This is a genomic window from Chloroherpetonaceae bacterium, from assembly GCA_033763895.1.
Lineage (GTDB): Bacteria > Bacteroidota > Chlorobiia > Chlorobiales > Thermochlorobacteraceae > JANRJQ01.
In genome coordinates this window covers 1-922,746 of record JANRJQ010000010.1, presented here as the reverse complement: position 1 = coordinate 922,746, position 922,746 = coordinate 1, and the positions used below count along the sequence as shown (strand labels likewise).

Here is a 922,746-nt window from a genome sequence, read left to right as displayed (position 1 = left end):
ATGGTAACGCTGTTGAGTGCTTTGTAAAAGTGTTTGAGCAATTCGGGGTCGTTGGTGTTTTCTACTACATCTTGTGCAAACTGGCGTATGTTCAGGTTGTAGGTAATAAAGTCGTTGATATGCTGAATATCGCCGTTGTCAATTTTGCTTTTTACTTCGGTGTAGCGGTTTCTGCGGTCCACCACTTCACGCCAAATTTCTGTGGGTAAAGCGTAATTGATGGTAGCCGGTTTATTCCATTCGGAGCGTTTGCTTACATCTTTTATGCCTTGTTCAATTTCTTTTGGTAAGGGTTCTTCCACACCTTTTTTTACTGCATCATAAATGTATTGTTTGCCACTTTGCTTTACCATTTGCCACACTTCGGAATCTGCATTAAATGCTTTAGGGTAATGGCGTTTGGTTTCGTCAAACAAATAGGGCAGGATACAATTTTTACTGATGTAGTCGGTAATATCTTCTTTGGTGTAGTAAGCACCCATATTAGCCCTGTCGTTGATATACTTCTCAAAGATGTAACCAATCACGTCGGGGTTAATGTCTTTTCCACTTGCCGTGTGTCGGGTATCTAAATGCCACTCGTATTGGTCGAAGAAATCAAAAAGGCGTTCAAATGCTTTGTCATCAATGTCAATACTATCGTTGTTTTTTTCCAGTTCGTGTTCGTCAAATAAACCACCGTTCAGGTAAGGAATTTTTCCAATTTCTATTTTGGTGTCAGGGCTTTGCGTGGGTTCGTTCAGTCCTTTATGAAATAGCACCAAAAGGAAATCACGATAGAAAGAGTAAAATTTCACCTTGCCCTTTTTGGCTTTGCAGGCAAGCAGTTTATCACGCAGGTAGTTTTTGTTGTTGTCTAAAAACCCTTTTTTCTGAATGAAGTAGCAAAACATCAATCGGTTGAGCATCAATGAAGCATACCATTCCTGATTGGTTTTGTCGGAAATGCCTTTGATGAATTGCAGAAATGCTCCGTGTTCTTTTTTAAACTTGTCGTAAAACTGCTTGGTAACTCTTTCGTTGTTTTGGTGGAAGTTGTCGGCAATGCGTTTGGTTACGTCAATAATGGTGATGTGTTCTTCTTCGTCTAATTCAAAGAAAATGCCTGCTGCCCGTTGGTAAAGCAATTCAGGGTCTTGGTTGATGTGCCAACGGGTTTCGGTTACTTTGGTTGGTTTGCCCGATTGCCTTACTACCAATTGCCAAATCTGTTCGGTTTTCTTGGAGTCAAAAAAGATAATCAAATGCTCCTGAAACAGTTTGGTTACTTTGGTTTCAATTTTTTTACGGGTGTTGTAGTCGGGAATTAAGCCATTAGCAAGCGGATTGCACAACAAGATTTTGAAACCGCTTTTTTCGGCAACTGCTTGTAAAGTGTAGGTTTCATTGTCAACTACAATGGGTTGGGTTGTTTTATCGTTGTTCCAGCCCATATCATTAAACAGTTCTCGAAAATTGAACTGCTTGATGTAGATTGAAAAGTCTTTTTTGTCTAAGCTCATTTCAGTTTTTTAATTTGTTGATTAGCCACGAGAGATTTCATTTGAGTGATTGCAATTTGGTTCAATTGTTTTAATCTTTCTGGTTGTGACAATCCTTGATTGATTAATACCGCATTGATGCTTTCCAGATTAGACAGCACCACCAATTGTTCAATGGTGGCATAATCTCTAACATTTCCATCTTTCTCAGGGTTGGTTTCTCGCCATTGCTTTGCCGTAAAACCAAATAAAGCCATATTGAGCATATCCGCTTCATTGGCATACACCAAACTAATTTGGGTTTTGCTCAATTCTTTGGGGATCAAATTTTCTTTGATGGCATCGGTATGAATGTGGTAGTTTACCTTGGCTAAAGTTCGTTGAAGATTCCATTCTAACTTAAGTCGGTCATTTTCATCGGCTTTTAGTCGTTGGAACTCTTTGATAAGGTAAATCTTAAATTCAGCACTTATCCACATTCCAAATTCGAAAGCTATATCACTATGAGCGTAGGTTCCACCGTATCTTCCAGCCGTAGCTTTTAAGCCAATTGCATTGGTTTTCTCAACCCACTCTTTCACACTGATTTTGTAGTTATTCAAGCCGGCCTGACTTTTAATTGTGGCGAATTCGCCATAATTAAAATTAGGATTGTAAACCGATTCCCATATTCCCAAAAACTCGACCGTGTTTCTGTTTCTAAGCCAATCGGAAATAAAAAAGTCACCATCTTTGGCTCTTAACATATCTGTAAGGGAGATAAAGTCCTTGTTATCGTCTTGGATAATGGATATTTCTATTCCCTTAACTTGAATTTTTTTGCTTTTGGTCATAGGTATTTCCATTTATTAATACTCTTCGAATTCGATGGGATTAGTTTTTTAAGCCCAATGAGCAAATGATTTGCGGTTCTTTGTTGGGTTGTTCATCTTCATTTACGATTGCCAATTTATCTTCTTCACGAAGTGAAATCACCAAGTTTGCCAATTGGTCGTCTGAAATACCTGCTTTGAGTTGGCGGTTTAAGGTCTCTCTTGCAAACTCCTTTAAAGGATATTTGTAAATGTCGTCCACTGCTTTTTTCAGCTGCTCGTTCACAAATAAAGTTCCTTCATACTCTTTGCAATAGCGGTCAAGTCGCATATACACACGATACTTTACGCCTGTTTTTTTACCCAATGAACCACCTGTATTTTTTTCTTCTTCACGAATAAAGTCAATGCCGCTTTTTACCAATTCGTGATGCTTTTCCAATTTGTATTTCGGTACGGTATCGGGTGTGCATTGTGCCGCTTTTAAAATGGTATGTTGCGATTGGGTAATGATTTTTCCTTTATTGTCCACCCAAGCCAAAACATCGTTTTCTTCTGATGTTCGGGTGTAAACAATTACACCTTCTTTTTCAGGTGCTTCATCATTGTGTTTGGTGGCATAAATTACATTCGGCAAATCGGGTATGATTTTATTCAGTTCAGGATTTGCGTCTGTAGCGTTTTTCCAAATCTGATAAGCCAAGGAAGCCAAATCCACTTCGGTATCATCATCTTCACCGTCCAAAATGCCCGATTTTTCATTGTAAAGGTCTGCAAGGTTTACAGGGTCGCCATCAAAAAAGGTTTCATCGCTACCCACTACATTGGCGTTTTCTTCAATACGTTTTGTGAGCCGTTCTCTTAATTTGATTATTTTTTCAATTCCCTTTTCCGGCAAAAAAGAGTAACATAAAATTCGTTCTGCATTTTGCCCAATGCGGTCAACACGTCCAGCTCTTTGAATTAATCGTATTATAGCCCACGGCAAATCATAATTAACAATAATATGCCCATCCTGTAAGTTTTGACCTTCACTTAAGACATCTGTAGAAATTAGTACTCTAATTTCATTATATCCTTTCAACTCCGGCTTTTGGTTACTTATTGGGCTAAATCTTTGGGCTTTAATTGTAGGGTTGCCGTCATCTCCAGTAACGCTATCAATTTGTGAAACTCCTCTTTCAAGTAGGGCTTTAGTAAGATAGTTTGCTGTATCTGAGAATTGTGTAAATATTAGAATTTTTTCCTTGCTGTGTTTTAATGCAATTAATTCGTGAAGTGCGTTCAACTGTCTATCATTATCTGTGTTCCAGTCTTTACCCAACTCTAATATCTCAATAATTTTTTTACAATCTTCAATCAATGTTTTTATTAATGAAACTTCTTCAATTTCTCTTTTACCTTCCTTGTCAATTTTTTCTTTTCTATGCTTTGAGAAAAATTCACTTCTAATCCAATCAAATCCTCTTTTATTGTTTTCGTTTGAAAAGTACTTATATATTTCCTGTGCTTTTTCTAGATATATTTCCTCTTTTAAAATTAATTTTAATGATCTCTTTTCATTTTTTGCGCTTTCTTCTTTTACTTTTCCATTTTCATTTTTCCCTATCTCATTTTGTTCAGTATCACTGTCTTCTATGTAATCATCTAAATTCTGTGATATGTTTTTACCAATTGGAATTGGTAAATTATTTTGTAGTGCATACACAAACACAAAGTTTCTTAAAATGTGTCTACTTAGTGAAAGTAGAAATGAATAACCGCTGCTTTCCAACCTTTTGAATAAGTTTGTTCTACAAAAACCCATTAGCCGTTTCCCGGCCCTGCTCAGATTTAGCATAATTTGTTCTTCTTCCTTCGTTGGTCTTATGTGTGGCTTATCATTAAGATATTGTTGTAGACCATATCTAGGTAGTTCTAATGAGTTGATCGTATCAACTACTTTTGATGAGTATAGTTTTGCGTATTGGTCTGTTTCGTCGTTTGGGTCAAAGGAATAATCGACTCTTTTTGGAATTCTTTCTGGAAAAAATGATTTAGTTCCGTCGGCAAATGTTAAGTATTTCCTTCCATTACTTTCGTCTGTTTTTGCATAATTTTCTTTTATGAAGCTTCTTGTTCTACGAACTAAGTATAACCGCATTAATTCTCTCCAGTCATCCGAAAAATGACTTTTTTCGAAGGCTTTTATGCTTCTTATGAAAGTATCCGTATGGTTTGACGAAAATTGAACTGCCCCGCCAATGTTTTCAATGTATTGTTCAGGGCTAATCCCGATATCTTTGTCGTCAGAAATAAATAATCGAAGTTGATTAGAGAGATCTATATAACTTTTGTTATAAGGTGTGGCTGAAAGCAAAATTACCTTACTATCATTTTCCTCTAAGTATGATTTTATTGCTCTGTATCGAATAGATTGGTCGTTTCGAAGGTTGTGGCTTTCGTCTATTATCACTAATCTAAATCTTCTTAATGTTGGGAGTATTTTTTGGACTTCCCCAATTGATATTATTCTTGCATTTAGGGTATATTTTATCCGGTATTCTTCCCACATTTCTTTTAGATTGGGAGGGCAAATTATTAATGTTTCAAGGAAAAAATCTTCCTCAAACATTTTTGCTAAAGCCGTTGCAGTAATTGTTTTGCCCAGTCCTACCACATCACCAATTAAAACTCCATCTCTTTTGTTTAAGTGATGAGCAGCAACCAAAACTGCTTTCTGTTGAAATTCAAGAAGTTCTCTTTGGAAAACCTTTGGAAGTTTGAATTCACTTATTCCTGCTCTTGCTTCTCTTGAAAGGTGATAGGCGATTTTCAAGTAAATGTGAAATGGGGAAACCAATCTATCAGCTGCCCAAGAGTTATCAATAATTTCAATAAGTTCTTGAGTTATGTCGATACACCATCGGTCATTCCAACGGTCATCAAACCAAGTTGCTAATTTGTTGGCTGCATCTTGATCCATCACATCAATGTTAAGTTCACCTTGTTTTGCAAGACCTGCTAGTGTCATATTGCTACTTCCTAAAAAACCTATAACAGGTACTCTTTTATCTTTGCTATACGCTAAATATAATTTTGCGTGAAGAGGATAGCGAAGGTGCAACTTCACAACAGCTTTTTTATCTTTTAACTGTTGGCATAATTTTCTTAATGCAGCTTCATCAACTTCAGTTGGGGTACCAATCGTTAATTGCTCTTTAAATTCTTGGGCTAATTGTTTTTTTAGACGAATAACTTCGGATTGATCAATTAGATGGTTTAAATCGCCAGAAAAATATTCGCGCAGTATTTCAATGGGTAACTTTTGCATTCCAACCAATAACCTACATATTCTATGAACTTCTTCTTTTCCTTCAATTATTGTTGAACCACCCATTTTGTCAATATTCTCAGATACTTCCTTCCACCCTCTTAAATTAAAATAGCCAACGCAAAAATCGGCTCTTGAAGAGACTTCAAGTGTATCGTTTAACCCTTTGGTTAAATTATTTGCTATATTATCGTAGATTTTTGGCATAAAGGATTTTTTTGTTTTGGAAGCATTAAAACTTAAGGAAAAGTTTTATTAGTTACTACTTTTTTCTTTAGAAAGAATCAATCAATTTCAAATAAAATAGTGGGTACTCCCTTGAAAAATTGCTTATCAAATCAACTTTAAATAACCGCGGAAGCCGCGCGCAGCGTAGTAGGATTCGGCGCCGTTATGGTAAATGAAAGTTTCGCCTTAGCGGAAGTCGGCAAAGAGGGCGCCGCCGAGGTCGCGGATTTTCGTTGGGGGTTAAAAGCCACGAAGAGGTTTTGGTGTCTAATGGGTTTTGGATTTCAAGGGATTGGATCTTTCGGTAAAGCATCTCGTCCAAAAGCTGAACACCCATTTCTGCGGCGAGCCCGAGGGCACTGTGTTTGGGTTTATTTTCTTTACGTGATTTGAGTGCCGCATTGTCGTAACAAAGGCTTCTGCGGCCAAGGGGGGATTCTTTTGCGCAGTCGATGATGAATAAATCATTTGGAGAATCAGGGAATATCACGGCGTCGGGTTCGCCGCCGGTTTTTTCCATTTGAAAAACGGCATTTAATTTATCGGGGCTTTTCTTGAGGTGGTGAATTACCGTTTCAAATGAACTATTTGGGTGACGGTGGGGGTTGGCTTGAAATCGCGAATTTAATATTTGAATTAATTCATTTTTTTCCTTCTCTGACATATTTATTTTAATTCTGTATTTCTTTGAAGCGCTCTTTCGAGAATTAAATCTCTTTTGGCACGAAAAGCTTCTTCGGTTTCTGAAACGAGAATATCGGGCTGAATGCCGGCATCGGGCTTTTCGGGATTGACAGTACTAAAAATCGGGATATCAACTTCAATTTTTGAATTTGGTAATCTTAAAAAGAAAATAACCCCTGAATTTAAGCCTTTTTGACTGCCGCCGGTTGGCTCGCCGATAATGTTGGCGAGCTTTAGCTCTTTCGCTATTTCTGCAAGCAGGAATGTCGCGGAGCTATTGGTGGCATTCACAAGAAGCGTAACTTCCCCTTGAAATGCATCTAATGCCGGTTCTAAAATAATACTTTTTTCTGACTTTAATCGATAAAGCCCATTTTCTTGTTTTTCTATGCGACTTGATAAATCATAAACATCGGTTTGCCACGTGTTCAGGTAAGGTTTTAAGGCTTCTGGAACAACTTGATACGCGACATAGGTGTTACTTTGAGGAATTTTATAACTTGATTTTGCAATTTTCTTCCCCAATTCAAATAAAATTTCATCTTGCCCGCCTTCATTGCCGCGGATATCAATAACTAATTTATTAACACCTTTTAATTTATAGTCTTGAAAAACGCTATCTAAAAACGGCTTCCATTCAAATGGCAGTTGAAATGAATCGAAGGTTAAAAGTTGTAGGTACGCCGTGTTATTTTCATGAATTTTTGAAGACCAGAGTTGATTAATTGATGAAAATAATTCCGGATATTTTGAACGAATTCTTTCGCTGCGGTCGCTTCTAGAAATAGGGGTTATTGTGCAAAGCGACGGTTTGGTTTCTCCTGCTTTAAGAAGTTGAAGTTCATATTTTCCATTCTTTGGCGGGTAAATTAAGGGAAAATAGGAATCAAAACTTTCAAATTCACCGAATCCGTGAAGATTCAGGTCAGCAAGTCGCTTGGGGTTATTGATGCCATCGGCTTTGACGAATTTTTGAAGTTCTGAAAGGATTATTTTTGTGTCAATCCCATTAATGGCTAAAATTTCGGGATAGTTACTCAATGCCAATTGATCAGAGAGATTTTGATCGACAATGATTTTCCCTTCAATAATTCGAAACGTCAGCGGCAATTTATCGGGTTGGGCAAAAATTAATTCATTAATTATAGCGGGTTGATTATAAAAGCTGGCAAAGGTATGACCGCATTTAATTTCTCCGGTAATTTTCGAAATTAGGGTATAAAATTCAGAATAAGTTAATGGCTGTTTTAACTGCAACTCTGCTTCGCTGAAAATAAGATCCATTTGGGATTTAGATGTGTAACGGTAAATGCCGGGATGCAGCGATTCAAGCGCCGTTTTTAAGATTTTAAAATCCGCTTGAAGTTTTTCCGGGGAGAGCTTTGGAAATTCTTGCGGTTTTAATGGCTCCTTTTTATTCCACTCAATCGAAATGCGGCTGAGGGAATCGGGTGTAAGCTGTAGAAATCGATTTGTTTTTGCCAATTCCCAAATTATTGGGTCATTTTCAATAACACATTTGTATTCAAGAATTTCGCTTCCTTCTTTTACCGGTATTGTAAAGGACACTTCAAAGATGCCATCGCCATCAGTGTCTTGAGCGAAAAGAGATTTCTCCCAAGAGAGAGGTTTTAAGTTTCCCCGAATTCCAAGGGATTGAATTTTTCCGAGTGATTTTGCATTAATTTTTAAATTAATTTGCACTTTTTTGGAATCGATATCTGCCGTTTCTTTCATTTGGCAGCCGGAAAATAATATTCCAAAGACACAAGTAATGATTCCTAAACAAGTAATTTTAGATTGATTGATCATCGTTTTATTTCTCTTTTCAATTTGATTCCTATTGCCCTACTTATTATCCCTATTCGATAACAAAGTAAGTTTCATTGGGATGATTGATTAAGAGGACAAAATCTGTGCCAGAAATTTTGGATTTGGGGTACCTGAAATGGCTCAAAAACGGCCCATTGAATTCATGATTATCTGTGGTACTAGCAGATGGTCATTTTTGGACGACGAGACGTTCAGAAATGGACGGTGACTTTTACAGGGCTCCTTAATTAAAACACGATGCTTATCGCTAAATGGAATTTTAGTTTAATGCGGCGAATCAGAACAGCGATTCTTTTTCACTTCCCTTTGCTATCCCGCTTTTTTAGAATAATTTTGTGTTACGATTTATTAACATAGAGCATTTTACTCGTTTTCAAGCTTTAACTGAACGGACTTGCGCCGATGACATTGGAACCCGAACATCATACCTTACCGCTTGCTTCTTCAGTAGAAACGGGGGAATCATCGGCAATTCCGCGGGTTGATATAAAATCGCTTGGGCGCAAGGGTCTTGAATCGTGGCTTGAAGCCGCCGGTGAACCCGCCTACCGCGCAGCACAAATTCTTCAATGGGTTTATTCTGAAAAAGGCTATGCCGCAGCGAAAAGCGGTGATGCCGCCGCCTTTTTTACTTCACTTTCAAATCTCTCGAAAGCGTTGCGCGAAAAGCTTGCTGCCTCTTTCAAGCTTTCGCATCTTGAGCCAACGAACCTCACAGGTTCCGAAGAATTGGAACCGACACAAACCGTAAAGTTTCTTTTCAAATTGCACGATGGCTATGAAATTGAAACCGTGCTTATCCCCAATCAAAATGGGGAGCATGAGCGGCTTACGGTTTGCGTTTCTTCGCAAGTCGGCTGTGCGCTTGGTTGTAAATTTTGTGCCACAGGATATATGGGGTTCACCCGAAACCTCACCACCGGTGAAATCTTGGATCAAGTGGGTTATGCGGTGCTTTGGGCTAAAGAACATTGGCAGAAGCGGGTTTCACACGTAGTGTTTATGGGAATGGGCGAACCGATGCTCAACTATGAACGGGTAATCGAAGCTTCGGTGATGCTTTCGGATTTCAAATATTTATTTCAAATCGGACAACGGCACATCACGATTTCGACTTCGGGTGTTGCGACAGGGATTCGGCGCTTTGCCGATGATCCTGCAGCAAAATTCAATTTGGCGGTTTCGCTTCACTCAGCCAATCCGGAGAAACGCGCCGATTTTATGCCCATCACGAATGAATTTTCGCTTGAAGCATTGCGAGAATCGATCGGGTATTATTTCCATAAAAAGGGGCGACCTGTTTTTTACGAGTACCTTTTGCTTTCGGGAGTGAATGACACGGAGGCTGATGCCCGTGCGTTGATAAAATTTTGCCGCATTTCTGATTGCAAAATTAACTTGATCGATTTTAATCCCATTCCGGAAGCACACTTTGAGCGCAGCAATAGTGAATCAAAGGAAACCTTTCGGCAAATGCTATATGACGCCGGTTTCACCGTAACCGTTCGCCGCAGCCGCGGGAAAGATATTGGCGCTGCTTGCGGGCAACTTGCCACCAGTAGCAGAAATGGAAAACAAATCAAACGGAATCGAAAATCAAATCAAAAATCAAATGCCACTCTTTTTTGAACTTTCGCCCGAAGCGCTTCTAAGCAAAGCCCGCCTTGCGTTTATTAGCAATGAAGCCGAAACCTCCGAAAAACCAGAGTATGAAGAGCTCAAAACAAGACGCTATGCTCTATCTGTTAAGGAAGTTTACGAAATCGCGTTGGGTTTTGCCTCGCGGTGGGTGAATTGGCGTGTTGTGAATCGGGGAAAAAACTTTGGTGGAATGGCGCAATTAAAATGCGATGTTTATTCTGTTCTTTTGGGCGGAAATAAGCTCGAACTTTCATTAATCTTTTCGGAAGAACGCACCACCTTTGGTGGAATCTGCACGGTGGTGAATGCAAAATCTGTTTCGACAGCTCCCACTAAAGGCGATTTGGGTGAAAATCGGCGTTGGATTGCATTAATGCTTTACTCGCTCGATACCGCTGTTGCCGAGCGACTTGAGGAATTGAATGCCCAAGGAATCGAACCCGGCGTTTTGCAAAGCACTTCAAATTCAACACCCGAATCGAATGATGCCCCAATCAAGCAAAGTGAAAATACGGTTACTCCGTCTCCTGATCATTCAGCAAAAGACTCCACCCCTAAAGAAGCACCACAGCGGAAACGATTGACAATCAAACAACTTTAATCCAATCAACATTAATATTCAATGAAACTGATTTTATTCGGAACGCCGGGAGTAGGTAAAGGCACACAAGCAAAAATTTTGGCAGAAAAAAATCAAGCTGCTCATATTTCCACCGGAGATATGCTTCGCGCAGAAATTAAAAATGAAAGCGAGCTTGGACGGCTTGCAAAGGATTTTCTTGACCGAGGGGAGCTTGTGCCGGATGATGTGATTATTGGGATGATTGAAAAAGTTTTGGATTCTGAAAATGCCCGTGGCGGGTTTGTTTTTGATGGTTTTCCACGAACGGTGCCCCAAGCAGAAGCACTACAACAAATGCTTGAGCGCCGCAAGAGTACAACCATTCGGGTGGTCAATTTGGTGGTGAGCGAAGAAGAAGTGGTGAAGCGTCTTTCCGGCAGAATTTCTTGCGCTAATTGCGGGGCAATTTACAATCGATTTACAAGCCCGCCGAAATCTGAAGGCAAATGTGATAAATGCGGCTCTACCGACATACGACAGCGTGATGATGATAAAGAAGAAACGGTGAGGAATCGACTTTCGGTTTATCACAAGCAAACCGAACCGGTTTTGAAATTCTATCGCGCGTTAAATCTTGTTGATGATATTGGTGCAGACCGGCCGGTTCAGGAAGTGACATCAATGATTGAAAAAACTTATACGAGCTAATCAAAAGGATCGATTCTTTATTAGACTCTCAAGTCGGAGATAAAAAAATCGGGCTTTCGCCCGATTTTTTTCTTTCTCCATCACCCTTTTTAACACTAAAATCAACAGTTAAAGAAGTCAAAAATGGCGAATAATCGCAGATTAATATTCGCGATTTTGCGATCGTTTGGCTTGAATCTCTTCAAGCATTTTGCTGAATGCGACGGGTTCTTTTTTTGTTTCTGATACAGATTTTGTATTTCCCTTTTCTTCATATTTCAAAGATGCTTCTTCCATCACATCAATGAGCGCTTGCTTTGGGAAAGGCTTCACCAAATATCGAAAAACTTGGCTTTCGTTAATAAGGCGAATCGCTTCGACTGAATCTTTGCTATCAGAAATGTAAATCGAAATGATATCGGGAAAATAAGTACGCACATAAGTTAGAAAGTCTGTTCCCTTTTCGCTGGCAAGGGTTGAGTCACAGGCGAGAATCGCGATTTTGTTTTCTTTAAGAATAGCGGTAGCCGCTTCAAGGGTTGTTGAAGAATTGAATTGATATTTGTTGCTAAGCAATCCTTCATACCCTTTCAAGTGCGATTCTAACTGATCGATAAAAAGAACCGGAAGGTTGGTATTGGTTGATTTTGTCGATGTTCCCTTATTCTTTTTCACTTCTTCGCGTAAAACCTTGTTGACTTCGAACAAATCATAAGCCGCTTTAACCGTGCCTTTCAATTTATCGTTATCCCAAGGTTTATTGATAAACCGCCATACTTCCCCGCTATTGATGGCATCAATGACAAGGTCGAGCTCGGAGTATCCGGTAAGCACAATTCGAATGGTTTCAGGCGAAATCTCTTTAACCTTTTTGAGAAGTTCTGTGCCACTCATTCCCGGCATGCGTTGGTCAGAAACGATTACGGCAAATGATTCTGATTGAATGGCTTTTAGGGCTTCTTCAGGCCCAACGGCAAGCTTAATGTGCCAATCACGAAAAACCAGTTGAAGTGTTTCTAAAATCAGGGGTTCGTCATCGACAAACAAAATTTTCGAATTCGGTGTGTTCATTGTTATAATTTTAATGGTTCAGTTTCGTTACTTCTTAACTTTTTTTTGAACTTCATCATCATCATCATCCAAAAAGGGTGATTGAATAACTTTTTCTGTAACAGATTGCTTTCCGTTGGTTTGAGTAGAGGGTGTCAACTTATCCTTATTGCTTATCGGAATTCGAACGGTGAATATGGTACCTTTACCGACAGTACTATCAACCAAGATTTCTCCATTATGGTTTGTCACAATTTTGTGAACGATTGCAAGCCCAAGCCCTGTGCCTTGCCCGATTTCTTTGGTTGTGAAAAAGGGTTCAAAAATCTTTTTGAGGTTTTCCGGCTTAATTCCGGAGCCGTTATCCTCTACGGTTACCACAGAAGACGATTTTGACCCAATTCCCTGAAGCTCAGAGGTAATCGTAATCTTTCCTTTAGAATGAGAAATTGCTTGTGCCGCATTTGTAAATAGATTCAGAAACACTTGATTAAGCTGCGCCGGAAAACAAAGAATATTTGGATTATTGCGATAATTCCGCACAATTTCAATCCCTCTTTCTTTGAAAATATGACTTGCAATTTTAAGAGATGAATCCACAATATCTGATATGGGAACCGATTTCTGCTCGGCTTCATCAAGCCTTGAAAAGTTCTTCAAATCTTGAACCAATTCTTGAATTCTGGTGATACCTTCCATCGAATTTGCAATGAGCTTGATACTTTCTTGATAAAGCTGCGCTTTCTTTTCTTTGGATTCGATTTCGTCGATAATTTGCGAAACGGTATCGCTTGTGCCGTTGAAAATTTCTTCTTTTAATCTCAATTGAAGGTCAATCAATTCTTTGATTTCACCTTGGGCTTCTGAAAGGAGTTGTAAGTTGCTTTTCACAAATCCAAGCGGGGTATTGATTTCGTGAGCGACACCGGCAACCATTTGCCCAAGCGACGACATTTTCTCCGCTTGCATCAGTTGCAATTCGGATTTGCGCAAGTCCTCGCGAAGTTTGCTAAATTCTGTGATATTCATAACGAAAGTCACTTTCCGCGGGCGGTTATCGGTACCATAAATGCGTGCGGCATCGGCTAAAATGGTGATCGGTTTGCCTGTTTTGTGCATCACGGTCCACTCGGTTCGAATATCGCTGTATCCTTTCAATTCTTCACCCGACATCAACATGTACTTATCGTGCAAATCGACCCACATTTTCGTCTTTTCTTTTTCTACAATCATTGTGAACGGATTTCCGATGAGTTCATCGGGAGAGTATCCATAAATACCGCAGTAAGCTTGATTGACATACTCAAACTCACGTTTTTCGTTGGTGATGCAAATCCCGAGAGGGGTGGAATCGATAATGGTTCGAAGGCGTTTTTCACTTTGTCGAATGGCGTCGTCCGTTTCTACAGTTCCCTTTTTCACAGGTTTAGGAAGCGTTTTTGAAACTTTCGAAATTTCAGATTTCATCGTTTCTTGAATGAACGATTGAATTCGCGCTTCACTCCGCTTAATTTCTTTGAGAAGGTCTGAATCGCTCTCATGCGAAATCGCGACGACTTCCGTTGAGGTATTGATTCTTTTGGAATCGCTACCGGCTAAACTGCCCGCCAAGTATTTTGCCGGAATTTGATTAAGCAATAAGGAAAGTTCTATTGAAAACTCCCTTAAGGTTCCAGTTAAACTTTCTTCACCGATTCCTCCTTCTTCGGTTAATGTTTCAATGACTTCAAGCTTTTGAAGCACTTCGCGAAGTCGTTTTAAGGTTTTCCGGATTTTTCTTGGTTTGAGATCCATTTGATTTGGCAATTGCAACGAAAGTTAGAGCGAACCAATGTTAAACTAAATTGTAAACAGATTAAAATTGAAAGCAGAAATAAGATTTAAATAACATTTGAATAAACTCTACCTACCTAAAACGCTGTGATTGAATTCTCATCTCGAATTGCTATACTTACCATCCAATTTTATTTGAATATCAACCTTCCGATAATGAGACGCACTATGTATCAACAATTCAAGGGTGTTCATCACCACTATAGAATAAACCCACTGAAGGTTTGTTTCATTATCTTTTTGCTTCTCTTTTCTTCAATTGATCTTTTTTCTCAACAAAGCCAAAACCCTTGGAATCGTAGAGTTATTTTGCAAGGCTTTTGGTGGGATTATGAGAATTACAATTATCCCGATGGATGGGCAAACTATTTGACCGATCTTTCTCCACGATTAAAAGAAATCGGTATTGATGCAATTTGGATACCACCCGCGGTAAAAAATCGTGAACGGGTTGTTGGATATGCCCCTTTTGATAACTATGACTTAGGTGATAAATTTCAAAAGGGTGCCGCAAGAACCCGACTTGGGACAAAGGATGAACTCCTTCGGATGATCGCAGTAATGAATTCGAACGGAATTGGGATAATTCACGATGTTGTACTTAATCACATTATTGGTGCGGGCTCCGAAGCCGGTGGCTTAGGTGGTGAAGACCCTCTAACCCCAACCACCGATAAATTCAAAAATTTTCGTTATACCAGTTACGCGACACCCGCTACTGACAATTCAGCCAACGACTATCTTTCAAGAAGCGGTCGTTTTTCAAAAAACTGGACAAATTTTCACCCCAATCAGTGGCGAAGCTTTGGTGGAAATAGCGGTAGTGCACAGAATAATATTACCTCCGCACTCTTTGGTCCGGATATTTGCTATGATTCGAGGGCTTGGGGGCAAAGTTCAAATGCACTTTTTAATCCCTCACAAAGCGCAGATTACATGCGAAATGAAACGCGCCGCTGGGTGACTTGGTATGTTAAACAAACCGATGCCAAAGGCTTTCGATTTGATGCAGTGAAACACTTTGAGCCGCAAATCATCCACGATATTCTTTTCAATGTGTACAACACAAGCGGCTTAATTGGCGATATGGCTATTGGAGATACGGTGATTAGCGTGGGTGAATGGGTGGGCTCGAAGTCAGAAATTGATAATTGGGCCGGCGCCGCGCCAAACGGTCTTTCCATTCCTACCCTTTCCTCAACAAGTTGGAATTTGGGGGGCGTAGAAAACCGCGCTGGCACTTTTGATTTTGGCCTTCGTGGGTTTGATGATGGTTTGGTAGGAATGGTTTATGGCTTCGGAAACTTTGACTTAGCCCGTTTGCCCGGACTTCAACAAGACAACCGGTTTCGAACAGTACCTTTTGTCAATAATCACGATACATTTCGTCCGCCACTTCAAGCCAACGGAAATTATCCGCAAGATTCACTTGGCAATACCCGAACTTGGACAAGCGGCTCGGAGCTGGCTCGCAATATCGACCCGCGCGAACCGCGATTAGCAGCCGCGTATGCCGTCATGATGGCTGTTGACGGCGCACCACAAGTTTTTTTTGAAGACCTTTTTGATATTGGTCAATATGGAAATCGCTATACCCACAATCCCAAAGACACTTCACGTGGAACAACAACCGGACTTCCCGTAAGGCTCGATATCGCCAATATCATTCGCTTTCATCAGAAGTTCAACTTAAAGCTTGGGGGTTATTTTGTTCGAACGGCTGAGCCGAACATTGGCAACAGTGGTGCTTTCTTCCCTTCAGGAAACAGCGCTTCGAATATGCTCGTGATTGAAAGGGGAAATCGAGGCATCATTGCTGTGAACGACCGCTTTGATAATTCACAAGAAGTTTGGATTGATTCGCAATTCCCTGCCGGAACAGTATTAAAAGATTATTCGGGAAATTTCCCAAATACGGTTGTTCAAGGAGATTCAAGGGTGAACATCAAAGCACCTTCGTGCAGCGGACCTGTTGGTCAAACAACGCTAAACCGTGGGTATGCCCTTTGGGCTCGCGCCTCGGACTCGGCATTTTTTTATGCCCCTTTTAGCAATTCGGAGAGAGCCACGCGTCATGAATGGGAAATGGCTGATGATTTGGGAGATAGTCACGGAATGTCTCTCCAACAAGGAGGAATGCTCCCGAATAAATCCACTGCGTGGAGAAATGTTGGAAATATTTTTGCTTCTGCCGGAAAAGCTGTTCAGGTTCAATTGCTCCCTTCACTTTCAGGAAGACCAACGAAACTTTCGTTGTTCAATGGCACAACGGAAGTGGCTGCTGATTCCGGAACAACAAGCCTCACACTTAATTATGTGCCGGTAAGCACGGATTATTTGACGATTCGCGTCAAAAATATGAGCGATACTAATTCCTCACAGGTGGTTAATGTTCGTGCAACATATACTGCACCAAGTGATATCACTACAGCCAATGAGCCAAAAGTGGCTTATAATCCGGGGATTTTCAAAGCAATAAAAATTGGGGCAAGAAGTGTTCAGCTGACTTGGGATGGTGTTTCAAGTGAATTTAGAGTGTTAAGAAAAATTGGCTCTGCGCCAAATTCGCCTGACGACCCGCTTGCGTTTCTTATTGCTGATGGTGTCACTGCCGGAAACACCACGGTCTCAAATTTGCAAACCGGATTCACGCATTACTTTGCTGTTTATGGTAAAGCAGGAAATAAATTTTCGTTTCTTTCTCTCATTGATTCTGCATTTGTTGAAGGCGCACAAGCCGTGATTACCCCTCGCTCAATCCGCCTTGATACCGCAGCACTTCAATTTGATTTTGATTCCGAAGGTTTTGGTTCGGAGAATAATATTTCAATGTTTTTTACTTGGGATACTTCCACGATTTACCTCGGTTTACTTGGCGGAAGTCCACTCGTGGGAACCAGTCAGAATGTTTGGATTGTTGCGGATAATCTTAAAGGTGGTGGAAATGCTTCTCAACCGGTAAATCCTGCTCGTTCTTCGGGTAAACCCTTGGACGGAGGTGGTGCGACATACAAAGCACCTTTTGTTCCGAATGTTGCATTTACTTTTTTTGGAACCGGTTCACCCGATACATCGGTTCAGGCTCCGGCTGCGGGCGAAAAGTTCGTTTCACTTTCAGGTGTTTGGTCTAAAACAAATTCAGGATTCACACATGCTCAAGGGGTTCGTGCGGTGCGACGAGGTGGTAGCGATCTCTCTGTGATTTCAATTCCTTTTAGCGAATTAAATACTTCATTAGGAGATAGTTTGAGGATTATGGTCTATGTCACTTCTAATGAATTTGTAAATCCTCCGAACAACACCAATCGGGCGCAATGGCCAACGCAAAATCCAAATGGAAGCAATCCACTATTAGATTCTTATTACCAATTCAAACTTGAGATCGGTGCTGAACCGAACAAGTACCCGATTTTGCCTGAAGACCGCACGGCATCTGCTGGACGTGAGCAAAGAAGCACGCCTGAATCATTTATTTTGAAACAAAACTATCCTAATCCGTTCAACCCAACCACGACCATTCGTTACGGGTTGCCTGCAGCAGCTGAAATTCGATTGGAAGTTTTTGATTTATTGGGGCGAAAAGTCGCGACACTTGTTAATGAACGGCAATCAGCAGGTTATTACACCGTACCTTTTGAATCGCAACGATTTCAATTATCAAGCGGTTTATATTTGTACCGGTTGACATCGAACGGTGTCATGCAATCAAAGAAAATGCTACTTTTGAAATAGGGTTTTTCTGCAAATCTCACTTCAATAGGGCGATTAATTCGCCCTTTTTTTATCACATGAACACACTTCTTTCTCTTCAAGGAGTCCGCAAAGTTTATCAAACCGCGAGCGGGCCTTTGACTGTATTGGATACGGTAAACTTTTCGATTGAAGCCGGCGAAAGCGTTGCTATCGTTGGGCCTTCTGGCAGTGGTAAAACCACATTGCTTGGATTGGCCGCAGGGCTCGACCGTGTTACGGAGGGCTCGATTGAACTTTGTGGATCAAAGCTTGAACTGCTTGATGAAGACGGGCGGGGATTGGTTCGAAACCGATTTGTAGGGTTCGTTTTCCAAAATTTTCAACTCGTACCCACCCTAACCGCACTCGAAAATGTTACCGTGCCACTTGAACTTCGTGGCGAACGAAATGTTGAGCCATTTGCAAAAGAGTTATTAACACGTGTTGGACTTCAAGAGCGCTTTCATCACTATCCTCTTCAACTCTCGGGTGGTGAGCAGCAACGTGTTGCTATTGCTCGCGCTTTTATCAATCGGCCGCAAATCCTTTTTGCTGATGAACCCACAGGAAATTTAGATACAGAAACGGGTGAAAAAATTACCGATCTCCTTTTTGATTTGAATAAAACTTCCGGTACAACCCTTGTCCTTGTAACCCATAATCATGAGCTTGCTTCACTTACTTCACGAATTATGCGAATCAAAGCCGGTAAAATGATTTCAGATGAAATGACGGCTCGTGCAAAAGCGGTAGAGCCCGTCAACCCGATTGGAGAGAACCTATGATTTCTTTTTTTCGTGCACTCTTAAATTCGTGGACTTGGAAAACGGCATTTCGCGATAGCCGAACCCATCGGGTTAGGCTGCTTCTTTTCACAACTTCCATCATGCTTGGCAGTGCTGCATTGATTGCCATTACTTCACTTCGCAGCAACTTGACGGACTCGGTTCAGAATCAAGCAAAATCATTGCTTGGTGCCGACTTGCTTATTGAATTTCGGCAAAAGCCGAGCGAAGAAAATCTAAAGACGATTGATTCTCTATCCGGAATAGCGGGAGTCAAACATGCTGAGCAAACTGAATTTTCTGCAATGGCTATTGACCTAAAAAGCGGCACATCACGACTCTCTCAAATTAGGGCATTAAAGGGAGCGTTTCCATTTTATGGTTCGCTTGAAACAGAACCGCTCGGTGCATCTCAACTCATTGATAACGATCGCTTTGCTTTGGTTGATGAATCACTTCTTTTACAATTTGGAATCAGTATAGGCGATTCGATTCAATTGGGGGAAGCTCGTTTCAAGATTCATGCGGTTCTTAAAGAGATTCCGGGTGAGGCTGCTGTTGCGGCGTTAATTGGACCAAGAATCTATATTTCTTCAAAGTGGCTTAACGAAACAGAATTGATTCAAATTGGCAGCCGTGTCGGGTATAAGCATTTCTTTCAGTACCCGCCGGAGCATAACATGAAAGCGGAAAAAGAGGCTTTACAACCTAAGTTTGAACGCAGAACAACAAGCCTTGCTACTGCCGAAGAGCGGCAGGTTGCCATAGGAAATGCACTTGAAAATCTTTATCGATTTCTCAACCTTTCTGGTTTTATTGCATTGCTTTTGGGCTCGATTGGAATTGGAAGTGCAATAAATGTTTACATACAACAAAAACTCACTACCGTGGCAACGCTACGCTGTCTTGGTGCTTCAGCTGCGCAAGCGTTCAGCATCTATTTGATTCAAGGGTCGGTGATGGGGCTCATTGGAGCGGCAGGTGGTGCATTGATTGGGTTCGGAATTCAATACCTTTTACCGAAACTTTTGGCAGATTTTTTCCCGATAAAAACGGCATTTTCAATCTCATTAACGGCCATTTTTCAAGGGGCAATGATCAGTTTTGCGGTTTCTTTTCTTTTTTCATTGCTACCGCTTGTTTCTCTAAGGAAAGTCTCTCCCCTCTTTTCTATTCGTGCAGCTTATGAGAATGAAGGTATTTCTGTAGGGCGCGATTGGGCGCGCTGGTTTTTGTATGTGGCGATCGTGCTCTCGGTTTTTTTGTTTTCACTTTATCAAATTACTTCACCCAAGGTCCCTCCAATGACAGCGGTTTTTTTCACGATTGCAATTTTTGCTGCCTTTGGGGTTATCGCTGCTTTTGCAAAATTGGTGATGTGGCTTTTGAGAAGATTTTTTCCAAAATCTTTGCCCTTTATTTTTAAGCAAGGGTTATCGAACCTATATCGCCCCAACAACCAAACCCTGATTTTAATGGTTGCACTTGGGCTGGGAACATTTTTTATCACCACATTACTTATTACCCAAGGAACCTTATTAAAAACAGTTTCACTTTCTGGAGGTAACGGTCAACCCAATTTGGTGCTCTTTGATGTTCAAACCGATCAAAAGGATAGTGTATTTTCAATTCTAAAAGCGTCGAACGCGCCGCTATTTCAAGCGACACCGGTCGTAACGGTTCGCATAAATTCAGTTAAAGGAAAAAAACTCACCGATTATCCGAAGGATTCAATTCCTTCCGCTTACTTTTGGGAATTTCGTGCGACATACCGCGATACCCTCACAGAATCGGAACAACTTCTTTCAGGCGCAATGCCCAACGAAATCCGCCGCGATTCAAGTCATCAAGGCACACTTCCGACCATTTCAATAGTAGAATTTTTAGCAAAGGATTTAAAGGTTTCGCTTGGGGATACTTTTATTTTTGATGTGCAAGGCGTTCGGATTCCGGTTCAGGTTGGAAGCATTCGAAGTGTTGAGTTTCGCAGACTACAACCCGTCTTCTCGATGGTTTTTCAATCAAACCTACTTGAAGAGGCACCTCAAACTTTTGCCATTGTCACTCGAGCTGAAACAGCTTCGGAATCCACAACGCTTCAAAAAGCCGTTGTGGGTGCCTTTCCAAATATTTCGTTACTCGATTTATCGGTTGTTCTTAATGTACTCAGCTCGATTTTAGATAAAATTTCGCTTGTCATTCGTTTTATGGCACTTCTTTCCATCTTTACAGGTCTTTTTGTTTTATCAGGCGCAGTGGTGACAAGCCGATATCAACGGATGCGGGAAAGCGTTTTGCTGAGAACACTTGGCGCTTCGGAGCGACAAGTCATATTGATTCTATTGGTCGAATACTTTTCATTGGGTTTTATTGCCTCGATGATTGGAGTGGGACTCTCATTAGGTGGAAGTTACTTTTTAGCCATCGAATTTTTTGAAACCACTCTTTCATTCGACTTTGTTTCACTTCTTTCAATTGTATTTGGGATCACCGGTCTTGCAGTACTTATCGGCTGGCTTCAAAGTAGCAGTGCCTATAAAGCTTCTCCGCTTGAAATGCTCAGATCCGTCTAATCAATTTTGCCAAGGTTTGTTGGAATATTTAGCGAATATAAGTTCTTGAATCTGGTTCAGGGAAAAGCAGTCGGTAGTCATTAAACCCGGTTCGATCAACAAAAATAAACCTTCTTCGATGTTGATAATATTCCCAAATTTCGGTATTGAGGTTATTCATTGTTTGAGGTTGCCGCTCTACAAAATCCGGTTGACCATATTTCACAAAAATAAACCCCATATCGGTTCTCCAACCTTCACCTTGGTTTGAAAACTTTTGGTTGGCGAATTCGATTCGCGCATAATATTCATTCATCAATTCATTTTCGGGGGTATCGGGGGTTGGGTCGAAGCGTTTCCAAAATTCATTAAATCGCTTAACACGAACATCGTTATTTGGTGCGTCGCGGAGGCTATCGAGATCGCTCCCTGAGGCGATATACCGGAGTTGATCAATTGCTTTTGTAAGGTCTTTAATGGCATACGAAACTCCCACCAGCCTCACGGTAAAAGAAAGCTTTGATGCATCTTGAATTTCATTCTCTCCAGAAGCCGTAAATAAAATTAATTCGTAGTCGCCGCTTTCAAAATCCGTTGAAAAGAGCGTATCTAAACACTTATTTCTCCCTCGATCAATTTCCACGAGACGTGTAAACTTTTTGTATTCCTTTGGAACTCGCCCCTTTTGAAAGAAAGTATAACTCAAATTCAACGATTGTTTTTTCGGTGAGTAGATTTCATAATAAAATTGAAGTGGTTCTCTTCCTTTCTGCATTAAAGTGTTTAAACTTGGAATCAATCGCACGCGAGAGGAAGAATCTGTAAGGAGAAGTGCCGGCATCAAGGATGAAATAATCGGATAGGAAGCATTGAAATTTTTGACGCTGATCTTTCGCCGATTTTTATAGTTTCGTCCGCTTTCAATATCGCGAATTTGAATAAGCAGATCGAAATCGCCTACCGCTGAAATGAAGGAAAAAAGATTTGGTTGAGTAAGTTGATTGGATTGCGTTTGTTCATAAAAAGGTGTTTTGATAGTATCGATTTTTTGGCGCTCCATTACGATTCGCTCGTTTTCATCAAGAATCGTAACGTTGGTTTCAAACCGAGCAAAAAATAAATCCTCATTTTTAATGAAGGAGAGTTTGGTAAACGGAATTCGAGTATAAATCGACAGCATGCTTTCGCCTCGATCTCCAGAAAAAGAATAAACATCATAATCGAATTCTAAGGGCGGTTCCGAGGCTGCCCGAATCCCCCCCATTTGTTGGGCTAAGCAAGCTCCTGAAAACAATAAAAAGCAAGAGGTAAAGACAACCTTTAGAATTGGGGTGAGAGAAAAGAAACTAAAGTTCACGATGCGAATTTTTAAAATGTGTGAAAATTTACTTTCAATTTATGAAACCTATTTTCATTATTTGATGACCAAATTCGGAATAAGTGATTGACCAACTGACTCACATTAATAAAAAACCCTTTCAGGACAGAAAGGGTTTTTTATTGGCGATGATTTTAACTCCTTACTTCTCATTCAGAATTGTTGCTCTTGCCGCTGCAAACCGCGCAATAGGCACTCGAAATGGGCTGCACGATACATAATCGAGTCCAAGTTGATGACAGAATTCAACGCTTGATGTTTCTCCACCGTGCTCTCCGCAAATCCCAAGTTTTAATTTAGGTTTTACCGCACGACCATCTTCGCAAGCAAGTTTCATGAGCCTTCCTACACCCACACGGTCAATGGCCTGAAAGGGATCGCGAGGATATATTTCTTTTTCAAGATAGGCAGGTAAAAAGCGACCCGCGTCATCACGAGAAAGGCCGAGTGTCATTTGAGTTAAGTCGTTGGTGCCAAAGCTATAGAAATCAGCTACTTTCGCTATCTCCCCTGAAAGCAAGGCGGCTCGCGGTACTTCGATCATTGTGCCAACGATGTAATCCACACTATGCCCTTTTTCTTCAAATACCTGCTGTGCAACTCGGTGAATGATTTCTGCTTGTAAAGAAAATTCCTTTGTATCACCAACTAAAGGAACCATTATTTCTGGATACACCTTGAAACCATCTTTCTTCGCATTGCAAGCCGCTTCAAGCAACGCCCGAACTTGCATCTCGGTTATTTCAGGATAAAGAATTCCTAACCTGCATCCGCGAAAGCCAAGCATCGGATTAAACTCGGCTAAAGACTCCACCCGCGCTTTCACCATTTCATAAGGCTTGTGAAGTTTTTCTCCCAAAAGCCTTTGATCTTTTTCGGTATGCGGTAAAAATTCATGAAGTGGCGGATCCAAGAGTCGAATGGTTACTGCATAGCCATTCATCGCTTTGAAAATTCCGTAGAAATCCACGCGTTGATAGGGCAAAATGTTTTTTAACGCGGCTCGTCTTTCTTCTTCATTTTGAGCCATAATCATACGCCTGACTTCATCAATCCGATCTCCGCCAAAAAACATGTGCTCGGTTCTGCAAAGTCCAATTCCCTCTGCCCCGAATGCAAGCGCGGTAAGGGCTTGGTCGGGCTGGTCCGCATTGGTTCGAATCTTCAAAGTTCGGTAACGATCGGCCCATTTCATTAGGCGTTCATACATTCGGAAAATTTCAGAATCCTCTGGTTTCAATGTTTTAGCAAAAAGAACTTGAAGGACTTCTGAAGGCTTGGTTTTAATTTCACCTTCAAATATTTCCCCTGTTGTTCCATCAATCGAGATAAAGTCGCCCTCTTTAATTCTGAATGCTTTATTCTGCACGGTCATTACACTATGCTCATAGCTGATTTCGAGCTCACCGCAGCCTGCGACGCACACCTTCCCCATCTGACGAGCGACAAGCGCCGCATGTGATGTCATCCCACCACGGGCAGTTAAAATTCCTTCTGCCGCAGCCATCCCGCGAATATCTTCAGGGGATGTTTCTAATCGAACAAGAACCACTCGCTCGCCGCGCTTTGCCGCTTCTTCGGCATCGGAAGCGTGGAAATATACTTTTCCTGAAGCAGCCCCCGGACCGGCATTTAAGCCTTTTGCCATAAAGCGACCTTTAGTTACAGCCTCCTTTTTCTCATTCGAATCAAATATCGGGCGAAGTAATTGATTCAGCTGTTCAGGTTCGATGCGAAGTAAAGCTTCCTTTTCTGTGATGAGCTTTTCATCCTTCATATCCATCGCAATCTTAATAGCAGCAAACCCTGTTCGCTTTCCAACGCGGCATTGAAGCATAAAGAGCTTTCCATCTTCTATGGTAAACTCAATGTCATTCATGTCTCTAAAATGCTTTTCAAGCGTTTTGCGAATTTTTTCTAATTGACCGTAAATAAGCGGGTTTTGCTTTTGAAGCTCAGAGATTTTTAACGGGGTTCTTGCACCGGAGACAACATCTTCACCTTGCGCATTCATAAGATATTCCCCGTAAAAGATGTTCTCACCGGTTGAAGGGTCGCGTGTAAAAGCAACGCCGGTTCCACTGCTTTCGCCTAAATTGCCAAAGGCCATCGCTTGAACATTACAAGCAGTTCCCCATTCATGAGGAATATTATTAAGTTTGCGGTAAACAATGGCACGTTCGTTGTTCCAACTTCCAAATACAGCGCTTATCGCACCCTTTAATTGATCCATCGGGTTGGTTGGAAAATCTTTACCAGCTCTTTCTCGAATAATGCGTTTAAAGCGAGCAACAAGATCCTTTAAATCATCGGTATTCATTTCAACATCCGACTTTATTCCGCGTTGTAGTTTCTTTTCATCAATGGCTGCTTCGAAAGGATTGTGTTCCTTTTTGGAAAGGGGTTTCATGCCCATTACTACATCGCCATACATTTGAATAAAGCGACGATAACAATCCCAAGCGAAACGGTCGTTTCCGGTAAGTCTTGCCAAGCCTTCAGTTGTTTCATCATTAAGACCAAGATTCAGAACGGTATCCATCATTCCGGGCATTGAAGCTCTCGCCCCAGAGCGAACTGATACCAAGAGTGGATTTTTTACCGAACCGAATTTCTTTCCGGTTCTCTTTTCAAGTAATTGAATGGCCGCGGGTAATTCTTTCGAAAAGAACGAGGCCGGATAGGTATGATTATTGTGAGAAAAATAGGTACAGACTTCGGTTGTGATTGTAAAACCCGAAGGAACGGGCAACCCGATTCTTGCCATTTCAGCTAGATTTGCACCTTTGCCACCTAAAAGATTTTTTAACTTTGCTTGACCATCAGCTTTCCCTTCTCCAAAATTATAAATCAATTTGGAGAGAGATACTTTTCTTTGCTTTGACGCCGTATTTCCCTTTGAAAGTGGTTGAGATAATTTTCGTTTTCCGACTGAGGATGATTTTTTACCGAGCGCTGAGGATTTGTTTACGGGTGTTGAAATTGGTTTTTTTTTCGATGCTTTCTTGACGGCAACCATAATGATATGATATTATGTTGGTGACCGCTTCGGATTACTTCACAAGCCCTTGAAACTCACCGGCACTCATTTATCAATTCTTATGAACAACCGAATCAGTCAAACAATGATTATCGCCGTTGAGCAATGCCAAGTTAACTTTTGTTTGAGATGTAGCACTGATTGGAGGTTCTTAAACAAAGTCGATTCGGCCGTTTGAATTAGTAGGCTCAATATTGATAAGCCTTGAGAGGGAAATATAAAAGTAAATTTAAACGGCGAGTGAGGAAATTTTTGGCTTTATTAAAAACTGACTTAGTGTTAATGACAGGATGAAATGGGGGGTTTTGAATACTTTATTCGTTAAAATTTTGGGAGTAAATCGCCTAATCCTCCAGCGCCCATTTCACCAAGCATCCCGCCGGTAATTTTTCCAATTTCTTCCTGAGCCAATCGAGCCGCATTTTCGAGTGCTTGATTGGCAGCAGCCACCAATAAATCTTCAAGCATTTCACGCTCTTCTGGTTTTAGTAAATCAGGTTCAATTTCAAATTCTAAAAGCCGTTGTTTGCCATTGGCTTTCACTTTAACCATTCCTCCGCCCGATTCCCCAATAACAATTTTCTTTTCAAGCTCAGCTTGAACAACTTCCATTTTCTCTTGCATTTTCTGCATTTGCTTCATCATCGAAGCCATATCTTTTATCACGAGTTAATTCCTTTCTGTTCGTTTATCAATTAAAATTTTCAATCTGTTGTTTGTTCAAAACTTAATTCATCCAAGATTTTGCTTCATCTAAAATCATTTTGGTTCTTTCATCTGTTCTTGATTCCGCATAAAGTCTGACAACAGGCTCTGTCCCGCTGAATCGAACAAGAAGCCAACTTTCATCTTCACAAATCATTTTAACACCGTCTCGTTTATCAACCCGCTGAACCTTTATCCCCGAAAGAGATTCGGGTGTTTGCGATTGAAGTTTCGCGAGCAATGTGTTTTTCTTCTCCTCTGTTAGTTTAAAGTTTTCTCTCACAGTTGAATAATAGCCATACTCAGCATAAATATCGGAAAGGTATTCAGAGAGTGGCTTTTTCATCCTCGCTGTGATTTCGGCAAAAAGCAAACAAGCGAGAACCCCGTCTTTTTCAGGAATATGTTCATAAACGGATAATCCATTCGATTCTTCACCGCCCACAATCATCGGTTCACGCATCATAATTTCTCCGATATACTTAAACCCAACCGGAACATCATAGAGTTTCACATTTTCCTTTTTTGCAATTGCATCAATTAAGTGTGTGGTTGCAAGAGTTCGTACGACACAGCCTTTCCACTGAGGTTTGTGGCGAAGTGCATAATGAAAAAGTATGGCGAGCAATTGGTTGGCTTGAATGTACTGCCCTTTTTGATCAATTGCTGCGTAGCGATCAGCATCACCATCATTGGCAAGCCCAAGAATGAATTCCCCGGCGGCTCCGCGTTCCTTTACACGAGCAATCAATTCAGGAATATTTTTTTCCGAAGGCTCGGGAGGGCGACCACCAAAGTAAACATCGCGCGAATCATGCAATCGCTCAACATCAAGACCTAAATCAAGCAAAAACTGATCGGTGTAGCCACGAGCTGTGCCATACATTGCATCGTAAACAATTTTTAATCCTGAACCCCTCAAAACATCAGTATCGATGATCTCCTTTAACCTTCCAATATATGTGGGGTTTGGATCAATGAGTAGAATTTTACCAGCCTTTTCGAGCTCAAGAAATGTTTGAAATGATGGGAGTGATTTATCTTTTTCAGATGCATAAATCTGACTAAAATATGTTTCAATTTTTTTGGTGATTTCTGGAAGCGCTGGGGCACCATCTGAGGTTGAAAACTTCAACCCCTGATACTCCGGCGGATTATGCGAAGCCGTGAAATTGATTCCGCCGCCCGCCCCTCTTCGTCTGATTTCATAGCTAATTACTGGGGTTGGGGTATCGCGATTGCATAGAAAAACAGGAATCCCGTCACTTGCTAAAACCTCCGCGGCAAATCGGGTGAAATCTTCTCCAAGAAATCGTGTATCCCTTCCAATGACAAGGCCTTTCGAATCCAACTGTTCTTCTTTCACATATTTCGAAATCGCTTTCAAAACATAAAACAAGTTTGAATAGGTGAACTTTTCTGCAATGATTTCTCTCCAACCGGAGGTTCCAAATTTGATATTCATAATTTACTATTTTCTATTATTGAAAAAAGGAGACGAGGTGGAGATACGGAAAAGGGGGAAACGAACATCTTTATAGCGAAAAACAATCAAAATCTTAATCACTTCACTTCATCAAGAATGTGCTCAGTTAAACCCAATTGAATCGCGCACCCCAAAACTTCTCCGGAGAGTTTAAATGGATCTCGCGAAAGCAGTGATTTATCAACATTCATATATGATGTAACACCGGCATCACGACTAATGATGATGCTTGAAATTTTATTGTGCGACTCCGAAAATAAAATCACATCACCCAATTCTTCGCTTGTGATGTAATTCGTGCAAAAATGAAGTTGCATTAACCCTATTGGAGAGTAAACTGAAATCAAATTTCCTGTTGTATCACCAATTAATAATTCAGGGAATACTTCAAGTGATACCTTTCGCTTTGCAACGATATTTTCAACATCAAATCGAACTAGATTTCCTTCAGGGGTAGGTTCTTTTATGCCTAATGCTTTGGCAATTTTCTTAAAATCTTTTTTGGTGAATTTGTAAGACATAAAAACCCGATTGGAAATAATAATTAATGAATGTGAATAATTGATATGATAATGAAAAGCATCGAAAGAGAAAAATTATTTATCTCATCACAAGACAACTGATTTAAAATATTTAACCGAATGATACTTCTAAAAAGGCGATTTTTCAGCATTCTCAAGTAAGGAAAACAATAACAGGCCGAATGCTGCGCCTATCCCTACCAAAATTCCATTCCTCAAGGTTAGAACTTTTTCTTTTTCAGGTACGCTGGAAACTGCTGTGGTATCGACTATTGACGCATAAAGTACTGCTTCGCTCAACTCAACCACTTGTAAATCTAAACCTGACATCCATTTTCTTTCTCGACAAATCGGCTTTAATCTCTGTATTTGTTCACCCTTTAAGCTCGCACTTTCTATGATTTCATCACTTTCCGTTTTGATCATTGTGTTTTCAAAGGGGTGGCTTGCCGCGTTATTCGGGAAGAAAACATTTGATAAAAGTAGAAAACCAATCAACAGGCTAATTGAACGAATCGGTTTAGAGTGCGTATGGTTAAAATGAAAAAGGTTATTCATAGATCGTAAAAATTTTCGGTTTGGAATTCAGCGAAGATGATTAAGATTATCACACTTTTCCTAATACAAAATCGGCTCCCTAAAAGAAGCCGATTGTTTGTTTGAGGAAATCGCTTACTTCGCAGCAGCAACGACCGATATTTTTACAGTCGTTTGATCTTCTGCACCGGACTTATCTTTTACCCTGAATGTCACAGAATATTCACCGGCTTGACCAACCGAAGGAGTCCAATTAAATGAGCGTCTTGCGGCATCAAAAGTCGCGCCTTTAGGAAGCCCATCGGCTGAAAACGACAATCGATCCGCCCCTTTAGCCGGGACATCTTCTTTATCTGAATCTTTTGCCGTTATCTTGAAAGAAATTTTTTCCTTTTCTTTTGCACTGACATTGCTAATTGGGTCAAGCTTCGGTGATTGATTAACGTTTTCAATTGTTATCGTCACCGGTTTCGAATCCTTAGCACCTGCAGCATCGGTCACGGTTACCGTGGCCTTATAGCTGCCCGATTGATCAAACGAGGGTTTCCATTTCAAGATGCTTCCATCAAGGCTTGCTCCGGTGGTCAATGGCGATACAGAAACTTTTAACTTTCCTTCATCTTCTTTATCAGGATCGCTAACCATAAATTCAACCATAAGTTCATCCGCTTCTCGCCCTCTCGCTTCGGAAACAGGCTGCAACACCGGCGGTCGATTAACATTTTCAACAGTGAATTCCGCGGTTTTGCTTTCACTTAAAGGCGTACCGTCAATTCCTGCATCTTTCACTGAAAATATAACTTTATAAGATCCAGATTGATCATAGGTCGGTGTCCAGCTAAATGTTCTTGTTTCAGAATTGAATTGCGCGCCAATCGGAAGGTTATCAGCTGAATAAATGAGTTTTCCGGCGTCTTCACGATCTGGATCTGTTCCTGAAACTGCGAAAGTATAGGGTTGATTTTCTTTTGCTGCCTTTAGAACGGGCAAATTCAACGTTGGTTTTCGATTGGTTTGCGAAACAGTAATAATGAGTGACGCGGTGTCTCTCAATACTTTTGCGCCTGTCGGTTTGAGAACTTCATTGAGCCCTTGGTCTTCAACGGTAAAAAGAATGCGGTAAGAACCCGCTTGTTCAAACGACGGAGTCCAAGAAAATTTAGAACCGTCGAAGGATGCGCCTTGCGGTAAAGATTTTGCGGTAAACTTAAGTTTGCCTTCGTCTTCAAGATCTGAATCTGTGGCAGTCGGTGAAACTGAAATCGCCGAATTTTCCGCACTGGTCACTGCATCAATTGGAGAAAACTTTGGTGCACGGTTAATGTGATCGACGGTAATGGTGATGGTTTCCGTGTCGGTTAATAACTTATCATCATTGCCAGAGTCATTGACGGAGAAAGAAACTGAGAATGTCCCGTTCTGAGTAAAATCGGGCTTCCAAACAAAGACTAGCGTTTTTTCATCGAATGTTGCCCCTTCAGGTAATCCAGTTGCTGTTACGGTTAGTTTTCCTTCATCTTCTTTATCAGGGTCAGAGGCAGAAACCTTAAAGGTTAATTCGCCGCCTTCAACCGTCTTCTTAGGTCCAATTGCTGCAAGGATGGGTGCTCGGTTGAGTTGTTTGACCGTAATTGCAACTTCAAGCGAATCATGTAACACAGAATTTGAAGAAGGCAATAACTTGGAATCAAGACCGCGATCTGAGACGACAAAAATCACTTTGTATTCACCGGCTTGATCGAAGGTGGGAACCCAGCTAAAAATGCGTTTTAATGGATCGAAGGCTGCACCCAATGGCAAGTTTAAGGCCTTGTAGGTTAATTTACCGGCATCTTCTTTGTCTTGATCATTGGCTTCAACAGCAAAGGTCACTTTTGCAGTTTCTTGACCAATTTGCGGCGAGACTTGAGCGAAATTTGGTTCTCGGTTAAGATGAGCAATAAAAATGCTTTGGATTTTAGTATCCTTAAGTCCCTCTGCATCCGTTACGGTATAAGTGATTTTATAGGTTCCGTTTTGATCGAAGTTTGGTGTCCAAGCAAAGTTTTCACCGTCGAATGTTGCACCGGCAGGAAGTGGGCTTGTCGTAATTTTTAATTTGCCAACATCTTCACGATCCGGATCTTTGGCCGTTACCTTAAAGCTTAACGCCGTTCCTTCTATTCCGCTTGCCTCTGCAATCGGATCTAGTGAGGGCACACGATTTACATTTGAAACGGTAATTTTGACATCTTCAGTAGCCATTAAAGGTGTTCCATCAATTCCCACATCCATAACTTTGAATCGCACCGTATAGTCGCCGGATTGCTCGAAGGTTGGCGTCCATTGAAATATTCTCCTTGCCGGGTCAAACGCGGCACCTTGAGGCAACGAGTCAGTTGAAAAAGCCAATTTGCCCGCATCTTCACGATCGGGGTCGGTTGCTGAAATGGCAAAACTCAACGCTGAATTTTCCTTTACCGGTTTTGCTCCAATGGCTGCAAGAATTGGTGATCGATTGGTTTGCTTTACCGAAATGAAAATTGTCATTGTATCGGTAAGTGCTTGCTTTGGATTGGGAACCAATTTGGCATCAAGCCCTTGGTCATTTACTTGAAAACGCGCGGTATATTCCCCGGCTTGTTCGTATGTGGGAGTCCAAGAAAGTAATCGGCTTGACGGATCAAATGTAGAGCCTTTTGGCAAAGCGAGTGCCTTAAATACATGTTTTGCGGAATCTTCTCTGTCAGGATCGATAACCTCAATTTTGATGGTTTGAGGTTTATTTTCAAATAATATTTGCCTTTCCATCCGAACCAGCTTCGGCGCCAAATTGACATTTTCAACTCTGACGCGAAGCTCTTTTTCATCCGTTTTTGCACCGAGCTTATCAGAGTTTGAATCAGTCACAATAAATTTGATTCGATGCTCCCCTGATTGGTTCGAAGCAGGTGTCCAAGTGAGCGTGCGGGTTTTGGGATCAAACGAAGTTCCGCTTGGATTTCCGGATACAGAGTAAGTCAATTTCCCTTCATCTTCTTTATCCGGATCGCTGCCTGCTGTAAGTGTAAATGTAAATGGTTTGCCTTCGGTTAAAACTTGATCAGCAATCGCTAATAAGGAAGGCGCTCGATTCACATGTTTCACGGTAATCTTCATTCTTTTGGATACCGATACAGGCACAATCGGCTTTTGGAGTGAACTGCCGAAAAGAGAATCAGGAAGCAGTTCCGTTAGTTTAACCGTGAAGTTATAAACTCCCGATTGTTCAAAACTTGGTTTCCATCGAAGTGTAGAATTTTGAACCGAGTAGAAAAGACTATCAGGCATTTTACCGCCTTCAGGTATCAATTCAATTTTGAATTTATTTTCATCGGGGTCTAAACCTTTAAAGGTATATGTCAATTCTTTATTTTCATCTGTGGTGAGATCAACAACATTTTCAAGCTTCGGTGCAAGGTTGAAGTAATACATAGAAACGCCTTTATCTAGAGTCTCACTGTAAAGTACCTGACCATTTTGAACAAACCGAGTGATTTCCCCAACCCCTTTATCGGCCTTTTCTTTCGCGCGGCGTGGGGCTGTTACAAATAGCCGTGTATCATATACAACAATCCCGCTTCGGCCGGCAGCTACAAAAATATAATTGGGATTACGCTTATAAAAGGAAACGCTCGAGACATAATTCGGGAGAAAGGCTTCACTGAAAATACGATTTGGCCTTGCCGGATTTTTCACATCCACGACTTCAAACCCCGCAGCACCATTGGCTAAATAAAGGGTATTGTCTTTTAAGATTGCTGAACGGGTATCGCCGGTTCCTTTGTAGGAATAAAGGAGCTTTAAGGCAGTTGGCTTTGAAGCATCGAATACGCGAACGCCGCCTTCACGATCGGCAACAATGAGTTTTTTTTCGTTGTAAGTCACCGACCACGCGTAAGACCAAGTTAATAAACGCGCCGTTTCAAAAACGCGTTTTGGCTTTTCAGATTTACTGACATCCCAAACTTCCACGCCACCTTTCCCTGTTGCGACAAAAAGATAATTCCCCGTTTCATCAAGCACCAAATCTTCTGATTGATTTGAAGAAGTCGGAAACATGCCGACCAACCTTGGCTTGGAAGAATCACCAACATCAACGACATTGATGCCATTGACATTATCACTGACATACAGGTATTTGCCTTTCTTCGCAATCCCAATGGTTGAAAGCCCTAATACAATAGACTCTCCGGCGGGTTCAATTCCCTGCCCAAACGGATCTTCTGAAAAAAATGTCTGTAATCCGGTTTGATTTCCGATAACATAAAATAGATTTCCTTCAGCCAACGCTGCCGAAATCCCATCTGAACCAAGAAAGGGCGTACCGAGACGTTCCAATCGATTTAAATCTCGCTGTTCGTCTGTGACTTGTGCCGAAAGTTGAGGGATTGAGAGGAAGGTTGTTGAAAAAAAGCTTAAAACAATTATTCCAAAATAAAAACTCTTTTTTAAGGACATTGCTTTTCGTGTTGTATTTAAGAAGAATATCTAAATTTAATAGAAGGTAACAAAGCCTTATCATTTGAAGCTAAGTACCGGATAAGATTAGGCGGGTGTTCTTCTCTTATTGAGAAAAATCAAATACCTATCTTGAGGCGAGCGAATTTAATCAAAAACAATGTCTTTTCAAGAAAAGAACCCGAGTTGACAATTTTATTACATCAGTTTTTTAGAATAGTTCAATTCTTAAGACCGTCTTTACAATCTTTCATGAGTTTGAAGGACTTGATTCTTTCCTATCATTTTATAAAAAGTCGCTGTGAAACGCACGAATTTTGCTTAAGAATTTTAATTCTTAGTTTTTTTCTCTATTCACAAAGTTTCGCTGCATCTCAAGCTCCGGATTCAACCGCTCGAAGCTTCCAAGCAGATTCTATCTCACTTCCCCTCAAATTCCCTTTAAGAATCTCTAATATTCGATATGAAGGGCTTCGGCAGTTCCGCGAAAGCGCCTTAACCCGTGTGTTTGAAAGCGAAAAGTTTGATTCGAGAGACGCGTTTCGCCTTACCATCAATTCCGCCGAAGCTTTGGCAAGGCAGGAAGGCTTTTTGGAATTTCTTATTGAGCGTGCGGATTTTACCTACAATTCCGACTCGACAAAGGCAGAGATGCTCCTCTCAATTTCAGAGGGGCCGTTATATCTTCTTCAACGGGTGCATTTTATTGATTCGAGTCTTTCGCCTCAGAACCAACCGCTTCCCCGAGAAATCAATCGAATACTTGAGGAAATTGAAAATTCACCTTTTCAAAACGAAGCTCTTGAAGATGCTGCCAATCGCATCATCACCTCAATGGAAACATCCGGTTATCCTTTTGCGAAAGTTTCCGTTTCTTCAATTGACCCTGAAGGAAAAGACCCTGAAAAGCCCGACATCCTGCCAGTCTCCCTTTCGTTTACCCTTTTTCGTGGTGCTTTTGTGACCGTTGGCGATATTTTGGTGAATGGTTTGCAAACCACAAAACCCGACATCGTTTTGCGCGAACTTCCCTTTCGAACGGGCGATGTTTTTCTCGAAAAAAACCTTCCTGAATCAAATTCAAAACTGCTGCGATTGGGGCTTTTTGATAAAGTCATTGCAGAGGAACCCCTCTTTATCCCCAATCAAGCGCAGGAGAAACAACATTCTTTAACCGATTCCCTCAAAGCCATCATTCGATTCACCCTTGAAGAAGGAAACCCCAATACTTTTGATGGTATCCTTGGCTACCAACCGGCACTCGGCCCAAATGACGAGGGGTTTTTTACTGGGCAAATCAATTTCTCGCTCAGAAATCTTTTTGGGACCGCTCGAAGGCTGGAAGTCCGGTGGACGAAGCCCAATGCCCCAACGCAAGATGTTCGGCTGTTTTATCAAGAGCCTTGGGTCTTAAATCTTCCGCTTACTCTTTCTCTTGAATTGCTTCAACTCAAACAAGATTCCAGCTTTTCTCAATTGAATTATGGTGTCACCGGCATTTTTCGATTCAATACCAATTTTTGGATCACAGGAAATTTTTCGCGTGAGCTCGTAACTCCCATTATCGAATCCCTCACGCCAAGCCAAACCATCTTTCAAAGCACGATTACATTAAGTGGGCTTGGCGTTCTTTACGACTCCCGCGATTACCCGCTCAATCCTCAATCCGGCTGGCTTTTCAAAAATGAGTACCGCATCGGCACAAAAACGATTGCGGGTTCAGATTCATTGCTCAGCCTCTTTGGACTTCGCAAAAGCGTTTTGCAACAGCGCTTCTCCCTTGATCTTGAATTTTATCAACGCCTCTTTTTCAGGCAAGTCTTATTTTTGCGTTTGAAAGGCAGTGCGATACTAAGCGATGAAATCCAATTCAGCGATTTGATGCGAATTGGCGGCGCGCTTTCGCTTCGTGGCTATCGTGAGCAACAATTTTTGGCCTCACAGTTCCTTTTTGGCGGTGCCGAATACCGGTTTATCTTATCTCAAAAAACGTTTCTCTTTGGATTTCTCGATGCCGGTTACTTCACTCGTCCGGCAAATCCGGTTGTCCCAACAGATATTGCCGAGTCGAATTTTCGCATTGGCTACGGGTTCGGGTTTCGCTTTGAAACGCCTTTGGGGCTCACCGGCTTTACTTTTGCATTGGGCGAAGGCGATTCCTTTTTACAAGGAAAAATTCATTTTAATATTATTAACGAGTTTTAAGGTTCAAACATCAGATCATTATGCCGCACCTGAAAATCAACCGATGCTTCCCAAGCATCTCACTTTTCATACTTTTGCTCATCAGTGCCTGTTCAGAGAAGAAAACTACTCAAGGACAACAAGCATCAAGTGTAACACCCGATTCAGCCCAACCCACTTTCGCTGCAGGTATCGATACAACGCATCAATTCGACCCAGCCATTGATTCGCTCTTTAATCTTTCTCCTGCGGTTTTTCCGGCACAGTTTGTTATTCATACAGAAACTTCATCGCCAAGCGAATCCATCCTGATTCAGCGAGGCGAAACGATTGCCATCTCTCGATTAAGTGACGCGCTTCATTCCCTTACCGATTCGCTAAACTTATTACTTTCCCTTTCGCTCAGCCCAAGCGATACTGCGCTTTTCCGCAACGCGATGCGCCCCATCAATCAAGTGATTTACTCTCGCGTCCCGAATCCAAACGCATTCCCAGATTCTATTTTTTATCTTAATATTGTGCCCCAACCTGTTATCAATCTTATTAAATCAAGCCAAAAAGAGGCGCCAAACGGACGAACACTTTACACAGCTGAATTTGAAGCACGGATGTCCTTTGCATCCTTTTCCAAAGTGTATCTTGAAAGGCTCAAAAAATTTCCGGAGTATTACAATCTCTTAAAGGCACATCCCATTATTCGAGGGTTAGAAAATTCTCTTGGAAGTGTTTCGTAAAAAGTTCAGTAATTTTGCCACAGATTTTGAACCTGATTTTCAATTTTTTTTTGAAGTTTTTTTTGAAGTAAAAAGGAGTAACAAGTATGTCAGCCGAATCCACGCCTCGCTCGCTCAACCAAACCCTAAAGAATTCAATTTTAGCACTTATCACCGAAACCTCAACCAATCTGCCAAGCGATGTCCGCCGTGCGGTGGCTTCGGCAGCGGTGCGTGAAGCAGCGGAATCGCGCTCGGGGCTTGCGATGTCCACCATTACGCTCAATGTCGATATGGCCTGCGATAATGTTTCGCCGATATGTCAGGATACGGGAATGCCTACATTCTTTATCCATACACCAATCGGCGTCAATCAATTGGAAATCAAAGACGCGATTCGTGCAGCAACCATCGAAGCCACAAAAACAGGAAAGCTTCGCCCCAATTCCGTTGACCCCATCACAGGAAAAAACAGCGGCAACAATGTTGGCGAGGGCGTCCCTGTGATGCACTTTGAGCAATGGGAAAATGATTTCACCGAAATTAAGCTCATCTTAAAGGGCGGCGGGTGTGAAAATAAAAACATTCAATATTCACTCCCGATGGAATTGCCCGGGCTTGGCAAAGCCGGCCGCGACCTTGAAGGCATTCGCAAATGCATTATGCACGCCGTTTGGCAAGCCCAAGGGCAAGGCTGTTCGGCAGGGTTTATTGGTGTTGGCATCGGCGGCGACCGCACCTCGGGCTACGAACTCGCCAAAGAACAACTGCTTCGAACCGTTGATGATACCAACCCCGATCCCGTTCTGCGCGACCTTGAAACCTATGTGATGGCCAATGCCGATAAGCTCGACATTGGAACGATGGGCTTTGGCGGAAAAGTAACGCTCTTGGGCTGCAAAATCGGCAAAGCCGATCGACTTCCGGCGAGTTTCTTTGTCAGTGTGGCCTATAACTGCTGGGCATACCGACGGCTGGGCGTTGAGTTAGACTCAAAAGGTGCCATTCTTCGCTGGCAATACCGCGAGTCCGATGAAATTAAACGCCTTGCCCAAGGTGAAGGCATTACGCTCACAGGAAAAGAAGTGGTGCTCAAAGCGCCGATTTCTGAAGAAGTTATCCGCTCACTCAAAGTGGGTGATGTGGTGATTGTGGATGGCGAAATGCACACCGGCCGCGACGCCTTCCACCACTATATGATGCACCACGATTTGCCCGAAGGCGTCAATACGCAAGGTGGCGTGCTGTATCACTGTGGCCCTGTGGTGCTCAAAAACCCGGATGGAACCTATAAAATTACAGCTGCCGGCCCAACCACCTCCATTCGCGAGGAGCCATACCAAGCGGATATTATCAAGAAGCTTGGGCTTCGAGCCGTAATTGGTAAAGGCGGAATGGGTGCGAAGACCTTAAAAGGATTGCAAGACCACGGTGCGGTGTATCTCAATGCTATTGGAGGCGCGGCACAATACTATGCCAAGTGTATAGAACGGGTGACGGGTGTGCATTTCCTTGAAGAAATGGGCGTGCCCGAAGCAATGTGGCATTTGCAAGTGAAGGGCTTTGCCGCAATCGTTACAATGGATTCGCACGGTGGCAGCTTGCACAAAGAAGTTGAAGACGCTTCAATGACTGTTCTTAAAACATTCGCCGAGCCGGTGTATTAATCATTATTTTTTCTTTTTTTTATTTCAAGCCTGAAATCCAAGTTTCGGGCTTTTGATTTCTTATTTGATGACCCTATTTTCCTTTTTCATTTCCATTGATTTGATGTTTTCTTTCTATCAAAACCTGTATGATTGAAACGCTAAAAACACATTTAATCAAACGGCTTGGGTCTCAAACAGAGCAATTGGACTTGGTTCTTTCTAATTTCAAAACCTTAAAGACCAAGCGAAACCAAACACTTCTAACACAAGGAGAAGTTTGCAAGCATGTTTATTTCATCGCGAAGGGGTGTTTGCAAGTGTTTGTCTATGATGATGAGATGAATGAAACCACCCGCGATATCATCATCGAAGACAGTTGGTGTACCGAATTAATGAGCTTTGGCAAACAGCAACCGGCAACTGAAAATATTCGGGCGGTTGAGCCTTCACAATTACTCGTCATCGATTTCACCGCCTTTCAAGAGATGATGACAAGAGTTCCTCAATTCGAAGCCATCTATCGCCAAATCCTTGAAGTCTCTTATGCCAATTCGGTTTACCGCATTAATTCCTTTGTTTCCCTTTCCTCGCTTGACCGCATTAAGTGGCTCATGAAGCATCGACCGGCTTTGATGACACGCGTTTCGAGCAAGCTCATTGCCTCCTATCTTGGCATTCATAAAGATGTATTCAGCCGATTAAAATCAAAATTATAGACTTTTGTCATCATTGGGGGAAGTAAAGATTGGCAATTTTGCATCGTTCAGATGAACTGAATGAAGTACTTTTCAAAACTTAAATTCACAACCAATGACAGAATATCTCTTATTATTTCGCAATGCCAGTGCCGAGTCCGGTTACTTGGCTTCAACACAAGATATGGCCGAAGACATGCCCAAATGGCAAGCGTGGATTGGCAATATCGCAATGCAGGGCAAATTGGTGAGTACTGCGCCCATTCGGTATGACGCCGCGATTGTTGATAGCGCGGGCGTTCGTGCAGGTCATCCGCATAAAGTAGCGAACAGCGTTTTGGTTTCGGGCTTTTTAATCTGCAAGTCCGAAAGCCTTGAAGAAGTTCAAGAGTGGAGCAAAACTTGTCCGATTCTCAAGTATCCGCAAAGCTCGGTTGAAATTCGGCCGCTTGTACCTTTTCCAACCAACTAATTTCAATGCAATGAAGAACATCTTTCATCTTGGCCGATATCTCTTTCCATTATCGTTCCTCTTGTATGTGGCGCTTCACTTGGGCAAGCCCGATGTCGGTGCCTCGTTTGTGCCTGACTATTTGCCATTTCCGTACTTCTGGAATTACTTCACGCTTGTGTGTATTCTTGCTTTTATTGTGAGTGCCGTGATTGGGAAATACGATCAACTTGCCTACCTACTTATGGCGCTTTATGTGTTTCTTATGGCTTTGCTTGTGCACCTTCCCCGCGCGATGGGGTTTGAACTTGGGACTGAAATGATGGCCGCGAATCTTGCTAGGGAACAGGAATTGGAAATGGTGAATGTCTTTCGAAATCTGATGATTTGTGGGGCATTACTCGCCTTTTCGGGATTCATTGCAAAAGACTCAACGGGGCTTCCAAAGAGCTTTTCTGAAATGTAAATCCACTTTCTTCTTGATTTGTGGGCAAAAAAGGGGTGCTGGGCTTTCGGGTTCCGCATCCCTTGCTTTTTTGGAGGTATCGCAAAAAAATTCCTTTTATTTTCATATTGGTTAAGTATTGCTCGGGGGCTTAACCCGTGTGGTGGCCACGGCTTGTAGAAACCACTGTCTGAATCAGGATTTTCAGGATTAAGTGATGAACAGGATTAACAATGTCACTTCGACAGGCTCAGTACAAGCATTCCGACAAGCGAAGCGCGCTTGGAATCTTGCACGCCAATGACACAGATTCAAACGATTCACACCGATTATCCGCACGAATCAACTTCAATCCGCGTTATCAGCGTTCTATTGCCTTTTTCGGCATTAATGAAAAAAATATTTTCTCTCTTATAACGCCCCTTCTTTCCAATACTTACCTTAAGTTAAGAGCACCTTTAAACTCTTATGAAATATGGGCAAGATAGCATTCTAAACTTTTCAGCATTACTAATTCATCAATCTTGTGATGAAGCTCACAAAATGAGTACAGAAAAATTTTATTTGGAACTAAATGTAAAAAAATATAAACTGCTAGTGTTAAGATTAGAACCTCAGGAAACCACCAAGTTCCTCCCGTTCTAACCCGTTCTCTCGTTCGTTACTAATATTATTCTATCATTGTTTCAGAATCCGTCTTAAGGAAAGCCTATACGGATATTCGCATTAGGAAAAATTGTAATTATGCTATTTCACTCAGCATAACTCTCAATTAGTTTCAATTTCAATTTACCAAAAAAAGAATACTGACTTTAGAAATTTTTTCTTTCGTCGATTTCTTCTACGCTTAATTCTTGAATAATTATTGTTATGCGCAATACTGCAATTTTTATTTCCATTTCTATATTATCTTTTTTTATTCTTTTTGTTATTACAAGAAAGTCTAATTTTTTTGAAAATGCATTTAACAATTCACAACATAAAGAAAGCTATACAGAAATAATTACAAGAGACTCAATTAACTCAATAGAAAAATCAATTATTAAAAATGAAAATTATATTGAAAGAGAAAGCTCAAATGAATTTAGCAATCCTAAATTTATTATAAAAACAGTTATTTCTTTCATTTTACTTTTGGCTTCACTATTTGTAATACTTTCTAAAAAATATGATGAAACAAAAGAAAAATGGGCAATAGATGTATTAGTACTCATATCTGGTTTATGGTTGGGTTCTTTATAGTATTTTTCAACTAATTGGAGATTTTTATGATAATGATAAGTTCAAGAACTGATTTTTGGGAATCAGATAATTTATCTGATTTTGATTTATTCAGAGATGTTAATCTATCGGATGAAAGCTTAGGCACTGAAATGACGCGCGATGAGGTGATAAAAAAAATATCTGGTAAAACAATTCTAGTCCTTATCCACGGCTATAATTCAGAACCGGATGATGTTATTAAATCTTATCAAACGCTCGAAGAGAACTTTAAAGATTGGCAATTTTACGATGAAATAGTTGGTTATACTTGGCCGGGCGGGGATAACCCCTTTGATTATCAGGCAGCTAAAAGTAGAAGTTCGGCTGTGGCAAGAAGATTGCAAATGCACTTAAATAGCATATTTAACAACGCAGTTTTAGTCGATCTGATGACACATAGTATGGGATCAAGGGTAGCTTTATCTGCATTAGATGATGGAAAAAAACAAAAAGTGGTAAATAATCTTTTTTTAACCGCTTCCGCTGTTGATAATGAAGATTTAGAATTCGGTAATCAATTTTTTTCTTCTACCCAAAAATGTAACACAGTTTATGTATTCCACTCGAAACATGACCCTGTTTTGAATTTAGGGTATAGAGTACATCATTGGGACTCCGCTTTAGGACTATTTGGACCCGAAAACCCCGCAACGTTGATAGAAAAATCTCCAAATGTAAAAGTTGTGAATTGCAAAAATCATATTAAGCGACACGGTGGGTATAAAGATTGTAAAGAGTTATACACATATCTAAAAAATGAGTTTTTTACAACCAATAAACATCCTCAATATTATACTCTATGATTTTGGTCAGAAACAGCGAAATCGCTCTAATGAAATTATGACTTATAATTGTTCTTTATATTTTATTTTTTTTAACTACTCAATTTAAAATAGCTATGGCTACCAAATACAGCTGCAAAGTTAGAATCGAAAATGGCTTTCCTAAAGCAATTAATGATGTTGTATTTAGGCATTTTTGGGATGGAAATGGTGGTAATGATGTTTCATTTCCAATAGGAACAATGGAAGGAAACTCCGAATCAATTTTTTATACTATTGAATCAGGTTCAGATGGCTATGATTACTGGTGGCTATCTTTCACCTATGGTCCTAAAAGTTACGCTGTTGAAAAAAAACGTTGTAGCTTAAATTCATTAGATGAGGACACTCTCCTAACCTTTCGAATACAGTATAAGGATGAAAAAAACCCATATTTCTTACTTACTATGAATTCAGATTCTTGTAAAGAGGAATTTAAGGAAACGACATAATTAACATCTTAAATGTCTCAAAAGCAAAAGTTAAATCGTTCAGGATACAATAATAGCTATAACTTACTGAACTCACTTTAGGTTACTAACTATAAAGTTAAATCGATTATATCGCTTCAATATATGATTTAGCAAATGAACGGTTGATTGCTGCAAAATCCTACAATGAAGCAAACTGAAATAAGTTAGGTCATAGATTTTTAGAGAATTTTTTAAATTTAAAATATACAAATATGGCATTAGTTCAATTCAATCAAAATGGAGGTTTAATTCATCTTATGGTAAAGAGTGGTCCACCTTGTTTAGGTGAATTTAGATTATGGTATAGAAATAATCTAATTGGTAATGTATCACCTCTTTACCCAAATGAAATCCACAGTATTCACGACCAATATCCAGATAATTTCGTTTTACCATTTGATTTAATCTCAATAAATGACATTACATTACGAATAAATGGTCGATATGGCCCTTTGCCAAATTACGCTCAAATATCCGTACGATATTTATTTTACCAAGATGGTCAAATTTTAAATGTTGATCCAAATGGCTATAATGTAATTCAAGACAGCCTGACTGCACCCCCACCTTACAAACAATACATTCACGATTTCACTTTTCAAAAAATTTAATTAGAAAATGAGAAAATTATTATTAACAACACTTTGGATCATAGTTATCATTCCAACTTCAAAAGTTTTTGGGCAGCCAACCAAAGACTCTCTAAAAGCAGTAGTTAGTGCAACTAACTTTTCATTGCCATCTTCTATAGCTTTTAATTTACTTGATATAAATCCAACCCAAGTTTATCGTCCGGGGTTTGCAAAAGACTTTAAGTTTGATTGGGTTGTGAAAGACAATAAAATAGCATCAAATTTGGCGATAGAAGCTCAGCCAGTTTGGCTTTTCTTTTATAACGACACAGACTATAATGAATTTTCTAAAAATTCTTATTTAGAAAAAATTTTTTCAAGTTTGACAGTATCCATAGGTACGTCTACTAAAGAGAGTATTCATTCTTTAGCTTGGGGAGCAAAAGTGAATTTATATGCTAAGGCAAATCCGATTTATGATACTTCATATATAAAGAAGGTAAGCAATTTTGAAGCGAAGAGAGAAGTAAGTGTTGCGCGAGATAGTATAGAATTTGAAATGATAGATACTACAATAAATCCTGAGAAAATGAAATCGTTAAGGAGAGCTTATGACAGTTTGAATAATGCTTATTCAAAAGATAGCATTGCTCATTTTGCAAAATTAGGCAAATTAAAAGAAGATTTCGAAAAGGCTAACTGGAATACAACTATTATTGATGTAGGTTATGGTCAAGTTTATAATTATTTAAGCCAATCAATTGATAGTTTATCATTTCAAAATAATGGTTCAGCTCTATGGATTAGTGGAAATTTTGGTATCGGTACAAAAATATTAATAAATGGAATGTTTAAATACTCAACTGTTTCGGGTAATAACATCACTACCATTGGTGCGAATTGTAGATATGGCGGCCTTAATTCAAATTTTTTTATTGAAGCCTTATATAATAATGCATCCAATGACAAATTAAAAACAATTACGATTGCTTATGGTGGCGAATTCAAAATTAATGATACAATTGCATTACAATTTGGACTTAGAACCGATTACACAAATGATCTTAAATTCAAAAATCTAATTCCAATAGTTAATTTTAACTATTTATTAGTACAGTAAGTCATAGACCTACATTGTATTTGTGGCTTGTTGGACGGAGGCTCTAACAAGTACTTTTGTGCTTTTTTATGGGGTTTTGTACATTTAGAAACGGTAGTGAAGCTAAGGCTACTATAAACATATCCATTTACCTTAGTCTTAAATAATTTTTTTTGATTCTAATCCCCCCTTGCTTTTCTCCCAATCTTTTCTTAAACTCAAAACATCTCAATTTGACCATCAGAAACCTTCACAGTTTCCCGATGTTCAGGACGTGAGAAAAAGAAAAACAAAAAAAGGCAGCTCGCGCTGCCTTTTTTATATTTTGCTCGGTGCAGAATTAATACCGATAATACTCCGGCTTAAATGGGCCTTCTTGTTTCACGCCAATATACTTGGCTTGCTTTTCAGAAAGCTCTTCGAGTTCAACGCCAAGCTTTTCAAGGTGCAGGCGGGCAACCTTTTCATCCAAGTGCTTTGGTAACATATACACTTTGTTCTCATAGCTCTTGCTATTTTGCCAAAGTTCCATTTGGGCAATCACTTGGTTGGAGAAGGAGCACGACATCACGAACGACGGATGCCCGGTCGCCACGCCCAAGTTCACCAAACGGCCTTCAGCGAGCACAATGATATCCTTCCCTTCAATGTTGTAAAGGTCCACTTGCGGCTTAATTTCCATCTTGGTATGGCCGTAGTTTTTATTGAGCCACGCCATATCAATTTCGGTATCAAAATGGCCGATATTGCAGACAATGGCTTTATCCTTCATTGAGCGGAAGTGCTTTTCCGTCACGATATCTTCGTTTCCTGTGGCGGTCACCACAATGTCGGCTTCCTTCACGGCGGTTTCCATCTTTTTAACTTCATAGCCTTCCATTGCCGCTTGAAGCGCACAAATTGGGTCAGCTTCGGTTACGATGACGCGCACATTGGCATTTTTAAGCGACTCCGCAGAGCCTTTGCCCACATCACCAAAGCCTGCAACAACCGCCACTTTACCGGCAAGCATCAAATCCGTTCCACGGCGAATGGCATCCACCAATGATTCGCGGCAGCCGTATTTGTTATCAAATTTCGATTTCGTTACGCTATCGTTAATATTGATTGCCGGGAGCGGAAGCGTTCCGTGTTGCTGGCGTTCATAAAGGCGGTGTACACCGGTGGTGGTTTCTTCGGAGATTCCGCGAATACCGGCCACAAGCTCGGGGTATTTATCAAGCACCATATTGGTGAGATCGCCGCCATCGTCTAAAATCATATTGAGCGGTTGCCCATCTTTGAAGGCAAAAAGGGTTTGCTCAATACACCAATCAAATTCCTCGGCGTTCATGCCCTTCCACGCATAAACCGGAATTCCGGCTTTGGCAATCGCTGCGGCGGCGTGGTCTTGCGTTGAAAAGATATTGCACGATGACCAGCTGACTTCTGCGCCGAGCTCAATCAAGGTTTCGATTAAAACGGCGGTTTGAATGGTCATGTGTAAGCAGCCGGCAATGCGAGCGCCTTTGAGCGGCTTTTGTGCGCCATATTCTTTACGAATTTGCATCAGGCCGGGCATTTCAGCTTCGGCAAGGCGAATTTCTTTTCTTCCCCAATCGCCAAGGGAAATATCTTTTACCTTAAACGGTAAGCGTTTGACTTCTGCGGTTGTAGCCATTTTTTCTGTATTTAAGTTATTAGAGTCGATTCGATTACAAGTTTATTTGAAAGCGCGTTGCAAATCTTTGGCGCGGTCAACTTTTTCCCAAGGGAAGATGTCGCGGCCGAAGTGCCCGTAAGCAGCGGTTTGCTTATATGACCACCCTTTTGGCTTGGTGAGGCCGAAGGTTTCAATAATCGCGAGCGGGCGAAGATCAAAGAGTTTTTCAACCTTGGCTTGAAGCTCGGCATCAGTGATTCCTTTCATTCCGGTGCTGTGTGTATTGACATAAATCGACACAGGTTTTGCAATACCGATAGCATACGACACCTGAACGGTGCAACGCTCGGCAAGGCCAGAAGAAACCACATTCTTCGCAATGTAACGGGCAGCATACGCGGCTGAGCGGTCAACCTTCGAGGGGTCTTTGCCCGAGAAAGCACCACCACCGTGCGGGGCTGCACCGCCATAGGTATCAACAATAATCTTTCGTCCGGTTAAGCCCGTATCGCCGTGAGGTCCGCCAATTTCGAAACGACCGGTTGGGTTGATAAAAAACTTGGTATTGCGGTCAAGCAAGTAGCTTGGAAGCGTTGGCGTAATGACTTTGGCGATAATATCATCCTTAATCCGCTTTTGAAATTCACGTTCAGTGACGCCGGCGGGTTCAGGGTCATGTTGGGTTGATACCACAATAGTATCAACGCGGATGACTTTGTTGTTATCGTATTCAAGGGTGACTTGGCTTTTGGCATCGGGGCGAAGATAGGTCATATCCTTCCCTGCTTTTCGAAGATCGGCCAATTTTTTGACAAGCTTATGTGCAAAGCTAACCGGTGCAGGCATTAATTCAGGTGTTTCTTTGCAAGCAAAGCCAAACATCATGCCTTGGTCTCCGGCGCCAACAGATTCGTATTTATCCTTTGCACCTTTGCGGTCAACCCCACGGTTTATATCCGGCGATTGTGAGTGAATGGCTGAAAGAATACCGCACGATTTGGATTCGAACATGTATTCACCCTTGGTGTAACCAATATCCTTAATTACCCCACGGATAAGATCAGAGAATTCCACATAAGCCTTTGTGGTAATTTCTCCACCAACAACCACTTGGCCGGTTGTGACAAAGGTTTCGCAAGCAACTCTTGCATCTTTATCCTGCTCCAAAATCGCATCAAGAACGGAGTCAGAAATTTGATCGGCAACCTTATCGGGATGCCCTTCGGAAACGGATTCCGATGTAAATAGATATCGTGCCATAGTGCACCGGTTTTATTAAATGAACGAATTGACAAAAAAACGAACTCCAAAAAAGGATCCTTTTAGCCGCAGCATTTAAAACAAAAAAGCCTTCCACTTGGAAAGGCAAGAATGACATTTGTTCAGACACAGTTGCATTTCCTAAGCATTTCTGCCAGCGAAAGCCTTTCAGCTTCGACTTTTCGCCGTGTCCAAACATATTGGGAACGAAAAGCGGTTGCAAATATACGGCGCATCTTTTCATTTACCAAGTTTTTGCACCAAGTTTGAGATTGCCGCAAAAGTGAATGCCCTTAGCAATTGCTTTTTTTCTGCCTCGAATTCATTTCAAAGTGTAACTTTATAAGCATTTTCAAAAAAACCAACTTGCCCTTCGAACATGACAATGTCAGACCTTGCACAATTCTGTGCGCTATGCTTTAAGTTCATTCATCACTTCAAACGATTCACGCTTTACTGTCAAAACTATGCCTTTCTCTTTGCCATCCTGACAATCATTTTGATAACAGGGTGCAAAAAAGAAGACACGCCGGAAAATAAAATCCCGTTTGAGTCCGGGCGATTAGGTTCTTTTGAAACTGCTGAGGAAAGTGATATCAGTTTTCTATTTCTTAAAGTGGAGTTTGTTTCGCCTACCGGAGAAACGGAATCTGAAGCGGTGAATGAAGTTTCTATTCTCTTCAACCAACCGATGGTGGAAATCAATGAAGAAACACAAAACCCACAAAAAAACACCCTATTAAAGTTCACGCCCGAAATTCCGGGAACCATCCGCTGGCTGGGGAGTCGCACGATTCTCTTTACCCCTGCCGATACGCTCCCCCCTTCAACAACTTATGAAGTGGCGATTCCAAAATCTATTAGTTCACTTAACGGCAAGCAATTTGAAGATAAAGCGGATTACAAATTTTCTTTTTCTACCCCAAGGCAACGGATTGTGGAGTGTCAGCCAAGCGGGAGATGGGAAAAACTTGATTTCGATGATGAAATCTTTTTGCGCTTTCGTTTTAAAGCCGATGAATCAGTCAAAAAACTGATTTCGCTTACCAATAGCAAATCGGAGCAACTGACATACACCTTAAAATTTTTAACCAATGAGGAAAAAAAGAAAAAAATTGAGTCCTTTGAAAAGCTTGAAAAGTACAATGAAATTTACCTCTTAAACAGCACCCCAACTGAACGAATCGCGATCTTAACAATCACATCGAAACTATCACCCTCTGAGCAAGTTACGCTTCAATTGAAAGATGGGGCTTCAAGTTCCGTTCATACCCTCAATTTCAGAGAGGAATTTTATTATAAGGGTGAAAAGGAATTTTCAATTCCTGCCGGCACTTACCCCGACTTGCAGTTTTCAACGCCTGTTTCTAATCTTGATCTTAGGCGTCTGATTTCCATTACGCCGTTTGCCGATACCCTTTCGATTGAAAGTTCGGGATACAACACCACTTATCATTATTTATATCGTCGGTTCAAACCAAATACAAAATATGTCGTTCGTTTGGGCAAAGAATTGGTGGATAAATATGGGCAAAATCTCAAAGAACAGGCCGAGATTATCGTCAATGTAGGCGATTATGAACCCTATTTTATGATGCCTGACGGGGTCGGATTGATGGAAACGGAGTTTCCGAATGCCGATTCATCCGTTTTTCCCGGACTCTCGCTCGTCGGTATGAACATTCCTTCGCTCACGCTTCGTTACCGCGAAGTTTCTTCATCAGAAATTGTTCAGTTTTATTCTTCCCAAAATAGCAATGATTACTGGAGTTCACGAAATCTTAGATCTCTAGCCGCTTCTGGAATGAAGGAGTATAAAGTTCAGATACCAAACACAAAAAATACTGAGTTTCGAAAAAAGTGGGATTTAAGGCAAGCGCTCAGCCCCGATCGTAAATCAGGGTTTGTGTTGGTTGAAACCGCTATTCCTTTTAATCAAAACCAAAACTACCTCAATAAGATTGCGCTTGTTCATCTCACCTCTTTAGGGGTTACTGCTAAATTCGGAATGAACAATGCCCGTGTATTGGTAACAAAACTCTCAAATGCGCAGCCTCTCCCCAACGCCGATGTTCGAATTTACTCCTACGGGAAAAAAGTATGGGAAGGTAAAACCAATTCGGATGGTGTCGCTTTAGCAGGAAATCTTTATTCAAATGAAATAGCGTTTCATCACGCTAACGGCGATTACGGAAAAAAAGGAATTGTCATCGTTACAGAGTATAACGGCGAGACCTCTGTAATTTCCTCTGATGACAACGGTATCGAGCGGTGGCGATTTGGAATCGCTGATTATAATACCGATCGCAACAACGAGCGGGTTGAGCTTTTTACGGAACGCGGAATTTACAGAGCCGGCGAAAAAGTATTCTTCAAAGGCATTGCTCGCCGATATGGCCTGAGAGGTTGGGAAAATCTCACCACACCAATTGAACTTCAGGTTAGAGATGCTCGCGATGAGGTCATATTCAAAAAAACATATTCTCCCGATAAGAAATACGGCGCATTTGCCGATTCCCTTTCACTTTCCACTTCAGCGAAATTAGGCTACTATTCCATTTCTCTACGAAATGCGAAAAATGAATATCTCAGCTCCGGTTCATTTCAAGTTGAAGCTTTTAAACCGGCAACCTTCACTGCAAAGGTCATCCCGAGCGAGCGCTCCATCGTGCGCGGTTCCCCGCTTAAAGCCGTGATTGAGGGCAGATACCTTTTTGGCGCACCGATGTCGAAGAGCACCTACCGTTGGAATTTAAATCGTGCCGTATTGCCAAGCCTTTCAATCACAGGCTTTGATGGCTATTTCTGGCAACCACTTGGCTGGTCTTCGGAATATGTCGATCGAAATTATAATCTTGGACAAGGTGAGGGAACCCTCTCCGCAGAGGGCGAAGCAACCCTTTCCTTAAAAACGGATTTTGAAACTACCGAACCGGCTTTGCTTACATTAGAGACCGAGATTACTTCAAACACCCGTCAAACCATTTCAGAAAGAGCATCAGTGATTTTCCACCCCGCTGAATTTTATATTGGTTTGAAACCCCAAACCACCTTTGCTTCCGAAAATTATGAACTTCCAATTGAGATTGTCACAGCCACTCCGGAAGGAAAAGCTGTAAAATCGAATGTGAAGGTCGAATTGGTTCGCAGACAATGGATCAGTGTCAAGCGTGCCGGCGTTGGCGGCCGCTATGAGTGGGAATCGCAGCAAGTAGATAGCACCATCAAAACAATAACGGTTTCAACTTCCGAAAGCGGCGCAAGTTCACAAAAACTGAAACTTGAAGGCTCTGGAATCTTTTTTATTCGCGCTTCTGCCACAGATTCTCGAGGAAATATCACTCGCAGCGAAACATACTGCTATGCTTACGGCGCTTCGTATGTTGCGTGGGAGCGGGAAGATCATGATCGAATTGAGCTAGTCACAAACAAGAAGGAATTCAAGCCCGGAGAAACTGCAAAAATTCTTGTACAATCACCTTTCGATACCGCCACGGCATTGATTACCGTTGAACGAGAAGGCATTTTTGATCATCGGGTTCAAACCTTAACCTCGACATCCGGCGCGATTGAAATCCCCATCAAGGAGGATTACTTGCCCAATGTGTATGTTTCTGTGGCGTTGTTAAAGGGCAGAGTCTCTTATCCCAAAAAAGGAGAAAATGATTTTGGTAAACCTCAATTCCGATTGGGTTATACAAAACTTTCAGTCATCAAAGACAGTAGACAACTTAAGGTTAGAATTACCCCACAAAAGAAAAATTTCCACACCAAAGAAACGGTAGAAGCAGAGGTATTCGTAACCGATCAAAACGGTTCGCCGGTTCAAGCGGAAGTTACTTTAGCCGCTGTTGATGCCGGTGTCTTGAATCTTATTGGTTACACTTTTCCAAATTTATTTGAGGCGTTTTATCAAGAGCGCGGGCTTGGCGTAATCGGGACAGAAAGCCGTCTGAAACTGATTGAGCAACGCAACTACGGTGAAAAGGGTGAAGCGCGCGGTGGCGATAAAGGCGGCGCCGGTATCGGGGGATATGCCTTCCGTCAAAACTTTATCACAACAGCCTATTGGAATCCCACCTTAGTGACCGATGCCAATGGAAAAGCAACCGTTAGGTTTACCTTGCCCGACAACATGACCACCTTCCGACTAATGGCAGATGCGCATTCAATCACGCATTTTGGGTATTCACAAACAGATATCGTTGTCAATCAACCGCTTTTATTATTAGCCTCGCTTCCTCGCTTTGCTCGAGTGGGTGATGCCTTTGAAGCCGGTGTTTCAGTTCATAATTATACCGATGAACCAATGACCGTTTCACTTAACAACCTCACCGAAGGCATTTCAAGTCTAGGTACTAAAAATTCGTCAATTACACTTGAAGCCGGAAAATCCAAAGAAGTTCGCTTTGCCTTCAAAGCTGAAAAACGTGGAACAGCCATCTTCCGATTTACCGCCGAATCTCCGAGATATCGCGATGCCATTCAAGTCCCTGTTCCCATTCAGCTCCCTGAAGTGAAAGAAGTTCTTTCAGTTTTCAGCTCTACCGATTCTACAATCACAGAAAAAATTTCTATCCCTAAAGCCATTCTTCCCAATGCCGGAGACCTCACTGTACAAGCCTCTTCCTCAGCGTTAGTTGGGTTAAGAGAAGCGGTGATGTATGTCTTTGATTATCCTTACGGGTGCTTAGAGCAGAAAACCTCAAAGATGATGCCCTATCTCGTAGCAGAGTCTCTTTTGAAGGAATTCAAGTTGCAAACCGCCCTTGATACGGCTAAGGGAGGATACAAAGCGGAACTCTCACGGCTTATGATGGAATTTGAAAAATACCAAGTGAGTAGTGGTGGGTTTTCTTATTGGCCCAATGGCGAAGTACCTTATGATTATCTCACCGCTTATGTGGTTTATGCGATGATTCTCGCTGAAAAGCAAGGGATTGAATTCAAGGCATCAATGAAATCGAAAGCCATTACCTATCTCAGATCAGTTTTGTACAAAAATCAAAGCAGTTACTACGGCCAAAGTTATGATAATGTCACAAATGCGTTCATTGTCTATGCCCTAACACTTTCAGGCGATAAAGCATACGCTCGATCAATGGCAAATTCAATGTTTGAAAATAGAGCGATTCTGCCAATGGATGCAAAAGCCTATTTAATTCGAGCTTATGCGGCACTCGGTAAAGGGAGTGTCACCCAAAAAGAAGATTCCAAAAGAGTTGAAATCTTGTTGAATGAAGTACTCACGCTTGCTAAAATGGAATCTGAAACCTGCCATTTTGAGAACAATGATCAAGCAGGTGGGGTTTGGTTTTTCAGTTCTCCCGCGAAAACCACAGCAAGCGTATTAATCGCTGCTTTTGAGAGTCGAAGCAATGTGATCCCAGATGAGATTGTTTCCAAATCGGTTCGGTGGCTCTTAAAGAAGCAGAAAAAAGGACATTGGGAAAATACGCAGGATAACATTTTTGTTCTTGAGGCCTTGAATCAATACTTCACACGGTTTGAATCGCTTGAACCGAATTTCAAAATAGAGTTTACAGTTGCTTCTCAATCACTTCTCTCGACAACCTTCAAAGGTCGCTCAATTAAGCAAGAGGTTACCAGCAGTTCTTTGGAAAATTTTGCAAAAGGCGAATCGTTACCACTGACCATCGCCAAAACAGGCATTGGAAAATTGTATTACGGCGCAAGGTTAACTTATTTCCCAACCTATCAATTGAAGTCGGTAGATCGTGGAATAAGTATCATGCGAGAAATTAAGCCACTTGTGAAACGTGAGGGCTTTAAGCATAATGAATTTAAGGCAGGCGATGTCGTGCAAGTGACGCTGACAGTGTCAATTCCTTATGAAATGAATTTTATCGCCCTATCCGATCCACTTCCGGCGGGGTTTGAAGCAATTAATCCTCGTTTGCGAGTGAATTCAACCGTTATGAAAAGAGAACAAGAAGTAACTAATAATCAATATGAAGAAGGCGAATCTGAATACGACTATCCAATCCGCCGATATGGATTTGACTTTAGCGAATTCAAAGACGATCGTCTAACGCTATTTGCTGAAACACTTGACAAAGGGGTTTATAAATACACTTATTTTTGCCGAGCAATCACTTATGGAACATTTTCATTACCCCCTTCAAGCGTTGAGCAAATGTATTCGCCTGAGGTCTATGGCCGCACCGCTTCAAGCTCTGTCGTGATCAAAGATTAAGAATTCAAGACTTTTTGCTCTAAATCATAAACCCGAAAAGACCTTCTTTTCGGGTTCATTTTTTTTGTAAATTTCAGTTAACTGCTGTTTACTAAACTTATCACTTCATCGCCTTGCCATTGTATTCTTATTTTTATGAGTAGCAAAAGCACTTACTCAGTGTTAATTGTTGATGATAATCTTGAAAACTGCGAGCTCTTAAAGCGGTATTTAGCGAGAGATACAAAACACACTTATCAAGTCCATATCGCTCTCAATGGGTCAGATGGGCTTTCGATTGCCAGAAAAGAAAACCCCGATTGCATCTTGCTCGATCATTTTCTTCCCGATATGGATAGCATCGAATTTGTCACTTTCCTTCGCGAGGATTATAACTTCCAGCATCCCCAAATTGTTGTTATTACCAATGCAAGCGACTTGAACTCGATTCGGAAACATCAATCCGTGAAGAGTTATCTCAAAAAAGTATCATTAACTCCCGAGCGGTTACATGAAGCCGTTATTCAATCCGTTGAGCAAGCTCGCTCATCTTTGGAAAGAAACCGCTTTGAAGTTCTTTACAACATTCTTTTCGATTCCAGCCAATCCGCCATCTTGATTTCTGATAAGAACGGTAAAATCACCAGTGCCAACAGAGCATGCGAAAAGCTTTTTGAGAAATCGAACGACCAACTTCGCGGGAAGTCGATTTCATCGCTCATTAACTTTGCAACCGCATTAGATTATGAGAGTTATGATATGCTTTTCGTTTCTGCGAGTAATAAAGAGTCATTTACTCACAAATTGAGATTTCCCGATGGTAGCACAAAAGAAATCGAACAAACGGTTCACTTCATTGAAGAATCAGGAAGCAGAAGCGGGATGATTTCTGTCCTTAATCGCATCGAACCGAAAAAGCAAATAGGACTTAAGGCATTAACCAACCTTGATTCAAGAAGAAAAAGTTTGCGGAGAGATAGTGATCGTGACGTTTTTGATAAACTCTCGAAAGTTGAGTCCGACTTCCGCGCATTGCAGCAAGTATCCAAAAGCAGCTTACAAGTCACCTCAGTTCTTTTGAATTTGCAATCTCAAATTGCAAAAGATGAAAAGCTTCGACAAACTTTTCAAGACGCGGTTAATCGCGCTGAAATCATTGCGCGTGCGTTGGATTCTCTATCCGTTACAGACGGCGTTGCCTCTGTTAAAATGACAAAATATTTAGAAAAAAGTTTGCAACGGATAAATGAAAAATATTCAGGGGGGAAAATCAGACTCTCCTTAAAATGTGAAGATATTCTTCTTTACTACCACTCTGCGATTCTCTCAGGTTTGGTAATTAATGAACTCATTGTCAATGCCTTTGAGCATGCCTTCCCCGATATAGAAGCTGAAGGCGATATTACCGTTACTTTTGGAAAAGGCGAAGACCCCGGAAGCCTTTCATTTGCCGTTGAAGATAATGGCGTTGGATTGCCCGATAAATTCGATTTCAAACAGGCCGGTTCGATTGGACTGATGATTGTCAATAGTCTTGTCAGGCAATTAAAAGGACGATTAGAAGTGAAACGTCAGCGAGGGTCTATTTTTCGGGTAACCTTCCGTGATAAATTTTCAGTACTAAGTGAAAACTTAGTCTTACTTAAATTTGAATAAATTTTTATTCCGGTCGAGGAGTTACTTATATTTAAGAAACCCAAAGATTTTTTTCAATTTAACAGGAGTTGTAAAGATGCAACAAGAAACAGCAACCGTAGCTTCTCAATATATTTCGGCTGAACATGAGATCTATGGAAAAGTAACTGCAGCCGTAGATACCATTCGCCCATATCTTCAATCCGATGGCGGAGATTGCGAAATTGTAGGAATTACTGAAGATAAGGTTGTCGAACTTCGCTTGGTTGGCGCTTGTGGCTCTTGCCCTATGAGCACAATGACACTTCGCGCTGGCGTAGAGCAAGCGATTAAGCGTGCAGTTCCGGAAATTACTCGCGTTGAAGCAATTTCCTAAACTGAGTTACAATTTTCATAAAACGATAAAACCGCCAAATGGCGGTTTTATCGTTTTAAAAAGATTTATGAATTGCCTTTGTGAAGCCTGATTGAAAAGGCGCCATCGTAATGATGCACATGCGGGAGAATTTCAACGGCACCTTGCTGATTGATAAACTGATGAAGAGAAGGCTGAAGAATATCACGAGCATCCATAATTTTCCAATCCGGATGGGTTGCTAAAAACTTCCGAACTACAAGCATGTTTTCTTCCGGCTCAAGGGAGCATGTGGAGTAAACGAGTTCTCCATTCGGCTTAACACAAGTCGCGGCATTGGTTAAAATTTCTTCTTGTAACCGGCTCATTGCAATAATATCATTTGGCGAAAGTCTCCACCGAAGTTCGGCTCGCTTCCCTAGTACACCCGTTCCTGTACAGGGCGCATCGACCAAAACACGATCAAATTTTTCTTCCGGTGCATAAATTCGTGCATCAACTTTGAGTGTCTCAATAATCGATATTCCTAAACGCTCTGAAGCAGTTTGAATATCCTTGAGTTTATTGAGATAAATATCTAAAGAGAGTACCTTCCCTTTGTTATTCATCATTTCGGCAAGGTAGGTCGATTTCCCGCCGGGAGCCGCGCACATATCAAGCACCGCTTCGCCGGGCTTAGGATCTAATAACTTGCAGGCAATTCCTTGAGATTCACTTTGAACTGAAAGTAACCCCTGAGACATAAATTCGTCAAAGTCATAGAACCGTTCAGCAGATATAAATTCCTCCATTACGGTTTCTTGAAAAGCAACGCCTTTTTCCGAAATGAGTTTTCTCATTTCATCAAAGGTTGTTTTGAGGGAATTAATTCGAAAACTTAGGCGTGGAACGGCGTTATTGGCTGTCATCAAATCTTGCGCTTCACCAAGTGAAAATCGCTGAATCCATCGCTCCAAAAGCCATTTTGGATGTGAATATTGGAGTGAAATCTGATCTGCAAAAGTTCCACCTCGAGCCGTAAAGGTGATGGTCTCAAGATTATTGGCCACATTTCTCAAAACGCCATTCACCAAATTCCCTAAAAATTGATTTTTTAATCTTTTGGCCAATTCTACGGATTCATTCACAGCCGCCCACTTCGGCACTTTATTGAGAAAAAGCAATTGATAAACGCCAATTCTTAAAATGTTTTTGATGTCAATATCAACCTTTTGATAATCGTGGCGATAGAACTGCTGGATTACAAAATCAATTTTCATTTTCTCTCTTAATGTCCCGTAAACCACATGCATTGTAAATGCTTTATCTAGTGATTCAAGGTTGGCCGAGTGAAAATGTGAATTAAGTGCCGTATCGGACTTGGACCGGCCTAATTCAACGTCCTTCAATACTTTAATCGCGACCTCGCGTGCCGTCATAACTTATAATGTATTTTTGAATGTTGTTACAACCAATAAAATGAGGAGTAAGGTTATTTATACAACAATGTTTAATAAAAATCTTTTCAAGGGCTAAAATACATCAAAATGAGTCCTCAAAACTCGGATAATTTCGATTAACGGTGACAAATCACAAAATGATTGTGATAACACACAAATTTCAATTAACACAATATCTTTTGCAGTTTCAAAGTTCCTTCTCTGATTTTACAACTCACCCGGTTTGATTTCCTTGACACAAGTCACATGATCAAAGTTCAACCAATTTGACCATAAATCACTCAACGAGGCCATATCGCCGAGTCGCTTCACTTAACACCCTTTGAATAAGGGCGTTGTATTCAAGCCCAGCTGTTCTTGCCGCAAGGGGCAAACAGGAATGCTCATTCGGGTCTGGCAAGATACCGGGAAGCGGATTGATTTCAATAATCGTGGCTTTTCCATTTTTGTCAAAACGAACATCGATTCGTGCCCAATCTCTGCAACGCAGTGTTCGATAGGCTTTGAGAACTTGCTGGCGAATATCATCTTCTTCATCTTTCGAAAGTTTTGCCGGACACTCAAAAACCTCCACGGGACTGTCTTTCGTGTCCCATTCCCACTTCGCCTCAAAAGAATATATTCCCTTCGAATGTTTCGGAAGGGCATCAAAGCGAATTTCAACAATCGGGAGAATTTCTGCCTGTGCACCATTCCCTAACACTCCAACCGTAAATTCCCGTCCGGGGAGAAATTCTTCTACTATCGCCGGTTGTTTGTAACGATGAATGACTTCTTGAATTTGTTCAATAAGCTCGCTTCGAGTTTCAACCACAGAGCGTTCAAATATTCCTTTGCTCGACCCTTCATGCAGCGGTTTCACTATGAGCGGAAATGTACAGAGTATCCCTGTAAAATCGGTTTGATCATCGATTCTTTCAATGACTTGAAAAGCGGCGGTACGAATCTGATGATACGCAAGAATTTCTTTGGTTCGCGCTTTATCGTGAGTGATGGCCAGTGTTGTGGCATCGCTTGCAGTGTGCGGCAACCCAAGCAAATCAAGCAACGCGGGAATCTGTGCCTCACGGCTCATTGCACCGGCACCTTCAACGATGTTGAAACAAATATCGGGGGCAAATTGATGAAGCGCATCAATCACATTTTTTATTTTATCCGGATGACAGTCAATATCCACTACCTCGTGGTGTTCGCGCAATGCGTTCGAAACTGCACGAATGGTTTCGGGATTATCCCACTCAGCAAATTCATCCGGAGATATTTTTGAACTGGAAGCCTCATCCGAATTCGGTTCCGGCTTTTGATTAAATAGAAATGCAACTTTCATTGTTATGATTTTGGTGTGTCCTCCAAAACCACACTTTGAACCTCTTGAATGCCATCAATTTTTCGAATAAGGACGGTTGCCAATTCTAAATCGGAAGCGTGATGAGCGCCTGAAATAAGTAATGCCGTATTGCCGCGGAGATACACTTGAATTCCGCTGATCCCATTATGATGCAGCAGTTTATCGATTGTTTCCAGAATATCGACGCCCTTTTCGTGCATTGGGGAGGCAAGCCTTTCGCCCCCTTCCTTTAAATCATTCCATCGAGAACTGAAATCCAGTTTTTTATGATTTGAAGAATCTCTTTTAGGCAATTTCTTTGAAACAATGATGCCCAAGGCCACCGCCGAGGCAACACCCAAAAGTCCAAAAATCCATTTTTTTGAAGACTTCTTGGTTTCGAATGGGAGGTTGGATAATTCACTCATGATAAACTTGACGAAATAAACTCAAAACACGATAGACCACCTTTAACTTGATGTACTGAAATCAATTTATTCATTAGAACAATGCTCCGCCAATGGTTGCACTTAAAAATGTTGCTAAACTTCCGCCAATTAGGGCTTTAATACCAAGTTTTGAAATGTCTGATTGTCTTTCAGGAGCCATTCCTCCAATACCACCAATTTGAATCGCAATGGACGAAAAGTTTGCGAATCCGCATAATGCAAATGTGGCAATCAAGATTGACTTTGGTGAAAGCAGCCCTTCAACTGCCTTAAATTTTGTTAACGAATCATAGGCGATGTATTCGTTTATGGCGGTTTTTTGACCTAATAAACTTCCTACCACCAAAGATTCGTTCCAATCCACGCCCATCATCCACGCAAAAGGTTGGCCAAGTATGCCAAAGAGATACTGAAGTGAAAGTCCTTCAAAAATATTATTGGTATAATTTTTTATTGCAAGATTCAATCCACTCCAATTACCCACCCAGTCGAGAATACCATTCATAAAAGCTACTATAGCAATAAAGGCAATGAGCATTCCGCCGACATTGAGCGCTAATTTCAGTCCATCAGCAGCACCAGTTGAAACGGCATCAATTAAATTCACACCTAAAGATTCTTTCGAAACTTCAAGCTTCGTATTGATTTTCTCCGTTTCAGGGACGAGCATTTTTGAAAATACGAGTGCCGCAGGGGCATTCATTATTGAGGCCGTAAGGAAATAAGCTGCAAACCGGGCTTCAACATCAGGATTCCCGCCACCCAACATGCTGATATAACTTGCCATCACACTGCCGGCAAGAGTCGCCATTCCTCCGGTCATTAAGCAATTTAGTTCTGAAGTGGTCATTGTTTTTACAAATGGCTTCACGAGCAGAGGGGCTTCAGTTTGACCTAGAAAAATATTGGCTGATGCAGAAAGGGTTTCTGCGCCTGAAAGCTTCATCGTTTTTGACATCACCCAAGCGATTCCATAAACAAGCTTTTGCAACACATTGAGATAGTAAAGACCTGCCGTAACAGCCGAAAAGAAAACAATAATGGGTAACACTTGAAAGGCAAAAACAAATCCAATCGGTTCTCCAAAAACACCCAATTTTCCAAATAAAAATTGAGTACCGTTCCGAGCATATCCAATAAAAGTTGTAAACCCGTAACCAATGGAAATAAAGGCATCTCGAATAAAACCAACCTTCAATACCATCACGCCAATGAAGATTTGCAATCCAATTCCGGTCGCAACAAGCCGCCATTGGATGATTTTTCGATTTGAAGAGGCCAACCAACCAACTACAATAAAAAACAGGATTCCCAATGCTGCTCGCAAAAATTCCATTCGAAGTTTGACTAATGAATTAAGAAATCAAAAAAAAGATTTGCCCAAAAATGAAACACATTTTAATTATAAAAAAACAATTCGCCACTTTTTCAGAAAAATTTTCCGATTCTTATACGACTCTGTTTCTCAATTCTCCGATGGATTCAATTCTCATCTCGACCAAATCCCCTTTTTCTAGAAAAGGAAATTGAGCATTGTCCAGTTCAAGAAGACAACCGGTTCCTACCGTGCCACTTCCAATCAAATCTCCGGGGAAAAGTGTAGCATCTTCAGATGCTCTTTCAATCATTTGACCAAAAGTGTAGTAAATGCTTTTGAAATTTCCACCGCCATATTTCTTTCCATTGACAAACACTTCCATTTCAAGGTCAAACCGTTGTAATCCATTTTCATCAATCAGCACTTTCGTTTGAAGCTCATCTGGCGTAACGAGTTCTCGTCCTAAAGTGGTTGCAAAATCTTTTCCCTTTGCAGGTCCTAAACCCACTTTGACTTCTTCCATTTGAATATCACGAAGCGACCAATCATTCAATATGGTATATCCGGCAATGAATTGCTCAGCCTCGAGGGCTTTAACATTCCGGCATTCTTTCCCAATAACTAAGGCTAGTTCAAGTTCGTAATCGAAGCGCGATGATTTGCTTGGCTTTTTAACTTCGTCATAAGGGCCAATGATCGCTTGGTGATTTGAAAAATAAAAGACCGGGAATTGATACCACTCCGGTGGTACCTCTAAGCCTCGTTTTTTTCTGGCGTTTTTTATATGGGTTTCAAAAGCAAAGAAATCGCGGAAAGATTTTGGATGCGGTAACGCGGCTTTCCACAGAACCTCGCTTTGCCGCCACTGTCGATTTCCTTTTTTTATCGTTGATAAATTTCCTTGGGTCGATTCAATTGCAGTGAGCATTTTGTGATAAGCAGTTTCGAAGACCCACCCATCTTCAAGAATCCCTACGGTCTCTTTTCCGGAAATTGGGTCAATATAGGTTCCAAGTTTCATGTTTATTTTACGGATTAATTCATTTTGCTGAAATTAATCGAAGATCATGTCACGCCATACATTCAGTCAAAAAAACTTTTCCCCACCTTTTAAAAAAGTGCCTTTATTGTCTTATCAAGGCGAAAAAGGTGCATTCAGCGAAATCGCGGCGTTGCGTTTTGGTGAAGGGCACCCTTGCCCTACTTTTTATGATGCCTTTCAATCATTGCTCAATGGAACAACGGACTTCGCCATTTTGCCTATCGAAAATGCCATCGGAGGCTCTGTTTATGGGGTTTGCGATTCACTTGTTGAGTTTAAGAAAGAGGTTGAAATTGTAGGAGAAACCCACATTCCCATTCAGCATACCGTTTTGGGAATTCACGGAAGCAACATTGAAACCGCATCTGAGATTGCCTCTCACCCGCAAGCCATTATGCAATGCCAAAATTTTCTTCGCCAACACCCGCATTTACGAATTATTGAAGCGTATGACACCGCAGGCGCGGCACTTGAGGTCGCTCAATTAAAAGACCCAAAACGTTTGGCAATTGCTTCAGAGCGTGCCGCCGAAGTTTACGGACTCTCTATTCTTCATCCCAAAGCAGCCGACGCAGGATGGAATAAAACAAGATTTCTCATCTTTAAGAAATCTCTCCATCATTCACATAAATTTGGTTATTTTCAAGACTTCGTTCGTTTTATCGAGGAAAATGACACACAATTTCCTTTTAAAGAACAAATGAAATCGAGGAGGCGCTTAAGATTGAGGGCTTTTTTTGTATTTAAACTTGCCAAGCGCTACGAAGGACTCGATAATTTCTTTCGGGGACTTTCGCGGTTTAATATTCACATTGAGCACTTTACAACTCGGCCAATCAGACACACAGCTTTCTTTCCTGTGTATTTATTAGAAGTTTCTTTTAACCGTTTGCCAAATTTCAAATTGCTTGAAGCTCACTTTCAAAAGTGGTGTAAAAGTTCAGAGCTCCTTGGCCTTTATCCATTATTATAAAATTAAATGCTTGTAATTGTTGACGATGATTTTTCAGTTAGAGAAATGCTTACAGAGGCCTTTATTGATAAGTACCCGATTAATCTCTTTTCAAATGGTTTAGAAGCCTTGAAATACATAAAAGCCAATAAAGGCCTTGTTCAGGTGGTTTTAACAGATTATGCAATGCCGGAAATGAACGGTGCTGATCTTTCAATAAAGGTAAAGGAATTTGATTCGGATATTTTCATTATCATGATGTCAGGTTTTATTGATTTTGAATCTATCGAACATTTGCTAAAGCGGCGGGTTATTCACCAATTTATCACCAAACCTTTCAATCTTGATCGGTTAATGAATATGGTAGAAACCGCCAATCGACTTTTCTTAAAAAAAACTGCAATTTGATCTTAAAAGAAACATTTTATTATGTCGTGGTTTAAGCGAGCAAAGCCTTCCATTTTAACTGAACAAAAAAGAGATGTTCCCGAAGGCCTTTGGTGGAAATGTGATAATTGCGGTGCGGCACTTCACCGCAAGCAGTTGGAAGAAAATCTTTATACCTGCCCTCATTGCAATAATCATTTTCGTATTTCACCTTTGAAGTACTTTGAAATTCTTTTTGACGGTGGAAATTTTAATGAATTCGATGCTGATTTAACCTCCGCTGATCCGCTCAATTTCGTTGATACTAAAAAGTATTCTGACCGTGTTGCCTCAACCATCAAGAAAACCGGTCTTAACGATGCCGCTCGCAATGCCACCGGAACGATTGGCGGTCGAAATACCGTCATTTCCGCGATGGACTTTGGATTTATTGGAGGCTCAATGGGTTCTGTTGTTGGAGAAAAGATTGCACGTGCAATTGATAAAAGCCTTGCCACCAATTCACCCTTGATTATCATTTCTCAATCCGGTGGTGCAAGAATGATGGAAGCTGCACTTTCGTTAATGCAAATGGCTAAAACATCCGCGAAACTGACCCGCTTGCACGATAAAGGAATTCCTTATATCTCCTTACTCTCCGACCCCACGATGGGTGGTGTCACGGCCTCATTTGCGATGCTTGGCGATTTCAACATTGCCGAATCCAACGCACTCATAGGCTTTGCAGGTCCAAGAGTCATCAAAGAAACCATCCGCCGCGATTTGCCCGATGGTTTTCAACGCGCTGAATTTCTCAAAGAAAAAGGCTTTGTTGATTTGGTGGTTCACCGAAAAGAACTGAAATCAAAAATTGAAAAATTGCTTAATCTCGTTTCGTAACCAATTCCCCTTCATTTCAAGGTTTTGGATTCCCCCTTTTCCTTTTGAATTTATTTCCCTAATGTTGTCTGCTATTCCAATCCCTAAAGCATGATCATTCGTTAAAACACCCCACAGCCCAAAGACCCTTGAAAATTCGTATCTTAAGGGAAAGTAAGCACAAAAATTATGGTCATTTTTCCGGAAATTTCATCGTTACAAGCCCGCGCTTTGAATTTAGGTGAGCGGTTTGATATGAAGAAAATTAAAAAAGATGCGCTTTTGACAATGCCACCTTTGGTACTTAATGTTGGTCAAGCAGGATTTGGGGTTATATTTCGTTATGGCGTTGTTGTGGTTTTTAATGTCAATGAAACCGAAGAGCGTTCACTCTTGGAGTATCTTCGCCAATTTCTCTTTGATGAATACGAAAAGATAGAAACCGAAGAACTGCGCATCAGAATCGATGATGCAAAGGAAGAACAAATCACGGCCCTGTCTCTATCACTTCGATCGATTACCGTATCACATATTCAAGTCATAGCCGATGTTTTAGCAAAAAGTGTCGTGCTCGCGCACTATGAATCAGAAGTCGGGTCGGTGTTTGACCGCGTTGAACCTTTAGCGAAAGATCTTGGTAAATCATCCCGCGTTTTTTTCAAAGATCAAGATGTGCTTAAACATATTGGGGGCGCATTGCAAATTGAACATAAGCTTGTAGGCAGAGCTCAAGTTGGTGAAAAGCCTGATGTCCTTTGGGAATTTCCTCAACTTGAGCGAATTTATTTGAAACTTTCAGACGATTACGAAATCGATGAACGGCAGATTGCGATTGAGCGTAAATTGAGTGTTGTCTCTCGAACAGCAGAAACCTTGCTTGACCTAATGCAAAACCGACGGTCATTAAGGGTTGAGTGGTATATCGTTGCTCTGATTGTTTTTGAAATCGTTCTAACTATCTATGAACTTTTCTTCAGGCACTAATCTTTCAAAATTTTTTCAACACTTTCTGAAGTTCTAACTTCCTTTTCGGTCATGACAATGAAGAAAATCCTCTTTGCAATTTTGGGTTTCCTTGGTTTATCCATTTGTCTTTTCATTGCATTTGTTTATTCTCAACTTTCAGATGAAAAGCTTCGCCCATTGATTAATCAAACCTTGAAAGACAACCTTTACCGAGATGCGCGTGTCGGCAAAATCTCAATCGACTTTTGGCCGCTCATCGGCCTTCAGGTTTCAGATATTTTTATTGAAAATCGAACCGATTCCCTTTTTACCTCAACAAAACCGTTACTAAAAATCAGTTCTCTTTCCGTTCAATTAAATGTCTTCTCTCTTTTCAAAGACAAGTTAGAAGTCAGTGCGCTTGCGGTTGATAGCCTCTACTTCTTTATGGAATCGGATAAATTTGACCGCTCAAATCTTGATAGCCTTGTCAAGCCCACTGGTGTTCCTGAAGAAGAATCCGCATCAAGAGAGAGCTCCGGTATTGGAACACGCTTTCAGTTCTTGGCGAATTCCATTTCGCTTCGTGGGTTGGTGTTTGAAAAAGCAAGCCGCAAATCGGGTTATCTCTTTGCGCTGAACGGTGTTGATGCCACGCTTGGCGTAAAAAGTATCGAAAGCCTCTCAAACCTTGAAATCGCGGCGACGGCTACGCTTGGGGAGGTTTATTTTGAAAATAGCTTTGGAAAGTTACTTTCGAATACACCCGCTGAGGCGCATAGCACCCTTCAATTTAATCTTGCTCAAGGAAAACTGACATTTCTGGAAACTGCGGGTACTTTGGGAAATCTGCCAATTCAAGTCACGGGCTTTATTGACAGCTTACTTACGGAGAGAATGCTTTTTGATATGACGATTGTTTCGCCACAATCTGACCTTAAAAATCTCCTCTCGCTTCTGCCACAAGCCTATTCCAAAAAAATGCAGACAGCCTCTGCCAGTGGAAATTTCTCGCTTGAACTTGGAATCAACGGCGGATTTTCAAAAACCGAGTTACCCGGATTTCGGGTTGGATTTGGGTTGAAGAATGGCTCGCTTCAATTTCCCTCACTCCCGAAGCCGATAACCGGCCTCAATTTGGAAGGCAAAGGGGATATGACCTATTTCGAGCTTTCCTCATTCGCGGCATCATTAGGGCAAAATTCAGTGAATGCGTTTTTCAGAATTGACGACTTCACCAAAAAGAATATTGCCTTAAAAGTCTCGTCAAATCTCAATCTTGCGGAAGTCAAAGATTTTTATCCTCTTGAACCCGGAACTTCCCTTTCGGGCAAACTGGGTGGCACTGTTTCGCTAAAAGGCTCCGCCTCTAAACCCAAAGAGTTAAAATCAGAAGGTAAAATCGTGCTTGATGGCTTTCAGTCGAGATTTCCCAACAATCCCAATCCGATTGATGATATTTCGGGCACACTTCAATTCAACAATCAAAAGATTGAATTGCAAAAACTTCAAATGCTGATTGGCAAAAATGATCTCTCGCTCACAGGCAGCTTTACCGATTATCTTCTTCTTGTGTTTCCCGATTCCCTATCGAAATCGCTTCCGGTGTTTACAGGTTCACTTGCTTCTCATCGCTTGAATTTGGACGATTTCAGTTCGTCCTCTTCGGAAGAAAAAGCCTCTCAACCTGATGCAAAAAAAATCTCGACCAAAGGGCTTCTCCTACCCAAAATGCTTGCAAACTTTACGGCAACGATTGATTCGCTTCAAACCAAAGGCGTGCATCTCAGAACAGTAAAAGGACGCGTCGATTACAAAGAAAGCAAGATTTCACTATCTCAATTTTCATTTGACTTTTTAGGTGGAACATTCAATTCAAGCGGCTCTTTCAACCTCTCAAATCCCGAAAAGCCAACCTTTGATTTTAACCTTGGAATTTCAAAAATTTCTATCGCCTCAGCCTTTACCGAATTGCCGCAACTCACCGCCATTACAGGGCTTTCGGGCTATATCAACGGCGTCACTTCGCTTAACTTTTCAACAACCGGTTCTCTCACCGATTCCTTAACACCCGACTTAAATTCACTCTTTGCGAACGGCCTTTTAGAAATTTCTAAAGGCAAACTCACCGGACATCCGATTCAAGATAAAATTGCCGGGCTTGTGAAGATTGCCGAATTGAAAGACTATGGTTTTGAAGATTGGCGAAATAGCTTCGAAATTCGAAACGGCAGGCTTTACATCAGTGGTTTGAATATCAATTTTGGCGGTAGTACCGCCGGTGTTGCGGGCTCGCAAGGGCTTGACGGCAGCATCAATTATGCCGTTGAATTGAAATTGGATCAGGCTCTTTCAGCTAAACTTGATTTGGTCATTGGGTCGAAACCCGCACAGTTCCTCAAAGATGAAAGCGGCCGAGTTCCACTCTCATTCAAGGTTGGGGGCACGTTATCTTCACCAAGCGTTTCGCTTAGCGAGGAGTCGCTTCTTGCACAAGCTAAAAAACAATTAGAAGCCCAAGCCCGCGCAGTCGCTGATTCATTGAAGCGCGAAGCCGAGGCAAAGCTACAAGCAGAAAAAGCGCGTCTTGAAGCGGAGGCACGCGCAAAAATTGAAGAAGAGAAAAGGAAACTTGAAGAAGCCGCAAGGGCAAAAGCAGAAGAAGAGAAAAAGAAACTTGAAGGAAAGGCAAAAGAAGGGATTCGAAAATTATTCGGCAAACCTTAATCGGGTTATTGAATTACCTTTTACCACTTTTCAGCGATGGAACGCCTCTCTGCTATGGATGCCTTCACATCTTTGCTGAAAGAAGATTCTCAACAGCAAAAATAAACGAACTTAGCGCAAAAGGCTTGATGAAAATAGATTCCACGCCGTTTTTCTTTAATTGGTAAATGTCAGCGTCGTCTAAGTAGCCTGCGGAAAAAAGAATCTTCACCTTTGGATGAATCTCTCGCATTCGAGAGTACAAGTCAAGCCCTGTTATATCGGGTAATCTCATATCCAGAACGACCAAATCAATATCCTGCCATTGATCTTGAAAGATCTGCAATGCATCAATTCCGTTCAATACAAATTGTGCTTTGAAGCCGGCATCGGACAATGCTTCGCACAAGATTTCACTCATATAATTCTCATCATCAACGACAAGAATGAATTTATTTCGCTCATTAACCATAATCGCAGCCTTGATAATTACAGAAAACAAGCAGCAGGATGACAACTTATGATGAAATTCTGAACAAATTACTCTCGATTCGCCGAACACTTGAAAATCGTCGCCAAACACTCAATTTTTATCGCCAAACATTGGATTTCGCTCGATGAAGATTTTAAAGGCGTGGAATTGGGGATTCGGGGGGAAAAGCTTTAGAGAAGCGAAATCGTTTCGACTTGGAAGGCGTTACTGACCCATTGACCTTTGACTTGAACTTTCAACTCCTCTTCCTTTTGAATGGAGCGAAGAAAGTCTTTTACTCTAAGGGTGCTTGTTGAATCAAATTTCTGAAACTTGCCTTGGCTAAATACGCCATAGCCGCTCTTCTGGCTTTCAACTTCTAAACAACACTCGCGGGAATGAATTTTTGCAAGTTCATCGGAATCAAGCGATTCCCCGCAGCGGGCATCGGTCATATAGCCGCTTAAGGTCACTTCCTCCTTTACTTCCGTTTTAACTTCCGCTTTATCTCCTTTTGAACTTTCGCTTTGGCTTTTTGAACAGGAAGAAATTGAAACGGAGATGAGAAGTAGGAGAGTGAGAACTGCGGTGATACTTTTTTTCATAGTGATTTAGGATAAAAATTGTTTTGCTTTATCAATTGCTTTCGAGACATCTTTGAAAGGAATTTGCGACTCTGAAAGTTTCGCGGAGCCGATTTTTGAAAGCAAGACAAAGCGCAATTGCTTCCCCGATTTCTTCTTATCACTTTGCATTGCGGCAATCAGGGCTTCGGGCGATTGATTGAGGAAATCGCGGGTGAGGATGCTTTTAGGCAAAGTAAACCGCGAGACCATTGCTTCGATTCGCTTGATCTCGCGCGATTTCATCCCCATTGTTTTATCCGAAAGATAGGTGGCACAGAGCATTCCCACGAGCACCGCCTCGCCGTGACGAAGCCCGCTGTAATTCCCAATCGTTTCAATGGCATGCGCAAAGGTGTGACCAAAATTCAATTTCGCCCGAATCCCCAAGGTTTCTTTCAAATCGAGCCTTACGACGCGCGATTTCAACTGTGCAGAGCGGCGAATCGCTTGATGGGTATAAGGCGGGGTGAGTTTCAATAGTTTTTCGAAGTGTGACTCCAAAAATGTTAAAAAGGGCGCATCTAAAATGAGCGCGTATTTCAAGATTTCCGCACAGCCCGAAACAATATCTCTTGCTTCAAGTGTCTTCAAAAACTCCGGCTCAATGAGCGTAAACGACGGTTCATAAAAAAAGCCGATGAGATTTTTCCCTTCGGCTAAGTTCACAGCAGTTTTTCCGCCAATCGCACTATCGACCATTCCAAGCAGCGTGGTTGGCATTTGAATCAGCGGCAGGCCTCGCATATAACTTGCCGCCACGAACCCGCCTAAATCACCCACCACTCCGCCGCCGCAAGCAATTAAGGTATAGCTTCGGTCGATTCCCTCTTTCAAAAACGCTGAATAAAGCGACTCCGCCGTTCGCAACGATTTCGACTTCTCGCCAGATTTGACAGTAAACGTTTTGAACTCAATCGCTTGATGCTTGAGCTCTTGCGTAATTTTTTTTTGAAACAGCTTTTCGGTGGTGCTGTCAAAAAGCAAGGCGGCTTTCGGCCTTAGGCGATACTCCCGAAAGAGTTTCCCCAGAACCGAGAGTGCGGGCGTTGAGACAAATATATTTTTCACGTGCTTTCCTACTCTTCACTGCGATTGGCTCGCCTTTTTTTTGATAGGGGCTCAATCTCCGCCCGCCCACCATAAAGCTTCAGATACCGTTCAATTTGACGCGTCAGCGATTCCACAGTTTTGCCAATGTGGGATTCATCGGTTGGAATAGAAATCGGCGCTTTGGCATATCGGGCCTCACGCTTGGCAAGCATCATTTCCACCCGATTTGAAATCTCCTCTTGACTAAGCTTTGACCCATTTTCTGCTTTTATCAGCGGCCGATCGTCTTTATTGGAAAGGCGTTTCGAAAGCGTTTTCGGATCTGTTTTCAAATAAACCAATGTCCCAGAATTTGTAATGGCTTCGTAACTCTTATCATTTTCAAGTGTGCCACCGCCTAAGGCGACAACCAAGTTCCCGTTTGAAGCATTCGTAATTGAAGTCACGATTTCATACTCCAAGCGCCTGAAATAGGCTTCGCCTTTTTCAGCAAAAATTTCATTAATGGATTTAGATTCTTGATCCGAAATGGCTTTATCGATATCGATAAACGAAAACCCCAATGAATTCGCTAAGATGGGGCCGATCGTCGATTTGCCGGCCGTGCTGAAACCCGTTAAATAGATGATTGTTGGTTTGGACATAATTATGAACATTCACTCACTACAATACTACTATAATTTTCTTATCGTAAAATTCCAAAAAAAGACGCATCATCTTTACTTTTGCATCGCTTTATTATATAAACAATTGCCACTTGTGGAAAAAGAATTTGCACTAAAAAAAGTATTTGTCCTTGCCGGCGAAGCTTCAGGCGATTTGCACGGCGCGGGCGTTATCAATGAACTCAAAAAAACACACCCCAACGTTCACTTTTTTGGTGTTGGTGGCACGCTGCTGAAAGAAGCCGGCGTTGCTTGTATTTATCAGGCTTCCGAGATTAGCTTTATGGGCTTTACCGAAATTGCGCGGCATTTTCTTTTTCTTCGCCGTGTCCTCCGTGAGCTCAAGCGGGCCATCAAAACCGAACGCCCCGATGTTGCGCTATTAATCGATTACCCCGGAATGAATCTCATCTTGGCAAAGTACCTTAAGTCTTTGGGAATACCTGTGGTTTGGTACATCGCCCCGCAAGTATGGGCTTGGAAAGAAAGCCGAGTGAAGAAGATGAAAAAATCGATTTCCAAGCTTTGTGTTGTTTTTGATTTCGAAGTCGGCTTTTTCAAAGAGCGTGGGCTTGACGCGGCTTTTGTCGGGCATCCGATTATTGAAGAACTGAATCATAGCGGAACGGCGGAAGTCAATTCTTCGCTGCAAGCATTTAACCCCGAGAAAGACCAACGCATCATTGGGCTTTTGCCCGGCAGCCGCAAGCAGGAAGTGGATCGCTTGCTTCCTGAAATGCTGAAGGCTGCGGAAATTCTTGCCAAAGAAGGCGATTACAAATTCCTCTTGGGCTTAGCCCCAACACTCGACCCAAGTTACTATGCGAAGTTCCTGAAAAGCACCGCGCTGCCGATTGTTCAAACAACTGCATACCGCGTGATGCTGCAAAGTCATCTTTCTTGGATTACGAGCGGCACGGCGACGCTTGAGGCGCTTTGCTTCGGCACACCGATGATTGTGGTGTATAAAACAAGCCCCTTGAATTACTTTATCGGCAAGCGATTGGTGAAGATTAAAAACATCGCGCTTGCGAACATTGTCTCACAAGGCTTGAATTCACCCAAGCGCACGGTGCCGGAGCTATTGCAGCACGAAGTGAGCGGCGCCGCGCTCGCCGCGAATTCGCGTGAAATGTTGCAACGCCCGGAGTATTTGCGCGAGATGCAAGCACAGCTATTGAATTCTCGTGCAAAGCTCGGCAGCCGTAGCCCCTCGAAGGAAGTCGCGGCATACTTGATAAAACACTTATAATTTGTTCGAGAGCCTCTTCCCTTTCCTGTCTTTCCGGCGATGAATGCCACTCGCTTTCAGTTTGTCATTTCGAGCGCAGCGAGAAATCTCAGACCCTCCGCACACCAGAGATTTCTCCCTTCGCTTCGCTCCGTTCGAAATGACTCGCATTTCCTGCACTCAAAAAAACTGAGGTGGCCACGGCTTGTCGAAACCACCACCACATGACACGGTCATTTCGACAGGCTCAATGACCTCCCTCTTTGTCATTTCGAGCGCAGCGAGAAATCTCAGACCCTCCGCACACCAGAGATTTATCCCTTCGCTTCGCTCCGTTCGAAATGACTTGAATAAGTTGAAAAATCCGCTTTAAAATTTCCCATCCCTTTTCTAAATTCTGAAATCCTGTATCTCTATAGTCCAACAAACTTAAATTTCCTCGTCCTATGGAAAACAACATCTCGATTCAAATTCCGGCTGAAACACTCGCCAAAGTCAAAGCCAACCTAACGGAATGCACCGAACTGCTCAAACCGTATCTCGTGGCACTCACGCCCGACGACCGGCAGAACCTGCCCAAGATGAGCGATAAAACTTTGCCCTTTGTCGATAAGGTGCTCGACTACACCGCCACGAATCCGGAATTTGCGCCGCCTTTTGTCAGCATTCCTGAGCTTAGAACGGATATGAAGGCCTATCAAGAAATGGAATCGCTTTTGCAGATTGCCGCGCCGCTTTGCGATAACTTGCGCGATACGCAAATGCTTTCGGGCAGTGAGGCTTATACTTCTGCCCTTGCGTATTACAACGCCTTGCGGCAGGCCGCTAAAATGAATGTCCCGAACGCGAAGACGATTTTGGAGGATTTAAAGAAGCGTTTTGATGGGCAAGGCGCTCCAAGAAAAAGCCGAACACAGCCTTCTTGATACCAAGCGAGCGCGTTTATTTCATCAGGCGCTCACCTTAAAGATTAACCCGTTCTTTCAATACTTGAATTAGTTCAGCTTTGACCTAAACGGGTTCACTTCAAACATGAACCCGTTGATGTTTTACTTGAACCAGTTCTACTCCGACTTGAACCGGTTTATGTTTTACTTGAACCAGTTCAGTTCCGACTTGAACCAGTTTATGTTTTACATGAACCAGTTCACTTCCGACTTGAACCAGTTTCTCTCTGACCTAAACCAGTTGATGTTTTACCTGAACAAGTTCGGTTTTTACATGAACTTGTTCATGTTTGAGGTGGGGGGGGATACTTCGGAGGTGGGAAGGGATACCTCGGAGGTGGGTAATTGATTTTTTCGGCGGGAAGTCATAATATATATTTGAGCAAAAGAAAAAAATCATTCAGGAAGCCCCGGCAACATCACGCACCGCACGAGGCTAAGTTTGATTTACGCTTGCGGACCGAGAAGAAATGAATTGCTTTACCTCAATCCTGCCGAGATTGACAGTAATCGTGGAATTCTGCTCATTAAACGAAAGAAAGTTAAAAAGATCGAAATGTTCCGATTTCTTAAAAAATTTTAGAAATGCTGAGGAATTATAATAAGGCATACAAACCTTAAATGTGGCTTTTTGAGGGACAAATAAAAAGAGATCTTTACATCGCAGAAAACCATCAAAACATTAAACGTCCATTTGATGATTTATGACACTAAAACTACACCAAGCCAGCCATTCGTCTGTTTTTATGTAGTTTTTCTACACCTATAAACGAGTTGTGCTCAATTTTAGAAAATGCGCATATTAGTAATTACTAATCAAGGGAATAATGAATATAGTTTAAGAAATGAGTTGTCTGATTTATGCGAAGGCGACTCGCTAACCTTTTGTAATTCATTTCATTCAGCAAAAGATTTCATTAATAATTATATAGTAGAATTTCAATCGCCCCTAGACTTAATAATTACATATAGCATTGTAGGTTATGAACGTTCCGAAGAATTCAAGAATTGGTTAAGAAAAGATTTCGAAAGAACTTACTCTAAAAGAGACTTCAACCTTAATGAAATGCCTATTTGTTTAATTGTAAGTTCAGAAGAAAACAAAACAGCGTTTCATAACTATGATTTAACAATTGATGATATTGGTATAGACAAAATTCATTTATTTACTTCCGATTTTATATCAACAATTAAAAGTTGGAGAAAATCGGTGTTAAATGAACTTGATTTACTTGGGATTAGATTTAATTCAGGTATTATTGATTATTCTAAATATTTTAGTGAAAAAAGAAAAACTCATATAGGAACAAAGATATTATCTGAAAACTTCAAATTATTTCCTAGAAAACTTAATTATTACTGGTTGAATTTTAACACTAAGCAAATCGAAAAATCCATAGATGAGTTTATAAAACTACTTAAACGTTCTTCAAGAATAGGAAAAAAGGGAGAAGAAAAAGTTTATCATAAGTTTTTTAGAGAAAATAAATACTTTTTGTTAAGAGACAGTTTTTCAAGATATTGGTATGAACCTAGATTAATGAAAAACGAAGTAAATTATGAAGAGCCTGATTTCTTTCTAAAACCAAATTTTAATTACAGAACAGACTTAAATCTTTTAGAAATAAAATTGCCTAATGAAACTTTTATGAAGAGTAAAAAAAGACATAACGCCCCTCTTTCAAAACTGATTGAACATATTATACAAGTTAATGACTATAAGGATTATATAGAAAGTGCCCAAAATAAAACCGAACTTAATAAGATTTTCGGAATGGTTCCCCAGAAAATTAGTTATAACATTCTAATTGGTAGAAAAGAAGAAAAAGACCAACGAATATTTGAGCTAGAAAAAATAATGAGACAACTCAATCAAGGCTATATTCATTTAATGACTTATGATGAATTAATGGAATATCAAGTAAAATTCTTTGATAAAATGAATTTGCTTGAGATAAGATAAAAAAAACTGAGCACAACAAGGGGTGTAACCAATTTGGGATGTACGGGTTAGGCGTTCGGGTCGGCTCGCAGCGGGGCGCAGTATCGCATGATGAAATCTTGGCTCAGTTCGCCCAAACTGGTCACACCCCCAGCCGTTAGCGGTCAGGCTATGACGACACTGCTAACCTGAAAATGTAACTTACAAATTAGCTTTGAAAATGGAAGAAGTTCTGGACAAGCTTTTACTTAATAGCAAATCATCACAACTTGCCTGTATAGAAATACACAACAAGCCGACATTCCCTTTTCGCTACGAGTTGTGTGCAATCCTAAATATAAATTCTTGGGAATTGCTTTTAAAATCTTTTATTATAAAACACTTCCCAAAAGTCATAGTCATTCGACCTGACGGGACAACTAAACCATTTGACGAATGTTTAGCGTTTGTTGCAGGTGAATTGGGGAAGGATTTTTCAGTAGCTAAACAAAACCTTGAAAAAATTTATGAGTATCGCTGCAATACTATACACTTTTATCAGGATGACATTGATGTCTTGCTTTTCTCATTATTGAGTAAAAACATTTTGTTGTATCACGATTTTCTTCTGAAGTATTTCGGAATTGATATTGCCAGCGAGACAAATCTAATTCTACTTCCAATCGGCTTTAAAAAGCCAGCTTCACCAATAGACTTTCTTTCAAACGCATCACAAATTGAAAAATCATCTAAAGCCGTTCAGTCCTTTGTAAAGAGTATAATAAAATCCACGGAACAAATTTCAGACGAAGGAATAGAAGATTCCATATTATTTAGCTTCAAAATGTCATTAATAAATGAAAGCAGGATAAAAAATGCTGATGTTGTAGCTGCAATCACTAGGGACAAAAAGAAAGCAGCAATTAGAGTTGAAAATGTTATAAGTAAGTTTGTTTTGACAGATGACGAAAATGAAGAAGGAGTAAAAAAAATTAAAATTGATGAGGAAAATTTATTCAGGACAGTTTACACACAAACGTATCACGATGTGACTGTAAAATGCAAAAAACTCTTTTCAGACTTTAAAATCAATAATAATTTTAATAACAAACTGAAAAAACTAAAGAACAATCCTAAATTTCATAAACCAAGATATTTAAACTTAGATAACCCCAAAGGCGGCTCTAAAGACTACTATTCCGTAAAAGTATATGACGAACTAGCAAAAGAGTATACAAAAAAATAGTAATTTCAGACACGTTGGACAAGTAGAAGCACGAACAGCTAACACGGGTTTTGCGTCAGGCGGGCTGACTTGCATACTTGGTGCTTTGTACATCTATTCAATTACAGTTCCGTTAGTTAATATTCTAAAACAAAAACTTTCATGTTACGCAAAGCCTTTAACTTTTATGTTAACTAATATGAATACACTACATATCGAAATTTTCACACACATTTACGATGATGACTTTCATAATGTAATTGAAACAAAACCGAGGTATTTCGCTACTTATATTGACGACATAGAATTATCAAAATTAGAACAAGATTTATATAGTTTACTCGGAGAAGGCATAGAAGTAAGTAGTGATAACTATGAACAATACTCTATACTAAGTATAGTATTAATGGGAGATAGATCAATTGAGAAATTATTAAACTATTTATCAAAGTACAAAATTACTGACAACAACATTGACATCTACAAACCATTTTCAAATATTGAATTTGAAGAATGTATTCAGATTAACACTACCAACATTTATTTCAGTGATAATGAACTTCAAAATATAAAAGAAATACTAAGTGATGAAGTAGTTGAATTCAAAATTATTAAAAGTAACGAAATTTGCGAAAAGGTGCGAGTGGTTTTTGGACAACATATTTAATTGCAGTTGCTGGTGGTCTAACAGTGCAATTGACAATGAGACTATTTGATGCAATTAAATCAAAAAATTTCGATAAAGAGGCTGTTAATACTATAAAGATCAAATCAGATATAAAGGATAAGTTACTAAATGAATATAATTTAAAACCCTCTCAAATTTATTTATCTCATTTTCAGTACAAAAGAGATGATGAAATTATTGAGTTAATATACAAAACCAAAAATGATATTTTTAAAATTAAAACCGATAACAAAGGGAATATTATACAACTTAGGAAAATTGAGAAAAATCAAAAATAAATACTTCACATTTATTAATTTTTTTCATCAGGCGAGGTGATTTGCAAATTTGGACCTTTGTGCTTCTATTCAAGTGTAGTGCTGGTTGACAGTTTAGTGCTATGAAACCCGCCACTGCGCCAAGCGCCAAAACGTTCAGCTTAACTCCGCTTCGCTGCGTTTAGCTGAACGGGGAGCGGCTACACCGCTGTTCGCTCACTTCGCTTCGTTGAACATCGGTTTTGCGTGAGTCTTCGGGCTGCTTCGCGCCCTTCGACCCCCCGCAAAGCCGCTCCCCATTATGGGGCATTTTAAAACGACACAACAACTATGAAAGTACTACTGACAAAATATGGACATTAAAAAAATAATACCAATGAAAAAATTAAATATTAAAAAAATAACAATGACTACAATCGCAAATAATAAAGGACATTTTTTTATCGCCCTTACTATCATTGTTTTTTCTTGTGCTACCAAGAAACAATCTGATTTGGTAGGGGCTTGGGAAATAGACGAAATGAAAATCACAATGCACAGTTTCCAAAATACAGACAGCGTCAAGGTAATTGAGGTAAATGGAAACGAATGGGAAGAAAAAATGAAAACCAGAAATATTCAAACCTACTTTGCCAATGACGGAACTTACCATTCTGTTCACAAAAATCTTCAAGACAGCATTATTTATGACCCAGCCGGAACTTGGAGAATTGAAAATGACACGCTAATAATTCAAGACACTATTCCTAAACGAGTGACTTATAAATATAAAATAAAGGTGGACAAATTTTTTGTAGAATATTGGGGAGTTGAGGACTTTGACCAAGACGGCAAAGTGGACGATGAATATTACAGCAGACAACGGAGAATTAAATAAAAATTTACCGATGACAAGGATACGAACTCTGCGGACAGACAAGCAGAGCCCTATATACAGGCTTGACGGCATTTATGCGAAAGACAAACACAAAGGAATTGATTAACATTAATAAAATAATTGAAAGCAAATGATATGGACAATTCTAAAACCCAAAAATTAAAGAACGGAGACCATTGTATCGTCATTGGCGGAACACATAAGGGGAAATCAGGTATTGTACAAGACCTAAAAACGAGCAAAACTAGACACATTACAATAACTGTTTTGCAAAGCAACGGTGTTAGATTTAAAACGCTTGGTAGAAATGTAGAAGTAATAACAAACAAATAAAAACACCCTATAACAAGGGTTTTGCGTCAGGCGGGTTGAAGTGCAAAACTCAACGGTAGTAATTCTATTAAACATCAGTAATAAAACAAGCTTTTGTGCTCCGAAACCCGCCCGAACGCAAAGCCCGAAACCGTTATGTGCAACCCTAAGAAGACACCGTAAAAGGACAAACCGATGACAAAATTATTAAAAACGATACCAGCGTTCCCCGTCCGACAGATTGACAAATCGGTTGAGTTTTACAAGAACAAATTCGGGTTTGACTGCCGACACAAGGAAGAAACTTTTGCAATTTTAGTTCGGGGCGACATTGAACTGCATTTGTGGGCTTCCTGTAATAACAGTTGGAAATGGAAAAGCATATTTCTGTTTCTAAAACCAATCAGTAGTGGATCAGAAAGTTTTTTGGCAGGAACACACAGTTGCAGAATTGAAGTGAAAGGGATTGACGAACTGTATAACGAACTGAAAGCAAAAAATGTGCTTCACAACGAAAAGTCGGAAATAGAAACAACATATTACGGAACAAGGGAATTTCCAACTTTGGACTTATACGGAAACTTACTGACTTTTTACGAAAACGTAGAGTAAAAACTGATTGACAGAAAAGGGTATGCACATAACACGGGTTTTTCATCAGTCGGGGTGAAATGCAAACTTGAAGCTTTGTGCTTCTATTCAAGTTCATAGCTGGTTGACAGTGTAGTGCTCCGAAATCCGCCACTTCGCAAAGCCCCTCGCCATTCTACTCCTGATATGCCAAGAAAACTTATCAAATAAAAAAAAGCAGCCTTAGCTGCCTTTAATGAACAAATGGAATATCCGCTCAATTACTCATTGCACGGGTAGTGGCAGGAATGCGGCCTCCGCGAGTGACAAAACCTTTTGAGCTGAATTGACTCACAGGCATAATAATGGCTTTTCCAAGCAGCCCGCCGTAATCAATGGTATCGCCGACTTTCGCGCCGGGCGGTACAATAATCCGAACGGCTGTTGTTTTGTTGTTTGAAACACCAATTGCACATTCATCGGCAATAATTCCTGCAAGGGTTTCTGCGCTTGTATCGCCCGGAACCGCCACCATATCAAGCCCGACACAGCAGACGCTTGTCATCGCCTCAAGTTTTTCAATTGAAAGCGAGCCCATCTCCACCCCGCGAATCATCGCTGCATCTTCTGAAACCGGAATAAACGCGCCAGACATTCCGCCGACAAAAGCGCTCGCCATCATCCCGCCTTTTTTGACGCTATCATTCAAGAGCATCAACGCTGCTGTCGTGCCCGGTGCGCCGACGGCTTCAACGCCGATTGCTTCTAAAATCTCGGCGATGCTATCGCCCCAAGCCGGTGTCGGCGCAAGTGAAATATCCACGATGCCGAAAGGGATGCCTTCCTTCTCTGCCACTTTTCTTCCAATGAGTTCGCCGGCACGGGTTATCTTAAATGCGGTGCGCTTGATAACTTCGGCAAGTGTGGGGAAATCGCACTGCCCTGCTTCGCGGATTGCTGAAAGCACCACACCCGGACCGGAAATGCCAACATTGAGCGTGACATCGGGCTCGCTGATGCCGTGAAACGCACCCGCAACAAATGGATTGTCTTCCGGTACATTGCAAAATGCCACAAACTTACAGCAGCCTTCAGCCCGCGGCGTATGGGCCGAAAGGTGCTTAATCATTTTCGCCACCTCATAAACGGCGTTCATATTAATGCCTGCTTTGGTTGTCGCGACATTGATGCTGGAGCAAATATGCTTCGTGCGCCTCATCATTTCTGGCACGGAGCGAATTAATGCGAGCTCGCCATCGGTCATTCCCTTTTCAACCAAGGCCGAATAGCCACCGATGAAATCAACCCCAAGCTCTTCAGCGCAGCGATCGAGCACCACGCCGAGTTCAATCAATTCATGCTCACGAAATTGATCGAAGGGAATCGAAAGCGGTGTGATGGATAGGCGTTTATTGGCAATTCGAATGCCAAACATGTGTTCAACTTCCGCAGCGGCAGATAAATGCTTTTCAGCACGGCGCATAATCTTCGTGCGGATTTTTTCTTTTGCAAGCTCAAGGCTATGCGTGGCACAATCTCGCAGGCTAACGCCGAGTGTCACGGTGCGAATATCGAAGTGCTCAACCTCCGTCATTCGGAGCGTTTCAATCACCTCATTAAAATCGTATGCCATTGATGTTATTGGTTAGGCGTTGAGTTTTTCCCACTCTGCATAAAGCGCATTGAGTTCAACAACCGTCGATTGATAGCTTGCAAGCGTGGTTTTTGATTTTTGCGAATCGCGGTAGAAATCGGCATCTGCCATTATTGATTCCAATTTCATCTTTTCATCTTCCAACTTATTAATTTTCGATTCAATCTTTGACACTTGTTTTGAATTCGCCGCTGTCAGTGATTTCTCTTGACCATTTGCCGGCTTCGATGCTGAGCCATTCGTTGTGGAGGCTTGCGGTTTATTTGCGCCTTGTGTATTTGTTTTTACGGGTTCAGCCGGTTTAGGAGCATTTGATTTTTTTGTTGCGTCTTTCGCTGCAGCATCTTGCTCGGCGTATTCCGCTTCAAGCTTTTGCAAAAACTCTTGATAGGAATTGAGATAAGTTTTTACGCCGCCCTTTTTGACATAAAAAACCTTATCCACCAGTGAATCCAAAAAGTACCGATCGTGAGAGACGATGAGCAGGGTTCCGTCATAATTTTCAAGCGATTCAATCAGCATTTCTTTCGAGCGCATATCCAAGTGGTTTGTCGGCTCGTCAAGAATCAAGAGGTTTGAAGCCTGAAGTAAAAGTTTCGCAAGTGCCACGCGCGATTTCTCACCGCCTGAAAGCACACCAATTCTCTTTTCAACGGAGTCTCCGGAAAAGAGAAAGCAGCCAAGAATATCGCGTACCGATTTACGCGCTTCCGAGTCTGGCGCGTGGTCAAGCATTTCTTGAAGCACGGTTTTATTGGTATCCAAGAGTTCTGCTTGATGCTGTGCATAGTAACCGATACTCACATTATGACCCACATTGCGCTTGCCTTGAAAGTCAGTTTCTTCGGTAAGAATTTTACAGAAGGTTGATTTTCCTGCCCCGTTTGAACCTACAATTGCAATGCGATCGCCGCGGTTGATTTCCAACGAGAGATCGTTAAAGACAATTTTTGTGCCTCCGGTTGGAATCGGATATACCTTATAAATCCCTTCTAATGTCATCACCAATTTTCCTGAAGGCAAAGCTTTAGGGAAACGAAATGAAATCTGCGAAAGGTCTTGCTCTGGGGCTTCCAAATTTTCTTGCAGTTTTTCAATCATCCGCATGCGGCTTTGCGCTTGGGTGGCCTTTGTTGCCTTTGCCTTAAAGCGCGTGACGAACTTTTGCAGATGCTCAATTTTCTTTTGATCATTCTCCAATTTCGCCATTTGAATTTCATAACGCTCAGCTTTATCCTTTTCGAAGAAAGTGTAATTGCCTTTGTATTCTGTGATTCTCTTTAAGCTGATTTCGAGCGTTTTGGTGGTGAGCTTATCCAAAAAGAAACGGTCGTGCGAGATAATGATATACCCGCCATCGAAATCAAGGAGATAATTTTCGAGCCAATGGAGTGAATCGATATCCAAGTGGTTGGTTGGTTCATCCAAAAACAGCAGCGTGGGTTTGCTCAAAAGTAGCTTCGTAATTAGCAGCCGCATTTGCCATCCACCCGAAAACTCCTTGACCTTTTTTTCGAAGTCTTCTTTTGAAAAGCCCAATCCAATCAACACCTTTTCGGCATCACCTTGCATTTTATAACCGCCCAAGTGATCGAATCGCTCGGTAGCTTCCGAAAACCGTTCAATCAGTTTAGCGTATGCATCACTTTCGTGATCGGTGTTTTCAGCCAATTGAATTTCCATCTCAGAAATTTTCTTTCCCAAAAGATGTAGTTCCGCATTGGCTTCCAACGCATATTCCATCGCCGTTTTTTCAAGCTCGGCTTCAAAAGAAATTTCTTGCGGAAGGTAGCCGATTTTGGTTGAGGCGGATTTCAAAATTTGCCCTTCAGTATGAAGCGTTTGGGAGGGCATTTCGCCGGCAAGAAATTTAAGAAGGGTTGATTTTCCTGCGCCGTTCAGCCCAACAAGCCCAACCTTATCGGTATCGCCAATTCGAAAGGAGGAGTCTTTGAAAAGTTCTTTTGTTCCTATGGTTAAGTATAAATTTCTTGCTTCAAGCATTGATGAATCGTGAGATAAACTTCGTTTCTAAATCTATTTTTTAGTGTTTGGAAATCATTGAAAGCATTACTTTTCCAAGTGCGGCATTGGCACTCACAAGGCTTCCGCCATAGCTATGATACTTCCCTTTGAAATCAAAAATTTTACCACCTGCTTCGGTCAGAATCGGCAGAAGCGCCGCGCAATCCCAAGGGTTCATTTTTGGGTCTATCATTAAATCGGCTTCACCCGCAGCAACAAGGCAGTGTCCGTAACAATCACCCCACATGCGCACCAATTTCGCCTCGTCCCGCAAGGCGTAAAATGGATGCGTTTTTGCTTCTTCTGTCAAGTATTCAGGCGAGGTTAAAAGCAGTGTCGCTTCGCTGAATGTTGAAATTTTCGAGACAGAAAGTCTCTGTAGGTTTCGAAAGGCACCTTGACCTTTTTCGGCGTAATAGGTTTCACCCAAAGCCGGAAAATGCACAACGCCCACCGTCGGTGTATCATCAATCTCAAAACCAATCATCATCCCAAAAAGCGGAACGCCGTGGATGAATGATTTTGTGCCGTCAATCGGGTCTATAATCCACTTTCGTTTTTGGCTCGTCTTCGATTTTTTTGATTTTGAGCTTCCAAATTCTTCGCCCAAAATTTCATCGTTTGGGAATTTCTTTTTGATGAGCGAGGTGATTTTCTTTTCTGATTCTTGATCGGCTTTTGTTACCGGTGAGGCATCGCGCTTTGTCATTACTTCTAAATAGCGGTTTCTATAAAAGCTCATTGCAATTTTTCCGGCTTCGCGTGATGCGTCGAGAGCGAGTTCTAATTCTTCTGAAAACATGCGTGAGGGAGTTAAATAATTGAATTGATTTTTTTTGCAAGTTCGATATCTCTTATGGTAATTCCACCGGAATCGTGGGTAGTGAGTTCAATTTTTACCAACGGGTATGTCAATAAAATATCGGGATGATGATCGGCCGATTCGGCGAGTCCGGCGATTCGCTCACAGAGATAGAGCCCTTTCATAAAAGGGCTCGGTTCATTTTTTAGATAGGGATATTTTACTAAGCGAACGATTTTGTTGCCTTCAATTGCCCATTCAGGCAGTGAATTCAAGGCTTCTTGGATTTGATCCGAATGAAGTAAAGCTGTTTTCATTTTTTTCTCTGAAGTGGTTCATAAGCAATAAAAGCAGCGGGAATTTTAACTCGAAACTCCGCTAAAAGACTTGGCTGAAAATAAAATTGATTGTGCGGGGGCGAAGATAATGCTTTCCCGCCTTGTAACGATGCGCTCTTGAGCAATTCTGCTGAAAATCTTCCTTCTTGATATGGCAATAACCCAAAACCTGCAAAGGCGCCGCGCGAGAGGAAACTGATGTTTTTGGTTATAATTGGAATTCTTTCTCTTGTCAGCAACTCAGCATAAGTTTCAAAATTCGCTTGAAGCTCAAGCGATTCCCCCGCGAAGTAAATTTGTGGTTTTTCTCGAAGCAGCTGTTTGAATGCACCTTTAAATTCTTTTTCTCCTCCTGATTCCACCAAGATTAATTCCAACCCATTTCGAAAAACTATCTCTTGAAATTTCTTTTTGCGTGAGTTTGACTCTACCGAATCCCTCACCCATACAACTCCAAGCCGAATCTTGGAAGGAAAGAGTGCCTTAACAGCATAAAGCAACTTTTCAAGTTTTATTGAATCGCAAGGAAATGATCGAGGCTTTAGGTTGATTATCGATTTCGGTTCAAAACAATGTTCTTCTCCAAAATCCAACGGTTTTCTTAAGTCAATTGTCACCACTTTTTGAAACTGTTTTCGGTATTTCTCTTCAATACCTTCTTTGCTTTCGTCGAATGATGCAGAATATTCAATAATGATTGTCGTCGTATCTCTCAAAGAATCTATAAGATTCAGACCATCCCGAAAGCCTTGCAATCTTTCAGAATCGAATTCAGAAAACAAGGTAAGGTAAACCGTTTTTTGGTCGAGAGATTTGATGGAGCTACAACCCCAAAATTGAAGTGGTGAAATCATCGAGACAATCACAATCAACCATAAAAAAGATAAGGTTGAGTTTTTGCAAACGATTCTCATTTGATAAAAAGATTTTTTCATTGGGAGTTAATGCAGTAAAAAAAACAAAAGCGAATATATATCTTAAAAGTAAAAATCGGTCAAATTGAAATTTGCTATTAACATTCACTCAATTATTTCAGTTTTCACATTAAGAATTCTATCAACTTAATCCAGCATTTATGAAAATCAAATTTGCTTTGATTCTTCTCATTCTTTCCCTCGTAAAACAAAACTTAGTTACAGCCCAAGAAGCGGAACAAATTCATGTATTTCGCGGGGCAACAATTTTTCCGATTTCAGGAGAGCCAATTGAGAATGGTGATTTGGTCATACGGGGGAAAAAGATTCTTGCCGTTGGGAAAACGGGCAGTGTTGCGATTCCTGCCAATGCCGTCATTCACGATGTCAAAGGAAAAGTGATTATGCCGGGGCTTGTCGATACCCACTCACATATCGGCGGCGGCGATGGCGGTGATGGCTCTGCACCGATTCATCCCGATGTCCGAATTTATGACACCATCGATCCAAACAATGATACATTCAACAAAGCCCGCGCAGGGGGAATCACAACCGTTAATGTGATGCCCGGTTCAGGTCATTTGATGAGCGGTCAAACCGTGTATCTTAAATTGAGACAGAAACCGCGAAAAGTTGACGATATGCTCTTTGTCTCGAATCCGCAGAAAGAAATTATTGGTGGGCTTAAAATGGCCAATGGGACAAATCCGCTTCGCCCATCGCCTTTTCCGGGCACGCGTGCTAAGTCGGCTGCCATTATCCGACAGCTCTATTCAAAAGCCGTTGATTATCAATCTAAAATCAAAGCCGCGAAAGGTGATAGTTCAAAATTACCACCTCGCGACATCATGATGGAGCCGCTTGTGGAAGTGCTTGAAGGCAAACGTACGGTTCATCATCACACGCACCGCGGCGACGATATTCTCACCGTGATTCGTATCGCAAAAGAATTTGGCTATCGTCCGGTACTTCATCATGTGAGCGAAGCGTGGAAGGTTGCAAAAGAAATTGCTGAAGCCAAAATCCCTTGCTCCATCATTATTCTTGATACACCGGGCGGAAAACTTGAAGCCGCAGAAATCAAATATGAAAATGGTGCCGTGCTCGAAGCCGCCGGCGTTGATGTTGCTTTCCATACCGACGATGGAGTTACCGATTCCCGCGTCTTTCTTCGCTCCGCCGCGCTTGCGGTTCGTGCTGGAATGTCGAAAAAGAAAGCGCTTGAGGGGCTAACACTTGCAGGTGCTAAAATGCTTGGGCTTGAAAATCGTGTCGGATCTCTTGATGCGGGAAAAGATGCCGATTTCATCATTCTTTCCGGCGACCCGCTCAGTGTTTACAGCCGAATCGAACAGACTTGGGTTGAAGGCGCCAATGTGTTTGATTATGCGTTGCCCGAATTTAGAAAATATGCTGCCGGTGGGTATGGGGTTTACCGAGGTGAAATTTTTGACCACTATCTCGGCGGTTATGGAGAAACAGGTTCTCAAACCAGCAATTCAAAGTAAAAACTATTCAATAACTCATTTTTAGAATTGACATGAAATCATTTTCAAAAGGTTTACGGCTTCTATTCTTAACGCCTCTATTTATTCTTGGTTCATCTCAAAACTTGCTTTTTGCCCAAATCGCCATTAAAGCAGATACAGTTTTTACTGTATCAGGTCCAAAACTTATTGGTGGTGTTGTGTTGGTAAACAAAGGAAAAATTGAAGCGGTGGGAAGTGCCAATTCAATTAAAATTCCCGCGAGTTACAAGGTTTTAACAGCTAAAGTTGTCACGCCCGGTTTAATCGATGCTCACTCGGTTGTCGGCCTTGCGGGGATATACAACACTCCGCACGATCAAGATCAACTTGAACTTTCTGATGCTATTCAACCGGAACTTCGAGCTGTCGATGCATACAATGGTCGAGAAGCTTTGGTTGATTGGGTAAGAAGTTTTGGAATTACAACGCTTCACACCGGTCATGCACCCGGCGCTTTAGCAAGTGGACAAACGATTATTGTTAAAACACTGAATGGTTCAACAGAAAACGCTGTAATTGACTCTGGCTTTGCTGTTGCGATGACCTTGGGTTCGCTCGTAGGGCAGAATTTCAAAAAGCCCGGAACTCGTGCGAAAGGGATTGCAATGCTCCGAACAGAGCTCATAAAAGCAAGAGAGTATGGAAAAAAAATGCTTGAGAAAGATGCTTCGAAACGCCCTGCTCGAGATTTAAAGCTCGAAGTTTTCAACGATTTATTAAATGGTAAATTTCGAGCACTCATCACAGTTCATAAAGCCAATGACATTCTTACCGCCATTCGACTTGCCAATGAATTTGGGTTCAAACTGATTTTGGATGGCTGCGCCGAAGCGCCGCTTGTGCTTAATGAAATAAAAGCTTCAGGCTCGCATGTTATTCTTCATGCAACAATGGTGAGAACCGGCGGCGAAGCCAAAAGCGCTTCGATGGAAACCGCCTCTAAACTAAAAGCAGCTGGAATCAAATTTGCCATTCAAAGTGGTTACGAAACCTATGTGCCCAAAACGCGTGTTGTGCTTTACGAAGCAGGCTTAACACTTTCAAACGGTCTTGGTTTCGAGGACGCGCTTCGAAGTATCACGCTTTCAGCGGCTGAAATCCTTGGGCTTCAATCACGATTGGGAAGCATCGAAAAAGGTAAAGATGCCGATCTCGTTCTTTTTGACGGTGATCCCTTTGAATACACCTCACATGTTTGCACCGTCATCATTAACGGTGAAATCACGAATCAAACTTGCAAATAAGAATTCATTTCAGCCAATCCCCCATTGGCTTTCTTGACCTACCTTCGCTCCTTTTTTCGTCCTCTTAAAAGCAACTCGATTTGTGTACTTTTGCCAATAAGTTTTAGAAGTAATAACAGGCATGACGCCGCAAAGTTTATATATGATTGAAAGCATGACTGGCTATGGGTTTGCCGAAAAAACGAATGGCAATACCACTTTTTCCGCGGAAATTCGATCAGTGAATAGCCGATTTTCTGAAATTAACCTCAAACTTCCGCGTGTTCTTTCTTCTCGTGAAATCGAGGCAAAAGAAATCATTAGGAAGCAATTGCTGCGCGGGAAAATTTCTGCATCGCTACAAATTACCAAAACAGATGGAGAGAACATTCCTTTAAGGTTAAAAAGCGATACTGTTCGCGGTTATATACATTTGCTTCGAGATTTAAAACAAGCTTCAGGCATTGAAGAAGAAATCAGACTCGATCATCTACTTAAATTTACTGACATTTTTGAAAGTGATATTGGTGAGGAAGAGGAAGAATCATTGTGGCATTTAGGGGAGACGGTTCTCGAAGAAGCGATAAAAAATCTTCGAGAAATGCGTCGAAAAGAAGGCATTGAATTGGGAAAAGACTTTGAAACAAGAATTGAATCTATTAATCAAACGCTTCTTAAAATCGAATCTCTTTCGAAACAGACCATTGAAGAAACTCGCGAAAAAATTCGCCAAAAAGTACGCGAAATTTTAACAGACGAAACTAAAATCAGCCGTGATAGACTTGAACTTGAAGTCGTCCTCATTGCCGATAAAATGGATATTACCGAGGAATGCGTTCGATTCAGAAGTCATAATAAGTTCTTTATCGAAGCCCTCCGAAATGCAGAACCTTCAGGCAGAAAACTCAACTTTCTTCTTCAAGAGCAAAACAGAGAAGCAAATACCATTGCTTCAAAATCTCAAAATTCTGAAATTGCCCAGTTGGTAGTTTTTTTGAAAGAAGAGTTGGAAAAAATTCGTGAGCAAGTTCAAAATATCGAATAATACTTTAAGCGAATGAACGAGACATTGAAAGACCCATACGATTCCCACCTTTCCGAAACAGGACTTACCCAAGGGCCGAAAGTCGTTGTTTTTGCTGCGCCTTCTGGCACCGGTAAATCGACCATTTCCAAGATGATTTTGAATGATTTGCCTGTACTGACCTTTTCCGTTTCTGCGACAACTCGCCCTCAGCGAGCCGGTGAAACCCACGGTAAAGAATATTATTTTTTAAGCAAACATGTGTTCGAGCAAACCATCAATGAAGATGGCTTTATCGAATACTCAAAGCATTTTGAAAACTATTATGGCACCCTCAAGTCAGAAGTTGATCGGGCATACAGTGAATCAAAAGTTTTGCTCCTTGACTTGGATGTCGATGGTGCTCTAAATGTGAAAAAAATTTATCGAGAGCGCGCACTTCTTGTTTTCATTCTGCCACCCAGCCGAGAAATACTTGAAGATCGTTTGCGAAAAAGAGGAACTGATAGTGAAGCATCAATTCTCAAAAGGCTTGAAAGGGTAGATTACGAACTCTCACAATCCATACAATTTGATACGCGGGTTGTGAATGATGAATTGAATAGAGCCGTTGATGAAATTAAAAGTACCATACAAGCGTTCATTAGAAACTAATTGTTGGTTAAACGACTTAATTTGAAATGAAATTTTTATAAATTTTATTTCTGTCTTTAAGTATCGTAACTTGCAGTTCTTTTTCAAACTCTATTAATTACGCTTTAATCTATGGCGATCAAAACCGTTGATTTTGATAAACTAAAATGGCAATCTTCAAATCTTTATGAAGTAACTGCGGCGCTTTCAAGGCGTGCAAAAGAAGTCAATGAAAAACAGCGTCAGGAGTTGGAAGAAAAGCTTTCACCTTTTAAGGTTCGCTCAAGAAATCCAACCAACGAAGCGGAAGCTGAAAAAGTATTTCCGGAACAAGTTAATATCAGCGTAAAATTCGAACGCCTTCCTAAGCCAACGAATGTTTCTGTTGAGGAGTATCTTTCCGAACAATACTCTTTTGATTATCCCGCAGTAACAAAGAAAAAGTAATCAACTCAAAACCTCCTTTTAAAGGGGGTTTTGCTTTTTAAAGACCCAAGAGTCCCAAATACTATGTTAAAACTGACGGGCATCAGCCATATTACTTTGCGTGTAAATGATTTACGCCGTTCCGAAGAATTTTATATGAAAATTCTTGGATTCAAGCTTCACCATCGGCTGGGGATTAACATGACTTATCTTGAATCAAATGGTGATTCGTTAGTTCTTGTAAAGGCGGAAACGCCAAGCCCAATGGGAAATGGCGACATCCGATACGATCATTTTGGACTTCGCTTGCCAACGGATGCCGATGTCGATGACGCAGCCGCTATTTTAAAGGAGCATCGCGTGCACTTTATCACGCAGCCGGCAAAACGCCGTGACGGCCGCGCTTTCTTCGTATCCGACCCCGATGGGAATCTGGTTGAAATCTACTCCTCAACCGGTGAAATATTCCCTACTGACGATACCAATCCTGTTGAACCATCTTCAAATCGACGAGGTCGTAAAGCGAAAGCACCATCACCGCAAAAAGAGGCAAAACTCCGCGAGGCGGAAAGCCCTAGCAAACGACGCAGAAGCCGAAAGTAAACTTTTCATTGTCATCAAATGCAGCAAATGATTCTTATTGCCCTTTTTTTAATCGGGCTTGATCAAGTCACAAAGTACTTGGCAAAAGTTTATATGTTTGAAAAGGGGATTTTTCAAATTCCTTTACTTGGCGATTGGTTTAAATTCACTTATGTCGAAAATCCCGGCATTGCTTTTGGGGTTGAACTTCCCGGGGGTAGAATTACGATTTCGATATTTTCCATCATTGCCGTCGCTGCGATTACTTGGTATATTTTCCATTCATTTAAAAATACTTGGCCATATAAATTCTCATTCTCTTTCGTTATCGGAGGAGCCATCGGAAATCTTATCGACCGCGTTTTGTACGGGAGAGTTATCGACTTTGCTCACTTAGATCTTTATAACGGAACGATCGGTGGATATTATCTATCACTTTGGCCTGTCTTTAACATTGCTGATGCAGCCATAAGTATTGGGGTTGTATCAAGTCTCATTTTTTATAAACAAATTTTTGAAGAACAGTCACTTGTCCATTCAACGATGGGAGAGTTAGAGCAACTATCCAACAAAGAAACAACACAAAGCCCGGAATCAAACCCCCAAAGTCCTCATGAATAAAACTGAATCTCATTTCGCTCATACTTCCCTTGGAGCCGATGGGAATAAAGAATTCGAAGGGTGTACTTTTGTCGATGCACATGCTCATTTATCTTTCCCAGATTACAACCCCGATCGTGAATCCATCATTCAAAGGCTTAGAGAGAATCGCGTAGGGTTAATCATTAATCCGGGTACCAATGTTGAAACTTCCCGAGATGCGATCGCATGCGCAGAGTCGCTTGATTTTGTTTATGCCAATGTTGGACTTCACCCCTGCGATGTCAATGAATTTGATGAAGATTCATTTTCTGAACTTGAGACTTTAGCAAAACACCCAAAAGTGGTGGCAATTGGTGAAATTGGTTTAGACTATCACTACCCGGAAACAAATAAACAGAAAGAAGAACACTGCTTTCGGACAATGTTAAGAATTGCCAAAAAGCTTGATTTACCCGTGATAATTCACACGCGTGACGCTTGGAGCGATACATTCCGAATTCTTGAAGAGGAGAAGTCATCAAACTTAAGAGGCATGATGCATTGCTTTTCCGGTACAATTGAAGAGGCGGCTCGATCGATCGAATTGGGCTTTAAGATTTCCATCCCCGGAATCATCACTTTTAAGAAATCCAATTTACCTGAAGTCGTCAAGGCGTTACCTTTGTCAGAAATTCTAACAGAAACGGATTGCCCATTTTTGGCACCTGTTCCTCACCGAGGGAAGCGAAATGAACCTGCATTCGTCATAGAAGTTGCCAAAAAAATCGCCGAAGTAAAGTCTCTTCCCATTCAAAGCGTTGCAAAGGCTGTTCTTGGCAATACGGTTTCACTTTTTAATATAAAAGTTGAACTTTAGTATTCTCAAAAATTGAAATGTTTTGTCACTCCCTTCGAATTGTTTAAATTCGCGGCTCAAAAAATTTAAGACTTTTATCATTCAATTAAAGTAATGGCCAATTCACAAGAAGTATCACAAACCTCAACATCAAAAAAAGCGAAAGAGCCTTCCAAAAATGGCGTTGATTCGAGCATCAATGTTGAAATGAAATGGGCAGAGTTTGTTCATTTTGCCGAAAAGAATCAAAACCTTCTCATTGGTATCGGTGTCATCGTATTACTTTCGATTGCCGGTTTTGTTTACTGGAATTACCGAATTGATTCAATTAAAGATGATGCCGCCTATGAACTAGAAAAGGTTATGCCGTTCTACAAAAATAGCGACTTTAAAACAGCGATAAGCGGAGATTCAACGGCTAAAGGCCTAAGCGAAATTGCAGAAAAGTACACAGGCACACCGGCTGGAAATCAAGCTTATTATTTCTTGGGTAATGCATATTTGCAAACGGGTGATTATAAATCTGCCTTAACTGCATTTGGTAAAGTGTCTGGTTCTGGGCTTCTTACTTCTGCGGCAAGTGCGGGCGAAGCCACCTGTTACGAACAAGAAAAAAATTACGCGAAAGCTGCAAAATTATTCTATACCGCAGCCAAAGAAACCCCAAACGACGCACTTGCGCCGATTTATTTCACAGATGCAGCTAGAAATTATGAACTTGCAGGAGATAAATCTGAAGCCCTAAAAATTTATCAATTACTCGTAAAAGACTATTCAAAAACCAATCAAGGTCGTGAAGCAGAAAAAGCAGTCGCACGATTAAAATCAGTTCTTTAATGGGTTTTCGATTTGACAGGGATTGAATTTCGATAAATTAAAAGAGCGCTTTTCAGCGCTCATTTAATTTGTAGCAGTTGCCATTATGTTGAGATAACTTTCGTATCGAGCTTTTAAGATTTTCTTATCCTCAACCGCTTTTTTTACACCGCAATTGGGTTCGCTTTCGTGAAGGCAAGAACTGAATTGACAATTTGTGGCATAAACTTCGAATTCTGGAAAAAAATGACGAATTTCTAACTTTGAAATCATCTCCAATCCAAATTCACGGATTCCGGGTGTATCGACGATAAAACTTTTGTTCATAAATCGGTATCCACGAATCTCAACCAATTCTTTCATCATTGCGTTACTGGTTGTATGTGACCCTTTCAAAGTTCTTTCACTGACATCTTTCGTGTCAAAATTGGATTTGGTAAGGAAATTCATAATCGACGTTTTCCCAACGCCCGAGTGACCACACAATACGGAAGTTTTTCCATCCAAAAACTTAAAAAGAGAATCCATTCCCTTTCCGGTCTCAACACTTAAATAAAGCAGTTGATACCCAAGTTTTTTGTAAACCTCTGTTATTGCAATGACATCTTTGTGATCCCGCTTATCTAAACAAAGATCCATTTTATTAACAACAATCAACGGATTTAACCTTTCAAAGCCGGCATAAACCAGATATCGATCAACCAAACCCGGGCGAAACATTGGTTCAAAAGCGGATGCGATAATTACGATGTTATCCAAGTTTGACGCAATAACAAGAGACGATTCCCCGCTCCTTGTCATTCTTCGATCGCGTGCTCTTGAAATTTTATTTTTCCTTTCTTTTACTGTTGTGATAACGCCTACACCAAACTCATTTCCTCCCGAGGCATTTGTTCGTTTAAAAGTCACTTCATCACCAACACACAAAAGCGTTTCGTCTTCTGGATTTTTGGAATAAGTACTCCGATTTGGTTTACAATCATGTAAAGATGAATCATTGGCTCGAATAATAAAATAGGCGGATTTCAAGCCTATCACCGTTCCGTCTTCACCGAGTTCACGGTTCGATAAAAATTGCTCCGCGCGCGTTCTTGACCGGTCTCGAATATCCTTTTTAGCCATTGTACTGTAAAATCATATTGATCTCTATTTCTCAACTTTTTTGAGGAATTTCTTGGAATTTCTTCACTTCTTAATTCCCTTCAATTGTATTCCGATATTTGGTTTTCTATCTTAGCCTCAAATATTTGAATTAAAAAAATGAAAACAACCATACGTTTCTTTAATGCCTTTATTAGAATCTTCTTTCTTCTTTTACTCCTTATTTTTTTACCGGCTTGGTTTGTAGGAATCGAACAGCAAATTGAAATTCGAATTTCCGTTGCAATTTACGCTCTTTTTATCTTTAATTCGCTTTGGCCAGCCGTACAAGGTCGGTTTTCAAAAAAGAAAGATGATATTTTGCCCCCCACTCGATTAGAGGCTTGGTTAGATAATGCTGTAATTTTTGGATTTTGGGGAATTCACTTCTCAGCTATTTTTGACTATAAACTTGCACTTTCAACTTCCTTATTCTCCTTTTTTCCTTCAACGGTCTCAATATTTTTTCCTCGAGAATTTAGTTTTTATTTGGGTCTAATTGTTATGATCCTTTCACTTGTTCTCGCCTATTCTTCGGTAGGAACTTTAGGGGAATATTTCGATCGTTTAACGATAAAAAAAAATCAACCGCTAATCACTTCAGGCGTATATGGTGTAGTTCGACATCCAATCTACTCTGCCTATCTGCTCCTTTTTTCCGGTTTTTGTTTGATCATGAAAAGCCCGCTTTCCCTTGTTCTTCTTCTTCTTATCGCTTATCTCTGGTCAATTACCTTCATCAAAAGAGAGGAATTGATGTTGATTAAACAGTTTGGGGATTCTTACATTGAGTATTCAAAAAAAGTCAAAAGGCTGATTCCATTCATTTATTGAGAACTTACTATCCCTTTTTTGGCTTTAACGGAATGTAAATTCTTAAAATAACGGCTTTTGTTCCTCATTTGAAACGAAGTTTGTTTTGCAGTTATTTTCCTCATGAGTCGTTTTTTTGGTAGATTTGCAACCTAAATTTTAAACTCTTGGTGCTATGGATTTCAAGAGTAATTATCAAATCACTTTTTTATGGCTACAGTAAAAATTGGAAACAGACTTGTTGGTGATGGTCAACCCGTCTATGTGATCGCTGAAATCGGTATCAATCATAACGGCGATTTAGAGATCGCGAAAAAGTTGATTGATGGCGCCGCTATTGCAGGTTGCGATGCAGTCAAGTTTCAGAAGCGAACTCCTGAAAAATGCGTGCCCAAAGATCAATGGATGATTGAGCGTGACACCCCTTGGGGAAGAATGACCTATATCGATTACCGCTATAAAGTTGAGTTTACCAAAGATCAATATGCAGAAATTGATCGTTACTGTAAATCCAAAAACATTCAATGGTTTGCCTCTTGCTGGGATGAAGATGCCGTTGATTTTATGGAACAATTTAACCCTCCGTGTTATAAAATTGCCTCTGCTTCACTTACCGATACAGATTTAATTCGCAAAAAGAAATCAACCGGCAAGCCACTGATTCTTTCAACCGGTATGTCAACAACAGAAGAGATTGAAACGGCACTTGCTGAAATCGGCACTGAAAATCTTCTTCTTGCACATGCAACTTCGACCTATCCTTGCAAGGTTGAAGAATTAAACTTGAATGTTATTCGTACCTATAAACAAAAATATCCAACCGTGCCAATTGGCTATTCTGGTCATGAAACCGGCTTAGCTACAACTTGGGCAGCAATCGCGATTGGTGCTACTTTTGTTGAGCGCCATATTACGCTTGACCGTGCAATGTGGGGAACAGACCAAGCGGCTTCTGTGGAAATCGGCGGCTTAATTAAGCTTGTCTCAAATATTCGTGATATCGAAAAATCTTTGGGCGATGGTGTGAAGAAACTTTACGAGAGCGAAATCGGTCCTCGAAAAAAGCTTCGTCGCGTTCAATCGTCACCTGCAACAGTTTAATTTTGAAGTAACCTTTTGTTCAATTAAAAATGTCATTAGAAACACTTCAATGGGTTTCGCCTTTGGTAATAGTTAGTTCGGCGATAATCTATGTAATCCTTGAGCGCATATTTCCATACGATAAGGGCCTTCCTATTTTTAGGGAAGGCTTTTTTAATGATTTGGTTTTGTACACCCTCATCCAAAGCGCGATTTTGGGTATTGTTATTAATGATTGGATTATCAATAATCTTCGGATTTTTTTTGGGACTGATTCAATTACCGTCGTTAGAAATCTCCCGTTAACGATTCAGGTTATTTTTTTTCTCATCATTCACGATATCTACATTTATTTCTTTCACCGATGGCAGCACCGGAATAAGTGGCTATTTAGAACTCACGAAGCTCACCATTCGCCCCGTCAAGTCGATTGGCTCGCTGGGTCGCGGTCACACTTTGTTGAAATTCTAATTAATCAAACCATTGAATATGCTCCCATTTTGCTTTTTGCCTCTCCTGAAGTTGCACTCTGGAAGGGTATGCTCGATGCAGTTTGGGGAATGTACATTCACTCAAATATTGATGTACGGTCGGGTGTACTTCAATATGTAATTAACGGGCCTGAAATGCACCGATGGCATCATAGTAAAGGAAAAGGTAATACAGTAAACTTTGCAACGAAAATCGCGATTTGGGACTGGATTTTTGGAACAGCTTATTTGCCCAATTCAAAACCAAAAGCATACGGTCTAACCAGCGACGATTATCCGCTGAGCACGACCAGTACACCTTTTTTCCAACGGATTTGGGATGATACCAAGAGTTATGTTTTACAAACCGCTTATCTTTTTAGACCTGTACGAAAGAGCATCAAAATTGAACCCAAAAACACTCCGGTTGTAAATTAATTAATCCCATCCCCCTTTCTTTAATAACGAATTCATAACATTGAAATTTTATGTCAAAAAAACAAACCACAGTCATTACAGGAGGCGCAGGCTTTTTAGGTTCACATCTTTGCGATCGTTTTCTGAGCGAAGGCCATCGGGTTATTGCTATCGATAACTTTGTGACCGGAAGCCCTGAAAATATCGCCCATCTGATGGGAAACCCTGACTTTAAGTTTATCCGTCACGATGTTTGCAATTTTATTTATATCGATGGCCCTGTAGATAATGTCTTGCATTTTGCATCTCCGGCAAGCCCAATCGACTATCTTAAAATTCCTATCCAAACACTTAAAGTAGGATCATTAGGAACACATAATGCTCTTGGTTTTGCAAAAGCAAAGGGCGCGAAATTCATGATTGCTTCTACTTCAGAAGTCTATGGAGACCCGCTTGAACACCCGCAGAAAGAAACTTATTGGGGTCATGTGAATCCGATCGGATTTAGAGGATGTTACGATGAAGCAAAACGATTTGCAGAAGCAATTACAATGGCTTATCACCGTCACCACGGGCTGGACACACGAATTCTCAGGATATTCAATACCTATGGCCCGAGAATGCGCCTTGATGATGGCCGCGCCCTACCATCATTTGTCGGTTCAGCAATACGCAATGAACCTATGACCGTGTTTGGAGATGGTTCCCAGACCCGTTCTTTCTGTTATGTTTCCGATTTGGTTGATGGAATTTGGCGTCTTTTGAATTCAACTGAAAACATGCCTGTAAACATCGGCAATCCCAATGAAATCACCATTTTGGATTTTGCGAAAGAAGTTCAAAATGTCATGAAGGAATTGGCTGATAAAACGGTAGGAATTGAGTATCGGCCACTTCCTGCTGATGATCCAAAGCAACGTCAACCGGATATTACAAGGGCAAAATCAATATTAGGGTGGGAGCCTAAAATCGGACGTGCCGAAGGGCTTCGTCGTACAATTCAATTCTTTTTAGACAAAAGTCAGAAGTAGTTTTTCACACTGAATTCTTTTCTAAATGAAGGAGTTAAGTTATGCATTACACACAAAGCCCTTATAAATACTACCGACGGTTAACCTCGGAAGTTGGGTTTGGAATCATTAAGTTAGGCGGCGTTCATCCAATTCGAGTTGAATCAATGACGACGACAGATACGATGAACACAGCAGCAACGGTTGAACAATGTCAACGACTCTTCGAAGCTGGTTGCGAAATTATCCGAATTACAGCTCCTTCAATGAAAGAAGCAGAGAATTTGGGTGAAATCTCTAAGCGACTACGCTCGCTTAACATTAATACCCCTCTTGTTGCTGATATCCACTTTACGCCCAATGCTGCCTTGAAAGCAGCAGAATTTGTTGAAAATGTTCGCGTAAACCCCGGAAATTATGCCGATAAAAAGAAATTTGCCGTTCGAGAATACACTGATTCGGAATATCAAGAGGAATTAGAAAGGATTTATAAAGAATTTAAGCCTCTAGTATTAAAATGTAAAGATTTAGGTCGTTCAATTCGAATTGGGACAAATCACGGCTCACTTTCCGATAGAATTATGAATCGATATGGTGATTCTCCACTCGGTATGGTTGAGTCAGCCCTTGAATTCGCTCGGATTTGTGAAGATTGCGGATATTACGATTTCCTTTTTTCGATGAAATCATCAAATCCTTTGGTGATGATACAAGCCTATCGACTATTGGTGAATCGGGCAGATAAAGAATTGAAACATAAGTATCCGTTGCATTTGGGGGTTACCGAAGCAGGAAATTCTGAGGAAGGACGGGTCAAATCGGCCATTGGGATTGGTTCTTTATTAGAAGATGGTTTAGGAGATACTATCCGGGTTTCATTAACTGAGGATCCTGTTAATGAAGTCGCTGTTGGGTTTGAGATTGTTCGCCGTTACAATGAAAGATGGCTTCTTAAACATGAAAATCAACTTACAGTTGTCAGCGAACTGATAAAACCCGACCACCTAAAAGAATCAGAAGTTGAAGTTTCTTATAATCCTTTTGAGTTTTCGAGAAGAGTATCAAAGAAGTTTTCCATTTCATCCTTTGAAATTGGTGGTGATGCCCCCCCACGAGTTGAACTTCACATAAAAACACCCCTCTTAAAAATGGACGAAGTCCGAGATGAAATCATTTTTTCTGCAAAACCATTCTTGAAGGATGGTGCAAAATCAGAGTTGGTTTCAATTTCCACTGATTCAATTGATGAAGTATTTGAAATTCAAAAGCTACTCTTTGAAAAATTGATAAAAATACCCATTTCTGTTACAACATCCGAACCACTTTCTGCAAAAGCATTAATAGATAAAGTCGAGAAAGTAACCTTACTCATTAAAGAAGGTGAACGCTTTGATTTAAGCGATTTAGAGTATTATTCCGGGTCAGGATGTATTGAATTTTGTTTTATTCAACAAGAGGCCAGTGATCGCGCAGTTGCAGAGATTTTGACAAAAATTGCGTTAAAATGTCAAAAAATGAAAATTGAAAAAGTTTTATTTTCAATTTTATCAGAAAATCTAATATATCCTTATAGGCGATTAGCATATTCCTTCCACACCAATGGAATACATTATCCAATTGTGCTTCGATATAATTCAAAAAAAGTAAAGTCGTCGTCAATCAAAATCCCAGAGTCTACAAGTGACTTAAACACTGTCGTTGCAGCTTCGATTCAGTTTGGCTCACTTTTATCAGATGGTATAGGCGATATTTTATCCTTTGAAAGTAATATGCTACGTGGTGATGAATTAAATTTGGTTTATAATATTCTCCAAGCCACAAGGTATCGGATGACAAAAACTGAATATATTTCTTGCCCTTCTTGCGGAAGAACCCTTTTTGACTTAGAAGAAGTAACTGCAAAAATAAAAGCCAGAACCTCACATCTTAAAGGGGTAAAGATTGGGATAATGGGGTGTATTGTAAATGGACCGGGCGAAATGGCAGATGCAGACTTTGGATATGTTGGAACAGGTATAGCACAAATTTCACTTTATGTTGGAAAAGAAGTTGTGGAGAGAAATATTCCTGAGAATGAAGCTGTGGATCGTTTAATTGACTTGATTAAACGAAATGGTAAGTGGAAAGAACCTAAAGAAATCGATACTGAAATAGAGGCATAAAAATCGAATGGGAAAACTTGCTTCTGAATCAGTACATACATTTTTGACAAGTGTATTTAGCAAATTTGTTTTAGGAATTCTCATTGATATCTTTATTTCGAGATCGCTTGGGCCAGATGGTAAAGGACAGTATATTCTCTTTATTAACACATTAACTGGTTTAGGACTTTTTTTTGGATTTGGCATTCAAAATAGTAATGCACTTAAGGTAGCAAATCAAAGTGTTGAAATTGGTAAAGCAATTTACTACTCTTTAATAGTAACATTTATAGCCACCTTTTTAACTACATTTCTAATTCTCCTATCATTTCAGTTTAAATTTTCTTATCTCCTTTTTCCAAATAGAAAATTTAACATTAATACTATCCTTCTTCTTATAACCCTTCCCTTGTTCTTCCTCAATAATTTTTTAAACGGAATTCTAATAGGAAAAGGTGAAATAAGATTTAATAACTATATAACCCTAATTAGTCAAGGGCTTTTATGTTTTTATTTATTTTTACTTTTCATTTTAGAAAAGTTAAGTCCTTCTCTTGCGATTTCTGGGTTTATTGGATCAAATATAATTGCATTTACTTTAGTTTCTTACAATTTGAATATTTTAAGGGAAATCAAAAAATCCAAGTTCGATACTTTTCCATCTGGTATTCCAAATTTTCTAAAAGATGCAGTTCCATTTTACCTTATTGTCATATTCTTTTTTCTTGAAATGAAAATTGATACTTACATTATAATCAATTTCCTTGGAGAAAGGTCTTTGGGGATTTATTCAACAGCTACCAGAATGGGTGAAACAATATGGCTTATTTCAGATTCAATTTCATCCTCTTTATTAGTCTTTTTAGCAAGTAACATTGAAAATAAAACCAAAGTCACGATTAAGGTCTTTTCTATTGTACTCATTTCTAGCATTACACTTGCTATAATGCTTATTACGTTTGGTAGATATTTTATAGATTTACTTTATTCAGACAAATTTAACGATTCCATTCAGCCCCTATTTTATATTCTCCCGGGAGTTGTTTTCTTCAGTTTGGTCAGAATAATTGGCACATATCTTGTTAGTGAGAATAAAGTAAATATTCATTTATTTTTTACCTTCATTTCCCTTATTACTTCAATTATATTAAATTTCTATTTCATACCACAGTTTGGTCTAATTGGAGCAGCTACTTCTTATAGCATTCATTGTATGATCTTTGCGACTATTGAGATAATATTTTTTGTATATCATACGAAAACAAATCACACTCAAATCAAAGAGTCTATTCTTGAAATCCCTAATGATGTAAAGAAATTCGTGATTAAATTTATTAATTAAATTTTTTAGAAAACTTGTATCATCAAACATCTCATAACATCTTCTGAATTCTAAACTTCATCCAGAAGCAATAGCATTTTTTTTATATTCGATAGTGGGGTGTAGATTTTACTTTTTAGGTTGGCATTTCAGCTTAAAAACTGGAGTATTGAACATGATTTAATTTTTAAATAACTAATTTTCCACTTTAAATACTTAAAATTCCCAAAAAAATAATAATTTAATTTGAATAATCACTCAATTATAATTAAATTATTTTAAAATTAATTTTTTTGGTGGTTCTTTTAAAGTAATTGATATTGAGGAGTTAAGAATTCAATTACTTTAAGTAATAAGGAGAAATCATTAAATAAACGAGCACCCCTGTCAAAGTAACATATAACCAAATAGGCAATGTCCATCGGGCAACTTTTTTATGCTTTTCAAATTCTCCCCTCCAAGACCTTGCTATAGTAAATAAAGCTAAAGGAAGAATAATTGTTGCGAGCAGAATATGAGTTACAAGAATAAAGTAATATACGTACTTAATACTTCCAATTCCTCCAAATTTCGTTGGTGCAGCTTGAGAATGGTATAAAACATAGCTCACCAAAAAAATTGCAGAAAGAACAAAGGTACTTAGCATCATTATTTTGTGAAGTGAAAAATTGCGACTCATTATTGCAATTAGTCCGATAATTAATAAAATGAAGCAAGTCCCATTAATAAAGGCATGAAATCTTGGAAGTCCAGAAACATCAAGATTTCCAACTGCTAAACTCTTAGGGTAAATTAATAAATACGTTACTAGGCTAGCAACGACAATAGTTATCGAATAAACGAATATTCCCAGTTTTTTTTCCGAGGCTTTGTGTATAACTTCCATAATTTAGTTTTGATTATTCCTTGTCATTTGTGAGAGCGCTAATTCTCTTATCGCTGTTTTTAATGCCGCAAGGCTTTGTGGCTCTCCACTGCTATAATAACCCCTTATCTGAAGGTTTTGATCAATTAGCACAAATTTTGTGCTATGACCTGCAGGAAGATTTTCAGCTGGTAATCTGATTCCGCGTTCAGAGAATTCGATTACACTCGAGGTATCGCCTCTCAGCAGTTGCCATTGCGAAGAATTGATTCCAACAGACTCCTTATACTTTATTAAAACACTTAATGAATCATGAATCGGATCAACGGTTATTGATAAAAACTGTATTTTATCATTTTCTTTGTAATAAGAATACAGTTCTAAAAGTTCTGATGCCATTATAGGGCAAGCGGAAGGACATCTTGTAAAAAAAAAGTATAAAACAGTAATTTTTCCCTTTAATTTTGATTCATTAAACACTTCACCATCTTGTGTAATAAAATCAAATTTCGGTATTGAGCCAAGTACTTGTAACTGCCCCCTTGATTTATTTGCACTTTGAATCGTAAATATGGAAATAAATACCACTAAAAGAACACCTATGATTATTCCTATAATAATATTAATGCTATTTTTCATAAGCAAATTAAGAATTAATCTATTTTATTAAAATTCTAAAAAATCATAAACCAGTACTCCTTAGGGAATGATGATAACCATCCTTTCCTTCCACAACACCGCCCTTGCTTTTTAGCAATAAAAATAGAATCAACAAAACTCCCAAAAATAATGTTGCTATCCACTGATGAAATAGTTTAAGAATTTCCGGCAATCCGATTTTAACAAGGGATACACCGACAAAAACTTGAACTGTTATCAAGATTCCAAAAACTACAGCCAGCTTTTTTATCTCATGCGAAACATTATTTAATTTAATTAATACGAGATACACAAATGAATAGGTTAGTAGTGCAGTGAATACACCTAAATAGCCGTGTATATGACCTATATTTCCCATTAAATCAACTTTATGAACATCCTCGAGTAATGGATATTTTATAGATAAATGTTCTATTTGTTCGCGAACTTGAGTACCTAATACCAATTGAATAAAAGAGATAATCCAAATTACAATCAATAATCTTATTGGTAATAAAATGGTATGATTATTTATTCCTTCAAGATTTATAAACTTTAGATTTCCTACTTTGTCTTTCCATACCACTATAGTTAATCCTAAAAGTATACTCACAATCAAAATTGCAAAAATCAAATGTAAGGTTACGATTACCGGTTCTAAATCAGAATCGACGACCACTTTACCCAACCATCCTTGAAAAATCACCAAGATTAATGAAAGAAGTGAAAAAATCACGTAATTTTTTTTACTTCTAAAATATCTTATTGTATAGTAAAATACAGCGAGGATAAAAAAGCCGGTTAAAACTCCAAAAAGTCGGTTGATATATTCGATCCAAGTTAATGTTGCATTAAATGTAGAAGGATCGTAACCTGCTGGCAGTTGATCTAAGGATATAGGGGGAATCCATAGCCCATAACATTTTGGCCAATCTGGACAACCTAAACCCGCACCAGAAACACGCACAAGACCGCCTAAGAAAATTAATAAATATGTTATTCCAGTTGCAGATGCACAAATTTTGAAATAAACGCTCAGTCTATCCTGATTCTGATTTTTATCAAGCACAATTAAAGATGTATTTAGAGTTTAAGGGGTTAGGGGGATGAACTCCGCACAAATTTGCCAGTTATTTACCTTCAGTTTTAGGGGCTGGCGTTGAGTTCGGCTTTGCGTCATACATCTTAGATTTCTTTCTTATTTCTTGCATTTCATTTTCATAGATACCGGTTCTGCTTTTTCCATCGATCATCGTAAATGCAATGAAAACGGCTAACGCAACCAAACCGATCAAAAGAATCGCAGTGTAAAATTTGTTATCGTAATAGAGATGCATAAAAAACGCTGCGACAAGTCCCGCTTTTATCGTTGCTACAGTCATCGCGACAATGAGGTTCAGCGCGCCAAAGTCAAATTGAGCGACCCAAACAGTAATGACAGTCAGAAACAATAAAGCCCCTCCTACCATCAGATAAAGTTTCAAAGGAAGAATGTGTGGATGATGGGTATTTGTATTCCGGAGAGAGTGCGATTGACTGGAATGCTGCATACTACGATACTGATAAATTATTAAAGCCAATGTTAAATTACAAAACGGTTTTCATTTTTCAAGTTTTTGCGATTCCTTTCTTGTATAGAGAATCTCTCTTTCTTTTATTCAACTGACATTTAACAAACCCACTTCTGCAACTTTCTTGACTTAACGCGTATAAGCAAGTTAAATTATTTTAAATTATGTTAGACACCAATAGAAACGACTCTTACAGCGGAGATAACGAAATGAATAAGTTCCTTGATATGGAGTATAGAAACAAACCCAATATCGAGAACAAATTCGATCCGTTTATTAACGACCACACCATCTCAGAAACGAACTCCGAATCATTCATGAAGGAGCTATCAATTAACCTGAAAAACTTTATCGAGAAATTTAACTTTCTCAAAAACTAACCTTTTCAAAGCGGCTTTAGCCGCTTTTTTTATCTATTCACTTCTTCCCTTCAATTTTCTATATTAACATGATAAACGTCTATGCCCTAAAGGACTGTTACAATCAGTAACTTCTTATCATCATTACTATGGAGTTTGAGCTAAAGACAATCGTTATGACTATAGAAAATTACTTCTTCTACGGAGTAATTATAGTAATGCCCTTTTTTGCTCTGATTTCACTTTTCAATCGACTAAGAATCAAGCATTCATTGCTTTCCATTCGCCACGGTATCTTATTTGGTTTCCCGCTTCTCCCTTCTATTTATGCTTTAGTCCAGTTTTTCTCAATTGCTTTAGCTTATCTCATTGGTGACGACGAATCGGTCATTAAATTCACTGGGTATTTTTTTGCAAGTATTTTTTGGTTCCTTGGTTCTGCTGCATCAGAGCAACGCCTTGTTCTGAATGAAGGAATACTGTTGAGTATCAACTCCCCTTCACGCTCTCTCTTACGATGGGCAGAGGTTACGGACTACTTTACCCGCTCAAAGAATAGTTACACGGAGTACCATTTTTTCAGAAACATCAAGAAAGAAAAAAGGGGAAAAAAAATTGTCCAGCGAAAAATTGAAATAATACGTGTTCAAAACGGGCAGAAAGAAGAATTTGAAAAGCTTATTAGAACATTTCTAGAACCCCGATTTGATATAGATTCAACTCTAATTCAGAAGAACGAGTTCAAATCAAAAAATGAGTAATAACCTTTATATTTGATTCCATCATTTTTCATTCATTTCATTCAAACCATTCTTTTTATTCATGAATTCTATCATCGCATCATTTGGGTTCCTTATGATTATCATAGGGATTATCGGTTATTTGAAATCGGGTAGTCCAACCTCTTTTATTGGAAGTGCCGCTGGTTTATTGGCTATTATCGGAGGCTACATGTACATGTCTGCAGACTCTCAATCAACCGGCAAGTGGATTTGCTTCGGTTCAGCGGTTGTGGTTATTGTTGGGGTAGGAATGAGGATTCCCGGCTTAGTTCAGAAACTCATGACTGGAGAAGAATCCTTTTCTGATGCTTGGGTACGGATCGCAATGTTGGTATTGTCTATTGCATTTGCTGTTTATACATTTGTTGTATTGAAAACAACTGAACAAACAGGAACCTAATTATTTTTGTTATGAAGATTCAGATTCAAAAGTCGCTTTTTGTTTTTGCATTTCTTTCTTTCAGTAGTCTTCTTTATGCTCAGTCTCTTAGAGATATTCAAAGAGACAAAGTTACTGACGCAGGCTCAACGATGTTTAAGCCGGGTGAGAGTTTTTTCGGGAACTTACTTGGTAGTGCATTTGATGAAAACCATTTCAGAATGAATCATTCTTATGCACTACAGTTTAATTCTTTTACTGGCGCAACAACCGGTGAATACACGAATACAATGGTTTACCGGTTCAATTTTCCACTAATGATTCGTGCAGATGTTTCTATGATGCATCAACCATTGGGGGTCTCTCAACTTCAACGAGATCGAGGGTTTGGAGGGATGAATTTTAATGGTATTTATCTTCGAAACCTGTCTGCGATATATCAGCCGACGAAAGACTTAGGCTTTGGAGTCAGTTTTTCACAAGTTCCTCAAGGCGCTTTATGGCAAAACGGAGGATGGTTTGGTAACGGTGGTTTTATGCCGATGAATCCTTTTTTCCAATCAAATTCTAATTGGTGGAACCGCTCAAATCAACCCATTCAAACAGCACCACAAAACGATACTTTTCAAGACGAATAACCAAAGCCGGAGAGATTCGGCTTTTTTTTAAGCTATGTTTTACGGTCTGTTCAAGTTTTTTTTACTCGCCCTACTCACCATACTATTTTGTAACCAATATCCACTTAATTGCAACGCCCAAACTGTTGATAATTCAAGTCAAATAAAAAAGCAGTTGCCCGAAAATTTTGCCTCATTGATTAGCGAATTGAGTTTTTCAGGAAGTGGTTATTATGTGCCTTCTTTTATGAAGTATAGTGAAAATCTCTTAAGCAGACGCGCTCCTGATCTTTTGTTTGGTTTGGATTTAGAAGGATCCTTCAAACTGCGTATTTGGGAGTTTTTATTCATTGGGCCTGCCACTCATTTTTTTATACCCGACGCAAGTAATCTTACAACTGTCTCAAACGAACAACAGTTAAAGCTTACCGGATGGGCGTTTGGTTTGGGTGGTTCAATTTTTTCGAGAGAAGCATTGGCCTCAAATTCATTTTCAGGATTCAATTTCTCGATAATGTATTCAATGCCCCGAATCTCACAGACACAGTTTATCGGTCAAGAGACTTTTGATTCAAATGGAATTATTGTTTCATTAGGAGCAATGATAGGGTTTCCTCTTGCCACTCATTTTAATACTACATTAGGATTGAGAGTTCGAGGAGGGTTTGGGAGCCTCTTTAAAAAGAACGGGAATACCCTTGAATACAGTGATAATGACGGCTCAATTCATGCTGTTCGTTTCAATTTTCTTTCGATTGGTTTGCAACTTGGATTGCTTTACGATCAATAAAAAAGGAGTCTTTCGGACTCCTTTTCAATCATTTAGGCCTGCACTAAATCAGCCGGGATTTCCAAGGGAAGTCCGACAAGAGTTTCTTCGATTAGGAAGTCAACGACTTTTTTAATATCTCCGGCTTTTTCAAAAACATCAAGTTGTTTTCGTGCACTTGTTCCGTGCTCAAGGATGCTGTAAATGGTGTTGATTTCTTTTCTAGACCCTAACTCTTCAACAGCATCGTCAACAAAGCGTAAGAACTCGTGCATCAAATCTGAGGTGCTGATTTTTTGCTTTTTGCTGAAATCAATTAATTGCCCGGTTAACCCGTAACGAGCAGCTAAAAATTTATTCTCTTCGATTAGCGCACGGCTATAGCCCTTAAACTGCATATTTCTCCGGTAGAGATCGTATAATTTTTTTGCTGTTGCTTGAATCAGCGCGGCAACTGCAAGCGATTCATCTACGCGTGTTGGAATATCACAAATGCGAATTTCGATTGTATCAAAAAACGGATGTGGCCGTACATCCCACCAAATTTTCTTTCCATTGTCGATACATCCAGTTTTGATAAGCAATTTGATGTAATCTTCAAATTCAGAGGCAGAATGAAACAATTCTGGAATTCCTGTACGGGGGAAGCTCTTGAATACTTGAGTTCTCCACGAGAAAAGACCTGTTGGGCGGCCAAGCCAAAATGGGGAGCTTGTTGTAAGCGCTAGGATATGTGGCAACAAATACCGTATTTGATTCATCACTTCAATCTGCGCCTCTTTATCCTTTATCCCGACATGAACATGAAGCCCAAAAATCAAATTTGCACGTGCAATATCTTGAAGGTCATTAACAAGCCCGTGATAGCGCTCGTGGTCGGTGATTTCTTGAAACTTCCAATCTGAAAAAGGGTGTGTCGAAGCAGCCACGATTCTAAGTCCCTTCTTCATTGCGAGCTCAGCAATTTGGGTGCGAAGCTTCACTAAATCTGCACGAGCTTCATCCATATTGGCGCAAATTCCGGTTCCAACCTCAACAACCGATTGGTGCATTTCGGGCTTAATGTGCTCCTTGAGAATTTTGCTTCCATCTTCCAAAATCTGTTGAATATGGCTCTTCAACTCTCGTGTTTTGGGATCGACGATTTGATATTCTTCTTCGATTCCTATCGTAAAGCGTTCTTTTTCCATTTGATGGTTATTGTTGATATTTCGGTAGGATTTTCAAGTATTATGAGAAGTTAACAAAAGAATAACCTTATTAAAACTATTTTTCAAAATCTCTTTTCGTTAAATCGTATATAGTAAGTTGCTATTCAATCATACCAACATACACTTATGAAGCGTATTCGATTTTTATTAACCGCTCTCACCCTCCTCTTCATTTTAAGCCCAATTAAAATTTTAGCTCAATCGGGAGATATCGAAGGCGCAAAAGACCCCGCCTTATTTCCACGACCCGCAGGCTACTTTATTTCTACATATGAACTTAAAGATGAGGATGTTCAAGATTTTTATGTAAGAAAATTTGACCGTTACATGAAAGCAGGCGGCGCGACTGAAATCATCGACTACAGGTTCAACAATGAATCAAAACTGAAGGTTAGCATTGTCAGCGTTCTCAAACATTATTCAACCCTTTTGAAAAATCTAAAATTTCAGAATGAGTATGAAGATCAACCTTACGGCAAGCTTAATGGACGAGGCGAATCAGGCGGGAAAATATATTGGATTAAGGTTGAAGTTTACGATGAAGGTCAAGGGTATAAACTCACTGTAGTAAACCATCCGCTTGGCACCCTTCCTTTCTCAGAACCTGATTTTAATGGCAGTTCAGACCATAGACTCTTCACCCGATTTCCGAATTACTATATCTCTGAATTTGATGAAAAAGATTTTGATCAAGATGAATTTTGGAGAAAGTCGCTTGATCGATATGAAAAGGTTGAAGGTAAAAAGACTGTTATTGGCTATCGTATAAAACCTGAGTTGTATGTTAAACATAATAGCGCGGTTGAGATCATTAAGAATTATCTCAACGCAGGCAAAACCTTAAAAGCCACTGTTGAATATGAAGATTACAATTACAATCAAGCTGTGATGAAGATTGTTTCAAATCGAAATGAAGTTTGGGTGAAAGTTGAGGTTTCGGAAGATGGAAAGGCTTATAAATTAACGATTCTTGAGCGCGAAGCATTAACTCCAACAATTACCGCAGGAGAATTAAAAACCGCTCTTGAGCGTGAAGGCAAGGTTGCATTGTACATTAATTTTGAAACAGCAAGTGATGTTATTCCCGCAGATGCCGAAGCTGCCTTCAACGAAGTTGTAACTCTACTAACCCAGAATCCTTCGTTCAAATTGAGCATTGAAGGTCATACCGATAATACCGGTGAAGTTTCTGGAAATCAAAAACTTTCAGAAATGAGGGCACAATCTGTGATGAAAGAACTTGTAAAAAGAGGAATCGCCGCAACGCGTCTTTCAGCAAAAGGATTTGGTAGAACAAAACCAGTAGCCGATAATTCGACAGAGGAAGGACGCGCAAAGAACCGAAGAGTTGAACTCGTTAAAATGAAATAACCACTTTAGAATTAAAACAAAAAAGCGTTTCGAAACCGAAACGCTTTTTTTGTTACCTCAATTTTTTATCAATGACTTAGGCTTTTGCAGGTTGCTTTGGCTTCATATTGAAATTGGTCGTTTTTCTAAAAACGGCATCAACGACTTGACCCTTTAAATACCCTTTCACATTTTTTTCATCGACTGCCTTTTTCAAAATGGGTAACACTTCATGATAGGCTGAAAGGGTATAAGCAATGTCTTCATCAGTATGAGAAAATGAGATATTATGAAATCCACCCCAAAGAATGCCTCGCTTGAAGAGTTCCTGTTGTACCAGTGATTTCATTTCCAACGGATTTCCCGCGCTCGCATTGAATGTCATAATGGTTCTTGCATCGTGGCCGGCGCACAGCGTGTAATCCATTCCAAGTTCTTTTGCAATAGCGTTATAACCTTCACGAAGCTGTTTTCCTTTTTGTGCAAGTGCAGCCGGAACATTTTTATCGCGAAGCTCTGTAATGGTTGCTTTGCAGGCTGCAAGAGAAAGCGCTTCACCGCCGAAAGTTGTAAAGAAAAAGATGTCTTTATCGCAGAGGCTCATAACATCGGCTCTTCCGCAAAGAATTCCTATTGGCATTCCGTTCGCGACTGCTTTAGAGAAGCACATGAGATCGGCGCGGACATTAAAAAGTTCTTGTGCGCCGCCCAAGGCGAATCGGAAGCCTGACCACATTTCATCGAAGATGAGCAGTATTCCGTATTCATCGCAAACCTTACGAAGTTTTTGAAGAAAATCATCTTTTGGGAATTCGAAAACCATTGGTTCGAGAATGACACATGCGGTATCGTGATCAATCGAATCAATCACAGATTGGATATCATTGTAACTGATGGTGAAACTTAAGTCTTGCGTGGCTTTCGGAATGCCTTTATTTCGGTCGGTTACGGCAATGTACCAATCGTGCCAACCGTGATAGCCGCAGCAAAGTACTTTTTCGCGGCCGGTGAAGGCGCGTGCCAATCGAACAGCGGCAGTGGTCACATCGCATCCTGTTTTGCTGTAACGAACCGATTCTACATTCGGAACAACGGAGCGAACGAGTTCGGCTACTTCAACTTCAAGTGGATGCATCATTGAAAAAGTAATTCCATCGGATAATTGTTCTTTAATCGCGGTATCGACTTTTTCATAACAATAACCAAGAGAAAGCGGCCCGATGGCCATTTGATAATCGATGAATTCATTTCCATCAACATCCCAGACATGACTTCCCTTACCCTTTTTAAGATACTTTGGAGAAACCCCTTTGGTGTATTGACCGGGTCCTTTAGCCAAAGTTTGTGTATAGGCTGGGATGAGACCTGTCGCTCGTTCATAGAGCTTATCGGATTCTGTTATCGTGGGAAATTCTGTGTTAAAAGTAACTTTATTTGGCATAAGCAAATGTGATATCAGTTTAGAAAAAAATTAGGCTTCGCGTGCAAAAACAATAAAATCGTTGGGTATGGTTTTCAACCCTTTTGCTTTCAAATTCATTGAAATCTGCCCTCGGTGGTAAGTGGCGTGATTGACAACATGCATTAAGATGTCGCTTAGTTTAGTAGATAATGAATCGCCTTTTAGGTTTTTGTAGTGAATCATTTCTGAAAGAGATTCTTCAGTGATTGTTTGAATCAATAAATTCCAAGTCATATCCAAATCATGTACTGAAAAAGAAATGTCATCAATTGTAAGACTACCTCCATTCATGATTAGTTTCGCACTTTCAAGTACTTGAGATGCTCTATCACTCAATTGAACTTTTCCGATTCTTTGAAGCCAAATTAATTCTGCCCCTAAATTGTGAGATAGAATTTCTAAAGACTTCGGATCTTGGTGTTCAGAAATTAGTTTCAAAAACTTTTTATTTGCCCAACCTTGATATTGAAACAGTTTTGAAAAGTGTGAAAGTAAACTCATGACAAATTTGATTTAAGAAAACTTAAAGACTTATTCCAAGCATCAATTGAAGCCTTTACATCATAAACTTCAGGGCGGGTATCATTAAAAAATGCGTGGTTTGTGGAAGGATAGACTTGAAACTCAAATTTTTTTCCCACAGCGTTGATTTCGTTTGAAAGTTGATCAATCGATTCCTTAGGCACAGAGGAATCTTTTTCCGCAAAAATTCCTAACACTGGGCCAGACAATTTGGTGTAATCCGGTTTTACAGAGGGATGGATTCCATAAAAATTAATACAAGCGCCGATTTCAGGATTTGAAGTTGCAGCAAATAGAGCAAGTTGGCCTCCCATACAGAACCCAATTGTTCCAATTTTTTCTGAAGAAACTGCTTCGTGATTTTTTAAAAAAGCGACCGCGCCCTTTAATTTTTTTTCAGTTGCTTCAATATTTAGAGCCATTAGGAATTTGCCTGCTTCGTTTGGAGATTTTGTGACTTTTCCATCGTACAAATCAGGTGCAATTGCGGTAAATCCGGCTCGGGCAAAGCGATCGCAAATATTTTTGATATGATCAACCAACCCCCACCATTCTTGAAGCACAATAACGCCAATACCCTTTCCTGAGGTTGATTTCGATAAATATCCCTCACTCAAATTGCCGTTTGATGAAAACGAAACCATTTGACCCAATTCGCTCATATTTACTTTTTACCAGAATTTTGGATTTCCTTCAAATTTATTATCTCCATTGAATCATCGCCCATAGCCAAGGCATAAATATTATTTTTTGTGAGGTATGCTAAAAAATTTTCAGGAATGTACAATGAAGAAAAAACAGGGATGATTTTTTTGCCTTCATACTGTGGCAAGTATTCAAAGAAAGTTGGAATAAATGCAATGAATTCCTCGATATAAGAAAGGCGAACCGTTGATTTGGTCTCATTGAGAATTATCGTGTCTTTGCCAATCAGAAGAGCGTCAAAATCTTTGATTCGTGATGGGTCGTGGGGATGTTTTACAATTCTTCTAACACTGAAATCTACAACCTCTTGAATATCAAAGTGCTCTTTGGCAATTCTTGGGATATTCGGGGCAACAATATCTTCGACGAGCGTACCCATCTTGTTTGCCAACTCTCCCCATCTTTTGTTCATCTCATGCCGCTCTTTCTCCCATTCCGTTTGCCTCTTTTCTCTTTCTAATTTCTCTTTTTCTAACTGATCAAGTCTTCGTTGTAAAAGTTCTTCCTGTTCTAAGCGTTCTTTTTCACGTTCACGAGTTTCTTCTCTTCTTTCCAATTCAAGCTTTGCCCACCGAGCCTCAAAATTTTGTTGAGACGCTAACACATATTCTTTGAACGCGCGGTTTTCCTCAGATTGCTTTCTTAATTCGCCTTCATTTCGAAGTTGAGCCAAAGCAATGTCCTTGATAATCGCTCGTATCTCTGCGATTTCAGCTTTTGCATTACTTATGTCTTCTTCGAGTGTAGCCATTCGGAATCTATTATTGGTTAAATGTTTTCAAGATTTTATCGGCAATTTGCTTACCCGTAAATCCCTCATACTCGAGAACTCTATCTAACAATGCAGGTTTAAACCATTTGTGTTCTAATGCGATTGGTAGCACATTTCCAGTCCTTTTATTTTTCAAAAGCAACTCTGCAACAATAGAGTACAACCCACCGGTAATAAAATGATCTTCGAGCGTAACAACCACTTTACATTCGTTCACCGCTTTTAAGACAGCCTCCTCATCGATAGGCTTTGGCATCCGGACGTTTATTAATCGAACGGTTTTGCCTTGAGCCTCTAAGATTTCTTTCGCCTTAACAGCTTCGCGGAGTAAGAAACCGTAAACTAATATTGCGACATCAGTTCCTTCAGAAAGTATTTCAGCCCTGCCGATTTCAAACTTCGCGGTATGCTGAATTGGTGCCGGATGCGGGTTATGACGGATATAGCACGGCGCAGGATACTCTGCTAGGACTTTGATTCCTTCGGCAAGTTCCTCGGCGTCGCTAGGGCAAAAGACCATCAAATTGGGCAGTCCTCTCATTAAAGCAACATCTTCGATTGCTTGGTGGGTAGGCCCGTTTGCGTCGGAAAGAAATCCCGGAACGCCGCCAACCATTTTCACCGGCAGATTTGCGATTGCAACATCGTCGCGAATAAATTCATAGGCACGGAAAATTAGAAAGGTAGCAAGAGCATGCGTGATTGGAAATCTGCCTCGCAGTGCAAGTCCCGCGGCCATTCCAATCAATGTTTGTTCTGAAATGCCAACATCAATAAATCTTTTGCCTAAATGAGGGGGCAGGTTTCGAATCGCTGCTCGATTTTCGGCAGTCATTACAACTAACTTGTCACTTTTTTGAGCAAAATCTTTGAGTACCTCTTCGTAAGTCATTATCGAATGTAGATTGAGATTTTAAAATTGGTTGATTAGGTAATTGTTGATTCTTGAAAAAAAACTACCTCACCATTAATGTTTCAGATGTCAACTCGGCTTGCGCTTCGCCATAAAGCTCTTTAAGAAGTTGTTCAACTTCTTCGGGCTTGAAATTAACGAACCATCGGTCGGCGCGCTTTTCGATGCTTGGCAACCCTTTTCCGCGTACCGTATCCGCGATAATGACCGAAGGTGACTCATTGGTGGGCAGCCATTGAAAAGCTGATTCAAGGGCATTGTAATCGTGACCATTCACCCGTTTTACATTCCAACCAAACGCTTCAAACTTAGGTTCTAAGGGTTCAATCGGAATCAAATCTTCAGTGCGTAAATTGGCTTGAAATTCGTTTCGGTCAACAATCGCAACGAGATTATCTAATTTCATTGCTTTTGCAACAAGCAGCCCTTCCCAAATTGAGCCTTCATTGAGTTCGCCGTCGCCCAAAACGACATAGACTTTATTATTTCCACCGCGAAGCTTTATATCATAAGCAATTCCCATCGAGACCGAAAGCAAATGCCCAAGTGAACCTGAGTGAAATTCCACACCGGGAATCGCGCGGTTGGGATGCCAATAAACCGAATCATTGGTATGAAGATGGTTTTTTATTCGAGACCTTTCAATAAAACCAAGTTCAGCTAAAGTGCCGTAAAGAGCTGGTACATCATGACCTTTTGATAGCAAGAAATAATTTCTGTTGGGGTCGTTTAATGATTCGGGCTTTAAGCCCAAAACTTCGGAATACATATAAACAATTAAATCGGCGCAAGAGAGGGATGCACCGATAAAACAACCGCCGTCGGTTGACATTCTCACGATGTGTTCACGAACTCGCAAGGCAAGTTCTTTCAATTCTTTTTGTCTTTCGTCTTTCATTTCAACAAAAAATGTGGTTAAGCATGCAAAATATTGCAAAGATACACTTCACCTTCAAAATTCCGATTCTGAAAAATCGTATAACGGATATTTAACACCTTAATTTTTGAACTGTAAGAAGCTCTTTCATCTCAATTCAACGACTTTCTTTATATTTGAGGTTTTAATCAAAACCATAGTTGCACATCACTTTTCATATACCTTTTATGTCATCTGATTCCCAAAAATCGCAAAAATCAAAAGAAAACTCGGGTCAATCCATTGAAAAATTGATGGAAAAACTCGTTTCGCTTTGCAAACGGCGCGGGTTTGTTTTTCAATCTTCTGAGATTTACGGTGGGCTCGGCGCGTCTTATGATTACGGACCTTTAGGCGCCGAATTAAAGAAAAATATCAAAGAGGCGTGGTGGAACGCGATGACACGCGAGCACGATAATATTGTAGGAATTGATGCCTCAATAATGATGCACCCAAGAACTTGGGATGCCTCGGGCCATACCGAAAGTTTTAATGACCCAATGATTGACGATAAAACGAGTAAGATTCGATATCGCGCCGATCACCTTATCGAAAACTATATCAAAACACTCGAGCGGAAAGGCAAACTTGACGATGCGAAACGGGTTTCAGATACTTATGTGAAAGCCGGGTCAGCTGAGAATGTTCCAAAAGCACTTTATGATTTAATCCTCAATGAACAAATCAAATCACCGGATTCAGGCGCGTTTAATTGGACTGAAGTTCGTCAATTCAATTTAATGTTTGAAGCCAAATTAGGCGCTGTAGCCGATGAAGCAGCCGTTATTTATTTAAGACCTGAAACGGCGCAAGGGATTTTCGTCAATTTTCATACTGTGCGGGAATCCAGTCGATTAAAAATTCCTTTTGGAATTGCTCAAATTGGTAAAGCATTTCGAAATGAAATCACCAAAGGCAATTTCATTTTTCGGATGATTGAATTCGAGCAAATGGAAATGCAATATTTCCTTAAGCCGGGCGCACAGTTACAGGCTTTTGAAGAATGGCGAGAAACTCGTTGGAATTGGCATGTGAGTACTTTGGGATTGAATCCACAAAAATTGATTTGGTATAAGCACGATAAGCTCGCGCATTATGCCGATGCTGCTTTTGATATCAAATATGAATTTCCTTTCGGCACAGAAGAAATTGAGGGAATTCACTCTCGCACCGATTATGATTTGCGTAGGCATGAAGAGTTTTCGGGTAAAAATATGCACTATACAGATACTGAAACAAAGGAAAAGTATCTTCCTTATGTGGTAGAAACTTCCGTCGGCTGCGACCGTGCCTTTTTAGCGGTTCTTTCTGACGCATATGGCGAAGACAATGTCGAAGGAGAAAGCCGCGCTTACTTGAAGCTTAAGCCTTCCATTGCTCCGGTCAAGGCAGCTGTTTTACCTCTCATCAAAAAAGAAGGACTGCCTGAACTTGCCGAGAAACTTTATAAAGAACTTCGCAAAAATCATGTCACTCAAATTGATGATACCGGTGTCTCGATTGGAAAACGTTATCGGAGACAAGATGAAATCGGTACGCCTTTTTGCTTTACAGTTGATCACCAAACCTTGAGCGACGATAGCATCACGGTTCGCTACCGCGATGAAATGAATCAAGAGCGGATATCCATTTCAAAAGCCTTAGACTTTCTGAACGAAAAGCTTTTGAGGACATGATTGATGAAGGGCATTTTCACTTTAATTCAACTCGTTGTTTTATTCCTTTCCATAAATAAAGAATATGGGATTCTAAAGGGACAAAGTAATTCTGAAAATGCCCAAACCCTGCTAACAGAGCGTCGTTTTTTTAGATTGATTTCAAATGATTTCTCTTCATCTTCACGGTCTTTTTCCTCCCTTCTTCGTTCTCCTTTTGGGTATCAGAAAAATCAATTTACTACTGTAGCAATTATCGTTGGGAGTGGGATTGCTTCGTACTTTTTTATTGATGAACCGCTTCGCGATTGGGTACAAGGCATTCACACGCCTTTTTTAAGTGACGCAGCTACATTAGGCGATTACTACGGAATGCCCTATACCCCACTTACAATTGGGAGTGTGTTATATTTCGCTGGGTATGCAAATAACAATGCAGAACTGCGTTTAACGGGCAGGGCGGTTTTGGAATCGGCAATCTATGCCACTTTCTTTACTTCGGTAATGAAGATTATTTTTTCACGGTCTCGCCCTTTTTTGAACGAGGGGAATGAAAAATTTTCTTGGTTTGAATTTCATGATTCGGAATGGTCTTTTCCTTCGGGGCACTCTGCAATTGCGTTTGCAACATCCTCTACATTAAGTGCAAGAATTGGAAATACTTACGCGGGAATTGCTTTGTACGGCTTAGCTCTGTGGACGGCATTTAATCGGGTTTATGATGATAAGCATTGGTTTTCAGACACAATGATTGGAGCAGCGATTGGAACCACAATTGGACTTGCAGTTGCTTCATTCATTCATTCGGAAACAAAACCGAATGAACCCGTTTTATTTGGACAATCCGTGATCATGATTGAACCAATTCCCATCTATCAATTTCAATTGCGTTTTTAATTTTCACTTATGCTCATATTAAAATTTGGCGGGACTTCAGTAGGAACGCCTGATCGCATTAAAGCAATAACAAAAATTTCTGGAGACATTGCGCGCAAACACAAAGGACTTGGAATTGTGGTTTCTGCTTTTTCGGGTGTCACTGATTCACTCTTTACGCTTGGTAATTTGTCTTCTTCAGGAAAAGCCGAGTATAAAAAGCTGCTCTCTGACCTCGAAACAAGGCATTTCGAAGCAGTGAGAAGTTTGATCGATGTTCGCCGGCAAAGTGGCGTATTAGCCGGTGTCAAGGTGATGATGAATGAATTGGAAGATGTTTTGCACGGTACATTTTTACTTCGCGATCTTTCTCCCAAAACAATGGATTTTATTGCAGGTTTCGGCGAGAGACTTTCTGCTTATATCATTAGTGAAGCATTTCAAGAACCCGGTATTTTACCTGATTACTATTGCCCCGAATTTTTAGATGCAAGAAAATTCATTCGCACCAATAATCAATATGGCTCGGCACAAGTTGATTTTGAAGCAACAACTATACTTATAGCACCATTAAAGGAAAAAATGCTTCACCCCGAAGAGCCGCTTTTCCCAATTATCACAGGCTTTATTGGATCAACCGAAAGTGGCCATTCAACAACCTTAGGTCGTGGTGGCTCTGATTACACTGCTTCTATTTTTGGCGCCGCGCTTAATTCAGATGAAATTCAGATTTGGACCGATGTTGACGGGTTTATGACGGCCGACCCGCGAAAAGTGAGCACTGCCTTTCCTATTCCTTTCATGAGCTATGAAGAAGCATTGGAAATGTCGAATTCTGGAGCAAAAGTATTGTATCCACCGACAGTTCAACCTGCGATGCTTAAGAAAATTCCAATTCGAATTTGCAACACTTTTAACCCTTCTTTTGAAGGCACCGTCATTTCAACAAAACCTTCTAACCCTGAAAGTCCGGTGTGCGGGATTTCCTCACTTGATGGCGTTTCGTTGCTGAGGCTTCAAGGCACCGGTTTGGTAAGAGTTGTTGGAACAGCGCGAAGGATGTTTACAGCTCTCTCTGAGGCTGGGATTAATGTCATTCTTATTTCTCAAGCTTCTTCGGAACACTCGATTTGCGTGGCAATTTCTCCAAGCGAAGCCAATAAGGCAAAACTGGCCGTTACTGAAGCGTTTAAATCCGAAATCCAAAATGGCGTTATCGAAGAGGTAACTTTAGAAAATGACTTATGCATTGTGGCTGCTGTTGGAGAAAACATGAGAAGCCGAACAGGGATTTCCGGGTGGCTATTTCAAACGCTTGGCAAAAACGGGATCAATATCATTGCAATTGCGCAAGGCTCTGCCGAACGCAATATTTCAATTGTGATTCGAAAAGTTGACGAATCCAAGGCGCTAAATGTTTTGCATGAAGTCTTCTTTCTCTCGAATAAAAAGGTTGTGAATCTCTTTATGATTGGAACAGGACTCATTGGCGGAACCTTTCTTAAACAACTTCAAGCACACACCACGATTCTGAGGGAAAATCAAGCTTTGGAGCTCCGCGTTGTCGGGCTTGCAAGAAGTAAAAAAATGATATTTGAAAAGAACGGAATCCGTCTTGAAAATTGGAAATCGGAATTGGAGAAAAGCAATATACCAATGAGCCTCAGTGGGTTTATTGATGAAATGAAGCGGCTCAATATGCCCAACAGCATTTTTATTGATTGCACATCAAATGATACGGTTGCTTCGGTTTACAATGATGTTCTCTCATCCTCAATTTCTGTTGTGACTCCGAATAAGCGGGCAAATTCCGGAAGCTTTTCTGCATTTCGTGAAATGCATCTTAATGCAATAAAAAACGACGTGAAGTTTTTGTATGAAACCAACGTTGGTGCAGGTTTACCGGTGATCAACACCTTAAATGATTTGCTTGCGAGCGGCGATCAGATTATCAAAATCGAAGCCGTACTTTCGGGTTCACTCTCCTTTATCTTTAATACATTTAAGCCCGGGATGAAGTTTAGTGAAGTGGTTAAGCTTGCCAAAGAGCAAGGTTATACTGAGCCTGACCCAAGGGATGATTTAAGTGGTACGGATGTCGCGCGTAAAATCCTCATTCTTTCTCGCGTGGCGGGAGCGCCGCTTGAACTGAGTGATGTATCGGTGAATCCATTTCTACCAAAAGAATGTTTTGATGCTGAATCTGTCGATTCTTTTTTCAAGGAGCTTGAAAAACTTGATGGTGAGTTCGAATTGATGGTTTCTGATTCGGAAAAGAAGGGTGAGAAGCTACGATTTATCGCCGCCTTCGAAAATGGAAGAGCCAGTGTTTCTTTACAATCCGTTGATATGTCGCATCCTTTTTATTTGCTTTCAGGAAGTGACAATATTATTTCATACACAACCTTACGCTACAAGGAGAGACCTCTCGTAATTAAAGGGCCGGGAGCTGGTGCAGAGGTAACAGCGGCGGGGGTTTTCGCAAATGTGATTTCGATTAGCTCTTATCTCTCCTAAAAGTCAACTTAGTTTTATTCTCGGATCGACAACTGCATAAAGCACATCTGCAACTAAATTTCCTAGTACAATCAAGCTTGCTGAAATAAAAGTATTGGCAATGATGAGTGGATAATCACGAGCGAATATTGCATCAACCGTAATTCTGCCCATACCCGGAATGGCAAATATGACTTCAACGAAGAGTGCACCGCTTAAAAGAAATGGGAGTGAGTTTCCTAAAATAGTAATGACTGGAAGAAGTGCATTTCGCAAAGCATGTTTAAGGATAATTGCGCGCTCCGAAAGCCCCTTCGCCTTAGCTGTTCGAATGTAATCTTGTCGTATAACTTCAAGCATACTCCCACGAACATAACGTGCTATTCCTGCCGCGCTGCTTAAACTCAATACAAATACAGGTAGAATCATGTGTTTTAATCTATCGAGAAAATAATCCCAATCAGAAAATCCTTCTGCCCCAACACTATTAAGATTTGAGGCTGGAAGCCAACCCAATTTTAATGAGAAAAAAATGATCAGCATTAATGAAAGCCAAAACTCCGGCATTGAATAAATAAATAGTGCTGAAATTGTTAGTGATTTATCGAGTTTGCTTCCTTGGCGGACAGCCGATACAACACCAATACAAATGCCAATAAGAAATTGCAGAACAATCGCGATGACCGCAAATGAAAGGGTTACGGGTACGGCTTCGGAAATAATATCAAAAACGGGCTGTTGCCGGCTAAAGCTCTTCCCGAAATCGCCTTGTATAACATTGCCAAGCCATTTCGCATATTGAATGGGGAGCGGGTCATTGAGACCGTACTGTTCCCTCATTTGCTCCGCGACTTTAGGGCTGATGCCGGGTTGAATAAAAAATGCAGCGGGATCGCCGGGCGCAAGACGAATGATGAAAAATGTGACTGTGAGAACACCAAAAATGAGTGGAACAGCTATCAAAAATCTTCTTATAATGTAACCGAACATTGTTTATTCAACAGTAAAAAAACTTGCGGTGCTGAGATTTCCTCCTGCATTCATTTTCCAGCGATACATTTTTTCGTAAGTGGTTGTCACAGAAACCTCTGAATTCTGGATGTTCTTTGAAAATGCATGTGTTTGTAAAACCCAATACATAAAGGTTCGTGGCTGCTCATCGTGCAATATTACTTGAAATTCCATCCAATACTTTGCTGCTTGCTCAAGATTTGGTTCGCTGCTCGCCAACTGCATTAAAGTATCAAGTCTTGGGATTTGATAACCCGCCCAATTAAACCGAGCTTTTTTGAAGTCACTACTCCAATTATCTTTTGGATCAATTTCTAACCCTACTGCAGTTCCTGCGAATACAGGGTGGTTGTACTTTCTATTTGTAATCTCCGAAAAGAAGGTGTTACTTTCGACTTCTACAAGTTCACACGCAACTCCGATATCCTTCCAATTTGCTTGCACGATATTACTTGCATAAGCTCTACGGGCGTTTCCTGAGTTTAAGTAAAGTTTAATTCTCATTTTGACTCCTTTTTTCTCTCGGATTCCATCGTTTCCAATTTTCCACCCTTCTTCATCTAAGAGTCTCGCGGCTTCTTTTGGGTCATAAGGATGCGGAACAATATTTTTGTTGTATGCCCACTTAAAAATGGGAGAGATGTCAGAATTGGCAATCATTCCATACGATCCAAGATAGCCTTCAATGATAGATTGCCGATTGATGGCAAGTGTAAACGCTTGACGAACTTTCTTACTTCCAAATATCGGATGAGGCACGAGTTTCCCTTTTTGATACGCCTCTAAATCTATTGCCGGATAAGTGATATGGTCAATTGCACGTGGTGGAACTACTTTTATTTCAATGTTAGGATTTTTTTCAAGAAGCGGCTTTATATCCTCCGGCTTAACGGTTTCAACAATATCCAAATCGCCGGTTTGAATCTGCGTAAGCCTTGCGGTGTAATCGGGAATCACACGATAAACAACGCGATCTAATGTGCCTGCAGGTCCATTCGTATTGGCTTTGTCAGGAACAAGAGAAAGTTCTGAATTTCGACTCCACTTCTCCAATTTGTACCATCGTGCTGTCACCGGATTTTGATTGAACGGGCTCTGGCGCATTGTGCTTCGTTCAACATTTTCCCAAACGTGTTTTGGGATTGGCGGCAAGTTGCTTCGGAAGAAAAGTAAATTTTTGGGGAGTGGTTTTGCAAAATGAAAGGTAACGGTCTTTGAATCTGTAATTTCAATCGCTTTTTCAATATCAATTTCACCGGATTCTTTTCGAACAAAATCGGAAAGATACTGCTGCCTGAGGCTCTTAACGGCGGTATCGCCATAGAGTTCATAGGAGAAGCGAAAATCTGCGGGTGTAATCGGCGTGCCATCATTCCATTTGGCTGTTGGGCGAAGTTTGTAGGTGATTGATTTGGAATCTTCAGCTATTGAAAACGACTCCGCGAGCGAACCTTCATCAACACGAAATTCTAATACGCCTTTCGCTGTATCAAAATCGGTAATGAGCAATGTCGGATAAAGTTGTTCGAGAATCAATGCCGTTTCAAATGAACTTGCTATCACGGGGTTGAGAAAATTGGCATCTGCAAGAATCGAGGTCACAAGGGTTTTTGATCGCGAGATTCCTTCATTTTTTTTGCAACCAACAGAAAGAAATATAATCCCAATGCAGGCAATCGAAATTGATTTAACGATACGGTTCATTTTGATTTGGTGAGTTTATTTTAAAATGGCAAAACCCTGATGTGAGTAACTTAACCATCGTAGCAAAAAAATATTATTCAAAGTCGTGCTCAAAATATCGAATTGCGGGTTCATCTTGAGAGCGCTTTTTTGGTTTCATTGTCTTTCGGGCGATCATTTCAGAAAGGTTCTTTTCAAATGCTTTAGCAGAATCATAACCATAATGCTTGAGCAAATAATTAAGAGCAACCACTTCTGCGATTACGGTGATATTTTTTCCGGGATAAATTGGCAGTAAAACATGTGGAACCGCGACGCCCAGAATATCCACCGTTTTTGTATCAAGCCCTAATCGCTCATAAGATTTTTGTGAGTCCCATTCCATTAATTCTACAACCACTTCAACCCTTTTTTGGTAACGAATTGCCCTGACGCCAAACATTGCTCGAACATCAATAATGCCTAATCCTCGAATCTCCATAAAGTGTTTGAATCCTGCCTCACCGGCGGCCATTAAAACCGATTCCCCCTTCCGAGTAATCATCACTCGATCATCCGAAACTAATCGATGTCCTCGCTCGATGAGGTCAAGGGCTATTTCTGATTTACCGATTCCGCTTCGACCAACAAATAAAATTCCAATTCCATAAACATCCATCATCGAGCCGTGATAGCTTTGATAAGGTGAAAATTGATCATCTAAAAAATCACTGATGAGATAAATGAGTTTCGTTGTTGTAAGGGTTGTTAAAAAAATGGGAACGCTTTTATCGGTTGCCATCTCAATAAGCTTTGGTTCTACCTTATTGCCATCCGTAATAAAAATGCACGGCATTTCGTAGTGGAAGATATTTGAAAAGGCCATTTGCCTTGCTTCTAAAGGCAAATGTTCAATAAACTGAACTTCGGTATTTCCAAAAATTTGAACGCGCCAATGTGTAAAGAGATTTGTGAATCCTGCCAAAGCCAAGCCGGGGCGGTGTATGTCGCGTTCTTTAATCATTCGCTTCATTGGCACATCATTTAGCCGCTGAACATCCACATTCAAACGCCCCGTGAGGTGCTCATACAAATCTGCAACTGAAAGTTCGCCACGAGTTAAGGGTTTCTTTTCAAAATCTATCATACTTGGTTTTGATATGGTTCAATTTTGTGAAGCTAAATAAAAAAAGCCGAATCTCGTGTTACCGCGATTCGGCTGTGATGATACTAAACGCTTGTTCAAATCTGTCTAATCTTTTCTTTGTATTTGATAAGTTGACGCTTAATCGATTCCACACAACTCTCAATTGCCTTCTCGTAAGTTTCTGCGAATTCTTTCGAGATGAAAGAATTTCCAATTGCCGTGACTTTTATTTCAGCGAATTTGTTCTTGACATAATCATTTTTTTGATGATCAAGAACCACATGAACGGTGGAAACGCCGTTAAAGTACTTCTTAAATTCCTGAACGGCATTTAACGCATACTCTTCAAGTTGTGGAGAAGAATTCGCATGCCTTAGCGTAAATTGAAACTGCATGTCATCAGGTTCAATTCTTTTGGCAGAGCCGCCCATCATTTGGTCTGCTGCTGCCCCTTCAAACTGCGCTTGAAGTTTCCGGTTGTTGTGAATGCTTCTCATTCCATTCCCCTTTCGTTTAGATTATGAAACAAACCCAAGCATTTGCTTGGCTTAACTCCGCAGAGAATTGCTTTGCGGAAAAGTTCAAAATCGTATCTGTGTTCTCCGGTAAGTGATGTTTTAAGGTTAACGAAAGCACTATGAACCAAAAAATAATTGGATTTCCTTTTGTATGAATGTACTTAATCTTTTGACGAAGCTTTATGCTTTTGGATGCGCTTTGCTGTAAACTTCTTTTAAGCGCTCAAAAGTTACATGCGTGTAAATTTCAGTCGTTGAAAGGCTGCTATGCCCAAGCATCTCACTGACACTTCTCAAATCAGCACCCTTATTGAGTAAGTGCGTGGCAAATGTATGACGAAGTACATGCGGACTCTTTTTTTTCATTTCCGTTACTGGTAAAAGCACTCGCTCTGTTAAACGCTGCACCAATACGGGATAAATACGCTTTCCTTTTTCAGTCATAAATAGCGGCTCTTTATCATGTCTCTCACCGTGAGATTCAGTAATGTCAAAGAACTTTGATGGTGAAATATTAAAGAACTTATTTTTTACATCAAAGTAGTTTTTTAGGCTTGAAATCGCTTTATTCCCAATCGGCACAATTCGGTGCTTTTTTCCTTTTCCTAACACTTTCACAAGTCCGGTTTGCAAGTCAATATCGGAGGTATTTAACCCGACCAACTCGCTTAAACGAAGCCCCGAACTGTAAAGCAGTTCAAGTATCGCACGGTCGCGGACGCCCTCGAAATCGCCATCACGACCCACTTCTTCAAGCTGTTGGAAGAGTGTTTCTGTTTGCGATTCGTTCAGAAATGATGGAAGCTTTTTAGAAACCTTCGGGGTCGAGACTCCGGCTGCCGGTGAAGATTCAAGCACCTTGGAAGTGATGAGGTATTTAAAGAAACTTTTCACTGAGGCAAGTTTCCGCCCGATTGATTTGGTTTCATAGCCGGTATCAAGCAAATCGCCTAAGTACAAGCGAATGGTAATGGCATCTATTTCTTTGAGATTAATATCATCGGAGTTTTTCACTTCAAAATGCTTTTGAAGAAACTGATAAAAGTGACTAAGGTCAGTCTTGTACGCCTCGAGGGTGTGAGGTGAAAATTGTTTCTCTTCTTCGAGGAAATTGAGAAACTTTGATACAAAAAATAATTCCGTTTTGTTACTCATTCCAATGGTCGTTAATAAACAGCATCATGTGACCCTATATCAACAAAAACTGCATCCCCTTGCGAATTAAAGTAAAAAACTACACGAACATCATAATCAATTGAAAAACTCATCAAATCTTTCAAATCTCCACTCAGTTTATGAGTAAAAAAAGATTTTTCAAACGGATTTTTTTTGAATATCTCTAACTTATCCTCGAATCTTTTTTGTAGTAGTAGATTCCCTTTTATTCGTTTTTTATAGGCTCTTTGAAAAGATGAAGAAAAACAAATTGATATCATTCTTCATTTATACCCTTTAGAAAAGATTTGACATCTTGATACTTTTTCAACTTTCCTTCCGCTTCTTCCAACTTCGCCAATTCATAATTTCTTTGAATCTCTTTTCTTTTTTCTTCTATGATATATTTTTGAATCAGGCTCTCCAACTCAATTTTTTCATGAAGGCTTAGTTTTTGAACTTCCTCAATAATGCCATTAAAACTCATATCTTTGTTTCGAATTTTATTTAATCTATAAGTCCGTTTTAATTATTCCAAAGGATACGCGCATACGGTATCGCGTTCACGCACAAAGTAAAGCACACCTTTTCGAACAAAAAAACCATCCACCAAAAAGCCACTCATTAAGGTACTGATGATATCATCAAATTGAATTTTCTCGCTCGCTTCATCGAGCACTTTCAAGCGATAATTTAGTGCTTTCACCGGTAAACCCACTTGTGTGACAACGGTTCTCTCCGTCTGTTCATGATAGCCAAAGAACAGCTTTCCGCTTGAACGCAATAGTTCAAATCCTCCGGTTATTGGTTTATCGCTCATATACGGTTTTAGTACCGATAAAATATCTTGATACTGCTTCGCCTCCGGCGCACAAGGAACAGGCAGTTCAACGCCCTGCATTTCGGCCTCGCTCTCAGCATCTTCACGAATGCGATTGGTAATCAGCGAATCCTTTCCAAGGGATTCTACAATTTCACCCGTTTCAGGGTTAATCATAAAAAAATTACGATCGGCGAAACCCTCAGCATCGCCGCTTTCGCGATAAGCCATCATTTTTCCTTGTGTAAAACATAGAAAGGAGAAATCGGGTAGCGCCCATTTGAGTTCCTTCGTGCGTGCTTGCATTGCCCAAATTCCTAAGTGTTCAGGCGAACTTGGGTTGAAGTAACTATGGAGATAAATGAGTTCACCTTTTACCGCTTCAAGGCCAACCCACCAACCTTCACCGATGGGTTCCCCTTTTTTCGGACCATTTGGAACGAGCAGGGTATAATCTTGCCAAATCGCTTTGCCTGTTTCTGCATCAAGCAAAAGAAAGGTGGTTTTGCGTTCGCTTTTCGCGCGATGTTCAATCGCGATAAAGCCTGAATCTAAAAAGAGGGCTTTCCAGATAAATCCGTCTTTCTTAAAGGCCCACTTGGGCGAAAGCTTTTTTTTGAAGAGTGAAAAAATAGACATGAGTTCATTTATTTATTTGGAAGGCTAACAGAAAGAACGAGGGATGCGTTTATTCACTTTCATCTCATTCTTTTTCTTTCAAAGAATGAATAAAGAAAAGTCATTTCGAACGGAGCAACGCGGAGTGAGAAATCTCCGGCTTGTGGAGAATCTGAGATTTCTCGCTGCGCTCGAAATGACTCTTTTAATAAGTGGCGTGTGGGATTCCGGACAACCCGGAATGACAGACCAAAAGGCATGTCATTTCGAATGGAGCAACGCGGAGTGAGAAATCTCCGGCTTGTGGAGAATCTGAGATTTCTCGCTGCGCTCGAAATGACTCTTTTAATGAGTGGCGTGTGGGATTCCGGACAAGCCGGAATGACAGACCAAAAGGCATGTCATTTCGAATGGAGCAACGCGGAGTGAGAAATCTCCGACTTGGGGAGAATCTGAGATTTCTCGCTGCGCTCGAAATGACTCTTTTAATGAGTGGCGTGTGGGATTCCGGACAAGCCGGAATGACATACAATCGAAGTTTCACTCTTAACTCTTAACTCTTAACTCTTAACTGATCCCTTATAACTCAATCAAATCCCGTATTTCGCTCGAAATTCTCGAATCATATCACTCAGTGGAATCATATCAATGAGAAAAGCATCGTGACCGTTGTCGCTTTCAAGGTGGCGGAGTTCGGCGTTGGGCATGAGGCGTGCCAATTCGGCTTGCTCGGAAGGAACATAGAGAATATCGGAAGTAATGCTCACGACCAATGCCGGATGCGATATCGCCCCAAGTGCGGCTTCGTAACTTGCTCGACCTCGCCCGAGATCGTGCGTATCCATTGCCTTCGTGAGGGTGATGTATGTATTGGCATCAAAGCGCTGATTGAGCTTTTCGCCTTGATAGTGCAAATAACTTTCCACCCTAAACCGGTCGCTATCTTGCATTTCTCTTCCAAATCGTTTGGTAAAGCTCTCGGAGGTTCTATAGGTAATCATTGCAATCATTCGCGCGGTTGAAAGTCCATCCGTTGGCGGATGACGTTCATCATAAAAGCCATTGTTCCATTTTGGATCGCGAATGATTGCGGCTCGCTCGGCTTCTCCAATACCGATGCACCACGCGGAGTGCCTGCCTGAAGTAGCAATCGGAATCAAGGCACGAACGCGATTAGGAAACATCGCGCCCCACTCTAAAACCTGCATTCCACCGAGCGAACCGCCCACAACCATTTTCAGCGATTTAATCCCCAATTCATCTAAAAGCCGGGCTTGAAGTGCAACCATATCACGAATTGTAATTCTGGGAAAATCGGCTTGGTATCGCTTTTGCGTTTTTGGGTTTAAGGAACACGGACCGGTGGTTCCGTAGCAGCTTCCAAGCACATTGGTGGCAATGATAAAATCATGCACAGGATTGAATGCCGCGTTTTCAGCAATGAGCGGCTTCCACCAATCATCGGCGTCGGCTGAGCCGGTGAGGCCGTGGCACAAGAGTATGGCATTGTCTTTGGAAGCCGAAAGTTTGCCCCAAGTGCGAAAGGCAACCGTTGGCGCAGGCAGAACTTCTCCCGATTCTAACATCAGCGGATGTTGAAGGGTAAAAAATTTTGTTTGCGGAGAAATATGGCGACTAAAATCCATCGATTTTATCCTTTAGAGGCGGCAAAGGCATCGCCGGATTGAATGACTTCAAACTTTCGCTCCGCTCGGTTTTTGCGGACATTTTCTGCGTGGAAGATTCTGCCGTTCATCACGATATACACCCCATTTGGCAAGGCTTGAACCGCAGCGACCGCCGTGCCAATATTAAAATCGGCATCACTGTGGCGGGAAATCGCGGGTTCCATTGCGCCTGTCAGCACAATCGTTTTCTTGGGAATACCAAGCAAAAGATGCGCGGTTTCGGCCATTGTATCGGTGCCGTGGGTGATGATGATGCGCTCGCAAGGGTCAACTTCCACAGTTTTGCGAATGAGTTCCCGGTCGCCGGGCGTGATTTCGAGGCTGTCTTTTTTCAGGATTGGCACAACTTCGTAGTGAAACGCCACATGTGCTTGTTCGAGCACTTCGACCACTTGCGGCTGCCCGACTTGGAATTCGCTTTTGGCATCGAAATACACCTTGTCAATCGTCCCGCCGGTTGTAAAGAATTTGATTTTCATAATGATGATAAATAGTAAGGGTGCAAGTTATCATTGTAGAAGAGAATTCACATCTTTTTAACGCACAATGAATTTTTTTTCTTGCAATTGTAAAATTTTAAACTTAAAATACGGTCAACAAAAACCACTTTGTTTCAACATTAAATGTGATGCCCCGATGAGCAATCAGCATTTCCTAACTTTCAATACATCAATTTCGGATTTCCCGATTTTTCACCAATTCAATAACGAGAATTCCCATACTCAAAACGGCTCAATACATGAGTTTTTTGTCTTATCGGGCGATATGTCGGGGATTCAAGATTTTATCTTCAACATTGCAACCGACCCGAAGGTCGCGCGCTCGCTGAAAGGACGGTGCAAATGAACCTGAACGAATTGATAAAAAAAGCAAATGAAATTTTTGAGAACAAGGCTCAACTTAAGCCGTTGAAAAATCCGTTTGGAGGAGAAACATCTTTTGAACCCGTTCAGCTTGATTTCAAAACAATCAACTTTCCAAAGCCCATTCCGACAAAGTCGCAGCTTCCGAACGACCAAATCAACACATTACAAGATGTTGAACAATATGGGTCGTTTATCGCCAGCGAAAAAAGACCGACAGTGTCGCTGTATGATGCGCTGAAAACCGAAGCCGCCATAAACGACTGTAAGGAAGAAGGAGAAAAAAATAACCCCTTCCTGCTTGTCAGCGCGGATTTTTCAGGCATTCAAGACACGGTTTATACCATTTCCTCAAAGGGCGCTCTCAAAACGCTTCGCGCCCGCTCATTTATGCTCGAACTGCTTACGGAGCATATCATTTATGAACTTGTTGGCGACAACCGTTATCAAATCATTTATTCAGGCGGCGGCGGGTTCAGTTTGCTCATGCCCAATATGCAATCCCATCGTGATACTGTTAATAATTTCCGTGAAGTATTAAATAAATGGGCAAAGCAGGAATTTTCAGGCAAGTTTTTTATCGCGCTTGATGCACATCCGTTTTCAGACATTTCAAAATTTGCGGAGGCACGAAAAGCGCAATCCGAAAACTTGGATAAACAAAAACGCCGAAAGTTTTTGAATCAATTGGGTGGTTTCTTTACGCCGCAAATGCCGAAGCAAACAACCGTTCAAACGGAATGCCAAATCACGAGGCGGGATGACTTACCTCCTACAGAAATGTTTGCTCTTCCTGACGATGTTGTAAAGCCATCAGAAAAAATATCAATGCAGGATGTGCTTAATAAAAAAGAAAAACGAAAATCACTTGAGGACTATACTTGGGCATCTGAAAGTTGCTACCATCAATTTCATATCGGGGATAATTTGATTACAGCCAAGTATATCTATCGCTCAGATGTCACACCTGATTCAAATAAAAATTATTTTGAATTTCCGAAAAAAGATTCCTCATCAGCTTATTATTACATAGACGGTAAGTCGACCCAAAGTCCTCGCTGGAAAATCAACGGCTTTGAAGAAGGCTGTTATCCACTTTTCTATGCAAATTATGTCAGAAAGCACGGCGACCTTTCCGAAAATGCTAAATCCACTGAACTGAAAGCAATTCACGATGATGTTAGAAAAATAGAACAAAGTGACGAAATCGAATATGATACCGCCACATTTGAAGGCTTAGCTGCAAGTTCTTGCGGTGCGGAACTCATCGGAGCTTTACGAATGGATGTGGATAATCTTGGAAAAAACTTTCAAGACATCGAAACCCCGCAAGAGCTTTCACAAAAATCACGGCTTCTTAATCTTTTCTTCAAAGGTTATTTGAATCAAATCTGCAATGGAACTTTCAACGGGGTTGAACAAACCAACATTCTCGGTAAAGATTATTCAAACGGGCGAAATGTTTCTGTGATTTACGCGGGCGGCGATGACCTTTTTATCATTGGGGCGTGGGACGAAACCGCTGAACTTGCCTTTGATATTCAAAAATGTTTTCACCGCTTCACGGGAGGCGATGCCAATCAAATTTCAAATCGTCTGGGAATTTCCGGCGGACTAACGCTTCATCATCCAAAATTCCCACTTTACCAAATGGCGAAGAAATCGGGCGAGGCGGAAGGCGTAGCGAAGAATGATAAAGATAAAGGCGAAAGTAATCCCCATAAAAACAGAATAGGTTTATTTTTTGATGATAACAAAGCCCAACGCCAAAACCGCCTACTCAAAAAAGAAAGATATATGCTCTCAATGAAATGGCAACTTGCAAACCAATTTCTGCTACAGCTGATGAAAGTTTATGCCAAGTGTGGTGAAACCAAAAATGCAAATGGAAGAATCGTATTTGAAGTAAATAAATTCAGTTACTCAACCATTGAAAAATGGTTCGCAATTATCGAAAAGCATCAAGAAACGGGAAAAATGCACTTGCCTACTATGGCACGGGTTCTCAAACAAGTTGAAACTCAAATTTCAAAATACTCTGAAACTCATCCAAAGCTTTTCACGGATTTAACCACATACATTTATGCCAATGATCCAGCCAAACAAAATTGGATGTCTCATTTCCACATTGCTCTTAACTGGCTTTCATACTTAAGGAGGACTAAATAATGTCAAATGAATCATTTGATTTCACCGCTGTATTTGGGACATTACCCAAGTTAGATGATGTGAAAAATGCAATCCAGAATTGTCAAAAATTTAGCGAACTCAATGATTCAGATTTGTTGCCGAACTATGCGGCTACTGTCGCTAAAACGATAAAAGTTACATCTACTCAACTAAATCGTTTTTACAGATATGTCAAAAGTATTGAACAGGCCAATCGTATGAGCAACCCTGATGCAACAACTGCCAACGATGGATTTATTGATAAGCACAAATTGAAATTCCTATTACCAAAGATAGCAGGCAGTTCTGAGCGAGACAGTCTGAAGGAACTCTATGAAATTTTTGCCGTCTCTACGCCTAAAATTAAAACGGTTTCAGATTTAAGAACATTCGTTGAATTTTTTGAAGCGATTCTTGACTACCACAGCACATTTGACACCAAAAAGAAAGATAAATAAAAAAGGAGACCATTATGTCCAATACAAATACAACTCGCCAAATCAAATTACTCGGCTATATCAAAATTTCAGGTACAATTAAAGCTATTACTGGCTTGCATATCGGCGGAACAGCCGATTCAATTGACAAAGGAGGAATTGATAATCCTGTAATAAAAAATCCTGTTACCAACGAACCCTACATTCCGGGAAGTTCGTTACGAGGGAAAATGCGCTCTCTCTTAGAGAAGAAAACTACAAAAGTCTTTTCTCCAATGACAAATGAAATTTGGATGGAGATGTATGATGATAAAAACTATAATCAGAATAAAGCGCAATCCACAATTGACGCGATGAGTTCAGAAGTCTGTCGCGTGTTTGGAAATTCTGCCTCTTATGAAAGTGTACCCTCCGTTTTGGTCGTGCGCGACGCACTTTACACGGATACAACGAGAAAATCATTTATGGAAAACAATTTGCCAAAAACCGAAGCAAAAATGGAAATTGCCGTTGACCGTATTACCGCACATGCCTTACCCCGCACGATTGAGCGCGTACCCGCAGGGGCGGAATTCGGCTTTGAAATCATTTACAAAATACAAGAAATGACATTTGCAACTGATGAAAAAAAAACATCATACCAAATATTTAAGCCAAGTCAATCTTCAATAAAAAAAGATATTGAAAATATTTTATGGGCATTAGAACAAATTCAAGAGCATGAAGGACTTGGCGGAAACACTTCACGCGGGCACGGTCAAGTGAAATTTGCACTTAACCCATTAAAATCAGAGACTTTTGGGGCTATCAAAGAAATTCAAGAATCGGAGGACGAGATAAACAAGAAACCAGATGAAGAAAAAATAAATACGCCAAGTGATTCAAAAGAACAAGGAAAATCGACTACAATTGATATTGTCATAAAACAAATTCAAATTCCTTCATCTTTAAAGAAAGATGAAGGAAAAGATAAAAAAGCTGCTTAACCTTGATTTGCTATGAACACCTACTTTGTTCCGCTCTATTTCAAGCACGCACTGCACATTGGTGCAGCGAATGCGGCTATAGGTATTGAAGAAACGCAAGATTTTATCCATTCCGATACGCTTTGGGCGGCGATTTGTAATCACTGGGCGATTTTAGGAGAAGTAGAGGGAATTTCTTTTGATACTTTTCTTAAGTCATTTACTAATGGAAATCCTCTATTCAAAATCTCATCGGCTTTTCCCTTAACCAAATCAGGGTCAGAGTATTGGCTTCCAAAGCCGCTTTCTGTCCCATATTCCTTTACTAAAATCAACCCAAATAGAACCATCGAAATTGAACAATACGGGAAAACCGTGAAAAAAACCCGTTTTATTACACTTGAAGCATTCAAAAATTGGATAGAATTCAATGCAGATAATGTAAGCGATATAGGCGAAAAGCCAAAAGGAATTTCAAGTGGTGCAATTCGTCCGCACAATACGCTCGATAGAATCTCGATGGCTTCGCAACTTTTTTATTCAGGGATTACTTACTTTGAAACTCACGGAAAAGATAAAGCCGGTTTATACTTTTTCCTAAAGGCCGATGAACAGACAAAAAAAGCACTCGAAAAGATTTTTGAAATCATCTTTGAAACAGGCGCAATCGGTGGAAACCGAAATATCGGTTTGGGCGGACTTTCGGAGAAGCCGATTTTGGTTGGTTTAAACCAAGTACCGCCTGAATGGAATTTATTAAACGGCGTACCTGAATCAAATGCGTATTGCTTGCTCTCGCTATGCTGTCCAAAACCTGATGAACCCTATCAAACCTCCGTTGCTCACAACCTCATTTTGAGAAAAGGCTGGACAGGCTCGCTTTCCGTTGGCGCGCAAGTGAAACGCCAAACCGTTTCAATGCTTTCCGAAGGGAGCGTATTTCAAAAAGAACTGATTGGAAAATTGGTTGACATTACACCACAAAACACGCCAAAATGGGAAGGCTTTCATAAGGTTTATCGTTATGGCTACGCTTTTTCCGTGCCGCTCAAACTCAATTTGGAGGATTAAATTATGGCCTACAATGTGGAATCTGCAATAATTGAACTTGAAACCCTGACGCCTCTTTTTATTAAAGGCAAAGATGTGAACTATGGGGAAGGTTTCTTGAAAGTAGACGATACTTTGTATTCAGTGAATAATGATGAACTTTGTAAATTTATTTATGAATCCACATTTGACGAAACAGGAAATAAAAAGCTAAGCTATGACTATGTAGAATGGTATGAGAAATACTTTGCAAGGGGTAATTCATTTGATAACTCGCAAGTGTTTGGCAATTTTTGCAATACTTTTGGACTCAATTATAATGAAAAAGTCAATCGCGATAGAGATACCAAAGAATTTTCTCTCTTCAAGGAAATGTCCCTTCAATTCTTTTTGGAAAATGTCGGACTTCTAAAAGGCAGCATTGAACAAAAAAAAGAGATTGCAAAAAATATTGCCAAAGGAATAACCTACATTTCCGATGGAAATAAATTTGTACAAAATGGAAACGGCAAACACTTTATTCCCGGCAGTTCAATAAAGGGCGCAATACGAAACGCAGTTCTTTGGAAAATTTTATCCGATGCTACAAAAAATACTTGGCTAAATGGATTTGTAACTTACAATTTGACTGCCGCTTCAAGATTACGTGATAGCGATAAAAAAAAATACAAGGAGCATTTCTCAAAACAGCCTAACAATCTTGACGAGAAAGTCGATACTAAAAGCTTTACGGAAATCAAGCCGAATAAAATAATACCTAAAAATGCTACTTCAGAAGAACAAACTTATTTAGGAGAATTTAATCAACGCTGGCAGTCGGCGAACGAAACGTTACGCGATTTCTTCCGCATCGTTAAGATAAGCGATGCAAATTTTGATGGTAATGTAATTTTGAAAAATGAAAAAGCGAGAGCAGTTTGTAAAGATGCAAACGGGACACCACCTAACAACCAATCTTATCAAAAAAAATTTGATATAAATCTTCAATGCGCTCCTGCAAAAACAAAAGCGCGATTCAAAATTTCTATAGACCTTCAACTTGCCTCAGAATTCTTTCCAACCGGTGTTCCTTTTTATTTGCAGTCTGTTCTGAATCTCCTGAAAACTGTTGATGAGTTTTTCAGAGCCGTTGCGGACTTTGAGGAAAAAGACTTTTATCTGGGGCTAACAACAATACCAAACGATGTTAATCCAAACGATAAACGCACCGCGAAATTGAAAGTTTATACAAATCAAATTTATTCACTTTACCAAAATAGATTTGGCTTAACACCTGAAAGTGTCTTATTCCGCACCGGTTGGGGCGGCGGCTTTATGAGCAAAACGCAATTTCTCCATCTCACAATGCCACAGCGAGTAAGGATAAGAGACTTAGTGAGACACAACGGGTCGCCAATCGCACCCAAATCACGCTGTCTGATTGTTGAAGGGCAGAATGCAATTGCGCCGCTTGGTTGGTGCAAAATCACCATTCTGCCAAACGGAGAACTACCTGATATCAATCAGGCAAAAATTGCAGTTACGAATACCCCACTCCCAGATGGCAATGAAAAAAGGGAAAATACTTCATTTCATCGTGGTGGTTTTCAACCTAAGCCTGCAACCGAAAAAGAAATTGCTCAATCAAAAGCAGAAGCAAACAAAATTTTGAAACACGCCGAAAAATCAAAGCCAAGAATTGTTTCTTATAAAAAAGGTGATAAAATTGAAATGAAGGTAATTAAAACAGTTAACTATAAGCCAACTACTTTGGAGTATGAAGGAAATTCGCTCTTCGTAGAAACTAATAAAATGAAGAGGGAGGGTGAAATAGTGGCAGTTGAAATTTTAGAGGTTAAAGATGGAAAAATCACAAAAGTAAAGATTTTATGAAAGCGGATATTCTCAATAAACGCAAACAGTGGCTACCTGAATCTGAAAATGATGGGTTAGATAAATGGACGAAAGAGGCGGATAAATCAACTGATTTTTCAATTTACTTCGGCATAAAATTAACGGGAATTAGATATGAGAAAGATGAGCAAAATAACAATGCTTACTTTAAGAAATCTCTTTCTTTATTCAAAACCGTTCTTTCCCGGCAAAAAGCAAATAATGCAAGTGGCTTACCAGTATTGAGTCTTGCCAACAGTTTTGATGCCCTCATAACGATTGTGGGCTTTTCTCCCGAACCGCTTTTACACACAATTCTCGCACTTTCTCCAAATTCCGTCTATCCAATCGTTACAAAAGAAAGCGCCGCACATTACAAGGTAATGAATATTCAACCCAATACACCTTTACAATGTTTTGAAAAAATTTTTGAATTATACAAAGACCCCTCACAAAACATTACGGTTAAACCAATATCTCGTGCGGTTGAATCAATCGGTTCAATAGATACCTTCAAGCGTGTTCGAGAAATCATTGCAGAAATCAGAAAAGAAAAATCAGATGCCAGAATCGCGCTTGATATTACGGGCGGGAAAAAATCGGCAGATGCTTCGGCGTTTTTAACCGTAGCGATTGAAAAAGACATTGATATTTTTTATGTGGATTTTGAAGAATATGCAGACGGGAAACCCAAATGCGGGACAGAATTTCTCAATAAACTTGAAAACCCCTACGACCTTTACAATATTGACCTTATCACACAAGCAAAAGAACTATTCAAGAATGGTAACTACGCCGCCGCTCAACAGCTTTTTGAAAAGGCGAAAAATAATCTTGAATCAAAAGCCAAACAGTTTGGACTTACTTCGGAATTAGAAGCGATTGAAAAAATGTATTCGATTTCCAAATGCTTACAACTTTGGGACGCACTTAATTTTGATAATATTAAAGAACATACTGAATTTCTCTCTGGCGATTTAATATCTTTGCTTAAATCTATTCTCAATGATGATCCTTATTATTTTGCATTAAATTTAATTATTGATGCTCGAAGGTATATTGAACAGGCTCGTTACAATGATGCTACTATCAGACTTACACAATCAATGGAGCATTTGTTAACTACTGTTATAGAAAACAACAATGATCCATCATTCTGTGATTATATCAATGCAAAAAAAGAAATATATCAACCAGATTTAATTAATAAATTACATAATCTCAGAATAAGGCGAAATTCTATGGTTCATAAAACAAACCCTATTGGAAAAAAAGCTGCCGATGAATTTTATAAAACGTGCATATCAGTTTTAAAATTTGAATTTCCTAGGAATAAAATAGATGATGATTTAATTAAATTTTCATTTCCTAAAGAATTTAATATAGATGGAACATTAAAATGATTCTCAACGCAACAAAAATTATTTTGCTCTGAACCAAATTCTTGAACCGCACGCCGTCGTTGCCGAAGAGAGCAACCTGACGATAACGGTTGAATCGGAAAGATTGTAATCTTAATTTTTTTGACTATACTTGGAAAATAATTAACCAACCTAACTATGGATGCATTCGATGTTCAATCTACCGACAAAGAAATCATCATTCGCTTGAATAAAACGGAAATTCCCGTTATGGAAATGATAAATATCTTAACTCGGCTTCGTTTGGAGTATGTAGCGCAAAAATCAGAACTCACCCCCGAATCGGTTCAGCGCATCGCCGATGAAATTGATGAGGAATGGTGGCAGAAAAACGGCGAGAATTTCCTAAAAAACATTAAAAAGTGACGGTGATTGTTGATACAAATATTTTATTTTCAGCACTGCTCAAAGAAAAATCACGATTGCGAGATGCTTTCTTCGAGAAAGGCATATCCTTTTACGCGCCGAATTATTTATTTATCGAACTGTTTCGTTACAAAGAGAAAATTTTGAAATTCGGAAAATTGTCCGACACCGATTTTTATGATGCATTTAACGGACTAATTGAAAAAATTCAGTTCGTCCAAATTGAACTTATTTCCACTGAGAACCGCCAAAAAGCGTATGACCTGTGCCGTGAGGCAGATGTAAAAGATACGCTGTTTGTTGCACTCACACTTGAATTGAACGGCATACTTTGGACGGGAGATAAGAAATTAAAAAAACATCTTTCCGAAAAAGGATTTACGCGCTTTTTTATTGCGGCGGTTTAATAGTATTAGGACTTACGCAGATGTCATTCTGAGCGTAGCTAAGAATCCATTTCTATTGTGGATTCTTCTCCCGATGCCGAAGTATCGGCACAGGCTGCGTCGGGACAGAATGACAATGACAAAATTCGTGTTTTGCGTAAGTCCTTTCATACTTAATTCAGCATCGAGACTGTAATCATCGTAGCAAACCCATAAATCGCTTCTTTATCAGCGTTTAAGCCGCCGCACTTCCAACGAATAATTTCCCGCCGTGAGACTCGCCGGATTATTAAAGAGCAGAAGCCCTTCCGTCCGTCGTGCGATGCTCGTGACTTTGGTTTCGGTGCCGTTGGCGGCATATAGAATATGCCCTCATTGGGGTTTTCGAGTTTGAATTTCAACTCCTCACCTGAAATCTGACCGATATCGCCCGTCTTCACTAAACTATTGGTAATGTTCTTGGCAATATCAAAATATTCTTTAATTGAGGGCGAAATGCAGAAGGGTCAAAGTGCAGAACCAAGGTCGCCGAGCGAAGTTTGTTTAAGGCCGCCGAGCGAAGTCGAGGCGCCGAAGTATCGAGGCTCTTTACGGTTCTCTCGACTCCGCTCGAGAACCTTATTTTATCGCTCCGTCACGGAGATCCCAGAGCGTAGTCGAAGGGCCGAAGTGACGAAAGACTCTTAACATTTCTTATTTTTAACCCTCAAAAACACTATCAATATTCATCCATTCTCTCCAATGCGCTTACTCATTAAACTCACGCACCGATACCGCACGCTCCAACTCCCCATTGATATGAATACCTTTCTGCTCGGCTATATTTACCACACCCTCGAAAAAGGCTCACCCACCTTTTCCGCCGAACTTCATCAAAGCGGGGAGTTCAAGCACTTTACTTTTTCAATGCTCCAATCGCTTGACCCCAATCACCGCTGGGTTTTAGATAAAGAGCGCGGCAGCATCAGAACCACTTCACGTCAAATCGGCTTTTACATTTCGTCTCCGAATGAAGAATTCATCACCACTCTTATCACAGGATTTTTGAGTCATTCCAAAATGGAACTTGCCGGTGTTTTCTTTGGATTGGATACGGTTCAAGTCATTGACCCACCTGTGTTTCAAGAGCGGATGAGCTTTACGATGCTTTCCCCTCTCTTTCTCTCCGAGCGGCTGAATGGAGCAAAACATCAAACACACCTCACGCCCGAAAGCGCCAATTTTGAACAAGCTTTGCTTCTTAGTTTGATTCGCAAATATGAATCTCTGTTGAACCGCCCCTTCTTAAAGGTGAATTCGGACACAAAAACCTCGCTTCGCTTTGTGCTTCCCGAAAAGCGTCCGAAGTCGATTGTGCGGTTGGTTACGCTCAAGACTGAACACGCTGCGCCGATTCATAATCGATGCACCTTTACGCCCTTTGAGCTTCACGCACCCACAGAGTTAATTCAAATCGGGTATGAATCAGGGTTTGGGGTGAAGTGCTCGCAGGGCTTTGGAATGGTGGCAGTTAAAGGAAGTTCGGAGTAAATATTTAGGAGACAAAAAACGAAACCACGTATGAACTTTTATGTGATTAGTTACGATATCGAATCCAATCCCATTCGAAACCGAATCTTTAAAACCTTAAAAGATTTTGGAACGCCCGTGCAGAAAAGTGTTTTCGAGTGTTTTATTCCCTATCTCGCGTTTCAACAGCTTCGTTCGAAACTCACCAAACTTTTGAGCAGAGGCGGAAAAAACGATTCGATACGCTATTATTCCTTTTGTGAAAAATGCGTGGCTTCGGTAATTATTGATACGCCGGAGGGAGCAAATCACACATTTAAACCCGATTCTCCCTTTTTTATTTCTTAAAAGAAAAAAGAAATGGGTTGGCTTTATTCGCAAATTATTTTAGAAGAAACACTTTCCAAGGCTTGGCAAAAAGTGTCTTCCAACGACGGCCGGCCGGGTGTCGGCGGGTTTTCGATCGATCAATTTTCGGAAAAAATGCCGGAGAGCTTGCGCGAGTTACACCACCTGCTTCAAACCGGTAGGTACAAAGCGCAAGCACTCCTAAAAATGGTGTTTCAAAAACCCGATGGAAAAGAGCGGATTCTCCTTATTCCAACCGTTCCGGATAGAATTGTTCAAACCGCGGCCACGATTGTCTTAAACCCGATTCTTGAAGAACAACTTTCAAAATCGTCGTTTGCTTACCGACCCGGTCTTTCGCGGCTCAATGCCGCCGATGAAATCGAAAAACTGCGCAACGAAGGATACCTTTGGGCTTTGGATGCCGACATCACGCGCTTTTTTGATTCGGTTGAGCACGACTTAATTCTCGCTCGATTTCAAGAATTCTTCCCCGATGATGACCTGCTTTTCAAACTGATAAGTGAGTGGCTTAAAGCCGATATTGTTTACGGCAGCGAAAAACGCATTCCTAATCCGATTGGACTTCCTCAAGGCGCACCCATTTCACCACTTTTGGCAAACTTGTATTTAGATAAACTTGATAAACGCCTTGAAGCGGAAAATTTCAAAATTATTCGATATGCCGATGACTTTCTCGTACTCTGCAAATCAAAGCCCCAAGCTGAAGAAGCCCTCAAACTGACGGAATCGGTTTTAGCGGAATTGAAACTCAATCTTCACCCCGAAAAAACGCGAATCACGCACTTTTCAGAAGGGTTCAAATACCTCGGGTATCTCTTTATTCGTTCGTTGGTTTTGCCAACCAAAATGCACGGCGAAAAATGGTATGATAAATTAGGCCGATTAAAACTGCGTAAAGTTATTCCAAAACCGCCATACCCCGAAGCCGATATTCCCGATGAATACAACCACCCTGAAAGTCATTTCTTTAACCTTGAAACTGACGACGGAAAAAAAATTGAAGTAACCGAGGCCACACTCCTGCAAACCGAATTTGGCCAAAAGTTATTGGAAAACTTCAAAGGAAAACCTCTACAGCTCGATGATTTCCTCTCCAACTTGCAAAAGCGTGAGGATGAACTCGAAGAAACAAAACTGAATGAATTAAAAAAACTGTATTCTCCATTCTTAAGAACGCTCTACCTTCAAGAGCAAGGCAGCCTTTTGCGGAAAGAAGGGGAACGCTTTTTGGTTGAAAAAAGTAGCATGAAGCTAACCGAACTGCACGCGCGCAAAGTGGAGCAAATTATTGTTTTAGGGAATGTCACTCTTACAACTCCGGCAATTCAACATTGCCTTCAAAATCATATCCCGATTGCGTATTTATCGCAAAATGGATATTACTTTGGCCGGCTTGAAGCAACAACTGCCGATAACACCTTATTTGAGAGAGACCAATATCTTCGTTCACTTGACGAAGAATTTTGTTTCGATCTCGCTCGCCGAATGATTTCCACCAAAATCTCAAATTCCCGCACAATGATTCAGCGCCGTAAAACAAATGGTTGGGGAAACTTACCTGAATACCGCGAGCACATTGAAACATCACTTGTTTTGCTAAATGAATTGGCACATAAAGCTGAACGAACGGATTCTTTTGATTCTTTACGTGGGTATGAAGGCAAAGCCGCTGCGGTCTATTTCGATATATTCGGGCTTCACTTTAAGCGAGAATCGGTGTTCTTTCAGCCTAATTTTCGCCGTGTCAAACGCCCACCCACCGACCCGGTAAATTCATTGCTTAGCTTTTCTTATACTTTGCTTCATTCCAATTTATATTCGCTTTGTAAAATTCACGGGCTTTCTCCGTATTTTGGATTCTTTCATACCGAGGAGCGGGGAAACCCTGCCTTGATTAATGATTTAATTGAAGAATTTCGGTGTGTGATGGATTCACTTGTGATTTATACTTTGAACCGCGGGTTGATAAAAAACTCGGATTTTTATTATCAAAAAGATGGGTCAGGGTGTTTTTTAAGTAATGAAGGCCGAAAGCGGTATTTAGAAATTTTTGAAAACCGAATGGCAGAAGAATCGGTGTACAAAATCGCCTCGGTAAAATTAAACTTTAGGCGGATAATGGAAGCACAGGTAAAACAGGTAAAAGCGGTGATTGCTGGAAAGCGTCCGTTTTATGAACCTTACAGCCTTCCCTTCTAAAAAAACTAACGGTTGAATTTATCGGGAGTTAACTAAAATTGCTTAAAGTGTTTCGGATTGGAAGCCAATGAATGCTCGGGAAAAACGCTATTTAACGATAAGAAAAATGACCTATACACCGAGTTGCTTTATGAAAAAAGCCTTTTTTTTGTTTTGCTTTGGAAAACTGCCTGTAAGGGCTTAATTTTATTGGGGTTGAGCGTGGGGCTCTCCCCACATTCATTGAACTCTTTGAGAATTGCGACTCTTGAACTGAAATGTGCTCATATCTAAGTCCAAGCTCCCCACATTCATTGAACTCTTTGAGTATTGCGACTCGGTCGGGAACAAGTCTTTGCAAGAGCTCAGCCCCGCAACTCCCCACATTCATTGAACTCTTTGAGTATTGCGGTTTCTCTCGACTACGCTCGAGAACCTTAATTCAAAAATGATTCGAGAACCTTAATTCAAAACAATTCGAGAACCTTAATTCAAAACGATTCGAGAACCAATTTTATCGCTCCGACACGGAGATCCCTGAGCGAAGTCGAAGGGTCGAAGTGAAGAGAGGGGGTTCGACATTTCGACAGGCTCAATGCTTCGCTCACCCACCTCCCTTCTTTGGTCGCCGAGCGGAGTTTGTTTAAGGTCGCCGAGCGGAGTCGAGGCGCCGTCCTGCAGAACTAAGGTCGCCGAGCGGAGTCGGGGCGCCGAAATATCAAGGCGTCGAAATGCCGAGGGGTCAAAGCACCGAGAGAACTGTATGCAAATTGGAAGGTTTCAATTTGTACTGTTGTTTTACTAACTTTGCTTTTCTTTATCAGTAAACCTAACCCTTATGAAAAAGAAGAAAGCACCCTCGGTTCAACAGTTAGAATCAGTTCAGCCAAAACTCATTTGTCTTGCGGGGACTTCGCCACAAGTCATCACCGAGACGCTTTATGTTTATTCCGTTCTTCAAAATGTTCAATTTTCGGAGTTGCATATTCTTACAACAGCAAGAGGAAAAGGGACAGTGGAAGCGGCACTTCTTGGCGAATTAGGGATGCTCATGAAAATGAAAAATGAGTACAGTTTGACCTTAGAGCCGAGTCATGTTTGGGTTCACGCGGTGAAGAATTCCGAAAATAGTGAAATGGAGGATATTCGAAATTCTACGGAAAACGAGATTTTCGCCGATTTTTTGTTTCATTTTATAAGAGAACACACTTCTCAAAACATGCCTCCGGTTTATTGTTCTCTTGCAGGCGGAAGAAAAACGATGAGTTCTTTTATGATGATGGCACTAAATGTCTTTGGTCGAGCGGGCGACAGACTTTCACATATTTTAGTTGAACACCCGCAGTTGGAAAGTAATAATGATTTTTATTACCCTACCAAAAATCCACATTTAGTTACAGGTAAGAGAGGAACCGAAACTTATGAGATTAAAGACAGTTCAGGAAATTCGATTGATGCCCAGAAAGTAAAACTCGAATTGGCGGAGTTACCTTTTGTTCGTTTACGGCCGATTTTAGAAAACGGTGGGTACAACTTCAGCACAATGAGCTATCACGATTTATTTAATACCGCTCAATTGCTCATTGGCGAAGATTCGGGTTTGCCCGAATTTTTCTTTGATTTCGATAAAAAAAACGCCCACAAAATTCCTAAAGCTCATATTGCCGGAAAGGATTTAAAATTAGCCCGTTTAGAATTTATTTTATTTGCGTTTATTGCCAGTCAAATCAAAAAAGGATTAAAAGAGGTTGATTTTACACATTCAACGCATAAAAATAAGATTAAGGACGATACTGCTGAAGAAATCAAAAATTGGTGTATCTCTGAACTTAAATATGACACTAAAGATCCTTTTATTACCAAATTAACCACTCATAGTTTAACACCGGCAACAGTACGATCTTTGATTTCTAAAATAAAAACAAAAGTTGGCCGTATTATCTCTCCTGCCCTTTTATCGTCAAAATATGTTCCTTATAACGCTAAAGGAAAAGGATTAATTTTTACGATTTCTTTACCTCCGGGAAAAATAAAATTTATTTGATTACCGCTGGATATCACCTAATTGGCAAGGATTATTTAGACTATTTTTTATCTGTTTCATTCCTTCTATTAAATTGATTTTATTCATAGAAAATTTTCTCATTTTAGAACTTTTTCCAGAAATAGGAATAGGGTAATATGAAAGCCAAACCCCTTTTGCATAATCGCCGCCATACATCTTTGCAACCGAATGAAATTTATCAATATCGGTTGAGTTAAAATTACCCGACTTACATTCAACAAAGGTGGACTGCCCTTTATTAATCGCCACGACATCACATTCATTCATTACATCATTTTCGGAACTCAGAAACCGCAACCCGATAGTAACATCATCGGCGCAGCGAGAATCATAAAATTTATTAAAAACATATTCTTCGAGCCAGCCTCCGCTGAAATATTCTATTAATTGGGCGCCTGTATTAAAATTTGCACTCTGGGAATTAAGTTTTACTTGAAAACCCGACATATTTTTAGAGACCATACTATTCCAAAAATTTTCTGTAATAAATGTACCGATCAACTTTTCATAATTGTTCGCAGTAGAATTCTTTATTCTAAATTGAAATACTTTTGAAAATAACTTATTATGAAAAATTGCGGAATTTCTAATGTTTTCATAAACAAATTCTGTAAACGCCTTTCGAGTTTGTGCATTGGTTTCCAAAGACTTGTTTCTTTGAACACTAAATCCTTTAAGGGCAAAAAATGCCTCAATCGTAAACTTCACCGAAATAGGTATTGAAGGCTGAGGCAATGTACCTAACGTTGTAAGGAGGGATGATGATCGGGGTTCTAAATAAGCAGTTCTTAAATCTAATTCGCGAGCAACTTCAAATGCGGCAAGGCTCATAATTTTCGTTCCACCTGTATAGTTTATCCAAATTTCTGAACCCTGATGTTCATCCCTTAAGGTTTCAACTTTCTTTCTAATGTCTTCTCGAGTTTGAGCAAAATCAAAGGCGGGGGTTTCTTGTACACTTGCCGAAATACCATTGACGCCAAGCGCGTCTATTAAATTTTTTGCTTCGCGATTGGTATCCGGTGTTCGAAATAAAACTGAGCGCGTAGCTTCCAATTGCAAGGGTGTAAGCAAATTTGGGTCGAGTTGACCGCCAACAAGACTAATGACAATCTTCATAAGAAATATTTCTTTTAATGCCGTTTTATAAGAGAGTGCGTATTATTGAAAACAAATTCTTCAATTTTATATTAGTAATATATGGTAACGATTTCAGTTTTTGAAAAGAGTAGCGGAAAACCGCGCAAAGGGATAAAAGTAACGATTGGTTGGGCGTGGGGTATGCAAGATTCCCGAACCGACAACGCTGGCGATGCACATTTTGATCACGACAGTGGACAAGGGAAAGTTTATATAGATGGCCGCGAGCAGTATAAAGGGCGCATATCGGGTCGTGTTATAGTTTATACGTAGTGGCCAAGAAATATTTCTTTTTTCCTCTATCTATTATAACTGGGATAAATTCGCATCACTTTCAAAGTAACATTCATTCACAGGTAAAATTATGAACAGCACCTCTCACATCAACGGCAACGGTAATCACACTTCTTCTTCAGAATCAAAAACCAATCCAACAATGCTAAACAACTCATTTACCCCTAATGCTTTATCGGTATCAGAACAAGAAGAACTACGTTCAAAAGGTTTTCAAGATTGTGGTAAAGAAAACGGAAATCCTGAGGTTATTCAAAAGTATTTATCTGTGATGTATGATTTGTTTTGCAAAAAACTCACCACCCTTGCCAACGATGTTAAAAGTCGTATTTCAGAGCTTCAAACAACCATTTCTACAAAACGCTCTCGCATTTCTTATCTTGAAAAAGATGTTATACCCGTAGCAAAAGACAAAATCGCTAATCTTAAAGGTGAATTAAGTGATATTGAAATTAACCCAAAGAAATTTGACTTAGAATCTTCCTTTGACCCGGTTAAGACGGGCTTTATTCTCTTTATGTTTATTTTTGTTACCTCATACCTATTTACATTTTATGCTTCAGCCATATATATGGCGTTTTTGATGGATATTTCCTCAATGTTAACAACCAATACCGAAACTGCATTAATAGCACTAAATAATCAAGTGTTTAATCCCAAAACTTTTATTGAGGCAAATAAATCCGGTGGAGGTGCTTTATTTTTTGTTTGCTTTTTTCCGTTTGTAATGATGTTAATGGCTGCCTCACCTTACTTTTCAAGATCAAACGGATTTAGAAAGTATTCCTTATTAATTATAGCCCTTATAGTTGATTTTTTTCTTGCTCTCAAAATAACCGAGAATGCTTACACAATTAAATATTTGATGGGGTTAGTAAAAGATAAATGGATTTGGACAATGATATTTAGTGATTCTAATTTTTATTTGGTTCTTTGCGCCGGCTTTGCTGTTTATTATGTATGGGGATTTGCTGTAGGTGAATTGCATCATCAATCAACCCTTTTCCGTCACTTAAGATTTGCAAAAGAAAAGCGCGCAGCTCAATTATTAGAATTTGAGAAGGATTTAGCATCTAAATTAGATGAAGTAGCAGAACTTAATACAGGTATATTGAAAGACGAGTTTATGATTAAGAAGCTTGGTTATGAAGAAGGTGCTGTATTAATAAACATTTCAGAATTGAATGCTTTTTTAGACAGCTATATCACCGGCTGGACAAGTTATATTAATTCTAAATACTCGGACAGTAAAACTGCAAAGCCCGACTTAGATAGGTTAAATGAATTGATACTGAAATATAAGTCGTATCTCAATAAACGCCTTACCGATACCGATTATATTTCATCGCAATTCTCTAATTAACGATAATCTCTTCAATATAAATATATACGAAAATGAAAATGACATCTATTACAAAGAATTACCTCGCAATGTTAGTGTCAGGACTTTCAATTATTTTATTAAGCGCTTGCGGGGAAAGTGAAAAGCAGGATTCGGATAATCAAATGAATACTGATTCACTTACTCAAAAGCATGTCAATATGGTTGTTGCCCTTGATCTTTCTGATCGTATTTCACCTAAAAAGAATTCTGAACAAGCCGTTATTGATAAATCTTTGATTAATGCATCGTATCAATGTTTTTTAATGGAAGTCCAAAAAAAGTACTTCATTCTTTCAAAAGACAGATTTCGATTACTTTTCTTTTCACAACCCGAAAACGCTTATTCTTCTCAAATACTCTTGATGAATGATAGCCTTAACATCAATGTTGAATCAATTTCACTTTCTGATCGGCGCGATTACGTACCGGGCTTTGGGAAAGTGCTTTCTCGCCAAGTTGATCTTCTCTATACTCTCGCTCAAACGAGCCCGACTTATGCGGGAGCAGATATTTGGAGTTTTTTTGCTCATGAACTTCAAGGGTATACGGCACCAAAAAACTCTAATTTTAGAAATGTATTAATTATTCTAACAGACGGATATTTACAATTTGAAAATAGATATTCCAGTAAAAGAGATTCTCGAACCTCGATGAATGTTGCAAAATACAGATCATTAAAAAATTGGAAACCTGCTTTCGAAAAGGATGGCGGGCTTCTCCCCGCAGGTAATTTTTCAGAATGGGAGGTTATCGTGATGGAAGTAACTCCGGCACTTGAAGCCAATACAAAGGAGCTTGAAATTTTGACTCTTTATTGGAGTAAGTGGTTCGAAAGTATGAATATAAAAAGACATAAAATCATTTTTTCTAAAGAATTACCTGAACAAAGTATTGCACAGTTAGTAAAATTTATTGATAACCAGCAACCCTAATTAGTAAATACAAATGCCAAAAATCATTATTGAACGCGGAAGAACAATTGAGTTTCAAGAATTACCAAATTATTCAATTGCACTGGATGGCTATGTTCAAGGGCCTTGGATTGATAACAAAAATAACCGTTACTCCTTTGACCATCATGACCTTTGTATTCGTCATGCTACGCGTTCCAGTTGTGAGCAGGTTTTAGACGCACTTTTATTGGGTTTCGACCCTCAGGAATTTAATATTTATATCAATGATATTGATGGGGACACTGCTTTAACTGTATGGCTTTTGTTAAACCCTACGCATATTTTTGAAAAAAGAGTTCGAGAATTGGTGGAGGTAGTTGGCAAAGCAGATGCATACGGTCCTGCTTATCCTACAAGTAATTATGAACTTCTTACATATTTTCGAAAGGAAGCAATGAAATCGGAATATGAATCTAAAAGAAATAAATTATACCAATCTGCCGATTTAAATAAGCTACTTGATGATTGCTTAGAAGGAATATCTGCACTAATTTCCCAAAATACCGATTTTAATTCAACTGAAGAGGAATCCGTAAAATCTTATCAAATTACTTATAAAAATGATTTATTTGTAATGGCCCTTTCAGATGATTTTATTTTTGACGAGCTTTATAAAAATGGTTTCAATCGAGCGGTTTGTTACAAATATTTAGCTGATGGATCAATTGCATATACGATTGGGAAAAAGTCGGAATTCGTTTCTAATTTCCCTATCGGTCCAGTAAGCGAAGAAGGAACCATTCTATACACATTGAATAAATTAGAACCGGGTTGGGGTGGTGGTTCAACTATAGGAGGAGCACCAAGGTACAATAATGGCTCGAGAAGCATTCTCAAACCTGAACAAATTATTGAAATAATAAGAAACGTATTAAAAAGTAATTAACTAATACCTTAATCATAAATTTTTACTAATACAAAACTTTTAATGTGCTGCACTATGAAGAATAGGATTTAGTAAATAATTAAGTGAAAGATAGTAAAAAAGGAAATGATTACAGTTCACAATTCATCATTATAAGTTCACTGCTGAGATGGCATAGAAGTGTTTATTATTATTGAAACAAATTGTACTCACTTTCACACACCCTGTTCTTTCCATTGCTTTTTCAACCCAAACTAAAAGAAGCACTATGTTATTCAGCTTTGAAAAGATTACCCGGATTCGTGAGCTTATGACCCAAATACAATAATCCTTGAGTGACCGTGTTACCAAAACGATCAGCATGATTAATACACCAAGTACGCTGCAAAGGGAGCGCGTGATTCGTCGGAAGAGATTATTCGGATTGCTCTTTCAACTTCTGAACGGGCAACCTCTAATCGACTCGTAAGCACTTCGCGAATTGGAATAACAGTTCTTTCTTAACCCTAGCTAAAAAAGGAGACAAAATTATGTTTTGGTATGATGAAGATGATAGTGATTTTGAAGAGATGGATGATCTTGATCGGTGGTATAAATCTGCAAGTAATACACCGGTTTACGAGATTATCATTGATGATATTGTCATACAAAATGAGAAAAATGCGTTTGATTATATCCGGCAATCGATATACCCCATTCGCAAGTATGAAATTAGAATATATAATAATGATTATGGGTCAGTTTACAGAACTCTTTCGAAAATATTTAGGAACTTTTCAATTAATGTAAATTCAGCTTCAGGTAAATTCAGGACAAACGATTGTCCTTTTGCGTGCGCATTATTAGCAAATTCTAACAAAAAAGTAATTGATATTTCATCGGATGGAACTGGCAAAATTCGACTTAATTTATTAGCATTCAAAACCTTTTTTACAAACTGCCTTGAAGCAAAATTTATCAAGGATAAGCAGGGGGTAATTTGGGGGCATACATTATCAAGTACAAATCATCATAATGTGGAAGTATTTTCTAATCATGTTAAATATAGCGATATCGAAAAAATGGCTGAAATGCTCACTATTGAAGAATTCTATCATCTACCGGAAAAATGGTCAATACCGGAAAAAATGCGATTACAGATAAACAGAATTAAGCGAAAAATAACTTCTTAATAAAACTAATTTTTATAGAAAAGATTTCATTAAACCCTTTATAAGTCGATTATGATCCTTACCAAATATCATCTCAAAACCTTCGAAAATCATACGATTGAAGTCTTTCTCGACGATCCGAAGTTTTATTTGATGGAACTCTTTGAAAATGACTGGGGAGTATATCTCCATCCCGATGCCACACAAAATGATGAAGAAAGTTATCGGTGGAATGTCGCTCAAATTACAGCATTAAATCTTATGAAAGATTCAAATCATTTTGCGAATGTGATGTCAAGGTTAAATGATCAAGAGTTGAAAGAACAGCAATATATTTGGATGAGGAAGGTTGTAGACGTATTTCAGGAGGAAGCGGAATACTATTTTGATATGCTTAACTTTGACAAACAAAAACCTGTATTAGTGTATTATGAAAAATTAAAAGGTTATCCTTACAAGATGGAGAGCGTTGATATAAAAGAAATTATTGAAAAATTTATAGACGCTCATAAGAACGGGTTTTTAATTGAAATTATGCATTCAAAAGAAATAAATAAATACTATTTAACAAAAATTTGGGATTCGTATGAATGGTGTTTAGCGCATATCTATGGAATCAAAGAAGCCAATGAATTAATTGATGAAATAAAACCCTTTTACAATCAAATATTTAATAGTTATTATTTTTAATTTAATTATAATCTTACAAATTAATTAGATTTCAAAGTTCATCTTGATAAAATAATATTTAATTAAAATTAGTCTCTTAACATAAATTAAAACCCCTTATGAAACCCACAACAAGAACACACATGAAAACTCTTATTTTTACCACTCTTTTATTAATTTTAGTTAATGCTACTGCATTATCACAATGGCAACCGATTGGATATCAAACGAAAGGGATAACCGGGTTTGAGGTTGATAATGTCGGAACTCTTCATGCCTCCTATTCCGATACCGTTCTGCGCTCAACAAATGGTGGAAATTCCTATTTCATTTTTCGTATTCCGGGTGCCATTACCCCTGCGGCAGTATTTCGTTTACTCATTGACCGCACACAAACCCTTTATATATCTGAATATCATACGGCAACTCTTTTACCTCGTTTAGAGCTTGGCTTTTATAAAAGCACCAATCGGGGCGTCACTTGGGATTTTGTGCGAAGAGTATTTCCCGATCAATCCGGTGCGTGTGCGTTTTATGGTACAACCGGCGGTGCAATGCTTTTAGCGTTTAATAATCAAATTCTGCGGTCAACCGATGGGGGTGGTACTTGGACGACCGTTCTTTCTATGACGGGTTCAGTGCGCCCTATATTTCGTTTTTATGAAAATGCGAATGGGGTACTTTTTGCGATGCGTTCGAGTGGCGGTCTCTTTCGATCCACAAACGGTGGCACATCTTGGACAGAAGTTCCGAATTTTACTCGCACCATTATGGAAATGAATGAATATGCCGGAATTGTTTATGCAATGACATTAGGGTTTGGCGTTTTCCGTTCGAATGATAATGGGCAAACATTCGTCAATATTGGGTTAGACGGTCGGGATGCGATTAGTTTCACCAATGATGCCAATGGTACAATTTATGCCGCTTGTACGGATGGGATTTTTGCCTCAGTGAATTTTGGTCAGACTTGGTTTAATTATAATACCGGTCTTCCCTCTCAATTTGGGATAACTGCCATTCGATGCTATCAAAACACATTGTATTTAGGAACTTCACAAGGCATATGGAAGAGAACAGATTTATTTAAGGCCCCATTTATTCCTGAATTTTTCACGGAACCGTTTGATAATGGCATTCATCCCGCTTGGTCAAATATACGATTTAATGGTCAATTTAACACCCAATTTCCTCCTGCTTCTCGTGGTCAATGCCTTTCGGTCTTACTCAATGGAAGCGGTTCACATGCTTATTTAGTTCGAAATCTGACACCTACGCGGGAAGTTACCGTTCAAATGAATATCAACATTCCTCTTTCATTTACTCAAATCAGACCCACCTCCGATATTATGATTCTAAGGCGGTCAAAGAACAATTCTCATTTTGATGCCGATACTTGGGCGGTTTATCTATCAACTGAACAGACGAATTCTTCAAGTTCCACCGTTTCTCTTGTTCCAACCATAAGGAATAATCAAGGTAATTATACTCGACTTAAAAATTTTATTATTCAAAAAGATAAATGGATAAATATTCGAATGACATCCATTCAAACTTCCATTTCTACAAGAATCAAAGTTTATGCAAATAATATCTTGGTTGATGATCAACTTTTCTATCAATATTATGGTGACTTTGAACAATTATTGATTGGTTTAGGAAATTCTCAAGATGAGCTAAATTCTTCAATGCTGATGTACTTTGATGATATTGAATTCCGGAATCAATTTGATGTTTCTATTTTAAATACACCCAAACAAGTTGAAGAAATTAATAGCAAAAATTTCGTTTTATCTCAGAATTATCCTAATCCATTTAATCCTGAAACTACCATTCAATATCAACTACCAACCTCAGGTCAAGTAACGATTCAACTTTATGACCCAACCGGCAGAATCATTTCAAAGGAGTTATTAGGAACCAAAACTGAAGGATTCCATTCCTATTCAATTAACGCATCTCGCTTAGGATTAAGCTCAGGGGTATATTTTTATGAAGTCATCTTCCAAAACCCATCAAATCAAGTTTTGAATCGTCAAATAAAGAAAATGACTCTTGTAAAGTAAATTTAACTCCATCACTTAAACCAATACGGCTATGATTTCGCATCAAGATTATCACGACAGGATTCAAAGAGCATTGGCGGATTCAAGTTTTCAGAAAGCAGTATTAGAGCTTAATTATCATAAAGAAGATGATTGGGAAAAGATTATCGATGACAATGGTTTTTCAAGAAACAATATGATCGTTGGAGTTGTCGTGCCGGGTTATAATGAAGTAATTTATCGGGAATATCAACCGCTAGAACTCTATGATCTCCTTCTTGGCTTTTACCAATCAAAGTATGAATATATGGAGTACATTAGTGCAAATAAAATGCCAATAGAACGTGAAACCGAATACTATCATACACTTAATATCATCAATTTTTTAGCCTTACCATACACAAGGTATGAGAATATGAAATCACTCTATGAAGATTTTATTTATCTAAGACATCGCTTATTAAATTCAAAAGAAATTCAACAAATTAATTATTAATCAAAATTTATTTCAATAAATATGACAAATATTTGTTACAACGTAAATGATGATCAACTTGAAAGTGCTTTTGGTGGGTCAAATACTGAGAAAGTATTTTTAAATCTTAAGAATAAAAAGTATCAAGAATGGGAAGAAATTATTGATAACAATGGGTTTTCGAGAAACAACCTCATCGTTGGCGTTGTTGTTCCGGGTTATGAGGATATTATTTACAGAGAATATCATCCCAATGAGCTTTATGAACTTTATCTTGGGTATTATCACAATAGATATTTATTTGAAGAGTATATCTCTGCAATCGAAATGACCATTCAACGAGAGGTAGAATATTTTCATATCAAAAATATCATCAATTTCCTGACATTACCATATTCAAATTATGAGGCTTTAAAAAAGGCAAATTTAGAGCTTATTGGCATTAGAAAACTATTCTTAATTTCTTATGATATAGATATTTAATAATATGACACATTTTGAAAATTCATATTTTTCATTTTTCAGTGCCTCTTTTTCCGATCCGAATAAATCTGTAAATGGAGACTCCATTAATTATGTATTTATTGAAAATGAAAATTTATTTCTCTGTGCTGTTGCCGATGGCGTATCCAATTCTTACTCTGATACATTATCCTCTTCAATAGCAATAAATACGCTTTTCGAGTCTTTTGAGACCTTAAATGATGAGAAAAGTTTAGAAAAAAGATTGTTAAAGTCCGCTCAACAAGCTCATTTGTCGCTGTATTTGAATGATAAAAAACCACTTTACTCTACCTTAACTGCAGTTGTTTGGCATACCCAACTTCCCTTTTTCTTCATCCTCAATAGTGGAGATAGTCGCGTTTACCAAGTCAATTCCGAAGGAATTAAACAACTAACGAAAGATCACTCAGCAATTACAACCAAAAAGGACGGTAAAGGTGGGCTTATTGTTCGTGAAGTTTTGAGCCAATCCCTTGGATCTCTTTCCTTTAAGCCTTCAATATTGCCTAAAGTCATAGAAGGAAGTATTCTTCTTGCGACAGATGGGTTTTATAAATCTTCGTTCGCAATGAGCCTTTGCTTTGATTTAACTTGTGGAAAGCTAAACAATTCAGATTTCAAGGATCAAATACATACTGCAGAATATAACGATGATGCTTCAATGATTCTATTCCTCCCCAAATCTCTTAAACCGTTATAAGCCCTTTAGAATAAGGATAACTAACATCTTTTATCTATACCTAATAAGTGAATCCCTTTGGACGTTTTCTCACATCATGTGATGGATTGCATTTCTTTCACAAAATGCAAATCGTAAAAAATACCCAAACACTATATTTAAGGATTCACAATCGTTCCTTTTGCACTTAACCTTCAAATTACACAGCAAAATGAAAAGTCATCGCCTCAATGGTTTCGCGCTCCTTTTTATAATAGTATCACACTGCTCATTACAAGTTGCTTATGGTAAGGCCCCAATATTTATTAAAGCTGAATATTCAAAAGACACCTTAAAACCCGGCGATACCTTATTCGTTAAAATGTTTCTTTATAAAAGTATTTATGCATCTTTACAATCAAAGCGGGTTTCACTTGAAAAATATGCTTATGGGTTTGGCTTTCTTAAAGGAGGTAAAATTGAAAAAACTAAGACTGTAATAATTAATGGAAAAACATACAAAAAGGAACATATTTCCACATTTTTTATTATTCCCAAGTATGGTATGATTGACACACTTAATTGTTATCGTGTGTCAATAAAGACTTTTGAAAATCAAATTTATAAATCAAGCTCTAATACAAACTTTGGAAAATTAACTGAGATCTCAATCAAATCCGAACCTATTATTATTGTTTGTCGAACTGAGCCAACTCCTACATTCGATGAAAATGACACTGCCGATGTAAGCACCATTCAAAACGCTTCTTTAACGCCATTCTCAGATATTAATTCAAGTTCATTTTCTCAGTTTCTCTTTTTTTCAATTATTGTACTTTCTTTATTGATCTTTTATCAAGGTTATACTAAATATGATTATATAAAATCTACTGATGGAGCCGATCAAAAGGTATTCTTCAAGAGTTTATCACCATTAGATGAATATTATATTAAAAATATCCCAAAATTAAATCAATTTAATATTAATGAGATTAAAAACTCCTTTATTTAACTCGATTCATTAATTGCACCAATCGATAATGATGCGAATCAATCATTTAATGAGTTTGGATTGGAGTATCGATTTAGAAATGACTTAAGTAACAATAAATACCAAATGGAAATCCCTATTTTTCAAGGAAAATTAAAAGAAATTGATGAATATTTGAAGAATAATAGTTCTTTTCTAGCAGAATATTTTATTATTAAACATGACAATTACGAGGATTATTCTCCTTATTCTTCCAATTATTTTAGCTGGCTCAAACAGTTTCCAGCAACTCTTAATATTGCTCTAATATCCCCAACCCGAATGAACATCAGACAATCTAAAAAATTCGAAATTTCCAAACTTGATTCTCTTTTCGATTTTGAATTCTTTTTCGGAACAAATAAAGATTTTTATAAACAAGAAAGTGGTTTTACGAAATTCCTTATATTTCAACAGAATTTTGATTATGTAATTTTTTATAATGGTATTTTTTGGTTTTTCTATGAATCAAGTTTCAATCAATGGATACAAGATCCCTATTTTCTAGAAAATTGCATTATTTCATTTCATTTACAAAGAGATATGAATGCAAGCAATGTAATTCCTTATTATATCACACATGATTCTAAAATTGAAACTACTAATACTGCAAAATTTAATTCCTTTATCAGTGTTATGAAAAATTATTATAGGTTATCTGTTTTTATAACAAGAGAGTATTGCACTTATCAAATAATCCTATTTAGTGGACTTTTTAACAAAAGTATAAAAGATAGCATTTCGAAATGATGCAATGTGTTTTCCACAAGCCACGCAAATAAACTTTATGGAAAATACCTTTTTGCAAATTTTTTCTCTTTTTATCAAATCTTCACCCCCTTTAAATGCTTTTTATAATTCACGTGCATGTATTACAATTTTGGTGTGCTTCCAAGACAAGTATAGCTGGTATGACAAAAAAATTGGCTCTATTTTAGGGTTGGTAATGAAAATGAGTTGTTATAGAAAGTTCGACAATCTGTGTAAAATTTAGACTTACTTATCCACCCCATTTTTTCTTACTAACATGTAAGTCACGCCTAAAATGAGTCGTAAGCCGCCAAAGCCATTCACCTTCAAAACCGGTTTATAAACACAAAAGCCACCTTTCGGTGGCTTTGTTGTGCATCCGCTAGGGCTCGAACCTAGGACCCAGTGATTAAGAGTCACTTGCTCTACCAGCTGAGCTACGGATGCATCATTCTATCTAACTTAAATCAAAAACAACTCAAAAATCATAATCTCATTCTGAGATTAATTCCCAAGCCCACTTGGGAGCGAACCGCCCGGAGCCGGAAGCGGCTTTGCCGGTGCAGCCGGTGCATTTCGCTGAATCACGCTTTCTTCAGTTTCCTTCGCTTTGTTGGTGCTTGCCGTGGTGAATTCCGCGACAATGCACAGAATTAAAAAGGCGGCAGCTAAATATGTGGTTGTTTTACTGAGGACATCAGCTGTGCGACGAACGCCAAGCACTTGCGCCGTTCCAAGCCCGCTCAATCCGCCGGCTAAACCCATCCCTTTACTCGCTTGCAGGAGCACAACCGCAACGAGCAACACCGAGACTATCATCGTAAGAACTATAACAAAAGTATGCATAAAGAACCCTGTTTGGGATATTTAATTCATCGATAGTTAATCGAATAAAATTTTCTTTTCAATTCATATAATATCATTGCCACTAACGAGATTCATCAAATGGCTAAGCAATTCTTACATTCGCCATATTAAATAACCCGAGCTCGGCTTTCACTTTATGAATTGGGCTGCAAAATTAGTGTTTCTTTCTTAAATTGCAAACCGTTTCTAAAATTTCTTACGGTTGAAAACGAAACCGACGCAATTCTAAAAATTCATCACCTGTATTTATTCAGAATCGATTGGCTGCAATCCTTTGGTTCATCACTTGTTCACAAGGCTTCTTCTGCTTTCAAGCTGCCTTTTTCGGAGGCGGCTCACTTACAAGACGCAATTCAAGAGCACATTTAAGTACCTATTCATAAAATTCTGTCGCTCAATCACTTTTCAAAAAACCATCAATGTCTAAGCACACAAAAATATTATGCACCCTCGGTCCATCGACGAATAGCGTCGAAAAAATATCTCAACTGATTGAAGCGGGAATGAACATCGCGCGGCTAAACTTCTCTCACGGCACACACGAAGATCACTTAGCACGGATGCAAATGGTGCGCGAAGCCGCCGCAAAAACAGGCAAAACCGTGGGAATTCTGATGGATTTGCAAGGCCCGAAAATCCGAATTGGCGATCTCGAAAATGGCGGTTTCCCGCTCACCAAAGGCGATCATCTCCGCATCACCACAGAGCCCGTTTTGGGAACAAAAGAGGTGGTTTCTACTTCTTATCGGGCAATTGTGAAAGATGTTCAAATTGGAAATCGTATCCTCATTGATGATGGACTTATTGAGATTAAAGTCATTGATAAATCCGCGACGGAAATTGTTACAGAAGTTATCGTGGGTGGATTTCTAAAACCTAAGAAAGGCTTTAACCTCCCCGAAGTGCGAGTCTCAATTCCGGCAATGACGGAAAAGGACATCGCGGATTTGAAGTTTGGGCTTGCTCAAGGCGTTGATTTCGTGGCACTCTCTTTTGTTCAAAGCCCGTGGGATATCGATTACCTCCGAACAATGATTAAAGCCGAAGGCCGGGATACTTGGATTGTGGCGAAAATTGAAAAACCGCAAGCCATTCAATACATCGATGAAATTATCGATAAAGCCAATGCCATTATGGTCGCACGGGGTGACTTGGGAATCGAGCTCAATACTAGCGATGTTCCCATCGTTCAAAAAATTATCGTGCAAAAGTGCAATGAGCGGTATAAGCCAGTCATTATTGCCACGCAGATGTTGGAATCGATGATTGAAAACCCCCGCCCAACCCGTGCCGAAGCGAGCGATGTCGCGAATGCGGTATTCGATGGCACCGATGCCGTAATGCTTTCCGGTGAAACCGCCTCGGGCAAATATCCAATTGAAGCCGTAACTACGATGTCGCAGATAATCAGACGGGTTGAGGATCAAGAAAACCGCAGCTTGCTGCACTCGCGCCGCAGTTTCCGAAGAGCCGATTATGTTAATATTGATTTGGGAGAAGCCGTTGCAATCTCGGCAGTTCAAGTTGCGCAAAACATCAACGCCTCCGCAATTGTGGTGATGACCCATTCGGGTTCAACAGCCATTAAAGTCGCAAAGCAAAAACCCAACTGCCCGATTTTTGCGATTACCGATAACGATCTCGTAGAACGATTGATGTCGATGGTTTGGGGGGTTGAAACCATTCTGACCGAAACCTTAACCTCTACCGATGAAAGCTTTGCAGTTATTGAGCAGCTTCTCATTAAAAATAACTTGGTGAAAGAGGGCGATAAGGTTGTCTTTACGATGGGAATCCCGGTGTTGAAGCACGGAACCACTGATACAATTAAAGTCAGCCGAATTGGAATGAAGTGAAGTCTTGAGAGATTTTGATTAACTATTTTGGGGTGAAATTCCCCGAGATGGCGTGTTCGTCTAGAGGCTAAGGACGCTGTGCTTTGGAGCGCGGAGACACTCGGTTCGAATCCAGTACACGCTACGAATTAGGGTGACCTTGGCCCCTTGAAACCATCTTGTCGATTACCTCTCACATAGTCATTCCGGCTTGTCCGGAATCCTGCACGCCCTTCTTTTGAAGGAGTCATTTCGAGCGCAGCGAGAAATCTCCGACTTTCAGCACGCCCGAGATTTCTCACTTCGCTTGGCTCCGTTCGAAATGACTGAAAATTAAGACAAACGAGAGGTGGCCGCGGCTTGTCGAAACCACCGTATCGTGAAGGATGTCATTTCGACAGGCTCAATGACCCCCTTCACCTTGTCATTTCGAGCGCAGCGAGAAATCTCAGACTCTCAGCACGCCTCACTTCGAGGTGGTTGAGCCTGTCGAAACCACCGTATCGTGAACCACTCACCCTCTGCATGTCATTCCGGCAAGCGAAGCGCGTCCGGAATCCTGCACGCCCTTCATTTGAATGAGTCATTTTTAGCGCAGCGAGAAATCTCAGACTCTCAGCACGCCTCACTTCGAGGTGGTTGAGCCTCTCGAAACCACCGTATCGTGAACCACTCACCCTCAGCATGTCATTCCGGCAAGCAAAGCGCGTCCGGAATCCTGCACGTCCTTCATTTGAATGAGTCATTTCGAGCGCAGCGAGAAATCTCCGACTTTCAGCACGCCCGAGATTTCTCACTTCGCTTGGCTCCGTTCGAAATGACTGAAAATTAAGACAAACGAGAGGTGGTTGAGCCTGTCGAAACCACCGTGTCGCGGACAAGTGCTTTTGCAAAGGCAACCACAAAGGCCACAAAGGAATATCGCAGAGGGCACAGAGTCTAAACGAGGTCATTCCGGCAAGCAAAGCGCGTCCGGAATCCTGCATGCACCTAAACGAGGTGGCCGCGGCTTGTCGAAACCACCGTATCGTGAAGGATGTCATTTCGACAGGCTCAATGACCCCCTTCACATCGTCATTCCGAGGCTTTATGTGGCTCGTCAAGCTCGCCTCGGTATTCTACTTTCATTTTTTGGGAATTATAAATGTAAGGTCTTAAAATTTTGTAACCATAATCACCATTTTTATTCATCTTATTTTCGTTTACCTATTAAAATAATTGCCTTGACAGGCATCTGACCCACTCCAATTGCTAATTCTCCTTTCATTCGCAAACCATAATAGTTTCCATACAGACCAATTTGCGCCTCGTAGTTTTTCCAAGTACTTCCATTGTAATGCATTACTTCGCCGCCTGACCCTGCTGTAAGAATATCATTCCAATTATTGGCATGAATCTGAGAAGTAAAATAACTCCCTCTCGTTCGCTCTTTCCAAGCCAATTCTTCAAGTTTGTTTTTATGATGAACTCCGGCTCCGGTTATCCAATAATGCTTGTCTTTTTGAAACCAAATTCCGGTTAATTCATATTGGATTGGAAAAGCAGGGATACTATCGACTTTACTTCCTTTGATTGATAAAATTAATCGATCATAGCTATTGAAGCCATTTAAGGCAACGGCTAAAATTTCATAGCTGCCATTTGAGGAATCCCCATAAATATCAGCAATATGGAACCCCGTCCCGCTATTGAGCCGCCGCCACACGCTCCCGTCGTAATGCGCTAAATTGCCGTTGTTGCCTACCACATAAAAATTACTAGAACTCGTCCCCCACGCTTTATTAATCCATCCAAATCCAAACATTACTGGAGAATTAAATGTAGAAATCCATTCTGCTCCATTCCAACGGTTGGCGACATCAGCAGAAAATGCCCAAACATCATTCTCTCCAAAAGCTAAAATTGAGCGAAATACAGGTGCTGAAATATTATCCCTACTTGCTACATAGAATACTCGCTGTAATGTCCACCCCTTCCCGTCCCATTTTGCAACATTATACTTTATAGGGTCTAACTGCCCGGTGATGCTATCGCGCAGGTAAATTTCACCCACGGCGTAAGCGAGGCTATCGTTGATAATGGCCACATCATATAAGGCAGAGCTTCCGCCGTCGCCTAAAGTGGTTATGGTCCATTGCCAATCGTGCGAGGTGGTGTCGGGCGTTTGGGGCAATTCTTCTCCCGGGCCGGTTACTTCTTTGCAGCTTACGCCCCAAAAGAGCAGCATGAGCGCACAAAGAAAAAGGCAATGCGCAAGCGGATGGGTTTTCATACTTCTTGTTCAGTGAAGAGTTATGAGTAATGAATGTTCAGTGCTTGTGGTAAAGTTACGCGCCTTGTTATCTTTTTTGCGATAATAAAATGGTTTATTCTTTCTTTTCTAAAGCCGTTTTGGACGTGGGGGAGAGTTCAATGATGAGTGAGGAATGGATTAAATCATGTTCATCCTTGAATCCTGAAAATTAAGGTTCAGACGGGGTTTTGGGGCGTGCAAGATTCCGGACAAGCCGGAATGACTGGGTGAAGTTGAGTGGCGCACGACACGGTGGTTTCGACAAGCTCAACCACCTCGCTTTTTAAGTTTTTAATCCTCTTCATCCCTTCATCCCTTCATCCTGAAAATCCTGATTCAGACAGTGTTTTGGTGCTTGCGGAAAGTCGGAGATTTCTCGCTGCGAGCTTGACGAGCATATTAAAGCCTCGAAATGACTTCTTTAGGTTTTGTGGGAAGCGACACGGTGGTTTCGACACTTCGACAGGCTCAGTTCGGCGCAGGCTCAACCACCTCACTTTCTCGTCACGATGAAATTCTGTTTTAGTTCGGTTCAACGATCGTCAGGTTGGCAAACTTCACGACAAGTGTTTTTTCGCCGGCGGATCGAAAGAAGATTTTTGCTTTTGCACCATCGCCGTTTCCTTCAAGAGAAGTAATTTTTCCAACCCCAAAAATTTTGTGGCTTACTTTCATTCCTATGGCTAAAGCCGGTCCTTCAATTTCCGCTTTTGGCTTTGTTTGGCGTGAGGCCATTTTTCCACTCGCGACATAATCGTCGTAATCCATTTCCTTTTTTGGCTTGCGGTTCCACGTGCCACCGCCACGATATTCCTCTCCATCGCTGTAATCTCGTGTGATTCGAGTGTTTTCTCGCTTTTCAATTCGCAAATCGGAAAGAAGCTTGCCGCCTTCGGTTTCGACCACATCGCCATCGATTTCATCTAAAAATCGTGATTTCAACGAAGGCTGGGTGAATCCAAATCGAAATCTGTTTTTTGCATACGAGAGGTACAGTTTTTTCCTTGCTCTTGTGAGGGCAACATAAAATAGCCGACGCTCTTCTTCCAATTCCTCGTTTGTTTCCGGATTAAGCGGAAAGAGTTTTTCCTCCAAACCTGTCACAAATACAATCGGAAATTCCAAACCTTTGGCGGAGTGAACCGTCATTAAAGCCACTTTATTTGAGGCATCTTCATCATCATCTTGAGCGTCGGTCAAAAGCGCGACATCTTGCAAGAAGTCGGGCAGTTTGTTTTGCTCAGCGTGCTTCTCGCAATAGCTTTTGGCGAGTGAAAGAAATTCTTGGAGGTTATCAAAACGTGTGCTTGAATCAGTAGTATTATCATTTTTGAGGATTTCAAGAATGCGGGTTTCTTCATAAAGTTCTCGCACAACCTCGAAGGCATCATACTTTTCAGCCGTTTTTTGCAGCGATTGAATGAGCTTGTAAAAATCCCTTAATGCAGATGCAAGTCGTGGTTGAATGTCATACATCGACGCGCGGCGAATTAAATCAAAGAGCGAAATACCTTCATCATACGCCAATTGACGCAGCTTATCAAGGCTTGTATCGCCAATGCCGCGGGTTGGATAGTTGATAATACGCAAGAGTGATTCTTCATCCGCCGGGTTATTGAGAAGCCGCAAATAGGCCACCACATCTTTTATTTCCTTGCGCTTATAAAAAGAGACGTTTCCAAAAACCTGATAACTAATCCCGTTTTGCCGCAGGGCATCTTCAAGCACGCGGCTTTGGGAGTTGGTTCGGTAAAAGATTGCAAAATCTTTGTTGGAGTAACCTTTGAGCAACTTTTGATCACGAATGGCATTAATGATTTTTGACGCTTCATTTTTTTCATCAAATGCTTCAATAAAAGTTACGCGCTCGCCGGAATCGTTTCGGGTAAAAAGATTTTTTTCAAGTTGGCCGCGGTTTTGCTTGATGACCGAATTAGCAATGGCTAAAATGGTTTTGGTTGAGCGGTAGTTTTCTTCGAGCCTCACGACGGTGGAATCGGTGTAGTCATTTTGGAAGCTGAGGATATTCGTAATATCTGCACCCCGCCAAGAGTAAATCGATTGGGCATCATCACCAACCACACAAATATTCCGGTGCTTTTGAGAGAGCAATTTTGCCACGAGATATTGCGCATAATTGGTATCCTGATATTCATCAATCATCAAGTATTCAAACCGCTCTTGATAAAATTCCAAAATTCTTGGCTCTTGCATAAATAGCTCAATGGGTTTGATAAGCAAATCATCAAAATCCATTGCATTGTTGGAGCGAAGCTTTTCAGCATAGCGTTGATAAACCATTGCAGCCTTTTCTGTTGCATAATCACTTCCCACAGACCCTTTTGATTCTAACATCTGATGGGGCAAAACGAATCTGTTTTTTGCTCGGCTAATCATTGACTGTACCGTATTGGGTGTAAGCAGTTGGGGATTGATTCCCAAATCGTTCATGATTTCTTTAATCACGCGTTGAGAGTCTTCCGAGTCGTAAATGGAAAAAGAATTGGTAAAATTCAGAAGCGAGGCGTGCTGACGAAGAAGCTTTGCAAAGTTAGAGTGAAAGGTTCCAATCCAAAGACCCCGCGAGGCGCCTTGCCCTAATACGGAATCGATGCGGTCTTTCATTTCCCTAGCCGCTTTATTGGTAAAGGTTAAGGAAAGGATGTTTCCGGGCGGGGTATGTAAATATTGAATGATATACGCGGTTCGAAAAGTAATCACGCGAGTTTTCCCTGAACCGGCGCCGGCAATAATCATCACCGGCCCATTTGTCGAAGAAACCGCCTTCGCTTGCGGTTCATTAAGGTTCGATAAAAATTTTTCTACTGACGGTAACATGCTGAATTTATCTTTTCCAACTTCGTTATACTTTTTGCGCAAAAATGATTAAACGAGGAGAACTCGATTCGTTAAAGGGGTTTCCCTCATAATCACCGAGCAATTTCCGAACCTGAAATCCACTGGATGTAATCAGCATTTTCAAATCATAGGGCTCATAGAGCCTGACCGATTCGGTAAAATTATGAATCATGTCTTTGTCATAAATATCAATATGCTTAACCACTTGATCGCCTTGAATGTAACGGGTTTCGACATACCGCACACCGTCAATTAACTTCTCATTTTTTGGGGTGAGTTTGCTTCGAAGTACCGCCGGATTTAAGTAATCAAGCACATAAATTCCCTTTTGCTTTAATGAGCGTGATACTGAAATGAGCGTTCGTTCATCATCCAAGGGGTCTTCAAAGTAGCCAAAGCTGGTAAAGAGTTGAACCGCTGCATCGAATTCATCGCGAAAAGGCAACCGCCGCATATCATTCTGTGTAAATCGCAATTTTGCACTATGCTCAATTGAAAGCCGCCGTGCTTCAGTGAGTAAAAACTCAGAGAGATCGTTGGCCGTTATGCTCAGCCCTTCTTTAGCAAATTGCACCGCATGACGCCCTGCGCCGCAAGCCACATCAAGCAACTTCGGTTTTTCAGCTCCCTTCCCCCTTAATTCTTCAAGACAAGTAAGAATTAAGCGCACGGTTTGCTGTGCTTCATTGGTATCGCGATGGCCATAAAGCTTTAGGTAATACGGGCTTTCAAACCAAGTTTGAAACCATTTTTTTTCTGTCTCTTTTTCTTGATTGATAGTCAATGGTCGTTTTGGAAATCACTTAAAAGTTTGTGAAGAATTCTTTTGTGAGAATTTGCTGGTTAGAATTCGATTGTTATTTTCAAACAAGCCGCAAATATAATTCCTTTTTCGTCTTCAGTTGGTTTTATTTCATAGTCTTCTGTCGTTTTTGATTACAAGTTAACTTCATGTCAATATCCTTCGGAATCGTTATTAATACCGATCGTGAGCCTGCAATTTCTTGCGGAAAATCGCTTGTAACTTGGCTTCAAAAAAGGAAGATTCCCTTTTTTATTGATAAAGAAAGCAATACCCCACTTCATCTTTCAAAAGCTTTGCAAAAATATCTTCTGGCCAAGGAAGAAATGCATAAAGCCTGCGACATTTTCATTTCACTTGGCGGAGATGGGACATTGCTTGGGGTTTCTCGTGTTGCCCAAGGAAAACCGATTTTAGGAATCAATTTTGGTCGCTTAGGATTCTTGGCCGAATTTTCAGATGAAGAGTTGTTTCCGGCATTGGAGCGAATTGTTCAAAACCAATTTCAAACGGAAACCCGAACGCTATTGGAAGTAGCGGTTTCGCAAGAGAAACGAGAAAAAGTTTTTACCGCTCTAAATGATGTCATTATCGAAAAGGGTGGCTACCCCCGCCTGCCTTTGATTTCACTTCGAATAGATGGTCATTTGCTTGCTGATTACAAAGCTGATGGCATTATTATCGCCACTTCCACGGGTTCAACGGCTTATTCAATGTCGGCCGGTGGGCCGATCATCATTCCAAAGTCGCGCGTTTTTGTTATTACCCCAATATGCCCTCACATGCTCACGGTTCGTCCGATTGTGATTAACGACGAAAAAGAAATTGAAATAATGGTTGAAACGCCCGCGCCAAATTTCGTGCTCAATTGTGATGGGAACATTCAGCTTAAAATTTCTCCGAAAGATCGGCTTCGAGTTTATAAATCGGAGCAACAAGTGTTGCTTATTAAAAATGAGCAACGAAATTATTATGATGTCCTTCGCTCGAAGTTTCTTTGGGGAAGAGAATACACACGTTAAGTCAAACCAAAAAAATCTATGCCATATCGATTCATACTACTTACTCTCCTTTTACTTCTTTCTGCCTGTTCATCTATACAGCCGCAAAAAGAAAAACCAACAAGCACAACCTACAAAGTTCTTCCTGACCCAAAGAAATCGGAACAAGTGGTGCTTTTAGGAACAGGCTCTTGGAAAGCTTGGCAACAGGAAGCCAAATGGAATCATTATGATGCTGCAGATTACGCACCGAAAGACTCTGTCCTACAAGCATTAAGCAAACTCATTTCTGAAAAACGCGCTGAACTTGGTTGGGTACTCTTTGCCGGAAGCTGGTGTGGAGATAGCAAAGAGCAAGTACCAATCGTGTTCAAGGTTTTCGCCTCACTTGGCGTTCCGGATTCTTTGGTTCAAGTCAAAGGGGTCACAAGAGAGAAACAGGACTTTGAAGGTGAATCTCAAAAGTATAAAATTGAGCGTGTCCCGACTTTGGTCGTACTTTGGAATGGCTCAGAAATTGGGCGAATCGTCGAAACACCTACAAATAATTGGGAAACGGATTTACTTGAAATCATCAACAAGCCGTAAGAAAGAACCTATTCATGATTGAATTTACTTGTCTTCACAACGCTTTTTGATGACTTTTAAGATGGATTCTTGAATATCGCGCATGACCCAATCTGTCCAAAACCCCGCGTAGAAATTAAATCGAGTTGAAACACGCTCACGGCTTAAAAGTTTTAGGGTTGCTTTTCCATTGCTGTTCGGAACAATTTCATATTCGCCATATAACACATCAAAGTATTCCCCGCCAATGGTAACATGTTCATCAAGCGTGCCGGGCGGAATTTTATCGGCTTTGATGGTAAACCCAAGTTTTTTCTTTTCTTCCCAAAGGGTCACGGTTTCCACAAACAAGACACCCCCATCGAATGTTGCATGTCGAACCCCGCCGATTCCCTCGTGGGTTAGTGTTGCCTCCAAGGGTTTTGGAAATCCAATTGAATGAAAAAAAGTTGATTCCAATTCTTCATTTTCAATTTTGCGAACTCGGATTATTTCATTCCAAATCGTTTCCGGCGATGCAGAAATTTCTATTTCAGTATCAACCGTTCTCATTTCAAGTGGGGCATTCACCTGACTTTCAATCCCTGAAACGAAAACCGGCAAAAGAAGCATCGCAAATGGCATAAACCCTAAAATTGAATTTCCATTTCGCGCATTTCTTTTGTCAATCATCCGCCTGACAACGCCTGCCAAAACCCCGCCAATACTTGACATAACAAGTAAAACAGGCGTAGCCATAAGAATGCAGATTGATCCCTCTAACCCGGTAATAAATGTCATGAATAAGAGCACAAGAATCGACGCCCAAGGGAGAAAAATCTCTACCAAAAAAAGCGACTTCTTCACCGAATCCAAAAACCAAATCGTAAGAAAGCCTAAAGCAAGTGGCACAAAAAACATAAACCCAACCGTCATAACCCCAAAAATATCTCCGGCGAAACCCTCACCGCGATATTGAAAAACCACCCGTGCCAAAAGCCCATAAACCGCCCCAATGAATGCACTTGCAATAAATGACCAAATTCCTTTTGGAAATGAAATTTTCATGACGGTTCCTTAGTTATAATTTGCGCTTTGAAGTTTCGAGATAATATCTTTTTGAATTTCACCAAATAGAATTTCAATTCAAATTGATTGTAAGAAATATCGATTGTGTTATCTTGAGCTCGTTTTAATATAATTTTGAAGTAACGCTTTGCAAAGCAAAGAATTAGAAAGGAACGCAGTATGGCCGTAGAACAAAACACTCCTAAAACAGCGGCAAAAATTCCCTACCTCCCAAATTTTTCAAACGCAATTTCGTCAATACTCGGGTACAAGTGGAATCCGGGAATGTGGGCTTGGCTTTTGCATCGGCTCAGTGGCGTTGGGATGGTGATTTATTTGGTGCTCCACATTATTGGGCTCCGGTCACTTTACGACCCTTTGAAATTTGACCAACTCATCAGCACTTACCGAAGTCCGCTCTTTAAAATTGGAGAATTGGCGTTGCTTGCCATTGTGACTTATCACTCGATTAACGGGTTCAGAATTGTAATGGTTGATTTTTTGGGATGGTCACCGAAGCAAAAAAAAATGTTTTATGCCACCGTGGTTCTCTCGGTTCTTATCATTTTACTTGGCGGCTACCCGATAATGGCACCCGTCGTTTTTTCACTATTTAATTAACAACTTTTGAAGTATTAGAGTTATGCAAAATCGTAGTGCAAAAAAAAGCGGTGCTTTCGGATGGTTTATGCAACGCGTTTCAGGCGTTTTGCTTCTTGCAACCCTGATCGGACACTTTTGGGTTCAACATATGCCCACCGATTATCTTTCAAATCCTGAAGAGTTCCGCAAAATCCGCGAGGCCTATATGGAGAAATCGCCGGAGTACAAAGCAGCCGTTGAAGCAGGCACCATCTCCGATGCGCGGAAATATGAACATGTCATTACATATGAAAAAGTGACTTCGCGCCTTTCTAATCCACTTTGGAAAATCTTTGATTTGCTTTTCCTTGTGTTTGGGTTATATCACGGGTTCAATGGTTTATTAAATATTATCGATGATTATGTCAAGAAAACGGGCTTAAGACTCACCCTTGTGGCCTCGTGCTGGATTCTTGGAATTTCGCTTTTTCTACTCGGTGCGCAAACCGTATTAACCGCTGGTGTTTATCAACCGCCAATGGGAATTACGGAGTTCTTTTCTTCGGTTTCAATGAAATAGTCCCTTTTGTTAGATGAATAAAGATTAACGAAATAATTAAATCAGTATGGCAGTATTTACTCATGATATCGTTATTGTAGGCGCAGGATTGGCCGGGCTTCGTGCAGCTGTAGAAGCAGCCGGTCAGGTGGATGTCGCTGTGATTTCTAAATTACACCCGCTTCGCTCGCACTCCGGTGCTGCACAAGGAGGCATTTGCGCTGCTTTAGGAAATGAAGAAGAAGATTATCCGATTTGGCATGCCTTCGACACCGTGAAAGGGTCAGATTACTTAGGCGATCAAGATGCGATTCAAATTATGTGTGAAGATGCACCGCGAGCCATTATTGAAATGGAGCACTTTGGCGTTCCATTTTCACGCACCAAAGAAGGCAAAATTGCGCAACGGCCGTTTGGTGGTCACACACGCAATTTTGGTGAAGCGGCCGTCCGACGCGCCTGCTATGCTGCCGATCGCACCGGTCATGTTTGCCTTCATACGCTTTATGAGCAATGCACTCGCCGCAATGTAAGATTCTACAACGAAATGCAGGTAATTGATATTATTGAAACCGATGGTGTTGTGTCAGGTTGCGTCGCTTATGAAATCCGAACCGGCGACATTCACCTTTTCAATTCGAAAGCATTAATGTTCGCGACCGGCGGCTACGGAAGGGCTTATAAAACCACTTCGAATGCGCACGCCAACACCGGCGATGGATTTTCAATTGCCCTTCGCCACGGAATCCCGCTTGAGGATATGGAATTCGTGCAGTTTCACCCAACAGGCCTTTATCGCTTGGGCATTTTAGTCACCGAGGGCGCGCGCGGCGAAGGCGGTATTTTACGCAATGGTTCCGGTGAGCGCTTTATGGAGCGGTATGCTCCAACGGTGAAAGACCTTGCGCCACGCGATATGATTTCACGCTGTATGTATCTCGAGGTTCGTGAGGGGCGCGGCGTTGGGCCAAGCAAAGATTATATCAATCTTGATCTCACCCACCTTTCATTGAAGCAGATTGAAACCAAACTTCCCGAGATTTCAACCTTCTCAAAAATTTATCTTGGTGTTGATCCTTCAAAAAATCCAATTCCTGTTCAACCCACATGCCATTATGCGATGGGCGGAATTCCAACAAACATCAACGGCCGTGTGGTATCGGATTCGAAGAACACCGTGAAGGTTGGCTTCTGGGCAGCTGGCGAAGCGGCTTGCGTTTCAGTTCACGGCGCTAATCGATTAGGCACGAATTCCTTACTCGATCTCATTGTGTTTGGGCGCAGAGCCGGAAAAGATATGCTGAAGTTTGTTCAAGAAACGAAAGGCAGAATGCCAATTGCAAAAGATTCCGACAAAGAAACCCGCGAACGTTTTGATAACATCCTTTCTCGTACCAGCGGTGAGAGTGTTGGAAAAGTTCGTGACGATTTGCAACAACTGATGATGGATCATGTTTCTGTTTTCAGAACGGAAGAAGGACTTGAACGCGCTCGCCGTGAAATCCAAACGCTTCGTGAACGCTCACGCAATGTCGCTGTTCAAGATAAAGGCAAGGAATTTAATACTGATTTATTAGATGCCGTCGAATTGGAATATTTGGTTGACTTTTCAATTACTTTGGTTGAAAGCGCAGCAAACCGTAAAGAATCACGTGGTGCACACGCCCGAGAAGATTATAAGCAACGCGATGACGCCAATTGGCTCAAGCATACCCTTTGCTGGCTCGATGAAGATTCCGGTCAGGTTAAAATCGATTACAAACCGGTAGATTTAAGCCTCGCCGAAACCGATCCACGCTTTAAGCCTAAAGAGAGAAAGTACTAAATCTTTATCCCCCTTTTCTCCCTTCCGATAAATAAGTTATCCTCCTTTTGAATTATCCAATATTCAATTGCTATCTTCGCCGATTCAACAATCAAACCATTTACTGCCATTAATCCACAAGATTTTAAGTATCGCGAAAAGCGTGAAGCGATGGTTGCGACCTTGAAAGAATACGGCATAAAAAATGCCCGTGTGTTAGAGGCCTTTCGAACCGTGAAGCGACATCTTTTCATTGATTCCGGACTTTGGGATAGAGCTTATGAGGATTCTGCTCTTCCGCTTGCTTCACGTCAAACCATCTCTCAACCTTATACTGTTGCCTTTATGACGGAGTTTGTCGCAGATAATTATGCCGCGGGATCCAAAGTTTTAGAAATCGGAACAGGCTCGGGGTATCAAGCCGCAATTTTGGTGGAATTGGGTTATAAAGTTTGGACAATCGAAAGGGTCGAGTTGCTTTTTGAAAATACCGGCTATCTCTTAAAAAAATTAGGAATCTCGATTGAGCGAAAATTGGGTGATGGCACCGTTGGCTGGCCTGAAGCCGCTCCTTTCGACGCGATTTTGGTTACCGCCGGTTCGCCTGATGTTCCACATCCTTTATTAGAACAATTAGCAGAAAACGGTCGGTTGGTTGTTCCAATTGGGAATCAGAAGCAACAGAAGATGAGCGTCTTTCACCGTATCGGTGATACCGTTTCAGAAACCGTTACCCATAGTTTTACCTTTGTTCCACTGATTGGAGAAGCCGGTTGGAAACAGTCTTGATGAATAAAATTGAATTCACCCAAACTTTACTCGGCATTGACTTTGGAAAATGATCAACAGTCTCGCTCACTCTTTCGATTCGCAAGAGTGATATCGGAAAGCACATCTGCCAATCTTGTTTTGTTTGTTTTAGGCACGGTTGAAGGGTTTATTTTCCCAATGCCAATTGATGAAAGCTTAATTGCTCTTTCAGTCATTAACCCAAAGCGTTCTTTTCGGTATATGACAATGGCAGTATTCGGCTCAGTTCTCGGCGGGTTCATTGCCTTTGGAATAGGACATTCAGCTTGGCCTTTTGTTTTGGAAAAAGTTATAGAACCGATTGGTTGGGCTGGCTTAACAGTTGAAACAATTGAAAAATATCAAACCAAAGGGTTTTCAATACTTCTGTTCTCGGGTTTTATGCCGGTTCCCTTTTGCCTTTTTAATTACCTTGCAGGAGCAAGTCTTAATTCACTGAATTGGCTTGATATTGAAAGTTACGCCGTTGCCCTTTGGTTTAGCCGCGTGATAAAATTTTTGCCGATTTCTCTTCTTGTTTATTTTTTTGGGGAGCGAATTTCACCTGCATTAGAAAAATATTTCTCAAAGTTCCTGATTGGGTTTGGCGTGTTGCTTTTTGTGATGTTTGTTATAACGAACTGGATTATATTTTGATGTCCCAATTGCTTGACCAATTCCCGCTTAAACTCTATTCTCCTCTCACAAATTCGCCATTGCATTTATCCAAACGAAGCCTTCAGACCATTGAAATTGAATTTCTTTCGGAGAATCAAGAAGTGTTTCAGGTTTTGGATGGAGTTCCAATACTCTTGCCAAAATCAGAAGAATTAAATCCCCTCCTAAAGCATTACCAAAAAGATGCAGAGGTTTTTGATTACTTTGAAGAGCGAAGCGGGGCGACAGCGCACGACGAAAGGCGAGTTCGTGAATTTATTCTCTCAAAAATTACGACTGCCGATTCCCTTATTGTTGATATTGGTTCCGGGCGTGGATGGGTGGCGGAGTCGCTTTGTTCAAAAGGGAAAACCGTCATCTCTTTAGATGTAACCCCAATCAATATCAAAAAGGCGCTTGAAATATTTCCTCATCCCAACCACTTTGGTCTTGTTGCTGATGCCCACGCCCTTCCTTTTGCCAACAATTCACTTCCCTGTGTTATTCTTTCGGAAGTCATCGAACATATTGCTGAACCCAAACCCTTTATTCAATCAATTCTAAAAAAAATTAAACCCGGCGGTAAACTCATCGTTACCACACCTTACAAAGAAGTTTTGAAGTATTACCTCTGTATTCATTGCAACCAAAAAACACCCGCCAATGGTCATCTCCACTCGTTTTCTGAAAAAAATCTCTTTCCACTTTTTACCTCTCCGGAAGAAACTGATTTTCAAATTTTTATTGACTCAACACGTTTCGGAAATAAGCTGTTAATTTTTTTAAGAACTCATCCTTTACTTGGTTTTTTTCCATTCCCACTTTGGAAGATTTTCGATCGCATCGCAAATGTTATTTTTAATAAACCACTTCACATTGGATTGGTAATTACGAAGCAACCCAAATATTAATTTCACGCATTTATGCATTGCGACTATTGCCATAAGCCCGTTAAAAAGGGGATTGAAGTTTATGAAGGGCATAAAGTTTTTTGCGATAAAATTTGCCGTGCCTCCTATCGAAGTCAAAACGCTTCACCAATTCTCACAAAGGAAATCGAGGATTCTCGGTCACAAAGAGAGCGATTTCGACCGGTTCAAGAAAGTGAGTCTCAATTTTGGCTTCCGATTCAACTCAAGGGTTTCGAAGGAAGAGACTTCCACCTCCGCCCGAAATTCTGGACGAGTGGCCATATTTATTTGGATAATCAACGAATTAAACCCAAACTTAAAAATCTTTTTAAGCTTGAGTATGAATTGTTCGCGAAGGATAACAACGATCAAAAGCGCTCGATTATTATCCGTTACTATCCTTATGATCCGATTCCTTTTTTTATTTGGGAAGGTGAAACCGTAAGGCTTGTACCAAGTTTCAAATGGTATGAGTACATCCCAATTTTCATTCCGGTAGTCTTTGGCAGCTATTTTGGCGCAATGGGGGGAATACTTGGCTTTATGGCTTCAGCGACAAATACGCGTTGGCTTCGAAGTAAATTTCCTTATGGGATGCGTTATTTATTGGGTTTCATTACCATTTTTGCTGCTTTAGGGGCTATGCTTTTCTTCGCCCTTTATTTTACAAAGCTGTTTCAGCCTATTTTGCAAAAAAGCAATATGAAGACTGCCTATGAAAAAGCATACTTAAAGGTAACACCAAAGGATGATGATACACTTCAAATCTTGACCAGCAGAGCTTGGCGTGTAGAATCATTTGTGGATTTTGACGGGAATCCGAACCCTCAATTCATTCAACAATTTGAAGGTGAACTCCGCTTTTTCAATGCTGATAGCCTTTCATTTAGCATCACTTCAATAGGCCTTTTGGATTTTGGAAAGTGGAGCTACAATGCTTCTACAAACACAATTATCAATGAACGACCAAACTTAAAGGAAATTGAAAATCTGAAAATTAGTCGGATTGATAAAAAGGTCTTGATCATACAACTTCCTCAAGGTTTCATTCGGTTCGGTGCTGAAAATGAAATTTTTGACGATGACCCTTGAGCAATAATTGGTCAGGGATTATTGGGAAGAAGTAACGAATCAATTTAAAGTATTTTCACTACTTCGACTTGTGGCGCCTTAACGCCCAAGAATCGCTCGGCAATGAGTGAAAATTTTTGCGGGACATCACTCACCAAAAAGGTTAAATTTGATTGACCCTCAGAGTCCTCTCTCATCAACGGTTTCAATGTTAAAAGCCGTTGAACCTCACTCGCAATGGCTTCGGCGGAGTCGATAATTTCTACCTGCGAAAGATTCTCTCGCATTACTTCAGCAATCGGCCTTTTTAAGATCGGATAGTGAGTACATCCCAAAACGAGGGTATCAATTTTTTTTTCAATCAACTCCGCCAAATAATCTTGAGCGATAAGCTTCGTGGCTTGATGTCCCTCAAAGCCTTCTTCTGCAAGCGGTACAAAAAGAGGACAAGCTTTAGAATATACCTCAATCCGTTTATTCACTCGGTGAATCTCGATCGGATAGGCTTGGGAATTCACTGTCGCTTCTGTTCCAATTACCCCAATTTTCCCGTTTTGGGTCTTTTCAGAGGCGAGCTTCGCTCCTGCTTCAATCACTCCAATTAAAGGAATCTCAAGCCCGGCGGCCGCGCGCGCTTCATGCAAAGCAAGTGCTGATACCGTATTGCAGGCCACCACAATCAGCTTTGGGTGATATTTCAACAATACCCTTACATCTTCTTCGGCATATCGCTTGACTGTCGATTCTGACTTCGAGCCATAAGGCACGCGAGCGGTATCGCCGAAATAGACAAGGTTTTCATTGGGAAGGTGTTCCTTAATTTTTCGTAATACAGTCAAACCGCCAACACCTGAATCGAAAATACCAATCGGGGAATTCTTCTCTTGATTGTAGTTCACAAATGCGAAAGGTTTACTTGTTCTTCTTTACTCGAATTGAAACAATTCGATCACCTTGTTCAATTAGATCAAGCACTGGCAATCCTTTTACGATTTTTCCAAAAATTGAATAACGACCATCAAGATGTGGCTGTGGGCTATGCATAAAAAAGAATTGCGAGCCCTCAGTATCCTTCCCTGCCGAGGCCATACCAAGTGTCCCGCGTTCATACGAAAGTGGCGAAAATTCGGAGCGAATGGTATAAGGCGGCCCACCTGTTCCATCGCCTTTTGGGTCACCGCCTTGAACCACAAAATTTGAAACCACGCGGTGAAATAACAACCCATCAAAAAATCGCTCTTCAACCAAATTTAATATTGATGCCACCGTGTAAGGTGCAACCTTCGGAAATAGCTCTGCCTCAATTTCGCCGCGTGTGGTTTTAAGGACAATCACCGGTTTTGATTTCAAAAATACTTCCGAAAGTTTTATCGATGGCTCAGGGTAAGGCTTCAATTGAATCTCGGCGAGTGCTCCGGTTATTTTTTGGTAAGCTTCGCCTGCTTTGCGTCTAACTTGTGGATTTTCGTCATTTAAGTACTGAGCAAGTTTTGGAATTTCATCTTGACCACCAATCAATTCTAAGGTTTTAAAGAACTCAATCAAAGTTTCTGAGTTATCATTTGATTTGAAGAGAGTCATTGCTTTAGCAACGGGCGCAGCGTATTTGACATTTTTCATCTCAGGTATAGAGAGAACTGATAAAATCTCCTGAACCGCGCCGGCATTTTGCGGGTTGGCATTTGAGAATTCGCTTAGCCACGCCAGCATATTGGTTTGAAACACATCGTTGGTCAGCGGTGCATAGCGGCTTGTTTTGGCATTTGAAATCCACGCAGAACCGAATGCTCGAAGTGCTGCAACACCGATATCTTTTTGGGGATGAGTCACGTTTCGTTGTGCCCAAACCACTAATTCGGTCGGCACGCCTTGCGGGGTTTTTATCAAAACATCAATGCCTTGAAAAGCCCCAACGGAAGGTTTTTTTTGCTCCATTAAATCTTTAAGCAACGAAATCGCCCGATCTCGATCAAGCGAAGCCAATGTTTGCAAAGTTGTACGCTGTATATCAACGGAAGGGTCGGAAAGAAGCAGAGCTACGGCATCATAGATTTCAGGGCTTTGAATTTTAGCCGTTTGAAAACTTTCAAGAATCGACTTTTTAACATGATAATTTGCCGTTTTGAGAATAGACGAATATCGATTTGATAGTGTGGAAAGCCCTACCGAATCTATTCTTTTAATAAAAGGCACTAACGCACGAAAGGCATTGACCTGAACACGCCAATCCGAATCGGCAGTTCGCTCAAAGATTGCAATTAGTGAAAGTTGGGTTTGAATTTTCGAAAGTGCGTTCACCGCATACATCCTTGTATTTGGGTTACGAAATCGCGAGGCCACGAAAAGTAAAGACTCTGCCGGTGCTATAAGCGGGTCGGGTGTTCGTGCAAGCGCATACGCCGCAAAATCGAGCTTGGTGGTATCCGTCACAGGTGCCGCTGCTAAAATGCCGCCAATAACTCGTACTGCAACTTCGGAAGAAACACCTCGAATCGCAAAGCGAGCAAAACTTTCGGCTTGGGCTCTAACAAGTTTAATCTGAGACTTAGAAAAACGTAATTGTGAAAGCCATTCTAATTCCTTTTCTCTCCCAACTTTTCCGAGGGCAATGAGAATCGAAGATTTCACATCTTCATCCCTTTCAGCTTGAAACTTAGCTATGATTTCCTTCATACGCCCATCGGTATAGGAATTATCGGATAGCGATTGACCTAAAGCAAAGGCCGCAGCAAGCCTGACTTTCTTAGCCGAGTGTTGTAGCCCTTTCATGATTGCAGCATAGGCCGTGTCCGCTTGAATGCTTCCTAAACCAAGGAAGATCGCTTCATCAAGCTCAGCGTTTTTTCCCAAGAGCTTTTGTAAGGCTAAAGCGTCGCGCTGATCTGTTTTTCTGATGATCTCAAGAAGTGGTGAACTTTTCGAGGTAGCTTTTTCGGTTGGTTGAGCATTGGTTGAAATTGCATTAGTCCACCCTGTGAATAAAATAAAAAATAAGCGCAGTGAACTGCGAAAAAATTGCTGATAAACCCTCATGTTTAGATGATATCAAATCATTATAATCGTTAAGCGGTAAAAATAAGCATGTCAAGGGGAATGTGATAAAAAATGATTTCAATCGTTTTTTCACACACCAAAAAGTCGAAAAGAACTTCAAAAAAAACCAAGTGCAATTGTTTATTGTCCTCTTATCGGTTGCATTCCCAAAAAAAATTTTGTATCTTTGCAACCTTTTTATTATTGAGCGCAAAAACAACCTTTTTTGGGGTGTTCTTCGCTTTATGTGTTTTATATTTTCTAACCTTTAACCGCGCACAGCCATTAATCACCAACTTAATGATATGCGGCTCACGGAATTTCGCTATGTAGTTCCGAAAACGGCAATCGCATTATATCCTAAAGAGCCACGCGAAAAATGCAAATTGATGGTTGCTCATCGCCGTGATAAAACAATTGAAGATTACAAATTCACAGACATCACTGATTTTCTTAAAAAAGGCGATGTAATTGTGTTAAACAATACCAAAGTTTTTCCGGCTCGGCTCTACGGTCATAAGGAAAAAACATCCGCTAAAATTGAAGTCTTTTTACTGCGTGAGTTGAACAAACAAATGGGGCTTTGGGATGTTTTGGTTGAGCCTGCGAGAAAAGTTCGTGTGGGCAATAAAATTTACTTTCCAAATGATCTTGTAGCGGAAGTGGTTGATAACACTACCTCTCGAGGAAGAACTATTCGATTTCTAAACCCGGAGATTGATATTTTCCAATTGGTTGAAAAAATCGGGATGATGCCGATCCCACCTTACCTGAAGCGTGAACCCGACGAAAAAGATAAAGTCCGATACCAAACCGTATTCGCATCTGTACCCGGTGCTGTTGTCGCTCCGGCTGCTGGACTTCATTTCTCGATGGAACTGCTTCAAAAGATTAAAAAGATGGGGGTTGATATTGTTCAAATCACCTTGCATCCGGGCTTGAATACTTTTAAGCCTGTTGAGGTTGAAGATGTCTCGAAACACAAGATGGACTCAGAGTATTACAATGTTCCATTTTCAACAGCCGATCGAATTAACAAATTGAAGCAAAGCCGAAGCGGGCGGGTATTTGCTGTTGGCACAACCGTTTGCCGCGCCTTAGAAGCGAATGCAACCGTTGAGGGTCGTATCCGTTTCGGAGAAGGGTGGACGGATAAATTCATTTTCCCACCTTATGAATTCAAAGTGGTAGATGCATTGATCACCAATTTCCATCAGCCGGAATCAACCTTATTAATGCTAACAAGTGCATTTATGGGGCATGAATTCATGATGAAATCATACAAGACTGCACTGAAAAATAACTACAAGTTCTTCGCTTATGGCGATGCAATGCTGGTGATGTAAGTGTTCTGATTTTTGATTTATTTTGGCGCTTTGAAAGAAGCGCCTTTTTTTTTCACATTAAAATTCAACCGATGGCCAGTTACGCCATTATAGCCGCAGGCGGTTTGGGAACTCGCATGCAATTGAAACCCGGGTTAAGCAAACAGTTCCTGAAAATCAATCGAACTCCCGTCGTGATCCATACCCTTCGAGCTTTTGAAGTATGCCCATTTATTTCTGAAATTGCCGTTGGGATTAGTAACGAAGGTATGAGTTCTCTCAAATCATTTATTAAAAAATATGACCTCAAAAAGGTAACAGTTACGGTTCTTGGAGGTAACGAACGGCAAGATTCAATTAATAACGCCCTTCAAGCGCTGCGCCCAAAACTGAAGGAAAATGACATTATTCATATTCACGACGGTGCGAGACCATTCATACTTCCAAGTGATATCGAGCGAATAAACAACGCCGCTATCAAATCTGGCGCAGCGGTTCCCGCAACAAAACCAAAAGACACCCTTAAAACCATTCAGAAAGAAGGATTATTCTTTTCAGAAACCTTAGACCGTTCAAGGATTCGGCAAGTTCAAACCCCTCAAGCTTTCAGAGCAGAATTGATTTTAGAAGCGCATGAAAAAGCGCAAAGTGAGGGATTTTACGGAACCGATGACGCCACTTTGGTTGAAAAGTATTTCCCCTCAGCATTGATTTCAATTGTTGAAACCGATTACTTTAACATAAAAATCACAACCCCCGAAGACCTAGATTTTGCCCAAGCCATTTACAAACGAAGGCAAAACCATAAAAATCTGTTATTTTGAAAAGATTCAATGATTGCTTTTCTTGAAACAATCATTCGCTGCCGTTTCTATGCATTGTACCTATATCAACTTTCAATTTTGCATCATTGGCAGTTTCCATTTTATTTCCATTAAACAATTTTCCCGCTTTCTTTTCTCTATTGTCTTTATTGCTACATCACTTTTCTCTCAAGAAAATTCTTCACCTGAAATTGCCCTTCCCGATTCACTTTCAAAGCCGTTAAAGCGCTGGTTTCAGGAAGGCATCGCAGATTCCAATTCAATACTCGCACTCAATCGTGCCTCTATTTATTTTGAAAATATTTTACCTGACTCGGCCATATCACTATCAAGGCTTTCCATTGAACTCGCAGAAAAAGTAAAGTTTAAGAAAGGCGAGGCTGAAGCACTTTTTAATCTAGCATATGCAGCCGATAATAAAGGGAATTTTCAGAATGCAATTGAGAATTATCTCAAAGCACTTTCTATTGAATATGAACTTCAAGATACCGCTAAGATTCTTACGACTTACAATCGTCTTGTGTCTTTGTTTGGAGAAAGCGAAAACAGCCAGCTTAGAGAAAAGTATTATCAAGAAGCGATTACTTTAACCCAAAACCCTCTGTACGACGAAATCAAAGCGCGAATACATGTGTCAAAAGCAATTTATACCGACGATTTAACTGAGAAAATTTCACTTTATCGTACTGCTGTAAATATGCTGGAGAAGTTAGATTTTCCAAATCGATTATCACTTTATTATTCTTTTTTAGGGAGAGCATTGGCAAGGAATAAACAATACGAAGAAGGCGAGGTTTTCTTATGGAAGGCGATAAAACTTGCAGAAAAAATTGGTGACAAGCGTAAAATTGCCGATAGTTATTATGGGCTTGCGGAAATGAATGTTGCTGCAACTCGGTTGACCAACGCTGTTTCTTACTTTAAACTTGCTATAAAAAATTATACCGAACTTGGGAAATCGTCAGATAAAACCAACGCTGCTTTTGCCTATCGAGAATTATCAAAGATATCGTTAGGTACTGGTGACTTGGTCAGTGCAATTGATTTTGGAAAAAGCAGCCTTCGATTTACACAAGAAGCCGGAGAAATAGGGCTTCAAACTGAAATTTACGAGTACCTATCTTCCTTATATGAAAAGAAAAAAGATTTCTCAACGGCTTTGGCCTACCATAAACGCTTTGCTGAATTAGCAGATTCGACCAAAATGATGGAATCGAATGAGAAAATTTCCTCTCTTGAACTACGTTTAAGAAATCAACTCAAAGACCGCGAAATTGAATTGCTACGAACCGAAAATGCGCTGAAAGCCTCTGAAGCCGAACAAAATAAACTTTTGCGCAATGCACTGATCGGAATAATTATTCTTACCATTGTTGTTGTGATTTTGATTTACAGACAATTTGTAATCAAAAAGCGATCAGAATTAACACTCTCAGAAAAAAATGCCCAACTCAATGAAGCCGTTGTGTTTGCAGAACGCGAACGCTTGCGTGCTGAAGAGGCGAGTATCATGAAAACAGAGTTTCTGAATATTGCAGCGCATGATTTAAAGAACCCATTACAAACCGTTTTAGGATTTTCAAGTTTAATTGGAGAACACAAATCTGCGAATGAAGATATTAACCGAATGAGCCGAGTTGTTCAGTCATCAACTGTACGTATGATCAGAATCATTGACGAGGTCCTTAACCTTGCCAACATCGAATCCCCAACCTTCGAGCTTTATAAAGTAAACACAGACTTGGGTTTACTCCTTTCACAAGTCATTGAACAGAATCTTCCAAATGCTGAAAAAAAGGGACAAAAATTAAACCTTACGCTTTCAACTTCTTCATTTCAAGGCAATCTCTTTGCAGATATTGATCTCGAGCGTATGCATGAAGTTTTAGATAACCTCATTTCAAATGCAATCAAGTATTCAAACCCTCAAAAATCAATCTGGGTCTCTGCCGAGCGTCTAGAAGGAAAAATCGTTATCAAAGTAAAAGATGAGGGACTTGGGCTTACGGAGGAAGACACGAAAAGGCTTTTCGGAAAATTTTCAAAACTTTCTGCAAGACCAACAGGAGGAGAAAGCTCGACCGGTTTGGGACTTGCGATTGTAAAGCAACTGGTTGAACTTCACGGGGGCAGTATCTTTGCGCAAAGCGACGGGAAGAACAAAGGGAGTACTTTTGTGTTGATCCTCCCCGCCGCACCGATTTCATAATTAGAAGTTAATCTTGTGGAATCGGAATACCCATTTGTGCATAAATATCTTCGATTTGCTTTTTGTTTTTAGCGGCATCTGAATTTGAGGGGTCTAATGCCAATACTTCTCGATATGCTTTCAGAGCAGGTCTGTATTTAATTCTCGGAGGGACCTGTGCTTGAAACATCATATAATCTGCAAATTCCATCAACGAAGAAACCTGTTCTGCCTTTGTTCCCCTCTCCTTTTTTGCTGCAATTTGCGCATAGAAAATCCGCGCTGTCGAATCCTGATCAAGCGCCGCTTGTGTAATAGGGTCAATTCCGGCGGCGTCGTTTACACTTCCTGAAATGGATGCTCCCCCTTCAGTGCCATTTCGTGTGCCCTCATGAACTCCCTTTTGAGTTTCAGTACGATCAATTTTTTTATTGCAAGAGACAAGTGTAAATGCAATGATTAATGCGAAAAACCCACGAAAGAAAATTGATTTCATAAACTACTTCTTTTTGAATTGATTGATTAAGTCATTTATCTCAGCATCAGAGAGAACCGCTGATTTCATAGAATCATTTTTTGCTTTTGATAAATCTTTTGATTCCTGCTTTCCATTTGGCTTTGAGCTTTTATAACCGCTCATCATTGGCGACGCTTTGTTTCCTGCTTTTTCGCGAATTCTTGCTTCGATTTCCGCCATAAACGAGTGCCCTTCTTTGGCAGCAAAATCATAGCGTTTCACTATTGGTTCAGACTCATTTTTCTTTGAAGAAGACTCGCCATCTTGAGGAATAAAATTCCCGTTAGTGTCATTGACAGGGTGAGTTTCGAATGCAACGCGCTTAATATTTAGGAGATGCATCGGGGTAATATTATCAGTAGTAATTGAACCGCCAATGGTTCCGGGACCAAGCGTCATTGCAGGTGGGAGATCGGTGGTGTAACCCACAGCACCAACGGCTGAAACCGTATTGATAAGGATGCGATGCGCCGGTTTGTGTAAAGCAAATTGCTCGATTACCATTGGGTTTTCGGTATGCACGGCAAGTGAATGACCGATTCCACCAAACTCTAAAATCTCGATACTTCTTTTACATCCTGCTTCCCAACCATCTTCCGTGAAAAATGAAAGTACAGGCGAAAGCTTTTCAGAAGAGAGTGGATGTTTTTTTCCGACTCCGCCAATCTCTGCAATCAGAACTGTGGTTTCTGATGGAACCGCTATGCCGGCTCGTTCAGCGATGAATGTTGCGGGCTTGCCCACTACTTCAGGATTAAGACCCTTTGGAAACATATAGCGTTCGAGTCGTTCTCTTTCCTCATTCGATACAAAATAGGCTCCACGTTTTTTTAGTTCCGCAATCACTTTTGATTTTATGGGCAAATCGCACACAATGGATTGCTCTGAGGAACACAGTGTGCCGTTATCAAATGTTTTCCCAAAAAGTATATCGGCGACTGCTTTTGCCACATTGGCTGTTCGTTCAATAAATGCAGGCACATTTCCGGGACCGACACCATAAGCCGGTTTACCGGAAGAATAAGCGGCACGAACCATCGCTGAGCCGCCGGTGGCTAATATGACGCTTGTGATTTCATGCCTGATTAATTCACTTGTTCCTTCTTGGGTAGGTAGAGAGATACAGTTTACCAATCCATCTGGAGCTCCTGCCTCTTTAGCGGCTTGGCTCATAATTTGAGCGGCTTCGAGCGTGCAGCGAATCGAGCGCGGATGGGGAGACGCAACGATTGCATTCCTTGATTTTAGAGCAATGATAGCCTTATACATCATTGTGCTTGTTGGGTTGGTCGTAGGTATCAACGCTGCAACTACACCCATAGGCGTTGCCACTTCCCAAATTTTTTCGTTGTGCGTTTTGCGAATAATACCGCAAGTTTTCATGTCTTTGATGTAGTCATGAAGTCGCTTTGTACCGACAATATTCTTTAATACTTTATGCTCTACTCTACCGAAACCTGTTTCTTCAACGGCCAACTTTGCCAATTTTTCCCGTGCTTCATAACCTCGCTCCGCCATTTTACTCACAATTCTATCCACATCGACTTGTGAAAACTCTTTATAGATTTTTTGCGCCTCTTTCGCCCGAAGGAGTAAGGAACGGGTTTCTTGAATTGATCTTAAGTCAGATGATAATTCCATTGTCATAGAATCACTTAATTGGTTAATCTCGAAGGTTTAGTCACTTTTAAAGCCGCTTTCATAGCGGCCAAAACACCTAAATGATAACTATAGGAACCGAATCCTGAAATAACACCATTCGCAACCGGAGAAATCACTGAATGCGCCCTGAACGATTCCCTTGCAAAAACATTTGAAAGATGTACTTCGATGAGCGGCGCTTTTATTGATGAAATGGCATCTCTCAAAGCAATGCTATAATGCGTCAGTGCTCCGGGATTCAAAATTATGGCATCGACCTTATCTTTATCTACGGCTTCGTATATTTTTTCAATCAATGCTCCTTCATATTCGCTTTGAAAAAAAAGTATGTCCACTTGCGGAAATGAATCACGAAGCGATTTCTCAATATCTAAAAGTGTTTCAGTACCGTAAATTTCCGGCTCGCGATGCCCAAGCCGCCCTAAGTTTGGCCCATTGAGAACAAAAATCTTCATTTGCTTCCTTGCTTAACTTTGAGACCACGTTACAGAATTCAATTTTTCTCGTAACATATCGGGCAACGGCGAAGATGATCCTTTTTCGGTATCCATCATCGCCAATGTGACATCGGCGTCAAAAGCAAGTTGGTTCCCATCGGTCACATTATACCCTTCACTATGAATGGTAAAAGAAGAATTTCCAACTTTTGAAACGGCGGTAGTAACAAGTATCTCATCATCAAGAAGGCAGGGGCGTTTGTAATTGATAGTTACATTAACCACCACAGGCAATTGCTTGATTCTGTAAAACTCTTCAAACGTTACTCCCAAAGAGCGCATAAATTCAACCCTTGAGAATTCCAAATAATTGAGAAAAACAGCATTATTGACATGCCCAAAAAAATCGAGTTCGTAACTGCGAACCCTTAATCGTGTTTCGTGTTTTTTCATTGGTTAGACGCGGTGCATTGCGCGGAAAATATCTTCATGTTGAACAAATACCTGAACACCGATTGCAGCACCTTTTTCGTTTAAGTTTTTTTTGAGTGTCTGAAAGTCTGTCGTTGATTTTGAAATATCAACAAGCATAATGAGAGTGAAAAGATCTTGCATAATTTTTTGAGAGACATCTTGCAAATCACATTGGTATTTAGCGAGTTCGGTGGTTATCACACTCACAATTCCCGGTGAATTTTTGCCAAATGCTGTCACAATCATTCGCCCTGAAGAGGGGTTATGAAATACTGATGATTCTCTTTCAACCGAAAGAGCCACTTGAGGCGCCCCACGTTTATAAGATTCTATCACTTCTGTGACTACCGCAGCAACATTTTCTTTGGTGGCTTTATCCCCAAGCTCTTCAATAGCTAAATCAATTATTTTTCGAAGTTCAACTTCTGACATTTCAATGAGATTATAAATTGATTTTAAGTTACAAAAACTTCTTTCATTCCAAGAGCAACTCTAAGAACGCAAAAATAATCCAAAAAAAAATCCCGCCTTGAGCGGGATTCATAACCGAATTAACACTTGAAATTATTTTGAAGGGGTTGAAGGTTTTGTGATGGAATCAACGACTTTATTGATCGTTTCCCCCGTACCATTGAAAACCTTTTCAACACCTGAAGTAACGGCATCAAGTGAACTATCAACAACAACGCCAATACTGTAAAGAACCTGTGTGATTACTCCGCCTCTGATTTCTGACATAGTTTCATTCATTTTTGTTAGTGAAGACAACAACATCGCTATTTTGGAAACGACCAAAACGGCACTGTATAAAATCCTTCCCTTTGAAATTTCGTTCCAATTAGTTTCTCTCGCTTAAGTGACATCCGAAACCCTCTTGATAATCAAAAATTCCGATAGGCTGACCGGGTGGAATTTGAGGTAAAACCTGTGACCCTGTTTTCAATTCACCTTTTAACGACTGTTCAATCATGAACAGTGCATACTGTTGATGGCTTTCAAACTTTCCATTTCGTTTGTTTTTTTTCGAGATACTCGCCTTAAGACCAAGTAAATGAAATCGAATTTCAGCCTTTACTTGAGTAGAAACCGTTTCATTCGAAAGGATTTTTCCTAAATGAATGATGTAATTGGATTGAATCATTTTTCCGATTTCTGCTTCAAGCCCTTCTTTCAACTCCCTATCCCAGATAAACTTTTGGGTGAGATTCAAAACTTCAAGAAGAGAAGGGTTCTCATTATTTCGAGCATGAAACTGCACGAGTCGTGTCAGCCGCTCTTCATTCAAAAGCAGAGCGAAAACATGATTGACAGATACCTCGGCAGCTGAAACGGGATCGAAGGAGTCGCCGGTTTTTCTTGGGAAATATTCCCTTGTTCGGTTATATCCAAAGGCTTGCGGGGGAAGCAATTTTAAGATTGATTCTGAAATCGTTAATGCTTTTGGTTCAAGAGACAAAAGCAGTGACTCCAAAGCCGCGAGTTGCTCTTTTCTCGGAACAATTTTTAACTCGTGGGAGTCATCGCCTCTTAGCTTAAATGAATAAGATTCACCTGCAATTAATTTTGCACAAGCTTCAACTTGATAACGATGGGCTAAAAAAAGCGGAACAAGCGGTTCTTCAAGTCTGCTGAGCGGTTCACCCATTTGGATTGCAGATTCTGAAAACTGACGAAGAGCAACTTCTCTAACTTGAAGCAATCGTTTTAATTCGTCGGCAGGGTTTGAACCATTATCCCACAAATGTGCTAGCGGGTGTGAACTGGAAAATGGCCTTGCATCTTGGTCGGTGAGGAATAGTTGACCTGCCTTGATTCCCTCCGTTATAATTTTTTTGAGTTCACTTTTTTCATCTTTTGATGATGGAATGGATTCGTATCCATATCGGATTGAAATTTTGTCCCATTCTCCAATCCCAATTGAATAAGCACTATCAAATCGAATTTTCCCATCTTTAAGCGTGATATAAGGGTGCGGATAATCCATTACAGAAGATCTATTTCTTATGCTTGAAAAGTAATTATGAGCCAATCCTAAAGTATGACCGACTTCGTGAGCGGAGAGTTGGCGAAGCCTCGCAAGAGCCATTTGCTTCATTTCAGACGAGATGGTGTTGGAAGTTGAGTAAGGTGATAAAAAAGCCTCAGCAATCAGATAATCTTGTCGAACCCTCAACGAACCTAAGGTTACTTTTCCTTTTAGAATTTCACCGGTACGTGGGTCGGTAATGCTTGCGCCATAAGACCAGCCTCGTGAAGACCGGTGAACCCACTGAATCACGTTATACCGAACATCCATTGGGTCGGCATCGGTAGGGAGTAACTCAACTCGAAATGCATTGATAAATCCTGCGGCTTCAAATGCTTCATTCCACCATCGTGCACCCTCCAACAAGGCACTACGAACTGGTTCAGGTGTTCCGGAATCCAAGTAATAAATAATGGGTTTGAGGGCTTCGCTTTTTGCCTCTGTTGGGTTTTTCTTTTCTAAGCGATGACGCGTGATGAATCTCTTTCGAATTGATTGATCAATTGGTGTCGCAAAATCCATATAAGACATCGGAAAATACCCTGCCCTAGGATCAAACGCTCTTGGTTTATATGCATTTGACGCGTTGATATCTGGGAGTAGAACTAACGAGTGATGCATTCGCACCGTCACATTTTCGGGTGTTGGAACAACTTCTCTGAGATATCCCCCCGGTTCTGAGCCGACAAAAGTTAAAATGGTTTCTACCTCTGTGTTATTTGGAAACGACTTCGTATTTGGCAAGTAAAAAGCCGATTTTGAGATATCGATTTGATATGCGCCTTGTCTTGAACGGCGCATTGCTTGAGCGACCCCGTGTACATCGCGCATAAAAAATTGCGTGGCATCTACAAGAATTCTACCTTTTTCTTCTAAGGCAACTTCGAAACCCCAAATGACTGATTTCGCGAACGATTCCTCAACTGCTTTTAATTCTAAGGAGTCTTTGGTAATTGCACGGTACTCCAAATTCTGTTGAATCAATAACACTTTATTCCCGATTCTTTGAAATCGCACAACAAGTTCGCTTCCCAACTGACCTCGATCTAAGCCCAAGTCATTTGACCCGACACCTACCGGTAAAGATGAATAGTAAAGAATATCTTTTTCAAAATGTTCGATTTCCATCCAAAGTTTTCCTTGCTTTGACTCCCAATACAAATTGAAAAGACCCGGAAGTTTAGTCATTTGCGCAGTCTTCGCGGCAATCGATTCATTCTCTTGTTTCGGTTGGGCATGAAGAAGAATTGCAGTGAAAAAAAGCACGAAGGTTAAAGTACATTTCATTGTTCGCGATGGTTTAGTCATTGAAAATTCATATTGAAATTTCTAAAAATTCAAAAGGGCACTTGTAGTGCCCTTTTGAACAATGAATGATTGTTATCTCAAACTTACTTTTTTGATGACCGAGGGTGAAGTTTTCGTAGTTCTTGTTTTTCGTTTGCGATAACGCCTTGTGCTTCTTCTTTCACGGCTATCGTCAGAGAGATCTTTTGGCGTAACATTTAATGAAGTAAACGTGATTTCGTTTGCAGGAATCATTATTACCGCCCCTTTCTTGATTTTATCAGTCTTGAGCGAATTAAACGACATCAGATATGGAACTGAAACCCCATATTTTTTTGCGATGGTTTTAATGCTTTCTTCACGTTTTGCCTTAAACGGGATATGGTAACTTCGTTCGGTTTCGGGAATGGCGGCAATCATTTCCTTGGCTTCTTTCCCCTTACCGAATGGGACTTTCAGCTTATACCCTTTCAGCGCTGGAGGGGTCATTTTTTTGGTAAGTTCAGGATTAAAAAACTCAAGACTATCGACACTAATTCCGGTAAAAGTTGAAATGACTTCAAAACTCAAGCATGCATTGACTTCAACCTCGTCATACTTCATTGGTTCTGCATAATTCATCGGTTGAAATCCAAAGCGCTCCGGGTTAAGCGCAATAATTGAAGCGGCGATAAAGCGAGGCACATATTCGCGGGTTTCGCGGCGAATATATTTTTTGATTGCCCAAAAGTTTTTTTCTTTTGCACGTTTTATTGCACGATTAATCTTTCCGGGTCCCGCATTGTAAGCAGCAAGCGCGAGATACCAATCGTCATAAATGTTGTAGAGATCGATTAAGTGTTTTGCACTGGCGCGTGTTGATTTTTCAAGATTTCTCCGTTCATCAAACCACTGATTCCCTGAAAGCCCGTAGAGCCTTCCCGTCCCCTTCATAAACTGCCACATTCCGACAGCGCTAGCGCGGCTTTTGGCATGCGGATTTACACCACTTTCAACCAAACTTAAATACAAAAGTTCCTGAGGTGCACCAACTTCCTTGATATATTTTCCGACGGTAGGGAAATAATAGGAGGCTCTTGAGAGGTAGCGTTCAAAGTGCTTTCGATGAACGGTAGAAAAATAAATGATAAACCGTTTTACTTCTGCATTGAGCGTAATGGGGATTTTTGTTTTTGGAAGAAAAATACCTTGAAAAAGTTTTTCATCTACATTTATCTCATTATTGGGTGTCCCGAAAAGCTTTTCGTGGATTGAAAGGACGGGGTTATCGCTATCAAGAAATTCTAATTTTTTTACGCGTTCGTAATAAGATTGAAGTAAGAAATAGGCAACTCTTGAAAATTCAAAATCTTCCTCAACCCCTTCTGTTTCCATCATTTCTGAAATGATGCTAACGGAGAGAATTAAAGAATCTCGAATTGATTGATGAGAATAGGTTGAATTCGAAACAAAATCATAAAGATCTCGCAAGTGTTCTAACCGGTCTGCAAATTGTTCAGCCGAGATTTCTTCATTATCAACAAAAATTTCCTCTTCCGTTTTTGAAGTATCCTTCGCAATAAGTCGTTCAAGTTGACCGGTTACAAATAATGAATCAAAGGCTATATAATCACTATATGGAACCGCAGTTGCCGTGAAACTCGTATCTGGTTTTGTTCCAGTCTTCAATGTTGATTGGGCGAGAAGTGAATCTATAAAACCGACTAAAATCGCTGAAAAAAATACCCCAATAATGAATAGAGAGAACGAATAAAAAAGCTTATTTCTAATTAACAACTGCTTCGCGTTTTGTATCATGAAATATGAATTGTGGTATCATTTAAAACTTGGCATTAAGCAGTAAATATAAGCCTTTTCACCGAAGTAGAACATGATTTAATTGAATCTTATCAAATGATTTCAATTAAGGATTTCTGAATATTCCTGTTCGCTCTGCGAGGAAATCGAAATCAAATAGTATTCCTAAATGAAACCGCCACTCGCCGCCATAGATAATCACCGTGCTGCCATCTTGAGTAAAGAAGCCTTGTCTGACGGGTTCGGTGAATCGGTCGATGCCATAAGTACCACTTATAAAGATGCGCGTTGGGAATAAGTAAAATGAGGGTGCTTCAAGTCTCAATTCAAATCCAATGTCTTTTTTCCAAGTATTTGGAGATGGTATCGTATTTCCATTCCAAGCATTCCCAATATCAAAAAAAGTAGAGAGATAAAGCCGATCGAAATAAAACTGGAAGAACTGCATATCAAGATGCTGCGCCAGCGGAATTCGGTATTCGGCATGCAGGAATGCAGCTTTATCACCTCCAATGGCATAAAACTCATAGCCCCTCATTCCTAAAAGGCCCGAGATGAAATTTTGAAAAAAGAAATCGGTAGGGGCTGTAAAATTTGCTGCTGAAAAAAGCCTTATGGTTAATGAATGATTGAATTCATTTGACCAAGTTGGTAATGGAAAGTGAAAATTCCAATCAGCGGTTACCCGAAAGAATTGATAATTTTGATAGACCGGTGTAAAAGTTCCGGTTGATTCATTGAAGGTAATATCTCGTTGAAGTTTACTGTCTTCATAATCCACACGAATTCTTGATAGAAACCCAATTGGATTTATGGTTGATGTGAGCGAGCGAATTCTCCAATCCAAGTTCCAAATAAACGACGCTGTTCTTCCTATAAAGTATGTTTCCGAACTTGCTGTAATCCGTTGCCCCAATGGCTCCCAAAAGAACGAACCGATTTTTGAATTATAAGGACTCAGTGCAAATGAGAGTCTAAAGTTACTTGCTTGAAAGAGCGCGTTTTGTATTGGAATTCTAAAACGGGTTGATAGTTCATATTGAGTTAATCCAAAAAACACATTTGCGTTTGCACTATCAAGCGGACTTGAGTCTGAGAGATAACCGCCAATTTTCGCTCCGTCTTGAATATTTCGGGTAAGATGAAAAATATCCAAATTGAACTTAGGCAACATCGACGCAGGTAGAAAGTTTTTATCACTGTATTCCAAAGAAAAGAATGCGTCTCGCTCCAATTCTAAAAGTCCGGCAATTCCCTCTGAACCGCCACTAACTGATGAACCGGGAGCAATAGTAATTAATCCACTCAAATTCAGATTTCCCAATGCTTCGGCTGAGTTAAATGCAATCCCGAACTTCGCGGCTCTCCAAGCATCGGCAGCCAATGTTCCTTTTGTTTTGGCATAAGCATCAAAACGAACCAAAGGCAAAATCATCGGTGGTGTAAAAATTTTTGAATACTCTTTTGATTCGAAAGAGGGTGGAATAGAATCGTTATACTGATTCAAGTCTCGAACTATAACATCGCTCAAACCCAAAGGGGATGCGCCTGAATCGGGAATAATTCGGATAGGATTGACGATGTATCTTGAATCAAAAAGCGATGGTGATCCGGCATCGGTTTTTTTCTGTTCTAAAAAAGCAAGTTTATAACCCTTTGATGTAAAATGTGAATATGCCACTTTTCCAGTTTCACCGTAAGACGGCATAAAAGCACCGCTTGTAACGTTTGTCAATTGTCGCGTGTTGCCGGTTGAAAATTCATATTCATACAGATTAAATATCCCTCCCCGATTCGATGAGAAAATCAAATTCAATCCATCCGTCGTGAGATTTGGATCACGTTCATCTAAGTTTTCATCCGTTGGATCGGTAGGTGTGAACGGTTTCACGAGTGGCATCATTGTTCCCGTTTCGCGATTCCACATCACTAATTGCCGCCTATTTCTTTTTCCAAGTGCGACAATGACATCACTGCCATTCGGTGCATAAATCGGCTGATAAAGCTGCTCGCCCGATTTCATTGAAGTTAAAAACTTCACACCACGGGGCGTAACAAGTGTATCGCTCGTTGGTAACTCGACTTCCACCAAATTCATTGTGCCATCACTTTGATGAATGCCGAGTAATCGCTTCCCATCCTTTGAGGGAAAAGGTGTTTCAACGCGAATTTGTTTTGAAAGTCGCTTTTCTTCTTTAGTTGCTAAGTCGAATTCAAAGAGATCGTTGAAGCGTTGAATTTCAAAGTCAGTCCCGACATACTTTGAGTAATACAATTTTCTTCCGTCGGGGCTTAATGTAATTCTTGAATCTACGCCAATAGCCAATTGAGATTCAGAATAATGATATCCGCAAAATCTGCAAGAAGCCGCATGTGTTTGCTTTTCATGACCCTCTGTGGACCCCCAAATATTGACCAATTGGTGAAGCGTTGTGGGTGATAAACTTGTTTCGCTTCTTACTTTTGAAAGCGTATCTATTGGAAGTGCATAGAGACCGTAACCCCCAAAGTCAGCGCCATTATTGGAGATATAAAACAGGGTATCGCGATTGTGTGAATAAACAGGGGAAAGAAATGTTCCATCCAATTCTAATTGTTTTCCTTTTACTTCTTTTTTCAAAATTTCAGAAACAGAAGCGCGGTAATTTCTTTCGGTGTACTCTTTCCACTCCCGATAAATCAGATCAGAGCTTTTCCCATACGTTTCCTCGAGCGCTCGATGAACATTCAGAGTGGCAACGGAGCTGAAATTTTTAAGTAGAACTTTTAACTTAGACTCGCCATATCGCTCTGCTAAAAAACGCGTGAACGCAAAACCAAAATTGTATCCGTATTCTCCTCCAAACCCTGATTTGACAATGAAATTCGAAATCTCATCGAGATTCCAAAAATTTCCTTCAAGCGTTGCAGTACGGAGAATCATATCCCGGTGGCTATCCCAAGTTTCATAAGAAAGTTCACTTCTTTGATATTGTGCAACGCCCTCTGCAAGCCAAAAAGGAACATTAAGCCCAGCAATTGGATAAGAAACGAGAATATTTGGAAAACCATACAGCACATCGGGGCGGCGTACGGTTTCGTAACCGAAAACTTGAAAGTAGAAAGCGGGAATTAATCGCCCATACTTAAATGCGACATTGAGTGTGACGATATGCGTGAATTCGTGAGTGATCACATTTCTTAACCAATCATGTTGACCCCTTAGATGAAACTCCAATGCCGGTGCCCATAATTCAATTTTATTTTCAAAAAAATATGCGCCCCCGTTTGAGTAATCATCGGTGTCTTTTATGATGATATCCACGCGTTGTGGCGCAAAACCATATAAAGAAGTAATCGGTCCATAAATTTCTTCCGCGATTTTCGCCGTGAGTTGTGCACTTCTTTCCGAACCCTCATGAAAGCTAACGGTGAAGTGCTTCGTGGTAATGGTTTTCCATTTTAGTTCAGGATGACTGTAAGACTCGGGTTGAGCGAAACTTGGTGCAGCAAAATTGAAGTAAACAATCAAAAAGGATAAAATCCCTAAAAGGGCTCTAATCATATCATTACTTGAAACGCTTGTAACCGCGGGTTATTAAACTAAGAAGCGCCAAAGATAAGAAAGCCGCTTCAACATTATATAAAATTGAAAATTTCCTTTTTCTTGTTATGAATCAAGACCTTATTATGCCCATCCTAATTCTTCAAATCACTCTTTTAAGGGAAAGGTGGCAAAGATTAAGGAAGTGTTAAAAAATTCATTGAAAAGTTCTTTATATTTGAGTTTACCTGAATAAATATCTTAAACTTTTGCAGTATGAGTAGATTAGAAGTAATGAAACATTTGGAGAAGACCGTTGAGGGCGTTCTTGGTGAGTATCTTCGTCCCATTGACAGCAACTGGCAACCCTCCGAGTTATTACCCGACTCTACCTCAGGCAACTTTTTTGAATCGATCAAAGATATTCAAGACAAAGCAAAGTCTTTTTCGAACGACTTCTTAGCCGTTTTAATTGGGGATACAATCACTGAAGAGGCTTTACCTACTTACGAATCTTGGCTTTACGCTGCAGAAGGTATTTCACCTCGTGAAAATGATTATGAAAGCCCTTGGCTTAAATGGACTCGCTCTTGGACAGCAGAAGAAAATCGCCACGGAGATGCTTTGAATAAATATTTAACCTATTGCGGCAGAATTAATATGCGTGAGGTTGAAACGACCACACAATACTTAATTGCAGATGGCTTTAATATTCAAACCGGGCAAGACCCATATCGCAATTTTGTCTATACCTCCTTTCAAGAAATGGCCACAAATATCTCGCATCGAAGAGTTGCTTCTTTAGCCAAACAAGAAGGTGATGAATTGCTTGCAAAGATTTGTGGAATGATTGCTTCAGACGAAAATCGACATGCAAGAGCTTATAGTTTTTTTGCCGATAAAATCTTTGAGGTTGACCCTAATGAAATGATGTTGGCATTTGCGGATATGATGCGAAAGAAGATTGTTATGCCTGCACACTTTATGCGCGAATTGGGCGGCGGTGCTGGCGAAACCTTCAAACATTTTAGCGACTCTGCGCAGCGCCTTGGGGTTTACACTTCAACCGATTACATTGATATCCTCAAATATCATTTAGAACGCTGGAAGATCGACGCAATTACCGGCTTGGATGCGGAAGCTGAAAAAGCACGAGACTTTGTGATGAATTTGCCACTGAGATTAGAAAAAATTTCAGAAAGAATTAAAGTGCCTACAGACGCTTACCACTTTCGTTGGATTTCAGCATAATCTTTTCCCCCATTTTTCCCGTTTGAAAGGTTAAATTGAATTATAATTTTATCTAGGTCGAGTTTTTTCAATTGCGATCAAAATAGTACTCTTTCGTTAAACCAAATTGAACAACACGATGGGTTTCCTCTTTTACATCACTGACTTTTGGTACTGGCGTTGGAAAGGTATTTTTGATTCAATGGAATCAAAAGCATTTGATTCAAAAGCACTCCGCTTGTACTATATCAATTTCTTTTTCTTGATTTTCAACGCTCTTTGGAAGCGCGTTTGAAATAAAAAAATTACGATGAGCTTCTTATCGCTAAACGGAACGGAGCTCTATTACTCCGATTCACTTTCCGATAAGGCCGGTTCGACCTCTCAGCCGACCATATTATTTGTTAACGGATGGGCGTTATCCTCTCAGTATTGGCAACCTTTATGTCAAGAGCTACCAAATTTTCTCAAGGCACCATTCCGCTTTATTACGCATGACCATAGTGGAACCGGTTCCACGCGACGAAAATCGGTACAGAACTCAGATAAAAAAATTCAAATTTCTGATTTCATCGATGAATCGTGCGATTTAATCGAATCATTACAATTGGGAGTATCCACGCCACTTCATATTGTAGGTCATTCAATGGGTTCGATAATTGCAGCGGGAATTCCTTATGCGCTTCAGCAACGAAGGTTAAAGTCTAAAACAGATTCCTTAACCATCATAGCTTGCGGCATTTTTAAGTATAGCCCAATCCAAATGAGCATTCTTAGTGCATTTATTAATACAAGCATTTCGCTCAAATGGCTCTTTAATCTTGAGTTCTTCCAAAAGTCTTTTATTCGCAAAGCGACCTCTCAACCAATTCCACAACAATATGAGCGGATTGTAGTAAATGATTTTATGAATACCGATAGCGATACAACTGTTGCTGTCGGAATGGCATCGCTTGACCCTAAAATTCTTGCTTTATATGAATCACATCTGATTCAATATGAGGCACCAATGCATTTATGTGTTGGTGATGAAGATAAAACGATTCCACCCGAAGGGATGACAACACTCTTTCAAGTACGTTCAACAAAAAGCTCCGCAAGAACTGCTTTTAGCCGATTTTCAAATCTTGGCCATTTACCAATGCTTGAGGATACAAAGGGCTTCGCAGCCGAACTCGCTAAATTCTACAATTCAATTTCAAATTATTAAGAAAAATGTCATCAACTGAAAAAGCCCGAATAACGGGCTTTTTTAGTTTCTTAATCCATTTATTCTTCTCCTCTTGATACCGATTGAACCCTAAAGCTGTGAGCCAAATTAACGAGTCGTAAAAACTCTTTTCGATACCCTTCGCGATCAACGCCTGTTGCATTTTTTGCAATTCGAACAATCGATTCTGAGCTCGTGGTTCCAAGGAATTCGGAGTCTCTTAATTGCATTCCAAACATTACAACTGCTGACGCAAACCGAAGATTTTCAGATGCCGCCTCAAACTCAACGGGTTTTCCGGTGACTGACCTAGCAATTAGTTGACTGACTTCCCCATTAGGTGCTTTGTAGCGAAATTTCACGGTTGCCCATTCCACACTGATATTCTCATTCTTCACAACCCCATTCGTTTGATACTTCAAAGGATCAACTTTCGGGGAAGTCCCTTCACGTTTTCCTGTTAGAGGAACAATCTCATAAAGTGCTGTTACGGTATGTCCTGCACCGATTTCCCCGGCATCTTTACGATCATCATTAAAATCTTCTTTATTCAAAAGGCGATTTTCATATCCGATTAATCGATAGGAGGCCACTTTTGCAGGATTAAACTCAATTTGAATCTTCACATCCTTCGCTATCGTGAATAGTGTACCACCAAATTCAGAAACAAGCATTTTTTTAGCCTCCGAGAGCCGATCGATGTAGCCATAATTTCCATTGCCTTTATTTGCCAAAAGTTCAAGTTTTGAATCTTTATAATTTCCCATTCCAAAACCGAGAACGGTTAGAAAGATGCCTTCCTTTCTTTTTGCCTCAATCATTTGAACAAGATCGCCATCGCTTGATACACCGACATTAAAATCACCATCGGTCGCTAGTATGACTCGATTATTCCCGTTAGGTTTGAAATTTCGTTTGGCAAGTTTATATGCCAATTGAATTCCTTCGCCTCCGGCTGTTGACCCGCCGGCTTGCAAGCGATCAAGGGATTCCGTGATTTTACGCTTCTGACTTCCTGAAGTTGGTTCAAGTACAACGCCGGCACTCCCGGCATAGACAACAATCGAGACCAAATCTTCCTCCCTCAGATTTTCAACCAGCATTTTTATTGATGATCTTACTAAAGGCAATTTGTTTTCATCTTCCATTGAGCCTGACACATCCAAGAGAAAAACCAAATTTGAAGGAGGTAAGGATTGTGTTGGAATTTTCTTCCCCTGCAAACCGATGTGAAGCAACTTGTGCTCTTTGTTCCAAGGACAGTCAGAGATCTCTGTTGAAATGCTAAACGGGTCATGTTCTTTTGGTTGAGGGTAATCATAAGAAAAGTAATTGACCATTTCCTCAATTCTCACGGCATCCTTCGGTGGTTTTGAACCCATCTCGATAAAGCGGCGAATGTTGCTGTATGAAGCGCGATCGACATCGATGCTAAAAGTAGAAAGCGGATCATTTATCGTCTCCTTAAATCCATTTTCTGCAATAGGTGAATAATTTTCAGTATTAAACTTTTGCCCTTGTTGCATTGCCATTTTTCGGGAATATCCTATTTGGCCTGAACCTTTTGCCCCCCCTAAGCCAATAGTGGTACTTAAGCCGCCCATTCCCATTGCGGGTTGACTTGATATGCCATCAACAGATGAAAAACCTAAATCTTCTTCACCTTCTGCAATGCCCATCGATTGTGTTTCTTGAACCTGACTTCCGGATGGAGGTGCCGGAGGAATTTCCGTCAGAATCGGGGGGGGAGGAACAGTTGCCGTACCTTCAATTTCTACAGCCTTTCTTGTTACGATCGGTTCTTCTTCTTTTGATTCACAGGAACTTAACCATAAGGCAGAAAGGCTGCCAAGAATTAAGGCAAGTGCAAAACTGGCGAATAAAGAATGGAAAACTTGTTTCCTTTTCGATGAACTCATTGGATTTCTCATTTTTTCTTTGGTTTAGATTGTTATTGAAAGACAATCCAATTTGCGGATAAAGGGATTTGAAGTTGTCGGGAAGGAGTAAAAGAAATGTCATAAATTTGTCTATACATATCAAATTCAATTGATGTGAATTGAATACAATTTCACGTGAAAAAAACAACCGCCTTTCGAACCGCAGTTCGTTTCATCTTTTTACTTTGCATTACGCATTTTCTAATTCCTGTTTTAGGCGTCACGAAGGCTCAGTCACGCGTTGACTCCTTGTATCTTGCGGCTTCGCCTGATTATTCCATTTCTGGGTTTGGAGAGTTTTTCTTAGGAAGCCATTGGCGTTTGGCTTGGGGAACCCCTTTGTGGGTAAAAGTTCTTCGCCTTGATACCCTTTCCGGAGGATTAAGACCACTTAAGCTTGGTGGTGGTTTACAAACCAAAACCCTTCATTTTATTGGAGCAAACGGTCTTCGATACAAATTTCGCTCGTTGAATAAAGATCCGAAAAAAGTCTTGTCAGAAGAGCTTCGACTCGGGCTTGCTGCCGATGTGGTACAGGATCAAATCAGCGCTTCATTTCCATATTCAATTTTTATTTCATCGTCGTTTCAAAAACAGCTGGGTATTCTTTCCTCTCCGCCGGAGCTATATGTGATGCCCGATGATTCTATCCTTGGAGAGTATCGCACAATGTTCGCTGGGCTTTTGGGAACATTGGAATTGAATCCAAAAGGTCTTGAAGGAGAAGGCGAGGATTTTGAAACAATTGAAAAAATCGAAGACACCATTGGTCTTTTGAAAAAGCTCGAAAAGGATTCTGAGGATCAGGTCGATGCTGCAGCACTTCTCAGGGTAAGGCTTCTTGATGTTTTTATGGGGGACTGGGATCGGCATGTGGGGCAATGGAAGTTTTCTCGAATTACAACGAGTACCGGGATTAAAACTTGGCAAGCGATTCCCCAAGATCGTGATCAAGCCTTTGCAAGATACGACGGCATTCTCCCTTGGGTTGGCACCCAGATTTTGCCTCAAATCAAAAGCTTTGGTTCTGATTTTCCTTCCGCAAATTTTGCCACTTGGTCGGGCAGATATATGGATCGGCGGTTATATGGCAGTTTATCTCGAGCGAAGTGGGATTCTGTAACGGCCTCCTTCCTTGAAACCCTTAAAGAAGATTCTATTCGAATTGCTGTTAAAATGTTACCCAATACAATCTACAAGCAATCAGGGGAATGGATTTTGACATCGCTATTAGAACGTCGAAAAAAATTAAAGTCTTTAAGCGACGATTATTACCTCTTGATGGCTGAAGAAGCGGAAGTGTACGGAAGCCAAAAAAAAGAACGCTTTGATATCTTTGTCGAAAGCGACGGCAGCATACGTGTTAAGGGGTATCGACTCAAAAAAAATGGCAGCATCGATTCTTCTATTATTTTCTACCGCCAGTTTTATCCAAAAGAAACGAGCGAAGTGCGAATTCATTTAGGAGAAGGTGATGATATCGTGAGCATCAACGGGTTTCAAACTCCAATTCGCATTCGAGTATTAACCGAAGGTGGAAAGGATTCCATACAATGCAATGCAAAAGTTGAAACCATTTGCCACGCAGGAAAAAATGATATTCTCACTGGGTCAGAAAAAAGATATTTGAACCGAAGCAATATTAAGGTTATTGATTTTCCGCTCGATAGTTTGAACTTTAAAAATCCTCCAAGAGATTTCGGTTCACAGTGGTGGTTCGATTTGGTGTTTCGATATGCTTCTGAATATGGAATCATCTTGGGATATAAGCCCAATCTCATCACCTATGGGTTTCAAAAAATCCCGTACCAATCCTCACTTTCAATCTCCGCTGCCTATTCACCATCAACAACGCGCGGCGTGCTTGATGTTACTTTTGACTCACCCTTTGCATTTGGTGAAAAGGGAAACCTCGGCTTTGAAAGCATTGCGCGTGCATCTCAGCTTGAAGTGATCCGCTTTTATGGCGTAGGAAATGAAACGGTTTTTTCTGATTCACTTGATGAATCACGGCATTACTTAGCTCGCCAAACTCATTATAGTTTATACAACGGATGTTATTTCAAACTTTTTGATCAACTTCGGTTAAAGATTGGGCTTGAAAGTAAATTTGTGTTCTCAGAACCGGACGAGGACGATGCAACAACCAAGCTTCTTTTCATTTCCAATACTTATGGCTCTCGCGATCTTTTTCTTCTTAAAGCGAACGCCACGATGATTTATGATAGCCGAAATCAAACGCTCAACCCAACAAATGGGATTTTATTTGAGAGTTCCTTTTCATCGATTCCAAACATTTTTGGAGCAAGGACTTGGGTTTCAAAGTTTCGTACGGATTTGAGAATTTATTTTTCGATGTTTAATAGCGGAGATGTTTTTGCAATGCGGGCAACTCATGAAAAGGTGATTGGCGATGCGCCGTTTTTTGAACTCGCTTCCGTAGGGGGAAAGCGAAGCATTCGAGGGTTCGACCAGCAACGCTTTTTGGGAAATGAATCTCTAGTATTTGCAGCAGAGTGGCGGCAAAAGCTTTTTCGATTTGCTTTTATTGTTCCTACCGATTTTGGGCTAATTTCTTTTGCTGAAACCGGGCGTGTTTATCTTGAGAATGAAACCTCGTCTTTATGGCATCCCGGTTTTGGCGGTGGTTTCTGGCTTGCTTTTGTTGACGCTAACTCTGTTCTAAGTTTTACACTTGGCGGTTCAAGAGAGTTTGTAGGATTCTACTCCGCAATTGGTTTTACCTTTTAAGCAAAAAGTTTTCACACTTACCTCTAAAAATTTGACAACCAATAAAAGTGATTTTGAAAAATACAGTTCCTCTTTTCCTTCTTGTCTTGATGTTAAACATCCCCCTTGATGCTCAAGTGGGTGAGCCTAAGAAACCGGTTGATACACTTAAAGCTTTTGAATCAAAGGAAAAGTTAGTTGAAGAAACAAGGCTTTCTCAAGAAATTTCATCACTGCTTCCATTTCAAGAACTTTCCGCGAAAGACTTTATGCGCTTTTCACCTCAATCCGTTTCAGACGCGGTTCGTTTTTTTCGTGGGGCTTTTCTCCGAGACTATGGGGGAATCGGTGGATTCAAAACCCTATCGCTGCGTGGACTTTCCTCAAATCACACAATGGTTCTTTACGATGGAATTCCATTCACGGATAACCAAACGGGTCAAATTGATTTGGGAAGACTTTCGATTCAATCGATTTCAAAAATTTCCCTTTCACAAGCGGGAAATGAATCTCTTAATTCCCCTGCTATAGCCCTTCCGGTAAGCAGTGTGCTCAATTTAGAATCTTCTCCTTTACCAAAGAAAACGCTATTTTCAACCGGCAAAATTCAACTGCTTGTTGGTGCTTTCGGAGAAAAAAGACTCGGAGGAGAAATCAGAAAGTCTTTGAATGACATTGGGCAAATAAATTTCTCCTCAGAGTATATTTCGGCCAGTGGCCGCTACACTTACCTTTCTGAAAATCAAACCCTCTTTGAACGGCAGAATTCCGATCTTCAATCACTACGAATAGAAGCAAAACTTTTTAAGAATCGCCTTCTTTCCGAGGGCAAAAGCGATTATGCTCTTACTGCATTTACATTCCTTTCAGACCGAGGCCTTCCAAATGCCGCCATTATTGGAAATGAAGAAAATTCGGCTCAAAGGTTAAAAAACATCGATTCATTTCTTCAATTCAACTATTCACATGATGTATTTACAGACGCACTACTAAAACTCTCCGGGAAAGCAGAGTTTCATCAAACGCTTTTTCGTGATCCGAATGCATTGGTCACAGGGGGTGTCGATGATCGGTACAACCTTATTGGATTGTATGGGGGCGGTTCGCTCTCCAAAACCCTTTTCTCTATGAACGGTATTTCAGCGGTGGAAGCTTCGTTAAGTGCCGATTGGTTAGAAAATTTTCTTTCTACCACGCTTCCGGAATTTGATCAAATCAATCGCTCACAAGCTACGCTCGGAATAATCGTGCAGAGCCGATTCGATCGCCTTGACTTCATCACAAGTTTATCATTTCAAAGTTTAAGTGACCGTCGAACGGAAACTGAAATCACAGCTTCTCATACAAGTCTTTTTCAAGCGTTTGCCTATTCTCTATCGCTTGGATATACGATTCCAACCACCACATTAAAAATCAGCGCGACTTACAGTCGAAACTTAAGGTTACCCAGTATCAACGAACGCTATTTCACGAGAGTCGGCAATCCCAATCTTCGCCCTGAGATTGCTGGCCAATTAAATCTTGGGATTCGCTATGCCTTGGCTTATCAACCGGCAAAGCTTGACTTTGAAACTTATATTGACGGGTATCTTATTAATTCCGATGATAAAATCATATCTATTCCTCGAGATGCGTTTAATTGGTCGGTACAAAATGTCGGGCAATCACTTTCTACTGGCATCGAAACCGGCATCCGTTTACGCGTGTTTCCACTTGAACTTTTTGAATCGGAAATCGAGATCAATTACTCGTATCAATCGGTCAAAGACAAAACCGAGAATTCCCCTACTTTTAATTCTCAACTACCCTATATTCCTTTTCATTCATTTAATTTGCGTTTGTTTCTCAAGTATCAAAATTTTTCATTGCATTCATCAGTGTCCCAAAGCGGTTATCGATTTTCACTTCCTGAAAATTCACAATCAAATTTTCTTCCATCCTATTCTCTTTTTGATATCACACTCTCGTATGAATTTGTGACCGAGTTTCTAAAACACAAGCTTATTACTGACATTCGAAACGTTTTCTCAGAGAATTATGTCATCATTCGCTCATTCCCAATGCCTCCTCGAAATGCAAGAATCATTTATGAACTATCGTTTTAATACAGTCATATGAGTTTTATTCATCTTTATTACGGCTTTGGAAAAGGAAAAACCACTTCGGTGATGGGCCTTGCCATACGCGCACTTGGCGCCGGAAAAAAAGTGGCAATTATCCAATTCGACAAAGGGTTTGACGGCGAAAATGAACACTACTCCGAGCGTTTCATTCTTCGAAAATTAAAGACAGACGGATATCCAATTGAGCTTTATCCAACAGGCTGCGAACGCATGATGCCTGATGGTACTTTTCGATTTAAGAATCAAGATGAAGATTTTCGTGAAGCAAAACGAGGGCTTGCCGAAGCGAAGCGCCTGCTAAGCGAATCCACAATCGATCTTTTGATTATGGATGAAGGTCTTGCAGCCGTGGCTTATCATTTGATTAAAGAAGAGGAATTGATGGAAATCATCTCCCTTTATGAAGCGAAAGGGCGTCCCTGCGAATTGGTGATCTCTGGCCATAAGGTTTGGCCGGAAATTGAAGAAAAAGCTGACCTCATTACCGAAATGCGAAAAGTCAAGCACTACTTCGATAAAGGAGTTCCAGCACGGCTTGGCATCGAATTTTAAGAGAAGGATATGATTCGAGAAGGGATTTGGGAATCGTCGCTTTATTTTCAAGTCAGTGAAAGCAGCCCTGTTGAGCGTGTCTCGGCAAGGCTTAGCCGCTCAGGACTTTGGGTTAAATCCAACACATTCGAGCGAGAGTTTTTTATCGGCGAATTTAGAATTCGCGAAACCCACCCTAATGGCGACATTCTCTTTGATTTTCCAATCCTAAAGCGAGAGTATGGAACGCTCCCGATTGCTCGCTGTAACGACAGTGAACTTCTCAATCTCCTTAACACTTACGGCTATACCCGAAAAGGCGATTACATCGATTTAGGGTTCAAACCTGCTATTGCAATAGGTATCAGTATCATTCTTTTTATTGTACTATTTTTTACGCTTGGAATTGATTGGATTTCTCTCGGCGTAGCGGAATTGATTCCGCAAGAAGCAGAAGAAGCCTTGGGCAAAGCAGCATATGAGCAGGTTTCAAGTGAATTTGAGATTGATACCTCCTTCGCAACAAAAACGCTAATGTCAAAATGCGAAGCCTTTGTGGGTTCACTTTCTCCGGATAGCTCAAGGCATTTTAAGATTGTTATCGCTGAAAAGAATATAAAAAACGCGTTTGCACTTCCGGGTGGCACAATTGTTGTTTATCGCGGAATTCTTAAAGAGATGGAACGGGAGCCTGAATTATTAGGACTTCTTGCGCATGAAGCCGGCCACATTTATAAAAAACATAGCCTAAAAAAAGTCGCTCGTGCTTCACTTTTTTTAATTCTATACGCGTTGATTTTCGGCGATGTCACAGGCCTCTCTGCAATCTTAATCCAACAAGCAGGCGGTTTGCTTGATCTTAGCTACAGCAGGGCTGACGAAACCGAGGCGGATGAATTTGCGGTTACGACCTTGAAATCAATCGGTTACGATATCTCCGGCTTAGCAACCCTTTTCAAAAAAATTAAGAATACTGAAAATGCCCTTGATTGGGGGTCATTCCTCTCGACACACCCTTCACCCGAAGCACGAATCGCTTACTTTGAAAAAGAAGCCTCGCTTCAGAATGTTTCAGGTAAACGCGTGTTGACAGAAGAAGAATGGCAATTGTTGGTGAAATAAATTGCTTCAAGCCAACTCTTCATAGAAATTTCCGCCCCTTTACTCAAGCATCTTTGTGGCGATCAGCGACTTTTTTTCCAAAATCAATCTTATTGCTTTTTCAAAATCTTCTTGATTCACACGTTGCATGCCTAAAGCTCGCATTGAGGCTTGCGATGCAGCCATTAAGATTGCCGTTTTTATATCAGCACCTGATGCATTTTCGGAGTGATAAGCCAACGCGTCGAAGTTTAGCGTTCCATCAATTGGCAATTGCGGCGGTAAATGAGTTTTCCAAATGGTTGAGCGCATTTCTGCGGTTGGGAGTTTGAATTCAATATGGGCAAGCATTCGTCTTAAAAAAGCTGAATCATAATTTTGAATTAAATTGGATGCAAAGATCACGATACCGTCATACTCATCAAGTTCAATGAGGGTTGTGCTTCGCGTCAGGTTTACACCGTGGTCGGCTGATTGAGTAATCGAGGTTAATCGCTTTCCAAGAATTGAATCGGCTTCATCAAAGAAAAGAACCGAGTTGCTTAAAGCGGCCTTTTCAAATGCAGCCTTAATGTTTTTAGGTGTTTCTCCAACATATTTAGACTCCAACTCCGCGTAACTGATGGTTAGTAATTTTTTCCCAAGCTTCTCTGCGATTGCTTCAGCAGCAAGTGTTTTTCCGGTGCCCGGGGGTCCAAAAAAGTTTAAGGCAACTTTTCTTCCTGCCCGATCAATCGACCTTAAATTCCAAGTCTCGTAAATCAAGGTTTGCTTTTCTAAAAGTGCAAGTGCTGAAATCAACTCCTCCTTGGTTTCATCAGGTAAAATCAGCCTCTCGAAACCATATCTCGGTTCTATCGGCGAAAAGTTATCAACTCTTGAAAGAATATCGGGGTCGAGTTCCTTTCCACCGGTCTCACCGCCCTTATTGCGTCTGGCTTTAAGTGTTGAATCCCTTTCAAGGGAATATTTTATCGGATTAAAATTGAGTGTAATGGACGGAGAATTCAGATGACTTTTCTCATTTTGCCCTAAACGAGATTTTTCAAGGAGTTTGAAGAGATTTTTTAAGAAGGCTTCACTTTCTTCCGTCTGTAATTCTCTTGAATAATCTTTACCGTTACTTAGGCAAGCCGGGCAATACAGAATTGGCAATCCTTCCACACGAACATTCCAATCCTTATATTCTTTGACGCCCTGATAGGAAAGTTCAAGTGGAATTTTGTGAAATGGACACGATTCTGTTTTTTTGCCCTTTGAAAAGAATGGATTCACACTGATTACCGTTTACTTACACACTTATACAAAAATACATCGAAATCGGAATTTTTTTTTCTGTAAAGAATCATCCTATGAATGTAAATAAAAACAAGTTTTATTTTTTAATCATTGCTTGCCTGCTCTTCATTTCTTCTTGTGGTACAAACCCAGAAGATGATTTGATTATTGAAGATTTGGTTGTAGGTACAGGCGCCGAAGCGCAAGATGGAAATTCGCTTACTGTCCATTACAACGGTAAGCTATTGAACGGACAGGTTTTTGATAACTCAAGAGATTCCGGAAGACCATTTCAATTTACTTTAGGCGCAAGAAGCGTGATTCGTGGATGGGATCTGGGACTTCGGGGCTTACGGGTTGGCGGAACTCGGCGACTTACCATTCCCCCGGAACTGGGGTATGGTTCTTCTCCGGTAGGTTTAATCCCGGCGAACAGCACTTTAATTTTTGAAGTAGAGTTGATTTCTCTTCGATAACAATCAAAATTCTTTTTTTCTCACAAGAGAACTTGTATATTTGCGCTCAATTTTAATAAACCAAAACTTTTTTACCGAAGAAATGGCTGTCAAGAAGGGCAATAGACTCGTGATTACGCTGGAATGTACAGAAGCTAAAAAGGAAGGCAAAACACCTTCACGCTATACCACCCAAAAAAATAAGCGCAACAACACGGAGCGTTTGGAGTTGATGAAATATAATCCTTATCTCCGCCGCCGTACACTTCATAAAGAAGTTAAGTAACGGCAATCAAGAATTTTTTCTAAAATCAAAAGAGGCGCTTGAAGCGCCTCTTTTGATTTCATATCTCATGAACTCCTATTACTGCTCCTCCGTAAAGTTAACAACGGTAATATGTTGTTGAAACGGAGTGAGTCCGTTTCTCTCCAAAATTTTTTGACCCTCTTTTGAAACATACGCCGAGAGCCCTCGAGCCAATCTGCCGTAGTACATATAATAGTAATAAACGAAATACCAAAGAGGATATTCACGATCGTAAATATTCTGTTGAAAAGGTTTGATAAAAGCGGAACTATCGTTTTTGGCTAGTGCCATTACCTTAAACTTTGATGTATCCAAAGCACGTACATTCAATGCCGGCCTTGCCAAAGCAGTACTTGTATAGCCCAACGCGCCTTCAAATTGCGAAACATAATCCAATACATCTGTTGCATATTTTGCAGGGTAAGCGGTTGTATCTAATGCTTCCCCTCGAAGCAAAGAATCAATCAAATAGTCTCGTTGCCCGTCATTCGGACTTGTGGCAAAAAGACGAATCGGGAGATTCGGCCCTCCAAGCTCATTCCAGTTCTTTATCTTTCCCGAATAAATTTCTTTTGCCTGCTTTAAGGTAATTTTTGTTACCGGATTTTTGGGGTGAACGATAAAACAAAGCGCATCCATAGCAAGCGGCCTCGACACCAACTCAAGCCCTTCTTTTTTAGCAGCGGCTTGTTCATCAGGCTTTAATTCGCGTGAGATGACAATAAAATCCGTTTCTTTATTCAAGAGTTTTTCGACGGCAATTCTCGTCCGTGCAGATTCATTGGTGATTTTTGCTTGATCCCAACTTCGCATAAAATCTGCAATTTGCAAGTCGGTCATTTTACCAACCGCTTCATCAGAGACAACATTTAATGTGCCACTCGTGGTGGTTTGTTCTTGCTCTCGATTACACGAAAGCAAAGGAAAAATGAGAAAAAGCAACATGACGATTCTTGATTGAACCGTTGTCATTTTTAATAAAGGGGTTTTTTGTTGTATCACCGTTATAAAAATTTTCTTGTCGTTAATCGAGATATAATACTTATTGCTCTTGCGCATTTTTTTCTGCTTCCGGATCTTTGAGTTCGATTCGAGCAGCAAGCGGTACAAGACCAGCCCTGAAACCCAAGGTTTGTCCTTCACCTTCACGCGTTCCTTTTAAGTGCTGCGAGTAGCCGGCGGGCAACATCCCAAGATCAGTTCTAAACACCGCATAAATTGTATATGCTAAAGGATACTTCTTTAGCAAAACATTGGCTTGAAACGGCCTTGCAGCCGGAATAACCTTGGATTCTGTTAGTCCCATTATCTTGAACCGTGTGGTATCTCGTGTTGCTGCCCGAACATCCAATGCATTACCTATCTTGAGCATCGATACAAATCCAACCGCGTGTTTATTGGTTTGAGTAGAATCGAGAATCGCTTCATCGGTATCAAGAAAAATGACTGAGCTTCCAAATTCCGCACCGCCCAGCAAGGAATCTTTTAAGAAAGCTTTTCTAAAATCATTTGGCACATAAAATCGCGGCGATTCCGAGCTTCCGAACGAGGCAATCTCTTTCCAAGTTTTCAAGTTTCCTTTTAATGATTCACGAAGCGTTGAAAGATCAGTGGCATTTACAGGATTTGTGGGATGAATCGCCAAACAAACGGCATCTTTCAAGTATCCAATTTGATTAACAGCGATTTTAGCTTCCTGAATTCGCAAACTATCTGACGCAGTTAATCTTCTTACTGTGAGGGCAAAACGACAATCACCTGAAAAGATTCGTTCAAGCGCACTGTCGGTTTGAAGTGGTGAAAGCCGAATATCGGCCTTTGGATAAGCCGTTGTGAATGCCGCAGTAATCGAAGAAAAGAGCGATTCATAAAGTGGCTCTACGGTAACTCGAAGCAACCCAATTCGAGAATCCTCTTCCCGATTCGTCCACTCAAAAAGCCGCATCACGGCGTTTTGGTATTCAGCATCATTTGAAAGGGCAATCAGCGCATTAAATTCACTTGTTGTTAATTCCCCTTTCACCACAAGCGATTTCGATGCCTCATCATATCTAACTTTCGATAGCTCGCCTGTAAACGAAACGCCTTCAGGCATTGTGCTTAGTTTATATGATACTTCTGAACCGCACGAAGAAATCAACATCATCAAAGACAATGCAGCAACATGAACCCAATAAGATAATTTGGTTTTCATTTCATCAATTGAATTATTTCTCAAAATGAAGACTCAGACCATTAACCTTTATAACCTTCAAGAGATTTTTTCAAATAGTCAATGGCTGTCACGGGCGAAGGGTCAACCTTATTGAGTATTGCAAGGTAATAACTGACCCAATCGCCAAGGATAATCAGCGAAAAGAGGCGTGCCATCAAACCGGCATCCACACTAGAAACATGAATTATATTCGCCGCAAGTTTACCAATCAATCCTTCGGTCACATCCATTCGATAGGAGGTACGCGGGTGGTCAGTTTCATCATGAATCATGACAACCGTGCACTTTTTCAAGATATCTTTATTTTCTTTCCAGCCTACGAGTTCGTTATGATTTAACTCCGGAAAAACATTGCTATAAGCGAGCATTTTTGCGTTTTCACAAATTTGCCCTTTCCAGCGCACACCAATTGCGGCGGTGTAATCATCGCTTGTGTAAATCACGGGAAGCGTTCCTTTCATCAAGTTCGCAAGTTTAAGGGCAATATTTTTGGGGTTTTGAGGATCGCTGTACACAAAGGATAACCCTCTCAAAACCGCGGCAGTTTCTTGTATCTCATTCAGTTTACTTTTACAGAAAGCAAACTCGGTGAAAATTCGAATTAACGCCGTGAATGATAAACCAAGCGCAGCGCGAGGTGGTGAACCGCCCGGAATTTTTACGGTAAAGTGCCCGTGTTTATTGGCTAATTTTTCGACCTGACCGCCGGAAGTCACACAAGCAATTTTTGCGCCGCGTTTAATTGCCTCATGATAAACTGAAAGTGTTTCTTCAGTATTTCCTGAATAAGATGAAATCACGACCAAAGTATTTTTCCCGACAAACTCAGGAAGTGTGTAATTACGGTTTACAAGAATTGGAACAGTAACTTCCCCGCCCAAGTAAGTTCGTACAAGATCTCCACCTATCGCTGAGCCACCAAGACCACTAATGACCACCGCAGTTACCGAACTTTTCTTAATCTTATTTTTTGCATGAAGTACTTCATACTCGGTTTCAAATTGATCGCATAACTCAGCAATTCGTTTTTTCATATTTGCTTTATCAACCGATTGGAGCTGTTTTTCGGTAAGCTTTGACGAGGTTTTTTTAGTTGGCATGTTGAGCTGAATTGGTTTCTAAATTTAAAGCGGTTACACCCGTGATGTAACAACAACTTGTGAAAATACAAAAAAGCAGTTGGAAGTTTTTACGCTCAGTATCAAGGCGTTCAATGAAGCTTGATAATCACCGAACTTTTCCAAAAACACTGATTAGACTTATTTGAAACTTAGCTTTTGATTATTCATTTCAAAGGTCGTGATGTCATCTTTGCAAAGCAGTTAAGTTAATCCACTACTGCAACGAAATTTATGAGAATTCTGACTAACAGTTTTTTTTAATTTGTAAACATGACTGATATGAAAACGCTTGAATACTACCTTGGTCTTCATTATCCAATTGAAATTAAACCTATTCCACAAAGTGAAGGGGGCGGGTTTTTAATCGGAATTACCCAATTAGGAAAGCATGTCCACATTTTGGATGGCGATTCAATTGAACATGCCGTTTCTATTGTTCAAATGATGAAAATTGATTTCTTCAAACGACAATTAGAAGTCGGCGGTTTAATTCCCGAACCGATGAATGAAACCATCGATGAAAATTTTGCTCGCGTTCCACTTCGCATCCCGAAACCGTTGTACTCCGCGCTGATTCGCTTGGCAGACGCTTCCGGACTTTCATTGAATCAGTATGTTGCAAAACAGTTGGCGAGTTCAGCGGTTGGAAGCATGTTTAGTACAGTCACAAAAGAGCAAATTTCACGGTGCAAGGAATTGTTAAAAACCCAAGCGATTTCACTTAATCTCAAAAGGACTCCCTCAAACGCGGCATAATTTTTTCTAAAAGGCGAATCAAGGAAATTTTTTTGAACTTGTGCGCTATTTGTTCAAATCACGTTTTCAACGATTCAAAATCACCTTTCCTAAGAACCTTAAAGTGCTATGCAAGTAGCACTTTTTTTTCTTTATTTTTTTCCGACAAGCGGGTCTTTATTTTCTCCACCACTTTCTTGTCCATTTTCTTCGCTTTGTACATCGCTCTGTGCTGTTTTTACAACCAGAAGTTCATCCCAACTGGTTGTAAACTGTGGGGAAAGTAAATCTGATTTCATTCGCCAACTGCGCTTTGTGCCCGAAGCCGCAAAACTAATGGTATTTCTCCCGAATCGATTGTTGAGGTCATCAACCATTTGGCTTAGTTTTTGTCGTTTCTCTAATTCAGCTTCGCTCACATCGTCAAAAAGGTTTTGTTGCAGGGTATCTTCAGGGGTGAGATCGGTAAAAAGAATCCCTGCTTTTTGGTAATCGTAACCGGGTTTGAAGATTTTCTTGAGGCCTGAAAGTGCAGCGTCAATTAATTTTGGGGTAAAATTTGTTGGCGTTGGCAGTGTCACAGCGCACTGATTCGAGTACTGGGGTTTGTTCAGATTAAAACGGTTCGTGAGAATAAAAACCGTAAGCATCCGCGGGGCTAAGCCTGCTTTGCGAAGTTTGATGGCACCTCTCTCGGCATAGTTACTTACAGCCTCTGTCATTTCTTCAAAAGATGTGATTGGCCGACCAAAGGAGCGCGAGTGCACCATTGATTTCCTTTCCGGTTCAACCTCTTCAAGCGTTAGGCAAGGCGTTCCTTTCAATTCTTTCACGGTTTTTAATCCTGTAACATGCAGTTCTTTCCGCACCCAACTCTCCGGCTTTTTGAGCACATCGGCAATCGTATTCATTCCTTGCTCATTAAGCCGTTTTGTGATTCGCCTGCCAAAACCCCACACTTCATCGATTGGTAAACGAGAAAAACATTTTCGCTCGGGGTCATATTCTTCAAGGTCACACACGCCCTCGTGCACTTCTTCTTTTTTTGCTAAATGATTGGCGATTTTGGCGAGTGTTTTTGTGCTACTGAGTCCAATGCTCACAGGAATCCCCGTCCATTGCTGAATTGCATCTTTGAGTTTCAATCCAAACTCTCGATAGGTTTTTCCATATTCAGGTGTAATTGAAATAAAGGCTTCATCAATAGAGTAAATCTCAACCTCTTCCGCGTGGTATTGAATGGTTTCCATTACCCGCATCGACATATCACCGTAAAGAAGATAATTAGACGATAGAATGTAGGCGTTAAGCGCTTCGATTTGCTTTTTCCATTTGAAATATGGGGCGCCCGCGGGGATTCCAAGTTTCTTTAATTCATTCGACCGTGCTATCACAACGCCGTCATTATTGGAGAGAACGGCAACGGGCTTCTTTCGCAAATGCGGCTGAAAAACACGCTCACACGAAACATAGAAGTTATTGCAATCAACCAGCCCGACTTTTGCTGCCATTTCTTCTTACAAATTGATGTATCGAAGCCGTGACCACACCCCATATATCTGCTTCCATTTCAGGTGTAATCTCAATGGGCGCGTAGTCGGGGTTTTCGGGAACAAGAAAATGTTTGCCCGAAATCTTGCGGTATCGTTTAACCAAAAATTCATTATTGACAACGGCAATCACGATGTTGCCGTCCATCGCCGGCATTGAGCGATCAACAATGAGAATATCGCCATTCTCGATTCCCGCTTCTTTCATTGATTCACCTTCTACGCGAATGAAAAACGTTGCCGTGCGGTTACGGATGAGCAAATCATTCAAATCAAGTTTCGTATCAACCCCATCATAGGCGGGCGACGGGAACCCGGCAGAGATTCTTGCTTCATAAAGCGGGATTTCGACCTTTTCATCGCTGTTGTAATTAAGAAATTCAACGACCCGCATCGGCTGTTCAATCGGCGATTTCATTTTCTTCATAGGCTCATTCAGTTGGATTCCTTCAATTTTAATAAGCGAAGTTTAGACTCAAAAAAGCGCTTTTCATCATTCCACAAAAGTACTTCTTGCCAAGCGGCTGAAAGCAATGAATCTTCTTTAGAGCCAACTTCAATTCTTAAAACGCTTCTCGGAGGTTTAAAATTTACTTGATGATCCAAGGAAGTTACGGGTAAAAAGCGAATGGGTGCTTTTGGAAGGGCAATCGGGAAAGTTGGGCATTGAAGAACATCAAGGAAAGAAAGCGGTCTGATCTCAAAGGGCTCAGAGGCAAATTTAACAGTATCACAGGCTAAAACCATTTTCCGAACGTGAATCTTCTGTTGCCACAAAAGGGTTCGGCCGGTAAAGTCAAAATCAAGATCAAGGATTTTAACGGTTTTCGATGAAAAGTGGCTTTTTAATGAAGAACTGACATGTGGAAGAAGAAGATGTTCTTGAATTAACCCTGCACCAAGATAGAGCCAAAGAAACATGACACCCGGGGAAAGAGAAAGGGAGAGAATCCATTTCACCAGTGAGGAATATCTTGACACATTTCAAAGATTATGTATTAATCAAAACCCTACTCCGAGCAAGTGATAATCACCACTGTTCCCGAGCCGCCGTAGGTTCCCAAAACGGGTGAAATGACGGTCAATTCAGGTTCAACATCCGGGCGAGCGGCTTTCATTTTCTCTTTGGCGTATTCGGCGCGCTCGCGGTTATCGCTATAAACAATAGACACCTTCGCATACTTCTTCCCTTCAATTTCGCTGAGGGCAAGTTCAACGGCCTTATCTAATGCACCACGGTTGCCAATTCCCTTCGCAAGCTGAACAACCTTCCCGTGTGAATCAAATGTCAGAACCGGATTGATTTTGAGAAGCTTTGCAATCAGCCCACGCGATTTGCTTAGCCTTCCGCCACGCACCAAATTATCAATCGTTTCAAGAGCCAAAAATGCTTTTATCTTTTTCGATAGCTCATGAAGTCTTTTTTCAATGGCCTCAATCGGTGCGCCTTCATCACGAAGCGCCACGGCTTCGCGGACCAAAAAGCCAAGCATCATCGAAGCGCCCTTTGAATCCACAATCGCAAATTTCTTATCCTTGAAAAATTTGCTGGTGGTGCGCGCATTTTGATAAGTGCCCGAAACACCCGAAGACACCGAAACCACCAAGAGGCTTTCATATTGGCGAAGCGCATCTTCATACACCTGCTTGAAATTGGCTGTTGATGGCTGAGAGGATTTCGGTAGTTCTTTCGCTGCCTTCAGCTTTGCATAAAATTCATCGGAATTAATGGTAACACGGTCAAGGTATTCTTCAGTGCCAAATCTGACTTGAAGCGGAACCATACGCACATCGTGCTTTTCGAGGAATTCATCGGAGAGATCGCAGGTGGAGTCGGTTACAATCCCGATTTTCTTTTTACCAAAGGCGGCTTCATGCTGCGCTTTCATATCCTCATACTTCGTTTTCACAACCGTTCCATACTTCCCCGCCATTGTGAATACCGATTGAGGCTCATTGGTATGAATATGAACTTTAGTCTTGGTTGAAGAACCGCCGATAATGAGGGAATCGCCGAAGTCGAGCAGTTCTTTGCGCAATTTCTTTTTATCAAATGAGGAGCCGTTTTCAAGCACAAACTCAGTGCAAAATTGAAAAGTAATGGCTTCGGAATTTGTATCAACAGAGGCACCTTCTTCACTGCTTACTGCAAAAAATTTCCGCTTGAAGAAATCTTTCATACTACCCTTATTCATAAAATTCACGACGCCTTCAACCATATCCACAAAGCCTTGCGCACCACTATCAACAACCCCCGCTTTCTTCAAAATGGCCACACCATTGACCGTGAGCTGATCGGGCGTGCGGGCTAAGGCTCTCTTCGCTTCTTCAACGGAGTGATGCATTACTTCTCGAAAGCAGGCTTGATTTTTTCCTAATGAATGAACACTATGAGACCAATCCCGAATCACGGTTAAAATTGTTCCTTCTTTTGGATCAATCATCGATTCATAGGCAAGTTGCTTTGAGAGCATGATGGCTTCTCCAAAGTCTTTTGTAGAAATGCGTTCTTTACCGGAAAGTCCTTCAGAGAGTCCTTGATAAAATTGAGCAAGAATCGACCCGCTATTTCCTCGAGATCCAACAAGCGCGGCATCGGCAGCGCAGGTAACAACGGTGCCAACGGTTGAATCGTCGCATTCATAAAGCCCTTCCGCAACGGATTTCAATGTCAATGCCATATTTGTGCCGGTATCGCCGTCGGCTACGGGGAACACGTTGATTTTATTAAGATATTCCGCCCGTGTTATGACTGACTCTGCACCGGCAATAATGGCATTTTTCAATCGTCGTCCATTTAGATAATGAATCGGCATTTCTCGTTGTCTTGTTTATTGTCTTAAATGTAAACTGAGGCAAAAAGCTAATGAATTTCCCAATATTTACAAGGGTTTTCGTCGAATTCGCTAATTTTTGAAACGCTTTATTTCGTTCCCTACACGATGAAAATCGGAAGAACAAATAATTCTAGCGTTAAGATATACTGACGTCAAAGAGCCCGTTCGATTGGTTTGGTCTTGAAATTCCGAACCGTTGAAACGCCAGTTCTGTGGCAATTCTTCCTCGGGGGGTTCGCATCAGGTAACCTTCTTGAATGAGGTAAGGTTCATAAACTTCTTCAACCGTTTCTTGTTCTTCCCCGACAGCAATCGAGAGTGTCGAAAGTCCCGCTGGGCCACCTCCAAATTTTTCCATTAAAGCCATCATGATTCGTTTATCCATTTCATCCAACCCGTATTCATCAATCTCCAAGGCTAAAAGTGCTGTTCGGGCTATGTTCAGAGTGACTTCATTTCCTCCCTCTACTTGTGCAAAATCGCGAGCCCTGCGTAAAAGACGATTCGCAATTCGGGGTGTTCCACGTGAACGCCGTGCGATTTCAAATGCGCTATCCGTTTCAATTCCAACTCCTAAAATTTTTGCCGATCTCACCACAATTTTTTCCAAGAGTTCCGCGGTATAGTAATCAAGCCGTGAAGCAATCCCAAAGCGCGCTCTCAATGGTGCGGTTAAAAGCCCCGCGCGAGTTGTTGCTCCCACCAAGGTGAATGGTGGAATCTTGATTTGAATGCTTCTTGCCGAAGGGCCACTATCGATCATAATATCAAGCTTGAAATCCTCCATAGCAGAATAGAGATATTCTTCAACAACAGGATTCAAACGATGAATTTCATCAATGAATAAAACATCAGATGGCTGAAGATTTGTAAGCAAACCGGCTAAATCACCGGGTTTATCAAGCACCGGCCCGGAGGAAGTTGTAATCCCCACACCCATTTCTGAAGCGATGATTTTTGAAAGCGTTGTTTTGCCCAATCCGGGAGGGCCTGAAAGCAACACGTGATCTAAAGCCTCTCCTCGAGATTTTGCAGCAGAAATAAATACTTTCAGATTATCAACAATCTTTTTTTGTCCTGTAAAGTCTTCAAATCGGAGTGGTCGAAGATTTTCTTCAAACTGGACTTCGTTTCCCTTTTTATTATCGTTCAAATTTTCGTTTCTCATTCCCCTTTGATTTAGAATGGCTAAATGTAAGAATTCAAAATTGATGTTAAAGGCAATTTTAATTGAAAACAAAATCAGATCCCGTTCTTTGAAGTTCAAGCCTAATCTTGATAAAGCCGTTGCTTTTGGATTCACTAACACTCAATTTCAATAAAAAGCGTATCTTTACCGCTGAATTTTCATCCTTCCTTTTAATGTTCAAAAAGACTTACTTCTTCAGCGATGTCCACTTCGGCTTACAGGAAAAACCGATAGAAGATGTCAAAATAGAAACGATGCTTTCGCTTTTTGATGAAATCAAGCGTGAAGGCTCCCGTTTATTTATGGTTGGCGATATTTTGGATTATTGGATGGAATACAAGCATGCTGTACCTAAAGGTCATACCCGCTTTTTTAATGGCTTGATTGACTTGGTTAATGCAGGAATCAAGGTTGATTACTTAGCAGGTAATCACGATTTCTATTTAGGCTCTTATTTCAAAGATGAACTTGGTGTAGATACACACTACGGCGCAATTCGCGAAGTTATTGACGGGAAAAATTTTTATATCGTCCACGGTGATGGTGTTGGAAAAGGCGATTTAGGTTATAAAATTTTTCGAACATTGGTTCGAAATAACTTTAATCTTTGGTGGTACCGAGGGCTTCACCCAAATTTAGGGGTAGGATTAATGGCTTACCTTTCAAAACTCTCCCGTAAACATACTTACTCACCCAAAGATGAGGGAGAAAAAGAACGATTAATTGTTTTTGCCAATGAAATCGGGGCAACAGAGCCACTCGATTATTTTATTTGCGGTCATCGGCATATTGTCAAACTTCATCCGCTTCACACCTGTAACGGATTTTATGTGAATTGCGGAACTTGGATTGGTGGAATGCCTACCTATGCCGTATTTAATGGTAAATCTATGGAAATTCGAAAAGCAAAAAATCATGAAGTGCTCTATCAAGAACATTCAGCTTTAGTAGAATCTCCCTTAGCCGAATCAATTTAACCCATACACACAAACTTAATATCTGAATGCCAACAACAGCATTGATTACAGGCGCAACAGGTTTCATTGGAAGCTGGCTTGCTGAAGCATTACTTGCAAAACGATTTAAGGTTAAAGCACTGATTCGATCTGTCAGTTCAAAAGAGAATTTGATGGGTACCAGTATGGAGTTTGTCAAGGCCGACTACGACGATCTCTCCTCACTTGAAGCAGCTGTCGAAGACGCGCATTACATTTTTCATGTCGCAGGCGTGACTAAAGCATTATCCGCAGCGGAGTATCATAAAGGCAATGTAATTGCAACCGAAAATCTCCTGAAAGCAGCCAAAAACTCGGGCAAGAATTTGAAAAAGTTCATCCATATTTCTTCAGGCGCTGCTGCCGGGCCGTCGTCGTCTGCGGAAAGACCCATCGATGAAACGGCCGAGTGCTTTCCCGTAACACTCTATGGAAAAAGTAAACGTGATGCAGAAATTGCCTGCATCAAAATGATGAAAGAACTCCCGATTACCGTATTACGCCCATCGATTATATACGGCCCACGCGATAAAGATTTACTTGAGCATTTCAAAACCGTTAAGGCCGGGTTTGTGCCGATTTTTGGTGTCGGGGTTGAAAAGAAATATGACTATCTCTATGTCGAAGATTTGATTGAAGGAATTGTCGCTGCAGCTGAGTCTTCAAAAACCAGTGGTGAGATATATTTTCTTTCCGGAGACGCACATTCTTGGCGCGAAGTTGGAGAAACTGCAAAGAAAGTACTTGGAAAATCATTCACAATCTCACTTCCTCTCCCCGATGTTGTTAGCTACGGTGTTGCCGCTGTCGTTGAAGATTTCAATCGTTGGCAAGGGAAAATATCGATTCTCAATCGTGACCGGGCACGAGATGGCGCTCAACGATTTTGGACTTTTTCAACAGTCAAAGCCAAACGCGATTTTGGCTTTATTCCCAAAACCTCCCTTGAAAAGGGGTTTATCAAAACCGTAAATTGGTATAAAGAAAAAGGTTGGTTGTAACGCTTCTCAAATAATTATTATGTCGATAAAGGTAAATACACTCTTCTCTTTGCAAGACAAAGTTGCTATCGTGACAGGCGCTTTAGGCCTACTTGGAAAGCAACACTGTTTGGCTTTAGCAGAGGCCGGTGCCTCAGTTGTCGTGACAGACATCAATCACGAAAAGTGCGTTGAATTCGCGAACGAACTTTCCAAAAGTTATGCTCCCTCCCTTGGTTTTGGAGCAAATATTACCTCGAAAGACTCCATTGAAAAACTTCGTGACGCTGCGCTGTCTCAGTTTGGGCATATCGATATTCTTGTCAATAATGCCGCCATCAATGATATGTTCGAAAACCCAACCGCAGCAGCCGATCTTTCAAAATTTGAAAATTACCCATTAGATCTTTGGCAAAAATCAATTGATGTCAATGTAACCGGCGTTTTTATTTGTGCTCAGATTATCGGAACACAGATGGCAAAACAAGGTAAAGGAAGTATTATTAATGTAGCCTCTACTTATGGTATTGTTGCGCCTGACCAATCGATTTACAAAAAGCCTGATGGAAGTCAAACGTTTTGGAAATCCATTGCTTACCCAGCAACGAAAGGCGCCGTAATCTCGATGACACGTTTTCTAGCAACTTATTGGGGAGAAAAAGGGGTGAGAGCCAATTCCTTAAGCCCCGGCGGGGTTGAAAATTCTCAAGATGAGTATTTTTTGAAAAATTATTCCGCTAAAACACCTTTAGGAAGAATGGCTGAAAATACCGATTACAAAGGGGCCATCGTATTTCTTGCTTCTGATGCATCTTCGTATATGACCGGTTCTAATTTGGTAGTGGATGGCGGTTGGACTGCTTGGTAATTGATTCGATTCAGGAAAACGACTCAAAAAAAAACGCCGGATACCGGCGTTTTTCATTTCGCAAGTTCTTTGCAGGTGTCCCGAAGTTTGTAGTACATCGATTTCATCTCGGTTGAAATCACTTTGGTTTCTGCAATCACTGGCATAAAATTCGTATCGCCTCCCCATCGCGGAACGATATGAAAATGAAGATGTTCCGAAACACTTCCCCCAGCCACCTGCCCAAGATTCAACCCGACATTGAATCCGTGCGGTTTCAATACAATTTCAAGGGCTTTCATTGAAACTTCAATCAATTTCATGACCTCAAGTTTCTCAGAATCATTCAGTTCATAAAGCGTTGGGGTCTGTTTGTAAGGAATAACCATTAAGTGTCCGGCGTTATACGGGTAAAGATTCATGATTATAAATGAGAAGTTTCCTCGATAAACGACCCAACGTTCCTCATCTTCTTCAGGCTTAATATCTGCAAAAATAGATTTACCCGGTGTGCCCGATTTAGACAAGCTCTTGTTTGGCTCCTTAAATGAATCAATGTAGCTTGAGCGCCAAGGGGAATACATATTTTCCATTCTTAAATTATTTCGCTTAGTAAGAACGCATTAATAAATAAAAAGGGCGAGTCAAACTCGCCCTTGTGCCAACCGATTGTTAAGCTTCGACTTGATTCGCTTTTTTATAACTGTACCCAAAGTAGATTGCCATTCCTAAGGCTAACCAAATGATTAATCGAAGCCAAGTATCCCAAGGGAGCCCAGCCATCATACCAAAACAAACCAGCACCCCAAGAATTGGAACCAATGGTACCAATGGGGTTTTAAAGGGACGAGGCGCGTCCGGATCGGTTTTTCTTAATACAATGATACCGATACAAACTAACACAAACGCTAAAAGGGTGCCAATGCTTGTCATTTCACCTACAACTTTGGCCGGCACAAATGCCGCAAACAAGCTTACAAATAAACAGAAAAGCGCATTCGATTTCCACGGTGTTTTATAAACAGGATGAACATCAGAAAAAATAGCCGGTAAAAGTTTATCGCGAGACATTGAAAAGAACACGCGTGATTGACCCATCAACATGACCATAATAACCGAAGAATATCCGGCAAGAATTGCAAAAATGATACCTTGCTTGAGCCAAACATATGGCGTATGAGAAATTGCAACAGCGACCGGTGCGATCCCGTCAAAGCCTTTGAATTCAGTGTAGTTTGCTAACCCGGTCATGACATGAGCAAATAGAATGTAAAGCACAGTGCAAATAGCAAGTGACAGAAGAATTCCAATTGGCATATCGCGCTGAGGATTCTTTGCCTCTTGAGCAGCTGTTGATACTGCATCAAAACCGATATAGGCAAAAAAGATGATACCGGCTGCTCTCACGATACCACTCCAACCGTAATAACCAAATTCACCTGTATTTTCAGGGATATACGGTGTGTAATTTGCAGGATTGATATAAGCAAAACCCAAAGCGATAAAAACAAAAACGACCGTTACCTTAATTGCAACAATGATATTATTCACCGTTGCTGATTCCTTCGTTCCCTTAATCAATAAGAGTGAAATCAAAACGACGATTATAACAGCCGGAATATTTATAATCCCATTGATGACAACACCCTCCGGAGTTGTAACATGTTCAAAAGGAGACATAAAAAATTGTGGTGAAATTCCAAGCCCTAAGTTTTCTAAAAATTTCCCCAAATATCGTGACCAGCTTATTGCAACTGTCGCCGCCCCGACAGCGTATTCCAAAACTAAATCCCAACCAATTATCCACGCCATCATCTGACCCATTGTCGCATAAGAGTATGTATATGCACTTCCTGCAACGGGAATCATTGATGAAAACTCTGCATAACAAAGCCCTGCAAATGCACATCCAACCGCAGCGATAACAAACGAAATAGTAACTGCCGGTCCGGCGTGGTCTCCAGCTGCAAACCCTGTGATAGAAAATAAGCCCGCACCAATAATGGCACCAATTCCTAAAGAAGTCAGATTCCAAGCGCCAAGCTGACGTTTCAGAGAATTCTCCCCACCTTCGACGGTTTCGTTGCTTAAACTTGCAAGAGATTTTCTCTTAAATAAAAAGTTAGCCATTCAGAATTCCTTTTGATTTGTTGTTTTTTGAAATACTATTAAATGTACATGAAGTTAACTTCATGACTTTGATTATGCATTTTTTGTTTTGCTTCCTACAATCAAAGTTTGCTTTATAGCAAAGTTTCTAAACCTAAACAAAATTCTACTGATTCTTATTATTGTACCTTTTCTAATTTTTGAGACTTAATACGCACAAGAAATGGTTCAGATTGACCGGCTCGTTGAGAAAATTTTCGCTCGCCTGTTAAACCTTTATAGGAATTAATCAGATTAAGTTCTTCAATTAAAACTTTGGTTGTTGGTGTATCAGTCTTTTTCATTGATTCTTCGAGAGCTAAAATCAATAAATTTGTCGCATCGTATGTAAGTGTACTTAGTTCATCCGCCGCAGAGCGGTTATAAAGTCGATACCTTTCTGAAAACTCTTTTAGTTCTTTTGTCGAATCCTCGACAAAATGATGAGAGCAAAAGACCACACCTTCAAAACGGCGTATTTCCTCGTCTGATAAGTGCGAACCTAAAATGCCATCACCGCAAAATATTAACGATTTTATTTTGCGTTCACGAATCATACCAATCAATTCCTTAGAAGCCTTATGATAAAGCGGTAAGAAAATAACATCCGGTTTTAATTTGGAAACCAAATCAAGCTCTTCCTTAAATGGGGAGTCTGTATCATCAAGAGCGATTTCAGCCAAGATTCTGAAATTTCCTTCACACTCTTTTCTAAAGTATTCTGTTAAACCTACCGAATAATTACTATGAACATCCTTTAAGACCGTTACTGTTAAAGGCGTTTCTTGCCCGCTTTGTGCTTGAAAAGATTTCATCATCTCAACGAGTGCCTTTGCTTGAGCGCTGTCCGAAAATGAGAACCGATAAAAGTAATTGCTTTTTTGAATCAAGGAAGAACCTGTGGCGGCTGGGCTTAAAATTGGAATTTGATGCCGATTTGCAACAGTAATAAGGGCAAATGTTCGATTGCTGACAACTTCACCTATGATCGCAATCGGGTTATGTGTTAGGATTAAATCTTCTGCTGCTGATAATGTTGCCCGGTAATCAGAACTGTCGTCATAAGTAACGAGTCGAATTGTTTTTCCACGAATCCCCCCTTTTGAATTTATTTCTTCAACGGCAAGTAACGCACCCCCCGAAATCGATCGCCCATAGTAACTATCTTCTCCGGTACTGCTACTCACAAGCCCAATGACAATTTCATCAGTAGCTTTTTTATTGTTGCAGGCCGTTACTATGAAAAGGAATAAATAAAAGATGATATAAATCCACCACTTAATTTTTCTGAAGGACATTAGGTCAATCTTTTTTCTTACAATCGAGACTGGAATTATCATATTTCAGTAAGCATTAGTAAGCTGTCATCAAAGAAGTTTTTTCTAACATCAAAATTAATCTTATTATCGTAACTACATTTTAATCAATAAATCGATGGAAGAAAAAGCTTCTCTCGGTTTAAGCCATCTTTAACCAACATTTTTTTCCAGTTATGACAAACCCGAGTCCTTTTTCCGCAGTCGAGCAACTCTCGCTTCCCAATATTCTTACCGCTGAAGAATTTCAAAATCTTTCTCCGGATTCAGCGTGCTGTATTGTGGTAGGCGGTATGACTTATTCAGGAAGGCATACACAAGCATTAGCAATGAAAGATGAATTAGAAAATGAAATCTTTCAATTCAACGAATGGATTTCAAAGTATCATCCTGAAGATGCACATGAAGCCGAAGTTATTCGCCTTTGCTTATCTGAAGGATACTATTTACCAGATCAACTGGCTATTAAAATCGCTGAGTGGGCATTTAATACTTTTCTTACAAAAGCCTTACATCCTGATCAATATTACAATCGGCCATTTATCGTCGTCGGTTATCCACACTCCGAAGCTCAAATTCGTCACTTCCAATCAATCCTTGAGAAGCATCATATTTATGCCTTGATTGCTGTATTGGAAGTTAAACCGGCTGAATCTATTCGCCGGATGAAAGAGAGTACTGTTGCAAGAATCGGGCATAGTGTTGACATTCGTCCGGAGGTTCAAAAGCGTAAAATCGGAGAGTATTACTTAAGATCTCACGGGCTCATCAAGTGGCTTATTTTTACTGGGAAGGCAACACTGTTCAAAACATGTATCGATCGATTTGAATATGAGAAGAGAAAACATGAATTACTTTCTGTGGAGGATCGGGGAGATTATGTTGTGCTTTCTGCTCGTGATGTCACTTCCGATATCATGAAGTTTTTGAATATGTTCCATTTCATCTCCAATTCCGGGGCTTAATCATTTTATCCATAATGCAAAAGAGCAGGATTTCCTGCTCTTTTTTTGCTTATCAATCTTATTTGTTGGTCGATTTCATATCAAATCCTGTTCGAAATACGATATCCCACAAAGGTGAACTTACACCGAAGCCACGCTCAGGAGATTTAAAGTGGTGTCGCATATGATATTCCCGAATATAACCCCAATAAGCTCCCTTCATAGGAAAATGATGTATGGCATAATGACCGATATCGTAGAATAAATAGCCAACAATAAATCCGGCAAAAAAAAGATCCACATATATGCCAAAAATAAACTTCCAGAAATAAAAAAAGAGAATTGCGAGCGGTAAACTGACTGAAGGCGGCATAACGAGCCTTAATGAGTCACTCGGATAATCATGATGAATGCCGTGAAACATCCAAATCAGTCGTTTTCCGATTTTTGATGTGGGATGATAATGAAATACAAATTGATGGAGCGTATATTCAACGATTGTCCACAGAAAAAGACCTAAGATAAAGAGACCTATACCACCCAGCATAGAAATACTCTTTTCAAAGAAACCGGAGTAAATGAAATAAAGCACAACCGGAGAATACACCCAAAGAGGAACTGTCCAATGAACTCTCGAAAAAAACTCCATAAAGTCATTCTCAAACATCCTTGGCGTTTCGTCTTTATTTGAAACGTATAATTTCATGTTAAACAAGTAAGATTATGAATTTAAGAACCGTAAAGATAACACTTTTAGAGGTCAAAAACATTTCAGAGTTCATGCTTTTGATGCGTATCTTTTGATTAATTTTTTGTAACGGTTGAATTTATTACTCACATTTCCTTGAGTATATGACATATCAGGACTCTCTTGATTTCTTATTCCCACTTCATCGTTTTGGGATAAAACCCGGATTAGAAACCATAACCCAGCTTTGTAAAAAAATCGGAAAGCCTGAAGACCGATTAGGTAAAGTGATTCATATAGCCGGAACAAATGGAAAAGGTTCAACGGCATCAATGATTGCTTCAATATGTCAGGAAGCGGGTTTCAAAACCGGCCTTTACACCTCTCCTCATCTTTCTGATTTCAAAGAACGGATTCGGATTAATGGAGAAAAAATTTCAGAAGAAAAGGTCGCTTTTTTGACGGAGCAGCTTAAGGACAAAGCCATTGAATTACAAGCAACTTTTTTTGAAGTTACAACAGCAATGGCTTTTAAGCATTTTGCAGAAGAAAATGTTGAGATTTCTGTCATTGAAGTGGGTCTTGGGGGAAAGTATGATGCAACAAATATCGTTTCTCCATTTATTTCAGTAATTACCCCGATTGGGTTTGACCATATGGAACAATTAGGGGATTCACTGGAAAAAATTGCAAGTGAGAAAGCGGGTATTATTAAACACAATACACCGGTCGTGATTTCCACACAAAATTTAGAGGCCCTTGAAGTTCTTTTCAGAACAGCAAAAGAACGAAAGTCAAAGGCGATTTTAAGTTCAGCCGTTACGGGAGTTTCAATCTCTCATGAATCTCTTGAAAAGCTTCGTTTTCACATCTCGTGGAATAAAGGTGGTGTTCATGATGGTGGATATTATGGTCTTGAAGTCCCGTTTATCGGTCACTTTCAAGCTGAGAATGCACGGGTCTCTGTGATTGTGGCAGAACTGTTAAAGATTGAAGAAGCGGCTATTCGCCTTGGGCTTCAGAATGTCAAGAAAAACACAGGTCATCGCGCTCGTCTCGAACTGCTTCGGAAAAATCCTTATATCATGCTTGATGTTTCACACAATGAGCACGGCATTGAACATTCACTTCAAACATTATATAACCATCGCCATCAGTTTAATCGAGTAATAGTGATTTTTGGGGCAATGAAAGATAAAGAACCCATAAAGATGATTAAACACTTAAGCTATTTTGCAAACGAAATTCATTTTGTGGTGCCAAAAGTAACACGCGCCCTTACGGATGATGAATTAAAATCGTTGCTTAGCCAAGACGAGCTTTCAGAACAAACTATTTCACCTGACAAAATTAAATTTTCTGGTGGTGTTTCAGACGCTGTTCGAAATGCCTCTGCCGCCGCAATTGAAAATGACTTAATCTTAATAACAGGTTCTTTCTATGTAGCAAGCGAAGTTCTTGAAATGCCTGAGTACTCAGAATTAAACTCAGAGATTAATTCATTTACCGAAGAAGAAAAGAGTCATTAATCGTTTGTTTTTCGAATACCGAAGATGTCGATGGTTAAGTTTCCTGTTGGCGTTTTAAATTCTCCCGATAGAGTTTCAAAATGAAACCCATTTTCATGAAGAAGTTCTAAGAATCCATTCGCCATCGAGCGTCTCGGGTCTGCAATGAACGCTGTTCCTTCTGGTTTCAATAGTTTTTCTAATGCAGTTACGATGGGCAAAACATTTCTGCGTTCATAAAGAACATCGGCGGCAATGAGAAAATCAAACTTTTCTTCAATTTGAACCCAACGCCAATCTAATTGTGTTGTATCGAAAGTATCACGATTCGTGAATTGATTGAGTAACCCATTCAGTGTAATAAATTTTAAGGCTTCATTCGAATAATCCGTACATAAAACCGAAGCCCCCATTTTTGCCGCTGCAACGCCACACAGCCCTATCCCAGCGCCAATTTCTATAAGTCGCTTATTTTTAAGATGTAAGTTTTTTAGGATGAATTCAGAGAGATGAATCGATGAAGGCCATATCTCTGCCCAATAAGGCATTTCTTCATCTTTAACAAATTCTTCCGGCGTAATTCGATCTAAAAGTTTATAACTATCTGCAACTGAAACAAGGTGAAATTTTTCGGAAGCGATAACAAGTGTTGATTCCGAAATATCATAATTTTTGTTTAGCTCTTCCTTCAACGCTTTAATTTGGTCATTCATAGCTTTCTTAAAAATTTGATTCGTCTCGCCACCGCAATAACTTCCACGATTCTGTTGAATCTCGCCGTGTAAAAGAAAGATTAGCATTTCCGGTTACTTCAATGACATCAGATGCACTAAATGCCAATCTTAGTCGAAAAGACCTCACCACCTGCGCATTTAGGCTTAAGGTGTCAATGGCTTGAAAGACTATACTATTCCATCTTAAATCGAGGATTTCAGTATTTCTAAATAAACCTGAAGTAGTAAACATTTCTGTATCTCTAGCCCAAACGACATCGACACCACTTTCATAGTCGCGGTAAATGAATGAAAAGTTTTCCCCTAATAGCTGCCCATATATTCCGGTATCTTTAACCGCATAAGCGAATTCAAGTGCATTAAATATTCCATTTAGGTTTCTTGTATCAAAATTTCCATTGTTATCCAACCCCTCTTCAGAAAGTCTTGGGGCAAATGGATTGAAGTAACAGCTGTTAAAAGCTAAAACACCGATGACAAAAAGTAGAATGAGCGCGAAATTTTTAACCACACCGTTTCCTATATCACAAAGAGAAGAGAATTGAATTGTATCTTAAAATACATGAATCAAACTGCTTTACGGAATCATAAATATTTCAATGAAATTATAACCCAAATTTTCAAAATAAAATGCGAAAAAGCCTACTAATACGATTGCTTTTACTTTATATCATTTCATTGGCTTCCTCCTGTTCTTCAACGAAGGTCGGTGATATGCCAAATCAAATTCCCTCAAAAGCTCAAATAAAATTGGAAACTGAAACGATTGCTACTTTGAGAATCTTACATTTCAACGATTTCCACGCACAAAATTTACCTTACACAGATCGCAATCGAGAAACAGGGAAAACTGAACTCGTTGGTGGAATGGCTTATATGAAAACTTTAATCGATTCGCTAAGAAGCTTTTCTCCATACCCAACAATGCTACTGAATGCCGGTGATAATTTTCAAGGGACGCCCATCTCAACTTTCACAAAGGGCTTATCTTCGGTCTATATTTTAAATGCGCTTATCCCCGATGTAGTAACTGTAGGAAATCACGAGTTTGACTATGGTTACTTGAGTTATCGAAATCTTTTAGATACTTATGGTTATTTCTCAACCGTTTGTGCAAATCTTGTTTTTGCTTTCACCGGAGAACCTGTTTTTCCACCTTATTCTGTTCATGATTTGGGCGGAATCAAAGTAGCGATTATCGGATTAATTACAACAGATTTACCTACTGTTTCAATGCCATACAATATCGTTGGTTTAGGTGTCTTACCGTATGAAAAAGCACTTGATGAATTACTTCCTGAAATTCAATCAGTCCACAAGCCTGATGCAATTATCATTCTTAGCCATATTGGCGTTACCGAGGATATTAAACTTGCGAAAAAATACCCGCAAATCACTGCTTTTATTGGTGGGCATTCACATACACCAATTTTCAAACCCATAGGCGAGAATCACAGCCCTGTTGTTCAAGCTGGAAGCAAAGGAAAATATTTAGGTCAACTTGACTTGAAAATAGATTTGAAGAACGACTCACTCTTGGGTTTTGAAGGAAAGTTAATTCCAATTTTAACCGATAGTTTAAATCCACACCCAACGCTTTCAAAATTTATTGATTCACTTGAAGCGCCAATTGAATTAAAACTTTCAGAAAAAATCGGTATTCTCAAAACCGATTTTACCCGAAGAGGAAATGGTCCTTCAAATGTTGGAAATTGGCTCGCAATGGTTTACCGAAAGGGAACAAATGCTGATCTTGGTGTACAAAACGCGGGGGGAATCAGGCGCGATTTAGTATCTGGAGATATCCGACTTAAAGATATTTATGAGCTTGTTCCTTTTGGAAATGATGTTGTTAAAATGTTGGTCACAGGAAAGGAACTTGTTTCAATGTTGCAATGGCAACTTCAAGGCAAAGGCTCATATTGCGACTTTGAAGGACTTATTTGCGAAATTGATACCATAGGAAACAAGAGCGACGTTTACATTGTATCCGTTAATGGAAAGCCATTTTCTGAAACCGCTACATATAGCATTGCAACAAATGCCTATGTTCATACCCAACATAAATCGCTATTCGGATTGGATGCAAAACCTGAGTTCCAATCAACCCCATTCGTTGATACTGATTTTATCGTTGATTTCGTTCGAAAAAACCCGATGGTGGATGCACAAGTTTCTTTTTGGGGAATTCAAAGAGTAACAAAACCTCTTCCCATTTTAACCCCTAAAAAAAATCTTAAAAAATGATTGACTCTTCAGGCTTCAAATTTGTGTCACTTCCTTTTCAATGCGGTCAACATCGCGTTCGAATATGGGATAATGAAAAAAACGCTCCACTGACCCTTTTATTTCTTCACGGTTACGGCGCAATGATTGAACATTGGGAACACAATCTTCCTTTCTTTAACGAAAATTATCGAGTCATAGCGGCTGATCTTCTTGGGTTCGGAAAATCCGATAAACCGGATATCCTTTACTCTTTAAAGCTTTGGGGTGAAGAAATCGAATTGCTTGCACATTATTTTTCACTTCAAAATTTTGTTTTAATCGGTCAATCAATGGGGGCTGCTTCATCAGTAATGTATGTCCGCCATTTTGAACATAAACTTTCGAGATTGGTTTTAATCGACTGCTCCGGTCATTTCCCCAAACCGCTTTCCCTATTTGAAAAATCATTGTATCAATTGGTTGGAAGCCCTTTCATTGGAGATGCGCTTTTTTCCGTTTTTGGAAATGAGTATGGATCCAAAATGAGTTTGCTTCAAACGTATTACGACCCCGCTTTCGTCACAGAAAATTTGGTAAATGCTTTCTCAGAATCATTTAAGAACCCAAATTCAAAATTCGCATATTTGGCCCCATCAAAAAATCCTGACCTCTTTCAATTAACTGCATTGACTCCTCCTGTTTCAAAAGCACTACCTACCCAATTGATTTGGGGCAAACATGATAAAGCATTCCCACCCTATGAAACAATGCCATTCTTCCAAAATCTATTTCCAAATTCAACAATTCACGTAGTTGATCAGGCTGCTCATTGTCCACATCATGAGCAACCGGAACGCGTCAATCAGCTCATTTTGAAGTTCATTCACTCGAGCTCGGTCTAACAAGTAAGTCTATTTAACAGGAGATTAAGAAATCATTAACCTATTCGGGAGCGATTCACTTTCCTTATCTTCAAATAATGAACAGTATCATTTTTAGTTTGTTCTTATTGAAATGAATCATTCATTCTATTTCACATGATTTCATTGTTGAACCGCCTATTCTATCCCTTTTCAAAAGATCAGATTTTACGCTTTTGTGCAATCTTTTTTTTCATCATGATTTCAGGCTGCGCAAATACCAGTGAAGAATCGGTTAGTGTAAGAGGGTCAGATACAATGGTTGCCTTAGGGCAAGCTTGGGCAGAAGAATACATGATAAAAAATCCGCAATCGACAATTCAAGTGAATGGCGGTGGGAGTGGTACGGGCATTGCTTCATTGATTAATCGAATCGCTGATATTTGTCAATCCTCACGCCCAATGAAGGAGCGCGAAAAACGCCTCATTAAAGAGCGCTTCGGAAACGATGTCATTGAAATCCCTGTGGCAAAAGATGGCATTGTCATTTATGTCCATCAAACAAATCCCATCAATTCTATTTCGATTTCTCAACTTAAAGACATTTATACCGGAAAAGTATCGAACTGGAAAGAATTGGGCGGTGATGACAAACCCATCATTGTTTATAGCCGAGAAAACAGTTCTGGAACTTACGAATTCTTCAAGAAAGCTGTTTTGAAAGGCGATGACTTTGCAACTCAAATTCAAACCCTCCCCGGTACTGGTGCTGTTGCCAATGCCGTTAGTCATGAAGAGAATGCAATTGGTTATGGTGGGAATGCTTATTCATCAGGAATTAAACTTCTGGCGCTGAGAAAAGGTGACCTTGATTCAGCAATTACGGCAAGTGCCGAATCAATTTCTGATGGTACTTACCCTCTTTCACGCGACTTATATTTTTATCTCGCAAAAAAGCCGGCTTCTCTTTCAGAAAATTTTATTGCTTGGGTACTTAGCAACGAAGGTCAATCCATTTGTATCTCACAGGGTTACTTTCCTGTTCGAACGGTGAGTTCCTCAAATTCGACTCAAAACTATACTCAGGTTTTGAGCGAAAAGAATTGATAGTTTTTCTTTAACGCTATATAGATCAATGATTTCAGGTAATCGACCAACCGGTGCCTTTTTGGTTGATAAAACTGCGACCGGACTTATCACCGCGGTTTCCGCTTTTGCTATCGCCATTATCTTCTTAATCCTATTCTTCACTTTCCGTGAGGCAAAGGATGTATTATTTTCAGAAGAGGTTCGAAACGATGTTTGGCCAACATTGTTAGGTTTCAATTGGCAACCCGTCTCCGACCAACCCAAATATGGACTGCTCCCACTTTTCATAGGAACTATAAAAACCACCATCATTGCAATGTTTATTGCATTGCCAATTGGAATCCTTGCGGCAATTTATACCTCATGTTTTGCTCCCAATAATGTTCGAGAAGTGGTTAAACCTGTTGTAGAATTGCTTGCTGGTTTTCCTTCTGTTGTTATTGGGTTCTTTGCTTTGGTCACAATAGCTTCTTGGGTGCAAAGTGTTTTTGGAGCCCAATCTCGATTAAACGCATTTGTTGGCGGAATCGCCATTTCACTTACCGCTATACCCATAATTTTCACCATTTCAGAAGAAGCCCTATCGGCAATCCCACATTCAATGAAAGAAGCCAGCTACGGGCTTGGGGCAACAAGTTGGGAAACCACATTTTATGTGGTTCTTCCAGCAGCTTATCCCGGAATTTTTGCAGGCGGTTTGTTAGGTCTCGGAAGAGCTTTTGGCGAAACGCTTATTGTGTTAATGGCGACAGGTAACGCGACAATCAGTTCATTTAGTTTTTTCGATTCAACAAGAACCTTGACAGCAACTATTGGCGCGGAAATGGCAGAGGTTGTCTTCGGTGATCCTCATTATAATGTGCTCTTCCTCATCGGTACTTTTCTTTTTGTATTTGCGTTCATCATCAATCTCGTTGCCGAGTTTTATGTTAAAGAACGGTTGATGAAACGCTTAAAGGGTGATTAATCGTCATGACTTCAAAACAGTTTAAAGGGATTCTATATACGGGTTCCACGGGGTTTTCAATCATTTTGATTTTACTCATGATGATTGTGATGACCATCGATATCACACTTGGCGGGATTGGTAAAGTAACTTGGGAATTTCTTACTATGCCACCCAAAAACGGTATGACTGCCGGAGGTATTTTTCCAGCCATTGTTGGAACGGTTTACTTGGTTATCATCATGACACTTGTTGGTGTTCCCATTGGAACTGTCACAGCCATTTATCTTTCTGAATACACTTCACAATCATCCAAACTTGCTCGAATTATTCGATTTGCTGTGAACAATCTCGCAAGTGTTCCTTCGATAGTTTTTGGTCTTTTCGGATTAGGTTTTTTCGTTCAATTTTTAGGGACGGGAATTGACTCAGTCACAGGTAATTCAGAAAGTCCAATTTACGGTCGTCCTTCCATACTTTGGGCAGCAATGACACTTGCCGTATTGACCTTACCTGTCGTTATTGTTTCTGTTGAAGAAGCGTTGCGGAATGTGCCACGGGAATATCGTGAAGCCTCACTTGCATTAGGAGCAACAAAATGGCAAACTGTAAAAAACGCAGTGCTTCCTAATGCAACCGGCGGAATTCTCACCGGTGCCATTTTAGCCGTTAGCCGAGGTGCGGGCGAAGTCGCACCGTTATTGTTCACTGGGGCCGCTTTCTTTTTGCCAAAACTACCAAACTCTTTGGATGATCAGTTTATGCACTTAGGATATCATCTGTATGTTCTTTCCACTCAATCGGTTGATGTAGCTGCAACATTGCCATTGCAATATGCAACCACTCTCGTCTTACTCGCCATAACTTTTACACTCAATATTTCAGCAATCTTTATACGATATCAATTCAGAAAGAAATTGATTCGCGCATAAGCTATTCATTCCAATGTAAGCTCCGGTGAATTGGCAGAACCTTTTTTGTTTTCATACCATCGGTAAAAGATTGGAAGAACATAGAGTGTTAATAGCGTTGAACTGATTAATCCGCCAATAACAACGGTCGCCAAAGGCTTTTGAACTTCCGCCCCTGCACCATTTGAAACCGCCATCGGTATAAACCCTAAACTTGCAACAAGGGCAGTGGTTAATACAGGTCTCAACCTTACTTTACAAGCATTGATAATTACCCGATCTAACGGTTCATCGCGATGTTCATTTTTTTGTATCAGGTAAGAAACCAAAACCACTCCGTTTAGAACCGCGACACCAAATAAAGCGATAAATCCAATTATTGCTGTAACCGAGATGGGATATGACCTAATCCATAAAGCAAAAACACCCCCTATGATTGCAAAAGGAAGATTTGCAAGAACCAAAAAAACATACCCTAAATTCTTAAAGTTAAAGTAGAGTAAAATCATGATTAAGAGTATTGAAAGGGGTACGACAATCATAAGCCGCGAGGTTGCCCGTGCCTGATTTTCAAATTGTCCTCCATAAGAAATAAAATAGCCTGTCTCTAAAGGAACATTCTCAGCAATCTTTTTTTCCAATTCAGCCACATAACTGACAATATCACGGTCTTTGAGATTGATCTCCAGCATCATCCGGCGCATTGCGGTTTCATGACTTATTTGTGCCGGGCCTTCAATGAATTGGAAATTCACAAATTGCTTCAGCGGGAGCGATTTCCCTTCCTTTCCAAGTGGAACCATTATGTTTCCAATGGTTTCTGAACTATTTCGAGCATTCTCAGTCAATCTTACGAATACGCCAATGCGTTTTGGGCCATCAATAACTTCCGTTGCACTCTTTCCTGCAACGCCTGTTTCAATAAGCCGTTGGAGTTCTTCAATCGTTACACCAAAGCGTGCCATTTCATCTCGATTGAATGTAATATTCATATAAGGTTGCCCCGAAACTTGTTCGATGAGGATGTTCTCAGTTCCTTGTATTGTTTTTGCAAGAGATTCGATTTGAAAAGAAATTTGTTTGAGTTTTTCGAAATCTTCTCCAAAAATCTTTATCGCAATATCCCCTTTCGCACCCGAAATCAGTTCATTAACACGCATTTGAATCGGTTGGGAAAAATTGATATACATTCCTCCTGAGTATGGCTCTATTCTCGTTGAAATTGCCTCTACAAGCTGAGCCTTACTGAACTTTGATTTCCATTCCTCCATTGGATGTAAAATCACAAACATGTCTGTTTCATGAACACCCATAAAATCAGTGGCTATATCTGGCCTACCGGTTTTGCTAACAACCGTTTTCACTTCAGGGAATTCTTTTATGATTGTTTCCAATCGAGCGGCTTGAGCAACACTTTCTTTTAGTGAGATTGAAGGAAGACGCTTTATTTCAAGAAGTAAATTACCTTCGTCTAATTCAGGAATGAACTCCCCACCCATTCTTGAAAGTAAAAAGATTGAAAAAGCCAATAGCAACAACGCAGCGGCGAGTGTTGCTTTGTGAAACTGAAATACCTTTTTCAAACTCATTCCATAAAAAGCTGTAACAGATTCGAGTGCTTTATTTCTGAATTCACTTACTTTTCCATTCAAAAAAATGCTTGAAAGAAGTGGGATGTAGGTAAGTGCAAGAAATAACGACCCAAAAACAGCAAACCCAACTGCATACGCCATTGGAGAGAATAGTTTTCCTTCCATTCCTTGTAGAGAGAGTATAGGGATATAAACCGCGATGATAATCAGCACCCCAAAAAAGATTGGTCGAGCAACTTCTTTCACAGATTCAAAAATGATATGTCTTCTTTCATCATTAGGGTGGTGATGCACTTTTCGAACGATATTTTCCATAACGACAACCGAGCCATCAACCACCATCCCAAAGTCTATTGCCCCAAGAGACATCAGATTTGCAGAAAGCCCAGCCCATTTCATACCAATAAATGTAAAGAGCATTGAAACCGGTATCACTGAGGCTACAATAAGTGCCGCTCTTAAATTCCCAACCAACGCAACCAAAACAAGAACCACCAACAGTCCACCCTCGGTTAAATTGGTAATTACCGTTTTCAGGGTTCGCCTGACAAGATTCGTTTGGTCATAAAATGATTCTACCAAGATCCCTTGTAATTTCAACTGCTGATTTAATTCTTGTACTTTTTTGTGGAGTCTTTCAATAACTTCTCTCGAATTTTCACCCCTTCTCATCATAACAATTCCAGTAACAACCTCTCCTCTTGAATCTCGGGTCACAGCGCCCTGTCTTAGTTCTTCACCATTTTTTATTTCAGCAATGTCTTTTAACAAAATGGGTACATTCTGATTTTCACCCACAGCAATTAAACCCAATTCTTGAAGAGATTTTGTTTGACCTAAACCTCGAATAATAAATTGCTCATCATTGAGATCAAGAAAATTGCCTGAGATAAATGAATTGTTCTTTTCAACTGCCCTAAAAACCTGATCTAAAGACACGCCATAAGATCTCAACTTTGCGGGATTGACAACAATCTGAAACTGCAAAACATAACCACCAAAAGAATTGACCTCGGTTACTCCCTCAACATTTTTTAGAATCGGTTTAATGAAGTAATCTTGAATGCTTCTCAATTCATACAAAGTTTTACCTTCGCCCTTTATCTCATATTGATAGATTTCACCCAGTGCAGAAGATAAAGGCCCCATTATCGGTTGGTCAGCTTCGGGAGGCAAGAGTGATTTTGCATGAAGAATTCGCTCCGATACCATTTGTCGGGCAAAGTACTTATCAACCTCATCCTTGAAAACAACCGTGATAACCGATAAACCAAATTTTGATACCGATCGAATCTCCTCTGTTTTCAACATTCCATTCAAACTAATCTCAAGTGGAAAAGTGACCAATTTTTCAACCTCCTCAGGAGAAAGCCCCTTGACCTGTGTGATTATCTGTACTTGATTATTCGTCACATCCGGTAACGAATCAATCGGAATATGGTTAAGGGAGTAAATGCCATATCCGCTCAGCGCAAGAATGATAAGTGAAGTCATTAGCCTTTCTGTTAACGAGAATCGAATAATTTTTTCAAGCATTATTCATCCTCCCGAATATCTTTAGACTTCATTGCAGCTTTTAGCTGAAATACTCCTTTACTTACTGCTTTCGCACCAACCTGTATATCAGATTCGATCGATACAAATTCAGCGTTTTGGCCTATAACTTTTACTCTTTGATATTGAAAAGTGCTATCATTTAAAGCCAGAAAACAAAAACTTTCTTTCCCTTCAATACCTAAACATTCTTTTGGTAATTGAAGTACAGGCTGCTCTCCTTTTGCGTAAACGATCATCTCTCCGTGCATTGCAGGCTTGAGCTTTGCGTTTGGGTTTCGAATTGTTGCTCGAATAGGAAGCGCGTGAATCGATTCATCAACAACCGTTCCAATGGCATCTATCGAGGAACTAAAATCTTCTTGATGATAAGCCCCTAATTTTACTTTCACCGCTTGACCCACTTTCACTTTTCCAAAATCAGGTTCATAGACATATCCCTTTGCAACTAATGTTGAAAGATTGATTATCTGAAAAAGTGTTTCTTTGCTATCCAACGCCTGACCAAGAACCGCATTTCTTTTTGCAACAAGTCCAGTAATTTTGCTTCGAATCGGCAGGTGAAATACAGTGTTGGTTTTGTCAGTAACAAACCCCTCCAAATCCTCTTCTGTAAAGCCTATCGATAAACATCTGCTTTTACTCGCTTTCATTTTTGCTTCAGCAATCGCAAAGGTTTTCTCACTTTCCAAATACAATTTTTCGGAGATAATTTTTTCCTTAAACAACGCAATGCTTCTCTCCTTTTCAATCTTTGCCACCTTGATTTCTGCCGCTCTTTGCAAATACTCAGCAACAACTTCCCCAATTTCAGCTCCTTCGATATATGCCAAAATTTGACCTGCCCTTACAAAATCATTTTCATTGACCATTACCGATTTCACTCTACCATTTACAAGAGAACCCACCATTGCTTCTTGATTTGGAGCAGCAATAAGATCGCAAGGAATGGTTATCTCAAAACTGGGAATAAACTTTTCGATTGATTTCAGTTCTATTGGATTCACTTTCTGTTGATGAATCGGATAAACCACGGTAATTGCACTGCTTTCATTTTTTCCCCGGCCATTACTCTCTCGAACCAACTTCTGCTCAGAATTTTTACCGCATGAAGTTGCGATAATGATGAGCATCAACCCCGCTATTTTACTTGTTCTCATTGATCTCCTCCTCAATTTTTCCTATGGATTTCAATAACTCTGCATAAGATTTCATTACCTCAAATTGCTTAGTCACGAGTAACTCTTTCGATTCCAACACAACACTTCGTGAATCGAGCAACTCTAAGTATCCAATTTCACCCTTTTCATATTTACTGATGGCCAAGCGAAACCCTTCCTCCGAAGCCGGAATCAATAAGCTTTGCATTTCAAGAAGCTGAGTTCGATTAATCTCATACTGCTTAAATGAGCTAGTAATTTGTTTTTGCTGAATCTCTCTCCAATACTCATACTCGTACCTTAATGCATCTTCTACATTACTTTTTTCACCTATCGAACCTCTATCCCCAAGCCAAGCCCAAAGCGGAAATGAAAGGGATACTTCGCCACCAGCAAATCGCTGCGACGTATTATCGGAAGGCGTAAATTTTTGACTGAAATATGAAAATGAAATTGAAGGGAAAAGAGAGAAAACCGCTGCCGACTTTAATTCAGAAGCAGCGAGTTTTTTCGATTCTAACTTTTTACTTTTTGGATGAAAAGTTTCTCCAAATCTCAAAAGGTCCGTTAGCTTTAGGTTCGGGATTGCATTTTGAAAACTATCAGTCAATTGTTTTTTTAAGGAATCGCCTACAACAATTAAAAACTGAAATTGAATGCTTTCCAAAGACTTTTGTGCATCAAACAATTTACTCTTGGCTTTCTCAACCTCTATCTTTGCTCGCAGAGCCTGAAGTTTGCTTACTTCTCCAAATTCGAATAGCTTTTCTGTACTTTTCTGAAATGACTCAGCCATTTCTAAACCTTCACGAGAAATTTGAAGCAAACTCTCCCTTAACTTTACCTCCCAATACAAAACTCTGACTTGAAAGGCTAACCCCACCTTCATTTCTTCCAACTCATAATCCATTGCATTCGAAAGATGGTCAAGTCGATTGATTTTTGCGAGATATACCAACGGAAATTCAAACTTTTGAGAAATCTGCCAACGATTCACACTTTGAATCTCGTTTGGCCCGTTCAGCATTTCCTCTGTATAAAATGATACGGTAGGTTTATCGGGACTGACATCTTGAAGCGATTGATAAAAGCCTGCTTTTAAGTATGCCGTCTGCTGCTTTAATGATAAGCTTCGCGAAATCGCCTGCGATACGGCTTGCGATACCGATATCGAATCCTCCTGCGGTTGAGGAATAAAAAATTGTAGAAAGAAGAAATAAATAATGAGCATTGTAAGATTTTTTTGGTTTGTAAAGTCAAAAAAATCAATGCACTATACCCTTAGAATAGAAAATTGTGGATTATTGAGAGAAGGCTGTTTGGAAGTAAAGTGAAAAGATTGGGAATTATTTATAAGTTCTAATGAATGGTACTTTGTATTCGCGAAAAGTGGGTCAAAGTGATACTCTCCATCCTGATTTACTTTGAAAACAATACTATTTTCTGATGAGGCAGAAAGCGTTCCACAAACCGGGCAGTTTGTTAATTCACAGCGCTCAACCTTTTTGAATTGATTTATGGAATGATCAAACCCTGTGTCATCAAGTATTGCACAGAGGCTTGACATCAAGAATAAGATTGCAAGCAAGAACGAAGAATACGTATTTGGTGAATTTCTTTTCATGCTTCAATGTAGCACTTATTCTTTTCCTAACACTTAATTTCAGAAAGATTAGAATTTGTCCAAACCTAAACACTGTCTTAGCTGCCTTCTAAATAGTCTAATAACTTTTCAGTACTAACCTCTAATAAATCTAGAACAAGTTCAAATTCTTGCTTTCCCCCATAGTAAGGATCAGGAATTTCTTGATAAACGGGTAATGGATTCCAGTCTTTTACAAAACTGCACATCAGATGAATCTTCCCCTTCAAATGGGTAGGGGCGATTGCCTTCAAACCTTCGTAATTATTTTTATCCATTGCAATCACCCAATCAAAGTTCATAAAATCTTCTGGTGTGATTTGTCTTGCTCGGTGCGAAGAAAGATTATACCCTCTCTGAGCCGCATGATTTATGCTTCTGGGGTCAGCCATCTCGCCTTCATGATAATTGGCAGTGCCGGCACTATCGATTACATAACGATTCTCTAATCTCCGATTTTGCACTTTCTTTCGGAAAACGCCCTCAGCCGAGGGAGAGCGGCAAATATTGCCAAGGCAAACAAACAATATTTTAGTCATGTCAATAAAAAAAGCCCGAATTGCTTCGGGCTTAGAATCAAACAGTTTCTTTAATGTGAGCCTTTGAGATAATAATCGTAATACACAATAAAACACTCTACCAAGAAAAATGCAATTGTAAGGACACCAAAAATGGTAAATGCAGGGCTTTTCTCTTCGCGAGAAGCTTTTCTATCGATAAAGGGAATCAACGCCCAAGCAAGAATAGCGATACTCATTAACGCTATAGCGACTATCCCCGGAACTTGTTTGAGAAGTTGAAACTGAGCCCAAAAATACCATTCAGGCTTGATATTCACCGGAGTCACGGCAAGTGGATCAGCTTTCACACCAATTTCCCACGGGTACATTACTGCAAGGAAAATAAGCAGTGCAAAGCCAAGCATCCAACCAATGAAATCTTTCAATAGGAAATTGGGGAAAAATGGCTCATGACCTTTAACTAACCCTCTTTCTTGATACCCAATTGGAATTGAAGTTCCAAGAGTTTGCATCAAAATAAGATGGGCGGAGAGAACTAATAACGTTAAACCGGGCAATAGGACCACATGAAATCCGAACATTCTTGTAAGCGTTTCGCCGGTAACTTCGTCGCCACCTTTTAAGATTGAAGCTGCAAATTGTCCGGGCGGGCCAGTGTAAGAAGCCGTTTCTACACCAACTTTTGTTGCAAAAAATGCGAGTTCATTCCAAGGGAGCAAATAACCGGTAAAACCGAGACCAAGTGTTAATAAACAAAGGACAAAGCCGGTAAGCCACATTAATTCGCGAGGGTTTCGGTATGCTTTCATGAAGTAAGCACTAAACATGTGAATAAACATCATGAGTACCATTAGATTTGCTGACCAAGAGTGTACTTGTCTAAAAAGCCAACCAAACGGAACTTCTTTTTGGATATAAACGAATGACTCAAACGCTTCTGATTCAGTAGGTTTGTAATAGAGTAGCAAAAGAAGCCCGGTGATGATTTGTACGATAAAAAAGAAAAGGGTCAGACCTCCAAAATAGTACCATATCGAGGCACGATGTTGTGGAACAGTCTTTTTTCCCAAATAATCAAGCGCTGGCTTCAATGAGCCAATTCTTCCAACAACCCAGTCGGGCACTTCAGCAACGCCGATTTTTAGCTTTGCAATTATTTCAGACATATTATTTTACAGATTAGACTTTAGAGAGAACAATATTACCATCTTGTACTTTGACAGCGAACTTCGCAAGATCAGCCGGTTGTGGGCCTGAAAGCTTTGTCCCATCGGTATTGTACTTTGCATTATGACATGCACACCAAACAACTTTTTCTTGTGGCTGCCACTGGACATTGCAACCTAAATGCGTGCATTTGGCGGACATTGCCGATAATTCTCCGTTTGAATTGAGAACAAATACCGGTTGATCATTAAACTTGAAGATTTTTCCAGAGTTCGGAGGAACATCCGTCTCTTTTCCTACCACTGCTGAAGAAACACTTTTAACTTTTTTTTCAGGTGGCACGACAAACCGAATCACGGGGTAAAGAGAAGTTAGAGTAAATAGCCCTCCAATTGCACCCACGATATAGCCAAGAATATTCCTACGACCTTCGCTTTTCGGTTCGCTTGCGGATGATTGAATTTCTTTTTGAGTTTCATCAATCAATTTTCTTCTTTCGGCATCTCCCTCGGTAATTGTTTCGAGGCGTTTTGAACGATCAAATTGACCTCTCACTATCTCTGCCATTCTTCCTCCTGAATGTGATTAAAGTTAAAATTAAGTACTTTGTTAATGACTTCTGCACAAATGATCAACTACAAAACTAATAATAGAAAATTAAGGACGATTTTGTAACACACTCAATTTATTTTTAGTTCTAAACGGCTTCAAAGACCAATGAAATCGTTGTAACCTTTCATAACAACTGTTAAAAAAATTGTAAAGCGTGTACATCAATGAGTTCTCCCCTTCCCGCCAAATTTTACTTTTAATCAAATTCCGAACAAGTTCAGAATCGATTCTATCGGGGTGAAGAAATTCTGAGATTCCTTGTAAACTCCAAACCGATTGATTGTTAATTTTGAGTAAGAATATCGAGTTGAACCGGAGATAAAATGGGCCAGTTTCAAGGTCATGAGAGTGGGTTATCATGCACTTTACTCTATCATTTGAAAGTGTCAATGAACGGCTATGTTCTGGGATTAAAAACCCTTTTTGCGAGTTTTCAGAATCAACCGTAAGACCTGTAAAGACATCTGTAATTTGATCTTTTTCCTTCAGAAATAGGATTGCAAAAGGGGATTTGTTTTCATCTTTGTAAGAGATCACATAATAAACCAAATCCTTATTTTCCGAATGTGCCCTCCCCCAATACCAATTGTAAATATCTTCACCCATAGGGACTCGTCCGTAATTGTGATCATGATAACCAGAACCGTTAAAAGGAATTAACATTTCCTGATTCCCTTCTGTAAATTCAAATTCGCCGGTAACTTTAGAGGAAAGCGCGGCGAGTACCCAAGTATGCGCCTTTTCTCCACCGGCGGCTTTTTCAACCTTTTCCAAACCCTCAACAGGCAATACCTCAAAAAAAAGAGCCGCTTTGATTTTCTTTCTTCTCGAAGGCATAAAAAATGAAATCGATAATTCGTAACGATTTAATTTCTCGTTGTAAGAAAATTGGCTGTCTTCAAATTTTGCGAACGGTGTTTCTGTAGAAGTTTGAAAGAGATGGGAATTACCTTCTTTGATGAAGTTTACAAGTTCTTTTCCGTTTTCATAAAGATTAAAACTGAAGCCTGCATGTTCAAGAGGTGTTGGAATAACCTCTGAATTCATATCCTTCCAATTACGGTATCGTTTCAAGTAATAAGGAGAAAAGGGAAAACCAGAATACCATATTACAACAAAAGAAAACCCTGTTTTCTCATCAATTGCATCAAAATACCACCATTCGTAAGATCCCGGTTCATGTAAGTTATGATAGGTATCGTTTTTGATTGATGCTGCAATATTCATAGAATAACGAGAGGCCGTTCAAAAGATGTCTAAACACGAATTACTAACGACCATTTCAATCACAGCGTTCATTCCCAATAACGAAAAAACCCGGATTTTCCGGGTTTTTTAAGTTTATGATTTATCATTTAGGGTGCTTTTGGCGCAGCAGGTACTGAAACCGGCTCCTGTTGTGATGGCGGCTCCGGAGGAGCGAGCTCGGGTTCATCCTCCGCACCAAAACGATTTAACTCAATATTTGACATTCCTGTTTCGAGTGTTATAAATACTTTTTTTTGTGATGCATCAAAGTTTGGTGAGCGATATGTGCTCTTCCCGATGGCAATCAACGATTCATGATTGAAACTTGATAGTCCTGAACGGGAGATTACTTCACAGCCAACATTTTCAGGAACATCAATTTCAATGTGTGAAACGCCGGTTTTAATCATCACATTGGTTTTTTCTGCAAGACTGCCAAGTTTCAACCGAATGGATGCCGCACCCGCATCAAGCTTTACTTTACGGACATTATAACTGCTGAAATCAAAATTTGCTTCGGCAGCTCCAACATCAATATCCATATCCCAAACCGGTTTTTGATTCAAACGAATTTTGCAATTATTTTCACCGTTATTACTTCCGACATCACTGATTTTAATTGTCGCATCTTTCATTCGCACATCAATAAATTCGCGCTCTGAGCTGCTGGTTCTTTTGAGTGTATATTTTCCAAATGTACTTTCCACATTCATCTCTATTAGCTCGTGGGTAGTATCACAAATTTCAAATTCACCTGCACCAACATCCAGTTTTAATGTGGCAAATGAAATACTGTCATTAAAGCCTTCAGTAAATGATTGTGTGTATCCTTCACTTGAACTCAACCCTTCGCTTTCAACAGTTACGCTGATTGGTTTTGAACGGCTGCTCCAATATTGGTAAGATTTTCCAAAGGGTAAGAAAGACCAAATAATCAGACCAACAATAATCGCACTAACAACCGCCATTACTCGGGTAATTACCTGATTTCCAACAAGAAGAGAGACCCCAAACAATATTAAAACCAAAGGCCAAAATTGCCTGACGGAGTCAAGCGTAAGCGTTAATATTCCAATGTTGTTGAGCAAAAACAATGCCCCCATCACAATTAGAAAGACACCCCAAAAAATGCTGCTTGTTTTCATTTGACCATTCCTTTTAACTTTAGTTCTTAAGTTCCTGAGGTATTATTTCCATTGGCTGAATCTTTTTTTCTTAGTGTGTTCCACAATAGCAATCCTCCGGCAACGATAAGCACAAATGGCCACGTGTCTTTGAAGCTGAAAAAGGGAAGAAGATTATCGGCAAGGAAAATTGCTCCGAGCGTGACAAGAATGACGCCAAAGATAAAATTTGAGTTTTCTTTCAGTTCAGCCGCATCGAAAGGTTGTTTCACTTCTGAAATCGGTTTTTGACCTTCAACCGGCTTAATATCCATTAGAAATAAATCGCGTTCGGGCATTACTACCCATAAAATCAAGTAAGTAATAAAACCCGCTCCACCGGTAAAAGTAAAAACAATGAAAAGAACCCTGATTAATACAGGGTCTATCATGAAGTAATCGCCCAAGCCGGTACAGACACCTGCAAGAACTTTTCCTTCGCGAATTCGATACAGCTTTTTCATTGAACCTCCCGGTATCCGCTCTCAATTGGAACAATTATCCACATCGCTAAATAAAAAATTAGCCCTGACCCGCCTAATAGGGTCACCCCGACTAATGCTATGCGTACCAAGGTGGGGTCAAGCGAAAAGTAACTCGCTAAACCGCCACAAACACCAGCAATCATCTTCTCAGATTTAGAACGAAAGAGCTTTTTCATATCAAATAGATTTTTTTTAACTATACTTTAATAATTTGTTAAGGTTTCAAAATATCTTCAAAGTATCTCATTTTTCAAGGATTTGATCGAAATAATTAAACAAAATGCTTAAGAAAGTTGGAGATTTTAAGAAAAATATCGTTGCAATCGATTTAGGAAATACGACGATTTCCCTTTCTTTTTTCATGCCTCATTCTCTTGAACCTGTATTGTTAAGGAAATTATCAACGCCCCGAATCAAAGAACATTCACCAGAGCTAATCAAAGAATTATCCGATTTTTTTTCCTCTCTAAGTAGCCTAATCAAATCGAGTGCCGAGAAAAATGAAATTTGGGTCAGTTCTGTGGTTCCATCATTAAACGAGGTAATAAAGAATTTTATCTCAACTTTCATTTTTGATAATCCATCTTTTAAAGGCCCTTGTTTTGTGAATTCAGAGACACATCTTCCAGTTAAGATTTATTACGAAACGCCTCATACACTTGGTAGCGATAGAATCGCTTTTGTTTCTTTTGCCAACCTTGAATTTGGGGGAGAAAATATCATTTGTATTGATGCCGGAACCGCAATTACTTACGATATTGTTACATATCTCAACACCTATTTAGGGGGGTTGATTTTGCCCGGCATAGGGACTGTTAAGTCGGCACTCATTCAAAATACGGCACAACTTCCGCCCTATGAGTTTATAAAACCGGCATCCATTATTGGGAATTCAACGCGTTCTTGTTTAGAAGCCGGTTTGTATCACGGGTTCAAAGCACAAACTCAAGGAATAATTGACATGATTCAATCTTATTTGCAGGGAATTACGGGAAAAGGGTCAAAAGTTATTATCACCGGTGGAGATGCAATAAATTTGCAACCGTTTATTAATGAAAGTATTTTGGTTCAAAATGGCGTTCTTAGAGGGTTACGATTAATCGGAGAATGGACGAAAACTTAATTGAGGTAATTAGAGTTTATTAGTATTGATGTGTTAGCGAAGTATAATAATTTAATTTTCTTATTCAACTTCAAACTTCACAAATGAGGGTATTTTTACTGAAGTCAAAAGGTAAAGGGATTGTTCCTGATTATATTCAGGTTCGTGACGAACGGCAGAGTATTATTGGGTATTTTAAGGCAGTCAATTTTGATAAAGGGCTTGATGAGATTAAAATTTTTGACAAAGAGCGCCGTGTAAAAGCTTCTGAGGTTTTTAAGAAACTTGAATATGGCAAAATGATTTTAGCAGAACTTTAGAAATGATGAAAAGAAAAATCAGGGTTTTAATCGCAAAAGCAGGGTTAGACGGTCATGACCGAGGAGCGAAAGTAATTGCCTCCGCCTTAAGAGATCGCGGAATGGAAGTTATTTATACCGGACTCAGACAAACGCCGGAAATGATTGTTCAATCAGCTTTACAGGAGGATGTAGATGCCATTGGAATCAGCATTCTTTCGGGAGCTCACATGACCATTTTCCCCAAAATAATGGAACTCATGAAAAAGGAGGGTTTGAATGATGTTTTGCTTTTGGGAGGCGGAATCATCCCTGACGAGGATTCAGAAAAACTTTATCAAATCGGTATCGGGAGGGTTTTTACGCCCGGTGCCTCAATGTCTGAGATTGTAACTTTTATTCAAGATTGGGTTGAGAAAAATCGTGCTGTTGGAGTTTCTTAAAAATCTTCAAATTTGATTTTTGGGGCTTCACCTACGAGAAATGTTTCTCTGAGTTCTTTTCTTTTGCCTTTGTACTCCCAATCAAGAATGGCGTAACTTACAAGATCTTGCCACGAATTCCCTACTTTATAAGCCTGAAGCAATTCTCCCTCGACTCTGAATCCCAACTTTTCAATGACGCGATTGCTTGGAATATTTTTTTTAGCGGCAGTAGCCGAAACGCGATGGAGTTTTAATTCACAAATTAAGAATTCTAATAGAAGCAAAGTGGATTCTGTCGCATACCCTTTTTTTGTAAAACGAGACGATGTCCAATACCCAATGGCCGTGCTTTGATTTCCCCACTCAATTGGATGTGTTCCAATAGTGCCAATGAGTTGATTCGTAGTTCGTTCGCGAATTGAAAACGTAAACGATTCGTTTTCAAACATCTTTTGATTGGATTCCTGAATGAACCTTTTTTCGTCTTCAAGTGAAAAACTATCTGTAACCCAAGGAAGCCACGGTTGAAGTTCAATTCTTGAAAAAACGATTTCGTTATAAATATCTTCTGCGTCTTCAATAGAAATGGAAGAAAGGCATAATCGGGTTGAATAGATTTTCATTTCTATCCCAATTAAACAGCAGGAAGCAATTCCTTAAGAATTTTTTGAACGATCGTTCCTTCTGTTTTCCCTTTCAGTTCTTTCATCGCAAAACCCATTACTTTTCCGGCTTCCTTCTGAGAGGTTACACCCATTTTTGCAATTACATCCAATAAATAAGTTTTTACTTCATCTTCTGTCATTTGCGTGGGAAGATACGATTCAACAATCACCAATTCTTTTAATTCAGATTCAGCTAAATCTGCTCTGCCGGAATTCTTAAATTGTTCGATGGAATCTTTACGCCGCTTAACCATCGCAACTAAAGCCTCGATTTCCTCTTCTGGGGTTAACTCTCCTTGTACGGTTCGCTTCTGAACGGTTTCTTTTTCCAAGAGTTCCTTTTTAATAAAACGAAGGGTTTCAACTTTGACCTTATCGCCTTGTTTCATTGCGTTTTTCAGGTCTTCTGTCACTCTTTCTTTTAAGTTCATCCTAAAATTTATTGGTTAGAAAAAAATGGCGACCAAAGCCGCCATCTAAATGTTATGATTTTCCATAGACCTTAATCACAGGATCCCTAAGGGCAAAAGACTTATCTGAAACTGTTATTGCAATCACCTCAGCGACTTCTTCTGGTGTTACCCACTTTGAATAGTCTGCATCAGGCATCGACTCTCGATTGACGGGTGTATCGAGAATACTTGGCACAATAACCGATGTGATCACATTTTTAGATTCTCCCTCGGCATTCAAGAGATCGGCAAATTTCACTATCAAAGATTTTGAAAGCGAATATCCAAAGGCAAAGTTTCCGGATTTAGGCTCTAAGGCCGGTTTCGCACCAATCAAGACAATTCTTCCGAATTCAGCTCCAAGCATTTCGTTAAACACAGGTCGGGCGACATTATAGGCTGTAAAAAAATTCAACTGAATCATTGATTCAATAGCATTAATGTCGCTTTCTAAAAAAGTTCCCAATTGAAACCCACCGACACAAAAAACGGCTGTATCAATTTTTCCAAACTTTTGAATGAGATCTTTTACAACCGATTGTGTTTCATTTTCATTTGTCAGATCTACACGAACTGTATGAAGCCTTAAATGACCCTCTTTTAATTCTGCAATTGACTTGACATTTAGCTGCTCGTCTTTACGAATAGTAATGATAACGCGATAGCCTAATCTCAGAAAAGAGCGAACAACAGCTTGACCCAAAAATCCGGCACCGCCTGTGATTAAGGCTGTTCTTTCCATTCGATGAAAATTGTTAAGGAAGTAAAATACCGCACGCTATTACAGTTGTCCACAATCCATTTTTATCACCTTCCGCTGATTGGGTGATGTTAAATGTTTTGACAACTTTGCCGCTCATTTTGTAAATATCTTCGCGTTCATCCCAAGCGGTATTTGAATCAAATTCAACGCCTAAGGTGGTAGCTAACATCGTTGCGGCTAAATCTTCTGCATAGTCACCGGCTTTTTTTTCTGTTTCTCCATAAGGGTGGTGCTCAGAAAGGTAACCGTATTGTGTGTTGATATCTTGAGGTAAAGCAACACCAATCGAAGATGCGATTAAACGGTTAGGCTCGTTTGTTGAATTTCTTGCCATTACACAAAAGGTAATTTGACCGGGGGCGAGTAACTTAACGCCCTCTTCCACTGTAATGCGCTTACATCCTGTTGGAAAGATGCTCGAAACGGTTACAAGGTTACACTTTTCAATTTTGGCATCGCGTAATGCCAATTCGAAAGATGAAAGATATTCACGATGCCTGCCGACACCCTTTGTGAAGAAGATTTTGGTTGGAACGAATGACAATGTAGGCTCCCAGTTAAGATTAGAAATTAAGTGATTGGAGTATTACTCCTGAATTAAAACGGCTGTAAAAATAAATGAATCAAGCTCTAAAAAAGAAGGAGGAAATAAAATTTAATGATAGCAAACTGTTTCTAAGAAAAACTTTTCCAATTATATATCTCTAAAAATAGCAAACATTATTTTTTTACCGACCTTAAAGGTACGCGGTTTCGTAAGGTCTACAAGCATATTTACATCTAAAACTTTCTCTCCATCAATGGAAACTGCACCTTGAATAATCAATCTTCTTGCTTCAGTTTTAGAAGTAATCTTACCATAATTTATCAAAATATCGATTAAGGGTACAACTATATCATCCTTAAGTGAAAATATTGTTAAAGAATCTGTTTTTCCATCTGCAATCTCTTTTTCACGACCTGCATCTTCTTCGGAATGAAAGAAACTGGTGATTCTCATAGCTAAAAAATGCTTTGCTTCTCTTGGGTTTTCGTTGATGCGTTGCTCTAAGACAGTGATTTCATCTTTTGTTAGAATACCGGTGAGCAATGCATACTTCATCATTAGAGTATCTGGAATATTAATCAAGCGTTGGAACATTTCATTTGGAGTGTGGTGAAATCCGATATAATTGTCCAAAGTCTTTGACATCTTTTGAACACCATCCGTTCCTTCCAAAAGAGGCAAGGTCACACAAACTTGTGGGGAGGTGATTCCATATTCTCTTTGAATATCACGCGCAACAAGAAGATTAAATTTTTGATCAGTGCCACCTAATTCTACGTCATTTTTTAATTCGACGGAATCCATTGCTTGTGCCAAAGGATAAAGCAATTCATGAACCGAGATTGGCTCTCCGGATTTATATCGCTTTTCAAAATCATCTCTTTCAAGCATACGAGCAACGGTATAACGGCTTGCAAGTCGAATTACCGCTTCAAAGCTCATTGCACCAAGCCATTCGGAGTTATAGCGAATTTCAGTTTTTGTTTCTAACAGAATTTTTGAGGCTTGATCAAAGTAGCTTTTCCCATTTTCTTTGGTTTCTTTTGAAGTCAATTGGGGGCGTGTTTTATTTTTTCCTGATGGGTCTCCAATCATCGCAGTAAAATCTCCGATAATCAAAATTGCGTGATGTCCAAGATCTTGAAAATCTCTGAGTTTTCGTAGCACGACGCTATGACCTAAATGCAAATCAGGACGCGAAGGATCTGCACCAAGTTTAATCTTTAAGGGTTTCTGTGAGATGATTGCGTTTTCGATTTTTTTAACAAGTTCATCTTCAGAAATGATTTCAACGGAATTTCTCCGTATCAAATCCATTTGTTCGTTGACAGAAGGAAACTGCATTTTGACAAGACAATTGAATGAATTCAAAAAAAGGGATGCAATATAGGTTGCATCTTTTTTTAGTTCATACCACGAAATACTTTTTTTTAAGAAAACAAATCTCTAATTTAGAATTAGTCTAAATAATAATTATTATGAATGACCGTTCTCTAAAAACTACCGTTTACCGCAACGAACGAGGTTGTATTGTATCTGACAAGGGATGCACTTCAATCCAACTTGAATTTGGAAATTTATTCTTGAGGTTTGATTATCAAGGGCTTGAGGGATTTAAGGAAAGCATCGATAAAATCAATATTGAGAAATTCACTTTAGGCAATAAGAATAAGCCTTATCACCGCAAAATCTTTTTAGCCCTTGAACCGGCAGGAATTACGATGGCACTTCATGCGGAAGAAGTTTATCAATTGCGGGATCTCTTAGAATCGGCAAAAACAATTCTTCTTCTTAAAAAATTATCGACCGAGGCTTTAGCTTTACCTCTCAATTAAGAGGTCATAGTTCAGGCTCAACGAATGTTGTTATGCGATGAATTCGATTGATTCTATCGTTTTCTTTAAGAACTTCACTTCTCTTGCGCCAGTCCCATAGAAGTTTATTGATTAGCCGATACCTTTCTTCGTGATCAATTATTGGTTTTGGATAATCAACCCCCAATTTGAAATTAAAGAATTGCTCTTCTAATGGCGTGATCTCCCAAGGGGTGTGAATTAAGCGAATCGGTAAATGCGAAAGTTCCGGAACCCACAACTTGATAAATGTGCCATCGGTATCGTTATCAAAAGATTGTTTAATTGGATTATAAGTTCGAATCGTATGAACTCCGGTAACTCCGGCTTGCATTTGAATTTGTGGATAGTGAATACCGGGTTCATAATCCAAGAAGACTTTGGCCAAATGAAGTGCAGGTTTTTTCCAGTGTTGCCGACAGAGTTGTGTAATAAATGAAGTGATCATCGCTCTCATTCTGAAATTAATCCAACCCGTTTCACTCAAACATCGCATTACTGCATCAATAAGGGGGAAGCCCGTATTGCCTTCGATCCATCTTGAGAGGTATTCATGATTCTCTTCCCATTCAAATTTTTGATACGCTTGATTTAACTCTCGAAATTCCATTTGGCATTCTGTTTCAAACTTTTGGATAAGATGCTCTCTCCATCGAATTCTCTCGAAAAATTGATTCACATTTCGATTTTCCTTTTTATAAAAAAAATTAGGGTTCGTGAGGTTCAGTTCAAGAACAATTTCGTTTGTAGTCATGCAACCCCAAGTTAAATAGGGGGAAAGCCGGCTGCATGAATTGATACTCAAGTTTGGCTTCGATATATTTTTTAAGTAATTCTCCGCCCTAGAATTTTTGAAGTTTTGCAGCAAGGTCAATGCTTTACGAAAACCTCCTTTTTGAAATCGAGCATTGATTTCAAATTTGTCTGAAGGGCTTAAGAGTATGCTATCGTAATCGGAAGTAAGTTTAATTGTATTTATTCTTGAAAGATCAACCTCAATCGGCTTTTCAAAAGAAATGTTTTTCCAGTTTGCTTCCCAACCTTCTCGAGACTTCAATTTCCTTTGAATTGCACCATTCTGAAATTCTATCCACTGAATGTTTCTTTCCTTAAAAAAGTTGGCAACATTTTTATCCCTTTGAAATGATGCCCAATTATGGGTTTCTTGATAACTGAATACTGTCTGAATTTCGAATTGATAAGAAATGGTTTGAAAAAATGGAATGGAATCACAATAACAGAGGTTGATACATTTCCCATATCGAGAGAATTCGTCATTTAACTCTTGAAGACATTCAAGCGCAAATTGATAATGGCGAGGTGAATAATCAGGAGCGTTTTGAAGAGCCGGTTCAAAGAGGAAAATCAACATTGTGGGATAGCCACATTTTATCGCTTCATTTAGTGGAAGATGGTTGTTTGGTCTTAAATCTCTTTTGAACCATACGATATTGATTCTTTCCTTTGTCATATTATAAAACAAAAAACGGTGTTCGAGAGATGGAATAAGAATTTTCGTACATTTGCAGCCATTTTGAATTCTTACCTTTAAGAAAATTACTTATTCAGTAATATGAAAGTTCTCATTTTAGACAACATCGAAAAAACTTGTGGTGATTTTCTAAAAAAACATCAATTTCAAGTCATCGAAGCTCCCAAACTCACCAAAGAGGAATTAAAAAGTCAAATTAAGGATATCGAAGTTTTGCTTGTTCGGAGTGCTACCAAAGTAACAGCGGATATTATTGAAGAAGCCCACTCACTAAAACTCATCGGTAGAGCTGGTGCCGGTGTTGATAATATTGATCTTGAAGCTGCAACTCGAAAAGGCATTATTGTGATGAACACGCCCGGCGGAAATACAATTTCAGCTGCAGAGCACACTTGTGGTATGCTACTTTCTGTAGCACGCCTTATACCTCAAGCCCACGGTGAATTGAAGCAAGGAATTTGGGATAAAAAGAAATGGCTTGGGCGCGAATTAGAAAGTAAAACTCTCGCTGTTATCGGCTTGGGTAAAATCGGCCGCGAGGTCGCAAAAAGAATGCAGGCATTTGGAATGAGAACCATCGGCTACGACCCAATGCTTCCAGCTGAGGTTGCTGAAAAAATGGGAATATCAGTGATGTCAATCGAGGAAAATTTCAAGCAAGCAGATTTCATTACGATTCATACCCCATACAACGAGGCCACAAAATATCTTTTTAGAAAAGAGACATTCGAAATGATGAAGCAGGGTGTGCGAATTGTCAACTGCGCACGTGGAGGCATTATCCAAGAAGCTGATTTATGCGAGGCAGTGAAATCTGGTAAAGTTGCAGCTGCTGCATTAGATGTTTTTGAAGAGGAACCGATTAAAGCAGGACATCCAATTCTTTCGATTGAAAATATTATCGTTACACCTCACATTGCTGCGTCCACACTTGAGGCACAAGAAAAGGTAGCAATTCAAATCGCGGAGCAAATTGCTGATTGGAAATCGAGTGGCAGACTAACCGGCGCAGTAAATGCCTCTGCGGTTGAACTTGCACATGATCCGGAAGTCCAATCATATTTGCTTCTTGCTGAAAAGCTTGGATCGATTCAAGCACAGTTGCAAAAGGGTTTACCTACAAAGTTAAAAGTTATTGTATCAGGAGATTCACTTCGCCGATTTATTGAACCAATTGCAGCGGCGGCGGTTAAAGGATTTTTGGATGCGATTCAAAATAGCGAAATCAACTACATCAATGTTTTTTCTAAAGCCAAAGAGCTTGGAATTGTTGTTGACTTTGTTCGCGAAAAGGAGCACCCCGATTATACAAGCCTCATTCGAATCGAATACACCACTGAAGTTGGCAGAAAACTGATTGGGGGCGTCGTACTTGGTAAACGAGATAGACGTGTTGTAATGGTCGATAACTTTATTTGTGAATTTAAACCCGAGGGTAATCTTCTTATTTATAGAAATGTTGATAAGCCCGGCGTTATCGCTGGCGTTGGGGCAAAGCTTTTAAGGGGAAATATCAATATTGCGAATCTCTCTCTTTCAAGAAATGAAGAAAAAACTGAAGCACTTACGATAATCTCAATCGACAATACAATTGATGACTCGGTGTTAACGGAAGTTGAAAAGGTCGATGGAGTTTTTGATCCAAAAATTGTTCGATTAAATTAAACTTCATTTTCAATTGCAGTTGTCATGAAGTTAACTTTTTTGATGAATGGGGTTTCTCTTCACCCTGTCGGTGGAGTGAAAATCATGCTTGAATTTGCCAATCGATTGGCTGAAAAAGGTCATGAGATTAATATTCTATGCGCGACCGTTGGTCATCCATATCATAAAAACACTTCATTGAAATATCAACTTAAGCGGAAGGGAATTTACCTTCTGTATCAATGGGGTTGGAAAGGTGGGCCACTGATTCGTTGGTTCAAACTTCACCCTTCGATAAGGTATTCTTATGTTCCCGACTTTCGCTCGAAATATCTCCCCGATGCTGACTTTATCATTTCTTCTTCTTGGGAGGAGTCGCTCTATCTTCATCGGTTATCCAAATCAAAAGGAATAGGCATGCAAATCATGCATGAATATGAACGCTTTATGCTTTCAAGTCCGGAAATCAAAGAAATCATGACGCTTAACTACCAATCCGAGATTAGATTTGTATCGACCTCATTGGTAAATGATGAACTCTTGAAATCGTGTGGTGCGAAAGCGGTCACTTATATTCCTAATGCTATCGACGATCAAGTTTTCAATATTAAAGAACCCATCGATTCTCCTTTAAGATGCGCCATAGGGTTTCCATATCGATTTCAACCCTATAAAGGTTATCAAGACATGCTTGCAACGCTTGATATTCTGCATAAGCAAATACCAAACGGGCTTCAATTTTGGTGCTTTGGTTCCCACAAACCTTCGAGGCTTCCGGAGTATCTCTCATTTTATGAATCCATCAGTGATACTGAGCTATGTTCATTAATGAATCAAACGTCGATTTTTATAAATCCCTCTCATTTTGAAGGGTTTGGTCTGCCTTCAATAGAAGCGATGGCATGCGGTTGCGCATTAATCACTGCAGATAATGGTGGGTGTCGCTCATTTGCAATGCATGAACAAACGGCGTTGATTGTTGAACCGTCTCAACCCAAAATGCTCGCTCAAAGTATTTTGAGGCTTATTCATGATGAGCGGCTTCGCATCACACTTGCCGAGAAAGCTCAACCTGTAGTCAAAGAGTTTTCTTGGGGGAAATCGATTTCAGAATTTGAAGGATTATTAAACCTAATGAAAGCCGCTTGAGAGATCAACTTTTTCCTCATGTTTCCATTATCATCCTCAATTGGAATAATTGGAGAGATACTATTACCTGTCTTTCAAGCGTTCTTCAGTTAAAGTACCCTAATTTCTCAATCATCCTTTGTGATAATCACTCTACAGATCATTCTATTGATAAAATTCATGATTGGCTACAAGGGCAGTTATCGTTTCAAGTTGACTTCCCCGAAATTGACAATATTGTCGTAAAAGAACATAAACCTCACATTCCGTATTCGATCGAAAATTATCGGTACGAAGAAAAAGAATTCAAAAAAGTGTCTGAAACACTTCATCGCCTCACTCGCCTAATTACAGTCATAGATACCGGTTCAAATTTAGGTTATGGTGGAGGAAACAATGTTGGAATAAGATTCGCTTTGAGCAGATTTAACTCAACTTTTTTTTGGATCTTAAACAATGATACTTTCGTTTTACCGAATTCTCTGAATGAACTTGTAACATATCAGATCTCAAGACCGAATTCGCATTTGATTGGTTCTCTCATTCTTGATTTTGAAAACCCTTCCACTGTTCAAATGGCTGGTGGGGCAAGCTATCTTTCATTTTTTGGCGTTGCTACACCATCTTATAATGGCTTCAAACTATCCACCTTAAAGAACCTGTATCCAAATGGAATACCAAATCATTGCGACTTTATTTCCGGCGCGGCACTTTTCATGAGCCGTGAGTTGATTGATTCTGTTGGAATGTTTGAGGAACAGTACTTTCTTTATCATGAAGAAATCGATTTATCGCTTCGTGGGAAGGGATTATTTCAAAACGGATTTTGTGAAAGAAGTATAGTTTTACATAAACAAAGTGCTACGATTCCTCTAAAAGGCAAATCAGATTTGAAAGGTGAATATTTCGATTTAAGAAGTCGATTGCTATTTCAAATTAAGTTTTATCCGCAAAATTTATTGGTCTTCTATTTTTTTATGTTATTTCTTTTCATGAAAAACTTGCTCATCTTCGATTTTCAACGGGTAAAAATGATTGTTTCAATTATGATTAGCCCAAAGAAGAATCCGTATTCTCATGTCTAAAAAGGTACTGATTGTAAAGATTCTCGGAATTGGTGATGTTGTCATGTCCCTTTCGATTATTGATTGGATTCAAAAGTATGAGCCTGAAACTCAAGTAACTTGGGTTATTGGGAAATCTTCTGCTGAATTGCTTACACCTTTTAAAGAAATTATTACCCCTATAATTGTTGATGAGAAAAAGCTCTTTGGAACCTCTTTTTTCTCTAAAGGAACCGAACTTTTCAAAGTTTGGAAGTCATTATTCTTAAAGAAATTTGAACTTATTCTCACGCTTCATTCAGATAGTCGATTTAGGTTAATCTCACTTTTTACAACAGCGAAAGAGACGCGATTTTTCAAAAGAAAAGGAAGAGTTCTACCTAACCCCTCAAGACATTACTCTAATGAATACCTTAATCTGTATTTGAATCTTGATTCCTTTGAAAATCAATCCGCTGCTCTTCCACAGCTCCAACGACGAGAAGAGGCTTCTCAAGTGAAACAATTTTTCAGCGAAAAGTCTGCGTATGTTTGTTTAAGTGTAGGCGGGGCGAAAAACGCTTTATCGGAAGCACCTTTGAAACGGTGGCCAATTGAACATTACCTAACTCTGGCAACAAAATTAAGCGAGTTTGGAATCAAGGTCGTTTTAATAGGAGCACCATCGGATCTTGCGGACGCAAAGCATTTCGCTCACCTTCCGAATGTGATTAATCTCGTGGGAAAAACGACGCTATTGGAATGTGTTGAAGTCATTTCATATAGTAATGCTTTAGTATCACATGATACCGGCAATCTCCACTTAGGATCGTTGACTTCAACGCCAATCATTGCTTTATTTGGCCCTACAAACCCTTGCAACTTTTCTCCTGTTCGTTCAGATGTGATAACACTTTGGGGTGGTGATAATTTACCTTGTCGCCCTTGTTACGATGGAAGAACATTCGCGAAATGCACGAATAACGAATGTATGAAATCAATTCTTCCGGATGATGTTTTGAATCAACTTAATCACATTTTAAGCCAAAGAATTAATGACCATACTTATTGAAGCTTTAGCCCTCCGCAATCAAAATTCAGGGGTGGGAAACTATTCACTTCAATTAATTAAACATTTGATTGAAGCACTACCTTCAGAAAAATTTTTAGTGATTCACGATTCAAAAGTCAACCTCAAAGATTTAGGAATTAAACCCGAATCGATTCCGAATTGGACATTCAAAGGGATTCAAACCGGAGGTAAACAACTTGTAGGTTTGTTCAATCTCTCGCTTCAATTAAAGCGAGTTATTGAAAAAGAGAATATCAAGTTGATTCACGGGTTAAGCGCTTTTTTACCTTTGGGGCCAAAAAGAAACGGGGTCATTTACCTTACCACCGTTCATGATGTATTCCCAATTGTTCAATCAACTGAGGTTGATTTTAAGTCAAAACTATACTTTCAGCGCTTTGGAGTCCCTTCCATAAAAAGGGCAGATGAAATCATAGCAGTTTCTCAGAATACAAAACGTGATATCATTAAAACGATTCGTGTCGATTCCGAAAAAATCACTGTGATTTATGAAGCCGCGGCAATTACACTAAAAGAGAACCTGTATTTCACAGAAAACCCCGCGACAACTCAAGCAAGGGTTCTAAAGAAATTTGGATTACCGTTTAAAAATTTCATTCTGTTTGTTGGCGCAGCAAGAAAAATCAAGGGATTAGGAACCCTTTTAGAGTCTTATCAAAAACTATTAAATCAAGGGATAAAATCGCCTTTGGTCATTGCCGGTGACGGTGCGTTATCACTTCATCCAATAAAATTCAAACGATTTTCTGAAATAATTGCAAAGAGTGGCGGCTCGCTAACTTTTACAGGAAGAATTTCAGAACCAGAACTCATTAGCCTTTATCAATCTGCCAAAGTATTTGTTTTACCAAGTTTTTATGAAGGTTTTGGGCTAACTGCAATTGAGGCGATGAAATGTGGCTGCCCGGTTATAGCAAGAGAATCATCAAGTATGCCGGAAGTTATTGGAGATGCAGGTCTTTATTTCAATTCTCCCGAAGAGCTTACAGAAAAGCTAACGAAGGTTTTAACCAACCCTATTTTAGAAAACCAACTCATTCAAAAAGGATTTGAAAGGGAAAAGTTTTTTAGCTGGAAAGCTACGGCAAGTGAAACGCTATCTGTCTATCGGCGATTGTTGAATATTCCGTCTCCAAAAGCAGGATTCTAAACGCAAGACGATATCAATTCTTTCATTGCGAGTTCAGGATTTTCGGCAGATACAACACAAGAAATTACCGCAACAACGGAAGCCCCCGCCAAAAAAACTGGTTTGATATTTTTGTGATTAATTCCGCCGATTGCAAAAATTGGTATTGAAATCTGACTCGTAATCTCTTTCAATTTTTCGAGCCCAAGCGGTTCAGAAAGCTTTTCTTTCGTTGATGTGTGGTATATGTGACCAATCCCAATATAGTCGGCACCATCACGCTCCACTTGCTTTGCTTCAGCAAGAGAACCTGCGCTTCCTCCAATAATTTTATTTTCCCCTAAAATCTTACGTGCAACAACAATGGGAAGGTCATTTTGACCAAGATGAACGCCATCAGCACCTGAAAGAAGCGCGATATCGACGCGATCGTTAATGATAAACGGGATTTTAAATCGATTGCAAACAACTTTTACCTTTTGTGCAATTTCAAAAAGGTCAGCATCACTTTTTTGCTTTTCTCGTAATTGAATCAATGAAGCACCACCTTTGATAGCAAGCTCAGCAAGTTTCTCGTGCGTAAATCGATTTTGAATTAAGGAATCTGTAATCACGCATATTCCACCCTTTTTGATTTCTAACTTCATTTCACTTAACTCAAAGCCAAATTAAACGATTGCAAGGTTCTTGAAATATCTTTTGCGGTCATTAAAGATCGAATCACCGCAATTCCTGCAGCACCAGCATTCATACAGGCACTTGCATTTTCGGGCGTGATTCCTCCAACTGCAAAAACCGGGATGTGAAGTTTCGATGTAATCACCGATAGTTTTTCAACACCTTGTGCTTGGCCATATATCTTTTTTGACGGAGTATCATAAACCGGTCCAAATTGAATGTAATCAGCACCTTGTAACTGAGCTTCAAGGGCTTCACTAAGCGAGTGGGTACTTTTTCCTAAAAGAAGGTTTGGTTTTTGTTTTCGAATTTCATGAATCGGAATTCCTGTTGAGCTTAAATGAATTCCATCGGCATCGACAGCCAAAGCAATATCGAGAAAAGAATTGATAATGAGCTTCGCTCCATACTTCACCGTGATTTCTCTTAAAGCTTTTGCATATCCGAAAGCATCTCTTGGAGAGACATCCTTTTCGCGAAATTGAACAAGTCTTACACCGTTTTTGCAAGAAGCCTCAACAACTTGTTCCAATGTTCTTTCACCACATGCTTTACGGTCTGTGATTAATAAGAGTCGGGATTGAATCATGAATGAATGTTAGTTTCGGATAAGGAGATTAAACCCTCTACCGGGCTTGAAGCCGTAGCATAAAGTTTTTTTGGAATTCTTCCTGCTTCAAAAGAAAGTCTGCCGGATTCAACAGCGTATCGCATCGAACGAGCCATTTTTATCGGATGCTTTGCCTGAGAAACAGCCGTATTCAATAGAACGCCATCATAGCCTAATTCCATTGCAAGTGCCGCATCAGAAGCAGTTCCAATACCGGCATCGACTATCAACGGAATATCGGTAATTTGCTCACGAATAATCTGCATATTATATGGATTTCGTATTCCCATTCCAGAACCAATTGGCGAACCCAAAGGCATCACAGAAGCGCAGCCGATATCCCGCAGTTTTTTACAGATGATGACATCATCGTTGCAATAGGCCATAACGATAAAATTCTTCTGAACAAGCGCAGATGCCGCCTTCAAAAGTTCAACTACATCAGGGAAAAGTGTTTCATCATCACCAATGACCTCCAACTTAATCCAATTCGTTTCCAATGCCTCTCGAGCCAATTCAGCCGTTAAGATTGCTTCTTTTGCCGTAAAGCAACCAGCCGTATTTGGAAGGAAAAAATATTTATTGCTCTCAAGGTAGTGGATTAAGCTTTCTTCTGAACGATCTTTTAATTCAATTCTACGAACAGCCAAGGTCACAATTTCTGCTCCGCTGGCTTCTAGAGACTCGAGCATTGTTTGTGGGTTGGGAAAACGAGAGGTTCCCATTAAGAGCCTTGAGCGAAAAGATTTATCGGCAATAATCAAATCCCCGCCTTCTTTTAAACCATTCATTTTCTCTTTCGATGTTTAACTTGAAATGAAAAATTTCATTCCGATTTATTGACTATTTTATGAAAATAACTTCAATCTTTTAGAATGTACACAAAAGGCATATGCCAAAAACCTCTAAAATGAGTCGAGTTCAAGTGATGTCGCGCCTCTTGGAAGCAAGTAAGTTGCTGAATTCAACGCTCGATTTAAAGGAACTATTACAAATAATTTTAAATTTAGCGACGCAATCTTGCAAAGCAGATCGAGGAACCATATACCTCATTGATCGAAAAACCAATGAAATTTGGTCTCACGTTATGCAAGAAAATTCAGGAATCGAAATTCGCTTGCCTTTGGGAGAAGGAATTGCTGGTTATGTGGGCTCTACTGGAGAAACGATTAATCTTAAGGATGCCTATAAAGATCCACGCTTCTCAAGAAAAACCGATTTAGTCAGTGGGTTTCGAACTACTTCAATGCTGACAATGCCAATGAGAAACAGTGTAGGAAAAATAATTGGTGTATTTCAATTGCTCAACAAAGAAAAGGGTAAGTTTAATAAGCAAGACGAAGAATATCTCTCACTTCTTTCTGTTCACGCATCACTTGCTATTGAAAACGCAATGCTCCATCGAAAAGCCATTGAACAAGAAAGTATTGAAAAAGAACTTGACATTGCTGCATCAATCCAAAGATTATTGCTTCCAAAAAATATCCCGCAAATTGAAGGTTTATCTATTTCCGCTTTTAATATTCCAAGCCGAAGTGTAAGTGGAGATTTTTATGACATCATAAAACTTAGTGATACGCGTGTATTGGTCATTATTGCAGATGTCGCCGGAAAGGGGGTGCCCGCCGCTCTTCTTGTTTCCTCAATGCAGGCTTGGCTTCATGCGTTGGTTGGTGGTGCAGAAGATTTAAAGATACTGGTGACAAAATTAAATAAAGCTATTCAAGAAGGAACCACAGTAGAACGGTATATCACTTTTTTTGCGATTTTAATTGACACTGAAAGAAAAGAAATAGAATATGTTAATGCCGGTCATCTCCCACAACTGTTTATTTCAAACGGTTCAATTCAAGAGCTCACCGTTGGAGGGTTTCCTTTAGGGATTTTTCCGGATTCCAGTTACGAAAGTGCGTCCCTTGATTTTAATAGTGGTGATGCAATTGCTCTATTCACAGATGGAATTACAGAGGCTGTTATAAACCATTCATTACATTCTGAAAAAGATTTTCATCCAAAAGAAATCGATTTTTTTGGGGATGAACGGGTTTATGAATTCTTTAAGAAATCAGCATCTCTCCCTTTTGATTCCGTTCTTCCCACTCTCCTTGAAGAGATCAATAAGCACCTTCACCAAGAGCATGTTAATGACGATTTAACTTCGGTTTATATCCGAACCTTTTCTTGATGACCAATGATAGAAGTTAGAAATCTTCACAAACAATTCGGGAATAAGGAAGTGCTCCGCGGTGTGACTATGAATGTCCAAAATGGGGAAACAATGGTCATCATTGGAAGAAGCGGTTGTGGTAAATCAGTTATGACTAAACTTATCGTTGGTCTTTTGACGCCGGATAAAGGAGAGGTTCGAATTGACGGAAAAATTGTCGAAGATATGACTCCGAAAGAACTTGCCGCTATGCGTCAAAAAATTGGACTTGTCTTTCAAGGCGCTGCTTTATTCGATTCTCTCACTGTCGGCGAAAATATCGGGCTTGCGCTTCATGAGGTTTATCACATGACGAATGGTGAAATCAATAAAATTGTGGCGGAGAAACTTGAAATGGTCGGGCTTCCTGAAATTCAGCATTTAAAGCCATCAGAACTATCAGGTGGGATGCGGAAACGCGTTGGTTTGGCCCGAGCCTTAGCAACCAATCCGCAATACATCTTTTATGATGAACCAACCACAGGGTTAGACCCTATCATGTCCGATGCGATTGATTCATTGATCTCAAAATTAGCAATTGAATTAAAAGTTACTTCCATCGTAATCACACATGATATGCAAAGTGTATATAAGGTAGCTGACCGTGTGACTATGCTTGAAGGTGGTCAAGTGTATTTCAGAGGGTCAATCGATCAACTTCGTGAAACGCCAGACCCTGTAGTCAGAAACTTTGTCGATAGAAATTCTTATCACGATGGTGGTATTGAAATCGAGATCGAACGTTTCAAAGTACTTGAGGCTCAATTACGAAAAGAGGAAGAACTTCAACAGGAAAAGGAAAGACGCGAACAGAGAAAAAAGGGTGGAATTTTAGGGCTAACAAACAAAACAAATGAACCTTAACAAGAAGCGGTAAAAAATTTTAATGAAATTCTATAAATGTACGGAAAACATAATAAAAGAAGTCTCTTTTTCATTTTCCAACTTTATATACTTTTATAATGCTGATGCATGTGCTGAGGCGAAAAATGAACATAACTTTGAATAATTAACCTTTTTTTAAGGAGAATTTATGAGTACCTATATCGATGAAGCCGAAGTCGCATCGGCAGTATCAATTCCTGATTATGTACGAAATGACCGAGGAAAAACTTGGATCAATAAAATTGTAACACTTTGCAAACCCAATAATGTTCATTGGTGTGACGGTTCTGAGGAAGAATATAACCGCCTTTGCAATGAGTTAGTCGAAGCCGGTACCTTTGTAAAGCTTAACCCTGAAAAGCGCCCAAATAGCTACTACTGCCGTACAGATGCAAGTGATGTCGCTCGCGTTGAAGATAAAACTTTCATTTGCAGCCTTCGCCGTCAAGATGCTGGCCCAACCAACAATTGGGTTGACCCACGCGAAATGCGTCAAACATTAGGTCGGATTTTTGATGGTTGTATGAAAGGTCGCACGATGTATATCATTCCTTTCAGTATGGGCCCTTTGGGATCAAAAATATCTCAAATTGGAATTGAAATTACAGACTCGGCTTATGTTGTCATCAATATGAAATTGATGACTCGAATGGGTAAAAAGGTCTGGGACGTTTTAGGCAATGGAGACTTCGTTCCTTGCGTTCATACAGTTGGTGCACCTTTAGCGGATGGTCAAAAAGATGTTCCGTGGCCTTGTAACCGAACTGAAAAATATATCGTGCATTTTCCTGAAGATCGCGAAATCTGGTCTTATGGTTCGGGTTATGGCGGTAATGCTTTATTAGGAAAAAAATGCTTCGCACTTCGTATTGCAAGTGTAATGGGACGAGATGAAGGTTGGCTTGCCGAACACATGCTCATTTTAGGTGCAGAATCTCCAAAGGGTGAAAAAACATATGTGGCTGCAGCTTTCCCAAGTGCTTGTGGAAAAACAAATTTCGCGATGATTATTCCACCAAAAGCTTTGAATGGATGGAAGATTACTACCATTGGCGATGATATCGCTTGGATTAAGCGTAGCGAAGACGGTGGGCTTCGAGCAATAAATCCGGAAGCAGGCTTCTTTGGCGTCGCTCCCGGAACTTCTTATATGAGTAATCCCAATATGATGGAAGCGGTAAAAGCCGATACCATCTTTACAAATGTCGCTTTAACCCCGGATGGTGATGTTTGGTGGGAAGGGATGGATGGCGATGCTCCGGCAGAATGTATTGATTGGACAGGAAAAAAATGGACACCTGCCGATGCGAAAGAACGCAAAGCCGCTCATCCAAATGCACGCTTCACAGTTGCCGCAAATCGTTGCCCGGTGATTGACAAAGATTGGGAAAACCCGGCCGGCGTTCCTATCTCAGCCTTTATTTTCGGAGGTCGCCGCGCGACAGTGGTGCCTTTGGTTTATCAAGCTGCAAATTGGAACTTTGGCGTTTACCTCGCTTCAACTATTGGTTCCGAAATGACTGCCGCTGCATTCGGGAATATAGGTCAAGTTCGACGAGACCCGTTTGCAATGCTTCCCTTCTGTGGCTATCATATGGGAGATTATTTCAATCATTGGTTACAAATGGGGCGCTCATTGGCTAACCCTCCACGAATTTTCTGCGTCAATTGGTTCCGTAAAGATAAAGATGGCAACTTCATGTGGCCCGGTTTTGGAGACAACATGCGCGTTCTTGAATGGATTATCGATAGAGTGCACGGCACAAAATCCGCCATCGAAAGCCCGCTTGGTTGGATGCCACGATATGAAGACTTGAATTGGGAAGGGCTCAATTTTTCAAAGAAAGACTTTGATGTGTTGATGGATGTCGATCGAGAAGCTTGGAAACAAGAAGTACTTTCGCATGAAGAGCTATTTGAAAAACTTTATGACAGATTACCGAAAGAATTTATTTTGATGAGAGAATTGATTCTTTCAAGCTTGTGGCGCTCTCCGGCTCACTGGGGTCTTGCGCCTGAGCGTTACTCAGAACAATCAAAGTAAATTTGTTTGTCTATTGCAAAAGGGGATGCAGTAGCATCCCCTTTTGCTTTGTGACCACTTTATCTCAACTTTTTTTTCCGATTTCGGATGTAATCGGTAAACATGTAGTCACCTAAATGATCGAGCCCACTAAAATATGCCCTACCTTTTGCCACTTCGGTAAGTTCATTGACGAAATTTTGAAGGTATGTATCGGTTGCAAGCATAAATGTTGTGATTACAATCTTATCCTTCCTGCAAAGCACCGCCTCATCGAGTGTTTTATTGACAATTTTTCTATCTAGCCCAAAAGAATTTTTATAAATTTTTATTCCTTCGTTGATCGCAGAGGGCTTGCCGTCAGTAATCATAAAAATCTGTTTGTTTTTATTTTTTCTTCTACGAAGTAATGCTCGAGCAAGATTTAGCCCCGCTTTGGTATTGGTGTGGTAAGGACCAACACTAACAAATGGCAGCTCTTGAATACTAACTTCCCACGCTTCATCACCAAAAAGAATAATATCAAGACTGTCTTTAGGATAGCGCGAAGTGATTAGCTCAGCAAGCGCCATTGCAACCCGTTTTGCTGGCGTAATTCGATCTTCACCGTAAAGAATCATCGAGTGAGAAATATCAATCATAAGTACGGTGGCACACGACGTTTGATGCTCGGTGTCATGTACCTTTAGATCTTCTTCATGAAAAGTGATTTCGTCAATTCCGGCACGCTTGAGAGAGTTATTCAATGATTCGGTGAAATCAATATTTTGCAGATTGTCCCCAAATTTCCAATTTCTTGATTCTGGAAGCGGCTCTTCAGAACTACCTGATTTCTCCATTCGGTGATTACCCATTAGGCTTTGCTTTCGAAGACTCGTAAAGATTTCATTCAATGAGTCTTCTCGTATTTTTTTTGTTGCTTTTCCAAGCACCTCAAATTTCCCTTCCTCGCCTGCGTCTGAGATATAGCCTTCCCGTTTGAGCCAATCAATAAAATTTCCGATTCCATCGTCACCATCTGTTAACTCATATTGATTGTCGAGATCCGTCATCCACTGCAATGCTTCACCCACATTACCGTTTGTTAGTGTTAACAGTTGCAAAAAGATCGAGAGCAGCTTCTCGTTCCCGCTTTTCCCGTCCGATTTCTCGTGTCTTTCTTGCCAAGGGCCGTATCTAAAATCCATAGCTTAATTCGTTTTCAAACATTACTGAAAGTTAACTTCTCTTTAGAACATCTCAATCCCATTCTTCATTTCATTTTTATTGAATGGGGCTTGATGAAAGCAATACTTTATGTTTAATTGCAGAAATTCAACTCGGCATAATATGATTAAAATTTTGATTATCGACGATGAGAAAAACACTCGCGATGCACTTTCAGATGGGCTATCTAAGCCGGACGAAAGGTTTGTTTTCACTGCTGAAAATGCAAAAGAAGCCTTGAAAATAGTTTCGGAGGAAGACATCGATATTGCAATCACCGATTTGAAAATCCCTGATTCTGACGGCGTTCGACTTCTGAAGGAAATAAAAAAGCATGACCCCGGTATTGTTGCGATTATCATGACCGCCTTTGCAACCGTTGAAACAGCCGTAGAGGCTATGAAGCAGGGGGCTTACGATTATATCCAAAAGCCCTTTCGAATGGGTGATATCCGTAGGCTCGTCAATCGCGCGATCGAAACAAGGTTATTAAGAGTTGAAAATGCTCGGTTAAAGCAAGAAATTTCTGGTCGATTTATTCCAAAAAATATCATCGGGTTCAGCCCTCTATTTCGTGAAATACTCGATACTGTGGAACAAGTTGCCCCGTCTCGAGCAGCAGTCATGCTTCTTGGCGAAAGCGGAACTGGAAAGGAGGTCATTGCACGGGCAGTTCATGAAATGAGTGGAAGAAGAGATAAGCCTTTTATCAAAATTAATTGTGGCGCTTTACCCGATCAGCTTCTTGAATCAGAACTTTTTGGTTATGAGAAAGGCGCATTTACCAATGCCTTGAAGCAACGGCGCGGAAGATTTGAACTCGCAAACGGAGGAACCATTTTTTTAGATGAAATTGCTGATATGCCCACGCATCTTCAGGTTAAACTTTTACGTGTCTTGCAGGACGGAGAATTTGAACGATTGGGAGGCGAAGAAACTTTGCGAGTTGATGTAAGAATCGTTGCCGCCACCAATAAAGACATTGAAGATGAAATCTCTGAAGGTCGATTTAGAGAGGATTTGTACTACAGGCTCAATGTGATCAAAATTAAATTGCCTCCCCTTCGACAACGCCAAGAAGACATTATCCCTTTAACTCACTTTTTCATTGAAAAGTATGCCAGAATAAATGGGAAAATTATTCGTGGAATATCTCCCGAAACCCTTAAACTCTTAGAAGGGAATCGATGGAGGGGCAATGTAAGAGAGCTTGAAAATGTAATTGAACGCGCTGCGGTGATGTGCCAAGGCGAAACAATTGAAAAAGTTCATTTACCTGACTATATCACCGGAGAACAAGTATCAAAAGTCGTGTCTTTTCCAATTGGTACTACCCTCGAAGAGATTGAAGAAATAATGATTGCAAGAACGTTAGAGTCAACCGGTGGGAATAAAGAGGAGGCTGCAAGAATATTGGATATTGGCGTCGCGACGCTTTATCGAAAATTGAAAGAGACTGCTGAAGAAAAGAAAGAGCAGCCCTCGTAAAATTTTATAAAACTTTCTTCGAATAATCATCGTTTATTTAGAAATCAGTTTTCTAACGATTGACTTACTAAGAAGATGAAACCGAGATTCAGCTTTCCGAAATCTATCCCCTCAATTTTAATTTTTACCCTTCTTATACAATTTAGTTCTTGTGTAACGGTTCAACCCGGGTATCGAGGGATAAGAGTGTATCTCTCAGATGAAAAAGACAAATCCGGAGATATTGAAGTGTTGGGTGTTGGGCGTTATTTAATAATTTCATTTTCAAAGCGAGTTTATACTTTTCCTGTTTTCCAGCAAAATTATGTTTGGGCAAAATCCAATGAAGAAGGAGACCGCTCGATTTCTTTCCAAACTGTTGAAGGGTTATCGGTTAATGGCGATTTCGGCATCAGCTATTCGATCATCCCTGATAGCGTTGCTACAATCTTTCAGCGCTACAGGCGAGGTATCGATGAAATCACCGATATTTTTTTGAGAAATATGGTACGGGATGCATTGAATTCCGAAGCATCGCAAATGACAATGGAAGATGTTTATGGCAAAAGCCGTCAAGCCTTGTTAAAAAGGGTTGAGTCTTCTGTAGCCGATCAAGTAAAGTCGGTTGGTATCGTTATCGATCGAATTTACTCTGTAGGAGAATTCCGTTTGCCACCACAAGTCGTGAATGCAATCAACTCTAAAATTGAAGCCACTCAACGCTCGCAACAAAGGGAGAATGAGGTTCGATTGGCTGAAGCAGAAGCCTCTATTAGAATCGCAAAGCAAAAAGGAGAATCGGAGTCAAAATTGATTGAGGCAAAAGCAGATGCAGAAGCGCGTATTATTCGTGCAAAAGCAGATTCAGCGGCAAACTTTTTGCGATCAAAATCTATATCACCCCAATTAATTATGATTGAAACAATTAATCGCTGGAATGGTGCCTTGCCGCTTGTTTCTGGTCAAGCTTCGCCATTTCTTAATTTTGATGAACTTATACGTACCGCTCAGGACACCACCAAAAAGAAAAGATAATGTAAACCTATTTCCCTTCGAGGATATCCCAAGTATGATCTGCAAGTAATTTTACTTTAGCAACAAACTCCGTGAATGATTTACTTCTCCCCCATTCTCCCGGAGCAATTAATGAAAGAATATCATCTTCACCTTTTCGGTATAAGTAATAGGTATGACCAATTAGCGGTTCAAAGCTCATCTTCGCCAAATAAATTCTCTCTGAGATTTCCACCCTTTTTTTTATTGCATTGGCTTGAGCAGCAAGCAATTCCATCTGTTGATAAAGCTGACTCATTTGCATTGAGGTTTGCTCGTGCATTGCCGAAACCGCTCTTCCCTTAATTTTTCCTGTATCTTCTGGCTTTATTAAGGCACTTCCTGAGGTATGGGCATAAGGAAGTAAGCCGGGTGTATCAGCGGTTTTTAGTTTCATTCGCTCCAATTCAATTTTGGAGACATCGATTTCGTTTTCTTTCATAAGCAAGTTCTTTTTGGCTTAAGTAATAAATATGTTTCTTCGTTCCCTTTCTCAAATCTATCACTGAAATGATTTGTATCTTTGCCTATGCTTTACCTCATTCCCATTTAAATCACAATTTCGAGTTATGAATATATTAGTTCTTAATTGCGGCAGTTCTTCAGTTAAATTTCAAGTTATCCAAACAGATCTTGATATGATTAACCAAAACTCCGACAGAGCTTTGGCTTCGGGAGTTGTCGAAAGGATTGGCAGCGAATCTTTAATCACTTTCAGAGTTCACTTAAGTTCAGGTGTAAAAAACTTTAGAACTGCCGAGCCATTGAAGGATCATCATGCGGCAATCAAGAGAATCATTCAATGGGTTTGCCATCCTTCTTCGGGGATAGAAGGGATTTCATCCACCGCGGATATTCATGCAGTTGGTCACAGGGTTGTTCACGGTGGTGAAAAACTAACCACTTCAATCTTGCTTGATGAACATACCATTCGTCAAATTGAAGATTGTATTGAATTAGCACCACTTCATAATCCACAAAATCTTAAAGGGATTTACGCCACTCGCGAAGTTTTTGGAATAAACATTCCGAATGTCGCAGTGTTTGACACTGCGTTTCACCATACTTTGCCAGACTTCGCTTATCTCTATGCAATTCCATACCAACTTTATCGCAGGCACAAAGTGCGCCGATATGGGTTTCACGGTATATCTCATCGATACATCAGTTTTCGCTATCGAACCATTGTTGGTATGGAAAGAAACAATGTCAATATTATTTCAATTCATTTGGGAAATGGCTGTTCATCTTGCGCCATCAAAGGCGGGGTTTCGGTTGATACTTCAATGGGAATGACACCGCTTGAAGGGTTAATAATGGGTACTCGTGCCGGAGATGTTGATCTTTCCGCAATGCATCACATTGCTCATAAAGAAGGCTACACAACCGATGAAATTGAAACGATTTTGAACAAGCAATCGGGGCTCTTGGGCATATCAGGCCTTACAAACGATATGCGTGAATTGATTGATGAAGCCAAAGAAAATGATGACCGCCGTGCAAAATTAGCCGTTGAAATGTTCTGCTATCGAATTCGAAAATATATTGGTTCTTATCTTGCCGCATTAGGAGGCGCACAAGCGATTATCTTTACAGGAGGAATTGGAGAAAACTCGCCTTACATCCGCGAAAAAATCTGTAAGGAATTACAATGGTTTGGGCTTGAATTAAGTCCTGAGTTAAATGATACTCTTAAAGGTGGTAAAGAGGGGCGTTTCACCTCTGAATCTTCAAAACTTGCTGCTTATGTAATCCCAACAAACGAAGAATTGATTATTGCACGAGATACTTATCGAACGATTCACTCCGTGATATAAAAGAAAATGAATTGAAAAAAATCAAAAAAAAGGGGCTCTAAATATGAGCCCCTTATTCAATCTTTAACTGTTAGAGAACTGGTTATCTCATCACGAAAAAGCCGCCTCGCTTGGTAAATTCAAACTTCAAGACATCTAGAACAATATCATCTTTACCGGGTGGAAATCGCCAGTTGGAAATTTGTTCAGCAAAAATTACTTCAAGCTTTCGTGCTAACGGAGATTCATCTAGGTTAGAAACAACAAGCCTTACACGATCAACTTGACCAGTTTTTGAGATTACCAAATCAAAATATAATCTACCTGCTAAAGTTGAATCTTCAGCCCGAAGCTTCCTGTAAACTTGTGCCAAGTCCTCGCTCCGTTCATCGATCACATCCAAAATTTTCTTGTTTCGTCGTTTATCTTCAGGTGCAAGAGATTCATCATCTTCAAGATTTTTATAGATTTCTTCTGAAAGTCGGAATCGCTTATCAAACTCAAATTTCACTCCTATCGTAAATCGGAAGGGGGCATAGTTTTCTGTTGAAACCGGCGCAATTCCATTCAAGAACCCGTTGGTTGACGCTGCATTTGGCGTAAAAACTGTTTGTTCACTTCCATTTCCAAAAACCAAATATTCTGCAAGAAACTCTCCAGAAATCATATCGTCGAATTGGTAACGAGCACCTGCTCCAAAAAATGCAAATCCTTCCCGGCTATAGACATAACCATCGTCTTTGCCCGGTGCGAGCACCGCATATTCACCCCAAAATTCGCCAAAAAGGACGAGAGGCGTTGCTTTGAAAGGATATTCGAAACCTATGCCGTAGCGTGCAAAAGTTTTTGTATCTGTACGGTAAAGCGTATCACTGGGTACGCGCGAAAGTAACTCGTCTTTTGATAAATGTGCTCTAAACAAAAAATTAAAATGAAATCCCGGAGAATTTTCGGGAAAAATTGGGTCGAAATAATATGAGGTTAAAAACCCTGCACCAATCCCAAGAGAACTTAGTTGGTCGGGAATAAAGGGTTGATTGACTGGGGTTTGAACTGGAATATAACCAGTAATAATTGCCCCTAATTGTACATGCTCTTGTGCAAAATTGACACTTCCAAATTTGTAAGCGATTCTTAAACTGGTTGGAATTGAAAAATAGCCTGAACCATCTGCTCTTAATGTTGTTCGATAAGAAACCAAAGTGGTTCCTAAAGAAATCATCGTGGTTCTTGAAAACGCATAATCAAGGGTTAAATCTTGATTGAAATTTGAAAAACTGGTTACCTCGCCGGTTGGCAAGTAATTATAGTCTGCCCCTGAGAAGGCGTAGGAGATATTTGCACTCAGAGATGTTTTCCCTTTACGCTGAATCCCAGATTTCAGAACATTAAACAAACGACCATCGGCCGTTAAAGGATGTTGCGCCAATGCGATATCTCCGAAAACTAAAAAGGATGAAATCGTAAGCAGAAGGAATAAATTAAATTTGCCGAATTGAAAGGCTTGTTTTCGTCTCATTTGGTTTATTTAAGTCAATTGACGAATTCCGAGAACTTAATAGAAGGATTTTTATCGGCCATATCATAGGCTCGATACTTCAAATCATAAAAATGGCTTTACTAAAGCCTATTTACGAATATAACCCACATCCTTCATTAAATAAAAATTAATGCGATTTCGTTAGATTCGCGACTTGCCCGTTTCTTTTCACTTTTGCATAATGAAGAAAAAATTCCTCACAAAAGAAACATCATCTTGAAACGGACAACTGTAACGAAACGATTTATAGTATAAACATTCTTTAATTCAAATTTACACATTATGGGAGCTGTAACAGAAAGGCAAGTTATTGATGCCTTGAGAAATGTCATTGAACCTGATCTCCAAAAAGATCTTATTACTTTAGGAATGGTCAAAGACATAAAAATAGATTCTTCGAACAATGTTACTTTTACCGTTGTCTTAACTACGCCTGCATGCCCTCTCAAAGACTTGATCAAAAATGCTTGTATTAATGCCATTAAGCATTTTGTAAAAGAGGCAAAGGAGATCACTGTAGAAATGACGGCGAATGTAACCACCACAAACACGGTATCGGATTCAAACAACCCGCTATCACGAGTAAAGAATTTAATTGCTGTTGCATCGGGAAAAGGGGGGGTTGGAAAATCAACGGTCGCCGTTAACCTTGCTGTATCGCTTGCAAATAAGGGTGCACGCGTAGGTTTGATTGATGCGGATATCTACGGTCCTTCGATTCCTACAATGTTCGGGCTTAAAGATGAAAAGCCTGCGGTAATGGGTAAAACCCTAATCCCACTAGAAAAGTATGGGGTTAAATTAATTTCAATAGGATTTTTAGTCGATCAAAAAACTGCGGTTGTCTGGCGTGGACCAATGGTTTCTTCGGCACTTCGTCAGTTTATTACCGATGTCGCTTGGAATGACCTTGATTACTTGCTTTTTGATTTACCTCCCGGAACAGGAGACATCCAACTAACCTTGGTTCAAGCGGCTCCACTCACGGGTGCGGTTGTTGTTACAACCCCACAAGATGTTGCTCTTGCAGATGTGGTCAAGGCGGTTTCGATGTTTGAAAGTGTCAAAGTTCCAATTTTAGGCGTCGTGGAAAATATGAGTTACTTCACTCTGCCAGATGGAACAAAGGACTACATTTTCGGAAAAGGGGGTGGCGAAAAACTTGCAACGGATTTCAAAGTTCCTTTTTTGGGAGAAATTCCCCTTGGGAAAAATGTTCGAGAAGGCGGCGATGAAGGTAAACCGATTGTACTCAGAAATCCTGAATCAGAACAAGCCAAGCATTTTTCTCAAATTGCAGAAAAATTAGCTCAACAAATTGCCATTCGGAATGCATCGGGTGTAAAAGTTGAAGTGGAAATTTAACCGTCATTTTTACTTTAAACAACAATAGCCGCGACATAGCGGCTATTGTTGTTCCTTCAATTTTTATTCGTCTTATTCCGACTTCCGAATTACCAAAACAGGACAAACACATCGACTTGACACTTCAACCGCAGTTGTACCCATAAAAAATTGTTTATAACCCGAGGCTCCGTGAGCGGAAAGGATAACAAGATCAATGCTATTATCCTTTGAGTACTTCGAAATCGCGAGTCCTGCGGTAAGCCCCTTTAAATCCTCATTCACTACGACCTTTCTTAACCCGAATGCTGCGCCGGCTTGCTTTCGAATCATATCCAAAAGAGTTAGGGGATCTTTCTCGGTCGGTTGAGCAGTTAATGGCTTAAAATGCACCAAATGAATTTCCGCATCAAAATATTTTGCAAAGCGATAAACATAGGGAAGAGCTTGATAAGAAATTTCGGAGAAATCAGTTGGGAAAAGAATTTTCGAGGGTGAAAATTTCACTTCAGGCCGTGAGAAAATCATCACCGGACAAGGGGCTGTACGAATCATTTTATAAGTCGTGCTGCCTAAAATAAATTGACCGCCGGTTGCCGCTTTACTTCGTGTGGACATCATCATCAGCCCCACATTTTTTTCTTTGCAGACTTTTGGTATCGCGTCGGTTGCTTTTCCAAATGAAGTAAGAAGTGAACTTTGAATACCTGAAAGCAAAGGGCTCAATTGCGACTGTAAGCGTTTTTGTGAATCTTGCTCTATCGTTTTGCGAAGTGTTTGAATCTCCTTTTCTGAGTTTCTATAAAGCGTGTACTCCGGCGCATTATCATCAACCGTATTGAGTGCAAGAATTTCAGAACGCCAAATGTCGCTTACTTTTATGGCGTGGGTGACAATCATTTTCGATTGTTCTGAAAAATCAACCGGACAAAGAATTGTTTTTAGGCTGATTGTAGAAGGTTGAGGCAACATTGTTGTAGTTTTTTCGATTTGCTTCAAACCGCCATCATTAGGCAGCAATAATTTTTTTCATTAGGCTTAACATTAGTAAACGCTCATCTCCAGAAATGTTCGAAAAGCCTTTCAGTGCTAAGTCGGTTTCTCCTAAAGCAAGAATGGCATTTTCAATTTCCTCGCTCGAAAATCTATCGGCATAAGATTTATAATCATTAAAAAAATAAGCCTGATTTCCAAAAAGTCCAATTTCGCGTGTGGCTTCAGCTGAAGTCATTTTTTGAAACTCCGGCTGTTTTAACTTCCAAATCTTAAGAAAAAATGATGTCAAATAACCTACAATTGCAAGTGGCTCAGTATCTTTTTCCATCATCATCAAAATCATTCCGGAGGATTGTCTTAAATCTTTCGCAACGACAGCGCGCTGAAGTTCAAAGATATTGTATTCTTTTGATACACCGACAACCTGCATCACCTCAGCATCTGTTATGATTTGCTCATCTTTATTCCCAATATAGAGAATGATTTTCCGTATTTCAGCGTCTATTTCTCGAGTACTGGTTCCAACAAATAAGATGAGTTTTTGAACCGCTTCATCAGTAAGTTTCCAGCCATATCGATTTGATTGTTCCACGGCAAACTGTGCTGCCTCAGTTTCTTTAAGTGGCGCAAATGCATAAGTAACATCTTTCAGGAGTGAATAAGGCTCCTTCTCAAGTTCTTTCTTTTCAATTTCGCCAGCGGTTAAAACAAGTATCGTCGTAGGAGGGGGATTTTTAAGATATTGCTCTAATTCTATAAACGCCAACTTTTGCTTTTCTTTGGTACTTTCCTTCTTGATTTCATCAAAATCTTTAACTACGACAAGCCGTAGTTCTGAAAACATTGGCATCGTTGCAGCTAAGGATATAATGTCACTGAGTGTGAGTGGTTTTGGGCGATTTGGATCTTTAGCAAATAGTACACTAAAATTCAACTCGGCATCTTTATCCTTTTTTAGTAAAGCATCTTTTACTTGAGAGACCAGCTTTTCAATCAGGAATTCTTCCCTTCCATAGAAAAAATATACCGGGTCGAGTTTTCCCCTTTTTAGTTTGTTTTCAAGTTCAGAAAATATGGTTGTTTTAGACATAACTTATTTTTCTAAGGCTGAAATACAAAGTTAATTTCGGCTTCATTTAGAGTTTTGCCAATTCTATCTTTATCAGAAATAATTACTTCATTGCTATGAATCCCCCAATCAATCTTCAATCCCGGATCATTCCATAGGAGTGTCCGATCGCTTGCCGGTGTATAATAATTGGTCACTTTGTAGTTGAATTCCGCAGTTTCTGAGAGCACCAAGAAGCCGTGTGCAAATCCCTCCGGAACCCAAAAAAGAAGTCGATTCTGTTCGGAAAGTTTGACCGCGAACGACTGACCAAAAGTTGGCGAGCCCTTGCGAAGATCGACCGCGACGTCCAAAACCTCACCAATTGAAACGCGAACCAACTTTCCTTGTGAGAACGGAGCCAATTGATAATGCAACCCTCGAAGCACCCCTTTTACAGATCGGCTGATGTTATCTTGAACAAACTTTGCTTTTATTCCAAGTTCGTGAAAACGCTTTTCATTATAGCTCTCATAGAAAAAACCTCTTGCATCTTCAAAGACCTTGGGTTCGAGAATCACAAGACCCTGAATTGGTGTTTCAATTACTTTCATTTCAATTCAAACTTGATTTTTCGGCAAAGTGTGCATGATACTTCACGCTTTCGGTTTTAACGAAATCGACAAGTGCTTTTAAGTTTGCAGGGTCAACATCAGGCAAAATACCGTGGCCTAAATTGAAAACATGACCTGAATTTTCATTGTGTTGACCAAATGACTTCAATATTTTTGTTGCTTCTGCTTTGATTCGGTCAGGAGTCGAGTAAAGCACTGTTGGATCAAGATTTCCTTGCAAAGCAACTTTATCAGAAAGTTGCCACCGTGCTTTTGCCAATTCCACAGTCCAATCAAGTCCGAGTGCGTCGCAACCTGTTTCGGTTAACTCCTTTAAAAGCGTATTTGCTCCTTTCGCAAAAACAATTACAGGCACTTTTGGGTGTTTGAGTTTAATCTTTTGCACAATCTTTTGAATGTACATCAACGAAAACTCAGCGAAATGCTGCTCTGAAAGAACTGAAGCCCAAGTATCAAATATTTGCACGGCATTTGCGCCTGCTTCGATTTGGAGCAAAAGGAAATCAGCAACCACTGACGAAATTTTTTCGAGCATTCGGTGAGCTTCGCGTGGCTGTGAAAAAATCATTTCTTTTGGATAGCGAAAGTTTTTGCTTCCTTTCCCTTCAACAGCGTATGTAAAAAGAGTCCAAGGTGCACCAGCAAACCCGATCAACGGCACCCTTGCATTTAAGGCTCTTTTGGAAACCCTAATTGCATCTTCGACATATCTCAACGCTCGCGAGACATCAGGGACAATTAATCGTTCTATATCCGAAGCAGATCGAATTGGGTTGGGGAATTTTGGTCCTTCTGATTCAATCATTTCAAGTTGCATTCCCATAGCTTCGGGCACAACCAAAATATCTGAAAAAATAATCGCAGCATCGACACCAATAAGATCAACGGGTTGAACGGTCACTTCAGCCGCTAAATCGGGTGTTTTACATAAAGTTAAAAAGTCGGCTTTTCTGCGAACAGCTCGATATTCAGGGAGATACCGACCCGCTTGACGCATCACCCAAATTGGCGTTCGGTGACAAGGCTCGCGCCTAAGGGATCGCAAAACTAAATCGTTAGTTAGCATAGAATATTCTTTATCCAAAAATGTTTTACTTACTTCTCGATTAATTTCTCAAGAAGAGAAATTCAGTTTGAGTAACTTCTGATTGAAAAAACAATCAGCCTTTAATATACTGAAACTGTCATCCTTTTGAATATCATTTCATCGCTGTGAAACCAATTCTTGTCTCTATGGGCGACCCAAACGGGATTGGCCCTGAAATCATCTTGAAGGCTCACTTGTGCAGAATGACCATTCCAACGGTTGTTGTTGGACATTTTCATTCTTTTTTATTTCATCAACAGCATTTAGCACATCGGAATCCTGTTTTCGAAATTCCTTTGGTAAAAATTTCTTTAGATGATCTTAAGAATTTTAACCGCTTGATTGAAAAAGAACAATCGAAGGATTTCATTTACCTTTATGATCCTTTTGATGATTCAGATAGTTTTGAGGTAAAATTTGGAGAAATTTCTGGCAAGGCAGGAAAACTTGCTTTAACCTCTATTGAAGCCGCTGCGAACCTTTGCAAATCTGAGATTGGCAGCGCAATGGTGACCGCGCCGATTCACAAAGAGTCGCTCAAGCTGTCAGGGTCGTTATTTAAGGGTCATACCGATTTTCTTGGTCATGTATTTCAAGCAACTTCTGAAATGATTTTATGCGATCGGCGAAGTGGATTAAAGATCGCACTAGCAACGGTTCATACGCCGCTTTCGGATGTTGCAAACAGGTTAAAAATCGGTGCATTTAAACGCTCATTAAGGGCATTAATTCATTTTTTGAAAACTGACTATATCATTTCTCAACCCAAAATTGCTATTCTCGGTTTAAACCCGCATGCCTCAGACAATGGCGTCATTGGCAATGATGAAACCTCTTATTTGAAAACTGATTTAGAAGAAATGCGAAATGAATTCCCCTCTTGTAAACTTGAAGGGTTTTTTCCAGCAGATGGTTTTTTTGGAAGTGCTCAATATAAAAATTACGATTGTATTCTAGCCTTGTATCACGATTCCGGACTAATCCCTTTTAAGATGCTGGCCTTTGAAACAGGCGTAAATGTTACAATGGGATTACCGATTGTTAGAACCTCGCCTGACCACGGCACGGCTTTTGATATAGCCGGAAAAGGAATTGCCTCTTCAAAAAGTTTTGAAGAGGCGATACTTCTCGCTCATGAACTCTATCAAAATCGCGTAGAGACTCTTAAAAAAAATTGGTCTTAGGTACTCTAATTTCTATTTTTAACATATCGCTCAAGCCATTCATCCATCTCCCAAAGCATGTGCAAGATTGATTCTCGTGCAGCATATCCGTGTGATTCAAATGGCAGAATAACTAAGCGTGCTGTCGCGCCAAAACCTTTGAGGGCATTATAAAATCTTTCCGATTGAAGCGGAAAAGTTCCTTGATTGTTATCGGCTTCACCGTGAATTAAAAGGATAGGCTCTTTAATTTTATCCGCGAACATAAAGGGCGACATTTTCATATAAGTTTCAGGAGCTTGCCATAAAAATCGCTCTTCTGCTTGAAACCCAAATGGCGTAAGGGTTCGATTGTATGCACCACTCCTTGCAATTCCTGCCGCGAATAAATCGGTATGCGCTAAAAGATTGGCCGTCATAAATGCCCCATACGAGTGACCGCCAATGGCGATTTTTTTTCGATCTGCAACGCCCAGCCGAACAACCTCATCAACTGCCGCTTTCGCCGATTGTGAAAGTTGCTCGATGTATGTGTCATTCGGTTCAGTTTTGCCTTCTCCAACAATTGGCATTTTAGGATCATCAAGAACTGCGTATCCTCTCAAGAGCCAGAAAAGCGGTGTACCCCATCCCACACGGGTAAAGCGAAAGGGGGAACCTGAAATTTGCCCAGCCGCTTTAGGATCTTTGAATTCTTGCGGATAGGCCCACATAATTGTTGGTAAAGGTCCCATTTCTTTCTTATATCCTTTAGGTAAATAAAGTGTTCCGGATAAATCAACCCCATCTTGGCGTTTGTAACGAATAATTTCTTTTGAAATTCCTTGAAGTGCCATCATTGGATTTGGAAATGAAGTCACTTGGATGATTTTTCCGTTGTTGAGATCTCGAATAAAGAAGTTGGGTTGATCATTTTGAGATTCGCGTTGAGTCAAGAGTATATTCCCGGCTTCGTCGAGCGGTGCAACAGGTGTTTCAAAATAAGGGGGTTCGGAGCGAAAAAGCTCTTTGGATTTTTTTTCAACAACATCGAATCTTGAGTAAAAAGGTCGGTCACCTTCCGGAGTCGCACCGGCACCAATCATTAATAATTCTCTTCCTTTTCGTATGTCGAGAATGCTTGTTCCGTATTTGGTTTCTTTCAAAACCGGAGAACCAATGTCGGAATAACGATCTTCCATAGATCGCTCTAAAATCAATTCAGGCGCTTGTTTCCAATCGGAGGGATTGAGTTTCCACCACCTTAACTTTCTTGATTGCCACCAGTATTCACGAAACAATGCAAAGCTCTCATTTCCCCACGAAACGCCGCCAAAACGCATTTCAGTTTCAAATACTTTCTTTGCTTCTCCGGTGAATGGTTTTGAAAGTAAATAAATCGCATCGCGCTTTTCAGAGACTTTTTTCGGATTCCCATCGTCTAAAGCCTCAACCCATTGAATGGTCGCTTCATCGTCATGACGCCACGTAAACCCCCGCTTACCCGGAATTGTTGCATCTCTTCCCGGAGCCACTTCTTCTAATAGAGGTTGACTGTATAACTTCGTTATGAGGTTTCCTTTGATGTCGTAGATTAAAATTGAATGGGGAAATCTAGAAAAAGGAACGAGATAAGAATATGGCCGTTCAATCATTTCAACCAAAAGGAAATTTCCATCCGGTGAAGATTCAAAACTATCAATCATCCCTTGAATTGAAAGCCTTTTGAGTTCTTTGGATTCAATGTCAATTGATGATAATTCAGAAGTCGCATAAAAATCAAAGAGATCTTCATCATAAGAGTTCTTCAATAAATCTTGATAGGTTGGTGCAGCAGCAATCTTTCCCATATTTTCCTGAATGATTGGTGAAGGAGGCACCAAGTTCCGGCTGGGTGCCTTTTTTGATTGCTTTAGGATTGTTCGAAAGATTAATCTTTTTGAATCACTGAGCCATACAAAAGGATTACCGGGATAGAGATCATTGAGAATACCATCCGTCAACTTTTCTGCTTTAAGTGTTTGCATTGAAGCTATCCATAGCTCGATTCCAGTGCGTTTTGTAACAGTGAATGCAATTGATTTAGAATCCGGAGACCAAACAACATTGGATATCTTTGCATCTTTTGGAATTCCGCGAATGATCGAAGCCGGCTCGTTAAGGGATGTTTCTAATCCATTCAGTATTTTAATTGATAGTGACTTAAAATAACCGACTCTGCTTTTACCTTTCGTTTCAGGGTTAAAGCGAATTCCGGCAAGTTTTAATTCGGATGAAGCCAAGTCAGAAAGTGTTAAATAGCTGTTTCGTTCGATAATGAGTAAAAGTTTTGAATCAGGTGAAAGACTTACCGCTGGAGTTGCAGGTGCATCTATCAAATCTGCTATTGGTTTTGGAGGAAGTTGATAAGTATTTTGTGCAGAAACGTTATTCGCACTTAAAGCTAAAAGCAGCATCATAAATCGAATTATCATAAAATTGAAAAATAGTTGAGTTTTTGTCACGAAAGGTAATATGTCGCTTTTTCTTTGCAAATACATTCTTATGTTGATATGAAATCAATCTTTCAAAAATGAATGAAACATTTCACACACAATCATCCGGCCAAACTTTAGCAAGCCTACATAAAACAACCATTTCCTGTATTGCCGTTGATGATGATAAATCATCACTTGCAATTTTGAAACGCTTTGTCGAAGTGACGCATGATTTAGAATTAAAGTGTCAATGTTCATCTGCAACCGAAGCGCTTCAATTTTTATCCAAAGAAACGGTTGATTTAATTTTTCTTGATATTGAAATGCCTGATATGTCGGGCATTGATTTAATTTCAAAACTTGATAAAAAGCCGCGCGTTGTACTTATAACGGGCTATACCGATTATGCAATTAAAGCCTTCGAGCTCCAAGCTTCAGATTATATCATAAAACCAATTTCATATGCAAGATTTTTGCAAGCGGTAGAACGTGTTCGAAGCTTCCGGTTGCTTGAGCGACAATCCTACGAAGACAGTTTAACCAAGCTTTTTAATCGCAGATATTTTGATGCAACTTTAAGTGAGGAAACCGGAAGAGCACAACGTACCAAACGACCCTTTAGCCTTGCTATGGCAGATATTGATAATTTCAAAAAAATCAATGATAACTATTCTCATCAAATTGGAGATGAAGTCCTCGCGAAAGTTGCTGAAATTCTTTTTTGCGCCTTTAGAAAAATGGATGTTGTGACAAGATACGGTGGAGAAGAATTTGGTATCATTTTTCCTGAAATTACTGCACATGAAGCCCAAACCGTTTGCGAAAGAGCAAGGATGCTTATTGAAAATTATGACTGGCACACAATCGCTGAAAATCTAAAAGTTACGATTAGTTTTGGTATCGCCGATTCAGTAACCTCCATTGATACCTTAAAATGTGCTGATAGTGCCCTTTACTATTCAAAGCATAATGGGCGAAATCTCGTAACCGTACTATCAGATTCAAAGCATCAATCAATTGAAGTGCCGAAGCTTTAAATCGCTTAAAGCAAATCCAGAATTGGTATTTCTGAAATCTCGCCACTCCCGAATCCACCAAAACCCTTGTGAAGATTGATTGAGAATCAAAACCGCATTTCCTTCAAAACGCTCTTCTGCTGAACCGTTTCGATATAGTATTATAATCGTATAACTAATGACAAATTGAATTTGATTCAACGCTGTCGGAGTTCGCTCAGTTACTTGAAAAATGACCCTTGGAGGAACTCGTGTAGAAACTTGATTTCTAAAATTTTCAAAAAACTTCTTTTCGGCAAATACATCCCAAGTTGAAAAAATTAGCGGTGCTACCCCTTGAGTCTCTGGAGCAGCTGAGAAAGTAAATTCTGCTTGCATAAGATTATCTGTTGTAGGTTCTGGGAGATACGATCGTAAGTAATCAATGGCATTTAGACTCGAAAACGCATTCGCAAAATTAAGGAGCACTTGATCGGATGTCGTTGAAGGCTTCCAAGCCAATTCGGCAGGAACAAAATTATCCGGAAATTCAGGTTCTCTTGTTTGAAATAAATGACAAGAGTGCAAACCAGTAATAACAATCAGAAGAAATGCATTCTGCAATTCCTTTTTAAAGGGAAACTCAATCCAATTTCTTTTTCTCTTCCCAATCATTGAATGAGTGTCAAATTGAAATGAACTTTCATAAACCGCGAATATTTCAAAACTTTATGTTTAAATTTCAATAGAAATGAACATGATATTCCAAAGATAGTTTTTAAGGAATTAAATAAAGGAGTTACCTATGAGTTTGCTTTCCCAATCCAATCGAAAGCGCCTTTTTACCATTGTACTCGGTATGGAGCGTTATAACACCGATCTCTTTCTCTCGATCAAAAAGCAATTCGAAACGCTCTGCCCTGAATTTACACTTAATGTTTTTCATGATACCGAGCTGATTGAAAATAGAGCTCGTTTTGAGCAAGTGATTTCTGAGAGCGATTTGGTATTCTCAGCTTTGATGGTCATTGATGAATCAGCGGAAATTTTAGTTGACTCAATCAAAAAATATTCTCCTCCAATTGTGTTTGGTTTTGAATCATTGCCTTCTGTGATGAAGCAAAACAAAGTAGGGAGTTATTCATTTTCTGAGAAGTCCGAAATTCCAAAACCGGTCAAGCGAATTGCCCAATTAATTGGTGGTGGAAAAGAGGAAGACGCTCTTTACGGATTTGTTCAGTTGCAAAAAATGACTAATCGAATTATGAAATTTATGCCCGAAAGTTTCGGGGGTGAAAAATTTCATGATGCACGGGTTTGGATGACGGTTGGCACCTATTGGACAAATAACGGCGAAGAAAACATTATCAATATGTTGCTTTATACCGCCAATCAACTCTTCGGAAAAAAAATTAAGTATGATTCTCCAAAAGAATTTCAATCCTATGGCCTTTATCATCCCGAGCATTATGCTTCTGAAAAATCCTTTTTCCACGATATCAAATCTTACACGAAGTGGGAAAAGAAATCGGGTCGTTTGGATGAAAAAAAACCAAAAGTTGGGCTTCTTTTTTCTCGTAAGCATATTCTTACCGGACAAACCTATCCAAATGAAGTTATCAAAGGGTTTGAAGCAGCGGGTTTTCGTGTTTTCGCTTGTTATGCACTTGGTATTGAACTTCACATTGTTGCACGAACTTGGTTTCGCGAATTAAAGGTTGATTCAATCGTAAATCTATTTGGATTTCCTTTGGTGGGAGGACCAGCAGGGTCAACCAAAGCAGGATTAGCCAATCCCTCCGCTCAAGAAATCCTCAGCGAAATCAATTCCCCTTACATTGTTGCTCAACCATTATTTGTTCAATCTGAAGAAAGCTGGGAAAAGCACGGGGTGAACCCGATTCAATCAATGATTATGTTCTCGTTACCCGAAATGGATGGTGCTGTCTCTCCGGTGGTATTAGGAGCTTTAGAAAATGAAAAGATTACCATCCGAAAAACAAGGTTGAACCGCCTGATTGCTCAACTTTCAAAATTTATTTCTCTCAAAAAGAAATCAAATCATGAGAAAAAAATTGGCATTGTTCTCTATAACTACCCGCCAAATCAAGGTAAAATCGGCACCGCAGCACTATTGCAAGTTCCTAATAGCCTCTTGAATATTGTCAAATCACTTCAAAGAGAAGGATATGATACAGGCGATTTTCTTGAGCGATATGAACAAAACCCAGAATCCTTTCTTGAAGACTTGAACGCTTCGCTGCAAAGCGATCGAATCGCGCAACAGTTAAAAGCAGAGGAATCACCAATTCTTGCCTCACTGAAAAATTATCGTGAATGGATTTCTGAAAAGGATGAATCTAGAATTGAAGCGCGTTGGGGAGCAACTCCCGGAGATCTTTCACTATATGGAAAGGATCAATTCATACTAGGTGGTTTTGTTTTTGGCAATCTTTATATCGGCCCTGAACCTCAACTCTTTATTCAAGGCGATCCGATGCGATTGCTTTTTGATAAAGAAAACACGCCTCATCATCAGTATATCATGTTTTATAAATGGCTCGATCGCCACTTTAAGGCAGATGCCGTTATTCATTTTGGCATGCACGGAACTTCAGAATGGATGCCCGGGCTTCAATTAGGGCTTTCTGATAACTGTTGGTCAGATAGCTTGCTTGGGGCAATGCCTCAGTTCTACATTTATCCGATGAATAACCCCTCAGAGGCGAACATTGCGAAAAGGCGAGGTTATTCAACTATAATTTCACATGCAATTCCACCTTATGCAAGAGCAGGTCTTTATAAAGAATTTCAAGCGTTAAAAGATTTGATTGATGATTATCGAATTGGTAGAGATAGTGAGGAACTCCGTCGTGCAATATCAATCAAGGTTTCTTTACTTGGCATTGAGCTTGACATTAATCCGCTTCTCAAAGAATCCGATTACAATCGTTACATCTCTGATGTGATGGCTTATCTGAAACAAATGGAAGCCCGATTAATTTGTGCTGATTTACACACATTTGGCGAAAATCCAAATGCTGAAACGATGACCGAACTCATTACTGAGTCGCTCAAAAATCAACACGAACTTGGATTGCTTCACCTTGCTGCAAAAGCCAACGGGATTGATGATATTCATCATATTTTCATAAAAGCAAAAGAAGGTGATGAACGCGCAATCGCTAAAAAGAGCGAGATCGAGGCGTTTTGTAAATCGCTGGTAGAAAATCTAATCGTTAAATAAAAAAGCGGGTTAACCCCGCTTTTCTTTACTTTGCCGCTAAAGCTGCTTCAACTGATTTTTTCATTTCTTCACTCATCGGCTTTACTCTGCTTCGGAAACGCGCGAGAACTTTTCCATCCTTTCCAATCAGAAATTTTTCAAAGTTCCACTTTACAGCCCCCTTTTCCGGCGCATTTTCAGTTAAATACTGATAAAGCGGATGCTGCATTGAAAGTTTTTCATACATTGGAAAAGTAACTTTGTAATTGGTGGAACAAAACTTTTTTATCTCCTCAGAACCGCCCGGTTCCTGACCACCAAAATCGTTACAAGGAAACCCCACAACGACCAACCCTTTTTCACCGTATGCCTCATACAGCGATTGAAGCTCGGCATATTGAGGGGTGTAGCCGCATTCTGAGGCAACATTTACAACAAGAATAACCTTGCCCTTATACTCTGAAAGCTTCGAGGTTTTACCTTCTATCGTATTTACAGGAATATCATAAACACTTGAGGCTGAGAGAAAAACAAGTAAAAAAATTGATAAAATTTTCATAAGTGATTGATTAATTAGAGAACAATTTCAAAAGAGTTTAGAAGTCCTATTCGTTTATAGAATCAATGTAAAGAAAAAAAAAGACGGCAATTGCCGTCTTAAAAAAATTTAATCACTCGGGATTACTTTTTGTTCGAAAAAAGTTTGACCTGATTCTCGGTTCCTAAACGCAATCGACTGATGTTTGCGCGATGAGTATAAATAATTGCAATCGCAACTGCCGCACCAAAAATCATTAATGAAATGTCAAGGCTATCATGAATCCGGTGATGATCACCAAAAAAGGTGACATAATAATCCAACCCGTTACCAAGCCCAAAGAAAAACTTTCGAATAGCGATGATAACCGGAAAACTTAATGCTGCAAGCATAGAAGCCAAAGAAACATATCTTGAAGAAAGCATTGTTACAAAGAAAACACCGATTACTAAAAGCATCGAAACCGGCGCGATTCCAATCATCATGCCCGCCGCAGTGCTCACTCCTTTACCACCCTTAAAGTCGGCAAAAACTGTATAAATATGCCCAACCACTGCCGCACAACCGGCAAGAAGTTTTAGAACAATAATGTTAATCGCCGGAAGTTGGTCGAATCCGTTATACTCAAAATATGCCACCACCCAAAGCACTACCGCCACGCCTTTAAGCATATCAAAAAGCGTAACAAATAGCCCGGCTTTCCACCCTAAAACCCTAAAAGCATTTGTTCCACCCGCATTGCCACTTCCGTGTTGACGAATATCAATCCCCTTCGTAAACCGACTGACAATGATACTTGTTGGAATTGAGCCAATCAAGTAACTGACGACTAGAATCGTGATAATTGAGATCATCTTTTATGAATTACCTTTTGTTAACATATTTTCACTTTCATTCCGCAGAAGCGGACACTTTAACCCTCTAATCTATAAAAAAAATTTTACAAAAAAAGGACTATTAAATTTGCTATATGTTCTGACCGGGATATTTCACTCTTCGATGTGAAGATGCCAAAATGGTTTTAATGAAGCTCTTCTTAATGGAAGAAAGTTCTGCAAAAGTTAGGTTACATTCTGAAAACTGCTCCTCATCCAGCCGCTTTTTGACAATCGAATCAATAATTTGAGAGATTGACTGTTCATTTACTGTCGATAAAGAACGAACGGAAGCTTCAACGGCATCTGCGAGCATGACAATCGCTGTTTCTCTTGACTGCGGTTTCGGACCCGGATACTTAAAATCATTGATGTTTACTTGATCTGGCGGTAGCTGGCGTTTCGCCTTTTCATAAAAAAAGTGGATTACTGTTGTCCCGTGATGCTGCGGAATAAAGTCAAGAACTTTTTCAGGAAGTTTGTAACGCTTTCCAACCTCAATTCCCTCTTTGACATGTTCACCAATAATTCTTCCGCTTGTCACAACATGAATCTGCTCATGAGGATTTTCCCCACGCTGATTCTCAGCAAAAAAATCTGATTCTTTCACTTTGCCAATGTCATGAAAATAGGCTCCCGCTCTGCATAAAAGCGGATTCGCTCCAATGGCCATAGCGGCTTCTTCAGAGAGATGACTCACCTGCATCGTATGATTAAAAGTGCCGGGTGCCTTCGAAGACATTTCTCGAAGTAACGGGTGATTTACATTCGCAAGCTCGATTAGGGTCAAATCGGTAGTAACCCCAAAAATTTTTTCTATCACTAAAAGAATTGGGTAAACCAAAAAGCTCGCGAGTGAGCTTATGGCAGCAAACTTGAGGTCATTTAAAATTTCTTCTTGAGAGGCTAACCGTGCGAAATTGAAAGCCAATATTGAAATTGAATAAGCAACGAAAACATAAATTGCTGCAAGTACAAGCTGTCTGCGTTGACTGATATTGCTTGCAACAAACACGGCCATTGTACCTGCAAAAATACTCGCTAACGCAAATGGGAAATCATTCCCTCGAATGGTTGCGGCAAGCATTGCGATTGTGACGGTTGCCAAAAAGGCAGTTCTTGAATCAAATATGACCGCAAAAATGATAGAAGCCAAGGATATCGGGACGAGATAAGGCGAAAGATTATCAAATCGCAAGAGATACCAAGTTAGGATTAGCTCCGAAAGGGCAACGCTCATCAAAAGCATCCAAAGGAGATTGTCGTAAAAAATCGTTGGTCGTGACAGATACACATAAACAACAAAAAGGGCTGTCATCATTACAATAATCAAAATCTTCCCGATATAAATCTTTATATCACCGGTGTAAACTTCGCGTTCGGCTTTTGCTCGAAGGTATGAATCAAGTTTACGCTTAGCCGTTTCTGTAATCTGCTCGCCTCTGATGATAATCTTTTCACCTTCTCGTACAAATCCCTCCGCAATAGGAACCGATTGCTCTGCACGTAGCCTTTCAGTCATTGTCTGTTTTGAATCAAAACGTAAGGTTGGGGTTAAAAAGGGTGAAATAATTTTGAGAGCTAAAAGCAATGTATCGGTATCATCGCCTCTCTTTGCATACCGTGTAGCCAACAAACTCTTTAGAGCATTATATGCTTCAAGGGAGTCTCGAAGAGACGAAAGTCGATAAACCTTTTCTTCCCGATTGTTATCCGCTCGAAATGCAATTTCTTCGGTTTCTAATTCCTTTCGAGGCACATCTAACACGCCATCCGAAAGAACTGCGATTAACTGCGCCGGCAATGTTGCACGAAATTCTTCCAGAAGCCCTTTTTGGACTATGGTCTGAGTTTCTTTCTGCACAAGAGACCGTTTCGATGAATTGGCTTTTTTAATCTCTCTTGAATGAATTAATTGATATTCTCGATCATTCAATTCGATACCCAAAGGTTTAGACTTCTGTGAAAATCCATCTAAGTTCGTAGTGGTTTGCGACCATTGTTGTAAAGAATCTATCAGTTGATTGAAAGACACCATACTAAACGATTCCTTCGATTTTCGGAATACGGGTAAAACGCGTGAACGAGCAATTTTGCGTTCACTTTCAATAATCGATTCGCTTTTTGATATCGAGAAAGTAAAGGGGGAAATGATATCATCTTGCAACCAACCCGACCCAATCTCATAGCTAAGTGATGATATTTTATTCCTTGGGAAAAGCGTCGCTACAATGATGAGAAACAGTGCAAATAAACCGATTCGAATGTATTTATTCTCACGAATGAATTGACGATTAATCTCGTAACCCGAAATATTCATACCCCACTTCAAAAGGAATATTACTTACTTGGCTTTTGAATTTTTGGAACAGAAATTGAACCTCTTCTTGCAAGTACTTTACAAGTCCATCCTGTGCCAACTGAATTCGTGACCGTAACGGAATCCAATACTTCATATTTGGCTTGGAGTTCATTCCAAATAGGTTGATGATTTCCTTTTTCAAAAATACTGACGAGAAATACCCCATCTGGCTTTAAGAAGTTTTCATATCTTTGAAATGCCTCTCCTACCTTTTCGAGGTAATAAATCGATTCATTAAATGCAATTGCGTCGAATAACTTTGAAGTCGAAAATGTATTCATATCCCCAATTTCGAAACGTGTTTTCTCTGTATTCTTTAGTGAGGCTATTTTTATGGGTTCACTGAAGTCAATTCCCAAGTATTCAGAGTAATCATTCGGATTGAGCCTTTCCTGCAAGAGCCCTTCACCGCATCCCATATCAAGTAAACTGCCGCCGTGTTTCAAGTAAAGGAAGTAACCAGCCAAAATGCTGTGATGCGCGAGTTCATCGATATTTCTAAGCCAAGCCCATTCTCCCTTTGCATATTGCTCCTGCCATTTTTCTTCGTTGTCTTTCCCTAAAGCATGTTTAAAAAAACGAGACGCTTTGCCAAGTAAAGTGCTTTCCGACATGATTTCTAAACTTTTTTTCTTAAAGAAATGAAACTTATGGAAGTGCGAAAATACTATGAGTTTTCATCATTAAAGGTTCTTTATTTCGAAAATTCCGTTTTCTTATCAAGAACCAAAAATCGTTAGGGAAATCGATATTTCTTTTTTCTCAAGGCGTTACAACAAAAAAATTAAACTTATAATCGAATTTGGATGGGGTAAAGGAAACATCCATCTTGAGGCTTATGTGAAGAAACGGAATGTGCACCCGGCGGGAGTCGAACCCACAACCTTCGGCTTCGGAGACCGACACTCTATCCAGTTGAGCTACGGGTGCAAGAAGTGTTTAAATCGCAAGTTTTAAAAATACCTCGCCTTTATCCGCTTTCCAAATTTTGTTCTATCTTTAACAACTCTTGCTTTGCTTGAAAACAAAGCGATCAAAAGAATTCAATGAAACATCAGCCTAACTTTTATGTTCGGGAAAAAAAATCATGAACCTACGCCTACCGATAAACTGAGTATTCTATCAGAAGGAACGATTTGCCGTGGCGATCTCGAAACGACCGGGAATATCCGAATTGACGGAAAAATAATCGGCAATATCGTTTCAATCGGAAATGTAGCCATTGGAAAAGGGGGTATTGTTGAAGGGAATATTTCAGCAAAAAACATTAAAGTATCAGGAAGAATTACAGGCAACTTAAATTCAGCTGAACATTTGATTCTTGATTCAACTTCTACCGTACAGGGCGATATGACCACCAAACTTTTAGCCATCGAAGACGGTGCACAATTGAATGGGAAGGTTTCGATGCAAATCAAAATGCCTCATCCCTCTGAACTTCCTCCCGGAAAAGAGGCTGAAAAACTCGCAAAGTTAGATGTAACTGCATAATTTTATCGGCCTATGTCTCTTGATAATGAAAAAGATTCTGATTCTCAATCTGAAAAGAAACCAAAGCAGAGTACGAATATTCGTGAAACAAATGATGCGCTTGGCGTTGGGCTTCAAATTGCAGTGAGTATCGTTTTTTTTTCTCTTGGAGGTTATTGGCTTGATAAAAGCATCAATACATTTCCTCTATTTTTAATTATCGGGATTGCTTTTGGTATGATTGGAATGATGGTGCTTTTAGTAAAAATTTCAAACCCTCAAAAAAAATAACAAAATAGCCTTGTTTTGCTTAGAAATGTTGTAATTTCGCGGCGCTTAAAATGATGTTTATGTGAAGTTACACTTTTCTGAAAGGGTTAAGCGATTTGGTTTAGGGGAAGCATCAGCGTAAAGTATATCATTATGGAGGTTTAGACGCTTATTAATGCGCGTTTTCTTTGAATTTCTTGCAAAGACAAGTATTTTTAGCTTCTTTTTTTGGGGAGGATATTTCCTTTTTGGGTTTCAAAATACTTATCAAACGCCGTCGCTTTTGGTTTCTTGGGGAATCGTGGTGTCTAATTCGCTCATAGGTTTTGCACTTTTTCAATTCGGTTATTCTCTTCCTACCAAAAGTTTTTTTACGATTGTCCTTGGTGGTTTAGCAGTGAGAATGTTTGCGACTTTGGCGATTGCTGCTTTCTTAATTTTGGGAAAAAAAATCGCAGAAACCGAGTTCATTTTTGGACTTATTTTCTTCTACATCATATTCTTTACCATCGAAATTTTCTCATATCTCAAAAAGATTCAACTTCACAGTAAAGAAGAATTGAAATGAGAAAAGGGGCAAATATTTGCAGAATTGTATTCATTCAACGAAAGCAGTTTTTTTCTAATGAAAAATAGCTACAAACGGAATTCACATACAGGAATTTGTAAAATAGGCCTTATCCTAACATTATTTGTATTTACAATTTCCTCTCTTGAGGCCTCTGAATCCTCTGGTCACGACGAAAAAATAGATGCAATGCATCATATTATGGATGCTTATACCCTAGATTTCCTTCCCTTTTTTGAAATTCACCTACCTCGCTTTGCACCAATACATGTTGGCGGATTTGAAATCGATCTTTCAATCACAAGGCATGTTGTGATGATGTGGGTAGCTACACTCATTTTGATTATACTTTTCATTAGTGTTTCGAGAGCATATAAACAATCTACTTCAACAACTGCTCCTAAAGGGCTTCAAAATGCCATTGAAGTTGTTGTTGAATTTGTGATTAATGATATTGCAAAGCCGAATATTCCTCACGGTTATCAACGCTTTTTACCATATCTTTTAACCGTCTTCTTTTTCATTCTCAGTTGCAACCTTTTAGGATTAATCCCATTCGCGGCCACCGCTACCGGTAATATTGCAGTAACAATGACACTTGCCATTTTTTCTTTTTTAATTATTCAATATGCGGGACTTCGAGCAAACGGTGTTGGTGGTTATTTGGCACATTTAACCGGTGGAACGCCTTGGTTTCTTTGGCCAATTATGGTTCCTGTAGAAGTTATTGGTTTATTTATTAAGCCTTTTGCGCTCACAATGCGGCTTTTTGCGAATATGATCGCAGGTCACATTGTCATTGTCACTTTGTTGGGACTTACATTTCTATACCAAAGCTATGTGGTTGGTGTTTTAAGTGTTACGGTGACACTTGGTGTCTATCTTTTGGAGATCTTTGTTTCATTTATGCAGGCATTCATTTTTACAATGCTTACCAGTGTTTTTATTGGTATGGCGACTGAGCACAGTCATTAAAATTTAACTTGTCGTAAAATTATTTTTTTTTAATAACATCATTTGGAGGATTACATCACAATGGAAAATGCAGCACTTGCCTATTTGGCAGCAGGAATTGGCGCAGGAATGGCCGCAATTGGCGCCGGTGTTGGTATCGGACGCGTTGCCGGTTCAGCAGTCGAAAGTATTGCCCGCCAACCACAAGCTGAAGGTGCTATTCGCGGGATTACATTGATTGCCGCAGGTTTGATCGAAGGTGCAGCGATTATTGCAATCGTTGTTGCTTTCGTATTGACCGGTAAGTAAACGAAGCTATAGGGCATTTTACTTTTGTTAAAGTGCCCTTTCTTTTTTTAAGCGACCTGACTCAACAAATTTGAAAAGATTATGATCTTTCCTGTTATTCTCGAAGGTTCTTTACTTTCACCAAACCCCGGATTGATTTTCTGGACTGCAATAACGTTTCTTGTTCTGCTGTTTGTTCTCCGGAAAATTGCTTGGGGACCAATTCTGGCAGCGCTTGACGAGCGTGAAAAAAATATCCAATCTGCTATTGAAAGAGCAGAAATCGCGCGTAAAGAGGCCGAAAAAATTCTGATTGAAAATCGGGAAATCTTAAAAAAAGCTGAGATTGAAGCTGAAAAGATTATAAAAGACGCAAGAAACTACGGCGAAAAACTTGCTCAAGACATTCGCGATAAAGCCAGTGCTGAGGCAAGAAAAATGGTTACAGACGCAAAAGTTGAAATCGAAAACGAAAAACAACTTGCTTTAAGCCAACTTCGGAATGAAGTCAGCGACCTTGCCATTAAAGGGGCTGAAATGATTATTCGCAATACGCTTGATGCCGAAAAGCATAAAAATGTGATTGCTTCAATCATTGATGAAATGAAAACTGAAACATTGCAAAAGTAATTATGAAATCACTTGTTGGAAGGCGTTACGCATCTGCAATTTTCGAATTTGCTATTGAAACGAATTCTTTATCACAATTTTCAGAAGATTTTGCAACTATTCTGGAAAGCCTAAAAAATTCAAGGCAACTCGCAGTAGCACTTCAAAGCCCAATCATCAAAAACTTTGATAAGGTTCAGATCTTCACACAACTGTTTCAAAATAAAATTTCACCGGCTACCCTGAATTCGTTGAAATTGATTATAGAAAAAGATCGTGCCGCCTACATTGAAAGTGTTTCAGTTGAGTTTTTTCATTTGCTCGACGAAAAAAATGGTTTAATTGAAGTTGAAGTGAAATCCGCAATTTCGCTTAATGACGTGCAGCTTAACGCGCTTATGTCAAAGCTTGAATCAATGACGATGAAAAAAATTCGTCCAAAAGTCAGTTCAGATTCTTCCTTGATTGGCGGTTTTACCGTTCGTATCGGTGATACCGTAATAGATGGTAGTATCAAACGCAAACTTGAACAGTTACGCGAATCCTTTCTGAACGCCCCATTAAACTAAAATTGGTAGAAATCAAAAACGGGGTTAACGCCCCGTTTTTGATTTTAGCAAACTCCCAAATTTTCCATTCTTCAACTACTTCACCAGCATCATCTTCACGGTAGCGAGATTTGAACCGGCAGATAATCTCAAAAAGTAAATTCCCGAACTGAGTTTGTATCGGTTTGAATCGAATTGCAATTGATGCCTTCCGGCTGCCCTTCGCTCTCCATTTACCAATAAAGCAACTTCTCTGCCTAAAATATCCATCACGGAAAGTGTTATCGATTCGGAATTTTCCAACTGAAATTCAATCATCGTGGAGGGATTAAAAGGATTCGGAAAATTTTGACGTAGTGTAAACGCGGTTGGCATGCTTTTATTTTCACTTGCTGAGGCAATGATATTTGGGAAATAGGCGCGGCGCAAAAGTGTTGAATCCAATACAAACGGATTAGCTTTCCCGCCCTGATATCCTGCAATTTTTTGCGTTCTCGCATATTCAGTTGAATCCACCGGGTCTTGATAATGCCACCTATACAATACATTTCGCATGCCATTAAAGAAATTGGGGTCTTCAGAATCAGCTTGAGATTTATACATCGTATAAAAGTAGAACACAGCTCTTGCCACATTTCCTTTGTGGTCTGCCCTTGGTTCAAAAATTCCAGAAGCGTAACGACTATATTCTAAAATATTTGAAGTTGGTTTAGAAGTTCTACGATACTCCGAATCTCGATACCAATATTGAACCGCGTTTTCATTGATATCGCCAAAGGGATAGCTCCCGCGATCGCTGTTTACATCAGGCCGTGTTGGATAAAGATGGTGCATATCACTTTTTGCTTGACCGTCTGCTCCTTTGCTTTGGGGGAAAGTGTGCTCACAATTGATATTTGAAGGCGAGCCGCTTGTAAAGTTGATGGTAAACCCGGTGTAAACACATGAGAGTTTCCCATTGACATTGTAAACATCGGTGTAAAGATAATTTCTTGCTGCGTCGTAGCTTGGTGTTGAACTCGGCTTGTACGAACTAACCACCGCACTGAGTAACCCTGTTCCACTTTGCCCTTCAAATAAAACGGTTTGGGTTACGCCACTTGTTGGTTGTTGAAATGAAATTGAAAAAACTGTATCTGAAGTGAGAGCACTTCCCAAGCTATTTGAAGCAACAATTGAAAGACCTGATTCAGCGACTGAATATTGAAGACCACTGAAATTAAAGACAGATTGCCCCACACCCGCATTAATGCTCATCGTACCGGTAAGTGAACCTGTACCGCCGACTTTCGAAATCTGTAATTGCTTGTTTTCGGTCAAGGGTTGTGAATTCCCATTGGAATCTTGACTTTGAACGGTTACCGTAAACGGCCTTCCTGCAACAAGGGTTGTAGGCGTAATTGATGTGATTTTCCACTTTACAGGAGCAACAACTGCTTGAACATTAAACGGCGTACTTAAGGCCGAATCGAGCGATGTTCCGGATGTTACTTTTGCAAGAAGCCTGATGTTGTTTTCAACTTGTGAATAAACCAAGCCGGTCACTGTGGTGGACGATTCATTTTCTTCTAAAATCGCCGTTGTAGCTCCACTTAAAACGCCACTTCCCTCTGCTACTGAAAGAGAAACTTCGGTCAATTCGCTAACTCGTTGTTGAACCCCCACAGAATCTTGGGCTTGAATTGTGTATGAAAATGACTGCCCCGCAAATGGGATTGCCGGTGTGATTTGAGTAATAGCCAATTTTACCGGAGGCTTCGAAGGTGCAGAGCCAACCAACTGAACATCGTCAATACACCATCGTTCATTGGCACTGTTATTTCTTGCAGTGATTCTTAAAGTGACTTGAGAAAGACTCGATAAATTGATTCGAACTGTGCTCACTCCGCCGGTTGTTGATGCCCCTGAACCGGTTGATTGAAATACTTGCGGCGAATTGGTACCTGAGTAATTAACAGTCGCGGAAGATGTACTTGAATAATCCCAAACAGCATTATTGGCGGAGGAGCCAATGACAATACATTCTCTTGAGAATGAAGTCCCCCCATTGCCACTTACTTCTACTATGACACTATCTGAGGCTTCCATTCCGTTTCCTGTGGTATTCATCGAAAACGCAGCCAACCGAAACTGAATATAGGCTGATGAGTAACCTGAAACGGAAACATTCGAAAAGGTAAGGGTGGTATTGGCATTGGTTACACCCCAAGCAGCGGAACCATCTGCGGCGACATTGGTTGCAGGAAGTAATCCATTACCCGTTACAATTGCCGGTGTTCCCGTATAGCTCCAAGGTGTTGCGTTTGGCGTGCTTTCAAAACTTTGGCGTTGAATAATGTTTTGAGCATTTGCAAAAGTCACCGCTATACAAATTAGGAGCAACGAAATTAATATTCTGTTTATCATGAAATTTGACCGGAAATAAAAAGGGCGATTGGTTAAATCGCCCTTTTTGAATTAGATATTACTCATCTTACTTAACGAGCATCATTTTTTTGGTTGAAACAAATGCTCCTGCTTGCAAGCGATATAGATAAACACCGCTTGAAAGGTTCACACCTTCAAACACAGGAGAATAACGACCTGCTTCCATTTTGCCATCTAAGAGAGTTGCCACTTTGCGACCCAAAAGATCAAACACTTCCAATTTGACTTCTGAAGCAACCGGTAATTGAATTGCAATGGTTGTTGAAGGGTTAAACGGATTCGGATAGTTTTGAGAAAGTTCGAAAGCCCGGGGCATACCAGCATCAACTTCAATGATGGATGAATACTCGAATTTGCCGTCAAAATCAACTTGCTTTAAGCGATAGGAAACTCTTCCTGTCGCAGAAGCATCATTGAATGAATATGACTTTGCTTCGGTGGTTGTACCGTTCCCTTTAACAAATGAAAGTTTTGACCATCCGCTACCATTTGAGCGTTCAACTTCAAAACCTGCGTTGTTTGTTTCGGATGCGGTTGACCAAGTGAGCTCAACACCACGGTTGGTGAGTCTTGAATTAAATGAAGAGAGTTCTACCGGGAGAGAAACATCGCCCCAAGATTGAGAAACACGAATTTCATCGATTTCAATATTTCCAGTTGCTGCATTTCCTTGGCGAACGCAAACAGAACCGACTTGAGTTAATGTATTTGTTCCAGAGTTATTTGATGCATTTGCAGTCGGCTCTGAACTTCCACCAAGGGTAGGGTTAACCCAAAGTGTTGCAGTTTGAGTCGGGCTTGCAGTTAAATCATATTTAACTACAACAACAGCTGTTTGATTTACATCTAAAGAATCACTTTGCCAAGTTTGAGTTGGTGAGCCTCCGGAATTATTTTGAATTCCAAATTGAATTTTTGAAGAGCCGGCGCTTGCTAAGCGTACAAACAATCTACCACCAAAAGAGGAAACTCCTGTACCTCCTGATTGTTGTGCAAAGTGTAGAAAATAATCCGGCGCGGTTGCACTGAGACCTGTTGTATTCAATACTTTTACGAGAGCAGTTAAATAAACTACACCTGAAGTAACAGGTGTAGATAATGCTTTATTTAAGTCTTCAGAGTTACCTGAAATGGTTTGAATTCTTCCACCTGATGGTGAGAAGAGTAAACCTGAATAGTTTAGGCTGTTACCTAAATCACTTGGGGTTGTCACATAATAAATTTGAGCAACACCGCGTGGGCTTGTTCCACCACCACCGCTATGCTTTACCCATCCATTTGTACCGTTGAGCGAATCTGCAGAAGTCCCTGAGCTAAATGATTCGTCAAGCAAAAAAACTTGGGCTTGTGAACCGACTGAAAGAAATAATGAGATTGCAAGAAGTGATATAAATTTTTTCATAAGGCTATAAAGTTGAATTATAATAAAAGCGGGTAAACGAAACAATCTGAATATACATTCTTGGTTGTTTAACTTTGGTGATTTCAAGATTAAAATCATATTAAGAAACAATGACGGAACGTGAGCGAAAATGGGCGATTGCCGCAATGCTTGGGCAAACCCTATTAGCGGGGTCAGGGTTTACTTTTGCTCACAATGCTTCAAAAGAAATTCCGCCAGTCATCTTCACATTTTTGAGAATGTTTGGCGCTTCACTCATTTTTGTCTGCTATCTATTTTTTTCCGGTTCAATACAGAAAATCTTTCTTCCCTTCAAAGATTATTTTAAACTTTCGGTACTTGCCCTTTTTGGAGTCACGATTAATCAATTTCTTTTTTTAGCAGGAATGAAATATGCACTTCCCGCCAACAGTGCCCTTCTCTATGCGATGACGCCTTTATTTGTGATGATAATTTCGATTGTATTTTTGAAATCTGAGGGTTTCAGTTTTCAAAAAGGTTTAGGAATTGCAATGGCTTTTACCGGCGCATTGATCGTACTTTTTTCAAGAGGTCTTGACTTCGGATTTGGTGAGGAATTATGGTTTGGAAATTTGATGATTTTGGGTGCAGTGATCAGTTGGGCGATTTACATTTCGCTCGGGAAAAAAATTATGAATACACTCTCTCAGCCAATCGATTCCATTGCTTCAACAGCACTTTTTATGATGATTGGTTTCGTGCAGTTTTTACCGATAGCAATCGGTTATTTCACATTAAATGATTTCATAACATCACTTCAGTTCATATCACCTACGGCTTGGATTGGTTTTGCTTATGTAACTGTTTTAGGGGCGGCAGTGGCTTATCTCTTACTTACTTATGCAATTTCAAGGCTAGAAGCCTCAAAGGTGTCTATTTTTATGAATGCTCAGCCGATTGTTGCAGCAACTGTAAGTTATTTAACGATTGGAGAACGCCTCTCTGCCCTTTTTTTAATTGGTGGGTCAATCGCGATTATCGGAATTTTTTTAACCCAACAGAAAGACTTTTTCTTTGTTAAAAAAGAAATTGAAATCGACCTTGACCGCAATAGTCGCTCATAATTTTATTGCAAATTAGTTTTGAAGTATGCAAAGCCCTAATCAACATTCAGAAGGTTTTATCGATTATTACGAATTACTTGGCCTCACCTATAAGGCATCACCCGATGAAATTCGGAAAGCCTACATGCAGTTCATTAAAACCGTTCATCCCGATAAACTTCAAAACATTGCTGAAGAAGACCGTGTAAAAGCAGAAAAACTCGCACAATTTCTGAACCAAGCAAAAGAAACGCTTCTTGACCCCGCAAAGCGCGCAGAATATGACATCCAGTATATGCGTAGCCTATCCGATGCTGCTGCTTTTGCTTCCAAGAAGGGTTTTGACGGAAGTCGTTTTAATGAATATGCTGCTAATTCTTCAAGTGTTGAGTCTATGCGTGATGCCACAAGAGGTAATTCCAAAGTTGCACGCAATGGGGTTCTCGTCCTTATTCTTTTAATGAGTGGGCTTTCGATCTTGTGGCGTTTTGTAAAACCCGAAGACATTACCGATAAACCTCGTGAAGTTTTAAGATTTATACCCGCAATAAATCAAGGAGAAATAAAACTATCATTTCAACCGAGAATCGGGGAGGTCTTTGGATTCAGTAATCTTATCGCCCTTGCTTTTTCTGATTCGAATCAACAAAATCATACTTTAAGGTTTTACGAAAGCACCCCCTCAAGAAACGGAATTGAAGTCACGGCTCCTTTTTTTGAGATACCATTCACTTCTGCAATTACCACCATTACTCACACTAAATCTTCGCTATTTATCGGCACGAGTAGCGGTGAGATCTTTGAAATAATGATTGATGAGATAGCTCAGCGAAAGGTTATTCAAAAACTCCTACATCAATTCCCTGAACCTGTTACAGCTTTGGCTGTCAGTAATGAATCCCCATTGCTTATGATCGCTACCCGAGATAAATCGTTGCATTTTTATGATTTGAAGAACACTCAATTGAAAAGAAGTTTTGGTGCAAGCATTTATGCCATTTCATCACTTGCCATTGCAAGTCATTTAGACAATGAGTTCATTTGCTACGCGAATGATGCACAAATTATGTCGCAAAGAATTCAAGATGGCTCTTCAGGAAAATCGATACTTCGATCTCGACGCCGATTGAATCCTGTTGCGTCAAGTAAGGATTGGGTGGCTGCCACAGGAGAAGATAAAATCATACGGCAAATTCATATTCCTACTTCTACGATTCGTGCCGGAGATCCGGAAACCTCACTTATTTTGGATTTAATCTATTCTACAAATGGAGCTTTGCTTTCCGCAGCGGGATCTGATGGGATTATTCGATTGTATCGAAGAGAAAGCCCCAAAAAATTAGAAACACTTAGTGCCCATCTTGGTGGCGTATTTCGTACAAGGTTTTCAAGTCAATCTGATTTTTTGGTTAGCTTTGGGGCTGATAGCACCATTAAATTTTGGGATCTTATCAAAGTAATTGAATAAAGCATCGTTGAATTATTCTAACTTACTCTTGAAATTTGAACACCGTGCAACTCTATGATGATAGAAACCAAAAACCCATCAACGGGTGAAAGCCTTTCCACATATCAAGAAAATTCAGCGGCTGAAATTGAAGACCGTATAAAAATCTCACATTCAGTTTATAAAAATTGGCGTGCAACGCCCATTGAAGAACGTGCTACATTGATTTCTACACTCAGCGAAATACTCTCCAAAAATAAGAATCGGTATGCCGAGCTCATCACGATAGAAATGGGAAAACCCATTGTTCAGAGCTTGGCTGAAATCGAGAAATGTATCAAAGCTTGCGACTTTTACGCAAAAGATGCACTTGTTTTTCTTAATCAAATTGAAGTCAATAGCGATGCCGCAAAAAGCCATATCCGATTCGATGCATTGGGAATTGTGCTTGGGGTAATGCCGTGGAATTTTCCTTTTTGGCAAGTCTTTCGATTTGCTTTACCTGTTTTGCTAGCTGGGAATACCGTATTACTTAAACATGCTCCAAACACAACCGGTTGTGCAATTGCCATTGAAAATATCTTTAAGGATGCGGGTTTTCCTGAAGGTACCTTCTTTTCAATCCTTGTTTCACCCGAGCGCGTTTCGGAGCGTATCAAAGAGATCATTGAGCATCCTTTTATCCGAGGCGTCTCATTCACGGGAAGTACTGAGACCGGAAGAAAAATAGCCTCTGAAGCAGGGAAAAATTTGAAGCGTTCCGTATTAGAACTCGGAGGAAATGACCCATACCTTATTCTTGAAGATGCGGATTTGGATTTGGCTGCGGAAATAACCGCCAATTCAAGACTTCAGAACAGCGGTCAAAGTTGTATTGCGGCAAAGCGATTTATTGTTGTGAAAAAAGTTCGCAAAGAATTTGAATCTAAATTGATTGAAGTTTTTGTTAAAAAGAAAATTGGGAACCCACTCAACCCGGAAACTGACATTGGTCCACTTGCTCGACTCGACCTTGCCGAAAATATTGAAAGGCAATTTGCAAAATCGGTAGAAAAAGGTGCAAAAACTGTTTACCGAACAGAACACATTCCTGAGCGTGGATTCTATGCGCCTCTCACACTGCTTAGCGAGGTTACAAAAGGTATGCCTGCCTTTGAAGAGGAAACATTTGGCCCACTTGGCGCAATTATACAAGCCAAAGATGATTCAGAGGCGATTGAGATTGCCAATGACTCGATTTACGGGTTAGGAACGACGATTTTCACAAAAGATCAAATCCGTTTTGAAAGTTTAGCTTCAAAAATTGAAGCAGGCAATTGCTTTTTTAATGCAATGGTCAAATCAGACCCTCGTTTACCCTTTGGGGGAATCAAAGATTCCGGAATTGGAAAAGAGTTAGGTGAATTCGGAATGAGAGAGTTTGTCAATGCCAAGACGGTATTTATCAAATAGTTTATTCTTTTTCTTTACATCATCATATTCGCTCAATGATTAGTCGTGATACAAGCTATTCCCCATTATTGGAAAAACATCTCAATGCACTTCCACTCATTTGGAAAACTCCAGAAGAATGGGCTTTTCGCGTTTCTCAAAAGCCACTTGAACTTCTTTCAGACCACGCTCATCTTGAAAAAAAAGCAGCTCTTAATGCCTTAGAATTGCTGAATCGATGGGGATCTATTCAACAAGAATCTTTTTGGTGCGATTCCTTGGCAGCTGTTGCAAAGGATGAATCCCTACACTTGGAAATGGTATTAAAGATGCTAAAAAATCGGGGAGGAGTTTTAAGCCGCATTCACCACAACCCTTACGCACAAGAATTAAGAAAACATGTTCGAAGTGGCAAAGGAGTACTTGATACTTTGGATAGACTCTTGGTTTCAGCATTAATTGAGGCTCGGTCTTGTGAGCGATTCATTCTTCTTACTTCACTTCCGATTGAAAAAGATCTTGCACTTTTTTATCAAAAGCTTGTCGCTTCGGAATCTGGTCATTATAAAATTTTTCTCGACTTAGCTGAAAGCATCGGGGTTTCTGAAGAAATGGCTTCACGATGGCAATACTTTCTTGATTTGGAATCAGATATTATCTCCAAACTTTCTTTTGGTTATTCAATGCATTCAGGGATTCATTCGTAATTGAGCGACGGCTCTTTCTCAGTAAACTTTTTACCGATTTCGGCAAACTTCAAAAATTAGTTCTGAAAGTTTGCGGGTTGATTCACGGCGGGTGTACTTTTGAATTTCTTGAGGGTTTCCGTTCCACAATTTCTTTCCGCTATAAAAATCTTGATAAAGCTTAAGAATTCCAGATTGAATTTTCTCAGGGTCATCTGGCGCACCAACCCATCCACTTTCCGTTTCTTTGATTAAGGTTGAAATTGCACCTTCCGGAGCAATCGTAATGATTGGTCTTGATGTTCCGATATACTCATAAACTTTTCCGGGCACGATTTCATTGCTTCCCTCAGTTTCATCAACAATTAAAAGTAGCGCATCTGAAGCCAGCAAAAGTTTGATGCTTTCGTGATGCGGAACATACTGCTTTACCTCAATTGCCGAGTGATAAATTGGGTTTTCGAAATACCGATGAATTTCTGAACCAAACCTGCCGACAAATCGAAGTTTGATCTTCTCAATTTCTATTTTTTTTTCTTGAATCAGCTTTTCAATAGCATTTAAAAATTTCTCCGGTGTTCTTTTTCCATACATCGACCCTGTGTAAGTTATTGTAAATACTTGGTTTCGTGGGGAATCAAGAGAAGGAATATCGGCTTCATCAAAGCCATTTTCGATATGAATTACTTTCTCCGAATTGATCTTAGGATATTTGGCTTGAAAATCTTTTGCGATTCCTTTCCAAGCGACTTCCATTCGATCACATTCTTGGTAAACCGAGCGTTCAAAATAAGTATCAATCATTTCTGCAATTCCGCTCCGATTCGGAGCAGAGAGGAATCCTCGCCAAGGGTCTCGAAATCCGGCAATCCAAGGCAATCCGGATTTCTTACTCAATTTTCTTGCGATGAGCGCAGCAGTATAGGGTGGCGACGACGAATAAATTGCATCCACTTGATGCGTTTTGATAACCTTTATCCCCTCACGAACAGCCGTCAATTGCCAAAACATTCTTGCATCGGGGATAAAAAAATTACTTCGGATAAAATCGGCAGCACTCTCATTGAACCCTTTCTTTTCACCCGTTTTCGGAATATTGTTCACATCAACTGGGGTTCCGGGGGCTTTACCCGTTAATTTTCGATACAATGTATAAGGCTCGAAAATTGGCGTACGCACAACCTTTACATCGTTTGGAATTTCCTTCATCAAGCTTTCGTCTCGAACGGGAAAATCACCATTTTCAACGGTTAGAACAATTGGCTTAATTCCAAACTGTGGGAGATACTTGACATACTTCAAAACCCGCTGAACTCCCGGACCACCCGAGGGTGGAAAGTAATATGCAATAATGAGTAAAGTTTTCACAAAGAAATTTCTTTTAGAAATTCAAAATTTAAGTGCTTCATCAAATATACTACGTTTTAAAAGCCTTTACTTTACCAAATCAACTTGCACACACTGTAAATTTTCCTTTTTGATTGCCCGTCATATTTGTAACTTTCGGTAAAATGAGGGTATAGGGATTTAATTTTAGAACGTGATTACCCAACATCCTTGCTCAGTGAGAATTCAAAAATGAACCAAATCAACCGAAGTTCCGGTGGATTTACCGAAAAACTAAAAGCCCATATTGAACTTTTAGATCCAATCACTTGGGTTGGTGTATTACAAGGTATTATTTGCGGTGCGATCGCTTCAGGTCAAATGGCACTTACAACGGAACACTTAGGATATTTAGCCCTTTTGGCTTTGCTTTTCGGCCCATTAGGCACAGGCTTTAGCCAATCTGTCAATGATTATTTTGACCGCGATCTTGATCAAATCAACGAACCCTCTCGTCCTATTCCTTCCGGCAGGTTAACTCCCAAAGAAGCATTTTGGAATTGGTGCATTGTAGCAGCGATTTCGGTAGCGCTAGGAATTTATTTATCGATATTAATTGGCGGTAGGCGCGGTATCACACTATTTTTTATCTTCTCATTGGGCTTATTAATGGGATTCATTTATTCTGCCCCCCCCTTCAAATTAAAGCGTAATGTTCTGACTTCCGCTCCGGCTGTAGGCTTGAGTTATAGCTTTATCACTTGGGTTTCGGGCAATCTGATTTACACGGAATTAAGAACTGAGGTTTTGGCAATGGCTTTAATCAATACCTTTGTCGCAATTGGATTGATATTCTTGAATGATTTCAAATCAATTGAAGGAGATAAATCGCAAGGATTGAAATCGCTTCCAATAATGATCGGTGTTAAAAACACTTACCTCGTTTCTTTTTTAATAATCGATATCCCTTTGATTTGGTTCGTCACCTTAATGCATCAATGGGGATTTACCTTTATGTTTTGGTTTTCTCTAGTTTCTTTCATCCTAATATTTATCATGCAAGTCCTTCTTTACCGAGACCCTCAAAACGGCGCTCAAGCCATTAATGCGGCCGTTCATCAAACCGGATTAAGAAATGTCATTGGTAAAAGTGACCGTAAAGAACACAATACTTTTCTTCGATATTTGGTTGTAAATAATGGGCTTTATGTGCTCAATGTGATAGGTGCTTCAATTTTTATTGCTCAACGTTAATTAACCAATTCTATTCTCATCAATGACAGGGATATCGCCATTATGGAATAACGTGCTGTTTTGCACCATAACATTCATTTATGTGTTTAGCCTTGTGGCATTGATGGATTTTTTGGTAAAGCGTTATGGTTTGCCTCAAGATATCAGTCGAAAAATCACACATATTGGCGCGGGAACATTGATCATCTTTATCCCTTTTTTTGATGATGGTCATTGGACTAAATATCTCAATGTCGGCATCTATGTGCTATGGATTGTACTTTTAACCTTAAAAGGATTGACGGCCGGCCCCGACGATGAAGCCGTTCGAACGATGACCCGCACCGGAAACCCACATGAACTCTTGAAAGGCCCTCTTTTCTTTGTTATTGTAGGAACAATTTGCGGAACTTTTTTTTATAAGTCTTTTGAAGGCGTTGTGGCAATGGCTGTTCTTGGCTGGGGAGACGGAGTAGCGCCGCTTATCGGGTCTCGCTATGGAAAAATGAAATACGCAATATTAAGCCCAAAAAGTATTGAAGGAAGTTTGTCAGTTTTTCTTTTTGGTTTTGGGGCAGCGTTATTTTTTGTGTGGTGGATTATCCCAACTGATTTCAATCTAATACGAATTTGTTTCATCACACTAATCGCCACAATTGCAGAAGCTGTTAGCCCCAAGGAAGTGGATAATTTTTTAATCCCGGGGGCAGTGATTCTCGCGTCTCAATTCATTTAGTTCTTGAGTTTTGGGCAAACGCGGTTGCTTTTGGAAATAGGGTCATCGCAGACCTTAACACATTGTCGTTTCGGATGAGGAGTTCGGCTCTTGCCTTTGAACCCCAAATTTGACCGGCTATTTCAGATTTTATTGCCCCCAACAAATAACGCTCATCTTTCACAAATTCAGTAGAATCAAAAGCAATTCCATTGTCGGTTGTCAGTGAAAGAAATGATTGAATATCTTGACTTTCAATAACAAATTCGTTAGAGAACTCTTCTATTTTTGATGGCAATTTGGCCATAAATTTTTTTCGCAATTCCGGATACTTCTCCAAATAAGAAAGCGCAAATTCACTGAACAAGCGTTTCGACCGAACTGCCTGATAAAACCTTGTAATGGAATCCGACCAAACGAAGTAATCCGGGGTAATGCCACCACCTTCAAGAACGAGCCGCCCTGCGTCGGTACGATAGGCTTTATGGGCAGAATCAGGGACAATTAGAGGTGCCGATTCAATCAATTCCAAATTTTGATTTCTTGCAATCGCAATCGCTTGTTCATCAATTTTAGCATAGCGATCTGCTTCTTCGTAATAATCACGGCGGCTCTCACCTTCATAAAACGGTCGCTGTATTAGCCTTCCTGATGGCGTATAATACTTTGCGATGGTTACGCGCAAAATCGCACCATCGGTCAATTCATAGGGTCTTTGAACGAGCCCCTTGCCAAAAGTCGTTTCACCGACAATCAACCCGCGGTCGTGATCTTGAATTGCTCCGGCCACAATTTCAGAAGCTGAAGCACTTCCACGATTAACAAGTACAATCAATGGAATCGATTCAAATGCTTGCCCTGCCTCGGAGTAATCCGTTTGCGCTGGAATACTTCGCCCTCTTTGTGATACAATTTTTTGTGAAGCACCTAAAAATTCATCTGATATTTTTATTGCTTGTTGCAAAATGCCACCGGGATTATTGCGAAGATCAAGAATCAATTGCGTCATACCTCGCTCTTTAAGCGCTGTTGAAGCTTGTAAAAATTCGCTATGCGTTGTTTCGATAAATTGTGAAATTTTTATGTACCCTGTTTGGGAATCGAGCATAAAGTAGGTATCGACACTGTAGGTCGCAATCTTATCTCTTTTGATGTTATATATCAATGCTTCATCATAACCTGAACGCTTGATTGTCACTTTCACAATAGATCCTTTTGGACCACGAAGCCGTCGAATGATTTCATCATTTTTTAGACCAACAGCATTCGTGTCATTGATTGAGATGATTCGATCTCCGGATTGAATTCCTACTTTTTCGCTTGGCCCTTCCGAAGAAGCGGCAATAACGACAAGCGTATCTTTTATCATTTCAAATTGAATTCCAATTCCCTCAAAACTGCCTTGAAATTCTTCTCTTGAGCGACGCGCTTCTTCAGGCGAAAGATACACTGAGTGTGGGTCAAGCCTTTGAAGCATTCCTTCTATTGCACCCTCAGAAATGGCATTGTTATCCACATTATCAACATAATGCTCCGAAACCAATCGAAAGGCTTCATTAAACTTTTGTGTGTTTTTAGCACTTAAGCCAGAACCAATAAAATCAGGCAGCCGTGTTCCAACAATTAATCCAAAAATCAATACAGCAATGATGAGTAATACAAATCCAAATCCCTTCATAAATTCGTCTTTTCGAAATTTATTCTGATGATAAAAGCTTGAGTAAGCCTGTTGCAAATGCTTAAAAAATAATCATGAATCAACTTGACATGAATATTGATTTGCCAAATTGTAATTTTAAGATAATAAAAAGGGCTTGAAACATTCTCGCCTAGAGAACAATTGACTATATGATAACCCGACGCGCGATAATTATTATTCCGGCAAGACTTCATTCAACCCGCTTGCCCCAAAAAATGCTCTTTGATCTCTTAGGTGTACCTTTGGTGGTTCGCACTTACCGACAAGCAATCCAATCTAAATTGGCGGAGGATGTCATTATTGCATGCGATGATAAAAGCATACTTAAAACTGTAGAGAAATTCAACTGCAAAGCCATTCTGACCCCAAAATCTTTAAAGAGCGGTTCGGACCGACTTGCATTTGCAACTCGTAAACTGAATCTCAAGCAGGAAGTTATTGTTAATGTTCAAGGTGATGAACCTTTGATCGATCCTCGTTCTATCGATTTTGCCATTCACCCAATGCTGACAATGGACATGATGCCTGATTGCACAACGCTCTACACGCCATTCTTTTCATACTCAAAAGAATATAAAGATTCGAACACTGTCAAGTGCGTGATTCGAAGGGACGGATATGCGCTCTATTTTTCACGCTCTCCACTACCGTTTTTCAGAACCGGAATTGGTGAATTAACTCAAAAAGAAACTGCATTTCGACACATAGGCCTGTATGCCTACAAGCGCGAGACTTTACTTGAATTTACAAGACTTAAACCTTCGCGACTTGAAATGGCTGAAAGTTTAGAGCAACTTCGTTTATTGGAAAATGGATTTAAGATTTTTTGTGTCAAAACACCTTACCCATCCCAAGCTGTGGATACACTAAACGATGCCCAAAAGGTTTTAAAGATTCTAAAAGCAAAAAAGGAAAAGCGATAATTAATGGTCATCGCTTTTAATAAGCCTTACGGCGTTTTATCTCAATTCACTTCAGATGGAAGTGGAAATCGGCCTTTGTCTGAATTTTCACTTCCCAAAGAAGTTTATCCTATTGGGCGTTTGGATTCGGACTCCGAAGGACTTCTACTTCTTTCAGATGAAATTGGATTAACTGATCAACTTTTAAATCCAAAGAATCAACATCCCCGAAGATACATCTCAGAAGTCGAACGAGTTCCAGAGCAATTTAAACTTCACCAATTGGAAACGGGGATAATAATTGAATCTAGAAAAACCTTGCCCTGCAAAGTAACTCTTATTGATAAACCTGAATGGCTTTGGGAAAGGATACCTCCCGTTCGCTTTCGAAAATCCGTTCCTACGGCTTGGTTACAGTTGGAATTGATTGAAGGTAAAAATCGTCAAGTTCGTAAAATGACCGCTCACATTGGTCATCCAACCCTTCGGCTTATTCGAGTAAAGATTGGCAATTTTACGATTGGGGATTTGGCTTTGGGAACTTGGCGAAAATTAACTTCAAAAGAAATTGATCAACTTTTTTCCAAAAGAATGCGCTGATTTGAACACAAAGATTTAGTTAATGGGCAATAACGACAAATTTTTCTGCAAACTTTTCCCCTAAGAAGTCAATCGGTTCTGTTCTAATGGTTTCCGGGAACGAGAGCGTGTCTGCACTTTCAATCAATGCTGTTCCAATTTCCTCTTCAAGATTACCCCCTTTCAAGCAAAGCAACTCGCCACCGGGCTTGATTAAAGGTCTGACCCATCTTGTAAGATTTTTCATCTCTGCCACTTGCCGACTAACAATTGTATCGAATTGAGTTCCTCGAAGTTCCTCCGCACGCGATTTTTTAGCAACCGCATTTTTTAGTTTCAATCGCGAAATCATATCAGCACAAGCTGTAATCTTTTTTCCTGTGGAGTCAATAAGGAGGAAATAAGTATCTGGAAATTGAATGGCAAGTGGTATTCCGGGTAAACCGCCCCCTGTTCCCAAATCCAACACTTTTTCTTTTGGTTTGAACGAATGAAAAAAGGCGATAACAAGTGAATGAAAAATATGCTTTGAAAGCACGGCCTCTTCATCTTTTCGGCTGATAAGATTTACTTTCTGATTCCACTCCAAAATCATTTCTCCATAGCTCCAATAGCTTTGCAACTGCTCCTTTGTAACCATTAAATTTTTTTTGGGGAGCCATTCTTCTATGAGAAGTAAATCTTCTTTTGTCACAGGTAAATTGATAGATTCGAAAAAGTGTTTCGTCGATAAAAAAGCAAGGTTAAAAGAGAGAAATCAAAAAATCATCATCAAATCAATATCTTTATTACTCTTTTTAATCGATGCATTCGTAAGTTAATTGAATTTAATTAAACCGTGCTTTGCGTAACAAATTTACCCAAGTGAAAAAACGCACTCTCAATCGGGTTTTTTTGAGTGGAATCGTTTTTATTCTTTCATTCACTTTTTTTTCTTGCGGAACGGGCTCGACGGCGTCAACAGAAGATGTTTCACGAGGAATCGTTCAAAAAAGATTACCAAAGAATGTCTCATTAGATTCTGCAAAAATAGAAACAGTGAAAATTGAAAATGAGCGAATCGATTCGCTCAACGCTGCTTTAGCGATCCGTGAATTTCAAGAAGGTATCATGAAACTCGATTCCCAAAAGTATTCATCAGCCATTTTTCATTTTCGAAATGCGCAGCCTGTAATTCAGAATTCAAAGAGATTCAATGCTATAGATAAGGGGCTCATTTTACTAAAGCTCGGGAACGCTTATTTTGGATTAGGAATCAAAGATTCGGCACTTTTCGCTTACCAAGAGTCCATCCGATATGATTTCAGCCAAGCTGAAGCCTTCAACAACGCTGGTTTTATATATCTTTTGCAAAACGATACGGAGAGAGCTTTGCAATACTTTTCGGAAGCAGTTCGTCTCAATCCTAATTTTGTGATTGCTTCGGATAACGCAAGAATAGCGAAGGATATCGCGGCAAGTAGATTTTCACTTGAATCTTATGCTTTAGGATTAAAAGGTGAAAACACAAGCAATCTTCAAGAAAGAATTGATTTCCTCACCCACGCTTTAACTCTTTCTCCAAATTTTTCTGAGGCTGAAAACGCTTTGGCAATTGCTTATTACCAAAGCAATGAACCTTTGAAGGCGAAGGAAACATTGCTTCATCTAGTTTCTAGAGATAGTTCCTATGCAGAAGCGTTTAACAACTTAGGATTTCTTGAATATAAACTTGGTAACACCTTATCTGCTCAGTCTTTATTTCAGAAAGCTAGACAGCTTAAAAAAGATTTTGTGGTTGCAAACTTAAACTTAGGGATTTGCTTCTTAGAGGCGAAGAACTTCGAAGAAGCACTAAAAATTGCAACTATTATCCTGAAACAAGAAGCGGATAATACCCTTGCTTTGTCAATTAAAACAGATGCTGAAGCGGCACTTTCTCAAAAAAAGAAACCTGTAAAGAAATAATTTTATCAACTTTTTCGAAACACTTATCAATGGAAGTATTTCAAATGCATGAACCAAACCCCGATTTAGCCACCACTCAAGAGCAACTCGATAAAAATATTTTTGCCGTCATAATGGCCGGAGGCGTTGGTTCACGACTTTGGCCACTTTCGAGAAAAAATCAGCCTAAGCAATTCCTTGATTTTTTTGGCGACGGGACAATGATAGAAAAAACGGTGTCTCGCTTGAGTGGCGTGGTTCCAATCGAGAATATCTTTGTCGTGACCAACGAAAAGGGAAAGAGTTTGGTAAAAAAGCAACTTCCGACATTATCGCCCAAAAATATTTTGGTTGAGCCTGTCGGAAAAAATACGGCCCCTTGTATTGCTTTAGCAGCTGCAATCATAAAAAAAAGAAACCCGCATGCTTCAATGATTGTGCTTCCTGCCGATCATGTTATTAATGATGTGGCCCTTTTTCAGCAGACCTTAAAAGCCTCAGTAGAAGTTGCTGAGAAAACCGATTCGCTGGTTACGATTGGCATCCGTCCGAATCGACCAGAAACCGGCTACGGGTATATTCAATCAGAGCAAATTTCAAATGAAATCACAACCTCAATTAAAGTTCGTTTTGGAATTACGGCCAATCCCGTTAAGACATTTGCAGAAAAACCAGATCTTGAAACCGCCAAGAAATTTTTAGAAAGTGGGGATTTCTTTTGGAATAGCGGTGTCTTTATCTGGAAACTTTCCACAATTTATCGTGAGTTTCAGCGATGTATGCCGAGTCTTTACAAAGATATGGAACTTATATTTCAAGCATGTGGCACAAGAAAGGAAAAGGAAGTGATTGCACAAGTTTACAGCTGCACCAATTCGATTTCGATTGATTATGGCGTAATGGAAAAAGCGGAATCTGTGTATGTGATGCAGGGTGAATTTGATTGGTCAGATGCTGGAAGTTGGGATGAAATCATGAATTTTAGGTTGCAAAACGACCGAAATGAAATTCATGATAACCTTCTTCTTCAAAAAACGGAGAAAGTAATGGTTTTGAAACCTAAGACAAAAACCATTGCGTTGATTGGTGTTGAGGATTTAATTGTTGTTGATACACCTGACGCACTCCTCATTTGCCGACGAGGCCATTCTCAAGATGTGAAACACTCCGTTGATACCTTGAAACGCAAACAACTTGAAGCTTATATGTAAATGTGATACTTGTGACCTTAAGCACTTCGTTTGATTTTTATCATTTTCATATTGGCTGATTAGCTGCATTTCACGATTATGTATTGAATGAATGGAAAGAAACATTGATTCTCTTCAATTCTCCCATCAGTCGCCTTCTTCCCATTCTATTACTCAAGTCGAAAAAATTGATATTATTTCAAATTTAATTTCGCTGCTAAGCCTCTCGGACCCTCGCGAAGCGGTTCTTTTATCGGAGCTCCATCTTGAAGAGTCCAACCGATTGAGATATGAATACGGTAAAGGTATTGCCCTTTTCTTCTCCGCAAAATCACATTTACAAACAGGATCTTTTCTTAAGGCATTAAAACTCTTTAATGAAGCACTTTTTATCTTCCAACAATGCAACGCCAAAGAAGATCAGCTATTGGCACTATGGGGAATTTCCGAAACAAAATTCATGCTTTTGGAATACGATTCATCCGAAAAAATTGCTTTAGAATTAAAAGACCTTGCATCAGAATCGAATTCTGAATCCGGCGTAGCGTTGGCTTATATCCAATTGGGATTCGTAAGGAAACGACTTCACCAATATCGAGAATCGTTGCAGTATTTTTCTGAAGCATTATCAATTGGAAAAAGTATTGGCAATCGAGAAATTGAATCTTTAGCACGCATAGGCATTGGCAGAATTCAGTTTCTTCAAGGGCATTTTTCTTCTGCCTTGGCTTCATTTATTCAAGCCCTGCAATATTTCGAGGGAGTTGATTATAAATCTAAAATTGCTCAGGTTCTTAGTTTTATTGGTGAAGTCTTTGAATCGCAAAAGGAATTTGAAAATGCCATTAACTATTATGATCGAAGCCGAAGTGTATTCGAACAATTGGATCATCAGTATGGAATATGTCAATCCATTCTTCATACAGGAAATGCCTATATAGGCTTAGGAGAACAACTTAATGCACAGCTTGCCTTTGAAAGAAGCTTAGGTTTAGCTCGCAAAATTGGTAATCTGCAACTTGAGGGAAAAAGTCTGCTTGGTTTGGGAAAAGTATTCTTTCTTGAAAAAAAATTCGATGCTTCTTATGAATGTTACCGTCAAAGCTTGCAGATCAATGAGTCAATCTTTGATACAAAGGCGGTTGTTTTAAGCTTGATCGGGCTTGCCAACATCTATCTCCACAAAAATGATTCTACCCTTTTATCCGAAAATAACTTATTCCTAAAACGAGCGCTCGATCTCTCCGCAGATTTAGCTCTTGCCCCCCTCCAAATTGAAGTCTATTACTTGGCTTATTCCATTCAAAAAATGCGTGGAGATTTTGAGCAGGCATTGTTACTCTATGAAATGTATCACCAACTCAAAGAAGAACTTTCGAACAATGGCACAAATGGGTCAACGCAACAACTAATCGTTGAACTTGAAACGGAAAAAGTCCGTAAAGAAGCTGAAATTTACCGTCAACGAAACGAAAACTTGCTTCGCTCTTATCAAGATGTCATTGCCGTGAATTCTCAGTTACTTGAAACCGACACAATGCGAAATGCCATTCTTGGGGTCGCAATTCATGATATAAAAAACCCATTGCAAGTGATTAAAGGTTATGCCGATTTGATTAGTTTTCGAATTAAAGACAAAGAAGTTCTTGATTACTTGAAGAAAATGAAATTGGCAACCGATCATGTTGTAATGCTAATTTCCTCGCTACTTGAAATCAATAAGTCTCAAAATGGTAAGGATAAAGTATTTAAGCTGACTCTTAATCGATTTGATTTTCTTTCACTGATGCACTCCGTCATTGAAACCAATCGAATCCTTTTGGATCGGAAGTCTCAGAAACTTGTTCTAATAATTGAACCCTCCTTATCCTACGAGATTGTAGCGGACGAATCAAAGTGCCGTGAATCAATTGAAAATCTCATCTCGAATGCCGTTAAGTATTCTTTCGAAAACCAAACCATTACCATTCGGCTTTCTCGTACATCTGAAAGCCTTTATTTTTCAGTTCAAGACGAGGGTCAAGGGTTTTCACATCAAGAAAAAGAGCTGCTTTTCAAAAAATTTCAAAAGCTTTCTGCAAAACCGACAGGTGGGGAGATTTCTACAGGGCTTGGGCTCTCGATTATCAAATCTTATGTTGAATTACACGGTGGAACGATTCAGGCGGAGTCTTTAGGAATTGGTAAAGGCTCTGTTTTTACCATCGAATTGCCAACTAATTTAAGTCTTAACGAATCCCTTTCATGACCATCCTCGATCGATATTTGCTTCGTACCCAATTGCCTCCTTTTCTTTTTGCATTTTTCACTGTGATGTTTGTTTTTCTGATCAATTATTTGACCAGATTTTTAGATCGATTGGTTGGAAAGGGGATTGAAATTCAATTAATCATCGAATTACTCTCTTTACAACTTGCTTGGATGGTTGTCGTTGCTGCGCCAATCGGGATGCTGTCTTCCTCTTTAATGGCATTTGGGAATCTTTCTGGAGCACTTGAAATCACGGCAATGCAAGCCGGTGGGATCTCACCCATTCGTTTAATGCTTCCGCCTTTGTTTGCCGGGTTACTCTTGGCTTTTGGGGTTGAGCGATTTGGAAATGAGGTGCTTCCCGAGGCCAATCATTTAGCAAAAGTATTGACGATGGATATCACCAAGAAAAAACCTTCCTTCGGATTGGAAGAAAATGTTTTTTCGGATATGATTCAAGGGTATTCAATTCTTGTTCAAAAAACATACGAAAACAGTTCAAAGGTCGATGGGATAATTATTTATGATTATACCACGCCTCAAAAAAACACAGTGATTCGAGCAAAAACAGCAGACTTCGCGTTTAGCCGAGATAATCGTTACCTCATCATGACTCTTGATACTGGTGAGATGCATGAATTAGACCGTGATACTCAAACAGGTTACAAACGAATCAAATTTGACAAGCATGTCATTCTCTTTAATGGCGATGGGTTTGGATTTTCACGCTCCGATGAAAGCACCGTGAGCCGAAGCGACCGCGAGCTCTCAGCAAATAATATGATGCAAATTTGTGATAGTCTTAAACGCCAATACCCTCAAACTTATCGAAGACTTACGACCATTGCGATGAATACTGCGGCATCTCATTTACTGCTTCACTCTAGTGACACTGCCAAAAGCATCGCAACTTACGCCCGATTGGATTCACTTTACTTTCGCAAAAACCTGCCAAGCCCCGAGAAACAAAGCAGTTCACTTGGTTTTATTTTATCAAAGGTTCCTTTTAAGAGTTACCCCACTTATATCGATGCGGTATCTTCACAAGTTGGAAGCTTGCTATCACAAATTGATGGGGAGTGTTATTCATATAAATCAACACAAAATCAAATCAATCGATATTTGGTTGAAATCCATAAGAAGTACTCCATTCCCTTCGCATGTTTATTTTTTGTTTTTGTGGGGATGCCGCTCGGCGTACTTGCAAGGCGAGGCGGAGTGGGTGTTGGAGCCGGATTCTCGTTACTATTCTTTATGATTTATTGGGGTTCGTTGATTTCAGGGGAAAAACTCGCCGATCGAGATATTATTCCTCCTTTTGTGTCAATGTGGATTGGAAACTCACTCTTATTAATCATTGGAATTTTTTTTATCTGGAAAATGTCAGGTTTTCATATTCCAAAATTTTTAGCAACTCCTTTTCGTAACTTGAGGTATAAGTTTAGTTATCAATTTGATTTTATTAAGAGGACATCAAGACTTACCCAAATTGGTGTTGAAAAATTCAAATCGATTTCGTATTTCATACAAAAGATATTTCGTAGGAAATAGCATACAAACTTTTTTATTTCGTATAAATTCTTTCGAGCGGAGAAACCGATGAGAAATAACCCTTTAACACGCGCTTATGGCCTTTTAGTCGCCATTTTATTATTCTTAACCCACACGGATTTGCAGTCTCAATCACAATTCCCCGAAAAGCCGGTGCTTCGAGGGAAAAAAACGGCGTCGGTTGTCAATGACCGGCTTATTCAAACGATTTCCGAAGAATCATTTTCAAATCAATCATCGTCTGAATCATCACAAACAAGTAAGAAAACAGTTGAACCGGAAAGTCGTTTTATTTTGCCAACCGCTGTTCAGAGCGGTGACCTCAAGCCTTTCGGATTTTCAACAATGGCTTCTTTCGGGATGGCCTTTAGCCGTGTTTTTAATGTTGGTGGGATGTTTCAAATGGGATACACTTTCCCATTCGGTTTATACCTTGGTACAAGCGGTTTGCTTTTTAATCAATTTAATAGCGGTGTGCCTGTTAACCCTGCCTTTGGGGTAGATATTAACCAGCAAAATAATTTGGGTAGTTCAGTCTTTGCAGGATCTGCCGGCGCGGACATCGGATATGAACTGAAATTCAAAGCCATTTCGGAAAATTTATTCAGTCGAATTTATATTGGCGGTGGCTTTGTTTATGGCTTTGGTCGAATCATTGAAGATTCTCAACCTTCCTCGCCGACAAGTCAATATTTAACCTTTGGAAATACCTTCTTCTATCAATTTGGTCGTATCCCATTGCTACAAAATATGACCATTGGTGTTGATATTCGTTACTTTCAATTTGTTGGCACAGGAACAACAGGGGCTTATTTCTCGATAGGGCGCCGTTTTTAATCTACTTTTTAGTAAGCAAAAAAGCCCGCCACAAGCGGGTTTTTTATTTTCATTTTGAATATGACACAAAAAAATAATGCTACCTCAGGGGTCTATTACGGCGAGTACCTTCAACTTGAAAAAATTCTTGATGCACAAACGCCACTAAGCAAAGTCAAAGGAAAACCGGCTCATGATGAAATGCTTTTTATCGTTATTCATCAAGTGTATGAGCTGTGGTTTAAGCAAATTTTGCATGAACTTGATTCAGTGCTCGATTTTTTTCAACGTGATTATGTTTTAGAACCAAACATTGGCGTAGCGGTTTCTCGCTTAATTCGAATCACTGAGATTCAGTCTGTAATGATTGATCAATTGCGTGTTTTAGAAACAATGGCGCCGGGCGATTTTCTCGATTTCCGAGAGGCTTTGTCACCCGCCTCAGGTTTTCAGAGCGCACAATTTCGATTAATTGAAAATAAAATGGGCTTAAGAAAAATTGAACGAATCGGGTTTGGTGGAAAAGAATACTCTGAAAGACTCTCAAAGTCTGACTTAGCCAAAGTATTGCCAAGTGAGCAAAGCCGAACTCTTTTTGAACTGATTGAATTATGGCTTGAACGCACGCCCTTTTTAGAATTTAAGGGGTTTGATTTTTGGGTGTTGTATCAATCTGTCATCGAAAAAAATCTGGCGCGAGATCAATCGGTTATTGAAGCCAATCCTTTTCTTTCGCCGGAAGCTCGAGAGAAAGAAATGAAAAATCTTAAAATGACTCGCGAAAATTTTGAAGCAATTTTCGATTCAGAAAAACATCTTGCTTTAATTCAGAATGGCCAGCGTAGGCTATCTCATCGAGCTTCAAAAGCGGCACTTCTCATTTTACTTTACAAGGAAAAACCCATTTTGCACCTTCCCTACCGATTGCTCACAGCACTCATCGAAATTGATGAACGATTTGCTACTTGGCGATATCGCCATTTTCAAATGGTTCATCGGATGATCGGAACTAAGATTGGAACAGGTGGCTCCTCGGGTCACCACTATTTAAAGACAACTGTCGATGCGCATCGTATTTTTAGCGATCTCTTTAATCTTTCCACTTACTTGCTTCCTTCTTCAGAATTACCCACTTTGCCATTAGAAGTTGAGCGCGAGCTTGGATTCTATTATACACCATAAGAACTATTTCAATAACATTCTCACTTCAATTTTTGAAACCAATTAACTTTGAACTCATGAAAATCGGAATAATCGGTTCGGGAATTGTCTCACAAACATTGGCAGAAGGCTTTTTGCTAAAGGGTCATGATGTGATGCTCGGAACAAGGCATCCTGAAAAATTGACCGACTGGGCTGCACGGCAACATAAAAACATCAACATCGATTCCTTTTCAGAAACGGCTAATTTCGGAGAGGTGATTATTCTTTCTGTTTCATCCGCAGCCGTTTACCAAGCGATTGATATCGCTGGAAAAGAATTTTTTTCGAAAAAGACCGTCATTGATTTGATTAATCCCATTGATTTTTCAAAGGGATTTCCACCAAAGTTGAATTCAATTCAAAATGCTTCATTAACTGAAGCCATACAAGCTTATCTCCCTGATTCGCATTTGGTTAAAGCCTTTAATACAGTTTCTGTTCACCAAATGACAAAGCCGGTTTATCAAGAAGGAAAGGCGAGTTTGCCCATTTGTGGTAATCATGCCGAAAGTAAATCTGTAGTTACCAAATTAGCCGAATCCTTCGGTTGGGATGTGGTTGATTTGGGACGATTGGATATGGCTTTTTGGATGGATTCACTTGCAATGATGTTTATCATTTATGGGGCTAAAAATAAAGTGCCCGTCGGGTTTAAATTTTACCGAGGTTGATAATGACTTCGCAATTTGAAATTTTTCTGAGATTAGGATTTGAACATATCTCTGATGTCAAAGGGTACGATCACATTCTTTTTATTGTAGCTCTAACTGCTGGTTTCCCAACAAAAGCTTGGAAAAAATTGTTATACCTTGTTACGGCATTTACGGTAGGCCATAGCATCACCTTAGCCCTTTCGACATTGCAAATCCTTACTGTTTCACGTGATTGGATTGAGTTTCTGATTCCACTTACCATTTTTGTGACAGCGGTTTACCAAGTCTTTATCACTTCTCAATTACCACTTCAAGCAATTCCAGACGCAATGCAGGTGGCAAGTGAAACAAAGCTTCTTTACCCGACAACAGTTTTTTTTGGGCTTATCCACGGCTTGGGTTTTTCTAATTTTTTAAGGCAACTTTTGGGGCAGGAAGAAAACTTATTTCTCCCACTGTTTTCTTTTAATCTTGGTCTCGAACTTGGTCAAATTGTTATTGTAGGTTTTGCTTTTTTGATGATATGGTTTCTTACCAAAGTCATCAAACTGCAATTTCGCGATACCATTTTGGTTTTAATGAGCGGGATTTCATTTCTTGCATTTGGAATGATGTTTGAAAGATTTCCGCATTAAATTTTTTTTGAATAAATAGTTATGTGTTGTAACATATATTTTTAATCTTCGTTCTAAATGAAAAATTTTCTAACGAAAAACAAAAATTCCTATGATGGTTTATAATGATTCGACCGTTGAACGTAAAAAAATCTTTTATCCTGCTTCAGAACGTGGATTTGCAAACCACGGTTGGCTAAAGAGTTTTCACAGTTTTAGTTTTGGCAGCTATCATAACCCTGAAAAAACAAATTTTGGTTTGCTTCGTGTCCTTAATGATGATACCGTTGAAGCCGGTTATGGATTTGGGACACATCCGCATCAAAATTTTGAAATCGTTTCCATTCCTTTGGAGGGTGCGCTTTCGCACAAAGACAGTACCGGTCGGGCAGAAGTCATTCGAGAAGGCGAGGTTCAAATTATGTCGGCTGGGACAGGAATCTCTCACTCAGAATACAATCATTCAACGTCTGACCTTGTCAAGTTTTTGCAGATTTGGGTTTTTCCAAAAGTGCAAAATATTGAACCGCGTTATGAGCAAAAGTTTTTCGATAAGGCCGGTCGTGTCAATAAGTTTCAAACCGTCGTTTCTCCTAAACAGGAAAGTGGAGGCGTTTGGATTAATCAAGATGCAACATTTTCGCTTGGCGATTTTGAAACAGGTCGTCAGATCGAATACGCGCTTCAACACTCAGGAAATGGGATATATCTTTTTGTGATTGAGGGAGAAATTGAGTTTGACTCTCAAGTTATCGGAAGGCGTGATGCTATTGGAGTTTCGGGACAAAACACTTTTTCGTTTAAGGCCTTAAAGGACTCTAAACTTCTTTTAATTGAAGTTCCGATGAATTAAAAAAAAACGGGCTTTTGCCCGTTTTTTTTAGTTACAAAATTTGGCAAACATCTGCTCTAATTGGAGTGCCACTTGTTCCGCATTTCGACCTTCAATTTGATGACGATGAAGTGCTGCAACAACCTCACCATTTTTTAGCAAATATGCTGAGGGTGATGACGGTTGAAATCCTTTAAAGTATGATCGTGCTCGTTCGGTCGCTTCACGATCTTGCCCTGCAAAAACGGTTACAATTTCATCGGGCTTTTGCTCTGAACGAAACGAGAGTTTAAGTCCCGGACGAGCGGCACCGGCGGCACATCCACACACCGAATTAACAAACACGAGAATTGTACCTTTTTGAGCACTGATGACGGCATCAACTTCTTCAGGTGAACGAAGTTCGCGAACACCATAATCTGTAAGCTCGCGGCGCATTGCGTCAATCATTGCGTCTCTTTGAATAATATCAAACATTGAATGAATTGGTTTGGTTAAAGAAAACTAAATAGATTTTGGGAAAGTAACGAGAAGTTTTATTTCCTCATCGGTCTGACCTTCTTCAATCATTCCCTTATGAAGGTAAATGATTCTTTTTGTCACTTCATCGGAACGGAACTCTTGGTTAACCTCAAGCGTCTTCAAATTCGTTTCACTTTTTTGATGAACCCCGCGAATAGAATTCACAAGCGTAAAACCAAGTTGAATGGACATTGAAGGCAGTTCTTTTGCTGATATTTTTAATACTTGCTTCAATTTTAACATCTGTGTGAATCTTTGCAAAATTCTTTCTAAGGCATCTTTGATTAAATCTTCGTCACCTTGCAACATCAGGTCGGGTTCTAGTTCAAAAATGACATTGGCTTCTTCCTTTTCAGCAATTGCTTGATATTTCAAGTAAGTTAGCTTCAGTAAATTTGAAATTCCTAACGGTCTTAGGGAGAGCTTAACAGTTCCGTCACGAATCGATTCATCATTCAAAAGTTTAGTGATGATATGAGACATCCTAAGAGAAAGATCATAAATCAGTTTTAACAATTGTTCTCTTTTCACCGCAATCTGGCTTGGCTCGAGCAAGCTTTTAGAAAAATTTAAAATTGAATGAATTGGCTCTTGAAGTTCTGTTGCGGCAATTCCTAAAAGCTCAGTCTTAAGCTTCGATGCTTTGAGAAGCGCTTTATTGGCTTCTTCAAGCGACTCTTTAAGCAAATGTAATTCGGAATTTGCTTGTGCCAGATCAAAATTTTTCAATCGATAGACTTCTGCTTTTTGTTGCGCTCGTTCCGTCTCAAGTCTTACTTGTAAGTTTTTTATTCTTCGTTCCGTTTCTTCACTATGAATTTCGTCACGAAAAGTATGATAAGACACATAATGCTCATAGGCCTTTTGGTAATCACTTTGAATCCGAAAGGCTTCGGATAAAGTTTTATGACATTTCGATTTCAAGTCTCTTGATTTAAGGGATTCAGCAATTGAAAGCGCCGACTTTAGAACCTTAATGGCTTGTGCTGTATTATTTTCGGCCAAATGCGTTTTCCCAATACTGATTTGAACCTGTGTTTGAATGAATCGCTCACCGGAGTTTTCAGCAATCACCGTTGCTCGTTCATAACTTTGAAAGGCTTCCTCAAATTTATACTGCATTCTTTTGACTTCACCAATTAAAAAGAATGCTTTTGCTGTGCCACGAACATCCCCGATTTCGAGTGTAAACTCCAAGCTTTTCATAAAATTCAACAACGCTTCTTCGGGTGCAGAAAGCCGCTCAAATAATATAACGCCAAGGTTTTGCAACGAATTGGCTTGACCCCATTTATCACCAAGCCGCTCCCAAATGTCTAAACTTCTCGAGTAATAGTCGATGGCCTTTTCATAATCATTCATGTTTTCATAAACATAACCGATGCCACTAAGTGACAAGGCTTCACCGGAAGCCAAATGGTGGGTTTGACATATTCCAAAGCTTTTAAGGTGGCAATTGAGTGCATTCGGGAAATCATCTAACTTGGCATAGATACAGCCCATTTCGTAGAGAATATTGGCCGTGTATTCAATTTCAGAGAGGGTTTCAAAAATGGCATAAGCCTTTCCAAATGCTTCTAAGGCATTTTCGTTTTCAGAAAGCCACATTCTGCAATGACCAATCATTTTGTGGCTTTGGGCTTCACTCATTTGATCTTTCGACCTTTCGCTCAGAGTAAGTGCATCAATTGCAATTTGGAGCGCTTTGTGCACATCATGATTTCTATTTTCCCACGCCTTTTTTAAGAGTGATTTTATTTGGGAATCCGTTGATTTATCGGTTTCACTTCTTGATTGGATTTTAGGCTCAAATTCGGGGGATAGGTCGTCAAATTCGTTTATCATTAATTATGTACTCCCGAATGTTAAAGAAAGATTTCAAACTCAAGTTAATTTGTTTGAAATTTTGGCAAGAGCAATGTAAAAGTGGCGCCAGCATTTTTTCCTTCACTATAAAGGTAAAGTGTGCCTCCTTGTTTTTCTGCAAGTTCCTTTGAGATCGCTAAACCTAACCCTACGGAGGGTTCGCCACCTGTTGGTTCGGATGAAAGGCGTTGGAATCTTTTGAATAGATTTTTTTTATCCTCTTCTGAAAAACCTTGACCTTCATCGGTAATTGAAAGTGCAATCAAATCTAAATCAGCAAGAATTTTTGTTATGGCATGAACACCGGGCCGGTAGGGATCAAAGTCAAAAATTTCAAAAAGGATCTTTTTTTCGGGATAAGAAAACTTGATGGCATTCGATAAGAGATTTTGAATAATCTCAGCAGTTCTTTCCTCATCGCAAATCGCAAGATTTTTAGTCAAATTTTTTATTTCAATTTCTATCCTTTTTTCTTGCGCAATATTTCGGTAAGATTCTAAAATCATGATGGTTAAATCAAAAAGCGAGATCGGGGTTCGAGTGAATGAAATGTTCCCACTATCGAGCATTCCGGTTCGCAAGAGCCGATTAATTAAATCAAGCATATTGATTGATAAATGCTTGATTCTGCCGGGGTATCTCGGATCGAATTGATCAATCGACTCTGATAACATGTCAGCATAACTGGTAATAGTAGCAAGAGGATCTTTGAGGTCAGTCGCAGCAATTTTCAAAAATTCACTTCTTAGGGCTTTTGCATTTTGCAACTCTAAATTCTTTTTGGCAAGTTCTACATTTTTAAGTCGATAAATTTCCGCTTCCTTTTTTTTGCGTTCCATTTCAAACTTCACGTTCAACACTTTTATCTTTTCCTCGTTTCGCTCACTAAATACCAATTCCCTTACTTCATGATATGCTTTATAAGTTCTCAAAGCCTCCATTGTATTGCCGAGCATTTTATAACATTTTGAGAGTGCGAGATAAGATTCATAGATCCATTGCTTGGATTGAATTTCTTCCGCAACCTTTAATGCCTTTTCGATATACTCAACGGCAAATTTCAAAAGATGATGGTCAAAAAGTCCTAAAGGGCCGACGGTCGAAAAGTCTATTAAATCATCCGTCACATAAGACTCTTTTGTGGGTTTCATTTCAGAGGATATAGCAGCTCGGGAAGAATAAACTGAGGCAATATTGATTAAAGTTTCTGCCTCAAAAAATCTATCCCCGATTTTCTCTGTGATAGCAAGGCTTTCCTGAAATTTTTCAAGTGCTTCATCGAATTGTTTTTTCTGAAGCAAAACAAGCCCAATGTTGTTGAGGGAATTTGCCTCACCTTGCCGATCGCCAATAACTCTTCTTAATTCCAAAGAACGGGATGCATATTCAAGAGACTCTTCAAGTTTACCCGATTTCTGCAAGCAAAGAGCGTAGTTGCTAAGTGAATTTGCAAAACCGCGTTTATCAATTGAATCTTCAAAAAAAGCGATACTTCTTTCAGCATAATTTAAGGCATTTTGGTATTGCCCCAAATGAAAGTAAACAACAGTAATATTATTAAGCGAAGCCCCAATGGTAATTTTATCATTACTGACTTCACGAATTCTTAAGGCTTGTTGATAATAGTCGAGGGCTGTTGCGAAGTCGGACATTCTCCAATGCAGATTTCCTAGATTATTGAGGGAAGCCGCTTGACCGATTTTATCATTAAGTAAAACTCGAAGGTTTAAACTTTTCAAGTGATAGTCAAAAGCCGCTGCATTGTTTCCCAAGCGCTCATGCGTATTTCCAAGCCAGTTAAGAATTGAAGATTCAAGCGATTTATCATCACTTGCTTGTGCATAGTTTAATCCGCTTAACAGTTTTACAAGGGCATTATTATAATCGGAGAGGAACCAACTGAGAACACCTTGATTTCGGAGAGATTCAGCAATACCGGATACATGATTCCATTGCAGCGCCAATTCATAAGCTTCTAAAGCACACTCAATGCCTTTCAATGGCGACTCAAGCCTCATTTCCCAAGAAAAGTGGTTCAAACGGGAAATCTCAACCTTAGCTTCTTCAAGGTTTTTTGGCACTTTGTTGCGCATCGGTACAAAAAACGAATTAGGTTGGTCATTCAAAAACTAACCGAAGATAAAGAAATTGACTTACTCCACCATTTTAAGCATTGAAATTACTCCTTAAGGAAGTTGTATCTTCGTCTAAACAATCATGATCGATGAAACTTTACTTTAAAACCATCCGGTATCTCGCACCGAGGGGTTATCAACTTACACTTACAATTGTTGTCAGTGTATTGGCTTCGCTTTTCAGCGTTGTTTCTATTTCCATTATCCTTCCTTTACTTGATACAGTTTTTAATACGCAATCAAAACCTATTTCTGATTCTTCCCCTTCAAATACATTCGCTCCTACATTCATTAATACTGATGAAATTAAAAACAACTTCCTTCAATTTTTCCAAAACACTATGCAAGGGCAAACACGCGAAGATACCCTTTTGCATATCTGCCTTTTTTTGATCGGGATTTTTGTACTCAAAAATTTTTTTATTTACCTCTCAAATCAATTGGTTTATCGAGTTGAGACGAAATCGACCAAAAAACTTCGAGACGATGTTTTCAATAAAATCATTGGAATGGAACTCGGGTTTTTTCATAATCATCGAGTAGGTACGTTGATGAATTATGTCAATAATGAAGTTCGTTTTATTAGTGAAACAATCGGAGCGAGCTTCATTATCATTCTAAGAAATGCAATGATGGCATTTTTTTATTTCCTTGTCTTACTCATTATCAGTTGGAAATTGACTCTTTTTGCTTTGTTTACTTCGCTTGGTAGCTTATTGCTCATTAGGATAATCGGTAAGCTGGTTCGTGAACAAGCAGATTTTATGCAGCAAAAAATGGGAGACATTAATTCCCATCTTCAAGAGGTCTTCAGTGGAATCAAGGTGGTTAAATCGAATGTTATGGAGAACTACGAGACGGGAAGATTTAGTCAGTTTACTGACCTTTTTCGGAGAGCAAGTGTGAAGATTTCTTCCTTGAGAGGAATGATTAGTCCACTTAACGAAACTCTTGGTGTAAGTGCGATTGCCTTGGTGCTTTGGTATGGGGGATTGCAGGTATTTCAAGGCTCTATGCAATCAATTGAATTGATTGTGTTTGCTTTTGCACTTTTTTCCGCGATGGGACCGATTAAAATCGTCGCCGAAACAGTTTCAAGGGCACAGGAAGGTTTTCCTGCGGCTGAAAAAGTATTTGAGATTTTAGAAACCAAACAAAGCATTGAAAACGGAACGATTCAAATCAAAGATTTGAAACACGAGATTTTGTTCAAAGAGGTGTGGTTTCGTTATCCCTCTTCACCTGAAGGCGAGTATATCTTAAAAGGGGTTAACCTTCGGATTCATAAAGGAGAAACCGTTGCATTGGTCGGGCAAAGCGGTTCCGGTAAATCAACGATTGTCGATTTACTCTTAAGGTTTTATGACATCGAAAAAGGAAAAATATTAATTGATGGAATTGATATTCAGGAATATGATTACCATTCTTTACGAGCTCTATTCGGCGTTGTAAATCAAGAAGTTGTGCTTTTCAATGAGTCAATTGCCGGAAATATCGCCTATGGACTTCTTGAACACACAACACAGGAACGAGTCGTTGAAGCGGCCAAATTGGCAAATGCTCATGACTTTATATTAGATGAAACCCCCAACGCTTATGAAACAAATATCGGAGATCGTGGAACAAGGCTTTCAGGTGGTCAGCGGCAGCGTTTATCAATAGCCCGCGCAATGCTTAAAAATCCGCCAATCTTAATTTTTGATGAAGCGACAAGTGCTCTTGATAATGCTTCTGAACAGAAAGTACAGGATGCAATCGATAATGCAATGAGAGATCGCACCTCTATCGTTATTGCTCATCGCCTTTCTACAATTAAAAATGCCAATCGTATCTATGTTCTTGAAAAAGGGGTCTTGTTGGAATCAGGAACACATCAAGAGCTACTTACCAAAGCCGGTGCCTATCATGCCCTTTATATGATGCAATTCGCTCAAAGAGAAAAACAAGAACTTCATTAATGCGGGCTTCACTGAAGATTTTTTTCAAGCGACTTGAAACTCTCAATAAGCGATTTCTTTTTCGATTTGTACTTCGCTACATCTTTCGAAATCAATTCATCCCTAATCCCATTCAACTCGCTGAAATCAATCACGTTTTAATTTTACGTAACGATGTGATTGGCGATATGGTGATAACCACTGCATTTATAAACTTTCTACTTGATTTTAACCCTAAGTTAAAAATCAGCGTTGTTACTTCCTCTCATGCCGAGCCAGTCCTCCGCTATGATAAGCGCTTAAGTCAGATTTTTATTTTGGAACGAACCCTTTCTTCGTTAATTAAACTCATCATGAATGCACGAGGTGAGTATAGTGTCACATTTGCTTTATCGCTCAATGGAGTAAGCCGAGATGCAATTTTAGCAAACCTGCTTGCACCCAATTCAATTAAGGTGACTTATGATATTGGTTGGCCGGAAGATCGAGAGTATTACCGCTTTCTCTTTAATCAGCAGATCACCGTTGGGCACGAGGAGTGGCCTTTGTGGAAAAAATTGATTTCACTTGGAGAATCTGTTTTTGGCGTGTCTTATCCAGAGAATCAAATTCGGCAAAGCCTTTATTATCCAATTGAAATTGAAAAAGAAATGAACCAATTTCTAAAGCAATACAATATTGAGCCAAAATCGTTTTTACTTTTTAACCTCTCAGCCCGCTTAGATTATAAAAAATGGGGTGAAACGAACAATTCTGAATTCATCAATATTTTTCTTTCTCAATACCCTAAGGTTCCGGTGATTATTTCTTCAGCACCCGAAGATCGTTCAGAGGCTTTGAGAATCAAGGAGAATAGTGGAAGTAAGAATATTATCAATACGCCGGAGTCGTTTGGGCTTTTTCATGTGATGGCACTGGCTCAATCGGCCCGAGTTGTTTTTTCGCCCGATACCGCTGTCATTCATTTTGCGGCAACCTTTAATACCCCAAGCTATATTATTTGCACTGCTCTTGCATCACATCCGGTTTGGCAACCTTGTTCAACTGAATTCAGAACGCACTATGCACATGAATTCGACCCTGTTTCAGAGTTGAAGCCACAAGAGGTTTTCAATGGCTTTCAATTATTTTTAACTGAAAAAAAAATATACACATCGTGAATCCTCTTAAATTATGAAACACGCTTGGCTTCTAAATTTAACTGCCAATTTGGTGTTACTTTTTTTGTTATTCCTAAAAATTTTCCCTCGAAAGCGAAAAGAACATCCTATCCCTTCACGAACGAAACGCATCCTTCTTCTCCGTTACGACCGATTAGGAGATTTGATTTGTACAACGCCACTTATTGATTATCTCCGCTCAATTAATCCTCAAATTGAAATCGACTGCCTTGCTTCTCCAAACAATGAATTTCTTTTTCGTGAAGATGAGCGTATTTCAAATGTTACATCTCTGAACGGGTTTTCAAGCCTTAAAGAAGTTTGGGAAATGCGATACCGCAATTACGACGTGATTTTCAGTTTTATTGGAGAGAAACCCGCCTTAGATATTTTATTTACTACCTTAACTAAAACTCGTGGTTCTTATTTGAGTAGCATTCACGAAAAACGAAAATATGCTCGATTCTACGATTTCACACCTGAATTGGTAGGAAAACATTATGCTGCCCGCTGGTTATCGCTTGCCGTTCAAACCTTTTCACAATTACCACTTTCAGAAGAAGATGCAGAAAAGCATTTTCCTCTTTCCATTCGATTCAAACCCTCAGACCTTGGAAGTGCGTTTTTCTTGAAACATAAACTTGAAAAAAACAACTTTATTGGAATTAATCTATCTTCCGGAAGTGCTTCTCGAAAATGGGGTTTAGAACGATGGGCTGAATTCATTTCGCTGTATCAAAAGGAGTTTCCTTATCCCATTGTCATTTTCTCAACGCCTACCGATTTTGCAACTGCAAAAAAATTAAACCGGCTTTTTCCAACCACTGTTTTATTCCCTTATTCTTACGGGTTTCAAAGAACAGCGGAAATCATAAAAGACGCACTTTTAGTTATCACTCCCGATACAGGATTTATGCATGCCGCTGCTGCTGTTCATACAGCGGTTATTGAACTTTATGCCTCTATCTCAGAAAGCGGAGACATTGAATCTTGGCGACCTTACGGCGTTCGATATCGAATTGTAAAATCACCACAATTCTTTCCCTTAAATCATCTCGAAATTAAACCTGTGATGGAGGCAACGCGTTTTCTGATTAGTGACATTAAGAATACAAACATATTCACTAAAACATGAAACTTTCTGGTTTTACCTTCATCCGAAACGGAATAAAGTTTTCCTACCCCTTTCAAGAAACTTTAAGGACGCTTTTAAACCTTTGCGATGAAGTTGTTATTGCTGTTGGGAAAAGCGAAGATGGAACTCTTGATGCTGTTAAAAAACTCTCGACGCCAAAACTTAAAATTATTGAAACCGTTTGGGATTCAACCCTAAAAGGAGGAAAGACCCTTGCTGCTCAAACAGATATTGCCCTTTCTCATTGCACAGGCGATTGGTGTTTGTATTTACAAGGCGATGAAAATATTCATGAAAATGACTATGTGCTTTTACTAAGGGATATTGCACGAAGTGATGAACAACAATCAGTTGAAGGCGTTCTTTTGAATTATCTCCATTTTTATGGGAATTATACCACTTTAGCAACGGGAAGAAAGTGGTATCGGCATGAAATCCGTGTTGTGCGAAATAATAGAAACATTGTTTCTTGGGGCGATGCACAGGGGTTTCGGAAAAAAATCAACTCTCAAAGATTTGAAAAAATTAAATGTTTGCAAAGTCAAGCAAAAATTTATCATTATGGATGGGTTCGTCCGCCACAAGAGCAGGATTTAAAGCTCTACGCATTTAACCGATTGTATGAAGAAACCCCTACGCATGAGTGGACTTTTGGGAACAGTCCGCTCTTTGATATCTCCACATTTACAGGAACACACCCAATGGTCATGCAAGAAAAAATTGCTCATGATGCACGGTGGGCACAATTATTTTCGGCCAAACTAACGCCAAAGCCATTGCTCCATAAAGTTTCAGATTGGATTGAATCATTGACCGGGCATCGAATTGGAGAATATAAAAACTACCAGCTAAAGGAGTAATTAGAATCGCTTCTCCGCGATTAAGATTCTCTGAAAGCCGCTATAATCCTTTTTTATCTTCACATTGGTAAAACCCTCAGCCTCAACAATTTTTCTTACCGTACTTGCGCCATCTGAATGAAGTTCAAAAAAAAGTTTCCCCCCCGTTTTTAACAGTTGGGTTGCGTCTTTTGAAATCTTTTCATAAAACTCAAAACCCGTTTCCGAAAAAAGCGCTTGGTGAGGTTCAAACTTAATGACATGATCTGCCAACATATTTTTTTCTTTAACCGGGATATAGGGTGGGTTTGAAACGACCGCAGAAAATTGGCTTTCCTCTTTTCCCATTAATGTTGAAAGAAAGGATTCATCTAGTACATCTAGCTGAATAAAACTGATTCGGCTTTCAACTTTATGCTTTTCAGCATTTCGAGTAGCAACGAAGAGTGCTGCTTTTGAAATATCAATCGCAACGGCAGAAACTGATTCTAACTTTTTAATCATTGAAATCGGGATAACACCGGATCCGGTGCCGATATCAAGAATTTTAATAGGACTATTTTGCGCGCCCTCAGTTTTCAAATTCTCAATGACTTCTTCAACCAAAAGTTCTGTTTCAGGGCGTGGGATTAATACCGAAGAATTGACCTCAAAATCAAATCCCAAGAAATTTTGTGTTCCTAAGATGTATTGAACCGGCTCTTCTTGAAGTCTGCGTTTACAATAACTTCGAAACAAATCCAGCTCACTTTGGCTAATTGGTCTATCAAACGAAAGAAATAAATCCATTCTTGTTAGGTTCAATACCGCCGCAAGCAGAAGTTCAGTAGTAAGCTTTGGTTCATCTATCCCTTTTTGTGAAAAAAATGATGTTGTTGTTTTTAAGAGCGATAGAACGTCCCATTGCTTGGTTTCTGTCATAATTGATAGGCAATTGAATCATTGAAAAATTTAGGGAACTGCTCTAAGCGTTTAACTTCGACATCAACTGAAAGCTTATGATGACCACTCGTGAAAATTACTCCCTTTAATGGCGAAACATCGGAATAATCTCTCCCAATCGAATTTGTGATGTGTTCACCAATCGGAATTTTATTATTGGTAGGATCAAAATCGACCCACCCAACATCAGGCGAATAAACTGAAACCCACGCATGTGACGCGTCGGCACCGATTAAAGGTTGCATTAGGTTTGGCGTATCTTTTCGATAAGTTTCAATATACCCGCTGACATAACTTGCTGGGATACCAAGTGAACGCAGTCCTGCAATCGCGACATGAGCAAAATCTTGGCAAACCCCTTTTTTTTCTCTGATAACATCGGCAAGCGGGGTCGCGATAGTAGTGTAACCGGCAATGAATTTAAAGTCACCGTGAATCCGTCTCATAAAGTCCATTACACCCTCAAGCAACAAAGGATTTGACTCAAATGATTGTAATGCGTAACTCATTATTTCGGGATGCGCGGGAATCAGAGGTGAATGCAGTTGAAATTGTTTAAAGAATTCAGAATCAAATGGGGCTTGATCCTTCAGTGACACAAGCGCGTCTTTGTATCTCAATTGATGATTTTCGGGAATACGACCGTATTGATTGACGGTTTCAACATAACTTTCTGAAGTAACAATAAGCTCATCATGCGGTTTTTCAATGGAAAAATATGCGATTTTATTCCCATAAAAATCTTTCCTTTCACGATAATCCGAAACATCTGGTGAAATTTTTAGTTCCGTTTGAACGCAATTTTGGAATGGTGTATTTCTTAAGAGTAAACGCGCTTCGTTGTAGCATAGGTTTACAGTATTGCTGTATCGATACTTTGTTAAATGCGTGACCTTGTATTTCACTGTGAACCTAATTCATTCATTTGTGTTGGAAAATCAATTATAGCTTCATTGATATCCGTCAATTGTTTTTGAAGCAAGGGGGTATGGGTGAAATAATTTCTGGAAAGCGCGTCCGATAATTCCCGAATATTTTTTTCGATTGATAATATAAATTCCCAAAAAGAACCTCTCCAATTCGAGAATTCAGTCTCGATCAATTTTTTAGAATTAATCGAGCGCAGCTCTGTAAACAGCCGAAGCAATAGTGAATCAATATCCTTAAACTTACTATCGGCATTTACAAATGGTAAACTCTTCAAATGTTGAACCAATTCGGAGATTTGGAATAGAATTGAACGTGGATTTTTTTCATCAATGATGAGTAAATCAAAAATGATTTCAAGTGAAAGAACTGATCGAAACTTTCTTTTATAAGCAACCAAAGACCCTTGTAAGGTAAGTGCGGCTTCCATTTTAGATTCCTCAACTTCAATTTGATGAACATCAGAAAATAAATACCTGAGGAGCATTGCATTTTGTAAGGCTCTTTCTATTCTCCGTCCACTATCAAGCATAACCCAATCATACTCTCTCTGCATGTTTTCACCGTTTAAACCTTTCAAGGCCAAAAGTGAAACCAACAGTTCTTGGAGTTCAATTTGAACCAAACGAAGATTCATTCTTGAAAAGTTATCGATTCCACTCCACCGTGTTTTTATTGAATTCAAAATTTTCCACGTTTCAAGAGACCAATAGGAGCGAACCGCATAAGATGCATTAATAAAATGCTCTAAAGTCGATGGCAGTGAGCCTTCAATCCCTTTACCAATCGTGATTCTTAGAAGTTCACTTTCGGGGTTTCGCAGCTTTATTTCTGCTTCTTCTCCAACAAAACCGGGATAAATACAAGTTAGATGCGTTAGGGTTTTTAATAATTCTTGAAAAGCGAGGCTATCAGTTTGGCGTGTGTTTCGATTCTCTTCATTTAAGATTGTAAGGATGTGTTGTAATAAAGTGGCTAAGGATTCAGCGCGTTCGGCATAACGACCTGCCCAGTAAAGATTTTCTCCTGCTCTTGAGGCAAGCACCGTGGTTTCTAAAGTCTCTCGTTTTGAAAGAGAAAAAATATCTTTATCAATGGTTGAAACTCCTTTATAAACAACACTCTGAGAATCATCTGCTTTAACATTTTCCTGAGCCCTTTTTCCGATGACCCAAGTATCCTTTCCAACGCCACCAACTTGATTAGAAACAGAAATCGTATCTCGTGTTGATGAAGCTCTCGTTAAACCTCCCGGCATTATCGAATATGAATCTCCCGATTTAACTCCGAAGGCTCTCAGCACAGTTCGCCTTGGTTCCAAATGTTCAACAGTGAACGAAGGTGCAGTTGAAAAACTAATTTGCTCTTGACCAACATAAAGATGGGGATGACTCAAAATTTTTGCTTTCAGCTCCTCAATAGATTTTTTATCTAACCCCTGACCAAAATATACTTCTCCATTTTTTGATTGATGAATTGACTTGATAATTAAACGAGGAATATTCGTTAAAACAAATTCCAATTCTCGTTGCCCACCACACCACCAAGTTGCCGCCGATGGAAGAATCAATTCTTCATTTAATAAGGCCTTTGAAAGTGTTGGAAGAAAGGCTAACAATCCCGGATTTTCTAAAATCCCAACACCAATTGGATTTGCTACGGATAGATTCCCGCGTCTTATGCATTCGAGCATTCCGGGAACACCCAGTTTAGAGTGCTCATAAAGTTCAAGCGGATCGCAGAATGAGTCATCCACTCGTCTCAAAACAATATCAACCTTTTCAAGTCCAGAAAGAGACTTAAGCCACAATTCACCAGCTCGTACAGTTAAGTCTTCTCCTTGTACCAAAGGGTAACCAAGCAAAGAAGCTAAAAAGGCATGTTCAAAGTAAGTTTCGTTTCTTGGGCCGGGGGTTAATAAGGCAATTCTTGGATTCTCTTTAATAGAAAGTGACGCGATGCTAGAACTTAAATGCTTGACAAATTCATTGAGCTTTGAAATTTGCAACGCTTTTGCTGCTTCAGGCAAAACTCTTGCAATCAATCTTCGATTTTCAAGTGCATACCCAATTCCGGATGGAGCTTGAGTTCGATCGGCAATAACCCACATTCTTCCGTCTGGGCCACGAGCCATATCTGCGGCATAGATATGCAAATCTGAAATTTTTGTAGGAAACTGAAAAATCGCATTCCGAAAGAAACCATCGTGAGAGTAAATTAACTCAGGTGGAATTAATCCTTTTTTAATGAGTTCTCGATCTGAATAAAGATCTTTCAAAATCATATTCAAGAGAGTGGCACGCTGCTTCATCCCTTTTTCTATGATTTCCCAATCAGAATCTGAGAGAATCAAAGGAAAAAGATCTAACTTCCAAATTCTTTCAAGGCCTTGCGGGTCACCATAAATGTTGTAGGTAATCCCTGTTTCATGAAGGAGATGCCTAAGCTCCACCGTTCGTCGCCGAAGTTCCTCGATTCCAATTTGATTTATTGAAGAAAGAAACGGCTGCCAAACATCATTAAATCGGCCCCCTAAGAACATTTCATCGTAAGGAGTTGATGCGTCTGGCTGCTCTATTTCAGGCTGCTTTACAAGCACTTCATTGTAACGAGTCAAGTCAAAGCCGCCTCTGAAATTATTTTCAAATCGATCGTTCAAATTCAATTACGATTCTACTCCATTCAAAAGCACATCAGTTACTTTTCTTTCCAGTACCCAACAAGTCATCATTTAAAAAGAATTGCACAGCTTGTTCAAGTTGACTAATAAACCCTTTTTGATATCCATCCAAACGAAGGATAACCTTTCCATTTTTTATTATAAAAGCGCTTGGAAGGTAGGGTGCTTTTAGGTTTTCAAAAAAGGAAATTGGTGCTTGAAAAAAATCATAAGAATACTGTGTTTGTTCTCCAAAATTATTTCCTTCAGAGCCAAGAGAAATTAAATAAGGACTTATCGCATAAAAAGATACCCCGCGTGTTCTAAACTTGGAATATTGAACCTGTAAATCGTAAAGAAAACTTTTGCTTAATCTTGATCGATTTGACCAAACAAAAATGACCGCCAATTTTCCTTTCAAATCATTTTCGCTAAACTCTCTCCCATCAACGCCTTTCAAACTGAAACTTGGCATTGTCATAGACTCCTTCTCCCGAATAGATTTTATGCGCTCTTCAAGTTTTTGATTTTTCAATCTTGAACGGCTTGTATCCCTTAGCCATTGTAAAATGGTTGGGTCTGGTTTTAACGCATAAGCTTTTGCCATTTGTAAAAAAGCTTCATCTGCTTTTTTACTGTCCTTTGCCAATTGATAAGCTGCATCTTTCAAGAGTTCAACCTTTTGCGAAAAAAGGAACTTCTCTGCCAATTCAAATCGTGATTTCGCATTCACAACATCTCCCAATCTAAAGTAGGCACGATACATATTATAATAGGCTTGCCCCCGTAAATCTTCTCGTAGTATTTCATTTAATACAGGAGATTCAATCGTTTCGACTTCCGAGCTTTCATTATATTTCAAAAATGATGGTTGCTCAAGCAAAGCAATAGCTCGATCGCTTTCTTCCACAGCAAAACCGGCAAGATCAGTAGAGCCGGATAAGAAGTATCCTAATTTGATTAAAGTAATGACATCAAAAATGTCTTTATCATAATTGGGTTGTATTACTTCTCTGACATAATTCGGCACCACGCGCGAATACCCACCCTCAGCATATCGGCGATAGAGATAACGAATCGCCATAGATGTAAATCGGGAGTTTTTCAAAGCAGGAGTTCTTCGGTTGGTCGCTGTAATTTCAGCAAAAATCTTTCCTAAATTTTGTCTTGTTACCGTGATACTATCAGGATTTTTATCCGTCATATAATCATACAACTGCTTGAAATGCAAGTCCGTTGTCAGGCTCAATCCGGAATATTTATCTGATAAAATTCTCAAAATTGATTCTTTTCGATCATTCTGATATTCAATTTGAAACCGAGTAACAAGATTCAACGGGTGAAGAAAGTTATCATAGAGTTGCTTCATACTTTCAAAGGCTTTTTGCTTTTCGTTAAGTGTGTATGCATAAGTAAGCCCTATGGATTGCAAGTAGCCGTAATCATTGTAAAAAACCTTGAAGCCATTGGTGATGTCTTGAGCTATAACCGCTTTGATTGAATCAGTTCCACCATATTTCTGATGGAAGTAATGCCAATAGGCTGTATAAGTGTAAAAATTTTTAGGGTATAGTGCTCTCTCTTTTAAAAGATAGAATAGAACCGAATCAATGGGTTCCCCTGCAAAGTTTTTAGCGAGGGCTAAACGATAGAAAGTTTCTGAAACCGGTGCGTCGTTCAGAAAAACATGATAATGCTGATACTTACCAGTATCTTCAGGAGAAACACCCGTCAACTTATAAGAGACAATTCTCGCATTATCGGGCAAAGGGACGCGTGCTACCCAATATGAATTTTTGTATGGCTTTAGGTCAACCGAAAAAATCACCGGATTCTCAAATTCATAAAACTGAGGAGACCAAAAAGAAAGGGTATAAATCGCTTTTGGGCTTAATGTACTATCAAACTTTTCTTTCCGATAGACGAAATTAAAGGTGTCACGAATAGCAGTCGGTTTCGATTCATAAACAATAAATTCTTCTAAGGGTTGAGTAGTAATGCAAGAAGAAAGGTTCGCGGCGAGAATCATCGCGAGTCCTAAACCTAGAAAAGAGAAAAAACTTGCATGCAATTTTCTAAAACAATTCATCCTTTTTACATTTAGATTATAGTGGAAATTCTTATGAATTGGGTGTTCGCTATTGATTGTTCCCCATTAAAAGCAGAAAAGCTTAGTCACAGATGTTACTTCGCGAATTGAATTCACTTAAACCTTGCAAATAACTTTTTTATGTTGGCACCGGTTTGAAGCGCGAAACATCGGTAAACAGCTCTCTCAATTTTCAAAGAATGAAATCAAAACTCCTTCAATTTGAAATCGTGAAACGATAAATAATACTCTAACCCTACCGATTACAAATAACAAAGAATTTATCGGAACAGGCTGAAGATTCATCACATTCTTTCGCTTTTAATCCCCAAATCTTTTAAAATACAAATAGTGTAGCGATTCAACATCATGTCTTGGCTCATAATGCTTAAACGCTTTCTAACTTAGTTATTTTGCTTTAGCTTGGGTTGATTTTGACTGACTTCTCCACCAATAGAAAACAGGGATTCCAAGAAGAACGATGCCAAGTCCGGGGAAAGTGTACTCAGGCTTTTTTATCAGAAGAATCACACAAATAATTGACGCTATAATGATATAGATGGCTGGAAGTATCGGATACCCAAATGCTTTGTATGGCCGCGGTACCTCGGGGCGTTTCGCTCGAAGAATAAACACACCACCGATGGTAAGGATATAAAAAAGCAAGACCGCAAAAATGACGTAATCCAAGAGTTGACCGTATGAGCCTGATAAACATAACAACGAAGCCCAAACCGTTTGTACAATTAGAGCCCAAGAAGGAACTGACTTTGAGCTTAATTCTCCTGCCTTTTTGAAGAAAAGTCCATCTTTGCTCATCGCATAATACACACGTGCTCCAGCCAAGATTAATCCGTTGTTACATCCAAAAGTTGAAACCATTATAAGTGCTGCCATTATCAGAACGGCAGCATCTCCAAATATGACACTTACGACCGCAGTTGCAACTCGCTCGGAGGTAGCAAACTGAATTCCTCTTTCAATAACTGTAGCACCATCAGGCATTCCTTTTAGTGGTAAAACTAAGAGATAAGCAATATTGGCAAGAATGTAAATTGCAGTTACAATTGCAGTCCCGAAAAACAATGAGAGCGGGATATTCTTTTCGGGGTCTTTTACCTCTCCGGCAGTGAATGTTATGTTATTCCAAGCATCCGAAGAAAAAAGTGAGCCGACCATTGCTACACCGATTGCTGAAATCAATGCGACAATGCTTAATCCTGAGGCTATGCCTTCTTTCGTGCTAGAGGAAGGACTCCAGAAATCATGAAAATTTGCATTCACTGCAATTTCATTTTTCCCTAAAAAAATACCGACAACAATTAATGCGAAAAGGGCAATTGATTTCGCGCCTGTAAATGTGTCCTGCACCCACTTTGCCTCTTTGACTCCTCGAAGATTTATTCCCGTTAAAAGTACCAAACTTCCAATCGCTAAAATCTGTGCAGCGGAAATGCGAATATTTCCGATTGAGAAAAGAATATTTTCTTCGCTAAAAACAGGAAAAAATACTGCAGTAAATTTTGCAAAAGCAACCGCAACGGCAGCGATTGTCCCTGTTTGAATCACCAAGAAAAGAGTCCAACCGTAAAGAAACCCAATAAGAGGATTATAACTTTCCTTTAAGTACACATACTGCCCACCCGCGTGCGGCATCATTGCTGCGAGTTCGCCATAAGATAGCGCTGCAATCAATGTAACAAGTCCGGTTATCAGCCAAACCATTAAAAGCCATCCCGGTGAACCGACTGAACGCGCTATATCTGCACTTACTATAAAAATTCCTGAGCCTACCATTGAACCTACGACAATCATTGTCGATGACCATAAGCCCAATTCTCTCTTAAATTCTGTTACAGGGTGTGAGATAGGTTTTGATTCTGAATTTGACATTGAAACCAATTTTTTTTCCAAAAAAAATTACAAAAGCATTAAGCTAAAACAACTGACAAGAGAAGAAATACTTTACTCCATTTTCAATATTCTTTATTGGAACAAGGAAAAGCGAGCAGCTAAGTTCATTTTCAAAAAAAAGCTATTGATTCATTTTGAAGCGACACGATTATGAAAAAAGGGTTCTTTCGAACCCTTTCCAATTTTTTACCCCTTCCAACTTTACATCGCCATTCCGCCGTCAACTCGAACAGTCTCTCCGGTTATATATTTAGATAAAGATGATGCAAAAAAAAGAACTGCATCTGCCACTTCCTCGGCGCTTCCTGCTCTCTTTAATGGGATGACATTCTCAAACATTTTTTTCTGCTCTTCGGTCAAGACCTCAGTCATTTCAGTATCAATCCAGCCCGGCGCAACGCCATTCACCAAAATGTTCCTTGAGGCCAATTCCTTCGCACAAGATTTCGTAAACCCAATCATACCCGCCTTTGATGCGGCATAGTTTGCCTGACCGGCATTTCCTGTAATACCGATGATTGAAGTGATGTTGATTATTCGCCCGTCACGCTGAGACATCATCGGCTTTACCGCAGCTTTTGTATAATTGAATGCACTTTTCAAGTTATTGGAGATCACATCATCAAATTGTGCCTCAGTCATTCTTAGGAGCAAAGTATCGCGCGTGATTCCGGCGTTATTGACCAAGATGTGAAGCGCACCAAATTCCTTAACAGCTAATTCAATCGCAACTTGCGCTTCACTAAACGAGGCTGCATCAGCTTTTATTGCGAGAGATTTTCGACCCATTGCTTCAATTTCGTTTTTAAGAGCAACAGCTTTTTCTTCAGACGCTTTATAGGTAAATGCCACATTGGCACCTGCTTCTGCCAAACGCTTCACGATAGCGCGGCCAATTCCGCGAGTTCCGCCTGTAACAAAAGCTGATTTTCCGGTAAGTGAAATTTCCATAGTTTTTGTAATTGATAAGAAAATCAAAGTTAAAAAAGGGATTTTAAAAAAGGTAAGGAAGGAGATTGAAAGAAAAAAAAGCGAAGAAGGAATTCAATCTGGGGCTTGGGCGATTGACGGGGATCGAACCCGCGGCCTTCAGGGCCACAACCTGACGCTCTAACCAACTGAGCTACAACCGCCATATGAGTTTTTATAAAACTCGTGTGCCCGACAGGAGTCGAACCTGTGACCCACAGCTTAGAAGGCTGTTGCTCTATCCAACTGAGCTACGGGCACAAAACCCTTAATTCACTTTGTCGGGGCACCGAGACTCGAACTCGGGACCTCCTGCACCCAAAACAGGCACGCTACCAGCTGCGCTATACCCCGCGACCAAAACTACCGTAGTGAAATAAGGGCGCAAATATAGGGCTTTTCGTGAATAACCACAAAGCAAAATTTACGGTAAATTGGAATATTGAGACATTGACCGTTGTATATTTGCCTATAAAAATTAGAATCCTTGTGAAACATCTCGTTTACGTTTGTACCAATGAACGACCACCGGTTGTTCCAAAACCAAGTTGTAACCCCCGTGGTGGAAATATCCTTTTTCAACTACTAAAAGAATCGGTAGAAAAAAATGGTCTTGACGCCGAAATTCAAGAAAGCGGTTGCTTAGGTGCCTGTAATGATGGATGCACGATTCTTGTTCATACAGACACCACTTGGTATGGAAATGTGCAACCTTCAGATATTGACGAAATTGCAAACTCACACTTAGCCAATGATCATCCTGTTTCAAGATTATTTATAAAAAAATTAATGCTTCGTCGTACTTATTAACTTTTATTTCAAAAACAAACCTAAAAAAGGAGAAATTATGTCTTTAACCATCGGATCACCGGCACCCGATTTTGAACTCGATAGCACAGACGGGTCAAAAGTGAAACTAAGTTCCTTCATTGGAAAGAAAAACGTCCTACTTTCTTTCTATCCTCTTGATTTCACGCCAGTCTGCACGGCTCAAAACTGCAGCTATTCGCAAGAGTACTCAAATTTCGATCAACTTGATACCGTTGTACTTCCAATCAGCGCAGATTCAAAATTTGCGCATCAAGCCTTTCGTGAAAAGTATAACATGCAGCATCACCTTCTTTCGGATATCCATCGTGATGCGACAAAAAAATTCGACATTCTCTTTGAACCTCTCAATGTGAGCAAAAGAGCTTATTTCTTAATTGGAAAAGATGGCTTATTAAAGTGGATGCACATTGAAAAGGAGCTAAAAGACAGCCGTACGAACGAGGAGTTACTCGAAGCTGTAAAAAGTGCATTGAATTAATTTGAACTAAGAAAAGGGAGGTACTATCCTCCCTTTTTTCACTTAACAATTTTTTATGAGTAAACTGATTCTTATTCGGCACGGTCAATCTCAATGGAATTTAGAAAATCGATTCACCGGTTGGGTTGATGTTCCAATTACTGAAAAAGGAAGAGCCGAAGCTCGAAGTGCCGGCGAAAAGATTAAGGATATTCCGCTTGACTTAGCCTATACTTCTGTTTTATACCGTGCAATCGAAACTTTAATTCGTGCGTTAGAAGGGGCCAATCAGTTAAATGTCCCAACTTATTTTCATCCAGCTCTGAACGAACGCCACTATGGTGCTTTACAAGGTTTGAATAAAGCTGAAACGGCTAAAATCTACGGCGATGAACAAGTTAAAATTTGGCGTAGAAGTTATGATGTTCCTCCTCCTTCGGATAAAACCGATTTAAACCCCGAGGGATTTACAGAAAGCCTAAAAGACACGGCTGCCAGAGCGATTCCTTACTTTAATGATGAAATTCTTCCAAAAGTCAAGGCGGGCAAAAATGTCGTTGTTTCCGCACACGGCAACAGCCTTCGCGCAATCGTAATGTCTTTAGATGGTCTTTCCAAAGAAGAGGTATTAGAACTGAATATCCCAAATGGTGTTCCGATTGTTTACGAATACGACGGGGATAAACTTACTTCAAAATCGATTCTAAATTAAATGAATTTAGGCATCGATATCATCGAAATTCCCCGTATTCGCGAGGCTTGCCAACGATACGGGGATCGATTTATTCGAAAGGTACTTACTGAAAAAGAAGCAAGTTATTGCCTTTCGAAAAAGAATCCCTTCGAAAGCATTGCGGTAAGGTTTGCAGCCAAAGAAGCCTTTTCAAAAGCAATCGGAACCGGAATCACAGAGCATTTTGGGTGGCACTCTGTTGAAATTCTTCGTGATGATTCAGGTAAACCTGTGATTAATTTTTTTTCACCGCTGACCCATCTTGATCCCGAAAAAGTTCGGGTGAGCCTTTCTCATACACATAAATATGCCATTGCGGCTGTGATTATTCTTCCTTAATTCAAAACTTTCTTAAAAGATGATTCTTGATAAACTTCGAAACGGCCATCATTACACTTCGTATCATCCAAGGCTCAAACAAGCCTTCGATTATCTTCTTACGACCGATTTAAAGTCGCTTTCGCCCGGTAGTCATGAAATTGATGGTAAAGAGATTTTTATCATCGTAGCAGAAGACAAAAGAACTCCTGAAACAAAGCAAAATGAAAAATTAGAAGTTCACAGAAAATATATTGACATTCAACTCTCAATCATCGGAAGCTTTCCGATTGGCTGGCGAGGGCTTGAGGACTGCAATTCTCTCGATAAACCATACAATGAAGAAAATGACTATTTACTTTACTCAGATCACTCTACCTTTGAAATGACCGTTGGTGAAGGTGAGTTCGCCATATTTTATCCCTTTGATGCCCATTCGCCACAGCCTCCAAAAGACTATGTCAAAAAAGCGATTGTTAAAGTTGCTGTATAAAATTTAAGATGCCCGAACCACTTCAAGAACTCAACGAGTCATTATTCTTTACGATCAACAATGGACTTCAAAATCCAGTCAATGACTATTTGATTGGCTATTCAACCTTTTTAGGTGATGGCAAATTTTTATTTCCGATTCTTGTGATTTCATTGTTCCTTTTTCGACGAACTGAGTTTTTAAAGTACCTGCTTCTTGCAGTCAGTACTTTTGCAATTGCAGGGATTGTTCTAAATCTTATGAAAGCAATGTTTGGTATGCCTCGTCCTTTAACTTTTTTTAAGGAATCGATAGAAATAGGGCAAGTTGCAATTAATGTGATGTTTGAACCATTGTATTATCATTCATTCCCTTCGGGTCACTCTCAAACGGCATTCACGGCGGCACATTTTATTTCAAAAGTATTTTTAAGGAGCGGAGAGGGTGAGCAGATGTTTCTCTGGAAAGGCTTGCCTTATCTGGTCGCAATTGTCGTGGGAATATCAAGAATTTATGTTGGAGCGCACTTTCCGATTGATGTATTTATTGGCGCACTTTTGGGATGGGGAATCTCAAGTGGCCTTTGGTGGTTTTATGTAAAAATGAAACTGGTCTCAAAAATTTAACTGACAAATCAATGCTTTTAAGACCACAGTCTTTATTGCTTGCAATCTCAATCACTTGCGCACTATTGAATGTCAATACTCTTCCGCTATGGGATTATCGCTTTGAGGATGCAGAGGGCCTTATGAGGGTTTTTGCATTTGGACGATTCGGGTTCGGGGGCGGGAGTGTAACCTTGCAATTTTGGGCAATGAATGGGTCAATAGGATTGCTAATTCTTTTCTCTATCTCTGCGCTACTTTTTTTTAAGAATCGAATATGGCAAGAGCGATTAACTGCTTTAGCAATGATTTCCTCAATTCTTTCTATCGGGTTTTCACTTTTTGCAGTTTTTGGGCTAACTGTAAAATTAGGAGCTGGGAGTGTTTCGCATATTCCGCAAGTTGGATTTTATTTGCTTCTTCTAATTCCCTTTTTACTTGGTTTTGCTCGTTCATTAATCAGAAAGGATGAAGAAACAGCAAGTGCTTACCGAAGGCTATAAATCGACCTTGACATCAACTTCTTTATTTAAAAATTTGCTCTTATTCCGAAACTCACCGTGCTTGGCGAGTTCGTCAAAATACGATCATTTCCACTTCCACTTTCTGTAATATCATCACGATAGGTATTGGCGAAGCGAAAGGCAATTTCAAATTCTCGAATAATTTGATAACGGGCATTCAAAAAGAATCGCCTTCCTCGACCGTTATGCGCGAAAATAGTGGCAAGAAGCGGCAAATCATTTTCGTATGCGTAAATCGCAGCATCAAATGAATCAGTTTGGTAAACGGCAACACGCATATCAACACTTAATTTCCTTCTTAACAAATCAAGACCCACATCTTGTGCAATCAACCAACCAAATAACTTATTCGTACTTTGCTCTGTGCCTTTTGTGACATTTTTCAGTTCAACCCTTGTTCGCAATCGAATTTCAGGTGTCAGTTGAAAAATAAAATCATTACGAATTCTCTCAAGTAAAATGGGAACCGCCGAGCGAAAGGAAAGCCCCCGCTCGTCTTCAATTGTCAAGGCTTCTTCAGTTGTTTTTCTTTGAACGAGGGTTTCAAGCACAATATTTTTTGTAGGTCGATAGGTAGATTGTAAAAGTAAGTCAATCCCGCTTGCTGGAAGAATTGAAGTAAAACTGATGAAAGGAAAATAGTAGTAATCGGCATATCCTCTCACTTTAACTTTCTCGCTGAGCGACGTCTCGAGACCGAGGTAAACCCCCCGTTCATTACGGCCGTCATTTCCTCGCTCAGCAAACGCATTTGCAAAAGGAGAATAATAATTTTGATCAAAAAATCTTCCAATTACAACACCTCGGGTACTATTCCCAAAATTCAATAAAATCCCTCCAAGGGTTGAAAACACATTTTGTTCTTTACTGTAAGCAAGTTCCCCAAAGAAGTTGATGTTATTCCAAAGGATATCCCAATCGATTGAGCCGGAAGTCGCAAGTGAACCTTGAAATGCGCCAACATTTCTTAACTCATCTGCCGGAATAAGCGGCTTTGAAAATTCTGTTTGAATAAGTGAAACCCCAAAATGAAAGTAACCGCTGAAGAAAGATTTATCAAAATCAAGATGGCCGCCGAAAGTAGTTTGCTCCAAATTCCCTCTTCTTAGGCGCTCCGATTCTGTTCGATAAAAACCATCAAGATCAAAACTGCTAAATGAAGTATCGCTCTGACTTGTTGAGAATTGATTTTTGGAGTAAAAACCGGTCACTTCAAAATCGCTGAGACGCACTTGTGTTGCAGCACCGCGAAAAAAACCATATTCGGCAACAGAAGTGTATGGGCGAACGGTTTGAGAGGTTTGCTTTGAAGAGAGAATAGCTTCTGGACTTTTGAAAAAGGGTCTGCCCGTTGTCATTACAAGTCCTTGTCCGAAGCGTAGGTTATAGTCTCCGATAATTAACGAACGCAGATTGTAGAGATTCTTGACTTGAAAAGTTGCAGAACGAAAGTCTGTAAGCGATTCCTCACCACTGTCCTTTTCTCCTAAACCCGAAAGAAAGAAGTTCTCCGAAATAGCGATTTGAATTCGATTATAAATTTTAGGAACACTTCCTGAATAAGCAGCACGGAAGGTTGTATCTCGAATCCCCGTCAAGCTATCCGTAGATATAACGATTTGACTCATTGGGTCAAACCCAAAACGTGAAGGCACTTCTGTAATTGCTCTCGAAATCACTTCAATTCGCGTTCTGTTCATAAGCTCTCCGCGACGAAGATCATTCAAAAATGCAGGCAAATCTGGGTCTGATTCAACTTTTGCTTCTTCAACCTTAAAAATGTCTTTTAGGTAGAAAAATTTTTCACCGCCTAAAATTTCACGAAGCGGGTCAAGAGAACTAAATCTTCCAAACCTCGAGCGATACTCAGCGATTTTCTTGGCTTCATCTGGAGAAAGAAATGGGATAGCTACAAATTCGAGCACACTTGCTGTGTTTAAGTCAATCTTCTGAAGTCGAAGCAAATTCAGTTGCTCAAGCAATTCATTGTTATCAGCTGATTCAGCCGAGAGATCAAGAACACGATCTATAAGTTGCCGTCCCAACAGGGAATCGGAAACAACAAGTTTTGAACTATCTGCTCTTAAATAACTTGGGATGGAATCGGTTAATACAGGAGAAGCCACTACTTGAGAAGGAAAGAAAAAAATAAAGAGCGCGTTAACCCATAGAACTGCCTTTGCAATACTCTCGTGCAAGTCTCGATCGTGCTCTTTATTGCTTCTTTTCATTTTTTTTGAGTCATTTGCTTGTAGAACAATTCTTTATGTTCAAACTGTTCGGAAACTTTTTGATCGACTTTTACTTCTTAAAAAGCGAAGGATTAAAGTTAGTTCAGCCTAAGGGAAGAAATGGAATAGAGTGTATTAAGTTCTCGTTAACCGATATTACGTGGCTCATTCACCAAAACCCGATGGTTTCGTGAAGCAAATATCTTTGCGATTTCCCCGCCTAAAATGAACAGAATACCCGAATAATAAACCCACAGCGCAAGCGCCACGATGACACTATATGAACCATAAATCTTCTCTGTTGAAGTAAATCTTGTCACGAGCCAATCAAACCCATATTTGGCAAGTTCCCACAAAGCACCGGAAATAAAAGCTCCTGCGAAAGCAGCTCTGATATCAACTTTTCCATTTGGTAAAAAACGATACGCTGAAAAAAACATTAAAATTGAAAACAGCATCGCCACTGTAACTGATATTCCTCTTCCAAATGCCGAAGAAAGAAAAGGGATAACGTCGCCGTTCATTTCAATCCAATACATCGAAATCGAAATTGCGCCGGTTATCAAAATGGATAGGATTAAGAATAAAAACTGAGCAAATACAACCAAGAAATCGATTGCCCTTGTTCTAAAAAAAGACCGTGTCTCCTTAAACTCAAATACAATTGAAAGTACCGTTCGCAAAGTTGAGGAAAGCGACATTGATGTCCACAAAAGCCCAAGAACCCCGAAAAGATTGATGTTTGGACGGTCATTAATTAATCTTGAAAGTAGTGAATCCAAGATTTCTTTTCCATTCGGCATAAACTTTGAAAGGTAAATGCTCAAGGCACTGACGGAAGTATGTGAGGATTCCAAAAAAACGGTAGTAAGAGAAAGTAGAATCAAAATGAATGGAAATCCACATAGAAAAATATCGAATGCAATCGCAGAGGCTAAGAGCAACGCATTATCTTGATCAAACTTTTGAAAAAGCGTTGTCAAGTAACTCCAAATTGTCTGAACATATTTTTGCAAAACAAGTCTCCTTAAATGCTTTTCCTCAAAGATCATTGACAATAAAATTTTTTTCTAAAGTATTGGAGGGAAATTCTATCATTGAAGATCTAACTTAAGATTTTCGAATGAGTGAGATTGCTTTTTTATAAAAAGGCAATTCAGTATGTAATTGATGCCAAGCCCTCATAAATATGAATAGGCTTAAGGCACGACCTATTGACGAAAGAATAAAAAGCCAATGATATCCTTCGATTGTAGCGAATGGTGTTGAAAGCGAGATTGCTTCAACAAATTCCGCAACGGCTCCACCAGCCGCGGAGGCAATAAAAAATCCAAGCCCGGCAGTGATGCCGCACCAAGCAAAATAATAGCTTCGCCCCTTAGCTGAACTTTCGGAAAATTGAACATCCATCATTGCAAGTTCAAATCCTGTAATTGAAATCGCATTGCTCAGCGCATCAATCCACACAAACCAACTTGCATCGGGTGTCGCAAAAATCCAATACAAGGGTTCAATGATTTTAATTGCAGCAGCAAGTTTCAATGCAGAAGCGGCACCAATTTTCGTAACAATTCTTCCCCACATCGGATTGAAGAGGATTCTCCCAACCGTCATAATCATAAAGTAAATCGATACCAGTGTAAAACTAAAGCCTAAAACATTGAGCATATAAACCGTAAAGAAAACCCCGCTGACACCAATAGAAAGATGCCAATAGAATAGATATTCAAGAATCGGCCGAAATCGCTTATCCCTGATTGGAATTAAGACATCGCTCTTGAAATTTTGATTTACAGATTTTTGAAAAGGAGGTTCATATTGATAGTAAAATAAAAATAGGGTGATTAGTCCACATAAGGCCGCAATACCAAGCATGAACAGGTATCCATAGGCTTCAAATTCTTTTCCTCCCCACCCCTTAAAACTATCAATCGTAAAGCCCATCAGAAAGGTCACGCTGAGGTTTACAACGGCCATCACCGATAGCCTGAATCCCAAATAAGTTGGACGAATTCTTGGCGGTACAAGATCCGAAAACCAAGACATCCAAGTCACCGCCAATAGATTATTTGAAAACTGTGAAATGAATACTGTAATCGCAAAGAGCGGGAGAATAATTTCAGGGTGACCGTAAAAAATGAGTGCCAATATTATAAAAGGAATCCAAATTTCTCGGTTGAATATGCCAAATAGAATACTCAAAAATTTTCTTCTTCCGACGCGTTCAACTATAAAAGCACCCAATAATTGAAATGCTCGCAATCCGTAAGGGAGTGCGCCAATGAAAGCAGTGAGCACATTCCCTGCAGAAAGAATTACGGCAAACTGAGTTAAAGCCGGGACATCAGTTAAAACAATAAAAGCGTTTGCAAATAGCCCTTCAAGGGTACAAATCCTGATTCCGCTTTTTCTTGTTTCATACTTCTCTCCCTTTTCCTTTTGAAATGATTCCATTGATTAGGCTTTCTTTCCTTTCACCCTATAAAAGACTTGCTTTGCTTCAACCCTAAAAAAATAAAGGATTAGTCCTGTGTAAATCGAAAAACTCACTGAATTGACAATCCACGAATTCATCAACAAACTCAAGTAACTTGAAAAAATAAATATGAACAACGCCGAAAAAAGTGAGAGCAAAATTTTCCCCCACTCAAAGTTATTCGGATAAATTTTTTGGGAAAAAAAGTACGCACCCACTGCCATTGCAAGCGAACCCGCTGTTGTTGCAAGAGCTGCTCCGGTCATTGCACCCCATTTGTTAGGTAAAGGAATCAATGCAAAACAAAGAATCGCTGTAACAGCTGCGCCAATAAGTGTGATTACAGGCAAGAACTCTGTTTTTTTTTCAATGAGCAAGCCAGCAAATAGAATGCTTGAAATCACATCAAAAACATAACTCAGGTAAAGTATGGGTAAAACCGAGAGCCCTATCCAAAATGCAGGGGGAAGTATATAAAACTTTCCAAAAAAATGAATTTGAATTACAAGAGGAACAAAAAAGGAGGCAAATAAAGTAAAGGTTGTAATAAATACAGTTGCGATGGTTAGAACTTTACTAAATAGCGCCTTTGCATCGGGCTCTGCGGCTTGTTGGAGATAAAAAGGTTGCCAAGCAAATCGAAACATTCTAACCAAAAGTTGCGCCAATACAGCAAGCGAATAGACCCTCCCGTAAATACCTACGAGCGCCTCTGGCGAAATCTGCTGTCCATAAATTTCTTGAATCGTTTCTTGCGGAATTCGAATCAAAATCAAGCGGTCAACAAAATCAATCAACATCATAGCGATACTATTCGGAACCAAGGGCAAACCGTACCGCATCATCTGACGGAACAAGTTTTTTGAAAATCGAAGTGGAACAAAAGCAGAAAATTTTATTGTATAGGAGCTCGCCAAACCAAGCGAAATTATTGATCCTGCAATATTTCCATAGAAAACTCCGCGTACACCCAAATCTTCAACAACGACAAGCCAAAGAGAAACTGCAATCGTAACAAGAACATTGACAAGTTTTATTGAACTAAAAATCCCCGCCTTACGCTCACTTCTTAGCCAAGCCAAAGGCAATGTTGACATCGTATCAATCAACAAAATCACCGCTGCAAATTGGACATAGCCTGATTCAGCACCGCTTAAACCAAGTACTTCTGCGATGCGTGAAGAAAAGATAAAAATGAAAACCGTAAAACAAAGGGATGATGAAAAAAGCCCAATAAAGGGTGTAGAAAAGATTGATTCGCCCCATTTTGGGTGGTTTTCATTTGATCCACTTAAAGATGGGGAAAAGACTTTATTAGTGACTACCGTGGTTTCTTTCGTCGATTCTTCTAACTGACGCTTTTCCAATACTTTTTTATCGGCCGCAAATTTTAAGTACGCCGATTCGAGACCGAAAGTATAGATAACCGAAGCGAAAGTAATTGAAGAATAAATTATCGATTGAATACCATTTTCTTCCAAGGTGAGCAAATTGGCGTAAAATGGAACAAGAAGATAATTCAACCCGCTTGCCAAAATGGTGCTTGCACCATAAATCGTTGTATCTTTTAAGAGAAGTTTCAGCTTAGCAAGCATTGAATCAGCGGGTGGATTTGAGAAACTTATTTTGAATTGAGAGCGTCGTTTTTCGCTTCTTCTTCGCTAAGCTCTTCTAAACGAACTTTGGCAACACCCTCTGCGACAGTTCCTAAAAGCTTTGCTGCACCAAGCGAGAGATCAATGATTCTACCCTTCTCGTTCGGCGGCATTCGGTCATTGACACGCACGACAATTGCTTTTCCGGTTTTTAGATAGGTAACCCGAAGCCAAGTTCCCATTGGTAAATTCGGATGCGCTGCAGAAATACCATTCATATCATAGATTTCACCATTCGTGGTTTTTCTGCCGTGAAATTCCTCCGCATAATAAGTCGCAAAACCCTCAGCGAGATAACCAGCAATTGCAGTTTCTCGAACCGCCGTATCGGCAGATATTTTGAGCGAAGGTTGGATAACCGCCGGCTTTGGTTCCAGTCTTTGATCTTGCTTCGATGAATCCCTAGCACTTTCAATTTGAGCAGTCGTTGTATTCGAAAGCGATTTTGGCTGTTGGATAGTTTCAGACTGATACCGCGTTACTGAGTTACAACTCGCCGCACTTTGAAGTATTATGAAACAGCCCCAAAAAAGGGAAATCGCGAGCTTTTTGTATAACATCCTAATGGTTTTGCCTCCCCGAAATGCGTTAGATTTTTTTTGATTCCTCCTGAATATGATAAATCGGCGCATCGCCCCATAACTTTTCCAAAGCATAAAAATGCCTTTTCTCCTTAACAAAAATGTGAATGATCACATTGAAATAATCCATTACAACCCAAGTTAATTCTTTGGCCTCGACATAGCTTGGGTAATCGCCTTCGTCTTTTAAGCCCTTTTCAATTTCTTCCGCAATGGCTTTAACTTGCCTATCGGAATCAGCCGTACAAAGAAGGAAGAAATCGGTTATTCCTGAAATTTTTCTGACATCAAGTAGAACAACATCCGTCGCCTTTTTCGAAAGAGCAAATTCGGCTGCTTTTCGAGCCAATTTCTCAGCTTCGGATAATGTAACTTTCTTGGATGATGAAAATTTTGTATCGCTTTTTTCTGTTTTCTTTTTTGTTATTGGTTTCTTTTTTGGCGTTTTGGTGAGCTTCGGCTTTTGAAGCGTTTTCAGTGATTCGCTTTTCTTTTTTTTAACCGATGTTTCCTTTAATGGTGTTTCTTTTTTTGTGCTCCTTTTTTTGGAGGTTGCTTTCAAGTTTTCTTCCGTACTTAAAGCACTTTTAGCGGAGATCGTTTTTTTGACTTTATTCGTCGTTTCTTTTTTTGGCAAGTGTTATTCGATTTAGAATTTTTCGATTTCTTTTTATTCTTTTTAATTTCATTTTCATTTTGAATCCTTTTTTTCAGTGATTCAGGAACATGCAAAGTTAGCAGAAAATTATCGTTTTCTTATTTTCTACTTTGATTCCTTTTGTTCTTTTATTTCGTTGTAGCAGGTCACTGCTTTCTAATTTTTTTTGTCGGATATCCGATTTTTCAATCGACTTTTTACTTTATACGATCATGACAAACCATTCGCTACTTTTCGTTGATGACGAACCGAACATCGTTCAATCGCTCTCTCTCCTCTTTGATGACTACAAAGTTTACACCGCTGGTAGTGGCTTAGAAGCATTAAATCTGTTCAAAAAAGGGGTTAAAATTGATGTTTTGATAAGTGACCAACGAATGCCCCAAATGACCGGTGTTGAATTGCTTCAGCAAGTCAAAGCAATTTCTCCCGGCACTGTCCGAATTTTGTTGACCGGGTATGCCGATCTTGATGCAGTCATCGAATCCGTAAATACCGGGGAGATTTTCAGATATGTCAATAAGCCTTGGATTAGTTCCAAACTTAAAGATACCGTCAAGCTTGCTTGCCAATTCGCAGATAAGGTTCAAAACTCGCCTCCCGCATCACCCAAACCGCCAAGATCTTTTGCATCTACAGCATCACTTGGCATTCTTTCGGCTATCGACGGAATTCCCTCGAGCGAGGCAAAACCACAAATCTTATTTGTAGATCCTAAACCATCATTTCTTGAAGCTTATCGCGAGCTATTGAAAGATAAGTACGAAGTTTATACAGCGCTCAACCCAAAAGAAGCTTTCGAAATTTTGCTAACCCACGGCATCCAAGTGTTGATTTCTGAAGTTGCCTTAGAAGGAATCAGCGGTGCCGAATTCTTAGCGGCCGTCAGTATCGAATATCCCGATATTGTATCCATTTTGTTAAGTGATAGCCGCGATGCCAATATTGCCATTCGGTTAATCAATGAAGCGCAAGTTTTTCGCTATCTCGTTAAACCCTTTAAGCGAGAGCTTCTTAAAACCACCATTGAACTCGCCATTTCGAGGCATCATGAAAGTGCCGAGAGACCTGAAGCAAATTCCAAAGTATTTCACAGAAGCTTTGTGAATCTGAACTCCGGTGAAGCCAAAAATATTGAAGATGCGCTAAACAAAGCTCGTCAAATTTCAAAACTTTCAACCACCTATTAACTCTTTTGTGAGCACAGCATCAACTTCTTTTTCAAGCGCTAAGGCGAATTTTAGGGTGATCTCTAGAGTTCGCCTTTTTCATAAATCTGCCGGGAAAACCGGATTTTGGTTAATCTTACTTTGTTTCGTGTTATTCAACAGCACCACAATTTCATTGGCACAGTCTGGTAAAAGTAGCCCTGTAAGTATTGGTGCTTCAACGCCTTCTGAAACGAAAGTACCTCAATCTTCGAACCCGATACTTACAATTCCTCAAGATAGTATCACATCACTTGGGATTTGGATTCCTTCACCGGTTCTTCCCGGAATCGCTTCGATGCCACTTTACGGAGACCGATCTAAATCTGGATTTTTTGTTTTAAGAGTGAAATATCCAAACGGATTAACCTTATTGCCACATTCACACCCCAATGTGATTAGTACGATGGTTTTATCCGGTATGCTTTGTATTGGTGAGGGAGAAAAATGGGATGACAAAAAGCTAAAAAAGATTTTACCCGGGCAAACTTATACTTTTGAACCCGGGGCGCCTCACTTTGAATTCTTTGTAGGTGAAACTGTCCTTCAAATCCACGGCATCGGGCCAATGCTAACAAGATTTCTTGATTCAACCTCAAAACCTCTCTTTTTACCCGTTAAACCTTGAAGAAAATATTCCCCATTTTACAATTGGACCCAAACAAATTATCCCTTTTTTCTTTTGGTTTATCAATCTGCACAGTAAACTATGAATCGAAAGAAAATATCAATCAAAAAATTCAATTATTTCTTGCATAAATGGCTGAATAGCCGTACTTTTGTGACCTTTTTTGGGTATCTAATCTTAGGAAGTTTTGCGGCTGAGGTGGGAGTCGGTCGTTGAGAATTCTAAGTTTAGGGCTGCTTGAGATCCCGAGTCTTGCGCAAATACTGAATGTGAAAATAAGCCGTCCATTCCGGAATCGCCTGTTAGATATAAGAATCCAATTTATTTATCTCAAATCGATCGATGAAAAAGAAAGACAACATCAGTTTTAAAACATACTCGGCAAAGCCGAACGAAGTGGAACGCAAGTGGTTGCTTGTTGATGCTGAAGGGCAAACCTTAGGTCGGCTTTCAACAAGAGTTGCTACACTTTTAAGAGGTAAACACAAGCCTGAATTTACGCCTCATATTGATACCGGCGATTTTGTGGTTGTGATCAACGCTTCAAAGGTAAAGCTTACGGGTGCTAAAGAAGAAAACAAAGTTTACTTCCACAATACGCTTTATCCGGGTGGCGGTCGCTACGAAAAGTTTGCGGATGTATTTAATAAGAAGCCAGAACGCGTCATAGAAGATGCCGTTTGGGGAATGCTACCTAAGAATAACTTGGGTCGAAAAATTTATGGGAAGCTTAAAGTATATGCGAATGCTGATCATCCGCATACAGCACAAAGCCCGGCTCCCGTTACACTCGGATAATTCAAAACACTAAACTTATTTCGATTCAATGTCTGAAACACTTGTCTCAACCGGAAGAAGAAAAACAGCCGTGGCGCGTGCTTTTCTTAAGCCGGGTACCGGAAAAATCGTGATCAATGACCGTACGCTTGAAGTTTATTTTCCAAGCGAATTGCACCGTCAGGATGTGATGCGTCCTTTTGTTGCAGTTGATGGTGTTGGGAAATACGATCTTTATGTGACAGTTAAAGGTGGCGGCGTCAATGGTCAAGTTGGTGCAGTTCGCCTTGCAATTGCACGGACCCTTGTTGAAATGGATGAAACATTTCGTCCAGCACTGCGCAAAGACGAGCTTTTGACGCGTGACCCGAGAATGGTTGAGCGTAAGAAGTACGGCCGACGCAAAGCTCGACGCCGTTTCCAATTCTCGAAGCGTTAATTTTTTTTCAATACACATACATCACCGGCTTGCGGTTTGTAAGCCAATCGGTTCGGAAGTGTTGCTAAGCAATCCCGAACCGAGGTGGTGTAGCGGTTAAACTAAACACATCAAACAATGCCAAAACTTGTAATTGAAGAGCTCCTTAAAGCAGGTGCTCACTTCGGGCACTTGACCCGCCGGTGGAATCCAAAGATGAAGCCATACATCTTTATGGAAAAAAATGGGATTCATATTCTTGATCTCAAAAAGACAGTCACAATGGCAGAAGACGCATTCAATGCGCTCGAAAACATCGCCTCTACCGGCAAAGAGATTCTCTTTGTAGGCACAAAAAAACAAGCCAAATCAATCATTCGTGAGCAAGCCGAGCGTGCCTCGATGCCTTACGTAACCGAGCGTTGGTTAGGCGGAATGCTGACCAATTTTTCCACCATTCGACAAAGCGTTCGCCGATTAAATTCAATTGAACGAATGGAAAACGACGGCACCTTTGATATTATTACCAAAAAGGAACGGTTAATGCTTTCCCGTGAAAAGGAAAAGCTCGTTAAGGTTCTTGGCGGGGTTTCGCACATGACACGCCTTCCTGCAGCTCTCTTTTTGGTTGATATTCGCAAGGAGCATATTGCCGTTGCAGAAGCAACCAATTTAGGTATTCCCACCTTTGCAGTAGTTGATACGAATTGCGACCCTGATACTGTTACGCATATTATTCCGGGAAATGATGACTCCATTCGTTCAATTGAACTCATCATCGGAGCAGCAGCGGATGTTATTATTGCTGCCAGAACGGCAAACGATAAGCAGCAAGAGATGGATGTTGCCGCTTCAGGAAAAAATTAGTTTTTATCCATACGATAAACATTACTTGAACCGTGAGCAACTCACGGTTCTTTTTTGAATCGCATTTTTAACCTACAACTCATTTTGAAAATGGCAGAAATAACTGCAAAACTCGTTAAAGAACTTCGTGATAAGACAGGAGCCGGAATGGGCGACTGTAAAAAGGCTTTGGAAGCGAATAATGGTGATATGGAAACTGCTGTTCAATGGCTTCGTGAACGAGGAGCTGTAGCAGCAGCCAAGCGCGCAGATCGTGAAGCGAAGGAAGGCGCCATTGCCGCCGCGTTCAACAACGAAAAAACAGAAGCTCTTTTATTGGAATTAAACTGCGAAACCGATTTTGTAGCCCGAGCCGATGACTTCTTAAAGCTATTGAACCATACCGCGACTTTAGCGTTAGCTCACAAATGCAATTCGCTCGAAGATGTTCTCAATCTTAACCTTGGTGCATCATACGACAATATTACCGCTTCAAAAGCAGTTGAGACCCTCGTAGGAAAAATCGGGGAGAAGATTGAATTTGGTCGATATGCTTACATTAAATCCACCGATGGGGTTGTTGTTACCTATATTCACCCCGGTGCAAAGCTTGCTTCTATGGCCTCTTTAAGCGGAGCTTCAAATGAAAAAACACTTCAACTTTGCAAAGATATTGCGATGCAAGTTGCCGCCAATGCACCGATTTCGATTGATCGTACAGGCGTGACAGAAGAGATGCTTGAGAAAGAAAAAGAAGTTTTCAAGCAACAAGCACTCCGCGAAGGAAAACCTGAAAAAATGATGGATAAAATCATTGCAGGCCGAATTGAAAAGTTTTATCAAGATGTTGTTCTTTTAGAACAACAATTCTTCAAGGATAATACCAAGGCAATTTCAGATTTACTTAAGGAAGCTTCTGATTCCGTTGGTAAAGTAGAAGTAAAGTCCTTCGTTCGATTCCAGCTCGGTGATCGTTAATTGTAAAAGGTCTTGCAAGTCAAGACCTTTTTTTTTGACCAATTTTGAAAGCAATTCATGAGCGCACTCAAGTATAAACGCATGCTTCTTAAGCTAAGCGGAGAATCTTTAATGGGCAGTCAAGGCTACGGCATTGATATCCAAACCTTAAATAAATTTGCTCTAGAAATCAAGGAAATCCACGAATTAGGCGTTGAGGTTGCGTTGGTTATTGGGGGGGGAAATATTTTTCGAGGGGTTTCAAAAGCGGCAGAAACAATGGATCGCGTTCAAGCCGACCATATGGGAATGTTAGCGACAGTCATTAATTCTCTTGCAATGCAAGATGCCCTTGAGCGAATTGAAGTATTCACAAGGCTATTAACCGCAATTAAGATGGAACAAATCGCCGAGCCCTACATTCGCCGCCGTGCAATCCGGCATCTAGAAAAAGGGAGAATTGTCATCTTTGGTGCAGGGACAGGAAACCCCTATTTCACCACCGATACCGCAGCTGCGCTTAGAGCAATTGAAATAGAAGCGAGTGTTATTGTAAAAGGCACTCGTGTGAATGGGATTTATGACTCAGACCCTGAGAAAAATCCGGCAGCAACTTTATTTCCAAATATTTCTTATCTCGATGTTCTAAAAAAGAATCTCAGAGTGATGGATTTAACCGCTATCACTTTATGTCAGGAAAATGTTCTTCCCATTGTTGTGATGAATATGAATACGCCCGGAAATCTTAAGCGGCTTGCGATTGGTGAGGAAATCGGCTCGGTGGTTCAATAATTACTGAAAATTATAAAAGTAAATCAATAATCCGGCACCTGAAACAAACATCAGTTCACCGATGATCATCGTAGCAATTGCCTTGAGTTTGGGAGCCCACATTTCCCATTCTCCCGCTTTGCGATAATTAATAAATCCATAGATTGAAATTACGCTGCCAAAGAGAATGAGAAGTATTGAAATCGAAAGAGTTGACATTGGAACGAAATTTACTTTATTACGCTATTTGTAAGATAATGAATTCTCATATTTTGAATTTGATAGCCTTGCAAAAATTCGTTGCAAATCGTTCTATCTCTTCGGATGATAATTTGTTTGAGAAGTTCAGAAATTTCTATTTTTTATTTGGGTTTATTCTCATCCTTTTCGCTCCGAACCTTTTTATTAAAGTTTTAAGCGCTCAAGCACTTCCCGGCTCACCTTCCCCGATTCAAGGAAATTCGGTTGCACAGCCAAGTCCCACGAATTATCAACTGAATATGCTTCAAAACAGTGCTTATTCATCACTCACTCAATCATTTGCGCCTGAAACCTATATCGTAGGCCCCGGCGATGTGCTTTTCATTAGTATATTTTCACAAACGTATTCTTCATTTCAAGTTGCAATAACACCTGAAGGGAAACTGATTTTACCAAGGCTTGCCGAAATTGTAGTGAAGCGGCTTACCATCCCTGAGGTTCGTGATTCAGTGCATCGCACACTCTTAAAGACTTATCGAAAAGCAGAGATTTCCGTTTCACTTGTTACTATGAGGACTTTTGAAATTGATGTTTTAGGAGAAGTTTCTTTGCCCTCAAAAATTCGGGTAAGCGCTGCAGACCGTGTTTCTGATGCCATTACTCGAAGCCCTGCTTTGCTGGATAAAGCGTCTCTCCGTCAAGTGAAACTTCGCCGTAGCAATCCCGATACGATTCACAAACTTGACATTTTCCGATTTTATAGACTTACAGATAATCGCGATAACATGTATTTGCGCGAAGGTGATGTGCTTCTTGTTGAGCGGCGTGTTGAAGATGTAATTTCAGTTTTAGGAGATGTGAAATATCCGGATCGATACGAATTTGTACCGGGTGATTCCCTTTTTACCTTGCTAAGATTAGCCGGTGGCGTTTTGGAATCTACCGCGAACTTAGATAGCGTTGAGATTATCCGTTTCAATTCTGATAGAAGAACCACGCGATCACTTTTTGTTTCAATTCGGGGTTGGAATATTGAACAAAATCTCCCGCTTGAAAGAAATGACATTGTTATCGTTCGGCGCTTGCCCTTGTTATTTCCAGAGCAAACCATCGAGATAAAAGGTTATGCATTTGTACCGGGGACATATCGGATTGAAAAAGGAAAAACCACTCTCAAAGAAGCGCTCCAACTCGCAGGTGGTATCCGACCTGACGGCTCATTGGAAGAGGCCTCACTTTATCGGCCTAAAGTGATGAGAGGTGATGTTGAAATTTCATCACTTGGCGAAAAAGCAGATTTGGAAAATGAAGAGGTGCAATACCTTGCCGCAAGAAAGCGCGAGCCTAAAGGTAAAATGACCGTAAATTTCAAGAAGCTCTTCCAAGATAATGACACCACACAAAACATTTTAATTGAACCCGGAGACATCATTGAAATTCCGTACTACAAACCATATGTCAATGTTATTGGAAGAGTATTATATCCCGGTAATATCCCTTTTCACTCAGGTAAAACTATCGATGACTACATTAAAGCTGCTGGTGGATATGGAAAGCGCGCGCTCAAAGACGAAGTTTTGGTTCTCAAACCCAATACGGGAGATTTGCTAGAGGGAGATGCTGTTGGGGAAATAGAACCTTCAGATATTATCCTTGTTCAGGAAAAAATGAAATCAACATTTTGGAAAGATTTTGTGACCATTTTTTTTCAAATAAGTGGAATTATTGGGGCAATTGCCACGACATACTTTGTTATTCAAAATGTTCGTTAAATTACCGCTCTTTTTTTACCCTCTTGGGGAGATTTCCAGTTTTAATGGGCTTTTTTGCATCGAATCAACTTAACAATGACACATAAAAGACTTAATGCCCTTGTGGGCCTCTTTGTATTTTTGGTTTCGGAGATTATCTATCTCCTTACAATGGCACCTACTTTTTCATTTTGGGATTGCGGCGAGTTTACGGCTGTTGCTTATACGATGGGAATTCCTCACCCTCCCGGAACCCCAATCTTTACAATGGTTGGTAGGATTTTCACCTTAATTCCGTTTGGTGATATTGGCGCGCGCGTCAATTTGGTTTCAACCCTTTGCAGTTCGATTGCGGCGATGTTCTGCTCCCTTATTACAATTCAATTTATTGAACTCTATCGCGTTCGGAAGGCTGATGAGTGGAGCCTTTCAGAAAAAATTTCTGCTTATAGCGCCGGTATTATTTCCGGTTTTGCTTTGGCTTTTAGTGATAGCTTTTGGTTTAATGCTGTTGAATCGGAAGTTTATGGCTTTTCTATGATACTTAATACTGCCGTTGTTTGGTTGATTTTGAAGTGGAATGAAGTCGCTGATGAAAGTGGTAACGAAAAGTGGTTGATTCTCATTGCCTATACATTTGGGTTAGCGATTGGCGTTCACCTTCAATCTATTCTTGCTTTCTTTTCTTTGGCCATTATTTATTATAACCGCCGATATACGTTTTCATTGCAGAGCTTTATTGTATTAATGGTGGTTTCTTCAGGAATTTTTTTATTGATGTATCCGGGTGTTGTGAAAGGAATCCCTGCTTTAATGCGTGATACAACCCCTTGGGTTGGTGTTCTCATTTTATTGGGACTTGTGTATGCAATTTATTACACACATGTTAATAAAATGCGGATGTGGAATACCGCTGCAATCGGGATGTTTTTCATAGTCATTGCTTACACAAGCTTTACAACAGTTTACATTCGGTCAAATCACAAAACCCCAATTAATGAAAACTCTCCAAACACAATGGAGAAGCTGTATTCTTATCTCAATCGTGAGCAGTACGGTGATTTGCCCTTGCTCAACCGTCGCTGGTCACAAGACCCGGATCATCAACAAAATTATGAGAAGTATACTAGCGATTGGGATTTCTTTGTCAAGTATCAAATAGGACACATGTGGGGTCGGTATTTCCTTTGGAATTTTGCAGGGAGAGCCGGTGATGTTCAAGATGATGGGGCAGACTTTAAGAAACTTTTCGGAATCCCGCTAATCATAGGTCTTTTTGGGATGATTTTTCATTTCAGAAAGCAGTGGAATATGGCACTTGCCATAACCGCTCTCTTTTTACTTACCGGCGTATTTATAAGTATTTATACAAACCCTGCGGAGCCTCAACCTCGTGAACGAGACTATGTATTTGTCGGTAGTTTTTTTGCTTTTGCAATTTGGATTGGAATAGGGATTGATGCGCTTTTCGAAACTATTCGCGAATCCATTGAAGACGAAACAAAGTTAAAGTTTGGAGCGATTGGTATCGCCGCTTTCGGATTACTTTTCATTAATGCCCGAATGCTGCAAGTCAATTATCACATGCATGATCGAAGTGGGAACTATGTGCCCTATGATTATGCCTATAACCTTCTCAACAGTTGCGAACCCAACGGCGTGCTCTTTACCAACGGCGATAATGATACATTTCCTTTATGGTATATGCAGGAAGTTGCGGGTGTTCGTCAGGATGTACGAGTCGTTAATCTCAGTTTAGCCAATACAGATTGGTACATACTTCAACTTAAAAATGAATCTCCTAGAGAAGCTCAGCCAGTGAAATTTTCTCTAAGCGATGCCGCCATTAAGCGATTAAATTATGAAGAATGGCCGGCTCGTGAAGTTGTCATGCCGGTTCCCGAGGGCATCAAAGAACAATATCAAATGCGAGACAGACTTCGCTTAACTGAAGGTGGTCTTCAACCGGAAACGATAGTCGATACGATTCGTTGGCGCTTTAACCCGACTCTTGATGCTGGCGGGGGAAGAGGGTTCATCCGCGCACAAGACCGTGTGGTTTATGAAACGATTTACAATAACCTTTGGGAGCGGCCGGTGTACTTTGCGATTACCGTTTCAGAATCCAATCGCATTGGCATTGATAAATATTTGCGGATGGATGGTTTTGCCTATAAAGTTGTGCCGATTGCGAGCGATGAAGGTGGGTACGGGAAAATTGACCGTCAAATTATGTATCATAAGTTGATGTATGAATTCAAATACCGCAACCTCAATAACCCTTCCGTGTATTTGGATGAAAACAGCCGTAGGTTGGTTTCAAACTATAAAAATGTCTTTTTAAGATTAGCTGCTGATTTAATTGAACATGAAAATGAATCAACCTCGGTGAAAGATTCGACAGGGCAATTGAATACCATTTCAAATAAAGCGCTCGCGCTAAATGTGCTTGATAAAGCAGAAGAAATTTTACCGACAGAGCTCTATGATATGGATTTCCGATTAATGCAAAGTATGATTTCAATGTACATTCGTTCCGGTGGAATGGATCGCGCAAAAGCAATGCTTCCGAAACTTGAAGATAAAGTTCAAAAGCAATCCGATGAAAATCCTGCCGATGTTTTGCCAAATTATTATTTGGCTCAAACCTATCGGCAAATAGGTGATTATAAGAACGCCTACCGATTGTTTGAAAGTGTGAGGAAACTGTATCCCCAAGACCCTCAGCTCAAAAAGGAATCCGATGAAGTTGCCGCACTTGCTGGAATCGCTGTTGATTCGGCAAAGTAATCTTGAATTGGCAAAGGAAAATTGAATGGACAACTTAAAGACTCAAATCCATCCGACTGCCATCGTAGGGCACAATGTTCAACTCGGTAAAGGGGTAAGAATTGGTCCATATGCTATTTTAGAAGATGATGTGACGATTGGTGAAGGCACGGAGATTTACCCGCATGCTTTGATTTATAATGGCGCCAGAATTGGAAAGAATTGCAAGATTTTTCCGGGTGCGGTGATCGCAATTCGTCCGCAGGATTTGAAATATGCCGAAGAAAGAACCTTTGTAGAAATTGGAGATTACACCACCATTCGGGAGTACGCTACAGTTCATCGTGCAACAGGAGAAAACGGCGTTACCAAAATTGGAGGTCATTGCCTTATAATGGCCTATGTTCATGTCGCGCATGATGTTCGAATCGGAAATCATGTGATTATATCAAACACAACTCAAATTGCCGGACATTGTGAAATTGAAGATCATGCGACCATTGGAGGGGTTTGCGGGATTCATCAATTTACACGGATAGGCAAACACACAATGCTTGCGAGTTCCTCTCGTGTGGTTTATGATGTCCCGCCCTATGTGATGGCAGGCCGGGAGCCATTTCGATATGAGGGATTAAATCTAGTTGGCTTAAAGCGCCGGGGCTTTTCAGCAGAGGCAATTCGTACGATTCGGGATATTTACCGTTTGGTTTTTCAATCCGGATTTTTGATCAAAAACGCGATCGAAAAAATCGAACATGAATTCCCTCAATCCGATGAACGAGAAGAAATTTTAGGATTTCTTCACAAACTTGGGAAACGGAAATTACTTCGCTCCCCTCACCGTGCCGGTGGAAGTGAATAAGTGATTAAAAAAAATTTGAATTTGAAATTCTGCATGAAGACTTTCTTTGGGATAAGCGCCAAGGGTTGAATCAAGGAGTATAATATGAAGTTTGGAATCGGAGTCGATTTTGGCGGTACTTATATTAAGTTCGCTGCTGTTTCAACTGTTGGCGAAATCTTGCTGACCCATCATCTCCCTACAGATGCAAATGCAGAGCGATGCCTTGAGCAAATTGCTATCGGGTGCTCTGAGTTAATCAAAAAAGTAATCCAAGCAAACCCATCCGCTGATTTTAGCGGCATTGGCATTGGCATTCCGGGACCGGTCAATCTAGACGGACTTTCCTCGATTCACAGCGATAAAATTAAAGGTTGGCAGCATTTAAATGTTGAAGTGGTTTTGAGAGATAAACTGACCACCTTGGGCTCCGCTACAATGATTGGCAATAGCTTCAAAATTCTATCTGAAAATGATGCCAATGCCGCGGCTTTGGGTGAAGCATTCTTTGGTGCCGGAAAAAATCTTCATCATTTTGTGATGATCACGCTGGGCACCGGTGTTGGTGGTGGAATCATTTGGAATCGAAAAGTATTTCGTGGTGCCAACGGTGCAGCCGGTGAATTAGGTCATATCACAATTGATTACACAAGCCCAACACTTTACGCTGGGATTCGGGGTTCAATAGAAGGAAAAATTGGTCAGAAACAAATTTCAGAATTCGCTAAAACGCTTCTCTCCCGATACCCTCATTCGAAAATTTTAGAACTCTCAGAAGGAAATCTTGACCGGCTTGAGCCAAAAATTCTCACAGAAGCCGCCCGCTTTGATGATCCATTAGCTCTTGAGGTTTGGACTTATGTTGGCACCATTTTAGGGACGGGTCTTGCGAACATTCTTTCAGTTTTAGACATCCGAAAATTTATTATCGGTGGTGGGGTTTCTGGTGCTGGTGAATTCATTTTTGAACCCGCTCGAAAAGCCATTCTTTCCTACACGCTCAAAGAAATGCACGACGATATCGAAATCCTCCCCGCCGCTCTTGGCAACCAAGCAGGCGTCCTCGGCTCGGCTGCATTAACATTTTAAGCTTTTCTCAATAAAAATTTGACGGTTCTTCAAATTTTAATAAATTGAACGGCGTTTAATTTTTATTTGATTATGGGAAGCCAAGAAAGAAGAAATCGAGAGCGAGAAGCGGTTCGTCAGCTGATTCTTGATGCAGCAATGAAACTGTGGATAGAAAAGGGATTCGAATCGGTTACGATACGGCACATTGCCGACCTTGTCGAATACACCCCGGGCGCTATTTATTCTTATTTCAAAGACAAAGAAGAAATCTTTTACACTTTACACCTGAAAGTATTTGAAGATTTTTATGAAGTCCTACAAAATGCCGCACTCTTTGGCAGTCCGATTGAGCGATTGCAAAAAATTGGCGAGGCTTATCTCTCTTTTGCCTTTGAAAATCCCGAACGATATGATTTAATGTTTATTTCAGCAGCTTCTGGAAAAAAAATTTCAGAAAGCAAAGGTTGGCACGTGGGTGAGAAATCGTTTGAATTGCTACACGCCACAGTAAAATTGGCAATGGATGAAGGTTACATCCCCACCGGCGATCCAAAAGCTGCAAGCATGATGCTGTGGACAAATGTTCACGGAATTGCTTCCCTTCTTTTGCGAGACCGTTACATCGGAACCTTTGAAGAAACCAAAACCGCGATGCACGATGGGATGACCTATATGATTCGGTCTCTTGCCGAAAAATCAACTTCCAATCACAACCGTTCGTAACGCGTTTTCTACCGTCTATCCGAAATTTGAACCGTTTATTCAAAACAAAACATCCAAATTAGATTACACTCGTACATTTGATGGACTTCACTTTACACTATAATTAAACATCGTTCAATTTTCTTACAAGACTTAAAAAAACTTCAAATTAAGATTAGAAATGACTTACAAACAGATTTTACTTGGGTTTCTTTTACTCACCATAGGATTGGGTCAATCTTTAATTGCCCAAGAAAGCGATGCCCTTTGCGGGGTTTGGTTGACCGCAAAAAAGAACGCCAAAATAGAAATCAAAAAAGTTGCCGATGGAACTTTCGAAGGAACGGTTATTTGGGGGGTTCCTGCACCGGGCGAAGACACATTGGACACGAAAAACCCTGACCCATCTCTTCGCTCTCGTCCACGCTTAGGGCTTACCATTTTAAGAGGTTTCAAATATGACGAAGACAATGAATGGCGAGGTGGAAAAATTTATGACCCACAAGACGGAAATGACTACAAATGCATCTTAACCCTTGAAAAAGAAAATGTGCTGAATGTCCGTGGTTATATCGGCATATCACTTTTTGGACGAAGCGAAAAATGGACGCGAGTGATTTCTACCGAAAAAAATTAAATCTTCAATACGATGAACTACAGCAATAAAGAAAAAAACCGTTTTATAAATCGTTATGGTAAATGGGCATTGGTCACCGGCGCATCTTCGGGAATCGGAGAATCAATTTCAAAACACTTAGCTGCGCTTGGTTTTAATCTTCTCTTGGTGGCAAGAAACAATGATAAACTAAAGTTACTTGCTTATCACTTCGCAGTTGATTTCAAAGTCCAAGCTATTCCATTTCAAGCTGACTTAACCAAAGAAGCGGACTTGGAAGCACTCAAGTATAAAATCGAAAAAATTGAACAGGATAATAGTGCCATAACTGGAACCTCCGATGAATTTGGACTTGCCGTTCTCAACGCAGGATTTGGTACTTCCGGTGAATTCCGAAATGCCTCATTAAATGATGAACGCGAAATGCTTGCTTTGAATTGCAATGCAACGCTAACACTTGCCCATTATTTTTCCCATCGTTTTAGCATGAAAAGAAGAGGGGGTATCATTTTGCTGGGCTCTCTTGTTGGGTTTCAAGGCGTTCCTTTTGCGGCTCATTATGCCGCAACCAAAGCTTATATCCAGTCTCTTGGTGAGGCATTAGCCTTAGAATTGAAGCCTTTTCATGTTGATGTACTCGTTGCCGCACCGGGACCGGTCAAGACCGGTTTCGGACCTCGTGCAAAAATGACGATGACAAACGCGCTCGAAGCCGAGAGTGTCGCCACTTCCATTTTGAAATCTCTTGGAAAAGCAAGCACGGTTCATCCCGGGTGGCTATCCAAGGTGTTAATGCTTGGTTTAAGTAGCGTACCAAGATGGGGGAAAATCCGAATCATGAAAGCCGTAATGGGCGAAATGACAAAAGAAACCAGAACATCTACACATAAATAAATGGAGTGATTATGAACCGAATTCGTCACCGGAATAAAAACTTGATTTCCTTCATCGCAATTGTGTCGGCCACACTATTTGCGAATCATTTATTTGCCCAAAAGCTTGAAGACTATCTTAAAGAGGGCCTGTCGCAAAATCTCTCATTCAGACAACAGCAGCTTTTAGCTGAGAAATCCTCATTTGCATCTAAAGAAGCAGGCGGAGCGTTCCTTCCTTCAATATCCTTAAACGCTCGTGCAACCGAGCTTTATGGGAATGTTATCAATTTAGGTGCATTTATTAATCCCGCTTATGCTGCGTTAAATCAAGTCACTTCCTCAAATGCATTTCCAACCGATTTGGATATTCGATTACCGTTACAACGTGAAACCACTGTTCAAATCAGACAGCCAATTTTTCAACCGAAAGTTCTTTTCAATTACCAAATCAAAGAGCGGCTTCGCGAAAGTGCCGAAGCTGATACTGAAGCAAAAGCGCGCGACTTAATTCTTTCCATCAAAATTGCCTATTACAGTTATGCAAAATCAAATCAATTGATCAACCTTTACCAAAAAACACTTCCACTTTTAGAAGAAAACCTTCGGGTCAGTCAGAGCTTAGTAAAAAATGAAAAAGTCACAGCAGATGCGGAATATCGCGCTCTTGCCGAGCTTGCAGACTTTAGGCAAAAAAAAGCGGAAGCAGAACGCTTGAATACCTCGGCAAAGGAGTATTTCAATTTTCTTTTGAATCGGGAGTTGCATGCCACCATCTTAATCAATTCCGACGAATCGCTCGAGCTCCAAGAAGTTGATACTGCGTTCGCTGCGCTTGATTACGCCATACAATTGTCATCTAAACGAGAGGAATTCACCGTGATTTCAAAAGGCATTCAAGCCTCTGAAAAAGTTGAATCAATTTACCGCTCAGATTTTCTACCAACTTTATCGCTTGGGATTGATTATGGATTTCAAGGGAATCGGTATGATTTCAATTTTAATCAAGATTTTGCCACCATTTCTTTGGTGATGCAATGGAACATCTTTAATGGTTTTCAAGATCAAGCAAAAACTGAACAAGCCGTAATCGAAACCAATCGACTTCGGCTCAAAGAAGCAGAATTAAAACGACAAATTGAACTGCAAGTTCGCACCCTCTTTGAGGAAGTACAATTAGCTCAAAGTTTAATATCTGTCTCAGATGCACGAAAGAAAGCGAGCGACGCCTCTTTTCAAATTCTTGCTAAAAAATACGCCCAAGGTCAAGCGTCACTTGTCGAATATCTTGATTCACAAACATCGATGACGAATGCTGCCATCAATGCCATTATTACCCGCTACGACGCGGTAATCAAAGATGCAGAACTGGAACGGGCGACCGCATCATTTCCTTTGACTCTGTTTCTCAAAAAATAAATTTTCGTGTCTGTTACCAATGATTAAAAATAAAATTCAACCTATGAATCGTATTAGAAAAGAACCGTTGCGGCTTCTCTTACAGCTTGAAAAGCCGCTCTTTGTAAACACTTCGGCTTACAAGACATTAACATTTTTTTGTATCGCTGTGCTTTCACTTATCATTTTTGCAAATGGATGTAAAAACACCGTAAGAAATGAAGAAGCACAAAAGCCGATTCAAGTTACAACAGCGCCCGTCGAGCGTTTACAGATTGCTGAACCGATTAAATGCACCGGTTTGGTAATGGCAAAGGAGGAATCGAGACTCTCATTTAAGATTGGGGGGATTGTCGAAAAGATTTTTGTTCGTGAAGGAATGACGGTGCAAAAAGGGCAACTTCTCGCGACACTGAATTTATCCGAAATCAATGCTGAGGTAATTAAAGCTAAAAATGGATTGGAAAAAGCCGAACGTGATTTGACTAGGGTAAAGAATTTATATGCCGATAAGGTGGCAACACTTGAGCAATTACAAGACGCAACAACCGGATTTGAGGTAGCAAAATCGAATTATACCATTGCCTCCTTTAACCAACAATTTGCCTCTATTAAGGCACCGACTTCCGGGAAAGTTCTCAAAAAGTATTCAGAAGAAAATGAATTGGTCAATGCCGGTATGCCTATCCTTCAATTATCAAATTACTCGCAAGGGTATGTGGTTAAGGTTGGGCTTTCAGGCGTAGAAGCCGTTCGTGTTCGCGTTGGAGACCGCGCTGAAGTCACTTTGGAAGGGTATCCCGATTTAATAAGTAAAGCCGTCATTAGTCAAATTTCAGGCACTGCATCGCAAGGCACAGGAACCTTCGAGACAGAATTACGGCTTTTGACCTCACCTGAACGCGTGCTTTCCGGCCTTGTCGCAAAGGTAACCATCTATCCAACGCCGCAAAAAACATATGCCCTCATTCCAATCGAAGCTTTTCTTGAAGGAGATGGTAAAAGTGGCTTTGTATTTTCCAAGGACTCAAACTCATTAAAGGCAAAAAAAATACAAGTTCAATTTGCGTTTATTCATCATGAAAAGCTGGCCATTATCAATTTTCCGGAGTCTGTTTCGGAAGTCATTACAGAGGGCGCACCATATCTAAAGGATGGCGCAGAAATCGCACAGACCCAATAAACCTACCAAATAAAATACAGCAATGAACATCATTGAATTTTCGGTGAAGCGATATCAATTTACCATCATTGTTTTTCTTGCATTGATGGCTATTGGAATCAATTCGTTCATCAACATCTCGAGGTCAGAAGATCCACAAATCACCTTTGCAGGATCAGTGATTACTGCAATATATCCGGGTGCAAGCCCTTCAGATATTGAGGAGATTGTTGTTGATCCAATTGAGGAAAAAATCAGTACCCTTGATAATATCAAATCAATCAAAACAGACATTGAGGATGGGCTTGCAATCATTCGTGTTGAATTCAATTCCGGTGAAGATCCGGAGGAGAAATATGATGAAATCCTGCGAGAGCTAAATGTTATTCGCCCAAGTTTACCACAAGATTTATATAGTCTTGAGGTAAGAAAAATTTCTCCTACCGATGTCAGCATTATCCAATTTGCTTTGGTTTCGGAAGATGCCTCTTACAAGTTACTTGAATCTTTCGGAAAGGATTTAAAGAAATCGCTCGGAAACATTGGCGGAGTAAAGGAATCGGAAATTCATGCTGTCCCGAAACAAGAGGTTAGAATTTCGATTGATATTTCAAAACTGGTTGCGATAAAGCTTTCACTTAATCAAGTGATCCAATCCATTCAATCCGAAAACGCCAATATTCCAGCAGGTAGTATTGACATTGGAAAAAAGAAATTCAATGTAAAAACAAGCGGCAATTACCGATCAAAAAGTGAAGTAGAGCAAACGGTTGTCGGAGCTTATGGCGGTAACATCGTTCGTTTGAAAGACATTGCAGCCATTGAATTAATTCCTGAAGAGCAGAACTACTTTGCAAGATTCAATGAAAAGCGTGCAATTTTTGTCACTGCTTCACTTAAGAGTGGGCAAAATATTTTTACAGTTCGGGAATCGATTGAAGAAGTAGTGACCTCGTTTCGAAAAGAGTTACCGTCACAAATTGAATTAGAGCAAGGGTTTGATCAAGCAAAAAATGTTGCACACCGGCTTGGAGGGTTAAATCGAGATTTCGTGATTGCCATTTTACTGGTGCTTATTACACTGTTGCCGCTTGGGATTCGCGCGTCACTTGTGGTGATGGTTTCTATTCCGCTTTCGCTTTTAATGGGCGTTTTTATGCTTGATCTTTTTGGATACAATATTAATCAACTTTCGATCGTTGGCTTTGTGATTGCGTTAGGGCTCTTAGTCGATGATTCAATTGTGGTTGTTGAAAATACTTCGCGATTTTTACGAATGGGTTACAAGCCTATTTCAGCAGCGATAGAAGCAACAAAGCAAATCAATGTGGCAGTTATAGGCGCAACCGCAACTCTAATTTTTGCATTTTTGCCTTTAGTGTTTTTACCCGGAAACCCCGGACAGTACATTCGAAGTATGCCGGTTGCCGTGGTCGTCACGGTTTTTGCATCGCTGATTGTATCCCTTACAATTGTTCCCTTTCTTTCAAGTCGAATCTTAATCGATGAAGGTGAACACGGGAACCGCTTTTTGCAATTACTAACCCGCTTCATTGAGTGGTCTTATGCAAGAATTCTTCAATGGGCGTTAAAGCATCCGAAACAAACGCTTCTTCTTGCTTTAGGCGTGTTTCTTTTGAGCCTGACAACCATTCCAATTATCGGATTTAGTTTGTTCCCCAAAGCAGGAATTCCACAGTTCCTAATAACCATCGAAGCCCCGGACGGAACAAACCTTGTAGAAACCAATCGGGCGGCTGAATATGTCGAAAAAGTATTGCGAGAATCGGGGGAAGTGGCTTGGATGAACACCAACATTGGTAAGGGAAACCCAAGGATTTATTACAATGTCTTTCCGCGAGAGGAAAAGAATAATGTTGCTGAAATCTTCGCTGAAGTTAAACATTATCATGAGGTTAAAACCGTACGCTTTTTTGATTCTTTAAGAGTTCAATTTAATGCTTACAGCGGAGTGAAAATTGAATTAAAGGAATTTGAAAACGGACCGCCCATCGATGCACCAATCGCGATTCGTGTCAAAGGGGAAAACCTTGATACCCTTAAAAAAATGGCAGAGCAAGTTGAACAAATCATTGCCTCTGTTGAAGGGACAATTTACATTAATAATCCGGTTCAAGTTTCAAAGACAGACCTTAAGATTGATATTGATCATCAAAAAGCAGGTTTGCTGGGCGTTCCGATTGCAGAACTTGAAAAAAATGTGCGAATGGCCATTGCCGGTCTCTCGCTAGGAAAAGTTCGTGAAAGCAATGGCGATGAAATGGACTTGCGATTAACATTGCCAAGAGAGCGTAAACCGACCCTTGAGGTGTTGGATCACTTGCATGTTGCATCAGTTAATGGTGCAATGATTCCACTTCGTCAAGTGGCAAGCATTTCGTTTGTTTCTTCACCCACGAAGATTAATCACTTTAATGAAGATCGAGTTGTTACCATAACATCCTATGTAAAAACAGGGTTCAATACTGACCGGATTACGAAGGAAATTCTTAAAGAGCTCAATGCCTACCGATTTCCAGAGGGTTATACATTCACGGCAGCCGGCGAAATCGAGAGCCGCGAAGAGAGTTTCGGCGGATTCGGTTCAATCATACTTATTGCAACCTTTGGCATCTTTGCGGTTTTGGTTTTGGAATTTGGAAGTTTCAGAAGCACATTAATCGTGTTTAGCGTTGTTCCGCTTGGTGTTGTAGGCGGAATGCTCGGCTTGCTCCTTACCGGCTATACACTTTCATTTACTGCGGTGATTGGATTTATTGCGCTAATGGGGATTGAAATCAAAACCTCGATTTTATTGGTCGATTTTACCAATCAACTTCGGGCAGAAGGGACAGAATTAATGGAGGCAATTCAAAAAGCGGGCGAGATACGTTTCGTACCTGTTTTACTCACAAGCGCGACAGCGATTGGCGGTTTAATTCCCATCGCAATTGAAGGTTCCGGGCTTTATTCACCGCTTGCCATTGTTATCATCGGCGGCTTGATTTCATCCACCCTTCTTGCTCGACTTGTTACGCCGGTGATGTATCAACTTCTTCCACCTGAAATCGAAAAACGATAGGATAAAAGAAGAGGGCTTGTTCAAGCCCTTTTATACTCTAAACACATACTAAAGTTTATGCCGAAAACTTTCCTTGATTAAGTTCACTCCATTTATAAATCTAAACTCTGGATAATAGACTGAACTATAAGTATTTGAACTTAAAGAAATCGAACAGGAGTTTAATTGAATCCATTGTAGAAAATCTGATTCGCTCATTTTTGCTTCATAACGAACCATATTATTCTTTAAGTCTAAATAAATAATCTTTAAATCAGAGAAAGTAAAACTTTTGCTTTTAGCGGAATCAATTGCATTACTTGTTGAAACCTTTGATGTTGCATTAAGAAACTTAAACTGTGATGAATTGACATTGTCTAACGAGAAATGAAAAGTAACATTTAGAGTATCGGTTTCTAAAACTGTAATATCTAAGATTAGTTTTTGAGTAGTTTCGAATTTATAGAGTGGTAGATCATGATAATGACTCACAAGTCCTTTATGGGAGAGGTATTTGTAGCTATTAGTCGTGCATGACTCAAAGAGGGTAATTACCACAAACATTCCCAAAAAATAAATGCTTTTCATTGTTATTCTCCTGTTACGATTAGGGTGTAAGTTTGAATGAAACCTAAGAAGGCAGTTGTTTCAGAAATCTCCACACTTGAAATTTTTGTAATCCCCGCTTCTTTGGCTGCGCTAAGGACACTGAAATTCGGATTTGAGAAAAAAAAGAAACAATATCTGGTATTGATTGTTTTTCCAACTTTTGTTCCAATCGGATTCCCCGTGTAAGCAACGGGCAAAGTCGTTGTGCAAGATGTTAAGCACAGTAAGAATGAGATGATAAGAACGAAGGTAAAACGCGGTAGGTGTTTCATAGGTAGATAATTTGGTTATATAAATTTAACCTTTAGCGTGCGAAATTGAAAAAATAAGGGGCTTTCGCCCCCCTCTATTTGAAATCATTCAACTTCTTCTATTAATCATTTCTAATACTTAACACGAAACACCGATTGCCCATCAGACGTGGTTCCATTTTTGACAATAATTTTTACTGTATTGGAGTCATTGGGATTTGTGCTTATAAATTCAATCAAATAGCTATTTAGTACAGCACCAGTAACAGGCAACGTGGTCAAGTTTAATCCGTTTGCATTTGAACTTACCCATTTAATTGTTCCGCCTGTTCCGTTGGATAAACGCCAAGGTTTTTCACGAGAGGCAGATTCTGTACCAAAAAGCGTGGTATCTCCATTACTCCATACAGTATGAATTGTTCCTCGGTTTAGTTGCCAACTTTGAAGAAACCCGTTTGTTGAAAACCACGGCCGACTTCCGGGTTGGGTGGGTTCGTCTGTAAAGTTGATATATATCCGTTGCGCCCCTGTTCTCCAAGAAAAGAGTGAATCAGCAAAACGAATTCCAACAATTCCATTTTCACCTCCTACACCGGAAGAAAATGTTGATGCAGTTGTTTGAAATCTTGCTGAATCCGTGCCTGTAAAACCAACAGTTCGAGAAGTCCCCGTTCGGGAAGGTCTCTTCAAATAGGATTCAAGACCGGTCGCATTCGTTAGATTAATTGCACCGGTAACATTTCCCGAATATCCGACACAACCTACCCGAAGGTTAATCCCTTGACTTGTTAGAAGATTTGTGAAATCAATAATTTTTAATGCAATACTATCGGCTTCTTGACCCATACTACCTGAATTATCAACCACAAAAACCAAATCTGAAGCAAGCGTATTATCATTCCCGACCTTAGTAACTTTTAACCCTTTTATGACATCGTTTTCTGCTACAAAAACCGTTGAATTCCCTACAAGCTCAATCGGTTGAGCAGTAACCGGATCAATCAGTCCAATTAAAGAAATACGAATTCGCCTCTCGTTATTCGCAGTTCTTTCGAAAATCCCTGAAGGTCTCAGGTTGTTAATTGTGGTCTGAGGAAGATTTCCCCCCGGGTCTTGAGGAATGTCCGAGTTGATGTCATCGCCATTTGAATCAAGCGAGTCACAGGAGGATATAAAAATAATTATGAAAAAGGTTGAAAGAAGAGTGAAAAATGCTTTTCTCATAGAGATTGAAGGTTAGAGCTTATGTTTCATAACAGCGTTCATTTTAAATCACGAATCAAAATTTTTATCCTTTACAAAATAAAATCAAACCTGTTTAATTATAGGTTAAATCTATCGGGATAGAATCATTCTATCACAAACTCATTCTATTTCAAAAGATCTCTTGCAATGACAATATGCTGAACCTCTGAAGTTCCTTCATAAATCTCTGTAATTTTTGCATCTCTTAAATAGCGTTCCACTTCATACTCTTGCACATACCCATATCCGCCGTGAATCTGTATCGCTTCAAGTGCAGCCTTTACTGAAATTTTGGATGCATAGAGTTTTGCCATTGCTGCAGCGCGAGAGTAGGGCAAATGCTGATCTTTCAGTGACGCCGCTTGAATCGTGAGCAATCTTGCCGCATCAAGCTCTGTTGCCATATTGGCAAGCTTAAATTGAATAGCTTGATGATCGATAATCATTTTTCCGAAAGAATGACGCTCTTTGGCATATTTGATGGAGCGTTCAAGCGATGCCGCCGCGATTCCCAATGCTTGCGAAGCGATTCCGATACGGCCGCCATCAAGTGTTCTCATCGCAATCTTGAATCCTTCTCCTTCTGCACCCAAAAGATTCTCTTTTGATATACGGCAATCGGTAAAGCCTAACGAACAGGTATCACTTGAGCGAATACCCATTTTCTTTTCTTTCTTGAGGATTTCAAATCCGGGTGTTCCACGTTCAACAATGAAGCAACTGATTCCGCGCGAACCCTTGCTTTTATCGGTCATCGCCATCACAAGGTAATACTCGGATGTAGTGCCGTTGGTAATCCAATTTTTGATTCCATTCAAAACATAGAAATCGCCGTCTTGAATCGCAGTTGTAGTTTGTGCGGTTGCATCGCTTCCTGCATTTGGTTCGGAAAGGCAAAAAGCACCGATGCAAAGTTTTCCGTCTTTTAATCCTTTTGCAAGCGGACGTAGAAATTTCTCTTTCTGCTCGGGAGTGCCATATTCATTAATTGCCCAGCAAACCAAAGAGTTATTGACTGAAAGAATCACGCCTACAGAGGCATCGGCCTTTGAAATCTCTTCCATTGCAAGGACATAGCTTACAGTATCCATACCACCACCATCATATTCAACAGGTGCGGTCATGCCAAGAAAACCAAGTTCAGCGAGCTTCATACATATTTCGTATGGGAATTCGCTTTTTTCATCTCGCTCTATGGCGTCTTTAATTTCGTTCTGTGCAAATGTGCGAGCTGTCTCTTGAATCATGAGCTGCTCTTCGGTGTAATTGAAATTCATTGTCATATTGGATAAGTGTTCAAAGTTCTTGCTATACAATTTAGAAAAGGGGCATGAAACCCAAAGGATAAAAAAACGGCTTAACTTGATAATTATTTTGCAGCTTAATTGCCTGTCTGATACAAATCAAGATGATGACGAATCCAACGCCGTTTGGCCAGTTGCGTGGGATGTTGAGATGTTGCATTTGTATAGGCATTACCGGCTTGGTCAATAATATCCATCTGCCCGCTTTTTAGAGCTTGTTCAAATTTTAATCGAAACCATTCCATTTTAATCATTGCCCTAAAAGGAGAGTTCAATAAATCTAAGCCGCTTTCAAAACGATTGTCTAGGAATGAGGGAAATGAATTCAACGTATCAGCTCGAAGCAGATTTCTTCGCTCAAGAGCGATTCGTAAAATGACTTCTGTTTCAAAATCAAAAGCCGTTGTATCGGAAATTTCTTTCACTCTGGATTGATAAGAATGCAATTTTTGAAAGTCTTTGATAAAAGGGTTCATCCACGGTTGAGAACCTAACCGTTGATTGATCTCTTTTCCTATGATTGAAGCAATGTCGAACGACGATGAGAGATGTTGATTGTAAACTAGCTCAAAAAGCGAATCAATTTTTTCTTTCGTTCCAACGCCGCTCCAAAGCATTGACGAAGCAAGCTGATATTGGATTGCTTCTTGCTTTTTTTGGTTGAAGGTTAGGGGCTCTACTTTCAGAAAACATTGTTCAAATTGATTCCGAATCCCACGCGATTGTAGGTTGCTTTCATAATCTAAAAGAGACTCAATTGCCGAATCTACGGAAATGGCGCTTGTTATTCTCCGAAGTTCATTGCTTAATAACCCTTGAACTGCCGCATTTCTGCTTCGCCCGGAGAGCGCAATAACTTCTTCAAATAATCGAGTTGCTTTGTCAAACTCTTTTTTAGCTGAAAGCGAACGGGCTTCTTTTAATTTGCGCGCGATTTGGTGTGGGCATCGCGCTTGGAATACACTTTGACGTTCAAATACATATCTTAGATATGACTCAAGCTCCGAAGGAAATTGAATGGAACTTAGATATTGGATCCATTCGGTAAGGAGCGCTTGATGTGTTTTTCCATACACTTCATCAAAATTTGCCCAAGCATAAACCGACTTAAACTTTTCGATACCATATTTCTCGATTAAAAACTTTACAAAAGAGCCCATCAAAGTATAGCTTGTAGAACTTAACCCTCCCCAGAATCCTTGAGCACTCAGTAAAGATTCCATTGATGCGGGAGCAAGGCTAAATTTTAATAACGCCGCTGAAAGCTCTTCATTCGTCCATTCTTCAGAGGGTGTTTCAAATGCAACCGCAATTCCCTCAATAAGCCCGATACTTGCTGAAATCCCAATTCCATTGATTCCGACCTCTCCCATCATCAGATGAACCAACTCGTGACGAATCGTTCGATCAAACCCTTGTAATGTGATATGAATTTCACCACGCCAAATCTTGGTAAATTCTGTTTCTTCTGCACCTGTAAACCGTTTCTTTTCTTCTGCGTCGGCATAGACATAAATCCTGTAGTTATGAACTGAATTTATGTTCAAAACCTTTTGAAGACTTCTAATTTCACGCTGTATTCGTACTCGTATTCTTTCTTTTTCAATTTGATTTACTGATTTCGGAACATACCAGTTCTCAGTTGGGGTGACTTTAGAAAGCTGATTTTCAATTGCGAGATGTGAACTTGAAAGGTTAATCGGCTCATGAAATAATCTGATTCCAAAGGCTAAGAGCGAAAAGAGCAACGAAAAGAAAATGTTCCTTTTTGCGAGATTTCGAAACGCAAAGGAAATTAATGCGATTGACCAAAGAAGCGTTTCAAATCGAAATAAGAAATATCGAGGCTCAAGGCTTATTGCTTCATCATAAATAGAGCCTGCAAAAAAACCGAAGAAATGATTAAAGAAAAAAATTTGTGGGGTTAACCAAAATCGCCAAAGTGGATCTATGAGTAATAGAAAAAAAACAATAGTTGTAAAACTTAACCGTGGATACTTTAACTTTAATTGGCTAATTACTGTAGCAAGTGAAACCGAAAAAACGCTTCCCAAACCCGCACCCAGTATGTACCAAATAAGGCCTTCGATGAAGTTGCACTGTTGACCAAGTGTGAGAATAAAATTCACTAAGGGAACAAGCAGAAACGAAAGGCTAATATTTAATAATTTGATTCTATAATGACTTAAGTCGATTGCTTCAGAATCTCTTTTTGATTTTTCTAACCAATAATAGCCGTGAATTAAAGGGAGTATTAGCCCGGAAATCAACGCACTTTCATATCCTAAATCTTTCAGAAGTGAAACCTGAGTAAGTGCAACCCCCAAACCAAAGGAGCAGAGTTGGAGAGGCAAATGAAGAGAAGCGAGGGGCTTCTTCATCGGTTAATTTCCAAATGAAAGATAGTTAAACCAATCACGGCTTTCATTTTTTCTTGCAGCAGGAAGTTGTTCATAAAATAGTTCTGAAACTCTTCCAACCGTTTCAAAACGATTGGGTGAATAGCCACGAACAAAAGAAGGCTCATTTTTCGATTCGTTTCGAATATACTTTACATCCATTTCAAGAATAACGCGTTGCTTTAAGATGAGAATCATTGGGAATGAAGATTCAACCTTATCTTCCGAAATTATCATTATTGGAGAGCCCGAAATTGGTCTAAATTCCTCAGAGACTTGAGCCGCAGAATTCACGAATGAAATCGGCATTTTATACTGTAGAAAATCATTACTGCCAAATAATCCAATTTGAATCATGACGTTGGTTGAGTAAATCAATCGTTTTTCTTTTTCAACGCGTTGAATAATTTTTTGAAAAAGGTTATTTAATCTAAGATGGGCTTCAGGGTGGCGGTTCGATTTCAATTGAAAAGTTCTCGATGAAATGTCTTCCCAAGTGACAGATTCAAGCAGGTCATTCAATCTTTTTTTCGTGATTTCAAGCGGGTAAATTTCAATCGAATTTTTTGAAATTAAGATGGCTCTTGAGCGTTTATCTCCAAAGTAAAAATCAATATAGATTTCATCTGCCTCTAGGTTAGATTTCAAACGAGCGACGGTCATCGGCGTTGGTAAAAGAACTTCCCCCAAAGAGAGCGTAATATTTTTAATTTTATTCAGCTGTTCGAAATAAGCATTTCTTTCTTGATCGATTGTCGGTTGTAGCGCTGTTAGCTTTACTTCTCGATCACGATCATCTTCAATCAAAAACGATTCTTGTTCCAACCTAACCAAATGAGAAAGCCGCTCTTCTTGTTTGATAAATGAAACTAACTCATCAACTCCCGGAATTGAATTTTTACTTTCAAGCCTGATTTTATAGGGGAGATTGTTCGTTATACTTTGCCGCAATTTGACCATCTTAATCCGCTCAGCAATTTCAAATGATTCTAATTGCTGGGCTTTTTCAATCAAGAGTTCGGGTAAAATTTGATGCGCTCTCTCCACTTGATTTCTGAAGAGGAGCGGCAATGGAAACCCGCGATATTCTTCCTCTATTTTTAGTGCTTCAATTAAAAATCGAATTCTTTCCTCGGTGTTATAAGAAGAATTAAGACCCGAGTTTATCAGCGACATTAAAACGCCAATCTCAAAATTATTTTTTTCAAAAACCATTTGCGCCCGCTTTGAATCTGCAGTTTGCGTTCGAGTAAGGGTTTCTTCATAAAGTTCAAACCAAGCTTGATAAGGCTTATACTCTCCCGCACCAGCTCCTTTCGCGTATCGCACAAGGGAAATCAGGCTTTCACGAATCTGAGCGATTTCCGACCCCTCTTCAACGATTTCATTGATTTGTTGATAAAAAGCATCCTGACGATTCAAAAAAACCGTCTGAAGTGATTGACCGGTACAGCCGGCTTTGAAGGCACTGACATATTTATTGAAAGCCGATTGATTTTGCTGACGCTGTGCAATGAGAATTTGATAGATCAATGCCCTGAGGTAAATCAATTGACGAACATCTCGAATGGCCGAAAATGATTTTTCCGACTCCACATATTTTTCTTTCAAGTAATAGGCTTTTCCTAAAATGAATTGAGCCGTATCATTCATCGTTGAATTATAAATGAGCTCATTGATGAGCGAATCAGGAACTTGTGTAGGACGAATTCGAAAAATGAGCGAAGCGCGAGCCCATAAAGACATCGGGCGTATTTCTGAGAAATAAATTGTTTTGCCAAAAGCTTCTTCGGCCTTTTCCCATCGACCAAAACGCTGGTGTATATCGCCGGAACGAAGAAGTGCCATCCCTGCAATTTGAGAAGTCGAATCTCTCTGTAATAACTGCTGATAACTTGTTAAAGCTGAATCATAGTCACTCTTAAATTCATGTCTCATTGCCACGGAGAATATGGAATCCGATTCTCTTCTTGGGGTAATTGCTTTTTTCTCTTCATTGCAACCTATTTGACTGAAGACAAAAATCACCAAGTACATGAATACGATTCCAAAACCTTTTCTTCGATTTATTTCGATGCTGTTTACCTGCATGATACCTTTGATCTATGAATCAATTAAAGCCGATTATGACTGCCCTTTGGATTTTGCAACTTGATTGGGCAATTTTTTTTCGCCGGAATTTTCCAATTGCATTTGGCGGTAACGCTCCTTCACAAATTCGATTGCCGCGTCGTGCTCGTGCGGAATCAACCCGTCAATAATAGCATTTTCAACTGCCTTTTTAAGCAATCCCACTTCTCTTCCTTCAGGTAAGTTAAACAAAGACATAATATCATTTCCACTGATTGGCGGCCGCCATTGTGAGAGTAAGTCCTTTTCCCTAACCTGAGAAATCTTTTCTTGAACCTTTGCAAAATTAGATATGATTCGTTGAACTTTTTTTGGGTTCTTACTTGTCACATCTGCTTTGCAAAGCGTCATTAATTGCTCCAAATGCTCCCCAGCATCAAAAATCAATCGACGAATCGCCGCATCAGAGATTTCCTCCCTTGATAATGGGATTGGGCGCAGATGAAGCCTGACCATCTTTTGAACAAAATCCACATGTTCCATCGGAAACTTCATTCTTCGAAAAACCTTTGGTATCATATTAGCACCCAAAGCATCATGCCCGTGAAATGACCATCCTCGACCCGGCGTAAATTTTTTTGTTTTTGGTTTAGCGATATCATGCAAGAGTGCGCTCATTCTTAGCCATAGATCGTCGCTCATTGCGGCTGCGTTATCCAAGACCTTTAAGGTATGATAAAAAGTATCTTTGTGGCCTAGCCCATCGACTTGCTCAACGCCAGCCATTACAGGAAGCTCAGGAAAGAAGACCCCAAGCAATTTCGTTTTATAGAGGATGTCAATTCCCACCGATGGAACTTGAGATTTCATAATCTTAATAAACTCATCAGTAACCCTCTCTTGCGAAACAATTTTCAATCGCTCATGCATTTCGCTCATTGCATCCAAGGCTGCAGGGTCAATTGAGAAATTTAATTGTGAAGCAAATCTTGCCGCACGCATCATTCGAAGTGGATCATCGGAAAAAGTTGACTTCGGGTCAAGCGGTGTTTTTAACCGTCGATTTTGTAAATCGCTAAAGCCATTAAAGAGATCGATCACTTCACCAAAATTCTCCTCTGAAAGTGATATTGCCAATGCGTTGATGGTGAAATCGCGGCGGGAGAGATCATCTTCTAAAGTACCGACTTCTGTAATTGGCTTACGGGAATCGTGGTTGTAACTTTCTTTTCTTGCTCCAACAAATTCCAGATTAATTTCACCCAATACGGAGTCACGCGTGATAAAACGAGCAGTTCTAAATCGTTCAAATACGGCAAAGCCCCAACCGTTCAGTAACTTTCTTGCCTCTTCTGCAAAAGCAATCGGTTCCCCAATGACCATTATGTCAATGTCCTTACATGACCGATTGAGGTAAATATCACGTACAAAACCGCCGACAGCATAAATGGGTAACCCTTTTTGATATGCAAGTTCAGAGAGCGATTTTAAGATGGCGATTTGAACTGCGGAGTGCAAAATTTTTTCACTGACCATTTTTCTCAAAAATTAATTTGCAAGCCCATTGTGCCATTCGGCGTAAACCCTAATGAAACTTTTGGAGGCAATGGATTTGAATCGAGGTCGTTAATCTTATATTCGTTAGGTTCATTAATATCGACGATAAAATTCGCCACGGCAATCCCAATAAAAGCACCAAGAATTGTATCTGAAAGCCAATGCCGATCGTCATACATTCGGTTTAGAGCAGTCATCGATGCAAGGGTATATAAGCCAATTGATGCCCAAACATTCTGGATTCTTCTGCTAAAAACAGTAGAAAGCGCAAAAGCAACCGTAGTATGACCGGAAGGAAATGCATCTTGATCAGAAACAAATGCAAATGATGGCCGATTGAAATGAAACGCGCCTTGATTCGTCACCGGACGAGACCGTGCAATAATGCTTTTAAGAAAAAACGATGTAATTCCGCTGATTGCAACTGCTTCTAACGCCATTCGACCGGTTGAGGTTGACCATTCATTTTGAAAAATCAATCCTCCCGAAAACATTAGCGTTGAAACAGACAAAGGAATTACAGGGCTACCGTAACGCTCACCAATTTGAAAAAAATTATCTACGGTGGGTGTATGATTACGCTGCAAAATTCCCCTAATATCATTATCAACTAAAAAAGCTAATCCGGTAATAGTTAATACCCCGCCAAGCTTCATCCATCCTTTTTCAGTGATATGGAATGGTTCTTTCACTGCCATACCAATATCACGAATCCCTAAACTCGATTCACTCCATAAAGTAAATTTTTGATTTTGTCCAACACCCTCTAAGTTTGTTGAATCAAAACCCATACTGGAAGCGTGATTGTCAATTGGCTTAACTGTACTTCCATTTTTTTTTATGGATTGCACAACTAATATTTCTTGACGAACCTGCGAAAAGCAATAACTATAAAAAGGAAGACTTGTAGCAAAAAACAAAAAAAATTTAATTGGCAGTAACGGCAATGTTGATGGTTTCACCGAGGCTTTTGTTAACGTTTGGTATTATGTTTCTTAAGCGAAAGATAACACCTTGACACATTTATTGATTCACCCCAATTTTTCAACGTTTGAAAATCATTATCATAGAGAAAACTATAATTTATTTATTATGACAACTGAAGTGAAATCTCTCTCCAATGCGAATCCTCATGCGCTTGCATCACTTACCGATAATACTTTATTGAACTGTATGCAATGCGGATTTTGCCTTCCTCATTGCCCCACTTATTCGTTGGATCCACTCGAAAAGTACTCTCCGCGAGGAAGAATTCAATTAACACGGCTTCTTTACGAGCAATCAAGCGATATTCATTCGGCTAACCTACTTGAGCCAAATTCCGAAGCAATTCAACTTTCGAACGAAATATCGGAGAGTATTCATAGCTGTTTAGGATGTTTAGCCTGCCAAACGGCTTGCCCCGCAGGGGTTGAATATGAATCAATTTTTGAGGCCGCAAAAAACTTGCTTCAAAGTGAAGAAATGAAACAACAAAAACTTAAATCTATTCTTATTGCTTTGGGGCTTAAAATAATTGCAACCCCTTGGCTACTTACCGTTTTTTCTAAAATTCTTTTTTTTCTACAAGAAACCTCCTTAAGTCGCCATCTTCCTCTTTCCCTTATGCGCTCGTGGAATCTTTCTCCAAAATTTTCAGAACAACCTTTTCATCAATCTGTCAAAACGGATGTTCCCAAAAGTTCCAACCCCAATAAAGTTCGTCTATTTACCGGCTGCATCATGAATCACGCGTTTTATCAAGAACATCTTGCCACGCTTCAGTTGCTTCAATCCCACGGTTTTGAGGTCATTATTTCCCGCGAAAGCTTGTGTTGCGGTGCACTTCATGCGCATAATGGCTTTGGAGAAGAGGGCAAACAGCTCGCTCAAAAAATTTTCAAATTATCGAGCGAAGGGATTCCGTTGATCGTTAATTCTGCGGGCTGTGGCTCGTGGTTAAAACATTCTTTGGATAAAATGAACTCCACGCGCGAAGGAGCCGAAATAACTCCAAGAAATCCTAAAGTATATGATCTCTCTGAATTTTTATTCCAAACAGGTTTTTCACCTCAATTGCCTAAACTGAAAGAGAGAATTGCTTACCAAGATGCTTGTCATTTGGAGCACGGGCAAAAAATCAAAAAGGAACCAAGGCAATTATTAAGCCTCGTATTTGAGAATCTTATTGAACTTTCTTCTCCGGAGTGTTGTGGAAGTGCAGGAATCTATAATCTCACAGAGTCACTCCGCTCGGAGCAACTTCTTGAACGCAAAATAAATGCACTGCGAGCTCTTAATCTTGATTATGTCACAACAGCTAATCCGGGTTGTCTATTGCAGTTAAGGTATGGAATTCAGAAATATCATCTAAAAACAAAAGCGATTCACATCTCTGAAGCTTTATTAATGGGCTTAAAGAAAAAATAAAAAGCCGGCTCTTCACCGGCTTTTTCGCAAAACCTCAATTGAATTAACCCTACATCGGGTAAACTTTGATTTTAATGATCAATAAGCTCTTCCTTTTCGACTGATTTGGTCACCAAAACAGGTACATTCGCTTTTCTTACAACGGCTTCACTTACACTTCCAAGAATTAAGCGAGAAAGTCCGGTACGACCATTCGATCCCATTACAATGATATTAGAATGATCCTTTTCAGCAACTTGAAGTATGGTTTGTGATATGTCGCCACTAATCACAGATAGCATTGTTTTAATCGAATCAGGAATAAGCTCCTTCTTTAACTTATTCAAATCTTCATACGCCGCCTCGATTTCGTGTGGTTCAGTAGGGATGTATGGCACGCTCATATCGGGACCAACAGGAATATGAGGAATCACGCTGAGTAAGTGGATTTCAGCTTTGAGAGGTTCTGCCAGTTCTACAGCGTAACGAACGGCACTTTTAGAGGCATCCGAGTAATCAACGGGGCACAGAATGTTTTTGAACGCAAACATAATTTACTCCTTTCACGAATGTTAGGAAGCCATTGAAACTTCCTTTGTTTTCATAGAAAATCGGCGATGTAGTTCCAATTCATATGCCGAGCCCTTAATGTGAACAATCAAAATTACTCTTTCAAGATGGTAATCCAAAGGTTTTTTTGATTGATTCCTTCTCTTGATGTCACAATATGTATATGAATAACTTGTTTCTTTTCTACAGATTAAGCCCGTGAAAAAGTATCAACTTTGAAATGGGAATTATCAACATCGAAACATAGATAAAATCTAACCATTTATAAGAAAGTTCGATTTTGACTATAACTTTTTTCGTTCAATTTTGAAGCATTAATCTCGAAAACATTCTAAATGTTATGAAGATGCAATCGATTCTTAAGATTTTCACTTTGCTTTATTTGGGCTTCGGCGGTCGTGAGATTTTGCGTGTAGGATTATCTGATAAGTTTATTTTCATGCTCCACACCGTAATTCTTTTAACCATTGGTATAGATTTTCAATCACAAGTAATCATAGCTCAGTCAATCCCGAAACCACCCTCTACCTCACCTTCGATTCATATTGATATTTTTTCAGCCGCTCGAGTAAATGATCGTCAAGGAGTTAAAGGGTTTTTGGAAAAGGGCATAAAGGTTAACGAAAAGAATGCTAAAGGCTTTACACCGCTTATCATTGCCGCTTATACTGCAAGTGATGATGTTCTAATCTTATTGCTTGAAAGTGGTGCTGAGGTTGATTTACCCGATGGGCTTGGTAACACGGCACTGATGGGAGCCGCTTTAAAAGGAAATCAAAAGATAGCTCGGCTACTCCTTGAAAAGGGGGCTGATATCAATGCCAGAAACAAAATCGGGGTAACGCCCTTAATGTTTGCAGCTTTAGCAGGAAAAACAGAAATGGTGAAGCTCCTAACTGAAAAGGGGGCTGATATCAATGCCGTCGATCAGCGGGGATTCACAGCCTTAATGCTTGCCGCTCATAAAGGAGCCGATGAAATTATTGAACTTTTTAAGAGCTTAGGGGCAGTCAAATAAACAAGAAATTGTTGAGCAATTTAGAGAACAATTTTTTGCTCTGCTTCTGTTACAGCTTTCAAACACTCCTTGAAATCGAGCCCTGTCGCAGTGATATGACCCATTTTTCGTCCAATTCTCGACTCCGGCTTTCCATAAATGTGAAGCGAGGTGTTTTTATTTGATAACGCTGCTTGAATGGTCTCCATAGAAACGGCGGCATTTCTTTTGCCTAAAATATTGATCATAACGGCAGCAGGGACTCGCATCGTGGCTTCGCCAATCGGGAGATCTAAAACAGCACGAATATGATTTTCAAATTGTGAGGTTGTGCAAGCTTCAATGCTGTAATGACCAGAATTATGTGGGCGAGGCGCCATTTCATTGATCAACAAGGATCCGGTTTCAGTATAAAACATTTCCACGCCAAACATTCCGATTCCTCTCACAGATTCAACAGCCGCTCTAGCTAAATCGCTGGCTCCCCACAAAAATTCTTCGTCAAAAATTGCCGGCGCTTTTACCAACTTACATATGTGGTTTTCATGAATCGTTTCAACCACGGGATATGCAACCGCTTTTTCACTTTTGCTTCTTGCCACCATTACCGCAAGTTCTGATTGAAATTTCACAAACGCTTCAGCCAAAATTCCCTTTTCAGGGAAGCCAAGCTCTGTGAGTGAAATTGCAATTTGATTTTCGCTGTGAATCGTTCGATTTCCATAACCATCATAACCGCCTTTTCGAGATTTCAATAAAAATGGATAACCGTTTTCTCGGCCAAAACGAATTGCGTCTTGAAGCGACTCAATGGACGCAAATTCAACTACCGGCAATCCGGCATTTTTCAGATGGTCTTTTTGTAAAAGTTTGTCCTGAATAATTCTAAGCGTTGCAGCTCCCGGATTGACCGGTTTTCCTAACGATTCAATGTATTCTAAAACCTCGTAACTGATAAATTCATTTTCGAGCGTAATCACTGAGGCTTTATCGACAAACCGCTTAATTGCCTCTTTATCAGAGACTTGTCCGATAACGGCATTGTGAGTGATTTTCACTGCTGGAGCATTGGCGTCTTGCTCAAAAATGATCACCGAAAAACCAAGTTTTTGCGCAGCTTGAGCACTCATTTTAGCGAGCTGCCCGCCACCTAAAATTCCGATCACTATTTCTTTAGAAAAATCCATCGAGTAAACTGTTTGTTTTGGTTTAGATATTAGGGAACAATTGTGAAACGATTTTTTTATGAAGGGATTCTATGTTCTCTTCTGCATTCAAGGTTACCACCCTATGATGAAATTTCTTTGCCACATAGTGATACCCTTCTTGAACTTTCCGAAAGAATTCTAATCCTGAGCGTTCCATTCGGTCGAGTTGATTGCCCCGGTCTTGGTTAGCGAATTGGTTTGACTCGACAAGTTGTGTTTTACGTTGGAACGCTGCTTCTGGCGAAATATCAAGATAAAAAGTATGATTTGGCTCTAAACCTTGTGTGACAATAGAAATCAACTGCTCAATAATTTTAAGGTCAATTCCTCTTCCAAAACCTTGATAAGCAATGGTAGAATCATAAAACCGATCAAGGATGACGATTTCCCCGCGCAATAAAGCAGGTCGAATTCGCCGTTCAATCAATTCTGCTCGACTTGCGAAAAATAGTAGCAATTCTGCCGTAGGATGGATTTCCTCTTGATGATGCAATAAAATATTTCTGATTTCCTCACCTAAAAGAATTCCGCCGGGCTCTCGTAAGCAAAGTGAATCCTTGCCTATCGATTTCAGATGGCTTTCTAATAACTTCAGTTGAGTCGATTTTCCTGAAGCGTCTAATCCTTCAAAACTGATAAGCATCGCGTTTTTTTTGAAACGATAAAGTTAGCTTTTAACCTCAATTAATGATGTAAATATCTTTTTGAGTCATTATATTTTTGTTAGATACCAAAATATTTCATGCAAGAATAAATGGTTTTGTACTTTCCACTCTTAATCGGATTCAACTTATGGGTAATTTTTTCCGATAAGTATTTTTGAATTTCCTTCGAGGATAAATGCCAACATTAAACACAGATAAAAGCGTACAAACCCCTTTGTTCAACAATTGGAAGCAGATAATTCCCTATGCTTTTATTTTGTTTTTATCCTTAACAGCTCTTCTCTTCACTTTTTTATACATCATTTTAGGCGACTTTCTTTTTGAAGTTTTTGCCTTGGGCTCATCCGTAATTTTGGCGCTCATTGGAATTTATACTGTTTTGTTAAGAGGCTCAAAGGTAGAGAGTGATCTGGGCTCTCAAAATCTTTTCTCGCTTCAGAATAGTGAAGATTGGTCGAGCATCGAAAAACTTGAAACAGGGGTCATTAGTAAAACGATTGACAGTGTCGAGCGAGCCAATCAAGTTCTCGCATCACTTCCCGCATCAATTTTGCTGTATGATATTCAAAGTGATCGAATAATTTACTCGAACGAAGTTCTTCAATTTTTTCTTGAACAAGACATCGACCCAAAAGAGAATTTTCTGCAATCATTTTATCGTCAGATTGTTTTAAGGGAAGACTTCAACAAGGTTTTAAGACACTTTGAGTTTCTTCGTTCCGTACCGGCTGCACTTGCAAAACCTTTTCACGAACTTGATTATCGAATCAGAACATCAAGTGGGGTCATCAGGTATTTACGGAATCGGGATCGAATTTTCATGCGCGATTCCCTAGGTAAGCCGTTGGTGATTTTGTGTGTTATTCGCGATGTCAGCGAATATGTTTTGGCTTATGAAACCGCGTTATACAATTCAACCATTTTAGAAAATGTTGATGAAGCTATCGTGGCTACCGATATCAGTTTTATCATCAGAGGTTGGAATAAAAGCGCCGAAAAGATTTTTGAACTAAGCGCGGAACAAGCCATCGGGAAAACACTCTCTGAAGCTCTGAGAATTCAATTGACTGCTGAAGTCAGTTCAAAAATCATCAATTCGCTTTCAACCAATGGAAATTGGAAAGGCATTTTGGAACAACGTAAAATCGATGGGACAGAACTTGTGATTATGCTGAATCTCTCTGCTCTTAAAAACGATGAAGGCGAAACCATCGGCACCATCGGAATTATCAATGACATCACTACTGAACGGATGCTTGAACTGCGAGAGCAAGAAGCAAATGAACGTTACGCTTTGGCGGTGGAAGGCTCTAACGATGGAATCTGGGACTGGGATCTCCAAAATGATAAAGTGTATTACTCTTCTCGTTGGAAACAAATGATTGGCTATGCCGATCATGAATTGGGAAATACTTTCTCGGTTTGGGAAAGTTTGATTCACCCAGAAGATAAAAAGCGTGTTGTTAAAGCGCTAAATAGTTACATCCGACGAGAGACAAATCAATATCAAGTTGAATTCCGATTTCGACATAAAGACGGGAGCTATCGGTGGGTATATAGCCGAGGTGTTGGTGTTTGGGATGCCAATGGGAATGTTTATCGAATTGCCGGCTCTCATACTGATATCACGGAGCGAAAGGAATTTGAACTTCAACTTGAATCGGCTAAGCAAGCGGCAGAACTTGCCAGTAAAGCAAAATCAGAATTCATTGCAACAATTAGCCACGAATTACGAACTCCCTTAAATGGAGTTATCGGCATGACAAGCCTTCTTACACAAACTCCCCTTTCAAACGAACAAAAACAGTATCTTGAAAATATTCAGTTCAGCGGGCAAAGTCTTCTTTCATTGATTAATGATATTCTTGACTTTTCACAACTTGAGGCAAGTATAGTAAAACTTGAACCCCAACCGTTTAATGTGGAAGAATCCATCATCAGTTCAATTGAACAACATTCTTTGAAAGCCTCTGTAAAAAGTTTAGACATTTCCTATTCAATTGATCCCACCATTCCTCCGATTCTCATTGGTGATGGAATTCGTATCCGTCAAGTGTTAAGCAATATCGTTTCAAATGCAGTGAAATTTACTGAAACAGGTGAAGTACACATTCGTGTTCGACCGTTAGAGGCCTCTCATGAGCAAATCACACTTGAATTTGAAGTTCATGATACAGGCATTGGTATTTCAAATCCACTCGCTGAAAAGTTGTTCAAACCGTTTTCTCAACTCGAAGGAGCCTTTAACCGCCGTTATTCAGGAATGGGTTTAGGGCTTGCTTTATCCTCCCAATTGATTGAGCTTATGAAAGGGAAAATCTCAGTTTCCAGTGAAGTAGGTAAAGGATCGATTTTTACCTTCTCGGTTCCACTGCAAATTCAATCGGCGCAAAGTCAAAACACACAAGAAAAAGCTAGATACTTTGATGCATTTGGTCTTCAACTTAAAATTTATTGGGTAGATGAACGACCAATGGCATTACAAGCGTCAAATCAATTTCTACTTAACGAAGGTCTATCGGTAATACCTAACATCTCACTTTCGGAGGTTATTTTGACAACCCAAAAGGGAAATCATCCCGATGTTATTATTCTTTCGCTTTCAGATAAACCGATTTCAGCAGAAGAAATAGCCTATCTTCATCAAGCACGAGAAACAGGGACTCGATTAGGGGTACTGTGCTTTCAACAATCGTTTGATGCAGTTTCAAAAATGAACATCTTTGATTTTGTTTTGGTCAAACCAGTACGACATTCAAAAACACTTTTAGCGCTTCAAAAGGTTCTCTCTTCTGCCAATGCCGCTCGCCCAATTGCCATTGAAGGAACCTATCCGTATAAGAAACATGACATTTCGATTCTGGTTGCTGAAGATTATGCCATCAATCAACGGGTGATACTTGGTATCCTAAAGAAATTAGGATATGATGCCGATGTGGCTACTAATGGGATCGAAGCACTGCATTTGTTTGACCAAAGGTATTATGACATTGTTTTTATGGATATTCAAATGCCCGAAATGGACGGACTTCAAGCAACAAGAGAAATACTTAAGCGATTTCCTTCGGAGAAAGTGCCGGTTATACTTGCAATGACAGCGAATTCAACTCAAACAGATCGCGATAATTGCTTTCAAGCCGGAATGAAAGATTTCCTTGCTAAACCTATCACGATCGACACAGTTTCTGCAATGATCGAATATTGGGCGGCAGTAATTCAAAGCGGACGTTCACCTTCCCCGGCTCATCATCATTCAATATTTGAAATTTCGGTTGAAGAAAATATTCTCAATCTATCAACGATAGAAATGCTTCAATCCCTACCATCAGTAGGTAACGGCACTTTACTCAATGAATTAATCGATTTGTTTATTCAACAAGTCCCACAACAAATTCAAAAGGTTAAACTGCTTTATTCTGAATCTAATGCACCGCTATTAAGAAAAGCAGCACATGCACTCAAAGGAACAAGCTTGAATATCGGAGCGGCAAAACTCGGCGATTTCGCCCATAAAATTGAAGTGAATGCACAACATGAGAATCTAAGCGAATGTGAACTTCTTATTCATGCACTTGAGCCTGCTTACGAATCTTCTTTGCAGAAACTTTTGCAAATAAAACAAAGCAATTAAAACTTTTTATATTACAGTCAATCACGTGAATACAATGTCAAAGCAAATATTAATCATCGACGACGATAGCGGCGCTCACCTCATTTATAAAGCAGCGCTCGGAAAAGTCTCTTCCGAACTTGTATTTACGAGTTGTTACGATGGCACAGAAGGATTAGAGAAACTACGAGTCGGTTCATATAATCTATTGCTCCTAGATATGCTCATGCCTGAGATGAATGGCATTGAATTTTTAGAGGCTGTAGAGCAATCGGGGCAATTGTTACCAACCACAATTGTTTGCAGTGGGCTTTCAGATAAAGAGTTGATTATGGCAGCTTTAGCCCTTGGCGCGAGTTCATACCTCTTGAAACCGCCTGATGTCAATCAATTACGAAATTTGGTAAAGGAATATTTGAATATTAAACAAACTTCGTCGACACCCACTTTGGAAGAATTACCACCACCCGTTGTTCAAGATTCAATTCCTACCGTAATTGCACCTCAACCGGCAATGAAATCTGCTGTGGAACGCAGTTCTTCTTTGGCATCACAACAGTTTGATTCACTCTCTCAAGCAATGGCTTATATGGTTTTCAGCAAGCAAACCGCTTCGATACATTTTACCTCAGAAAAAAATTATGAAGGCATGCTCAAATACGATAAAGGAAAACTCAAAAGCGTGGCGTATAATGGTCTTACCGGATTAGATGCCCTTGAATCGCTTAGAAATTCGAAGCCAAGTAAAATCTTGCTTGTTGCCTAATTCACTCATTCACAGCCTGAGAATTCTCAGGCTTTACTTTTTTCTTGATGCAGCGCGCCCGAAAACAACTCTTTAATGGCATAACCCTTACGGCAGTCCTTCTTTTAATTTCAATGACTTGGTTTTTCATACGTATCATGAAAAGCTCGGTTCATGATTATTCCTCCCGCTTCGAGATCAATAAAGGAGAGCTTGAATCCACCGTTCAAATTACTTACGACGACTTCGCAGTTGCACATATACTTGCCGATTCTGAACATGATTTGTTTTTTTCGCAAGGTTTCACTCACGCCCGTGAACGCCTATGGCAAATGGAATCTCAACGAATGGCCTCAGAAGGAAGACTCTCTGAAATCTATGGAGAAGAAACGGTTTCGCTTGATAAATTTTTTAGGACGGTGGGGTTAAGACGAATTGCTGATTCCTTGTGGTTTTCTCGTTCAAGCCCACTTAAAGAATCGACTCGACGCATCATTCAGGCTTATTGCGATGGAGTAAATGCTTACCTTCAAAAAATTCATTCCGGTGAAGAGCGCCTACCTTTAGAATTTGAACTATTAGGTTATACACCTGAATATTGGAGACCGCAAAATACCCTTGAAATTCTTCGATTAATGGGTTGGGAGTTGAATCTCAGTTGGCACATTGATATTGTTTTAGCTGAAATTGCCTCTAAACTTGGGGTAAAATCAGCAATGCTATTTTACCCCGAGTATGAAGATTATCGCAATTCAATTCTTGATTCTTTACAAACCGCCCAAGTTGTTTCATTATTTGATTCGACAAATAACAAATCAAAAAAACGACCTGCTTTTCAAAAGTCAAAAGTGATTTCTCAACTCATTGAGTTAAAAAAAATTGATACCGAATTCAGGCTTCTTTTTGGCAGTTTTGGTTCTCATTTGGGAAGTAATGCGTGGGTCGTGAGCCCTTCGAAGTCAAAATCTGGAAAAGCAATGCTTGCCAACGACCCGCATTTAGGATTTACCGCTCCGGCGCGGTGGTATGAGATGCATCTCTATTCGCCAAACTCAAAAATCAATGTTGCCGGTTTTTCTTTGCCCGGAATCCCTACAATCATATTTGGGAAAACACCTTCGATAGCTTGGGGAATGACCAATTTAATGGCAGATGATTGCGACTTTTTTCTTCATCTCGACCCAAGTGAATTCAAGAATCCACTTCTAACTCAAGAGATTGTTGAAGAAATTAAAATCAAAAATGCGGCGAGTATCTCGCATCGATATTTTATCACTTCAAACGGAGTAACCTTCAGACCTGAAAGAAATTCAATGAACCCTACCCTACAATCCCCAATTCTTGATAATTATATGATTTCGATGCTTTGGACAGGGTCTACATTAACCGATGAAATCGGATCACTTTATAGAATTATGAAGTCTTCAGATTGGAATGACTTCAAATCTGCTCTTACAACTTTTGGAATGCCTGCTCAAAATTTTGTTTATGCCGATTCTTCCGGCAATATTGGTTATCAAGCTGCAGGGATTATTCCGATAAGAACAGACCAAGTGGGTTTTCGATTGCGAAGTGCCACAAACCCAATCGACGCTTGGCAAGGATCTATTCCCTTTTCAAACTTGCCTCATATTTATAACCCAAATTCAGGGTTAATTGTTACTGCAAATCAGAAACCAACCAAGAGCAATTATCCATACTACATCTCTTCACTTTGGGAGCCCTCAAGCCGAGCCGAACGCATTGCAGAACTTTTGAATTCGCAACATGATTTTTCAACAGAAGAATTCCAAAATATTCAAAACGACCTCATTTCTCCTTCCGCAAAAGAGCTCATTCCTTATGTTTTGCGTGCGGTCGAATCCACTCTTGACCCATCTACTCAAACCGCTTTCGAGTATCTCAAAAATTGGCATTTTGGATTTGAACAAACATCTATCGCAGCAACAATCTATGCCCAATTTTATAGACAACTCCTTATCAATACTTTTCAAGACGAATTGGGCGATGAACTCCTTTCTGAATATCTCGCCTTAGTGAACGCACCGATTCGGGTGATTCAACGAATGATGAAAGATTCAACGGTAACTTCAATCGTTATTGATAGTGTTGCGGTTGATCAAGTGACATTTCACCCTTTGTTCGATAATCGTCAAACCGCTGCCTTAGAAACGAGAGATGATATTATTCGAAAAAGTTTCTCTGAAGCCGTTTTGATTTTGAAAAAAAACTTAGGCACTGATGAAACAGAATGGCGATGGGGAAAAATTCATAAACTCACCCTTCCACATCTTCTTGGATCGAGCCTTCGAAAGAAAAATTCAAGCAAAGCCCCCGAGAATATCTTTAACATCGGACCTTTTGAAACCGGTGGTCATTCAACTACCATCAATAACGGTGAATATCGATTTTCTGAACCCTTACCAATTCAAAACACCTTACTTTCTGCTTCACAATCATTAGGGGCAAGTGGAAGAAGGGTCATCGATTTCAGCATAACGGATTCTTATTTCTCGATTATTCCGGGCGGAAACTCAGGTCACCCGTTAAGCAAATATTACAGAGACCAGATGCCGCTTTGGCTTCAGGGAAAGTTAAAATCCGTTCCAACAAACCCCCTTCTGATATTTGATACCGATTACCCAAGCACATTCCTTATTCCAAAAGAGGAATAAGGAAAATAAAAAAGCCTTTGTGAGGCAAAGGCTTTTAGAAGAGACTTTTGAAAATGGTTAAATTCATCTACAACAATCCTTTTTCTTTATACCAATTAAAAGTCCTAAAGATACTTTCATCAAACGGTGTGCGTTGATAAGCGAGTGTAGAGTAGGCCTTTTTGGATGAGTAATAAAAATATTTTGAAGAGGATTCCAAAATTTCGCGATTTGCAAGCGCACTAATCTTTCTGTGGATTCTCATATCGGCCGTGAGATTTACAAACAAACGAACCAAGCTTTTGTATAGTGGTAGCCAAACACGAGGCGCTTTCACTATTCTGCAAATGGTATCAAATACTTCTTTATAGGTAAGATTCTCTCCTCCAAGAATATATCGCTCTCCTTTTAAGCCCCCTTCCATTGCAACTAAATGACCGTTTACGACATTTTGTACATCAGCCACATTGATGCCACCGGTAGGATAAACCGGAATCTTATGAAAGTATAAATCCTTAATTAACCGACCTGCATTAAAATTGACATCCCACTCACCAAAAACATAGCTTGGATTCACAATAACACAATCCAACCCTTGATCAACCGCGACTTTTACTTCGTTTTCTGCCAAGTGTTTGGTTTTGAAGTAAGTGACATTGAGTTCATCCAAGTTCCAATCTTGATTTTCATCGGCCGGCTCTTTAGTTCCGGTTATTCCAATTGCAGAAACAGAACTGGTATAAACCACTTTTTTGACTTCTTCATGCATAGCTGCTTCTAAGACATTTCGAGTCCCTTCAACATTGATTGCATATAGCTGTCTATCTTTTCCTCCGCCGATATGTGCTTTTCCTGCACAATGATAAACATTGGTTATCCCCTCCATCGCTTCAAAAATCGATTTACGGTCGGTCACATCGCCGTAGCGAAGGGTAACCTTGTCTAAAATATCATCAACTGCTTGGAGATTTGATTTTTCTCTAACAAGAAGTGTAACGGGAAACTTTTTTTCAACGAGTTTGCGAGCAACATTTGCTCCAATAAATCCGGAAGCACCGGTTACTAATACATTCATACTTGCTTCCTCCCAGAAAGCTGTTTTCAAGGGAGAAACCGCCTATACGGAAGAAATCCGCATATTTTGCGATTAAACCTGATTAATCTCTGCCAAAGACAATTTGCAAGAAAAAAGACAATTTTTCCGCTTTGTTTTACGGTTTTGTCTTCTTTGGTGCGGACGATTTGGCCGAAGCCGCATTCGACACCGGGGAATTGACTGAAGCCAAAGATGTTTCGATTTCTAATAATCGGGCTTTCATTTGCTCCTCAAGCCTTTCGTGCTCAGACATTGCGGGTTTTGCTTCTTCAGAAAGTTTCTCTTGCTCAGTTTTGAGAAGCGCGTAATCCTTTTCAATTTCACGTACATCAAATGTAAAACTAACCGGCGCATTTAGTTTCTCAACGAACGACTTGTATTCATCATTAATGCTTTTCAGTTTATCGGTTTTTTCTTTAAGACCTTCCGCTACTTTTCCGTGAGCCTTAAGCAAAACAGAGTAAAGTGAATCTGCTTTTCCTAGTTTCTTACGAAGCGTTTTACCGGTAGCCTCAAATTCAGCTTGCTCTTTGACTAAGTACTCTGAATTTGCTTCTAAAGCAGTCAAGTTATCTTCAAGCGATTTTTGAACAATGGTGATTTGTTCAATCAATTTCTTTTGTACGGCATTTGGCCCGCAAGCAGAGGCAATGGCAATTAGACTCACGAATGACAAAAAAGTAAGTACGCGCATTTGAATCAAAATGTTGATTTAGTATATAAAATTAGCTTAATCCCGATATCGCATAAAAATATTTTATGGCGTGATTTCTTCAGGAAAATTTTTCTTTGATAAGACGATTGCCCCAATCACGGCGAGAAGTAATAGAACAGAAATCACCTCAAATGGAAATAAAAAATCTGTTAGTAACGCTTTTCCGATTGTTTTTGCCTCCCCTAGTTGAGAACCTAACAAAGGATCAGGAGACTTCGGTAAAGTAATCTTTAATGAAAGAATATACCCAAGCTCAAGGAGCAATGAAATCGAAAGAAGTACGGCAAACCCCTTTTTCAGGTCAAACTTTTCTCTTAACGATCGATCATCATTTAAATTTAGAAGCATTATGGTAAATAAAAAGAGAACCATAATTGCACCGGCATAAACAATAACCTGAACAACAGCAATGAATTGTGCCTCGAGCAATAGGTAAAGCCCACCGAGCGAAAAGAAGTTAAGTACCAAAAAAAGTGCGCTTGTAACGGGGTTTTTTGCCCAAACTGTTCCAATCGTAGCGACAATAACTTGTGCTCCTAAATAGGCAAACAGTAAAAAGGAAACTGATAGCAAATCCATCGATGACTTCGAATTTGAGTAACTTATTTAACTTTAATCAAGAAGTCGCAAATTTAGAAAATTTGGAACGACTTTCTTCTTTTGTTTTGATAAAGAAAAAGAATTCTAAATTTTTCCTCAAATAGGCTATCTTTCCAATATGCCGCTGATATCGCGGCTTTTTTCATCCTCTTTCTCCTATGATTTAGAAATTGTTGTCATTCATGTCAGAGATAGATTTATTCGGTTTAGTTCCTGAGCCTTCTTCAAAAGGGTCAAACAGTGAGTTTTCAAAGTATCAAACGCTTCAAGAGCTTTATGAAGCCACAAAGTATTGCCAAAAATGTCGGTTAGGGGCAACACGAAAGAATTATGTATTTGGTGATGGAAATGAAAATGCAAAATTGCTTGTGATTGGTGAAGCTCCGGGCGCTGACGAAGACGAACAAGGGAAACCTTTTGTTGGGCGTTCAGGACAGCTTTTGAATAAAATACTTGAGTCCATAGGCTTCCAAAGAAGTGATGTTTACATTGCAAATATTGTTAAATCGCGCCCTCCGGAAAATCGAAACCCTGAGCGAGATGAAATCGCCGCATGTATTCCTCACCTCTTTCGTCAAATTGAAATAATCCGCCCAAAAATAATTTTGTGTTTGGGAAAAGTATCTGCGAATACGCTTTTGGAAAACACACATTCTATGTCTTCAATGCGTGGAAAAATCCATCGTTGGAAAGAGCTCGATGTCATTGTAACCTTTCATCCCGCGGCGTTGCTCCGCAACCCCAATTGGAAACCTCTTTGTTGGGAGGACATGAAGTATTTAAGAAAAATTTATGACGAAAAATATGCTGCCCTTTAATTCTAAAAGAAGGGGGTTCTTTTTAAGCGTAGTTCGAATTTTTAGTGGAAGTGATGTCTAAAATTGAATGGATAAGCAGGAATGTCAGAAGGATTTATCGATAAAAGTCAAGATATGAGTGCCAACTTTCCGTTGGATAAACTCTTGAAATCGCGGCGAGGAATGTTTCGCGAAGATATCGATTGGTCAAAGGAAGGGCGTGTGCCACCGGCGGCCATTGATATTGAACAAGAAGTTTTAGGTTGTATTCTCATTCAAGGCGATGCCATTGAGCGGGTTATCAATGTTTTTGGCGACAATGAAGATCGAATCTTTTATGAGATCAAGCATGACACCATTTACAAAGCAATGCTTCGATTATATACTCGCCGTGAAGCCATTGACCTCATCACACTAAGCGATGAGCTCAAGCGTAGCGAAGAATTAGAACGAATTGGAGGCTATTATTACTTAGCCGAACTTTCAAATAAAGTCGCAACGGCTGCTAATGTAGAGTACTATGCCATCATCGTAAAAGAAAAATATCTTTACAGAAGCTTAATTGTTACCTCCTCTCAAATCGCAAAAGTTGCATACGAACAATCGCTTGATGTTTTTGATCTTATAGAACAGGCCTCTCAACAAGTATTTAAGATTTCTCAGGCAGGGATTCGCAAGAAAGCTTCCGATTTGAAAACTTTGCTGAAAGTCGTTGTAAAGCAAATTGAAGACTTACAGAAACGGAAGGAAACTTACACCGGTGTGGCTTCGGGTTTCAGAGACCTTGACAACCTAACGGCGGGTTTTCAGCGCTCCGATATGATTATCATTGCCGCTCGCCCATCAACGGGTAAAACGGCACTCGCGCTTGCATTTGCTCGTAATGCTGCCGTAGAACGCAAAGAACCTGTGCTATTTTTTAGCCTCGAAATGTCGGAAGTGCAGCTTGTTCAAAGAATGCTGTGTGCTGAAACAATGACCGACCAAACCCTTGTTCGCACCGCACGGTTATCTTCAGCCGATATGACTCGAATCGCTGGACAAATCGATAAACTTTCACAATCTGAAATTTATATCGATGATACGCCCGGAATTTCAATAATCGAGATGGCTGCTAAAGCACGCCGAATGAAAATGGAGAAGAAGATTGGGATGATTATCATCGACTATCTTCAACTTGTTACACCTGTCAAGGATAACAAAGCAAATCGGGAGCAAGAAATTGCGCAGATTTCTCGTTCTCTTAAAGCACTTGCAAAGGAACTTGAAATTCCGGTCATTGCACTTGCACAGCTCAATCGATCAATCGAGCAGCGTGGAGGCGATAAGAAGCCGCTTCTCTCCGACCTTCGCGAATCGGGGAGTATCGAACAAGATGCCGATGTCGTGATTGCGCTTTCTCGCCCCGAAAGCTACGGTATGCAAGCCTTCGCCGACGGTAGTTCCACCAAAGACATCATTGTCATTGATATTCTCAAGCAACGCAATGGACCGGTCGGTGAAGTCAAATTGAAGTTTCTGCGGCAGTTCGGCCGATTTGAATCGCTTTCCTCCGTCTATTCAAAATCCGATTTCTCCCCTCGTGATGAACTCAAATCAGCTCGAGCCGCTGAAGATATCATTCAAAGCACACCTCCAATGCTACCTGACAATCGATTAAATCCGGATGACGCGCCATTTTAACACTAGAACCAAACGAAAGAACGCTTCGCAATCGAAGGCTGTTAATATTGATTAACTTTTAGAAAATGGAAACAGTGATTTTTTTCGTGACACCTATTGAGTTTCGAAACCGATTTTAGGTCTTTTGAACCAATGATTATTTCATCGACTTCAATAACTTTGAGAAATTTAATTTATACTCTTTATGGCTATTCTTCCGATTTATACCTACGGCGATCAAGTCTTAAAAAAGACAGCTAAACCCTTGAAAGGGGTTGATGCAAAAACCCGCAAACTTATCACGGATATGTTTGAGACAATGGAACAAGCAAGTGGAATCGGCTTAGCTGCCCCTCAAGTCGGGGTTTCTATTCGTTTGCTTGTTATCGATGTCTCGATCATTGAAAAGTATGAAGAAATTCCACCAATGGTATTTATTAATCCACAAATCTTAGAAGCAGACGGATTATTTACAATGGAAGAAGGCTGTCTCTCAATTCCGGGTGTTCGTGAAACCGTCACACGGCCCGATCGAATTAAGCTCAAATATCGTGATGAAAATTTTAATGAGCATATCGAAGAATTTGATGGGTTGGTTTCGCGCGTGATTCAACACGAACTGGATCACTTGAATGGTGAACTCTTTGTTGAAAAGCTCGATTCAAAATTGAAGAAAGCCCATAAAGATGAACTTGAAGCAATCCTGCGTGGTGATGCAGAAGCAGAATATGTATTAGCGGAAAAGTCACTGACTGTGTAAATTCTTTTTCAATTTTAACTTACAAATTGATGTTGCCTTCCGAGTCAGAAGTTCTCGAGATTTTCAGAAAAACCGGTGCTCTGCTTGAAGGGCATTTTATCTTATCCTCAGGATTGCATAGCCCGAATTATTTTCAATGTGCAAAAGTGCTTCAGTATCCAAATTATCTCACGCTTTTGTGCACACCAATTGCTTCTCATTTTCTTGAAAAAGGAATTGATGTTGTGGCTTCTCCGGCTTTGGGAGGCGTGGTTGTTGGAACTGAAGTGGGGAGACAACTTGGCAAAAGAACCATATTTGCCGAGCGAACGGAGGGAATGATGAAGTTCAGAAGAGGATTTGAAATTCAAGAAAGAGAACGCGTTTTGGTGGTTGAAGATGTGGTTACCACCGGCGGCTCGGTTCGCGAAGTGATGAAACTCGTGGAAGAATATGGCGGAATCGTTGCTGGAGTTGGTTTTATAGTTGATCGTAGCAACGGTGCAGTCGTGTTATCCAAAGATCAGTATTCGTTATTAAAAATGAATGTGGTTGCTTACCCTCACGATTCAATACCAGAAAGCTTGGCTAGAATCCCCGCAATGAAACCCGGAAGCCGAGTTAAACCTGTCTCGTAACCCCAAACGATGTTTCAAGTTAAAATATGTGGTGTTACAAATCTTTCGGATGCAGAACATGCAATCGAATGTGGGGCTGATGCAATCGGTTTTATCTGCTACGCTCAAAGCCCACGATATATTTCACCGAATAACATTGAACCTATTATTAACGCTCTTCCCGAAAGAATTGCAAAAGTTGGTGTTTTTGTCCAACATTCTATTCCTGAAATTCAAAAATTGCTGTATGAAACCGGCCTAACCCACGCGCAATTTCACCATCATAATTTTTTTTCTTCCGATAATCTCTTTTTGCTCCGTGCATTCAAGCTACCTATTCTTCCCGCACTAAGAGGCACTTCAGAGGAAATCAAGCCAATTGCAAAAAAAATTTTAGAACAGTTGAACTGCAATACATTCTTGATTGATTCGTTTTCACCAACTGCTTTTGGCGGAACAGGCGATTCGATTCCTTTGGTTGATGCAAAAAAGATAATCTATGGAATCAAGTCATTTGAAAAAACCTGTAAGGTGATTCTTGCTGGAGGTCTCACGCCTCAAAATGTGTATGATTTGATTTTGACTCTCAAACCAGACGGGGTTGATGTATCGAGCGGCGTTGAAGAGCTTCCCGGTCGAAAATCGCCTCAAAAATTAAAAGCGTTTATTTCGGAAGCAAAGCGCGCATTTTATGATCGCATTTAAAATCCTCATCTATTTTGACTTTAGATTTCTAAAGACTACCACGATTTCTTTCTATCCACTTCTTTCTTCCAACCACAACATACCAACCTAAAAGCCCGAACACGACTGGGAATATGATGGCAATGTACAAAAGTGAACTTTGTTCAGGTTCATCAATCTCTTGGATAAGCTTATTGCCATTTATATTGTTAATCACTTTTCGTTTTCCATTTCTATCGCTAAAGATGGTCTCGGTTGGTCTTTTGATTTTCCGCCGAGCGGCGTCTCTCATAGCGTTTTGAGCCGAGGCTAATTCTAATTCCGAAGCTATTCGACTTTTCCCGCCATCAAATTCATATTGCCTTGAAAGGAGCACCAATTCAAATGTGCTGTCTTGTTCACTCCATTGTAACTCAAATAGGTCATTGATGGCAATCGCGGGGTTTTCGTCATCCAACGAATCAATGATTGCTGCTTGTGTATTCGGCTCCGATAAAAATGGGAGTTGTGATTGAAACAGTTTCTTGATGTTCTCAACATTTTCAGTGCCTATTTCAAAATTTCTCCAAATTGCAAGTAATGAATCTTCAGATAAAGGAAGAGGATTAGGCGCATAAACTATATCGCCAAAAGAATACACTAAGCCATCTTCTATCAATTCAAAAGGCAATGGCTTTTTACGAATGACAGAACCCGTTGCATCAAAGGATATTTCATCTCCACTTTGCATCAGTTCAGATTGAGGGTAAAAAACAAAAAAACGAAAATCAGGGTAAGAATTAAGGTTTGAAATTCGTATTACATGATTCACCTTCTTTAGCTTAAAGGGCTGCGCGTAAACCAATGCTGAACATAAAAACAAACCTACCCAGAAGGTGAGGTTTGAAACCCAAAATGAAAAATGAATCGAACTTCGCATCAAACAATGCCTTCTCATTTCTTTAGTTCTTTTCATGATTAAAAAGCATCGAGGGAATTACTTTTTTTTCTATCTGACGGTAAACAGGAATAATGTTATTGAATTCATTTCCATATCCAACGGCTGTCCAGAAAAATTTCATCTTCTCTTCTTTCTTTCGCTCTTCGTTTAACGATGGATTTTTATCAATCAATTTTTCATAAATCTCTTTTGTTCGGGGGAGGTCAATGAGGTTGTATTCGTACTCGGTAACGAAATCCTTTTCAAAACGAAGTTTTCCGGTCAAGTAATTATCAAAATAATTCCAATGTGCGAGACTGTCGTCGGAATCTGGTTCCAAAAGACCTGCTACAACATGTGAGGATACTTGATTCATTGGAACATAAAAGTCATCTTTGTTTAATGTGAGCGTTATTGGTTTGCGTTCTACTTCAACAGTAACCTCGCGGTGTGCTTGAAAACATTGTTCAGATGCCTTTACGGATTTAACGTCATAAAATTCACATTTAATGCGAAACTCTCTCAGTAAAGTTTCTACAACAATCCCGTGCAGAAGCAACTTTTCAACAATTCTTCTTTCTGCTTTGGGGATAAAGTAACCCAGTGGCCGAGTGACGGTTTTCGTCATTTCATACTTCCCGAAATAAGGCGCTTCGTAAACTTTCTTTTTCTTAGTCGCTTCATATCGTACACTTCCATCAGGATTTTTACGCTCGGCAATTTCATAGCCGATAACGGAGACTTTTTTATCAAAAGCAACTTTCTTGATTTCAATCCCTATCCGATTCAAATTTTCATCATAATTCTCACCTCTCCTCACGGCGTCTCGCTCTGCTCTTGAAACAATGTCACGAATTTTCCTGTCATTGCGTGCTGAATATTCCAAACACTCTCGCATAAAATGATACGCAGCCACCACACGCTTTTTAAAAGAAACATAAGAGTAGGTTTCCATCAAAATTGAAATTCGATTTTGCAATCCGCCATAGGCTGCGCCGTAACGAGCATGATGGGAGTAGGTTGCCCAACCGGCACTTGGATTTTTGAAATCCACGAAATCGGCATAAAAAAACATATCAATCCCAGTATCCTTTTTAATTTTTTCTGATACCTCAGGAAGCATGATATCTCGAGTAAACTCAATAAGTCCTTTATTCGCGTTTGGATTCTGAGGAAAGCCGTAAGTCAAATCATAACCGTGCCTTGAGCCATCTGTGGTATGACCATCAACGATGACATCCGGTTGCCACGCCACATAAAGATCGCGAATAAGGTGCAATGTTTCTTTCGCTTCAATTTTCATGTAGTCACGATTCAAATCCAGCCCGATGGCATTTGTCCGAATCCCAACACCATTTTCAGGCCCTATTTGTGAAAGGCGATTGGCTTCGCTTATTCGCTCGTTGCCGTCTGCATTGTAAACCGGAACAACAAGAATGACAAGTTTTTCCAAAAGCTCATTTAAGTTTCCGAATGCGATGTCTCTCATGAGTATCATTGAAGCTTCTTTCGGGCAAACCTCGCCGGCGTGGATATTATTTTGAAGAAGTACAATTGGCTTACCTGATTTTATTGCATCAATTGGGGTTCTCACATTGGTATTCGAAAAAACAGCAAGGTAGAGAGGTCGCCCTTCAGTTGTTGACCCAAAAGTGGTCAAGCTCATTTGTGGGCAAAGGGATTTCAATTCAAAAAGAAAAGTTTCCACATCTGCAAATCTCGACGTTGCGGTGTAGTTCGTTTTTTCAGCAACGGTTAAAAGGGCGGGTGATTTTCTCTGATTTGTTTTTGCTTTCTTACTTGTCATTGTCTCTTGATTTTAATTCTTAGCTCTGTAAAGCCTTTCAGCTAATGGCGATTTTAATTTTTGCAAGATATAGTAATGTTTGAGCAACATTTGAGAGTTGCCTACTTTTCCATACAAGAGTCCAACATCAAAATGGGCTTTTTCATTGTTGGGCTCAAATTCTAAAAGTTTTTCGTAAGTACTTATTGCTTCTTTAATTCGATTTCGCCGTTCATAAAGCTTTGCCAGTAAGGCGTAAGCATCTGCATAATCCTTTTTTTGAGCAATGGCATTGAGAATTAACGCGATTGCGGCATCATCATTTCCCATTCTTGAAATACACGCGCCAAGTCCGGCATAGGCTTCGGCAAAATCCGGCTTGATTTTTATTGCTTCTCGATATGCGTTTGCTGCTGCAGCATTATCCCCTAAGTGAAGTTGAACGACACCCTTGAAGGCATAGGCCTCAGCAAAGTCATTCTTCAACCGCAAGGCATCGGAAAGTGAGGCAAGGATTGGTTCAAATCTTCTCAAATGGGGTGGGAATATGCTAAAAGTTCGATTTTCCAAACTTTCAATTCGAAATGAAAATGGATTCGCGACCCATTTCACTTCATTGATTTGTTCATTATTATAACGCCCAACAGCAATTCCAAAATAGATGTAAGCGAGCTCTGTAGTAAATTTACCAACATCTTTTGGATTCATGTTTTCAGCGAGTGTTAGCGCATACTGAAAAGCTTGGAGTGCTTCCTTGATTTTAGAAATATTGAGCCTCGTATGTCCTAAATGCGCAAGGAGACCGAGAATTTCGGGCGAGTCACTTGGTGTTAATCGAGTACTTTGCTCAAACATTTGCTCCGCATCCCGATATCGCTTGGTTCTTAAGTATAAATAAGCAAGTGAACGATAGGATGCCGCATTCAGAGAATCTAATTCAACCGCTTTCTTAAAGGCATCTTCAGCTTGCTCATATTGCTTTGTATAGAGCAAAACCCCGCCAAGCTTTCGATATAATTCCGCGTCCTTTGGCTTTTTTCGAATCATCAATTTGATTTCTTTGACCTCTGGGCCTGTTTGTTTCAATTGAGAGTCGATAAAAGACTTTAGTTCAGAAACAAGTGGGCTACCTAATCTTTCCAAAACAGAAAGCGCATGTTCAACTTCTTCCCACTCCCCAAAAAGCAAATAACCCATTCCAAGATTTAGAAAAACTTCTGCAGAATCGGGTTTCACTTTTGCAGTTTGTTTCAATCTCTGAATAAGTGTTTCCAACGCATGACGCGACTCTTGATGATTGCCAACTCTCATTTCTAGATTGGCTAAGCGAATCAAAGCACCGGTATTTGCAGAGTCAAGCTTCAGTCCTTCCTTTAGCGCTACAATTGATTCCCTTTCCTGAAAAGTAAGCTCGTAGCACAAAGAAAGGTTGAAGTAAAGAGACGCGTTTTCGGGAGACTCACGAAGGGCATTAGTCAAATAAGGTATTGCATCGAACGCTCTTTCAAGGGCAATGTAGGTTTCACCGAGTGCTTCGTTTAAGCCTTTGGTTTGAGAGGAAGTTTTATAAACACTTAAAAAATAGGTAAGTGCTTTTGAAAAGTTTTTTCGCTCAAATTCCTCCTTTCCCATCCTAAAGAGATCATCTTGGGTTTGAGCTAATGACTGAGATTGTAAAAAAACAAAGAAAAATAGAATGAGAATAACGCCAAAGCAGGATGAGTAATTCTCTTTTTGTGAATGAGCCATAACGGCACTAAGGTAAAGTTTGCTCGTTAGATCGATTAAAACACTCGGCTAAAGTGACTAATTCCTAAAGGTTTACCATAAAGCAGCCCTTGACCATACTTAACCCCGATAACTTCCCCTAAAGTTTTTGCTCTTGCCTCAAGACTCTCCAAAAAGGATTTTCTACTGATAAAGGTTTCTGGTTCATGCGAGAGGGGTGAATAAAATTGCGATTCAAAGGCAAGAATAGCATTCATACCAACTTCGAATTCCTCTGAAATATCAACAATAAGATGTGGAATCTCAAAATGATCTTGGAGATAATGGAAGAGATATTGCGGCCGATGCCTTGCTTGAGGTTGCCCCTGAAAAACCGTTTCAATTTTTTTCAGTCCTGCATAAAAACAAGCATCCTTGATCAATCCAGCTGCGCGTTCATGATCGGGATGCCTCTCCCGAACCTGCGGGGCGAAAACGATGTGGGGTCGAAAGTGCCGAATCATCTTGACCAACTTTTCTCGGTTTTCTGTATTGACTTCAAAGGTTGCATCGCCTAAGTTTAAATTCAAACGGGTTTTGTATCCAATAATTTTTGATGCCTCCGCTGACTCTATGTATCGCTTTTCAACTGTGCCACGCGTTCCCATTTCACCCTCGGTTAGATCGCAAACGGCAACGGTTTTCCCTTCCCGAATAATTTTGTGTAAGATTGCACCACAGGAAATTTCAACATCATCGGGGTGAGCTCCAAACGCCAAGGCATAAACACTTTCGTGCAGCGTCATAGACTCTGTTAATTGGAGACTTTTTTTCTTTGATTTCTTCCTATTGAGATTTTCCCCAATATCAATTTGTTTTGAGCTTTGTTGCCCAAGTTCTTTTGTCGGGTTTCCTTTCTTTAACGGGATTTCGATTCCAATCTTTCGTAACATTAGGGTAATAAAAAATTTTTTTGAATTCGAATTGCGCCACCTTTCTTTCCAACTACTCGAACTTGAATCAATTTCTTGTAGATCTCGCTAAAATTGGAATTCATATCACTTTTGATTTCTTCTTCTTGAAGAGAATTTGGAAGTAAATTCAAAAACAATCGATTCATTTCTACTTCCTTTGGAAGTGAGAATTGAGTTTCTGTAAGTTTCAAGATTGCGACTTCGCTCTCACTTTTTATTGCAAAGCCATAATAAATCTCAAGCCAGATTGTTCCTCCCTCAGAATAGGGATTGTATGTCTTAATCGTTGTGTATAAATTCCCAACCGTTTGATATTCTATTCTTCTACCGTTGCTATCTGTAAAGGCAATTGCAATATCTGTATTCTTGTTGTAGTCTTTCAAACTTAACTCTAAACTTACAGAAATACTTTTCGTTGAAGGCTTTAGTGTTATGGGTATTCTCCTTCGACTTTTCTCTTCTGTTGCAAATACGGTATCTATCCAAGTTCTCGAAGCACCAATTTCTTTTACTGAAAGTGTTATTGGCTCTCTATCTATGCCTCGATTGTAGAGAGAAATCTTCCCTCGCCTTTCGCCAAATGCAGTAAATTCAATTGAAATCGGTTCCGTTTGAATAGTTAACTCAATTTCAGAGGTTTCCCTTTTAGCAGTTTCGCTCCCTGTCAAAACAATTTCATAAACTCCTCCGGTATGATCATTTGCTGATATCAGTTCTTCAACACTATTTTCGCCGGATGAAAGATACATTGATTTCAATACCTTACCTTCCGGTGCGCATAAGACCGCCATACAACTCGCCTTTTTTTCCTTCTTTCCTTTCACACTTACTTGAAAAGACGGCGTATATGGGGGAATGGAAACAAAATATCGTTTAGTTTCACCTTCGTTTACTTGAAGTTGTTTCAACTCAATTTTTCCATTTTGCCCCATTGGATAAGGGATAACCACCGTAATTCGCAATTCAAATTCCGAATAAAGATTCTTTCGTCCCTTTTTAGAATCTACAGCAAACGCTTTGATTATTGCCGTGTATATCCCCGGTTTTGATAGCTTTTCTTTCCTAAACTTTAAGGCGATATCTGCACCTGTAACGCCTGTTACGAGCAATCGTTTTTGAACGGGATAAACCCAATCACTTGAACTTTGTAACTCAATAAATCTTGAAAATGTATTTCGTTTAAGACTTTCTTCGGTCAAAGGAAATTTTGGCATTACACTTACCAATTCCTCTTCGGGAAAAAACCCTTGGCGATAGTACCCCGCTCGTACTTTTTGTTCTGGCGTAGTGGACGCTTGGATAAATTGAATGTCATAGGAAATAATGTCTCGCTGCGTCTTGAATTTTGCCATCGTCTTCAATAATTCGTATGCCTTTGGCAAATTCATTAAACCCGCACCGGCATCAAGAAACGAATATCTCTTTAGAGGTGTAGCCGATTCTATTAATGCTTTTTTGATAACGCGTTGTGGAAAATCCCGTGTGTTGAAACCCTCGGCTCTTAATTGTGATAGTAAAAGCGCTATTGATCCTGCGACATACGGCGAAGCCATACTCGTTCCACTCATCAAGGGTGAAATGGTATGAGGTGGCACGGTTGAAAACGCTGTTCCCGGTGCAAGCACATCCGGTTTCGCATACTCACCTCCCCTGCTGCTGAAACCCCATATTTTTCCTTCAGGAATCTCATTTGCCAAGACATCTCTTGAAACTTCGCTTGGTAAAAAAGCTCCCACTGAAATTGCTTCGCATGAGCCTGAGGGTAACCCTGTCGTTGAAAGGCCGGGCCCTTCGTTGCTGTTAGAAAGACAAACATAGAGATTGGGGTGATTCAATATCATCGTATCTAAGATTTCTTCCATCACTGCGTTTCCTTCAAAAACCGACGGCACACCAAAACTCATATTGACAACCACCGGCTTTTCACTTGTGTCAGAGATAGATGCGGCAAATTGAAACGCGCTTAAAATGCTTCCGGTTGTAGAAAGCTCGCCAATGTTCCCTTCGCTGATTTTAAGACTTATCAGTTCAGATTCCGGCGCAATTCCATCAAATCCATTTGTAGAATCGGAGCCGAAAATGTTAAAACCTGCGGCGATACCGGCGCAGTGAGAGCCGTGCGCCCCGTCATCTGCATGAATTGAAGCAACCAGATTCTTAATATTTACCTCGATTGCAAGTTGCATCAGCGGGGTTTGATCTTTGGGAATAGGCTTAATCGAAACCGACTTAAGACCCTGAGAATAATTGGCGAGTATAACCTCGTCTTCAAAACTGTGATCCCCATTGGTATCGATTGAAAATCTCGGTCCCTCTTTGGTTTCAACCACTGCAATACCAAAGACACTTTCACTTTTTCCATCAAGATCTAAATCTGAAACATCAGCATTTTGTCTTCTCTTTTCGTCATAGAGCCCTAAATACACTTTCTCGTTTTGTGATAGCCTTAGAAGCTTTTGAAGACTTTTAAAGGGCTTTCCTTCATGAATGATGTCTCCTGAAACCGGAACCGTGTAACTCATTAGTGCGATGTCTCCAGAACTAGAAAAATCATACGCTGCAACAACTTTTGGTTTTCCATTTGGCAACTGACGCAGCCCTTGGATTCCCATATCAACACCCGTATCCAAAATAAAAATGAGTACCCCTCGGCCATTTGCATTTGGATACTTGCTCTTAAATGAATTTATACCGCAAGTTGAACTTGAAATAAATGACCATTCTTGCATCGCGTTTTTATCCGGCTTTTCTTCCAAAAGCTCCATCAATTCGATTTGGCATAGGGCAGGTGTGGAGAGGGAAAGAGAAAAAAAGCTAACAAACAGCCTTAGAAGCAGTCGTTTCATATTCAATTTGAAATTATCAGTCATCGGGAAATGAATAAAAATTCAATTTATGAAGAACGGAGGAAGGGAGTAAATGGAATCAATTTTCAAAATTGATTCTTTCTTTGATCAAATACGATTCCACGCGGTGATAAGATTTTGTAATCATTTCTCCCAACAAACCACCCATAAAGAGTTGAACTCCTAAAATAATGAGTAGCACTGAGAGAAAAAGCATCGGCCGATTGCTTAAATAGGCATCATAAAAAAGCTTTTCGATGGTCAGATACAATCCTAAGGCAGATCCACTAAATGTGCAGATAATGCCGAATACACCAAAAAAGTGCATCGGCCGCTTCATGTATTTGGTAATAAAAAGGACGGTAAGCAGGTCAAGAAAACCATAAAAAAATCGGCTGATTCCAAATTTAGTTGAACCATATTTTCTTGCACGATGCTCAACCACAAGCTCTGATACAGTAAAGCCATTCCATTTCGCAAGCACAGGGATATATCGATGCATTTCCCCATAAACATGAACAGACTTTACCACATCGTTTCGGTAAATTTTTAAACCACAATTAAAATCATGAATCGGAATTCCAGCAAGACGGGAAGTCACAAAGTTGAACAGTTTAGAGGGGATTGTTTTGCTCAGTGGATCAAATCTCTTTTGTTTCCAACCGCTGACAAGGTCAAAGCCTTCTTCTACCTTTCTAATAAGAGGTTCGGTTTCATAAGGGCTGTCTTGCAAATCGGCGTCCATCGTAATCACATATCTTCCTTTTGCTTCTTTGAATCCCGCATCTAAAGCTGCCGATTTGCCATAGTTTCTTCTAAAGGAAATAAGTTTAATCTCCGGATTTTTTTGGATTAATTGTTTGGCGACTTTATCGGAACCATCGGAAGAACCATCGTTAATCAAAAGGATTTCAATTTGAGGCTTTCGTCCAAATAAAGTTGCGAGATTACTTTTCGTCAGCGCATCTTTAATCTGATCAATTAATTCCGGCAACGATTCCGACTCATTATAAAGTGGAATAACATACGAGATATCAGGCTGGTGTTCACTTGCCATTGATGCAGGGGTTTAATCTTTTGAAATGTAAATCACTTTCAAACGAGGTTTTAAAGAAGTGGCTGCATCATTCCCATACAACTTCCATAAAAAAGGCGACCCGCCATCGATAAAAGGCGTTACAATGAATCCCAAATTTTGCTCCGGGCGCCGAACCCATTCAAATACAATCTGGCTTATAGGCGTTATTGAAACCCTATAACGAGCTGCTGAATCAGGGAAAAGCGAAAATGAGGCAAATCTTCTTCCGATTACCCTTGCAGAATCAGCATAATTTAAGTTTAACCCTAATGAAGAACTTGTAGGAAATGCGAAGTAAAGGGTATCTCTATGAAACGACAGCTCAGCGCTAACAACTTCCGCAGTTTTTGGAATTGCTGTAAGATTAAATTTTAAGCGGGAGTAATCTCCTGTTGAAGCCTGTATAAAAGGCGCATTGTTGCTAAAGGAAACAAAATTCCTCTCAAGTGCATTTCCACTAGCAGTAGAATTAAGCGTAATAACCCTCCGCTCAATTCCACTTGATGTTTGAATGTTCAAGTTAATCTTTAAGAATATATTGGATCGGGAAATATTGATTAAATTTTTTCCGGAAATGGTTCGAAGCGCAATCCCGATTTCGCTACTGTCTCTTAAAAAAACACGCCCTTTCTTTGCTGCATCGATTACCGCATTTACAAACCCAATCGGCAATGCAATGCTTGTAAGGCTCGTATCCGTAGGTGAAACCGCATGCGAGAAAATCTTACTACCGAGAGGGAGTTGTTTTGAAATGAAAAGCGAACTGTCCTTCCAAATTTGAGTAACTCGAAATGCATCAACGGAAAGCGACGCATTATTTACACTTCCGGAAGAAACCCGATATTGCAATTCTCCTGATTCAACACTTTGAATATTTAATGCACTAAAAGTAGTATCAGGATAATCAAAATTATAGTAGGCAGTAAATGTTATCTGTCTCCCTTCGGGAAGATCTAAACTTCCCAGCGTTGGTAGGGTTGTCGCTGAACTGTAGTTTGAGGTTTGATAATTTTCAATTTCAACAGAATCAATCTCAATTGATTTTAAGTTGCTTGGGGTAATAAAATTTTCACTTAATCCTGAAAAGTTCGCCGATTCCTCCCCACATGAGGCCGTCAATAAACAGATTGCCAAAAGGATGAAAGAACTTATGGTGTATTTGAAAAATGGGTTTCGCAAGAAGGAGGAAGTAAAGATAAATTCTGTGTACAAGGTTTTATATGTCTTAAGATTAATCATTCCCGTGAAAAGCATTGTTGGAAATCAAAACAAAATTACGAATCCCTTCCGCAAGGTTCTCAGCAACAAAATCCGGAAGGGTGTTATTCTTTACACAAGCCTCAAATTCTGAGTATCCTGTTTTGACTAAAATTGTTTTGACTTTGGCTTTTTTGCCACATTCAATATCAATTTGCTTATCGCCTATAAAATAGGAGGAACTTAAATCGATATCGACATCCTCTTTTTGAAAATCCAGAACCGCCTGTTCAATCATACCGGTTTCAGGTTTTCTCCAACTTTTATATGCTTCAAATTCAACCTTTGGATATTCAGGGTGGTATGGTGCGTAATAAATTCTATGTGCCTCTCCGCCACCTTTTTTCAATTCAGATTGCATGTAGGCATTAATTTCGTCCACTTTGGCTTTTGAAACAATACCCTTAGCAATCCCTGACTGATTTGAAACCACTACAATTAAGAAGCCGGCACTTTTAGCTTGAGCAATTGAAGCTGCTGCTTCAGGGATTAAGGTTACCTGTTCAATTGTACGAATATATCCCCCAATCTGATCTTCGATTATCGTCCCATCACGATCAAGAAACAAGGCACTTTTTTTCGTCAACTCTATCGTTTATTTTGATTCGTAGAGTTTTGAATAGATTTCAGTATATCGCGCGCCGGATGTCGTCCAAGAAACATCCGTTTCCATTCCATTTTGAATGATTTTCGACCAATTTTTTTGGTCCTTAAACGCATCGATAGCTTCTTTCAAACATTTTATCATCTCAGAGGCGGTGTATTTTTCAAAAACAAAGCCATTACCTTTTCCATTCTTAAATGGCTTTACGGTATCATAAAGCCCGCCGGTTGCTCTAACCACTGGTACCGTACCATACTTTAAGCTGAACATTTGATTCATCCCGCACGGCTCATATTTGCTGGGCATTAAGAAGATATCTGCCCCGGCTTCAATTTGGTGTGCCAATTCTTCGTTAAAGGAAATTGAAGCAAAAAATTTATCCGGATTTTTCTTAGCCGCGTTTCTAAAGAAATCTTCAAATTCCTTTTGACCTGTGCCTAATAGAACATACTGCGCATCAAGATTGAGGAGTTTATCAAACCCTTCCATTATTAAATCAACCCCTTTTTGCTCTACAAGTCGCGAAATAATACCAACCACCGGAGTTGACGGGTTGTAAGGCATCTTCAATTTTTTCAGCAATGATTGTTTATTTTCAAGCTTTCCTGAGAGATCCTCTTTCCCATACTTTTTCTCAATGAATTCATCCTTTTTCGGATTCCAAACATTTTCATCAATCCCATTCAAAATCCCGACAAAATCCTTTTTGCGTTTTTGAAGGATTCCATTCATACCGCTATGCAAGTTCTTGTCATCGGAAAGTCGTATTTCTTCCCCGTATTTCTCAGACACCGTGGTTATTGTATCGGCATAAACGAGGGCAATCTTCATGAAATTGAAGCTGTCGTAAAACTCAAGTCCCTCAGGATGAAATTCCTCTTCAGGCAACCCTGACTTTTGCAATGCTGATTTGCTAAAGGCTCCTTGATAGGCGATGTTATGAATCGTAAAGACGGTTTTAATCCCTTTGAAAAATGGGTCGTCTTTGTATATCAACTTCAGATAAGCAGGGATAAGACCACACATCCAATCGTTACAATGAATAATATCCGGACGCCAACCGAGGGTTTTCAGGGTTTCAAGAACTGCGCGATTAAAGAAAATAAATCGCTCATCGTTATCGGGGTAATCCTTCTTATTGGCTGGGTTCACATAGAGTCCATCTCGCTTGAAATATCCTTCATGATAAAGGAAATAGGTTTGGATTTTGCTGCTGGGAAGCGCTGTGACTTTAACATTAAGCAGTTCGGTTCTTTCTGATATCATGACAGGGATATCTTTCAGCCGGAGCACATCATGAAGGCGGAACTTGCGATCATTAATCATGCCATATTTAGGCATCATGATTCGAGATTCATTCCCGTGATGCTCTACCGCCTGAGGTAAAGACCCCATCACATCTGCAAGCCCACCCGTTTTTGCAAACGGTGCAACTTCGCCCGAAACAAATAAAATTTTTAACTTTTTTGCCATTTTCGATGATTAAATACTTACGGCTTTCCACCTCGTTGATGAGACCTAACTTCTCAGTTTTGAGCGTTTCAATATCAATGCTTTTCTAACAAAGAATATTTATTTTCAGGAGGGAAAAAGGCAGAGATTAAACGAAACACAGACACTGTTAAGGATTAAACCATCCATTATTTTACACTTAACATGCTGTTTCTTCGAAATGAAATTAAACATTACTTGTACTTTTCGCTTGCACTGAAAAGCCAAACATAGCCTTAAATTTAACTAAAAAACAGCCATAAAACAACCACTTTTCGATAAACAATCAGTTGAAACGCGTCTTTAAACCTGATCAGTTCGAGGTGAATTCTACTTCAATTTGACGAGTTCTAACGAGAGTTCCCATAGTTTCTCTTGCAATGCGATATCCTTAGCCATTGAAATTGGCTGAATTTCTTTCAAATCTTGGAAATACTTTCCACTAATTCCTTCAACTTCAGCAGATTTTGCAAGCCAAATGACTGTTTCGGCGCCTTTTTCCGGTGTACGAAAAAACGGTTTCGCCAACTTAAACAGCGAACCCACCAGTCCAAAATCTCCCTCTCCAAACCCTGTATTGACACCGCCCGGGTGCATGACGGTTGAAGTCACGCCATTCTCTTTCCATTTTCGAGCCAAGGCAAAGGCAAATAAAATGTTCATTAGTTTTGATTGGCCATACGCTCTTATCGAAGAAAAGCTTTTTTCTAAAGAGAGATCTTCAAATTCCAAAACTCCAACACGCGAAGCTTCAGAGGCAACAGAAACCACGCGAGACCTCTCTAACTGTTTAAGTTCCCTTTCCAAAAGCAAGGTCAGCAAAAAATACCCAAGATGATTGACCGCAAATGTTTTTTCCAACCCGTCTTCGGTTAGTTCCCGATTCGGAAATATTGCGCCTGCATTATTGACCAAAATTGAAACACTTTCCGCTTTGGATTTGATTTTCTCGGCCAATGCACGAATTTGCTTCTGACTTGAAAAATCGCACGCAAAGCCAAGGATATCAGCGTTCAATTCACCTTGAAGCGCAGCCTTAATTTTTTCAGCGGCAATATTCGCTTTTTCTTCTGTTCGGCAAATTAGGAAAAGCGTTCTTTCATCTTTCGCAAGTGCTTTTGCCGTCTCAAACCCAATTCCGGAATTCGCTCCGGTTACAATCGTAATATTTTTCATGAATCTTTACTTTTTATTTTGAACAATGAAAAATTATGTTATATTTGTGTGTTGTAACACATATTTTTTTCACTAAATATCACTACTTATGAAAAAGTTGATTTCATTTTTATCTCTCGCTTTCTTTGTGGCATTTGCAAGCAATGTTTCAGCACAAGATAAATGGATCATTGATGCCAGCCACTCCACGATTGGCTTTTCAGTCACGCATTTAATGATTTCCGAGGCAACCGGAAAATTCACGAAGTTTGAAGGTTCTCTCACCGGAAAAAAAGAAGATTTCTCAGACGCAACCGTTGAACTCACCATTGATGCGGCAAGCGTTAATACCGAAGATCCAAAGCGTGACGGTCATTTGAAAGGTGCCGATTTTTTTGATGTTGAAAAATTCCCAAAGATTACTTTCAAAAGTAAAGAAATGAAACTTGTCTCTGGCAAGAATTATAAACTCACCGGCGATTTAACAATGCACGGGGTTACTAAAACCGTTACCCTTGATGTTGAATTCAAAGGGAGCGTAAAAAATCCTTGGGGAATGATGGTCGCTGCGTTCAAACTCACCGGCAAAATTAACCGTCAAGAATTTGGCGTCAAGTGGAGCAAAGCTTTAGACAACGGCGGCACTGTTGTTGGCGATGAAGTAATCATTTCCGGCACCATTGAATTGACAAAGAAAGCGTAAGCAAATTGAATTAGACATAAATAAAAAAAGGGGCATAAACCCCTTTTTTTATTTTAAACAAAAACTGAATTCGTTTCATCAGAACTTTGAATAATGAAGCTGGCTCTAAACCAATTACTGATTCTTTTTGGGAAATGTTTTCGAGGCATTTTTTTTGGTTGCATCTTTGAAATTTTGGGTGTGAAATTCTAAAACAGTTCCCAATTCATTAACCCAAAAATCAAATGACGCTGTGCCCGGTTTCACGATAAATTTAGAAGATGCGCCTCGCTTTAAGAGTGCTTGTTGCAAGGCATCTGTTGATTTGGTGTATGAATCGGTTTTAGGTGAAACGAAAAGATATTTAGCCCCTTTAATCGCCATTGACTTTGAGTTGAGGGCAAGCCTTACAGAATTATATGTATCCCAATATCCCGCACTATCACCATCAATCTCTCGTTTTGTGAAACGGCGGTTCGGTTGTGGCATTACACCGGAGACTGATGAAAAATACTCCTGACCGCTTTTTAATTTAAGAGCTGAAAAAAACGCCGCGGTTGCTCCCCACGAAATCCCGCTGATGGCATGAAAATCTTTTTTGGGAGAGATGCGGTAGTCGTTCGAAATAAAATCGGTGAGTTCTTCAAATAGAAAGTATTCAAAAGAGCGAGATGAATCTTTTGGTGTTGTGAATAAACTACCATTATCTGAAGGCATCACAACCACCATTTCTGACATTTTTCCATTTGCAGTTAATGAATCGGCAATTATATCAAAGCGAGCATCTCGAAACACTTCGGGGGTGGCATTTTGTGGATGAAGAAGATAAAGTACTGGATAAAGCCACGATTGATTTTTTTGATACGAAGGCGGCAAATAAATCAAAGTTTTCACTAGCCCTCGCATATAAGCTGAGCGGATGGAAATTTCAAAAAAGCGGGATTGATTTCCAATTTCGCGAATAGTATTGCCTTCTTTTTTGAAGAACCGCTCATCATGCCCGGTCATATAAAAGCCATTGAGGGAAGTACTATCTAGATCGAGCTCGGTGTCGTAGTCAGCAATCCAAACGGAGTCAGAAACCTGATAAACTTCGAAATCGCGATACGAGAGCCGGTACTTTTGCAACGACACGGCAAGGCCCTGAGCGAAAAGTTTTTGTTCTTCTTTGTTTGTGCCACTGTTGAAATAATCATCGGAAAGGAAATCGAAATAAAGTTGGAGTTGTTTTTTTTGAAGGGCTTGATCCATCATTTTTATTATTCCAAAAATCAATTCTCGTTGATTTGTTTGTGCTTTTTGCGAGGGTTCACGTGTGGCCATTCGAAGTGCCGTTTTGGTGTAAATCCCTACAACATCACGATTCTTGCCAACACCTTGGTAAATCCCTCCACCTGATTCATTCGTAAAGACACGCACTGCAAGTCGATTCGACTCCCCATAGCGGATAAGCGAATCCGGAATGGGATAAATTCGCTCGGTAAAGTAATCGAGTTCTTTCACGCTGCCAGTAAACCCGATCTTTCTCCCATTCCAATACACTTCATCGGTCCCGCCAATTCTTCCCAAGGCTAAATAAAGAATCTTTCCTTTTGCTTCATTTGGTATTAAAACGGTCTTTCGATATAGAGCAAGGCCATTAAATCCAATAAATCCATTTTGAGTATCCCAAGTTTCAGGAACATTGATTGTCGCCCAAAGTGAATCATTAAAGTTTGGTTGCAGCGCCTCCGCATTGATTCCAACCTTGAATTTCCAATTTCCTTGAAGCGGAATTGAAATCTCTTGGGTCAATGCTTGGGTAGTGCAAAGTAAGAGAAGAAATAAACTAATTGGTAGCCGTTTCATATCGAAGTAGAAAATGGGTCAAGAAATATGACGAATTTGATTTTATGAGAAATGACTTATGAATTTGTTCTTGCTGTTCGTGATGTTCGAGGTACTTTTTTTCGCTTAAACATTTCAGGTTGAAGAATATTGGTGTAAAACATCCAATTGATATGAGCCCCAATCAAAAAAACCATCGCATTGGCGTACATCCAAAGTGGAAGTACTATGAGTTTAACAAATTGAGTGTATGTTCCAAACCTTTGATATTGCAGATAAAGACCAAAATTGGCGTTCAACACTGTCCAAAGCAACGCCATCACAAAAGCACCGGGAATTACGCATTCTAATTTTTGACCTACTCGCAATGAAAATTTATAGACCATAAGGGCGGAGTAAACCATTACCAAGAAAGCAATCGGGAATTTTATGATTTGAAAAGCTGTCTTTGCCCACAACCATTTCCATTCATTCACTAAAAATTCTTCGACTTCATACCCAAAAATGAGAAGATTAAACACGATGAGAAATGAAATGCCAATAATCAGACCTAACTCGATAGAGATTCGAATTCTTGAAAAAAATTTTAGGCGTTGCTTTACTTCATAGATTCTTTCCATTGCTTTAATCACTACATTAAACACGGTAAATATTGAAAAGAGTGAGAAAATCAAACTTAAAGTAAGTAAGCTTTTATCGGATTCTCGAAGTATGGATTGAATAGTTTTATCGATTGGTTGATGAATATCGGGTGGAAGAATTGCCCCCAATACGCGTGAGAGGGAGGCAATCGCACCGGGAGATTGCCACATACTTAATATTGAAACAAAAAGTAAAAGAAGTGGAAAAAGGGAAAGAATTAAACTGTAGGACATTTCTGCAGCAAGGCCGGCACTATCGCTGCTTGTAAATTTTTTGGCAAATATTTTTAAGACACGAATCGCGTTTTTCATTCACTACACTTCATCAAATTCTCCACTTTCACATTCAGGAAAGCGCATTCACTTCAAACCCTAAAAATCATCTATGTACTGATGTATTTAGATCAGGAATCGAATGATTTCGTTGGTAAATTCTTCAGTTGTTGCAGTACCTCTTAAATCCTGTGTTACCACTTTACCTTCACCAAGTACACGGTAAACCGAGTTCATAATTTTTTGAGCGGCGGTTGTTTCGCCTAAGTGCTCAAGCATCATCAAGGCAGAAAGAAGCATTGCAGTTGGATTGGCAATTCCCTTCCCTGCTATATCTGGCGCAGAACCGTGAACCGCTTCAAAAACACTGGCTTCGGTACCGATATTTGCTCCCGGTACAACACCAAGACCGCCCACAAGCCCGGCACAAAGATCGGAGACGATATCGCCATATAAATTTTCCATTACCATCACATCGAATTGGAGCGGGTTTGTGACAAGTTGCATGCAGCAATTATCGACAATCACCTCATTGTATTGGATCGAAGGATAATCCTTTGCTATTTCTTGGCAGCATTTCAAAAAGAGACCATCGGCGAGTTTCATAATGTTGGCTTTATGAACGGCGGTTACCTTTTTTCTACCATTTTTTGCAGCATAGTCAAACGCAAATTTTGCGATTCTTGTTGAAGCATCTTTGGTAATAATTTTTGATGCTTGGACGACGCCGGGCGCGATTTCATTTTCGATTCCGGCATAGAGGCTTTCTGTATTTTCTCGAACAACCACGATATCAACATTGGTGTAGCGTGCTCTTGTTCCGGGAATAGACTTAACTGGACGAAGGTTAGAATACAGATTTAAAGATTTTCTAAGTTGTACATTAACCGATTTAAAGCCCTTTCCAACCTCGGTTGTCAGCGGCCCTTTTAAGGCAACTTTATTTCGTTTAATCGATTCCAAAACCGCATCAGGAAGGGCATCGCCATACTTTTCAACAGCCAGTTTTCCGGCAAGATGTTGCTCCCAATTTATTTTTACGCCTGAAGCTTCTATGATTCTCAAAACGGATTTGGTGATTTCGGGGCCGATGCCGTCGCCGGCAAGCAAGGTCACGGTATGACTCATTTCTGTACTAATTTAATTCTAATGACGATTCGATTGATGACTCTTGGTTTCGAAAAACTTCGAAAATGAATTGAAAGGAAGTGAAGGGATTTTGGTGCAGAAGGCGGGAATCGAACCCGCACGTCCATTACTGGACACAGGATTTTAAGTCCTGTGCGTCTACCAGTTCCGCCACTTCTGCAAATTTTTTCAATTTAACGGCTCTAAATTAAAAGGTCACAAAGATAAATGGAAATTGAGGGATGCGCAAGAAATTGTGCAAAATTTCTTCACCTTATTTTTCACTTCGCAGATATTTTTTCAATTAAACAGACAGCATGTGCTGTTGCCCCTTCTTTTCTTCCAACATAACCCAAGGTCTCGTTGGTTGTTGCTTTTACTGAAACAGCATCAAGTTCTAATTCAAGTGCTTTCGAGATATTTTTTCTCATTTGAAGAATAAAGGGAGCAATTTTTGGCGCTTCCAATAAGAGCATAGCGTCAATATTTACAGGTTTATACCCCTGATTTTCAAGTAGTCTTTTCACTTTTTTGGTAAGGAGCATACTATCAATGTCTTTATAGGCCGGGTTATTATTTGGGAAGTGCTTTCCTATATCTCCCAACGCTGCGGCACCCAAGAGCGCATCGCAAATGGCATGAAGAAGCACATCAGCATCGCTATGACCAAGCAGCCCCCTTTCATGCGGGATTTCAACGCCCCCAATAATCAACTTTCTTCCCTCCACCAATTGATGTGTATCAATTCCAATTCCGACTCTAAACATAGATGATTCCTTTATTGTGACTGCGGTTAACCCGAGATCTTTGATTTACTTCAATACTTTGATTTCTACTTTTCGTTGAACCGATTTGCCGGTATTGGTTTCTAGAGTTGCAGCAGATTCTCTATCAGTTTGAATTCTGAGTGTTACTTGATCTTGCAAGATGCCTCTCGCCAATAAATAATTCTGAATGGTTTGTGCTCTTTCGAGGCTAAGCTTTTCGGCTATTCTTCGATTTGCCAATGCGTCAACTTGGACAGAGATTTCAATTTTAATTGTTGAATCTTCTTTTAATTGATTTGCAATTTCATCCAACTTAAAGAACTCAAGCGAATCAAGCGTTGATTCGCCAAGATTAAATGTAAATGGCAGGATCACTTTTTCAGAATTCGTCAATTCCTTTAATGAACGGACATACACCGATTGGCTTTTTTTCACCGTTCCACCTTTTCCTGAAGCGGTGAGCGTGAAAGTTAGGCTTCGAATAGGATTATTTATTTGATTACCGCTTTTTGCCACAGTTAATCCATTTAAGGTGATTTCCTCAGCTTCATTTGTATTCCAAGCTAATGAAACAGTCTCTCCTAGAAGAATGGTGTCAGGTTTAACAATAAACGCAATTGCCGGTAGAGGTGCTTCAGATATTTTTACCTCTTCTCGTTTTGAAACAATGCCACCCTTCCCATAAGCTACGATTTCATAGGAAGTGGATTGATTTAACACATCAACTCTTTGACCTTCAATCGAAACAAAAACACCATTTAAGGATACGCTATCTGCATTCGTGCAAATCCAAGAAATTGCTACTTCCGAGCCTCTTTCTGCAATTGCAGGGCTTACTTGAATATTTATTGATGGAGGCGGAATTTGTATGATGGTGATTGGAATCTCAGCAGATTTTTGTTTTCCTGATGCACCTAAATGAAAAGAGAATCCGAGATTTATCGTCAAAAATCCGGTCTCTCTTTGGTCAAATTCAAGCGGTACTCCTCCACTTGATATTTGTGAAAAGCCAATAAAGGCCAGCCGATTTCCAAAAAGATGTTGATATCCGATTCCGATGTCAAGAGCAACTTTTTTAGAAAGGAAAATTTCGGTGCCAATTCCGGTATGCAACCCGAGTATGGGTGCTGAATCCAGATACGAAACTTTAAGCGAACCTGTAATGCTCCCCCCGCGAAGCGCAATATTTGCAGGTGGATTAATCAAATTGGGAAAATGAATCGTACCGCCAAGGAGAACATATGGGTTTATGATGGAAGTAGGTTCAAACTGAAATCTCGAAAAAATATTAATCGCAACATTGCTTGAACCAACAGCTTCTAATTTTCCAATTTCAGTGCCGTAATCCTTTTCTGATTGTCCGGTACGATAAAGCATTCCGGCAACGCCAAGTGAAACCATTGGGTTAATGTTATAACGCAATCTCAACCCGGCGTGGGGGCCAATTCCATTTGAATAGGTGTTAAAGGTATTGTTCATTCCACCCCAAAATCCAAGGCTCCAACGGGTAAAAACTGAATCTTCATTTTGCACTTGAGCCAAGATCGGGTTCGAAACTAACCCGAAGACAAAAATGATGATCAACAAAAAAGATTTTCTAAAGAACTGAATCATTGCGCTGCAATTGATAAAACCGATATTTATAAGCCTTTTGGAGATTAAGTATTTGTCTCTTTTCGGTCAACCACAGTTGCCATTAATTCTGCTTCACATACCAATTCACCTCTCACAAAAACTTGAGAAGTAAATTGACAAACACTTCGTCTTCGGCTTTTCATAACCGATTCAATGACGAGCGTATCACCGGGAAGCACTGGTTTTCTGAAACGCGCTTTATCTATTCCCATAAAGTAAACCAATTTCTGATCCATATTTTCATTGCCATTAAGCAACATGATTCCGCCGGATTGTGCCATAGCCTCTAAAATTAATACACCCGGCATAACTGGATTATTTGGGAAGTGCCCTTGAAAGAACGGCTCATTGAAAGTGACATTTTTGATTGCCACAATTTTTTCATCGAGTTTGAATTCGGTAATCTTATCAATCAGTAAAAACGGGTAACGATGGGGTAAGATTTTTTGAACCGCGATGGGATCAAAAACAACGCCTGCTTTCTTTTCGTGCTGAAATTTTCGAGCCAGTTTATTTCGATCAACGAGCTTTCGCAACTTTCGGACAAACTCAACATTCGCAGCATGACCCGGGCGAGCAGCAAGAATTTGCGCTTTGACCGGCATTCCAATTAGGGCCAAGTCGCCAAGTAAATCAACTAACTTATGTCTTGCAGGTTCGTTAGGAAACCGAAGTTCACGATTGTTCAATATTCCATTTGCCCCAATTTCCAAGCGAGCGCCATTGCGTGAAATCTTTTTTGCCAAGTCATCAAGTTCATCAGGGTTCATTTTGCGATCCACGATAACGACGGCATTATCGACATCGCCGCCTTTAATTAGGCCTTGATTGGCCAAATCTTGAACTTCAGAAAGGAAACAGAAAGTACGAGCAGGAGCAAATTGTGTCGCAAATTCCTTTTCCATATTAAAAAGACCGGTGTGCTGTGAGCCCAAAGCCGGATTATTATAATCGACCATTACAGTCATTCTAAAGTCATCAAGTGGCAGAGCAACAATATCAATTTGCTTTTCAGGATTGCTGTACTGAATGGTTTCATCGATGACCAAATAATTTCTTGGGCTTGATTGATTTTCAAAACCCACGGAGAGAAGAGCATCAACAAAGGCTTTTGAACTGCCGTCACAAACGGGCGGCTCAGGTCCTGTAAGCTCAATCCGACAGTTATCAATTTGAAGACCATAAAGTGCAGAGAGAACATGCTCAGTAGTATGTACTTTTGCGTCACCCAAAGCAATGGTTGTTCCTCTTCGAATATCGACCACATGATCAATATCAGCAGGGATTTCAGGAGAATTTGGTAAATCCGCTCTTACGAAACGATAACCGTAATCTTCAGGCGCCGGCTTAAATGTAATCCTGCAATCTTGGCCGGTATGAAGACCTGTGCCATAAATTGAAATATCTCCTTTAATGGTTCTCTGATAATTGAGCATTTCTTTGGTTTATCCTCTAATTCGTTTCAATCAAGTAATAGGCTTTGTCCTTTTTAAACAAGGGGGCAAAAATACGCCAGCCTCTTCCAATATTCAAATCGTTGATAATTATCCATCGATCAAAAAGAATTGATAAAAATACAACGCTAAATAAAGTTTGGTCAGCTGAAGGCAACAGTTATTGCCCATTAAATAAGAAGCCTTATATTGGTTGTAGATGAGATAATTAATAAAATATTGAAACGTTAGCCATATTCATTTTTATGCCGACGACATCCCAAAACGAAACGATCAAGATTTTACTTGTTGAAGACAATAAAGATCACGGATTTTTAGTCAGGAACCATTTGAATTCTAAACTTAAATACGCAGTTGATATTGCAGAAACCGGCGAGCAAGCAATTGCATTCGTTAAAGAAAATCCGTCGCGGTTCAATTTAATTTTGCTGGATTACAATCTTCCGGGTACCAACGGACTAAATATTTTACGGCAAATTCAACTTCTCAATCGACACCTCCCGATTGTAGTCATCACAGGTTTGGGTTCAGAGGCCGTGGCGGTTGAGATTATGAAAGCCGGAGCGAAGGATTATGTTATCAAAACCGGTGAATATTATAAAGCGCTTCACATTACCATTGATCAAGTAATGGAAAAGCACAAATTTGAAATGCTCAATATTGAGCTTCAGCAGCAATTAGAAGAGCGCGCCAATAAAGATTTTCTGACGGGTGTTTTCAATCGCCATCGATTTAATGATCTTTATGATCATGAAATTACGAGTGCCCGCCGTTACAAGCGCCCGATTTCTGTTGCGTTGATAGATGTTGATAAATTCAAGCAGATTAATGACAAGTATGGTCATAAGATGGGCGATTTCGCACTTGTGAGTATCAGTGAAGTATTGCTTCAGCAGTTACGAAACTCGGATATCATTGGTAGAGTCGGCGGCGATGAATTTGTGGTTGTCATGCCTGAAACCGATAAGGAACAAGCGAATCTCACCTTCTCAAGAATCCATAAAAAATTAGAGCAGTTTAATCAGAAAGGTCAATTTCCTTGTGAGTTATCAATAAGTGTTGGAATTTGCGGGAGTGAAGAATCTTACGAAAACATGATTGAGCGTGCCGATAAAGATATGTATGAAATGAAACAAGCCAAAAAAAGCGGAAAATTCCAACAAAGTGCTTGATTTGTGTTTATCACTCTTCGCTAATTCGTCAAATTTATTCCTTTGAAACAATTGACCGTTTTTATTTCATTCTTACCCATTAAGAAGTTTCCCATCTTTTTCATCATTGCTTTTTTTGCAATTCAACTAACCGCAAGTGATCGCCTTTTTTTTGTAAAAGACAGGATTAAAGAGCGTTTGATTTCTTCATCCTTACACCCAAAATCCTTACAAACGGTTAGCTCACACTCCATTGAGGATAGTTCAAAAGCAATCTCTATTACTGAGTTGATTAATTCTGGGGATGATAAATTTGAAGCGATGGAATATCCATCAGCCATTTCTATTTATGAAAAAGCTTTATCTATTGAACCAACGAATCCTGAAATCCTTTGGCGGTTGGCTCGCGTTTTTGTTTGTACCGGCGATGTTACGGAAGAGAAAGATCGTGAAGTTTATTACATCAAAGCAACAGAATATGCGCGTCAAAGTGTGACACAGCAAAACATTTCATCAAAGTGTTACACTTGGCTTTCTGCCGCCTTAGGAAATTTAGCTATGTATCGTGGAAGCAGAGATAAGGTGAAATTCTCGGTCGAAATTAAGCAGTATGTTGAAAAAGCCATTCAGTTAAATCCAAACGATGATGTAGCCTATTCAATTTTAGGGTCATTTCATCGTGCTTTGGGAAATGTGAGTTGGTTAGAGCGGCAACTTGCAAATGTATTTTTGGGCGGCTTGCCTGAAGGCGGATACATCGAGGCTGAAAACGCTTATAACAAAGCTATTAAGATTTCTCCGAGTGGGCTTCGTCATCACTTTGAATTAGGGCTTCTTTACTTAGATTGGGGAAAAGATCAGGAGGCCTATTCAGTCTTTTTGAAGGCCTCGCAACTCAAGCCGCAAATGTTAAGCGATATCGACCGCTTGAATCGAATTAAAGAATATCTTAAATCGTTGAAACCATAAATCTCCTTTACTGCTACTAATTTTTCTGCATGAAGCAACTCTAACAGGTTCACATTTAACATTCACGCACTGATTTATCAGTTGTTTGTTTCATTCTGCGTTTTAGGTTTAATCATTGAAGCCAATAAAATTTTTTTATAAAAGCGTTCACTCTGCTCGAAGTGTTTGGGGGATTTTATTCTCTTCTCCCCTAATTTATTTGATGGGATTTTTTACCATCTCTTCGGCGGTCTTTTTGTCGAAATTTTTCGATAGCAGAAGTGTTACCAATCTTTTTGAAATGAACGAATCAAAACAGATTTCATTTCAACCGGAAAGGTCATTTCCAAAAACAAACCCAACAGCCAGCATTCACCGAAGTAACACAGGGAATATTTCAAAAAATGGCATTGAAATCAAAAGCTCTCTGCCAAGTTCCGATTCAAAAGAAAAAGCTCCGTTTCACTCTCCTTTCAAAAGTAATGAGGATAGCTTGCGAAGTCAATTCATTCAAACTGATGATAGCTTGAAACACCCTCGATGGCGTCACGAGCGTTTTCAAAATTTTTATCAAGTATCCCCTATCATATTCGCTTCAAATCTTGAACAGGCACTTGAACAAACGAAAAAAGAATCGTCAAAGCCATCTCAAGAAAAATCCCCAACCGGGAAATTGCCTCTTTCCGCCACTTTTATAAAAAGCTTTAAGCGATTCTTTCAATCCTCAGGAAAAACAATTCGGAGCGCACAGGAGAGCTCTCTTTTCAAACGAAATTGGGAAATGTATGACTCACAACTATTTGCAAGTGTCGAAAATTCAGTGTCGAATGTTTCTCAAATACTTTATGCTAATCGAAACATCAAGGCACGTTCTAATATTTCAGAAGCGTTTTTTGAAGAAGGAACTGAATTAACAAACGAAGAAGAAATTTCCGATTCTGCAAAAGCGAATCAAATAGCCCAACCCACTCAGAAACCTGATACAACGAAACGCACATTTTCAACGAAACTTGACTCTCTTACCGCTTTCCCGACTGATAGCACCGCTCGTTTAGAACAATTTCGTTATAGAAAAAAAGATTCACCCCTTTTTCCTATTTCAGATCCGAAAAACTATCCACTCTATGTTCCTCGAGTTGGAATTACTCGAAATGCGATACTTGATTCTACCGGAAGATTTGTCATTATTACTGAAACAGCGGGGAATTTCAACCTTAGGCCACCTTTGATTCTGCCATTCGAAGAGTATGATTCACTTCGATTAAAAATTGCGATTCAAAATAATTTTAGAGAAATTATCAAATCGAGGAGCGGCGGTCAGGCTCGTGATGCACTTTCAGAGGTATTTAATAAAATCACACGAATTAGCATTTATGTACCCGGAGGTGAGAGTTCCATCTTTTCAACGCTTTTCGGTCCACCCACTGTAAGTGTTCAAGTTGCGGGGAATGTTGATATCCGCGCCGGACTTCAAATGGAAGATAGTGAAGATCCTATTCGAATCGCCGCAGGCACAGCAAATCGAAGTGACCCTTCATTCGACCAACAAGTGCAATTAAACCTTGCCGGAGCCATAGGTGATAAACTTTTGATCTCTGCCGATTGGAATACACAGCGCCCGTTTCAATTTGAAAATCAAATCAAAATTCGATATAAAGGATATGAAGATGATATTGTTCAATCCATCGAAGCCGGAAACGTTTCACTTTCAATTCCTACCTCACTAATTGGAAGTAACCAAGCATTATTTGGAATAAAAACACAACTTCAATTTGCGGGACTTTCGCTACAAACTGTGCTCTCTCAGCAACGCGGTCGCTCAGACCGCATCCCGATTGTGGGGGGCGGACAAACCCTCAATCTCAATATTTTAGCCGCAGATTATGATTATCTCAAACACTTTTTTCTAACACGATTTCACTCCACAAGTTGGGATACAGCCTTTGCGATAGTCATAAATGCAAATAGAAGCGACGGACCTGCATTAATTACCGGTGAGGGTGGAAGACAGTTAACCCGTGTAGAGGTTTGGCGTTCAAGTGCGCAAGGAATGGAAGCAGAAGCCAACCGACGCTCAGCCGTTGCTCTTTTTAATTATGGCGATGAAAATTACAGTTTTGAAAAAACCTTTGGAGGCGGGCGATATAACTTCCCAACTGCGGAATACCGAGGGAAACTACCTGATGGATTTTCAAATGCAGAACAATATTTAGAAGCATTAAGGCTACAAACCGAGAGCACGCCGCCGGTGATCGCAGGAGAGGGTTTTGCTGGGGAATTCAAGCTTCTCGTAGAAGGTCAAGATTATGATATTGACCGAACCTTAGGATATATCTCTGTGCGTCAGAGCCTTGCGGATGGTGATGTTATCGCTGTGGCATTAGAATTTGCAAGTTCTACGCCCGGCGTTGATCCTATTCGAATCGGTAACTTCTCCAACGATGCGTCAATTCCTGCTAGAGGGAGATTGCTTCTTAAAATGATTAAACCCGCTCAGCTATTCAATCGCGATACGGCTTCGTGGGCAATGATGTTAAAAAATATTTACTCTTTAGGCTCAAGAGATATTCAGCGAGAGGGGTTTGAACTTAAAATCAACTATATCGATCAAGGGTCTAATCCTCCGGAACGCGAAACACTCCCCTTGGAAGGAAATAATACCAATCTTCTAACACTCACGCGTCTTGATAACTTTAACCAAGGCCTTATTCAGCCGCCTGATCAAATATTTGATTTTGTTCCACTTACTTTAGATACAAGGCGAGGGCTACTCATTTTTCCCTATGTGAGACCCTTTGATGTTCCGATTAAACAGGAACTTAATCGATTGGGCATTACTGACTCTACGGTTAGGAATCGTTTGATATTCTCAGAAATTTATACGGCAGATCAAGCAGCCGCGCGCCAGCAAAACGGGTCAAAGCAGTACTACATTCGTGGAAGAGTTAAAGGGAGTGCTCAATCCGTATTTTCACTAGGTTTCAATGTCGTAGAGGGTAGTGTTCGTGTTGTCAGCAATGGAAATGTGTTAACGGAGGGGACAGACTACCGAGTTGATTATCAATTGGGTCAAGTTGAAATCACAAGACCGGATTTGCTTTCATCGGGCGCAAATCTGGAAGTCAGTTTTGAAAAAAATGATCTCGCTTTGCTTGCTGCAAGAAATATTCTCGGCGCACGAGCGGAGTATGTTTTTAGTGATCGGTTCAAACTTGGCGGAACTTTTCTTCAATACAGTGAAAGACCGCTAGCGGATAAAGTTCGAATTGGCGATGAACCAATTGTCAACAGCATCTATGGATTCGATACCCAGTTCTCTTTCCGTTCTATGTTTTTAACGAGGCTTATAGACGCACTTCCTTTTATCAGTACAAAAGAGGAATCTGAATTTTCATTTAGCGCAGAGTTTGCCCAAATTTTACCCAGTTCCCCGGCAGAGCTCTTTACATCCCTTGACCCTGAAGGGGTTAGTTACATAGACGACTTTGATGCCACGAAGCAAATTATCACCCTTGGGTTAGAGGGAAATCAATGGTCACTTTCCTCCCCACCCACTGAGTCTTCAACACCAACCGTTTTCGAAGACTCATTGCTAAGCAACCGCCGCTCTCAACTCTCTTGGTACCGTTTACCTCCGGGATCAGGCGACCGAAGAAATGTTAGAACCAATGTGATTTTTCCAAATCGTTTTGCCGCAAGAGAAGATCAAATTGTTCGCCCTTTGAATCTTGACTTTTATCCAACTCGGCGCGGGCCTTATAATTTTTCTCCAGAGTTTTTTATTGATCGAAATAGCGTACCAGATAGTATGTGGGGAGGTATTATGCGCTTCTTCCCTCCCTTTATGCAAAACCTTCAGAACCCACCAAAGAATAACATTGAGTTTATGGAATTTTGGATAAAGCTTGATTCGCTTGGCGGGCCAATACCTGACAACGGAAAAATGTATATCGAATTGGGAAGCATCAATGAAGACATTATTCCGAATGCACAATTCAATATCGAAGACGGGATGCCAATTTCGGATGTTCCCGGTCAGGACGATGATCCGGCTTCGATTGGTAATGATGGATATGGGCGATTCCTTCGTGCATCGGGAGCTGCGCTAACTGCAAGAATAAATGGTGTCATCAATTTTGTTGGCGATCGAACGGAAGATGTCGGTCTTGATGGAATATCGAGTGAGGAAGAGCGCGTGCTTCACGCCGACTATTTATCGCGCGTGGCGTCAATACTTGGTGTTCAAAACAATGAGTATCTCTCACTCACCAATGACCCCGCAGGTGACGATTTTTCAGGAACAGGTTCAGCACTTGATCGTGTAAGCGGTACTGAAGGCAACGCTTCAATTGATGCCGGTGCCTTTGGAAATCGCTTTCCTGATCGAGAAAGTTTAGATAATAATCCCAACCTTGACCGGTCCAATTCCTATTTTCAGTATGTCGTGCCGCTCCGTCAAAGTGATCTATCTCAAGATATTCCCATTGGGCCATTTGTGGTAGGTGGAGGTCGCACGAACGGGGGTTGGGTTCAAATGCGAATTCCGCTAAGAAGTTTTAGCAACCGAGTGGGAACAATCAATGGTTTTCAAAATATTCGTTATGGTAGAATTTGGCTTAAAGGATTTAAAAACCCTGTTCGGGTTCAACTTGCAACGCTTGATTTTGTAGGATCTCAATGGCAAAGTATCTTAGGAACAAACATCACCCAACCCGATTCCCTTGTTTCTATTTCTGCCATCAATCTTGAAGAGAACGCTGCATTTTATGCAAGTCCATCCGGAATTTCACGGGCAAGAAATCGTCAACGGGTTGATCAAGACATTCGCGCCAATGAGCAGTCATTGGTATTAACTGCATTCAAAGTTCCAGCAGATTCATTTCGAGCGTCATTTCGAGATTTTCAACCGGCAAGCATCGGTGGGAATCAAGCTTCAGGGGGTTTAAATTTGAATCCATATAAGTCTATTCGTGCTTTTGTTCACGGCGGAAAAGGAATTCGTTACAATAGCTCTAACCCGACAGATACAACGAATACACAAGTTTTTCTCCGTTTCGGAAATGATCTTCAAAATAACTTTTATGAAATTCGTTATCCTGTTATTCCAACGCCCAATGTCAATGTTCCCATTTTAAGAACCGGCCAAACCACCTCGCCGGAGTATGAACGAGCGCAGGATTCGCTTTGGCTCAGAGAAAATGATATCGATATCAATATTCAAGAAGTTGCAAGTTATGTGCTGTTTCAAGATCCAAGTGGAAGAGAGCAAAGGCACCAACTTGCAAACAATCGCACCTTGGTTATCCGAGGGAAACCCTCAATGGGGAATGTCAGATTTTTTATGTTTGGTATTCGAAATTCAAGCCCATTTGCCTTAGATACCGCAGAGGTATGGTTAAATGAACTGCGGGTATCAGGATTTAATCAAGAAAATGGTTGGGCAGTAAAAGCAACTGCTAACTTAAAACTGGCTGATTTGATGACTGTTTCAGCGAGTGTTTCGAGACAAACAGCCGATTTCCACGGACTTGATGTTCGACTCAATCAGTTGAATGCTCAAAATAATACCCTCTCGTATAATGTCTCGACTTCGTTTAGGCTTGATAAATTCCTACCCGCAGAAGATGGATGGAATATTCCACTTACTTATGAATTTTCACGATCAACCATTGATCCAAAATTTTCTCCTGCTCAAACAGACATTCAACTTGAAGTCTATATCGAAAGATTAGTGGCCGATAGTATTCGTAAAGGCGCCACAACTGATCAGGCCGCTTCTTATGAACAGTATCTTCGTTTTATCAGTCAAACCAATTCAGAATCAAGGCGATTAAGTTTAAATGGAATTGCCAAAACAAGACCCTCAGAATTTTGGCTGATGCGCTATACCGTTGATCGGTTGAGGTTTTCGTTTAATTCAAGCAGCCGCAATTCTCGCTCCCCGATTGAAGTGTTTCGCGATGATTCTGATTGGAATAGTCAAATTGATTATAACCTACAATTCCCACAAGATTGGTTTATTGAGCCATTTAAATTTTTTGGCTCAATCCCCATACTGAGCACTTACAAGGATTTGAAGTTTTATTTCTTCCCGCAAATCTTTGCTATAAGCGCAGGCTTCAACAAAAGAACATCACGTTTTCAACTTTTTGGAAATTTACCTTCTTCTCCTGCGCCTTCAATGACGGGTACTCGGAGCATAAGACTCGATTACAAAATCACAGAAACGCTCAGTCTTTCGTTTTCATCACAATTGTCAGGAAGTTTTAATAAGTATTTATTAGAAGATACCGTTGGGGTTTCGCCTTCAAACATTCGGGAAAGAAGTGGAAGTGATATTTTTAATCTTATTCTTCAAGACCTTGGCCGATTTAATTTAGGGAGAGATCAAACTTTTAATCAAGATGTTTCGATGAATTGGAGACCGAAAATGATCGATCCCTTGAATTGGATTGCACTTGATTTTAATTACGGGGGAAGGTATCTCTGGACAAATCCTGTCCCTGATGCCTTAAATCAAAACGGGAATAATATTAGCTCAACACTTACATTTCGAGCTCAATCCACACTCCGATTTAAAGAACTTTTCGGTAAGCTTGGGTTGAATGCGCCCGGGGCTCCGGCATCTTCGGTAGATTCCTCTAGTCAAATTCAAAAATTACTCTCCGGAATCAGCAGTGTATTTCTTGCTGTAGCGAAAATTGATCAAGTGACTTTGAGTTATAACTATACCAACGCAAATGCAACCGGCGGAATTCGCGGCGGAACGGGCGCATTCAATTTTTTCCCTTTCTCACTCTTAAGAGATCCAAATTCTCCTGCACCTCCAAGCTTAGGGTATCAATTAGGCTTATCACCGTTTGATGGTGAGAGAATAACTTTGGTCACAGGAAATATCATTTTCCCACAAAATTTGAATCAATCGAATGCAATTCAAATTGGAACTTCGTGGACACCATTAGAAAACTTGCGTGTCGATTTAAATTGGGAGTCAAACTGGACTTACTCTCGAAGTTCAAACATTGATTTACAGACCGGACAGATTTTAAATCCCTCAATCAATGGAACTCAGCGAAGGTCCTTTCTTAGCATTGGTCGCAACATCGAAAACTTTACATCACTTTTGTTGCAACCCAACGGTCGTTACCTCGATGACAACGCAAGCCTTGCTGCCGCCTTTACGAAAGGATTCGAACAAAGCGCTGGTGGTTTTATCGGAACCCTATTCGGATTAGACGAATCCGAACAACAATTTTTACCTTTGCCCAATTGGCGTATTTCGTTTGTAGGGCTTGAGCGCATTGAATTTCTCAACCCGATTTTTTCAAGCATCAGCCTCGACCACGCCTATAACGCTAGTTCTTCCTCAAGCTTTATTCAACAATTAGCTAACCCGAGAATCATCAGTAACATTACCATTAGTGAAAATTTTTCTCCACTTATCGGGGTTAACCTCAATTGGCAATTTGGACTTACAACTGCTATAAGTTATAGTTTGAATCGGTCGTTCACGCTCACCCCAGAAACAAGAACATTTGAAGAAGCAACGCGTGGGCAAGTGACGCTTTCACTTGGGTATCGAAAGCAAGGATTGAAAATTCCCTTTAATTTTTGGCCGTTTAGCGGAGCGACACTTAATAACGACCTTGACGTTTCATTTAATTTCTCAATCGCAGATGATGAACGGGTAAACTATACCGTTTCTACGGAGAGCATTTCTCAAATTCCGCCACAAGGCACTCGTCAATTAACTTTCTCTCCAAGAATCAATTATGCTTTAAGTCAGCGTGTCACGGCAGGATTCTTTTGGGAATTTACGCGATTAGAGCCAAAGGCAACAGGCAGCAATATCTTTCCTTCAACACGCTCAAATATTGGATTCAACTTTAGAATTTCGATTGGAAACGACGCAAGCCCTATGGGTGGCTTCTAAGATGATAAATGGGATATGAAAAAAATTGGATACCTGATTACTTATTGGCTTTTTCTTTCGCTCTCTTATGTTTCAAGATTGATTCCAGAGTCCTTTGTTCCAATCACCGCTTCATTGATTGGGCGATTTCTTCATCATGTATTGAGGCTTCGATTAAAGATGATTGAATCGAACCTTCATTTATCATTTCCCAACCAAACAAAAGAATGGTATAAGACATTGCTTCACAAAATTTATAATAACATCGCGTTGACCTTTCTGGAAATTCTTCGATTGCCTACAATTAACGATGCACAAATTGCTTCGAAAAAATTTTCGTTTCATATCCCTCCTGATGTACAGAACATGATAGAAAAAGGTCAGGGAGGCGTTGTTGTTTCAGCGCATTTCAGCAATTGGGAATTGCTTGGTATTAGTTGGGCTTACAGCGTTTTCCCGCTTTCGATTGTCTATAAAGCCATTCGGAATCCTTATCTTGATAAACTTTTCAATCAATGGCGAGGAGTTTCCGGGAATGCATTAATCGAAATGAGTGATGCTTCCCGTTTAGGAATGGAGGCAATTCGAAACGGAAAATATGTGGTGCTGCTTTCTGATCAATCGGGTCATGAGGATGGTGTTTATGCATCTTTTCTTGGACGCGAAGTTCCTATTTTTACAGGTGCCGCACTCTTTGCCCTACGATCAAAATCTCCGATGATTTTTGCTGTGATGCTTCGCAAGCCCGATAACACTTTTGAAATCTCAGTCAAAACTATACCCACGGAAGGATTAAAATTTTGCCGTGAAGATGTTGAGACGCTTGCAAAACGTTATACCCAAGAAATCGAAAAATTTATTGAATTGCACCCCGAGCAATGGTTTTGGCTTCATAACCGTTGGAAACATGCAAAAGACTGAATTCCAAATAAGAGAGGCTCGAACGAATGGCTGGTGAATCTTTAATAAAGAAAATTGAATTATCGATTCGTAAAATTTCAATTCGGGCTTTGAAAGCCCTCTTTCATAAAGAAAAACTTCAAGATAAACTCCCTATCGATTTTCAAAACGCGAAAGTCCTTTTTCTTCGGCAAAATCAAATCGGCGATGCATTGATTTCCGCTCCGATTTTCAAAGCTCTGAAAGAAGCTTATCCAAATATTCATCTGGATGTGTTGCTTGATCGGCGCAATCAATTCGTTTATAATACCAATCCTTATGTCAGAAAAAAATGGGTAATCAAACTTCACCGCTTTGATTTCTTCTCTACTCTCAAAGCCATTCGTAAAGAGAAATACGATGTTGTAATCGATCTCATTCATTCAGCCTCAAGCACTTCAACCATCTTCACAATATTTTCGAAGGCTCGATACTCAGTTGGGTTTATTCGTGAAAATGATTTCATTTATAATCATGCTTATGCTTTGAATCCTCAAAAGCGAATGATGGCGCAATTGGCGGCAGTCTTAACTTCCTTTCAACTTAACCCAGATAAAATTCACTTAGAGCCATACTTTGTCCTTACGCCACTCTCGAAGGATTTTGCTCAAAAGGAAATGACAAGAGTTCGATTAAAAGAGGGTCATTATCCAATTTTAATCATTAATCTTTCTTCAAGCAGAAAAGAAAAATTTTGGGGAAAGGCAAATTTTATCGCCTTGATTCAATCCTTGCGAACACGAACACATCAATATGCGATCGCTATTGTAAGTTCAAAAGGGGATCGAGAGATTGCTGAAGAGATATGCAATGCGACCAAGGCTTTTCTTTTTTCTGAAACTTCAAGGTTTGAGGAATTCGCGGCTCTCATTTCAAATGCGAGTCTGTTAATTACGCCCGATTCCGCTGCATCTCATTTGGGAGATGGATTTCAAGTTCCAACACTTATCCTGACACATCTTTCAAAAGGCAATACAGAGTGGTATCCCTCAAAAGCAAAACATCTTGTAATTCATTCTTCAGGTGGAGATGTAAAAAGCATAACTCTCTCTGAGGTTATAAGTGCTTTATCCACTTTAGAACAGAACGCTTCCGGTAATTACATAACTTAAACGTGAACTTCTGTTATCGAGGAAGCTCAATACACCATAGGCTCTGAATAGCCCTAAGATACCTCCGATTCCTAACCCGATTTCACTATAATTTTGTTGGGTCTGATTCAACCATACTTTTGAATAACCACCCTTCAAAATCAGTTGTATATTTTCATCAGCTAAAAAATCAAGTCCAACTGCTTCAAACGGGATTGATTGAAAATTATGCTCTGCAATCACAGAAACCATCGCGGTTCCCAACAATTCTTTTTCAAGAAGCCCGTACATTGCGCCAATTGCCCCCATCCCTGAAATTTGAGCATCGACACTAAAGAATCTTTGTGGTGGAAGTGCCCCCCCGATATTCGCACCACCTTCTATCTGAAGAAAGAGATAAGGTGCAAGAAATCGCTCGGTGTAAAATGTCTTTTGAATTAATGAGCCAACGGCCCAAACGCGTGTAAAGTTAAAGTTGCTTGCAAGTTCACTCCCGGAGTGTTCCAATTCAAGCTTTGCATAATAAGGAGTCGAGATACCAAGTAATGAAATTCGATTTCCATAATCCAGATTAAACAGGACACTGCGCATTTGTCCTTCTATGACTGGCGGGTTATCTCGAAATTGCTGGTCGCGAATAAATAAGCTGAAATCTGTTTTCTTCTCCATTGTCCGCTGAATTTCAGAGAGGTATGTAAGCCCAAGTCGAATTCCATTTCTTGAAAATGCATACTTGATTGTCGCTTGCCATCCTTTGGCATTGAAATAATTGTGATAATCACGCTTTGAGAGGGGATTAAAGAAAGCAGCATAGGTATTGAAAATACTTGGAGGAGATTGATGCTCCGGGGTAAAGGTGGTTCTTTCGAACACTTTTACAATAGCACTTAAGTTTCGACTTTTACTGAACCATTGCTCAACCGTTCCCGACCAAAGCCATTCTTTACGTTCCACACCGTAACCCAATTCGGGTTCAAATGCAGTTGTTGCTGTAAGAGAATCAAATCGATAATGCGCTCCAACAAACCATCCTTCTACACGATTGTATCGAATGACCGGAACATTGAAAAGAAAAGAAGCACCATCACCTGTTAACGATGTTCCTGCACCTCTTGCACGAAATTGCTCTTGAAAAGTCGCAGCACTGTCAATCGTTAAATAGGCAGCTTTTTCTTCCTCGGTTGGCGGGGTAATTTCATTCAATTGCCAAAAAGTTGAATCATATTGTTCAGCGGTTTTTGACTTTTGCACCAACTTTTGTTCAAAGAGCGTATCGGGCACAGGCATATTTATTGTGTGCTTATAAATCACGGTGCTTTGGGTGAAAGAAATTTTCGGGAGTTCAATAAACCCGCCTGCGACACTAACCTTTAATGAACCTTCCAAATACTGCGTAGAAGGAAGCCATACTTCATTATTCATCGTATCGGATTGAAGCTCTTGCGTTTGTTTGTATGCCAATGAAAGCGATTTAATATAAGGCAGCTTAAATCCACTTGGATTAGGCTTAACATCAATTCCGATAAGCGCATATTTCTTCCCATCAATTTTGATTTCGCCGTTAAACAACGGGACATACTTATTCCTTGGAATCAATTTTAGTGTATGAATTTCCATATCACCAGATTTTCGAGTATCCACGAATTGAAACCCGTAATATTCAAGAGCATCATTAGCAATTGGGCTAATAAACCCATTTCCGAAAATTCGCACTCGCTCTTCCGAGAAATCTATTGTCCGTCCAATCCCCGCTGGAAGTGTCGCGCCGGCATCACGAAGCTGCTTTTGCGTATTTTTTGTTAATCGTTCTTGAATCACAACTTCTCGAAGCGTGTCGCCTTTTCGCCAATACCCGTTGGCATAGGTTTCTGTAAGCGTCGCGATTGCAGTGTCGCTCTTTAAGATTCGCTTAGTATAACCTTCAATCATGTAGGTTTTCAGTGAATCCCGTTGTTGCTTCTTATACCGAATTGCTCGTTTAACAAGGGTTACGGCAAAATCTTCATTCGCAACCACTTCTAATTCTTTTGCAACAACATCGCCTTCTTTTAATCGATATTCTTTTGCAAAAGGAAGAAAAAGCGACACCTCTTCTTTCACCGATTTATAACCTAAAAAGGATACTTCCACCGAATACTTTCCCTGCGGCAACACGGCTCGATAGTTTCCATCCGGATTGGTACGAAAGCCCTTTACAATAGAACCTTGAACAAATTTCACCAAAGCACCCGGCAATGATTCTCCGGTTTCCGCATCAACAACAGTGCCGGTTAAAACCGTGAGTGAACTGTCTGATTGCGTTTGCGCTTGAAGTGTTGAAGAATATGGATCAATGGATAAGGAAATAATTGAAAGCAGAATGAACAATGGAAGGATTAACCTGTTTTTCATAGAATAATTGTTTCAAATGCTAAAAAGCTTCGTTGACGGTTAAATAAATGCCGCTTGTGTTCTTCCCAAAACCAAAGTCTAAACGAAGATTAACCTTTTCATCAGGATTAATCGAAAAGCGCAAACCAAAGCCGTAACTGATTTGAAAATTCGGCAGCCAAAATTGTTGGATTCGCGAAGCCACTTCACCGATACCGCCAAAAACAACACCACCAAATCGCCAAACAAGCGGAAAGCGATACTCTGCTTGAGCCGCAAGAAATAGCTTATCTCGAAATCTTCCTTCAAAAAATCCACGCATTCTTGCGTTACCCCCTAATCTTGGCAATAATTGAAAAGGAGCATCTCCCTCAGCTCCACTGAAATACCCTTGCAGAGCAATTACATGATGATCTATTACGGAAAAATACTTGCGAGCGTCTATAACAAAAGTGTAAAAATTTGTTTGGCTTCCCAATAAGTCGAGATAAAGCGTGGTTGTTAATTGCGTAAAAACTCCTTCTGAAGGGGAAAAAAGATTATTTCTTGAATCATAGTTAAAAGCTAACCCTAAGCCGGATACCCTTGCACCATTGTTTCCAATGAATAATCCACCTTGTTCTAACAATCCTCCTACTTTTCGTTCACGAATGGTAAAATTTTCAAAATGATAAATTAATCCAAAGTTGACTGCTTGCTTCAGCCTTCGATAATACCCAATGCGTAATCGAATAATATCGTTGGCATATTGCTCTTCATTTACTACCGGCGTTTGGCTCCCAATTCCCCAAAAACGATCTGTAAAACGGATAAACGAAAATTCGGTGTCAAAAAAATTTTCCTCATTTCCAAAGTAAAATTGAGGGATGAGTTGAATGAATATTTGCCTCTGTTGAGTGAAAATGATGTCTCCCTTAACATTTGAAGGTCGGGATTCGACTGGTTCTCCATTAAATCGATAGTAATACACGCCAACCACACCGCCGCCAATTCGGGTTTCTGGTGAAGTAAAGACAATCGGAATGACAATGCCATTATCAAGCTTGACCGGCATTGGCATCATTGAAGAGGTATCGCTGGAAGATTTCGCAACAGTTTCCGGGCTTTCTTGAGAAAATCCTATCTGGGTGAGAAGAATGAGACCAAAAACAAAACAAGCGTAAATGCTTATAAATTTTTTTTCAAAGCCCATCGAGCCGAATGAGTGAAGTTTGAAGTGATATCCGCAAGTAGATTGAAAAATGTTGATTCTTGGGATAAACTTCACCCAACGATATTGGCAGAAAAAAGTTAAGAATTTGATGAATTGTTAATTGGAGAGAATCGACCACAACTTGACCTTTTTGTCATCGCTTCCGGTGACCAAAAATTTTTCGTCAGTCGAAATCGCGACAGAGTTGATCGTAAAAATATGACCACCAAAGGTTCTATCCACAGTTTCCAAACATACTGCATTTTCAAAATCCCATCGCTTTATGGTTTTATCTTGACTGACAGTAATCAATTCTTGAGAAATCGGCAGATAAGCCATTGCTTTAATCGAAAAGGTATGGGCTAAAATCTTCACTTTAGGTTTCAATTCGGTTCCCTCGACATCCCAAATTCTTAGACGCGCATCTTTTCCTCCCGTCATAAAAAGTTTTGAATCAGGAGAAAACAATACAGAGAATACGGTATCTGCATGACCAGAAATGGTTTGAAGAACTGTTTTTGTTTCGGGATGAATAATATTTACGGTTCTATCACTGCTGCCTGTAGCCATTAGTTTTCCATTTGAAGAATACGCCACCGATCGAATATTGCCTTGATGCACGGGGAAAACAGATTTCAATTTCCAAGTTTCTGTATCATAAATACGAAGTACGCCGCCCGTTGCGCCGACAGCCAATTCGGTTTCGTTCGCATTTAAAGCTAAGCTGTAATTGGGGTAAAGCTGAGGGTTTGCAGTTGCCATATCATACTCCGGCAAGAGCGTTGCAACCTTGTCAAATTTTTCATCATACACAAACACAAAACCATCTCTTCCCGTCGAAAAAAACCATCTCCCGCTTGGCGCAAAAAGTAATGCATAAACTGATTGGCGATGATCAGTTAATCCGCCAATTGGCTTTTTCTCAAAAGCATCATAGATAAACACCGAACGAAGCCCACCGGCAGCGGCAAAAGTTTTTTTATTCGGTGAAAATGCCACACAATATGCATTTTCACGATTTTCATTGAAAGTTTCTAACAGTTCAAGCCTTGGTGTTGTATAGGGCATAAGTTGCTTAGTGCTATTGTTTTTTTCTTTTTTCATTTCTTGTTTTGCCTAACATTCTTATCGCATAATCGGTTGCATAACCAATTGCGATCTCTTTCACTCGATCGTAAACAAATTCCTTTACTCCTTCAATCAATGCATTTCTCTGTTTAGGCAATGAATTTATTTGAGCTTTTTGTTGCTCCTGATTTCCTTTTTGGTGAGATTCGATCACCTTACTCGCAATCAAAGCCTCGCCAATGTTCACTTTTGAAACCCTGTCATTTTGCTTCTTAAAATTCTTACCTAACCAAATGCCTCCCAAAAATCCAATGCTCGCGATAACCGAAAGGGTTAATAACGGGTTTCGAGATACTGCATGAGTTGGGTTCAAGGTCTTTGTCGCAAATTTTTTTGCAGATTTGGTCAATGATACAGAGGTTGCGGTCATTAATGAATTCCCAAACTTTTCAGCTCTTAAGAGCATTTCTCTTTCTCTACCTTCGATCACTTCACGAAGCCTATTTCGCCGATATTCAATGTTTCGTTGAATCGTTTGTTCTTGATTTCGATCATGAACCATTTTTATCCTCTTTCTTCTTCGATCAATTCAGATTTCTTCTTGACACTCTTCTCGTTTTTTCCAAGAGAGGCTTCACCTTCGGACTTGAATAATCGGTGTAAAATAAATGCTTTAAATTCCTCATGCATCACTTTATAAAGGAGAAAACTGATTACCAAAAGAGCACACCCAACTGTCAAAAAACCCAACGATGTTTTACCGAAAATTTCACCAAGGTAAAAAGCAAGGGAAAGAAGAAGCAACAAGAAACCCCCAAAACCTATCAATCCAGCTATAAAAAACGAAGAAAATTCAGCGAATACTTCAAACACATCTAACTTCGCTAGTTCAATTTTCGCACGAATAATCTCAGAAATATCACGATAAGTTTCAGAAAGGTTTCTCTTAAAAAGATCACCCAAAGCCTCTTTTCCATTGTCAATATTTGAAGACTCTTTTAGCATTACGATTTATTTTCTTTTGCTGATGAAAACATCCAACCCAGAATAACGCCCACTCCCAAAGCAATCATTGCCGATTTTCCCGGGTTTTCTTTCACAAATCGTGCCATTTTATTTTTTACTTCGGATAATGAATTTGAAATCGATGCTTGATGATGATTCCCGAAATATTCCTTCATGACACCGCTTATGTTTTGAATTGGTTGCGTTTCTTTCGGTTCAACCGGTTTATTTTCCTGACTCCCTCTTAACATTATTTTTTCTTTTTCAATTGAAAAAAAGAGCATTTCAATTTATGGATTCTAAAATTATATTAGGAGAGAAAGTTTGTATAATCTTGCAGTTAAGTATGATTATTGAAAGATTAATGATGGAACTTTGTTCACACTTTCTTTAATAATCAATTACTATCGAGTAAATTCGCTTTAATTCGTAACCTGCGTTTTTGCTTTTATAAGAAAATGGTCGAAACTGAATATTCCAAATCCGTTATGGGGCTTCAAGAAGTCGTGGCCGTCGATGAATTGGACGAAGGAAAATCCATTCTTTTTTCCATCAAAATAGGAGAATCACTTCGAGAGGGATTTCTTATTAAACACAATGATGAGATCTATGCGTATCTCAACATTTGTCCTCATGCTGATGTTCCAATCGCAAGTGAGCAGAAAGGCGCTTTTACAGCCGATAAGCGATACTTGATCTGCCGAACTCATTGGGCAATGTTTCATCCTGAAACAGGTGTATGTGTCAGCGGACCTTGCCCGATAGCAGACCTAACAAGATTAAAAGTTGTAGTTGATAACGACATCATTTTCGTTGGAGCCTAATGCCTAATACTTACATTATCAATCATTGACTCCATCTTCTTTTTATTTGCGACGACTCTTCAAGGAAAAGAATTCTGAGCAGCTTCGCGCTGAGTTTTTTCTATTGGTGATTACGCTTGGTTGGGGCACGACATTTGTCATTATCAAAATCATCTTATCCTCTGTTCCTCCTTTACTTTTCTTGTCTTTACGCTTTACCCTTGCGGCACTGTTATTTCTTCTATTCTTTTGGAAAAAGTTATTTCCATTTTCCATTCAATTGTTAAAGGCTGCTTTCCTTTTATCCCTTTGGAATTTTATTGGATTTGCCGCCCAAACAGCCGGCCTTAGTTATACCACAGCATCAAATTCCGGGTTTATCACAGGGAGTTATGTCATTTTCACTCCGCTCCTTCAAGCTCTGTTTTATAAAAAGACGCTTTCGACTTGGTCGTGGGCAGCATCGGGAATTGCTTTCACAGGCATTTACTTACTTTCAGGCGCAAGTGGTACGTCATTCTCAACTTTCTTTGCCTCGCTGAATATTGGCGATTTGCTTACGCTTGTTTGTGCTTTTTTCTTTGCACTTTTAATTCTTGAACTCGACCGAACAACAAGTTCCCCTCAATTCATTACTGAACAAAATGTAACCTATAAACTAGCGTTTGTTCAGATTGCAGCTTGTGCATTTTTAAGTGGTATTGGTTCGTTTTTTGAGCCTCAACAATCCACCTTTTCCGAGGCTTCGCTTTTTAGCATAAATTTTGCGGGAGCCTTATTTTATTTAGCAACGGTTGCGACACTCATTTCGACGCTCGTTCAAACTCGGTATCAAAAAGATACCACACCTGCCCGCGCTTCCATCATCTTTATGCTCGAAGCCGTCTTTTCAGCCGGTTTCGCTTATCTGTTTTTAGATGAGGTGTTATCGCCTCTTGGATACTTGGGTGCGGTTATGCTGATTATCAGCTTTTTTATTTCGGAAAAATCCTAAAATGCCCATTGAATTAAAACGGTTGTCCAACCAAATGGAAGAAAGTTTCCATATCGGGAATCATCCTTGGGAAGAGATTCTTCTCCTTGCAAAAGACCACGGGTGGAAACCTCTTGAGTGTGATAGCGAAAATTGGGAACGGCTTTATTTCTCCTCTGATGGTCATTTTGTTTCTTCATACGATGCGTTTCAGTTAGCTCAAACACTTAGGCGTGTTAAACAGTGGCAAAATGCGTTAGATCAGGAATTTTTAAACACCATAGCCACCTTCCTTGAGAAGGGAGATTTTTCAATCTGTTAATTTGTTAAAAGTAAAAAGCCGTTATATTTGTTACTTAATGCTAAACGGATTTATTTAGAATGAAAGAGAAATAATCACCGATGAAGAAGATTGAACGATCAGAACAGGAATGGCAAACCTGCCTAACCCCTGAAGAGTATCGGGTTTTGCGAGAAAAAGGCACAGAACGAGCGTTCACAGGTAAATATTACAATTTCAAAGATGTTGGAACTTACACCTGCGCCGCTTGTGGGAATGAACTTTTCTCCTCAGAAACAAAATTTGACTCCGGAACCGGTTGGCCAAGTTTTTTTAAGCCTCTCGCGGATTCTAGTATTTCTACCGATGAAGATCGCTCGTTTGGAATGAAAAGAATCGAGGTTCATTGCAACCAATGCGGAAGTCATCTCGGGCATGTATTTGATGATGCCCCGCAAATGCCAACAGGCCTGAGGTATTGCATAAATTCAGTCTCGCTTAATTTTGTCCCTTCAGTAAAGGCGACTAAAAAATAAAATTTAGATCAAGAAACAAATTTCAAACTATGTCGAAGTTCAAGTTTTTTAACGGCTTACTTTTTCTAATTGCGCTTTTTATAGTTTTTCCGTCAGATTCATATGCCCAAAGACGACGAGGCGATGCACCGCTCAATAACCGACGAGAGGTTTCTCCGGATTCTCTGAAGTCGCTTCTTCGTGCAAGGGGCACAGAGGGCGCATTTTTTGAACTGATCAAACGCCGAGTCGATCAGCAGCTGCGAACCTTAGAGAGTACCTATTTTCCATTAGAATTCAACCCCGATTCAGTCAGCAGAATTCTTACACTTGAAATTCAAGATAATTCTGAACTTGTTTCATCTTTGATTGTCGATCTTGCTTTAGGACGAGGATTTTCAATTCCTGTTTTCACCAGACCGACACTCCGCTTCGACGGCAGCCTAAGTTCAGGGGTAGAACGAGAACTCTTTGAATTGCAATGGAACACCCCTAACAAAGCGCCATTAACCAATATCAAAGCACGCCGTAATGATTTTGATCGCGATTTAGAACAAATCTTAGTCAACGAAGTACATAGTGCCGGATTAGCTGAAGGCTATTTCAGAGAACGCATTTTCCAACGCGCACGGCTTCACATGTTAAGTAAATTTACACTTGCCCTTTCAACCAACGACGATTTCGCTGAGCGCCTTGGTGGCCGATTAGAAAATTATCTCCTTAGCAATCTAAAAGTTATACTTTCTAGAAAAAATGTTTCAGAGTTGGTTCAATTGAATTCCGTCATTGAACGATATGTTGATCGTGTTGAATAATTTTTAAAATGAAAATACTCCTTACCGGTTCTAGCGGACTTTTAGGCGGCAATCTTTGCCGCCTTTTTTTTACCAATGGAATTCATGAGATTTTAGCCACACAAGGCAGCAACTTCAAATTGCCCTCGTGGTTTGCTTTAGGCCATCAGACTCAAATGCTGAATCTTTCTTATGAAACTGATCTTTGGAATATTGTATCTCAATGGAAACCTGAGTGTATCATTCATACGGCCGCGATGTCTGATCCGGTGACTTGCGAAATCAAGCCTGCCGAAGCAGAAATCATCAACCGATTTTCCACGCTGAGCTTAGCAAAAATTTGTGGTCTATTTGGTACGAAACTTATTTACATTTCAACAGACCTCGTGTTTGATGGCGAAAAGGGCATGTACAGCGAAACAGATGAGACCCACCCTATCAGCATTTACGCCCAAACAAAACTTGACGGAGAATTAGCGGTTCAAACCTATTGTGAATCCTATACGATTCTTCGAACAACCATTATGCTTGGTCATTCGCCTCGAGCAACTCGCGGTGTAAATGAACAACTACTAAATGCATACCGAGAAGGGAAAAGCATTAAATTTTTTGCCGATGAATATCGCACACCAATCTCAGCTTCCACAGTCGCGAAGGTTGCTCTTGAGTTTTCGATCGGTTCATTACGGGAAGTTTCCGGCATTTTTCATACCGTAGGGAATGAACGACTTTCTCGTTTCCAATTCGGTGCAAAGGTTTGTAAGTCTCTTTCAATACCCGAATCGGCATATCAATCCGTACTGCTTTCGGAAATCATTTCTATTCCTCCTCGTCCAAAAGACTGTAGCCTTTCAAATAATAAATTGAAATCGATATTACCCTTTTCAATTCCTTCGATTGAAGAAGAAATTGAAGGTATTCTTAAGGAAAAACCTCCGTCTCTCTCGTAGAATAGTTGTATCTTTACAGTTTATTGAGTGAGCCTGTTTTCAATTTCAAACGATGTAGGTTTTCAAAACCAATTTTTAGATTCCGTGAGCGATAACTTTATTCATCACAACAGTCATTTTCATACTTCATCCATTCAATCAATATCAGTCGATCAAGATACCTTCGACATCTTTATTACTGAAAAGGAAATTCACAAGAGGATGAGAGAATTGGCAAAAGAAATTGAAAGGGATTATCAAGGGAAACAGCCAATATTTATTGGACTTTTGAATGGGGCGTTCATCTTTATGGCAGATTTAATTCGTCATATCCATTCTGTAGAAGTTGAAGTGGATTTTTATAAACTCTCAAGTTATGGTGATGCTAAAATTTCTTCTGGAAATGTTCATCTATTAAAATCTGTTGATGCTACATTGAAAGGAAGAGAGGTCATAGTGGTTGAGGATGTGGTCGATTCGGGTTTATCCATTACTTATATAAGAAATGAGATAATGACTCATGAACCCAAAAGCCTTAAGTTTTGTGCCTTACTTTACAAGAGAGATGTTGCAAAGATTGATTTTAAAATTGACTATGTCGGATTTGAAATCCCTAAAGAGTTTGTTATCGGTTATGGTTTAGATATCAAACAAATCAAACGAAATCTTCCGCACATTTATAAACTTCGCGATTCGGAATAATTTAATTTTAAGCAGTAATCGAATATGGCCTTGGAGTCTCAGCAAAACGAGAGAAACGATCAAAAAAAGAACATCATAGCAGATTCCAAAAAAAGGAATTCAACGCGTGAAAAATTTAAACCTGTTCGCGAGTCGGAAAGTAATACCCCGAATCCTGATTCTGACGATTCCTTTAAAAGTAACGCGCGGTTAATCTTTTTGGTAATTGGGCTTGTGATCGGTTTTTTTCTAATCAATCGCCTCTTCTCAAACCCTGAACAAACTGGGCCGCTGATTTCATACAACGAATACCGTAAGGTCCTTTCAGGAAATCTTGTGAAATCGGTTGTTGTTGAACGAAGCTTTGCAGGTACTTCAAAACTGATTGGTGAATTTCATAAACCTGAATTGGTACTTCTTTCCGATAACCGCACCGAAAAAAAGACATTGACCTTTTCTGTTTCTCTTCCAGATTTTACTTCATCTGCCGCTAATGAAATCACTGAAAAAGGCGTTTTACTTTCGGTTGTCGAGCAAGAAGTTGGCATTAAAGAAATATTCATTCAATTCTTGCCTTGGGTTGTTCTGATTTTGATTTTCTTTTATATGATGCGGCGTATGAGTGCACAAGGCGGCGTTTCAAAGAATGTTTTCAATTTTGGGAAGAGCAAAGCGAAGTTAATTTCAGAATTAGATACAAAAACAACTTTCGCTGATGTTGCCGGTTGCGATGAAGCAAAAGAAGAATTACATGAAGTGGTTGACTTTTTGAAGGAACCTGAAAAGTTTACCAAGTTGGGTGGGAAAACCCCTAAAGGCGTTCTTTTGCTCGGGCCTCCCGGAACAGGAAAAACATTATTAGCCAAGGCTGTGGCAGGAGAGGCTGGTGTTCCATTTTTTTCGATGTCAGGAGCAGACTTTGTTGAAATGTTCGTCGGTGTTGGCGCATCGCGTGTAAGAGACTTATTTGAACAAGCCAAGCGGAATGCCCCTTGCATTGTATTTATTGACGAAATTGATGCTGTAGGAAGGCAACGCGGAGCAGGGCTTGGTGGTGGGCACGATGAGCGTGAGCAAACACTCAATCAACTCTTGGTTGAAATGGATGGTTTTAATACCACAGATAATATTATTCTTATCGCTGCAACAAACCGACCGGATGTGTTGGATTCTGCTTTGCTTCGACCCGGAAGATTCGATCGCCAAGTGGTTGTTGATAAGCCCGATATCCGCGGCAGAGAAGCGATTCTTAAAATTCACAGCCGTAAAATCCCTCTCGCTTCAAGTGTTTCATTAAAAGAGGTTGCACGTTCAACGCCGGGCTTTTCGGGCGCAGATCTTGCGAATTTGATGAATGAATCGGCAATCTTCGCAGCAAGAAATAATCGTGAAGAAGTCTTACCTGAAGACATCAATAACGCACGCGATAAAATCTTGATGGGGCCTGAACGAAAAAGCGCCGTTATTTCAGAACATGATAAAAAAGTAACTTCTTATCATGAATCGGGTCATGTGCTTGTCGCGAAATTCACCAAAGGTTCAGATCCGGTTCATAAAGTGACTATTATTCCCAGAGGCAGAGCATTGGGCGTTACTTCTTATATGCCATTAGAGGATAAGCACACTTATACCAAAGAATATCTTTTGGCCATTATCACTTATGCCTTAGGCGGAAGAGCTGCCGAAGAAATTATCTTCAATCAAATCAGCACCGGTGCCGGCAATGATATTGAACGAGCAACAGAGATTGCAAGAAAAATGGTTTGCGAATGGGGAATGAGCGAGCGGCTTGGCCCACTCAATTACGGCACAAAACACCAAGAGGTATTTCTCGGACGTGACTTTTCTCGTATGCGTGACTACAGTGAAGAAACTGCTCAATCAATTGATGAAGAGGTTCGAGCAATTGTCACAGATTCGATGAAAAACGCCCTAAAAATCTTAACCGATAATATCGAAACCCTTCATCGATTAGCGTCAGAATTGCTTGAACGTGAGACTCTTACCGCTGAGGAAATAGATAAGATCATTGCCGGGGAAATCTTAGAACCACTTCAAAGCCCTGCATAATGCCGTTTTATTTTTTCATTTTACTTGGATTTGGTGCAGGAATCCTTTCAGGGTTATTTGGAATCGGTGGTGGAATTGTTATCGTTCCTGCTCTTGTTTTTTTGTTTGGCTTTCAACAGCATAATGCTACGGCGACTTCGCTCATTGCTCTTCTCTTGCCGGTTGGGCTACTCGCTGCTTATCAATACTACAGTGCTGGAAAACTCTCCTCCGAAAATATTCAGCACGGGCTTTTTATCGCTGGTGGGTTATTCTTTGGTGCTTTTCTTGGATCGAAAATTGCAATTTCTCTTCCTGAGGAAACGCTTAGAAAGGCTTTTGCGGTTTTACTTGTAATTGTTGCTGTTCAACTTTGGCTTAAGAAATAAGTAGTTCTGTGGTAGATAATAAGCCAAAAAATCACCCGCTACTATTTCTTATCCGCATCCTTACTTCCAAGTGTGACTAAAGCAGATATCGTCAATATCGTATCCGAAAGAACGGGAATCACGAAAATAGAAACCGAAATCATTATTGATGGTTTTATCGAAGCAGTTATTGCCTCTCTCAAATCGGGAGAACGAATAGAAATTCGTGGTTTTGGAACATTTAATGTTAGAAAAAGAAATAAACGAATCTCCAAACATCCTAAAACTGGTGAAACAATTTTGGTTGGCGAAAAATATGTTCCAACTTTTAAAATTTCCCGCGACTTTAAAAATATTGTCAGCGAAAAACTGAAACGAAAAAAATTTGAGGAGTGAACTTGCCTTCCGAATACATTGTATGCCCATCATGTGGGGTAAAAAATTTATCGTCCAATTCATTTTGTCTTAATTGCGGAAGTTCTCTTTCTCCCGTCGTTGAACCTCACTTATTGGAACCCGAAGAAAAAAAACCTTCCCGAAAAAAATCGGAGCTGTCGGCACAAACTTCATTCTCTCGCCAAGTTCTTATTTTTTTTTCAGTTGGTTTTTTCTTCATCGTGTTGCTTTCCGCATTTGGCTTGGAAAGCCTTAATAAAGGGATCGAGGGATTTGCTCTTTCAGGAGCAGCCGGTGCGGGTGCACAACCAAATTCTACCCAAACACAAAACCCGGCTGTCAATTCAAGAAGTAACTCCAATGCCCCTGTTTCGCCATTAGACCCTGCTTTGGTTGATAAATTAAAGACACTTCAAGAAGAATTAAGCAAAGCATCAACTACTAAAAAAAAATCTTCAATTGCTTTAGCGTTATCCGACGAATATATTCGGCTTAAACGCTATGACTTGGCCGGAAAATATTCTGAAATAGCTTTGCAAGCTCAATCAAAACCTTCTTTAGACCTAAGTATCAGAACGGCCAACCTGTATGATGATGCCGAACAAGATTCACTTGCCGCGATCTTTTATCAAAAATCGCTTGATATTGACCCGCTCAAAACCGATGTGCGGGTTGATTTCGCCATTTGCTTGCTAAGTATTGGCGATTTTGATGGAGGTAAACGCGAGATGGAACGCGCGGTTCGAGATAACCCTAGTCATCAAAAGGCAAATTTAAATGTTGGAATTATTTACCTTCAAACCAATGAGATAACCAAAGCCCGCGGATTTTGGGAAAAGGCTTTAAAAATCAACCCATCGAATGATGCCGGCTCACGTGCTAAGGAATTACTTGATACTTACCGTTAATCCTATTTCTATTCTTTAATAAAATGAACCAAATGACTTTAACTCAATCTTACAAAAACTGGTTATCATCGTCTGATATTGATTTCGACTATGATCTTGAATCCGAACAATTTGAAATCGAGGTCGAAGGTGACCTTTGTGATTATGTCCTTGTTATGAATGTTTTTGATGATTCAAATACCGCTATCTACTTCCTTTATTCTCCTTATGAGGTTCCTGAAAATCGAATGCTTCGTGCTTGCGAGTTTTTTAATTATGTCAATAACTATACTGAAGCCTCAGTATTTATGGTTGACACAGACGACAAAACTTGCACAACCCGATATACCAATGTCTTTGCAACCGCAAACCCTGCAACTGAAGACCTACAAAATATTTTCGAAGCGATGATTGCCGAAGCCGACGCTTATCTTTCAGGTGTAGAAGATATCATTGAATCAGACAAACCTGTTCTTGAAGTTTTTGAAAACATCCTTAAAGAAATTCAATCATCAGAAGACGAGTAACAATCACCTCTATATCGAAAGAAGCCGGTAAAACCGGCTTCTTTCAATTCGATCATTCTGAACAGATCTTCTTAAACAGAAAGCTCAGCAGAATTTTTCTTTCGTTTTTGTTCCCGTGCTCTCGCATTTTCATCAAGTGTCTTTTTACGAAGACGGATAGAAATCGGCGTTACTTCCACAAGCTCTTCATCATTGATAAACTCTAACGATTGCTCAAGGGTCAACTTTTTCGGAGGTGTGATTCGAAGCGCATCATCAGTACCTGATGCCCGCATATTGGTAAGCTTTTTCGTCTTGCAGATATTAATGGTCATGTCAAAATCACGGGCACATTCGCCAACCACCATTCCAGCGTAAACAGCTGTGCCGGACTCAATGAAAAATTTACCTCGGTCATCCAATTGAGCAAGAGCATAAGGAACGGCTTCGCCTGTTTCTGCAGAAACCAAAGCACCAAGTTGTCTAGAGTTAATTTCTCCTTTGTAGGGTTCGAAACTCTTGAAGATATGGGTCATAATTCCCTCGCCTTTGGTATCCATCGTGAACTCAGATGAAAATCCCAGCAACCCGCGTGTTGGAATTTCAAATTCCAAACGGGTCATGCCACCTTCGAGTTGAATCATATTTTTCATATCCCCTTTTCGACGCCCCATCTTTTCGATCACAATACCTACAAATTCTTGTGGAACATCAATTGTAACTGATTCGTAAGGTTCAAGTAATTTGCCATTGTCATCGCGTTTCAAAATTACTTCAGGTCGTGACACTTGAAGTTCATAACCCTCGCGGCGCATTGTTTCAATGAGAACCGATAAATGCAATTCACCACGGCCTGAGACCTTAAATGTATCTGCACTTTCGGTGTCTTCAACTCTCATAGCCACATTGGTGATTACTTCCTTATAAAGTCTGTCTCGAATATTTCTGCTTGTAACAAACTTTCCTTCTCTGCCAGCAAATGGTGAATCATTTACGCTGAAAAACATTGAAACCGTTGGTTCTGTAATTGAGAGCGGTTCTAAAGCTTCAGGGAAATCAGGGCTGCAAAGTGTTGTTCCAATTTGGGCATTTTCCAAACCGGTTAGTGCCACGATATCGCCTGCGGAAGATTCAGTCGCTTCAATTTTACCAAGCTTTTCAAATAAAAAGAGCTTCGTAACCTTGGCTTTAGCAATTTTTAAATCTTCATTTGATTTTTCAACCAGCGAAACCGTATCCCCAACTTTTACTTTCCCCTTAAATATTCTTCCAATAACGATTTTTCCAAGGTAATCGCTATAATCAAGCGAATTGACCAGCATTTGAAAAGGTGCATCGACATCGGCATTCGGCGGGGGAATTGTCTTGATAATCATATCCAAAAGCGGCTTAATATCCGTATTGGTATCCTCCAATTTATACCGTGCAAATCCTGATTTTCCCGAAGCAAAGATGTATGGAAAATCTATTTGTTCATCATTTGCGCCCAAATGAATAAACAAGTCAAGAATTTCATCGATAACTTGTATAGGGCGAGCATTCGGACGATCAACTTTATTAATAACCACGAGCACTTTTAACCCTGCTTCAAGCGCACGACGCAGTACAAATTTGGTTTGAGGCATCGGACCTTCAAGTGCGTCAACAAGCAATAAAGCACCATCAACCATTTTCAAAATTCGCTCGACTTCGCCTCCAAAGTCTGCGTGACCGGGAGTATCAACAATATTAACCTTGTGATTATCATAAAAATAACCGGCATTTTTGGCAAAAATGGTAATTCCGCGTTCGCGTTCCTGTGGATTTGAATCCATAATTCGCTCGTCAACCTTTTGGTTTTCTCGAAAGGTTCCGGTTTGCTTGAGAATGGCATCAACCAAAGTGGTTTTTCCGTGGTCAACGTGGGCAATAATTGCGATGTTTCGAATGTCTTCGCGCTTTTTAATCGACATAGTGCGTGATTTATGTTTATTTGTGTCTATACTAAAAATCTTATCTCTTCAAATTCAGGAAATACGGAAAGCAATTGAAGGAGTGCTTGGATACTGAAACTTTAACTGATTTTACTTCAAATGAGTTCATACGACGGGGCTTCTTTTTAGAAGCCGCGAAGATACATTATTTTCATCACTTTAGCACAATCATTTTTTCCATTTATCTCCACCCTTATTTTTCCCTAAATCGTAAAATCAAATCGTCAAATTGAACGCTTAGAGGCAATCGAACATTAGACTTATATCAGTTCACGAAGTTCCCTTTCTTTTCATTATTGAAATCACAAAAACCAACGCATTACAGTTGATTAAAACGGTACTCATGCAAAAACACCAAAAAAATCCTTTTTATACCCTTACTTCCCTTTCAAGCCATTCATCGTTTCCACATTTGAGACCAGCGCTTCTCATTATCATCTTGATCTCGTATTTCTTTTCGTTTGTCTCATTACTTGCTCAAGAGACTATTTCAATAAGCGGTAAAGTTCGAGATAAAGAAACCGGTGAAGATCTTATTGGCGCACAGGTTTTCGCGAAAGACATCGGGAAAGGCGTTATCACCAATGCTTATGGATATTATTCACTCTCGATTCCAAAAGGTAATATTCTCTTGATTGTTCGATATGCCGGTTATCAGGAGTTCAAAAAGTCAATTGAGTTTATTAACGATCAAACACTCAATATTGAGTTATTGCCGCTTACTTCGTCGGCAGAGGAAATCGTGGTTGAAGCCACAAAGAAAAATGAAAATGTTACCAGTACAGAAATGAGTACTGTTCAGGTTTCAATCGAACAGTTGAAACGAATTCCTGTGGTTTTGGGCGAAACGGATGTCTTGAGAACCCTTACCCTTTTACCGGGAATCACCGTTCAAACCGAAGGAGGAACCGGGTTTAATGTTCGAGGGGGAAGTACCGATCAAAACCTTATCCTTTTAGATGAAGCCACCATTTACAACGCATCTCACCTTTTTGGATTTTTCTCAGTTTTTAATTCAGACGCGATAAAAGACTTCAAATTGTACAAAGCAGGAATTCCCGCTTCGTTTGGTGGTCGACTGTCGTCCGTTTTAGATGTTCGTCAACGAGACGGAAATGTAAAGTCCATCAGTGGAATTGGTGGCCTTGGGCTTATCAGTAGTCGTTTACTCCTTGAAGGGCCTCTCTTTTCTGAAAAAGGCTCATTTATGATTGCAGGCAGGCGCTCTTACGCTGATATATTCCTTCCGCTTTCGAGCGATGAGAGTATCCGAAATAATATCGCCTATTTCTACGACTTGAATCTGAAACTCAATTATGAACTTGGAGAAAATGACCGGGTTTTTCTATCTGGGTATTTTGGTCGTGATAACTTCGAGATTGCTGAAATTTTTGGAAACGGCTACGGAAATTCAACACTGACTCTGCGCTGGAATCATCTTTTTGGAAAAAAACTCTTTTCAAATTTTTCAGCGATTTATAATAATTATGATTACGAATTGCGCAATCTCACGCCGGCTTCAGCCTTTGAAATTCAATCCAATATTATCAGCTATACCCTCAAGGCAGACTTCACCTTTTACATGAACGATACACACAAAATTGACTTTGGTGCCGAAACGTTGCATTACAATTTTGTTCCCGGAAATGTTGTTCCGATTCGCGGTTCTAATGTTCGAAATACCTCTCTTGACCGACGATATGCGTATGAAGGAGCACTTTATGTTACTGACGAATTTACCCTTAATTCACAATTAACGATTGATTTTGGACTTCGCTTTAATTATTTCTCACGGGTTGGTGAAGAAGTTGAACGACAATATTTGAATGATAAACCTTTGGTTTATAATCCCTCATTGGGCACCTATGACGACGGTATCGTGATTGGTGAAAAACGCTTTACTCAAAATCAAGCCCTTGCAAACTTTAGCGGTTTTGAGCCTCGCATTTCTTTGCGTTATCTCATCAATGACGACATATCGATCAAAGCGAGTTATAACAGAACACGTCAGAATCTTCATTTAATTTCTAACTCCGCCTCTCCGACACCTTTGGATTTGTGGACACCAAGCAGTCGATACATATCACCTCAGATTGCCGATCTAATTGCTCTCGGATGGTTTCAAAATTTTAATGACGATGAATTTGAATTTTCGATAGAAACTTATTTCAAATACTTAGGAAATGTAATTGATTTTGTAGACGGTGCAAATCTTATTGCAAATAACTTCATCGAAACCGAAGTCCTTCGTGGCCTTGGAAGAGCTTATGGTTTGGAACTCTTTATTAAAAAGAATAAAGGAGATTTAACAGGTTGGGTGAGTTACAGTTTAGGCCGAACCGAGCGATTAATTTCAGGTACAGATGGCGGGGTAGGAATCAATAATGGAAATTGGTATCCCTCAAACTTTGATAAAACACACAATCTCTCTGTGGTTGGAACATATCAACTTTCCAAAAGATGGTCTGTTTCGAGTGTTTTTGTTTTTAGTTCCGGAGCGCCAATTAACTACCCTGTCGGCCGTTATCAATTTAGCAATTTGATTGTCGCTCTATACGATGGAAGTAGGAATCAACAGAGGCTTCCATCTTATCACCGACTGGATGTTTCATTTCGATATGACAGTGAGGCTACGGAAGGATTCAGATCGGCGTGGGTTTTCGGAATCTATAATCTTTACAATCGGCTGAATGCTGCTTCAATTGTATTTCGTGAAAACGAAGACACTCCGGGTCAAACACAAGCCATTCAAACTTCATTTTTTGGTATTGTTCCTAGTGTGACTTGGGAATTCAAATTTTAATCTCAATACGATACTTCAATGTTTATACGCAACACAACTTTGCTCCTTTTCTTGATTTTCTTGATGGCTTCCTGCGAAAGGGTGGTTGATATTCCTTTGAATATTGCTACCCCTCGCCTTGTTATTGAAGGAAATTTAGAAGCAAGGGGATTAGAATCAGATTCATCATTTCAACAGCTATTTTTAAGGCTTAGTGGGGATTTTTATGAACCCCAAATCACTCCGGTTAGCAATGCGGTTGTTAGTGTTTTGACACCTGATGGAACAGAGGTGTTCTATGTCTATCAGCCACGAGATAGCTCTTATATCACCAATTCCCTTACTCCAAAATCAGGAAAAGTATATACGCTTAAAATTCTTTATCAAGGCGAGGAGTATCGGGTCAGTGATACGGTTTCAGCAATTATTCCGATTGATTCACTTTATTTTGGGTTTCAAAAGGAAACGGCTTTTGGAGATGCTGGGATTGTTTCTTTGGTAGATTTCAAAGATCCCATTCAATCGGAAAACTATTATTGGTTTCGACTTTTTAGAAATGATTCCTCAACCTTTCGAGTAGATCCCGGTAACCGATTTCGCGCCTTACTTCGCGATCAATTTATTAATGGGCAAGTTATAAGAGGATTACCGCCGGCGGATAACGAAGCCTTTTTCCAAGTCGGGGATAAAGCTGAGTTAAAACTTTCAAATATCTCGAAGAGGCAATATGAATTTCTTACCACACTTTATCGAAGTTCGCCTCCCGGCGCATTTGACCCGCCTCCGGCACCCATCAGGTCTAATGTTTCGAATGTCACGAACCCTTCAAATGCACCATTAGGTTTTTTTGGGTTTATCGGTGTTTCAAGAAGAATACAAACTGTTCCGGATTCAGTTCAAAATTTACCATAAAAAAAGCGGAGTGTTACTCCGCTTTTAATTTTCGATGTTAATCAATTCACTCAAAACGAATCATTTGATCACCTTTTTTTGCAGCAACTGATTCCTTATTTGTGTGCAATTCCTCTTCATTTTGAATAGGCGCTTCCGGTTCTGGTTGAGGCGGCAAATAGCGTGCGAGTGCTTCTTCTTCAGAAATAGGTTCAAGCACGTAATCAAGCAAATCATCCATCTCATCAAAAAACTTGAAAGACATTCCATTCAACATATCTTTCGCCGTTTCTTGAGCCTCAAGTATTTCATTTCTATTTCGTTCGGGAAGTAGAATTTCTGTAATGCCTGCTCTTGAGGCTGCTAAGATTTTTGATTTTATTCCACCGACAGGTAAAATATGTCCTCTTAAAGTGATTTCTCCGGTCATCGCAATTTTACCCTTCACATTTCGCTGTGTAAAGATTGAAGCTAATGAAGTTAATATCGTAACTCCGGCAGATGGACCGTCCTTTGGAATTGCCCCTTGCGGAATATGCAAGTGAACATCCCAGTACTTAAACGCTTCATCGGGAATCTTGAAATACTCCGCACAAGACTTCAAATAACTTAAAGCAGCTTGAGCGGATTCGCGCATGACATCACCCAATTGACCGGTCAATATCAACCTACCAGAACCTTTCGTAACGGTCGATTCGATAAAGAGTATATCTCCGCCGACAGCCGTCCACGCTAAACCGACAGCAACCCCGGGCATTGTTACAGGCTCAGAGACTTCAGGATAAAACTTTTCGAGCCCTAAGTATTTTTTCAAATCATCAGTTTTGACTTGAATTTTAATTGGAGTAGCTGATTCATCATCATCAAGTTGGAATGCAATATCCTTCGCAACTGAGCGGCAGATTCCGGCGATTTCCCTTTCAAGGTTTCGAACACCGGCTTCACGGGTGTAAGAGTTAATAATTTTCAAAACAGACGCATTATCCAATTCGAAAAAATCCGATTTAATGCCGTGCTCTTCCATTTGGCGTGGAATTAAGTACTGATTCGCAATGTGAAGTTTTTCAAAATCGGTGTAACCATTGATATTAATAACCTCCATTCTATCTCGCAATGGTGCAGATAGGCTATCAAGCGTATTGGCTGTTGCGATAAACATGACCCGAGAAAGATCATAAGCGATTTCAAGGTAATGATCGCTGAAGGTGCTGTTTTGTGCCGGGTCTAATACTTCAAGCAAAGCAGAAGATGGATCGCCACGATGATCGTGACCAATTTTATCAATTTCATCAAGCATAAAAACTGCATCGCTTGAACCGGCGCGGCGAAGACCTTGAATGATTCTGCCGGGCATCGCGCCGATGTAAGTTCTTCGATGTCCCCGAATTTCTGATTCATCTCGAACGCCGCCCAAAGAAATTCTTACAAATTTTCTTCCCAAAGCGCGTGCAATTGATTTTCCGAGCGATGTTTTTCCAACACCCGGTGGTCCTAAAAAGCATAGAATCGGGGCTTTCATGTTAGACTTTAACTTCAGAACAGCTAAGTATTCTAAAATGCGTTGCTTTACTTTTTCAAGCCCATAATGATCTTCATTAAGAATTCGTCCTGCTTCTTTCAGATTTATTTTTGTAGCCGTGTATTCATTCCAAGGTAATGCAAGAATCGTTTCAAGGTATGTTCTTGTAACGCCATAATCTGGAGAGGCTTGTGGAATGCGTGCAAGTCTTTCAATTTCCTTTTCGACAATCTCTTGCGTTTCTTTTGAAAGATTTTTTTTGGCTAAAAGCTCTTTGAATTTGTTTGTTTCCTGAACTTGACCGTCAAATTCTCCAAGTTCATTTTGAATCGTTTTTAATTGCTGCCTGAGGTAAAATTCTCGTTGAACTTTATCCATATCAAGTTTTACCTTGGTTTGGATTTGTTTCGAAAGTTCCAATACTTTCACCTCTCGGCTCAAATACTCAATAAGTTTATCGGCTCGGTCAGCATAACTCGAAAGCTCAAGAATCGCCTGTTTTTCGCTCGAATTTACATTGAGGTTTGAAGCCAAAAAGTGAATCAGAAATGGAGTACTTTCAATGTTTTGAACAGCATAGCTTGCTTCGCTTGGAATGTTTGGCGAAAGCTCAATTACTTGCGAGGCAACTTGTTTAATTGTTCTTGCATAAGCACCCAACTCCTGAGACATTGTTTCTCTCATTTCAATGGGCGTGACACTCGCTGAAAAGAAGGGTTCAATTTGTGTGAATTGATTAATTCCAACAGTCCTAAGCCCTTGAACAATAATGTTCATACTTCCATCGGGCATTTTAAGGGATTTCAAAATAAGCCCCACTGTTCCAATTCGATATAAGTCATCGGCTTTTGGGTCGCCTTTTTCTGAATCCTTCTGAGAAGTAAACACCACGGTTTTTCTGGAACCTAAGTTTTCTAAAACGGCAATTGATTTTTTTCTCCCAACGCTGACAGGGATAATTACATCAGGAAAAAGTACTGTATTTCGTAATGGCAATACAGGGATATCGCCTTCAAGATGAGGTTCAAATGAGGGTGGTTCAACAGACTGCGGGACAGCTTTTGCTAAGCTATCCAATAGACCCGTTGCTGTTGGCTCATCAAGCGGATTATCGCGGTATTCTTTATCCATTAGGTTGTTTACCAAAAATGTCAATTAAATTTTCAAGTCCTTGAAAAGTCAATAAATCAGAAATAAAAAGCAAAAAAGCAGTTGAGCATAAGTTTCACTAAACTACTGCTGAACTGCTTTACTACTTGAAGAACGAACGGAATACTTCCAATGCATTGCAAAGGATTAAATCAATACTTCTTCACTTATATTGAACGAACCAATCGGCTAAATAAGTCCTAAAAGTCAAGTTTATTTTAACAATTAGACCAATGAGCAATCAATTTGCCGAGACTAAATACAATTATTTTAAGCAATATGCAATCAATTCTAAGCTATATTTTCCTCCCAGCACTCATTTGGCTTCTCTTTAAGAGTTTACGGTTTGACAAAAAGAACTTTACCGCATTTTCAGACGAAATTAGCCTATCCCATAAACACAAGGAAAGAGGGAATCTACCCATCATCTTTGCTTTCTGGCACGGCAAAATGCTGACAGGTTGGCTTATATCAAAAAAAATCAACCAGAAGATGGGTCGTAAAAAAGGATTTGCTGTTGTTAGTTTATCAAAAGATGGTAGTATGCTCGCCGGTGCGCTGAGCGCATTAGGGTTTGATTTGATACGAGGTTCAAGTTCACGAGGGAAGGAAGAAATGGTACACGAATTGAAAACCGCGCTGAGTGAGGGTCATACTGTTTTTATTACTCCCGACGGACCTCGCGGCCCAAGAGAAATCTACAAATATGGTTCATTTCGCTTGGCTTCTGAATGCAAAGCATCCGTTGTATTTCTAAAAATCACACATAAAAACTGCTGGGTTTTGAAGAAAAGTTGGGATCAGTTTGAAATACCTAAACCGTTTTCCACAGTTTATGTGTCAATAAAACAGATCTCTGATTTAGAATTTTCAAGTGAAGCTTCGTTGCGTCTTTTTACAGAGTCCTTTCAAAACGAAATCAAAAGCCTTCCCTAACATCGATTTCTACAGTTTCATTTTTGGCAAAGTCTCAAAATACTTAAGCTCTTCTTCGCTACTTTCAAAAAATCGAATGATTCCATTTTCAAGAATGTAATCTTTGAAAACACCCTCCCTAAAAGCTTCTTCCGCTTTTATTGGTGTTAAATTTCCTTTGATTAACCAATCTTCTCGAATGAAAAATGCATTGAGACCAGCCTTGTTTGTCCCCAATAATTTATACCCCTTTTTTTCTCCTAATTCTTCAAACGCCTTTAGCGAGGCTCCAAATAAGGTTCTATGGGGAGATTTTTCACGGTAAAAATTCGGATCATAAGGAATCGTATAAGCACCTTCTTTTCCAAAACGGTAATTGTATTCTAGCACTACAATAATCGGGCTTATGACAGTGATTTCCTTCCAAACCCAATAATCATTTCCATCAATATCGATCGATAACAGCCCAATTTCTCCGGTAAGCCCGTTTTCCTCTAATAGTTGATTGATATTCTCCGCAGTGATAAATGCACAAACCGCTTTTAACTTGGAGCGCCAATAAATATCACTCTTTAAAATCTCGTTGATATTTTCTTGGTTTCCATCCAGAACCAATCCACTCCAAGAATGCTTTTGAAGCAATAATCTTGTATTGGATTCGAGATAATTTTCTACGCCAAATTCAACAAATATTTTTTTTTCAATCGGTAATTGATTAACCAAAAAGTCAATAAGCCCATCTTCACCCCATTGAGAAAAAATTCGAAATTCATAATCATTGAATTCCAATTGTGTTTTCATTGATTGGAGTTGACGAGATTCGATTCTTGCGAGGGATTGTTGAACGATATCCAATCTCCTTTCAAGATCTTGAATTCCTGAAAGCCTTTTAATTTCAGATTTTATCTTTTTGACTATGGAAAACATTCTTCAATTATGATAAAAGTTTTTCGACTTCTTCAATTAACTGTTGATCTCTCTTCGCAGACTGAAAATTTTCAACTACCCTTTCACGACCTTTTTTTCTTAAATCGTCTCTAAGCAACGCTTGTTGAATCGCTTTAACAGTAGCATCGACATCCCCAAAAGGAGCGTAAAGCCCTGCATCGGAAGTAATTTCAGGAAGGGCTGAAACCGGAGTAACAAGTGACAAACATTCACAGCTCATTGCTTCAATATTTGCTATTCCAAACCCTTCATGTGCAGAAAGCTGTGCGTAAACTTTCGCTTTTTGATAAAATCTCAAAAGTTCATTATCACTCACTCTCCCTGCAAAGATCATATTTGATGGTTTATCATCAACAACCCTTTTCGCTGAATTGTCAACCTTCCCGATAATCACAAACTGAACATCCGGCAATCTCTTCGCCGCTTCAATCAGTGTTAGAACGCCTTTTTGACGAACCGAGTAGTCCGCTACTGTTGCACAAACAGAAACAACCAAATCTTGCTTCCTAACCGTATTTGAAGGTGAAAAATATCCTGAATCAACGCCAAAGTAAATGGTTTTGATATTTTTTGAACCAGAGTACTTTTGAACATCTTTTGAGGAGTAATTTGAGTAAGGAAATATGGCATCTGCGAATCTCAATCCAAATCTCTGAAAAAAACGTTGTATCGGGTGCTTCATTTCACCCCAATCAATCGATGGTTCATAGGAAATCTCATATCCACCGGTAATTACAAATACTTTTTTATTGAGGATCTTTGAAAGCGGAATAACCAAAAAAGACACAAGTGGGATAGAGATGTAAATCCAAACTGCATCAGGTTTCCAGCATAAAATTTTATAATAGGCAAAAATCGCGATTGAAACTTTTTTTGGAAAGAGAACTTTACTGAGATCAATTACTTCAATGTCAAATTTTTTTCTAAGATTCGCTAAGTCGTTTTGAATATATGTGGCAGTAAGATATGGGCATATGAGAAGAATTTTCTTTTTGGTCATTGCTTCCTTGCGTAAAGATAGAGATGATCATAAAGAGGGATTTGATTTATGGGTAATTCTGCAAGGGTCATTCCAATCAGATGCTCTGCAATTCTAAGAGGCTTAATCTTAAATTCTGTCATACCACCATAGGTATATTTCTTCCTTTCGATTTGAAAACCGTTTTCATTTAAGAGATATTGAAGAGATTTTTCTGAAAAAAAGAATTGGTGGATTGGAGGAGTGTACATCATCCATTTTTCGCCTTTTAGTTTTGCTTTAAGCGCATTTGTTGCTCCGGTTAGAATAACTAAAATCCCATTTTTTTTCAACCATTTGCTTATCATCCGAATAGAATGGTAAGGGTCATCAAGATGCTCAATTATCATGTACATCGAAATAACATCAAAACTATTTTCTTCAAATACACATTCCTCCAATGGTTTTTGAAAAACTTTGATTCCTTTCTGCTCCGCAATAGTCGCTACTGTAGGAGCAAGTTCAATTCCGAATTTTTGCCAGCCTTGATCCCAAAATGATAAAAATAAACCATCATTGCATCCGATATCCAAAACACTTCCTTTCTCTTTGGAAAGTCGTGAAACAAATTTCGCTTCTCTCCTCCAATAGCGAATCACATTTTTATTTACAGAATTGCTAAAATGGGTATCGTCAAATGCTTCTTCCTGAGCCCTAATTAAACTCTCATCACTAAGTCTCTCTGTGAATTCTGCGTCGCAATGAAGGCAAGAATAAATGGGATAGGATTGAATCTTAAACTTTTGCTTTATTCGATTTGATTGACACAAACGGCATTTAATTTCCATTAACTTACCCTCGGATTAGTTTTTTTGCTGCAATCGTAACAGATTCAGGTTCAATCTGGTTTAAGCAATTTCGATGACCACAAGTAAAGGCGTTTATTCCTTCTTTTTCAAGCATTCCTAATCTTAAGCAAGGAGAGCATTCGATCGGTTGCCAAATATCAATAAATGGCCCTTCTTTCCATTTCTTAAATCCATAATAAAATGAAGGTCCAAAAATTCTTACCGAAGGCCGATTTAGTAACAAGGCAAGATGTCCTAACCCACTATCGTTCCCAAGAAATAATGATGAATGTTCGATGATAGAAGCTACTGTATATAAATCTTGATTGAAACATCCAATAAGACTTGCTTTAGACATCATTGTTAAAGGTTGATAGATATCTTCTTCTGACGGGGTCCCCAATAACACAATAGTTTCAAAATTTTCAGAAAGATTATCAAGTACTTTTGCCAGTCTCTCCAAAGGATATCGTTTGTAATCTTGTGAAGAAAACGAACCCGCATGAACGGTCAAAAAACTTCCAGAGCGAACTGAATTCTCATTCATCCAAGTTTTAGCTTTTATCTTGTATGATTCTGGAATCATCAATTGCCAATTCATTTCAAGTAAAACATCTTCCCCTAATAAGAGTTTATTGAATTCAAATTCACTTCGTTTCTCACTTGCTCTTTCGAGAAGATAATGATTTGTAAATAAGAAGCTATAAAACCAAGTCCAACCGTACTCTTTGACCAACCCCACTGTTTGTTTCCTACCTGTAACCAATCCGGGAAGAATAAAAAATATACTCTGAGAAGAAAGGTAAGTTATAAAAACCTCTTCAAATGAAAATTGAATGAGTTTCAAATTCAACTTAAAAGCCACTTTCCAATTCTCGGGTAAAACACTAAAAGTGAGTAGTTCATCAAATAGGTGACGCTGAGTTTCATAAATCTTTGAACCCGCTGAGTGGTGATTTGTAAGAAGTACTACTTTTCTATCAGAAAACTTTTTTCTGAATTGCTCTAAAACCGGAACAAATAGAATAGCATCACCTATTCCTCCAACTGCCACAATAAGAATTGATCCGTGTTCTTTGACTTGTTTTCGAAAAAACTTTCGCAAAAAGGCCCAACTCAAAAGCAGGGAAAAAAGAAGGATCTGAAAAATCTTCTTCACACAACTCTGATGATTGAAATTTTTAGAATGAGTGAGATTTCCCTATCGAAGCAAATCTTCTAAGCTCGTGGCTTTATCGGTTTTCGAATCACGATATTTGATAATAATTGGGGTGTAAATCGAAAGATTGTGTTCCAACGCAAAAGTGTTTTTGATCCCTCGAGAACCTGCTACAACAACTGCACCTCTTGGAATAATCAACGGCGAATCCTGCATTTTTCGAAGAATGTTGCCATTAACAATATCATAAACTGGGGTTGAACCATTAAGAATAACACCGGTTCCAATCACTGCTTTTTCACACACAATTGTTCCTTCATAAATCCCGCAATTCCCCCCAATCATCACATCATCTTCTATGATTACTGGCATTGCTCCAATTGGCTCTAGGACACCTCCTATTTGAGATGCTGCAGAGAGATGCACCCTTTTTCCAATTTGGGCGCAACTTCCAACCAACGCATGTGAATCAATCATTGTTCCCTCATCAACGAACGCCCCAACATTGATATAAGCTGGCGGCATCACCACAACTGAGGTTGATAAATAAGCACCGCTTCTCACGGACGTCCCACCCGGTACTATTCTAACTTTATCAATTTCAGAGTAATGCCGAACTGGATAAGTATCCTTGTCAATGAATGTCAATTGCTTTGGTTCAGTCCCAACTTCAATTTTTCTCATTTCTCCAAGTCTAAAACCCAAAAGAATTCCTTGCTTAACCCATTGGTTTACCTGCCAACTGTCTCCAATCTTTTCAGCCGCTCGCAATTCACCCTTATTTAATCGGTTTAAGAACTCACTAAAATAGATACGAGCATCGGTTTGACGCTTTAGTTCTTCAAGTGGTAGTAAAGCAAGCTTTTCAATAACTTCTTTAAGGTTTGATAAATTGTGCATGATTAATATTGAACCAATCTTTTAAGAGTTTCATAAATCAATTTGTCATTGGGCAACACGGCCTCTTCTTGATCTGGATGATATGGAACTGGGGTATCTAATGCACCAATTCTCATCACTGGTGCATCCAAAGAGGTAAAGGCGTTTTCAGAAATAAACGCAGCGATTTCTGCTCCAAATCCTTGAGTTAAATTATCTTCATGTGCGACGAGCACTTTGCTTGTTTTATTTACCGATTTTAGAATAGCGTCTTTATCATAAGGAATAATTGAACGAAGATCAATGACCTCTATTGAAAAGCCCAATTCATTTTCGATTCTTCTTGCAGCTTCAAGGGCTCTTTGTACCAATGCTCCGTAAGTAATAACCGTTGCGTCATTTCCAACTTTAGCCACCCTTGCTTTTCCGATTTCTACAAAATAATCTGCAGAAGGCTCCGGTGATTTCGAAAAATTCTGACGGTATAAATATTTGTGTTCTAAAAATAGTATAGGATCATCAGAGCGACATGCCGTTTTCAATAAACCTTTTGCATCTTGCGCAGTTGATGGGAAAACAATCTTTATTCCGGGGCAATGCGCGAAAATCGATTCAATATTTTGTGAATGGTAATGCGCCCCGTGAATATATCCTCCTACTGCAACACGAATGACAACCGGGCAACTCCAAGCCCCATATGAACGATATCTCATATATCCAAGCTCATTTCGAATTTGCATCATCGCCGGAAATATGTAGTCTCCAAATTGAATTTCAACGACCGGTTTATAACCCGCAATTGCTAAACCAATTGCAGTTCCAACTATCGAACTTTCTGCCAATTGAGAATTAAAAACTCGTTCTTTTCCAAATTTGGTTGTCAAACCTCGTGTTGCAGTGAATACGCCTCCTTTTCCGCCCGCAACATCCTCTCCATAGACAAGCATTTTGGGGTTATAATCAAGTTCTTCTTCCAATGCTCTATTGATTGCATCAACCATTACAATAGGTTGTCCAACATTCGAGTTCAATTCATACTCAAATCCAAACGCCTTTTCGCTGAAAATGTGATTTGTGATGGTTTCTACTGTTGGGTCTGGCCTTTTATCTGCCCAATCTGCAGCGTCATCAATTTTAACTTTAGTAGAATTCTTGATTTCAAATAATTCTTCTTTACTTATAATTTTTTCATCTACAAGAGCTTTTTCATAAATATGCAAGCAATCGTTTTTTTTATCTTCCTCTAACTCTATTGCATCTCTGTATTTATTGTGATCGTCAGAAGAGGAATGAGGTAACAGTCTGACAACTTTTGCGTTAATAAGTACAGGACCTTTTCCGGATCTTAGCAATCCCACAGCTTCTTTTGCAACATCATAACTCTCAAAAAAATCGTTTCCATTTAAGTCAAAGCGGGTTAACCCTTCATATCCCGAGGTTAACTTATATACCGAGTTTCCAGCAGTTTGCTCTTCTATAGGAACGGAAATCGCATACCCATTATCTTGAATAAGAAATAATACTGGAAGCTTGTCTCTTGAAGCCCAGTTGAGTGCCTCATGAAAATCTCCTTGAGAAGTTGTTCCTTCGCCGCTTGAGACATAGACGACTTCATCTCTTCCAAACTTCATATTTTCCCTTTTACAAGCAATTGCAGTTCCAACAGCCTGTAGATACTGAGTACCTGTTGGAGATGATTGTGACACAATTCTCAAGTCTTTGTGCCCCCAATGCGCGTACATTTGCCGTCCCGCCGTGCTTGGTGCCTCAGCCTTTGCAAGAAAATCTAACATTACCTCTTCGAGTGTAAATCCTAAAGCCATACAAAAAGCTAAGTCTCGGTAGTATGGATAAGACCAGTCGTAGCCACCTTTCAGGTGCTTACCAACTGCAATTTGAACCGCTTCATGACCTGAAACACCAATGTGAAAAGACGCCTTTCCTTGCTTTAGCATAATAAGAAGCTTTTCATCGACTCTTCTTCCTTGATTCATCAGGATATAAATATCCAACAACTCATTCTTGCTAAATCGCTTTAAGAGGTTACGATTCGTCTTTCCTCCAGATTTTGACTTAGCAGTTTTTTTTCTTTCTTCTTGAAGTTCAGCAAACGCCATAAGATTATTAGGTTGATTTCGGAAATGTTCTTTATTCTTATTGATCAATGCAAGTTATAAATTGCAATACTTGTAAACTATTGATTAAGTAATTTTTTGCAAAATGATCTGCCTTAACAGAGACTGACACTATTCAAGTTTTACTCTATATCGATTTGAACCCGCGATACAATAATAGGAATAAGTCTTTTCCTTAGGGAAGTGCATAACTTGAATAATGTTCTTTTGATCGTCATAGAGTTCCATTAGACAAGAATTCAAAATGTCAAATTCTTTAATTTCCGAATTCGAATTAAACTCTAACTGATACCACCACATATCTCCTTCTTCACCACTTGATATAATACCAAGTTTTACAGATTTTCCTGAAACTGCAAGTTCGAGTTTGTTTCGGAGATATAATCTAAAGATACTATCCAATTTAGTAGAAGGCTCTAAACTTGAGAATTCATGAGAAAATGATTGAAGTGCAAGCGTTAAATCGTCTTTAAAGAAAGAAATTTTCATCATACCATTTTTTCCTTCAATGGCGATTTTCAAATAAGAAACATGAATGTTGTGAGTACAATAAACAGCTTCTTGCTTTTTGTATGTTCTTCTCAAATGCTGTCCTTCTTTAAAATTAAACAAATGATACCCTTTTGCTATTTGAAATAAGATTCCGCAAAGAAGCAGATAAAAAATCAACATAAAATAGGTTTTATTAAAAGGGATATTCTTTGTCATTTATTAAAGCGATATTTTTTATTTTCTATTATTTTTTCTTACATTTCGGCTCTACTTAGAAATTTATGAAATGAATTTAAGTCATTTTGACATGATAAATCACTACCTGATTGTGAATTTTTTCCGGAATGAAAAGATCCTTTTTATTTTACTATTTCTTTTCACCACATCTACATCTCTTCTTAGCAATAGCTTAGATGAAAACTTAAGAAAGAAAAAGCCTTCACGCAATCATTCTACATCTTTTGTTCTGTCAGGTGAGTCTGAAGACGAAAGATTAGAAGAAGCTTCTCGAAAGATTGATCAGATTTTACGCACTGTTAGAAGAGGAAAGTTTGGTGTGGCCATACAAACCTTAGATGGTAAATTAGTTTACGAAAGAAATTCAACAAATTTGTTTAAGCCAGCATCAAACCTGAAGCTTGTAACATCTGCTATTGCCCTTGTTAAACTTGGACCTAATTTTCAAATACAGACTCAATTGTTTATTGATGGACCAATTCAAAATGGGGTTTTGCAAGGCAACCTAATTCTCTCGGGAAGTGCAGACCCAATCCTTTCTGGATTTTTTGATAAAAGGATGAATGAGATTGTTCAATCTTGGGTTGATACTTTAGTTTCAATGGGAATCCATCAAATTGCAGGTGAAGTAATTTTAGATAATAGTTATTATGTCGGAAATTTTGGTAAAGAAGAAAATGATGAATATCAACCCGTTAAATTTTTTACGGTAGCAAACTTTAAAAGAGCTGATGCAAATCAAGTTGCAAAAGTATCACGATACCGATACGTGAAAACCAAAAATGGCAAAAAGCGATTAATTCGATATGGTTTAAGGAGAGGTAAAAACCTCCAAAAGACAACAATTGAGCCAAATATCTATTGTGCAAATTTATTACTTAAAGAGCTTAAAATCCGTCAAATTGTCAGTGAAACTCAATCTGAAGTTGAGAAAATTAATTACTCATATAAAATTGATCGTACAAATTGGCAACATATTTACACCTATTATTCACTGCCTCTAACAGAAATGCTAAAAGTACTGAATAAAGAATCTGATAATTTTTATGCAGATCAAGTTTTACGTACGCTTGGTGCAGAATACTTAGGTGAGGGTACAATTGAGAAAGGTCTTGAAATTGTTTCTCGATTTTTAATTGATAAAGTTCGACTTTCCCCAAAATCGTTTAAGTTAGCTGACGGCTCAGGTCTTTCACATGATAATGCTGTTACCCCTTTAGTCCTAGTTAAGGTTATGAATTATATGCAAGAAAAGTCTCCATATTTTGAAGAATACTATGAGTCATTATCAATACCAACTGTGGACGGGACACTTGCTGACCGCATTAATCACGAACTTGCTACTAACATTCGCGCAAAAACAGGTTCTATTAGTGGTGTAATTTCACTTTCTGGTTATCTTAAAAGTCGTAATGGCTCAAACATGATGTTTGCCATTATTTGTAATGGAACTAATAGAAAATCTGTAAAAGCGATTGAAGATCGAATTTGCAAATTACTTCTTGAGATTTGATGAAAGTTAATGATTCTCTTTCTCCGGTATTAAAAGCAGTAGGTCTTTCTAAATTTTTTAATAATGAAATAAGATCTCTCGAAATACTTAAGAATGTATCCCTTGATTTATTTCCTTCAGAAACCGTCTCGATAATTGGTAAATCAGGTTGTGGAAAAACAACTTTATTGAACATTCTTGCAACTTTGGATTTACCTGACTCTGGTTCTATTTACTATGAAAATACACTAATCACAAAACAAAAAGGGTATTCTCTTAATCAAAAAGAATTAACGTCATATCGAAATAACTTTTTAGGTTTTGTTTTTCAGTTCCATCACCTGATGGAGGACTTTACCGCTCAAGAAAATGTGGCATTTCCTCTTTATATTAAATCTGGCGACAAAAAAAAATCTGCCTCAGAAGCGATTCGATTACTTGATAGTGTAGGAATGGGAGATCGACTAAACCATTTACCATCCCAATTATCTGGTGGTGAGCAACAAAGAGTTTCTTTATGTAGAGCTCTCATTAATAAACCTCGTATTATTTTTGCTGATGAGCCTACCGGAAATTTAGATTCAGATACCGGTGATTTGATTTATCAATTAATTTTATCTATCTCAGAGAAAGAAAAAGTAGCTTTTCTAATTGTAACACACAGTGAAAAATATGCTTCACTTACTTCCAGAGCATTTGAAATGAAGAATGGGAGTTTAATTCGTGTCAAATAAAAAAGGGGCAAAATGCCCCTTTTTTATAAAGATTTTTTGTATAAATGATTTACCGGCTAATTGAGGTTAATGTTCGATTAGAAATTCTCACTGGTCGGTCGGTAATTTTATTACTGTGCATAATTTTTCTACCCTGTTCATTGATTTCATAAGAAATATCACCAAATCTCTTGTGATCTACATTTGCTTCAAGTTGAACCCTTTCCATTACAAATTTGATCCTAGGAACTGGTACAGTAATCTTGATTTCAATCGCTTTTAAGGTAACATCTTTGTTCTCACCCGCTTTTTTTTCTACTTTAACCGTTGTTTTCCCCTTTTTTTCCGTCTTAGTTTGAGCAGAAATTGAGACCGTGGTGAAAAAACATAGCAGCATTAGAAATATTTTAAGCATAATTGTGCGCATTTTAATTTGGATTCACATTTTGCTGACTTCTGATTTGCTCCAACTCAGCTTCTTTAAGCTTTTCATTAGCTTTCTTTCTTTCTTCAAGAACTACTTTTAATAGCTTTTTTAATTGTTCATCCGTTACCTTACCGTAGTAAGTTACATAAATTCCCAGTTTTATCCCTTCTGATGGTATATAGCCCGGTACCCGCAATGAAATATAATTTTCGCCCGGCAATATATCATTCTTCACATCATAAATTGCTTGATTTTCAGAGGTGTTCTTTAAGTAGGTTGAATCAAGTATTACTTGATCACCCTTATCTTGAGGTGAAACTCCTCCTCCAATGTACACAATTTTTGAACCTCTATTGAGCAAACGACCATTTATGTATATTTCAGTAGAATCTTCATCAAACGGAATATCTTTCGAAATTACAAGCTGAGCATCTTTAATGGCTCCATTGAATACAAACTTTTTCTTAAAATACACAAATGGTGGGATAGAATCTGAGTTTGTACCTGATTGAAGGAATTCTCTCGTATTCAAGACTACCATAGCATAAGTTCTTTCGAATTTCTTATTGAACTTTCTGTAACCTTGTGTTCTTCCTTTTGATGTTGAATCTGACTTTAATGTGTCTGATTTTATTGAGTCAGGTTTTGAGGTCTCAATTGGTATTAAAGGCGTTGATGATTTAACCTCTAGAACTTTAACCGATCCTTCTGGAGCGCTTTTTTTACTAATTTTAACATTCTTCAAATCAACCCCAATAGATTTAAGTTGTAAGGTTAATGTTTTTGCCCTTTCATCAATGATTTTTTTTGCCGCTGCCCCCTTCTTTGAAATTTCTTTGTTGCTTATAGTAATCTCAACAACGAGTAAAGGATTTCTTGCTAAGTAGCTACCTAAACTATCTATGATAGTTTTACCAGCTTTTATCGTTGATTTATCTTTATCAAATAATAATCCACCAATAAATTCTATTTCATTTTTCTTGGTCAACATTCCCTCAAAACTTCTTACAGGGGTTACCGATTCTTGAACACTTTGAACAGAGTCATTAGGTACTTTTTGAGTTAACAGAGTTGTACTTGAACTGTCACCAATTGTGGTGCCAACTGTCTTTTGTGTATCAATTTTTGCGACTTCCGGAACTTTGATAACCTTTATCGTAACAGAATCAGTTGCAGTTTTATTTATTATAAGTTGTTTTTGAGGTATTCCATTTGATGACAAATACTTAACCACAGAAAGTGCTCTAGCATCAGTAATCCTCTTTGCTTGTGCACCTTTTTTAGTTAATTGTTGATTCGAAGGCTGCACCTCAAAAGTATAACCTGTTCTATCCTTTATTTCAACGATTAAACTATCTAGTTCAGAATCTTTAGTTATTAACTCCGATTTATCTTTACCGAAGGCAACGAAAATTTTCACATATGATTGATTATCCCTTAAAGATCCTCTGAAACTTCTAATCTCTTTTGGAGTTTCAATGGTTTTCGATTTGACCGAGTCGGTTGGATTAGACTTAGCCGAATCAACCATTACCACTGGTTTATTCAATTTTTCTACTAATTTTGCCGTAGCGTTATTATTACTGGTTTTTGCAAACCGAATCTGCTCATTTTTTACACCTTTGCTGATAAGAAACTCTTTAACGGATTTGTTTCGTAAATCAGATATCCTTTTCAGTGCGGCACCTTTTTTATTTATACCAAAGTTAGATGTAGTTATTTCAACCACCTCATCTGAGTGTCGGTTTAGATAAGATGATAAACTATCCAATTCTACATTTTGTGAACTGATTACCTCGGTATCCTTAACAAATTGAATACTTAATTGGACTTGAGTTCCAATTGTTGTAAAAAGACCGTCAAAAGTTCTTGCAGATACACTTACTGAGTCTTTAGGTACTTCTGATTTAAACTCTTTCTTAGATTCAGTTTTTGTTTCTATGATTTTTTCAAACTTAACTACCTTAAACTTAGTTACAGTGCTTTTTTTATCTCCGGTAAATGTCATTTGCTTGTCTGCGACACCCTTTGTAACAAAATACTTCTTAACTTCACTTTCCCGTTGTTTTATACCTGAGGTAATTGCACGACTCGGAATTTCTTCATTGGAGACAGTCATTTCTATTTGTAGACCCTTTTCCCTTAAAAGCTTTGCAACTAAACTATCAAGTAAAACTTGACCGCCGGTTATTGACGACTTAAACGCCTTTTCGTTGTATGAAAACTTAACTTTATCAAGCACTCTTTCATCGCCAATCGCGGTAACATCCTCGTAGGAAACAGGCGGTGGAATTCTGAACCTAATTAGCTTCACTTTAGTCTCCTCGGAACCTGCATTTCCTGAAACAAGAATTTGATTTGGGTTCGCACCCTTAAGTACTAACTGTTGCTTTAATTCAGATTCTCTTTCTTTAACAGTTTGCGTCCTTAATGTTTTTCCTGTCTTCTTGTCTAATTTTGGTAACTTGTTACTTACTGTTAATTCAATGATATACTCCGGTGAGCGAACTAATTTGGCCGCAAGACTATCAATCTCTTGCATTCCCTCTGCAACATTAATTTCTGTATTTGCAAATTCAATGAAAGTTACTTTTATGTCTCCCTCATTTACAAAATTTTCATACGAAACAGGTTCAGCTTTAATTAATCTTAACGATGTAAATCTTTCACTACCCGTAGGGACTAATTTGAATTGATTTGTTTTAACACCTGCGTTTAGAAAAATTTTCGTTATTAATGTTTCTCTTTGTTTTAGAATTTTGTCGTAATTTTTTTGCTGTGTTGTTGGTATCTCAAAATTACCAGCTTTATACTCTACCAAATAATCAGGTTTATTTGCAATAACTGACGCAACGCTATCAAGAGTTGACCTTCCTGATAAAATAGAATCACCTGCATTATTAAACTTCATTCTTATATTGAAAACATCACCTTTTACTGCAAACCTAGGTGGAGCATATGATACTTTTCTTGCGGTAAACCAAATTGCAGCAACATCTATATCTTTATATGATGTTAAAGTATCATTTCCAGATTTTTTTGTCTCTATTATTTGAAGTTTTTTTACTTCTTCGTTGACTGTTGCTGGTTGCCAATTATTTGATTTGGGATAGGTGTTTTTAAACCATTCATAAGTATCTTCTTCAGGAATTGAAGTTGAATAAGTCCAACCGGTAGGTGAAACATCCAGTAATTCTTGAATTGATTCAGTACCTAAGAGTCTCAAATACTTAACTCGATCACTTTCTACTAAAAGTTCTAAAGACTTTTGGGTATATTCATTTTGAATTTGATATTCGTCAATTAATATTACTGAGTTCTGAAGAATAAGCTGTGCTACAGATTTATACAAATTTGCTACAGGTTGGTATTGTAAAGCGGCCTCTCCATACCAATATTTATTTTCACCTGTTTGAGGATCAAAGTAATTTGCAATTTCATTATATCTTTTTACCCTTTGAATTAATGAATCCGAACGGTGCAAACTAAGTTCTCCAAGTTCGTAAACAAATTTAGATGCTTTATTTGCGATTCTTAAAGTATCAGCAGAGTTTGACTCTCTTAGTAATTGAAAAGCTTTAGAATATTGACCTAGTGCGTCATTAACCAAAGCATTAAACACTGTAATGACCTGTTGCATTTTAGCAGATCTTAATGATAAAAAGCGAGTATCTCCTGCTGTTTGGTTTTTAATACTATCTAATCTATTTCTATACTCTCTATCTAAGTTATCAAACAAGCCTAACGCTAATCGCGCAATTGAGTCAACTCTTTCTACACTCAATGAAGCCAATCTTATTATAGCTTTTTCCGAATCTTTGATGTATTCACTATTTTGATCTAACCCGAGACCTTTTTCTTTAGTCCTTGAAACGCCTAGTTTGTAGGTGTTAATTGCCGATTCAGCGTAAGGCTGTACATATTCCTTCGCAAATCTTGAGAGTACAGTTAATTCTAAAACATCCCCAATAAATAAATCAATAGTGCTTTTTGTTCTACCTTTTCCAACAGTCCTTCGTAATACTTTATTTTTTATATCAATTGGAACAGGTATATCCAAAAATAAGTAAGCATTTTTTTCTTTGAGTTTTGCAGCTTTGAAATACATTTCGCTGACTTTTCTTCTAGCCTTTACAAGGCTTCCTTCGATACTTGCGAGAAAAACACTATCAGGCGGACTTTTACCTTCTTCTGAAATCCACCGGTCAACTAAAGGCTTTAGTGTGAGTAGCTTTGAGTTAATCGAGTCTGTATTTGTCAAATCAATTCCGGTGGCTTTTTGATTTAGAATAGAATATAATTCTTTTGAAAATTCCTTTGCAGAATCAGGGGTAGGATTTTTCAAAAAGTCATCTCTAAATGCTAACATCTTTTTTATTGTGGTGATGTAGGACACACCCGCATTACCAAAAAAATTTGCTGCATCATCATTTGCCAAAGCTTCAACCCCAGCTTTTGCTACACCGGCAGGAATTTGTTTTCCCTCTCTATTTTTAGCTTTTTTTAATGTATCAGGTAGTTTTTCATATTGCAAGGCTACTTCTTCGTTTAAGTAAGCATCTGAATAAAAAGCATCAATTGAACGGTAAGTATTTGAACCTGCTAAAGCAAATATTAAAGAGTCTAAGAATTTCTTTTTTGAGTCCTTTGCTTGTGAGTCATAGCGAATAGCCCTAATTGTATCTCTCTTTAATTTTGCAATTGAATCTTGCTTAATTTGTTGGCGTGTTTTCTTTGTTGAAGCAACAGTCTTTGAAGATTGGCTAGGCTCATCACTAATTTTAATTTCTTCAAACGCTTTGTCAAGAATAATCATCTTGATAGGGGCTTGTAAAAATGAAGAAAGTTGATAATTTTTGAGCTTATAAATACTCTCAGCTGAATAAATCTGAGTAGAACCGTTATCCTTTTTCTTTTGCTTAAGTTCAGCTTGTCGTGCAATAACTTTTCCAAATTCTGTTTTTGCTCCAGTTGTATCCAATTCCTTTTCGCGCATTTCACCTCTTCTGAAATATGCATAAACCCCTAGTGGGTCATCGGGATAATTATCAGCAAATTGTCCATATGCTTCCTCTACACCCTTCATATTTCCAGATTTTCTAAATTGCTCAATTTTATTAAAGGCAATTTTAGATGCGTTTGGAGAATTGGGATACCTTGCTAAAAATTTATCTGATAATCTTATAGAGTTATTCCAATTATTAGTTTTTTCACTTACTAATTCACTTGTTTTTAATGACTGGAATAAAGCATTTTCTGCAAATGATTCTCCATCTTTTTTAACTTTATAAACTTGATATAATCCAATTGTGTCAGCTTCTGGTAAAGAGTAAACATCACTTATTCTTTCAAGCGAAGATGTCACACTATCATATTGACTTGCTAATTTGTATGAATTGACAATTCCAGAGTAACCTCTAACAACGTTCTTCTTGAATTTTGCATTCTTAATCAAATAATTGTAGAGTCTTACTGCATCATTTGTTGCCTTAGCAGAATCATATGTTTCAGCTGCTTTCATTAGGGCTTCGTCAACATACTCCCAATCGGGTACACTTAAAGCTGCTCTTTCGTATTCTTTTGCTGCCGCGAAATAATTTTTTTTAGATTCATATAATTTAGCTCTTTCATTGATAGAAGAGCCTACATAACGATAACCCTCTCTTCTTATTAGAGAATCTTGTTTTGTTCCTGACTTTGGACCATAATAAAGAGCTTTAGCTAATTGTTCGCTTCTACTGAAGTCTCCCGATTCGTAAGCGGCGTACATTAAAGGAACGATTGTACTTGGATAAATTGGTTGTATCGGATAATATAAAACCAATCGTGAATTCACTTCTTTGTACTTATCGTTATATCCTTTTGCTCTATAAAAATTTGCTAACTTGAAAATTGCAAATGCAGAAACTGTATCGTGAGGATACAACCTGATATAGTTATCAACAACATCTATAAATTTTTGTTCTTCGGGCAATATTTCTAATGGTGGTAGATTTGAAGCCCGAGTAGCAGTGTCAATTGTAGGATCTGAAAATCCTATTTTCTTTGCTTCACATATTGAATTCGTTATTTCATATGCTCTGCCAATTGCATATTTTCTATATGAAATTAAACTGTCTTCCCTCAATGGATAAGGCATTTCATCCCAAGCAAAATTTCTAGCTATACTCATGTATGCTTTTAGAGCATCATCAATCTTGCCAAGTTTGTCTTCTAAAATGATTGCACGTTGAAATTGCGTGTAATATGAAATTGAATCATATCTTGAAAATAATTTCGCATATTGCTCAATATCATCTACGGTTTTTTGGTATAATACTTTAGATTTGATTGTATCTTTTCTAATTGCTTCAGAATACTCTGTAGCTTCACGGCCTTCTTCAAGTACTTGAGCACGGCTGCTTGAATAAAGAATATTTTGAAACAGAGCTTCTTTACTGATACTGTCCGTAAAGGCAAGCACAGAAATATCAAATCCAGAAGTGAATACGCTTTGATCTTCAAAAGAAAGTAGTCTTCCCTTTTTCTGAGCATCAATTCTGCGTTTCATGTTCTGAAACCACTCACTATTTCTTCCATAAACATAAAATAGATTATTTCTTTGCTCATAGAGAATTTCTAGCCCTTTATCTTTTGCTTCTCCTTGAAGTTCGCCGTTTTCAGTAATTAATTTATATTGATCGATTACTCTTTGAGCTATTCTTGGGGCTCTCTCATACTTTGGATATCTTTTTAACAGGGCAAAGTAAATCGAGTTGATTTTTAAGGGATTCTCTTTTAATTCCGTGTATTGTTCTGCAAGCTTTTCGTAAATAAGTGGTGCATATCTTCTTGGAACTTTTGAAGAACCAAAATATCGATCAAGTCTTTCAACACCGGTAGAGTCACTCCCAATGGTTCGACTTGTTGATTGATTATCAATTCTCTGTAATTGAAGAAAACAAGTTACCATAATGTCCATTGCCTCGTTTTTCATATCAGGGCGGACATACGGAGGCATTACCTTACCTAAATAAACTTCTTCAGCTTTCTCTATATCATCAATAAGTTGAGTTAAATAAATCACAGCTTCTCTGTATTCATTTGGTTCTTCAACTCCTAAACGGTAATAACACCAAGCCAACTTATATACAGCTTGATAATAATAATCAGAACGCTGTCCTCTCTTGCTAATTAATTCTAAAGCTTTTTTATAATATGGAATAGCTTCACGTGTTTTTCGAGGTTGATTTTTCTTTGACCCAAACAAATACTCTCCAATGAGCATATAGGCATCGACTGTATATCTGCTATCAGGATAACGACGTGAAAGTTGTTGCAAAAGAGTCATTGACTCATTTTTTTTGTCTTCAACCTCTTTTATCGCTTTTCGGTCATCTCCATTATATTTTTGTTCTAATAGAGGCAAATAGTCCGCATATCTTTCACCTAATATGAATGCCTTTCCGTAAAGAGCATCTGCAACATAGGGGCTCTCAGGAAGGTCATTGATAATTTTATCATAGATATTTATGATTCTATCTAATTTTGGGTCTGGTGCTTCTGGGCCTTTTGGTTTTTGTGGAGGAGTTCCAGTTCCTGATGTATCTTGATAAAAAGCTTCTACCTTTTTTTGGTATTCTTTAAATTCGTTGGATTGAAGAAACCTAACAAGTTCTTGATCATAAATTGCTCTTTTTGCGTAATATTCCTCACTGAGTTTGTCATAAAGTAAATCTGCATATCGCATCGCCACTTCATCAATTACCTTACTATCTTGAAATACTTTTATAAATTTCTCGCCTAGTTCAAGACTTGTTTCTGTTAGGATTCTCTTTTGCTCTTTAGCTTTTTCATATTTTTTCTCATATTCATCAACAATTATTTGAATTTGAGAAATTGAATAGTTATTAAATATATTGTCCGTTTCTTCATCACCAGTAACAACCTTAAGGGGAGATTTTGGAAGAAGACGTGACATATTCAAGGCCCTTTTTTGTTCTTGATTGTTCACCTGAACGCTGTCTTCTGGGCTGTTTTTTGCTACAAGCTCGTAATGGCTCAATGATACTATTCCAACGAGAAGCAGAAAAACTTTAGAATATTTCCTCATAATAAATTAAGATTCTTACAAGAAGAAAAAGGGGTTGTAGTTACAATACAATTGCTAAACTTATCACTTGAGGAATGATAAGTTTAGCATGTTTTATTTCTATTAAAAAATTGTTTAATCTTCAGTAAATGAGTACGGAACATCAACTTTCTGAACATTTGATCCGGCTGCTGTGAATCTAAAGCGTCTAATTTTCTGTTGTAAGCACCTTTCTAAAAGTTGGCTTTTAATTGATGATTTCACAACAACAACATTTGCTACTCCTCCGTCAGGTCTTATAAAAATGCTTAGGGTCATTTCACCTCGAATGCTTTCTGTTGAACTTGCTCTTGCTGTTCTGTAGCAATCATCTACGGCCGACCGTTCACTTTGAATTACTTTTTCTATATCGGCTTGGCTTCTTCCACCTGTACTAACAGTCATTTTTTTGAAGTTTGCACTAATGGCAAGAGCCCCCTTTTTGGCGCCAATGCCTAAACCACCACCAAGACCTCCACCTAATCCGCCAGTTTTCCCCGGACCTCCAATTACTCCTGCGCCTGAACCTCCAAAACCGACGTCACCGGAACCACCCAAACCTTGAACACCAGTACCAAATCCTGTTCCTCCCGGAGTTCTTAGTGATGCACCGCCTACTGAAGCAAGAGCGCCTTCTCCTGTTCCAACTGCAGTTGCCGATGGGGTTGGTAATCCACCACCCTCAGAAAATAAACCAGCCATTGCTTCACTTAATGCTGAGGAGACTGCTTGTTCTGTTCCAGAAGCGATTTGTTGCGACTGTTCTTCACTTACAGTAGCGTTTTCAGCCGCAGATTCGCCTGCTACAGCATCTGCTTGTTGGATTTCTTGTTTTTGCACTTCTTGCGGCGGCGGTGGCGGTACCGCTTCAACATTTATTTCTACTCTTTTTCGTTCCTTAAATGCAAGTGAATCTGCATCAGTGATATAGATAGAAACAAAATAAGAAAGAATTGAAACTAACAGAAGAAGTATCGTTGCTCCTAAGCCAAATATCATTCTTCTCTGATATGTCTCTCTGACTTTGTATGCAAAAGGTTTTTCTGCATACCACCTCATCGTAGATTGTCCGCTGAGTTCAGCCGTTCGCTTCATTTTATCTCCTATTTAATGAAATTCTTATTTATTTGCAGATTTATCGTACTCTTCAAGTTTTGCACTTTCTTCAGGTTTTAACTCCACAGTCGCCCATTTCGTAATTCCAGCATTGTAAATTTCATCTAAGGAAGCTATCATAACACCGTAGATCGATTGAGGATCTATTTTTACAACTGTTACAATGTCAGATTTTGTGGAATTTAGTGGATCATCCAAAACACTCTTACGATAAGAGCGTGCTTGTTTTTCTATTTGATCAAAGGGAACTAAAACAGGCTTATTTTGCTCACCTTCAATTCCACGGTGCATGTAAATATTACCGCTTTTTGAAATCTGAATAGTTAAAACATATAGTTGATTCACCTCAACACCCTTACCGCCGCCTTTACTGTCTTCTGGTAATCCAATTTGGAATACATTAGGTTTTGAAAATGAAGTCGTCATCATAAAAAAAGTCAACAATAAAAAAGCAATATCTACCATTGGCGCCAAGTCTACATGCGATGATTCGTCACTTTTTTCGTTGTACTTTTTTATCTTACGCGCTTGGGCATTTGTCTTGCCATCACGCATATGATGTTTTACTTCTCTACCTTTTTCTTCGATTGAATGAGCCATTGTTTCTAAATATTATTTTTCCATTACGGTGATTAACTTGACTTTGTCAAATCTCACTTTTTTCATAGTTAAAAGAACCTTATTTATTGATTCATATTTACAGTTCTTATCTGCTTTTAAGACTACAACTTGAGTTGATTTTGCCTGTCTAGCTCTAAGTAGAACTTCATATAAATCTTTAAGTTCAGGGTCTTGTTTAAGATTTTTGATTTCAAACCCAGTCGTTTTTAGTGCTTCATTTCTTGAAAGCCGCCCTTGCATAGCATCAACACGTACTTGAGAATCATCCATATTAACAATGATACGGTCTCCTTTAGTACTATCGACAAGTACAACGCTGATGTAATTTGAACCCGGTTCTTTTTCTTTACCAGAAGATTCCGGAAGTTCAGGTTTTAGCTCTTCATTAGCATTAAAAACCGTGGTCATCATAAAAAAGGTCAAGAGAAGAAATGCGATGTCAACAAGCGGTGCTAAGTCGATTGCATCATCTCCCCCGTGCATAAAAAAGCCGAAGAAGTTCATTGATTCCTATAGTTTCTATTTTGGAAGTAGGCTTGTAACATTTTTATATATTACAAGCCCTTATTTTCACAATTAGCTTCTATCTCTTTCTGAGATAAGGTTTCTACGAGAAATAGTCAACGTTTGTATAACTTCAAACGCAGCCTCATCAATAAAATAGGTAAAGCTGTCAATTTCCGCTTTGAAATAGTTGTATGCAACTGTACCGAAAATAGCACCAACGAGACCGAAGGCTGTGTTATAAAGTGCTTCAGAGATTGAACCAGAAAGTTTCGAAGGATCGGGCGTTCCACCGCTTTCTGCAAGAGAAGCAAATGCCTTAATCATTCCTACCGTCGTTCCAAGCAATCCGATTAGTGTTGTAATTGTGGCAATTGTTTTAATCGGTGTAAGATTTGTCTCGAATTGAGCCGACTCAAAGTTAGCTGCTTCGTCAATTGCCTTTTGAACTTCTTGAATTTTTGCATTGAATCGAGGTTCTACTTCATCTAATGATCGGTAGCGCTCTAAACCACTTTGAAGTGATGAAGAGATTGAACTGTTATGTACTTCACACTTTTGAATTGCTTCGTTGATTGCACCTCTTTCAAGGTCTTTCTTCAACTCTTTTAAGAGCTCATCTAACTTACCTTTTCCTTTAGACTTATTGTAAGCAATGATTCTTTCGACCAACACGGTAAACAATACGAACAAGTTAGCGAGAAGAACGGCAACAAGCGGACCGCCGTGCGTAAGTAATTCCATCGGGCTGCCTTTTGGCATAGACGGAAATACTCCGTAAAACAAGATAAGTGCGATTAATGATGATACAAAGATTGAAGCCCAGAGAAAGAGTTTATTCTTCTTTGCCATTTTTCCTCCAATTGATTGATAGACTGTTAGTCGTTGAAAAGATATAGAAATGAAACTAATAAAAAATTAACTTATCTTTATGGAACCTCAACTTTTTTTGATGTTGTTTTTTTAGATAACTTTAGATCCTCGGTTCCAATAAAAAATGCTTTTCTGAAATCCCCAATAATCTCTTCGAATACTTTTTGCTTGGGTTCGTAAAGAGATTCTGCTTGAATGAAATCAGGTAATTCCTCTATTTGTTTCTGCTCACCAAAATCTTCCATTTGATTAAGTTTTCTTTTGATTGCTGAACGAAATGTTGAAAGAACTGAAGTATAGTTCTTCATTTGCTCTTGTTGGCGTTTAATTTCGCTATAAGTCACACTACTAAGGGCATAAATAGCAGTTGTACCTGCTAGTTCAGAAGTTTGTGTACCAAAGAATTCCCTTTCAAATAAAATCGAATTTAGTACGATGCTTCTATCTAATACCACTGAAGCAATATTTTTTTTGTAAGCACTAAGTAATTCGCCGCGTGAATCTTTATCTACTGGTTGAGAATGAACCTCTTTATAATGCTTAAGTGCAGATTCATATTCAGTTTTCATGAGTTTCTTGTAGTAATCACCATATTGTTGGTATGAATGTTTTTGCGCATCCATTGCAATTGGGGAATACATTTGAAACAAATTATCAGTATCTCTAAATGTTTCAACATTGAGTTGCTTTAATTTCTGAACTGAAGTTTGAACATCGTTAACATAAATGGAAAGATCCGATCCATTCGGCTGATTGGCGATTTCGGCTCTTATTACATTTTCAGCACTTTCTATTTGTGAGAGGTCATTGACAGAAATTAAAGAAGTGTTTTTATTTTCAAATGAAACTGGATCTGTTTTTATAGAAGATATTATTATACCAACAGCATTAATAAGTTTTTCAAGAGACTGTTTTTGTTCAACCGTTGAAGCATTCAAATAAACCGAATTCATTTGAGACCTTGATTGAAGGAGTTGTGTTTTAATAGCCATCAATCTTTCTATGTACTTGTAAACCAATGACCCATTAAAAACAAAACTATAATCTGGAAGAGTGACCGCAGGGTCATTTGGTCGAATTGATTGCTTAATATAACCAGCTAAAAATGAAGCCTGATAAACCTTATTTGACTCTTGGTACCGAACCAAATAATTTTCTAAATCTTTCTGAGCGCTCTTGTAATCTCCAACTCTAAATGTTGACCAAATTCTGCCGAGTTCGGCCAAATCTTTGTCTTGGTATCTGGATGCAACTTTACCAAAATAAGTTTCTGCCTTAAGAAATTCTGCAGAGGCTATTTTTTTGTAAAGACCTGTTTTTGCATTAACAAGTTTCTCACGTGTTCTTTCTAAAAGTTCTCTAATTTTCCGGATTGACCGCGAAACATCTTTTCCATCATCTTTATTTTCCTGTAAGTTTGAATACAATTCCTCTACTTTTGAAGACTCTTCATCGATTACACCATTGGCTTCGTTAAGATTTTGCAAGTATTCAGATACGAATCCTTCAGACTCCGCGTTTGCTTGAAGTTCTTTATCCATTTGCTCACTTAGATTCTTAAGCAAAGTATCTTGAACTGAAATCCTATTTAAGATTCTTCTAATCTGATTTTGGTATTCGATAAATTGGCTTCCCTGAGTCATTCTTACAAATTGCAATTGAAGGAGGGAATCAGCGACCAATTGCGAAGCCCCACTGAGGGTACTCAAGTCATCAATTTTCTGAGTTAGCTTTGTTCCGACCGAATAGTGGATATTTGCAAGTTGAAGATAAGTTGAGTTCAGTAAAACTGCATCGTCGATGTCTGACATTTGATATGTTTTTGATTTTCCCTTTGTTTCTGGGAAATCGCCAACTCTTTCGATCGTTCTGAAAAAATATCTCTTTGCTTGATCATTATCGTTCAGAGCAAGATAAATTAAGCCTGAAACATATTCCGCTTCTTTCCTGACGGAGGATTCTTCAAAAATCAAATCTAGGTAATCAAGAGCTTTTTGATACTGTTTATCACGATAAAAAGCCATTGATGTTAATAAGAAAATTCTTCCATAATCATTTAGATAATTTTCGGGAACTGTCGCTCGGATACTAGAGTTCAATTGTGAACGTTGCCTTCCAATATATTTACGCACACTATCAATTCTTACCCTTAAAAGTGTAATTTTCTCTTGAACAGACTTACTTTCAACTTCTGCAAGATCAATATCAGATTGGATTTGGCTTGTAAAGGTGGTATTTGACGGACTTTCAGCCAATGATTCAACCAATTCATCTTTTAGTGTAGAAAGGGAAGAAAGTTCATATTCTAGGTTAAATTTCTGAGCCTCTAACTCTGTTAAACTGTTTCTAATTTGCTTTAAGAATTGATTAGAAACTTTGATGTTTTCTACAAATGAAGGGGTTATTAAATATGCATCTAAGTCTTGTTCAAATTTTTCAAATTCGTCAAGAACATAGTCCGTAAAAAGAATTCTATAAACTGATTTAGAGGCATATTCTGATTCAGGGTACTCATTGATTAAAAGCTCGTAATTTTTTCTAGCCTCAGTGTAAAATCGAGCCCCAAAGTTTGATTCTGCCAAATAGAACAAGACATCATCAAGTCTTAGTCCTGTTGATTGAGAAACTGTAGAATCTGCATTATCAGGACGATCAACAAAAACAGTGGAGTACTCATTATAAATATCTGAGAAAAGAAGTCTTGAAGTCAGGAAGTCACCCTCGATGTATGTTTTCGTCGCTGAAGCCAGTTCAATCGATAAAAGATCAAACATCAAATCCGTTGATCCTTTGAATAATATCGCTCTTCTTGCCGACCTTAAAAGGTTTGCTTCATTATAAAACTTAGCGTATTCCAAAAAGCGATCATAATCTTCCTTAGATTGAAAATTATGATAAGAACCTTTAGGACCATTTTCATATCCGAAGTCAGCGGTACTAATTTTTTGAGCGGCTCCAAAGTCGTTCACATAGTCGCGAATTAGCTTTTGGAATGGCTCTTCACCTTCTGCAAGCAGACTTTCTCTTCTACCTAATTGAGGGGATCTCTTGAATTTTAGTCTTGCAATATCAAGCTCTGCTGATTCCTTACCTTTTTTTAGTCTGCTTAAGAGCGCTAAAATTTCTTGAGACAGCGACGCGTTTGCTTCTATTTCGGATTCAAGGGTAGAAACTTCTGAATTAATTGACTCTAAAGAAACTCCACGATTTTGAGCCGTATTTGTAATTGCTCTAAAGTCCGACTGAGTTTCACTAAAAGATTTAACTTCTTGTTCAATATCTGGAAGTGGTTTTGGGGTTTCTGCTGCTTTGTTTAGCCTCTTTCTCCATCGGTCTCGATACCGCTCTTGGAATGGTACGAAATTCGAAGTGGCTGAAAACAAACTGTCTTGTTCACTTTTCAATCCGGCGACTTGATTCTTGAGACTTAAGACTTGCTTTTCAATTGCCTCTAATCTTTTCTTAAGATTTTTACTTTTAGCAGTAGTCGATGAGTTTAAAGATTCTAGAGTTAAAATTTGTTCAATTTCAGATTTTGACTTTTCAAGTTGATTAACAGTAAGGTTATTCAACTCAATTAGGCTATCAATCTCGTTTTTTCGTTTCGCTCTATTTAGAATAAAATCATCAACGGTTAGATATGAAGACGATGATTTTGGTTCTAAACCTTTTTTATTTACAGTTTCAGAAATTGTTTGAATACTCGCACTTAAACTCGAAAGGAATTTTTGTTTTGATAGGAGGTCATAAAAGTAAAAACGATCATTTTGAGCAGAGGTAGTTACAGCACCAGAAACCTCTTGGCCTTCCTGAATTGTTTGTGTATAGGCGACCTCGCCGCACACAACAAAAAAGAGGATAAAAGAGATGAATAAAACTCGCTTCAAAGCTGGAATGATTTAGTTGAGGTGACAGTGTTTACAGGTTGCTTACACGGATAATACCATTTGGTGAAAGCAGTGCTTGTAAAGATGTCAATCGCAAGCACTTGGTTTGATTTCAATAACGATTCAATTTAAGCAAAAACTGACAATGTCCAAAGGTTATACCCACTTTAAAATATGATTGTGTTCTTTTCAATAGCATAAACCTCGAGTATCTTTCGCGAAGATAGCATATTTTCGCCTTTGATTACAGATTGAATCAATATAAAAATTATGTCTCATGAGATTTAGGTCACACCTTTTTATTTGTCTCAACGAAAAACATTGTGGAAAGCATCAAAGTGAACAAGTTCAATTGTATTTGAAAAGGCGACTTAAAGAGCTTCATCTTACAGATCTATTTAGAGCAAATAAATCAGGTTGTTTAGATGCATGCGACTTTGCACCTTCAAGTGTTTCTTATCCCGAGGGTGTATGGTTACAACTTAAAAGTGATCAAGATGCTGAAGAATATCTTCTATATCTGCTTGGAAACCGTGACTCTATAGAACATCTTACCATCAAATTATACAAAAACGAATGAACGCTACATACTTAGCCGCACATAATGTACTCAAAAGAGCAATTGGAATCGATGCCAAGAAAGCTTCAACAGAAGTTAAAAACTATGTTGACTCTGGAGCAGATCGTATTTGTCTTAAAGAAAATATTTGCATCCCAAATTTTGCCTTTGCAAAGTACATCGATCATACACTCTTAAAACCAGATGCTTCAAGAGATGAAATCATTGCACTTTGTTTAGAAGCCAAGGAGAATGGATTCGCTTCAGTTTGCGTAAACCCTCATTTTGTTAAGTTATCTGCTACAATGCTTAAAGGTACAGATGTCAAAGTCTGTACTGTAGTTGGGTTTCCTTTAGGTGCTACACATAGCAAAGTAAAAGCATTTGAAACAGACTTAGCTTGTAATGACGGCGCAACTGAAATAGATATGGTTGTAAACATTGGGGAAATCAAATCTAAAAATTATGATTTGGTAGAATCAGATATTCAGATTGTTGTCGAAACAGCAAAAAAACATCACGCTTTGGTCAAAGTAATTATCGAAACGACTTTATTGACGGATCAAGAAAAGATCATTGCTTCAATCTTATGTAAAAACGCTGGTGCAGATTTTGTTAAAACATCAACAGGTTTTTCTAAAGGTGGCGCTACTGTAGAAGATATTAAACTTATGCGAATGGCAGTTGGTGAGGGTTTTGGAATAAAAGCATCGGGGGGGGTAAGGGATTATACGACCGCCAAAAAAATGATTGAGTATGGGGCTACCAGAATAGGAGCTTCGGCTAGTGTAAAAATTGTTCAAGAAGCATCATGTAAAACGACTCCTTCAGAGACCGGATCAAACTACTAAATTGAACCTTAAACGATATCATTTTGGCTGTCGAAGATATAGACATACTTGCAGAAGGGTTAACTGAACGATATTCATTACCTGATGAGCAACTTACAGAAGCTTTTATTTCAAAACGAAATCTTATACATAACGTTGATCATATTCGTCAACATCTTGAATCTCGATGTAAAATCATCGCAGTTGTTAAAGCAAACGCATACGGACACTCAATTGATGCAGTTATACCGTCACTCATTGAATCTAACATCGACTATTTTGGTGTTGCTAATGTTAACGAGGGAATTCTGCTTCGTTACTTTTTGCAAAAGAAAAATTCAATTAAGTTTACAACAACACCCAAAATTCTGGCATTTTCAGCCCCCCTACCAGATCAAATTCCATTTTACTTAAAACATGATATCGAAGCAACAATCACGGGTTTTGAATCGCTCCGTTTTGCTGAGTCTATTACGGCTTCAAATTTAAAAGTTTTGAATGTTCATCTTAAAATAGACACCGGAATGAGCCGCTTAGGATGCAACCCAAAAGAAGCAATGAAGATTGCAGAGTTAATTCATAGCTCGAAGTATTTAAACTTACGGGGTGTTTATACACATTTTGCATCAAGTGGTGAAGATTTAGCATTTACAAGAAAACAATTGGCGCTTTTTTTGGAGGTTTGTAGTTCTATTGAACAATCTATTCAAGTCCCTTTTATGAAACACTGCGCCAATAGTGGAGCAATTATCAGTGATCGCGAAACTCATTTAGATGCGGTACGACCCGGAATCTTATTGTATGGAATAATCCCATTTTATACTCCGTCAAATAGCTTTAATTTTCGACCGGTTATGCAACTTCAATCTAAGGTTACTTTTACTAAATGGATTGAAAAGGGCACTACTGTTAGTTATGGAAGGAAATGGAAAGCTTGGAGAAGAACACGAATTGCAACGATCTCGATTGGATATGCCGATGGCATACCAAGGCTGTTATCAAATAATTTGAAAGTACTTATTAATGGGAAAATTTTCAATCAAGTGGGAATCATTACTATGGATCAAATGATGGTTAACCTTGAAAATGATGCAAGTATAAACGAAGGCGATATCGCAACCATTTTTGGATGGAGTCATCCTGAAATACATGTTGATAAGATTTCAAAAAAAGCTGGAAGTATTAGTTATGAATTGATTAGTTCGGTATCACCTCGGGTTAGGCGCGTGATTGTCGATTAAATCGATATAGGTCATCAACAGCGAGTGAATCGATTTCTCTATGTCGTAAAATTCCGTTTGCGTTGATTGATAAGTTGAACCGGGAATAATGATGGTGATTCCCAAGGACTTTTCAGGAGAATAATACCAACCACTTAACAAACCATAGGCCTCGCCGGGATGCCCAATCCATTTCTCTCCAACGTTCAATTGCTTTGTATGATGAAACCCAAGTGAATAAATTTCAAAGCTTTTATCTTTTGTAACAATGGAATCCAGAATCAATTCTCTGAAAGATTTTTCTGGCAATCCAAATATTTTTCCTTTGGAACTAAGGTTCAGGATTTCTTTCTGAATTTTTGCAAGTTCTAAAGCTGATATTCTAAGTCCTCCCATTGGGGAATACACAATAAGATTTTCACCAAATTGTCTTTTTTTATGCTTGCTAACATAAATGCTGTCTGATTGTGCAACCCAAGTTCCGTCGATGTTTCTATAGGTATATCCTATCAAAGAATCCGCCAACTCACTTTGGTTGAAGGTTGCTTTCAAATTCATCGGTAGAAAGATCGATTGTTTTAAGTAATCGTTAAAGTCAAAATTGACAACTTTCTCAATCACAGAAGCCAAAATGAGATATGCAAAATTAGAGTAAGCAAACTCCTCTCCGGGTTTTGTATCAGACCAATAACTGCTTATGGCATCCCTGTTTTTACTATCAGAAAAATCAAAAATAACTTTTAGTGGGGATCGATAAACATCGCCATTAATCAATCCGATGGATTCATCTGCTTTAAGACTGGAGGTATGATTGAGAAGATACTTCAGTTTTATCGGCACCATTGGGTTCTTGATATTTCTAAATTTGAACCCTAAATATTTTGAAACATCATCCTCTAAATTCAAAAGTCCATCTACTTCCATTTTTTTTATCGTTAGGGCAATGAAAACTTTCGAGATTGAAGCAATTCGATAATATGTGTTAAGCGTTATTGGCTTCTTTTCACCCATTTTCGCATATCCATTTGCATAGGAAAAAATCAATGAGTCTTTATTGGTTATTGTTATTACTAACCCGGAACATTGATACTTATGAAACAACGAATCAAGTTTATCTTGAAGAATAATGCGATGTGTTTCAGATTTATCGCTCAATGGTAACTGAACGAATGGGGATGGTGGGTTACAGGATATATAAATCAAACAAAGAAGTGAAATTCGAGATATTGATTTATAGCTCATGAAATTCTAATGAAAATAAAAATGGCCTGCGCGTGCAGGCCATAATAGAGAAAAATAAATTAAAGCAATGTTCCACGGGCTTTTGTTTCTGCTAAAAACCAAGCTTGCTTCTGTATCGTTTGAACGATACTTGTAAACAAATCTGCCGTTCCGGGGTCAGAATCATTGGTTGCCTGAATGATATCTTCATGAAGAGAATCGATGATAAGATCAGAATCGGAATAGAGCATTTCAACCATCTGTAAGGGTGAAAAGTTATAACCCATTGCTTCTTCGAGTTCTGAATTGTTTATGAATTCACTTGCAGTTGCAATTGGATGACCTCCGATAGATCTTGATCTCTCGGCTAAATCATCGATTATCGTCAATAATTGACCGTGGTGCATATCAAAAAGATCATGCAACTGCTTAAAGAATGGCCCCGAAACATGCCAATGAAATTTCTTGTACTTAATTGAAAGCAAATAAGTATTCGCAATTTGCCTGTTAATTGCTTGTATAACAACTTCAGTGGTGTGTTTTACCTTTACTTCTACTGACATATTTCCCTCACTTCTGTTTTAGTTAGTTATTTTAAGAACTATTTTTCCAAATTGCTCTCCTCTTTCCATCTTTCTCATTGCAAATTCAGCTTCTTGAAGAAGAAAATTGCTGTCAATAATCGGTACGATTTTATGTTTTTTTACAAATTTCAGCATATTCTCAAAATCATTCGCCGAGCCCATTGTAGTCCCTAAAATTGAAAGTTGTTTCCAAAACAGTTTTCTTATGTTGATCTCTTTTACGGTTCCGGCAGTGGCGCCAAATGTTACAATTCTACCACTTGGATTCGCAAGCGAAATCAGTTTATCAAAATTTTCTCCACCTGCACTATCTACTATAACATCAAAACCTTCCACTTCTTTCATGACTTTCTCTTGCCATTTAGAGTCTGTATAAAGGAAACCAGCTTTAACTCCAAATTGTGCAGCTTTTTGTAACTTTTCATTTGAACTTGAAGTGACATAAACATTTGCTTTCGCAGCCAAAGCAAATTGCATCGCCATCAAGGCTGCACCTCCACCTATTCCAGTAATAAGTATTTTTTCTCCGGGTTTCAATTTTGCTCTTGAAAAAAGTGCTCTGTATGCTGTTAAACCTGCTAAAGGAAGTGCAGCAGCCTGTTCAAAGGTTAGATGTTTTGGCTTAGGGTATATATTCGAGGAAGGAACGCGAACGCATTCAGCAAAAGTACCATCTTCAGGTAAACCTAAGATTTTAAAGTTTGCATCATGAACATTTTCATCGATTCCCCATTCAATGCTTGGGTTAATAATTACCGCCTTGTTTAACCATTCTTCACTTACTTGACTTCCACAAGCTTTTACGACCCCACACCCATCTGAACCCAAGGTTACGGCCAAATTTAAACCGGGATAGAGACCTTTTTGAATCCAAACATCACGGTGATTTAAAGCTGCAGCCTTCAACTCAATGATAACATCATTAGGCGATGGCAATGGTTCAGGAACTTCAAGCAATCGTAATTTGTGACCTGCGCCTTCTAATACACTCGCTTTCATTGAATCTTGGTTTTGTGTTTCTTTGAAAATACAAAGTAACAAAAAAATTCATTCTGTTGCTTATTTCACCAAAGTCATTTTAAGCGTTTTTGAAAATGACTTGGTTCCTTTTGTATTTATCCGATAAAAATATGTCCCGCTACTTAGTTTTTGCTCCGACGCATCAAATCTTACGCTGTATCTTCCTAAACCTTGAAGACGGTTAACTAATGTTACAACTTTTCTACCAAAAACGTCGAATATCTCCAAATTTACAACTGAAGGTTCTGTAAGTTGGTAAGTGATAAATGTGGATGGATTAAAAGGATTAGGATAATTCTGAAGCAACTCAACTTTCATTTCGATTTCTCTTTGTCTTGGTGTGCTAAGTGGGCTCGAGTCAGTCCAAGAATTTGTTGTCCCATCGTACCATCCGGAAGCAGTTCTTATAAAACCGGGTTGAAGAGATGCAGGAATCTGATTATTTGCATTATCCCGAAAAATTACTCTAATACTCGTAACAGAAGGAATTGTGTAAGAAAACCACCCATTGCCCATTGAAGACATTGAAGGTGATCCATCCCAACTTGGAGTTGTCACTGAAGGAGATGCTTCATAGAAATAAATTCTCTGGGCATTCCAATTTTGTGGCGGACGAAAGTAAATAGTAATCCCATTTCCATTACCGCCGCCTCCTGAACCCAATAATGAAACTTGAAAATCAGCGCCGTTATTATTATCCCAAGTACCTGAACCATTATTAAATGCACAGACAAATCGCTGAGTTGCGTTTTGAGGAATAGTTACCGTTGTTTGCCAAGTGGAATCATTTTGTTTTTGCATTTGTGTAGTCGTTATAGACTGCCAAGCATCGATTCCCCAATACAAATTAACTTGTGAAGCAGTACTTAATTGGCCAACATATCGCACAGTTAGGTTTGACCCGGGAGTGGGTGAAGTTGGGTTAAATGAGACTACAGTTGGTCTTGAGTTTCCACCTCCCGAACCTGCTCCAGAAGAGGAAGATTGAAAATAACCAGATCCAAGTTCACCGATTAGGCCGGGGCCATTAAGCACATATATTCCCGCGGAGCTAGGTTGAACTGTGAATGAAAGATTACCATTAGACACATTAATTTCATTTCCAGTCACTGCATCACGATAAATGCCATTGGTGAGACCAATAAAGTTGAAGGTAACTGCACCATCTTTTGCCAAACCTACAACAACTTCATTCGATCCAAATTTACGGATGTATCCAACCCCATTTCCACCACCGCCGCCGGCCCATTGCCAAGTTCCCTTTTGTAACGCAGGCAGTGCCTTACGAATGGCATTCAACTTTTTGATGTGTTTGTATATGGGATGGTTTGGCGCTTGATTCAAAACATCGCCATAATAGGCTCTTCCTGTTAAATCAATCGATCTTTCGATATCACTGGCATCTTTTATATCAGTATATGCTCCTTGCTTGAATTGCATTTCAGTACCATAGTAAACTGATGGGATTCCTCGCCAAGTAAACATAAAGTTTAAGCAAGCCGCTAAATTTTGTGCGGTATTTCCAAAACGTCTGTTCCAATCATTATTAGGACCAAAATCATGATTATCTAGAAAGGTCACTAAACTCGATGGATCTGCATAAAGGTGGTCATAGCGAGATGCTGAAGTAACACCAGAGAATGATTCCCCTTTTTCAAAAAGGTGAAAAGTTGCCATAGCATAGAAATCGAAAACCGAAATTCCTGAGGGTTCTGAACCCACCCCATTTCTCCAAGTGTACCAATGTGGATTAATTTGCTCCACCTGATGCAATTCATGACGCTTTTGTGCGACCTCGCCAACAAAAAAAAGCTGTGGGTTAATCGCTCTGAATGCATCTACAAAATATAATAAATCATGAATGTTGATGTGTTTAATGGCATCTAATCGCATCCCATCAATTCCCATCTCAATGTATTGTTTGTATGCTTCAACCAAATACTTCCTTACGGAATCGCTTCTCGTGTGAAAATCGGGAGTATCGCCTGCTAAAGCACGTTGATAAAGATTTGTGGTATCATCATAACCTTGTGCAAAACCATTTCCAGAGTGATGATACCAATCAGGGTCAGAGGTATCAATGTAGCTTTCTTTTGATGGCCAATTATATAAAGACAAGTTTTGATTAAAGGGCGGAGGCATTTTGGCCACATTTGCTCTTGACCAAATTTTTCCGTCATCCGGGTTTGGAGTAACTCCGTCATATTGCCAATTAGGATTATCTTTTAAGGCTTTTCCTTGTGAATCCTTTCCCCAAGCTTGGGTGGTATCAGTATTATACTTGATTTCTGCTTTTCCCTTAACACCAAATCTTCCCGCGTGGTTGAGCACGACATCCAAAATAATTTTCAAACCTTTTGAGTGGGCAGAGTCTATCAGTGTTTTGAAAGTATAACCGGGCGATTCCAATCGCGGGTCAACCCGCGTGAAATCCCAAGCATGATATCCGTGATAATCGAGTGGGCTTCGGTTTTGAACAATCGGAGTAATCCAAATCGCTGTAAATCCTAAATCTTTTATATAATCTAACTTTTGAATCAGACCTTTAAAGTCGCCTCTCCAAGTAACATCTTTTGGATTCGTGATTTGTGGTCTTGGAAAAGAACTCCATTCTGTCGGTTTGCTGTTTAGTGTATCTCCATCATAAAATCGTGAAGTCATTAAAAAATAAATCGTCTCTTCTCGAAAATCATTTTGGGCTTGAATAGTAGAACTTAAGAAAAAAAGAAAAAATAGAAAAAATATTCTTAAAAAGTTTTTCATAGTTATTTCTTTCTTAATATTTTTTGAAATACTTTCTCCTTAATTACAATCCAAATAAATTCAGAGTTACCTATAATATATCTCTTCCACATTCTTTTTGGCTCTTGCAAAAAGCGAAATAGCCATTCTAAACCGAAATTTTGCATCCAAAGGGGAGCTCTTTTAACGTACCCAGCTACCACATCAAAACTGCCTCCAACACCCATTACAAACGGAACACCCATTACAGACTTATACTTATTAAGAAAAAATTCCTTTTTAGGAGAACTAATTGCAACAAGTAAGATTTTTGTTTGGGATTTTGCAATTTCTTTTGCAATATCTAACTCCTCATCTTCTTTGAAATAACCATTTCTCAACCCAGAAATCTTAATATTTTTGTATTTTGCTTTATAGACATCGACTACTTTTTCCAGAATTTCTTGCTTTGCACCTAAAAAATAAACCCCATAATTTTTTTCAGAGGCCATTTCAATCAGTTTTTCCATTAAATCAATCCCCGCAACTCTTTCCTTCACTGGAAATCCTAAAAAACGAGATGCCCATACGACCGCTTGACCATCGATATTAACAATATCACACTCATCAACGATCTTCTTCAAAGAGGGGTTCTTATTGATTTCAACGACCTTGGCTGCATTCACAACAACATGCTGAATTGATTTGTTGATCTTGATGGCTTCATCAATTAATTCAATTGTTTCGCTCATCGTGAGATTATCCATCGGGGTTGACATCGCATAAGTTCTTTTCTCTTTTAAGAGGGAAAACTTATCGGTTGGAGAGGATGTGAGGGGTGCTTTTTCAACAGTTTTAATTTGATTCTCCATCACTCAGTATGCACCTTTACCAAAAATTACTGCTGGGAGAGTTCTCAAAATGATGTTGAAATCCATTATTACGGAAGCATTCTCAACATAGTAGAGGTCTAAAATCACCATATCGACAAAACTTAAATTACTCCTTCCACTGACTTGCCATAAACCTGTAATTCCTTGCGGCACGGAAAGTCTTCGTTTATGCCAGTCTTCATACTTTTGCAATTCATCGGGCGTACAGGGCCGAGGTCCAACAAATGACATATCTCCCATTAGAACATTCAAAATTTGAGGGACTTCATCTACAGAAAGCCTTCGAATAAATTTGCCAACTCTCGTTACTCTTGGATCATTTTTCATCTTAAAAATTGGCCCGGATACCTCATTAAATGCTTCTAACTCTTTTTTTCTTTCATCAGCGTCAATATGCATCGATCTAAACTTGTAACACCAAAAGAGTTTACCGTCTTTACCAACTCTTTTTTGACGATAAAAAATCGGACCTCTTGAGTCAAGTTTTATAGCAATTGAAATAATAATCAGAAATGGGGTTATGATTAGAATTGAAATCAACGAGAGAAAAATATCCACAGATCGTTTATAAAACCCTTGAACTCGGTCAAATCCTGATGAGAGGTCAATTACAACATTATTGCCATAAAACTCAACATCCACTTTCGTTGGAACGATTTCGTAAAGTGCAGAAGAAAGTTTAGTTGCTATTCCTGTTGATTTACAAAAATCCATTATGTCATGTAATCTTGAGTGAGTTACATTGCTCATTGCAATGATAATCTCGTCAATCTTGATTTCTTCAATCACTTTTCTCAAATCCTTAATGCTGCCAAGAACTTTTCTGTTGTCGAGAATAATTTTATCTGTTGGAATTTTATCATCCAAAAAGCCAACCACATTTAATCCGTATCGGTTTAAAGAGATAATCTCACGAGCCAGTTTTGTACCTCTTCTCCCCGCGCCTACAATTAAGATATTTCTGCCTCCAATAGAATGCCTTGAGAGATAAATGTAAAGTGATCTGAAAACAAATATCCTCCAAACAACGAGCAATACAAATAAAACTAATGCGAGATACGCCGTTATTAAACGACTATCCAAAACATAGTTTCCCTTCACAATAAAGGAAAGCATCACAATTCCTAAAATCCCATAACCTACACTCTTAAAGATTGCCACAAACTGTTGAGCTGTGGAAAGGAACCAGTTGATTTTATAAAGATTTTGAGATTGAAAGATGATAATCCAAGAAAATGAGAGGCATATCAAAAGAATCGATTGAAGGGCAAAAAAATTAATGCTTTCAGGGGAAAGATTTCTTTCGGGCAACCTAAGTTGTATTGCTATCCAAATAGAAAGTAGAATAACACTGTAGTCCCCAATTGCCAAAATGATTTTGTGTAACGGTACTCTCAAAGACGACATTCAGTTTTATACTTTTATTTCAAAAAGATGATTGGGTTATCATATCTTAAATTTAGATAAATTTAACGCCCTATAGAAACAGTATCTTTTCATTGTGAGATAAAACATACAGCTTAAATGATTACGATCTCAAATACAACAAAACAAAAAATCCCGAAAAGACTAATATCGTTAGCCATTGAAGAAACTATTGAAGGAGAGAAACATTCAATTAGTGATATTTCAGCTGTGTATTGTGGAGATAAGTTTATCAAAAAGATAAACGAAAAGTATTTATCTCATCATTACGCCACGGATACAATCTCCTTTCGTCTCAATAAAGGAACATTAGTAGAAGGCGAGTTCTATATTTCACTTGATACTGTTCGGCAAAACGCAATCCGGTTTTACTCGTCCTATAAACAAGAATTGATTCGTGTCACGATTCATTCCTGTCTTCATCTCGTTGGTTATAAAGACAACACAAAAGATGAAAAGGCATTGATGTTTAAAAAAGAAAACAAGTACATTTCAAAAGTCATTACCCTATTATGAATTGACTATCTAACTGAAAGAATTCTGAGAAAAATAAGTTCACCGGGTTATCAATGTGATAAGTTTCTTCATTCTCAGATTCATAACCTTATTCTCTCCGATCCTCAACTCTTTCTATGAAACTCAATACCACAATTGGTTCATCGTTATTTAGGTTTCAAATAAATATTCAAAATTGAATTGGCATAGAAATTGACTAATACCTTTTAGAAGTGTTTTATGACTATTCAAACAACAGCAGTTGATAATCATTCATAAGACAGAATTTTTCATCATAAAATATTAGAGTCAGTTATGCCGGCACATCAGTCACTATTAGACTTGCAACCATCTTTAACAAAGAGTTCTCAACTTTCAATAAATCAGGAATCCAAAGAGAAAGTTAGAAAACGAAAAAAAGATGCGAATGAATCTATTTCTAATAAGTTTGAACAAAAACTTCCGTCACCTCCGGCTCTTGATGACGATGAGGACATTCGTTGGAAGCATCTTCTTCATAATAGTATTGAAACACCCGAGGAAGTTCACGAAAAGTGGGGTGAAGACATAGAGGTGATGAAAGAATTACAAAATGAATTCAACATCCGCATTAACCCTTACTACGCTTCTTTAATTCAAGAAAAGAATGATCCGATTTACTTGCAAGTTATTCCAAGCAAAAATGAATTGATTAAGGGTTGCTGTGTTGATGACCCGCTTAATGAAGAAAGAGATTCACCTGTTCAAAGTATTACTCATCGTTACCCAGATCGCGTACTTTTTTTAGTTGCTCATGAATGTGCAATCTATTGCCGTTTTTGTACACGCAAACGAAAAGTAAGTGACTCCTCTAAAATCAGCCTAAAGTATCTTGAATCTGGCATTAATTACATTCGGGAACATAAAGAAATACGAGATATCGTACTTTCAGGTGGTGATCCTTTAACTCTTTCAGACCGGAGAATTGAATACATCCTTTCTTCTTTAAGAGAAATTCCACATGTAGAAATCATCCGCATTGGAACCAAAATCCCTTGTGTGCTCCCACAACGCATTACAAAAAAACTTTGCAGTATTATTAAAAAATATCATCCAGTATATGTGAATACTCACTTTAATCATCCGAGAGAACTGACAGCTGAAGCGAAACAAGCTTGTGAACGTCTTGCAGATGCAGGGGTTCCTGTTGGAAATCAGTGTGTCCTTCTTAAAGGAGTTAATGATAATGTGGAAACGATGCGTACTCTCATGAAAGGACTCTTGAAAATGCGAGTCAGACCATATTATATCTATCAAGCAGATATCGTAAAAGGAACAGAACATTTCCGAACAAAAGTTGAAAAAGGTCTTGAAATCATTCAAGGGCTTAGAGGGCATATTTCAGGTTTAGCGATTCCGCATTATGTCATTGATTCTCCCGGTGGTGGTGGCAAAATTCCTTTACTTCCTCACTACATTGAAAAATTAAGTGATAAAGAAGTTGTTATGAAAAACTTTAAAGGCGAAACTTACACCTATCCTCAAGTTCAAGAAGAGTCACTTGAACAAATTGCAATTGACAACGGATTTACGGTTGGTGCAGAAATTCAAGACTATTTTTGATCGTGTTTTCCAGAGACTATAACATAAGGCGCTTTCAGCGCCTTATGTATTTTTACACAATTTCTTTGCAAAACCCTATTTCACATTTATATTTGCATCCCGTTTTTGGCGGGGTCTATTGAAAGCCTGTTTTATGAAAGTGGCTTCCTTGGAGAGGTCGCATAGTTGGTCTAGTGCGCTCGCCTGGAAAGCGGGTAGGGTATAAAAGCTCTCGCGGGTTCGAATCCCGCTCTCTCCGCCAAAACTGGAGGATTCGCCTAATGGTATGGCAGCAGTCTTGAAAACTGCCGGGCGCAAGCCTGTGGGGGTTCGAGTCCCTCATCCTCCGCTCACTCACCTTTTCTAATCTTATCCTTTTATTCTCGTCTTAACTGAATACTTAGGGGAAAACTTGTTGCATACTTTGCTGGAGCAAAACCCGAAACTCCTGCAGTCGCTACTACTGAAATAAAGGTTACGATAAGTGTCTCAATTGGGAGTTCATATTGTATCGTCCACCCAAAAGACTGAATATTGATGACATAAACTAATATCAGCGATAATCCAATTCCACAAAGTATTCCCAGTATTGCAGCAATTGATCCTAAAAACAACGCTTCTAAAATGATAATCAAAAAAACCTGATGATTTGCAGTTCCTATGGCTTGTTGAACACCAAGTTCAAACCTCCTTTCAAAAACTATTGCACCTAAGGAAGTAATTATGGCAAGCGCTGAGATCACCAACGCAATAATCTTGAGGATGTTCGTTACCGCAAAAGTTTGATCGAAAATTTCAAGCACATTGTCGCGCAAACCTTTATTCGAATATATTTTTACAGCCGTGTTATAAAAAACTATCTTCCATTCATTCAAAACTTCTTCGAGTTTTGATGAGGCTTTAAGTTTCACGGCAATATTGTGTATTGAAGAATCTTTCCAAACATCAGTAAAATCTTCCCTTTGAAAAAATATAATTCCTCTGTCAGACGAGTAATCAAATTGGACGCCCACGATTGAAAAGGGCAATTCTCCTTTAGGCGTTTGGAGAACAATTGAATCTCCAAGGTGTTTTTGAAATCGTGTTGAAAATGCCTCGGATATGATAATATTTTTTCTTCCGGATGTCATTCTGCTAAAAACATCCGTTTTATTTCCTTCTTTAAGCAATACCGAAAGTTCTTTACCATCAACCCGAAAGTCTGTGCTGACAATTACAACATTTTCATTTTGATAAGATGTGAGCTTTGAACTAAAGGCCTCAACACTTTTTACCTCATCCTGACGCTGCAAAAAGTCAATGACTGATCGATCAATTGGAAGTTGAGAGCCTAAAGCATATCTCTCAGCAGGTGCAAAAAAAATATCTGAGGTCAATGTCTGCTCAACCCAATAATTAACTGTAGTTCTAAAACTCCCAACCATAATGCTCACCCCAACAAGCATTGCGACCGATACCATTAATGCATTAACTGCTGTTGAAGATCTATTCAAAGATTCAATCAAGTATTTCCCTGCGATGAACGCTTCGATACCGAAGAGTTTCTTGAACAAATTCGATAAACTATTGATCAAAAAGTAGATAAAGGCTGGGGAAATCACAGCAAAAGAAAAGATGATGCAAATTGCGGAAACATAACCAAAGACCGGCAATCCATTAATGCTTGGCAAAAATCCTGATAGCAAACTCACTAACCCTATAACCAAACCAATCGGGAGCAATTTTCTCAAATTGAGAGAAGCGGCGTCCTCAAATATTTGAAGATGAAAACATTCTCGTGGGTGAATCTTAAAAACTTCCATAGCCGGGTATATCGAAGCTAAAACTGACATTACAACTCCCAAACTGAATACCCCAAATGCCATTTGCCAAGTCCAAACAACTTTTTTTGCTGAAAGGGCGATATAGAGCGTTGATATTGTTTGAGTAACTCCATCCAATAAAAAATGAGCCAAACCTTTCCCTATGATTACACCAAATGCACTTCCAATACATCCGATTAAAAAGGCTTCAAACAGAAACAGGCTGAAAATTCCCTCGCCACTTAAACCAAGGGCTCTTAATATTCCCACCTCTCTTCTTCTTCTAATAGCGTTAGTGAGGATGGTATTATAGATTAAGAACATAGCAACAAGTAAACTGATAAAAGCAAGGGCGGTCAAGTTCAATTCAAAGGCTTTAATCATCGTAGCGATTTGCGAGCCTCGATTTTTAGGTGAGATCAATTGCAACGAAGACGGAATAATTTCTAAAAGACGCTCTTCAGTCTCCCCCCGCTTATCCTCATTAATGATTAAATCAATACGATCAATTTTATTTTGTTTATCGAAAAGACGCTGTGCTTGTTCAATATCCATTACACCAAAACCGCTTGAACCGCTCTGCGACTGCAAAGCATCGTTGTAAACTCCAACAACTTGTAACTGAACCTTTTTTCCAGATGCCAATACAATTATCTTTTCATTTATTTCAAGTCCCAAATGATTAATGAGTGAAGTTGGCAGAATAATGGTATTAGGTTCGGCTAAAAATCTTAAGAAATCTGTTTTCTTAATTGAGGAGTCTTGACTATAAATTCGAAACTGTTCATCAGTGAAAACATCGATTCCAAGAATTGTAAAAGGTGAGGGGTATTTTTTTCCGTATGTATCGGTCACCGTAGTTACAGATTCAATGACTGGAGTTAGTGCCGAAACAATCGGTGTCGTTGAATTGACGATTGAGAGTTTTCCAAATTCTTCCTCATCAAATGAAGTATTTGATTTAGAAATAACTTGAAGGTTTGCTTTCCCACTGAGATAGTCAATTGTGGATTCAAAAGCAGTTAGGGCGGAGTAATTTGAAATCCTTATGGATAATAAAACGCCTACGCCGATTGCTACACCTAAAATTGAAATCAGAAATCGAATAGGGTCTTGAAATGAATGCCTAAGAATAACAGAGTAGAATATCTTAAAATTGACCATCGAAGTTTAGTGAATGTTTGATAGGTCAATAACCCTTATTTGGGAGAATAAAGTTTGAAGGAAACAAAAAGATTCAGTGCAAAAAAAAGCCCCGTTGGTTCTCAACGGGACTCTCTATCAACAAAACAACAAAACAAAACAACAAAGGATGCTTTGCTAAGTAGGAAGCAAAGTCTTTGAAGTGCAAAGAACATATTGTACCTGAACTGATGCAAATATACGCCCTTTCTTTGTGCTTTGTTTCGATTGCATATTAAATTTGTGATAAGGGTCAATCTTTGCCCCCATTTCGATGAATTCGTGATGTTAAAAAAGGTTCAAGAAAGGCTGTAATTCCAATTGAATTCGCCCAAAAATTTGCAAATCGGTCTTTTCTTTACCAATCACGTTATCAGCATTTGTTCTCCAAATATGGGTCAAATTCAATTCGACATTAAACGTACTTGAAGGTTGATAAAACACCCCAAATGAAAGTGCAGTTCTTTTTTCAACCGCGGAGATTCCCTCTCTAAAATAGGGGGTTGGTTCAGAATAACCACTCGCTAAAGAATATTTAGGCGTACCATCCGGGTTTCTATCAAGCCAAGGGGTTGTGTAAGGACCAAATAAATTCCCTTCCCCTTTATTGACTTGTAACCAGTTTCCTGAAAATCTTAAAAACTTAAACAGCCAATGTGAAAAACCGATTTCTAAAGATTGAAAGTCTGTTCCAAGAGGGTGTGCAATGGGGTTATCTCCAAATACAAATCTTTGAAATTGAAAAGCTGAACGCTGGTGATAAGTTCGGTTCATTGCTGTTGTCAATTCCAAGAAAGCATCGGTGCCATTGACATCGAATGATTTTAAGACATTTGCGACTCGTAAACCTAACTGTCCTGCCCAAGCATTAGGTTCTAAATCAACAAGGCTTGCATTGTCAACTTGCCAGTCATCAATCATTAAACTTCCATAGAGATTCACTTCTTTTGCAAGGTAGATACTAAAGTCCGCTCCAATTGAGGGGTTCGTTTCTTGGTTATCATTAGACTGCGTTCCATAAAAAATCATCATCGGGTTGAAATTCCTAAAATCTGCCGAGCGATTCTTTCCATCAAAAATGACTGTTTGCCAAATCCCTAAGCGAACTGAATTTGCAATTAAATTCAAATCGACTCGGGTACCAACCATATACCTTTCTACAAAACTTTGCACTAAAGCAGTATCTGAACCAAGCGGCAATAATTGATCACTCATAATTTGAAACTTATCTAATTGAGCGGCGAAGTAAGTCACCCGAATGGTTTGAGTGTTTAATTGCAGCAAGAGATGATCAATCGGCCCGGCTGTATTGCTTATCACCAAACTTCGCCTTCCATAACCCCAATTCAAATAATCCCTTCCAAACTTGACTCGAAACAAATCTCCGTGATATGCAATAAAACCCTGTTCAAAATAGGCTTGTTTACCTCCGTATGTTCTCGCACGAACCAAATCAAACGCGCCTTCTTGTTGAATAATCATTGAACTATACGCAACCCAATCTTTTTCAAAATGAAATGCTGCTCGCAAGCGATTTCGGACCCGTGCTCCAAAAGCTAAATTTTCAGCGACATTGGGTGTTGATTCTCTCCAAGCATAATCATCTTCTCTTTGCTCTGTAATAAGTTCAGGTCTTAATCCTAAACGAATCCCCGAAACTGGAAAAACGCCATCGCGGAGCCATTCAATTTCATTTTCTAATTCTTGTTCCAATTTGTTGAATAGCCAAAGCGTGACCCGATCTTCAATCAAAGATTTATCGGTAGCAATTAGAGCCTTTGCTACATCAACGCGCTCAAAGGGTTTTGCTGCATCGGCTAATTTGGGCAAGTATCCTCTTACAATCAACTGTTCAATGACATCGTAAGCCCAATGTCCTGCCGGAAAAGTTTCCCCGCTGGCCTTAAGGCTTATGGGAGAATAGAGAAGCGCAAGGAGCAAGATTAACTTAAGTGAAACTGGTATTTTCATAGGTTATTGATTCTGTCTTTATTTAGTAAACTCATTGGCAACTCTTTCATAAGGTGAATAGTATATTAGAACTTAAGACGGGGTCTTTTTGGTTCTGATGTAAATTTATGGAAGAAATCATCTTTTTTGGCACTTTGATTTTTCATAAAAGTAAAAATTGCACCAAGGGTTAATTATCATTTATATGGATCAAGATATTCTACATTTACTTGAACACTCAGGGATAATTACTGCCTCAAGTGAAGTGCGTCGTATTTTTCTTCTTGCCTTTAAGGTTGCCAAAACAGATGCAACAATTTTGATTACCGGCGAAAGCGGGACTGGTAAGGAAATACTCGCGCGCTGGATTCATCAACAAAGTAACCGCGTTCGAAAACCTTATATCGCCATTAATTGTGGCGCAATTGCAGAAAGCATCTTAGAATCAGAACTCTTCGGTCATGAAAAAGGCTCATTCACCGGAGCGACAGGGCTAAGAAAAGGTCATTTTGAAAGTGCTGACGGCGGAACATTGTTTTTGGATGAAGTTGGTGAAATGCCTCTCGAAACACAAGTGAAATTGCTGAGAGTCTTGGAAAGTGGTGAATATCAACGGGTTGGATCATCTCAAACCTTAAAGGGTGATGTTCGGATTATTGCTGCTACAAACCGTTCATTAGAAGCTGAAATCTTACAAAAAAAATTTCGGAGCGATTTGTATTACAGGTTAAAAACCGTTGAACTTCGACTACCTCCTCTTCGAGAAAGAAGAGAAGATATTTTGCCATTAGCGGAAAAATTCATTATAGACTTTGAGCTAAAACACGGTTTGAAATTCCCGGGTTTTACAAATGAAGGAACTGAATCTTTATTAAGCTATACATATCCGGGTAACGTTCGAGAACTTAGAAACATTTTGGAATCACTTTTGATTGTAGAAAACAAGGGGAAAATCACCTCCGAGGTTTTATCGAAGTACTTTCAAAATTCGCTTCGAGCACTTGAATCTAAGAGTGAATCGATTTCGAATGGTTCAAAGTTATTAGCTGCTCATAGTACAACTTCTCTTTCCAAGAGAGAAGAACTCGTTCCTCAATCTCTTTATTGGGAGTCGCTTCAAAACTTTCATTCACAAGATGCTGGAAACCAACAAGAGTTGATTCTACGCGCTTTATTGCAACTTCAAACGGATATGTCGGAGGTGAAATCTGCTTTGACCGCATTATTGAGTGAAAAGCACACTTTCTCTTCAAAGTATAACAGTGACTCGCAAAACGATGCAATCACAAAAATGATTTCCCCGCCCTTACAAATTCAACCACCGAACTTGGAACTATCAGAGCCCAACGAAATTGGAAAAATCGTCAATGAAAAAGATTCTTTAAAGAAGAGTTTGCTTCATACCGTATTGCAGGAATTTGCGACAAAAGCCCGAGTAGAAGGAAAAACTCCAACGCTTGAAGAGCTTGAGCGTTATGCTATTCTCGAAACCTTAAAGAAAAACTTAGGGAATAAACGTAAAACCGCGGAGGCACTAGGCATTACAGAGCGCACGCTTTATAGAAAATTAAACAGTTATAAAATACAAACAGATACATGATCGGCATTTTAGATTATGGTGCAGGTAACCTTAAATCAGTTCAAAAGGCTTTTGAGTACTTAAAAATCGATTCAAAAATTTGTGAACATCCAAAAGAAGCGTTAATAGCCGATAAAATTCTTATTCCGGGAGTTGGTGCATTTGGGAAAGCGATTGAGGCGCTCCGGAAGTCTAGTTTTGAAGACACCATTTTTCACGCCATTCAGCTTCAAAAGCCGGTTCTTGGGATTTGCTTAGGGATGCAACTCTTGTTAAGCAGAAGCGAAGAACTTGGGAATTGGAATGGTCTTAATATAGTTGAAGGCAATGTCGTAAAATTTGATCGAGCTTTGGGTAAAGTCCCTCTTATTGGGTGGAATTCGCTTGAAGAAGTCGCTTCGAATTCTCAACTTTTCAAAAATATTGATCCCGGTACTTTTTTTTATTTTGTTCATTCCTACTATTGCCTTCCTTTGGAAGAGAAAGTTGTAACTGCAAAAAGCAGTTTTGGGAATTTTTTTTATGCGGCTGCGTTAGAAAAAAATGGTATTTTTGCCGTACAGTTTCATCCTGAAAAAAGTGGATTAGGTGGACTTCAAGTTCTAAAAAACTTTGCTTCGCTGTAGATTAACTGACCTCGTAGTGCTTTCGTTTAAAGTACATTTTTAGATTATGTCTTTGGGCTTTTGCCCTCATTAAAAAGAGCGGGATTTCATGTTAATCATTCCAGCTATTGATATAAAAGGGGGGCGCTGCGTTCGTCTTTCGCAAGGTGACTTCTCGCAAGAGAAAACCTATTTCGAAAACCCCGTCGATATGGCCATTATTTGGAGAAAGCAAAATGCGAAAATGCTCCATATTGTTGATCTTGATGCTGCTTTAAGCGGAAAACCGGAAAATCTTGCGATTATTGAAAAAATTGTCAATTCAGTTGACATTCCAATCGAGGTTGGGGGAGGCATAAGGAATTTAGAAACAGCTAAAAAGTATCTATCGATTGGGGTTTGCCGAATAGTCATTGGATCTGCGGCAGTCCATAACCCCGAATTAGTTAAAAACCTCATTTCATCTTACGGCCCCAAAAAAATTGTTGTTGGCATTGATGCCCTAAACGGATATCCTAAAATCAATGGTTGGTTAAACTCGACGAAGCAATCCGATATTGAACTCGGTAATTCAATGAAGGCAATAGGCGTTGAGCGTGTTATTTACACCGATATTACGAAAGATGGTATGCTTTCCGGCGTCGGCATTGATGCAATTAAAAAATTTGTTGAAGGAACAGGTCTTAAAGTGACCGCTTCAGGAGGCGTTACATCTCATCTTGATTTGCTCCAACTTTCCGAACTAAAGCCCTTTGTTGATTCCGTAATCATCGGAAAAGCTTTGTATGAAGAAACTTTCCCTTGTCAGAAATTATGGCATCAATGTGAAAAAGATCTTTGTATTGATAAAAATTTTTCGACTGCACCCCTCAAAAATGGGTGTACGTGCGATAACTTTCTTGAAACCGTACTTCAAACAAGCACTTCCAGTCTAAGCTGATTTGCTTTAAAACAAAAAACCCGCTTTTGAAGCGGGTTTTTTGTTTATATCTTTTTTTATTCCTCTGATGCGGTTTTTTCTGCATTTAAGGCGTTTTGAGCTTCTTGGTTATTTCCCAGTGAACCATAAATCTTTGCAAGTAATCTCCAATACGGCTTTTTATTGATTTGGGCTGCAACGGGTTTAAGTACCGCTAAAGCCTTTTCGTAGTGAACTTTGTAACCATCATAAGGAACTTCCTCGACAATTGTCTGGCGTCCTTTTTTAACTTTTTTACCCGGATTTTTTTCTCTAAAGGCTTTTTGATCATCATCACCAACTCTTGTGTAAGCGGCAGATAAATTGTAAATGATTTGCGCGTTAATTTCAGAATATGATGTGTCGAATGAATATGCCTTTTGGAGCTTTTCAATTGCTAAATCGTATTTCTTTTCCTCAAAAATGAGATTTACCCCAGCTTGCAGAAGAATCCCTTTTCCAATTTCAATGAATTGTGTTCTTCTTGCGCCGGTTGAGTTTGCAATCGCCTCCTCAAGGAGCTTTTCAAGTTCTAAATACTTTTCTGTAACAGCATAGGCTTCAAAAAGTATTTGAGTCATTGTTAGTGAAGTCACGCCTTTCTGACGAGAAGAAGTTAGCAACGCAATGGCTTGATCAGCTTTTTTACTCCTGAGATAAATATCTGCCAATTGTTGAATCGAGATTGTGTCAGCAGGATTTTTATCAATAAGTTTTGTAAGTATCATTGTTGCTTCATCATTTTCACGAAGTACTGAAAGAGAAGCAACCAAAATTTTTGAAAGATCTACATAGGCCGCAGATGTATCTGAGACCATTGTCATTGCTTTACGAAAATTATCTCTTGCTTTGGTGAAATACTCGCGAGCCCCCGTAGTATCATTATTCTTGAATGCAGAAAGCCCATCATTGTAATTTCTTACACCTTCATTACGGAGTTCATTCGCAATTAAGCTTGTGATGGTTTCGAGTTTTTTCCGTTCTTCTTTACCCAGTTTTTTGACTGAGGCTTTTTGATACATTTCGGCGGCTTTGTCATAGTTTTTCTCATCGTAAAAATGAATATTCCCCATAAGATAATAGGGCTCTCCATTAGAGGTATCCGCTTGCATTGCTCTAGTTAATGCGGCTTTCGCTTTAGCAGTGTCCTTTTTAGACATCGCAAGTTTAGCGGTAGAAATATCCTGTGAGCCTTCACACCCGCTATCAGCAGACATTAAAAATAGCGCGATCGCGATTGAGAGGGTTAAACTAAAAACCTTATTCATTATTCGTTTGTTTGTTTGTATTAATTGATAGACTAAAACTTTTTACTTTTTGTATGAATTGTAAAAATACGAATCAAACGACCCTTTTTCAAGCATAAATTGAAACTTAAAATTAATTTTCATTTAGGACTCAATCCTCCCTGACATTACTTCGTAAGGATTAACCAAAAAATTATTGTATGACTTTGTCTAATCGTAATATCTTATATCTCTTCATTTACCTTTGGTTATTTGGCGTGATCATTGCAGCTTTCATGTTACCAAATCAAGTGGGCATGCTTCGAGAGACAACCACAAATATGTATTTTCATGTGTCAATGGCAATTACAGCGACAGTTGCGTTTCTGACCTCACTATGGCAAAGTGTAAGGTATTTAATAACGCGAGACCTCCATTTTGACTATGGAGCTGAGGCTTCTGCGGGGTTAGGCTATCTGTTTAATCTTTTAGCACTTATTACGGGTGCGATTTGGGCGCGGTATGCTTGGGGAGCATATTGGCATTGGGATCCGAGGCAGACATCTATCTTTATTCTTCTTATCATTTATTCGGTTTACTTTGTTCTAAGAGGTTCAGTAGAAGATCCAGAAAAGCGGGGTCGATTATCGGCGGTGTATAGTATTTTTTCATTCCCTTCCTTAATTTTTCTTTATTATGTTTTGCCAAGATTAGTACCGGGTTTGCACCCGGGCTCTCCTGAGAGAGGGGAAGCGGGGATTAACCCAGCGGTATCGAACACGACCGACCCGGAGATTCGTGTCATTTTGTACTCTGCTTGGGCCGGTTTTATTGCATTATTTTTTGTCTTGTACCATTTAAGGTTGAGGTATCTTAAACTTCACCATTCACTTAATCACAATAATTAAAATGGAATCTCTAGTCCTTAACCCGATTTACAATGTAATGATGATTACACTCATTATTTTTTCGGGGCTGATGATTTATGTTTATCGATTAGACAAAAAATTGTCACTTTTAGAAAACGCAATTAAAAATAAAGTTTAATTCACTCTAATATCTATTATTGAAAGATGAAGATTCAACCAAAATTTCTTGTGGGATTTGGAATAGCTGTTGCAACTTTCAGCTATCTTGGTTTTACGGCGGAGGAATGGAGTTCCAATACAATAGGCTATGCGACAGTTCAAGAAGCTAACCGAAGCGGAAAAATGAGCGCCATTAAAGGATATTGGGTGAAGGATAAAGAGACTGAGATGAAACTCAACACCTTCACATTTTACATGCAAGATGAAGCAGGCGAAACCGTTAAAGTTCTCTATAGAAATGGAAAACCCAATAATTTTGAAGAAGCGACAAGTATTGTGGTAAAAGGGACTTATGAAAACGGCGTCATTTACGCAAAGGATATTTTGGTGAAATGCCCCTCTAAGTATCAATCGGAACAGGCTACTCAAAAAAATTCATAAGTATTGAATCCATCAAGTAAATCGATTATGTCAACAAGGCTAGGAAAGCATATCGACATTCACGCTTCGACAAGGCAAGTCACTACCCGTCAAGTTGTAGAAATGAAACAGCGAGGTGAGCGAATTTCGATGTTGACTGCATACGATTTTACCCTTGCAAGGATTTTAGATACCGCCGGGATAGATATTATTCTTGTCGGCGATTCCGCTAGCAATGTTTTTTGTGGAAATGAAACCACACTCCCGATTACCATCGATGAAATGATCTATCACGCAAAAGCGGTTTTGAAGGGCATTCAATCTGCTCAAAATCGAGCGATGGTCGTGGTAGATATGCCATTTATGTCTTACCAACTTTCTTCAGAAGATGCCTTGAAAAATGCAGGCAGAATCATGAAAGAAACGGGCTGTCATGCCGTTAAACTTGAAGGTGGGAAATCGGTTGTTGAAACTGTTCAACGAATTACTGATGCAGGAATTCCGGTAATGGGTCATTTGGGCTTGACACCTCAATCGATTTACAAATTTGGTAGCTATAAAGTACGTGCAAAGGAAGAGAAAGAAGCTCAGGAGATTCTTGAAAGTTCTAAATTGCTTGAACACGCAGGCGCATTTTCTATTGTTCTTGAAAAGATACCAGCTTCTTTAGCTGAAAGTGTAACCAAACAATTGCAAATTCCAACTATCGGGATAGGCGCGGGAAGTGGTTGTGATGGACAGGTACTTGTCACGAATGATCTTTTGGGCTTAAATAATGAGTTTAACCCTCGATTTGTGAGGCGTTATGCCAATTTGGAAGAAGTGATTTCAAACGCCGTGCAAAGTTATTTGGAGGATGTCAAAAGTGGAGTATTTCCTTCAACGAATGAAAGCTATTTATAGCAATAACGACTCTACTTTTCAGTGAATCGATTCCATTACGATTCTCTTAAACTCAACGATACTGAACGGTTTTTTTATAAACATTGCATTCAAATCTTTGACGAGTTTCCGCACATCTTTTCTTTTCTCTTCAAAGGCTGTTATCATAATTATAGGAAGTTCTGAGTTTACTTTCCTCACTTCTTGAATCAATTCGTCTCCACACATTTCGGGCATCATCAAATCGGTTACAATTCCATCAATTTCACCTTGATTTTTCAGAAAGGTGTCTAAACCTTCGTTGCCATTTCGTGCAGTGATGATTCGATAAGATTCAGCAAATGCATCTTGAAGCAGTTCCAATACTTCAGGTTCGTCTTCTACGATGAGCAGTGTTTTTTTTTCAGACATATTTTAAGAGGAGAACGATGAAAATTCGATTGAATTGGATTGACAAATTTTTGCAAAAATATAGTAAGCGAATAAGTCTAAAATAATCAGTCCGCTTTTTTTAAGATTACTCCTGAAATGGGCGTTAGGGAAACGCGATTATGTAATTTTTTAGGCCGCGTTAAAAGTCCCTTTCCATCAAAAAACAACTGCCAGTTTCCTTCAGGCAACTTAAAATTGATTGACTTCTTTTGATTCGAATTTAGGATGACCAAAAATTCATGATTATCAGAATCTGATTTAAATGCATGAACAAGAGAATCTTTAGTTTCTATGAAATCAATATTCTCTTCGTTTGCGCTACCAAAGTTTTGGTTATACTTTTTTCTGAATTGAATCAAATCTTGATAATAAGAGACGAGTTCACGATTTAACTTTGCGTGGGTATAATTCAAATAATTGGTTTCGTTGTCTTTTTCATAACTATTTCTGTCAATCATTCCAACTTTCGGATCGGGGATTGCGGTTTTTGCGATGACTTTACTTCTTCCGAACTCTTGACCTTCATGAATCATCACCGCACCTTGAGAAGTAAAAAGAAAAAGCGCAGCAAGTTTATTTAGAGCGAGAGATTTAGGGCTTAAGCGATGATGCTTGTTTAGATTTTTTATGACAACCCCCTCTTTTACTTCTCCTAAAGCGACGCGAATAAAATCTCCCATAGTTTCATCGTCGTGAGATTCGAGGTAATTGATTGAATGCTCTTTTTGGATAAACAGTCCTCCATTTTTTTTGAGGGTACCAAGGGAGTAATTCTGAATTGATTTTGTTGTGTTCTCTCCTTGAAATTTTCCAAAAATAAAACCTTTGCCGTGATGAGGGTTTTGCCCTTTCACCCCATTACGTATTTGATCATTCCAAGAAGCCCAGCCGATTTCACTAAATTTTTCTGGAGCATAACCGCCACCGCCCCAAGGTTCAGCAATAATGATAACATTCGGGTTAATTTTTTTAGCTTCTTGTATGATCTCACGACATGTTTCCCAATCAATCATTGCGGCGAGATCGAAACGAAATCCATCGATATGATACTCGGTCATCCAATATTTAACGCTTTCAACAATCATCTTACGCGACATCGGGCGTTCTGTTTTGAAATCATTTCCGCAGCCAGAGGATCCCATAAAATTTCCGGATGAATCGCATCGAAAGTAATAGAATTTATCAATGTACTTGAAGCAATTGAAATCGTATTGAGCCACATGATTATAGACGACATCAAGTATCACGGCGATTTTTTCTTTATGAAGGGCTTTCACCATTTGCTTCATCTCTTTCACCGCTCTACCATCAATCCCATTATATTCTCCGTGATTTATCGTTCCATCGGTTGCGTAATAGGTTTCGGGAGTAAAAAAGTAGCTTGTCATATACCCCCAATGATTACGAGCATACGGATTCCAAGTATTCACTGGGTAGCCTGCCGCTATCACACTTGAATCTTTGTAAGGGATTTCAATGGTTCCGAATTTGTGAATAGGAAGGAATTCAACCGCATTCACCCCTAAAGATTTAAGATAAGAAAGTCCACCAGTCTTGCCTTTTTCAGTAAGGCCGAGATAAGTTCCTTTTTGATTCACTCCGGATGAAGCATGCGCTGTGAGATCGCGAAGATGAGCTTCGTATATTATTAGGTCGTTATGATTTTGACCGATTACCCAAGTATCTTCTTCCCAATCAAAATTGGTATCTATAATTAATGATTTAGAAGATTGTCTATAATGGTTTTGGGTAGTCACTGCTTTTGAATAGGGGTCTGCGATTACGACGGTGCTATCAAACATTTCGTTTTTCCCGGTAGGTCCAATAATTCGATAGCCATAGTATTTTCCGATTAAGTTTCCCTTTTCAAGGTGTTCCCAAACCCCTTGATTGTCACGAATCATTTGAATTTCACGGCCATTTATATCGGTATGCTTTTCGTACAAAATCAAAAAAACTTTTTTCGCTCTTGGGGAAAAAACGCGAAAAACATTTTCATCTTTTAGGGTAGTTAATCCCATTGCTTTTGAGGAATACAACGTATCAAGCTGGTTAATACTTTTTACAGAGGGTTTCATCGGTAGATTCTGACCTAAGGCGATTGCTGAAAAGTTTGTTGCATCAATGAAAAAACAAAAAATAAATAGGAGAAAAACGCCTACATATAACTTCTTCATAAAGATTTTCTTAAAAAAATTAGATTTCAAATTTGATCCCCCCTGAAATGGTATTTATCGCATCGTTATTGATGCTTGGCGAAGCTGTAATAAAAAGATGTAGCCAATCTCCTCCAATAACAGGGAAAGGAACATCAACGCCAATAAGTCCATTAAAAGTCACGCCTGTAAGTTGGGAATCTCCAATTGGTGATTGTGAATGAACACCAATCATGATTCCAAATTTTCCGATTCTATTGGCCAAGATAAATCCAGCATCGATGGCATCGCCGAATCCGCCTTTATGTGCTCCAAGATAGATATCAAAGCGTGATTTTATCGATAAGGAATAAGAGATGTGAAAGGTGTATCGCAGTGAACCCCCGATAAAATCTCTAAACGGTGAGATGGTTTCTCCTTGACCGTAAGCCACATTCAGATTAAAATTTTCTAAAATTCCGTAAGCCCCAGTAACAGACCCTAACCAATACGAATTACCGGTTTCTCTCCTTGTTATCCAACGAATCGCCGGCTGGACTGAAAAAACGAAGCCGTTTTTTTTAGGGGTTAATCGAAGCTGAGTAGGTGTATTTGCCTTGACTTGAAGGGGCATGAAAGAAGCGATTGCTCCTATAAGCACCAACGAAAAGAAACAAAATTTTTTCATTATTAAATGGTGAAATTGAATTGCAACTTAATTAAAAATCTAATGGTGAAAAATAGAATAACTTATCGCCTGTTCCTTCGTATTCTTAAACCAAAAAAAACCAATGAAAAAAAATTTAATTATTCTTGGTACAGGTTTCGGAGCTTACAGTCTGATTAAATCACTTCCCTCAGATTTGTATCAAGTAACCGTTATATCTCCACGAAATTATTTTCTTTTCACCCCTTTGCTCCCAAGCACAACCGTCGGAACAATCGAATTTCGAAGCATTATTGAACCAATACGGCATTCAGCAAAATACCTTACCTATCTTCAAGCGTTTGCCGAAAGAATTGATACGACCAATAAAACCATCGGGTGTCGCTCAGCAATCTTAGATGAAGAATTTGAAGTAAAGTACGATGTGCTTGTAATTGCTGTTGGCGCTTCGAACAATACTTTTGGAATTGAGGGAGTGAAAGAACATGCCGTATTTCTAAAAGAACTTGATGATGCCAGAATCCTTAGAAGAAAAATCCTTGACAATTTTGAACTGGCTGCGCTACCAACGATTCCTGTTGAAGAGCGTCATCGTCTTTTGCATACTGTAGTTGTAGGTGGAGGGCCTACAGGCGTTGAATTTGCGGCTGAACTCTCTGATTTCCTCGAAGATGAACTTACTTACACTTACCCTCAACTTATCTCTTCTTCAAGTTTAACCATTGTAGAGGCAGGCAAGCAGTTACTTAATCTTTTTGATGAAAAACTCTCTCTTTATGCGGGGCAACTTTTTTCACGAAGAAAAATTCGGGTGATGACGAATACTGTCGTCAAAAAAGTATCTCGGAACAAACTTTTTCTAAATAACAATTCAGAACTTGATTTCGGATTACTGGTTTGGTCAACAGGTAACACCTCAAACCCATTCATACAAAAATTGCCTTTTGAAAAAGACCGAAACGGGAGAATTTTAACGGATTCTAATTTGCTTATCAAAGGTTTAGAGGATATTTATGCTATTGGAGATTGTGCAACTCCTTCTGACTTTTCGCAACCAGCAACGGCGCAAGTTGCAATGCAAGAGGGAAAATATTTAGCAACTGTATTCAAGAAAAAAGCAACGCATTCAAGCTTCAAACCAAAACCTTTTTTATGGCAAAACTTCGGAATGCTTGCATATATCGGTGACAATAAAGCATTAGCCGATTTACCACAAACCAAGTCAAGCGGCTTTGGAACTTGGATTTTCTGGCGTTCGGCGTATTTAACCAAACTTGTAAGCTTAAAAAATAAAGTGCAGGTTCTTTATGATTGGTTAAAAGCGAGTATTTTTGGAAGAGATGTCAGTCGATTTTAATCAATTAATAAAACAAACTATGTCATTACTCACTCTCGGCTCAGTTGCACCTGATTTTACCGTTAAAGACCAAGAAGGAAACACTGTAAGCCTCGCTTCCCAAAAAGGGAAAAAAGTTGTTCTTTATTTTTACCCTAAAGATGATACACCGGGTTGTACGAAAGAAGCTTGTTCATTTCGAGATAACTTTCCTCAGTTTCAAAAGCTTGGGGTTACGGTTTTCGGAGTAAGTGTTGATGATGAAAAAAAACACAAAAAATTTATCGAAAAGTATCAACTTCCTTTTACGCTTCTTGCGGATACCGATAAGAAAATCGTCGAAAGTTATAAGGTTTGGGGAAAGAAGAAATTTATGGGAAAAGAATATATGGGCATAAACCGTGTTACCTATATCATCGACGAAACAGGGAAAATTTCTCATGTGTTTGATAAGGTTAAACCTGAAGGTCATGCTGAGCAGATACTTGCTGCAATTCAATAACACTTTTTTTTCAAAAGCCTAACGTAAGTTGGCTTTTTTTACTCAAACTTCTTGGGGTATGATTTAGGTTTTTGTTGATTCGAACCTCGGTATGGCGTCGTGTTAAAATTAGGTAATGGGGCACGACGCTCTTCTTTTGATTTTTTATCAACAACATAAACAATCACTTCCAGCTCTCCTTCCTCATAGCCAGAAAGTTTCGCTGCTTGGACAATGGTTTGGTAAGCCTCAGTACTTAAAAGTCTTTTTGGCGTTCCGCTGGTTTGAAAGTGAAAGTATTCGAGTTTATCTTTTATCAGTGAATCCGCTTGCACAAAAGAACGCCATTCAAGATTAAGATTTTCGGCGGGTTTCGTTGAAAGATTAATGCTTAATACAAAAAGCAAAACCCCGAATAGAATAATTTTTTTCATGTTTGATCGTGGTTGATTGATTATGATGGTTCATTTACCGCTTTAATCGCTTTCCGAACGGAATCCCAAGAGAATCCTTGACCTTGAAGAAACCGACCAAGTTTGATTTCCTTTTTTTTCCGGTCAGTTTCTTTCATTGATTTCCACTTTGCCTTTGCTGCTTTGAAGCATTTTTCATCCTCTTGCAAATCTTTATCATTTAGGGTTTTCTCGATAATTTCTTTCGTAATCCCTTTTTTATACAAAAATGCTTTTATTTTTGATGGTCCGATATTCTTACTCCTAAGTTTTGACTCAACCCATTGTTCAGCAACTTCCTCATCAAGCAATAATTGCTTTTTTGAAAATTCAGAAATGACTTCATCAATCACATCAGCGGGAAAGCCTTTCAATCTTAGCTTTTGCATGAGTTCGCGGCGGCTGTGTGGCCTTCGCGATAGCAAGGCGTAAGCCTTTGCCTTGGTTTCATCAGCTTCGCATCGCGATTGGAATAATTTCAATTCATTATGAGAAATTCTTCTCCCCTTTCGTAACCCTAACTCAAAAGTCAAGTCAATACTTAGAGAAAAAGCAAACTGTCCGTCAAGAAAAATAGAAATCCGATTTGGGATTTTCTTTTGAGCTTCTACAGAAGAGATAAGGTAGCCTTCCTTTTCAGGGATGTTTTCAAAGTGATTGATTCGATGAGGTTGAAATGGCATTTTAATCAGTACTTAAAAGCTTCAATCCAACAATTCCTGATATGACGAGGAGAATGCAGAGAAGCCGTAGCACTTCACGTGATTCTCCAAAGAGAATCATTCCTGCAATCGCTGTTCCGACCGCTCCAATTCCCGTCCATACCCCATAGGCGGTTCCCAAAGGAATTGTTTCAAGTGCTTTGGCAAGGAAATAAAAACTCAAAATCATTAGCACAACGGTCACTCCTGAAATCCAAAATTTTGTAAATCCCTCGGAATACTTCATTCCAATTGCCCACGCGACTTCAAAAATACCCGCAACCACTAAGTAAACCCAAGATGCATTCATGTTGAAAAAGAAAAAGTGTTACAAGGAAATAAAAATACCGATGGAATCAGAGAGTTCACTAATGAGAGATGAACCTAAAATGGCTAAAATCAATTTCATCGCTAGCCTTTGCCTTATTTTTCGATAATGCAATTGAATTTTCTCCTTCTCTCTCATTGACTCGTGATATTCTCCCAAAATGATTGTTTTTGGAATAATCTTTGAGTAAAAGATTTTACCTTTTGGACTGACATACCTCGCTTGCATTTCTGCGAGACCAACCGAGCCTTTGTATTGATATGTATGAACCCTTAGCTTTGTGAAGCTTGTCCATTCTTCATCAACATGATATCGCAAACGGACTTCACACTCCGGATTTCGCTCTAAAAAATGATTTAGATTGAAAACCACGCGTTTGGTTCGAGGATTGACCCGTGTGGAAAAATTCAACCATTGAAATTTGGTAGGGTCGGCATTTTGAGCAGAAGATGCTACAGTTGGGTTGATTGGAATTCCTCTTTCAATCAACTCTTCAACGGTGACTTGACGCTGTTTCGGTCTTGATTTAGAAACTAACTTCTCCCACCTTCTTGGAAATCTCGCTTCAAAAGTGGCATCGTAAAGTCGTTTTGACTCTGGGTCAAGAAGATTTCGCTTGGCTTCATTAATTAACTTTGAACGCTCAATAGCGACGCATCGCGTTTCTGGGTCACTGTTTTGAAATTTATCTGGGTGCCACTCCTTGATTTGTGCAATGTACGCTGCACGAATAAGTTCCGGAGAATCCGCCGGCCGAATTCGCAGCACTTCATAATAATTTTTGAAACGTTCTTCGTTCAGATTATTGTAAGAGGAATGCATTACTAAACAACTTCTAAGATGGTCTTCGAATAGAATGACTTTAGATTTAAAATAAATTAATAAATATCCTTCAGTCGTTACTAAAATTTTATCATCACGAATCCAAACTTTGGAACACGCCATTTATGAACATCATTCGTTCAATAAAACAATTTTTAGTTATTTGTTTTCTTCCAATCTTTTTATTCATCAGTTGTGATGGAAAACCACCTAAAATGGTTGAAGAAAAAACAACAAACCTTCTCGTAAAGAAAGAGGAAGAAACTGAACTTGGACTTTTTAACAAACGGTGGGCTTCTGATACACTCTGGCAAAACGGCACAATTGAAAAAATTCGTTACCGAGTTTTCGATGAAGAATCGGGAAAAAGTTATGAAGAAATTTGGGAAACGCGGTCAACTCTGTTTTCTAAACAATTTTATAATGAAAGCACGGATTCAACACGAAAGGATCTTTTTTCAACAATGACACTCTCGCGCCAACGATTCGCTACGAATGACGATCTGACGTCCTTTTCCCTTCAGGTTTCAATTCTTACTCGAGATTACTTCGAACCTGTCAGATTACAATTTCACGGGCATGAAAATGGAAAAATGACTTCAAAAATTCTTAAGCGTTTGATGGGGCGAACTGTGATCTATACCCACTGTTATCAAGGAGAATTCGGAGATGGAGAAATCGAACTTGGAAAAGAAATTTTTTTGGAGGAGCAGCTACCGCTTTCGCTTCGAGCAATCAATTTTAATTTGCAGGTTGAAGGCGGGATTACTTTTTATCGTTCAACTTATTCGTCTTTAAGTCATCTTGAATATGAGGCGCCTGCCCTTAGAGAGGTTGAATACCACGTCGGTACGATTGATTCACTTGATTTGAATGGAAAAATTCAATTGGCGATACCGATTACGGCAAATTTCACCGGCCGGGGGGGTACCAATAAAACTGATCGGTATTGGTTTGACAGCCAATTCCCTCATTCACTATTACAGGCTGAGTGGGATAACGGTCTCACCTTGAAAATAATATCAAAAGAGTATCTTGCTCCTCGCAAATAAAAACTGAGATTATGTTTCATCGCTTAAAAGGAAAAACAATTTTCATTTCCGGTGCCAGTGCAGGAATCGGAGAAGCCGCCGCGAGACAATTTGCCGCCGCCGGTGCTTCTGTGTTCTTAGGTTCAAGACGAACGGATCGATTGGAAACTTTGTGCAAAGAACTCCTTGATTCTTATCACATTTCAGCCAGTTATTCCTATTTGGATGTTCAGAGTGAAACTGGTTGCCAAGAATTCATCGATAAGGGACTTGCGGAATTTGGTCATTGCGATATCCTCATTAATAATGCGGGGCTCGCGCGTGGCCGAGATTTTGCTGCCGATTTAAAGGAAGAGGATATGCGCGAAATGTTTGAAACCAATGTCTATGGACTTATCCGACTTACGAAAATGGCATTAAAACCAATGCTTCATCGAGGCAGTGGACATATCATTAACTTAGGAAGTGTCGCGGGTTATATGTCTTATGCTGGCGGGAGTGTTTATTGCGCAACGAAATTCGGTGTGCGCGCTTTTTCTGAATCACTGCGTTATGAGCTTTTAGGAAAGAATATCCGTGTTAGTTGTGTTTCACCGGGATTGGTTGAAACTGAATTCAGTGTTGTTCGCTTTAAGGGAGACGAATCAAAAGCGAAAGAAGTTTACAAAAACATGACCCCGCTTACTGCCGAAGACATTGCTGAATGTTTAACATTTGTTGCTTCACGGCCGGCTCATGTTGACATTGATGATTTAATTATTCGCCCTACCGAACAAGCAGGATTAACGGTTCACAGAAATGTTTGAGATATGAAACGATATTTTTTTCTTTTTTTATTTCTTATAAGTTCAACATCAACGAGCATCGCTCAAGTTTTGGGCGAGTTCGCGCCAAGTGATAAGCCGGCAAAAGAACAAGCCCGTATTTTTATTCGGAGTCTCGAATTTGGGTACACACTGGTTTCTTTATCACCACGCTCAACCAATCAATTCACCGGAAGTCAATTTAATTTTGATGAAGGAATTTTGTCTTTAGCCATTCGCTTAGACAACGCGCTGATTTACTTCGATTACGGTAAAAGCAACACCAATGGTGAAACTCAAACACTGCTTGCCGGGGGAGCACGATTTGATGTCGATAATTATTTTTCTAGCCCTGAAGCAACAGGCTTAAAATTTGCTTTACCCATTTCATTAATAACTGATATCATCTTTGCCAGTCGCCAACAAGGTGCATCAACTGAAGATTTAAGGCTTTTCTCGTTAGGAATCGGTACTGGGTCAACCCTGATTTATAATACAAGATCGTGGATTACGCTTGGTCGCGCAATTGCATTCGCAGCTTTCGCGACGCAGGGGTTTGGTGATTTTTCTCCTCAAAGCAGCGGGACATTAACCGGAGTAACTGCTGGTTTTTTAGCTGATGTTACAGCACATTTTCCAAACCTTGTCAATAGTTTTGGTTTCGCATTTAGTTATCGGTTTCGGTATTTGTTTTCAAATTTTTCTGCCAATCAATTTGATTATTTTATGCGGCAACATTCATTTACTGCCGGTATTACTTTTTAATCATCTTTATGAGAAAGCAAGATATTTTACAAGAATTAGAAGATGCCTCTCGAAAACTGGGGTATAAAGTCCGATATGAGAAAGGGAGTTTTGTTGGTGGCGATTGCCGTGTACATGAAGATAATATTCTTGTTGTCAACAAATTCATTCCCATAGAGGGCAAAATTGCAACGATTGCTCGTGCGCTTGTACGAATTGGTGTTGAGGGAATTTTTTTAAGCCCTCAAGCCCGAAAAGCAGTTGATGAGGAAATTTCTAAAACCCGCCCCGAAACTCCCGAGAGTTTTGAGTACTAATTGGACACCAAATGAAAATTACTTTCTTGGGAACAGGTACTTCCCAAGGGATACCAGTACCGCTTTGCTCCTGTTCAGTTTGCAATTCAACCAACCCGAAAGATAACCGCCTTCGAGCATCCGTCTATCTTGAATCTCAAGACTTATCAATTTTAATTGATACTTCCATCGATTTCCGCGCCCAGATGCTTCGTTATAAAATTCCTAAAATTGATGCGGTGCTTCAAACACATCATCACTTCGACCATCTCTTTGGACTTGATGATATTCGAGCGTTTACGCAAAAGCAAAAAACAGCAATCGATTTTTATACATCGCCCCAATGCGAGCCGGAAGTTAGAAGCCGTTTTGGATATGCGTTTGAAGAGGGAAATCTAAAGTTCGGATTACCTCAATTAACAATGCGTATTGTTAAAGAGCCGTTTGAAATCAAAAAGAATTCGAGTTCTGTAAAGGTAGTTCCAATCGAGATTGGTCACGGTAAAATTGATATTTACGGATTTAGGATCAATGATTTTGCTTACATGACCGACTGTAAATCGATCCCGGAAACCTCGTTCAAGAAATTGGAAAACTTAGAAATTTTGGTTCTGGATTGCCTTCGATATGAACCACACCCCACTCATCTTTCTCTCAATGAATCATTGAATTACATTCGGATAATCAAGCCTAAGAAAACTTACCTAACCCATTTCAATCATGATATTGCTCACGAGAAACTTTCTTCGGAGTTGAAGGATTTTGACTTTTCAGTTGAACCCGCTTACGATGGTCTAATCATTGAAGCTTCGTGAATCAGCGGGAGCGAAAGATTTTTCCATCGATTCATACAGCTCAAAGCCTTTTCAATTTCATTTTTTAAGAATATTACAAAGCGTTCATTTGAATTGATGCAAGGCAAGGAATGAATTTTTTTAAAGCCTGCTTTTTTCAATTGAGCCAAGCTCGCATGATCTGTTTCACTGTTATCTGAAAAGTAACCTCCCGCAAAAAATACCACTTCCTCAATGCCTTGAAGCTTCATAGTGCGAATAGTATCCTTCAGGGTTGGAACTGTCCATTCACCGCCAACATTATGATTTAAGTAGGCCTCTTCAATTCGATTGAAACCAAGTGCGGATTCTTTTGCAAATCGCTTTTTCATTCGGTCTGCAAATTCAAGTGTTTCATTAAGACCTGTATTAAATGAAGGAATTTTTCCCTTTGAATCTCGAACTACGGTTCCGTGAAGTGCTATAATTAATCCGCTTTTGAATTGTGTTGAAACTCCGGCTCGGTGGTCAAGGATATGTTGCAAATAAACCTCAAGAAGTTCATCTCGATTCCACAAATTTCCAATTGTGTGAGCTCTTGAAGGGAATTTTAACAACTCGCTTTTTGAAAACTTCTTGAAAAGTTCTTCACAAAGAATACCGCACGAAAAATCGGAGTTTACTGGGGTTAAAGAAACAACAATGATATTCTCGTCTTCTGAAATTTTTGAAAGTACATCTTCGAAATAAGGGGGAGTTGAGGAATAAGCCAATTTGAAATCAACTTGTTCAATTGAAGCGTTTTTATTCCACGCCAATATTAAGGATTCACAAAGATGGCGACTTTCTTTATTGTGGGGCGAGCGATATCCTGATAAAGCCCATTTGGCACTTAAAGCAATAGAGCCGACTCCCGCAATCAGCGTTTGAAGAGCTTTTGGTATTGCAACCAACTTTTCAGCATGATGAAAAATGCGTTTTGTTAGTCTAAAATGCTCGCGTGGGTGTATAGTTTCACCTTCTCCGTGAGCGACAAGAATTACATTGGTTTTAGACATAAACCTCTCCTTTGAAGCAGAGACTCAGGGAATGACTTGGTTTCGACCTGAGTTTTTTGCTTGATATAGTTTTGCATCAGCAATCGATAGCATTTTCTCATGATTAGGAACCGTTGTATCTCCGCAAAGTCCAACACTGATTGTTACCTTAAGTTCGGGATGGATTTTACGCCATTCATAGCTTTCGATTGCAACACGAATTTTTTCACAGGCGACCGCCGCCTTATCTGGTGGGGTTTCAGGGAAAATAATGACAAATTCTTCCCCTCCATATCGCCCAACTAGATCGCCGGCACGGCAAGTTTCCTTAAAGATTGAAGCGACCGTTCGAATTACTTCATCGCCAATTTGATGTGAGAACCGATCATTGATTTTCTTAAAGTGGTCAATATCACAAATGGCTAAAGTCAAATTTCGATTATGCCGATTCGTGCGAGAAAATTCTTGGGTGAGCAACAAATCAAGATGACGGCGATTGTAGAGATTGGTGAGCCCATCTTCACGAGCCTGCTTTTCGAGCTGTTGTACCAATTGCGCTTTTAATTTATCTGCCGCCTCTAGCGTTTCATGAAGGGTATGTAACTCTCGATACGCGTTTTGGAGTTCTTCATTTCGGCTACGTTCAAATTCTGAGTTTCTCTGGCTTTGCTCCAATTGAAAACTAATGCTTTGCATTTTCACTTTTTGGCGACTTTCCTGAGTGAATGTTTCCTTTTCAGCATTGTGAAATTTTCTGAAGTATCGCAAAGCTTTTTCATAATCTCGTTTCTTTTCATAGCATTCTGCAAGGTTTTGACTGATGCGCATGATACTATCAAGCGATTGGGTTTTTTCAGATAAGGCTTCAGCTGCATTGAATTGCGCCAGTGCTTCGTCAAATCGCTCTTGACTGAGTAAGAGCCTTCCAAGTCCTAAAAGGGCATTTGTTCTTAAGATGAGATCGCCAAGCTTGGTTGTAATTTCAACAGCGTGGGTGAAGTAATAAACCGCTTTCTCCATTTCTCCGGATTTGAGGTGAGTTTCCCCTAATCCTGAAATCGCTGAAGCAATGCCGGTTTTATTTTCATACTCTTCTGAAATCTTCAGAGCCTTCAAATAGGTTTCGATTGCGGGTTGATAGTTCCCTAAAGCACTGTAAATATCTGCGAGCCCGTTTAAGACACTTGCGATTCCAATTTTATCGCCAACTTTTTCCTTTAGTTCAAGACTTTTCAGATAGTGCGTGAGAGCCGTATTATAGTCTCCAAGCAGTTTATTGGTGTAACCAAGGTTTAGAAATGAAACGGATTCTAGATAGGAATCTTCACATTTACGCGAAAGTTCGAGCGATTTAAAGTGATAATCGATAGCATTCGAATAATCACCTAAATCTCCATACACAACGCCAATGTTATTGAGTGCTCTTGCTTCTCCATCAATTTTGCCCAGTTGTTGGAAAAGTAAAATGACACGGGAGTAAATTTCCAAAGCATCTGCATATTGACCAAGATTGAGAAAAGCATTCCCCATCACATTCAGCGCCTCTCCTTGGCCTTCATAGTCTTCAATCATTTCAAGAAGATTGGCTGCTTCGGAGGATTTTTCGAGGGCTTCGTCGTACTGACCTAACGAGTGCATGCTTGTCGCGAGGCTTCTCATCGCATAGGCGAGCCCTCTTTGATAATTAAAAAAATTTGAAAGTCGGAGTGTTTCTTTGCTAAGTTCGAGGGCATATTGAGGTTTTACATTCCTATATTCCCAAGCAAGTTCGTTTAGAATATCAATTTTCTCAATATCGCTAAAAGTGCCTTCTGCATCTTTCAGGCGATGCTCAAGTTCCGAGATGCGGTCTTTCATTTCAACCACTGTGTTTCGATTGATTTGTACGTGCATTTTTCTTTCGTAAATAAAACCACGCTTTAGGATGACTTGCAGCAGAAATGTTATTAAAGATAATTAACGGCGAAGGATATACCGCACTTCTGATTGAGAGATTTTTAAAAGTGAAATTGTATTGGGTAGCTTTAATTCGGGAGTTAGAACACCGGTTGTGTCCTTTAGAATCGATTCATAATCGACTGAAACTTGAAGACTTTCAGGGCGAATCAGATACAAATCGCTCACCGCTCCACTTACGGTAATATCCAACTTATTAGGAATTATGGTAACATTAACACCGACTGGAATATTGTTCACCTTTATTTCAAGGTTAGGAAATTCGACCTGTGTCAAAAACTGAGCTTCCCCTTTGACAACAACTTCTGAAACCGATTTTATTACTTTTCCTTCAAAATCATTTTTTAACCCAATCGGGATTTGAAATCTTCCCTCAAGGTTATCAAATTCTTTATTTTCTGTCTCCCAAAATTGAAGGGATTGAATTAGATCTTTTGGTCCGGTAACGGTTAAGCTTTCAGGTTCGAAGCGTAGTGTAGCTGGAATTGCAAAACCAGCTTTAGGCCTTAAGGATGCTCCAAGGGTAATAGGAATACTCTTTGATAATTTTTGTGTGAATTTAAATTGAAGAACGGTAGGTAGCACCTCTAACGCGACCACCCCTTCAGGAATCGGCTTAATATATTGCTGATAATACTTCAGGGTTGAAATTATAAGTGAATCTTTGGGTAATTCTTCGCTCAAATTTAAAACCCACTCCGGCCTTCGAATATAAAATGAAATGAGTTTCCACCCTTCACCTTCAAATTTGACTTCAACTGACCGATCAAAATCATTTGATACCGCTCTTTCGCTCTTTTCCATTTTTACGAGTACAGGAACTTTCCACGCAGCCACATACTTATGATTAAGTGCGACAAACATCCAAGTCAAGAAAGCAAAAACAAGCGCACCTAATAAGGCATTTGTTTTTCGTATTCTGTTCCAAATCTTTTCTTTTGCTGCCTCAGAAATCATAATAAAGGCGCTGTTTTTTTGCTTAAATCAATTATTCACAATTTAGTGATTAATGACAGAACTAACCGATTCTAAACAAAAAATCATAAAGGCGGCTGAACCCCTTTTTATGTTAAGAGGCTATAAAGGTCTCGGAATGAGCGAACTCGCTTCGCTATCAGGCATGAAGCAAGCCTCGCTTTATTACCATTTTCCTAAAGGGAAAGAAGAATTGTTTGTTGCAGTTGTTCAATCTGCCATTCACAGGCATCACTTAGGAATGATTACTGCACTCGAATCCTCCGAAACATTAGAATCCCAATTAATGGCCGTTGCTGAATGGTTTTTCAGAGAACCCCCATTCGATATACTTGCAATGTTTCGAAACGATTTTCACCATCTTTCAACGGAAAATCAACGGGCTATCAACAAACAGATTTACCTAATTCACTCCCCAGTAGCCAATTGCATCCGCATGCATTTTGAAAAAGGAGAACTCAATGTTTGCAATTTTGATAATCTTGCTGGGATCTTGCTTTCAACAATTCAGGCGTTAAGGGAATCCTACCGATTTACAAATTCCACGCCTCAATCTTTATTTCAAGATTTTTTGAACACCCTTCTTGTTGGTTTACGAAAATAATCCTGAGGAACGATTTCAATTTCAGCAAAGTTACCTACTGAACATTCGGTAGTTTTATCTAATTAAATACATTAAATTTTCCATATAAAATTCATTCAGCAATGAAAAAAAACTTATTCTTCTCAATAATATTTATTCACTCGTTTAATTTTTTCTGTCTTTCATCCAATCTTTACGCACAATCTGATTCAAGTCTTACGGTAGGATCTGTAGTCGGGAGAATTTTCGATAAATCAACAAAAGAGGAAGTCATAGGCGCTTCGGTTCGGGTTGTCGGTACGGCAATTGGAACAAAAACCAATGTCAACGGTCGATTCACTCTTACAAAAATTCCCGTTGGAACTTATCAACTTTTGATAACTGCGGTGGGATACGAAAGCTTGTACCGTTCAGATGTTGTGGTATCTACGGGTCGCCCTTTTTCGGTGGTCATTGAACTTGTAGAAAAGGATTCTGAAACAGCTGAAGTTGAAGTGGTTGCCGATTACTTTTCACGCAAAAAAACAGATTCGCCCACAAGTGAACAAACCTTATCGTATGAAGAAATACGTCGATTTCCGGGCGGCTTTGAAGATGTTGTTCGAGCAATTTCAACCTTGCCCGGCGTCGCTCAAGTTCAGAATGGGCGAAATGATCTATTGGTACGCGGTGGCGCACCCTCGGAAAACCTCTTTTTGATTGATGGTGTTGAATCGCCAAACATCAATCACTTTGGAACTCAGGGCGCAGGGGGAGGGCCGCTTTCCTTTGTCAATCTTGATTTTGTTCGAGATGTCAGTTTTTCTACGGGCGGTTTTGGCACCAAGTATGGTGATAAAGTCTCAAGTGTACTTACCTTAGATCTTCGGAATGGCCGCGATGACCGGCTTGGCGGGAAGCTCAATCTCTCTGCTTCACAATTTGGAGCGAATATTGAAGGACCTCTTTCACAAAACGGACAGTTCCTTTTCTCTGCTCGACGAAGTTATTTAGACCTCATTTTCAAAGCAGCAGGATTCGCATTTGTCCCAGAGTATTATGATTTTTTAGGAAAATTCAACTTCAATTTAGGCGATGGCAATGAGATTTCCGGGGTTGGAATCGGGGTGATCAATAATGTCCGTCAGTTTACCGATACCGAAGAGCAGCGCTTCGATAATGCCACGCTGCTTGACAATACACAATATCAAATCGTTGCGGGTGTTACTTGGAAAAAACTTTTCAAGGGAGGTTATGTTTCCACAACACTCGGACGCACAAGAATTGATTACCGTTTCCGTCAGCGCGATTCTCTCTTAGTGACATTCTTTCAGAATAATTCAATTGAAGATGAGTTCAATCTTCGTTCAGATGCGTTTATCACCCTTGGCGAAAAGACCGAGCTCTCATTTGGTTTCCAAGCAAAAACGATCGGTTTTGATGCGGATATTCAACTAAACCCAACGGCAAACTCAGCGCCATTTGCACCGCTTGCTTTGACAAAATCAGATCGGTTCTTTAAAGGAGCGCTCTATGCACAAATCGGTGAATCGCTCGGAGATTTTCGGTTTACACTTGGCGCACGTGCTGATTATTTCAGTCCTATTCAAACCAAGCTATATCCCTCATTGCGTTCATCTGTTTCTTACAGGCTTTTTGAAAAATCAACCCTAAGTGTAAGTGGCGGGCGATATTTTCAATCACCCTCTTACATTTGGTTGGTCGCAAATTCCGAGAACCTCAACCTAAAAAGCATTCAAACCGATGTAGGGATTGTTGGTTTTGAACAAATTGTTGGCGCAGATTGGAAATTTAGTGTTGAAGGGTATTTCAAAAATTATAGTAATTACCCCACAAATACACGACTTCGATTTTTAACATTAGCCAATACCGGAGCCGGTTTTGGCGGCTCTGAAGAAGGATTTACATCATTTGGTTTAGATCGTTTAACAAGCGAAGGAAATGGCCGCGCTTATGGATTTGAAGTATTCGCACAGAAAAAACTTTCTGAAACACGGTTTTATGGTATTGCCTCTTTCTCTGTAAACTGGGCGAGATTTACAGCACTCGACGGGGTTGAACGCGCAGGAAATTTTGATCAACGCTTGCTTTTTAATCTCTCGGGAGGTTACAAAATTGATGAAGACTGGGAAGTAGGCACAAGGTTTCGTTTTGCAACAGGGCGGCCCTTTACCGAAGTTGGTGCAGACGGAGATGCCACTTACGGTTTTCGCCGAACCAACATTGACCCAATGTTCTTTAATGCCGGCCGGCTTCCCTCAAGCTATGCCCTTGATATTCGGGTTGATAAACGGTGGCAATTTACAGATTGGACACTCATTACTTACATCGACATTCAAAATATTACCAACCAAAAAAATGCCGATCAGCCTCGATGGGATGTTCGCAATAATCAGATTCTTGACGACAGTCCACTCGGACTTCTACCAACCATTGGCATCAATGCAGAATTCTAAAAGGGGTAGCAATAGGATTTGATAGAAATTTATTTTCAACATCGTTTAGGGTGAAAGACAAAATGTGAAGAGGTAGATTCAAGAAAAAACCTGACTTTCGTCAGGTTTTTTTTTACTGCACCAGATATTTTAACATTTCTTGAACAACTCTGTCGGCATCATCTTTCTTGACCCTCGTGCTCCCAACGGCTTTGTGTCCGCCGCCGCCATACTTTTTCATCAGTTCACCGACATTGATATTTGCCGTTTTGTTAAAAATGTTGTAGCCCACGCCAATCGATACAAACCCCGGTCTTTCACGATCGTTCGTCAACTTCAACGAGATATTTGTTGCAGCTTGAAATGCATAAAGGTAGTAGCGATTTCCGTTTGGAAGTTCATCAAATTTTCGAAGGTCTGTAATCAGGACATTTTTTTCAACCTTTGAATTATCTCTAACTGCTTCCATAAACTGAAGATTGCTCTCCTTAAAAGAATCGACACGCTTTTTGACCTCGGCATCGGCCATAATCTCATCAATTGTTTTTTCCATCATCAAGTCAATTAGATGGAGCCAATAGGGTTTGTCTTCATGATATTTTCCATCAATGGTCATTGATAAAATTAAATATCCTGACGGTTCGATAACTTCCGCATAGGTCAGATTCGCGGAATCAATTTTATCGGTGTGATGCAAAAGTTCTTCATACCTCGCCAGTACAGGGAAATCGGGAAGGTAATAATCATAAATCACGCGAGCTGCACTTGGGGCATTCTTAAATGCACCTTTGAATTCCTTAGGTTTTACATTTGCGATATGATGATCAAACCACATTCCGCATCGCTTATCGTATGGAAGGTTCGCTAAAATATCGTTTGAATCAATTTCAATCTCTCCATCTTGAACAAACTTTGGTTCTGAAAAGCGAACTTCTTGAATGTTCTCTGTATTTTTTAAGAAAACTGCACAAACAAGACCATCTAAATCTGCGCGAGTTAAAACCTTTATTTGATTGCTCATTTTATTAAGAATTAAAGAACAGCTTTTGACCTATGTCTTAAGCAAATTCATATTTGACCGGTACAATTTCGTGGTATGCTTTATCGAACTCACCTGATGATAGCATTTCTAAAAAAACACTCATGAGGTTTGGATCCCACTTATTCTCTTGAGTTTCTTTGCGCATTAAATCAATGGATTCATGATGAGAAAGGGCTCGCTTATATGGGCGAACGGTGTTCAAGGCATCATAAAAATCCACAGTAGCAATTACGCGTGCGGTAATCGGAATATTCGATCCCTGAAGATTGTCAGGATAACCTTTACCATCCCACCGCTCTTGGTGCCCCCGAATAATTGGCAATACAGGCGCAAGTGATTTTAGTGGTTTGCAAATTTTCTCTCCTTCTTCGGGATGAATTTTCATTATCTCATACTCTTCAGCAGTCAGCTTTCCGGGCTTTAAGAGAATCGAATCTGAAACTGCAATTTTTCCTATATCATGTAAGAAACCGCCTTTTCGCACCGCTTCCACTTGCCATTCTTCTAAGCCGATTTTCTTTCCTAGTTTAATCCCGTAATCTGCCAATCGATGGCAATGCCCGTTGGTGTATGGATCTCGGCCTTCAATAGAAAGTGCAAGCGTGACAATTACTGATTCAGCATTTTCCAATTGATCGATATAAGCCTTGGTTTTAAGCAGCGCACGTACTTTAGTAATTAATTCAATACGATTAAAAGGCTTTCCCAAAAAATCATCAACACCGATATCAAGTGCGCGAACTTTATTTTCAAAATCAAATAGACCTGTCAACATAATCGTAGGAATCAGCCGAGTCTCTGACGATTCCTTTAACTTTGAAACCATATCACACCCATTCATTTTGGGCATCAACATGTCTGTAATTATCAAATCAGGACGATTTGATTCGACAGCCGCAAGTGCTTCAATACCATTCATCGCCATTCTCACGCTATAGCCTTCAGTCTTAAGCGTCTCTTCAAGAAGTTTGAGAATGATTTCCTGATCATCAACAATCAAAATATCGGCTGCCGCTTTTTTATCATTCGCCATAAATACTCACTTACTTACTTTCGTTGGAAAGATTGTTATTTTAATTCTTTTTACAGAATCAGGGGAATAAACATTTTGGTCTGCCCTTCGATGCTAAAATAATTTCCTAACTGATTCAAATTTCATACTTTTTTATGCCACTTTTTCAGCATGCTTTTCTTCTTTTTTATCGTCTTTATTGCTGCTGTGACCCGGAAAGAACGAAGCATGCGGGTCAATTACGGTTTTGGCATGATTAACGGCAATAGCGGCCTCGCCGAAGCCGGTCGCAATAAGCTTTAACTTGGCTGAATGTGCCGCAACATCGCCGGCAGCATAAACGCCGTTTATACCAACTCCCATATTATGATCAACCTTAATTCCATTGCCTTGTATCTCAAGCCCCCAATGCTTAATCGGGCCGAGATTGGTTAAAAACCCAAGGTTGCACAGTACGGCATCGGCTTCAATGACCTCTTCCTCATTGGTTTTGTTATTGAAAATAACTGCAGATTTTAAGAGACCGTTTTCACCATTAATTGTCTTTAGCTCCCAATAGGTTCGAATCGGCACGCCAAGTTCTTTTACTTTTTTTACGCTGTCTTCATGTGCAACAAACTTATCTCTTCTGTGAATCAGCAACATATTCGAATGTGGAGCGAGTGCCATAGCCCAATCCATTGCCGAATCTCCGCCTCCGACGACGAGAAGCTTTCTTCCATAAAAAACTGTTGGATCCTTAACAAAGTAGTAAAGCCCTTTGTTTTCCCATTGCGAGAGATTTTCGGATTCCAATTTACGGGGCGTAAACGCACCCACACCGGCTGCGATTAACACCGTTTTAGAAAATAATACTTCTCCAGTTTCGGTGGTAAGATGAAAAACCTCACCAACCTTTTCAAGTTTTTCAATCTTGGTGTTGGTTATCACTTCAGGGTTGTATTGAGCGGCTTGCTCATAAAGACTTTTTACCAAGTCTTCAGCCAAAACTTTGGGATAACCCGCAACGTCATAAATCAATTTTTTGGGATACAATGCCGTTAGCTGCCCACCGATATCTGAAAGACTATCGACAATCCGAACCTTCATAGCACGAAGCCCGGCATAAAAAGCACCGAAAAGACCTGTTGGCCCCGCACCAATAATGGTAATATCAGGTATTTCTGATGGTGCGACCATTGTTTGTTGATTGCTGTCCAAAATTAAATTTCAGTTTGGTTGAAATAAATGAATTTCAAAGATAGGGTTTTTCACCGAAAAGCCTTATGACTAAAGTACGACGCTTTTTAATATGATTCATGTTTGGTGTGATGAAAGGGCATTACCTAATTTTAATTTACTTCCTCGTAGGATTGAAAACAAACGCTGCAATTTTCGAGACGATGTGCCTTGGGAAAAGGCGTTCTGTATGAATCATCACTTTGTTGAAAATCCCAGAAATCACTTTTGAACTCCCTGCTTCGAATGCTTGAATTCCAACTCGTACCACTTGTTCAGGCTTTTCCATTGGTAAAAGCATTTTTGATGGGTCATGCTTGGCTACTTCAAAGAAATTCGTCTCGGTCGTTCCGGGGCAAAGTGCCGTAACGGTTACTCCGGTTCCGTCAAGTTCTTCGTTTAATCCCTCAGAAAAACTGAGCACAAATGCCTTTGTTGCTGCATAAACGGTTAGATATGGAACTGCCTGAAAGGCACCTGTTGAAGCTACATTGATTACCCCGCCTGATTTTCTTGAAATCATCTCAGGAAGAAATAAGTGTGTTAGTTTAACTAAAGTCGAAATGTTCAATTCAATCATTTCTTCATAAGTCTTGAGTTTTTGATAGGCAAAAGAGCCCAAAAGCCCAAAACCGGCATTATTGATCAGAATTTCAACCTCAATTTTTGAAGTCTGGCAAAAGTCCTTTACAACTTCAGCTGATTCAGGCTTTGAAAGATCTAACGCAAGAATTTTCACATCAATTTGATTTTCTCGTTTAATACGGTCAGCTAGTTCAAGAAGCTTTTCTGCAGAACGAGAGATTAACAGCAGATTTTTTCTTTTTTGGGCATACTGCTCAGCAAAACACTTTCCAATCCCCGAAGAAGCCCCTGTTATTATGGTATAAAGCATATTTGGTCATAATAAAAAAGCCCACTTTGAGCAAAAAGTCAAAGCAGGCTGAATAGATCAATCAACTCTAAATTATTGTGGTATTAAGATTTTTCAGGTGTCACATGAAAATCTGCACCGATTGCAGCAGCAAGCTTTTCGACATATCGTTCAATTTTAACCACACGCGAAAACCCGTCTGACTTAAGCCGTTCATACATTTGATTGTAAGCTACTTTTCGCTCTTCTTCAAAGCTATTCAGTTGATTTTGATACTTAAGTAGCGCATCATCAATATCGGTATCTTTTAGCTTGGTAAACTTTGGCCGATCTGAATCCCAAACCCGATCGCTTTCTTTAGCGACAACTTCAGCGTACCGAAGCGTGACATCAAAGAGTTCTTGAATTTGGACGCGTAAATCATCCCATTCTTCTGAGGTTAAGCCTGCTTTATTATTCATATCCGTTGTAGTTATAACTTATAAAATCAAGGTTTTTCAAGAAAGAAAATTACGACTCAAATTCACTTTAGCTTCAAATCAATTGGTTCTTTAATGACTCAATACGCACATTATGGCAATTGCATTTATTTCGAAAATAATTTAATAAAACTTATTTGGAAAGCTGAGAATTAAACATTTGATAAAACCCGCAAACGTCATCAATTACCCTTTAAAACCACATCAAAAATTTTTCCTGATTTGATCATTAATGTTCGTGAAGGCACACGGCTCACGATATCATAATCGTGGGTAACAACAAGTGTTGTTACACCCTTTCCACTAATACGCTTAAGAAGTTGCATAATCTCTGTTGAGACTTCCGGATCAAGATTTCCTGTAGGTTCATCAGCCAAAAGAAAATAGGGTTCTCGAACGATAGCCCTTGCAATTGCGACACGCTGTTGCTCTCCGCCCGAAAGTGTTTCCGGCATATCATATTTTTTTGATAATAAACCAACTTCTGATAGCGCTTCATTCACTTTTCTTGAAATATCTTTCGACCCCACTCCAGTGACCTCTAAAACAAAAGCGACATTTTCATAGACGTTTCGATCGAAAAGCAATCGAAACTCTTGAAACACAATTCCCAAATTCCTACGCAGAAAGGGGATTTCGGATTTTCTCAGTTTTGAAATTTCAAATTTACCAACATGAATTTCTCCTTCATCGGGTTTTGTTTCTGCATAGAGAAGTTTCAAAAAAGAACTTTTTCCCGCCCCGGAGGCACCGATGATGTAAACAAATTCACCACGGCCAAGTTCAAAATCAAGGTGATCAAAAATCACCTTATTACCGCGCTTCAAAGAAACATTGTGCAATCGTATTAATGCTGCCACTCTTCAACTTGTTACGATTATGCGAAACTAAATCGCAGTTTGAGCAGCCCTTGTCGTTTCAGGCTTTGGTGCATTTTTTCCAATGAGCGATTTGGTAAATTCAGGAAAAGTAACCCGTTCAAGGTGAACACATTTTCCCGTTTCAGGATCTAACTTAATTACCATTGCAGTAAGATGAACATCGCTGGTGGCACATTCATATTTGTGCGGGGTTTGATAAATAAATCGATCAATCGCAGTTTTAGACACCATTCCAACCACAGATTCATATGGGCCTGTCATACCAATATCTGTACAAAAACCTGTTCCTTTGGGAAGAATCCGTTCATCGGCTGTTTGAACGTGAGAATGTGAACCCATAACAACGGAAACGCGTCCATCCAAATACAAACCAAGAGCTGCTTTTTCAGCAGAGGCTTCAGCGTGCATATCGACAATGATATACTTGGTTTCCTTTCGCAGCCGATCCAAGGCCCAGTCGGCAGTGCGAAAAGGGCAATCAATCGTGTACATAAAAGTTCTTCCCTGAAGGTTGAGGACCGCAATTTTCCCAAGACCATTTGGTAAGTTGAAAGTCCCCATACCGGTACCATAAGTTCCTTTCGGATAGTTTTGCGGACGGAGGACATGTGGTTCAACTTTTAAGGTTTCATGAAATTTAAAGTTATCCCAAATATGATTTCCGCCTGTAATGACATCAACACCTGCAGTACGTAATTGGTGGAGAATTTCGAGGCTCATTCCTTTTCCGTTATAGGCATTTTCTCCATTGCAAAGGGCAAAATGAATATCAAATTTTTGGATATATCCTTTTAGTAATTTGCAAACAAGTTCAACGCCCGGCTGACCGACAACATCGGCCATCATAAAAATATTGATGGTTTTCATTTTAAGTAGTTTATGTTCAATCTTCCCAATTTACAACACCCATTTTCAAAATCACTGGAATACTTCTTAATGCCTGTTTTTTTCAACGGGTGATTTTACGATAAATTATCTTCCAGACTTTTAGGATGGACTTTTCTTGCATTGGTCTGAAAATATTATAATTTGAAGACAAGTTGTTTTTTATCAAACTCTTAATTCAAATTGATTCTTTGAATTAAGAAATTAATTTATTTGCATCCGTTAGACACCTTTTTCAAACGATGGCATTGAGATTCAGAATGGATAAACCCGTTGAAAATTTTGAGTTACCTACATCTTTCCCTCCTAGTGTGGATATAGCGATTGGAAAAACCCTTATTATTATACCGACTTACAACGAGGCTGAGAATATTCCAATGGTTGTTGGGTTAGTCATGAGCCTTGAAATTCCCGGGCTTGATATCCTAATCATCGATGATAACTCTCCAGACGGTACAGGATCAATTGTCGAAGAAATGATGAAAAAGAATAAGCATCTTTTTCTTTTGCGCAGGCCGGGAAAAATGGGCTTAGGAACGGCTTACGTGGCCGGCTTTCGATATGCCATTCAGCATGAGTATGATTATGTTATGGAGATGGATGCCGATCTTTCACATGACCCTAAGATGATTCCTAATTTCTTATCAGCGATAAAAGAAGCAGACCTTGTTATTGGCTCTCGCTATTTAGATCGGGTTGCAAATGTCGTGAATTGGCCGATCTCGCGGCTCATTCTATCAAAGGGTGCTAGCCTTTATACGAGAATGATAACTGGCATGCCGATTCAAGATCCGACCGGAGGATTCAAATGTTTTCGCCGTAAAGTGTTGGAATCAATAAACTTAGATGAAGTTCGCTCCGGCGGTTATTCGTTTCAAATTGAAATGAACTTCAAGACTTGGTCAAAGGGTTTTCAGGTTCGCGAAATCCCTATTGTTTTTTTTGATCGGACGGTTGGCAAATCAAAAATGTCTCGAAAGATAATTCTTGAAGCGATGTGGATGGTTTGGGCATTAAAATTTAAGCAACTCTTAGGAAGGCTGTGACCTTGCAACTTTTGTACACGGGAGTTCAATGACGCTTTCTATCGTCATCGTAAGTTACAATGTTCGAGATTTTTTAGAACAATGCTTGAAGAGCGTTATTAAGTCATCTCTCGGAATTAAGGCAGAGATATTTGTTGTCGATAATAATTCTGCGGATGGTACGATTCCTATGTTACGAACCAAATTCTCTTCCCACCCGGAAATCGATATCCACCTAATACTGAATCAAGAAAATTTAGGCTTTGCTCGTGCCAATAATCAGGCTCTTAAAAGATGTAAAGGAAGATACATTTTGGTATTAAATCCTGATACATTGCTTTCTGAGGATACGCTCCGTAAGATGATTGAATTTATGGAGAAACCTGAGTCAAAACAGATTGGCGCTTCGGGATGCAAATTGCTCAATGCCGATGGTACTTTTCAACTTTCGTGCCGAAGGTCATTTCCAAGCCCTGAGGTTTCACTTTACAAACTTCTTGGACTATCCTCTCTTTTTCCTAAAAGTCCTCGCTTCGCGCAGTACAATCTTACCTTTCTTTCTGAAAATGAGACATACGAAATTGACGCCTTAATGGGCGCTTTTATGTTTTTAAGACGAGAAGTTTTAGAGACTGTGGGGCTTTTCGATGAAACTTTTTTTATGTACGGAGAAGACCTTGATTGGTGTTACCGAATAAAAAAAGGTGGATGGAAGATTGTTTATTTCCACGAAACTCAAATTATCCACTATAAAGGGGAGAGTACAAAAAAGCAAAGCTTCAACTATGTTCTTCAGTTTTATGAGGCGATGCTCATTTTTGTGAAAAAATATTACAATTCCTCGAGTTGGTTTGTTTTCATTCTCACGCTTGGAATTTATTTGAGAGCATCTTTATCTGTTGTCAAGAGAATTTTGGATTCGCTCTTTTTCCCTATCCTTGATGCGTTTTTCCTTACGCTTTCAATCGTCATAGGTTTTTTCATTAAGTTTTATGTTTTAAAGCATAGTGGCTATCCGGAAGAATTTTTGTTAATCGTACTTCCATCATATTTGGCTGTGTGGATGATGTGTTTTTTAAGTTTTGGTGTTTACCGAGCCTCAAAGATATGGGCACTTAAAACACTTTGGTTAGCACTTTTTGCAGGGTTTATACTTTCTTCTTCAATAACATTTTTCTTCAATCAGTTTGCTTTCTCTCGAATTGGTCTCGCAACCAGTTTTATCCTTGCGCTATTCTTTCTCTCATCTTGGAGACTAATCGCCAAACTTGGCTCTGCTCAGAAAAGCGGTTCAGGGGGTTTATTAAAAAGAGCCGCAATATTTGGCACTTCTGAAAAGGCATTAACTCTTTTTGATAGAATGAACCAACTTCCAACCCCTCGCTCCCGAGTGGTTGGTTTTATTTCCAGTGAACCTTTAATCTCATTTGATGCATTGGCTGATTTTGAAACTAAAATTCAGCGGTTAGGAAAAGAAGCACCCCCACTTCTTGGCTCAAAAAATCAACTTAAGGAAGTGGTTAGAGTCAATAAGATTTCAGAAATATTGATTACACCCTCAAGCGTAAGTAATACAGAAATATTAACTTTAATCTCACAATTAAAAGATTCCTCCCTTGATTTCAGGTTCGTTTCTGAAGATTTGGATGTCATTATCAGTAAAGGAAGTATTGATCCTTTAAGCCCTGAACCTTTATCAAGTTTAGGTCAAGAAATCGGGATGCAATCGATAGAGTATAATTTACTTCGCCCTGAATCTCGTTTTACAAAACGGTTATTTGATTTAATGATTTTTCCTCTCGTTTTGATTCTTTCACCACTCATTTGGCTTCGAGGTAGGAAAGATATATTTATTAAACTTTGGTTTGTTTTTACGGGAAGGATGACTTTTGTTGGCGCAAGTCACTCTGTTCAAATGAGTTCCAAAAATGGATTATATGTAGGAAAAGAAGGCGTATGGACACTTTCAAAGTTGAGCGGTAAAACCGGTGATCAAGCAGAGAACACCGATGTGTATTATGCCAAAAATTCCACTCGGTTTCTTGACCTTGAAATTCTATTTAAATCAATTCTCTTAAATGAATGACGACTAAACACATAGACATTGCTCCTGTTACACCTTCAAACTTCGAAGTTTTTTTTTCGCTCATTGTTTCATTAGCAAATTATGAAAAGCTCACGCCTCCTGATGATTCAGCAAAAAAAAGATTAAAAGCTGATGCCTTTTCTGAAAGCCCCCGATACTTTTCTTCTCTTATACTTTTTGAACAAAAGCCTTCGGGTTACATCATTTATTTTGAAACCTATTCCAGTTTTTTAGCGAAACCGACGCTTTATTTAGAGGATTTATTTGTACTGCCGGAATATCGAAAATTGAAGTTGGGTCTTACTGCATTTCAGTTTTTAGTCAAAGAAGCAGAAAGAAGAGGATGCGGAAGAATTGAGTGGCAGGTTTTAGATTGGAATCAAATTGCTATAGATTTTTACGAAAAGCTTGGAGCCAAAAGAATGAAAGAATGGTATTCTTATCGGCTCGAAGAGAATGATTTGATACGCTTAGAGAAAGAATTGAAATCGATTTTATAATGAGTCATCGCCTCAATATTCTTGCCATAGAATCTTCTGGAAGCCCACTTTCTATTGCAGTGTTAAAATCCGATTCCACACAACCGCAACAGTTTTTTTTGAAAAGCTCAAATGAAACAACTCGAAGTTCTGAAGTAATTGTGCCAATGATTTCAGAGGTATTGCAAGAAGCGCTCCTTGAGCCTAAAGACTTACATGCCATCGCGATTTCACAAGGGCCGGGGTCGTTTACTTCGCTACGTGTTGGAATGTCGGTTGCAAAAGGGCTTTCGCTTGCCCTTGAAGTGCCTATTATCGCTTTACCTACTTTAACTCTGTTCTATCGGTATAGTTTAAGTTTAAGCCCACTTCAAGAAAAAACAATCGCCTACAGACTTGCTATTCAACATTTAAAATCAGAGGAATTCTACTATGCTTTATTTCAAGAAGGGGCGTTCAAAGATGCGATTGATACCGGATATGCAACTGCTTCAGAAATTATTGCTCTCGTAAAAGCAGTACAAAATGAAAAGCAAACCAAATGCGATTTAGTAGTTAAAGAATCTAATTTAGCTCAGCGTTTTTTTTCAGATTTAGATCCTCTTCTTCTCACAGGGCTTACGGCGGAGTCGATGCTCGAATGGGCAAGTGAGAAATATTTGGCTAAAGAATTTGCTGATACAGAAACGCTCATCCCTCTTTACATCAAAGAATTCGAAGCTCGAAAAAGTAATAAATCTGTCTTTTCAAAAAAGATGTAAAGACCTTTTCGTGAATTTCTATTCACTTAATGTGGCGTAAGTAACTCGGATTAATTTTTCGTAAGATTCAGTCATTTCAATTCCTCTTCGTTTCATCACGGCGCGTGCAGTTTCGAGGGCTTTTTCAATTTGGTATAATGTAAATCCTTCTGCCCCGCCCCATTGAAAAGAGCCTACTTTTTTTGGTGGAAATCCATTTCCAAAAATGTTTGATGAAATTCCAACGATAGTTCCGGTGTTGAACATTGTGTTAATCGACGATTTTGAATGCTCGCCCATTAAGAGTCCTAAAAATTGCATTTTGGTATCAATTTCTTTTTTCCCGAATGTCATCCGAACCGTGCTGTAGTTGTTCTTTAGATCTGAGGTATTAGTGTCTGCTCCTAAATTGCACCAATGGGAGATATAAGAATGTCCCAAAAATCCTTCATGCTGTTTATTGGAGTAAGATTCCATAATGCTGTCCTCAATCTCCCCGCCCGCTTTGCATCGCTCTCCGATATAAACATGATCATAAATTTTTGCAGCTATTTTTACGGTAGATTTCTTTCCGATAAATACATTATTCATCAAAACCGAATTTGGCATTACCACGGCATCCTTTTCCACAATGATAAATCCATCTTCGGCATCTAGCACCACTCCAGCTTTAATGTCAGCACCCTCACCAATAAAAATGCATGAAGGATTGACAAGCACCGCACTTGGATGAACTCTTCCCAATACATTTCCCATTGCAGGATAAATCGCAGCTTCACGAATAAAAGTTTGTGGATGCAATCGGATCAATTCCCAAGGGAATGAGATTAATTGCGCATCGGTTTGCCGAATCTTCATCCCAAATGAGAGAGAGGAAGCCGAAACTGTGTCGGGGAACTCATTTCCAAAAAAAGTTTTAGGATTGACACGAAAACATACAGGCTGCGCTCCATTGAAAAGGGCTGTATTCATTGCCATTTCACCAGAATCAAATAAAGCGAAAAGACCAAACGCAAATTTATGATCGACAATGCAACGCGCATTCACAAATATTAATTCGTCTGTATCAAGAGGTGAGGTTAATATTCGATCTCCAAGAACTTCCCTCCAATACGGCCGCAACTGTTTACGGATAAGAAGCGCAGGAGAAGCAAAATGCTTTTCGGCTTTTTCTCTTAAAGTGGAAATCCCAAGCACCAATTCGGTAATCGGTTTTAAGACGGCTAAAGGAAAAAAATTCAATACAGCATCGTCTTCGAAGAGAACAATTTTCATATAAAATCAAATGATAAACCGCCAAACCAATTTGGCCAGTACGCTTACGCCATTAGAGCGGATCGTTTGGTCGGTATTGAATGATTGAGTAAAAACAAAAAAGAAGTCGGTTCCGATGGTAGGAATCCAAGTCAAGCGGAAGTTAAGCAAGGCTTGGTTATCATTATCGTTCCACTGTGCAAATAGTCCACCGAAAAACTTTGGAGACATCGAAAATTCAGTACGGCTAATGATTTGGTTAGTAAATATTTTCCCACTTTCGAAGCGTAACTCATTATGTTGATATTCAAAGTCAAAAGTGATAAAGCGGCTTAATCGAAACGAAGTCCCGACATTGAAATTCAAACGAGTCCCGCCATAATAATCTCCCCAACTCACCCCACCATAACCCGATACCCAACGACCGTCAAAGGTTTCCGCGTTAAGTTCATATCGAGTGAAATTGTATTCACCAGCCTGAATCAAAATATTTCTTCCTAAAGGAAAATCTTCAGGTGGGATATCCGTTTGATGCTCAATCCAAACCCAAAAAGAATCGCCCGAATTCAACTGAATCCCAAAAGGCGACCCAGCAAGTACAGCAGATTCCCTTGCTCCGGTTAAATCATTCCAAAAAAAATTGGCAAAAAGGGGTGTGAAAAAAATTTGCTGAATTCCATCAATATTAGGCCTCGGGTTGATATCGCATGCAAACAACGCGCTTTTGTAGTTATTTCTTCCCACAAATCCAACCTCAGGATTAAATCGGGAATCGAGTTTTGAAAAATCGGCACGCATACTAATTAAATCGTTGGGGTAACGGATTCCAAAATTGAACGTGTTTCCGATTTTATTGGTAGAATCGGAGGTATAGGACTGTGCAAAAGCTGATTCAAAAACTAAATTCTTATTTCCCAAAAATTGATCGGTTGCAAGCCTTGTGTTCAATCCATAAACATAGTTTTGCCGATTGCTTTCTATTTTACTTGTCGCGATAACTCCTACCCGAGATTGATCGAAAATATCTTGACGAAAGCTATAAGCACCATAATTGACACTCCTTTGTGTGTCTTGAGCGGCAGTTTGCATTGAGATCACTCCCAATGTTGTGCTCCCCGCTTTTCCCAAAAGTCTTGCGCCGGCAAGAATTGGGATGGGCAATCCGTTATCAGAAAGTCCAATTCGGCGACTGTAAAATCCTAAGGCATCGGTGCCAAAATCGAAATAATCTCTTCCTTCCAAAAAGAACTCTCTCTTTTCAGGAAAGAATAGTGGAAATCTGGTGAAATTAATCTGTGCTTGATCAGCTTCGACTTGCGCAAAATCCGTATTAGCCGTAAGATTCAATTTTAAGGTGGGCGTAAAAAGGTAGTTTAAGTCAGCTCCAATATTCCTTTGCCAATCGATGCTTTTGTTACTTTCTTGTTGGACACCAGAAAGTAGGTAAGGTTTTAACTCCAATAAGTTTGTGCTTTTCAATCCTCTAAGATTCACCAAAGTTCCTGCGCGATTGAGTTGCTCAATGGATGCATCTCGAGCCCATCCTTGCCATTGAACTTGTTCTCTTTTATGACGAATGTTTCTTTCAAAATTGATTCCCCAAATCTGCTCTTCTTGTTCACTGAACTTTAAGGTTGTAAATGGAATCTTTATTTCAGCAAACCAGCCGAATTCAGTTCGTGTTGAAGCAGCATCCCAAACCCCATTCCAATCAACATTAAACCCGACGCCGTTATCTATAATTAATGCATCTGCTCTTGCACCATTTGGGTTTGTCACAAACAAATATCCGTTTCTTTTATCGTGATAAGTGTCGAGAATAATATTAAAATTGTCTTCACGCCACCAAGAGAAATCGCGTCTCTGCTCAAAGGCCACAATTTTTTCGGGGTAGGAATCATAAGACCAAATTCCAAAGTATAAATTTTCCTCATCGTAAAGCACGGCAACCTCCGTTCTTTCGGTTGCCGGTTCACCCTCGACCAAATTTCTTTGGGTAAAATTCGTTATCCTTATTGCTTTTTGCCATAACACTTCATCCAACTTTCCATCCAGTGAAATTTTTTCTTGACTATGAATGCTGAATGGATAAGCCACCATTGTATCTGGTTTACTTATTTGTGCATACACTAGATTTGGGAGGAATAAAAGAAAGGCAATAAAAAAGGAAATGATGCAATATTTGCGAATTCCCTTAGAAGGGGTATATGAAAGCGCCATTTTAGCCGATAGAATTGTTCATAGTTTCTTTAAAATCTATTCTAACGGCGCAACTTAAATTAAGTTGTTATATCTCGCCAAAACCGCTTTCAAAGAGTTTTACAACCGCATCTGAAGCTTCGCTTTCATCAGAACCATTAAATTTCAGCGTTAACTTTGTCCCTTTTGGAACAGCCAAAGTCATAATTCCGATAACCGATTTTGCATTGACTTCTATCCCATCCTTTTCGATAAAAAAATCAGATTTATACTTTTCAGCAAGTTTCGCCAGTGCTGCGGACGGGCGAGTATGTAAACCAGCTTTATTTTTAACAACAACTTCTCGAACAATCATGAATCGGATTTCAGAATTAAATTTTCTTTTTGAAGTTAGACTGATTAAGCGAAAGTTCAAAAGCATCCTCTCGCGTTTCAGAAACATAACTCAAACTCTCTTGTTCTTCTTTCGACTTTTTTATTTGGATTTGTTGCCAAAAAATGTCGATCAGGTCATCAAGGCCTTCTCCAGTAATACTGCTAATCGAGTGTATTTTAACCCCTTTGATTTTTGGGACTTTAAATTTTTGTGGCTTTGAATCAATTTTGGTAATAACAAGTACTCTTGGTTTTTCCAGCATTTGTGGATTGTAATGCTCCAATTCATTCAAAAGAGTTTCATATTCATTTTTGATTTTTTCGGTTGTTGCAGGAATGAGTAACGCAAGAATTTTTGTGCGTTCAATATGCTTAAGAAATTTAATCCCTAAGCCTTTTCCTTCCGAAGCACCTTCAATGATTCCGGGGATATCGGCTATTACAAAAGTTTGATAATCTTTATGATGAACAATACCAAGATTTGGTTCAAGTGTTGTAAATGGATAATCTGCAATTTTTGGACGGGCTGCACTTAACTTTGAAATCAAGGTGGATTTTCCGGCATTGGGGAAACCAACGAGGCCAACATCTGCAAGCATTTTAAGCTCAAGTTGAATGGTTTTTTCTTCACCGACTTCGCCTTTTGTCGCATGACGAGGCGCTCGATTCGAAGGGGTTGCAAAATGTTGATTCCCTAAACCTCCTTTTCCGCCCTTTGCAAGACAAACTTTTTCTCCGTCATGAATCAAATCACAAAGAACCTCATCAGTCTCAAAATCTTTTATTAATGTACCAACAGGCACTTTGAGAATAAAGTCATCTCCACTAAGCCCTGTTTTTCTTGACCCCTGACCTTTTCTTCCACTCTCTGCTTTATAATATTGTTTATACCTGAAGTCCATTAAGGTTGTCAAATTCCGGTCTGCTTGCACATAAATATCGCCACCTTTTCCGCCGTCCCCACCGTCCGGCCCTCCTTTTGGAACATATTTTTCTCTGCGAAATCCAATTACCCCATCACCACCATCTCCGGCTTTAATGGTTATTTTCGCGCTATCAATAAGCATCTATTCTTCGATTAATTTATTAAGCCCTAAAGATAATCGATTTATTATAAGAATTACCCGATACTTTACGGGGAAGGTTTCAAAGAGAAAATATTTACACTTTCGATTAATTAAGAAATTTTTAATAATGAAAAATTGTATATAACAAGACTCATTCGATTCAATAAATTTGGATGTTTGATTCCACTTTTTGTTTAAGTAAGTGCATGTGGTTTTCGAAAATCCGCTTAATTACTACATTAAAAAATTTTCAAGAACATTCATTATCGATTTGAATATGATGAATCAATCGACATCTTATAGTCAGAATGGAACTTCGTTTGAACTCCAAGCAATTGATGTGTTTGAGTTCCTTTCGCTGCGGTTTCACTCTTCGATGACTGCGGCCACATCTCACGCCTACTTAAGGGAACTTAACATTAACGACGACACAATATTTGACACGATTCTTAAAACCGGCATCAGTTGCGGATTCTTGATGCGAAAACTCTCACTTCAAAAAGATGATATTACAAATCAGCCTATCGATAAATTTTTGGTCAAAGTTGGAAAGAAAATCATTTGGATTGAATCTTTATCGAGGGATGAGGCCCTTTGTACCACCTTCAATCCAACAGTACAATCCAAAATTAAGCCGGAAGAAATTTTCTTAGGTAAGCAAGCAGTAACAATAATTCTTTGCGAAGGACTCACAAGGTCGTTCATGACAAGCGATGAGCAAGGCGCTGAAGTTAAAAAGGATCACAGCAAAATGAAAGAGCATCACACACACGGGCACGAGGGACACGACGATCACCATCACAATGTTACCGCACTTATTTTAAATCGATTAACAAGGATGTGGAATGAAGAACGCCGTGACATATTGGTGGTAATTGCCTATGCAGTTGTTATTGGACTGATGTCACTTGTTGTACCGCTTTCAGCTTCAGCGATTGTTAACTCGATAACGCTCGGCGTTTTTACAACACAGCTCTTTGTTATGTGTTTTGTTATTGCGATAGGACTTTTGCTTGTCGGCGTCTTTGAAGTGATGCAACGCTATGTTGTCGATATTTTGCAACGTCGAATCTTTGTAAGAACCACTTTTGAAATTGCCCATCGTCTTCCAAACATTAAGCATACAGCACTTCTTGGGGAATATACTCCTGAAGTTATGAACCGTTTTTTTGATATTCTTACGATTCAAAAATCGGTAGGTAAGTTTTTTCTGGACGGGTTAAGTTCCATTTTAGTCACGGTCATCGGTTTAATTCTTCTTGCGGTTTATCATCCTTTTTTCCTTCTGTTTAACGTTTCTTTGTTCATTTTTATCCCTCTCTTGGTTTTTCTTTTAGGTCGCGGAGGATTAACTACCAGCATCGCAGAATCCAAAAAAAAATACGCGATTGCTTCTTGGTTAGAAGAAATTGCACGATGTCAAAAAAGCTTTAAGCTTTATTCAACGCCTGAATTTGTATATGAGCGAATTGATGCTTTCGCCATTGATTACATTCGAGCCAGACACGATCACTTCAAAGTTTTGATGCGCCAAATTGCAGGAAGTGTTGTGTTTCGAGCTTTTGCGACGGTTGGAATTTTAGGAATCGGAGGTTCTTTGGTTATTGAGCGTCAACTCACCATTGGTGAATTGGTCGCTGCTGAATTGGTTTTGGTTTCAATGCTTTCTGCAATCGAAAAATTGATTGAACAATTTGAATCGCATTACGACCTTTTTACAGCGATTGATAAAGTTTCACATATCACGGATAAACCCATTGAACCAGTTGGCGGCGAATTTGGGCCTTTATTCGACAAACCAATCGATGTTAAAATGGAATCGGTTACGCTTGTAGCTTCCAATGGAAAACCGATTTTGAGAAACATCAATCTTCACATTCCTAGTGCAAAAAATATTTCTTTGGTAGGGGAAAGCGGCTCCGGTAAAAGTGCCTTAGTCTCACTTTTGGTTGGGATGCAAGATTCTTCCAGCGGCTCAATAGAATTCAACGATTATGATATCAGCCGAATGGATAGGCGCAGGGTTCGTTCGGTTACCGGAATTGTTATGGAAGACAACCAAATTTTTGATGGCACTGTCGAAGAAAACATTCTTCTTGGAAGAAATATCAAATACAGCGATTTGGAATGGGCGATTGAAATGTCTCAATTAAAAGACGAAGTTAAACTACTGCCAAAGGGGCTAAAAAGCCGATTGCTTCCCAATGGCCTCAATGTTTCCGTGTCGTTTGGCAGACGCTTAATGTTTGCCCGGGCAATTGTTGCTCGTCCCCGCTTGCTTGTTTTAGACGAATCCTTTGCCGGCGTTGAAGAAAGAATCAAATTGGCGATAATTGATGGCATCTTCTCTGAAATGGGGTGGACGGTCATTAACATTTCTCACGATGCTGAGTTGCTTCAACGAAGCGACACGATTTACTTTCTTGAAAAAGGCGAAATCGTTGAAGAGTGTGAGCCTCATAATCTTTGTAACCTTGCGAATTCAAAAATCACTTTACTCTTTCCAGAGCTGACGCGTATTATCGGTGAGAAATCCGGATCGAATCCACAAGCACATTAACTTTATAGGAGCATCTATTTATGATTGAAACGAAGAATATCGCAGAAATCGAAAGTCATCGCGTGAAACCTCATCATGTCACTCAAGACTTTAATGGGCATTCCCATTCTGATGAAGATGATTACAAAGGGAAACTTGAAGAATATGTGCCCCGTTATTATGTAACCGCATTAAAGATGGTCAACGCCCCGAATGGGGCACGCCCACTGGCTCAAATGTTAATGGTGCTTTTGATCATCACAATTTTAATTATGGTTTTTGTTCCTTGGCAACAAAATGTGGGAGGGTCAGGCATAGTAACTTCTTTCATTCCCGAAAAACGACCTCAAACAATAGAGGCTGTCATAGACGGGCAAGTTTTGAAGTGGAATGTCAGCGAAGGTGACTTTGTAAAAAAAGGTGACACCATTGCTTTGCTTCGTGATATCGATACTAAATTTCTTGACCCACAATTTGCCAGAAGGCAAGAAGTTATTAGGGATAATGAAGTCGGTGAGGCAGAATTAGACATTATTAGCGGTCAACAAAAAGTTATTCAAGAGAAAGAAAAATTTTCTGCCGCTCAAGCTGATGTTAACAATGTCAATGTTGATGTCTTTACCGCCCGCATTCAATTTGAACGGGCAAAGAGTTTGGTAAAAGAAGGGCTTATTGCTCAAAAAGATTATGAAAGTGCTTTGATAAAACTTCAAAAAGAAATCAACGACTCCGTTAAGGCTCAAACCTCACTTAATGTTGCTTTCCAATCTGTTCTTAATGCAGAAACGGAATTGCAAGCAAAACGGCGAAAAGCATCTGCTAAGGTTGCAAAAGCAGATCTTGATCTTGGAAATGTAGACGCAAGAAAGAGTTTCTCTGTTGTTATCTCTCCGATTGAAGGCTACATTGCTCGAATCAATCGAGCTGGCTTAGGACAAACGGTCAAAAAAAATGAGCGACTTGCACTTGTCGTTCCTGTTACGGATGATATCGCCGCTGAAATATATGTCGGCGGGTTAGACGCAGCGATTATCGATACAGGCAAACCTGTTCGACTCCAATTTGCAGGCTTCCCTGCAGTTCAAGCTTTCGGCGCCGGCCTTCCACGCGTTGCGATTGGAACTTTTGGCGGAATTGTAAAAGTCGTTGATGCGGTCGATGATGGAACCGGCCGTTTTCGTGTATTGGTCATTCCTGACCCCAAAGATCAACCTTGGCCGGAGCGAAGTTTTCTCAGGCAAGGAACTGATGTCTCCGGTTGGATTCTCTTAAACGAAGTTCCCGTTGGCTATGAATTATGGCGAATTGCCTGCGGCTTTCCGCCCTTTTTGCCCGTTAAGCAGAATAAGGATAAGAAGAAGACGGAATCTGGTTTGGAGGAAACAAAAAAATGATTTCTTTTCCTTTGTTTGATTTTAAATTCATTATCATTTTCAACATTTCTCGAACATTTCTACGGCCAAATTTTTTTCGACAAACCATCTTTTCATTTTTTCTCCTATTAACGGTTTCGGTTTGTCATCTAGAGGGTCAAGAAATGCGTCAACTTGGACAACGGTCTTTTTTCTTGAATAAAAGTGCTTCTGATTCCTTGTCCTTAAATGCATTTCTTGATGCGGTGCTTCTCGCAAATCCTCAAAGCCTTGCCGCTTCGCTAGAAACACGTTTTGGTGATGCGCAACTCCTTGGCGCACAAGGTGGTTTCGACCCATTCTTTAATGCCGATTACGAGAGGAAAACAAAAGCGGGGACAGCAACGGTAGATTTTATCAATGCGGGTGTTGAATTGCCGATCGCCACACTTTTCGGTCCAAAGCTCTTTGCAAAATACACTCGCGGGATTGGATCGCGTATTGATAATCAGTTTCGAACAGAAGAGGACGGAGAAGCTTCTTTCGGGTTAAAGCTGCCGCTATTTCAAGGTATATTTACTGATAAACGACGCGCGTCACTTGCGAAAGGTGAAATTTCAAAAGAGCGTGCAGAGTACCTAAAGCAAGAATTACAATTCGACTTATTGCTTGCTGCCTCCTCGGTTTATTGGGATTGGAGTGAAGCGTATGCTCAATATGATGTCATTGAAAAGCTTTTCAATATTGCTACAGAACGCGCCAGAGCGATCACAGAAAGAGCCAGACGCGGCGAGTCCGCAGCCATCGATACAATTGAAGCGCTTCAAGAAGTTGAAAAGAGGCGTGGTGACATGCTCAAAGCGAGAAGAAAAGCAGAATCAAGCAGCATCAAACTTTCGATTTTCTTGTGGAATGAAGATGGCTCTCAACGCCCTCTAAACGCAGCTCCTTATGCTTTACCGGCTGTGTTTCAACTGACCTCAGCAGAAATTGAGCGCGATCGAAATCAAGTGTTAAAACGCAGACCCGAAGCTTTCCAATTAGAATTAGATATTCAAGCGGCAAATGTCGATCTTGATTTCAGTCGTGAATTTCTAAGACCAAATATTTCCGCTGAAATTCAAGCAATGCAGTATAAATTTAATTCCATTGGACTAACGGATTATAAAGTCGGTCTCAATATTTCACAGCCGCTTTTTTTTCGTGAAGCCTCTGCTCAAGAGGAATTAGCGCAAATCAAAGTTCAACGAACAGTTCTGAAGCGACTTGAGCTTGAAAGAAAAATACTCGCCGAGGTTGATGATGCAATTTCAGAGCTAAACCGCGCACTTGAAAGGATCGATGCGGCCGAGCGAGAAGTCAAATACGCCCAGTTGGTTCAACAAGGCGAACTTCGGCGATTTACAGCAGGTGAAAGTTCCCTTCTGATTTTGAACTTACGCGAGCGCGCAACAGCAACGGCTCAAAGCGGACTTGTTTCTGCAAAAGCTGATTACTTTCGTGCATTAAGTCTTTATTTATGGTCCACGGGTAGAGCAGCCGAAAAATGGTTTTTACCCTAAATTATTTTAGAATCTTCCTTAGGAATTAAATCTTCAGAATTGTGCCGTTTTCATCCCCCTTTTTGTATATTCCTAAAGTTTACGGCCGGTCTTGCTCTCGCAAATGCAAATTTAAGAACGCTGAGAAAACAGGTTATGAAAGTCGTTTATATAGACGGATATAATCTTGCCCATCAATTGGGTATCAAAATCAGCAGTTCTTCACTTAATGAAGCGAGAGATAAGACAGACTTAGCTGCAGTTGATTTTCTTCGGAGTCACAATGAGTTCAAAAATTCCTTTCGAGTTATATCTATTTATGATGGGAAAGGTCTTATTGGAACAGAAGAAATTTCAATTGGTGTAAAAAGGATTTTTACGGTTAGTGGCGAAACGGCGGATGCACGAATCAAAAAAATGATTGATGAATTTCCGTCAAAAAAGAAATTAACTGTAATTAGTTCTGATCGAGAAGTGATGAATTATGCCAAACTTTATGGCATCAATACAATTCGTTCTCAAGTGGTTGCAGCCAAGTTTCAGAATCGTTTCGTTTCGATCGCACAAAGTAAAACACCTGCTGAAAAACATAAAGACCACTCGAGCAACTTGGCAAGCGAGTTAACTATGAAAGAATTGCAAGAGTGGAAAGCCATTTTCGGTATTGGCAAAGAATAGCCGAAGAAATAAACCAATTGACTTAATTTATGCTCAACGGTAAAAAGGCGATCATTTTTAGCCTTGATTCATTAACAAAAAGAAAGGTCGAATGCGAAGGCATTCATCAACTTTTCTCAAGTATTGAAGTCGATCATTTTCAGCTCTTAGGCGATGAACTTTCGCTTCGCGAGATTCAACAAGTTTTGCGAACGATTGTTATTGTTTTTAACGCCTGTGTAGAGCAAACGATTCATCAAAATTTTGCCTCTCCAAGCCTACCCGTCATTACTGAGCGTGCTTTAGAGCTTACCCTGAAACGCAAAGTCAGTGCTGCTGAAACCGAAGAAGTTCTTGATGCTATTATTTCTTCTCTTGGAATTCATGTCACTAAAAAGATGCAACTTTACTTGAACCTGCTTCAACAAAGTGGTTATCTTTTAGGTATTGTTGCTAATCTTCCCTTTTCTTCAGGAGTATTAACCACTGTGCTCGGAAATGCTGGGTTGCATAAGCAATTTGAAACCATAATTACCTCTACGGATTCAGGGATATTCAAACCAAATCCTGAAATTTATCAAATGGCAATTGAATCGATGAGTTGTACAGAAGCAGAAGTTTTTGTTGTCGGCTCTGACATTGAGCGTGATATTCTTCCCCTTGTTTCCTCACCTTCAAAAAAAATTTATTTGAATTCGAGAAAAAAATCAGCGAGTTTACCTGAGGGCGTCTCATTTATTCATTCTTTAGAAGATCTTCGTGAAATAGTCTAAGATGACGAAAACCAAGAAAAAAAAGATTTCAACCAAACCCTCCAACCTTAAAGAGCTTTCTGAACCTGAGGCGTTGCAAACCCACCGAATTGCAATAAATGAACTTGATGCGCAACTTGTGCATCTATTAACCGAGCGGTTTAAAAGGGCTGCTAAAATTAGCGAGATTAAGCAAAGTGAAGGTATCCCGATTCGACAAAAGAAACGTGAAGTCGAAATTATCACTCGCGCTGTTTCGCTTTGCCCCATTGAAGAAGTGAGAAAGGATATTAAAAATGTCTTTGGCGAAATTCTTAAGTCCTCTAGGCGACTTCAAGAGTTAACACTCAAACGAAATTGGCTTATTCCTCTTACGACAGAAGTTTCAAAAAGGGGAACTCGCAGTTCACAAAAAAAGAAGTAACGCGCCGGATGACACCGTTTTTTTTTGAACCGATTCGCTCGCGATAATGCCTAATTCACTTCGCCCCCGAATTATCAGGGTATCCATCAATCTCTTGATTTTGTTTTTTCTGATTGGAGGAATCGGGATTTCGGCCATTTATCTATTTCTCTTCAAATCTTCCTACAACACTTTCATAGATAAGCAAGTCAAAGTGGTTGCCATTCACAGAGGGATGTCTTATCCTCAAATATTAAAAGAGCTCAAAAGCGAAGGGGTTATCAAACACATTGATCCGATGCTTTTTTTAGCACGTTTGATGCCCGAAGCTCAACGAATCAAACCCGGACGTTACTACATTCCGGGGGGTTTAACTTGCTCAGAACTTATAACGTTTCTTGCAACACGAAAGCAAGACGAAGCCAAAGTTAGAATTCCGGAAGGCTCTTATGGCCGCGAAATCGCCGCCATTATTGGCACTTCACTTGATTTAGATTCCCTATCATTTATGAATGCTTTCCAAGATAAAGAGCTCTTAAAACGATATGCTGTCGATGCACCAAATTTTGAAGGTTATTTTTTGGCTGAAACCTACAGCCTTCCTTGGGCTTCAACGGCTGAAGATGTCATAGATTTCTTTCTCAAAAAATTTCGAGAGTTTTATTCAGCAGAATTGAAAGCGCTTGCAGAACGAGCCGGTTTAAATGAACTTGAGGTAATCACGCTTGCAAGCATTGTCGAAGCCGAAACCGATATCATTTCGGAAATGCCTGTCGTAGCGAGTGTCTATTTAAATCGATTAGCCAAAGGCATGAGACTCCAAGCCGATCCAACAGTGTTATTTGCCAAAGGAGGTGTGTTCAGAAGAGTTCTCTATGAAGACTTAAAGTTCGACTCGCCTTATAATACTTATCTTTATGACGGTTTACCTCCGGGGCCAATCGGGAACCCATCACGCGAAGCCATCTTAGCCGTATTAAAACCGGCGAAGACAAAATTTCTATTTTTTGTTGCTACAGGAAAAGGCGGACACCGATTTGCAATAACTCCCGAAGAGCATGAACAAAACGTAAAACTTTACCGAACGGCGATGCGAGCAAAACAGGACAGTCTTAAAGCAATCAAGCGTGAAGAACAACGGTTGCTTTCACTTGAAAGACAAAGCAAACGATAAACACCTATAAAACATGATTAAACTTCACCAACTTTATGAAGGGAAAGCGAAAAAAGTATTCGCTTCCAGCAATCCCTTATTAATTATTCAAGAATTCAAGGACGACGCGACAGCCTTTAATGCTCAAAAGAAAGGCACGATTGCCGATAAAGGCATTATCAATAACGCACTCTCAGAATACTTCTTTAATAAAATCTCTTTAGCAGGAATACCGACCCATTTTGTTGAAAAGCTTTCGCCAAGAGAAATGCTTTGCAAAAAACTTGATATCATCAAAATCGAAGTCGTGACCCGCAATATCGCAGCTGGTTCATTGGTTCGAAAATTTGGGCTTATTGAAGGGGACGCACTTCAATTTCCAATTGTTGAACTTTATTTAAAGAACGATGAACTCGGAGACCCAATGATGAGCGAAGATCATGCCAAAGCTTTTGGGCTTGCGACGCATGAAGAGCTTCAAATACTTCGTCAATTTTCACTTTCAATAAATTCAATTCTTCAAACGGAGCTGAAATCTGTTGGGCTTTTGCTTGTGGATTTCAAATTGGAATTCGGCAAACACAAGGGCGAAATTTTATTGGGCGATGAAATCAGCCCGGATACATGCCGGCTATGGGATATTGAAACCCTTCAAAAATTAGATAAAGATCGCTTCCGATTCGACTTGGGTAAAGTTGAAGATGCCTATCAAGAAGTCTATCGGCGCATTTTTGGTCAATCGCTTTCAAATAGCCAATAATTTTATCATGCTAAATGATTTGATTGAACTTGTTGGCAAGCTTGATAACAATACGATTTATATTTTTCTTTTTCTTATCGCCTATTTTGAAAATGTTATTCCTCCCATTCCGGGCGATTTACCGGTAGCATTTGTAGGGTCTTTAATTGCTATTGATGATCTTTCGCCTCTTTGGTGTTTATTATCTGCTACTCTTGGTTCCGTGCTTGGATTTGCAACTATGTATTTCGTTGGTTTTTTTATTGGCATGCGGTTTTATGCGTATGGAAGCGGTGAAGAATCCGGAAAAATTCAGCACGGTTTTGCAAAAGCCGTTCGTGATTTTTTTCCTCCTGAATCTTTGGATGCAGTGAAGTTAAAATTTACTCGGTATGGCTATTGGCTTATCATTGCCAATCGTTTTATGACGGGTTCACGAGCAATTATCTCGATTGCAGCCGGAATATCTCATCTTCATCGGATTCCTGTCTTATTATGTGCAAGCCTTTCCGCCCTGACTTGGAATATTTTATTATTGTATGGCGGATATGTTTTGGGTGATAACTGGGAAGCATTAGGAAAGTATATTTCTACTTATGGTTTGATTTTCACAGTCCTTGTCCTTGGTGTTATTGGATTTTTTGGTTATCGATACTTGAAAACTCTTAAGATTAAAAATGCGAAAAGCGCTAAACTGGATTAATTATTAGCTCTGTTTCGCATTTGATCAATCACCCCTCATTGAACTGAATTAAACATTAAATCGAAAAAGCATGACATCGCCATCATTAACAACATATTCCTTTCCTTCAATCGATAACTTTCCGGCTTCTTTTACTTTTTGTTCATTCCCAAACTGAACCAAATCTTGATACTTCATCACCTCGGCTCTGATAAACCCCTTTTCAAAATCGGTGTGGATTACCCCTGCAGCTTCAGGTGCTTTCGCCCCTTTACGTATTGTCCAAGCATGCACTTCTTTTTCGCCAGCGGTAAAGTAGGTTTGTAATCCCAGCAAATCATAAGCGGCTCGAATGACGCGGTCAAGTCCAGACATTTCAAGACCAAGGCTTGCTAAAAACTCAGGTTTTTCCTCTTCGGGCAACATCGCAATTTCAGATTCGATTTTTGCACACACCACAACTACTTTTGCCCCTTCAATGGCTGCAATGGCTTCCACCTCATTGGTAAAGGAATTTCCGGATACTACATCATTTTCATTGACATTGGCTGCATATAATACAGGTTTTGAGGTAAGAAGGAAAAGTGATTTCAGCATCGCCTTTTCATCATCATTTTGCGCGGCGAGCCGTGCCGGTTTACCGGTATTCAATAATTCATAAACTCGCTTCATGAAATCAACTTGAGGTTGCAACTTTGAATCTTTCTTTGCATCCTTTTCAAGTTTCGGAATTCGCTTTTCAAGGGAGTCTAAATCAGAGAAAATCAGTTCGGTCTCAATGGTTTCAATATCGCGCTTGGGATTGACGCTTCCATCAACATGAACCACATTGCTATCTTCGAAGCATCGGACAACATGAATAAGCGCATCGACTTCGCGGAGATGAGAAAGAAATTTATTTCCAAGTCCTTCACCCTTTGAAGCACCGCGAACAAGCCCAGCGATGTCAACTATTTCGAGCGTTGCAGGAACAAGAATTTTTGTATTGACAATCCCCGCCAAATCCTTCATCCTTTTATCAGGAACGGCGACAGTTCCAACATTCGGTTCGATCGTGCAAAATGGATAGTTTTGTGCATCCACTTGTTGAGCCGTTATCGCATTAAACAATGTTGATTTACCGACATTTGGTAAACCCAAAATTCCTGTTCGAAGTCCCATTGGTATTTATAAGCTTATTGATTAGTTCTACTTTGTGAAGAAATGATTAAAAACATAATCTGTAAATAAAATCGCCTCTTCAGAATATTCATCCACTTTGAAACGCGTAAAGATTTCTTGATCGATAAAAATCGATGCTTCTCTCCAAGTCTTGCACGAATCGAGCTTTAAGACTGAATTATCAAAATCATCACCATTTCCCCTAAAAACCTTTTTGACGATTCGCTTTTTTTCATCATGAGAGAAAAGAGTTTCTATAGAGACACTTCGTTCTGGGGCGAGAAGAGGTTTGAAAGGTTCGTATGCAAATGAGTCTCCTGAAAGCGGTTCCTTTCTTTCTGAAATGACCGGAGCATTCATAACACTTTGATTTAAAAGCGAAGGACTCGATTTTGAGGGTTCATTCCTATCAATCGTTTTCTGAAGTTCAACGACTTCATTTACAATTTGAATTGGCTCTTGATTGGCTTTTATGTCTTCTTGAGGAGTCTTTTCACTTAATCTTTGTTCAGTATCTTCAGAAGCTGAAAACGAATCTTTCCGTGTTGAAATATCGACATGAGGATTGGTTTGTTCAGCGTGAATTTCGTTTACATCAAGTGAGGCAAGGGGAGAAACTGGTTGGTTTTGATTTTGTTCTAATGCTTCACTTTCTTGCTTTTCGATGTCTCTTTTCTGATGAATCTTTTCTGATTTCTCCTTTATCGCTTTAAGCAATTCTTCAAATGACTTTGCTTGAACAGGAACTTGTGATGAAATATCAAACGGTGGATAATCGTCTCCTTTTACATCCTTAGAAGTTAACTTTTCTTTCGATTCTTCTTGTTGAACCTTTATCGAATTTGTTTCTGAAAAAACCGTTTGGAGTGATTCTTTTTCAAATAACATCTCCTCATTATGTTTTTCTTCTTTCTCCGAATTCGATTGGTTTGCTTCTCTTTTAGCAATTTCATCCCTCAGCTTTTGCAGATCTTCAGCTTGAAATAGTTTTTGAAATGCTTCGCTAGGTTGTATGCCCTCTAAACTTTTTGACTTAAGAGAATTTTCAGAATCGATCTTCTCGATAGATGGAGGATTGGTTTCGCTTTCTTTATTTTCAGTTTCAACATCCTGAATTAATACCGTTTGCTCTTGTTTTTCAAGACTTGGCTGTTGCATCGATTCTGTTAGTATAACCGATGTCACATTGTCTTCTTCTTGTCTCGGTATTTGAGGCTTTACTAAAGGTTTATCGATATTTAATTCAATGCGATCATCTTCTTTGGTTGGCTCAGACTGTTTAACATCGACTTTACTCATCCTTGTGATTTCTTTACCCGAAATCAACTCAATGGCTTCATAAAGTGAAACTTGTAGTACTCCGCGGTTTAAGGCGTTTTGAAATATTTCTGTTTCTCGATACAGCTCTTTTTCATAAAAGAATAACCTGAAAAGTTCAATTGGCAAGAGTTTTTCTTTTTGATCAGGAAAAACAAGAAATGGGGTAAGAAGTGTTTGAAAATCTTCAACATTAAACGTTGAAATAACTTTGCGATCGATATCTCCGATGATTTTTTCAAATCGTTCAACAGAGATTTCGGTAAGTTGCTTTCGCTCAAGGTATTGGAAGAAAACATTGGTTAAATAGGGGTAATCATTCAATGAAATCAATAATGTCTTTACTGCTTCAACTTTAACTTTTCTATCTGGGTTCGAATAGGCCTCACCACCAAAAATTTGATTCACCCAATAGCTTTTTGGAGCGATAAGAAATTGAACATATTCTTGAATTGCTTTTTGGAGTACCGTTTTTACAAACCGCTCCTGAAGTGCAATTCTTTGAAAGACATTTTCGAAATTGCCCCACTCTTTGAGAGAAAATGTATCGATGTCAAACAAACAGTCCGACTCTTGATTTGAGCCTTTTTCAATTCTTTTTTTGAAAGTAAAAAAAATCTGCTTTTTCAGAATAAAATTGAGAGACTTTGGAAATGGAAGAGAAAGAAAATCGGATATGGTGCAAGGGAATGTTTTGGAAAACAAAGCAAGGTATTCTTTTGCCAAGTTGGTTTGAAATTCAAATAATAGGGAAAGTGCTTTTTCTTGCATATAATCTTGACCCGATTCCGACTTTTATCTTGGAAAAGACTCAATTTAACCAATTTCGATTAGATGAATACTTGTTTGTAAGCCAGAAAAAATTTTTTTTCTATTAAACCTGTGTAAAACTTCTTTTGTCTTAATCTTGTGAGAGCGATAAACTATAAAGCTTACTCAGTAACTCTTTTTTTTAATTCAAATTTTTTACAACAATGAAACGTACAGTCTTATTATCCATCCTTTCAGGCGCGTTGCTTGTTTCGACTTGCGACATTTTTGCACAAGAAGCACCCGCCAATACTCGTAAAGAAGCCCGCCAAGAAAAGCGTGCTGAGCGCCGTGCAGAGCGAAAAGAAAACCGTCAAGAACGACGCGAAGATCGAAAAGAAAACCGTGAAGAAAGAAAGGAAAACCGCGATGAACGCCGCGCTGCGATCAAAGAAAAAATGAAAAACATGACGCCTGAAGAGCGCAAAGCTTATGCTGAAGAAATGAAAGCAAAGGCCAATGAACGTCGAGAAGCGCGCAAACAAAAAAAGGAAGAAAAGAAGCCTGAAGCAGGTGTACCCGCCGCCGGAACACAGAATTAGTTTTTTGAGATAACAAAAAAGCACCGGAAATCCGGTGCTTTTTTGTTGATAATTAGGTTTCTTCGATTAGAAAGAATAACGCAAACCGAATTGCGCGCTCCATCGTGAAAGGAGTGGATCAACTTGGAATGGCGTTGTATTATTGGTATTAAATGATACCACAGGAAAACCAGTTGCTGCATCAACACTTTGAAGCGTTAATAAAGCAAAGTTTTGGTTTGAAGCTGTTTCTAACCGACCCCAGTTGTTATTAATAAAGTTCAACACATTGAGTAAATCGAAGGTCAATTCAAGATTTTGACCTTCAATAAATGAGATGCCTTGGGTTAACCGAAGATCAAGTTGATGATTCCAAGGTTCGCGAGCGGCATTACGCTCAATGATACTTCCGCGAGCAGCCACAAGAGCGGGGTCACGGCTAATGAATGCATCCAAAGCAGCCCATTGAGCAGCTTGTGAAGCAGCATCTCCGCTCAAAACAATTCGATCTGTTGGGGAGGATGGAACATATACGAGGTCGTTTTGCGCTTGACCATCACCATTTAAATCGCCTTGGTAACGATAAGAGAATGGACGACCTTCGCGGCCAACATAAATGAGCGAGATGTTGGTGTTGAAATTTTCGTTCCACTTGATTTCGTAATTGATATTCGCAACAAAGCGGTGGCGAAGTTCAAAATTTGAAATCCCTGCATCCGGATTATTTGGATCTCCGCTAATCACATTAAAACGCCAGTTTGAGATAGCTTGTGAAGACGTGACACTGTTAACATCTCGCACTTGGCTGTAGGTATAAGCAATGCCTCCTGTCAATTCTCCAACTGTTCTTCTAATTTCTCCGGTTAACTGGAGAGTATAACCTTTATCAGTATTTCCAATGAAAATAATGTTGGTAAAATTCGTGGTATTCGCACGGTTTACATTGGAAAGGTTTGTTGAACTACCACCAGCGGCGAGTGGTGTTCCATATAAAGGACGACCATCGATAAAGTTCGAGGTTGATGCTCGAAGGTTAAGATCCTTATACAGAGGGTCGTTCATAATTTTGGAGTAAATCGCTTCGCCGGTGAAAACAAATCCCGCTGGAAGCTTATAATCTACTGCTAAATTCGTTCTCCAGAGTTGTGGGAACTTGAAATTTTCAGAAACCACATTAATTTCTGTAGCAGGTTGAGGATTGTTTGGATTCAATTGTGGATTGCCAATTGCCGCGAGAATACTATCTCTATTCGTTAAGAAAAAGGTTCTTTGTGCGGTTGCAACACTTGTTCTTGTAACATCAACACCGGTATTACCATAGTTGTTGGACATCCAAACATAAGGTGTTCTTCCGGTGAAAACACCAATACCCCCACGAATTTGAAATTCTTTATCTCCGGTAACATCGTAGTTGAACCCAACACGCGGAGACCATAGAATATTATCAAGCTTCACATCCGTTCTTGGTCTTAATTCGCGTGCTTCATTTGAAAGCAAAGTTGGATTTGCAACCAAGGCATTTAAAGAATCATTTCTGAATGGCGCACTGGTAAAGAAAGGCATATCAACACGAATTCCATAGGTCAAGGTAAACTTGGGTGAAACAGCCCATTCATCTTGAGCATAAAAGCCAAATTGATTAACACCCAACTCAGCAATTGGCGACTCAGGAAAGCCTGCTCTTCCATAGGTAATTGCGGTTACGGATGGTCTGAACGCAGATGGAAGATTTCGACCGTTTCCAGCAGCAGCTAAAGCAGCGGCTTGTTCAAAAGCAAAAATTCCGTTGAATTCATAGGCACCATAAAATTCTCTTAAAAAGAGATTTTTGAACCGGAAGAATTCGTTGTGGGTACCTAACGTAATAGTATGCGCACCTAAAAAGGTGGTGAAGTTATCGGTAATTTCAAGAACATCTTGATCCAAACTGTTTTTGCCCGAAAATTCTTCAGTACCTGCATAAAGTTGGATACCGCTATTGACATGAGCACCAGTTGTTTGACGCCCTACATTGACCTGAACGCGCGGGAATGTGCTTCCGGGTGTTTCGCGTCGGTCTCGGACTGTGGTAAAATTTACTAGGAATTCGTTATAGAACTTTCCAAAGACGCTGTTTAACTGAAGAACTGTAGAATTTGTAGTGCTTTTGAAAGCATAATATGAATTGGGATAGAAAAACCGAGTGACGCTACTGCCATCGTTATCGTCAGCGGCATTCACATAATTATGACGGAGTGTAAGTTTGTGCTCATCGCTAATATTCCAGTCAATTCTACCAAAGAGTTTCTGACTGGTTCGCGTTACATCAAAAGAGCCGTTTGTACCAGTTTCATAACCCAAAGTACGTAGTGCATTTTCAAAGCGTGCGGCTGAATCAGCTGGTAACCCGTTAGGAAACACACCTTGCACAACGCCAAAAGCAGAAGCACCTGTACCGCCAACAAAGAAGTTTCTTGGCTGCACACGGTCGGTAATTTCACCGTTCACAAAAAGAAACAATTGGTCTTGAATAATTGGCCCACCAACACGAAACCCGGCTTGCAATTCTCGAAAATCGCGTGGTGCAGTTCCTAAACCGTCGGGGCTATTGCCTAAGATGGTCTGGTTACGACCGTAAGAAAATACTGAACCTTCAATTTTATTGGTTCCGCTTCGGGTAATCGCGTTAATTAAACCCCCTGTAAAGCCGCCTTGTCGAACATCGTAAGGGGCGACCAATACTTGGAATTCTTGAATAGCATCCAAACTGATTGGCGATGTGCTTGCTTGGCCTCCCGGCGTTCCGCTTGCAGCAAGACCGAAGAGGTCATTATTAACAGCACCGTCGATTTGAATGTTGTTGTAGCGATTATTTCTTCCGCCGGCGCTATTGCCATTGAATTGAGGGGAAAGCCGAGCAAACTCTGTAAAGTCCCGAGCGATTGTAGGTAAGTTCTTAATTTGACGCTCGGGAATTGAAATCTGAGCACCGGTTTTGCTACGATCTATGTCAGTGTTACGATCGGCGGTAATGACGATTTCCTCCGTTTGAATGTTCTTTTCTTCCAAAACAACATTCACATTGAGGTTCTGTCCTAATTCGATGTACAAGCTGTCAATAGTTTTGGACTGAAATTCGCCGCCATCGAAAGAGACTTTCACCACATAAGGTCCGCCTACTTTCATGTTGCGAATTAAATATCTTCCGTCAACAGATACGATTGCACCAAAACGAGAACCTGTCGGACGGTGGGTTGCGACGACCCTTGCCCCTACTACTGCCTCTTCCTTACGAGAAAAAACACTACCGCTCATTGAGCCGGTTGTAACTTGCGAAAATGCACTTTCCGAAATGCCCAAAAACATAAGAGCACTCATTAAGGCAAACGCAACCTTTTTGTAACGATTTTGCATAGCTGTTTATTTGTTTATTATGCGTTGAATCAGGTAAATGACCCTATTAACAATCACAAGGGTTTAATACTAGGAGGATTTGTAGGCGCAAAGATAGAACGCGCATTTTCATTAACCAATAAAAGTGATTTAACAAAGTGTTAAGTTAAAAGGCTCATTTTTTGCTCAAAAAACTTAATTATGAAATAAATTAATGTCGTAAATTTTATTGCTTTGCAAATAACGGAATTTTAAAAACCTGAAAATCGATTATGAAAACTGTTCATAAGAAGTTTGAGGCGCGATTTCAATCTCATCTTAATTACTCACAATTGTTGTGCAATCATAATAAAATTCTCGTCGCTCTATCGGGTGGCTCAGATTCGGTTGCCCTCCTTGTATTACTTCGTCGGCTTTCAAGAATTCATAAGGTTCACATTTCAGCGGCTCACTGCAATTTTCAGTTGCGAGGAAAAGACTCCGATTTGGACGCCGCATTTTGCAGGAAACTTTGCAAAAAATTAGATATTCCATTTTTTGAACGTGCATTCCACACAAAAGTATATGCCAAAACCCACAAGCTATCAGTTGAGACTGCTGCTCGCGAGATTCGATATAATTATTTTGAAGAGCTGATGAAAACCCACGGCTTTGAGGCACTCTTAACCGCTCACCACTTGGATGACCACGCTGAAACGGTTTTGTTTAATTTGCTTCGGGGCAGCTCACTTTCGGGTTTAATGGGGATTCGTGCCGTTCGAGAAGATTTGCTTGATGGTGTCGTGATAAGACCGCTTCTCCCCTTTTCAAAAAAAGAATTAAATGATTATCTCAAGTCAGTTAAACAGCGTTTCCGAGAAGACATCTCCAATCACTCGTTAGAGCCTGACAGAAATTTTGTACGACTGAAATTGATTCCATTATTAGAAAAGCGCTTTGAGGGAAAATTTAAACCATCGCTAACCCGATTGGCTTCACAGGCAGAGGAAATCAGAGATTTTTTAGATGAACGCTTTCTTCACTTTCTTGGAGGCGCATTTCATGCAGAAACGGGCATTTTAGAATTACCTCGGTTTAATTCGCTCACCGCATTTGAGAAGAAAGAATGTATGAAGCGGATTGTTGCAATTTATGGGGTTAGCCCCGATTTTGATATGCTTGAAAGACTCGCTTTGATGCCCGATTTAGAAACGGGAAAAAAAGTTCAAATCTCAAAGCAACTTATCGCAAAACGAGAGAGAGAATTTATTCAATTTCAACTCTGTTAACTCGCTTAATCTAAGGCTTTAAGCTTTTTAAAATTTACTTTTATCTATCTGAAATGACACTTCGCCAGACAACATTCGCGTCTTTGCTTTTCACTTTTCTTTTGATGAAACCCTTCATTCAGGCTCAAAGTGTGGAAGAATTTTCAACACTCGTTGACCATCAAATAGACAACCTTCAAATTAGTAAGGCAAAAGAGACCATTGACCAAGCCCTTCGTAATCATCCAAAATCATTTGATGTCCTTTGGCGTGCATCGAGAGTCTATCTCCTTGCCGGAGATGCCGCTACTAAAGAAGCTCAAGAGGGGATTTATTCGAAGGCACTCGAATTTGCCAATGAAGCAATTCAGTCAAATCCAAACTTAAGCATCGGGTATATACGAAGAGCAGCAGCAAATGGAAAAATTGCGCTCTTCAAGGGTGTTTTAGACGCGGCCGATTATGTCACGAGTGTAAAAGACGATGCTCAAAAAGCGATTGAACTGAATAATGGCGGGCTTCAATGGCAAGCCACAGCTCACTACATCTTAGGAAGAACCCATTTAAAGCTCACCGAAACGCCGAAAGTGCTTCGAAAACCAATCGGGCTTGACTGGGGAAATTTAGATGAAGCTCTTGGCAATTTGAAGAAAGCAATTGAATTCCGCCCAAATTTTATCATGTTTCACTTAGAGTATGGGAAAGCTTTGATAAAAAAGAAGAACTTTGCTGAGGCAAAAAGTCAACTTTCTCTAATTTCTAGATTAAGCTTACTTGAAGTCGGTGACGACGAGCGAAAAAAAGAAGCAACTGAACTCTTTGATAAAATCAAGGGAGAATAAATTTTTCTAAGATCAAGAGTGGAAATTTATCATTCCGTTTCGATGACTCGGCGTGAAAGGGCATAGTGTTTTTGATAGTACTTATCGCTTAATTTGCTAACAGTAACACCAAGCGAAGAAGAAGAATGAACGAATTCGCCCTCGCCGATATAAATTCCTACGTGAGAGATTTTAGAACTTTTGATTCGAAAGAAGACCAAATCGCCGAATTTAAGTTTGGTTTGAGATACGAATTCGCCAAATTGGGCCATTGCGCTTGATGTTCTTGGCAATTTTAGTTTGATGGCATCTTGATACACTCGCATTACAAAGCCGGAGCAATCCATACCAGTAAACTTTTCACCCCCATAACGGTATGGTGTTCCAAGATATTGGTTGATTTCTTCTTGGAGCCTCTCTATACCGGAATGAGAAATTTTTTTTAATGAAGATGATTTTGAGGGAGAGGATGGTTCAATCTCAGCTTCAGATTTCTCGGCTTCTTCTTCAAGTGCTTTAATTTCGCGTTCGGTTGCTGGTTTAGATTGATACCTTTTTGTGGAAGTTGTTGATGCACAAGATTGAATAAATAAGAAAGTACCTATTGATAAAAGCCAAACGAGTAATTTTAAAATATGATGAATGATGCGATGCATGATTATGCTGAAGATTCGTTTCTTTTTTAACCTTGAAAAGTATCTTGCCGAAAGTGATTTATGCTTAAAATAAAAAACAATTTTAGTAATCAATTTTCATCTTTTCATTTCTTTCTTTAACCTATGACTTCTCGAATTCCAGTTACCGTACTTACCGGTTTTTTAGGCGCGGGTAAAACGACGCTTCTCAATCATTTGCTTTCGGCAAAACACGGTAAGCGAATTGCCGTTATTGAAAACGAATACGGCGAGATTGGTATCGATCAAGCACTTGTCATCAATGCCGACGAAGAAGTTTTTGAAATGAGTAATGGGTGTATTTGCTGCACGGTTCGTGGCGATTTGATTCGCGTGTTGGGAAATTTGATGAAGCGAAAGGACAAATTCGATTACATTCTACTTGAAACGACGGGGCTTGCCAATCCCGCTCCGGTGGCCCAAACTTTTTTTGTTGACCCTGAAATGCAAGAATCATTTTGGATTGACGGAATCGTGACCGTAGTTGATTCTAAGCATATTGGGCAACACCTTGATTCATCGGACGAATGCCGCGAGCAAGTGGCTTTTGCCGATGTGATACTGCTGAACAAAACAGACTTGGTCTCTGAACTGGAGTTAAATCAATTAGAACGAAAGCTTCTCTCCATCAATTCGCAAGCAGCGATGCATAAAACTCAGAATGGGCAAATTGAACCTGAAAAGATTTTAAATATCAATGCATTTGATCTTAAAGATAAAACTGATCTTCATCCGTCATTTTTGCAAGAAGAGGTCCCCTTTGAATCGGTATCATTTTTTTTATTAGAACAAGGCACTTACTCATTATCCTTTCGTTCATCAGAATCACTAAAGTTATTTATTTCCTCCGTTGCTTCAGATTGGGTTCATTCACTCCCGAATTCTCATTGCCAACACAATCATCACGAAGATGAAAACCATCATCATGATCATCATCACTCACATAATCATCATGAGCATTCCGATGAAAAAACACCGAACCATCCAAAATTTATTGCCTTAAAGCGTGATGCCGTTATTGCCTTCTCTTCTGAAGTAACACTTTGCCGAAGTGGAGATCATTTACAGTTGAACGACCGTATGTTGTTTTTCTGTACACCCAATACCAGCAAGGGAGAACAGACTTTTATGTTAGACATTCAACAAAGCGGAATGTATGCCTTTTTCTTTGAGCATCATCAAGCAGAGGTTGCTTTTACACTTAAAAGAAAAGATACGAGTCAACTGATTGCAGAAACGCGAACTTATTCTTTTCCTCATAGCCACGAGCATGACGCTGAAATAACTTCAGTTGGTATTGAAGAATTTGGCGAGGTCGATGGCCCTTCAATCAATCAGTGGCTTTCTTTGTTACTTCGCGAAAAGGGTCAAGATATTTTTAGGATGAAAGGCATTATTTGCATTGCAGGAGAAGATTACCGGTATGTGTTTCAAGGCGTTCACATGATGTTTGATGGAAAAGCTGACCGACCTTGGCACGAAAAAGAACAGAAGAAAAATCAAATAGTATTTATTGGGCGCAATCTTAACAGAACCGAATTAATTGAAGGATTTCGTTCATGTCTTATTCACGAACAAGTATAGGCTTTCGCACGCCAATTCGAGAGACTTTACCGAAGGTTTGGATTGCACAATTGGATGATTTTATCCTATCACTTTCCTTTTCCCCTTCCAGTGAAACACTTGCTGTAATGACAAGTTCGGGAAAAGTGTTTTTAATCGATTCGAAAAAAGGATTTATTCTTAATTCTATTCAAGCTCATCAATTTGGCGGCTTTGGAGCAAGTTTTTCAAAAAAGGGAATACTCGCCACTCACGGTCAAGACGGTTTTTTTCGATTATGGAATCCTGACAAAAGTTTTTCGCTTTTCAAAGAAGAAAAAATGAAGAACGCTTGGGTTGAGCGTTATGCGTGGAACCCACAAGGCTCTCACTTTGCAGTATCAGCCGGAAAAGAATTGTTTGTAGGCAATGAACAAGGTGAAATACTTTGGAAATCATTTGACCACTCATCCACCATCACCAGTCTTCAATGGGAGCGGAGCGGTGATACATTTCTTACCGCTTCTTATGGTATGGTAAGATTCCATAAGCTATTATCGCCAGAACCGAATCAAACGCTTTTTTGGAAAACCTCTTTCATTTCTTTGGCCCTAAGTCCGAATTCAAAATTTTTAGCCGCGGGCACACAAGAGCAAGACATTCACTTTTGGATTTTACCCTACCAACCTGAAAGTGATTTGCACATGAGCGGATACCCGAATAAAGTTACAGAACTTGCCTATGATGCACGCAGTACAACTTTAGCCTCGAACTGCGCAAATTCAGTTATGCTTTGGGATATTACGGGTTCCGGCCCAGAGGGGAAAATGCCTTTGGAACTCAACGGGCATCTTGGAAAGGTGACATCCATTCGGTTTCAACATCGCGGTAACAAATTAGCAACAGGCGACCAAAATGGCGTTGTTTCAATTTGGAATCCTAAAAAAAATACTGATATGAGTTTAACTTCAATTCTCTCAAAAGAAATTTCAGCCCTTCAATGGTCACACTCTGATGAGTTTCTCGCCGTTGCAAGTATCGAAGGAGAATTGGTTCTCTTTAAGGTTTAAGGAAATAATAGAATCTCCTTTTTTCTCTCATTATTTCAAGAGCATCATTTTTCGAGTTTGTTGAAACCCGCTGGTTATCAAACGATAGAAATATACGCCGCTTGTTAGACCATATTTTGAACCATCAAATGTAAATGAGTGACTTCCTGCTCTCATTAACCCATTTTGAAGTGTGACTACATTTCTTCCCATTACATCTATAACTTCTAAACGAACCTGCATTTGTGAGGGAATACTGAATTTGATAATTGTTGATGGATTAAACGGATTGGGATAATTCTGTTCAAGAGCAAAATCCACTTGAGAATATTCATCACGAATTGACAGCGGGGTCACTAATGCTATTGAATACGGCACTGATGTTACATACCCTCCATCTTGTGCAACATTCATTGTGATTGTCATTGGGCCATCAGGTATTGACGATGAAATTTTAACTTTTATGCCATCTGTAAAAATCGATTCCCAACTACCAATTGAATCAAAAACCATTGTTTGATTCAAAAACTGAACTCCAAGATTATCTGAATTGAACGAGACTTTCACCTTTTTTCCCGATTCGAGACCTATATTTTTAATCGTAAAGGGCAAGGATACAACCGTATTTTTTGGAATAAATGCATAGTCGTAAGATGTTGCAAAATAAGGCCCAGCAGCCCAAGCAAGGAAAAGATTAGGCAAGAGATTTTCTTGGCAATGCCCTGTAATTCTTGAAGGTACAGGCCAAAAGCCATCGCTTTGTGCACCCACTTCGGGCGTCATTGCTATCATTTTCGGCTTCGTTAGAGAATCGCCGTACATCCAATCGTCTGATGTTCCACGTGTGTTGTAACCAACCGTTTCAATATCAAGCCCATAAGTATAGCCGTTGAATTCCGTCATTCTCTTTGCATATTCCCGGAAGATTGGCGCATCAGGGGTTTCACGTCTTGCGTAACCATAGGGATAAATAAGAAGGTTGCTGAATGTATGATAATTCAACACAGCCTTGAATTGATTGATGGCAATAAAATCGCGAAGTGCCGCGGTTTCGGGTTCGCTAAAAGGATCGGTTCCTCTGTAGGTATCACTCGAAGGGGATGTACTGGAACCCCCAAAAGCGGAGTTCCAAAAATCATAAGTGCCATAATTCCGATTCAAGTCAACTCCAAAAGAATTGCTTGAATTTCTTTTTCGATTTTTCCGCCAAAGCCCGCCACCATTCGGAGAGTTCTGAATGTTATAAGCATACCCATCCGGATTGACAATTGGAACAACCGTCATTCTTCTTGAATCAAGTAACGCTTTCGCTTCGGGGTCTGTTGAATAATTTTCAAGCAACCACCACATAAAGTAGATGAGTGCCATCATACCACCGGGTTCCCGAGCATGATGCATTGCGGTATAAAGCACTTGCGGTTTACCTTCAGAAGATTCTGAACCCAATTCGACATACCAAATTGGGCGACTTTCACCACTGCTCCCAAGTGTTCTTCTTTTCGAGATTAAATTTGGGTAATTCGCTACCATTGAATCCAATTCCGCTGCCACATCATTAATACTTAAGAAGCCTCCGACATTGCCAAGTCTAAATTTTTTTGGAACTATACTTTGCGCTTGTGTAGTTGTTTGATTAAATGTACCTCTTATAAACTCTTTACTTCCCTTTTCATTTAGAATCTGAAGTTCCTCGGAAGCCCTTTGTTGATAATAATTTTCAAGGTCTTCAACAGCGATTTCATAAAAAATTTGAGCCTTACGAAGTAACTCCAATTCGCTTTCCGAGAAAACGGTAATCAACGCATTTCCTTCACGTTTTGCATGATCCAAAATTCCCATCATTTGAAGCTTAGCCATTACCCCATATTGAGAAAGGCTGATTTTAACCTGATAGTATTTTTCTTTGGGTTCGATTTCACTTGAGTATTGAGCATTACCCCTTACACAAAAAAGAATTAATAAAATCAAGAGCAGAAATGATTTCGAAACGCCAATTGTATTTTTTATGGTTGGGCTTGATTGTACAGATGCGTGAGGTAAATAATGCAATAAATTCATTCGAATGAAATTGAATAGTGAACTAGATCATTTTATTTCAAAAGCCGTTTTAGAAGACTTTTCGATATTCTCAAAAAATGACCGTAATTTTAAGGCTTAAGAAAATAATAAAAAATCAATAAAATGTCGGATTCGTCAATTCTTTTACTAAGTGAAGCCAAGGCGCTTGTGAAAGCAAATCAAAACAAAGGGAAATCGGTTGTATTTACCAATGGCTGTTTTGATATCCTTCATGCCGGACATGTTCAGTATTTACAGAAGGCGCGTGATTTGGGTGATTTGCTTGTTGTTGCGATAAACAGTGATGCTTCAGTAAAACGCATTAAGGGTGAAAAGAGACCCATCAATACTGAAGAAGATCGTGCTTATGTTTTAAAAGGGCTTCGTTCAGTTGACGCCGTAATCGTTTTTGATGAAGATACCCCTTACGAGGTTATCAAAGCATTGATACCCGATGTTCTTGTGAAAGGCGGAGATTGGGCTATCGAAAATATAGTTGGAAAAGATATTGTTGAAGCACACGGAGGTGAAGTGAAAACGATTTCGTTTTTGGCAGGGCGCTCCACTTCAAATGTCATCGAAAAAGTTTTGAAAGCATACCATTGAATTTCAAAAAGTGTATGCAAGAGTGTTTAAAGTGAAAAAATTCGATTCATAAACCGATTAGTCAAGCATTGTCTCATCCAATTCTTAAAATACTATTAAAAGGTTTTTTCTGGTTCACATCGCTGCTGTTGATATTTTTCTTCACTGCTGTTTCGATTGTTCAAACCAAAGCCTTTCAATTCTGGTTAAAAAATCGGATTGAGAATAGCTTTGCCGAATCGACAGAAGGAAAGCTTGAAATTTGGAAACTTCAGATACGATTTCCGTTTGAAGTTGTACTTGAAGAACCTCGCCTAACGTTACCATCCGATAAGAACCCGACCATTAGCGCAGAAAAAATCACCTTGAAACTTGATTTTTTTGATGTTTTGAATAATGCACTTTTACATGAGGGGAAAACCGTCATCATTGAAGAGATTTCACTTCACGCTCCAATGGTGCGGTTGATTCAATTGAAAAATGGAGACTTCAATTTTAGTTCGCTGATAAAGCCAGATACCGGAAAAAGTGAATTACCGAAAATGAAGTTTAAGGCCATTACAATTACGAATGGCGAGCTGTTGTGGCACCGAAGGCTAAGTCTTGCGCCATCAGGTGAAGATGCCGCTCAACTTCGAAGCGAGGGGATTGAGCCTATCAATCTTGAGGACATTCACTTCTCTCGGCTTTCACTTTCACTCAGTGCTGAAACTGACCGTGAATTGATTTCCGGCATGCTGAACCACCTTTCTTTCCAGATTCATCAAACAGGATTTGAACTCAATGAAGGAAGCGGTTTCTTTTCTCTTGGTGCTACGCGCCTCGATTTGATCGCATTTATGATGAAAACCAATTCTACAGATATTTCATTTTCATCAAGCCTCTCTCGATTTCCAATTTTAGGTTCAGACTCTGATACCCATTCAGATTCTTTAGGAAGAATCAATTCGAAACCTCTTTTTACTCTTGAATTGAAATCAAGTCAATTTCATATTTCAGAATTCAAACCCTTTTTTCCTTTTCTCTATGGAATGCAAGGCACTTGCAGTTTTTATTTGAAAGGTGGGGGAAACACAGATTCCATTTCAATATCTCGATTTAACGCTAAAGTTGGAGATACCAAGGTCGATTTAACCGGTGAAATTCTAAATCCTCTTGACCCATTACTCCTTTCATTTTCTTTCGATAAAGCAGAAGGCTTGATTGATATTCAGAATCTTGCTCAACAGTTTCCCCGCTTTGATTTATCAAATGCTCCTGAAATAGGAATTGTGAGATTTACTGGATCCGCTAAAGGAACAAAAAATTCAGTGACCTCGGCATTCAATGTCGTAACTGAAATCGGAAAGGTAAACGGTGTACTCGAAGTTTTAAACCCCTCAGATAGTCTTAAACGAAATTTTTCAGGGTCATTTGAAGTGGGTCAATTGGATTTATCGAGCCTTTTGAAAAGTGAGGTTTACACTACGAATCTTAACTGTAAAGGACGGTTTTCTGGAAGCGGATATTCGGCTCAAACTCTCGAGCTTTTCAGTTATCTGCAAATTCAATCTTCAACCTTCTTAGGCCGTCAAATCGATACAGCTATGGTTACGATTGAATATGAAAAGAGACTTCTTTCTGCCAATCTAACTTTGAACTCAGGAAAAGAAGAGGTTTCTCTTCTCAGCGAAATTAATTTCCAAGAGCCTTCGAAACCAAAATTTTCTTTTGATGGATCATTTCTTCATCTTTCTTTGGGAAAATGGTTGATGAATGATTCACTTTCTACAGATCTTTCATTCCGTTACGAAATCAATGGTGAAAATTTTACACTTAAAGATATCTCTCTCAATGCAAGTCTAACCTTTGACACCTCCCGTTTTGGTAAACTCGTTTTTCCTAGCGGGACAACGGCGACACTCATTCTCCTACAAAATCAGGGTGATGCGAGCCTTTCTTTGCGTAGCAGCCTTGCCGATGCAGAAATCGACGGGCATTTTGATTTAGAATCTCTGTTTTCGATTATTGATTTCGAAACACGTAAACTCAGTGCAGAAATTGAAAGCAATCAATTTTACGGCACCAGTGATACCAGCAGCAGTCGATATTCCAGCCTGATTTCAGAATTAAACTATACCATTCCCGCTTCTGACCCAAAACAAAAGAACTCTCCACCGATTGAAATTTCCTCGGTTTCTGTTTACCCAGATTTATACTTTGATTATTCATTAAAGCTAAAAAGTATTTCGGAATTGGCTCCTGTTTTCAAGGCTGAAGCTTTCAATGCCTCAGGGAAGTTGACCGGTAAATTTATCACAACCACTCGGTCTCTGACCATAAATTCGAATCTACAAATTGACTCTGCCGGTTATGCAAGGCTTTTTGATATTCGGAGGCTACGCGGGACATCTCTCTACAGAGATACATTGGTCGCAATTGATTCTTCAACACTTCGCTTTTACCCGTCAGTGCGTTTTCGAGGAGATGCCTTCCGTGCCTCGTCGGTCAATCAAGATTTTTTTCGAAGCAACTTCGGAATTCGATATGATAGTACAGGATTTGGAATCAACCTTCGCTCAACCAATGCCAATACCAACGGACTTATTGACCTTATTGCAACTGGTAAATTTCAGCGAGGATTTTATATCCTTGACATCTCCAATTTCTCTTTTGCCACTCGTGACTATCTTTGGGAGATGAAACCGGGAGCTCACGCCGAGGTTGGATCAAATGCCATTCAATTCAAAAATTTTGAGCTTCAAAACAATAATCAGAAAATTTTTATCGATGGGACTTTAGAAAGCACCGGTAATGGTAAAATCAATGTCTCAATTCAAAATTTCCTTCTTTCAGATATCCGTCAATTTGTCTTTGAAAACCCCGATACCCGCTTGGAAGGCGCAATCAATCTTGATCTAAATATCGAGGGGAATTTAAATAGCCCAATCATCAAGCTCCGCTCTTCACTAAATGATTTCAGTTATGAGACAATTGATATTGGGAATCTTTCCATTGACGGCAATTATTCCAAGGAAATTCTTGCATTAAATTTTAAGGCTAATGTTGATTCAAATTTGATTCCCTCACCTTCATCGAAACGATATCGAAAAAATCATATCATCGGTAATTTGGAGTTTCCCATAAATCTTCAAATGGTTGAAGTTGAAGATCGCTTGCCAGATAAACCTGTTAAAGGGCAACTATCATCAACAGATATCGATGCAAAAATTCTCGAATTTTTTATGCCCTTTTTGACAAATACGACCGGAGATATCAGGCTCGATGGAGAATTTGGCGGAAGTTCAAAGAAATTATCCATTTCACTTTTATGCATGCTGACCGATGTTCGAAGTGTAATTTATGGAACCGAAACGCCCTATGTATTTAATGGAGAAGTTCGAATTACTCCCGACTTAATTGATTGGAACCGACTTAGACTTGACGATGATGCCGGGGGGTATGCGTTTCTTAATGGCAAATTGGAACTCGACTTTTTTTCTCCCAAAAACATAACGATTTCCGCGATTGCAAGAAATTTCACTTTAATGCAAAAGCCTGATTCAAAAGGCTCCGATTATTTTGGGGTTATTCGAGGTTCTACCGATAACATACGTTTATCCGGAACGCTAGACCAGCCTTATTTGACCGGCACAGTCACCCTTGGAGAGAGTGACCTCACCCAGTATCGCTCCGGCTCTGTGGTTTCTCAAGAATTTGCAGAAGCAAATAAATTTATCTCGACTGTTTTTGTTGAGGATACGCTTATTAAACCAAAACCGCCTGAAGATCCTACCCTAAATCTTGGTATTCAAACAGGCTCTGAAACATTTTTTTCAGAGTCGAAGGTCATCGCATATCAACCGACATTTTTGGATCTTTTGGAAATGAATCTCACCCTTCAATCTAGCCAACGATTTAGTTATGCAATGATCTTTAACCGGCTCATCAGCGAAAGTCTTAGCGCAAATCTTGATCAGTTAAGGCTACGGATTCAAAAGAAAAGCGGGGTTTATACCGTTTATGGCGATGCAATAGTCTCTGGAGGAACTTATGACTTTTACAGCACGCGATTTGATATCCGCCCCGGAAGTCGCATTTATTGGGAAAGTGGCAGCTTTTTAGATGCAAAATTGGATATCAATGCGGGCTACTCGGAAATTCTAAGAATTCCCGGAAAAAAGAACGCTGCAGATGTCATTGACTTTGTCTCTCTCTCGTTGAAAATTTTAGGTACGATTATGAGCCCCGATGTTAAAAGTGGTTACAGCTTACGCGAAAATAGTGCCCAAGCTACTGAGATACTCTATAAGGAGCCAAACTCAACCCTTGAAGGGACTGATGACCCTTACGCATTTCCGAATTTCGTGCTTTTACTTTATGCACGGCAGTGGTATGCCAAACCCGGCGAACTCTCACAAGTGAGTTTAGGAAATGCCATACAAGGCGCTTTTGCTGGCGCCGGTCTTACAGCAAGTGCCGGTTTGCTTTCTGCGCAGCTTTCAAGATTGACTTCAAAGATCGCAGGAATTCAATCCATTAATGTCGGGATTGGCCGCGATGCGCAAGGCGGAATCAGTGGTCTCGATTTATCGCTAGCTTACAGCATTCCGGGCACCGGTGGAAAACTGACGTTTGTTGGCGCGGCTTCAAACTTAGGAAGCGCTACAAATCAAACCCAAACATCAGAGAACCCGAATGACCCTCAGAATCTAAATCAAAATTTAAGAAGTAGTAATACTCAACGATTGGAATATCAATTTAGCCGAAGCATTGTATTTGAAGCTTACCGAGCTGAAAATGCAGCTCAATTCAATACGCTTGCCCAAGTCAATCCAACGGTATGGGGGTTTAGTGTTGGTTATCGAGAAAACTTTCGAAGTTGGAATGAATTTTTTGACCGTTGGGGAACATATGTTCAAACCTTATTTGGTTTACTCGGTGAAGAACCTCAGCGCAAAGAAAATAAAGCTTTGCTTCAAGCTTCGCCTGATTCTTCGAGACGCATCAACCCAACCGATAGCCTTCAAAACCAACCTAAAACTGCGCTTGAGCCTTAATGAGGAAGGTTATTATTACCAGTTATTAATTTTATACGACTACTTTATACGACTTCTGTTTTTTGCGAAGCGAGCCCTAATGTTTCACAAATCTTGAGTGTAGATTTTGAGCTATTAAGTGTATAGAAATGAATCCCTCTTACATCATTATTTAAGAGGTCATTAACTTGCTCGGTTGCCCAATGAAGACCAACCTTTTCAACATCTGAATCACTGACACGCCCTATGGCTTTCAATAATTTTGCCGGAAAACGTGTTCCGGGAGAAAGCTCAGCCATCCGTTGCATATTGGAGCGACCTACGATGGGCATTATCCCTGCTACAATTGGAACCTTGATTCCGGCAAGATCACAGCGCTCGCAGAAGTCATAAAACTCGTAGTTATCAAAAAAAAGTTGAGTAACGATATAGTCCGCACCTGCATCAACTTTTGCTTTTAAAAAGTCAATTTCCTTTAATCTATTTGGTGTTGCAGGGTGGCCTTCTGGAAAACCTGCTACGGCAACGCCCATCGAAGGAAAATTCTTTTTTATGAACATCACGAGCTCGGCGGCATATTTAAAGCTTTGATGGGGATTGCTATTTTCAATTTGACCTTTTGGCGGGTCTCCACGTAAGGCTAAAATGTTGTGAACATTGTTTTCATCATAACGCTTAAGAATATCAAAAATGTCTTCTTCTCTTGCGCCAACAGTTGTCAGGTGAGAGACAACAGTAAGATTGGTTTCATTTTGAAGGCGCACGACCAAATTGTGCGTGCGGTCTCGCGTGCTTCCACCAGCGCCATATGTAACACTGACATATGCCGGTCGTAATGACATCAATTCCGCAATATTATGAAAAAGCTTATCCCAATCTGCATCTTGCTTGGGAGGAAAGAATTCAAAACTGAACGAAACCTTATTTTTTTCTAGAATATCTTTTACCAACATTTCAACTCAAAATTAATGGTTAGAACTAAAGCATTTTAACTGGCTTCCCTTTCAAAATATCGTAAAAGCGAACAGCATATTGACCGAAGGAATAAAGCAATAAAAAAAGCGAAATCCACATACAAGCATCTCTTACAAAAACCCTTGAGAGATATGGGTCAAAAAATGGTTCTCGCCAGAGTGCCGCGGCGAGCATCCCTGCAAGAAAACCTACCGCTACTTTTCCCGCCCAAAGCGAAGTGGTAATTAAATGCTTTTTTCTTTTCGCATAAATTCCTCCACTGAAAATAAGACCATCGCGAATAACCAAGAGAAAAAGAAACCAAAACGGTATCTCATTAATGTATGCGGCATAACCGGCCACGAGAATACCGGTGATTTTATCGGCTAAAGGGTCTAAGATTTTTCCTAAATCAGAAACCGTGTTTGTCCATCGAGCCACTTTCCCGTCAAACCAATCACTTGCAACGGCAATCGCAAAAATGATCATTGCAAGCGAATTTTCTCCTGCTTGATGTGACCAAATAAAAAAAGGAACGCACACCACTCTAAGAACACTTAACGCATTTGAGAACGTTAAAAGCTTCTCTTTGCTTATTTCATTCGTTGTTAAAACTTCTTCAGCCATTCATTTTTCACTTGATTTTGAACATTTCTATAATCTGAGATTATCGAGAATTTATGTTCCAGCCAAATAAATACACAGCGTTAGAGCGATTACAGCTTTTCAAAACTGTTGCCAGCATTGGTGTTATCAAAGCTGCACTTATTGAAGAACAGTCGCTCAAAGGGAATCCCATAAGCGGTGATGTGACACTTGAAATGATTCATCAATTTGCTGAAGATATCGGATTTCAGAAGTGTGAAGAAGACGATTGTGATTTATGGTTCAACGCCAAAAAACAATGGTTTATGAAACACGAGTCTAAAAAAATATGTCGAATGTGTGCTGTGATGCACGGTTTAGACCCTGAATTTTAATATTAAGTCGTTTCGAAATTTCACTTCAAAAAGCTTAGGACATACTCGCTTGCTACAGGTCGATTATAAACCCAAGGCTATGATATTCTACGCTTTCCGTTCGATACATTCCTCGCCATCCATTCCCACCAACATAATTGTAAAACAAGCGAATCCCACGTTTACCAATGTCGCCAGTTTTTGCCCCAATCATGACACTGGTTGTGCCAGCTAATCCTTGTGTCATTTGGATTTCTCGTCGCCAAACCGGCGTAAGTTTGAAATCGACCGCCACAAAAGGAGAAACGCCTGTACCTGCAAGATTAGGAACGAGATGCTCCAAACCGGCCTGAAAGCTATGAGCTGAAAAGCCATTCGGAATTGTATGAATCAGAAACTCGTAGCCCAAATAGAACCGGAACAAATCTGACCCATAACCCAATACAAGATTGATGAATTCACGGCTGAAAACAAACGGGGGTTCGCCATTTCGCCATACACCAAGGGTATTGTCATAGCTACCATCAATTAAATGAGCAGAGATATGTGAGACCCGAAGCCTTGCGGAGAGATATGTTTCTTCACCAAAAAAATCACCTAAAGGACGTTGAAAGCTCAAATAAAAGCCAAAAATATAATCGGCGGCTTCAACAGGAAACTTAAAATTAGGATCTTTGCGTAGTAACGAAAATGTTCCAAAATCGGCTCCAAAAGCATAGGTGGTAAGCAATGTATCACCTTCATAAATTTTAGCTGTTTCATATTCAACCAAATCCGTTGTGGCGCCAATATCCAAAAGCAATTGGTTGCCCTCGAGATAGTTGGTTACCCCTATTCTCGGCTCTTTGTTGTCGGCAAGAAGTGGGCGAAATAGGGGTGACGAAAGTTCATATCGCCATTTGCTTTCGAGAGTTTGCGATTGCGCGAAAGATGGATTGAATAGCAAAAAAATAAAAAGGACAGCAATTTTTGCTGCATTCGAAATACAAGAATTATGTGTCATTGAAGTGAATCTTATTCCTCCGGTTCATCCAAATCGCTATCTGATTCGCTTAAGCCTAAAGCGCCGTCGTCTTGACTCATTTCATCACCACGAAACTCACGAATGAGATCCAAGTAGCGTTCTATTAAAATGACTTTAGAAGAAAGGCTTAATTCGGTGTAACTGTTGCGGAGATTATTCAGCATGCGCTCAACAATATCGATGGTTTGAGCCTTTGCAAGGTATTGTTCCACAAAGCCATAACCGGAATTCGTTAAGAAACGGATACAATCTTGCTTTTCAAGAATTCTCCCTTGATTAAACGGATCGATAAAAATCTCATAAATCTCAGGCCCAAACTTTTTCTGTTCATATTTTAGCATAAAATGCGAAGGCATATTGACCCCAAAAACAGGAATCCCGAGCCGATCTGTTAAAGCAAGAAAAACGGCTCCTAAGCTGATTGGGATTCCAAGTTTGCGATCCATCACACGGTTGAGATAACTATTATCAGGTTCATAATAGGCTCCTGAATTCCCGCGATATCCTTCACGCTCAAAAAGGACAACACTAATCATAATGATTTTATCGATATCGGTCATATCGCGATTTCCCGCAAAATCAAGGCGCAAGACACTTTCCAAGCGGTTCAATTCTTCACGATACTTTTTAACTTCAAGTTCCGGAAAACCGATTTGAGCAATTAGGAAAGAAAAATCTTCAATCGAAGCATTTTCCATCAAAGCTGCATTGAACTTTGATTTCAATTTTTCAAATTGAAGTTTATCAATAAAGTTATCAATGCGAATTTGCACCCGCTCCTTCGATTCATTCTTTTTTTCTAAAATCAGTTTGAGGATTTCTGCTGCTTCAGGCTTATCTGTACCTGCAAGCGGTAAAAGTTTTTGGGATACAACATTAAAGATGCTTTCGTCATCATCATCAAGCAATGAAATCATTGCTTTTACTTGAGAATCTAATTGAACTGCCATTGGATTGATTGGTGTTTAGTAAAAAGTAAATCTTAACTAACTTGAAGCACTCTCATATCGGCGAAGCGCCCAATAAAAAAAAGCGCGAACCCCAAAAAAAAATGCTATTGAAACAGCCAAAGAAAGTATAAAATTTTCCGGTTCAAATCCTTTTATGATGACTCTTGCCGGAAGAGCAGAAATGACAATCATTGGTAATAAAAACAGCAAGAAAAATCTTAACCCGCCCTTATAAATGGCCTCGGGTCTCATTGCAAATTGATAGAGATGATGAAACATCATATTTAAACCGCTGCCGTGACCAACGAAAATAAAACTGAGCGCAGAGAAAAAGAGTTGCAATGAGTATATAATCGCAAGGCCTGAAAGAAGCAAGCAAATGTAAGCAACGACTTCAAAACCTGAAGGGACAATGTTTAACTGACTCCAAGCATATCCTAATATGAGAAAGGCGAGAATTGTGTCTAACAAGGAGCCCAAAGACACATTGCGCATTGTTGCATAAACTAACGGTGAAACCGGTTTTGAGAGCATTAAATCAAAATCGCCTTTACGAACCGCATCGGGAAGCATCCACATTGATGAGGCAAAGAAAGTCATATCTATTCCATCAATCACAAACGTTGTGGCGATAAAGAACAGGACTTCCTCTCGATTATACCCGGCAATACTTTCCGTATTAAGGTAAATTATCTCGAAAAACAACCAATTCACTCCGTACCAAACCACATCCATAAAAAAAATGAGAATGAAATTGGCTCGGAATTGCAATTCCCTCGTAAAACAAAGGCGAAAAAAGGCCATTTCAAGGTTAAACAATCTTGAAATGTGATTGATTATCATCCCTAACATTTCGTAGCGACTAAATTCTTAAGGCAAGCACCCTGTTTACTAAAGTGAAAACTTCGCGAAGATATTGGAATCGTAGGAAACTTCCTTGATTTCTTCCGTACCAAAATTTTTACTTGTAAAAATCTCTCAGGGCTGTAATTTGAAAGGACTTGTTTTGTATTTTAAGGTTAATCAATTATTAATTTTTACCAAAAGTTTACAACTATGTTCGGATTGGGTGGACAAGAGCTGATTATTATCCTTCTTATCGCGTTGCTTTTTTTCGGTGCAAAAAAACTTCCCGAGTTGGCACGTGGATTAGGAAAGAGCATCAACGAATTTAAGCGTGCGCAAACCGGTCTTGAAGAAGAATTCAATAAATCACTTGAAGAAGATTCTGTAGAAGACAAGGTAAAGAAAATGTCTCCTGAAGAGCGTGAAAAGCTTTCTGAGCTATTAAAGTCTTCTAAAAAGTAAGTATTTAACCCTCATAAATATTCCTTTTTCATTCACAATTCATTCATTCTTCTATTTTGCAAAAAGGGCGCTTATTAATTGTTGATGATGAGGAATATATGCTTCAGACCCTCACCTATCTTTTTGAAGAGTTTACCATCTTCAAGGCATCAAACGGATTCGATGCCATTCAAATCCTTGAAAAGAACAAAGATATTGATGTCATTATTTCCGATCAACGGATGCCTAAAATGACCGGATCTGAATTTCTTGCAAAAGCAAAGGTGATGTCTCCTAACACAACGCGAATTTTGCTCACCGGTTACTCCGATCTTGATGCCACTATTTCTTCAGTCAATAATGGAGAAATATTTCGCTACATCATGAAACCTTGGAATCGAGAGCGATTGATTAGTACCGTTGAGCTTGGAATTGAATATTCAAGAAATGCACGGAGCAAAGCGGTTGAAGCAACAAAAGAGCGGATAAATCATCAATTCCAGAATGAAAAACTCGATGTAATTCATTCACCCTCCAAAGTTCTTGATTCTTCAATCAAAAAAATTAAGCCGGAAATTGTTTTTATTGATCAAAACCCGAAACATCTCAGCGCCTTTCAAGAACTCCTTTCTTCCAACTTTTCCCTTCATTCATTTACAAGTGCACTTCAAGCGTATGAAGTCATTGTTCAGCGGCCTATTTCAATTCTGGTGACAGAAGTATTTTCGGGGGATTCAGGCTTTCAATTTAACGACTTTATTGGAGCCGTTAAATATACTCATCCCCACCTTGTGATTATTATTCTCACTGATAGTCAGGATGCAGAGGTTGCGATGAAATTGGTTAATCAAGTCAATATTTATAAGTACCTTATAAAACCATTCAAGCGTTCTTATCTTTTAGAGTCATTAGCAGAAGGGTTTAAAACCTCATTACTCTATAAGGAACATCCGGAATCCAACCCTTTTTTCAATCGTTTAGCAACGAAACATCCCTTGAAACAGATGCCTAAATCATTCGAGCCAAAAGGTATCAATGAGGCAGTGCGTTTATCAAAAGCAGCTGAATCTGAAAAGAAAACCTATTAACCTACAGCTAAACCCTATGTCACTAGCAAAAGCAAAAAATGTAATGGGCGGCGAACTTGAATGCTGCTGCACTTCACCTTTAACCGGTTATTATAGAGATGGGTTTTGCCAAACCGGACCCGATGACCGCGGGAAACATGTGGTTTGTGCGATTATGACCGATGAATTCCTAAAATTTTCGCGTGCAATGGGAAACGACCTTTCTACCCCACGCCCGGAATACCGATTTCCGGGATTAAAGTCGGGTGACAAATGGTGTTTATGTGCATCGCGTTGGAAGGAGGCCTTTGATGCCGGACTGGCTCCCAAAGTGATCTTGAAATCAACACATGAAGCGGTACTTCGTTATGTGACTTTGAAATCGCTTCAACTTCATGCATTTCAGGAAGAAGCAGGAAGTAATCTTTAATCAATTTTCAAAAAGTTTAAGTCGGCTTCCCCCCTTAAGAATCGGCCTAAAATCTCAATTGGTTTTTACACCCATTTAACCCTCTTTTCTTTGATTGCGGTGTGTTAACTTAAATCTTAAATTTTTTCATCCCTTCATTTTGCTTTTGCATCAGGATAAGTGAATCTAGTTAAACGCTGTAACACTCGGTTTTCAAAAAATGCTTTTCGAATGTATTCGGGAGCAGGTTACTTGATTTTCGTTCTCTCTCTCTTGTCTTGTGAAAGCACAGATGACAGCATTATGGGGAAGGTTTATCATAATTTTACTGGCTACTTTAACGCCTTCCATAACGCCAAACTTGAATATGAGCGTGGGATTATTGCAATTCGGACAACACAAGACTATTCAAAAAAAGCAAAGCTCACCATTTTTCCATCTCTCGAAAATGCTGCTTCAGGAAAGCAATTTTTTGATAATGTCATTCGAAAAACCTCGATTGTATTGCAAGCGCATGCAGCAAGCGATCTCTCGGATGATGCGCTCCTTCTTTTAGGAAAAGCTTACTACCATCAAAAAGAATTTCAACCGGCTGAACGAAAGTTTAAGGAAATACTTTCTAATTATCCTGAAGGCGATGTTGTTGATGAGGCAACTTTTTGGTATGGCAGAACCCTTGCAGCTATGCAGATTTTTGAAGAAGCTCGAGCAGTTTTAGGTTCTGTGATTTTATCCGAAAAGAGCTCGCCTAATGTTCGTGGGGAGGCACATTTTGTCTTAGCACAGTTAGCATTGTCCGATAACGATTTTGCAGAAACCACGAGGCAAATAGAATTGGGAATACCGTTGGTGAAAGATTACGATTTGCGTGCACGAGCAGCTTTTGTGCTCGCCCGGGTTTATGATCAAATCGGTGATTTCAAAAAGGCTGCTGAGTCGTACAAACTCATCTTAACGCTCGACCCAAATTTTGATTTAAAGTACACCGCAGAACTAAGTTATGGCATCGATCTCCGCGAACAAAAGGTCTATGATGAAGCCATCCGTGTATTTGAGGATATGCTTGGAGACGATAAGAACTTCGAAAAATTTGGTGATATCCGCTACGAACTCGCCGAGTGTTACACACAGATTGAGCGTTTAGGTGTTTCAATCAATCTCTATCTTGAAATTATTCGAAAAAGCCCGCGAACTGAATCTGCTGCAAAGAGTTTTTTTAGGTTGGGTCGAATTCGCCAAGAAATCTCTCGTGATTATGAAGCAGCCAAAGCTCTTTACGACACAGCGCGAGTTCAGTACCCACAAGGCGAAATCGCGCAAGAAGCGAAAATAGCTTCCGAACGCGTTGAAAAAATTCTTTGGCTCTATGAAACTATCGGAACTCTTGACAGCACCATACAATTGGGCGTTGTTGCTGTAACGAAAGAGAGTAAAATGGTCGATAGCCTTAAAGAAGCCAAGCGTATTCAAGATTCCTTGGCACTAACCCAAGGCACCTCATCGCTCCTTAATCGCCGTAAACGCTTTGAATATCGAAGAACATTTTTTGTATCAATGGGTTTTCGTGATGCGTTCAATGAAATTGCTTCCGTTGGCAATCAGCTCGTTTTGAGATCTAAGGAAAGAAAAACCTACAAAACTGCGCCGGATACTTCAACACTTTATAATTATAAATTCGAACTTCTGAACCGCTATTCTGAGATTGCTTCATTTTTCCATTTTACGCTCCCCATTCCAGATTCTGCGATTTACTGGTACAAGTTTACAGTAAAAAAATGCACTGAGGAGGAAAGAAAATTTCCGGATAGTCTTGCAATGGCTGTTTCACGCCTTAAAGAGACTTGTCTTTTTTCACTCTCAGATGTTTATCGCTCAATGAATAACGCAGTGGTTCAAGATTCTCTGTTTCAAATTATCCTTAAATCTTACCCGAAGGGAAGATATTCCAATCGGATACGCGTGTTTTATAATCTCCCGATGCTTTCAGAAATCAAGCCTGACGAGGCTTTATACGCCAAAGCAGTCGAAGCGACCAATGACCGAAATGCAAAAAGAGCTTTTCAATTGCTTGATTCCCTACAATCTTTTTTTCCGAAATCAAGTTTTATTCCCAAAGCCATTTTAGCAAAAGGATATCTCTTTGAAACCGAACTTCGAAATCGTGACTCAGCATTGACTGAATATCAGTTGCTTGCTTCTCGCTTTCCCGATTCACCTGAATTCAATACGATTTCTGAAAAATTGAAGATTTGGGAAGCCTATTTAAATGGAATTGATAGCAGCAAATCAATCAAACCTACTTCTTCTGATTCTTCAAAAGCACCAAATTTTATTCCATTAAACGATTCGTTAAAAAGTTCATCATTACCTAACAAGGAAAATTCAGTAAAGCCGCCGGGTTCAATTTCTCCGGCAATTCTCCCTTCTTCTCCATCAAAACCGGAAAGAAGCACGCCAGATACCGCTCAATCAAAGTCACTATTTTCTCTTCCTTCTCAAACTCAGCAAAAATCAAATCCGCCACAAAGACAGAATCCAAAAAAGTGAACTTGTCTATCCCCGTTTAATTGGTTTTCTTTGCACTCTTTCAAATCAATTTTCTTTATCATGACAGAGTCGCCTAATCCGACAGATGAGCTTTTAGAAGTCCTTGAAAATCATCACCTTACCGAAAGCATAAATGTAGTTTCGCTTCATGCCCCAACATTTTCAAAAGCCTTAAAGGCAGGGCAATTTTTAGAAATCAAGGTTTCCGATAGCTTAACTCCTTTGCTTCGTCGTCCCTTTTCAATTCATTCCATTTCGGGAGAAACCATTGAAATTATGAGCAAACGCGTTGGCATTGGAACAGACCTGATTTACCGTTGCAAAAAAGGAGACCGGCTGCAAACGCTTGCCCCACTTGGAAATACTTTTGGTTACGATAAAAACGACTTTGATACAGCAGTTTTGATTTCGGGCGGAATTGGTGTTGCGCCGATGGCTCTTTTAGAAGAAACCCTTCTTAAGCTTGGCAAAAAAGTAGTAAACATTATTGGCGCAAGAAATGCATCCGAAATTATAGAAAAAGGACTAAGTAATATTTCCGTTGCCACAGACGATGGCAGCAAGGGATTCAAGGGAAACAGCGTTCAACTCTTTAGTTCAATGCTTCCAAAATTTGACGGTGAAAAACTTCGCGTATTTTCTTGCGGTCCAAACCCGATGCTTTCGGCACTCTCGAATTTGTGTAACGAAAACTCAATACCTTGCGAAGTCTCAATTGAATCAACAATGGGTTGCGGAATCGGCATTTGTTACGGCTGTCCGATTCGAATTAAGAGCGGCGGAGGTTTTACCTACAAACTTTTATGCCAATACGGCAGCGTTATCGATTCAAGAGAAATTTTGTTTGATTAAGCAACCTATTTTTTCGATCATCTCAAATCAAGTATTAGGAGCTTTTTTCATTCTCAAAGCCGTATTCCTTCAAAATCACATAGACATTTGGCGGGATAAGCGATTTCAATTTCTCGGGATAATTTTTTTTCACGAAAAAATAATTTCGAATTAAATGATAATCCACTGAGTACCGAGCAAATTCCACCCCTTTCACCCCGATTTTTTGAAAGAGTTTTGCGAGCAGCATCCCCGCCCAAATCGGTATTTTTCTTCCCGATTCAATTTTATCTGAATGTAATCGATTGATAAATGCTTTAATTCCCTCTTTCACAGCCTCTTTTCGATTCCCTCCACTTACTTCCGGAAAAATCTCCAATTCAGTTTCAATGAGATTCAATAAAGCTTCACCTTTCTCAGTTCGAAGAAATACCCATTGAAGCTTTTCATTTCCCACAAGCGGTGCACCGGCATAACCTACCGTAATATCAGAAAGGCTGTTAAAGTAATCGAAACATGAGAGACAACTTGGAGCAAAAACATCGGTCTGGGTTAATTCTTGAGGTAAACTGAAATAAGGAACTTTTTCTAACTCGCCATCGTGATGCTTTAAGTGAACCGTGAAATCCTGCATAAATTCATAATGATTGACCGTTTGATGGTTGTGGGAAATTTTTGAAAGAATCCACCGAAGATTTTTTGGCTTGATGTTATCCACACAGGGAATACCTACAGTATAAATTTCAATGTCTCTGAGATAAGGATGTCGTTTTTGAAAATCTCTCAAGACATGAATATGACAGCTTGCACCGATAACAAGTAATTTTTTGAACCCCTTTTCGTAAGCCGTTTCGAGGCTCTTTAATACGGGTGAAATCACCGGTTTATTTCCTTTTGCTTTTTGAATATCCTCAAGGTTTGTGGCTAGTACAGGTTCCGGGAAAAAGAAATCCGCTTTGCTTCTGTGAAGTGTTACCACACCCTCGATAAGTCCTGAGCTCAGTGCCTTTGTCGCGATTGAGGTGATGATCCCACTCCATTGAGATTCTGCAACCGGCTTTTTCATTCTGGCAATAAAGCGCTTCTTATAAATTCCAAAACGCAATTCATCTTGATTGCCCTTTTCATCAGAAAGTGATCGACTTCGCCCAAAAAGCTGAGCCTCACCCGAAAGCCATCCGTTTTCAAAAACACAACTTTCAAAGCTTTCCTTTACAGGCCAAGTTCTGATATGACAAAGCCCACAACTGCTGCAAAGTGTTTCATTTGGCTTATTGGGGATGAGTGTTTTCACAGGCGAATAGTCTTTATCACCATTGGTTTTATTGGGAAATTGGGAATATGGCGGCATTGGTTAACTCCTTTCATTTTTTTTCTCCTGAAAGTTAGCCAATTTCATTAAGGATTTAATTCTGTTTTTTTCAATTGAAAAAGAGAAAATTCAATACTTGTCCTCACACAACGGGGGTGCTATATTAAATTTTACTTTATCATCAAAATCAATCGGAATCGTAATTCGGTTATGACCGTTCTGTGCCATTTCTCCCTTTTCAAATTCAAAGACTTTATCTATCGAATTCGTTATGATGTTCGTCATTGTAACATCAATTCAGTTGAATTTTTTGATTCAATCCGATTACTTTTTTCCATCCTTTTTCTTTTTGGTCATACCGCATATTCACAGCCAAAGATTGCTTCAACTAAAGACATCACGGTTCTTTCTCAAAATCAAAACGAAATCATTTTTTCATTTATCCCTCAATGGGAAAAGAATGGTCAAGCCACAATTATTCAATCGGGGGGAGTTACATTTCAAGAGTATCAATTTCTCAATGGTGTCACACTTGGTGAGCCCGGTGACCCAAAATCCCCAAGCCGTATCGTCCCACTTTTATTACCTTCGATGGCAAATCCAACAGTTGAGATTCTTGAAATAAAATCTGTTTCCCTTCAAAACACAACACTTGTTCCGATTCCATTTGAAAATTTTAAAAGTGGCTCTATTTCTTACAACCAAGGAAATAAATACAATTTGGAGTCGTTTGTTTCACCGGTTCAAGTTGGAAAGGTTGAAATCGTTCGTGGATACCCGTCAATAAGCGTAATCATCTCTCCTTTGCGATTTTCACCTAAAAGAAAAACTTTAGAAAAAATTGAAAGGATCACACTCAAAATCCGTTACGCCACCGTTGATTCACCTCCTACAAATGCTTTTTTTAATCGCTCTTCGCAACAAGTGAAAGGTGAGCACAACTTCTTTTCTCAATTTCTTAACTATGGCGTTATCAACCGATTCTCCATCCCAAAACTTCAAAACACCTTTCGGGAAAGCGTCTTAAAAACAGGAAGATTCGTTCGCTTAGAGCTTCGGGAGGAAGGTATTTATCGCTTAGATAGAGCCTATCTCGAATCCATTGGAATTTCTACCTCCGGCTTAAATCCTCGGAAACTCAAGATTTACTTCAATGGTGCCGAAGAACTTGATCTAAAAGTAAACACTTCACGAATTCAAGATTTGCGTGAAATCCCCATCCTTGTTACCGGAGAAAGTGATGGACGGTTTGATGATGGTGATGCCATTTTGTTTTATGCAACAGGTGCTTCGGGTTTTGTTTTCAGAAACAATCAACTTTCACATTACTTGAATCGTCAATCGAATTCAGCTTTTGCTTTTCTTTCAACTGAGGGAGAGGATGGAAAAAGGATTTTATCTTTGCCTTCAGAAACCGGCAATCCCATCTCAAGTCCGGAATCGTTTCAAACCCTAAGTTTTGTAGAGAACGACCGTGTGAATTTTGCTAACACCAGCCTAAATTTTTATGACCGTGCTTTAAGTTCAACACTTTCGCGGCAAACCTATACCATATCTGCAGAGGGGATTGATCGCAATCGACCCATTACTTACCGAGTTCGCGCCGTAGCACAAAGCCGCCAGACAGAACTCTTTACCCTAACCGAAAATGGCCGTCAAATCAGACAAGTATCCGTATTTCAACCAAGCGGATTTTATCAAGAATCAACCTTGCTTAATCTCAATGCAACTGTTGATGCCACCAGAATAACCGGTGAAACCTCAAGGCTTGATCTTGATTTTTCCGCTTCAAATTCAGCTTCAACATTCTATCCTGACTGGGCAGAATTACAATACTGGCGTGGAATCGAAGCAAGAAACGGGTTTCTGAAATTCAATTCTTTAACCGGACAAACCGCTTCGGGCATTGTTGAATACCGAGTGAGAAATGCTTCTCAATCCGGCACAATTTGGGACATCACAAATTTATCTGAAATCACTGCTCTAACTGGAACGACTTTTAATTCAGGCGTCTTGAGTTTTCGAGCAACATCACTCCTGAATTCCTACCGTGAATATGTGTATTTCGGAGATGGTATTTCCTTTAAACGGCCAGTCTCTGCCAGTGCAGTTGCTAATCAAAATTTAAAGGGACTCTCTTTGCTTTCTCAATCAGCTTATCCAAATTACATCATTGTTTATGGGAAGGATTTCGAAGCGGCAGCAGAGAGACTTCGCGACTATCGTTCAAACCGGACACTATGGGGAGCTGAAGCGCTGAATGGGATAACGGTTTCGGTTGAATCCATCTTTAACGAATTTTCGGGGGGTAAGCAAGATTTCACGGCCATAAGAGATTTTGTGAAGTTTCTTTATGACAATGCCCCAAGCGAAACTGCAAAACCCAAGCACGTTCTCCTTTTTGGCGATGGCGATTGGGATCCTCGCAATATTTTGGGCGCAGGTTATTCAAAAGTGCCAACACATCAAACAGAAGAAAACCTTTTTAGTTACACCAATCAAATTCAAACAACCGACGATTTTTTTGTTGCCGTTGATGGTGAAGATATTCGCCCGGATCTTGCAATAGGGAGAATTACTGTTCAAACAGCTTCGAATGCCGCGCTTGCTGTTGATAAAATCATTGAATATGAAACCGCCTCAGACCAAGGGGATTGGCGAAATCGTGCAATTTTTGTTGCTGATGATGGCCCAAATGGCAATGAAGGAAATGATGGGAATCGCTTCTGTTTTGATAGCGAATTCACCATCAGCCAAATGCTAACAACCGCACCCTATATGAATCCTGTGAAAGTGTATTCAGGATTTTATCGATTTGAGCGCTCCACCGGCGGACTTCGCCGTCCCGACGCTTTCAATGAAATCATTCGTCAAATTAACTTGGGTGCCGTCGCCACGAATTACATCGGTCACGGCAATCCAACGGTATGGACAGCAGAGCGAATTTTTGAACCCTCATTTTCACTACCTTTAATTTCAAATCGTAAGAGAATGACGCTGGCAGTTACTGCCACTTGCGACTTTGGACGGGCCGACGACCCGAATTCACAAAGTGGTGGCGAGGCGATGTTTCTCCTTCAAGATGGTGGCGCAATCGCTTTAATCACCAATAGCCGCTCAATCCTAATTTCAAGTGGTTCCGCTTATCCGCCTATTCTATTCCGTTCAATCTTTGAGCGCGATTCAAATCTTCAATATTTTACTTTAGGCGAAATTCTCTTTCGATTCAAGTCTAGTCTATATGCAAGCGGATTTTTAAATGATATTGAAAAGTTTTTTCTTTTGGGTGACCCGGCGTTGCGATTGGTGGGCGGTGGAATTACAGCATCGATTGATTCGATTAATTCAACTTCACCCACGCCAATAGGGGTAATCAATCTTCCTGCTTTAGGAAGAGCAACGATTTCAGGGTCAATTCGCAACATCGATTCCACCATTTCAACCGGATTTAATGGGAAAGCTTCAATTGTTGTATTCGACGCTTCACGCCAGCTTGGAACAGATAACAATGCCGCAGGCAGTTTTGATAGTTTCTTTGAGGTTCAAAACGCCGCCATTTATCGGGGTACTGTCAATATTCAGAATGGGAAGTTTCGGGTTAACTTTGTAATCCCAAAAAACATCAGTTACGATTCGCTTCGAACAGGACGAATTTCACTCACCGCTTGGCAAGAATCTGCCAATTCACAAAGCAATTTACTCAACCAAAACGCGCAAGGCTTTTTTAATCAGATTCGCTTGTTTGGAACCAATAGCAACGCTACCGCAGATACCGAGGGTCCATTTATTGAAGTCTCATTTGATGAACCCGGCTTTGTTTCAGGTGGGTTAGTTTCTCAAAATCCGGTTTTCTTGGCAACAGTTTCAGACCCCAACGGAATCAACCTCACACAACGCGTGGGTCAAGAAATATCTCTTGTACTTAATAATGATGAACGCAATCCCGTCATCTTAAATGAATTTTTTCAATCTGCCCCGGAAAGCTTTACCGATGGCACGGTTCGATACCCGCTTAAAAATCTCGTCGATGGTAAATACGAACTCAAGTTCAAGGTTTGGGATACATTCAATAATTCCTCCGAGCGCATTCTGAATTTTACGGTTCAGAATTCTTCTGAACCTTCACTTTTTGCGGTCTATAATTATCCAAACCCATTTAGAAGTACTACTGCTTTCGTTTTCACTCATAATGCACCGGTTTCATCTTCACTTACCGCTACGATTCGAATTTATTCCGTTTCGGGGAGGTTGCTTAAAGCAATCGACTCGCCATTTGTCTCGGGTGGGTCGCAAGTTAAAATCGAGTGGGATGGTCGCGATACCGATGGCAATGAACTTGCAAACGGCGTTTATCTTTACAAAGTTACCCTTCATGCCAATGATGGGGCCTTTCATGCAGAAAAATTAGAAAAACTACTTATTCTTCGTTAAACCAACCGACTTTATTAAATTTCAAGAGTTATTTTATTTTTTTAAATCACACTAAATGTTTTATCACAAACTTGGCGAGATTCCACATAAACGACATGTTCAGTTTCGAAAGCCTGACGGATCGCTTTATGCCGAGGAATTGATGAGCACCAAAGGGTTTAGCGGTGTTTATACAAATGCCTATCGCTTGGCACCACCAACAAATATTACTGATCTCGGCTCAACAGAAGTTTTAAAACTTGACCCTTGGGACGAGAAGCGGCTTCGCCATCACCATTTAAGAATGAAATCCGCAAAGCGCGGTGGTGATTTTTTTGCCGCTCGAACACCGATTCTTTTTAATAGCGACATCGTTATCTCAATTGCTCTACCCGAAAATTCGATGGAATATTTTTATCGAAATGGAAGTGCCGATGAAATTCTTTTTGTTCATGAGGGTGAGGGTGAATTGGATACGCTCTTAGGTAAACTCCGTTATAAACAGGGCGACTATCTGGTTATTCCTCGCGGAGTAACCTATCAATTCAAGTTTGCCGATGTACCCCATCGGTTTTTTATTATTGAGTCGCTTGCTCCTGTTCAAACACCCAAACGCTACCGAAATGAGTTCGGGCAACTTTTGGAGCATAGCCCATTTTGCGAGCGCGATCTTCGCCCACCCGAATCTCTTCTTGCACGTGAAGAAAAAGGAGATTTTGAAATCCGAGTAAAAAAAGGTTTGCTTTACGCGCGATTTCATTACGACCGTCATCCATTTGATGTTGTTGGTTGGGATGGATTTTATTATCCCTATGCTTTTAGCATTTACGACTTTGAACCGATTACGGGAAGAATTCACCAGCCGCCTCCGGTTCATCAAGTTTTTGAAACTTCACAAATGGTGGTTTGTAATTTTGTTCCAAGGCTTTTCGATTACCATCCCTCTGCAATACCGGCGCCTTATAACCACAGTAATATTGATTCGGACGAAGTCCTATATTACGTGGATGGAAATTTTATGAGTAGAAAAGGTATCGATACTGCTTCTCTGACTTTGCATCCGGGCGGGATTCCGCACGGGCCGCATCCCGGCACGGTTGAAAAAAGTATTGGCGCAAAGGAAACCAAAGAATATGCAGTGATGGTTGATACATTTCGACCTCTCTTTCTGACGAAAGAAGCTGCTCTTTTCGACGATGAACAGTATGTAATGAGTTGGAAAATTTAAAATAGATTCTAACAATGATTAACCGGCTTGGGCAAAAAGTACTCGTGCTCAATCAAAGCTATGAGCCTATGACGATTTGCGATGTTCGCAAAGCGATTATTCTCATTTTCGCCGGAAAAGCGGAACTTGTCGCTTCATATCCGGATGAATTTATTCATACCGTTTCAAGAAAATTTCCAATGCCTTGCGTCGTACGGCTCGTGATGTTTATCGCTGTTCCATACAAAAAAATTATGCTCACGCGTCGAAATATTTTACGCAGAGATGGCAATAAATGCCAGTATTGCGGGCGGGTTGACTTGCCCTTAACCATAGATCATGTGGTTCCTAAATCACAAGGAGGTGCTGATACTTGGGAAAATCTCATTACTGCCTGTACGAAATGCAACAACCGAAAGGCTAATCGTACGCCTGAACAAGCAGGGATGCATCTTTTTCGCCGTCCCGTTCGGCCCAATCATATTATGTTTATGCAGCGATTCATAGGCAATGTTTCCGAATCTTGGAAGCCTTATCTTTTCATGAGTTAATTCATTTCAATGCCTGCTTATACCGAGTTACTTCATCCAATTCAAAGGGATACGCCGCCTGCTCATTTTGCGAATGAACGACGAATTGCCATTCAAAATAAATTAAGGAATCTCAACCTTGACGCTTTCCTAATTACCGATATTCCAATTATTCGTTGGCTGACCGGATTTACCGGTTCAAATGCATCGGTAATTCTTAATGCAAATGACTTATGGCTTATTACGGATGGTCGATATACAGAGCAATTAAAAAATGAGTTGCTTCTAGGATTTGGATTTATTTCAAGTGAAGGACTCGCTCATGAATTAAAGGTTGATTCAGTCACCAACGGCAGGCTTGCAACAATTCATTCGATTGGTTTCCAGTCAGATAAACTTTCTGTTTCTGAATTTGAAAAGCTCAAGGCAGCAACCCCTCAATTGGAGTGGAATGCACAAATAGGGTTTTTTGATGAATGGGTTGCTGCGAAATCAACGGTTGAACGAGATTTTATTAAAGCCGCAGTTTCGATTACCGATAAAGTTTTTGAGAAATTACTTTCGTTGATTACCCCTCAAATGACAGAGCTTGATTTGGCGGCTGAAATTTCGTATTGGAATAAGAAATATGGTGGCGAAAAAGATTCCTTTGATCCTATTGTCGCCTCCGGTGCCCGAAGTGCTCTCCCTCACGCACGAGCAACCAAACAACGCTTGCTTCCTAACGAGATGATTGTGATTGATATGGGAACCGTTTATCAAGGCTATTGCTCCGATCAAACACGAACAATTGTCTTGGGAAAAGCAAGTCAAAAAGCGCGAGAAGCCTATCAGAATGTACTTGAAGCCCACTTGCTTGGCATTGCATCACTCGAACCAAATAAAACCGGTGAGGAAATAGATTCCATCGTTCGAAATTATTTCTCGACAAAAGGATTGGATAAATTTTTTACACATTCGTTGGGTCACAGTATTGGCATACAAGTTCACGAAAATCCAATTTTGGGAAGAAATCGAAAAATGACTTTACCGCTTGGTGCAACAGTAACAATAGAACCCGGCCTTTACTTTTCGGGCGAATTCGGCATTCGTATCGAAGACATAGTTGAAGTCACGGCTTTTGGAGGTGATCCCTATCCAAAGGCACCAAAACATTTAATTGAACTCTAATCGTATGAGCCTTTCTGATCAAACCTTACTTATTTTGATTTCTTATTTGATTGGATCGATTCCATTTGCATTTATTCTTTTCAAGTTTAGTCAAGGAAAAGATATTCGGCAGTTCGGGACAGGAAATGTAGGAGCAATGAATACTTTTGAAGTATCCGGATCAAAAGGTTTAGGAGTTTTAGTTGGCATATTAGATTGGCTTAAAGGAATTGCTGCCGTTTTAGTTGCACGAAATTTATTTCCAGCAGCTTATTCCGAAAGTCCTGCCTTTATTAATTCCGTTGCAGCACTGTTTGTCGTTGTAGGTCACATTTTTCCTTTGTGGCTTCGCTTTAAGGGTGGAAGAGGTTTAGCAACCGCTTTTGGCGCAACGGTGCTTTTTGCGCTATCACTTCCGATATCGTGGATTATTGTTTGGGCTCTCGCTTGGGGTTATTCAAAAAACATTCACTTCTGTAACATTTCAGGCACGGTTGGGATGCTCCTCATTGCTCCTTTTTTTGAAAATGTGAGCATGCTTTATTTCATCATTTTTCTATCTGGGTTTATTTTACTCGCTCACCGCGATGTTTATAAAATCGCCCTTCGTAATTAAAGACTTTTCTATTCTATCAGGTCAATCCAATGCAAACGCTTCAAGAACTGCCTTTCGCCAAAGACTATCTTGTTCCAAAACTAAATACGAATGAAGATCTTCAAGAAATGGCTCGTCAAATTCGCCGAGATATCATTCGTATGCTTGTGCTTTCACAGTCGGGTCATACAGGTGGCTCTTTAGGAATGGCGGATATTTTCACTGCTCTTTATTTCAAAATTCTTAAGCACGACCGCGAACACTTTTTATCCAATCCCAATCAAGATTTCCTTTTTCTTTCAAACGGACATATTTCTCCCGTATGGTATAGTACGCTTGCACGAAGCGGATATTTTCCAATTTCTGAACTTGCCTCTTTCAGAAAAATTAATTCTCGCCTGCAAGGGCACCCGGCAACAGATACAGGGCTTGCAGGTATAAGAATCGCTTCAGGCTCTCTTGGACAAGGGCTTTCAGTTGCGATCGGTGCAGCGCTTGGGTTTAGACTTAGCGGAAATGAAAACTCGGTGTTTTGTTTAATGGGCGATGGTGAGTGTCAAGAGGGGCAAATTTGGGAAGCAGCTCTTTCGGCATCGCATCACAAAGTTGATCATCTCATTTCCATCATTGATTTTAACAATCAACAAATCGATGGTGAAGTTTCTAAAGTGATGGGGATTGAACCCTTTCATGAAAAATGGTTGTCGTTTGGTTGGCATGTTTTAGGTTGCGACGGAAATAACATCATCGATTTTCTTTCGACCGTTGATAGAGCTAAAAAAAACAGAGGTTCAGGAAAGCCGACGGTTATCCTTGCAAATACCGTAATGGGGAAAGGAGTTTCATTTCTTGAAGGAACTATGCCCGATGGAACAAATTGGCACGGGAAAGCGCCTTCGAAAGAGCAGGGAGATAAAGCGTTGGTTGAACTCGTAGAAACTCGTTTCGGAGATTTTTAGCAACATCATTGTGGATACCGATTTCGAACGCCACTTATGGCGTACACATGACTTTGTTTGCGGCGTCGATGAAGCCGGAAGAGGGCCTTTGGCAGGTCCGGTTGTTGCAGCCGCTGTAGTATTTCCAAAAGGATTTTCTCCGAATGGAATTCTTAAGAATGTTACTGACTCAAAAAAACTTTCAATTAGTGAGCGGGCTTCGCTTGAGGTTGCGATAAAGGAATCGGCATACGGTTTTTCAGTAAAGTCGGTTACTCATGAAGTCATCGATTCAATCAATATTTTGAACGCAACATTTCAAGCAATGAATGAAGCTATCGCTTCACTTAGCCCGCTCCCAAGTTATTTGCTTATTGATGGGAATCGGTTTAGTCCTGCGCTTCCTCTTCCCTTTGAAACCGTTGTTAAGGGAGATTCACGAGTCTATTCGATTGCAGCAGCTTCAATTCTTGCCAAAACAGCGAGAGACCGAATCATGAAAGAATTCGATCAGTTATATCCGGGGTATGGATTTGCTCATCATTATGGTTACGCAACTTCTGAACATATCAATGCAATTCGTAAATTGGGTCGCTCACAAATTCACCGAAAAACATTTTTATTGAAGGCTTTAGGAGAAAAAGGATAAAAGGTAATGAAAATCTCACTTGTTGGTAAAGGAAAACTCAATTCTGTCATTGAGGAAATGGCAATTAAAGAAGGTCATACCATTGTTGGGAAATACGGCTCAGACACAGTGCTGAAACCTGATTTATTCTCCGAGGCTGATATCATTATCGAAGCCACTCACCGAGAAGCTTTTCTCAAAAATATTGACGTGCTTTTGACCAGCAAAAAACCAATTGTTGTAGGAACAACCGGTTGGAATAATGAAGAAGCTAAAGTTCGAGATAGAGTTTTAAGAAACGGCTCGGGTATGCTTATTGCCGCCAATTTTTCGTTGGGAGTCAATATTTTTTTTAGGTTGGTGCGTCAGGCTTCGCGGCTTTTAGAATCATTTGAGCATTTTGATGTTTCACTCTCTGAAGTACATCATAATTCAAAAGTTGATTATCCAAGCGGAACCGCATTAAAAGCGGCAGAAGAAATTCTTGCACAAATGCCGAGAAAGAAGCAAATTATTACAGATGCTAATTTGTTAGAAATAGGTAACCCGAGTCAATTGCTCATTTCTTCAATGAGGCTTGGAAAAGTTTTTGGCATTCATCGGTTTCACGCCGATTCAGAATTCGATTCAATTGAAATTTCTCATCAGGCTAAAAATCGAATTGGTTTTGCTCAAGGCGCAATTGAAGTAGCAAAATGGATGTCTCGCGAGCAAGGCGGAAAGAAAGGATTTTATACCATTGATGATTACATTGATGATATCTTAAATAAGAAATCACGACACGATGATTTAGCAGAAGACGCGTCTTTTCGAAGATAACCGTTTTTAATTATGGAGACCAATTTGAAACCAAGATACCAATCCTCAATCAGCGCTCTAATTTTAGCGCTTCTTCTCGGAATTTTATCCTCCTCACTCGCTTCTTGCGAGCCTACCGATCCATATCAGGAAATGCAAGATTCCAAAAAAGCAAAGTATAAAGACCGCTTAAAGAAGCCTTACTCTGGGAAAAAACAAGAATTTGGAACCCCAACGAAAAAGGAAAAGTCAAAGGAACAAGAATAAAATTTTATGTTCACCCTATCATTCTTTGTTTTCCTTGATAACTCAAACGTTTTCACCAAATTCAACATCTTTCTACTTCTCGCCTTTCACTTTATCATTTTATTTATTTTTGAGATATTCTTTCCCAAAAGAAACTTTATCCTAAGTATCAAGGGTCGCATTTTTAATCTTTGCATCGGTCTCATTAATACTTTAATTCCACTTTTATTTTTTTTTCTTACACTCCATTTACAATCAATTTTTGGAATCTCGATTTTGGAGTATTTATTCAAAATGATAGGACTTTCTCCAAAAACGATGACGCTCCCTTCAACTATATACATCATGTTTGTTTTCGGAATACTTTCCATTGATGTAATGATGTATTTCCTTCACCGATATTATCATCACAATCAATTTTTGTGGCGATTTCATAAACTTCACCACGAGGAGTCGTCGATGAATTTGACCTCTACCTTTCGTTTCCATTGGGTTGAAATCGTTTTTTCCTACGGCTTGCGATCGCTCCTGTTTGCTGTATTCCCTATTCCTCCCGCCACTTGGTTGATTTATGATCTTCTCTCCCTAACAGTAATTTTATTTCATCATGCGAATATTTCTCTGAATCCATTTGTAAATAAGTTCTTATCCGTTTTGATTGTAACACCGCCAATGCACCAAGTTCATCATTCACGAAATCACCACGAAAGCCTTCATAACTTTTCAAGTTTCCTTTCATTTTGGGATAAAATTTTTGGTACTTACCTCAAAAAAGACGGAGATTTTTCTTTAGGTATCGAAGGGGAATCAACCCAAACGAATGTCGTTTTATTTTGGATTAGCCCATTTAAGCGATGAATCCCACGAAAAAAGAACTGTTTGATGCGGTGTATCGTGATACACGGTACCGAGTTTTCCATCCGAAAGGATCATTTGATTTGGAAATCGATATGTTTAATGAAGCGTGCAAACTTGTTATGGAGATAAATCAAGCAAAAACCGCCGCGTTTATAACCTCTCAAAATCCTCATTCTATCCAACATTCGCCTCAAGAAAATGAGCTTGTGTTTCAACAATTCACAAAGATTATTTCACTGAATTATCACTTCTTTCCTGCTTCTGGAATTCCAAATCACACTAATTGGCCAGAGGAAAAAAGTCTCTTTATTCTTTCAATCCCTTTTCAGGAAGTTTTGAGAATAGCGATTGAATATCGACAAAACGCTTTTCTTTTTGTTAATACAGATTTTACCCCAAAACTCATTTGGGTTGAAGAATTCACGCGTTGAAATGTGCGCTAACGCACAACGTCATTTTTTTTAACCAATGGGTTAAACCTTTCTATTTCAAGTCAGTCAAACCCTACGAACAGAAAATAAAGCGCAGATTTCTGATAGCAATCTTAATTACAATTTCAACAATCTAATCCATCATTTTTATGAAACGCAATCCAGTTTTCTTGGCTATAATGGCGGCAATTTTCGTCGCTTTCTCTTTCTCAAGCTGTAAGGATGATAATCTTTCCAGCACAACCGATGATACTTCCGTACAAGCAACCACCGAAGCCGCCGAAAGTGTAATAGGCGCAGTAGGTTCCGATAACGGAGGTTTAAACGACCAACTCACCGACTTAGCCGATCTTTCCATTAACGGTGGAGCATCTTTCTCTTCTTTTTCAGGCTCTAAGTTTGGTTTCGAAGAAGAAATGCCTTCAATTTCTGCAAATAATTCAAATAGCAATAACTCAACTCGCCACGGTTTGATTCGACGACGCTCTTATGATTCAACCTCGCAATACTGGACAGTTACCGTTGTGAGAAATTATTCCAACATTCTTCGCAGCGCTGCTTGGACAAGACAGTATAAATATCGCTACAGCCGAAATGGGGTTGGACAACAGTTTTTAAGAGTGAATTCGACCATTGCTGATAAAATTGAATTTGAAATTGTTTCTGATTCTTGTTCTGGTTCTTTCAAAAATCCTGTTGTTAGTCATAAACTTTTAGGGTTAGAAGGAAAAGTTGAAGGGGTAATTACTCTTGGAACTGATACGACAATGACCATCAATTCGACCCTTCCTTATAAACGTTCAGCGACAGATACTGTTGCGTTTGGACAAGTAAAAAGAGTTACCGACCAAGTGATTACAATGTCTTTGAAAGATGTAGTCGTTCGGGTCAATATGTCTCGCAGATTCCGTGGAATGTATAGCCGCCCGACTTCCGGCACATTAACTGGAAACTACAAAGCGGATCGGGTTGTAACTGTTGGAGATTCGACTCGCTCTAGAAGTGTGAATCGTGACTTCACAGTTGACTTCTCAAGCGATACCACAAGTGACAATTTCACACTTGATATCGGCGGCTTCGGTGCTCAAGGTCTTAGATTCAAAGGCGGATTGGAAGACGGAATGAAAAGAGGCAATTAAACTTTGAATTCTTTTGCTCAAATAGCGCGGTCACCCCGCGCTATTTGGTTTTTAAATTCAGTGAAAGATTCTATTGTTTCAATCGCCATTTAAGCTATTTTTGCAAACATAAACCGTTTTCCGACTCAATCAATCTTACATCTATATGTTGGTTACTTCTTTAATTCTTTTTGCAGTTTTGAGCAGAGTTTTACCACACCCGGCAAACATGACCGCAATCGCAGCCGTCGCATTGTTTGGGTCATTTCGTTTCAATTCTAAAATCGAAGGTCTTTTTGTACCTGTTGCCGCGATGCTTGTTTCTGATATCGCGCTTGAAATTCTTTACCGTGTTGGTGTGAATCCTTTTGCAGGTTTTCATACTGGAATGTGGCATGTTTACTTAGCTGTGACATTAATTTCTTTTATTGGGTTTTGGCTGAAGAGCGCAACCAAACCCGGTTATCTTGAAATCACCAAACTCGCTGGGGCTTCAATTGTTTCTTCGTTTGTCTTTTTTATCGTCACCAATTTTGGCGTTTGGCTCGGTAGCGGATATTATCCTCAAAACATGCAAGGTCTTACGCTTTGCTATGTGGCAGCTTTGCCATTTTTGCGCAATCAAATCACAGGAGATTTATTTTTCACAACGGTCATTTTTGGATCTTATTTCGCATCGCTTCGTTACTTTGAGGCTGAGAATAAAATTTCAATCAAACTTTAGTTGAATTGAACCTCACTTTTTATTGATTTCAATTCTGATTTCGCTCAAAAGACTTTTTATAAATTTTTTAGATTAGATCAAACAAAAAACCCGAGTTAACACTCGGGTTTTTTGTTTGGTAAGTCGTTTCCTTTTTTAAGGTAAAGTAAAAGGAGATACAGTCGCTCTGTTATTAGCCAAAACCCCATTCATGTCGTGCGTAATGGTAACAACGCCAGTGGTTGAATTTATCGTAAAGGCGTCCATTTCATCGTTATTTGGAATATACGATGGAACAACAACGCGTGTCCCGGGCGAACCATCAGGCATATTGGGCGAGCCTTCAATTTGGCGTTGCATCACCGGAAGACGGATTCCTAAGTCGCTCATACGACGCCCTTCCAGAAAAAAGATATGCTGGCGGAGCAAATACAAAGTGTAGAAATGCTCCCGCTCGCTTGTCGCAGGTAAGGCGTTAATCGCATTCGTATCAAGGCTGGTGTTTGAGATAGGGGATGTTGTTAAAGTTCTACCCGCTGTTCTCGCAACGATCAAGCCCGAAAAACGCAATGTCGTATCAGAATGTGTATGGTTTGAACTCATTTTTATAAGAAGAGTGTCGTTATTTGGTCTGCTTGGGCGACGCGCACGGTCAGTGTATGTTAATGTCGCACGGCTTTTTGCTAAAGTAATAGCCCTTTTCATTTGCTCTCGAGCCTCAGCCAAATTTCCTTGAGATATTGCCGCTTCAGCCAAAATCAAATGCGCTTCTTCACCTTTAAGCATTGTAATCGTTGATCCTCTCTGAGTTGTATTTTTCGGATCTAAGAAATCCAATCTCGGTAAGGGTTGTGTTTGATTGGCTGTGCTTCTAAAGAAAAAGAAATTGTTTTCGTTATCCAAGATAGCTTCAGTGTAAAGCGCTTGAAGAGTAGCTGTTGAAAAGTTTGACGCTGCCAAAGCTGCATTCGCTTCGGAAATTGCTGCAGCACGATTTCCTCTTAATCGGAGTGCGCGTGCTGCTGCTAAGCGGCTTAATGTCGCAAAGCCGGTGCTTAAAGCTCGGGATTGATTGAATTGAGCAACCGCAGAATCTAAGGCAACGGCAGATGTAACCGGCAATCCCAATTCTTGAATAGGAAAATTGCTAAAGTTTTCAGCGAGAAAGAGAAGAGCCATCCCTTTATAGAAATAGAGCTCCGATAGTTGAGCGTTCGATGCATTGGCATCAAGCTTAGAAAGTTGATTTATGCCAAAGTCGCACAGGGCTCTCAATCTCTGCGTTGTGAAGTAAGGACCGCCTAAACCATTGATGGTAAGATCGAGAGGCGTGAGACTTGCCGGTCGATCAAGCAGTGGTGAAAGCGTGACAAATACGTAATCGTAATTATCTGAGACGATTTCAGAAGTATAGACCACCGGTCCGGTTGCTATTGAAAATTGGCGTCGAACCCCGGTCACTAAAATGGCAGTAGATCCAAGCGGATTCGCCAAAAGGTTTTCTTCAGTGATCGATGGATTCTTCACCTCAGTTGGGTCATACTGTTCGCAACTGGTTAATCCCAAAAGGCTAAGTGCGAAGAGTGATGCAAAGATGAATGAAACAAATCGTTTGTTCATAATGAATAGTTGAGTTTTAATTTTTCGCGTCAATTTTGAATTAGAATGACCAATCGATGGTAAACCGGAACTGGCGAGGAGCAGACACTGCTAAGTTTCCAACGCCCCCTAAATCGAGTGCTCCTCCGGCTCGAACTGTTGCTAGTTCAGGGTCAATCCCACGTGCGCTTGTTCCAAAAATGAACGGATTTCTTACACTAAGCGTGATATTTACACCATCAATAAGATCTTTCGGAACTTTGTAGCGAGCAGAGATTTCCCGAATCTTAAACCAATTGGCCTTTTCAACCAATATTTTTGTGAAATTATCCGTGACATAATTGTCATTTGGAAGAAAGCCCGAGTTGTAATTTGCAATTGAATTTGCGGCTGAATAATCACCCATCTCATTTCCCACAATATCATTAAAGCCTTGATAAAAACGGGTATCGAGGGCTTGATTCAGAATTGAATGACCTGTTGCAAATTCTCCCAAAGCGGTAATGGTAAGGTCGTTGAAAAGTGTAAGGTCAAACCCAAACGACCCAAATGCGGTTGGCGTTGGAGTTCCAAATAATATGGTTTCAAAGTCACCTAAAAATTGACCAAAACCTCCGGCGGGTACTGGGCCATCAATTCGATTTCCATTTTCATCGGTAGGAATTGTTACACGATAAACACCAAGGGGTTGACCTTCCTCGGCACGCATCGGTAAAAATGCAAAACCGCCTATTGTAAATGGTGCTGCACCACCAAGGCTCGTAAGTCGATTAGCTACTGTAGTCAGAGACCCTCGAAGTGACAAAGTATAGTCTTCTTCTTGAAGAACAATTGCTTTGACGGCTAATTCTATACCATTGTTGGTAATGGTTCCAACATTTCTCACTTGGTCTGCCAAACCTCCTGCTGGATCCTCTGGCTTATTTAGCAAACTCGCTGTTGTTTTTTGATCGTAATAGCTGAATTCAACAGAAATTCGATCTTCCCATATACCAAGGTCGAAACCATATTCAATAGAAGTTGTAAACTCTGGCCCTAAATTTCGATTACCGGGGTTGCCAAAAGTTAAACCTCCCGCTGTAGCGTTATAGCGCCCAAAAACAAAAGAACGATCTCTTGAAAATGGATTAGGAGCAAAATTCCCTGTTTTTCCCCAAGAACCACGTAGCTTTAATGAAGTCACAATTTCTTTCAGTGGTTCAAAAAACGATTCATCCGAGATGTTATAAGCTAAACCAACCGTTGGGAAAAATTGAATTCCTTGATCGGTACCGAAAGTCGTATTAATATCTAATCGACCGGCAACATTGATAAATATTTTATCTTGGATTCCAATTTGATCTTGCAAATAAAACCCACCATTGAATAATGCACGGTTGCTTTCTCCTGCGGTGATCGTATTAGCATTGTTGACTTCGGTTGTTCCGGGTATTGGGAAGTTTTGACCGTTGATGAATGATTCGCGATCTTCAATTCTGAATCCTCTTGCACCAAAAGCTAATGTTTGGCTTAAGAACTCGCCTAACATCGGCAACTTGTATGATCCAGCGTACTCGAGGGTAAGCGTAAGAAATTCACGGTCGGAGCGAGCTTGTTCACTCACCGAAAATACTTGTTCAATTACTGACGCAACAGGCACGAAGTTTCTTTCCTCACTTTTTCGATAATCAACCCCAATGGTAAATCGATTCGCCCATTCTGCAACCGGTGAGGTATTGAATGTTAATCCGGAAATCACTCTGTTCGTCACGGTTCGGTAATCAATCAGCATTCTTGGGCGAAATGCTCTTTCAACGGCCGCCGGATCTGTTACATCGATTGAACCCGGATCAGGAAACACATAATTTCCCGGTCTCAGTTCAGATCCTGCTTCTAAGAATGTTAATGGCGAAACATCATAGGCATTTCCCATTAAGGTTCGCCCAAATTGATTTCTCGTAAGATTGGCAAAAAATTCTAAGTCGGATTTTGAAGAGAGAACGGCTTTGATTCCGCCCGTAACATTATAGAGTTGATTGGAAAGTTCGTTTTCAGTGAAAACGCCATTACCATATTGAATGCTTCCGGATGCGTTATATGAAAGCGCCTCATTACCACCCGTCACATTCAGCGAGTTACGATTGAAGTAACCGGTGCGATAGAGCAAATCTTTTGTTCGCTGTTCAAATACAAATTTGGTTTCAGGAACATCGGCACCGCTTTGGTGTTGAAACCGAATTCTGGCATCACCGGCTTTTCCTTTTTTGGTAAAAATTTGGATAACCCCGTTTGCGGCTTCCGCCCCGTAAAGGGCAGATGCAGCTCCTCCTTTGATTACTTCAATTCGTTCGATATCGCCTGTTACTAAATCTGCAAGTGATGAACTAGTTGCGCCGCCTGTTCCATCGGCTAAGCGAAAGTTATCTGCCACATCCACACGAACCCCATCAACATAAATCACGGGCGTGGTATTTGATAGCGCGCTCTTTACGCCGCGGGTTTGGATTCTTGCTCCCGTTCCCGGTACGCCTGTGGCATTAAACGAACTTAATCCCGGAACTTGTCCTTGCAAGGCTTGATCAACGGATGTGATACCCGGTCGGTTAATTTGTTCAGATGAAATTGATTCGACTGAATAAGGTAATTGCTTTTTTGGAATAGCAGCACCTTGACCGGTAACGACAATTTCATCCGAGGTGACCGCGGTGACTGCCATTAAGATCGTTATTGGTTGATTAACCTCCCCAACTGTAACATCTACTGTTGTGGATTTATATCCAACAAGCCGAGCCTGTACTTTATATTTTCCATATGGTACTCGACGGATGACGAATTCTCCATTGACATTGGTGACGCTTCCCAATTTCAGCCCTTCGACTTGAACTGAAACAGCCGTAAGCAATTCACCACTAGACGCGTCTTTAACAATCCCGCGCACTTCACCCGCCATTTGAGCCTTAGCCCCCGAAATAAAAGTGAATAATAAGGTTAGAGCAAAAATCCCCTTCCCTAACTTTTTCCATAGAAAAAGCTCCATTCTTCCTCCTGTTGTTGTTTATTTTGTTGTTGTTCTGCCTTAAGGCAACGACGTACCACTTACCAAACTTATAAGCGTACTTTAATAAATGTTCTGTACAAGTATGTAAGGATTAATTAGAGAATTATTTTGTTAATAAATCCTTTGTCTAATCTATCGAATAAAATAGAATTATACCTAATTAATTTAGGTAATTACATCATTAATACATTTAAATTAAGGAAATCTATTCAATGTTGAATGTTATTTTTTTTGGAACACCCGATTTTTCAGTGCCTTCACTTCGGTTAATCGCTCAAAATCATCATATTAGTCTTGTTGTTACCAGTCCTGATAAGCCACGGCGTAAGGCCACAGACTCGCCGGAGGCAACTCCCGTAAAAAAAGCAGCTATTGAGCTCGGGCTCGATGTAAAAGAAATTGAGGAAGTTCAAGACCCTTCATTTCTTGAGCTGTTGAATCAAAAGAAACCCGATGTTATCGTTGTTGTCGCTTTTAAAATTTTACCAAAAGAGATTTTTTCGATTCCCCCCAAAGGGATTTTTAATCTTCATTCCTCTTTGCTTCCAAAATTTCGCGGCGCAGCACCTATCAATTGGGCTATAATCAAAGGAGAAACTGAAACGGGTGTCACCACTTTTTTTCTTCAAGAAAAGGTAGATACCGGGTCAATGATTCTTCAACGAAGAACAGAAATTAATCCTGACGAAACCGCTTCAGAATTGGCAATACGACTTTCTTACTTGGGTGCCGAAACGGTTGCTGAAACCTTGAAACTTATCGAGCATTCGCAAGTTGTCACGACGCTTCAAAACAATGCCTTAGCTACCAAAGCACCTAAGCTTTTTAAGGAAAACACACAAATAAACTGGCGGCTTACTTCTGAGGAAATCCATAATTTTATTCGGGGGCTTTCTAAACATCCGGGAGCTTGGACAACCTTTGAGGGTAAAACTTTCAGAATTCTAAAATCAAAACGCTCTTCATCAGAAACGACGAACGATACATTTGGGCTTTGGAATCTTACATCCTCATCCTTTATTGTCAATTGCGGCGTTGGAGAAATAGAAATTCTTCTGTTGCATCCCGAGGGAAAGAAGGAAATGACCGCTCAAGAATTTCTTAGGGGATATCGAAAAAAAGAAGGGGAGCGATTTGATATCACTCCCCTGCCATCATAACTAACTCGTATAGATTTCTTTTAATGCAATTTCGTGAGCATGAATTGTGGCATCAATTTCAACCCTCTCATGCTTAATTGAAAGAAACATTGCTTCATATTGAGCTGGAGGCAAGTATATTCCTTGCCTTAGCATTTGATGAAAATACGCCGCAAACTTTTTGGTATCCGAACTCGTAGCGGTTTGGAAATCAGTAACATCTTGATCCGTAAAAAACTCACAAATCATTGACCCTACTCGCTTGATGCAATGTTCAATTCCAAGTTTTCGGTGTGTATCCTTCAATCCTTTTTCAAGTTCGGCAGTCGTTTTTTCTAATAATGGATAAGGATTCTCATCGCGAAGTAATTTTAAGGTGGCGAGTCCGGCACTCATTGCAAGCGGATTTCCAGAAAGTGTTCCAGCTTGATACACAGGCCCGAGCGGAGCCACTGATTCCATTATCTCTTTTTTACCTCCATAGGCTCCAACAGGTAAACCGCCGCCTATGATTTTACCAAAGGTTGTCATATCGGGCTTTATATGAAAAAGCGATTGTGCACCTCCAAGTGCAACTCTAAAGCCGGTCATAACCTCATCAAAAATCAATACAATGTTTTTTTGATTACAAATCTCGCGCAGTCCTGTTAAGAATTCACGTGATGCCGGTACAACACCCATATTTCCACCAATCGGCTCAATTATTATTGCTGCAATATTTCCTGCATTTTCATCGACTAATTTCAAGACTGAATCAAGATTGTTATAAGTTGCATTCAGCGTATCAGCCGCAGTCCCTTTTGTAACTCCCGGACTATCGGGCACACCGAGCGTAAGCGCGCCTGAACCTGCACGAATCAAAAAGGAATCGCCGTGGCCGTGATAGCATCCTTCAAACTTAATAATTTTATCTCTCCCCGTAAACCCGCGGGCAACCCGAATCGCCGACATGCAGGCTTCTGTTCCAGAGGAAGTCATTCGAATAAGGTCAATCGAGGGAACAAGTGATTTGACAAGTTCTGCCAACTCAATTTCCAATTCTGTGGGTGCGCCAAAACTTGTTGTGACCGTCTTCAATGTTTTTTCGATCGCTGCGTTAACAGCAGGATGTGAATGACCTAAAATGAAGGGTCCCCAAGATCCGATGTAATCAATGTATTTGTTTCCATCCGCATCGAAAATATAAGCCCCGTCGCCTCGGGTCATAAATACTGGCGTTCCGCCAACAGACTTAAATGCCCGCACTGGAGAATTGACTCCACCCGGAATTGATTTTTTTGCCCGTTCAAAGAGCGCTTCTGAATTATGAAAATTCATTTCCTGATATTTTTTTAGGTAAACAAAATAAATTTCTTTTATGACTAAGTATTCTCTACTACTTCCCCGATTCAAACCGGTTTCTCCCTCTTTGCTCCGAAAAAGTATAACTGAAAGCGTTAACTTCAGTTGTTTGTTTTTCGTTAATCAAATTTTTTGCTTCGTCGCATTTTTACATTTTGATTTCAAAAAAAAAGATAAAACTCTTCCATACATAATGAATGATGATTATAAACGATATCTGCTTCCTGATGTCATTTCAAAAATTAAATCTTTTGAGCTTCGAGCAAAGTTTATTGTTGAAGGATTTATTACCGGAATGCACAAAAGCCCATATCACGGATTTAGCGTTGAATTCGCGGAACATCGTCAATACACACGAGGGGACGAGCTTCGGCATTTAGATTGGAAAGTATTTGCAAGAACCGGTAAATATTACATTAAACAGTACGAAGAAGAAACAAATCTCCGCGCATTTATTCTGTTGGATACTTCAAGCTCTATGAAATTTCAATCATCGAATGAAGTAATGACAAAAATCGAATATAGTTCGGTTTTGGCTGCCGCACTTTCTTCACTGATGATGGGCCAAAGAGATGCCGTGGGGTTAGTAACTTTTAATACTACTTTGAAAGAATATTTTCCACCAAGTTTGAAAGCCTCTCACTATAACTTGCTTTTGAAAACTTTCGAAAGGATTTCAAAAGGAGTAAAAGAAAGCAGCGGGGAAAAAACGGATCTTGCAACTTCGCTTTCAAACCTTTCTGACCGATTGAAAAAAAGAAGTTTAATTATCGTTCTCAGTGATTTTTGGGATTCTCCGGAGCGAATCGCGTCTGCCCTTAAGCACTTTCATCATCAACATCATGAAATCATTGTATTCCACATTCTTGATCCTAAAGAAAGAACTTTTGATTTCAAAAATTCTTTAGAACTCGTTGATTCAGAAAGTGGGGAAAGAATTGCCACAAACCCGGAGCTCATCAAGCGTGCTTATGCAGAGGCATTTCATCATCATACCGTTTCCTTCGCAAATCCTTTGATGGATTCCGGAATTGAATACACAATGATTGATACCTCCGAACCATTTGATATCGCTCTTCTTTCTTACTTAAAAAAACGAACCCTTATGATGAAGTAACCTCAATTTATGTTTTCACCGTAAAGAGATATCCCGAGCAAGGCTTCAATTCAATCATTGATTCACCACGGTAAATTTTAAATGTTTCTCCATTTATTAAATCTTCCAATTCCCCATTTGTAACCCCAAGCTTCCAAATTGGAAATACCACCGTATAAGGTTTTTCTGCATTCGAGAGAACAACCACCAAAATTTCATTACCACTAAACCTCGCATAAGCCAAAGTATGATTGTCAGCATAAATCCATTGAATAGATCCCCGTTTCAATGCATTGCTCTTTCTTTTTACGTCGATCAACTTCTTAAATAATGCTCTGACTTCAAGGTTCCATTTTTCTTCATTCCACTCCATACAGCGGCGACAGTCGGGGTCGCGATCGCCGGTCATTCCAATTTCATCTCCGTAATAAATACCTGTTATTCCGATGTATGAAAAGAGATAAAGCACCCCAAGCTTAAAGCGTTTCATGTCTTGATGAATGGTATGCATAAATCTTTCACTATCATGAGAATCAAGCAGATTATACATCAAGAGTTGATTTTGAAACGCATGCGAGGTTCGAAACTCTTCCAATTGATTCATCATTTGCTTAGCAGAAAACGAAAATTGAAACTTAAACCCATTATGGAAAGTGGCATCGTGAGCATATTCTTCACCCTTCAACCATTTAATGAGGGGTTTACGGAAACCTGCGTAATTCATTGCGCCATCGAGCCGTGCATCGCTAACAAGTTCCTTTGGGTCATAAAATGTTTCGCCCAAGAGATAGCAATCCCTTTTTTCAGTCTTTAGCGACTTTCGAAATTCTTCCCAAACCTCTCCGTGAAGTTGAACATGTTCGTAACGAGCAGTCATGTTTGCGACATCAATTCTCCAACCATCAATATTATAGGGTTCACGAAGCCAGAAGCGGGTCACCGAATCGGGTAAACGGTACATTTCATCGCGCAATTTTTCAGAACGATAGTCTAATTTCACAAGCGTATCATACCCTTGCCAAGAGACATAATCGTTATTCTTAAAAATAAAGAATTCACGATTGGGATGCAGCGGATCAGAAAATGCTCCGGAGACCGGATACTCTTGATGCTTATTAAACCAAGGGTGACCGCTTCCGATATGATTAATGACTGCATCCAAAATGATTCGTATCCCATTTCGATGCAATTCCTCAACCAGCGCAGCAAAAGCTTCATTGGTTCCAAAGTGAGGATCAACCACTTTGAAATCGCTGGTATCATATTTATGATTACTTGGCGCAGTAAAAATGGGTGTTAAATAAAGCGCCCCAATCCCAAGGTCTTTGAGGTATGGAATCTTCAATCGGATGCCTTCAAGATCTCCTCCAAAAAAATCATACCAAGTAATGTCCAGCTCGCCCCATTTGCGCGCTCGTGAGGTGAAATGTGGATGTTTAATTTCTCCGGTTTGAACATTGGTTTCAGAGTTGCCGTCATAAAAGCGATCAGGGAAGATCTGATAAAAAATGCTATCGATCGCCCAATCCGGATTTTCAAAATCTGAAATCACTGTAAAATCGCGCTCATCCGTTGGATGAAAGTCTTTCAAACCCGTTTGATTATACCAATATTGATATGCTTTTCCTTCCTCTTTCGTGTAAATCATAAATCGATATTTCAAAATTCGACTTGGAATTTTCACTTTGGCAGAAAAAGTTTTAAAGAAGTGATCTTGCTCTTGCTCTTCATGCATTTCTTCCAAATACTGCTCTCCCTCCGGTGCAAGCCTTAAAAAGACGCGTTCAACTGGCGCATGTACCCAAACTCTAAGTTTAATTTTGATATCTTCACCCAATTTGGGATTTTGGGGGATAATAAAATTTTCTGACCCATCACTAAATATGGTTTCTTTCCAATCAATAGCCATAAATTTGATTAATTAAATAACTTGGTTTTTAGAAACGAAGCAACACAAATTCAAATGAATTACAAACTTCTCGGAAAATCAGGACTTCGTGTTTCTGAATTTGCTTTAGGTACGATGACTTTTGGAACAGAATGGGGATGGGGCAGCGACTATGAAACTTCAAAAAAAGTCTTCGACACTTATGTTAAAGCAGATGGTAACTTTCTCGATACTGCCAATCGATACACCGAAGGCACAAGTGAAAAATGGCTCGGTGAATTCATTAAACACGACCGCGATAAATTTGTCGTTGCCACAAAATATACACTCTTTGACCGCCAAGGAGATCCATCTTTTTCGGGAAATCATAAAAAAAACATGATGCGATCTGTTCGCGATAGCCTGAAACGCTTAGGCACTGATTACATTGATTTGCTTTGGGTTCACGCGTGGGACTTCACAACACCAGTTGAAGAAGTTCTTAGAGGGCTTGACGATTTAATTCGCAATGGCTCCGTTCTCTACATCGGTATCTCCGATACACCGGCTTGGGTTGTTTCACAACTAAACACAATGGCAGATTTACGGGGATGGTCAAGATTTATTGCCTTGCAAATTGAATATAGTTTGCTGCAACGCACACCTGAACGTGATTTACTTCCAATGGCCAAAGCCTTCGATATGGCTGTAACACCTTGGGGAGCAATTGGCGGAGGGGCACTAACGGGAAAATACCTTAAAGGGGAATCGGGACGCGTGCCGACACACAGCGCAAGGCGAAGCGATCGAGCCAATTCAATCGCTACCATTGTTTTAGAAGTTGCCGAAACTTTAGGCGTATCTCCTGCACAAGTGGCAATTCAATGGTCTCGTCAAAATAATCAACAAACGATTCCGATTATCGGCGCAAGAAGTGCCGAGCAACTTGAAGACAACCTTAAAACACTCGGTGTGGTCATTCCACCTGAGTTGATGACGAAGCTCAACGATATCAGCAAAATTGAATTAGGGTTTCCGCACGATTTTCTCACCAATGAACCTACTCGTAATGTCATATTTGGAAGTACGCAACATCGTATCCAAAACCATCGGGTTTAATTCTCACGATAAACTTTAATGCATTATATCGAATCTGAAAAATATGAAAGGATTCCATTTTCCTTTTTTATTTATGAGAAATAAACCTTTATCTTACAGAAGTGAGAATATTTGCTCGTCACACCATATTTAAAAATGTGATAATTATCACATCGACTTCTTAAATACAAGGGTTACTTTAATCCCTTCACTGATGATTCAATTCTTGTTGAATTTGTCGCTGAGGATGACTTAGATATTAACGCTGCTGTATCTATCGGTTTCACATTTTTTTCAGTCGATTTCTGTCATAATTAAAGCACCATTTCATTTTTGATGCCGAAAATTTTACCCTATAAAGGCGTTTTTCCATCTATTGATCCAAGCGTTTTTCTTGCTGAGGGATCATTTGTTATTGGTGATGTTACTCTTGGGAGAGATACAAGCGTTTGGTTTAATGCCGTAGTAAGAGGGGATGTTTGTCCGATACGAATAGGAGCAAGAACCAATATTCAGGATAATTCTACACTTCATGTAACTCATGATATAGGCCCTTTAACGATTGGCAATAATGTTACCATAGGGCATAATGCCGTTTTACATGCTTGTACCATTGAGGATTTCTCATTAGTTGGAATGGGATCAATTTTGCTTGACGACTGTCATCTTGAACCCTATTCTTTCGTTGCAGCTGGTTCGCTCGTTAAAAAAGGGTTTCGTGTTCCATATGGAACTTTAGTAGCAGGAACACCGGCTAAAGTGATGAGACAATTAACCAACGATGAACTTCGTTCGCTTGAAGAATCAGCAGAAAATTACATTCGGTATTCTACGAATTATAAATGCGATACCGAGTACTTAGCACTTACGAACCGAGCCAAGGATTCACATTTTTCCATTGGCCTTAAAGAAAATAATTAAGGAGTTAACCCTTATGAGCTTGACGGTTAAACCGCCTAAACGAGTTGATTATAACTTTTATGCCTTTGGTAATGATATTTATCGAATCGGCGGCCCAGAGCTCTCGCTCTGCGCTTATTTGGTTGAAACCTCATCTGGGCTCATTCAAGTCAACACGGTTCCCGAACTCTTCAAATCTTATTTTCCCCACATAAAAAAACTCCCAACCGCTGTTTGTATGACTTCACCGCTTGTTTCGCAAACAGGCGACACCCAAACGGGTTTCGAATTTGAACTTTGGACTTCACGCTTTATGAACTTCCAAAACCCGCATAAAGTCAAATTCCTTGGAGCAGAAAATGTGCTCAAATCGCTTTATAGCCGGTTAGAAATTACAATGAATGGTGATTTTGTAGAGGATTCCAATGGTGTCAAGCAAGCTTCCTTTGTTGACCGCCGTTGGGTTGATGATGTTTTTGACTGGCAACCTGTTAAAGATGAATTTATCTTAGGGAAAGTTGTATGTCAAATTGGGAAAGACAGTGTCAAAATTTTTGATAAAGGGAAAATCGTTTTCGATTCAGACATTTATCCCACAATGAGTACCGAAAATGCCGGGACACTTTATGTTGATACCCTCCTCTCACAATTAAATCCACCTTCTTTTCAAGAAAAATTAAATGTGATTGTTGTTGGTAATGGCATCGGAACCAAACCCGGCATCACAAGCAACTTTATTGTTCGGTTTGGCGATCGGATTATGTGGATAGATCCTCCGGCAAGAATGTTTGAAAAGGCGGTCAATATTGACATTCACCCCGACTATATCACTGATTTTATCATCTCCCATTGTCATGAAGACCATATCGAAGGATTTAGCTCCTCGCTTAAGCGCATCATCGACCGTGGAAACAAAATGCGCTTGTTAACGACACCTCAGATTCTTGTGCAGCTCAAAACAATTTTCGATCCGATTTTTGGCGGAATTGAACCTCACATCGATTTCCTTGATATTAATGACCGTTCGATGACTTCAAATTATTTTGGTTGCAATATTGAAGTACGCGAAAATTATCACCCCATTCCAACGCTTGGCTTCAAATTCAGTTACAACGGAAGAAAGGTGGCCATTTCTGGTGATATTCTTTACAAAAAAGTGATTCTTGACTCACGCCTTAAAATCGGAGCCATTAATAAAGCGACTTATGATTTGCTCGCCCCATCGTGGTATTCAGATGCAGAATTTTTACTTCACGATACCACCGTCGTTAAAGACCCGGTTCATACCGATTTAATGGATGTTGAAGAAATCGCTCAAGAACTATCTCATTTACCGGTTCACGCTTATCACTATGGCTCCTCCTTTGAGTCGTCGTTAGTTCGGGCAACAAATCCGGGGCTAATTCTTTAATTTATAGAGTCAATACCATTTAAGTACATATCACTAAACAACGAAATTCGACTTCGAAAAGCACAATAATTTCAACTTTAGCCTTTTTTCCTCTCATTTCTCTTTTTTGCCCACAATATTCCAATGGTCATCACGATAAAGCGTTGGAAGAGTTGTAAAGAAGTCTTAACTTTGCGGCTCTTTTTTCAAGAGGTCTTGAAATCATTCGTTCATCTTGTTTGAACTTATTTTGGATTTCAGTTTTCGAAATTTAAGGAATCATTTTCCGATCGGTTGTTACTAATTGAGTTATTAAGAAAAGTTTTCAAAACATATTTTTTTCAACTAAACGATTTAATCTTACAGGATTGATCTCCAAGCGATGAAGAAAAATCAATTCCGAATTTTTTTGACACTGGCGTTAATTCTATTCTCCGGTGTACTGCTATATCCAACATTCCAAAGCTATCGATTTACAGGTAAGCTCGCTTCTTTCAGCACACCTGAAGACAGTATTGAATATGTCAATTCAAACCGCCAATCCATACAATCAGCGCAAGACAAGCAATTGAAACTTGGCCTTGACTTGCAAGGCGGAATGCACGTGGTCCTTGAAGTTGACGTACTTGGTCTCATTGAAGCTCAAGCAAGAAACCGTGATGAATCTTTCGATAAGATTTTATTGGGTGTAAAACAAGAAATAAAAACCAACAGCACGCCAATTCCAACATTGCTTTCAAATGCTTTTGATGCAGAGGGATTGCGTTTAAGCCGCTATTTTTATGATGATCTTCGTGCTTCGAACGCAGAAATTACTGCGAAACTTCTCTCTGAATCGGAATCGGCAGTAAACCGTGCAAAAGAGATTATCCGAAACCGTGTTGATCAATTTGGCGTTGCTGAACCCACAATCACCACGCAGGGAGGCCGAAGAATTATCGTTGAGCTTCCCGGCGTTTCTGATAAAGAGCGTGTTCGACGCCTCTTAAAGGGAACCGCAAAACTTGAATTTAAATTGGTTCGTGATAATGCACTTGCTTTCAAAGTTTTGCAAGATGTCAATACCTATTTGGCAAAAGCTTACCAATTCGATTCGCTTGGTGCACCGCTTCCGGATTCTCTTTTATCGGTTGCTGCACTTGCACAAAAACGGTTACAAGATTCACTTTCCACGCGTCCGGATTCTTTAAAATCACAAGACGAATTAAAGCGTGAAAATCCACTTTTTGCTTTACTTGGCGTTGAGCAAAACCTGATTTACACCACCGAAATCAACCGCGTCAAACTTCAAGAGCTTCTCACAAGACCCGATGTTCGCCGGAGAATTCCTACCGATTTTGATTTTGCCTTTGATGCACGGCCTTTTTCAAACACCGAAGACGGGCTTAAACTATACAGGCTTTATTCTCTCAAACGAGAAGCTGAACTTACAGGAAAGAATATCACCGAAGCCCGCTCGACAATGAGTATCGACGGCTCTCGCCCCGAGGTTACGATGAAAATGGATGATGAAGGCGCAAAAATTTGGGGCCGTGTTACCGGTGCTAATATTAATAAGCAAATCGCGATTGTGCTTGATAACACGGTTTTCTCAGCGCCTGTGGTTCAATCTAAAATTGCCAACGGCAGCTCGGTTATTAATGGTCTTGAAAGTATGCAAGAAGCGAGTGACCTTGAAATTGTTTTAAAAGCAGGTGCGCTTCCTGCGCCGGTGATGATTGCTGAAGAGAGAACTGTTGGACCTTCGCTCGGTGCCGATTCCATTAGAAATGGAATGCTATCGCTGCTCTTTGGTTTTGTTACCGTGGGGCTTTTTATGATTGTTTACTACCGCTCTGCTGGTATGATTGCAAATTTAGCTCTCGTATTCAATATCGTTTTTGTGATTGCAGCACTTGCCGGATTTAGTGCCACACTCACGCTTCCGGGCATTGCCGGGTTAGTGCTTACGATTGGTATGGCTGTTGATGCCAATGTGCTCATTTTTGAGCGCATTCGCGAGGAATCTGGGCGAGGTAAAATGATGAAACTTGCTATCGACCTTGGATATGACAAGGCTTTTTCTGCAATTCTCGATTCACACGTGACAACCTTTGCTGCCGGTGCCCTTTTATACTTTTTCGGAATTGGGCCAATTAAAGGCTTTGCCGTAACCTTAATGATTGGAATTGCGGTAAGTCTTTTTACTGCCATTGTCATTACCAAAATTGTTCTTGATTGGATTCATGACCGTGAGCAAACCTCATCCGTCTCATTCGGCTAAACAATCAAATTCAAGTCAATAATAGGAATTATATAATCTTAAATAGAAATGCGACTTTTACACAACACAAATTTTGATTTTATCGGTAAGCGAAAAATCGCTTATGTGATTTCTGCAGTCATGCTCTTTGTTGGATTAGGTTCAATGGCCATCCGCGGATTCCATTACGGAATAGACTTCAAAGGAGGAACTGAAATTGTTCTACGTTTTCAAGAACCGGTTGAAATTGCAAAAATCCGTGCAATTGCTTCTTCAGTGGAAATAAGCGGGGTAATCAAAGAATTCGGAAACCCTAAAGAAGTAATGATTACTACTGATTTCAGTGGCGATTTAAATGATTTACAAGGGCGATTGGAAACCGGCTTAAAGCGGGAACTTGCACAAAACCCTTTTGAAATCTTGAAAATTGATGCCGTTGGTCCAACAATCGCCAACGACCTCAAATTATCGGCCGTTTATGCTCTTTTAGGCGCTTTGGTAATTATTCTTATCTATGTCTCTTTCCGTTTTGAGTTTAAGTTTGCAGCTGCGGGTGTTTTCGCAATCTTTCATGATGTTCTATTTGTAGCAGGGCTTTTTAGTCTCTTTGGCGGGGTCTTTAGTTTTATGTCTCTTGAAGTTGATTTAACCGTAATTGCCGCCTTTCTTACAATCGTTGGATATTCGATAACTGATACAGTCGTCGTTTATGACCGTATTCGCGAGAATTTAAAGATTAGAAAAACCGAGCCTTATGAAAAGGTATTCAACGATAGCCTTAATGAAACTTTAAGCCGAACCATTATTACATCAGGTACTGTTCTTCTTTCTGTCTTGGTTCTTTTTATTTTTGGCGGGTCAATTATCAGAAGTTTTGCTTTTGCGATGTTAATTGGAATTTTTGTTGGTACTTATTCCTCAATCTTTATCGCTTCAGCGATTGTTCTTGATTGGCAAGAAAAATCGGGAGAAAAAATCAAATTAAGAGGATAATCATGCTCTTTAGCAAAAAGCAAATTGGCGAAATTCTCGTGCTTGAATTTCAAACAGATGTACTCAGCGGCACAGATGCTCAAGAGTTTCATCAAGCCTTGCGTTTGCTCCTTACTGAGGGCTCGAAGCAGTTTGTGGTTGATCTCGCCAAGGTTTCATATATGAATTCTTCCGGACTTGGGGCTATGACATCGGCACTGACATTTGTAAAGAATTCAGGCGGAAATTTGAAGTTGTGCCAAGCATCGGAGAGAATCAAGTCGCTTTTTGTGGTTACAAAGCTCGATCGAATTTTCGAGATTTATGAAACCCAAGACGAAGCAGTTGCAAGCTACTAACTACTAAAAGTGAGAACTTTTCAAAAGCCCGATTATCGGGCTTTTATATTTTTTGCGCCTTTTTGTTTGGTGACTCCTTTGGAACTTGGATTTCGCTTTGGCGAGATTGCTTTTGGCTTTTTGTATCCCAAATAGTCTTGAAGAGATTTCACGCGAAACGATGATTTTCTCAATTCTTGAATACCAGCAAGTGCCGCTTCAGCGGTTTCAATCGTTGTTGCATAAGCAATTCCCGAAAGTACAGCCGCAGTTCCAATCGCCTCTTCATCATATCGGGAGCGCTCACCTAAGGGCGTATTGATGACAAACTGAACTTTCCCCATTCGAATTACATCAAACACATTTGGGCGACCTTCGCCTACTTTGAAAACGGTTTTGCAATCGATGTCGAATTGACGCAAAAATGCAGCTGTGCCAGAAGTCGCCATAAACTCAAATCCACTCTTTTCATAAGCGGCCATCAAGCGGGCTGTTAGAGCATTTTTATCCACATCACTAAGGCTTACGAGTACAGTTCCCGATGTCGGCAATTTATTTCCAGCACCAAACGCTGCCTTTGTAAATGCCTCACCGAAGGAAGTTCCTAACCCCATTACTTCACCGGTTGAACGCATTTCTGGACCTAAAAAAACCCCAGACTTCAAGAATTTTGAAAATGGAAAAACCGGTTCTTTAACGGCGATATGCCCGAGCTTTAGTTCATCGCAATCTTTAAGTTTCAGCTTTGTGATTAACGGTTGAAGCTTTTCGCCAAGCATGACACGGCAAGCAATTTCAATCATAGGCGTTCCGGTAGCTTTTGCCACAAATGGCACTGTTCGGCTGGCTCGTGGGTTCACCTCAAGGACATAGACCTTTCCAGCCTGCACGGCATACTGAACATTCATCAGTCCCGATACCTTGAGGGCTTTCGCTAATTTGCGGGTATAGGTTTTCATTGTTTCAATCACTTTCTTTGGGGTATTGTGGGGAGGCAGAACCGAAGTCGAGTCGCCGCTATGTATTCCGGCAACTTCAATGTGCTGCATAATCCCCGAGACAACTGTGTCTTTTCCATCGGAGACGACATCAATATCATATTCCACCGCGTGCTCCAAAAATCGATCAATGAGAAGCGGGTGCTCATCTGAAACCTTTAATGCTTGCGCCACATAATTTTCAAGCGCTTCTTCAGAGTAAACAATTTTCATTGCCCTTCCGCCCAAAACATAACTTGGCCGAACGAGAACGGGATAACCAATTGAATGTGCTGCTGCTTTGGCTTCATCAAGATTTCTTGCCGTGCCATAAGGCGGATGCGGAATCTTGAGCTTTTGAAGCAATACGCCAAACTTCTCTCGGTCTTCAGCGACATCAATGCCCTCGGAGCTTGTGCCCAAAATTCGAACACCGGCTTTGGTTAAAGCCGTCGATAACCGAAGAGGGGTTTGACCGCCAAAACTGACGATCACCCCGTAAGGCTTTTCATGTTCAATAATATTCATGACATCTTCAAAGGTGAGAGGCTCGAAGTACAGTTTATCCGAAACATCGTAATCGGTAGAAACCGTCTCGGGATTGCAATTCACCATAATGGTTTCAATTCCCATTTTTTTGAGCGTGAAAACCGCTTGAACACAGCAATAATCGAACTCAATGCCTTGTCCGATTCGGTTTGGCCCGCCGCCGAGAATCATCACTTTTTTCTTCTCACTTGATACGGATTCATTCTCCTCTTCATAGGTGGAGTAATAATAGGGTGTTGTTGTATCAAACTCCGCAGCACAAGTATCAATTGTCTTGAAAACCGCCTTCACCCCAAAGTAATTGGCAAGCGCACGAATATTCTCAGGCTTGGCATTAAAAATATTGGCGAGTTGAACATCTGAGAACCCATTCTCTTTGGCTTCACGAAGCTTTTCAGCTGTAAGCTTGTGAGACAAGGCTTCTTCAATAGATGTTAATTGCATTTTCTTTGGATGTGGTTGAAGAGACTTCATTGTAAGTGCGCTTTGTTTTGGGTTATTGACGAATGATTTCTTTTCAGACATTGATTGTGCTTTTAAGATCAAGTTTCAGTGGGATAAGAATTTACGGGTCATTAAACTTTGCGTGCAAAAATAGGGAGAAGGTTCTAACTTTTTATCATTCATTGAAAAATTCCCAAAGAAAAAAGTGACATTTTCACTGAGATACTTGTAAAATGAATATGAGGAAACCCGTTTCACTTCTTAAATTCTTATTCAGTGAAACGCCGACTGTTTCCACTGTAAGTGACGTTTTAACCAAATACCATTCATATGCAATCACATTTTGCCTCGAGAAAGGCCTCTTTGAAAGGCTTGCTATTCTCATTTGCTCTTTTGCTTTCTTCGCTGCTGCTTGCTCAAGCCCCTTTCAATCCCGATACAGTTAAACCCGGAAAATTTGATAACGGGAAAATGTGGACTTTTGAAAACCCACCTTTGAAATATTTTGAAAGTGAATATGGCATTAAAGCAACAGAAGCTTGGCTGACCAAAGCAAGAAAAGCATCGCTTCGATTTACAGAGGTTGGCGGAACCGGTTCGTTTGTATCCCCAAATGGATTGATTATGACCAATCATCATGTGGCTCGAGAGGTTGCAATGAAAACCGCAAAAAAGGGCGAAGACATGAATGCCAATGGCTTTTCAGCGAAATCACTTGCTGAAGAACGCCGCGTTCCGGGTCTTTTTGTTGATCAATTAGACCGGATAGAAGATGTCACGGCATTGGTCGAAGCCGGTATGGCGCAAGGGAAAACCGAAGCTGAAAAGGTCAAATTGCGTGATTCAATGCTTGCTGTTCTTAAAGTTCAATATGGTGAAAAACCGGAATGGAAACCCCTTGAAATTCAAACGATTACCCTTTATAGCGGCGGTCGCTACTCGCTTTATGGATTTAAACGATACAATGATATTCGATTGGTTTTTATTCCTGAACTGCAACTTGGCTATTTTGGTGGCGATCCGGATAACTTCACCTACCCGCGGTATGCTATGGATTTCTCCTTCTTCCGAGCTTATGATGAAAAGGGCAATCCGTGTAAAACACCCGATTTCTACCGCTTTAACATCAATGGCGTAAAAGAAGGCGAACCCATCTTTGTTGTTGGAAATCCCGGAAGAACCGAACGCTTGAACACCGTTTCTCAACTTGCTTTAAGCCGCGATTTCATTTTGCCACTTCAACTTCGGCTTCTTCAATCCCGCTCTGCGATTCTCAAAGCCTATAACGAAACGGCGAAAAGCGATAGCATTCTTAATGAAATTTTTGGATTAGAGAATGGCATAAAAGCCTACTCCGGTCAGCTCCGAGGGCTTCAAGATGGGTATCTTTTTGCCCGAAAAAAAGCGTTTGAGGCTCGCTTTCGTGTTGACCTTGCAGCAAATCCAAAATTCGCGTCAGATTCATCCTTTTGGAGCGAAATGGAAACTTTAGTTCTTGAAACCAAAAAATCGATTCCGGATCGTATTGTTTTCAATTCTCAAGATGTCGGTTTACAAAGAGCCTATGCCTTGCTTTCAGCCGCTCAAGCCAAAGAACGCGGTCAAACCGAGCAATTCGAAAAAATTAAGGCTGGTGTATTAGAAGAAATGAAAAACAGCTCGCCGGTTCTTTCTTTAGATGAGCAATTTCTTGCATTGCATCTTCATTTGGCTCTCGATTATTTAGGGGCCGAAGATGAATACACCAAAGCATCACTTCAATCAAGCTCTCCGGAGGCAGCGGCCAAGATGCTGATAAAAGAAACCAAACTTTATGACCAAGCCGCAGTAGAAGCCCTTTTTAACTTATCACAAAAAGAACTCACACAATCCTCAGAGCCATTTCTTAAACTGGGTACAATCGCCTTAAGAAGACTTCGCTTGGCTGGCGCGAAACAACGAGAGTTACAAGCCAAAGTTGCAGTACTTCGCACGCGCCTTTCGAAAACATTTTTTGAAATTTATGGAACTGACACCCCACCCGATGCCACTTTTTCGCTTCGCATCAATGACGGCGTTGTAAAGGGTTATGATTACAACGGCACCACGGCGCCGTTTCAAACCACATACTATGGTCTTTACGACCGATATTACTCCTTCAATAAACAATTCCCTTGGTCGTTGCCCAAGCGTTGGGAAAATCCTCCCAAAGAGCTCTTGAGCGCACCAATGAATTTTGTGTCAACCAACGATATCATCGGCGGCAACAGCGGAAGCGCCGCGGTCAATAAAAATCTGGAAGCCGTTGGCCTTATCTTTGATGGAAACATCGAAAGTTTGCCCGGCTCATTTATCTATACACCTGAAGCCAACCGCGCCGTTTCGGTTCATACCGGCGGGATTGTCGCTGCATTGAAATACATCTATAAAGCGGAGAAACTGGTTAAAGAACTCACAAGCGAAACCCCAAAAAATGAAATCAAGGCTGGTAAATAATCCTTTCAATTGATTTACACTGAATTGGTTGATTTTAATAAAGCCATCATTTCAAATAGAAGTGATGGCTTTTTTATTTACTCTTTTTTCGATTCATTGTGAAGCGTATCTTCGGTTCAAATTTTGACAAGCGTTTAATTCCTATATGACACATCGGCCTGAAGGCGCATTTTTCCACGATATTGATCTTTCTGTCGTCATTCCTGTTTTTAACGAAGCGGAGCTCATTGATACGCTTTACGATCGTTTGAAATCAAGCCTTGAACTGCTTGCCGTTCGTTTTGAAGTCATCCTTATTAACGATGGCAGCCGTGATGAAACACCACGACTGCTCGCTGAAATCGCCCAAAAAGACAATCGATTCCGCGTCATCCATCTTGCGCGAAACTTCGGGCACCAAATTGCCATTACCTGCGGCATTGACCACGCTTCAGGGAAAGCCGTAATGATTATGGATGCCGACCTTCAGGACCCGCCCGAAATCATCGAAAAATTTTATTCGAAGTGGAAAGAAGGTTATGAGGTGATTTACGCCATTCGCCGCAACCGTAAAGAAAATGCCTTGAAACGCCTTGCTTATTCAAGCTTCTATCAATTGCTTCAAAAAATTACTTCCATCGAAATGCCACTTGACTCCGGCGACTTTGGCCTTATCGATCAAAAAGTGGTTCAAGTCTTGCGCTCACTCCCCGAGCGAAATCGGTTCGTGCGCGGGCTTCGCAGTTGGATTGGCTTTAAACAAGTTGGCTTAGAATACGAACGCGATAAACGCTATGCCGGTGAAGTGAAATACACACTTTCAAAACTCATGAAGCTTGCACTTGACGGCATTTTCTCTTTTTCATTTGCCCCGCTTCGGCTTGCAACCTACTTTGGGCTTACCGTTTCCTCGCTTAGCTTTATTCTTGGAATTATTTACCTCATTCAAAAACTCACCGTTGGCATTCAGCCAGAAGGCTGGGCTTCAACGATGGTCATCATTCTCTTTTTGGGCGGGGTTCAACTTCTTACCATTGGGATAATAGGTGAATACATTGGCAGAATCTACGATGAAGTGAAATCGCGGCCGATTTATCTGATCAGTTCACAAATCGGTTTTCCTTACAAAACTATTGATAGAAAGGAAAGTCAGAATGGATGAATCGTTATATCACGAGTTTTATGAGGTCGAGCGGTCGCATTGGTGGTTTCAAGCGCGAAGAGAAATTCTTTACACACTCGCCCTTCAATTTCTCGCCCCAAAATCAAAGCTTTTAGATATCGGCTGTGGCACCGGCTACTTTTTAGAAAAAGCGCAAGAAGCATTCCAAGTTTGGGGTGTTGATGCTTCGCCTATTGCTGTTGGGATGTGCCAAAAGCGGGGCTTAATTGGCGTTTCGCAAGGTTCACCCGAAAATCTTTCAGCCGTTCAAGGCAACACATTTGATGCCGTGACTTTCTTCGATGTCATCGAACACTTAGACGACGACTTGGGTGCGCTTCTTCGCGCAAAGGACTTGCTTTCTTCTAAAGGCTTGTGTCTGATTACCGTTCCGGCGTATCAATGGATGTGGTCAAAGCACGACGACCTCAATCATCACAAACGCCGCTATACCAAGCCCCAATTGGCCCGCGTAATTCTGAATGCGGGATTCGGGATAAAGAAAATTTCCTATTTCAATTCCTATCTCTTTCCGCTTGCGGCTGCAGTACGAACGATTAAGAAAATTCTGAATATGCAAGAAGGGAATGAATTTGCCATTCCTTCTCCTTTTGTAAACAACTCCTTAAAATCGATTTTCCAATCCGAACTTAGCGTTCTCAAAACTTCGTCACTTACCTTTCCTTTTGGACTTTCAATTATCGCGATAGCAGAAAAAAAGTAAGACAAAAAAAGACGCCCCGAAAGGCGTCTTTTTCAATCTTATTAAATTGTGATGTTTACTTAATGAGCATCATCTTCAATGTTTTGGTAAAGCTACCCGCTTGGATGCGATAAAAATACACGCCGCTTGAAAGATTACGAGCATTGAATGTTACTTCATAATTTCCGGCATCCTTTGTTCCATTCACCAAAGTTTGAACCTTCTTACCCAAAATATCATACACATCAATCGACACATTGCCCTTTTCAGGCAATTGATACTTAATGCGTGTGCTGGGGTTGAACGGATTCGGGTAGTTTTGTGATAAAGCAAACTCTCTAATTCTTACTGATTCTTCTCGACCAACTGAAAGAGTTTTGTTATTAATGAGGTGGTAATAGGTATTTATTAATAAATTTATACCATTTGATGCTGCAATATCCCTAACCCAATCTTGGTCTGTGTTCATGACCACCACACCGCCATTTGGCGTTGGTTTATAATAAAAACCTAATTTATTTGCACCTTTTGACAAATAGGTTTTCACTTGATTTTCATCGGTCGTGCCTGCAACGCCCCACCAATAGTAGTTTAATGGCACAGTTGGATTTGGAATATTTGATAGTGAAGTTGAAATGGTCACCGGTTTTTGATCTCCGGTAACGCCCGCGCTCCAAGAGAAATTTCCGCCTAAGCTATCGACAAGCCGTTTAAACATGATATTTGTTTCATAGGTCGTTTGATACTCTCCTTGCAGGTACAGTGACCTTCCGGAACGAACATACTGAATCAAATTATTACTTCGCGCTGTGGTGATGTTATTCACTGAGGTTCCTTCACCATAAATAATGACATCGTACGTTTGCATCACAGTTAGTGAATCCAATATCGAATAGGTATTTTGAACATTCAGTGAATCTCCAAAAGTGGATGCGGCACTTTTCCACGCAGCAAGAATGCTTGACTCCCAATTTTGTGTGATAAGAATAATCACTTTTTTTCCTGTTCCGGCGGTGCTTACTCCTCGAGCTGGATTTTCTAAGTTTAAGGGTTTCACCGGCCGAAGTTCCGGCCCGCCCAAAGGTGTGGTTTGCCCATTTACCTCAACGAAGACGCTGATCATGAGAAAGAAATATATAATTAACGATTTCGGTGAGCGTTGGCAAATATTTTTATCGAAGTGTTTCATCGTGCTTTATTTTAGGTTAGTGTTTCTTATTAAATATTGTGATTTTCTCACTATTTTTTTGTGACCTACCACAAAAAAAAAGACGCCCCGAAAGGCGTCTTTTTCAATCTTATAAAATTGTGATGTTTACTTGATGAGCATCATCTTCAATGTTTTGGTGAAGCTACCCGCTTGGATTCGATAGAAATACACGCCACTTGAAAGATTACGAGCATTAAAGTTCACTTCATAATTTCCAGCATCCTTGGTTCCATTCACCAAAGTTTGAACCTTCTTACCCAAAATATCATACACATCAATCGTCACATTGCTCTTTTCAGGCAATTGATATCTTATTGTTGTGCTTGGGTTGAACGGATTCGGGTAGTTCTGCGAAAGCGCATACTCTCGAAGCCCTACGCGTTGTGAAATGGTCAGTGTAAGTGGTTCATGCGAACGAACAGCCCCACTGAAACTGACATCTCTTAATTTATAAGTATAGGTTTTTCCAAACTGGACCGTTGAGTCAATGAACGAATAGTTCGTGGCATTGCTTGTTGTGCCTCTGCCTTTTAACCCGGGATACTCTGAGAAAGACGCAATTTGAACGCCATCTCTGTAGATTAAGAAACCGGCGTTTTCTGTTTCAGATGCTGTGCGCCAAGTAAGCTTTGCCCCTTCAAACGTTGAGATTGCCTTAAATTCGGAAAGCTCAACGGGAAGCGGATTGTCTCCGATATCCGAAGAAAGTACGACGCCCCAAACATTTGTAGGTGCTGCAAGTGTGAGGGTTTGTGAAAACGCAACACTGCTAATATCTGTTGGCAAATTTCCCGGCAAGGTATTCGGAGGAGAAGCTAACGCCAATTGAGTCCAAGGGCTAAAAGGTGAAGTTTCAAATGCGTAAGCCAAGTCCAAAATGATGTTAGACGCAAGCGGCGCAAGATTATCATCACTGTTGATTCTAAATTGTGGAATAGAATCTACGGTCATCGAGGCACCGCCTGCCGCATTTGTAAACCGATAATACCATTTGCCTGAAACAGTTCTTGGAGAAAAAGCTTCGGCAAAACTATACGCTTCGCCGGCAGTCGTGTCTAACTCACCACGAAGGAAGGAGGTACCTGCAGATGTTCCCCGAACTTGGATCGGGCGATAAACATTTTGGATGCCAAAAGGATATAACAGACTTTGACGCGTAGTGGTAAAAGAGCGCTCTAATTGACCAACTAAATAACTGCTGTTACTTCCTCCTGTAATTGTACCTGTAGAATTCATTCGAAGAATACTTCCGGGAGATATACTTAAAACACCGCTCACCAAATCAAGGGTGTCTTCTAAGGTATAATTTCCGGTAAAAGTGACTCCGGCCGGGTTATTAATTTGAATATCAGTACCGGCTCCAAAACTACTCACAAAACCTGTTACTGTTTGAGGCGTTGTGCCTACAAAATTAATTTCATTTCCTCCTCCGGTAAAGGAAACTGACCCTGCGGTTCGGGTAAAGTTCCCTCTTATGTTCATTCCTACGGGAATATTAAATGTAACCGTGTTTGCCGAAGAAATGTTGATTGTATCAACAGTAAACGGCAAGGTTGTTGAGGAAAAGCTTGACGAAATTCCACTTCCATTAACCAAAATATTTGCATAAGTTCTTCCGGCTACAGCTGGGGTTATAGATCCACCTTTCAATTCATAAATGCTACCGGATTCAAATACTATTTTTGAGGCTGGTCCGGTTAATCCAAATGGGTTTGCACCTGCAAAATGAACATACCTTGAACCGCTTCTGAAAATCACTGTATTTTCAATACCAGAGTTCCCAAACATATTCCCTGAGGAACCGTTACTTGCGAAGGCTTCTTTCGGTCCTGTTCCTTGGAAAAGAATCGAGGCTGAATCAGCTCCTAACAAACGACCCGCAGCAAGTTGAAAACGAATTCGACCTTCAATTTCGGCTGTTGCTCCGGAAGCAACACTTAAGGTACAAATGGGTGTTGTTACAACAAGAGTATCAGTGCCGTCAATATGCAAGGCATTGCCTGTTCCTGTTCCAAATCCGGTTAAAGTAATGGTGTTATTTGCTGCACTTACATTAAATGTCACAGTGGATCCGCCCGTGATTTCGATTCCCCCGATTGAGGTCGTTGGAATTGAAGAAACGGTAATCGTTCCTTCACCACTAAACAACGCCTGATCGCCATCGGTTGGTGGACCCGAGGGTGACCAATTTCCGGCAGTACTCCAAGCACCGGATGACGCATTCCAAGTATAAACTTGACCTGCGGTTGTTGTAAAATTTGCGGAAGGAGCACCTGTCGTAAAGTAATTGGTTGACCCGCTATTTGCCGCACCGCTCACTTGGCGATAGGGATAAACCACAAAATAATGATCAGTTCCTGAAGCTAGACCTGAAATGGCAGCTGAATTTGTTGGATGTGCCACATTAGCAGCTACCGTTGCATTTCCGAAAATTGTTCCCACCGTATAAGTTGTTGTATCAGAAGGCAAGGTGGTTGGCGCTGAACCAGCACGGCGCAGAACCAAGTACCCTGTTGGCGTAGGACCGGTTCCGGGATTTACCCAAGAAAGGGTTAAGGACGATTTTGTAATGCTTCCACCGGCAATTGTATTCACATGCTCCGTTGGCTCAGTCGATAAAGTGATTTTAGAAGTTCTTAAGCCATTCGGATCATAATTTGAATTGATTCCGGAACCATTGTATTCATAAACACTCACCATATAGAATGTTCCGGGTGTAAGACCTGTTACATTCACCGTATTGCCTGAACCATTGAAGACGACAAAGTTTCCGGTGCCGGTTGTTGAACCGCTTCCAAAAGCTGCATTCGCAGTATAAGCGACCGCATCGGTTGGTGCTACTACCGCTGTGGCGTATTCATTCATGACTACCAAACGACCTTCGCCATTACCATTTGTCCAAGTGAGGGTCATCGTTGTTTCTCCTACCGGATTAAAAACGAGTCCCGAAGCATCGGTTGTCGGTTGAGCCGGAAGTGTATTTCTGGATGCCGTTGGCGCACCGGTTGTAAAGAATCGACCGGTTCCAAGCGGGACACTGCCACCATATTCATACACGGCAAAGTGATAAGTGGTATTTCCGGTTAAACCCGTGACATTTACCGAAGATGATGTTCCAGCCGATACAATTCGGTTGTTGTCACCATCTTGATTGGTTGCAAAAGAAAAAATCGAATTAATGCCCGAATAAACCGTATTGTCAACCGGTACAAAAGTTACCGGGTTTCCTTCACGAACAACCACCATTCGGTTTGATCCGTTACCCGGTGTAAAGTTAATTGTGATGGTGCCACCACTTACGCCGGTAAAATTAATACCGCTCGCATGAATGGTTGGCGTAACCACATTATCGGCAATCGCGGCATAACGCGTTCCTGCATTTAAGGTAAACGCTTGTGCAGTGCTTGTAACAACAGAATCAACAATGACGCCGCCGATAGGGCTGTAATCGCCACTTTGGGCATTCGAGATTGCGACAAAAGATTCATTCGTTAATAAAGTAGTAAGCCCTTTAATTTCTAAAGTTGCACTCGTTAATTCAAGCGGAGCGTTGATTTCTTCAAAAAACCAATTTTGCGGGCGAACATTGGTTAGGGCACCCGTCACTGTGCTGGCTCCCGTAGCAGAAGGCGTAACAACAAAGACACTTGATGCCCCAACATTAGTACGGATATCATTTAAAGATACCGGTTGATATTCCCCTACACTATTGGCAATTGGAAAGACATAACTCGTTCCATCCACTGAAATATTCGTTTGGATGGCACGCGCCAAAACGCCGCGAACATGCGAATCCGTTTTGTAACCCGTAATTGCCGCCGGCAAATTGCTGGTTACTTCAATGCGTGCCGTTGAAGTACCACCGCCATTTTGGGTAATCAAAATCCCAAGGTTTAAGGTCAGAGTTCCGGGTAAAATATTTTGGTTACCCAATTCAACCGTATTCGTCCGGTTCATTGTCAATGACGCCATCGAATTTCCACCCGCTGAAAATAAATCATTCGGAAGCGTAAAAGCATTACCACCCAAATTTCCGGTGCTTCCAAATTGAAGGTTTGTCGAATTCGCATTCCATTGAAGCACCCCACTTCGAACGATTGGCGTATTTCCATTTTGGAAGATTACTGTATTCGCACCAGAGGTAAAGGTTCCGGTTCCTGACCCACCAAAAGTCATTGTGCCGCTTACGGTTAGGTTACCACTTAGAGTTTTACTTGGGTTGAAACCCTCTAAAGTCAAGTTTGCATAATCCGTGCGACCCGTTACCGTTTGGGTTGACGTTGAAGTAGCATAGATCACCGTTGACGCAGCCCCTAATGTAATGGTTGGGGTATTGGTATTGGTTAAAGAGGTTGCACCGCCACCACTGAAGCCGTTTGTGTTGGTTAATTGATAGGTACCATTAATGATGGCACTTCCACCAGACGCAACTTCTAATGAAAAAGCTTGCGCGTTTAAGAAACCCGCTGCATCTACTCTTAAATTTTGAAGCGAAATATCCGTATCAATAGTTGGGGTTGCGCCTACCGGATCACCAACGACAATCAGATTGGCACCATCAGAGGTAGCATCGATAGAGCCACCATTAATTGGGGTAATTGAGATATTATCTAAAGCAAATTCATCTCTTGTACCCGAACCACTCACATCGCCGCCATTCCATCTTAAATAAAAGACGCCGTTATTGGGAATATTCAACCCACTAATGCGTACGCGAAAAGCAGTACCGTTGGTTGGAACAACAGGATCAAATACTGTAGAACTACCAGCTGCGGGAGAAACATAATTTAATTCAGGTACCGGGATGTAATTCACTCCATCCGTTGAATAGAGAAAATTAAATTGACTTGAAACACCCCCATCATTTCGAACCAATAAATCATAGGAAATTTCCACCTGATTCATTGTCGAACCCATCGTGTTTCGAACACGCAGCGTTAGGTTTGCCGTTGAAGAAGAACTCCAGTCAGAACCCGAAGGTTGAATCATCAATCGTATCGCGCTACCATCATCCAAGGCGTACAACCCGCCGTCAGTAACCCCACCTGATGTTACGCCTCTTCCAAAATCACCTCCACTTGCGGTCGCACCGAAATCCACATTCCCGTCACTCATCCCACTTAATGCCCAAGAGGAGGAGTTCAAAGTTCCATCCCCATCCGCTGGTTCAAACCCTGTTCCTGCATATGTACCGCCATTCGAACCCGAAACAGCATCATCAAAGGTGATAACCACAGCACTGCCGTCTGTCGTTAAATCCAGCAATTGAACATTCGTGCTTTGGCTTGCGGTATTAACGCTTGCCGTAGTTGTGATGTTGTAATTTGTATTTGAACCGCTCCCATTCAATTCCAAGACGGTGGCGGTATAAGAAGTGTTCGCATTTAACCCCGAAACAGATACGGATGTACCGTTGCCACGATAAACAACAAAGGTGCTGAATCCAACTAAATCACCGCTTGAAAAAACGCTGTTTGCCGTATAGCTGACGGTATCCACCGGATTCTCCGTAGCAGCATTATCACGCATTAAAACAACGACTTCAGAACCGCTTCCGCGTGTCCAATTGACGGTCATGCTGTTGGTTCCCACGCCGGAGAAACTAATGCCCGATGCTTGTGTGGCAGGCTCAGAATCAATCGAGCGGCCCCAAAGCCCAAGCGACGGTGGTGTGGCATCGCCACCCCCTGTGGGTGTAATCCCTGCCGAATAGGTGCCAATTGCTTGATCGCTTAAACGGATGTAAATGGTTGTTGCTGAAAGGGTTGGCGCTGTGTAAGGCAAATTCAGCGTTGAATTAAACGTCACATTGTCAAGCGAAAACTCAAATGCACCGGAGCCATCGGATATCGATAACGGTGTGCCATCTAAATCCGACCCTGACAAAGTAACGGTTTGTACGTTTGAATTCGTGGAAGGCGTTGAAATGAAATTCGTGCGGTTTGCCACGGAAAATGTCAAACTTCCAATACCTGCGGCAGTAGTCGAAGCCGTAATTCGATTGACGGTAGATGTTGCAACTAAATTATAATTGATATTTGCGCCTGTACCGTTGTATTCATACACATCAAAGGTATAAGAAGTGCTTGCCGCTAAACCGGTTACCGTAACCGTGCTACCGCTACCATTAAAGACCACAAAACTCGATGAACCAATATCTGTACCTGAACCAAAAGCGGCATTCGCGGTATAAGTTGTGCCATCGGTTGGCGCAACCGGGTCACCGCCTTGACGGGCGACAACAATACGATTGGCACCATTTCCATTGGTCCAATTTACTTGAATGGAGTTGGATGAAATTGAACCAGTGGCAATCGCAGTCGCTGTGGTTGGCTCTGCAACTAACTCGAGGTTATCAAGACCTAACCCTTGTGCATTGGTTGAACCACCTGAACCGGTATATGACCAACGAAGATAATAATTTGAACCATTGGGAATGGAAAGACCTGTGATAACAACTGTTTTAGAAGTAGTTGCAGGTGGGTTTGAAATTGTAGTGTTATTTGCATCTGCTGGATAATTTTGGTCACCCGCGACAGAAGCAGTCCAATTTGTTCCGTCAGACCCGTGGAAGAAATTCATATCAAAAGCACGAGTTCCAGAACGGTATTTTTCGTAATCAAACCGAACTCTTAAAGAAGTCACCGTAGAGCCGGTATTGTTTGAAAATTGAAGCATGATGTTTCTCGGAGAACTAAATCCTCCAGATGACAAAAAACCTAAGGCTCGATCAGTTGAAGAACCTGTAACGCCATTGGCGAAATTATAAGTACCCCCAGTAGAAGAACCTGTTAAAATACCAGTCCCTGATGTTCCTGCCGCTTGGGTTGTAGCAGTTGTACCTCCTGAAAATACAGTTCCATTACTAACCACAAACCCTGTTGGTAAGGTTGCAGTAGCGCTGGTATTTAAAGAAGTAAAATCTTGAGTGTAAACTCCCGAAGAAAGAGTCGCTTGCCCAAAAGCTTGGGAAGACACGAAAGAGGACAGCAGTAGAAATAAAAATAATCGTATCGTTCTATTCATGATGCGTTTGGTATTAATAATAAGTTGATAAACTTTGATAATGTTGGGAAACAATGAATAATTGGTCATTTCTTCCTTTGTATCAATTTCCGGCGATGCTTGACTCGCCAACTGGATTTCCTGTTAAATTTCCTTTTATGTTGTTTATAGTATTCTTTCAATCGAATTGCCTATAATCAAATCCCTTCACGGTCGATTTCCCTTTTCATTAAGGGGCTTTAATCACATGAAATCATTGAAACAATACCTCCGAGCGGTGAAAAATCTTTTCACCTATTACTATGAGTCTTATAAAATAACGAAAATTTTTGAATAAACCATATTAAGCGAAGGTTAATGCCCCAATTTCCCTTTTTTTTCTAAGCCTTACCAAGACTCACCTGTTGCCTTTTTGAATGTCATGAAGCACCATTTTTAAGTGTTTGATAAGGCATTCTAAAATGGTTTTTAAGTTAAAAACAATTTATTTTAAGCTTAAAAACATTTTGTTTTAAGGTTAAAAACAAAATGAAAATAGCCTTAAAAGAGTTTAAAAGTAGCCTTAAAACAGGTTCAGATGAGGCTATTATTTTTTCAATTTCAGCTTCAATCCGGTTTAATATCAAGGCTTTCGGAGGCTTGTGACGCCCTATTATCTCCCATTTTATCCGCCCTTGTGAATCCTTTTTCAGCGCGATGTTTGGCTTTATTGAAATGGCGAAAAGTACGCTTTTGAAGGGCAATGGGCTTGCATCAAAAAAAGAGGTGCTTATGAAATCGAAAGCACCTCTTCAGAGTAAACGATGGTTATGGTCAGTAAGGGGGCGCATTTGGGTGGATTCGACGCCCCTGTGGCAGTTGTCGTTTTGCCTAGCCCTGCTTCTCTCTACACTATTTGACGAGTAACATTTTCAACGTTTTCACAAATCCCCCGGCTTGGATACGGTAGAAATAAATCCCGCTTGAGAGATTTGTACCGTTCAGGATGGCTTCATAATACCCTGCTTCTTTAACCCCTGAGGCAAGGATTGCGACTTTTTTACCGAGCACATCATAAACTTCAATGCTCACATTGCTTTTCACGGGCAATTGATATTTAATCCGCGTGGCGGGGTTAAAGGGATTCGGGTAATTTTGCCCAAGAGCGAATTCCTTCGGCCGTGCACGCACGGTAATGGTAAGCGTAATTGGTGAATGTTCTTTGATAGCCCCACTAAAACTCACATCTTTCAATTGGTAAGTATAGGTTTTGCCAAATTGCACGGTTGAATCCACAAAGGCATAATCGCTTGCGCGCGATGTGGTGCCTTTGCCTTTCAGGGAAGCAACTTCTGCAAATGAAGCCAATTGAACGCCATCGCGGAAGATGAGGAAGCCCGAGTTTTCAGTTTCGGAGGCGGTGCGCCAATTGAGCTTTGCGCCGTCTATGGTTGAAACGGCGGTAAAGGATGCGAGTTCAACGGGCAGCGGGTTATCGCCGATGGTAGAGGCAAGCACGATGCCAAAATTTTGGAATGCAGTAAACCCTTGTACGATTGCTGTTGAAGCAATTGTAATTGGCAAGTTTGCTGTTTGCGTATTTGGAACTGCGGTTAAATCTCTTAAAAACCAACTTGGGTTTCCATCATAGCCATAAGCCAAGCGAAGGTTGGTATTAAAGCCAAAGTTAGCCACATTATCATCGGCATTGACTTGAAACCCTGAAACACCGGTCAAAGTCGTATTAATTGAGCCATTTGCAAATTCATAAAACCTTAATCCGGAGACCACGGCAGGTGGAGTAACAGTTTTGTAAAGATAGGCCGCGCCGGCAGTAAAATTCAAAGCACCTGTAACGGTAGAAACACTCACATTGGCTGCAAGCGTGAGTGAAATGGGACGGTAAATGCCTAAGTCTCCAAAGGGAAAGAGTTTATTCGTAGGAGTAGTCGTATTTTGATGAGCCAAATTTCCTGTAACATAACTGGCATTGCTTCCACCACGGATTTCGGTCGAAGGGGTTAAGGTAAGCGTGGATCCAAATGTATTTAAGATGCCATTTTGCAAACGAAGCCGTGCATTTACTTGACGATCCCCAGTTATAAAGACTTCGGTTCCGGAGTGATTGATCACCAGCGTATCTAAAATATTCAGTGTGTTTGGAAATTCATCCCCGATAGAAACGGTTCCGCTTGTATGAGCATACGTGAGGTTGTATTGACCGGCATAAGCGAGTTGATTTGGGAATATCTCGCCTGTTTCTCGAACAACAAACCCGTTATTGGCTACGTTGAAGTTAAAATTGGTGTTATCGAAACGGCCTCTTCGTAAATACAAAGTATCTGAGATGGTTCTCAATCCGGAGATTGCGGTCTCAGTTAGATCTGAGGGATGGTCTATGCCAACAAACTTAACGGGCGAAGGTAAGGCGTTTCCCGTGGAGCCGTTTGAACTTGTTGAATAAATGTAACGAGCGTTTGAGTTAAAGATTCTGCTTGTCGTTTGAATATTACCCGTGGAACCCGAAGAATTTATACCAGAGGTACTTGTTACGATCAAAGTTCCTTCGGCATTGAGATTAAAGATCGCACCCCCCGATAAAGTAAAGTTATTGGTGTTCAGCGTTCCATTATTTAAGACACTGAAAGTCGTAAAGTCTGGCAATACGATTGATCTTCCAAGCGAAGCAATTTTTCCACTCCCAACAGAGAGATTCACATTATTGACGAATAAACCTCCAGAGCCGCTGAGAATTACGGCATTGGTTGACCCGCCGAAAAAATTTAATACAGGCGCAATTGTAGCTGTGGAGCTAATTGTTCCGTTGGTATTGAGTTCCAAATCGCCTCCAATGTTGAAAACGATATTTGATGCGGCATTCGAAGAGCCATTTGGAAATAAATTACTTGGATTAGCTCCGCCACCAACCGCAACTTTTCCACCGATGGTTATGACACTTGTTGTGGAGGGATTATTGGCAACGCCTAACCCGTAAAAATTCCCTTGCGCAACGGTCAAATCTTGACCGATGGACATATTGATGATTCCTCCACTCGAGGTTGCACCTTCAAATTGAGCAGAAGTTCCTGACATTGTCATCGACCCGGTAATGTTAATGGTGGCCGTACTACTTCCGGTCGTTCCCCTCAAAATGACATTCGCAAGATTCATTGTCACATTTCCTCCCACATTTAAGGTTGGGGCTCCGGCTCCTGATGAAAGTTGCACTGTACCGCCGGCAAGGGTGAAATCTCCTCCAACGTTAAGGGTATAAGATGCCCCTGTTGTGAGATTCAGAGTACCCGTTCCGGTGTTGAAAGCAGCATAACCTGCAATTGAATTTAGACTTCCTGCAAGATTGACAGTTACAGATTGTATAGGGTTATTCCAGACAAAATTGCCGAAGTTTTGAGTTAAACCGCTTGGTGCTACGGTGCCGGTTGTGTAACCTGTAATGGTAACAGTTGAGTTCGAAGACCAAGTTGCGGTTGGTATTGCACCTGCCTCGGCATTTAAGATAAATTCTGAGCCATTTAAGAATTCTAAAGTAGCTCCTGTACGTGTAATACTACCATTTCCCAATTGCAGTTGTCCATTAATCCGAGCAGCTGAACCCGAAGCAAGTGTTAATGAAACATTATTTGATAATGTTAATGAAGCTCCTGAAGGAATTCTTACAGCGTTTTGAGATGCGGTAACCGTGAGTGTATTCGTTGCCGGCGTTTGAAGCGTTACCGTCGCCCCAGTTCCTATGCTCAATGCACCGATACTGACCGTTGGAACAGTGGCTATTGTTGTTGAAGAATTAATGACGATAAACTCACCGGCAGAAGGAAGCCCGTTTGGATTCCAATTGGTTGTGGTCGTCCACGGTTGACCGGAAGCACCAATCCAAATCCTTTCGGTGGGTTGTGCGGCACTCGAGGCGCGACTATCCGAATACAAGGTTCCGCCTGAGACATGAAAGACCAAGTAATGATAGGTGTTACCGGAGGTGAGGTTGGTAACGGTTACCGATGCGGCATCGCCGTTATAGACACACTTCGCGGCGGGGTCGTTTTCATACGCCGTGCCTGTGCCGGTGAAATTGGCATCGGCGGTATAGGAAGATGAATTCAAGGATGGAGACCCAACCGTTATCGCACTGCCTTCTTTCGCAAAAACGAGAATGGTTCCTGAAGCAGGCGCGAAATTAACCGGAAGTGTCCAATCAACAGTTGCTTGTGTTCCTGTAATTGGCGCCGCGGTTAGCGCAGTTACGGGTGCAAGCCCGGGCGTGGTAAAATTATTGGTATAGGCAGGGGTTAAATAATTGGAGGATAATCCGTTGCCATTGTAGGTATAAATTGCAAGATGATATTGAGTGCCTGAATTAAGGCCCGTGACCGTGACTGAACTTCCCGTTCCATCAAATACCACAAAATTTCCCGTTCCAAGTTGGCTTCCGCTTCCAAAGACAGAATTGGCAGTATAGCCATTTCCATTTACCGGATTTGAATCCACAGCGCTTGCGGCTTTGAGCAACACGATTGTTCGCGCGCCATTGCCGCCCGCCCAACTGAATGTTGCTGACGAACTGGTTGTGGAAAGTGATGGCAATGAATTGTGTTGAGCCGTTGGGGCTGCGGCTGTTGCTTGAACCGTAATATTCACATCATCTAATCCCAACCCCTGAGAATTCGTCCCTCCCGTATTGAAATTCCAACGCAAATAAAATTGTGAGCCATCAGGAATTGTAAGACCCGTAATGCTTAGGGTTCGGGTATTGACTAAAGGCGTTGAAAAGGTATAGGTACTTGTACCGGTTGGTATATCGGTAGTCGGTATGTTGCCGGCGGAAACCGATGTCCAAGTTGAACCATCCAAAGAGTAGAAAAATTGGATTGATGCCGGAGCGGTATTAATCCGGTAACGGTTAATGGCGAAATTGACCGATATCGCATTGACCGTTGTGCCTGTTCCATTTGTAAAACGCGCCATTATACTATTCGGAGAAGCGTAACCTCCAGAAGTCATAAATCCTATGGCACGGTTTCCATCTCCGGTTATTGACCAATTGTACCTTCCTCCGGCTGTTGGCGTCCCAGAACTTGCAGCTTGGGTGGTAGCACTAAAGTTTCCCGCGTCAGTCCAAGTTGGTGAAGTAGAACCTGCCGGAGACATGAGCCATCCCGTAGGTAATGCTGCTGTTGATGAAGTGCCAATGTTAAATGCTTCCGTCAATACAGTGCCCAAAGTGGTGATAACATTAGGACCTCCAGTGGTTTGAGAAATACGATTAACGCCATCGGTCACCGAAGTATTAAAATTAGAAGTACTTCCGGTACCATTCACTTCATAAATTGCAACCGTATAGGATGTTGTTGAAATTAAACCCGTAACTGTGACCGTATTTGAATTGCCCAAATACACCACATAGCTTAAGCTTCCAAGATTTGAACCGCTTCCAAAATTTGCATTTGCGGTATAGCTTACTCCGTCAACCGGAGAAACAGGGTCTCCGCCTTGCCGAACCACGACCAAGCGATTTGCGCCTGAGCCGCTTGTCCAATTGACCGTAAATTGATTTGACAACACACCAGATATTGAGATTCCTGACGCTTGAGTTGACGGTTCATTGGCATTAACAAAAGAAGTTGCGACATTCGTGCTGGTTGTTGAAAAAATACCTCCATTGATGTAAGCGGACACGACACCACCGGATACTGTTCCTTCCGGATGGAATGCTTGTATTCTTACAAATACTGTAGCGGTTAAAGTGCCTCCACTATAACTGTATGGGAAAGCAGTTCCATTGGTAAGGGTCAAATTTGGAGCGTAGGTCGTTCCATCTAATGACAGCTCGAAGGCGGAATTATTGCTACCAATTTCAATATCTAAGCCTGATAAATTAGAACCCGTTAAAGTCAGGGTTTGGGGAGCAGAGGGCGTTCCTTGAATGGTTGTAAACGAATTTGTTAGTGAGGGTGAAAGTCGAATTCTTTCCGCGGCTGGGTCAAGGGCTAAAAGATTAATTGAATTGCCTGAACTCGTTGATACATTATAGACTGAGGTAATTCCAGAACCATTGTATTCAAAAATTTGAAACGAATATTGATTATTGTTCAAGAGACCGGTTACTGTTACAGAATTTCCAGAACCGTTATAAACCACATAGGTATTTGCTCCAATGAGAGAACCGGAGCCAAAAATTGAATTAGCTGTGTAAGCGGTTCCGCTGACCGGCAATTCGGGCAGTTGATTATTACGGGCGACGACAATTCGATTTGCGCCATTGCCATTTGTCCAAAAGATGTTGATACTGGTACTGGATATCGCACCCGGCGCAACTGCTGACGCTTGAATTGAGGGTGAGGAAGAAACGACAATGTCATCAACAGAAAAACTTGGTCGATTTCCTGCACCCGAAACTTCACGATAGACCCAACGCAATTGCACATTGGCTTGATTATCACAAGCAGCGGGGAGAACAACTGAAATGGTTTGAGGATTAATTAATCCAGTACCTGTGGTGTTGTTTGAACCGCCGGGATTTTGATATTCTGTACCGGAAATATCGGTGAATGTTCCACTTGTGCCAATTCGGTATTGCAATCCAATAGCTCCGATTCTTGCCCCTGTTTCTTGCCTCTGGGTTGCTGCCGTGTAAGATATATTTATGGAAGAGAGGCCTGTGGTATTTATGGCAAAAGCGATTGAGCGTAACGCTGCTCCGGTTGAGAGCACACCCATTTTCCCATTCATATCAAAAACCCCTGAACCAGCGGATGCATTTGTTCCGCCGGCTAAGGCTTGGTTTCCATTTGGCGCAGCTGTTGGAAAAGTTAGAGCAGTACTACCTGCAATTGTCCACCCTTGGAAACCAGATGGGTAAACTGTTTGAGCACCATCAAAGGTTAAGAAATTTTGGCTAAAGGGTACCGATTGAGGCGTAGGATCTGTTTGTGAAAAAGCGATTAGTGGAAAAAAAATCAATAAAGTAATCGCGTAATAAATCTTTTTCATGTTTGGTTTCGGATAATTTTGCAATTCAAATAATCAATTTTTTAAGAACCCAAAGGCTCGAGCCTAAGGAAACTTTCAATTGCAGCAGATAAATTATGAGGGATAAAATGAGGGCTTGTTTAATATAGGAGTTCTTTGATTTTAATGCGTTAATTCAAAATTAAATTTCTTCTTTACCCTTTGGTTTCTTTACCTTCAAACACCGATCAAAAGAATTTTTTTTATTCGTATGTCAACCTTAGTCTCTTCAAGTATTCCTCAAAATAAAACGCCGCACCGCATTCTTTTCCGCTCACCCAATTGGCTTGGCGATGTGGTGATGAGTTTGGGCTTTGTGAAGCGGCTTCGGGAGGCGTATCCGAAATCGGAGATTATAGGAATTGCGAAAAAAGGCTTGGAGCCCCTGCTTTCGCTTTCGGCGCCGCTCACGGCAGTGTATGGGTTTTCGAAAACGGAGCACCGTGGGGTTTTGGGGTTAAGATCATTTGCTCATTCCATCCTAAAGTCGCACGGCGAGTTTGACCTTTTTATTTCTTTGCCTGAATCGTTTTCAACGGCACTTTTGGGGTGGTTTACCGGTGCGAAAGTGCGCGTGGGGTTTGGTGGTGAGTTTCGCAGCCTTCTGCTTTCATCATCACTTCCAAAGCCCCAAAATTTACACCGAACTGAAGAATATGCTGCGCTTTTGAATCCCGCGTTTCATCACTATGCGCCGGCTTCGCAAACACTTGCACCGCTTGAAGCAAAACTTAAAGTCATACCTTCTCCCCTGCTTTTGCCCTTTGCAGGAATGAAGAAGATTGTGTTGAACCTTTGTTCCGAAAGCCCTTCGAAGGTTGTTCCTCTTCGCTTGGGTATTGAACTTGCAGAAGACTTACTCCGCGACCCGCGTGTGCAACTAATCGTTACCGGCATTGCAAAAGAACGCGCGTATCTTGATGCGTTTCAATCGATGATATCTGCGCCTGAGCGAATGCTGAATTTGGGCGGGAAGACATCGGTGGTGGAACTTGCGTCGGTGCTTGCGGGGTGTGATTTGGTGATTTCTACGGATTCGGGAACGGCGCATTTGGCGAATGCGGTGGGGTCGCCAACCGTTGTACTCAACGGTGCCGGTGATGAGCGGAACACGCATCCGTATCATTTGGAGAATTCAATAGGGCTGAGAGTTTCGGGTCTTTCGTGTGCGCCGTGTGTTTCAACGGTGTGTAAATTCGGCGAACCGAAGTGCCTTGCCGAGATGAAGGCAGCGGATGTTTTGGCGGCGGCGAGCGCGATTCAGCGGGGTGGTTGAGCTTGTCGAAACCACTGTCTGAACTATGATTTTTATGATTTAATGATAAACAGGATTAATACACTTAATTGAGGTGGTTGAGCTCGTCGAAACCACCGTGTCGTGAAGGGGGGCATTTCGACAAGCCGTGGCCACCACAATTGTCACTCCGGGCTTTTATAAATACTCAGTAAACTCGCAGCAGAATCCTGCACGAGATGAATGTTGCGCTCACCACAGATTCCCGACGCGTCGCTTCGCGACTTGCGGGAATGACATGAAAGTATTTTTGGAAACGCCTCGCATTTTTCACTCTCCTTTGAACTGACAAATTCCTTAACTTTGCAACCAAAACCATCTCGAATTCGGGCGCAGGTGAAAGCGAATTTCACAATCTTTGAATACAATCACTATGACCAAAAAAACCGGCGTTTCCCTTTCAAAACGCACCAAACCAAGCAAGAAACCAGTTCCCTCTTTGAAGAAATCGAGTCCAAATCCAAAATCAAAAACGCATCATGAGGAGCATCATGCACCAAAGCCTGTAATGAAACCAAAGGGGGAATTGGTGTTTCCATTCACGGCGATTGTGGGGCAAGAGGAAATGAAATTGTGTTTGATTCTCAATATTATCAATCCGAGAATCGGTGGCGTTTTAGTGATGGGGCATCGCGGAACGGGGAAAAGCACCACAGTTCGTGCTCTTGCAGATGTGCTGCCTGAAATTGAACGCGTGCAAAACGACCCCTACAACCGCTCGTTGAAAGAATACTTGCATGAAACGGCTCATGCCAAACACCCGCATGTTGAGAAAATTCCTGTACCGGTGGTTGATTTGCCTTTAGGCGCAACGGAAGACCGTGTGTGCGGCACCATCGATATTGAACAGGCGCTCACCAAAGGCGCAAAAGCATTTGAGCCGGGTTTGCTTGCGAAAGCGAATCGCGGCTTTTTGTATATCGATGAAGTCAATTTGCTTGATGATCACTTGGTGGATGTCTTGCTTGATTCGGCGGCAAGCGGAAGAAATACGGTTGAGCGTGAAGGAATTAGCATTCAGCATCCGGCACGGTTTGTGCTTGTTGGTTCAGGAAACCCTGAAGAAGGCGAGCTTCGTCCGCAGCTTCTCGACCGATTCGGGCTTCATGCGAGAATTAATACCATTAATGATGTGGCGAAAAGGGTTGAGATTGTCAAGCGTCGCCGCAGCTTTGATGAAAACCCGAAAGAATTTTTGAAAGAATGGGAGCCGGAACAAAAAGCACTGCAATCCAAAATTGAAAAAGCAAAATCATTGGTTGATTCAGTGACGATGCCCGATGAGTTGCTTTCAAAGATAGCCTTGCTTTGTATGAACTTGGGAATCGACGGTCACCGCGGAGAACTTACCGTGATGCGCACGGCCTCTGCTCATGCGGCTTACGAGGGGCGAAACGAAGCAACGGTAGAAGACATCTTAGCGGTATCCACCGCTGCACTTCGGCACCGGCTGCGCCGCGACCCGCTTGAAACAATGGATGCCGGTGAAAAGGTTGAACGGGAGTTGAAGAAGATTTTTGGAACTTCAACCGAATCTTTTCCGAACCCTTAATGGAACGCGGATGACGCGGATTTAACGGAGTTTCACAGATTGCTTTTTTCCTTTACCGTAAGTGAAAAATGGCGTGGTGGTTGAGCCCGTCGAAACCACTTGCATTCATACAGGTCATTTCGAGCACGGCGAGAAATCTCCGACTATCCGCACAATTGAGATTTCTCACTCCGCTCTGCTTCGTTCGAAATGACAAAACATAAGGCTTTCAACACGGTGGTTTCGACAAGCTCAACCACCTCACAGTTTGTCATTCCGTGGCTTTATGAGGCTCGGCAAGCTCGCCGCTCAATCCTGCACGCTTTTCCAATTCGTCATTCCGGCTTGTCCGGAATCCTGAATGCGACAGATTGATGGGTATGCTCGATTCCCGACGCGTCGCATAGCGACTTGCGGGAATGACATGTAAGGTGAACGATTCAAATGACCTGCATCTATCCTCTCAAAGAGCGCAGCTGAGCCAAACGGTTGCCGCTGAAAAATTTTCTTGAAAAGGTATTCCCTTTGCAAGGGTTGGCGTTGGTTTCAACTTGTGGGATGGGTTCGCCATAGAGCGTGCACATGTGGGTAGTTAAATCGTAATTGACACAAAAAGGGCAAGCTGCGGCAATATTGGTTTGAGTTATTACCGGATTTGTTTTATCGGCTGCTGCAAGCTCAGCCCAGCGTGGGGCGACTCCGGTGGATTCAGTTGGTGCTTCCTTGTGTGTTGAGGGTGAATCAAAAATTGATGACGCCGTGCGGCGAGAAAACTGAAACATTGGTACTACAAAATTTGATCAAACTTTTGAAAGTGCTACAGAACTATGAAAGAGGAAAAATAAAAAATGATTTGATTCGTACAAGTCCGCCCGTAAACCCTGAAGGTGCATGCATTAAAAGCATTTCGTCGCCTGCTCGAATCACATACTCTGTAAAGGACCCTTTAAAAAAACTTGCCTTTACTTCTGCCTTAAATACATTGGGAGGCATTTTTTTTTCGTTTAGAGTTTCATCACCAAAAGATGAATGAAATGGTTCAATTGATTCTGGACGAATCACCACAGCGACTTTCTCGTGTGGAATTTCCGATTCACCTTTCAAGATCATTCCACGTTCGGTTTTTACCTCATTTGTTGCTATTCGAGCGGCACTTAATCCAACGGATTCTCCCAAGAAGAGCGCTCCGATTAAGCTTTTCGGTGAGTTATAGATTTCATCGGGTGCGCCATATTCTTTCAGCAATCCGTTTTCTAAAATTGCGATTCCGTTTGAAAGGCTCAAGGCTTCCTCTTGATCATGCGTGACATAAATAAAGGTTTGCCCGCTTTCGCGTTGAATGGCTTTTAATTCCTTTTGCAATTCCTTTCTTAATGGCGCATCAAGGTTTGAGAGCGGTTCATCAAAGAGAATCGTTTCAAAGCCTGTTGCAAGCGCACGAGCAATTGCAACCCGCTGCTGCTCACCACCCGAAAGTTCTGAAATTTTTGATTTCGCCTTTTTTTCAATGCCTAAAAGGGTCAATTTTTCTGTGACATTGCGGCGAATTTCATCCTCTGTTTGTTTCTGCTCCCGCGGTGCAAAAGCGACGTTTTCAAAGACTGAAAGATGTGGAAATAACGCATAGTTTTGAAATACCATCGCGGTTCGTCGTTTATGTGGCAAAGTCGCAGCAGCATCTTTCCCATCAAATTCAATTCTCCCGCTTTCAGGTTTTTCAAGGCCTGCGATCAATCGAAGTAAGGTAGATTTTCCACTCCCGGATTTTCCTAAGATTGAAAAAAAAATCCCTTCCGGGATTAGAAAAGAAATTGAATTGAGAGCAACTTTTCCGTTGTAAGATTTTTTTATGTTTTGAATAGAAATATTCATTGAATTGATCTCGGTATTTAATTTGCAAACGTGTGAAAGGAAGATTCAACGCTATTTTCGGTAAGAGCAATTTCACCGCTTAGTTTTTTGATTGCACTTGGCGTCTTCAAAAACATTGTACAAAAATAGATTGAAAAAGGGTTGAATAAAGCTCTTTTTCAAATAAATAAAGAAGGGCGATTGGCTCGCCCTTTCATGCTTTTCGACCCTTCCCATTATAAATCTTTCAACAAATCAGAAAAAACAATTTTAGGTAAGGAATCACGGAGGTTAAAATGAAGAAGTTGCCTTTTCGGATAACTCCTCAACGAACAATTTATGTGACTTCGCGGCATATCGAATATTTCGAAGCACAAATACACTGGTATCCGGATGCATCATCAATTCCTCAGTCAGTCGCATGATTTCAAATTCTTTGTCTAAAACGAGTTGCATCACTTCTTTTTCAGTTCGTGGCGTTAGTGGTGCATTTTCAGCAAATTGACGGATATTTTGTGTAACGGTTGCAAGAGTGTTTTCACTTGCGAAGCTTTGAAGGAGTTCAATTTGAGAATTATTCTCAGAAAAGACTTCGGAAAAAACGGGGCTTTTCCTGTCGTTTGATTCAAGATAACTCCAAAGCGTTAGGCCTAAAATGTGCCTTTCGGTTAAAATTTTTGTAAGCATTTTTGAATAAAGTTAAGTGCCGCTCCAAAAACCTTGTAGAGCGGAAAGGTATCATGTTAACGAATGTTAAAATGTATAAGTTTGAACAAAAAAGAAAAAGGGTCACTTAAGGTGAGCGGTCGGCAATTCGTTGGTGTGAGCTTGCTCATCGAGTTTAGCAAGCAATATTGCCCTTACTTTTTCGATTGGCATTTCTTTACCTGTCCATATTTCGAAGGATTTAGCCCCTTGATGAATGAGCATTTCAAGGCCTGAGACGATTTGCGCACCTTCTTTTTTGGCTACAGAGAGGAAATCCGTCATTTGTGGGCGATAAACCAAATCGTAGGCGATTTTATCAGAATTCCAAATTTTCCATTCGGGCAATACAAGAGGATCAGGTTTGGTTATCGCCGTCGCAGTTTGATTTGCGGAAGGGCTATGGTGATGCGTTCCGATTGGTGTAGAATTAACGATTAGCCGGCATTCCTCAAGAATTGGTACCACACTTTCGTCAGTCATTTCAACAGCAGAAATCTTCATATTTTTGCTCCGGCGTTTGAAGCGATCAACAAATGCACCGCCTTTACCTTCATCGCGTGCAAGGATATATACTTTTGAAGGATTGAAATATTGCTTTAAGGCTTGAACAACCGCTCTTGCGGCGCCGCCGGTTCCATATACGGCCACGGCATGACCTTCGATTTGATCTTTATAGGATTTCAATGGCTCTGAAAAACCATAGATATCCGTATTGTATCCAATGAGGTTTCCTTCATGATTTAGTATTGTATTTACGGCACGAACCTCAGAGGCTTCAGCGGATAATGAATCCATATAACGAACCACTTGTTCTTTATAGGGAATTGTTACATTAACGCCCATAATATCAAGTGCGCGAATTCCATAGAGAGCGTCAGAGAGGTTTTCAGGAGGATAAACGTCAAAGATGGTGTAGAATACATCCAATCCCAATGCCTCGGCAGCTGTGTTGTGCATCAGCGGAGAAAGCGAATAATCGATTTCATGTCCGATTAAACCTAATATTTTTTTCGCTTGTGACATTAAGATAAAAGATGATATCAAATTAAAAACCGAAGAGTCTTAGGTTGTAATTCCTAAATAGCTTCGAACAGAGTCATGTTTGTAAAGCTCAGGAAAAACCTTTTGAAATAAAGATCGTTTTTCTGAATCAAGCATGATTGCATTTCGCAAGGCGATTAGAGTTTCTTGAGTATTCCCAAGTATTTTATAAGCACATGCCAATTCAAAATGAGCATCTGATAGATTCGGTTCCAAGCGAATCACTTGTTCGAAAGCCGTGACTGCTGCAGCAGCATCGCCGGAATCAAGTAGAGAGGCGGCATAATCAAACCAAACGTAAACATTATCGGGCTCCAATTGAAGCAACTCTTCATAAGTTAATAATGCATCCTCAGTTCTCCCTAAGTTGAACTCCACATCAGCCTTGATGTGAAGGAAATCCGGACATGCCGGAGAAAGGTCTAAGGCATGAGTTATAGCGGCATATGCGCTTTCAAAACTTTCGGCGGCATCGTAACAGCACGCAAGTGCATACCATCCATCTGCATACTCAGGATCGATTTCAACGCACTTTAAGTAATGAGTAATCGCTTCTGGAAAATTTTCTAATTCCTCAAACGCCATCGCGATGTTAAAATAGCTTGAAACATCATTGGGCTCATAAGTAAGCGTTTGGCGGTAGCTTTGAATGGCTTCTTCTAACTGATTCATCGAAGCCAATACATTCCCGCGGTTATACCACGCAGAGGAAAAGTTTTCACGAATGGCCAGTGCCATATCATAACTGTGAACTGCTTCTTTTAACCGATTTAATTTTGTGAGGATAATCCCTCGGTTGTACCAAGTATTCGTGCTGTAGGGCTCAAAATCCAAGTGTTTATCGTAACAATTTAAGCTTTCATCAAATTTGCTCATCATATCTTTACAATAACCCAATTCATACCAAGCCTCAGGGTGTAACGGATTAATTTTCAGGCATGCTTCCAATTCTTGTTCTGCTTCCTGATAGCGCTCCATTTTTTCAAGGGCTAAGGCTCGGCAGAAGTGCGCTTCATCGTCGTATGGGGCAAATTTTACAGCTTCTTCAAAATAGGCTAATGACTCATCAAGATTACCTGCATTATCATGTGTGATGCCTAAGTGCATTAAAATTTCAAAATCATTAGGATTCAACTTCAAGGCTTTTTCGAGCGAATCAATTGAATCTTTGAATCGGGCTAATGCCGAGAGCGATGCCCCAAATCGAAACCAACTATCGCTGCTGAATGGGGCTATTTGAATAAAGTGCTCGGCAATGACCAAAGCACGCTCCGGTTCACTATTCTCGAGAAGAATAATGACATACTCATCAAGAGCGTCCGTATCGGATACGGCACAAAGCTCAGATGGATTATCAGCGAGTGACTTCGCCGTTTTTAGGGTATGATTATGACGCGGCCGTGAAGACGGATTGGCGCTTTCATCAAAAAACTCATTGTCGTGATTCATATACTCAATGAAGTTGCCGTTCTGTAATTATTAGTAACGGAGATGCAAGCTATACTGCATTCCAAAGGCCTTCTTCAGCCAAATATAAAATTTTATCTGTATCAATGGATTTTTAGAAATAACGAATGTCTGTTTTACTGAGAAACATTTCAACCAAATTTTCAAGACCGGCTTTATCCTCTTCATCAAAGCGTTCGACCAACGGGCTATCTAAATCAAGAACCCCAATGAATACACCATTTTTAATCATTGGTACCACAATCTCTGAATTCGAAGCGGCATCGCATGCAATGTGCCCCGGGAAGGAATGGACGTCTTTGACAATCACTGTTTTAAGCCGTTCAGCCGCGGTACCACAAACCCCTTTTCCGATAGCAATTCGGACACACGCAGGTTTACCTTGAAAAGGGCCTAAAACAAGTTCCTTTTCTTTATAAATATAAAAACCTGCCCAATTTAAATCAGGGAGTGAGTTAAACAATAGTGATGAAAAATTCGACGCATTGGCGATAAAGTCTCGCTCACCGTCAATGAGATGATAAAGCTGTTTGGTTAATTCTTTATAAAGCTCCGATTTCGTCGCAGCTTGTAATTCGACAGTTTCAAACATGATTATTGATTTCAGTTAGATTCTTTGCGAAGCCATTTTGACTTGAATTGCAAAGCAAGCAAGAAGTAAAAAAAAGGTTGGATATAAATCGGTGATTCATCAAAGGGTTAAATTTTTTTCAAGGTAGTGATAATCTTCATTATTGCAATCGCTTACAAATTTTTTCTTTGTTTCTTAACCACTTGAAGGGCTAATTCGTGCCATTTTGAATTTTTTCAAAAGTCTCAAAGAAAATAGCTTTTGAGAAACAAAATTGCTTTATTGAAATGCTTGTTAATTACCTTGCTCCCTCATGAGAAGATATTTCAGTAAAGGAGCTGTATGTAGAGCTTGAATAAATCCTTCATTAAATAAAATCTCTTTTAATTCATCCACGGGCATTAAATGAACCTGAATATCTTCTGTAGATTCAAGTTTCTGCTCTGAGATTTTCCGGACACCTTTTGCCAGAAAAGTATAAGTAAGATTGTTTTGAAGCGCAGGATTTGCCGAGAGGGTCATGAAGAGTTCCCAAGTTCCCTCGCCGTAGCCCGTTTCTTCAAGTAATTCTCGACGTGCAGCGCTTTCAAGATTCGTCTCTCCCGGGTCTATAGTACCCGCAGGAATTTCAAAATAAACTTTCCCCAACGCGTAACGATATTGCCGAATGAGTACAATTTCATTTCGTTCAGTTATTGCTATAACATTCACCCAAGCAGGATATTCCCAAACCCAATATTTTTCAATAATTCCTCCATCAGGCACTTTGAGCCGGTCTTCGCGCATGACAAGCCAAGGCGGTTGAGTAAAGAGATACTTCGACTCTAGCAATTGATAAGGCTTTGGGTCGTTCGGGAATTGGTAGTTTTTATCTTTATCGGGCACGGTTTGGCGCTTGAAGTGGAATAATGGTTGGTACAGTATTTTTTAGGTTTGGCATTGCCATTCCAATATCAGCATTGATATAAGTTGGATCACAAATGATGTAGCTATCACCATTGACTTCAAGTTTATCAAAGTCTCCTTCAAGGGGGGATGAAAACTTCACAGCTGTTGCAATATGACCGGGGTAGTCAAGCCCAACCACTTCTAAACCGATAAGTTTTCGAATAAGATAAGCATACAAAATTGAGCGGTCTTCACAGTCACAATAAGGATAAAAGATTGATTCTTCGGGGAAGAAATACTTTTCATATCCAAATTGATCATCATCGGTTTTGTATTGAAACGCTTTTTGAACAAAACGCAGTAGAAAATTAGCAGCCTCCGCTTCTGTTTTTCCGGTTAGATACGGTTGCAATGCGCCTAACAATGAAGCTTCGAGATCTTTTGGAATTTTACTATCAAAATAGAGTTGAATGTTGGTTTGTGGGTAAGCCTTAAGAAATTCAACATTTGAGCGATTGTAGGCGACTGCAAAAGAAATTTTTTCGCCGTTGTATTCAAATGAGAGCCGTCTGACTTGAGAAGACGGTTTTAGTAGCAAGGGCTGAGAAAATGAGAGGTTAATCAGCTTTATAGATTTTGGATTTTTGCCCTCGTAAGTATAAAGAGATCGTGCTTTCGCAGGCTTACCCTCAAAAGAAATCAAGTAAAAGCGTTTCGAATCGATTGTAAAATAGGGTGTGGCATACATTGTATTTTCAGAAGGTAGCATCAAAGCAACCCCTTCATCATCATAGCCCACTCTCGCATCAAACCCTGATTTTAGAAGAAAAAACCAAACAAACAGATGACGGGAGTCGGTTGATTTTGGATAAACTTGCAAGGCCATTTTAGAAAGAAGTAACGCGAACCCCCAATCATTGAGTCCATACCATCGCTTATAAAATAAGGCTTGGCGAAGGGTGCTATCGTATTGAGATGATGCCATTGACTCATAAAACTTGGCGATAAGTTCGCTTGTGACCTTGCTCGTAATTGATTGAGGGACTTTTTTTGGATAAGAAACTGCAAATGGAGAACCATAAAAAGCTGCTTCAGAAAAGTTAAAGTTTTCTCGTTCTTCAGCCACAGGCTCGGCAACCTTTTTGGGTGGAGCTTTATAGGCTTTACTTATTTCAGGCTTAGTGGTTTCTGTAACTTTATTTGATTTTTTATAACCAATGATATTTCGATTAGGTTGCGTTTCTGCTATTGGAATCTTTTTTGGTTTAGGGGTTTCATCCGGTTTTTCTCCTAAAGACGCTTTAAAGGCTTTCCAATCGGCTCTTAAGAACCCAATAAAGGCCTTGTCTTCTGCATCTTTAAATTGCTTGAAGGATTCAGCTTCCTTCTTTTTCCAAGCTTCAAAATCAGAATCTTGAGCAAATACTGGGTTAATCAAAAGGAATGGTATGAAAAGGAATGATATTTTTTTTATCATGAATAATCTGCTTTGGATTCAGAATTGCGACGAAATAACGGCGAATCAATTCGGCGGAAAGTGTTCTGCAAAGTATCCCTTTGATCTTGATTTCATTTAAGCATCATGTACCCAATGCTTAGCAGTGTCTTCTCGAAAAAACACATTCATTTTAACTCCGTGAATTTCGATGATTCCGCACAATGTTTTAGCCAAACCAAAATGTAGAAATCCAGAAACTACCACGGCTATTTTTGACTTAAACTTTTGACACAATTCCTCTGAAATTGCTCCAATTTCTTTTAAGTCGTGAAAAGATGGGGTGTACGAGATATGGCTTAAATCGACAATAACCGGTGTATGTTCTTGGTAGTCGGAATCACTCATCACTACATGAAGCGCTTCAATACATTCGTGAAGACTGCTTTCTCCAAAACCTCTAACAGAAACGAGTTCCTTTTCGATTTGGTATTCAAAAGGCATTGCTTGTAACGAATGATTTTAATTTAAAATCTAAACTTCAGTTACTTTTCCCTGTATCCAATATAACTTTTCCAAGCTTTGGAGCAAGGTTTCTTTTTTCTCTTAATGCTTGAACATCGTTCAATTCAAGGTGTAACTGAGGAAAACTTACGCGGTAAGTGCCATCAGAATCTGCGGTCATTTCAAATCCTAGTTCGGTTTTTAATTTTTCAAAATAGAGATTGAAAATGCTCCCTGTAATTTTTTCTTCTTTTGAATTGGCATTCACGAGTCCTTCAAATTCTTTCAGGCTTTTTGGACTTCCTTTTGTAACAAAAGCGGATTTCCAAAATCGCTTACGAATATTAATCTCGTGAAGTTTTTGATTCATTTTTATTATCCAAAACGCGCGAATAAATGGAATGATAAAAAAAAGAAAAGAAAAAATGAATGGGGCAAAACTAAAGAACCAAATGAAAGGATCATTCAGGTCATTGGCCTTAAATGCATTAATGATTATTTGAATTGATGGTGAAGGCAATTCCCAAATAAGGTTGAGCATAAAAAGACTCATTGCCAAGTTAAAAAAATTCATTGCCCCAATGAGCATGTCACGCCCCACTGTATTTGATGAGAATTCAAACTTTGGCTCATATTCATCCCAGTAATATTCAATTGACTTAGTTTCTGCTGCATCCTTTCCAATAAGTACTTCGTCATAGACAGCATAAATACTTCCGTTTTCTGAGACTTTGATTATACCTCCGAATTTTCCAGCACATCGAGCAAAAAAATGGGCTGCACTTTTTTGATCTCTTCCCGAAAGTGCCATCACTTCCGTTTGTGAAATTACTCCGGCATTTTCTCTCAGAAAGGCCAAGACTTCCTTTTCATCCGAAAGTATATCTTTTTCGACACGTGGCGGTCCAAAGACAAAGTCATACACTGATGCCACGAATCCTTTTTTATTCTCGTTCAGTACCGAAGGCTTAGGCTTAAATTTTTTATAATCATAACCGAACTGATCTGTTGCGCGAGTAGTATTACTGATAACAGTGGAGAATCGAAAAATGGAGAAGAATACATCGAACACCTTCCCTAAGGCGGAGACATCAAGTGAATTTTTATTCTTTTTATTATCGCCTGAAAAAGCCAGACCTAAAATGATTGCGATTAGAATCACCACGAAGAGTGAGAAATAAACCACTAGGGTCAAAGCAATCCACGCCTTGAAAAAAAGTTGAAACCCTTTCCACAAAAAAGAGAGAATTTCTTTCGCATAATCTTCAAGTGGCTTTTGATTTAAGCGTTTGAGCGGGGCATCGAAATCAAAAATCAACTCGCCATTTTCAGTCACTTGAAGCCTGCAGGAATAACGCGCTATCAGATTCGACAGGACAGGCTCAAGAATGGCTGCTTCGATTCCGCTTGCTGCAATTGCATCTTGCAATGTAAATGGCGACGGCTTTTCAGAAACTCTGGCTTTGACCCAAGACTCAATCTTCGAATATGCCAGCGCTTCTTCTGTCGTTAATTTATGTTCAGTTTTTTGAACAGACATGTCGTGCCTAAATTTTTGGGGATGTTATTAAAATTTCACTTCTCGTATTTTATTGCCTTACCGAGAAGTAATGGCGTTTTGTGCGGGAGCGACCTCTTTCCTTTCGCGATTCGAGAAATAGTACTTCATCATTTCACCTGAAATCGGGGCAGCAACAACGCCACCAAAACCGGCATTTTCAACCATTACGACGATTGCAATCGACGGATTCTCATATGGTGCAAAACTGATAAACCACGCATGATCATCACCGTGAGGGTTTTGGGCTGTGCCTGTTTTTCCGGCGACTTGTACATTTGGTACTTTGGCAATTTGGGCCGTTCCATATTCAACGCAACGAAGCATTCCATTTCGTACAACATCAAAAGTTGATTGAGAAATTGGCAGCCTTGTGCTATCAATTTTATGTGAAATGAATTTCCCTGTTTCGGGGTCGTTGTAGCCCTTCAAAAAATGGGGTTTGAGCAAAAGGCCACTATTGGCAAGAGCGGCGGTATAAACCGCCATCTGCATTGGCGAAGCGCCCACTTCTCCTTGTCCTATGCTTAAACTTACCAAGTATCCATCTGTCCATCGACGAAAGCCATAGATTTTATCAAAGTATTCTTTGGACGGCAATGGCGCCGAAAACTCATCTGGGATATCAATTCCCGTTTTTCTTCCAAACCCAAAAAGCCGGCCGTATTTCGTCCAATTTTCAAAGCCAATCTTAAACATCAAGTTATAAAAATAGGAATTACAAGACACCTCGATTGCTTTTGTCATATCCACGGAGCCGTGCCCTTTACCACCGTGACAAAGAAACTCTTTATTCCCAAATCGAAATCGACCGGAGCAGAAGAAGGTTTGAGAGGGCTTGGCGATTTTTTCTTCAAGTGCGGCTAAAGTTGAAATCATTTTGTAGGTTGAACCGGGTGGATAACGGGTTTGAATCGATCGGTTAAAGAGGGGCTTTGCCGCGCCGGTGGTTAAGGATTCCCAGAGTTTGGAATCAATCACACCCTCCATCAAATTTGGGTCGTAATCCGGTTTTGAAACCATAGCGAGAATGCCACCGTCTCTCGGGTCAATCGCAACAATTGCTCCTGATTTTCCGGTTGCTGTAAGCAAACTTTCGGCAACCACCTGAAGCCCTGCATCTAATGTGGTGTAGAGATCAATTCCATTTTGGGACGGCACATTTTCATTTCCCCCATTATAGTCACTCACAAATTTTCCGAGTGAATTCACCATAATCAATTTGGTGCCTTTTTTACCCTTTAATTTTTCTTCATAAGTACGCTCAAGGCCACTGTAACCAATGATATCGTTTCGTGAATAGTCTTCTTTAGAAAGCTTTTCAAGCATGACTTTAGAGATAATTTTCGTGTAGCCAAAAATATGAGCGCCACGAAAAGAATCAGGGTATCTGCGTTTATTTTCAATGACCAATTCAACTCCGGTTAGTTGCCATAAATTTTCTTCAACGCGGTTGATAATTGAGAAATCGGCATCGCGCTTAATTTTAACAGGAGCAAAGCGGTTATAGAGAATTCCTTCATTGATCAAATCATTTAAGGTGTTTTCGGGAACTCCAACGATTTCACTGAGGAATTGGGTGTTTTTTCGATCAAAATTTGCAGGTGTTAGTTGAACCGTATAGCGCGGTTGACTACCCACGACAATTTCTCCGTATCGATCGTAAATATCACCTCGAGCCGGATCAACAGGAATTTTACGAACACTATTTTGTGATGATATTTTACCGAGCTCTGTTTGCTCTACCATTTGGAGGTAAAAAATTCGGGAGAGCAAAACAGAAAAAATGATTGCAATAAGAGTATAAACAAGAGAAACGGAGAGTTGTCGATTTTCCATTGCGCTTACTTTTCAACCTCTTTAAGAAGGATCGTCATTGTTTCTTCATAAATGGGCTTAAGGTATTGATAAAAGGAAGGGACATTTTGTAATTGATTATTTCGCCCGCAAATCTCTATCTGAAAAGAAACTTCCGCCAAGCGAATCGCTCCGATAACACTGCTGCTCCCTTTGAGGGAATGTGCAGCATGCCTTAAAGCATCGGCGTCGTTAAAAGAAACTGATATTTCGTGTATATTTTTTTTGGCGTCTGCAACAAATAAATCAACAATTTCTTTGAGTTCTTCTGGGGTGGAATAAATTTCTCTTAAACTTCCAAGTGTTGCTAAATCCAACAACGGCTTGTCATTAAAACTAAATGTATCCATTTGAATTTATTAAAAGGAAATTAGCTGATTTGCAACTTTTTTTGAGATTCAATTCTTAGCTTTCCCCAATGTTCAAGGCTGGCTTGCAATTCTGCCACGCGTATCGGCTTACTAAGATAATCATCCATTCCGGCTTCAAGGCACATTTCACGGTCGCCTTGCATTGCATTGGCTGTCATTGCAATGATAAACGGCCTTTCATAGTCGTTCCACAAAGCACGGATTTGGCGCGTTGCGGCAAGTCCATCCATTTCCGGCATTTGGACGTCCATTAAAATAATATCATAGGATTGACGTTTCAATGCTGAAATTACTTCCAACCCATTACCGGCAATATCGGCTCGGTATCCCATTTTTTCGAGCAGCTTAATCGCGAGCTTTTGATTAACCGCATTATCTTCGGCAAGAAGGATTCGAAGCGGGATTCGTTGTGCCAAATTCCCATCGAGCTGTTGGGGTGAGGCCACCGCCAATTCACTTTGATTGTCAACTTTTCTAAAGATGTTTTCTAAAATTTCGTAAAGCTGTGCTTGTTTAATGGGTTTATAGATATAAGCAGCAAAGTTTACGCTGTTGGCCACTGCATTTTCTTCTCTTCTTCCAATCGAGGTTAACATTACAATCGGAAGCTGTTCTGGAGAACGCATTTTTCTGATCTCGAGTGCGAGCGAAACCCCGTCCATTTCAGGCATTAAGTAATCAAGAATAGCGACGTCAAAATGCTCGCCGCGCTTGATAATTTCAAGCGCTTCTTCGCCGTTATTTACTTCAATAGAAAGCATTCCCGCGACATTGGCTTGGAGCTGCAAAATGCGGCGATTTGTAGCATTATCATCCACAATCAACATTTTCTTGCCAGCAAGGCTAATTTTTGGCATTCGGACGTCTTCGCTTGAATTAGGAAGCGCTTCAGTTAGCAAAGTAAATGAGAAGGTTGAACCGGTGCCGATTTCAGAATCGACCCACATATTTCCACCCATTAGCTCGGCAAGCCTTTTGCTAATTGCAAGGCCTAACCCCGTTCCACCATAGCGTCGTGTGGTAGAAGAATCAACTTGAGAGAAGGATTGAAACAAGCGGCTAATTCCCTCTCGTGAAATACCGATGCCCGTATCTCGAACCTTAAAGAGTAAACGCATTTTTGGTTTGACAGCAGGCTTCGGTGGCATTTCAGCTTTCAATTTTTCCATTTCTTCTGCTGAAGGTAATTCATCACGAACACTGGCATCAAGTTTTGTGACATCGATTTCACTTACATCGCCTTCAGCAAGCTGTTCAGTCAGCGATTTCTTTTCGATAATTCCGGTTTCTTCAACTGATACTTCAATCACAACCTCACCGGAAGGCGTAAACTTTACAGCATTTCCCACAAGATTAACGAGAATCTGCCTTAAACGCGTTGCGTCGCTGATGATTCGCATCGGAGAGTTATCGTGGAAAATGTAAGCGATATCGAGGTTTTTCTCCGCCGCTTTGACAGCAAAAAGTTCTAAGACTTCTTCGACAACAGAGCGCAAATTGAACGGATAATTTTCCAATTGAAGTTTGCCTGATTCAATCTTAGAGAAGTCAAGAATATCGTTAATAATGGTGAGCAGAGCGTCACCTGAGGTTCGAATTGTTTCTACATATTCACGCTGTTCGTGGTTAAGCGGGGTTTCAAGCAAAAGACCTGTCATCCCGATAACCGCGTTCATCGGGGTTCGAATTTCGTGAGACATGTTGGCTAAAAACTCTGCCTTAAGTTGTGCGGCTTTCAAGGCTTCTTCGCGTGCATCAATCAGAGCCTGTTCAATTTGCTTTCGAAGAGTGATGTCGCTGCTTATCGAAGCTATTGCAACCACTCGATCACTTTTGGCATCACGAATGGCAAATGAATTGTATTGAACTGGAATATCAAGGCCTGTTTTCAAATGTCTAAAGCGGATTTCCCCCGACCATTGACCACTCAAGAGAGCCGTCGGGTAAATCATTCGCCGGTAAAGCATTTGATCTTTCCCGTAAATGAAGTCTGACATTTTCTTGTTTTTCATTTCGTCTGGAGAATCGATACCAAGCATGATTTGACCAGAGGTGTTGATAAATGAAAGATCTTCCTCGGGAGACATCATCACAATACATTCTGAACTGTATTCGATTAATGAAACCATTTTTCTCTGTTCTTCTTCGAATCTCCTACGGTCTGCAAGTGTGGAATTATACTTGCGTATATAAAAAATGGTGATACCGAAAAGAATAACATAAGCCACAAACATCCACCAACGTTGATACCACGGATATAAAATGGAAAAAGTGTATGTAATTGGTTTACTCCATTGATAACCGGCTTGCTGCGTTCGAACTTCCAAATTGTAGTCTCCCGCTGGAAGCAAAGGCAAAACAAAATTTGTTTCTGAACTTGGTAACGACCATTCTTGAACCCCGGAAATGCGATATTGAAACAACGCTCTTTCTGCCGGCAAAATTCTTGGAGCAAAACCAAATTCCAAGAAAGCGTTGCTGGGGAAGATATTATTTAATAAGTCAAGACGGTTTTCATTTCTGTTCACAACGATCGAAGTAATTCGCGGTGGTGGGGTTACCGGTAAAGAATCGGTAATTGCTTGCCAAAAGGCTAACCCATTTGAAGTACCAACCCAAATAGTTTTTTTATCATCATTTATGATTCCTCGGTAAATCACCTCAGTACTCGGCAAGCCTTCCTGCTTTTGAAACGGGGTTATTTCAGTTTGGTTATAAACCAATACGCCTTTTTGAGTCCCAATCCACAATTGATCTTTTTCATCAAGTAACAGTGCTTTGATGGTAGGCTGTTCGAGAAGTCCGGCGAGTTCAATTTGATCAACATATCCATCTTTGTATCGAAGCAGTCCGTGATTAGTTCCAATCCATACCGTACCGTCTTCGTTTAAGGCGAGGTCATGAACAACAAGCGGAACCTTTGGTTTAAATGGAAGTGGTACGCTGATATTAATGAAACGGTCGGAATACAGATCGAACCGAAAGAGGTAAGATTCATTTCCACTGGCACCGCAATAGAGAAACCCTCGTTTGGTTTCCTTCAAGACAGAGGGTGCACTTGTAATTCCTTTGCTCTTTCCATATTCAGTGACACGGTGCCTTGCATCGATTCTTAATACCCGATCCAAACCTGAAGCAATTCCCCAAAGCCCTTGTTCTCGATCAACAATCAACGCATCCATTCTTTTTGTGATTAATTCATCGACTTGCTTGGGTAACTCAATACGATAGGTCGTACCATTGATATAATGTTCAACAACACCATCTTGATAAGACATCCATTGATCATTTCTACCGCCCGCTGCTGCAAAGAGCAAATGATTTGGGTTTTTTGGGATTACTCTTACCAAAAGATTTTCGTCGGAACTTAGAATTGGATAAGAACGATGCGTGGTATCAATAACTTTTTGGGTATCAAGCGAAGGAGAATAAATTAAATATGCATTCTCTTGATCTTGAACGAGCACGCTTTGATCATTTGAGGAACTGATACTTTGAATAAAAACTCTTTTGCCTCGAAGTGGAAGAGGTCGAAAGAACGTTTTTTGGACAAGCGCAATTCCTTCATCTGTTGCAAACCAAATGCCATCATTGTCGTCAGGAGCAATGTTATGAACAACACTGAACTGAATCTCATTGAGTTTTTCTGGTCTAACCTGTCCTTTTTTAGCATAATAGACGCCTTGCAACCAAGTCCCTAAATAAAATTCGCCGGAAGCTGTTTCTATAAAAGAGGAAACACCATCTAAAGCAATAACACGATTCAAAGAAACCGTCTTTAAATCCTTTGAAGGAATAACTTGATAAACGCCCCAACTTGTTGCCGCGAGCAAGCCATAGGTTTTGCTTTGCTTAATTTGGTTGATTAAAAATTTCCCAATTTTAGAAACAGTGTCTGAACTTGTGGAGTCTATATTGAGCATTGGAACAAACTTATCAGCAATGGCATCAAATACAAAAAAAGTGCCTTTCCACGCGGCACAGATTAATTGGTTATCCTCTGTTTCCACGAGTGAGAATGAACGCGAATAACTTTCGCTTTGATATTCGGGGTCAAAAGTATATCGATTAAACTTTTCTGCAGAGCCTGATTTTGTGCCAAATCGAACAATTGCATTTGGTTCACTAAACCATAATGCATTATCGGAACTTTCGAAAACTTGCTTTGGATAATAAAGACCTCTTTCTGAAGGAACATTATTCCCGGAAGCGATCTCAGAATATCGAATGGTGTTGCCAAATGATTCAATAAATCCAACACCAAAATCGGTTACAATAACGAGTTCGCCTTTGGAGGTTTTGAATATTTCTTTCACATAAGGGCTTGGTAGGCTATCGGTGAACGTGGTGAATTTAATTCCATCAAATTTTACAAGACCTGCATCGGTTGCAATCCACGTAATTCCATCGCGGTCTTTTACAATGTTTTTTGTCAATACACTGGGAAGCCCGTTCTCATCGGTGTAGGTAAAACACCGTTGCTGTGCAAAAAGTGGTTGAGCAAAAAGAGTTATCGCGGATATAAAAAAAAGAATCCGTGCGGTCATGAAATTCAAAGCGGACTTATAATACAAATTAGTGATAGCCCAAATTATTAATTTGAAAATTTAGGAAAATAAAATCAAAGTTTATCCTTGTTCTCAAAAAAGTGACCAAGTTACGTTGATTTTTCCTGACGGCCACTTCAAATTCTTGATATTTGCCTGTGGGCTTTTATTTGAAACGTCTATCTTTGGCGCACCGTTTTGAAGGTTCATATAAAATTGTAATGAAAAATTCAGAAAAAATAGAATTTGATAAAATTCAGCGATTTGCTGAAACCCTCTGTATTTCAGATATGGGTAGGTCAAAGCTTGAAATTGAGCAACCCTTTCTTAGTGCCACCGCCTTGCAATTTGAACTAAAAAAAACGGCAGAGTTAAAATTACTAATGGAATCGGGTGAAGAGCTTCCCATATTATCAATGCCCGATACCCGAATTATTTATCAAAAGCTTACCATTGAAAATAATTTTCTTTTTCCGAAAGAGTTGCTTGCTGTAGGCGTTTCACTTCGGCTTTCTTCACAACTGAAAAAATTTATTTTTAATCGGCGTGAGACCTACCCCAATCTCAATCAACTCACTGAAAATTTGTGGATGGAGAAATCGCTCCAACATGAAATTTCACGAATTATTGATGATTTTGGCGAAGTAAAAAATACCGCATCCGACGCCTTGTCAGACATTCGTTCTCGCCTTGCCAATCGTAGAGATTCCTTACGTCGCAAATTTGATGCACTCCAAAGACGATACGCTGAAAAGAACATGTTGATGGAAGAAGGCGTTACCATTCGGAATGGACGTTTGGTTCTTGGGTTCCGGGTTGAGCATAAATATTCTGTTCAAGGCTTTATTCACGATCTCTCCCAATCGGGTCATACTGTTTTTATTGAACCAGCCGAAACTCTGATGCTCTCAAATGAGATTCGAGAGTTAGAAATCGAAGAAATTCGTGAAATCGAAAGGATCTTAAGAGAAGTAGCCCGCGACCTTCGCGCTTACCTTGAAAACTTACTCTCCACACAAGAAATCCTTTCGCAATTTGATGCGCTCTATGCAAAAGCTAGGCTTGCGATTATGATGAGAGCCGTACTTCCCAATTTTTCAGAAACAAAAGCGCTAAGACTCATTAATGCTTATCATCCTTGGCTTTATTTATCCAATCGAAATACTGGCAAAAGCATTGAACCGCTTTCGCTTGAACTTGGTGCAAACTCAAGAACTTTGGTAATCACCGGCCCAAATGCCGGGGGGAAATCAGTGGCGCTTAAAACGCTTGGGTTACTTTCAGAAATGCTCCGACACGGCTATTTATTACCTTGTCGTGAAGATTCGCACCTCACACTCTTCGATCAGATTTTTGTAGAAATAGGTGATGAACAATCAATTGAAAACGACCTTTCAACATTCAGTTCTCATTTGCGTAATCTCAAATTTATTCTTGACGAAGCCACAAACGAAAGTCTTGTTCTCATCGATGAAATTTGTTCCGGCACAGATCCTGATGAAGGCGCCGCCATTGCAATAGGCGTCTTAGAGAGTCTTTTAGTAAGAAATGCATTAACTGTTGTAACCACGCACCAAGGAACTTTGAAAGCTTATGCACATCAAAAGGAGGGCGTCATTAATGGATCTATGCAATTTGATAGTGTTGAATTGCGGCCAACTTACCGATTTCAGGTAGGAGTTCCCGGCAGCAGTTTCGCACTTGAAATGGCAAAGCGAATGGGATTTGCCCCACATATCTTAAAGAATGCTGAAATCGCATTGGGCGAAAGCAAACATGCACTCGAGGAATTAATCATCAACCTGAATTCAGAACTTCAAAAAACAATTGAAGAACGCACCACACTTCGATCTGAAAACGAAAGATTAAAACGCCTTACAGAGCAAGTTGAAAAATCGAAATTGGAACTTGAAAGAGAGCGCAAAGATTTACGCCGTCAAAGTATGGCTGAAGGAAAACGGCTTTTGGCTGAAGCCAATGCACTTATTGAGAAAGCGATTCGAGATATTAAGTCTTCACAAGCAGACCCTGAGGTCATCAAGCAATCGCGAAGGTCGGTTGAAGACATGAGGAAATCTGTCGCAAAAGATACCGAGCCAATTGTTGAAAAAACTATACTGGATTCGCAATTTAGACCCGGTGATAAAGTTAAACTTATAGATTCTCAAACCTTTGGGGAAATCCTTGAAGTTTCTGATGAGGATGCCTTTGTTTCAATTGGTAACTTTAGGCTTAAAACCGCACTTCGAAATTTGGAGAAAATCTCTTCAAAAGATGCTCGCGAACTATCCCGTAAAGACGCGGTTGAAACCCCCAAAAATTATGGCGGGATTTCAATTCATGAAATCAAAGATTTCAGCACACGGTTGGATTTACGCGGTAAAACCGGTGAAGAGGCCATCACAGATGTAGCCCGTTTTATCGACGGCGCAATCCAAAATGGGTTAATCTCTGTTGATATCATTCACGGAAAGGGAACCGGCGCTTTAAGAAAACGGATTTCCGATTATCTGAAAAGTGACCGTAGAGTTAAATCCTTTAGGCTCGGAAATTGGGATGAAGGCGGAACGGGAGCGACAATTGTTGAACTATCACAAAATTAATTTTTAATTATTCATCTGAATACAATGTTTGAATTAGAACGCGAAAAACTCACCACACTTTTTGAACGACTTTCTCAATTACGGAGGTTTCTTTGACATCGATCATCGTATCGAATCTGTTCAAACTTTAGAAGCTACTACCGCTGCCTCAGATTTTTGGAGCGATAATACCACAGCCCAAAAAACGCTTAAAGAAATTGCGGAGCACAAGATTTGGATTGAGTCTTTTCAAGCCCTTGAAGAAAAAGCGAATGGTGAACGTGAATCCATTGAAGTCGCGGCCGAACTTGGGGAGGAGTCTTATCTTATATCTGCCCAAAAAAATATTGACGCATTAGAAAAAGACATTACTTCGCTGGAATTCAAAAATATGCTTTCTGGTGTGGATGATAAACGGAACGCCATCTTAACCATACATGCCGGCGCGGGTGGCACTGAGGCGCAAGATTGGGCGGATATGCTCTACCGAATGTATATGCGATGGGCTGAAAGGCGAGGCTTTAAGGTTTACACCGATGATTATCAAGAGGGTGAAGGTGCCGGAATTAAAACAGCAACTCTTGAAATTCAGGGCGATTATGCCTACGGATATCTCAAAGCGGAAAACGGCGTTCATCGATTGGTGCGTGTCTCTCCGTTTGATTCGAATGCACGGCGGCATACCTCTTTTGCGAGCGTTTATGCCTTTCCTGAAGCGCCGGAAGATGTGCCAATTGAAATCCGCCGCGATGACTTGCAGATCGATACCTTTCGAAGTGGCGGAAAAGGCGGGCAAAATGTAAATAAAGTTGAAACTGCAGTAAGAATTACCCACGTCCCCTCGGGGATTGTCGTGGCTTGCCAACAGGAGCGCTCGCAATTTCAAAACAAAGAACGCGCAATGAAGATGTTGAAATCTCGTCTTTATCAACAAAAGCGAGAAGAAGAAGAAGCAAGAAAGCGCGAACTTGATGGAAAGAAAAAGAAAATAGAGTGGGGCTCTCAAATACGCAGTTATGTTTTTGATGACCGCCGCGTGAAAGATCATCGTACAAACTTTGAACGCTTTGATGTTGAAACTGTAATGGATGGCGATTTGGATGATTTTATCGAGCGTTATTTGATGGAATTTGGCGATTAATTCATTTTGAATTCAATGGTTATTCTTGGCGTTGACCCGGGCACTTTGATTACCGGTTATGGAATTATCGAAATTCAGAGTGGCAATTTTCATACTCTCGATTTTGGAATCATTCGCACCACCACGAGCGAGACGATGCCGAAAAGAATTAAATCTATTTATGACGCACTTGAAAGGCTCATTTCAGTTCATAAACCCAAGCGCTTTGCCATAGAAACTGCTTTTTACGGGAAAAATATTCAATCAACCTTAAAGCTCGGACAAGTTCGTGGTGCATTGATGGTGCTATCTGCGATAAGAAATTTGGAGTATAATGAATATGCACCGAGGGTTATCAAGCAATCCGTAACAGGTAAAGGGAATGCCTCAAAAGAACAGGTTGAATTTATGATTAAAAAAATTCTCAATCTTTCTGATACCGGGAAATGGAAGGATGCATCAGATGCACTTGGCATCGCTCTTTGTGACAGTTTCCGAATGAAACCTAATCTTTATCAGGAGAATTCTATCGATTCAAATGGTGGTGAAACCGGCGCATTGAGTTTTCTTTTGAAACAAAAAAAAGAAAAACCGAACCGTGGATCGTCTTGGAAAAATTATGCTTTATCAAATCCTGAAAAAGTGATTCGATAAGAAAAATCTGAACTAATTTTTGAACAAACCGAAAATAGAATGAGGTATTATTCATTCTATTTAAATAATATAAAGTAGATATGGCGCGTGTCGAAAAACATGCGGAAGAAGTTGGATTCATCGAGCACCTCGAAGAATTACGAGGCAGATTGATGCGTTCCATACTTTCTCTTCTCTTGGTCTCTGGAGTTTGCATTTATTTTGCTGATTTTATTATCAATGAGGTTCTATTTCGTCCGTTGAAACTTTCGAACCCAAATGCAAAACTTCAAAACCTTGTTCCTTACGGTCAAATCTCCTTATATCTTCAGGCGGTACTCTTTTCGTCATTTGCGGTATCGTTTCCAATTATTTTTCATCAAATTTGGCAATTCATCTTGCCCGGGCTTTTGCCGAAAGAACGAAAAGCAGCACGATTTGTCGTTTTGTTTGTGTCAATTTGTTTTTTATCCGGAATTTCCTTCGGCTACTTTGTTGTACTACCGATTTCGCTAAAGTTTTTTGCTACTTTCGGCTCGCCTCTGATTGAGAACAATATTTCGATTGATGAGTATATGAGCTTCTTTATTGGGACAATGCTTACAACCGGGCTAATTTTTGAACTCCCCTTTGTTTCTTACATCCTCTCAAAGATTGGCTTCTTAACACCAGCATTTATGAGGCATTACAGGCGTCACGCCGTTGTTGCTATTTTAATCATTTCTGCTCTTGTAACACCCTCAACGGATGCTGTGACAATGCTTGTCATTGCCGTTCCGATGCTCATTCTTTATGAGCTCAGTATTTTTATTTCACTTGCAGTACAAAAGAAAAGAGAAAAGAAAGAACGCGAAGAACTTTTTTCAGCTTCATAAAATCTTATAATTAATGAAATTAACTTGGAAAGACGCAGAGGATATTGGCATTTTGCTCTTTGAAAAAATGCCTTCGACAGACCCGCTCACTGTTCGGTTTACCGATTTGCACAAATTTGTTCTTGAGCTCGAAGAATTTGGTGATGATGCGAAACAGTCTAACGAAAGTAAACTTGAGGCCATTCAAATGGCTTGGTACGAAGAATGGAAAGACAACCAATAATCGCTCCGAACTATAAATTTTAATTCGCTTCCGGCAAACTTATTTCATGAATACAGAAAACACCAAAAGTAACTCCGAGCTCATTCGGCTTTCCGAAGAGTTAGCCTTCGATTTCAACCGATTGAAAAAGGAAATGGGGAAAGTGATAATCGGGCAAGAAGAAATCATTGACGAATTGATGATGACCATTCTTGCTCGGGGTCACGCGTTAATGGTTGGTGTACCGGGATTGGCAAAAACATTGTTGGTTTCAACACTCGCTAAGGTTCTTGCGCTAGATTTTCGACGAGTTCAATTTACTCCCGATTTAATGCCTTCCGATATTACAGGCACTGAAATTTTAGAAGAAGATGCTGTTACCAAATCGAGGCAGTTCAAATTTCTTGAAGGTCCACTTTTTGCCAATATTGTTTTGGCAGACGAAATCAACCGCACGCCTCCCAAAACGCAGTCTGCAATGCTTGAAGCAATGCAAGAGCATCAGGTGACTTCTGCCGGAAAACGTTATCGATTACCCGAGCCTTTTTTTGTGTTGGCAACGCAAAACCCCGTTGAACAAGAAGGAACCTATCCTCTTCCAGAAGCCCAACTTGACCGATTTATGTTTAATCTTTGGATAGAGTATCCCTCATTTAACGAAGAAAAAGAAATCGTTAGGTCAACAACTTCCACCTATCGGCCAGTGCTTGAAAAAGTTATGAATGCTGAAAAAATTATTGCATATCAAGAACTGACACGTTCGGTTCCGGTTGCAGATAATGTGATTGATTATGCTGTGTCTTTGGTATCCAAAACTAGGCCTAGTGTTACAGAAGAGAAAGAGGTGAAACAGTTTGTAAGTTGGGGAGCTGGCCCAAGAGCCTCACAGTATTTAATTATTGCTTCAAAAGTCCGCTGCTTGCTTCAAGGGAGATTCACGCCCGAAATTGCCGATATTCGCGCGGTGGCTTTACCGGTATTGAGACATCGAATCATTACCAACTTTAGTGCAGAAGCAGAGGGAATTAAACCCGAAACCATTGTCAAAAATTTGATTCGAACTTAAAATAATGCCAAGACAATTTTTTGATGATGAACATAACCTTATCAAAGCGCTCCAAACGCTAAAGACTATTCCAATTCGTTTTTCTCTCCCCCTGATAAACTTTGCGTTCGTTTGCCTTATTGCCCTTATCATTTTTTTTCTTGATGATTTTTTTCTGACTCATTTCATTTATACCGCCTCGCTGATTCTTATCCTTGCTGTCGCGTCAAGCGCATTAATGTTTGTGATTATCGATCGATTAAAGAATCTTCAAACGCGGGTAATTGAAATGAATTCGAGAATCAATGCGGTTCAGGAGGAAATCAGCAACGAAGAAACTTATAGTTATGAGCAGCTTTCCGAAGCGATTCGTGCACGAACTGAGGAGTTACTTTTCACCGAGCTTCAATACCGAAGCCTTTTTGATTCAACGGCAGAAATAATTCTCATTTGTGACGATGCCTTTCAACCGAAGGAAATGAACAGAACCGGCGAAATCTTTTTCGATGTCAGCCGCGATAATCTACAAGGGTTTGATTTCTTTCAATCCCTTCAACCTAATGATCGAGAGCGTGTTCTACAAGCAGTGGAAGAAACAAGAAGTGGCAGCATTTCAAAAACTGAAATCAAGCTTTACAATTCAAAAAATGTTCTCTCCATCTTTTTAGCCGAGTTCTCCCCATTGGTTTATGCTAATGCTGCTTTCAGCGGGTTCAAGGTACTGATGCAAAACATCACTTATGAAAAAGAAGAACAACTTGCCCGCGAGGCCATTATCCGCACAACGTCTATCGTCGAAAATGCTACAAATTTCACGGATGCCGCACAAGAATTGGTTCGACAATTTGGGGAAATCTTTTCGCCTTCCATCATCTTTATTTACTCGTTTAATAAAGCTGAGGAGCGCCTTACCCTTACGAATACCCGTGATTTTGATAACCCAAACCTCCTTCAAAAAGTAAGTACTTATCAAACCAAACCTGAAGAAATCGGAATTGCAGTTAAAACAGCTCTTGAGCAAAAAGAAATTATTGTTGAAAATGTTCAAAGTCAGCCCTCACTTCACTATTTGGTAAAACCATTAAAGGAACTGAACGCGCAAAGCCTCTACAGCCTTCCGCTGGTTGCTTCAAAAGAACTGTTAGGCGTGCTTCAGGTTCTTACCATTCAAGGAAAAAAAATTACAAGTTCAGAAATGAGACTCGCGCGCGTCATTTCAAGTGTATTCAGCGAAAATCTTTTTAAACGAAATTTGATGAAAGCACTTGCTGTGGCTAATAAAACGCTTGCTCAGAAAAATGCCGATCTTGAAAACTTTGTTTACTCTGTCTCTCATGATTTACGAGCACCGCTGATTTCCATTCAAGGCTTTTCTTCTCAAATTCAGGAAATGAATTATGAGCAAATGAATTATGACAGCCGTTATTGTTTGGAACGCATTCGCTATAACGCCAAAAATATGGAGGATATGGTTGTCGAGTTACTCGAGCTCTCTCGCGTCTCTCATGAAAATGTTCGTTATGATATTGTGGATACTTATAAGATGGTTCAATCCATTGCAGAAAATTATTGGGGAGAGTATTCATCGAAGAAAACAATTATTGATATTGCAACTGATCTCCCGCAGGTTCGATATCCTCGCCGCCGAATTGAACAAGTACTTACGAATCTCATAGGAAACGCCGTTCGCTACACCTCAAATTCTGAAACTCCTCATATCATCGTCGGCGTTATTGAAGCTGATTTTCATTGGGAGTTTTATGTCAAGGATAATGGGATAGGCATCAATCCCGACGATCACGAACGCGTATTCAAAATTTTTGAACGATTAAATCCTAATGGGCAAGGAAGTGGCGTTGGTCTTGCCATCGTCAAAAAAATCATTGAGCAGTATGGTGGAAAAATCTGGATTATTTCAGATTTGGGTGAGGGAACTGAAATGCACTTTACTGTCCCAAAACACAATGAATAATTCTTCTAAATCCAGAAAACTACGACTCACATGTCTTACTTGCTTATTAAGCAAACTTGTTTTCTCGAAACGATATAAGGCACGTAACCCGTCGGCTTCGTGTTAGGTTAATAATTCAAACTTTATTTTTATGCCAAGCATACCAATTGATATTCGTACCGGAAGTATTAAACGAGAAAGAATAATCGGAATTGATCTCGGAACCACGAATAGCCTTGTTGCTTATATGCACGGAGATTCACCGGCAATTATCTCCAATAAATACACCAAAGAACGCATTGTCCCTTCATTGGTTTACTTCGATGACGATTTTAAACCAATCGTTGGCTCAGCTGTAAGAGAGTTCCAAAGTGACAGTCACGAACGTTGTATTTATTCGGTTAAACGTTTGATGGGAAGAGCTTACTCAGATATTCAACCTGAACTTACCGGTTTGGGATATAAAGTCGTGGGAGAAGGTGAGAGACTTGCAAAAATCGAAATTTCGAATGGTAAAGAAGTTCGTGCCTTTACGCCAATTGAAATTTCATCTTTTATCCTTCGTGAATTAAAGCGCTGGGCTGATGATTATTTTGAAGAGCCCGTCTTAAAAGCTGTAATTACTGTTCCCGCCTACTTTAATGATGCGCAAAGACAAGCGACGAAAGATGCCGGTCGATTAGCCGGGCTCGATGTGCTTCGAATTGTCAATGAACCAACGGCAGCAGCTTTGGCTTATGGGCTCGATAAATCAAAAGCGGGAACAGTTGCCGTTTATGATCTTGGTGGTGGAACATTTGATATTTCAATTTTAAAATTAGAAGATGGAATTTTTGAAGTGCTTTCGACTAATGGCGATACACATTTGGGAGGCGATGATATTGATAATGCTCTTTTGAGCGTGGTTTCCAACGAAATCTTTCAACGGTTTTCTTTTGACCTTACAACAAATATCCAAATTCGTGAGCGATTGAAAAGAGCATGCGAAACCGCCAAACGCGAACTCACGCAAGATGAAGAAACTGTAATTCGACTGGATGTATGCGGGCAGTGGTTCGAACGTACTATAAGCCGAAATGAATTTGAATCCATCATCGCTCCCGTTATCGAAAAAACAAAATCGCCCTGTCTAAAAGCTCTGAAAGATTCCGGGTTAACCTCACAAGAAATTGATTCTATTGTACTTGTAGGCGGTTCGACGCGTACCCCATTTGTGAAAAAATTCGTTTCATCAATATTTGGAGGAAAAGTCCCCTTCGATAAGCTCAACCCTGATGAAGTTGTTGCTTTAGGAGCAGCTGTCCAAGCGGGCGTTCTTTCGGGTGATACAGACGATGTTTTACTCTTAGATGTTACCCCACTTTCGCTCGGCATTGAAACCGTCGGTGGTGTATTTGTTCCAATTATCCCAAGAAATACAAAGGTTCCCATTAAAGTCGCTCAAGAATTCACGACCTCTGTTGATAACCAAACCGGCATTGATGTTCATGTGCTTCAAGGAGAGCGAGAGCTTGTAAAGGATAATCGCAGCCTTGCCAGATTTACCTTAAAACCGATTCCTCCATTACCAGCCGGCATGCCCCGAATCCTTGTTATGTTTGGGCTCGATGCCAACGGTATTTTAACAGTCACGGCAAAGGATGAACGAACCAATCAAACGCAAAGCATCGAAGTGAAACCCACTTACGGGCTTACCGATGAGGAAGTTGAAGAAATGTTGCTTGCCGGCTTCATGAATGCAAAGACTGATGTCGAAGAGCGCCTGCTCATTGAATCTCGGGTTGAGGCGGAATCGATGATTGCCGCCATCGAAAAATCAATTTCATCAAACCTTTCACTCTTCAATACCTTACCTGAAAATGAACAGTCCGAAATTCGCCAAGCAATCTCAAACTTAAAAAGTGCACTACAAAGTGCTGACCGAAATTTAATCACCGACCAAACTGAAAAAACCAATCAACTGACCACAAATTTTGCTGGATTAGTTATGAACGCCGCCGTTAGCAAAGCACTTGAAAAACGTAATGTCAATGAAGTGATTTAAGTCGTTATTAGTATATTTTGCATTTAATCGATTAACTCGTCTATTTGATTTGCTTTTTTCTTTAACACTTCAATTTTGAACACGTGATATTTGAAGACACTTTTTCCCTTTCGAATATTGGCGCAAAGGTTTTGATTGTTGATGATGATGTCAATTCGTTACGTATCGTATCGGAAATTTTAAAGCGGCATCGCTGCGACGTGGTCACGGCTGTTTCAATAGAACTTGCCGAATTAGAAATCGAAAAGTCAACCTTCCCTATCGTCATTTGTGATTGGAATCTACCACATAAAAGCGGCATCGATTTTTGTAAAACACTTCGTGCCAACCCCAATTTTCTTGCTACCTATTTTATCATGATTACCGGACAGGAAGGAATCGCAAGTCGCACGCATGCGTTTAATGCAGGTGTGGATGATTACCTTGAAAAACCAATTAATATGAATGAATTGGCTTTAAGAGTGTGGGTGGGTTCAAGAATTTATCGATTAAAAGAAAAGCAACAGGAGTATGAACGGCTGAAGATACTTACTCAAACGGCTGTCACTTTCGCACACGAAATTAATAATCCACTCTCGGTAATTTCAGGATATTTGGAGCTTTTGGCCAATAGATTAGATATAGAGTCAATTGAGGGTGCTGAGTTACAAAAAGCACTTCGAATGATTCAAAACAGCCGCACCCAAGTTGGGCGAATTAAGGATGTTGTAAATCGCTTGGTTGAATTAAAGTCGATTAAAACAAAAGAGTATTCCGAGGATCAAAAAATCATTGACTTACTCCAAGAAAATTCATAGACCTCATTCTAAAACAAACCTACATACTCCAAACGAATGCTTCGATTAATGGCACCAATGTTTTTGTAGTTATCAAGCACATTCGAAAAATTTACTTCGATTGTAATTCCACTTCCGGCAAACCATCGAACGCCCAAATCTAAAAAGCCTCTTCCGTTTCCAAAAGAAGGCGTTGTGTCATCATTGAGACCTGCATCGAATTGCCCGTATATCGAAATTTCTTGACCAATTGTTTTTTCAACCCCAAAAAAGAAATTAGGGCTCGCATCATCTTCTCTTTCTAATGCACTATAACTCACACCACCGTGAAAAGTGATAAACCCAAGCATTTCAAAATTTTTGGATGCGACGGCAAAAAGTCCGGGCGCTTTCCGTTCATACCGATTTCCTATCCAATTTCCTCTTCCTTGAGATTCGAATCCTAATGTTATTGCAGGAAATGCGATTTCTTCATCCAACAATCGATATCGTGCCATTACGCCGGGGTACTTATTCCCCTTTGGATTTCCTGAACCAATGAGATTTGTAGCACCATACGAAATTCCAAAAGTGAATCGATTTGAAAGGCCGACACTTGCAAGTAAAATGGTTCCTCCTTCGCTATGCGCCCAACCTTCAATTGCGTAAGTTCCTCTCTTTAAAACTCCGGCTGTAGGCATGTTGTAAAGATATCGTGCCTCTGTTGTTGCGCTACTGCCGGCAGATGTTTGTGCATAAAGCGAACTTGATTCTGTGAAAATTAGTGAAGCAATGAGTAACGCAGAGAGCAATAAAATTCCGTTTTTTTTCATATCAATCTTCATAAAACCATTTGGGTAAATATCAATTAAAGTTCAGTTTGTAAATAAAGTCAAATTAAATTAAGGAATAGATGATAACAGATATTCCTGCACCGGATATTGCACAAATTAAATTCACCAAATCATTGTCAGCCCAAAGGTATCCTTTAATGAGTCGGTTTTCAATGGGTGTCCCATCCTCTTTACGCGAATGTGTTCGCTCAGTTTCCTTTTGGCGAATTTCATCGAAATACATTGCTTGAACTGTTGCACCTAAGAAGCTATCAATCAAGCTTCCAATTAACCCCGCCAAACCGATACATCCAATCGCCTCGAGCAACCCGCTTGATGAACCATCCCCAAAGAGACTCCGGATTTCACTGCTTGCAATCAACCACCCGCTTAACGCAATCACTGCGGCACCCAGAAACGCACTGGATGTACCTGTGACCGTAATACCTCCGGAAGTTCCGGGTGCCACTGGCTTAAAAGAAATAATTGAAACAGGCTTAGGGTTCCGCAACATCGTCCCAATTTCAGTTGCCCACGTATCGGCTTGAACCGCGGCAAGGGTGCCCAAAAACGCGACGAAAAGAATTGGTTCTGGAGTAAAAGAATACCAAATCATTATTAACCAAGCAATCCCTCCATTCGCATACACCTGACCAGCATCTCGCTGTGACCCTTTTTCAAAGATTAAATCAAATTTCTTTTTTCTAGCCTTCCCAACTTTGGAAAGAATTGAAGAAAGTAAAAAGAATGCTAAAACAGGTACGGTCCACTTTACGCCTCCCATACAAAAAATATTTGCACCGAAAAGAAAGGTGGCGGTTCCCCCGCTCGCATTAAGGAATTTCAGCCATACAGAAAGTCTAACAAAGAGAAAAGAAATACAAGTTGCCAAAATAATATTTCGAATCATTTCAGCACCTTGAATATCAAAAATCACCATTGGATAAGCCACGGAAAGAGGGACAAAAAGATTATCGATTCCTCCGGAAAGAAGTGCTTCTGTGGCTGTAGCAATCAAGGCAAGGGAAATTGAAAGCACGAAAAGTGTTTTGTCGTCAATCGAAAGAAGGGCAAGTGATTCCTGCTTAAAAAATTTCAGCGAGAGATAAATGATTACAAGGCTAAGCCCAAACATCATTAATGAACCTTCTATTGTTTTGGGTTTTGATTCACGCCCTGCCAAATTGTAGAAATGAGGCTTCTTCACACTTTCTCCAAAAAGTGACGCCCCAGCATCTCCAATGGCCAATACCAACATTGAAACCTGAATTACCCAAGTGTGTGAACCCCAAAACAGTACAACTAAAATCAAAAAAGCGAAAGGATAATAAACCGTGCCATAGTTATGCTCAATCTTGTTCTGATTTGTTAGTTCACCTCTTTCAGAGCCGTGAATGGATTCAAACCAACCGAATCGAACGGCAATGAGATTAATGGGAATAAATATTAAGGGAATCAAGGCAGGATAAAATCCGGTATGAAAAAAATTTGGCGCAATAAAAATTAAAACGCCTGTCAGAATGTGAATCACTTTCCGCGTATGCGCTGCGCTCATAATATTTTTTCGCTTCAAAAACTCTGTGATAAGAAGTTGAGAGAAAATGATCGCAAGCGCACTTAAAAATATGGGGAAGTCTTTGGGATGCGGCTCAAGGGACGAAAAAATAGAATCGGTGAAATTCATAAATGATTACCGCGAAATTGGTTTAATGGGGCCTGCTACCCCATCACATTGTACAAGCAGTGTTTACGCAAATATTGAAGTACCTCCGGCAAAAGTCCTTCATCGACAGACTCACCTGTCGCTAAGTTCTTTCTGATTTCCGAAGATGAAAAATCCGAATTGAAGTCTATAACCGTAACTTTCCTCTCCAAGTCTTCTGGTGCAATAAGAAATGAATCATTTATTGGCTGCCCGTTTTGACTTGGCCTTTTGAACACAGCAAGCGAAGCATAAGTAAGAATTTTTTCATAGTTCTTCCATTTCGAAAATAAATTGAAGTTATCTTCGCCAATACAGAGTGTTAATTGGGCAGTAGGGTTTTGCCCGTGAATATAACGAATGGTATCGATGGTAAAGGAGGGAGCGGGTCTCGATAATTCCCAATCAAACACTTCAAAAACCTCTCCTGTTTTATTCAATTCACGAGCCATTAACTTGGTCATCTCAACACGATGATAAGTTTCTGCACTTGAATCTGTCTTGAATGGGTTTTGGGAAACGCTTAAAAGGATTTGATCGGGAGAAAACAATTCTCGAATTAAAAGTGCCATTGCAAAATGACCCAAATGTGGTGGGTCAAAGGAGCCGCCAAACAAAGCAATGTGCATCATGAAATTCTTAAGATCAATATTGAAGTGCTGATTGCGTTCCACTCAATTCGCTCTCAACGGTTCTCTTGACCGACTCAACTACATTTTTTTTCGCTGGAAATCGATCTTCATACTTTTCAATTTCAGCCATTGCATCTTGCCACCGCTTACGAATTCTTAGCATATCAATTTTCCCCAAAAGAGCTTCTTCGTAAAGTTCGCTATCCGAAAAACTCGTCATCACTTCGTCAAAATAAAGTGTGGCTGAGCGAAAGGCGCGAAGATTCACATATTGCTTGGCAGTTTCTAATGTTTTGCGGGCAAGCTTGGCTCTGCAAATTTGAATTCTTTCTTCTGCTAATCGAAGGGTGTCTAATTGCCCATATTGAGCCTGCAACCTTGAAATTAAATCATTATACCGCGTTTTTCGTGTGCTATCGTCAGTTGCTACTAAGAGTGTTTTGAGGTTGTCGATTTCCTCGGCAATTTTAGCGGAGTCTGGGGGTGGATAGGTTTCGAGAAAAGCTTGATATTGAGAGATTGCGCGCCGAGTGTACTCTTGGTCAAGAGCATAAGTAGGAGAAAGTGAATAATAACAACTAGCGATTCCAAAGAAAGCTTGCTTACCATAGGGCGAGCCGGGTACATTTCGCAGCAATGTTTGATAAGCATCGGAAGAAAGTAAAAACTGACGGTTTTGATAATAGCTTAACCCTAAATAAAACTGAACATCATCCTCATACTCAGTCGCACGAGAAGTATAAGTCAGTTTCTGAAGCTCTAAATTCGCGTCTGAATAAGCCCCGTATTCGTAAAGCCTTTTGGCATAGGCAAATAAATCGGGCAAGGTGTTCGTTGCCGGTCCTTCTACCGATTTGCAGGAAGAAACAATAGAAAGGATAAATAGGCTAATTAAAAAAAAACTGACTGCTTTCTGGAAACAGAATAAATTTTTGTTGGATGCTTTCATGAATCTTATTAGACTTCGAATTAACTCGAAGCAATGCGCAAATGGTTAATTGGTTCGAACTGAAAAAAATAAATATACAATGATTCCAACCGCTGAGGAAACGGTTAAGGGGATAAGAATTTCTCCCCAAAAATTGCTCTTATGTTGCATTGCTTCATCTTCAGCGAATTCGTTTTTTAACCACTCCGCATTTTCTTGGTGCGCGTATGCAGTATAAATAAAGTGATCTACACCGGATTTTAGGATTTCATGATTCAGACTAATCTCAAACGAATACGCCACTGCAATTTGAACTTTCCACCTTTCATTTTCGTCGCTTCGCTCAATAGATTTTACTGAAAAGCGCGGATTAATTTGAATAAGAGCGGTTTCATTATTCAAATGAGTTCTTAAAGAGAAAAGGCGATTTGAACTTACAAATTCTTTCAAGGCTGATGTGAAATCCTCTTGAAATGTTTTTCTTCTTCCTATTGAATTAGCAATCGCAGCATTTGAAATCATCACCGGAGTTGGGCGAAAAGTTTTTTGACTATCACTCCTTAATTCCATTTGCTTATTACTTGCATCCCTTATTCCAATTTCCAAGCCTTTATAAAGCCTCATTGATAAATCTAAAAAAATGATGTTTCTCTCTGCGTAAAAAAGTGCCTCATCTTCTGACATTTTCTCAGTTGTTCTGCATGCATCAAGAAAAGGAATACCAAGCAAAAGCAATGAGAAAATAAACGATTTTGAATGGCGTATCTTTCGGTGAGTCAAGGTATTGTCTTTGGTTATCGACATTGGAAATCATTGCGAAGGGTTCTTGTGAGTTGTTGGTGGGCAATAGAGGAGTCGAACCTCTGACCTCATGCGTGTGAAGCATGCGCTCTAACCAACTGAGCTAATTGCCCTTAAATAAAGAGCATCAAAAATACGCCCAAGCTCTTTCATTCACAAGAATTAAGAAAAAAATCTCTTAGCGTTTATATCGTCTAAGGGATGTCGATCCATTCTTTTCCAGCCAACCAATTAATAAGTAACTCACCACTGCTCCTAAAAGTGAAATCAAATAAGGATAGCTCCATCCAAGAGAACTTGATCCAACAAGCCAGAGAAGCGTTCCAACAATGAGTGAAGTGATTGCCGCTCTTTCGGAACCAAAGGCTGAGAAAAGACCAAACACAGTGATTGTAAAAATTCCCGCGCTTGAAAAACCCGAAGTGCTCTCCGCCAATTCATAGACACTTCCTCCTGTTAGTGCAAGTAAATAAGCGATAACTCCAGATAAAATCACAAGCATTCTAGTCCAACGAAGCTTCAGCTCCTCGCTTTTGTGTGGAAAAACTCTTAAGACCAAATTGTGCGAGAGAATTGCACCTGAAGCCAACAGTGCACTATCGACTGTTGAAAGAATTGCCGAGACAAGCGCACCCGTAAAAAGAATAAATAACAAAGGGCTTAATACGCTTTTCGCTACCGTTGAAAGGACTTGTTCAGGTTCCGTTCCTTCTGGAACTAAAGAAAAACCAATCAAACCAATAATCGCAGGAATAAGTCCAACAAGAAAATAAACTCCCGAGGCAATGAGTGCTGAATTTTTCGCAACACGAGGGCTTTTAGCTGCTAATGTTCGAGCAACAAGTTCTTGAACCACCATTGAGCCAACAAGTGGAATGGCTAAAGCTTCAAGCAAATCCATTGTAGAATGCTTTTCAGAAACAAGAAGAAATTTTTCCGGATGAATTTGAGAGAATCCTGATTGTAATTGAGAATTCATAACAAGAGCAACAAAAATAATTATTAGCCCAAGAATTAACATCCCGCCTTGAATAATATCCGTCACAGCATCTGCCATTAACCCACCTGAAACGGTGTAGATTATCACCACTATCGCGGCAAACGAAATAGCAATATCAACACTAAAATTCGAAACAAATGCAATTACTTGTCCAAATGCTCGTATTTGTGCCGCAGCCCAAAGCATTGACGTTGGCGCCATTAAAAGGGCCGCAAGCCTCTCGGTATTTTCTGAAAATCGAATACGGAAAAGATCGACGAGGGTAGTTAGTTGTTTTTTCCAAAGTGGAACAGCAAAGACTAATCCCATAAAAAAAATGCAAAGGCCATAGCCAATCGGGTCTGCTAAGCCGCCGAATATTCCTTCTTGAAATATTCGACCGGATGACCCGATGCAAGTTTCTGCGCCAAACCAAGTTGCAAAAATTGAAAAAATGGAAAGCCCGTATCCGAATTTTCGGCCTGCCAAGAGATAATCATCTTCTGTTGAAATACTTCTTGAAGCCCAAAACCCAATTACGATTTGTAATGCCACATAAGTAACGATGCCGAACAGAATCCAATTCAAGTTGAAAATCCGTGATTTTTATTTTAATGAAACCGTTCGTGGAAGCTCATGATAAAGCGAGTGTTTATACATCGTTGAATTTCGGCAAATCCGCTCCAAGTTTGATACAGCAATGACCATATCTTGATAAGGGAAGGCTAAAAGGACTTCATGCTCGCCGATACTCATACCCGTATTTCCGCCCAAATCGCCAAGCGTGAATGTGGGTCGCTCTGTATGCATCACATACGATGTGACCATTTCGCATGTTGAAGTTCCGCCAATGCCGTATATCACCTGCCCAGAATCAAATCCGTATGCTCTTAAAATGTGTTGACCTTGCCCGGGACTGCAAATGACTAAAACGATATCAGGGATAAACAGGTCATCGATTGCTTCTAAAGAAGAAATCACTTGCGCTTCAAATTCATTATCCTCAAACGGAAGTGTTGAATCCATCGCCTTCTTTAAAGCGGGTAAATTTCCAAAAACCAATTTTTCACCAACCATAAATTTCGCTGCAGCTTCAATGGGAACCGGGGAACCAAAGCCGGCGGCAACGGCTCCTCCTCCACAGATATGATGTTTTTTGACGGTGTAAAATGGCCCTGCTCCGGAAAATGCGTCGCCCCACATCGCGCATAACATAGATTTTGCAGAGCCTTGCGCGTCTTTGCCAAACTCCGGTATATCAGAAGGCAATTCATCGGCTTTTCGAATAAACTTAATCCCAACCGGCTTTCTCTGAATCCCCTCAATCAGCGCCAATGCTGCGGCCATTTCACTTGGTTTCATACTTCTTTCATTTTATAAGTTGAAAATCATAAAACAAAAATCTGAAAAATTTACTCATTGATTTAAAGAATATTCACTTGTTCTTAATTTGTTAACTTGAGGAAGATATAATCGCCCTCGTAAATCTGAATCATAAAAAATTTTTTATTCAAAATTATTAAGGCATTGCTTCCCATCAAGTTAAGAAGACCGTAAACTTTTCAACCGTAATTTTCGTTTGAATTTTTACATTACCCTTTCTGTAAAACTTTCCATTCAGTAACTTTTTTTCATTAACGGCGAAGTTCGTCTTTTTACAAATTTTCACATTCCACTTTGGCATGATATTCTTCTCTTCATTCTCAAATTCCGTACAAGAACCCTCTCGCTTTGGCGATGTTTTGGAAAAAGAATCGAATGTTGATACCCTTTTCGACGACCCATATATGGTTGTGTTGTATAACGATAACTTCCATACCTTCGATGAAGTTATCAATCAAATCATCAAAGCCGTTCGTTGCAGCCGAAGTAAGGCAGAAGCACACACTTGGGAAGTTCACAATAAAGGTCGCTCTGTGGTGTATGATGGCGAATTGGAAGAATGTTTAAGGGTCAGCGGCGTTTTGGAAGAAATACACTTAAAGACTGAGATCCAGACTGTTGCCGGCTAAATGAAATCGCTCATTTGCCCAAAGACATCTTTTGATCGAAGAGGTGGTAAGTCTTGCAGGTGAGTTCTATAATATTGATCTAACATTCGAGCTATTTCGGCGGCCGTTGTTGGTTGAATAATTATGGATTCAAGCGAATCGAATTTTTCTTTTGAGAGTATATCAAAGAGTTTGAAGGCCTGAACAGAAATCTCCATTGCGTTTAAACCATTGGCTTTCGCTTCATCTTTTAAGGCGATTCCGCCTAAACCTGTAATCATTACGAGTTTCGGAAGTTTATAGCTTTTAATTCCAGCTTCTAAAATCTCCTTTAAGTCAAGCCCTGAAATAACGCTTTTTGAAAAATCCGGCTTAAAACCTAATTCAGAAATAAACTTGATTTGAAACAGAAAAAAGAAATTTTGATAATTTTTTTTTGCCTGTGCAATCGCCCGTAAAAAATCTTTTAGAAGTAAGAATATTTTGATTTGAGGGTCGCTTTCCGTGATGGAAAGTCGAACAATTTCTAATACCTGCATCACATACTTCAGACGCTCGAGACTTAGGCTGATTTCTGGAAAGGACTCGCGAACTGTGGCATCGGATATAAGTTGAAGATCGCGTGTTGTTTTACGGTAAAGAATCGCATCAATAGAATAGGAGGGTTCAAATACAGAACTCATTTTAGCACCGGGCTTGCGAACGCCTTTAGCAATTGCTGAAAGAATCCCAAACTGTTTGGTGTAAAGCGTAACAATTTTTGATTCATCGCGGTAATCCAAAGAACGCAGCACGATCGCTTCGCATTTTTGAATCATCGTATATCTTTGCCTTTGAGTGGATAACCAAGCAAACCCATCAATCTTGCTTTATACATTATACTTCCACCTTCAAATAATTTGAAATGCCTTGGAAAAATCGAATCCACTGCTTTGCTGTAGAATCACCTTGCATTGCTGCCACTCTCTTTGAACCGTAATTTTTAATCGATATGGCAAAGAGCGTGTTTTGGGCATGCCAAAGATCGAGCTTTAGATAAAGTTTATCAATCGCCTCCAAGCGCTTATCCAATTTCTTTAGAAGGTCAAGGTCATCGGGGTTCTTATAAAAACGGTCAATCAAATCATTGACGACTTTGACTGAGACATAAGAAAGGGTTTCGTGATCAAGTTCGAGTGAGAGTTCTCTCAATTCCTCCATTAATTCACTCACCTTTTCAGGGTCTGGCATTTCGCTTTCGATGAGTTCCCTTAGGTCGTGATTGAGAGTAAACTCTGCTGCTGTTTTAAGTGCTTTTGGAAGCGGGGTGTGCGTATCACGCATGACAGAAATCAGTGAGTGCTGCGTTTCATAAGTCTTTCGCATTGCTGTTTCAATTTCAGTTAGTGCCCCTTGCAAAACATGCTTGAATATCTTTCTGTTTTCGTCAGCAAAAACATGATGAAATGAATATTCAGCTGAACCAAAATACTTTGAAATTAAATGGATGGTTTGTTTTTGATCTCCCTTTTCAAAAGCGACTTTAATCTCTCTTTTTGCTTCTTCAAAAACTTCATCGGTCATCTCTTCGCTGATTCCCCCCGAGAGGTCGTGACCACCCAAATGACTTACAGCGTAGAAAGTGGTGTGGCTTTCGAAAGATATCTTCGAGAAAATCGACACTTTTCCAAAAACCAATTTCCACTCTTTATTTTGCACAACTTCATGTTGCAATTGCTCGGTACTGAATGAATAGATATCTGCCTTCTTTGGGAAAGATTCGAATAATGAAGATACCGCATAATGTGCAGCAACTCTTTTTGTATCTACAGAAGCCGGTTTGACATACCACTCATAAACTCGTCCGCCATTCTTAATCCCCGCGACATTGCTTCTAGCTTGTTTAAGAATTCGCAGATATTCTTCCTCATAATCTTCTCCCGCAACCTCCTTTGCCAGCTGCATAGCGCGCGCCGCATATTGAATTACCTGCACGGTTTCAATTCCGGATATTTCATCGAAAAACCAACCGCAACTTGTGTACATTAAGAGGGCGTTACGCTCCATTTCCAAAAGCTGCAACACTTTTATTCGTTCGGCATCAGTTAGTGGGCGCAATTGATGTTTTTCAAAAAAATGATTTAAGGACTGCTGACTCCGATCTAAAATCACAGCAATGAAATCCAGTTTCGCCTGCCATTCATCTTTGAAGTACTTTATGATTTCCTTTTCATAAAGCGGCTCAAGATGAAGTCGAAGCCAATCTTGCGCACCTCGAAGTGGTTCACGCCAAGATTGCGAAGCAGCCGTTCCGGTATTACACCCGCAATTAGACCGCCATCGCTCAATGCCGTGAAAACAGCTCCACGATGTTCGTTCAATAATCATGACTTCATAAGCGGGGGGGTAAATTTCAAGAAACTCACCATAAACTGTAATCTTCGCTAGATCATTTGATTCGATATAATAAAGGCAATACCCGAGTGCCATATCACCGTGCTTATGATGATGCCCGTAAGTTTCTCCATCGGTAGCAATATGAACTAGCTGTGTATCTCCACTTCCGGTGTAAGCACTGAGCAACCTTCGCGCCAAATTTTCGCCGTTGTTCAGAAGCCCATCAAAAGCAACCGCACGGGAAATAGGACCATCATAAAAGAAAAGTGAAATGCTTTTCCCATTAGGTAAGTTGCAGATGTAAGGAATTTTTGGATCAATTCTTTCACCTGAAACATCAGTCCATTTTTCATCGCCAATTTTTCGAATTCGCTGAGCCTGCCTTGGCGAAAGAATGGTATATTTCACCCCGTGCTCAGCAAGCAGTTCTAAAGTCTCGATATCAACCGCTGTTTCGGCTAACCACATTCCTTCTGATTTTCGCTTAAAGCGAGATTCAAAGTCTCTCAAACCCCATACAATTTGGATTTCTTTATCCTTTCTTGTCGCAAGCGGCATAATCAAGTGATTATAGACTTGTGCAATTGCAGAACCGTGCCCACCGAAATTTTTTAAGCTTTCTTTGTCTGCTTCTAAAATCGCTGCATAAGTTTCTGGGGTTCGCCTTTCCATCCAAGAAAGAAGGGTAGGGCCAAAATTGAAACTGATTTTCGAGTAGTTGTTTACAATCTCGATGATTTTATCACGATCTAAAATTCGTGATGCGCCGTTGGGGGCATAACATTCAGCCGTGATTCGTTCATTCCAATCACGATAAGGATAAGCAGATTCTTGCGCTTCAATCTCTTCGAGCCACGGGTTCTCGCGCGGCGGTTGATAAAAGTGGCCGTGAATACATAAATACTTTTTCATCTTCGTGATCAGAATTAATCGGCCTAAAAACTGAACCGATTGATATTTTAAGAACTGATGCCTTTATAAATCAAGGTCTGATACCAAACGCCGAGATCATCATGACCAACACATAAAGAAGGGTTCCAAAAGAATTATACCAAATCGCCTTTTCCTTTGGATTGCGAATTAAAATTTGCTGCATTGGTTGTTGAATCAAAAGAAAGAGTGAGGCGAAAATCGCACTGATGTAAGCTCCTTTGTACGCCAAAAGGACGATGGCAAAGGTTTGAGCCATATTCATGACGGCACATGCTAATAGCGAAGCCCTTTTTGGCCCTAATTGAACCGGTATTGAACGAACATTTTGAATTGAATCTCCAACAATTGACTTGAAATCATTGAGCGTCATTATTCCGTGCGCGCCTAAAGAGAAAGTTATGGCCAATGCAATGGTTTCACCGCTTGGCACACCTTGAGAAAGTGAGAATGATCCAGTAAGCCAAGCAACACCTTCATACGCAAATCCTACCACAAGATTTCCAAACCATCCATTCTTTTTCGCTCTAAGGGGTGGGCCGGAGTAAATATGAGACATCAGAACGCCAATAAAAGAGACCACTAAAACAAAAGGGTGAATCCAATATGCAAGAAAGAAACCAATGATGATCAAAGAGAATGTGATACTCCAACTTGCCGTTTTTGAAATCTCGCCGGAAGGAATTGGCCGTGTAGGTTCATTAATTGCATCGACCTCTCGGTCAAAGTAATCGTTCATTGTTTGAGACATCGCGCACATTAAAGGACCGGCGAGCACCAGACCTGCAAGCACGATGTGCCAAGAATCTAAAAGACTAACACCCGTAGAGATTGCGCCACATAAAAATGCCCACATTGGTGGAAACCAAGTCACCGGTTTCATGAGTCTCAAAATCGCTGAGGGTTTAATATAAAAGCCTGATTGGTTTACTGTTACAAGCGCTTTTAATACCCGTTGCTTTTCGCTTTCGCTTATGCCAGCCTCATGAAATTTTGTTCCCAAAATTTTCTCAGTTTCGGGTGAAAGACCGGTTTTATGTACCGATGAATTATCCATATCACTTCATCACTTCAAAATTAACTCTACAAATTTACAGATATTATGTTTGAACCGATGAAGAAAGGTTTTGTGTGGCTACCAATGTTTCCCTAAGAAATGTTTTCATTTTTCCACTTTCAATAACATCTCTTGCAATATCAATACCATCTTTAATGGAGTCGGTTTTTCCGCTAATGTAAATCGACATCCCTGCCGAAAGAAGCGCGGCTTCTTTAATGGCATCGGAAACTTGATTCTCTGCGAGGTGCCAAATAATTTGAGCATTTTGTTTTAAATCCCCACCTTCAATATCCGAAAGCTGCCATCGCTTGAGCCCAAAGTCTTCCGGAAAGACCGTGTAATTAGTCACCAATCCTCCCTTTAATTCTGAGATTACTGTTGCACCGCAAATGCTTGGTTCATCAAGTGTTACCCCTTCAGCAGTAAGACCGTGAATGATGAGACAGTGTTCACTCCCAAGTTGACGAAGCACTTGCGCAAAGATTCCGGTGAGACCTTTATCATAGACACCGATGACCTGTCTTAAAACCCCGGCCGGATTACACATAGGGCCGATCACATTAAATATGGTTCGTAGTCCCAATTCCTTTCGAACAGGAGCAACGGCTTTCATAGATTTATGATAAACCGGCGCATAAAGAAAAGCAAAACCCGTTTGTTCAAAAAGAGCTTTCGTTTTGTCACTATCTAAGTCAATCTTAAATCCAATAGATTCTAAAACATCCGCACTGCCACATCGGCTAGAGGCAGATCGATTTCCGTGCTTGGCTATCTTTACTCCTGCAGCCGCGGCAATCAGCGCAGAAGCCGTTGATATATTAAAAGTACCTGCACCGTCGCCTCCGGTTCCGCAGGTATCAACAGAATTTTCATCTAGCTGAATTTTTGTGCTCTGACTTCGAACCGCCTTCACGGCGCCGATAATTTCTTCACTTGTTTCTCCCTTTTGGCGAAGTAGAACGAGAAACGCGGAAATCAAGATATCCGATGTCTCTCCTCGCATCACTTGCAGCACCACTTCTTCAATATCCAAGGCTGAAAGATTTTCTCCATTGAGGAGCGTAACAACCGCTTCTTTAATTGTCATTTTAATGGTTTACTACCGATTTAATTTCTAAAGCTAGTTCTTTCATTTCATCAAGTGAATTATAAAAATGCGGGGAAATTCTTAAAACGCCTCCTCGAGCCGATACCTCAATCTTTTTTTCCAACAGTTGTGAAACCACACGATCAGGATTTTCAAAACCATTTACTGATACAATACCCGAGCGCTGATTAACCGCGTTTTTTAAAACACATCGAAGCCCTTTGTCTTCAAGTTCATTGATGAGTGTTTCTGAAAGGTCTAACAGCTTTTGTTCAAGATTGAACTTCCCGATTTCCTCAAAAATGGTGAAGGCTTCATTCATTCCGGCAAGCCCCGCCCAATTGTAAGTTCCCAATTCAAACCGCTTGGCTTCCTTTCGTAAAGATTGATTGAAGTTCATCAAATCCCACGGTTCTTCAACACTCAACCATCCCCAAAATGATGTTTCTATCCTTTCAAGCAATTGATCAGAAATGTAGAGAAATCCTGTTCCCATCGGTGACATCCCCCATTTATGACACCCTGCCGCAAGAAAATCAATCTGACTCTCAATACAAGAGATAGGCATTGCCCCTATTGCTTGAATTGCATCCACAGAAAACAAAGTCCCGTTTCGATGACATGTTTCTGAAACTTGCTTTAAATCGATTCTCGCCCCAGTGATGTATTGAACATAGCTTAAAGAAAGGAGTTTCGTTTTTGGGGTGAGTCTCTGCTGAATCGCTTCAAGTGAAACCGTTCCATCGGTATATGGAATAAAGTCGATTTCGACTCCTTTCGCTTTCAAGTTCAAAAATGGATAGATATTTGAAGGAAAGTCTTGTTCATAAAGAAGAATTCGATCACCTGCATTCCACTTTAAGCCTTGCGCTAAAACATTCAACCCATAACTGGTGTTTGGAATAAACGCCACATTGCTCGAGTTAGCCTCAATTAGTCTTGCAACGCGATTCCGCAATACATTTGATAGCGGCATCAAATCGGTTAGGTAGTTTTCGATATCGCCATTATTCCACTCGTGGAGTTGAGATTTTACCGCTTGAACCACTCGGTTTGATAACGGTGAAACGGCAGCGTGATTGTAATATTTTTGATTTGAAAGATGCGGAAAGTTTGACCTATAGCTCTCCGTAATAAATTGTAAGGCAATTCCAGTTTGAAGAGGCTTTTGGGAAAAGTTTAAGACTGATTGGTTTGATATCATGAATTTTGTAGCGGATGAATTTCATAACTGTGTGCGACTGCTTTGCTGCTCTGCATCATTTTGACCTTTGCCCAAGTTTCCTTAAAAAAATCACTCTGACGATAGGATTCCAAAGCTTCTTTCGACTCCCACGCACTAATGGTAGCATATGTAAATTCGGCATCTACATCATGATACAAACCGACGGAGTGACATCCCTCAACAGCCTTAATTTTTGGAGCGATACTTGTATAAAGAGCCAAGAATCGCGACACTTCTTCCGGTTTGAATGTCATTCGAACCATTCGAACAATCATAAATCAGCCACTAAATTAAGTCAATCCTTATTGAAAGATTGCAAAATACAAAACTTGACTTGAGAACATTTACTCTTTTGAATGCATTATTTTAGTTATGCAAATTGAACGCTTTACTTAAATGCTGAGTGAATCCGAAGAAACAATATTAGATAACCTCCATTTTGTTGCAACCTTTACAGATTTAATGGATGAATGTCATTTATCTCGTGAACTGCTTGCACAAACGTTGAATAGCCTATTAACCAAGCGATTGATTGATATATTAGAGTGGAGTGAATTTGAAGAAGATTATGTAAGAATTGAACGGGAGGCAGATTTAATTCCGTTTTATCAAGAAATTGTGAACCGACTTTTAGTTTCTGACAAACTGGCCTCACAATATTATTTTTTGGCAACCAAGAAGGGCCTTCAAGCGATTCATCATTCTTCATGACAAGTTGAATCAAGTATGAAAAAAATTACCTGCAATCGGTGTTGGACAACCAAGCCATCGAGCGATTTCAAAGTTGAGTTGAACGGCAAGCAACTCTTCCACGATTTTTGTAAATCATGCCGCAGCGACATCAATCACTGGCGAAAAGAAGAAGCTTTTTTTACAATTGTCTCACTCTACGACTTACCAAAGCGGTCAGTTCCTAAAAAAAAGTTATCGCGATAACCCAATGATCGATATTCAATCAAACCTTTCCCCAAAAGGAAAAATTAGACTGCGCGTTTGCGGAATTTTGCAAAATGGAAATTCGATTGCACTTGTAAAGCACAAACGATTTTTTAACAACAAGCACTTTCCTGAGGAAGCGTGGATATTGCCGGGAGGTGCTTTAGAATTTGGAGAGAGTATTGAAAATGGGGTTAAACGAGAAGTCTTAGAGGAAACAGGGATTCTTTGTTCCGTTGGAAAACTTCTTTTTATCAAAGAACTCATTTTCCCTTATGAAACTCAAAACACGGGGTGTGCAGACTTTCATTCATTAACGCTTGGGTTTCATTGCCTTGCTGTTGAAGGAGAATTAAAAACAGGATATGACCCTGAATTTAATTTATCTGAACAATTGATTCTTGAAACAAAATGGCTTGAAGTAAAGGATTTTGATCGAGAGCCGCTTTTTCCTCCATTCTTAAATCATTTCCTGAAAGAAGGAATTGAAAACGGGTTTCAAACGATGAATTTTTCTTTCTTTACAGGCGCTGAGTAGTTAATATCGACCTCTTCTTCGATCACCTTCACCAATCCAAACGGCATCTGTTTTGCGGGAATTATTTCCTTCAATGGCATCTTCTTTCTCCTCCGCTTCTTTTAACTTTTCAATTTGCTCGCGGATTGATCGTTCAAGAGGAATAAAATCCAAAACAGAAGTTGGCCGCGCTGCAAAGACCTTGATATCTTTTTCACTTGTCGAGAGTGCGAGTGTATTGCCATCGGGGCTAAATGTCACATGATAAAAATTTCCTGCGAAGGATTGGAGTTCCACACCGGTTTCGGTATCCCAAAGTTTTATTACCGAGATTTGTGTTCTACGGTTATAACTGATTGAAGAAATGGTTTGACCGTCATGATTGAACGCAACATCCGAGACTCCCGTTATGTGCCCTTTCATTTCGCGAATTTTTTCTCCTGTCTCGACATTCCAAAGTCGAACAATTTTATCCCACCCTGCCGAAACTAATTTTTTACTATCAGGGCTGAAGGTTATGGATTCAATCACATGATTATGTCCTTCAATTTGCCGAATTTTTTCTTTGGTCTCGACATCCCAAATGATGATGGTTTTATCGTCACTACAAGAAGCTAAAAGCTTTCCATTAGGGGCATAAGTAACATAATTGACACTATCCTTGTGGCCTTTTAGCCGGTCTAATAATTCACCTGTGCTGCTATTCCATAAAATAATCGAAGCATCAACACTTCCCGAAGCCAACTGATTTCCATTTGGGCTAAATGCGACATTATTAATGCTTTGCTTGTGTCCAATAAGTGTAAAGAGTTCTTGTCCGGTTTTTGCATTCCAAAGTTTTATGGTTCGATCTGTACTTGCCGAGGCAAGCATCACACTATTGGTACTAAAAGCAAGTGAATAGACATACTCTTTGACCGAATGTCCCATCAAGGTTTGGAGTTCTTCACCCGACTTTGCTCCGGTAATCAATACTTTCCAACTGGCTGAAGCTATAAATTGGCTATCGGGACTAAATACCGTTGAATTTACTTTCAGTGTGTGACCATTGATGCTGTACTTATGATCAAAAGATGTCGGTAAAATTTTCCAATTTCGACCCTTCTTTAATTCATTTGAGGCCTCCAAAACCTCAAAGTAACTTTTAAGACCTAACTTTTTTTCGACTTCCTTTAGGATTGGAATTGCCTGACTCTCGGGAGACATTGTTTTGCGTGAATTCGCAATCGCCGTCTCGACTTCGCTCAATGCATTATCTCTCAAATTATTGAGAATCGGAAGCATCAGCGACTTGTGATACAACTCTTCATCGACAGAAAGCCGAAAAGCGAAATTGCTATCCGTTTCAATTACTTCCGAAAGAATTTTAACCGTGTCTGAATTTGAAGTCTCTCCACCAATAAACAATGTTGACTTTGCAAGCATATATCCCGCAGAGGGCGATTTCACTGAATTCCACGCTTTTGAAAAATATTTTTTTGCTTCAGTAAAGTTTTGATCTATGTAAGACGCCATCCCAGCTTCGTAAAGGGCTTTGGCCGTAACTTCCTTCAATAATTCCTCTTGCGAAAGCATCATTCCTTCGCTTCCATAATCCGCAAGTGCACATAGAATTCTTTTGAATGAACCAGTAATCTCTCCCTCTAATACCTTAACCACCTGTGAAAAACAAAAAAGTGCCCTTGGTAAATCAAGATGCTCCGGGCTGTAAAGGTGTATCATTCCTAAGCGATAAAGAAGAAGAAAATCTTTTTCACCTTCAGGCTTAGAGAGTGCATTTTCAATTTCATAAAGTGCCGTCTGAAATCCTCCGTTTGCAACAGTAGCATTTTGATAAGCATTGAAGCAACGGGTTACGCTAATAATTCTTTCATCATCCGGGTCAGGAATTCCTAACAAGATGGTCAAGTCATCACGAAGCATTGTAGCCACACGATTTTGATCAATAGGAAGAGCAAGCCTTTGGTCAAATACAGTGTAATACTTGTTTAGTAAAGTGCTTTTATTTTCTGAAAGCTCGTGCTTAATCGTCTCTAACAATTTTAGATTGGCTTTCAATCCATCAATTAGCGATCCAGCCACAATTTGAGCGGCTTGATACATTTCACGCGCACGTTTCCCTTTAGGGTCATTTGACCCTTTCGTTTTTGCAGTTTCATTAATAGCACGAATATCACCATCATAAACTTGAGCAACTACGCTCAACGAGTTTAAGAGGTTCATCCCGTATTGACGGTCATTCAAGAACCCCTTATATTGAGAGGAGGGAGACGTGGAAAGATTCGGTTGAAAATAGAAATTTGCCATATTGGAGTATTCTCTTTAAAAACTTAATCGAAGTATTGGGAAATCAACTTGGATTGTTGTTTTTGATTCATTCAAATGGGAATTCAGACACTTACTTACTTTCAAGTAAAACGGAATTTTCAATATAATTATTTTCCGTATTACTACTCCCAACCCACCCTTGAAGTTGGTGAGTTAAATCACGTCTTGAAAGCCCGTACATGTGAATGTACGCTAAATTGAATGCCAAAATCGCTTGTTTAATTGAAGGCGCATCAATCGTTCTTTGAAGGGCACCTTTCAGCGAAAAAATATCTTTAGTCAGTTCACAATAGCTTAAAATAAAATCTGAAGGGTCAATATTTTTTGGCTTGCAAAGTAACTCCTGACCCCAACTATAACGAAAGGCGTAGATATCATCTGAAGGAAAAAGCAATCGCCCTTCAGATTTTAACCGGTCAAAAAGTGCCGTTCCCGGAATTGGTCTTAAAATATTAATCCCCGGAACATCAACTCCCGACTCCTTGATAAAATCTTTGAGCAATTTTGGTGTTTCAAGCGTATCACCATCAAGACCATAAATAAAACTCCCATAAACACATATTCCAGCTTTTCGAATGGCTTGGATATTCTTAAGTAGTTGCGACTCTTTATTCTGCACCTTCCGGTGCTCATGATTCGACTTATCCGTTACACCTTCAATACCTAAGAGTAACCCCTTACAACCTGAAAGTGAAAAAGCTTCAAGGAGTTCTGTTTGAGACCCAAGCATTGTTGTGGCTTGTCCAACCCATTGGATTTTATAGGGAATTAATCGTTTGAAAAGGGCAAGAGAATACTTAGGGTCTGCATTCATTGTATCATTGACAAAAAAGAAAACCCGTTGATCATCCTTGAGAAAATTTTCAACCTCCTTAACAACATGATCGATGGGGCGATGTCGCATTCGATTTCCGTTCATAACATACACATTGCAAAAATCGCATCGATAAGGGCAGCCTCGTGAAGTTTGAATCAAATTTGTTGTGAAATAATTTGAGATGTGAATTGCTCGTTTTGAAACAGGAGCAATTTTCTCCAAATCTGGTGAAGTTTGCGATTCATATCTCGATTTCAGAGAATCATTTTTGAGATCATCCAAAACTTGAGGCCATAATTCATCGGCTTCTCCCAAGACAATTGAATCTGCATATTCTCTCACGGAATCAGGAAAAAGGGTTACATGAGGACCTCCATAAATAATTTTTGCGCCACGCGTTCGAAATAATTCAGAAACTTCAAAGACTGTTTTAGCAAGCCCCGTATGGACTGTAAACCCGACCATATCCCAATTTTCATCAAGCGGAAGGGCATCGAAACGAAGATCACAAATTTTTATTTCAACTCCGGGGATATCAACTGAACTCAACATCATGAGAGCCATTGGAGGAACGGCAAATTGACCCCGTTTCAAAACGGATTCGAAAACGCTGTCTTTAATCTTTCCAAACAAGTTTTTCTTGGCGTTGGTAACTGAGCGTGGCCCATCAACACCACTCGCTGAACGGGTAAAAACTAAGAGGACTTTTTTTTTCATTACTTTAATCGGCAGCTGTTGCTAATACTTCTTCTAATTTTACTTTTGATTCTGCCTCAAAATTCTCTTTTGAAATAGAAGGGAGCATTGAGGTTGAAATTGTAAATGCTCCAATAACGAGTAGGAAAATGATTGTATAACCCATCATAGGGTTTGCAAAAAAATGAAGCATTATATCTCGAATAGCACCGACTCCCGTTCCGGAAAGAAACATTGCAAGGCTTTGTGCAGTCCCCCAAAGGCCAACATACAATCCGCTTCTACCGGCGTTCATCATCATCATCATCACTATATTCCCAACCGTGCAAAATCCCAATCCAACACCGACAAGTATTAACGACGGTATCAATAACTTTTGCAGTTGAAAAACACCCGCAGAAATTAGAAGCGTATATCCTACCGTCGCCACAGCATTCCCTACCAATACCGCTTTTTTGATTCCAAAACGATTAATAATAAATCCTGTTAAAATCATAAAAAGGAGCTGAGGCAGCCCAAGGTACTGACGGAATTTTGTCGTCTCGCTCACACTTAAACCCAATACATCGGCGCCGAAAGGCTCAAGAATAAGTTCTGTTCCAAATGCAGCAAAAATTGAAATGAAGATGTAAAAAGCGAATTTTTTTGTTAAGGGAGAGGCATTTATCAACTTAAGAGAGGCGAGAAAAGTGAGTGTTTCATTGGATATATTTTTTATGCTTTCATCCGTTCGATCTTCCACCCCAATGATCGTTACAAAGCCAATTGCGATTGAAATCAAACTTGCGGTTTGGAGCGCTGAAACAAACCTTTCTTCCGAAAATTCTTTCAAATACGACGACATTAAGACCGAAGTAACAATTCCCCCAAGAACCATTAATGTCCAACTCATTGCTGCGACCTTTGGAATATTTTTTTCTCCTGCGATATCTGCAATAAGCGCATAGTAGGCTGTCAATGAAGCATTATAACCGATTCCGAAAATCGTAAATGCAATCAATAACTTTAGAATACCAAGCATATAGTTGCTCTGAACTTCAAAGGCTGTTGGTGCAATGAAGTAAAATGAAATCGCCGATGCCAGTAACCCGCCAAGAATAAACGGCGTTCTTTTATAACCCAAAAAATGTGTTTTATCGGAGAGATTTCCGGCCCAAATTTTAATCCCAATCAGAGCCATAATTTCTCGAATCCCAATGAGACTCCCCACAATCCAAGCTGCAATTGAGAGTTCTATGGTCATCACGCGATTCAGGGTGTCGGTAAGAATAAAGTAGATTATACCCAAAGAAATTTGAAAGAGGGTCAGGCGGGCGAGATTGATAAAGCCCGTATTTCGATTCATTTTCGTCATTCTCCTTAAACTTTCGGTAAGTCATCCGCGCATAACGGATGAAATCATTGATAGGGTATAAAAGCTAATATGAATTATTTATTAATATTGGCTTTTGTTCATTTTTTCTAAGAATAATTTACCGCAAACCTTTGTTGAATCAAAAGAAAAATTCTACTCGTATGAATGAGTTCATTAATGTGTTGATTCTCACAAGAATTTTACCTAAATCGAAACATTGCTGTTTTTGAAAAAAGGTTATTTCTATGATGCTGTAACAAACAATACCATCCAACTGCTTAACTTGATGAATATGAAAGGACCTCGCGATATTACATTACATACAGCGGTCGCATTCTTCTTGGTTATTCCATCTTTTTTTTCTTTCAATAACTGCGAGGCTCAAACCCTTGCTTCAGGCATCGATACCCTATCGGCGAATCGAAATATAACCTCTCGAGCCCTAAGGCAAATTAGAAACACCGCTTATCATACCGGAGAAAAACTCGAGTTTCGAATCAAGTACACCGGCATCACAGCCGTCACAACTGAAATATCCGTCCCAAAAGACACCGTGATTCGTGGTCAAGACTGTTATCATATTGTTTATACCGCAAAAACAGTTCCTTTTTTTGAGAACTTTTTTCCGGTCAATGATCGATATGAAAGCATCATTCATAAAGAAGGGCAATATCCGATGTACTTCCGTCAGCAAATACGGGAAGGGAAATTTTCTCATGACGATGAAGTAGAATTTTTTCACGAGTCCGCCATTGCTCGTTCTTATCATCACAATAAAGACTTTCCAATGGAAGCATTTACGCAAGATGTTATTTCTGCCTATTTCTTTGTTCGAACCTTAAATCTTCGTTCTTATAAAAACGACGATGTGATTACAATTCAAAATTTTAGTAGTGACAAATCATTTCCTTTAATCATTAAAGTTCGTAATCGAGACTTACTTGAAACAGAAATTGGAACCGTAAGGACAATTGTTTTGGAGCCCCTTGTTCAAGGCCAAGGTTTATTTAAGAGTGAAGGAAAAATTTTGGTTTGGGTAACTGATGATGAAAATAAAGTGCCGGTCAAAATTTCAATGAAAGTGCCTGTTGGATCACTTTATGCCGAGATAATCAGTGCAACGGGTCTTAAAAACCCAATCACCTCGAAGTTGAACGAATAATCTTAACCAAAAAAGGAGCATTTTGTGCTCCCTTTTTGGTTACGGCAAAATTACCTTCAAATTTTTACCGGTATTGCTTTTAGCCTCCAAATTTCATCAGCATACTCAGAAATGGTTCGGTCGGTTGAAAACTTCGCAATCCTCGCGACATTTAGAATCGACATTTCATTCCACTTCTCTTGATTTCGATACGCTTCAGATGCCGCTTTTTGACAATTGATATACGACGCAAAATCAGCCAAAAGCAAATAACGATCATTTGAAATAAGAGAATCCACGATAGGCTTAAATAAGTCCGGCTGAGATGGTGAGAAAAATCCGCTTGCAATCAAATCCAAAATTTTCTTGATATCCGGATTGGATTGATAATAATCCATAGGGTTGTAACCGCGCGCTTTCAATGAATCCACCTCATCAACCGTCAACCCAAAAATGAAGATATTTTCATCTCCCACTTCTTCTTTAATCTCTACATTTGCCCCATCAAGTGTGCCAATCGTGAGTGCGCCATTCAAGGCAAACTTCATATTTCCAGTTCCTGAAGCCTCTGTTCCAGCAGTGGAAACTTGTTCCGAAAGATCAGCCGCTGGGATAATCTTTTCCGCAAGTGAAACTGAGTAATTCTCCAGAAAAATTACTTTTAATTGATCACCGATTTCATCATCAAAATTGACTTTATCACCGATGCTATTAATCAGTTTTATAATCAACTTTGCCATATAGTAACCCGGTGCTGCCTTACCCCCAAAAATGATGGTTCTTGGAGTAAATGGCGCTTTTGGATTTTCTTTCAATTGCATATAAAGATGAATCGCATGCAACGCGTTGAGCAGTTGGCGTTTGTATTCGTGAATTCTTTTCACTTGAATATCAAACATTGAATCCAGATTCACATTTAGATCCAAATGAGATTTGATGTGCTCAGCCAATCTTCTTTTATTGACCTGTTTGGCTTCATGCCATTCTTTTTGAAATGCTTTGTCTTTGGCAAAGGGTTCAAGCTTTTTGATTTCTTCCAAATGCTTACACCATCCATCCCCAATTTTCGAATCAATCAGATTTGATAGCGTCGGGTTGCAAAGCTTTAGCCAACGACGCTGTGTAATTCCATTGGTTTTGTTATTAAACCGCGACGGAAACATTTCATAGAAATCTTTGAAAAGCGTTTCTTTAATGATATCCGAGTGGATTGCAGCAACCCCATTCACCGAATGACTTCCGATAATGGCAAGGTTTGCCATTCGAATCAATTTTTCACCGCCCTCTTCAATTAAAGACATTCTCGCCACTCGGGCTTCATCTCCGGGGAACCTCCCGCGCACTTCTCCCAAAAAGCGATGATTGATTTCAAAAATAATTTGTAGGTGGCGAGGTAATACTTTTCCAAATAATTGTACCGACCATTTTTCCAAAGCCTCCGGCATCACCGTATGATTGGTATAGGCAAATGTTCTTTGAGTTATGCTCCACGCCTTGTCCCACGCCAAATGCTCCTGATCGATTAAAATGTGCATGAGTTCCGCTACGGCAATAGCAGGGTGCGTGTCATTTAACTGAATGGCAACTTTATTGGGGAAATCGTCAAAGGTTTTTCTTTCTTTTTTATAGCGGCGAATAATGTCTTGTAAAGATGCCGAGGCAAAGAAGTACTCTTGTTTCAGTCTTAATTCTTTTCCAAAAGCATTGTTATCATTTGGATAAAGCACCTTTGAAATGGTTTCTGTTTGGGCTTTTTCCTCGACTGACTTTGCATAGTCGCCACTATTGAAATATTCAAATTGAAACTCTCGTGTTGCTTTTGCTGCCCATAACCGAAGGTTATTCACCGTATTATTTTTATACCCCGGAATAGGATAGTCATAAGCCATTGCCACCACATCTTGTGTTTCTTCCCAAAGGGTTCTTAAAATTCCGAGGTGGTCGGTAAATTGATGAACTTTCCCGTAAAATTTTACTACATGAATCGACTCCGGTCGCTCAAACTCCCAAGGGCATCCGTAGCGGAGCCAATTGTCAGGTCGTTCCATTTGAAACCCATTGACAACCTTTTGAGAAAAAATTCCAAATTCATATCTAATTCCGTATCCATATCCCGGAAGCTCCATTGTGGCCATTGAATCCAAAAAGCATGCTGCTAAACGCCCAAGACCTCCATTTCCTAAACCAGCATCAGATTCCAATTCTTCCAAGTCTTCGAGGGAATACCCAAGTTCTGAGAGGCACTCTCGAACCTCTTTTTCCATCCCGAGATTCACAATTGAATTACTTAAACTTCTGCCAATCAAAAATTCCATCGATAAATAATAAAGTCTTTTGGCATCATGATTGTAATAGGTTTGTTGGGTATATAACCATCGCTCAATTAATCGGTCGCAAATGGAATGTGAAAGGGAGAGATATTTATCGCGGGCAGAGGCAGAATATTTATCTTTCGCGAGTGTGAATTCAAGATGACGGAAAAAAGATTCTTTAAGCGTTGTGACATCGTTTTGTGTAAATCCGTTTTTTTCCGGATGAACCTCTTTCTTCGCTGTTTTTGCCAATGGTGGCATAATTACTCCTTTCCCATTACGGTTTGCCGAGTTACCTCGATTTTGGTTGTTGAATCAGCGATGAAACTCGCCGGTTATTCGCATTTACTCTTTCTCTGCAAAAAATCCTTCGATATTGCAGTTTGCAAATTTAGGCATTTTATGCTGTCGTTTAATCCGATTTTTCGAAACCTCTTTTTCGTTTCTACCGGAAAAGAGTGTAATTTTAACATGTTGTTTCTAATTTATCCGTTTGTTGTATGGAAGTTATTGCGGGATACATCTTTCTTACCCTTGTCACATTTGCAGTTACGCTGCTTGTTGTCGGTATTTTTATTTGGATTATAGCAATCCTTAAAGAAGTTTATGATATCATATTAGAAAAATTGCATCTCAAAGAACCCCAAACCGACGAACAGGCTTAGGCATCAAGGTTTTTTGACTTAAGAAGGAATTGCCCTTATGATTAAGATTGCTCACATCTCTGATCTTCATCTCGATACTGAAAAGCGGCCGAATTGTATCGATGAAATCGAATTTCTTCTTGAAAAGATTTTAGAAACCGGGCACGATCATATCGCCATTACAGGCGATGTCGTGGATGTCGCCAACTATGATGACTTGTATCGGCTTCGCGAGGTTTTCCTTCGTCTTGGAATATTAAATTGGGAAAAGGTGACCTTAATCCCCGGCAATCATGACATTTTTGGAAAGTATGAAGTGATCCCTGAGGGATTTGCTGCAACACTTAAGACCACTGCCACTCGCGCAATGGAATCCAAGGGCTTGGGATACGCAAAAAAACTGCATGAGTTTTGCGACATTTTCCGCGAAACCATCACAGACGACACTGAAATCAAAGAATATTTCCCCTTCGTAAAAATTCTGACCAACGGTGAACTTAAGGTTTCTTTGATTTCATTTAATAGTGTGCTCGAATGGTCGTTGAACATTAATCCCACAGGGGCAAGAGGTTATGTTCACGCTTCCGAGCGGTTTGGAATTCGCCACCCCGATATCTTAAAATCACTTTCCGATACATTCCCGATTGCTTTATTTCATCACGCATATTTTTTGTTTGAACCAAAGTCGCCCACAGATAAAGCATTCATTTGGTCGATGGAGCTTATCGAAAAGGAAGCCTTTTTAGAAACTTTGAAGAAAATTGGGGTAAAAATTGCCCTACACGGTCATTATCATCGTCAAGAAAAATATTTGGTGGAAGATATCCTTTTTTTGAATAGTGGCAGTGTTAAACGAAGTGCTTCATCAATTAACTCTCTGACCGTTCACCCCGATTTTTCTATATCCCAATCTTTTCATCGACTTCACGACTAAAAAAAGCCCATCAATGATGGGCTTTAATGACGCTTAACACCTTAAACTCACCTACTTGCTTAAACTCCTACACCATCTCGTTTATTTCAGTTTTATCAACTTTCGACACTTCATTTTTAGTAACGCCCTTTGATAAAAAAACACGCTCCTTCCAACGGCGATAAATCGAAAAACCAAATCCTAAAAATACCAAGTAGGTGCCCATCCAAAGAACATTGATATAGGGTTTTGTAGAAGCTTCAATCAAAAGAGTTTCAGAAGGTTGATTGCTTTGATTTGGCAACCCAATTATATCCACAGCCACACGCCCATTTGACGCATCAATATTGGTTACGGCAAGTGAAATATCCGGTGCAGATTTCAATGCTGCCGTTTGAATTACAGGATCGCTGCCGGGAGCAATCACATAAACAGGTTCAATTGTTTCTAATATGCCATTATAGGTCACTGATAGCGTTGAAACGACACGAACCGGCGCGGCACCGCCTTGTGGATTTAAAGAACTTCTGGTAAAGTTGAATCCTGTAAATTGAACGGTAACGCCCTTAATCGTTTGACTTTCCCCCTTTTTTAAGATTAATTCGTTTTCACTTTTTTTAGTCATCAAATTGACCGGAGAGATATAAAAATCTTGCGTTGCAAAATGAAGCACGTCGGGGTTTTGAACGGTCATTCGCTGCGTTTCATACATTACAGGCATTGCCAAATAAACATCCTCGGGAGTCGTTTCAACTTCAATTCGAAATCCGCTTTTTGCACCTTCAATCAATTCCATTCCTGTGTATGTCAGCTTTTTGCCAAATGCCGTGACTGTTTCCCCTTTAGGAAGTTCTAAATGTTTATTTTCTCCATACTTTGCAGAGCCAATAATACCGAGCAACATTAAGCCAAGCCCGACATGCGTAATGCTTCCACCGGCAAAGCGAACATTGCCTTGTGCCACCTTCCAAAACACTTGAGCATTGGCAAATAATGAAAATGAAGCGGCAAGGGCTAAAAGAATCATTCCCGCATCACGCATACCCATCACCACCAAAAGAGAAGTAAAAATCATAGCAAGTGAAATCGGTGTAGAGATCGATTTAATAAGATTCTCTTTGTCGATTTTTTTCCACCAAATAAGCTGTCCAATAGCTGAAAGTAGGCCAATTAAAACGGCCAACGGAAGGGTTACGCGATTATAAAACTCGGGCAAAACCGGATCTGGTTTATCAGTAAAAAATCGGTTGATAATTGGGGCACTGGTTCCTGAAGCAACCACAATTGCAATCAAAAAAAGCACAACAGAACCGCAATGCAAAAAAAACTCTCTTGAATAGATTGAATCGCTTGAGGCTGTTGAGGGAATCGCTTTCAAGCGATAAAGCAAAAGACCAACCCCAATCAGCAAAAAAAGTACAAAAAAGGCAAGAAGTTGATTGTAAAGCCCTAAATCGGTGAAAGAATGAACAGAGAAATCAGCTAGGACGCCGCTTCGTGTTAAAAAGGCACTATATAAAACTGCTGTGAAAGCAAGGATGGCAAAAAGGATATTTGTTTTCTTTAATCCCCCATTCTTTTTTTGAACAATCATTGTGTGAATTAAAGAAACCGTCAAGAGCCAAGGCACAAGCGAGGAGTTTTCAACCGGATCCCATCCCCAATAACCACCCCAACCTAATACCTTATAGGCCCAATAGCCGCCCATCATAATTCCTGTTCCTAAAACAGCCGCACTTAAGAGAACCCACGGCATTGCCGGTCGAATCCAATCGTTGTATTTATTTTTCCAAACGGCTGCAATTGCAAATGCATACGGAACAATGAGTGACGAAAAACCGACAAACAACGTTGGTGGGTGAATCACCATCCAAGGGTTTTGAAGGAGTGGGTTTAAGCCATCACCTTCAGTTGGTATAGGACCTTGAACAAGGGCAAAAGGATCGCTTCCTAAAGTACCTAAACCCGGAACTTCAATCCCCAAAATCATCGATAACAAGAACGCTTGAGAGAGCATAAGAATCGCCATAACAGGGGCTTCGTATTCTTTTGCAGTTCTTATCAGAAAATAACCGAATAAACTTCCATAAAACATCCACAACATAAAACTGCCCTCTTGACCGGCATAAAAGGTAGAGAGTAAATAAAATGGGTTTAAATCTGTAGAGGAATAATGTTTCACATAATTGTATTGGAATTGATGAGTCCAAATCAGGGTAAGCAGGTGAATCCCATTAATGACAATTGCCCCGAGCATCACCCAGTACATTAATCGAGCCAATCTTTTCCATTCGTTTTCAAGTTGGCTGAACGCATTTGATTGAGCCGATCGATAATACGCAAAGGCCGACATAGCTGCTGCTGTAAAGCCAACAATCGTGACTAATTTTCCCGTTAAAAAATGAACGACCATAATAGTTATTGTTACTGCAAAAAAATCTTGTGAAGATACAGGAAGGTGCCGAAATCTTGAGTTCCTTCAGCCATACCTAACCGAGAAGAATTTTGCTTCGTTCAAATGAATTTCATTTCGACACTTACACTTATTTTAGCAAATTGAGCCAACATAAACACCTAAACAAAATGAAAAAATTATCTGATGAAATTCTTCGGCTTGCCCCAAAGGTGTTGCTTCACGAACATCTTGATGGTGGGCTTCGTCCTAAAACAATTATTGAACTGGCAAAAGATCAAAAATATACTGAGCTGCCTTCCTCTGACCCTGAAGCACTCGCAGAATGGTTTTTTCGAGGCGCAAGCCGTGGCAGTTTACCGGAGTATTTAGAGGGTTTTGCCCATACTTGTGCATTGATGCAAACCCCGGAAGCGCTTGAACGTGTCGCCTATGAACTGCTTGAAGACATGAAAAACGATGGAGTATGTTATGTTGAGATTCGATTTGCGCCAGTTTTTCATACTGGAAAAGGAATGCATTGGGAGGAAATTCTACGTTCCGTTCTTAAAGGATTAGAAAAGGGCGAGCGAGATTTTGGTGTAAAAGGAAGACTTATCATTTGTGCAATGCGGCATTTAGAAAGCCAGCATTCCTTGGATATGGCGCAGCTTGCCGTTGATTTTCGAGACCGCGGAGTAATTGGCTTTGACTTGGCAGGCGAAGAAGGCGGATATCCCCCAAAAAAACATGTTGAAGCTTTTCATTTTTGTCAACGAGCGAACTTCAGTATTACCATTCACGCGGGTGAGGGATTTGGAAAAGAATCCATTTGGCAAGCCATCCAGTGGTGCGGTGCGCATCGAATTGGACATGCTACGCGACTGATTGACGATATGGCCGTGCTCAATGGAGAGGTGATAAAATTCGGTTCGCTTTCTCAATACGTTCTTGATAAGCGAATTCCACTTGAAATTTGCCTTTCTTCTAATATTCATACCGGAGCGGCAAAGTCATTTGCAGAGCATCCGTTTGGCATTTTTTTCAAAAATAAATTTCGTGTGACCATTAATACCGACAATCGATTAATGAGTAACACAACCCTCTCCGAAGAATACCGAATCGCTCACCAGTTTTTTGGGCTTTCATTTGAAGATTTAGAGCGACTTTCCATCAATTCAATGAAAAGTGCATTTATTCCCTATTCAGAACGAGTCGATATGATTTATAATGTTATTAAACCGGGTTATGCAAAACTACGGGAGAAATTTGCCAGTTAATCTAATGTTCACTAAAGCGATTATTTGTGATCTAGATGGAACCTTAGCTCTTCACCACCATCGAAATCCATACGAGACTGGCAAATGCTTGGATGACAAGCCTAACCCTCCGGTTGCCTTCTTAATTGAAAGGTTGAAAACGGAATTCTCAATCTTAATTGTATCGGGCAGAGAGGAAAAGTTTCGTTCTATTTCAGAGGCTTGGCTTAACAAACATCAGATCCATTTTGATAAACTTTGGCTTAGGCCAAATTCAGATCTACGCAAAGACAGTATCATAAAAAGGGAAATATATTTGAGTTTTATTTCGCAACAATTCGACGTGTTTTTTGTTCTCGATGATCGAAATCAAGTTGTAGAGATGTGGCGAGAGATCGGTCTTACCTGCTTTCAAGTAGCTGATGGAAATTTCTAATTCAATCTCGATTAATTTCTCCACGACCTTTTTTATTTCTCGTGCTTTTGATTTTCAGGTATAAGATTTTCAACCGATCGAATACCGGCCTTCATCTTGCTTAAAGTTTCTTCAAATTCATTGATTGGAACTGAATCTGCAACAATTCCGCCTGCCGCTTGAAAATAAATTTTACCGGTTTTTGTCAGCATAGTTCGAATGGCAATGGCTGTTTTAAGGTTTCCATTGAAATCAAAATATCCAACCGCTCCACCGTAAAGACCACGACATTCATCTTCCAATTCAGAAATTATTTCCATTGATCTGATTTTCGGTGCTCCCGTTAGAGTTCCAGCAGGGAAACATGACCAAAATGCATCAAGAGGATGCAATTCTTCTTTTAAAATTCCTTTGACATTGCTCACAATATGCATCACATGTGAATATCTCTCAATGATCATAATTTCATTGGTATCAACACTCCCGGTTTTCGATATCTTTCCAACATCATTTCTGCTTAAGTCTATCAGCATTAAATGCTCCGCCAATTCCTTTTCATCGTGCAAGAGTTCTTCGGCAAGTGCTTTATCTTCCTCCAAAGTCTTTCCACGTTTTCTTGTTCCTGCAATCGGCCGAGTTTGGACAATTCTTTCACCACTTTCGTCGCGTTCTACACTGACCAAAAGTTCGGGAGATGATCCGATAATCTGTACTTTTCCCATTTCAAAGAAATAAAGATATGGAGAAGGATTTATGGTTCTCAGGGAGCGATAAACATCAAATGGGCGAGCATTTAAGGTTCGTGAAAGCCGTTGAGAAAGTTGAACTTGAAAAATATCTCCGGCTAAAATGTATTCCTTGGCAATGTTTACCTTATCAAGGTATTGCTTCTTTGTAACATTTGATGTAAGAAGCTCCGACTTTTCGCTTTTCAATTGAATTTCTTTTGTTGAAAGCGGGGCATAAATCAGTTTCTTCACCTCGCTAATTTTTCTTTCGGCATTCCTTTTTTCTCTTTCATCATTTCCTGTTCCTTTGAGATAATTGGAAATGATAAACAACTTTCGTCGGACATTGTCAAAAACAACTAAAGTGTCGTAAAAAAAAAGCGCGATGTCTGGAAGCTCAACCGGATGAGGGTTTTCTGGAATTTTAAACCGCTCAGTCAAATGTGCTGCATCATAGGTAAAAAACCCGAAGGCTCCAGAGGTTAGCATTTTCGAACTAATTTGCATTTCGTTTCGAACAAGATCAAGGGCAACTTTTAAGGCCTCTCGGACGTCCTGAATCCCCCTTATTTCTTCGGCAATTTTATCGAAGCGTTCGTCAAAAATCTTAACAGAAATCGCACCGGAAATCGTTGCTTCAAACTTCATAAACGGATTGATCCCGATATATGAAAACCGTGCGATTCGCTCCTCTCCCTCAACTGATTCAAGGAGACAGGAATATTTAGATTTCAACTTTAAATAAACAGAAACCGGTGTTTCTGTATCTGCCATCAATTCTTCAATTAATGGCTTAAAAATAAATGCATCTTTTGATTTCATTTTAGACGAAAAGAATCGAGGTAATCAGTAACGAAAAATTGAATGTAATATACTTTACACCTTTTTTCGCGAAGTTGTATTAAAAGCGATACGCAAAGATGATATTAGAAAAAAACAATCTGACTATCTATATTGAAGTTATTATGTAACTCGCACAATGCCTGCTGCTAAGGCGCGTTTTTCTATAATTTTATTAAAGCAAATACCATCCCAAATGATGGACAAGAAAGAGTTAATCCAACATTTAAGCGAGGTTACAATTTTTGAAACCCTTTCCGAAAAGGAAATAGGTGAAGTAATCGACCGTAGCCAAATGGTTTCTTTCAGAAAAGATGAGGTTATTATTTTTGAAAGTGAACAAGGAAATACTGTTTATGTGATTTTAGAAGGGATGGTTAAAATCTCCCGTACCAATGAAGAATCCAAAGAGGTGATTCTTGCTATTCTCACTGAACATGATTTTTTTGGCGAAATGTCTGTAATTGATGGCGCTGTTCGCTCCGCTGATGCAACAGCACTATCAAAGGTCAGTTTGTTAAAAATTTCAGATAATGTTTTTCTCGATTTGTTAAAAAAGCATCCCAATCTTTCGCTTGCTTTAATGAGGGAGTTGGTCATTCGATTAAGGAAAACCGATCATCAAATCAAAACCATCTCTCTTGCAGATGCCGTTGGGAAAGTCGCTTCTGTGATTATTCGCCTCGCCAATGATGTCGGACGGGTAAAGCGAGGAAGAGTTGAAATTGAAAATTTTGCCAGCCAGCAAGAAATTGCAAATTACGCCTCAACTTCCCGTGAAACGATTTCTAGAGTTCTCTCTATGTTTGAACGTGAAGGTTACATTGAGCGTGACATGAATAAAATTATTATCAATAATTTTGAAAACTTCAAGCAAACCTTTGGCATATCCTAATTTTCATTCCCCCTTTTCTATCCTTTATCATTCATGTCCTCTATCTTCGAATCACAACTTGCTTTCAAAAAATTACTTGTTGTTGAACCATTGAACTTCATCATTAAACAAGTATGAAAAAAAAGAAAAAGCCAATCGTGTATTCAGTATCAATTACACCTGATATTGGTGGAAGCGTAAAGACTTTTTCAAACATTACCCTAAAGAAATTTTGGACTTTTACGGTTCTTTATACTTTACTGATCATTCTTTCGACTTGCTTGTTTATCGTCTATACCCCGCTTCGGACACTTTTGCCGGGTTACAGTTTTTCCGATGAAAAGACTAAAGTCATTATGAGTCAACAATTACGAATAGATAGTCTTAATCGTAAAATGGCCACAATTGAAAATTATAATCAACGCGTCCTTTCACTTTTTGGAACCGGTTCTTTAGGAACTCCGGTTCAGGATGGGAAGCCTCGCGGAAACAATGAATCGGCAATGAATGTTAAACTTACTCGCCTCGCCGATATTGAGCGAAAGCCGATTGATGGTTCAAGCCTTCTTTCCATTCCCATTGTTCGCGGGAGATTATCTCAGAAATTCTCTCCTTTGACAAGTCATTACGGAATTGATATTTCCACTTCCTCCAACGAGCCGATTTCTGTCATTGCAGATGGGGTAGTACTTTTTTCGGATTGGATTAGTGATTTTGGCTACACAATCATAGTCCAACACGACTTTATCGTGAGTTTCTATAAACATTGCAATAGAATTCTTGTTCGTGAAGGAGAGCAAGTAAAAAAAGGTCAAACAATTGCATTAGCAGGTAACACCGGCTTAGAAAGTTACGGGGCGCATTTGCATCTAGAAATTTGGAAAGATGGTGTTCCTCAAAACCCTGAGAACTATCTTCATTTTGAACGGTAATTCAAGTATATGATTGCAGAAATTGTAACAATAGGTGATGAGTTACTTATTGGTCAAGTTGTTAATACCAACGCTTCATTTATTGCTAAAGAATTAGGTCGGATCGGAATCGACACCCGCAGAATTATTACAATCGGAGATTCATTTCAGGATATACATTCAGCATTAGCAGATGCACTTTCAAGAGCAGATGTAGTCATTATTACTGGTGGGTTAGGACCAACACATGATGACATCACGAAAAAGGCTGTTGCTGATTTTCTCGATTTAGGCATTGAATTCAATGAAGAGGCTTTTGAAAATTGTAAACGAATTTTTAAACATCGAGGCATTGCAATGCCTGAAATGAACCGCTCTCAAGGCGAGGTCATTGAAGGAAGTCTCGTATTTCAAAACTCACGTGGAACTGCTCCCGGAATGTTACTTTCAAACCTCAAAGCTTTTCCAAACCGCTACATTGTCATTATGCCGGGGGTTCCTGCTGAAATGGAAACAATGACCGTTTCATCTCTGATTCCATATCTTAAAGAACGCTCGGATACGTTTATTAAACATACAACCCTGCTTACTTCCGGCATTGGAGAATCCCCTCTTGCTGAAATGATTGGTGATGAATCCCTTTTTCTTGGAAAGATTTCAACCCTTGCCTACTTGCCTCAACTTGCAGGAGTAAAATTGAGAATTAGTTCAAAAGGAAAAGATCTTATTGAAGTTGAAAATGAGAACAGTCGAATTGTCTCTCACATTACGCAAAGAATAAGCTCTTTCTTGGTTTCAAGTGACGATAGAACCTTGGAGGAAATCGTATGCAATTTATTGGTTGAAAAAAATATTCGATTTGCAGCAGCTGAAAGCTGCACCGGAGGTTTGCTCTCTCATAAAATCACCAATATTGGTGGGGCATCACGGTATTTTGTGGAGTCATATATCGTTTACAATAACTTCTCAAAAAAACAGGCACTGGGAGTAAGGCAAGAAACACTCGATCAATTTGGCGCGGTCAGCGAAGAAGTTGCGAAAGAAATGGCAAAGGGTTGCCTCGAGCGTGCTGATGTTGATCTTGCGGTCAGCATTACAGGAATCGCCGGTCCCGGAGGAGGAAACGAACAAAAGCCCGTTGGCACAGTTTGGATTGGACTTGCAACATCTAACAAATTAGGAGACGAGTGCTATGCTCAAAAATTTACTTTCTCTACGGATCGAATCCGAAATAAAGAACTTTTTTCTAACACTGCACTGAATATGGTTAGAAAACATCTTATTCGTTTTGACTAATTATGCCACAAGAAAAATCAAATAAGAAACCTTCATCATTAAAAGCTTCTTCAAAAAAAGCAACCCCTTCTAAAGGAAAAAAAAATTTAGATGTGAAGTTTTCACGCGTTGGATCTAAGGTTGTTCGCCGAACAAATGCTTCCGGGTTATCAGTCTCACCCTTAAATAAAACTCAAAATAAAATTCATCTTTCTCCTTCTGCCTTAAAGGAATGGGGAGAGATGAGTCATGATGGTTGGCGCACGTTTCGAATTATGTCTGAATTTGTAACAGGGTTTGATAAGCTTTCAGAAGTTGGCCCAGCCGTCACAATTTTTGGCTCAGCAAGAATTAAAGAGACAGATCCTTTTTATAAACTCACCGTTCACTTAGCTAAACTTCTTGTGAAAGAAGGATTTGCTGTTATCACGGGTGGTGGGCCGGGAATAATGGAGGCCGGCAATCGTGGGGCACATGAATCCAATGGGGCTTCAGTTGGGCTGAATATCAAGCTCCCTTTTGAACAAAAATCAAACCCTTATGTTGATCCTGATAAATCCATCACTTTCAAATACTTCTTCGCACGGAAAGCAATGTTTATGAAGTATTCCCAAGCCTTAATTGTAATGCCGGGTGGATACGGTACTCTTGATGAGCTAACAGAGGCCTTAACTTTAATTCAAACCCAAAAGATTACAATGTTTCCTGTTATTCTTGTAGGAAAAACCTTTTGGAGCGGCTTAATCCATTGGATTAAGAAGGTTCTCATCGAAGAAAAGAGTTATGTGGGTGTTAATGATTTTGACTTTGTCTCCGTTGTGGATTCGCCTGAAGAAGCATTAAAAGTTATTAAAGAGTTTTACCCCGACGGCAATTACCTTCCAAATTTTTAACCTCGAAATGCCAACTCTTTCGATAATCGGTGGCGGGGCCGCCGGAATGTGCGCTGCAATTCGAGCTCGCCAAATCCAAAAAGAAAAATTTCCAAACTCAAATCTTCGTATAACGATTTACGAACGAAATCCTCGATTAGGGATAAAGATTAGGATTTCTGGAGGGGGCAAATGCAACATTACCCACGAAGGCGACATGATGGCTGTTCTTCGAGAAGGGTTTCAGTTAAGTAATGAAAAGAATTTTCTTAAACCTTCATTTTTCCATTTGTCCAATACACAAGTCTTGAATTGGCTTCATGAACGACATGTAGAAACCTATACACGCGATAACGGTCGAGTATTTCCCGTTTCGGGTCGGGCCGAAGATGTTTTAGAAGTTTTTGAGACCTTGCTTCAAGAAAATGAGATTGAGGTACTGACTTTTTCACGGGTATTAGATTTAAAACCAAAAGAGCAGGGGTTTTCATTGATCGTTGAAATCAAAGCGTTTGTCAAAGAGGTTTTCTCCGACTCAGTTATCATTTCAACAGGTGGGGTTTCATACTCAAAAACGGGAACCACCGGCGATGGAATCAAATTCGCCAAAAAAATGGGGCATAAAATCGAAAACCCCCTTGCCGCTCTTGCACCCATCTACTTTCATGAAAAACCAAAAAAGGATTGGGTTGGCGTTTCTTTGCGCGATGTAACTCTATTTGCAAGGAACTCTTCTAATGAAATTCCAAAGATACGTGGCGATGTCCTTATCACACATATAGGAATTTCTGGACCAGCATGTCTTTCGATTTCTCGACATGTTGCCGAAAATATTACAGCCAACCATACTGAAAAAAATTCTAACCCTTTTCCAATTGAAATGTGTGTGGATTTCTTACCCGAAAAAAATGAACAAGATCTACAACTTTCATTAATTGAATACGGCCAGCGAAATAGCACGCAACTCGTAAAAACGTTAATTGGTACGCTTATTCCAAACGCATTGGTTGAAGATTTTTTTCTTCAATCTGAAAACCAACTTGATCAAAAATGGAATTCACTTCAAAAAGAAAAACGAAAAAGTATTGCCTCAATACTTAAATCTTTCAAATTAGGTCGTGTTCTTGAGGTTCCAATTGAAAAGGGTGAGGTTTCTGCGGGTGGCGTCTCGCTCAAAGATGTAAATCCTAAAACAATGCAATCTAGGCTTATTCAAAATTTATATTTTGCCGGAGAAGTCCTTGATGTGGCTGGAGAAGTTGGAGGTTTTAATTTGCAAGCGGCATATTCAACCGGTTGGGTTTCGGGTGAACACGCCGCTTTGCAGATGCTTCAAAGTAAGGGATAAAATTACATCAGCATTTCAGGCTTAAGCCTTCTTGTAAAATAGTGCATCGCAATATTTACAGCCCAAAGCCAATTCATAGGCTTCCCTTGCATCCGATACCAAATTGATTTCCAAGAATAAACTTCACGCTGGACCTTGATAAAATTTTCAAGAAATTCCATTTCACCGAGTTTTTCAGGTTTATACATATAATGAAAAGTATCGTATTTGTCCCAATCAAAATGACGAATCCGCGGTTTTATTTCATCAAACCAAGGCGTTCCCGGAAATGGCGTGGCGATCGTGAAAACAGGAAACTCAATACGATTTCGCATGATGAAATCGTAAGTCCCTTGAAAACTATTTTTTGTATCTGTATCGAAGCCAAATATAAAATACCCTTGAATCCCAATTCCATTTTTGTGAACATTGTCAACCACTTCATCATATCGCCCAACCCGATTCGAGCCTTTATGAACATACTTGATCGTTTCAGGAGTTACTGATTCAAACCCGATGTTTAACAACTCACATCCCGCTTCTTTCGCGGCTTTTGGCACCGATGGGCTTTCCAAAAAATTCATTGAAATATTTGCATTCCACTTTGCTCCCGTTGGCGCTATCGAATTCATCAGCTCATCCATAAATGCAGGCTTAAAACTGATGTTGTCATCCATAAATGAGATATGAATATCTTTTTTTCCTAATCGGGATTGATGGAAGTTTATTTCATCAACAACTCGTTGAGAATCTCGTGTTCGAAAAGACTTTCCGTAAATCGTTGGTGTTGTGCAAAAATTACATCCGACAGGGCATCCTTTTGTTGCAAGTAATGGTATTCTGAAACTGTAATTTTTTGCATGCTTGGAGTTTAAAACAATGTTAAAATCGGGCATCCCCATTTCGGTCATCGATTTGAATGCCCCAGCCTTGTATTGTGGCTTCATCGCATCATTTTCAACATCGCTTTTAAGCTCATCCCAAACGGATTCAATTTCGCCGAACACCACAGAATCGCAATGATCTTTCGCCTCTTGAAACATCATAGTTGGGTGAGTACCTCCCATAATGACCCGTTTGCCTTGAGACTTCGCCTTATCAGCGATATCGTAAGCATTACTCACATTAAGTGTTCTTGCGGTAATCGCCACAACATCATATCCAGAAAGATCTTCTGGAACCTTGTCTCCCGTTCGTTCATCGATAAAATCAACGTCGAAATCTTGTTTGACAAGCGTGCCAACCATCATCAAATTGAGCGGGATACTTACCTTTCCCGAATCAACCATAAGGTTCGTTTTACTTTTGGGCTGAACCAAAAGCCACTTCTTTTTCTTAAAATTATTTTTTTGGGAAACCCCGCTTAAAATGGAAGGATCAATTTGGGGTGTGACAGAAACCGACTCTGCCATATTGAGAGCACTCATAGTTACCTCCGGTATATAGATTCAAAACATTCATTTTTCTGTTTCTAAGATACGCGAAGCTAAGTGGAGTTCAAAGAAAAAAGGTTTTACTGGGAACCTTTTATCCCCCAATTAATTTTCTAAAATTTCTTTTGTTTTACGCTGCCGATATTCAAACATTTTTGAAATTTCAGCGGCAACAAAACGACCTGCAAAAAAATCTCCAATTGCATGCATCGGTAATTCATATTCAACCTCATCTGTTAAACGGGTTAACCCATTCCCCAAATCCATAACCGTTCTTGTTTGTACCCATTTGTGAAATGGACCGTGAAGTTGCTCATCAATCATCTTCCTCGGCGGTTCATAAGTTGTAATCTCAACCTCCCACGTGTTCTTCAAAAATCCAAATTGAGTTACCGAAAGCTTGACGCGTTGACCTTTTCCGGCCGGAGTTGCTGAAACCAACTCAACTCTTGTGTCTGGAGGCGTTATTCGAAGTAAATTTGAAGTATCATCATGAAAATGAAATACTTTTTCTGGTGTTGATTGAATATCAATCGATGCGCGATATTTGGGCATATTCTCTTTAAATTGTTTTTAGATAACTCAACAGTCTTTCTAAAGGTTTGAAAATCAAAAAGGGGCGAGTGCCCCTTTTCACATTTTTTTCAAATTTCATTTTACTTCAAAAGCATCATCTTCTTGGTTTGAACAAATGTTGAACTTGATGATTTCGCCGTAATTCTATAAAAATAGACTCCGCTGCTTAAACCCAAATTCCCAGCTTGAAATGGAACTTGATATGTCCCGGCATCTTGAGCTTGATTAATTAAGGTCGCTACCTCTCTACCAAGAATATCGTAAACGCGTAGTGAAATATCCGAAAATTCAGCCACATCATAACGAATGGTCGTGGATGGATTAAATGGATTCGGATAATTTTGACCTAATGCAAATTCTCTCGGCAAGGTGGCATTCACTTCTATCACCGAAGAAAAATTAAGGGTTCCATCAAAATCCACTTGCGCTAAACGGTATTCGTATTTTCCTTTCGCTTCTTTGTCGGTAAAGGTGTAACTCTTTCGTTCAGAGGTTGTTCCATTTCCTCTTACAAATCCTAAAGATGACCACTCTTCAACCCCAACACCTCGGCGTTGAATGGTAAATCCGGCATTATTCGCTTCTGAAATCGTCTCCCATTTGAGCTCAACACCGCCACGGGTCACTTTATGCGTAAAAGTGGCCAATTCAACCGGCAATGGGTTATCGGTAGAAGTTGAACCAAGTGTAATATTCGATGGGAAAATAGAAATTACCCCGGAGCGAATCGTTCCTGCAGAAGCATTCCCTGTTGTTGACGCCACGCCTGCATCAACCCAAGACGAACCATTCCATCGTGCTACGCGTAAGTCCACCAAATCGGATACGCCGCTTGTTCCATCCCAAGAGAGAACAACTTGGGCATCGATTAAACTTACAGCACGAGTCAAGTTGTAATAATTAAGGATACTGACATTATTGAGCGGTGCGGTCACACTTGTCACATCCGAAAACGGTGCGTTGAAGTACTCAGCAGTATAAGTTACCGATGTAGCATTTTGAGGCACAACAGTAAGTGGGTTGTAAACCCCACCTTTTCCTATTGGAAATACCGTGGGTGTCGTGGTTGCTAATACCCTTCGAAGCGGACCTTCAATATAACTTACTGCAGAACCACCATTTACAGTTGCAGAACTGCCTATGGTTGGAATCGCTGTTAAAGAGGAAATAATATTGCCGTTGGTAAGTGTCAAGGTAGAATTAAAGGATGGCGAAGCATTATTCAAGAGTTGTATTCCTCCTGTATTGTTGACCACAAAATTACTTGTTCCACCAAAATTAAGATTTCCTGCTGTGCTACGAATCTTGAACGGTGAACCTGCTCCAACATTTATCGTGCCATCATTAAAGTTTATAGAACCAGTTGAGGATGTATAACTTAATTCATTATTGATTCGTAACCCCCCTGTGAAATTAAACGCAGGAGTTTGAGTTGTTATTGCAGTTATCGCAAGAGAATCACATTCAAAAAAACCACTAGAAGTTGAAGTTTGATTAAACGTTGCCGATGTTAATTCCACTCGTCTTAAACGCCGATTTTGAATAACAGTATCAATGCGTGCATTTGCTGTAATACGGTAAATCGAACCAGTATTAAAAATTGGAATTGAATTCGGAGCTGCTGCCCCAAAAACACGAATGCTATTGGCGTTATTGGCTGAATAAATCGAATTATTCTGAAACACGACACTATTCAAAGCAGAACCGATAAACAAACCATTGTTATTAAAGTTGTTGTTGACAGTTCCAGTCACAATCAGCCCTGCAGAATCAGTAACGATCAAGCGGTTCACATTTGATGGAGTTGTGGGATTTGAAAATGTCCCTGCAATTAAACCCGTAGCACCGGCACTAAGAACAATGGTCAAATCTTCAGAAGACGCCAGACTTAAGGTTCTCCCTGCAATAATTGAAAGGGCATTCGGCGTCGCGGTTCCACTACCGGTGAGTGTAATCGTGGTACTACCTGCACCACTATTTAAAATTGCAGTTCCCGCACTCGAAACTTCTAATCGCCCAATTGAGATAGAAGCAGGGAGATTTATCACCGTAAAACCACCCGGAATTTGAACAATATCCCCTGCACCGGGAAGCCCATCGGGATTCCAGTTTGCTGCTGTTGTCCAATCTCCTCCATTAACTTCAAAAACATAGGTGTCGCCCGCGTTTGTCGATTGGGTAATGCTTGGTATAACGGCTGCAGTGTAGTAGTTGCGCGTTTCCCCATTAGATCCATCAAAGCGAAAGGGATATACTCGAAATTCATACGAAGTTCCGGAGTTAAGACCATTTACCGTTATTGAGGTTGCGCTGTTTGGTGTCACGGCAAGCGTTGCTCGGTTGGTTCCTAGCACCACTTGACCATCTGTGTAGTTAAAGCCGTCTTGAGCATCTTCTGTTACAGAGATTGGGCTATAAACCACAACATATCCACTTGCAGAAGGAACAGTCGTTGACCAATTCAATTGAACGCTGTTTTTTGTAACAGTTCCAACATTGAGACCTACAATATGCGTAGTCGGTTCTGAGGCAAATATTGTAAATCGATTCACTAAAGCTCCATTCGTATTGTAATTAAGAGCCGCGCCACTGCCATTATATTCAAAAATTGAAATTGCATAGCGTGTTGCAGCACTCAAACCCGTAATCGTCACACTTGTTCCAGTTCCATCATAAACAGCATAATTGTTGGATCCCAAATTTTGACCTAAGCCAAATACAGGATTAGTTGTATAGGTTATCCCATCCGTCGGAGAATCTTGTGGATCACTAAATGCTCGTATTGTCACTAACCTTCTTTCGCCAGCATTTGAAGTTGGGACAGTCCAATTAACAGTAAATGACGATGTTGAAATATTTGAGAAAGTAATATTCGATACCGTAACCAAAGGTTCAGATGGAGATGTACTTTGCGAAGCCAAAGCAAATGAACCTGTTAAAAACACCGATGAGAGTGAGGGCATTCCTCCATTATATTCATACACTCGAAAGTGATAAATGGTATTAGTTGTAAGACCACTTAATGAAACTGTATTTCCAGTTCCATCAAACACAATTTTATTACCATTGCCGACATCTGTCGAGGTCGTAAAATTTGTATTCACACCGCCGGAATAATCAGTAAGATCAGAAGGAACAAAATCAACAGCAGAGAGTGCTTTTGCCACGACAATTCTTCTCGACCCATTTCCATTCGTCCAAGTTAAAATCATCGAACTTGTGGTGACAAAACTAAATCCAACTGATGAAGCTGAAACGGTTGGGGCAGAGGTAAAAAAGCCAATCGCAAAATAACGTGAACCTGAAATGAGGGTGAGTTCTTGTGGGTTAGAAGTAATTTGACTTCCAACGACTGTCCCCCCAATTGAATTATAGTCACCTGATTGAGCATCCGAGCGACCAATCAAATGCGTTCCATTTGTAATTGCCGGTGATTCATTATCGATTCTTAATGTGGCACTCGTAAAATCTCCAGTAATATTTCGAACAAACCAATTTCTACTTCTAATGGATGTAAGGTTTAGTGGATTTGTCGTTGTCGCACCTGAGGAGTTTATCCTGACTTGAATTTCGGGAGATATTCCCCCAGTACGAATATTTAGAAAAGTAGTAGGGCGATAGTTTCCAGCCCCATCTCCAACCGGAAAAAATACATCCGTACCATCTACAGAAATCGAGGCAGAAAGAATTCTTGATAATGGCCCACGAACATGTGAAGTTGCACTCGCACCTGTGATTGAACCTGAAGCGACATTTAAATGACGAATAAACCCACTGGATGAAGTAATCAAAATTCCACTTGTAAAAATTAAACTATCCGAAACAGAGATACTCTGATTACCTAAAGAAATTGCATTCGTTCGTTGAATTCTTAGCTTACCGATAGTATTCGAAAAGAATAGATCATCAGGTACCGAAAATAAATTTCCAGCTAATGCTCCCGTGAATCCAAACCTCAGCGTTGAAGCATTTGATAAATCGAGCAAACCATTAACTCTTGAAATTGGATTATTCCCGGTATGAAAAACGAGGGTATCCGTACCCACCACACGAAATGTCCCTTCTGTAAGTGCCAATTGACCTGCAACCCGAAATTGACCCGCCATAGTTGCAATTGTTCCGGAGTTTTTTATCTCTAAGTCAGAAACAGAAGGAATGAAGATGTTGGTTGCTGTTGGTGGAAACGATTTCAAACCATCCCCAACTACCCTCATGTTAATTAATGTTTTTGACGATAATACAGCTCCGGCACGGATCATTAAATTATCAATACGAAAGGAGGTACCTGTTCCGTTTCGATATGAATAAAAACGTAGTTTGATATTTCTGCTGCTATCTGCTAATACCGGTAATACAAAGGATAATGTTTGGAAAGCGGATACTCCGGTAACAGGAGTCAGAGCAGTGTAGCCTCCGCCGTTAATACTATAAAGGACATTAAAATTAGAAACGGCAGTGGCAAAGGCATCAAATTGAATTGAAATTCCACTAAATCCTCGTGCATCAACACTATCCAATTGAAAGTACTGAGTTACCCCTGTACCGGGATCGGTCACTGAATTAACGACAGCCCCTTGTAACGCATTTCCTTGCCCACCACCAGTAAATCCACTATGTAGCGTAGTATTTCCTGCACCAGTATTTCTTGTTAATCCAAATCCAGTTGGTGAAAGAATTATTCCACCAGTTTGATTTATGCCTGCTTCAATTGAATTCTCAATCGGACTAGTTGCATTTCTACTTGAATTCACCTCGAAATCATAGTAAAGAATAGGTAATGGCCTTGCCGTTCCAATCGGGTCCGATTGAGCTATTAATGATTTACTAAGAAAGTTAAATGCCAATGCTAATAACAATAGCTTATAGAATAATTTCATTATTCCAAATTTTTGAAAATCGTTAATTGAAACTTGATTAAAGGTGCAAAAAAGAAATGTCTTGGAGATAAGCCTAAAATAAACTGCAAATAATGATGGCTTTTGCAATTGTAATGCTTGAGTTCTGAAAGGACTTGCTCAAGACATTCATGTAATTTCTGTAACTTAGATATCTAATCTTAAGTTCAGAATAAAATTAATTTAATATTGTGATAGATATCAAACTACTTCGAGAAAATCCCTCAAAAATTAAAGATATCCTTAAGGCAAGACAACAACAAAAAGATGTTGAAAAAGTCGATTTAATCCTTGAACTTGATAAGAATCGACGTGCTTTGATAGCTGAAAGTGATCAATTGAAATCGGAAAGAAATACTGCCAGTGAGGAAATCGCTAAAATAAAAAAAGCAAAAGGTGATGCCACACTTCTCATTGCAAAAATGAAAGGAGTTTCAGATCGAATAACCGAATTAGACATTGAATTGAAGTCAATAGAGTCAAAACAAGAAGAAGAACTGCTTTATTTCCCAAATATTCTCCACGCAAGTGTTCCCGTGGGAAAAGACTCTTCTGAAAATCAAATTTATCGTGAGCATAAAGGAAGTTTACTTGAACTGACTTTCACTCCAAAAGATCATCTCTCACTCGGGAAACACCTTGGTATTCTTGACTTCGAACGCGGTGCAAAAATCGCAGGTGCTGGATTTCCTGTCTATCTCGGGAAGGGGGCAACCTTAGAAAGAGCCCTAATTAACTTTATGCTTAACACACATATTGGCAAAAACGATTACAAAGAAGTCTTTCCACCCTTTTTCGTTAATCTCCAATCAATGCGTGGCACAGGACAGTTTCCAAAATTCATCGGGCAGAGTTATCATGTTGGTTATGATGAATCCGGAAAATATGAAGAAGGCGGGTTTAATCTTTTTGCAATTCCAACCGCTGAAGTTCCGATTACTAACCTGCATCGTGATGAAGTGCTAAAATCATCACAACTGCCCATACGATACGCTGGATATTCCGCGTGTTTCCGAAGCGAAGCGGGCAGTTATGGAAAAGATGTAAAGGGCTTTTTAAGAGTCCATCAATTCAATAAAGTTGAATTGGTCAAATTTGTGACTCCGGAAACCTCATACGAGGAACTCGAATCTCTTCTTCGCGATGCCGAGTCAATTGTAGAGTCTCTTAAACTCCGTTATCGCACACTTCTTCTCTGCTCTGGCGATATAGGCTCAAATGCTGCCAAATGCTATGATATCGAAGTATGGTCGCCGGCAGAAAACCGATACCTTGAAGCTTCAAGTTGCTCAAACTTTGAAGACTTTCAAGCAAGAAGAGCAAATATCCGTTTCAAACGAGATGAAAAATCAAAGCCTGAGTTTGTTCATACCCTCAATGGTTCGGGTTTAGCGACCTCACGATTAATGGTTGCCATATTAGAAAATTATCAAACCCCAGAAGGAAATGTTATTGTTCCGGAAGTGCTTCGCCCTTATACCGGATTTGACCTTATCACGCCTTAAAATTTAAAATATCTTCCTATGAATAAAGCAGTTGTTTTATTGAGTGGTGGAATGGATAGCTTGGTTTCTTTAGCAATTGCTTTAGACCAAAGCCTTAAAGTTGCGGCCTTACACTTGAATTACGGTCAGCGTACTGAACACCGAGAGCTTAAAGCTTTTGATGACATTTGCTCTTACTTTACTATTCATGAAAAACTTGTAATAAATGCCACTCATCTTTCACAAATTGGTGGGTCTTCCTTAACAGACAAAAAAATTGAAGTCAGTAAAGCTGATCTTACCTACACAGGAATTCCATCCTCTTATGTGCCTTTCAGAAATGCAAATATTCTTTCGATGTCGGTCAGTTGGGCTGAAGTTATCGGCGCAAAAAAAATTTTTATCGGAGCTGTTGAAGAAGACTCATCCGGCTACCCCGATTGCCGAAAAGAATTTTATCAAGCATTTAATGCAATGATTAAAACCGGTACAAAACCCGGTACTTCAATTGAAATTGTGACCCCCGTAATTGAGATGAAAAAATGGGAAATTGTTGAGAAAGGCGCACAATTGGAAGTGCCTTTTGAACTCTCTTGGTCATGCTACCAATCCGAAGAAGAAGCTTGCGGCATCTGTGACAGTTGTGCCCTACGATTAAGAGGTTTCGAACAAGCGGGTATTCGAGATCCAATTCCTTATAAAAATAGACCAAATTATTTGTGATGAGATTCCTTTAACCCCTAAATATATTTGATTAATAAGTTTGATGGCGAGAAAATATTTCCTATATTCAATCCGTTTTCACCCTTGGAGAAGGTACTTTGATATTTTGCACTCGCCTTTAGGATCTTAAAAATTGCCAGCGTAGTTCAAACTCTCTTGGTCATCTCATAATTGGTGAGTTTATCTTATGTAATCTTTTTTTCTTTTTTTATGTCTACCAAACTTTACGTTGGCAATCTTAATTACAAAACGACTGAAGACACCTTGAAGGAAGTCTTTTCACAAAAAGGCGAAGTCAAATCAGTTAAAATCATTCTTGGCAAAGGATTTGGATTCGTTGAATACCAATCTGAAGACGAAGCGAACCGTGCAAAAGCCGAACTTAACAATTTCCCTGTGGACGGAAGACCCATCAAGGTCAATGAAGCCCGTCAAAAGGAAATGGGTTCAGGTGGTCCGGGTGGCGGTGGCGGCGGATTTCGTCGTGAGCGTCCTTCGGGTGGTGGATCACGACGCGAGGGTGGAAATTACGGCGATAGCGATAGACGCTTCTAAGTTTTTTGTATTTAGATTAGAAAGTCCCGTAATTCGGGACTTTTTTTATTTCTGTCATCGGAGGGGCCTGCTCATTTGGAGGTCTCTTATTTTTCCGAAAAGTTCTCGGTGAAATCGCTTCCGCTAATTTCATTTTTAGCTCAGGTAAAGATAATCCGCTTGTGAGTTTCCCATTCTCTGCAATTGAAATTCTTCCTGTTTCTTCAGAAATAACTATCACAAAAGCATCAGAAATTTCAGTTATCCCCAAGGCCGCGCGATGCCTCATCCCAAAATTTCCTGAAATCATTTCATTTTGAGTTAAGGGAAGAACGCATCGGGCAGCTTCAATTTTTTTTCCATTGATAATTACAGCCCCATCATGAAGGGGCGTGTTGGGATAAAAAAGGGATGCAATCAACCGTTTTGACATTTCAGCATTCATCTTTTCTCCCGTTTCTATATAAATCTTTAGCCCAACATTTCTTACAAAAACCAAAAGCGCACCATAATGCTTATCAGAAAGCTCACTAACAGCCGCGGTAACAATGTTTACGATGTCTTCATTGTCGCCTTGAAATAATCGACCGAAAAGCCTACTCTGCCCAAGAAAAAGAAGAAAACGTCGGATTTCAGGTTGAAACAAAATAACAACGATAATCAACCAAACGCTTGCAAGTTTTTCAAATATCCAACTGAGTGTGGTGAGGTTAAAAAAGGTTGAAATCGCGGAAGCAATTAAGGTGAGAATAAGACCAACAAAGATTTGCGCTGCAACCGTGCCTCGCAAGTAATCATAAAGTTTATAAAATAAAAAACCCACGATTAGCACATCGGCCAAATCGAGCAGCGTAAAGCGGATGAAGAGCACATTAAAAAGCTCTACATTGCTAAATTCGAACGGGATCACAATAAATCACTGGATTGGGTCGAACAAATTATTCTTCACTAATTCACCTTAGATACTCAAGTCAAAGTAACTTCATTCAACTTACGAAATACTTTGATTGCATCATTTGCTGCTTTAACATGATGTGACCTTATAATTTTAACGCCTTGTTGCAAAGCGAAAAAATGTGCTGCTGTTGTGGCATAGTCTCGCTCACTTGGAGGAATATCGAACGGCTTAACTGAAATTGCACTTCCCAAAAACGATTTTCTTGAAAGACCAATCAGAAGTGGAAATCCTAAATCACTCAGAGACCTAAGCCCTTTAAGAATTCGAAAGTTTGATTCAGTTGATTTTGAAAACCCGAACCCCGGATCAAGCACGATTCGATTTTTTTCAATTTGAGCGGCAAGAGTCAACGATAACGCAAGTCCTGATTTCACATTCGAAATGATGTTCATAGCATCTTGAGAAATTTCATAACTCCATTTCATTTCTTTCGGGAGCTCGGTGCTGTGCATTAAAACAACGCCTGCATTATATGAAAAACAAACATTTGACATTTGAGAATCATTTCGAAAACCAGAGATGTCATTGACGATTGCAGCACCCGCAATTAATGCTTTTTCTGCTACCTCTGCTTTGGATGTATCAACTGAAATCGGTATCGACACCTCATTCGCCAAAGCGGTAATTACGGGTAATACCCGATTTAACTCTTCTTTGGTATCTATCGGCTTTGCTCCCGGCTTTGTCGATTCCCCACCAACATCTATAATTTGTGCTCCATCCTGAATCATTTGATGAGCAATATCAAGCACTTGGTTTACATCAATTTCGTAAGAACCCTCGTCACTACCACTTCTGAAAAATTTTCCACCGTCTGAAAATGAATCGGGCGTTATATTCAAAATTCCCATTACAATTGGGTTACGAAGATCAACTTGGTAATCTCGACAGTTCCAAATCATAGAACCCTCAGCCTTCGAGCGAAATACAATTTATTGATAGACTTTTCTTGTTCCGGGAATAATTCTACCTTTTTGATATTCTGCTTCCCATTGAATTTTACCATCGGCTGTATAATACTTTGCAATCCCTATTAGCATACTACTTTCATAGACTTCTTCAGACATTAATACACCATTTTCATAATAATTTTTTGTTTCACCCTCTTGCATCCCATCTCGAAAGTTCGCTATTCGTTTCATAACCCCATTTTTAAAGTAAATCTTAGCAACTCCGTGAGGCCTACCCGCCTTATACTCAACTTCAGACCTCAATTCGCCAGTAAAATAATACTCCTTGTAAAGTCCATCATGTATCGCAAGTTGATGCTGCGTATAAACACCCAAAACCCCTAGTAATACAAGAGAAAAAACGAAAAATGCGATGGTTTTCCAATTCATAATTATGGCACTTGAGAAAAAGGAACTGGAGTAAAACAAAGAATAAAAACAACAATACTGACCCACCCAATAATCATTCGATTTGTATTCAGTGGCTTCTCAATTAAGACAGGTGGGTGTTTAATACCTATAAAGCGATATAAAATCAATGCCCAAATCATCCAACTGGCCCAAGAATATTCCCTTACCCAAAAAGGATATTCAAATCCATTAAAAGGGATGTCAAAAGCATAAAACCCGAGCGCGGAAATAAGTTCTAAAAAAGATGGAAGCCCTAAAACAATAATAATTACCAAAAAGACTTTGGCAATTTGCTCTTGCTTTTTTTCACCAAACATTGCATAGATGATATGTCCCCCATCAAGCTGTCCAATTGGTAGTAAATTCAACGCTGTTACAAAGCATCCAAGCCAACCGGCAAAGAGTAAAGGATAATGGTACATTTCAGTCATTGGAGGTAAATCTTCACTATAGAAAATTTTTTCTAAAATCCAGTACAATAAATTTTTACCTACCAAAATAGATCCTGAGAGTTCTGGAATTCCACCGAGAGAGCGGTATTCAGGATGGATTTGGTAGATATAATCGATTGATGGGATGCTTATAAAGCCAAGTAAGAGTATGAAGAAAGCAACCACAAATCCTGCAAGTGGGCCATAGACGCCAATATCGAAAAGGCTATCAGAGTCATGAATTCTTTCTCGAGTACGAATCATCGCGCCAAAGGTACCAATGTTCAAGAGAATCGGTATAGGTGGCATTGGGATAAAAAAAGGCAACGACGCTCTTACCGCATGATGAACAGTTGCGAAGAAATGTCCAAATTCATGAGAGGTTAAAATCAATAGTAAACAAATGCTATATGGAAGGCCATATAGAATGTTCTCCCAAGTTTCAACTCTAAAATCAACTTCTTTATTAACCCAAAACGCGCCGGAAATCGATGTCGTTAGGATGGTTATGAGGAAAAGCGTGATATGAAGCCAATATTTTTGCTCGTCGATTCTTTGCCAAAATGGTTTCTTCAGTCGTTCAATTCGCTGTTCTTCTGCGGTTAGAACTATAAAATTTGTTGGTTCATTCAAGGCGGTTGTGTATGGCAAATTGGTGTTTATCCTATTTTCAGAGTCACTACCAAATTGTTCTGAATCTTTATTTTCTTGCGTATGGTCCATTTCAATAACTTCTTTACAATAATGAGTCCGTTTGAAGGACTTCAACGAAAGATGGTAGTCGGGAGTTTTTCAATTTCACATTTTTCTTTATGAACTTAGAGATTCTTTTCTACAAAAAAAATATTTTTCAAAAGTTCTTGTTTTTCACTTAAAGCATTGTAGATTTGCAGACTTTTTTCGAGTACTCATTTATTAAATATTTTTGATGTATTCGGTCTTTACTAAAAAAGAGGCCCCATCGACTAGCGGTTAGGTCACCACCCTTTCAAGGTGGCGGGACGGGTTCGAATCCCGTTGGGGTCACAACAAGCCTTGTCTTAGACAAGGCTTTTTTTGTTTGTCATTAACTCTATACATCTGAATGGCATGATTATTTCTTTGAATTGGCTTAAGTCCTTTCTTCCCAAGCTTTCGCTCTCTGTTAACGAAATAGAGCGCAAATTAACATTACTCGGAATCGAAGTTGAAAAAATAGAAACGCGAGGTGGAAATCTAGATGGCGTAGTGGTTGGGAAAATTATTACATGTGTTAAACATCCAAATGCTGAAAAACTATCGATTTGCGGTGTCGATGTTGGCTTAAATAATAATCAATTCCTTACTATTGTTTGTGGGGCATCGAATGTTGCTGTGGGGCAAATCGTACCCGTTGCTTTAGTTGGAACAGAGCTCACTTTCAAATCAGGAGAAAAAATAAAGCTCAAAAAAGCTAAAATCCGCGGCGAAATCTCCGAAGGAATGATTTGTGCTGAAGACGAACTTGGATTGTCTGACAATCATGATGGGATTATGATTTTGCCAAATCATTACGAAGTTGGTCAACCCCTTTCCGCATACATTCAAAGCGATACCATTTTCGAAATCTCAATGACACCCAATAGACCTGATGTACTGTCTCATCTTGGGGTCGCTCGTGAATTAATGGGAATACATGCTGTTAAAATGCCTGATACCCAGTCTCTCAATTTTGTTCCTTCTGAAAAAGTTGTTGTTCAGGATCTTGAAGGTTGCCCATTGTACACAGCGGTCATCATTGAGGGTTTTGAAGTAAAACCTTCTCCGGTTTGGCTTCAAACCCTTTTGAAAAATGTTGGTCTAAGGCCTATCAATAACATTGTTGATATCACCAATTATGTTTTATTAAGCATCGGCCAACCATTGCATGCTTTTGATCTTGATTCTCTTTCAGAAGAAAGAATTCTCGTACGGAGTGATATTACATCACACTTTGTAACACTTGATGGGAAGACCCGAGTGATTCATCCTGAAATGGTGATGATTTGTGATGCAACCAAACCTGTTGCTATAGGTGGAGTGATGGGGGGGGAAAACTCCGAAATTACTTCTTCGACGAAACGACTATTGCTTGAAGCCGCTTATTTCAATCCTTCAAAAATTAGAAAGGCAGCGAAGATAACCGGAATCTCTTCTGATTCATCTTACCGTTTTGAACGCGGAACTGACCCAAAAAATGTACAATATGCCGCTCAATTCGCGAGTAGGTTAATTTTAGAAATAGCAGGAGGAACCATTGTTGGCGCTTATGAATCAAATGCACTGAAAAATTCTGACACTATTATTGAATTCCCATTTTCGAGAGTTCAAGAACTATTAGGAGTAAATATTGATGTGAATTTGTCTCTTCAACTCTTGAATCATAATGGATTTTCAGCCGAGTTGCTTCATAACCAACATTTAAGAGTGACTGTTCCATCATATCGGGTTGATATTTTTCAAGAGGCCGATATCATTGAAGAAATTGCTCGACTTTATGGTTATGATCAAATTACACCAGCTCCTTATCTCAAAGCCTCATTCCCCCAGTCTCGCGATTTGAGCACGCTTTTTGAGAGAAACCTACGCGAAATAATGGTTGGTTTTGGGTTTAAGGAAGTACTAACAAATCCCCTTCTAAAAGAAGAAGAGGCAAAGTTGTTTTCAGATTTTTATGTAAAAACCCTCAATCCTATTAGTGAGGAAATGGCTGCAATGAGGCCATCATTAATTCCCTCTCTTTTGAAAATTGTTCAACATAATTTGAATAGAGGAAATAAAAATTTAAGACTCTTTGAACTGGCTCATGTTTTTGAAAATGAAGATAACTTTACATCTGCATCACTTGTAAAAGGATATCGTGAAAACTCTGCTTTGGCATTTCTAATCACCGGAGAAAGTAAAATTCAAAATTGGGATTCTCAATCGGGTGAGGTGGATTTTTTTGATCTAAAAGGTGTTGTAGAGGCATTCTTGCGAAAACTTCGTCTGCTTGAAAAAGCAACTTTTATTCCTTATACTGCAAATGCTTTACAACTGAAACTGATTCGAGAAGGTCAATTAAATTTTGAAGATAATTTTGGTCGTTTGTATCGTATAGAGTCTGACATCTTAAAGCGTTACGACATCGATCAGCCTGTTTTTATTGCATTGTTCGATGTTGATTTGCTTCAACGTTTTTCTGATTTGAAACGTCATTATCAGGAACCTTCAAAGTTTCCGGCGGTTATTCGTGATTTGGCATTTTTCTTTCCTAGAGAGACAAAATCCGAAGAGATTCTCCGGAAGATTCGAGAAGCAAATGAATCGATTGAGGATGTTTCTATTTTTGATGTTTACGAAGATGAAAAGACTTTGATGAATAACAAAAAAAGCATTGCTTTCTCGATAAAGGTTGTCAGTTACTTGAATACGCTTACCGATGAGGCAGTTAATCAAGTCACTGAAAAAGTTGTAGAGTTGGTGTGTAAAGAGTTTAATGCAGAATTGAGGTCTTAATATTTCATTCTGCTACTTTTTTCAAACTAAATTGTTCTTTGCTGCCTATGGGTGATTCGTTTTTTTAAGTTTAAGTATCAAGCGAATCGAGATTAAAATGAAGAAATCATCTCTTTCACATCAAAATTTTGAAACAACGGAGATTAGTTTATTTGAAGAATCAACTTCACTCAAAAACTCCGTAAGATCAAAATTGATTAAACTTTCTGGTATTGCAATTTCAATTCAGGAGGAACTTACCAAGAATACAGTTGCTTGGAAAATCGAAAGAGACACTCTTCGTAAAGAACTTGAAGAACTTAAAGTAAAGTTTGCTGGTTTACGCGAAGATTATTTTCAATTAGAAATCTCGACAAATCAAAAAGTAAAAGTTCTTGAGGAACAACTTTCAATCAATGAACATTTATTAAGTGATACTTCCGATGAACTTGAAAAAAAGTCGAACTTCCTAAAATCAGCTGAAATTCTTAATTCTGATTTAAATGCAACGATAGATTCTCTTAAGAAAGAAATAAACCAAAAAACAATTGAATATTCACGGCTCCTTAACGCTACTGAAGAAGAACTAAATAATACAAAGGTTGAATTGAAGATTGCGATTAATGATCTAGGTAAAGCGTTACAAGAAAAGCATTTTTTAGAGACTCAGTATCAAAAAACTCGTGAAACTTCTGATTTTTTGAGCCAAAAGCTTTCTGAAAAAGAATCGTTATTTATTGGAAATGAGCTTGCACTCAAGGAAAAAATCTTAAAGTTGGAAAAAGAAATTTCTTCCTTCAAAAGTGTTAAGGACCAAGAAACAGAAATAATTCTTAGTTTGCAGAATGAAATTCTTCAGATTAGGAATCGAGAAAATTCACTTGAATCAGAAAGGATGTTCTTGATTGAGCAAAATGAGAAATTATTAAGAAAATTAGAGTCAGGTTGTTTTCTTAGTCTTGATGAAAAATTGACTTTGCAGAATCAATTAAGGATGATTTTAGCCACAATAGAGGATGAGTTAGAGGAAAGTTAGAGGAAATTTATCTGGAGGAATGAGTTGGAATCGATACGAATAAAGATTGCAAATGAAGAGTTTCCTCTTCGAACTGAAGAAAAACTTAAGACAGAACAGGCAGCTCGTGAGGTCAATCGATTAATTCAGGATTATCGACAACATATGCCTGATCTCAATCTTCAAAAAATAGCCTTTTTAGTGGCTCTTCATCTCGCTGAAAAAAATTTGGTTTACACCGAACTTTTTACTGAGAATGAATCTACTTTGAAAGAGTTTAATTCCTTATTGGACAATTCCTTAAGTTATTTGAACAAAGGCAATTGAAATCTATATTTTTTTCTTAATAATTTAGTTCTTTGAAAACTTTCCTTTACCATAAGTATGGTAAAGAAGCACGATTTTTGCGCGTTTATCCGCACCAAAATCATCGGGTTGTGCTTAAGAAAAATGGTCTATAAATTAAGCCTTAGGGAGCTCATCTCTTTGTATCGAACGCAGGCCTCGGCCTAACTTCACCTCAGGGTTAATTCAGGCAGGGAGCTATTTTTCAACGAAGATTGAGGATTCGTTTGAAGTGGGAAATACTCGCCTCAGTGGAAGCATGAGATATGAAGGACGCACCCACCGTGTTAGGTCTGGATCCATTTGACCTGACACAGCCCGGAGGTTTTACGTGCGGATTTTTTTTTATTTTTTATTTATTCAACTTTTTTTTCATCAAACTTCCCAAAGTTTGTTAACGATTTAATGACACTTTAATTATGGATTTTGCTATCAATTTTGCACTAAACGCGGTCATTGCACTATTGTTTCTTTTTTTTGGTTTAATGGCTGGAGGTTTTATCGGTCGATTTCTTCTTGATCGATTAGGGACATCAAAAACCCTTGAAGCAGAAGAGCGGGCCGTTCAAATTATACAAGATGCTCAGCGTGAGGCTCAAGCTCAGACAACGGCCAAACTTGACGAAGTTAATGAAGAGTGGAAACGCAAAAAACGCGAATTCGAGTCTGAACTTCAAGCAAAGAATAATCGATTGGCACAACTTCAAAAACAAGTACAGTCAAAAGAAGAACTTCTTAATAAAAGAGCCGAGCAACTTCAAAAAAGAGAACGCGCGGTAGAACAACAACAAAAAGATTTACAGAACAAGTCACAAATTCTTGATCAAAAAACTCTGGAGTATGGGAATTTAATCGCAGAGCAAAACAAAAGGCTCGAAAGCATTAGCAACTTGAATGCCGATGATGCAAAAGCAATGCTTATTGACAATATGATTTCCAAGGCGAAACAAGAGGCTCAAACTTCTTTGGAACTTATTCAAAAAGAAGCTCAAGAAAATTCCGGAAAGATTGCAGAGAAAGTTATCCTATCGGCAATTGAACGAACCTCGCTTGATCAAGCGGCTGAGAATGCGATCACAACGATTCATCTTCAAAATGATGAATTGAAAGGAAGAATCATTGGCCGAGAAGGCAGAAACATCAAAGCTTTTGAAAATACCACCGGCGTTGATATAATCGTTGATGATACCCCGGAGGTTGTGATTCTTTCTTGCTTCGACCCGATTCGGAGAGAAACCGCAAAACTGACACTTCAAAGGCTATTAACCGATGGCGTTATTCACCCCGGTTCAATCGAAAAGAGCTATCAAGCCGCCTTAAAAGATATTGATGAAATTATCATCTCAACAGGTGAAGAAACAGTTTCTACGCTCGGAGTTACAAACTTACACCCTGATATCATAAAGCTCATTGGGAAGATGAAATTCAGATCTTATTTTGGGCAGAATCTTTTAAAGCACTCTCATGAAGTGGCCGTCTTAGCCGGGTTAATGGCCGCGGAGTTGAAGTTGGATTCAAAATTGGCTAAACGCGCCGGATTACTTCATGATATTGGAAAGATGCTTGATGAACCGGAAACATCACATGCGTTATCAGGTATGGAATACTTAAAGAAATTTAAGGAACATCCAGTTGTTTTGAATGCGATTGGTTCTCATCACGGTGAAATCCCTAAAGAGTATCCAATATCAGATATTGTGGATGCTGCCAATGTAATTTCAGGCGCAAGACCCGGAGCGCGAGGTGCCATCACAGCAGAAGGGTATATCAAACGTTTGGAAAGCCTTGAAGAAATTGCGCGTCAATTTCCGGGTGTCACGAAAACTTACGCCTTACAAGCAGGGAGGGAAATTCGAGTGATTGTTGAAGGAGAAAAAGTCAATGATACCCAATCGGAATTCTTAGCTAAGGATATTGCAAATCGAATTATGCAAACCGTGCAATACCCCGGTCAAATTAAAATTACAGTCGTACGAGAAACCCGTTCTGTAGCTTACGCAAAGTAACCAATGAATAATGAAAAGGCTGCGATTCAAGCAGCCTTTTTTTACATCCGTTCTAATAGGTCAATAGGTAGTTCACTTAGAAATTGTGAGGGTTCTTGAATTTTTTCATTGTATCGTTTTGAAAACGAAATATATAAGCGTTCTTTCGCTCTTGTCATCGCAACATAAAACAATCTTCTTTCCTCACTTAACCTATTTTCTTTGATACTCTTCCAAGATGGATATTCCCCTTGAACAGATGAAACGATAAAAACTGTATTAAACTCTAAGCCCTTCGATTGATGCGCGGTAATCAACATCACTTTTTCATCAATACCTAAAAAGCGTTCATCACCATTGCCCAAGTGTGTAAGCGTAACCAATTCAATTAAAGAATCAACCGGTTTGAGATTTTGATTGTCGTATTTTGAGAAGATATCAACAAGTTCTTTGAGGTTACCAAGTCTTCGAGATACTCTTGGGTCATTTATCTCAATTTCAACTTCATCCACACTTTCATCAATATTTATAGATTCTGTAGATCCTTCCTCTTTCATTATCGCCTCTCGATGCTGATTGTATTTTCGTTTTCTTTCGTAGAATTCCCACAGTCCTGATTCATAAATAATTTTTTCAAGCAATTGGGCGGGTCGAAGATTATACATTTCCTTTTTCCAAATGCTGATTTGGTTCGACAGCCATAAAAATTTTGGTTTCACCTCATTCAAAAACTGAATTCGCTCTGATTGATATTTTTGAATTTTCTCTACCAACTTTTCTAATAGTTCAACCGTGGTTAGGCAATCTTCGTATGCTCTATGAGATTTTCGCTTCGTAAGGTTTAATTCAACAGTAAGATTTTCAAGTTTATAACCAAGCAGTTTATAAAAATGTCTTGTTAGTGAAAGTGTGTCATAGCACCGCTCAAGTTCAAATGAAGATCCTGTTGTCTTAGTAAATTCTGAATTAAGCATTTTAATATCAAACAGGATGTTATGCCCAACAATTATTGAGTTGCCCACAAATTTCTCTAATTCTTGGAAGGCTTTCAATTTAGAAATTCCCTTAGCAGTCATCTCTTCCTCACTTATACCGTGGATTCCCTCAACTAAACCATTTTCAGGTTGTATGAGCACACAATAATGCTCTACGGGTAGAATTTTTCCTTCACTTCTTTTTACCCGAACTGCACACACCTCCAAAACTTCGTCTTTATTTGGATTCAATCCGGTTGTTTCAGTATCAAGTATTACCACCTCACCGGCGTCTAAATTTTCAAAGAGCTTGGCATAGAGGTCTGGATTGTTGTGGGTTCTTTCATCAATAAAATCAGTTAACCGAAGCCCCCACTCTCTTGGCAAAGACTGAATCTTTTTGAGTGTTGCCTTTCCAATTCCATTGGGAAGTTCCTTAACAATTCTTTTCAGACTTTGAATATCAAATGGGTTTATGAGGATTCTTAAATATGCTAAGGCATCTTTGATTTCAAGACGTCGAAAAAACTTATACTCATCAATTAGATAATGAGGAATTCCTACTTCATTTAATTTATTCGACAGCATCGCCCCGGTAAAATTTGTTCTTACAAGTAAAGCAATACTGCCGAAGGGAACCCTTTCTTCATGATTCAATCGAACAATTTCTTTGGCTATTTTGTAATACTCATCTGTTTCGTTTTCCCCAATAATGACTTTAATCTTTTCTCCCTTTTTATTTTCATCAGTAACCATTTCCTTGGTTTGAGAATCATTATTATACCCAATCAATGCTGAGCAGGCTTTAAGAATCGTCGATGTAGAACGGTAGTTTCGAATAAATTGAAGATTAAGAACCGGTTCAAAATCCTTTTGAAACGCTTCTTTAATTTGAAGGGGTTGTGAGCCTCTCCATTCATAAATGGTTTGATCTGGATCCCCAAACAGCGACAATCTTTTTGTAGAATTCGCCAAGAACTTTAGAACCTCATACTCCTTGAGTGAGGTGTCCTGCATTTCATCAACTTGAATCCACTCAAAAGCATCACGCCAATTTGAAATAGTATCATCATTTTTATTAAATAGGAATGTCACATAATTGACCAAATCATTAAAGTCAAGTGCTTGTGCTTGAGATTTGTATCGATTGTAACTTTGATAAAGCTCTTTCAGAAAAAAGTTCTGATTCAAGTTTAGCTTCGGCAGTCTTGCAAAGTTCAAACTTGACTGGAAAAGCTTTAGGAGATATGATTCAATTTCCTTTTCAGAGTATTCTTCAGCGTTTAAGAAATTAGGATTAATGGAATTAATAAACCCAAGCAACACTTTTTGAAATTCTCTTCGATGTGCCTTTTCGGTAGGGATCAGAATTCCAAAATGAATTGCTGTTCGCCATAATAAATCCTTAATTTCCTCTTCATCGAGAATGGTGAACTCCGGATTAAACCCGATGTGATACGACTCTTTTCTTAAAATTGAAGAACAGAGTGCGTGAAACGTCGTGATTACCAACGCATTTGATGAGTGCGGGACTCGTTCACTTACTCTCCTTTGAATATTCTTTGCAGCCTTGTTCGTAAATGATATTGATAATATTTTAGAAGGGTTAATTCCTTCTTCTATGGCTTTTATTATTCGTGCAGTCAGCACTTCTGTTTTACCGGTCCCAACAGGGGCTTGAACCCAAAGGCACTGATCCCAATTTTCAATAGCTTTTAACTGTTCTGGGTCAAATTCAAATCTTTGAGGCATTGTTGAAGAGTAATTAAATTTTCAATCAAGTGTTTAGACTTCTGTATATTAAGTTTTATAACTTTTTATCAAACAAACAATGAAAAAACTCTTATTCTTTGGGTTACTCTTTGCCGGCGTAAATACGCTTTGTTTTGCACAAGAAGCAAAACCAAAAGCAGCTTCAAAAGAAACTTCAGCAAGCACCAATACAGCAAAAGAAAAATCTTGCGAAACTTCTTGCTGCGAAGAATCCACATCTGAAACCGCTTCACAAAAAGCTACTTGTACGGAACAAAAAACAGAATCAAAAAAATCTGCTTCAGCGAAGCCTAAAGAAAAAGAAAAAAAGTCAACTGAAAAGGTTTCTAAAAGCTAAAAATTTATTCAGTAGTATGCAGTCATCAAATCCACCCATCAAACGAACAAAGCTTTCGTTTTTAGAAAGGTTGTATCTCCCTGCCATTTTAAAAGGGATGGCTTGGACATTTAAGCAAATGTTTAAACCGACATTTACGACAGAGTATCCTGAAGTAAAATGGAAACCTCCCGGCTTTTTTAGAGGTCGTCCGGTATTGGTTGAAAGAGAGGATAAAACCGGTGAGCGTTGTGTTGCTTGTGGCTTATGCGCAAGGGTTTGTCCTCCGATGGCGATTAGTATGCAAGCCAATGAAACAGACCTACCTCAAGAAAGACATCCCATATCGTTTGAAATTAATATGCTTCGTTGCATTTATTGTGGTTATTGTGAGGAAGTTTGCCCAGAAGAAGCGATTGTTATGAGCGATGAATATGATATTACTTATCATCATCGAAAAGATGCCATTATGGATAAGCAGAAGTTGGTTGTTCCAATGGAAAAGGTTAAGGATCGGTTAGATTTTTTGAGGATGTTTAAAAATCAGGTGAGGAAAACTGAAGATCAAGTGTCTCATGTTGAGGTCAAGTAAGGTATGAGAGGAATTACTTGTATGTTTTGATAAAAAAAGGCGCTTAATGCGCCTTTTTTTATGAGATTTATCACTTACCAATTTGGATTTCTAACAAGACTTGTCAAATCATGATTTTCTTTTTCAGATGTAGCTGAATAGACCGCATTCCCCCATTGCCAAATTACTATGCCAGACTTTCCAGATTCATTTGATGAATAAAAATATCGATGGTCGGTGGAGATTAATTCTCTGATTTCACTTGGTATCAAAAGATTATGATGATCATCCAAGCTGGAAATCACATATACGATAATGTGGTTTTTGTTTTTTTCATCAACATAAGTGATTTCTCCTGCATTGATTTCTTTAAACGCTGTAAGCCTTACACTATGAGGGAGAAACCCTTTAACAATGGGAACTGGTGTATAGGTTCGAAGATGCTTCGTTAAAAAATTTTCAATGACTTGAGGCTCATCGGTCATTAAATCCGGCCGATGAAGAACCGTTTGAGAAAACGCCTGCTTGGTCAACTCATAAATATTGGGTGTAGATTCAATTGAAACACTTGTATTATCTATCAGAACTGCTTGATGGTTTCGCGAAAATGCAGCGAATAAAAGCATAGCGAGAACCGTCACTGCTAAACCGGTAGCGAAATAGGTATTATAACGATTGTTCAAATTAGGATTTATAAACAACCACTCTGAAATTTTATTTTTTAAGCCAAAGGATGTGTCGTTTGAAAACGCATATTGCCCGGAGAGAATCGCTTCACCTGATGTGTTTTCATTTATATCAACATTGCTATACTTTCTAACAATGATATTTTCAACTTGCTTTTTTTCTTTGTTTGATGAGGAAAACTTGGGTTCTTTGATTTTTTTTGAAAATGAATCTTTTGGTGTTTGATTACTTGTATTAGCTTTCTCAGCAATTTGGCGCTTAATACCATCAATTAAACTTTGGGGCGCCTTCATGTATTTCAGCTTAGCTTGAATGAGGGCTTTCGTTTCCTTTTGTGCAAGAAACTCTGCTTTGCAATCTTCGCACAATTCTATTGCTTGTAGGAACTCATTCATAGTTTTAGGGTCGAGTTCCCCATCAACGGCTGCCGATATAAGATTTTGGGCTGTTTTACAATCCACGATGTACTACTCCGATTTATAGTCTAATATTAACAATTTCTGCGCCGTAAACTTTTGCTTCATAAGGTTTTGCACAGAAAAAGAAGAGGTTGGTCGGAAAACCAACCGAGTAATTGAATTAAATATTGATTTCGAAAAAGAAGATTGAATTGAATCAATCAAACTTAACTTGACTAACGATGCAATTGAGAGAAAATCAATCCCACTCTTCCGGATTAATTTTATAACCGTGTTGCTGGGCGTAATCAATAAGCTTTTCACGCAAGATTTTTCTTCCTCTATGAAGCCTCGAGCGAACTGTTCCAATTGGACAATCAACCATATTTGCAATTTCTTCATAGGTAAATCCTTCAATGTCACACAATTGAACCACTTCTTTGAAATCATCGGGCAAGTTTTGCAAGGCACGAGAGACCTCATCATCTAAGAGCTCCCCAAACATCTGTTCTTGCATATCGTTAGAATCGAGCGAACTGTGCTTAACAGTATGATAGAAGTCCTTTATATCGTCGTAGTCGACTTTATCAGGCTCTTTGGATTCTTTCCGATACTTATTGATGTAGCTATTCTTAAGGATTCTAAACAGCCACGCTTTGCAGTTCGTTCCTTTTTCAAAGGAGTCAAAGAAACGATAAGCTTTCATATAGGTTTCTTGGACAAGGTCATTGGCATCTTCAGGGTCACCGGTCATTCGGACAGCAAAATTGTATAATGCGTCGATATGAATCATCGCTTCTTTTTGAAAATCCAATTGTCTTTCAATTTCTGAACGGGTAATTCGATTTGAAACAGGCTTTTCTGAAGTGACAATCGAAAGATCATCATCAGTGATAGGAACAAGTGACTCAAAGTCAACATCCGGTAATGGAGTTGGAATTGCCGGTTCGATTGTTTTTTGCTTGTTCAGCGTTTCACTCTTTGAAGCAACCATCGCTTGTTTCGTTAACTTCTTTGGTTGGTTTAGGCTTTCTACAGCGTCCTTCAATGAAATGGGCTTCACCGGCACTGATTTACCGGTTATTAATTTTTCTTTCTTTTCTTTCGAAGAATCTTTCTTACCTGAACTAATCAATGCGAGCTTTGATTTGGTAGCTCTTTTGGGCTCTGTATTTTTTTGCTTTATTTCTTCACCGCGATCTTTTTTTCCTTTCGAGGTTGTTTCAATCGCTTTCGTAGCTCTCTTTTTAGGAGTATGCTTCTTTTTGCGGGTTCCAATTGAAAGTAATATCAACATATTCTTGCCTTTCTCCTTGCGAAATCATAATTCATTCGGCACGGTTTTCATTAACTCAATCTTACTGAACTTCATACTCTAACATAGCCAGAAACGAACGAAAGAACAACGGATTTCGGATAAGAAACGATAAAATAATTTTTTTTTGAATCGGTTAAATCAGTTTTCCGAAACCATTGAACTGCAATTAAAATTGCAACAAAACGAAAGTCAATCCCTATGAAAAAATTGAGTTGAAAAAGTTACCAAGTGAATTACACTCCTTATTTTATTTTGGATTGTAATTATTTTCGGTTCAATATACATTGAGCATTAAGGTTTGTTTCATCTATGATTTCAATGAGTTATAGATTTTCCTTTACTTCTAAAGATTTAAGATTTTAACTTTTTCATAAAACAATGGAAAAACTTGTCATTAAAGGCGGCACTACTTTAACGGGTAGTGTAAGCGTATCGGGTTCAAAAAATACTGCATTAGCATTAATGGCAGCCACGCTTCTCCCTGCATCCGGAAAAACCGTGTTAAGTCGGGTTCCTGATTTACGTGATGTGCATACGCTTTCAAATTTGCTAAGAATTATCGGAGCTCGTGTTGACTATGAGTCACATACGATGACTGTTTCAGCTGCAAACATCTCTCATTATGAGGCACCTTATGAATTGGTTAAGCAAATGCGTGCTTCAATTTATGTTTTAGGACCGATGCTTGGTAGATTCGGGAAAGCGCGTGTGTCGCTTCCCGGTGGATGCGCCTTTGGCCCACGCCCAGTGGATTTACATTTGGAGGTGATGAAGGCTTTAGGTGCCAACATTGAACTTGAAGATGGTTATGTTGTTGCAAAATCGAAGAAAAAGAATTTAACTGGTGGATCGTTTCACTTTAAGGTGTCTTCCGTCGGTGCAACAGGAAATGGAATTATGGCTGCTGTATTGGCAAAAGGCAACAGCCGATTTACGAATGCTGCGATTGAGCCTGAAATCACCGCGCTTTGCAAGATGCTTGTGATGATGGGCGCAAAAATTGATGGGATTGGAACGACAACACTTGAAATTGAAGGTGTAAGGGAACTTTATTCAGTTCGATTTGAAAACTTATGTGACAGAATTGAAGCAGGTACACTCTTAACAGCAGCGGCTATTACTCACGGCAAGATTAAGCTTACAGAAGTTGACCATAAAGATCTTACTTCAATTCTAAAAAAACTTGAAGCAACTGGTTGCACCATTAAATCGACGGAGAACTCGATTGAACTTCAAGCCCCAAAAATTCTTGAAGCTGTCAATATTGAAGCCAAGCCATTTCCCAAGTTCCCAACGGATATGCAAGCGCAGTGGACTGCTTTGATGACACAAGCCAATGGGAAATCAAAAATTATTGACCATATCTATTCTGAGCGGTTTAAGCAAGTTCCTGAGCTAAACAGACTTGGTGCATCCATTGAAATCAAAGGGAACACGGCAATTGTTTCTGGGGTAAAAAAATTGAAGGGCGCAAAGGTTATGTCAACAGATTTAAGAGCTTCTGCAAGTTTGATTTTAGCCGGTCTTGTTGCTCAAGGAACTACAGAAGTTTTGCGGATCTATCACCTTGACCGAGGGTACGAAAAAATAGAAGCTAAACTCAAAGCTTTAGGCGGAAATGTGCGACGAGAGCAATATGATGAATTTGAAAAACCAAAGACTTCCGAGGATGCGGCTTAAAGATGGTGATTCGACAAATTGAAATATTTGATAACCCCAAAGTTGCAAAACTTATTCGTACAGTGATGCCAGAATTTGGTGCGATTGGCTCGGGGTTTGCGATTATGGATAAAGAAGTCGATGAAATGTATGAAACTTATCAGCTTCCACGGTCTCGCAATTGGGTTATTGAAAATCCTCAAACGGAACTCATTTTAGGCGGGGGCGGTATTGCTCCGCTCCAAGGCGCGGCTGAGACTATATGTGAACTCAAAAAAATGTATTTCTACAGAGAAATTCGAGGGAAGGGATTTGGCTCACTTTTGATTCGCAGGGCATTGGATGAAGCCCGTTCATTTGGGTTTAAGGGCTGTTATCTAGAAACTTTAACTCAAATGGAACAAGCGCAGAAACTTTATCAAAAATTTGGGTTCAAGAAATTAGATAGGCCGATGGGAAACACGGGCCACTTTGGATGCAACCAATACTTCTACATAGACCTTTAATTAAATAGGATGATATGCAATTCCTGAACCTGCCCAAGTTGTTTGTTTATTGTAAGAAGCGCCCATTAATTTTCCTTTGCTCATTCTTGCAAGATTATTGACCAATATGGGTTTTTCATCCCACAAGTACATCATCCTAACTTCGGCTTTGGTATAAGTGCCATCAGGACAGAGGATAAGTGGGGCATATTCCACCTTTCTCTGTAAAATGTGGTTCTGACGATCTTTTACATGATCTAAAATTTCTTTTATTACATCCACCACCACACCGCCTCCCGAAAATGAGAACAGCGGTTTCAAGACAAAGTTATCTAGATCTTTAGGATATTCATTTATTTCAGAAAGGAACATTGCTTTTGGAGCAAAGTGAGTCTTGAGAAGGGGCAAGCAGTATTTACTGATTCTAAAGAACCAATTCGGGTGATTTCTCCAAGTGACATCAACATCCTCACGATAATCGAATTCGATTTTCAAATCTTCTTTTTTATACAACTCATCAAAAATTACACGGTTGTAGATGCGGTTGACCGGGATTTCCTTTCCTTCAAGAACGTAATATAGTTTCCTTCCCCTTTTTTTGATTTTAGTTAAGCAAACTGTTTTTACACCGGTTAACTTTTCGGTACAAAAAAAATCAATTCGAGTTTTCTGCTTTTCAGGTTCTATTTCCAATAATATTGTTTGTTCAGGAGATTCATCACCTAATAAAACTTTCTTGAAAAGCGTAACGAACGAATCTCTATCTAAGCCACTGTAATAAGTTGTAAATCCTTTTGGGATCGGAAGATGGTTTTGCGTGGCAATATCAAGTAAATGTTGGAAGGCATAAACGGTTGGGAATCCTTGCAATTCAATGAGTTGAGGGAAAAAATTACCATTTTCATCTTTACATATTGCAAAGTCAATTTGAACAAATTGCGGATGATGATCGCAATTAGGAACAAAATGATTGTGACTCACTGCATTTTGGCATTTCTGGAGAATATCAGGCAAGAAACATTGTGAAAGAACTTCGTCGGCAGCGACGACAAGCATATCGGATAGTTCAGTGGTTAGAAACAGGGGTGTTTCGCACAATCGAAAGTCAAGTCTATTTTCAGAGTATGCTTGAATTTCATTCACAAAATTTTGATAGTGACTTTCATTAAATGCGGCATTGTATGCAGCCCTTACGCTTGAGAACATAATCGTTTCGGATTTGAAATCATGAAATGAAAGGGAGAGTACAGAGGCACCTTAGAGATAAGATGCCTCTATAATAACAATGCACATTAGATAACATCTAATTCTTTTCCAATACGCCCAAATTCGCTGACAATCTTATCGAGATGCCACTCTTCATGCGAAGACATATAGCTGGTACGAAGCATTTCGTGACCGGGCATGACACCGGGTCTTACAAATGCATTGACAAAAACACCATTGTCATAAAGTTTACGCCAGAAAAGCAAGGTTTTTTCGTGATCACCAATGACTGCGGAAACGATGGCTGTTCGAGAATCTAATAATTTGAAGCCTAAGGATTTCAATCCTTGACGTACACGATCAGCATTTTTGAGAAGTTGATCGATTCGCTCAGGCTCTGCTTGCATGATTTCCAAGGACTTGATTGCCGCGGCGACGCTTGCAGCAGTGGGAGATGCGCTAAAGATTAAGGCAGGTGCATGATGTTGGATATAATTAATTACTGCTCGACTTCCGGTAATAAATCCGCCAAGCGAGGCAAAACTTTTCGAGAAAGTCCCCATCGTAATATCGACTTCTTTAATCAAGTTAAATTCTGAGGCAGTCCCTCTTCCGCCTTTTCCAATGACGCCTGCTGCGTGGGCATCATCAACCATTATTTTTGCATTGTATTTTTTTGCAATCCTTACCAATTCAGGCAAGTTTACAATTTCACCTGAAACTGAAAAGACGCCATCTGTTGCAACAAGTTTTGCAGCCTCAAGTGGAAGTTTAGCAAGAACACGCTCAAGGTCTTGCATATCATTATGTTTATAACGCTCGACGTTTGCTGTCGCTCCTCTGGCCATTAAATTGGCAACAACAATACAGGCATGATTATCACGGTCGCTGATGACATATTCGCCGCGTTGAACCAATGAAGGTATAATTGCTTGACCCGCTTGAAAGCCTGTGCTGATGATCATACAGGCTTCAGTCTCAAAAAATTCGGCTAATTTTTCTTCAAGTTCCACGTGTAACTTTACTGTTCCGGTAAGGTATCGGGAGCCTGAGCAACTCGTTCCGAATTTATCGATGGCTTTTTTGGCCGCTTCCTTTACACGAGGGTCGGCCGTAAGTCCGAGGTAATTGTTCGAACCAGCCATAATCACTTCTCGTCCTTCGATTCGCACAACGGGACCTTCGTTTTCTTCAAGAGGTCTGAAATAGGGATAAAGGCCAAGCGATTTTGCTTCATCGGCCGCAGTGAATTCGTAACATTTTTGAAATAAATCTTTTTTGACATTTTCTGTCATCATCGCTCCGTTATTATCGTTACCGTTGGTGTTAATCTCATTTGAAGCAACCTGTGCTGTGCTCATATTGAATAAAAAATTATTTATTAAGGAATCTTTAACCTATCAAAATAGCATAAACCATAAAAATCTAAAATTTTCGAGTGAAATTTTAGTTTATTGAATTCAATTTAGAAATCTTTACACTTCTGTTGATTCCCTGACTATGTTTAATGCATGTTTCTTCTTCACTTTTGCTTCGATTTTTTCCGCAACAAGTTTACCACTTAATGCGGCACCTTCCATAGAGGCCAAATAGTTTTGATAGGTATAATCTCCGGCAAGAAAGAAATTACTAATTGGTGAAACTTGGTCAGGACGAAATTTATCAACACCGGGTACAGCTTTATACACCGATTCAGGAATTTTCACAATCGTTGATTTCAACAATTTTGCATTTTTTATCTGGGGAAATTGAACCTGTAATTCCTTCATGATATCCGCCACAATGACATCGTTAGGCAAATCCATTAAGTGATGTGCAGGTGCAAGTACAAGATTAAAAACACTTCCTCCTGTTGCAGAGCCGTGCCCTTTTTGAAAGTCATCGGGGCAAGTAATCGAGACATCAGCGAAAGTGGCGTAAGTGGTACCGTGAGAAAACATTAGATTGTTGACATCAGTGACTTTTATGTCAAACCAAAGTTGGCAGTTCGCTACGGGACTACCCGTAAAATGAAAAAGATTTTTGAAATAGGGATAGTTTATCCATTGTGGCGGGATGAGTTTTTTCAGATTGTGAACCGGTAGTGCTGAAATGAACAAATCGGCTGAGATTAATTTATTTCCTGAAACGGTCACTGAAACCAATTCACCTGATTCATTGAGATTAAACTCGGTGAGTTTTGAACCTGTATGAATGATTCCTCCTTTTGATAAAATATAGTTTCTCATCGGCTCAATCATTGATTCGCCGGGGTTTTTCCTAAAAAATGCAAAGCGCGCATCTTCATAATTCCGACCGAAGTAATTAAAGATAGTAACCATTGGTCGCGCTGAAATAACATTGGGTTCAATGAAATTGAGTGCAAGAGAAATGGGTCGCCAAAGTCTTTGAAGGGAATTCTCGGTACAGCCGTGTCGCTTGTGCCAATCTGAGTAAGTTAAATCATCCTGACTTCTGAAATACTTTTCATTGCCAGTTAATATTAATGGAAGGAGACCCCAAATGAGAGAAAGCTTATCTCTCAGCGAAATTACATTTGTTTTAAGACCTCCAATCAGTTCAGCAAGTGGGCTGGGGAATCGAGATTGTTTTTCAAAAGATGTTCTACTTCCATTTTTCTCTGCATAGATTAAAGCGAGATCTTTCCATTCGATCGCATTTTCCGCACCAATGTGTTTCAGGATTCGCTGAAGTTCTTTATATCCACCGAAAACGACATGTAATCCGGATTCAATATTATCTCCGTCTTTATCTTTCCATACCGATACTTTACCACCCAATACAGATCTTTTTTCAAAAATTTCAACTTGAAATCCTTTATCAAGTAAGTGGATAGCAGCAGTAAGACCTGCGACACCACCCCCAAAAATGGCAACCTTCATATAATCGAAATCTAATTTAGAATGAGAACTCGCCTCTTCTCGTTTGTAAAACAAGAGGGCAAGAGAATAACGAAGCGTGAAGGAATAAAATTTATTGCTTGGTGGTGCTATTACGCCGGTGGTTCTTGAATTGAAATGGCGTTCATTTCAAGAAAAAATGTCGATCCACTTCCTTCCCCTTTCGACTTTACCCAAATTTTGGCGTGATGGAGATCAACGATTTTTTTCACAATAGATAGACCAAGTCCTGTTGAAGATTCTCCTCCGGTGGGGCGGGCCGAAAGTCTTTGGAATTTTCCAAAGAGCCTTTCCATTTCGGAAGGGCGAATCCCAAGCCCTTCATCAACGAATTGAATTCGAATTTTTTGGTTGTTTTCATTCATTTCCGGTTGCTTTAAGGATGCAACAACCATCACTTTCTTTCCAAGCGGAGAATACTTAATTGCATTAGAAAGAAGATTTTCAAAAACATCACGAATGTAAAGGGGGTCTGCGATTGAGTAAAGGTTATTTTCAACTTGGACTTCAATTGAAATTGATTTTGTTGCCGCATAGGCCAAGTTGTCTTCAATCACAGCCTTAAGAATATCACTGAGATTTGTTTCTGTAAGTGATAACTGTAGATGCTCGTTTTCAAGTTCTGCGCTTTTTAACAGATTATTGACAAGGTCAAGTATTCTGTTTGTTGCATTACGAATAATGTTTATCCCTTCTTTTTGCTCTTTGGTTGTAGTGCTTTCATTCAGCATTAATTGCGTAAAACCCAAGATTGATTGAATTGGGTTTTTAATATCATGCGCAGCAATCGCTAAAAATTCTGATTTAATTTTGTTGGCCTCTTCTGCGCGATGTCTTAGTCGTTCGGCTTCAACTCTTAGAGCTTCCTCTTCTCGTAGTGTTCTTTGAATTTGAAGATTTTTTTGGCGCAGTTCAATTTCTGACTTTGATTTAATTCTGAATCGATTAATTAGCACAGCAATTGTAAAAGCACCAAAAGAAAGAAGAATGATAAGACTATAAAGAAAAAACTTCCTTTGATTGCTTTCCGCCTTTAATCGATCAAATTCAGCTTGCTTGCGTTCGTTTTCAAGTTTTAATTGGAGGTTTTGAATATTGCTACCTGTTGATGATTTTATGATGGAATCGTTAAGAGTTGCATAACTCTGATAGTAATACAACGCCTTCTCAAAGTTTTCTTCCAAAGAATAGATTTTTGAAAAGAGTTCGAACATATTTTTCTTTTCATTTTGAAAACCGCCTTCTTGGGATGCTTTAAGCCCTAATTCTGCAATTTCTTTCGCTTCTTTATTTTTTTTCAGAGTAAGCAACAACCTCCCATACTTGTAGGAGACTGTTGCAATAAACCTGCGATTATTGGATTCAATTGAATATTGAATACAGGATCTGTAATAGAAAGACGCTGAATCATATTTTGATAGATATTCATAGGTTTCACCGATGTAAAACAAACACCCTCCAATGAAATCGACTCGGTTATATTTTCTCAAAGTTGGGAGAGCTTTTTGCATATAAGGAAGTGCTTCCTCATATTTTTTTTCTTTTTGCTTGAGAATTCCAATGTTTACCTCAATAACCGCTACATTTTCCTCATCACCCAATTCTTCGTAATACTTCAAAGATTCCAAGATATAGTTTCTTGACTGGTCAATTTTTTCTTGGCGTCTGAATATGAGTCCAATCAAATTATTGGCCATTGCCAAGCCTCGTTTATCATTCAATTCTTGGTAAATACGAAGGGCCTGAGATTCGTAGTCAAACGCTAAATCATATTTTGCTTCATGATCGAACCCATAACCTATCCATAATTTTGCATCAGCAATTCCCTTTTTATATCCAATAGAATCAGCTAATTGAAGCGCCTCGTTTGCGAAACTTACTGATGAATCGGTGGAATAAAATCTTAAGTATTCGGCAACTTGATTCAAAGCATCGACCCGCTCGATGTATTTGATTTTGGGCAAAACCAAAAGAAGACTATCCGCTTTTTTTTTGAAAGACTCTATCTGCGCAAACACTTGACCACTAGGAAATGCAATTAAAAACAAAAGGGTAAGCAAAAACAGAAAAGTCTTATAATGGCTCTTTAAATATGATTGATAAATATTTGTTTGCATTCATCAATAAAAAGTCAAATACTTATTTCTTGTAATTTCTGATTCAATTCTTGTGGATTTGACGTTGGCAATTGGCAAGCGTAATCAACGCATAAATATGCACGCGGTTCGCCTTTCAATTGGTCATCAATGAGCGTTTTCAAAAAGGGATACCCTTTAACAGATTCGCTATCTGCTCTCAACAATATTTTATTGGGCAAAAATCTTTTGAAGACTTGTTTGTGTAGTTCTTTAAATGTTTCATCCTTGCGATCTCCCGTGAATATGAGTTGCACCGATTTTGACAAATGAAATTGAAGCGCAATCAACATTTGAGGAATATAGCTTGGTGATTTCTGTATAAGAGGAGTGAAATACAAAATCGTTTTTTCTGCAACATCTTTAAAATCTTCTCGATCTGTCATTGAAGAAAGCCGTAAAAAATTAAGAATTGCAACTGAATTTGGGGAAGGTTCTGCACCATCGTGATCTTCTTTGAGATGAAACAGCACATCGGTGTTTTCGGAAGAAGAGTTGAAAAATCCTCCTAATTCATTGTCGTAAAAAAGGTTTATCATTGATTCACTTAATGAAATTGCGGAAAGAAAATATCTTGCATCAAAAGTCACTTCATATAAGTCTAATAATGCTTGAATGAAATTGGAGTAATCATCCGCCATTCCATTGATCGCTGATTCACCTTCTCTGTATCTGCGTTTCAAGTTTTTTTGGTTTTCATCCACCATCTTGGAGAGAATGAAATCCGCTGCTTTTGTTGCTGCATTTTTGTATTCCTCTTTTCCAAGCACAGCAAAACCCTTTGCAAGAGCTGAAATCATGAGCCCGTTCCACGAAGTCAGAATTTTATCGTCAAGATGCGGTTTTGGGCGTTTCAAACGTTCAGAGTAAAGCCGTTCGATTGAGTGTAAGAGTATTGATTTTATCTCGTCAATGGTAAGCGAAAACCGTTTTGCTGCTTCTTCATCCGAAACGCGTCGAATCAAAATATTTTTGAGAACGAATTCGTTATGTGGGTCGCTTGGGGCATTTCCTGAGGGCTTTACACCAAATACATAAGAAAATATTTCACTGTTTTTTTCTCCTAAAATTTGATCGATTTCATCTTGTTCCCAAACATAAAATGCTCCCTCAGTTTTATGAGAAGAATCGTGGGAGGGTAAACTATCGGCATCTTCAGCGGAATAAAAACCACCTGTAACGGAATCGCGCATATCACAGAGAACATAATTAAAAATATCTTCCGCTACGGATTTAAACTGTTCTTCTTTCGTGAGTAGAAAGGCATCAAGATAAGTTGAAGCAAGTTGAGCATTGTCATAGAGCATTTTTTCGAAATGAGGAACATGCCAAAACTTATCTGTGGAGTATCGCGCGAATCCGCCACCACCTTTCCCTTGAACAGAAATCAAATCATGCATTCCCCCTTCTGCCATCTTCTTCAGTGTAAAAAGCGCACTATTCAATGCATTCATATCGCCTGTAGTATGGGCATAGTTCAGCATAAAATTGAGCACGGAGGGCCTTGGAAACTTTGGGGCACCGCCATATCCGCCCCACTCCCCATCAAATTGGCTTATGAATTGCTTTGCTGCTTTTTCGAAAACCTCTGGTGTAAGATTTATACTGTCTGAAGAAGCAATTTGAGTTGCAAACTTCAATAATTGAGCCGTTGCTCTATCCGCAACTGAACGAATATTACTTTCATCACGACTCCAGCTTTCAGCGATTTTTTTTAATAATGAATTGAAACCCGGCCGTCCATAGCGGTCATTCGGCGGAAAGTATGTTCCTCCAAAAAAAGGTTTTCGTTCTGGAGTCAGCCATACAGACATTGGCCAACCGCCACTTCCCGTCGATGCCTGAATGTAGGACATGTACACACGGTCTAAATCCGGCCTTTCCTCTCGGTCAAGCTTAATTGATACAAACGAACGGTTGAGAATTTCAGCCGTTTTTTCATTTTCAAAAGATTCATGCTCCATCACATGACACCAATGACAGGTTGAATAGCCTATAGAAAGAAAAATTGGTTTGTTTTCTTGCTCCGCCTTCTGAAAGGCTTCATCTCCCCAAGGAAACCAATCCACAGGGTTATGAGCATGTTGCAAGAGATATGGACTTTTCTCGTCCTTAAGTTTATTAGTGTACTTTGAATGAGTCATACTTTTCAATTTTAGGGAATAATTTTCGAGTTTTTGAAATAACAAATTTTATCGTGGAAGAGGTGCTTGAACCGTAAAGTTATTTAAGGTAATTGGACGACCAAGATTATCAGGGCTAAACGCAATCCCTGAAATAAGAAGTTTAATCTCCCAAATCTCAACCCCAGCAACGACCTGACCATAAAAAAACGGGGACTCCCTCTCATACCCTATCTTTTCATAAAATCCACGAATTCCAATTGCCAATCCTGTTCTAAAATATCCAAAGAACCGTCCCCAATGAACGGGGCTAATAACACCATACGCTTCGACTCCAACATCAATGTTGTAATACGGTACAGAAAAAATCTGACTCACTGATGTTTTAATCATTGATTGCAATGTGATCCCGTGGTATTGAGAGCCATTGAAAATTAAGGGGAATGAAAAATGAAGAACCAAGTTTCCCCCACCGGAGTAGAACTGATTTAAATTTCCAACTACATCGTTTGATGGGGTTTCTTCAAGATTCATAATCAAAGAAGCTCCAAAACGTACTGGCCCAAAGTAATTGGTATAACCATTGATATTTGCTGAACGAGTAATCAAATTAAAGGTAACACTACTCAATACATTGGGTGCGCCGTAAAACTTTACAGCATCATCATACTTCTGAACCGGGATGAAAAATCGTTCTGCTATGGAACGGTAATCGCTGCTGATTTTTAGCAAACTATCTGAAACTTTACCAAGACTGTCAGCTTGTTGTGATAGGCTTTGAATTTCTCGTTCCAATTCATAAATGACCGATAGTCGTTTTCCTGAACCACCTTGCAGTCTTTCTCTCCACTGCATAAGTTTGATTTGGTTCAAACTCAATGAATCTGAAACTCGGCGGTTTGCATTAAATGAACCTGAAAGCTCACGAACTACTTGCTCACTTTGCTTAGAGAGACCTGCTAAGAAAATTGATTTCACCGAATCAGTTTGAATCTTCAGATTCAATTCTTGTACTTCCAACTGTAAGGAACCAAGGGTTAATAGAGAATCTATCGCCAATGCAAGCTTTAAACTGTCGCGTTGGGTTAGATTTTTTGCAGGTATTAAAGCCCCAATCGATTTTCTCAAGGCTTGAAGTGAATCAACAATTATTTGATTTCTTTTTGCCTTTAATGAATCAACCTTTTTAAGGACTTCTATTCTCATCGAATCAACGCCTTGCATCAATGATAATGAATCGAGTGCATATTTTGTTGCGAGAGATGTTTGGCGAATCAATTCCAAAGAGTCTCTATTAATTAAAGTATGGAGTTCTCGAATGCGAAATCGATAGTTCTCTTCTTCATCTCTTAATCGATGAATCACCAAACTATCGTCAGAGTCGGAGTGTCTGATATCAGCCGCATTTCTTGAAAGCCATTGCCTTTTTTTATAGATCTCATCTCGCCTTTCGTTGAACTTTCGTGCATCATTTTCAAATCGCTCTATTTTTTCTTTAGGCATCGGATTGTATGAAGGAGGCAGGATTTGGGCGTTGATTAATTCGACTGCAAGAAGTGAAATACTCACTAATATCAATATCCAATTCGGGTGTTTGAACTTTCTGAACCTTTGAGAACATTCAACAAGGGATTTGCGAAAAAAAGTTTTGCTATTCATGACAATGCGCTTTCAACCATCCAATTAAGGGTTGAAACAAAATTTGGGAGGAGATTGCCCCCTTCGAGAATGAAATCCAGTATGATTGCTAATACGGCTCCGGAAATTGCGCCAAAAATGTGGGCGTCATGATTAATGTTATCTCCACCTCTTTTTGAGGCGAAGTAACTACCCACGAGAAATAATATGGCAAAAATCGGCGAAGGTATTGGGATTGGCAGAAGAAGTAATTGAAAATATTGGCCCGGTTCATAAAGAACATAGGCGAATATTGCCCCTGAAATCGCCCCTGAAGCTCCGAGAGTTCGATAACTTGGGTTATGCTTGTGAATGACCGAACTTGGAATAGAAGCAAAAATCATACTACCAAAATAAATCCAAAAAAAAGTGACACTACCAACGATAGACTCTAGGGAAAAAGCAAAAAAGTAAAATGAAAATCCATTAAAAAGGAGATGCGGTATGTCTGCGTGAATTAGTCCGCTACTTACAAAAGTATAGTAATCCCCATTTCGATTGAGGCGATAAGGATATAGCAGCAACTTATCCATTACTTTTTCGTTGTTTAGTGCATATAAACTCAATGCAACTGTAAAAATTAAGACTGTGATAGCAACCATCCCAAAACAAATTTTGAATTAAAGTATGAATTTAACGAATTCATTTTTTTTACCCTTGAATAGACTTGAATGATGTAAAAATCAAACTTTTTGCTTTACAGTTCTTACCCAAAACGATTAACTTTATTCTATGCTTTATTACTTTACCTATTGTTTTTAATCATAAATTTACGGTTATGAAATTGGCTAAAATTTTTTTGGTAAGTGTTTTGTTCGCAACCTTTTCTTTAGGTGCGCTTACTTTTTTCCTAACGCCTCAAGCTTCAGCGGTTTCAAAAAATGAAACCGTTCTTTCGAACAATACTGCACCGCAATTCACACTGACTTCGGTTGAGGGTAAGAAAATCAGTTTGAGTGATTTCAGAGGAAAAGCGGTCATATTAAACTTTTGGGGAACTTGGTGCCCTCCCTGCCGTGCGGAAATTCCTGATATGGTCGAATTACAAAAACAATATGGTGGCGATAAGTTCACTTTCGTTGGCGTTGCCTTAGAGCGACCATCTACAGATCCCGTTAAAAAGGTAAAAGACTTTATGACGACATCAGGCATCAACTATCCGATTTTAATGGGCGATGCAACCGTTTTTGATTCTTATCAACCACTATTAAATGAAGATGAGCGCGGTGCTGTCCCTGCAACTTTTATTATCAACAAGAAAGGTGAAATCATCGCATCTTTTGTGGGTTCACGAGATAAAGCCACCTTTGAACAATTCATTAAGAAAGCGCTTTAAGTAATTTTATTTTTGAGATAAGCCTCTCACCATTGAGAGGCTTTTTTCATTTATAGAGTGGCAGAAGTTTTAGTTGTTTATCTTTAAGTTTACGCTTAAAAATGCTGTATGACGAATACTGTCCTATATCTATTTAATCTCTTTCTCCCTACACTATACTTGGGAGTTTTTTTACTTTATCTTTTTTTATTTCTTCGCCCCGATTCCGAGAAGAGAATATTTAATTTCTCATTGGCAAAAGCCGGACTTTTTACCTTAATTGTTGCTCATCTTATCTATTCCACACTTTTAACTCATAAAAACGGATTGCCTCCAATTGCATCAACTTTCCAAGTGATGTCTTTAATCGCTCTGACTCTGACCATCACATATGCTCTGATTGAGACAACCTCAAACATTCAACAAACCGGTGCCTTTGTTTTGGGGGTATCACTTGTTTTTCAAATTATTTCATCAAGTTTATTGGATAACCAACTTTCTCCCGACCCCGCCTTAAAAAATGTGCTTATGCAATTTCATATTATCAACGCGCTTTTAGGTTATGGGGCTATCGCAATTGCCGGTATTTACAGTATTCTTTACTTGCTGCTTTTGAAGCAGATTCAAAGTAATCAATATGGGTTATTATTTGACCGACTGCCTAACCTTGAAATTATGGAGAGGCTTAGCTATACCTCGGTATTTTTTGGATTTATTTTTCTCACATTTGCTTTTGCCGGCGGGGCTTGGATGATCATCCAAAATCAAGAAAAGTTATCCTTTTTCTCTGATCCAAAATTGATTGGTACAATTCTTGTTTGGGGATTTTATGGGGCAGGATTACTTTTTCGAAAACGATTTCGATTGCAAGGAAAGAAAATGGCCTTACTTCTCATTTTTGGATTTCTCTTTGCCTTTCTTTCGATGACAGTTTTAAATCTTTTCTCTGCTAAATTTCACGGCAACTAAACTTCATTGCAATGAAAAGGAATTCGACACTCTTGGTTATCACTTTATTATTCAGTTTATTTTTTTATACCAATCCTTTACTTAGTCAGGACAGCGTGGAAAAGCAAATCAGCAGGGTTCTTACTCAGCAACAATATTCTTGGAATGCTGGAAATATTGAAGCCTTTATGGATGGTTACAAAGAATCAGATTCGTTGAAATTTGTAAGTGTCAAAGGAGTTACTTCAGGTTTTCAATCCGTATTAAAGCGCTACCTCACGTCTTATTCTTCTACCGAAAAAATGGGAGAACTTGCTTTTGATATTATTGAAATTAAAATTCTTTCTCCTTCTTATGCATTTGTTATTGGAAAATGGCAACTCACACGAAGTGTTGCCGCAGGAGGCAATGTAGGCGGGCACTTTACTTTACTTTTTGAAAAAACAGGTTTGGGATGGAAAATTATTGTTGACCACACTTCATAGATCGATGATGCAGTCAGTTCACTTTACGAAAATGTCCGGTGCGGGCAATGATTTTATCTTAATCGATAACCGCTATCACCGCTACCAATTTAATTCTTCCACAGTTGCAGAACTTTGTCACAGACATCAAGGAATCGGTGCTGATGGTCTCATGCTGTTGGAAAGTTCAGAGTTTTTCGATTTCAAAATGGTGTATTTCAATTCGGACGGGAAACTTGGTTCACTGTGTGGAAATGGCGCACGGTGCATCACAAAATTTGCTTCTCTTTGCGGTTTATCAAAATCTGCCTTTCGCTTTGAAGCCAACAATGAAACTTATTTCTCAGAACTGACCCCTGACGGCGAGGTTCGACTTCATATGCGTGCTCCCAGCGATTGGAAGTTTGATTTAAGTGATGGATTAGAATCCTTCTCTTTTGTGAATACCGGCTCGCCTCATGTTATCCTTTTTCGCGATTCCCTCGATACTGAACCTGTTGTGTCTATCGGTTCTCGAATTCGACATAACACTACATTATTCCCGGAAGGAACGAATGTGAATTTTGTATCACTGATTGACAAAGAATCCCTAAGAATTCGAACTTTTGAACGCGGTGTTGAGAATGAAACTCTTGCATGCGGAACCGGTGCTGTTGCATCTGCATTAATGGCTCGCAAACTTGGTTTTGTAACCTCCAACCAAATCAGACTGAAAGTTCAAAGTGGCGAGTGGCTTGAAGTTACTTTTGATAATGACTTGTCCACCCCTACCCTAAAGGGAAGTGCCAAAATTGTTTTCTCAGGAGAAATTCCTATGGTCATTGAACATAACAATCCTCAACTTGTCAACTCGTGAAAACGGAGCTTAGCTTAAAATTTGAATTCAGTGCTTTCCACTCTCTCTCGGTTCGAGAAGAACCGCATAAGCATCTGTGGAAAGTTGAAGTTCGAATTCAGGGCTCTCCAATTGGAGGAATGCTTGTGAATATGACAGAGGTTAGAGAAAATATTGAGGTACTATTGAGTCAACTTGAGTCTTCTTATTTAAATCAAAACCCTACGCTCCCTAAAGAGGTTCAAACCTCCCCAACCTGCGAGACTTTAGGAAGTTATTTTTATTTTGTAATCGGAGATATGCTGCAACATAATTTCTTTCCGAGAAATCCGTCGCTTTGTTTATCGAGTGTAGAAGTCACAATTTGTGAGGAGAATGGGTTTGAATGGGGTTCTGCCAAGCTGTATTCCACTTTGAATGATCCAGAAAACTGAATTCAATTTCAGTGATTCCATCAACGGAATATTCAGTTATGTTTTTCCGTCAGAAAACCACCCATCATAAATAGATTTCAACCAGTCTGGTTTCGCTCCCACGATGTAAAGCGATGTAAGGGTTAAATTGAGCAGTTGTTGAGATAAGTAACCGTTCTTCTTAAATCGTCTTGCACTTGTTGTTACTTTCGCGTTTTGGATTAAGGTAGGTTCGCAAATTCTGCGTGAACGAAATAGAAACTCCACGTCTTCCATTAATGGGATTTCTGGAAATCCTCCAATCTTATGGAAGAAATCGCGTTTAGCAAAAATACCACTATCGCCGTAATGTGTTAAAATCGAAGGTAATTCAGTTGCTTTCGAATAGAACTCAGTAAAAACATTTTTTTCATCGAAATCCATCACAAAAAAACCATAACTGGTTTTCAGATTTTCGGCAGCCAAAGAAAGTTCGTGTAAAGCGTTTCTTGAAAGTTGTGAATCTGCATGAAGAAAGAGGAATATGTCACCGCTTGCAAAATTTGCGCCACAGTTTAATTGTACCGCACGTCCTTTTGCTGATTTGAAAATCCTTATTGCAAGATTGTCAATGCTATCAAAAAAATTGATAATTTTTTCAACAGTATCATCTTCGGAGCCTCCGTCAGCAATAAGAATCTCAATATTTTGAAATGAAATGCCTTCTTGTTCAATAAGACTTTGCAAGGTTTTTTGAATGGCAGCTGATTCATTGAATGTGGGAATGATAATTGAGATTTTCATAAAGCGGATTACAATTTCTCATATATAATCATAATCCGCTTTAGACGTTTCAATTTCAATTAACGAGCAGCATGTGAAAGTTCATTCTCGATAAACTCTCCGACGGAAATTTTACCTTCTCCCCGTGAAGTTAACTGATACCCTGACATAAATTCTGTCTCTCTCTCATTCATTGCTTTACTGAACTCTAAATATCCGTCGACCAAACTTTCAGAAGCCCCCATCCCCAACATTGCGCCCTTAAAGGCAGCTTCTTCAAATTGTACATACTTCAAGTCTGGCTTTTGTATCGCTTGGCCGAGTTTTGAGGCAACCTCTTGAAGAGTGAAATACTGTGGGTGAGCAACATTGACGAATGATTTTCCTTCAAAATCTCTTTTAGAAAGGAAATCAAATGCTACTTTTGATATATCATTTGTATGAATCATTGGAATCTTTAAGTCAGCACGAATTGGAAAACCTCCAAGCACTCCGGCCTGCTTATATGCCCCAAGCATTCCAAAAATATTTTGCATAAAGAAACCAGCTCGAAGATGCACAATATGGCTATCCTTTAACTCATTAAACTTCCTTTCCATATCATTTAATCCATTGACAACTCCCGTTCCGCTTGGGAGATGCGCTCCGATAGAACTCAATGTAACAACATACTTAACCTTGGCTGATTCGATTGCGGCTTTAATGGCATCGATAACTTGATTTTGATACGCTCTAAAGTTAGATGCTGTAAAATTGGGAGGAACTAAAGCGTAAATCGCAGTTGCACCGGTAAATACTTTAGAAAGAAATCCTGCATCATCAATACTTCCGGTCTCAACTTTTGCACCTAATGTTCTAAGACCTTCAAGTTTTGAAGCATCTCTGCCTACAACCGTGACCTTTTCGCCGGCTTTCAACAACATTTCAGCCAAGGGTTTCCCTGTATTGCCTGTTGCACCTAGAATAACAATCATATTTTCTCCTTTTTTTATTGTTTATTTATGTTCTCCACCAAATGGTGAATTCTGTTAGATAAAATTTCAACAGTCGAGTAGCCTGATGTAATTGGGTAAATTCGATTCCCACTATCGAATAAAACCGTTGGGAATCCATTTACACCAAGTGATTTCACTTGCTGAAATTCAATCTGTGTTTCTTTAAGGGTTTCTTCACTCTTAAATTTTGAGAGAAAGAGTTCAAAACTGATTCCGCACTCTTCAGATAGAGAGCGGTATGAATCGGGCTCGTTTAAGTTTTTACCCTCGATATAGAGCAACCTTTGAATCGATGAAGCCAGTCCAATTTGGGTAAGTTTCGTTTGACCTTTCAATGCGTTGAATGCTAATGCAGGTGGCAGTGAATCTGAAAGGATTTGACCTGACTTCAGAATGCCATTTAGATATGCTTCACCGAATTGAACCCCGGTTTTAGCTTCTACAATCGGATAAGCTGATTCGATGTACCATCTTGTTTCAGAAATTGGTTTCACTCGGTCGCCCATTATCATTCCTCCATTCAGCACTTGAAAGGTCAAAATGTCTTGAAAAGTCTTCTCAAGAGTTACAATCACCTCGCTGAATCCATAACACCAGCCACAAAGTGCGTCATAGATATAAATGATTCGTCTGTTTAAATTCATAGAATACCAACTAGTTAGTATGTACTTGATTAAAAAAATTATGCTCTTAATGAATTAATGTACCGAATCAATTCTTTCAACGCTGTTTGAAATGCCTTTTCTGACTGTAAGGCTTTTCCAATTCCAAAAGCCCCTTCAGTAGATGCTACGATAAAAATCGCAGCATTTTTGGGGTCACAATCCTTTTTGACAAGCCCCTTTTTTTTCCCTTTCGATAAAGCGGAAGCCAATTGATTTTGCATGACTTCATAAAGAGATTCGATTCTTTTTGTAAATCCATCGTCAAGTCCCGACATTTCCTGAGCGATGTTATTCAATGGACAACCCAACGAAATGTTCTCACAAGTTGAACGGGAGAGATCCTCAATTGTAGAAATCATTACATCAATTGGATTTGCCTCAGTTTGCTCTGAACGGCTCCAAAGCGATTGGTATCTCGGTGTAATGATTTCATCAAAAATGGCATATCCCAAATCACGTTTTGAAGGGAAGTAGTGATAAAGAGCTCCCTTTGTGACGCCAATTTCAGCGACTGACTTATCTGCCCGAATCCCACCAAAGCCTTGTCGCCTTAGAATCTCAAAATTCTTTTTTAATATTTCTGCTCTTGTATCCATAGTTTAAATATAGCATACCAATTGGTATGTACCAAATACAAAAAAAGCTCTTGAACCTCAAGAGCTTTTGTAGTTGCAAAATCGATGATTACCCGATTCTCAAATTGACTAAATCGGTCAAAATTTGGCCGGCTTCATCTAAATAAATATCCGGCTCTTTCTCAGCATTCTCTTGGTTTGATGCAGCTGGCGATTCGGTTTTTCCTTTAAGCTGAACTTTTTTATTTCTTGCCAAGCGTCGGGCCTCGGCTGCGTCGCGTTCCTTTTTACGTTCTGTTTCTAAAAGTGAAATCGATTTTTTTGCTCGCTCTTTTTTCGCCCATTGAATTTCTTGAACCACCGATTGAAAAGCGTCATTTTTCTTTACACGTGCCGCGTGCTTCTTTTGTAATAATTCCTTTGTCTTAGGTGTAATTTTGGCCATCGGCTTAAATGGCGCTGTCGTGATTTCATCCCACGGTAAGGCTGTTGGTTCTGAATCTTCGCCAAATTCTTCAGCACTAAAGGCTGAGGGGAAATTGATATCAGGGAGCACACCTTTGTGTTGAGTACTACTACCGGTTACACGATAAAATTTAGCCGTGGTAAATTTTAATTGACCTAACCGTTCGTTTTTGATTTGAATTCTTCGATTGAGATCATCGAGTGTCTGAACCGTGCCTTTTCCATAACTATTTTCTCCGATGATTATTGCGCGGTTATAATCTTGCATTGCCCCTGCAAAAATCTCAGATGCAGAAGCGCTAAACCGATTAATGAGAACACCTAATGGCCCATTGTAAACCATTGCGGGGTCATCATCTTCATTGATTTCAACCCTTCCAGAGGCATCTTTCACTTGAACGACAGGGCCTTGAGGAATAAATAACCCACTCAATTCAATTGCTTCCATCAAACTTCCGCCGCCGTTGTTTCTTAGATCAATGATTATGCCCTCGACCTTTTCAGACTGCAATTCTCCAACCAACCGGCGAACATCACGGGAGGTGCTGTTGTAATTTGCTTCACCTCTTTGATACGCTTCAAAATCCATATAAAAAGTTGGAATGGTAATCACGCCAATTTTGCTCGATTTTGCTCCTGTTTTTATAATCTTAACTTCTTTTTTTGCGGTTTGATTTTCAAGTTTAACTTTGTCTCGGGTGAGTTTGATTTCGCGTGGTGGTGCTGTCGCCAAATCTTCTGCTGCGATAATTTGCAAACGAACAATTGTTCCTTTTGGACCGCGAATTAATGCTACAACATCATCTAATCTCCACCCGATAACATCCACAAACTTACCTGTATCTCCTTGAGCAACCCCAACAATTTTATCCCCTTTTTTAATCAATTTGCTTTTGAAGGCTGGGCCTCCGGGTATCACTTCTGCGACCTTTGTATAATCATTTTCTGATTGTAGCTGAGCCCCAATTCCCTCGAGGGATTGAGACATATTGATTCGAAAATTGTCGGAAGTTGACGGTGAAAAATAATTGGTGTGTGGGTCAATCGCTCTCGTAAAGCTATTCATATAAATCTGAAAGATATCTTCGCTTTTGTATTGAGAGATTGCCTTTGCTTGATTTTTATATCGACTAAACAGAGTTTTTTGAATTTCTTCCCATTTTTTTCCTGCAAGCTTCAAATCAAGCGCCTGATTTTTTAGAACTTTTTCCCAGAGTTCATCCAGTTCTTTTTGAGTTTTAGGCCAAGGCAATTCTTTGCGATCATAGAAATACTCTTCGTTAATTGAGTAGTCAAATTCCTTCTCAAGAATACTGACAACGCTTTTCAGTCGTTGATCAAAGCGAATCTTAAATCGATTGAATATGAGGAATGCAACGCTGAGATCGCCGCGTTGCAAATTGTTATCCAGTTGATATTTATAGGCTTGAAACTCACTTACATCTGAGGCAAGAAAAACACTTCTATTGTTATCGAATGATTCAAGATAAAAATCAAACATTTGTTTAGAGAGGGAATCGTCCAATCTAAATTTTTTGTAATGGCGAATCATCAAGATTCTTGCCACTTCCCTTTCGACAAGCGGATGAATTGATTGTGCATACAGCGATGTTGTATCAACGGATAAATCCGCGTTTTTTATCGATGCATCAGTATCTGATTGTGCCTTTAGGGAGAAGGAAAACAACGCGTATACAAGGAGTAATACAAGAGAGGAAACGATTTTCTTCGTCATACGGCTTGGCAGCTGAAGGATTTTATTGTTGTTATAATTAAACAAAACGTAAGCTCGATTCATATAAGTTGATTTACTGGTATTGCAATAGTTTTAATTACGCCAATTCAAAAGAATAGTGACACGAGATTCCCTATTTATCTCCAAAGTTTAAGGTTCAGCAACTTTTAGATTTGACACCTCACCGGAAGTTTTTGGCAAAGTCACCTTTTCATCATTGAGTATGACAGAAACAGCCTCAGCTTTTTCAATAGTAATGCTCATTGTTGTATCTGCATCAAATCGGGCAGTTCGATTGGTGGGATAAAGAGAAACACTTCTCAGACCCTTTCCCTCAATCATAACGCTGACCTTGCAAGTATCAGTTGACTCAGGGTTAAACTGAAAAACTAACCTGTATTTCTTTTGCTGCGGTTTTTTTTCCGGATTGGCACCCTGTTCAAATACAGATGCTCTACTCGGGTCTATCGCTCCAAATTCTTCGCCATCACCCGAATTGCGTTTTGGAATTCCCGGGAGTTGATCAATTACTATTTCGTTAGAAAGATCTGATGGAACCTGAGGATTTGGATTTCGTTTCGCTTTAACGGTATCTTTTGGCGAGACTGCTGGAAGGGCAGTTGTCGTCACGACTTCTTGCACAGGAACTTGGCTTTGTATCGGTTGGAGTTGCTCAGTGGGTAAGGGCGTATTAAACAGGGTATCCTTTCCTGAAATCCACTCTTTTGGAATTTCAGGTTTAATTGCGGTTTGATTCTCACGCTTTGATTCTTCTTGATACAACACGGTGTTTTTGGCTGTTTGCCGAATAATTACAGCCTTTTCCCTTAAGAAAAACCACCAATATGAAAATCCCAAAAGCCCAATGAAGAGAACGATTGATGCAATTATTCCAAATCTGTATTGGAATGCAGTTGCAAGCCAAAGTGGCTCTTCATTCAAAAGAGGCTGTTGGAAAGAATCATTTTCAGAAGAACTTACTTTATTTAGTCCTGTAAATGAACCTGATGAAGATAGTCCTTGTTTCGTATTATCGGGAATATCATGAATCCCAAGTTCATGTTTGCAATCATCAATGACTGATTCCGGTATGCCTAATTCTTTGGCATAGACTTTCATCATTGGAATAATGTACGGCGGAGGCAAAGCATTAAAAATGCCTGATTCAAAATTTTTTAGCAACTCAAGTCTTACTCTTGTCTTCTGACTGAGTTGTTCGATGGTTAGCTTTTTACCCTCACGAGCCAAACAAAAATCTTCGGCAAGTTGGCTTAATTTGCTCATGATATTACAGATTAGGGCGTTGTAGAATCGGGAATAAAATCATTCAAGTACTATTATTAACCGACTGAAAAATTGAACGCTGAAACATTGAAGTATAGAAAAAAAACACTGAAGAAGAAATTTTCTTCTCATATAAATGAGCTTTAATTGAGATTTTACAACGTAATATGATTGAACCAATATACTTGGATAATGCCTCGACAACGCCGCTTGATCCGGAAGTTTTTGACGCAATGAAGCCTTATTTCTCTACTCACTTTGGAAATCCTTCTTCCATCCATTCGTTTGGGCAGTTTACAAAAAATGCCCTTGAAGATTCGCGTGAAAAAATTGCCCATTTATTAAACGCCAAACCTTCCGAAATATTTTTTAGCTCCGGTGGCACAGAATCGAACAATATGGCGGTGAAAGGATTTTTCTTTTCAAACCCTAAAGATTCGCTTACCGTTCTTACTTCAAAACTCGAGCATAAAGCGGTTCTTGAGCCACTTGCTTGGTTATCAAACAAGTTCTCGGTTCAAGTTAACTATATCTCACACGATGAAACAGGGAAGATTATCACCACGGGTATAGAGGATTTTTCAAAGGGAGAACGGTTGCTTGTTTCAATCATGTTGGTAAATAACGAACTTGGGAATATTAATCCTATCGAATTGATTTCTGAAAAGGTCAAGAAATTAGGCGGATATTTTCATACGGATGCTGTTCAAGCTATTGGCAAAGTTCCATTTTCACTTAAGGGTTCTTCAATTTCACTCGCGACAGTGACGGCTCACAAATTTTATGGGCCTAAAGGGATTGGTGCACTCTTTATTCGTGAAGGAACTCCTATTGATTCACTATTACACGGTGGGAGTCATGAACGAAACCGACGCGCGGGAACCGAAAGTGCGGCATTGGCTGTAGGGTTTGCAAAAGCGTTAGAAATTTCAATTCGAGATTTCGAAAAAAATGATCGTCAGATTCGTCATGTAAGCGCATTATTTTTGGATTCACTCTCGGCCTCTCTAAAAGATAGTGGGATTACCTTTTCTCTTAATGGAAATGAGAATGAAAAAATTGCACATGTCTTGAATCTTTCTTTTCATCTTCCAACTAAGAAACGGCTGGCAAGCGATGTGTTTTTGCTTGCAATGGATGCGGTGGGTGTGGCAATATCGAGTGGCAGCGCATGTACTTCCGGGACCGAAAAACCATCGCATGTTCTGTTAGCTCTGGGAAAAACTGAAGATGAAGCGCGGCTTTCAGCCAGAATTTCGTTTTCAAAATTTACGACTGAACGCGATGTGCTCTTCGCTTCTGAAAAAATTCCTGAAGCCCTAAAGCGGATATCAAAATGAGTTTCAATTCAATTCAAGAAGTAATTCTTTTGCCGCACTTTTGTTCCTTTTATCTCCGGCAACTAACAAAGGGAGTTCGAGTGCAACGATAAGCGATTTCTTTGCTTCTTCTTCTTGATCAACCTTAATCAAGGATTTTGCGAACATATAGCGGTAATAAATAACATTTGGTGCGAGTTCAACCGCTTTTTTAAGATGGGTGCAAGAGGTTTCATAACTTCCTTTGGGAACTCCACCAAAAAGAACATTGACTAAAGTTCGTTCAAAAAATGAAAGACCGGCTAATTCATAATGCCAAATCCCTAACACCGCATGAGCCATTGCACAATTTGGGTTAAGCTCGAGCGCTCGGTCTGCATATTCCTTGATTTGAAGCCCAAGTTTAATTTTTTCTTCATTCCCCTTAAAAATGGCTATCTGACCGGTGACTTGCCCCAGCCTCGCAAACACTTCTGAATTTAAGGAGTCTATCTGTTTTGCTGTAAGAAGAACCTTTTTAGCGTTGAAATACATTTTTTCTTGCTCCCTTTTTGGCTTTTCATAACCGCCAAAGAAATAGGCATCTGAAAGTTTTAGGAGTAAATCAACAGAAAGGTTTTCTTTTGTTGCTTGCTCATATTTTTGGATCGCAAGGTCGTAGTTAAATGCACGATAGGCACTATCCCCTGCTTCCACGGCTTCGCGGAGAGACGAAGATGTAAATTTAGCAGGATGATCTTTCGCAAAAAGTTCTGATGAAATTAAAGCCAGAACCAATAACAATAGTGATGGCGATTTTTGATTCACCTTAATTTATTCTAATGGTTATAAGAAATTGGGAAAATCCTAAAGTCTCTTAACAACATTTGTACCTTAATTCATTCCAAATTGGCAATAAGCCACGGCAAATGCGTTGGATAAAGGTTTCTAAAAAAAACGATAGAATTGAAAATAAGATTCAGAAATAAATGTTGCTACCTTAAAAAGGGGGGTAGATTATCTCCACCTTTCAAATGTTAAATTCGTTTAACATTTGAATTTATACTTCTTTGAAAATCATTTTTACTGATAATGCTTAACAAACACAAAATACTCTGGGCTGACGACGAAATTGAATATCTCAAGCCTCATATTCTCTTTCTATCCGATAAGGGTTATGAGGTTACCACAGTTTTGAATGGTGATGACGCGATTGAACTCTCGCGTCAGAATCGATATGACATTATTTTCCTTGATGAGCAAATGCCCGGAATGAGCGGATTAAAGGCATTATCTGAAATTAAGCTGTCTCATCCTACGACGCCGGTTGTCATGATCACAAAGAATGAACAAGAAAGTATTATGGAGGAAGCGATTGGGAAAAAAATCTCAGAGTACCTCATTAAGCCGGTCAATCCCACACAAATTCTTCTGACTTGCAAAAAGCTTTTAGACTCCGATAAAATCAAAGATTCGGCAGCGACACAAAATTATATCGCGGAGTTTAATCGAATATCCGCAGATCTTTACGGCGAAGTGGATGCGGATAAATGGATTGAACTGCATTTTCGCCTAACGCAATGGGAAGTTGAACTTGATGATCATCCTGCACTTAATCTAAGACAAACCTTAATTGATCAAAAGCGGGAGTGCAACGCGCTTTTTGGAAAATTTATTGAAAAAAATTATCGGGAGTGGATTCATCGCGAAAAGGAAAAGCGTCCGATGCTGTCGCTTGATGTCCTTGACCGCGCGGTAATTCCTGAACTTGAAGGTGGAAGCCCGATTTTCTTGTTTGTTGTCGATTGTCTTCGATTTGATCAGTGGATTGTACTTGAAAAATTGCTGAATGCTCACTTTTCAATTGAGCGAAATGCTTATTTCTCTGTCCTTCCTACTGCAACACCCTATTCAAGAAATTCAATTTTCAGCGGGCTTTTCCCTGCAGATATAGAAAAGCGTCATCCGGAACTTTGGCGAGACAGTCAGGAAGATGAAACCAGTAAAAACCGCTATGAAGCTGATTTTATGGAAGATTTCTTTAAGCGACGCAGGGTTCCGATAAGAAGTATGAAATATTCTAAATTGGTTACTTCTGATGATAGCAAAGCCTATGAACAAAATATTCTTTCACAACTCGGAATTCAACTCAATGCCGTTGTTGTGAATTTTGTGGATATCCTTGCCCATAGCCGCTCAGATTCTCAAGTGATCAAAGAACTATCGCCGGATGAGCAAGCATTTCGTTCATTAACCAAAACTTGGTTTGAGCATTCCTCTTTCTTACGATTGCTAAAAACTCTATCGAAACAAAAAGCAACGATATTCATTACAACCGACCACGGAAGTCTTCGTTGCTTGAGGCATACGAAAGTTGTGGCTGATCGTGAAGCCTCAACAAACTTGAGATACAAATTTGGTCGTAATCTTCAATGCGACTCTAAACACGCCATTTTTGTCCGAAACCCCGCTGATTACCGGCTGCCTAATCACGGATTAAATGTGAATTACATTCTTGCCAAAGAAGACTATTACTTCATTTATCCGACGAACTTTCACAAATATGTTAATCAATACAAAGATTCGTTTCAACACGGCGGTGTCTCACTTGATGAAATGATTGTACCTTTTATCAAATTAAAACCCAATCTTTAATTGGACATGATCATCCCTTTGATTCTAAAAAATGCAGTTAGATTATCTCACTCACCTGAGGAATCAAGAGAATTAGCCCGTCAATTTGGAATTGGATTAACGGCAGGGGATATTGTTTTACTTTCAGGAGACTTAGGCGCTGGTAAGACCTTATTTGTCAAAGGAATTTGCGATGTGTATCACTGTTCAGACAGTGTAACAAGTCCAACGTTCACAATTGTCAATACTTATAACGGTACACTTAAAGGGGTTGAATACACCCTTCATCACTTTGATCTATACAGGATTGAATCGGAAAGGGAATTACAAAATATTGGCTTTGATGAATATTTATATTCCAATGCCATTTCCATCATTGAGTGGTCAGAAAAATTCGCGCATTTATTTCCTTCTCGATCACGAAAGGTTTTTATTGATAAAGCAGATGAGACCAAACGGTTGATTAGAATCGAATAGTGGAAAGTGGCACAAAGTTCTGAGATTTTACCGAAATTTATTTAAAGCAAAAACCCGCTCTTCAGCGGGTTTTCTTTATTTTTTCTGAGATTAATATGTGAAATTATCAAGCAAGGGTTTACTCCATAAACGCCAAATTTTTCCTCCGTAATCAGCCATACTGAACAAATCAACTTCAAGCGAAAAAAACGGATTAAGTCCTGATTTATAAGTGAATTCATCTCGATAACTTCCCAAAATGGCATCATATTCTTTTGCTGTAACTGTATAATCTTCAACCCCGGCTTTGACAGTAAATCGGAGATCGCCTAAAATCAAAGAGCCGCCGATTCCTGCTCTGTAATAGGTCATTGAGCCATTAAATCGACCGAGTGTTTTATGTGAATCGTATTCAAAGGGACTGAAATAATAACCACCGCCAACGAATACAAAACCCTCAAGCCAATCGAGATAGGAGCCGCCAATTCTCAGCTCAGGATTAGTAAAAGCAGTAAAGAAATAGGCAGGAATTGTCCCCCCTTCATTGGAAGGTAGCGCAAGCCTTCTCATTCCGAGCGCGGTTAGATTGAACCCACCCCAACCAAAGTTGAGAAAACCAACTTCATAATTCAGCGCTTCTGCCTTTACATTTCCTAACCCTCGCTCAGCACCACTAAAAGCAGTTCCAGAGCCCATAAATATTGAGCCGCCAAAACTTCCGTGTGTTTTGAAAACCAGATTTCCATCGGAGGCATCTTTGAGTGTTACGCTGGCTTCATACCAACGATTATCATCATCGACTTCAAGTTCATAGGTACCGGCGGGGAGAAACTTCACAGCTGGCGTTCTGCCTGATTCTTTTAAGCTGCCATTTTGATCTTTGATCTTAAAAGATAATCCGCTTGGTTGGGTTTGCACTGCCCACGGGAAGAAGGCTGCATCGAGTTCAATATTTTGTGATTTAGTTTGTCCATTTTTGGCTGAGGTATTATCTACCAACACGGTAACTGTTCTTGTACTTGGGTGGCGAAACTCGACTCTCAAACGCCCGACAGGAAGGTTATAGGTACGATTTGTTTTACCGCTTGGCTGCTGTCCATTAAACGGATTACCATTAATTTCCATAATGGTCATTTGAGCACCCTCTGGTTTGGTAGAGATTTCAATATCTTGAAAAGAAGCAAAGTCAACTGTTCTTTCAATTGACTTATTTTGTTCAATTTCTACCTGAATTGGGGCAATAGATGCAAACCCTTTTGTCTCTGCAAGCACTTCAATTTTATGTGAACCGATTGGAAGTTCAATTTCCAATCTTTCTTCATTCGTGAATTGAACGGTTTCACCATTATCCAATTGTACAGAGACTCCTGAAATTTTATCGGTTTCTTTGGCTTTAGAAGCAATAAGAACAACTTTGCCATATTTCCCTTTCATTTCAATCGGAAAACGTTTGTTTTGTCCGGGTTCAACAATAGTAAAGTCAACCAAAACTTCATTTAAATCTTCGAATCCGGGTGCCTTAACTTTAGCAGGAAGTTTAACTTTATTTGGATTCGGGTAAATGTAAAACCCATTCGTAAATGTGACAGGATTTGGAAGACCTTGAAATTCAATGGTTCCGCTCGGAACAAGTTTACCTTTATCGGAGCGGATTTCAATTGTCAAATTGCCCTTTCCTTGCTCGGCAATCTCTGAAGTTTCATCAATCAGTTTAACAACGAAAATTTTTGAGTCCTCTCCTTTTTTAAATGTTACAGGTTGGTCTTCCTTTTTGATAATTGTAAATCGATTAAATTTAGAGGTAGGAGAAGTGTAAAGTTGAGTCAAATCATATTCATCTTGATCTTCTTCCATTTCAAAGAAATAGATATGCCTTCCTTCAGAATAACTGCTTTTAATATTGATTGGTTGTTGCGGCTTAAATATGGCGATTAGTTTTCCATCTGGATCAGGGCTTTCAACAATAATTGCAAACGTTTTTCCCGGTTCTCGTCCCGGAACTTGAATAATTTTTGCTTCATCCTTTTCTTTAAGCTTTAATAAGCGCTGTGCAGAAACTTCCATACTTGCCAATGTGAGCAGGAAGATGATGGTTAAAAATTTCAAACTTTTCATTGTTGTTTCATTTAAGTCAAAAAGAAATTTTTCGGATGGGGATTACATTCTGGATCAATAGAATTCAAAATCTGCGAGAGTTGTTCGATCCTTTTTCTTTACTTGCATTGGCTCCCAAGCACGGACATGAATAATGGGTTTATCTTCATTTGTAAAGTCAATTAATAAAAAGAGGTACCCTTCATCGGAATAGCCCGGCGTTGCCCACTTTTGAATCAATTGAACTCCATAAAACATTGAAAGGCTTGGATCAGGGTGACGGATAATTTCCACTTTATCAAAACCAAGTTTTATCCATTTCTTTGTAAAAACTTTGGCTTTCAGGTTTTCCATATACTCTTTTTTTGAATACACCTGCCGCTCTACCTTAACGGCATCCGCAATCTTAATTCCATCCGAGGGTTTTGGTTGAACCACTTTGCCAACAATAATTAGGGCTTTTTCGCTGAAAACGAGATCGAGGTAACTCAAGTCCTTTTTTTCATACGCCGTTCTAAAGCGCTCCACAAAGTCAAGGATGAGTTGTTTTCGGCGAAGATCGGTGGCATCTAATATGTTGCCTGCACTAAATACTTTGGCATATTGCTGAGAGCCAATGCTAAAGGTTACATCATCAAGTGTGCCATCGGGGCGGAAAATGAGATTGAGCTCTTCAGTGAATGACGTATCTACGGTTCTTTTGTTTAGCAAGATTGACTGAAGAACAATGAGTCCGTCTTTTTCTCGCTTGTAAGTATTAGCCTTTATTTCGGTGTCGAGTGCGAAAAGTTCATATGTATCAAGAACAGGGCTCAAATTTTGCCTGACATTTTCAGAGATAAACGGTGCCGCAAAGGTTGGCTTTTGGTGTGCCGCAGCAGCTCTATTTAGTTCGGTTAAAAAAGCTGACGCATTGGCTTCAATTTGCGCAGTTGTGCTTCCAACCGAAGATATTAGCTTTACTGAAACGCTGCTGACTTGCGCGATCAGTCCTCCAACAAAAAGAAAACAGGCTATAAAAACGATTAATATATTTCGACCCATATTGCAGTTAAATTTTTTAATTCTTCAGATTTGACCGGCGTATTTGAGATCAGATTTAGTGTACGCTCTTCACCAGCCCCCAAGATGAATTTTACAGTTTTGCTTTGACGATCAATTAAGAAAACGGTACACTTTTCAGGAGAAAGAAAATCTGTTTTCTTCCCAAAAAAAAGCTTGCCTTGATTTTTTAGTTTTGAAAGCGCGTCTAACAGCTCTTGAGCATTGAGTTTTGTTTTCAATTCCTCGACAACAGTCGATTTCCTTTCAACATCTTTGTTCGATGGTTTGGGAGGTTGCGGCAATTCTCTTACTGTACTAGGAATTGAAGGTGCAGAAACAGTCTCAGTAGGCTTTAGAGGCGGTGTCTCATTACTGATGTTAGGTTTATATCCAATATTTGGAGTTGAGGGTGTTGGAGAAGGCTTGGGCTCTGGTTTCGGCTCAGGCGTTGGAATAACAACTGGCGGTTTTGGGATTTCGACCGGAACATCGATAATCTCTCCCGAAGGAACACTCAGGTATTTTTTTATGACAGGAAGCGGTTTGACTTCTAAAGTGACCAAATATTTTCCCGGAGCTCTGTAGGTATAAATAGTATTTCGCTTTGAAAGTGTCTCGGAAGTATTATCTCCGTAACTGATATTAATTGGGCTTTGAGAAATAAAATTTTTCATCACAATATCAAATACAAAATCAGTTGATGAAACCTTTCGTATCGCCAAATCGAATTCAACGATTTTACTATAATCAACCGTTACTTCAATTGGCTCAATAATAATTTCCCGAGCAATCTTTTGCGCTTCTTTTAATTCACTTGGGGCACCTTCTTCTAATGCAACCTTATAACCAAGTTCATATTTAATAAGCGTATGATAGGGTGGCTGATACTTCAATTCTGGAATTGAAAACTCCAATTTTGCTTTTCCATTGAGTACTGATACTTCGTTACTCCGTCTTCGGGGCATTTTCCACAAAGTAATACCTTGGCATTCTGCCCCACGATATTTGACTTCAAACTGAACGGAAGTGATATCGGATGTAACATCAACATCTAAAGGGGTTGGTGAAATCGCTGTTACTTTGATTTCGCGTAGAAACGGAAGCAATTTGTTTTCGTAAATCCAAGTTTGAAAATTTTTTTGTGGTCCTGTAGAGGGAGAATCAAACGATATGAGATCAGGAGAAAAATAAGTCTTCAAAAATGCTTTGTAATATACAGGTATCGCATTTGCAATGCCTCGGCTTCGTTCAATCTGTTCTCCCGTTTGAAATTCTGCAATCACTTCATTTTCGATTGCCTTTAATGACGAATTGTAATCTTCATTAGAAATATAGGCTAATGCTTTATAGGAATTGCCTTCCATTCCTAATTGTATAACATTCAATCCACGAAGTTGCATTCGTGACGCAACCTTAGAGCGAGATTTCACATACGATTCATACTTTGCCTCGTTTCCTCTGACTTCTTGAGAAACGACCGTTTCATCAGAATTAATCACGGTTTGAACAATACGCTGAATCAAATCGGCTTTCGCTGCATTAGAAGCCTCTGTTTCATTTTCTCTTTTCGACTCCCCCCATTTATAACCACCCGATTTGATTTCTTCAGGAGTAGGTTGAGCAAAAATTAGAGATACACCCAACGTCATCGAAAAAATTATCGCGCCAAGCCTCGATAATAAAAAACTTCCTTCGAACAATTTCAAAAGAATAGAAAAACACCAGTTTTTTGTATGCAATAAAAATGTCATCAAATCGCTATTCATTTATTTTTACTTGGGGGATAAAACATTCAGAAAACTCAGAATTAAGTAAAGACTCCGATTCATTCCTCCCAAAACGAATGTAACACCTTTTCAAGTGTTCGCTCAATAACATAAACGTGTCATTTTACTTCGTTCCCTTTGGAACTTTATACTTTCCTTTATCGGGCTTTTCGACATACTCTTGAAAAATTGATTTCAAGTTATCATTTCGAATGTTCGTCGTTAATTTGGCCTTAATGACTTCATTTGAATTTTGAAAAATGTCTTTTGAAAATTGGATTGAAACCAGATGTAAGTGCGCGAATCGTTCGCTTACGAGAATCAACAAGACTGGGATTGAAGTTCCTTCACTTTTCTCAAAACCAATAAATGGCACATAGCCGGTTTGAAAAAGAGAAAGAAATTCTTTCAATGTGGTTTTATAGTTTTTTTGAGTATTTCCGTAAAGATTGTGTTTAATCTCTAAATTGATTGTTCGAGTATTTGTTAAATCAGTAAAAAACAAATTTGTAAGACTTTCTTCAACATTTTGTTCGCTCCAAATTGGGATGAATTCTTCGGCTTTTTTTGAAAAGTATGCGCTTTGCTTTACCCCTTTGTATTCCTCCGAAAAAGTTTTGCCGACAAACTTCCAAACTGATTTGGTTGAATCAAAGATGATTTTGGTTTGTTCGATAAAAATAGGCGAAAAACTTCTATCCTGTTTTTGCTGCAGTTTTTGTGAAAGTTCATTATCGAGCTCAATTTTATCCTTCCCTAAAATTAAATCTTGACGCGCAGGAAACGACATTGCAAGCCTTTGAGTAGCGTTTTGCCATTCCAGACGGTATTTCGATTCTTCGATTGACAGTTTGAAATTTGGAGAGGCTCTTATGATTTCAAATGCCGGTGTAAGTGATTCAAATCCTATTGAGCCCAAAAAAATATTGTTTAATGCAAAGTAAATCCCTTCTGTTTTTGCTAAACGAGCACCTTCTGCACCACCTTCAATCCAATACTCCAAAAGTAATCTTTCGATAAAAAGATAAATTGATGGATTAAGCTCAATCGCCTCAACCGGAAAAAGGTTAAGACCCAAATGAGTGACAACTCCCTCAGCATTTTTTTCTAAGTGTAGTTGAAGCGGCTTCCCTTTAATTGATATTTCAAATCGTTTCGAACCCTTAGCGATGTAATCTTTGAGCTCAGGCGATTTTTTAACCAAATTTTCATAAAGAGACCTCAACTTCCTTGAGTCATAATCTTTATTGTCCACTTCGGCCTTGATTTCCTTTGACATCAGGGACTCTTGAAAAAGCACGGCAATGCAAAGAAACATCCCAGCCATTAAGTGAAAAGTATGTGACTTTTTGAATGTCATAGTTTTTTTGAATTTTATGAACCGGAGTTCGAAGGTCGTTTAACACTTCTTAAAGCAAAATGTTAAAATCATTGCTAATTTCGAAATTGCTTTTCGGGTTATCACTAAAATTATGTGTTTCAACCGCATCTCTCAATAACACAAACGTGTCATTTTACATTGTGAATTTTCAAAATTTCTTTTGTACTTAAGCTTATTAAATTAACAGTCTTCACGCATACTTCTTATTATTTTACTTCGATGTCGCTTTTCCAACAATCCTATTCAAACCAATGAAAAAGATTAATCTCATCTTTGGTACGCACAATCATCAACCTATCGGGAATTTCGATTCCGTTTTTGAAGAGTGCTACCAAAAATCCTACAAGCCTTTTCTCGATGTTTTTCAAAAATTTCCCTCTCTTAAAATCGCAAAGCACTACACAGGAATTCTTTTGGACTGGCTTGAATCGAACAGGCCCGAACTCCTAAAGCAATTGAAAACATTGGTTGATCGGGGAAATATTGAAGTCATTAGCGGGGGTTTTTATGAACCTATCTTAGCAGTGATTCCCGATGAAGATAAAATTGCGCAGGTTCAAAAATTAACCAAGTTTGTTAAAAAACATTTTGGAACAACCGCCACCGGCCTTTGGCTTGCGGAGCGTATTTGGGAGCAGCATTTGGTAAAGCCACTCGCGCAGGCGGGGATCAAGTATGTGATTTTGGATGATACGCATTTCAAATATGCCGGATTGACTGAAGATCAACTTTACGGGTACTACATCAGTGAAGAGCAAGGCTATACCGTTAATCTCTTCCCCATTTCCAAAACGCTTCGATACTCAATTCCTTTTCAAGATGTGAGCGCGACGATTGATTATCTCCGAAGCATCGCAACCGAAGAAGGCGATAGAATGGTGGTTTTTGCAGACGATGGCGAAAAATTCGGCGCGTGGCCCGGAATGTATGAACACATTTACTCCAAAAATCATTGGCTTGAAAAGTTTTTTGAAGCCCTGCACGACAACCGCGATTGGATTAACACCATCACCTTTCAAGAAGCCTTAGAAAAGTATAAACCCATCGGCCGCATTTACCTTTCAAATGCCTCCTACGCTGAAATGATGCACTGGGCACTTCCTTCGAAATCCTTCAAGACTTATGAAACCTTTGAACATCGTTTGAAGGAAGAAGGATTGTTTGATGACTATAACATATTCGTTCGCGGTGGCTTTTGGCGAAACTTTATGGTAAAGTACCCTGAATCGAATCAGATGCATAAAAAGATGCTTGAGGTCTCACACCGTGCTCGGCAATTGGAGGAAAAGGGAAAGAAAGTATCTTCGAAAACCATTGATAAAATAATGGCCGCCCAGTGTAACTGCCCATACTGGCACGGGGTTTTTGGCGGAACTTACCTTCCGAACCTTCGCCACCCGATTTATCAAAACCTCATTGATGCCGAAACCGATTTAGATAAGCTTGATGGCCAAAATGAAATTGTAAGCCTAAGTGTCACAGATTTCGATAAGGATGGACAAGATGAAGTGGTGATTAAGAATAGTGAACTCGGTATTTACATTAAGCCGAAAGAAGGCGGGATGATAACAGAGCTCGATTATAAACCGGCTTCGAAAAATCTCTTGGATATTGTTTCACGCAGAGAAGAAGGATACCACGAACGGCTGAAACGCACTGCACCTCAAAGTGGCGCTGCCGGTGCAATGCACGAGAGCGTAATGGTGAAAGAGCTTGGGTTGGAATCGCATTTGAATTATGATTGGTATCGGCACGGAAATTTGGTTGATCACTTTGTACCTCACAACACCACGGCGGAGGAATTCTACCGAGGGACTTTCCGTGAACTCGGCGATTTCGTGCACGGTGCTTATGAAGTAAAAACATCGGGCACAAAACAAAAGCAAGTTGCAATACTCACAAGAAAAGGTCATGTGCATCTTGGTGGGAAAGATTTCTCGGTAGAAGTTGAGAAAATAATCACGGTCTTAAAAGGCAAACCCGAGTACACGGTAGATTATAGCCTAAGAATGCTTAACGATTCAAAAGCTACGGTTCGATTCGCGGTTGAAAATTGCTATGGTCTCCTTGCAGGAAATGCACCCGATAGGTACTACTATTTCGATAATCAAATCTTAGAAGAAAATCGATTGGTAAGTATTGGTGAAGTCCGCTCACCAATGGTTGGGCTAAAAGATGAGTGGCTCAAAATCAATGCCAAGTTGGAGTCGAACTACGAAGCCACAGTGATACGCTTTCCGATTGAAACGATTTCGCTTTCGGAAGGTGGGTTCGAGAAAGTCTATCAAGGCTCGGTGGTGATGATGTGCTATGATATTGAACTTTCAAAAAAGCCCATTAAAATAAGCTTGACGCAGCGTTTTATGAGAAGCTGATTTTTTCATTAACAAATCCGAACAAAAAAAGAGGACGCCTTTTCGTCCTCTTTTGATTTCACCAAAAAAATTCATTTTTCCGATTGAATTACTCCTTAATCAATTGGCGAGCAATCACCACGCGTTGAATTTCGGATGTTCCTTCGCCAATGGTGCACAGCTTGACATCGCGATAGAATTTTTCTACTGGAAAATCTTTAATGAACCCGTAGCCGCCGAAAATTTGAACCGCTTCCGAGGCCACTCGTTCCGCCACTTCAGAAGCATAAAGCTTTGCCATTGATGATTCCGTAGTCGTTGTTTTTCCTTCGTCCTTCAAGGCTGCTGCACGCATTGTCAGCAATTTAGCCGCTTCAATTTCGGTGGCCATTTGTGCAAGCTTAAATTGAATGGCCTGAAAATCGGCAATCGGCTTGCCGAATTGTTTTCGCTCTTTGGCATATCGGAGTGAGGCTTCAAGCGCACCTTCCGCCAAGCCGAGCGAGAGCGCAGCAATTGAAATTCTACCGCCATCCAAAATCTTCATTGCTTGCTTGAACCCTTCGTTCAGTTTACCAAGCAAGTTTTCTGCCGGAATTCGACAATTATCCAATATCAATTGTCCGGTTTCTGAGGCACGCATTCCTAATTTATTTTCCTTTTTACCGGCTGAAAATCCGGGTGTTCCCTTTTCGACCACAAAAGCGCTGATGCCGTTATTGCCTCTTTCACGCTCTGTAATGGCCATTATAACAGCCACTTCACCTGCATGCGAATTGGTGATAAAATTCTTTGTTCCGTTTAGGATCCAAGAGTCACCATCTTTTACAGCCGTAGTCAGCATCCCCGCGGCATCGCTGCCCGAATTAGGTTCGGTTAAAGCCCAAGCAGCAAGTGCTTTCCCGCTTGCAAGTCTTGGGATGTACTTCGCTTTAACTTCTTCGGTCGCAAATTGAAAAATATGATTGGTGCCAAGTGAATTATGCGCTGCGACTGTCAGGGCAACGCTTGGGTCAACCTTTGCCAATTCTTCAATAGCGGTTACATATTCCAAATATCCAAACCCGGAGCCGCCAAATTCTGCAGGGAAAATCATTCCTAAAAATCCTAACTCTCCAAGTTTCATCACAAGCTCTAAAGGAAGCTTTTGCGCCTCGTCATACTCTAAAACAATGTGTGGCGGCAATTCGCGCTGAGTAAATGATCGCACGGTTTCTGCAATCATTTTTTGATTTTCGGTAAGCCCGAAATTGATTCCTGCCTCTACGGCTGCTGTGGTTAGTTCTGTCATTGTTAACTAAATTGGATTAAATGTTCATCTAAATTGCTGAAATTCATTCTTAGAGATTTCCTCTTGCAGCTTGGTCTCTTTCAATAGCTTCAAAGAGTGCTTTGAAATTTCCTTTACCAAAACTTTTTGAGCCTCGGCGTTGAATAATTTCATAGAAAAGTGTTGGCCGATCTTCAACCGGTTTGGTGAAGATCTGAAGCATATACCCGTGCTCGTCTTTATCAACCAAAATATTTTCTTTGCGAAGCTCTTCAATATTCTCCTTCAATTCACCTACTCGTGAAAGAAGCGTATCGTAATACGAAAGCGGCACCGAGATAAACTCAACGCCACGCGAGCGAAGTTCACGAACCGTTTGAACGATATCGTCGGTTATCAACGCCACATGTTGAACACCGGCACCACCGTAAAACTCGATGTATTCTTCAATCTGAGATTTTCGCTTTCCTTCCGCCGGCTCATTAATCGGCATCTTGATTCGCTCAGAAATATTCGTCATCACTTTGGAGCGCAAGGCTGAATACTCTGTTGAAATGTCTTTATCATCGAAGCTTTGAAACTGACGAAAATCGAACGTGTTTTCATAGAACCTTACCCACTTTTCCATTTCATTCCATCCAACATTCCCTACAATATGATCAATCGCACGAAGCATCGGCTTTTCGCTTCCTTTATGTTGGCGTTCATGAAATGTGGGAAGAAATACGCCTTTGTAATTTTTTCTTTCGATAAATGAATGGATTGTATCACCAAAGGTCTTGATTGAGGCTTTAATTACTGACCCATTTTCATCTTTAATTTCATGTGGGTCTGCCACGGGAGTTGCGCCGCGCTTTAACGCAGCTTTGTAAATTTGATCTGTATCTTCCACCTCAAACGCTACATCACGAACCCCATCACCGTGGTTTTTGATGTGTTCCGAAATTTCAGAATTAGCTTGCAATGGAGAGGTGAGTACAAATCGAATTTTTCCCTGCTCAAGAAGATAACTCGCGCGGTGTTTTACGCCGGTTTCAGGGCCGCTATAGGCTCGAATAGTAAACCCAAATACTGTGCGATAATATTGAGCAGCTTGCTTTGCATTACCGACATAAAACTCAAGGTAATCGAAATCGAGAATTTTAATTTCATTTTTTTCGGCTAAAGTGCCACGCGTGTCATGCGCTGATGTTTCTATCATAGTCAATGAATTAGGTTAAAATTCTTTCAGCTTTTTCAACTTCTTTAAGCATTAAAGGAATCAATTCTTTGTCGTGTTCCAATTCACGAAGCCCTTGTTCAAATTCTTCTGCGATTTTCACATCTTCTGTACTTCCAATAAAAAGTGGGGTGCGTTGATGCAATTCTTTTGGCTCTAATTCCAAGATGCGTTGATAACCATCAGTGGCTCTTCCGCCGGCTTGTTCACAAATAAAAGCCATTGGGTTAGCTTCATAGAGAAGGCGAAGTTTTCCGCTGGGTGCTTTTTTGGTTCTTGGATAAACAAAGATACCACCGTAGAGCAGATTGCGATGAAAATCCGCGACTAACGAACCAATATACCGTGCTGAATAAGGCCTTGAAGTGGCTTTATCTTCATGCTGCAAATACTTGATATATTTCTTTATGCCATCAAAAAAATAACGGTAGTATCCTTCATTTATGGAATATATTTTTCCGCGTTGAGGGGTTTTGATATCACGGTGTGAGAGAAGGAACTCTCCAATTGTTGGATCAAGAGTAAATCCGTGAACTCCTTGCCCGGTCGTATAAACCAACATGACAGAGGAACCATAGATCACATATCCCGCGGCAACTTGATCTAACCCACGCTGCAAGCAATCATCTGCATCAGCCGGACTCCCTACCAATGATTTTCTTTTATAAATTGAAAAAATCGTTCCGACACTAATATTTGCGTCAATATTTGCCGAGCCATCAAGGGGGTCGAAAAGAAGAACATATTTTCCGGCGTGATCATTTGGTGGAATGATTATATCATCGTTTTCTTCAGAAGCCATAACGGCAAATCTACCGTGGTGTCCGATTGCGTGGATAAACCTTTCATTCGCATATTCATCCAACTTTTTGACTTCCTCGCCCTGCACATTCGTTTTCCCGATTGAGCCAAGCATATCCACAAGTCCTGCTCGAATGACTTCTCTTCGGACTAATTTTGCAGCGAAGGTCACATCAGAAAGCAACTGCGAAAGTTCACCTGTTGCATTTGGGAACATTTTTTGCTGTTCCAAAATATGCCGTTCGATTGTAATCAACTCTCCCATTGTCGTCTCCTGTCGTTTTGAAATGTACTTGATACTTCTCGTATTAGATCTCATAAAATAAGTGTAACTGCAAATTACATTTTTATGATGAAGGGGCAAGTAAAAATGAAGAACTTGGAATTTTCGCCACCAAATGAGGTTTAGGACACAATCCTTTCTCAAAAAGCAGTGTCAGATTCTTTTTTTTGCTATCTTTTTCTAAATCATTCAATATGGAAAAACTTTCAACAACCATTATCAGTCAACTGCTTTTAACTCGTGAAAGAAAAAGAGCGGGATTTTTACTTTTGATTGACCCCGATAGTTACGAAGAAACTGAATTGCTCAAATTGTGTAAAAAAGCTAGTGAATTTGGTGCAGATGCCATTTTGATAGGTGGCAGCATGATGCTTTCTTACCGAATTGATGAGTATATCCGTCATATCAAAGCTGTAAGCCATTTACCGGTCATTTTATTTCCCGGTAGTGCAATGCAAGTATCGGGCGAAGCCGATGCAATGCTTTTTCTTTCTTTGATGAGCGGAAGAAACCCGGAGTATCTTATTGGTCATCATGTTACCGCTGCGCCGGCAATCAAAGCCTTGGGTTTAGAAACAATCCCTACGGCTTATTTGCTTATTGAATCAGGTAAACCGACAACTGTAAGCTATGTTACCGGTACAATGCCAATTCCTCGTCATAAACCAAATATCGCTGCAGCGCATGCCCTTGCGGCTGAATATTTGGGAATGAAATTTTGTTACCTTGAAGCCGGAAGCGGAGCCGAACTTTCTGTACCGGAAGAAATGATTTCTAGGGTTAAATCTGTTTCAAGTTTACCCTTGATTGTGGGTGGTGGAATTCGCACACCCGAAGAAGCCGCAAGTAAAGTTCAAGCAGGAGCAGATTTCATTGTGATCGGAAATGCTTTTGAACACCATCGAAGCGATAGCTTTTTGAGAAACATGATTGATGCCGTTCATTCTTCCAATTCATAAAAAATTACTGATTATATTTTTTTTGATTCAACGAATGACCTACCAATTGGTGCCATATCTCCATTTTCCCTTAATAGGAACTTATACTGATAAAATGCTTCACGCATGTCTCAAGTTTTTATTGATTCCTCTCTTTATCACTTTCTCATTTGGTTTCTTTTCTTTGAAAACGCTTGCACAGCCTAGCCCGGATTTTGACTTGGCGGAGTCTTTTTTTCAAGCTCAAAACTACGAGCGCGCCTCAATTCTCTTTGAAAGACTTTACTTGGCTGATAAAAGACAACTTTATTTTGAGCGGTTGAAGGTCTCTCTTTACGAAATGCGAGAATTCGAAAAACTTTCCAAGTACTTAAAAGAAGAACACGAGAGAAAAAAATCAAGCCCCGAAAATCTTTTGTATTTGGCGCTTTGTTACAACAATCTTAATCAACCAAAACTTGCTGAGCCGCTATTCAAAGAAGTCGTAGAAAGCGTAAAAATCCAAAGTCAATTTGAAGCCCTTACACGCTGGCTATTTCGACAAAGAGCTTTTGACGCATTGCTTACTTTTATTCAAATGGGACGAGAGCGATTTGGCAACCCGACACTTTTGGCCGATGAACTCGGAAATGTTTATGTCTCGCTTGGTAAATACAATGAGGCAACAACGGAATTTCTTTCAATGCTTCGGGGCGATTTTCCGGATTATAGCACCGTTTCTTCACAAATTCTTAGTTATGCGACTAAAGATAACCCCGATGTACTTACAGAAACAATCAAGACCATTGAAATAAAACGAGGCCAATACAATGTTGCAATGGCGAAGCAAATTACTTCACAATTGCTCTCTACGCTATATATGGAGAAAGGCGACTATCTCGGCGCATTAAAAGAAGCAGTTGCTCGCGATAATGCCTTATCATCTCGCGGAGCTCAAATTTTAATGTTTGCACAATTGGCGTTTGACAAAGCCCAGTATTCTGCCGCAAGAAATGCCTTCCAAAAGCTTGCTGATCCGTCAATCTCTACCTATGCCGTTTTTTATGTACAACAAGCGCGCTTTGGCTTAGCAAAAACCCTTGAAGCTTTAGCCAAAAATTCGACTGAACCGGATACCACACGATCAAAATATTACGAGAGCGCCATCCAAGCTTACCGTAGTTATGAAACCTTCTACCCAACTGCAATGGAAAGCGCAGAAGTCATTCTTGCCCAAGCAAGACTATTTTTTGAATATAAAAAGGATTATCGCGCAGCGTCTGAAACCCTAGAAAGATTAAACAATCGATTTCGTGAGACACAAGCAGCAAAACAAGGCGCTTTAATTTTTGCAAAACTAAAACAACGAGAAGGAAACTTTTCTCGCGCTTTAAGTGAAGCAAAACGCGTTGCCAGCGATGGTTTTGCAGGTCGAGAAATCCGAGCCGATGCAAATTTACTTTCCGGTGAAATCGGATTTCTCCTTACCCAATTCGACAGTGCCATCGCCGCTTTATCAAAAATTGAATCTGGGAGAAATGCCTCCAACAATGCTCTCCTGCTTAAACTCTTTTTACAACGTGCACTATCTGATACAGCAAAAAATCCCTCGGCAATACCCGCTTTGAAAAGTTTTGCAGAGATAAAAAAACTGCTTGCAATGGAAAAACAATCGGAAGCTCTCTTGCTCTATAAACAATGGAAAAAAAACCATTTTGAAGCCTCACCCCAAGCCGCCATTTCGGATGAAGTTCTTTTTGATTATGCTTCTTTATTGATTAAGCTCATACCTGATTCAGCCGTAGTAGAGTATGAACAAATAGCAGAATCTTTCCCCAAAAGCTACTTCGCCGATAAAGCTTTGTTTATTCTTGGAGAATATTTTGAAGCAAAATCATCTCAATTAGTCTCGCTTTCACTTCCAGATTCAGGTCTTAAACGTGCATTTCGTGAACGAAGCATCAAATACTTTGAACGCATCCTTCGGGATTATCCAAAGAGCATTTATCAGAGAAAAGTCCGTGAAAAAATTCGAAAACTTCGAAACGAAACTGCATAACTTTTTATGACGGAAAAAAATTACTACACCGATTCCTACAAAACAGAATTTGAATCAATCGTCACTCGTATTGAAAGAACGGGTGAAAAATATACTGTTGCCCTTGATAATACTTACTTTTATCCCACCTCTGGCGGTCAAGAGCATGATCTTGGAGAAATTTCGGGAATTAGGATTGATTCTGTTCTTGAGAGTGAAAATGGTGATATTTTTCATTTCCTTGCCTTCGAACCTTCTTTTGCTGTTGGAGATAAAATCACCGGAAAAATTGATTGGAATCGTCGTTTTGAAAATATGCAGCAGCATACCGGTCAGCATTTGCTATCCGCTGCATTCGAAAATTTATTCGGCATCAAAACCCATTCTTCGAGACTTGGAAATGACGTTGCGACCTTAGATTTATCAACTGAGAAACTCTCTGATTCTCAAATTCATGATGCAGAACAGCTTACCAATCGCATCATTTGGGAAAATCGCCCCGTGAAGATTCATTTCGCCACTTCCGATACGATCCAGAGTTTTAAACTACGTGTTCTACCAAAAGTCATTGGCACAATCAGAATTCTCGAAGTTCCTGAATTTGATTTAACACCTTGTGGCGGCACTCATGTCAAGCAAACTTGTGAGGTGGGCATCGTCAAAGTGATTCGAACCGAAAAGCTAAAACAGGGGATTACTCGCCTTGATTTTCATTGTGGACAAAGAGTTCTTAGGGATTATCATTTCAAAAATCAACTTGTCACTTACTCGGTACAAGTGCTTAGTGTGCCCCAACCACGTCTTATCGAAAAAATCGAACGGATAATTTCAGATTCCAAAGAAAAGGATAAAGAACTTGCCGCTCTTCGTTCTGAATTGGCTCAAAAAGAAGCGCGAGAAATCATAAAATCACTTCCCACGAGCGACCATTTAATGGAAGGATCTTTTTCGCTTTGGTTTAGTATTTATGAAAATCTTCGGCCGGAATCGTTTCAAACCTATGCTGAAACTCTTAGGAAACAAACAAAGTGTTTTGGAGTTTTGGCATTGGTTGGAAATAACAAGGTTCAAGTTGTCGTCACGAGAAGCCCGGATCTTGGGTTTGATTGCAACGCACTATTGAGGCAACTTCTTTCACACTTGCAAAGTGGGAAAGGCGGTGGCAAAGTTGATAACGCACAAGGAGGTGGAACTTGGGCTGGAAAGATTTCTGATCTCTCTACAGCATTTCGCTCGGAGCTTAACACCTTCCTTTCAACCAAATTAATATCATGATTTCTTTCTTTGGGCAAACTTTGATTTTGTAACTATGAGCATGCAGTATTACTTTATGTAATATTTTAATCCTTTTATGGGATTTCATTACTCAATCACCTTATGCACAAAGTATTTGTCGTCGATGACGACCCGAGTTTTCGTACCCTTTTGGTAAAAATTTTATCCAAAGACTATGAGGTTACCCCTTTTTCAATCCCATCTGAATGTGTAAAATCGGTTGAATCCAACCCGCCAAACTTAGTAGTGACCGATTTTTCAATGCCTGAAATTAACGGGGTTGAACTTGTTCGGATGATTAAATCAAAGACACCGGAGGTTCCTGTCATTGTTCTCACTGCATTTGGAAGTATTGAAATGGCAGTTCAGGCCTTGCAAGCAGGTGCTTTTCATTACCTCGAAAAAAAGTTTTCCGATCCCACATTTACCACTTCAAACTTTACCGTTCTGCGAACTCTTGTGCAACGGGCAATTGAAAGCGGTGTTTTGAAAACCGATAACTCACGCTACAAGCAAGAGGTTGAAGTGCTATCCCGAAAAGTTCGTCAATATCGCTCCCCAATTCTAATTGGTGAAAGCCACGCAATGGCCAACGTGCGATCAATCATCGAGCAAGTGGCTTCGATAGACTCTACTGTGTTAATTCGAGGTGAAACAGGGTCAGGAAAAAATGTCGCCGCGGAAATGATTCACCACCACTCCACACGCTCAGGAAAAGGGCAATTTGTTGAAATCAACTGCGCAGCTCTCCCCGAAAATTTGCTTGAAGCTGAGCTATTCGGCTACGAACAAGGCGCATTTACAGACGCTCGGTCTTCCAAAAAGGGACTTTTTGAAATTGCCAGTAACGGCACCATCTTTTTGGATGAAATTGACGCTGCTTCACTTTTAGTTCAATCCAAATTGCTTACCGTTCTTGAAACCCGAACCTTCAGAAGGCTTGGCGGAAACAAGCCCATCAGTGTTGATGTTCGTATTATTTGTGCATCCAATAGCGCTCTTGAAGAAAAAGTCGCGAAACGCGATTTCCGGGAAGATCTTTTTTTTAGAATCAATGTGGTTTCAATTTCAATGCCTCCGCTTCGAGAATTGGGAAGCGATATCATTTTAATTGCAGAAAAATTTATCGAACAATTTTCTGTTGAAATGAATAAACCGATTGCTTCACTGACCGACTTGGCAAAAGAGAAATTGCTTAGTCACTATTGGAAAGGAAATGTTCGAGAACTGCGGAACGTAATGGAACGCGCTGTGATATTCACTAAGGCAGGTGACTCCATTACCCCGGAGCAAATCATTCTCTCTTCGAGCGAACGAATCCCGAAAGAACATCAGATTCAAAGTAAAAATGAAGAACCGATTTTTTCAATTCCTATTGGAAAAAGCTTAGAAGAAGTGAAATGGTCTTATATTCAGGCAATCTTGAATTCAGGCAAAAGCTACGGCGAAGCCGCAAAAACATTGGGTATTTCAGCAAAAGCCCTTTGGGAAATTCGTAAACGAAATGGTTATGAAGATTAGCTCATCTAAACAACTCTTTCACGATGGCCTATTTTATACCTTCTTCGATTGCTTTATTTAACTAGAAATAACTTTTGGATTTTTGATCAATGCTAAGCCGAGTCGCAAATTCGTTCTATTGGATCGCACGATATATCGAGCGTGCTGAAAATTACGCGCGTTTTATCAGTGTGAATCTGAACCTTATCCCTGATCTTCCAAGCGGCAGTGGTGAACAGTGGGAGCCTTTAATTTTCACTTCTGGCGATCAAGAACTTTTTAAGGAGCGTTATGGCGAGCCGTCTCGTGAAAACGTGATTCGATTTTTGACCTTTGATGAATCAAACCCAAATTCAATTTTTTCGTGTATCCATTCTGCTCGTGAAAATGCCCGTACCATCAGGGAAAATCTTCCTTCTGAACTATTTGAGCAAATCAACAAATATTATCTCTCTGTTCAAAATACAATGACTCATAACCGATTCGCGCTTTCTGAATCAGCCACTTTCTATAGCGAGATTCGCAATGCAAGTCATCTTGTTAATGGCATTTCAGATTCATGCCTTACCCATACCGAAGGTTGGCATTTTTTAAACATCGGGCGCCTTCTTGAACGGGCTGATAAAGCTTCCCGTTTGCTTGATGTCAAGTACTTTATTCTCCTTCCATCGGTTTCGACTGTTGGAACACCTTTTGACTTGCTTCAATGGTCTGCCTTGCTAAAATCTATCAGTGCCTTTCAAATGTATCATAAGAAATACAGCAAGTCATCTCCACAAACAATTGCTGAATTTATCTTGCTCGATCGGGAATTTCCACGTTCCATTCACTATTGCCTTATCCACGCTGAAACCTCACTTAGGCAAATTTCAGGATCAGAACCAAGCAATGAAACGTCTTTAAACATACTTCTTGATTTCTCGAACATCGCCCAAAAAAAATTGGGTCTCCTGCGCTCAGAGCTTGACATCATTTCTATTGAAGAAATATTTAATTTCGGATTGCATGAGTATCTCGATAAGCTTCAAATTGAAATCAATAATGTTGGGTTAGCCATTCACGAAACTTTCTTCTCCCCAAATTGAACGTCACTCGCACTGCCTTGATTCGCCGCCTCAATTTCAATCGCTTCCCTCTAGCCATAATTTCTTTATACATTTTTTTACTTTTTTTTGGATTTCAAAACCTTACAGCGCAAGAGTTAAGACCCGAAAAGAGGGGAACCCGAAGCGATACGTTGAAAAATAAACCTCGACTTGATCCAACAAAACCGGCACCCGCAAAGAAGAAATCCATCGTAGTATTGCCTTCGGAGCACTCCCTTCTCACACCGTTCGCCAAGATTGAAAACACAGGGCGCGATTTGATTTACCACCGTCATGTTGAAGATTTCTTTATTGATCTCCCAAACATTTACTTTCGTGATAAATTTGAATTAGGCCAGTTAAATGAACTGCTCATCAATGGATTGGGAACGCGACACCAATCAATTTTCTTGGACGACGTTCCCCTCAATAACCCAATTGATGGTAATGCCCTTTATACATTTCTCTCAAGTGAATCCTTTTCTGAATTAAGACTTTTTTCAGGCAGTGGTTCATTGATGTATTCCTCTCAGCCGTTCTCGTTTCACTCTGAAACAGAAAATTTCCTTGCAGCTGAGGCCTATACTAAAATTGTTTTTTTTCAATTTGCTGGGGGAACATCCAAAATCGATGTCACATTTACCCGAAACTTTTCGGAGACCCTCAATTTCTATTTAGGGTATGGGCGCGAAGGAACAGACGGGCTTTATAGTAATCTTGGAAGCCAAACAAATGCACGCTTCGGCTCGCAATCTGAAGTCAATCGTGTCAGAGCAATTCTGCGATATCAGCTCTCAAAAAATGCCCAACTCCATCTCTCTTTGAATACATCGAATATGATTATAAAACCCTATGGCGGTATCGATCCGGTTGCAACCACTGAACTCGATGCGGATATTTTTGATTTTCGCCGAGCGGTAATTTATGGACAATATCGCTCAATGTCACTTTCCTTTACATCTCTTAAGGCGTCTATAGAAACACCACTTCCTTTTTTTTCTGATTCATCAAGCGGCTTCAAACTTTGGGCTTTTACAACATTTTACGGATCACTATATGAAAAAAATGCCGTTTCAGGATACACCGCAACCATTAACGGCACTTCGGTTTCGCGTATCGATAGTTCAGTATTTTCCGACAGTCAAGATGCGTTAAGAATGGGAATTGGAAGTAAAACGGAACTTCGTCTTGACCCATTTACACTTGGTTTGAGAGGAAATTATGCCATTGAAAATATTGGAACCAACAACACATTACAATCTCCAAATAATGAATCAATTCAGCCTACCACCAATCAGTTTGATGTCCGAGGTGTTGGAAAAATCCGATTTGATAGTTTGCTTTTTGGTACACCGCTTGAGGCCTATGGTTCAGCGGGGCTCTCGTTAGTTAATACCAGTGGTACCGGCGGGCTCAATAATACATCCTCTATCCCACAAACGGGTATTGGGGGATCTTTTGCACTCCCTCTTGGATTAAACGGCAACGATCAAATTGAATTTTCCGCCGATTTGCTTAGAACAGAACGATTACCGTCTCTTCGCGAAGTTTTCTCGGCGGATTCGCTTCTCCGAGGTTCTTTGAATTGGCGGAGTGAAAAAATTTTAATGGGCACCCTTTCCGGTAAAATTTTGATTGATAGTACGCATCAATTTTATGTTTCGCTGACCAATACCTCGGTCCTGTCACCAATCGCAATTGTTCAAACGGTTGATTCTGATTTTTCTACAGCCGGCTCTTTTAAGAGTATAGAAAATACACTCAGCTACTCTGCAATTGGGGCAAGTTACAAATTTCGTTTTCCATTGTTTAACCTTGGCGATATAGAAACAAGTGCCGCTATGACACTGGTATTGAATTATTCACTTGTAGAGTCACCAGAAGTGGATTATGAAACCGGGTTTAACTTTGATAGAAGTAACCCCTCAACAACACTTACCACAAATCGTCTCTATGCGATTCCGAAGTGGTTTGGGAACCTTTCTATTTTTTATTCGGGAAATTTATTTGATGGGGCGTTACGGCTTAAAGCTGGTCTTTACGGTTACTTTATGTCTGATCTCTCTCTCGCAGTTCAAAATTCGGAGCGGGCACAACTTTTTTTCTTCAATTTAATTGAAGATGCAAGTGGCCTTCGAGACAACAATTTGCAATGGGGAGTTCAAGCACCTACCGGCAGAATTGATTTCCTCCTTTGGGCAGGAGTCGGAAGCGGGGTCATCTTTTTTTCAATGGAAAATCTTTTGGATTCTTCCTTTTTCAAGGCATCATTTTTTCCTCAAATTCCAAGAACTTTTCGTTTGGGAGTTAGTTGGGAAATATTAAACTAAATTATTGATACACTTTAATCAAAATTCAAGTTCTTAATAATTGAATTAAGACTTATAGGCTATTTCAGCCTATTCTTACCATTAATTGTTATATCCACTAAAAGAGGCACAAAAGTTTTGTCATCTTCGGTGTAGCGAACACAATCAAGCATTTTAAGAGCACGAAGCGCTTTTTGTAGATCGGTTTCCGTCATCCCCATTTGCACTGAAAGTGTTTGAAAAGGAATCATAGCGCCATTATTGGCATCTTTGTGAGACTTTATCGCCCCGAGGATTGAATTTTGAAGTTCCCGCTCTGTCATATTGGGATTTAAAAATGCGTTTAATAAAAAAAGCCGTTTACTCACAAAACTGAAAGTAAAACGGCTTACGTGCCCGAGAGGAGACTCGAACTCCTACACCTCGCGGCGCTACCACCTCAAAGTAGTGCGTCTACCAATTCCGCCACCCGGGCAATTCACCTTAAGAAAAAACGGGCGGCATCGAAGCCGCCTCGTGTTGTGTGAATAGATGGATTCGAACCATCGACCCTCTCATTAAAAGTGAGATGCTCTACCGACTGAGCTATATTCACAACTGCCACAAACCTATAGAAAATTTGCGGCGCAAAATACGAAACCGAAGTTAATCGTCAAGCGTTCCTGAAAAAAAACTGAAACGAAAATTAATTATTTCGATAACGCAAACGCTTTTTATGTCGATTCTTCCGACGGCGTTTTTTCCGTTTGTGAGTCGCCATTTTATGACGCTTTCTTTTTTTTCCGCAAGGCATTGTTTCTTTTCGTTAAAGTTTCAAAAAACTGTGTAACCCTCTTCTGAAGACGACTGCGAATACTTCTTATCCAATTTTATCCTTGAAATAAGTTGATCCTCAAATTCACCGTTCAGGCTTGATTTTGGGCGAACTTTAAATTACAACTTTTTCGTTTTTCCACAAAATTTTTTTTGATTCTCCTATTTTCAAAAAAATAACTTCTTGAGCCTTGCTATACCCCGTTATGATTCTCTATCTTGAAGACCAGAACTTAATCCATTTCCTAATAAGCCAAATTTCACGGCACATGCTAAACCTTCTGTTGAAAAGCCTTCTTTTCATTTTAATTTTACCCTCTTTTTTCTCATTCCTTCGCTCACAAACTCCACTTGACGAAAAAATTAATTTCAAGCGGCTTCTATTAGAACGAGGTGAATCGCAAAGTAGAATTAATAAAACGCTTCATTCAAAAACAGGTTTGTTGTGGGTAGCAACTTCTGAAGGGCTTGCTCGCTACAATGGATATCAAACCTATTTTTATCGCAACAATCCACTTGATTCCACCTCTTTACCTTCAAATGACATCCTCTTTCTTATTGAAAAATCTTCCACTGAGCTTTGGATTGCCACCGATGAGGCGGTTTCGCTCTTTAACCCAATAACGGGTAAAGCAGTCCGATATTACTCACAAACAGAGGAAGTTGAATTGACTTCAGAGAAAGGGTTAAATGGATTTATTCAAGGTTTACACATTACTCAAAGCGGGAAAATTTGGGTAGGGACAAGTCTTGGTCTTTATTCATTTAATCCTTCTAACAATCAGTTTGAAAAATTCGAACTGCCCTTTGAATTCAGTACTAGAGCGTTTAAGGAGTTACCCGCAGAGCGATTGGTTATTGGTGGTGAATCCAATGCGGGAGCGAAACTTCTTGTGCTTGATGGTCAATCCCTCACGATTGAAAAAGAGATTTACGAAGGGAAAAAAATGATTTCCGGTGATGCCATTCTTTCTATTGAATCTTCATTAGAATCGCCTGAGGATCTCTTGTGGGTTGGAACAAGAAAAAGTGGGTTGTACCAAATTTCTTTGAATGAAGAAAAACCGCTCAAACATTTCGATTATGCACCAAAGTCGTCGCTTGGCTTGAGAACAAGCTATGTGAAATCACTTTCACTTAACAGAACCGGTTTATTTAAAGGAATCTTGTTTATCGGAACTTCCGATGGACTTCATCTTCTCTCTCAAGATCAAAGCAAAATGACCGTTTTATTGCCAGACGTGAAACGCAAAGCATCAATCTCTGATAACGAAATCACATCGCTCTCTCATGACTATGCCGGAACACTTTGGATTGGCACGGCTTCAGGGGGGTTAAATTTGCTTCAAACACAAAAATCTCCGTTCAAAATTTTTGATTTAAAGGACCTAAAACAAGATGCCTCCTTGGGAGGAAGTTATGTAAATGCCATTTATGAAGATGGCTCTGTTCTTTGGGTTGGTACAAATAATGGGCTTTTAAGACATGATTTAAGTGGGAAAGAATCGGACCGGCGCTTTTTCTTTAAATCCGGAGAATTGCTTTCGAATACTGTTAATGCAATTACTAAAACAACCGATGGACGTTTATGGCTTGGAACTGATGCAGGTATCAGTATCTATGACCCTCAAACCAAGAAATGGGGTTCATTTCAAAATGATCTTGAAACTGGAGGCCCGTTACCCGATAACTATATCTCTTCCTTTTTGTTATCAAGCAAAGGAACACTTTGGGTGGGAACTGCTTCGGGTCTCTCGAAATTCAACCCTCAAACAAATTCTTTCGAAACATTTACTTCAAAATCATCTGACACTCAAACACTTCCTGATAACGAAATCCTGACTCTCTTTGAAGATAATGCTCACACCATTTGGGTTGGTACCGGTTCAGGGTTATGTAAAATGATTGATGAGTCTGGAAAGTTTGAACGCATTCAATCAAAGAGCGATAAAATTCTTTCTTTGAGTCAAGATTTCAATAACAAATTATGGATTGGTACTTCATACGGATTGTATCGCTTAGAACCAACAACATCGCAACAAATTGGCTTTTTTGATATTGACGGACTCGCCGATAATACATGTTTCGGGCTCTTATTTTCGCGAGATTCCTCGCTCTGGATTTCTACTCCAAAAGGAATTTCAAAGTATATGCCAAGTGGCAATACCTTTATTACCTATGATGTGTCAGACGGTTTAGCGAGTAACAATTTCAATTTTGGGGCATATCATGTCGGCAAATCAGGCACATTCTATTTCGGTGCTGGCCGTGGCATAACAGCCTTTGACCCTGAAACCTTTACACATCGTTATACGCCTCCTGTTGTGATTACTGCCTTTAAGCGTTTTGGTAAAATTGAAAATGATAACCTCCAAAATGGTGCTGATATCACACTCTCATATTTGGATAGCTTTTTTTCTTTTGAATTCGCTTCTCTTGATTTTGTATCTCCGGAAAAAAATCAATACGCATATAAACTCGAAGGATTCGATAATGATTGGGTTTACTCCGGTTCACAACGCGTTGCTTCTTACACCAACCTTGACGGTGGGAACTATCGCTTTATGGTCAAAGGCTCTAACGGAGATGGAATTTGGAACAATACCCCGTTTGTCATATCAATTCATGTTATTCCTCCGCCGTGGAAAACTTGGTGGGCATACACGCTTTATGTGCTGTTTGGTGTTGGAAGTATTCTTGGCATTTTTATCCTTAAAGCCCTACGCGACCGAAAAAAACTTGAAGCTCAAGCTAAAGAGATTGAAGCTCAGCGCATTATCAATGATCGCTTGCAACAGCTCGATAAACTTAAAGATGAATTCTTAGCCAATACTTCTCATGAACTTCGAACGCCGCTGAATGGAATAATCGGAATTTCGGAATCACTCATTGATGGGGCTACAGGCCCCCTTCGCGAAGAGACCAAGAAGAACCTGACGATGATTACTTTCAGCGGAAAACGATTGGCAAACTTGGTTAATGATATTCTTGATTTTTCAAAACTCAAAAATCAGAATATTGAATTGCTACAAAAGCCGGTTGATATGCGGCAGATTGTAGAAATTGCTTATGCTTTGCTTCGCCCTTTAATTCAAGGGAAACCAATTGTAACTAAAAATGAAATTCCGGATGATTTCCCTTCTGTGCAAGGAGATGAAAATCGAATTCAACAAATATTGCTCAATGTGATTGGCAATGCCATCAAGTTCACTGAAAGCGGTGAAGTAAAAGTAACTGCCAAAGAAAAAGGCGACATGCTTGAATTTTCGATTCTCGATACCGGTATCGGCATTGCTCCCGAAAACTATGGTAAAATCTTTCAATCTTTTGAACAAGGAGACGCTTCTTCTACGCGTCAGTATGGAGGAACAGGCCTTGGACTTTCAATTTCCAAGAAGTTAATCGAGCTTCACGGAGGATCGATTTGGTTTGAATCTGAAGTCAATAAAGGCTCCATTTTTACAATCTCATTGCCAAAATCGGTTGAAGTTGCAGAAAAAATTAATCTTTCGGCCGAGTTGGTTTCAAAAGTTAGTCAAGTTTCTGCCGGGGAGCCTGAGCTCGAAGAGATTTCTCGTGCTGCAAATGAAATCGAGATTCTCAAAACAGGTGAAGTTGATTCGCGTCAGTTTAGAGTTTTGGTTGTGGATGATGAACCTGTTAATGTTCAAGTGCTTGCGAATCAATTAAGACTTAATAATTATTCTGTCTCACAAGCCGTAAATGGCGTTGAAGCCTTAAAGATCATTGATGAGTCAGAACGGTTTGATGTTATCTTACTTGACATCATGATGCCAAAGATGTCGGGCTATGAAGTTTGTAGAAGGCTTAGAGAGAAATATCCTGCCATTGAACTTCCGGTTATATTACTCACTGCAAAAAATCAAGTTGACGATTTAGTCGAAGGTTTCAATGTCGGCGCAAACGATTACCTGACAAAGCCTTTCACCAAAAAAGAATTGTTCTCTAGAATCCGAACTCATATCTCACTTTCAAAAATCACCCTTGCGTATGGACGGTTTGTCCCTCATGAGTTCCTTCGCTTTTTAGAACGAGAAAGTATTGTTGATGTTAAACTAGGTGATCAAGTTCAACGAGAAATGACCATTCTTTTTTCTGATATCCGTTCATTCACATCTCTCTCTGAAAAAATGACTCCGGTCGAGAACTTTAATTTTATCAATTCCTATTTAAGAAGAATGGGGCCTATGATTCGTAAGAATAACGGTTTCATTGATAAATACATTGGCGATGCGATTATGGCCCTATTCCCGCTTGATGCCGATGACGCAGTAAAAGCGACAATTGAGATGCGCCGCGAATTAAAAATTTACAATCAACACCGTGAAAACAATAAGTATCCTGCAATTGAAATTGGACTTGGGTTACATACGGGAAATTTGATGTTAGGAACTGTCGGAGAATCCGAAAGAATGGAAGGCACTGTCATTGCAGATGCGGTCAATCTTGCGTCAAGAATGGAAGGGCTTACGAAAATCTATGGCGCAACCATTCTCATTAGTGATAAAACTTATTTTAAGCTGAAGAATCAAAATGATTATTCAATTCGAGCCCTTGGGAAGGTTCAAGTAAAAGGCAAAAAAGAAGCCGTCAGTATATATGAAATCTTTGATGAAGATTATCCCAAACTTTTTGACCATAAACTCTCCACAAAAGAACGATTCTTTGAAGCCTTAGACCATTATTACAATGCCCGGTTTGATCTTTCTTTGAAGCTCTTTCAAGAAATTTCAACCCTTAATAAAGAGGATAAAGCTGCAAAATTGTATATCTCTCGATGCAATTACTTTATTGAATCAGGAACTCCGGAGGATTGGGTAGGTGCAGATATGATGTCGGAAAAGTAGAATAAAAGAGATAATTGATTGTAAAAAATAGTGTTTTAGATTCTCACGCCCGTTAAAGGATTCGCTTAGGGGTTATCTTTATTGTATTAAATTTTATGAGCTTATCTTTTTTTAATTAATTCATTTCAGTTATGGTTCGGAAGCTTTCATTTTTTATTGCGGCGTTATTTACGCTGATGTTCATCGCATTCCCTTTGGATTTATTGGCCAATGATGACCAACCTAAAAAAGGAAAAAATAAAATTCAATTTGTTGAATATGATCTTCCAAACGGGTTACATGTCATATTACATCAAGATAAAGCAGCACCCGTTGTGTCTTCTTATGTTCTATATCATGTTGGAAGCAAAAATGAAAAGAATGACAGAACCGGATTTGCCCATTTTTTTGAGCACTTGATGTTCGAAGGCTCTGAAAACATACGTCGAGGGCAAATAGACAAACTCATTTCTGGTGCCGGGGGAAATCTCAATGCCTCAACATCTTTCGACTTAACCGATTACTACATTAATCTGCCAAAAAATCAGTGGAAACTTGCCTTATGGATTGAATCCGAACGGATGCTTCACGCGAAAATTGATTCCGGTGGTGTTGAAACCCAACGCGAAGTGGTTAAAGAAGAGCGCCGTTTGCGCGTCGATAATCGCCCATATGGAACTCTTTTTGAAACCATTTTTTCTACCGTATTAGATTCTTCTTCATATTCTTGGACACCCATTGGCTCCTTTCAATACATTGATAAGGCTACGATTGACGAGTTTCGCGACTTCTACCGCGCCTATTATGTTCCTAACAATGCCACCCTTTGTTTAGCCGGAGATATTGATATTGAAGAGGCGAAAAAAGTTATAATAGAATACTTTGGATCGATTCCAAAAGGAAAACCGGTTGAAAGGCCTAAGGTTATTGTTCCAATGCAATTCTCACCAAAAGAGTTAAGGGTAGAAAAGGATAATACACCGCTTCCGGCAACTCTTCACGGGTGGAAGTCTGTCGCGCAAACACACCCCGATGCAAAAGCACTCGAAATGCTTTCCAATGTTCTCAGTTCAGGCAATAGCTCAAGGCTAAACCAAACTTTGGTTCAAAACACGCAAGTTGCTGTTCAAGTCCAAGCTTTTCCTTTTTTTCTTGAAGATGCAGGAATGAATGGTGTGTTTGCTGTTGGCAATAGCGGTGTCAATGTAGAAACATTGGATTCACTCATTTCACTTGAATTAGAAAAAATTGCCGGAGAAGGAATTACGGAAGAGGAGTTTCAAAAAGTTCGCAATCAAATTGAATCTCAATATGCTTCTTCATTTGGGACTGTTCAAAGTCGTGCCCGCGAGCTCGCCAACTATTATGTTTTTTATGGCAATACAAATCTGATTAATACTGAAGTCGATGAATACATGAAGGTCACTCGCGAAGATATTCAACGCGTAGCCAAAAAGTATTTCAATAAAGAAAGTAGAAATCTCATTCACTACACGGTTAAGAAGCGAGACTAATCCACTGAATTCAAACTGATTTTTTTTCAATTTTGACTTGTAAATCGATAAATATGAAACTGAAAAATTTCTTTTTTACATCAATTGCAATTGCGATTGTTACCGCGTTAAGTTCTTGCGGAGCCAATCAAACCGCAGTCTCTACCGCTTCAATTGACCGCTCAAAACCTCCTCTTCCGGACGCCGCGCCGCAAGTCTCATTTCCTGAATTCCTTGATACCACCCTTTCAAACGGGCTTCGCGTTTTCTTGATTGAAAGCAATCAAAAGCCTACTCTTACGATGCGTATGGTGATTCGTGGCGGTTCTTCCTTTGATGGCGATAAATCTGGGCTTGCTGATGCTGTTTCAACTTTATTAGGTAAAGGTTCACAAAAACGAACCGCGCTTCAATTTGCTAAGGAAGGCGATTACATTGGTGCATCATTTGGTGCAGGCTCAAGCGATGATGCCGTTTTCGTAAATATTTCCGGCCTTTCCCGCCACCAAGACAAGCTCTTTGATATTTTCACGGATGCCCTTTTTAATCCTACTTTTCCCGAAGATGAACTCGAAAAATTCAAGCGTCAAGCCGTTTCGGGGGTTCAAACACGTCGACGAACGCCGGGAGCTTTAGCATCCATTTTATCAACACAAGTTGCGTTTGGCAAACACCCTTACGCAAATTTTGATGACGAAGCCAGCATTAGCTCAATCTCACAAAAGGATGTTCAGACCTATTATGCGCGTTTCTTTAATGCTTCTAATGCATCGCTGGCCGTAGTTGGAGACTTTAAAGCTTCCGAAATGCTTCCTTTACTTGAAAAACAATTTGGATCTTGGAAAGCTGGCGAACCTGCCCCTGAAGTTGCCAATGAATTTCCAATTCCCGATGGAATCTCGGTTCACTTGGTTGATTTACCCGGTGCTGTGCAGTCGAGTGTTTCTGTTGTGATGCCGGCCTCTGCTCGGCGAAATCCCGAGCTCGCCGAGTTTTCTCTGGTTTCATCAATTTTGGGCGGCGGGTTCTCTGGTCGTTTATTTCAAAATCTTCGTGAAAAACACGGGTGGACATACGGTGCTTATACCAATGGAAATTACTACCGTCAAGGTGGATTTTTTTCTGCAACAGCTGAGGTTCGAAATGTGGTCACCGATTCAGCAATCACCGAAATTCTCAGCGAAATTAAACGGATTCGCACAGAACCTGTCCCTCAAAACGAACTTGTATTACAGCAAGAATATTTAAGTGGGAATTACTTACTAAGCCTTGAAAACCCTGAAAGAACGCTTGTTCGCGCTCAAGACATCACCGTTTTTGGCATTTCAAAAGATTACTATAAAACCTACGTGAAAAAGGTTTCATCCCTTACTTCAGAGCGCGTTCTAGAGCTTGCTCAAAAATATTTGAGCGCAAAAAATGTTTACATCACAGTTGTAGGAGATGCAAAAGAAATTAAATCGAAACTTGAAAAATTTGGCAAAGTCACCGTTTACAATACCGACTTTGAACCCTTGTCTGATTTACTTCCACCTGCACTTTCTTCCGAAGCCCTTTTAGAAAATCATTTTAAGGCTTTAGGAGGCGTTGCATCGCTTAAGAAAATGAATAGTCGTGAAATGAAAGGAAAAGTAACCATTGAGTTTCCGGGACGTTCACTGGATGGCACACTTGAAATGAAGGAGAAATCTCCAAATAAATCTTACACCAAACTCATAACACCGGTCATTTCACAAGAGATTTATGTTAATGGGAAGAGGGCCGTTGATGTTTCGCCTAGAGGCTCCAATGAGTTATCTGGAAAAGAACTTACTGAACGATTAGAGTCTTCCATTTTCAATGTGCTTTTTCGATTAAAAGAAAATGGCGTTTCTCTGAAAGTATTGGGCATGAAACCAACAGGAGAAGGAATGAACTATCATACAGAATTAATCTATCCTTCAGGAAAAGTTGATCAGTTGGTCTTCGACGGAAACTCATTTATGTTAATTGAGCAAATAACTAAACAATCAACTCCTCAAGGAACAGAAGTTGAAGCAAAACTTCAATACTCCGACTATCGCCCTGTTCAAGTTTCAAAAAACAAAAAGGACGGTACGATTTTATTACCCTATAAACTTGTTCGAACGGTCCCTCAGGGGCAATTCACTTTGGTGATTACTTCCACTGTTGAAAGCTATACTATTAATCCAACATTGAAAGACGATATCTTCGAAAAGAAATAATCTCGTCTCTCATTTATAACTTCTATGCATTCATTTCAAATCAAAAGCCCACTAAAAGTGGGCTTTTGATTTTGAATAATTTTAAACCTTTTCTTCCCAACAGCCGTACCAACTATAATAAGTTTCTAAATCAAAAGAATTGATTTATGTACCGCAGTTTACTGTTTCAAAAATATCTCAGTCGAAGGGTAGTTTGGACAATTAGTTTGATTGCTTTCTTTATCGCTCTCAACCTTCTTTTATAGCTTTTTTTGGAGTTACAGTTTGAATTGAAATTTCAATTTGAAGATTGGATTGTAAATAACTAATCTCTCAAAAACTTTGCATAAAGCAGAGATCCCGCTGATAAGCAAAGTAATAAAGGCCCGATGAATAAAGCACTTTGAAGCGATTCGCTGCCAATATTCTGTCCAAGTTTATCGCTAATAAATCCTATCAGCGGTGGAATTAGTCCGTAGCAAATCCAATTCACAATAAAGTAGTAAAGCCCAATGGCCGCACCTCGTTCCCCTTCATGAACAATCTCGTGAACATCAGCAGTTGCCGCCCCAAGCCAAGTCAGCGATAACCCAAGAAGAGTAAAATAGGCGGGCTTTACGGCTTCCAGAGAATTAGAGAAAAGAATAAAAGAATAGAGGGGTATCATAAGTAATGCAATCAACGCCATCGTAAGGAGCCTTCCCTGTTTGCGTTTTCGGGCAACTTTATCCGCTAATATTCCACCAACAACAGTTCCAAGTAGCCCGACAGTCGCGATTGAAACTGAAATTAACGCCCCTAATTCAACCCTTGCTATTTCAAAGCGTGCCGATAGGTAAACGGGCATCCATATTGTTAATGAATTGGCTACACCCCCTAAAAGTGCATATCCGAAATTGTGCCATAAAAGTGACGGATGTTTTTTAGGTAATGATAAGATGAGGTCGATTTCCTCTCGAATCTTCAATTCCCTTTTGATTGATTTCTCCTTTTCGGCAACCGTATTTTCTTTCAACATTAAAATAAAAGGGACCCAAATCAACCCTACATAACCGATTGATTGAAAGGCAACTCGCCAACCAAATTGCGCTTCTATTCGTGGGCCAAATAAAAATGCAACAGAAGTACCAATTGCAATCGCGCCTGAAAAAATTGATTGTACACTTGCTCGCTTTTCTTTAGGAAAATAAAATGAGAGAAGTGATAATGCCGCCGGCCCTAATGTCGCTTCTCCGACACCAACCATAACCCTACAAAAAAACAATTGCCAAAAATTATTCGCTGAACCTGAAAGCCCTGAAAAAAGACACCAAACCGCAAGTCCGATTGCAATCATTTTTTTTCTACTGACTTTATCAGCTAACCGACCAAATGGTAGTCCTAACAGCGTATAAAACAAAACAAACGCCGTTGAACCCAATAAAGCTATTTCAAAATTGTTTAATTGGAATTCATTTTTGATTGGAGTGAATAAACTGGCAATTAGGATTCTATCTGTAAAATTGAGGATGTAGGCGATGAGGAGAATAAAGAGTGCGCTGTACCTTTCGAATTGTGGGAGGCGCATTTCTTAGATTTTTTTTGTTTCCTTTTCAGAAACCGTTTTTAATTCACCAATGTGATGGCGATACCAATTCACTCCGGCATACTTGGCGTTGATTTGATAAATCTCGGGCTCATTTTCCAACAACGCTAAAATATCAGATAATGAAAAAATGGGAGACTCAGGCTTGTAAAGTTTTTCATAGACCACTTTAATAAAATCGTAGTCCTCTTGGTAATCGATGGTAAATCGATGAGACATAGAATAGTTCAGCCCGCTTCCCCAAACAACATTTCCGATGCGAAACCGCTCCGGCTGCTCCCAAAAAAAGGGCGTTGTATGTTCTCTCTCATATGGCTTTGAGGCTTCTTTCGCCGCTAATTCAAGAAGATCATAAGGCATACACTCAACATCATTCCCATCCGGGTAAGTGGCGGGATGTAGGTTACTGACAAAATCATAGTTCCCTTGTTGAGAAGTATAAAATGAAAGGACAGTGTCGATTACCTCAGGGTCAATTAGCGGACAATCTGAAGGAATTTTTACAACTGTATTGATTTTAACTCCGGAGATTTGCTCGAAAAATTGGGTTGCTTTGAGGTGCCGGTCCAGCAAGTCTGTAGGGTGACCACTAAAACATTCCAAATGATGCTCTTTGCAAATCTGACGAATAGGATCGTCTTTTTCTTCGATTGTTGTGGCGACAACTAATGCGAAGGGTGTTTTTGCGGCCTGAATCCGCTCAATCTGTCGCCACAGAATGCTTTCACCCAGAATCGGAAAAAGAGTTTTATTGGGAAGACGCGAAGAACCTGTTCTTGCCTGAACGACAACCAATATAGACATTGATTCGCTTAAGGCTTGGATGCAAAAAGATTTAAAACCAATTCGGGAGCGTAATCAGCATTAACCCAATTTGTTACTTTTGCTCTTGAATAAACCGGGGCTTCAGCGCTATCAAGAAGCTCTCTGCAATAAGTAGCAATATTGGCGGCTGAGGTTCCTCCGTTCTGAATCGGCGTCATGCGCTTGAGATCGGTTAAATCAAAATCAGAATAAACTTCCTTACCTAAAGCAATTCCAACATATACTGTGGAAGAAAATCGAGTTAGGAGAACATCACAGTTTGCAATCATCTCTTCGGTTACACCGCCTTGAAAAACCAAAGTCCCAGCAGGTGCCCACTTTTTAATTTCTCGCTCTGCTCGCTTACGATTTTCGTTCGGGTGTAGCTTAAAAATGATTTGTCGCCCTTTTGCAATATCTACGGCTTTTTGAATAAAAGCTTTTCGATTTTCAATTTTGAATGTTTCTCGCGCGTCTGAAGTGCACACCAATACAAAATTCTTATGTGGGAAGTCGTTTTTGAGTGATTTTGCGCAGTCATCGAAATTAGGAATGCCGGTTACTTTTATCTTTTCAGGTTTTACCCCTTTTCGAATAAATAAATCGGCATAGCCTTGACTCGCTACGCAAAAATAATTGTATTGATCGCTGATTCCCGTTGTCGAGGTACTTGCTATCCACCTTGGCAGGATTGGAAATAGTTTAACCAAATGGTAAAAAAAGTTTTCAGGGTCGGTCATTCCTTCCTGAACAACAATCATCTTTTTACCCTTTAAGTTGTTTTGAACCACAAGGTCTGAACAACTAACGACTAAATCGTATTCATCGGCATTTTTTCCACCGAAGTCCACCTTTAAGTCGTGATAATTAAGGTAAGAAAGGCATCGGTTTACAAGTTTTTCTCCGATGATTGTGGTATTTCCGAGTCCCGTTACCCTTAAAAATTCTTCAAACTTATTCCCGTAATAGGGAGAAAAGTAATGTTCAAATTCAGGGAGCTCTTTCGATATTTTATGCATCTGTGTGGTTTGATTAATCGAACCACAGACATAAAAAATTTTTTTCTTCTTTTCAGGCATCCTAGCTCAGTAGTTTTCAAAAAAAACTTCAGATACAAATACGGAATCCGTTTGATTGAGTTCCAAAAATGAAATACAATTAAGTTACACTTATAACACTTTCTAAAAACACCTCAAAAGTGATTTAATAAAAACTTTACATGAAATGACTTTCAGTCATAAATTAAACAGCGTTTCGAAACTCATAAATTCCACAAAGATAGAAAAAATTTCTCACAGGATGTCAACCATTGGATTGGAAGTAAAATGATCCATTTGCGGTTCACTCGCTCTTTGAAACCTCACTAACCGTATCTCTGATGTTTAAACCCATCAGTGACAGCAGTCCATACCCCAAAAAAATCGAAAATAGTTCCTTGGCTCGCTTCAAAATCAAAAAAGAAACGGCAAGCGAAACGGCATCTTCAAAATTCAAGGATTGAAGCGCAGCGATATAGCCGGAATCTTGAATCCCTAATCCCGCTGGAATCACAAACGCAAGTGAGCGGACAAGCGAGAGAGTGACTTCAATAGAAACAAGATTTTGCCATTCAAAAACGGCTCCAAGAAGCCAAAGTAAAACCAAGGTTTCGAAGGCTTCAAAAAGCCACCCGATTAAAAAGAAAATGACAGAGAGAAACAATTCAGCCCAATGAACTTCTTTAAATTTTGAAAGATGATTGTCTGTCTCTAAAAATTTCTTTTCTGCCTCGAGTAACCAATTTCTAATGGCACTGATCGAAATTTTTGAAAGAAATCGATGCAACTTCGAGGAAATATCACCATTAAGTGAAATAGATAAAGTTCCTGTAAACAAAGCAAACATCACGAGGGCCATTCCAATCATAACCCACCCAAGGGCGGAGTTAGAGAACAAGTAAATAGAAAGTAGTTCAACAGCTTGAAACCCTACAATCACACAGAAAAGGATGTAAAAGGAGTGAGCAATTCCAAGTAAAGATTTTTTTACGACCACGCCAGCCATTGCTTCAGAAAATGGAAGCTTGAAAATTTTTGAAACCAAATAAGCTTTTGCTCCTTCAGCAATTGGTGCTCCGGCTGGCAGGGACAAGAGCATTGCTTCAGTTGAGAGTCGAATTGAAAAGAGTCTCAACAGTGACACTTTATTCCCCAAAGAATCGATGACAAATTTCCACCCGAGTGTATCAAAAAAACTTGTAGCCAAATAAGGAATTGGAATTAACAACGCGTACCAACCAACACTTCTCACCAATTCAATAATTTTCACCCAATTGGCTTCTGAAATCAGATTGATAAAAAGCAACAGTACAAGTCCGAAAATCGCATATCGGAATGTTTTGGATAGTATTGATTTCTCTTTTTTCAAGGTTTTTTTTGATTGAGAATTTTAGGTTGGATAAAGTACCTCTCGATAATTCACGAGTTCATTGAGGAATTGAAACAATTGCATTTGTTTGCAAATTATTGAAAATTGCATCAACTTTAAGATTACTTTGCCCAATTATTTTGAATCATATACTTATCCGTTAAAAGATTTTAAGAGTTGCTTTTGATTTCATATTGATCACTTAAACATTTCCAATGCTATGGCTTTAGTAAACAATACCTTCAAAACTTTGCCTGAGATGTTTGCAGGCGTTTTTTCACATTTTGCAGGACGAACCGAAAAATTTGCCTATTGCCGAAAGGTAAACGGAAGGTATCAAGGAGTGACACATGATGAATTAAAATCCGAAGTCCATCAATTTGCCGCCTACCTCAGTTCAGTAGGTGTTGAAAAGAGTGATCGTATAGCGATATTATCTGAAAACCGTTTAGAGTGGGTCATTGCTGATATGGCCACATTAATGCTTGGTGCAATTGATGTTCCGATTTATCCTTCACTTCCGCCAAACCAAATTTCCTACATTCTAAATAACGCGGATGTAAAAGTGGTCATTTGCTCAAATTCTTTACAATTAAATAAGATTCGAAAAATCCGCTCTGAGGTTCCTTCACTTAAAGTAGTTATTTCTTTTAACGATTTAGAACAATCCGACGAAACGGTTACCGAGTTTTCATCGGCAAAAAAGGAGGGGAAAAAATATGCGAATTCTCATCCGAATTATTTGAGCGGGATTCAAATTTTTCCCGACGATCTTGCGACTTTGGTGTACACCAGTGGAACAACCGGAAACCCAAAAGGCGTCATGCTTACTCACAGAAATATTTGCGAAAATGTTCGCTCTTGCGATGATTCAATGTGCCGCCCGCTTAACATTGGTCAAGAGGACATTGCCCTTTCATTTTTACCGCTTTCACATACTTATGAACGTACTGCAGGTTATTACTTGATGTTTGGCGTTGGTGCTACCATCTATTATGCCGAAAGCATCGAAACCGTTAGTCTCAATATGACGGAAGCTAAACCCACTTTTGTCATTACCGTTCCGCGTCTCTTTGAGCGAATTAAATCTCAAATTTTTAAAGGGGTTGATTCCGGGCCGGAATCTCGAAGAAAAATTTTTTATTGGGCGTTGAATGTCGGTCAGATGTATGCGAAAGCGCGACGTAAACAGGAAATCTCGACATTATTAAAAGTTCAATTTGCAATTGCAGATAAATTGGTTTTCTCTAAACTTCGTGACCGTTTTGGAGGTCAAATCCGATATTTTATTTCCGGCGGTGCCGCTCTCCCGAAAGAAACTGGTGAACTCTTTGAAGCATTAGGAATTATTATTCTAGAAGGTTTTGGACTTACAGAAACTTCACCGGTTACACATGTGAATCGGCCGGCGAATATCAAGTTTGGAACCGTAGGCCCACCAATCAAAAATGTTGAACATCAAATTGCGAAAGATGGAGAAATTTTGCTTCGTGGTCCAAATATTATGAAAGGGTATTGGCGCGATGACCAAGCGACCAAGGAAGTGATCAATGAAGACGGTTGGTTTCATACCGGAGATATCGGTGAAATCGATACGGATAATTATCTCAAAATCACTGATCGAAAAAAACACATCATCGTCAATTCTGGCGGAAAGAACATTGCACCTCTTCCAATCGAAAATCTTTTAGGTGCAAATCCTTTTGTTGAACAAGTGGTGGTTATTGGTGAAAAACGTCCATTTCTTTCAGCAGTCATTGTTCCGAATTATGATATGCTTAAATCTTACTTCAAGCAAAAAGGGCTTGAAATCGATGATCATGAGGAAATTTTGAAATTAGACTCAACGAAAAAAATCTATGAAGATCTGATTCGAAAAATTTCCCGCGAGCTTGCAAGTCACGAAAAAGTTCGTCGATTTATTTTAGCTCCAGAAGCCTTTTCGATTGATAAAGGGGAAATGACACCAACTTTGAAAGTCAAAAGGAAAGTGGTTGAGGAAAAATTTAAAAATGAAATTGAAGAAACCTACCGAAGTCTTGCTTATGAAGCCGATTAAAACACTTGATTAAAAAATTCTTGAACAGTCTTTATCAATTCGTTTTCATTTGAAATGGACGGTGTAATCACTGTCCATTTTTCATTTTCATATCCCCACTTCAATTTCCACTTTTGAATTTCTTCCTTCGTTGTTTCACCAATTGCAAATAGAGCACATTTAATATCGTTTTTAGCAATCTGTTCACAAAAACTATTGACTCCAGAAGGGCTGTGAAATATCACGCAAGCATCTTTGCGTACAATCGATTCAAGAATCAATGACTTTTGGCTTTCTGAAACCTTCAAAAAAAAATTCTCATAAATTTCCAATGTTGTGCATTTTACTCCATTTTCTCCAAACCAATTCGGGATCTCTCTCTTTGACTTATTGCCTGCAATAAAAAGAAAATTCTTATCTCGATCGTTTTCTTTGATGATCAGTTCAAGCAGCGATTTGGCATGATATGCAGCCGGTAGTGATTTCATTTCACCGCCGAAGTGCCTTGCCGAATCAAATGTTTTTTCACCTATGGTATATATCTCTTTTTTCTTAAGGAGCGGATTAATCGAAGGGTTATTCTCAATATTCATTTGCAATCCCCTCACAGCATTCACGCTTGTAAAAATAAGTGAGGAACAATTTCCCAATAGATATTCGAGCGTTTGAAAATCAACTTTTTTATATCTGATTTCGATAAAAGGGATTTGAATAACGTCGAAATCTAATTTTTTTAGCTTGGTTGTCAGTGATTCGGAATCAAGGATTGGTCTTGTGAGAATGATGAGCGGTTTCATTTCTCGTTATTCTCCGGTTTCTGTCGAATTTCATCTAGGATTTCTCTAGCACCATTTTTCAAAAGCTCATTTGCCAGCGTCATTCCTAATGCTTCTGCATCCAAAACTGAATATGATGAACCGGAGATCGAATGACGAATGGATTTTCTTCCATCTAGTGAGCCGACATAAGCACTGATTTTAAGCAAATGACGGTCGCAAACTGCATACGCACCAATTGGAATCTGACATCCACCTTCAAGAACGCGAAGGAGTGCGCGTTCTGCTTTTGTTGCAAATTCAGTTGGCGGATGGTTAAGATGATTAATCATCTCTTCTATTTCACTGTCCTGCTCTCTTGTTTCGATTCCTAAAGCTCCCTGACCAACCGCGGGTAATAATTCACTTTCTGAAAATCGATAGCTAATTCGTTCATGAAATCCCAAACGAAAAACACCTGCATAAGCCAACATCATTGCATCAAAATCCGACTCATCAAATTTTTTAAATCGTGTATTGAGATTTCCACGAATGTCGTGAATTTCAAGATCAGGTCGAAGTGCAAGTAATTGTGATTTTCTTCTCAGGCTTCCAGTCGCAATTTTTGCCCGGTTAGGTAATTCAGAGAACAAAATTTGCTTCTTTGCGATGAGCACATCTTGCGTGTTTTCTCGTTCAGTTATTGCAGCAATTTTTAACCCCGGCGGCGTCAAGGTCGGTAAATCTTTTAAGCTATGAACGGCCAAGTCAATTTCCTTACGAATTAAGGCATGTTCAATTTCGCGAGTAAAGAGACCCTTATCCCCGATTTTCGAAAGCGGCGAATCTAAAATTTTATCTCCGGTGGTTTTGATATGAACCAATTCTACATTGAGTTCGGAAAATTTTGCCTCAATCTTTTCCTTTACAAAGTTTGCCTGCCATAAAGCAAGCGGACTTGAACGCGTTCCAATCTTTAAATGGCTTTTCATTTACGATTTTTTTTCTTGATCCAATCGCTCGATAAGCTCAAATTGATAAACACTTTCATCACTATCTAAAGAGATTGTTTTGGTTAGAAATACTTTTTCACCATTCGTGATTACTGCATTTTCAGAAAAAAACTCAAATGGATAAAATAGATTCGTAGAAAAATCAATGCCCTTTTCTGAATTTTTTGGAACGATTGCCATCAAATCATTTTGGGGAGAAAGGAGATAAATCAAAGTGTCTTGGAAATCATAAGTATCGAATAGCTTCTTAGATACCGAAATTGCGCCCAGAATTGGAGTATTGAGTGAATTTTCTGAAAGTACTATTTCATTCCAAATACCATCGGGGTATAGCGCCGCTACAGATTCGTTCACAATTCGAAATCGAAATAATAATGTAGGTTTACCGCTTTTGACCGTTCGATCTTTCCAAACCTCTTTCGCAATAATTTTACATTGTACCACCCGAATCAAATTTTTTCTAGAAAGATAGACTTGCCAAAGGCCAAAAATCCCAATTAGCAGAAAAACCGCACCGATCCAGAAATAAATAGAATCGTCACTTTCTCGATCAAAAATAAATTTAAGAGAAAGCGGTATGACGAGGAAAAAAAGTGAAATCGTTGAGCAACCCAAGCCGATCGACCGATAGAGCTTAAAGTCTAAATCGCTAATTTTTTTTGCTTCGTCATAAATTTCACCCCATCGGATATAGGAATACTTTTCTAAACCTTTCATTTCTATTCGCTCATATCAAGAGTAAATTCAATTCGAATTTAAGCAATCCTAAATTCGACCATCCAAAAAGTGTTTCGGGAACTTCCCTTTCTCTTTAAAGAATTTAAACCCCTCAAAAATTGACTTTAAAATTGATAATTCTTGATAATTTTTTTCACCTAAAGCTTGAAAAAGCTCACCTGTACGATGTGGTTCTTTCTTCAACATTTTTTGGATTTTACCGATTTCCGAGTGTTCTAATCTTCGTCTTGTTGCTTTAAGCACCGTGAGTTGCTCATCCATTGAAGAAAGTGATTCTCGAATAAATTCAATTTCCTTTTGAATCAAATTTAGAAAGTCCAATTCCACCAAAGCAACAGTTCCAAAGTGTCGATACTCTTTATCTATTCTTCTTAATTCTTCAATGTCAGAATGCTTATAAGCTTCATTGATTCGTTGCATGATTCGATTGAAGATATTGGTTTCATCGCCTGTTTCTGCTTTATCTGGGTGAAATTTTTGGGCAAGCTCAAGATAAAGTTTTCGCAGTTCAGCCTTTTCCTCTTTATTCAACCGGTTTTGAAGCCATTCTTTTACAAGGTCTTCGGTATTCTCATAATATCTGCTTTGGGATTCATATCGTTCTTTTGCTCGTTCTCCTTCACGCTTTTCTTCATTTTTACGTTTTCGCTCTTCTTCTCTTGCAGCACGCTGCTCTTCTTTTTTTTCATCACGCTGTTCCTCCAACGCTTTTTGTAAAAAACTTTCAAAAAAATCCCGATCGGCACTCCAAAGGGTTTTACTTCTCAAAATTTCTTTTACAAGTGCTATTGTATTTGACTTTAAGAGTCGGATTTTTTCTTCTTCCTCAAGCATTTGCTCTCGGATTTTTTTTTCGAGGCCGCTGATTGCATTATGGGTATCAAAGTATTTCTTCCGCTCTATTTTTAAGCGTTTTGAAACCTCAAGATACTCCGACCTCAATTCTCGAAGTGCCGCCTCCTGTTCAGTCAGTCCTGTTCTTAAAATCAACGCTTTTTGATGAGCGTTTTTCATTGATTGTAACACAGTAAAAATTTTTCTTTGACAAAACTTTTTTAAGAATGTGTCTGTTGATGATTATGCCACGTAGTTTATGGTTTCTGCGTGGCTTTTCACAGAGCACCTCCTTAGGGCCGCCTACGAAAGTGGGCGGCTTTTTTATTTCAAAAAACAAAAGGCGATTGCTCGCCTTTTATGAGAGTTTAACTAATGTAAAATGAATTACTTAATGAGCATCATTTTTTTTGTCGCGGAGAACGATGAGCTTCCCGCAGTGGCTTCAATACGATAAAAATAAAATCCACTCGCCAAACCCGAAGCATCAAAAGCAATTTGATACGCTCCTCGTTGCAAATAACCATTGACCAAAGTGCTAAGCTTTCTTCCCAAAATATCATAAACTTCTAATCGCGTATTGGAAGAAAAAGGCAATTGGAATCGAATGGTGGTAGAAGGATTAAAAGGATTTGGATAATTCTGACTCAGCTCAAAACCCCTTGGCTCTCTTACATTCTTTTCAACTTTTTGAATCGATAACGGCTCTTCGGCAAGGTCTAAAATTCGACCCGGAATAGCAATCGTCGGTAAACCTTCAATTTCGATAGGAATATTTTCGACCGCAGGAATACGTGATGGAGGCAGATATTGCCTAACAATCCACCGGTTTTGCGCTATCCAAGTTGAATCACGGAATTGAACTAAAGGAAATATCGTCGTGGTACTAAAAATTTGGAGGCGATAACCAAGTGTATACGTCACAACAAATTTGCGAGTATCAAATTTTCCAAAAGGAGTGGTTAGACTGTCATTTGCAAGCCTTCTTCCCGTGACTTCAAATCGAAGAGGAACGGCAGTTGAATCTATTGTCACCGTGGTATCTCTTCTTATAACAACATAATCGGTATTTTGTGTTGCATTAAAACGATACAAGAAATACCATCCCGTAAATGAATTTAGAAACCCTGCTAGTGAATCAATTTGAGCGGCTTCTGCACTATCTCCAAATTCCCCAATGATTGATAAAGGATTGAGGTAAAGCCCTGCCGAGTCACCTGTAAGTGAATAGTAAGAGGTATCCTCAAAGGATGGCAAGAAAAGCGAATCGCCGAACTCAGAAAAGTTATTTACCGAAGTCACTGCTTGTGCATTTCTACCGCCAACAGTATTGCTTCCTACAAAAAAACTTGTCGAGCGTGGGATGATTGGTGTTTGTATCGGGTTGCCATTGGTATCAAGTGGGGTGTACACATAATCCCAACGGAAATTTTGAGTTGTTGGAAAAAATGATGTTGCAGGCTGTGCAAATGACTCTTGAGAAAAAAGAAACCCCAAAAGAGATATGCAAAGGAAAACGATTCTATTCTGTTTCATTGGTTGTTTGGATGATTTAATTATTTCAGTTCTCGTCTTTATAAATTGCCGTTTGAGCTTTTTCACCGGCTTTGATAAACCCTCGATACATTCCTTCGCTATTGAACGGCATTGCAATATTGCCATTTTGATCAATGACAATCACCCCGCCATCTCCGCCTAATGATTTTACTTGGTCAAGCGCCAATCTTGAAGCCTCATCCACAGCCAAACCCTTAAAGCGAATTGCGGCTTCAATCTCTTTAGCAACCCCAACTCGGATAAAATACTCACCCCATCCTGTTGCAGAAATTGCGCATGATTGATTGTTCGCATAAGTTCCCGCGCCAATTATTGGTGCATCCCCGACTCGACCATATCGCTTATTCGTCATTCCCCCGGTTGAAGTTGCCGCTGCTAAATTTCCGTTTTGATCCAATGCCACCGCACCAACGGTGCCGTGCTTTTCTTTTGCGGAAGTGATTTCTTCTGCTTTAATTTTTTGAAGGGATTTCCACCTTTGCTCTGTGTAAAAATAAGACTCCGGCATTTTCTCAAATCCCAGTTCCCAAGCAAACGTTTCCGCACCCTCACCAACCATCATCACATGTTCTGATTTCTCCATTACTTTACGGGCAAGCGCAATAGGATTCTTAATATGACGAACTCCGGCAACTGATCCGGCGGCCAAGTTTTCTCCATTCATTATCGCGGCATCAAGTTCATTTTTCCCTTCATGTGTGAACACCGCACCTTTTCCCGCATTAAACAAAGAATCATCTTCTAAAAGCATGACAACTGCCTCAACCGCATCAAGGGCTGCTCCACCACTTTCCAATATCGAGGCACCTTTCTTCAACGCTTTTTCAAGTGACTCGCGATATGCTTTTTCCATTTCAGGGGTCATGAGTGCGCGGGTAATCGTCCCCGCTCCCCCGTGGATGGCAAGTGCATACTTCGGCTTTGCATTCATTGACTTTTGTACGGTTGATTTCGTGGTGGCCTTTTCTTCGAAAGTTTCATTTTTTTTACAAGACCAAAAAAAGGAAATACCAAAACATGTCAATAAAACCCAATAAAGTTTCTTATCCATAAAATTTATTGATTCGATAAAAAAAGGGCGAATGCCGCCCCTGTATGGTTAATAGTTTCGAAGTTTATCTCGAAGAGACTTGTAAAGCATTTCGCGTGCTCTAAAAATATGCGCCTTTACTGTGCCCAGTGGAAGGTTTTGGTCTTCCGCGATTTCTTCATAAGTACGCTCAGAGAGATGCCTCATCTCAATCACCTTTCTATATTTTTCAGGCAATTGCTTTATGGCTTCTCGAACTAGTGCGTCTCGCTGTCCTTGAATCACATTTCTTCCGGGCTCTGAGGATGAATCCGGAATTTCCATTGTGTATTCATCATCTTTCGTTTTGATAGGATTATCAATTGAAAATGTTTTTAACCTTCTTTTTCGTAAAAAATCGATACTGCTATTGGTTGCGATTCGATATAGCCAAGTTGAGAAAGCAAATTCTTTGTTAAAATTTGCAAGAGAATTAAATGCTTTTGAAAAAGTTTCTTGAACCAAATCTTCAACTTCATTGGGGTCGTGAACAATTTTTAGAATGAGGTTATAAATGGGACTACGGTATTTATTTAAAAGTCTTTTGTATGACTGATTCCGCTTAAAGTCATCTTCGCCTCGAGTAAGGTCGATAAGCGCATAATCTTCCTCTCTTGAACTCGGTTTTTCTTTTTCAGCTTCTTTTTGAATTTCAATCACTTCTTTTGGAAGTTCAATTGTCTCTTCAAGCTCCTCTGTTTCTACTTGCTCAACTAAAGTTGATGTTTCAGCATTTCCATTATTTTGGAAAATGATATTAGAGGGATTGATATCAGCGGGAAAGTCGGCATCTCTTTCAATTGGTTCACTTTTTGTTACTTCAATCTTTTGAATCGTTGAAATAGGCAACTGTTGAAACCCTTCTTTCTCCAAATTCTCTTTTGAGTGAGCCTGATACTCGCGCTCTGAGGTTCTCAGTTGATTCCTTTTTGGGGCAGGTGATTTTTTGCTCGTCACTTTCAAAGTTGGCTTTTGTGAAGATGATTTTTTTGCCATAATGACGCGCTTGGTGAAACACTTTGGAATTTGATGATGCCAATCATATTGGGATCGATGATGGCGAAATAACTGCGTAATGGCGGAGAGAGGGGGATTCGAACCCCCGGTAGCACCTTACGATACTACATCGGTTTAGCAAACCGACGCCTTAAGCCACTCGGCCATCTCTCCAGAAAAACAAATAAAAAAACACCTCAACGGTGCTTTCTTTAAGACTATAAATTTAGTTCTTTTCAGAATAATTCAAAAATTTTCTTTATCCCTTGAAATGTTTCTACCAAGTTATGAGGGTTTTAATTTCAGTATGCCGATTCAACGCGATTTCAAGTGAATTTTCGGGGTCGTATGCCGAAAGAACGGAGGTCATGAATCGTTCTACAGAGATAATCCCTTCTCCGATCAAAGTTGAAGCCAACTCATAGTGATGTTTTGAAGGGATGTGAGTTAAGATAAGACTTGGTTCTTTTTCTTGCATTAAGCGATAGTCAAGCTTCATGATGTCATAATTACCAAGAAGCAAAACCTTGCCGCGGGTTTTCAAATATTTCATTGATTCTTCAACCAATAACAAACGGCCGGAGGCTTCGATAATTAAATCGTACTTCCCAAAATAGGATTCTGGGAAATCTGTTAAGTCTAATGCAATTTGACGAGCTTTGGAGAGACTGCCACGATTGATAAACTTCTCTGCAGCATCAATTTTTTTTAAGTTTAAGTGATTTAGATAATCCGTCATCATAAGCCCCACAGAGCCCAACCCGAGTATCAATATTTCTTGTTCTGCAGTATGAGGAATAATTTCCGAGGCTGAAATTGCGAAGGCCAATAAGCCGATAAGAATATCTTCCGGCTTTGGTGTTCGCAGCAACTTCACCACATTTTGAGTTGATGCAATCACCTCGGCGCATTGACAACCAAAAATCGGTGTAATGACCGGAAACTTTGAATTTTTATAACCTTCTGTTTTCCAGAGAAAAACATAGTCTCCATTCTGAAATTCATTAACATCTTCACCACATTCAATAATTTCTCCAATAAGTTCCGAACCGGTAACAACCGGAAATCGAAATTCTTTTCTCGTAATTGATTTGCCTGTAAGGAGAAGTCTTTCAACCCCCGGTGCGGCAGAGGTTGCAATTGTCCGAACCCTGATATGATTCTTACCGAGTGGGACTAATTCCAATTCTTCTAAAATAATTCGGCTGAGCTTGGGGTATAAAATTGCTTTTGGCATACGGATCACCACTATGGATGACTTAAAATTCGATCAATAAGAAAGTACGAAGCAAGATTGAAATAAAAGTTAAGGCGACATTTTAAGCGCGTTTAACTTGTTTTCCAGCGCTTTATTGCTTTGGTTCAAGGAAAATGCCTTTTTCCAATTTTCCAATGCTTTTACTTTATCACCCAATTTATAATAGACATCTCCCAAATGCTCGAGAACCGCAGCACTTTCTCTACCAGCCTTAACGGCTTTATCTATCCAAACTAACGCTTCCTTATATCGACCCAATTTATAGTAAACCCATCCATAGGTATCAAGATAGGCGCCATTGGTGCTGTCTTTTTCAACAGCGATCTTTGCCATTTCTAATGCTCGCTCCAGCTGCTGATCGCGTTCCGAAAGTGAATACGCGAGATTATTGAGCACCAAGGCATCTTCGGGGCGAAGCTTAAGGGCTTCTTCATAGTACTTTTCGCTTTCAGGATAGCGTCGAAGTTTATCATAAGTCATGCCCAAAACTGTATAACATTGAAAGAGCATTGGTTCATCAAGATCGACAGGACGATTGACGACTTCTTCGATGGTTTGAACCGTTTCATCGTCTTGACTTGCTTGACTGTATGAAAGCCCTAAGAGCGCACGCAGTCTTGAACCGGAAGAAGTTAATTTCTTAAGTGCGGATTGAAATGTTTTTATGGCATTTTGAGCATCATTATTACTCAGATACGCAATTCCTAAATTTTCCCAACCCGGCTGCCACAACGGGTTTAGCACGATTAATTGTTTGAATTGATCAATGGCCTTATCGTATTTATGATTTTCCATAAACACAACTCCCAAAAACCAAAACGGTTTCCATTCTTTAGGAAAATCTTTTTGAAGGCGAGTAATCACAATTTCAGCCGGTTTCAACATTGTACTGTCTTTAGCAGCACGTTCAAGATAAAGCTGACCAATATTGAGTTTATCTTCTTGATTTAACTCGCGATTAGAAAACATCGTTTGGACAAGCTCTTCAAAATTTTTCCAATCTTTTCTTTGAATAAAGGTTTCAGAAAGCGATACCATTGCACGAACATCTTTCGGGTTTTTGGCGAGCAACTCTTTGAAAATTGTAATTGCTTCATCAAACCGAGATAATTTGGTGAGTAAATCGCCTTGTGTATAAAGCAATTCTTCATTATCAGGATCCATCATTCTCATTTCCTGAACGGTAATAATCGCTTCAGGAAGTCTTTTAATTTGAACTTGGAGCAAAAGCTTTTTGTAAAGCACATCGAGCTCCAAGCCGAAAGTAAGAATGTACTGATCATAAACTTCGAGTGCCATTTCATACTTTTCATCGGCTGTGTAAGCAGCGGCAAGCATATAAAGGGCATTGCTATTTGAGGGATCTTTTTTGGAGAAGGATTCAAAAAATTCGGCTGCGCGTGCAAATTCTTGATGTTCGAATGCAATTTGACCCGCTAATTCATAATACCATTTTTGAGAAGGATCAAATTGAATGGCTTTATTGATATGCGCTTGTGCTTGTTCAAATTTGCTGAGTGCGCGATATGATTTTGCGAGTGCGAAATAGATTGCAGGTTCATCAGGAGCAAAGCGAAGCGCGTCTTGATATTCTAAAACCGCTTGAGAGTACTGTTCTTTGGCGTCAAAGAGTGCCCCTGAAACGAAGAGTTGCAAAGCCTTTTCCCGATTACGCTCGGTGAACGTTTCATCAGCTTCGGTTTGAATGTTTTTTACTTCTGAAACTTCCTTTGTGCTTCCACATGAAAACAGAAACAATAGAATGATTAAAAGCGAACTGCGGCAAAGTGAAGTTGAATTCAATGCTTGCAGGTTTTCGAATAAAATTCGTGAAGCCATAGATTAAGTTTGGGTGAATAAATCGATGAAGCGACATACTCCTGAAATTCTCTAAAAATGGAATTTACTGTTTCTTTTTTCTGAAAAAAACCTCAAATCAAGATGAGAACCATCCGCCACTTCTTCCCCAAGAGCCACTTCTACGACTTGAAGACATTGCTCTGGAATATCTGGTGTTTCCGCTTCGTTGTGATACACGACCGAAACCGCTTGGTTTGGTTTTACCAATTCCAGATTTTCCTCCGACACTTCGAGAAGAGAACACTGTTGGCCTGCGAACCGGTTGATAGTTTGGGCGAGTTAAAGTCCGAGGGCTATTCATCGGCGCATAGTAAGATGGGCTCCACGCTGGATAAAACATCGGCGAAGGTCGCATCATCGAATACCAAAGAAAAAACCAAGGGAATGAAGAACCGCCACCACCATAATAGTAAACCGGAGCGGCTGCTCCTGCTCCATTCGGAAGTGAAGCCGGTAAATTTTCTGCAACAGCTTGATTTTTTGATGTAGATCCATTCAAACTTGCTGTGGCGGGCTCATTTTCAAGGGGTTTAAAGTCGGAGAGATGAAGCATTGCGACAGAAAGATTTTCATCTTTGTAAGAAGCAAATTCATCATTTAAATCATCCAATTCTTCGTTTCTACTTTCATCAGGCGAAAGGTATAGAATTCCCGAAATGCCTAAAGATTTTAGATTCGCAGAAGTAGGCACTTTGGCAGTGTAGCGATTATCAAACACATTTCCATCATCGATATAAGGCAGAAGTCTATCGCTATCAAGTAAGAATAAAGCCGGAGCATTTTCAGGGCGGGACGATTTCTTTTTCTCAATTTCAGCAGCATAATACAGCATTGCCGATAACACTTTATGAGAGGGTACAACACCTAAAGGGTGAGGGAAATTATCGAATGTCGGCACGACATCCACCACATCAGCTAAAGCAGCGGCAAAAGCGACGGTTTCGGCACCGGAAAGGTCAACCACATAAATATTCTTTTCAGGTGACTCACTTCGTTTAATCATTTCACGCATTCCAAGCCCACGACTGTACGCGGTATTCATTGCAAGCGTAAAATTTAGTGCCATTTCATTTCTAAGCGAATCAGAGGAAAGAGACTGAACCAAAGTGGGGACAAAATAGGGTAACCACTTTGTGTTTTTAGGTTCATAAACTTTAAGTAGGGCTGCGGGAGAAACAAATTTTTTCCATTCCGTGCTCGCGCTGCTATCTTCATTCACTTGATTGGGGAATGAGAGTTTTTTATCAGTTGCGCCAAAATTCCACCCTTCGCTTCTTTGCAAATCAAGGGAATCGGGTTCACCTTCTTCGTCGCATCCTTGTGAGATTCCAGCAAGGGCAAGAATTGCGCCAATACTTAATGTGCGTTGTAGGGCACTTCTTCTTGAAATTGACTCTTCCCACCAAGCCGCGCCAAAAGTAGAATTTTTTTGAATTGGTTGCATTGGATTCGTGAAATGAACTTTACTTTTTGAGCCGTTTTCGGATGAATTATTTTGCATGCCTTTTATTTCTTGGATTTTTCAACGACGACTCTTTCGCTATTGAACATCATTTCCATTAACTGATACAAATTGAATGATGTTAAGAGAAATAGACTTAATTGGAATAGACGAAAAGCGAAATAAAAAGTTAGGGGACTTTTCTGAGATTTCAATTGTATTTTTCTCCCCCTTGATGAAAATTTACTTTAGGAAACCGCTAAAGCACGCAATTCAAGTTCCATATCTGTAATTTGTTTCAAGTTGTGAAGAAACCAACGGTCAATTTTTGTTGTAGAATAAATTTCTTCAATCGAGGCTCCTGAAAGAAGGGCTAAACGAATGAAGAAGATTCTATCGGAAGTTGGTTTTTTAATTTTTTGCAACAATGATTGTTTTTCTTCTGCTTTTTGGGCCTCAGTAAGTCCAAAAATATTAATTCGATCTTTTCCGTCAGCACCAAATCCTGCACGGCCAATTTCGAGTGACCTAAGCGCCTTTTGAATGGCCTCTCGAAAATTTCTTCCAAAGGCCATTGCTTCGCCAACTGATTTCATTTGAACTCCGAGAACATCATCTACATTCTTAAATTTTTCAAAATCCCATCGTGGCACTTTCACGACACAGTAATCGATTGTGGGTTCAAAACTTGCGGGGGTAGTTTTTGTGATATCGTTTTTAATTTCATCAAGTGTAAAACCTACAGCAAGTTTTGCAGCGACTTTCGCAATCGGGAAACCCGTTGCTTTCGAGGCCAAAGCGGAACTTCTTGAAACACGCGGGTTCATTTCAATTACGATCATTCTTCCATTCTCTGGATTGATCGCAAATTGAATATTTGAGCCACCTGTTTCGACGCCGATTTCTCGAATGATACGAATGGCGGCATCGCGAAGAGCTTGATATTGCCTATCTGTAAGGGTTTGAGCAGGCGCAACGGTAATGGAATCTCCGGTATGAACGCCCATCGGATCGAAATTTTCGATGGAGCAAACAATAATGACATTATCGGCTAAATCTCGAATAACTTCAAGTTCAAATTCTTTCCATCCGACAATTGATTCTTCGACCAAGACTTCACCAATGGCGCTTGCAGAAAGACCTCGACGAATGATATCAAAATACTCTTCTTCGGTTTCAGCGATGCCGCCGCCGGTGCCTCCAAGTGTAAATGAAGGTCTAACGACAATTGGGAGTCCTAGTTTATCAAATGCATCTTTTGCTTCATCTTCAGAGCGTATAAAAAACCCTCGTGCCACTTCGAGCCCGAGCTTTTTCATTGCCTCGGCAAAGCGTTCTCGATTCTCTGCTTTTCTAATTGCCTTTAGTTTAGCCCCTATCAGTTCAACACCGTTTCTTTCCAAGACGCCTGATTCAGCTAAGTTTACTGCAACATTTAGAGCAGTTTGCCCACCCATTGTTGGCAAAAGCGCATCCGGCTTTTCGAGCTTAATAATTTTTTCCACGTACTCCGGCGTAATTGGCTCGATGTAAGTTTTATCTGCCACCTCTAAATCTGTCATGATTGTAGCGGGGTTCGAATTAACAAGAATTACAGTGTAACCCTCGTCTTTTAACGCACGGCAGGCTTGAGTTCCTGAATAATCGAATTCACAGGCCTGACCAATTACGATTGGACCAGCACCGATAACAAGTATTTTTTTGATGTCTTTACGCTTGGGCATTATGAATCAGGTCGAATTGAAATGATGGATGCAAAGTTACATAATTTTTCAGTATGGTGGATTGTACCGTTTCTTGCTTTTGAAGTCCCTCAAAAAACTTTGAATAATTTTTGCACTTCTTTCGGCGGCACCGAATTGAGAGAACACATATTCTCGCCCATTTTTTCCCATTGATATCCGCTCTTCTTCATTTGCGACCAGAGATAGCAAAGACTTCTCAAAAAGCAGTAACGCGGTTTCATATTCAGAAAGCCGAACGCCTCCTCCGATTTTTTCAAGAATACCGGCCTCGTGCGCTTTGTGACATTTTTTTCCCCAAATCACCGGAATTCCATAAACCGCAGGCTCGAGAATATTATGAATATGAACACCAAAACCTCCTCCCACATAAGCGGCTTTAGCTAAAGCGTAGAGTTCAAAGAGATAACCAATTTCATCTATTATTAATACATTAGCGGCGGTCTGTCCTTCTGAGAATCCTTCCTCCCCTATTGTATTGAGCTGAGAAATCAATTTTGGTGTGAGCCCTTTTTGACGGCATTTTTTTAATAGCTCGTTAATTTTCAACGCATTGATTTCATGAGGGACGATTATCAATGAAAATTTTTTTTCTTCAAGTTTTGAGAGATTTTTTGCCACTGCTTCCAAAATGAACGCTTCATCTTTCGGCCAAGTGCTCCCTGCAACAAAAACCCATCGCTTAAGGAAAAATGATTCAAATTGAAATTTTTTTTGATCGTTCTTTTGTGAGCGAATAATGACTTGATCGATTCTTGGATCTCCTGTTAGAGAAATTTTCTCATCTGAAAATTGATAGGAATGAAATGCTTGATAGTCGCTTTCTGACGATGTACCAATGACATCAAACATATCAAATAGTGCCTTGTAAAAATGTTTAAGAATAGGTTTAAAGTAATAGCCTTCCGGGTTTAAGGTCGCGGCAAGCAGACAGGTTTTTGCACCGCTTTTTTTTGCATAAAAAAGATGATTAAACCAAACATCGTAGCGCATAAATACCGCTATTTCCGGCTTAATGATGTCAATAAATCGCTTTGCGTTTAAGATAGAATCCTCGGGTAAGTAGCAAACGATTGCATCGGGGTAATTCTTTCTCGCTTCATAACCTGACGGTGAAAAGAAGGTGATGACGAGAAGGAATTCGTCGGTTTCTTTTAACTTTTCGATAATCGGTCTTGCTTGTTCGAATTCGCCGACAGAAGCTGCGTGAAACCAAATTGTCGGAAGATTTTTGTTGGTTTGATTTCTAAACGCCAACAATTTTTTTTCCAACGATTCAAAGAGATGTTCACGTGCAGAAAGACTATTATTAATTTTTGGGGAATACAAGGCAAGAATTCGGACTATCAGCCTGAAAAGTGGAAAAAGAAGATTGTAGGCGATAAAGGCAACGGAACGGATCAACGGTTTGTTATGGTCTAAGTTGTTCGTAGTTTAATTTATCTTTTTGCAATATGTGCAATAACAACTTAGTTTGAAACGCTCTTTCAATGAAACTTTTTTTTGTTCTACTTATTCTTTTTGTTGCTTTTATAGGAACGCTCTTGTTTTTTTTCAGAGGTTATGCCAAATCTCCTAAAGCACTCTCTAATGAAACTGCACCTACTCCGCCAGATTGGATTAAGAATGCGGTTATTTATGAAATTTTCATTCGAGACTTCACGCCTGCGGGAAACATCTCTTCACTTACCCAAAAACTTCTTCAGATTAAAGAGATGGGTGTTACGGTAATATGGCTTATGCCGATTCACCCGATTGGAGAAATTAAACGCAAAGGAAGTGTCGGAAGCCCTTACTCAGTGAAAGATTACTATGAAATTTCACCTGATCTCGGGACAAAAGCAGATTTCAAAATTTTTGTTCAAGAAGCGCATCAACTTGGGCTTCGCGTGATGCTTGATTGGGTTGGGAATCACACCTCGTGGGATCATGTTCTTATGAAATCCCATCCGGAGTATTATAAAAGAGACAGTTCGGGCTCAATAATTCCTCCAATGCAAGATTGGAGCGATGTAGCGGCATTAGACTATTCTATGCCTGAGTTACGAACTTATATGGCGGAAGCAATGCTTTATTGGGTTAAAGAGTTTGGAATTGATGGGTATCGCTGCGATGTCGCAGAAATGGTTCCCTTCGATTTTTGGAAAACTGCATTTGAATCGATTCGCGCAGTTCGCTCCGATTTTTGTGCGCTTGCGGAAGGAACAACTCCCGAATTACACCTTAGTGGGTTTAATATTTCATATTCTTGGAATCTTTACGAGGCAATAAAGAAAGTTTTTAGCGGAAAAGAACAACCGGCATATTTCGATAAACTTTTTGAGTCAGAGTCAAAACTATTTCCAAAGGGGTCTTTACGTCTTCGGTTTATGACCAATCATGACAAACAGTTGGAAGATGGAACCTTAATGGAGGTTTTCCATAATAAAGATGCCATTAAAGCCGCCGGTGTTTTGGTGTTTACAGTAGGCGGAGCGGAAAGTATACGAAGCGTCCCATTGTTTTATAATGGGGATGAGGTACTTAATGCTCGCAAGTTAAGTCTTTTTGAAAAAGCTCCGATCTTGTGGAATACGGCACTTTCTGAGGAGTTTACAAATTTCTATAAAACGCTTGCGACTTTAAGGAAAAAACATCCTTCACTTTCAAGTGGAAAAATGACACGCGTTAAAACATCTTCTGATGAAACCGTGTATGCTTTTTTGCGCGAAGAAGGAAAAGATAAAATGGTTGTAATTATTAATGTAACCAATCGTCCATTTTCTGGATTTGTGCGATTAGACCCTGAAAAGGAGTTGCACGATGCTTTTACGCCTGAAAGAATATTACCAACCAAGGATGGAAATTTAAAGCTCAATCTTGAAGAATATGAGTTTCGAATCTTTCATTACCGGTAAGATGGTTTTCACTTAACGAGTGAGAGAACTTGCTTGATTTATTTCTTACCATCCTCAGTCTTATCATTTAGGCTGAATTTTCTTTGTAGATTTTTTTGCAGTTGGCTTCACAGATTTTTTTTTAGTGGTATCTGCCTCAGGTAATGTTGATTTTGATTCTTTTTTTTCACTTGTCTCTTGTCTTGCAGTTTCTTGAAAGTTACCAGTTGAAGCGGGTTTTCCCGGTGCTGTGTTTTGCTTCGGAAGTTGTTTAGTCTGAGCTTTTGGTGCAGTTGCCGGAGTAAGAATATTTACCCGTTTAATTCGTGCTAAAACAAAAGATGACTGTGTTTCTAAGTTCAACCACCGTTCAACGATTTCAATGTCATTGACTCTGAATCTGAGTTTATAGGCTTGAACCTGTTGATTGACTTCTTCACTTCTCCCGGTTTCCTCTTGAAACCTACTCACAAAAAATTTTACGCCAGTAAAGTTTAAGATTCCAAAAATGGCTCTTTCTTCGGTAGTTTTCCACGCATCATTTAAGTTTCCTGAGGTTTGAAATCTGCCTACCCCGTAAATATAGCCACCATCTTCCCAAACATCGCGCTGAACCCATTCAGGCATCGGAAGTGTTTGCAAACTCACCACTTCTTTTGCTTCATCGGGTAAACTTATCTGATCGAGCGAATAAATTCCAATGATTTCACGGCGAAGCACATTGGTCACAAACCCATCTTGGAAAATCATTTTGCCGGTTATAGCATCGAGTTCTTCTTGATCAAAGTAATAATGATAGTCGCTATCTCTTAAATCGGGGTATCCATCTTCGCGTAAAAATACGGTAAGAGTACCATCGAGAATACATTTCTTGAAAACACAATAAGTACGCTCTGCATCCACAGATGCATCACTTTTTCCAAAAGTATAACCATTATGAAATTCAGGATATTTGCCGGGATATAAAAACCACTTTGGATAGGAGGTTTGTCCTAAAATTACTTGAGGAATAAATGTTACTATGGCAATACAGAGGAGTAGCTTTTTTTTCATATCAATTTTGATATAAAGAAAATCAGTTGGCGAAAGATAAAAAGGGGAAGACCGTGCTTCCCCTTTCAATAAAAATGTCAAACCAGATTTATTTGGGCTGATCCATTGACTCCATATCCTGCTCAAGTTCTTTGAAGGCTTGAGTTGCACGGAAACGCGCATACAATTGCGGTTGAGCCTTGGCTTCTGAAACGATAGAGGTTGCGACAGCTTTCGGGTCGATACCGTAAACCATATAGACGGTGTACATCCCTTTCTTCTTGCTGAAAAGTGTTTTGGTCTTAAAGACTTTGGCGCCTTGCAAGGTTTGCTTAGATTTTACCTTTACTACATTGCTAAAGTATTCATTAAGCTCGGGTGTTCCACCTTGAACATTTGAGCTTAATTGTTCTTGCATATCTTTACGAACCGTTTCAACGCGTTGTTCATATTTAACTGCCAATTGACCGGCTGCACGTGTTTGGGCACTGGTATAAGCGATGCTTTCTTTTAAGCCTTCACCGACACCAACGACAACGACTGCACCATCTTTTTCATACTCACCGGCGAGATTATTGTACTCTGTAAGCGGAGTATTCACTTCTACATTATCATCACCCTCAGATTCACCTGAAGTTTTGGTTGTTGCAGCACCGCCGCCACCGCAGCCTGTGGTAACGACCAAGAGAAGCAAAGCCATAAATAAAGAAAGTAAATTACGCATATAAAAAAACCTCCAATTAGGATTGTTAGACTGATTATTATTTGGAAAGAACTGCTGTTGATGATCTTAAGAGACTCAACGAAAAACTCCTACGCTTTTCGGCTTGTGAAGTTTAGACGAGCTAATATAAAACATCATATTTAGCCTTCCAATGACATAATTGTGTCATTTTCTCGGGTTTGTTTCAAGGTAAGCCACAAGTGTTGTTTCAAATCACACCTTACAATGTTGGGGGTCGAGTTCCACTCGGAGCCGGAATTGTTGGAACCGATTGGTCTTTATCTTGACCGCCGATAAACCAAGCCACTGCCCCGCCAATAAGACCTAAAAAGAGAACGGTTGAGAAAAAGCCGCCTCCGCCTGCTTCCTCGGCAGTAATTTGAACATAAAAGCGGTTGTTTCTTTGATAATACTCTCTTGCTCGACTATTAGAAGAGGTATCCGCTCTCAAATTCCAAGCAATTACACGCTCTGCTCCGTAGCTAGCAAAAAGCCCGGTTCCTGTACCGCGAACATAGTCAAGCTTTCTTCGATCAGGATTCGAGTCAGGAGGACCGCTTAATTGATAGGCATTGATTTCATATTCTTGGTCAGAGTTCGATGAAGGGATATTGTATCGAATAACGACATAATCCGGATTTTCGCCGGTGTTTACATTACTGATAGTCACTGATTCGCCACCTGAAACAGAAACATTTTCAGTAACACCTCTGAATCCCGCGCTTGATTGGTTTTGAAATTGGCTCTCTGGTTTTGGGTTTGATGTTGAAGGTGTTTGAGTTTGTGAAGGTGTTTGGGTTGTTTTTTTCTTACCGCCCAATTGTGCCATAACTTCTAAGGCACCAAAAATGGCGCAATCAATTGAAATAAGACTCATGCAGAAGAGCAAGAGCATAGAAAAGATGCGAATTCGGTTACGGATGTTATTAATCATTTTTTCTCCTTTGTTTTGAATCAAAGAATTTCGCAAGAGGAATTAACTTTTGCAAAACTGTTTGAATTTAGTGCTTTAATTTTTATTTGATTAAAACCATTTTTTTGGTTTCAGAAAATGGGCTGCTTTCAACACCAATTGGATTGGCCGAGATTCGGTAAATATACATTCCACTGGCAAGGTTTGACGCATTAAACCCGACGGTGTATGAGCCTGCATTTTGAATACCATTGACCAATATGGCAACCTTACGCCCTAAGAGATCATAGACTTCAAGTGAAACTCTGCTTTGCGAAGGCAAGGCATAGGCAATGCTTGTTGATGGGTTAAATGGATTCGGGAAGTTTTGCGAAAGCGAATAATTCGTTGGCAAGATTCGTTTCAATTCAGATTCGACAAAAGCTTTTTCTCCGACAATTACTTTGAACGGCATTTCACGATTTGCAGCCATATATGAATAGCTAGACTTATTGCGAAGGTCGATAACTTCATTTCCGTTCTTTACATTAATCAGTTTGACATCGTATTGCTCAGGAATCTGATGGATATTTTCAAACTCAAGCGAAGAACGGGTAAGCTTGGTATGATAAGCGGTCATTTCCCAAACTTGACCGTTACCGATGGACTCGCGAATATCACCACTGAATAGGGTGTAATTTTCATCCCAATTTTTACGGTTGAAGACGATGGCTGTTTGATTTGCAAGAATCGGCGGCTTGTAAGTATCAAGTTCATCAAATTTATCGGATGCAGCTTTGCTGATACCAATGTAGTTATCGCCATCAGTATATGACGAAGACTTCATTGAGATTTTCACTCTCCAATCATAAAGCGAATTGCTATTCTGAGTTTGACTTTCCAAGTTGCCTTCACCTAAGGTTGCCAATGTCCCTGAAGAAATGAGCGAGGTTGGTAGTCTTAGGGTTGGCTCTTCACTTGTCGGACTTGTGGAAGCTCGGTAGTAATAAGCACGGAAAGGTTTCATCGTAGTTGCTTGGCTCCAAGTGCCGTTGTTAAACTCCCAAATCACAGCATTTGCAGGGAGTGAATTTGCACTTACAACACCGGACCAATTGATATCACTTAGGTAGGGGTTAGAGATGATTGTCCAAGTATTTCGATTGAGAACAATTCTAAACTCTGAAGATGATGCGGAATTCCGAGGCAATACCCGTTGAAAGCCACTGATTTGACCCAAGGTATTGTAAGGAATCGTGATAAGGCGTGTACTTAATAACCAGTATCCTTGACCTGTAACAAAGATGTCGTTTTCTCCATTGAGTTCAACCAAGAAATTGTTATCTGCACCATTATCGGCAAAGGTTCTCCACGTCACCCCTTGTTTTCCGCCAATAATCGAAACTGATTTATCGCCACCCGGAATGCTAAACAATCGATAGTCTTCAGGATTTGGTGATCCGGATGAGGTAAAAGTCAGCTCTTCCGTTCGGGTATCGGTTGAAGATGAAATCGACAAAAGCGATGAATAACTAAAGTTGGTACTAAATCTCGTATTTGGAAAACTTGTTGAAGAACTTGACCAGAGTGAGTAAGTATTTGATCCTCCAGTTTGAAGACCTCTAACCCTCCAAAAGATTGTGGTATTTGAAGGAAGACCAAAGACCTTAAAACTATTGACTGTAATGCCTGAAAATCGCCGGAAAGTGGTTGGGTTATCACTTTCACCAGAAAACTCTTGTGTTGCTAATTCCAATTGATAAGATTGTGCATCGTTACTGAAACCTGACCATTGGAAAGTGACCTCCGGACCTTGATTAGAGGCGAAATCGGTTGGAGAAGTCGGACGAGGGAAAGTAGCAAGAGGTACAAAACTTAGGGTACTACCGTTAACTGACCCATTGACATTACTCGCATTAATTCGATAATAATAGGTTAGATCGGGATTTGAGATATTTATGGTTGCAGTCACCGTTTGATCCGAATTCGACGATACAACTTGTGTTGATGTCGTGTTTGAAAGTGAAAACTGATTGGTACCCCAAGAGAAGGTAACATTTGTTGAAATGCCTCGTGCATTGACTGAGCCGCGAAGCGTAGCTGATGTGCCTGACACATTCGTCGCTGCAAGCGTTTGAACGATTGGCAACGCTTGGGTTGTAAAAGTCTGCGTTGAGCTAACCCGAGTTCCTTCGCTATTGGTAGCGGATAACCTCACAAAATAGGTTTGACCTGAAAGCAGTCCGGTTAAAGAAACATTTCCTGTGCTAACATTAGAGCTGCCAGAGCCGGCATTAATTTGGGAAGTAGAAAAAGCGGTTTCAAACGTTGATGATGTATCATATTGGAACCGATAGGTCGTTGACCTTCCTCTTGGATTGACCGTACCGCTCACAACAGCAGATGTGGTTGATATGCTTGTTGGTGTATTGATTGAAACGATGGGACGGAAATCGGCTTGCAAGACGGTCATGCTATCTATAGAAGATACTGAACCATCAATGGTTTGAACACTGATTCTAACCTTTGAACCCACTGTAAGACCTGCCGGAACGAAGGCTTGAAGAGAAGTTGATGTAACGGAATTGGTATTGAGGCTTGCAGCAATACTCCCAAAGCGTACAGTATTCCCTTCTGGGTTTGTGTCAAAATTTGCTCCGGTAATCGTTACCGCATCGCCTTCGGCGGCGCTAGTAGGTGTAAAGGAAGTAATTGTAGGTGGAACTGGAGGTTGAACATCGTTTCTTAGTATTGAAATAATACCACTGTTTCCATTGGGGTAAATCAATTCCGGTTTACCGTCTCCATTGAAATCAGTTAAGGAAATTGGAAAGTCTGCACTTGATATTGAAATCGGAACCGTTACGGCATTTGAGAAGAAAGGTTCTGATGTTGCAGTTGCCCAAAGATTTTTGAAAATCGATATTGATGAAGTTGAATTTACCCCGGCAATATCCACCCAACCGTCACCATCAATATCACCAATGGCAACGGAGCTTACGCCAGCGCCGGAGAAGAATGGTGCTGTGGTATAGGTCAATGAAGAGGCTGTTAAGTTTCCGGAAGTATGTGTATTTCGGTAAATCAATATTGCATTACCCGTCGATTTCGTTACAGCCAAATCTAATTTTCCATCACGATCAAAATCTGCCGCATCAACATCCCACCCTTGTAATCCGGGGTTTACTGTAACAGTTGCCGGTGAAGAAAAAGAAGGGGCTCCTGAAATTGATGTATTGGTAAAGATCGAAAAAGCATTTGTTTGTGGAAGCAAGCGAATCACATCGGGTTTTCCATCGTTACTAAAGTCACCGACTTCGATATAAGGATAATTCCCATCGTTTGTGCTTGAAATATCTGTACGTGTAAAAGAACTTGCACTCAAAGATCCGCCAAGATTTCTGAAAATGCTTAATCCTAAATTTGTGCCTGCGATGATATCGAATCGGCCATCGCCATCGACATCCGCGATTTTCACACTTTGAGAAAAGCCGTTTGTAGGAAGAGTTAAAATAAATGAGGTTCCAAAACTGAATGAACCTGTAGTCGATTGATTGACATAGACATTCACACGGCTTGCACCGAAATCGCCGGTTGCAAAATCGACTTTTCCATCACCGTTCAAATCGCCATAACCTAAGCCTCTCGTAAAACTTCCACCGCTGATTTGATTTCTGGTGGCAAAGGAAATTGTGTTACTGCTTGAAGTGTTTCTAACAGCATTGATAAACGTTTGTGCCGGAGAGTTAACTATATCATTCGCCCCATCTCCATCAATATCAACACTTTCTAAATTAATACTGGTATTCACGGATGAAATGTCCGTTCGATTCGCAAAAGCAGATGCGCGAATTGAACCTACCGTAGCAAATTTGGGAATAAACTTTTGCGAAGACTGCGCCATCAAGTTGTTATTGACATTCAACGTCAAAGGTGCATAAGTGGCTCCTGTTGGCACCGTGACAATTAGGGTTGTATCGCCTTGAACTGATGTTGCAGCGGCAGAAACGCCACCAAATGAGATTCGATTCTGAGACGCTGTTGTTGAAAAATTGCTCCCTCGAATTGTAATGCTTTGACCCGGATTTGCTGTAACAGGTGTGAATGAAGCAATAATTGGCACAGGCTGAAGAACGGAAAATTGTGTTGAAGCATTAACCCGTGTTCCACCACGAACGGCAACGCTAATCGTCACATTGGTGCTTGGTGTAAGCCCGCTTGGAACGGTAGTATTAATTTGAGAATCGGTAGAAGAAGTGACAACCGCATCGACACTTCCAAATCGTACTGAATTCTCTGATGGAACCGGGCTGAAATCTTGACCCGAGATTTGAACCGATTGACCTCTTCCTCCACTGCTTGGCGTAAAAGAAGTAATCAAGACTTGTGGGGCACTTATCGTAAAGTTGGAAGTGGAATTGTATGTAACCCCGGAAATTTTTACACTTACCCCAACAATATTTCCTACTTGCAGTGTTCTGCCGGGAATCCGAACGGTTAATTGTGTTGATGAAGCTTCAAGAACTTGTGCGGTATCATTTCCGAATCTTACGAGATTTGAGTCCGGGAAACTTGAAAAGAAACGCCCTGTGATGTTGATGGATCTACCAATCGGCGCGCTTGTAATCTCAGAGCCTGAAAGTGACCGAAACCCTGTGATCGAAGTTTGCACGAGATTTCTTAAAACAAACACATTGAATGTTCCTGAACCGGTGTTATTGACCATTGCAATGTCCGAGCGGCCGTCGTTATCAAAATCGCCAAGAGCAACACCTTGTGGGGTAGCTGAAGCGGTCGAGGTATTTAGGGTTGCGCCAAAAGTCGTTAAGATGGTTGATGAATTTGTGGTGTTGCGGAATAGGTTCAATTGAGAAACTGTCGATGATGCTTGATTTGTCGCTATCAAGTCTGCTTTTCCATCACCATCCAAATCTCCTGCGCCAAGGGCATAGGCATAGCGAGAAGAAGAAGTAGTGAACACCGATGTCGCGGCTCCAAAACTGATACTACCAATTACACTTTGATTAGCTCGATAAGAAACAATCGAATTTGCTGACGAACCTGCGGCGGTATAAAACAAATCAAGCAGGCCGTCGTTATTCAAATCGGCAAGCGAGACAGCTGAAAAATTAGCAGCAGAATTCCCGATAACTAATGAATTTGCGTAGGTGCTTGCGTTAATTGTATTTGCAACGCCGATATTTCTCAACACTTCGATATTCTGTGAATTGGTTGATACAATATCATTTTTTCCATCACCGTCAATATCCCCGATTGCGATACTTTCAGTAATGTTTGTTACAGCAAAAGCAATGGGCGTTTCAAATGAAAGCACGCCAGATGAACTATTGTTTTTGATAACGCCTACGCTTTGAGCGGTGCTTTGTCCGCCAAAGACAATGTCCAATCGGCCATCATTATCGATATCGCCAAGTTTGACGCTGCGAATTGGGCGAATGGAGACAATCGGCCTTACAGTGATAATGAATGGTGAAGCATAACTAATACTCCCCGCTGTCGAAGTCGTGTTTCTAAAAACTAAAACTGCGGAATTGGTTGTGGTTGTGGCGGAGTCGCATCCGGCAATGATATCAAGTTTTCCGTCGTTATCGACATCGCCGATATCAATGGAAGTCGGGTTGAACGAACCCGAAGAAAGGGTAATGACCGAAGCAAATGTTCCACTTCCGATACTGCCGCTGGTTGAAGTATTTCTGAAAACAGAGATTCCGCCGGAAGCCGTGTTATTGGCTACTACCAAATCAAGTTTACCGTCATTATCCAAGTCGCCTGTCACAATGCCACGGGGCGTGGCGTTGCCGGTAGAAAGTTGAACGTTATCGGTGCTGCTTGTTGAAACATTAAAAGCGTCGGAAAAACTTGTTACTCCGCTTGGTCCGCGATATGTGGGAGTAAAAGATAAATTCGAACGCGCCGTAGAACCTAAAGTCGTGACTGAAATAGGCGCGTACTGTGCACCTTTTGGAACCCGAACGGTTAGTTGTGTTGCACTCGCAGTCAATACGCTTGCGCGGACACCCCCGAAGTACACTGTGTTTTCAGCAGTTGTTGTTCTGAAGTTTACGCCGGTTATTGTCACCACTGCGCCTGTATCTGCACTTAAGGGAGAAAATGAAGTTATGCTTGGCACGGGTGCAAACACGGTAAACGAATCCGGCGCAGGGCGAGTTAAATCGCCAATTTGAACTGTGAGTAAATATTTCCCCGGTGAAAGCGAAGCCGGCACACTGGTCGTAATAATACTTGAAGTGCTATTGTTCACTGCGCTTTGCGTGGTGCCGAAGCGAACCACAGGGCTGCCGCTAAAATTAAACCCGTTGATGGTTACTGCGGCATTCGGCTGACCGCCGCTTGGAGAAACGGAGGTCACGCCAAATTCCCCGATATTATTTCTAATGACACTAAATGTGCCGGATGTTGTTTCGTTATTAATAAAAAGAATATCGGGTTTTCCATCGGCGTCGAAGTCAGTGATGACCGGGGACTGCGGGAAACTTCCACTTGTTAGCCCAACGGTTGTGAAGGAATTGGAATTGAACGCACCCGCCGTTGTCATTTGATTAGGGTAGTAAATCAACGAAGGCGTTGTGCGGTTGGCAGAGATTAGATCGGCTCGACCGTCGCCATTTAAATCGCCAATGGCTACAAAGTTTGTATTTGCGCCAGCATTGTAAGCGACTGCAGTGGCAAAAGCAATTGTTCCGCTCGTACTTGTATTTCTTAAGGCAAGCAGGGTTCCCGTGTTATTGGCAACCACCACATCCAAATTGGCGTCATTATCCAAATATCCGACGGCTAAACTTCTTAAAGTGCCGCCTGTAACCAAATCAAGTACACTGGTATTGAAATTTGATGGTGTAATAGAACCGGGTGTTCCCGTATTGCGGTAGAAATAAACGCGCGAATTCGATGAAGCAAAATCCAACGATTGGACAAGATCATTTTTTCCATCGTTATCGAAATCGGCAATTGCAACACCGTAACTATATGCGGCGAATGGTGAAGCAATTCTGATATAATCTGTGAAGGTCAGTGAACCGGATTCAGAAAGGTTTTGAAACACTTCGATATTTCCGCGTGAGTTGCTGCCATAACTTGCAACAGCGATATCCTTTTTCCCATCGCCGTCGATATCGCCGATGTCAATCGCTAAACTTGACCCGGGGTTATCGGCATTGGCGTGTGTTAAATCAATTCCAACGGCAAAAGTAATTGTCGTGCCGCTTGTGGTGTTTCGATACGCCGTTACTTTTCCAACGCTTCCTACCACGACATCCAATTTACCGTCGTTATCGAGGTCTCCAACCGCTACAGATCTTGGTGATGAATTTGTTCCTGTTCCTAATGCAACTGCTTGTTGAAACGACGAAGAACCAAGCGTTTGATTGGCTGAGTTATTGACATACACCACGGCGTTGTTATCACTTTGATTCACAACCACAACATCGGGCTTGCCGTCGTTATTAAAATCTCCTGCAGCTGTGACAACAGGGCTATTGCCAGCAGAGTAGGAATTGCGAACGAAGAATGATCCTTGATTGACAGAAGCACCGCCTGAATAAGTAACACTGAGCACTGCAGCTGATGTAACCGCCAATCCATTGGTAATCACGGTTACTTGTGATGAAACGGCAGAAGCAGGAACGGTAAATGTGACTGAATTTGCCGTTGACGCCGTAACCGTTCCTTGAACCGGTCCTAAGTAAACAATGTTATTGGCTTGTGTTGCGCTAAACCCGCTGCCGTTGATGGTTACACTTGCGCCGACGGTTGCAGAAGCACTCGAGAAAGATGAAATCGTAGGAGAAACTATACCTGAGCGGTTTTGAAAAACGGTAAATGAACCACCACCGGTGGAGTTGTAATTGGAAACTGCGACATCGGGCTTACCATCACCATTGAAGTCACCGACCGTTACTCCCAGAGGTCCAACCCCAGCAGCCGGCGATGAAACAACGGCAAATGAATTCGCATTAAATGAACCGGTCGTGGTTTGGTTCTTCACTAAAGTTATTGTTGAAGAAGCATTGGTGACAGAATTCGTGAGAACAAAGTCAGGTTTTGTATCGCCATCAAGATCAGCAATTTCTAAATTGTATCCCCCGTTTGGAATAGAATAAGTTATTGGCGTTTGAAAGGCCACATTTTCCGCTGAACCGGTATTTCGCATGACTCTTAATGAGCCATTGAAATCGACAGCCGCTAAATCGATTCGATTATCGGTATCAAGAAATCCAAATTCGATATCAAATGGCCTTCCACCGAGCGTGATGTTAACTGGTGTTTCAAAGTTAGTGGCTAATAACGCACCAACAGGATTGATGTTCCGATAAACCCTCACCAAACTTGATACACCATTATAGTCTAATCCTAAAGCGATATCGTTTTTTCCATCACCATCGGCGTCGCCAATTGCAATACCATAAGTAATTACATTATCTCCGCTTGTTACTCTCACCATATCCCCAAACCCGATGACACCGGGTGAGGAGGTGTTTTGGAAAAGCTCTGCATTCGCGCGTGAATTACCTCCATAGGTCGCAGAAGCAATATCAAGCATGCCATCACCATCGATATCACCGACTTCTAAGTCTTGATTCGTATATGCCGCACTGCCTGATGGTGTAGAGAGTTGAAGTGCCGTTCCAAAAGAAGTATTCGAGCCAATGGTGGTATTCCTGAAGACGGCAATCGTGTTTGCACATCCTGCAGCAACATCCAAAAATCCATCGGCATCGAAATCGCCCACTGCAAGCGAGCGTGGATTGCTGCTTGTACCGGTGTTTAATGTGATTGGTGCAGCAAATGAATTCTGAGTCAGCGATACTCCGGTTTCTTGGTTGATGTAAATTTCAACGCGATTGGCCGAGTAATTGGCAATCGCTAAATCAATTTTTCCATCGTTGTTAAAATCACCTTTCGCAATATTGTAAGCATTGACACCGGAGCCATAAGTTTGGCGAGATGAAAAGCCAATTGCATTCAGGGTACCGCTATCTGCAAAGGTGATTGCAAACGGACGGGCTGAAATCGCCGTTATTCCGCCAACGGTTACACTCACCGGTGATGACACTGCGCCGCTTGGAACAGTTACGGTAAGATTGGTTGCATTCGCTGAAGTTATTGTTGCTCTTCGCCCACCAATCAATACTATGTTTTGTGCCAAAGTCGAACTAAATCCGCTTCCCGAAATCGTAAGACTTGAGCCGATCCTTCCATTTGCGGGTGAAAAGGATGTCACAACCGGCGATGCCGTTCCCATTCTGCCCAAAACTGTTGTGATGTTTCCAATTGAAAGATTGGCAACTAGCAAATCGGGTTTTGAATCAAGATTGATATCACCGATTGCAAAACCGTAGGGTGTTTTCCCAACACTAAACGAAAGCGGGCTTTCAAATCCGGCAGTGCTAAGGGTTGTGCTTGAATGAATGTTTTTGAAAACGGCGAGCGTACTTGTTTCGGTTTCTGAATAGTAGCTCACTAAAACATCTTCTTTGCTATCGCCATCAATGTCTTGCACAATCATTCTGTAACCGCCAGCTAAGGCCGGTAAACTGATTGGCGTTGCAAATGAGACTGTTCCGCTTGAGCCGGTATTTTTGGCCACTTGAATGGTTCCTGAACCGTTATAAATAACCAAATCAGGGCGAGTATCGGTATCGATAAAGCCAAACTCAATATCGCGCGGAAAGCCACCTACTGTAATATTAACCGGCGATTGAAAGTTTGAAGCCAACAATGTTCCCGCGTTATTGGTGTTTCGGTAAACACGAATCAAGCTGCTTGTTGAATTATAATCCACTGAAAGCGCTACATCTTTTTTTCCATCCCCATCAAGATCAGAAATTGCTATTCCCCAAGTAATCGCCGGATCTCCGGAAGTCAAGCGTTCTCTTGTGGAAAAAGAAATAGCACCTACAGTTGACTGGTTTCGAAAGAGTTCGACATTGGCTCTTGCATTTTCGCCATAAGTCGCCGAGGCTATATCAAGCTTACCATCACCATCAAGATCTCCAATTTCCAAATCTCGGTTGGTATATGCTGCGCTTCCGCTTGGGGTAGAAAGTTCAACTCTTGCTGCAAAGGTTGGGTTACCGGCAGCAGTTGTGGTGTTTCTAAAAACCGCGATATAACCTGCACATCCTACAACAAGATCAAGCCTGCCATCGCCATCGATGTCGGCGGTTTCGATTGTTCTTGGATTGCTGTTCGTGCCGGTTGATAAATCAAGGGTTCGATCGTAAACAGGAACTGAAGCATTGGCTGCCGTAAGATTTACAAGAATTGACACTGTGTTGCTGCCGTAATTAACAACCGCCGCATCGGGTTTCCCATCGGCATCGAAATCGCCGGTGGCAACATCATACGCTGAGGTTCCAACTTCCGTGAGCGTTTCAAAAGGAAATGAACCGCGGTCAAAAATTCCCGCTCCGCTATAAGTCACTTGAAATGATGTTGCTCCTTGAACCGAAAAGCCTCGCAATGAGAGTGACGGTTTTCCAGAAACGGCGCCTTGTGGCACAGTTACGGTAAGAGAAGTTGCTGATGCGGCGGTTACTGCGGCTCTTACACCGCCAATAAAGACGCGATTTGAATCGGCAGTCGTGCTGAAATTTGCTCCGTTAATTGTAATCGCTGTGCCAACTGCTCCTGTTGCAGGCGAAAACGATGTAATGCTTGGCGCTTGTGCGAAAATTGACGAAGTAACAAAAAGCAGGATTAGGGTCAATAACAATCTTTTCATATAGAATGATAAAAGAAGCTTATTGGATGTTTTGGTAAAGACAAAAATTTTGAATCCTTTTTCAAGAATAGGTGCTTAGTTACGACAAAACTATGCCGATGGCAATAACACAAACGTGTCATTTTGAAAATCAAAAAAAAGAAGAGGGATTTTGAATTAATGCCCGTTAAGAAGAAATCTAGAAATGGCTTCGGTATTTGAAAGATTTTCTACCGTGATAGTCGGTTGATAAGATTGGAGTTGCTCAAATGAATAAGCGCCCGTTGCAACGGCCATCACGCGGATACCGTTGGAAAGGGCACAAGTAATATCGTGCTCGGTATCGCCAATAATAATGACATCGCGGTCATCGAAATCGATTCCCGTCTTTTCTTTTGCACGCTTTCGTGCATGTGGGACGAGCTCGGGGCGACGCTCGGCGTCATCGGCAAAAGCTCCAAAACTGAAGAAATGATTCAGCCCGGGTAAATGCAATTTATGCCTTCCAGATTCTTCAAAATTACCGGTGAGCAGGGCAATTAATATATCGCCATTCGTGTGCAAGTGTTTCAAAAGTGATTCGACGCCGGGGAGTACTCGAATATCTTCACGAACCGCTTTTTGCTTGAAAGTATCAATGTACTGCCGCTTCACTTCATGAAATTTCATTTCAATTTCATCCTTCGAGAAACCAGCATCACTCAAAATTTCCCGTATGATTCCGCCATCCATTTTTCCGGCAAGATTGTGCGTTGCCGCGTTGCCTTCAGTTCCAAAAACATTTCGAAGCGATTGAATCAAGGCTGTTCGGCTGCTGCCTTCAACTTTGATAAGAGTACCATCAATATCAAAGAGCAAAAGTTTTTTATACTTCACCTGTTTCTATTCCTTAAAAATTAATTTTGATGAAAATCATTAAACCTTGCTGCCACAAGTTTTGAAACCCCTTCCTCTTCCATTGTAACGCCATAGAGAACGCCGGCGGCTTCCATTGTCCGCTTGTTGTGTGTGACCATTATGAATTGGGTCTCTTTGGCAAATTTCTTAATGAGCTTCACAAATCGATCAATGTTAGCATCGTCAAGCGGGGCATCCACTTCGTCGAGAATACAAAATGGCGAAGGCTTCACGAGATAAATGGCAAAAAGCAAAGCCGTGGCAGTTAAAGTCTTTTCACCGCCGGAAAGCAAGGTTATTGCTTGGGGGCGTTTCCCCTTGGGCTTGGCAATGATTTCGATACTTGCTTCAAGTGGGTCATCTGATTCTTGCAAGACCAAATCAGCCTCGTCACCCTCATTGAAGAGCTCACGAAAAATGCCTACAAAATTGCTTCGGATTTGGGTAAAGGTTTTATCGAATTGATCTACGGCTGTTTTGTTGATTTCATCGATAGTTTGACGCAAATCCTTTTCGGCCGTCAAAAGGTCATTTTGTTGGGTTGATAAAAACTCGAATCGTTCTTTTTCTTTTTCATATTCTTCAAGCGCCAATTCATTGACACCGCCCAACGAGCGAAGTTTATTTTTTAATGTTTGAACGCGTTCTGCCTTTTCAGTTTTGCTTGCTTGTGCCGTTTCACTTTCTTCTTCAGGAAACTCTTTCAATTCAAGCTCAAGTTCATATTCATTTTTGATGGTTTGCTTTAGATTTTCTTCCTGAAGATTAATTTGCATCAATTCTTTTTGAAGGGTTAATGTGATTTGCGTAAGCACTTCTCGGCTTCTTGAAACTTCACGCAATTTTGATTCCGCTTGAGTTAATTCCCCTTTCATCTGACTGTAGCCCTTTTCTAACTCATCAAAGCGTAGCCGTAAAGTGCTGCGCTCCGTTGTAAGCAAATCTAAATTTTTGGTCATTGTTTCAAGTTCGCTTGAAAGACGAAAAGCTTCTTCATTGGCGTTTTGGATATCGCTCTTGGCACGCTCAATTTGCCGCTCTGAATTTTTTTCATCTTGAGCGTTTTGATTCAATGCAGTTCTAATTCGCTCTACTTCATACTCCGCTTCTTTAACTTGAATATTTTGTCGTTGAACCTTTTCGGAGGCAAGTTCGATTTCACGCTCTTCAGCAGTCAAGGATTCAAGAGCAATATTTAGTTTTTCGGTTTCTTCGGCTTCTTCTTTTTCTTTTCCACGAAGTACCGGTTCAATTTCAGCTAAGCGGATGGCCAGTTTTTCGGATTCAGCTCTGTCTGCAGCTTCGCTGGTTTGTATTAATGTAATTTCATCTTTGTAAGATTTTTGCTCGAAGTGTATTTGAGAGAGTTTTTTTTCAATTTCATTCAAGCTTTGATTGGCAACGCGCACTTTTTGTTCAAATAAAATCAGTGTTGTTGATTCCAACCGCCTCGAGCGATCTTCGATTTGAGATTTTAATTCTGTCAGTTCACCTTCAAGGCGCAACTTCTCAGAAACCAACCGCTCCATTTCTTCGCGTTTACCGATACGAATTCCCTCCGTTGCCAAAAAGCTTCCGCCTCGTATCACACCATTTGCAGCAAATCGCTCACCCTCGGGTGTGCAATAGGTGAATCCGGGTTGCGATTTTGCCGCTTCTTGGGCGGCCGTCAGCGACTCCGCAAGCACCATATTTGTTAGCAAGAGCCGAAGCAGTGGGCGAATTTCATTTTTTGAACGAATCAAACTTTCGATACTCGTGAATCCTTCCGGAATCTGAAGGGCGGGGACATCACCGATTTGATCCAAAACGATAAATGTCAATTTCCCCTTCGAAGAAGATTTTAACTCTGAAATTGCAGCAAGGGCCTCTGGCAAAGAGCGTGAAACATAATAATTCTGTGCTTCACCAAGTGCTGCATTCACAGCCATTGCATAAGCCTCATCCGTCGAAATTAAATCGGAGAGCGTTCCCAAGCCATATTTACGATCATTGCCGTTCAGCACCTGTTTGTCAAGAAACTTCACTCCCTCGGGAAGCCCTTCATAACTTTCAAGCAACGATCGAAGAAACTCAATGCGCGCATTTTTTGAATTGTAGTCGGCTCGCACTTGCAAGAGTTGCTCTTTTTTTTGAGCGATTTCCTTTTCAAGTGATTGGCGAGTTACAATTGCATTGCTGAGTTCTTCTTCAGCCGAGGCAAGCCCAAGTTTCGCTTCTGCGAGGCGGGTTTCAAGGGCGTTCACTTCGCTTGCGCGGGAGTCGAGTTGTGATTGTAAAAATGCTTTTCGCTCTGCTTGCCTTGCAATTTGAGTTTCAAAACTTTCAATTCTGTTTTCAAATGTTTGAGACTCCAATTTCAACTTCGAAATTTCATTTGCAATTCTTTGTCGATGAGTTCTCGTCGATTCCAGCAATGACCGACTTTCGCGCAGGGCCTGACCTTGCTCCTGATACTCTGCCTGCATTTTTTCGAGGGCAGCTTTGGCTTCATTTCGCTCAATTGATTTTTCCTCAAGAATCAAATTCAACTTTTCGCGCTCCTCAAGAATTTGTGATATACGCTCTCTAAAAAACGCACTTTCTTTTTCGGAACGCGCAACCAATTCAGAAATCGACTTCCGTCTGGTTTCATTTTCAAGCATTTGCTTCTCGGTTTGAACCACAAGTTCTTGCTTATACTGAAGTTCCTTTTGAAGTGCGCTCAATTCCTTTTCTCTATCAGAAACGGCAACAGATTTTTCGCCGGCTTCTTTATCAAGCTCGGCAAGTAACCCCGTCAGTTCGGTATGTTTTCGTTCCTCGTCATTTAATGAAAGTTGAAGTGGTGCCTTTTTTTTCGTAAGGTCAAATAGAGTTCTTTCTGCAACATCAATCTCGAGGCCGCGGAGTTCAACGCGAATACTTTTTGCCTGTTCCGCTTTTTTTGCCTGACGCTCAAGGCTCCCTACTTTCTTTTCAACTTCTATTACGATATCCTTCACGCGAGCAAGATCTTGAGAAGTGGTTTCAAGTTTGCTGAAAGTTTGCTTGCGTCTCTGTTTGTATTTCGATATTCCCGCAGCTTCTTCGAATAACTTTCGTCTTTCACTGGCGTTTTCTGAAAGAATCTGTTCGATCATCTTCAGTTCAATCACTGAATAAGCATCGCTTCCCATTCCGGTATCGACAAAGAGGTTTTGAATATCTTTCAATCGGCAAGGAACCTTATTGAGAAGATACTCGCTATCGCCATTTCGATAGAGTCTGCGCGTAATCGCAACCTCGGTGTATTCAGAGGGCAAAATCTTTTTGGTGTTTTCGATGGTAATCGTTACTTCAGACATCCCAAGAGGCTTTCGAGCCTTAGTTCCATTAAAAATTACATTTTCCATTTTTTCAGAACGAAGCACCGAAGACTTTTGCTCTCCAAGTGCCCAACGAATGGCATCGACAATGTTTGTTTTTCCACATCCATTCGGACCTACGATGGCTGTAAGCCCGCTATCAAAGCGAAGATTTATCCGTTGCGCAAAACTCTTGAAACCGAAAACTTCTAATTTCGAAAGGTACATTCTTTCTTTTTGGATTTACATTAAACTCAATATTTGTTCCGTCGCCTTTTGGCTAATTTCTACATTCGCCTCACGGCATCTTATGGCTTTTCTTTTTGCCAGTATTTAAAATAAACGGTTGTTTGGCGGTTGTTATTAAATGTATATGCGGGAATACCAATCACAAATGCCAAAAGCAAAAGGCCGACAATATAAATTTTTGTTTTACTTATTTCAGTTATCACTGAGAGTCCCTTAAAAATCCTTATCCAAGAAAGGATAAAAAAGACAGCCGAAATTGCCAATACAGTAAAAATGAAAAACTTACTCTCCAACCGGTCGATAAAAGCAGATGCAAATACAAGGGTGAACCACGGCCCGCAAGACCAAGTGAGCAAATTTGAAATTTGAACAAATTTGACGCGCGTTTTTCCCATCACCCAAAAAATGAATAGAATGAGATAAACAATTAAAAATGTGAATAAATAAAGGCAAAGCCCCAAAACCACAACGCCAAGGATTGGATTAAGAATAAAGGCATTAACAATAGTTTTCAAAGTACCATTACCAAAAATGTGCCCAAGCCAAAATTCTGTTATCGGGCTCAATCGTGCACTATAAAGAATGGCAATGAGATTTGAAGACCAAATCATCCCTAAAATGGCATTCAGAACAATCGGGTCAAAATTATAGATGCGCATATCCCGTATATCCATATACAAGCTGAATGGCCGCGTTAGTGAACGAGGGAGATTTTCCCGAATTCTTTTGTTTGAATTCAGGAGATAAATCAAAATCAGGGTTAGAACAATGCTGGTGATGATGAGCGAGGGTGAGAAATCCTCTTCGGCACTGCCGATTGGAGGATTATAAACACGCTCTGAAGCATAAAGTAACTTCACGGTTTGAAAGGCATCTTTCTTTTCTCGAGCGCTGGTTAAAAGCCCCATTGTAAGTAGTGAGGGATTTGAATGTTCTGCAGTAGAAAGCAATTCAATCTCTACGGGATAATCATAGAGTGTTTGAAAAAAACTTCCGGCAAGCGGCGGTGGGGCATCTGTTTCCGTAAGCGATTTCGCGGCAATTACTTTATACCGGTCAAGCACATACTTTGCTTGATACTCTAATGAGCGAGTATCGCTGTATCCGTTATGGTTATCAGGCTCAGTGAGGGTGCCATATTCTGTTATCACCAAAGGAATCGGCTCAGGTAACGTGGCTCTTGCTTTACGAAGCTTTTCTTCAAATTCGCTTAAGGTTCCTTCAAAAATGCCCAACCCAAGAAAATCGACCTTTCGATAAAAATCATCTCCGGGGACAAATTCTTTTGGCGTAAAAAAGCACAACCCGCGGGTTTGTTGAGAAAAAGCCGTTTTGAGAAAATCGAGATAAACTGCCGACTTTGGGTCTGAAAGATCCAGCCCACTTCCAAATCCGTAAGCAAAAATTGAAGGATGAAGTTGTGTCGCAGCGATAATTTGCCGTTGATAAGCAACCGCATTTTCTAAAAAGCGTTTTGTTGAAAGTATAGGTGAAGGAACACGATCTACAGGAAAATCGAGCAAAACAAATATCCCTAAACTATCACACAAAGAAAGCCACTCCGGCCCCGGAATTCTTCTGAACCGAACGGCATTTGCGCCTAAGGTTTTTACGCTTTGTGCATCTCGCAAGATCATTTGTCGGGAGAGCGATATTCCCGCGGTTTCGTCTAGTTCTGCAACCGTCACCCCTTTCAATTGAAACGGCTCTGAATTCAAGCAAAATCGCCCATTGTTGACTTCTATCTTTCTAAATCCAAAAGAAACAACGGCTTCATCCAATAATAATCCGGCTTCGGTTCGTAATTCAAAAATCACTCTATACAAATTCGGCGACTCTGGTCTCCAAGGTTTCACGGAGGGGACTGTAAGCGAGAACGATTCCGCAAAAATTCGATCTCCTGCCAACTGAAAAGTCATCAATTTAGGATAACGTACAATCGTGAGTGTATCATTCTGAAAAACCGACAACGAGAGTACACACTTTGCATTTCGTAATGAATCGTTATCAAGCGAAGTTTTTTGAAGAGGTAACGACTTTATTTTTGTGGAAACTGAAATCAAGGCAGAGATAGAACTATCTGCAGCTCTCGCCAAAGATTCCGTTATAATCTTGGTTTCTTCGAAATGAATTTCAGGTTTGATGGTGAAATAAATATCACGAAAAATGCCGGTGAAATTTTTATAGTCATAAGCTTCGGCTCTCGTCGGAATGCTTGAACCATCAATGTAAAGATTAGGGTCAACCGTGATTGAAATCAAATTCTTTTCACCAAATCGGAGATACTCGGCCGGAATCACCAATTGAAAAGGGGATCCGCTTCCTACATGAAGCCGAATAAACTGATCATTGATAAAGATTTCGCATTGATTCGAAATTCCTTCAGAGACAAGCGAAATCTCTTTTCCCTCTGCCCATCGCGGTAAATCGAATTCGCGCTGAAATTTTAGAATCTCCTTACCGTGAACTGACGATGGAACCGAAACTGATTCTGATTTTCCATTTTGAAAAATCACCTGCCAACTTCCATTCAAGTTGATTTTTGGTTGCTTGGAAGACAGTGGGAAATACACGCCCCCACCTTGCCTGAACGCTCCTTGGAGCGCAGGATTTTCGTAAAAAGTGACTTCCTGTGCTCTTAACGAACCAAATGAAAAAAGGAATGCAAAAAAAAGAACGCAATTCGTTCTGAATGCAATCTTATTCAAAATTGGAAGATTGAAGGTGTTCGTAAATCCTTTTTGAATTTTCTTTTGAATTTGAAACACTTGATTAATACTTAAAGTGTGAAATTTCCCAGATCGCAAAGCGAAAGAACCTTATGGTTTTCCTTAAGAATTCCAAAACTCACGATCAAGGCTTCGATATTGAATGGCTTGCGCCAAATGTTTAATGCTGATTGATTCCGATTTATCCAAATCGGCAATTGTTCGGCTAACTTTTAAGATTCGGTCATGCGCACGAGCGGAGAGATTCAATCGTTTCATACTTTCAAGTAATTTCTGCTCCGATTTCTCATCAAGTTTGCAAAACTCACGAATAAGTTTTGCATCCATTTGCGCATTTGAAAAAATCCCTTGTTCACGATGATTTATAAACCGCCGTTGTTGAATTTCGCGAGCTTCAATGACCCGAGCTCTTACCGAAATCGAATCTTCAGCCAAATTTTTTGAAAGCAATTCTTGATGTTCCACTTTAGGCACATCAATATGAATATCAATTCGATCAAGTAGAGGCCCCGAAATTCGCGAGAGATACCGCTGAATCTGCTGCGGAGACGCTGTTAAGTTCCCACTGTCGTCTTTTAACGCGCCTGCGGGGCTTGGATTCATTGCTGCCACAAGCATAAACCTCGCCGGATAACGCAGTGAAATCGCCGCTCGTGAAATCGTTACTTCTCGATCTTCCAAGGGCTGACGCATTACTTCAAGCGTCGTCCGAGAAAACTCTGGCAATTCGTCTAAAAAAAGAACGCCATTATTGGCAAGGCTTACTTCCCCGGGCTTTGCCAAGTTTCCACCACCAATCAGCGCAACACTGCTCGAAGTATGATGTGGGCTTCGAAACGGGCGTGCCGTAACAAGCGCTGTATTTCCGGGTAATAACCCAGCTACTGAATAAATTTTTGTCGTTTCAAGTGCCTCTTCAAAAAGCATCGGCGGTAAAATTCCAACCAACGCCTTTGAGAGCATTGTCTTCCCGCTTCCCGGCGGCCCTATCAAAAGAATATTATGCCCACCGGCTGCTGCAATTTCCATTGCTTTCTTCGCCTCAGCTTGCCCTTTGATATCGGCAAAATCAACCGAGTAATGCGCGACATTTCGAAACACTTCATTTGAACGAACTTCCTCTGGCCTAAGCGACTCCGGCTCGGTTGAAAGTTTATTCAAAACCTCAACAGACTCTGCAAGCGAGCCAACGCCAAATATCTTTATCTCTTTTCCCATTGCCCCAACAACGGCCGCTTCACGGGCATTCTCCTTTGGTAAAATGACCGAAGTGAGACCTTCTTTAGAAGCCATAATTGCCATTGGTAGTACCCCTGAAACCGGACGCAAAGCCCCATCCAAAGCCAATTCTCCTAAGATGAGTGTTTTGCGTAAACTTTCCGTTTCAATCACACCTGTGCAAGCCAAAATGCCCATTGCAATGGGTAAATCAAAAGCCGTTCCCTCTTTACGAACATCTGCAGGCGCTAAATTCACAGTGATTTTTTTTGGAGGGATTGCAAACCCTGCATTTTTCAACGCGGTTAAAACTCGCTCCCTACTTTCCTTAATGGCACTATCGGGTAAACCGACAACCACAAACATTGGAACCGCATTATCCAAATTGGTTTCAACTTCAATCTTTAACGCATCCACCCCTTGAACAGCGGCGGAATAAAGCTGTGAGAGCATATTTGACCCGTTCTTCGATATTTGACCTTACGAAAAAATTCGACAAAAAAATAAAGGAGCGCAGTTTAAGGCACTCCTTTTTTCAATCGCTCTAAAGATAAAAAAAGCCGACCAATCGACCACACATAATTTTCGCCGTTACTCTATCTTTAGGAAGATGAACACGGGTGAATGATTTTTTTCGCATTTCCTTTATTTCCCTTTCGTTTTCGTTTGAAGTTTTTTTGCATTCAAATAAGCTTAATCAATTATCTGGTTTAAGGGTCACTTGTGCCAAAAAAGAGAACACGATTTTCATACACACTTACTTTCCTATTAACACTTATTGTTGGAGTGGCACAATGGAGTAGCTGTGCATTTGATCAGGCCCCAAGTGGTGGCCCGGGCGATACCACACCCCCAAAGGTACTTACGGTAAAACCGGATTCCGGAACCGTTTATTTTAAGGGCGATCGAATTACCATAGAATTTGATAAGTATATGAATCGCTCATCGCTCCAATCGGCACTTGTATTCGCACCAACGGTTTCTGAATACGAAATTGTGTGGAGTGGAAAAGAAGTAGAAATCATTTTTGAAGAACCCCTCAAACCAAACCGGACTTATACCTACACTGTTACCAATGCGCTCAAAGATTTTCGTGGAAATCCGATTCCGAAATCATTCACTTTTGCCTTTTCAACGGGTGCCGTCATTGACTCTGGAAAAATTTCAGGAACGGTTTTTGGAGTGAACAATCGAAGGCTTAAAGGTGCAACAGTGTTTGCATTTGTGGCTGATAGTTTATTAAACCTTGATACCCTATCTCTGAATTCACAAACACCGGATTACATTGCTCAAACGGATGAACTCGGTGGTTTCGAGCTAAGTTATCTTCAAGAAGGAAATTATTTGCTTTTCTCCTTTGAAGATAAAAACCAAAATCGCAGACTCGAACCCGATGAACCATTTGGCCTACCCTCTCTCAATGTTAAAACAGGAAACGAGAAAGTATTGATCAAACTTTTTGCAACAAGCCTTGCTCAAAAGGCTGAATTCCGCGCGGCAAAGGCGATAGATCACGGCCGCCTTTTAATTCAATATTCATCCCCTCCGGAACCGCAGTTTTTGAGCAAAATGTCATTACAAATCGTCGATAAAACCACAGGCGAAAACAAACGCGTATTCGATTTTACAGCCGTACCTTCAGCAAGCGATTTAATCGCAGTTTTTTGTGATTCGCTTCCAGCTCGCCATCAATATGCGCTGATTCAATCTTCACAATTTTCCCGTCAAGCAGATTCAACGGATGCGGTTCAAATCGATACCCTAAGCTTCGAAACCGACCCGCGAGACTATCAAACACCTGAACCTCGGAGCACCCCTTTACGGCCGCTTACAGCCGATACGCTCCCGCTTCGCCTTTCCTCTTTTCCAACGGATAGCAGCCAAGGCAATTTTTTACGATTTACACCATCTCCCACTGAAGGAATTATTACTCTTTCCTTTCTTCACCCCATTCGCCGAAAAAGTCTTGAAACCGCCGTTCAACTTTTTGAAAATCGCTCGGCCTCGCCGTTAGATTTAATCATCAACCCGATTCACGCGAGCCGATTTGAACTGCGCCCGAAAAAGGGATTTTCCTTCGGCGCTTCTTATAATTTGGTGGTATCAGGCAAAAAACTTTTGGGTGTTTTAGGAAACCCAATTCAAGACACCACATTTACCATTTTTTTTACCACAGCGTCGAGTGATGAATTTGGTGAAATGGAGGGTTTAATTTTGAAAAGTTCTCGTTTTAATAATTCTGAGGACGGAAAGAGCAAAAAGACTAAGAGAGAAGGCATTATTGTTGCGGAATTCATTGGAGAAGGTATTCGCTATCGTACCCGCTACTCTTTCGCCTCTGCACGCAACGATTCATTAGGGAAATCCCCCTTTGTGTTTCCTCGGCTTCCCGAGGGGCGATATTTTATTTCTGCTTTTGAAACAAGCACCGATACTCTTGAATGGAATTCAGGGTCACTTTCTCCTTACCGTCTAGCATCCCCTTTTGTTATTGGTGAAGATAGCATTCGAATACGTAGGCGTTGGAAAACAAACGCCCCTTCTCTTCAATTCCAACTGCCTTGATCGAGGCCACACCTTTGAATTTTCTTATTGATAAGCGTTCAATTCGTTAGAAATATTTGTAACTTTGAATAATTGATTCGCATAAGCAAAGTCACTTTGAAATAAACCAGTTCTTTTAATTATGTCCACTTTTAGTCGCCGCCTCGCCCGCGAATGCATTATGCAAGTCCTTTTTGCGGTTGAATTACGAAAGGAACCCATCCAAAAAGTTGCAGAAGGGATTTTACCTGAAGAACTGCTCACCGATGAAAAGGCAAAAGAATTCACTTACAAAATTATTAATGGCGTTTTCAATAATCTTCCCACAATAGATACCTTTATTTCAAAACACGCCGATAATTGGGAGCTTTCCCGAATGGCGGTTATTGATAAAAACTTGATGAGAATGGCAATCTCCGAAATTCTCTTTATGGATGATGTTCCACCAAAGGTTTCAATAAACGAAGCCATAGAAATCTCGAAAAAGTTTAGCACTGAAAAAAGCGGAAAATTTATCAATGGGGTTTTGGACGCAACCTTGAATGAATTGAAAGCTGCTGGTAAGCTGACAAAAGCCGGCCGAGGATTGGTCGATCTTCCGGCAAAACATCCAAAGGATGCCCTCCCGCCTGCTTCACCTCCGGCGACTCCAGTTGCATCTCCACCGATCCTTCCACAGGCTGCCGAGATAAAGCAAACAGGAAAGCCCGGTACGAAACAAGGGTTTAACAGTAACCCAAAACAAAGTGCGCCGAAAACGGTGAAATCTGGTCGAAAAGGGTCCGCTTAAGGCGTACTTTATTTTGTTACACGGCTGGCGCTCGTATCACATGTTAGGAGATATCGTGAATCAATACCATTCCCTTTATGCGATCGGAGATATCCACGGTTGCCTGAAAACGCTTCATGCTTTGATGAACACCCTTGATCCAAAACCCGATGAACCATTGATATTTTTGGGTGACTATATCGACCGCGGTGCAAAATCTTTCGAAGTTGTTCAATATTTGCTTGAATTGTCACAACAACATCCGTGCTATTTTTTAAGAGGCAATCATGAAGAAATGCTTTTGCAGTTTCTCACCGAAGGGCTACAAAGCGACTCCGGAGAACATTGGCTAAATCACAATGGAGGAAATGAAACACTTCAAAGCTATCGTGAAAATGGCTTCAATCAGATCCCTGATACACATCTCGATTTTTTTAACAGTACCCATCTCACTTTAGCTTCACTCATCAATAATGAGCCTTACTTCTTTGTCCACGGTGGATTAAATCCAGCCCTCACCATTGTTGAAAACCTAACCAATAACAATCGATTTGATTTGCTTTGGGAGCGGCGGCATTTAAAACCACCATTCATCAATGGTGAAATGCCTTATGCTTGGGAGGCGACAATTGTTTGTGGACACACGCCTGTTCCCGCACCGGTTTCTCAAGAGCGGCTTATCGCCATCGATACCGGCTGTGTTTATAATTTTCGATCTGATCTTGGAAAACTTACTGCCGTTCATCTTCCTTCCCGTGAATTTATTTCAGTTCCAAATTGCGAATCTTCACTTTGAGTTTAAGTAATCTATCGTTAAGTGAATGAGAGATTGAACGCCCACTTTTAAGGCAGATTCATCAACCATAAATAAAGGAGAGTGATTTTGTGGGGCGCCATTTAATTTCTCTTTCGGCGTAACGCCTAAAAAATAGAAAAACCCGGGAATCTTCTTTTGATAAAATGAAAAATCCTCAGCCCCAGTTCTGAGCAGACCCGTTTCGATATTATCTTTTCCAAGCCTTCGCTCAAGGCTTTTCACTGCAATTTCTGTAAGCTCAGGATGATTCACTGTTGCCGGATACATTTTTCGAATTGTAACACGAGCCTTAGCGCCGGCGCTTTGAGCAATATGCTCTGAGGTGTTGATAATTCTTCGGTGAATCTCTTCTTGCATTTCTTCATCATAGCTTCTTACGGTTCCCATCATGTGAACGCTATCAGGAATGATATTATATCGAAGCCCGCCGTGTATGCTGCCAACAGTTATGATTGATGGAACTGCCGTAACATTGACTTGCCTGCTTTCAATCGTTTGAAGCCCCATTATGATTTGCGAAGAAATCACAATCGGGTCAATTCCTGTCCAAGGTGTCGCCCCGTGTGTTTGTTTTCCTTTCACGGTTAGGTCAAACCAATCGACCGCTGCCATTGTTGGACCTGAGCGATAAGAGATTTTCCCAGATTCAATATCCGCCATCACATGTAAGCCGAAGATGGCGTCAGGTTCTGGGTTTTCGAGTACGCCTTCCTTGATCATTAATTCTGCCCCACCTTCTTCACCATCCGGAGCACCTTCCTCGGAAGGTTGAAAAATAAACTTCACATCACCTTTCAATTGATTTTTCATTCCGCTCAAAACTTCAGCCACTGCCATTAAAATTGCAACATGACAATCGTGTCCACAAGCGTGCATGACATCAATCTCTGCCCCCCGGTAAATTCCTTTCGCTTTAGAGGCGAAGGATAAGTCGTTTACTTCTTTGACGGGCAATGCATCCAAATCCGCTCGTAACGCAACCACTTTTCCGCGCTTAGCGCCTTTAAGCAAAGCCACAACACCGGTATGTGCTACACCGGTTTTCACTTCAAGCCCAAGTTTTTTGAGGTGTTCGGCAACCACTTTCGCTGTTCGAAATTCTCGGTTTGAAAGTTCAGGATGCTCGTGGAAATCTCTTCGCCACTGTAGCATTTTCGGCTCTATGCTCAACACGGCCTTTTCTACATCCTCGTATCGCAAACTGCTTGAAATTTGAGTTTGTTCAAGCTTTTGTGTGGTTGGCCCCTGAGCCTTGACAGATACCGTAAGGCAGAACAAAGCAATCAGAAAAAAAAGAGTCTCTTTCATTGATGCAAATATTTTGACATTTAAGATTGATTACTAAATATGAGGATTGACCTTTATTTTGTCAAAAGGTTTATCCAATCATTCTTCAATAAAATGGGTATCACTAAATCACAATTAGTTGAAAAAAGAAAAGAAAAAGTACTGAAAATCGCCTCGGTTTTGGGGAAAGAACTTCCCGAACCAAAAACCGAACTTCTTTTCGCTACACCGTTTCAATTGCTTGTTTCTACAGTACTCGCGGCACAATGTACCGATAAGCGAATCAATATTGCCACAGCTCCGCTTTACGCCAAATATCCCGATGCCCACGCGATCGCTTCGCTTTCGGAGGAGGTTCTGAAAGGATATTTGAAATCGGTTAATTTCTTCAACAATAAAACAAAAAATGTTTTGGCTCTGAGCCAAGCGTTGGTTGAAAAGTTTGGCGGTGAAGTCCCTCAAACGTTGGAAGAACTAACTTCTTTACCCGGTGTTGGCCGTAAAACGGCTCATGTGGTAATGGCCAATTGTTTTGGCAAACCTGTTCTTGCCGTTGATACGCATGTTTTTCGTGTTTCCAATCGAATTGGAATAGCAAAGGCAAAAGATGTGCTTGAAACTGAAATGCAATTGATGGCTTGTATTCCCACGGAGATGGTCGCCGATTTTCATCATTACTTGATTCTTCACGGGCGATACACATGCAAGGCTCAGTCACCGAATTGTGCAGGATGTAAGATTACTGATGTATGCGAATTTTATGAAAAAAATGCTGCTAAAGCAATGAAATCAAGCAAACCCTCAAAAAAGAGTTCTGAAAAAGATAAGAAAGCAAGTAAGAAGAAATAACCGCTTCAAGTAATGCATTGAAGGTTGGCTTTATGAAAAGAGAAAGCCTTGAACTTGTTTGAAAAAAAATTCAATTGAGGCTTAATCTTCAAAATCCAATCTGTTTCAGCTGTTCCGAGACAGCCTCACTATAGTGACCTCCGAAAAGTGCCGCATGAACCAAGAGTGGATGGAGTTGATAAATCTCGCACCGCTCTTCCCAAAAGCCTTGTTCAATTGGATACCGCTCATGATACGCTTTCCAAAAATGTTTTCCTGCTGTATTGAATAGGTTTATTAAGGCAAGTTCAAGTTCTCGGTGAGCAAATGAAATTGCGGGGTCGATAAAGCCTGCAATTTTTCCTTCCGCAACAATGATATTTCCGCTCCAAATATCGCCGTGAAACAAATTGGGCTTTTCGGGTTCTGTGATCAGTTCTTCAAGTTTTACAATCAGTTTTTCAATTTTGCGAAGGGTTTGAAGTGAAATTCGATTCGTTCTAATTGCCAACTCTGCAATGGCTAAAAGACGATTTTCTCCAAAAAATGAAATCCAACGATCCACCTTCGAATTCACTTGAGAAATACCGCCCAAAGGTGTTGAAAAATCAAATCCAAAATAGGTTGCGGTTTGATTATGCAACGCCGAAAGATGAACAGCCAAATCAATTTCCGCAGATACATCATTTTGAGTGCCGGTACTCCCTGCAATAAAACTCATCGCTAAAATTTTTTGACTACTTTTAATCACCTTCGGAACCGGTAATTTGGTAAACTCAAATAAGTATATAAGCGAGTTTGCTTCAGACACCAATGAACCGTTGTCATGAAGGTCAACCTTTACAATTATTGGTTGTTTCTCAATTGTTTTGGAAAGAAATTTTACTTTGTAAACGAGGCTTATTGCATCTTCTTTCAGTTTCAAAAAATCAACCTCTCCGAAACCTAAAAAACCTTCGATTTCTCGCTGAATCTCAGTAAACTTCATCATCACCTTTTTGGTTATTTTTATTGATAGAAATGATTCTTTGTGGGTAAAAATGCCCGAACTTTCTTCTCAAATAAGAGTAAATTAAAATCGTAATAGTAATGATCTTTGCTCTTAATTATTTGTTTGACGTATGACGATGCAAGATTCTTTTTCGAATAGACTATCTCCCTTTCAAGTGGCTCAAGATAATTATAGCCGCTTCGAACTACGGTTTTCGACTCTACTTATCCTTTTAACCATTTTCTTTTTTGGATTAAGTGGGTGCTATACGCAATTTGTGGCACCATCAGAGACATCGGTAAAACGCCAACGCATCATTATCCCTCGCTCAGCACCATCATCAACCGATTCAATTACGCTTGACCCCAATGAATCCTTTGAGGCAGGAGCAATGCAGGATGCAATTATCATTGAAAATGATTTCACACCAAATTATTCACGATTTTTTTCCCCCGGCTTTGGGTGGCAATCTCCTTATGGCTTTAACTCTTTTTACGACCCATTTATTAACCCTTGGGCATCTCCTTCGATAGGATTTGCAGGAATTTGGAATAACCCTTGGGGTATTTGGAATCCTTATTGGGGAATCGGCGGTGCGAATTGGAATGGATTGTGGGGTTTCCCGATAGCCGCTGCACCTTGGGGTTGGAATTGGTGGGGTATTCCGCGACCAATCCCTTACAACTCAGAATCACCTTCTTACGCAGGATATGGCATTAACCGAAGAATGATGGGAAGAATGAGAAGTTCGATGGTTTCAGTACCACAGTCTTCACCCGTCGGTTCTTTCAATTCTCAAAACTTGTTATCACCTTCGAGCGAAAATAATTTGGTTCCACCCGCACCAGTGAATTATGGAATCACCAATCGTCGCACAAACGGCTCAACAAATCAATCTGGAACTAACGGCGTTCTGAACAACGGTGTTAATTCAGTGCCTTTAGGTCAAAGTAGCACAACAACTGGAACAAGTACCACAATTTCACGCCCTCAGAATAGACGTGCTAATCCTCGAAACTATGCTATACCACAAGAGAACTATAGGCCTCAAGCCTCTCCCGTGCCTAGGAATACATATACACCACCCGTAAATTCAGGAAGATCTTCGCCAACTGGCACAAATGGAAATTCAGGAACAACACGCTCAGGAAACTCGAGTGGGTCAAGGAGCAGCGGCCGTGGAAGAAACTAGTGGAAGAAACGAATAGAGCCATCACCTATGACATTTAACAGAAAAATTTTAAGTCTTGGAATCGCATCATACCTCATTTTTTTGTTGGTAAGTGGATGCGGAACTTTCACTGTACTTTCACATCCTGAGGTTGAAGTATTAGACCCTGATACAAAGAAATTTTATTTTGAAGAAGTCACTTTCGCTTCCAATTGCTCGTCTTGTCATGAAGGAACACCAGATAAATTCGGCATTTATTCTAAGCTTGCTTTAAAGGAGCCGCTTTTGGCAACAGGGCAAGGAAAAACGAGTTATGAAAAAATTATTTCAGAAATAAATCAGAATGCTGAATTGGCAAATAGCGGTGCGGAATTCGATGCTTTTTCGATTTACGCGAATTCACCATTTCTCTCTTTTTATTTGATTCCTTGGTGGTATCAAAGTGATAACATTCAATCCTCTTTGTTCTCCGGTCAACTCAATGAAGAGGTTATTGAGAACCGAACAAAAGACACTCGCCGCCAAAGTTTTCGTCGAATTTTAGGTCGCCTTCGTTTAGAAAATGAAACCTATATGAATTTCCAAAATGGGGCTGGAATCCGTGCAAACGGCACTTTGGTTCAAATGCAAGGACAAGGAATTTCGCCCTCAATGGTCGTGCAATGGCCAAGTTTATTTCCGGATTCAACGGCTGTTTCTCCTTCATCAAATACCATAGCACCAAGTGCTTCTTCACCTTTAGGAGGTGATATCAGCACAACGCGCCGAACTGCGCCTGTAACCCCAATTGAAACTCCGCCACAAACTTCACCACCGCCTGAGGCTTCACCCAATCCAATTAGCACACCAGTAACTCCGCCGCCCGCAGCGACGCAACCTCCTTCAACACCCACGCCTGCACCGCCTGCTCAACCGGCTCGAGGCTCAGAGAAAAAAGAAGAAAACTCAACGGGCAGAGCCTCCGGTAGAAAAAGAAACTAAATCAAAGATTTCTCTAATCAACTTTATTTGAAACACGGATATCGAAGTTTATTTTTAGTATAATTGTTTATATGTATGATATTTATGAAGAATAGTCCAATCCCCAATTTGCATGATGGGTATGAAATCGTCGAAACCTTGCTTTTAGAATTTATTCGTAACGAGGTTCGCAAGTTTGGATTTCAAAAAGTTGTTTTGGGTCTTTCAGGAGGGATTGATTCGGCAGTTTCATGTACACTCGCCGCGAAAGCCTTGGGTCCAGAAAATGTACTTGCCGTAATGATGCCGTATAAAACGAGCAGCCCAGAAAGCCTCTCTGATGCATCACTTTTAGCAGAGGCTACCGGTGTTGAAACGGAAGTTCGCGATATCAGCGCAACTGTAGATTCCTTTTTTTCTGATAAGGGTGATGCTTCTCGGATGCGCCGTGGCAATGCGATGGCTCGGGTTCGAATGATTACCCTCTATGACATCTCGGCTCGTGATAGTCGGCTGGTTATCGGTACGAGCAATAAAACAGAATTGCTTTTGGGTTACGGAACACTTTTTGGCGATATGGCTTCGGCAATAAACCCAATTGGTGATCTCTATAAGACTGAGGTTTGGGCACTTGCCAGACATTTAAAAATACCGGATAAATTGATTACTAAAATTCCAAGTGCGGACCTTTGGGAAGGGCAAAGTGATGAAACCGAGCTTGGGTTTACTTATCGGGATGTCGATTACTTGTTAAAAATGTTGGTTGAAGAACGGCTTCATGACGAGGACATACTGAATTCGGGGATTCAGCAAGAATTCTTAACGCGTGTAAAAAAATTGATTGTGCGAAATCAATTCAAACGGCTTGCGCCTGTTATTGCGAAGGTTTCGTCGAGAACATTAGGAATTGATTTTCGTTATGCGCGCGATTGGCAAGCCGTAAAATGATTTTTTTTAAGAGTCAACAAATCAAATCGTGAGTTTAAATTTACAGACCATTGAATCAGCCGGACAGGCAACCATTGAACTCTCAGGAGAATTTTTAGGTGGTGAACAAACCCGAACTTTGGACGATGAATTCACTCGCCTTTTGGACGGTGGGATGAAAAAAATCACTTTGAACTTTAAGAAAGTTTGGTTTGCCAATAGTTCCGGAATCGGGCTTTTGGTTCGCCTTCACCTTCGTGCACAAAAAGCAAATTCTCAGCTTGTCATTGAAAGCCCGGGTGAAAATGTTTTAAAGTCAATCGTTGCAATGCAATTGGATAAAGTTTTAAGCATTGAGACTTCCAACCCAGCTTAATCAAACCTTTGAATTAAGCGTATTCAATGAGTAAAAAAATTCGTGTTGCCATTCTTTCGCAAGATATTCGCCGCACGGGAGGTGTAGGAACACTTACGAAGTTTCTTGGCAATTATCTTAATAACAGACCTGAATTCCACGCGAAGGTCTTGGTTTATGCCCCTTTTAATAAAGAACCGGATTTAAATGTTTCACTCTTAAATGCCTTCAATCTTGGAAAGGGAATTGGGAAACGAGAACGACTTGTTCATAACCTTGAGCAAATATTAATCGGAACATACTTCCCTGAAATTGAAACACAACGATACGACTCCAATAGACTTTGGCAAGAAACGCTTAACGACTTCGATATTTTTTGTCTTGTTACAGGAGCGGCAATGCTTGGATTCCCTCTTGTTGAATCCGGGAAAAAGTATGTCTCTTGGATAGCAACAACGATTCGAGATGAACGCGAAAGGCGAATGAAAACAATGAAGCCTGCTGAGTATTTTTATAATCGGCTAATGTTGCCGCGTTGTGTCGAACAGGAAGAAATCGTCTTAAAAAATTCTTCACATATCTTTGCTCTCAGTCAATACACGGAGGATATCACCCTTCAAGAATTTCCACACCTTTCTTCCGTTCCATTTAGCCTTGCTTTTTCTCCTGTTGATTTATCCAAATTCCCTATGCGAGAAAAAGAAAATACCGAAAACCCCTACTTGCTTTTTGTTGGCCGATTTAATGATGAGCGAAAAAATATCCCGCTTTTACTCGAAGCCTATCATACCTTAAGCAATAAGGTTCCTTCTGTTCCAAAACTGATTATTGCCGGTGCTGAATCCGCACCGAAAGAATCGCTTTTACAACTTGTCAGTAATTTTGGATTAAAGGATAAAGTAGAATTTCGTTGCGATGTTCCACTTGCAGATTTACCGGGTTTATATCGCGGCGCACAATTCTTTGTTCTGTCTTCGAATCAAGAAGGTTTGGGAATTGTTCTCTTAGAGGCAATGGCTTCAGGAACACCGGTGATCTCAACACGCTGCGGAGGCCCTGAGGTCATAATTGAACATGAGGGTAATGGTCTTTTTGCTGAAAACAACAATGTAAATGATTTGGCCGAGAAGATGGAAATACTGACAAATCATTCAGAAGTGAGGAAAATCTATTCCATTCGAGGGCGAGAAACCGTCGAGAAAAAATTTTCTGTTGAAGCCATCGGAAATCACTTTGTAGAAGTGTTTCGAAAAGTTTATCCTGAAGTTTTTGAAAAGGCGTTGAAATCATCAGCCTCTTGAGTCAAGCCAACGCGCGATTTAAGAATCGTAGCCGAATCCTTTGAGCATCCGCTCGTTTTCACGCCAATCTTTACGCACTTTCACAAATAGTTTTAAAAAGACCGGTCGCCCAAGAAACTGTTCAATTTCTCTTCTTGCTGCTTCTCCAACACGTTTGATTGCTGCGCCACCCTCGCCAATCAAGATCGCCTTTTGTGAATCTCTTTCGACGATAATTGCGCATTCAATCAGCTCTTTTCTCCCTTCCGATTCAAACTGCTCTTTGAACGACTCCACTTCAACTTCAGCTGAATATGGAATCTCTTTACTAAACTGTTTGAAAATTTTTTCACGAATGATTTCCGCTACAAAAAACCGTTCGGGTGCATCGCTTAAAATATCTGTTGGATAAAGTGGTTCATTCTGCGGCAAATATTTACGAACAGCTTTAACCAATTCTTGAATATTGAAGCCTGAACGCGCTGAAAGCGGCACAATCTCAGCAAATTCAAATTCTTTTGAGAGATTGCCAATTGAAACCAACACCTCCTCCTGCGAGCGCTTGTCAATTTTATTGATTATCAGGATAATCGGCTTACCCGATTGATGAATTCGCTTGAAAGCAAGATTTTGAACGATCGGTTTATTTTCAGAAAGGTGTGCATCAAGATCAAGAATGAAAAGAATGGCATCACTGTCGTCACGGGCGTGGTCTGCGATGCCAAGCATCGCTTCGTGAAGTTTATATTTTGGGCTCATAATTCCGGGCGTATCCAAAAGTACAATTTGACTGTCTTCTGAATTATAGATGCCAAGCACTTTTTTTCGGGTGGTTTGCGGCTTTGGGGTAACAATCGAAAGCTTTTCTCCAAGTAACGCATTCAGCAAAGTCGATTTCCCCGCATTAGGCTCTCCGATGAGGGAAACGAACCCGGAGCGAAATGAATTCGTGTTCTCGTTTGACATATTAATATTTGGTTGGTTCACATGCATTTCAAGAACCCAATGCATTTCGAGAAAACATCTTAACCAAAATAGCGAACTTTACTCCGATTTTCCTTCATTGGAAGATGTTTTTAACTCCGGAAATACCACATTAAACGTTGCGCCCTCACCGATGCCGGAAGAATTGGCCCAAACTTTTCCGCCGTGCAATTCCACCAATTGTTTCACAATCGAAAGTCCAAGTCCGGTTGCTGATTCTCCAGCGGTTGGCTTGGCAGAAAGCCTTTGAAATTTTCTGAAGATCTTTTCCAAATCTTCGGCACTAAGCCCTAAGCCTTCATCACGAATACTCAGTAGAATACACGGGATTGCATTTGGTGGGGGAGATTTTCTCAACAAAATTTCAAGGTCTTTCGGAATTGCATCTTCTGTTGAGCGAATCTCCCATTTTACTTTTTCAACCGTGATATAAATATTCTTTCCTATTGGTGAGTATTTAATGGCATTTGAAAGCAAATTATCGACAATCTCACGTAACCGATTATCATCTCCGGCAATGAACGCTTCTGGGGCAAGTGAACAATGAATGGTTTGATTTTTTTTCGTCGCAATTGGTTCGTTCGTTAATACCATCAGTTTCACCAATTGCCCAAGATTCACCGGCCGAAGGTTCAGCCATAGTTTTCCATCTTCGATTTCTGTTTGCTGTAAAAGTTCTCGAATGATATGTTCCATTTGCAGAGAAAGATCACCAATAAGGGCTGCATATTGCTTTCGCTGTTTCTCAGGTAATTCAAGACTTTCCAGCATTTCAGAAAAATTGATAATGGCTGTCAGCGGATTTTTTAGGTCGTGTGCAGCAATGGAGAGCAATTCTGTTTTCATTGCATTGGCTTCGGCAAGTGCTCGGTTTGTTTCGGCCAATTCAACATTTCGCAAGCGAAAAATTTCAACTTCCTTTTCAATGGCATCCACTTCCAGTTCCATCATCAGGTTTTTAATTCTTTTTTCAGATTGAGCGCCGAGCGTCGTTTCCGTGATTTCATGATACTTTTTGAAATGCCCCAATGCACGTGCAATATCGGAACGCATTTCAAAATACTCGGAAAGCAAAAGGTGAAACTGACCGATGATGATATCAGGCTCATTGGATCGTGTTAACTCAATGCCGGTTTTGAGGTAATGAAAAGCTTCATCCAACTGCCGGCGTTGCAAGTGATAACGAGCAAAGTGAAGGCAAACCTCCAATTGAAGCTTTGTGCTTTGAAGCTCCAAAGAAATATCATAGCAGAGAGAAAGGTAGTGCAGCGATTTCTCCGCATTTTCCAAGTTATGGCAGATCTCTGCAAGGTTCAGCAGCGACTCCGCCTTCAATTCCAAATCGTCAATTTGATCTGCTTTCAGCAAGCAGTCTTGAAACGCTTGTTCGGCTTTTTCGATGTTTCCGATTCGGTAGTAGGCTCTTCCTAAGTTCAAATTCAGAGCGGCTTCGCCTCGGGTATCGCCCAACCCTTTTCTTAATTCCAAACTTTGAAGAAAATTCGCTGTCGCTCTTTCATACTCCCGAAGCCCAAGATATATCAACCCTATATTCATCAGACAGCGCGCTTCGCCGAGTGTGTCACGAAGACTTCTCCTGAGGGCGCGGCTTTCGCTGTGAAAACCCAGTGCCCGCTCATAATCACCTAAGCTGAAATAAATTCCTCCGATTGAATTTAAGGTTGCCGCCTGACCGTTGTAATCTTCCAATTGTTGATAAAGAATCAACGCTTCTTTTGAATTCGTAAGTGCCGTTTCATAATCATTGACCTCGCGGTAAAGTACGCCCAAAGTACGAAGCGAATCGGCAGTGCCTTTGAGATAACCTAATTTTTGCGAGAGATGCCCTGATTCATGACAGTACCGAATCCCCTCTTCAGGATTGGTGTTTCGAAGTTGATACGCAAGCTCAATCAGCAAATCAACCCGCTCCTGATTCTCTCCGGTTTCTGTAATACGCTCTTGGAGCTTCAAACTATTCTCTTTCATTCCTATTTCTCTTTTTACTCCAACGGTTTGTAATAGGACATTTGTAAACTCTCTTTTTGCAGTTCAGATTCAGGGAATGCAATCAGGAAACTGCAACCTCTATTTTTTCCGGCGGACTTCAAAATTAAATTTCCCCCCAATAACTCCGTAAGTTGCTTGACAATCGATAATCCTAAACCGGTTGAGGATTCTCCTTTTGTTGGTTTCGAAGAAAGACGTTGAAATTTTTTGAACGCAAGTGCTAAATCATTCTCAGAGAGCCCCTGCCCTTCATCACGAATTGCCACACAGACATACCTTCCAAGTGGTAAAAATCCTGCACATATTTTATGCGTGTAGGGATTGATGGATTCAAATTCAATATCAGAAAAAATTGGGTCAACTTCTTGAACGAGTTCATTGAGCGGTAAGATTTCAGGGATGAGTATAGTGGCTTCTTGCTCCTTTGAAAATCGAAATACATCAACACAAATTCGCTTTTTGCGATCCGAATACTTCATTGCGTTGGAAAGCAGATTGTCTAGAATTTCACTGAGTTTACTGGTATCGGTATTGAGATAAAGATCTTTTTCAATTGTAAGTAAAAGGGTTTGCTCGTTTTGATTGGCAAGCTCTTGATTCGAATCAACAATGAGTTCAACAAGCCTAGAAAAATTGGTCATTTTCATGACAAGCTTTATGGCGTCTCGGCTGGCGTTGGCAAGCAAATCATCGATGATTGTAATCATTCGTTCTGCAGAAGTATAAATTCGGCTCTGAAATGAAAAGTGTTGAGAGTTGGGTTCAAGAGCATCAAGCGTCAGTTTTGATAATCCCAAAATAGACTGTAACGGGTTTTTGAGATCATGTGCCGCAAGGGAAAGCAATTCGGTTTTAAAGTGGTTTGCTTTTTCAGCCGAGTGACGCTGCTTTTCAGCCTCAGCCATTGCATCTTCGGCCTGTTTAAGCGCATCTTGAAGGCTTTCATTAATTAAGGCATATTCATTTCTCAAGTCTTCGCCGGTTAGCAACGCATCTTGAAGTGCCTTATTTGCACGTGCCAATTCTTCGTTTTTTACTCTGAAGATATCGGCCTCGGTTTGCGCCAATTCAATTTCATAAATAAGCTTTAAGTCTTTTTCTTTCTCAGCGAACTTTTGCTCCAACCCCTTTTCAAAGAGAATTTGAGACTCTTCCAATCGTTGATTGGCTTCTTCAAAATCTCCTTTTGAGCGAAGCGCTGTTGCCCAGTATTTCAGCAGTTTCGATTTCGCAATAGGCCCCGAAAAAAGCACCGCCGTGTGTAACAAACTTTCTTTGATCAGCGATATCGCCTCTTCACTGCGACCGTTCTTGATTCGAAATCCAATCAAATGAAAAATTTGCTTCTGAAAAGTATTTTTAAACTCTCCAAAAAAGAACCCGCGCATTTCAAAATGCAACGCCTCTCCAGATTTTATCCCCAAAGGCTGATTCATAAATTGGATAATTGCTTCTCGTAGATTGAATGGATCTTTGATGTCATTGGGGGATTCATTGAAAGCAATGTGTTGCAATTCATCATAAACATCCGAAAATACACGATCGGCAATATCGATTTCCCCGCAATGCTCATAAAATCTTCCCAGTGCAAACTTCACTTCACATGAAAGCGGTGAAGGAACCGTAAATCGTGATAACGATTGCTTGAAATGCTCTAGCGCCTTTTCAATTGTGCCTTGATTCTCGGCGATTAGTGCTTGAATGTAAAACATGATTGAACAAATGCGATTTCGCTCCTGCTCGCTCTTGCAGTAAGGGACTGCCATTCCCAGCAAATTCAAGGAGATTTCGCGCTTGCCTAACCGTGCATATATTTGAGAAAGGGGAATGAGATAAGTAACCAGTTCTTCATTTTGCGGGAGTTGTGCAACAAGTGTTTGGCTTAGTGTCGCCCATTTTTCTGAATCCTCATTTTCTTCAAGCGAAAGAAAGACTGTAGAAAGATCAAGGGAAAGGAGCACTCTTTTTTTCGTTTCGCCCAATCGCTCATAAACTCGGCCTGCTTCGAAAAGTCTGGAAAGGGACTTGGCATCACGATCAATCAGCCAACCAAGCCTTCCGGCTAGTGCCAAAGCATCGGCTAAATAGGTTTGATAGAGAAAAACCTCTTCCTCATTTTCTGCACTTTGATACAATAGCTTTTCAGCCGCGGTAATCGCGCGATTGGCATAGAAGAGCGCATTCGCCATTTCCTTATCCTTCATGCCTAAGGCAATCTCCAAAAGCTTTTTCAGCTGATCGAGTAAATTACTTGGAAAGTGATGAGGCTCTTCAATTATTTCGGGAATTGTGTGACTCATTCCATTCTAACGCTTGATGCAGTTGAATATAATTTAGTCAAATTTGTGAGACTTGAATTTCGTATGGGTTCAAATCTTACACGTTTTCTTTTTTGAACGCCGGGGAAGAAATTATCTTCACACTTGTCAATTTATCTTTCAATACGAAACTTATTTTTGCACCACCTTGAAACAATTCACACGGCTCGCAACCTTATTTCTGATTTTCCTTTCATCTTTAACGGGATGCAAAAAAAATTCAGACCACGGGGTTGAATCAACCCGTTCAACCGCGGTAATTGCAATTGGAACCGATTTCGATCATCTCAATCCATTGATTATTCAACTGGGAATTTCACGCGAAGTTTGCAACCTTCTTTACCCAACTCTTTTTTATCGCAATTATGATGAAGAGAGCGGGTCGCTCACTTTTGAACCCGCTTTTGCCGCCTCTTGGAAATTTTCGGAAGGCGGGAAACGAGTGACGCTCGTCTTAAGAAATGATGTTTATTGGAGCGACGGAAAAAAAGTAACGGCGCACGATTTGGCTTTCTCTTATAGGCTTTATGGCAACCCCGATGTCACAAGCACTCGCCAGCAGTACATCGGCGATTTTCTTCGGACTTCCACAGGTGAAATCGATTTTGAAAAATCCATTCAAATTGATTCGGACACCGTGATCACCCTAAGCTTTTCAAAGCAACTCACCGAAGCTATCTTCTTTGATCACTTCTATGATTTACTCCCTATTCCAAAACATGTTTATGAATCAGTTGCACCGCGCGATTTCAGAGCAAAGTCATCGGAACTTCCGATTCTTTCTGCCGGGCCGTTCAAAGTGATGCAGTGGGATAGACAATCGAAATTAGTTTTGGTACCAAATGAAACAAGCGTATTGCCACATCCGGCAAAGCTTTCGCGGGTGGAGTTTCAAGTGATTCCCGAATACACCACGCGGCTTACTGCGCTGAAATCGGGAAGTGCCGATGTGTTGATGGCAAGCGGCGGAATCGCACCGCCAGATGCAGAACGATTGGAAAAGGAATCTCCCGAGATTCAAGTCATCTCAGTTCGCAATCGCTTTTTCGATAGCATCGTTTGGCTTACAATTGATGGCGAGGCTTATCGAAACGGAAAAAAAATTCTTCCGAATTTTTTCTTTGGCGATAAGAAAGTAAGACAAGCAATGACTTATGCCGTCAACCGCGAAGCCATTGTTGATGGGTTTATGCGGGCAGAACACGCGACGATTGTGAATACCTCCCTTTCACCGGCATACAAATATTTGCTCGATACCACCCTTCATCAATATGAATTCAACCCGCAAAAAGCCAAGGCGTTGCTCGCGGAAGCAGGTTGGAAAGCGGGCAGCAACGGCATTCTTGTAAAGGAAGGAAAAGCATTTTCGTTCAAACTGATTGCGCCAACCGGAAACGCCCGCCGCTCTTATGCCGCCACTATTATTCAACAAAACCTGAAGGACATTGGCATTGATTGCAAGCTTGAATTTGTTGAAACCGTGCTTTGGAATAAAGGTCAGAACACGTGGCAATATGATGCAACAATTGCCGGACTTGGCGCGGAAACGCTGCCCTTTCAATTGGTAATGTGGGGCTCAGACTTTGAACGAAATAACTTTAATTCATCGGCATTTCAGAATTCAGAACTTGATGACATTATTGCCAAACTTGCTCTCCCACAAACGCCTGAAAATGAAAAGCAACTGTGGCATCGCTTCCAAGCCATACTTCACGAAGAGCAGCCGCGGACATTTCTCTATTACTTCGATGAATTGGAGGGCGTCAGCAAAAAATTGAAAGGCGTGAAAATGAATATGCTGATGACGCTTTTTAACCTGCATGAATGGGAATTCAAATAGACCACAAGCTTCGTTCTGCCTTGTGTTTCAAGTTCATTGACTTTCGGTTAAGCCCCTCCCCCTAAATTTTTTCCTGTCACAAATTCACTCTACCAACCTTAAAGGTGGAATCATCCACTTCAAACACTCATTCATCACCCTTAAACACTCATTAATCCACCTCAAACTCTGATTCATCCACCTCAAACACTCATTCATCCACCTCTAACATTCAATTATCACTCTTTAACACTCAATGATCCACCTTAAACACTTATTCATCTACCTCAAACACTGATTCATCCACCTCTAACATTCAATTATCACCCTTTAACACTCAATGATCCACCTTAAACACTCGTTCATTTACCTCAAATATTCAATATTCGACCTTAAACCTTCAATTTTCAGTAAAAAACATGAAACTTTTTCTCTTTATGCTTCAACACTGAAGCAAAAAGGTTCAAAATCAAACCAATTTGGTCGAATTTTTCAATTTTTCGGTATGAAATTTTATTCAAAAAGCTTCGATTTCGCGCCTTTGTGGTTCAAAATCGACGCTTTGAGGTTCAGCGTTGAATGTTTTTGCTTCAATTTTGAAGTAAAAACCTTCGAGCGAAGTTTGACCGGAATTGAATGATGCGTTGAATTGAGAGGGAATCTTCTTTGGGAATGCTGATTGGGGTGAAGTTTTTGTTTCTTAAATAGAAAAGGGCTGCAAATCGCAGACGATTGCAACCCTATTTATCACGAAAAAAATGAATCAGATTGAAACGGGAGAAAAGCGTTCGGAAATCGTTTCTTTGACTTTTTCCATCTGCCACATTGGCGTTGAGGTTGCGCCGCAAATGCCCACAGTTTCTACAGGGTTACCCGTTTCATTAACGAACCACGCCGATTGCAGTTCATTTTCATTTTCTACAAAAAAAGTTTTGGGATTATTCTCTTTGCAGATACCAAATAAGACTTTTCCATTGGAGCTTTTTTTACCGGCGACAAAGACGATAACCTCGTGTTCTTTCGCAAAATCTTTGAGGATTTCATCGCGATTTGAGACTTGACGGCAGATGGTATCTTTGGCTAAGAAATCTGCGGCTTCGGCGAGCGTTGCTTCGGCATCGAAATTTTTCGCGGCGTTTTTTTCGGCAAAAAGTTTTTCGAGATTGGCCTTTAATTCATAGAAGCCTTTAGTGTCTTGCGTGGTTTGGGAGAAGAGCACGGTCTTTTTTGTGAAGTTGATTGGTGCGATTTCGGCGGGGTCGTGCAAGTCTGCGTATTTAATCAATATGGCTTCGCCACGGCATTGGCCATTGACGCCAATCATTTCCGCGTGATCTTTCTTCCCATAAATCAGCACTTGATATCCTTTATCATAAAAATCTTTCACGCGGCGTTGAAGTTTCAGCACCACCGGGCAAGAGGCATCGATGAGTTCGATGTTATGATCCATCGCGTATTGATAAGTTTCGGGCGGTTCGCCGTGGGCACGAATCAGAACCTTCGTGTTTTCAAGTTTGGAAAAGTCTTCCTTGGAGATGGTTTTAAGCCCCATCCTTCCTAAGCGCTCAACTTCTACGGCATTGTGAACGATATCGCCCAAAGAATAAAGATGACCGCTTTCACTTAATTCACCTTCAGCCATTTCAATGGCAAACTGCACACCAAAACAAAAGCCCGAATGTTGATCAATCGTGATTTTCATACTTCTTAAATTTTATTTCACAAAGATAACAAGGTTAACTCGGTTATCCGTTCGGGATTTCTTCCCTTTACTTCGCAAGAATCATTTTCTTCGTTTCTATTCTTTCTTTTGAAATGAGTCTGTAAAAATAGATTCCTGAAGAAAGTCCCCGCTCGGCTGCATTAAAGTCAAATCCATATTCTCCGGCTGCTTGCCACCCTTTGAAAAGAGATGCTACCTCGCGACCTAAGACATCAAAAACACTCAGGGTAATCTCGCTCGCGCTTGCAACTCGGTAACGAATTGTGGTGCTTGGGTTAAACGGATTCGGATAATTTTGCAAGAGTTCAAAATTTCTTGGTAAGGTGTTTGTGATTTTCCGAACGCTTGATGTTCCCTGAGGAATAATTTGCTCAACTGTATTGACGGAATTTGCAAGCGAATCAATCCCTCCCAAAACATAAAGCCCACCGCGATATTCGGCGCGTGCCATCCAGTGCCTTTTTCCTGAAATGCGAAGCGAATCCGTTCGCCACGAATTTGTGAGAATATTGTAAGCAATCACGGTATTGTAAAAAGCTCCTGTGCCGCCATTCAGATTTCCACCGATACAGTAAATCTGTTCATTGACAATTCCCATTGCACATGCCCCCACTTGATAAGGAGATTTCGCAAGGGTTGACCAAGTGCCTGTTTGTGGAGAATATTTTACAAAGGATGAATCTCGAAAGCCAATGACATACATTTCCCCGTTAAAGGCAATCGAACTTAAATCATTTGAACCCGTTCTTCCGGCATTGGGAAGCTCCGTCCAAGAGTTTCCGGGGATGGAATATCGATATGTATTTCCTCCGGGATTGACGAGATAAATGCTATCTCCAATCACTTCTGCGGTTGTTCCCCAAGTAAACGATTGAGATGTAGGAAGTGCTGCAAGAGAAGTCCACAATCTCGTAGAAAGATTATACTTGCGTGTCAATCTTGGGCCGCTTGGCCAACCGGCAATTAGGAATATTTCATTTCCTTTAATGACCGTTTCAACATCCCAAACGTTGCTGTCGGGAATGGAATCGTGATATGCCCACGAAGTTCCGTTGAAGCGATAAATGCGGGGATAGACAATGTTTCCACCCCAATTATTTGAACCACCAATGACATAAATACTATCGCCCCAAACCTGCGCTGAACCGGCACCTATGGGAATGGGCAATGGCGGCAATACTTGAGCACCTGTTTTTGTGGTGGTAAGCAATAAAAGAACAAATACGGTGATGATGAATTTCATTTGTGTTGTGATGAGTTTATGGATCAACTGCTTTTTATAGCAAGCCGATGACGATTAAAATAGAATTTACTTTATGATCATCATCTTCTTGACTTGAGTAAATGTTTCATTTTGCCCTTTTGCGCTGATGCGGTAGAAATACATTCCACTCGAAAGTGAAATGCCATTAAAATTCACTTGGTATCGACCCCGCGCTTGATTCCCGCTTGCAAGAATCACCACTTTCTGCCCCAAAAGATTATAAACTTCAAGCGTTACATCCGCCCGCTCTTTCAAATCATAACGGATGGTTGTGGTTGGGTTGAATGGATTCGGATAATTTTGAGAAAGCGCGAATTCACGAACTTGATTATCAAAGCGGGATTCTACTGAAATTGACTTTAAGTGCTCGTGCTTACCATCAAACCCCGTTTCCTCAAAACGGTATTCAAGTTTTTCACCAAGCGCCATATCGCTTTCATCAATGAATTGATACGCAGCACCATTCGACACATTTTTTGCTTTCAAGCCTGCGGCTGTTCTATAGCTTGCCAATGTTTTCCATTCAGTTTCATTGACCCGTTTACGCGAGATGGTAAACCCGTGAGAATTAATTTCAGATGATGTTCTCCAATTCAATACCATTCCAATTTCTTTTGAGGTTGCGGTGAATTCTGCAAGTTCAACCGGCAGAGGATTATCAGCCCAATTTCCGGCATAAGTGAATCTGGGCGAAAGACTTGAAATGCTGACATCATTAACCGTGACATTGTAAAGCGGCGGAGAAAACCCATTATCAACACTATTGGAATAAGTAAAGCTTGAACCTGAAACGGATTGCCAAGTGATTCCCCCGTCGGAACTGTTTGCTAAGCGAAGCAACGGCACATTGCCAATCCCATCAACCCCTTGATTGAATATGCGTAGTGTCCCTCGGTTCAAATCGCAATTCAATTTTTGAATAATCCAAGAATGTGGCGCGACATTTTCAATCTGAACCCCATTATCAAAAAAGCCTAATCCACCGGTTCCGGAAGGAACATCGACATAAGTCACCGCAACCGTTGCGCCGGGTCCCACAACAAAATCTTGATATTCTATCTCGACGCCTTTGTAGTAAAGTGCCGTACCAACCGGATAAATATAAGTTCCTGATGTTCCGTCAAAATCTCTTTGAAAGCTAAAAGTCGTTGGAAAAGCGGTATTGCCAATAATCCAACCATTGCCGGTTCTCGTTAGGCTTGTGGGGTCGGTGTTTCTAAGCCACACAGAACTTGCAGCTCCCACTAAAGCCAATTTCCCACTTAAATGCAGCCGCGTTGGTTGAAGACTTGTAAAACCAACGACATCTAATTCTAAAGTCCCTGCTGCATAATGCAAGACTTGCTCCAACTGCCCATATACCGGTAATGTTTGAACTGTGGAAAGCGTACCTCCTCCTGTTTGTACAATTTTTCTAAAGTATCCCGAATTGAACGCGCCCGTAAATCGCCCATTATTCTGAATAAACGAGCTAAATAGTAATCCGAGCTCGAGATTATCGTTCAGATTTAAGACACCGTTCTCCAAGCGCAAGGTATCGCGAAGCTGTATAAAGTCATTCAAGGTGATGGTGTTAAAGCCTTCGCTGCCTTGATGATTGATGGTGAGATTTCGAATCTCTGTCGGGAATAATGTTCCCGCGTTGAAGTTTCCGTTGGTTGTGGGATTAAATACAAAATCGGAGAGCGTTCCAAAATTGAGCGTCACCCCAGTTCCTGCGTGTCCATTGAGCCCGTCGGTACGAGACGATTGAAATAACCCGCTATCAGAAACTGAAATATTAAAAGCCGTTCCGGCTCTTATGAACTGCGTGGAATTCGCATAAATTGAATCAGCAAAAAGCGTTGGTGAACCTGCCGTTGAAGTGACATTGCCAAGCATCGTGAGCTTTCGCACCACCCGATTGGAATTCAAATTTGTAATTCCAACCGACCCCGCTGTAACCACTCTTGGGCGATTGACAGCAGGCCATTCACGACCAATGCCGTAAGCACCGCCATCTGTTGCATAAATCAGCTCACTGCTCTCGCCACGAAAGTGCAAAGAATCACCAACCACAAATGAACCCGGCAAAAGCCTTACGCCGCCTTCAATAAACACGTTATCGCCGGATGTGAGATTTAATGCATCCTCCAATTGAAGTTCAGAGGAATTCTCAAAAATGATTTCGTTTGAGACCGAAGGTGGATTGCTCGTTCTTATTGTCCCAACGCCATCAAATCTCACAATCCCTTTTTGGGTTGTGCTTCTGAATCGCAATGCACTTGAGGAAGTTGATTGTAACGCAAAAATTCCGGCATTCGTTGGAAGCGATATGGTATTTCCTTGCAAAAGAATTTCGCTAAGACCGTTGTAATTCACTGAAGAAACGGTAGTATCGCGTGTATAAATGCTGTGACCCGGCGTCGTAAATCGAAGGATTGGTGCTTGCACAAACAGCGCAGAGCGAAGCAAGTGAAGGCGACCAAGGGTTACTTGATTGCTGCTGGTCAAGTAGGCGTTTGGACTATTGATAAATATTGTCCGGTTATTGGTCGTTAAAGATCCATTTATGATGAGTTCTGAGATTTCGTTGGTATAAGGCGCGATATTGAGTTTATTGGTTGAAGAGGATTGAAGAATAAACGCCGTATTCTCTTCGATTTGAAACCCACCGCGCAATGAATATTCACTTGATGACGGAAGCTGAACTTGATAGGTTCCAACACCGCCAATACGAAGCGTATGAATGTAGTTCGGATAGGCAAGCGACACTTGATTGATGGGAATAACCTGATTTCCTGTCACCCACTCTTGCCCAACAGTCTTTGTCTCTGCGCCAAACCCTTCATAACGAATTCCCGCTTTTTCGCTCGGTGAATCCGGCACACCTTCAAACGAAATGGTTCCACTTCGCGAAATAGTGCCGCTTCTGGAAAGGATAAGGGTATCCAATACTTTCAAGTGAGAACTTGCAGGAATAGACAATTCTCCAGAAACCGATGCCACACTCAATTCAAAAATTCCATTAAGTGTGGTGAGCCCATTCATCACCACACGCGGGTAGTTTTGAATATCTCGCGTTTGTGGTATGATTCGCGCGGTATCGCTTCCATTATTAATGAGTGAAAATCCATTTTTAAGGAATAATGTGGAGGTGTTTCCAAGGTCAAGAAAGCTGCCGTCGTTGAAGGTGAGGTCACCCACAAAGTACGATGGGTTATAAGCGTTGACTCGGTTATTCAAAGTGAGTGAGGCATTCGCGGGAGGGACTTGATTATTGTTCCAAGTGTTTGGGTCTTCCCAATCGCCATCTTGCACCGTGAAATCGATATAGGCCGGAGCTGCAAGCGTAAAAAATGTCGGGCTTCCAGCGGTTAGAGGGATATTATCGGTCGTTGCTTTAACGAAGTTAGTGCTAAAGAAGATGGAACGAAGCGTTGACGAAGTAAAATTAATATCATTTGAAGAGTAAAAAGACAATGCAGCTGGGTCATTTCCTTCCACTTCATCAAAAGTGCCTGATATCCCACTAAACCTTTGAAACACTTCTGTTAATGTTCCATTATTGGCAGGTTGAATGCTATAAAACCTTCGGATACTTCCACTCCCAACCTTTCGAGAACTTGGATACCAACGAAATGTGGTAACACCCAAGATTTCAGAAGAACTTATTGCAAGACCAATAAAACCGGGTTCAGTTCCTCCCACGGCGCCCGTAAAATCTGCTTCGGATTGAACAAAAGCTAAGGTGTTTAAGCGAGAGTTAATTACAGCCCCAATCTGCAAATTAGGTTGATTATATAAACCAGTTGTACCGAGATTGATATTATTCCCGTTCAAATCCAATAACCCATTATTAATCGTCAGAATACCATTAATCGAAATATTCTGACCCAATAAAATTGTTTGTGAATCTCGATTAACCTCAAGACTCTTTAATTCCGTAATTGTTTCCAATCTCAAAATCCCAAAGGGTGCATTAAAACCATTATTATTTAAGATTCTCACCGTTGCATCAACGTTGCCAACCAATGCACCGCTCCCTGTTATCCCTCGCTCAAATTCAATCGTATTTTTTTCGAGTGTAAGGGTTTTGCCACTGTTCAATTGAAGATTCGCTTCAAGCCTCAGTGTATTGTCGCTTGATGTAAATGATTTGTTACCGGCGATAATGAAATTTCCCGTAGTGGTTGCAGAGCCAATAATTGCCGCGGTGGATGCATCACCTATAGAAACCACACCGTTATCATTAGCAAGCGTGAAATTGTGGCTCCCTAAATCAACCCGCGTTCCGGGGCTGATGCTCAGCACGGTTCCTGCGGTTGCATTGAGCGAAAGGGGTGAGCCCAGAAATACCGTTCCTACCGCTTTGTTGATAAAAAGATAATCGAGATTGAGCGTGCCGCTTCCGGTAAGGGTTTGATCAAAATCATCAAATAAAAATAGTGCTCGGTTATTGGTGGTGAATAGTCCGCCTGAGTTCACTGTGAGATTTCCGGCCGTTCGCAAATCTCCTCCCACCAAGTTTGAAAGTCTTAGTTGCCCGGAAATATTCGCATTTCCGAAAACGGTCAGGTCTGCCGTCATTGGAAAAGTACCTGCCATCTCCAGTAATGACCCTGAATCGATGGTGAGATTTCCGGTGCAAGTTCTTGCAACTGCCGTTCCTGAATTCGCTCCCAAATCAAGCACGGTGTTGTTGCTTAATCGAACATTGTGTGGGTTCGTAGTACCCCATTCTAAATTTCTGCCATAAGTACCGCCAGTGTTGTAGTGAAGCGTTGAAGTGCCAAGATTATAGGTTGGTGAGTTTAGAGAGATGAACCCGCCGGTGTTGATTCGAAGGGTATCAACGACGGTGAGTGAAGTTGTAATCGCCAAGTTATTGGAAACCGTGAGCAACCCTTCCACCGTTTGTCCTGCGGCTTGAACTTGAGAGCCGCTCACCGAGACATTTCTCGGACGATTGGTTGAAACCGGCCAGACTTTCAACGCTTCTGGGGCAGTGATAAGTGATATACTATTAAAACTTAAAGTTGAATTTGGCCCGTAAGTTAAAGTGCCATTTACAGTAGGCCCAATGCCTGAACCTGCTAGAAATTCGATTGTTCCATTGATTCTCAAGTCAACTGCGGGATTGATTGTAAATGTTCTTCGAAAAGTAAATGTACCCTCAACAGTACGACTTTCATTAAGGTTGAATGATACCACATCAATTTCGATTGAGCGCGGGCCTGCAGTTGATGGCCAAAATATATCGCCTGCATTAACCGTATAACTTGATATTGCTAAGGTAAGTTTAGAATTTTGCCCATAATTGACGGCTGTTATTCCTGTGATACTTGCCGATGAACCTGATATGGATAACTCGCCATTAATTGTTGGAGTCTGACTTAAAAACAAATTTGCAGTGTTGATAAATCTTGCCCCTTCGCTTACAATAAGATTAACATTGCTTCCAAACTCCCAAGTCCTTGAATCCATTGCCGAAAGCGCTCTTACTCCCTCGAAACGAATTTCACTTCCAACACCCCCGGAAATCGTTCGCGCGGTTGAACTTGTTGCACCGGACGCCAAAATTGTCCCTGATGACCCTTGAATGGTCAACCGATTACCGTTCAAGTTTAATCCTACTTCATTGCTAATATGTATGGTATTTCCAGCACTTGCGCCATTTAAGGTGAGATTCGTACCGGAATTTAATTCTACACTTCCCGTTGGTTTATTGATAAACACATTTGAAAGCGTAATTGATTGCCTTCCTCCTATCGTTTGCGAATTGCTTCCGGTAAAAGTGAATGGAGAAGAATTTCCATTAATGGTGGCATTCGGTTCAACCGTGAAATTACCTTCGATTGAGAAAGCCGCAGATGAATTCGTAGAAAGTGTAAATGTTCCGTTGCTTCCAACAGTTGTATTCCCTGAAACACTGCAGGTTGATGCCGTACTTCCAAATGAAACCGTGCCTTGATTGATGAGCAAATTTCCTGTAATTGTCCAATTCCCTGTTCCCCGCGTTATGCTGCGGCCAGAGGTATTCATTGTGAAATCATAAACCGAAATCGCATTAAATGTGGCGATATCGGTATCAAGCGTAAATACATACGATGGTCTAGAAAAGGGCGCGATACTTGTGCCATCGTTGGTATTATTGATAATATTATAAAAGCCCCATCGCGCAGTTGTTCCAATCGGACCATCAGCAACTTGTGAGGGCACCTCGCCATAAATGGATCCTCCCGAAGTGGTCACATATCCAAACCACGCAAAAAATGCTGGCCTGCCGCCAATCGCCGACCAAGGAAGGGTGAATTCTCGAATATTGCTGCCATTATCATTATAAGTTCCAAAAGAAGTTGTTTGAGGCCCCCAACCGTTAGACCCGTTGGCCGTTCGGTATTCGCGGTAATCATTTTTCACATACATTGCAATGTCTGCTCTAAACTGTAACTCTGCGAAGTTTGTATTATCATAAAGCTGCCCAACGATGGTGCCGTCGGCATCGGTTCCCGAATTAATTGGTGTTGGCGGGTTGGCACTTAAGTAAATGACCGCCGCCTCGGTGCGATTAGCATTGTTAATTCCAATGTAAAGGTTAGTATCATCCCAAGTCATAAACCATCGATTGCCATCGCCTCCATTATTCACACCTGAAGTGTGTGTTCCATATTCAGAAGGAGAAATTATTCCATCTTGAACCGGTGGGGTTGCAATAAATTGAGCATAAAGCATTTTGGTAGAAAGCAGCAGAACAAAGAATAGGCGTACGGAGTGTTTCATGAGAATTGGAAATTAAGGTTCATGATTCAAGGAATCCTTTGAGCCTTGGTATTTTATATTAAAGTTTTGTTGAATGTATTTTAGAAATTAATTCAAAAACCCTCTCTTTACAAGTGTATGTCAAAAGTTAAAACGCGTTATGTCTGCTCCAATTGTGGGGCTGTGAGCATTAAGTATCAAGGGAAATGTTTTGAATGCGGCAAGTTCGGAACCTTGGTTGAAGAGGTGGTGAGTGAACCGGCGGCACCGGCCAAAAACAGCCGAAGTTCGGGTGGAGTGATTTCCACCTTCTATAAACCCCCGAAAACATTGGGCGAGATCGGCGAATTGAAAGAAGAACGGCTTTCCACAGGCATCTCGGAATTTGACCGTGTTCTCGGCGGCGGAATCATGTCGGGCTCGATTATTCTTATTGGTGGTGAACCGGGCATCGGCAAATCCACCTTGATGCTTCAGATTGTGCCGCATCTTGCGCATAAAAAAATTCTTTATGTCTCAGCAGAGGAATCGGCGCATCAAGTAAAAAACCGCGCCACACGAATGGGGATCACTTCAGAAAATCTGATGCTTTTTTCAGAAACGGAACTCGAGCTCATCTTAGAAGCCGCACAGCGAATGAAGCCCGATATTCTCATCGTCGATTCCATCCAAACCATTTTCTCCAACCAATTCGAAAGTGCGCCGGGCTCGGTCTCGCAGGTGCGTGAGTGTACATCGCGCCTGATGCAGAATGCCAAGCGTGAAGGGCAAACCACTTTTGTTGTTGGGCATATCACTAAAGAAGGAACCATCGCGGGGCCAAAAGTTTTGGAACATATAGTTGATACGGTGTTGCAGTTTGAGGGAGAAAACCATTATCGCTACCGAATTCTTCGTGCACTGAAAAACCGCTTTGGCTCAACCAATGAAATCGGTGTGTTTGAAATGAACGAAGAAGGTCTTTCTGAAGTGATGAACCCTTCTGAACTTTTTTTGGCAGAGCGAAGCTTCGGGATTTCGGGCTCGGCGATTGCCGCAACGGTTGAAGGCTCTCGGCCGGTGCTCGTCGAAATTCAATCGCTCGTTTCAAAAACAAACTATGCCGCGCCGCAGCGCATTGCGAGCGGCTTCGATCAGCGGAGGCTTTATCTCCTGCTTGCCGTGCTTGAAAAGCGGCTGGGGTTGCCGATGTGGAGCTCGGATGTGTTTTTGAATATCGCGGGTGGGCTGAGGCTCGATGAACCCGCCGTGGATTTGGCCGTTGCTATTGCCGTGGTTTCAAGCCTGCGCGATATTCCGGCGGATTCGAATACGATTGCCGTTGGTGAAATCGGGCTTGCGGGCGAGCTTCGGGCAGTGCCGAATTTGGAACGGCGAATTTCAGAAGCGAAAAAGCTGGGATTCGAGCGGATTGTGGTGCCTGAGAATAACAAGGAAAGCGGGAAATCGATGTCGGAGAAGTACGGCATCGAAGTGCTTTTTACACCCTCTTTGGGCAAGGCTTTGGATGTGTTTTTGAAGTGAATTGATTGAACTTATATAGTATTAAAGCAAGATATTTTCTTTCATCAAAATCTTTTGGTTTTGGGAATCGAAAGAAAGAGCCGAAGAAATCATTCGTGAATTAAAATTAGGAGCAAATTCAAACTAAGATTGGAAAAATAAAAAAAGCGCCTCCCACGAGGCGCTTTCTGTTTTATGAAATGTTGATTTTTATTTCTTAAAGTACACCACATTCGTTAGCCATTTGGTGCTGTCTTTTTCGGTGGTGGCATCAGCGGCGTATTCTTCCATTACCGGCAAGCCTTGCTGAAACCCCTTCGCCTTAAAGTATTCATCCATTGCTAAATGGGCTTTCATCGTCCCGCTGCTTGGGCCATAAAACGCAATTTTGTATGCTTTTTGTGCAGGAATCTTAACTGTTTCCAAACCCTTCACTTCGCCGGTCGCCCCGAAGCCTGCGGCCATTTCAACCATTCCTTTGGCTTCATCCCACACCCAGTAAAGACCGGTGGGCGGGGTCGTCATTAAGAGATTGGCTTTCTTAATTTCTTCAACTGCTTTTGAAAAATTTACACCATAAAATTTTTCAATCTCCGTCATTTTTATGCTTCCTTTTTTCACCACATAAAGCCGTTCCGGAAAATCAAACTCCACAATTTCAAACCCACCTCGATAGTTTTCTGCAACATACGTTTCACACAAGGTTTTTAGCTTTGTCAGGCCTCGCTCATAATCTTTACCTACCGATTCTTCAAGATTAAAGATTGGACCAAAGATATTGAGAGGGCGAGGCAATGAGGTATGTAATGTCCAAGTAATTTCTGTCTCCACTTCCGAAATGGCTTTCACCACATAGTCTGTTTTGCTGTGAGATTCAAACGGGGTGATAAAATGTAAGTCTAAATCAATTCGCTCTTCCGTAACTGCCGTTATGCTTTGTGTTCCTTTGCCAACCGAATCATTGCCCGACCATTCATACACCGCACCCACTTTCCCGTCTTCACCTTTTATCGATGTTGTCATTTTCGGGTCAAAATCTTGCCACGGGCTCCATTTAGGAAAATTTTTGAAATAAATGACCCGCTCATAAACGACTTTCTTCGGCGCTTTGATGGTTGCTTTTCGCACAATAGTAAACTGTGACGGCATTGCAATAATCAACACCACTACAAGTAATAAAAGAACACCAAAACCATAACCGATATATTTTAATATTTTCATACCATTCTCCTTTAATAATAAATTATAATTGAGTTAGATAACATTTTTGACTTCTTCAAAATAGGAAACGTTGCGATAACTTTCGATAATTTCATTACTTATCAGCATTCAAATATTCAGATTTTTTTTCATTATGATTCTTTCAATAGACTTTAATAAGTTTTCTTACTGTGGCAACAAGCAAATCAAAACTCATTTTTCGTGAAATCTCTTCCCTTCTCACAGAACAAGTCAATACACGAACCAAAAAAATTGATGAAGCCGGTGCGCTTGAGATTGCCCGTCTCATCAACCGCGAAGACGCACGCGTAGCAAAGGCTGTCGGCGAATCTCTGCCAGAAATCGCGCGCGCAATTCAGCTCGTCGCGAAAGCATTTCAAAACGGTGGTCGCTTGTTTTACTTGGGTGCCGGAACCTCGGGAAGGCTTGGCATACTCGATGCTTCGGAGTGCCCGCCAACATTTGGTGTTTCACCCGATTTGGTTCAAGGGATTATCGCCGGTGGGAATGACGCGGTTTTTCGGTCCGTCGAAGGTGCCGAAGATGATGAAACTGCTGCATCAAATGAATTAAAAAGGCGTGGTTTTTCGAAGCACGATGTTCTTTTCGGCATCAGCGCGAGCAAACGCACGCCTTTTGTGCTGGGCGGGCTTCGTTTCGCACGCAAGCTTAAAGCCAAAACCATTTTTCTTACCTCAAACCCCGATGTCAAAGAACCGGCAAGCGTGGTGATTCGCACCCTTGTTGGCCCCGAGGTTATTATGGGTTCAACACGGCTTAAAGCCGGAACATCACATAAAATGGTATTGAATATGGTTTCTACCGGAGCAATGATTCTGAATGGGAAAACCTATGGAAACATGATGATTGACTTGCAGCAAACAAACTTGAAACTCGTTGAGCGAACGAAGCGAATCTTCATGCTTGCCACCGGAGCCGATTATGAAACCGCCGAAGCCTTGCTGGAAACCGCGGGCGGCAAATTGAAAACCGCAATTACTATGTACTTTCTGGTTTGTACCAAAGAAGAAGCAGAAGAAAGTTTGAAAAAAGCAAACGGCTTTGTAAAACGCGCCGTTAATGCAACACTTGATAAGAAACGGCGGTAAATTCGGTTTCACTATATTTACACTAATTCAATCACCATATTTTTTTTACTTAAATTCTTTAACTCGTTTATGGCATCGGAACATTCATTTGACATCGTTTCAAAAATTGATATGCAAGAGCTTGATAATGCACTCAATCAAGCCAAGAAGGAACTTGCGCAGCGTTATGATTTAAAAGACACCGGTTCCGATATTCTTTTTAACCAAAAGGATATGGAAATCACCCTTGAATCGGCAAGTGAATTCACATTGAAATCCGTCGTCGATATTCTTCAATCAAAAATGATTAAGCGTGGTATCGCGACGAAGGTGTTAGACTTTGGGAAGCTTGAACCCGCCACGCACAACAGCTTGCGCCAAAAAGTGAAACTGAAACAAGGCATCGATAAAGAAATCGCAAAAAAAATTACGACTGCCATTAAAGAAACCAAATTGAAAGTCAACGCTCAGGTTCAAGGCGATTCCGTTCGCGTAACAGGCAAGCAATTGGATGACCTTCAAGCCATTCAAAAGCACTTGCTTACAATTGAACTCCCAGTTGCCCTTCAGTACGATAACTATAGATAAAGCGAATGAAGAAAGCGTCACAAAAAATCATTAAAACCCTTTTTATTTTCACATTTTTTGTGACGCTCTCTCAGCATATCCTCTTCGCACAGTCTCCCGAACTCGAAGCTAAACAAGCCCTTGCCGATTCGCTTGCCTATCAAGCATCTGAATTTTATAACAATGATGATTATAACTCAGCCGATAGCTGCGCCAGCGCTGCACTTGAACTTTCTAAATCAATTGGGTATCAAAAGGGAATCGCGGCGGCATACAATGCTTTTGGAATCAATTATGTCTATCAAAGCCGCTACAGCGAGGGCAAAGAGTATCTCTTCAAAAGCCTTAAAATTTATGAAACACTCGGCGATAGTATCGGTGCTTTAAGTTCCTTAACCACACTCGGTGCAGCATTTTCGGAACAAGGTCAGTACACGCCTGCATTAACTCATTACTTCAGAGCGTTGCATATTTCTGAATTCCTAAAAGATACCGTCAAGGAAGCTCGGCTTTTGAATAATATCGCGAATGTTTATAGCGAGCAATCGAATTTCGACGAAGCTCTGAAGTTTTATAATTCTGCTTTGAAAGCATTTGAAAATCTGAATAACAACCGAGGAATATCCATCTTGCTCGTAAACATTGCTAGCACCGAGCATCAAATGAAACGCAATGATGATGCCTTGAAATCATATAACCGCTCTCTTGAAATCAGAAGAAAGCTTGGTGATATCCGAGGCGTCGCGAATACATTAATTGGAATTGCCGATGTGTATTTCGATTTAAAGCAATACGCCAAGGCGAAATTGCTTTATCAAGAATCGCTTGACATCTTAAAGAAACTATCTGCTCCTCGCTTATACACCTATGCCTTGAAGGGTTTGGGAAAAGTGTATTTGGCAACCGGTGAACCGAAAAAAGGAATCCCATTTGCAAAGCAATCGTTAGCTATTGCGGATTCAATTCATGTACAATCGGAAATTAAAGATGCGGCTTTTCTATTGAGTTCACTTTACGAGAAATTGGGAGAAGCTTCAACAGCTTTGAAGTACTTTAAAGTTTACTCCGATTTCAAAGACACGGTTTTAAGTCAGGAATCCTTGAAGGCCGCAGCCAATTTTAGAGAGCAATATGAGGTTGCAAAAAAGGAGCGCGAAATTGCCGAACTCTCAATCACCAAAGCCGAGCAGCAGCTCGAAATCGCCTCTCAACGTATCACTCAAAATCAATTTATCGCTGGTGTAATTATCTTAGTAATATCGCTTGTTGCGCTATCATTTTTTTCCTATGTCAAGCAGAAATCTGAAAACGAAATTCGCCAAAAAAATGAAGCCTTAGCCCTTGCCCTGAAAGAAAAGGAAGAACAGCGCGCGGAAGCAGAACGCCAAAGGAAAATCGCTTACGAAGCCGTTGCATTTAAGGATGATTTGATTCGAATCGCTGCCCACGATTTAAAGAATCCCCTGCAATCCGTTTTGGGATATAGCGAAATCTTGCAAGAACAAACCAAATTGGATAAACCCATTACCACGCAAAATCTTGATATGATTCGGCGGATTTTCCTCTCTTCCGATCGAATGCTTTCGCTCATCAAAGATTTACTCGACTCCGCTCCGAAAGCGTTTGGAATGGAATTAAATTTTTCACGCGTTGATCTTCCTCATCTCATTAAAGGCGTAATCGAATTGAATGACTATCAGAAATCTCGCAAAGGGCAATCGATTGTTTTTGAAACCGATTGCAATTCTTTTATTGCTGAAGTTGATAAAGAAAAATTCAAAGAGGTTGTTGATAATTTGATATCAAATGCAATCAAGTACTCTCCTCCCGGAAAAACAATTTGGGTTAATTTTGAATCGCCTAAATCGAACAGGGATGGAAACGGCTCTTCACCCTTGCGTATTTCTATTAAAGACGAAGGCCAAGGACTCACGGCTGAAGACCAAGCCAAGCTGTTCGGCCGTTTCCAAAAACTTTCTGCAAAACCAACCGGCGGAGAAAGCTCTTCCGGCTTGGGGCTTTATATTGCTAAGAAGTTAATCACCGATCACGGTGGCGATATTTACGCCCATTCACAAGGGAAAGGCGCAGGGTCAACTTTTTTTATCGAGTTACCTGTCTCAAGCCATTGATTTTATTCATCTTGTTTCTTATTTACACCAAATTTGATTTTCACAGTTACATCGTTTGATTTTTCCTTCAACAATCTTCACCAATGATATCAAGGGTTTACGATTTCTTTTCTCAGCTATTTAAGTTTTTTGTCATAGGCTTTCTATCGTTACAGTCACTCAAAGCCCAATTCCCAACCAGTGCCTTTTTAGATACGACAAAGCGAGCCAAGCCGGAGCAAATTTTTTCTCGACCTTCACTTTGGGCAGATGCCGTTCTTAATCGAATGACCATTGAAGAAAAAATCGGTCAACTTTTTGCTGCTTCTTGTTCAAGTGTTTTTTTACCAAGCGATAACGAACAGTATCAACGCGTGCTTGAACTTATTCGCGCAGGAAAGGTCGGCGGGGTAATGCTTATGAAAGGGGATGTTTATTCTGCCGCTATGCTTGTTAATCGATTGCAACGCAATGCAAGATTTCCACTTTTGATTTCGGCAGATATGGAATGGGGTGCAACGATGCGAATCGACCGTGCAACCGAATTCCCCGTCAATATGGGTATTGCTGCTACTTGGAATCCGCTCTTCGCTTATAAAGCCGGGCAGATTACCGCACGAGAAGCCCACGCAATGGGAATTCATCATAATTATGCACCCTCGGTCGATCTAAATAACAATCCCTCAAACCCAATTATCAACACGCGTTCTTTTGGAGAGAACATTGAACTTACTAATGCAATGGCTGATGCCTACATTTTAGGTACACAGTCTCAAGGGATTTTGGCTACCGTTAAACACTTTCCCGGTCACGGTGATACCGAAATCGATAGCCACAAAGATTTACCCATACTTAAATTTTCGCGGGGGCGTTTAGATAGCATCGAACTAAAGCCATTTCGCAGCGCAATCAAAAACGGCGTGATGTCCATTATGGTGGGGCATTTGGCGGTTCCCGCCATTACCGGTTCAGAGAAAATTCCTGCAAGCCTTTCAAAATTGATGGTGGATTCCCTTCTTCGAAAAGCCTTGAATTTTCAAGGTCTAATTGTTACTGATGGCATGCGAATGGCGGGCGTTCGGAAATTTTACTCCGCAGGTGAGGCCGCTATTGCCGCCATTGATGCGGGCATCGACATCATTCTTGATTCACCTGACATTACCGAGGCTTATGCCTCTGTGCTCTCAGCTGTTCAAATCGGAAGAATTTCCGAAGAACGAATTAATGAGTCAGCGCGGCGAATTCTTGTCGCAAAGGAATGGCTCAAACTTCATGAACAGCGCTTTGCAAACCTTGAAACCCTTGCTGATATTGTTGGCAATCAATCGTCGATTTCACTCTCACAAGAAATTGCTGAAAATGCATTAACCGCATTGCAATTGGAAAAAAAGCGCATCCCGCTCGCGCCAAAAACAACTCGCCGCAAACGAAAAATGCTGAACATATCAATTTCAAACAGTTCAATTTCTAATTACGGAGAAGCTTTTTACACCGCATTCAAAAATTCCTTTGCATATTCTGAACGCATTCGAATTGATAAGCGAAGCAACAAAATGGATTTTGATGAAACTTTGAAAGAAATTCCAAAATCGGCAGCTGTCGTTGTTTCCTGCTATGCAGATATTCGTTCCTTTGAAGGCAAATATGGCTTTGATGGTGAATTGGATAACTTTTTGAAGCGTCTCATTAAATCTTGTAATGCTGCAAAAACACCTGTCATCTTAATTTCCTTTGGAACACCTTATTTAATATTAGCTTATCCCGAAGCACCCACTTATCTTATTGCTTATTCATCAGCACGAGCCTGCGAACAAGCGGCCGTCCGTTGGCTGAAAGGCGAAGTATCAGCAAAAGGCAAACTTCCTGTCAAAATGAGTGCAAAGTTTCCGTTTGGTAAAGAATCAATACAAACCGTAACCCCATAAGCAATGCGAAGCACCTTTTTCCATTTTAAGATTCAAATCCGCTCGCTTACAACAGAATTCCTATTCCAAATCAAGTCGCTTTTTTTCACTGTTTTCGTATTTACCCTCCCTCCCATTTTCAATTCTCTTTCCGCTCAAGACCTTGCCCTGCTGGGCAACATAAAAAGCCATTCGGACTCCCTTGCAGCATCGTTAGTTCAAAAGCTTGAGACAAGCAATGATTCATTGAGGGTGAGAATTTTGAATCAATTGTGTTGGCTTTATCGCTCAATCGATTTCGCCAAATCCATTCGCTATGGCAAAGAAGCCCTCACTTTGGCGGAATCGCGCCAAGATAAACCGGCTCTGATTGAAGGCTTGAACTTTATTGGCGTTACTTATCGAAACGTGGGGAACTATCCACTTGCCATTGAGTCTTTTATTCAGGCTAAAAAATTTTCAGCAGAGATTGGAGACCTAAAACAAAAAGCTTATGCCTTAAATAATTTAGGTGATATTTACCGAATTGATAATCAACTTGATGCCGCGCTTAATGCTTCCAAACAGGCGCTCGCAATTTTCGATTCTTTAGGTGAAAACAATGGGAGTGCTTATGCCCATCTTCGCATTGGAGAAGCATTTCAAGCCTTAGGTAATTTTCAAGATGCTCTAAAGTCTTTTGGATATGCGCTAAAAATTCGTGAGAAAGAACAAGATAAAACCGCGATTCGAGCTGCACTTTCATTGACCGGGGAATGCTACGCCGAGATGGGAAATCACCGCGATGCGCTTCAATATCATTTCAAAGCACTTGCTCTTGCCGAAGCACAGCGAAATCCACAAGCCGTTGCCGTGGCGGTTAATAACATCGCCCGTTCTTACCTCATGTTAAAAAAGTATAGTGAATCGCTTGACTTCGCAAAGCGAGGGCTCCAAACTTCACAACTGTTGAAATCGCCGGAACAAACAAGACGCTCTTCTCTCATCCTTTCCGATATCTTTGCCTCCAAAGGCGATTATGCAACATCGCTTCAGTATCTCCGAAACGCCACCGCAATTCGCGATTCACTTATTGGCGAAGAAACCAAAAAGCGTATCGCCGCCATCCAAGCCGGTTATGACGCCGAAGTCCGCCAAGCTCAAATTGAAATGCTAACCCTTAAAACAGAAAGCCAACGAATCCTTCAAAATGGATTTACCATTGGCTTAGTACTTTTAGGTATCATTATTGTACTCATTCTCTTTGCTTATCGCAGTAAACGCCTTTCCGCTCGCGAACTTGCCAAGCAAAACACGGAAATCGAAGCAGAAAGGAGCAAGTCTGATAAACTGCTTCTAAATATTTTACCGGAGTCAATCGCCGAGCGTCTTAAGAAAGGAGAATCGGTAATCGCTGATAGCTTTCCTGATTGCACCATTCTTTTTGCCGATCTGGTTGGTTTTACAAAACTTTCTATCGGAACAACGCCCGAAGCCCTCGTCACTTTTCTCAATGATATTTTCTCTCGTTTTGATTCCCTCGCTGAATTTTATGGACTTGAAAAAATTAAAACCATCGGCGATTCTTATATGGCTGCCGGTGGAATTCCTAAGCCGCAAAAAGATCACGCCAAACGTGTGGCAGAATTTGCACTCGCGATGCAGGGCGTTATACGCGATTTCGATAGCGCCGGGAGCGTCAACCTTGCCATAAGAATCGGCATCCACTCCGGCCCTGTGGTTGCAGGTGTCATTGGGGATAAAAAATTCATCTATGATCTCTGGGGCGACACCGTCAATACTGCTTCCCGCCTTGAGTCACAAGGAATCGCAGGTGAAATTCAAGTAAGTGAAACAACTTTTCAATTGATAGAACCCTATTTTACCTCGAATCTCGTGGGGAATTAGATCTTAAAGGAAAGGGAAAAGTTCAAAGCTACTTGCTGAAAGGCGCAAAAAAGCAAGCCGATAGCACCTCTGTTTTTATTGGCGGATGAAAGAAAAACTAGAACGTCTCATCTCTAAAAGAGGGCTGGGCTCTCGGCGAGAGGCTCAGTCACTCATTCTCAACGGCCTCGTCTTTGTCAATGGCATAAAAGCTACTCACCCCTTACAACTGGTCAATCCTGATTCTGATATTTCAATCACCGGCTCCCACCCCATTCAGTCAAGCCAAAATCAAATGAAAGATTTTGTTTATCTCATTTACCATAAACCAAAAGGAGAAGTCACTACAAAACGCGATGAACTGGGGCGCAAAACTGTTTACGATGCCTTCCTTCGATATAGAGGAAATCAACACACCAATGGGATCAACCCTGTTGGAAGGCTAGATCTTGATTCAACCGGTTTATTACTTTTCACCAATGACTCGGTTTTCGCCAATTTTTTAACTAATCCTGAAAATGAAATTCCTAAAAAATATTTTCTGCGGCTTCGCGAGCCTCTATCCGATAAAGACATTGAAATCATCTCCAATGGCATTTTAATTCAAGAACGCGGAAGTGAGTATCTTGCAAAACCTTTATCTTTTCAAATGATAACCAGTCATAGCGCGACCATTTGCTTAACCGAAGGAAAGAACCGTGAGGTGCGGAAAATATTTTTAGCCCTTGGCAACAAAGTTCTCGACTTAAAGCGCATCGGTTTTGGAAATCTTAATCTTGAAATGAAACAAGATTCTCTTTCCAAAGCCTATTTCCTTTTTGACCATCCATTCCCTCTTTCCGATTTTCGTATAATAAATAAAACTGATGTATGGAAAGGGTTTATCAAAACGAAACAAAAAAATTGAAAGGTGTGATATTCATCCCAAAAAGAAAAAGTACGTTTTGTAACTTCTCTTAATGAATTTATTAACTCACTTTTTTTTATTGTGAAGGAGATTACTTCAACTTTTGTTTTAAGGAGCTGATTATGGATATAGAGGATACCCCAAATTCGGATCAAGAGTCTTCATCCGAAAATAGAATTAACCCGGCAGAAAGCCTTGCAGAGTTTGAATCGTTAAGCCCCTTGAAAGGCCTCGTGGTGGTTGCTTTTAACGGTGAAAACCGTGTCTTTGGGCCTGCCTATTTCACCCAAAAAAATCAATTCCTCCTCTATTATTTGGTTACTTCTTATCATAGAATGGCAATTGATGGTCTCGTAACCAAATCTGAATCTCTTTTCTTGAAAGCTGTAATGAAAGTTCATAAAGAGAAAGGCGGAAAAATACTTTTGGTCAAAGACCATCCATCAGCTAAAACAGAGTTTATTCAAAACGATCGAATGATTGAAGTTCGGCTTCGTCATATCTTGGAATACACGAATAAACATGTTTTTGTCCAGAAGCGAGGCAAAGAAATTTGGGTATTTGAATCGGAAGAAATTCTTGCGAAGTATCCTTTTCCATTTACTGCTGAATTCAGAAAATCGATTCGTAAAGTAAAAAGGGTTGAAGCCAAAACGCTTTCTGAATCAAAAGTATTGAGAAATCTTTCGTTGGATTTGCATCTTTTCAATCAAGTTGATCGATTTATTTTCAAAGAAATTCTTCGATTCCGGTTTCGAGAAGTTGTTATCCAATTAAAGGCAGTTTTTCAATCGATGTTAGAAAAAAAATCATCTTAAGTTGCACTCATTTTATCAGTAGAATAAAAGTTATTCCCCAAGATTAAATGATTCACGTCGGTTAGGGATAAACACACGTTGAAACCCAATTTCATTTAAACCATCCTTCAACCCTTTCGTTGCCTCATCTTCACCGTGTACCAAAAATATTTTTTTCATCGACTTGCGATCGTACTTTCCGATGTATTCAAGCAATTCATTTCGATCGGCATGTGCAGAAAAATTATTCATCACAATTACTTTCGCATTCACTTCAAACGGTTCACCAAAAATGTTTACAACCTTATGCTTTTCTAAAATTTTTCTTCCCAACGTATTTTCTGCCATATACCCTACTATCAAAATCGTTGTGGTAGGATTTGAAATATGATTTGCTAAGTGATGCCGAATTCGCCCGCCTTCCGCCATTCCGGAACCTGCCATTATGATGCAAGGCCCCTGATAATCATTCAGCCGTTTCGATTCATCTGCCGTTCTACAATAGCGAACCTGATCAAGTTTAAATGGACTTTGATCTGTTAAAATGAGCTTCTTCATCTCGTTATCAAAACACTCTGGGTGAAGCCGGTAAATGTTGGTGATATCAATGGCGAGAGGGCTATCAAGAAAAATTTCCATATCAGGAAGCAACCCTTTTAATTTCAATTGATTGAAGTAATAAATCATCTCTTGTGTTCTTCCTACACTAAATGCAGGAATCAATACTTTTCCACCAGTTTGATATGCATCTTGTAATACGGAAGTCAATGTTTCTTCAACCTTTTCTTTTGGTTTATGTAACCGATTCCCATAAGTGCTTTCAGTGATAAGGTAGTTTACACCTTGAATTGGTTCCGGGTCAATAAGGATTGGTGTGTGCGGCCTACCCAAGTCACCGGTGAATGCCAAGGTTTCTTTAACCCCCTTTTCTTCAAGTTCTAAACGAACGACGGCTGAACCAAGAATGTGCCCCGAATTAAAAAATGTAAGGGTTACTCCTTCGGAGATTACAACTGGTTTGTGATAAGGAACAGAAATAAAATTTTGTAGCGAAATCTGCGCATCAAGTGTTGTATAGAGAGGTTCAACAGGAGGCAATTTTTTCTTTGCATTTCTTTTTGAGATGAACTCCGCATCCTTTTCTTGCAAAAATGCCGTGTCTTGAAGCATTGCTGCGGCTAAATCGCGCGTTGCCGGGGTTGAATATATCAACCCTTTGTATCCTTGCTTAATAAGGTTTGGAATATTTCCACTATGGTCGGTATGAGCATGTGAAAGTACCATCACATCGATATCCTCCGGCTGAAATGGAAAAGTTTGATTTAATTCTTCTGTTTCGCTTCTTTTTCCTTGATATAATCCGCAATCCAATAGAATATTTTTTCCATTGATTGTCACTAAATGAGATGAGCCGGTTACGCCGTGTGTTGCCCCAAAAAAAGTAAGTTTCATAGATAATGATTGGTTTTGATTGCGATTTCAATTATCATATTAATTAAAAGAACTGTGCTAAAGGCCGCTTTTTTACACTTTGGGAATAAGTCTTTTGAAGCATCCTGTAAAAGTTTTGATTGCTTCAGTTTGAAATCATGTCACATTTTATCTTTTCATCCATACGAACTTTATCTCAACTTTTTTTCTTACATACAGAAATCTGGTTAAGCTTCGTTGGCTCGTCTTTACTCTTTTCTTTGTTGAAACCTTAGTTGTTATTCAGATTTTGGTACTTTTTCTTAAACAATATCTTGTTTGGATTGCTTTACATGAGATATTGATATTCTCATTCTAAACTCTATATTTATTTAATAGGCGATTCATTGTGGTAAGAAGTTACTTCTTCCAACAGCCATAAATTATATTTGTAATCTTACCTGTCTAGCTCGAAATGCGTAAAATTGATCCGGCAACGATACCCATTTTTGAAGGCGTTACGGCCGAAGAAATGGAGCAAATTGTGAAGTATGCCTTCGTTAAAAATTTTGATCCGGGTTATGTTCTTTTCCGTGAGAACTTGATTGTCGGTCAAATTATGTATGTCATCCTTGCCGGTCGAGTTGACTTATCTAAGAAAAATGCAGCCGGCGATGATGTCACTTTTCTGACACTCGGTCCCGGTGCGTTGCTTGGCGAAATGTCGCTTTTCGAACAGCAAAAGCGTTCCGCTTCTGCTATTGTCAAAGAATACTCGGAGTTGCTTGTTTTACCGAAATACAACTTTGATCGGATGCTTCAAAGTCGCCCAAATGAGGCCATTAAAATCCTACTTAATTTTATTAAAATTTTATCCCAAAGGCTACGCGATACGACCAATAAAATGATTAAAGCCCAAGGTGATGAAAACGCTGATCACCCGGCTGAATCAACAACCGCTGCTCCTACAGCGGATGCACCACCCGCCGTACCTGTACCAGCCGCAGTTCAACCGCCGGCAAAAGAAGGTCATTTAACCCTTTCCTCTGCCGGAGGAACAGGCAAATCAGAGGAACTGTATGTGCTAAGCTTGGAAGATTTACAAAGCGGTAACTTGGTTCGCGTTCTTGAAGAAAAGCGCAAGCAGGGTCTTGTAGCCGATAGCTCAACCCGACTTTTGATGATTCGTGATATCGTAAGTTATTACATTCAACTTCCTATGGAGGAGCTCCAATTGAAAGTTCGTGAAATGGAACTTCGTTACCGAAATCGACCCAAATAAACAGAAAATTAATTTTCACTTTTCAGAGTTAAGCCGAAGAAACATCTTCGGCTTTCTTTATTTTTGCCCAAATTTCTTTAACTCGATTATGAAACATACTTTAACTCTTCTCTTTCACAATCAGCCCGGCGTTGAAAAGCAACTTTTGGTTGATGATGGAACTTCAATTCTCGAAGCTTGTATGGAAAATGCCATCCACCTACAACACAATTGCGGTGGCGTCTGCGCTTGCTCAACATGTCATGTCATCATTAAAAGCGGGATGGAGAATCTCCCCGAATTAAGCGATGATGAGCAAGACCAATTGGATGAAGGCACCGGAATCACCCTCACATCCCGCTTAGGCTGTCAATCCCGCTTGAAAGGAAATGTTACAGCCCTTCTTCCCGATCAAACCATTTACTTGGGTCATTAAAATGCAGCGGCTTCATATCATCGTTCAAGGGAGAGTTCAAGGTGTGGGGTTTCGATGGTACACCAAAGACAAAGCTGATACCCATTCAATTAACGGATGGGTGAAAAATCTTCAGAATGGCGATGTTGAAATCGAGGCTGAAGGAAATCCAAATGACATCAATGAGTTTATTCAGCTTGTTCGAAAAGGACCTTGGGGTTCTTTTGTTTCCAATCTTCAAATCACAGAACAACTACCCGTAGGCAGAAACGACGGGTTTGTCATCACTCGGTAAACCCCCATTTTACAATAGCGTAATACAATTTCTTTTTATATGGCACTTACAGTTAAGTATCTTCGCAGTTACTTTATTTAATTCTTTAGGATTAACGGAAATAATGAAACTACATGCCACCACCGTTGTGGGTGTTATCCGCGACGGAAAAGCGGCCTTAGGCAGCGATGGTCAAATGACCTTAGGCGCAACGGTCATGAAACACTCCACCACAAAAGTTCGCCGAATGCTTGGCGGAAAAATTTTAGTCGGTTTTGCTGGAGCAACCGCCGATGCAATAACCCTCATCGATCGATTTGATGAAAAGCTTCAAGCTCACGGAGGAAAGGTTGAACGCGCTGCCGTCGAATTGGCCAAAGATTGGCGCACCGATAAATATCTTCGCCGACTCGAAGCGATGCTTGCAGTCATTGCCCAAGATCGAGCTCTCATTATCTCAGGAACTGGCGATGTCATTGAACCGGAAGAAAATATCATCGCAATTGGAAGCGGCGGGATGTATGCATTGGCTGCGGCACGCTCAATGATGCGGTTTACTTCTCTTGATGCACGCAGCATCGTTCATGAATCTCTAAAGGTTGCATCTGAAATCTGCATTTATACCAATAGCAATATTCGAATTGAAGAGTTATAAACCTTCTAATTTTGTTTTTATTATTTAACATCATTTTGAAATGGCAAAGTCCAAAACCATTCAGGAATCCAACGAACCAAAACTACTTCTCAACGGAAAAGAGAAAAATTCCGAAGTGTCAGAAGTTCATCAGCTCACCCCTCATCAAATTGTACAGGAATTAGATAAGTACATCATTGGTCAAAATGAAGCCAAGCGATCCGTTGCAATAGCGCTTCGCAATCGATTCCGTCGTCAAAAAGTTGAGGGACCGCTACGAAACGAAATTATGCCCAATAACATCATTATGATTGGGCCAACCGGCGTTGGCAAAACAGAAATTGCCCGCAGATTAGCGAAATTATCAGGCGCACCGTTTATTAAAGTAGAAGCCACCAAATTTACCGAGGTTGGATATGTCGGCCGAGATGTTGAAGCAATGATTCGTGACCTTGTTGAACTCTCTGTAGGAATGGTTCGCTTGGAGCAAAGCGAAATTGTGGCCGAAAAAGCACGCCAACTTGCCGAGGAACGCGTTCTTGATATTCTCCTCCCGCCACTTCGCAAAGGAACTCCTTCGAAAAAAAATCAATCATTTGGATTTTCAAAACCCGAGGACCAGTCCGAAGTGTCTGATTCAGTTGATTTAGAAGGAGAAATAACCGTTGATGCGGCTGAGGCTGAACTGAATGACCGCAGTCGTGAAAAAATGCGCGATCGGCTTCGTGCTGGCAAACTGGATGATCGAACCATCGAACTTGAAATTACCGGCGAAAGCCCTGCAATGATGCAAATCTTAGGTCCTTTTGGTCCTGTTGAGGATTTAGGGAACCTAATGCAAGACATCGTGGGAGGATTACCAAAGCGCCGAAAAAAACGCCGCGTGACCATCGCCGAAGCAAAAGTCATTTTGGCTCAAGAGGAAACGCAAAAGCTCATTGATATGGACGCCGTTGTAAAAGAAGCGATAAAACGAGTTGAAGAAGCCGGTATCGTATTTATCGATGAGATCGATAAGATCGCTACCGCTGGTGGTGCAAGCGGCGGTCGAGGAGGCCCTGATGTAAGCCGTGAAGGCGTTCAGCGAGATTTGCTTCCCATCGTTGAAGGCTCAACCATCACAACAAAATATGGTATGGTGAAAACTGATCACATTTTATTCATTGCATCCGGGGCATTTCATATTTCCAAGCCTTCTGATTTAATTCCTGAGTTGCAAGGCCGTTTTCCTATCCGCGTCGAATTGAAGAGCCTCACCGAAGATGACTTTTTCAAAATTTTAACCCAACCCGAAAACGCTCTCATAAAGCAGTACACCGCTTTAATGAAAACCGAAAATCTAGAGTTGGAATTTTCTGAGGATGGGGTTCGCACAATCGCTTCTACTGCGACCCGAGTAAATGAATCTGTAGAAAATATTGGCGCACGGCGACTTCATACCATCATGACAACACTTCTCGAAGACCTTATGTTTGATATACCGGAGAAAATGCCCTCCGGAAAAGTGGTCATCAACCGTGAGCTTGTTGAAAAGCGGCTCAACACCATTGTTCAAGATCGTGACTTAAGTCGGTATATTCTTTAAATTCCATTAAAAGTTGTTAAAAAGAATAGCCGCTTTTGTGGCTATTTTTTTTAAACGAGTTGATTTACATCAATTCCTTTGAGATGTGGCAGTCACACGGATGCTGTTATAGTAAATCTCTGTTAAACCCTCATATCCGCTATCAGTTCCCACAAAAACCCATATCGCCCCATCGGAATTGGATTTACAAATAAGTGAGGTTTGACTTTCACGTAAAATGAGTTCATAAATGGTAGTCGTATCAGAAACACCAATGTTTCCCAAGAGTGTTGCATCAATGCCTACAATCGATTGATTTCCCTTATCCACATTAAGCCGATAAAAATTATTTTCATCCACAAAATTAAGAGGTTCATATTCTTTTGCACCGGCTTTCAAATAAACAGATTCTCCGGGTGCCCCACCAGCACCAACTGCATTTGTCGGTACATTCGAAGCAATTTCAATTGAAAATGTGATTCGATATGACTGGTTGGGTTCTAAACCTATAATTTGCTTCTTTAAATACATAAATAAGTCATCACTTCGATTAATACCACGAACCCGAATCCCAAATTGAGGAGGTGAAATTTCTTGAGGAAGTTGAGAATATCCAAATCGAAATTGATACAATTCTAAACTGTCTGTCAGTGTCAAGTTCGAAGGGTAATCAGAATACCCCACACGCCAACCTTGAGCATCAAATTCAAAATCATTGTTGAAAATAACCGTGTCATTAATTTCCAAAAAACCTTGGCATCCCATTATACCAATCAAGGTTAAGGAGATTACGCCCTTGAATACCTTCAAGTTTGAAATGAGTAAGAGTAATTTTTCAATCAAGAGTTTTCTATTCATTTGATGCTTCATTCTTTTGGCTTTAGAATCAAAGTCCCGGCTCAGCGCCAAATTCTTGAATCAAATACTTGACAAGTTCATTAGACTCGGCAAGTCGCTTAAATATATCGCGATCATTTAACTCAAATTGGTCATTTTTGCTGACCGCTTCTTTATCTAATTTGATGATAAATTTCACTGATGAGCCGTAATACTGAGAAGCCTTTTCAGAGATCAACTCCGTTTTATCGGCCAGTAGCTCAAATGAGAATCTTTTCTCACAGTACAATAAAAATAATTTTCCCTCGCTTTTCCTTAATTCGCAAAACCGTAAATGAGCGTTGAGCGTTGATTCTCCCTCTTCCTCTAAATACTTAAGGAAACCTTCCCACTTTTCCTTGATAAGTGATACGGGGAAATTTTTGGGTGCTTCGTGGAGATCGTTTCGAACATTATTTTGAACCTGTGCAGAATTGAGTTCAAAAAAATCTGGAGTTGGTTTGGGCGCTAACCTTGGCCGATAATTACTTTCAGAAATGAACTTTTGAAATTTTTCATGCCATTGGGTAAGATCAATCGCATGTAGCCCCGTGTTATTCTGAAGTGTTTTATCTGTATTGAAATTTGGATATTGAAGAAATGGCTCCCTGTCTAAATCCTTTTTTGAATATGGGGCATAATTGCTTTGAGGGCTTGCATTCTCTTGTTCTTCTATCCCGTTTTGGAAGAATTCTTTTTTTTTATGAGTTCTTGAATAGCGGCTAAACCCTTTTCAACCTCTTGCAATCTCGCATCCAACGAACCTGATGAATGAATATCAATCAGTCTTAAAAGCGAGAGCTCAAGCCTTAACTGAGGTTCTCTCAATTGCCGAATCTCTTGAGAGGTTTTTGCTAATACTTCTGCAAATTGAGTAAGAATATCGGCAGTAAAATTTTGTGCAGAGCTTTCATATCGCTTTTTGGTTTGCTCTGTACCATCAATCAAGCGACTTGATCGGACATTTTTGATGATCATCAAGTTTCGAATATGCCTTACCAATTCATCTAAGAAATAGGATGCGTCGTAGCCATTCTCATAAATGAATTGACTGACTTCGAGCATTTTTTGAGCATCTTTTTCTGTTATTGCATCGGTCACTGAAAAGAGTTGCTCTTCACCGATTGTATTCAACAGTTCAGAAACGCGCTTGTAATCAATATTAAAAGAATCGCCATCTTCTTCAGCTGAAAAGAATGCTATCACTTGATCAAGCAAGCTTTGAGCATCTCGCATTGCCCCGTCAGCTTTTCTTGAAATCAGTTGTAGCGCATCTTCATCAGCCCGAATTCCTTCAACATCACAAATATGCCTGAGTCGTTGAGCAATATCAATAGCTGCAATTCGCTTAAAAATAAATCGCTGACACCGCGACGAAATGGTCGGTGGGACTTTATGAAGCTCAGTTGTCGCGAAAATAAATATTGCATGTGGTGGAGGTTCCTCGAGCGTCTTTAACAGAGCGTTAAAAGCAGCTGCGGAGAGCATGTGAAACTCATCAATAATGTAAACCCGATACTTTCCCTTTTGAGGACCGTATCGGATGTTATCTCGGAGCGAACGAACATCGTCAACACTATTGTTCGATGCTGCATCAAATTCAAAAATATTTAGGCTTTCCCCTGAATCAAAGTCGCGGCAACTTTCACAAACCCCACAAGGCTCCGCAATTTCCTTCCGATAATGTTCGTCGGTCAAAACTTTCTCACAATTCAAAGCTTTGGCTAAAATCCTTGCAGAAGTCGTTTTACCAACGCCTCGTGAACCAGAAAAAATATAACCGTGAGCAATTCTTCCGGTTCGAATCGCATTTTGCAAGGTGCGGGTAATATGATCTTGCGCGGAAATATCGGCGAATTTCATCGGCCGATATTTCCGCGCAATTACGGTATATCCTCTTTCAGAAGTACGCGATTCCACAGCAGTCCCTATTGATTACCAAGTACCATTTGGAATCGCAATGCAGCCACAATATTATTGCTATTGGGCGTTTGAACGCCATTTGTTGCAATTCCACCTACCGTTGAGTATGCAAAGTCGCCGGCAAGATTCATTGAAGAATTGATGTCATAAGCGACGATTAACCCAAATAGGGATCTTGAAAAATCACCAAAAGTAAATGAAGCACGAAGCATTGGGCGTAACTTATTTTCAAAGAAATTGAGCCCAAGTGCTGCATCCAAACTTGAAAAATTTTGCTTGATCAACGTTGGCGCATTTAGTTCATTTAGTCCGAAATATTCAAGCCCTTGAGCTGAATAGGCTAAAGAGGCTCGTATTGAATTAGGTATAGAATAGGTAGTGCTAAAACCAAAGTTGGTGCTTGTAAAATCTTGAGAAAGAACTCCCAAATCTTGTGATGAATATCGAATCGTATCCGCCGCCGAAGTTCCTCCGGTTGTTTTTGGACGCGAGAGTTCCCGATTATCATTTCGGCTGGTCAGCGTTCCGAGTAAAGTAAATGAAATTTCAGAGTTGTCTGCCATCGTAAAAGCTTTTTGAACATCACCTGAAATCATTGTTGTCGAATTATCTACCCGAGCTGATAAACCGCTTCTATTTCCTAATATCGCCACGGAGCCTGTCTCTAATCTTGTAACGCTATCTCGATAAACAAGCGGAATTGCATTTGAGTTGTTAATCGCTTGAACTTCTAATCGGAAATTTGGTGCGCCGCCGCCTAAGAATGTTGACACGCCGCCACGAATTAATTGACGGGTTACAGTACCAACTAACGTTTGGGAAGCCGCTTGCTTATTTCGAAGCCCTAATAAGTTATCCTGCATATTTTCAAACCCTGCATTCAAAATGACTTTACTTCCAAAAAGTCTTAAACGATCATTAACCCTAAATCCTTGAATATCCGGTTGATAAAAGGCTAATCCGAAAGATTGATAGTTTTGACCTTGGCGAATAAACTCAGCTCGCAAGTAATTAGTTGAAATTGTCAAATTAGCCCCTCCTCTAAAAGCCAATGAAGATAGGTCTAAGGGATTAAGCGGGTTTAAGTTGGCGTTCAGTGTAATCAAATTTGTAATAAAATCATATCCTCCCGGTATGTTTCGTATCTGATCTGCAGTAATCTTTTGGTCAGTAAGCCTCTCAAATTGCTCTGGGGTTAATGAACCTCCGGTAATGTCACGGTTCGAAGCACCAATTCCAAAATCTCCAAATAGATCAAAATGCTCGGGGACAATACTCAAGTGCAAAGTTCCCCCTAATGCTAAGTTATCTTGTGGCCTTACACCTCTCGTGTTGAATTCATTTACGCCAATTTCATCACGGCTCTTTAATACTGAAAGTAAAAACTTAAAATTATCTGAATCAAGCCCAATGACCCCAGTCGTTAAACTTCGCTTAAACGAACCAGCAGTTGTGATTCTCCGATAAGTTTTACCGGCAGCTGAGGAATCAACCAAAGTCCAAATACCGGGCACCCCATTGTCTTGATCCCTTTGAACAATGGCTGCGATCGTGTCATTCGCAATAGTTAACGTAATTACTGTATCAGAAACCGCTTCAAAAGCCCGATTTGCTTCACCTTGTGTTACTGTCGCTCTAAATCCGCCTAGCCTTAAATCGGCTTCTATCCCTCTCACGCGAACCCCGTTGGTGAGATAGTAAGAATACTCAGGAAAAACATCGCCATATCGAAGACTCAAAACATCCGTTTCTAATTTAATTAAAAACCGATTTGCCGCTTGGGCATTTGCTCTCTCTTCGTTTGTTAAATAAACATTTCCACCTATTCTTAACCAGCCATTAATCTTCGTATCAAGGTTGGTGTTAAATCGGATATAGGTTAAATTGGTATCTGCAAATTCAATTGTAGGTGGTAAACTAGGGTCAATAAGCGATTGAACAGTTCTGGCAAATGTTTGCTTTTCTTGACGGCCTTCTACCCAAGTATCAGATAAGTAAGAAAAGCCGGGTGCAGGCGGCACTTCATTTCCATATTCGTCAAACTTTCCCGAACCCGTCATCGTGAAATTATTTTTCGCTTGAGCAATGGGTTTATTGTCTTTATCAAATAGCACAACCTCTACACTGTAAACTCCGTCTTCAATCTCTCCTTCTTCAGGAATAAAGGTTAGAGTATTCTCAGATTTTGTGGTTTGATTTGTGACATCACGTTGCGAACCGTCTTTAGAAAGAACGACTCGAAAACGCGCCACTTTATCCGAAATTCGATAAAACGAATACACGACAATCAAATCTTCTGGTCTTATCTTTTCACCGGCAGTTGGCGAAATTATAAAAAGCCGCTCGTCTTCCGGTTTCGGACGAACGGTTGTTATCACTGGTGTCGTTGTCGGGGTATTTACAGGGAAAGTTAAAACCCTACCATCTCCCAATTTGGCCTGAACATAGTACATGATGGACGGAGGAGCAACAAATTCTCCCGGAATCACTGCAATAAAATTCTGACCTTCCGGCCGTGCTTCTACAGTTCGCCAATCGGCATTATCAAAGGCCTTATACCGCAATGTTGCACTAACTATCGGTTGTAATGGAAAACTAATTGTTACTCGAAGGTCTTTTCCCTCTTCGGCGCTTTCATTCTTGACTGAGATTTGATCTTGAGCCAAAGAAAATTGGGCAAAAAATAAAATTGCAACGAATGCCATTGCAGTTTTCAGCAGGTTTCTATTCTGTATGGTAACACTTTTACCCATAATGGTAAGCGAGTTAAGTTTATGGTTTCAATTCAAATTAATCTTCTTCACTAAGTGTGAGTGTAAAAAGAGCCTCCTTTAACTCTTTTAAGGCATGTGCCTCACCCTTTTTTGTTGTTAATTCTATGCCTTTTTGATAAAGTTCTTTGGCTTCAGAAGTTTTACCTAATCGTTCGAGCACTTTTCCAAAATGATAATAAGTAGCACTATAATTAGGGTCGATTTTGAGTAACCTTTCAAATTCTTCAACCGCCAAGGAGATATCTCCACTATTTAAATAATCGAGCGCAAGCGCATATCTAGAAAAGGAATCATTTGGATCCTTTTCCAAAAAACTCTTCAAGAATTCTATTCGTGTTGAAAGTTGTGATGTGGTCATTCCCGTTTGAAAATCACTCTTTATCGAAACTCATTCATATCGAATTTCAGACTCAAGTTAATGAAATTCCATTCGTTTTACCTATTTCAAAAGTCAAAATTAATTACGCCTTTTTTCTGTCAAATTGTCGGGAAAGGAGGCCACCCCATCCGCTTTCCTCCGATTAAATGAACATGCAAATGAAACACTGTTTGCCCACCGTCTGCATTTGTATTGATGTTGATACGATAGCCTTTGTCAGAAAGCCCAAATTCAGCCGCTAACTGCTTTGCAACATGCATCATTTTCCCCAAAAGAAACAAATCGTCTGTCGTTACTTCTACCAGTGACGCAATATGTTTTTTTGGGATAATCAAGATGTGAATTGGGGCTACCGGATTGATATCATGAAAAGCAAATATTTCTTCGTCTTCATAAACCTTTTTGGAGGGAATCGCTCCGGATGCGATTTTGCAAAAAATACAATTTTCCATTTATAACAACGTTTGTTTTATCCACTAACCAAGTTATTTCCAAGCATTACTTACAGTACAAGTTTTAATTGCTTCCATACAGTTTCAGCAAGAATTCGATGCCCCTCGGCTGTCGGATGAATACCATCCGGCAAATTCAACTTAGGGTTTCCACCAACGCCTTCTAAGATGAAGGGGATTAACCTTACCTTTTTTTCTTTTGCAATAGCAGGAAAGATTTCACTAAACGACTCGCGATATTTTTTGCCAAGATTCGGTGGTACTTGTATTCCTGCTAAGATAATTTCAATTCTCGGATTCTTTTCCCTTGCTAAGTCTATGATGGCTTTCAAATTCACTTTTGTAGCATTCGGTTCGATTCCACGAAGCCCGTCGTTTCCACCCAATTCCAAGACTAAAATATCGACCTTTTGCTTAAACAACCAAGGTGCTCTTCTCAAACCTCCCGCTGATGTTTCTCCACTAAGCCCCGCGTTAATCAATTTCGCGTTTAGGTTTAAGGAATCAACCCGTTGCTGTAATAAAAACGGAAAAGACTCTTCAAGCGAAAGTCCAAGCCCGGCTGTGATACTATCTCCCAAAAATAAAACAACCCTTTCCTCTGTTGTTTTCACTTGAGCACTTACACCTATATTGAAAATCATGAAGAATAATAGCACGGCAATGTTCGATTTCACTTGACACATTTTTGGAATTTAGGGTTGAATTTAAAGCTTAACATTTTGTACTCAGAATCTGAAAAAGATGCTCAAAAAAAAAGGCGATTCACCGAATCGCCTTTTGAAAATTTCCAAATGTAAATTATTGAATTGCTTTAATGACATCAAAGGTCAGATTGGTCTGTTTGGCGCCATACATTACTGCGGCTTTATTCACCACAAGACTATAACCCTCTTTTTGAGCCACTTTTTCAACAGCTTTCATTATTTCTTCTTCAATTGGACGAAGAAGTTCAGCTTCTTTTTTTCTGAGATTTTCCGAAAGCTGTGCTGCGGTTTGTTGTGCTTGTTGATAACGCGTTCTTAACTCTTCTTCTTGTCTCTTTTTCTCCGCATCATTCATCAACGATTTTTTTCTTTCATATTGCTCACCCGCATCTTGCAATTCTTTTTGCTTCTTTTGCATTTCATCCTGAGCGGCTTTGGCATCTTTTTCAAGTTTTTCCCGAACCGCTTTCGCTTTGGGCATTTCAGCTAATATCTTTTCAACTTCAACATAGCCTACCTTTTCGGGTGAACGCTGAATAAAAGCTGAACCAACTCCAAGCCCTAAAGCAAGGGCAAAGCCAAAAATGACTCCTTTTGAATTTGAAGCGATGCGAATCAATGTTTCTTTCGATTTCATGTATTTAATTTCCTCCTGTTATTTGAAATAAATCCTTAAAAAATTCTATCTCGGTTGGGAATTGCCTACTGGGGCAATAACCTTCAGTTTCTCTAATACTTTTTGTGTCAAATTGTGTTCTTCATTCGCGTACATGAGCATAACCTCCCCAGAACGGTCAAAGATATAATCATATTTATCGTCAGTTGCCACCCGCCGAAGCGCTTGAAAAATTCGGTCTTGAATAGGCTTCATAATTTCACCTTGTTTTTGAAAATATTCACCGTTTGGACCGAATTTTTTGGATTGAAAGTCGTTTATATCCCTCTCTGCATCCACAATCTCAGTTTGCTTCTGCTTCTTAATTTCTTCTGTATAAAGAATCTCTTTTGCTTGATACTCCTTAAAAAGCTTATCCAAAACTTCTTTTTTCCTTTTTAATTCGAGTTGCCATTCGGTTGCAAGCAACTCCAACTTTCTTTGTGCATCCTTCGATTCAGGTAATTGATCAATAATTGCTTGAGAGTCGATAAAACCGATTTTTTGCTGAGCGTTTGCAAAAATAGGAAAGCAACTTATCAAAAAGAGAAATAAAAAAGTGATTTTTATATCCCAGAAAAACTTCTTAATGGTGGATTCAACTTGAAAACTCTTAAAAACTTTCATTTGATAACAAGAAAAATTCATCGGTATGATTCTTTACATCTCCGAATAACGCCCGGCTCACCCTATTTATTTGACACTTGTGCCAAAAGATTCGTTTAAAGATTTTCAATTTAATAAAGACAAACTTATGAATCAAAGATTTGTTGTTTTGCAATTTCAGGGGATTTTTCTGTTACGAAAGATATTTAGATGAGTAATGGAAATGGGGGAAAGTTTGGAATAACTATGCAGAAAATTTATACCCTTTTCCGTGAATCGTTAAAATGTATTGTGGATTAACTTGCTGATCTACTTTTTGACGAAGCCAAGCAACATGTACATCAACAGTTCTTGTATTCGGAAGCCGATGATAACCCCAAACAAAACGAAGTAAGTCACCACGAGAAATCACCTTACCTCGGTTTTCGACAAAATACCTTAAAAGCTGAAACTCCTTATCAGACAAATCGAGTCTTACGCCATTTCTCCAAACTTCCTTTTTTTCAAACTTGATTTTTACATCACCAAAAGAGTACTGTTCGATTTTTGATGAACTTGAAACAGAATGCTCTGCATACACATCACTCGAGAAGGGCTGATAAGAAACCTTTTCACTCATAAGATTGGATGAAGCGTTTGTTTTAGAAAAAAAGAAATATGTAAATCGAATCACATCAAACATTTTACAATTCTCTTTTTATTCATTTCCGGTAGAAAAGTTGCACTTCACCCTAATTTTTTTAGATTTTCACCTCATTTGAGTCAAATTTATTCTCTTTACCTCGTTCACAAGTTTGGTTTAGGAATGAGGAATTGACTTTTGTAACTTTAAGAAGTCAATAAATGAATTAATTCTTGTCTATGCCAGAAGAAGTTTCAGACACTCGGCAAATAAACTCCGGTTCCTCTCAATCGCAACGAAGGACAACGGGCGATTTTCTTGATGATAAATTGACTAATCTTGACAATCACATCCCCGAGCGTCGTTTACATCGCCTTTTTTTTTCTAATGGATTCAAATGGCCCTTAACCCAAAAGCAGTCAAGAGTATTTACCGCATTTTTTTTCTCTTTGATTTTTTGGTGGTTCTCGACCGCGGTTATCATGTATCTCTCCTTTATTCCAAATACAAGAACTTTATCATTTTTATTCTCTCTTGGATTGGCTCTTGTTTCACTTTACCTACTTTATCACTTCCGAAATGATCGTTCTGAACGTGCTATCTACATTTCATTTACAGCTGGGGTTTTGATTTGGGCTTTTGTAGAAGTCAGTTTTTACTCGGGGTATATTGTCGGCCCGCGTGTTCGACCGATCTTTTCAATCAAGCCCTCAATGGATTCATTTTTCAGAGCGGTTCATCAAAGTGCCTATCACGAAGGATTAGTACTCTTTTTAGCATGTTTAATTTTTGGTATTTCTGCAAAAGCCAAAAACAAATTTGGGCTTTATGTTTACTTGATGTTTTGGTTTATGCATCAATCGGCAAAGCTGAATATTTTTCTTGGCGTTATGAATACAGGTAAGGAGCTTGTACCTGAAACCGTAGAAAGTATGACCCATTATATGACAATTGCTCATATGAATTGGCTTTTCCCATTTTCAATTACTCTAACAACGCTTATTGCTGCTTATGTATGGAACAAAGTTAAGCAATCGGATGAGGCTTGGATTCAAGTAGGATTTTCACTGATTGGCACAATGTCCATTCTTGCATTGCTTGAGCATTGGCTTTTAGTTGTTCCTCTTGATCAATCCATTTGGGAAATTGTGGTAAAACGGCTTCATTAAGCTTGATTTGGAGAGCGTAAGTGTAAGCGTTATCTTTGCAACCCAACATCAAAGTCTGAGAGTCAATATTACTCCAAATTGATTCTACTTTTTGCTTAAGCAAATTTTTGGGATTTCTGCAAAGGCAAAAATTTTGGGGATATAGCTCAGTTGGTAGAGCGCTGCAATCGCACTGCAGAGGTCAGGAGTTCGAATCTCCTTATCTCCACGACTCCCCCTCCTTTTAGGATTCTCTCACTTTTGCAATTTTCGATAACCAATTCGACCTTCAATGCCGCCTGAAAGAAAATTTATTGTAAACTCTGAATATTCTCCCTCCGGTGATCAGCCCAAAGCGATTCAAGAGTTATATGAGGGTTTAGAACGCGGTGATAAATATCAAACACTTCTTGGTGTAACGGGCTCCGGAAAAACATTCACTGTCTCTCATGTGATTGCCAAAGTCAATAAACCGACTTTAGTCATTAGCCACAATAAAACGCTTGCGGCACAGCTTTATGGAGAATTCAAACAGTTTTTCCCAAATAATGCAGTTGAGTACTTTATCTCTTATTATGATTTTTATCAACCCGAGGCCTATATCCCTTCAAGCGACAAGTATATCGCTAAAGATTTTCGAATTAACGATGAAATCGATCGATTAAGGCTCCGTGCGACAAGCTCTTTGCTTAGCGGTCGTAAGGATGTTATTATCGTTAGTTCTGTTTCGTGTATTTATGGTTTGGGTTCACCCGAAGAGTGGGCATCCCAAGTGATTATTCTTGAGGAAGGTCAGCACAAATTTAGAAAAGCATTTTTGCAAGAACTTGTAGGAATTCATTACACAAGAAATGATGTCGAGTTCACCCGAGGGAAATTTCGGGTAAGAGGCGATAGCATCGATGTTGTGCCTGCCTATGAAGATTTTGGGATTCGGGTCGAATTTTTTGGGGATGAAATTGAAAAGATTTCAAGTTTTGATATCAAATCCGGTGAAATAACAGAGCGCATTGGATCGGTTACCATTTATCCGGCGAAGCAATTTGTAACAATGGAAGACAACCTTCACCGTGCAATGCGTGATATTCAAAAGGAACTCGTTTGGCGCTTAAATATTCTGAGAGACGATGGAAAATATCTTGAGGCGCAAAGATTAGAAGAGCGCACCAAATATGATCTTGAAATGATGCGAGAACTTGGCTATTGTTCTGGAATTGAAAACTACTCACGACATCTCTCAAACCGCGCTGAAGGAGATAAACCTTATTGCCTCTTAGATTATTTTCCGAAAGATTTTCTTTTAGTGGTTGATGAATCGCATGTCACTCTTCCTCAAATCAGAGCAATGTACTCTGGGGATCGTCAGAGAAAAATGGTACTTGTTGAACACGGCTTCCGGCTTCCTTCAGCACTCGATAATCGCCCTCTCCGATTTGAAGAATTTGAACAAATGACCCCTCAAACCATTTATGTCAGTGCAACCCCGGCAGATTTTGAGCTTCAGCAATCTGGAGGAGTTGTGGTAGAACAAATTGTTCGTCCAACAGGGCTTTTAGACCCTGAAATCACCGTTCGACCGGTGAAAAATCAAATCGATGATTTGCTTGAAGAGATCCGCAAACGGGTCAAAGTCGGTGAAAAATGTTTGGTGTTAACCCTCACCAAAAGGATGTCGGAGGATTTGCAAGATTACCTTGATAAAATCGGCATTCGTTCTCAATATCTTCACAGCGAAGTCAAGGCATTGGATCGAGTTCAAATTTTACGCGACCTTAGAACTAATGCATTTGATGTTCTTGTTGGGGTTAATCTTCTTCGTGAAGGGCTTGATTTACCGGAGGTTTCGCTTGTCGCCATACTTGATGCTGATAAAGAGGGTTTCCTGAGAGATAAAAAATCGCTTTTTCAGATTTCAGGTCGTGCAGCGCGCAATGTCAATGGGTTGGTGGTCTTTTATGCCGATAAAATTACCGATTCAATGAAAGCCGTTATTGACGAAACCGCCCGAAGGAGAAAATTACAGGAGGAGTATAATCGAGAAAATGGCATCACTCCAAAAACCATTCAAAAAAGTGTCGATCAGGTTATTGTTGGTACAAGTATCGCTGATGCTGCGATTCGCCAACAAAAACGCGAACTCAAAATCCACTCGGATTCTCCAAAAGATATTCTCAGCGAACAACTTGCAAAAATGTCAAAGGAAGACATCATTGAAATGATCACGCAAATGTATATCGAAATGCAGGAAGCGTCGGACAAAATGGAATATGAAAAAGCTGCATACCTTAGAGATGAAATCAAAAAAATGGAAGACGAAATTGGCGTTAAAATTAATGGTGGTTTGACTTAGCCAATCAAAGATTCACATTCTCATTTTGAGAAAAATTTGATTTGCATTGTAGTGAATTTTCTCTATCTTTGCAGCCCAAAGAAATAAATTTTGATTATTGCAATCATTATTTTTTTGTTCGTTCGGTTCGTTTGTATGGCAATAAATTTCTTCTTTAATGCCACAGTCTAGCGATAATTCGTGAGTCCATTTTGACATTCATATTCATACGTTTTATTGTAACGGCCGAGCCAAGTTCTTTTTTTGTCATGCGCCACTACTTCATCTAAATATTATGACGCTAAAAAATAATTTGGTGTAAGTCACCTCGTAATCATCAGTTGATGGAACAAAGTGGAGCGAACGGCGAAAGTTGTTCGCTTTTTGCGTCTTAAGTATTCAGAGAGTGTTTCGATTTTTTTTAACCAAAAACTGCCCGACGTTCTCTCTTGCGTCGAAAGCGGTAAAACAAAGAGAGATTCACTTATGCAACTTGTAGATACTCCGCAGGAGAAGACTAAGAAAAAGAAGATAGCAAAGATTTTTGCCGACTATTTGCCGGATGAAATTCAGATGCTTGAAGCAATGTATTCAGGTACTTTGAACGAATTAAACGCTGGTGAAATCGTTAGAGGGCGAATTGTCAGTATTTCGGAAAAAGATGTAACCATCGATATCGGCGCTAAGTCGGAAGGTGTTGTTGCGTTGATGGAATTCCGTGAGCCTGATAAATTAAAAGTCGGCGATGATGTTGAGGTATATCTTGAGAGCCTCGAAGACAAAATGGGTCAGTTGAATCTTTCCAAAAAAACCGCTGATATGATGCGTATTTGGGACAAGATTCGTGAATCTCTCGAAAAAACCACCATTTTGAACGGAAAGATTACAAGCCGTGTGAAAGGTGGAATGACCGTCTCTCTTGGTGGGGTTGAAGCATTTTTACCCGGATCTCAAATTGATGTTAAGCCAGTTCGCGATTTCGATGCATTAGTCGGTCAATCAATGGATTTCCGTGTTGTTAAGATTAATCCTTTGACCAACAATATCGTTGTGAGTCATAAAGTTATTCTTGAAGCTGAATATGAATCTCGCCGTCAAGAAATGCTTTCCAATATCAAAGTTGGAATGGTGCTTGAAGGAACCGTGAAGAATATTACTGACTTCGGAATTTTTGTTGATCTCGGTGGTTTAGATGGTTTGGTACATATCACTGACATCACTTGGGGCAGAATCCAACACCCCTCAGAAGCGGTTAAACTTGATGAGCCGATTAAAGTTGTGGTTATTGGTTATGATGGAGATAAACAGCGTGTTTCATTGGGTATGAAACAGCTTACGCCTCATCCGTGGCAAGACATTGAAGGTAAATATCAAATTGGTACCCGCGTTAAAGGTAAAGTGGTATCCATTACCGATTATGGAGTTTTTATTGAAATTGAAAAAGGAATTGAAGGTCTTGTTCATATCTCCGAAATGTCTTGGACACAGCATATCAAGCATCCCAGTCAATTTGTTGCTATGGGCCAAGAAGTTGAGTGTATTATTCTCAACATTGATAAGGAAAACACCAAGCTTTCACTTTCAATGAAGCAAACGGAATCCGACCCTTGGCAAAAACTGGCTGAAAAGTATGCTCTTGATACCATTCATAAGGGAGTTGTTCGAAATCTCACCGATTTTGGTGTATTTGTAGAGCTTGAAACCGGTGTTGATGGGTTGGTTCATATTTCCGATCTCTCTTGGACTCGCAAGATTCGACATCCCGGCGAAATGGTAAAGAAGGGTGACGAATTGGATGTTAAAGTTTTGAAAGTTGATGTAAAGGCAAGAAGAATTGCTTTGGGTCATAAACAAGTGACTGAAGACCCGTGGAATAACTTTGAATCAGTTTATGCCACCGGTACAGAAACGAAAGCAAAAGTTTCTTCGATTATCGAAAAAGGTGTACTTGTTGAGTTGCCGCTTGGTGTTGATGGGTTTGTTCCTGCTTCACATTTACTTAAAGGCGGGGTTGCAGATTTGAAAACCTCCTTTAAATCGGGTGATGAACTACCGCTGAAAGTGATTGAGTTTGATAAGGAAAACCGTCGTATCATTCTATCTGCACTTGAATACTTTAAAGGAAAGAGTAAGGAAGAAATTGATGCCTACTTAGCGGCTCATCCGAATGAAAAGCAGAAAATTCAAGAAGCGGTTACCGCCTTAGATACACCACTTCCGACTCCGGATTTGGCGTCTGTTGATATGATGAAAAGTTAATGATTCGCTGATTGAATCGAAAGCCACCTTCGGGTGGCTTTTTTTATTCGTGGAATTATTTATTTAGAAAGCCATTTTTAAGAGTTGAACACATTTCGAACACATGAAAATTGTAATAACAGGTATTAATGGGCTTATCGGTGAATTTCTTGCAAAGAAATTAAACAGCGAGGGGCATTCGATTTCAGCCTTAGGTCGAAATCCCGACCAACTGCTCCAAAAATTTCCTTTTCTTAAAAAAACAGGGCATCTTCCCCGAATGAATAGTGAATCGCTTGATTTGATTTTACAAGACTGTGATGCGGTTATTCATCTCGCAGGGGCTCCTGTAGGAGTTCGATGGAATGATGAAACCAAAAAGGAAATTTACGATTCAAGAATTTTAACCACACAAGCCATAGCTCAGTCGCTTCAGCGGCTCAGCCGTTTAGGACAAAAGAAATTTGTTTTTATCTGTGCTTCAGCCGTTGGCTATTATGGTAATTCTCCGCACGGTCATGAAGCATCGATTTTTACCGAAAAGGATTTACCGGGACATGATTTTTTATCCAAAGTCTGTGTTGATTGGGAAAAATTTGCTTTAGAGGTCTCGAATGAACATGTTCGTGTGGTTACGATTCGAACTGGAATCGTGCTTTCTACAAAAAGCGGGGCACTCTCGAAAATGATTCCCCCTTTTCAGCTTTTTTCAGGCGGCCCAATTGGTTCAGGGCTACAGTGGGTTCCTTGGATTCATTTGGAAGATGAAATAAAAGTTATTCAATATGCTCTCGAAAGTTCTTCATTAGAGGGCCCGGTGAATTCAGTTGCACCAAAACCTGTATTAATGAACGAATTTGCAAAAACACTTGGAAAAGTATTGAAGAGACCTTCACTGATTTCTGTACCTAATGCGGTGTTGCAGGTTCTTTTTGGAGAAGCGGCCGAAGTAATTTCTGAAGGCCAACGGGTTTCACCGGAAAAACTCATCAAAAACGGGTTTTTATTTCAATTTCCTGAATTAGAGGGAGCCATTTCGGATATTATCAAAAAAAACATCTGATTTACAAATGATTAACAAGCGTTTAAGAAAAGCCCAATAAATTTTTTTTTTCGAAATGTGAAGGTATATTCTTTGAGGATTTTAGTGGAATTACCTTTCAAAATTGAGTTCATTGTAGAAAACCGGCTCATCACTTTTTCACAACAAAACCATTGGTCTTCTTATGGCACAACAGAAGGATGAAAAACAAACAACGATACGATACACGGAACTGATTATTTATGGCTCAATTTTCCTTGTCCTTGTAGCCTCAGTCTTTGTTGTTAATTTGATTCTCTCACAAGACAGTAAGCGAGATGCTGAACAAATCTTTTGTGCAACGAAGCAACAGGAATTTTGGCAAAAGTCTTTGACTTATGTTAGCAACACGCAAACCGGGTTTGTTCTTCTTAACGGGATGATTGAACAAGCCAATATCGACCCGGATTTGTACCCAATGATTTCCCCTAGAATTGATACCATACGGCTTACAGATGAACAAATTGCCGCGGCACTTAAGAAAAGCAAAGGTAAGCCTATCGAAACCTATCAATTAATCATTGCACCGATCGATACTGCTTTAATCCCACAAATTATTTCAAAGCGTGAAGCAATTTATGCCGACTTTACCAAGTATCGAGAAGCTCTTGAAATGTACGGAAAAACGGTTGCCGCAATGCAATATGGCGGAATTCTCGATATTGACGGTGCTTCGATTGAAGTAACACCTGTTACTGACCCTCGTGCAAAAGCGACCGTTGATACCTCATTTGCGCATTGGGACGAGAAAAAAGAGAATTTGATGAAAATTTTCAAGACATTTGAGCAAACAAAAAAAATTGATCAAGTAGCGCTTGAAGCTGCGGTCGATTATTCTATTGTGAATGATGATATCGTGCTTTCATCCACTCGAGATTTTATCGTTACACTGGGTCAACTTGCAAGTGAACGAAGCAAAAGGCTTCAAATATTCCAATTGGCTGCGCTTATTTCCAGTTTGCTCGTTTTTGCGTTTATGGCGATTCGTTTGACGATTTCACTGAGACGCCAATCGAAAATTATCAGTGAATCTCAAGACCAACTCGTTCAATCTGAAAAAATGGCTTCGCTCGGACAAATGGTTGCTGGTTTGGCTCATGAAATGAATACACCTTTAGGCTTTGTTCGTAGCAATGTTGAAATTATCAGTGCAAATGAAATTGATTTGCTTGAAGCGGTTGAAGCAGCCGGTGAGATGACAGCAGCCATTGAAAAGCAGGATTTTGAAACGTTATCAAAAGTGGCTCCAAGCGCAATTCAAAAGGTGACATCGGTTCAAAAAATTGGTATTGTAGATGAAAATAAATCTCTTTTAACCAGTACCCTTGAAGGTCTTGATCGGATTCAAGAACTCATCTCAAATTTGAAGAATTTTTCGCGTTTAGACCAAGCCAATCAGCAACGAGCTAATATTAATAATTGCTTGGATTCAACATTAGTTATCGCCAATCACATTCTTAAACGGCATATGACCGTTACAAAGAATTATGCGAATGTGCCGGATATTCTTTGCTCAGCGGCTCAGTTAAACCAAGTTTTTTTGAATATCATTACCAATGCCGCTCACGCCTGCGAGGAAAAGGGGCAAGGTTCTTTACTTATCAAAACGAGTACACAAGGAAATGATTTGATTGTTCAAATTTCTGATAATGGAAAAGGAATTCCGCAGGAAGTAATTTCAAAGATTTTTGATCCTTTCTTTACGACAAAACCTGTAGGAAAAGGAACGGGTTTAGGTCTTTCAATTTCCAAAAAAATTATCGAAGTCGGTCACAAAGGCCGTATCGAAGTCAAGAGTCGCGTTGGACACGGAACCGACTTTTTCATTTATTTGCCAATCAAGAAAGCTGGGGATGAAAAAGTGGAACAAGTCTTCTCGAATGAGTCGGTTTTGAATTAATTTGCGTAAATTGAGTTCTGTGTTGTTACGCCTTTTGATTCTTCAACATTTATAGAAATTCATTGTTTTTTAACGCTTAGCGAGGTTTTATGCCGGAATCAAATATCAATATCCTTCTTGTTGATGACGAGCCTTTAGTGTTACAATCACTTTCGGCCACTTTTCGCAGACAGTATAATATTTTTACCGCAACGAATGGTAAAGACGCCATAGAGGTTGTTCGTCAAAATCAAATACATGTTGTTTTGAGCGACCAACGGATGCCGGGGATGCTTGGTCACGAAGTCTTGAGGATTATCAAAACCATTAGTCCAAGTACCATACGTATCCTATTGACGGGCTATTCAGATTTGGATGCAATTATGAGTTCTGTCAATTCGGGTGAAGTGTTTCGCTTTTTGACAAAGCCGTGGAAGGTAGATCAATTGCGCGAGACCGTGGCGGCTGCCGTTGAAATCGCGCAAAAAGTTGGTCAGATTTATCCCAATAAGAGTGATGTGATGAAAGCCACGGTTGAAACTGCAGACATCTCTGATGCTGATGAAATAGACCAAATGCCTGCCATTACGAGTGGTCAAAAAGAAAATTTATTAATTGTTGAGTTCAACAAAGAGCAGTTGAATGCAATGATAAAAGTATTCGAGAAGAAGTATAATGTGCTCCCGGCACTCTCTGTTGATGAAGCATTCAACCATCTTTCCAACAATGATATTTATGTAATGCTTTCGGATTTAAATTTGAATACAGACGATGGTATGGATTTTCTCTATGCTGTTAAGCAAGAGTATCCCAACATTGTGATTATTCTTCTTACACAAGTACGCGATGCTCTTTTAGCCATTAAGTCGATTAATGAGTTTCAAGTGTACCGATATCATGTCAAGCCTTGCTCTGTTGAAGATCTTGATAAAACGATACAGTCTGCAATGGCAAGAGCGCGTTCGTACCGTGCGCAGCCACTCCGAAATATTCATTATGTTGCAAAGGAAGTGGCGCCAACAATCGTTGAAAAAAATGCACCGGAAAAAGGTAATTGGTGGAGAGAAAAATTAAGAACAGCACGGAAAATTTTCGGTTCTTAAGTCTTTTTTGATTTATATGGGCGAATTCATTGACCAATAAGGTTTTGACTTCGCCCATATTTTTTTTATTAAGTTTTTGTCTTGATGAAATTTGCATTAATCACTAATGTATCGAATACAACTCACCGAATTTGAAGGTCCGTTAGATCTTTTGCTCTTTTTTATCAAGCGTGATGAAATTGATATTTATGATATTCCAATTACCCACATACTCAAAAACTTTATGGAATATTTGGATGCAATGCGAGAGCTTGATCTTGAAATCGCCTCGGATTTCATTTATATGGCCTCCGTTTTAATGAGCATTAAGGCAAAGATGTTACTTCCACAGCCAGACGGTCACGGAAAAGAACTTGATGAATTTGACCCTCGCAATGAGCTTGTACAGAAGCTTCTTGAGTATCGACGATTTAAAGAAATGGCTCTTGCCCTTCAACGGTTTGAAGAAGATCGCCGATTAATTTTCCCCCGATTAACTTTCGAGACTGTTGAGGCCAGAGTGATTGATGAAGATGCGCTTCAACGCCCGACCCTTTTTGATTTGATTCAGGCCTATCGAAGAGCCATTGAAAAAATGCCTAAGAAAACGGTTCACGAAATCAAACGAATCCCTGTAACGATTGAACAGCAAACTGAATTTATTTTGAAAGCACTCGAAGAAAAGGTTCAACTATCTTTTATCGAAACGGTATCTCAATTTGCCGATCGAATTGAAATTGTTGTGACCTTTCTTGCCATTTTAGAAATGGCGAAGAGCCACCTCATCACTTTGATTACACAAGACGATTACAACGACTTTTGGATTTCAAAAGCCGCCTAATTCTTCATTTCACTTCTATTCCAATTTTTTATGCCAGAAATTGCTGCATTTCAAGGAATCATTTATAACTCCGAATTCATTTCAAATTTTGAAAGTGTCCTTTGCCCACCTTATGATGTAATTCCTCCGGCAATGCAGGAGTCGCTTTATGCTACATCTCCTTATAACGCCATTCGTCTTGAGTTACCAAAAGAAGAAAATAAATATGATGCAGCTGCTGAAAGACTGAAAACTTGGCTAAGCGAAGGTATTTTAAAGAACTCCACTAAGGAATCGATTTACCCTTATCATCAAACTTTTACTACTAAAGATGGTGTGCAATACACGCGCAAGGGGTTTATAGCACGCTGCAAACTTTATGAGTTTGAAAAGGGTGTTGTGCTTCCACATGAAAAAACATTATCGGGTCCAAAGAAAGATCGATTGCAGCTTTTTATTAAAACGGGTGCAAATATCAGCCCAATCTTCGGGCTGTATGCTGATCAAGAAAAGTTGGGCGACAAAGCTATTGAGAAATTTACCCAAACTCAGGCGCCATTTATAGACGCAATGGATTACCAAAACACCAGAAATAAAGTATGGGAACTTAGCGACCCTGAGATTATTTCCACCGTTAAACAGGTCATCCATACCAAACAAATGTACATTGCTGACGGGCATCATCGTTATGAAACAGCAATTAACTATAGAAATCTTCGTCAAAGTGAAAACCCGGGTCATACCGGCAATGAAGCATACAATTTCATAATGATGTATATGACAAATATTTTTGATGAAGGTCTTGTTATTTTCCCAACACATCGGCTTATTCACAGTCTTGAAAGCTTCAGCGAAAACATCTTTATCGATTCCCTAAAAAAGCACTTCGAGGTTAGAGTTCTCCCAGATAAGGCTTCGATGAAAACTTTTCTCAAATCTTCTGCCCCTCATGCGTTTGGAATTGTAATGAAAAATGGACTTTATGGAATTAAACTTGTGAGTTCTCCTTTAAGTGCCATTGAAGAGACTATGGCGAAAGAATTAAAGATGCTTGATGTTGTGGTACTCCATCAATTAATTGTCGGGAAAATTTTAGGGATTTCGCAGGAAGCTCAAGCAGCACAAACCAATCTCAATTATTCTAAAGATTTTGATGAGGTTTATGAAAAGGTTTCTTCAAACCTCTGTCAAATAGGAATTGTGATGAATCCAACTAGTATTCAAGAGGTTGAGGCGGTCTCACAAGTGGGCGAGGTTATGCCGCAAAAATCAACCTTCTTTTTTCCAAAAGTTTTAACTGGAGTTGTGATACATTCAATTCAGTAAGGTTGTATTGAATTCAAATGAATAGGGGGCTTATGAATGATTTCAAGAGAATACCGATTGCAATACTTCTACTTGTGTTTTGCTTTTTTTCTTCGTGTTCGAAGAATTCAAAAACGCAGCAGAACTCGAAAACCTTTGTACACGCTTATGTTGCGGATGTTGATTACATGAATCCAATCCTCATTACGGATAGCAACAGCAGAGATATGAATTTCCTTGTATTTCCTCATTTGTTTGAAGAAACTTTTGATACCACTGTTGGGATAACTATTTACAAGCCATTCGTGGCTCAACAATGGGCGTTTTCAGATAGCAATCGTGTAATGACCGTTCAATTACGCGGCGACCTGAAATGGACCGATGGCGCACCTGTAACTTCAAGTGACTGGAAATTCAGTTATGAACTTTATGGAGATCCGATTATTGGCACAACGAGACAAAATTTCTGCGACGACTTTCTTCGTAAGCCGGACGGAAGTATTGATTTTGAAAAATCTATTGAAACGCCAGATAATCAAACACTTGTTATCCGTTTCTCTAAGTCGATGCCGGCACATGTTGCATATAAATACACCAATCTTGCCTTTATCCCATATCATATTTGGAAGAATGTCAACCGCAAAGATATTCGGACTGATGAACGAAATTTTAAGAATGAAAAAATTGTCAGTTGTGGCCCTTACCGTGTTTCGAAGTGGGTAAAAAATCAGGAACTCACTCTTATTGCGGATGACAATTTTCCTATCACAGGAAAACCAAAGATTGAAAAATTTTTGATGCGTGTTATTCCTGAATACACCACTCGCATCACACTTCTTAAAACGGGAGGTGCGGATATGGTTCAAAGTCTCACACCAGAAGATGCAATTCGGATTAAAAATGATTCCCTAACTCATGTTTATGAGCGCGGTTATGTTTTTTATGACATTGTGAATTGGATGAATATTGATATTGAAGACTATCATCGCAATAAAGAAATCGCTCTTAAATCCTCAGAAAAGAAACCTTTAAAGATCAATCCTCATCCGCTCTTTGGATCAAAAAACGTTCGAAAAGCACTTACTTATGCGATTGACCGCCAATCCATTGTGGATGGACATTTACAGGGCTATGGTAAGTTGGCGGTTTCAGATGTGGTGCTTGAGTGCAAATGGGCTCAAAACCCTTCCCTTTCACCTTACCCCTACGACCCTGAACAGGCAAAAAAACTGCTCGCTGCCGATGGTTGGAAACCGGGTTCCGATGGTATTTTAACAAAGAATGGACGACCATTTTCATTTACACTATTTATAAACAATGGAAATCAACGGCGTAATTATGCAGCGACTGTGATTCAACAAAATTTGCGTTCAATTGGGATTGAATGTAATGTCCAATCAGTTGAATCGAATATTCTTCAGGAGCAAATACGGAATCGAAAACTTGATGCATTCGTTTTTGGATTTGCCGTTGTTCCACCTGACATTGACCCGGCGGAAACACGCAAATCTGATTTTGAGAATACACCGTACAATCAAAATTGCTTTCAGAATTCTCGCGTTGATGAGTTGATAGAATTAGGAAGAAGAGAGCTTAATGTGCTTAATACCGCAAAATATTGGAAAGAATACGCTAAGATTATTTATGACGAGCAACCTGAAACGATTCTTTATTGGTGGACCAATTTAACGGGAATATCAAAGCGGGTGAAAAACGCGAGCCCATCATCTGTTTCGTCACTTGATCGATTTTATGAATGGGAAATCGAATAAGTGATTTTTGATAAGTATAAAAAAAATCGCCCGAATGGGCGTTTTTCATTCTCCACCACGCCGCAGTTCGCGTTCTGCATCTCGCTTACGAATGGAATCGCGTTTATCGTGTAGCTTTTTCCCTTTGGCTAATGCTAATTCTATTTTTGCTTTTCCACGATCATTAAAATAAAGACGAAGTGGGATGAGCGTAAGGCCGCTATCAGAAACATCGTAACGAAGTTTTTCAATTTCTGATTTGTGCATTAAAAGCTTTCGACTTCTGCGTGGATCGTGATTATGAATATTTCCAAGTTCATACGGTGAGATATTCATGTTTTCTAAATAGACCTCGCCATTTTTAAGCAAAGCGAAACTATCTTCTAACGAAGCTTTTCCTTTTCGAATCGATTTGACCTCAGTGCCTTTCAAAATCAAGCCGGTTTGAAAGGTATCAAGAATTTCATACTCAAATCTCGCTTTACGATTTGAAATACTTTTGCTGTATTCTTCTTCCTTCTTTTTCGCCATTATTTCAGTTAACAACAGGTGAAGAAAGTTTCTTAAGATAGTCGAAAGAATATAAACCCGTTTGATGCCCATCTCCCCACGTTGGCTGTAAAGAGTAGTTACCAATAATTTCGATTTTCTTTAAATCGTACATTCCGGGAACAAAGATAGGGAGCTTGGGCGGCGCGGATTCAAAAAGAACGGTTTCTCCTTTGCAACTCGCACACGGACATTCATCACGCATTTTTTTTAATTCAATTTCTGAGCTTTGCCCATCATTCCAATCGAAGCGCAGCGAATTTGATTCGGTTCGTTTAACCTTTGAAAGTAAAAGCATACAACGCGTTTTATAAAGTTTGATCGATTTTTTCGTAATAGCGCCTAATGATTCTTTCATAATCTTCAGTAAAGCCCTGTTCTTTTAGACGTTTAAGGGCATCTCGGAGTCGGTTCGGAGGGGGCGTTTTTGGCAGTTCAGCCGGCGATCGTTTAAAGATACTTTTTGCGCTTTTCGCTTCTCGTTGCTCCTCTTCCTCACGCTTTTGAAGAGAACGGGTTGATTCCAACATTCTTGTTAGAATTTTTTGTTGGCGTGAAACAAGTTCCTTATTGAATTGATTTTGCGCCAATTCTTTTGCGGTTTGTTCCATCTCGCTTGCCAGTTCATCAAGGTTCCCTAAAAGCTCTTGTGAGGAAGGTTTTCCATCTTTTGACGCTTTTTCTTCTTTTTGCTTTTGCCTTTGACGAATTCCTTCCAACTGTTCTTTCAGAGCCATTTGTTGTGCCGCAAGTTGAGACATTCTTTCGGACTTGCTTTGCTCTTCTCGACTTCCCATTTCTTGAGTCTGTTCATTTAATTTACCTTGTTCGCCCGCGAGACCATTCATTGATTCGCCCAAATCTTCGCCATCTTCTCCTCCTCCTTCACCGCCTTGACCTTGATTTTGCATCGCAGCCATCATTTCCGCGGATCGACTAGCGAATTCATTCAAGTTTTGCATTGCCGATTGCATTTCAAGCTGCGCAGCCGGTGTGTTGCGATTTTCCAATTGACGAATCGAAGCCTCCATTTGGCTTGCAGCCTTTTGAAGCAATTCTGAAAGTTCTTGCCTTACTTGAGATGATTTTTTTCCAACATTCGAAATTGATTGTTGCATTTGGCGAAGTGATTCCAAAAGCTCTTGTTGCCCTGCTGCCTTTTGACGCATTTCTTCCGTGCCGGCATTCATATCAGGTTCATCAATATTGCCTCGTAATTCTTCCTGTTCCAAAGAGAGTTCAAGAGCAGAATGAGCGAGATTTTGCATTGCATCCAAAACTTCCTCTTTACGCTGTTTGGTGACTTCCCTTTTCATTGATGCAAGGCGGTCTTTTTGAGATTTCATTTTCGCTTGTACAGATTGCTGCTTCTCTTTGGCACTTTCAAGTTTTCTCTCTTTGATTTCTTTTGCTGCTTCATTCATCTCACGCGTGACATCTTGAAACTTCATTTCCTCTTCAAAATCCTGCTGTTCCTTTGTAGGCAGTTTATCTTGCTTCGGATACGATTGCATAAGCGACTTTAATTCCTCGTTTTGTGCTTGAAGCTCTTGATACTCCTGCTTCAATTTTTCTTGCTCTTGAGCAAGGGATGCCGCCTTTTCTTCCTGCACTTTCTCTGACTTTGCGGGTTGTGAAAGTTCACGCTCTGTTTTTAGTTGGAGTTTATCTTGCTTTTCTGAGAGGGCATCCATTCTCGTTATCATTTCATCAATTTTGCGCTCAATCTGTTTTCGGGTAAGCAATTCTTTTGTTCGCTCAAGCACTTCTTTCAATTTCTTTTCATTCATTGAAAAATTTTTTAATGCTTCTCTCATTTTTTGTTCATTCATCTGAGAGAGCGCCTTTTCCATTTCAGCCCTTGCCTTTTCAATTTCAGCAGATTTCACTTCATCCATCAATTTCATAACCTCTTCATATTCTTTCAATGTTTCTTCGGAAAGCAATTCGCGCTCTTCTGCTTTGGAGAGCATCTCACGCATTTCATTTTTTACTTCCTCAATGCTCGCTTGCAATTCCTTTTGTTTTTGCATCGCTTGTTCAATTGCTTTTCGATCTTGCCAATCGGATTGAACTTTTTGGCGCAGTTCATCTTGAACTGCTTCTAATTCGCGTTGCAATTCAGCTGCCTTTTCAATTTTGTCATCTAAATTTTTTAAGATGCTTTCCTCTTCTTTTTCGACTTCAGTATAAAGTTCATCAAGCGTTGGCAGTCTTAATTTGAAAGTTTCACTTTTTACTGATTTAAATCCTAAAACCGCATCGTTATCCCAAACTTGGAGATAGAATTCTAATTCATCACCTTCTGAAATTTGAATTTTAGAGAGATCGAATTGGTAATTGATTCTCTTTTCTGTTTTACTTCCTTCAGCTGATTCAAGTGATAGAATTAACTCGGAATAAAACTGTTCCGGCTCTTTATAATTTGATTTTGAATTGCGATAAAAAAGAGAGAAACGACTGAAGCCGAAGTCATCGCGAAGGTTTGCAATCACGGGTAGCTTCATTGATTGGGGAATATCGAATTCAGGCGTTGAGGGTGCTACAACTTTTAGTTCCGGAGGGTTATCACCTATTGCTTTAATTTGATACTTCGGAGAAAGTTCACCTTTAACTTCATTTTTATCTTCAATCAAAAAACGATAGGTGGTATTTTCACGGATAGAAAGTTTTACTTTGGCAGAATCTGAACGGACACTCATTTCAATCACATCAGGGAGCGGGGAATCGATGATGGTTCGTGCTTTCAATAACGCTGTTGAAGCACGCAAGTTTAATTCAATTTCTGAACCTCTTATCACAGTGGCATCGCCAAAATTCGGTTCAATTTTAACAGGCTGCAAACCGGTATAGCCGGGTGGCTTAATGGATAGTTGAAAGAAATTAACCGAAGGAATTTGTAAAAGAGCAATGCGATGAGTGTCGCTTGTGATTGTTTTTTTTTCGTTCAGTTTTGCTACGCCGTAATAATGAAGCGCTTCCTTAACGGATCGCATTTTAAAGTTAAATTTGCCGCTACTATCGGCAATAAGCGCCTGCTCCGCGAATGAAAATCCATCTTTATTCACTAAAAAAATCTTCATTTCGTGGGGCGGTGAGTCGTCGACTCCCTCCAAAAGTGAAACTATCGTAAATTGAAGAACCGCCTCCTTCCCTGCCAATACTTCCAAATCTCCAGAAAGCGCTTTTAATTGAAATTTCTCAGGCGGTGAAAAGTGCTCATAAAAAAATAGAATTCGCTTTAACGGCTCTGAAAGTTGAATCGGCGGTAGAAAAAGCAATAATGAAAAAAGAGAAAGGCTTAAGACACTTGGGCCAAATTTTCGGAACCATCGATCATCATAAACCTTGGCTTGGAAGTTGAATAGAGAAGCAGATTGATAAGCAGAAATCAGTGCCGCCCTTGAAAATGCATTCTCAGGAGACTCTTGATAGATTTGTAACGCATTTATCAGTTTATCGCCTATTTCAGGAATCATATTCCCAATAAGTTTGGCCATTCTTTCGCGGTTAAAAGGGAATCTCTTTAATGGGCGAAATAAAAAGTATATCGATGCACTCGCAACAGAAGTCAGTACAAGAATCAATAAAAACCCTCGCCCAATCCGACCAAACTCAAAAATCCACTCGGTTAAACCAAAACAGAAAAGCACTACCAAAGCCGCCATTAGAACTTGAAGTATGCCTGTTTCCCAAATTCTCCGGCGCATTTTTTTCCAAAGTTCAAAAAGCCGCTGTGTTATTTCAATTTCTTCATGCAAGTGCTTCATTTCTTTACAGACAAGTATTCGTTGAGATAAGCTCCTGTAAGTGAATGCCTTGCTTTTGCGATATCTTCGGGTGTTCCTTCAGCCACAATCTCCCCCCCTTTATCACCAGCCTCAGGGCCAAGGTCAATCACCCAATCGGCTTGTTTAATGACATCCAGATTATGTTCAATAATCACCAAAGTATTACCCTGCTCAATTAAGCGATTAAAGCATTTTAAGAGTTTTTGAATATCGTCGAAGTGAAGCCCGGTTGTTGGTTCATCAAAGATAAAGAGTGCCTCTTTTGATTCTGCACTTGAGATATGATAGGCTAATTTTAACCGTTGAGCTTCGCCACCAGAAAGCGTGCTTCCCGACTGTCCCATTTGCAAATAACCAAGCCCGACATCGACAAGAATCTGAAGTTTTTTGCTGATATTTTTGTGTTCAGAAAAAAAGCTAAGGGCTTCTGCAATTGTCATTTCTAATACATCCGCTATTGACTTTTCTTTATAAACCGCTGAAAGTGTTTCTTCTTTATATCGCCTTCCTCCACACGCTTCACAAGGGATATCAAGATCGGCAAGAAACTGCATTTCAACATGAACGGACCCTTCACCGGCACAAGTTTCGCAGCGGCCACCCGGAATGTTAAATGAAAAATATCCGGCATCCCAGCCTTTTAATTTTGCAACCTGAGTTTGAGCGTAAAGGGTGCGAATATCATCAAATATTTTAAGATAGGTTGCCGGATTGCTTCGGCTTGTTCTTCCAATTGGCGATTGATCAACCAATTCTACTTTACTCACTTTTTCTCCTCCTTTAAGCGCTTTGTGAGTTCCTACTTTCTCGGCCGTGCCTACTTTTTGCTTTAAGAGACCAAGGTAAAGAATATCCCCAACCAGAGTCGATTTTCCCGACCCGCTGACTCCGGTTACGCAGGTCATAACCCCTAAAGGAAACTTGACTGAAATATTTTTCAAGTTATTTTCCATAGCTCCTTCTACTTCCAAGGCATTGGAAAGCTTGACATTTCTTCGCTTTTCAGGGTAAGGCAGTTCGTTGATATTTCTCAGATACTTCCCGGTGAGTGTATGCTGAGCGGTAAGAATTTGTGAATGCGTACCGTGAAAAACAAGTTCACCACCTAATCTGCCGGCTTTCGGACCCAAGTCAAGAATGACATCGGCCGCTTCCATAATCTCGCGATCGTGCTCAACAACAATTACTGTATTTCCAATATCACGTAGTTTTTTCAATATCGTAATCAACCGAGCGGAATCGCGTTGATGTAAACCAATCGAAGGCTCATCGAGGATATAGATTGATCCAACGAGCGATGAACCTAAAGAAGTGGCAAGATTAATTCTTTGCGATTCACCGCCTGAGAGGGTATTTGCAGGTCGATCGAGCGTGAGATATTCTAACCCAACTTCCAAAAGATATTGCAAGCGTTTTTGGATTTCGTTGAGCAGTGTTTTTGCAACTTCACGATCAAAGGGAGAAATCGCGATTGCTTTGAAAAATTCAATTGCCTCCGAAATCGTCATTTGAACAATATCGGCGATATTCTTACCTCCAATTTTCACGTAAAGCGCGTCTTTCTTAAGCCTTGAACCGCCACATTCCGGACAGGTCGAATAGCCACGGAATCGATTCAAGAAGACGCGGTAATGCATTTTGTACAGACTTTCTTTTTCGATGAATTTGAAAAAGGCATTTAACCCAATAAACTTTTCGCTCGGAATTCCCTCCCAAATCATCTTTTTTGCCACAGTGGGCAGCAATGAGTATGGCGTTCCTAAGTCAATTCCGTACTTAGGTGCAATTCGAATTAAGTCGAAGAAATGTTTAGAGTGTTTTTCACCACTCCACGCCACAATTGCTCCATCGCGCAAAGCCAGTGCACGATTAGGAATTACGGCATCTTCGTCAATACCCGCCACACGCCCAAACCCCTGACATTTCGGGCAAGCCCCAACCGGAGAATTAAAGGCAAACATTTGGGGCGAAGGTTCTTCATATTCAACCCCATTAATCTCAAACTTATCGCTAAAAGAAAGATCTCGGTAACTTCCATTTATTTCAATTCGAATGGTACAAAAGCCGTAGGATTCCCGAAACGCAGACTCAACCGCTTCAGAAACACGTGAAAGTAATTCCTCTGTGTGGCGTAAAATCAATCGATCGGCAACAATCAGCAATTGCCCTTTCTCTGATTTAGTAAGCTTGAGTAATTTTTTTTCTGATTCAGGGTCGCTTAAATCAAAAAGTTCATTTCCGGCTTTGATACTGGAAACAAGCCTATAAAATCCTTTTTGTTTTAGCGTTTGAAGTTCTTCTTCAAAAGTTCGTTCTTTATCTTTTTCATCGTGATGATGTGGAATAGGGAAACACACATAAAATTTTGCCCCTTCCGAAAAAATTTTTAATTGGAGAAGAACATCATCAGGTGTATGTTTTTGAACCATTTCATTGGTATCAGGGGCATAGGTTTTTCCAATTCTTGCGAAGAGTAGTCTTAAGTAATCATAAATTTCAGTAATTGTACCAACCGTGGAACGAGGGTTTTTAGAAATTGTTTTCTGCTCAATTGCAATCGCCGGAGCGATTCCTTGAATGTAATCCACATCCGGCTTGGGCATACGCTCTAAAAACTGACGAATGTAAGACGACATTGACTCTACATAACGCCGATGCCCTTCTGCATAAAGTGTATCAAACGCTAAGCTTGATTTCCCCGAACCACTCACACCTGTAACCACAATTAACTTTCCGCGTGGAAAAAGCGCATCGACATTCCGCAGATTGTGCGTTCTGGCACCTTTGATGAAAATATCACCCTTTTTTACATCCCAATTAGACTCGGGTTTTACAGCTTCTTTCATTACAGCTTTCATTGAATTACTTACACGGTTTAAATGGCCATTTTGAACCGCACTTTTTTTTGGTTCACGCCGAGATTTTTTTTCCGGTTTGGCTTGCTCGTATTTTACTCCGGCCTCGCTTTTTTTTGGTTTCGTTTTGGGCATATTCTTTTTGGGCAAGAAGGGAATTTAATCATTTCGTATAAAAAGAGATTCTACTCTTTCAGATTCTTTGAAAAGTTTACAGACCTTGAAATATGTGTTAATGAAAACCCTCTTTTTTGTCTATGCGTTTAGAATGCTTTTTCAAAAAGACTCCTCAAAAAAACACATTTTCTTTTGAAGAAATGAAATCAAGAAACCCGAAAATCATTTTTGTGCTTTTGAAAATTTCATGTAAATTTGCCGCTCACTTTTTTTAGCGGGAATACGCTCAGAAAGCAAAAAAGGAGCATTTTTTTGAATAGGATAAGCAAATGTCTTATTCAATAAGGGTTTTTAGGTTATTAATCCATCTTCAATCACATTGTTTGAGTCACTAAGCGATAAACTTGATCTTGCGCTTCGAAAAGTTTCGGGGCAGTCGAAAATCAATGAGGTCAATATCGGAAATGCGCTCCGCGATATTAAGCGTGCGCTCTTAGACGCCGACGTCAACTATAATGTTGTCAAGCAATTTATTGAGGATGTTCGGAAGCGCGCATTAGGTAATGAGGTGATTCAAAGTGTTTCACCCTCACAAATGATAGTTAAGATCGTTTACGACGAATTAACATTATTAATGGGTGGCGAAAAAGCGGATTTAAATCTTCAAACCAACAGAATCCCCGCGGTCATAATGGTTGCAGGGCTTCAAGGGTCAGGTAAAACAACCTTTTCAGCAAAGCTTGCACTTCAGCTCAAGAAAAAAGGGCGAAATCCTCTCCTTGTTGCTGCTGACGTTTACAGACCCGCAGCCGTTGATCAATTAAAAACATTAGGCGCTTCAATTGATATCCCTGTTTTTTCAATTGAAGAAAAGGATGCCATTAAAGCCGCCACGAAGGGAATTGAATTTGCAAAACAAAATGCTCGCGATATTGTGATTCTCGATACCGCCGGCCGTTTGCAGATTGATGAAGAAATGATGAGTGAAGCCGCAGAATTGAAGCGGTTGCTTTCTCCTGAAGAAATTCTTTTTGTTGTTGATTCAATGATTGGGCAAGAAGCTGTTTCAACAGCCAAAGCCTTTCATGACCGGCTTGATTTTGACGGTGTGGTACTAACCAAAATGGATGGTGACACCCGTGGCGGTGCGGCTCTGTCTATTAAAACCGTTGTTCAAAAGCCGATTAAATTTATTAGCCAAGGGGAAAAAGTAGAAGACCTTGATATTTTCTACCCCGAACGAATGGCGCAGCGCATTTTAGGAATGGGCGATATCGTTTCATTCGTCGAAAAAGCGCAGGAAAAACTTGACCTGAAGAAGAGTGAAGAGTTGCAAAAACGACTTCTTGAAAATGAATTCAACCTCGAGGATTTCCTCGGTCAGATTCAAGAAATTAGAAAAATGGGCTCACTTCAAAATATCGTTTCAATGATTCCGGGAATGAGTAAAATGCTTCCAACCGATCAAATCAATGAAAAAGATATGAAAAAGGTAGAGGCAATTATTCATTCTATGACTTTAGAAGAGCGAAAAAAGCCGGATGTTATTAATGGCAGTCGTCGAATTCGCATTGCCAAGGGAAGTGGAACTTCTGTTCAGGATGTGAATGCACTTCTAAAGCAGTTCACTGAAATGAAAAAAATGATGAAGTCGATTACGAAAATGGCAAAATCCGGCCGCAAATTAACGGCCGATAACATGCAGCTTGGCAGGCTTTTGAATCGGTCATAGGCTTGTGAATTGCGAATAGTTTTTTGAAGCCTTGCTTCTAAGGTACAGTTTCTCTTAAACACTAAATATTGCACAACATTGGTTAAGATTAGATTACGCAAGATTGGTAGAAAAAAACTCCCGATCTATCAAGTCGTGGCTACGGACATTCGCGCCCGTAGAGATGGAAAATTTTTGGAAGTTTTGGGTCGCTATGAGCCAAAACTTCGTCCTCAGCGAGTAACGCTGAAGGAAGACCGAGTGGTTTATTGGCTCGGTGTTGGTGCGCAGCCAACCGTAACGGCGCAAGGTGTTTTGCGCTCTACCGGTCTTCTTTATAAAATGTCGCTTCAAAGAAAAGGGAAAAGCGAAGAAGAAATTATCGCGGAAATGGCAAAGTGGACCGCTCGTCAGGAAAATCGCTTAAAGAAGAAGGCTTCGCGCAAATCCATTCGCCGAAAGAAAAAGAAGGCGGAAAGCAGTGAAAAAGCCGCTTCTTAATCTTTAATTGACCGCCTCAATGCCATTTGTAACGATTGGGAAAATCGTAAAAACAAGAGGGCTAAAAGGTGAAGTAAAGGTTCTTTCTGAAACAAGTTTTCCTGAAAAGTTTAAGACGCGCAAGCGATTATTTCTTGGTAAAACAGAAACTGACGCTGTTCTCTTTGAAGTTGACTCGGCAAGAATACAAGATGATTTTGTTTTCCTTGCCTTTAAGGGTATCGATAGCCTTGAAAAGGCTGAGCCACTTTTAGGTTCCACAATTTTTTTGGATGAACGTGAAATGGCAAAACCGCGGCGTAATGAAGCGTTTATTCACGAACTCATTGGTCTAACGGTTGTTAATGAAGCACTTGAGCCGCTTGGTGTTGTGAGTAATGTCTTCAATTATCCTTCGTGCGATTCGTACGAAATACAATTGGAAGCCGACCGTTCAAAAACCATTTTGATTCCGGCCTTAGAGGAATTTATTGCTTCGGTTGATTTGCAAAACCGAAAAGTAATCGTAAGGCGGTTCGAAGAATTTCTTTGATTTTCTTCTCAGCTCTAAGATATTTTTTACAAGGCTTGATTTATGAGGCTTGACCTGATTTCGGTAATGCCGCGATACTTCGAATCGTTTTTGCAAAATGGTATCGTTCGAATTGCGCAATCCAAATCCCTTGTTGAAATTGTCACACATAATCTTCATGATTATGGGATTGGAAACTATCAACAGGTTGACGATTCTCCATTCGGGGGCGGTTCGGGGATGATTATTATGTGTGAGCCCGTGTTCAAGATCATTGAAAGGCTTAAATCTGAACGCGTTTACGATGAGGTTATTTATCTCACCCCTGATGGTGAACCGCTGAATCAATCAATCAGTAACCGGCTTTCGCTCAAAGAAAATTTGATTTTGCTTTGTGGTCATTATAAAGGCATTGATGAGCGAATACGAGAAACATTGATCACAAAGGAGATTTCGATCGGTGATTTTGTTCTTTCTGGCGGTGAGCCAGCGGCTATGGTTCTTACAGATTCCATCGTACGCTTGTTACCCGGGGTTATGACAGATATCGAATCGGCTTTGCTTGATTCATTTCAAGATGGAAAGTTAGATACGGCTCATTATACAAGGCCGGCCGAATTTAGAGGGATGAAAGTACCAGAAGTGTTACTTTCAGGAAACCATAAAAGAATTGAAGAATGGCGGCAGTTGAATTCGCTTGAGCGAACCAAACAGCGCCGACCGGATCTTTTACAATAATTTTCACTGCGTAAGCAGGTCAATCATTTTCTTAAAACTATACTATTCGAACAATGGATAAAATTAAATTAGTTGAAGCCGGCTACGCGAAGAGCGATATTCCTGAGTTTCGCCACGGAGATACAATTACAGTTCATGTACGCGTTATTGAAGGTGATAAAGAGCGAATTCAGTTGTTTCAAGGAATTGTCATCAGCCGCCGTGGCAGTGGCCTATCCGCCACGATGACCGTTCGTAAAATTGCGCACGGCGTTGGGGTTGAGCGTATTTTCCCACTTCATTCTCCAAGTATTGCAAAAATTGATGTTACCCGTCTCGGTAAAGCTCGCCGTGCGAAACTCTTTTATTTGCGCGGACTGACCGGAAAAGCAGCAACCCGTGTTAAAGAGCGCGAAGCACGCCCGGCAAAAGCTTAAATCAATTGCATTCGATTAGATTAAAGACTTAACCCAGATTACTGAAAATCAAGAACGGGCATTGTGCCCGTTTTTGATTTTGATGCTCGGAGTTTATGCGTACTTCGCCGACTTCTTAAAAAACCGGCCTGCTTCTTGGACTGCACAATCTTTGAATTCTAATTCGAATAGCGCGACAAGAACTTCGCTGATATCTAGCCCTGTCCGCTCTGCAATGAGATCAATATGCAATGGGGATTCGGAAAGATGGCGAAAAACATGAATCTCTTGCTCTGTCATTTCAGGCAAAACGAGGGGGAGAAGCGCATTACCTCTCTCAGAATTTTTATTTTTGGATAAGAGATTTAGTGATTCTAATATTTCTTTTCCGGATGAAACAAGCTCTGCACCGTCACGAATTAGCGCGTTTGTCCCATTCGACTTCCTCGAAAAAATGCTCCCCGGAATGGCAAAGACATCTCGATTTTGTTCCAAGGCGTACTTTGCTGTGATAAGTGAACCGCCGGTGACATCCGATTCTACAATCACTACACCAAGTGAAAGCCCTGAGATAATACGATTTCGCTTTGGGAAGTTTTCCGCAACAGGCGGCGTTCCAATCCACTCTTCTGTAATGATGGCACCATTTTCCAAAATTCTTGGAAAAAGTTTTCTGGATCGATCGGTATAAATATCGTCGATTCCATTTCCAAGTACCGCGAGCGTTCTTCCGCCTGCATCAAGGGCTGCGCGGTGGGCTTCGGTATCAACTCCGATAGCCAAGCCGCTGATGATGGTCACTCCGGCTTCTGCAAGTTCGGTGGCAATCTTCTTGGTTGCATTCTTTCCATATTCTGAAGGTGATCGAGTCCCAACAATTGCGACAGATTTTGAATCTTCCGGCTTAAACTCACCGCGAATAAAAAAATAGGCCGGCGCATCACCAATTTCTTTGAGCAAACTTGGGTAGGTTTCATCCCAAAATGTAACAAAACGAATGTCAGACTTTTCAAGCATCAATACCTGTTTTTCAGCATTATGGGATGCTTTTTGAAAAACTTCTTGATTATGAAAAAAAGCTGAGATGGTATCGGAAAGTTGCTCGCCGATAAGTGGCGTTCGAGAAAGTTCGCCTGCCCCGGCTCGTTTAATGTTTTCGAGAGTTTGGAATCGATTGATGAGATTTTTGAGGCGAACCAGACCAATTCCCGGAACTTGTGACAGCACCAAGAGATCAAAGGTTAAAGTTTCTTTGTGAGGAATTATCACAGTGTAAGATTTATCGAAAAGTATGTTGAGAAATGACGCTTGAATTTAGAAGAAAAATTTTACTTGCAAAACATTGAGTTGAGCGAATCTCCTTCATTTAGCCTTTCACAATTTCATCACCATCGTAGGTCACACCGTCTTTAATTGAGATCACCCGATTCGCAGCATTGGCCACCTCTTTAGAATGAGTAGCGATAATCAAAGTAGTTTTTTCCTCACTTGCAAGTTCTTTAATCAGGTTAAGGATGATGGCCGCATTTTTTGAATCTAAATTTCCCGTGGGCTCATCCGCAATAATAATTTCTGGATTATTGATTAGTGCTCGCGCGATGGCGGTTCGTTGCATTTCACCGCCCGAAAGGGTATGTGGCTTATAATTCATGCGATGAGCAAGAGCAACACGCTCGAGCCATTTTTCTGCTGCCTTAGCCGATTCCATTTCATTTTTCCCTGCAAGCAAAGCCGGAAGAGTCACATTTTCCAAAACAGATAAAGTGGGCATGAGATTAAAAAATTGGAAAACAATTCCAACTTTACTTCTTCTAAACTCTGTTAATTTTTTTTGTGAATACAGCGAGATGTCTTCGCCTGAAATGACAACCGTTCCGCTGGTTGGAATATCAATTGCCGAAAGCATATTCAAGAGTGTTGTTTTTCCACTTCCTGAGCTGCCGATTAAAGCCACAATATCGCTTTGGCTAACCGAAAATGACGCGTCTTTCAACGCCTCAACCGGTGAGGATTTCTCATTGTAAACTTTTCTAACTTTATTTAACTCAATCATTGAGATAAAATTTTACAACCACTTGGTTCATTTTGGTGTTTCTTACATTACCATAATATTTTAGGTAAGATAAACTCATACCCTTTGGTAATCGTTGCAACTTTAAGATTCAAACATTCAATACCAGATTAATCAATGAAAAAACTCTTGATTATTTTAGCACTTATATCAAGCGGCGCCGCAGGAATTGAAAGCTGTGCACCAACAACAAAAGAACCAACACCACCGATGATTCCACTTCGCGATTTTTTTAGAAACCCTGAGAAAGCAGGCTATCAAATATCTCCTTTGGGGTCTTTTATCTCCTACCTTGCACCTGTTGAAAACCGAATGAATGTTTTTGTTTACAAACGAAGCGACCCCACCGAACCCGCAAAACAAATCACTACCATTAAAGATCGTGACATTTCCGGATACTTCTGGAAAGGCGAGTCGAAAATATTGTATGCAAAAGACTTTGGAGGCGATGAAAATTTTCATGTTTTTGCCGTCAATCCCGATGGCACCGGTGAGCGCGACCTCACGCCATTTGACAGTGTTCGTGCTGAAATTATCGATGACCTTGAAGACCACCCAACAGATATTCTTGTTGGCTTGAATAAGCGCGACCGAGAAAATTTCGATGTTTACCGACTTAACACCGAGACCGGCGAAATGAAAATGGTGGCTGAAAATCCGGGTGGTGTGGGAAGTTGGGTGACAGACCACAACGGCACGATTCGCATCGCCATTCAAAGCGACGGCGTCAATCAAGCTGTACTTTATCGCGAAAACGACTCAGCACCCTTTTCGCCGATTCTAACTACCAGTTTTAAGGAATCTTTGTCACCTCTGTTTTTTACTTTCGATAACACCGCTTTTTACGCGGCGTCTAACCTTGGAAGAGATAAAGCAGCCATTGTCAAATTTGACCCCAAAAGTGTGAAAGAAACAGAATTACTTTTTGAACACCCCGAAGTTGATGTTTATTCAATGGCTTATTCAAAAAAGAGAAAAGTTCTCACGGCTATCAGCTTCACGACTTGGAAAACCGAGCAAAAGTTTTTAGATGCAGAGTCTGAAGCTGATTTCAAATACCTACAAGCACAATTGCCCAATACTGAAGTGTTTGTTACATCGGCAACGAAAGACGAATCGATTTTTATTGTTCGTACAATGAGCGACCGCTCTCGTGGCGCTGTGTATCTCTTCGAAAAAAATACACGCACACTTTCTAAACTGACGGAGGTTGCACCTTGGCTCAATGAAGACGATTTGTGTGAGGTAAAGCCGATTTCATATCAATCGCGCGATGGGCTTACCATCCACGGTTATTTAACCTTGCCTAAAGGAATAGAACCCAAAAATTTACCGGTGATCGTTAACCCGCACGGTGGGCCGTGGGCTCGTGATGAATGGGGCTTCGACCCTGAGGTTCAATTTTTGGCGAATCGCGGGTATGCCGTTTTGCAAATGAATTTCCGCGGCTCTACGGGGTATGGACGCGCATTTTGGGAAGCTTCTTTCAAGAAGTGGGGAAAGGAAATGCAAAACGATATTACCGATGGTGTGGCGTGGCTTATTTCACAAGGGATAGCCGATAAAAAACGCATCGCCATTTATGGTGGAAGTTACGGCGGTTATGCAACGCTAGCGGGGCTTGCATTTACACCTGATCTTTATGCCTGTGGGGTTGATTATGTTGGTGTCTCAAACATCTTTACCTTAATGGAAACCATCCCCCCTTATTGGAAACCCTATCTTGATCAGATGTATGAAATGATTGGTGACCCTGATAAGGATAGCCTTTTGCTTCGTGATGCCTCTCCGGTTTTTCATGTGGATAAAATCAAAGCGCCGCTCTTTGTCGCTCAGGGTGCACGCGACCCTCGCGTGAAAAAATCCGAATCTGATCAAATCGTAGAAGCCCTAAAAAATCGAGGCATTGATGTTCCATATTTGGTTAAAGAAAATGAAGGCCACGGGTTTCGGAATGAAGAGAATCGATTTGAGTTTTATGAAGCAATGGAAAAATTTTTGGCGAAGCACCTTTTAGGGATGAATGATCTTTAATTTTTTTAACGATAATCGAATACTAGAATGGTGTCCGTTCAATTTCAACGACTTCATCCCGAAGCAAAACTTCCATTTTATGCCACGAAGCAAGCAGCGGGAATGGATATTTCCGCTTGCCTTGATTCGGATATCACGATTCTTCCGCAAGGCTCTGCATTGATTCCCACAGGCTTTGCGATTGCACTTCCCGAAGGATATGAAGCGCAACTTCGCCCTCGAAGTGGCTTGGCGCTCAAAAATCTCATCTCACTTCCGAATTCGCCGGCGACGATTGATGCCGATTATCGAGGTGAAGTGAAGGTTATTCTCATCAATCACGGCCGTGAACCGTTCACCGTGCGCAATGGTGATCGAATCGCACAAATGATTATTGCAAAAGTTGAACAAGCACATTTTGAAGTGGTTTCGGAACTTGGTTCAACAGAGCGCGGCGTGGGAGGATTTGGTCACACGGGCATAGAAAGAAAGTAATGCTTGATTTTTTTATAGAGAGATTCTAGGCTTGGTTGATCATAATAGAGGAATCAATTAAAAACAAAGAGGCTGCAATGTGCAGCCTCTTTTTATTCTCTGAATTGAAACATACAAGCAGCAGGATTAAACCGCGTCGGAAAGACTGGTGAAGGTAAAGTCCCGAATTTTCATCGGCGGAATCCAATTGCCCAACATTCGCATTGGTTTGCCTAAAGCTTCCAAATTATTGAGCATAATAATCGGGCTCTCATTGAATCTTAAATTCTTAATTGGATGTGCGATTTTTCCGTTTTCAATAAAAAACGTCCCATCGCGCGTAAGGCCTGTGTAAAGCAAGGTTTGCGGATCAACATCGCGAATGTACCACAGGCGTGAGACCAAGATGCCACGTTTGGTATCTTTAATTAAATCTTCGATTGATGCCGTGCCACCGTCGATAATAATATTGCTTGGAAATGGTGTTGCTTTTACTCCTTTTTTTTCAGCCCAATAGCGCGAGTAAAAAAGATTTTTTACTACACCCTTTTCAATCCAAACAGTTTTTTCTTGTGGCCTCCCATCGCCACTCCACGTTTGAGCGGGAACATCGGGGTGGGTTGGGTCGGAGTAAATAGTGATGCGTTCATCAATCAACTTTTCGCCTAATTTGGTTTTCCCACCGGCTTTTGAAAGGAAGCTTCTTCCTTCTTCGGCACTGCGGGCATCCATATTAAACATCATTTGATTCAAAAGTCCTTCATCGGAAACAAGCGCCGAGGGTTCTAAAATGACGGTATATTTTCCGGGTTCAATGGCTTTGGGTTCACGCGATTGCAAGGCTTTTTCAATCGCAATTTGAGAAGCCACGGCTGCATCGAATTGAGCAATGTCGTTCACATCTCGGTAAACATAGCCGGACCCAGTACCATCGTTGGTACGAACCGTGAGATTAAACTCGGTATTGGTTCCTAATTGATAAGCCGAAACTCCCGAAGAATTGGCCATCGATTGGAAATACTCGTTGTTTTGAAAGAATCCTGCCGCGGTCAGATTTCCATTGGCTTTACAGGCCGTGATTCCCGCTGCAGCAACCTTTGAGCGATACTCCGCCGTAATGGCTGCGGTGCTTTCGAAATGTGTTTTGGAAGTCAGATAGGTTTGCTTACCCAAGTTTTTGACAAACTCAGGATTTTCCGGCGCAAGCCTTGCAAGCTCTTCGGAACGGCGAACGGCCTTTTCAATGGCATCGTCTGTCAATTCGTTGGTCGTGACGTTGCCGGTGCGTTTGCCGAAAGAGGATTGGATTGCAAGCGAGATACTATTTTGTGAGCCGCTTGTTGAGATGGTGTTGCGTGCATAGCGAATGTTGCCGCTTTTTCCACCACCTAAATTGACTTCGCATTCATCAGCCTTTGAGAAACTGAGCGCTTTCTCAAGGATGCGTTTTGCTTCGCTTTCTGTTAGTATTGCCATTCTTGATTTTAAATTTTGCGTTCAGTATTGATCACATTAACTCCGTTAAAGCGGGCGGTTGAAGCGCCGTGAGAAACCGCGCTGATTTGCCCCGGCTGTCCTTTTCCATCAAAGAAGGTTCCGCCAAGGCGGTAATCCTTTTCATCGCAGATGGCCACACATGAATTCCAAAACTCTTGCGTATTGGATTGATAGGCCACATCTTTGAGCATTTCACCAATTTTTCCATTTTTGATTTCATAGAAAAGTTGGCCACCGAATTGGAAGTTATACCGTTGTTGATCGATAGAGTAGGATCCTGCGCCAAGGATGTAAATTCCTTTTTCAACATTTTTAATCATTTCACTGACCGCAAGTTTCTTTTTCCCCGGCGCAAGCGACACATTGGGCATACGTTGAAATTGGACTGATCCCCAATTATCGGCATAACAGCAGCCGTGAGATTCATTTTGATCGATGATTTGAACCTGATCGCGAATGGCTTGATAATTGACAAGGATTCCATCTTTCACCAAATCCCACCTTTTTGTGGGTACGCCTTCATCGTCGTATCCGACGGCGCCAAGCGAGTGCTTTTGTGTTTTATCAGCAAAGAGCGTTACGATTGGGCTACCATATTTGAACGATTTCGTTTTCCATTTATCGAGGGTTGCAAAACTTGTTCCGGCGTAGTTGGCCTCATACCCCAAAACACGGTCGAGCTCTAGTGGATGGCCAACGGATTCGTGAATGGTGAGATAAAGGTGTGAAGGGTCGAGCACGAGATCGTACTTCCCTGCCACAACCGATTTCGCCTTAAGTTTCAATTTCGCTTCAAGCGCAGCGTTCGAAGCGTCTTCCACCATATCGTAACTATTGCGATAGTTGGTGGTTACGCCTTTTAATTTCTCGGATGATTTGCCATCGAGATATTCATAGCCCATTCCCATTGGAGCGGAAAGGGAGTCTCGAGTCTGAAATTTTCCGGTTTTTTCGTCGATACAGGTTACTTGAAATGTTGGCCAAGTGCGGTGCACATCTTGATCGATGTAGGAGCCATCGCTTGAGGCAAAGTATTTTTGTTCATTGACAAAGAAGAGCACCGAGTTGATGTAGTTGGCTCCCTTTTTCATTGCTGCTGCGTTTGCCTTTAATAACAAATCCGCTTTGTCTTTGATGGGAATCTTAAATGCATCTTTTTCAATCGGGGTTTTCCAGACAACCTCACCCACACCCTTTTGCGGGGCAAGTTTGACAGGCTCAGTTTGATAGACTGAATTTGCCTTTGCAATCATCACAGCTTCCTTTGCGGCATTGGCAACGCTTTCGGACGAGAGATCGTCGGTAGAAGCAAAGCCCCACGTACCGTTTGCAATCACCCTGATTCCGATTCCGGCAGAGAGGGTATCCACCACATTCTGAACTTTATCTTCCCGAGCAAAAATAAATTGATTGAGGTAACGGCCGAGCCGGACATCGCAATAAGTTGCGCCTTGTGTTTTTGCTTCGTTTAATGCGATATCTGCCAGTTTTTTCTTTTGGGAAGCGTCCATCCAAGCCGCTTCAGGCTCGATGACGGAGGCTACTGCATATTTCGGCAACATCAAGGCACCGGCACCAAAGGCGGTTACTTTTAAAAAATCGCGTCGCTGCATGTATAAATGGTTGTTGATTTATGAATACTAAAAAAAGTCGGCTACCTGCACTGTAGCCGACTTTAATGAAAGTTAGACTGCGTCTGAAAGGCTTTCAAAAGTGAAATCCCGAATCTTCATCGGCGGAATCATGTTCCCTGCCATTCGAACCGGCTTACCCAAGGCTTCAAGGTTATTGAGCATAATGATGGGGCTTTCATTGAAGCGCATGTTTTTAATTGGGAAAGCGATTTTTCCATTTTCGATAAAGAATGTTCCGTCGCGCGTGAGCCCGGTGTAAAGCAAGGTTTGCGGGTCCACCGGACGGATATACCACAACCGAGTAATTAGAATTCCTTTTTTCGTGTCTTTAATCAAATCTTCAAGGCTCGCATTTGTCCCGGGGATGATGATGCCGCCGGGCGGGGCAATCGATTTCTTTTCTTTCTTTTCAGCCCAATAGCGCGAGTAGAAAAGATTTTGAAGCACACCGTTTTCAACCCAAGTGGTTTTTTCACGCGGGCGACCGTCGCCTACCCAAGGGGTTGAAGGAATATCACTATTGGTTGGGTCGGAAAAAACGCTGATACGTTCGTCGATAAATTTCTCACCGATTTTATTTCCTCCGCCTTTTTTTGAGAAGAAACTTCTGCCTTCATCAGCACTGCGAGCATCCATTGCGTTAATCATTGCGCCAATAAGACTTGCATCAGTATTGGCAAGCAAAGCGGCAGGCTCAAGAATGACGGTGTATTTCCCCGGCTCGATGGCTTTGGCTTCGCGTGAACGAAGCGCTTTTTCGATGGCGACTTGCGAAGCCGCTGCTGAGTTAAACTGTGAGACATCGTTGTAGTCTCGAGTAACATACCCCGAGCCGGTGCCATCGGTGGTTCTAACGGTAAGTGTAAACTCAACACTGGTCGATTTTTGATAAAGTGAAAGCCCCGCTGAATTGGCAACTGCGCCAAATGAGGTATCGTGATCCAAAAACCCCGCCGCTTGTAAATCCTTTCCGGTGCAGGGTATAATGCTGTCTTCAGCCACTTTGGTACGGTACTCCGGCGTAATCCCCTCGGTTGATGCAAATGCTGTGACCGATTCAAGATACTTTTGCTGACCCAAAAGCGGCATCGCTTCGGGGTTTTCAGGTGCAAGCTGCGCAAGCTCTTCAGCCCGGCGAACGGTGCGTTCAATGGCAGCATCGGTAAATTCATTGACGGTTGCTGTTCCGGTTTTCTTTCCAAATTTGGATTGAACCACAAGTGTCATGTTGCTATTTTCACCACTCGTGGAAACGGTGTTTCGCGCGTAACGGATATTTCCGCCGACGCTTCCGCCCAAATTCACTTCGCACTCCGGCGCTTTGGAGTACCCAAGCGCTTTACTCAGAATCGCTTGTGCTTCTTCTTTGGTTAGTATTGGCATTGCTTTCAAAAAGCGATTAATCGTTAAGAAAAAATTGTTATTAGATTTTACGTCCTGTATTCAAAACATTGATTCCGTTAAAGCGGGCCGTGGGCGAGCCGTGCGAGACGGCACTCACTTGGGATGGCTGACCTTTGCCGTCAAAGAACGATCCATTCAGACGGTAGTCGCGCTCATCACAAAGTGCACTGCACGAATTCCAAAACTCTTGTGTATTGGATTGATAAGCCACATCTTTCAGCATCCCTGCAATTTTCCCATCTTTGATTTCATAAAAAAGCTGCCCACCAAATTGGAAATTATATCGCTGCTGGTCGATGGAATATGACCCACGACCAACAATGTAGATGCCTTTTTTAACATCTTTAATCATTTGCATTGGGGTAATCTTCTTTTTTCCGGGCGCAAGTGAAACATTGGGCATGCGTTGAAATTGCACGCTGCTCCAACTATCGGCGTAAGAACAACCGTGTGATTCATTCTGATCGATAATGTGAACTTGATCGCGCGTCGCTTGATAGTTGACAAGCACGCCGTCTTTGACCAAATCCCAGCGTTTGGATTGCACGCCTTCATCATCATAACCGACAGAGCCAAGCGAACCGGGCTGAGTTTTATCCGCAAAGAAATTGACTATGGGGCTACCGTAATTAAACTTTTTGGTTTTCCATTTATCAAGCGTAGCAAAACTTGTACCGGCATAATTGGCTTCATAGCCAAGGACGCGGTCTAGCTCAAGCGGATGACCAACAGATTCATGAATAGTAAGAAAAAGATGCGTTGGGTCTAAAACCAAATCATACTTGCCCTTTTCCACCGACTTTGCTCTTAACTTTTCTTTGGCTTGTTTGGCGGCATCACGAGCATCGGCAATCATATTATATCTCTTGTCGTACAAGTCAAGCGCAGTGGTAAGTGCCGGTTTGGCATTATTATCCAAATACTCATAGCCCATTCCTGAAGGGGCACTGAGCGCCAAGCGAGTCTCAAATTTGCCCGGTCCATCAGTAACGGTGACAGAGAAATTTGGCCATATTCGGTGAATATCCTGATCAATGAAACTGCCATCGGTCGAAGCAAAGTACTTTTGCTCATTAATCAGGAAGAGTTGTGAATTCACAAAGCTCGCCCCGGCAGTCATTGCTGCAGCATTGGCGCTAAGCAATACCTCTACTTTTTCTTTAATGGGAACATCAAATCCATTTTTCAAAATCGGTGTTTTCCACGACACCTCGCCCAAACCTTTAGTGGGCGCAAGTTTAACAGGCTCGGTTTGTATGCGAGAATTCGCTTTTGCAATGGCTACTGCGCCGCGAGTTGCTTTGGCGATGCCATCGGCGGTGAGATCGTTGGTGGATGAAAATCCCCACGTGCCGTTCACAATCACACGAACCCCGGCACCGAGCGACTCGCCGCTTTGAATGCCTTGCACTTGCTTTTCGCGGGTGTTGATGGCTTGGCGGAGATACATTCCCAAACGGACATCGGCATATGAAGCTCCGGAGGAAGTCGCGACAGTGAGTGCCACAGTTGCCAAATTCTTTTTATCGACCGCTGAAAGTGTTGCTTCCTTTAGGCGCGATTCATCAACCGATTTTTCAAACGGCTTTGAAAGCACGGGACTTACCAAGGCAGCTGAGCCAAGCCCTAAGGCGGAAAGTTTTATAAAATCTCTTCGCTTCATGATTTAAATTTTGCGAGATGTGTTAATCACATTGACCCCATTAAAGCGGGTGGTTGAAGACCCGTGAGAAACCGCGCTTGATTGCGAGGGCTGCCCTTTTCCGTCGAAGAATGAACCGCCGAGCCTGAAATCGCGGTCGTCCGCAATTGCTGCACACGAGTTCCAGAATTCTTGCGTATTGGATTGATAAGCCACATCGCGGAGCATTCCGGTGATTTTTCCATTTTTAATTTCGTAGAAAAGCTGTCCGCCAAATTGGAAATTATAGCGTTGCTGATCGATGGAGAAGGAGCCATCGCCAACGATATAAATTCCTTTCTTCACATCTTTGATCAATTCATCTACCGAAAGTTTTTTCTTTCCGGGAGCAAGCGAGACATTAGGCATGCGTTGGAATTGTACATCAGCCCAGCTTTGCGAGTAACAGCAACCGTGAGATTCGTTTTGCCCTAGAATATGAACTTGATCACGAATGGCTTGATAGTTTACAAGCGTTCCTTCCTTCACCAAATCCCATCGCTTGGTGCTTACGCCTTCATCGTCGTAACCCACCGCACCCAATGAACCGGGTTGAACTTTATCGGCAAAGAGATTAACGAGCTTACTGCCATATTTGAAGTTGCCCGATTTTAACTTGTCAAGTGTCGCGAAACTCGTTCCCGCATAATTGGCCTCATAGCCGAGCACACGGTCGAGTTCAAGCGGATGACCGACGGATTCGTGAATTGTCAGCCATAAGTGTGACGGGTCAAGTACGAGGTCATATTTGCCTTTTTCAACCGACTTCGCGCTGAGTTTTTCTCTTACCAAAATGGCGGCATTCCCAATATCCTCGACCATATCATAATACTTTCCGTAACGCGTTACGGTGCCTTGAGGCCCGGCAAATTTGCCTTCCTTCCGACCGGAGAGATACTCCCAACCCATTCCGACGGGTGAAGAGAGCGCACTGCGGGTTTCAAACTTTCCAGAGGTTTGATCCACGGCATTGACAAAAGCCGCCGGCCACAAGCGATGCACATCTTGCGAAATGTAGGAGCCATCGCTTGAGGCAAAATATTTTTGTTCGTTGATGCAAAAGACAAATGAAGTCACAAACGGTGCTCCATTTTTCATTGCAGCGGCGTTGACCGAAAGCAAAAGATCGGCCTTTTCTTTCATTGGCACTTCGAAGGCATTCTTTTCGATTGGGGTTTTCCAATAAACCTCTCCGAGCGAAGGTGTCGGTGCAAGCTTCACAGGATCGGTTTGAATGCGTGAATTGGCTTTTGCAATAGCCACTGCTGCGCGTGCAGTTCGGGCGATGCCTTCAGGCGATAAATCGTTGCTTGACGCGAAGCCCCACGTGGCTTTATCACCGGCAAGGACGCGAATCCCTGCTCCAATCGATTCGGTATTGGTTACATTCTGCACTTTGTTTTCGCGCGTAAACACTGCTTGATTGAGGTATCTACCGATTCTAACATCGCAGTAAGTGGCACCAGCAGCTTTGGCCGCTGAAAGTGCGGCATCGCTCAATTTTTTCACATCGACGAAATCGGCAAGTGAGGCAAGAGACTGTTCAACAGGAATTTCTTTAGCGAAGGTAGGAAGTGAAGTCAGGCTGGTTAATGCTGCGCCGGAGACTCCTAATCCGGCTAATTTCAAGAAATCTCGACGCTCCACGCGGCAGTTCCTCCAAGTTTATGTTGATTCAAAAATTGACCTTTGTTTCGTTGAGATAGGACTGATGCACGAAACAATTTTTGAAGTTTAATCACACTGAAGTGGAAATGCAAAGGCTTGCTCAATCATTTTACACTTGAATGCAAAGACTTTGCAAAACGAGTATTTCGTGAGATTACCTCGGAAGAAGCTACGAGAAGGCGGGTCGCCGCTCTGCAGGGCTATTGATCAAATTTGAAATGACCTCCCGTAACGCCACGACACGTATGGGTTTAGCGATGACGATAAGATTAGGAATTACGGCGAGCTTCGGGCTGAGATCGCGCCAATCCGACCCCGAGGCAAAGAGTATCGGAATCGTGCTGTCATTGGAACGTACAAACAAAGCGACTTCATCTCCGTTTTTAATGGGCATTTGAAAATCTGTGATGACAAGGCTTAGCGAGTCTTTCAATAAACGATACCTTTCGATGCCCTCTTCGCCATTTTTTGCAAAAGCGAGATCGTATTGATCGGAAAGGGAGATGAAAAGCAATTTTGAAATCATCGGATCGTCTTCGACAATGAGGATTCTCTTTTTCATTGGTGTTCTCTACACGAGCGTTTATGTTGGTAAACAGACTTGGCTTATGTTTTTAAGACATCTCACGCTTTGCAAAGGTTTAATTAAGTCAGGGCATTTTTGAATCGAATAGGTTTTATTTATTGAAAGGCTACAAACATTCGATGGCTTCGCCATCGGATTATCGCCTGTTAATCCCGAGGGGATTTTATGTCTATAGAATTTGGTGATTAGGAAAAAGGGGGATGAAGTCAATGAGGTATCGGCTTAGGCGTGAATGCTTTCTTGATGCTTTTCAGTTGGGGAATTCACGGCCTTGGACATTTCAGCGGCTGCTTTTTGTTTCATTCGCTCCAAGCGGAGAGAATACGAAGCAAATTTTTTGTTGAAGGGGCTTAAGAAATAGGTTTTGACGATGTATCCCCAAAAACTTGGCACATTTAAATAAGGATCGATTTTCCCGGCCATTTTGGCGTGGGCTTCCGGTGTGAGGCTCCAATGAAGCTGAGCATTATCGTGATGAACGGTGTGATAGCCGTTGTTGAAGAGCAACGCATTTAAGAGCGGGCTCACGAAGTTGCGCGAGTGATTGACGGGCGAGGTTTCATCGGCGTGGACATGCTGGAGATAATTGAAAACAAGCACAGAAAACAGCGCCACTTGATGCGGAATCAGGATATAAAGAATCGCCTTTTTCCAATCCACCCAAAGTCCCACAGCCACCACAGCGGCCAATGCCACATACTGCATGATGTAGAAGGCAAATTTGCCTTTATCTTTTTCCCACGTTTTTTTGAGAAAATCTCGAATTGGGGTTTGTTGAAAATAACTGCTGATGGTGGGGTAAGAAATGATAGTCCAAAAATTATTTTTTTCGGTGAATCGGTAGGTGATGGTATAGTCGCCTTCGCGATTATTGAATTTGTGATGATTTTTATTGTGAGTTGGAATCCAAGCAAAAGTTGGGAAGCCGTAGAAAACCGTGAGCCAATAGTCGGTGATTCCATTCATCACCGAAGATTTCCAAATCGGTAAGTGATTGTGGTTGTGCGCAATAACCGCAACTGAAACCGACATAAAAAGAAGCCACACATAGAGAAATGGATTCAGGCTCTCGAGATTCCATTGCACAAAAAATAATGCCGTGGTGGTCATGAGATAAGCCACAGTGCGGATATCTGCTTTATTTTGAAGCACAATTTTAGGATTTAGGTTGACGAAACTTCGGATGAAAAATCTTGTGATACTTTTGTGATAAGTTATTGAATATAATCATTCTTTGGAGAATGCCGTGAGGATGACCTATCAAAAAAAGCCCCGACTTTCGCCGAGGCTTCTGAAAAGATTGTAACTCCCTAAATTTTACTTCACCAGCACCATCTTCTTCGTTTGCATGAAGTTAACAGTTTGCGAGCCAGTCGAGCGGACTTCAAGCCGGTAGAAATACACCCCGCTTGACACATTGCTTGCATTGAAATTGGCTTGATAGCTCCCCGCCGCTTGGCTTGCGTTCACCAGCGTTGATACTTCTCTTCCCAACACATCATAGACCTTGAGGCTCACTGCGCCTGCCACCGGAAGTTGGTAGCCAATCGTGGTGCTTGGGTTGAACGGGTTGGGGTAGTTTTGATTTAAGGCATAGGTATTTGGCAAACCGGCATCCACTTCAATTGTGGGGTGAAGTTCAAACTTTCCATCGAAGTCGATTTGTTTCAATCGGTAGGTCACTTTGCCCGAAACGCTACGATCAATGAAAGAATAACTCTGCGCTTCTGTCGTCGTTCCTTTTCCCTTCACAAAGCCCAGCGCTTTCCATTCCCCTTGTTCTGTGTTCCTTTGGACTTCAAACCCTGAGTTATTCTTCTCAGATGCCGTAGTCCAAGTTAGAAGAATCCCATTCGCACTTCGTGCACCCGTGAATGCAGATAACTCAACCGGAAGCGGATTTATCGCCCCATCGGCGCCAATGGTGAATTCCGAGAATCCAGTCATACCGGATTGCACCACACTTGGAGAATCGAATGTTCCGGTGTTCGCGCTTGATGTACCCGCGCCAACACTTGACCAACTGCCACCATTCGGGCGCTTTGCGATTCGTAGGGAAGTAACATTGGTTATACCCGGCGCATTTTCTCCCCGCAAAGTCATTGTATAAGTCCCCGGCGTACCAGAGGCGCTAATGCGCCAGAAAAACGGTGCAACTGCATTTACAACTTGGCCTGCAAAAGTCTGGGGCAACCCTGTGTTTCCGGGTGCGGTGTTGAAAAATTGGAATGTGAGATTTCCTGTGCTTGCTCCGCTTGTAAAGTTAACAGTTGCACTTCGGTCGTTGCCCGATTGTACATAAGGAAATGCATAAGCGTTGTTGCCATTGAATGCCCGAACAAGAGATCCGTTCCCAGTAAGGAAACCGGCACCAGAAACAGCACCCGAAGCGCTGTTGGTAACCGTAATTGTATTTCCGTTCAAGTCTGCTAAAACACCTGTGTTGAGCGTAAGTACACCGTTGACTGTAACAGCACCGCTGAGGCTCCCACTGCCGGTAAAAGTGATATTGTTGTAAGTTCCAGCAGGAATTATGGAGGTATTGCCAACATAGTTACCACTATTAAAGCGTAAAACGCGGTGGTTATTTCTATCAGCCACATAAAGATTACCCAACCCATCTACTGCCACGCCATATGGACCATTCATCGTGCTTGCTGAGCGACCGCCGTTGTTTGCTGTGTTGCTTGTGAGATTGGGTTGTCCGAGAGCAACCGTTGCCGCCGCACCCGTTAGCGCCGTTGCCGCACTCGCAAAACGCAAGACGCGGTGGTTGTCTTTATCAACCACATACAAGTTTCCCGACACGTCGACCGCCACGCTGTATGGACCAAACATCGTGCTTGCCGAGAGACCGTCGTTGTTTGCTATGCCGCTTGTGAGGTTGGGTTGTCCGAGCGCAACCGTCGCCGCCGCGCCCGTTAGCGCCGTTGCCGCACTCGCAAAACGCAAAACGCGGTGGTTGTCTTTATCAGCCACATACAAGTTGCCCGACCCGTCGACAGCCACGCCATATGGACGATTCATCGTGCTCGCAGAGCGACCGCCGTTGTTTGCTATGCCGCTTGTGAGGTTGGGTTGTCCGAGCGCAACCGTCGCCGCCGCGCCCGTTAGCGCCGTTGCCGCACTCGCAAAACGCAAAACGCGGCTGTTGCCTGCGTCAGCCACATACAAGTTGCCCAACCCGTCGACCGCCACGCCGAATAGACCATTCATCGTGCTTGCCGAGAGACCGCCGTTGTTTGCTGTGCCGCTCACAAGGTCGGGTTGTCCGAGCGCAACGGCTGCCGCCGCACCCGTTAGCGCCGTTGCCGCATTCGCAAAGCGCAAAACGCGGCTGTTGTTTTGGTCAGCCACATACAAGTTACCCGACCCGTCGACCGCCACGCCGAATGGAGCATTCATCGTGCTTGCCGAGAGACCGCCATTATTTGGCGTATTACTAAAAAAATTGGGTTGACCGAAAACCGCTTCCGCCGCGCTACCGGTCATCATTGCCGCCGCGCTCGTAAAGCGCAAAACGCGGTGGTTGAATTGGTCAGCCACAAAGACTTTGCCCGAAACAGGGTCGACTGCTACGCCGCTTGGTAAGTTAAAGCCCGCGCCGTCAAAACCGTTTGCCCCGCCTGCTGTAAAGCCGCCTTGTCCCAAGACAACATTCGCCGCCGCGCCCGTTGCCAAGGTTGCCGCACTCACAAAACGCAAAACGCGGCTGTTGTTTTGGTCAGCCACATACAAGTTGCCCGACCCGTCGACCGCCACGCCGCTTAGAATACTCATCGTGCTTGCCGAGAGACCGCCGTTGTTTGCTGTGTTGCTTGTGAGATTGGGTTGTCCGAGCGCAACCGTTGCCGCCGCGCCCGTTAGCGCCGTTGCCGCACTCGCAAAACGCAGAACGCGGCTGTTGTTTGCGTCAGCCACATACAAGTTGCCCGCCCCATCGACCGCCACGCTGTATGGATTAAACATCGTGCTTGCCGAGAGACCGACGTTGTTTGCTGTGCCGCTTGTGAGGTTGGGTTGTCCGAGCGCAACCGTTGCCGCCGCGCCCGTTAGCGCCGTTGCCGCATTCGCAAAGCGCAAAACGCGGTGGTTGTTTTGGTCAGCCACATACAAGTT

The 922,746-nt window shown here is 40.1% G+C and carries 753 protein-coding genes and 15 tRNA genes (1 of these 768 only partly in view); 393 read left to right on the top strand and 375 right to left on the bottom strand.

Translation table 11 applies throughout. From position 1 onward, the window contains the following. The 5 genes from SFU91_12130 to SFU91_12110 all read right to left on the bottom strand — a co-directional run. Window positions 1-1,502: the 5' end (the start) of a DNA methyltransferase gene (locus tag SFU91_12130; protein ID MDX2129773.1), read on the bottom strand. Its footprint begins 1,750 nt before the window's first position; the window shows 1,502 of its 3,252 coding nt (coding positions 1-1,502); the start codon lies at window positions 1,500-1,502; its stop codon lies beyond the left edge, outside the window. Next, window positions 1,499-2,314 carry a KilA-N domain-containing protein gene (locus tag SFU91_12125; GenBank protein ID MDX2129772.1) on the bottom strand — a complete coding sequence of 272 codons (816 nt, stop codon included), beginning with the start codon at window positions 2,312-2,314 and terminating at the stop codon, window positions 1,499-1,501. The genes SFU91_12130 and SFU91_12125 overlap by 4 nt, the downstream gene beginning before the upstream one ends. A 40-nt stretch (window positions 2,315-2,354) precedes the next feature. Continuing rightward, window positions 2,355-5,813: a helicase-related protein gene (locus SFU91_12120; GenBank protein MDX2129771.1), complete on the bottom strand. Its 3,459-nt coding sequence runs from the start codon at window positions 5,811-5,813 to the stop codon at window positions 2,355-2,357. A 184-nt stretch (window positions 5,814-5,997) separates the two neighbouring features. Continuing rightward, complete coding sequence (locus SFU91_12115; protein ID MDX2129770.1) at window positions 5,998-6,498, bottom strand: DUF4256 domain-containing protein; 501 nt, start codon at window positions 6,496-6,498, stop codon at window positions 5,998-6,000. 2 nt (window positions 6,499-6,500) lie between these two features. After that, the gene (locus SFU91_12110; GenBank protein ID MDX2129769.1) at window positions 6,501-8,330 is read right to left on the bottom strand and encodes a S41 family peptidase; all 1,830 of its coding nucleotides are present in this window, start codon (window positions 8,328-8,330) and stop codon (window positions 6,501-6,503) included. A gap of 423 nt (window positions 8,331-8,753) precedes the next feature. Here SFU91_12110 and rlmN point away from each other — a divergent pair, with 423 nt between their 5' ends. The 3 genes from rlmN to SFU91_12095 are packed head-to-tail and all read left to right on the top strand — an operon-like array spanning window position 8,754 to window position 11,262. Beyond that, window positions 8,754-9,980, top strand: coding sequence for a 23S rRNA (adenine(2503)-C(2))-methyltransferase RlmN (rlmN, locus tag SFU91_12105; protein ID MDX2129768.1), 1,227 nt, complete (start codon window positions 8,754-8,756; stop codon window positions 9,978-9,980). Then, entirely contained in the window at window positions 9,964-10,593 is a 630-nt protein-coding gene (locus SFU91_12100) for a hypothetical protein (GenBank protein ID MDX2129767.1), read from the top strand. Before rlmN ends, SFU91_12100 begins: the two co-directional genes overlap by 17 nt. Before the next feature lie 21 nt (window positions 10,594-10,614). After that, the gene (locus SFU91_12095) at window positions 10,615-11,262 is read left to right on the top strand and encodes an adenylate kinase (protein MDX2129766.1); all 648 of its coding nucleotides are present in this window, start codon (window positions 10,615-10,617) and stop codon (window positions 11,260-11,262) included. A 141-nt stretch (window positions 11,263-11,403) separates the two neighbouring features. Here SFU91_12095 and SFU91_12090 read toward each other — a convergent pair whose 3' ends face one another. Further along, window positions 11,404-12,312, bottom strand: coding sequence for a response regulator (locus tag SFU91_12090; protein ID MDX2129765.1), 909 nt, complete (start codon window positions 12,310-12,312; stop codon window positions 11,404-11,406). A gap of 27 nt (window positions 12,313-12,339) precedes the next feature. Continuing rightward, window positions 12,340-14,085, bottom strand: a complete 1,746-nt coding sequence (locus SFU91_12085; protein ID MDX2129764.1) for an ATP-binding protein — start codon at window positions 14,083-14,085, stop codon at window positions 12,340-12,342. Window positions 14,086-14,280: 195 nt separating this feature from the next. Between SFU91_12085 and SFU91_12080 the strand changes: the two genes are divergently transcribed. The 3 genes from SFU91_12080 to SFU91_12070 are packed head-to-tail and all read left to right on the top strand — an operon-like array spanning window position 14,281 to window position 21,214. After that, a complete protein-coding gene (locus SFU91_12080) occupies window positions 14,281-17,856 on the top strand; it encodes an alpha-amylase family glycosyl hydrolase (GenBank protein MDX2129763.1) in 3,576 nt (1,191 codons plus the stop codon). A 56-nt stretch (window positions 17,857-17,912) separates the two neighbouring features. Then, window positions 17,913-18,641, top strand: coding sequence for an ABC transporter ATP-binding protein (locus SFU91_12075; GenBank protein MDX2129762.1), 729 nt, complete (start codon window positions 17,913-17,915; stop codon window positions 18,639-18,641). Continuing rightward, a complete protein-coding gene (locus SFU91_12070) occupies window positions 18,638-21,214 on the top strand; it encodes an FtsX-like permease family protein (GenBank protein ID MDX2129761.1) in 2,577 nt (858 codons plus the stop codon). The genes SFU91_12075 and SFU91_12070 overlap by 4 nt, the downstream gene beginning before the upstream one ends. Window positions 21,215-21,242: 28 nt before the next feature. On the opposite strand, the gene SFU91_12065 is transcribed toward SFU91_12070, so the two are convergent. The 7 genes from SFU91_12065 to SFU91_12035 all read right to left on the bottom strand — a co-directional run bounded on the left by SFU91_12065 (window position 21,243) and on the right by SFU91_12035 (window position 33,339). After that, complete coding sequence (locus tag SFU91_12065) at window positions 21,243-22,550, bottom strand: GWxTD domain-containing protein (GenBank protein MDX2129760.1); 1,308 nt, start codon at window positions 22,548-22,550, stop codon at window positions 21,243-21,245. A gap of 163 nt (window positions 22,551-22,713) precedes the next feature. After that, window positions 22,714-25,590, bottom strand: a complete 2,877-nt coding sequence (gene ppdK / locus SFU91_12060; GenBank protein ID MDX2129759.1) for a pyruvate, phosphate dikinase — start codon at window positions 25,588-25,590, stop codon at window positions 22,714-22,716. A 342-nt stretch (window positions 25,591-25,932) separates the two neighbouring features. Continuing rightward, window positions 25,933-26,277 (bottom strand): YbaB/EbfC family nucleoid-associated protein, encoded by a 345-nt coding sequence (locus SFU91_12055; GenBank protein MDX2129758.1) that lies wholly within the window; start codon window positions 26,275-26,277, stop codon window positions 25,933-25,935. Between the two features lie 61 nt (window positions 26,278-26,338). Beyond that, window positions 26,339-27,781: a phosphoglucomutase/phosphomannomutase family protein gene (locus SFU91_12050; GenBank protein MDX2129757.1), complete on the bottom strand. Its 1,443-nt coding sequence runs from the start codon at window positions 27,779-27,781 to the stop codon at window positions 26,339-26,341. 98 nt (window positions 27,782-27,879) lie between these two features. Further along, a complete protein-coding gene (locus SFU91_12045) occupies window positions 27,880-28,323 on the bottom strand; it encodes a hypothetical protein (protein MDX2129756.1) in 444 nt (147 codons plus the stop codon). Window positions 28,324-28,452: 129 nt separating this feature from the next. Then, window positions 28,453-28,881: a hypothetical protein gene (locus SFU91_12040; GenBank protein MDX2129755.1), complete on the bottom strand. Its 429-nt coding sequence runs from the start codon at window positions 28,879-28,881 to the stop codon at window positions 28,453-28,455. 114 nt (window positions 28,882-28,995) lie between these two features. Continuing rightward, the gene (locus SFU91_12035) at window positions 28,996-33,339 is read right to left on the bottom strand and encodes a putative Ig domain-containing protein (protein MDX2129754.1); all 4,344 of its coding nucleotides are present in this window, start codon (window positions 33,337-33,339) and stop codon (window positions 28,996-28,998) included. A gap of 252 nt (window positions 33,340-33,591) precedes the next feature. Between SFU91_12035 and SFU91_12030 the strand changes: the two genes are divergently transcribed. The 12 genes from SFU91_12030 (at window position 33,592) to SFU91_11975 (ending at window position 43,725) form a co-directional block, all read left to right on the top strand. Continuing rightward, on the top strand, window positions 33,592-35,544 hold the full coding sequence (locus SFU91_12030; GenBank protein MDX2129753.1) for a BamA/TamA family outer membrane protein: 1,953 nt from the start codon (window positions 33,592-33,594) through the stop codon (window positions 35,542-35,544). Window positions 35,545-35,564: 20 nt separating this feature from the next. Next, complete coding sequence (locus tag SFU91_12025; GenBank protein ID MDX2129752.1) at window positions 35,565-36,257, top strand: hypothetical protein; 693 nt, start codon at window positions 35,565-35,567, stop codon at window positions 36,255-36,257. An 86-nt stretch (window positions 36,258-36,343) separates the two neighbouring features. Further along, entirely contained in the window at window positions 36,344-37,903 is a 1,560-nt protein-coding gene (locus SFU91_12020) for a FumA C-terminus/TtdB family hydratase beta subunit (protein MDX2129751.1), read from the top strand. 128 nt (window positions 37,904-38,031) lie between these two features. After that, a complete protein-coding gene (locus SFU91_12015) occupies window positions 38,032-38,601 on the top strand; it encodes a cyclic nucleotide-binding domain-containing protein (GenBank protein MDX2129750.1) in 570 nt (189 codons plus the stop codon). Window positions 38,602-38,695: 94 nt separating this feature from the next. Then, window positions 38,696-39,052, top strand: a complete 357-nt coding sequence (locus SFU91_12010; protein MDX2129749.1) for a YciI family protein — start codon at window positions 38,696-38,698, stop codon at window positions 39,050-39,052. A gap of 10 nt (window positions 39,053-39,062) precedes the next feature. Further along, window positions 39,063-39,497: a hypothetical protein gene (locus SFU91_12005; GenBank protein ID MDX2129748.1), complete on the top strand. Its 435-nt coding sequence runs from the start codon at window positions 39,063-39,065 to the stop codon at window positions 39,495-39,497. Between the two features lie 212 nt (window positions 39,498-39,709). After that, complete coding sequence (locus SFU91_12000; protein ID MDX2129747.1) at window positions 39,710-39,964, top strand: hypothetical protein; 255 nt, start codon at window positions 39,710-39,712, stop codon at window positions 39,962-39,964. 382 nt (window positions 39,965-40,346) lie between these two features. Beyond that, window positions 40,347-40,718: a hypothetical protein gene (locus tag SFU91_11995; protein MDX2129746.1), complete on the top strand. Its 372-nt coding sequence runs from the start codon at window positions 40,347-40,349 to the stop codon at window positions 40,716-40,718. A 26-nt stretch (window positions 40,719-40,744) separates the two neighbouring features. Beyond that, window positions 40,745-41,542, top strand: coding sequence for an alpha/beta hydrolase (locus SFU91_11990; protein ID MDX2129745.1), 798 nt, complete (start codon window positions 40,745-40,747; stop codon window positions 41,540-41,542). A gap of 95 nt (window positions 41,543-41,637) precedes the next feature. Further along, the gene (locus tag SFU91_11985; protein MDX2129744.1) at window positions 41,638-42,012 is read left to right on the top strand and encodes a hypothetical protein; all 375 of its coding nucleotides are present in this window, start codon (window positions 41,638-41,640) and stop codon (window positions 42,010-42,012) included. Window positions 42,013-42,245: 233 nt separating this feature from the next. Then, the gene (locus tag SFU91_11980; protein MDX2129743.1) at window positions 42,246-42,644 is read left to right on the top strand and encodes a hypothetical protein; all 399 of its coding nucleotides are present in this window, start codon (window positions 42,246-42,248) and stop codon (window positions 42,642-42,644) included. Window positions 42,645-42,651: 7 nt separating this feature from the next. Next, complete coding sequence (locus SFU91_11975) at window positions 42,652-43,725, top strand: hypothetical protein (protein ID MDX2129742.1); 1,074 nt, start codon at window positions 42,652-42,654, stop codon at window positions 43,723-43,725. A gap of 319 nt (window positions 43,726-44,044) precedes the next feature. Here the strand turns inward: SFU91_11975 and ahcY are convergent, their stop codons facing one another. Next, window positions 44,045-45,364, bottom strand: coding sequence for an adenosylhomocysteinase (ahcY, locus tag SFU91_11970; protein MDX2129741.1), 1,320 nt, complete (start codon window positions 45,362-45,364; stop codon window positions 44,045-44,047). Window positions 45,365-45,406: 42 nt separating this feature from the next. Beyond that, the gene (metK, locus tag SFU91_11965; protein MDX2129740.1) at window positions 45,407-46,606 is read right to left on the bottom strand and encodes a methionine adenosyltransferase; all 1,200 of its coding nucleotides are present in this window, start codon (window positions 46,604-46,606) and stop codon (window positions 45,407-45,409) included. A gap of 379 nt (window positions 46,607-46,985) precedes the next feature. Here metK and SFU91_11960 point away from each other — a divergent pair, with 379 nt between their 5' ends. The 3 genes from SFU91_11960 (at window position 46,986) to SFU91_11950 (ending at window position 54,813) form a co-directional block, all read left to right on the top strand. Continuing rightward, a complete protein-coding gene (locus SFU91_11960) occupies window positions 46,986-52,823 on the top strand; it encodes an alpha-2-macroglobulin family protein (protein MDX2129739.1) in 5,838 nt (1,945 codons plus the stop codon). 135 nt (window positions 52,824-52,958) lie between these two features. After that, complete coding sequence (locus SFU91_11955) at window positions 52,959-54,458, top strand: response regulator (protein ID MDX2129738.1); 1,500 nt, start codon at window positions 52,959-52,961, stop codon at window positions 54,456-54,458. A 76-nt stretch (window positions 54,459-54,534) separates the two neighbouring features. Continuing rightward, window positions 54,535-54,813, top strand: a complete 279-nt coding sequence (locus SFU91_11950; protein ID MDX2129737.1) for a NifU family protein — start codon at window positions 54,535-54,537, stop codon at window positions 54,811-54,813. Between the two features lie 65 nt (window positions 54,814-54,878). Here the strand turns inward: SFU91_11950 and rsmB are convergent, their stop codons facing one another. From rsmB to SFU91_11925, 5 genes are all read right to left on the bottom strand, one after another. Beyond that, a complete protein-coding gene (rsmB, locus tag SFU91_11945; GenBank protein ID MDX2129736.1) occupies window positions 54,879-56,210 on the bottom strand; it encodes a 16S rRNA (cytosine(967)-C(5))-methyltransferase RsmB in 1,332 nt (443 codons plus the stop codon). 298 nt (window positions 56,211-56,508) lie between these two features. Next, a complete protein-coding gene (locus SFU91_11940; GenBank protein ID MDX2129735.1) occupies window positions 56,509-57,558 on the bottom strand; it encodes an ATP-grasp domain-containing protein in 1,050 nt (349 codons plus the stop codon). A 2-nt stretch (window positions 57,559-57,560) separates the two neighbouring features. Further along, window positions 57,561-57,986 carry a hypothetical protein gene (locus SFU91_11935; protein MDX2129734.1) on the bottom strand — a complete coding sequence of 142 codons (426 nt, stop codon included), beginning with the start codon at window positions 57,984-57,986 and terminating at the stop codon, window positions 57,561-57,563. Window positions 57,987-58,059: 73 nt separating this feature from the next. After that, complete coding sequence (locus SFU91_11930; protein ID MDX2129733.1) at window positions 58,060-59,343, bottom strand: nucleoside transporter C-terminal domain-containing protein; 1,284 nt, start codon at window positions 59,341-59,343, stop codon at window positions 58,060-58,062. A 112-nt stretch (window positions 59,344-59,455) separates the two neighbouring features. Next, a complete protein-coding gene (locus SFU91_11925; protein MDX2129732.1) occupies window positions 59,456-60,346 on the bottom strand; it encodes a fumarylacetoacetate hydrolase family protein in 891 nt (296 codons plus the stop codon). 46 nt (window positions 60,347-60,392) lie between these two features. Between SFU91_11925 and SFU91_11920 the strand changes: the two genes are divergently transcribed. The 5 genes from SFU91_11920 (at window position 60,393) to SFU91_11900 (ending at window position 66,236) form a co-directional block, all read left to right on the top strand. Further along, a complete protein-coding gene (locus SFU91_11920) occupies window positions 60,393-61,340 on the top strand; it encodes a prephenate dehydratase domain-containing protein (protein MDX2129731.1) in 948 nt (315 codons plus the stop codon). Between the two features lie 6 nt (window positions 61,341-61,346). Next, a complete protein-coding gene (locus SFU91_11915; protein MDX2129730.1) occupies window positions 61,347-61,727 on the top strand; it encodes a response regulator in 381 nt (126 codons plus the stop codon). Between the two features lie 21 nt (window positions 61,728-61,748). Continuing rightward, window positions 61,749-62,585 carry an acetyl-CoA carboxylase, carboxyltransferase subunit beta gene (gene accD, locus SFU91_11910; protein ID MDX2129729.1) on the top strand — a complete coding sequence of 279 codons (837 nt, stop codon included), beginning with the start codon at window positions 61,749-61,751 and terminating at the stop codon, window positions 62,583-62,585. A 168-nt stretch (window positions 62,586-62,753) separates the two neighbouring features. Then, window positions 62,754-63,548 (top strand): RMD1 family protein, encoded by a 795-nt coding sequence (locus SFU91_11905; protein ID MDX2129728.1) that lies wholly within the window; start codon window positions 62,754-62,756, stop codon window positions 63,546-63,548. Between the two features lie 57 nt (window positions 63,549-63,605). Further along, the gene (locus tag SFU91_11900) at window positions 63,606-66,236 is read left to right on the top strand and encodes an AsmA-like C-terminal region-containing protein (protein MDX2129727.1); all 2,631 of its coding nucleotides are present in this window, start codon (window positions 63,606-63,608) and stop codon (window positions 66,234-66,236) included. 64 nt (window positions 66,237-66,300) lie between these two features. On the opposite strand, the gene SFU91_11895 is transcribed toward SFU91_11900, so the two are convergent. The 4 genes from SFU91_11895 to SFU91_11880 all read right to left on the bottom strand — a co-directional run bounded on the left by SFU91_11895 (window position 66,301) and on the right by SFU91_11880 (window position 69,007). Next, window positions 66,301-66,687 (bottom strand): response regulator, encoded by a 387-nt coding sequence (locus SFU91_11895; protein MDX2129726.1) that lies wholly within the window; start codon window positions 66,685-66,687, stop codon window positions 66,301-66,303. Window positions 66,688-66,878: 191 nt separating this feature from the next. Next, window positions 66,879-67,292, bottom strand: a complete 414-nt coding sequence (locus SFU91_11890; protein ID MDX2129725.1) for a hypothetical protein — start codon at window positions 67,290-67,292, stop codon at window positions 66,879-66,881. Window positions 67,293-67,298: 6 nt separating this feature from the next. After that, a complete protein-coding gene (gene aroB / locus SFU91_11885) occupies window positions 67,299-68,381 on the bottom strand; it encodes a 3-dehydroquinate synthase (GenBank protein ID MDX2129724.1) in 1,083 nt (360 codons plus the stop codon). 8 nt (window positions 68,382-68,389) lie between these two features. Next, window positions 68,390-69,007, bottom strand: a complete 618-nt coding sequence (locus SFU91_11880) for a shikimate kinase (GenBank protein ID MDX2129723.1) — start codon at window positions 69,005-69,007, stop codon at window positions 68,390-68,392. 115 nt (window positions 69,008-69,122) lie between these two features. Here SFU91_11880 and lpxB point away from each other — a divergent pair, with 115 nt between their 5' ends. From lpxB to SFU91_11835, 9 genes are all read left to right on the top strand, one after another. Continuing rightward, complete coding sequence (gene lpxB / locus SFU91_11875) at window positions 69,123-70,280, top strand: lipid-A-disaccharide synthase (protein MDX2129722.1); 1,158 nt, start codon at window positions 69,123-69,125, stop codon at window positions 70,278-70,280. Between the two features lie 184 nt (window positions 70,281-70,464). Then, entirely contained in the window at window positions 70,465-70,632 is a 168-nt protein-coding gene (locus tag SFU91_11870) for a hypothetical protein (GenBank protein MDX2129721.1), read from the top strand. A gap of 73 nt (window positions 70,633-70,705) precedes the next feature. Further along, complete coding sequence (locus tag SFU91_11865) at window positions 70,706-71,185, top strand: hypothetical protein (GenBank protein MDX2129720.1); 480 nt, start codon at window positions 70,706-70,708, stop codon at window positions 71,183-71,185. An 814-nt stretch (window positions 71,186-71,999) separates the two neighbouring features. Beyond that, complete coding sequence (locus tag SFU91_11860) at window positions 72,000-73,169, top strand: DUF4263 domain-containing protein (GenBank protein ID MDX2129719.1); 1,170 nt, start codon at window positions 72,000-72,002, stop codon at window positions 73,167-73,169. Between the two features lie 199 nt (window positions 73,170-73,368). After that, window positions 73,369-74,373 carry a DUF3644 domain-containing protein gene (locus SFU91_11855; GenBank protein MDX2129718.1) on the top strand — a complete coding sequence of 335 codons (1,005 nt, stop codon included), beginning with the start codon at window positions 73,369-73,371 and terminating at the stop codon, window positions 74,371-74,373. Between the two features lie 178 nt (window positions 74,374-74,551). Then, entirely contained in the window at window positions 74,552-75,019 is a 468-nt protein-coding gene (locus SFU91_11850; GenBank protein MDX2129717.1) for a hypothetical protein, read from the top strand. Continuing rightward, window positions 74,980-75,318: a hypothetical protein gene (locus SFU91_11845; GenBank protein MDX2129716.1), complete on the top strand. Its 339-nt coding sequence runs from the start codon at window positions 74,980-74,982 to the stop codon at window positions 75,316-75,318. Before SFU91_11850 ends, SFU91_11845 begins: the two co-directional genes overlap by 40 nt. 355 nt (window positions 75,319-75,673) lie before the next feature. Then, window positions 75,674-76,174, top strand: a complete 501-nt coding sequence (locus SFU91_11840; protein MDX2129715.1) for a hypothetical protein — start codon at window positions 75,674-75,676, stop codon at window positions 76,172-76,174. Window positions 76,175-76,681: 507 nt separating this feature from the next. Further along, window positions 76,682-77,098, top strand: coding sequence for a VOC family protein (locus tag SFU91_11835; protein ID MDX2129714.1), 417 nt, complete (start codon window positions 76,682-76,684; stop codon window positions 77,096-77,098). A 235-nt stretch (window positions 77,099-77,333) separates the two neighbouring features. Here SFU91_11835 and SFU91_11830 read toward each other — a convergent pair whose 3' ends face one another. The 5 genes from SFU91_11830 to SFU91_11810 are packed head-to-tail and all read right to left on the bottom strand — an operon-like array spanning window position 77,334 to window position 82,810. After that, on the bottom strand, window positions 77,334-78,689 hold the full coding sequence (locus tag SFU91_11830; GenBank protein ID MDX2129713.1) for a PFL family protein: 1,356 nt from the start codon (window positions 78,687-78,689) through the stop codon (window positions 77,334-77,336). A gap of 12 nt (window positions 78,690-78,701) precedes the next feature. After that, on the bottom strand, window positions 78,702-80,714 hold the full coding sequence (locus SFU91_11825) for an ABC-F family ATP-binding cassette domain-containing protein (GenBank protein ID MDX2129712.1): 2,013 nt from the start codon (window positions 80,712-80,714) through the stop codon (window positions 78,702-78,704). A gap of 40 nt (window positions 80,715-80,754) precedes the next feature. Continuing rightward, window positions 80,755-81,537 carry a histidinol-phosphatase gene (hisN, locus tag SFU91_11820; GenBank protein MDX2129711.1) on the bottom strand — a complete coding sequence of 261 codons (783 nt, stop codon included), beginning with the start codon at window positions 81,535-81,537 and terminating at the stop codon, window positions 80,755-80,757. Between the two features lie 11 nt (window positions 81,538-81,548). Next, on the bottom strand, window positions 81,549-81,854 hold the full coding sequence (locus tag SFU91_11815) for a 4a-hydroxytetrahydrobiopterin dehydratase (GenBank protein MDX2129710.1): 306 nt from the start codon (window positions 81,852-81,854) through the stop codon (window positions 81,549-81,551). Next, complete coding sequence (locus SFU91_11810; protein ID MDX2129709.1) at window positions 81,851-82,810, bottom strand: hypothetical protein; 960 nt, start codon at window positions 82,808-82,810, stop codon at window positions 81,851-81,853. The genes SFU91_11815 and SFU91_11810 overlap by 4 nt, the downstream gene beginning before the upstream one ends. Window positions 82,811-82,950: 140 nt before the next feature. On the opposite strand from SFU91_11810, the gene SFU91_11805 reads away from it, so the two are divergent. The 9 genes from SFU91_11805 to SFU91_11765 all read left to right on the top strand — a co-directional run bounded on the left by SFU91_11805 (window position 82,951) and on the right by SFU91_11765 (window position 90,481). Next, window positions 82,951-84,297: an amidohydrolase family protein gene (locus tag SFU91_11805; GenBank protein ID MDX2129708.1), complete on the top strand. Its 1,347-nt coding sequence runs from the start codon at window positions 82,951-82,953 to the stop codon at window positions 84,295-84,297. Window positions 84,298-84,329: 32 nt separating this feature from the next. Further along, entirely contained in the window at window positions 84,330-85,562 is a 1,233-nt protein-coding gene (locus SFU91_11800; protein MDX2129707.1) for an amidohydrolase family protein, read from the top strand. A gap of 121 nt (window positions 85,563-85,683) precedes the next feature. Next, window positions 85,684-86,586, top strand: coding sequence for a YicC/YloC family endoribonuclease (locus SFU91_11795; protein ID MDX2129706.1), 903 nt, complete (start codon window positions 85,684-85,686; stop codon window positions 86,584-86,586). A 12-nt stretch (window positions 86,587-86,598) separates the two neighbouring features. Next, window positions 86,599-87,219 (top strand): guanylate kinase, encoded by a 621-nt coding sequence (gene gmk, locus SFU91_11790; protein MDX2129705.1) that lies wholly within the window; start codon window positions 86,599-86,601, stop codon window positions 87,217-87,219. A 111-nt stretch (window positions 87,220-87,330) separates the two neighbouring features. Further along, complete coding sequence (locus SFU91_11785) at window positions 87,331-87,645, top strand: hypothetical protein (protein ID MDX2129704.1); 315 nt, start codon at window positions 87,331-87,333, stop codon at window positions 87,643-87,645. 63 nt (window positions 87,646-87,708) lie between these two features. Further along, window positions 87,709-88,227 carry a VOC family protein gene (locus tag SFU91_11780; GenBank protein MDX2129703.1) on the top strand — a complete coding sequence of 173 codons (519 nt, stop codon included), beginning with the start codon at window positions 87,709-87,711 and terminating at the stop codon, window positions 88,225-88,227. Between the two features lie 18 nt (window positions 88,228-88,245). Further along, window positions 88,246-88,827, top strand: coding sequence for a signal peptidase II (gene lspA, locus SFU91_11775; GenBank protein MDX2129702.1), 582 nt, complete (start codon window positions 88,246-88,248; stop codon window positions 88,825-88,827). Next, entirely contained in the window at window positions 88,820-89,665 is an 846-nt protein-coding gene (locus SFU91_11770; protein MDX2129701.1) for a TatD family hydrolase, read from the top strand. The genes lspA and SFU91_11770 overlap by 8 nt, the downstream gene beginning before the upstream one ends. Before the next feature lie 93 nt (window positions 89,666-89,758). After that, the gene (locus SFU91_11765; protein MDX2129700.1) at window positions 89,759-90,481 is read left to right on the top strand and encodes a tetratricopeptide repeat protein; all 723 of its coding nucleotides are present in this window, start codon (window positions 89,759-89,761) and stop codon (window positions 90,479-90,481) included. A gap of 63 nt (window positions 90,482-90,544) precedes the next feature. Here SFU91_11765 and rsgA read toward each other — a convergent pair whose 3' ends face one another. Continuing rightward, window positions 90,545-91,582: a ribosome small subunit-dependent GTPase A gene (gene rsgA, locus SFU91_11760; protein ID MDX2129699.1), complete on the bottom strand. Its 1,038-nt coding sequence runs from the start codon at window positions 91,580-91,582 to the stop codon at window positions 90,545-90,547. A 138-nt stretch (window positions 91,583-91,720) separates the two neighbouring features. Between rsgA and SFU91_11755 the strand changes: the two genes are divergently transcribed. The 6 genes from SFU91_11755 (at window position 91,721) to SFU91_11730 (ending at window position 98,873) form a co-directional block, all read left to right on the top strand. Further along, complete coding sequence (locus SFU91_11755; GenBank protein MDX2129698.1) at window positions 91,721-92,434, top strand: isoprenylcysteine carboxylmethyltransferase family protein; 714 nt, start codon at window positions 91,721-91,723, stop codon at window positions 92,432-92,434. Window positions 92,435-92,623: 189 nt separating this feature from the next. Continuing rightward, on the top strand, window positions 92,624-93,514 hold the full coding sequence (locus tag SFU91_11750; protein ID MDX2129697.1) for an N-acetylneuraminate synthase family protein: 891 nt from the start codon (window positions 92,624-92,626) through the stop codon (window positions 93,512-93,514). Between the two features lie 29 nt (window positions 93,515-93,543). Continuing rightward, entirely contained in the window at window positions 93,544-94,401 is an 858-nt protein-coding gene (locus SFU91_11745) for a sterol desaturase family protein (protein MDX2129696.1), read from the top strand. Between the two features lie 50 nt (window positions 94,402-94,451). Further along, window positions 94,452-95,411 carry a UDP-glucuronic acid decarboxylase family protein gene (locus tag SFU91_11740; protein ID MDX2129695.1) on the top strand — a complete coding sequence of 320 codons (960 nt, stop codon included), beginning with the start codon at window positions 94,452-94,454 and terminating at the stop codon, window positions 95,409-95,411. Window positions 95,412-95,452: 41 nt separating this feature from the next. Next, the gene (ispG, locus tag SFU91_11735; GenBank protein MDX2129694.1) at window positions 95,453-97,552 is read left to right on the top strand and encodes a (E)-4-hydroxy-3-methylbut-2-enyl-diphosphate synthase; all 2,100 of its coding nucleotides are present in this window, start codon (window positions 95,453-95,455) and stop codon (window positions 97,550-97,552) included. Between the two features lie 7 nt (window positions 97,553-97,559). Then, the gene (locus SFU91_11730) at window positions 97,560-98,873 is read left to right on the top strand and encodes a polysaccharide biosynthesis C-terminal domain-containing protein (protein ID MDX2129693.1); all 1,314 of its coding nucleotides are present in this window, start codon (window positions 97,560-97,562) and stop codon (window positions 98,871-98,873) included. Between the two features lie 319 nt (window positions 98,874-99,192). Here the strand turns inward: SFU91_11730 and SFU91_11725 are convergent, their stop codons facing one another. The 4 genes from SFU91_11725 to SFU91_11710 form a co-directional block, all read right to left on the bottom strand. Then, window positions 99,193-99,738 carry a DUF420 domain-containing protein gene (locus tag SFU91_11725; GenBank protein ID MDX2129692.1) on the bottom strand — a complete coding sequence of 182 codons (546 nt, stop codon included), beginning with the start codon at window positions 99,736-99,738 and terminating at the stop codon, window positions 99,193-99,195. A gap of 3 nt (window positions 99,739-99,741) precedes the next feature. Further along, on the bottom strand, window positions 99,742-100,356 hold the full coding sequence (locus SFU91_11720) for an SCO family protein (protein ID MDX2129691.1): 615 nt from the start codon (window positions 100,354-100,356) through the stop codon (window positions 99,742-99,744). A 43-nt stretch (window positions 100,357-100,399) separates the two neighbouring features. After that, window positions 100,400-101,425, bottom strand: coding sequence for a COX15/CtaA family protein (locus SFU91_11715; GenBank protein ID MDX2129690.1), 1,026 nt, complete (start codon window positions 101,423-101,425; stop codon window positions 100,400-100,402). A gap of 61 nt (window positions 101,426-101,486) precedes the next feature. Next, window positions 101,487-101,906, bottom strand: coding sequence for a cytochrome C oxidase subunit IV family protein (locus SFU91_11710; GenBank protein ID MDX2129689.1), 420 nt, complete (start codon window positions 101,904-101,906; stop codon window positions 101,487-101,489). Between the two features lie 185 nt (window positions 101,907-102,091). On the opposite strand from SFU91_11710, the gene SFU91_11705 reads away from it, so the two are divergent. The 5 genes from SFU91_11705 to SFU91_11685 all read left to right on the top strand — a co-directional run bounded on the left by SFU91_11705 (window position 102,092) and on the right by SFU91_11685 (window position 104,854). After that, window positions 102,092-102,307 (top strand): hypothetical protein, encoded by a 216-nt coding sequence (locus tag SFU91_11705; GenBank protein MDX2129688.1) that lies wholly within the window; start codon window positions 102,092-102,094, stop codon window positions 102,305-102,307. Window positions 102,308-102,462: 155 nt separating this feature from the next. After that, complete coding sequence (locus SFU91_11700) at window positions 102,463-103,047, top strand: hypothetical protein (GenBank protein ID MDX2129687.1); 585 nt, start codon at window positions 102,463-102,465, stop codon at window positions 103,045-103,047. Between the two features lie 61 nt (window positions 103,048-103,108). Next, on the top strand, window positions 103,109-103,468 hold the full coding sequence (locus tag SFU91_11695; GenBank protein ID MDX2129686.1) for a TMEM14 family protein: 360 nt from the start codon (window positions 103,109-103,111) through the stop codon (window positions 103,466-103,468). Window positions 103,469-103,479: 11 nt separating this feature from the next. Continuing rightward, window positions 103,480-104,085, top strand: coding sequence for a hypothetical protein (locus SFU91_11690; GenBank protein MDX2129685.1), 606 nt, complete (start codon window positions 103,480-103,482; stop codon window positions 104,083-104,085). A 34-nt stretch (window positions 104,086-104,119) separates the two neighbouring features. Beyond that, entirely contained in the window at window positions 104,120-104,854 is a 735-nt protein-coding gene (locus SFU91_11685) for a hypothetical protein (protein ID MDX2129684.1), read from the top strand. A gap of 32 nt (window positions 104,855-104,886) precedes the next feature. Here SFU91_11685 and SFU91_11680 read toward each other — a convergent pair whose 3' ends face one another. Beyond that, window positions 104,887-106,023: a carboxylate-amine ligase gene (locus SFU91_11680; protein ID MDX2129683.1), complete on the bottom strand. Its 1,137-nt coding sequence runs from the start codon at window positions 106,021-106,023 to the stop codon at window positions 104,887-104,889. Between the two features lie 147 nt (window positions 106,024-106,170). Between SFU91_11680 and SFU91_11675 the strand changes: the two genes are divergently transcribed. Then, window positions 106,171-107,415: an OmpA family protein gene (locus SFU91_11675; protein ID MDX2129682.1), complete on the top strand. Its 1,245-nt coding sequence runs from the start codon at window positions 106,171-106,173 to the stop codon at window positions 107,413-107,415. Window positions 107,416-107,491: 76 nt separating this feature from the next. Here the strand turns inward: SFU91_11675 and SFU91_11670 are convergent, their stop codons facing one another. The 6 genes from SFU91_11670 to SFU91_11645 form a co-directional block, all read right to left on the bottom strand. Beyond that, window positions 107,492-108,835, bottom strand: a complete 1,344-nt coding sequence (locus tag SFU91_11670) for an aminotransferase class III-fold pyridoxal phosphate-dependent enzyme (GenBank protein MDX2129681.1) — start codon at window positions 108,833-108,835, stop codon at window positions 107,492-107,494. Window positions 108,836-108,865: 30 nt separating this feature from the next. Next, the gene (locus SFU91_11665; GenBank protein MDX2129680.1) at window positions 108,866-109,357 is read right to left on the bottom strand and encodes a DinB family protein; all 492 of its coding nucleotides are present in this window, start codon (window positions 109,355-109,357) and stop codon (window positions 108,866-108,868) included. Beyond that, a complete protein-coding gene (locus tag SFU91_11660) occupies window positions 109,354-110,040 on the bottom strand; it encodes a dienelactone hydrolase family protein (GenBank protein ID MDX2129679.1) in 687 nt (228 codons plus the stop codon). The genes SFU91_11665 and SFU91_11660 overlap by 4 nt, the downstream gene beginning before the upstream one ends. A 2-nt stretch (window positions 110,041-110,042) precedes the next feature. After that, entirely contained in the window at window positions 110,043-110,834 is a 792-nt protein-coding gene (locus tag SFU91_11655; protein MDX2129678.1) for a hypothetical protein, read from the bottom strand. Between the two features lie 10 nt (window positions 110,835-110,844). Continuing rightward, window positions 110,845-111,747, bottom strand: a complete 903-nt coding sequence (locus SFU91_11650; GenBank protein ID MDX2129677.1) for a transketolase C-terminal domain-containing protein — start codon at window positions 111,745-111,747, stop codon at window positions 110,845-110,847. Between the two features lie 64 nt (window positions 111,748-111,811). After that, window positions 111,812-112,666: a 1-deoxy-D-xylulose-5-phosphate synthase N-terminal domain-containing protein gene (locus SFU91_11645; protein ID MDX2129676.1), complete on the bottom strand. Its 855-nt coding sequence runs from the start codon at window positions 112,664-112,666 to the stop codon at window positions 111,812-111,814. A gap of 206 nt (window positions 112,667-112,872) precedes the next feature. Here SFU91_11645 and SFU91_11640 point away from each other — a divergent pair, with 206 nt between their 5' ends. The 3 genes from SFU91_11640 to thrA are packed head-to-tail and all read left to right on the top strand — an operon-like array spanning window position 112,873 to window position 117,732. After that, the gene (locus tag SFU91_11640; GenBank protein MDX2129675.1) at window positions 112,873-114,360 is read left to right on the top strand and encodes a glycine--tRNA ligase; all 1,488 of its coding nucleotides are present in this window, start codon (window positions 112,873-112,875) and stop codon (window positions 114,358-114,360) included. 3 nt (window positions 114,361-114,363) lie between these two features. Continuing rightward, complete coding sequence (locus SFU91_11635; protein ID MDX2129674.1) at window positions 114,364-115,236, top strand: phosphatase PAP2 family protein; 873 nt, start codon at window positions 114,364-114,366, stop codon at window positions 115,234-115,236. 9 nt (window positions 115,237-115,245) lie between these two features. Continuing rightward, complete coding sequence (gene thrA, locus SFU91_11630) at window positions 115,246-117,732, top strand: bifunctional aspartate kinase/homoserine dehydrogenase I (GenBank protein MDX2129673.1); 2,487 nt, start codon at window positions 115,246-115,248, stop codon at window positions 117,730-117,732. Between the two features lie 3 nt (window positions 117,733-117,735). Here thrA and SFU91_11625 read toward each other — a convergent pair whose 3' ends face one another. The 8 genes from SFU91_11625 to SFU91_11590 all read right to left on the bottom strand — a co-directional run bounded on the left by SFU91_11625 (window position 117,736) and on the right by SFU91_11590 (window position 124,663). After that, the gene (locus SFU91_11625) at window positions 117,736-118,701 is read right to left on the bottom strand and encodes an ABC transporter permease (protein ID MDX2129672.1); all 966 of its coding nucleotides are present in this window, start codon (window positions 118,699-118,701) and stop codon (window positions 117,736-117,738) included. Between the two features lie 3 nt (window positions 118,702-118,704). Continuing rightward, window positions 118,705-120,426, bottom strand: a complete 1,722-nt coding sequence (locus tag SFU91_11620) for an ABC transporter substrate-binding protein (GenBank protein MDX2129671.1) — start codon at window positions 120,424-120,426, stop codon at window positions 118,705-118,707. Window positions 120,427-120,499: 73 nt separating this feature from the next. Beyond that, complete coding sequence (hprK, locus tag SFU91_11615) at window positions 120,500-121,531, bottom strand: HPr(Ser) kinase/phosphatase (protein ID MDX2129670.1); 1,032 nt, start codon at window positions 121,529-121,531, stop codon at window positions 120,500-120,502. Window positions 121,532-121,626: 95 nt separating this feature from the next. Beyond that, window positions 121,627-122,028, bottom strand: coding sequence for an HPF/RaiA family ribosome-associated protein (locus SFU91_11610; protein MDX2129669.1), 402 nt, complete (start codon window positions 122,026-122,028; stop codon window positions 121,627-121,629). A gap of 201 nt (window positions 122,029-122,229) precedes the next feature. Next, entirely contained in the window at window positions 122,230-123,204 is a 975-nt protein-coding gene (locus SFU91_11605; GenBank protein MDX2129668.1) for a tyrosine recombinase XerC, read from the bottom strand. Window positions 123,205-123,215: 11 nt separating this feature from the next. After that, window positions 123,216-123,485 carry a type II toxin-antitoxin system YafQ family toxin gene (locus tag SFU91_11600; protein ID MDX2129667.1) on the bottom strand — a complete coding sequence of 90 codons (270 nt, stop codon included), beginning with the start codon at window positions 123,483-123,485 and terminating at the stop codon, window positions 123,216-123,218. Next, window positions 123,482-123,691: a hypothetical protein gene (locus tag SFU91_11595; protein MDX2129666.1), complete on the bottom strand. Its 210-nt coding sequence runs from the start codon at window positions 123,689-123,691 to the stop codon at window positions 123,482-123,484. Before SFU91_11595 ends, SFU91_11600 begins: the two co-directional genes overlap by 4 nt. Before the next feature lie 42 nt (window positions 123,692-123,733). Next, on the bottom strand, window positions 123,734-124,663 hold the full coding sequence (locus SFU91_11590) for a DUF4905 domain-containing protein (GenBank protein ID MDX2129665.1): 930 nt from the start codon (window positions 124,661-124,663) through the stop codon (window positions 123,734-123,736). 85 nt (window positions 124,664-124,748) lie between these two features. On the opposite strand from SFU91_11590, the gene SFU91_11585 reads away from it, so the two are divergent. The 3 genes from SFU91_11585 to SFU91_11575 are packed head-to-tail and all read left to right on the top strand — an operon-like array spanning window position 124,749 to window position 125,199. Next, the gene (locus tag SFU91_11585) at window positions 124,749-124,931 is read left to right on the top strand and encodes a hypothetical protein (protein ID MDX2129664.1); all 183 of its coding nucleotides are present in this window, start codon (window positions 124,749-124,751) and stop codon (window positions 124,929-124,931) included. Next, window positions 124,928-125,071 (top strand): hypothetical protein, encoded by a 144-nt coding sequence (locus SFU91_11580; GenBank protein ID MDX2129663.1) that lies wholly within the window; start codon window positions 124,928-124,930, stop codon window positions 125,069-125,071. Before SFU91_11585 ends, SFU91_11580 begins: the two co-directional genes overlap by 4 nt. Further along, window positions 125,068-125,199: a hypothetical protein gene (locus tag SFU91_11575; protein MDX2129662.1), complete on the top strand. Its 132-nt coding sequence runs from the start codon at window positions 125,068-125,070 to the stop codon at window positions 125,197-125,199. The genes SFU91_11580 and SFU91_11575 overlap by 4 nt, the downstream gene beginning before the upstream one ends. Window positions 125,200-125,232: 33 nt before the next feature. Here the strand turns inward: SFU91_11575 and metX are convergent, their stop codons facing one another. Further along, window positions 125,233-126,288, bottom strand: a complete 1,056-nt coding sequence (metX, locus tag SFU91_11570) for a homoserine O-acetyltransferase (protein ID MDX2129661.1) — start codon at window positions 126,286-126,288, stop codon at window positions 125,233-125,235. A gap of 5 nt (window positions 126,289-126,293) precedes the next feature. Next, a complete protein-coding gene (locus SFU91_11565) occupies window positions 126,294-126,809 on the bottom strand; it encodes an asparaginase domain-containing protein (protein MDX2129660.1) in 516 nt (171 codons plus the stop codon). 157 nt (window positions 126,810-126,966) lie between these two features. Here SFU91_11565 and SFU91_11560 point away from each other — a divergent pair, with 157 nt between their 5' ends. From SFU91_11560 to SFU91_11520, 9 genes are all read left to right on the top strand, one after another. Beyond that, entirely contained in the window at window positions 126,967-127,176 is a 210-nt protein-coding gene (locus SFU91_11560; protein MDX2129659.1) for a hypothetical protein, read from the top strand. Continuing rightward, entirely contained in the window at window positions 127,173-129,362 is a 2,190-nt protein-coding gene (gene cas10 / locus SFU91_11555; GenBank protein MDX2129658.1) for a type III-A CRISPR-associated protein Cas10/Csm1, read from the top strand. The genes SFU91_11560 and cas10 overlap by 4 nt, the downstream gene beginning before the upstream one ends. Then, on the top strand, window positions 129,362-129,820 hold the full coding sequence (csm2, locus tag SFU91_11550) for a type III-A CRISPR-associated protein Csm2 (protein MDX2129657.1): 459 nt from the start codon (window positions 129,362-129,364) through the stop codon (window positions 129,818-129,820). The genes cas10 and csm2 overlap by 1 nt, the downstream gene beginning before the upstream one ends. Window positions 129,821-129,834: 14 nt before the next feature. Then, window positions 129,835-130,785 carry a type III-A CRISPR-associated RAMP protein Csm3 gene (csm3, locus tag SFU91_11545; protein ID MDX2129656.1) on the top strand — a complete coding sequence of 317 codons (951 nt, stop codon included), beginning with the start codon at window positions 129,835-129,837 and terminating at the stop codon, window positions 130,783-130,785. 12 nt (window positions 130,786-130,797) lie between these two features. Then, window positions 130,798-131,835 carry a type III-A CRISPR-associated RAMP protein Csm4 gene (csm4, locus tag SFU91_11540; protein MDX2129655.1) on the top strand — a complete coding sequence of 346 codons (1,038 nt, stop codon included), beginning with the start codon at window positions 130,798-130,800 and terminating at the stop codon, window positions 131,833-131,835. 3 nt (window positions 131,836-131,838) lie between these two features. Further along, window positions 131,839-133,686, top strand: coding sequence for a type III-A CRISPR-associated RAMP protein Csm5 (gene csm5, locus SFU91_11535; GenBank protein MDX2129654.1), 1,848 nt, complete (start codon window positions 131,839-131,841; stop codon window positions 133,684-133,686). Next, complete coding sequence (locus SFU91_11530) at window positions 133,683-135,089, top strand: hypothetical protein (protein MDX2129653.1); 1,407 nt, start codon at window positions 133,683-133,685, stop codon at window positions 135,087-135,089. Before csm5 ends, SFU91_11530 begins: the two co-directional genes overlap by 4 nt. A 156-nt stretch (window positions 135,090-135,245) precedes the next feature. Beyond that, window positions 135,246-135,473, top strand: a complete 228-nt coding sequence (locus SFU91_11525; GenBank protein ID MDX2129652.1) for a hypothetical protein — start codon at window positions 135,246-135,248, stop codon at window positions 135,471-135,473. Beyond that, window positions 135,470-135,880 carry a PIN domain-containing protein gene (locus tag SFU91_11520; GenBank protein MDX2129651.1) on the top strand — a complete coding sequence of 137 codons (411 nt, stop codon included), beginning with the start codon at window positions 135,470-135,472 and terminating at the stop codon, window positions 135,878-135,880. Before SFU91_11525 ends, SFU91_11520 begins: the two co-directional genes overlap by 4 nt. Before the next feature lie 152 nt (window positions 135,881-136,032). Here SFU91_11520 and SFU91_11515 read toward each other — a convergent pair whose 3' ends face one another. Next, window positions 136,033-136,299 carry a hypothetical protein gene (locus SFU91_11515; GenBank protein ID MDX2129650.1) on the bottom strand — a complete coding sequence of 89 codons (267 nt, stop codon included), beginning with the start codon at window positions 136,297-136,299 and terminating at the stop codon, window positions 136,033-136,035. A 301-nt stretch (window positions 136,300-136,600) separates the two neighbouring features. On the opposite strand from SFU91_11515, the gene cas6 reads away from it, so the two are divergent. Genes cas6 through cas1 form a run of 3 tightly spaced genes read left to right on the top strand, consistent with a single transcriptional unit; the run spans window position 136,601 to window position 139,939 of the window. Next, window positions 136,601-137,389, top strand: coding sequence for a CRISPR-associated endoribonuclease Cas6 (gene cas6 / locus SFU91_11510; GenBank protein MDX2129649.1), 789 nt, complete (start codon window positions 136,601-136,603; stop codon window positions 137,387-137,389). A 30-nt stretch (window positions 137,390-137,419) separates the two neighbouring features. Further along, a complete protein-coding gene (gene cas2, locus SFU91_11505) occupies window positions 137,420-137,716 on the top strand; it encodes a CRISPR-associated endonuclease Cas2 (GenBank protein ID MDX2129648.1) in 297 nt (98 codons plus the stop codon). Window positions 137,717-137,728: 12 nt separating this feature from the next. After that, window positions 137,729-139,939 (top strand): CRISPR-associated endonuclease Cas1, encoded by a 2,211-nt coding sequence (gene cas1, locus SFU91_11500; protein MDX2129647.1) that lies wholly within the window; start codon window positions 137,729-137,731, stop codon window positions 139,937-139,939. A gap of 91 nt (window positions 139,940-140,030) precedes the next feature. Here the strand turns inward: cas1 and SFU91_11495 are convergent, their stop codons facing one another. Then, on the bottom strand, window positions 140,031-140,309 hold the full coding sequence (locus SFU91_11495; GenBank protein ID MDX2129646.1) for a hypothetical protein: 279 nt from the start codon (window positions 140,307-140,309) through the stop codon (window positions 140,031-140,033). A 447-nt stretch (window positions 140,310-140,756) separates the two neighbouring features. On the opposite strand from SFU91_11495, the gene csm6 reads away from it, so the two are divergent. After that, on the top strand, window positions 140,757-141,962 hold the full coding sequence (gene csm6 / locus SFU91_11490) for a CRISPR-associated ring nuclease Csm6 (protein ID MDX2129645.1): 1,206 nt from the start codon (window positions 140,757-140,759) through the stop codon (window positions 141,960-141,962). On the opposite strand, the gene SFU91_11485 is transcribed toward csm6, so the two are convergent. Continuing rightward, window positions 141,963-143,102 carry a DUF1887 family CARF protein gene (locus SFU91_11485; protein ID MDX2129644.1) on the bottom strand — a complete coding sequence of 380 codons (1,140 nt, stop codon included), beginning with the start codon at window positions 143,100-143,102 and terminating at the stop codon, window positions 141,963-141,965. It abuts the gene before it with no gap. Window positions 143,103-143,183: 81 nt separating this feature from the next. On the opposite strand from SFU91_11485, the gene SFU91_11480 reads away from it, so the two are divergent. The 12 genes from SFU91_11480 (at window position 143,184) to SFU91_11425 (ending at window position 153,901) form a co-directional block, all read left to right on the top strand. Continuing rightward, the gene (locus tag SFU91_11480; GenBank protein ID MDX2129643.1) at window positions 143,184-143,396 is read left to right on the top strand and encodes a hypothetical protein; all 213 of its coding nucleotides are present in this window, start codon (window positions 143,184-143,186) and stop codon (window positions 143,394-143,396) included. A gap of 163 nt (window positions 143,397-143,559) precedes the next feature. Beyond that, on the top strand, window positions 143,560-144,780 hold the full coding sequence (locus SFU91_11475) for a hypothetical protein (GenBank protein MDX2129642.1): 1,221 nt from the start codon (window positions 143,560-143,562) through the stop codon (window positions 144,778-144,780). 32 nt (window positions 144,781-144,812) lie between these two features. After that, window positions 144,813-145,733 carry a hypothetical protein gene (locus tag SFU91_11470; GenBank protein MDX2129641.1) on the top strand — a complete coding sequence of 307 codons (921 nt, stop codon included), beginning with the start codon at window positions 144,813-144,815 and terminating at the stop codon, window positions 145,731-145,733. Between the two features lie 13 nt (window positions 145,734-145,746). Further along, complete coding sequence (locus SFU91_11465) at window positions 145,747-146,640, top strand: hypothetical protein (GenBank protein ID MDX2129640.1); 894 nt, start codon at window positions 145,747-145,749, stop codon at window positions 146,638-146,640. A 509-nt stretch (window positions 146,641-147,149) separates the two neighbouring features. Continuing rightward, entirely contained in the window at window positions 147,150-147,791 is a 642-nt protein-coding gene (locus tag SFU91_11460) for a hypothetical protein (GenBank protein ID MDX2129639.1), read from the top strand. Between the two features lie 132 nt (window positions 147,792-147,923). Beyond that, a complete protein-coding gene (locus SFU91_11455) occupies window positions 147,924-148,460 on the top strand; it encodes a hypothetical protein (GenBank protein MDX2129638.1) in 537 nt (178 codons plus the stop codon). A gap of 122 nt (window positions 148,461-148,582) precedes the next feature. After that, window positions 148,583-150,505, top strand: coding sequence for a T9SS type A sorting domain-containing protein (locus SFU91_11450; protein ID MDX2129637.1), 1,923 nt, complete (start codon window positions 148,583-148,585; stop codon window positions 150,503-150,505). 31 nt (window positions 150,506-150,536) lie between these two features. Beyond that, on the top strand, window positions 150,537-150,980 hold the full coding sequence (locus SFU91_11445; GenBank protein ID MDX2129636.1) for a hypothetical protein: 444 nt from the start codon (window positions 150,537-150,539) through the stop codon (window positions 150,978-150,980). Window positions 150,981-151,001: 21 nt separating this feature from the next. Then, window positions 151,002-151,442 carry a hypothetical protein gene (locus SFU91_11440; protein MDX2129635.1) on the top strand — a complete coding sequence of 147 codons (441 nt, stop codon included), beginning with the start codon at window positions 151,002-151,004 and terminating at the stop codon, window positions 151,440-151,442. Window positions 151,443-151,446: 4 nt separating this feature from the next. After that, a complete protein-coding gene (locus tag SFU91_11435) occupies window positions 151,447-152,163 on the top strand; it encodes a protein phosphatase 2C domain-containing protein (protein MDX2129634.1) in 717 nt (238 codons plus the stop codon). Between the two features lie 190 nt (window positions 152,164-152,353). Further along, the gene (locus tag SFU91_11430) at window positions 152,354-153,133 is read left to right on the top strand and encodes a hypothetical protein (protein ID MDX2129633.1); all 780 of its coding nucleotides are present in this window, start codon (window positions 152,354-152,356) and stop codon (window positions 153,131-153,133) included. 105 nt (window positions 153,134-153,238) lie between these two features. Further along, a complete protein-coding gene (locus SFU91_11425) occupies window positions 153,239-153,901 on the top strand; it encodes a hypothetical protein (protein MDX2129632.1) in 663 nt (220 codons plus the stop codon). 374 nt (window positions 153,902-154,275) lie between these two features. Here the strand turns inward: SFU91_11425 and SFU91_11420 are convergent. Both SFU91_11420 and secG read right to left on the bottom strand, forming a co-directional pair. Then, a tRNA-Lys gene (locus SFU91_11420) sits at window positions 154,276-154,348 on the bottom strand. Between the two features lie 57 nt (window positions 154,349-154,405). Then, a complete protein-coding gene (secG, locus tag SFU91_11415) occupies window positions 154,406-154,747 on the bottom strand; it encodes a preprotein translocase subunit SecG (protein ID MDX2129631.1) in 342 nt (113 codons plus the stop codon). A gap of 440 nt (window positions 154,748-155,187) precedes the next feature. On the opposite strand from secG, the gene pyk reads away from it, so the two are divergent. Beyond that, window positions 155,188-156,624, top strand: coding sequence for a pyruvate kinase (pyk, locus tag SFU91_11410; GenBank protein ID MDX2129630.1), 1,437 nt, complete (start codon window positions 155,188-155,190; stop codon window positions 156,622-156,624). Window positions 156,625-156,673: 49 nt separating this feature from the next. Next, window positions 156,674-156,748: transfer RNA gene (locus SFU91_11405), tRNA-Gln, on the top strand. Window positions 156,749-157,019: 271 nt separating this feature from the next. Here SFU91_11405 and SFU91_11400 read toward each other — a convergent pair. The 4 genes from SFU91_11400 to SFU91_11385 all read right to left on the bottom strand — a co-directional run bounded on the left by SFU91_11400 (window position 157,020) and on the right by SFU91_11385 (window position 162,539). After that, complete coding sequence (locus SFU91_11400) at window positions 157,020-157,646, bottom strand: hypothetical protein (protein MDX2129629.1); 627 nt, start codon at window positions 157,644-157,646, stop codon at window positions 157,020-157,022. A 149-nt stretch (window positions 157,647-157,795) separates the two neighbouring features. After that, complete coding sequence (locus SFU91_11395) at window positions 157,796-158,875, bottom strand: hypothetical protein (protein ID MDX2129628.1); 1,080 nt, start codon at window positions 158,873-158,875, stop codon at window positions 157,796-157,798. A gap of 543 nt (window positions 158,876-159,418) precedes the next feature. Beyond that, complete coding sequence (locus SFU91_11390) at window positions 159,419-161,734, bottom strand: 3'-5' exonuclease (protein MDX2129627.1); 2,316 nt, start codon at window positions 161,732-161,734, stop codon at window positions 159,419-159,421. 25 nt (window positions 161,735-161,759) lie between these two features. Beyond that, a complete protein-coding gene (locus SFU91_11385; protein ID MDX2129626.1) occupies window positions 161,760-162,539 on the bottom strand; it encodes a methyltransferase domain-containing protein in 780 nt (259 codons plus the stop codon). A gap of 173 nt (window positions 162,540-162,712) precedes the next feature. On the opposite strand from SFU91_11385, the gene SFU91_11380 reads away from it, so the two are divergent. Further along, window positions 162,713-163,579, top strand: a complete 867-nt coding sequence (locus tag SFU91_11380; protein MDX2129625.1) for an NAD(+)/NADH kinase — start codon at window positions 162,713-162,715, stop codon at window positions 163,577-163,579. Between the two features lie 18 nt (window positions 163,580-163,597). Further along, window positions 163,598-164,146 (top strand): thioredoxin family protein, encoded by a 549-nt coding sequence (locus tag SFU91_11375; protein MDX2129624.1) that lies wholly within the window; start codon window positions 163,598-163,600, stop codon window positions 164,144-164,146. A 24-nt stretch (window positions 164,147-164,170) separates the two neighbouring features. Here SFU91_11375 and SFU91_11370 read toward each other — a convergent pair whose 3' ends face one another. Continuing rightward, on the bottom strand, window positions 164,171-165,172 hold the full coding sequence (locus SFU91_11370; GenBank protein MDX2129623.1) for a hypothetical protein: 1,002 nt from the start codon (window positions 165,170-165,172) through the stop codon (window positions 164,171-164,173). 180 nt (window positions 165,173-165,352) lie between these two features. Here SFU91_11370 and sdhC point away from each other — a divergent pair, with 180 nt between their 5' ends. The 7 genes from sdhC (at window position 165,353) to SFU91_11335 (ending at window position 171,566) form a co-directional block, all read left to right on the top strand. Continuing rightward, window positions 165,353-165,793, top strand: a complete 441-nt coding sequence (gene sdhC / locus SFU91_11365) for a succinate dehydrogenase, cytochrome b556 subunit (GenBank protein ID MDX2129622.1) — start codon at window positions 165,353-165,355, stop codon at window positions 165,791-165,793. Between the two features lie 22 nt (window positions 165,794-165,815). Continuing rightward, the gene (gene sdhD / locus SFU91_11360; protein ID MDX2129621.1) at window positions 165,816-166,334 is read left to right on the top strand and encodes a succinate dehydrogenase, hydrophobic membrane anchor protein; all 519 of its coding nucleotides are present in this window, start codon (window positions 165,816-165,818) and stop codon (window positions 166,332-166,334) included. Window positions 166,335-166,380: 46 nt separating this feature from the next. Next, window positions 166,381-168,138: a succinate dehydrogenase flavoprotein subunit gene (gene sdhA / locus SFU91_11355; protein MDX2129620.1), complete on the top strand. Its 1,758-nt coding sequence runs from the start codon at window positions 166,381-166,383 to the stop codon at window positions 168,136-168,138. Window positions 168,139-168,204: 66 nt separating this feature from the next. Next, a complete protein-coding gene (locus SFU91_11350) occupies window positions 168,205-168,906 on the top strand; it encodes a protein-L-isoaspartate(D-aspartate) O-methyltransferase (protein ID MDX2129619.1) in 702 nt (233 codons plus the stop codon). A gap of 9 nt (window positions 168,907-168,915) precedes the next feature. Further along, window positions 168,916-169,563 carry a hypothetical protein gene (locus SFU91_11345; GenBank protein MDX2129618.1) on the top strand — a complete coding sequence of 216 codons (648 nt, stop codon included), beginning with the start codon at window positions 168,916-168,918 and terminating at the stop codon, window positions 169,561-169,563. Continuing rightward, entirely contained in the window at window positions 169,563-170,474 is a 912-nt protein-coding gene (locus SFU91_11340) for a class I SAM-dependent methyltransferase (GenBank protein ID MDX2129617.1), read from the top strand. Before SFU91_11345 ends, SFU91_11340 begins: the two co-directional genes overlap by 1 nt. A 12-nt stretch (window positions 170,475-170,486) precedes the next feature. Further along, window positions 170,487-171,566: a hypothetical protein gene (locus SFU91_11335; GenBank protein ID MDX2129616.1), complete on the top strand. Its 1,080-nt coding sequence runs from the start codon at window positions 170,487-170,489 to the stop codon at window positions 171,564-171,566. A gap of 44 nt (window positions 171,567-171,610) precedes the next feature. Here SFU91_11335 and murI read toward each other — a convergent pair whose 3' ends face one another. Further along, window positions 171,611-172,444, bottom strand: a complete 834-nt coding sequence (murI, locus tag SFU91_11330) for a glutamate racemase (GenBank protein ID MDX2129615.1) — start codon at window positions 172,442-172,444, stop codon at window positions 171,611-171,613. A 13-nt stretch (window positions 172,445-172,457) separates the two neighbouring features. Beyond that, window positions 172,458-174,578 (bottom strand): peptidylprolyl isomerase, encoded by a 2,121-nt coding sequence (locus SFU91_11325; protein MDX2129614.1) that lies wholly within the window; start codon window positions 174,576-174,578, stop codon window positions 172,458-172,460. Between the two features lie 305 nt (window positions 174,579-174,883). Here SFU91_11325 and queA point away from each other — a divergent pair, with 305 nt between their 5' ends. The 3 genes from queA to SFU91_11310 all read left to right on the top strand — a co-directional run bounded on the left by queA (window position 174,884) and on the right by SFU91_11310 (window position 178,936). Continuing rightward, on the top strand, window positions 174,884-175,924 hold the full coding sequence (gene queA / locus SFU91_11320; protein MDX2129613.1) for a tRNA preQ1(34) S-adenosylmethionine ribosyltransferase-isomerase QueA: 1,041 nt from the start codon (window positions 174,884-174,886) through the stop codon (window positions 175,922-175,924). A 71-nt stretch (window positions 175,925-175,995) separates the two neighbouring features. Then, on the top strand, window positions 175,996-176,727 hold the full coding sequence (gene ispD, locus SFU91_11315; protein ID MDX2129612.1) for a 2-C-methyl-D-erythritol 4-phosphate cytidylyltransferase: 732 nt from the start codon (window positions 175,996-175,998) through the stop codon (window positions 176,725-176,727). 22 nt (window positions 176,728-176,749) lie between these two features. Beyond that, window positions 176,750-178,936 carry a tetratricopeptide repeat-containing sensor histidine kinase gene (locus SFU91_11310; GenBank protein MDX2129611.1) on the top strand — a complete coding sequence of 729 codons (2,187 nt, stop codon included), beginning with the start codon at window positions 176,750-176,752 and terminating at the stop codon, window positions 178,934-178,936. A 7-nt stretch (window positions 178,937-178,943) separates the two neighbouring features. Here SFU91_11310 and SFU91_11305 read toward each other — a convergent pair whose 3' ends face one another. The 9 genes from SFU91_11305 to SFU91_11265 form a co-directional block, all read right to left on the bottom strand. Continuing rightward, window positions 178,944-179,411 (bottom strand): hypothetical protein, encoded by a 468-nt coding sequence (locus tag SFU91_11305; protein MDX2129610.1) that lies wholly within the window; start codon window positions 179,409-179,411, stop codon window positions 178,944-178,946. A gap of 3 nt (window positions 179,412-179,414) precedes the next feature. Beyond that, complete coding sequence (locus tag SFU91_11300) at window positions 179,415-181,073, bottom strand: aldehyde dehydrogenase family protein (protein ID MDX2129609.1); 1,659 nt, start codon at window positions 181,071-181,073, stop codon at window positions 179,415-179,417. 14 nt (window positions 181,074-181,087) lie between these two features. Then, window positions 181,088-181,549 (bottom strand): type II 3-dehydroquinate dehydratase, encoded by a 462-nt coding sequence (aroQ, locus tag SFU91_11295; GenBank protein MDX2129608.1) that lies wholly within the window; start codon window positions 181,547-181,549, stop codon window positions 181,088-181,090. A 12-nt stretch (window positions 181,550-181,561) separates the two neighbouring features. After that, window positions 181,562-181,984 (bottom strand): thioesterase family protein, encoded by a 423-nt coding sequence (locus SFU91_11290; protein MDX2129607.1) that lies wholly within the window; start codon window positions 181,982-181,984, stop codon window positions 181,562-181,564. A gap of 3 nt (window positions 181,985-181,987) precedes the next feature. Beyond that, window positions 181,988-182,437 carry an ACT domain-containing protein gene (locus SFU91_11285; GenBank protein MDX2129606.1) on the bottom strand — a complete coding sequence of 150 codons (450 nt, stop codon included), beginning with the start codon at window positions 182,435-182,437 and terminating at the stop codon, window positions 181,988-181,990. A gap of 132 nt (window positions 182,438-182,569) precedes the next feature. Beyond that, entirely contained in the window at window positions 182,570-182,743 is a 174-nt protein-coding gene (locus SFU91_11280) for a hypothetical protein (protein MDX2129605.1), read from the bottom strand. A gap of 100 nt (window positions 182,744-182,843) precedes the next feature. Beyond that, window positions 182,844-185,318, bottom strand: coding sequence for a zinc-dependent metalloprotease (locus SFU91_11275; GenBank protein ID MDX2129604.1), 2,475 nt, complete (start codon window positions 185,316-185,318; stop codon window positions 182,844-182,846). A 93-nt stretch (window positions 185,319-185,411) separates the two neighbouring features. Continuing rightward, the gene (locus SFU91_11270) at window positions 185,412-187,115 is read right to left on the bottom strand and encodes a transglycosylase SLT domain-containing protein (protein ID MDX2129603.1); all 1,704 of its coding nucleotides are present in this window, start codon (window positions 187,113-187,115) and stop codon (window positions 185,412-185,414) included. A 106-nt stretch (window positions 187,116-187,221) separates the two neighbouring features. Then, on the bottom strand, window positions 187,222-190,659 hold the full coding sequence (locus SFU91_11265; GenBank protein ID MDX2129602.1) for a hypothetical protein: 3,438 nt from the start codon (window positions 190,657-190,659) through the stop codon (window positions 187,222-187,224). 255 nt (window positions 190,660-190,914) lie between these two features. On the opposite strand from SFU91_11265, the gene SFU91_11260 reads away from it, so the two are divergent. Both SFU91_11260 and SFU91_11255 read left to right on the top strand, forming a co-directional pair. Next, the gene (locus SFU91_11260) at window positions 190,915-191,889 is read left to right on the top strand and encodes an acyl-ACP desaturase (GenBank protein MDX2129601.1); all 975 of its coding nucleotides are present in this window, start codon (window positions 190,915-190,917) and stop codon (window positions 191,887-191,889) included. A 289-nt stretch (window positions 191,890-192,178) separates the two neighbouring features. Continuing rightward, window positions 192,179-193,078 (top strand): alpha/beta hydrolase, encoded by a 900-nt coding sequence (locus tag SFU91_11255; GenBank protein ID MDX2129600.1) that lies wholly within the window; start codon window positions 192,179-192,181, stop codon window positions 193,076-193,078. A 59-nt stretch (window positions 193,079-193,137) separates the two neighbouring features. On the opposite strand, the gene SFU91_11250 is transcribed toward SFU91_11255, so the two are convergent. Then, the gene (locus SFU91_11250; GenBank protein MDX2129599.1) at window positions 193,138-194,997 is read right to left on the bottom strand and encodes a VWA domain-containing protein; all 1,860 of its coding nucleotides are present in this window, start codon (window positions 194,995-194,997) and stop codon (window positions 193,138-193,140) included. A 156-nt stretch (window positions 194,998-195,153) separates the two neighbouring features. On the opposite strand from SFU91_11250, the gene SFU91_11245 reads away from it, so the two are divergent. Genes SFU91_11245 through SFU91_11230 form a run of 4 tightly spaced genes read left to right on the top strand, consistent with a single transcriptional unit; the run spans window position 195,154 to window position 201,524 of the window. Next, window positions 195,154-197,769 (top strand): BamA/TamA family outer membrane protein, encoded by a 2,616-nt coding sequence (locus SFU91_11245; protein MDX2129598.1) that lies wholly within the window; start codon window positions 195,154-195,156, stop codon window positions 197,767-197,769. Window positions 197,770-197,822: 53 nt separating this feature from the next. Beyond that, a complete protein-coding gene (locus tag SFU91_11240) occupies window positions 197,823-199,853 on the top strand; it encodes a TonB-dependent receptor (GenBank protein MDX2129597.1) in 2,031 nt (676 codons plus the stop codon). Window positions 199,854-199,862: 9 nt separating this feature from the next. Then, window positions 199,863-200,423, top strand: coding sequence for a cob(I)yrinic acid a,c-diamide adenosyltransferase (locus SFU91_11235; GenBank protein ID MDX2129596.1), 561 nt, complete (start codon window positions 199,863-199,865; stop codon window positions 200,421-200,423). 9 nt (window positions 200,424-200,432) lie between these two features. Then, window positions 200,433-201,524, top strand: a complete 1,092-nt coding sequence (locus SFU91_11230; protein ID MDX2129595.1) for a M48 family metallopeptidase — start codon at window positions 200,433-200,435, stop codon at window positions 201,522-201,524. A gap of 39 nt (window positions 201,525-201,563) precedes the next feature. Here the strand turns inward: SFU91_11230 and SFU91_11225 are convergent, their stop codons facing one another. Beyond that, window positions 201,564-202,778 (bottom strand): ATP-binding protein, encoded by a 1,215-nt coding sequence (locus SFU91_11225; protein MDX2129594.1) that lies wholly within the window; start codon window positions 202,776-202,778, stop codon window positions 201,564-201,566. 77 nt (window positions 202,779-202,855) lie between these two features. Here SFU91_11225 and SFU91_11220 point away from each other — a divergent pair, with 77 nt between their 5' ends. Both SFU91_11220 and rpmG read left to right on the top strand, forming a co-directional pair. After that, the gene (locus SFU91_11220) at window positions 202,856-203,257 is read left to right on the top strand and encodes an FKBP-type peptidyl-prolyl cis-trans isomerase (GenBank protein MDX2129593.1); all 402 of its coding nucleotides are present in this window, start codon (window positions 202,856-202,858) and stop codon (window positions 203,255-203,257) included. Window positions 203,258-203,339: 82 nt separating this feature from the next. Then, on the top strand, window positions 203,340-203,522 hold the full coding sequence (gene rpmG / locus SFU91_11215; GenBank protein ID MDX2129592.1) for a 50S ribosomal protein L33: 183 nt from the start codon (window positions 203,340-203,342) through the stop codon (window positions 203,520-203,522). Window positions 203,523-203,600: 78 nt separating this feature from the next. Here the strand turns inward: rpmG and SFU91_11210 are convergent, their stop codons facing one another. The 3 genes from SFU91_11210 to SFU91_11200 all read right to left on the bottom strand — a co-directional run bounded on the left by SFU91_11210 (window position 203,601) and on the right by SFU91_11200 (window position 206,858). After that, complete coding sequence (locus tag SFU91_11210; protein ID MDX2129591.1) at window positions 203,601-204,515, bottom strand: substrate-binding domain-containing protein; 915 nt, start codon at window positions 204,513-204,515, stop codon at window positions 203,601-203,603. A 70-nt stretch (window positions 204,516-204,585) separates the two neighbouring features. Then, window positions 204,586-205,737 carry a substrate-binding domain-containing protein gene (locus tag SFU91_11205; protein MDX2129590.1) on the bottom strand — a complete coding sequence of 384 codons (1,152 nt, stop codon included), beginning with the start codon at window positions 205,735-205,737 and terminating at the stop codon, window positions 204,586-204,588. Between the two features lie 41 nt (window positions 205,738-205,778). Continuing rightward, window positions 205,779-206,858, bottom strand: a complete 1,080-nt coding sequence (locus tag SFU91_11200; GenBank protein ID MDX2129589.1) for a bifunctional phosphoglucose/phosphomannose isomerase — start codon at window positions 206,856-206,858, stop codon at window positions 205,779-205,781. A gap of 291 nt (window positions 206,859-207,149) precedes the next feature. Between SFU91_11200 and SFU91_11195 the strand changes: the two genes are divergently transcribed. After that, window positions 207,150-207,635 (top strand): hypothetical protein, encoded by a 486-nt coding sequence (locus tag SFU91_11195; protein MDX2129588.1) that lies wholly within the window; start codon window positions 207,150-207,152, stop codon window positions 207,633-207,635. 131 nt (window positions 207,636-207,766) lie between these two features. Here the strand turns inward: SFU91_11195 and SFU91_11190 are convergent, their stop codons facing one another. From SFU91_11190 to ruvB, 5 genes are all read right to left on the bottom strand, one after another. Continuing rightward, window positions 207,767-209,125: a Y-family DNA polymerase gene (locus SFU91_11190; protein ID MDX2129587.1), complete on the bottom strand. Its 1,359-nt coding sequence runs from the start codon at window positions 209,123-209,125 to the stop codon at window positions 207,767-207,769. Beyond that, the gene (gene umuD, locus SFU91_11185; GenBank protein MDX2129586.1) at window positions 209,100-209,591 is read right to left on the bottom strand and encodes a translesion error-prone DNA polymerase V autoproteolytic subunit; all 492 of its coding nucleotides are present in this window, start codon (window positions 209,589-209,591) and stop codon (window positions 209,100-209,102) included. The genes SFU91_11190 and umuD overlap by 26 nt, the downstream gene beginning before the upstream one ends. 8 nt (window positions 209,592-209,599) lie before the next feature. Further along, window positions 209,600-210,145, bottom strand: a complete 546-nt coding sequence (locus tag SFU91_11180) for a hypothetical protein (protein ID MDX2129585.1) — start codon at window positions 210,143-210,145, stop codon at window positions 209,600-209,602. 29 nt (window positions 210,146-210,174) lie between these two features. After that, window positions 210,175-211,980: a DegV family protein gene (locus SFU91_11175; GenBank protein ID MDX2129584.1), complete on the bottom strand. Its 1,806-nt coding sequence runs from the start codon at window positions 211,978-211,980 to the stop codon at window positions 210,175-210,177. Between the two features lie 157 nt (window positions 211,981-212,137). Then, window positions 212,138-213,169: a Holliday junction branch migration DNA helicase RuvB gene (ruvB, locus tag SFU91_11170; GenBank protein MDX2129583.1), complete on the bottom strand. Its 1,032-nt coding sequence runs from the start codon at window positions 213,167-213,169 to the stop codon at window positions 212,138-212,140. Between the two features lie 107 nt (window positions 213,170-213,276). Between ruvB and SFU91_11165 the strand changes: the two genes are divergently transcribed. The 3 genes from SFU91_11165 to SFU91_11155 are packed head-to-tail and all read left to right on the top strand — an operon-like array spanning window position 213,277 to window position 216,033. Further along, complete coding sequence (locus SFU91_11165) at window positions 213,277-214,167, top strand: UDP-2,3-diacylglucosamine diphosphatase (protein ID MDX2129582.1); 891 nt, start codon at window positions 213,277-213,279, stop codon at window positions 214,165-214,167. Window positions 214,168-214,193: 26 nt separating this feature from the next. Continuing rightward, window positions 214,194-215,186: an NAD-dependent epimerase/dehydratase family protein gene (locus SFU91_11160; GenBank protein MDX2129581.1), complete on the top strand. Its 993-nt coding sequence runs from the start codon at window positions 214,194-214,196 to the stop codon at window positions 215,184-215,186. A gap of 19 nt (window positions 215,187-215,205) precedes the next feature. Continuing rightward, window positions 215,206-216,033 (top strand): SDR family oxidoreductase, encoded by an 828-nt coding sequence (locus SFU91_11155; protein ID MDX2129580.1) that lies wholly within the window; start codon window positions 215,206-215,208, stop codon window positions 216,031-216,033. 53 nt (window positions 216,034-216,086) lie between these two features. On the opposite strand, the gene SFU91_11150 is transcribed toward SFU91_11155, so the two are convergent. The 3 genes from SFU91_11150 to SFU91_11140 all read right to left on the bottom strand — a co-directional run bounded on the left by SFU91_11150 (window position 216,087) and on the right by SFU91_11140 (window position 219,500). After that, window positions 216,087-216,605, bottom strand: a complete 519-nt coding sequence (locus tag SFU91_11150) for an HIT domain-containing protein (GenBank protein ID MDX2129579.1) — start codon at window positions 216,603-216,605, stop codon at window positions 216,087-216,089. 79 nt (window positions 216,606-216,684) lie between these two features. Then, a complete protein-coding gene (locus SFU91_11145; GenBank protein ID MDX2129578.1) occupies window positions 216,685-218,142 on the bottom strand; it encodes an amino acid permease in 1,458 nt (485 codons plus the stop codon). Window positions 218,143-218,300: 158 nt separating this feature from the next. After that, entirely contained in the window at window positions 218,301-219,500 is a 1,200-nt protein-coding gene (locus SFU91_11140; GenBank protein MDX2129577.1) for an ABC transporter substrate-binding protein, read from the bottom strand. A gap of 152 nt (window positions 219,501-219,652) precedes the next feature. Between SFU91_11140 and SFU91_11135 the strand changes: the two genes are divergently transcribed. Then, window positions 219,653-220,441: a hypothetical protein gene (locus SFU91_11135; GenBank protein ID MDX2129576.1), complete on the top strand. Its 789-nt coding sequence runs from the start codon at window positions 219,653-219,655 to the stop codon at window positions 220,439-220,441. Between the two features lie 58 nt (window positions 220,442-220,499). Here SFU91_11135 and SFU91_11130 read toward each other — a convergent pair whose 3' ends face one another. Then, on the bottom strand, window positions 220,500-221,126 hold the full coding sequence (locus SFU91_11130; GenBank protein MDX2129575.1) for a sterol desaturase family protein: 627 nt from the start codon (window positions 221,124-221,126) through the stop codon (window positions 220,500-220,502). Between the two features lie 146 nt (window positions 221,127-221,272). Between SFU91_11130 and SFU91_11125 the strand changes: the two genes are divergently transcribed. Continuing rightward, entirely contained in the window at window positions 221,273-222,637 is a 1,365-nt protein-coding gene (locus tag SFU91_11125; GenBank protein MDX2129574.1) for a folylpolyglutamate synthase/dihydrofolate synthase family protein, read from the top strand. Here SFU91_11125 and SFU91_11120 read toward each other — a convergent pair. Further along, window positions 222,634-223,329: a methyltransferase domain-containing protein gene (locus SFU91_11120; protein ID MDX2129573.1), complete on the bottom strand. Its 696-nt coding sequence runs from the start codon at window positions 223,327-223,329 to the stop codon at window positions 222,634-222,636. The genes SFU91_11125 and SFU91_11120 overlap by 4 nt on opposite strands. 7 nt (window positions 223,330-223,336) lie before the next feature. Beyond that, on the bottom strand, window positions 223,337-223,861 hold the full coding sequence (locus SFU91_11115; protein ID MDX2129572.1) for a hypothetical protein: 525 nt from the start codon (window positions 223,859-223,861) through the stop codon (window positions 223,337-223,339). Window positions 223,862-223,980: 119 nt separating this feature from the next. Here SFU91_11115 and SFU91_11110 point away from each other — a divergent pair, with 119 nt between their 5' ends. From SFU91_11110 to pstA, 5 genes are all read left to right on the top strand, one after another. Then, window positions 223,981-225,597, top strand: a complete 1,617-nt coding sequence (locus SFU91_11110) for a bifunctional UDP-sugar hydrolase/5'-nucleotidase (GenBank protein ID MDX2129571.1) — start codon at window positions 223,981-223,983, stop codon at window positions 225,595-225,597. Next, complete coding sequence (locus tag SFU91_11105; protein ID MDX2129570.1) at window positions 225,594-226,460, top strand: alpha/beta hydrolase; 867 nt, start codon at window positions 225,594-225,596, stop codon at window positions 226,458-226,460. The genes SFU91_11110 and SFU91_11105 overlap by 4 nt, the downstream gene beginning before the upstream one ends. 216 nt (window positions 226,461-226,676) lie before the next feature. Next, window positions 226,677-227,525, top strand: a complete 849-nt coding sequence (locus tag SFU91_11100) for a phosphate ABC transporter substrate-binding protein (protein ID MDX2129569.1) — start codon at window positions 226,677-226,679, stop codon at window positions 227,523-227,525. Between the two features lie 28 nt (window positions 227,526-227,553). Next, window positions 227,554-228,474, top strand: coding sequence for a phosphate ABC transporter permease subunit PstC (gene pstC / locus SFU91_11095; protein MDX2129568.1), 921 nt, complete (start codon window positions 227,554-227,556; stop codon window positions 228,472-228,474). A 5-nt stretch (window positions 228,475-228,479) separates the two neighbouring features. After that, window positions 228,480-229,385, top strand: a complete 906-nt coding sequence (gene pstA / locus SFU91_11090) for a phosphate ABC transporter permease PstA (GenBank protein ID MDX2129567.1) — start codon at window positions 228,480-228,482, stop codon at window positions 229,383-229,385. 5 nt (window positions 229,386-229,390) lie between these two features. Here the strand turns inward: pstA and SFU91_11085 are convergent, their stop codons facing one another. The 11 genes from SFU91_11085 to SFU91_11035 all read right to left on the bottom strand — a co-directional run bounded on the left by SFU91_11085 (window position 229,391) and on the right by SFU91_11035 (window position 240,684). Beyond that, window positions 229,391-232,492 (bottom strand): CusA/CzcA family heavy metal efflux RND transporter, encoded by a 3,102-nt coding sequence (locus tag SFU91_11085; protein MDX2129566.1) that lies wholly within the window; start codon window positions 232,490-232,492, stop codon window positions 229,391-229,393. Further along, window positions 232,492-233,670 (bottom strand): efflux RND transporter periplasmic adaptor subunit, encoded by a 1,179-nt coding sequence (locus SFU91_11080; protein MDX2129565.1) that lies wholly within the window; start codon window positions 233,668-233,670, stop codon window positions 232,492-232,494. The genes SFU91_11085 and SFU91_11080 overlap by 1 nt, the downstream gene beginning before the upstream one ends. Continuing rightward, window positions 233,657-234,901 (bottom strand): TolC family protein, encoded by a 1,245-nt coding sequence (locus tag SFU91_11075; protein ID MDX2129564.1) that lies wholly within the window; start codon window positions 234,899-234,901, stop codon window positions 233,657-233,659. Before SFU91_11075 ends, SFU91_11080 begins: the two co-directional genes overlap by 14 nt. A gap of 42 nt (window positions 234,902-234,943) precedes the next feature. Beyond that, on the bottom strand, window positions 234,944-235,237 hold the full coding sequence (locus tag SFU91_11070; GenBank protein ID MDX2129563.1) for a hypothetical protein: 294 nt from the start codon (window positions 235,235-235,237) through the stop codon (window positions 234,944-234,946). A gap of 134 nt (window positions 235,238-235,371) precedes the next feature. Continuing rightward, window positions 235,372-235,851, bottom strand: a complete 480-nt coding sequence (locus SFU91_11065) for a low molecular weight protein-tyrosine-phosphatase (protein MDX2129562.1) — start codon at window positions 235,849-235,851, stop codon at window positions 235,372-235,374. Between the two features lie 50 nt (window positions 235,852-235,901). After that, on the bottom strand, window positions 235,902-236,999 hold the full coding sequence (locus SFU91_11060; GenBank protein MDX2129561.1) for a cytochrome bc complex cytochrome b subunit: 1,098 nt from the start codon (window positions 236,997-236,999) through the stop codon (window positions 235,902-235,904). Between the two features lie 13 nt (window positions 237,000-237,012). Continuing rightward, on the bottom strand, window positions 237,013-237,567 hold the full coding sequence (locus tag SFU91_11055) for a Rieske (2Fe-2S) protein (protein ID MDX2129560.1): 555 nt from the start codon (window positions 237,565-237,567) through the stop codon (window positions 237,013-237,015). Window positions 237,568-237,657: 90 nt separating this feature from the next. Continuing rightward, complete coding sequence (locus SFU91_11050) at window positions 237,658-238,839, bottom strand: carotenoid 1,2-hydratase (protein ID MDX2129559.1); 1,182 nt, start codon at window positions 238,837-238,839, stop codon at window positions 237,658-237,660. Window positions 238,840-238,967: 128 nt separating this feature from the next. Continuing rightward, the gene (locus tag SFU91_11045) at window positions 238,968-240,005 is read right to left on the bottom strand and encodes a DUF5668 domain-containing protein (protein MDX2129558.1); all 1,038 of its coding nucleotides are present in this window, start codon (window positions 240,003-240,005) and stop codon (window positions 238,968-238,970) included. A gap of 26 nt (window positions 240,006-240,031) precedes the next feature. Next, window positions 240,032-240,487, bottom strand: a complete 456-nt coding sequence (locus SFU91_11040; protein ID MDX2129557.1) for a PspC domain-containing protein — start codon at window positions 240,485-240,487, stop codon at window positions 240,032-240,034. Continuing rightward, window positions 240,484-240,684 (bottom strand): PspC domain-containing protein, encoded by a 201-nt coding sequence (locus tag SFU91_11035; protein ID MDX2129556.1) that lies wholly within the window; start codon window positions 240,682-240,684, stop codon window positions 240,484-240,486. Before SFU91_11035 ends, SFU91_11040 begins: the two co-directional genes overlap by 4 nt. A 104-nt stretch (window positions 240,685-240,788) precedes the next feature. Between SFU91_11035 and SFU91_11030 the strand changes: the two genes are divergently transcribed. The 3 genes from SFU91_11030 (at window position 240,789) to SFU91_11020 (ending at window position 242,352) form a co-directional block, all read left to right on the top strand. Continuing rightward, window positions 240,789-241,631: a type III pantothenate kinase gene (locus tag SFU91_11030; GenBank protein ID MDX2129555.1), complete on the top strand. Its 843-nt coding sequence runs from the start codon at window positions 240,789-240,791 to the stop codon at window positions 241,629-241,631. 83 nt (window positions 241,632-241,714) lie between these two features. Continuing rightward, complete coding sequence (locus SFU91_11025; protein ID MDX2129554.1) at window positions 241,715-241,930, top strand: hypothetical protein; 216 nt, start codon at window positions 241,715-241,717, stop codon at window positions 241,928-241,930. Between the two features lie 2 nt (window positions 241,931-241,932). Then, a complete protein-coding gene (locus SFU91_11020) occupies window positions 241,933-242,352 on the top strand; it encodes a cobalamin B12-binding domain-containing protein (GenBank protein MDX2129553.1) in 420 nt (139 codons plus the stop codon). Here the strand turns inward: SFU91_11020 and SFU91_11015 are convergent. The 5 genes from SFU91_11015 to tyrS all read right to left on the bottom strand — a co-directional run bounded on the left by SFU91_11015 (window position 242,349) and on the right by tyrS (window position 246,105). Beyond that, window positions 242,349-242,957: a GNAT family N-acetyltransferase gene (locus SFU91_11015; protein MDX2129552.1), complete on the bottom strand. Its 609-nt coding sequence runs from the start codon at window positions 242,955-242,957 to the stop codon at window positions 242,349-242,351. The two genes, SFU91_11020 and SFU91_11015, sit on opposite strands and share 4 nt — an antisense overlap. 11 nt (window positions 242,958-242,968) lie before the next feature. Further along, the gene (locus tag SFU91_11010; protein ID MDX2129551.1) at window positions 242,969-243,430 is read right to left on the bottom strand and encodes a GatB/YqeY domain-containing protein; all 462 of its coding nucleotides are present in this window, start codon (window positions 243,428-243,430) and stop codon (window positions 242,969-242,971) included. 52 nt (window positions 243,431-243,482) lie between these two features. Further along, on the bottom strand, window positions 243,483-244,193 hold the full coding sequence (locus SFU91_11005) for an SDR family NAD(P)-dependent oxidoreductase (protein ID MDX2129550.1): 711 nt from the start codon (window positions 244,191-244,193) through the stop codon (window positions 243,483-243,485). 13 nt (window positions 244,194-244,206) lie between these two features. After that, window positions 244,207-244,758, bottom strand: a complete 552-nt coding sequence (locus SFU91_11000) for an arginine decarboxylase, pyruvoyl-dependent (GenBank protein MDX2129549.1) — start codon at window positions 244,756-244,758, stop codon at window positions 244,207-244,209. A 150-nt stretch (window positions 244,759-244,908) separates the two neighbouring features. Continuing rightward, window positions 244,909-246,105, bottom strand: coding sequence for a tyrosine--tRNA ligase (tyrS, locus tag SFU91_10995; protein ID MDX2129548.1), 1,197 nt, complete (start codon window positions 246,103-246,105; stop codon window positions 244,909-244,911). A gap of 134 nt (window positions 246,106-246,239) precedes the next feature. Here tyrS and SFU91_10990 point away from each other — a divergent pair, with 134 nt between their 5' ends. Then, window positions 246,240-246,596 carry a DUF6686 family protein gene (locus SFU91_10990; GenBank protein ID MDX2129547.1) on the top strand — a complete coding sequence of 119 codons (357 nt, stop codon included), beginning with the start codon at window positions 246,240-246,242 and terminating at the stop codon, window positions 246,594-246,596. Between the two features lie 4 nt (window positions 246,597-246,600). Here the strand turns inward: SFU91_10990 and SFU91_10985 are convergent, their stop codons facing one another. Beyond that, on the bottom strand, window positions 246,601-248,085 hold the full coding sequence (locus tag SFU91_10985; protein MDX2129546.1) for an FAD-binding domain-containing protein: 1,485 nt from the start codon (window positions 248,083-248,085) through the stop codon (window positions 246,601-246,603). A gap of 102 nt (window positions 248,086-248,187) precedes the next feature. Between SFU91_10985 and serA the strand changes: the two genes are divergently transcribed. Genes serA through SFU91_10960 form a run of 5 tightly spaced genes read left to right on the top strand, consistent with a single transcriptional unit; the run spans window position 248,188 to window position 254,164 of the window. Further along, window positions 248,188-249,771, top strand: coding sequence for a phosphoglycerate dehydrogenase (gene serA / locus SFU91_10980; GenBank protein ID MDX2129545.1), 1,584 nt, complete (start codon window positions 248,188-248,190; stop codon window positions 249,769-249,771). 24 nt (window positions 249,772-249,795) lie between these two features. Next, window positions 249,796-250,899 (top strand): glycosyltransferase family 4 protein, encoded by a 1,104-nt coding sequence (locus SFU91_10975; GenBank protein MDX2129544.1) that lies wholly within the window; start codon window positions 249,796-249,798, stop codon window positions 250,897-250,899. Further along, the gene (locus SFU91_10970; GenBank protein ID MDX2129543.1) at window positions 250,896-251,963 is read left to right on the top strand and encodes a glycosyltransferase family 2 protein; all 1,068 of its coding nucleotides are present in this window, start codon (window positions 250,896-250,898) and stop codon (window positions 251,961-251,963) included. Before SFU91_10975 ends, SFU91_10970 begins: the two co-directional genes overlap by 4 nt. Continuing rightward, on the top strand, window positions 251,956-252,993 hold the full coding sequence (locus tag SFU91_10965; GenBank protein ID MDX2129542.1) for a glycosyltransferase family 9 protein: 1,038 nt from the start codon (window positions 251,956-251,958) through the stop codon (window positions 252,991-252,993). Before SFU91_10970 ends, SFU91_10965 begins: the two co-directional genes overlap by 8 nt. Further along, window positions 252,977-254,164 carry a glycosyltransferase family 1 protein gene (locus tag SFU91_10960; GenBank protein ID MDX2129541.1) on the top strand — a complete coding sequence of 396 codons (1,188 nt, stop codon included), beginning with the start codon at window positions 252,977-252,979 and terminating at the stop codon, window positions 254,162-254,164. Before SFU91_10965 ends, SFU91_10960 begins: the two co-directional genes overlap by 17 nt. On the opposite strand, the gene thiE (SFU91_10955) is transcribed toward SFU91_10960, so the two are convergent. Genes thiE (SFU91_10955) through SFU91_10945 form a run of 3 tightly spaced genes read right to left on the bottom strand, consistent with a single transcriptional unit; the run spans window position 254,161 to window position 256,222 of the window. Then, window positions 254,161-254,790 carry a thiamine phosphate synthase gene (gene thiE, locus SFU91_10955; GenBank protein ID MDX2129540.1) on the bottom strand — a complete coding sequence of 210 codons (630 nt, stop codon included), beginning with the start codon at window positions 254,788-254,790 and terminating at the stop codon, window positions 254,161-254,163. The two genes, SFU91_10960 and thiE (SFU91_10955), sit on opposite strands and share 4 nt — an antisense overlap. Window positions 254,791-254,795: 5 nt before the next feature. Next, window positions 254,796-255,410: a thiamine phosphate synthase gene (thiE, locus tag SFU91_10950; GenBank protein MDX2129539.1), complete on the bottom strand. Its 615-nt coding sequence runs from the start codon at window positions 255,408-255,410 to the stop codon at window positions 254,796-254,798. Next, on the bottom strand, window positions 255,407-256,222 hold the full coding sequence (locus tag SFU91_10945; GenBank protein MDX2129538.1) for a thiazole synthase: 816 nt from the start codon (window positions 256,220-256,222) through the stop codon (window positions 255,407-255,409). Before SFU91_10945 ends, thiE (SFU91_10950) begins: the two co-directional genes overlap by 4 nt. A gap of 119 nt (window positions 256,223-256,341) precedes the next feature. Here SFU91_10945 and SFU91_10940 point away from each other — a divergent pair, with 119 nt between their 5' ends. From SFU91_10940 to SFU91_10930, 3 genes are all read left to right on the top strand, one after another. Next, window positions 256,342-257,616, top strand: coding sequence for a GAF domain-containing SpoIIE family protein phosphatase (locus SFU91_10940; protein ID MDX2129537.1), 1,275 nt, complete (start codon window positions 256,342-256,344; stop codon window positions 257,614-257,616). Window positions 257,617-257,622: 6 nt separating this feature from the next. Continuing rightward, window positions 257,623-258,501: an ABC transporter ATP-binding protein gene (locus tag SFU91_10935; GenBank protein ID MDX2129536.1), complete on the top strand. Its 879-nt coding sequence runs from the start codon at window positions 257,623-257,625 to the stop codon at window positions 258,499-258,501. A gap of 169 nt (window positions 258,502-258,670) precedes the next feature. After that, a complete protein-coding gene (locus SFU91_10930) occupies window positions 258,671-260,566 on the top strand; it encodes a phosphoenolpyruvate carboxykinase (GTP) (protein MDX2129535.1) in 1,896 nt (631 codons plus the stop codon). A 59-nt stretch (window positions 260,567-260,625) separates the two neighbouring features. Here the strand turns inward: SFU91_10930 and SFU91_10925 are convergent, their stop codons facing one another. Further along, the gene (locus SFU91_10925; GenBank protein MDX2129534.1) at window positions 260,626-261,732 is read right to left on the bottom strand and encodes a VWA domain-containing protein; all 1,107 of its coding nucleotides are present in this window, start codon (window positions 261,730-261,732) and stop codon (window positions 260,626-260,628) included. 142 nt (window positions 261,733-261,874) lie between these two features. Here SFU91_10925 and SFU91_10920 point away from each other — a divergent pair, with 142 nt between their 5' ends. Together SFU91_10920 and SFU91_10915 are read left to right on the top strand one after the other, a co-directional pair. Then, window positions 261,875-263,239, top strand: coding sequence for a sigma-54 dependent transcriptional regulator (locus SFU91_10920; GenBank protein MDX2129533.1), 1,365 nt, complete (start codon window positions 261,875-261,877; stop codon window positions 263,237-263,239). Window positions 263,240-263,314: 75 nt separating this feature from the next. Further along, on the top strand, window positions 263,315-264,253 hold the full coding sequence (locus tag SFU91_10915; protein MDX2129532.1) for a prohibitin family protein: 939 nt from the start codon (window positions 263,315-263,317) through the stop codon (window positions 264,251-264,253). Window positions 264,254-264,260: 7 nt separating this feature from the next. On the opposite strand, the gene SFU91_10910 is transcribed toward SFU91_10915, so the two are convergent. Next, window positions 264,261-264,713, bottom strand: a complete 453-nt coding sequence (locus tag SFU91_10910) for a DUF2452 domain-containing protein (GenBank protein MDX2129531.1) — start codon at window positions 264,711-264,713, stop codon at window positions 264,261-264,263. A gap of 127 nt (window positions 264,714-264,840) precedes the next feature. Between SFU91_10910 and SFU91_10905 the strand changes: the two genes are divergently transcribed. Continuing rightward, window positions 264,841-266,088, top strand: a complete 1,248-nt coding sequence (locus SFU91_10905) for an acetate kinase (GenBank protein ID MDX2129530.1) — start codon at window positions 264,841-264,843, stop codon at window positions 266,086-266,088. 82 nt (window positions 266,089-266,170) lie between these two features. On the opposite strand, the gene SFU91_10900 is transcribed toward SFU91_10905, so the two are convergent. Continuing rightward, window positions 266,171-267,586: a hypothetical protein gene (locus tag SFU91_10900; protein ID MDX2129529.1), complete on the bottom strand. Its 1,416-nt coding sequence runs from the start codon at window positions 267,584-267,586 to the stop codon at window positions 266,171-266,173. Window positions 267,587-267,889: 303 nt separating this feature from the next. Here SFU91_10900 and apbC point away from each other — a divergent pair, with 303 nt between their 5' ends. Next, window positions 267,890-268,972, top strand: a complete 1,083-nt coding sequence (apbC, locus tag SFU91_10895) for an iron-sulfur cluster carrier protein ApbC (GenBank protein MDX2129528.1) — start codon at window positions 267,890-267,892, stop codon at window positions 268,970-268,972. Window positions 268,973-269,044: 72 nt separating this feature from the next. Here apbC and SFU91_10890 read toward each other — a convergent pair whose 3' ends face one another. From SFU91_10890 to hemE, 4 genes are read right to left on the bottom strand one after another with little or no spacing between them, the layout of a single operon-like run. Then, complete coding sequence (locus tag SFU91_10890; GenBank protein MDX2129527.1) at window positions 269,045-269,923, bottom strand: universal stress protein; 879 nt, start codon at window positions 269,921-269,923, stop codon at window positions 269,045-269,047. Window positions 269,924-269,960: 37 nt separating this feature from the next. Beyond that, complete coding sequence (holA, locus tag SFU91_10885) at window positions 269,961-271,037, bottom strand: DNA polymerase III subunit delta (protein MDX2129526.1); 1,077 nt, start codon at window positions 271,035-271,037, stop codon at window positions 269,961-269,963. 11 nt (window positions 271,038-271,048) lie between these two features. After that, window positions 271,049-271,609 carry a dTDP-4-dehydrorhamnose 3,5-epimerase gene (rfbC, locus tag SFU91_10880; protein ID MDX2129525.1) on the bottom strand — a complete coding sequence of 187 codons (561 nt, stop codon included), beginning with the start codon at window positions 271,607-271,609 and terminating at the stop codon, window positions 271,049-271,051. 1 nt (window position 271,610) lies between these two features. Beyond that, window positions 271,611-272,696, bottom strand: a complete 1,086-nt coding sequence (gene hemE / locus SFU91_10875) for a uroporphyrinogen decarboxylase (protein MDX2129524.1) — start codon at window positions 272,694-272,696, stop codon at window positions 271,611-271,613. 146 nt (window positions 272,697-272,842) lie between these two features. On the opposite strand from hemE, the gene pdxA reads away from it, so the two are divergent. Next, complete coding sequence (pdxA, locus tag SFU91_10870; protein ID MDX2129523.1) at window positions 272,843-273,901, top strand: 4-hydroxythreonine-4-phosphate dehydrogenase PdxA; 1,059 nt, start codon at window positions 272,843-272,845, stop codon at window positions 273,899-273,901. Window positions 273,902-273,906: 5 nt separating this feature from the next. On the opposite strand, the gene SFU91_10865 is transcribed toward pdxA, so the two are convergent. Continuing rightward, entirely contained in the window at window positions 273,907-276,333 is a 2,427-nt protein-coding gene (locus SFU91_10865; protein MDX2129522.1) for a prolyl oligopeptidase family serine peptidase, read from the bottom strand. 98 nt (window positions 276,334-276,431) lie between these two features. On the opposite strand from SFU91_10865, the gene SFU91_10860 reads away from it, so the two are divergent. Beyond that, the gene (locus SFU91_10860) at window positions 276,432-277,373 is read left to right on the top strand and encodes a diguanylate cyclase (protein ID MDX2129521.1); all 942 of its coding nucleotides are present in this window, start codon (window positions 276,432-276,434) and stop codon (window positions 277,371-277,373) included. Here the strand turns inward: SFU91_10860 and SFU91_10855 are convergent. Then, window positions 277,350-278,006, bottom strand: coding sequence for a hypothetical protein (locus tag SFU91_10855; protein ID MDX2129520.1), 657 nt, complete (start codon window positions 278,004-278,006; stop codon window positions 277,350-277,352). The genes SFU91_10860 and SFU91_10855 overlap by 24 nt on opposite strands. A 130-nt stretch (window positions 278,007-278,136) precedes the next feature. On the opposite strand from SFU91_10855, the gene SFU91_10850 reads away from it, so the two are divergent. Further along, window positions 278,137-280,578 (top strand): cobaltochelatase subunit CobN, encoded by a 2,442-nt coding sequence (locus SFU91_10850; GenBank protein MDX2129519.1) that lies wholly within the window; start codon window positions 278,137-278,139, stop codon window positions 280,576-280,578. 25 nt (window positions 280,579-280,603) lie between these two features. Here the strand turns inward: SFU91_10850 and SFU91_10845 are convergent, their stop codons facing one another. The 5 genes from SFU91_10845 to SFU91_10825 form a co-directional block, all read right to left on the bottom strand. Next, the gene (locus tag SFU91_10845; GenBank protein ID MDX2129518.1) at window positions 280,604-281,116 is read right to left on the bottom strand and encodes a glutathione peroxidase; all 513 of its coding nucleotides are present in this window, start codon (window positions 281,114-281,116) and stop codon (window positions 280,604-280,606) included. Window positions 281,117-281,238: 122 nt separating this feature from the next. Continuing rightward, window positions 281,239-281,949, bottom strand: a complete 711-nt coding sequence (gene plsY, locus SFU91_10840) for a glycerol-3-phosphate 1-O-acyltransferase PlsY (GenBank protein ID MDX2129517.1) — start codon at window positions 281,947-281,949, stop codon at window positions 281,239-281,241. Between the two features lie 112 nt (window positions 281,950-282,061). After that, complete coding sequence (locus tag SFU91_10835) at window positions 282,062-284,290, bottom strand: HDIG domain-containing protein (protein ID MDX2129516.1); 2,229 nt, start codon at window positions 284,288-284,290, stop codon at window positions 282,062-282,064. Window positions 284,291-284,310: 20 nt separating this feature from the next. After that, window positions 284,311-284,946, bottom strand: coding sequence for a methyltransferase domain-containing protein (locus tag SFU91_10830; GenBank protein MDX2129515.1), 636 nt, complete (start codon window positions 284,944-284,946; stop codon window positions 284,311-284,313). Between the two features lie 242 nt (window positions 284,947-285,188). After that, window positions 285,189-285,262, bottom strand: a tRNA-Arg gene (locus tag SFU91_10825). A gap of 138 nt (window positions 285,263-285,400) precedes the next feature. Between SFU91_10825 and SFU91_10820 the strand changes: the two genes are divergently transcribed. The 7 genes from SFU91_10820 to atpH all read left to right on the top strand — a co-directional run bounded on the left by SFU91_10820 (window position 285,401) and on the right by atpH (window position 289,060). Continuing rightward, complete coding sequence (locus SFU91_10820; protein ID MDX2129514.1) at window positions 285,401-285,823, top strand: polymer-forming cytoskeletal protein; 423 nt, start codon at window positions 285,401-285,403, stop codon at window positions 285,821-285,823. A 12-nt stretch (window positions 285,824-285,835) separates the two neighbouring features. After that, window positions 285,836-286,093: an AtpZ/AtpI family protein gene (locus SFU91_10815; protein ID MDX2129513.1), complete on the top strand. Its 258-nt coding sequence runs from the start codon at window positions 285,836-285,838 to the stop codon at window positions 286,091-286,093. Window positions 286,094-286,247: 154 nt separating this feature from the next. Further along, on the top strand, window positions 286,248-286,640 hold the full coding sequence (locus SFU91_10810; protein MDX2129512.1) for a hypothetical protein: 393 nt from the start codon (window positions 286,248-286,250) through the stop codon (window positions 286,638-286,640). A gap of 57 nt (window positions 286,641-286,697) precedes the next feature. Beyond that, window positions 286,698-287,615 carry a F0F1 ATP synthase subunit A gene (gene atpB, locus SFU91_10805; protein MDX2129511.1) on the top strand — a complete coding sequence of 306 codons (918 nt, stop codon included), beginning with the start codon at window positions 286,698-286,700 and terminating at the stop codon, window positions 287,613-287,615. Window positions 287,616-287,675: 60 nt separating this feature from the next. After that, window positions 287,676-287,903 (top strand): ATP synthase F0 subunit C, encoded by a 228-nt coding sequence (gene atpE, locus SFU91_10800; protein MDX2129510.1) that lies wholly within the window; start codon window positions 287,676-287,678, stop codon window positions 287,901-287,903. Window positions 287,904-287,984: 81 nt separating this feature from the next. Then, window positions 287,985-288,512, top strand: a complete 528-nt coding sequence (locus SFU91_10795; GenBank protein MDX2129509.1) for a F0F1 ATP synthase subunit B — start codon at window positions 287,985-287,987, stop codon at window positions 288,510-288,512. Window positions 288,513-288,514: 2 nt separating this feature from the next. After that, a complete protein-coding gene (gene atpH / locus SFU91_10790; protein MDX2129508.1) occupies window positions 288,515-289,060 on the top strand; it encodes an ATP synthase F1 subunit delta in 546 nt (181 codons plus the stop codon). Window positions 289,061-289,135: 75 nt separating this feature from the next. Here the strand turns inward: atpH and SFU91_10785 are convergent, their stop codons facing one another. Together SFU91_10785 and SFU91_10780 are read right to left on the bottom strand one after the other, a co-directional pair. Continuing rightward, complete coding sequence (locus SFU91_10785) at window positions 289,136-291,400, bottom strand: endonuclease (GenBank protein ID MDX2129507.1); 2,265 nt, start codon at window positions 291,398-291,400, stop codon at window positions 289,136-289,138. A 112-nt stretch (window positions 291,401-291,512) separates the two neighbouring features. After that, window positions 291,513-292,868 (bottom strand): T9SS type A sorting domain-containing protein, encoded by a 1,356-nt coding sequence (locus SFU91_10780; GenBank protein ID MDX2129506.1) that lies wholly within the window; start codon window positions 292,866-292,868, stop codon window positions 291,513-291,515. 110 nt (window positions 292,869-292,978) lie between these two features. On the opposite strand from SFU91_10780, the gene SFU91_10775 reads away from it, so the two are divergent. From SFU91_10775 to miaE, 4 genes are read left to right on the top strand one after another with little or no spacing between them, the layout of a single operon-like run. Beyond that, complete coding sequence (locus tag SFU91_10775) at window positions 292,979-293,953, top strand: DMT family transporter (GenBank protein ID MDX2129505.1); 975 nt, start codon at window positions 292,979-292,981, stop codon at window positions 293,951-293,953. Between the two features lie 25 nt (window positions 293,954-293,978). After that, window positions 293,979-295,400, top strand: coding sequence for a DnaJ domain-containing protein (locus tag SFU91_10770; protein MDX2129504.1), 1,422 nt, complete (start codon window positions 293,979-293,981; stop codon window positions 295,398-295,400). A gap of 54 nt (window positions 295,401-295,454) precedes the next feature. Then, complete coding sequence (locus tag SFU91_10765; protein MDX2129503.1) at window positions 295,455-296,831, top strand: NAD-dependent succinate-semialdehyde dehydrogenase; 1,377 nt, start codon at window positions 295,455-295,457, stop codon at window positions 296,829-296,831. Between the two features lie 35 nt (window positions 296,832-296,866). Further along, the gene (gene miaE, locus SFU91_10760) at window positions 296,867-297,517 is read left to right on the top strand and encodes a tRNA isopentenyl-2-thiomethyl-A-37 hydroxylase MiaE (GenBank protein MDX2129502.1); all 651 of its coding nucleotides are present in this window, start codon (window positions 296,867-296,869) and stop codon (window positions 297,515-297,517) included. Window positions 297,518-297,547: 30 nt separating this feature from the next. Here miaE and SFU91_10755 read toward each other — a convergent pair whose 3' ends face one another. Next, window positions 297,548-298,864, bottom strand: coding sequence for a glycosyltransferase (locus SFU91_10755; GenBank protein MDX2129501.1), 1,317 nt, complete (start codon window positions 298,862-298,864; stop codon window positions 297,548-297,550). Window positions 298,865-299,074: 210 nt separating this feature from the next. On the opposite strand from SFU91_10755, the gene bchG reads away from it, so the two are divergent. Both bchG and SFU91_10745 read left to right on the top strand, forming a co-directional pair. Next, the gene (gene bchG / locus SFU91_10750) at window positions 299,075-300,076 is read left to right on the top strand and encodes a (bacterio)chlorophyll synthase (GenBank protein MDX2129500.1); all 1,002 of its coding nucleotides are present in this window, start codon (window positions 299,075-299,077) and stop codon (window positions 300,074-300,076) included. A gap of 22 nt (window positions 300,077-300,098) precedes the next feature. Continuing rightward, on the top strand, window positions 300,099-300,791 hold the full coding sequence (locus SFU91_10745; GenBank protein ID MDX2129499.1) for a phosphatidate cytidylyltransferase: 693 nt from the start codon (window positions 300,099-300,101) through the stop codon (window positions 300,789-300,791). Here the strand turns inward: SFU91_10745 and SFU91_10740 are convergent. Next, window positions 300,784-302,448 carry a S41 family peptidase gene (locus SFU91_10740; protein ID MDX2129498.1) on the bottom strand — a complete coding sequence of 555 codons (1,665 nt, stop codon included), beginning with the start codon at window positions 302,446-302,448 and terminating at the stop codon, window positions 300,784-300,786. The genes SFU91_10745 and SFU91_10740 overlap by 8 nt on opposite strands. Window positions 302,449-302,618: 170 nt before the next feature. On the opposite strand from SFU91_10740, the gene kdsB reads away from it, so the two are divergent. Together kdsB and SFU91_10730 are read left to right on the top strand one after the other, a co-directional pair. Next, a complete protein-coding gene (kdsB, locus tag SFU91_10735) occupies window positions 302,619-303,392 on the top strand; it encodes a 3-deoxy-manno-octulosonate cytidylyltransferase (protein ID MDX2129497.1) in 774 nt (257 codons plus the stop codon). A gap of 3 nt (window positions 303,393-303,395) precedes the next feature. Beyond that, complete coding sequence (locus SFU91_10730; protein ID MDX2129496.1) at window positions 303,396-303,971, top strand: pseudouridine synthase; 576 nt, start codon at window positions 303,396-303,398, stop codon at window positions 303,969-303,971. A 19-nt stretch (window positions 303,972-303,990) separates the two neighbouring features. Here the strand turns inward: SFU91_10730 and rsmG are convergent, their stop codons facing one another. Next, a complete protein-coding gene (gene rsmG / locus SFU91_10725) occupies window positions 303,991-304,644 on the bottom strand; it encodes a 16S rRNA (guanine(527)-N(7))-methyltransferase RsmG (GenBank protein ID MDX2129495.1) in 654 nt (217 codons plus the stop codon). 170 nt (window positions 304,645-304,814) lie between these two features. Here rsmG and SFU91_10720 point away from each other — a divergent pair, with 170 nt between their 5' ends. The 9 genes from SFU91_10720 (at window position 304,815) to SFU91_10680 (ending at window position 315,006) form a co-directional block, all read left to right on the top strand. Next, window positions 304,815-305,897 carry a tetratricopeptide repeat protein gene (locus SFU91_10720; protein MDX2129494.1) on the top strand — a complete coding sequence of 361 codons (1,083 nt, stop codon included), beginning with the start codon at window positions 304,815-304,817 and terminating at the stop codon, window positions 305,895-305,897. A 29-nt stretch (window positions 305,898-305,926) separates the two neighbouring features. Next, window positions 305,927-307,087, top strand: a complete 1,161-nt coding sequence (locus SFU91_10715; protein MDX2129493.1) for a mannose-1-phosphate guanylyltransferase — start codon at window positions 305,927-305,929, stop codon at window positions 307,085-307,087. 91 nt (window positions 307,088-307,178) lie between these two features. Beyond that, window positions 307,179-309,314 carry a tetratricopeptide repeat-containing sensor histidine kinase gene (locus SFU91_10710; GenBank protein MDX2129492.1) on the top strand — a complete coding sequence of 712 codons (2,136 nt, stop codon included), beginning with the start codon at window positions 307,179-307,181 and terminating at the stop codon, window positions 309,312-309,314. Further along, window positions 309,311-310,867: an LptF/LptG family permease gene (locus SFU91_10705; protein MDX2129491.1), complete on the top strand. Its 1,557-nt coding sequence runs from the start codon at window positions 309,311-309,313 to the stop codon at window positions 310,865-310,867. Before SFU91_10710 ends, SFU91_10705 begins: the two co-directional genes overlap by 4 nt. 48 nt (window positions 310,868-310,915) lie before the next feature. Then, the gene (locus tag SFU91_10700; protein ID MDX2129490.1) at window positions 310,916-311,704 is read left to right on the top strand and encodes a hypothetical protein; all 789 of its coding nucleotides are present in this window, start codon (window positions 310,916-310,918) and stop codon (window positions 311,702-311,704) included. A 60-nt stretch (window positions 311,705-311,764) separates the two neighbouring features. After that, on the top strand, window positions 311,765-312,865 hold the full coding sequence (locus SFU91_10695) for a tryptophan 2,3-dioxygenase family protein (protein ID MDX2129489.1): 1,101 nt from the start codon (window positions 311,765-311,767) through the stop codon (window positions 312,863-312,865). A gap of 56 nt (window positions 312,866-312,921) precedes the next feature. Continuing rightward, a complete protein-coding gene (locus tag SFU91_10690; protein MDX2129488.1) occupies window positions 312,922-313,557 on the top strand; it encodes an NAD(P)-binding domain-containing protein in 636 nt (211 codons plus the stop codon). A 2-nt stretch (window positions 313,558-313,559) separates the two neighbouring features. Next, the gene (locus SFU91_10685) at window positions 313,560-314,174 is read left to right on the top strand and encodes a HupE/UreJ family protein (protein MDX2129487.1); all 615 of its coding nucleotides are present in this window, start codon (window positions 313,560-313,562) and stop codon (window positions 314,172-314,174) included. Between the two features lie 91 nt (window positions 314,175-314,265). Continuing rightward, window positions 314,266-315,006 (top strand): pirin family protein, encoded by a 741-nt coding sequence (locus SFU91_10680; GenBank protein MDX2129486.1) that lies wholly within the window; start codon window positions 314,266-314,268, stop codon window positions 315,004-315,006. 27 nt (window positions 315,007-315,033) lie between these two features. On the opposite strand, the gene SFU91_10675 is transcribed toward SFU91_10680, so the two are convergent. From SFU91_10675 to SFU91_10665, 3 genes are read right to left on the bottom strand one after another with little or no spacing between them, the layout of a single operon-like run. Continuing rightward, window positions 315,034-315,462: a BrxA/BrxB family bacilliredoxin gene (locus SFU91_10675; GenBank protein MDX2129485.1), complete on the bottom strand. Its 429-nt coding sequence runs from the start codon at window positions 315,460-315,462 to the stop codon at window positions 315,034-315,036. 27 nt (window positions 315,463-315,489) lie between these two features. Further along, window positions 315,490-317,352: a tetratricopeptide repeat protein gene (locus SFU91_10670; protein ID MDX2129484.1), complete on the bottom strand. Its 1,863-nt coding sequence runs from the start codon at window positions 317,350-317,352 to the stop codon at window positions 315,490-315,492. A 44-nt stretch (window positions 317,353-317,396) separates the two neighbouring features. Then, entirely contained in the window at window positions 317,397-319,466 is a 2,070-nt protein-coding gene (locus SFU91_10665) for a tetratricopeptide repeat-containing sensor histidine kinase (protein MDX2129483.1), read from the bottom strand. Window positions 319,467-319,597: 131 nt separating this feature from the next. Here SFU91_10665 and SFU91_10660 point away from each other — a divergent pair, with 131 nt between their 5' ends. The 4 genes from SFU91_10660 to SFU91_10645 are packed head-to-tail and all read left to right on the top strand — an operon-like array spanning window position 319,598 to window position 324,600. Next, entirely contained in the window at window positions 319,598-321,466 is a 1,869-nt protein-coding gene (locus tag SFU91_10660; GenBank protein MDX2129482.1) for an ABC transporter ATP-binding protein, read from the top strand. Continuing rightward, window positions 321,466-322,605, top strand: a complete 1,140-nt coding sequence (locus tag SFU91_10655; protein MDX2129481.1) for a glycosyltransferase family 9 protein — start codon at window positions 321,466-321,468, stop codon at window positions 322,603-322,605. The genes SFU91_10660 and SFU91_10655 overlap by 1 nt, the downstream gene beginning before the upstream one ends. Window positions 322,606-322,618: 13 nt before the next feature. Next, window positions 322,619-323,740, top strand: a complete 1,122-nt coding sequence (locus tag SFU91_10650; protein MDX2129480.1) for a glycosyltransferase family 9 protein — start codon at window positions 322,619-322,621, stop codon at window positions 323,738-323,740. Then, on the top strand, window positions 323,737-324,600 hold the full coding sequence (locus tag SFU91_10645; GenBank protein ID MDX2129479.1) for a hypothetical protein: 864 nt from the start codon (window positions 323,737-323,739) through the stop codon (window positions 324,598-324,600). Before SFU91_10650 ends, SFU91_10645 begins: the two co-directional genes overlap by 4 nt. Here the strand turns inward: SFU91_10645 and prmC are convergent, their stop codons facing one another. From prmC to SFU91_10600, 9 genes are all read right to left on the bottom strand, one after another. Next, window positions 324,601-325,500, bottom strand: a complete 900-nt coding sequence (prmC, locus tag SFU91_10640; GenBank protein MDX2129478.1) for a peptide chain release factor N(5)-glutamine methyltransferase — start codon at window positions 325,498-325,500, stop codon at window positions 324,601-324,603. After that, the gene (locus tag SFU91_10635; GenBank protein MDX2129477.1) at window positions 325,497-326,426 is read right to left on the bottom strand and encodes a transglutaminase family protein; all 930 of its coding nucleotides are present in this window, start codon (window positions 326,424-326,426) and stop codon (window positions 325,497-325,499) included. Before SFU91_10635 ends, prmC begins: the two co-directional genes overlap by 4 nt. Beyond that, on the bottom strand, window positions 326,423-329,107 hold the full coding sequence (locus SFU91_10630; protein MDX2129476.1) for a circularly permuted type 2 ATP-grasp protein: 2,685 nt from the start codon (window positions 329,105-329,107) through the stop codon (window positions 326,423-326,425). The genes SFU91_10635 and SFU91_10630 overlap by 4 nt, the downstream gene beginning before the upstream one ends. A gap of 34 nt (window positions 329,108-329,141) precedes the next feature. Next, on the bottom strand, window positions 329,142-331,196 hold the full coding sequence (locus SFU91_10625) for a redoxin domain-containing protein (protein ID MDX2129475.1): 2,055 nt from the start codon (window positions 331,194-331,196) through the stop codon (window positions 329,142-329,144). A gap of 408 nt (window positions 331,197-331,604) precedes the next feature. Continuing rightward, window positions 331,605-333,089: an amino acid permease gene (locus tag SFU91_10620; GenBank protein ID MDX2129474.1), complete on the bottom strand. Its 1,485-nt coding sequence runs from the start codon at window positions 333,087-333,089 to the stop codon at window positions 331,605-331,607. A gap of 222 nt (window positions 333,090-333,311) precedes the next feature. Beyond that, entirely contained in the window at window positions 333,312-334,061 is a 750-nt protein-coding gene (fabG, locus tag SFU91_10615; protein ID MDX2129473.1) for a 3-oxoacyl-[acyl-carrier-protein] reductase, read from the bottom strand. Between the two features lie 108 nt (window positions 334,062-334,169). Next, window positions 334,170-334,243: transfer RNA gene (locus tag SFU91_10610), tRNA-His, on the bottom strand. A 23-nt stretch (window positions 334,244-334,266) separates the two neighbouring features. Continuing rightward, window positions 334,267-334,340, bottom strand: a tRNA-Arg gene (locus tag SFU91_10605). A gap of 20 nt (window positions 334,341-334,360) precedes the next feature. Next, window positions 334,361-334,433 (bottom strand) — tRNA-Pro (locus SFU91_10600). 135 nt (window positions 334,434-334,568) lie between these two features. On the opposite strand from SFU91_10600, the gene SFU91_10595 reads away from it, so the two are divergent. The 7 genes from SFU91_10595 to SFU91_10565 are packed head-to-tail and all read left to right on the top strand — an operon-like array spanning window position 334,569 to window position 337,998. After that, the gene (locus SFU91_10595; protein MDX2129472.1) at window positions 334,569-334,889 is read left to right on the top strand and encodes a (2Fe-2S) ferredoxin domain-containing protein; all 321 of its coding nucleotides are present in this window, start codon (window positions 334,569-334,571) and stop codon (window positions 334,887-334,889) included. 37 nt (window positions 334,890-334,926) lie between these two features. Next, window positions 334,927-335,388, top strand: coding sequence for a redoxin domain-containing protein (locus SFU91_10590; protein ID MDX2129471.1), 462 nt, complete (start codon window positions 334,927-334,929; stop codon window positions 335,386-335,388). Between the two features lie 55 nt (window positions 335,389-335,443). Beyond that, window positions 335,444-336,079 carry a 2,3-bisphosphoglycerate-dependent phosphoglycerate mutase gene (locus tag SFU91_10585; protein ID MDX2129470.1) on the top strand — a complete coding sequence of 212 codons (636 nt, stop codon included), beginning with the start codon at window positions 335,444-335,446 and terminating at the stop codon, window positions 336,077-336,079. Further along, window positions 336,080-336,439, top strand: coding sequence for a holo-ACP synthase (acpS, locus tag SFU91_10580; GenBank protein MDX2129469.1), 360 nt, complete (start codon window positions 336,080-336,082; stop codon window positions 336,437-336,439). A 19-nt stretch (window positions 336,440-336,458) separates the two neighbouring features. After that, window positions 336,459-336,911, top strand: coding sequence for a YhcH/YjgK/YiaL family protein (locus tag SFU91_10575; protein MDX2129468.1), 453 nt, complete (start codon window positions 336,459-336,461; stop codon window positions 336,909-336,911). Window positions 336,912-336,919: 8 nt separating this feature from the next. Next, the gene (locus SFU91_10570; GenBank protein ID MDX2129467.1) at window positions 336,920-337,516 is read left to right on the top strand and encodes a phosphatase PAP2 family protein; all 597 of its coding nucleotides are present in this window, start codon (window positions 336,920-336,922) and stop codon (window positions 337,514-337,516) included. Window positions 337,517-337,527: 11 nt separating this feature from the next. Further along, complete coding sequence (locus SFU91_10565) at window positions 337,528-337,998, top strand: DUF4293 family protein (GenBank protein MDX2129466.1); 471 nt, start codon at window positions 337,528-337,530, stop codon at window positions 337,996-337,998. Between the two features lie 26 nt (window positions 337,999-338,024). Here the strand turns inward: SFU91_10565 and SFU91_10560 are convergent, their stop codons facing one another. The 6 genes from SFU91_10560 to rsfS form a co-directional block, all read right to left on the bottom strand. Beyond that, complete coding sequence (locus SFU91_10560; protein MDX2129465.1) at window positions 338,025-340,250, bottom strand: helix-hairpin-helix domain-containing protein; 2,226 nt, start codon at window positions 340,248-340,250, stop codon at window positions 338,025-338,027. 146 nt (window positions 340,251-340,396) lie between these two features. After that, window positions 340,397-341,302 carry a YihY/virulence factor BrkB family protein gene (locus SFU91_10555; protein MDX2129464.1) on the bottom strand — a complete coding sequence of 302 codons (906 nt, stop codon included), beginning with the start codon at window positions 341,300-341,302 and terminating at the stop codon, window positions 340,397-340,399. 58 nt (window positions 341,303-341,360) lie between these two features. After that, entirely contained in the window at window positions 341,361-342,704 is a 1,344-nt protein-coding gene (locus tag SFU91_10550) for an MFS transporter (GenBank protein MDX2129463.1), read from the bottom strand. A gap of 3 nt (window positions 342,705-342,707) precedes the next feature. Continuing rightward, entirely contained in the window at window positions 342,708-344,321 is a 1,614-nt protein-coding gene (locus SFU91_10545) for an oligosaccharide flippase family protein (GenBank protein MDX2129462.1), read from the bottom strand. 26 nt (window positions 344,322-344,347) lie between these two features. Continuing rightward, window positions 344,348-344,941: a septal ring lytic transglycosylase RlpA family protein gene (locus tag SFU91_10540; protein MDX2129461.1), complete on the bottom strand. Its 594-nt coding sequence runs from the start codon at window positions 344,939-344,941 to the stop codon at window positions 344,348-344,350. 28 nt (window positions 344,942-344,969) lie between these two features. After that, window positions 344,970-345,599: a ribosome silencing factor gene (gene rsfS, locus SFU91_10535; GenBank protein ID MDX2129460.1), complete on the bottom strand. Its 630-nt coding sequence runs from the start codon at window positions 345,597-345,599 to the stop codon at window positions 344,970-344,972. Between the two features lie 233 nt (window positions 345,600-345,832). Here rsfS and SFU91_10530 point away from each other — a divergent pair, with 233 nt between their 5' ends. From SFU91_10530 to pyrH, 8 genes are all read left to right on the top strand, one after another. Then, window positions 345,833-346,810: a response regulator gene (locus SFU91_10530; GenBank protein MDX2129459.1), complete on the top strand. Its 978-nt coding sequence runs from the start codon at window positions 345,833-345,835 to the stop codon at window positions 346,808-346,810. A gap of 7 nt (window positions 346,811-346,817) precedes the next feature. Next, window positions 346,818-347,456, top strand: a complete 639-nt coding sequence (locus SFU91_10525; GenBank protein MDX2129458.1) for a cupin domain-containing protein — start codon at window positions 346,818-346,820, stop codon at window positions 347,454-347,456. A gap of 81 nt (window positions 347,457-347,537) precedes the next feature. Then, complete coding sequence (locus SFU91_10520; GenBank protein MDX2129457.1) at window positions 347,538-347,672, top strand: hypothetical protein; 135 nt, start codon at window positions 347,538-347,540, stop codon at window positions 347,670-347,672. Between the two features lie 126 nt (window positions 347,673-347,798). Further along, window positions 347,799-348,254 (top strand): 50S ribosomal protein L13, encoded by a 456-nt coding sequence (gene rplM, locus SFU91_10515; GenBank protein ID MDX2129456.1) that lies wholly within the window; start codon window positions 347,799-347,801, stop codon window positions 348,252-348,254. 28 nt (window positions 348,255-348,282) lie between these two features. Next, the gene (gene rpsI / locus SFU91_10510) at window positions 348,283-348,672 is read left to right on the top strand and encodes a 30S ribosomal protein S9 (GenBank protein ID MDX2129455.1); all 390 of its coding nucleotides are present in this window, start codon (window positions 348,283-348,285) and stop codon (window positions 348,670-348,672) included. A gap of 117 nt (window positions 348,673-348,789) precedes the next feature. Next, window positions 348,790-349,518 (top strand): 30S ribosomal protein S2, encoded by a 729-nt coding sequence (gene rpsB, locus SFU91_10505; GenBank protein ID MDX2129454.1) that lies wholly within the window; start codon window positions 348,790-348,792, stop codon window positions 349,516-349,518. A gap of 90 nt (window positions 349,519-349,608) precedes the next feature. Continuing rightward, complete coding sequence (gene tsf / locus SFU91_10500) at window positions 349,609-350,475, top strand: translation elongation factor Ts (protein ID MDX2129453.1); 867 nt, start codon at window positions 349,609-349,611, stop codon at window positions 350,473-350,475. A 57-nt stretch (window positions 350,476-350,532) separates the two neighbouring features. Then, complete coding sequence (pyrH, locus tag SFU91_10495) at window positions 350,533-351,246, top strand: UMP kinase (protein ID MDX2129452.1); 714 nt, start codon at window positions 350,533-350,535, stop codon at window positions 351,244-351,246. On the opposite strand, the gene SFU91_10490 is transcribed toward pyrH, so the two are convergent. Beyond that, window positions 351,247-351,444, bottom strand: coding sequence for a hypothetical protein (locus SFU91_10490; GenBank protein MDX2129451.1), 198 nt, complete (start codon window positions 351,442-351,444; stop codon window positions 351,247-351,249). It abuts the gene before it with no gap. Between the two features lie 38 nt (window positions 351,445-351,482). Between SFU91_10490 and SFU91_10485 the strand changes: the two genes are divergently transcribed. The 10 genes from SFU91_10485 to SFU91_10440 all read left to right on the top strand — a co-directional run bounded on the left by SFU91_10485 (window position 351,483) and on the right by SFU91_10440 (window position 365,690). Further along, complete coding sequence (locus SFU91_10485) at window positions 351,483-353,198, top strand: SLBB domain-containing protein (protein MDX2129450.1); 1,716 nt, start codon at window positions 351,483-351,485, stop codon at window positions 353,196-353,198. Between the two features lie 75 nt (window positions 353,199-353,273). After that, a complete protein-coding gene (locus SFU91_10480; protein ID MDX2129449.1) occupies window positions 353,274-355,967 on the top strand; it encodes a DUF2723 domain-containing protein in 2,694 nt (897 codons plus the stop codon). A gap of 25 nt (window positions 355,968-355,992) precedes the next feature. After that, complete coding sequence (lpxA, locus tag SFU91_10475) at window positions 355,993-356,808, top strand: acyl-ACP--UDP-N-acetylglucosamine O-acyltransferase (GenBank protein ID MDX2129448.1); 816 nt, start codon at window positions 355,993-355,995, stop codon at window positions 356,806-356,808. A gap of 84 nt (window positions 356,809-356,892) precedes the next feature. After that, window positions 356,893-357,876, top strand: a complete 984-nt coding sequence (locus SFU91_10470; protein ID MDX2129447.1) for an ROK family protein — start codon at window positions 356,893-356,895, stop codon at window positions 357,874-357,876. 72 nt (window positions 357,877-357,948) lie between these two features. Continuing rightward, window positions 357,949-358,581, top strand: a complete 633-nt coding sequence (locus tag SFU91_10465; protein ID MDX2129446.1) for a TetR/AcrR family transcriptional regulator — start codon at window positions 357,949-357,951, stop codon at window positions 358,579-358,581. Between the two features lie 160 nt (window positions 358,582-358,741). After that, the gene (locus tag SFU91_10460) at window positions 358,742-359,197 is read left to right on the top strand and encodes a DUF2147 domain-containing protein (protein ID MDX2129445.1); all 456 of its coding nucleotides are present in this window, start codon (window positions 358,742-358,744) and stop codon (window positions 359,195-359,197) included. A 12-nt stretch (window positions 359,198-359,209) separates the two neighbouring features. After that, a complete protein-coding gene (locus tag SFU91_10455; GenBank protein MDX2129444.1) occupies window positions 359,210-360,070 on the top strand; it encodes an SDR family NAD(P)-dependent oxidoreductase in 861 nt (286 codons plus the stop codon). An 11-nt stretch (window positions 360,071-360,081) separates the two neighbouring features. Further along, window positions 360,082-361,467: a TolC family protein gene (locus SFU91_10450; protein MDX2129443.1), complete on the top strand. Its 1,386-nt coding sequence runs from the start codon at window positions 360,082-360,084 to the stop codon at window positions 361,465-361,467. 43 nt (window positions 361,468-361,510) lie between these two features. Further along, window positions 361,511-362,629, top strand: a complete 1,119-nt coding sequence (locus SFU91_10445; GenBank protein ID MDX2129442.1) for an efflux RND transporter periplasmic adaptor subunit — start codon at window positions 361,511-361,513, stop codon at window positions 362,627-362,629. Window positions 362,630-362,651: 22 nt separating this feature from the next. Beyond that, the gene (locus tag SFU91_10440; GenBank protein MDX2129441.1) at window positions 362,652-365,690 is read left to right on the top strand and encodes an efflux RND transporter permease subunit; all 3,039 of its coding nucleotides are present in this window, start codon (window positions 362,652-362,654) and stop codon (window positions 365,688-365,690) included. 48 nt (window positions 365,691-365,738) lie between these two features. On the opposite strand, the gene SFU91_10435 is transcribed toward SFU91_10440, so the two are convergent. The 8 genes from SFU91_10435 to SFU91_10400 form a co-directional block, all read right to left on the bottom strand. Beyond that, window positions 365,739-366,257, bottom strand: coding sequence for a hypothetical protein (locus tag SFU91_10435; GenBank protein MDX2129440.1), 519 nt, complete (start codon window positions 366,255-366,257; stop codon window positions 365,739-365,741). A 2-nt stretch (window positions 366,258-366,259) separates the two neighbouring features. Continuing rightward, window positions 366,260-366,550: a TRL domain-containing protein gene (locus SFU91_10430; protein MDX2129439.1), complete on the bottom strand. Its 291-nt coding sequence runs from the start codon at window positions 366,548-366,550 to the stop codon at window positions 366,260-366,262. Between the two features lie 111 nt (window positions 366,551-366,661). Then, window positions 366,662-367,753: a vWA domain-containing protein gene (locus SFU91_10425; GenBank protein ID MDX2129438.1), complete on the bottom strand. Its 1,092-nt coding sequence runs from the start codon at window positions 367,751-367,753 to the stop codon at window positions 366,662-366,664. 146 nt (window positions 367,754-367,899) lie between these two features. Continuing rightward, a complete protein-coding gene (locus SFU91_10420) occupies window positions 367,900-369,051 on the bottom strand; it encodes an acyl-CoA dehydrogenase (GenBank protein MDX2129437.1) in 1,152 nt (383 codons plus the stop codon). 104 nt (window positions 369,052-369,155) lie between these two features. Beyond that, complete coding sequence (locus SFU91_10415; protein MDX2129436.1) at window positions 369,156-371,459, bottom strand: hypothetical protein; 2,304 nt, start codon at window positions 371,457-371,459, stop codon at window positions 369,156-369,158. A 3-nt stretch (window positions 371,460-371,462) separates the two neighbouring features. Next, window positions 371,463-373,568, bottom strand: coding sequence for a tetratricopeptide repeat protein (locus SFU91_10410; GenBank protein MDX2129435.1), 2,106 nt, complete (start codon window positions 373,566-373,568; stop codon window positions 371,463-371,465). A gap of 33 nt (window positions 373,569-373,601) precedes the next feature. Beyond that, entirely contained in the window at window positions 373,602-375,083 is a 1,482-nt protein-coding gene (locus tag SFU91_10405) for an HD domain-containing protein (protein ID MDX2129434.1), read from the bottom strand. 5 nt (window positions 375,084-375,088) lie between these two features. Next, window positions 375,089-375,955 (bottom strand): phosphatase PAP2 family protein, encoded by an 867-nt coding sequence (locus SFU91_10400; GenBank protein ID MDX2129433.1) that lies wholly within the window; start codon window positions 375,953-375,955, stop codon window positions 375,089-375,091. Between the two features lie 241 nt (window positions 375,956-376,196). On the opposite strand from SFU91_10400, the gene SFU91_10395 reads away from it, so the two are divergent. Continuing rightward, on the top strand, window positions 376,197-377,513 hold the full coding sequence (locus SFU91_10395) for a (Fe-S)-binding protein (protein MDX2129432.1): 1,317 nt from the start codon (window positions 376,197-376,199) through the stop codon (window positions 377,511-377,513). A 71-nt stretch (window positions 377,514-377,584) separates the two neighbouring features. Here SFU91_10395 and SFU91_10390 read toward each other — a convergent pair whose 3' ends face one another. Beyond that, window positions 377,585-378,043 (bottom strand): universal stress protein, encoded by a 459-nt coding sequence (locus SFU91_10390; GenBank protein MDX2129431.1) that lies wholly within the window; start codon window positions 378,041-378,043, stop codon window positions 377,585-377,587. 359 nt (window positions 378,044-378,402) lie between these two features. Here SFU91_10390 and SFU91_10385 point away from each other — a divergent pair, with 359 nt between their 5' ends. Next, window positions 378,403-379,080: an ankyrin repeat domain-containing protein gene (locus SFU91_10385; protein MDX2129430.1), complete on the top strand. Its 678-nt coding sequence runs from the start codon at window positions 378,403-378,405 to the stop codon at window positions 379,078-379,080. Window positions 379,081-379,100: 20 nt separating this feature from the next. On the opposite strand, the gene purK is transcribed toward SFU91_10385, so the two are convergent. Both purK and tmk read right to left on the bottom strand, forming a co-directional pair. Next, window positions 379,101-380,246 carry a 5-(carboxyamino)imidazole ribonucleotide synthase gene (gene purK / locus SFU91_10380; protein ID MDX2129429.1) on the bottom strand — a complete coding sequence of 382 codons (1,146 nt, stop codon included), beginning with the start codon at window positions 380,244-380,246 and terminating at the stop codon, window positions 379,101-379,103. Between the two features lie 22 nt (window positions 380,247-380,268). After that, window positions 380,269-380,910, bottom strand: a complete 642-nt coding sequence (tmk, locus tag SFU91_10375) for a dTMP kinase (GenBank protein ID MDX2129428.1) — start codon at window positions 380,908-380,910, stop codon at window positions 380,269-380,271. A gap of 197 nt (window positions 380,911-381,107) precedes the next feature. On the opposite strand from tmk, the gene SFU91_10370 reads away from it, so the two are divergent. From SFU91_10370 to SFU91_10360, 3 genes are read left to right on the top strand one after another with little or no spacing between them, the layout of a single operon-like run. Beyond that, window positions 381,108-384,563, top strand: a complete 3,456-nt coding sequence (locus tag SFU91_10370) for a PAS domain S-box protein (protein MDX2129427.1) — start codon at window positions 381,108-381,110, stop codon at window positions 384,561-384,563. Between the two features lie 34 nt (window positions 384,564-384,597). Next, window positions 384,598-385,308 (top strand): response regulator, encoded by a 711-nt coding sequence (locus SFU91_10365; protein ID MDX2129426.1) that lies wholly within the window; start codon window positions 384,598-384,600, stop codon window positions 385,306-385,308. Between the two features lie 47 nt (window positions 385,309-385,355). Then, entirely contained in the window at window positions 385,356-387,962 is a 2,607-nt protein-coding gene (locus SFU91_10360) for a penicillin acylase family protein (protein MDX2129425.1), read from the top strand. A gap of 67 nt (window positions 387,963-388,029) precedes the next feature. On the opposite strand, the gene SFU91_10355 is transcribed toward SFU91_10360, so the two are convergent. From SFU91_10355 to SFU91_10345, 3 genes are all read right to left on the bottom strand, one after another. Then, complete coding sequence (locus SFU91_10355) at window positions 388,030-389,016, bottom strand: SDR family NAD(P)-dependent oxidoreductase (protein MDX2129424.1); 987 nt, start codon at window positions 389,014-389,016, stop codon at window positions 388,030-388,032. Between the two features lie 136 nt (window positions 389,017-389,152). Further along, window positions 389,153-389,731, bottom strand: coding sequence for a hypothetical protein (locus SFU91_10350; protein ID MDX2129423.1), 579 nt, complete (start codon window positions 389,729-389,731; stop codon window positions 389,153-389,155). Window positions 389,732-389,794: 63 nt separating this feature from the next. Continuing rightward, window positions 389,795-390,331: an NADH-quinone oxidoreductase subunit J gene (locus SFU91_10345; protein MDX2129422.1), complete on the bottom strand. Its 537-nt coding sequence runs from the start codon at window positions 390,329-390,331 to the stop codon at window positions 389,795-389,797. Window positions 390,332-390,534: 203 nt separating this feature from the next. Between SFU91_10345 and SFU91_10340 the strand changes: the two genes are divergently transcribed. The 5 genes from SFU91_10340 (at window position 390,535) to SFU91_10320 (ending at window position 394,872) form a co-directional block, all read left to right on the top strand. Then, entirely contained in the window at window positions 390,535-391,170 is a 636-nt protein-coding gene (locus tag SFU91_10340; GenBank protein MDX2129421.1) for a uracil-DNA glycosylase, read from the top strand. Window positions 391,171-391,284: 114 nt separating this feature from the next. Further along, the gene (gene dnaB, locus SFU91_10335; protein ID MDX2129420.1) at window positions 391,285-392,832 is read left to right on the top strand and encodes a replicative DNA helicase; all 1,548 of its coding nucleotides are present in this window, start codon (window positions 391,285-391,287) and stop codon (window positions 392,830-392,832) included. A 184-nt stretch (window positions 392,833-393,016) separates the two neighbouring features. Continuing rightward, window positions 393,017-393,571, top strand: a complete 555-nt coding sequence (gene def, locus SFU91_10330; GenBank protein MDX2129419.1) for a peptide deformylase — start codon at window positions 393,017-393,019, stop codon at window positions 393,569-393,571. 29 nt (window positions 393,572-393,600) lie between these two features. Continuing rightward, on the top strand, window positions 393,601-394,188 hold the full coding sequence (gene pyrE / locus SFU91_10325; protein ID MDX2129418.1) for an orotate phosphoribosyltransferase: 588 nt from the start codon (window positions 393,601-393,603) through the stop codon (window positions 394,186-394,188). Window positions 394,189-394,197: 9 nt separating this feature from the next. Next, on the top strand, window positions 394,198-394,872 hold the full coding sequence (locus SFU91_10320; GenBank protein ID MDX2129417.1) for a phosphoribosylanthranilate isomerase: 675 nt from the start codon (window positions 394,198-394,200) through the stop codon (window positions 394,870-394,872). Window positions 394,873-394,900: 28 nt separating this feature from the next. On the opposite strand, the gene SFU91_10315 is transcribed toward SFU91_10320, so the two are convergent. The 10 genes from SFU91_10315 to SFU91_10270 all read right to left on the bottom strand — a co-directional run bounded on the left by SFU91_10315 (window position 394,901) and on the right by SFU91_10270 (window position 408,689). After that, window positions 394,901-395,770, bottom strand: a complete 870-nt coding sequence (locus SFU91_10315) for a hypothetical protein (GenBank protein ID MDX2129416.1) — start codon at window positions 395,768-395,770, stop codon at window positions 394,901-394,903. Between the two features lie 22 nt (window positions 395,771-395,792). After that, window positions 395,793-397,577, bottom strand: coding sequence for a M14 family metallopeptidase (locus tag SFU91_10310; protein ID MDX2129415.1), 1,785 nt, complete (start codon window positions 397,575-397,577; stop codon window positions 395,793-395,795). 12 nt (window positions 397,578-397,589) lie between these two features. After that, window positions 397,590-399,305 (bottom strand): tetratricopeptide repeat protein, encoded by a 1,716-nt coding sequence (locus tag SFU91_10305; GenBank protein MDX2129414.1) that lies wholly within the window; start codon window positions 399,303-399,305, stop codon window positions 397,590-397,592. A gap of 35 nt (window positions 399,306-399,340) precedes the next feature. After that, window positions 399,341-400,216 carry a bacillithiol biosynthesis deacetylase BshB1 gene (bshB1, locus tag SFU91_10300; protein MDX2129413.1) on the bottom strand — a complete coding sequence of 292 codons (876 nt, stop codon included), beginning with the start codon at window positions 400,214-400,216 and terminating at the stop codon, window positions 399,341-399,343. Further along, window positions 400,216-403,083 carry a S8 family serine peptidase gene (locus SFU91_10295; GenBank protein MDX2129412.1) on the bottom strand — a complete coding sequence of 956 codons (2,868 nt, stop codon included), beginning with the start codon at window positions 403,081-403,083 and terminating at the stop codon, window positions 400,216-400,218. The genes bshB1 and SFU91_10295 overlap by 1 nt, the downstream gene beginning before the upstream one ends. Window positions 403,084-403,162: 79 nt before the next feature. Continuing rightward, the gene (locus SFU91_10290) at window positions 403,163-404,140 is read right to left on the bottom strand and encodes a glycosyltransferase family 2 protein (protein MDX2129411.1); all 978 of its coding nucleotides are present in this window, start codon (window positions 404,138-404,140) and stop codon (window positions 403,163-403,165) included. Window positions 404,141-404,152: 12 nt separating this feature from the next. Further along, complete coding sequence (locus tag SFU91_10285) at window positions 404,153-405,400, bottom strand: hypothetical protein (protein MDX2129410.1); 1,248 nt, start codon at window positions 405,398-405,400, stop codon at window positions 404,153-404,155. Then, window positions 405,393-406,004, bottom strand: a complete 612-nt coding sequence (locus SFU91_10280) for an HAD family hydrolase (GenBank protein ID MDX2129409.1) — start codon at window positions 406,002-406,004, stop codon at window positions 405,393-405,395. Before SFU91_10280 ends, SFU91_10285 begins: the two co-directional genes overlap by 8 nt. 9 nt (window positions 406,005-406,013) lie before the next feature. Next, window positions 406,014-407,495, bottom strand: coding sequence for a glycogen synthase GlgA (gene glgA / locus SFU91_10275; GenBank protein ID MDX2129408.1), 1,482 nt, complete (start codon window positions 407,493-407,495; stop codon window positions 406,014-406,016). A 348-nt stretch (window positions 407,496-407,843) separates the two neighbouring features. After that, window positions 407,844-408,689, bottom strand: coding sequence for an SDR family NAD(P)-dependent oxidoreductase (locus SFU91_10270; GenBank protein ID MDX2129407.1), 846 nt, complete (start codon window positions 408,687-408,689; stop codon window positions 407,844-407,846). An 88-nt stretch (window positions 408,690-408,777) separates the two neighbouring features. On the opposite strand from SFU91_10270, the gene SFU91_10265 reads away from it, so the two are divergent. Further along, window positions 408,778-409,371 carry a YceI family protein gene (locus SFU91_10265; GenBank protein MDX2129406.1) on the top strand — a complete coding sequence of 198 codons (594 nt, stop codon included), beginning with the start codon at window positions 408,778-408,780 and terminating at the stop codon, window positions 409,369-409,371. A 114-nt stretch (window positions 409,372-409,485) separates the two neighbouring features. Here the strand turns inward: SFU91_10265 and SFU91_10260 are convergent, their stop codons facing one another. The 7 genes from SFU91_10260 to SFU91_10230 all read right to left on the bottom strand — a co-directional run bounded on the left by SFU91_10260 (window position 409,486) and on the right by SFU91_10230 (window position 417,057). Then, window positions 409,486-411,198, bottom strand: a complete 1,713-nt coding sequence (locus SFU91_10260; protein MDX2129405.1) for an alpha/beta hydrolase-fold protein — start codon at window positions 411,196-411,198, stop codon at window positions 409,486-409,488. A gap of 56 nt (window positions 411,199-411,254) precedes the next feature. Continuing rightward, on the bottom strand, window positions 411,255-412,130 hold the full coding sequence (locus SFU91_10255) for a YihY/virulence factor BrkB family protein (protein ID MDX2129404.1): 876 nt from the start codon (window positions 412,128-412,130) through the stop codon (window positions 411,255-411,257). An 87-nt stretch (window positions 412,131-412,217) separates the two neighbouring features. Beyond that, the gene (locus SFU91_10250; protein ID MDX2129403.1) at window positions 412,218-413,219 is read right to left on the bottom strand and encodes an isocitrate dehydrogenase (NAD(+)); all 1,002 of its coding nucleotides are present in this window, start codon (window positions 413,217-413,219) and stop codon (window positions 412,218-412,220) included. Window positions 413,220-413,311: 92 nt separating this feature from the next. After that, window positions 413,312-413,400 (bottom strand) — tRNA-Leu (locus SFU91_10245). Window positions 413,401-413,500: 100 nt separating this feature from the next. Further along, window positions 413,501-413,986, bottom strand: a complete 486-nt coding sequence (ispF, locus tag SFU91_10240) for a 2-C-methyl-D-erythritol 2,4-cyclodiphosphate synthase (protein MDX2129402.1) — start codon at window positions 413,984-413,986, stop codon at window positions 413,501-413,503. Window positions 413,987-414,031: 45 nt separating this feature from the next. Further along, on the bottom strand, window positions 414,032-415,600 hold the full coding sequence (locus SFU91_10235) for an outer membrane beta-barrel protein (GenBank protein MDX2129401.1): 1,569 nt from the start codon (window positions 415,598-415,600) through the stop codon (window positions 414,032-414,034). 44 nt (window positions 415,601-415,644) lie between these two features. Beyond that, window positions 415,645-417,057 (bottom strand): bifunctional UDP-3-O-[3-hydroxymyristoyl] N-acetylglucosamine deacetylase/3-hydroxyacyl-ACP dehydratase, encoded by a 1,413-nt coding sequence (locus tag SFU91_10230; protein MDX2129400.1) that lies wholly within the window; start codon window positions 417,055-417,057, stop codon window positions 415,645-415,647. A 263-nt stretch (window positions 417,058-417,320) separates the two neighbouring features. Here SFU91_10230 and SFU91_10225 point away from each other — a divergent pair, with 263 nt between their 5' ends. The 5 genes from SFU91_10225 (at window position 417,321) to SFU91_10205 (ending at window position 429,137) form a co-directional block, all read left to right on the top strand. Further along, window positions 417,321-418,247: a diguanylate cyclase gene (locus SFU91_10225; GenBank protein MDX2129399.1), complete on the top strand. Its 927-nt coding sequence runs from the start codon at window positions 417,321-417,323 to the stop codon at window positions 418,245-418,247. A 51-nt stretch (window positions 418,248-418,298) separates the two neighbouring features. Then, a complete protein-coding gene (locus SFU91_10220; protein MDX2129398.1) occupies window positions 418,299-419,195 on the top strand; it encodes a hypothetical protein in 897 nt (298 codons plus the stop codon). Between the two features lie 280 nt (window positions 419,196-419,475). Next, a complete protein-coding gene (sprA, locus tag SFU91_10215) occupies window positions 419,476-427,107 on the top strand; it encodes a cell surface protein SprA (protein MDX2129397.1) in 7,632 nt (2,543 codons plus the stop codon). 15 nt (window positions 427,108-427,122) lie between these two features. Then, a complete protein-coding gene (locus SFU91_10210; GenBank protein MDX2129396.1) occupies window positions 427,123-428,007 on the top strand; it encodes a lysophospholipid acyltransferase family protein in 885 nt (294 codons plus the stop codon). Between the two features lie 26 nt (window positions 428,008-428,033). Further along, the gene (locus SFU91_10205) at window positions 428,034-429,137 is read left to right on the top strand and encodes a glycosyltransferase family 9 protein (GenBank protein ID MDX2129395.1); all 1,104 of its coding nucleotides are present in this window, start codon (window positions 428,034-428,036) and stop codon (window positions 429,135-429,137) included. Here the strand turns inward: SFU91_10205 and SFU91_10200 are convergent. From SFU91_10200 to SFU91_10175, 6 genes are all read right to left on the bottom strand, one after another. Continuing rightward, window positions 429,102-431,507 (bottom strand): DUF5686 family protein, encoded by a 2,406-nt coding sequence (locus SFU91_10200; protein MDX2129394.1) that lies wholly within the window; start codon window positions 431,505-431,507, stop codon window positions 429,102-429,104. The two genes, SFU91_10205 and SFU91_10200, sit on opposite strands and share 36 nt — an antisense overlap. Before the next feature lie 19 nt (window positions 431,508-431,526). Further along, on the bottom strand, window positions 431,527-432,678 hold the full coding sequence (locus tag SFU91_10195; protein MDX2129393.1) for a BamA/TamA family outer membrane protein: 1,152 nt from the start codon (window positions 432,676-432,678) through the stop codon (window positions 431,527-431,529). Window positions 432,679-432,795: 117 nt separating this feature from the next. Then, a complete protein-coding gene (locus SFU91_10190) occupies window positions 432,796-433,782 on the bottom strand; it encodes a WD40 repeat domain-containing protein (protein MDX2129392.1) in 987 nt (328 codons plus the stop codon). Continuing rightward, window positions 433,760-434,308: a hypothetical protein gene (locus tag SFU91_10185; GenBank protein ID MDX2129391.1), complete on the bottom strand. Its 549-nt coding sequence runs from the start codon at window positions 434,306-434,308 to the stop codon at window positions 433,760-433,762. Before SFU91_10185 ends, SFU91_10190 begins: the two co-directional genes overlap by 23 nt. A gap of 2 nt (window positions 434,309-434,310) precedes the next feature. Next, window positions 434,311-434,751: a hypothetical protein gene (locus SFU91_10180; protein ID MDX2129390.1), complete on the bottom strand. Its 441-nt coding sequence runs from the start codon at window positions 434,749-434,751 to the stop codon at window positions 434,311-434,313. Continuing rightward, window positions 434,751-435,035: a DUF883 C-terminal domain-containing protein gene (locus tag SFU91_10175; protein MDX2129389.1), complete on the bottom strand. Its 285-nt coding sequence runs from the start codon at window positions 435,033-435,035 to the stop codon at window positions 434,751-434,753. Before SFU91_10175 ends, SFU91_10180 begins: the two co-directional genes overlap by 1 nt. A gap of 174 nt (window positions 435,036-435,209) precedes the next feature. On the opposite strand from SFU91_10175, the gene SFU91_10170 reads away from it, so the two are divergent. The 12 genes from SFU91_10170 to SFU91_10115 all read left to right on the top strand — a co-directional run bounded on the left by SFU91_10170 (window position 435,210) and on the right by SFU91_10115 (window position 443,953). Then, window positions 435,210-435,575, top strand: coding sequence for a Rieske (2Fe-2S) protein (locus SFU91_10170; protein ID MDX2129388.1), 366 nt, complete (start codon window positions 435,210-435,212; stop codon window positions 435,573-435,575). A 46-nt stretch (window positions 435,576-435,621) separates the two neighbouring features. Further along, on the top strand, window positions 435,622-436,548 hold the full coding sequence (locus SFU91_10165) for a DMT family transporter (GenBank protein MDX2129387.1): 927 nt from the start codon (window positions 435,622-435,624) through the stop codon (window positions 436,546-436,548). 34 nt (window positions 436,549-436,582) lie between these two features. After that, window positions 436,583-436,849 (top strand): hypothetical protein, encoded by a 267-nt coding sequence (locus SFU91_10160; protein MDX2129386.1) that lies wholly within the window; start codon window positions 436,583-436,585, stop codon window positions 436,847-436,849. Window positions 436,850-436,929: 80 nt separating this feature from the next. Beyond that, window positions 436,930-437,343 (top strand): peptide-methionine (R)-S-oxide reductase MsrB, encoded by a 414-nt coding sequence (gene msrB, locus SFU91_10155; protein ID MDX2129385.1) that lies wholly within the window; start codon window positions 436,930-436,932, stop codon window positions 437,341-437,343. Window positions 437,344-437,372: 29 nt separating this feature from the next. Continuing rightward, window positions 437,373-438,137: a hypothetical protein gene (locus tag SFU91_10150; GenBank protein MDX2129384.1), complete on the top strand. Its 765-nt coding sequence runs from the start codon at window positions 437,373-437,375 to the stop codon at window positions 438,135-438,137. A gap of 8 nt (window positions 438,138-438,145) precedes the next feature. Continuing rightward, entirely contained in the window at window positions 438,146-439,066 is a 921-nt protein-coding gene (locus SFU91_10145; GenBank protein MDX2129383.1) for an SDR family oxidoreductase, read from the top strand. Between the two features lie 27 nt (window positions 439,067-439,093). After that, window positions 439,094-439,747 (top strand): hypoxanthine phosphoribosyltransferase, encoded by a 654-nt coding sequence (gene hpt / locus SFU91_10140; protein ID MDX2129382.1) that lies wholly within the window; start codon window positions 439,094-439,096, stop codon window positions 439,745-439,747. 24 nt (window positions 439,748-439,771) lie between these two features. After that, window positions 439,772-441,796, top strand: a complete 2,025-nt coding sequence (gene ftsH, locus SFU91_10135; protein MDX2129381.1) for an ATP-dependent zinc metalloprotease FtsH — start codon at window positions 439,772-439,774, stop codon at window positions 441,794-441,796. Continuing rightward, window positions 441,796-442,164 carry a sulfite exporter TauE/SafE family protein gene (locus SFU91_10130; GenBank protein MDX2129380.1) on the top strand — a complete coding sequence of 123 codons (369 nt, stop codon included), beginning with the start codon at window positions 441,796-441,798 and terminating at the stop codon, window positions 442,162-442,164. The genes ftsH and SFU91_10130 overlap by 1 nt, the downstream gene beginning before the upstream one ends. Window positions 442,165-442,236: 72 nt before the next feature. Continuing rightward, the gene (locus tag SFU91_10125) at window positions 442,237-442,539 is read left to right on the top strand and encodes an HU family DNA-binding protein (GenBank protein MDX2129379.1); all 303 of its coding nucleotides are present in this window, start codon (window positions 442,237-442,239) and stop codon (window positions 442,537-442,539) included. A gap of 221 nt (window positions 442,540-442,760) precedes the next feature. Further along, window positions 442,761-443,447: a hypothetical protein gene (locus SFU91_10120; GenBank protein MDX2129378.1), complete on the top strand. Its 687-nt coding sequence runs from the start codon at window positions 442,761-442,763 to the stop codon at window positions 443,445-443,447. Between the two features lie 32 nt (window positions 443,448-443,479). Then, window positions 443,480-443,953: a YbjN domain-containing protein gene (locus SFU91_10115; GenBank protein ID MDX2129377.1), complete on the top strand. Its 474-nt coding sequence runs from the start codon at window positions 443,480-443,482 to the stop codon at window positions 443,951-443,953. A gap of 71 nt (window positions 443,954-444,024) precedes the next feature. Here the strand turns inward: SFU91_10115 and typA are convergent, their stop codons facing one another. Further along, complete coding sequence (gene typA, locus SFU91_10110; GenBank protein MDX2129376.1) at window positions 444,025-445,878, bottom strand: translational GTPase TypA; 1,854 nt, start codon at window positions 445,876-445,878, stop codon at window positions 444,025-444,027. Window positions 445,879-446,248: 370 nt separating this feature from the next. Between typA and SFU91_10105 the strand changes: the two genes are divergently transcribed. Then, window positions 446,249-448,708, top strand: coding sequence for a TonB-dependent receptor (locus SFU91_10105; protein ID MDX2129375.1), 2,460 nt, complete (start codon window positions 446,249-446,251; stop codon window positions 448,706-448,708). An 18-nt stretch (window positions 448,709-448,726) separates the two neighbouring features. Next, window positions 448,727-449,599 (top strand): DUF4249 domain-containing protein, encoded by an 873-nt coding sequence (locus SFU91_10100; GenBank protein ID MDX2129374.1) that lies wholly within the window; start codon window positions 448,727-448,729, stop codon window positions 449,597-449,599. A 46-nt stretch (window positions 449,600-449,645) separates the two neighbouring features. Here the strand turns inward: SFU91_10100 and lon are convergent, their stop codons facing one another. Then, window positions 449,646-452,228 carry an endopeptidase La gene (gene lon, locus SFU91_10095; GenBank protein ID MDX2129373.1) on the bottom strand — a complete coding sequence of 861 codons (2,583 nt, stop codon included), beginning with the start codon at window positions 452,226-452,228 and terminating at the stop codon, window positions 449,646-449,648. A gap of 297 nt (window positions 452,229-452,525) precedes the next feature. On the opposite strand from lon, the gene SFU91_10090 reads away from it, so the two are divergent. After that, a complete protein-coding gene (locus SFU91_10090) occupies window positions 452,526-453,182 on the top strand; it encodes a DUF374 domain-containing protein (protein ID MDX2129372.1) in 657 nt (218 codons plus the stop codon). Between the two features lie 9 nt (window positions 453,183-453,191). Here the strand turns inward: SFU91_10090 and SFU91_10085 are convergent, their stop codons facing one another. The 7 genes from SFU91_10085 to SFU91_10055 all read right to left on the bottom strand — a co-directional run bounded on the left by SFU91_10085 (window position 453,192) and on the right by SFU91_10055 (window position 460,796). After that, complete coding sequence (locus SFU91_10085) at window positions 453,192-454,088, bottom strand: hypothetical protein (GenBank protein MDX2129371.1); 897 nt, start codon at window positions 454,086-454,088, stop codon at window positions 453,192-453,194. A gap of 7 nt (window positions 454,089-454,095) precedes the next feature. Next, complete coding sequence (locus SFU91_10080; GenBank protein ID MDX2129370.1) at window positions 454,096-455,109, bottom strand: glycosyltransferase family 4 protein; 1,014 nt, start codon at window positions 455,107-455,109, stop codon at window positions 454,096-454,098. Next, window positions 455,106-455,915 (bottom strand): class I SAM-dependent methyltransferase, encoded by an 810-nt coding sequence (locus SFU91_10075; GenBank protein MDX2129369.1) that lies wholly within the window; start codon window positions 455,913-455,915, stop codon window positions 455,106-455,108. The genes SFU91_10080 and SFU91_10075 overlap by 4 nt, the downstream gene beginning before the upstream one ends. Window positions 455,916-455,919: 4 nt before the next feature. Next, the gene (locus tag SFU91_10070; protein ID MDX2129368.1) at window positions 455,920-456,969 is read right to left on the bottom strand and encodes a glycosyltransferase family 9 protein; all 1,050 of its coding nucleotides are present in this window, start codon (window positions 456,967-456,969) and stop codon (window positions 455,920-455,922) included. Between the two features lie 147 nt (window positions 456,970-457,116). After that, window positions 457,117-457,974 (bottom strand): 2,3,4,5-tetrahydropyridine-2,6-dicarboxylate N-succinyltransferase, encoded by an 858-nt coding sequence (locus SFU91_10065; protein ID MDX2129367.1) that lies wholly within the window; start codon window positions 457,972-457,974, stop codon window positions 457,117-457,119. A gap of 2 nt (window positions 457,975-457,976) precedes the next feature. Further along, window positions 457,977-460,070 (bottom strand): dehydrogenase E1 component subunit alpha/beta, encoded by a 2,094-nt coding sequence (locus tag SFU91_10060; GenBank protein MDX2129366.1) that lies wholly within the window; start codon window positions 460,068-460,070, stop codon window positions 457,977-457,979. A gap of 129 nt (window positions 460,071-460,199) precedes the next feature. Then, window positions 460,200-460,796: a DUF6702 family protein gene (locus SFU91_10055; protein ID MDX2129365.1), complete on the bottom strand. Its 597-nt coding sequence runs from the start codon at window positions 460,794-460,796 to the stop codon at window positions 460,200-460,202. A 70-nt stretch (window positions 460,797-460,866) separates the two neighbouring features. On the opposite strand from SFU91_10055, the gene dacB reads away from it, so the two are divergent. Further along, on the top strand, window positions 460,867-462,330 hold the full coding sequence (gene dacB, locus SFU91_10050) for a D-alanyl-D-alanine carboxypeptidase/D-alanyl-D-alanine-endopeptidase (protein MDX2129364.1): 1,464 nt from the start codon (window positions 460,867-460,869) through the stop codon (window positions 462,328-462,330). Beyond that, window positions 462,330-463,043: an ABC transporter ATP-binding protein gene (locus SFU91_10045; protein ID MDX2129363.1), complete on the top strand. Its 714-nt coding sequence runs from the start codon at window positions 462,330-462,332 to the stop codon at window positions 463,041-463,043. Before dacB ends, SFU91_10045 begins: the two co-directional genes overlap by 1 nt. A 49-nt stretch (window positions 463,044-463,092) precedes the next feature. On the opposite strand, the gene SFU91_10040 is transcribed toward SFU91_10045, so the two are convergent. The 7 genes from SFU91_10040 to SFU91_10010 form a co-directional block, all read right to left on the bottom strand. Continuing rightward, window positions 463,093-463,449, bottom strand: a complete 357-nt coding sequence (locus SFU91_10040) for a hypothetical protein (protein ID MDX2129362.1) — start codon at window positions 463,447-463,449, stop codon at window positions 463,093-463,095. A 1-nt stretch (window position 463,450) separates the two neighbouring features. Further along, window positions 463,451-471,541 carry a tetratricopeptide repeat protein gene (locus SFU91_10035; GenBank protein MDX2129361.1) on the bottom strand — a complete coding sequence of 2,697 codons (8,091 nt, stop codon included), beginning with the start codon at window positions 471,539-471,541 and terminating at the stop codon, window positions 463,451-463,453. A 114-nt stretch (window positions 471,542-471,655) separates the two neighbouring features. Beyond that, the gene (locus SFU91_10030) at window positions 471,656-472,654 is read right to left on the bottom strand and encodes a TonB family protein (GenBank protein ID MDX2129360.1); all 999 of its coding nucleotides are present in this window, start codon (window positions 472,652-472,654) and stop codon (window positions 471,656-471,658) included. 24 nt (window positions 472,655-472,678) lie between these two features. Further along, window positions 472,679-473,275, bottom strand: a complete 597-nt coding sequence (locus tag SFU91_10025; protein MDX2129359.1) for a biopolymer transporter ExbD — start codon at window positions 473,273-473,275, stop codon at window positions 472,679-472,681. Between the two features lie 12 nt (window positions 473,276-473,287). Continuing rightward, window positions 473,288-473,800, bottom strand: coding sequence for a biopolymer transporter ExbD (locus tag SFU91_10020; GenBank protein ID MDX2129358.1), 513 nt, complete (start codon window positions 473,798-473,800; stop codon window positions 473,288-473,290). Between the two features lie 72 nt (window positions 473,801-473,872). Then, complete coding sequence (locus SFU91_10015; GenBank protein ID MDX2129357.1) at window positions 473,873-474,652, bottom strand: MotA/TolQ/ExbB proton channel family protein; 780 nt, start codon at window positions 474,650-474,652, stop codon at window positions 473,873-473,875. Window positions 474,653-474,729: 77 nt separating this feature from the next. Continuing rightward, window positions 474,730-478,560, bottom strand: coding sequence for a hypothetical protein (locus tag SFU91_10010; protein ID MDX2129356.1), 3,831 nt, complete (start codon window positions 478,558-478,560; stop codon window positions 474,730-474,732). Window positions 478,561-478,837: 277 nt separating this feature from the next. Between SFU91_10010 and SFU91_10005 the strand changes: the two genes are divergently transcribed. Genes SFU91_10005 through alr form a run of 3 tightly spaced genes read left to right on the top strand, consistent with a single transcriptional unit; the run spans window position 478,838 to window position 481,190 of the window. Continuing rightward, entirely contained in the window at window positions 478,838-479,140 is a 303-nt protein-coding gene (locus SFU91_10005; protein MDX2129355.1) for a (2Fe-2S) ferredoxin domain-containing protein, read from the top strand. Continuing rightward, the gene (gene deoC, locus SFU91_10000; protein MDX2129354.1) at window positions 479,137-479,970 is read left to right on the top strand and encodes a deoxyribose-phosphate aldolase; all 834 of its coding nucleotides are present in this window, start codon (window positions 479,137-479,139) and stop codon (window positions 479,968-479,970) included. Before SFU91_10005 ends, deoC begins: the two co-directional genes overlap by 4 nt. A gap of 23 nt (window positions 479,971-479,993) precedes the next feature. Next, complete coding sequence (gene alr, locus SFU91_09995) at window positions 479,994-481,190, top strand: alanine racemase (protein ID MDX2129353.1); 1,197 nt, start codon at window positions 479,994-479,996, stop codon at window positions 481,188-481,190. On the opposite strand, the gene SFU91_09990 is transcribed toward alr, so the two are convergent. The 6 genes from SFU91_09990 to SFU91_09965 form a co-directional block, all read right to left on the bottom strand. Then, window positions 481,158-482,411: a serine hydrolase domain-containing protein gene (locus tag SFU91_09990; GenBank protein ID MDX2129352.1), complete on the bottom strand. Its 1,254-nt coding sequence runs from the start codon at window positions 482,409-482,411 to the stop codon at window positions 481,158-481,160. The two genes, alr and SFU91_09990, sit on opposite strands and share 33 nt — an antisense overlap. Before the next feature lie 59 nt (window positions 482,412-482,470). Continuing rightward, the gene (locus SFU91_09985) at window positions 482,471-482,953 is read right to left on the bottom strand and encodes a DNA starvation/stationary phase protection protein (GenBank protein MDX2129351.1); all 483 of its coding nucleotides are present in this window, start codon (window positions 482,951-482,953) and stop codon (window positions 482,471-482,473) included. 18 nt (window positions 482,954-482,971) lie between these two features. Further along, on the bottom strand, window positions 482,972-483,931 hold the full coding sequence (locus tag SFU91_09980) for a zinc-binding dehydrogenase (protein ID MDX2129350.1): 960 nt from the start codon (window positions 483,929-483,931) through the stop codon (window positions 482,972-482,974). 102 nt (window positions 483,932-484,033) lie between these two features. After that, window positions 484,034-486,757, bottom strand: a complete 2,724-nt coding sequence (locus tag SFU91_09975; protein MDX2129349.1) for an alpha-amylase family glycosyl hydrolase — start codon at window positions 486,755-486,757, stop codon at window positions 484,034-484,036. Window positions 486,758-486,759: 2 nt separating this feature from the next. Further along, the gene (locus tag SFU91_09970) at window positions 486,760-487,482 is read right to left on the bottom strand and encodes a WecB/TagA/CpsF family glycosyltransferase (protein ID MDX2129348.1); all 723 of its coding nucleotides are present in this window, start codon (window positions 487,480-487,482) and stop codon (window positions 486,760-486,762) included. A 108-nt stretch (window positions 487,483-487,590) separates the two neighbouring features. After that, window positions 487,591-489,015, bottom strand: coding sequence for a sugar transferase (locus tag SFU91_09965; GenBank protein ID MDX2129347.1), 1,425 nt, complete (start codon window positions 489,013-489,015; stop codon window positions 487,591-487,593). A 117-nt stretch (window positions 489,016-489,132) separates the two neighbouring features. Between SFU91_09965 and ybeY the strand changes: the two genes are divergently transcribed. The 4 genes from ybeY to SFU91_09945 all read left to right on the top strand — a co-directional run bounded on the left by ybeY (window position 489,133) and on the right by SFU91_09945 (window position 491,458). Further along, window positions 489,133-489,549: an rRNA maturation RNase YbeY gene (ybeY, locus tag SFU91_09960; protein MDX2129346.1), complete on the top strand. Its 417-nt coding sequence runs from the start codon at window positions 489,133-489,135 to the stop codon at window positions 489,547-489,549. 294 nt (window positions 489,550-489,843) lie between these two features. Continuing rightward, on the top strand, window positions 489,844-491,130 hold the full coding sequence (locus SFU91_09955; GenBank protein MDX2129345.1) for a KamA family radical SAM protein: 1,287 nt from the start codon (window positions 489,844-489,846) through the stop codon (window positions 491,128-491,130). 150 nt (window positions 491,131-491,280) lie between these two features. Continuing rightward, window positions 491,281-491,371, top strand: a tRNA-Ser gene (locus SFU91_09950). Between the two features lie 5 nt (window positions 491,372-491,376). Continuing rightward, a tRNA-Ser gene (locus SFU91_09945) sits at window positions 491,377-491,458 on the top strand. Between the two features lie 28 nt (window positions 491,459-491,486). Here SFU91_09945 and SFU91_09940 read toward each other — a convergent pair. After that, a complete protein-coding gene (locus SFU91_09940; GenBank protein ID MDX2129344.1) occupies window positions 491,487-494,075 on the bottom strand; it encodes an FtsX-like permease family protein in 2,589 nt (862 codons plus the stop codon). Window positions 494,076-494,381: 306 nt separating this feature from the next. Then, window positions 494,382-496,064, bottom strand: a complete 1,683-nt coding sequence (locus tag SFU91_09935) for a capsule assembly Wzi family protein (protein ID MDX2129343.1) — start codon at window positions 496,062-496,064, stop codon at window positions 494,382-494,384. 184 nt (window positions 496,065-496,248) lie between these two features. On the opposite strand from SFU91_09935, the gene SFU91_09930 reads away from it, so the two are divergent. The 3 genes from SFU91_09930 to hisA all read left to right on the top strand — a co-directional run bounded on the left by SFU91_09930 (window position 496,249) and on the right by hisA (window position 499,167). Then, complete coding sequence (locus SFU91_09930; GenBank protein ID MDX2129342.1) at window positions 496,249-497,643, top strand: sigma 54-interacting transcriptional regulator; 1,395 nt, start codon at window positions 496,249-496,251, stop codon at window positions 497,641-497,643. Beyond that, window positions 497,640-498,248 carry an imidazole glycerol phosphate synthase subunit HisH gene (gene hisH / locus SFU91_09925; GenBank protein MDX2129341.1) on the top strand — a complete coding sequence of 203 codons (609 nt, stop codon included), beginning with the start codon at window positions 497,640-497,642 and terminating at the stop codon, window positions 498,246-498,248. The genes SFU91_09930 and hisH overlap by 4 nt, the downstream gene beginning before the upstream one ends. Window positions 498,249-498,336: 88 nt before the next feature. Then, window positions 498,337-499,167 (top strand): 1-(5-phosphoribosyl)-5-[(5-phosphoribosylamino)methylideneamino]imidazole-4-carboxamide isomerase, encoded by an 831-nt coding sequence (gene hisA, locus SFU91_09920; GenBank protein ID MDX2129340.1) that lies wholly within the window; start codon window positions 498,337-498,339, stop codon window positions 499,165-499,167. Window positions 499,168-499,223: 56 nt separating this feature from the next. On the opposite strand, the gene SFU91_09915 is transcribed toward hisA, so the two are convergent. Then, window positions 499,224-500,453 carry a hypothetical protein gene (locus SFU91_09915; protein MDX2129339.1) on the bottom strand — a complete coding sequence of 410 codons (1,230 nt, stop codon included), beginning with the start codon at window positions 500,451-500,453 and terminating at the stop codon, window positions 499,224-499,226. Between the two features lie 179 nt (window positions 500,454-500,632). Here SFU91_09915 and ccsA (SFU91_09910) point away from each other — a divergent pair, with 179 nt between their 5' ends. The 4 genes from ccsA (SFU91_09910) to panB are packed head-to-tail and all read left to right on the top strand — an operon-like array spanning window position 500,633 to window position 502,762. Beyond that, window positions 500,633-501,319, top strand: coding sequence for a cytochrome c biogenesis protein CcsA (gene ccsA / locus SFU91_09910; GenBank protein ID MDX2129338.1), 687 nt, complete (start codon window positions 500,633-500,635; stop codon window positions 501,317-501,319). Window position 501,320: 1 nt separating this feature from the next. Further along, the gene (locus tag SFU91_09905; GenBank protein ID MDX2129337.1) at window positions 501,321-501,458 is read left to right on the top strand and encodes a CcmD family protein; all 138 of its coding nucleotides are present in this window, start codon (window positions 501,321-501,323) and stop codon (window positions 501,456-501,458) included. A 26-nt stretch (window positions 501,459-501,484) separates the two neighbouring features. After that, the gene (locus SFU91_09900) at window positions 501,485-501,880 is read left to right on the top strand and encodes a cytochrome c maturation protein CcmE (protein MDX2129336.1); all 396 of its coding nucleotides are present in this window, start codon (window positions 501,485-501,487) and stop codon (window positions 501,878-501,880) included. Between the two features lie 27 nt (window positions 501,881-501,907). Beyond that, window positions 501,908-502,762 carry a 3-methyl-2-oxobutanoate hydroxymethyltransferase gene (panB, locus tag SFU91_09895; protein MDX2129335.1) on the top strand — a complete coding sequence of 285 codons (855 nt, stop codon included), beginning with the start codon at window positions 501,908-501,910 and terminating at the stop codon, window positions 502,760-502,762. Between the two features lie 18 nt (window positions 502,763-502,780). On the opposite strand, the gene SFU91_09890 is transcribed toward panB, so the two are convergent. From SFU91_09890 to SFU91_09880, 3 genes are all read right to left on the bottom strand, one after another. Then, a complete protein-coding gene (locus SFU91_09890; protein MDX2129334.1) occupies window positions 502,781-503,152 on the bottom strand; it encodes a response regulator in 372 nt (123 codons plus the stop codon). Between the two features lie 86 nt (window positions 503,153-503,238). After that, entirely contained in the window at window positions 503,239-505,350 is a 2,112-nt protein-coding gene (locus tag SFU91_09885; protein ID MDX2129333.1) for an alpha-amylase family glycosyl hydrolase, read from the bottom strand. A 19-nt stretch (window positions 505,351-505,369) separates the two neighbouring features. Continuing rightward, a complete protein-coding gene (locus SFU91_09880) occupies window positions 505,370-505,996 on the bottom strand; it encodes a hypothetical protein (GenBank protein ID MDX2129332.1) in 627 nt (208 codons plus the stop codon). Window positions 505,997-506,099: 103 nt separating this feature from the next. On the opposite strand from SFU91_09880, the gene SFU91_09875 reads away from it, so the two are divergent. Next, window positions 506,100-507,332 carry an FAD-dependent oxidoreductase gene (locus tag SFU91_09875; protein MDX2129331.1) on the top strand — a complete coding sequence of 411 codons (1,233 nt, stop codon included), beginning with the start codon at window positions 506,100-506,102 and terminating at the stop codon, window positions 507,330-507,332. Window positions 507,333-507,351: 19 nt separating this feature from the next. After that, the gene (gene bcp / locus SFU91_09870; protein MDX2129330.1) at window positions 507,352-507,813 is read left to right on the top strand and encodes a thioredoxin-dependent thiol peroxidase; all 462 of its coding nucleotides are present in this window, start codon (window positions 507,352-507,354) and stop codon (window positions 507,811-507,813) included. Between the two features lie 38 nt (window positions 507,814-507,851). Here bcp and SFU91_09865 read toward each other — a convergent pair whose 3' ends face one another. From SFU91_09865 to SFU91_09850, 4 genes are read right to left on the bottom strand one after another with little or no spacing between them, the layout of a single operon-like run. Then, complete coding sequence (locus SFU91_09865; GenBank protein MDX2129329.1) at window positions 507,852-508,226, bottom strand: hypothetical protein; 375 nt, start codon at window positions 508,224-508,226, stop codon at window positions 507,852-507,854. A 20-nt stretch (window positions 508,227-508,246) separates the two neighbouring features. After that, window positions 508,247-508,927, bottom strand: a complete 681-nt coding sequence (locus SFU91_09860) for a regulatory protein RecX (GenBank protein MDX2129328.1) — start codon at window positions 508,925-508,927, stop codon at window positions 508,247-508,249. Window position 508,928: 1 nt separating this feature from the next. Further along, window positions 508,929-509,255 (bottom strand): multidrug efflux SMR transporter, encoded by a 327-nt coding sequence (locus SFU91_09855; GenBank protein MDX2129327.1) that lies wholly within the window; start codon window positions 509,253-509,255, stop codon window positions 508,929-508,931. A gap of 18 nt (window positions 509,256-509,273) precedes the next feature. Next, window positions 509,274-510,218: a J domain-containing protein gene (locus tag SFU91_09850; protein MDX2129326.1), complete on the bottom strand. Its 945-nt coding sequence runs from the start codon at window positions 510,216-510,218 to the stop codon at window positions 509,274-509,276. Window positions 510,219-510,220: 2 nt separating this feature from the next. Here SFU91_09850 and SFU91_09845 point away from each other — a divergent pair, with 2 nt between their 5' ends. Genes SFU91_09845 through SFU91_09825 form a run of 5 tightly spaced genes read left to right on the top strand, consistent with a single transcriptional unit; the run spans window position 510,221 to window position 513,784 of the window. Further along, the gene (locus SFU91_09845) at window positions 510,221-511,147 is read left to right on the top strand and encodes a hypothetical protein (GenBank protein MDX2129325.1); all 927 of its coding nucleotides are present in this window, start codon (window positions 510,221-510,223) and stop codon (window positions 511,145-511,147) included. A gap of 11 nt (window positions 511,148-511,158) precedes the next feature. Continuing rightward, a complete protein-coding gene (locus tag SFU91_09840) occupies window positions 511,159-511,932 on the top strand; it encodes an SDR family NAD(P)-dependent oxidoreductase (protein MDX2129324.1) in 774 nt (257 codons plus the stop codon). Window positions 511,933-511,935: 3 nt separating this feature from the next. Further along, window positions 511,936-512,694: a hypothetical protein gene (locus SFU91_09835; GenBank protein ID MDX2129323.1), complete on the top strand. Its 759-nt coding sequence runs from the start codon at window positions 511,936-511,938 to the stop codon at window positions 512,692-512,694. 8 nt (window positions 512,695-512,702) lie between these two features. After that, complete coding sequence (locus tag SFU91_09830; GenBank protein MDX2129322.1) at window positions 512,703-512,990, top strand: hypothetical protein; 288 nt, start codon at window positions 512,703-512,705, stop codon at window positions 512,988-512,990. 11 nt (window positions 512,991-513,001) lie between these two features. Continuing rightward, window positions 513,002-513,784, top strand: coding sequence for an MBL fold metallo-hydrolase (locus SFU91_09825; GenBank protein ID MDX2129321.1), 783 nt, complete (start codon window positions 513,002-513,004; stop codon window positions 513,782-513,784). Here the strand turns inward: SFU91_09825 and SFU91_09820 are convergent. The 3 genes from SFU91_09820 to SFU91_09810 form a co-directional block, all read right to left on the bottom strand. Beyond that, entirely contained in the window at window positions 513,754-514,800 is a 1,047-nt protein-coding gene (locus tag SFU91_09820) for a ferrochelatase (protein MDX2129320.1), read from the bottom strand. The genes SFU91_09825 and SFU91_09820 overlap by 31 nt on opposite strands. Before the next feature lie 24 nt (window positions 514,801-514,824). Continuing rightward, the gene (locus SFU91_09815; protein ID MDX2129319.1) at window positions 514,825-516,672 is read right to left on the bottom strand and encodes a tetratricopeptide repeat protein; all 1,848 of its coding nucleotides are present in this window, start codon (window positions 516,670-516,672) and stop codon (window positions 514,825-514,827) included. Between the two features lie 63 nt (window positions 516,673-516,735). Further along, window positions 516,736-517,692, bottom strand: coding sequence for a hypothetical protein (locus SFU91_09810; GenBank protein MDX2129318.1), 957 nt, complete (start codon window positions 517,690-517,692; stop codon window positions 516,736-516,738). Between the two features lie 52 nt (window positions 517,693-517,744). Between SFU91_09810 and SFU91_09805 the strand changes: the two genes are divergently transcribed. Then, the gene (locus SFU91_09805; GenBank protein MDX2129317.1) at window positions 517,745-518,314 is read left to right on the top strand and encodes a TetR/AcrR family transcriptional regulator; all 570 of its coding nucleotides are present in this window, start codon (window positions 517,745-517,747) and stop codon (window positions 518,312-518,314) included. A 101-nt stretch (window positions 518,315-518,415) separates the two neighbouring features. Beyond that, on the top strand, window positions 518,416-520,749 hold the full coding sequence (locus SFU91_09800) for a TonB-dependent receptor (GenBank protein MDX2129316.1): 2,334 nt from the start codon (window positions 518,416-518,418) through the stop codon (window positions 520,747-520,749). 112 nt (window positions 520,750-520,861) lie between these two features. On the opposite strand, the gene SFU91_09795 is transcribed toward SFU91_09800, so the two are convergent. From SFU91_09795 to SFU91_09765, 7 genes are all read right to left on the bottom strand, one after another. Continuing rightward, entirely contained in the window at window positions 520,862-521,749 is an 888-nt protein-coding gene (locus tag SFU91_09795; GenBank protein ID MDX2129315.1) for an exopolyphosphatase, read from the bottom strand. A 37-nt stretch (window positions 521,750-521,786) separates the two neighbouring features. Next, the gene (locus tag SFU91_09790; GenBank protein MDX2129314.1) at window positions 521,787-522,803 is read right to left on the bottom strand and encodes a response regulator; all 1,017 of its coding nucleotides are present in this window, start codon (window positions 522,801-522,803) and stop codon (window positions 521,787-521,789) included. 132 nt (window positions 522,804-522,935) lie between these two features. Then, a complete protein-coding gene (locus SFU91_09785; protein ID MDX2129313.1) occupies window positions 522,936-523,961 on the bottom strand; it encodes an NAD(P)/FAD-dependent oxidoreductase in 1,026 nt (341 codons plus the stop codon). Window positions 523,962-524,118: 157 nt separating this feature from the next. After that, the gene (locus tag SFU91_09780) at window positions 524,119-524,895 is read right to left on the bottom strand and encodes an SDR family oxidoreductase (GenBank protein MDX2129312.1); all 777 of its coding nucleotides are present in this window, start codon (window positions 524,893-524,895) and stop codon (window positions 524,119-524,121) included. A gap of 83 nt (window positions 524,896-524,978) precedes the next feature. Next, entirely contained in the window at window positions 524,979-525,335 is a 357-nt protein-coding gene (locus tag SFU91_09775; protein MDX2129311.1) for a hypothetical protein, read from the bottom strand. A gap of 200 nt (window positions 525,336-525,535) precedes the next feature. Continuing rightward, on the bottom strand, window positions 525,536-526,213 hold the full coding sequence (locus SFU91_09770; protein ID MDX2129310.1) for an ATP-binding cassette domain-containing protein: 678 nt from the start codon (window positions 526,211-526,213) through the stop codon (window positions 525,536-525,538). Between the two features lie 27 nt (window positions 526,214-526,240). Then, a complete protein-coding gene (locus tag SFU91_09765) occupies window positions 526,241-527,101 on the bottom strand; it encodes a TIGR00282 family metallophosphoesterase (GenBank protein ID MDX2129309.1) in 861 nt (286 codons plus the stop codon). A 260-nt stretch (window positions 527,102-527,361) separates the two neighbouring features. On the opposite strand from SFU91_09765, the gene SFU91_09760 reads away from it, so the two are divergent. From SFU91_09760 to tsaB, 4 genes are read left to right on the top strand one after another with little or no spacing between them, the layout of a single operon-like run. Beyond that, a complete protein-coding gene (locus tag SFU91_09760; protein ID MDX2129308.1) occupies window positions 527,362-528,165 on the top strand; it encodes a polyprenol monophosphomannose synthase in 804 nt (267 codons plus the stop codon). Between the two features lie 28 nt (window positions 528,166-528,193). Then, window positions 528,194-530,230: a glycosyltransferase gene (locus SFU91_09755; GenBank protein ID MDX2129307.1), complete on the top strand. Its 2,037-nt coding sequence runs from the start codon at window positions 528,194-528,196 to the stop codon at window positions 530,228-530,230. After that, window positions 530,227-530,730, top strand: coding sequence for a GNAT family N-acetyltransferase (locus SFU91_09750; GenBank protein ID MDX2129306.1), 504 nt, complete (start codon window positions 530,227-530,229; stop codon window positions 530,728-530,730). The genes SFU91_09755 and SFU91_09750 overlap by 4 nt, the downstream gene beginning before the upstream one ends. Then, window positions 530,730-531,470 carry a tRNA (adenosine(37)-N6)-threonylcarbamoyltransferase complex dimerization subunit type 1 TsaB gene (gene tsaB / locus SFU91_09745; GenBank protein MDX2129305.1) on the top strand — a complete coding sequence of 247 codons (741 nt, stop codon included), beginning with the start codon at window positions 530,730-530,732 and terminating at the stop codon, window positions 531,468-531,470. The genes SFU91_09750 and tsaB overlap by 1 nt, the downstream gene beginning before the upstream one ends. A gap of 18 nt (window positions 531,471-531,488) precedes the next feature. Here the strand turns inward: tsaB and SFU91_09740 are convergent, their stop codons facing one another. From SFU91_09740 to obgE, 4 genes are all read right to left on the bottom strand, one after another. Continuing rightward, complete coding sequence (locus SFU91_09740; protein ID MDX2129304.1) at window positions 531,489-532,724, bottom strand: GlmU family protein; 1,236 nt, start codon at window positions 532,722-532,724, stop codon at window positions 531,489-531,491. A 6-nt stretch (window positions 532,725-532,730) separates the two neighbouring features. Beyond that, window positions 532,731-534,923, bottom strand: a complete 2,193-nt coding sequence (locus SFU91_09735) for a DUF5916 domain-containing protein (GenBank protein ID MDX2129303.1) — start codon at window positions 534,921-534,923, stop codon at window positions 532,731-532,733. Window positions 534,924-534,990: 67 nt separating this feature from the next. Continuing rightward, window positions 534,991-535,257, bottom strand: coding sequence for an HPr family phosphocarrier protein (locus tag SFU91_09730; GenBank protein ID MDX2129302.1), 267 nt, complete (start codon window positions 535,255-535,257; stop codon window positions 534,991-534,993). Window positions 535,258-535,273: 16 nt separating this feature from the next. After that, window positions 535,274-536,344 carry a GTPase ObgE gene (gene obgE / locus SFU91_09725; GenBank protein MDX2129301.1) on the bottom strand — a complete coding sequence of 357 codons (1,071 nt, stop codon included), beginning with the start codon at window positions 536,342-536,344 and terminating at the stop codon, window positions 535,274-535,276. A gap of 277 nt (window positions 536,345-536,621) precedes the next feature. Here obgE and SFU91_09720 point away from each other — a divergent pair, with 277 nt between their 5' ends. The 9 genes from SFU91_09720 (at window position 536,622) to SFU91_09680 (ending at window position 546,183) form a co-directional block, all read left to right on the top strand. Then, a complete protein-coding gene (locus SFU91_09720) occupies window positions 536,622-538,904 on the top strand; it encodes an ABC transporter ATP-binding protein (GenBank protein ID MDX2129300.1) in 2,283 nt (760 codons plus the stop codon). 20 nt (window positions 538,905-538,924) lie between these two features. After that, window positions 538,925-540,277: a biotin/lipoyl-binding protein gene (locus tag SFU91_09715; GenBank protein MDX2129299.1), complete on the top strand. Its 1,353-nt coding sequence runs from the start codon at window positions 538,925-538,927 to the stop codon at window positions 540,275-540,277. Between the two features lie 143 nt (window positions 540,278-540,420). Further along, window positions 540,421-541,797 carry a TolC family protein gene (locus tag SFU91_09710; GenBank protein MDX2129298.1) on the top strand — a complete coding sequence of 459 codons (1,377 nt, stop codon included), beginning with the start codon at window positions 540,421-540,423 and terminating at the stop codon, window positions 541,795-541,797. A 135-nt stretch (window positions 541,798-541,932) separates the two neighbouring features. Beyond that, on the top strand, window positions 541,933-542,454 hold the full coding sequence (locus tag SFU91_09705) for an NYN domain-containing protein (GenBank protein MDX2129297.1): 522 nt from the start codon (window positions 541,933-541,935) through the stop codon (window positions 542,452-542,454). A 29-nt stretch (window positions 542,455-542,483) separates the two neighbouring features. Then, entirely contained in the window at window positions 542,484-543,206 is a 723-nt protein-coding gene (locus SFU91_09700) for an HAD family hydrolase (GenBank protein ID MDX2129296.1), read from the top strand. Window position 543,207: 1 nt separating this feature from the next. Beyond that, on the top strand, window positions 543,208-543,609 hold the full coding sequence (locus tag SFU91_09695) for a chorismate mutase (GenBank protein ID MDX2129295.1): 402 nt from the start codon (window positions 543,208-543,210) through the stop codon (window positions 543,607-543,609). A gap of 46 nt (window positions 543,610-543,655) precedes the next feature. Next, window positions 543,656-544,762, top strand: a complete 1,107-nt coding sequence (mltG, locus tag SFU91_09690) for an endolytic transglycosylase MltG (protein ID MDX2129294.1) — start codon at window positions 543,656-543,658, stop codon at window positions 544,760-544,762. A 13-nt stretch (window positions 544,763-544,775) separates the two neighbouring features. Continuing rightward, window positions 544,776-545,501, top strand: a complete 726-nt coding sequence (gene purC / locus SFU91_09685; protein MDX2129293.1) for a phosphoribosylaminoimidazolesuccinocarboxamide synthase — start codon at window positions 544,776-544,778, stop codon at window positions 545,499-545,501. Continuing rightward, window positions 545,443-546,183, top strand: a complete 741-nt coding sequence (locus SFU91_09680) for a DedA family protein (protein ID MDX2129292.1) — start codon at window positions 545,443-545,445, stop codon at window positions 546,181-546,183. Before purC ends, SFU91_09680 begins: the two co-directional genes overlap by 59 nt. 48 nt (window positions 546,184-546,231) lie before the next feature. Here SFU91_09680 and ychF read toward each other — a convergent pair whose 3' ends face one another. Beyond that, window positions 546,232-547,323, bottom strand: coding sequence for a redox-regulated ATPase YchF (gene ychF / locus SFU91_09675; protein MDX2129291.1), 1,092 nt, complete (start codon window positions 547,321-547,323; stop codon window positions 546,232-546,234). A gap of 27 nt (window positions 547,324-547,350) precedes the next feature. Continuing rightward, the gene (locus SFU91_09670) at window positions 547,351-549,411 is read right to left on the bottom strand and encodes a hypothetical protein (protein ID MDX2129290.1); all 2,061 of its coding nucleotides are present in this window, start codon (window positions 549,409-549,411) and stop codon (window positions 547,351-547,353) included. Window positions 549,412-549,614: 203 nt separating this feature from the next. On the opposite strand from SFU91_09670, the gene SFU91_09665 reads away from it, so the two are divergent. Beyond that, entirely contained in the window at window positions 549,615-549,992 is a 378-nt protein-coding gene (locus SFU91_09665) for a hypothetical protein (protein MDX2129289.1), read from the top strand. Between the two features lie 66 nt (window positions 549,993-550,058). Here the strand turns inward: SFU91_09665 and SFU91_09660 are convergent, their stop codons facing one another. After that, the gene (locus SFU91_09660) at window positions 550,059-553,364 is read right to left on the bottom strand and encodes a carboxypeptidase regulatory-like domain-containing protein (protein MDX2129288.1); all 3,306 of its coding nucleotides are present in this window, start codon (window positions 553,362-553,364) and stop codon (window positions 550,059-550,061) included. Window positions 553,365-553,615: 251 nt separating this feature from the next. Between SFU91_09660 and tilS the strand changes: the two genes are divergently transcribed. Together tilS and SFU91_09650 are read left to right on the top strand one after the other, a co-directional pair. Then, window positions 553,616-554,611, top strand: a complete 996-nt coding sequence (gene tilS / locus SFU91_09655) for a tRNA lysidine(34) synthetase TilS (GenBank protein ID MDX2129287.1) — start codon at window positions 553,616-553,618, stop codon at window positions 554,609-554,611. Window positions 554,612-554,664: 53 nt separating this feature from the next. Continuing rightward, complete coding sequence (locus SFU91_09650) at window positions 554,665-555,432, top strand: hypothetical protein (GenBank protein MDX2129286.1); 768 nt, start codon at window positions 554,665-554,667, stop codon at window positions 555,430-555,432. Between the two features lie 29 nt (window positions 555,433-555,461). Here the strand turns inward: SFU91_09650 and SFU91_09645 are convergent, their stop codons facing one another. Then, window positions 555,462-556,067, bottom strand: a complete 606-nt coding sequence (locus SFU91_09645; protein ID MDX2129285.1) for a C40 family peptidase — start codon at window positions 556,065-556,067, stop codon at window positions 555,462-555,464. 123 nt (window positions 556,068-556,190) lie between these two features. On the opposite strand from SFU91_09645, the gene SFU91_09640 reads away from it, so the two are divergent. Together SFU91_09640 and SFU91_09635 are read left to right on the top strand one after the other, a co-directional pair. Continuing rightward, window positions 556,191-557,669, top strand: a complete 1,479-nt coding sequence (locus SFU91_09640; GenBank protein ID MDX2129284.1) for a GTP-binding protein — start codon at window positions 556,191-556,193, stop codon at window positions 557,667-557,669. Then, the gene (locus SFU91_09635; protein ID MDX2129283.1) at window positions 557,645-558,697 is read left to right on the top strand and encodes a hypothetical protein; all 1,053 of its coding nucleotides are present in this window, start codon (window positions 557,645-557,647) and stop codon (window positions 558,695-558,697) included. The genes SFU91_09640 and SFU91_09635 overlap by 25 nt, the downstream gene beginning before the upstream one ends. Window positions 558,698-558,727: 30 nt before the next feature. On the opposite strand, the gene SFU91_09630 is transcribed toward SFU91_09635, so the two are convergent. Continuing rightward, window positions 558,728-560,734 (bottom strand): M14 family zinc carboxypeptidase, encoded by a 2,007-nt coding sequence (locus SFU91_09630; GenBank protein MDX2129282.1) that lies wholly within the window; start codon window positions 560,732-560,734, stop codon window positions 558,728-558,730. Between the two features lie 123 nt (window positions 560,735-560,857). Between SFU91_09630 and rfaE2 the strand changes: the two genes are divergently transcribed. Together rfaE2 and SFU91_09620 are read left to right on the top strand one after the other, a co-directional pair. Then, complete coding sequence (gene rfaE2 / locus SFU91_09625; protein ID MDX2129281.1) at window positions 560,858-561,340, top strand: D-glycero-beta-D-manno-heptose 1-phosphate adenylyltransferase; 483 nt, start codon at window positions 560,858-560,860, stop codon at window positions 561,338-561,340. A 128-nt stretch (window positions 561,341-561,468) separates the two neighbouring features. Further along, entirely contained in the window at window positions 561,469-566,358 is a 4,890-nt protein-coding gene (locus SFU91_09620; protein ID MDX2129280.1) for a hypothetical protein, read from the top strand. A gap of 44 nt (window positions 566,359-566,402) precedes the next feature. Here SFU91_09620 and metF read toward each other — a convergent pair whose 3' ends face one another. Together metF and SFU91_09610 are read right to left on the bottom strand one after the other, a co-directional pair. Further along, on the bottom strand, window positions 566,403-567,290 hold the full coding sequence (gene metF, locus SFU91_09615; GenBank protein MDX2129279.1) for a methylenetetrahydrofolate reductase [NAD(P)H]: 888 nt from the start codon (window positions 567,288-567,290) through the stop codon (window positions 566,403-566,405). A 25-nt stretch (window positions 567,291-567,315) separates the two neighbouring features. Then, window positions 567,316-567,918: a CDP-alcohol phosphatidyltransferase family protein gene (locus SFU91_09610; GenBank protein MDX2129278.1), complete on the bottom strand. Its 603-nt coding sequence runs from the start codon at window positions 567,916-567,918 to the stop codon at window positions 567,316-567,318. Between the two features lie 53 nt (window positions 567,919-567,971). On the opposite strand from SFU91_09610, the gene SFU91_09605 reads away from it, so the two are divergent. Then, window positions 567,972-568,271, top strand: a complete 300-nt coding sequence (locus tag SFU91_09605; protein ID MDX2129277.1) for a hypothetical protein — start codon at window positions 567,972-567,974, stop codon at window positions 568,269-568,271. Window positions 568,272-568,323: 52 nt separating this feature from the next. On the opposite strand, the gene SFU91_09600 is transcribed toward SFU91_09605, so the two are convergent. From SFU91_09600 to SFU91_09590, 3 genes are read right to left on the bottom strand one after another with little or no spacing between them, the layout of a single operon-like run. After that, complete coding sequence (locus SFU91_09600) at window positions 568,324-569,253, bottom strand: DUF1207 domain-containing protein (protein MDX2129276.1); 930 nt, start codon at window positions 569,251-569,253, stop codon at window positions 568,324-568,326. 11 nt (window positions 569,254-569,264) lie between these two features. Beyond that, complete coding sequence (locus tag SFU91_09595) at window positions 569,265-570,224, bottom strand: transglutaminase-like domain-containing protein (GenBank protein ID MDX2129275.1); 960 nt, start codon at window positions 570,222-570,224, stop codon at window positions 569,265-569,267. Window positions 570,225-570,260: 36 nt separating this feature from the next. Next, window positions 570,261-571,028 (bottom strand): ABC-2 family transporter protein, encoded by a 768-nt coding sequence (locus SFU91_09590; protein MDX2129274.1) that lies wholly within the window; start codon window positions 571,026-571,028, stop codon window positions 570,261-570,263. A gap of 252 nt (window positions 571,029-571,280) precedes the next feature. Between SFU91_09590 and SFU91_09585 the strand changes: the two genes are divergently transcribed. The 5 genes from SFU91_09585 (at window position 571,281) to SFU91_09565 (ending at window position 576,386) form a co-directional block, all read left to right on the top strand. Then, window positions 571,281-571,532 (top strand): twin-arginine translocase TatA/TatE family subunit, encoded by a 252-nt coding sequence (locus SFU91_09585; protein ID MDX2129273.1) that lies wholly within the window; start codon window positions 571,281-571,283, stop codon window positions 571,530-571,532. A 56-nt stretch (window positions 571,533-571,588) separates the two neighbouring features. Continuing rightward, entirely contained in the window at window positions 571,589-572,599 is a 1,011-nt protein-coding gene (locus SFU91_09580; GenBank protein MDX2129272.1) for a response regulator, read from the top strand. Window positions 572,600-572,615: 16 nt separating this feature from the next. Then, on the top strand, window positions 572,616-573,008 hold the full coding sequence (locus tag SFU91_09575) for a DUF2237 domain-containing protein (protein ID MDX2129271.1): 393 nt from the start codon (window positions 572,616-572,618) through the stop codon (window positions 573,006-573,008). 210 nt (window positions 573,009-573,218) lie between these two features. Further along, on the top strand, window positions 573,219-575,534 hold the full coding sequence (locus tag SFU91_09570; protein MDX2129270.1) for a tetratricopeptide repeat protein: 2,316 nt from the start codon (window positions 573,219-573,221) through the stop codon (window positions 575,532-575,534). Window positions 575,535-575,594: 60 nt separating this feature from the next. Continuing rightward, window positions 575,595-576,386 (top strand): dihydroorotate dehydrogenase electron transfer subunit, encoded by a 792-nt coding sequence (locus SFU91_09565; GenBank protein ID MDX2129269.1) that lies wholly within the window; start codon window positions 575,595-575,597, stop codon window positions 576,384-576,386. Window positions 576,387-576,420: 34 nt separating this feature from the next. Here SFU91_09565 and SFU91_09560 read toward each other — a convergent pair whose 3' ends face one another. Continuing rightward, window positions 576,421-577,716, bottom strand: a complete 1,296-nt coding sequence (locus SFU91_09560) for a Coenzyme F420 hydrogenase/dehydrogenase, beta subunit C-terminal domain (protein MDX2129268.1) — start codon at window positions 577,714-577,716, stop codon at window positions 576,421-576,423. A 171-nt stretch (window positions 577,717-577,887) separates the two neighbouring features. On the opposite strand from SFU91_09560, the gene porU reads away from it, so the two are divergent. The 13 genes from porU (at window position 577,888) to SFU91_09495 (ending at window position 591,309) form a co-directional block, all read left to right on the top strand. Then, window positions 577,888-582,108 carry a type IX secretion system sortase PorU gene (gene porU, locus SFU91_09555; GenBank protein MDX2129267.1) on the top strand — a complete coding sequence of 1,407 codons (4,221 nt, stop codon included), beginning with the start codon at window positions 577,888-577,890 and terminating at the stop codon, window positions 582,106-582,108. Window positions 582,109-582,163: 55 nt separating this feature from the next. After that, window positions 582,164-583,315 (top strand): homogentisate 1,2-dioxygenase, encoded by a 1,152-nt coding sequence (locus tag SFU91_09550; protein ID MDX2129266.1) that lies wholly within the window; start codon window positions 582,164-582,166, stop codon window positions 583,313-583,315. Between the two features lie 14 nt (window positions 583,316-583,329). Next, complete coding sequence (locus SFU91_09545) at window positions 583,330-583,845, top strand: HNH endonuclease (GenBank protein MDX2129265.1); 516 nt, start codon at window positions 583,330-583,332, stop codon at window positions 583,843-583,845. A 9-nt stretch (window positions 583,846-583,854) separates the two neighbouring features. Continuing rightward, window positions 583,855-584,994 carry an aminopeptidase P family protein gene (locus tag SFU91_09540; GenBank protein ID MDX2129264.1) on the top strand — a complete coding sequence of 380 codons (1,140 nt, stop codon included), beginning with the start codon at window positions 583,855-583,857 and terminating at the stop codon, window positions 584,992-584,994. Between the two features lie 4 nt (window positions 584,995-584,998). Beyond that, window positions 584,999-585,589, top strand: a complete 591-nt coding sequence (locus SFU91_09535; GenBank protein ID MDX2129263.1) for a glycerol-3-phosphate acyltransferase — start codon at window positions 584,999-585,001, stop codon at window positions 585,587-585,589. Window positions 585,590-585,618: 29 nt separating this feature from the next. Beyond that, the gene (locus SFU91_09530) at window positions 585,619-586,527 is read left to right on the top strand and encodes a transketolase (GenBank protein ID MDX2129262.1); all 909 of its coding nucleotides are present in this window, start codon (window positions 585,619-585,621) and stop codon (window positions 586,525-586,527) included. A 7-nt stretch (window positions 586,528-586,534) separates the two neighbouring features. Continuing rightward, window positions 586,535-587,155, top strand: coding sequence for a ribonuclease HII (locus tag SFU91_09525; GenBank protein ID MDX2129261.1), 621 nt, complete (start codon window positions 586,535-586,537; stop codon window positions 587,153-587,155). A gap of 6 nt (window positions 587,156-587,161) precedes the next feature. Then, entirely contained in the window at window positions 587,162-587,953 is a 792-nt protein-coding gene (gene dapB, locus SFU91_09520) for a 4-hydroxy-tetrahydrodipicolinate reductase (protein ID MDX2129260.1), read from the top strand. A gap of 24 nt (window positions 587,954-587,977) precedes the next feature. Next, window positions 587,978-588,199: a hypothetical protein gene (locus SFU91_09515; protein ID MDX2129259.1), complete on the top strand. Its 222-nt coding sequence runs from the start codon at window positions 587,978-587,980 to the stop codon at window positions 588,197-588,199. A 273-nt stretch (window positions 588,200-588,472) separates the two neighbouring features. Next, window positions 588,473-589,036: a sterol desaturase family protein gene (locus SFU91_09510; GenBank protein MDX2129258.1), complete on the top strand. Its 564-nt coding sequence runs from the start codon at window positions 588,473-588,475 to the stop codon at window positions 589,034-589,036. Continuing rightward, window positions 589,033-589,467 (top strand): DUF3293 domain-containing protein, encoded by a 435-nt coding sequence (locus SFU91_09505; GenBank protein MDX2129257.1) that lies wholly within the window; start codon window positions 589,033-589,035, stop codon window positions 589,465-589,467. The genes SFU91_09510 and SFU91_09505 overlap by 4 nt, the downstream gene beginning before the upstream one ends. 149 nt (window positions 589,468-589,616) lie before the next feature. Further along, on the top strand, window positions 589,617-590,606 hold the full coding sequence (locus SFU91_09500; protein ID MDX2129256.1) for a hypothetical protein: 990 nt from the start codon (window positions 589,617-589,619) through the stop codon (window positions 590,604-590,606). A 145-nt stretch (window positions 590,607-590,751) separates the two neighbouring features. After that, complete coding sequence (locus tag SFU91_09495) at window positions 590,752-591,309, top strand: DUF6580 family putative transport protein (GenBank protein MDX2129255.1); 558 nt, start codon at window positions 590,752-590,754, stop codon at window positions 591,307-591,309. Window positions 591,310-591,444: 135 nt separating this feature from the next. Here SFU91_09495 and SFU91_09490 read toward each other — a convergent pair whose 3' ends face one another. Both SFU91_09490 and SFU91_09485 read right to left on the bottom strand, forming a co-directional pair. Continuing rightward, complete coding sequence (locus SFU91_09490; GenBank protein MDX2129254.1) at window positions 591,445-592,908, bottom strand: tetratricopeptide repeat protein; 1,464 nt, start codon at window positions 592,906-592,908, stop codon at window positions 591,445-591,447. Window positions 592,909-592,948: 40 nt separating this feature from the next. Next, window positions 592,949-595,903, bottom strand: coding sequence for a TonB-dependent receptor (locus tag SFU91_09485; GenBank protein MDX2129253.1), 2,955 nt, complete (start codon window positions 595,901-595,903; stop codon window positions 592,949-592,951). 233 nt (window positions 595,904-596,136) lie between these two features. Between SFU91_09485 and fmt the strand changes: the two genes are divergently transcribed. Next, complete coding sequence (fmt, locus tag SFU91_09480) at window positions 596,137-597,084, top strand: methionyl-tRNA formyltransferase (protein ID MDX2129252.1); 948 nt, start codon at window positions 596,137-596,139, stop codon at window positions 597,082-597,084. Here fmt and hemL read toward each other — a convergent pair whose 3' ends face one another. Next, window positions 597,085-598,380: a glutamate-1-semialdehyde 2,1-aminomutase gene (gene hemL, locus SFU91_09475; GenBank protein ID MDX2129251.1), complete on the bottom strand. Its 1,296-nt coding sequence runs from the start codon at window positions 598,378-598,380 to the stop codon at window positions 597,085-597,087. 217 nt (window positions 598,381-598,597) lie between these two features. Here hemL and SFU91_09470 point away from each other — a divergent pair, with 217 nt between their 5' ends. Next, entirely contained in the window at window positions 598,598-599,521 is a 924-nt protein-coding gene (locus tag SFU91_09470; protein ID MDX2129250.1) for a DUF58 domain-containing protein, read from the top strand. Window positions 599,522-599,528: 7 nt separating this feature from the next. On the opposite strand, the gene SFU91_09465 is transcribed toward SFU91_09470, so the two are convergent. Beyond that, window positions 599,529-601,409: an alpha-amylase family glycosyl hydrolase gene (locus SFU91_09465; protein ID MDX2129249.1), complete on the bottom strand. Its 1,881-nt coding sequence runs from the start codon at window positions 601,407-601,409 to the stop codon at window positions 599,529-599,531. A 54-nt stretch (window positions 601,410-601,463) separates the two neighbouring features. On the opposite strand from SFU91_09465, the gene SFU91_09460 reads away from it, so the two are divergent. The 6 genes from SFU91_09460 to SFU91_09435 all read left to right on the top strand — a co-directional run bounded on the left by SFU91_09460 (window position 601,464) and on the right by SFU91_09435 (window position 608,328). Continuing rightward, the gene (locus tag SFU91_09460; protein ID MDX2129248.1) at window positions 601,464-602,486 is read left to right on the top strand and encodes an aldo/keto reductase; all 1,023 of its coding nucleotides are present in this window, start codon (window positions 601,464-601,466) and stop codon (window positions 602,484-602,486) included. Between the two features lie 315 nt (window positions 602,487-602,801). Further along, window positions 602,802-603,386, top strand: coding sequence for a gamma carbonic anhydrase family protein (locus SFU91_09455; GenBank protein ID MDX2129247.1), 585 nt, complete (start codon window positions 602,802-602,804; stop codon window positions 603,384-603,386). A gap of 13 nt (window positions 603,387-603,399) precedes the next feature. Beyond that, window positions 603,400-604,776 (top strand): hypothetical protein, encoded by a 1,377-nt coding sequence (locus SFU91_09450; GenBank protein ID MDX2129246.1) that lies wholly within the window; start codon window positions 603,400-603,402, stop codon window positions 604,774-604,776. Window positions 604,777-605,164: 388 nt separating this feature from the next. Beyond that, window positions 605,165-607,018, top strand: coding sequence for a protein translocase subunit SecD (gene secD / locus SFU91_09445; GenBank protein ID MDX2129245.1), 1,854 nt, complete (start codon window positions 605,165-605,167; stop codon window positions 607,016-607,018). Between the two features lie 48 nt (window positions 607,019-607,066). Then, entirely contained in the window at window positions 607,067-607,990 is a 924-nt protein-coding gene (secF, locus tag SFU91_09440; protein MDX2129244.1) for a protein translocase subunit SecF, read from the top strand. A 2-nt stretch (window positions 607,991-607,992) separates the two neighbouring features. After that, window positions 607,993-608,328 carry an STAS domain-containing protein gene (locus SFU91_09435; protein ID MDX2129243.1) on the top strand — a complete coding sequence of 112 codons (336 nt, stop codon included), beginning with the start codon at window positions 607,993-607,995 and terminating at the stop codon, window positions 608,326-608,328. 32 nt (window positions 608,329-608,360) lie between these two features. Here SFU91_09435 and carB (SFU91_09430) read toward each other — a convergent pair whose 3' ends face one another. After that, complete coding sequence (carB, locus tag SFU91_09430; GenBank protein MDX2129242.1) at window positions 608,361-610,277, bottom strand: carbamoyl-phosphate synthase large subunit; 1,917 nt, start codon at window positions 610,275-610,277, stop codon at window positions 608,361-608,363. A 330-nt stretch (window positions 610,278-610,607) separates the two neighbouring features. Between carB (SFU91_09430) and SFU91_09425 the strand changes: the two genes are divergently transcribed. From SFU91_09425 to SFU91_09415, 3 genes are all read left to right on the top strand, one after another. Next, window positions 610,608-612,752, top strand: a complete 2,145-nt coding sequence (locus tag SFU91_09425; protein MDX2129241.1) for a S46 family peptidase — start codon at window positions 610,608-610,610, stop codon at window positions 612,750-612,752. A gap of 145 nt (window positions 612,753-612,897) precedes the next feature. Next, a complete protein-coding gene (locus SFU91_09420) occupies window positions 612,898-613,893 on the top strand; it encodes a glycosyltransferase family 2 protein (protein ID MDX2129240.1) in 996 nt (331 codons plus the stop codon). Continuing rightward, window positions 613,886-614,617, top strand: coding sequence for a class I SAM-dependent methyltransferase (locus SFU91_09415; GenBank protein ID MDX2129239.1), 732 nt, complete (start codon window positions 613,886-613,888; stop codon window positions 614,615-614,617). Before SFU91_09420 ends, SFU91_09415 begins: the two co-directional genes overlap by 8 nt. Before the next feature lie 55 nt (window positions 614,618-614,672). Here the strand turns inward: SFU91_09415 and SFU91_09410 are convergent, their stop codons facing one another. The 3 genes from SFU91_09410 to SFU91_09400 all read right to left on the bottom strand — a co-directional run bounded on the left by SFU91_09410 (window position 614,673) and on the right by SFU91_09400 (window position 629,795). Next, the gene (locus tag SFU91_09410) at window positions 614,673-615,719 is read right to left on the bottom strand and encodes a T9SS type A sorting domain-containing protein (GenBank protein ID MDX2129238.1); all 1,047 of its coding nucleotides are present in this window, start codon (window positions 615,717-615,719) and stop codon (window positions 614,673-614,675) included. 192 nt (window positions 615,720-615,911) lie between these two features. Continuing rightward, entirely contained in the window at window positions 615,912-622,943 is a 7,032-nt protein-coding gene (locus SFU91_09405; GenBank protein MDX2129237.1) for a T9SS type A sorting domain-containing protein, read from the bottom strand. A 759-nt stretch (window positions 622,944-623,702) separates the two neighbouring features. Further along, window positions 623,703-629,795, bottom strand: a complete 6,093-nt coding sequence (locus SFU91_09400; protein ID MDX2129236.1) for a T9SS type A sorting domain-containing protein — start codon at window positions 629,793-629,795, stop codon at window positions 623,703-623,705. 229 nt (window positions 629,796-630,024) lie between these two features. Between SFU91_09400 and SFU91_09395 the strand changes: the two genes are divergently transcribed. The 3 genes from SFU91_09395 to SFU91_09385 all read left to right on the top strand — a co-directional run bounded on the left by SFU91_09395 (window position 630,025) and on the right by SFU91_09385 (window position 633,013). Further along, window positions 630,025-631,089: a glycosyltransferase family 9 protein gene (locus SFU91_09395; GenBank protein ID MDX2129235.1), complete on the top strand. Its 1,065-nt coding sequence runs from the start codon at window positions 630,025-630,027 to the stop codon at window positions 631,087-631,089. A 526-nt stretch (window positions 631,090-631,615) separates the two neighbouring features. Next, the gene (gene bchI, locus SFU91_09390; protein MDX2129234.1) at window positions 631,616-632,659 is read left to right on the top strand and encodes a magnesium chelatase ATPase subunit I; all 1,044 of its coding nucleotides are present in this window, start codon (window positions 631,616-631,618) and stop codon (window positions 632,657-632,659) included. 189 nt (window positions 632,660-632,848) lie between these two features. Further along, a complete protein-coding gene (locus SFU91_09385; protein MDX2129233.1) occupies window positions 632,849-633,013 on the top strand; it encodes a hypothetical protein in 165 nt (54 codons plus the stop codon). A gap of 80 nt (window positions 633,014-633,093) precedes the next feature. On the opposite strand, the gene SFU91_09380 is transcribed toward SFU91_09385, so the two are convergent. From SFU91_09380 to SFU91_09320, 13 genes are all read right to left on the bottom strand, one after another. After that, entirely contained in the window at window positions 633,094-633,420 is a 327-nt protein-coding gene (locus tag SFU91_09380) for a hypothetical protein (protein MDX2129232.1), read from the bottom strand. Window positions 633,421-633,463: 43 nt separating this feature from the next. Beyond that, complete coding sequence (locus SFU91_09375; protein MDX2129231.1) at window positions 633,464-634,510, bottom strand: ABC transporter ATP-binding protein; 1,047 nt, start codon at window positions 634,508-634,510, stop codon at window positions 633,464-633,466. A gap of 270 nt (window positions 634,511-634,780) precedes the next feature. Further along, window positions 634,781-635,176: a hypothetical protein gene (locus SFU91_09370; protein ID MDX2129230.1), complete on the bottom strand. Its 396-nt coding sequence runs from the start codon at window positions 635,174-635,176 to the stop codon at window positions 634,781-634,783. 102 nt (window positions 635,177-635,278) lie between these two features. Next, window positions 635,279-636,220: a shikimate dehydrogenase gene (locus tag SFU91_09365; GenBank protein MDX2129229.1), complete on the bottom strand. Its 942-nt coding sequence runs from the start codon at window positions 636,218-636,220 to the stop codon at window positions 635,279-635,281. Window positions 636,221-636,259: 39 nt separating this feature from the next. Next, window positions 636,260-637,687, bottom strand: coding sequence for a tetratricopeptide repeat protein (locus SFU91_09360; GenBank protein ID MDX2129228.1), 1,428 nt, complete (start codon window positions 637,685-637,687; stop codon window positions 636,260-636,262). Between the two features lie 112 nt (window positions 637,688-637,799). Next, window positions 637,800-638,297, bottom strand: coding sequence for a GAF domain-containing protein (locus SFU91_09355; GenBank protein MDX2129227.1), 498 nt, complete (start codon window positions 638,295-638,297; stop codon window positions 637,800-637,802). 273 nt (window positions 638,298-638,570) lie between these two features. Then, window positions 638,571-639,161 (bottom strand): NUDIX hydrolase, encoded by a 591-nt coding sequence (locus tag SFU91_09350; protein ID MDX2129226.1) that lies wholly within the window; start codon window positions 639,159-639,161, stop codon window positions 638,571-638,573. Further along, on the bottom strand, window positions 639,151-640,641 hold the full coding sequence (locus SFU91_09345) for a hypothetical protein (GenBank protein ID MDX2129225.1): 1,491 nt from the start codon (window positions 640,639-640,641) through the stop codon (window positions 639,151-639,153). Before SFU91_09345 ends, SFU91_09350 begins: the two co-directional genes overlap by 11 nt. A gap of 96 nt (window positions 640,642-640,737) precedes the next feature. After that, window positions 640,738-641,103 (bottom strand): hypothetical protein, encoded by a 366-nt coding sequence (locus tag SFU91_09340; GenBank protein ID MDX2129224.1) that lies wholly within the window; start codon window positions 641,101-641,103, stop codon window positions 640,738-640,740. 37 nt (window positions 641,104-641,140) lie between these two features. Then, the gene (locus tag SFU91_09335) at window positions 641,141-642,643 is read right to left on the bottom strand and encodes a hypothetical protein (GenBank protein ID MDX2129223.1); all 1,503 of its coding nucleotides are present in this window, start codon (window positions 642,641-642,643) and stop codon (window positions 641,141-641,143) included. 57 nt (window positions 642,644-642,700) lie between these two features. Next, window positions 642,701-644,500 (bottom strand): penicillin-binding protein 2, encoded by a 1,800-nt coding sequence (mrdA, locus tag SFU91_09330; protein ID MDX2129222.1) that lies wholly within the window; start codon window positions 644,498-644,500, stop codon window positions 642,701-642,703. 5 nt (window positions 644,501-644,505) lie between these two features. Next, window positions 644,506-644,868 (bottom strand): Hpt domain-containing protein, encoded by a 363-nt coding sequence (locus SFU91_09325; protein ID MDX2129221.1) that lies wholly within the window; start codon window positions 644,866-644,868, stop codon window positions 644,506-644,508. 20 nt (window positions 644,869-644,888) lie between these two features. Next, entirely contained in the window at window positions 644,889-649,436 is a 4,548-nt protein-coding gene (locus tag SFU91_09320) for a response regulator (protein MDX2129220.1), read from the bottom strand. A 221-nt stretch (window positions 649,437-649,657) separates the two neighbouring features. Between SFU91_09320 and SFU91_09315 the strand changes: the two genes are divergently transcribed. The 9 genes from SFU91_09315 to SFU91_09275 all read left to right on the top strand — a co-directional run bounded on the left by SFU91_09315 (window position 649,658) and on the right by SFU91_09275 (window position 660,685). Continuing rightward, the gene (locus SFU91_09315) at window positions 649,658-652,039 is read left to right on the top strand and encodes an endonuclease MutS2 (protein MDX2129219.1); all 2,382 of its coding nucleotides are present in this window, start codon (window positions 649,658-649,660) and stop codon (window positions 652,037-652,039) included. A gap of 24 nt (window positions 652,040-652,063) precedes the next feature. Next, window positions 652,064-653,159, top strand: a protein-coding gene (gene prfB, locus SFU91_09310; GenBank protein ID MDX2129218.1) for a peptide chain release factor 2 whose coding sequence is annotated in 2 segments (ribosomal slippage) — window positions 652,064-652,123 and window positions 652,125-653,159 — 1,095 coding nt in all. Because the reading frame shifts where the segments join, the coding sequence is not laid out codon by codon here. 15 nt (window positions 653,160-653,174) lie between these two features. Continuing rightward, entirely contained in the window at window positions 653,175-653,792 is a 618-nt protein-coding gene (gene ruvC, locus SFU91_09305; GenBank protein MDX2129217.1) for a crossover junction endodeoxyribonuclease RuvC, read from the top strand. An 80-nt stretch (window positions 653,793-653,872) separates the two neighbouring features. Beyond that, window positions 653,873-654,646 carry a twin-arginine translocase subunit TatC gene (tatC, locus tag SFU91_09300; GenBank protein ID MDX2129216.1) on the top strand — a complete coding sequence of 258 codons (774 nt, stop codon included), beginning with the start codon at window positions 653,873-653,875 and terminating at the stop codon, window positions 654,644-654,646. 13 nt (window positions 654,647-654,659) lie between these two features. Beyond that, on the top strand, window positions 654,660-654,869 hold the full coding sequence (iscX, locus tag SFU91_09295) for a Fe-S cluster assembly protein IscX (GenBank protein MDX2129215.1): 210 nt from the start codon (window positions 654,660-654,662) through the stop codon (window positions 654,867-654,869). A 46-nt stretch (window positions 654,870-654,915) separates the two neighbouring features. Next, window positions 654,916-655,914: an AAA family ATPase gene (locus tag SFU91_09290; protein ID MDX2129214.1), complete on the top strand. Its 999-nt coding sequence runs from the start codon at window positions 654,916-654,918 to the stop codon at window positions 655,912-655,914. A gap of 4 nt (window positions 655,915-655,918) precedes the next feature. Beyond that, window positions 655,919-657,865, top strand: coding sequence for an ATP-binding protein (locus SFU91_09285; GenBank protein ID MDX2129213.1), 1,947 nt, complete (start codon window positions 655,919-655,921; stop codon window positions 657,863-657,865). A 130-nt stretch (window positions 657,866-657,995) separates the two neighbouring features. Continuing rightward, entirely contained in the window at window positions 657,996-659,888 is a 1,893-nt protein-coding gene (gene dnaK, locus SFU91_09280; GenBank protein ID MDX2129212.1) for a molecular chaperone DnaK, read from the top strand. 83 nt (window positions 659,889-659,971) lie between these two features. Continuing rightward, complete coding sequence (locus SFU91_09275; GenBank protein ID MDX2129211.1) at window positions 659,972-660,685, top strand: response regulator; 714 nt, start codon at window positions 659,972-659,974, stop codon at window positions 660,683-660,685. A gap of 8 nt (window positions 660,686-660,693) precedes the next feature. Here the strand turns inward: SFU91_09275 and SFU91_09270 are convergent, their stop codons facing one another. From SFU91_09270 to SFU91_09235, 8 genes are all read right to left on the bottom strand, one after another. Continuing rightward, window positions 660,694-661,476, bottom strand: coding sequence for a hypothetical protein (locus SFU91_09270; GenBank protein ID MDX2129210.1), 783 nt, complete (start codon window positions 661,474-661,476; stop codon window positions 660,694-660,696). A 64-nt stretch (window positions 661,477-661,540) separates the two neighbouring features. Beyond that, window positions 661,541-663,160, bottom strand: coding sequence for a DUF92 domain-containing protein (locus SFU91_09265; protein ID MDX2129209.1), 1,620 nt, complete (start codon window positions 663,158-663,160; stop codon window positions 661,541-661,543). A gap of 35 nt (window positions 663,161-663,195) precedes the next feature. Continuing rightward, a complete protein-coding gene (gene nadD / locus SFU91_09260) occupies window positions 663,196-663,810 on the bottom strand; it encodes a nicotinate (nicotinamide) nucleotide adenylyltransferase (GenBank protein ID MDX2129208.1) in 615 nt (204 codons plus the stop codon). A 13-nt stretch (window positions 663,811-663,823) separates the two neighbouring features. After that, window positions 663,824-664,759, bottom strand: coding sequence for an outer membrane protein assembly factor BamD (gene bamD, locus SFU91_09255; GenBank protein MDX2129207.1), 936 nt, complete (start codon window positions 664,757-664,759; stop codon window positions 663,824-663,826). A gap of 45 nt (window positions 664,760-664,804) precedes the next feature. Further along, window positions 664,805-665,542 carry a hypothetical protein gene (locus SFU91_09250; protein ID MDX2129206.1) on the bottom strand — a complete coding sequence of 246 codons (738 nt, stop codon included), beginning with the start codon at window positions 665,540-665,542 and terminating at the stop codon, window positions 664,805-664,807. 33 nt (window positions 665,543-665,575) lie between these two features. Further along, a tRNA-Val gene (locus SFU91_09245) sits at window positions 665,576-665,652 on the bottom strand. A gap of 65 nt (window positions 665,653-665,717) precedes the next feature. After that, a complete protein-coding gene (locus SFU91_09240; protein MDX2129205.1) occupies window positions 665,718-667,106 on the bottom strand; it encodes a sodium:solute symporter family protein in 1,389 nt (462 codons plus the stop codon). Window positions 667,107-667,124: 18 nt separating this feature from the next. After that, the gene (locus SFU91_09235; GenBank protein MDX2129204.1) at window positions 667,125-667,880 is read right to left on the bottom strand and encodes a DUF169 domain-containing protein; all 756 of its coding nucleotides are present in this window, start codon (window positions 667,878-667,880) and stop codon (window positions 667,125-667,127) included. A gap of 320 nt (window positions 667,881-668,200) precedes the next feature. Here SFU91_09235 and SFU91_09230 point away from each other — a divergent pair, with 320 nt between their 5' ends. Then, the gene (locus tag SFU91_09230) at window positions 668,201-668,530 is read left to right on the top strand and encodes an ATP-dependent Clp protease adaptor ClpS (GenBank protein ID MDX2129203.1); all 330 of its coding nucleotides are present in this window, start codon (window positions 668,201-668,203) and stop codon (window positions 668,528-668,530) included. Here the strand turns inward: SFU91_09230 and recO are convergent. From recO to SFU91_09200, 6 genes are all read right to left on the bottom strand, one after another. Then, the gene (recO, locus tag SFU91_09225; GenBank protein MDX2129202.1) at window positions 668,527-669,327 is read right to left on the bottom strand and encodes a DNA repair protein RecO; all 801 of its coding nucleotides are present in this window, start codon (window positions 669,325-669,327) and stop codon (window positions 668,527-668,529) included. The two genes, SFU91_09230 and recO, sit on opposite strands and share 4 nt — an antisense overlap. 58 nt (window positions 669,328-669,385) lie before the next feature. After that, complete coding sequence (locus SFU91_09220; protein ID MDX2129201.1) at window positions 669,386-671,797, bottom strand: DUF3536 domain-containing protein; 2,412 nt, start codon at window positions 671,795-671,797, stop codon at window positions 669,386-669,388. Between the two features lie 70 nt (window positions 671,798-671,867). Beyond that, complete coding sequence (gene chlG, locus SFU91_09215) at window positions 671,868-672,872, bottom strand: chlorophyll synthase ChlG (GenBank protein MDX2129200.1); 1,005 nt, start codon at window positions 672,870-672,872, stop codon at window positions 671,868-671,870. Window positions 672,873-672,915: 43 nt separating this feature from the next. Continuing rightward, a complete protein-coding gene (trpD, locus tag SFU91_09210) occupies window positions 672,916-673,962 on the bottom strand; it encodes an anthranilate phosphoribosyltransferase (GenBank protein ID MDX2129199.1) in 1,047 nt (348 codons plus the stop codon). A 1-nt stretch (window position 673,963) separates the two neighbouring features. Further along, window positions 673,964-675,166: an aminotransferase class V-fold PLP-dependent enzyme gene (locus tag SFU91_09205; protein MDX2129198.1), complete on the bottom strand. Its 1,203-nt coding sequence runs from the start codon at window positions 675,164-675,166 to the stop codon at window positions 673,964-673,966. Continuing rightward, the gene (locus tag SFU91_09200; GenBank protein MDX2129197.1) at window positions 675,163-675,462 is read right to left on the bottom strand and encodes an antibiotic biosynthesis monooxygenase family protein; all 300 of its coding nucleotides are present in this window, start codon (window positions 675,460-675,462) and stop codon (window positions 675,163-675,165) included. The genes SFU91_09205 and SFU91_09200 overlap by 4 nt, the downstream gene beginning before the upstream one ends. Before the next feature lie 121 nt (window positions 675,463-675,583). On the opposite strand from SFU91_09200, the gene SFU91_09195 reads away from it, so the two are divergent. Both SFU91_09195 and SFU91_09190 read left to right on the top strand, forming a co-directional pair. Then, window positions 675,584-675,898 (top strand): hypothetical protein, encoded by a 315-nt coding sequence (locus SFU91_09195; GenBank protein MDX2129196.1) that lies wholly within the window; start codon window positions 675,584-675,586, stop codon window positions 675,896-675,898. A gap of 229 nt (window positions 675,899-676,127) precedes the next feature. After that, window positions 676,128-676,661: an NUDIX hydrolase gene (locus SFU91_09190; GenBank protein MDX2129195.1), complete on the top strand. Its 534-nt coding sequence runs from the start codon at window positions 676,128-676,130 to the stop codon at window positions 676,659-676,661. Here SFU91_09190 and SFU91_09185 read toward each other — a convergent pair whose 3' ends face one another. The 3 genes from SFU91_09185 to SFU91_09175 form a co-directional block, all read right to left on the bottom strand. After that, the gene (locus SFU91_09185; protein ID MDX2129194.1) at window positions 676,662-678,947 is read right to left on the bottom strand and encodes a WD40 repeat domain-containing protein; all 2,286 of its coding nucleotides are present in this window, start codon (window positions 678,945-678,947) and stop codon (window positions 676,662-676,664) included. Window positions 678,948-679,038: 91 nt separating this feature from the next. Further along, a complete protein-coding gene (locus tag SFU91_09180) occupies window positions 679,039-680,502 on the bottom strand; it encodes a radical SAM protein (protein MDX2129193.1) in 1,464 nt (487 codons plus the stop codon). Window positions 680,503-680,506: 4 nt separating this feature from the next. Then, a complete protein-coding gene (locus SFU91_09175; protein ID MDX2129192.1) occupies window positions 680,507-681,826 on the bottom strand; it encodes a BCD family MFS transporter in 1,320 nt (439 codons plus the stop codon). A gap of 235 nt (window positions 681,827-682,061) precedes the next feature. On the opposite strand from SFU91_09175, the gene SFU91_09170 reads away from it, so the two are divergent. Then, window positions 682,062-682,997 (top strand): DUF3108 domain-containing protein, encoded by a 936-nt coding sequence (locus tag SFU91_09170; protein MDX2129191.1) that lies wholly within the window; start codon window positions 682,062-682,064, stop codon window positions 682,995-682,997. Between the two features lie 56 nt (window positions 682,998-683,053). Here SFU91_09170 and SFU91_09165 read toward each other — a convergent pair whose 3' ends face one another. Continuing rightward, the gene (locus SFU91_09165) at window positions 683,054-685,549 is read right to left on the bottom strand and encodes a glycogen/starch/alpha-glucan phosphorylase (GenBank protein ID MDX2129190.1); all 2,496 of its coding nucleotides are present in this window, start codon (window positions 685,547-685,549) and stop codon (window positions 683,054-683,056) included. A gap of 239 nt (window positions 685,550-685,788) precedes the next feature. Between SFU91_09165 and SFU91_09160 the strand changes: the two genes are divergently transcribed. Continuing rightward, window positions 685,789-685,953: a hypothetical protein gene (locus SFU91_09160; GenBank protein ID MDX2129189.1), complete on the top strand. Its 165-nt coding sequence runs from the start codon at window positions 685,789-685,791 to the stop codon at window positions 685,951-685,953. 37 nt (window positions 685,954-685,990) lie between these two features. Continuing rightward, window positions 685,991-686,866 (top strand): metallophosphoesterase, encoded by an 876-nt coding sequence (locus SFU91_09155; GenBank protein ID MDX2129188.1) that lies wholly within the window; start codon window positions 685,991-685,993, stop codon window positions 686,864-686,866. Between the two features lie 67 nt (window positions 686,867-686,933). On the opposite strand, the gene ccsA (SFU91_09150) is transcribed toward SFU91_09155, so the two are convergent. After that, window positions 686,934-689,258 carry a cytochrome c biogenesis protein CcsA gene (gene ccsA / locus SFU91_09150; protein ID MDX2129187.1) on the bottom strand — a complete coding sequence of 775 codons (2,325 nt, stop codon included), beginning with the start codon at window positions 689,256-689,258 and terminating at the stop codon, window positions 686,934-686,936. A gap of 170 nt (window positions 689,259-689,428) precedes the next feature. Between ccsA (SFU91_09150) and SFU91_09145 the strand changes: the two genes are divergently transcribed. Then, complete coding sequence (locus tag SFU91_09145; protein ID MDX2129186.1) at window positions 689,429-690,517, top strand: adenosine deaminase; 1,089 nt, start codon at window positions 689,429-689,431, stop codon at window positions 690,515-690,517. 447 nt (window positions 690,518-690,964) lie between these two features. Here SFU91_09145 and trpE read toward each other — a convergent pair whose 3' ends face one another. Then, on the bottom strand, window positions 690,965-692,461 hold the full coding sequence (trpE, locus tag SFU91_09140; GenBank protein MDX2129185.1) for an anthranilate synthase component I: 1,497 nt from the start codon (window positions 692,459-692,461) through the stop codon (window positions 690,965-690,967). A 214-nt stretch (window positions 692,462-692,675) separates the two neighbouring features. On the opposite strand from trpE, the gene SFU91_09135 reads away from it, so the two are divergent. The 5 genes from SFU91_09135 to SFU91_09115 all read left to right on the top strand — a co-directional run bounded on the left by SFU91_09135 (window position 692,676) and on the right by SFU91_09115 (window position 697,759). Continuing rightward, window positions 692,676-693,374: a Crp/Fnr family transcriptional regulator gene (locus SFU91_09135; GenBank protein ID MDX2129184.1), complete on the top strand. Its 699-nt coding sequence runs from the start codon at window positions 692,676-692,678 to the stop codon at window positions 693,372-693,374. A gap of 113 nt (window positions 693,375-693,487) precedes the next feature. Continuing rightward, a complete protein-coding gene (locus SFU91_09130; GenBank protein MDX2129183.1) occupies window positions 693,488-694,285 on the top strand; it encodes a M23 family metallopeptidase in 798 nt (265 codons plus the stop codon). 9 nt (window positions 694,286-694,294) lie between these two features. Next, complete coding sequence (locus SFU91_09125) at window positions 694,295-695,560, top strand: competence/damage-inducible protein A (GenBank protein ID MDX2129182.1); 1,266 nt, start codon at window positions 694,295-694,297, stop codon at window positions 695,558-695,560. Between the two features lie 2 nt (window positions 695,561-695,562). After that, window positions 695,563-696,432: a TIGR00730 family Rossman fold protein gene (locus SFU91_09120; protein ID MDX2129181.1), complete on the top strand. Its 870-nt coding sequence runs from the start codon at window positions 695,563-695,565 to the stop codon at window positions 696,430-696,432. A gap of 7 nt (window positions 696,433-696,439) precedes the next feature. Next, a complete protein-coding gene (locus SFU91_09115; protein MDX2129180.1) occupies window positions 696,440-697,759 on the top strand; it encodes an aminoacetone oxidase family FAD-binding enzyme in 1,320 nt (439 codons plus the stop codon). A gap of 2 nt (window positions 697,760-697,761) precedes the next feature. Here SFU91_09115 and SFU91_09110 read toward each other — a convergent pair whose 3' ends face one another. From SFU91_09110 to SFU91_09100, 3 genes are all read right to left on the bottom strand, one after another. Further along, window positions 697,762-699,165 carry a radical SAM protein gene (locus SFU91_09110; GenBank protein ID MDX2129179.1) on the bottom strand — a complete coding sequence of 468 codons (1,404 nt, stop codon included), beginning with the start codon at window positions 699,163-699,165 and terminating at the stop codon, window positions 697,762-697,764. Between the two features lie 111 nt (window positions 699,166-699,276). Next, complete coding sequence (locus SFU91_09105) at window positions 699,277-699,726, bottom strand: SRPBCC family protein (protein ID MDX2129178.1); 450 nt, start codon at window positions 699,724-699,726, stop codon at window positions 699,277-699,279. A gap of 101 nt (window positions 699,727-699,827) precedes the next feature. After that, complete coding sequence (locus SFU91_09100) at window positions 699,828-704,624, bottom strand: fibronectin type III domain-containing protein (GenBank protein ID MDX2129177.1); 4,797 nt, start codon at window positions 704,622-704,624, stop codon at window positions 699,828-699,830. Between the two features lie 209 nt (window positions 704,625-704,833). Here SFU91_09100 and serS point away from each other — a divergent pair, with 209 nt between their 5' ends. The 3 genes from serS to SFU91_09085 all read left to right on the top strand — a co-directional run bounded on the left by serS (window position 704,834) and on the right by SFU91_09085 (window position 707,404). After that, complete coding sequence (serS, locus tag SFU91_09095; protein MDX2129176.1) at window positions 704,834-706,147, top strand: serine--tRNA ligase; 1,314 nt, start codon at window positions 704,834-704,836, stop codon at window positions 706,145-706,147. A gap of 18 nt (window positions 706,148-706,165) precedes the next feature. Beyond that, window positions 706,166-706,849, top strand: coding sequence for a 7-cyano-7-deazaguanine synthase QueC (gene queC, locus SFU91_09090; protein ID MDX2129175.1), 684 nt, complete (start codon window positions 706,166-706,168; stop codon window positions 706,847-706,849). Between the two features lie 210 nt (window positions 706,850-707,059). Further along, window positions 707,060-707,404 (top strand): RNA-binding protein, encoded by a 345-nt coding sequence (locus tag SFU91_09085; GenBank protein ID MDX2129174.1) that lies wholly within the window; start codon window positions 707,060-707,062, stop codon window positions 707,402-707,404. A gap of 16 nt (window positions 707,405-707,420) precedes the next feature. On the opposite strand, the gene cdaA is transcribed toward SFU91_09085, so the two are convergent. The 4 genes from cdaA to SFU91_09065 are packed head-to-tail and all read right to left on the bottom strand — an operon-like array spanning window position 707,421 to window position 710,856. Continuing rightward, the gene (gene cdaA / locus SFU91_09080) at window positions 707,421-708,293 is read right to left on the bottom strand and encodes a diadenylate cyclase CdaA (protein ID MDX2129173.1); all 873 of its coding nucleotides are present in this window, start codon (window positions 708,291-708,293) and stop codon (window positions 707,421-707,423) included. 56 nt (window positions 708,294-708,349) lie between these two features. Beyond that, complete coding sequence (gene folP, locus SFU91_09075) at window positions 708,350-709,243, bottom strand: dihydropteroate synthase (protein MDX2129172.1); 894 nt, start codon at window positions 709,241-709,243, stop codon at window positions 708,350-708,352. A gap of 30 nt (window positions 709,244-709,273) precedes the next feature. Then, a complete protein-coding gene (locus tag SFU91_09070; GenBank protein ID MDX2129171.1) occupies window positions 709,274-709,681 on the bottom strand; it encodes a hypothetical protein in 408 nt (135 codons plus the stop codon). Between the two features lie 2 nt (window positions 709,682-709,683). Beyond that, window positions 709,684-710,856 (bottom strand): site-2 protease family protein, encoded by a 1,173-nt coding sequence (locus SFU91_09065; protein MDX2129170.1) that lies wholly within the window; start codon window positions 710,854-710,856, stop codon window positions 709,684-709,686. Window positions 710,857-711,087: 231 nt separating this feature from the next. Between SFU91_09065 and SFU91_09060 the strand changes: the two genes are divergently transcribed. From SFU91_09060 to rny, 4 genes are all read left to right on the top strand, one after another. Then, window positions 711,088-711,159, top strand: a tRNA-Glu gene (locus tag SFU91_09060). Between the two features lie 63 nt (window positions 711,160-711,222). Beyond that, entirely contained in the window at window positions 711,223-713,628 is a 2,406-nt protein-coding gene (gene pheT / locus SFU91_09055; GenBank protein ID MDX2129169.1) for a phenylalanine--tRNA ligase subunit beta, read from the top strand. A 193-nt stretch (window positions 713,629-713,821) separates the two neighbouring features. Next, entirely contained in the window at window positions 713,822-714,643 is an 822-nt protein-coding gene (locus SFU91_09050; GenBank protein ID MDX2129168.1) for a hypothetical protein, read from the top strand. Window positions 714,644-715,386: 743 nt separating this feature from the next. Continuing rightward, complete coding sequence (rny, locus tag SFU91_09045; GenBank protein MDX2129167.1) at window positions 715,387-716,973, top strand: ribonuclease Y; 1,587 nt, start codon at window positions 715,387-715,389, stop codon at window positions 716,971-716,973. A 41-nt stretch (window positions 716,974-717,014) separates the two neighbouring features. Here the strand turns inward: rny and SFU91_09040 are convergent, their stop codons facing one another. After that, window positions 717,015-719,678: a 3'-5' exonuclease gene (locus tag SFU91_09040; protein ID MDX2129166.1), complete on the bottom strand. Its 2,664-nt coding sequence runs from the start codon at window positions 719,676-719,678 to the stop codon at window positions 717,015-717,017. A gap of 79 nt (window positions 719,679-719,757) precedes the next feature. Here SFU91_09040 and SFU91_09035 point away from each other — a divergent pair, with 79 nt between their 5' ends. Both SFU91_09035 and SFU91_09030 read left to right on the top strand, forming a co-directional pair. Continuing rightward, the gene (locus SFU91_09035; GenBank protein MDX2129165.1) at window positions 719,758-720,036 is read left to right on the top strand and encodes a hypothetical protein; all 279 of its coding nucleotides are present in this window, start codon (window positions 719,758-719,760) and stop codon (window positions 720,034-720,036) included. A 16-nt stretch (window positions 720,037-720,052) separates the two neighbouring features. Further along, complete coding sequence (locus SFU91_09030; protein ID MDX2129164.1) at window positions 720,053-720,607, top strand: NADH-quinone oxidoreductase subunit I; 555 nt, start codon at window positions 720,053-720,055, stop codon at window positions 720,605-720,607. Window positions 720,608-720,681: 74 nt separating this feature from the next. On the opposite strand, the gene SFU91_09025 is transcribed toward SFU91_09030, so the two are convergent. Both SFU91_09025 and SFU91_09020 read right to left on the bottom strand, forming a co-directional pair. Next, a complete protein-coding gene (locus SFU91_09025; GenBank protein MDX2129163.1) occupies window positions 720,682-721,734 on the bottom strand; it encodes a zf-HC2 domain-containing protein in 1,053 nt (350 codons plus the stop codon). Between the two features lie 196 nt (window positions 721,735-721,930). Further along, window positions 721,931-722,968 carry a sigma-70 family RNA polymerase sigma factor gene (locus SFU91_09020; GenBank protein ID MDX2129162.1) on the bottom strand — a complete coding sequence of 346 codons (1,038 nt, stop codon included), beginning with the start codon at window positions 722,966-722,968 and terminating at the stop codon, window positions 721,931-721,933. A 399-nt stretch (window positions 722,969-723,367) separates the two neighbouring features. Here SFU91_09020 and murA point away from each other — a divergent pair, with 399 nt between their 5' ends. Together murA and SFU91_09010 are read left to right on the top strand one after the other, a co-directional pair. Continuing rightward, the gene (gene murA, locus SFU91_09015; protein ID MDX2129161.1) at window positions 723,368-724,669 is read left to right on the top strand and encodes a UDP-N-acetylglucosamine 1-carboxyvinyltransferase; all 1,302 of its coding nucleotides are present in this window, start codon (window positions 723,368-723,370) and stop codon (window positions 724,667-724,669) included. Between the two features lie 65 nt (window positions 724,670-724,734). Then, window positions 724,735-725,154 carry a GNAT family N-acetyltransferase gene (locus SFU91_09010; protein ID MDX2129160.1) on the top strand — a complete coding sequence of 140 codons (420 nt, stop codon included), beginning with the start codon at window positions 724,735-724,737 and terminating at the stop codon, window positions 725,152-725,154. On the opposite strand, the gene SFU91_09005 is transcribed toward SFU91_09010, so the two are convergent. The 7 genes from SFU91_09005 to SFU91_08975 all read right to left on the bottom strand — a co-directional run bounded on the left by SFU91_09005 (window position 725,155) and on the right by SFU91_08975 (window position 735,776). Next, window positions 725,155-726,339, bottom strand: a complete 1,185-nt coding sequence (locus SFU91_09005; protein MDX2129159.1) for a hypothetical protein — start codon at window positions 726,337-726,339, stop codon at window positions 725,155-725,157. Between the two features lie 86 nt (window positions 726,340-726,425). Then, entirely contained in the window at window positions 726,426-727,634 is a 1,209-nt protein-coding gene (locus SFU91_09000) for an aminotransferase class I/II-fold pyridoxal phosphate-dependent enzyme (GenBank protein MDX2129158.1), read from the bottom strand. Window positions 727,635-727,814: 180 nt separating this feature from the next. Then, window positions 727,815-729,221 carry an FAD-dependent oxidoreductase gene (locus tag SFU91_08995; protein MDX2129157.1) on the bottom strand — a complete coding sequence of 469 codons (1,407 nt, stop codon included), beginning with the start codon at window positions 729,219-729,221 and terminating at the stop codon, window positions 727,815-727,817. A 110-nt stretch (window positions 729,222-729,331) separates the two neighbouring features. After that, the gene (locus tag SFU91_08990; protein ID MDX2129156.1) at window positions 729,332-731,257 is read right to left on the bottom strand and encodes a tetratricopeptide repeat-containing sensor histidine kinase; all 1,926 of its coding nucleotides are present in this window, start codon (window positions 731,255-731,257) and stop codon (window positions 729,332-729,334) included. 113 nt (window positions 731,258-731,370) lie between these two features. Further along, entirely contained in the window at window positions 731,371-733,518 is a 2,148-nt protein-coding gene (locus SFU91_08985; protein MDX2129155.1) for a thioredoxin domain-containing protein, read from the bottom strand. A 48-nt stretch (window positions 733,519-733,566) separates the two neighbouring features. After that, window positions 733,567-735,066: a hypothetical protein gene (locus SFU91_08980; protein ID MDX2129154.1), complete on the bottom strand. Its 1,500-nt coding sequence runs from the start codon at window positions 735,064-735,066 to the stop codon at window positions 733,567-733,569. Between the two features lie 86 nt (window positions 735,067-735,152). Next, window positions 735,153-735,776: a rhomboid family intramembrane serine protease gene (locus SFU91_08975; GenBank protein MDX2129153.1), complete on the bottom strand. Its 624-nt coding sequence runs from the start codon at window positions 735,774-735,776 to the stop codon at window positions 735,153-735,155. A gap of 176 nt (window positions 735,777-735,952) precedes the next feature. On the opposite strand from SFU91_08975, the gene SFU91_08970 reads away from it, so the two are divergent. The 5 genes from SFU91_08970 (at window position 735,953) to SFU91_08950 (ending at window position 739,170) form a co-directional block, all read left to right on the top strand. Further along, on the top strand, window positions 735,953-736,510 hold the full coding sequence (locus SFU91_08970) for a TlpA disulfide reductase family protein (GenBank protein MDX2129152.1): 558 nt from the start codon (window positions 735,953-735,955) through the stop codon (window positions 736,508-736,510). A 108-nt stretch (window positions 736,511-736,618) separates the two neighbouring features. Then, window positions 736,619-737,458, top strand: a complete 840-nt coding sequence (gene ccsA / locus SFU91_08965; protein MDX2129151.1) for a cytochrome c biogenesis protein CcsA — start codon at window positions 736,619-736,621, stop codon at window positions 737,456-737,458. Between the two features lie 11 nt (window positions 737,459-737,469). Then, window positions 737,470-737,922 (top strand): DUF4440 domain-containing protein, encoded by a 453-nt coding sequence (locus tag SFU91_08960; protein ID MDX2129150.1) that lies wholly within the window; start codon window positions 737,470-737,472, stop codon window positions 737,920-737,922. A 4-nt stretch (window positions 737,923-737,926) separates the two neighbouring features. Then, the gene (gene dapF, locus SFU91_08955) at window positions 737,927-738,757 is read left to right on the top strand and encodes a diaminopimelate epimerase (protein ID MDX2129149.1); all 831 of its coding nucleotides are present in this window, start codon (window positions 737,927-737,929) and stop codon (window positions 738,755-738,757) included. Then, window positions 738,754-739,170, top strand: coding sequence for a 6-carboxytetrahydropterin synthase (locus SFU91_08950; protein ID MDX2129148.1), 417 nt, complete (start codon window positions 738,754-738,756; stop codon window positions 739,168-739,170). Before dapF ends, SFU91_08950 begins: the two co-directional genes overlap by 4 nt. Before the next feature lie 36 nt (window positions 739,171-739,206). Here SFU91_08950 and SFU91_08945 read toward each other — a convergent pair whose 3' ends face one another. The 6 genes from SFU91_08945 to SFU91_08920 all read right to left on the bottom strand — a co-directional run bounded on the left by SFU91_08945 (window position 739,207) and on the right by SFU91_08920 (window position 745,630). After that, a complete protein-coding gene (locus SFU91_08945; GenBank protein ID MDX2129147.1) occupies window positions 739,207-739,932 on the bottom strand; it encodes a TIGR04283 family arsenosugar biosynthesis glycosyltransferase in 726 nt (241 codons plus the stop codon). Between the two features lie 59 nt (window positions 739,933-739,991). Then, entirely contained in the window at window positions 739,992-740,885 is an 894-nt protein-coding gene (locus SFU91_08940; protein ID MDX2129146.1) for an NAD(P)H-binding protein, read from the bottom strand. Window positions 740,886-740,899: 14 nt separating this feature from the next. Continuing rightward, complete coding sequence (locus tag SFU91_08935) at window positions 740,900-741,550, bottom strand: DsbA family protein (GenBank protein MDX2129145.1); 651 nt, start codon at window positions 741,548-741,550, stop codon at window positions 740,900-740,902. A gap of 38 nt (window positions 741,551-741,588) precedes the next feature. Then, window positions 741,589-742,167, bottom strand: a complete 579-nt coding sequence (locus SFU91_08930; GenBank protein ID MDX2129144.1) for a TetR/AcrR family transcriptional regulator — start codon at window positions 742,165-742,167, stop codon at window positions 741,589-741,591. Between the two features lie 88 nt (window positions 742,168-742,255). Further along, window positions 742,256-744,409: a carboxy terminal-processing peptidase gene (locus tag SFU91_08925; protein MDX2129143.1), complete on the bottom strand. Its 2,154-nt coding sequence runs from the start codon at window positions 744,407-744,409 to the stop codon at window positions 742,256-742,258. 87 nt (window positions 744,410-744,496) lie between these two features. Further along, window positions 744,497-745,630: a helix-turn-helix domain-containing protein gene (locus SFU91_08920; GenBank protein MDX2129142.1), complete on the bottom strand. Its 1,134-nt coding sequence runs from the start codon at window positions 745,628-745,630 to the stop codon at window positions 744,497-744,499. Between the two features lie 167 nt (window positions 745,631-745,797). On the opposite strand from SFU91_08920, the gene SFU91_08915 reads away from it, so the two are divergent. Beyond that, a complete protein-coding gene (locus SFU91_08915; GenBank protein MDX2129141.1) occupies window positions 745,798-746,970 on the top strand; it encodes a cysteine desulfurase family protein in 1,173 nt (390 codons plus the stop codon). A 3-nt stretch (window positions 746,971-746,973) separates the two neighbouring features. On the opposite strand, the gene SFU91_08910 is transcribed toward SFU91_08915, so the two are convergent. Next, complete coding sequence (locus SFU91_08910) at window positions 746,974-747,756, bottom strand: hypothetical protein (GenBank protein ID MDX2129140.1); 783 nt, start codon at window positions 747,754-747,756, stop codon at window positions 746,974-746,976. 264 nt (window positions 747,757-748,020) lie between these two features. Between SFU91_08910 and SFU91_08905 the strand changes: the two genes are divergently transcribed. Together SFU91_08905 and tsaE are read left to right on the top strand one after the other, a co-directional pair. Further along, window positions 748,021-749,583, top strand: a complete 1,563-nt coding sequence (locus SFU91_08905) for a PglZ domain-containing protein (GenBank protein MDX2129139.1) — start codon at window positions 748,021-748,023, stop codon at window positions 749,581-749,583. Between the two features lie 6 nt (window positions 749,584-749,589). Next, on the top strand, window positions 749,590-750,039 hold the full coding sequence (tsaE, locus tag SFU91_08900) for a tRNA (adenosine(37)-N6)-threonylcarbamoyltransferase complex ATPase subunit type 1 TsaE (GenBank protein MDX2129138.1): 450 nt from the start codon (window positions 749,590-749,592) through the stop codon (window positions 750,037-750,039). 90 nt (window positions 750,040-750,129) lie between these two features. On the opposite strand, the gene SFU91_08895 is transcribed toward tsaE, so the two are convergent. The 4 genes from SFU91_08895 to SFU91_08880 form a co-directional block, all read right to left on the bottom strand. Beyond that, entirely contained in the window at window positions 750,130-752,133 is a 2,004-nt protein-coding gene (locus SFU91_08895; GenBank protein ID MDX2129137.1) for a hypothetical protein, read from the bottom strand. A 54-nt stretch (window positions 752,134-752,187) separates the two neighbouring features. Then, a complete protein-coding gene (locus SFU91_08890) occupies window positions 752,188-753,156 on the bottom strand; it encodes a hypothetical protein (protein MDX2129136.1) in 969 nt (322 codons plus the stop codon). After that, window positions 753,138-754,805: a hypothetical protein gene (locus SFU91_08885; GenBank protein ID MDX2129135.1), complete on the bottom strand. Its 1,668-nt coding sequence runs from the start codon at window positions 754,803-754,805 to the stop codon at window positions 753,138-753,140. The genes SFU91_08890 and SFU91_08885 overlap by 19 nt, the downstream gene beginning before the upstream one ends. Before the next feature lie 241 nt (window positions 754,806-755,046). Further along, window positions 755,047-756,282: a hypothetical protein gene (locus SFU91_08880; protein MDX2129134.1), complete on the bottom strand. Its 1,236-nt coding sequence runs from the start codon at window positions 756,280-756,282 to the stop codon at window positions 755,047-755,049. Window positions 756,283-756,554: 272 nt separating this feature from the next. Between SFU91_08880 and SFU91_08875 the strand changes: the two genes are divergently transcribed. Continuing rightward, window positions 756,555-758,678 carry an alpha-amylase/4-alpha-glucanotransferase domain-containing protein gene (locus SFU91_08875; GenBank protein MDX2129133.1) on the top strand — a complete coding sequence of 708 codons (2,124 nt, stop codon included), beginning with the start codon at window positions 756,555-756,557 and terminating at the stop codon, window positions 758,676-758,678. 88 nt (window positions 758,679-758,766) lie between these two features. Here SFU91_08875 and SFU91_08870 read toward each other — a convergent pair whose 3' ends face one another. The 3 genes from SFU91_08870 to fbp are packed head-to-tail and all read right to left on the bottom strand — an operon-like array spanning window position 758,767 to window position 762,212. Beyond that, on the bottom strand, window positions 758,767-759,948 hold the full coding sequence (locus SFU91_08870; GenBank protein MDX2129132.1) for an acyl-CoA dehydrogenase family protein: 1,182 nt from the start codon (window positions 759,946-759,948) through the stop codon (window positions 758,767-758,769). A gap of 49 nt (window positions 759,949-759,997) precedes the next feature. Beyond that, window positions 759,998-761,128 (bottom strand): 4-hydroxyphenylpyruvate dioxygenase, encoded by a 1,131-nt coding sequence (hppD, locus tag SFU91_08865; GenBank protein MDX2129131.1) that lies wholly within the window; start codon window positions 761,126-761,128, stop codon window positions 759,998-760,000. A 10-nt stretch (window positions 761,129-761,138) separates the two neighbouring features. Beyond that, window positions 761,139-762,212 carry a class 1 fructose-bisphosphatase gene (gene fbp / locus SFU91_08860; protein ID MDX2129130.1) on the bottom strand — a complete coding sequence of 358 codons (1,074 nt, stop codon included), beginning with the start codon at window positions 762,210-762,212 and terminating at the stop codon, window positions 761,139-761,141. A 212-nt stretch (window positions 762,213-762,424) separates the two neighbouring features. Between fbp and SFU91_08855 the strand changes: the two genes are divergently transcribed. The 6 genes from SFU91_08855 to SFU91_08830 all read left to right on the top strand — a co-directional run bounded on the left by SFU91_08855 (window position 762,425) and on the right by SFU91_08830 (window position 771,375). Then, window positions 762,425-763,189, top strand: coding sequence for a geranylgeranylglyceryl/heptaprenylglyceryl phosphate synthase (locus SFU91_08855; protein ID MDX2129129.1), 765 nt, complete (start codon window positions 762,425-762,427; stop codon window positions 763,187-763,189). 34 nt (window positions 763,190-763,223) lie between these two features. Continuing rightward, window positions 763,224-765,206 carry a hypothetical protein gene (locus tag SFU91_08850; protein MDX2129128.1) on the top strand — a complete coding sequence of 661 codons (1,983 nt, stop codon included), beginning with the start codon at window positions 763,224-763,226 and terminating at the stop codon, window positions 765,204-765,206. Window positions 765,207-765,212: 6 nt separating this feature from the next. Beyond that, a complete protein-coding gene (locus tag SFU91_08845) occupies window positions 765,213-766,460 on the top strand; it encodes a DHHA1 domain-containing protein (protein MDX2129127.1) in 1,248 nt (415 codons plus the stop codon). Window positions 766,461-766,562: 102 nt separating this feature from the next. After that, window positions 766,563-767,981 (top strand): sigma-54 dependent transcriptional regulator, encoded by a 1,419-nt coding sequence (locus tag SFU91_08840; GenBank protein ID MDX2129126.1) that lies wholly within the window; start codon window positions 766,563-766,565, stop codon window positions 767,979-767,981. An 89-nt stretch (window positions 767,982-768,070) separates the two neighbouring features. Continuing rightward, the gene (locus SFU91_08835) at window positions 768,071-769,045 is read left to right on the top strand and encodes an alpha-E domain-containing protein (protein MDX2129125.1); all 975 of its coding nucleotides are present in this window, start codon (window positions 768,071-768,073) and stop codon (window positions 769,043-769,045) included. After that, window positions 769,042-771,375 (top strand): hypothetical protein, encoded by a 2,334-nt coding sequence (locus tag SFU91_08830; GenBank protein MDX2129124.1) that lies wholly within the window; start codon window positions 769,042-769,044, stop codon window positions 771,373-771,375. Before SFU91_08835 ends, SFU91_08830 begins: the two co-directional genes overlap by 4 nt. Before the next feature lie 59 nt (window positions 771,376-771,434). Here the strand turns inward: SFU91_08830 and SFU91_08825 are convergent, their stop codons facing one another. The 3 genes from SFU91_08825 to SFU91_08815 form a co-directional block, all read right to left on the bottom strand. Continuing rightward, window positions 771,435-771,677 carry a hypothetical protein gene (locus SFU91_08825; GenBank protein ID MDX2129123.1) on the bottom strand — a complete coding sequence of 81 codons (243 nt, stop codon included), beginning with the start codon at window positions 771,675-771,677 and terminating at the stop codon, window positions 771,435-771,437. A gap of 70 nt (window positions 771,678-771,747) precedes the next feature. Further along, window positions 771,748-771,829 (bottom strand) — tRNA-Leu (locus SFU91_08820). A gap of 47 nt (window positions 771,830-771,876) precedes the next feature. Beyond that, a tRNA-Lys gene (locus tag SFU91_08815) sits at window positions 771,877-771,949 on the bottom strand. Between the two features lie 487 nt (window positions 771,950-772,436). Here SFU91_08815 and SFU91_08810 point away from each other — a divergent pair. The 3 genes from SFU91_08810 to SFU91_08800 all read left to right on the top strand — a co-directional run bounded on the left by SFU91_08810 (window position 772,437) and on the right by SFU91_08800 (window position 780,732). After that, window positions 772,437-777,035: an ATP-binding protein gene (locus SFU91_08810; GenBank protein ID MDX2129122.1), complete on the top strand. Its 4,599-nt coding sequence runs from the start codon at window positions 772,437-772,439 to the stop codon at window positions 777,033-777,035. Between the two features lie 131 nt (window positions 777,036-777,166). After that, entirely contained in the window at window positions 777,167-778,528 is a 1,362-nt protein-coding gene (locus SFU91_08805) for a pitrilysin family protein (protein MDX2129121.1), read from the top strand. 53 nt (window positions 778,529-778,581) lie between these two features. Further along, window positions 778,582-780,732: a pitrilysin family protein gene (locus SFU91_08800; protein MDX2129120.1), complete on the top strand. Its 2,151-nt coding sequence runs from the start codon at window positions 778,582-778,584 to the stop codon at window positions 780,730-780,732. Between the two features lie 304 nt (window positions 780,733-781,036). Here SFU91_08800 and SFU91_08795 read toward each other — a convergent pair whose 3' ends face one another. The 4 genes from SFU91_08795 to SFU91_08780 all read right to left on the bottom strand — a co-directional run bounded on the left by SFU91_08795 (window position 781,037) and on the right by SFU91_08780 (window position 785,506). Further along, window positions 781,037-782,278, bottom strand: coding sequence for an MFS transporter (locus SFU91_08795; GenBank protein MDX2129119.1), 1,242 nt, complete (start codon window positions 782,276-782,278; stop codon window positions 781,037-781,039). A gap of 3 nt (window positions 782,279-782,281) precedes the next feature. Next, window positions 782,282-783,100 carry a glycosyltransferase family protein gene (locus SFU91_08790; protein MDX2129118.1) on the bottom strand — a complete coding sequence of 273 codons (819 nt, stop codon included), beginning with the start codon at window positions 783,098-783,100 and terminating at the stop codon, window positions 782,282-782,284. Window positions 783,101-783,108: 8 nt separating this feature from the next. Then, window positions 783,109-784,179: a hypothetical protein gene (locus tag SFU91_08785; GenBank protein ID MDX2129117.1), complete on the bottom strand. Its 1,071-nt coding sequence runs from the start codon at window positions 784,177-784,179 to the stop codon at window positions 783,109-783,111. A gap of 262 nt (window positions 784,180-784,441) precedes the next feature. After that, complete coding sequence (locus SFU91_08780) at window positions 784,442-785,506, bottom strand: lysylphosphatidylglycerol synthase domain-containing protein (protein MDX2129116.1); 1,065 nt, start codon at window positions 785,504-785,506, stop codon at window positions 784,442-784,444. A 220-nt stretch (window positions 785,507-785,726) separates the two neighbouring features. On the opposite strand from SFU91_08780, the gene SFU91_08775 reads away from it, so the two are divergent. Continuing rightward, window positions 785,727-787,565, top strand: a complete 1,839-nt coding sequence (locus SFU91_08775; protein MDX2129115.1) for a long-chain fatty acid--CoA ligase — start codon at window positions 785,727-785,729, stop codon at window positions 787,563-787,565. Here SFU91_08775 and SFU91_08770 read toward each other — a convergent pair. The 13 genes from SFU91_08770 to SFU91_08710 form a co-directional block, all read right to left on the bottom strand. Next, window positions 787,562-788,341, bottom strand: a complete 780-nt coding sequence (locus SFU91_08770; GenBank protein MDX2129114.1) for a uroporphyrinogen-III synthase — start codon at window positions 788,339-788,341, stop codon at window positions 787,562-787,564. The two genes, SFU91_08775 and SFU91_08770, sit on opposite strands and share 4 nt — an antisense overlap. Next, window positions 788,338-789,291: a hydroxymethylbilane synthase gene (hemC, locus tag SFU91_08765; protein ID MDX2129113.1), complete on the bottom strand. Its 954-nt coding sequence runs from the start codon at window positions 789,289-789,291 to the stop codon at window positions 788,338-788,340. The genes SFU91_08770 and hemC overlap by 4 nt, the downstream gene beginning before the upstream one ends. Continuing rightward, window positions 789,292-790,029: a hypothetical protein gene (locus tag SFU91_08760; GenBank protein ID MDX2129112.1), complete on the bottom strand. Its 738-nt coding sequence runs from the start codon at window positions 790,027-790,029 to the stop codon at window positions 789,292-789,294. Window positions 790,030-790,077: 48 nt separating this feature from the next. Then, window positions 790,078-791,064 (bottom strand): J domain-containing protein, encoded by a 987-nt coding sequence (locus SFU91_08755; GenBank protein MDX2129111.1) that lies wholly within the window; start codon window positions 791,062-791,064, stop codon window positions 790,078-790,080. 207 nt (window positions 791,065-791,271) lie between these two features. After that, complete coding sequence (locus SFU91_08750; protein ID MDX2129110.1) at window positions 791,272-792,420, bottom strand: T9SS type A sorting domain-containing protein; 1,149 nt, start codon at window positions 792,418-792,420, stop codon at window positions 791,272-791,274. A gap of 25 nt (window positions 792,421-792,445) precedes the next feature. Beyond that, window positions 792,446-793,492 (bottom strand): isoaspartyl peptidase/L-asparaginase, encoded by a 1,047-nt coding sequence (locus SFU91_08745; protein MDX2129109.1) that lies wholly within the window; start codon window positions 793,490-793,492, stop codon window positions 792,446-792,448. 48 nt (window positions 793,493-793,540) lie between these two features. Further along, complete coding sequence (locus tag SFU91_08740) at window positions 793,541-794,506, bottom strand: sigma-70 family RNA polymerase sigma factor (protein ID MDX2129108.1); 966 nt, start codon at window positions 794,504-794,506, stop codon at window positions 793,541-793,543. Between the two features lie 80 nt (window positions 794,507-794,586). Next, a tRNA-Ser gene (locus SFU91_08735) sits at window positions 794,587-794,680 on the bottom strand. A 103-nt stretch (window positions 794,681-794,783) separates the two neighbouring features. Beyond that, window positions 794,784-795,743 carry an alcohol dehydrogenase catalytic domain-containing protein gene (locus SFU91_08730; GenBank protein MDX2129107.1) on the bottom strand — a complete coding sequence of 320 codons (960 nt, stop codon included), beginning with the start codon at window positions 795,741-795,743 and terminating at the stop codon, window positions 794,784-794,786. 69 nt (window positions 795,744-795,812) lie between these two features. Next, the gene (locus SFU91_08725; GenBank protein ID MDX2129106.1) at window positions 795,813-797,603 is read right to left on the bottom strand and encodes a tetratricopeptide repeat protein; all 1,791 of its coding nucleotides are present in this window, start codon (window positions 797,601-797,603) and stop codon (window positions 795,813-795,815) included. Between the two features lie 97 nt (window positions 797,604-797,700). Further along, window positions 797,701-799,125 (bottom strand): hypothetical protein, encoded by a 1,425-nt coding sequence (locus SFU91_08720; GenBank protein ID MDX2129105.1) that lies wholly within the window; start codon window positions 799,123-799,125, stop codon window positions 797,701-797,703. A gap of 188 nt (window positions 799,126-799,313) precedes the next feature. Further along, window positions 799,314-800,789, bottom strand: coding sequence for a carbamoyl-phosphate synthase large subunit (gene carB, locus SFU91_08715; GenBank protein ID MDX2129104.1), 1,476 nt, complete (start codon window positions 800,787-800,789; stop codon window positions 799,314-799,316). Between the two features lie 48 nt (window positions 800,790-800,837). Continuing rightward, window positions 800,838-802,211 (bottom strand): glycosyltransferase N-terminal domain-containing protein, encoded by a 1,374-nt coding sequence (locus tag SFU91_08710; GenBank protein ID MDX2129103.1) that lies wholly within the window; start codon window positions 802,209-802,211, stop codon window positions 800,838-800,840. An 86-nt stretch (window positions 802,212-802,297) separates the two neighbouring features. On the opposite strand from SFU91_08710, the gene SFU91_08705 reads away from it, so the two are divergent. Beyond that, window positions 802,298-803,704: an alpha-amylase family glycosyl hydrolase gene (locus tag SFU91_08705; GenBank protein ID MDX2129102.1), complete on the top strand. Its 1,407-nt coding sequence runs from the start codon at window positions 802,298-802,300 to the stop codon at window positions 803,702-803,704. Window positions 803,705-803,767: 63 nt separating this feature from the next. On the opposite strand, the gene SFU91_08700 is transcribed toward SFU91_08705, so the two are convergent. The 8 genes from SFU91_08700 to SFU91_08665 form a co-directional block, all read right to left on the bottom strand. Beyond that, window positions 803,768-804,736, bottom strand: a complete 969-nt coding sequence (locus tag SFU91_08700; GenBank protein ID MDX2129101.1) for a hypothetical protein — start codon at window positions 804,734-804,736, stop codon at window positions 803,768-803,770. An 88-nt stretch (window positions 804,737-804,824) separates the two neighbouring features. Then, on the bottom strand, window positions 804,825-805,439 hold the full coding sequence (locus tag SFU91_08695) for a hypothetical protein (GenBank protein MDX2129100.1): 615 nt from the start codon (window positions 805,437-805,439) through the stop codon (window positions 804,825-804,827). A gap of 220 nt (window positions 805,440-805,659) precedes the next feature. After that, the gene (locus SFU91_08690; protein ID MDX2129099.1) at window positions 805,660-806,373 is read right to left on the bottom strand and encodes a hypothetical protein; all 714 of its coding nucleotides are present in this window, start codon (window positions 806,371-806,373) and stop codon (window positions 805,660-805,662) included. Window positions 806,374-806,455: 82 nt separating this feature from the next. After that, window positions 806,456-817,096 carry an FG-GAP-like repeat-containing protein gene (locus SFU91_08685; GenBank protein MDX2129098.1) on the bottom strand — a complete coding sequence of 3,547 codons (10,641 nt, stop codon included), beginning with the start codon at window positions 817,094-817,096 and terminating at the stop codon, window positions 806,456-806,458. A gap of 156 nt (window positions 817,097-817,252) precedes the next feature. Then, the gene (locus SFU91_08680) at window positions 817,253-817,951 is read right to left on the bottom strand and encodes an HAD family hydrolase (protein MDX2129097.1); all 699 of its coding nucleotides are present in this window, start codon (window positions 817,949-817,951) and stop codon (window positions 817,253-817,255) included. Window positions 817,952-817,971: 20 nt separating this feature from the next. Continuing rightward, window positions 817,972-821,526 carry a chromosome segregation protein SMC gene (gene smc, locus SFU91_08675; GenBank protein MDX2129096.1) on the bottom strand — a complete coding sequence of 1,185 codons (3,555 nt, stop codon included), beginning with the start codon at window positions 821,524-821,526 and terminating at the stop codon, window positions 817,972-817,974. 80 nt (window positions 821,527-821,606) lie between these two features. Beyond that, on the bottom strand, window positions 821,607-824,255 hold the full coding sequence (locus SFU91_08670) for a glycoside hydrolase family 2 TIM barrel-domain containing protein (GenBank protein MDX2129095.1): 2,649 nt from the start codon (window positions 824,253-824,255) through the stop codon (window positions 821,607-821,609). Window positions 824,256-824,378: 123 nt separating this feature from the next. Next, a complete protein-coding gene (locus SFU91_08665) occupies window positions 824,379-825,947 on the bottom strand; it encodes a YifB family Mg chelatase-like AAA ATPase (GenBank protein MDX2129094.1) in 1,569 nt (522 codons plus the stop codon). Window positions 825,948-826,217: 270 nt separating this feature from the next. Between SFU91_08665 and SFU91_08660 the strand changes: the two genes are divergently transcribed. The 3 genes from SFU91_08660 (at window position 826,218) to SFU91_08650 (ending at window position 829,603) form a co-directional block, all read left to right on the top strand. Next, window positions 826,218-828,059 (top strand): Ig-like domain-containing protein, encoded by a 1,842-nt coding sequence (locus SFU91_08660; protein MDX2129093.1) that lies wholly within the window; start codon window positions 826,218-826,220, stop codon window positions 828,057-828,059. Between the two features lie 121 nt (window positions 828,060-828,180). Then, window positions 828,181-828,828: a transcription antitermination factor NusB gene (gene nusB, locus SFU91_08655; protein MDX2129092.1), complete on the top strand. Its 648-nt coding sequence runs from the start codon at window positions 828,181-828,183 to the stop codon at window positions 828,826-828,828. 55 nt (window positions 828,829-828,883) lie between these two features. Continuing rightward, window positions 828,884-829,603, top strand: a complete 720-nt coding sequence (locus tag SFU91_08650) for a metallophosphoesterase family protein (GenBank protein ID MDX2129091.1) — start codon at window positions 828,884-828,886, stop codon at window positions 829,601-829,603. Here SFU91_08650 and SFU91_08645 read toward each other — a convergent pair. Next, window positions 829,595-830,932, bottom strand: a complete 1,338-nt coding sequence (locus SFU91_08645) for an amidohydrolase (protein MDX2129090.1) — start codon at window positions 830,930-830,932, stop codon at window positions 829,595-829,597. The two genes, SFU91_08650 and SFU91_08645, sit on opposite strands and share 9 nt — an antisense overlap. 93 nt (window positions 830,933-831,025) lie before the next feature. Between SFU91_08645 and nth the strand changes: the two genes are divergently transcribed. Then, window positions 831,026-831,760, top strand: a complete 735-nt coding sequence (gene nth / locus SFU91_08640) for an endonuclease III (protein MDX2129089.1) — start codon at window positions 831,026-831,028, stop codon at window positions 831,758-831,760. An 88-nt stretch (window positions 831,761-831,848) separates the two neighbouring features. Here the strand turns inward: nth and SFU91_08635 are convergent, their stop codons facing one another. Next, window positions 831,849-832,730: a fructosamine kinase family protein gene (locus SFU91_08635; GenBank protein ID MDX2129088.1), complete on the bottom strand. Its 882-nt coding sequence runs from the start codon at window positions 832,728-832,730 to the stop codon at window positions 831,849-831,851. 130 nt (window positions 832,731-832,860) lie between these two features. On the opposite strand from SFU91_08635, the gene SFU91_08630 reads away from it, so the two are divergent. The 5 genes from SFU91_08630 to SFU91_08610 all read left to right on the top strand — a co-directional run bounded on the left by SFU91_08630 (window position 832,861) and on the right by SFU91_08610 (window position 837,444). After that, the gene (locus SFU91_08630; GenBank protein MDX2129087.1) at window positions 832,861-833,922 is read left to right on the top strand and encodes a hypothetical protein; all 1,062 of its coding nucleotides are present in this window, start codon (window positions 832,861-832,863) and stop codon (window positions 833,920-833,922) included. A 27-nt stretch (window positions 833,923-833,949) separates the two neighbouring features. After that, window positions 833,950-834,882 (top strand): hypothetical protein, encoded by a 933-nt coding sequence (locus tag SFU91_08625; protein ID MDX2129086.1) that lies wholly within the window; start codon window positions 833,950-833,952, stop codon window positions 834,880-834,882. Window positions 834,883-834,966: 84 nt separating this feature from the next. After that, on the top strand, window positions 834,967-835,809 hold the full coding sequence (locus tag SFU91_08620; protein ID MDX2129085.1) for an NAD+ synthase: 843 nt from the start codon (window positions 834,967-834,969) through the stop codon (window positions 835,807-835,809). A gap of 28 nt (window positions 835,810-835,837) precedes the next feature. After that, the gene (locus SFU91_08615) at window positions 835,838-836,164 is read left to right on the top strand and encodes an STAS domain-containing protein (GenBank protein MDX2129084.1); all 327 of its coding nucleotides are present in this window, start codon (window positions 835,838-835,840) and stop codon (window positions 836,162-836,164) included. Window positions 836,165-836,190: 26 nt separating this feature from the next. Continuing rightward, the gene (locus SFU91_08610) at window positions 836,191-837,444 is read left to right on the top strand and encodes a glycosyltransferase family 4 protein (protein MDX2129083.1); all 1,254 of its coding nucleotides are present in this window, start codon (window positions 836,191-836,193) and stop codon (window positions 837,442-837,444) included. An 18-nt stretch (window positions 837,445-837,462) separates the two neighbouring features. Here SFU91_08610 and era read toward each other — a convergent pair whose 3' ends face one another. From era to SFU91_08595, 3 genes are all read right to left on the bottom strand, one after another. Next, the gene (era, locus tag SFU91_08605) at window positions 837,463-838,389 is read right to left on the bottom strand and encodes a GTPase Era (GenBank protein MDX2129082.1); all 927 of its coding nucleotides are present in this window, start codon (window positions 838,387-838,389) and stop codon (window positions 837,463-837,465) included. Window positions 838,390-838,467: 78 nt separating this feature from the next. Beyond that, on the bottom strand, window positions 838,468-840,396 hold the full coding sequence (locus SFU91_08600; protein MDX2129081.1) for a tetratricopeptide repeat-containing sensor histidine kinase: 1,929 nt from the start codon (window positions 840,394-840,396) through the stop codon (window positions 838,468-838,470). A gap of 14 nt (window positions 840,397-840,410) precedes the next feature. Further along, a complete protein-coding gene (locus SFU91_08595; GenBank protein MDX2129080.1) occupies window positions 840,411-842,717 on the bottom strand; it encodes a HAMP domain-containing sensor histidine kinase in 2,307 nt (768 codons plus the stop codon). 166 nt (window positions 842,718-842,883) lie between these two features. Between SFU91_08595 and SFU91_08590 the strand changes: the two genes are divergently transcribed. Beyond that, window positions 842,884-844,575, top strand: coding sequence for an ABC transporter substrate-binding protein (locus tag SFU91_08590; protein ID MDX2129079.1), 1,692 nt, complete (start codon window positions 842,884-842,886; stop codon window positions 844,573-844,575). A gap of 742 nt (window positions 844,576-845,317) precedes the next feature. On the opposite strand, the gene SFU91_08585 is transcribed toward SFU91_08590, so the two are convergent. The 3 genes from SFU91_08585 to SFU91_08575 form a co-directional block, all read right to left on the bottom strand. Further along, window positions 845,318-846,256, bottom strand: coding sequence for a 4-hydroxy-3-methylbut-2-enyl diphosphate reductase (locus SFU91_08585; protein ID MDX2129078.1), 939 nt, complete (start codon window positions 846,254-846,256; stop codon window positions 845,318-845,320). Between the two features lie 67 nt (window positions 846,257-846,323). Beyond that, window positions 846,324-847,520: a T9SS type A sorting domain-containing protein gene (locus SFU91_08580; protein ID MDX2129077.1), complete on the bottom strand. Its 1,197-nt coding sequence runs from the start codon at window positions 847,518-847,520 to the stop codon at window positions 846,324-846,326. Between the two features lie 66 nt (window positions 847,521-847,586). Beyond that, window positions 847,587-854,303 (bottom strand): T9SS type A sorting domain-containing protein, encoded by a 6,717-nt coding sequence (locus SFU91_08575; protein MDX2129076.1) that lies wholly within the window; start codon window positions 854,301-854,303, stop codon window positions 847,587-847,589. Between the two features lie 117 nt (window positions 854,304-854,420). Here SFU91_08575 and radA point away from each other — a divergent pair, with 117 nt between their 5' ends. Beyond that, window positions 854,421-855,806: a DNA repair protein RadA gene (radA, locus tag SFU91_08570; protein MDX2129075.1), complete on the top strand. Its 1,386-nt coding sequence runs from the start codon at window positions 854,421-854,423 to the stop codon at window positions 855,804-855,806. A 189-nt stretch (window positions 855,807-855,995) separates the two neighbouring features. On the opposite strand, the gene SFU91_08565 is transcribed toward radA, so the two are convergent. After that, entirely contained in the window at window positions 855,996-857,006 is a 1,011-nt protein-coding gene (locus tag SFU91_08565; GenBank protein ID MDX2129074.1) for an SRPBCC family protein, read from the bottom strand. Window positions 857,007-857,176: 170 nt separating this feature from the next. Between SFU91_08565 and murQ the strand changes: the two genes are divergently transcribed. The 7 genes from murQ to SFU91_08530 all read left to right on the top strand — a co-directional run bounded on the left by murQ (window position 857,177) and on the right by SFU91_08530 (window position 866,267). Beyond that, entirely contained in the window at window positions 857,177-858,115 is a 939-nt protein-coding gene (murQ, locus tag SFU91_08560; protein MDX2129073.1) for an N-acetylmuramic acid 6-phosphate etherase, read from the top strand. Between the two features lie 69 nt (window positions 858,116-858,184). Next, window positions 858,185-858,682 (top strand): YajQ family cyclic di-GMP-binding protein, encoded by a 498-nt coding sequence (locus SFU91_08555; GenBank protein MDX2129072.1) that lies wholly within the window; start codon window positions 858,185-858,187, stop codon window positions 858,680-858,682. A 5-nt stretch (window positions 858,683-858,687) separates the two neighbouring features. Then, window positions 858,688-860,793, top strand: coding sequence for a tetratricopeptide repeat-containing sensor histidine kinase (locus tag SFU91_08550; GenBank protein ID MDX2129071.1), 2,106 nt, complete (start codon window positions 858,688-858,690; stop codon window positions 860,791-860,793). A gap of 83 nt (window positions 860,794-860,876) precedes the next feature. Next, complete coding sequence (locus tag SFU91_08545) at window positions 860,877-862,697, top strand: glycoside hydrolase family 3 N-terminal domain-containing protein (GenBank protein ID MDX2129070.1); 1,821 nt, start codon at window positions 860,877-860,879, stop codon at window positions 862,695-862,697. Window positions 862,698-862,700: 3 nt separating this feature from the next. Further along, a complete protein-coding gene (locus SFU91_08540) occupies window positions 862,701-864,563 on the top strand; it encodes an adenylate/guanylate cyclase domain-containing protein (protein MDX2129069.1) in 1,863 nt (620 codons plus the stop codon). An 85-nt stretch (window positions 864,564-864,648) separates the two neighbouring features. After that, the gene (locus tag SFU91_08535; GenBank protein MDX2129068.1) at window positions 864,649-865,449 is read left to right on the top strand and encodes a pseudouridine synthase; all 801 of its coding nucleotides are present in this window, start codon (window positions 864,649-864,651) and stop codon (window positions 865,447-865,449) included. Window positions 865,450-865,571: 122 nt separating this feature from the next. Next, window positions 865,572-866,267 carry a hypothetical protein gene (locus tag SFU91_08530; protein MDX2129067.1) on the top strand — a complete coding sequence of 232 codons (696 nt, stop codon included), beginning with the start codon at window positions 865,572-865,574 and terminating at the stop codon, window positions 866,265-866,267. A 30-nt stretch (window positions 866,268-866,297) separates the two neighbouring features. On the opposite strand, the gene SFU91_08525 is transcribed toward SFU91_08530, so the two are convergent. Continuing rightward, on the bottom strand, window positions 866,298-867,698 hold the full coding sequence (locus SFU91_08525) for an MBL fold metallo-hydrolase (GenBank protein MDX2129066.1): 1,401 nt from the start codon (window positions 867,696-867,698) through the stop codon (window positions 866,298-866,300). Between the two features lie 433 nt (window positions 867,699-868,131). Here SFU91_08525 and SFU91_08520 point away from each other — a divergent pair, with 433 nt between their 5' ends. The 5 genes from SFU91_08520 to hslU all read left to right on the top strand — a co-directional run bounded on the left by SFU91_08520 (window position 868,132) and on the right by hslU (window position 871,825). Further along, complete coding sequence (locus SFU91_08520; GenBank protein MDX2129065.1) at window positions 868,132-868,938, top strand: cyclic nucleotide-binding domain-containing protein; 807 nt, start codon at window positions 868,132-868,134, stop codon at window positions 868,936-868,938. Between the two features lie 88 nt (window positions 868,939-869,026). After that, on the top strand, window positions 869,027-869,353 hold the full coding sequence (locus SFU91_08515; protein ID MDX2129064.1) for a 2Fe-2S iron-sulfur cluster-binding protein: 327 nt from the start codon (window positions 869,027-869,029) through the stop codon (window positions 869,351-869,353). Continuing rightward, entirely contained in the window at window positions 869,307-869,627 is a 321-nt protein-coding gene (locus tag SFU91_08510; protein MDX2129063.1) for an acylphosphatase, read from the top strand. The genes SFU91_08515 and SFU91_08510 overlap by 47 nt, the downstream gene beginning before the upstream one ends. A gap of 103 nt (window positions 869,628-869,730) precedes the next feature. Then, entirely contained in the window at window positions 869,731-870,261 is a 531-nt protein-coding gene (hslV, locus tag SFU91_08505; protein MDX2129062.1) for an ATP-dependent protease subunit HslV, read from the top strand. A gap of 40 nt (window positions 870,262-870,301) precedes the next feature. Continuing rightward, the gene (hslU, locus tag SFU91_08500; GenBank protein ID MDX2129061.1) at window positions 870,302-871,825 is read left to right on the top strand and encodes an ATP-dependent protease ATPase subunit HslU; all 1,524 of its coding nucleotides are present in this window, start codon (window positions 870,302-870,304) and stop codon (window positions 871,823-871,825) included. Window positions 871,826-871,894: 69 nt separating this feature from the next. On the opposite strand, the gene SFU91_08495 is transcribed toward hslU, so the two are convergent. From SFU91_08495 to SFU91_08450, 10 genes are all read right to left on the bottom strand, one after another. Further along, a complete protein-coding gene (locus SFU91_08495) occupies window positions 871,895-872,662 on the bottom strand; it encodes a hypothetical protein (protein ID MDX2129060.1) in 768 nt (255 codons plus the stop codon). A 28-nt stretch (window positions 872,663-872,690) separates the two neighbouring features. Continuing rightward, window positions 872,691-872,840 carry a hypothetical protein gene (locus SFU91_08490; protein ID MDX2129059.1) on the bottom strand — a complete coding sequence of 50 codons (150 nt, stop codon included), beginning with the start codon at window positions 872,838-872,840 and terminating at the stop codon, window positions 872,691-872,693. Between the two features lie 512 nt (window positions 872,841-873,352). Beyond that, complete coding sequence (dnaX, locus tag SFU91_08485; GenBank protein ID MDX2129058.1) at window positions 873,353-874,600, bottom strand: DNA polymerase III subunit gamma/tau; 1,248 nt, start codon at window positions 874,598-874,600, stop codon at window positions 873,353-873,355. A gap of 8 nt (window positions 874,601-874,608) precedes the next feature. Beyond that, window positions 874,609-877,356, bottom strand: coding sequence for a hypothetical protein (locus SFU91_08480; GenBank protein MDX2129057.1), 2,748 nt, complete (start codon window positions 877,354-877,356; stop codon window positions 874,609-874,611). Window positions 877,357-877,393: 37 nt separating this feature from the next. Further along, window positions 877,394-877,735: a tetratricopeptide repeat protein gene (locus tag SFU91_08475; GenBank protein MDX2129056.1), complete on the bottom strand. Its 342-nt coding sequence runs from the start codon at window positions 877,733-877,735 to the stop codon at window positions 877,394-877,396. 119 nt (window positions 877,736-877,854) lie between these two features. Continuing rightward, the gene (locus SFU91_08470) at window positions 877,855-878,208 is read right to left on the bottom strand and encodes a histidine triad nucleotide-binding protein (protein ID MDX2129055.1); all 354 of its coding nucleotides are present in this window, start codon (window positions 878,206-878,208) and stop codon (window positions 877,855-877,857) included. 50 nt (window positions 878,209-878,258) lie between these two features. Continuing rightward, a complete protein-coding gene (locus SFU91_08465; protein MDX2129054.1) occupies window positions 878,259-878,885 on the bottom strand; it encodes an arylesterase in 627 nt (208 codons plus the stop codon). Between the two features lie 124 nt (window positions 878,886-879,009). After that, window positions 879,010-879,552, bottom strand: coding sequence for an OmpH family outer membrane protein (locus SFU91_08460; protein MDX2129053.1), 543 nt, complete (start codon window positions 879,550-879,552; stop codon window positions 879,010-879,012). Window positions 879,553-879,597: 45 nt separating this feature from the next. Then, complete coding sequence (locus tag SFU91_08455; protein ID MDX2129052.1) at window positions 879,598-880,218, bottom strand: OmpH family outer membrane protein; 621 nt, start codon at window positions 880,216-880,218, stop codon at window positions 879,598-879,600. 202 nt (window positions 880,219-880,420) lie between these two features. Continuing rightward, on the bottom strand, window positions 880,421-880,858 hold the full coding sequence (locus SFU91_08450) for a winged helix-turn-helix domain-containing protein (protein MDX2129051.1): 438 nt from the start codon (window positions 880,856-880,858) through the stop codon (window positions 880,421-880,423). Between the two features lie 179 nt (window positions 880,859-881,037). Between SFU91_08450 and puhE the strand changes: the two genes are divergently transcribed. From puhE to SFU91_08400, 10 genes are all read left to right on the top strand, one after another. Next, on the top strand, window positions 881,038-881,967 hold the full coding sequence (puhE, locus tag SFU91_08445) for a putative photosynthetic complex assembly protein PuhE (GenBank protein MDX2129050.1): 930 nt from the start codon (window positions 881,038-881,040) through the stop codon (window positions 881,965-881,967). A gap of 135 nt (window positions 881,968-882,102) precedes the next feature. Continuing rightward, window positions 882,103-882,175: transfer RNA gene (locus SFU91_08440), tRNA-Ala, on the top strand. Window positions 882,176-882,238: 63 nt separating this feature from the next. Beyond that, window positions 882,239-884,296, top strand: a complete 2,058-nt coding sequence (uvrB, locus tag SFU91_08435) for an excinuclease ABC subunit UvrB (protein MDX2129049.1) — start codon at window positions 882,239-882,241, stop codon at window positions 884,294-884,296. A 465-nt stretch (window positions 884,297-884,761) separates the two neighbouring features. Then, a complete protein-coding gene (gene rpsA / locus SFU91_08430) occupies window positions 884,762-886,534 on the top strand; it encodes a 30S ribosomal protein S1 (GenBank protein MDX2129048.1) in 1,773 nt (590 codons plus the stop codon). Window positions 886,535-886,637: 103 nt separating this feature from the next. Continuing rightward, entirely contained in the window at window positions 886,638-887,576 is a 939-nt protein-coding gene (locus tag SFU91_08425) for a TIGR01777 family oxidoreductase (GenBank protein ID MDX2129047.1), read from the top strand. Between the two features lie 163 nt (window positions 887,577-887,739). Then, a complete protein-coding gene (locus tag SFU91_08420) occupies window positions 887,740-889,494 on the top strand; it encodes an ATP-binding protein (GenBank protein MDX2129046.1) in 1,755 nt (584 codons plus the stop codon). 89 nt (window positions 889,495-889,583) lie between these two features. Next, window positions 889,584-890,576: a response regulator gene (locus SFU91_08415; protein MDX2129045.1), complete on the top strand. Its 993-nt coding sequence runs from the start codon at window positions 889,584-889,586 to the stop codon at window positions 890,574-890,576. Between the two features lie 106 nt (window positions 890,577-890,682). Further along, window positions 890,683-891,396, top strand: a complete 714-nt coding sequence (locus SFU91_08410) for a segregation/condensation protein A (protein ID MDX2129044.1) — start codon at window positions 890,683-890,685, stop codon at window positions 891,394-891,396. 30 nt (window positions 891,397-891,426) lie between these two features. Beyond that, window positions 891,427-892,701 (top strand): DUF1015 domain-containing protein, encoded by a 1,275-nt coding sequence (locus tag SFU91_08405; GenBank protein MDX2129043.1) that lies wholly within the window; start codon window positions 891,427-891,429, stop codon window positions 892,699-892,701. A gap of 167 nt (window positions 892,702-892,868) precedes the next feature. Continuing rightward, window positions 892,869-894,452: an ABC transporter substrate-binding protein gene (locus SFU91_08400; protein ID MDX2129042.1), complete on the top strand. Its 1,584-nt coding sequence runs from the start codon at window positions 892,869-892,871 to the stop codon at window positions 894,450-894,452. A gap of 45 nt (window positions 894,453-894,497) precedes the next feature. On the opposite strand, the gene smpB is transcribed toward SFU91_08400, so the two are convergent. From smpB to uvrA, 4 genes are read right to left on the bottom strand one after another with little or no spacing between them, the layout of a single operon-like run. Next, window positions 894,498-894,962, bottom strand: a complete 465-nt coding sequence (smpB, locus tag SFU91_08395) for an SsrA-binding protein SmpB (protein ID MDX2129041.1) — start codon at window positions 894,960-894,962, stop codon at window positions 894,498-894,500. A 4-nt stretch (window positions 894,963-894,966) separates the two neighbouring features. After that, complete coding sequence (locus SFU91_08390) at window positions 894,967-895,278, bottom strand: DUF971 domain-containing protein (protein MDX2129040.1); 312 nt, start codon at window positions 895,276-895,278, stop codon at window positions 894,967-894,969. A 10-nt stretch (window positions 895,279-895,288) separates the two neighbouring features. Next, window positions 895,289-898,750 (bottom strand): DUF4175 family protein, encoded by a 3,462-nt coding sequence (locus tag SFU91_08385; GenBank protein ID MDX2129039.1) that lies wholly within the window; start codon window positions 898,748-898,750, stop codon window positions 895,289-895,291. After that, window positions 898,747-901,617 carry an excinuclease ABC subunit UvrA gene (gene uvrA / locus SFU91_08380; protein MDX2129038.1) on the bottom strand — a complete coding sequence of 957 codons (2,871 nt, stop codon included), beginning with the start codon at window positions 901,615-901,617 and terminating at the stop codon, window positions 898,747-898,749. The genes SFU91_08385 and uvrA overlap by 4 nt, the downstream gene beginning before the upstream one ends. A gap of 505 nt (window positions 901,618-902,122) precedes the next feature. On the opposite strand from uvrA, the gene ffh reads away from it, so the two are divergent. From ffh to rplS, 5 genes are all read left to right on the top strand, one after another. Then, window positions 902,123-903,475 carry a signal recognition particle protein gene (gene ffh / locus SFU91_08375; GenBank protein ID MDX2129037.1) on the top strand — a complete coding sequence of 451 codons (1,353 nt, stop codon included), beginning with the start codon at window positions 902,123-902,125 and terminating at the stop codon, window positions 903,473-903,475. Window positions 903,476-903,553: 78 nt separating this feature from the next. Next, window positions 903,554-903,955 carry a 30S ribosomal protein S16 gene (gene rpsP, locus SFU91_08370; GenBank protein MDX2129036.1) on the top strand — a complete coding sequence of 134 codons (402 nt, stop codon included), beginning with the start codon at window positions 903,554-903,556 and terminating at the stop codon, window positions 903,953-903,955. A gap of 19 nt (window positions 903,956-903,974) precedes the next feature. Further along, window positions 903,975-904,487, top strand: a complete 513-nt coding sequence (rimM, locus tag SFU91_08365; GenBank protein ID MDX2129035.1) for a ribosome maturation factor RimM — start codon at window positions 903,975-903,977, stop codon at window positions 904,485-904,487. A gap of 42 nt (window positions 904,488-904,529) precedes the next feature. Beyond that, a complete protein-coding gene (trmD, locus tag SFU91_08360) occupies window positions 904,530-905,204 on the top strand; it encodes a tRNA (guanosine(37)-N1)-methyltransferase TrmD (GenBank protein ID MDX2129034.1) in 675 nt (224 codons plus the stop codon). A gap of 53 nt (window positions 905,205-905,257) precedes the next feature. After that, entirely contained in the window at window positions 905,258-905,620 is a 363-nt protein-coding gene (rplS, locus tag SFU91_08355) for a 50S ribosomal protein L19 (protein ID MDX2129033.1), read from the top strand. A gap of 93 nt (window positions 905,621-905,713) precedes the next feature. On the opposite strand, the gene dprA is transcribed toward rplS, so the two are convergent. Together dprA and SFU91_08345 are read right to left on the bottom strand one after the other, a co-directional pair. Beyond that, window positions 905,714-906,868, bottom strand: coding sequence for a DNA-processing protein DprA (gene dprA, locus SFU91_08350; protein ID MDX2129032.1), 1,155 nt, complete (start codon window positions 906,866-906,868; stop codon window positions 905,714-905,716). A gap of 97 nt (window positions 906,869-906,965) precedes the next feature. Then, window positions 906,966-907,652 carry an ABC transporter ATP-binding protein gene (locus SFU91_08345; protein ID MDX2129031.1) on the bottom strand — a complete coding sequence of 229 codons (687 nt, stop codon included), beginning with the start codon at window positions 907,650-907,652 and terminating at the stop codon, window positions 906,966-906,968. Window positions 907,653-907,787: 135 nt separating this feature from the next. On the opposite strand from SFU91_08345, the gene SFU91_08340 reads away from it, so the two are divergent. After that, the gene (locus SFU91_08340) at window positions 907,788-909,704 is read left to right on the top strand and encodes a S9 family peptidase (protein ID MDX2129030.1); all 1,917 of its coding nucleotides are present in this window, start codon (window positions 907,788-907,790) and stop codon (window positions 909,702-909,704) included. A gap of 27 nt (window positions 909,705-909,731) precedes the next feature. Continuing rightward, window positions 909,732-910,178, top strand: coding sequence for a dUTP diphosphatase (dut, locus tag SFU91_08335; protein ID MDX2129029.1), 447 nt, complete (start codon window positions 909,732-909,734; stop codon window positions 910,176-910,178). 126 nt (window positions 910,179-910,304) lie between these two features. Here dut and SFU91_08330 read toward each other — a convergent pair whose 3' ends face one another. From SFU91_08330 to SFU91_08295, 8 genes are all read right to left on the bottom strand, one after another. Further along, the gene (locus SFU91_08330) at window positions 910,305-911,633 is read right to left on the bottom strand and encodes a TldD/PmbA family protein (GenBank protein ID MDX2129028.1); all 1,329 of its coding nucleotides are present in this window, start codon (window positions 911,631-911,633) and stop codon (window positions 910,305-910,307) included. Between the two features lie 8 nt (window positions 911,634-911,641). Further along, entirely contained in the window at window positions 911,642-913,267 is a 1,626-nt protein-coding gene (locus SFU91_08325; GenBank protein ID MDX2129027.1) for a TldD/PmbA family protein, read from the bottom strand. Window positions 913,268-913,339: 72 nt separating this feature from the next. Further along, window positions 913,340-914,671, bottom strand: coding sequence for a TldD/PmbA family protein (locus SFU91_08320; protein MDX2129026.1), 1,332 nt, complete (start codon window positions 914,669-914,671; stop codon window positions 913,340-913,342). 40 nt (window positions 914,672-914,711) lie between these two features. Beyond that, entirely contained in the window at window positions 914,712-916,355 is a 1,644-nt protein-coding gene (locus SFU91_08315) for a TldD/PmbA family protein (GenBank protein ID MDX2129025.1), read from the bottom strand. Window positions 916,356-916,358: 3 nt separating this feature from the next. Beyond that, window positions 916,359-918,020: a TldD/PmbA family protein gene (locus SFU91_08310; protein MDX2129024.1), complete on the bottom strand. Its 1,662-nt coding sequence runs from the start codon at window positions 918,018-918,020 to the stop codon at window positions 916,359-916,361. 190 nt (window positions 918,021-918,210) lie between these two features. Next, on the bottom strand, window positions 918,211-918,603 hold the full coding sequence (locus tag SFU91_08305) for a response regulator (protein MDX2129023.1): 393 nt from the start codon (window positions 918,601-918,603) through the stop codon (window positions 918,211-918,213). 246 nt (window positions 918,604-918,849) lie between these two features. Continuing rightward, window positions 918,850-919,779, bottom strand: coding sequence for a fatty acid desaturase (locus tag SFU91_08300; GenBank protein ID MDX2129022.1), 930 nt, complete (start codon window positions 919,777-919,779; stop codon window positions 918,850-918,852). Between the two features lie 165 nt (window positions 919,780-919,944). Beyond that, the coding region (locus tag SFU91_08295; GenBank protein MDX2129021.1) for a T9SS type A sorting domain-containing protein at window positions 919,945-922,746 on the bottom strand (2,802 nt) is incomplete at its 5' end.

Excerpts from the sequence above, each read along its gene's own strand:
- SFU91_12125 (MDX2129772.1), bottom strand. The coding sequence starts at position 2,314 with ATGACCAAAAGCAAAAAAATTCAAGTTAAGGGAATAGAAATATCCATT.
- SFU91_12120 (MDX2129771.1), bottom strand. The coding sequence starts at position 5,813 with ATGCCAAAAATCTACGATAATATAGCAAATAATTTAACCAAAGGGTTA.
- SFU91_12115 (MDX2129770.1), bottom strand. The coding sequence starts at position 6,498 with ATGTCAGAGAAGGAAAAAAATGAATTAATTCAAATATTAAATTCGCGA.
- SFU91_12110 (MDX2129769.1), bottom strand. The coding sequence starts at position 8,330 with ATGATCAATCAATCTAAAATTACTTGTTTAGGAATCATTACTTGTGTC.
- rlmN (MDX2129768.1), top strand. The coding sequence starts at position 8,754 with ATGACATTGGAACCCGAACATCATACCTTACCGCTTGCTTCTTCAGTA.
- SFU91_12100 (MDX2129767.1), top strand. The coding sequence starts at position 9,964 with ATGCCACTCTTTTTTGAACTTTCGCCCGAAGCGCTTCTAAGCAAAGCC.
- SFU91_12095 (MDX2129766.1), top strand. The coding sequence starts at position 10,615 with ATGAAACTGATTTTATTCGGAACGCCGGGAGTAGGTAAAGGCACACAA.
- SFU91_12090 (MDX2129765.1), bottom strand. The coding sequence starts at position 12,312 with ATGAACACACCGAATTCGAAAATTTTGTTTGTCGATGACGAACCCCTG.
- SFU91_12085 (MDX2129764.1), bottom strand. The coding sequence starts at position 14,085 with ATGGATCTCAAACCAAGAAAAATCCGGAAAACCTTAAAACGACTTCGC.
- SFU91_12080 (MDX2129763.1), top strand. The coding sequence starts at position 14,281 with ATGAGACGCACTATGTATCAACAATTCAAGGGTGTTCATCACCACTAT.
- SFU91_12075 (MDX2129762.1), top strand. The coding sequence starts at position 17,913 with ATGAACACACTTCTTTCTCTTCAAGGAGTCCGCAAAGTTTATCAAACC.
- SFU91_12070 (MDX2129761.1), top strand. The coding sequence starts at position 18,638 with ATGATTTCTTTTTTTCGTGCACTCTTAAATTCGTGGACTTGGAAAACG.
- ppdK (MDX2129759.1), bottom strand. The coding sequence starts at position 25,590 with ATGGTTGCCGTCAAGAAAGCATCGAAAAAAAAACCAATTTCAACACCC.
- SFU91_12050 (MDX2129757.1), bottom strand. The coding sequence starts at position 27,781 with ATGAATATCAAATTTGGAACCTCCGGTTGGAGAGAAATCATTGCAGAA.
- SFU91_12045 (MDX2129756.1), bottom strand. The coding sequence starts at position 28,323 with ATGTCTTACAAATTCACCAAAAAAGATTTTAAGAAAATTGCCAAAGCA.
- SFU91_12040 (MDX2129755.1), bottom strand. The coding sequence starts at position 28,881 with ATGAATAACCTTTTTCATTTTAACCATACGCACTCTAAACCGATTCGT.
- SFU91_12035 (MDX2129754.1), bottom strand. The coding sequence starts at position 33,339 with ATGTCCTTAAAAAAGAGTTTTTATTTTGGAATAATTGTTTTAAGCTTT.
- SFU91_12030 (MDX2129753.1), top strand. The coding sequence starts at position 33,592 with ATGAGTTTGAAGGACTTGATTCTTTCCTATCATTTTATAAAAAGTCGC.
- SFU91_12025 (MDX2129752.1), top strand. The coding sequence starts at position 35,565 with ATGCCGCACCTGAAAATCAACCGATGCTTCCCAAGCATCTCACTTTTC.
- SFU91_12020 (MDX2129751.1), top strand. The coding sequence starts at position 36,344 with ATGTCAGCCGAATCCACGCCTCGCTCGCTCAACCAAACCCTAAAGAAT.
- SFU91_12015 (MDX2129750.1), top strand. The coding sequence starts at position 38,032 with ATGATTGAAACGCTAAAAACACATTTAATCAAACGGCTTGGGTCTCAA.
- SFU91_12010 (MDX2129749.1), top strand. The coding sequence starts at position 38,696 with ATGACAGAATATCTCTTATTATTTCGCAATGCCAGTGCCGAGTCCGGT.
- SFU91_12005 (MDX2129748.1), top strand. The coding sequence starts at position 39,063 with ATGAAGAACATCTTTCATCTTGGCCGATATCTCTTTCCATTATCGTTC.
- SFU91_12000 (MDX2129747.1), top strand. The coding sequence starts at position 39,710 with ATGTCACTTCGACAGGCTCAGTACAAGCATTCCGACAAGCGAAGCGCG.
- SFU91_11995 (MDX2129746.1), top strand. The coding sequence starts at position 40,347 with ATGCGCAATACTGCAATTTTTATTTCCATTTCTATATTATCTTTTTTT.
- SFU91_11990 (MDX2129745.1), top strand. The coding sequence starts at position 40,745 with ATGATAATGATAAGTTCAAGAACTGATTTTTGGGAATCAGATAATTTA.
- SFU91_11985 (MDX2129744.1), top strand. The coding sequence starts at position 41,638 with ATGGCTACCAAATACAGCTGCAAAGTTAGAATCGAAAATGGCTTTCCT.
- SFU91_11980 (MDX2129743.1), top strand. The coding sequence starts at position 42,246 with ATGGCATTAGTTCAATTCAATCAAAATGGAGGTTTAATTCATCTTATG.
- SFU91_11975 (MDX2129742.1), top strand. The coding sequence starts at position 42,652 with ATGAGAAAATTATTATTAACAACACTTTGGATCATAGTTATCATTCCA.
- ahcY (MDX2129741.1), bottom strand. The coding sequence starts at position 45,364 with ATGGCTACAACCGCAGAAGTCAAACGCTTACCGTTTAAGGTAAAAGAT.
- metK (MDX2129740.1), bottom strand. The coding sequence starts at position 46,606 with ATGGCACGATATCTATTTACATCGGAATCCGTTTCCGAAGGGCATCCC.
- SFU91_11960 (MDX2129739.1), top strand. The coding sequence starts at position 46,986 with ATGACAATGTCAGACCTTGCACAATTCTGTGCGCTATGCTTTAAGTTC.
- SFU91_11955 (MDX2129738.1), top strand. The coding sequence starts at position 52,959 with ATGAGTAGCAAAAGCACTTACTCAGTGTTAATTGTTGATGATAATCTT.
- SFU91_11950 (MDX2129737.1), top strand. The coding sequence starts at position 54,535 with ATGCAACAAGAAACAGCAACCGTAGCTTCTCAATATATTTCGGCTGAA.
- rsmB (MDX2129736.1), bottom strand. The coding sequence starts at position 56,210 with ATGACGGCACGCGAGGTCGCGATTAAAGTATTGAAGGACGTTGAATTA.
- SFU91_11940 (MDX2129735.1), bottom strand. The coding sequence starts at position 57,558 with ATGAAAGTTGCATTTCTATTTAATCAAAAGCCGGAACCGAATTCGGAT.
- SFU91_11935 (MDX2129734.1), bottom strand. The coding sequence starts at position 57,986 with ATGAGTGAATTATCCAACCTCCCATTCGAAACCAAGAAGTCTTCAAAA.
- SFU91_11930 (MDX2129733.1), bottom strand. The coding sequence starts at position 59,343 with ATGGAATTTTTGCGAGCAGCATTGGGAATCCTGTTTTTTATTGTAGTT.
- SFU91_11925 (MDX2129732.1), bottom strand. The coding sequence starts at position 60,346 with ATGAAACTTGGAACCTATATTGACCCAATTTCCGGAAAAGAGACCGTA.
- SFU91_11920 (MDX2129731.1), top strand. The coding sequence starts at position 60,393 with ATGTCACGCCATACATTCAGTCAAAAAAACTTTTCCCCACCTTTTAAA.
- SFU91_11915 (MDX2129730.1), top strand. The coding sequence starts at position 61,347 with ATGCTTGTAATTGTTGACGATGATTTTTCAGTTAGAGAAATGCTTACA.
- accD (MDX2129729.1), top strand. The coding sequence starts at position 61,749 with ATGTCGTGGTTTAAGCGAGCAAAGCCTTCCATTTTAACTGAACAAAAA.
- SFU91_11905 (MDX2129728.1), top strand. The coding sequence starts at position 62,754 with ATGGTCATTTTTCCGGAAATTTCATCGTTACAAGCCCGCGCTTTGAAT.
- SFU91_11900 (MDX2129727.1), top strand. The coding sequence starts at position 63,606 with ATGAAGAAAATCCTCTTTGCAATTTTGGGTTTCCTTGGTTTATCCATT.
- SFU91_11895 (MDX2129726.1), bottom strand. The coding sequence starts at position 66,687 with ATGGTTAATGAGCGAAATAAATTCATTCTTGTCGTTGATGATGAGAAT.
- SFU91_11890 (MDX2129725.1), bottom strand. The coding sequence starts at position 67,292 with ATGAAAAAAAGTATCACCGCAGTTCTCACTCTCCTACTTCTCATCTCC.
- SFU91_11880 (MDX2129723.1), bottom strand. The coding sequence starts at position 69,007 with ATGTCCAAACCAACAATCATCTATTTAACGGGTTTCAGCACGGCCGGC.
- SFU91_11865 (MDX2129720.1), top strand. The coding sequence starts at position 70,706 with ATGGAAAACAACATCTCGATTCAAATTCCGGCTGAAACACTCGCCAAA.
- SFU91_11860 (MDX2129719.1), top strand. The coding sequence starts at position 72,000 with ATGCGCATATTAGTAATTACTAATCAAGGGAATAATGAATATAGTTTA.
- SFU91_11855 (MDX2129718.1), top strand. The coding sequence starts at position 73,369 with ATGGAAGAAGTTCTGGACAAGCTTTTACTTAATAGCAAATCATCACAA.
- SFU91_11850 (MDX2129717.1), top strand. The coding sequence starts at position 74,552 with ATGAATACACTACATATCGAAATTTTCACACACATTTACGATGATGAC.
- SFU91_11840 (MDX2129715.1), top strand. The coding sequence starts at position 75,674 with ATGAAAAAATTAAATATTAAAAAAATAACAATGACTACAATCGCAAAT.
- SFU91_11835 (MDX2129714.1), top strand. The coding sequence starts at position 76,682 with ATGACAAAATTATTAAAAACGATACCAGCGTTCCCCGTCCGACAGATT.
- SFU91_11830 (MDX2129713.1), bottom strand. The coding sequence starts at position 78,689 with ATGGCATACGATTTTAATGAGGTGATTGAAACGCTCCGAATGACGGAG.
- SFU91_11825 (MDX2129712.1), bottom strand. The coding sequence starts at position 80,714 with ATGCTTGAAGCAAGAAATTTATACTTAACCATAGGAACAAAAGAACTT.
- hisN (MDX2129711.1), bottom strand. The coding sequence starts at position 81,537 with ATGTTTTCAGAAGAATTAGAACTCGCTCTCGACGCATCACGCGAAGCC.
- SFU91_11815 (MDX2129710.1), bottom strand. The coding sequence starts at position 81,854 with ATGAAAACAGCTTTACTTCATTCGGATCAAATCCAAGAAGCCTTGAAT.
- SFU91_11810 (MDX2129709.1), bottom strand. The coding sequence starts at position 82,810 with ATGAAAAAATCTTTTTATCAAATGAGAATCGTTTGCAAAAACTCAACC.
- SFU91_11805 (MDX2129708.1), top strand. The coding sequence starts at position 82,951 with ATGAAAATCAAATTTGCTTTGATTCTTCTCATTCTTTCCCTCGTAAAA.
- SFU91_11800 (MDX2129707.1), top strand. The coding sequence starts at position 84,330 with ATGAAATCATTTTCAAAAGGTTTACGGCTTCTATTCTTAACGCCTCTA.
- SFU91_11795 (MDX2129706.1), top strand. The coding sequence starts at position 85,684 with ATGACGCCGCAAAGTTTATATATGATTGAAAGCATGACTGGCTATGGG.
- gmk (MDX2129705.1), top strand. The coding sequence starts at position 86,599 with ATGAACGAGACATTGAAAGACCCATACGATTCCCACCTTTCCGAAACA.
- SFU91_11785 (MDX2129704.1), top strand. The coding sequence starts at position 87,331 with ATGGCGATCAAAACCGTTGATTTTGATAAACTAAAATGGCAATCTTCA.
- SFU91_11780 (MDX2129703.1), top strand. The coding sequence starts at position 87,709 with ATGTTAAAACTGACGGGCATCAGCCATATTACTTTGCGTGTAAATGAT.
- lspA (MDX2129702.1), top strand. The coding sequence starts at position 88,246 with ATGCAGCAAATGATTCTTATTGCCCTTTTTTTAATCGGGCTTGATCAA.
- SFU91_11770 (MDX2129701.1), top strand. The coding sequence starts at position 88,820 with ATGAATAAAACTGAATCTCATTTCGCTCATACTTCCCTTGGAGCCGAT.
- SFU91_11765 (MDX2129700.1), top strand. The coding sequence starts at position 89,759 with ATGGCCAATTCACAAGAAGTATCACAAACCTCAACATCAAAAAAAGCG.
- rsgA (MDX2129699.1), bottom strand. The coding sequence starts at position 91,582 with ATGGCTAAAAAGGATATTCGAGACCGGTCAAGAACGCGCGCGGAGCAA.
- SFU91_11755 (MDX2129698.1), top strand. The coding sequence starts at position 91,721 with ATGAAAACAACCATACGTTTCTTTAATGCCTTTATTAGAATCTTCTTT.
- SFU91_11750 (MDX2129697.1), top strand. The coding sequence starts at position 92,624 with ATGGCTACAGTAAAAATTGGAAACAGACTTGTTGGTGATGGTCAACCC.
- SFU91_11745 (MDX2129696.1), top strand. The coding sequence starts at position 93,544 with ATGTCATTAGAAACACTTCAATGGGTTTCGCCTTTGGTAATAGTTAGT.
- SFU91_11740 (MDX2129695.1), top strand. The coding sequence starts at position 94,452 with ATGTCAAAAAAACAAACCACAGTCATTACAGGAGGCGCAGGCTTTTTA.
- ispG (MDX2129694.1), top strand. The coding sequence starts at position 95,453 with ATGCATTACACACAAAGCCCTTATAAATACTACCGACGGTTAACCTCG.
- SFU91_11730 (MDX2129693.1), top strand. The coding sequence starts at position 97,560 with ATGGGAAAACTTGCTTCTGAATCAGTACATACATTTTTGACAAGTGTA.
- SFU91_11725 (MDX2129692.1), bottom strand. The coding sequence starts at position 99,738 with ATGGAAGTTATACACAAAGCCTCGGAAAAAAAACTGGGAATATTCGTT.
- SFU91_11720 (MDX2129691.1), bottom strand. The coding sequence starts at position 100,356 with ATGAAAAATAGCATTAATATTATTATAGGAATAATCATAGGTGTTCTT.
- SFU91_11710 (MDX2129689.1), bottom strand. The coding sequence starts at position 101,906 with ATGCAGCATTCCAGTCAATCGCACTCTCTCCGGAATACAAATACCCAT.
- SFU91_11705 (MDX2129688.1), top strand. The coding sequence starts at position 102,092 with ATGTTAGACACCAATAGAAACGACTCTTACAGCGGAGATAACGAAATG.
- SFU91_11700 (MDX2129687.1), top strand. The coding sequence starts at position 102,463 with ATGACTATAGAAAATTACTTCTTCTACGGAGTAATTATAGTAATGCCC.
- SFU91_11695 (MDX2129686.1), top strand. The coding sequence starts at position 103,109 with ATGAATTCTATCATCGCATCATTTGGGTTCCTTATGATTATCATAGGG.
- SFU91_11690 (MDX2129685.1), top strand. The coding sequence starts at position 103,480 with ATGAAGATTCAGATTCAAAAGTCGCTTTTTGTTTTTGCATTTCTTTCT.
- SFU91_11685 (MDX2129684.1), top strand. The coding sequence starts at position 104,120 with ATGTTTTACGGTCTGTTCAAGTTTTTTTTACTCGCCCTACTCACCATA.
- SFU91_11680 (MDX2129683.1), bottom strand. The coding sequence starts at position 106,023 with ATGGAAAAAGAACGCTTTACGATAGGAATCGAAGAAGAATATCAAATC.
- SFU91_11675 (MDX2129682.1), top strand. The coding sequence starts at position 106,171 with ATGAAGCGTATTCGATTTTTATTAACCGCTCTCACCCTCCTCTTCATT.
- SFU91_11670 (MDX2129681.1), bottom strand. The coding sequence starts at position 108,835 with ATGCCAAATAAAGTTACTTTTAACACAGAATTTCCCACGATAACAGAA.
- SFU91_11665 (MDX2129680.1), bottom strand. The coding sequence starts at position 109,357 with ATGAGTTTACTTTCACACTTTTCAAAACTGTTTCAATATCAAGGTTGG.
- SFU91_11660 (MDX2129679.1), bottom strand. The coding sequence starts at position 110,040 with ATGAGCGAATTGGGTCAAATGGTTTCGTTTTCATCAAACGGCAATTTG.
- SFU91_11655 (MDX2129678.1), bottom strand. The coding sequence starts at position 110,834 with ATGGCTACACTCGAAGAAGACATAAGTAATGCAAAAGCTGAAATCGCA.
- SFU91_11650 (MDX2129677.1), bottom strand. The coding sequence starts at position 111,747 with ATGACTTACGAAGAGGTACTCAAAGATTTTGCTCAAAAAAGTGACAAG.
- SFU91_11645 (MDX2129676.1), bottom strand. The coding sequence starts at position 112,666 with ATGAAAGACGAAAGACAAAAAGAATTGAAAGAACTTGCCTTGCGAGTT.
- SFU91_11640 (MDX2129675.1), top strand. The coding sequence starts at position 112,873 with ATGTCATCTGATTCCCAAAAATCGCAAAAATCAAAAGAAAACTCGGGT.
- SFU91_11635 (MDX2129674.1), top strand. The coding sequence starts at position 114,364 with ATGAAGGGCATTTTCACTTTAATTCAACTCGTTGTTTTATTCCTTTCC.
- thrA (MDX2129673.1), top strand. The coding sequence starts at position 115,246 with ATGCTCATATTAAAATTTGGCGGGACTTCAGTAGGAACGCCTGATCGC.
- SFU91_11625 (MDX2129672.1), bottom strand. The coding sequence starts at position 118,701 with ATGTTCGGTTACATTATAAGAAGATTTTTGATAGCTGTTCCACTCATT.
- SFU91_11620 (MDX2129671.1), bottom strand. The coding sequence starts at position 120,426 with ATGAACCGTATCGTTAAATCAATTTCGATTGCCTGCATTGGGATTATA.
- hprK (MDX2129670.1), bottom strand. The coding sequence starts at position 121,531 with ATGATAGATTTTGAAAAGAAACCCTTAACTCGTGGCGAACTTTCAGTT.
- SFU91_11610 (MDX2129669.1), bottom strand. The coding sequence starts at position 122,028 with ATGAGAAGCATTCACAACAACCGGAAACTTCAAGCGCAGTTTGAAGGG.
- SFU91_11605 (MDX2129668.1), bottom strand. The coding sequence starts at position 123,204 with ATGAGTAACAAAACGGAATTATTTTTTGTATCAAAGTTTCTCAATTTC.
- SFU91_11600 (MDX2129667.1), bottom strand. The coding sequence starts at position 123,485 with ATGATATCAATTTGTTTTTCTTCATCTTTTCAAAGAGCCTATAAAAAA.
- SFU91_11595 (MDX2129666.1), bottom strand. The coding sequence starts at position 123,691 with ATGAGTTTTAATGGCATTATTGAGGAAGTTCAAAAACTAAGCCTTCAT.
- SFU91_11590 (MDX2129665.1), bottom strand. The coding sequence starts at position 124,663 with ATGTCTATTTTTTCACTCTTCAAAAAAAAGCTTTCGCCCAAGTGGGCC.
- SFU91_11585 (MDX2129664.1), top strand. The coding sequence starts at position 124,749 with ATGAATAAAGAAAAGTCATTTCGAACGGAGCAACGCGGAGTGAGAAAT.
- metX (MDX2129661.1), bottom strand. The coding sequence starts at position 126,288 with ATGGATTTTAGTCGCCATATTTCTCCGCAAACAAAATTTTTTACCCTT.
- SFU91_11565 (MDX2129660.1), bottom strand. The coding sequence starts at position 126,809 with ATGAAAATCAAATTCTTTACAACCGGCGGGACGATTGACAAGGTGTAT.
- SFU91_11560 (MDX2129659.1), top strand. The coding sequence starts at position 126,967 with ATGAGCAATCAGCATTTCCTAACTTTCAATACATCAATTTCGGATTTC.
- cas10 (MDX2129658.1), top strand. The coding sequence starts at position 127,173 with ATGAACCTGAACGAATTGATAAAAAAAGCAAATGAAATTTTTGAGAAC.
- csm2 (MDX2129657.1), top strand. The coding sequence starts at position 129,362 with ATGTCAAATGAATCATTTGATTTCACCGCTGTATTTGGGACATTACCC.
- csm3 (MDX2129656.1), top strand. The coding sequence starts at position 129,835 with ATGTCCAATACAAATACAACTCGCCAAATCAAATTACTCGGCTATATC.
- csm4 (MDX2129655.1), top strand. The coding sequence starts at position 130,798 with ATGAACACCTACTTTGTTCCGCTCTATTTCAAGCACGCACTGCACATT.
- csm5 (MDX2129654.1), top strand. The coding sequence starts at position 131,839 with ATGGCCTACAATGTGGAATCTGCAATAATTGAACTTGAAACCCTGACG.
- SFU91_11530 (MDX2129653.1), top strand. The coding sequence starts at position 133,683 with ATGAAAGCGGATATTCTCAATAAACGCAAACAGTGGCTACCTGAATCT.
- SFU91_11525 (MDX2129652.1), top strand. The coding sequence starts at position 135,246 with ATGGATGCATTCGATGTTCAATCTACCGACAAAGAAATCATCATTCGC.
- cas6 (MDX2129649.1), top strand. The coding sequence starts at position 136,601 with ATGCGCTTACTCATTAAACTCACGCACCGATACCGCACGCTCCAACTC.
- cas2 (MDX2129648.1), top strand. The coding sequence starts at position 137,420 with ATGAACTTTTATGTGATTAGTTACGATATCGAATCCAATCCCATTCGA.
- cas1 (MDX2129647.1), top strand. The coding sequence starts at position 137,729 with ATGGGTTGGCTTTATTCGCAAATTATTTTAGAAGAAACACTTTCCAAG.
- SFU91_11495 (MDX2129646.1), bottom strand. The coding sequence starts at position 140,309 with ATGAATGTGGGGAGTTGCGGGGCTGAGCTCTTGCAAAGACTTGTTCCC.
- csm6 (MDX2129645.1), top strand. The coding sequence starts at position 140,757 with ATGAAAAAGAAGAAAGCACCCTCGGTTCAACAGTTAGAATCAGTTCAG.
- SFU91_11485 (MDX2129644.1), bottom strand. The coding sequence starts at position 143,102 with ATGAAGATTGTCATTAGTCTTGTTGGCGGTCAACTCGACCCAAATTTG.
- SFU91_11480 (MDX2129643.1), top strand. The coding sequence starts at position 143,184 with ATGGTAACGATTTCAGTTTTTGAAAAGAGTAGCGGAAAACCGCGCAAA.
- SFU91_11475 (MDX2129642.1), top strand. The coding sequence starts at position 143,560 with ATGCTAAACAACTCATTTACCCCTAATGCTTTATCGGTATCAGAACAA.
- SFU91_11470 (MDX2129641.1), top strand. The coding sequence starts at position 144,813 with ATGAAAATGACATCTATTACAAAGAATTACCTCGCAATGTTAGTGTCA.
- SFU91_11465 (MDX2129640.1), top strand. The coding sequence starts at position 145,747 with ATGCCAAAAATCATTATTGAACGCGGAAGAACAATTGAGTTTCAAGAA.
- SFU91_11460 (MDX2129639.1), top strand. The coding sequence starts at position 147,150 with ATGTTTTGGTATGATGAAGATGATAGTGATTTTGAAGAGATGGATGAT.
- SFU91_11455 (MDX2129638.1), top strand. The coding sequence starts at position 147,924 with ATGGAACTCTTTGAAAATGACTGGGGAGTATATCTCCATCCCGATGCC.
- SFU91_11450 (MDX2129637.1), top strand. The coding sequence starts at position 148,583 with ATGAAAACTCTTATTTTTACCACTCTTTTATTAATTTTAGTTAATGCT.
- SFU91_11445 (MDX2129636.1), top strand. The coding sequence starts at position 150,537 with ATGATTTCGCATCAAGATTATCACGACAGGATTCAAAGAGCATTGGCG.
- SFU91_11440 (MDX2129635.1), top strand. The coding sequence starts at position 151,002 with ATGACAAATATTTGTTACAACGTAAATGATGATCAACTTGAAAGTGCT.
- SFU91_11435 (MDX2129634.1), top strand. The coding sequence starts at position 151,447 with ATGACACATTTTGAAAATTCATATTTTTCATTTTTCAGTGCCTCTTTT.
- SFU91_11430 (MDX2129633.1), top strand. The coding sequence starts at position 152,354 with ATGAAAAGTCATCGCCTCAATGGTTTCGCGCTCCTTTTTATAATAGTA.
- SFU91_11425 (MDX2129632.1), top strand. The coding sequence starts at position 153,239 with ATGGAAATCCCTATTTTTCAAGGAAAATTAAAAGAAATTGATGAATAT.
- secG (MDX2129631.1), bottom strand. The coding sequence starts at position 154,747 with ATGCATACTTTTGTTATAGTTCTTACGATGATAGTCTCGGTGTTGCTC.
- pyk (MDX2129630.1), top strand. The coding sequence starts at position 155,188 with ATGTCTAAGCACACAAAAATATTATGCACCCTCGGTCCATCGACGAAT.
- SFU91_11400 (MDX2129629.1), bottom strand. The coding sequence starts at position 157,646 with ATGACATCCTTCACGATACGGTGGTTTCGACAAGCCGCGGCCACCTCG.
- SFU91_11395 (MDX2129628.1), bottom strand. The coding sequence starts at position 158,875 with ATGAAAACCCATCCGCTTGCGCATTGCCTTTTTCTTTGTGCGCTCATG.
- SFU91_11390 (MDX2129627.1), bottom strand. The coding sequence starts at position 161,734 with ATGTTACCGTCAGTAGAAAAATTTTTATCGAACCTTAATGAACCGCAA.
- SFU91_11375 (MDX2129624.1), top strand. The coding sequence starts at position 163,598 with ATGCCATATCGATTCATACTACTTACTCTCCTTTTACTTCTTTCTGCC.
- SFU91_11370 (MDX2129623.1), bottom strand. The coding sequence starts at position 165,172 with ATGAAAATTTCATTTCCAAAAGGAATTTGGTCATTTATTGCAAGTGCA.
- sdhC (MDX2129622.1), top strand. The coding sequence starts at position 165,353 with ATGGCCGTAGAACAAAACACTCCTAAAACAGCGGCAAAAATTCCCTAC.
- sdhD (MDX2129621.1), top strand. The coding sequence starts at position 165,816 with ATGCAAAATCGTAGTGCAAAAAAAAGCGGTGCTTTCGGATGGTTTATG.
- sdhA (MDX2129620.1), top strand. The coding sequence starts at position 166,381 with ATGGCAGTATTTACTCATGATATCGTTATTGTAGGCGCAGGATTGGCC.
- SFU91_11340 (MDX2129617.1), top strand. The coding sequence starts at position 169,563 with ATGTCCCAATTGCTTGACCAATTCCCGCTTAAACTCTATTCTCCTCTC.
- SFU91_11335 (MDX2129616.1), top strand. The coding sequence starts at position 170,487 with ATGCATTGCGACTATTGCCATAAGCCCGTTAAAAAGGGGATTGAAGTT.
- SFU91_11325 (MDX2129614.1), bottom strand. The coding sequence starts at position 174,578 with ATGAGGGTTTATCAGCAATTTTTTCGCAGTTCACTGCGCTTATTTTTT.
- queA (MDX2129613.1), top strand. The coding sequence starts at position 174,884 with ATGCGGCTCACGGAATTTCGCTATGTAGTTCCGAAAACGGCAATCGCA.
- ispD (MDX2129612.1), top strand. The coding sequence starts at position 175,996 with ATGGCCAGTTACGCCATTATAGCCGCAGGCGGTTTGGGAACTCGCATG.
- SFU91_11305 (MDX2129610.1), bottom strand. The coding sequence starts at position 179,411 with ATGAAATCAATTTTCTTTCGTGGGTTTTTCGCATTAATCATTGCATTT.
- SFU91_11300 (MDX2129609.1), bottom strand. The coding sequence starts at position 181,073 with ATGGAATTATCATCTGACTTAAGATCAATTCAAGAAACCCGTTCCTTA.
- aroQ (MDX2129608.1), bottom strand. The coding sequence starts at position 181,549 with ATGAAGATTTTTGTTCTCAATGGGCCAAACTTAGGGCGGCTTGGGCAT.
- SFU91_11290 (MDX2129607.1), bottom strand. The coding sequence starts at position 181,984 with ATGAAAAAACACGAAACACGATTAAGGGTTCGCAGTTACGAACTCGAT.
- SFU91_11285 (MDX2129606.1), bottom strand. The coding sequence starts at position 182,437 with ATGTCAGAAGTTGAACTTCGAAAAATAATTGATTTAGCTATTGAAGAG.
- SFU91_11280 (MDX2129605.1), bottom strand. The coding sequence starts at position 182,743 with ATGTCAGAAATCAGAGGCGGAGTAATCACACAGGTTCTTTACAGTATT.
- SFU91_11275 (MDX2129604.1), bottom strand. The coding sequence starts at position 185,318 with ATGAAATGTACTTTAACCTTCGTGCTTTTTTTCACTGCAATTCTTCTT.
- SFU91_11270 (MDX2129603.1), bottom strand. The coding sequence starts at position 187,115 with ATGATACAAAACGCGAAGCAGTTGTTAATTAGAAATAAGCTTTTTTAT.
- SFU91_11265 (MDX2129602.1), bottom strand. The coding sequence starts at position 190,659 with ATGATTAGAGCCCTTTTAGGGATTTTATCCTTTTTGATTGTTTACTTC.
- SFU91_11260 (MDX2129601.1), top strand. The coding sequence starts at position 190,915 with ATGAGTAGATTAGAAGTAATGAAACATTTGGAGAAGACCGTTGAGGGC.
- SFU91_11255 (MDX2129600.1), top strand. The coding sequence starts at position 192,179 with ATGAGCTTCTTATCGCTAAACGGAACGGAGCTCTATTACTCCGATTCA.
- SFU91_11250 (MDX2129599.1), bottom strand. The coding sequence starts at position 194,997 with ATGAGTTCATCGAAAAGGAAACAAGTTTTCCATTCTTTATTCGCCAGT.
- SFU91_11235 (MDX2129596.1), top strand. The coding sequence starts at position 199,863 with ATGAGTTTTATTCATCTTTATTACGGCTTTGGAAAAGGAAAAACCACT.
- SFU91_11230 (MDX2129595.1), top strand. The coding sequence starts at position 200,433 with ATGATTCGAGAAGGGATTTGGGAATCGTCGCTTTATTTTCAAGTCAGT.
- SFU91_11220 (MDX2129593.1), top strand. The coding sequence starts at position 202,856 with ATGAATGTAAATAAAAACAAGTTTTATTTTTTAATCATTGCTTGCCTG.
- rpmG (MDX2129592.1), top strand. The coding sequence starts at position 203,340 with ATGGCTGTCAAGAAGGGCAATAGACTCGTGATTACGCTGGAATGTACA.
- SFU91_11210 (MDX2129591.1), bottom strand. The coding sequence starts at position 204,515 with ATGACAACGGTTCAATCAAGAATCGTCATGTTGCTTTTTCTCATTTTT.
- SFU91_11205 (MDX2129590.1), bottom strand. The coding sequence starts at position 205,737 with ATGAAAACCAAATTATCTTATTGGGTTCATGTTGCTGCATTGTCTTTG.
- SFU91_11200 (MDX2129589.1), bottom strand. The coding sequence starts at position 206,858 with ATGCCAACTAAAAAAACCTCGTCAAAGCTTACCGAAAAACAGCTCCAA.
- SFU91_11195 (MDX2129588.1), top strand. The coding sequence starts at position 207,150 with ATGACTGATATGAAAACGCTTGAATACTACCTTGGTCTTCATTATCCA.
- SFU91_11190 (MDX2129587.1), bottom strand. The coding sequence starts at position 209,125 with ATGGCAGCAAAAGTCGGGCTGGTTGATTGCAATAACTTCTATGTTTCG.
- umuD (MDX2129586.1), bottom strand. The coding sequence starts at position 209,591 with ATGAAGAAAATGAAATCGCCGATTGAACAGCCGATGCGGGTCGTTGAA.
- SFU91_11175 (MDX2129584.1), bottom strand. The coding sequence starts at position 211,980 with ATGCCGATTCATTATCTAAATGGACGACGATTGAAAAATGCCATTATT.
- ruvB (MDX2129583.1), bottom strand. The coding sequence starts at position 213,169 with ATGAGAAACGAAAATTTGAACGATAATAAAAAGGGAAACGAAGTCCAG.
- SFU91_11160 (MDX2129581.1), top strand. The coding sequence starts at position 214,194 with ATGCCAACAACAGCATTGATTACAGGCGCAACAGGTTTCATTGGAAGC.
- SFU91_11155 (MDX2129580.1), top strand. The coding sequence starts at position 215,206 with ATGTCGATAAAGGTAAATACACTCTTCTCTTTGCAAGACAAAGTTGCT.
- SFU91_11150 (MDX2129579.1), bottom strand. The coding sequence starts at position 216,605 with ATGGAAAATATGTATTCCCCTTGGCGCTCAAGCTACATTGATTCATTT.
- SFU91_11145 (MDX2129578.1), bottom strand. The coding sequence starts at position 218,142 with ATGGCTAACTTTTTATTTAAGAGAAAATCTCTTGCAAGTTTAAGCAAC.
- SFU91_11140 (MDX2129577.1), bottom strand. The coding sequence starts at position 219,500 with ATGATAATTCCAGTCTCGATTGTAAGAAAAAAGATTGACCTAATGTCC.
- SFU91_11135 (MDX2129576.1), top strand. The coding sequence starts at position 219,653 with ATGACAAACCCGAGTCCTTTTTCCGCAGTCGAGCAACTCTCGCTTCCC.
- SFU91_11130 (MDX2129575.1), bottom strand. The coding sequence starts at position 221,126 with ATGAAATTATACGTTTCAAATAAAGACGAAACGCCAAGGATGTTTGAG.
- SFU91_11125 (MDX2129574.1), top strand. The coding sequence starts at position 221,273 with ATGACATATCAGGACTCTCTTGATTTCTTATTCCCACTTCATCGTTTT.
- SFU91_11120 (MDX2129573.1), bottom strand. The coding sequence starts at position 223,329 with ATGAATGACCAAATTAAAGCGTTGAAGGAAGAGCTAAACAAAAATTAT.
- SFU91_11110 (MDX2129571.1), top strand. The coding sequence starts at position 223,981 with ATGCGAAAAAGCCTACTAATACGATTGCTTTTACTTTATATCATTTCA.
- SFU91_11105 (MDX2129570.1), top strand. The coding sequence starts at position 225,594 with ATGATTGACTCTTCAGGCTTCAAATTTGTGTCACTTCCTTTTCAATGC.
- SFU91_11100 (MDX2129569.1), top strand. The coding sequence starts at position 226,677 with ATGATTTCAGGCTGCGCAAATACCAGTGAAGAATCGGTTAGTGTAAGA.
- pstC (MDX2129568.1), top strand. The coding sequence starts at position 227,554 with ATGATTTCAGGTAATCGACCAACCGGTGCCTTTTTGGTTGATAAAACT.
- pstA (MDX2129567.1), top strand. The coding sequence starts at position 228,480 with ATGACTTCAAAACAGTTTAAAGGGATTCTATATACGGGTTCCACGGGG.
- SFU91_11085 (MDX2129566.1), bottom strand. The coding sequence starts at position 232,492 with ATGCTTGAAAAAATTATTCGATTCTCGTTAACAGAAAGGCTAATGACT.
- SFU91_11080 (MDX2129565.1), bottom strand. The coding sequence starts at position 233,670 with ATGAGAACAAGTAAAATAGCGGGGTTGATGCTCATCATTATCGCAACT.
- SFU91_11075 (MDX2129564.1), bottom strand. The coding sequence starts at position 234,901 with ATGCTCATTATTTATTTCTTCTTTCTACAATTTTTTATTCCTCAACCG.
- SFU91_11070 (MDX2129563.1), bottom strand. The coding sequence starts at position 235,237 with ATGTCAAGCCTCTGTGCAATACTTGATGACACAGGGTTTGATCATTCC.
- SFU91_11065 (MDX2129562.1), bottom strand. The coding sequence starts at position 235,851 with ATGACTAAAATATTGTTTGTTTGCCTTGGCAATATTTGCCGCTCTCCC.
- SFU91_11060 (MDX2129561.1), bottom strand. The coding sequence starts at position 236,999 with ATGTCTGAAATAATTGCAAAGCTAAAAATCGGCGTTGCTGAAGTGCCC.
- SFU91_11055 (MDX2129560.1), bottom strand. The coding sequence starts at position 237,567 with ATGGCAGAGATAGTGAGAGGTCAATTTGATCGTTCAAAACGCCTCGAA.
- SFU91_11050 (MDX2129559.1), bottom strand. The coding sequence starts at position 238,839 with ATGAATATTGCAGCATCAATCAAAAACGATACCTATCATAACTTACAT.
- SFU91_11045 (MDX2129558.1), bottom strand. The coding sequence starts at position 240,005 with ATGAAAACAAGCAGCATTTTTTGGGGTGTCTTTCTAATTGTGATGGGG.
- SFU91_11040 (MDX2129557.1), bottom strand. The coding sequence starts at position 240,487 with ATGAAAAAGCTGTATCGAATTCGCGAAGGAAAAGTTCTTGCAGGTGTC.
- SFU91_11035 (MDX2129556.1), bottom strand. The coding sequence starts at position 240,684 with ATGAAAAAGCTCTTTCGTTCTAAATCTGAGAAGATGATTGCTGGTGTT.
- SFU91_11030 (MDX2129555.1), top strand. The coding sequence starts at position 240,789 with ATGCTTAAGAAAGTTGGAGATTTTAAGAAAAATATCGTTGCAATCGAT.
- SFU91_11025 (MDX2129554.1), top strand. The coding sequence starts at position 241,715 with ATGAGGGTATTTTTACTGAAGTCAAAAGGTAAAGGGATTGTTCCTGAT.
- SFU91_11020 (MDX2129553.1), top strand. The coding sequence starts at position 241,933 with ATGATGAAAAGAAAAATCAGGGTTTTAATCGCAAAAGCAGGGTTAGAC.
- SFU91_11015 (MDX2129552.1), bottom strand. The coding sequence starts at position 242,957 with ATGAAAATCTATTCAACCCGATTATGCCTTTCTTCCATTTCTATTGAA.
- SFU91_11010 (MDX2129551.1), bottom strand. The coding sequence starts at position 243,430 with ATGAACTTAAAAGAAAGAGTGACAGAAGACCTGAAAAACGCAATGAAA.
- SFU91_11005 (MDX2129550.1), bottom strand. The coding sequence starts at position 244,193 with ATGGAAAGAACAGCCTTAATCACAGGCGGTGCCGGATTTTTGGGTCAA.
- tyrS (MDX2129548.1), bottom strand. The coding sequence starts at position 246,105 with ATGCAGTTTCCTTCTGTCAACGAACAAATGGATTTGATACGGAGAAAT.
- SFU91_10990 (MDX2129547.1), top strand. The coding sequence starts at position 246,240 with ATGAATGACCGTTCTCTAAAAACTACCGTTTACCGCAACGAACGAGGT.
- SFU91_10985 (MDX2129546.1), bottom strand. The coding sequence starts at position 248,085 with ATGACAAAGGAAAGAATCAATATCGTATGGTTCAAAAGAGATTTAAGA.
- serA (MDX2129545.1), top strand. The coding sequence starts at position 248,188 with ATGAAAGTTCTCATTTTAGACAACATCGAAAAAACTTGTGGTGATTTT.
- SFU91_10975 (MDX2129544.1), top strand. The coding sequence starts at position 249,796 with ATGAAGTTAACTTTTTTGATGAATGGGGTTTCTCTTCACCCTGTCGGT.
- SFU91_10965 (MDX2129542.1), top strand. The coding sequence starts at position 251,956 with ATGTCTAAAAAGGTACTGATTGTAAAGATTCTCGGAATTGGTGATGTT.
- SFU91_10960 (MDX2129541.1), top strand. The coding sequence starts at position 252,977 with ATGACCATACTTATTGAAGCTTTAGCCCTCCGCAATCAAAATTCAGGG.
- thiE (MDX2129540.1), bottom strand. The coding sequence starts at position 254,790 with ATGAAGTTAGAAATCAAAAAGGGTGGAATATGCGTGATTACAGATTCC.
- thiE (MDX2129539.1), bottom strand. The coding sequence starts at position 255,410 with ATGATTCAATCCCGACTCTTATTAATCACAGACCGTAAAGCATGTGGT.
- SFU91_10945 (MDX2129538.1), bottom strand. The coding sequence starts at position 256,222 with ATGAATGGTTTAAAAGAAGGCGGGGATTTGATTATTGCCGATAAATCT.
- SFU91_10940 (MDX2129537.1), top strand. The coding sequence starts at position 256,342 with ATGAGTCGAGTTCAAGTGATGTCGCGCCTCTTGGAAGCAAGTAAGTTG.
- SFU91_10935 (MDX2129536.1), top strand. The coding sequence starts at position 257,623 with ATGATAGAAGTTAGAAATCTTCACAAACAATTCGGGAATAAGGAAGTG.
- SFU91_10930 (MDX2129535.1), top strand. The coding sequence starts at position 258,671 with ATGAGTACCTATATCGATGAAGCCGAAGTCGCATCGGCAGTATCAATT.
- SFU91_10925 (MDX2129534.1), bottom strand. The coding sequence starts at position 261,732 with ATGGATTTTAGATACGGCCCTTGGCAAGAAAGACACGAGAAATCGGAC.
- SFU91_10920 (MDX2129533.1), top strand. The coding sequence starts at position 261,875 with ATGATTAAAATTTTGATTATCGACGATGAGAAAAACACTCGCGATGCA.
- SFU91_10915 (MDX2129532.1), top strand. The coding sequence starts at position 263,315 with ATGAAACCGAGATTCAGCTTTCCGAAATCTATCCCCTCAATTTTAATT.
- SFU91_10910 (MDX2129531.1), bottom strand. The coding sequence starts at position 264,713 with ATGAAAGAAAACGAAATCGATGTCTCCAAAATTGAATTGGAGCGAATG.
- SFU91_10905 (MDX2129530.1), top strand. The coding sequence starts at position 264,841 with ATGAATATATTAGTTCTTAATTGCGGCAGTTCTTCAGTTAAATTTCAA.
- SFU91_10900 (MDX2129529.1), bottom strand. The coding sequence starts at position 267,586 with ATGAGACGAAAACAAGCCTTTCAATTCGGCAAATTTAATTTATTCCTT.
- apbC (MDX2129528.1), top strand. The coding sequence starts at position 267,890 with ATGGGAGCTGTAACAGAAAGGCAAGTTATTGATGCCTTGAGAAATGTC.
- SFU91_10890 (MDX2129527.1), bottom strand. The coding sequence starts at position 269,923 with ATGTTGCCTCAACCTTCTACAATCAGCCTAAAAACAATTCTTTGTCCG.
- holA (MDX2129526.1), bottom strand. The coding sequence starts at position 271,037 with ATGTCTAAAACAACCATATTTTCTGAACTTGAAAACAAACTAAAAAGG.
- rfbC (MDX2129525.1), bottom strand. The coding sequence starts at position 271,609 with ATGAAAGTAATTGAAACACCAATTCAGGGTCTTGTGATTCTCGAACCC.
- hemE (MDX2129524.1), bottom strand. The coding sequence starts at position 272,696 with ATGCTAACTAACGATTTAGTTTTGCGATCCCTTAGGCGCGAGCCTTGT.
- SFU91_10865 (MDX2129522.1), bottom strand. The coding sequence starts at position 276,333 with ATGATAATTCGATTTATGATGCTGCTTTTAGCTTTAAGTGCGAATAAC.
- SFU91_10860 (MDX2129521.1), top strand. The coding sequence starts at position 276,432 with ATGAATGAAACATTTCACACACAATCATCCGGCCAAACTTTAGCAAGC.
- SFU91_10855 (MDX2129520.1), bottom strand. The coding sequence starts at position 278,006 with ATGATTGGGAAGAGAAAAAGAAATTGGATTGAGTTTCCCTTTAAAAAG.
- SFU91_10850 (MDX2129519.1), top strand. The coding sequence starts at position 278,137 with ATGAGTTTGCTTTCCCAATCCAATCGAAAGCGCCTTTTTACCATTGTA.
- SFU91_10845 (MDX2129518.1), bottom strand. The coding sequence starts at position 281,116 with ATGAAAATTTTATCAATTTTTTTACTTGTTTTTCTCTCAGCCTCAAGT.
- plsY (MDX2129517.1), bottom strand. The coding sequence starts at position 281,949 with ATGATCTCAATTATCACGATTCTAGTCGTCAGTTACTTGATTGGCTCA.
- SFU91_10835 (MDX2129516.1), bottom strand. The coding sequence starts at position 284,290 with ATGAATATTTCGGGTTACGAGATTAATCGTCAATTCATTCGTGAGAAT.
- SFU91_10830 (MDX2129515.1), bottom strand. The coding sequence starts at position 284,946 with ATGTCGGAAAGCACTTTACTTGGCAAAGCGTCTCGTTTTTTTAAACAT.
- SFU91_10820 (MDX2129514.1), top strand. The coding sequence starts at position 285,401 with ATGTTCGGGAAAAAAAATCATGAACCTACGCCTACCGATAAACTGAGT.
- SFU91_10815 (MDX2129513.1), top strand. The coding sequence starts at position 285,836 with ATGTCTCTTGATAATGAAAAAGATTCTGATTCTCAATCTGAAAAGAAA.
- SFU91_10810 (MDX2129512.1), top strand. The coding sequence starts at position 286,248 with ATGCGCGTTTTCTTTGAATTTCTTGCAAAGACAAGTATTTTTAGCTTC.
- atpB (MDX2129511.1), top strand. The coding sequence starts at position 286,698 with ATGAAAAATAGCTACAAACGGAATTCACATACAGGAATTTGTAAAATA.
- atpE (MDX2129510.1), top strand. The coding sequence starts at position 287,676 with ATGGAAAATGCAGCACTTGCCTATTTGGCAGCAGGAATTGGCGCAGGA.
- SFU91_10795 (MDX2129509.1), top strand. The coding sequence starts at position 287,985 with ATGATCTTTCCTGTTATTCTCGAAGGTTCTTTACTTTCACCAAACCCC.
- atpH (MDX2129508.1), top strand. The coding sequence starts at position 288,515 with ATGAAATCACTTGTTGGAAGGCGTTACGCATCTGCAATTTTCGAATTT.
- SFU91_10780 (MDX2129506.1), bottom strand. The coding sequence starts at position 292,868 with ATGAAAAAATTTATATCACTTCTTGCAATCTCATTATTTCTTTCAGTC.
- SFU91_10775 (MDX2129505.1), top strand. The coding sequence starts at position 292,979 with ATGACGGAACGTGAGCGAAAATGGGCGATTGCCGCAATGCTTGGGCAA.
- SFU91_10770 (MDX2129504.1), top strand. The coding sequence starts at position 293,979 with ATGCAAAGCCCTAATCAACATTCAGAAGGTTTTATCGATTATTACGAA.
- SFU91_10765 (MDX2129503.1), top strand. The coding sequence starts at position 295,455 with ATGATGATAGAAACCAAAAACCCATCAACGGGTGAAAGCCTTTCCACA.
- miaE (MDX2129502.1), top strand. The coding sequence starts at position 296,867 with ATGATTAGTCGTGATACAAGCTATTCCCCATTATTGGAAAAACATCTC.
- bchG (MDX2129500.1), top strand. The coding sequence starts at position 299,075 with ATGAACCAAATCAACCGAAGTTCCGGTGGATTTACCGAAAAACTAAAA.
- SFU91_10745 (MDX2129499.1), top strand. The coding sequence starts at position 300,099 with ATGACAGGGATATCGCCATTATGGAATAACGTGCTGTTTTGCACCATA.
- SFU91_10740 (MDX2129498.1), bottom strand. The coding sequence starts at position 302,448 with ATGAAGGGATTTGGATTTGTATTACTCATCATTGCTGTATTGATTTTT.
- kdsB (MDX2129497.1), top strand. The coding sequence starts at position 302,619 with ATGATAACCCGACGCGCGATAATTATTATTCCGGCAAGACTTCATTCA.
- SFU91_10730 (MDX2129496.1), top strand. The coding sequence starts at position 303,396 with ATGGTCATCGCTTTTAATAAGCCTTACGGCGTTTTATCTCAATTCACT.
- SFU91_10715 (MDX2129493.1), top strand. The coding sequence starts at position 305,927 with ATGGAAGTATTTCAAATGCATGAACCAAACCCCGATTTAGCCACCACT.
- SFU91_10710 (MDX2129492.1), top strand. The coding sequence starts at position 307,179 with ATGGAAAGAAACATTGATTCTCTTCAATTCTCCCATCAGTCGCCTTCT.
- SFU91_10705 (MDX2129491.1), top strand. The coding sequence starts at position 309,311 with ATGACCATCCTCGATCGATATTTGCTTCGTACCCAATTGCCTCCTTTT.
- SFU91_10700 (MDX2129490.1), top strand. The coding sequence starts at position 310,916 with ATGAGAAATAACCCTTTAACACGCGCTTATGGCCTTTTAGTCGCCATT.
- SFU91_10695 (MDX2129489.1), top strand. The coding sequence starts at position 311,765 with ATGACACAAAAAAATAATGCTACCTCAGGGGTCTATTACGGCGAGTAC.
- SFU91_10690 (MDX2129488.1), top strand. The coding sequence starts at position 312,922 with ATGAAAATCGGAATAATCGGTTCGGGAATTGTCTCACAAACATTGGCA.
- SFU91_10685 (MDX2129487.1), top strand. The coding sequence starts at position 313,560 with ATGACTTCGCAATTTGAAATTTTTCTGAGATTAGGATTTGAACATATC.
- SFU91_10680 (MDX2129486.1), top strand. The coding sequence starts at position 314,266 with ATGATGGTTTATAATGATTCGACCGTTGAACGTAAAAAAATCTTTTAT.
- SFU91_10675 (MDX2129485.1), bottom strand. The coding sequence starts at position 315,462 with ATGTTTGATATTATTCAAAGAGACGCAATGATTGACGCAATGCGCCGC.
- SFU91_10670 (MDX2129484.1), bottom strand. The coding sequence starts at position 317,352 with ATGATAAACGAATTTGACGACCTATCCCCCGAATTTGAGCCTAAAATC.
- SFU91_10665 (MDX2129483.1), bottom strand. The coding sequence starts at position 319,466 with ATGCGCAACAAAGTGCCAAAAAACCTTGAAGAAGCTAAGGTTGAGATT.
- SFU91_10660 (MDX2129482.1), top strand. The coding sequence starts at position 319,598 with ATGAAACTTTACTTTAAAACCATCCGGTATCTCGCACCGAGGGGTTAT.
- SFU91_10655 (MDX2129481.1), top strand. The coding sequence starts at position 321,466 with ATGCGGGCTTCACTGAAGATTTTTTTCAAGCGACTTGAAACTCTCAAT.
- SFU91_10650 (MDX2129480.1), top strand. The coding sequence starts at position 322,619 with ATGAAACACGCTTGGCTTCTAAATTTAACTGCCAATTTGGTGTTACTT.
- SFU91_10645 (MDX2129479.1), top strand. The coding sequence starts at position 323,737 with ATGAAACTTTCTGGTTTTACCTTCATCCGAAACGGAATAAAGTTTTCC.
- prmC (MDX2129478.1), bottom strand. The coding sequence starts at position 325,500 with ATGACAGAAACCAAGCAATGGGACGTTCTATCGCTCTTAAAAACAACA.
- SFU91_10625 (MDX2129475.1), bottom strand. The coding sequence starts at position 331,196 with ATGAATTGTTTTAGAAAATTGCATGCAAGTTTTTTCTCTTTTCTAGGT.
- SFU91_10620 (MDX2129474.1), bottom strand. The coding sequence starts at position 333,089 with ATGTCAAATTCAGAATCAAAACCTATCTCACACCCTGTAACAGAATTT.
- fabG (MDX2129473.1), bottom strand. The coding sequence starts at position 334,061 with ATGGAAATTTCACTTACCGGAAAATCAGCTTTTGTTACAGGCGGAACT.
- SFU91_10590 (MDX2129471.1), top strand. The coding sequence starts at position 334,927 with ATGTCTTTAACCATCGGATCACCGGCACCCGATTTTGAACTCGATAGC.
- SFU91_10585 (MDX2129470.1), top strand. The coding sequence starts at position 335,444 with ATGAGTAAACTGATTCTTATTCGGCACGGTCAATCTCAATGGAATTTA.
- acpS (MDX2129469.1), top strand. The coding sequence starts at position 336,080 with ATGAATTTAGGCATCGATATCATCGAAATTCCCCGTATTCGCGAGGCT.
- SFU91_10575 (MDX2129468.1), top strand. The coding sequence starts at position 336,459 with ATGATTCTTGATAAACTTCGAAACGGCCATCATTACACTTCGTATCAT.
- SFU91_10570 (MDX2129467.1), top strand. The coding sequence starts at position 336,920 with ATGCCCGAACCACTTCAAGAACTCAACGAGTCATTATTCTTTACGATC.
- SFU91_10565 (MDX2129466.1), top strand. The coding sequence starts at position 337,528 with ATGCTTTTAAGACCACAGTCTTTATTGCTTGCAATCTCAATCACTTGC.
- SFU91_10560 (MDX2129465.1), bottom strand. The coding sequence starts at position 340,250 with ATGAAAAGAAGCAATAAAGAGCACGATCGAGACTTGCACGAGAGTATT.
- SFU91_10555 (MDX2129464.1), bottom strand. The coding sequence starts at position 341,302 with ATGATCTTTGAGGAAAAGCATTTAAGGAGACTTGTTTTGCAAAAATAT.
- SFU91_10550 (MDX2129463.1), bottom strand. The coding sequence starts at position 342,704 with ATGGAATCATTTCAAAAGGAAAAGGGAGAGAAGTATGAAACAAGAAAA.
- SFU91_10545 (MDX2129462.1), bottom strand. The coding sequence starts at position 344,321 with ATGCTTGCTAAGCTGAAACTTCTCTTAAAAGATACAACGATTTATGGT.
- SFU91_10540 (MDX2129461.1), bottom strand. The coding sequence starts at position 344,941 with ATGTTATACAAAAAGCTCGCGATTTCCCTTTTTTGGGGCTGTTTCATA.
- SFU91_10530 (MDX2129459.1), top strand. The coding sequence starts at position 345,833 with ATGACAAACCATTCGCTACTTTTCGTTGATGACGAACCGAACATCGTT.
- SFU91_10520 (MDX2129457.1), top strand. The coding sequence starts at position 347,538 with ATGAATCGAAAGAAAATATCAATCAAAAAATTCAATTATTTCTTGCAT.
- rplM (MDX2129456.1), top strand. The coding sequence starts at position 347,799 with ATGAAAAAGAAAGACAACATCAGTTTTAAAACATACTCGGCAAAGCCG.
- rpsI (MDX2129455.1), top strand. The coding sequence starts at position 348,283 with ATGTCTGAAACACTTGTCTCAACCGGAAGAAGAAAAACAGCCGTGGCG.
- rpsB (MDX2129454.1), top strand. The coding sequence starts at position 348,790 with ATGCCAAAACTTGTAATTGAAGAGCTCCTTAAAGCAGGTGCTCACTTC.
- tsf (MDX2129453.1), top strand. The coding sequence starts at position 349,609 with ATGGCAGAAATAACTGCAAAACTCGTTAAAGAACTTCGTGATAAGACA.
- pyrH (MDX2129452.1), top strand. The coding sequence starts at position 350,533 with ATGAGCGCACTCAAGTATAAACGCATGCTTCTTAAGCTAAGCGGAGAA.
- SFU91_10490 (MDX2129451.1), bottom strand. The coding sequence starts at position 351,444 with ATGTCAACTCTTTCGATTTCAATACTTCTCATTCTCTTTGGCAGCGTA.
- SFU91_10485 (MDX2129450.1), top strand. The coding sequence starts at position 351,483 with ATGAATTCTCATATTTTGAATTTGATAGCCTTGCAAAAATTCGTTGCA.
- SFU91_10480 (MDX2129449.1), top strand. The coding sequence starts at position 353,274 with ATGACACATAAAAGACTTAATGCCCTTGTGGGCCTCTTTGTATTTTTG.
- lpxA (MDX2129448.1), top strand. The coding sequence starts at position 355,993 with ATGGACAACTTAAAGACTCAAATCCATCCGACTGCCATCGTAGGGCAC.
- SFU91_10470 (MDX2129447.1), top strand. The coding sequence starts at position 356,893 with ATGAAGTTTGGAATCGGAGTCGATTTTGGCGGTACTTATATTAAGTTC.
- SFU91_10465 (MDX2129446.1), top strand. The coding sequence starts at position 357,949 with ATGGGAAGCCAAGAAAGAAGAAATCGAGAGCGAGAAGCGGTTCGTCAG.
- SFU91_10460 (MDX2129445.1), top strand. The coding sequence starts at position 358,742 with ATGACTTACAAACAGATTTTACTTGGGTTTCTTTTACTCACCATAGGA.
- SFU91_10455 (MDX2129444.1), top strand. The coding sequence starts at position 359,210 with ATGAACTACAGCAATAAAGAAAAAAACCGTTTTATAAATCGTTATGGT.
- SFU91_10450 (MDX2129443.1), top strand. The coding sequence starts at position 360,082 with ATGAACCGAATTCGTCACCGGAATAAAAACTTGATTTCCTTCATCGCA.
- SFU91_10445 (MDX2129442.1), top strand. The coding sequence starts at position 361,511 with ATGAATCGTATTAGAAAAGAACCGTTGCGGCTTCTCTTACAGCTTGAA.
- SFU91_10440 (MDX2129441.1), top strand. The coding sequence starts at position 362,652 with ATGAACATCATTGAATTTTCGGTGAAGCGATATCAATTTACCATCATT.
- SFU91_10435 (MDX2129440.1), bottom strand. The coding sequence starts at position 366,257 with ATGAAAAGCATTTATTTTTTGGGAATGTTTGTGGTAATTACCCTCTTT.
- SFU91_10430 (MDX2129439.1), bottom strand. The coding sequence starts at position 366,550 with ATGAAACACCTACCGCGTTTTACCTTCGTTCTTATCATCTCATTCTTA.
- SFU91_10425 (MDX2129438.1), bottom strand. The coding sequence starts at position 367,753 with ATGAGAAAAGCATTTTTCACTCTTCTTTCAACCTTTTTCATAATTATT.
- SFU91_10420 (MDX2129437.1), bottom strand. The coding sequence starts at position 369,051 with ATGAATTTCAATTACACCGAAGAGCAGCTCATGATTCAAGAGACAGCT.
- SFU91_10415 (MDX2129436.1), bottom strand. The coding sequence starts at position 371,459 with ATGAAGAAGCCCCTCGCTTCTCTTCATTTGCCTCTCCAACTCTGCTCC.
- SFU91_10410 (MDX2129435.1), bottom strand. The coding sequence starts at position 373,568 with ATGCAGGTAAACAGCATCGAAATAAATCGAAGAAAAGGTTTTGGAATC.
- SFU91_10405 (MDX2129434.1), bottom strand. The coding sequence starts at position 375,083 with ATGGTCAGTGAAAAAATTTTGCACTCCGCAGTTCAAATCGCCATCTTA.
- SFU91_10395 (MDX2129432.1), top strand. The coding sequence starts at position 376,197 with ATGACAACTGAAGTGAAATCTCTCTCCAATGCGAATCCTCATGCGCTT.
- SFU91_10390 (MDX2129431.1), bottom strand. The coding sequence starts at position 378,043 with ATGTTTGCGTTCAAAAACATTCTGTGCCCCGTTGATTACTCGGATGCC.
- SFU91_10385 (MDX2129430.1), top strand. The coding sequence starts at position 378,403 with ATGAAGATGCAATCGATTCTTAAGATTTTCACTTTGCTTTATTTGGGC.
- purK (MDX2129429.1), bottom strand. The coding sequence starts at position 380,246 with ATGGATTTTTCTAAAGAAATAGTGATCGGAATTTTAGGTGGCGGGCAG.
- tmk (MDX2129428.1), bottom strand. The coding sequence starts at position 380,910 with ATGCTTATCAGTTTTGAAGGATTAGACGCTTCAGGAAAATCGACTCAA.
- SFU91_10370 (MDX2129427.1), top strand. The coding sequence starts at position 381,108 with ATGCCAACATTAAACACAGATAAAAGCGTACAAACCCCTTTGTTCAAC.
- SFU91_10365 (MDX2129426.1), top strand. The coding sequence starts at position 384,598 with ATGTCAAAGCAAATATTAATCATCGACGACGATAGCGGCGCTCACCTC.
- SFU91_10360 (MDX2129425.1), top strand. The coding sequence starts at position 385,356 with ATGCAGCGCGCCCGAAAACAACTCTTTAATGGCATAACCCTTACGGCA.
- SFU91_10355 (MDX2129424.1), bottom strand. The coding sequence starts at position 389,016 with ATGAATGTATTAGTAACCGGTGCTTCCGGATTTATTGGAGCAAATGTT.
- SFU91_10350 (MDX2129423.1), bottom strand. The coding sequence starts at position 389,731 with ATGCGCGTACTTACTTTTTTGTCATTCGTGAGTCTAATTGCCATTGCC.
- SFU91_10345 (MDX2129422.1), bottom strand. The coding sequence starts at position 390,331 with ATGGATTTGCTATCAGTTTCCTTTTTACTGTTTGCCTATTTAGGAGCA.
- SFU91_10340 (MDX2129421.1), top strand. The coding sequence starts at position 390,535 with ATGTCAGAGATAGATTTATTCGGTTTAGTTCCTGAGCCTTCTTCAAAA.
- dnaB (MDX2129420.1), top strand. The coding sequence starts at position 391,285 with ATGAGTGCCAACTTTCCGTTGGATAAACTCTTGAAATCGCGGCGAGGA.
- def (MDX2129419.1), top strand. The coding sequence starts at position 393,017 with ATGGCTATTCTTCCGATTTATACCTACGGCGATCAAGTCTTAAAAAAG.
- pyrE (MDX2129418.1), top strand. The coding sequence starts at position 393,601 with ATGTTGCCTTCCGAGTCAGAAGTTCTCGAGATTTTCAGAAAAACCGGT.
- SFU91_10320 (MDX2129417.1), top strand. The coding sequence starts at position 394,198 with ATGTTTCAAGTTAAAATATGTGGTGTTACAAATCTTTCGGATGCAGAA.
- SFU91_10315 (MDX2129416.1), bottom strand. The coding sequence starts at position 395,770 with ATGCGAAGTTCGATTCATTTTTCATTTTGGGTTTCAAACCTCACCTTC.
- SFU91_10310 (MDX2129415.1), bottom strand. The coding sequence starts at position 397,577 with ATGACAAGTAAGAAAGCAAAAACAAATCAGAGAAAATCACCCGCCCTT.
- SFU91_10305 (MDX2129414.1), bottom strand. The coding sequence starts at position 399,305 with ATGGCTCATTCACAAAAAGAGAATTACTCATCCTGCTTTGGCGTTATT.
- bshB1 (MDX2129413.1), bottom strand. The coding sequence starts at position 400,216 with ATGTTACGAAAGATTGGAATCGAAATCCCGTTAAAGAAAGGAAACCCG.
- SFU91_10295 (MDX2129412.1), bottom strand. The coding sequence starts at position 403,083 with ATGAAACGACTGCTTCTAAGGCTGTTTGTTAGCTTTTTTTCTCTTTCC.
- SFU91_10290 (MDX2129411.1), bottom strand. The coding sequence starts at position 404,140 with ATGGCAAGTGAACACCAGCCTGATATCTCGTATGTTATTCCACTTTAT.
- SFU91_10285 (MDX2129410.1), bottom strand. The coding sequence starts at position 405,400 with ATGATTAATCTTAAGACATATAAAACCTTGTACACAGAATTTATCTTT.
- glgA (MDX2129408.1), bottom strand. The coding sequence starts at position 407,495 with ATGGCAAAAAAGTTAAAAATTTTATTTGTTTCGGGCGAAGTTGCACCG.
- SFU91_10270 (MDX2129407.1), bottom strand. The coding sequence starts at position 408,689 with ATGAAAAATATTACGATTGTAACCGGAGCGAATTCCGGAATTGGGTTT.
- SFU91_10265 (MDX2129406.1), top strand. The coding sequence starts at position 408,778 with ATGAAAAAGTTGATTTCATTTTTATCTCTCGCTTTCTTTGTGGCATTT.
- SFU91_10260 (MDX2129405.1), bottom strand. The coding sequence starts at position 411,198 with ATGAAACGGCTACCAATTAGTTTATTTCTTCTCTTACTTTGCACTACC.
- SFU91_10255 (MDX2129404.1), bottom strand. The coding sequence starts at position 412,130 with ATGAAAAACGCGATTCGTGTCTTAAAAATATTTGCCAAAAAATTTACA.
- SFU91_10250 (MDX2129403.1), bottom strand. The coding sequence starts at position 413,219 with ATGAGTCATACCGTGACCTTGCTTGCCGGCGACGGCATCGGCCCCGAA.
- ispF (MDX2129402.1), bottom strand. The coding sequence starts at position 413,986 with ATGTTTAGAGTCGGAATTGGAATTGATACACATCAATTGGTGGAGGGA.
- SFU91_10235 (MDX2129401.1), bottom strand. The coding sequence starts at position 415,600 with ATGATTCAGTTCTTTAGAAAATCTTTTTTGTTGATCATCATTTTTGTC.
- SFU91_10230 (MDX2129400.1), bottom strand. The coding sequence starts at position 417,057 with ATGCTCAATTATCAGAGAACCATTAAAGGAGATATTTCAATTTATGGC.
- SFU91_10225 (MDX2129399.1), top strand. The coding sequence starts at position 417,321 with ATGCCGACGACATCCCAAAACGAAACGATCAAGATTTTACTTGTTGAA.
- sprA (MDX2129397.1), top strand. The coding sequence starts at position 419,476 with ATGAACGAATCAAAACAGATTTCATTTCAACCGGAAAGGTCATTTCCA.
- SFU91_10210 (MDX2129396.1), top strand. The coding sequence starts at position 427,123 with ATGAAAAAAATTGGATACCTGATTACTTATTGGCTTTTTCTTTCGCTC.
- SFU91_10205 (MDX2129395.1), top strand. The coding sequence starts at position 428,034 with ATGGCTGGTGAATCTTTAATAAAGAAAATTGAATTATCGATTCGTAAA.
- SFU91_10200 (MDX2129394.1), bottom strand. The coding sequence starts at position 431,507 with ATGAAAAACAGGTTAATCCTTCCATTGTTCATTCTGCTTTCAATTATT.
- SFU91_10195 (MDX2129393.1), bottom strand. The coding sequence starts at position 432,678 with ATGGGCTTTGAAAAAAAATTTATAAGCATTTACGCTTGTTTTGTTTTT.
- SFU91_10190 (MDX2129392.1), bottom strand. The coding sequence starts at position 433,782 with ATGAAAAAAGAAAAAAACAATAGCACTAAGCAACTTATGCCCTATACA.
- SFU91_10185 (MDX2129391.1), bottom strand. The coding sequence starts at position 434,308 with ATGGTTCATGATCGAAATCAAGAACAAACGATTCAACGAAACATTGAA.
- SFU91_10180 (MDX2129390.1), bottom strand. The coding sequence starts at position 434,751 with ATGCTAAAAGAGTCTTCAAATATTGACAATGGAAAAGAGGCTTTGGGT.
- SFU91_10175 (MDX2129389.1), bottom strand. The coding sequence starts at position 435,035 with ATGCTCTTTTTTTCAATTGAAAAAGAAAAAATAATGTTAAGAGGGAGT.
- SFU91_10170 (MDX2129388.1), top strand. The coding sequence starts at position 435,210 with ATGGTCGAAACTGAATATTCCAAATCCGTTATGGGGCTTCAAGAAGTC.
- SFU91_10160 (MDX2129386.1), top strand. The coding sequence starts at position 436,583 with ATGGAAGAAAGTTTCCATATCGGGAATCATCCTTGGGAAGAGATTCTT.
- msrB (MDX2129385.1), top strand. The coding sequence starts at position 436,930 with ATGAAGAAGATTGAACGATCAGAACAGGAATGGCAAACCTGCCTAACC.
- SFU91_10150 (MDX2129384.1), top strand. The coding sequence starts at position 437,373 with ATGTCGAAGTTCAAGTTTTTTAACGGCTTACTTTTTCTAATTGCGCTT.
- SFU91_10145 (MDX2129383.1), top strand. The coding sequence starts at position 438,146 with ATGAAAATACTCCTTACCGGTTCTAGCGGACTTTTAGGCGGCAATCTT.
- ftsH (MDX2129381.1), top strand. The coding sequence starts at position 439,772 with ATGGCCTTGGAGTCTCAGCAAAACGAGAGAAACGATCAAAAAAAGAAC.
- SFU91_10130 (MDX2129380.1), top strand. The coding sequence starts at position 441,796 with ATGCCGTTTTATTTTTTCATTTTACTTGGATTTGGTGCAGGAATCCTT.
- SFU91_10115 (MDX2129377.1), top strand. The coding sequence starts at position 443,480 with ATGACTTTAACTCAATCTTACAAAAACTGGTTATCATCGTCTGATATT.
- SFU91_10105 (MDX2129375.1), top strand. The coding sequence starts at position 446,249 with ATGCAAAAACACCAAAAAAATCCTTTTTATACCCTTACTTCCCTTTCA.
- SFU91_10100 (MDX2129374.1), top strand. The coding sequence starts at position 448,727 with ATGTTTATACGCAACACAACTTTGCTCCTTTTCTTGATTTTCTTGATG.
- lon (MDX2129373.1), bottom strand. The coding sequence starts at position 452,228 with ATGGATAAAGAATACCGCGATAATCCGCTTGATGAGCCAACAGCAACG.
- SFU91_10090 (MDX2129372.1), top strand. The coding sequence starts at position 452,526 with ATGCAATCAATTCTAAGCTATATTTTCCTCCCAGCACTCATTTGGCTT.
- SFU91_10085 (MDX2129371.1), bottom strand. The coding sequence starts at position 454,088 with ATGTTTTCCATAGTCAAAAAGATAAAATCTGAAATTAAAAGGCTTTCA.
- SFU91_10080 (MDX2129370.1), bottom strand. The coding sequence starts at position 455,109 with ATGACCAAAAAGAAAATTCTTCTCATATGCCCATATCTTACTGCCACA.
- SFU91_10075 (MDX2129369.1), bottom strand. The coding sequence starts at position 455,915 with ATGGAAATTAAATGCCGTTTGTGTCAATCAAATCGAATAAAGCAAAAG.
- SFU91_10065 (MDX2129367.1), bottom strand. The coding sequence starts at position 457,974 with ATGCACAATTTATCAAACCTTAAAGAAGTTATTGAAAAGCTTGCTTTA.
- SFU91_10060 (MDX2129366.1), bottom strand. The coding sequence starts at position 460,070 with ATGGCGTTTGCTGAACTTCAAGAAGAAAGAAAAAAAACTGCTAAGTCA.
- SFU91_10055 (MDX2129365.1), bottom strand. The coding sequence starts at position 460,796 with ATGACAAAGAATATCCCTTTTAATAAAACCTATTTTATGTTGATTTTT.
- dacB (MDX2129364.1), top strand. The coding sequence starts at position 460,867 with ATGAATTTAAGTCATTTTGACATGATAAATCACTACCTGATTGTGAAT.
- SFU91_10045 (MDX2129363.1), top strand. The coding sequence starts at position 462,330 with ATGAAAGTTAATGATTCTCTTTCTCCGGTATTAAAAGCAGTAGGTCTT.
- SFU91_10040 (MDX2129362.1), bottom strand. The coding sequence starts at position 463,449 with ATGCGCACAATTATGCTTAAAATATTTCTAATGCTGCTATGTTTTTTC.
- SFU91_10035 (MDX2129361.1), bottom strand. The coding sequence starts at position 471,541 with ATGAGGAAATATTCTAAAGTTTTTCTGCTTCTCGTTGGAATAGTATCA.
- SFU91_10030 (MDX2129360.1), bottom strand. The coding sequence starts at position 472,654 with ATGAAGCGAACGGCTGAACTCAGCGGACAATCTACGATGAGGTGGTAT.
- SFU91_10025 (MDX2129359.1), bottom strand. The coding sequence starts at position 473,275 with ATGGCTCATTCAATCGAAGAAAAAGGTAGAGAAGTAAAACATCATATG.
- SFU91_10020 (MDX2129358.1), bottom strand. The coding sequence starts at position 473,800 with ATGAACTTCTTCGGCTTTTTTATGCACGGGGGAGATGATGCAATCGAC.
- SFU91_10015 (MDX2129357.1), bottom strand. The coding sequence starts at position 474,652 with ATGGCAAAGAAGAATAAACTCTTTCTCTGGGCTTCAATCTTTGTATCA.
- SFU91_10005 (MDX2129355.1), top strand. The coding sequence starts at position 478,838 with ATGAGATTTAGGTCACACCTTTTTATTTGTCTCAACGAAAAACATTGT.
- deoC (MDX2129354.1), top strand. The coding sequence starts at position 479,137 with ATGAACGCTACATACTTAGCCGCACATAATGTACTCAAAAGAGCAATT.
- SFU91_09990 (MDX2129352.1), bottom strand. The coding sequence starts at position 482,411 with ATGAGCTATAAATCAATATCTCGAATTTCACTTCTTTGTTTGATTTAT.
- SFU91_09985 (MDX2129351.1), bottom strand. The coding sequence starts at position 482,953 with ATGTCAGTAGAAGTAAAGGTAAAACACACCACTGAAGTTGTTATACAA.
- SFU91_09975 (MDX2129349.1), bottom strand. The coding sequence starts at position 486,757 with ATGAAAAACTTTTTAAGAATATTTTTTCTATTTTTTCTTTTTTTCTTA.
- SFU91_09970 (MDX2129348.1), bottom strand. The coding sequence starts at position 487,482 with ATGGATAATCTCACGATGAGCGAAACAATTGAATTAATTGATGAAGCC.
- SFU91_09965 (MDX2129347.1), bottom strand. The coding sequence starts at position 489,015 with ATGTCGTCTTTGAGAGTACCGTTACACAAAATCATTTTGGCAATTGGG.
- ybeY (MDX2129346.1), top strand. The coding sequence starts at position 489,133 with ATGATTACGATCTCAAATACAACAAAACAAAAAATCCCGAAAAGACTA.
- SFU91_09955 (MDX2129345.1), top strand. The coding sequence starts at position 489,844 with ATGCCGGCACATCAGTCACTATTAGACTTGCAACCATCTTTAACAAAG.
- SFU91_09940 (MDX2129344.1), bottom strand. The coding sequence starts at position 494,075 with ATGGTCAATTTTAAGATATTCTACTCTGTTATTCTTAGGCATTCATTT.
- SFU91_09935 (MDX2129343.1), bottom strand. The coding sequence starts at position 496,064 with ATGAAAATACCAGTTTCACTTAAGTTAATCTTGCTCCTTGCGCTTCTC.
- SFU91_09930 (MDX2129342.1), top strand. The coding sequence starts at position 496,249 with ATGGATCAAGATATTCTACATTTACTTGAACACTCAGGGATAATTACT.
- hisH (MDX2129341.1), top strand. The coding sequence starts at position 497,640 with ATGATCGGCATTTTAGATTATGGTGCAGGTAACCTTAAATCAGTTCAA.
- hisA (MDX2129340.1), top strand. The coding sequence starts at position 498,337 with ATGTTAATCATTCCAGCTATTGATATAAAAGGGGGGCGCTGCGTTCGT.
- SFU91_09915 (MDX2129339.1), bottom strand. The coding sequence starts at position 500,453 with ATGAATAAGGTTTTTAGTTTAACCCTCTCAATCGCGATCGCGCTATTT.
- ccsA (MDX2129338.1), top strand. The coding sequence starts at position 500,633 with ATGACTTTGTCTAATCGTAATATCTTATATCTCTTCATTTACCTTTGG.
- SFU91_09905 (MDX2129337.1), top strand. The coding sequence starts at position 501,321 with ATGGAATCTCTAGTCCTTAACCCGATTTACAATGTAATGATGATTACA.
- SFU91_09900 (MDX2129336.1), top strand. The coding sequence starts at position 501,485 with ATGAAGATTCAACCAAAATTTCTTGTGGGATTTGGAATAGCTGTTGCA.
- panB (MDX2129335.1), top strand. The coding sequence starts at position 501,908 with ATGTCAACAAGGCTAGGAAAGCATATCGACATTCACGCTTCGACAAGG.
- SFU91_09890 (MDX2129334.1), bottom strand. The coding sequence starts at position 503,152 with ATGTCTGAAAAAAAAACACTGCTCATCGTAGAAGACGAACCTGAAGTA.
- SFU91_09885 (MDX2129333.1), bottom strand. The coding sequence starts at position 505,350 with ATGAAGAAGTTATATGTAGGCGTTTTTCTCCTATTTATTTTTTGTTTT.
- SFU91_09880 (MDX2129332.1), bottom strand. The coding sequence starts at position 505,996 with ATGAAAAAATTTTGTTTCTTTTCGTTGGTGCTTATAGGAGCAATCGCT.
- SFU91_09875 (MDX2129331.1), top strand. The coding sequence starts at position 506,100 with ATGAAAAAAAATTTAATTATTCTTGGTACAGGTTTCGGAGCTTACAGT.
- bcp (MDX2129330.1), top strand. The coding sequence starts at position 507,352 with ATGTCATTACTCACTCTCGGCTCAGTTGCACCTGATTTTACCGTTAAA.
- SFU91_09865 (MDX2129329.1), bottom strand. The coding sequence starts at position 508,226 with ATGAAAAAAATTATTCTATTCGGGGTTTTGCTTTTTGTATTAAGCATT.
- SFU91_09860 (MDX2129328.1), bottom strand. The coding sequence starts at position 508,927 with ATGCCATTTCAACCTCATCGAATCAATCACTTTGAAAACATCCCTGAA.
- SFU91_09855 (MDX2129327.1), bottom strand. The coding sequence starts at position 509,255 with ATGAATGCATCTTGGGTTTACTTAGTGGTTGCGGGTATTTTTGAAGTC.
- SFU91_09850 (MDX2129326.1), bottom strand. The coding sequence starts at position 510,218 with ATGGCGTGTTCCAAAGTTTGGATTCGTGATGATAAAATTTTAGTAACG.
- SFU91_09845 (MDX2129325.1), top strand. The coding sequence starts at position 510,221 with ATGAACATCATTCGTTCAATAAAACAATTTTTAGTTATTTGTTTTCTT.
- SFU91_09840 (MDX2129324.1), top strand. The coding sequence starts at position 511,159 with ATGTTTCATCGCTTAAAAGGAAAAACAATTTTCATTTCCGGTGCCAGT.
- SFU91_09835 (MDX2129323.1), top strand. The coding sequence starts at position 511,936 with ATGAAACGATATTTTTTTCTTTTTTTATTTCTTATAAGTTCAACATCA.
- SFU91_09830 (MDX2129322.1), top strand. The coding sequence starts at position 512,703 with ATGAGAAAGCAAGATATTTTACAAGAATTAGAAGATGCCTCTCGAAAA.
- SFU91_09825 (MDX2129321.1), top strand. The coding sequence starts at position 513,002 with ATGAAAATTACTTTCTTGGGAACAGGTACTTCCCAAGGGATACCAGTA.
- SFU91_09820 (MDX2129320.1), bottom strand. The coding sequence starts at position 514,800 with ATGTCTAAAACCAATGTAATTCTTGTCGCTCACGGAGAAGGTGAAACT.
- SFU91_09815 (MDX2129319.1), bottom strand. The coding sequence starts at position 516,672 with ATGCACGTACAAATCAATCGAAACACAGTGGTTGAAATGAAAGACCGC.
- SFU91_09810 (MDX2129318.1), bottom strand. The coding sequence starts at position 517,692 with ATGATTTCTGAGGCAGCAAAAGAAAAGATTTGGAACAGAATACGAAAA.
- SFU91_09805 (MDX2129317.1), top strand. The coding sequence starts at position 517,745 with ATGACAGAACTAACCGATTCTAAACAAAAAATCATAAAGGCGGCTGAA.
- SFU91_09800 (MDX2129316.1), top strand. The coding sequence starts at position 518,416 with ATGAAAAAAAACTTATTCTTCTCAATAATATTTATTCACTCGTTTAAT.
- SFU91_09795 (MDX2129315.1), bottom strand. The coding sequence starts at position 521,749 with ATGAGCAATCAAATAAAGGTTTTAACTCGCGCAGATTTAGATGGTCTT.
- SFU91_09790 (MDX2129314.1), bottom strand. The coding sequence starts at position 522,803 with ATGGCGAATGATAAAAAAGCGGCAGCCGATATTTTGATTGTTGATGAT.
- SFU91_09785 (MDX2129313.1), bottom strand. The coding sequence starts at position 523,961 with ATGGTCGCACCATCAGAAATACCTGATATTACCATTATTGGTGCGGGG.
- SFU91_09780 (MDX2129312.1), bottom strand. The coding sequence starts at position 524,895 with ATGCTTTATACCATAATAACAGGGGCTTCTTCGGGGATTGGAAAGTGT.
- SFU91_09775 (MDX2129311.1), bottom strand. The coding sequence starts at position 525,335 with ATGAATAATAAAGCAGGCTTAACCTCAGAAGAATGGGATGATTTACGC.
- SFU91_09765 (MDX2129309.1), bottom strand. The coding sequence starts at position 527,101 with ATGAAAACCATCAATATTTTTATGATGGCCGATGTTGTCGGTCAGCCG.
- SFU91_09760 (MDX2129308.1), top strand. The coding sequence starts at position 527,362 with ATGGCATTGAGATTCAGAATGGATAAACCCGTTGAAAATTTTGAGTTA.
- SFU91_09755 (MDX2129307.1), top strand. The coding sequence starts at position 528,194 with ATGACGCTTTCTATCGTCATCGTAAGTTACAATGTTCGAGATTTTTTA.
- SFU91_09750 (MDX2129306.1), top strand. The coding sequence starts at position 530,227 with ATGACGACTAAACACATAGACATTGCTCCTGTTACACCTTCAAACTTC.
- tsaB (MDX2129305.1), top strand. The coding sequence starts at position 530,730 with ATGAGTCATCGCCTCAATATTCTTGCCATAGAATCTTCTGGAAGCCCA.
- SFU91_09740 (MDX2129304.1), bottom strand. The coding sequence starts at position 532,724 with ATGAAAATTGTTCTCTTCGAAGACGATGCTGTATTGAATTTTTTTCCT.
- SFU91_09735 (MDX2129303.1), bottom strand. The coding sequence starts at position 534,923 with ATGGCGCTTTCATATACCCCTTCTAAGGGAATTCGCAAATATTGCATC.
- SFU91_09730 (MDX2129302.1), bottom strand. The coding sequence starts at position 535,257 with ATGATTGTTCGAGAAGTTGTTGTTAAAAATAAAGCTGGTTTACATACT.
- obgE (MDX2129301.1), bottom strand. The coding sequence starts at position 536,344 with ATGCTTATTGATAGCGCGAAAATAACCATTAAAGCCGGAGATGGTGGT.
- SFU91_09720 (MDX2129300.1), top strand. The coding sequence starts at position 536,622 with ATGATGAATCAATCGACATCTTATAGTCAGAATGGAACTTCGTTTGAA.
- SFU91_09715 (MDX2129299.1), top strand. The coding sequence starts at position 538,925 with ATGATTGAAACGAAGAATATCGCAGAAATCGAAAGTCATCGCGTGAAA.
- SFU91_09710 (MDX2129298.1), top strand. The coding sequence starts at position 540,421 with ATGCGTCAACTTGGACAACGGTCTTTTTTCTTGAATAAAAGTGCTTCT.
- SFU91_09705 (MDX2129297.1), top strand. The coding sequence starts at position 541,933 with ATGAAAGTCGTTTATATAGACGGATATAATCTTGCCCATCAATTGGGT.
- SFU91_09700 (MDX2129296.1), top strand. The coding sequence starts at position 542,484 with ATGCTCAACGGTAAAAAGGCGATCATTTTTAGCCTTGATTCATTAACA.
- SFU91_09695 (MDX2129295.1), top strand. The coding sequence starts at position 543,208 with ATGACGAAAACCAAGAAAAAAAAGATTTCAACCAAACCCTCCAACCTT.
- mltG (MDX2129294.1), top strand. The coding sequence starts at position 543,656 with ATGCCTAATTCACTTCGCCCCCGAATTATCAGGGTATCCATCAATCTC.
- purC (MDX2129293.1), top strand. The coding sequence starts at position 544,776 with ATGATTAAACTTCACCAACTTTATGAAGGGAAAGCGAAAAAAGTATTC.
- SFU91_09680 (MDX2129292.1), top strand. The coding sequence starts at position 545,443 with ATGCCTATCAAGAAGTCTATCGGCGCATTTTTGGTCAATCGCTTTCAA.
- ychF (MDX2129291.1), bottom strand. The coding sequence starts at position 547,323 with ATGGGACTTCGAACAGGAATTTTGGGTTTACCAAATGTCGGTAAATCA.
- SFU91_09670 (MDX2129290.1), bottom strand. The coding sequence starts at position 549,411 with ATGCAAGAAAAAGCACTTTCCCTATTATTTGAATTTCAAACCAACTTG.
- SFU91_09665 (MDX2129289.1), top strand. The coding sequence starts at position 549,615 with ATGAAACGTACAGTCTTATTATCCATCCTTTCAGGCGCGTTGCTTGTT.
- SFU91_09660 (MDX2129288.1), bottom strand. The coding sequence starts at position 553,364 with ATGCAAAATCGTTACAAAAAGGTTGCGTTTGCCTTAATGAGTGCTCTT.
- tilS (MDX2129287.1), top strand. The coding sequence starts at position 553,616 with ATGAAAACTGTTCATAAGAAGTTTGAGGCGCGATTTCAATCTCATCTT.
- SFU91_09650 (MDX2129286.1), top strand. The coding sequence starts at position 554,665 with ATGACACTTCGCCAGACAACATTCGCGTCTTTGCTTTTCACTTTTCTT.
- SFU91_09645 (MDX2129285.1), bottom strand. The coding sequence starts at position 556,067 with ATGCATCGCATCATTCATCATATTTTAAAATTACTCGTTTGGCTTTTA.
- SFU91_09640 (MDX2129284.1), top strand. The coding sequence starts at position 556,191 with ATGACTTCTCGAATTCCAGTTACCGTACTTACCGGTTTTTTAGGCGCG.
- SFU91_09635 (MDX2129283.1), top strand. The coding sequence starts at position 557,645 with ATGTCTTATTCACGAACAAGTATAGGCTTTCGCACGCCAATTCGAGAG.
- SFU91_09630 (MDX2129282.1), bottom strand. The coding sequence starts at position 560,734 with ATGAATTTATTGCATTATTTACCTCACGCATCTGTACAATCAAGCCCA.
- rfaE2 (MDX2129281.1), top strand. The coding sequence starts at position 560,858 with ATGTCGGATTCGTCAATTCTTTTACTAAGTGAAGCCAAGGCGCTTGTG.
- metF (MDX2129279.1), bottom strand. The coding sequence starts at position 567,290 with ATGTTGGTAAAAGATATTCTAGAAAAAAATAAGGTTTCGTTCAGTTTT.
- SFU91_09610 (MDX2129278.1), bottom strand. The coding sequence starts at position 567,918 with ATGGCTGAAGAAGTTTTAACAACGAATGAAATAAGCAAAGAGAAGCTT.
- SFU91_09605 (MDX2129277.1), top strand. The coding sequence starts at position 567,972 with ATGTTCCAGCCAAATAAATACACAGCGTTAGAGCGATTACAGCTTTTC.
- SFU91_09600 (MDX2129276.1), bottom strand. The coding sequence starts at position 569,253 with ATGACACATAATTCTTGTATTTCGAATGCAGCAAAAATTGCTGTCCTT.
- SFU91_09595 (MDX2129275.1), bottom strand. The coding sequence starts at position 570,224 with ATGGCAGTTCAATTAGATTCTCAAGTAAAAGCAATGATTTCATTGCTT.
- SFU91_09590 (MDX2129274.1), bottom strand. The coding sequence starts at position 571,028 with ATGGCCTTTTTTCGCCTTTGTTTTACGAGGGAATTGCAATTCCGAGCC.
- SFU91_09585 (MDX2129273.1), top strand. The coding sequence starts at position 571,281 with ATGTTCGGATTGGGTGGACAAGAGCTGATTATTATCCTTCTTATCGCG.
- SFU91_09575 (MDX2129271.1), top strand. The coding sequence starts at position 572,616 with ATGTCACTAGCAAAAGCAAAAAATGTAATGGGCGGCGAACTTGAATGC.
- SFU91_09570 (MDX2129270.1), top strand. The coding sequence starts at position 573,219 with ATGTATTCGGGAGCAGGTTACTTGATTTTCGTTCTCTCTCTCTTGTCT.
- SFU91_09565 (MDX2129269.1), top strand. The coding sequence starts at position 575,595 with ATGACAGAGTCGCCTAATCCGACAGATGAGCTTTTAGAAGTCCTTGAA.
- SFU91_09560 (MDX2129268.1), bottom strand. The coding sequence starts at position 577,716 with ATGCCGCCATATTCCCAATTTCCCAATAAAACCAATGGTGATAAAGAC.
- porU (MDX2129267.1), top strand. The coding sequence starts at position 577,888 with ATGACCGTTCTGTGCCATTTCTCCCTTTTCAAATTCAAAGACTTTATC.
- SFU91_09550 (MDX2129266.1), top strand. The coding sequence starts at position 582,164 with ATGTTTTATCACAAACTTGGCGAGATTCCACATAAACGACATGTTCAG.
- SFU91_09545 (MDX2129265.1), top strand. The coding sequence starts at position 583,330 with ATGATTAACCGGCTTGGGCAAAAAGTACTCGTGCTCAATCAAAGCTAT.
- SFU91_09540 (MDX2129264.1), top strand. The coding sequence starts at position 583,855 with ATGCCTGCTTATACCGAGTTACTTCATCCAATTCAAAGGGATACGCCG.
- SFU91_09535 (MDX2129263.1), top strand. The coding sequence starts at position 584,999 with ATGAGCCTTTCTGATCAAACCTTACTTATTTTGATTTCTTATTTGATT.
- SFU91_09530 (MDX2129262.1), top strand. The coding sequence starts at position 585,619 with ATGCAAACGCTTCAAGAACTGCCTTTCGCCAAAGACTATCTTGTTCCA.
- dapB (MDX2129260.1), top strand. The coding sequence starts at position 587,162 with ATGAAAATCTCACTTGTTGGTAAAGGAAAACTCAATTCTGTCATTGAG.
- SFU91_09510 (MDX2129258.1), top strand. The coding sequence starts at position 588,473 with ATGATAGGACTTTCTCCAAAAACGATGACGCTCCCTTCAACTATATAC.
- SFU91_09505 (MDX2129257.1), top strand. The coding sequence starts at position 589,033 with ATGAATCCCACGAAAAAAGAACTGTTTGATGCGGTGTATCGTGATACA.
- SFU91_09500 (MDX2129256.1), top strand. The coding sequence starts at position 589,617 with ATGAAACGCAATCCAGTTTTCTTGGCTATAATGGCGGCAATTTTCGTC.
- SFU91_09495 (MDX2129255.1), top strand. The coding sequence starts at position 590,752 with ATGTTGGTTACTTCTTTAATTCTTTTTGCAGTTTTGAGCAGAGTTTTA.
- SFU91_09490 (MDX2129254.1), bottom strand. The coding sequence starts at position 592,908 with ATGAACAAACGATTTGTTTCATTCATCTTTGCATCACTCTTCGCACTT.
- SFU91_09485 (MDX2129253.1), bottom strand. The coding sequence starts at position 595,903 with ATGGAGCTTTTTCTATGGAAAAAGTTAGGGAAGGGGATTTTTGCTCTA.
- fmt (MDX2129252.1), top strand. The coding sequence starts at position 596,137 with ATGTTGAATGTTATTTTTTTTGGAACACCCGATTTTTCAGTGCCTTCA.
- hemL (MDX2129251.1), bottom strand. The coding sequence starts at position 598,380 with ATGAATTTTCATAATTCAGAAGCGCTCTTTGAACGGGCAAAAAAATCA.
- SFU91_09470 (MDX2129250.1), top strand. The coding sequence starts at position 598,598 with ATGAATGATGATTATAAACGATATCTGCTTCCTGATGTCATTTCAAAA.
- SFU91_09465 (MDX2129249.1), bottom strand. The coding sequence starts at position 601,409 with ATGGCTATTGATTGGAAAGAAACCATATTTAGTGATGGGTCAGAAAAT.
- SFU91_09460 (MDX2129248.1), top strand. The coding sequence starts at position 601,464 with ATGAATTACAAACTTCTCGGAAAATCAGGACTTCGTGTTTCTGAATTT.
- SFU91_09455 (MDX2129247.1), top strand. The coding sequence starts at position 602,802 with ATGCCGAAAATTTTACCCTATAAAGGCGTTTTTCCATCTATTGATCCA.
- SFU91_09450 (MDX2129246.1), top strand. The coding sequence starts at position 603,400 with ATGAGCTTGACGGTTAAACCGCCTAAACGAGTTGATTATAACTTTTAT.
- secF (MDX2129244.1), top strand. The coding sequence starts at position 607,067 with ATGCGACTTTTACACAACACAAATTTTGATTTTATCGGTAAGCGAAAA.
- SFU91_09435 (MDX2129243.1), top strand. The coding sequence starts at position 607,993 with ATGCTCTTTAGCAAAAAGCAAATTGGCGAAATTCTCGTGCTTGAATTT.
- carB (MDX2129242.1), bottom strand. The coding sequence starts at position 610,277 with ATGCAATTAACATCTATTGAAGAAGCCTTGTCTCACAAGCTTACAGCT.
- SFU91_09425 (MDX2129241.1), top strand. The coding sequence starts at position 610,608 with ATGCAATCACATTTTGCCTCGAGAAAGGCCTCTTTGAAAGGCTTGCTA.
- SFU91_09420 (MDX2129240.1), top strand. The coding sequence starts at position 612,898 with ATGACACATCGGCCTGAAGGCGCATTTTTCCACGATATTGATCTTTCT.
- SFU91_09415 (MDX2129239.1), top strand. The coding sequence starts at position 613,886 with ATGGATGAATCGTTATATCACGAGTTTTATGAGGTCGAGCGGTCGCAT.
- SFU91_09410 (MDX2129238.1), bottom strand. The coding sequence starts at position 615,719 with ATGATCAGCGTCTTCGTTGAGGTAAATGGGCAAACCACACCTTTGGGC.
- SFU91_09400 (MDX2129236.1), bottom strand. The coding sequence starts at position 629,795 with ATGAAAAAGATTTATTACGCGATTACTTTATTGATTTTTTTTCCACTA.
- SFU91_09395 (MDX2129235.1), top strand. The coding sequence starts at position 630,025 with ATGTCAACCTTAGTCTCTTCAAGTATTCCTCAAAATAAAACGCCGCAC.
- bchI (MDX2129234.1), top strand. The coding sequence starts at position 631,616 with ATGAAACCAAAGGGGGAATTGGTGTTTCCATTCACGGCGATTGTGGGG.
- SFU91_09385 (MDX2129233.1), top strand. The coding sequence starts at position 632,849 with ATGACAAAACATAAGGCTTTCAACACGGTGGTTTCGACAAGCTCAACC.
- SFU91_09380 (MDX2129232.1), bottom strand. The coding sequence starts at position 633,420 with ATGTTTCAGTTTTCTCGCCGCACGGCGTCATCAATTTTTGATTCACCC.
- SFU91_09375 (MDX2129231.1), bottom strand. The coding sequence starts at position 634,510 with ATGAATATTTCTATTCAAAACATAAAAAAATCTTACAACGGAAAAGTT.
- SFU91_09370 (MDX2129230.1), bottom strand. The coding sequence starts at position 635,176 with ATGCTTACAAAAATTTTAACCGAAAGGCACATTTTAGGCCTAACGCTT.
- SFU91_09365 (MDX2129229.1), bottom strand. The coding sequence starts at position 636,220 with ATGTCACAAGCGAAAAAAATATTAGGTTTAATCGGACATGAAATCGAT.
- SFU91_09360 (MDX2129228.1), bottom strand. The coding sequence starts at position 637,687 with ATGAATCACGACAATGAGTTTTTTGATGAAAGCGCCAATCCGTCTTCA.
- SFU91_09355 (MDX2129227.1), bottom strand. The coding sequence starts at position 638,297 with ATGTTTGAAACTGTCGAATTACAAGCTGCGACGAAATCGGAGCTTTAT.
- SFU91_09345 (MDX2129225.1), bottom strand. The coding sequence starts at position 640,641 with ATGATAAAAAAAATATCATTCCTTTTCATACCATTCCTTTTGATTAAC.
- SFU91_09340 (MDX2129224.1), bottom strand. The coding sequence starts at position 641,103 with ATGCCTTTTGAATACCAAATCGAAAAGGAACTCGTTTCTGTTAGAGGT.
- SFU91_09335 (MDX2129223.1), bottom strand. The coding sequence starts at position 642,643 with ATGTCTGTTCAAAAAACTGAACATAAATTAACGACAGAAGAAGCGCTG.
- mrdA (MDX2129222.1), bottom strand. The coding sequence starts at position 644,500 with ATGGAAAATCGACAACTCTCCGTTTCTCTTGTTTATACTCTTATTGCA.
- SFU91_09325 (MDX2129221.1), bottom strand. The coding sequence starts at position 644,868 with ATGGATACATTTAGTTTTAATGACAAGCCGTTGTTGGATTTAGCAACA.
- SFU91_09320 (MDX2129220.1), bottom strand. The coding sequence starts at position 649,436 with ATGACCGCACGGATTCTTTTTTTTATATCCGCGATAACTCTTTTTGCT.
- SFU91_09315 (MDX2129219.1), top strand. The coding sequence starts at position 649,658 with ATGAAAAATTCAGAAAAAATAGAATTTGATAAAATTCAGCGATTTGCT.
- ruvC (MDX2129217.1), top strand. The coding sequence starts at position 653,175 with ATGGTTATTCTTGGCGTTGACCCGGGCACTTTGATTACCGGTTATGGA.
- tatC (MDX2129216.1), top strand. The coding sequence starts at position 653,873 with ATGGCGCGTGTCGAAAAACATGCGGAAGAAGTTGGATTCATCGAGCAC.
- iscX (MDX2129215.1), top strand. The coding sequence starts at position 654,660 with ATGAAATTAACTTGGAAAGACGCAGAGGATATTGGCATTTTGCTCTTT.
- SFU91_09290 (MDX2129214.1), top strand. The coding sequence starts at position 654,916 with ATGAATACAGAAAACACCAAAAGTAACTCCGAGCTCATTCGGCTTTCC.
- SFU91_09285 (MDX2129213.1), top strand. The coding sequence starts at position 655,919 with ATGCCAAGACAATTTTTTGATGATGAACATAACCTTATCAAAGCGCTC.
- dnaK (MDX2129212.1), top strand. The coding sequence starts at position 657,996 with ATGCCAAGCATACCAATTGATATTCGTACCGGAAGTATTAAACGAGAA.
- SFU91_09270 (MDX2129210.1), bottom strand. The coding sequence starts at position 661,476 with ATGAAAAAAAACGGAATTTTATTGCTCTCTGCGTTACTCATTGCTTCA.
- SFU91_09265 (MDX2129209.1), bottom strand. The coding sequence starts at position 663,160 with ATGAATTTCACCGATTCTATTTTTTCGTCCCTTGAGCCGCATCCCAAA.
- nadD (MDX2129208.1), bottom strand. The coding sequence starts at position 663,810 with ATGATGCACATTGCTTTGTTTGGCGGCTCCTTTGACCCACCACATTTG.
- bamD (MDX2129207.1), bottom strand. The coding sequence starts at position 664,759 with ATGAAAGCATCCAACAAAAATTTATTCTGTTTCCAGAAAGCAGTCAGT.
- SFU91_09250 (MDX2129206.1), bottom strand. The coding sequence starts at position 665,542 with ATGTCGATAACCAAAGACAATACCTTGACTCACCGAAAGATACGCCAT.
- SFU91_09235 (MDX2129204.1), bottom strand. The coding sequence starts at position 667,880 with ATGAAACCAAGTGAAATGGCCGCAGCATTGGCGCTGATTGAGGGGATT.
- SFU91_09230 (MDX2129203.1), top strand. The coding sequence starts at position 668,201 with ATGATATTCTTCTCTTCATTCTCAAATTCCGTACAAGAACCCTCTCGC.
- recO (MDX2129202.1), bottom strand. The coding sequence starts at position 669,327 with ATGATTCAAAAATGCGAAGCGATCGTGCTGCGTTCTTTGGATTACCGC.
- SFU91_09220 (MDX2129201.1), bottom strand. The coding sequence starts at position 671,797 with ATGAAAAAGTATTTATGTATTCACGGCCACTTTTATCAACCGCCGCGC.
- chlG (MDX2129200.1), bottom strand. The coding sequence starts at position 672,872 with ATGGATAATTCATCGGTACATAAAACCGGTCTTTCACCCGAAACTGAG.
- trpD (MDX2129199.1), bottom strand. The coding sequence starts at position 673,962 with ATGACAATTAAAGAAGCGGTTGTTACGCTCCTCAATGGAGAAAATCTT.
- SFU91_09205 (MDX2129198.1), bottom strand. The coding sequence starts at position 675,166 with ATGATATCAAACCAATCAGTCTTAAACTTTTCCCAAAAGCCTCTTCAA.
- SFU91_09200 (MDX2129197.1), bottom strand. The coding sequence starts at position 675,462 with ATGATTGTTCGAATGGTTCGAATGACATTCAAACCGGAAGAAGTGTCG.
- SFU91_09195 (MDX2129196.1), top strand. The coding sequence starts at position 675,584 with ATGCTGAGTGAATCCGAAGAAACAATATTAGATAACCTCCATTTTGTT.
- SFU91_09190 (MDX2129195.1), top strand. The coding sequence starts at position 676,128 with ATGATCGATATTCAATCAAACCTTTCCCCAAAAGGAAAAATTAGACTG.
- SFU91_09185 (MDX2129194.1), bottom strand. The coding sequence starts at position 678,947 with ATGGCAAATTTCTATTTTCAACCGAATCTTTCCACGTCTCCCTCCTCT.
- SFU91_09180 (MDX2129193.1), bottom strand. The coding sequence starts at position 680,502 with ATGAAAAAAAAAGTCCTCTTAGTTTTTACCCGTTCAGCGAGTGGTGTT.
- SFU91_09175 (MDX2129192.1), bottom strand. The coding sequence starts at position 681,826 with ATGAATCGAAATACGGGCTTTATCAATCTCGCCCGCCTGACCCTCTTT.
- SFU91_09165 (MDX2129190.1), bottom strand. The coding sequence starts at position 685,549 with ATGCCACCATTGGCAAAAACAGCGAAGAAAGAGGTTCATCCGGAAAAA.
- SFU91_09160 (MDX2129189.1), top strand. The coding sequence starts at position 685,789 with ATGGAAGTTATTGCGGGATACATCTTTCTTACCCTTGTCACATTTGCA.
- SFU91_09155 (MDX2129188.1), top strand. The coding sequence starts at position 685,991 with ATGATTAAGATTGCTCACATCTCTGATCTTCATCTCGATACTGAAAAG.
- ccsA (MDX2129187.1), bottom strand. The coding sequence starts at position 689,258 with ATGGTCGTTCATTTTTTAACGGGAAAATTAGTCACGATTGTTGGCTTT.
- SFU91_09145 (MDX2129186.1), top strand. The coding sequence starts at position 689,429 with ATGAAAAAATTATCTGATGAAATTCTTCGGCTTGCCCCAAAGGTGTTG.
- trpE (MDX2129185.1), bottom strand. The coding sequence starts at position 692,461 with ATGAAATCAAAAGATGCATTTATTTTTAAGCCATTAATTGAAGAATTG.
- SFU91_09135 (MDX2129184.1), top strand. The coding sequence starts at position 692,676 with ATGATGGACAAGAAAGAGTTAATCCAACATTTAAGCGAGGTTACAATT.
- SFU91_09130 (MDX2129183.1), top strand. The coding sequence starts at position 693,488 with ATGAAAAAAAAGAAAAAGCCAATCGTGTATTCAGTATCAATTACACCT.
- SFU91_09125 (MDX2129182.1), top strand. The coding sequence starts at position 694,295 with ATGATTGCAGAAATTGTAACAATAGGTGATGAGTTACTTATTGGTCAA.
- SFU91_09120 (MDX2129181.1), top strand. The coding sequence starts at position 695,563 with ATGCCACAAGAAAAATCAAATAAGAAACCTTCATCATTAAAAGCTTCT.
- SFU91_09115 (MDX2129180.1), top strand. The coding sequence starts at position 696,440 with ATGCCAACTCTTTCGATAATCGGTGGCGGGGCCGCCGGAATGTGCGCT.
- SFU91_09110 (MDX2129179.1), bottom strand. The coding sequence starts at position 699,165 with ATGAGTGCTCTCAATATGGCAGAGTCGGTTTCTGTCACACCCCAAATT.
- SFU91_09105 (MDX2129178.1), bottom strand. The coding sequence starts at position 699,726 with ATGCCCAAATATCGCGCATCGATTGATATTCAATCAACACCAGAAAAA.
- SFU91_09100 (MDX2129177.1), bottom strand. The coding sequence starts at position 704,624 with ATGAAATTATTCTATAAGCTATTGTTATTAGCATTGGCATTTAACTTT.
- queC (MDX2129175.1), top strand. The coding sequence starts at position 706,166 with ATGAATAAAGCAGTTGTTTTATTGAGTGGTGGAATGGATAGCTTGGTT.
- SFU91_09085 (MDX2129174.1), top strand. The coding sequence starts at position 707,060 with ATGTCTACCAAACTTTACGTTGGCAATCTTAATTACAAAACGACTGAA.
- folP (MDX2129172.1), bottom strand. The coding sequence starts at position 709,243 with ATGATTTGGAACTGTCGAGATTACCAAGTTGATCTTCGTAACCCAATT.
- SFU91_09070 (MDX2129171.1), bottom strand. The coding sequence starts at position 709,681 with ATGAATTGGAAAACCATCGCATTTTTCGTTTTTTCTCTTGTATTACTA.
- SFU91_09065 (MDX2129170.1), bottom strand. The coding sequence starts at position 710,856 with ATGGACCATACGCAAGAAAATAAAGATTCAGAACAATTTGGTAGTGAC.
- pheT (MDX2129169.1), top strand. The coding sequence starts at position 711,223 with ATGATTATTTCTTTGAATTGGCTTAAGTCCTTTCTTCCCAAGCTTTCG.
- rny (MDX2129167.1), top strand. The coding sequence starts at position 715,387 with ATGGATTTTGCTATCAATTTTGCACTAAACGCGGTCATTGCACTATTG.
- SFU91_09040 (MDX2129166.1), bottom strand. The coding sequence starts at position 719,678 with ATGCCTCAAAGATTTGAATTTGACCCAGAACAGTTAAAAGCTATTGAA.
- SFU91_09035 (MDX2129165.1), top strand. The coding sequence starts at position 719,758 with ATGAAAAAACTCTTATTCTTTGGGTTACTCTTTGCCGGCGTAAATACG.
- SFU91_09030 (MDX2129164.1), top strand. The coding sequence starts at position 720,053 with ATGCAGTCATCAAATCCACCCATCAAACGAACAAAGCTTTCGTTTTTA.
- SFU91_09020 (MDX2129162.1), bottom strand. The coding sequence starts at position 722,968 with ATGTTGATATTACTTTCAATTGGAACCCGCAAAAAGAAGCATACTCCT.
- murA (MDX2129161.1), top strand. The coding sequence starts at position 723,368 with ATGGAAAAACTTGTCATTAAAGGCGGCACTACTTTAACGGGTAGTGTA.
- SFU91_09010 (MDX2129160.1), top strand. The coding sequence starts at position 724,735 with ATGCCAGAATTTGGTGCGATTGGCTCGGGGTTTGCGATTATGGATAAA.
- SFU91_09005 (MDX2129159.1), bottom strand. The coding sequence starts at position 726,339 with ATGTTCTCAAGCGTAAGGGCTGCATACAATGCCGCATTTAATGAAAGT.
- SFU91_09000 (MDX2129158.1), bottom strand. The coding sequence starts at position 727,634 with ATGACAGAAAATGTCAAAAAAGATTTATTTCAAAAATGTTACGAATTC.
- SFU91_08995 (MDX2129157.1), bottom strand. The coding sequence starts at position 729,221 with ATGAAGGTTGCCATTTTTGGGGGTGGTGTCGCAGGTCTTACTGCTGCT.
- SFU91_08985 (MDX2129155.1), bottom strand. The coding sequence starts at position 733,518 with ATGACTCATTCAAAGTACACTAATAAACTTAAGGACGAGAAAAGTCCA.
- SFU91_08975 (MDX2129153.1), bottom strand. The coding sequence starts at position 735,776 with ATGGTTGCTATCACAGTCTTAATTTTTACAGTTGCATTGAGTTTATAT.
- SFU91_08970 (MDX2129152.1), top strand. The coding sequence starts at position 735,953 with ATGAAATTGGCTAAAATTTTTTTGGTAAGTGTTTTGTTCGCAACCTTT.
- ccsA (MDX2129151.1), top strand. The coding sequence starts at position 736,619 with ATGACGAATACTGTCCTATATCTATTTAATCTCTTTCTCCCTACACTA.
- SFU91_08960 (MDX2129150.1), top strand. The coding sequence starts at position 737,470 with ATGAAAAGGAATTCGACACTCTTGGTTATCACTTTATTATTCAGTTTA.
- dapF (MDX2129149.1), top strand. The coding sequence starts at position 737,927 with ATGATGCAGTCAGTTCACTTTACGAAAATGTCCGGTGCGGGCAATGAT.
- SFU91_08945 (MDX2129147.1), bottom strand. The coding sequence starts at position 739,932 with ATGAAAATCTCAATTATCATTCCCACATTCAATGAATCAGCTGCCATT.
- SFU91_08940 (MDX2129146.1), bottom strand. The coding sequence starts at position 740,885 with ATGATTGTTATTCTAGGTGCAACAGGCAATACAGGGAAACCCTTGGCT.
- SFU91_08935 (MDX2129145.1), bottom strand. The coding sequence starts at position 741,550 with ATGAATTTAAACAGACGAATCATTTATATCTATGACGCACTTTGTGGC.
- SFU91_08930 (MDX2129144.1), bottom strand. The coding sequence starts at position 742,167 with ATGGATACAAGAGCAGAAATATTAAAAAAGAATTTTGAGATTCTAAGG.
- SFU91_08925 (MDX2129143.1), bottom strand. The coding sequence starts at position 744,409 with ATGAATCGAGCTTACGTTTTGTTTAATTATAACAACAATAAAATCCTT.
- SFU91_08920 (MDX2129142.1), bottom strand. The coding sequence starts at position 745,630 with ATGAGCAAATTAAGCCAACTTGCCGAAGATTTTTGTTTGGCTCGTGAG.
- SFU91_08915 (MDX2129141.1), top strand. The coding sequence starts at position 745,798 with ATGATTGAACCAATATACTTGGATAATGCCTCGACAACGCCGCTTGAT.
- SFU91_08905 (MDX2129139.1), top strand. The coding sequence starts at position 748,021 with ATGCTTAACAAACACAAAATACTCTGGGCTGACGACGAAATTGAATAT.
- tsaE (MDX2129138.1), top strand. The coding sequence starts at position 749,590 with ATGATCATCCCTTTGATTCTAAAAAATGCAGTTAGATTATCTCACTCA.
- SFU91_08895 (MDX2129137.1), bottom strand. The coding sequence starts at position 752,133 with ATGAAAAGTTTGAAATTTTTAACCATCATCTTCCTGCTCACATTGGCA.
- SFU91_08890 (MDX2129136.1), bottom strand. The coding sequence starts at position 753,156 with ATGGGTCGAAATATATTAATCGTTTTTATAGCCTGTTTTCTTTTTGTT.
- SFU91_08885 (MDX2129135.1), bottom strand. The coding sequence starts at position 754,805 with ATGACGTTGGGTGTATCTCTAATTTTTGCTCAACCTACTCCTGAAGAA.
- SFU91_08880 (MDX2129134.1), bottom strand. The coding sequence starts at position 756,282 with ATGACATTCAAAAAGTCACATACTTTTCACTTAATGGCTGGGATGTTT.
- SFU91_08875 (MDX2129133.1), top strand. The coding sequence starts at position 756,555 with ATGAAAAAGATTAATCTCATCTTTGGTACGCACAATCATCAACCTATC.
- SFU91_08870 (MDX2129132.1), bottom strand. The coding sequence starts at position 759,948 with ATGACAGAACTAACCACAGCAGCCGTAGAGGCAGGAATCAATTTCGGG.
- hppD (MDX2129131.1), bottom strand. The coding sequence starts at position 761,128 with ATGATAGAAACATCAGCGCATGACACGCGTGGCACTTTAGCCGAAAAA.
- fbp (MDX2129130.1), bottom strand. The coding sequence starts at position 762,212 with ATGGGAGAGTTGATTACAATCGAACGGCATATTTTGGAACAGCAAAAA.
- SFU91_08855 (MDX2129129.1), top strand. The coding sequence starts at position 762,425 with ATGGAAAAACTTTCAACAACCATTATCAGTCAACTGCTTTTAACTCGT.
- SFU91_08850 (MDX2129128.1), top strand. The coding sequence starts at position 763,224 with ATGACCTACCAATTGGTGCCATATCTCCATTTTCCCTTAATAGGAACT.
- SFU91_08845 (MDX2129127.1), top strand. The coding sequence starts at position 765,213 with ATGACGGAAAAAAATTACTACACCGATTCCTACAAAACAGAATTTGAA.
- SFU91_08840 (MDX2129126.1), top strand. The coding sequence starts at position 766,563 with ATGCACAAAGTATTTGTCGTCGATGACGACCCGAGTTTTCGTACCCTT.
- SFU91_08835 (MDX2129125.1), top strand. The coding sequence starts at position 768,071 with ATGCTAAGCCGAGTCGCAAATTCGTTCTATTGGATCGCACGATATATC.
- SFU91_08825 (MDX2129123.1), bottom strand. The coding sequence starts at position 771,677 with ATGACAGAGCGGGAACTTCAAAATTCAATCCTCGGGGCGATAAAGTCT.
- SFU91_08810 (MDX2129122.1), top strand. The coding sequence starts at position 772,437 with ATGCTAAACCTTCTGTTGAAAAGCCTTCTTTTCATTTTAATTTTACCC.
- SFU91_08805 (MDX2129121.1), top strand. The coding sequence starts at position 777,167 with ATGGTTCGGAAGCTTTCATTTTTTATTGCGGCGTTATTTACGCTGATG.
- SFU91_08800 (MDX2129120.1), top strand. The coding sequence starts at position 778,582 with ATGAAACTGAAAAATTTCTTTTTTACATCAATTGCAATTGCGATTGTT.
- SFU91_08795 (MDX2129119.1), bottom strand. The coding sequence starts at position 782,278 with ATGCGCCTCCCACAATTCGAAAGGTACAGCGCACTCTTTATTCTCCTC.
- SFU91_08790 (MDX2129118.1), bottom strand. The coding sequence starts at position 783,100 with ATGTCTATATTGGTTGTCGTTCAGGCAAGAACAGGTTCTTCGCGTCTT.
- SFU91_08785 (MDX2129117.1), bottom strand. The coding sequence starts at position 784,179 with ATGCCTGAAAAGAAGAAAAAAATTTTTTATGTCTGTGGTTCGATTAAT.
- SFU91_08775 (MDX2129115.1), top strand. The coding sequence starts at position 785,727 with ATGGCTTTAGTAAACAATACCTTCAAAACTTTGCCTGAGATGTTTGCA.
- SFU91_08770 (MDX2129114.1), bottom strand. The coding sequence starts at position 788,341 with ATGAAACCGCTCATCATTCTCACAAGACCAATCCTTGATTCCGAATCA.
- hemC (MDX2129113.1), bottom strand. The coding sequence starts at position 789,291 with ATGAAAAGCCATTTAAAGATTGGAACGCGTTCAAGTCCGCTTGCTTTA.
- SFU91_08760 (MDX2129112.1), bottom strand. The coding sequence starts at position 790,029 with ATGAAAGGTTTAGAAAAGTATTCCTATATCCGATGGGGTGAAATTTAT.
- SFU91_08755 (MDX2129111.1), bottom strand. The coding sequence starts at position 791,064 with ATGAAAAACGCTCATCAAAAAGCGTTGATTTTAAGAACAGGACTGACT.
- SFU91_08750 (MDX2129110.1), bottom strand. The coding sequence starts at position 792,420 with ATGAAACAGAATAGAATCGTTTTCCTTTGCATATCTCTTTTGGGGTTT.
- SFU91_08745 (MDX2129109.1), bottom strand. The coding sequence starts at position 793,492 with ATGGATAAGAAACTTTATTGGGTTTTATTGACATGTTTTGGTATTTCC.
- SFU91_08740 (MDX2129108.1), bottom strand. The coding sequence starts at position 794,506 with ATGGCAAAAAAATCATCTTCACAAAAGCCAACTTTGAAAGTGACGAGC.
- SFU91_08730 (MDX2129107.1), bottom strand. The coding sequence starts at position 795,743 with ATGCCAAAAGCAATTTTATACCCCAAGCTCAGCCGAATTATTTTAGAA.
- SFU91_08725 (MDX2129106.1), bottom strand. The coding sequence starts at position 797,603 with ATGGCTTCACGAATTTTATTCGAAAACCTGCAAGCATTGAATTCAACT.
- SFU91_08720 (MDX2129105.1), bottom strand. The coding sequence starts at position 799,125 with ATGCAAAATAATTCATCCGAAAACGGCTCAAAAAGTAAAGTTCATTTC.
- carB (MDX2129104.1), bottom strand. The coding sequence starts at position 800,789 with ATGCCCAAGCGTAAAGACATCAAAAAAATACTTGTTATCGGTGCTGGT.
- SFU91_08705 (MDX2129102.1), top strand. The coding sequence starts at position 802,298 with ATGAAACTTTTTTTTGTTCTACTTATTCTTTTTGTTGCTTTTATAGGA.
- SFU91_08700 (MDX2129101.1), bottom strand. The coding sequence starts at position 804,736 with ATGAAAAAAAAGCTACTCCTCTGTATTGCCATAGTAACATTTATTCCT.
- SFU91_08695 (MDX2129100.1), bottom strand. The coding sequence starts at position 805,439 with ATGCGTAATTTACTTTCTTTATTTATGGCTTTGCTTCTCTTGGTCGTT.
- SFU91_08690 (MDX2129099.1), bottom strand. The coding sequence starts at position 806,373 with ATGATTAATAACATCCGTAACCGAATTCGCATCTTTTCTATGCTCTTG.
- SFU91_08685 (MDX2129098.1), bottom strand. The coding sequence starts at position 817,096 with ATGAAAAGATTGTTATTGACCCTAATCCTGCTTTTTGTTACTTCGTCA.
- smc (MDX2129096.1), bottom strand. The coding sequence starts at position 821,526 with ATGTACCTTTCGAAATTAGAAGTTTTCGGTTTCAAGAGTTTTGCGCAA.
- SFU91_08665 (MDX2129094.1), bottom strand. The coding sequence starts at position 825,947 with ATGCTCTCACAGCTTTATTCCGCCGCTGTTCAAGGGGTGGATGCGTTA.
- nusB (MDX2129092.1), top strand. The coding sequence starts at position 828,181 with ATGTCCACTTTTAGTCGCCGCCTCGCCCGCGAATGCATTATGCAAGTC.
- SFU91_08645 (MDX2129090.1), bottom strand. The coding sequence starts at position 830,932 with ATGAAAGAGACTCTTTTTTTTCTGATTGCTTTGTTCTGCCTTACGGTA.
- nth (MDX2129089.1), top strand. The coding sequence starts at position 831,026 with ATGGGTATCACTAAATCACAATTAGTTGAAAAAAGAAAAGAAAAAGTA.
- SFU91_08635 (MDX2129088.1), bottom strand. The coding sequence starts at position 832,730 with ATGATGAAGTTTACTGAGATTCAGCGAGAAATCGAAGGTTTTTTAGGT.
- SFU91_08630 (MDX2129087.1), top strand. The coding sequence starts at position 832,861 with ATGACGATGCAAGATTCTTTTTCGAATAGACTATCTCCCTTTCAAGTG.
- SFU91_08625 (MDX2129086.1), top strand. The coding sequence starts at position 833,950 with ATGACATTTAACAGAAAAATTTTAAGTCTTGGAATCGCATCATACCTC.
- SFU91_08620 (MDX2129085.1), top strand. The coding sequence starts at position 834,967 with ATGAAGAATAGTCCAATCCCCAATTTGCATGATGGGTATGAAATCGTC.
- SFU91_08610 (MDX2129083.1), top strand. The coding sequence starts at position 836,191 with ATGAGTAAAAAAATTCGTGTTGCCATTCTTTCGCAAGATATTCGCCGC.
- era (MDX2129082.1), bottom strand. The coding sequence starts at position 838,389 with ATGTCAAACGAGAACACGAATTCATTTCGCTCCGGGTTCGTTTCCCTC.
- SFU91_08600 (MDX2129081.1), bottom strand. The coding sequence starts at position 840,396 with ATGAAAGAGAATAGTTTGAAGCTCCAAGAGCGTATTACAGAAACCGGA.
- SFU91_08595 (MDX2129080.1), bottom strand. The coding sequence starts at position 842,717 with ATGAGTCACACAATTCCCGAAATAATTGAAGAGCCTCATCACTTTCCA.
- SFU91_08585 (MDX2129078.1), bottom strand. The coding sequence starts at position 846,256 with ATGAAAATCACGATTGATCAACATTCGGGCTTTTGTTTTGGTGTGCAG.
- SFU91_08580 (MDX2129077.1), bottom strand. The coding sequence starts at position 847,520 with ATGAAATTCATCATCACCGTATTTGTTCTTTTATTGCTTACCACCACA.
- SFU91_08575 (MDX2129076.1), bottom strand. The coding sequence starts at position 854,303 with ATGAAACACTCCGTACGCCTATTCTTTGTTCTGCTGCTTTCTACCAAA.
- radA (MDX2129075.1), top strand. The coding sequence starts at position 854,421 with ATGTCAAAAGTTAAAACGCGTTATGTCTGCTCCAATTGTGGGGCTGTG.
- SFU91_08565 (MDX2129074.1), bottom strand. The coding sequence starts at position 857,006 with ATGAAAATATTAAAATATATCGGTTATGGTTTTGGTGTTCTTTTATTA.
- SFU91_08555 (MDX2129072.1), top strand. The coding sequence starts at position 858,185 with ATGGCATCGGAACATTCATTTGACATCGTTTCAAAAATTGATATGCAA.
- SFU91_08550 (MDX2129071.1), top strand. The coding sequence starts at position 858,688 with ATGAAGAAAGCGTCACAAAAAATCATTAAAACCCTTTTTATTTTCACA.
- SFU91_08545 (MDX2129070.1), top strand. The coding sequence starts at position 860,877 with ATGATATCAAGGGTTTACGATTTCTTTTCTCAGCTATTTAAGTTTTTT.
- SFU91_08540 (MDX2129069.1), top strand. The coding sequence starts at position 862,701 with ATGCGAAGCACCTTTTTCCATTTTAAGATTCAAATCCGCTCGCTTACA.
- SFU91_08535 (MDX2129068.1), top strand. The coding sequence starts at position 864,649 with ATGAAAGAAAAACTAGAACGTCTCATCTCTAAAAGAGGGCTGGGCTCT.
- SFU91_08530 (MDX2129067.1), top strand. The coding sequence starts at position 865,572 with ATGGATATAGAGGATACCCCAAATTCGGATCAAGAGTCTTCATCCGAA.
- SFU91_08525 (MDX2129066.1), bottom strand. The coding sequence starts at position 867,698 with ATGAAACTTACTTTTTTTGGGGCAACACACGGCGTAACCGGCTCATCT.
- SFU91_08520 (MDX2129065.1), top strand. The coding sequence starts at position 868,132 with ATGCGTAAAATTGATCCGGCAACGATACCCATTTTTGAAGGCGTTACG.
- SFU91_08515 (MDX2129064.1), top strand. The coding sequence starts at position 869,027 with ATGAAACATACTTTAACTCTTCTCTTTCACAATCAGCCCGGCGTTGAA.
- SFU91_08510 (MDX2129063.1), top strand. The coding sequence starts at position 869,307 with ATGTTACAGCCCTTCTTCCCGATCAAACCATTTACTTGGGTCATTAAA.
- hslV (MDX2129062.1), top strand. The coding sequence starts at position 869,731 with ATGAAACTACATGCCACCACCGTTGTGGGTGTTATCCGCGACGGAAAA.
- hslU (MDX2129061.1), top strand. The coding sequence starts at position 870,302 with ATGGCAAAGTCCAAAACCATTCAGGAATCCAACGAACCAAAACTACTT.
- SFU91_08495 (MDX2129060.1), bottom strand. The coding sequence starts at position 872,662 with ATGAATAGAAAACTCTTGATTGAAAAATTACTCTTACTCATTTCAAAC.
- SFU91_08480 (MDX2129057.1), bottom strand. The coding sequence starts at position 877,356 with ATGGGTAAAAGTGTTACCATACAGAATAGAAACCTGCTGAAAACTGCA.
- SFU91_08475 (MDX2129056.1), bottom strand. The coding sequence starts at position 877,735 with ATGACCACATCACAACTTTCAACACGAATAGAATTCTTGAAGAGTTTT.
- SFU91_08470 (MDX2129055.1), bottom strand. The coding sequence starts at position 878,208 with ATGGAAAATTGTATTTTTTGCAAAATCGCATCCGGAGCGATTCCCTCC.
- SFU91_08460 (MDX2129053.1), bottom strand. The coding sequence starts at position 879,552 with ATGAAATCGAAAGAAACATTGATTCGCATCGCTTCAAATTCAAAAGGA.
- SFU91_08455 (MDX2129052.1), bottom strand. The coding sequence starts at position 880,218 with ATGAATTTTTCTTGTTATCAAATGAAAGTTTTTAAGAGTTTTCAAGTT.
- SFU91_08450 (MDX2129051.1), bottom strand. The coding sequence starts at position 880,858 with ATGTTTGATGTGATTCGATTTACATATTTCTTTTTTTCTAAAACAAAC.
- puhE (MDX2129050.1), top strand. The coding sequence starts at position 881,038 with ATGCCAGAAGAAGTTTCAGACACTCGGCAAATAAACTCCGGTTCCTCT.
- uvrB (MDX2129049.1), top strand. The coding sequence starts at position 882,239 with ATGCCGCCTGAAAGAAAATTTATTGTAAACTCTGAATATTCTCCCTCC.
- rpsA (MDX2129048.1), top strand. The coding sequence starts at position 884,762 with ATGCAACTTGTAGATACTCCGCAGGAGAAGACTAAGAAAAAGAAGATA.
- SFU91_08425 (MDX2129047.1), top strand. The coding sequence starts at position 886,638 with ATGAAAATTGTAATAACAGGTATTAATGGGCTTATCGGTGAATTTCTT.
- SFU91_08420 (MDX2129046.1), top strand. The coding sequence starts at position 887,740 with ATGGCACAACAGAAGGATGAAAAACAAACAACGATACGATACACGGAA.
- SFU91_08415 (MDX2129045.1), top strand. The coding sequence starts at position 889,584 with ATGCCGGAATCAAATATCAATATCCTTCTTGTTGATGACGAGCCTTTA.
- SFU91_08410 (MDX2129044.1), top strand. The coding sequence starts at position 890,683 with ATGTATCGAATACAACTCACCGAATTTGAAGGTCCGTTAGATCTTTTG.
- SFU91_08405 (MDX2129043.1), top strand. The coding sequence starts at position 891,427 with ATGCCAGAAATTGCTGCATTTCAAGGAATCATTTATAACTCCGAATTC.
- SFU91_08400 (MDX2129042.1), top strand. The coding sequence starts at position 892,869 with ATGAATCCAATCCTCATTACGGATAGCAACAGCAGAGATATGAATTTC.
- smpB (MDX2129041.1), bottom strand. The coding sequence starts at position 894,962 with ATGGCGAAAAAGAAGGAAGAAGAATACAGCAAAAGTATTTCAAATCGT.
- SFU91_08390 (MDX2129040.1), bottom strand. The coding sequence starts at position 895,278 with ATGCTTTTACTTTCAAAGGTTAAACGAACCGAATCAAATTCGCTGCGC.
- SFU91_08385 (MDX2129039.1), bottom strand. The coding sequence starts at position 898,750 with ATGAAGCACTTGCATGAAGAAATTGAAATAACACAGCGGCTTTTTGAA.
- uvrA (MDX2129038.1), bottom strand. The coding sequence starts at position 901,617 with ATGAAAGAAGCTGTAAAACCCGAGTCTAATTGGGATGTAAAAAAGGGT.
- rimM (MDX2129035.1), top strand. The coding sequence starts at position 903,975 with ATGCCATTTGTAACGATTGGGAAAATCGTAAAAACAAGAGGGCTAAAA.
- trmD (MDX2129034.1), top strand. The coding sequence starts at position 904,530 with ATGAGGCTTGACCTGATTTCGGTAATGCCGCGATACTTCGAATCGTTT.
- rplS (MDX2129033.1), top strand. The coding sequence starts at position 905,258 with ATGGATAAAATTAAATTAGTTGAAGCCGGCTACGCGAAGAGCGATATT.
- SFU91_08345 (MDX2129031.1), bottom strand. The coding sequence starts at position 907,652 with ATGATTGAGTTAAATAAAGTTAGAAAAGTTTACAATGAGAAATCCTCA.
- SFU91_08340 (MDX2129030.1), top strand. The coding sequence starts at position 907,788 with ATGAAAAAACTCTTGATTATTTTAGCACTTATATCAAGCGGCGCCGCA.
- dut (MDX2129029.1), top strand. The coding sequence starts at position 909,732 with ATGGTGTCCGTTCAATTTCAACGACTTCATCCCGAAGCAAAACTTCCA.
- SFU91_08330 (MDX2129028.1), bottom strand. The coding sequence starts at position 911,633 with ATGGCAATACTAACAGAAAGCGAAGCAAAACGCATCCTTGAGAAAGCG.
- SFU91_08325 (MDX2129027.1), bottom strand. The coding sequence starts at position 913,267 with ATGCAGCGACGCGATTTTTTAAAAGTAACCGCCTTTGGTGCCGGTGCC.
- SFU91_08320 (MDX2129026.1), bottom strand. The coding sequence starts at position 914,671 with ATGCCAATACTAACCAAAGAAGAAGCACAAGCGATTCTGAGTAAAGCG.
- SFU91_08315 (MDX2129025.1), bottom strand. The coding sequence starts at position 916,355 with ATGAAGCGAAGAGATTTTATAAAACTTTCCGCCTTAGGGCTTGGCTCA.
- SFU91_08305 (MDX2129023.1), bottom strand. The coding sequence starts at position 918,603 with ATGAAAAAGAGAATCCTCATTGTCGAAGACGATCCGATGATTTCAAAA.